Source organism: Pseudomonas wadenswilerensis (genome assembly GCF_024749185.1).
Lineage (GTDB): Bacteria > Pseudomonadota > Gammaproteobacteria > Pseudomonadales > Pseudomonadaceae > Aquipseudomonas > Aquipseudomonas wadenswilerensis.
In genome coordinates, this window is record NZ_CP087191.1 from 1 (window position 1) to 911,941 (window position 911,941).

The following is a 911,941-nucleotide window of genomic DNA, read 5'->3' on the forward strand; positions in this document are numbered from 1 at the left end:
GTGTCAGTGGAACTTTGGCAGCAGTGCGTGGAGCTTCTGCGCGATGAACTGCCTGCCCAGCAATTCAACACCTGGATCCGTCCGCTACAGGTCGAAGCCGAAGGCGACGAGTTGCGCGTCTATGCGCCCAACCGTTTCGTTCTCGACTGGGTCAATGAAAAGTACCTGAGCCGTCTGCTCGAGCTGCTGGGTGAACACGGCAACGGTATTGCGCCTGCCCTTTCCTTATTAATAGGCAGCAGACGCAGTTCGGCGCCGCGTGCCGCGCCTAATGCACCGCTCGCCGCGGCTGTAGCCGCATCCCAGGCCCAGGCTGCGAAAACTGCGGTGGTCAACGAACCTGTAGCCGCACCCGTAGCAGCACCGGCACCGGTGGCCGAAGTCGAGGAAGCACCTTCGCGTGACAGCTTCGATTCCATGGGCGAAACCAATGCCGCCCCGGCGCCAAGCGGCCGCACCGAACAACGCACCGTGCAGGTCGAGGGTGCGCTCAAGCACACCAGCTACCTGAACCGCACCTTTACCTTCGAGAACTTCGTCGAAGGTAAGTCCAACCAGCTGGCCCGCGCTGCGGCCTGGCAGGTTGCCGACAACCCCAAGCATGGCTACAACCCGCTGTTCCTGTACGGCGGTGTGGGCCTGGGTAAAACCCACTTGATGCACGCTGTGGGTAACCACCTGCTCAAGAAGAACCCGAATGCCAAGGTGGTGTACCTGCACTCCGAGCGCTTCGTCGCCGATATGGTCAAGGCGCTGCAACTCAATGCCATCAACGAGTTCAAGCGTTTCTACCGTTCGGTCGATGCGCTGCTGATCGATGACATTCAGTTCTTTGCCCGTAAAGAGCGTTCCCAGGAAGAGTTTTTCCACACCTTCAACGCCCTGCTCGAAGGCGGTCAGCAGGTCATTCTGACCAGCGATCGTTATCCGAAGGAGATCGAAGGGCTGGAAGAGCGCCTGAAGTCGCGTTTCGGCTGGGGCCTGACCGTCGCGGTAGAGCCTCCGGAGCTCGAAACCCGGGTAGCGATCCTGATGAAGAAGGCCGATCAGGCCAAGGTCGACCTGCCGCACGATGCTGCTTTCTTTATCGCTCAGCGAATTCGCTCGAACGTGCGTGAACTCGAAGGCGCACTGAAACGGGTGATTGCGCATTCGCACTTCATGGGTCGCGACATCACCATCGAGCTGATTCGCGAATCGCTCAAGGATCTTTTGGCACTGCAGGACAAACTGGTGAGTGTGGATAACATCCAGCGCACCGTTGCCGAGTACTACAAGATCAAGATCTCCGATCTGTTGTCCAAACGTCGTTCCCGTTCGGTAGCCCGTCCGCGGCAGGTCGCCATGGCCTTGTCCAAAGAGCTGACCAACCACAGCCTGCCGGAAATCGGCGACGTTTTCGGCGGCCGCGATCACACCACCGTGTTGCATGCGTGCCGCAAGATCAACGAACTCAAGGAATCCGACGCGGATATCCGCGAGGACTACAAGAACCTGCTGCGGACTCTGACGACTTGATGAACGTCAGCGCAGCTTATTAAAGGCAAGGGACTAGACCATGCATTTCACCATTCAACGCGAAGCCCTGTTGAAACCCCTGCAACTGGTCGCAGGCGTCGTCGAGCGCCGCCAGACCTTGCCGGTACTGTCCAACGTACTGCTGGTGGTACAAGGTCAGCAATTATCGCTGACCGGTACCGACCTGGAAGTGGAACTGGTAGGCCGTGTGCAGCTGGAAGAGCCGGCTGAGCCTGGCGAGATCACCGTGCCTGCGCGCAAGCTGATGGATATCTGCAAAAGCCTGCCCAACGACGTGCTGATCGATATCAAGCTCGATGAGCAGAAGCTCGTGGTCAAGGCCGGCCGTAGCCGCTTCACCCTGTCGACCCTGCCAGCCAATGATTTCCCGACGGTGGAAGAAGGCCCTGGCTCGCTGACCTGCAACCTGGAGCAAAGCCGCCTGCGCCGCCTGATCGAGCGCACCAGCTTCGCCATGGCCCAGCAGGACGTGCGCTACTACCTCAACGGCATGCTGCTGGAAGTGTCCACCGATACGCTGCGCGCCGTCGCCACCGACGGTCACCGTCTGGCCATGTGCTCGATGCGTGCCGATATCGGCCAGGCTGATCGCCACCAGGTCATCGTACCGCGCAAAGGTATCCTCGAACTGGCGCGCCTGCTCACCGAACCGGATGGCATGGTCAGCATCGTTCTGGGTCAGCACCATATTCGCGCCACCACCGGTGAGTTCACCTTCACCTCCAAGCTGGTCGATGGCAAGTTCCCCGACTACGAGCGTGTACTGCCCAAGGGCGGCGACAAGCTGGTGGTCGGCGACCGTCAGGCACTGCGTGAGGCCTTCAGCCGTACCGCGATTCTGTCCAACGAGAAGTACCGCGGCATCCGCCTGCAACTGGCCAATGCCCAGTTGAAGATTCAGGCCAACAACCCTGAGCAGGAAGAAGCGGAAGAAGAAATCAGCGTCGAGTACAACGGTAGTTCGCTGGAAATCGGCTTTAACGTCAGCTACTTGCTCGACGTACTGGGTGTCATGACCACTGAGCAGGTTCGTCTGATCCTGTCGGACTCCAACAGCAGTGCCCTGCTGCAGGAAGCTGACAACGACGACTCCGCTTACGTTGTCATGCCGATGCGTCTGTAATTTGTCCAGCAGACTCTAGATGTCCCTCAGTCGCGTTTCTGTCACCGCGGTGCGTAACCTGCACCCGGTGACCTTCTCTCCCTCCCCCCGCATCAATATCCTGTACGGCGCCAACGGCAGCGGCAAAACCAGCGTGCTGGAAGCCGTTCATCTGTTGGGCCTGGCCCGCTCGTTTCGCAGCACTCGCCTCACGCCGGTCATTCAGTACGAGCAACTGGCTTGTACGGTATTCGGCCAGGTCGAGTTAAGCGAAGGCGGTTCGAGCAACCTGGGGATTTCGCGGGATCGGCAAGGTGAGTTCACCATTCGCATCGACGGTCAGAACGCCCGTAGTGCTGCACAGCTGGCAGAGATACTGCCCCTGCAACTGATCAACCCGGACAGTTTTCGCCTGCTCGAAGGCGCTCCGAAAATACGTCGGCAGTTCCTCGATTGGGGAGTGTTCCACGTGGAACCCCGCTTCATGGCCACATGGCAACGCCTGCAGAAGGCTTTGCGGCAGCGGAACTCATGGTTGCGGCATGGTACACTTGACGCTGTTTCGCAAGCGGCCTGGGACCGGGAACTGTGCCTGGCCAGCGCGGAAATAGATGAATACCGTCGCAATTACATCAAGGCCTTGAAGCCCGTCTTTGAGCAAACCCTGAGCGATTTGGTCGAGCTCGAAGGGCTGACCCTGAGCTATTACCGTGGCTGGGACAAGGATCGCGAACTCAGTGAAGTGCTCGCCTCCTCCCTGCAACGTGATCAGCACATGGGCCATACCCAGGCCGGCCCACAACGTGCCGACCTGCGCCTGAGACTCGGCGCCCATAACGCGGCTGACATTTTGTCTCGCGGCCAGCAGAAGCTGGTGGTCTGTGCATTGCGTATCGCCCAAGGCCATCTGGTTAGCCAGGCGCGTCGCGGCCAATGTATTTATCTGGTGGATGACTTGCCGTCGGAACTCGACGACCAGCACCGCCGCGCACTTTGTCGCTTGTTGGAAGACTTACGCTGCCAGGTGTTTATCACCTGTGTAGATCAAGAATTATTGAGGGAAGGCTGGCAGACGGAAACGCCAGTTGCTTTGTTCCACGTGGAACAGGGCCGTATCACCCAGACCCACGACCATCGGGAGTGAAGGCATGAGCGAAAATCAAACGTACGACTCCTCCAGCATCAAGGTGCTGAAAGGGCTAGATGCCGTGCGCAAGCGTCCCGGTATGTACATTGGCGACACCGATGATGGTAGCGGCCTGCACCACATGGTGTTCGAGGTGGTCGATAACTCGATCGACGAGGCACTCGCCGGCCACTGCGATGACATCACCGTAATTATTCACCCGGACGAATCCATCAGTGTTCGCGACAACGGTCGTGGCATTCCGGTTGACGTGCATAAAGAGGAAGGCGTTTCCGCCGCCGAGGTCATCATGACCGTCCTCCATGCGGGCGGTAAGTTCGACGACAACTCCTACAAAGTATCCGGCGGTCTGCACGGTGTAGGTGTGTCGGTAGTTAACGCTCTCTCCGAGCAGTTGATCCTCACCGTTCGCCGCAGTGGCAAGATCTGGGAACAGACTTACGTCCACGGTGTTCCACAAGCGCCGATGAAAATCGTTGGCGAAAGTGAAACCACCGGTACCCACATCCACTTCAAGCCATCGGCTGAAACCTTCAAGAATATCCACTTCAGCTGGGACATCCTGGCCAAGCGGATTCGTGAACTGTCCTTCCTCAACTCCGGCGTTGGCATCCTGCTGAAGGATGAGCGTTCGGGCAAAGAAGAGCATTTCAAATACGAAGGCGGTCTGCGTGCCTTCGTTGAATACCTGAACACCAACAAGACTCCGGTCAACCAGGTATTCCATTTCAGCGTTCAGCGTGAAGACGGCGTGGGTGTGGAAATCGCCCTGCAGTGGAACGACAGCTTTAACGAGAACCTGTTGTGCTTCACCAACAACATTCCGCAGCGCGACGGTGGTACTCACCTGGTCGGATTCCGCTCGGCGTTGACCCGTAACTTGAACAACTACATCGAGCAGGAAGGCCTGGCCAAGAAGAACAAGGTTTCGACCACCGGCGACGACGCCCGTGAAGGTCTGACCGCGATCATCTCGGTGAAGGTGCCAGATCCGAAGTTCAGCTCGCAGACCAAAGACAAGCTGGTGTCCTCGGAAGTGAAAACAGCCGTGGAACAGGAGATGGGCAAGTACTTCTCCGACTTCCTGCTGGAGAACCCGAACGAAGCCAAGGCAGTTGTCGGCAAGATGATCGACGCCGCTCGTGCCCGTGAAGCTGCACGTAAAGCGCGGGAAATGACTCGCCGCAAAGGTGCGCTGGATATCGCCGGCTTGCCGGGCAAACTGGCGGACTGCCAGGAGAAGGACCCTGCTCTTTCCGAACTGTACCTGGTGGAGGGTGACTCCGCGGGTGGCTCGGCCAAGCAAGGCCGTAACCGCAAGACCCAGGCGATCCTGCCGCTCAAGGGCAAGATCCTCAACGTCGAGAAAGCACGCTTCGACAAGATGATCTCGTCCCAGGAAGTGGGCACGCTGATCACCGCGCTGGGCTGTGGTATCGGCCGCGAAGAGTACAACATCGACAAGCTGCGTTATCACAACATCATCATCATGACCGATGCTGACGTCGACGGTTCGCACATCCGTACCCTGCTGCTGACCTTCTTCTTCCGTCAGCTGCCGGAACTGGTCGAGCGTGGTTACATCTACATCGCTCAGCCGCCGCTGTACAAGGTCAAGAAAGGCAAGCAAGAGCAGTACATCAAAGACGACGACGCCATGGAAGAGTACATGACTCAGTCGGCTCTGGAAGATGCCAGCCTGCACCTGGACGAATCCGCACCACCTGTTTCCGGCGTCGAGCTGGAGCGTCTGGTCAACGAATTCCGTACCGTGATGAAAACCCTCAAGCGTCTGTCGCGCCTGTACCCGCAGGAGCTGACCGAGCACTTCGTCTACCTGCCGGCGGTCTCGCTGGAGCAGCTGGGCGACCACGCTGCCATGCAGGAATGGCTGGGCAAGTTCGAAGAGCGCCTGCGTATCAGCGAGAAGTCCGGCCTGCTGTACAAGGCCAGCCTGCGCGAAGACAAAGAGCGCAACGTCTGGCTGCCGGAAGTGGAAATCACCTCCCACGGCCTGGCCAGCTATGTCACCTTCAACCGTGACTTCTTCGGCAGCAACGACTACCGCACCGTCACCGCCCTCGGTGCACAGCTGAGTACCCTGCTGGGTGAAGGCGCCTACGTGCAACGTGGCGAGCGCAAGAAAGCCATCACCGAGTTCAAGGAAGCCCTCGACTGGCTGATGACCGAAAGCACCAAGCGCCACACTATTCAGCGATACAAAGGTCTGGGTGAGATGAACCCGGATCAGCTGTGGGAAACCACCATGGACCCAACTGTGCGCCGCATGCTCAAGGTGACCATCGAAGACGCGATCGCTGCCGATCAGATCTTCAACACCCTGATGGGCGACGCCGTTGAGCCACGTCGTGAGTTCATCGAGAGCAACGCTCTGGCAGTGTCCAACCTGGACTTCTGATCAGGTGTAGGTTCAAAAATGCAACATCATCAAGCCCGCTCACGCGGGCTTTTTGTTGCGTTGGCTTCCATGTGTTGAGCTGCTCGGTTCAGCGCGCCTCTTCCTCGTCTTTTACTTCGCTCCAACTGCTGTCGGGGTCGAAACGCGTAATCGCAGCAGCTTGCTTGGCGCTGTCACGGCCGAGGTCTTTCTCGAACAGTTCGCCGTCGTGGCTGATCATGAAACTCATCACGCCAGTGTCGCCGTAGTCTGCCGGCCAGGCGATCACGGCAAAGCCGCGCGTCATGCGATCGCCAATCATGTAGTCATAGGCGCCGCCCGGCGCCGAAGGGCCTTGGCCAGTGAGGATGCGATAGTGGTAGCCATGCCAGTCGTCGCCAGTCGCGGTATCTCCAAAAAGCGGTCCGAGCGGACTTTCTTCGACACCGCCCTCTTCCGGCCAGTACAGGCCGTCGAACTGCCCGTCGCTACTGATGAACTTCTGCGCGTATTCGAGGACCCCATCGTCATTACGATCAATCTCGGCGTAATCCATCTGCGCGTCGTGATAGGCACGCGCCGCTTGAATTGTCGCCAGTTCGTCGCGTCCGATGCGGCGCTGGCGGATTTCCTCGGCGCCAGCTTTGGTGTCGAATGCCCAACCGCCAGTATTGTGTCTGATGGGAATCGGGAACATCCAGGGCGTGTCGCCGACGACCAGATGTGCACGCTTCGGGTTGTCGGACTGAACCTGATGTTTTTCCTTGTAGAGGGAGAGAAAGGCATCAACATCTTTACGATCGACGTTCTTGGTCGGGATATAACTCTTCCAGTCGTTGCCGAGCAAGTTCGCCAACTGTTGGCTATCGGCCTTTTCACTTCCAAGCGCCTGCACCAGTGCTTCGCCGGCGGCCTCCGGGGTTGGGAAGTGTTTCTGAGCGAAACTGCTGGATGTCCAGAACAGGAGCAGAACCAGCACAATTCGACTAGCAGCATTCATGACTGACTCTCCTCTCAACGGCGACGGCCGCCACCGCTGGGTTGCATCCGCGCGGGTCGTTGCACCTGGTGGCCCGCAGACGCTGCGGACGGTCGGCTGGCGCTCCGTTGGCTGATCTGGCCACGATTACTCGCGCTGCGTGACTGCGAAGGGTTGCGCACCCCGGCCAACGCATTGTTGCGGGGCGCCTGGGCGCTAACATGTTGCTGGCGAACTTGTTGGTTGCGCCCCGGCTGCTGAGGCTGGCGGTTCTTCTGGGGCGCCTGCGCACGTTGGCGAGCCTGACCGTCATTTTTCAGTTGGCGGTCGGCGACCTGGGCGCGCTCGCGTGCGTTGCCGGACGGGTTGATGCCCTGCTTTTCCAGGCGCTGTTGGGCGCGCTCGCGGTCGGCACTTTGCACCCGTTGGCGGGCTTCAAGGTTACTGGTTGCCGGTGCTTCGATGCCGCGCTGTGCCAGGGTTTCACGGGCTCGCGCGCGATCTTCGACCCGGGCCGGCGTGTCTCCGCGGTAGGCTGTGCGCTCTGCGCTGCCGGGTAAGCGCCGGTCGAACTGGGTTCGACTGGCTTGGTCGCGGTACGGGACGCCGTCGCGATACGCAGGATTATGGCGCCAGTTGTTCTGGTTGGCATCGAGCCTGCGGTTGACGTTGTTGATATTGTTGTAGCGATTGACGTTGATATCGACGTCATGATCGTCCCAGTCACAATCCCCCCACAGTGAATTGACGATCGCTATTCCAGCACCGAAAGCCAGGCCGGTCGCTAACGCCGTGCCGATGGCATACCCCGGTGGTGGCGGATAATACGCTGGAGGGTAGGATGGCGAGGACCAACTGCCGTACACCACAGAGGGGTTGTAGCTTGGCACGTATACAACCTGCGGGTTGGTCGGCTGGATAACGATAGTCTGTGCCGGCGCGGTACCTTGCACCACCGTGGTCGTGCCGCCTGCGGGGGCGCTTGACGGTTGCACGATAACGGTCTGCTGAGCGTTGGACTCCAGGTGGCCAGCAGCCTTGGCCTTGGCGCGCAGGCGCTGGACCGAGTTCATCACCGCGTCGGGCTGGGCGAGAAAGGCATCACCGACTCGCTGCACCCAGACCGGGTCCTGGCCAAGTGTGGCCAGCACCTGCGGAAAAGCCACCAACGATTGCACGCTGGGGTCCCAAGGTTGGTCGGCGACCTGCTTGACGGCGGCATCACCGCTGACGTTCGGATGCGCCTTGGACCAGACAACCGCGTCGGCGACATTGCCTGGATAGGTGGTGGCCATCAGCACCTGAGCCAGTAAAGCGTCCGGATACAACGCCAACGGTGCAAGCATTTGATCAAGCTGTTCGGCGTTGAACACCGCCTCGCTTGGCGTCGTCGGAGCGGCCGGTACAGCCGGTACAGCCGGTACAGCCGCTGCAGCCGTTGCAGGCGCCGTGGCGGTTGCCTTAGGTTGCGCATCCTCTTCGGAACAGCCAAAAAGCGCGAGTATGGCGATGGTGAGCAAGATCGCCCTGTGAAGGCAGGCAGACATGACGATGCTCCTGTGGCAGAAAAGACAGAGCGGAACGTCAGGCGCCCTGGCACCTGGTTACCGACTCGGCAATCGACGCATGGAAAGCTCTTCGCAGCGGGTGAGCAGTTTCAGCGTAGAAGAAAAAGCCGGGGTTTGTTGTTTCTGCGTCGGGCTCAAAGGCCCAATTCGCGCAGGCGTCGGTACAAGGTGCGTTCACTCATCCCCAGATGACGCGCCAGCTCACTGCGCGATCCATTGAAGCTGTCCAGGGCCTGGGCCAGCTGCCCGAGGTTGTCTTTGGATCGACGGCTCATGCTTGGCATCGGCCCAAGTACCGAACCGAGCTCCGTAGGCAGATGCTCGGCACGAATCAGTCCGTCGTCGGCGAACAGCCGCGCCCGCTCGAGGATATTGCGCAGCTCGCGAATGTTGCCGGGATAGGCGTACAAGTTCAGCCGTTTCATCGCTTGTGGATCGACCTGCGGCGCTGCAGAACCTGCCATTCGTTGCAGCAGGCTCTGGATCAACAACGGCAGATCATCGACCCGCTCGCGCAACGCCGGCAGGCGAATGGGGAAGCCGCTAATGCGGTAGTACAGGTCTTCACGGAAAGTGCCCGCCGCTGCCATTTCCTTGAGTGGTTTGTGGGTGGCCGAGACCAGTCTGAAATCTGAGTGAACCGTGCGCAGGCTGCCAACCGGGCGAAAGCTGCCGGACTCGATCAGGCGCAGCAGTTTGACCTGCATCGGCAACGGCACTTCGCCGATCTCATCGAGGAACAAGGTGCCGCCATGGGCGGCTTCCGCCAGGCCGATCTTGCGCTGGTGGGCGCCGGTAAAGGCACCCTTCTCGTAACCGAACAGTTCGCTCTCGAACAATGACTCGGTCAGGCCGGTGCAATCGACCACCACCAATGGGCCGTTTGCCCGTGGACTGCCCAAGTGCAGCGCGCGGGCAAACAGCTCCTTGCCGGTACCGGATTCGCCCTGGAGCAATACCGGGATTTGCGCAGGTGCCGCACGCTGAAGGCTCGCCAGTGCGTCCTGGAACGCCGGTGAGCGCCCGACCAGGCCGTGTTGTTGGGGCTGAGCCGAAGCGACGGTGATGCTGGTCAGGCGCTCGACAAAAGCTACCACCTCACCCTGCTTGTCGAGGATAGGGCGTAACTCGACGTCCACATGCTCCGGCCCGCGAGGGGTGTGGTGCACATGCAACACACGCTCGGGCAGCCGACTGTCCCAGGCCTTGCGCATCGGGCAGTGTTCACCGGCCTGGTCGCAAGGGACGGCGTAGTGGTGGGACACCCGGTGGCACTTGGCGCCAATGGGCGGCTGGCCGTCAATGCCGAACTGGCGTCGGTAGGCACCGTTGGCGGCAAGAATGTTGTAGTCGGTGTCCAGCACGATGGTCGGCTGGGCGTCGTGTTCGAGGTAGGACACCAATGCCTGTACGGCAGGATGAGGAGCAACAGCAGTAGAGAAAGACATGGCGACACCTGGGCAAGCACGGGCAAAGCTTAACTGAAGGTGCCAGGGACTGCCAAAAACTGCCAGGTGCTGCCATGTCACTGCCAACTATGCTGACAGTCTGGCAGCGATGAGCGATATGCCGCCTGAAATACCGCCGTAACCATTGGGAAAAGGCCTACCTATTCCGTGGCACATATCTTGATGACAGCCTGTCCACTGCCAGCAAGGCTTCATACCTGGCACCTGTGATGAATTCGGAGCGTAGTAAATGATCATCGGCGGCAACTTGTATGTGGAGGCACTGTTCGACAGTGTGACTTCGACCATCAGCTACCTGGTGATGGACCGTAGCAGCGGCGACTGTGCCTTGATCGACAGTGTGCTGGATTACGATCCAAAGTCCGGGCGCACCACCAGTGCTTCGGCAGACAAGCTGATTGGCCGGGTGACTGAACTGGGCGGCAAGGTTCAGTGGATTCTGGAAACCCACGTACACGCAGATCACCTGTCTGCGGCGGCTTACCTCAAGCAGGCCCTGGGTGGCCAGATCGCCATTGGTAGCCAGATCACCCAGGTGCAGAAAGTCTTCGGCGCGCTGTTCAATGCCGATACCGGTTTTGCCCGCGACGGTAGCCAGTTCGATGTGCTGTTCGACGATGAGCAGCCCTTCACCATCGGCAACCTGCAAGCGCGTGCCCTGCACACGCCCGGGCATACCCCGGCCTGCATGACCTACGTGCTGGAAATCGAAGGACAGAGCATCGCCTTCGTCGGCGACACCCTGTTCATGCCTGACTACGGCACCGCCCGTTGCGACTTCCCTGGCGCCAGCGCGCGCACCCTGTACCGCTCGATCCAGCGCATCCTCGCCCTGCCCGCCGAGACGCGCTTGTTCATGTGCCACGATTACCTGCCGGGTGGCCGCGAACTACGTTACATGACCACGGTGGCCGAACAGCGCGCCAGCAATATCCATATCCATGAAGGCATCAGCGAAGACAGCTTCGTCGCCATGCGCGAAGCCCGCGACGCCACCCTGGAGATGCCGGTACTGATCCTGCCCTCGGTGCAGATCAACATGCGCAGCGGCCAGCTGCCCGAACCTGAAGAGAACGGAGTGCGCTACCTGAAGATCCCGCTCAACGTGCTCTGAGCTTCACCCCAGAATTATTATTAGAAGGACCCTGCCATGCATGCTCAACCCTCCCCTGCCGAGGTGCCGAAAGGCGACCATCATAAAGTGCTGATCGTCGGTGCCGGTGCCGCCGGTATCGCCGCCGCTTCCAGCTTGATCTGCCGCGACCCTTCGCTGGATGTCGCAATCATCGACCCGGCTGACGTTCACTACTACCAACCCGGCTGGACCATGGTCGGCGCTGGCATCTTCCAGGCCCCTTCGACGGCACGTACCATGGCTTCGACCATTCCTGGTGGCGTGCAGTGGATCAAGGCGCGGGTCGAGACCTTTGACCCGCAGGCACAAACGGTCACCCTGAATGACGGCCGTCTGCTCAGTTACGAGCAATTGGTGGTTTGCCCAGGGCTGAAGCTCGATTGGGACGCCATCGAAGGCCTGAGCGAAACCCTCGGGCGCAATGGCGTGACCTCCAACTACCGCTACGACCTGGCGCCCTACACCTGGCAATTAGTGCAGAATCTTCGTGAAGGGCGGGCACTGTTCACCCAGCCGCCGATGCCGATCAAGTGTGCCGGTGCACCGCAAAAGGCCTTGTACCTGTCTTGCGATCACTGGTTGCGCAACGGTCGCCTGGGGAACATCCAGGCACAGTTCTTCAATGCCGGTGGCGTACTGTTCGGTGTGCCCGACTATGTTCCAGCGCTGATGGAGTACATCGACAAGTACGCAGTCGACCTGCAGTACGCCCACCGCCTGGTTGCTGTCGATGGTCCGGGCAAGCGGGCGACCTTCGTGCGCACCCTGCCCGATGGCAGCAGCGAAACCCGGGTTCAGCCGTTCGACATGCTGCATGTTGTGCCGCCGCAGGTCGCTCCCGATTTCATCCGTAACAGCCCGCTGGCTGACCAGGCCGGCTGGATCGATGTCGACCCGGCCACCCTGCGTCACCAGCGCTACGCCAACATCCACGCCCTGGGCGATGGCATCAATACCAGCAATGCCAAGACCGCGGCGGCTGCACGCAAACAGGCGCCGGTGGTTGCCAATAATGTACTGGTGGCGCTGGGGCGCCTGCCCAACCTCGCCCACTATGATGGCTATGGCTCCTGCCCGTTGACCGTCGAGCGCGGCAAGATCGTGCTCGCCGAGTTCACCTATGGCGGCAAGCTGGCGCCGAGCTTCCCGCGCTGGTTGCTCGACGGTCGCCGGCCGACGCGCCTGGCCTGGCTACTGAAGGCACAGATCCTGCCGCCGCTGTACTGGTGCTGCATGCTCAAGGGCCGTGAGTGGCTGGCCAAACCCCGGGTTACCGCCGAGGGCCTGCGGTGATCGAGCATCAGTTTCTTGCGGCAGGTTTGGGAGCGATCATTGGTGCGGTGCTGGCGCTGACCGGCGCCGGCGGCGGCATTCTTGCCGTGCCCTTGTTGGTATTCGGCCTGGGCTTGTCGATGGTCGAGGCGGCGCCAGTCGGCCTGCTGGCCGTCGGCATGGCGGCGGCGGTGGGTGCCCTGTTGGGATTGCGCCAGGGCCTGGTGCGTTATCGCGCGGCGCTGTTCGTGGCGTTGATCGGCATTGCTATCGCGCCCTTCGGCCTGATGCTTGCCCATCGTTTGCCGAACGGGCCATTGGCCCTGACCTTCGCCCTGGTGCTGGTCTATGCCTGTGCACGCATGCTACTCAAGGCTCGCCGGGAGCTTCGCGGCGAGCCGCCATTGGGCCAGCGCATGGTCATGCCCTGTGTGCTCAACCCTTTGCAGGGGCGTCTGCGCTGGACCCTGCCCTGCGCCCGCGCACTGGCCTTTACCGGCGCGCTGTCCGGCTTGCTTTCGGGGTTGCTGGGTGTTGGTGGCGGCTTCGTAATCATCCCGGCACTGAGCCGCTACACCAACCTGGACATGAAGAGCATCGTTGCCACTTCGCTGGCGGTGATCGCCCTGGTGTCCACCGGCAGTGTGGTCAGCGCGACGGTCGGCGGCGTCATGCATTGGGCGGTGGGCGCCCCCTTTGCCGGCGGCGCCGTGCTCGGGCTGCTGCTGGCTCGCCAGGTCGCCAGCAAACTGGCCGGGCCGCGACTGCAGCAAATGTTCGCGGGTGTGGGTATCTGCGCGGCATTGTTGCTGGCGGTCAAAACCCTGGGCAGTTGACGCCCTACTCCGCCAGCAAGGCGTCCTGCTCTTGCGCGCACAGGGCCAGGAGGAAATCCCAGACCACGCGCAGGCGCACTGACTTGTGCAGCTCACGGCGGGTACAGATCCAGTAGCTGCGCTGGATGGTCTCGCTGGGCAGCACCCGCACCAGTGCCGGATCGTGGCGGGCCATGTAGTTGGGCAACACGGCGATGCCCAGGCCGGCGCGAGCGGCCTGTTGCTGGGCGATCACGCTGGTGCTGCGAAACGCGACATTGGGTGCCCGGCAGAAGCTGTTCAAAAACAGTAATTCCTGGCTGAACAGCAGGTCGTCGACGTAGCCGATCCAGCTGTGCTTGGCCAGGTCTTCGCGATGATTGAGCGCCGGCGCCTGGGCCAGGTATTCGGGGCTGGCGTACAGCGCCAGGCGGTAGTCGGTGAGTTTGCGAGTTATCAACAGGTCGGCGTTGGGTCGCTCAAGGTGAATGCTGATTTCCGCCTCGCGGTTGAGGATGCTGACAAACCGCGGTACTGCCACCAGCTCCACCTCAAGCCCCGGGTAGCGCTCGAACAAGCTGCCCATGCGCGGGGTGAAGAACATGATGCCGATGCCTTCGGTTACCCCCAGGCGAATCTTGCCCAGCGGGGTGATGGCCTGGGTGATCTCTTCCTGAGCCAGCAGGGCAACGTTTTCCATGGCTTCGGCGTGCTTGAGCAGGGCCTGCCCGGAAGGCGTCAGTTCGTAGCCCTGGGCATGCTGAACGAACAGCGCGGTGCCCAGACTTTGCTCGATATTGTCGATATGCCGGGCCACGGTGCTGTGGGTGGTGTTGAGGCGTTTGGCCGCGGTCAGCAGCCGGCCGCTGCGCTGCAACTCGAGAAAAAACCGCAGATCATTCCAGTCGAACATGCTTTTCCTTGTGAATCAGGTGTTCACGGACGTTGTGTTAAAACGCACAGCACTTGAGTGAAATCTAACGTTTTCATCCCGAAATTAATCAATAACATGGGCTGGGACAAGAATAATAATCAGGCGCGAGGTTGCCCATGCCATCAGCCGATCCTGTCTACGACTATGTGGTGGTGGGTGCCGGCCCTGCCGGATGCCTTCTGGCCAATCGTTTATCCGCCGAGCCAGGCTGCCGGGTGCTACTGCTCGAAGCCGGTGGGCGCGACAACTACCCCTGGATTCACATTCCGGTGGGCTACCTCTATTGCATCGGCAATCCCCGCACCGACTGGTGTTTCAAGACCCAAGCGCAACCCGGCCTCAATGGCCGTGCCCTGGGTTATCCACGGGGCAAGGTGCTCGGTGGCTGTTCGTCCATCAACGGCATGATCTACATGCGCGGCCAGGCTGGCGACTACGATCGCTGGGCCGAGCAAGGCAATGCCGGATGGGCCTGGAAGGATGTGCTGCCACTGTTCAAGGCCAGCGAAAACCACTTTGGCGGCGCCAGCGAAGCCCATGGCAATGAAGGCGAGTGGCGGGTCGAGCAACAACGCTACTCCTGGCCGATCCTCGATGCGTTCCGCGAAGCGGCGGCGCAGAGCGGCATCGCCAGCGTTGCTGACTTCAACACCGGGGATAACCAGGGCTGTGGATACTTTCAGGTCAACCAGCGTTCCGGCATTCGCTGGAACTCGGCCAAGGCCTTTTTGCGCCCGATCCTCAAACGTCCCAACCTGACCGTGCTGACCGATGTGCTGGTTGACCAGGTAGTGCTGGAAGACGGCCGTGCTTCCAAGGTACGTGCCCGCTGGCAAGGCAACTGGCAGAACTTCAGCGCACGCCGGGAAATCATCCTGTGTGCAGGCTCCGTGGGTTCACCCGGGATCCTGCAGCGCTCCGGCATTGGTCCGCGCGGCTTGCTCGAGAGCCTGGGGATAACTGTTCGTCACGAGCTGCCCGGCGTTGGTGGCAACCTGCAGGACCATCTGCAACTGCGTTTGATCTATCAGGTTACCCAGGCGCGAACCCTCAACCAGGTCGCCAACAGCCTCTGGGGCAAGCTCGGCATGGGCCTGCGTTACCTTTACGATCGTAGCGGTCCGCTGGCGATGGCGCCGAGCCAATTGGGGGCTTTTGTTCGTTCCGGGCCCGAACAGGCTTCGGCCAACCTGCAGTACCACGTGCAGCCCCTGTCGCTGGAACGCTTCGGCGAGCCACTGCACCGCTTCCCGGCGTTTACTGCTTCGGTGTGCAACCTGCGCCCGGCCAGCCGCGGGCGTATCGATATCCGTTCGGCCAACCCGGACGATGCACCGCTGATCGATCCCAACTACCTGAGTGACCCCGAAGACCTGCGCGTTGCCGCCCAGGCCATTCGCCTGACCCGCAAGATCGTCCGGGCCCCTGCCCTGGCTGCCTTCAGCCCGCGCGAATACCTGCCCGGCCCGGACCTGCAAAGCGAAGAGCAACTGCATGAAGCCGCCGGGCAGATCGGCACTACGATCTTCCACCCGGTGGGTACTTGCCGCATGGGCAACGGGCCGCTGGATGTGGTCGACGACCAGCTGCGGGTGCACGGCGTGCCGGGGCTGCGCATCGCCGACGCCTCGATCATGCCGCAAATCGTCTCCGGCAATACCTGCTCACCGACCCTGATGATTGCCGAGAAGGCGGCGCAATTGATTCGCCAGGGGACGTTATCCACAACCAGCATCGACGAAAACACCGCCGTACCGACGCCCTGACCAGGGTGCGTAGCAACAACGGCGCCGGACGCAGTCTGCCGGCGCCGACAGTGGAACAACAAGAATAGTCACTGGGGCCTGCAGGCCGAGGACAGCAACGATGTCGGATTACATTCAAGAGCAGGGCGCTGCAACGGCGAGCAATAGTCGCCGGGAAGAACGCAAGATCATTTTCGCGTCATCCCTCGGGACGGTTTTCGAGTGGTATGACTTTTTTCTTTATGGGGCGCTGGCCGCGGTCATCAGCAAGCAGTTTTTTGCCGGGGTGAACGACACCACTGCCTTTATCTTTGCCTTGATGGCCTTCGCCGCCGGTTTCCTGGTGCGGCCCTTCGGCGCGCTGGTGTTCGGCCGCCTGGGCGACATGATCGGACGCAAGTACACCTTCCTGGTCACCATCGTGCTTATGGGCCTGTCGACCTTTGCCGTTGGCCTGTTGCCGACCTATGCCAGTATCGGCATTGCTGCACCGATCATTCTGGTGGTGTTGCGCATGCTTCAAGGCCTGGCGCTGGGCGGCGAGTACGGTGGCGCAGCCACTTATGTTGCCGAGCATGCACCACCCGGCAAGCGCGGCTTCCACACCGGTTTTATCCAGTCCACCGCAACCCTCGGCCTGCTGCTGTCGTTGCTGGTGGTACTCGGCAGCCGCTATATCAGCGGTGACCAGTTCGAAGTCTGGGGCTGGCGCTTGCCGTTCCTGCTGTCGATTGTGCTGCTGGGGATTTCCACCTGGATTCGCATGAGCATGCATGAGTCGCCAGCCTTCGTGAAAATGAAGGCTCAGGGCAAGACCAGTAAAGCGCCGATCCGCGAGTCGTTCGGTTCCTGGCCCAACCTCAAGGTGGTGCTCACTGCGCTGTTCAGTATCAACGCCGGCCAGGCGGTGACCTTCTACACCGCGCAGTTCTATGTGCTGTTCTTCCTCACCCAGATGCTCAAGATGGACCCGGCCCAGGCCAACACCCTGCTGATCATCAGCGTGGTGATCGGCGCGCCGTTCTTCGTGTTTTTCGGTTGGCTGTCGGACCGGGTCGGGCGCAAGCCGATCCTGATGCTCGGCTTGCTGCTGGCCACGGTGCTGTATTTCCCGCTGTTCAAGGCCCTGAGCTACTACGCCAACCCGCAGATCGACGCCGCCAGCCGTCAGGCGCCGATTGTGGTGATGGCCGACCCGCAAGGCTGCACCTTCCAGTTCGACCCGGTGGGCAAGGCGCGTTTTGACAGCCCCTGCGACAAGGTCAAGACCTTCCTGGTCAAACAGGGCCTGCCCTACAGCTCGGCTGAAGCGGCCGCTGGCGCCGAGGTGGTGGTGAGTATTGGCGAGCAGCAGATCAGCGGCTTTGACGAAGCCGCCATGCGCGCTGCCATCGACAAGGCCGGCTACCCGGCCAAAGCAGACCCTGCCAGCGTCAACCAGCCGATGGTGGTGCTGCTGATCGTGGCCATGATCCTGATCGCGACCATGACCTACGGCCCGCTGGCGGCGGTGATGGTCGAACTGTTCCCGACCCGTATCCGCTACACCTCGATGTCGCTGCCCTACCACATCGGTAACGGCTGGTTCGGCGGCTTCCTGCCCACCGTGTCCTTTGCCCTGGTGGTGTACACCGGCGACATTTTCTACGGGCTCTGGTACCCGGTGTTGATCACCGGCATCAGCCTGGTGGTGGGGCTGTTCTGCCTGAAGGAAACCCGTGACGTGGATATCGACAAGGTGTGAGGATTTGCAGGCACAAAAAACCGGCGTAAGCGCCGGTTTTTTTATGCCGCGAAAAAACTTATGCACGATTTTCAGAAAACAGTCATACAGAGAAATAAGTAGCTAAATTAATCACTTAGCGGATTTTTCGCTGAGAAATCCAAATACTGTACACAAGTTATCCACAGATCGGTCAGGCCACGCCTTGCGCTTGGTTTGGCGCTGCTGCAGGCAGTGAGCCGAGGTCACGCTGGGTTTGTTCGTTCCACGCAGCAGCACGGTCGTTGAGCTCGGCAATGGCCCGTGGGCCGCTACCTTCGGCAAACATCGGGGCGCCAATCACCACCTCGATGGTGCCGGCGCGCTTGCCCCAGCCCTGCTTGGGCCAGAACTTGCCGGCGTTGTGGGCGATTGGCAGCACCGGCAGGCCAGCGTTCACCGCCAGCGCGGCACCGCTGCGCGAGAACTTGCCGATCTGGCCAAACGGCACGCGGGTGCCTTCGGGGAAGATCAGTACCCAGACGTTCTCCTTGAGCAGCTTGTCGCCCTTGCTGGCAACTTGCTTCAAGGCCGCCTTGGGGTTGTCGCGGTCGATGGCGATCGGCCGCAGCATGGCCATGGCCCAGCCGAAGAACGGCACATACAGCAGTTCACGCTTGAGCACCTGGCTCAAGGGCGAGAAATAGGCGGAAAGGAAAAAGGTTTCCCAGGTGCTCTGGTGGTTGGAGAGGATCACGCAGGGTTGCTTGGGGATGTTCTCAGCCCCGGTGACCCTGACCTTGATGTTGAGAAACACCCGTACCAGCACCAGCGCAAAGCGGCACCAGTAGACGTTGATGAAGCGGTAGCGGGCGCTGAATGGCAGAAACGGCGCGATAAAAAAGCTCAGGGTGCACCACAGCAAGGAGCTGGTACCCAGCAGCAGGTAAAAAAGAAAAACTCTGATCGCCTGCAAGATCGACATAGCGGCATGTACCGTTGCGGGCTTGCCCGCCTAGTAAAAGTGCGCCTGTTTTGCAGACGCGCTAGTTGTGGATAAGTTCTCTGGCGATGGCTGCCAGATCATCGAAAATCAGCGTGTTCTCTGGAATTCCCTTGCTCAGGGTCTTCTCGCCTTTTCCGGTTTTTACCAGAATCGGTTGAGCATCGACGGCCAAAGCGGCTTCCAGGTCACCCTTACTATCACCGACAAACCACACGCCGGCCAGATTCACGTCGTAATGCGCGGCAATGCTGGTGAGCATGCCCGGCTTGGGTTTGCGGCAGGCGCAGCCCTCATCGGGCCCGTGCGGGCAATAGACGATCAGCCCGACTTCGCCACCCTGCTCGGCCACCAGCTTGCGCAATTGCGCATGCATGGCGTCGAGAGTAGCCAGGTCGTAGTAGCCACGGGCAATGCCGGACTGGTTGGTGGCAACCGCCACCGTCCAGCCGGCCTTGCTCAACTGCGCAATCGCTTCGATCGAACCCGGGATCGGAATCCACTCGTCCAGCGACTTGATGTAGGCGTCGGAGTCCTGGTTGATCACCCCGTCCCGATCGAGAATCAGCAGTTTCAAGACTTACCCCAGCAGCGAAATGTCGGCCACGCCCAGGAACAGACCGCGCAGGCGGCTGAGCAGGGCATAACGGTTGGCGCGGACATTGGCGTCGTCGGCGTTGACCATCACCGCCTCGAAGAAGGCGTCGACCGGTTCACGCAGGGCTGCCAGGCGCGCCAGCGATTCGCTGTACTGGCGCGCGGCAGCCATTGGCTGCACGGCCTGGTCGGCTTGCTGGATGGCCGAGTACAGGGAGAACTCGTTGGCGTTGTCGAAGTACTTCGGCTCGACCGTGGTGGCGACAGCGCCTTCGGCCTTGCTCAGCAGGTTCGACACGCGCTTGTTCACCGCGGCCAGGGCAGCGGCTTCCGGCAGTTGGCGGAAGGCCTGGACGGCCTGCACGCGCTGGTCGAAGTCCAGGGCCGAGCCTGGCTTGAGGGCACGCACCGACAAGTAGGTGGCAACGTCGATACCCTCGTCTTCGTAACGGGCACGCAGACGATCGAAGACGAACTCCAGTACCTGCTCGCCCAGGCCGGCGGCCTTGACCTTGGTACCGAACTGGCTGACTGCGAAGTTCACCGCTTCGTTCAGGTCCAGGTCCAGCTGTTTCTCGATCAGGATGCGCAGTACGCCCAGCGCTGCACGACGCAGGGCATAGGGGTCCTTGCTACCGGTCGGGAGCATGCCGATACCGAAGATACCCACCAGGGTGTCGAGCTTGTCGGCGATGGCCACAGCCGCGCCGGTCAGGGTCGACGGCAGTTCGGCACCGGCACCGCGCGGCATGTACTGCTCGTTCAGGGCCAGGGCAACGTCTTGCGGCTCGCCGTCGTTGAGCGCGTAGTAGTAGCCGGCAACACCCTGCATTTCAGGGAACTCGCCGACCATTTCGGTGGCCAGGTCGCATTTCGACAGCAGCCCGGCACGCGCCGCACGTTGGGCGTCGCCGCCAATGCGCTGAGCGATGAAGGCAGCCAGCTTGGCAACCCGCTCGGCCTTGTCGAAGACACTGCCCAGCTGGGCCTGGAACACTACGTTCTTCAGGCGCTCGTTGAAGCTTTCCAGCGGCTGCTTCTTGTCTTGCTTGAAGAAGAATTCGGCGTCGGTCAGGCGTGGGCGCACGACCTTCTCGTTGCCTTCGACGATCTGCTTCGGATCGCGACTCTCGACGTTGGCCACGGTGATGAAGCGCGGCAGCAGCTTGCCGTCGGCATCCAGCAGGCAGAAGTATTTCTGGTTGTCCTGCATGGTGGTGATCAGGGCTTCCTGCGGTACTTCAAGGAAGCGTTCCTCGAACGAGCACACCAGCGGCACTGGCCATTCGACCAGGGCGGTCACTTCATCGAGCAGCGCTGGCGGCACGATGGCGCTGCCTTCCTGTTGCATTGCCAGTTCGGCGGTACGCTTGCTGATCAGCTCGCGGCGCTCGGCAAAATCTGCCAGGACGTACGCCTTGCGCAGGTCTTCCTGGTAGTTGGCCGGGGCGCTGATGCGCACGTTTTCCGGATGGTGGAAGCGGTGGCCACGGGATTCACGACCGGCAGTCTGCGCCAGCAGGGTGCAGTCGACCACTTCGTCACCGAGCAGCATGACCAGCCACTGGGTTGGACGCACGAACTCTTCCTTGCGTGCACCCCAGCGCATGCGCTTGGGGATCGGCAGGTCGTTGAGCGAGTCTTCGACGATGGTTGGCAGCAGGCTGGCGGTGGCCTTGCCCGGGATGTGCTGGGAGAAGCGCAGCTTGGCGCCGCTCTGGTCGATATCCGACAGCTCTACCCCACACTTCTTGGCGAAGCCCAGGGCGGCCTGGGTCGGGTTGCCTTCAGCATCGAAGGCGGCCTGGCGTGGCGGGCCGTCGAGGTTGACGCTGCGGTCCGGCTGCTGGGTGTCGAGGTTGCGGATCAGCACGGCCAGGCGGCGCGGCGCGGCGAACACCTGCTTGTCGGTGTAGTTCAGGCCAGCGGCCTGCAGGCCTTTCTCGATACCGGCGAGGAAGGCGTCACCGAGGCTGCTCAGGGCCTTGGGTGGCAGTTCTTCGGTGCCCAGTTCAACCAGGAAATCTTGAGCACTCATTGTGCAGCCTCCAGCTTAGCCAACACTTCATCACGCAATTCAGGGGACGCCATCGGGAAGCCCAGCTTGGCGCGGGCTTGCAGGTAGCTCTGGGCTACGGCCCGGGCCAGGGTCCGTACGCGCAGGATGTAACGCTGACGCTCGGTCACCGAGATGGCGCGGCGGGCATCGAGCAGGTTGAAGGTGTGCGAGGCCTTGAGGACCATTTCATAGGTCGGCAGCGGCAGCTCCAGCTCGATCAGGCGGTTGGCTTCGCTTTCGTAGAAGTCGAACAGTTCGAACAGCTTCTCGACGTTGGCGTGTTCGAAGTTGTAGGTCGACTGCTCCACTTCGTTCTGGTGGAACACGTCGCCGTAGGTCACCTTGCCGAACGGGCCGTCGGTCCAGATCAGGTCGTAGACCGAATCCACGCCTTGCAGGTACATGGCCAGGCGTTCCAGGCCGTAGGTGATTTCACCGGTGACCGGGAAGCATTCGATGCCGCCCACTTGCTGGAAGTAGGTGAACTGGGTGACTTCCATGCCGTTGAGCCAGATTTCCCAACCCAGACCCCAGGCGCCGAGGGTCGGCGATTCCCAGTTGTCTTCGACGAAACGGATGTCGTGCACCAGCGGGTCGAGGCCGATGGCTTTCAGCGAGCCCAGGTACAGTTCCTGGAAGTTCGCCGGGTTCGGCTTGAGGACCACCTGGAACTGATAGTAGTGCTGCAGGCGGTTCGGGTTTTCGCCATAACGGCCATCCGCCGGACGACGGCTAGGCTGCACATAGGCGGCGTTCCAGGTTTCCGGGCCGACGGCGCGCAGGAACGTGGCAGTATGGAAAGTGCCGGCGCCTACTTCCATATCGTAGGGCTGAAGCACCACACAACCTTGCTCGGCCCAGTAGTTCTGCAGGGCGAGGATCAAGTCTTGGAAGGTACGCACGGCTGGCGTAGGCTGGCTCACGAAATTCACCTGTTTCTAGGGCTGCGAATATAAAGAGCGGGAGTATAACCCGATTCGCGCAGGCCTCTACCCTTGGAGCCTTATGCCACGTTGCTTTTGGTGTACCGACGATCCGCTTTACCAGGCTTACCACGACCAGGAATGGGGCACGCCGCAGCGTGATCCTGGCCAGTTGTTCGAGATGTTGCTGCTCGAAGGCTTCCAGGCCGGGTTGTCGTGGATCACTGTGCTGAAGAAACGCGAACGCTACCGTCAGGTGCTGTTCGGCTTCGATCCGCAGCGCCTGGCGCAAATGAGCGATGAAGAGATCGAAGAGCGCATGCTCGACCCGGGCATCATCCGCAACCGCCTCAAGCTCAATGCCGCGCGGCGCAATGCGCGGGCCTGGCTGGCGCTGGAGAACCCCGTTGAATGGCTTTGGTCGTTCGTCGGCGGCGCACCGAAGATCAATCATTTCGGCCAGCGCAGCGAGGTCCCGGCAGTCACCGATGAGGCCAAGGCAATGAGCAAGGCACTGCAGAAAGCCGGCTTCACCTTTGTCGGCCCGACTATCTGCTACGCCTTCATGCAGGCCACCGGCATGGTCATGGATCACACCCGCGATTGTGATCGCTACGCCGCTCTGCTGCGCTGAGGGTTACAATGGCCGGCTTGCAGAAAGAGGAACCAGCCTGTGGATAAATTCAAGGGCGCCTTGATGGTCGGGGCGTTGCGGTTGTTTGCCAAACTCCCCTGGGGCGCGGTACAGCGAGTCGGCGCGGCCATCGGCTGGATCATGTGGAAGGTGCCGAACAGTTCGCGCAACGTCGTGCGCATCAACCTGGCCAAATGCTTCCCGGAAATGGACCCGGTTGCCCGTGAGCAACTGGTTGGCCGGACCCTGATGGACATCGGCAAATCCTTTACCGAAAGCGCCTGTGCCTGGATCTGGCCGGCCCAGCGCTCGCTCGACCTGGTGCGCGAGGTCGAAGGCCTGGACGTGCTTGAAGCTGCCTTGGCGTCGGGCAAGGGCGTGGTCGGCATCACCAGCCACCTGGGCAACTGGGAAGTGCTCAACCACTTCTATTGCAGCCAGTGCAAACCGATCATTTTCTATCGCCCGCCCAAGCTCAAGGCGGTTGATGACCTGTTGCGCGAGCAGCGCGTGCAGCTGGGTAACCGCGTGGCCGCTTCCACCAAGGAAGGCATCCTGAGCATCATCAAGGAAGTGCGTAGAGGCGGTCAGGTCGGCATTCCGGCAGACCCGGAGCCGGCCGAGTCGGCGGGGATCTTCGTGCCGTTCTTCGCCACCAAGGCGCTGACCAGCAAATTCGTGCCAAACATGCTCGCTGGCGGCAAGGCAGTCGGGGTGTTCCTGCATGCCCTGCGCCTGCCGGATGGCTCTGGCTTCAAGGTGATCCTGGAAGCGGCGCCCGAGGCGATGTACAGCGAAGACACCGAAACCTCGGCGGCGGCCATGAGCCAGGTGGTCGAGCGCTATGTGCGGGCGTATCCGAGCCAGTACATGTGGAGCATGAAGCGCTTCAAGAAGCGTCCGGCGGGTGAGCCGCGCTGGTATTGAGCTCCCTATCGCAGGCAAAGCCAGCTCCCACAGGATCGAGTTCGGCCATCAATTGTGGGAGCCGGCGTTGCCGGCGATGGACCGCGAAGCGGTCCTAAACAGCCTTGTCGAGCTTCTTCAGAAACACCGTCATCTCTTTCTCGGCCTGCTTGTCGCCATGGGCGCGAGCCGCTTCCAGCCCCTGCTCCCAGGCCTTGCGTGCACCCGCCAGGTCTCCCTGTAGCTGATGCGCCTTGCCCAGCAGCTTCCATGCCGCCGAATACTTCGGGTCGTGCTCAACGCAGCGCTGCAAGTGCACGGCCGCCTCGGCGCCATTGCCTTCATCGAGCCAGGCCTTGCCCAGGCCAAAGCGCAACAGGGCGTTATCCACACCCTTGGCCAGCATCTTTTCCAGTGATTCGCGCATTCCAGGTCCCTCTTTAGAAGAAGCTCAACCCTACATGGAACAGCTTCTCGACGTCACGGATGTACTTTTTATCCACAACGAAGAGGATCACGTGGTCGCCGGCTTCGATCACCGTGTCGTCATGGGCGATCAGCACTTCTTCGTCGCGAATGATCGCGCCGATGGTGGTGCCCGGTGGCAGGGCGATGTCTTCGATGGCCTTGCCGATCACCTTGCTCGACTTCGAGTCGCCGTGGGCAATCGCCTCGATGGCCTCGGCCGCACCGCGGCGCAGCGAGTGCACGCTGACGATATCGCCGCGGCGCACGTGGGCCAGCAGGGTGCCGATGGTGGCCAGCTGCGGGCTGATGGCGATGTCGATTTCGCCACCCTGGACCAGGTCGACATAGGCCGGGTTGTTGATGATGGTCATTACCTTGCGCGCGCCCAGGCGCTTGGCCAGCAGCGAGGACATGATGTTGGCCTCGTCATCGTTGGTCAGGGCCAGGAAGATGTCGGCTTCGGCGATGTTCTCTTCGAGCATCAGGTCGCGGTCCGAGGCGCTGCCTTGCAGTACCACGGTGCTTTCCAGGGTGTCGGACAGGTGCCGGCAGCGTGCCGGGTTCATCTCGATGATTTTCACCTGGTAACGGCTCTCGATGGCCTCGGCCAGGCGCTCGCCGATCTGCCCGCCGCCGGCGATGACCACGCGCTTGTTGGTCTCGTCGATGCGCCGCAGCTCGCCCATCACCGCACGGATGTGCGCCTTGGCGGCGATGAAGAACACTTCGTCGTCGGCCTCGATGACCGTGTCGCCTTGGGGCAGGATCGGCCGGTCACGGCGGAAGATCGCTGCCACGCGGGTGTCGACATTGGGCATGTGCGCACGGATCTGGCGCAGTTGCTGGCCCACCAGCGGTCCGCCGTAGTAGGCCTTGACCGCCACCAGTTGGGCCTTGCCTTCGGCGAAGTCGATCACCTGCAAGGCGCCGGGATGTTCGATCAGACGCTTGATGTAGTGGGTTACCACCTGCTCGGGGCTGATCAGCACGTCGACCGGGATGGCGTCGTTGTCGAACAGGCCGGCGCGGGTCAAGTAGGCCGATTCGCGCACCCGGGCGATCTTGGTCGGGGTGTGGAACAGGGTATGGGCGACCTGGCAGGCCACCATGTTGGTCTCGTCGCTATTGGTTACCGCCACCAGCATGTCGGCATCGTCGGCGCCGGCCTGGCGCAGCACGGTCGGAAAGGAGGCGCGGCCCTGCACGGTACGGATGTCCAGGCGGTCGCCGAGGTCGCGCAGGCGGTCGCCATCGGTGTCGACCACGGTGATGTCGTTGGCTTCGCTGGCCAGGTGTTCAGCCAGCGTACCGCCGACCTGCCCTGCGCCGAGGATGATGATCTTCATCCGCTGTTCCCTTCTCTTGTTATCCGCGCACGGCGGCGATTTTGATCAGCTTGGCATAGTAGAAGCCGTCGTGTCCGCCTTCCTGGGCCAGCAACTGGCGGCCATGGGGCTGGCGGATACCGGCCTGGGTCGCCAGGTCCAGCTCGCGGGCACCGGGGGTGCGGGCGAGGAAGGCCTCGATCACTTCGGTGTTTTCCGTCGGCAAGGTCGAGCAGGTGGCGTAGAGCAGGATGCCGCCGACCTCGAGGGTTGGCCACAGGGCGTCGAGCAGCTCGCCTTGCAGGCTGGCCAGGGCGGCGATGTCGTCGGCCTGGCGGGTCAGCTTGATGTCCGGATGGCGGCGGATCACCCCGGTGGCTGAACACGGCGCATCGAGCAGGATGCGCTGGAAGCCTTTGCCATCCCACCAGCTGGCGGTGTCGCGGGCGTCGCAGGCGATCAACTGGGCGTCGAGGCCCAGGCGATCGAGGTTCTCGCGCACGCGGGTCAGGCGCTTGGCCTCAAGGTCGATAGCGACCACGGCGTCCAGCCCCGCTTCAGCTTCCAGCAGGTGGCAGGTCTTGCCACCCGGGGCGCAGCAGGCGTCGAGCACGCGCTGGCCGGGGGCCAGGTCGAGCAGGTCGGCGGCCAGTTGTGCGGCTTCGTCCTGGACGCTGATCCAACCCTGGTCGAAACCGGGCAGGCCGCGTACATCGCAGGCTTCGGCGAGCAGGATGCCGTCGCCGCTGAACTGGCAGGGCGCGGCTTCAAGGCCGGCTTCACGCAGCAGTTCGAGGTAGGCATCGCGGCTGTGATGGCGGCGGTTGACCCGCAAAATCATCGGCGGGTGGGCGTTGTTGGCAGCGCAGATGGCTTCCCATTGCTCGGGCCAGAAGGCCTTGAGCGACTTTTGCAGCCAGCGCGGGTGCGCAGTGCGCACCACCGGGTCGCGTTCCAGCTCGGCGAAAATCTCGCTGCTTTCCCGTTGCGCACGGCGCAGCACGGCGTTGAGCAAGCCCTTGGCCCAGGGCTTTTTCAGCTTGTCGGCGCAGCCTACGGTTTCGCCGATGGCGGCATGAGCGGGGATGCGCGTGTAGAGCAGCTGATACAGGCCGACCAGCAGCAGCGCCTCGACATCAGCGTCGGCGGCCTTGAACGGCTTCTGCAGCAGGCGCTCGGCCAGGGCCGACAGCCGTGGCTGCCAGCGCGCGGTGCCGAAGGCCAGGTCCTGGGTCAGGCCACGGTCACGTACTTCGACTTTGTCCAGCTGACTTGGCAGCGAGCTGTTCAGCGATGCCTTGCCACTGAGTACTGCCGCCAGGGCGCGGGCGGCTGCCAGACGTGGATTCATTGGCCAAGTACCGTGCCGGTGGCGAATTTCTCGCGGCGACTGTTGAACAGGTCACTGAAGTTCAGCGCCTTGCCGCCAGGCAGTTGCAGGCGGGTCAGGCACAGCGCCTGCTCACCGCAGGCGACGATCAGGCCGTCCTTGCTGGCAGAGAGGATTTCCCCTGGGTTGCCCGAGCCTGTGGATAAGCTGGCGGTGAGCACCTTCACGGCTTCGCCGTTGAGGGTGCTGTGGCAGATCGGCCATGGGTTGAAGGCGCGAATCAGGCGCTCCAGCTCAACCGCCGGACGGCTCCAGTCCAGGCGCGCTTCGTCCTTGTTCAGCTTGTGTGCATAAGTGGCCAGGCTGTCGTCCTGGACTTCACCCTGCAAGGTGCCAGCGGCGAGGCCCGCAACGGCCTCGAGCACGGCTGGCGGGCCCATTTCGGCGAGGCGGTCGTGCAGGGTGCCACCGGTGTCGCTGGCACTGATCGGGGTGCTGACCTTGAGCAGCATCGGCCCGGTGTCCAGGCCCGCTTCCATGCGCATCACGGTGACGCCGCTTTCGCTGTCACCGGCTTCGACCGCACGCTGGATCGGCGCGGCGCCACGCCAGCGCGGCAGCAGCGAAGCATGGCTGTTGATGCAGCCCAGGCGCGGAATATCCAGCACCGCCTGGGGCAGGATCAGGCCATAGGCGACCACCACCATCAGGTCCGGCTGCAGGGCTGCCAGTTCCGCTTGTGCCTCGGCGTTGCGCAGGGTCGGTGGTTGCAGGACCTGGATGCCGTTATCCACAGCCAGCTGCTTGACCGCGCTTGGCATCAGTTTTTGCCCACGACCGGCCGGACGGTCCGGCTGGGTGTAGACCGCCACCACGTCATAGGGGCTGTCGATCAGGGCCTTGAGGTGTTCGGCGGCAAACTCTGGGGTGCCTGCGAAGACAATGCGCATGGAGTTCTCGCTTAAAAAGAAAAAGGCTTGCCGGAGCAAGCCTTTGGGAAGAGGAGATCAAGCTTGCTGGCGATGCTGTTTTTCCAGCTTCTTCTTGATCCGGTCGCGTTTGAGCGTCGACAGGTAGTCAACGAACAGCTTGCCGTTGAGGTGGTCGCATTCGTGCTGGATGCACACCGCCAACAGGCCTTCGGCGATCAGCTCGTACGGCTTGCCGTCGCGGTCCAGCGCCTTGACCTTGACCCGTATCGGGCGATCGACGTTCTCGTAGAAGCCGGGCACCGACAGGCAGCCTTCCTGATACTGATCCATTTCGTCGGTCAGCATCTCGAGTTCGGGGTTGATGAACACCCGTGGCTCGCTGCGGTCTTCGCTCAGGTCCATGACCACGATGCGCTGGTGCACGTTGATCTGGGTGGCGGCGAGGCCGATGCCAGGGGCTTCGTACATGGTTTCAAACATGTCATCGATCAACTGGCGAACGCCGTCGTCGACTTCGGCCACCGGTTTGGCGATGGTACGAAGGCGCGGGTCCGGGAATTCGAGGATGTTCAGAATGGCCATAAGCGTATGAGCTGCACTGTGCGATGAATTACAAACATGAGTACACATAATAAAGGGATTCGGCGCATTCGGCACCTGGCAAAGGTCAGCTAAGGTTTCAGGGTGCTTTTTCACCCGTGTCTGCAAGCCTGAAGGACTGCCCTCGAGGGAAATCCTTCAACCGGTTGTCAAAGTATTATCAACAGAGTTATCCACAGCTTCTTCACGGCTGGCCCAGGCTGCCCGATCAAGGATGATCGTCATGTCGCAACCCTTATCGCCGGCGTGTTCACCCGCCGAACTCGAAGCGCGCTTGCGTCTTCATTTGCTGCCGTCCCTGGGGCCGCGGCGTTTTCATACCCTTATCCAGGCCTTTGGCAACGCCTCTGCGGCACTCAGTGCGCCGGCCGCTGCCTGGCGCGTGCTGGGCGTGCCAACGGAGAGCAGCGATGCCCGGCGCAGCCTTGAAGTGCGTGACGGCGCGGCAGCGGCAATGCGCTGGCTAGAGGCCCGCGACCAGCATTTGCTGATGTGGGATGACCCCTGCTACCCAGGCTTGCTGGCCGAACTGGGGGACGCCCCGCCGCTGCTTTTTATCGCCGGCAACCCGGCCATTCTGGAAAAACCGCAGTTGGCGATCGTTGGCAGTCGAAGGGCGGCGAGGCCTGCGCTCGATACAGCAGCGGCCTTCTCTCGAAGTCTTGCCCGGGGTGGTTTTGTCATTACCAGCGGCCTGGCCCTGGGGGTCGATGGCGCTGCGCATCAGGCTGCCCTGGACGCCGGCGGGCAGACCATCGGTGTGCTGGGTACCGGGCTGCAAAAATTTTATCCACAGCGCCACAGAGCGCTGGCGGCGGCGATGATCGAGCGAGGTAGCGCGGTGGTCTCCGAGTTTCCGCTGGATGCCGGGCCTGTGGCCGGTAATTTTCCCCGGCGAAACCGGATCATCAGCGGCCTGTCGCTGGGTGTGCTGGTGGTCGAGGCGAGTCTTGCCAGTGGTTCGCTGATTACCGCGCGACTGGCGGCTGAGCAAGGCCGCGAGGTGTATGCCATTCCAGGCTCGATTCACCACCCCGGCTCCAAGGGCTGTCACCAGTTGATTCGTGATGGCGCCTTGCTGGTGGAAACCGTCGACCAGATCGTCGAAACCCTGCAGGGCTGGCAGCGCTTGCCGCCCTTGCAATCGCCTGTAACCGCCAGCCATGCCCTGGTCGACTTGCTGCTGGCCGCGCCGCAAACCACCGAGGGCCTGGCCAGTAGCAGTGGCTGGCCGTTACCCAGGGTGCTGGCCGCGCTGACCGAGCTGGAATTGGCCGGAAGGGTCTGTAATGAAGCTGGGCGTTGGTTTGCCCGGCCCGGCTAAGTACACTGCTCATCTGCCTTTATGCGGAGTGAAAGCAATGGTGAGCAGTTGGCGTGTGCAACAAGCCGCGCGTGAAATTCGGGCAGGTGCGGTGATTGCCTATCCGACCGAAGCGGTCTGGGGCCTGGGTTGTGACCCTTGGAACGAAGAAGCGGTGGATCGCCTGCTGGCGATCAAGTCGCGTTCGGTCGACAAGGGGCTGATCCTGATCGCCGATAATATCCACCAGTTCGACTTCCTTTTCGAGGATTTCCCCGAAACCTGGCTGGACCGCATGTCTGCGACCTGGCCGGGGCCGAACACCTGGCTGGTGCCGCATCAGAACCTGCTGCCGGAGTGGATTACCGGGGTGCATGACACGGTGGCGTTGCGCGTTAGCGATCACCCGGTCGTGCGGGATTTGTGTGCACTGGTCGGGCCGCTGATTTCCACTTCGGCCAACCCGCAAGGTCGCCCGGCTGCCAAGACCCGTTTGCGCGTCGAGCAGTATTTCCGCGGGCAGCTGGACATGGTGCTCGGTGGCGCCCTGGGTGGGCGGCGTAACCCGAGTGTGATTCGTGACCTGGCGACCGGTGAGATTGTGCGGGCCGGCTGAGGGCCTCATCGCTGGCAAGCCAGCTCCAGTAGGAGCGGGCTTGCCCCGCGATCAATTCACCCCCGCTTCAAGGCAGCAACACCGTCGACCCCACCGTCCTGCGCGCCGACAGCTCGCTCTGTGCCCTGGCCGCCTCGCTCAGTGGATAACGTTGCTGGATATCCACAGCCAGCTTGCCGCTGGCAATCATCGCAAACAGATCGTCAGCCATCGCCTGGGTGTTCTCGGCGTTATTGGCATAGCTGGCCAGGGTTGGCCGGGTGACATACAGCGAGCCCTTTTGCGCCAGGATCCCTAGGTTGACCCCGCTCACCGCGCCAGAGGCATTGCCGAAGCTGACCATCAGCCCACGCGGCGCCAGGCAGTCCAATGAAGTCAGCCAAGTGTCCTGGCCGACGCCGTCGTACACCACCGGGCATTTCTTTCCGTCAGTCAGTTCCAGTACCCGCTGGGCCACGTCTTCGCGGCTGTAATCGATGGTCGCCCAGGCGCCCAGGGCTTTGGCTCGCTCGGCCTTCTCGGCGGAGCTGACAGTACCGATCAACCTGGCCCCCAGGGCTTTGGCCCATTGGCAGGCCAGCGAGCCGACGCCACCTGCTGCGGCGTGGAACAAGATGGTTTCGCCCGGTTGCACCGCGTAGGTCTGCTTGAGCAGGTATTGCACGGTCAGGCCCTTGAGCATCACCGCCGCCGCTTGCTCGAAGCTGATGCTGTCGGGGAGTTTGACCAGGTTGGCCTCAGGCAGCACATGCACTTCGCTATAGGCGCCCAGCGGGCCGCCGGCATAGGCGACGCGGTCGCCGACCTTGAGCCGGGTGACTTGCTCGCCCACCGCCTCGACCACTCCGGCGCCTTCAGTGCCCAGGCCCGATGGCAGTGACGGCGGCGCATAGAGACCGCTGCGAAAGTAGGTATCGATGAAGTTCAGGCCGATCGCCTGGTTACGCACGCGGACCTGCTGCGGGCCGGGCGCCGCCGGCTCGAAGTCGACCAGGGTCAGGACTTCGGGGCCGCCGTGCTGGCTGAACTGGATACGCTTGGCCATCTGCACTCTCCTGAAGGTACCGGAAAACCCCTATCGGACGCCTTTGCTTGATCGCCGTCAACTGCGGCCCGCCTGCCGCCGGTGGTATGCTACGCGCCGAATTTGCCTTAGCCCGCTTCCAGGTGACCTGATGACTAGCCGCACCGAGGCCGTGAAAGCCTACCTGCTCGACCTGCAAGACCGTATCTGCACCGCCCTCGAAAACGAAGACGGCGGCGCCCGCTTTGTCGAGGACGCCTGGACGCGCGAGGCCGGCGGTGGCGGGCGAACCCGGGTGATCGGCGACGGCAAGGTCATCGAAAAAGGCGGGGTGAACTTCTCCCACGTGTTCGGCAACGGTTTGCCACCCTCGGCCAGTGCCCACCGGCCGGAGCTGGCTGGGCGCGGTTTCGAAGCCCTGGGCGTGTCGCTGGTGATCCATCCGCACAACCCGCATGTGCCGACTTCCCACGCCAACGTGCGGTTTTTCATCGCTGAGAAAGAAGGTGAAGAAGCCGTCTGGTGGTTTGGCGGCGGCTTCGACCTGACCCCTTACTACGGCAACGAAGAAGACTGTGTGCATTGGCACCAGGTTGCCGAGCGCGCCTGCGCGCCTTTTGGCGCCGACGTCTATCCGCGCTACAAAGCCTGGTGCGACCGCTACTTCCACCTCAAGCACCGCGGCGAGCCACGGGGCATTGGCGGCCTGTTCTTCGATGACCTCAACGAATGGGACTTCGACACCTGCTTCGCCTTCATCCGCGCCATCGGCGACGCCTATGTCGAGGCTTACCTGCCGATCGTCCAGCGCCGCAAGGATCAGCCCTATACCGCCGAGCAGCGTGAGTTCCAGGAATACCGTCGCGGCCGCTATGTCGAGTTCAACCTGGTCTACGACCGTGGCACCCTGTTCGGCCTGCAATCGGGCGGACGTACCGAATCGATCCTCATGTCGCTGCCACCGCAAGTGCGTTGGGGGTACGATTGGAAGGCCGCGCCAGGCAGCGAAGAAGCACGTCTGACCGAGTATTTCCTGCAGGACCGTGATTGGCTTGGCGAGGCCAGGACCAGCCACTGAACCGCTGTGGATAACTTTCCGGCCCTGCCCGACCTTGACCCAGGAACCGCGTGAATGGACCAGTACGTTGTATTCGGCAACCCGATCGGCCACAGCAAGTCGCCGCTGATCCACCGCCTGTTCGCCGACCAGACCGGCCAGCAGCTGGAGTACAGCACGCTGCTGGCGCCACTGGATGATTTCAGCATGTGTGCCCAAGGCTTTTTCAAGCAGGGCCTGGGCGCCAACGTCACCGTGCCGTTCAAGGAAGAAGCCTATCGCCTGGTCGATAGCCTGACGCCACGGGCCAAGCGTGCGGGGGCGGTCAACACCCTGAGCAAGCTCGCCGACGGCAGCCTGCAGGGCGACAACACCGATGGTGCCGGCCTGGTGCGCGACCTGACCGTCAATGCCGGCGTGCAACTGACCGGCAAGCGCATCCTGCTGCTCGGCGCCGGCGGTGCCGTGCGTGGGGTGCTGGAGCCATTGCTGGCGCACAATCCGGCTTCGCTGGTGATCGCCAACCGCACGGTGGAAAAAGCCGAACAACTGGCCCGTGAGTTCGCCGACCTGGGGCCGGTGGCTGCCAGCGGTTTCGACTGGCTTGAAGAGCCGGTCGACCTGATCATCAACGCCACTTCGGCGAGCCTTGCCGGCGAGTTGCCGCCGATCTCCGCCAGCCTGATCGAGCCGGGTAAAACCGTGTGCTACGACATGATGTATGGCAAGGAGCCGACGCCTTTCTGCCGCTGGGCCAGCGAGCACCAGGCCGCCAAGGTCCTGGACGGCCTGGGCATGCTTGCCGAACAGGCCGCCGAGGCGTTCTTCATCTGGCGTGGCGTGCGCCCCGACACTGCCCCGGTGCTGGATGAACTGCGCCGCCAGCTGGCGCGCGGCTAATCTTTGAAGCGGATCGGGCAGTTCGCTGCCCCTTCGAGCTTGTGCAATTCCTCGATCACTTGCGGGCGCGCCCGTTGTAGCGTCAGGCTGCCGCCCGCACGGCCCAGCCGCCGGGCTTCGCGGTGGAGCATGTCGACCCCGGAATAGTCGATGAAGTTGATCTGCCGCGCATCGATCACCACCTGCGGGCCCTGGCAGCGTTGCAGGCGTACCTGCAGGTAATGGCTGGCGCCGAAGAAGATCGAGCCACCCACCCGCAGCACATCGGCATCGCCTTCACGAGACTGCTGCACCCGTGGCCGCGAAGTACGCTTGAGGTAGAAAAACAGCGACGCCAGTACCCCGGCGTAGATTGCTGTTTGCAGCTCCAGCAGCAAGGTGGCGGCAGCAGTCAGGGCCATGACCAGAAATTCCGAGCGGCTGACCCGAAATAGTGCGCGGATCACCCGACGATCCACCAGTCCCCAGCAGATCAGCAGGATGCTGCCGGCCATGGCCGGGATCGGGATATGCGCGATCAGTCCCGCCCCTGCTACCGCAAATAAAGTTACCCACAGGGCGGAAAACACTCCGGCCAAGGGCGAACGGGCGCCAGCGTCATAGCTGAGCCCGGAGCGGGTGAAGGAACCGGACGACAGGTAGCCGGAGAAGAACCCCCCGACCATGTTCGACAAGCCCTGGGCGCGGATCTCCTGATTGGCATCGATGAGCTGTTCGGAGCGTGAAGACAGCGAGCGGGCAATCGACAGGCTGGTAACCAGACCGAGCATGCCTACCGCGACGGCGCTGGGTAGCAGACGCAGGATCAGTTCCAGGTCCAGCAGTGGCAACGGGCTCAGCGGTGGCAACTGGCCGATGAAGCCGGGGACCAATTGCACGTGGCCAAAAACGCCTGGCAGCGACCAGACCAGCAAGCTGGCAACCGCCAAGGTTATCAACAGGCCGGGCCAGCGCGGGCGCATTACCTTTACCGCAACGCCCAGCAGTACGGTACCCAGGCCCAGCAACAGTGAAGGCCAATCCACCTCCCCGGCGTGATCCAGCAAGTTTTGCAGGGTTTTCAATGCCGTGGCCTGGCTGGGCAGGTTCATCCCCAGCAAGTTGGGCAGTTGCCCAAGCGCGATCACCACCGCAGCACCCAGGGTGAAGCCCAGCACCACCGATTGCGAGACAAAATTGACCAGCGCACCAAAGCGCAGCAGCCCCAGCAACCACTGAAACACCCCGGCGAGGAAGGTCAGCAGCAGGATCAGGGTGATGTAGTCACTGCTGCCAGCGACCGCCAGCGGGCTGACGCTGGCATAGAGGACGATTGAGATCGCTGCCGTCGGCCCGCAGATCAGGTGCCAGGACGAACCCCACAGGCAGGCGATCATGACCGGCACAATCGCCGCGTACAGCCCGTACTCGGCAGGCAGCCCGGCGATCAGGGCGTAGGCGATTGATTGCGGCAGCGCCAGGATCGCCCCGCTCAGGCCGACCAGTAGATCGCGGCGCACACTGGCCCGGGTCTGGCGCGGCAGCCAAGTGAGAAACGGCAGCAGTTGGTGGCGGTCGGGCCAGGCCATGAAGGGTCTCTATCGCAGGTGGAAGCTGTTCAGGGTGCGATGTCGGGCGCTTGGGTGCAAGCCGGGTCAGAAGACAAAGTTCACGTGTTCGCCGTGGTGCAGCTTCAGCTCCAGGGCATCAACCATGGCGGCTGCTACCCGGGCCAGGCGTTGCAGCGGCTCGGCCAGGCCCGGCTCAAGGGTGCCGTGGGTCTGGTGAAAATGCTCGATACCCAGGCCAGCAACCTGTTGTGGAGTATTGACCAAGGTCCAGTGCAGCGGGCTGCGCTGCAACAGGTCGACGATCTGGTCGGCGCAGGCCCGTTGCTGCTCGCTGTGCCCTTCGCTGTGATCCAGCACGTCGAAATCGCCCACCAGCAGCAGCCGGCGTATAGTTGTGCGGGCCATGCCGGCGATCAGCGCTTGGCTCATGCGCAGCTGCGCGGCAAAGTCGTCAGGCGCCAGTGCCGCCAGCAGGCAGATCACCGCCGAACCGCCGGCTACGCTTTGTTCAGCCTGATCGGGGTTGTCCAGGCCGCCGGTCTTGAAGTGCAAGCCGGGGCGTGGCGCCAGGCTGTTGAGGTCATCGACCACGGCGATCACCTCGTGCTGGCGCTTGAGCAATTCGGCCATCAGGGCGCTGCCCAGGCTGCTCAGTCCTCCGAGCAGGGCCAGTTTGAACACTGGGGTTTCGGCATTTTTCACCAGATCACTCCATTGGCAGCGGGTGATCATTTGACCCGCGCAGCGCGCTGCGGGTTCGTTATGATTCAGGAGTTTTCGTGCAGAGGATCAAGGGTTATCACGCCCATATCTACTATGACGCCAGCACCATGGAACAGGCCCGGCAACTGTGTGAAGAAGCCGCTCGGCTGTTTCCGGTGAGCATGGGCCGCATGCATCAGAAGCCGGTCGGACCGCACCCGGACTGGAGCTGCCAGCTGGCCTTCGGGCCTGAGGTGGTGGGCGTGGTGTTGCCCTGGCTGGCGTTGTATCGCCATGGGCTGGTGGTGTTTCTGCATCCGCTGACCGGGGATGAGCTGGCCGATCATCGCGATCATGCGATCTGGATGGGAGCGGTGCGGCCTTTGAATCTTTCGATCTTTCAACAGCCTTGAAATTTCGAGCTTTACCATCGCTGGCAAGCCAGCTCCCACAGGTACCGGAGTGATCCGAAGATCGCCGCTGTCCTGTGGGAGCCGGCTTGCCGGCGATTGAGGCGCTGCCTCAAGCCTTGCGCGCACCCCGCACACCCTGGGCCAACGCCGAGCACAGCTCGAGCACATCACCCACGGCCTGTTCGGCATTCTTGGCATTGGCAATCTTGTCCACCAGCGCCGAGCCTACCACTACACCATCTGACAGTTTGGCAATGGCAGCTGCCTGCTCTGGCGTGCGGATACCGAAGCCGACGCTGATCGGCAGGTCGGTGTGCCGGCGCAGGCGCTCGATGGCGCTGCTGACGTGTTCGGTGGTCGCTGAACCGGCACCGGTCACGCCGGCAACCGACACGTAGTAGACGAAGCCCGAGCTGCGCTCAAGCACGCGCGGCAGGCGCACGTCGTCGGTGGTCGGGGTGGTCAGGCGGATGAAGTCGATACCTGCGGCCTGGGCCGGGGTAGCCAGCTCGGCATCATGCTCTGGCGGCAGGTCGACGATGATCAGGCCATCCACGCCCACTGCCTTGGCCTGGGCCACGAAGGCCTCGACACCAAAGCGGTGGATCGGGTTGTAGTAGCCCATCAGCACGATCGGCGTGGTCTGGTTGCCGACGCGGAACTCGCTGACCATCTGCAGGGTTTTCGCCAGGGTCTGGCCGGCTTCCAGGGCGCGCAGGGTGGCGAGCTGAATTGCCACGCCGTCGGCCATCGGGTCGGTGAACGGCATGCCCAGCTCGATCACGTCGGCGCCAGCAGCCGGCAGGCCTTTGAGGATCTCCAGCGAGGCATCGTAGCCAGGGTCGCCGGCGGTGATGAAGGTGACCAGTGCGGAGCGGCCTTCGGCCTTCAGTTCGGCGAAGCGTTGTTCAAGACGGCTCATGCCTGTTTCTCCTGGGCGGCCATATGGCTCATCACGGTTTGCATGTCTTTGTCGCCGCGCCCGGACAGGCACACCACCATCAGGTGATCCTTGGGCAGGGTTGGCGCGCGTTTGATCGCTTCGGCCAGGGCATGGGAGGTTTCCAGGGCCGGAATAATGCCTTCCAGGCGGCAGGTGGTGTGGAACGCGGCCAGGGCTTCGTCGTCGGTGATGCTGACGTACTCGACGCGTTTCACTTCGTGCAACCAGGCGTGTTCAGGGCCGATGCCGGGGTAGTCGAGGCCGGCGGAAATCGAGTGGGCGTCGGTGATCTGGCCGTCGGCATCCTGCAGCAGGTAGGTGCGGTTGCCATGCAGTACGCCCGGCACGCCACCGTTGAGGCTGGCGGCATGCTTGTCAGTGTCCACGCCATGGCCACCGGCTTCGACGCCGATGATCTGCACGCTGGCGTCATCGAGGAAATCGTGGAACAGGCCCATGGCATTGGAGCCGCCGCCGACGCAGGCGATCAGGCTGTCGGGCAGGCGCCCTTCCTTGGCTTGCAGCTGTTCGCGGGTTTCTTTGCCGATGATCGACTGGAAGTCGCGGACCATTGCCGGGTACGGGTGCGGACCGGCCACGGTGCCGATCAGGTAGAAGGTGTCGTCGACGTTGGTGACCCAGTCACGCAAAGCCTCGTTCATCGCATCCTTGAGGGTGCCGGTACCGGCGGTGACCGGGACGATTTCGGCGCCCAGCAGCTTCATGCGGAACACGTTGGCTTGCTGGCGCTCGATGTCGGTGGCGCCCATGTAGATCACGCAAGGCAGGCCGAAGCGTGCGGCGACGGTGGCAGTGGCCACACCGTGCATGCCGGCGCCGGTTTCGGCGATCAGGCGTTTTTTGCCCATGCGCTTGGCCAGCAGTACCTGGCCAATGCAGTTGTTCACCTTGTGCGCGCCGGTGTGGTTGAGCTCTTCACGCTTGAAGAAGATCTTCGCGCCGCCGCAATGTTCGGTCAGGCGTTCGGCGAAATACAGCGGGTTGGGCCGGCCGATGTAGTCGCGCTGAAAGTACGCCAGTTGCTCGAGGAACTCCGGGTCGGCCTTGGCCGCCTCGTATTCGCGGGCCAGGTCGAGCACCAGCGGCATCAGGGTTTCTGCCACGTAGCGGCCGCCGAATGCGCCAAACAGGCCGTTGGCATCGGGGCCGGCGCGGAAGTTGGTCTGGGTCATGGGTCGCTCCAGGGCGGTAGTGAAGTCGGGAATGGCTTTACTCTAACCACGACACGCGCAACTGAAAACCGATAAGATTGCGACAACATGTCAGGAAAACTCACACGTCATGCGCCAGGACCTGCCTCCCCTCAATGCCCTTCGGGCCTTTGAAGCCACTGCCCGGCTCAACAGCGTCAGCCAGGCGGCCGAGCAACTGCACGTTACCCACGGTGCGGTAAGCCGGCAATTGAAGGTGCTTGAAGAACACCTTGGGGTGGCGTTGTTCGTCAAGGAAGGGCGCGGCCTTAAACTCACAGATGCGGGTGTGCGTTTACGCGATGCCAGCAGCGACGCGTTCGAGCGTCTGCGCGGGGTGTGCGCCGAACTGAGCCAGAGCAGCGCCGATGCGCCGTTCGTCCTCGGCTGTTCCGGTAGCTTGCTGGCACGCTGGTTCATCCCGCGGCTGGGCCGGCTGAAGGCGGACCTGCCGCAACTGCGCCTGCACCTGTCGGCCGGTGAAGGTGATCTCGACCCGCGCCGCCCGGGGCTGGACGCCCTGCTGGTGTTTGCCGAGCCACCGTGGCCGGCGGACATGCAGGTTCATGTGCTGGCCCAGGAGCGCATTGGCCCGGTGCTCAGCCCGCACTTCCCCGGCTTCAACCGCTTGCAGCAGGCGCCGGCTGAGGCGCTGCTGGCTGAAACACTGTTGCAGACCACCTCTCGCCCGCAAGCCTGGCCAAGCTGGGCCGCGCAGCAGGGTATAGACCCGCAGGCGCTGCGCTACGGGCAGGATTTCGAGCATCTGTATTACTTGCTGGAGGCGGCAGTGGCGGGGCTGGGTGTGGCGATTGCACCGCAACCGCTGGTAGCCGACGATCTGCGGGCCGGCCGTCTGGCTGCACCCTGGGGATTTTGTGAAACACAGGCCGCGCTGGCCCTGTGGGTGCCGCGACGCGCCGCAGACGGGCGCGCCGAGCAGTTAGCCGGCTGGTTGCGCGCCGAGCTGGCGCGCCAGGCCGCTTAGTTACCGCGTTTGCACAGCAGGTACGCGGCCAACAGGCCGAGGGCGCCAACGGCGACACCGGCAGTGGTCCAAGGGTGCTCCTGGGCATAGTCGCGGGTGGCGAGGCCAGTCTGGCGGGTCTTGGTTTTGACGTCTTCGTAGGCATCGCTGAGCAGGTTGCGCGAATGGCGCAGGGCATTCTCGGCGTTGCCCTTGAGCGTCTTCAAGGTTTTGCGCGACTCATCCGAGGCATCGTCCTTGAGGCTTTCCAGGGACTTGAGCAGGCTTTCGATTTCCGCTTCCATGCTTTGCAGCGAAGCTTTGCGCAGCGAGGTGTTGGCCATGGTGACTCTCCTTCGAGGTTGAGTTGAGCTGTGTAGTTTCCGACTACAGGGTGTTGGGAAAGTGCAGTCGAACTTTTAGCGGTATTTACCCCTCGCAGGTAAATCAGCCCGGCGCTGCTAGGCTCTATCTCACATTAAAAAAGGAGGTTGCCATGTCAGATCACCACACCTACAAGAAAATCGAGCTTGTCGGCTCGTCGCCTACTTCCATTGAAGAGGCGATCAACAACGCCCTGGCCGAGGCAGGCAAAAGCATCAAGCATCTTGAATGGTTCGAGGTGGTCGACACCCGTGGCCATATCAAGGACAACAAGGCCGCGCATTTTCAGGTCACGCTCAAGGTGGGCTTTCGCATCGTCAATAGCTGAAGCGGCGACACTGGCTTGTGCGGGTCAATTGCGTTACACAGTCTGAGGCGCCCGGCCCTCCTGGCGCCCTTCTCTACTTTGATCTGAACAAGGAAAGCGATCGATGAAGAAGTTAGTAGTAGCGATAGGTTTGATGACGTTGGCGGGTACCGCGTTGGCGGCCGGCAAGCCATGTGAAGAGCTCAAGAGCGAAATAGCAGCCAAGCTCGATGCCAAAGGCGTCAGCGGCTATTCGCTGGAGATCGTCGATAAAGGCGCTGCCGCTGGTGGCAAGGTCGTGGGTAGCTGCGAAGGCGGTACCAAGGAAATCGTCTACAAGCGCGGCTGATCGATATTGAATCCATCGCGGGGCAATCCCGCTCCTACCTGATTGTAGGAGCGGGATTGCCCCGCGATAGGGCCCTCAGCCGCCCAGCACCGTCTGCGCCAGCAGCTCATAAGACCGAATCCGGTCCGCATGCTCATACAGATCGCAGGTAAAGATCAGCTCATCAGCCTCGGTTTGCTCCAGCAGCACCTCAAGCTTGGCGCGGATTTTCTCTGGGCTACCCACCATCGCCAGGCCAAGGAAACTGCCCACCGCTTCACGCTCATGAGGCAGCCACAGGCCGTCCATGGTCTCTACCGGCGGACGTTGCACCAGGCTTTGGCCGCGCATCAGGGCGAGGATGCGCTGATACACCGAGGTGGCCAGGTAATCAGCCTGTTCATCAGTCTCGGCCGCCACCAGGGGTACGCCGAGCATCACGTAGGGCTTGTCGAGCACGGCCGAAGGCTGGAAGTGGTTGCGGTACACGCGAATCGCTTCGTGCATGTAGCGCGGGGCGAAATGCGAAGCGAAGGCGTAGGGTAAACCGCGCATTCCGGCCAGTTGCGCACTGAACAGGCTCGAACCCAGTAACCAGATTGGTACTTCAGTACCGTATCCCGGCACGGCAATGACTTTCTGATCCGGTGTGCGCGGGCCCAGGTAACGCATTAGTTCTTCGACATCATCGGGGAAGTCGTCCGCACTGCCAGAGCGTTCGCGGCGCAGGGCGCGGGCGGTCATCTGGTCGGAGCCGGGTGCGCGCCCCAGGCCCAGGTCGATACGCCCGGGGTAAAGACTGGCCAGGGTCCCGAACTGTTCGGCGATCACCAGCGGCGCATGGTTGGGCAGCATTACCCCGCCGGCGCCAACGCGAATGGTCGACGTACCACCGGCCAGGTAACTGAGCAGTACCGAGGTTGCAGAACTTGCGATGCCATCCATGTTGTGGTGCTCGGCCACCCAGAAGCGGTTGTAGCCAAACTTTTCGACATGTTGCGCCAGGTCCAGCGAATTGCGCAGGGACTGCGCCGGGCCGCTGTCGGCACGCACTGGTACCAGGTCGAGGGTGGAGATCTTGATATCCGCAAGTCGCTTCATGGGCGTTTGAGCCTCCTGGGCAGTCGATTGGCCGAAATAACCCAACGGCCTTTCTAGCTCTGTATGGGCACATCTGCAGGAATCAATGCCAGGGTTTGTAATCCGTCTGAACTTGCCTGAGTCAAGGATCTCTGAATTTAAGGCAAGGCGCGATATCACGCGTCCCACGGAGCTCAGGAGGCATTATGAAAAAAACAGCATCGGCTATCTGGCAAGGTGGCTTGAAGGACGGCAAGGGCCTGCTTTCTACGGAAAGTGGCGCCCTCAAGCAGAACCCCTATGGCTTCAACACCCGCTTCGAGGGCCAGCCGGGCACCAACCCGGAAGAATTGATCGGTGCGGCGCATGCCGGCTGTTTCTCCATGGCCCTGTCGATGATGCTCGGTGAGGCCGGATTGACCGCAGAACGCATCGATACCATTGCTGAAGTGACCCTCGACAAACTGCCAGATGGCTTTGCCATTACCGCCGTGAACCTGATCCTAAAGGCCAAGGTGCCCGGGGCCAGCGAAGCGCAGTTTCTTGAGATCGCCAACAAGGCCAAGGCCGGTTGCCCGGTATCGAAAGTGCTCAACGCGAAAATCAGCCTGGATGCGACGCTGCTGAGTTAAGGCAGAACCGGGACGCGCTTCTTGTGGTCAAATGAGGGTCGGTAGAACGTCTGCCGCCACAAGGAGCTGTCCCATGATCCGTGTTGCAATCGCTGTGCTGGCTTCGCTGCTGGCAACGTCTGCGTTGGCCGCGACCAAGAACTGTGAAGAGCTCAAGGCCGAGATTGAGGCCAAGATCCAGGCCAACAACGTGAGTTCCTACACCCTGGAAATTGTCAGCAATGACGAAGTCAAAGACCAGAACATGGTGGTTGGCAGCTGTGAAAACGGCACCAAGAAGATCATCTATCAAAAGAATGATCGCTAGGTATCAGGGTGTGCAGAAGATGTCGTTCGATTCCTCGGCCACGACCTTGCGCTGAGCGTCATAGAGGTAGGCGCTGGGCTGCATGGCCGGTGCCCGGGCTTCCAGGCGGTAGCGCTGACCGGCCTCGAAATGGGCGAATTTGACCGTCAGGTAACAGGTACGCTCGGTCGGGTCGGTGCTGAAACCACCGGAGTAGATTTCGTAATCGAACCTCACCACCAACTCGTGTGCGCCGGGCGTGACCTGGAAGAACCGGCCATCGGTCAGGCGCTGGCCATCAAGCCGTTCGGCCATCACCAGTTTGCCCGGTGTGATGGTGTAAAGGTCGACCCAGGCCTGCTTGTTATCCACAGGTGGCAGGGGGCTGGCGCAAGCTCCCAGGGTACTGATTGCGAGCAGCATCATAGGCTGGCGCATGGCGAACTCCGACGTGCGGGTTACAAAGCATAAGCATAGCGCCATTCACGCCTTTAGGTACGCTGGCACCCCGCCGGCTGGCCTTTGCCGACCACTTTGCGCTGTTCGTCATAGAGCTTGGCCCAGGGGCGGAATCCGATGCTGCCGGCCTCAAGCTGATAACGCTGGCCGGCACTGAAATCCTTGAACTTCACATTCAGCTGGCAATCGCGCCACAGCGGCTCGTCGACCGGGCCGATATTGCTTGGGGTAACCGGGAAGAGATAGCGCACGGTCAGCTCATGGCTGCCTGGCGGTACCTCGAAATAGCGTTTGTCGGCCCAGGCACGTTCGTCAATTTCCATGGCATGCAGGGTGTCATCCTGGCCCGGTGCGAGGTCGATCCAGGCCTGGTTGGGGTCGGGATCGGGCAGGCCGGCGCAGCCGGACAGAAGCAGAAGACCGCTGATGACAAGCAGTGTACGCATGGCAAAACTCCAGCCGGGCAGGATAGTCTTGAAGCTGACGAGTACTTGAGCGGATGACGGGATACGAATGCTTCGACTATTTTTTTTGTTGCGCTCAAGTCATGTGTCACTCGACCACATTTTTCGCTACTTGGTTCCCTTCCTGGCCATTGGACTGCTGAACGGTTGCACCAGTGTCAGTTACTACGGGCAACTGGCCAGTGGTCAGTGGCAGTTGTTGCAGGCACGCCAGCCGGTCGCCGAATTGGTAGCCGACCCGGCCACCGACAGCGCATTGCGCCAGCATTTGTTGCATGCCGAGCAGGCCCGGGCCTTCGCCAGTGCGCGTTTGAAGCTGCCGGACAACCGCAGTTACCGGGTGTATGCCGACATCGGCAGGCCCTATGTGGTCTGGAATGTGTTCGCCACACCGGAGTTTTCACTTGAGCCGCAAACCCATTGCTTCCCCATCGCCGGCTGCGTTGCCTACCGCGGTTATTACAGCCAGGGTGCGGCGCGAGGAGCGGCGGCGCTGCAGAAACAGCAAGGGCTGGATGTGTATGTGGGTGGCGTTGAAGCTTATTCGACCCTGGGTTGGTTCGACGACCCGATCCTCAGTTCGATGCTTGGTTGGGGCGATGAACGCCTGGCCACGGTGATCTTCCATGAGTTGGCCCACCAACGGGTCTATGTACAGGACGACTCTGCGTTCAACGAGTCCTTCGCCACGTTTGTCGAGCAGGAAGGTACCCGTCAATGGCGAGCGGCGCGGAGTCTGCCAGCGCTGGCCGAGGCTGGCAGCCAGCAGCGCGAGCAGTTCGTCGGCTTGGTGCTGGCCAGCCGCGAACGGCTCAAAGCCTTGTACGCGGCGCCGCTGACCGAGCCCGCCAAGCGCGCTGGCAAGCAGGCCGAGTTCGAACGCTTGCGCCGTGAGTACCGGGCCTTGCGCGATAGCCAATGGGGCGGTGTCGGGCGCTATGACGCCTGGATCAATGCGCCGATGAACAATGCCAAGTTGCTGCCCTTTGGCCTGTATGACCAGTGGGTGCCGGCGTTTGCGCAGCTGTTTGCCGAGGTGGGGGGCGATTGGCAGGTGTTTTATCAGCGAGTAGAAGCTTTCGGGCGGCTGCCCCTTGAACAGCGTCAGCAGGCGCTGAAAAGCATCGCGGGGCAAGCCCGCTCCTACAGTGGGAGCGGGCTTGCCCCGCGATAGGGGCCTCAGCCGCGCTGAAAAGCCTGATGCAGTTCCGCCAACGTAGCAAAGTGATAAGCCGGCTGCTCCGCTGTCAGCTCTTCATGGCTACCAAAGCCATAACCCACCGCTACCGCTTCCAGGCCGTTGCTGCGCGCGCCGATCAGGTCGTGCTTGCGGTCGCCGATCATCAGGGTGTGCGCAGGGTCCAGGGCTTCTTCGGCCAGCAGGTGGCGGATCAGCTCGACCTTGTTGGTGCGGGTGCCGTCCAGCTCGCTGCCGTAGATCACCTTGAAGTGCCGGGCAAAATCGAAGTGCCGGGCGATCTCGCGGGCAAATTCCCAGGGTTTGGAGGTGGCGATGTACAGGGTGCGGCCCTGCCCTTGCAGGGTTTCGAGCATTTCACTGACGCCGTCGAACACCTGGTTCTCGTACAGGCCGGTGACCTTGAAGCGCTCGCGATAGAAGTTCACCGCGTCCCAGGCCTTGGCCTCATCGAAGTCATAGAACTGCATGAACGCCTGCAGCAACGGCGGGCCGATGAAGTGTTCCAGGCGCGTCAGGTCCGGCTCATCGATGCCGAGCTTGGCCAGTGCGTACTGGATCGAGCGGGTGATGCCCAATCGCGGATCGGTCAGAGTACCGTCGAGGTCGAAGAGGATGTTTTGCTGGTGCATGGCAGTCTCGAATAGGCTGTGGGCAGGTTCACTCGGGCAGGTGGTAGCCTTCGGCCAGGTGCTGATCCTTGAGTTTGACGTAGTTGCCGGCGCTGTAGGGGAAGAACGCGCGCTCCTTCTCGGTCAGGGCGCGAGCTTGTTTGACCGGGCTGCCGACATAGAGAAAACCGCCTTCCAGGCGCTTGCCCGGAGGCACCAGGCTGCCAGCACCGATGATCACTTCGTCTTCGACGATTGCACCATCCATGATGGTGCTGCCCATGCCGACCAGGATGCGGTTGCCCAGGGTGCAGCCATGGAGCATGACTTTGTGACCAATGGTTACTTCATCGCCGATCAGCAGCGGGAAACCATCCGGGTTGAACGGCCCGGCATGGGTGATGTGCAGCACGCTGCCGTCCTGGACACTGGTGCGCGCGCCGATGCGGATGCGGTGCATATCGCCGCGGATCACCGTCAATGGCCACACCGAGCTGTCGGCGCCGATCTCGACATCGCCCAGCACCACGGCACTGCGGTCGACAAAGGCACGCTCGCCAAGCCTGGGAGTGTGATGCTGGAAGCTACGGATGGCCATGATAGGAATTCTCTTTGGTATGGATAGGGCTGCGGTCGGCGTCGATTGTAATTAAGATGGGGAAGTGTTTCTTCTGCCAAGGTGTTTAACCGTGAGTGCGAACAACCCGCTTCTGCAGTCTTATGACTTGCCGCCCTTCTCGGCGATCCGTGCCGAGCATGTGCAGCCGGCGATTGAACAGATCCTGGCCGACAACCGTAAAGCCATTGCCGACATCCTCCAGGCCCAGGGCAAGCACCCAAGCTGGGCCGGCCTGATCCTGGCCATGGACGAACTCAACGACCGCCTGGGCGCCGCCTGGAGTCCGGTCAGCCACCTCAATGCCGTGTGCAACAGCGCCGAACTGCGTGAAGCCTACGAGGCCTGCCTGCCGGCGTTGAGCGCCTACGCCACCGAAATGGGCCAGAACCGCGAGCTGTTCCAGGCCTATGAAGCGTTGATCGCCAGCCCCGAAGCCGCCGGCTTCGATGTGGCGCAAAAGACAATTCTCGAACACGCCCTGCGTGACTTCCGCCTGTCGGGTATCGACCTGCCGGCCGATAAGCAACAACGTTATGCCGAAGTTCAGAGCAAGCTCAGCGAACTGGGCAGCCGCTTCTCCAACCAGCTGCTGGACGCCACCCAGGCCTGGACCAAGCACGTCACCGACGAAGCGGCACTGGCCGGCCTGACTGACTCGGCCAAGGCACAGATGGCTGCCGCCGCCCAGGCCAAGGGCCTCGATGGCTGGCTGATCAGCCTGGAATTCCCCAGCTACTACGCGGTGATGACCTACGCTGAAGATCGCGCCCTGCGCGAGGAAATCTACGCCGCCTACTGCACCCGCGCCTCCGATCAGGGCCCTAACGCCGGCCAGTTCGACAACGGTCCGGTGATGGGCGAGATCCTCGATCTGCGTCAGGAACTGGCTCAACTATTGGGCTACCAGAACTTCGCCGAGCTGAGCCTGGCGACCAAGATGGCCGAGTCCAGCGATCAGGTGCTGAGCTTCCTGCGTGACCTGGCCAAGCGCAGCAAGCCGTTTGCCACCCAGGATCTGGCCCAGCTCAAGGCCTATGCCGCCGAGCAGGGGTGCCCGGACCTGCAAAGCTGGGACAGCGGTTTCTATGGGGAAAAACTCCGTGAACAGCGCTACAGCGTTTCCCAGGAAACCCTGCGCGCCTACTTCCCGATCGACAAGGTGCTGACCGGCCTGTTCACCATCGTCCAGCGCCTGTACGGCATCGAGATTGCCGAGCTCAAGGGCTTCGATAGCTGGCATCCGGACGTGCGCCTGTTCGAAATCAAGGAGCACGGCCAGCACGTCGGGCGCTTCTTCTTCGACCTCTACGCCCGTGCCAACAAGCGCGGCGGTGCCTGGATGGACGGCGCCCGCGACCGTCGCCTGACCGCTGACGGCCAGTTGCAGAGCCCGGTGGCCAACCTTGTGTGCAACTTCACCCCGGCCGCCCCTGGCAAGCCGGCGCTGCTGACCCATGATGAAGTCACCACCCTGTTCCACGAATTCGGCCATGGCCTGCATCACCTGCTGACCCGTATCGAGCATGCCGGTGTTTCCGGTATCAACGGTGTGGCCTGGGATGCGGTCGAGCTGCCGAGCCAGTTCATGGAAAACTGGTGTTGGGAGCCTGAAGGCCTGGCGCTGATTTCCGGTCACTACGAAACTGGCGCAGCCCTGCCCCAGGATTTGCTGGAGAAGATGCTGGCGGCAAAGAACTTCCAGTCCGGGCTGATGATGGTCCGCCAGCTGGAATTCTCGCTGTTCGACTTCGAACTGCACGCCAGCCACGGCGACGGCCGCGGTGTACTGCAAGTGCTCGAAGGCATCCGCGACGAGGTCTCGGTCATGCGCCCACCTGCGTACAACCGCTTCCCCAACAGCTTTGCGCATATCTTCGCCGGTGGTTATGCAGCCGGTTACTACAGCTACAAGTGGGCTGAAGTGCTGTCGGCCGACGCCTTCTCGCGCTTCGAAGAAGAAGGCGTGCTCAATGCCGACACCGGTCGCGCGTTCCGCGAAGCGATCCTGGCCCGTGGCGGTTCCCAGGAGCCGATGCTGCTGTTCGTCGACTTCCGTGGCCGCGAGCCGTCAATCGATGCACTCTTGCGCCATAGCGGCTTGAGTGAGGAAGTGGCGGCATGAGTGATGGGCCTGTGATAACGAAAAAGCGCTTTATCGCCGGGGCGGTCTGCCCGGCGTGCAGCGAGCCGGACAAACTGATGATGTGGAGCGAAGACAGCGTTCCGCACCGTGAGTGCGTGGCCTGCGGGTTTTCCGACACCCTTAACGAGCAAGGGTTGTCGGTGCCCAAGGAACTGGGGACCCGGGTCAACAAGGTCGAGGTGAAACCGGCTGCGGCTACGGTGCAGACGGTACAGTTCTTCCCTAATCCGAAGTTGAAGAAGTCAACCGAGTAAACGCGCCAGCGCCAGCGTTTTCGGCTGGCGCCCAGCGGTACTGGAATCGAACGCAAGCCCCGTGTACTGTATATAAAAACAGTATTCGGGGTTTTTCATGTTCAATCCTCAAGGACCGGTGCGGGGTCGTGGCACCGCGAGCAATCCCCATAACCGCTTCGCCCCGAATCGCTCGGTGGCCGAGGATGACGGTTGGTACCAGGAAGTGCCCCTGACCCAGGGCACCGAAGTACGCATCGAAACCGCCAAGAGCATCATCACCCGCAACAACTCGCCCGACCTGCCTTTTGATCGTGCGATCAACCCTTATCGCGGCTGCGAGCATGGCTGTATCTACTGCTATGCGCGGCCCAGCCATGCCTATTGGGACCTGTCGCCGGGGCTGGACTTCGAAACCAAGCTGATTGCCAAGACCAACGCCGCCGCCGTGCTCGAACAGCAATTGAGCAAGCCGGGCTATGTGTGCGCGCCGATCAACCTGGGCTCCAACACCGACCCCTACCAGCCCATCGAACGCGAGCAAAAGCTGACTCGCCGACTGCTGGAAGTGCTGCTGCGTTATCGCCATCCGGTCACCATTGTCACCAAAGGCTCGTTGATCCTGCGTGACCTTGACCTGCTTGCCGAACTGGCCCAGCAGCGTCTGGTGCAGGTGATGATCAGCCTGACCACGCTGGACGACGAACTAAAACGCACCCTGGAGCCACGGGCAGCAGCACCCAAGGCACGGCTGCGGGCAATCCGGGTGCTCACTGAGGCTGGTGTTCCGGTGGGGGTGTTGTGCTCGCCGATGATCCCGATGATCAACGACAGCGAGCTTGAGCACTTGCTCGAGGCGGCCAAGGCCAACGGCGCCCTGAGCGCGGCCTACATGATGTTGCGCCTGCCGCTGGAGGTCGCGCCGCTGTTCGAGCAATGGCTGCAGGACCATTACCCGCAACGGGCCAATCATGTCCTGAGCTTGATCCGCCAGAGTCGCGGTGGTGAGTTGTACGACAGCCGCTTCGGTGCGCGCATGCGCGGCGAAGGGGTATTTGCCGAGTTGCTGGCGCAACGCTTCAGCAAGGCGATCCGCCGCCTGGGGCTGAACCGGCGCGAAGGCTACGCGCTTGATTGCAGTGCGTTTTGCCCCCCTGGCGGGCAGATGTCACTGCTCTGATTTCAATAATGGGTATTGGCCATTAATGTTTTTTTGATATTATCCTGGCAACTCTTTGAATCTCTGGAACGCCCGTACTAGAGCCTCGCAATTCAGTTTGAGTTAAGTTTCGCCGAGTAGCGTAGGAATTCAGCCAGCAACTGATGTGATTGTTGGCGCGCGTATTTCATCCAACTGTCATACGCCGTTTGAATCATCAACCCGGTAAAATGGACTTAACCTAAAACCGTCAAAGAGGATGAATCATGCCCGTCAAGGACCCATCCAAGGCCGTCCCGGAAACCCCCACCGAGAGCGCCGATGCCGCCCTGAAGCATATCGTCGACGGCTTTCTGCGGTTCCATCACGACGTTTTTCCCGAGCAGCAGGAGCTGTTCAAGAAACTCGCCACCGCGCAAAAGCCCCGTGCGATGTTCATCACCTGTGCCGACTCGCGCATCGTGCCCGAGTTGATTACCCAGAGCTCCCCTGGCGACCTTTTCGTGACCCGCAACGTCGGTAACGTCGTGCCACCTTACGGGCAAATGAACGGCGGCGTATCCACCGCCATCGAATACGCTGTGCTGGCCCTGGGCGTGCACCACATCATTGTCTGCGGTCACTCCGATTGTGGCGCCATGCGCGCGGTGCTCAACCCCCAGAGCCTGGAGAAGATGCCGACGGTCAAAGCCTGGCTGCGCCATGCCGAGGTCGCCCGCACGGTGGTCGAAGACAACTGCTCCTGTGGCAGCGAGCATGAAAGCATGCAGGTGCTGACCAAGGAAAACGTCATCGCCCAGTTGCACCACTTGCGCACCCACCCGTCAGTGGCCTCGCGCCTGGCGGCTGGCCAGCTGTTTATCCACGGCTGGATCTACGACATCGAAACCAGCCAGATCGAAGCCTACGACGCGGCAAGCGACAGCTTCCTGCCCCTTGCCCAAGGTCAGCCGATCCCCTGCGCAACACCCAGAGGACGCTACTAAGCGTTCCAGACACCCCCGCGAATAGCTGATTGACGGCCGCACCCGCCTGGTGCGGCCTGGTCATCGGCTGCCTTGAATTTCCCTGACTGCCTTGCCGGCGCCCGCTGGCGGTGTGTGCCTGCGCGTGTGTCAGGGGTTGTGCCAGCGGCCATTGGAATGGCCATGAAACGTGAGAGAAGGAGAGACAGGGTGAACAAGACACAAGTGAAAGCGGCTTTGCCGCGTGAATTGCTGGCCTCGGTGGTGGTGTTCCTGGTCGCCCTGCCCTTGTGCATGGGCATCGCCATTGCCTCGGGCATGCCGCCGGCCAAGGGCCTGATCACCGGGATAATCGGCGGTATCGTCGTCGGTTGGCTGGCCGGCTCGCCGTTGCAGGTCAGCGGTCCGGCAGCCGGCCTGGCGGTGCTGGTGTTCGAACTGGTGCGCCAGCATGGCGTGGCGATGCTCGGTCCGATCCTGCTGTTGGCCGGCCTGCTGCAACTGCTCGCCGGGCGTTTGCGCCTGGGCTGCTGGTTTCGGGTCACGGCGCCGGCGGTGGTGTACGGCATGCTCGCCGGTATCGGCGTGCTGATCGTGTTGTCCCAAGTGCATGTGATGTTCGACAGTGCACCCCAACCCTCGGGCCTGGCCAACCTGCTGGGCTTTCCGGCAACCCTGACTCAGGCACTGCCGTTGGAAAGCCGGGGCAATGGCTGGCAGGCCGGTGCGCTCGGGCTTGGCACCATCGCCATCATGTGGGGTTGGGAGCGCTTGCGCCCGCAGTCGCTGCGCTTCGTTCCGGGGGCCTTGCTTGGCGTGGCCTTGATGACTGCAATCAGCATCTGGCTGGCGTTGCCAGTGAACCGCGTCGAAGTGCCGGCGAACCTGAGCGAAGCCATCGACTGGCTGCGCCCGACTGACCTGCTCAACCTCGCCGACCCGAACCTGCTGGTCGCCGCCTTCGCCCTGGCCTTTATAGCCAGTGCCGAAACCCTGCTCTCTGCTGCCGCTGTCGATCGCATGCATAACGGCCAGCGTTCGGACTTTGACCGTGAACTGTCGGCGCAGGGGCTGGGCAACATGCTCTGTGGGGTACTCGGTGCGTTGCCGATGACCGGGGTAATCGTGCGCAGCTCGGCCAACGTCCAGGCCGGCGCGCAGACGCGCCTGTCGGCGATCCTGCACGGGGTCTGGTTGCTGGCCTTCGTGGTGGTGTTGAGCCGCGTGCTGCAGCAGATTCCGGTGGCGAGCCTGGCCGGTGTGCTGGTCTACACCGGGGTCAAGCTGGTCGACTTCAAGGCCTTTCGCGGGCTCGGGCGCTATGGACGCATGCCGATGTTGACCTATGCCGCAACTGCGCTGGCAATCATCTTCACCGACCTGCTGACCGGCGTGTTGCTCGGTTTTGCCCTGACCTTGCTGAAGCTGGCGCTCAAGGCCGCACGCCTGAAAATCAGCGTGGTCAGTCTTGATCAACCGGGCCATCTGGAACTGCGCCTGAGCGGCGCGGCGACCTTTCTCAAGGTGCCCGCGCTGGCCCAGGTGCTTGAAGGCATTCCGCCCGGGACCACCCTGCATGTGCCACTGGCCAACCTCAGTTACATCGACCACTCCTGCCTGGAGCTGCTCGAGGACTGGGGGCGGGCCAACGCCGGCAAGGGTTCGCGGTTGCTGATCGAGCAGCGACGACTCAAGCGCCGGGTCGAGGGGCGAGTGCGCACGACGGCGGGGTTGGGGGCCTGATCTGGATTCAGCGGTGTTGCCATCGCTGGCAATGCCAGCTCCCACACCCCGCTCGGGCTCTGCACTGAACCGGTGGGAGCCGGCCTTGCCGGCGATGCTGGCGCATCAACCTCAAGCGGATTGATCCAGCTCCAGGCCCACACCCAACTGCCGCGACAGGCATGGCCAGCGCTTCCAGGCTTCGCCAGTGTCCGGGCTGCTGAGCTTGTCGCGGTACTGTTCGACTGACTCCAGGGCAAAGCTCTGGTCATTGAGCATCTCATCCACCGAGTGGTGCACCACTTCATCCAGCTGGTTGGCAAAGTCTTCACCAATCAGTTGATGGGCGATCAGGTTGGCCACGGTGGTGTCCAGCGGGATCAGCGGCTGGTTGAAGTGCTTGATGTACAGATCGTTAACTTCTTCCACCAGGCGGTGGGCCAGGTAGGCCTCATCCAGCAGGCAGCCCAGGCCCAGGTGGGTATTGGTGATGGTGGGCGGTTGCAGGAAATACTGTTCGGCGATTTTCAGCACCGGTTTGATCTGCGACTCGATGCCGGCTTCGCGGGCAACGTCATTGGCCGCTTCCAGCAGTTCCGGAACCTGATCGATATAAGCGCCGACGAAGCGCGCCAGGGCGCCTTGGGCATCGGCCTCTGGCAAATGGATTGAAGGATGCAGGTGGGGCAGCTGTTTTTCGAGTTGCTCTTTCAGTTGGCCGGTTTCGGTCTCATGTTGACGGGCACGGGTGATCTGCTCGCGCAAAGCGGCGATGTTCATGACAACTCCAGGGTAAAGGCGTGACAAACGGAAGACATAAGGTAGCTCGGTTCTGAAAATGGCTAAGACGCATTTGGCATAACCATTAACAACTTAATATTCGCCAATTATATCGAAATGCCATCATTGTGCCCCAGGCCAGGTAATTCGCGGCTTTGCGCGCAAACGTTCAACTTCTTCTGATGTTTTCCCTGCGCGCGTTGCGAGGCCGGGGTCGCTGTCTATACTCCGGTTTGAAAGTGATTCGCTGATGAGGCCCGACTGCAGTTCGCAGGGGCTCGGTCGTCGAAGTTCGCAGTCTTGGCCGCCGTACCCTTAGCCGTAGGTCCACGCCTCCGGGATAACAAGAACGATAAGGGGAACCCGCAATGATGCGACATCCACATGTCTGGATGGGCCTCCTGTTGTGGTCGGTATTCGGTCAGGCGCACGCCGCCTGGACCGTGAACATGGCGCCAGGGGCGACTGAAGTCAGCAACGCAGTGTTCGACCTGCACATGACCATCTTCTGGATCTGCGTGATCATCGGTCTGGTGGTCTTTGGCGCAATGTTCTGGTCGATGATCATCCACCGTCGTTCCACCGGCCAGCAGCCTGCGCATTTTCACGAGCACACCTGGGTCGAGATCATGTGGACGGTAGTGCCGTTCCTGATCCTGGTGGCCATGGCCATCCCGGCGACCAAGACCCTGATCGATATCTACGACGCCAGCGAATCGGACGTCGACATCCAGGTCACCGGTTACCAGTGGAAGTGGCATTACAAATACCTGGGCCAGGACGTCGAGTTCTTCAGCAACCTGGCCACCCCCGCCGAGCAGATCCACAACAAAGCCCCCAAGGATGAGCACTACCTGCTCGAAGTCGATCAGCCGCTGGTGCTGCCGGTGGGGGCCAAGGTGCGCTTTCTGGTGACCGCCGCCGACGTTATCCATTCCTGGTGGGTGCCGGCCTTTGCGGTCAAGCGTGACGCCATCCCCGGCTTCGTCAACGAAGCCTGGGCCCGGATCGAGAAGCCCGGCATCTACCGCGGCCAATGTACCGAATTGTGCGGCAAGGACCATGGCTTCATGCCGGTGGTGGTCGAGGTCAAGTCCAAGGCCGACTACGACACCTGGCTCGGCGAGCGCAAGGCCGAAGCGGCCAAGCTCAAGGAGCTGACCAGCAAGGAATGGACCCTGCAAGAGCTGGTCGAGCGCGGCGACAAGGTCTACCACACCACCTGCGTGGCCTGTCACCAGGCCGAAGGCCAGGGCCTGCCACCGATGTTCCCGGCGCTCAAGGGATCGAAGATTGCCACCGGGCCGAAGGAAGATCACCTGAGCATCGTCTTCCACGGCAAGCCGGGCACGTCCATGGCCGCCTTCGGCAAGCAGCTCTCGGAAGTCGATATCGCCGCCGTGGTGACCTACGAACGTAACGCCTGGGGCAACAACAAGGGCGACATGGTCACGCCAAAAGACGTGCTGGCGATCAAACAGGCAGAAAGCAAATGAGCCGGGTTGACGCGTATCCGCGCCCCAGCCACCGGACTGCAGGAGACAGGACATGAGCGCAGTGATCGACGACCACAGCCACGGTCATGAGCACGCCCACGGGCCGGCCAAGGGCCTGATGCGCTGGGTGCTGACCACCAACCACAAGGACATCGGCACCATGTACCTGTGGTTCAGTTTCATGATGTTCCTGCTGGGTGGCTCGTTCGCCATGGTCATCCGCGCCGAACTGTTCCAGCCTGGCCTGCAGATCGTCCAGCCGGAATTCTTCAACCAGATGACCACCATGCACGGCCTGGTGATGGTCTTCGGTGCGGTGATGCCGGCCTTCGTCGGCCTGGCCAACTGGATGATCCCGCTGATGATCGGCGCGCCCGACATGGCCCTGCCGCGGATGAACAACTTCAGCTTCTGGCTGTTGCCGGCAGCTTTCCTGCTGCTGGTCTCGACCCTGTTCATGCCCGGCGGCGGGCCGAACTTCGGCTGGACCTTCTACGCCCCCCTATCGACCACCTATGCGCCGGAAAGCGTGACCTTCTTCATCTTCGCCATCCACTTGATGGGCATCAGCTCGATCATGGGCGCGATCAACGTTATCGCTACCATCCTCAACCTGCGTGCCCCGGGCATGACCCTGATGAAAATGCCGCTGTTCGTCTGGACCTGGCTGATCACCGCCTTCCTGCTGATTGCGGTGATGCCGGTGCTGGCGGGTGTAGTGACCATGATGCTGATGGACATCCACTTCGGCACCAGCTTCTTCAGCGCCGCCGGCGGCGGTGACCCGGTGCTGTTCCAGCATGTGTTCTGGTTCTTCGGCCACCCCGAGGTGTACATCATGATCCTGCCGGCCTTCGGCGCGGTCAGCTCGATCATCCCGGCGTTCTCGCGCAAGCCGCTGTTTGGCTACACCTCGATGGTCTACGCCACCGGGGCGATCGCCTTCCTGTCGTTTATCGTCTGGGCCCACCATATGTTCGTGGTCGGCATCCCGGTGGTCGGCGAGTTGTTCTTCATGTATGCCACCATGCTGATCGCGGTGCCCACCGGGGTAAAGGTGTTCAACTGGGTCAGCACCATGTGGGAAGGCTCGCTGACCTTCGAGACACCGATGCTGTTTGCCATCGCCTTCGTCATCCTCTTCACCATCGGTGGCTTTTCCGGGCTGATGCTGGCGATCGCCCCGGCGGACTTCCAGTACCACGACACCTACTTCGTGGTTGCTCACTTCCACTATGTGCTGGTGCCCGGTGCGATCTTCGGCATCTTCGCCTCGGCCTATTACTGGCTGCCGAAGTGGACCGGGCATATGTACGACGAAACCCTGGGCAAGCTGCACTTCTGGTTGTCGTTCGTGGGCATGAACATGGCCTTCTTCCCCATGCACTTCGTGGGCCTGGCCGGCATGCCGCGCAGGATTCCGGACTACAACCTGCAGTTCGCCGACTTCAACATGATCTCGTCAATCGGCGCCTTTACCTTCGGTGCCACGCAGATATTCTTCCTGTTCATCGTCATCAAGTGCATTCGCGGCGGCGCCCCGGCGCCGGCCAAACCCTGGGATGGCGCCGAAGGGCTGGAATGGTCGGTACCGTCACCGGCGCCCTATCACACCTTCCAGACTCCTCCGGAAGTGAAATGAACGGCTCCGGCCCGAGGATGCAGCCATGAGTGAAGGGACCTCGCTCAAACGCCTGGTTTGGCGGCTGATGCTGCTGACCGTGGTGATGTTCGCTTTCGGTTTTGCCTTGGTGCCGATCTACGATGTGATGTGCAAGGCCTTTGGCATCAATGGCAAGACCGGCGGGCAGTACGAAGGCACCCAGGTCAGCGACCCCAACCGTACGGTGAAGGTGCAGTTCATGTCGACCAACGCCAGCGACATGGTCTGGGACTTTTATTCCACCGCCGACCAGATCGACGTCAACCCGGGGGCGGTCAACCAGATGGTGTTCATCGCCCGCAACCCGACCGACAAACCCATGAGCGCCCAGGCCATTCCCAGTATTACTCCGGCCGAGGCGGCGGCGTATTTCCACAAGACCGAATGCTTCTGCTTTACCCAGCAGGTGCTGCAGCCGGGTGAGCGCATCGAAATGCCGGTGCGCTTCATCGTCGACCGCGACCTGCCCAAGGATGTGAAACACCTGACACTGGCTTACACGCTGTTCGATATCACCGCTCGCCACCCGCCGGTTGCACACCTGGCGGACCCGGTTGCACAGGGCGCCCGATAAGGAGAACACCAAGATGGCTTCCCATGAGCACTATTACGTCCCGGCGCAAAGCAAGTGGCCGATCATTGCCACGGTCGGCATGTTCATCACGGTGTTCGGCCTGGGCACCTGGTTCAATGACCTGAAGGCCGGGCGGCCGGAATCCCACGGGCCGTGGATCTTCTTCTTCGGTGCCCTGTGCCTGGCCTACATGCTGTTCGGCTGGTTCGGCGCGGTGGTCAAGGAAAGCCGCGCCGGGCTCTACAGCCCGCAGCTGGACCGCTCGTTCCGCTGGGGCATGTCGTGGTTCATTTTCTCCGAGGTGATGTTCTTCATCGCCTTTTTCGGTGCGCTGTTCTATGTGCGCAACCTGGCCGGGCCCTGGCTCGGTGGCGATGGTGCCAAGGGTGTGACCCACATGCTCTGGCCGAACTTCGAATTCGCCTGGCCGTTGCTCAATACCCCAGACCCGAAACTGTTCCCGCCGCCCAAGGACATCATCGACCCCTGGCACCTGCCGCTGATCAACACCATCCTGCTGGTCAGCTCCAGTGTCACCGTGACCATCGCCCACCATGCCCTGCGCAAGAACCACCGCGGGCCGCTGAAGGCCTGGCTGGCGCTGACCATCCTGCTCGGCCTGGGCTTCCTGGTGCTGCAGGCTTACGAGTATCACGAGGCCTATACCGAACTGGGGCTGACCCTGGGCTCGGGCATCTATGGCGCCACCTTCTTCATGCTCACGGGGTTCCATGGTGCCCACGTGACCATGGGTACCTTGATCCTGTTCGTGATGCTGGTGCGGATCATGCGCGGGCACTTCAACGCCGACAAACACTTCGGTTTCGAGGCGGCCAGCTGGTACTGGCACTTCGTCGATGTGGTCTGGGTGGGGCTGTTTATCTTTGTTTATGTGCTGTAGCCGGGTTCAGAACGGCGCGTGGGACACCAACTGGCCGCTATAGAAACCCCAGGTCACCAGGGCCAGGGTCAAGGCGGCCAGGGTGACGCGAACAGTCAGGGCTTTAAGCAGGCGAGTCGACTGCCCGTCGTCCTTGACCAGAAAGAACAGGCCGCTGAACAGGCTGGCGATGGTCGCCAACAGCATCAGGACAATCGCGGCTTTCAGCATGGCGAAACTCCGGGGGGATGCAGTGATGAGTACAAGTATAGCGACTGACCTTTCGAGGGCCCGGTGACGCGCTTTCGCCCCGGCATCGTGCCGACCCTGGTGGTGCTGTTGCTGCTGCCGGGGTTGATTGCGCTCGGCTGCTGGCAGCTCGGGCGTGCCGAGCAGAAACGCCAGCTGCTGCAGGCCTACGCCGAGCGTAGTGCCGGCGACGCGGTAGGCAGTGCGCAGTTGCTGCAGATCGATGATCCGGCATATCGCCGGGTGCACCTGTATGGCCGTTTTGATGGTCAGCACAGCCTGTTGCTGGATAACCGCATGCGCGATGGCCAGGTCGGCGTCGAGCTGCTGCAACCCTTTCTCGACCAGGCCAGCGGCCTGTGGCTGTTGATCAATCGCGGCTGGTTGCCCTGGCCGGACCGGCGCATACCCGTGCAGTTCAGCACGCCTGATCAGCCTTTGAGCCTGGACGCCTCGGTGTATGTCGCCCCGGGCGCCACCTTTCAATTGCAGGCCGACCCGGCAGGCGGCAGCTGGCCGCGGCTGATCACCGCCATCGACGCCAGCATGCTGTGGCCGCTGTTGGGCCGCGATGGTTTCGCCCACGAATTGCGCCTGGAACCGGGCCCGGCCAGCTACCGGCTGGACTGGCCGGTAGTCGCTCTGGGCCCGGAAAAACACCTGGGTTACGCCGTGCAGTGGTTTGCCCTGGCGTTGGCCCTGGGGCTGCTCTACCTCTATTTCGGCTGGCATAACAACAAGGAGAAACAGCATGGGAGCCGTCACAAGTCCACTCAACATGTCTGAAGGCAAGGTCCCGCGCAGTCGTGCGCGCGGGCGGCTGCAGCTGCTGCTGATCCTGCTGGTGGTACTCGGCCCGATGATCCTTGCCACCAGCATGTACAAACTCAAGTTCTGGGTGCCCGACAGCCGTAGCTACCACGGGGAAATGATCGGCAACGGCCAGACCCGCACCGACCTGGGGGTGAGCGCTGACGAAGGGCGCTGGCAACTGCTGGTGAGTACGCCCAAGGATTGCGCACTGGACTGCCAGCAACTGGTGTACCTGGCCCGGCAGATCCAGATCGGCCTGGGCCGCGATGCCAGCCGCGCCAGCCATGCCCTGGCCGCCGCCCAGCCATTGGCCAGCGACTACCAGGCCAAGCTGGACCGCGAGTACCCGCAACTGCAGCGTTACTCCCTGGACCTGTCGCGCTACGGCGCGGTCAGCCAGGGCAAACAGGATGCCCAGCTGTGGATCATCGACCCGCACGGCAACCTGGTGCTGCGCTACGACGCCAGGGTCAAGGGCAAGGACTTGCTCAACGACCTGCGCCACCTGCTGAAGCTGTCCAACATCGGGTAGGACATCGCCATGGCCAGACCAGGATTTCGCCTCGCCGTCTTCGCCACCCTGCTGGCACTGGTTGTCGTGTTGCTCGGTGCCTATACCCGCCTGACCCACGCCGGCCTGGGTTGCCCGGACTGGCCGGGCTGCTATGGCTTTATCAGCGTGCCCAAGACCGAAGCGCAACTGGCCCACGCCGAGCTGCACTTCCCCGACACTCCGGTGGAGGCGCACAAGGGCCGCAACGAAATGGTCCATCGCTACTTTGCCGGCACCCTGGCGCTGGTGATCACGCTGCTGGCCATGCAGGCCTGGCGCCGTCATGGCCGCGATGGCCAGCCTTATCGCCTGCCCCTGCTGTTGCTCGGCGTGGTGTTCGCCCAGGCGGCCTTCGGCATGTGGACGGTGACCCTCAAGCTCTGGCCGCAGGTGGTTACGGCACATCTATTGGGCGGCTTTGCCACCTTGAGCCTGTTGTTCCTGCTCAGCCTGCGCCTGTCGCGGGCCTTTGCACCCTTGCCCAAGCTGCCTTTGAGCGTGCGCCGGGTGGCGGCGCTGGGCTTGCTGGTGGTGATCGGCCAGATCGCCCTGGGTGGCTGGGTCAGCGCCAACTACGCGGCAGTGGCCTGTATTGACCTGCCGACCTGCCATGGCCAGTGGTGGCCGCAGGCCGATTTTGCCAACGGCTTTCACCTCACCCAGCACATCGGCCCCAATTACCTCGGCGGCCAGCTCGACAGCGATGCGCGCACGGCGATTCACATGAGTCACCGCCTGGGTGCCTTGCTGGTGACCGCAGTCATGCTGACCCTGAGCTGGAAGCTGCATCGCCATGGCTTGAGCAGGCTGGCAGGGTTGGTGCTGGTGGCGCTGGCAGTGCAGGTGACCTTGGGGGTCAGCAACGTGCTGTTCCACCTGCCGCTGGCTGTGGCCGTGGCGCACAACGCCGGTGGCGCCATGTTGTTGCTGAGCATGGTGCTGGTCAATTACCGCATTCGCCTGGTTGCCCAGGCCAAAGTTCGTCGGGTCAGCCAGGGCTGGCGCCTGACCCCGCTGGCTAGCGGCGGAGTCGTTCATTATCTGGGAGATAACTCATGGCGACGCTTCTGAGCGAGCGCAGGCTGCAAGCAGGTTGGCGTGATTACCTGGAGCTGACCAAACCCAAGGTGGTGGTGCTGATGCTGATCACCTCGCTGGTCGGTATGTTCCTCGCCACCCGCGCCGGGGTTCCGTGGACCATCCTGTTGTTCGGCAACCTTGGCATCGCCTGCTGCGCCGGCGGTGCTGCGGTGGTCAACCATGTGGTGGACCGGCGTATCGACGCGCTGATGGCGCGTACGCATAAACGCCCGATTGCCGAAGGCCGAGTGGCACCGGCGGCGGCACTGGCCTTTGCCCTGCTGCTGGCGACAATGGGCATGGCCCTGCTGCTGGTCTTCACCAATGCCCTGACCGCCTGGCTGACCCTGGCCTCGCTGCTCGGCTACGCGGTGATCTACACCGGCTTTCTCAAGCGCGCCACGCCGCAGAACATCGTTATCGGCGGCCTGGCCGGCGCCGCCCCGCCACTGCTGGGCTGGGTGGCAATCAGCGGGCATATCAGCGCCGAGCCATTGCTGCTGGTGCTGATCATCTTCGCCTGGACGCCGCCGCACTTCTGGGCCTTGGCCATTCACCGCAAGGAGGAGTACGCCAAGGCTGATATTCCCATGCTGCCGGTGACCCACGGCGAACACTACACCAAGGTGCATATCCTGCTGTACACCCTGGTTTTGCTGGCGGTCAGCCTGCTGCCCTACGCCATCCACATGAGCGGCCCGTTGTACCTGGCCTGCGCCCTGGCCCTGGGCGGGCGCTTCCTGCAGTGGGCCTGGGTGTTGTACCGTGGCAGTCGGCCGCACGCGGCGATCAAGACCTTCAAGTACTCTATCTGGTACCTGTTGCTGCTGTTCATCGCGCTGCTTGTTGACCACTACCTACTGTTGAACCTATGACTCGAACCCAGAAAACCGTCTTTATTCTCGTTGCCCTGGTCGCCGTGATCCTCGGGCTTACCGTCAACAAGGTGCTCAATGGCCGCAGCGAGGGTAATCCTACCGAGCTGATCGATGCCGGCATCATCCTGCTGCCACAGAGCCGCACCGTGCCTGCCGTGGAGATGACCGACGAGCAGGGTCAGCCAGTGGTGATGGACGAGCTCAAGGGCAAGTGGTCGCTGCTGTTCTTCGGCTACACCTTCTGCCCGGACATTTGCCCGACCACCCTCGCCCAGCTGCGCCAGGTGAAAAGCGAGCTGCCCAAAGAGGCGGTAGACCGATTGCAGGTGGTGCTGGTCAGTGTCGACCCGAACCGCGACACCCCGGCACAGCTGAAGCAGTACCTGGGCTATTTCGACAAGGATTTTCGCGGGGTGACCGGCTCGCTGGAGAACATTCAGAAGCTGGCCAATGCGGTGAGCATTCCGTTCATTCCGGCCGATACCAGCAAGCCGAACTACACGGTTGATCACAGCGGCAACCTGGCACTGCTGGGGCCGGATGGCAAGCAGCGCGGGTTTATCCGGGCGCCGTTCAACAACCAGAAGCTGGTTGCGCAGTTGCCGGGATTGGTTAAGCGCGACTGAAAAGCATCGCTGGCAAGCCAGCTCCCACAAGGTCCGGCTTTGCACCTGAACCTGTGGGAGCTGGCTTGCCAGCGATGAGGGCGATGCGGCTTATCAGAACGCCGGCTTGACCGCGCCCTTGTACTTCTCTTCGATGAACTTCTTCACTTCCGGCGTGTGCAGGGCTGTTACCAGCTTCTTCACAGCGTCCGCGTCCTTGTTGTCTTCGCGGGTCACCAGGATGTTCACGTAAGGCGAATCGCTGCCTTCGATGACCAGCGCATCCTTCTCAGGGTTGAGCTTGGCTTCCAGCGCGTAGTTGGTGTTGATCAGCGCCAGGTCGACCTGGGTCAGCACGCGCGGGATGGTCGCGGCTTCCAGCTCACGGAATTTCAGGTTCTTGCTGTTCTCGGTGATGTCTTTGACGGTCGAGAGGATGTTCTTGTTGTCCTTGAGCTTGATCACACCGGCCTTGTCCAGCAGCAGCAAGGCACGACCGCCGTTGGTGGCATCGTTGGGGATGACCACGGTGGCAGTCGAAGGCAGCTCGTCGAGCTTCTTGTACTTGCTCGAGTAGGCGCCCAGTGGCTCCAGGTGCACGCCGGCAACGCTGACCAGATCAGTGCCCTTGGCCTTGTTGAACTCATCCAGGTACGGCTGGTGCTGGAAGAAGTTGGCGTCCAGGCGTTTCTCGGCGACCTGTACGTTCGGCTGGATGTAGTCGGTGAATACCTTCACCTTCAGCTCCACGCCTTCTTTGGCCAGGGCCGGTTTGACGAACTCGAGGATCTCGGCGTGCGGCACCGGGGTGGCGGCGACGGTCAGGGTCTCGGCCTGGGCCGAGAAAGCCGCGACGGCGGCGACAACAGCAAGCAGCTTTTTCATCAAATCACTCCTTGTGAGGGCCGATCCGGCCCCCGGTGCGTCGGCTAGTGCCGACCCATGGGGTTACTTACGGGAAAAATGCACAACCAGTTTGTCGCCCACGCTCTGCAGGACTTGAACCAGGACCAGCAGCAGAACCACGGTGACCACCATCACATCGGTCTGGAAACGTTGGTAACCGAAGCGGATCGCCAGGTCACCCAGGCCGCCAGCGCCCACTACACCGGCCATGGCGGTGTAGGACACCAGGGTAATGGCAGTGACGGTAATGGCCGCGAAGATGCCCGGGCGGGCCTCGGGCAGCAAGGCGTTCATGATGATCTGGCGGGTAGTGGCGCCCATCGACTGGGTGGCTTCGATGATGCCGCGGTCGACTTCACGCAGCGCTGTTTCCACCAGGCGGGCGAAGAACGGCGTGGCTCCAACCACCAGTGGCGGGATGGCCCCGGCGACGCCCAGCGAGGTGCCGGTGATCAGCACGGTGAAGGGGATCATCACGATCAGCAGGATGATGAACGGCAGCGAGCGCAGGATGTTCACCACCAGCGACAGCAGCGCGTACACGCCCTTCTGCTCGAACAGCTGGCGCGGGCCGCAGAGGAACAGCAGCACGCCCAGCGGCAGGCCGAGCAGCACGGTGAAGAACAGCGAGCCGAACAGCATGATCATGGTGTCGATGGTGGCCAGCCAGATTTCGGCCCAGTCGACGTTGGCAAAGAAACTCAAAGCGTCCATCAACGCAGTACCTCCATATGAACATCAGCCGCAGTGAAGCGGGCAAACGCCGCTTCCATGTCGCCGCCAGTGACGGCCAGGGTCAGCTGCCCATACGGGGTGTCCTTGATACGGTCGATGCGGCCAGCCAGGATGCTGTAGTCCACACCGGTTTCCCGGGCCACAGTGCCCAGCAGCGGCGCGTAGGTCGAGTCACCCTGGAAGGTCAGGCGCACGATGCGCCCTGGCACGTGGGCGAAGTCGTCGCGCTGTTCGCTCTCGTCGATCTGTTCATCTTCCTGGACAAAGCGCTTGGTGGTCGGGTGTTGCGGATGCAGGAACACATCGGCCACCGGGCCCTGCTCGACGATCTGCCCGGCGTCCATTACGGCCACGCGGTCGCAGACCCGGCGGATCACGTCCATTTCATGGGTGATCAGCACGATGGTCAGTTTCAATTCGCGGTTGATCTCGGCCAGCAACTGCAACACCGAAGCGGTGGTTTGCGGGTCAAGGGCGCTGGTGGCTTCGTCACACAGCAAAATCTTCGGTTTGGTAGCCAGGGCGCGGGCGATGCCGACGCGCTGCTTCTGGCCGCCGGAGAGCTGCGCCGGGTACTTTTTCGCGTGATCGGACAGGCCGACGCGGGCCAGCAGTTCGTTGACGCGGGTGTCGATTTCCTTGCGCGACAGCTCGCCGGCCAGGGTCAGTGGCAAGGCCACGTTGTCGGCGACAGTCTTGGAGGCCAGCAGGTTGAAGTGCTGGAAGATCATCCCGACTTGCTGGCGGAATCGGCGCAGATCGTTGGCGTTGAACGCAGTGACGTCTTCGCCGTCGACGATGATCTTGCCGCCGCTCGGCGCTTCCAGGCGGTTGATCAGGCGCAGCAGGGTACTTTTACCGGCACCGGAATGGCCGATCAGCCCGAACACCTGGCCGTCTTCGACGCTCAGGTTGGTCGGGTGCAGTGCGGGAATATCCCTACCGGCTACGCGGTAGGTTTTATGAACATTTTGAAACTCGATCACGTAGCGAACCTTGTGGGGCGCATGGGAATGGGGTCAGCGGTTAGCCGGGCGCGCATTTTAGCCTGTTCGTATAGAGGTTCTTAGCATTTATTTCGCAATTGACCAATGCTACTGGAATAACGCGATCAGTGGTCAATCCGAAGGAACGCCTGCACAAGCCATCAGTCCCTACTGAACAGGGCCCACCGTGGGGTCGAACCGCAGGACTGATTGAGTGAGGAGAGCACACTGATGCCCAGCAAGAAGAACCCGCCCAAGGAAAGCCAACTCGCCGGTACCCAGACCCCCGACCGGGCCAACACCAACGCCAAGCTGCAAAGCCTGGAGGTGTTTCGCAGTGACGCCACCGGCCAGGCCCTGCGCACTAATCAGGGGGTCAAGGTTGCCGACAACCAGAACACCCTCAAGGCTGGCGACCGTGGCCCGTCGCTGCTTGAAGACTTCATCATGCGTGAGAAGATCACGCATTTTGACCACGAGCGCATCCCTGAACGCATCGTGCATGCCCGCGGTACCGGGGCCCATGGTTACTTCCAGGCCTACGAATCTCATGCCGCCTTGACCAAGGCCGGCTTCCTGCAGGACCCGGAGAAAATTACCCCGGTGTTCGTGCGTTTTTCCACCGTTCAGGGCCCACGGGGTTCTGGTGATACCGTGCGTGATGTGCGCGGTTTTGCCGTCAAATTCTTTACCGATGAAGGCAACTTCGACCTGGTGGGCAACAACATGCCGGTGTTCTTCATTCAGGATGCCATCAAGTTTCCCGACTTCGTCCATGCGGTGAAGCCTGAGCCGCACAACGAAATTCCCACCGGAGGCTCGGCCCACGACACTTTCTGGGACTTCGTTTCGCTGGTGCCGGAGTCAGCGCACATGGTGATCTGGGCGATGTCCGACCGCGCCATTCCGAAAAGCCTGCGGACCATGCAGGGTTTCGGTGTGCACACCTTTCGACTGATCAATGCCGAAGGCAAGTCAAGCTTCGTCAAATTCCATTGGAAGCCCAAGGCTGGTGTATGTTCGCTGCTCTGGGACGAAGCGCAGAAGCTGGCGGGTAAAGATACCGACTACCACCGCCGCGACCTCTGGGAAGCGATCGAAACCGGCAATTACCCGGAATGGGAGTTCGGCGTGCAGATCGTTGCTGAAGAAGACGAGCACACGTTCGACTTCGACCTGCTCGACCCGACCAAGATCATCCCCGAAGAGCTGGTGCCGGTTACGCCGCTGGGCAAGATGGTGCTCAACCGCAACCCGGACAATTTCTTTGCCGAAACCGAACAGGTTGCCTTCTGCCCCGGGCATATCGTTCCCGGCATTGATTTTTCCAACGACCCGCTGCTGCAGGGCCGTTTGTTTTCCTACACCGATACCCAGATCAGCCGGCTCGGCGGGCCGAACTTCCACGAGATACCGATCAACCGCCCGCTGGCGCCCAACCACAACGGTCAGCGTGATGCATTGCACCGGACCACCGTGGACAAGGGCCGCACTTCCTATGAACCCAACTCGATCGACGGCGGTTGGCCCAAGGAGACCGCGCCAGCAGCCAGCGATGGTGGCTTCGAGTCGTACCCGGAACGCATCGAAGCGCACAAGGTGCGCCAGCGCAGCCCGTCGTTTGCCGACCACTTCTCCCAGGCACGGCTGTTCTTCCAGAGCATGAGCCCGACCGAGCAGGAACACATCGTCAGTGCCTACAGCTTCGAGCTGGGCAAGGTTGAGCGTGAGTTCATCCGCGCCCGCGAGGTCAACGAGATCCTCGCCAACATCGACCTCAAGCTGGCCGCGCGCGTGGCGGCGAACCTGGGCCTGCCGGCGCCGAAGAAAGGCACGGTGGATGTGCCTGCGCCAAGCCTCAAGGAGTCCCCTGCCCTGAGTCAGATGAACCTACTGGGCGAAGGCATCAAGGGCCGCAAGGTCGCAGTGCTGGTGGCCGATGGGGTGGATGCCGCCAGTGTCGATGGCCTGGTCAAGGCGCTGGAAGCCGAGAGCGCACAGATCAAGGTACTTGGCCCTACTTCGGCGCCGGTCAAGACCGCCCAGGGCAAGCCGTTGGCAGTGGATGCTTCGATGCAAGGCATGCCGTCGGTGGTTTTCGATGCAGTCTGGGTGCCGGGCGGCAAGGCCTCACTGCAGGCCCTGGCGGGTGATGGTGTAGCGGTGCACTTTCTGCTCGAAGCCTACAAGCACCTCAAGCCCATCGGCTTGGCCAGCGAGGCGCAAGCCGTGCTCGACAAACTGGGGCTCAAGGTCGACAGCGGTTTGCTGCTAGGCAACGATGACAAAGCTTACAAGGCCTTCATCACTGCAATCAGCAAGCATCGGGTGTGGGCGCGTGAGGCTGCAGCGAAAGCCATTCCGGCTTGAGGCAGGAACCGGGTGCCCGCCTGGGCACCCTTTTTGTTACGGGCGGCGCGGGATCAACACCGCCTGGGCAGGCTGATTGCGATGAATCTCGTGGCTTTGCTGCAAGGCAAATTCACTGTCGAGTTTTTTCACCCGTTTGCCCAGCAGGGTTTGCAGCCAGGGCGCATCCTGCTTACGCGGAACCTGGAACACCACCTCGCACTGGTAATTGACCACATCGGCGGCGATGTCATCCAGTTGTTTGCGCATTTCGCGAATATTCGTAGTTTTCAATGCAACGACCGTGTTGGGCGCGGTCGGGTCGATCAGTTTGGCGGCCGGGCGGGCTTCGGCGGCCTTCAGGGCAGCCTCGGCTTTATCGAGCTCGGCCTTGCGCGCCTGGGCGATAGCGCCGTTGACACCACCGGTCAGCGCTGGTGCCTTGGGCATCAGCGCGCGGGCGCGGGCCAATGCGGTGGCAGCCGCATTCACATCACCCTTTTGCAGGACGATCTGGCTGCGTTGCAGATAGGCTTCGGCCAGCTGACGCTGGTATTGCTCGATCCGGCTGTCATTTGGCGCTTGGCTTTGCAGGGTAGCGAGTTGATCTTCGGCAGTGGCCAGCTCGCTGCTGGCGATGCTTTGCTCCAGCTGCTGCCAGGCATCAGGCTGGGCAGGCACGGCGGCGTTGTCGGCCGGGGTGCTGGAGCACGCGGCGAGGATCAGCGAAAACGCGGCAAGGAGCAGATAACGGGAGGCGAACGGCTTCATTCCTGCGACTCTCTATTTGCGCAAAAAGCGAGCAAGTCTACACCCAGTCCGCAGACTCGAAAATAACTCTTCAGGACCCTGCGCGTTTTTAATGTCGCAGGGTGCAACCGCCGAGGCTGCACCCCACGCCTTCAGCGCCGGGGCAGTGCCAGGCTTAGCAAGAATAGCACTGCGGCGCAGACCACGATGGACGGCCCGGCCGGGGTGTCCTTGAACCACGATAGCGCTAGCCCTCCGCAAACCGCAGTCACCCCCAGCAGGCTGGCGCCCAGGGCCATCTGTTCCGGCGAGCGAGCGTGACGTTGCGCCGCAGCGGCGGGAATGATCAATAGCGAAGTGATCAGCAGCACGCCGACGATCTTCATCGCCACGGCGATCACTACCGCGATCAGCAGCATCAGCGCCAGGCGCAGCGCGGCGACAGGCAGGCCTTCGACCATGGCCAGTTCTTCATGCACGGTGACCGCCAGCAGCGGGCGCCACAGCACCACCAGCAACAGCAGCACTGCGGCGCTGCCGCCGAGAATCCAGGCCAGATCCCCCGGGCTGATGGCCAGCAGGTCGCCAAACAGGTAGGCCATGAGGTCGATGCGCACATCGTGCATGAAGCTCAGTACCACCAGGCCAAGGGAAAGCGTGCTGGGCGCAAGAATCCCCAGCAGGGTGTCCGAGGCCAGCGGCTGACGCTGTTGCAGGGTCACCAGCAGGATAGCCAGCAACAGACAGCCGACGGTTACCGCCAGGGCCGGGCTGACATCCAGCACAAAGCCCAGGGCGACGCCGAGCAGCGCGGCATGGGACAGGGTGTCGCCAAAATAGGCCATGCGCCGCCAGACCACGAAGGACCCCAGAGGGCCTGCGACCAGTGCCAGAGACAAACCTGCGAGCAGGGCGTAAAGCAGAAAATCAGCCATGCTTGCAGTGATCTCCGTGGACATGGCCGCCTTTGGCCGGGGTAACCACCGAGCCGTGCAGGTCGTGGGCGTGGTCGTGGTGGTGGTGATAGATCGCCAGACTCGGCGCGTTGCTGCCGAACAGCTCAACGAAAGCCGGGTCGCCGCTGACCTGCTCCGGATGGCCGGAACAGCAGACGTGACGGTTCAGGCAGACCACCTGGTCGGTGGTGCTCATGACCAGGTGCAGGTCGTGGGAAACCATCAGCACGCCGCAGCCATGACGGTCGCGCAGGCGGGTAATCAGGCTGTACAGCTCGGACTGGCCGGCGACGTCGACGCCTTGCACCGGTTCGTCGAGTACCAGCAGTTCAGGTTCGCGCAGCAACGCCCGGGCCAGCAATACACGCTGCATCTCACCGCCGGAAATGCCCTGGATCGGGCTGTCGATGACCTGTTCGGCGCCGACTTCCTTCAATGCCGACAGCGCCGCCGCGCGGTCAACGCCGGGTACCAGGCGCAAAAAACGCAGGACCGAAAGCGGCAAGGTGGCATCGACCTGAAGCTTTTGCGGCATGTAGCCGATGCGCAGCCGTGGCTTGCGCCAGACCTTGCCGGTATGCGGCTTGAGCAGGCCCAGCACGGCGCGCACCAAGGTGGTTTTGCCGGCACCATTGGGGCCGATCAGGGTGACGATCTGTCCGGGCTCCACGGCCAGGTCGATGCTGTCGAGTACCGCCTGGCCGGCGAAGCTCACGCCCACCTGTTCGAGGCGAATCAGCGCATTGCTCATCAGGCGCTCCGGCAGTTGCCGCACAGGCCAACCACTTCGACCGTCTGTGCTTCGACACTGAAACCGACCTCTTTGGCGCTGGCGACGATGGCGTCGCTGATGCTGCTTTGCTCAAGCTCGATGGCCACGTGGCATTCGCGGCAGATCAGGAACTGCCCCTGGTGCGCATGCTCGGGGTGACTGCAGCCGATAAAGGCGTTGAGCGAGGCAATGCGGTGCACCAGGCTGTTTTCCAGGAGGAAATCCAGCGCCCGGTACACGGTGGGCGGCGCCGCCCGGCGACCGTCCTGCTCGCTCAGCACGGCAAGGATGTCGTAGGCACCCAGCGGCTTGTGGCTCTGCCATACCAGCTCCAGCACGCGCCGGCGCAAGGCGGTCAGGCGCACACCCTGGCGTGCGCACAGCGCATCGGCCTCGGCCAGGGCGCTGTGCACGCAATGGGAGTGGTCGTGGGGGCGGTTGGCCAGCGGGGTTTTAGGCATGAGCGGCGACGGTTCTGATTGGAGACGTTATTATGTTACCTGTTTCAGCCCCTGTGAGTGGTCATCGTGTCCCGAATTTTTGCCCTTTTTGTCGCTTTTATCGCCACCTTGGCGATGGCCCAGGCACAGGCCGAAGTGCGTGTGCTGACCAGCATCAAGCCCCTGCAACAGATCGCTGCAGCGGTTCAGGACGGCGTCGGCACCCCTGAAGTGCTGCTGCCGCCAGGCGCCTCGCCGCACCATTACGCCCTGCGTCCTTCCGACGTACGGCGCGTGGGTGATGTCGAGTTGCTGTACTGGATCGGCCCGGACATGGAAGGCTTCCTGCCTCGTGTGCTCAAGACCCGCAGCAAGCCAAGCGTCGCCGTGCAGGACCTGCCTGGCCTGCACCTGCGCCACTTTGGCGAAGATAGCCACTCCCACGACGAAGATAGCCACTCCAACGACGAAGATGGCGACGATCATGATCACGATCACCGCCCCGGCAGCCTCGATGCGCACCTGTGGCTGTCGTCGGTCAACGCCCGGGTGATTGCGGCGAAGATGGCGGCTGACCTCAGCGTTGCCGACCCTGCCAACGCGGCGCGCTACCAGAGCAACCTCAAGGCCTTTGGCGAGCGCCTGGATACACTCGACCTGCGCCTGCAAAAGCGTATGGCGGGTATCAGCGGCAAACCGTTTTTTGTCTTCCATGAGGCTTTCGATTACTTCGAATCGGCCTATGGCCTGAAACACACCGGGGTGTTCAGCGTGGCTGCGCAAGTGCAGCCAGGTGCTCAGCACGTGGCGGCGATGCGCAAGCGTCTGCAGGAAGTGGGCAAGACCTGTGTGTTCAGCGAGCCGCCACTGCGGCCACGGCTGGCCGAAACGCTGACGGCGGGGCTGCCGGTGACCCTGGCTGAGCTGGATGCGCTGGGCGGGACCGCGCCAGCCAGTGCCCAGGGCTATGAGCAGTTGCTGGAGACGCTGGGGAATGATCTGGCGGGGTGCCTGGAGAAGTTGTGACGCCCTGATCGCGGGGCAAGCCCGCTCCGACCTATTGTAGGAGCGGGCTTGCCCCGCGATGTTTCACAACGCAAACGGCAAAGCGATTTCCACCTGCTGCCGCGCCGCCAGGCGCACTTCAAAGTCCGCCGGATCGTGAATCAGCACGTCCATCCCGGCAAACGACTCGGCAGCAATCAAGCGCGACAGCCAGAAGCGCACGCAGGCAATGCGCAACATCACCGGCCACAGGTTGGCCTCGGCCGAAGTGAACGGCCGCAGCGCCGCATAAGCCCCCAGCAACGCCCGCGCCCGCGGGCCGTCGATGAGCCCGGCATCATCGCAGCACCAGTCGTTCAGGGTGATCGCCAGGTCGTAGAGCATCGGCCCCGAGCAGGCGTTGTAGAAGTCGATCAGGCCGGTCAGGTGGGTGCCTTCGAACAGCACGTTGTCGCGGAACAGGTCGGCATGCAGGTTGGCCCGGGGCAGCGCCATGATCTGCGCCTTGTGCTCGCCCACCTCGTCCAGGCAAGCCTGCAGCAGCTGGCGTTGTCCGGCGTTCAGGCGCGGCATCAGTTCGGCGCCGGTTTCCAGCATCCAGTCCAGGCCGCGGTCGGTCTTGCGCTCCAGGACCTTGTCACGGGTGGCCAGGTGCAGGTGCCCGAGCAACTCGCCCACCTGCACGCAGTGCTGATTGTTGGCGGTCTTGATGTGTTTGCCCGGCAGCCGTGGCTGCAGCAGCGCAGGCTTGCCGGCCAGCTCTCGCAGGGCCACGCCGTCGTTGCCACGCAAGGCGTACGGTACCGGCAGATCGGCCTCATGCAGCACATCGAGCAGTTCGATGAAGAACGGCAGGTCCTGGATCGGCCCGCGTTCGACCAGCGTCAGCACGTACTCCCCTTGTTCCAGGCTGACAAAGAAGTTGCTGTTCTCGGTACCGGCGGCAATGCCCTGGAAGTCCCGCAGGCGGCCCAGGCCGTACGGCGCCAGAAAGGTTTCCAGCTCAGGCCGGGTCAGGGGGGTGAAGACTGACATGATCAAAAATTGCCCATACGGGCACTTCAGCAGGGAAGTGCCAGGTTGATGTAAAGGGTACGGCTTACCACTCGAAGATTTTCCACGACGGGATCAGCATGTCCGGTTGGTCGGAGCGGATGAAATTGCCCTCCGAACCATCAGCGCGTACCAGGAAGTAAGGTTTGCCGCCTTTCGGGGTCACCTTGATTGCATACAGGAAGCCATTTTGCCGGTATTCCTGGATGGTTTTGTCGCCTTCCGTGCGAATGGTTACATCCGGATCAGCCGATGGCGCGTCGTCCGCTGCCAGGGTGACGACCGGAGTGACTGCCAACAGGCTGAGCAGCAACAGGCGATTTAGTGTACGCATGATAACCTTGTCCCTTTGTCGTCAATGTTCCGGACATTCTAGCGCCGGGCCCGTCGAAAAGGTTGATTCTGCACATGAGCCAAGCTCCCCTCGTCCTGGTGGACGGTTCCTCGTACCTGTACCGCGCCTTTCACGCGCTGCCACCACTGACTACCTCCAAGGGCCTGCCAACCGGCGCGGTCAAGGGCGTGCTGAACATGCTCAAGAGCCTGCGCAAGCAGTATCCGGACAGCCTGTTCGCGGTGGTCTTCGACGCCAAGGGCGGCACCTTCCGCGACGAAATGTTCGCCGAGTACAAGGCCAACCGGCCGAGCATGCCCGACGACCTGCGGGTGCAGATCGAGCCGCTGCACGCCAGCGTGCGTGCCCTGGGCTACCCGCTGCTGTGCGTCGAAGGCGTGGAAGCCGACGACGTTATCGGCACCTTGGCGCGCAGCAGCGCTGCGGCCGGGCGTCCGGTGATCATCTCCACTGGCGACAAGGACATGGCGCAGCTGGTCGACGGCCACATTACGCTGGTCAACACCATGACCGGTAGCGTGCTCGACGTGGCTGGCGTGCACGAGAAATTTGGCGTCGGTCCTGAGCACATCATCGATTTCCTCGCCCTGATGGGCGACAAGGTCGACAACATCCCAGGTGTACCGGGGGTAGGCGAAAAGACTGCGGTGGGCCTGCTGACCGGTATCGGCGGCGGCCTGAGCGACCTTTACCAGAACCTCGACAAGGTTCCGGCCCTGGCCATTCGCGGCGCCAAGACCCTGCCGGCGAAGCTTGAAGAGCACCGTGACGCGGCGTTCCTTTCCTATGAGCTGGCAACCATCAAGATTGACGTGCCACTGGAGGTTGAAGTCGATGCGCTGGTCTGCGGCGAGCCAGACCGTGACGCGCTGCTGGCGCTGTATACGGAGATGGAATTCAAGAGCTGGATCGACGAAGTCCAGCGCGACGCCAAGCGCGCCGGCCAGGAGGTGGTGGTCGAAGCGCCGCAGGAAGTGGTCGAGGCCCAGTACGAAACCATCCTCGACCAGGCCCGATTCGACGCTTGGCTAGAGAAGCTGCGCCAGGCGCCACTGTTCGCTTTCGACACCGAAACCACCGGGCTCGATGCCCAGCAGGCGCAACTGGTCGGCGTGTCGTTCGCGGTCCAGGCCCATGAAGGCGCTTATGTGCCGTTGACCCATTCCTACATGGGCGTGCCCGAGCAGCTCGACCGCGACAGCGTGTTGCTGGCGCTCAAGCCGCTGCTGGAGGACCCGACCAAGGTCAAGGTGGCGCAGAACGCCAAGTACGACATGAACATCCTGGCCCACTGCGCCATCGGTGGCGACATTGCCAACGGTATCCAGATGCAGGGCGTGGCCTACGACACCATGCTCGAGTCCTACGTGCTCGACTCCACCGCCACCCGTCATGACATGGACAGCCTGGCGCTCAAGTACCTGAACCACGCTACCATCGGCTTTACCGACATCGCCGGCAAAGGTGCCAAGCAGTTGACCTTCGACCAGATCACCCTGGAACAGGCCGGCCCCTATGCCGCGGAAGACGCGGACGTCACCCTGCGTCTGCACCAGACCCTGCAGCAGAAGCTTGCGCAGATTCCAAGCCTGCAATCGGTGCTGGCCGACATCGAGATGCCGCTGGTACCGGTACTGGCCAAGATCGAACGCCAGGGCGCGCTGGTCGATGCCAAGCTGCTGGGCGTGCAGAGTATCGAGCTGGGCGAGAAAATGGCCGAGCTGGAACGCCAGGCCTTCGAGATCGCCGGCGAGGAGTTCAACCTCGGTTCGCCCAAGCAACTGGGCGTAATCCTCTACGACAAGCTCGGTATGCCGGTGCTCAACAAGACCGCCAAGGGCCAGGCTTCCACCGCCGAAGCGGTGCTGGCGGAACTGGCCGACATGGACTTCCCGCTGCCCAAGGTGCTGATGCAGTACCGCTCCCTGAGCAAGCTCAAGAGCACGTACACCGATCGCCTGCCAGAGCAGATCAACCCCCGCACCGGGCGTATCCACACCTCCTACCATCAGGCGGTGGCGGCCACCGGGCGCCTGTCGTCCAGCGACCCGAACCTGCAGAACATCCCGATCCGTACCGCCGAAGGCCGGCGTATCCGTCAGGCCTTCGTTGCGGCCCCGGGCTACAAACTGCTGGCGGCGGACTATTCGCAGATCGAGCTGCGGATCATGGCCCATCTGGCCCAGGACGAAGGCTTGCTGCACGCCTTCCGCAACGACCTGGACGTTCACCGTGCCACCGCTGCCGAGGTATTCGGCGTTGAGCTGGAGCAGGTCACTACCGACCAGCGACGTAGCGCCAAGGCCATCAACTTCGGCCTGATCTACGGCATGAGCGCCTTCGGCCTGGCCAAGCAGATCGGCGTCGACCGTAAACAGTCCCAGGCCTACATCGATCGTTACTTCGCCCGCTACCCCGGCGTGCTGGCCTACATGGAGCGCACCCGCGCCCAGGCGGCCGAGCAAGGTTATGTCGAAACCCTGTTTGGCCGGCGCCTGTACTTGCCGGAGATCAACGCCAAGAACCCGGCCCTGCGCAAAGGCGCCGAGCGCACCGCAATCAACGCGCCGATGCAGGGCACGGCGGCCGACATCATCAAGCGCGCCATGGTCGCTGTGGATAACTGGCTGACCGATTCGGGCCTGGATGCCCGGGTAATCCTCCAGGTGCACGATGAACTGGTGCTGGAGGTGCGCGAAGACCTGGTCGAGCAGGTGCGCGAGCAAATTCGTCCACACATGAGCGGGGCTGCCCAGTTGGATGTTCCGTTGCTGGTTGAGGTCGGAGTGGGGGCAAATTGGGACGAAGCGCACTAAAAATGCGCTGAAAATCGGGGAAAAGCTGCGGCATATCGTCGCGGCTTCTGGCCTGGCTAGATGGAATCAGTGCCGGAAATTTCCCATCTATCGCAAATAGTTTTTAAACGTCCGGAACTAAACCGGTGAACCGCGACTCAGAGTAACTGAATGGCTGGTGAAGCCCTTCGATGCTCCTATGTTGTGTTAAGTGTTGGCAGATATCTGGACCCCGCCCTAGCGGTCCGGAAACTTGAACCCCGAACTTCCCCCTCCCCATACGAAGTCCGGGGTTTTTTTTGCCCGGCGTTTGCCGGGCAGCCCTTATTCGGCGGGCTTGTCCGGCAGTTCCATCCAGCGCGCCAGCACCCCGTAGGCCTCTTCCAGGCCCTGACGCTTGGGCGCCGAAAACAGCTGGATCGACACGCTGTCGCCCCAGCCTTTGCGAATTTCCGACTGCACTTTGAGCAGGGTGTTCTTGGCTGCACCGAAGGTCAGCTTGTCAGCCTTGGTCAGCAGGATGTGCATCGGCATGCCCGAGGCGCGCGACCAGTCGAGCAGCATCATGTCGAAGTCGGTCATCGGATGGCGCACATCCATCATCAGGATCAAGCCCTTCAAGGCCTCGCGGCTGCCCAGGTAGGCCTCCAGGTGGCGCTGCCAGTGCTGCTTGAGCGGGATTGGCACCTTGGCATAACCGTAACCCGGCAAGTCGACCAAACGCCGTTCATCGTCCAGACTGAAGAAGTTCAACAGCTGGGTGCGCCCCGGGGTTTTCGAGGTGCGCGCCAGGCTGGCGTGGGTCAGGGTGTTCAGGGCGCTGGACTTGCCGGCGTTGGAACGGCCGGCAAAGGCCACTTCATAGCCCTGGTCGGGCGGACACTGGTCGACCTTGGCAGCACTGATGGCGAATTTGGCCTGTTGGCAGAGGCCGAGGATGGGGTTTTTGACTTGCATGGGATATCCGGTGTGGGCGTTGCCAGAGGCAGGCTCGGCAAGCGGTGTCGTTTCCGTTTCAGTAACGGGAGTATATAATGCCCCAGATTTTGTGTGCGCATTATCCCAGCGTAGGAGGATGTGCACGGGGGCATCGGATTCAAGCTTGCGCATTAGAACGCAGTGCAGCCCCCAACCCTGAAAGGTCGTTCGCATGACGAAATGGCTGCTTGTTGTCGGTGTCTTGATACCGTTATTCAGCGCTCAGGCTACACAGGATCCCGAGGCGTTGTACAACCGCACGTGTGCGGCTTGTCACGCCGGGCAGCTGCCACAGGCACCGAAAGCAGGTGATCGTGCGGCTTGGGAGCCAAGACTGGCGAAGGGTATGGAGATGCTGGTGGTGCATGTCACCCAGGGTTTCAAGGCTATGCCAATGCGTGGATTGTGCATGGACTGCAGTGCCGAGGACTACCAGGCAATCATCCAGTGGATGAGCCAAAGTCCCGATACATAACTCTTTCACCCTTAGCCGTAGTTGGATTAGCTGATGAACAAACTACTCGTGAGTCTGCTGTTGACCTTGGGCATCACCGGTGCAGCCAATGCCGCAGAGCCTATCAAAGGGGATGCCGCTGCTGGTCAGGCCAAAACTGCTGTATGTGGCGCTTGTCACAATCCGGACGGCAACAGCCTGGCGCCGAACTTCCCGAAACTTGCAGGCCAGGGTGAAAAGTACCTGGAAAAGCAATTGCATGACATCAAGTCGGGCAAGCGCACCGTGCTGGAAATGACCGGCATGCTGGCCGCCTTCAGCGACCAGGACCTGGCGGATATCGCCGCTTACTTCTCCAGCCAGAAAGGCAGTGTCGGCGCGGCTGATCCGAAGCTGGTCGAGCGTGGCCGCGCCCTGTTCAACGGCGGCGACGTCGAGAAAGGCCTGCCGGCCTGCACCGGCTGCCACTCGCCTAACGGCGCAGGCATTGCCCTGGCCGGCTTCCCGCACCTGGGTGGCCAGCACTCCAGCTACGTAGCCAAGCAGTTGACCGACTTCCGCGAAGGCAACCGTACCAACGATGGCGACGCCACCACCATGCGCACCATCGCTGCCAAGCTGAGCAACAAGGACATCGAAGCGCTGTCCAGCTACATCCAGGGTCTGCACTGATCCGCGCTTTAACGCTGGGTTAATACTGCGGCGCAAAGATGAAAAGGGTGGCTTCGGCCGCCCTTTTTTGTGCCCGCTGCCGTTACACTAACGAACTCGGGCCTGCCTCGACCTGTCCTGCGACCGGTCGCGCCAAGGCGACTCAATAGACTGCTCAGGAGTAAAGCATGCGTAATCTGATTCTCGGCGCCGCGCTGGTCACCGCCAGCCTCTTCGGCATGACTGCCCAGGCGGCAGAACCGGTACCCTCCGACCGGTATACCGAGCTGCAGAACCCGGTTCCGGTGTCGGTACCTGGCAAGATCGAAGTGGTCGAACTGTTCTGGTATGGCTGCCCGCACTGCTACAGCTTCGAGCCGGTGGTCAATCCATGGGTCGAGAAGCTGCCCGAGGACGTCAATTTCAAGCGGATCCCGGCGATGTTCGGTGGCCCTTGGGATGCCCACGGCCAGATGTTCCTGACCCTCGAAGCCATGGGTGTTGAACACAAGGTTCACGCTGCGGTGTTCGAAGCCATTCAGGTTCAGCGCAAGCACCTGACCAAGCCTGAAGAGATGGCTGACTTCCTCGCCACTCAAGGTGTTGATCGCGACAAGTTCCTCGCCACCTTCAACTCCTTTGCCATCAAGGGCCAAGTGAAGCAGGCCAAAGATCTGGCCCAGAAGTACGGCATCACCGGCGTACCGAGCATGGTTGTCAACGGCAAGTACCGCTTTGACCTGGGCACCGCCAAAGGTCCGCAGGGCGTGCTGAATGTCGCTGACTACCTGATCGCCAAGGAGCGCGCCGCTAAGTAAGCGGCGCCAGCCATGCGCCGCTGGAGAACCGAGCGTGGCGTTGGCCTGCATGATCCGCAGGTCAACGAACATCACTTGCAGGCCAACGGCCTGCCAGAGGATGGCCGGCTGCGGCTGCTCAGTTTCAACATCCAGGTCGGCATCAGCACCGAGCGTTACCGCCATTACCTGACTCGTGGCTGGCAGCACTTGCTGCCGCACACCGGGCGGGCCGGCAACCTGCAGAAAATCGGCGACCTGCTCGCCGATTTCGACCTGGTCGCCTTGCAGGAGGCCGACGGCGGCAGCCTGCGCTCGGGCTACGTCAACCAGGTCGAGCACCTGGCCCAGCTCGGTGCTTTCCCTTACTGGTACCAGCAGCTCAACCGCAACCTCGGTCGTCTGGCCCAGCACAGCAATGGCGTGCTCAGCCGCCTGAAGCCGCAACTGCTCGAAGATCACCCGTTGCCGGGCCCTGCCGGGCGTGGGGCAATCCTGGTGCGTTTCGGCGAGGGTGAAGACGCCCTGGTCGTGGTGATGATGCACCTGGCCCTTGGCTCCAAGACCCGAGCCCGGCAGCTTGCCTACATTCGCGAACTGATCGGCGGCTACCGCCATCAGGTACTGATGGGTGACATGAACACCCATGCCACCGACCTGCTCGAACACTCGCCGCTGCGCGATCTGGGCCTGATCGCGCCCCAGATTCAAGCCACCTTCCCCAGCTGGCGGCCACAGCGCTGCCTTGATCATATTCTGCTCAGCCCGAGCCTGACCCTGGAGCGGGTCGAGGTTCTGGCCCAGCCTATTTCCGATCATCTTCCGGTCGCGGTTGAGATTCGTTTGCCTGATGCCCTTGCTGTGGATACGCTGCCCGCTTTGAGCTAATTGCCATTACCCTCTGCGGACCCAGGCATGACCGACGAAGCCCAGCGCTGGAAAGAGAAATACCTCAAGAGTATCGAGCAGCAAGAGAAGCTGGAGCGCCGTTGGGAGGCCCGTCTCGACCTGTTGCGCCGTGGTCTTGTGCGCAGCACGCTGGCCGCTGAAGGCAGCGACCGCGCGGTGGACCAGTGCATGAAGGAAATGCGCGAGGTGATCCGCACCGACAACATGGACGCCGCCCTCGCCGGCTTGATCCCGCGCCTGGAAAAGGCCGTGCTCGATTCCGAGCAGCGCCGGGAAACCCGTATCGCTCAGGTCACCACTGCCCTCGCCTCGCTGGTCAGCCAGTTGCAGACCCTGCCCTTGCCCAGCGACGTCAGCCGACCGCTGAAAAAATTCGCCAAGCAGGTCGAGGCCCGCGCCAGCCAATCCCGGGAAATGCCCCTGCTGCTGGGCGAGTTGAGCGGCTTGCAGGGCCAAGCACTGCTGGCGCTGGAGCGGCCTGAAGAGGCGCATCGGCCCGGCTTGCTGCAGCGTTTGTTCGGAAACCGCGAAGCCGAAGCAGAAGCCGAAGCCTTGCAACCGGCGCTCGCAGGAACAGCAGTGGCTGTACCTGAGGCCAGAGAGCAGCTTGCGCCGATGCCGCAAGCTGTTGTGGAAACTGCACCGCAAGAGCCCGTCGATATCGATGAGTTGCAGCCCTTGTCGGCTGCTCAAGCGCTTGTGCCCGAGGCGTTCGAGCCCGCAACGGTCGAGGCTGAAGCTAACGAAGAGCCACCGCTTACGGCTGCGCCCGAGCCCGAGCCCGAGCCTGAGCCTGAGCCTGAGCCAGTTCTAGAGCTGCCAACAGAGCCCGAACCCGAACTGCCAGCGCCGGTCGAGTCCATCATTTTGGACAGTGAGCAGGATGTATTGGCGCTACTCGAACATAGCCCGGACGATCCACCCGCTCACCAGCCAGAAGCCGAGGCCGTCGACGATGAGGACGCCCAGTACGCCCTGCCCGATGGCACCGAGCCCACTTACAGCTCGGTCGCAACTCATATTGAAGAGACTCTGCTTGGCTTGCTCGACGACCTGACCCTGCCCGAACGCCACAAGGCCCAGGCGCAATCCATGCGCGAGCGCCTGGAGCACGGCCTGAACTGGTATGAGCTGCTGCCGGTGCTGGATGATCTGGCAGTGCTGATGCTGGCGATCAACGACAGTGGCCAGCACGAATTCGAAGCCTACCTGCAGCAACTCAACGAACGCCTGGAGTCATTCCAGAGCCACCTGCACGAAGCCAGCGAAGGCCATGCCGACAATACCTCGGCAGCGCGCGACCTCGACAGCCAGCTGCGTGAGCAAGTCGATGGCCTGCAAAGCAGTGTGCAGGGCGCAGCCGACTTGGGCAGTCTCAAAAACATCCTCGAAAACCGCCTCGAAGGCTTGCTCGGTACCATGGACGAGCACCAGCAACAGCGCGATCAGCGCGAGCAAGAGATGGCCAGTCGCCTGCATGGCTTGGCCGAACGGGTGGCAAGCATGGAGCAGGAAGCCCTGGGCTATCGCGAGCACCTTGAGGAGCAGCGTCAGAAAGCCCTGATCGACCCCCTCACCGGCCTACCCAACCGCGCCGCCTGGTCGGAGCGGGTCGATCAGGAAGTGCTGGAGTGGCAAGAAAGCGGTGGCCACCTGCTAATGGCGATCCTCGATCTTGACCATTTCAAGCGTATCAACGACAGCTATGGCCACCTGGCTGGCGACAAGGTGCTGAAGATTGTCGCCAGCGTCCTGCGCAAGCGCCTGCGCAGCCGTGATTTCATCGCCCGCTTTGGTGGTGAGGAGTTCGTCTTGCTGATTCCGCAAACCTCGCTGCCTGCTGGCTGCCAACTGGCGGAAACCTTGCGCGCAGCCATTGAAGCCTGCCCGTTCCACTTCAAGGGCGAGCGGGTGACCATCACCTTGTCGATCGGTATCAGCGCATTTCGCAGCGGTGAGCGCAGCGAGGTGGTGCTCAAGCGGGCGGACGAGGCGCTGTACCGGGCGAAACATCTTGGTCGAAATCGTGTCGAACAGGGCTGAGTGGCAACATTGGGGATACGGTAAGCTTACGCTTTGCAGACTCTCATCACAGTGCCCTCTCCATGAAAGCGTTTTTCACCGCCCTCCTGCTGCTGACCCTGGCAGGTTGCGCCACTGGCCTGCGGATCGATCGCAGCCACACCTCCGCCAACCAGGACGAACGGATCCAGTTCGTCGTCCTGCATTACACCAACGCGTCGCTGGAGCGTTCCCTGGCCTTGCTGACCCACGGTGAAGTCAGCAGTCATTACCTGATTGGCGATTCACCGGCGACCGTCTATCAACTGGTCGACGAGGGCCGCCGTGCCTGGCATGCCGGCGACAGCCAGTGGGATGGCCGCACCTGGCTCAATTCCACCTCCATCGGTATCGAGATCGTCAATCCGGGTTTTACCGACACGCCAACCGGGCGGGTCTGGCAGCCGTACACCGAGGCACAGATCGAAGCGCTGATCGTCCTGCTCAAGGACATCGTCAAGCGCAACAACATCAAACCCCGCTACATCATCGGCCACAGCGATATCGCGCCGCTGCGCAAACTCGACCCGGGTCCGATGTTCCCCTGGAAGCGCCTGGCAGACGCGGGGCTTGGGGTCTGGCCGAACGCACAGGCCGTGGCCCGGCAGCAGGCGTACTTCAATGTCAATCCGCCGAGCATCACCTGGTATCAGCAGCAGTTGAAGCGCTTTGGCTATGCCATCGAGCAGACCGGCGAATACGACGTCAGCACCAAGCACGTGTTGGCAGCCTTCCAGATGCGCTTCCGCCCCCAGCGTTTCGATGGTGTGCCGGATGCACAAACAGCGGCGATGTTGCAGGTGCTCAACAGCAGTCGTTAACCGGCACCGCCCAACGGGCAGGCTGACTTGGCTGGCAGTTGCTATACCTCTTGGTATTCAACTGGATGCTTATTGATGTCAGCTGCCCTGTCCGTGCTGCGCCACCTGCTCTATCGTCCCTGGTTATTGGCCATACTCGCGGCTACGGCCAGCGCGATCCTGTTGCTCATGGCCAGCGTTGGCGTGGCCATGCACCAGATACAGCAAAGCGAAATCGAGCAGATGAACGCCAAGGGCGAGCGTTTTCTCGTGCGCCTGGAACAGATATTCGGCCAGTTGCGCGAAGGCGTCGATCAGCTTCAGGCCCAGCCTTTGCGGGGCTGCGACGCCAATATGCTAGCGGCCTTGCAGCAGGTCGGCTTCAGCTACCGTTTCGTTTATGAAGCCGCCTACGTCGATGGCACTATCGCTTGTTCCAACCGCATCGGCGAGCGCACCATCAATCCGTTACGCCCTGCCGATATCCAGGGCCCTACCTACAGCTACTGGCTCAACACCACCACTGAACCCGATGACAACCTGGCGGCGTTGATGCTTGGCCGTGGCAAATTTCTCGTCGCCACTTCCCGTGGGCACCTGACCGATGTGGTCGACCTGCCGCCGGAGGGCAGCTTGCTAGTGGTGCTGGACAACGGTGCACGTGCAGTTCCGGTACTTGGCCCGCCGCAAGTATGGCCGCCGTCAACCGACTGGCCGCCGGCCTCCAACGATTCCCTGCTGGAGCTGTCGGACCGGCTTATCTACCGTATGCCGACCAAGTCGCCGGACTATCAGCTTGTGCTGATCGCCCCGCGGGCCAGCTTGCCGTTGAAGATGAACGGCATTCTCTGGCTACTGTTCCCAGGCAGCCTGGTGCTGGCTTGGTGCATTGGCTGGTTGGTGCTGCAGCTGGTTCGCCAGCGTCGCTCGATGAGCTCGGAGCTGCAGGGCGCCTTGCGCCGGGGGGAGTTGCAAGTGCTCTACCAGCCGATCTTCGAACTCACCAGCCGCCGCTGCGTGGGGGCTGAAGCCCTGGTACGCTGGCGACGGCCGGATGGCACGCTGACCAGCCCGGACTTGTTCATCCCGCTGGCGGAGAACACGGGGCAGATCCGTCAGATTACCGACTTCGTCCTGCAGCGAGTGCTGGAGCAATTGGGCCAGTTGCTGCGCGCCAATCGCCAGCTGTACATCTCGGTAAATCTTGCCGCTTGCGATGTCATGGTGCCGAGAATCGGTCGGGTAGCCGCGAGGTTGCTGGCTTTGCACCATGTGGCGGCCAGCCAGATTGCCTTCGAGGTCACCGAGCGCGGGCTGATTGATGTAGTGGTGGCCCGGGATAACCTGCAAGCCTTGCGGGCGGTGGGGCATCAGGTGTTGATCGATGATTTCGGCACCGGCTATTGCAGCCTGGCCTACCTGCAAACCCTGCCGGTCGATTGCCTGAAGATCGACAAGGCCTTTATCGATGCATTGGGCCATGACGCGGCCAGCAGCGGGGTGGCGCCGCACATCATCCGCATGGCCCACGCCCTGCAGTTGCGGGTGATTGCCGAGGGTATCGAGTACGAAGACCAAGCCTTGCTGCTGAACAGTGAAGGGGTCAATTACGGCCAGGGCTGGCTGTTCGCTCATCCGCTCAACGCCCGCCAGTTCATCGAGCTGATCACCCGCGGCCGGCGTCTCGGGCCTCGTCGCATCGACGATGAAGCCTGAGCCGCAGGTGAATCAGACCGGCAAGGCCATATAGAACTGGGTGCCCTGGCCTGGCCGCGAATACACCCCCATGCGCCCGCCGTGCAGCTGGACGATCTCCTTGCACAGCGCCAGGCCCAGGCCTGCACCGCCCTTTTTGCGCCCGACCTGGACGAAAGGCTCGAAGATCCTGCCCTGCTGGCCGTAGGCGATGCCCTCACCGTTGTCTTCGATGCTGATGATCACCCGCTCGGCGTGACGGCGTGCATGCAGACGGATGCGCCCGGCATTCGGCGTATGGCGCACGGCGTTGTCGAGCAGGTTGTCCATGACCCGGTCCAGCTGCGCGGGGTCGGCCTGGATGCGCGGCAGGGGCGCAGTGAGTTCGACCTGCAACTCGATCTGCTTGTCGTTGGCCGCAGCAGCAAAACGCTCGCAGGCACGGCCCAGCAGTTCGTCGATGGCACAAGGGGTGAGTTCGAGCTTTTGCAGGCCGCTCTGGTAACGGGAGAAGTTCAGCAGGTCATTGATCAGCTGGTTCAGGCGCTGCATCTCTTCGCCGATGGTGTCGGACAGGTCCGCCTCCCGCGAATCAGGGGCAAAGCTCAGGCGCTCACGCAGCAGGCCGAAAGCCATGTGCATGCCGGTCACCGGCGTGCGCAGCTCATGGGAGGCACGCAGGACGAATTCACTGCGTACCCGTTCGAATGCGCGTTGTTCGGTGACATCGTGCAGCACCATCACCGCGCCGAGGATTTGCCCTTGTGGATGGCATACCGGTGTCAGGCTGTAGGAAAGCAGCCGGGATTCTTCATCTATTTCCAGGCTGAGATCATCGGGCACCCGGTCCAGGGTGCCGCCGCGCAGCACCAGGCGCAGTTGTTCGTCCAGCTCCGGGCGCTGCAGGGCATCGCCAAGCCCGGTGCCCAGGCGTGCATCTTCCCAGCCCAGCTGGCGTTGGGCGACCGGGTTGAGGTGCTCCAGATGGCCCTGGCGATCGATGATCAGCAAGCCGTCGTCGATGCTGTCGAGCACCGCTTGCAGACGCTGCTGGCCGGCCAGTACTTCGTCGATGTTGGTTGCTTGATGCTTGCGCAAGGCTTCGGCCATCAGGCCAAAGCGGCGGGTCAGCTGGTTCAGCTCCAGGGCGTGGGCGACCGGCAAGGTCACCTCGAAGTTGCCTTGGCCGATCTGGTCGGCGGCCTTGGCCAGTGCTTCGATCGGCTGGCCGACGCGGCGGGCGATGCCATGGGCTGTAACAAAACCGAGAATCAATACTGTCAGGCCAACCAGGCCGAGCAAGCCGCCAATCAGCAGGGCGCGGTCATGGGCTTTCTGCTCGCTTTCGTTGATGTGCTGCAAGGCGCGTTTATGCGATTCGACCAGATCGGCACGCAGTACGTTGAAGGCGTGGCCCAACGGTTGGTCCGCGCCCAGACTCTTGGAAGGCGAGCTACTGCTACGGTAGGCCTGGAGGAAGGCCTGGTAATCGATACTGGCTTTGGCAAAGCCCTGATCGCCAGGGCTGTCGTCGTCATGGTTGATGCCTTCGTCCAGCAGTTGCTGGAACTGCCTTTGCAGCCCTTCGAGGGCTGGTTTGTCCTGGGAGTCATCCAGCAGCAGGGTCAGTTGCTCGCCCAGGTTCTGCCGTAGCTTCAGGCCCAGGTCGAGGGTCACCGAGTTTTCCCGCACCAGCGCCTGTTGCGCGTTGGCCATCTGCAGCACGCTGACCAGGCCCAGCAGCAAGCCGAACAGCGCGACAGTGATCAGCGCTGAAATGCTGAGGAAAAGCCGCGTGCGCAGCTTCATCGCCAGTTTCACAGGTTGTACTGCTTGCGTTTGCGGTACAGGGTCGAGGCATCAATACCGAGGGTCTTGGCGGCCTGGTCGAGGGTTTCACTGGTGGCCAGTACCGCACCGATATGGGCGCGTTCCAGTTCATCCAGGCTCAGCGCCGCGCCAATGCGCGGGGCATTGCTGGCCGGTTGTTCGGCCATGCCCAGGTGGCTGATCTCGACGCGCTCCTGGGCACAGATGATGCTCGCCCGTTCGACCACGTTGCGCAGCTCGCGGATATTGCCTGGCCAGCGGTAATTGAGCAGCGCGGCGCGCGCTTCGTCGCTGAACGCGCGTGCCGGTCGCGAGTATTCCTTGACGAAGCGGGCGAGGAAACGATCGGCCAGGGTGAGAATGTCTTCGCTGCGCTCGCGCAATGGCGGCAGGTGCAGGGTGATGACATTCAGACGGTACAGCAGGTCTTCCCGGAAGCGTCCTTCGCGGACCATGTCCTCAAGGTTGAGGTTGGTCGCGGCCAGAATCCGCACATCGGCACGGCGGGTCACCGGGTCGCCGACCCGCTCGTATTCCTTGTCCTGGATAAAGCGCAGCAGCTTGGGTTGCAGGGTCAGCGGGAAATCGCCGATCTCGTCGAGGAACAACGTACCGCCGTCAGCCTGGTTAACCCGGCCCAGGGTACTTTCGCTGGCACCGGTAAAGGCACCGCGGCTGTGGCCGAACAGCTCGCTTTCCATCAGCTCGGCGGTCAACGACGGGCAGTTGATGGTCACGCAGGCTTTGCGCGCACGCTTGCTCCAGCCGTGAATGGCGCGGGCCAGTTCACCTTTACCGGTACCGGACTCACCGAGAATGAGGATGTTGGCGTCGGTGGTGGCGACCTGGCGGGCAGTTTCCAGCACTACCATCATCGCCGGGCTGTGCGAGTCGAGGCCGTCCTTGGGTTTGCGGACTTCGCCTTCCAGTGCTTCCAGGCGTGCCGACAGCTGACGGACTTCCAGTTGCTTGGCAGTGGCCAGGCGCAACTGGTCCGGGCTGCAGGGCTTCACCAGGTAATCGGCGGCACCGGCCTGGATTGCATCAACCGCGGTGTCGACCGCCGAATGCGCAGTGACGATCACCACGCGCATCCACGGCGCCTGGATACGCATCTGCGCCAGTACATCCAGACCGTTGTCCTCGCCCAGGCGCAGGTCGAGGAAACACAGGTCGAAGACTTGTCGTTGCAGCAGGGTTTCGGCCTGCGCCGCACTGTTGGCGGTGGCCACACTGTAGCCTTCATCTTCGAGACAGTAGCGGAAGGTTCGCAGGATGGCGGACTCATCGTCGACCAGCAGAATACGGCCTTGATGTTCCTGGGCTGGCTCCATTTCCTACGCTCCTTTGAGAATGATCTAGGTTAGTGTCGGAAAAATCGGGCAAGTTGCATGGTTCATTCTGATTCATTCCGCTGTCTGCATGGTAGCCGTTCGCCCAGCACTTATCTAACCCACTGAAAAGTCAGCGGTTGTTTACCCGCAAGGAACTGGCACGGGCTCTGCGAAGACAAAAGACTCTGACCCATCGGAGGCTTTGTCATGTCCGCGCCCTATCCGTTGGCAGTCGCTACTGCCCTGTTCCTGCTGCTGCCGATGGCCAGCAGCGCCGCCGAATCGCCTTCTTCCAGCGTGCAGCAGGCCCGCCAGGAAGGCGCCTTGCAAACTGCATTGGCGCTCAACCGCTTGCTCAACCCGTTCAAGATCGAGGTCAAGGTCCAGGGCAGCACGGCGCATTTGCAGGGTGAGGTGGAAAACGAGGTCGAGCGTCAGCTGGCCGAACGTATTGCCCTGGCGACCCGCGGCATCGAGGCGGTGCAGAACGACCTGCAGCTAAATGCCGAACTGGTCGAACAACCGCTGGAGCTGCGCGCCTATGCCCAGCGCCTGGAGGACGCGACCCTCGCCTCCATTATTCGCGCGCGCCTGCTGTGGAGCACTCATACCCAGGCAGCCCCTATAGAAGTAGACAGCCGTGAAGGTGTGGTCACCCTGCGCGGCCAAGTCAGCAGCGCCGAAGCCAAGGAGCTGGCGGGCGTACTGGCAAGCTCCACCGAGGGCGTTTACCTGGTCAACAACCTGATCAGCCTGGGTGCCGCGGATATGGCCAGGTTGCGCGAAGAGCGCCAGGAGCTGGTTGCCGATCCGCAGCTCAGCGACGCCTGGATCAACGACAAGGTGCAGACCAGTTTCATGTACAGCCGCAACCTCGATGGCCCGAACATCAAGGTGGCGACCCAGGATGGCGTGGTGCGCTTGTCTGGCGAGGTGGTCAGCAGCGAGCAGAAGACCATTGCCGTCGAGGTCGCCCGGCAGATTCGCGGCGTTCGCGGGGTCGATGCCGACATGCTCAAGGTGGCGAGCAAGGTCCCGGGCTGATCATGCAAAACGCACGAGCGCCTGCGCCCGATCGTGCAGGATACGTTTCGGTCGGGATCCAAATATATGGATAACATATTGATTTTTAACGATAAAAAATTGTTTTAAAGGCTGGCATGCAGGCTGCAATGACTACATCAAGTCAACAGTAAACGCAGCAGGAGGAGCACGGCATGAACCGCTACCCCGCCACCCTAGTGCAGGTTTCTTCGCTTCAGCTGCGCCAAGGCCTGTTTTTCAGCCTGGCGCTGTTGCTGACCCTGATTGCCGGTCAGCTCTATAACAGCTGGGAAACCGCGCACAGTGCCGAGCAGCTGGCTGCCCAGGCAGCGCTGGTGGCGCAGGTTCAGGCGCAACGCTCCATTGCACCGCTGCAGGCCCGGGTCGCACTGTCTACGCCAGTGACCACTCCAGCCGTTGTTGATAACGCTGCACCCCGTGATCGCTGGGTGTTTTAAGCGAACACCCAAGGACCTCTTCTAAAAACGGTAAGGAGAATCACCATGTTGAGTTGGGCCATCACCTTCCTGATTATCGCCATTGTCGCTGCCGTGCTGGGCTTCGGTGGTATTGCCGGCGCCGCTACCGGTATCGCGAAGATTCTGTTCATTATCTTCCTGGTGCTATTCGTGGTGTCCTTCTTCTTTGGTCGCCGCGGTAGGGGCTGAGTATGAGCACAACGCTAGGCAGAGCCCTGGTTGCCGCCCTGATCATGGGCGGCAGCGCAGTGGCAATGGCGGCCAATGACGGCCAGGTCCGGGCCAATCAGGTTCTTGGCTCGGACCCTGAATACCGGGAAACCTGGCAGGACGTGGTCAAAAATGAAGAGCGCTTGCCCGAATGGGTCCTCAACCTGAGCGGTACCTCCGAGCAACAGATGTCGGCGGTTGAGGAAGATGGCGACAAGTATCTGGTCGGACCGTTGTGCGAGTCCGAGCAGAAATGCCTGAACAAGCGCCTGATCGTTGCCTTCAGTTGGGACAAGGACGAAGCCTACGGGATGCTGGTTGAAGTACCCGAAGGGTTGCCGTCCGACAAGTCGCCCACACGCCACGCCGACTACCGATGGCTGGGCAAGCCGGACGAAGGCATGCAGGCCCTGCTCAAGGAGCAACTCAAGCGGGATCCGAACTGGTACTGAGGTGTTGCTCACACATCAGTACATATATAGAAGCTGAACCTTTTTCCATTTCAGGCTTCTATGCTGCGCCACCCGAGGAAGGCAGGCGCATGACCAGGGGGCCGGGCTGCTCTGATTGTTTCAGGATCGGAGGGGCCTAGGGGTACAGGGAGTACCTCCGATGAGGGCCGGGTCAGGTGCAGCGGTAGCGGAAGTTCCGGGTCGGGTAACTGCCTTCAGGCAGAGGTGCCCGACCGGGCTTCCGTAGCGCTCTTTGAGGCAATCGCCTTTTCCTCGCAGTAAATTCGTTTTTCCTACCGAAGCAGTCGACGCATATTTTTGCCCGACCGTACATCGATATTTTTTCACCCCGCCGCCCTACCAAAGTCGAAGCAATTTCACCCATTCGGATTGTCGAACAAAGGCCTTTGCCTTGCAGGTGGATACCTCTATATCTGCCGGATTATGGCGCTTTGGCCATCGTCGGAATTCCGAACGGTAGGCGAATAACCCATTGTGACGTACGATTTGGCCGATAAACCTCATGCCGATTCGGCATAGGGTAGTCGTTTACGGCATTAGACGGAGCCCCCCCACGTCGGAATAGTTGCGCCTTTTTTCGCTGGCCTGAGCGTTCCTACGCTCGCTTGCGGTGACCTTTTACGATGTCATCGGCAGATAACAAAAACGATACGGATCGCTGGCAACAGCTCTGGGTCGCGGTTATCAGCCTGGTGGCCGTTTCCACTTGAAGAAAGGTAACGACATGAAGAAGGCAAAGCTAAGCCTCGCCTGGCAGATCCTCATCGGTCTGGTACTGGGGATTGCAATCGGCGCTTTACTGAACCATTTCAGTGCAGAAAAGGCATGGTGGATCAGCAACGTCCTGCAGCCTGCAGGTGACATCTTCATTCGCCTGATCAAGATGATCGTCATCCCGATCGTGATTTCGTCGCTGATCGTGGGTATCGCCGGGGTTGGCGATGCGAAAAAACTCGGCAGTATCGGCCTCAAGACCATCATCTACTTCGAGGTGGTGACCACCATCGCCATCGTCGTCGGCCTGGTGCTGGCCAACCTGTTCCACCCGGGTGCCGGCATCGACATGAGCACCCTGGGTACCGTCGACATCTCCAAGTACCAGGCCACGGCGGCCGAGGTTCAGCATGAGCATGCGTTCATCGAGACCATCCTCAACCTGATCCCGTCGAACATCTTCGCAGCGCTGATGCGCGGTGAGATGCTGCCGATCATCTTCTTCTCGGTGCTGTTCGGCCTGGGCCTGTCGAGCCTGCAGGCAGACATCCGCGACCCGCTGGTGAAAACCTTCCAGGGCGTCTCCGAAGCCATGTTCAAGGTCACTCACATGATCATGAACTACGCGCCAATCGGTGTGTTCGCGCTGATCGCGGTGACCGTCGCCAACTTCGGCTTCGCCTCGCTGCTGCCGCTGGCCAAGCTGGTGTTGCTGGTGTACTTCGCCATCGCCTTCTTCGCCTTCATGGTCCTTGGCCTGATCGCCCGCCTGTTCGGCTTCTCGGTGATCAAGCTGATGCGCATCTTCAAGGACGAACTGGTCCTGGCCTACTCCACCGCCAGCTCCGAGACCGTGCTGCCGCGCGTGATCGAGAAGATGGAAGCCTACGGTGCGCCGAAAGCCATCTGCAGCTTCGTGGTGCCGACCGGCTACTCGTTCAACCTTGACGGTTCGACCCTGTACCAGAGCATCGCGGCGATCTTCATCGCCCAGCTGTATGGCATCGACCTGTCGTTGAGCCAGCAGTTGCTGCTGGTGCTGACCCTGATGGTCACTTCCAAAGGCATCGCCGGTGTACCGGGCGTGTCCTTCGTGGTCCTGCTGGCCACCCTGGGCAGCGTTGGTATCCCGCTGGAAGGCCTGGCCTTCATCGCCGGTGTCGACCGCATCATGGACATGGCCCGTACTGCCCTGAACGTGATCGGCAACGCCCTGGCGGTACTGGTTATCGCTCGTTGGGAAGGCATGTACGACGATGCCAAGGGCCAGCGCTACTGGAACTCGCTGCCGCACTGGCGCAGCAAGGAAGCCGTACCGGCTGGCAAGCCTGCCAGCAAGTAAGCGCTAACCGGCTGCACGAAAAGCCCCGACCTGGTCGGGGCTTTTTTGTTGACCCTATCGCGGGTCAAGCCCGCCCCTGCAGTGTGGGAGCGGGCTTGACCCGCGATGGAGACGGTGCCTGAGTCGACGTTTATGGCGCGAAGCCAACCCGGCCCGCTATCATTTGCGCCATCTTTGGGGGGGAACAACGGATGCTCAACGGCCTTTGGCTTGGTTTTTTCTTGGTCGCCGCCGTCTCGGCGCTGACACAATGGTTGGTGGGCGGTAACGCCGGGATCTTCGCGGCAATGGTCGAAAGCATCTTTGCCATGGCCAAGCTCTCGGTCGAGGTCATGGTCCTGCTGTTCGGCACCCTGACCCTGTGGCTGGGCTTTTTGAAGATTGCCGAAAAGGCCGGCGTGGTCGAGTGGCTGGCCAAGGTTCTCGGCCCGTTGTTCGCCCGGCTGATGCCGGAAGTCCCGCCCGGCCATCCGGCCCTGGGCCTGATTACCCTCAACTTCGCCGCCAACGGCCTGGGCCTGGACAACGCCGCTACGCCCATCGGCCTCAAGGCCATGCGCGCACTGCAGGAACTCAACCCCAGCTCCACGACCGCCAGCAACGCGCAGATCCTCTTCCTGGTGCTCAATGCTTCCTCGCTGACCCTGCTGCCGGTGACCATCTTCATGTACCGCGCCCAGCAAGGGGCAATGGACCCGACCCTGGTGTTCCTGCCGATCCTGCTCGCCACCAGCGCCTCGACCCTGGTCGGCCTGTTGTCGGTGGCGGTGATGCAGCGACTTCGGCTATGGGACCCGGTGGTGCTGGCTTACCTGATCCCGGGCGCCCTGCTGCTGGGCGGATTCATGGCCTTTCTCGGCACCCTGTCGGCCACGGCGCTGGCGAGCCTGTCATCGATTCTCGGCAACCTGACGTTGTTCGGCCTGATCATCCTGTTTTTGGTGATCGGTGCGCTGAAGCGGGTGAAGGTCTATGAAACCTTCGTGGAAGGCGCCAAGGAGGGCTTTGACGTCGCCAAGAGCCTGTTGCCCTATCTGGTTGCCATGCTCTGCGCCGTCGGCGTGCTGCGCGCCTCAGGGGCTCTGGAGCTGGCTCTGGATGGCATCCGTCATGCGGTCGAGTGGCTGGGCTGGGATACCCGCTTTGTCGAAGGCCTGCCCACAGCCCTGGTCAAACCGTTTTCCGGCAGTGCGGCACGGGCGATGCTGATCGAAACCATGCAGACTCACGGCGTGGATAGCTTCCCGGCCCTGGTGGCAGCCACCATCCAGGGCAGCACTGAAACCACCTTCTACGTGCTGGCAGTGTACTTCGGCGCCGTCGGCATCCAGCGCGCCCGCCATGCAGTAGGCTGTGCGTTGCTGGCGGAGCTGGCCGGAGTGGTCGCGGCGATCTTCGTCTGCTACTGGTTCTTCGCCTGAAGCTGACCGGCCTGGACTACCGTCCAGTCGACCAGTTGCTTCATCAACTGGTCGCTGGCCGTGCCAAAGCTGCTGACCACCGCTGAAACCTGCTTGTCGCTCACCGGCTGGCGCACCTCAAAGCGCCGGCTGGCGAGGATGCGCTGGCTGCGGCCCTGCACCAGGCGCGCGTCGTAGCGGATCACCACCGCCAGGCCATCGGCGCTGTACTCGCTCTGGAAGGCCTGCAGTTCACCGGCAATTTCATAATCGCTTTGCAGGTTGCTGTCGTCGGCGCTGAGGCGCTGCACCCGGCCGTCACGCTGGAAGGCATCGAGCATGCGATTGCGCAGCAACGTCGGCGCCGGGTCGCTCCAGCGTGCACCCTTGTAGCTGCTGATCAGGTCGCCTTGCGGCACCACGGCGATACGCGGGCTGTTCAGGACATTGCTGGCGATCGGCTTGTTCACCCGCAGCGACCACAACGTGCTGTGCGGCACAGTCCGGGTGCTTTGCGCCGAAGGCAGGCGGTAGATGTCGGCAGGTTCGGCCTGGGGCAGGATCGAGCAGGCGCTGCTCAGGCTCAGCGCAGTGGCCAGGACGAGGTAGCGGCAGGTATGGCTCATGGCTCGAACTCCTTGTTTTTGTCACGGCCCAGCAGGTAGCCGCTGGGGTTGGCTTCCAGGCGCTGGGAGATACCTTTGAGCGAGGTCAGGGTATCGCGCAGCTCGCGGATTGCCGGCGCCAGTTGATTGAAACCCTGGGCGCCGCCGTCGATGGCTTCGCGGTTGTCATTGAGCAGGCTGTTGATGGTCGCGGTGCTTTGCGCCAGCGACTGCATGGCTTGCTCTGCGCTGCCGAACATCTGCTTGCCTTGGTTGCTGAGCAGGCCGTTGGCGTTGCGCATCAGTTCGCTGGTCTGCTCGAGCATGGCCCCGGCCTGTTTGCCGACCTGGGCCAGTTGCTGGATGGCCTCGCGGATGTCGCCACGCTGGTCGTTGAAAGCTCCGGTGGTCTGTTCGAGGTTGTTCAGGGTGTTGCTCAGGCGGGCGACGTTGTCCTGGGAGAACAACGCGTTGGCGTTGTGCACCAGGGCGTTGATGTTGGTCATCAGGTCGCTGCCGTCATCCAGCAAGCGGGCAATCGGCGACGGTGAGGCGATGATCACGGGCAGTTTGCCATCCTTGCCCTTGAGCTCCGGGCTTTGTGGCGTACCACCGCTGAGCTGGATGAACGAGGTGCCGGTGATGCCGGTGAGGGTCAGTTTGGCCTGAGTGTCCTCCTTGATGGGGGTATCGGCGCTCAGGCGCACCTGGGCCAGTACCCGGCGCGGATCACTGGGGTCCAGGCGCAGGCTGGTCACGTCACCGACCTTGATGCCGCTGTACTGCACCGAGCTGCCCCGGGACAAACCGGAGACGGCTTCGTTGAACACCACCTCGTAGTCCTTGAAGGTGCTGTCGACGCTGGACTTGGTCAACCACAGGCCGAACAGCATGGCGCCGGCCACCACCAGTACGGTGACCAGGCCGATCAAAACATGATGTGCACGGGTTTCCATCTCAGAGCTCCTTGGGCGCTGTAGCGGCCTGGTACGCCGCGCGGCCACGCGGGCCATGAAAGTAGTCGTGAATCCAGGCGTCGTCGGTGTCTTCGACCTGGGCAATGGGCCCGGCAACCAGCACCTTTTTCTGCGACAGCACGGCGACGCGATCAGTGATGGTGTAGAGGGTGTCCAGGTCGTGGGTGATCAGGAACACGCTCAGGCCCAGGGCGTCGCGCAGGGTCAGGATGAGCTGGTCGAAGGCCGCCGCGCCAATCGGATCGAGGCCGGCGGTGGGTTCGTCGAGAAACAGGATGTCCGGGTCCAGGGCCAGCGCCCGGGCCAGCGCCGCGCGCTTGATCATCCCGCCTGACAGCGACGACGGATATTTGTCTGCCGCGGAAATCGGCAACCCGGCCAGGGCCAGCTTGACCCCGGCCAGGTGCTCGGCATCTGCGCGGCTCAGGCCCGCGTGCTCGATCAGCGGCAAGGCGACGTTTTCGGTGACGGTCAGTGACGAGAACAACGCGCCCTTCTGGAACAGCACGCCGAATCGCCGCTCGACCAGTGAACGCTGCTCGTCGCTGGCGTTGCTCAGGTCCTGGCCGAACACCCGCACCTGGCCTTCGTTGGGCCGGCGCAGGCCGACGATACTGCGCAGCAACACCGACTTGCCGCTGCCCGAGCCGCCGACCACCGCGAGGATTTCGCCGCGGTTCAGGTCCAGGTCGAGTTGCTCGTGCACGCTCTGGGTGCCGAAGCGGTTGCAGATGCCCCGGGCTTCGATCACCGTCCCGCGAGCGTTGCCGTTGGCCTCTTTCACCAGCCCATCTCCATGAAAAACAGTGCCGCCACGGCATCCAGAACGATCACCACGAAGATCGACTGCACCACGCTGGAGGTGGTGTGGGCGCCGACCGATTCGGCGCTGCCGCTGACCTTGAAGCCTTCCAGGCAGCCGATGGCAGCGATCAGGAAGGCGAAGAACGGTGCTTTCACCAGCCCGACCAGGAAGTGCTGCACACCGATATCGCTTTGCAGCAGCGACAGGAACATCGCCGGCGAGATACCCAGCGACAGCGCACAGACCACCGCCCCGCCGATAATGCCGCAGAGCATGGCGACAAAAGTCAGCAACGGTAGCGCGATCAGCAACGCCAGCACCCGCGGCACCACCAGCAACTCCACCGGATCGAGACCCAGGGTGCGGATGGCGTCGATCTCCTCATTAGCCTTCATCGAACCGATTTGCGCGGTGAAGGCGCTGGCAGTACGCCCAGCCATCAGGATTGCGGTCAGCAGCACGCCGAATTCACGCAGGAACGAGAACGCCACCAGGTCGACGGTAAAAATGCTGGCACCAAAGCTGGCCAGCACCGTGGCGCCGAGAAAGGCCACCACCGCACCGACCAGGAAGGTCAGCAAGGCGACGATGGGCGCGGCGTCCAGGCCGGTCTGTTCGATATGCGCAACCACCGAGGTAACCCGCCAGCGCTTGGGCTGGAACAGACGCAGGAACAGGGTTTGCAGGATCAGGCCGATGAAGCCGAGGATCTGCAGGGTGTCTTGCCACAGGATGTCGACCGCGCGGCCGATACGGCTGAGCAGTTGAATCAGCACCGAGCGTTCCGGCTGCTTTTGCGGGATGCAGAAGTCCTGCACCGAGCAATACACAGTCTTGAGCAGCGCCTGGCTGGCAGCGGGCAAGTGTGTGGCGGTTTCGGTCAGCCGCGCCAGGCGCTCGGCACCGAGCAGCTCGACCAGCAAAGCCGCACCGGCGGTGTCGAGCTTGCCAAGCTGGTCGAGATCGACCTCGGTAGAGGGGTCATACTGGCCGGCCAGGCTGTCGCTACTGCGCTTGAGGCTGGCGTAGTTGGCCAGGGTCCAGTCACCGGTGATCCGCAGCCGTGGCGGGCTGCTTGCAGTATCCAGGGTGGCGCTGGCGTGTGTAGTCATAGGCTCCATGCAGTCCGACCAACGGTTCGCAGCCTCAGAGCATAGCGTTACTCGGCCGCAAGCGCTTGACCATCGTCAACCACGCGAAAGCGCAGCACGCCGATGACCTGGCCGTCTTCGGTCAGCACCCGCACCTGCCAGCGCCCGACCGGGTTGCCGGGGAAGTTCTGCTTGTGGGTCCAGGCCCGGTAGCCTTCCTTGCGCCCGCCATGAATGTCCAGGGCGATACGGTCGACCTCTTTGCCCTCGAATTGCCAGACATGGTAGATCCGCTCGTTCAGCCCACGAGGGGCCTTGATCGCGGTAAAGGCGTAGAGACCACTGCGTATTTCACTGGCTTTGATCTGCTCCAGGCTTTTGCCAGGCGTGCGGTTCTCGACCTGGGTGCTGACCGCCACTTCGGTCATCCACAGGGTCGCTGGTGGCACCCAGGAGCGCAGCATCCAGCCGCCGGCACCGACGGCCAGGGTCATCACCACCAGCACAATCCCACGGCGCCAGTGGCTGATCGGGAAGCTGCTGGCCAGGCTCGGGAACGACAGCAGCATGGCGATGCCCAGGGCCAGCTTGAAGCTCTGCGAGGTGGTCAGGTGCAGGATGATTGGCAGCGCGGTCAGCAGCGCGGCAAACAAGGTCAGGGTATGCAGCGCCAGGTACAGCCAGCGCCGCGGGGCCAGCCACTTGTAGTACAGCGGGTCGATGATCGATATCAGTCCGGCGGCGGCGAGTATGCCGGTAAACACCAGTTGGCCACTGTTCCAGGTGGTGGTCACGAAGAAGAACGGCAGGACGAAGAACAGGCTTTCCTGGTGGATCATCTGCGTCGCGTAGCGCAGCAGCGGCTGGGGGATTTCGCGCTTGAAGACCTTGGTGAAGACCTTGGTGAAGGTGTTCTCCATCATCAGCCAGATCCAGCTGATGAGCATGACGATGGCGATCCAGCTGGCCAGGCTCTCCTGGCGATCGACCAGAATGAAGCTGCCGACACCGGAAATGAAACCACCGAGGGCGATGACTCCGGGATAGCGCTTGATCAGCTCGATCAGGCGCTGGAGGTAAAGATGCATGAAGGTGTTCGCAAGGTCAGGTAAAAACCTTCACAGGATACTCTGTAGGAGCGGCCTTGCCCCGCGATGATTTCAGCGGGAACGCCGCCGCCCCCAGATCAACACCCCGGCCAACAACACCCCCACCGCCAGCGCCACCCACCCATACAGCTCGTCAAAACTGAGCAGCGGCTTCTCGATCCGCACATAGCCAGGCTCGGCCAGTAACTGCTGCAGGGCCCGGTTGGCATCTTCCAGGCTGATTCTGCGCAACGCCCGCACCGGATCGGCAAAGCGCCCGTCGGCGTAATCGTTCAGCGCCCCCCAGTAATAATCGGCCAGGACGCTGTTGCCCTGGGTGGTCCAGGCTTCGCGGTCGATGGCGGCCTGTTTGATGCGCTGGAACGTTGCCGGGTCCAGGCCATCCTTGCGCAGGCGCTCGAGCATGGCGGCCAGGGCCTGCTCGGCGGCATCGACATCGGCGCGGTCCAGATCGGCATTGAGCACCATCAGCCCGGTGTCACCGAAGCTCTCGCGCTGGCTGAACGGGCCGTAGGAAAACCCGTGCTTGAGCCGCAGTTCGTCGTACAACGCCCAGTCCAGGTAGCGCTGCAGCAGGTCCCAGGTCTGGCCGTGGTCGTTGTCCAGTACCGGTTCGAGGAATAGCCAGTGCAGGCGCGCACTGTCGCCCAGCCAGCCACGGGTCAACTCACGGCGGGCTTCGGCTTTGTGCGTGACACCGTCGAGCACCCGGCGCTCACCCGGCTCGACCGCTGGCAGCTCGCCATAGGTGCGCTCCAGATAGGCTGGCAGCAGGCGGTCGAGGCCGCCGACAACGATCAGGGTCATGTTGTTGGCCGCGTACCAGTGCTCGCGCAGGTCATTGACCTCTTCCAGGGTCATGTCCTCGATCGACGAACGTTCGGCGCACTTGAGCCCCAGCTCCACTGCCAGTTGGTCGCTGGCGCGATGGCCGATGTCCTGGCGGTCGAGCCAGCGCTGCAGGTGCGAGTAATGGCCACCGTCTTCACGTTCGACGATGCGCTTGGACAGCTCCAGGGCTTTTTCATCGATCCGGGTGTCGTTGATCACCGCCAGCAGCAGGTCGAGTACCTTGCGCTGGTTGCGCGCCGGCGCTTCGATGACGAAGGTGGTGTCGGCACTGCTGGTATAGGCATTCCACTCCCCGCCCAGTGCCTGCATGCGTTCTTCCAGGCCGCCCTCGCCGCTGTCGTCGATGCCGCTGAACAGCAGGTGTTCAAGCAAGTGCGGCAGCTCCTGGCGCTCGCAGGGGAAGTCATCGAAGCCAACACCCACCACCAGGCGAATCGACACATGGCTGCGTTCATAACCCGACTTGAGCACCACCTGCAGACCATTGGGCAGCAGGTAGCCTTCGACCTGGGAGCGGTCGATGGCAAAGCCGGGCGCGCAGCCCAGCAACAGGCAAATGAACATCAGGCAACGCATGGCGAGCTTCCTTGCGGGAGTTCTTGAGGTGAAGCGGTCAGGGTGAGTGAGCGTCGTCCGGCACGCTGTCGAGCAGCAGGCCGCCGGTATCGGCGCCGCCCAATACCACATAGGCACTGCTGCAGAACAAGGAGTTCAATCGTTTCATGTCGGCGATCAGTTCCAGGTGCAATGAGCTGGTCTCGATACTTTGCACCACTTTACGTTGCAGTCGGCTGACATGGGCGTGGGCCAGGCGTCGTTCCTGGGCGCGGAAGCGGCGTTTTTCCCGCAGCAGCTGGCGGGCGCTTTCCGGATCGGCGCTGAGAAACACCGACAGGCCCAGGCGCAAATTGGCCAGCAACTGGCTGTGCAAACCGGTGAGCTCTTCCAGGCCGACGTCGGAAAACTCCCGGCGCTGAGAGGTCTTCTGCTGTTGAACCTTGCGCAGCATGCGCTCGATCAGGTCGCTGGCAAGCTTGAGGTTGATCGCCAGCTCAATGATCTCGGCCCAGCGCCGGCTGTCCTGCTCGCTGAGGTCTTCGCGGGGCATTTGCGCCAGGTACAGCTTGATGGCGTTGTACAGGGCCTCGACGTCTTCGCCCAGGCCGCGCATCTGCTGGGTCATGGCGGTCTGGGTGCCGCGCAGCACATTGAGCATGGCATCGAGCATGCTGTCGACCAGATCGCCCATGCGCAGGGTTTCGCGTACCGCGTTGGCCAGGGCCAGGCTTGGCGTAGTCAGCGCGGTAGCGTCCAGGTGCCGTGGGCGGGCACGGCCGTTGGCTTCTTCGCGCTCAGGCAGTAACCAGCTGCACAGGCGGCCCATGGGCGTCACCGTCGGCAACAGGATCAGGCAGCGCAAGGTGTTGTAGAGCAGGTGAAAGCCGATGACCAGTTCCTGGGGGCTGAAACTCAGGCTGTCCATCCACGCCACCAGTGGATTGAGCACGGGAATGATCAGCACCAGGCCGATCAGCTTGTACAGCAAACTGCCCAGCGCCACCTGACGGCCTGCGGCGTTCTGCATGCTGGTGCTGAGAAAGGCCAGCAGGCCACTGCCGATGTTGGCGCCGATCACCAGGCCGATGGCCACCGGCAGGCTGATCAACTCGGCACCGGCCAGGGTTGCGGTGAGCAGCACGGCGGCCAGGCTCGAGTAGGAGATCAGTGCAAACAGGGCGCCGACCAGGGCATCGAGGAGGATATCGCCGGTCAGTGAGGCGAACAGCACTTTCACGCCCTGTGCATGGGTGATCGGCGCTGCCGCTTCGACGATCAACTGCAGGGCGAGGATGATCAGGCCCAGGCCGATACCGACGCGGCCCAGTTGGCCGGCGCGGGTCTGCTTGCGGGAAAGAAAGAAAATAACCCCGAGAAAGATCAGCAGCGGCGACAGCCACGACAAGTCAAATGTCAGCACCCGCGCCATCAGCGCGGTACCGACGTCGGCACCGAGCATGATCGCCAGCGCCGGGGTCAGCCCCATCAGGCTCTGGCCGACGAACGAGGTCACCAGCATCGCCGTGGCGTTGCTGCTTTGCACCATCGCCGTCACCAGGATACCGGCGACAAAGGCCAACGGCCGCTTGGACATGTTCTGGCTCAGCACCCGACGCAGGTTCGAGCCATACACCCGCAGGATGCCGGTACGCACGATGTGCGTGCCCCAGATCAGCAACGCCACGGCGGAAAGCAGATTGAGCAGGGTCAGCATTGAAAAGGCCCCCTGTTATGCGCCCCAGTGGGGCAAATGGATGATGCCGTGAGCCTGTCCTGCTACCAGGCGGTTTTTCCCAGTGCCCACTTAAGCTGTAGTCGGCCAATGGCCGTGGCGCCAGCATCGCATAGCCACGGCAGGCTTTGAAACAGCACTGTCATGAAGCTGGATGAAAAAAGGGCCCCGCAGGGCCCTTTTCAACAGCACCGGGATTACTGACCCGGGATGTCCTTGCGAAGTTTCACCGGATCGCTCTGTTGCTTTTTCTTGGCCATGGCCGTGCGCATCTTGATGTTGATCGCTTCGACTGCCAGCGAGAACGCCATGGCGAAGTAGACATAGCCTTTCGGTACGTGCACGTCGAAGGATTCGGCGATCAGCACGGTACCGACCACGATCAGGAACGACAGGGCGAGCATCTTCAGCGACGGGTGCTTGTCGATGAAGTTACTGATGGCGCCGGCACAGAGCATCATCACCAGCACGGCGACGATAATCGCCGCGATCATCACCGGTACGTGGGAAACCATGCCCACGGCAGTGATCACCGAGTCCAGGGAGAAGACGATGTCGATGATCGCGATCTGGATGATGGTGTAGAAGAACTTGCCGCCGGCGCCGCTTGGCTCGTCGCTGGTTTCGTCTTCACCTTCCAGGCCGTGGTAAATCTCCTGAGAGCTTTTCCACAAGAGGAACAGGCCGCCGAAGAACAGGATCAGGTCGCGCCCGGAAATGCCCTGGTCGAACACTACGAACAGATCGGCGGTCAGGCGCATTACCCAGGTGATCGACAGCAGCAGGAGGATCCGGGTGACCATGGCCAGTGCCAGGCCGAAGATCCGAGTGCGCTGCTGCATGTGCTTGGGCATGCGGCTGACCAGGATCGAGATCATGATGATGTTGTCGATACCGAGAACGATCTCAAGCGCCGTCAGAGTAAAAAAGGCAACCCAGATTTCTGGGCTGGTCAGCCATTCCATGTGTATTCCTTCGAACGATGTAAGCAGAACGCCCCAGGCAATGGGGCGCGGCTACGGTTAGGTGATTCTGTTGTCTTATAGGCTACTGAACAGGGGGAAAATTCCCATGAGCAGCGCGGCGAGCATTATGCACAGGCAGACCAGCACTGCCCACTTCAGGGTGAAGCGCTGATGATCGCCGAACTCAATGCCGGCCAGGGCCACCAACAGGTAGGTAGAGGGTACCAGCGGGCTGAGCAGATGCACGGGTTGGCCGACGATCGACGCGCGGGCCATCTCAACAGGCGAGATGCCGTAATGGCTGGCCGCTTCCGACAGCACCGGCAATACCCCGTAGTAGAAGGCGTCGTTGGACATGAAGAAGGTGAACGGCATGCTCACGATCGCCGTGATCACCGCCAGATAAGGGCCCAGCGCATCCGGGATGACCGCCAGCAGGCTTTTGGACATGGCGTCGACCATGCCGGTGCCGGAGAGGATACCGGTGAAGATACCGGCGGCGAAAATCAGGCCGGTCACCGCCAGGACGCTGCCGGCATGGGCGGCGATGCGGTCCTTCTGCTGTTGCAGGCACGGGTAGTTGACGATCATCGCGATACTGAAGGCGATCATGAACAGCACCGGCAGCGGCAACAGGCCCATGATCAGCGAGACCATCAGCAAGGCGGTCAGGACGCCGTTGAACCACAGCAGTTTGGGACGGCGGGCATCCGGGAACTGCGAGACGCTGATTTCACTGTGATCGATTTCATCGCCCGGCAGATGCAGTTCGCCCAGGCGAGCGCGCTCACGCTTGCCATACATGTAGGCGATGGCCAGCAGGGCGACGACACCGGCGAGCATGGCCGGGATCATCGGTACGAAGATATCCGACGGGTCGACATGCAAGGCACTGGCGGCGCGAGCGGTCGGGCCACCCCAGGGGGTCATGTTCATGATGCCGCCGGCGAGAATGATCAGGCCGGCCATGATCCGCGGGCTCATGCCCAGGCGGCTGTACAGCGGCAGCATGGCCGCCACGCAGATCATGTAGGTGGTGGCGCCGTCGCCGTCCAGCGACACTACCAGGGCCAGCACTGCCGTGCCGACCGAGACTTTCAGCGGGTCGCCTTTGACCAGCTTGAGGATCTTGCGTACGGCCGGGTCAAACAGGCCGGAGTCGATCATCAGGGCGAAATACAGGATAGCGAACATCAGCATGACCCCGGTCGGCGCCAGTTTGCTGATGCCTTCGAGCATCATTGGGCCGATCTTGGCGGAAAAACCGCCGAACAGGGCGAACAGAATCGGTACCAGGATCAGCGCGATCAAGGCCGACAGGCGCTTGGTCATGATCAGGTACATGAAGGTGATGACCATGGCGAAGCCGAGGAAGGTCAGCATGGGAGTACTCCAGGCGTAGCGCGTCGAAGGAAGAACGATTCGGGCGGATCAGCGCGCGGGGCGCGGCGCGTGGAATAGCGGAGGGATGGCTGCAGGGAGGCGGTCGTAGGAAAGCATCAGTATCACCATTGTTGTTGTTAATTGGGCCGGGCGCTGTATGAAAGACACAGGGCCCTGGCTGACCGGTCTGGTGCCGGTAGTGGAGGCAATCCTAAGGCGGGAAGCTTTCAGCCAGCTTTCGCTGGCCCAAAGCCGACGAGAGGTGCATTGTTGGCTGTAAGCCAATAGGTAACAGGAGGGAGCGATGCGCGATTCGTACGAAGGCGGCTGCCATTGCGGCGCCCTGCGCTACCGGATTCAAGGCCCGTTGACGGATGTTGCCCACTGCCATTGCTCGGTTTGCCGGCGGGTCAGTGGTGGCTTGTTGATCACCTGGTTGACGGTGAACTGTGATGATTTCCAGTGGTTGAGTGGTACGCCGCAACGCTATGACTCATCGGCCAGTTGCGTGCGATATTTTTGCAGTCGTTGCGGTGCCCATGTGGCCTTGACCACTGATCTGAGCCCGCAGAGCATCGACGTCACCGTGACGACGCTCGACCAGCCGGAGCTGGCGCCGCCCAACCGGCACATCTGGATCGACAGCCGCCTGTCCTGGCTGCACCTGGATGAACAGTTGCCTGAAGAGCATGGCGAAACCCTGTGATCAGGGCAGTTGCAGACCGCCGCCGGCCTTGTGCAGTGCGCGCAAATGTTCGCCCACCTGCTTGATGTTGGCCTCGACCGCTTTGATTTCAGCCGCGCGTGTCGGGCCGAGCAAGGCGCGCACCTCCTTGTCGAGGTCGGCGCTGAGGGTTTGCAGCTGTTTTTGCCGCTGGCTGGTTGCACTCAGCAGCTTTTCGCGCTCGCTGGCCTGGGGCAGGCCGTAACCGCTGCTGCCCAGCAGTTCCGCCGGGCGGCTGAGAAAACCGCTGTTGGCGAGGATCTGCTGCAGGGTGTTGTTGGCCTTGCCGACGCTGGCGTCGTTGAGCTCCCGCCCGGTCAGGTAGCGCTGCTTGACCTCGTCCTGGGCCAGCAACAGCTGGCGGCGCAGGCTGGCTTGCTCCAATAGCAGCAACGCCGCGCTGGTGCGCAGGTCGGCTTGGGCAAACCACTGCTGGCGTTGTTCTGCAGATTGTTCCAGCCAGGCTTCGACGCTGTCCTGCTTGATCGGCAGCTGCTGCTTCAGTACCAGGAACATCGCCTGGTAGCGGTCGCGGTAGGAGTCGAAGCGGTAACCCAGGCGTAGCGCCTCGCGCGGGTCGTCGAGCACGCTGACGTCAGCCAGGCCGCGGCCTTCGAGTACTTCGAGCAAGCCATTGGGAACGATGCTGTCCAGATTGTTCAGGCGTGGGTTGGCGGTGCCGCTACGCAATAGCTTGAGGGTTTCGACCGCGCAGTTGTTGGACAGGAAGTAATAGTTGCCGTCGTAGCTCCAGTGCATCTCGGCGGCCTGCCGTACCAGGCTTTCCAGTTCGTTACGGTTGAGCCTGAGCGGGATAGAGGCGAGGCTGCGCAGTTCAGTCTTGGTGTATTCGTCGATGACCTGGGCCAGTGGCAACACGAACAGCCGCGACGGGTAGGCACCGGTCAAACCGTCCCAGCTCGACAGCTGCACATCATTGACGAACGCCCGGTACGACAGCACCAGGTGCTGGTCCAGGTCCAGGCGGCAGTCCGGCCCGCGCGGGCGCCCTGGGGCGCAGATCACCAGGCGCAGCATGCTGTGGCCCCAGCGGCTGACCCAGTTCTGGTTGGCTTCGGCCAGCAGGTAATCCACGGCATAGACCCGCTCGGGGTCGATCTCGCCCAGCGGCGATTTGGCAAAGTCATTGCCGGCGTTGAGGAACGGCAATGCGCTCGGGCATGGCGGATGCTCGGGCGCCCAGTCGAAATGCTCCTTCAGGTAAGCCTGCAAGGCCGGGCGGCGGCAGGCAAAGCTTGGGTCGAGCAGGAAGTACTCCATGTTGACCGCAATGAATTCCTTGGGGCTGCTCAGCTCATAGCTGTCGGGGCTGCGTGCCACCTGGCGGTTGTGCTGTTCGCGCTCGCCACGACGGCCGACATATTGCGGCCAGCCAGCCAGGTCGAGCAGGCGCGGGTCGTCACTGAGGGTAAAACGGCGTTCGGTCTGGCCACGGCACTGTTCGGGCAGGCCGACTTTGCCCTGGCTGTTCTGCTGTCGGGTGCACTGGGTGATCAGCCGACGTTGCGCACCCTGCCACAGGCGGGCGCGGTCATAGATGTGGGTCAGCTCATGCAGGACGGTGGCCAACAACTCCTGGCGTACGGTGCCGTGGGGGCGGCCGGTCTTCTGCGTGGCGGCGCTGCCATCGGCAAGGCCCGGCAGCAGGCGGCTATTGAGCTCCAGGGTGGAGACCAGCGATGCCTGGCCGTAGGCGTCGGCCGGCATGCGGCTGCTCCAGCTGACCTGGATGCGTCGGTCAAGGCGGGTCTTGAAGCTCGGCGGCAGTGCCTGCAGGGCTTCGTCCAGCAATGCCTGGCTGGCCCGCTGTTGCTGCGGGTTCAAGTCATCGGCCTGCAGCACCAGCTGCAGGTCGGCCAGTGCCGGGCTGCCGAACAGTATCAGCAGGCAACCCAGCAGCCAGGCACGCACCGGCTTCACAGAGCGAGAATGGCTTCAGCCAGGACCTGGTCACTGGCCTGGCGTGCTTCAGGAACACGCTGGCGCAGGGTATCGAAGGCGGCTTCGAGTTGTGCGCCACGGATCTCGCCACGGCTGGCGACATAGCTGGCGGCATCGTCGCGGGCTTCGCGCACGACTTTGGAATCGCGAATCGAAGTAGTGGTGTCGGAGGTGAAGTCGATCGAGCGGCCGAAGGCGCGAACGATGATGTTGCTGGTGGCCACCAGGGTTTGTGCCTGGGCCACATCGGCCAGCAGCAGAAGGCCAAGGGTGGCGGCAATCAGCGGGTTACGCATGGAGCATCTCCGGGAAAACAGAAGTAATCATTGGACGAGAATTGCCTGCGCCAGTTCAAGGTCGCTGGCATGAAGTTCCGGGTTGGCCTGGCGCAGCCGGTCCAGTGCAGCCTCAAGGCGAGCGCCCCGCCATTGACCGTCGCTGCCCACAAAGGCAGCGGCATCGTCATGGGCGGCCAGCAGCAGTTTGCGATCGAAGGGCGCCGACGTCACTTTGCTGGTGACGTAACCACTGACGACAAGGTTGTTGGTGGTCAGGTCCAGCGCCTGGGCGGCACCGCTCCAGCAGAATACGAGCAACAGCAATGACAGATAACGCATGGGTCTCGAACGGCAGCTGAATCAGGCGGCAAAGGCTATCCCAATGCGCTGGTGAGGACCAGCGCAGAGGGCCCGGCTTAGTTGCACGTTGTTACATGCATGGGCCGGAAGCGAGTGCTTCAGAGCGCCAGGATGGCCTGTGCCAGTTGAGCGTCGCTGGCCTGCAGGGTTGGGGTCTGCTGGCGAATGTGGGCGAAAGCGCTCTCCAGTTTCGCGCCGCGGATGTCACCGTGGCTGGCAACGAAGCTGGCGGCGTCGTCACGGGCGGCCTGGACGATCTTGTCGTCACGGAACGAGGACGACACATCGGAGGTGGCATCAGTGGAGGCGGCGACGCCACGAACGACGGTATCGGTGGTGACGACAAAGCTGGTGGCGTTGGCAGTGGAAGCCAGGGCCAGCAGCAGCGCGGCGCCAAACAAGCGTGAATGGAACATGGTCGATCTCCTGGATAGGCTTTTTGGTGGTTCTTATGTCAGACGCACGCTCAGCTTGTTGCGCTACTTATTACCAAGCTGGGTACGCTAAGGGTATCACGCGATAGGAACCTGAGGCTTGGACCACCTCGTCGCAAGATTTATCAACTGTACCTGTCATATTTCTTAAATGTCTAACTGTACATGTCGTGGTGTCAGCCGCTCTATCTCGGGCCTTTAAACGACAAAACCCGTCAGCAGTCACCTGCGACGGGTTTTGGGGAATTCGAGGTGCCGGCCTTGGCCGGCGAGCCCTGCATTAACGCCAGAAAGGCTTGCTCAGCTCTTCGTAGCGTTGTGCTTCGCTGATACCGGCATCAGCCAGCAGACGCGAGTCCAGGCGAGCCAGTTGGTGGCGGCTGGCAATACGGCGTTGCCACAGCATCAGGTTGGCCAGCAGGCGCAGTGGCAGCGAGGCCTTGGATTGTTCGGCGGTGTTTTCGAAAACCAGATCGGAACTGAGGGTACGTTCCATGATGTCATCCTTCCGCTTGTGGCGGCATTAGGTAGTGATTTAACTGATGCCAATGATCCTCCTCTGCCGTCCATAACAGTAGATACAGTTCACCTGCATTGTGATGGGCCAGTTAACTGTTTTAAGCGACTGTTGCACTCGGAATAGGCGCAACTGTACTGGTCGGCACTGAAATGGTGCATTTCTGCTCGGAGAAGGGACAAGAGGGCGGAAAATGGTGGTGAAATCACCGGTACAGTAGAACAGTTTTTGCCAAAATAAATAAATCAGTTGTCCGGCCGGTTGGCATTGCGCACAACCGGCCGGTTACTGTGCAGGTCAGCTGGCGAGCATGCGCCCGGTTTCTTCCAGGTTTTCGTGCCAGGCCAGGGCTTCGCGCAGGATGTGCGGCGTGTGGCCGCCGCGTTCGCAAGCGCGGGTGAAGTAGTCGTTCAGCGCGTCGCGGTAATCCGGGTGCACACAGTTGTCGATGATCACCCGGGCACGTTCGCGTGGTGCCAGGCCACGCAGGTCAGCCAGGCCCTGCTCGGTGACGAGGATGTCGACGTCGTGCTCGGTGTGGTCGACGTGGCTGACCATCGGCACCACGCTGGAAATCGCCCCGCCCTTGGCAATCGACTTGGTGACGAAGATCGCCAGGTGCGCGTTGCGGGCGAAGTCGCCCGAGCCACCGATGCCGTTCATCATCCGCGTGCCGCAGACGTGCGTGGAGTTGACGTTGCCGTACAGGTCGAACTCAAGGGCAGTGTTGATGCCGATGATGCCCAGGCGGCGGACCACTTCAGGGTGGTTTGAAATTTCCTGCGGGCGCAGGACCAGTTTGTCCTTGTAGCGCTCCAGGTTACCGAAGACGTCGGCGTTGCGGCGGGTCGACAGGGTGATCGAGCTGCCCGAAGCGAAGCTCAGCTTGCCGGCGTCGATCAGGTCGAAGGTCGAGTCCTGCAGTACTTCGGAGTACATGGTCAGGTCTTCGAACGGCGAGTCGATCAGGCCGCACATCACCGCGTTGGCAATGCTGCCGATACCGGCCTGCAGCGGACCGAGCTTGTTGGTCATGCGCCCGGCGTCGACTTCCTGCTTGAGGAAGTTGATCAGGTGGTTGGCGATGCCCTGGGTTTCGTCGTCTGGCGGCAGCACGGTGGACGGCGAGTCCGGCTGCTCGGTGATGACGATACCGACAATCTTGGCCGGGTCGATCGGGATCGCGGTGCTGCCGATGCGGTCATCGACTTTTACCAGCGGGATCGGCGTACGGGTCGGGCGGTAGGTCGGGATATAGATGTCGTGCAGGCCTTCCAGGTTGGCGTTGTGCGCCAGGTTGATCTCGACGATCACCTGTTTGGCGAAAATCGCGAAGCTGGCCGAGTTGCCCACCGAAGTGGTCGGCACAATGTGGCCTTGCTCGGTGATGGCGACCGCTTCGATGACCGCGATGTCCGGCAGCTTGAGCTGCTGGTTGCGCAGCTGCTCGACGGTTTCCGACAGGTGTTGGTCGATGAACATGACCTTGCCGTCGTTGATGGCCTTGCGCAGGGTGCTGTCGACCTGGAACGGCATGCGACGGGCCAGTACACCGGCCTCGGTCAGCTGTTTGTCGAGGTCGTTGCCCAGGCTTGCGCCGGTCATCAGGCTGATTTTCAGGGGCGACTGCTTGGCGCGCTCGGCCAGTGCATGGGGCACGGCCTTGGCTTCACCGGCACGGGTAAAACCGCTCATGCCGACGGTCATGCCGTCCTCGATCAGGCCAGCGGCATCAGCCGCACTCATTACCTTGCTGTGCAGGGAGGACAAGCGGATACGATCACGGTACATGGATTGTTATCTCGGGCTACTAAAGCTAGATGCGCAGTCTAGTGTTTTCGCCTGGCTTCGTCCCGCGACCAAGGTCGAATGCGAAGCCCTGAAATAGAGCCTTCTGTCGGCGGGCCGGGCATGAAAAAGCCCCAGCCGGTACCGCGCTGGGGCTATTTGTCACAGCAGGTTGAACGGCTTATTCGACCGCTTTGACCATGTCTTCGATGACCTTCTTGGCGTCGCCGAAGACCATCATGGTCTTGTCCAGGTAGAACAGTTCGTTATCCAGGCCGGCGTAGCCGCTGGCCATCGAGCGCTTGTTGACGATGATGGTCTTGGCCTTGAAGGCCTCGAGGATCGGCATGCCGGCAATCGGCGACTTCGGATCGTTCTTCGCTGCCGGGTTGACCACGTCGTTGGCGCCAAGTACCAGCACCACGTCGGCCTGGCCGAACTCGGAGTTGATGTCGTCCATCTCGAACACCTGGTCGTATGGCACTTCGGCTTCGGCCAGCAGTACGTTCATGTGCCCGGGCATGCGCCCCGCCACCGGGTGGATCGCGTACTTCACGGTCACGCCGTTGTGGGTCAGCTTCTCGGTCAGCTCTTTCAGTGCGTGCTGGGCACGGGCCACCGCCAGGCCGTAGCCGGGGACGATGATCACGGTGTCGGCGTTGCTGAGCAGGAAGGTCGCATCGTCGGCCGAACCGGATTTCACCGGGCGGGCTTCCTTGGCGCCCGCCGGGCCGGCCGCTTCTGCCGCGCCGCCGAAACCGCCGAGGATCACGTTGAAGAACGAGCGGTTCATCGCCTTGCACATGATGTACGAGAGGATCGCACCGGACGAACCGACCAGCGAGCCGGCAATGATCAGCATCGAGTTGTTCAGCGAGAAGCCGATACCTGCTGCCGCCCAGCCCGAGTAGCTGTTGAGCATCGACACCACCACCGGCATGTCGGCGCCGCCAATCGGGATGATGATCAGCACGCCCATGATGAACGCCAGGATCAGCATCAGGGCAAAGGCGCTGTAGCTGCCGGTGAACGTGAACACCAGGCCCAGGCCGATGGTGGCAAGGCCGAGTACCAGGTTCAGTTTGTGCTGTCCGCTGAACTGTACCGGTGCGCCCTGGAACAGACGGAACTTGTACTTGCCCGAGAGCTTGCCGAATGCAATGACGGAACCTGAGAAGGTGATCGCACCAATGGCGGCACCGAGGAACAGTTCCAGGCGGTTACCGCTAGGGATCGGGTCGCTGATACTGGCGACGATGCCCAGCGATTGCGGCTCGACCACTGCGGCAATGGCGATGAACACCGCGGCCAGACCGATCATGCTGTGCATGAAGGCGACCAGCTCGGGCATCTTGGTCATTTCAACGCGCTTGGCCATGATCGAGCCGGCAGTACCGCCGACCAGCAGGCCGACAATGACGTAGCCGATACCATCGGTGGCCAGTTCAGCTCCGAGCTTATAGATGAGGCCGATGGTGGTGATCACCGCCAGGGCCATGCCGAGCATGCCGAACAGGTTGCCGCGCCGCGATGTGGTCGGGTGCGACAGACCCTTGAGCGCCTGGATGAAGCATACCGAGGCGACAAGGTAGAGAAGTGTTACCAGGTTCATGCTCATGTTTACTTCTGCCCCTCTTGCTTCGCTGCGCCCTTGCTTGGGGCTTTCTTCTTGAACATCTCCAGCATGCGCCGGGTGACGAGGAAACCGCCGAATACGTTGACCGCCGCCAGGGCCACCGCGAGGGTGCCCATGGTCTTGCCCAGCGGTGTGACGGTCAGCGCGGCGGCCAGCATGGCGCCGACGATGACGATGGCGGAGATGGCGTTGGTGACCGCCATCAACGGGGTGTGCAGTGCAGGGGTGACGTTCCAGACCACGTGGTAACCGACATAGATCGCCAGCACGAAGATGATCAGGTTATAGACGCCGTGAGAGATCAGCATGTCTTCCATTGTCTGGCTCCTTATCCGTTCTTGCGGATGACCTGGCCGTCGCGGCACATCAGGCACGCGGCGACGATGTCGTCTTCGAGGTTGATCGTCAGCACGCCGTCCTTGTCGAACAGCAGCTTCATGAAGTCGAGCAGGTTGCGTGCGTACAGGGCCGAGGCATCGGCGCCGACCTGGGCTGGCAGGTTGGTCGGGCCGACGATGGTCACGCCCTGCTCCACCACCACCTGGTCGGCGACGGTCAGCGGGCAGTTGCCACCCTGGGCTGCGGCGAGGTCGATGACCACCGAGCCGGGTTTCATCTGCGCCACGGTTTCGGCGCTGAGCAAGGTGGGTGCCTTGCGGCCGGGGATCAGTGCGGTGGTAATGACGATATCGGCCTGCTTGGCGCGCTCGTGCACCGCCAGGGCCTGGCGCTGCATCCAGCTGGCCGGCATGGGCCGGGCGTAACCGCCGACACCTTCGGCGCACTCGCGCTCTTCATCGGTCTCGTAAGGGACGTCGATGAACTTGGCACCCAGCGACTCGATCTGCTCCTTCACTGCCGGACGCACGTCCGAGGCTTCGATCACCGCACCCAGGCGCTTGGCCGTGGCGATGGCCTGCAGCCCGGCGACACCGGCGCCGAGGATCAGCACGCGCGCGGCCTTAACGGTACCGGCAGCGGTCATCAACATCGGCATGAAGCGCGGATAGTGGTGAGCCGCGAGCAACACCGCCTTGTAACCGGCAATGTTTGCCTGCGACGACAACACATCGAGGCTCTGGGCTCGCGAGGTGCGCGGCGCAGCTTCGAGGGCAAAGGCGGTAATGCCGCACTCGGCCATCTTGGCGATGGTTTCGTTATTGAACGGATTGAGCATGCCCACCAGGACAGTGCCGCTCTTGATCTGGGCCAGTTCGCTATCGTCAGGGGCTACAACCTTCAGAACCAGCTGAGCTCCAAACGCATCGGCAGCGCTGCCAATAGTGGCGCCTGCTGCTTCATAGGCACTGTCCGGAACGCTGGCGTTGATGCCGGCGCCGCTCTGGACGGTGACCTGATGCCCCTGGCCAATCAGTTTCTTGATGGTTTCCGGGGTTGCAGCAACCCGTGTTTCGCCCGTCTGCGTTTCGAGAGGAACACCAATGTGCACGTCATTTCTCCTGCGTGATCTTTTGTTGGTAAACCAGTGCACTGCGGATGGTGCGCTGGGGCGGCCGATCAGCACGATCCCGCCGAATTCAAGCGGGGCGCGGCATTTTGCAGGTGATTCCTGAATCGCTTCAACCAGTTTTGAAGGGTGACGGCAATCAAACTACAAGTCACCCTGTGACCGAATGTCGCAATAACAGGCCTGGAGCCCGCCAAGCGCGGGCTTCAGGGAGATTACGGTAAAATTTGAAAATTTTCCGCCGAATTTGCTGAATGCCTGGCTAAAAGCGCGATTTATGCTGTGAAGGCCGCATAAACAGCAGGGTTAAGGGCTTTTGTGAGGGCCTCTGAAACAGTTGGCCTAAATGCGACATTTCCTTATATCTGTAGGGTTTTAGTTTTGCTGACTACGGGGTCAAGTTATAGCTGTCGTCCTTATGCGCTGCGGCGTAGCGGCTCGCCTCTCCCACCAGCCAGTCGCGGAAAGCGCGCAGCGAAGCCGATTCCACCTTGCGCTCGGGGATCATCAGGTAATACGCCTTGATGCTCGACAGCGCGTGCGGGCTGGCCACCACCAGGCGCCCTTCTGCCAGTTCGCGCTGGATCAGGAAGGGTGGAATCAGCGCCACGCCCATCTCGTGCATGGCGGCCTGTGCCAACATCGAGAATAGCTCATAGCGCGGGCCGGTCATGTCGCGGGCGACATTCATCTCCAGGCTGTTGAACCACTGGCGCCAGGCATAGGGCCGGGTGGTCTGTTGCAGCAGCGGCAACTGGGCGATCTGCTCGCCCGTGAGCTGCTTGTTATTGCCAAGCAACGCCGGGCTGCACACCGGCACGGGGTTCTCGCCCATCAGCCGATGGGACTCGGTGCCCGACCAGTCGGCATCACCGAAGTAGATCGCCGCGTCGAAGCTGGTATCGGCGAACAGGAATGGCCGGGTGCGGTTGGTCAGGTTGACCGTGACCTCGGGGTGGCGCTGCTGAAAATCCTTCAGCCGTGGCAGCAGCCATTGGGTGCCGAATGTCGGTACCACCGCCAGTTCGATGACGTTGGCGCCCTGCTGGCCCATTACCGACAGGGTGTCGCGCTCCACTGCGTCCAGCTGGGTGGCGACCCGGCGGCTATAGGAAAGCCCGGCTTCGGTGAGCTTCACCCCGCGGCGGGAGCGGCGAAACAATTCGACATTGAGAAACTCCTCGAGCCCGGCGATTTGCCGACATACGGCGCCCTGGGTCAGGGACAGCTCCTGGGAAGCCTTGGTAAAGCTCTCGTGGCGGGCCGCGGCCTCGAAGCAGACCAGGGCCGCCGTACTGGGGATCTTGCGCCGCATGTACATCAACCTCACTAATATGGCGTAAAGATGGCCTTTAGGGCCATTACGAAGTGAGAAATTATCACAAGAGCATGCGCAATCCTCGTTTGTCTCGTCGCCTGAACGGGCCTAGGATCAAAGCACAACAACTCTGGTCCCATTTCTCGAGGATTCGCTCATGGCCGGTAAAGCAAGCTTCAACTGGATCGACCCGCTGTTGCTCGACCAACAGCTCACTGAAGAAGAGCGCATGGTGCGTGACAGCGCTTATCAGTTCGCCCAGGACAAGCTGGCCCCGCGCGTGCTGGAAGCGTTCCGTCACGAGCAGACCGACCCGGCGATCTTCCGCGAGATGGGCGAAGTCGGCCTGTTGGGCGCGACCATTCCCGAGCAGTACGGCGGCAGCGGCCTGAACTACGTGTGCTACGGCCTGATTGCCCGGGAAGTGGAGCGTATCGACTCCGGCTACCGTTCAATGATGAGCGTGCAGTCGTCGCTGGTCATGGTGCCGATCAACGAATTCGGTACCGAGGCACAAAAGCAGAAGTACCTGCCCAAGCTTGCCAGCGGCGAGTGGATCGGCTGTTTCGGCCTGACCGAACCCGACCACGGCTCCGATCCGGGTTCGATGATCACTCGCGCCAAGAAGGTCGACGGGGGCTATCGTCTGAGCGGCAGCAAGATGTGGATTACCAACAGCCCGATCGCCGACGTGTTCGTGGTCTGGGCCAAGGATGATGCCGGCGACATTCGTGGTTTCGTCCTGGAGAAAGGCTGGCAGGGCCTGAGCGCCCCGGCGATTCACGGCAAGGTCGGCCTGCGCGCCTCGATCACCGGCGAAATCGTCATGGACAATGTGTTTGTCCCCGAAGAGAACATCTTCCCGGATGTGCGCGGCCTCAAAGGTCCGTTCACCTGCCTGAACTCTGCGCGTTATGGCATTTCCTGGGGTGCCCTGGGCGCCGCCGAGGCCTGCTGGCACACCGCGCGCCAATACACCCTGGACCGCAAGCAGTTCGGTCGCCCGCTGGCAGCCAACCAGCTGATCCAGAAGAAGCTGGCCGACATGCAGACCGAAATCACCCTGGCCCTGCAAGGCTGCCTGCGCCTGGGCCGGATGAAGGACGAAGGTACCGCTGCGGTCGAAATCACTTCGATCATGAAGCGCAACTCCTGCGGCAAGGCCCTGGACATCGCCCGTATGGCTCGCGACATGCTGGGTGGCAACGGTATCTCGGACGAGTTCGGCGTTGCCCGTCACCTGGTCAACCTTGAGGTGGTCAACACCTATGAAGGTACCCATGACGTGCACGCGCTGATCCTTGGTCGCGCACAGACCGGCATCCAGTCCTTCTATTAATAAGGAGCCAGCCATGGGCGCGCTATCTCATCTGCGGGTGCTGGATCTGTCGCGAGTGCTGGCCGGGCCCTGGTCCGGGCAGATACTCGCCGACCTCGGTGCCGAAGTGATCAAGGTCGAGCGCCCGGGCAGCGGCGATGATACGCGCGCCTGGGGGCCGCCCTTCCTTAAGGACGCCTACGGCGAGAACACCAGCGAGGCTGCCTACTACCTGGCGGCCAACCGCAACAAGCGTTCGCTGACCATCGACTTCACCCAGCCCGAGGGCCAGCGCCTGGTGCGCGAGCTGGCAGCGAAGTCGGATGTGCTGATCGAGAACTTCAAGGTTGGTGGCTTGGCTGCCTATGGGCTGGACTATGAAAGCCTGAAGGCGATCAACCCGCGCCTGGTGTATTGCTCGGTCACCGGCTTTGGTCAGACCGGGCCCTACGCCAAGCGCGCCGGCTATGACTTCATGATCCAGGGCCTGGGCGGGCTGATGAGCCTGACCGGCCGGCCGGAAGGTGAAGAAGGTGCGGGGCCGGTGAAAGTCGGTGTCGCGCTGACCGACATCCTCACCGGGCTGTACTCGACCGTGGCGATCCTGGCCGCCCTCGCCCATCGTGACCGCGATGGCGGCGGCCAGCACATCGATATGGCGCTGCTCGACGTGCAGGTTGCCTGCCTGGCCAACCAGGCCATGAACTATCTCACCACTGGCACGCCGCCACGGCGCCTGGGTAATGCTCATCCCAATATCGTGCCTTACCAGGATTTCCCTACTGCCGACGGCGACTTCATCCTCACCGTGGGCAACGACGGGCAGTTCCGCAAGTTCGCCGAAGTGGCTGGCCAGCCGCAATGGGCAGACGATCCGCGCTTTACTACTAATAAGCAGCGGGTTGCCAACCGTGCCGAGCTGATCCCGCTGATCCGCCAGGCCACGGTGTTCAAGACCACCGCTGAATGGGTCGCGCAGTTGGAACAGGCGGGTGTGCCGTGCGGGCCGATCAACGACCTGGCGCAGATGTTTGCCGATCCGCAGGTCAAGGCGCGGGGCCTGGCTATCGAGATGCCTCACCCGCTGGCCGGGCAGGTGCCGCAGGTGGCCAGCCCGATTCGCCTGTCCGAGACGCCGGTGGAGTATCGCCATGCACCGCCGTTGCTGGGGGAGCATACTGAGCAGATCCTCGGCGAAGTGCTTGGCTTGGCGGCATCGGAGATCGAGCGTCTGCGGGTGGCCAAGGTGGTCTAAAGCTTCAAGCTATAAGCTGCAAGCTACAAGTTGAGCGCGGTGCCTCTGCTTTTACTTGCAGCTTGAAGCTTGTGGCTTATAGCCAAAACGCCGCCGCTGAAACAAAGTTGAAATAAGTCCTTGACGCCCCTGTGGATCTGTCTATAATTCGCCCCACTTCCGGCGCAGTCGGAACTGAAAACTCCTTGAGTTTCAAAGAGTTAGCGGTTCCAGGGTCATCCGGAAGGGCTTCGATCGAAAGATCGACAGCGGTGAAAAGGCAGTTGACAGCGGTTTGAAACGCTGTAGAATTCGCCTCCCGCTGACGAGAGATCGCAGCGAGTCAAGTGGTTGAAGTTGAAAGGCTTTTTAATCGAAAGCATCTGAAAAACTTCAAAATAAACGCTTGACAGGCTCTGAGGAAAGCGTAGAATGCGCGCCTCGGTTGAGACGAAAAGCTCTTAACCAACCGCTCTTTAACAACTGAATCAAGCAATTCGTGTGGGTGCTTGTGAGCTCAGACTGATAGTCAAAAAGATTATCAGCATCACAAGTGGCTACACGAAAAATCGAAAGATTTGAAAGTAAGTCATTTGAGATTGCTGAGCCAAGTTTAGGGTTTTTTCAAAACCCAAGCAGTATTGAACTGAAGAGTTTGATCATGGCTCAGATTGAACGCTGGCGGCAGGCCTAACACATGCAAGTCGAGCGGATGAGAAGAGCTTGCTCTTCGATTCAGCGGCGGACGGGTGAGTAATACCTAGGAATCTGCCTGGTAGTGGGGGACAACGTTTCGAAAGGAACGCTAATACCGCATACGCCCTACGGGGGAAAGCAGGGGACCTTCGGGCCTTGCGCTATCAGATGAGCCTAGGTCGGATTAGCTAGTTGGTGAGGTAATGGCTCACCAAGGCGACGATCCGTAACTGGTCTGAGAGGATGATCAGTCACACTGGAACTGAGACACGGTCCAGACTCCTACGGGAGGCAGCAGTGGGGAATATTGGACAATGGGCGAAAGCCTGATCCAGCCATGCCGCGTGTGTGAAGAAGGTCTTCGGATTGTAAAGCACTTTAAGTTGGGAGGAAGGGTACTTACCTAATACGTGAGTATTTTGACGTTACCGACAGAATAAGCACCGGCTAACTCTGTGCCAGCAGCCGCGGTAATACAGAGGGTGCAAGCGTTAATCGGAATTACTGGGCGTAAAGCGCGCGTAGGTGGTTCGTTAAGTTGGATGTGAAATCCCCGGGCTCAACCTGGGAACTGCATCCAAAACTGGCGAGCTAGAGTAGGGCAGAGGGTGGTGGAATTTCCTGTGTAGCGGTGAAATGCGTAGATATAGGAAGGAACACCAGTGGCGAAGGCGACCACCTGGGCTCATACTGACACTGAGGTGCGAAAGCGTGGGGAGCAAACAGGATTAGATACCCTGGTAGTCCACGCCGTAAACGATGTCAACTAGCCGTTGGAATCCTTGAGATTTTAGTGGCGCAGCTAACGCATTAAGTTGACCGCCTGGGGAGTACGGCCGCAAGGTTAAAACTCAAATGAATTGACGGGGGCCCGCACAAGCGGTGGAGCATGTGGTTTAATTCGAAGCAACGCGAAGAACCTTACCAGGCCTTGACATGCAGAGAACTTTCCAGAGATGGATTGGTGCCTTCGGGAACTCTGACACAGGTGCTGCATGGCTGTCGTCAGCTCGTGTCGTGAGATGTTGGGTTAAGTCCCGTAACGAGCGCAACCCTTGTCCTTAGTTACCAGCACGTTATGGTGGGCACTCTAAGGAGACTGCCGGTGACAAACCGGAGGAAGGTGGGGATGACGTCAAGTCATCATGGCCCTTACGGCCTGGGCTACACACGTGCTACAATGGTCGGTACAGAGGGTTGCCAAGCCGCGAGGTGGAGCTAATCTCACAAAACCGATCGTAGTCCGGATCGCAGTCTGCAACTCGACTGCGTGAAGTCGGAATCGCTAGTAATCGCGAATCAGAATGTCGCGGTGAATACGTTCCCGGGCCTTGTACACACCGCCCGTCACACCATGGGAGTGGGTTGCACCAGAAGTAGCTAGTCTAACCTTCGGGAGGACGGTTACCACGGTGTGATTCATGACTGGGGTGAAGTCGTAACAAGGTAGCCGTAGGGGAACCTGCGGCTGGATCACCTCCTTAATCGACAGACATCAGCTGTCTTATGAGCTCCCACACGAATTGCTTGATTCATTGAAGAAGACGATTGGGTCTGTAGCTCAGTTGGTTAGAGCGCACCCCTGATAAGGGTGAGGTCGGCAGTTCGAATCTGCCCAGACCCACCAATTACATGTGGTGCAGCCTGTAGCAATACGGGGCCATAGCTCAGCTGGGAGAGCGCCTGCCTTGCACGCAGGAGGTCAGCGGTTCGATCCCGCTTGGCTCCACCACCTTACGTCAAAGCTTAGAAATGAATATTCGGCTCGAATATTGATTTCTGAACTTTTTCAGAATCGTTCTTTAAAAATTTGGGTATGTGATAGAAAGATAGACTGGACAGCACTTTCACTGGTGTGTGTTCAGGCTAAGGTAAAATTTGTGAGTAATTACAAGTTTTCGGCGAATGTTGTCTTCACAGTATAACCAGATTGCTTGGGGTTATATGGTCAAGTGAAGAAGCGCATACGGTGGATGCCTTGGCAGTCAGAGGCGATGAAAGACGTGGTAGCCTGCGATAAGCTTCGGGGAGTCGGCAAACAGACTTTGATCCGGAGATCTCTGAATGGGGGAACCCACTCAGCATAAGCTGAGTATCTTGTACTGAATACATAGGTGCAAGAGGCGAACCAGGGGAACTGAAACATCTAAGTACCCTGAGGAAAAGAAATCAACCGAGATTCCCTTAGTAGTGGCGAGCGAACGGGGACTAGCCCTTAAGTGGCTTTGAGATTAGCGGAACGCTCTGGAAAGTGCGGCCATAGTGGGTGATAGCCCTGTACGCGAAAATCTCTTAGTCATGAAATCGAGTAGGACGGAGCACGAGAAACTTTGTCTGAATATGGGGGGACCATCCTCCAAGGCTAAATACTACTGACTGACCGATAGTGAACCAGTACCGTGAGGGAAAGGCGAAAAGAACCCCGGAGAGGGGAGTGAAATAGATCCTGAAACCGTATGCGTACAAGCAGTGGGAGCCTACTTTGTTAGGTGACTGCGTACCTTTTGTATAATGGGTCAGCGACTTATATTCAGTGGCGAGCTTAACCGAATAGGGGAGGCGTAGCGAAAGCGAGTGTTAATAGCGCGTTTAGTCGCTGGGTATAGACCCGAAACCGGGCGATCTATCCATGGGCAGGTTGAAGGTTAGGTAACACTGACTGGAGGACCGAACCGACTACCGTTGAAAAGTTAGCGGATGACCTGTGGATCGGAGTGAAAGGCTAATCAAGCTCGGAGATAGCTGGTTCTCCTCGAAAGCTATTTAGGTAGCGCCTCATGTATCACTGTAGGGGGTAGAGCACTGTTTCGGCTAGGGGGTCATCCCGACTTACCAAACCGATGCAAACTCCGAATACCTACAAGTGCCGAGCATGGGAGACACACGGCGGGTGCTAACGTCCGTCGTGAAAAGGGAAACAACCCAGACCGTCAGCTAAGGTCCCAAAGTTATGGTTAAGTGGGAAACGATGTGGGAAGGCTTAGACAGCTAGGAGGTTGGCTTAGAAGCAGCCACCCTTTAAAGAAAGCGTAATAGCTCACTAGTCGAGTCGGCCTGCGCGGAAGATGTAACGGGGCTCAAACCATACACCGAAGCTACGGGTGTCACTTAGGTGACGCGGTAGAGGAGCGTTCTGTAAGCCTGTGAAGGTGAGTTGAGAAGCTTGCTGGAGGTATCAGAAGTGCGAATGCTGACATGAGTAACGACAATGGGAGTGAAAAACTCCCACGCCGAAAGACCAAGGTTTCCTGCGCAACGTTAATCGACGCAGGGTTAGTCGGTCCCTAAGGCGAGGCTGAAAAGCGTAGTCGATGGAAAACAGGTTAATATTCCTGTACTTCTAGTTATTGCGATGGAGGGACGGAGAAGGCTAGGCCAGCTTGGCGTTGGTTGTCCAAGTTTAAGGTGGTAGGCTGAGATCTTAGGTAAATCCGGGATCTTAAGGCCGAGAGCTGATGACGAGTTGCCTTTAGGCGACGAAGTGGTTGATGCCATGCTTCCAAGAAAAGCTTCTAAGCTTCAGATAACTAGGAACCGTACCCCAAACCGACACAGGTGGTTGGGTAGAGAATACCAAGGCGCTTGAGAGAACTCGGGTGAAGGAACTAGGCAAAATGGCACCGTAACTTCGGGAGAAGGTGCGCCGGTGAGGGTGAAGGACTTGCTCCGTAAGCCCATGCCGGTCGAAGATACCAGGCCGCTGCGACTGTTTATTAAAAACACAGCACTCTGCAAACACGAAAGTGGACGTATAGGGTGTGACGCCTGCCCGGTGCCGGAAGGTTAATTGATGGGGTTAGCTAACGCGAAGCTCTTGATCGAAGCCCCGGTAAACGGCGGCCGTAACTATAACGGTCCTAAGGTAGCGAAATTCCTTGTCGGGTAAGTTCCGACCTGCACGAATGGCGTAACGATGGCGGCGCTGTCTCCACCCGAGACTCAGTGAAATTGAAATCGCTGTGAAGATGCAGTGTATCCGCGGCTAGACGGAAAGACCCCGTGAACCTTTACTATAGCTTTGCACTGGACTTTGAATTTGCTTGTGTAGGATAGGTGGGAGGCTTTGAAGCGTGGACGCCAGTTCGCGTGGAGCCATCCTTGAAATACCACCCTGGCAACTTTGAGGTTCTAACTCAGGTCCGTTATCCGGATCGAGGACAGTGTATGGTGGGTAGTTTGACTGGGGCGGTCTCCTCCTAAAGAGTAACGGAGGAGTACGAAGGTGCGCTCAGACCGGTCGGAAATCGGTCGTAGAGTATAAAGGCAAAAGCGCGCTTGACTGCGAGACAGACACGTCGAGCAGGTACGAAAGTAGGTCTTAGTGATCCGGTGGTTCTGTATGGAAGGGCCATCGCTCAACGGATAAAAGGTACTCCGGGGATAACAGGCTGATACCGCCCAAGAGTTCATATCGACGGCGGTGTTTGGCACCTCGATGTCGGCTCATCACATCCTGGGGCTGAAGCCGGTCCCAAGGGTATGGCTGTTCGCCATTTAAAGTGGTACGCGAGCTGGGTTTAGAACGTCGTGAGACAGTTCGGTCCCTATCTGCCGTGGACGTTTGAGATTTGAGAGGGGCTGCTCCTAGTACGAGAGGACCGGAGTGGACGAACCTCTGGTGTTCCGGTTGTCACGCCAGTGGCATTGCCGGGTAGCTATGTTCGGAAGAGATAACCGCTGAAAGCATCTAAGCGGGAAACTTGCCTCAAGATGAGATCTCACTGGAGCCTTGAGCTCCCTGAAGGGCCGTCGAAGACTACGACGTTGATAGGTTGGGTGTGTAAGCGCTGTGAGGCGTTGAGCTAACCAATACTAATTGCCCGTGAGGCTTGACCATATAACACCCAAGCAATTTGCTGCTCCTAAATAAAGAGCAGGCCAAATTGCGGTAGTGAAGACTGCAAAGCCGAGAATTTGTAACTCACAAGCATCACATACCCGATTCGCTGGAGTGTCTAACAAGACCTTCTGGCAACAGAATTTCTTGACGACCATAGAGCATTGGAACCACCTGATCCCATCCCGAACTCAGCAGTGAAACGATGCATCGCCGATGGTAGTGTGGGGTTTCCCCATGTGAGAGTAGGTCATCGTCAAGATTAAATTCCGAAACCCCTATCTGCGTATGCAGGTAGGGGTTTTGTCTTTAAGGTAGAAGCATCAAGAATTCGCTGGCACGTCGCAACAGACGGACCGGCACACAGAATTTCTTGACGACCATAGAGCATTGGAACCACCTGATCCCATCCCGAACTCAGCAGTGAAACGATGCATCGCCGATGGTAGTGTGGGGTTTCCCCATGTGAGAGTAGGTCATCGTCAAGATTCATTCCGAAACCCCTGTCTGCCCTGCAGACAGGGGTTTTGTCTTTCTGGTAACTGCTAAAGCTCCTCAAGCCTACTCGACTCTTGTGGGAGCTGGTCTTGCCAGCGATGGGCTGCATAGCAGCCCCAGAACAGCCGCTTACTTACCCAGCCCTTCGCACCTTCCCACTACGCCGTGCCTGCAACTTGCGCCACCAGATATACACCCCGGTCAACGACAGCACCGCAATCATCACCCCCAGCACTGCAATCAACACCTGGCCCGTCATACCGATGATGCGTCCGCCATGTATGGGTAACTGCAAGCGGTAAAAGCGTTCCCCCAGGGTGCCTTGCCCGGCTATCTCCTTGCCCAGCAAATGCCCGTCAGTCCCGTGAAAGAACAACCAGGACTTACCCTGGGCATCGGTATCGTGTTGGCCAAAGCCCGCGCCATAGAAGTTGTACTCGAAGCTGTAGTACAGCTCGCCGATCGGCGCTGTCAGCCCCAGCCGCTGACCCTCCTGCTGTGCCAGCTGATAGGCCTGTTGATAGCTCAGCTGGGTAACCCCCAGTAGCTCCTTGGGCAGGGTGCCACGGGCTTCATAGACGCTTGGCTCGACCGGTGAAAACAGCGACACCGCCGGTTTGAACACCTGGGCAGGCAGGTTCATCGCCACGCTGCTGATCGCAATCGGCAGCAGCAGTAGCCACAACCACAAACCGCCCGCCCTGTGGATATCCATGTTCAGCCGATAGGCATGGCCGCCCTTGATCTTCCAGGCTTTCGCCCACTTGCCCCAGAACGGCCGCCCACGTGGCAAGGTCAGCAGCACGGCGATAAAGCAGTCGATCATCCACATGATCGCCACCACGCCCATCAGCAGGATCCCCCAGTTGCCGGGCAGCGTCAGGCTGTAGTGCAACTCAAGCATGAACGGCATGAAGTTCTCGCGGGAAAAGCAGCACTCACCCCAGTAGCGCTGGCCCAGGGTCAGGCCGCTGACCGGATCGAGATAGAACACGGTGTTCTTTTCAGCATAGGGCTCACCGCTCGCAGGATCGTTGCGCGGCACCATTGCCAGCAGCGCCGCATGCCCTGGCTCGTTCGGGTACTCCATGTACCAGACCTGCAGCCGCGGGTGCTCGGCCTGCAACTTATCCACAAGCACCCCCGGCTGCTGTCGTTCACCCACGGCGGGGGCTTCGTAGAAGGACGGGTTGAGCCACTCGTCCAGTTCGTGATGAAAGGCCAGGACGCTGCCGGTAAGGCCGGCCAGGGCCAGAAACAGCGCGGTGATCAGGCCGAGGTAGCGGTGGAGCAGTACGTAAAGCTGACGCATGAGTAAAGGTCCGGAGTAAGTCGCCAGATGCAACAAAGCCAGCGCCCGGAATCAGGCGCTGGCTTTGTCCTTCATACAGGTGGGATCAGAACTGGTAGCTGACCGTGGCGCTGACATTGCGCTCTTCGCCCATGTAGCAATAACTCAGGCTGGCACAGGAGGCGATGTAGCTTTCATTGGTGAGGTTGTTGGCATTGAGCCGCACATCCACGCCCTTGAGCCCGACCTTGCCCAGGTCATAGCCAACCGAAGCATCGAACAGGGTGTAGGAGGGCACCTTCATGGTGTTCTCGGCATCCACCCAGCTGTAGCCGACATAGCGCACACCACCGCCCAGGCGCAGGCCGTCGAGGGCGCCCTGGCGGAAGTTGTAGTCAGCCCACAGCGAGGCCATGTGCCGCGGTGCCTGGGTCGGCGAGTTGCCCTTGTTGTCGAGGTCGCTGCCAAACAACGTGCTCGGCATCGACTTGGAGTACTCGATATCGGTGAAGGTGTAGCTGCCGAGGACTTTCAGGTTGTCGGTGACCTGCATGTGCGCTTCCAGTTCCAGGCCCTGGGAGCGGACCTGGCCGACAGGACGGTAGAACTCTTCCTGCGGCAGCTTGGAGGCAAGGTTCTCCTGCTCGATGCGGAACACCGAGGCGGTGAACAGGTTGTCGGTGCCCGGCGGCTGGTACTTGATACCAGCCTCCCACTGGGTACCCTCGGTCGGCGCCAGCGGGTTGCCCGACTGGTCGGCGTAGGAGTTGGGGTTGAACGACTCGGAGTAGCTGATGTACGGCGCAATGCCGTTCTCGAACAGGTACAGCACGCCGGCGCGACCAGTCAGCTTGGTACGCTCGTCACTGATCTTGGTCCCCAGCGGACGGCTGGCTTCGGCGATGCGGTTCTCATCCGACGTCTTCACCCAGTCCTGACGCAGGCCGAGGGAGAAACGCCACTGGTCGAGCTCGATCAGGTCCTGCAGGTATACGCCGGTCTGTTGCAGGCGACGCAGGTAGCTGGTGGGGTCGAAGTAGGTGATTTCCGAGTTGCCGTACTGCGGATCGAAGGCATTGATCGGGGCCAGGGCGCCACTGCGCCAGTCGACCACAGTCTTGCGCCGTTGATAGTCCAGGCCCAGCAGCGTGGTGTGCTTGGCGCTGCCGATGAAGTATTCGGCCTGGAGCATGTTGTCGATGATGTACGAGTGCAGCTTTTCCTCGCCGCCGGTGTAGTAGCGGTTCAACTCGTTGCTGGTTGGCGTGGTCCAGCCCCAGGCATACACCTGATCCATCTTCACCGTCGAATCCAGGTAGCGGAAGTTCTGCCGTGCGGTGAATACGTCGTTGAAGCGGTGCTCGAACTGGTAGCCGAACGACTGCTGGTCACGCTCGTAACGATCGACGCCCGGCTCGCCTTCGAAGAAGTGATCGGAGATGCGCCGGCCATTGCGCTGGTGCAGCGCACCAGCGGCCGGAACGCCGCCGTGATAACCGCCGTCGGGGTCATGCTGCAGGTAGGCCTGCAGGGTCAGCGACGTATCTTCGCTGAAGTTGATGCTGACGGTCGGCGCCAGGGCGAAGCGTTTTTCTTCGTTGTGGTCGAACTGGGTGTCGGACTGATCGGCGACGCCCACCAGACGGTAGGCGATGCGCTTGTCGTCATCCAGCGGGCCGCTGAAGTCGAAACCAACGCCACGCTGGCCCTGGGTGCCGACAGTGGCCTGCACTTGGTGATAGGTCTCGTACAGCGGCTTCTTGCTGGTCAGCGCGACCAGGCCGCCGGGCGAGCTGCGGCCATAGAGCACCGAAGACGGCCCCTTGAGGATATCCACCCGCTCAAGGAAGTACGGATCGACCTGCATGGTGCTGTAGGTGCCGCTGTCACCCATGGACTTCAGACCGTCCAGGTAGATGTTATCCACAGAGCCGTCGTTGAAGCCGCGCATGGCCACGTAGTCGTAGCGGTGAGTCGCACCATAGGGGTTGGTCAGCACGCCAGGGGTGTAGCGCATGGTCTGGGCCACGGTCTGCGAGCCCTGGTCGTCCATTTGCTGACGGGTAACCACCGACACCGACTGCGAGGTTTCCAGAATCGGCGCACTGGTCTTGGTCGCGACCTGGCTGTGGGTGGCGTTGTAGCCTTCCATGCTGCCCAGCGCATTACCCAGGGCGAACTCGCGCACTTCTGTGCTTGGCAACGACAGCGCTGCGTCCTGTGGCTGAGCCCGCAGCACAAAGCTGCCGCCATCCTGGCTGACGGCCTCCAGGCCCGAGCCGTTGAGCAATTGGCGCAACGCCTGGTCGGTGGCGTAACTGCCTTGCAGGCCTGGCGACTGCAGGCCCTGGGTCATTTGCGGGGTGCTCGACAAGGTGATCTGGGCCTGGCGGGCGAACTGGTTGAGCACGTCATCCAGGGAGCCGGCGGGGATGTTGTACTGCTGGCTGACACTGCCCGCTTGCGCGGCAAGCGCCCCGGCCGGTACAGCAGCAATGCCCAGGGCGGTGCCGAGCAGCGCGGCGCGGATGGCCTTACCGAGGGTGCTGCTCGTGGCAGAATCTAAGACAGGTTGAAAATCATTCTTCTTGTTGAGCCGCAACAGGGGCGAAGCATTACGCATGGAGAGCATCCGTAGAGTCGGTAAGGGCAGAAGGAGTCGCTTACTGTCCTAGCCGGACTCGTTGGTAAAACCCGCCAAAAAAAATTGTTCAGGCCAGTCGCTCGAGGCGCACCCACCAGCGAGTGCGATAGCTGACCGTCACCGGCAGCGTCTGCGGCAGCAGTTGCAGCAGTTTGTCGGTGTCCTCAAGGCGGAACACACCGGACAGGCGCAAGTCGGCAATGTCATCGGCGCAGCTCACATAACCGTGGCGATAGCGCCCGACTTCGGCGAGGAAATCGCCCAGGCGCATGTCGCGGGTGACGATCAGCCCTTCAGCCCAGGCGCCGGCATCCATGTCCTGATTCTGTAGGAGGGTTGCGCCCCGGGTATCCAGGCGATAGCTCTGGCCGGCGTGAATCCATTGCGTAGGGCCTGGCGAGTGGATGACGACGGTACCCTGACTGACGCTGACGCGGGTGCAGTTGTCGTCCTGGCGCACCACGAAGTGGCCGTTGAAGCCTTGAAGCAAGGCATCGCGGGTGCTTACCAGCAAGGGGCGGCCAGGAGCGCTCGTATCCTTGGCGCAGGTCAGCAGCAACTCACCGTGCTTGAGGCGAATCAGGCGCTGATCGGCCTCGAAGGCCAGGTCGACGGCGCTGTTGGTGTTCAGCTGCAGCAACGAGCCATCCGGCAGGCGCACGCTGCGCCGCTGACCGGTGCCACTGGCAAAATCCGCAGTCAACGGGCTGATAACCTGCAGATCCTTGCCCAGCCAGGCCGCCGAGCCGAACACCAGCACGCCGCTGAGCAGCTTCAGGGCCTGGCGCCGTTGCAGGCGCTGGCTGCTGTTCTCCAGGGTCTGCAAAGCTACACTGGCACCCGGCACGGCGCGCAGGTTGAGCTCCTGATGCAGGGACTGGACCCGTTGCCAGGCCAGCTCGTGTTCCTGATGGGTTGCACGCCACTGTTCGCATTGCTGCTGCAGCCGCGCGTTGTGGCCGCTTTCGCGCAGCTTGAGCATCCAGTGGATGGCCTGCTTGACCACTCGCGGGCCAGGATTGAGGGTTGTCATGCCGGCTTACGCCTCTGACTCGTAGCGCAGCAGGTAACAGTGATAAAGCGCATCGGCCACATAGCGCTCGACCGAGCGCAGGGACACGCCCATCTGTTCGGCAATTTCCTTGTGGCTCAGGCCTTCGCACTGCGCCAGGAGAAAAGCGCGGCGCACTTTCGGTTTAAGGCCGTCGAGCATCTGCGCGATGCGCTCGAGCAGCTCCAGCAACAGTTCGCGAGTTTCAACCGAGGGCACTTCGGCTTCTGGCAGATGCGCCAGGGCTTCAAGGTAGGCGCGGTGCAGCTCTTCACGGCGCCAGTGGTCGATCACCAGGCCCCGGGCGATGGTGCGCAGGAACGCCCGGGGTGCATTCAGCTCCAGCAGTTCGCGCCGCTGCAACAGGCGCACGAAGGTGTCCTGGGCCAGATCCGCGGCATCGGCGGCATTGCCCAGCTTGCTGCGCAGCCAGGTGTTCAGCCAGCCGTGGTGATGGCTGTAAAGCGTGTACACGGACTCTCGAGAGGGCATGAAGGTGCGCTGCTGAAGGGGTCATAAATGATAATTAGTCTCATTGTTGGCATCCTTGGAATATTTTGCAACTGTTGATCAGGGCAAGCTCGCTCTTGTAGGAACGGGCTTGCCCCGCCGACCGGGGTTAGCTCAACAAATTCCTCACGTTGTTCATCGCCTCATCGGCAAACCCCTGCAAAAACGCCTGAAAGCCCGGCAGCGCCTCGCTGCCGCCTTCCCACGGCTCGGCCTGGATGGTCCAGGTTGCCCGCGCCTGGCGCTCGCCCAGCGCCTCGACCTGCATCGCCGCCCACAGGTTGCCGATGTTCAGGCTGGTGTAGATCAGGCTCCAGGTCATGCACATGGCCTGGTCGTCGCGGCTATTGAGCTGCTCGATGACCACGTTGCCGTCCTTGAACAGCTTCTTGCGCACTGAACGCACGCCGCTGCCGGTCATCTCGATGTGCGCCAAGGCCGGGATGAACACCGGAAAGCCGGCGAAATTGCCGACGATATTCCAGATGCTGGCGGCATCGCTGGCGATGTCGACACTGGCCACCACACGGCAGCCGGCAGGGTTGCGGATCAGGGTGTCGGGTTGAAGTGCTTGCATGGTTAAGTCTCCTGCGTGGGTTGAAGGTGCTCAGATGAAGGCGATGTCGTGCAGGTACTGGCAGCCGCGTTGCAGCAACTGCGGGGTTTTCTGCGGGTAGCGGGCGCCCATGCGCTCGACCCCGGCGCGGGCATTGCCGTGCCGGATCAACGAGATGTCGCCGATGTCTTCCTCGAAGCCGTCCAGGTAGAAGCCCAGGACATCGAACAGGGCGTTGTCGCGGTCGACCCGGCGCAACTGCCGTTGCCACTGCTCGACGCTGACCAGCTCGAACGGCCTGCCACTGTCGCGGAACACCGAGACGTAGTCGCTCCAGCTCAAAGGCTCCGGGTTGTGCAGGTTGAACACCGCCTGTTCGGGCTGGTAGCGGCTGCTGTGGAAGGCGATGAAGCGGGCGAGAAAATCCACCGGCATCAGGTCGAAGTTGAGCTCCAGCGCAGGCACCTGGCCGAGCTGCAGCGAGCCCTTGAGCATCAGCATCAGGCGGTTGCGCTGGGGCTGACAGATGCCATTGCGGCTGTCGAAGGTGATATTGCCGGGGCGGTACAGGTTGACCCATACACCCTGGTCGCGGGCGCGCTGGAGGATGCGCTCGCCCACCCATTTGCTCAGGTTGTAACCGTTGCGTATGTAGATTGGCGGTGTTGCGGCCGGATCCTGCTCCAGCACCTGGCCGTCGGCGTCGATGGCGCTGCACGCCGACAGGGTCGAAACGAAATTGAAGACCTTTTTGCGTCGGCCTTCGCACAGGCGCAGGCACTCGAACAGTGGCTCGACGTTGTCGGCGGCCAGGCTGCGGTAATCCAGCACATGGTTGACCTGCGCGGCGTTGTGCAGCAGTGCGCCGTACTCGCTGTCCAGATAGGCATACTCGGCCTCGGCCAGGCCCAGGCGAGGCTGGCGCAGGTCGGCCGCGAAAACTTTCACCCGGCTCATGTCGAGCCGGTGTAAACCGTTCTCCATCAGCGCTGCGGTGAACCGTTGCTGCGCTGACTGACTGGCACTGCAGCGCACCAGGCAAGCGACTTCGCTGGCGCCCCATTCAAGCAGCGCTTCAACCAGGTGCACGCCGAGAAAACTGTTGGCCCCGGTGACGATCACCTTGTGCACGTCGCCCAGTTGCGCCATTGGCAGAATCTGCAAACCCAGTTCGCGGCAGGCATCGCGTTCGGCCTGCGGATCGAGGCCGAGCAGCTGTGCTTGCTCACCGCTGACCAGCGTGGCCAGGCGTTGCACCGTAGGCATCTCGATAAACCGGTTGATCGCAATGCCGCGGCCGAACTGTTCGCGAACAGCCAGCAAGAGGCGTGACAGCAGGATCGAATGGCCGCCGAGGCTGAAGAAGCTGGCGTCAGTGGATATGTCCTGCTCGGGTAGTTCGAGCAGTTCGCTCCACACGCCAACCAGCTGCGCTTCGACAGAGGTTACCGGGCCGAAGTGATGATTGCTCTGCGTCAGCCCCGGCGGTATCGCCAGCAGCGCCTGGCGATCAATCTTGCCGTTGGCGGTGTAGGGCATCTGCGCCAGTTGCTGATAAAAGGCCGGACGCATGTAGTCGGGCAGCTGTTGCTCGGCATGCAGGCGCAGGGCGGCTTCGCCATCGTCAGCCGTGGCTTGCACGCAGAACGCCAGGATCCGCCGCTGAGCATCGATGACCACGGCCACCTGATGGAACAGGCCGCTGCTGCGCAGGCAATGCTCGATCTCTTCCGGTTCGACCCGAAAGCCGCGAATCTTCACCTGGCTGTCGCGCCGACCACAGAGCTCGATACCGTCGGCTGTCCATTTACCAATATCGCCAGTGCGGTACAGGTGCAGCGGGCTGCCGCCGGCAAGCGTCAAGGTGATAAAGCGCTCATTGCTCAGGGCTGGATTGTTCAGGTAGCCCAGGCCAACGCCCGGCCCTGCGATGTACAGCTCACCGGGGGTGTTTTCGGCTACAGGTTGCAGGCCTTGGTCGAGAATCAAAACCCGCGTGTTGGCGATCGGCCAGCCCAGGTTGCGGTTGTTGTCGTCAGCCTGGAACACCCGGGTCGTGGCCAGCACCGTGGTTTCGGTCGGGCCGTAGATGTTGTGTAGCTGGCACTGCCCGGCCAGGCGGGCAATCACCTCGGGCTCACAGACATCGCCACCGGTGATCAGGTGGCTCAAGCGCAGGTTCTGATCGCGCGGCAGGATGCTCAGCAGCGCCGGCGGCAGAAAGGCATGGGTCACTTGCTGTTCGCGCATCAGCGTCAGCAACTGCGCCGGGTCGCGGCGCTGGTCTTCAGTGGGTACCACCAGCTCGCCGCCGCACACCCAGGTCGGCAGGATATCCAGCAACGAGGCATCGAAACCGATGGTCGAAAACTGCAGCGCCCGGCTTTGCTGATCCAGCTGCACATGGGCGCTGTACCAGGTCTGGAAGTGGCTGAGGTTGCGCTGGCTGAGCAGCACGCCCTTGGGCTGGCCGGTGGTGCCCGAGGTGTAGATCGCCACGCAGGGGGCGTCTGGCGCCGGTCGCTGGCGCAGCAATGACGGCAGTGGCTGCGTCAGCGGCGTGGGCAGCTGGCGCAGGTCCAGGCTCGGTACTTTCAGCTCATCCAGCGGCACCTGCCCGTCATGCAGCAGCAGGCTGGCGCCGGCATTCTTGAGGATATAGCGCAGGCGCTCGGCGGGGTGCGCCGGGTCCAGCGGCAAATACACTGCCCCATAGCCGAATACGGCGAGCACACTGGCGTAGAGCGCAGCGGATTTGCCCAGGCAAACGCCGATCACTGGCGGTTCAGTTGCGGTCGGTAAAACAGGCAACCGTTGCAGGATCGCTGCCGCCAAGGCGTGCAACTGTGCATAGCTGATGCGCTGGCCGTTCAGGTTCAGCGCTGGGCTGTCGGCATGAACCCGCAGGCTCTGTTCCAGGCGCTCGATCAGCGGCACCTCGGCAGCTGCGAGCATTGGCTGATTTTCGCTCTGGTTGAAACGATGGAACCAGGCCAACTGCTCCAGCCAGTCGAGACCTTGTTGCAGATCCTCCTGCCCGGGGTTGATGGCGGCTGCTTGCTGCAGGTAGTCGGGGTTTCGCGAGAAGCGGCTGACGTGCAGCGCGAGCATCTCTTGCAGGCTGGCGATGGCATTCAGGCGCAACTGTTGACCATTGCCGGACGTCTCCGGGCCCAAGCGCTGGCGCTCGATCAGGCGCTGTGCGGTGGCGCTGCCGGTCCAGCACAAAAGCTCAAGTGTCGGCAGCTCGCCAGCGCTTTGCAGGTCTCTTTGCAGGTGAATGCCCAGGCGCAGGCTCAACAGCGCGCAGTCGTCCAGGCCGTGCCAATCGCTGGCACACAGTGCCAGGCTGCCGTCATCGATGAGCAACCGTGGCTGGCGCCACGGGCGTTGTTGCAAGGCCGCGGCGCTGTCGGCCAGGTACAGCGCGTGACCGTGGTCGAGCAGGTCCTGGTGCAGCAAGGTCAGTGCCGGGCTTGTGCCGATCAGAAGGATTTCCAGGCGTCTCATGGCTATCTCCTTGGTTCGGGCAGGTAGTGCGCCAGGGCTTGTTGCACGCAGGGCGAGTCGAGCATGGAACTGGCGCGGAACAGGCGCAGAATGTTGCCCAGCAGCGGGTGCCGGTGGTCGATCGGGTAGGCCATCGCTGTCACTTCCTGGCGCAGCGTTTGTCGCGCGGCCTCGCTGATCGGCAGGTGATCGGTCAGGGCGAAGTCGAAGCCTTTCTGGATGTCGTTGGTCAGGTACTGGGCGAGAAACACCGGCAGGATTTCGGCGATGCATTGCCGGTCCGCCTCGGGGGCGCTGTGCCAGTAGATGCGCACCAGCCGCGCCCAGAAACTTGAATGGCGGCCTTCGTCGAGCAGGTGGTCGGCCATCAGGCCCTTCACCGAGGGCTTGACCGTGTCATCCCGGGCGAAGGCGGCGACATCGTCGGTCAGGGTGTTTTCGGCGATACCTACGCAAATCAGCTCAAGGGCGTCGCGAAGGTGCTCCGGCGCCAGCGCCAGGGCCGCAGGTATCGCCCGGCTCAGTTCAATCTCCCGGGGTAGGGCAATTGGCTCGATCCCGGTCAGGGCGATGGTTTGTTGCATGAAGTCCATGGCTACCAGGGCGTGGTAGTCCTCATCTACCACCACGGTCATGGCGTCGTAGCGACAGGCGAACGGAAAGCGAATGGCGAAGCGGTCCTTGGCGATCCGCCGCGCCGTGCGGTCGACGATCTCGGTCTCGAAAATCACCACGTCGTTGATGAACTTGTACAAGCTCTGGGCCAGGGCGAAATCGCGTTGCTGCGGGCACTCGCGCACAAAGGTCTCACTGAGCACCAGCGGCTGGCGGCTGAGCGGGTAGATCAGCCGCTGATCGTCCTCGACCAGGCGTCGTGGCCGGGTGCGGATGGTTGCGTGGCTCTCCCAGGCCTCAGCGAAGGAATGGTAATCGAGGGCGTTCATGCACTGACCTCCGCGACGGTTTCGCGCATCGACAGGCGCAGGCGGTCCCACAGGGCGATGCGGCTGTCGATGGCGGCGATGGCGGCTTCCAGCACCTGGCGCTGCTGCACCGGGTCGCTTTTTACCAGCCTTGTCAGCAGGGCTTCGGCGGCTGGGCCGTGGTCTTCGGCGTCGACCTCGATATGCCGTTGCAGGTAGTAACGGAAGGTCGGCGCCTGTTCGCCGGTGATGCCCCAGTCATCGAGGATGCGCTGGAACATGCTTGGAATGACGCTTTCGCGCCCATGCAGGAAGGCCGCAGCGACGCTATGGGCCGGTGCGCCAAGGGCGGTCTCCAGGGTGTGGCTGACGAACTGCCGGGCCGCCTCGCTGGCGCCAGCGCGCTGCAGGGCGCTGGCGTAACCAACACCTTCACGCTGCAGGCTGACGAAGCGCTCGATCGCCGCCGTGCTGGCGCCAACTTCGCGCATGGCGTCCAGGTACAGCTCGAAATGGCTGTAATGCCCCTGGCCCAGGCAATCGTCGGACTCTTCGCCGAGGACGATCTCGTTGATCAGGCGGGCGGCGTTGGGGTCAAGCGGTGGTAGCCAGGGCAGCTGGATACAGGTCAGCTCCTGCTGCAGGCGCTTGGTCAGCGACATGAAATCCCAGACAGCAAATACATGGGTTTCCATGAACCGCTGCAATACCGGCAAAGAATCTATTTCGGCAAAGATCGGGTGGGCGGCAAGTTCGGCTTTGCGGGCGATAAGATGCGAAGTCAACGTATTCATGGGGTTTCCTTGTCAGTGGCTAATGTCCGGTCAATCGGCCTTCATCGACAGTTTCGAAGTTTTCAATGGCCGAGCAGGGGCCTCGACCGAACAGTTCGATAGCTGCGTGATGACAGGCGTATCGATGCAATAAGCATCACTTTTCTCAGGTTGACGGGGGCTTTGTGGTCAGGCTGGCCCGTGCCTATAAAAAGTTAGAACAACTTTTAAGTGTTCGGCAATAACTTTGTTAATTATATTTTTAGTTGGTTTTTTCGAGTGCGAAGTAAGTAATTAAAACTTTAGTTTGAAGTTTTATTGATAGGTAAGTGCTCCTTCCGGCAACGAAGTGTCAGAATAAAAACTGCGTGAGTGAATGCCTCACTCGGAGCACAGAAGAATGGAAGTCGGACCTGGTTGACTCTAAGGGGCAGCTGATCGATATCGGTCCTTGCCCGGCGCTAGGCTCCTTCTGCAGGTGTGCAAAAAGCAGACGACCAGGTCCGCCCGAGGGCAATCAGCGGTCGCTGCGCGGGTAAGAGTGTGCCGAAAATGCAGGGGCCGCCATGGCTGGCTGAAACAGGAAGAGACAAATCAGGGGCGCGAGAGCACCCCTTGAGGGCAGGGGATGGGTATGTCTGGAGGGGTCAGAGGCTAAGCAGGCCCAGGTGCGTATTGATGATTTGAATCAGGCGCTGGTTGAACCGGGGGGCTTCGCCTTGGTCATCGGGCAGTTCGATCAGCTCGATCTCCCGGCAGCTGTAGTCGTGCCAACCCAGCATGCGCGGCAGATACCCTGACGGATACAGCGCAGTGACTGGCACTTTGAGCCCGGCCGGGGCCTCGCCTGCATCAGCTGAAGGGCTGTCGCTGGTCGAGACAAACAGATGGCGGGTCTGGCCCGGGTGCAGTTGCTCGGTGTTGCGGGCCAGGGCGAAAGCCAACTGCGCCCCTACGCCCTGACCAAACAGCGCATGGGGTTTGTGCAGGTAGACCTGCAAGCGTTCGACCAGGGTGGCGATCAGGGTGGGATTGTTTTGCAAGGGCAGTGGACGGGTCAGGTCGCCATAGGCCAGGACGTTGACGGTCACCAGTTCGATATGGTCATTGAGCGCTACGGACCAGGCGCGGTATTGGCTCAGATGGTCCTGACTGCAGGCGAGGCAGATCAGGCGGATCTGCGGCGGCTGGGCAGAGCCCGGTACGGTTCTGCGCTGAAGAGTGGGAGCGTGCACTGCCTTTCCTTCCGCTCAAGGTGTGCCCCGAGCGCGATTGCTGCCAGTGGCCGGGGTCGCCGGCCATGGCTGTGGGTTCACTCTGCCGATTGTCTGCTCAGGTAGGCCTTGATCGTTTTTGCCCCGTTGTTCAGGTGGCGTTCGAGGATCCTGATGGCATCTTCAACCGACTTGTCGTTAGCGGCGTCCACCAGCCCGATGTGATCGTCCTGGGTCAGCTTGCCCAGGCCCATCGACGACAGGTGGAAGCGCAGAAAGCGTTCTTCTTCATTGAGCTCGTTTTCAATCAGGCGCAGCAGCTTCTGGTTGGGCGCCTTGCTGTACAGGCTCATGTGAAACAGGCGGTTCAGGCGACCGATTTCGGCATGCCGGGTTTCGTTTTCCAGCTCCGCGATATAGCCGCGAGCCATGGCAATATCCTCGGCGTCGAGCAAGGGGATCGACTGGCGCAGGGCCTCGGACTCCAGGAGGACCCGCAAGGCGTAGGTATCCACGGCATCTTCGCCGATCAGTGGCGCGACCACGGCACCCTTGTGCGCCACTACCTGCAGCAGCGACTGCGCTTCGAGCTGGCGCAGGGCCTCGCGCACCGGCATGCGGCTGACGCCAAACAAGGTGGCCAGTTCCTGTTGACGCAAGGCCATGCCCGGCGCCAGGCGACCATCGAGGATGGCACTGCGCAGCCGCTCTTCAATCACACTGCGCGCCAGGTGGGGCGGAACTTGCTCGCCACCGCCCAGAATGTCGCTCAGAAGTTTGGTTTTTTCGGCCACGCTGTCTCTGCCTGAAGTCGAAACGGTTTTGGATCCAGGATCCAATAACACTAGTTAGGGGAGATTTACTTGTCAAACCGCGCCGACGAGAGCCCTGATTTCACTAACGAAACAGCAATCAACGGCCGCTTGCTTGCTATCGTGAAGGAAGTTTTTGCTCAAGGGAAGCCGGGTTGCAGCCCACGCCTGACAAGGGGTTGCCCGTGATCAACAGTTTGATGGCGCGATGATCGTAAGGTGCCATTGTTTTTTCCGGGTCGAGGCCGCACCATCGGCGTTTTCCACAGGTCTGCGCGGATTGTTCGCATTGGCGATACCTCTGGCTGTTCAATTGACTGTGCGTCGGCTTGGCCTTGCCGTGGTGCTCGGCTGCCTGTTGCTGGGCGGTCTGCACGCCGATTGGGATTTCTCGCAGATCAGCCGCCGCGCCCAGTCGTTGTACGGGCCCTTGGGGCCTGGTCAGGGCCGGGTCGATGCCTGGCAGAACCTGTTGGCGACCCAGAAGCAGGGCAGCGAGGCCGAACGCCTGAAAGTGGTCAACCAGTTCTTCAACCAGCAGCTTCGCTATGTCGAGGATATCGACCTGTGGCGTGAGGTGGACTACTGGGCAACCCCGGTGCAGTCGTTGATCAAGGGCGCCGGCGACTGTGAAGACTACGCTATCGCCAAGTATTTCAGCCTGCGCCGGCTCGGTGTTCCTGCCGAAAAACTGCGGATTACCTACGTCAAGGCCTTGCGCCAGAATCGCGCGCACATGGTCCTGACCTATTATTCAAGCCCGGAGGCCATGCCACTGGTGCTCGACAGCCTGATCGACGCGATCAAGCCCGCCAGCCAGAGGCCGGACCTGTTGCCGGTGTATTCCTTCAACGGTGAAGGCCTGTGGCTGACCGGTGCGGGTGGCAACAAGAAGGTGGGCGACACCAAGCGCTTGTCGCGCTGGCAGGATCTATTGAAGAAGATGCAGGCCGAAGGCTTCCCCGCCGAGCCGGCTTACTGAAGGAGCACAGATGTCACTGTTCAAACAATTGCTGCTTGCCATCTGCCTGTTCCTGGTAGTCGCCTTCAGCGGCAGCTTCATGGTCAGCCTGGAGAGTTCGCGCAGCCAGTACGTCAACCAGCTGCGCTCCCATGCCCAGGACGCCGCCACGGCCCTGGCGCTGTCGCTGACGCCGAATATCGACGACCCGGCGATGGTCGAGCTGATGGTCAGCTCGATCTTCGACAGTGGTTATTATTCGAGCATCAAGGTCATCGACACGGGCTCCAATGCCTTGCTGGTCGAGCGCCACGCCGAGCCAGATGCCAACGGTGTGCCGGCCTGGTTCATTCGCCTGATCGGCCTGGAGCCCGCCGGTGGCGATGCCATCGTCAGCCGCGGCTGGCAGCAGGCGGCACGGGTCGAGGTGGTCAGCCATCCGATGTTCGCCCTGGCCAAGCTTTGGCAGAGTGCCCTGGGCAGCCTCGGCTGGCTGCTGCTGTGCGGCGCCTTGAGTGCGGTGCTCGGCGCGCTGTTGCTGCGCCGCCAGCTCAAGCCGCTGGATTACATGGTGGCGCAGTCCCACGCCATCGCCCGGCGCGAGTTCCTCAGTTTGCCGGACTTGCCGCGTACCCCGGAACTGCGCCGGGTAGTGCAGGCCATGAACCAGATGGTCGAAAAGCTCAAGGCGCTGTTCAAGGAGCAGGCCGAGCGTAGCGAAAAGCTGCGGGTCGAGTCGTACCAGGACAGCCTCACCGGGCTTGCCAACCGCCGCTATTTCGAGATGCAGCTCAACGCCCTGGTCAGCAACCTCGAAGAGGCGCGCCCGGGTTACCTGTTGCTGCTGCGGGTCAAGGACCTGGCCGGGCTCAACCAGCGCCTGGGCGGTCAGCGTACCGACCAGTTGCTGCAGGCGGTTGGCCAGCAACTGCAACGCACCTGCGCCAACTACCCGGAAACCAACAACCTGATTACCCGCAGCCGCGGCGGCGAGTTTGCCGTGCTGGCGCCGGGGCTGGTGCATGAAGAGGCGATCCAGCTGGCCCAGGCCCTGGAAGTGACCCTGCAGAGCCTGGCCGATACCGGCGCCAGTGATGTAACCCCGGTCGCCTGCATCGGCATGGCCCCTTACAGCCCGGGTGACGAGCCCCAGGCTTTGCTCAAGCTGGCTGACGAAGCCCTGGCGCGCGCTGAAAGCCAGCTGGAGCCAGGCTGGGTGTGCCTGGAGCAGGGTACTGCGCCGCAAGCCGGCGATACCCACCATGCCTGGCATACCCTGCTCGATGAAGCGTTGCAGCAGGGGCGCTTCCAGCTGTTCTTCCAGCCGGTGGTGGCCTGTGATGCACCGGAGCGGGTGCTGCATTACAAGGTGATCTCGCGGGTGCTCGACGCCCAGGGCCAGGCCATCGCCGCCGGACGCTTCCTGCCCTGGCTGGAGCGTTTTGGCTGGTCGGCGCGGCTCGATGTGCTGATGCTCGAGCAAGTGCTCAAGCACATGCACACCCACAAGGAAGCGCTGGCCCTTAACCTGTCGGCAGCGACCCTGGCCGATCCGAAGGCGTTGCAGCGGGTCTATGACCTGCTCGGCCAGAATGCCGTGCTGGGTCCGCGCCTGACCCTGGAAATCGGTGAAGAACAACTGCCTGAACAAGCCGTGCTTGAGCAGCTCACCCGACGCCTGCGGGTACTGGGTTTCAGCCTCAGCCTGCAGCGTTTCGGCGGACGTTTCAGCATGATCGGCAACCTTGCACACCTGGGTCTGGCCTACCTGAAGATCGACGGCAGCTACATCCGCGCCATCGACCACGAACGGCACAAGCGCCTGTTCATCGAAGCGATCCAGCGCGCAGCGCACAGCATCGACTTGCCGCTGATTGCCGAGCGGGTCGAAACCGAAGGTGAGCTCAAGGTATTGCGTGAGATGGGTATTCAGGGGGTTCAGGGAAGACTGGTCGGCGAGCCGGCACCCTGGCGTTGAGGCAAGCGGCTGCAGGCCCGCAACGGGCCTGCGCCAGTCAGATCAGGCCGCTGTGTTCTTCACTGTCATCGATCAGGTTGGTCAGGCCGCCCAGCACCTGACGGGCATTGGATCGGCTGAGCAGTTTGGCCTGAGCGCCGGCCGGCAGGTCGGTGATGCTGATCACGCCTTTGGTGGTCAGCACCTCGATCAAGTCCTCGAGCACCCGGATCATGTCCAGGTCACTCTGTTTGAGCTGCTTGAGGCTGTTCTCGACTACGTCGTCGGCGAACCACTCCTGGACCTCGGCATGGTCGGCCGGGAGCATCTCCGTGTATTCGGCGTAGGGTGCGGCCTCTACCCGGACCAGTTGGCCCTGTGCATCGCGTTGCACGTAGAACATGGGGGTATCCCTCTGAATGTCAGTCCGTATCCGCAGTCAGCAGCATAGGCCAAGCTGGCCGGGCGTGTAGCCCCGGCGAGCGAGTATGCGCTGTGAATACGGTGCAGGCAAAGTCCGAAGCGCCGCGCCAGCCCCGGGAGGGCTGGCGCAGGCTGTGGATCAACTGTTGGAGTGGTCGATCTTGATGGTTGGGTCGGCACCGGTAACCAGCGAGTTGATCGTGGTATTGGCCCAGTTGACCCCTTCCAGCTTGATCGTCACATCGGCATTGGCCAGGCCGCCAGAAGCGTTGAGCTTGCCTTCGGAGCTGACCTGCAGGGTCGACTCGCCGTTGACCGTGGTGATCTTCAGGTAGTTGTCGATGGTGCTAGCCTTCTCGCCCTGGAGCAGGTCGCTCAGGTCCAGACGGTCACCTTCGGCAGCCTTGAAGTCCTTGATCACGTCCTTGCCGGTGTCGCCAGCCTTCCACACGAAGGTATCGGCACCGCTGCCGCCGGTCATGATGTCGTCGCCCTTGCCGCCGATAAGGATGTCGTTGCCTTCACCGCCAAGCAGGGTGTCATTGCCGGTACCGCCGAGCAGGATGTCATTGCCCTTGCCGCCATCGAGGTAGTCGTTGCCACCCTGGCCGAAGAGAATGTCGTTGCCGTCGCCACCGAGCAGCGTGTCCTTGCCATCGCCAGTACGTGATACATCAAACTCGCTGACGTGCTCGGCGATGTACTGGTGCAGCACGCGTCCGTCGACATCACCCTGGTCCACGCCCAGCTTGCCGGCCACATAGGCTTGCATGGCTTCGACGCCGTTGCCGGCGATGCCGTCAAAACTGACCAGGTCACCGAACAGGATGTCATTGCCGTCGCCGCCACTGACTGCATCGTTGCCCGGCAGGCTGGCCTCGGTATGGCCAAGAATCGCTTCGGCCAGTTTGCTCGGGTCGATGTTGGCCTGCGGTTTACCATCGGTGTCGTATGGTTTCAGATCGTTGGAGTTGACCCCGCCATTGAGGCCGATCGCTTCCACGCTCGAATGCTTCGACAGCAACAGGAAAGACTCTTTGGAGTTGGCGTCGACGTAATACCAGTTCTGGCTCGACAACTCATAGGTGCCATCACCTTGCGCGTGCAACTCGCCCGAAGCGTTGCTGTCGGCGCGCCAGCGGTAGCCATCCCAGTATTGAGACGAGAGGTTACCCTGCTTGTCGATACTGATCCGGTTGTAGCCACCGACCATTTCATTGCTGATGACATTGCCCAGTTTGTAGTTCAGCGAGGCCAGTACGCTATCCATCGAGTAGCCCGAGTCTTTGAACGTCGGGTTACCTCGCTCGTTGCCTTGAGAAACGTTTGGCTGGCCATCGGTAATGAAGAACGTCTGGTTGCTACCGTCACTGCCGGTGTCCTTGAGGTTCTGGAACCAGTTGGCGGTGGTTTTGAACGCATCTTCGTAGTTGGTATTGCCGCCGGGAGTCAGCTTCTTCAGTGCAGCTTGCAGCGCTGCCAGTCCACCATTGTCGGCCAGGTTGATCGAGAAGGTGGTGTTGACCTGGGTGGAGAAGTCCACCAGCAGAATATTCACCGTACCCGACTGAGCACCTTTGACACTGTTAGCCAGGGTGTTGAACACCGACTCCAGGGATTTCTTCGCCGCGTCCACACCGGCGTAACCCATACTGGCTGAAGTATCGACAATGAACGCCAGGTTGTAATCCTGCCCTGGGGTTACATGCAAGCCATTGACGTCGGCGACCACGATGTCGTTGTTGGTGCCAAAGTCGCGGCTGTCGTTATCGGACGTCAGGTTGGTGGTGGCATAGGTATCCGGGTAAACGGTGACCTTGATCGTGCCCTGGGTGAAGTCGGTGCTGCCGTTGGCCTTCTCGGTGGCCGTCGAGGTGACGGTCACGTCGAACTGGCCCTGGTAGTAGGCTGGCGGCTTGATGCTCAGGCCGTTGAGGTTCCAGCCGGTGACGTCGACCTGGCCACTGCCGACGGTGACAGTGTGGCCGGCGCCATCGCTCAGTACCGAGCCTGCCGGAATGCCGCCCAGCTTGACGCTGAGGGTTTCCGAACCATCGGTGTCGGTGAGGTTGGTGGAGATACCGACCAGCTTGACGGTGCCGTTCTCGGCGCCTTCATTGAGCTTGTAGCCCTGGTAGTAGCCTTCGCCATTGGCACCGTGCAACTCGCCGACGGTGACGCCAGCATTGGTCAGCTCGTTCACGCCCGGGTACATCGGGATGTTGGCGTTGTTCAGGTCGACCGGGGTACTGCCATTGACCGACAGGTTGACGTCGTAGCTGCCCGGGCCGCTCTGGTTGGCGTGGTAGATATCCAGGGTGTAGTAGCCGCTGATGGTCGGCTTGAACGATCCGCTGATCGCACCGCCCGCGCCCCAGGTGGCCTGGGCCACGTTCTTGCCGCCGATGGTGATCAGCAGGCTGTCATCGCCGACACCGCTGAAGCTGTAGGTCTTACCCGCTTCGAGGTAGATCAGGCCGGAAGTCTTCGAGCCCGAACCGCCGACGACGCTGGCGTCGGACTGGGCATTGGTGACCAGCGAGCTGCTGTTGGCCTTGCCCGAGTTGTCGAACACGGTCTTCAGTGCATCGCCGGTGATGCCGTTGCCGTTGGTACCCAGGCCGCTGAGGCTGTTCCAGGTTTCCTTGACCAGGCCGATCGAGTTGACGTTGTTGCTGCCGATGTTCAGGTCAGGTTTGTCGGCCACCGGAGTGATGTCGACCTTGACGGTGCTTTCGTTGCCCAGGCCCTGGCCATCGGTTGGCTTGAACTTGATGTGTGCGTAGTCGGCCTCTTTGTTGCCGACGCCGGTGCCACCGTTGGCATTGATACCCGACTCGTTGCGATCCGGCACGAACTTCAGCTTGCCGGCATCGATGTCGGCCTTGCTGAAGACCTTGCCAGCATCGGCTTCGGTCAGGGTTTTCCAGACGTTGCCATCCTTGTACTGCAGCACGCCGTCGGCGGGCAGTTTGGTGATGGTCAGGCCCAGGTTGGCCGCCGGGGTATCGGCATCGGTGATGCCGAAGTTGGCCCAGCTCAGCACCAGGTCGGTGTCTTCGGTACCGGTCACGGCGCCGCCCGCGGCAACAGGTGCCTCGTTGCTGACGATGGTGGTGGTGACACTGCCCGCGCTGCCGCTGACTGCCAGGTTCTCGAAGTTGCCGCCGGTGGCCGAGTCGATCTTCACGGTGAAGTTCTCGGCACTCTCGGCAATGCCATCACGGATGATCGGCACGCTGAAGGTGCCCACATCGCTGCCCGCCTTGATCACCACGGTGGCGACGCCGGTGTAGTCCGCACCGTTGGTGGCGGTGCCGCTGTAGGTCAGCTTGATGACTACATCGGTTTGCGCCTTGTTGGTCAGGGTCAGCGTGTAGTTGGCCGAGTCACCTTCCACCACCGAGGTGGTGCCGCTGATGCTGACGGTGGTGGTGTCGATGGTGTCGGTCACCTGGGTGACGGCTGGCTGCTTGCTGATCGCCAGGTCTTCGAAGTTGCCACCGGTGGCGCCAGTGATGGTGGCGTTGACGCTGCCCGCATCGATGTACACGTCATCCGCTGGCGCAGGCACGCTGGCCGTGCCCGTGGTCTTGCCGGCATCGATGGTGATGGTTGCACCGTTGCTCAGGGTCACGGTGACCGCGGTCTGCGCCTTGTTGCTCAAGGTCGCGGTGTAGGTGATGTTGCCACCTTCGGCGACCGATGGCGTGGCGCTCAGGGTCAGGTTGGTGGTGTCGATGGTATCGGTAACGCTGGTTACGGCGGACGAACCGTCGACCTTCAGTTCTTCGAAGTCACCGCCGGTGCTGCCGGTGATTTTCGCACTGACGTTACCGGCATCGATGTACACGTCATCGCCAGGCGCGGCGATGGTCACCTTGCCTTCGGTCTGGCCTGCGGCGATGGTGATGGTCTCACCGTTGCTCAGGGTGACCTTCATCTCGGTGCCAGCAGGGTTGCTCAGCTTGGCCACGTAAGTGATCGAGCCGCCTTCGGCCACGGTCGGAGTCGCCGTCAGGGTCAGGCTGGTGGAGTCCTTGGTGCCCGGGCCGTCAGTGACGGTGGTGCTGGTGTTGCCGGTGCTGACCAGTTTTTCGTAGTTGCCGCCGCTGGTGCCGGTGATGCTGTTGGTCAGGGTCGGATTGGTGGTGTGCACGTTGTTCGGTGCAACGTAGTCCACAGTGCCGGTGCTCTGGCCTACAGGAATGGTGATCTGCTGACCGTTGGCCAGGTTGATGACCAGGTCGGAACCGGTCACCGGCGCGCTGACTTTCGCGGTGTAGGTGACCACGCCGCCTTCAACAACACTGTTGGTGCTGGCGGTCAGGGTTACGGTGCTGGTGTCGATGGTGTCCTTGACGTCGGTGACAGCCGGGGTGTTATCCACAGCCAGCTTCTCGAAGTCGCCACCGGTGGTGCCAGTGACAGTCACGCTCAGCTTGTCAGCGTCGATGTATACGTCGTCGCTTGGTGCATCGATGGTGATCTTGCCTTCGGTCTGGCCCTTGGCGATGGTGATGACTTCACCGTTGCTCAGGGTGACCTTCATCTCGGTACCGGCTGGGTTGGTCAGCGTCGCGGTGTAGGTGATCGAGCCGCCTTCGTTGACTGTTGGCGTCGCGGTCAGCTTGAGGCCGGTGGTGTCGTCAGTACCTGGACCGTCAGTAACGGTGGTCACCGGGTTGCCCGCAGTGTCCAGCTTCTCGTAGTTGCCGCCGGTGGTGCCGGTGATGCTGTTGGTCAGGTCCGGGTTGGTGGTGTGCACGTTGTTCGGTGCAACGAAGTCCACGGTGCCCGAGCTTGCGCCGACAGGGATGGTGATTTGCTGACCGTTGGCCAGGTTGATCACCAGGTTCGAACCGGTTACCGGAGCAGTGACGGAAGCGGTGTAAGTCACCACGCCACCTTCAGTCACGCTTGGCGTGGCGGTCAGGGTGACGGTCGAAGTATCGATGGTGTCGGTCACTTCGGTGACGGCTGGAGTGTTATCTACATCCAGTTTCTCGAAGTCGCCGCCAGTGGTACCAGCGACAGTCACGCTGACTTCCCCTGCATCGACGTACACGTCGTCTTCCGGAGCCGGAACAGTGATGCTGCCTTCGGTTTGGCCCTTGGCGATGGTGATGACTTCACCATTGCTCAGGGTGACCTTCATTTCGGTGCCGGCTGGGTTGGTCAGGGTAGCGGTGTAGACGATTTCGCCGCCTTCGGCGACGGAGCCAGTGGCGGTCAGCTTCAGGCCGGTGGTGTCGTCAGTACCCGGACCATCGGTGACGGTGGTCACCGGGTTGCCCGCGGTATCCAGCTTCTCGTAGTTGCCACCGGTGGTGCCGGTGATGCTGTTGGTCAGGTCCGGGTTGGTGGTGTGCACGTTGTTCGGTGCGACAAAGTCCACGGTGCCCGAGCTTGCGCCGACCGGAATAGTGATCTGCTGACCATTGGCCAGGGTGATCACCAGGTTCGAACCGGTAACCGGAGCAGTAACCGAAGCGGTGTAAGTCACCACGCCGCCTTCGGTCACGCTTGGAGTAGCGGTCAACGTAACGGTGCTGGTGTCGATGGTGTCGGTGACTTCAGTCACGGCAGCCGCCGGGTCGACTTCGACTTTTTCGAAGTCGCCACCGGTGGTGCCGGCGATGGTCACGCTGACTTCACCGGCATCGATGTACACGTCGTCCGAAGGCGCTGGCAGGGTGATGCTGCCCTCGGTCTGGCCCTTGGCGATGGTGATGACTTCACCATTGCTCAGGGTCACCTTCATCTCGGTGCCCGCTGGATTGGTCAGGGTGGCGGTGTAGACGATCTCGCCGCCTTCAGCGACCGAGCCGGTAGCAGTCAGCTTCAGGCCGGTAGTGTCGTCAGTACCTGGACCGTCAGTAACGGTGGTCACCGGGTTGCCCGCGGTATCCAGCTTCTCGTAGTTACCACCGGTGGTGCCGGTGATGCTGTTGGTCAGGTCCGGGTTGGTGGTGTGCACGTTGTTCGGTGCAACGAAGTCCACGGTGCCCGAGCTGGAACCGACAGGGATGGTGATCTGCTGACCATTGGCCAGGTTGATCACCAGGTTCGAACCGGTTACCGGAGCAGTAACCGAAGCGGTGTAAGTGACAACGCCACCTTCAGTCACGCTCGGCGTGGCGGTCAGGGTGACGGTCGAAGTGTCGATGGTGTCGGTCACTTCGGTGACGGCTGGAGTGTTATCCACATCCAGCTTCTCGAAGTCGCCGCCGGTGGTACCAGCGACAGTCACGCTGACTTCACCGGCATCGATGTACACGTCGTCTTCCGGAGCCGGAACAGTGATGCTGCCTTCGGTTTGGCCCTTGGCGATGGTGATGACTTCACCGTTGCTCAGGGTGACCTTCATTTCGGTGCCAGCCGGGTTGGTCAGCGTCGCGGTGTAGACGATCTCGCCGCCTTCCGCGACCGAGCCAGTGGCGGTCAGCTTCAGGCCGGTAGTGTCATCGGTGCCCGGACCGTCAGTAACGGTGGTCACTGGGTTGCCCGCAGTGTCCAGCTTCTCGTAGTTACCGCCCGAAGTGCCGGTGATGCTGTTGGTCAGATCCGGGTTGGTGGTATGCACGTTGTTCGGTGCGACAAAGTCCACGGTGCCCGAGCTTGCGCCGACAGGGATGGTGATCTGCTGACCATTGGCCAGGGTGATCACCAGGTTCGAGCCGGTTACCGGAGCAGTGACAGAAGCGGTGTAAGTCACCACGCCACCTTCAGTCACGCTCGGAGTGGCGGTCAGGGTGACAGTCGAAGTGTCGATGGTGTCGGTCACTTCGGTGACGGCTGGAGTGTTATCCACATCCAGCTTCTCGAAGTCGCCGCCACTGGTACCAGCGACAGTCACGCTGACTTCCCCTGCATCGACGTACACGTCGTCTTCCGGAGCCGGAACAGTGATGCTGCCTTCGGTTTGGCCCTTGGCGATGGTGATGACTTCACCGTTGCTCAGGGTGACCTTCATTTCGGTGCCAGCTGGGTTGGTCAGCGTCGCGGTGTAGACGATCTCGCCGCCTTCCGCGACCGAGCCGGTAGCAGTCAGCTTCAGGCCGGTGGTGTCATCGGTGCCCGGACCGTCAGTAACGGTGGTCACTGGGTTGCCCGCAGTGTCCAGCTTCTCGTAGTTACCGCCCGAAGTGCCGGTAATGCTGTTGGTCAGATCCGGGTTGGTGGTATGCACGTTGTTCGGTGCGACAAAGTCCACGGTGCCCGAGCTTGCGCCGACCGGAATAGTGATCTGCTGACCATTGGCCAGGGTGATCACCAGGTTCGAACCGGTTACCGGAGCGGTGACGGAAGCGGTGTAAGTCACCACGCCGCCTTCGGTCACGCTTGGAGTAGCGGTCAGCGTAACGGTGCTGGTATCGATGGTGTCGGTGACTTCAGTCACGGCAGCCGCCGGGTCGACTTCGACTTTCTCGAAATCGCCACCAGTAGTGCCGGCGATGGTCACGCTGACTTCACCGGCATCGATGTACACGTCGTCTTCCGGAGCCGGAACAGTGATGCTGCCTTCGGTCTGGCCCTTGGCGATGGTGATGACTTCACCGTTGCTCAGGGTCACCTTCATCTCGGTGCCCGCTGGGTTGGTCAGGGTGGCGGTGTAGACGATTTCGCCGCCTTCAGCCACGGAGCCGGTAGCGGTGAGCTTCAGACCGGTGGTGTCGTCAGTGCCCGGGCCGTCGGTGACGGTCGTGACTGGGTTGCCCGCAGTGTCCAGCTTCTCGTAATTACCACCGGTGGTGCCGGTGATGCTGTTGGTCAGGTCCGGGTTAGTGGTGTGCACGTTGTTCGGTGCAACGAAGTCCACGGTGCCCGAGCTTGCGCCGACAGGGATGGTGATTTGCTGACCGTTGGCCAGAGTAATGACCAAGTTCGAGCCGGTCACTGGGGCAGTAACCGAAGCGGTGTAAGTAACGACGCCACCTTCAGTCACGCTCGGCGTGGCGGTCAGGGTGACGGTCGAAGTGTCGATGGTGTCGGTGACTTCGGTGACGGCTGGAGTGTTATCCACATCCAGCTTCTCGAAGTCGCCGCCGGTGGTACCAGCGACAGTTACGCTGACTTCCCCTGCATCGACGTACACGTCGTCTTCCGGAGCCGGAACAGTGATGCTGCCTTCGGTCTGGCCCTTGGCGATGGTGATGACTTCACCATTGCTCAGGGTGACCTTCATTTCGGTGCCCGCTGGGTTGGTCAGGGTGGCGGTGTAGACGATCTCACCGCCTTCGGCGACGGAGCCAGTGGCGGTCAGCTTCAGGCCGGTGGTGTCATCGGTGCCCGGACCGTCAGTAACGGTGGTCACTGGGTTGCCCGCAGTGTCCAGCTTCTCGTAGTTACCACCGGTGGTGCCGGTGATGCTGTTGGTCAGATCTGGGTTAGTGGTGTGCACGTTGTTCGGTGCGACAAAGTCCACGGTGCCCGAGCTTGCGCCGACCGGAATAGTGATCTGCTGACCATTGGCCAGGGTGATCACCAGGTTCGAACCGGTAACCGGAGCAGTAACCGAAGCGGTGTAAGTCACCACGCCGCCTTCGGTCACGCTTGGAGTAGCGGTCAACGTAACGGTGCTGGTGTCGATGGTGTCGGTGACTTCAGTCACGGCAGCCGCCGGGTCGACTTCGACTTTTTCGAAGTCGCCACCGGTGGTGCCGGCGATGGTCACGCTGACTTCACCGGCATCGATGTACACGTCGTCCGAAGGCGCTGGCAGGGTGATGCTGCCCTCGGTCTGGCCCTTGGCGATGGTGATGACTTCACCATTGCTCAGGGTCACCTTCATCTCGGTGCCCGCTGGGTTGGTCAGGGTGGCGGTGTAAACGATTTCGCCGCCTTCAGCCACGGAGCCGGTAGCAGTGAGCTTCAGACCGGTGGTGTCGTCGGTACCTGGACCGTCGGTGACGGTGGTCACCGGATTACCAGCGGTATCCAGCTTCTCGTAGTTGCCGCCCGAAGTACCGGTAATGCTGTTGGTCAGATCCGGGTTGGTGGTGTGCACGTTGTTCGGTGCAACGAAATCCACGGTGCCCGAGCTTGCGCCAACTGGGATGGTGATCTGCTGACCATTGGCCAGGGTGATCACCAGGTTCGAGCCGGTAACCGGAGCAGTAACCGAAGCGGTGTAGGTGACGACGCCGCCTTCGGTCACGCTTGGAGTAGCGGTCAGCGTAACGGTGCTGGTATCGATGGTGTCGGTGACTTCAGTCACGGCAGCCGCCGGGTCGACTTCGACTTTCTCGAAATCGCCACCAGTAGTGCCGGCGATGGTCACGCTGACTTCACCGGCATCGATGTACACGTCGTCCGAAGGCGCTGGCAGGGTGATGCTGCCCTCGGTCTGGCCCTTGGCGATGGTGATGACTTCACCATTGCTCAGGGTCACCTTCATCTCGGTGCCCGCTGGGTTGGTCAGGGTGGCGGTGTAAACGATTTCGCCGCCTTCAGCCACGGAGCCGGTAGCCGTCAGTTTCAGGCCGGTGGTGTCGTCAGTGCCCGGACCGTCGGTGACGGTGGTCACCGGATTACCGGCAGTGTCCAGCTTCTCGTAATTACCACCGGTGGTGCCGGTGATGCTGTTGGTCAGATCCGGGTTGGTGGTATGCACGTTGTTCGGTGCGACAAAGTCCACGGTGCCCGAGCTTGCGCCGACCGGAATAGTGATCTGCTGACCATTGGCCAGGGTGATCACCAGGTTCGAACCGGTAACCGGAGCAGTAACCGAAGCGGTGTAAGTCACCACGCCGCCTTCGGTCACGCTTGGAGTAGCGGTCAACGTAACGGTGCTGGTGTCGATGGTGTCGGTGACTTCAGTCACGGCAGCCGCCGGGTCGACTTCGACTTTTTCGAAGTCGCCACCGGTGGTGCCGGCGATGGTCACGCTGACTTCACCGGCATCGATGTACACGTCGTCCGAAGGCGCTGGCAGGGTGATGCTGCCCTCGGTCTGGCCCTTGGCGATGGTGATGACTTCACCATTGCTCAGGGTCACCTTCATCTCGGTGCCCGCTGGATTGGTCAGGGTGGCGGTGTAGACGATCTCGCCGCCTTCAGCGACCGAGCCGGTAGCAGTCAGCTTCAGGCCGGTAGTGTCGTCAGTACCTGGACCGTCAGTAACGGTGGTCACCGGGTTGCCCGCGGTATCCAGCTTCTCGTAGTTACCACCGGTGGTGCCGGTGATGCTGTTGGTCAGGTCCGGGTTGGTGGTGTGCACGTTGTTCGGTGCGACAAAGTCCACGGTGCCCGAGCTTGCGCCGACAGGGATTGTGATTTGCTGACCGTTGGCCAGGTTGATCACCAGGTTCGAACCGGTTACCGGAGCGGTGACGGAAGCGGTGTAAGTCACCACGCCACCTTCAGTCACGCTCGGCGTGGCGGTCAGGGTGACGGTCGAAGTATCGATGGTGTCGGTCACTTCGGTGACGGCTGGAGTGTTATCTACATCCAGTTTCTCGAAGTCGCCGCCAGTGGTACCAGCGACAGTCACGCTGACTTCCCCTGCATCGATGTACACGTCGTCCGATGGCGCTGGCAGGGTGATGCTGCCCTCGGTCTGGCCTGCAGCGATGGTGATGACTTCACCGTTGCTCAGGGTGACCTTCATTTCGGTGCCGGCTGGGTTGGTCAGGGTGGCGGTGTAGACGATTTCGCCGCCTTCAGCCACGGAGCCGGTAGCAGTGAGCTTCAGACCGGTGGTGTCGTCGGTACCTGGACCGTCGGTGACGGTGGTCACCGGGTTGCCCGCGGTATCCAGCTTCTCGTAGTTGCCACCGGTGGTGCCGGTGATGCTGTTGGTCAGGTCCGGGTTGGTGGTGTGCACGTTGTTGGGTGCGACAAAGTCCACGGTGCCCGAGCTTGCGCCGACCGGAATAGTGATCTGCTGACCATTGGCCAGGGTGATCACCAGGTTCGAGCCGGTTACCGGAGCAGTGACAGAAGCGGTGTAAGTCACCACGCCACCTTCAGTCACGCTCGGAGTGGCGGTCAGGGTGACGGTCGAAGTGTCGATGGTGTCGGTCACTTCGGTGACGGCTGGAGTGTTATCTACATCCAGTTTCTCGAAGTCGCCGCCAGTGGTACCAGCGACAGTCACGCTGACTTCCCCTGCATCGATGTACACGTCATCGGATGGCGCTGGCAGGGTGATGCTGCCTTCGGTTTGGCCCTTGGCGATGGTGATGACTTCACCGTTGCTCAGGGTCACCTTCATTTCGGTGCCGGCCGGGTTGGTCAGGGTAGCGGTGTAGACGATCTCGCCGCCTTCAGCGACCGAACCAGTGGCGGTCAGCTTCAGGCCGGTAGTGTCGTCAGTACCTGGACCGTCAGTAACGGTGGTCACCGGGTTGCCGGCGGTATCCAGCTTCTCGTAGTTACCACCGGTGGTGCCGGTGATGCTGTTGGTCAGGTCCGGGTTGGTGGTGTGCACGTTGTTGGGTGCGACGAAGTCCACGGTGCCCGAGCTGGAACCGACTGGGATGGTGATTTGTTGGCCGTTGGCCAGAGTAACTACCAGCGCAGAACCGGTCACTGGGGCAGTAACCGAAGCGGTGTAAGTAACCACGCCGCCTTCAGTCACGCTTGGCGTAGCAGTCAGGGTGACGGTCGAAGTGTCGATGGTGTCGGTGACTTCAGTCACGGCAGCCGCCGGGTCGACTTCGACTTTCTCGAAATCGCCACCAGTAGTGCCGGCGATGGTCACGCTGACTTCACCGGCATCGATGTACACGTCATCGGATGGCGCTGGCAGGGTGATGCTGCCTTCGGTTTGGCCCTTGGCGATGGTGATGACTTCACCGTTGCTCAGGGTCACCTTCATTTCGGTGCCGGCCGGGTTGGTCAGGGTAGCGGTGTAGACGATCTCGCCGCCTTCGGCGACGGAGCCAGTTGCGGTCAGCTTCAGACCGGTGGTGTCGTCAGTACCTGGACCGTCGGTGACGGTGGTCACCGGGTTGCCCGCGGTATCCAGCTTCTCGTAGTTGCCACCGGTGGTGCCGGTGATGCTGTTGGTCAGGTCTGGGTTGGTGGTGTGGACGTTGTTGGGTGCAACGAAGTCCACGGTGCCCGAGCTTGCGCCGACAGGGATGGTGATCTGTTGGCCGTTGGCCAGAGTAACTACCAGCGCAGAACCGGTCACTGGGGCAGTAACCGAAGCGGTGTAAGTAACGACGCCGCCTTCAGTCACGCTTGGCGTAGCAGTCAGGGTGACGGTCGAAGTGTCGATGGTGTCGGTGACTTCAGTCACGGCAGCCGCCGGGTCGACTTCGACTTTCTCGAAGTCACCGCCGGTGGTGCCAGCGATGGTTACGCTGACTTCGCCCGCATCGATGTACACGTCGTCCGATGGCGCTGGCAGGGTGATGCTGCCTTCGGTTTGGCCCTTGGCGATGGTGATGACTTCACCATTGCTCAGGGTGACCTTCATTTCGGTGCCCGCTGGGTTGGTCAGGGTGGCGGTGTAGACGATTTCGCCGCCTTCAGCCACGGAGCCGGTAGCGGTGAGCTTCAGACCGGTGGTGTCATCGGTGCCCGGGCCGTCAGTAACGGTGGTCACCGGGTTGCCCGCGGTATCCAGCTTCTCGTAGTTGCCACCGGTGGTGCCGGTGATGCTGTTGGTCAGGTCCGGGTTAGTGGTGTGCACGTTGTTCGGTGCGACGAAGTCCACGGTGCCCGAGCTTGCGCCGACAGGGATGGTGATCTGTTGGCCGTTGGCCAGAGTAACTACCAGCGCAGAACCGGTCACTGGGGCAGTAACCGAAGCGGTGTAAGTAACGACGCCGCCTTCAGTCACGCTTGGCGTAGCAGTCAGGGTGACGGTCGAAGTGTCGATGGTGTCGGTGACTTCAGTCACGGCAGCCGCCGGGTCGACTTCGACTTTCTCGAAGTCGCCACCGGTGGTGCCGGCGATGGTCACGCTGACTTCGCCCGCATCGATGTACACGTCGTCCGACGGCGCTGGCAGGGTGATGCTGCCCTCGGTCTGGCCTGCAGCGATGGTGATCACTTCACCATTGCTCAGGGTCACCTTCATCTCGGTGCCCGCTGGATTGGTCAGGGTGGCGGTGTAGACGATCTCGCCGCCTTCAGCCACGGAGCCGGTAGCAGTCAGCTTCAGGCCGGTGGTGTCATCGGTGCCCGGACCATCAGTAACGGTAGTCACCGGATTACCCGCGGTATCCAGCTTCTCGTAATTACCACCGGTAGTACCGGTGATGCTGTTGGTCAGGTCCGGGTTGGTAGTGTGCACGTTGTTCGGCGCAACAAACTCAACCGAACCGGTGCTCTGACCGACAGGAATAGTGATCTGCTGACCATTGGCCAAAGTAATAACCAGCGCAGAGCCAGTCACTGGTGCAGTCACCGAAGCGGTGTAAGTGACCACGCCACCTTCAGCCACACTGCTGTTCGCTGTCAAAGTGACAGTCGAAGTATCAATGGTGTCAGTAACTTGCGTAACAGCCGGGGTGCCATCTACAGCAACTTTCTCGAAGTCGCCGCCGGTAGTGCCAGTGACAGTCACGCTAACTTCACCGGCATCGACGTACACGTCGTCTTCCGGTGCCGGAACAGTAATGCTGCCTTCAGTCTGACCTGCAGCAATAGTGATCACCTCACCATTGCTCAGGGTTACCTTCATTTCGGTGCCGGCCGGATTGGTCAGCGTGGCGGTATAAACAATCGAGCCGCCTTCAGCGACCGAACCGGTAGCCGTCAGCTTAAGGCCGGTAGTGTCATCAGTACCTGGACCGTCAGTAACGGTAGTCACCGGATTACCCGCGGTATCCAGCTTCTCGTAATTACCACCGGTAGTACCGGTAATGCTGTTGGTCAGGTCCGAATTGGTAGTGTGCACGTTATTCGGCGCAACAAACTCAACCGAGCCAGTGCTCTGACCGACAGGAATAGTGATCTGCTGACCATTGGCAAGGGTAATAACCAGTGCAGAGCCAGTAACCGGCGCAGTGACCGAAGCGGTGTAGGTAACCACACCACCTTCAGCCACACTGCTGTTCGCTGTCAAAGTGACAGTCGAAGTATCGATGGTGTCAGTAACTTCGGTAACCGCCGGCTGATTGCTGACCACCAGGTTCTCGAAGTTGCCACCATCGACATTGTCGATGCTCACGCTGACGTTGCCGGCATCGACATACACATCATCGCTTGGTGCAGGCACGGTGACGCTGCCTTCAGTCTGGCCCGCCGCGATGGTGATCACCGCGCCGTTGCTCAGGGTCACGGTCACCGGGGTACCGGCCGGGTTGGTCAGGGTCGCGGTGTAGATGATCGAACCGCCTTCGGCCACGGTGCCGGTGGCGTTCAGGCTCAGGCCGGTGTCATCGATCGAGTCGTTGATGGTGGTGACCGCCGGGGTCGGGTTCGGAACCAGGTTCTCGAAGTTGCCACCGGTAGCGCCCGTGATGGTGGTGCTGACGCTGCTGCCGTTGTTGTAGACGTCGTTCGGCGGGGTTTGCACGTCGACGGTGCCGGTGGTCTGGCCGGCGCCGATGGTGATGGTGCTGCCGTTGGACAGGGTCACGGTGACCGGCGTCTGCGCCGGGTTGGTCAGGGTGGCGGTGTAGGTGATCACACCGCCTTCGGTGACACTCGGGTTGGCGCTCAGGCTGACCGTGGTGGTGTCGATGGTGTCGGTGATCTGGGTCACTGCCGGGGTGGTGTCCGGGGTGACGATCAGGCCCGCGCCGCCGGTAGTGCCGGTGATGGTCGCGGAAATCTCGCTGCCGTCCAGGTACACGGTATCGTTCGGCGGGATGGTCACGCTGACGCTGCCGGTGGTCTGCCCGGCGCTGATGACGATGACCTGGCCATTGGACAGGGTCACGGTCAGGTCGGTCAGCGGTGGCTGGCCCAGGGTGGCGGTGTAGGTGATCACGCCACCCGCTTCGGTGATCGACGGCGTGGCGCTCAGGGTCAGGCCGGATTCGCGCGTAGGCGTGGTGGTTGCCGGGTTGTTGGCATCGTCCAGGCCGCCCAGTTCCTGGGTGGCGGCGCCGGTGGCAAAGCCGATCGGGCCGGTCGGGAAGCCAATGGTCGGGTCGACCGAGCCTGCGGTGGCGTCGAGCATCACGAAGCTGTGGCCACCACCGGCCGCGCCGCCGCTACCTGCGGCCGACGGGCCTGCTGCGGTGGCTTCGAGCTCGGTGGTCGGGTCAGCACCGGCGGCGATGGCCTGCTGCAGCTCTTCCACCGAAGGCGCAGCCTGGGCGGTGGCTGCCGCGAGGTCAGTGCTGCTGTCCGGGGTCTCGGCGCTCCACTGGGTGTCGCGGCCCAGGTCCAGGGTGCGGCCGTCGGCCAGCTCCAGGGTGACAGCGCCGGCCAGGCCGGTCAGCACCTGCTCGCCAGCGAACAGGCGGTCACCTTCGATGAGTACACGTTGAATCCCTTCTGGGGATACGGCGATTACTTGGCCAACAATGCTTTTGACGATGGCAACAACACTGCTCATTGGACTCTCCGGACTACCCGTTCAATTTGGCTTCCATGCCAGCCGGCGCTGAATTGCCGCTTTCTGATGGAATGTTTCAATAGTAAGTTTGGCGCTTTTGACGTCAATATATTGTCGATAACTGTTGGCTATTAAGTTTATGCCAAAGTATTGACCTTCCTGCTGCCATCCTAAACAATCAGCACCGTAATGTCACATTGATATTTGAGCGGCTGCCACTCTTCCTCCGTACGATCCAAGTACCCCTTCGGAAGTTTCCGACATAAGGTCATTCCGGTTGCCATTTTCTAATGCAGCAACGATTTCTGCTGTGATTTGGGACAAGACGTCCCTGGGAAAAAAGTTAAATGCGCGCGTCACTGTTCACTGCTCTTCCTTTCGTCCTCGCCACCAGTTTCGTTCAAGCACAGAGCCTGCCAGAGGCCATGCAGAAAGCCCTCGAGGTACACCCGGAAATCCAGGCCGGGGTTAACAGCCGAATCGCTGCCGATTACCAACTGCGCGCCGCCAAAGGCGGTTACCTGCCACGCGTCGACGTGCTGGCCGGCTACGGCCGTGAAGGCACCGACAGCCCGAGCACCGGCAACCGCTGGGAAACGCTCAACCGCGGTGAGTCGAGCGTGCGCCTGCGGCAGATGGTCTTCGACGGTTTTGCCACCTCGAGCGAAGTCGGCCGCCAGCAAGCCACCGTCAACTCCCGCGCCTACTCGCTGTTGGGTGCATCCGAGCGCACCGCGCTGACCGTTGCCCAGGTCTATCTGGATGTCCTGAGCCGTCGCGAGATGGTCCGCCTGGCAGAAGACAACCTGCGCAGCCACGAGCGCATCTACGACCAGATCAAGCTGCGCACCGCCCGTGGTGTTGGCCGCCTGGCTGACCTTGATCAGGCCGAAGCGCGCCTGGCCCAGGCCCGCAACAACCTGATCACCGAGCAGACCAACCTCGCCGATGCCAAGACCAACTACCTGAGCGTGGTCGGTCAGCTGCCGGACGAGTTAAGCAGCCCTACGCCGTTTGTCGACCTGTTGCCGGCCAACCTCGACGAAGCCCGCCAGCAGATGGTCGAGAGCAGCCCGATCCTGCGCTCGGCAGAGTCCGATATCGCAGCGGCGGAGAAGCAATACGCAGCGGCAAAGTCTACTTTCTATCCGCGTTTTGATGCAGAACTCGGACGGACGGCCGATAACGATCTGGATGGCATGAACGGCCACAACAATGAATGGCAGGCTATGCTGCGTATGAGCTTCAACTTGTATGCCGGCGGCAGCAACAAGGCCGACCTGGAATCCAAGTCGTACCTGACCAACCAGGCGCTGGACATTCGCAACAATGCCTTGCGCCAGCTCAATGAGGAGCTAGGCCTGGCATGGAATGCTATGGACAATGCCAATGCGCAGTTGCCGATCGCCCAACAATACGTCGATCACAGCAACAGTGTGCGCACCGCCTACCAGAAGCAGTTCAGCCTGGGCGAACGTACCTTGCTAGACTTGCTCGACAGCGAGAACGAACTCTTCACTGCCCAGCGCCGTCTCACCGAAGTGAAGAACAGCCAGCTGTTTACTCAGTATCGAATCAAAGCGACCATTGGTCAGCTGCTCAAGAGCCAGGGTGTTGTCGCACCGATGGCCTCTGTGGTGCAGAACGACCTTAAACCGAAAGTGAACCTGCCAGGCATGAACTGAGGTTCACTGTTATAGCCAACCGCAACCGTTAAGAGAGCCCGCGTGGAATCAGAAGTCAGTCGAGTCCAACTCAGCCATGATCCACGCAGTCAGCACGACGATCCGTTGCTGGACAGCCTGCTGTCTCTTTGCGTGCTGCACCAGAAGCCCGCCAGCCGGGCCATGCTGACCACCGGCCTGCCGTTGCCGGCCCAGCGCCTGAGCCCGGAGCTGCTGCCACGCGCGGCAGCCCGTGCCGGCCTGCAGGGCCGCTTGCTGCAACGCAAGCTGGAGCAGATCCCGAGCATCGCCATGCCGGCCATGCTCCTGCTCAAGGACGGTCGCAGCACGGTGTTGCTGGGTTGGGAGAACGACGACACCGCGCGCCTGTTGCTCAGCGAAAGCGACGGCGGCGAAGTGCATGTCAGCCGCGAGGCCTTGCAAAGCGACTACAGTGGCCGGGTGTTCTTCGCCCAGCCGCAGCACAAGTTCGACGTCAACCATGGCAACCTGATCCCGCGGGCGCGCTCCTGGTTTCGTGACACCCTCAAGCGCAGCCGCTGGCTGTACATCGACGCCATCGCCGCAAGCCTGGTGATCAACCTGATTGCCCTGGCCGCACCGCTGTTCGTGATGAACGTCTATGACCGCGTGGTGCCCAACCAGGCAACCTCGACCCTCTGGGTCCTGGCCCTGGGTATCTCCGGCGCCTACATCTTCGACCTGATCCTCAAGGGCCTGCGCAGCTTGTGCCTGGACCTGGCCGGGAAGAAGACCGACCTGATCATCTCCGCCACGCTGTTCGAACGCATCGTCGGCATGGCCATGAAATACCGGCCGGCAAGGGTCGGCAGCTTTGCCCAGAACATCCATGAATTCCAGGGCCTGCGCGACTTCCTCGCCTCGCTGACCCTGACCAGCCTGATCGACCTGCCGTTCACCCTGCTGATCCTGCTGGTGATCGCCATCATCGGCGGGCACCTGGTGTGGATTCCAATCATCGCCTTCCCGCTGGCCCTGGGCATCGGTTATGCCCTGCAGAAGCCGCTGGTGGCGACCCTTGAGCGAACCATGGCACTGGCCTCCGAGCGCCAGTCGAGCCTGATCGAGACCCTCGCCGGGCTCGATGCGGTCAAGGTCAACAACGCCGAAAGCGAACGTCAGTACATGTGGGAGCAGACCATCGGCACCCTCAGCCGCCTCGAGCTGCGGGTCAAGGTGCTCTCGGGCCTGGCGATGAACATCACCCTGCTGATCCAGCAACTGGCGGGCGTGGCGCTGATCTGCGCCGGTGTCTACCAGATCATGGCTGGCAACCTGAGCATGGGCGGCCTGATTGCCTGCTACATGCTCAGTGGCCGCGCCCTCGGCCCGCTGGGCCAGCTCTCCGGCCTGCTGACCCGTTATCAGCAAGCCAAGGTGACCATGGTCTCCACCGACCAGATGATGGAACTGCCGCAAGAGCGCAACTTCGAAGAACGCCCGCTGAGCCGTCAGGTACTGCAGGGCGCCATCGAGTTTCGCGGCGTCGATTTCACCTACCCCAACCAGCAGAACCTGGCGCTCAAGGGCGTCAATGTATCGATACGCCCCGGCGAGAAGATCGGTATCATCGGTCGCAGCGGCTCGGGCAAGAGCTCGCTGGCCAAACTGATCGTCGGTCTCTACGAAGCCGATGCCGGCTCGTTGCTGGTCGATGGCGTGGACATCCGCCAGATCGACGTCAGCGAGCTGCGCCACAACATCGGCTACGTGCCCCAGGACATCCAGCTGCTGGCCGGTACCCTGCGCGACAACCTGGTCAGCGGTGCCCGTTACGTGGAGGACGAATTGGTCCTGCAGGCCGCCGAACTGTCCGGGGTTCACGAATTTGCCCGCCTGCACCCGCAAGGCTACGAGCTGCAGGTTGGCGAGCGGGGCCAGAACCTGTCCGGAGGTCAGCGGCAGAACGTCGCCCTCGGCCGTGCCCTGTTGCTCAACCCGCAGATCCTGCTGCTCGACGAGCCGACCAGCGCCATGGACAACACCGGTGAAGAACGCCTCAAGCAACGCCTGCAAGTGGTCATCGAGAACAAGACCGTGGTCCTGGTGACTCACCGGGCTTCGCTGTTGTCACTGGTCGACCGCCTGATCGTTGTCGATCGCGGGCAGATAGTCGCGGATGGCCCGAAAGCCGCCGTCATGGATGCGCTGAAGAAGGGGCAGATCAGTGTTGCTTAAGATGGATATGGGCCAGATCAAGGACAGCCTGCGCAGGTATTTCAAGGGTTCCGAATCACTCAGCGGCCAGCCGCTGCCCGAGGTCAACAAGGCGCTGATCGAAGATGCGCCGCGCATCGTGCGCCTGACCATCTGGGGGGTGATCGGCTTCTTCCTGTTCCTTGGCCTCTGGGCCAATTTCGCCATTATCGACGAAGTCACCCGTGGCGAAGGCAAGGCCATCCCGTCGTCGAAACTGCAGAAGATCCAGAACCTGGAAGGCGGCATCGTTGCGCAGATCTACGCCAAAGAGGGCGAGATCGTCGAAGTGGGCGACCCGTTGCTGCGCCTGGACGATACCCGGTTCGTTTCCAACGTCGGTGAGACCGAGGCTGATCGCCTGGCCATGGCCCTGCGTGTCGAGCGCCTGAGCGCCGAGGTCGAAGACCGGCCGCTGAAGATCGACGAAGAAATCCGCAAGGCCGCGCCGAGCCAGGCCGCCAACGAAGAGTCCCTGTACCAGAGCCGCCGCCAGCAGTTGCAGGACGAAATCGGCGGCCTGCAGGAGCAACTGGTGCAGCGCCAGCAAGAGTTGCGCGAGTTCAGCTCCAAGCAGGGCCAGTACCGCAACAGCCTGCAGCTGCTGCGCCAGGAGATCAGCATGTCCGAGCCGCTGGTGGCTCAGGGCGCGATCTCCCAGGTTGAAGTGCTGCGCCTCAAGCGTGCCGAGGTCGAGAACCGCGGCCAGCTGGATGCCACCTCGCTGGCGATTCCGCGTGCCGAGTCGGCGATCAAGGAAGTCGAGCGCAAGATCGACGAGACCCGCGGCAAGTTCCGCAGCGAAGCCCTGACCCAACTCAATGAGGCGCGCACCGACCTGAGCAAGGCCCAGGCCACCGGCAAGGCCCTGGACGATCGGGTCAACCGTACCCTGGTCACCTCGCCGGTGCGCGGTATCGTCAAGCAGCTGCTGGTCAACACCGTTGGCGGGGTGATCCAGCCGGGCAGCGACCTGGTCGAGATCGTGCCGCTCGATGATACCCTTTTGGTCGAAGCGCGCATCCGTCCGCAAGACATTGCCTTCCTGCACCCGGGGCAAGAGGCGATGGTCAAGTTCACCGCCTATGACTACACCATCTACGGCGGCCTCAAGGCCAAGCTCGAACAGATCGGCGCCGACACCATCACCGACGAAGACAAGAACACCTTCTACGTGATCAAGCTGCGCACCGAGCGCAGCCACCTGGGCACCGACGACAAGCCGCTGCTGATCATCCCGGGGATGGTCGCTTCGGTGGACATCATCACCGGCAAGAAAAGCGTGCTGAGCTACCTGCTCAAGCCGATCATCCGCGCCCGGGCCGAAGCGCTGCGCGAGCGCTAAAAGCATCGCTGGCAAGCCAGCTCCCACAGTTGGACTTTGTGGGAGCTGGCTTGCCAGCGATGAGGGCCTGAAGCTCACCATATGCTTATGCTCTAAAGATATTTAAATTCTTTCTCTTATGACTTTATAGTCACTCCCCTGCGTACCTGCCGACCAATCGGCGCGCCGCACGACCGAACCAACACGGAACACCGTGAGTTTCTGATCGATGCGCGCACCTTTGGGCGCGCTCTGCGTGGGAGTGAATCATGTCAGCGGCCTCTAACGCCTTGTCGTCCATCGACAGCGCACAGCAGCAAGCCTTCGAAATCCTGCCGTTCAGTGGTGCCGTCGGCGCCGAGATCATCGGCCTGGACCTGACCCGACCGGTCAGCAGCGAAGACTTCACCCGGATCCACCGGGCCCATCTCGATCACCACGTGCTGGTGTTTCGCGACCAGCGCATTACCCCCGAACAACAAATCGCCTTCAGCCGCCGCTTCGGCGTGCTGCAGATCCACGTGCTCAAGCAGTTCTTGCTCAGCGGCCACCCGGAAATCCTGATCGTCTCCAACATCGTCGAAAACGGGCAGAACATCGGCCTGGGCGATGCCGGCAAGTTCTGGCACTCGGACCTGTCGTACAAGGAACTGCCAAGCCTGGGTTCGATGTTGCACGCCCAGGAGCTGCCCAGCGAAGGCGGCGACACCTTGTTCGCCGACATGCACAAGGCCTGGGACGGCCTGCCCGAGGCCCTGCGCAAAGCCGTCGAAGGCCGCAGCGCCGCGCATTCCTACACTGCCCGCTACAGCGAAACCAAATTCGAAGGCAACTGGCGCCCGGCCCTGACCGCCGAGCAGTTGGCCCAGGTCCAGGAAGTGATCCATCCGGTGGTACGCACCCACCCGGAAAACGGCCGCAAGGCGCTGTTCGTCAGCGAAGGCTTCACCACCCGCATCGTCGGCCTGCCTGAAGACGAAAGCCGGCAGCTCCTCGCCGAGCTCTACGCCCACAGCGTGCTTGAGCAGAACATCTACCGCCACCAATGGCAGCCCCATGACCTGGTGTTCTGGGACAACCGCTCGTTGATCCACCTGGCCAGCGGCTGCCCCGCGCACCTGCGCCGCAAGCTGTACCGCACCACCATCCAGGGCGATGCCCCGTTCTGATTACTCGAGGAGTACAGCATGCGCAAATCAATCAGCCGCCTGGCGGCCAGTATCGGCCTGGGTGCCAGCCTGCTCGCCGGCAGTCTGGTAGCACCGGCCACGGCCCAGGCCGAAGGGGAAATCCGCATTGCCGAACAGTTCGGCATTGTTTACCTGCTGCTCAACGTGGTGCGCGATCAGAACCTGATCGAGAAGCACGGCAAGGCGCAGGGCATCGACATCAAGGTCGACTGGACGCAGCTGTCTGGCGGCGCCGCGATCAACGACGCCTTGCTCTCTGGCTCGGTGGACATCGCCGGTGCCGGAGTCGGCCCGCTGCTGACCATCTGGGACCGCACCCAGGGCCGACAGAACGTCAAGGCCGTGGCCTCGCTGGGCAACTTCCCCTACTACCTGGTCAGCAGCAACCCCAAGGTGAAGACCATCGCTGACTTCAGCGAGAAAGACCGCATTGCCCTGCCGGCGGTGGGTGTCTCGGTGCAGTCGCGCTTCCTGCAGTACGCCGCCGCCAAGCAATGGGGCGACAAGGAGTACAACCGCCTCGACAAATACACCCTGGCCGTCCCCCATCCCGATGCCACGGCGGCCCTGCTGGCTGGCGGCACCGAGCTGAACGCGCACTTCTCCAACCCGCCGTTCCAGGACCAGGTGCTGGCCAACAAGGACGTGCACGTGGTGCTCAACACCTACGACCTGCTCGGGCCGAACTCGCCGACCGTGCTGTTCGCCACCGAAAAATTCCGCAACGACAACCCCAAGACCTATAAGGCCTTCGTCGATGCCCTGGCCGAAGCCGCCGAGTTTGCCCAGAACGACAAGGCCGCCGCAGCCGACACCTACATCCGCGTGACCAAGGCCAAGATCGATCGCGAGGCGTTGCTGAAGATCATCGACAACCCGCAGTACGAATTCAGCGTGACGCCGAAGAACACCTATCCGCTGGCCGAGTTCCTCTACCGCGTGGGCGCGATCAAGCACAAACCCGAATCCTGGAAAGACTATTTCTTCCAGGACGAGAAACCGTTGCAAGGGAGCTGAGCCGGATGAACACCCCATTGCAAGGCCACACGGTCAGCAAATTGAGCAGCGTCGCCACGCCGCCGCTGCTGCAGGTGGATAACGTAAGCCTGGAGTACCGCACTGCGCAGCGCGTGGTGCGGGCCACCCACCAGGTCAGTTTCGAAGTGGACAAGGCCGACCGCTTTGTCCTGCTCGGGCCCTCGGGCTGCGGCAAGTCGACCCTGCTCAAGGCGGTGGCCGGTTTCATCGAGCCCAGGGAAGGGCAGATCCGCCTGCAGGGCCAGGCCGTGCATGGCCCGGGCCCGGATCGCATCGTGGTGTTCCAGGAGTTCGACCAGCTGCCGCCATGGAAAACCGTCAAGCACAACGTGATGTTCCCGCTGCTGGCCTCGGGCACGCTCAAGCGCAGGGAGGCTGAAGAACGCGCCTTGCACTACCTGGAAAAAGTCGGCCTGGCCGGCTTTGCCGATGCCTATCCGCATACCCTGTCGGGCGGCATGAAAGCCCGCGTGGCGATTGCCCGGGCGCTGGCCATGCAGCCGAAGATCCTGCTGATGGACGAACCCTTCGCCGCCCTCGACGCCCTGACCCGGCGCAAGATGCAGGAAGAGTTGCTGCTGCTCTGGGAAGAGGTGCGTTTCACTCTGTTGTTCGTCACCCATTCGATCGAAGAAGCGCTGGTGGTGGGCAACCGCATCCTCTTGCTGTCGCCCCATCCGGGCCGGGTGCGCGCCGAAATCCACAGCCACCAGTACGACCTGCAGAGCCTTGGCGCCAGCGACTTCCAGGCGTCGGCGCGGCGCATCCACCGTTTGCTGTTCGACGACGATGCCCAGGCCGAGCACGACCCGGCATTGGGTTTCGCCGACATTCGCATTGCCTACTGACCGGGAGTTTTGCCATGACCACAACTGTTACACCGCGTCAGGAATACGAAATCGTCCTCGAGCCGCTGCTCAGTATCCCCGTTGAACGCGAACTGCCGCTGGGCCAGCGCCTCTGGCAACAGGGCTGGCTGCGCAAGGGCCTGATCCTGATCCTCCTGGCCGTGGCCTGGGAAGCCATCGCCCGCTACCAGGACAATGACCTGCTGCTGCCCAGCTTCGTGCAAACCGCAGCAGCCCTGTATGACGGCCTGCTCAGCGGCGAGTTGCCGGCCAAGGTCGGCGTGTCGCTGGTGGTACTGCTCAAGGGTTATCTGCTGGGGATCGTCCTGGCCTTCGGCCTGACCAGCCTGGCAGTGTCGACCCAGTTCGGCCGCGACCTGCTCAGCACCCTGACCTCGATGTTCAACCCGCTACCGGCGATCGCTTTGCTACCGCTGGCGCTGCTCTGGTTCGGCCTGGGCGACAACAGCCTGATCTTCGTGCTGGTGCATTCGGTGCTCTGGGCCCTGGCGCTGAATACCTACGCGGGTTTCCTCGGGGTCTCCGAGACCCTGCGCATGGCCGGGCGCAACTATGGCCTGCGCGGCTTGCGCCTGGTGGTGCATATCCTGATTCCGGCGGCGCTGCCGTCGATCCTCTCGGGCCTGAAGATCGGCTGGGCCTTTGCCTGGCGCACGCTGATCGCCGCCGAGCTGGTGTTCGGCGCCACCAGCGGCAAGGGCGGGCTGGGCTGGTACATCTTCCAGAACCGCAACGAGCTGTACACCGACAAGGTGTTCGCTGGGCTTGCGGTGGTGATCCTGATCGGCCTGCTGGTCGAAAGCCTGGTGTTCAACACCCTGGAGCGTGTCACCGTGCGCCGCTGGGGCATGCAGCGCTGAAAGGCTCAGGCCGATTGATATTGCGCCGCGGCATTGTTGAGGGTTTCGGCAATCTGTCGGCGCAGGCTCAGGGGCTGTTCGACGATCAGCCCGTCACCCTGGCTCAGTAGCCACCAGCGCAGCTGCCAGCTGTTGCTGACGGTGGCCTGCAGGCGGTGGCCAGCTTCCAGCGGAGTCAGGTGCATGTCGGCCGACAGTGGCGTCTCGCGCACCAGGCGGGCCAGGTTGTCGCTGATCCAGGCCTGCAGTTCGATCTTGTCGGTATCGCCGAACTGCAGGGCATCGCTGCGCAGGTACGCCTGCAGATCGAAGGCGCGCAGGCCCTCGGTGGGGCTGTCGAGGATGCGCAGCTTGCGAAAGCGATGCACGGCGAACTGGCGAATGTCGGTATAGGGCACGGCAGTGGCAATCAGGTAACTGACCTGGCCGCGCTGGATCAACGCCAGCGGGTTGAGGGTCAGCTCGCTGAGCTTGTCGTTATGTGCCGAGTAGTACTGGCAGTGCAGCTGGTATTCCTCGAGCAGCGCGTGTTGCACGGTCTCGAGGATGCTGTCGGGCACTTCCGGGGCCTGCATGTTCATGTCCGGGCGCACGCTGGCGACCTTGTCCAGCCAGCGCGCCACCTTGTTCGCCCCCGACAGGTGTTCGAGCTTCTGCCGGGCATGGCTGAAGCGCGGGTCCAGCACCTTGAGCATGCTCCCCGGCAACAGCGGGCGTACCGCTTCTTCCACCAGCGCCAGGCTCAGGGCCTCGCTGACACTGATACCGCGCAATTCGATGCAGGCGTTGGCCGCCCAGTGCCAGCCGTACGGGATGCTCTTGTCGTTACGCTCCAGCGGGAAGATCAGCGACAGCTCGTTGAGGTCGCGCTCGATGCTGCGCTTGCTGATGGAAAAACCTGCGTCCTGCAGGCGACCGACCAACTCGGCACTGGTAATCCCCGGTGAGCGGCTGGGCAACTGGCGCAGCAACTCCCATTGGCGGCTGAGGGTGGCACGTGTCGTGGCAGAGGGCAAAAGGTGGCGTCCTTGTCTAGGCTTGCGGTTGTAGCATGGCGCCAGCGCAGTGATATGGCAATTAGCCATTTATGTATCCAGATCAAGGATGAAGCAGTTGAGTGCCCTAACTGAATCGTTCGCGACAGGTTTTGTCGTGACCGTGCGCAGAATCACGCCTCATCACTCCCGCTGTTGGATCTGTGGGTAGTTCAATGAGGACGAACATGTCAGCTGCCAGCAACATTTACCCACTGCTTGAGCGCCTGTTGCCCGAGCGGATCATCCCTGCGCCCGGCCGGCCCGGCCGCCTGCAGCGGTTGTACGCCGGGGTCGGCATGCCCAGCCAGCGGGCAGCGCTGGGCGAAAGTTTCAGTCTGATCAGCCGCCTGGATGAGGCCAGCGACCTGCAGGCGGAGTACGAAGACCTGCGCGCCCAGGCCCTGGAAGGCAACGTGGGTGCGCTCAACGATCTGGGCTGGATCTGGCTCAATGGCAAGTACTGGCGCGCCGACCCGCCCCTGGCCGGGCACCTGCTGCGCATGGCGGCCCTGCAGGGCAGTGCCGCGGCCTGGTTCAACCTTGGCCAGCAGCATTACTTCGGCAAAGGCGTCGAGGTGGCCTATGCCAGCGCGGCGGAGTATTACCAGCAGGCTTTCGAGCGTGGCCTGGAACACGCCGCCGCAGCGCTGGGCGATCTCTACGAGGAAGAAATCTGCGACAGCGATACCCAGGAATGGCAGGTCGATCTGCAGCAGGCCTATCACTGGTTCCTGCGCGGCGCCCAGCGCGGTGAAGCGCGCTGCCGCTTCGAGGTCGGCTACCGGCTGCTGCATGGGCTGTCGGTCAACGTCGATAGCAAAGCTGCTGTGTACTGGCTGGAGCTGGCCGCCGTGGCCGGGGTGATGCAGGCCGCCGAAGAGCTGGCACTGCACTTTAGCGAGACCAACAACGCCCTGCGCTACCTGTTCTGGCGCGAGCAGGCGATCAGCCTGGGCAGCAAGCTGGCGCTGAACATGAAGCTGGACGATCAGTTGCAACCGTGAACACGACGTCTGTCAGCCACTATTGACGGCAGGGGCGGTGATCGAAGAATATTGATAGTTAGCAAACTATTAATATAGCCACGAACCTCCCCTCATGACCCTCGACGCACTGCAACTCAACATCAGCAGCGGTATGGTGGTGGCCGGCCGGCACTGGCGGCGCATCTGCCAGGCGACCCTGGCCGGCTACGGCATTTCCGAAGCCTGCGCGGTGCCACTGCTGATGATCGTGCGGCTGGGCGATGGCGTGCATCAGGTCGCCGTAGCGCAAGCGGCAGGGCTCGAAAGCCCGTCACTGGTGCGCCTGCTCGACCAGCTGTGCAATGCCGGCTTCGTCTGCCGCACTGAAGATCCGGTCGACCGTCGAGCCAAGGCCCTGAGCCTGACCGCCAGCGGCCGGGTGCTGGCTGAAGCCATCGAAGGCGAACTGGTGCGCCTGCGCCGCGAAGTGCTCCAGGGCATCGACGAAGCTGACTTGCTGGCCACCCTGCGCGTACTGCGCGCCTTCGAAGAGGCCGCCCAGCGCACCCCGGGCGTGCCGGCGTGAGCGGATTTTTCAGCTCAATGCCGCCCGCGCGCGACTGGTTCTACGGTGTGCGCACCTTCGCCGCATCGATGATTGCCCTGTACATTGCCCTGCTCATGCAGCTGCCACGGCCTTACTGGGCCATGGCCACGGTGTATATCGTCTCCAGCCCGTTCGTCGGGCCGACCAGTTCCAAGGCTCTGTACCGTGCCATGGGCACCTTGCTCGGCGCTGCCGGGGCGGTGTTTTTGGTGCCGCTGCTGGTGCAGACGCCGGTGTTGCTGACGGTCGCCGTGGCCTTGTGGACCGGCACCTTGCTGTTCCTCTCGCTGCACCTGCGCACCGCCAACAGCTATGCGTTGATGCTTGCTGGCTACACCTTGCCGATGATTGCCCTGCCGGTGGTCGACGACCCGCTGGCGGTGTTCGATATCGCCTCTTCGCGGGCCCAGGAAATCTGCCTGGGCATTGTCTGTGCGGCGGTGGTCGGGGCGATCTTCTGGCCGCGGCGCCTGACCCCGGTGCTGGTTGGCGCCACCGGCAACTGGTTCAACGAGGCGATCCGTTACAGCGATACCTTTCTGGCCCGCGAAGCCAGCGCCGATAAGGTCGGCGGCTTGCGCGCCTCGATGGTCACCACCTTCAACTCGCTGGAGCTGATGATTGGCCAGCTGTCCCATGAAGGCGCCCGCCCGCAAACGGTGAAGAACGCCCGCGAGCTGCGCGGGCGGATGATCCACCTGCTGCCGGTGATCGATGCCCTCGACGACGCCTTGCTCGCCCTTGAAGGCCGCGCCCCGGCCCAGACCGAACAATTGCAGCCGTTGCTGACTGCGGCCCGCGCCTGGCTGCAAGGCACCGCGCAGGCCCCCTCGGCGGCGCGCTGGTCAGCGTTGCGTGCACAAATCGAACACCTGCAACCGAGTGCCGCGGCCCTTGATGAACGCGCCTCTCTGCTGCTGTCCAACGCACTCTATCGCCTGGCCGAGTGGGTCGACCTGTGGCAGGACTGCTGCAGCCTGCAGCACGCCATCCGCAACGAAGACCTGTCGCCCTGGCGCGCGGTCTATCGGCACTGGCGCCTGGGCCGGCTGACGCCGTTTTTTGATCGTGGGCTGATGCTGTACTCGGTGTTCTCCACCGTCAGCGCAATCATCGTCGCCACCACGCTGTGGATCTTGCTTGGCTGGGGCGACGGTGGCAGCGCGGTGATTCTCGCTGCCGTGGCCTGCAGCTTCTTTGCCGCCATGGACGACCCGGCGCCGCAGATCTACCGGTTTTTCTTCTGGACTTCGCTGTCGGTGCTGTTCGCCAGCCTTTACCTGTTCCTGGTGCTGCCCAACCTGCACGACTTCCCGATGCTGGTGCTGGCCTTCGCCGTGCCGTGCATCTGCGTCGGCACCCTGACCGTGCAGCCGCGCTTCTACCTGGGCACCTTGCTGACCATCGTCAACACCGCCTCCTTCATCAGCATCCAGGGCGCCTACGACGCCAACTTCCTGACCTTTATCAACGCCAACCTGGCCGGGCCGGTGGGCTTGCTGTTCGCCTTCGTCTGGACCCTGGTGGTGCGCCCGTTCGGCGTCGAGCTGGCGGCCAAGCGCCTGACCCGCTTCAGCTGGCACGACATCGTCGGCATGACCCAGCCGGCCACGCTGGCCGAGCACCGCCACCTGGGTGTGCAGATGCTCGACCGGCTGATGCAACAACTGCCGCGCCTGACCCAGACAGGCCAGGACACTGGCACTGCCCTGCGTGACCTGCGCGTGGGCCTGAACCTGCTCGACCTGCTGGCCTACATGCCCCGGGTCGGCGCGCATCCGCGCCAGTTGCTGGAGCGGGTGGTGGAAGAGGTGGGTGAACACTTCCAGGCCTGTCTGGATGCCCGCCGTCGCCTGCATGCTCCCGAGGTGCTGTTGCAGAGCATGGAGCGCGCCCGCCGTGCCCTGAACCTCAACGACCTGGCCGATTGCGCCGAAGCCCGCGTGCACCTGCTGCACGCCCTGAGCGGCTTGCGCCTGGCACTGTTGCCGGGGGTCGAGGTGGTGCTGGAGCCGTCCGGCGATCAGTCACAACTGCCCTACGGCATCGATGGAGCGCCGCTGTGATCGGAGATCTGGATATCAGCGGGGTGTTCCTGCCCACGCTGCTGGTGATGATGGTCCTCACCTATTTGCTGTTTCTCGGTGTGCACGCGCTGCTCAACCGCGTGCACTTCTACCGCCTGGTCTGGCACCGGGCGCTGTTCAACGTTGCGCTTTACGCCGTGCTGCTCGGCACGGTCGATCACTTTTGCCGAAACCTGATGCTGCCATGAAAAAACCCTTGTTGACCCTGGGCCGCGTGGTCCTGACCCTGCTGGTAGTGACGCTGGCGACCGTACTGGTCTGGCAGATGGTCATGTACTACATGTTCGCGCCCTGGACCCGGGACGGGCACATTCGCGCCGATGTGATCCAGATTGCCCCGGATGTCTCCGGCTTGATTCAGCAGGTCGAAGTGCGTGACAACCAGGTGGTCAAACGCGGCGACGTGCTGTTCACCATCGACCAGGACCGCTTCCACCTGGCCCTGCGCCAGGCCCAGGCGACCCTGGCCGAGCGCAAGGAAACCCTGGCCCAGGCCCAGCGTGAAGCCCGGCGTAACCGTGGCCTGGGCAACCTGGTGGCGCAGGAGCAACTGGAAGAGAGCCAGTCGCGCCAGGCCCGTGCCGAGTCGGCGCTGGCCGAAGCCCAGGTGGCGGTGGATGCCGCGCAACTGAACCTCGACCGCTCGGTGGTGCGCAGCCCGGTCGATGGCTACCTCAACGACCGCGCGCCGCGTGCCCATGAGTTCGTCAGCGCCGGGCGGCCAGTGCTGTCGGTGGTCGACAGCGACTCCTACCATGTCGATGGCTACTTCGAAGAAACCAAGCTGGCCGGCATTCACATCGGCCAGGCTGTGGATATCCGTGTGCTCGGCGACAACACACGCCTGAGTGGGCGAGTGCAGAGCATCGCCGCCGGTATCGAGGACCGCGACCGCAGCAGCGGCGCCAACCTGCTGCCCAACGTCAACCCGGCGTTCAGCTGGGTGCGGCTGGCCCAGCGAATTCCGGTGCGCATCGCCTTCGATGAAGTACCCGCGGACTTTCGCATGATCGCCGGGCGTACCGCGACGGTGTCGATCGTTGAGGGCAACGGGCAATGAAACGGCTGTCGCTGCTCGGCCTGAGCCTGCTGCTGTCGGCCTGCCAGATGGTTGGGCCGGATTACCAAGTGCCCAAGGACGCCGCTATCCAGCGCGCCGACCTGCAGGGCGAGCTGCGCCAGGACGCCGACAGCGTGGTCTCGGCACCGGTGCCCAAAGACTGGTGGCACCTGTATCAGGACGAACGTCTCAATCAACTGGTGCGCCAGGCCCTGGCGGCCAACAGCGAATTGCGCGTGGCGGCGGCGAACATCGCCAAGGCCCGAGCCCAGGTCGAAGAAGCCGAAGCCCAGGGTGGCTTCAATGGCGGCGTCAAGCTGGGCGCCCAGCGTTTGCAGGAGTCCGGTGAAGCCTTCCTGCAGCCGGAGAAAGTGCCGGTAGCCAATATTGGCGAGGCGATTATCAGCGCGTCCTACCAGTTTGACCTGTGGGGCACCCTCAAGCGTGGCGTCGAGGCCGCCCAGGCCAATGCCGACGCGACCCAGGCCGCCGCCGATACGGCACGCATTACCCTGGTGGCGGACGTGGTGCGCGCCTATACCCAGGTGTGCGCGGCCAACGAGGAATACCACATCGCCCATGAGTCCCTGGACCTGCAGGAACAAAGCGTGACCCTGACCCAGCGCCTGCGTGACGCTGGCCGAGGTGACGAAACCCAGGTGACCCGTTCGCAGACCCAGTTCAAATCGTTGCGCGCCGAACTGCCGCGTTATCAAGCTGCACGTGAAGCGGGCCTGTATACCTTGTCGATGCTGCTGGCCAAGCCGGTCAATCAATTGCCGGCGGGTACTGGCGATTGCGCCGAGCTGCCGCATATCGCCCAGGTACTGCCGGTGGGTGATGGCGCGGCGCTGCTCAAGCGCCGCCCGGATATCCGCCAGGCCGAACGCAGCCTGGCGGCGGCCACGGCGACCATTGGCGTGGCCACCGGGCAGTTGTATCCGGACATCAGCATCGGTGCTCAGGTGGGCACCATCGGTATCCTCGAGAACCTGGGCAAACCTGCGACCAATCGCTGGGGCTTCGGCCCACTGCTGACCTGGAATGTACCGACCAATGGCTCGCGGGCGCGTATTCGTGAAGCAGAGGCTTCGACCCAGGCAGCGTTGGCGCATTTTGACGGCGTGGTGCTCAACGCCATTCGTGAAACCCAGACCAGCCTTGCGCAGTACAGCGCATTGCTGGAGCGGCGTGATGCCTTGGCTGATGCCGAGCGCTCTGCGCAATTGGCGGCGGATCAGACCCATCGCTTTTACCAGGCCGGGCGCGAGTCGTTCCTCGCTGACCTGCAGGCGACCCGTACCTATACCGACATGCGTGCGCAACTGGCGGCGGCCAATACCCAGGTGGCGATGGGGCAGATTGGCTTGTTCCTGGCGTTGGGTGGCGGTTGGTGAGAGCGGCAAGGCCAGCTCCCACAGGTGCTGTGTAAACAGAGCCCTTGTGGGAGCCAGCCTTACTTATCCACAAGCCCCTTGAGCATCTCGATCGGCAACGGAAACACGATGGTCGACGACTTGTCGCCGGCAATGCTGCCCAAGGTCTGCATGTACCGCAGTTGCATCGCCCCCGATTGGCGGCCGAGCATTTCCGCTGCCTGCATCAGTTTCTCCGACGCCTGCAGCTCACCTTCGGCATGGATTACCTTGGCCCGCCGCTCCCGTTCAGCCTCGGCCTGACGGGCAATGGCGCGGATCATCGACTCATTGAGGTCGACATGCTTGATCTCGACGTTGGCCACCTTGATGCCCCAGGCATCGGTTTGCGCGTCCAGCACCTGGCGAATATCCAGGTTCAGCCGCTCACGCTCGGCCAGCAGTTCATCCAGTTCATGCTTGCCCAGCACCGCACGTAAAGTGGTCTGCGCCAGTTGGCTGGTGGCCATGAGAAAGTCCTCGACCTGGATGATCGCCTTCTGCGGGTCGAGCACGCGAAAGTACAGCACCGCGTTGACCTTGACCGAGACGTTGTCGCGGGTGATCACATCCTGTGGCGGCACATCCAGCACCACGGTGCGCAGGTCGACCCGGACCATCTGCTGAATCCCCGGAATCAGCAATACCAGTCCCGGCCCCTTGACCCGCCAGAAGCGCCCGAGCTGGAACACCACGCCGCGCTCGTACTCACGCAGGATGCGAAACGCCGACAGCAACAGCACTGCCAGCAGCGCCAGCAAGGCGCCAAAACCCAGTTCGAAAAACATTTCAGTCTCCTTGCTCCGGCGCTTGTGCCTCGGCGCTGACGTCCAGTAGTACGCCCTTGCGTGTAATCACCCGGACGCGTTGCCCCACCTGCAATGGCGTCTGGCACTGGGCTTGCCACTGTTCACCCTGCACCTGCACCGAACCGATGAACGGATCACTGTCATTGACCGCCATCACCGTTGCCAGGCTGCCCACCAGCCCGGCATCACCGCTGACCAGCGCGCGCTTGCGCGCCTTCATGGCCATGCCCAGCACGCCGCCGAGCAGCAGCGCCGAGAGCAGGGCGAGGGTCAGGATCAACGCCAGGGGGATGCCGAAGCCGGGCACGTCGGTGTCCATCAGGATCACCGCGCCGACCACGAAGGCGACGATGCCGCCAAAGCCGACCACACCGAAACTGGGCAAGAACGCCTCGGCAATCATGAAGGCGATGCCGAGCATGATCAGCGCCGCCCCGGCGTAGCTCACCGGCAGCAGCTGCAGGGCATACAGGGCGACCAGCAGGCAGATGCCGCCGATCACCCCGCCAACCCCGGAGCCTGGGCTCATGAACTCGAACATCAGCCCGTAGATGCCGATCATGATCAGGATCAGCGCCACGCTGGGGTTGGTGATCACCGCCAGCAGGCGCGTGCGCCAGTCCGGCTCGCGTTCGATGATGGCCGCGTTGGCGGTGTGCAGCTGTACCGGCTGGCCGGCGGCTTCGAGGCTGGTGCCGTCGAGCTGGCGGAGCAGATCGGGCAGGTCGTTGGCGATGCGATCGATGACCTTCAGGCGCAAGGCGTCATTGGCCGGCAGGCTGACCGATTCGCGTACCGCCTGTTCCGCCCAATCGGCGTTGCGTCCACGCAGTTGCGCCAGGCCGCGAATGTAGGCAGCGGCGTCGTTGATCTGCTTGCGGGTCAGGGTGTCCTGTTCACTGTTCGGTGCCTGTTTATCGCCGGTGGGCGCAGCGGGCGGAGCGGCCGGGTCCTTGGGCGTGCCCGGCAGGCCGCCGATCTGCACCGGCGTGGCCGCGCCGAGGTTGGTGCCCGGGGCCATCACGGCGATATGGCTGGCGTAGAGGATATAGGTACCGGCGCTGGCCGCCCGGGCGCCACCGGGGGCGACGAAAGTGGCTACCGGCACGGGGCTGGCGAGAATCGCCTTGATGATTGCGCGCATCGAGCTGTCGAGCCCGCCGGGGGTATCGAGGCGGATCACCACCAATTGCGCCTGCTGCGCCTTGGCCTGCTCCAGGCCGCGCACCAGATAGTCGGCACTGGCCGGGCCGATAGCGTTATCGATACTCAAAACCAGCACCGGATTACCGGGCGCTGCCACGCCGCTCGTCAGCGCGCCGAGCATCAATAAAAGCAGCAGGTGCCGACACCAGCGAGCGATCACCTGAATTCACCCGGGCTGTGCGTGTCCAATAAGTTTAGTCGGCTGCTTGAGGCAGCACGGCCTAAACTTCAGAAGTGGGGGGGCTATATCCGGAGGTGCATCATGCGAATGGCAAAAACCCTGCAGCAATGCCTGGACAAGGCCGGCTGCGATTACGACATTGTTCCTCACCCGCACTCATCCACCAGCCTTGAGTCGGCGCGTACCGCGGGTGTACCGGCCGAGCGGGTGGCCAAGTCGGTCATGCTCGACGACCGCCACGGCAACTACCTGATGGCCGTGCTACCGGCCAACCGTCACCTGGACATGAGCAAGGTGCGCGCCACCGGCGCATGGCAAATGACCCATGAAAGCGGCCTGCCACACCTGTTCGGCGACTGCGAACGCGGCGCCATTCCGGCGCTGGGTGACGCTTACTCGATCAAGATGGTGCTCGATCCGACCCTGACCCGTCAGGGCGATATCTATGTCGAGGCTGGTGATCACGATCACCTGATCCACATGAACATGACGCAGTACCTGAAACTGGTGCCAAACGCCGAAGTGCGCGAGGTTTGCTGATGATCAACCCACTGCCAGGCTGGCGTCGTGGATGCCCGGCCTGGCTCTAAGGAGTGCCCCATGGAAGCACCAAACCACAAGTTTTCCGAATTGTTCAAGCAACTGGGATTACCTGACGATCCGAAGGGGATTGATCAATTCATAACCAGCCATTCGCCGCTAAAAAGCGATATCAAGCTGGTCGATGCGCCGTTCTGGACCTCAAGCCAGCGAGCGTTTCTGAAAGACAGTATCGACGAAGATGCCGACTGGGCGGTGATGTTCGACCAGCTCAACGAGGCGCTGCGGCGTCCGAGAAAATAAACGCTGAGCGGCACATCTACCGGCGAACGGCGTTGCTATGCTCAGGAAAAAACAACAAGGGGATAGCGCTAATGAAAGATCCCTATGCCGCCGGTTTCTGGTGTGCCGTGACCGCCCTGGGCCTGCTGACCGTCGGTTATTTCTATGGAATCAAACAGACCCACCACCTGGGTCAGGCCCTGGTGTTTCTCTACGCCGCCGGAGGCGTGATCGGGGCGCTGGCCCTGACCGCGCTGGCCTGGATTGCCTGGCAGCAATTGCGGGTGAGTAAACGGCAGCTGGCTCAGGGCCGAACACTGGTGGCCATCTGGAACACCAAGGTTGCCTTGCGCCGGGTCGAGACGGTCTTTGACCGCTACTTCTGGGGCAGCTATTGGCAACCCGGGCGCACTTTTCAGGAGGTGATGGGCGAACTTGAAGGCACGCCCCTGGAGCAGAGCCTGGAAGCCCTCAAGCGCCAATGCCGCGAGCTGGACCGCGAAACCCACGACCACCGCCGCCACTGGCTGGACAACGCCCGTGAGCTGTCCACCGTGGCCACCGCCATGGCCCGCGAGCGTTATCAACTGGATTTGTGCGACTCGCAGCAAAGCAGCGGTCGCGGCGCCGCCGTACTCAATCGTGACCTGGAAGTGCTGGTGTACACCTGGTCGGCGCGCCTGCGCAGCTTCGACCACCAGCTCGACGAGCTGGAGGGCGAATACCGCTGACCTGGCGTCGACTCAGTCGCCGCGAATGTACTGTTCCAGCTGCAGGATCATGTTGGCCTGCTCGGCGATGGCCTCCTTGACCAGGTCGCCGATCGACAGCAGGCCGAGCAGCTCGCCGTTCTCGACCACCGGCAGGTGGCGCAGGTGACTGTTGGTCATCATGTTCATGCAGTACTCGACGTTCTGGTGCGGGTCGACGGTGATCACCGGCGCACTCATGATCGCGCTCACCGGTGTGCCCACTGAACTGCGCCCCTTGAGCACCATCTTGCGCGCATAGTCGCGCTCACTGACGATTCCCACCACGCGCCCGTCCTGCACCACTGGCAGGGCACCGACGTTCTTCTCGGCCATCAATTTCAGTGCATCGAGCACCATATGGTCGGGGCCGATGGTGTGAACCGAGTGGTGTTGCTGGGCTTTTGTCTTTAGAAGCTGTGCCACGGTTTTCATAGAGGCCTCTGCGATGCTGGGAGTGGGTGACGGCAGATAGCTACAGAATCGTGTACAGATGGCCGCAGGGCAAGGGAGAAAGCGGCATCGATGTGATTGAAAAACGTCATGGGCGCAAAAACGCAAAAGCGGCCAATGATGGCCGCTTTGCTTGGAGACTCGATCAATCCGTGATCAAGCGATACCTTTCGGGTTCGGGCCGAAACGGTTCGGGCCTGGCTGGCTGTCCTGGCACAGGAAGATCAGGTTGACGATCGGGAGCAGCAGCCACCAGCCGCTACGGTCGGTGTCGTGCATGCGTCGAACGCCGACGGCGATACCCGGGATCAGCAGCGCCAGGCTGTACAGGTTGGAGAGGATCGCACCGGTACCGGCCACGCCTTCGATAAAGCCCAGCACCATGGCTACCAGGATGTTGACCAGGAAGAACATCCAGTATTCCTTGCGGCGCGCACGGCCGGAGAACACGGCGTATTTCTTCAATACTTCAAAGTACCAGATGCCAGTCGGCGCAGGTGCGGCGGCCACAGGTGCTGCAGTGGCTGCAGCGGCTTGCGGTGCACCACAGGCCGGGCAAGTCACGGCGCTGTTGTGGATTTCCTTGGCGCAGCCACGGCAAAAAACCATACTCATTTGTTGTCCCTTACATTAATTAACTGATAGTCCGATATACACAAACAGTGAAATGCCCGACAAAGCCGCGCCGGCAATTGCCATGTTGCTTCCCGGTTTTTTGTTGACGATGCTGAGCGTGCCCAGGACCAGCCCGGTCAGCGCAAACAGGCCTAATCCCAGCAGGGTGTCACGGTCCCAATCGGAGTCGTCGAACAGCGAAAGCCCGCAGAGGATGCCGAGGATCAGCGAGGTGATGCCCATCCAGGGCGAGGGCTGGCTGGCAGGTTGCGAGGTGGCGGGGAGATACTGAGGGGCGCCGCACTGTGGGCAGCTGGGTGCCGTTTCATGGATTTCCTTGGCACAACCGCGGCAAAAAACCATTGCCATGACAATTCCTTTTGATCGTTTCTGCTTACGTGTGTGCAGCAGAAGTCGGCGGGGAGTTTACCAAATATTTCATGGATGGCGTAACAGTGGCAGCGCCCTGCTGAACCCCAAAGGATTTAACAGGGCGCAATACGTCAGCTCTTCTGCACGATCACCTGGCTGTTCAGGTCATTGAGCATGGCGTCCAGGGTTGGCTTCATCTTCTCGAAGTCCTTGACGCTGCACACCGCTTTTGGATTGTGGAAGTCCAGGCGGCGCTTGATCACCAGGCTGTTGCCCTGCTGGGCATACTCGGCACTGTAGTCGAAGTGCTTGTCCTTGAGGGTCACAGGCTTTGGCGCGGCGATGATCTTGACGTCGGCCGGGAACTCGAAGCGCGCCTGCTCTTCGGTGATCCCGGAGATGCAGGTGAAGTCCTGGGTGCGCTGCTTTTCAGCGATAAAGCCGAAGACGTTCTGGGCGATGCCGCCAGCCAGGCTGGTCAGGGTCGGCACGCCGATCGGGCCAGGCAGGTTGACCAGGTTTTCGCTGCGACCGTTGATGTGCATCTCGAAGGCGCCGCTGGTTTCCAGGTCGTCGCTGCTGATCTTGCCGCTACCACGCTGGCCGTAGGCGGCGAGGATGCGCTGGGTCAGCAGGTCGCGCTCGGCCGGTTGCATGTTGCGCATCATCCAGCGGTTCATCTCGGCGGCCCAGCCGTCGATCTTCGAGGCATGAATGAAGTCGGCGGCGCCGCTGCTGGCCACGGTGTAGGTGGTGCTGTTGTGCACCAGGCCGGGCTGGGTGGCCGGCGTGCGGCCGAGCTTGCCGGAGCGGGTCAGCACGGTTGGCTTGTCCAGCACCGGGGCTGGCAGGTAGCCGCTGGCGATGGCTTCGGCGGTGGAGTCCAGGTACAAGTCCAGGCTCGGAATATAGGTGACCACGTGGTTGATCACCCCCAGGGTCGGCACCTTGGGCAGGGCGTAGGCGTTGCCGAGGTTGATCAGCGCCGGGGTGCTTTCAATGTTGACTGCGGCCAGCAGCGCTTCGAGCAGGGCAACGTGGTCCTTGCAGTCGCCGTAGCGATTGCTCAGCACGGTATCGGCAGCATGCGGCACCACGCCGCCGGCACCGATGTACACCGCCACGTAGCGGATGTTGCGGCGCACCCAGTCCCCCAGGGCCAGGGCCTTGTCGCGCGGGTCGTCGATCTTGGCCGTGAGCTTTTCGGCCAGTTCACGGATGGCTGGCGTTACCTCGCTGTTGGCCCGCGCCGCGTAGGCTTTGGCGAACTCACTGTAGTCGGCGAAGGTGGACACGGCCAGGTACTTGCCGTAGTCCGAGTAGGCTACTGCGCCCAGTTCTGTACGGGCGTTGTCACCCTGCACGTAATCCCACTGGTAGACCTTGCGCCCAGGCTCGGCCTTGGGGCTGGAAGCCTTGAAACCCTTGGCCTCGGCGTTGAGCTTGAGGCTCTTCGGCAGGTCGTAGATCAGGGTGAACTGCTGGGTCGGGTGGAATTGTGGCATCGCCAGGTCTTCGAACTGGCCAGGGAACAGCGGGGTCTTGCGCTGTTTCTTGAAGCTCAGCACCAGGCGATCGCCCACGGCCACTTCCGGGAAGATCACCACCTTGACCAGGCTGTCGTGGAACATCGGCGCCTGGGCCGACTGCGGCTCCTGCTGCTCCTTGATCTGCTCGGGGCTGACCAGCACTTTGCGGCCATCCGGCTTCTGGGTGTAGGCCTGGGTAACTTCAAGGCTTTCCAGGGTGCGGTTGTAATACAGCGACTGCTGAGCCTTGGCCTGGATCGCGCGTTCTTCGTTGATCAGCAGGACCAGGTCCTGGGTGGAGGCGTAGCTGCCGTCTTCGGCGACCACGGTGCGTAGAATGTCCTTTTCGATGGTGACGGAGGGGTCGGTACCGTCGTCCTTGGCCTGTGCCATGTTCAAGGCGAACAGACAGCACAGCATCCCGACCAACCGGGCCGGGGTCAAAGCGAACCGCTTCATAAAGATCCTTCTTGCTGGTGTATTCCAGGGGCCTGATTCGATAAATGCGAATCAGTTAATGGCATTTTGCCTTATAAGTAGCCCTTGCTGCTGCGACAATTTTCTCACCACAGGTTTTTCCTGCGTTTTATGTCTCTATCGATTCAAGGACTCAGCATGTTTACCAGGCGGCACTCCGTCATGACCCTCCTGTTGCTTGGCGCCGGTAGCGCCTGTGCCGACAGCGTCGAACTGGCGCCGCTGGAAGTGACTTCGACGCGGGTCAATTCCGCCTGGCTGCAAACCCCGGCATCCGTTAGCGCCGTGGACATCGCCGAAAAGCCCGGCGAGCAACTGCTGACCCTTGATGCCCTGCTTTCTGCAGTGCCCGGCACTGTGTCGCAAAGCCGCTACAACATGGCCCAGGGCATGCGCCTGTCAATTCGTGGCTTTGGCGCGCGTTCGAGTTTCGGCATGCGCGGCATTCGCGTGCTGGTCGATGGCGTGCCGCTGACCATGCCCGATGGCCAGACCGAAATGGACGGCGTTGATCTGGGCCTGGTGGAGCGCGTCGAAGTGATCCGCGGCTCGGCCTCGACGCTTTACGGCAACGGTGCTGGCGGCGTGCTGGCGATCCAGACCCGCGAGCCGTCGCTGACACCGCAGTCGTCCATCGATGTCAGCGGCGGTGAGTACGGTTACCAGCGCCTGCGCGCCGAAACCAGCGGTACTACCGGCAACCTTGGCGGCCTGCTGGCGCTCAATGTCACCAACCTCGACGGCTATCGCCAGCACTCCACCTCCGAGGCGCGCAACCTCACCGGCAAGCTGCGCTGGCAGGGCGATGCCGGGCAACTGGGGGTCACCTTCCAGGCGCTGGACAACCGCTCCGAAGACCCCGGCGCCCTGACCCTCGCCGAAGTACACGCCAAGCGTGACCAGGCCCGCGCCCAGAGCCTGCTGTACAACGCCGACGAAGACATCACCCAGCAGCGCCTGGCGCTGAACTGGACCGCTGACCTGAGCGAAGACGACAGCTACCAGGTGCGCAGCTGGCTGGGGCGGCGCGAGTTTGGCAACCGCCTGCCTTACGCCAACGGTGGGCAAACCTCTTACACCCGGCTGTTCGCCGGAGTAGGCGGGCAGTACACGCACAAGGCCAACTGGTTCGGCCTGGATCAACAAGTCACCGCCGGTGTCGATCTTGAACAGCAACGCGACGACCGTGAACGCCACAACAACCAGATCGGTGGCGGTACCGGTGCGCTGACCCTGCGCCAGCAGGAGAAGGCCGGCAGCGTTGGCCTGTACCTGCAAGACAGCATCGAACTGAGCGAGCGTTGGCAGCTGACCCTGGGCGGGCGTTACGACAGCATGCGCCTGGCGGTGGACGATCGCTTCGAGCGCGACGGCGACGACTCCGGCTCGCGCACCCTCGACGACTGGAACTACAGCGCTGGCTTGAGCTATCGCCTGAGCGAGCATTACCTGGTCTATGCCCGTGTCGCTACCTCATTCGAAACGCCAACGGTCAATGAACTGGCCAACCCGGCGGGCGGCGGATTCAACCCGGGCCTGCAACCGGCGAAGGCGCTCAATCGTGAGCTGGGGATCAAAGGCGAATGGAGCGACTTGCGCGCCGAGGCGGTGCTTTACAGCATCGCGCTTGAAGATGAGCTGGTGCCCTATGTCGACGGCGGCCAGACCTTCTACCGTAACGCTGGCAAGTCGCGCCGCGACGGTGTCGAGTTGAGCGCCGACTACCAGGTGCTGGAACACTGGCGGTTGTCCATGGCCTACAGCTTCAACAACTACCGCTACACCGACTTCAACGGCTTTGACGACAATCGCCTGCCGGGCATTCCTCGTCAGACTTTGTTCTGCGAAGTGGCCTACGAGCGTGATGGTTTCTATGCGCGCTTGAACATGAATGCCTACGGCCCGCAGTACGCCGACAACGCCAACAGCGCGCGGGTTGCCGGGGTGGCGTTGCTCAACCTGCGGGTGGGCAAGCAGTTCGACCTGGGCGGCCAGACGTTGGAGCCGTATCTGGGGGTGGATAACCTCAGTGACCGTCATTACTACGACAATTTGCGTATCAATGACGGCGCCGGGCGTTACTACGAGCCGGGCCCGGGGCGCACCCTATATGCCGGGGCGCGCCTGAGTTTCTAACCCGGTAGGAGCGGCGGTGCGACGATTCTGCCACTTCGCCTCGCGGGGCAAGTCGTACCGCCGCTCCCACAATGCCAGTGGTCAGCGGCTATTCACCCACCCGCTCCTCAATCCCATCCAGCAAGGCATCCACCAACCCTTTGGCCATCTCTACCGAATGCAGGGTCGACCACAAGAAGCCCTTGTGGGCCGGATCAATATCGTCGAACGCTTTGTAGCCAGTGTCGTAAGCGCAGCCTAAGTAGAGAGAGGCATGCACCAGCGCATCATGGGCGGCGACACCGGAGCAAACAGCGAACAGCGCAGAGTGCCCGGCTTGGCAATTGCCGAAGACGGAGTGGGCGGTGGTGGCGGTTTTATCGAGTGGTGGATCTGGGACGATTTTTTTCATGTCAGGTTCTTCCGGGTGAAGCTGACACTGTCATCCGTTACCACACGAATGGGTGGCAGCTGTACGCGGGGTGGTAAACCGGGGAGAACCCTAAACCCGGCAGGCTCGAAAGCCTCCCGCGCACAGCCGCCATAGGCTGTGTAGGGTTCACGACACCGGGTTACCACACCCGATCACCGAGTTTTCGGTGACGGGCAGGAGCCTAGAGGCATGAGTTCCCAGGGACAATCAGACGGGCATCGACAGACCGCGTAGGGTATTTCTTAGGACGACACATTTCGAGACTTCGAAACATAATCTGACATAGACGCGCGCTGGTAGGAGCGGCGGTGCGGCGACCCGACTTGCCCCGCGATTGCGGTCTGCCTGCCGTATCGCATCGCGGGACAAGCCCGCTCCCACACAGGGAGTACTGGCCCGGAAAACAAAAAAGGCCCAGGTATTCACCTGAGCCTTCATCGATATGGCGCACTCGGCGGGATTCGAACCCACGACCCCTGCCTTCGGAGGGCAGTACTCTATCCAGCTGAGCTACGAGTGCAACGCGGGCGCCATGATACCCATCTAGGCTGGCGGCGTCCATCGTCAGAATGACTGTGGTCGATTTCGCACATTCAAGGGGCTATAAGTGACGTTGATCCGAAAAAATCAGCCGCACAGCGCTTTTTGTTCTTTTTTTCGAACACCCTATTGTCCTTTCTCCTCGTTGATCCTAGGATTCGTTTGAGATTTCAAACGCTCTCCTTTTTCTACAATCAATAATTCGCGCCGTGCCTGCACGGTGCAGTTAAGGAAGCCCGACATGCAGCTTAAAGACGCCCAGTTGTTCCGCCAGCAAGCCTTCATCAATGGAGAGTGGCTGGACGCGGACAACGGCCAGACGATCAAGGTCAACAACCCGGCGACGGGCGAGATCATCGGCACTGTGCCGAAGATGGGCGCCGCTGAAACCCGCCGTGCCATCGAGGCCGCCGACAAGGCGCTGCCGGCCTGGCGCGCGCTGACCGCCAAAGAACGTGCTGGCAAGCTGCGTCGCTGGTTCGAGCTGATGATCGAGCACCAGGACGACCTGGCCCGCCTGATGACCACCGAGCAGGGCAAGCCACTGGCCGAAGCCAAGGGCGAGATCGTCTACGCCGCTTCCTTTATCGAGTGGTTCGCTGAAGAAGCCAAGCGCGTCTACGGCGACACCATCCCGGGTCACCAGCCAGACAAGCGCCTGATCGTGATCAAGCAGCCGATCGGCGTGACCGCGGCCATTACCCCGTGGAACTTCCCGGCGGCGATGATCACCCGTAAAGCCGGCCCGGCCCTGGCCGCTGGCTGCACCATGGTGCTCAAGCCTGCTTCGCAAACCCCGTACTCGGCCCTGGCCCTGGTTGAGCTGGCCACCCGTGCCGGTATCCCGGCTGGCGTGCTCAGCGTGGTGACCGGCAGCGCCGGCGACATCGGCAGCGAGCTGACCGGCAACCCGATCGTGCGCAAGCTGTCGTTCACCGGCTCCACCGAAATCGGTCGCCAGCTGATGGCCGAATGCGCCAAGGACATCAAGAAAGTTTCCCTGGAGCTGGGCGGCAACGCGCCGTTCATCGTGTTCGACGACGCAGACCTGGATAAGGCCGTCGAAGGCGCGATCATCTCCAAGTACCGCAACAACGGCCAGACCTGCGTTTGCGCCAACCGTATCTACGTTCAGGACGGCGTCTACGATGCCTTCGCCGAGAAGCTCAAGGCCGCTGTGGCCAAGCTGAAAATCGGCAATGGCCTGGAAGACGGCACCACCACTGGCCCGCTGATCGACAGCAAGGCCGTGGCCAAGGTCCAGGAACACATCGACGACGCCGTCGGCAAGGGCGCCAAAGTGCTCAGCGGCGGCAAGCTGATCGAAGGCAACTTCTTCGAGCCGACCATTCTGGTCGACGTGCCGAAGAACGCTGCCGTGGCCAAGGAAGAAACCTTCGGCCCGCTGGCGCCACTGTTCCGTTTCAAGGACGAGGCCGAAGTCATCGCCATGTCCAACGACACCGAGTTCGGCCTGGCCTCGTACTTCTATGCCCGTGACATGAGCCGTGTGTTCCGTGTCGCCGAAGCCCTGGAGTACGGCATGGTCGGTATCAACACCGGTCTGATCTCCAACGAAGTCTCGCCGTTCGGCGGTATCAAGGCCTCGGGCCTGGGCCGCGAAGGCTCCAAGTACGGCATCGAGGACTACCTGGAAATCAAATACCTGTGCATCAGCGTCTGATCGCAGCGTAAGGCTTTACCTCTGCCAGCGGGGCGCGAGAGCGACGTCTCGCTGGCCTTTTTACACCGTACACCCAGTGGCCTGGGCCCCTGCAGCAGTCGATCAACGCATGCTGCCTGCAGTTGAATACCGGCCACTCCGACTTGAATCGCGCCACCTTGTGTGTGGCGAATTGAGGACATTATGAGCAAGACCAACGAATCTTTGATGCAACGTCGTGTCGCCGCTGTTCCACGCGGTGTTGGCCAGATCCACCCGATCTTCGCCGAGTCGGCAAAAAACGCCACCGTCACTGACGTCGAAGGCCGCGAGTTCATCGACTTCGCCGGCGGTATCGCGGTACTGAACACCGGTCACGTGCACCCGAAGATCATCGCTGCCGTTGAAGCCCAGCTGCACAAACTGACCCACACCTGCTTCCAGGTGCTGGCTTACGAGCCTTACGTCGAGCTGTGCGAAAAGATCAACGCCAAGGTGCCAGGCGACTTCGCCAAGAAAACCCTGCTGGTCACCACCGGTTCCGAAGCCGTTGAAAACGCCATCAAGATCGCCCGTGCCGCCACCGGCCGTGCCGGCGTGATCGCTTTCACCGGCGCTTACCACGGCCGTACCATGATGACCCTGGGCCTGACCGGTAAAGTCGTGCCTTACTCGGCCGGCATGGGCCTGATGCCAGGCGGCATCTTCCGCGCCATCTACCCGAACGAGCTGCACGGTGTGAGCATCGACGACTCGATCGCTTCCATCGAACGCATCTTCAAGAACGACGCCGAAGCCCGTGACATCGCTGCCATCATCCTCGAGCCAGTTCAGGGTGAAGGTGGTTTCTACGTCGCGCCGAAAGAATTCATGAAGCGCCTGCGTGCCCTGTGCGACCAGCACGGCATTCTGCTGATCGCTGACGAAGTACAGACCGGCGCTGGCCGTACCGGTACCTTCTTTGCGATGGAGCAGATGGGCGTTGCTCCAGACCTGACCACCTTCGCCAAATCCATCGCTGGCGGCTTCCCACTGGCCGGTGTCTGCGGCAAGGCCGAGTACATGGACGCCATCGCGCCAGGCGGCCTGGGCGGCACCTACGCCGGTAGCCCGATCGCTTGCGCCGCGGCCCTGGCCGTGATGGAAGTGTTCGAAGAAGAAAAACTGCTGGACCGCAGCAAGGCCGTTGGCGAGCGTCTGGTCGCCGGCCTGCGCAAGATCCAGGACAAGCACCCGATCATCGGTGACGTGCGTGCCCTGGGTTCGATGATCGCTATCGAAGTGTTCGACAAAGCCGGTTCCCACACCCCGAACGCTGCCGCTGTAGCCTCGGTTGTGGCCAAGGCGCGTGACAAGGGCCTGATCCTGCTGTCGTGCGGCACTTACGGCAACGTCCTGCGTATCCTGGTTCCGCTGACCTCGCCTGATGAGCAACTGGACCAAGGTCTGGCAATCATCGAAGAGTGCTTCGCAGAACTCGCGTAAACTGTGACGCATTAGAAGAAAACCCGCTTCGGCGGGTTTTTTTTCGCCCAAAGGAAGGCCAGGGGGCTAAGGTTGCCTGTAAGTAGACACCCAGGAAGGTGCACTGGATTGCGTGTAGCGGAATATCGGGAGAGTTGTGTATGAGCGTTGTAGAGCCCGCCCAGGCACCGTGCGTGCTGATTGCCGAAGGCGACCCCTGGGTACGGGACATGCTGAGCCAGATGCTCCTCAGCGTGCGCTGCGATGCGCGTTTGCAGGTGTGTGCCGACGGCTCGCAAGCCCTGGCGGCGCTGGCCAGCAAGCCCGATCTGATCATCGCCGCGCGTGAGCTGCCCGGCGGCGATGGCCTCGACTTGCTGCGCAACGTGCGGGCCAAGGGCCGTCAGCCGGCGCTGCCGTTCATTCTCATGAGCAACCGCAGTGACGCCGCCAGTGTGCGCGAGGCGCTGCCGTTCGCGCCGACCGCCTACCTGAGCAAGCCGTTGAACATGGACTCCCTGCGTCAGCGCCTGGAAGACCTGTTGCTCAGCGCCGGGGAGGAGGTGGCTTGCCCGGTGCCGCCGTTGCAGCCGGGCTCAACCTTGCCGCGCTTCCTCGAGGGGCGCCGCGCCACCTCCGATGGCGGCCCGCTGTTTGCCGACGTGAAGCTGGCGATCAAGCGCAGCCTGCAACCCCAGGGGCTGGACCTCAAGGTGCTGGAAGCCGAGATCCGCAACGATCCACAGGTCACAGCCGTGCTCATCGCCGCTGCCAACAGCGCTGCACTGCATCGTGATGGCGCGGTGCAGAGTCTGATGCAGGCGCTGAACAAGCTGGGTACAACCCAGAGCATGAACCTGATCCTCGGGCTCGCGCTCAAGCGTAGCGCCAAGCTCAGCGATCCAATCCTGTCGCGCCATGCCGAGCATTTCTGGAACTTGTCGCTGCACACCGCCGAATACGCGCGCACCCTGGCGCGCATGCTCGAGCTCGATCAGGAACGCTGCTATTGCGCCGGCTTGCTGCACTGCCTGGGCGATCTGGCGCTGGTGCGTAGCTTGCAGGAATGGCAGCAGGCCGGGGGTGAGCTGGATGAGGATTCGGTGGAGCTGTCGCTCAACGAGTTTGCTGCGGCGTTTGGTTCAGCCTTGCGTACCCGCTGGCGTTTGCCGCTGGAGCTGCGTGAGCTGATTGCGGCGATCTACCAGTTGGGCGGTGGCGTGTATTCGCGCGATGCGCTGGTGATGAACCTGGCCGGGAAGCTGGCACGCTTGCCGGCAGATCAGGGGCTGGAAGGCTTGGCCGAGAGCAAGACCGCGCGGTTGCTCAAGGTGGGGCTGGCGGAGCTGGGCAGGTTGCGCAAGATTTGAGATTTTGGGGCCGCTGTGCGGCCCAATCGCTGGCAAGGCCAGCTCCCACAGGGTTTGCATGCCCTGGCCCTTGTGGGAGCTGGCTTGCCAGCGATGCTTTTCAGCCTCTTACAATCTGATTCTTGCCCTGGCGCTTGGCCTGGTACATCGCCGCATCCGCCCGGGCAAACAGGCTGTCCAGCGATTCATCGTCCTCGGTGATCCCGGTCAGCCCCTGACTCACCGTCACCCCGAAGACCTTGTCTTCATGGCTGAAGCTCAAGCGCTGAATCTCGCGCTGCAGGCGTTCGGCAATCTGCTGGGCAATCTCCGGCGTGCAACCCGGGAACACTGCCGCAAACTCTTCACCACCAATACGCCCGAACTGATCACCGCGGCGCAAAACCGCCTTGCCGGTATCAGCAATGCGCTGCAGCACATAGTCACCTTCCTGATGCCCGTAGGTGTCGTTGATCTGCTTGAAGTCATCGATGTCGAGCAGCAGGAACGCTAATGGCGTCTGCTGCAGCCGCGCGGTTTCGAAGGCGTGCTGGGCACACTCGAAAAAGTGCCGACGGTTGCTGCTCTGGGTCAGCACGTCGGTGGTGGCCAAGCGCTGCAGTTCGCCTTCGAGCTGCTTCTTTTCGGTGATGTCCTCGGCCATGCCGACAATGATTACCCGCTGGTCCGGATCGGACTGCTGGTTGATGAAGCACTTGTCGCTGATCCAGCGCACCTGGCCGTCGGCGGCGATGATGCGGTACTCGCGGTCTTCCACCGCGCCTTTGACCAGCACTTCAGCCAGGCTGCGTTCGGCGTAGTCGAGGTCGTCGGGGTAAATGCTGTCGCGCCACTCATTGAAGTCGGCCAATAGCAGCCCGGCGGGGCGGCCAAAAATGCGTTCGTAGGCGGGGCTGACGTAGAGCACCTGGCGGCTTTCCCAGTCGAATGCCCAAAGCACCGCGTTGACGCTGTCGAGCAATGAACTGAACAACTGCTCGCGCTCGCTCAGGCGTGCGACTTCGCCTTGGGCATGCATCAGCGCCAGAAGGGTTTGGGCGGCTTCAGGTGGCGGGTTGCAGGCCAGGGTAGTTGGTTTGTTCTTGACCATTTGCGCGGAAATTCTCACGACTGGGGCGTGCGGCCACGACCCGGCCCGCCACGCGGGCGATATGCCTGTCAGAGTGAGATTAGGCGGGTAAGTTCCGGTCGGCGCGCCGCTAAGCGGGCGCGCCGATCAACGGCATCAGGCCAGGGCAGGGCGCAGCGAGTAGGTCTTGAGCTGAGCGGCAAAGTCGCGCAGTGACTGGATGCCGCTGGCCTCGGCTTCGTGGACCCAGTCCTTCATGGCGGCGAGCATGTCGTGGCCGTTGGCGCTGGTGCGTGCCCAGATCTGTTGCAGGGCCAGGCGTTTCTCGTAGATGGTCTTGAGTGCCTGGCTGTGCTCGAGCATGGTCTGGATGCGCAGGTGGTGACGGTCTTCCAGCAGGCTGGTTTCCCGCGACAGCAAGCGCTTGGCACGGCGGAACTGGTGGCGCACCGAATCGTCGACCCGCGCCAGTTCCTGCTTGACCAGCGGCGCGATCACCAGCTTGCGGTACTGGGCCATGATCTGGAAGCGGTTGTTGAGGATCGCCATGGCGGTGTCCATGTCCAGCTGGCCCTTGCCTTCGACCCGGTGGGCGATAGGCGCGACGCGCTGCACCTTGGCCAGGCGCAGCCAGCAGAACAGCTTGATCCAGGCCCAGCCCATGTCGAACTCCCAGCGCTTGACCGAGAGCTTGGCCGAATTGGGGTAGGTGTGGTGGTTGTTGTGCAGCTCTTCACCGCCAATGATGATGCCCCAGGGCACCAGATTGGTGGCGGCGTCGCGGCATTCGAAGTTGCGATAGCCGACTGCGTGGCCCAGGCCATTGACCACGCCGGCAGCCCAGAATGGAATCCACATCATCTGCACCGCCCAGATGGTGATGCCCGCGGTGCCGAACAGCAGCAGGTCGATCACCGCCATCAGGGCGATGCCGCCGAGCTTGTAGCGGCTGTAGAGGTTGCGCTCGATCCAGTCTTCCGGGCAATTCTTGCCGTAGATACGCAGGGTTTCCGGGTTCTGTGCCTCTTCGCGGTACAGCTCGGCGCCCTTGCGCAGTACCGTGGACAGGCCCTTGATCACCGGGCTGTGCGGGTCGTCGACGGTTTCGCATTTGGCGTGGTGCTTGCGGTGGATAGCGGTCCACTCGCGGGTGTTCTGCGCCGTGGTCAGCCACAGCCAGAAACGGAAAAAGTGCTTGAGCCCGGCGTTGAGTTCCAGCGAGCGGTGGGCGGAATAACGGTGCAGGTAAACGGTGACACTGACGATGGTCACATGCGTCATTACCAGGGTAACTGCCAGCAATTGCCACACTGACAAGTTGAGCAAACCTTCGTACCACATAGGCGAAATGGCCCTCAAAAACATAGGGAACAGCGGGAAACATTATCCCTGCGCCAGCAAATAAAACCAGTCGGCCTTTTAGATAGGAGGTCACCGGATGTTTCTACCCTATAATCCCCACAAATATTTGTGGGTTTGCCCGGGACCTTATGTCTGCTTCCATTCGAGACGCCATGCGCATGGCGGCGCTCTACCTCGTGCTATCGGTACTGTGGCTGGCGCTGTCTGATCAGTTATTGAACAGTCTTTTCGATGCGCCGGAGCATATCGCCCGCTGGCAGCTGATCAGCGCGCATTTCTGGGTGTTGTGTAGCGCCTTGCTGATTTTTGTCTCGCGCGCCCGCCTGCTCAATTTCATCGGCGTCGGTGTGCGCTTGCGCCGCGAGGACCGCGAGCGCCTGCGCATGGCTGCCGCGGTGTTCGACAGCACCCTGGAAGGGGTATTGGTGACCGACCGCGATGGCCTGATCGTGCACGTGAACCGGGCGTTCATGCAGATCACCGGCTACGACAAGGACGAAGTGCTCGGCCAGCGCCCGAGCAAGTTCAAATCCGGCCGTCACGGTGCGCCGTTCTACCAGCAGATTTACGCCACCCTGGCGGAGAAGGGCGAGTGGAGCGGCGAGATCTGGAACCGGCGCAAAAGCGGCGAGGTGTATCCGCAGTGGCAGACGATTTGCGCCATCCGCGATGACAGCGGCGAGTTGAGTCATTACGTCGCGGTGTTCAGCGACATCAGCGCGATCAAGCATTCCGAGCGTGAGCTGGCGTATCTCGCTCATCACGACCCGCTCACCGACCTGCCCAACCGCCTGCTGTTCAACGACCGCACCGAGCAGGCACTGGCGGCGGCCCAGGCCAACAAGCGCGGCTGCGCCTTGCTGTTGCTCGACCTGGACCACTTCCAGAGCATTAACGACAGCCTCGGCCACAACATCGGCGACCAGTTGCTCAAGGTGGTCGGTGAGCGCTTGAAGGCGCTGCTGGGCAACGGCGTGACCCTGGCCCGCCTGGGTGGTGACGAATTTGCCGTACTGGCCGAGAACTGCCCGCAGGTGGGCCAGGCCGCCGCTTTGGCGCAGAGCATCATCGACGGCATGAAAGCGCCGTTCGAGGTCGACGGCCAGCGCCTGTTCATCAGCGTCAGCATCGGCATCAGCCTGTTCCCCAGCGACGCCCTGAGCGCCGAGCAATTGTTGCGCAATGCCGATTCTGCGCTGTTCAAGGCCAAGAGCAACGGCCGCGCGGGCTATGCGCTGTACACCGAAGAGCTGACCGCCCATGCCCAGCAGCGGGTCGAGACCGCCGGCGAGCTGCGTCGGGCATTGGAGCAGGAAGAACTCAGGGTGTATTACCAGCCCGTGCATGACCTGTTCAGCGGCAAGATGATCGGCGTCGAGGCGCTGGTGCGCTGGCAGCATCCGCAGCGCGGGCTGGTGCCGCCCGGGGAGTTCATCCCGATTGCCGAGCGCACCGGGCTGATCGCCGATATCGACACCTGGGTGCTGCGTCAGGCCTGCCTGCAGATGGTGCAATGGCAGGCCGAGGGGCGGGCGCTGGAGTTTGTTGCGGTGAACATTTCCAGCCGGCTGTTTGGCCATCGTGACCTTTACCAGCAGGTCGCCCAGGTGCTCCACGACACGGCGCTGGACCCGGCCGTGCTGGAGCTGGAAGTTACCGAAAGCGCGGTGATGGAAGACCCTGAGGTGGCCCTTGAGCAACTGCATCGCCTGCGTGAGCTGGGCTTGCGCCTGGCCATCGATGACTTTGGCACCGGCTACTCGTCGTTGCTGCGGCTCAAGCGCCTGCCGGTGCAAAAGCTCAAGATCGACCAGGGTTTTGTCGCCGGCTTGCCCTGTGATGAAGACGATGTGGCGATCGTGCGGGTGATCATCGCCCTGGCCCGAAGCATGGGCATGCTGGTGCATGCCGAGGGCATCGAGCAAGCCGAGCAGGCGCGCTTTCTGCTGGAGCAACAGTGTCAGCTGGGCCAGGGCTACTGGTTCGGGCGGCCGGTGCCGGCGCAGCAATTGCGCTGGGCCTGAGGGCCCTATCGCGGGGCGGCGATCCGACTTGCCCCGCGAAACTCTATTTCAGTTATATAAAAATTCTTAAATAGTATTTTTAAGAATATTCGCGCCCCCCTAAGATTGCCCTCAAGCCAGGCGCAGTCGCTCCCCTTCACGCACTGCACGGCACCCATATCACAGGAGCACGAGCATGAGCGCATCTCTGCGTAGCGTTGACGGTCAGGACGAAGCCACCATTCTGCGCGAAATCCAGAGCGCCCTGCGCGACCTGCGGTTTGGCGCGGTGGAAATCACCGTGCACAACGCCCAGGTCGTGCAGATCGAACGCAAGGAAAAGTTCCGCCTGCAGAACCCCGGCAACAAGCCCAGCTGATTATCGCGCCACCTAATTAGAAAAATACGCCAATCGGGAGCTTCACCATGTCCATCCGCCGTTATGCCCTGGCCGCCCTCGCCAGCGCCGTTTTTGCCGGTTCCGCAATCGCCAAGGACTACGAACTGCTGAACGTGTCCTATGATCCGACCCGCGAGTTGTATCAGCAGTACAACGCCGAGTTCGTCAAGCACTGGCAGCAGGCTCACCCGGACGACAAGGTGAAGATCCAGCAGTCCCACGGTGGTTCGGGCAAGCAGGCCCGCGCGGTGATCGACGGCCTGCGCGCCGACGTGGTGACCCTGGCCCTGGCGGGCGACATCGACGAAGTGGCCAAGCTCGGCAAGACCCTGCCGGACAACTGGCAGACCCGCCTGCCGGACGCCAGCACCCCCTACACCTCGACCATCGTGTTCCTGGTGCGCAAGGGCAACCCGAAAGGCATCAAGGACTGGGGCGACCTGATCAAGAAAGACGTCTCGGTCATCACCCCGAACCCGAAAACCTCCGGCGGCGCCCGCTGGAACTTCCTCGCCGCCTGGGCCTACGGCCTGAAAGCCGGCGGCAGCGAGGCCAAGGCCCAGGAATACGTCAAGGAGCTGTTCAAGCACGTACCGGTACTGGACACCGGCGCCCGTGGCTCGACCATCACCTTCGTCAACAACGGTCAGGGTGACGTGTTGCTGGCCTGGGAAAACGAAGCCTTCCTGGCCCTCAAGGAAGACGGTGGCGCCGACAAGTTCGACATCGTCGTGCCGTCGCTGTCGATCCTCGCCGAGCCGCCCGTGGCGGTGGTCGACAAGAATGCGCAGAAGAAGGGCAACGAGCAGATCGCCGAGGAATACCTCAAGCACCTGTACAGCCCGGCCGGGCAGAAAATTGCCGCCGAGAACTTCTACCGCCCGCGTGATCCGAAAGTCGCTGCCGAATACGCCAAGCAGTTCCCGAAACTGGACCTGGTGACTATCGACAAAGACTTCGGTGGCTGGAAGACTGCCCAACCCAAGTTCTTCAACGATGGTGGCGTGTTCGACCAGATCTACACGGCGCAGTGATGCAATGCCCGTCAGGATAATCGCCGTTCAGTAGCCAGCATGGGCCCGGGATTCGTCCCGGGCTTCGTGCGTTCAACCAGGGACCTTTATGTCACGTCGTATTTCCCCCGTCATACCCGGCTTCGGGCTGACGCTGGGCTACACCTTGGTGTACCTCAGCCTGATTGTGCTGATACCGCTGGCCGCCATGTTCATACATGCCGCCCAGCTCACCTGGGAGCAGTTCTGGGCCATCGTCAGTGCACCGCGGGTGCTCGCGGCGCTCAAGCTGAGCTTCGGCACTGCCCTCTACGCGGCCATCATCAACGGCATCATCGGCACCCTGCTGGCCTGGGTGCTGGTGCGCTATACCTTCCCCGGACGCAAGATCATCGATGCGATGATCGACCTGCCGTTCGCCCTGCCCACGGCCGTTGCCGGTATCGCCCTGACCGCGCTGTACGCACCGGCCGGCCTGGTCGGCCAGTTCGCCACCGACCTGGGCTTCAAGATCGCCTACACCCCGCTGGGCATCACCCTGGCGCTGACCTTCGTGACCTTGCCGTTCGTGGTGCGTACGGTGCAGCCGGTGCTGGCCGACATTCCCCGTGAAGTCGAAGAAGCTGCCGCCTGCCTGGGGGCCAAGCCGCTGCAGGTGTTTCGCTACGTACTGGCGCCAGCGCTGTTGCCGGCCTGGCTGACGGGTTTTGCCCTGGCCTTTGCCCGTGGCGTTGGCGAGTACGGCTCGGTGATCTTCATCGCTGGCAACATGCCGATGAAGACCGAGATCCTGCCGCTGCTGATCATGGTCAAGCTCGACCAGTACGACTACACCGGCGCCACCGCTATCGGCGTATTGATGCTGGTGGTTTCCTTCATCCTGTTGCTGCTGATCAACTTGCTGCAGCGGCGCATCGAAACCCCTTGAAGGAGGCCACGTCCATGTCTGCGAACTCTATTGGCGCGGCCGCTTCGGCCAATGCCGCCCGCCGTGGCAGCGCCACGTCACGGCGTATCCTGATCAGCCTTGGCTGGTTGATCTTCGCCCTGTTCCTGCTGCTGCCGCTGGTGATCGTGGTGTCCCAGGGCCTGAAAATGGGCCTGGGCACGTTCTTCGAGGCGATCTTCGAGCCCGACGCCTTGTCGGCGCTGAAGCTGACCCTGATCGCCGTGGCCATCTCGGTGCCGCTGAACCTGGTGTTCGGCGTCAGCGCCGCCTGGTGCGTCAGCAAGTACAACTTCCGTGGCAAGAGCATCCTGGTCACGCTCATCGACCTGCCGTTCTCGGTGTCGCCGGTGATCGCAGGTCTGGTCTACGTGCTGATGTTCGGCGCCCAGGGCCTGTTCGGGCCGTGGCTGCAGGATCACGACATCCAGATTGTCTTCGCCTTGCCGGGCATCGTCCTGGCGACCATCTTCGTCACCGTGCCGTTCGTGGCCCGTGAACTGATCCCGCTGATGCAGGAGCAGGGCACCCAGGAAGAGGAGGCTGCGCGCCTGCTCGGTGCCAACGGCTGGCAGATGTTCTGGCACGTGACCCTGCCCAACATCAAATGGGGCCTGATCTACGGCGTGGTGCTGTGTACCGCGCGGGCGATGGGTGAGTTCGGTGCGGTGTCGGTGGTGTCCGGGCATATTCGCGGGGTGACCAACACCTTGCCGCTGCACGTCGAGATCCTCTACAACGAATACAACCACGTTGCGGCCTTCAGCGTCGCCAGCCTGTTGCTGATCCTGGCGCTCTTCATCCTGCTGCTCAAGCAGTGGAGCGAGTCCCGTATTAACCGTCTGCGCCATAACGCGGCGGAGGAATAATTCATGTCGATCGAAGTTCGTAACGTCAGCAAGCGCTTCAACGCTTTCCAGGCTCTGGACAGCATCAACCTGGATATCCACAGCGGTGAGCTGGTGGCCCTGCTCGGCCCGTCCGGCTGCGGCAAGACCACCCTGCTGCGGATCATCGCGGGGCTGGAAACCCCTGACCAGGGCAGCATCGTCTTTCACGGCGAAGACGTCTCCGGCCACGACGTGCGTGATCGCAACGTCGGTTTCGTGTTCCAGCACTATGCGCTGTTCCGCCACATGAGCGTGTTCGACAACGTCGCCTTCGGCTTGCGCATGAAGCCCAAGGGCGAGCGCCCGAGCGAGAGCAAGATTGCCGAAAAGGTCCACGAGCTGCTGAATATGGTCCAGCTCGACTGGCTCAGCGACCGTTACCCGGAACAGTTGTCGGGCGGCCAGCGCCAGCGTATTGCCCTGGCCCGCGCCCTGGCGGTGGAGCCCAAGGTGCTGCTGCTCGACGAGCCGTTCGGGGCGCTGGACGCCAAGGTGCGCAAAGAGCTGCGCCGCTGGCTGGCACGCCTGCACGAGGACATCAACCTGACCTCGGTGTTCGTCACCCATGACCAGGAAGAAGCCATGGAAGTCGCCGACCGTATCGTGGTGATGAACAAGGGCGTGATCGAGCAGATCGGCTCGCCGGGCGAGGTCTATGAGAACCCGGCCAGTGATTTTGTTTATCACTTCCTCGGCGACTCCAACCGCCTGCACCTGAGTGAAGGCCACCATGTGCTGTTCCGCCCTCATGAAGTGTCGCTGTCGCGTCACGAGATCGAGGGCCACCACCCGGCCGAAGTGCGCGATATCCGCCCGCTGGGGGCAACTACCCGGGTGACCTTGAAGGTCGAAGGGCAGAGCGAGCTGATCGAGGCCGAGGTGGTCAAGGACCATGACAGCCTGAGCGGGCTGGCACGGGGCGAGACCTTGTTCTTCAAGCCCAAGGTCTGGCAGAAAGTGGCCAATATCTGATCATGAGCCGGGGCTGCTTTGCAGCCCATCGCCGGCAAGGCCAGCTCCCACACAAGTCAGCATCACACCGACCACCGTGGGAGCCGGCCTTGCCGGCGATGGGGCGCGTAGCGGCCCCTGAACCTCACCACACCCCAATCTTCACCACGCTATCCTCCCGCAGCTCGCCATAACGAAACCACTGCCCACGCCGCTCGATTTCGGCATGGCTGATGGTGGTCCGCCGCTTCAAGCCCCTCAGCCATTCGAACAAGTAGCCCTGGTGCGTCTCGCGCACATCCGCATAGGCCGGATCCGCGCCCAGGTCGTGCAACTCCTGCGGGTCATTGAGCAGGTCGAACAGCTGCGCGCGAAAGCCGTCATAGGCCAGGTACTTCCAGCGCTCGCTGCGCACCATGGTCATCCGGCAACGGTCGATTGGCTGGCCCAGGCGCTCACGGGCCGGGGCCTGGAAGGCATAGTCGTACTCGGCGATGGCGTAGTGACGCCAGTCGCTGGCCGTGCCATGCAACAAAGGGATCAACGAGCGCCCCTCCAGCCGATGCTCGGCACTCGGCAGCCCCAGCGCGTCGAGAAAGGTCGGCAGCGCATCGATGGTTTCCACCAAGCGCTCATCCACCGTGCCCCGGCTGACATCGGCCGCCGCGCGCGGATCACGCACGATCAGTGGCACACCCACCGCCGGCTCGAGGAGAAACTCCTTTTCGCCCAGGCCGTGGTCGCCGAGGAAATCGCCGTGATCGCTGGTGAACACGATCAGCGTGTCATCCCAGCGCCCATTGCTTTGCAACACATCGAGCAGGCGCCCGAGCTGGTCGTCGATCTGTTTGATCAGGCCCATGTAGGTGGGGATCACTTTCCGGCGTACTTCTTCGCGAGAGAAGTTGAGGCTTTCCTGGTGCTGGCGGAACGCGGCATACACCGGGTGATTGTTGTCTTGCCGAACGGGTATGGCTGCCTGCACCTGGCTGGCGCGGTACAACGCGTGGTACGGCGCGGGGGCGATGTAGGGCCAGTGCGGCTTGATGTACGACAGGTGCAGGCACCAGGGCTGCTCGCCCTGGGCCTGGATGAAGTCGATGGCGCGGTCGGTGGTGTAGACCGTCTCCGAATGCTGCTCGGGCAGGCGCGTGGGCAGGTCGGCGTTGCGCATGTGCCAGCCGCTGAGGACTTCACCGTCGTCGCCTTCGGCGGCATTGGCCCAGCTGTGCCAGGGGTTGTCGCCGGCAAAGCCGTGGTCGCGCAGGTAGCGGGTGTAGGGCGCGCTTTCGCGTTTGTCGGCGAACAGCGGATCGTCGGGGAAGATCCCGTCGTGACGGGCAACGGGCTCGAAACCCACCTCGTTGAGTTGTTCGGCCATGCTCCCGAGCGGGTCGATGGCCAGTTGTTGCAAGGCTTCCTGGTTCGGCGTGGCGTGGGTCTTGCCCACCAGCGCGGTGCGAACTCCGGCGGGCCGCAGGTAGTCACCGAGGGTCAGTTCATCCAGCGGCAGCGGCACGCCGTTCCAGGCCACCTGATGGCTGCTGACGTAACGTCCGGTGTAGGCCGACATCCTCGACGGGCCGCAGATGGTGCCTTGGGTATAGGCGCGGCTGAAGCGCACCCCGGCGGCGGCCAGGCGGTCGATGTTCGGCGTGTGCAGGTGGCGGTGGCCGTAGCACGAGAGGTAATCGCGACGCAGTTGGTCGCACATGATGTACAGCACGTTGCGCACGGCAGTGGGGTGGGGCATGGCAGTCACCTGAGCGAATTTCAGGTGACTGTTTTCGCCGCCCGGGGCGCGCATCACAAGCGCATTTGGCGAATGCTGGCGATGCATGCCGCGCAATGGCTCAGATCGCCAGCTGCTCCAGGTTGCAGGCATCCAGGGCACGGTCGGCCTGGTCGGTGAGGATGATCTGCTCGATCATCGCCTCGGCCAGCGGCGACAGGCGCAGGCGCGCCTGGCTGACGATGCCATAGCGGGTGTAGAGCTCTTCGCAGTCGTCAGCCAGCCCGTCGATGCTCAGCCGCAGCAGCTTGCCGGCGGCATTGTGCAGGGCATCGCTGTACGAGCCGCAGATGCCGATGGCATCGGAGTTGAGCACTACACCGAGCAGGCTGTAGCTGTTTTCGCATTCGACATTGGCGACGAAATCCGGGCGGCCGCTCAGGTCGGCGATCACCTTGCGCAGGTTTGGCGGGCGCAAGGTGACGGCCAAGGGGTACTGCAACAACTGCTCGGCGCTGACGCTGGGCAGGGTCGCCAGCGGATGCCCGGCACGGCAGCAGAAGTGCCAGCGCCGTGGGCGCAGGCGCAGGGTCTGGTACTGCGGATCGGCTTCAAAGTTACGGGTGTCGGCGACGAAGAACTCGAACTCCTCGGCCAGCAGGCGCTTGTTCAGGCTTTGCCAGTCATCGACCTGAAACTGCACTCGTGCCTTGGGGTAGCGGCCGATGAACCCGCCAATCGCCCGTGGTACCAAGCCCGCTGCGGGCGCGGGACCGCAGCCGAAACGCAGCTCGCCTGCCTCCAGGCCATTGAACTGGCTGATCTCGTTGCTCAGCTGGCGCGCGCCGCTGATCAGCCGCCGCGCGTGTTCGAGCACCACCAGGCCTTGCTTGGTCGGCGGCAATTCCTTGTGCGAGCGGTCCACCAACTGGCAGCCGGCACTGTGCTCCAGGGCCTGGATGCTACGGCTGAAGGCCGATTGCGAGAGGTTCACCGCGGTCGCCGCGGCGACGAAGCTGCGGTGCTCGGCGAGGGCGATCAGGTGGCGGAGTTGGCGCAGGTCTATATGCATTTTTCACATAAAAAGTATCGGGCAAATGCATTTGCTCTGCCTCTGGTGCACTCCTTATAAAGGCAATCTCTTATGCAGTAAATGTATGTCGAATCATAAATAAATAACTGAAAGGAATATAAATTCCTTTGCCAGGAGCCGCCCATGAGCCCGACCCTTCGCGCTGCACCCTTGTCTTCACGGCGGCTCCAGCGCCTGCCCCTGGCCTTGCTGCTGGCTGGTAGCGCCCACTGGTTGCCGGCCCAGGCCGCAGAATCGGTAAAGCCTGAGGTCAAGGCCAGCGACAGTCAGCTCAAGACCGTCACCGTCACCGCCCGGCGCCGCGAAGAGAGCGCGCAGAGCGTGCCGACGCCGATCAGCGTGCTCGACGGCCAGGCCCTGGAAAGCCAGCGGGTCTATCGCATCCAGGACCTGCAGCAACTGGTGCCCAGCGTCAACGTCGCTTACATGCATGCGCGCCAGTCCAGCGTGTCGATTCGCGGTCTTGGCAACAACCCAGCCAGTGATGGCCTGGAAGGCAGCGTTGGCCTGTACCTGGACAACGTCTACCTCGGCCGCCCGGGCATGGCGGTGTTCGACCTCATGGACATCGAGCAACTGGAAGTGCTGCGCGGCCCGCAAGGCACGCTGTTCGGCAAGAACACCACCGCCGGGGTGATCAACATCAGCACCCGCGCGCCAAGCTTCACCCCCGAGCGCAGCATCGAAACCTCGGTGGGCGAGGATGGCTACTTCCAGACCAAGGGCACCCTGTCCGGGCCCTTGAGCGAGACCCTGGCCGGACGCATTTCGGCCTACCGCACGCGCAACGACGGCGACATCAAGAACGAGTTCGACGGCCACACCCTCAACGGCGGTTCGCGCCAGGGCTTTCGCGGCCAACTTTTGTACAAGCCCAACGAGCAGTTCAACCTGCGCTGGATCGGCGACTACAACGAAGAGGATTCCAGCGCCGGCACCCGCCTGCTGTACAGCACCGGGCCGACCATCAATGGCGTCAACCGCTATGAAGCGCGGGCCCAGGCGGCCGGGGCGACGCTGGTCGATGGCAGCAAGCGCAAGGTCAATCTCGATGACGATCAGCAGGTCACGGTGTTCCAGGGCGGTACTTCGCTGGAAGCCAACTGGACCCTGGCCAACGACTTCACCCTGACCTCGGTAAGCTCCTACCGCTGGTGGGACTTCACCCCACGCAACGACGATGGCCTTAACGTACCGGCGGCCTACAACGCCGGGGTCTCGGTGCGCGATAAGCAGTACTCGCAGGAATTTCGCCTGGCCTCGCCCACTGGCGGCTTCTTTGACTATGTAATCGGTGCCTACTACTTCGGCTCGGATCTGGATAACAAATCCTTCGTTCATTACGGACCGCAGGCCGATATCTGGAACGGCACGCCGGCCGGCGCATTGGCCAACGTCAGCAGTGTCGGCAAGGGGCATATCGAGACCGACAGCTTCGCCCTGTTCGCCCAGGGCACCTGGCACCTCACCGAGCGTCTGGACTTCACCGCCGGGGTGCGCGGCACCTATGAAGAGAAAAGCGCCTGGGTCGATCGCGCCGCGCCGGTGGGTGGTGCAGCGGTTGCAGGCGCTGCGGCAACCGCGCGCCAGGGCCGGGTTGGCGCCTATGATTCCGGCGACCTCAACCAGTACAGCACCAGCCCTTCGGGCTTGCTCAACCTGAGTTATCGCTTCACCGATGACCTGCTCGGCTATGCCACTTTGTCCCACGGCGAGAAGTCCGGTGGCGTCAACCTGGCGGTGGGCACGGCGCCGGTGGCGGGTGCCGACTCGCTGCTGATCGGCACCGAGCGCGCCAATAACGCCGAGCTGGGCTTGAAGAGCACCCTTTGGGACCGCCGTCTGCAGCTCAACGCCAACCTGTTCTGGACTGAGGTGCACGGCTACCAGACCAACGCCTACGACGACGCCAACCGCGTGCAATACCTGACCAACGCCGGCTCCGTGCGCTCACGCGGGGTGGAGCTGGAAAGCACCCTGATCCCGGTGCGCGGTCTGACCCTGAACCTCAATGGCTCCTACAACGACGTTCGGTACCTGTCCTACAAAGACGCCCCGTGCGCGCCGGAAGTCGCCTTGCAACCGGGTGCACCCGCGGCCTGCGACTTGAGCGGCCATCAAGTGGTCGGCGCGTCGAAATGGATCGCCAACGCCAATGGCCAATACCAGTGGGACCTGGACAACGGCCTGCAGCCTTACGTCACCGCCAGCTACGCGTTCCGTTCCAAGGCGGTGGGTACGGTCGAGGATTCGGACTTCGCGCAGATCCCCAGCTATGCCGTGGTCAACCTGTCCACCGGCCTGCGTGGCGACCTAGGCCAGGGCCAGTGGGACGTCTCGCTGTGGCTGAAGAACGCCTTCGACAAGACTTACTACACCACCCTCTGGAGCGCGGCCAACGGCGGCTATGAAGGCCTGCTGGGCACCCCGCGAACCTTGGGTGTAACTGGCCGCTACGACTTCTGAAACGGCGTTTTGCTATGCCTTTGCCGAATATTTTTCATGCCGTAGAGGCATGGCGTTTCAGGTGCTTAGCGCCAGCCCTTGAATGGCGCGGCTTAGAGCGGTTCGGTGAATTTGTATATGTGTTTTTGTTCTATTCATAACTTTAAAAATTACTTTAAGACATAAGTAACAGAAGTTGATGATCCACCCCAGCGAAGGCAACTGACCTGCCTTCGACGAAACGCACTCACGTCCCAGGAGTTGATCAATGGGTAATGTCCAGACCGCCGCCAGTGCTCACGATGTGCTTTGGCGCCAGACGCCGAGCGGCGAGCTGGTCGACCTCGGTCGCCCGCTGCGGTTGCCGCTGGCGCAGTTGCGCCTGCAAAGCACTCCGAAAAGCGCGCTGAGCCGTCGGGAGAAAATTCTGCTCGGGGTGTTTGCCCTGGCCTTGCACGGAGCGGTGGCGTACTGGGTCAGCCAGGCGCCGACCCCGGTGTTGCCGGTGGTACCGCCGGAAATTCCGCCGATGACCATCGAGTTTTCGCAACCGGCGCCCCCGGTTGTCGAGCCGCCACCGCCGCCACCGCCGGCAGTGGTCGAGCCGCCGCCACCGGTCGTCGATGAACTGGCCGCCAAGCCTGCACCGAAACCGGTACCCAAGCCCAAGCCTAAACCTGTGCCCAAACCGGTACCCAAACCTGCGCCCAAGGCTGTCGAGCAACCGCCTGCACCGCCACAACCGGCAGCACCGCCAGCGCCTCCCGCACCCGCGGCGCCAGCCCCGGTGACGCCGGCTTCGGCCAACGCCGGGTACCTGAAGAACCCGGCGCCGGAGTACCCGTCGCTGGCCCAGCGTCGCGGTTGGGAAGGCACGGTGTTGTTGCGGGTACAGGTGCTGGCCAGCGGCAAGCCGGGAGATATCCAGATTCAGAAAAGCAGTGGCCGCCAGCAACTCGACGACGCCGCCCTGGCGGCGGTCAAGCGCTGGAGCTTCGTCCCGGCCAAGCAGGGCGACGTAGCCCAGGACGGCTGGGTCAGCGTACCCATCGACTTCAAGATCCGCTAATTCGCGCTAACAGAAGAGAGTATTGATCATGACTGTATTGGCATCCCCCCTCGAATCCATCGAAAGCGCGGTGATCTGGCTGCTGGTGGGCTTCTCTGTCGTCACCTGGGGCCTGGCCCTGGTCAAGGGCGTGCAGTTCGTGCGCCTGAAGAACCAGGACAAACGCTTCCACAAACAGTTCTGGGCGGCTTCAAGCCTGGATTCAGCTGCCGAACTCAGCCATGCACAACCCGGTGCCGCAGCCCGTGTCGCCCAGGCCGGTTATGCCGCCATTGCTGTCGGTGAACCCGGCCAGCAGGCCAGTGACCTGAGCCAGGCGATCAACCATCAGGACCGCCTCGAACGCGCCCTGCGCCAGCAGATCGTCCGTGAGCGCCGTTCGCTGGAAACCGGTCTGGCGGTAGTCGCCAGTATCGGCAGCACCTCGCCCTTCATCGGCCTGTTCGGCACTGTGTGGGGGATCATGGAAGCACTCAAGGGCATCAGCGCCGCAGGCTCGGCGAGCCTGGAAACCGTGGCCGGGCCGATCGGTGCGGCGCTGGTCGCCACCGGTGTGGGTATCGCCGTCGCGGTGCCGGCGGTACTGGTCTACAACTACTTCCTGCGCCGCCTGAAGCTGACCGCCGCCGACCTTGATGACTTTGCCCACGACTTCTACAGCCTGGCGCAGAAGAGCGCGTTCCGGGTGCTGGTGCACCCTGCTGCCTACAAGGCCGTAGCCGGCCAGAACACCCAGAAAGTGAAGGAGGCATCCTGATATGGCCTTCTCGACCCAGGACAGTGACGAAGTACTCAGCGAGATCAACGTAACGCCGCTGGTGGACGTGATGCTGGTGCTGCTGGTGGTGTTCATCGTCACCGCGCCACTGCTGACCAACGCCATTCCGATCAACCTGCCCAAGACCGAGGCCGTGGCCCCGGTGGAGCAGAAGGACCCGCTGGTGGTCAGTATCGACGGTGGCGGCAAGCTGTTCATCAACAAGGACGAGATCCAGCCCGATCTGCTGGAAACCAACCTGCAGGCGGCCAAGGCCAAGGACCCGGAGCTGCGCGTGCAGCTGCAGGCCGACGATGGCGTGAATTATGGGGAAGTGGCACGGGCCATGGCCTCGATCGAACGTGCGGGTATCACCAAGCTGTCGGTGATCACCGCCCGCTGAGCAACATCTCTCAGGCAATGCTTCAGGGACCGGTCCTTCGGCAGGGGGTGGTCCCTTTTTTTATGGACCCTGTAGGAGCGGGCTTGCCCCGCGATTAGCCCAGTCCTTTTTGTAGTTTGGTTATTAATAAATAGCTTCTTATTCCTTTACGAATATAACCACCCCCCTATACTTGGCCTCATGCACGCAAACGCAGCAGGAGGCGTCCCCATGCGCAACGAGTCGATCCGTTACCTGATTGTGCCGGGCTGGCAAGGTTCGCCAGACGATCATTGGCAAACTCACTGGCAGCAGGTGCTGCCCAACAGCGCCCGGGTCGAACAAGCCGACTGGTTGACCCCGCAACGCCAGGACTGGGTGGCCGTACTCGAGCAAGCCGTGGCTGCCGAGGAATCGCCGGTGATCCTTATCGCTCACAGCCTGGGTTGCATCACCGTTGCCCATTGGGCGGCACAAGCCAGCGCGACCCTGTTGCGCCGCGTACGGGGTGCCTTGCTGGTGGCCCCGGCGGACGTCGAACGCCCGACCTGCGCACCGGCGCTGCGTAACTTCGCACCAATTCCCCAACTGCTGCTGCCGTTCCCCAGCCAGGTGGTCAGCTCTGACAACGATCCGGCCGTGAGCGCCCCGCGGGCCATGCAGCTGGCCCGTGCCTGGGGCGCCGAGACGGGCTTTCTCGCCGGTGCCGGGCATATCAACGTCAAGTCCGGGCACCGCCGCTGGGAGCAGGGTTTCGCCTACCTGTACCGCCTGCAGAACCGTCTGGAACAGCACGCCCTACGCCGCGCCTGACCTTCAGGCGCTGACCATTTGCCTTGATTCGAACGCCCGGCCGGATAGCGCCAAGGGCGGGAGTTTGCCATGAGTAATCACGACACCTTCGGCCAGCCTTTGCTGACGTTTCCTGAACTGGACAAGAGCCCGTTGAGCATCCGCGCCAAAGCGCTGGTGTTCGTCGACCCGCGTTCGCGGCAACTGCGCGAGGAGCTCGAGCTGCTCGCGCCCCTGGCCCTGCCGGTGCTGATCCGCGGCGAGACCGGGACCGGCAAGGAGCTGCTGGCCAGGCAGATTCACCGCGCCAGCGATCGCGGCGGGCTATTTGTTTCGGTCAATTGCGCAGCGATCAGCCCGACCTATGCCGACGCCGAACTGTTCGGTTACAGCGCCGGTGCCCACAGCGGCGCGGCCAGCAGCCGGGCAGGCTGGTTTGGCTCGGCCAATGGCGGCACCCTGTACCTGGACGAAATCGCCGACTTGCCGCTGCCGATCCAGATCAAGCTGCTGTCGGCACTGGAGAACCGCGAAGTCACCCGCGTCGGTGCCCAGCAACCGAACCCGGTGGATGTGCGCCTGGTCGCCGCGTCGAGCATTGACTTGGCTGAGGCGGTGCGCGCTGGCAAGTTCCACGACCGCCTTTACCACTACCTGCGCGAAGGCCGGTTGGAGCTGCCGGCCTTGCGCGAGCGGGTCGGCGATATCCTGCCGCTGGCCGAGTATTTTGTCGGTATCTACAGCCCGCGGCTGAACCTGGCGGTGCCCTTGATCAGCGAAGCGGCGCAGCGGTTGTTGGAACTGCACAGCTGGCCGGGCAATACCCGGGAGCTTGAGAACGTCATTCACTTCGCGCTGCTGGTCAGCAGCGGTGAAGAAATCCTCCCGCAGCATCTGAACCTGCCGACACCGTTGAGCGCTCTGACCAGCCAGTTGGAGCAGTTGCTCAGCCTTGGCGAGCCGGGTGAGCGCAGTGCGCTGCAACAACTGCTGGAGAAGACGCTGTTGCGCCTGGCGCAACCAGTCGCCTGACCCCATGCATGGGGTGCATGGAAGCGTCCGTTAAAAATGGAATAAGTAGCTAAATAAAAGATATTGTTCCGGCATAAAAAATCTCGGTATTGTCCGCTTCAAGCCAGCTAGCAAAGTGCTGGCAACCCTCACCTTCGCCGTCGCCCGATGGCCGTGTATTCGAATAAGGACTGCGCATGAAAAAGGCTCTGTTGTTGACTGCTCTGGCGGCCGCTCTGTCGGTTGCAGGTTTTGCCCAGGCGGGTGAGAAGCTGGTAGTTGCCGCTACCCCGGTTCCGCACGCGGAAATCCTCGAGCTGATCAAGCCAACCCTGGCCAAGGAAGGTGTGGACCTGGAGATCAAGGTATTCACCGACTACGTGCAGCCTAACGTGCAGGTCGACCAGAAGCGCCTGGACGCCAACTACTTCCAGACCCTGCCGTACCTGAAGAACTTCAACGAAGGCAAAGGCACCCACCTGGAAACCGTGATTGGCGTACACGTCGAACCGTTCGGCGGCTACTCGAAGAAGGTCACCAAGCTGAGCGAACTGAAGGACGGCGCTACCGTTGCCATCCCTAACGAAGGCAGCAACAGCGGTCGTGCCCTGCTGCTGTTGCAGAAGGCTGGCCTGATCACCCTGAAGGATCCGAAGAACGCCCTGGCGACGCCGAAAGACATCGCCGAGAACCCGAAGAAGCTGAAGTTCCGCGAGCTTGAATCGGCCATGCTGCCGCGTGTGCTGGATCAGGTCGACCTGGACATGATCAACACCAACTACGCCCTGGAAGCCGGCCTGAACCCGGCCAAGGATGCCCTGGTGATCGAAGGCGCTGATTCGCCGTACGTGAACTTCCTGGTGGCCCGTCCGGACAACAAGGACAGCGACGCCATCCAGAAGCTGGCCAAGGCACTGACCAGCCCAGAAGTGAAAACCTTCATCGAGAAGAAGTACAGCGGCGCGGTACTGCCGGCGTTCTAAGAGGCTACACATACATCCTGTGGGAGCGGGCTTGCCCCGCGATGCGATCTACCAGTCAAATCGCATCGCGGGTCAACCTTGCTCCCACAGTGCATTCAATTCCCCGCATTGACCGCCCGGCGCAATGCCGTCAGCCACTTGATCAGTTCTTTTGCATCGAGAGTGGGGGCGCTATTCATCCTTTGTCTTCCTTGTTGGTGTGATGGGTCGACAGCGCTTGGATAGCATTTGCAGCAGAAAGATCCCGCCACCGCCAAGGATTTCGCAGGTTAGCTGTTTGAGTGATATCAATATGCAATAAAGGTATTTAAATAAATATTTTTATACCTTTAGAGTCTACCTATTGTGCTCACCCGCACTGACAACCCCTGTGTAGAGCCGCCCGTTACCCTCGGGCCGGTCCGAGATCCTGTCCATGTCGCATCGTCATCGTCTGCCGAGGCTCACTCCATGAGCTTCGACTTCGCCTTTATCCTTAGCACATTGCCAGCCTTTCTCAAGGCGGTGGGCGTCACACTGCAAGTCGGCCTGATCGCCATCGGTACTTCGCTGCTGGTGGCGCTGGTCAACGCCGCGATCCTGGTTTACCGCACGCCGTACCTGCAGCGCCTGGTAAAGCTCTACGTGGAGCTGGCGCGTAACACGCCACTGCTGATCCAGCTGTTCTTCGTCTACTTCGCCTTGCCGGAACTGGGCCTGAAGATTTCCGGTTTTGCTGCGGCGATCATCACCATGACCTTCCTCGGCGGCGCCTACCTGACCGAGGTGCTGCGCGCCGGCGTCGAGGCGGTGCCTGTGGCGCAACTGGAGTCGGGGCGCTCGATCGGCCTGTCGGAAGGCCAGTTGCTGCGCCATGTGATCCTGCCTCAGGCGGGGATCCTCAGCCTGCCGGCGCTGTTCGCCAATTTCATCTTTTTGCTCAAGGAAACCACCGTGGTGTCGGCGGTGGCGGTGCCAGAGATTCTCTATACCACCAAGAGCTACATCGCCCTGTATTACAAGACCTACGAGATGCTCGCGGTGTTGACGCTGATTTGCGTGCTGCTGTTTCTGCCACTGTCGCTGCTGCTCAGCCGCCTGGAACGGAGGCTGCAACATGGCCAGTTCGGGTCTTGAGTTGTTGCTGGTGTCCTTGCCGCAACTGGGCAAGGGCGCAGCGCAAACCCTGGCGATCTCGGCGCTGAGCATCCTCTTCGCCACCCTCGGCGGCGTGTTCTACGGCGTGTTGGCGACCTTGGGCAAGCGCAGTGTGAACGTGCTGCTGCGCATTTACCTGGAGCTGTTCCGGGCGATCCCGGTGCTGGTCTGGCTGTACCTGCTGTTCTTCGGCCTGCCAATTTTCTTTGCCGTGAGCATCCCGAGCTTCTGGTGTGCGGTGCTGGTGCTGTCGTTGTGGGGCGCCAGCGAAGTGGGCGAGGTGGTGCGTGGCGCGCTGCAGTCGTTGCCACGCGGGCAGCGCGAAGCCGGGCTGTCGATCGGCCTGTCAGGTGGGCAGTTGTACGGCTACGTCCTGCTGCCCCAGGCGCTCAAGCGCCTGACCCCGCCGACCATCAACATCTATACGCGAATCATCAAGACCAGCTCGCTGGCGGTGCTGATCGGCGTGGTCGATGTGATCAAGGTCGGCCAGCAGATCATCGAGCGCACCTACGAGTCGGTGCTGATCTACGGCGCGCTGTTCCTGTTTTTCTTCTTTATCTGCTACCCGCTGTCAGCCGCCTCGCGCGCGCTGGAGCGCCGCTGGACGCACGCATGAGCGCACTGATCGAGTTCAAGGGCTTCAACAAATTCTTCGGCGAGCAGCAGGTGCTCGACCACGTCGACCTGCAGGTACGCAGCGGTGAAGTGGTGGTGATTCTCGGCCCCAGCGGCTGCGGCAAGAGCACCTTGCTGCGTTGCCTCAACGGCCTGGAAACCGCCCACAGCGGCAGCCTGCGCCTGGCCGGTGAAGAGCTGCTGGCGCCTGGCACTGACTGGCGCCAGGTGCGCCAGCAGGTCGGCATGGTGTTCCAGAGTTATCACCTGTTCGGCCATATGAGCGTGATCGACAACCTGCTGCTTGGCCCGCTCAAGGTGCAAAAGCGCGAGCGCCGCGAGGCCCAGGCCCAAGCTGAAGCCTTGCTGGCCAGGGTTGGCCTGCTGGACAAGCGCGACGCCTTCCCACGTCAGCTTTCCGGTGGCCAGCAGCAACGCATCGCCATCGTCCGCTCGCTGTGCATGAACCCGCAAGTGATGCTGTTCGACGAAGTCACTGCCGCGCTAGACCCGGAAATGGTCAAGGAAGTGCTGCAGGTGATCCAGGGCCTGGCCCGCGACGGCATGACCCTGCTCATCGTCACCCATGAAATGGCCTTCGCCCGCGCGGTGGCCGACCGCATCGTGTTCATGGAGGCCGGCAGGATCCTTGAACAACGCGACCCCGAGAGCTTCTTTACGAACCCGCAGACCGCACGCGCGCAGCAGTTTCTGGAGAAATTCTCCTTTGTTGAAAGCCTGCCCAAAACTCCCGCAAAGGAACTGTCATGAAAACTGCCAAGACTTCGAAACTGCTGTTGTCGTTACTCGGCCTGGCCTTGCTGGCCGGTTGCAACAAGGCTGAAGAACCGGGCAAACCGGCCGCCGGTGGCGCTGCCCCGGCCACCAGCTACCTGGAAACCATCAAGGCCCGCGACAAGCTGATCGTCGGCGTATTCACCGACAAGCCACCGTTCGGCTTTGTCGATGAGGCCGGGCGCTATGTCGGTTTTGATACCGACATCGGCCGTCAGTTTGCCAAGGACCTGCTCGGTGACGAGAACAAGGTCGAGTTCGTTGCCGTTGAGCCGGCCAGCCGTATTCCGTTCTTGCAGAGCGACAAGGTCGACCTGATCCTGGCCAACATGACCGTAACGCCGGAGCGCAAGGAAGCGGTGGAATTCACCAACCCCAACCTGCGCGTTGCCGTGCAGGCCCTGGTGCCGGAAGGCAGCAGCGTGAAGAAGCTCGACGACCTGGCCGACAAGACCATCATCGTCACCACCGGCACCACTGCCGATATCTGGCTGACCAAGAACCATCCGGACTGGAAACTGCTCAAGTTCGAGAAGAACACCGAGTCGCTGCAGGCCCTCGCCAGCGGTCGTGGTGATGCTTATGCCCAGGACAACTTGATCCTGTTCAGTTGGTCGAAGCAGAACCCGGGCTACCGCGTGCTGGAAGAAAAACTCGGCGAGGAAGCGCCGATTGCGCCGGCAGTGAAGAAGGGCAACATCGAGTTGCGTGATTGGGTCAACGCCGAGCTGGCGCGCCTGGGTGAGCAAAAGTACCTGCTCAAACTGTATGACCAGTATGTGCGCAAGGAACTGAGCGATGACACCCCGCCTGAGAGCGTGATTGTCGAAGGCGGCAACTGGCAGGGCTGACCCTTTGGGGCTACTGGCGCAGCCCATCGCCGGCAAGGCCGGCTCCCACAATGAACTTGTGTCCACCGGACCTGTGGGAGCTGGCGTTGCCAGCGATGCAAGGCGCAGCCTTGCTAATTCCGGGGCACCAGCTTCAAGGTGCTCTGCGCCGGAATCACCCCCATCTGCGCCTTGTGGTACCGGCCCTCGATATAGTCCTTGGCCTGGTCGCCATAGTGCGGGTCAAACAATACTCCGCTTTGTCCGACCGGGTTGATGGTCAGCGCCTGGCCGGCATCGGCAAAGTCGATCAGCCGCCGTGTCGAAGGCCCATAGGTCACCGGCCACGGTGCCGGGCCGATCTTCGCCGACAAGTTGTTCGGCACTTCGTGGGTACCCGGCGCGGCGAACGGTCCGACGTTGAACAACAGGTTCAGCGGCTTCTGCAGCCCCAGCGGGTGGTTGTGAGTCAGGGTATGAGCCTTGCCCCATTGCCAGCCGGCCGGGTCGTTGCCGAAGGTATCGCGCAGGTGCGCCAGGGTTTTGCGCCAGGCCTGCTTCACCGCCGTATTGCGATCACTTTGTTCACTGCTGCCCTGTTTGTCCCACCAGGGTGACTTGGCGTCGGCTGCCAGGCGTGGCAACGCGGCATCGATGGCGCGGGTGCTGATCAGGGTCTGGAACCAGGTATCGCCCAGTTCGTCGTGCAACGCGGTGTAGGCCAGGTCGTAGAGGAACTGGTTGAACAGCGTGGCACTGACCGAGTCCACCGGATAGTCGCCGTTCCACGCCGCCAGTTGCTCGACCAGCTCCTTCTCCTGATCACCCTCGGCCACTTCACGCAGCACCGAAAGCAACGGTGCCAAGGTGCGCGGGCCGTAGTCGGTGATGGTGTCCAGTTGCAGGGCCTGGCTGTTCTGTTGGTCCCATTTGGTCTGAGGGTCGGCCAGGTGCTGGTTCAGGCGTTGGCCACGGTCGGCCAGGTTGTAATAGCCCGGGATCGGCATGCTCGCCGGCGGCTGGAAGTTGGCCGAGACGATGTAGCCGCTGGCCGGGTTCTCCGCCTGGGGGTTGGCGCTGAAAGGATAGAAGCCGAGCTTGTCGGCCTGCGCCGTGCTGCCGTCGAGGATAAAGCCCGGGTTGACGCCTTCGGGGCGAATCGGCAACTGCGCTGCCGCCCACCAGCCGATATCGCCACGGGCATTGGCCCACACCAGGTTCAGCCCCGGCGCCTGAATCTTCGCCGCTGCGGCGCGCATCTTGTCCAGGGTATCGGCGCGGTTGACCTGGTAGAAACCCTCGAGGATCGGGTTCTCGGTTTCCAGGAACGCCCACCACACGGCAATCGGCGTCGGCCCCGCCGTGTCGCCCAGCACCGTGTTGACGATCGGGCCGTGGGGCGAGCGGCGCAGGGTGATGTTCACCGGCGCCTCGTTCTTCACCGCGATCTGCTCCTGGGTCTGGCTCAGGGTCTGCCACTGGCCGTTGACCTTGACCTGCTCGGGGTTGTCGGGGTTGACCTGTTCGGCGATCAGGTCGACGTCGTCGTTCTGGAACATGGTCAGGCTCCAGCCGAAGTCGCGGTTGTGCCCAAGCGACGCGAAGGGGTTCAGCGCCTGGTGATAGCCATAGAGGTTGAAGCCGGGTGCGGTCAGTTCCGCCTCGTACCACACCGACGGCACGGCAAAGCTGATGTGCGGATCGCCGGCCAGCAGCGGTTTGCCGCTACGGGTGCGGCTACCGGAAATCGCCCAGGCATTGCTGCCTTCGTACTGGGGAATGCCGGCGTCATTCAGGGCTTGCTGGCTGAGTTGCGCCAGCTGCTGCAGGCTCTTCCAGTCGCTGGCAGCCAGCGGCGGCTTGCTGGCCAGCGCACCTTGCGGGTTCCAGTCCAGGTCGAAGATCTTCAGGTAGTCGGCACCCAGTTGGTCGCGGATGTAAGTCAGCGCCGGTTCCGTGCGAAATGCCGCGGCAAAGCTATAGGCCATGTAGCCGGCAATGCTGATGGTGTCCTGGGCGGTGAAGGGGCGGGGCTTGATCCCCAGCACGTCGAACTCCATCGGCTTGGGATGGTTGTCCTGCCAGGCGTTGACGCCCTCCAGGTAGGCCTGCAGGGCAAGCCAGGCCGGCGAGCTCTTGTCCTGGCGCTCGACATACAGCTCGGCCTGCTCGCGAATGCGCAGGCTGCGGAACAGGGTGTCGGTACCCAGCAGCTTGCTGCCGAAGATCTCGGCCAGCTCGCCACGGGCCAGGCGGCGGATGATCTCCATCTGGAACAGGCGGTCCTGGGCATGCACATAGCCCAGGGCGCGATACAGATCAGCCTCGTTCTGCGCCTGGATATGCGGCACGCCACGGGTGTCATAGCGCACGCTGACCGGCGCTTGCAGGCTGCTCAGGGTGACCTCGCCTTCGCGTTGCGGCAGCTTGTCGTGCACGTACCAGTAACCGCCGCCGGCGGCCGCGGCAATGACCACGGCGAGGAAGGTCAGGCTGCGCTTCATCGTGACTCCTTGTGCTTTTTAGCGGATCTTGTGGTCCGATCATCGAGGTAAAGTCGGACAGAGGATAGCCCCAAAGGAGGGAAGATGAATCTCAGCGAAAAGCAGAAGATGCTCAGCGGCCAGCTCTATCACGCCGGCTGCCCGGAGCTGCAGGCCGAACAGATCGCCAACAAGCACTGGATGCAGCGCTACAACAACAGCGCGGAACTGCTCAACGAGCAGCGTCACGGTTTGCTGGTCGAGCATTTCGGCGAGGTCGGTGACGGTGCGGTGATTCGCCCGCCGTTCTACTGCGACTACGGCTACAACATCAGTGTGGGCGCCAACGTGTTCATGAACTTCAACTGCGTGATCCTCGACGTTACCCCGGTAAGCATCGGCGATGACTGCCAGATCGGCCCGGCGGTGCAGATTTATACCGCCGACCACCCGCTGGACCCGGAACTGCGCCGCAGCGGCCTGGAAAGCGGGCGGCCGGTGAAGATTGGCAACAACGTCTGGATCGGCGGTGGCGCGATCATTCTGCCGGGGGTGACGGTGGGCGATAACGCAGTGATCGGTGCCGGTAGCGTGGTCACTCGCGATGTACCGGCTGGTGCGACCGTGGTTGGCAATCCTGCGCGGGCGCGCTAGGGCTGCCAGGGGCAGTAGCAGCCCACCGCCATGGTGTGGGTGGCGCTGACTGCCCGGCCCTGGCTCAAGGCCAAAAGGATCGGCTCGATGAAGCTGTTGCTCGAGTTGCAGGTCGCGCCTTCGCTGTAGGGGCCGAAGTAGGCCAGTTGCCCGTTGCGGTCCCAGATCGCCACGCCGGGGGTGGCTGGCAGGTGTTCGGCGCCGGGCAACCCGGCCAGGGGCTTGAGCGCGCTCAGGGTGGCGGGCAGTTGGCCGCGTGTGCCGGGTTTTTGTACCACATAGAACTCCACGCCCTGGGGACCGAAGTGCTCGATCAGTTCGCCCAGATGCTGCTGGTTGCCGACGTTGCACGGGCAGGCCGGGTCCCAGAAGTGCACCAGGCGGATCGGGCCGGGGCCGGCAATGTTCGCCGGCAGTTGCAGGCGGTCGCCGGAAAACAGCGCGGTCTGGTTGTCGAAGGTGCGCAGGTAACGGCTCTGGAAGCTGTCGTAGGCCCACCACAAGCCGGCGCCGCAGAGAGCGGCGAGCAACAGGCCAAGCAGGGTGCGCAGGGTCGAGCGGGGCATGTGGGCAATGTCCGAAAAAAGTTGCCTAGCTTGCCATGCTGGCGACGACAGATGAATATCACAGGTCAATAACCCGCTTTTGCGTCTGGAAATCTTCTATGCCCGCGTCATTTCAGTCCGACTCCCTACGTGCCAGCCTGTCCTCCCTGGCGGCGCGGCAGCCGTTGTCGACGCAGGCCCAGGCCTATCAGCGTTTTTACGGCTTGGACCTGCCAGCCCGTGACGCAGCACCGCAGAGCTGGCTGGGACGCTTCGACGTCGCCGGTTTCGAGGTGGTCGGCCAGGTGTGGCTGCCGGCTGCGCCGGTGGCGACGCTGATTCTGCTGCACGGCTTTTATGACCACATGGGCCTGTACCGGCATGTCATCGATTGGGCGCTGGATCAGCAGTATGCGGTGATCTCGTGCGACCTGCCCGGGCACGGACTGTCCAGTGGCGAGCGGGCCAGCATCGATGATTTCAGTGCCTATCAGCAGGTACTGCAAGCGCTGTTCGAGCAGGCGCGTAGCCTGGAGCTGCCGCAGCCCTGGCATCTGTTCGGGCAGAGTACCGGTGGTGCAATCGTCGTCGACCACCTGCTGCATCGCGGCGCCGAGAGTCCGGCCCAGGGTGAGGTGATCCTGCTCGCGCCGCTGGTGCGGCCACGCGCGTGGCGTTGGTCGAAATTCAGTTACCGGGTGCTCAAGCCCTTCGTCAACGGTATCGAGCGGCGCTTCAGCGAGAACAGCAACGACCCGACCTTCCTGCCGTTCCTGCTGGCCGACCCGTTGCAGCCAAGGCGCCTGCCGACGGCCTGGGTGGGGGCATTGCTCGACTGGGTCAAACGCATTGAAGCGGCGCCGGTCAGCCCGCGCCAGCCGCTGATCATCCAGGGCGAATGCGACATGACCGTCGACTGGCCGCACAACCTCAAGGTGCTGGGGGAGAAGTTCGCCGCGCCGCAGATCCTGCTGATCCCCGAGGCGCGGCATCACCTGGCCAACGAGCTGCCGGCGATCCGCGCGCGCTACTTCGACTTCATCGATCAGCGCCTGGGCTGATCACTTCAGCTGCGAGGTGTCCTGGCCAACCGCAAGGCCGGCGCGAATCGCCGCCAGGGCTGCCTTGTAGTAGGCCTTGCCTTCGGCGGACTCGGCAAAGGTGGCGAACTCTTCCAGCTCGGCATCGGACAGGTCGCGATAGACGTACAACAAGGTGTTGTTCAGCTCGCTGCCGATCTGCTCCATCAAGCGCTGGCGCTGGCCGTCGAGCAGGCTTTGGGCCTGGCCGCCACCGAGCAGGCCGGGGATCATCTGGCTGAGGCTGTCGGCGGCAACCCCGGCGATCGCCAGGCTGACCTCGGCACCGGCTTCACGGGCGGGCAGGGCCTGGGCCAGGTGGCCGATGACCAGCTGGCGGTTGTCGCTGGCCTGGACCTTGGGCAGGCCCTTGGCATTCTTGGCCAACTGGTCACGGCGGGTGGCGAGCAGTTCGGCGGCGACGATCTTGCGCCCCAGCGGCGACTGGAAGAAGGCCAGGGCCGGGGCCGGATCGCTGAGATTGGCGCGCAACTGGGCCTCGGCGCGTTTATCCACGGCCTGGGCCTGGAAGCGCTGGTTGCTGTTATTGACCAGCGCCTGGTACACCGCAGGCGGCAGGCTATTGCGATAGCGCTGCTGGGCGGCATCGAGGGCATCGGTAAAGTGGGCGCGCTGCTCGGGCCAGCCGGCGACCTTGTAGAGTTGGTCGAGGCTGTCTGCCCAGACAGGCGTGGTGCAGATCATCATCAGCAGTAAAAACAAACGGTGCATTCAGGGCTCCTGTCGGCAGGGCGCTATTGTCCTTGCCATGGCGGGGCTTTGTCGAGAAGCCATTGCACTCTCTCGGCCAAGTGGCGCTGTCGGATTTCGCGGCAGATCGATACTATGCGCGACATGCACATATCCCCTGATGACCCCCTGCTGTTGCGCATCGTCGACGACCTGGCCACCTGTGGCTGGTCGCAGCAAGATACCTTTCTTCCAGAGTCTCTGACCCTGGCGCTGGCGGCCGAGTGCCGCAAACGCGCCGCCGAGGGCGAGCTTGCACCAGCAGCGGTGGGTCGGGGCGTTGCCCAGGAGGTCCGCGAGGGCATCCGCGGTGATCGTATCCAGTGGCTGGAGCCCGGCCTGGCCGCGCCTTGCGACCACTACCTCGAGCTGATGGACAGCCTGCGCCTGGCTCTTAATCGCGGTCTGTTTTTGGGCCTTGAGGACTTCGAGTGTCACTTCGCCCTGTATCCACCGGGGGCCTTCTACCGCAAGCACGTCGACCGCTTTCGCGATGACGACCGGCGCATGGTCTCTGCGGTGATCTACCTCAACCAGGATTGGCAGCCCGAACACGGCGGCCAGTTGCGCATGACCCTCAAGGGCGACGTCGAGCACGACGTGCAGCCGATCGGCGGTTGCCTGGTAGTGTTCCTCTCCGGCGAAGTGCCCCATGAGGTGTTGCCGGCCCAGCGCGATCGCCTGTCACTTACCGGCTGGTTCCGCCGCCGTGGCAACGAGCCGTTCTGAGATGCACAAGGTTCTGGTCAGTGCCTGCCTGCTCGGTCAGCCGGTGCGTTATGACGGGCGCGCCAGTGGCCATCCGGATCTGCTCCAGCAGTGGCAGGCCGAGGGACGGATCGTGCCTTTGTGCCCTGAAGTGGCTGGCGGGTTGCCAACGCCACGGCCACCGGCGGAGATCCCCGGTGGCCAGGGCGCTGCGGTGCTTGAGGGGAATGCCCAGGTGCTGACCATCACGGGTGAGGATGTCAGTGCGCAGTTTCTGGCCGGGGCGCAACTGGCGCTGGCGCTGGTGCGCCGTCATGGCATCCGGATTGCGGTGCTCAAGTCCGGCAGCCCGTCGTGCGGCAATGTGCTGACTTATGACGGGACGTTCAGCGGCACCAAAGTGGCGGGCGAGGGCGTAACCACGGCGCTGCTGCGCCGCGAAGGGGTGCAGGTGTTCAGTGAGCTGGAGCTTGAGGCGGCGGAGCTGGCCCTGAAACAGCTTTGATTCGAAGGCCTCATCGCTGGCAAGCCAGCTCCCACAAGGGTCAGCGATGGGCTGCAAAAAAGCCCCACTCACTTACTGCTTCGGCGGCTTGCTCGCATCCATGCCAAACCACTTCTGCGACAACTCGCTCAGCCGGCCGTCAGCCTTGATTCGCTGTAGGGCGTTGTCCACAGCGCTCTGGAACGCCGGGTTACCCTTCTGGAACGGAATCGCCAGGCTCAGGATCGGTCCCACCGTTGCGCCTTTGCTTACCGGCTGCTGGCTGTCGCGTATGGCATAGGGCACCAGCAGGCGGTCGCTGATGGCCGCATCGATCTGGTCGTTGGCCACGTCCTTGATCGACTGGGTGGCATCCGGGTAACTGCGCAAGTCCACACCTTCTACCCCCCGGGCCTGTTCGGCGAACTGGCTGCCTTGGACGACGCCCAGGCTATGGCCCTTGAGTGCCTCAAGGGTGCTCAGTGGGCGCTTTTCTTCTTTGCGTACGATCAACTGGGCGCTGGAATAGGCGTAGGGCTCGCTGAAGTCCAGGCGTTCCTTGAGCTCCGGGGTCGCGGCGACGTGGTTGAGGGCGATGTCGTATTTGCCGCTTTCAACACCTTGCAGCAAGTCGTTGGATTCAACCACGACAAAGTCGGCGCGCAGATCGAGTTCTTTGGCCAGCAACTCCCCCAGCTCGACTTCAAAACCGCTCAGCTTTTTGTTTTCGTCCTTGAAGTTGAACGGCGCCATGTTGGCTTCTACGGCAATGCGCAGTTCACCACGGTCGTTGATGTCGTCGATCAGCTCGGCCTGTGCCCATGGGCTGAGCAGCGTGGCAAGTAGTACCCCAATGGCAAAACGCATTTAAGCCCCTTGAATGCTTGGCAGTGAAATCGAGTCGCCGCGACTTTCTGTAATTGTCACGGTCGAACGCAACTTAGGACCACGTCAGGTGCAGGATGTTTAACTGGCGGCGAAATTTTTTCTGTCAGCGTTGTTAAACATGTTTTGACGCATTTGGACTATGGTAATCCACCATTGCCGTTCGTTCAGTGGCAAGGGTTATTGAAGTAAAACACAGGAGAAGTGAATGAAAAGCCTATTTTCGCGTGCAGCCGTCGCCGGATTGCTGATGGGTGTCTCGGCCTTTGCCGCTGCCGCCGATGGCCTGAAAAGCCAGGAGCCGCCAAAAGACGCCAAGGTCTTCATTGTTTCCCCGGCCGATGGCGCCACGGTCGACAAGACCTTTACCGTCAAGTTCGGCATCGAGGGCATGGAGCTCAAGCCAGCGGGTGATCAGACCCCACACAGCGGTCACCACCACTTGCTGGTGGATGTCGACCAACAGCCTGCGGCCGATCAGGTGCTGCCAACCAGCCTGCTGCCGGAAAACAACGCACCGCTGCCGGCTGGCCCGCAAGTGCTGCACTTCGGCAAGGCACAGACTGAAGTAAAACTGACCCTGACCCCGGGCAAGCACACCCTGCAACTGGTGCTGGGCGACAAGTTCCACGTGCCGTTCAAGCCGAGCGTCGAGTCGAAGAAGATCACCGTTACCGTCAAGTAAGGCGGGCATAAAAAAGGGAGGCCATCACGGCCTCCCTTTTTTTGTCGCACGGAAAACTTAGAACAGAACGCGGGAGCGGATGGTGCCCTTGATCTGTTGCAGTTTTTCTTGCGCCAGGTCCGAGTACTCGGCATCAACGTCGATCACCACGTAACCGACTTTCTCGTTGGTCTGCAGGAACTGACCGGAGATGTTGATCGCGTTTTCGGCGAACACTTTGTTGATTTCGCTGAGCACACCCGGAATGTTTTCGTGGATGTGCAGCAGACGGTGCTTGCCCGGGTGCGCCGGCAGGGCCACTTCAGGGAAGTTGACCGACGACACGGAAGTACCGTTGTCGCTGTACTTGACCAGCTTCTCTGCCACTTCCAGACCGATGTTGGCCTGGGCTTCAGCGGTGGAGCCGCCGATGTGCGGGGTCAGGATCACGTTGTCCAGGCCACGCAGCGGGCTTTCGAACTCTTCGTCGTTGGAGCGCGGCTCGACCGGGAACACGTCGATGGCGGCGCCGATCAGGTGCTTGTCCTTGATCGCAGCAGCCAGGTGATCCAGCTCGACCACGGTACCGCGGGCGGCGTTGATCAGGATCGAGCCTTTCTTCATCGCGCGGATTTCTTTCTCGCCGATCATCCATTGGGTGGATGGCAGCTCAGGCACGTGCAGCGAGACGATGTCGGCCAGGCCCAACAGCTCGTTCAGGCTGGTGACCTGGGTAGCATTGCCCAATGGCAGCTTGGTCAGCGGGTCGAAGAAGAACACCTGCATGCCCAGGCTTTCGGCCAGGACCGACAGCTGGGTACCGATCGAGCCGTAGCCGACGATGCCCAGCTTCTTGCCGCGGATCTCGAAGGAGTTGGCCGCGCTCTTGATCCAGCCACCACGGTGGCAGGAAGCGTTTTTCTCGGGGATGCCGCGCAGCAGCAGGATCGCTTCTGCCAGCACCAGCTCGGCCACCGAACGGGTGTTGGAGTACGGTGCGTTGAACACGGCGATACCGCGTTCGCGAGCGGCGTTCAGGTCAACCTGGTTGGTACCGATGCAGAAACAGCCGACAGCGACCAGTTTCTTGGCGCAGTCGAAAACCTCTTCGGTCAGTTGAGTGCGCGAGCGGATGCCGATGAAGTGGGCATCGGCGATCTTTTCTTTCAACTCAGCGTCGGGCAGAGAACCGGTGAGGTACTCGATGCTGGTATACCCGGCGGCCTTGAGGACGTCCACGGCGGATTGGTGGACGCCTTCGAGAAGAAGGAACTTGATCTTGCTCTTATCGAGAGAAGTCTTGCTCATCTGCGTAAACCTGTGTCCCGGAGAAAAATGGCAGGGAAGTGAAGCTCTCGCAGCATCGGCCTGAAGCACGATCAGCGGGGGGCGTATGCTAGCATGAGTACCCCCCGATACGCCCATCCCTGGGACGTGAAGAGTGCTCAGGGTGACTATGAATAGTTCGAGAGTTCTATCGATGACCGATCTTGCGCTGATTGATGAGCTGATGACCCTGGTAGAGCCCGGCAAGGTGCTGACCGACGCGGCCTCCCTTGAGGCCTACGGCAAGGATTGGACCAAGCACTTCGCTCCGGCGCCCTCGGCCATCGTCTTCCCCAAGAGCATCGAGCAGGTTCAGGCCATCGTGCGCTGGGCCAACCAGCACAAGGTCGCCCTGGTGCCGTCGGGCGGTCGCACCGGGCTGTCGGCTGCAGCGGTAGCGGCCAATGGCGAGGTGGTCGTGGCCTTCGACTACATGAACCAGATTCTCGACTTCAACGAATTCGACCGCTCGGTGGTCTGTCAGCCGGGGGTGGTTACCCAGCAGCTGCAGGATTTTGCCGAGGACAAGGGCCTGTATTACCCGGTCGACTTCGCGTCGGCAGGCTCCAGCCAGATTGGCGGCAACATCGGCACCAATGCCGGCGGGATCAAGGTGATTCGCTACGGTATGACCCGTAACTGGGTGGCTGGCCTCAAGGTCGTCACCGGCAAGGGTGACCTGCTCGAGCTGAACAAGGACCTGATCAAGAACGCCACCGGCTACGACCTGCGTCAGCTGTTCATTGGCGCCGAAGGCACCCTGGGCTTCGTGGTCGAGGCGACCATGCGCCTGGACCGCGCGCCGAACAACCTCACGGCCATGGTGCTCGGTACCCCGGACTTCGATTCGATCATGCCGGTGTTGCACGCATTTCGTGGCAAGCTCGACCTGACGGCATTCGAGTTCTTCTCTGACAAGGCCCTGGCCAAGATCATGGGGCGCGGCGATGTGCCGGCACCGTTCGAGACCGACTGCCCGTTCTATGTATTGCTGGAGTTCGAAGCCAGCAACGAGGATGTGGCCAATGACGCCCTGGCCACTTTTGAGCACTGCGTGGAGCAGGGCTGGGTGCTGGACGGCGTCATGAGCCAGAGCGAACAGCAGCTGCAAAACCTCTGGAAGCTACGCGAGTACATCTCTGAAACCATCTCGCACTGGACCCCATACAAGAACGATATTTCGGTCACCGTGTCGAAAGTGCCGGCGTTCCTCAAGGATATTGACGCGATCGTCGCAGAAAGCTATCCGGACTTCGAAGTGGTTTGGTACGGCCACATTGGCGACGGCAACCTGCACCTGAACATCCTCAAGCCGGAGAACCTGAGCAAGGACGAGTTCTTTGCCAAGTGCGCGACGGTGAACAAGTGGGTGTTCGAGACCGTCGAGAAGTACAACGGCTCGATCTCTGCCGAGCACGGCGTCGGCATGACCAAGCGTGACTATCTGACCTACAGCCGCTCGCCGGTCGAAATCGAGTACATGAAAGCAGTGAAGGCAGCGTTCGATCCCAACGGGATCATGAACCCGGGCAAGATCTTCGCTGTCGAGTAAGCCACAGGCACAAGAGCATCCAATAGCGCCAGGAGTCGGTAATGAGCTATCAGCACCAGTATGTAGACGGCACGCGTATTCACTATCCGCTGGGCAAGGTGGTGTGCATCGGGCGCAACTATGCAGAGCACGCCAAAGAGCTGGATAACCCTATCCCTAGCGAGCCGCTGCTGTTCATCAAGCCGGGCAGTTGTGTGGTGCCGCTCGACAGCGGCTTCAAGATCCCGACTGAACGCGGTTCGGTGCACTACGAGACGGAAATTGCCGTGTTGCTCGGCAAGTCGCTGTCTACCAACCCGACCGAAGAAGAAGTGCTCGACGCCATCTCCGGCTTCGCCCCGGCCCTGGACCTGACCCTGCGCGACCTGCAGGCGCAGCTGAAGGAAAAAGGCCTGCCGTGGGAACGCTCCAAGTGCTTCGATGGCGCCTGCGTACTGCCGCCGTTCGTGCCGGTCAGTGCCTTTGAAGACCTGACCGACATCGGCATCCGCCTGACCCTCAACGGTGAAGTTCGCCAGGACGGCAACAGCGCGCTGATGCTCAACCCGATCGTGCCGATGATCCAGCACATGGCCACGCAATTCTCGCTGCTGGCCGGCGACGTGATCCTCACCGGTACCCCGGTTGGCGTCGGCCCGCTCAATCCTGGCGACAAGCTGGTGGTCGAGTTACCAGGCGTCAGCCGTTTCGAAAGCCAGGTGCTTTAACCTGTTGGCATGGCAGCCAGAATCACCGGCTGCCATGCTGCCCGTCGGCTTTTGCCATTTTTTTCACAATCGATGCGGATAATGCTTGCGGACCTGGCTCAGCGAACGTGCCGGTAATGTGTTATCAACTGGCAAAAAGAGCACAACCCCATGGCCACTCCTCTTCCTTCGAGTAATTCCCTGCCGCCTGCGCGCAAGCGTGGCCTGGCCTTGCGCTGGTCCACCTGGCTGGTTGCCGCAGCGATCATCGGTTACGGCGTGGCGATTGCCATGCATTGGGATGACCGTGGCCTGCTCTGGTTGCAGGAGCGTTTCGAAAGCAAGATTGAGCAACAGGCCAGCATCTGGCTGCCGGACTACCAGGTCGATATCGACGCCAAAGTGCTGCCAGGCATGGAGGATGATGAAGCTTCCGACCTGTCCTACAACCCGGTGAGCAAAACCCTGTTCGCGGTCATGGGCAAGAATCCCTTTCTGGTCGAGCTGACCCTTGAAGGCGACGTGCTGCGCAAGATGCCGCTGGTGGGCTGGAGCAATCCTGAAGGGGTGGCCGTGCTCGAAGGCGGGCGCCTGGCGATTGTCGATGAGCGCGATCACAAGTTGACCATCGTCACCCTCAATGCCGATACCCGTTCGCTGAATATCGCCGACTTCCCGCAGTTTGACCTCGGCCCATCGGAAAACCAGAACAAGGCCTTCGAAGCCGTGGCCTGGGACCCTTTGCAGCAGCGCATCATCCTCGGTGAAGAGCGGCCGCCGGCACTGTTCACCTGGAACAGCGACGGCCACAGCCCGCTGACCGGTGACAAGAAGCCGCTGCCCAGCGACGAGCTGGACCTGCGCAACCTCTCGGCGCTGGGCGTCGATCCGCGTACCGGGCACCTGCTGGTGCTGTCCGCCGACTCCAACATGCTCCTGGAGCTGGACGAGAAGGGCGAGCAGGTCAGCTTCATGACCCTGCTGGGCGGCTTCAACGGCCTGAAGAAGCGCATTCCACGCGCTGAAGGCGTGGCGATGGACGAGCATGGCACGCTGTACATCGTCAGTGAGCCGGATCTGTTCTATCGTTTCAAAAAGCCCTGATTTCAGATTTTTCCTACGTCAGGTTTTAAGTTTCGCTTCAGTTGAGTGTGGGAAGATTCAGGCTGTCACCTAAAGAGTCCACCTGAATGCGCCGCTACATCCGCCTGCCGCTGATTTTCCTGGTATTGAGCCTGTTCGCCTTGCTCCTGGTCGCTGTGGCCGGGCAGCAGTACCGTCTGTTCGAACGCGGCTGGTTCAACGTCAAGACCTGGTGGCAGCCGTTCGAGCAAAGCATTGGTCTGGACCAGTACAAGGTAGTGCTTGAAGCCAAGCCTATCGAAGGCCTGGATGAAGACATTTCGGCGCTGACCTTCGACCCCGATCGCAATAGCCTGTTTACCGTTACCAATAAACGCCCTGAGCTGATCGAGCTGTCGCTGGACGGGCGCATTCTGCGGCGCGTGCCGTTGACCGGGTTTGGCGACCCGGAGGCGGTGGAATACGTCGGCGCCAACACTTACGTGATCACCGACGAGCGCGAACAGCGCCTGATTCGCGTGCGCCTGAACGACAACACGCCGTTTCTCGACGCCAAGGATGCCGAGCAGCTGACCCTGGGCATTGGCCTGAACGGCAACAAGGGTTTCGAAGGCCTGGCCTATGACTCGGCCGGCAAGCGCTTGTTCGTGGCCAAGGAGCGCGACCCGATGCTGATCTACGAGGTGCATGGTTTCCCCCATGACAACCCGGAACAGCCGTATGCGGTGCATGTGGTACAGGACCAGAAGCGTGATTCGCGGCTGTTTGTGCGTGATCTGTCGAGCTTGCAGTTCGATGAGCGCAGCGGCCACTTGCTGGCGTTGTCGGATGAGTCTCAGCTGGTGCTGGAGCTGGACGTGCAGGGCAAACCGCTGAGCACCTTGTCACTGCGCAAGGGCTTTCAGGGCTTGAAGAAGAGCGTGCCGCAGGCCGAAGGCATCGCCATGGACGATGCCGGGACCATTTACCTGGTCAGCGAGCCGAACCTGTTTTACGTGTTCAAGAAGCCGACCGAGTAGGTTTCATCGCGGGGCAAGCCAGCTCCCACAAGCAGAACCTGTGGGAGCTGGCTTGCCAGCGATGGGCTGCAAGGCAGCCCCGAATCAGACACCTCAGGCCTTGAGGCTCTTGACCCCTTCCGAAGTGCCCAGCAACAGCAAATCCGCCGGCCGCGCCGCGAACAGGCCGTTGGTGACCACGCCGACAATCGCATTGATCTGGCTTTCCAGCTCGACCGGGTTGGTGATCTGCAGGTTGTGCACATCGAGAATGATGTTGCCGTTATCGGTCAGCACGCCCTCGCGGTACACCGGGTCGCCGCCGAGCTTGACCAGCTGGCGCGCCACGTGGCTGCGGGCCATGGGGATCACTTCGACCGGCAGCGGGAAGGCGCCCAGTACCGGCACCAGCTTGCTGGCGTCGGCGATGCAGATGAAGGTCTTGGCCACGGCGGCAACGATCTTCTCGCGGGTCAGGGCCGCGCCACCGCCCTTGATCAGGTTCAGGTGCTCGTCGCTTTCGTCGGCGCCGTCGACGTAGAACTCCAGGTCGCTGACGGTGTTCAGCTCATACACCGGAATACCATGACCCTTCAGGCGTGCAGCGGTCGCTTCGGAACTGGCCACGGCGCCGTCGAAGGCGGTCTTGTGCTTGGCCAGGGCGTCGATGAAGCAGTTGGCGGTCGAACCGGTGCCGACGCCGACGATGCTCTTGTCGTCGAGCTTGGGCAGAATGAAATCGACAGCGGCCTGGGCGACAGCCTGTTTGAGTTGGTCCTGGGTCATGCGGGCTCCGAAGCGGGGAGGAGTATCGTGAAGGCGCGTAGTATAGCGGCTAAAACCCCTGCCTTGCTGTGGTCGCCCGACAGGGCGCTGGGGTAGACTCGCAAACCCCGCCCAACCGCTCAGTGATGCTTTCCCGATGCTCGAACAGTACGTCAAGAAGATCCTCACCTCGCGCGTTTACGACGTTGCCGTCGAAACTCCGTTGCAGACCGCCGGCCAGCTGAGCAAGCGTCTGGGCAACAACATCCTGCTCAAGCGTGAAGACTTGCAGCCGGTGTTCTCCTTCAAGATTCGCGGTGCCTATAACAAGCTGGCCCAGCTCAGTGCTGAGGAACTGGCCCGTGGCGTAGTCACCGCATCGGCCGGCAACCATGCCCAGGGCGTGGCCCTGGCGGCCCGTGAGCTGGGGATCAAGGCCACCATCGTGATGCCCAAGACCACCCCCGAGATCAAGATCGAAGGCGTGCGTTCGCGCGGTGGCAAGGTGGTGCTGCACGGTGACTCGTTCCCGGAAGCGCTGGCCTATTCGCTGAAGCTGGTGGACGAAAAGGGCTTTGTCTACATCCACCCCTATGACGATCCGCACACCATCGCCGGGCAGGGCACCGTGGCCATGGAGATTCTGCGTCAGCACCCGGGCCAGCTGGACGCGATCTTCGTCCCGGTCGGTGGCGGCGGCCTGATCGCCGGCATCGCCGCCTACGTGAAGTACCTGCGCCCGGAGATCAAGGTGATCGGCGTCGAGCCGGACGACTCCAACTGCCTGCAGGCCGCCATGGCCGCGGGTGAGCGTGTGGTGCTGGCGCAGGTCGGGCTGTTTGCCGATGGCGTGGCAGTGGCGCAGATCGGCCAGCACACCTTCGACATCTGCAAGGACTACGTCGACGAGGTGATCACCGTCAGTACCGACGAGATCTGCGCGGCAATCAAGGATATCTACGACGATACCCGCTCGATCACCGAACCTGCCGGGGCCCTGGGTGTTGCCGGGATCAAGAAGTACGTCGAACTCAATGGCGTGACCGGGCAGACCCTGGTCGCCATCGATTCCGGCGCCAACGTCAACTTCGACCGCCTGCGCCATGTCGCCGAGCGGGCCGAATTGGGCGAGGGCCGCGAAGCCATCATCGCCGTGACCATTCCCGAGCAGCCAGGCAGTTTCAAGGCCTTCTGCGAGGCGATCGGCAAGCGCCAGATCACCGAATTCAACTACCGCTACCACGCTGATGGCGAAGCGCACATCTTCGTCGGCGTGCAGACCCACCCGGACACCGACCCGCGCAGTGCGCTGATCCAGAGCCTGACCGAGCAAGGTTTCCCGGTACTCGACCTGACCGATAACGAATTGGCCAAGCTGCACATCCGCCATATGGTCGGTGGCCATGCTGCGCGGGTCAGCGACGAGTTGGTGCTGCGCTTCGAGTTCCCCGAGCGTCCGGGCGCGCTGTTCAACTTCCTCAACAAGCTTGGCGGGCGCTGGAACATCTCGATGTTCCATTACCGCAACCATGGCGCGGCCGATGGTCGCGTGGTCGCCGGCCTGCAAGTTCCGGATGATGAGCGCCACCTGGTCCCGGCAGCCCTGGCCAAGATTGGCTACCCGTACTGGGACGAAACCGATAACCCGGCGTACCGGCTGTTCCTGGGCTGAGCGTCTACGCTTTTGGGCAACGCCTGAGGAAGATAGAAGAAATGGAACTGCTGACTACCCTGAAAACCGCCCATATCCTGGCCACCGTGTTGCTGCTGGGCAGCGCGCTGGGGCTGGCGATCTGGACCTTTCTGGCGCGCCGCAAAGGTGACGCCAGTGCCCACACCCGGTTGATGGCCCGGCCGCTGGTGTTTGTCTGGCTGTTGATGGGCATCTGCCTGGTGAGCATGCCGTTCACTGGCTGGTGGCTGGTGCACCTGATCGGCTGGCCGTTGGGCCAGACCTGGGTGCTGGGTTCCAGCGTGATCTACACCTTCGGTGCGTTTAGCTGGTTCTGGCTGCTGGCGCGGGTCAATCGCCTGCGTACGGCACCGACCGTGGGCAACCCGAAGTTCACCCTGGCGCTGGCGGTGTTCAGCGGCGTCTGCTTCATTGCCATCGCCGGCTTAATGGGCGCCAAACCGGTCTGACGGGCCTCAGCGCGGCTCAAGCCCGCTCCTGTAGGAGCGGGCTTGAGCCGCGCTGAGCCACCCATCAATCCCGCAGGCTGATCACCTGCCAGCCGCGTTTCTCGGCTTCGGCGCGCAGGTTCGGGTCGGGGTCGACCGCCACCGGGCGGGTGACCTTCTCCAGCAGCGGCAAGTCGTTCATCGAGTCGCTGTAGAAGTAGCTGTCTTCCAGGCTGTAGCCGTTTTCCAGCAACCAGCGGTTCAGACGCGTAACCTTGCCTTCACGGAAGCACGGTATATCGGTACTGCGCCCGCTGAAACGACCGTCGAGCATTTCGCATTCGGTAGCCAGCAGGGTCTGAACGCCCAGGCGTTTGGCGATCGGGCCGGTGATGAAACGGTTGGTGGCGGTGATGATCACCAGCTTGTCGCCCGCGGCGCGGTGCTTTTCCAGCAGGGCCAGGGCCTTGGGCAAAATGATCGGCTCGACGCAATCGCGCATGAAGTCGCGATGCCATTCGTCGAGTTGGGCCATTTCCGTGGTCGCCAGGATTTCCAGGGTGAATTCCAGGTAAGCGTTCAGGTCCAGCTTGCCAGCCAGGTAGTCCTGATAGAACTCGTCGTTGCGGTTCTTGTAGGCGATCGGGTCGAGAATGCCCCGTTCGCACAGGTAGTCCCCCCAGGCGTGGTCGCTGTCGCCACCGAGGAGCGTATTGTCCAGATCGAATAAAGCCAGGCGCATTTAAGTCACTCGCATAACATCTGAAAAGTCCCACAGAATACGGACTTTTCACATCGGTGCACATAAGGTAAACAGGCGCGTTGCTGGCCTTGTGACCTTTGTGGAACAATGCCGTGACATGCGTTTGCGAGGTTGCTGCCGTGATCGACCCCGATGGTTTTCGCCCCAATGTCGGGATCATTCTGACGAATGATCTTGGGCAGGTGCTATGGGCTCGACGGATCAACCAGGATGCCTGGCAGTTTCCCCAGGGAGGTATCAACCCCGAGGAAACGCCGGAAGATGCCCTGTACCGCGAGCTGAACGAAGAAGTGGGGCTGGAGCGAGATGATGTTGAAATTCTTGCCTGCACCCGCGGCTGGTTGCGTTATCGTTTACCCCAACGCCTGGTCCGTACCCACAGCCAACCGCTGTGCATCGGCCAGAAACAGAAATGGTTCCTGCTGCGCCTGGTTTCCAACGAGCAGCGGGTGCGAATGGACTTGACCGGTAAACCGGAGTTCGACGGCTGGCGCTGGGTCAGCTATTGGTATCCGCTGGGCCAGGTGGTGACATTCAAGCGCGAGGTTTACCGCCGCGCTCTCAAAGAGCTTGCCCCGCGCCTGCTGGCGCGCGACTGACGACGGAGTTCGACCCCGAGCCATGCTCAATACGCTGCGCAAGATCGTCCAGGAAGTTAACTCCGCCAAGGATCTCAAGACGGCGTTGGGGATCATTGTGTTGCGCGTAAAAGAGGCCATGGGCAGTCAGGTCTGCTCCGTCTATCTGCTCGACCCCGAGACCAACCGCTTCGTGCTGATGGCCACCGAGGGTTTGAACAAACGCTCGATCGGCAAGGTCAGCATGGCGCCCAACGAGGGTCTGGTCGGCCTGGTCGGTACCCGGGAAGAGCCGCTGAACCTGGAAAACGCCGCCGACCACCCGCGTTACCGCTACTTCGCTGAAACCGGCGAGGAGCGTTTTGCTTCCTTCCTCGGTGCGCCGATCATCCACCACCGCCGCGTGGTCGGGGTGCTGGTCATCCAGCAAAAGGAGCGGCGCCAGTTCGACGAAGGCGAAGAAGCCTTCCTGGTCACCATGAGCGCGCAGCTCGCCGGGGTTATCGCCCATGCCGAGGCCACCGGTTCGATCCGCGGCCTGGGCCGTCAGGGCAAGGGTATCCAGGAGGCCAAGTTCGTCGGTGTCCCTGGTTCACCCGGCGCTGCGGTGGGCAAGGCGGTGGTCATGCTGCCACCGGCCGATCTCGACGTGGTACCGGACAAGAGCGTCGATGACATCGACGCCGAACTGAAACTGTTCAACAACGCCCTGGAAGGGGTGCGCGAAGACATGCGCAACCTCTCCGCCAAGCTCGCCACCCAGTTGCGCCCGGAAGAGCGCGCGCTGTTCGACGTCTACCTGATGATGCTCGAAGACGCGGCCCTGGGCGGTGAAGTGGTGCAGGTGATCAAGACCGGCCAGTGGGCCCAGGGCGCGCTGCGCCAGGTGGTCGGTGAGCACGTCAATCGCTTCGAGCTGATGGACGATGCCTACCTGCGCGAGAGGGCTTCCGATGTGAAGGATCTGGGCCGGCGACTGCTGGCCTACCTGCAGGAGGCCCGTCAGTTGTCGCTGGTCTATCCCGACAACAGTATTCTCATCAGTGAAGAACTGACCCCGGCGATGCTCGGCGAAGTGCCGGAAGGCAAGCTGGTCGGCCTGGTCTCGGTACTGGGATCGGGCAACTCCCACGTCGCCATCCTGGCCCGGGCCATGGGCATCCCGACCGTCATGGGCCTGGTCGACCTGCCGTATTCCAAGGTCGACGGCATCGACATGATCGTCGATGGCTACAAGGGCGAGGTCTACACCAACCCCAGCGAAGTGCTGCGCAAGCAGTACGCCGAAGTGGTCGAAGAGGAGCGCCAGCTGGCCCAGGGCCTCGACGCCCTGCGCGAACTGCCTTGCGTAACCCTCGATGGTCACCGCATGCCGTTGTGGGTCAACACCGGCCTGCTCGCCGATGTCGCCCGCGCCCAGCAACGTGGCGCCGAAGGCGTCGGCCTGTACCGCACTGAAGTGCCGTTCATGATCAACCAGCGCTTCCCCAGTGAAAAGGAGCAGCTGGCGATCTATCGCGAGCAACTGGCGGCTTTCCACCCGCTGCCGGTGACCATGCGCAGCCTGGATATCGGCGGCGACAAGGCGCTGTCGTACTTCCCGATCAAGGAAGACAACCCGTTCCTCGGCTGGCGCGGTATTCGCGTCACCCTCGATCACCCGGAAATCTTCCTGGTGCAGACCCGCGCCATGCTCAAGGCCAGTGAAGGCCTGAACAACCTGCGCATCCTGCTGCCGATGATTTCCGGTATCCACGAACTCGAAGAGGCCCTGCACCTGATCCACCGGGCCTGGGGCGAAGTGCGCGACGAAGGCACCGACGTGCCGATGCCGCCGGTGGGGGTGATGATCGAAATCCCCGCAGCGGTGTACCAGACCCGCGAGCTGGCGCGCCAGGTGGACTTCCTCTCGGTCGGCTCCAACGACCTGACCCAGTACTTGCTGGCGGTTGACCGCAACAACCCGCGCGTCGCCGACCTCTATGACTACCTGCACCCGGCGGTGCTCCAGGCCCTGCAGAACGTGGTGCGCGATGCCCACGCCGAAGGCAAGCCGGTGAGCATCTGTGGCGAGATGGCCGGTGATCCGGCGGCGGCGGTGCTGCTGATGGCCATGGGTTTCGACAGCCTGTCGATGAACGCCACCAACCTGCCCAAGGTGAAGTGGATGTTGCGCCAGGTCAGCCTGAGCAAATCCAAGGAGCTGCTGGCCCAGGCCATGGGCATCGACAACCCGCAAGTTATCCACAGCTCGCTGCAGTTGGCCCTGAAGAACCTGGGCCTGGCGCGGATGATCGGGCCCGGGGTGGGCAAGGCCTTGTGATTTTGGGGCTGCTTTTTGCAGCCCATCGCTGGCAAGCCAGCTCCCACAATGGACCTGCATTCACCGACCCTGTGGGAGCTGGCTTGCCAGCGATAGCGTCAGACCTGCAAGCACACCTCCCCCAGATGCCCGCCAAGCGGCCCAAAACTGCGCTCCAGCAACCGTCGCCGACCATCCGCCTCGACAATCAGCACCGTACTTGCCCGCGTCCCGTAGTTCTGGCTGGCAATAAACACGCTCGACAACAAGCGCTCGGTACCCAACCCCACGCCGGTCTCCGGCAGCTCGCTGTCCGCCGCCGGCAGGTTATCCCCAAGCAATTCCAGCAAACGCTCCGGCTGCGGATCGGCCAGGTGCTGTTGCAACCCCGCCCGTGCCTTGAGCAGCTTTGGCCAGGGTGTATCCAGCCCGGCATTGGACACGCCGTAAACCCCTTCGCCCAGCAGCAGCGGCGTGGCTTGCCGGGCATTCAGGTAACCCAGATGCACGCTATCGGCGACCAGCAGGTTGAACCCCGAATACTGCTGGCTACGGCTGGCGACCTGGTCCAGATAAGCCTCAACCCCCAACTCACCGCGCAGGAATGCCGCCACCAGCTCGCCCCGTGAACGGGTGCCCTGGGGCTGCTGCGGGTCGCGGATATTGGTCAGCGCGGCAAAACGGCCGTTGGGCCCGACACCCAGCCAGGTGCCGCCGGCTTCAAGGTCACGCCCGGCATAAACCCCGGGCGCATCCTCCCAGGCCCCCAGTACACGGCTGGGGCGGGCGTAGAACTCATCACGGTTGGCCGCGACGATCAGCGGCTGGGCATGGCCCGGCCGCCAGGCGAAAACGATCAGACACATAGGTGGACCTCTGTGTTTTTGCCCACTCTACCCATAGCGCCTGACGCGATCCATCGACTTAATGTGTCTTCACTAGAGCCGCAGGCCTACCTTCCGTTACCATGCCGGACTGAATTTACGGGGGCGACAATGGAATTCGTGCTCTATCTGGCGCTGGGCGCCTGCGCAGGCGTGCTGGCTGGGCTGTTCGGCGTTGGTGGCGGCATCATCATCGTGCCGGTGCTGGTATTGAGTTTCACCGTGCAAGGCTTCGACGCTTCGGTGCTGACCCACCTGGCGGTGGGTACTTCGCTGGCGACCATTGTCTTCACCTCGGTCAATGCCATCCGCGAACACCATCGCAAGGGCGCGGTGCAGTGGCCGATTTTCGTCTGGATGACCTTGGGCATACTGATCGGCGCCGGTATCGGCGCCAAGACCGCTTCGGCGATCCAGGGCCCGATGCTGCAAAAGATCATCGGTGTGTTCGCCCTGGTGATCGCCGCGCAGATGGCCCTGGACCTCAAGCCCAAGGCCAGCCGCGGAATTCCCGGCAAGCCCGGGCTGACTGTCGCGGGCAGCGTCATCGGCTGGGCCTCGGCGATCTTTGGCATTGGCGGCGGTTCGTTGACCGTGCCGTTTTTGACCTGGCGCAGCCTGCCCATGCAGCAGGCGGTGGCGACGTCCTCGGCCTGTGGTTTCCCGATTGCCGTGGCCAGCGCCCTGAGTTTCATCTGGCTGGGCTGGCACGACCCGCACCTGCCGGCGCACAGCCTGGGCTTCGTGTACCTGCCGGCGCTGCTCGGGATTGCCCTGACCAGTATGTTTTTCGCCCGCTTCGGCGCGCGCCTGGCGCATAAACTGTCGCCACGCTTGCTCAAACGGCTATTCGCCGCGCTGCTGTTCTGCGTCGGCCTGAGCTTTTTGCTTTAACGAGAGGAGTCACCATGCTGCCTTACCCGCAGATCGATCCAGTGGCAGTGGCCCTGGGTCCGCTGAAAATCCATTGGTACGGCCTGATGTACCTGATCGGCATCGGCGGCGCTTGGCTGCTGGCCTCGCGTCGCCTGAACCGCTTTGACCCGACCTGGAGCCGCGAAAAGCTCTCCGACCTGGTGTTCTGGCTGTCGATGGGGGTGATTGTCGGCGGGCGCCTGGGCTATGTGCTGTTCTATGACCTGCACGCCTATCTGGCCAACCCGACCTTGATCTTCGAGGTATGGAAGGGCGGCATGTCGTTCCACGGCGGCTTCATCGGCGTGATGCTGGCGGCCTTGTGGTTCGGCAAGCGCAACAACAAGTCGTTCTTCGAGCTGATGGACTTCGTCGCGCCACTGGTGCCGATCGGCCTGGGCGCCGGGCGCATCGGCAACTTCATCAACGCCGAGCTGTGGGGCAAGGCCACCGACGTGCCGTGGGCCATGGTCTTCCCGCCGTTCAGCGATCCGGCGCAGCTACCGCGTCACCCGTCGCAGCTGTACCAGTTCGCCCTGGAAGGTGTGGCATTATTCCTGATTCTCTGGCTGTACTCGCGCAAACCGCGCCCGACCATGGCGGTTTCCGGCATGTTCGCGCTGTTCTACGGAATTTTCCGCTTCATCGTCGAATTCGTGCGGGTACCCGACGCCCAGCTTGGCTACCTTGCCTTTGGCTGGTTGACCATGGGCCAGTTGCTTTGCGTGCCGATGATCCTCGGCGGCATCGGCCTGATCTGGTGGGCCTACAACCGCAAACCCACGGCCAAGGCCGCCGTTTGAATTTCCACGGCAGGGCGATCCCCTGCCGTCCTAGCTACAGGTAAGCCATGAAACAGTATCTAGATCTGGTCCGTGACGTGATCGAAAACGGCACCCTGCAGGGTAACCGTACCGGCATCCGCACCATCAGCCTGCCGGGCGCCATGCTGCGCTTCGACCTGCAGAAGGGCTTCCCGGCCATCACCACCCGCAAGCTGGCGTTCAAGTCGGCGATTGGCGAGATGGTCGGCTTCCTGCGCGGCGTGAAGAACGCTGGCGAGTTCCGCGATCTGGGCTGCAAGGTCTGGGACCAGAACGCCAACGAGAATGCCCAGTGGCTGGCCAACCCGTTCCGCCAGGGCCATGACGACCTCGGCGAGATCTACGGTGTGCAATGGCGCCAGTGGCCGGCCTACAAGCGCATCCCGCTGAGCAATCCGGCGGCCATCGAACTGGCCAAGAGCCAGGGCTTCCAGCAGATCGCCCAGGCCGAAGAAGACGGCGAAGCCTTTGTCGTGCTGTACAAGGCCATCGACCAGATCCGCCAGTGCATCGACACCATCCACAACGATCCGGGCAGCCGGCGCATCCTGTTTCACGGCTGGAACTGCGCCCAACTCGACGAGATGGCCCTGCCGCCGTGCCACCTGCTGTACCAGTTCCACCCGAATGTCGAGACCAGGGAAATTTCCCTGACTCTCTACATCCGCTCCAACGACCTGGGCCTGGGCACGCCGTTCAACCTCACCGAAGGCGCCGCCTTGCTGTCGCTGATGGGCCGCCTGACCGGCTACACGCCGCGCTGGTTCACCTACTTCATCGGTGATGCGCACGTCTACGAGAATCACCTGGACATGCTCAACGAACAGCTCAAGCGCGAGCCGCTGGCAGCGCCGAAGCTGGTGATCAATGATCGCGTGCCGGAGTTCGCCAAGACCGGCGTGTACGAGCCGGAGTGGCTGGAGAAGATCGAACCGAGCGACTTCAGCCTCGAAGGCTACGAGCACCACGCGCCGATGACGGCGCCGATGGCGGTCTGAGTTCTGCCACTGAACTGGCTGGGCTGTCTGTAGGAGCGGGCTTGCCCCGCGATAGCGATCTGTCTTTCACATCGCCTCGCGGGGCAAGCCCGCTCCTACAGGTACCTCAATCAGTGCCCGTGGCTTCTGCCCACATGTGAATGCTCCGCCTCTGGCGCCGTCACCGCACCATTGACCTCAAGATGCTGCAGGATCGAGCACTGCACCTCCTTGGGATGGCAGTGCTGTCGCAGTTCCAGCAGTTGTGCCTGCAGTGCCTGCAGCCCGTCGATGCGCGCCTTGACGTGCTGGATATGCTCATCGATCAACGCATTGACGCTTTCACACTGGTCTTCCGGGCTGTCGCGCAGGTGCAGCAGGCTGCGGATTTCTTCCAGGGTCATGTCGAGGGTGCGGCAGTTGCGGATGAAGGTCAGGCGCTCGACGTGGGCCTGGGTGTACATCCGGTAGTTGCCCTCGCTGCGCGCCGGCTCCGGCAGCAGGTTTTCCCGCTCGTAGTAACGGATGGTTTCCACCGCGCAATCGGTGGCCTTGGCCAGTTCTCCGATCTTCATCTGCAAATACCTCGACAAGTGGCTTGACCCTATAGTGGCTACAGGGTGTTCACTTGGCAACAGGACATTTAAGGATGAACCCATGAACCAGCCTGTCAGCCACACCCCCGGTAAAGACTCCCACGATCATGAGCACAGCCATGATCACGCCAAGCATGAACATGCCGAACACGCCCACAGCTGCTGTTCCCACGACGCCGCGCCGGCGCTGGTGCAACTGAGCGAGGCGAGTAGCGCCGGTGCGCGGTTGAGCCGTTTTCGCATCGAGGCCATGGATTGCCCGACTGAGCAGACGCTGATCCAGAACAAGCTGGGCAAGCTGGCGGGGGTCGAGCAGCTGGAGTTCAACCTGATCAATCGCGTCCTCGGCGTGCGCCATACCCATGCCGACACCGTCGCCATTGAGCAGGCGGTTGCCTCGTTGGGCATGCAGGCTGAACCGCTGAGCGATTCCACCGAGGAAACTGCCGCTGCGCCTGCACCGGTGAAAAAGCACTGGTGGCCGCTGGCATTGGCAGGTGTGGCAGCGCTGGGTGCCGAGGCGATTCATTTCGCCGAACTGGCGCCTTCCTGGGTGGTTGCCCTGGTTGCCCTGGTGTCGATCCTCAGTTGTGGCCTGAGTACCTACAAGAAGGGCTGGATTGCCCTGAAGAACGGCAACCTCAATATCAACGCGCTGATGAGCATCGCTGTGACCGGCGCGGTGCTGATTGGCCAGTGGCCGGAAGCGGCCATGGTCATGTTCCTGTTCACTGTCGCCGAGCTGATCGAAGCGCGCTCGCTGGACCGCGCGCGCAACGCTATTGGCGGCCTGATGCAGTTGAGCCCGGACCTCGCCACCGTACAGGACGCCGATGGCCAGTGGCGTGAGCTGGACGTCAAGCAGGTCGCCCTCGGTGCGCTGGTGCGGGTGCGCCCTGGCGAGCGCATCGGCCTGGACGGTGAGGTGGTCAGCGGCCAGTCGAGCATCGACCAGGCGCCGATCACCGGCGAGAGCCTGCCGGTAGAGAAGGGCCCGGGCGACAAGGTATTCGCCGGGACCATCAACCAGGCCGGTGCGCTGGAGTACCGGGTGACGGCGGCAGCCGGGCAATCGACCCTGGCGCGGATCATCAAGGCGGTGGAAGAGGCCCAGGGCGCGCGGGCACCGACCCAGCGTTTCGTCGACCAGTTCTCGCGCATCTACACCCCGGCCGTGTTCGCCTTCGCCCTGGCGGTAGCGGTGATTCCGCCGCTGTTCATGGCTGGCGCCTGGTTCGACTGGATCTACCGGGCCCTGGTGTTGCTGGTGGTGGCGTGCCCGTGTGCGCTGGTGATTTCCACCCCGGTGACCATCGTCAGCGGCCTGGCCGCGGCGGCGCGCAAAGGCATCCTGGTCAAGGGCGGGGTGTACCTGGAAGGCGGGCGCAAACTCGACTTCCTGGCCCTGGACAAGACCGGCACCATCACCCATGGCAAGCCGGTGCAAACCGACCATGAAGTGCTTGAGCCGTTGTTCGAAGGCCGTGCCCAGGCGCTGGCCGCCAGCCTCGCCGACCGCTCCGACCACCCGGTCTCCCGTGCCATTGCCGTGTTCGCCACTGAGCAGCAACTGCCCCTGAGTGAAGTGACGGCCTTCGAAGCCCTGGCCGGTCGCGGCGTACGCGGTGAGATTGACGGCGAGCTGTATCACCTGGGCAACCATCGCCTGGTCGAAGAACTGGGCCTGTGCTCGCCGCAGCTCGAAGCCCGGCTCGATGCCCTCGAGCGTCAGGGCAAGACCGTCGTGCTGCTGCTCGACAAGTCCGGCCCGCTGGCGCTGTTCGCCGTCGCCGACACGGTCAAGGAGAGCAGCCGCGAGGCGATTGCCGAATTGCATGAGCTGGGTATCAAGACAGTCATGCTGACCGGCGACAATCCGCACACGGCCCAGGCCATTGCCGCCCAGGTCGGTATCGACCAGGCCCACGGCAACCTGCTGCCGGCCGACAAGCTCAAGACCATCGAAGACCTGTACGCCCAGGGCCATCGGGTCGGCATGGTCGGCGACGGCATCAACGATGCGCCGGCACTGGCCCGGGCCGAGATCGGTTTTGCCATGGCTGCGGCCGGTACCGATACCGCCATCGAGACCGCCGACGTGGCGCTGATGGATGATGACTTGCGCAAAATTCCGGCCTTCGTCAGGCTCTCGCGCCAGAGTGCGGCGATCCTGACCCAGAACATTGTCCTGGCCCTGGGGATCAAGGCGATCTTCCTGGCAGTCACCTTCGCCGGCATGGCAACCATGTGGATGGCGGTGTTCGCCGACATGGGCGTGAGTTTGCTGGTGGTCTTCAATGGCCTGCGCCTGCTGCGTAAATAGAGGATGTATGTTGAGTTCCGAGTTGAAGGCCTTCTACATGGTTGCCCGTCTGGGCAGCATTACCCTGGCGGCGAAGAAACTTGGGCTCAGCCAGCCGACGGTGACCACGCAGATCCGCAACCTGGAAAGCCAGTACGCGGTCGAGCTGTTCTACCGTGGCGGCCGCCGTCTGACCCTCAGTGACGACGGCACGCGGCTGCTGCCGATGGTCAAGGCGCTGCTGCAGCAGGAAGCCGATATCGAGTTCTTTCTGCGTAACAGCGGCCAGGGCCAGGGCAGTTTGCGCATCGCCGCCACGGCGCCGTATTACATCCTCGACCTGGTGAAGATCTTCCGCGAGCGCCTGCCGCAGGTGGAGGTGTCGGTGGAGATCGGCAACTCCCAGCAGGTGCTGGAGTTGCTCGAAGACTATCGGGTGGACCTGGCTGCGTCTTCGCAACTGGTCGAGGATGCGCGCCTGGTGCGGCGGGTGCTGGGCACCGATCCGCTGGTGGTGGCGGTGCATCGCAACCATGTGCTGGCCAGCCGTGAATCGTTGCCGCTGTCGGCGCTGGCCGGGCACTGCCTGCTGGTGCGTGAGCAGGGCTCGACCACGCGCAAGCTGACCGAACAGATGCTGGAAGCGGCGGGGGTGAAGGTCGGGTCGCTGCTGGAGATTGGCAGCCGCGAGTCGATTCGCGAAGCGGTACTGCGCAATATCGGCATCAGCATCATTGCCCGCCATGAAGTACCGCATAACCCCGAGCTGCGGGTACTGAGCCTGGAGGGGGCGCCGCTGATGCATGAATACCTGTATTGCCTGAAGGAGCGGCGCCAGGCGCGGTTGCCGGCGGCGTTCCTGGGCCTGGCTCAGGAAGTGGCGGCGGTAGAGATATAGATAATCGCTGGCAAGCCAGCTCCCACAGGGTACTGCATGTACTGGACCTGTGGGAGCTGGCTTGCCAGCGATGCAAGGCGCAGCCTTGCCAACCGAGATCACACCAAAATCTGCCTATACCACTATCGGCAACTTTTGCCTCTGCGCCACAGAACCTTCGCATTGCCCGCCTAGCATGGCCCTCATTCGTTCGATGAGGTCCTGCCATGAACACTGCGGTCGCAAACCCAGGCGCACAGATGAAGGTGCGCGGTATCCACAAGCGTTTCGGCGCCTTTACCGCCCTGCACGATGTTTCCCTCGACGTCGCTGCCGGTGAACTGGTGTGCCTGCTTGGCCCCTCCGGCTGCGGCAAGACCACCCTGTTGCGTTGCATCGCCGGCCTCGAGCGCCAGGACCGCGGCACCCTGTACATCTGCGACCGCGACATCTCCGAGCTGCCACCTCAAGCCCGCGATTACGGCATTCTGTTCCAGTCTTACGCGCTGTTCCCCAACCTCACCGTCGAAGCCAACATCGCCTACGGCCTGGCCGGCAGCGGTCGCGACGAAGTGCGCCAGCGGGTGGCGCAGATGCTCGAGCTGGTGGGCCTGAGCGGCAGCGAGAAGAAGTATCCCGGCCAGCTTTCCGGCGGCCAGCAACAGCGGGTGGCGTTGGCTCGCGCCCTGGCGCCAGCGCCTTCGTTGCTGCTGCTCGATGAGCCGATGTCGGCCCTCGACGCGCGGGTTCGCGAGCACCTGTGCAGCGAACTACGCCAGCTGCAACGCCAGCTCGGCATCACCACCCTGATGGTCACCCACAACCAGGACGAGGCCATGCTCATGGCCGACCGCATTGCGGTGATGAACAACGGCCAGGTCGAGCAGTACGCCACCCCGCAGGAAATCTACGACAAGCCGGCCACGCCGTTCGTTGCCGAGTTCGTTGGCCAGGGCAACTGGCTGCCGTTCCAGCGTCACAGCGACAGCCATGCCCAGGTCGGTACGTTGAACATGCGCCTGGCCGACGGGGCCAACCAGGCCAGCAGCGGCCGCCTGTTCTGCCGCCCCGAGGCGATCAGCGTCAACCCGCCGGTGCATGAAGAAAACCTGTTCCCGGCGCGGGTGCGCGAGATCACCTTCCTCGGTAATCGCTGCCGCATGAGTTTTGAGCTCACCGAACTGCCGGGCCATGCCCTGCTTGCCGAAGTCGCCCCCGAGTCGATGCCGCGCCTGGGCTCCCAGGATATCTGGGTCGCCTTGCCGCCGCGCAGTCTGCAGGTGTTTGCCTGAGATGGCCGCGCCAATCGCCATGCCGATCGCGCACGCGAAGGCAGCACAGCGCTCCGGTGTTTCACTGGGTGATCGACTGTTCGTGGTCGGCGGCAAAGGGTTGCTGCTGCTTCTGCTCACCGTCGCGGTATTGATGCCGCTGCTGGCGATCTTCTGGCGCGGTTTCAGCAGTGATGCCGGTCAGGGCGGTGGCCTGGTTGCCGCCCGCGAACTGTTTGCCAGTGCCAACTTTCACTGGCTGCTGGGCAATAGCCTCAAGGTCTCGCTCAGTGTTGCGGCAATCGTGGTGCCGCTGGCCTACCTGTTCGCCTATGCCCTGCAGCGCACTTTGATTCCGGCCAAGGGCCTGTGGCGCGGCATCTCATTGCTGCCGTTGCTGGCGCCATCGATGCTGCCGGCCATTGCCCTGGTCTACCTGTTCGGCAATCAGGGCCTGCTGCGCGGGCTGCTCAGCGACAATATCTACGGCTTCTGGGGCATTGTCCTTGGTGAGGCCATCTACACCTTCCCGCATGCGCTGATGATCCTGCTGTCGGCGCTGTCGCTGGCCGATGCGCGTCTGTTCGATGCCGCCTCGAGCATGGGCGCCGGGCCTTGGCGCGCGTTTCACAGCATCACCTGGCCGGCGACCCGGCAGGCGGTGTTCGCCGCCTTCTGCCTGGTGTTCACCCTGACCATCACCGACTTCGGTGTGCCGGTGGTGGTTGGTGGCGATTATCAGGTGCTGGCGCTGGAAGCCTACAAGGCGGTGGTCGGCCAGCAGCAGTTCGGCCGAGGTGCCTTGATCGGCATGGTCCTGTTGGTGCCGGCGCTGCTCAGTTTCGCTGTCGATGCCTGGTTGCGCCGCCGCCAGGGCGACTCGATGAGCGGCCGTTCCCAGGTGTTCCAGCCACAGCCTTCGCGGCGCCGCGATGCCTGCTTTCTGGCCGTGGTCATACTGATTTGCGCAGTGCTGTTGCTGGTGGTGGGCATGGCGGTGTACTCCTCCTTGGTCAAGTTCTGGCCCTACAACCTGTCGCTGTCGCTCAAGCACTACCAGTTCGACGAAACCGCCGGTGGCGGCTGGCTGGCCTACCGCAACAGCCTGACCATGGCCCTGGGTACGGCGCTGATCGGCAGCGCGGTGATTTTCACCGGCGCCTACCTGATGGAAAAAACCAAGGGCCAGCGCGGCTTGAACCTGCTGCTGCGCTTGCTCAGCTTCGTGCCGATGGCGGTGCCGGGCTTGGTGCTGGGCCTGGGCTATGTGTTCTTCTTCAACCTCGCCAGCAACCCCCTGCATGTGTTCTACGGCAGCATGGCGCTGCTGGTGGTGTGCACCATCGCCCACTACCTGACCACCGCCAACATGACCGCGACCACCGCCCTGCGCCAGCTCGATGGCGAGTTCGAGGCCGCCGCGCTGTCGCTCAAGGCGCCGCTGTACCGGCATTTTCTGCGGGTCACCGTGCCGATCTGCCTGCCGGCATTGCTCGACATCATCCGCTACCTGTTCGTCTCGGCAATGACCACGGTGTCGGCGGCGATCTTCCTCTACAGCCCCGACACCATCCTTGCCGCGGTCGCCGTGTTGAACATGGACGACGCCGGCAACGTTGGCGGCGCCGCGGCGATGTCGACCCTGATTCTGCTCACCAGCGCCACTGTTTCGCTGCTCCTGGCCTGGGCCTCGCGCGGCCTGTTGCAACGCTCCCAAGCCTGGCGCCAGCGCGCGCCGGGTCACTGATTGCCTCTCCCAACCTGTACCGTTCAAAGGAACCGCATCATGTTCAAGCCACTTGCTCTTGCCGCTGCCGTCCTCACTGCGTTCAGCGTGCAGGCCTACGCCGCCGACACCCAGCTGACGGTCTACACCGCGCTCGAAGCCGAACAGCTCAAGAGCTACAAGCAGGCCTTCGAGAAGGCCAACCCGGACATCGAAATCAAATGGGTGCGGGATTCCACCGGCATCATCACCGCCAAGCTGCTGGCCGAAAAAGACCGCCCGCAAGCCGATGCCGTGTGGGGCCTGGCCGCGTCGAGCCTGGCGATCCTCGACCAGCAGGGCATGCTGCAAAGCTATGCACCGAAAGACCTCGGCAAGATCGGCGCCAACTACCGCGATGCCGCCAACCCGCCAGCCTGGGTGGGCATGGACGTCTGGGCCGCGACTATCTGCTTCAACACCATCGAAGCCGAGAAGCAGGGCTTGAGCAAACCGGTGAGCTGGCAGGACCTGACCAAGCCCGAGTACAAGGGCAAGATCGTCATGCCCAACCCGGCGTCCTCCGGCACCGGCTTCCTCGATGTCAGCGCCTGGCTGCAGACTTTTGGCGAGAAGCAGGGCTGGGCGTACATGGACGGCCTGCACCAGAACATCGGCCAGTACGTTCACTCCGGCTCCAAGCCCTGCAAGCTGGCGGCGGCGGGTGAGTTCCCGATCGGTATCTCCTTCGAATACCCGGCCGTGCAGCTCAAGCGCCAGGGTGCGCCGCTGGACATCGTCCTGCCGAAAGAGGGCCTGGGCTGGGAGATCGAAGCCACCGCAGTGATCAAGGGCAGCCAGCATGAAGACGCGGCCAAGCGCCTGGCCGACTTTTCGGCAAGCCCGGCGGCCATGGAGCTGTACAAGGAAAACTTCGCCGTGCTGGCCCAGCCGGGCATCGCCAAGCCGCAGACCGAACTGCCGGCTGACTACGAACAGCGCCTGATCAAGAACGACTTCGCCTGGGCTTCGCAGAACCGCGACAGCATCCTCGCCGAGTGGCGCAAGCGCTATGACGGCAAGTCGGAGAAGGTGGCGCAGCAGTAATACCGGGTTGGCTTCATCGCCGGCAAGGCCGGCTCCCACAGGTCCTCTGTGCTGCAGATATCTCTGTGGGAGCTGGCCTTGCCAGCGATGGGGCCACTGAATTTTCCAAGGAACCTCAGATGACCGATCTACTCATCGTCGGCGCCGGCATCCTCGGCCTGTCCCACGCCTACGCCGCCGCCCGGCGCGGGCTCAAGGTGCGGGTCTTCGAGCGCAGCGCCACGCCCCTGGGCGCCTCGGTGCGCAACTTTGGCCAGGCCCTGGTCACCGGCCAGCCGCCCGGCCAGATGCTCGAGCTGGCCAAGGCCAGCAGCGGCATCTGGAAGCACTGGGCGCATCAGGCCGGCTTCGAGCTCAAGGCCAATGGCTCGCTGCTGTTTGCCCGTACCGCGCTGGAACTGGAACTGCTCGAAGCCTTCTGCGCCGAGCGTGCGCCACAACATGACTACCAGGTGCAACTGCTCAGCGGCGCCGCCCTGAACGACCTGTACGGCGGCCAGTTTCGCCACCACCGCGCCGCTTTGCGCGGGCTGCAAGACCAGCAGCTGTATTCACGCGAAGCCTTGCCGAGCCTGATCCGCTTCCTGCAGCAGGAGCTGGATGTACAGTTTCATTTCTCTACCCTGGTGCGCGGTATCGAACCGGGGCGGGTGTCGACCACGGCGGGGGATTTCAACGCCAAACAGGTTGTGGTCTGCTCCGGCCACGACTACCAGACCTTGCTCGCCGAACCCATCGCCGCCCTGCAACCGCAGGTCTGTCGCCTGCAGATGCTGCGCACCCGGCCGCGTTTCAAACTCGACCTGCAGCACGCATTGCTGACTGGCCTGAGCTGCGTGCACTACGGCGCCTTCGCCGACCTGCCGCAGGCCCAGACGCTGAAAGCGCAACTGCAGGCCAACAGCCCGCACCTGCTGGAGCACGGCATCCACCTGCTGATCAGCCCGACGCCCCATGGCGAGCTGATCATTGGCGACTCCCATGCCTATGGCAGCGATGCTTCACCGTTCAACGCCGAGCAGGTCGACAACTGGATGATCGAGCTGGCCGAGCAGACGCTCGGCGGGCGCATTGAGGTGGTCGAACGCTGGCAGGGCGTCTATGGTTCTGGCGGGCCGGGGCCGTTTTCCTTGCTGCAGGTCGTGCCGGGTGTCAGCGCCGCGCTGATGCACAGCGGCGTCGGCATGAGCGTCGGCCCGGCCCTGGCCGAGCAACATATCGCCCGTTTGCTGGAGGAGAGCGACTGACCATGCCTAGCGCCGAACAGATAGTCAGCGAAGTCTTCGCCTTGTATCAGCAGCATGGCCATGAGGACTATATCGGCGAGCCGGTTTCGCAACTGGAGCACATGTCCCAGGCGGCGCAACTGGCATTGGCCGAGGGCTATGACGATGAAGTGGTGCTGGCGGCGTTCTTCCATGACATCGGCCATATCTGTGGCGGCGCCGAAGGCGACATGGGCGGTTACGGCGCGGTCAGCCACGAGCGGGTAGGCGCCAACTACCTGCGCCGCTGCGGCTTCAGCGAGCGTTTGGTCAGGCTGGTGGAGTACCACGTCGAGGCCAAGCGCTACCTGACCTTGCGCCAGCCGGGCTATTACCAGCGCTTGAGTGAGGCCAGCCGGCGCACCCTGGAGTATCAGGGTGGAGTGATGACCGAGGCCGAGGCCGATGCTTTCGAGCAGGATCCACTGTGTGCGGTGAGCTTGCGCATGCGTCAGTGGGACGAACTGGCCAAGGAGATGGATGTGCCGGTGATTGATCTGCAGCTGCTCAAGGGCAAGGCGTTGGAGCTACTGATCGCGGGGCAAGCCCGCTCCCGCATTGCCCCGCGATAGCGCCCTAAAGCTCTAGCAGCAGAGCATCGATCTGCTCCTGACGCTCCGCCTGATTGACCCTCGCCCCCGGATTGAGCGACGACCACTGCGGATGCGCCCGCGCCTTGCTCAGCGCTTCCGGCAATTTGCCTTCGCGCCAGGTCTGCTCCTGTGGTGTTGCCAGCTTGATCCGCTCCATCGCCGCATGGCCACGGGCGTCCAGGGCATGAATCAACTGGTGCTGACGCAGCGCCAACAAGCGCAACACGCTGTCATCCACCGTCAGTTCACGCTGGCCCTTGAGCTTGCCGAGCAGGCGCGAGCCATAGCTGCGGGCAGTCTGCAGGGCGCCACCGGCAATCGCCCCGGCCAGCGCCGCAGCACCGAGGGTCAGGCCGCCGACCAGCAAATCGACCCCGGCCCCGGCCGCCGCACCGGCCGCCACGCCGCTGCCAAGGCGCACACCGAGCAGCTTGAGGGTTTCCGGGTTGAACAGGTCATCGCCCCAGCGCCCGTCGAGCAAGGGCAGGTCGCTGCTGGCAGCGTCTTCCTTGCGAAAGGCATAGAGCTTGAGCAGTGCTTCGACGCAGCGTTGCTCGCGCTGGCGCACATCGCGGCGCAGGGTTTCGATGGCCACGGCTTCGGCGCCAGGTTCGGCGACCACGCTGCGCCGGCAGGCGGCGCAGTCGAGCAGCAGATCGGCGACCAGGCGCTTGGCGCTTTCACGTCGGGCCTGGCGCTGGGCCTGCTGATCGTCGATCAGGCGTTGCAGTGCGCTGCGGGAGTGCTCCAGCATCAAGGCCAGGCTTTCGTATAGGCGGCGCTCGCCGTCTTCCGGCGGGGCGACGCTGTCGAAGCGCACCAGCGCATGCAGACCCAGACGCGCCAGGGCTTCGCGCCAATCAGCTTCACGATGGTCGCTGCTGGCGACGAAATTGAGCACCGGCAACAGCGGCTTGCCGCACCCGGCCAGCACTTCCAGCTCGTCGCGGTATTTGGCCAGCACCGGCTCGCGGGCATCAATCACATACAGACCGGCATCGCTGGCCAGCAACTGGCGCAGCACCTTGGCCTCTTGTTCAAAACGCTGGCGTGCTTCGCTGCCCTGCAGAAAGCGCTCCAGCCGCGCCGGGCCGTCGAGGCGCTCGCCCGGACGCTCCAGGCGTTCAAGGTAATCGAGCAGGGCGATGGCATCTTCCAGCCCCGGCGTATCGTAGAGCTCCAGCAGCGGCTCGCCGTCTACCGACAGGCGTGCGCCTTCGACATGACGGGTGGTGCTCGGGCGATGGGAGACTTCGCCGAAGCCGACATCGCGGGTCAGCGTACGCAACAGCGAGGTCTTGCCGACGTTGGTGTGGCCGACCACGGCCAGTTTCAGCGGCTTAGTCATGGCCATGCTCCAGCCAGTTCAGCGGGGCGGTGTCGGCATAGTTCAAGCCGAGTTGCTCCAGGGCCTGGTGCCAGTCGCCCAGGCGGTCAGCGTCCAGCGCCTGGCCGGGCATCGCCTGCAGCAGCCAGATGCGCGTGGCCCCGGCATTACGCGCCAGCTCGGCGAGCAGCGCCAGGCTGCCGCGGTCGGGCGAGCGGCGCGGGTCGCAGGCAATCGCCAGGCGCGCCGGAGGAAAGCGGCTGAGCTGTTCGAGCAGCTTGTTGCGCGACTCGCGGCTGTCGAGGATGCCGGCGTTGCTTACCGCTGCTGGCAGGGCGGGTGGCCATGGGCGTTTGTCGTCCAGTTCCAGGCCGACCAGCAGGGCGCCATTGCTGTGTTCTTCGCCGACGCCACGGACAATCTGCGGCAGGGCATCAGGCGCGGCATCGTTGACGCCCAGGCGTTCGCTGCTGGGCATCAGGGCATCACGCAATTGACTGTAGCCGGGCAGGTTGAGGTCCAGTTGCAAGCGCGCCCGGCCACTGCGCCAGCGCCACAGGCACAAGGCGGCAAGCAGCAGGCGCGGGACGATGCCATACACCAGCAGTACCCCGAGCAACCAGCCGGCCCAGGCCTGGCGGGCCAGTTCCAGTGCCGGTTGAGTGTCGCCGCTGGCGCGGATCATGGCCACGTCCGGCACACTGAAGCCGAGCAACGCCGGCAGGGCACCCAGGGCCTGGGTCAAGGCCACGAAGGTGTCGGCGCCAAGAATGGTGGTTTCCCAGACAAAGCCATAACGCCGGGTCGCCAGCAGGACCAACAGCATCACCAGCGCCGTGCCCAGGGCCACCAGCCACAGGCTGTGCACCAGCAGGCCGAGCAGCCAGCGGTTGAGTTTTTGCCGTTGCAGCATCACCAGCAGAGCGGGAGCCAGGTGCGCGGCCTGGGCATCGCGGGCGAATTTCTCGCTGAGCCACAGCCACAGACGGCCAAGGCTGGCACCCTGTTCGCCGGCCAGAAAAAACCCCAGCAGCCAGCTCAGCAACAGCAGCAAGTTGAGCCCGAGCAGGCTGCCCAGGGCCCAGAACACGTTTACCGGGCGCTGGCTGTCGCCCAGGGCCGCCAGGGCCAGGCCGGCGCCGCTGAGCACGGCCAGTACCACCAGGGCCGCCAGTGCCAGGCGTGCGCCTTGTTTCCAGTGCTGCAGGGCGCTGCGCATGCCGTCGCGTTCGGCCAGCCACAGGGCGCGGCTTTCGATGCGCGCCGGCAGATCGCCGCCCGATTGGCGGGCGCGGCGGTTGGCTTCCTGGTCTTCCAAGGGGCCTGCATGTTCTTCGCGCAGGCGCACGGCTTCGGTGAGCCAGCGTTTGTCCAGGTCAGTCAGTGCAGTCACGCGGTCTTCCATTGATCAAGTCAGCCCAAAGCATAACTCAGGCATCGAAGATCGGGCTTTGCTATCCTCGCCGGCATGAAAACATCACTCCCCCTCAGCCTGATCGCGGCCCTCGCCGAGAACCGCGTGATCGGCATCGACAACAGCATGCCCTGGCACCTGCCGGGGGATTTCAAGTATTTCAAGGCCACCACCCTGGGCAAGCCGATCATCATGGGCCGCAAGACCTGGGATTCGCTTGGCCGCCCGCTGCCGGGGCGCTTGAACCTGGTGGTCAGCCGCCAGTCGGGCCTGCAGCTCGAAGGCGCCGAGGTGTTCGCCTCGCTCGATGAAGCCATGGTGCGTGCCGAGCAATGGGCGCTGGAGCAGGGCGTCGATGAGCTGATGCTGATCGGCGGCGCGCAGTTGTACACCCAGGCAATCGAGCGTGGCCTGGCGGATCGGCTGTACCTGACGCGGGTAGAGCTGAGCCCGGAAGGGGATGCGTGGTTTCCGCAGTTTGATCAGGCGCAGTGGACGTTGGCGTCGAGCCAGCCGAATGCGGCTGACGGCGACAAGCCGGCGTATCACTTCGAGGTCTGGGAAAAGGCCTGAAAAGCAACGCCGGCTCCCACAGTGTCTGGCATATGCACTAACTGTGGGAGCCGGCGTTGCCGGCGATGAGGCCCTTCAGGGCGACGCAGGACTCAGGAGTGCGTCAGCTGCGCATGCTCCTGCGCATCCAGCAGCGACTTGTCGGTCTGCTTGAGCATCTGGCTGGTAATCGCCCCGGCAGTCATCGAACCGTTCACGTTCAACGCCGTACGGCCCATGTCGATCAATGGCTCGACCGAGATCAGCAAGGCCACCAGCTCGACCGGCAAGCCCATGGCTGGCAACACGATCAGTGCCGCGAAGGTCGCACCACCACCCACGCCCGCGACACCCGCCGAACTCAAGGTGACGATCGCCACCAGGGTGGCAATCCACAGCGGGTCAAATGGATCGATGCCCACCGCTGGCGCCACCATCACTGCCAACATCGCCGGGTACAAACCGGCGCAGCCGTTCTGGCCGATGGTCGCTCCGAACGATGCCGCGAAGCTTGCGATCGACTGCGGAATACCCAGGCGCAGGGTTTGCGCCTCGATGCTCAGCGGGATGCTCGCGGCGCTGGAGCGGCTGGTGAAGGCGAAGGTCAGCACCGGCCAGACCTTGCGGAAGAAGCGCAGCGGGTTCACGCCGCTCAGTGCCAGCAGCACGCCGTGCACCACGAACATCAGGCCCAGGCCGATGTACGAGACCACCACGAAGCTGCCGAGCTTGAGGATGTCGTCCAGGTTCGAGCTGGCCACCACCTTGGTCATCAACGCCAGCACGCCGTACGGGGTGAGCTTCATCACCAGGCGCACCAGGCGCATCACCCAGGCTTGCAGGGTGTCGATGGCGGCCAGGGCGCGGTTGCCCTTTTCGGCGTCATCCTTGAGCAGTTGCAGGGCGGCCATGCCGAGGAACACGGCAAAGATCACCACGCTGATGATCGAGGTCGGCTTGGCCCGGGCCAGGTCGCCTACCGGGTTGCTGGGGATGAACGACAGCAGCAGCTGCGGGATGTTCAGGTCGGTGACCTTGCCCACGTAATCGCTCTGGATCGCCGCCATGCGTGCGGTTTCGGCGGTGCCGGCCACCAGGCCTTCGGCGGTCAGGCCGAACAGGTTGGTCAGTACGATGCCGATCAGCGCGGCGATGGCCGTGGTGAACAGCAGGGTGCCGATGGTCAGGAAGCTGATCTTGCCCAGCGACGAAGCGTTGTGCAGGCGTGCCACGGCGCTGAGGATCGAGGCGAAGATCAGCGGCATGACGATCATCTGCAGCAACTGCACATAACCGTTGCCGACCAGGTCGAGCCAGCTGATGGTGGCCTTGAGGATCGGGTTGCCGGCGCCATAAATGGCATGCAGGGCAGCGCCGAACAACACGCCGAGGACCAGGCCGACCAGGACCTTCTTGGCCAGGCTCCAGTTGCCATGACGGGTTTGCGCCAGGCCTAGCAGCAAGGCCAGGAACGCCAGCAGATTGAGAGACAACGGCAGATTCATTGAAGCTCCAGGAAAAAAGGCGGGGCATCGCCTCTGTGTGCGATTGCGAACAGAAATGCTAACAGCATGAAAACGAACGAATTTATATCGAAATGGAATTTCGATAGTCGTTTTTGGAATAACGACGCGTCGCAAACAGAATGCTTGTGGCCGCTCAGGGGCGTGCCGGTGTCGCTGTCGGGTCGGTGTGCATTACAGGCTTTGCTAGCGTGGGCGGGCCACTTTTCTGGAGAAATGCACATGACGTCTGCTCCGAAAATCCTCGCCGCCGGCCTGGCCCTGTTGCTGGCCGGGCACAGCTGGGCCACTGAACTCAAGCACTGGCCGGCCGAGGCTGCCAAACAACTGGACACAATGATTGCCGCCAATGCCAACCAGGGTAACTACGCGGTTTTCGACATGGACAACACCAGCTACCGCTTCGACCTCGAGGAATCGCTGCTGCCGTTCATGGAGAACAAGGGCCTGCTCAGCCGCGACAAGCTCGATCCGTCGCTCAAGCTCATCCCCTTCAAAGACACCGCCGAGCACAAGGAGAGCCTGTTCAGTTACTACTACCGGCTCTGCGAAATCGACGACATGGTCTGTTACCCCTGGGTCGCCCAGGTGTTTGCTGGCTTCACCCTCAAGGAGCTCAAGGGCTATGTCGACGAGCTGATGGCCTCGGGCAAGCCGGTGCCGAGCACTTACTACGAGGGTGATCAGGTCAAGCGCATCGACGTGCAGCCGCCGAAAGTGTTCGCAGGCCAAGCCGAGCTGTTCAACAAGCTGATGGCGAACGGCATCGAGGTCTACGTGATCAGCGCCGCCTCCGAAGAGCTGGTGCGCATGGTCGCCGCCGATCCCAAGTACGGCTACAACGTCAAACCGCAGAACGTGATCGGCGTCAGCCTGCTGCTCAAGGACCGCAGCAGCGGCGCCCTGACCACCGCGCGCAAGCAGATCAGTGCCGGCAGCTACGACCCGCAAGCCAACATGGGCCTGGAACTGACCCCGTACCTGTGGACCCCGGCGACCTGGATGGCCGGTAAGCAAGCCGCGATCCTCACCTATATCGATGAATGGAAAAAGCCTGTGCTGGTCGGTGGCGATACCCCAACCAGTGATGGCTACATGCAGTTCCATAGCGTCGACGTGGCCAAGGGCGGCATCCACCTGTGGATAAATCGCAAGGCCAAGTACATGGACCAGATCAACGGCATGATCGCCAAGCATGCAGCGGCGCAGGCCAAAGAGGGGTTGCCGGTGACGGCCGATAAGAACTGGGTGATCGTTACGCCGGAGCAGATTCAGTAAGCAAAATAGATATCAATTGCGAATTCATCTCATCTTCTGCTAGCGTGCGCTCACCTTGAGGTCCACCGCCAGGAAGTACCGTGTCTTCGTGGAATACGCAGATTGCCCGCTTGTTCGCCGAGCACAAGAAAGCGCTGGAAGCCTTTGTTGCGCGCCGCACGGGCAATTCGCAGGTGGCAGCCGACCTGACGCAGGAATCGTTCCTGCGCCTGGCGCGGCTGCCTGCCGACAAGAAGATCGACAACCTGCCGGCCTTTCTCTTCACCATTGCCAGCAACCTGGTACGTGACCACCAGCGTCAGTCCATTCGCCGCGAGCGCCTGGACGGCGGTGAACCCAGCGAGGAGCTGGCCTGCGAAACGCCCGGGGCCGACGAGCAATTGTCTGCGCTGCAGGAGCAAGCGCTGATGCACGAGGCCATCCAGGCCCTGCCCGAGGCGACCCGGCATATCTTCCTGCTTTATCATGTCGACGAATGTTCCTACCGGGAAATTGGCCAGCGGCTGCAGATTTCCCCGCGTAGTGTCGAATACCAATTGCGCCGTGCGCTGATCGACTGCCGGGCCTTTATCAAGGCGCGCTTGCTCAGCGGCACGCCGAGGTCGTGCCCATGAGCCGGCCAATTGCAGCGACGGATACCCCGATGACCGACCCACACGCCACGGATGCCGACGACCTGTTCGCCGAAGCCAGTGGCTGGTACTACCGCCTGCAGGCCGAGGACGTCACGCTCGCTGAGCGCGAGGCCTTCACCGCCTGGCTGGCCCGGGGCCCGGCACAGGTCCAGGCCTGGGACGAAGTGCTTGGCCTGCTGGGTGCGTTACGTGAGCCGGCGCGGCAGATACGCGACGCCCAGCGTGCGCGCTGGCGCCGGCCGCGGTTGCAGGCCTGGGCCAGTGCTGCAGCAGTGTTGTTGATGGTCGGTTTGCTGGCGTACAGCCCCTGGCCGGACCGCTGGCGCGCCGACTTTGCCACCAGCACCGGAGAGTCGCGCAACATTGCCCTGGCGGACGGTTCGCAACTTCAGCTCAACACTGACACGGCGCTGCAGGTCGAGTTGGCTGATGGCGAGCGGCGGGTGCGGCTGTTGCGTGGCGAGGCCTGGTTCGATGTCAGTCATGACCCGGCGCGTCCGTTCGTGATTCGCTCGGGCGATGGCTGGGTCAAGGTCGTAGGCACGCGCTTCAGCGTGGCCCGGCAGGGTGACCAGACGCGCGTGCGGGTAGCTCAGGGCAAGGTCCAGGTCAGCGCCGACAATCACCGGACAGTGCTGCTCGAACCCGGTCGCGCAGTTGAGTATCGCGGCGCTCAACTGAGCTCCGAGCATGCTTTCGATGTGGCCGCCGAGTTCGCCTGGCGCCAACGCCAGCTGGTATTCCGCGAGCAGCCGCTGGTCGAAGTGGTCGATGCCCTCAACCGTTACTGGCCGGGGCAGACCCTGGTGCTGGGCGAGAGCCTGCGCCAGCGCAAGGTCTCGGGGGTGTTCGAGATCGACAAGCCCGAGGCCGTGCTCAAGGCCTTGACCCACACCCTGGGCCTGCGCGCCGAGCACTACACCTCGTACCTGCGCGTATTGCGTGAGGGCTGAAAAAATTCTTACGAAAGTTTCAGGGTTTCCCCAGTAGCTGACGTCCTTGATCTCGTAGGCGCAAATAATAAGCACTCTCAGACAGTGCGGCGCCACTTAACGACTTCGACGATTCTGGGGAGCATCACTGATGGAACACACCACCGCCACCCGGCGCCTGCCCGGCGTGCCGACCCTGCTGAGCCTGGCCATTGCCCTGGGCTGCGGCACACTGGCACTGCCGACCCTGGCTGCGCCTGCCGCGCAAGCGCAGGTCTATCGCTTTGAGATCCCGGCGCAATCGCTGGATGCGGCGCTGGCAGCCTTCAGTGCGGTAACCCGGGTGCAGGTGCTGGTCGGTGCCGAGGTCACTCAAGGCTTGCGCTCCCCGGGCTTGAGCGGCAGTTATCCACAGGACCAGGCACTGGCCCGGCTGCTGGCCGGCACTGGCCTGAGCGCAACCTACATCGATCGCGACAGCGTAACCCTGGAAAGACGCCAGGGCGATGACGCCGCGTTGCAGTTGGGCGCGACCATGGTCGGCGGCAAGGTGCTGGGCGCCACTACCGAAGGCAGCCAGTCCTACACCACAGGTGCGCTGACCATCGGCAAGGGGGAGCAAAAGCTCAAGGACATTCCGCAGTCGGTATCGGTCGTCACCCGTCAGCGCATGGACGACCAGAACATGAACAGCCTGCAGGACGCCATGCGCCAGGTCACCGGGGCGACGATCAAGAGCTACAACTCCGGCTCCAGCCTTAATGACGTGTATATGCGCGGTTTTCTGGTCGATCAGGTGCAGGTCGATGGCGTCTCGCAAATGACCGGCCAGGGCGACCTGATGACCAGCTTCGACCTGGCGATGTTCGACCGCGTCGAAGTGTTGCGCGGGCCTTCCGGCCTGTATCAGGGCGCCGGCGAGCCTGGTGGTACCATCAACCTGGTGCGCAAGCGCGCCCTCGGGCAGTTCGCCCTGAGTGGCGAGCTGTCGGCAGGCTCTTACGATCGCTACCACTCGACCGTGGACATCACCGGCCCGCTCAACAGCGACGGCAGCCTGCGCGGGCGCTTCGTTACCGCTTATGAGGACAATAAGTCCTTCGTCGATTACGCCCAGAACGAGCGGCCAATGGTTTATGGCCGGTTGGAATACGACGTGACCCCGGACACTACGCTGTCGCTGGGCGGCGCCTATCAGAAAAACCACTCCACCCCGGCGTTCGGCCTGCCGGCTTACGCCAACGGCAAGCTGCTGGACGTCAAGCGCTCGACCTTCGTCGATGCCAAGTGGAACGAACTGGACGAGCACGTCTGGGAGAGCTTCTTCGAAGTCGATCACGCGCTGGAGAACGGCGGCCAGTTCAAGACCTCGTTGACCTACCGCGATGCCGAAACCCCGACCCGCAACTTCACCTGGAGCGACGGCGCGGTAGACCCGGCCACCGGCGCCAGCTCGGCCGTGGCCTACTCCTACTACACCCACATCAAGACCCTGGGCCTGGACAGCTTCGTGACCGTTCCGGTGGAAGCGTTCGGCCGTACCCACGAGCTGACCGTGGGCGCCGAGTACCAGCACCTGGACAAGGATTTCACCTACGGCGGCGGTGAATACTTCGACACCAACGTGTTCGACCCGGGCAGCATCAATATCCCCAAGCAGAAGTACGAAATGGACAACGGCAACTGGTCGAAATCGCACCAGTACGGCCTCTACGCCCGCACCAAGATCAGCGCCACCGACTGGCTGGACGTGATCCTCGGCAGCCGGGTGACCTGGTTCGAAAGCGATGCGCACAACGCCAACGCCTTCTTCAACAACTTCAACAGCACCGAGACCAGCATCAACCGCAAGGTCATCCCCTACGGGGCGCTGGTGGCCAAGCTGACGCCGGAGCTGTCGGCCTATGCCAGCTACACCAGTGTGTTCAAGCCGCAGACCGATGTGAATGCCGGTGGCCAGACCATCGCCCCACGCAAAGGCAAACAGTACGAAATCGGCCTCAAGCGTGAGTTTTACGATGGCCGTTTGAATGGCAGCGTGGCGCTGTTTCGCATCTACGACGAGAACCGCGCCGAGCTGGTGGCCAACAACCAGTACTACGAGCCGCAAGGCAAGATTCGCAGCCAGGGTTGGGAAACCGAGCTGAGCGGCAACCTCACCGACAACTGGAGCATCAGCACCGGCTACGCCTTCACCATGCTCAAGTCGCTGAGTGGCGAAGACACCAACCAGGGCACCACCATCACCCCCAAGCACAACTTCAACCTGTGGACGCGCTACGAATTTGCCGATGGCCCGCTGAAGGACTTCAGCGTCGGTGGCGGGGTGCGGGCAGTGAGTGCCACCTACTACAAACGTGACGTGGACTTCGTCCAGGGCGGCTACAGCATCGCCACGGCCCAGGTGGGGTACAAGTTCAACCAGAACCTGTCGGCGACGCTGACGGCCAACAACCTGTTTGATCGTACTTACTATGAGCGGGTGGACAGTTCGTGGGGGTCGAACTTCTATGGCGAGCCGCGCAACCTGACCTTTAGCGTGCGGGCCAAGTACTGAGTCGAGGCCATCGCGGGGCAAGCCCGCTCCTACACCCGTAGGAGCGGGCTTGCCCCGCGATGCTTTTCTGCTTACAGCCCGTCGAGCAGCGCCTTGTTGCGGACCGCGCCCTTGTCGGCGCTGGTCGCCAGCAGGGCATAAGCCTTCAGCGCAGTGGTCACTTTGCGTGGCCGCGCTTCGACCGGTTTCCAGCCTTTCTTGTCCTGTTCCACTCGGCGCGCGGCCAGCTCTTCATCGCTGACCAGCAGGTTGATCGAGCGGTTGGGGATGTCGATCAACACCTTGTCGCCGTCCTGCACCAGGCCAATCGCGCCGCCGGCTGCGGCTTCTGGCGAAGCGTGGCCAATCGACAGACCCGAAGTACCGCCAGAGAAACGGCCGTCGGTGAGCAGTGCACAGGCTTTGCCCAGGCCTTTGGACTTGAGGTACGAAGTCGGGTAGAGCATCTCTTGCATGCCCGGGCCGCCCTTCGGGCCTTCGTAGCGGATGATGACGATGTCGCCTGCCTTCACTTCGTCAGCAAGGATGCCGCGTACGGCGCTGTCCTGGCTTTCGAAGATCTTCGCGTTGCCTTCGAAGACGTGGATCGACTCGTCGACGCCGGCGGTTTTCACCACGCAACCGTCCAGGGCGATGTTGCCGTACAGCACGGCCAGGCCGCCTTCTTGCGAATAGGCGTGCTCGACGCTGCGGATGCAGCCGTTTTCGCGGTCGTCATCCAGGCTCGGCCAACGGGTCGACTGGCTGAACGCGGTCTGGGTCGGGATACCGGCCGGGCCCGCCTTGAAGAAATGGTGAACCGCTTCGTCGCTGGTCTGGGTGATGTCCCACTTGGCGATGGCTTCTTCCATGCTCGGGCTGTGCACGGTCGGCAGGTCGGTGTGCAGCAGACCGCCACGGGCCAGCGACCCAAGGATGCTGAAGATGCCACCGGCGCGGTGGACGTCTTCCATGTGGTACTTCTGGATGTTCGGCGCCACCTTGCACAGTTGCGGCACTTTGCGCGACAGGCGATCGATGTCACGCAGATCGAAAGCGATCTCGGCTTCCTGGGCGGCGGCCAGCAGGTGCAGGATGGTGTTGGTCGAACCACCCATGGCGATGTCCAGCATCATGGCGTTCTCGAACGCCTTGAAGTTGGCGATGTTACGCGGCAGCACGCTCTGGTCGTTGTCGCCGTAGTAGCGCTTGCACAGCTCGACGATGGTACGGCCAGCCTGCAGGAACAGCTGTTCGCGATCGCTGTGGGTGGCCAGGGTCGAACCGTTGCCCGGCAGGGCCAGGCCCAGGGCTTCGGTCAGGCAGTTCATCGAGTTGGCGGTGAACATGCCGGAACACGAACCGCAGGTCGGGCAGGCGCTGCGCTCGTACTCGGCGACTTTTTCGTCGCTGGCGGTGGAGTCGGCGGCAATGACCATGGCGTCGACCAGGTCCAGGCCGTGGCTGGCCAGTTTGGTCTTGCCGGCTTCCATCGGCCCGCCGGAGACAAAGATCACCGGGATGTTCAGGCGCAGCGCGGCCATCAGCATGCCGGGGGTGATCTTGTCGCAGTTGGAGATGCAGACGATGGCGTCGGCGCAGTGGGCGTTGACCATGTACTCGACCGAGTCGGCAATGATCTCGCGGCTAGGCAGCGAATAGAGCATGCCGTCATGGCCCATGGCGATGCCGTCGTCGACCGCGATGGTGTTGAATTCCTTGGCCACGCCACCGGCGCGTTCGATCTCGCGGGCGACCAGCTGGCCCAGGTCCTTCAGGTGCACGTGGCCCGGGACGAACTGGGTGAACGAGTTGGCGATGGCGATGATCGGTTTCTTGAAGTCTTCGTCCTTCATCCCGGTGGCACGCCAGAGGGCGCGGGCGCCGGCCATATTGCGGCCGTGGGTGGACGTTTTCGAGCGGTAATCAGGCATGAAGCACTCCTGGCGGCTAATCAGGTAACAAAAAGGGGAGTGAGCTTCTCTTGTCCTTTGCACCGAAGGCAGGTGGCCGCTGGTACGGATGAAGCCGAGATCGCCGCGGGATCGCCGTGCGCTCGGCCAGAGCTCATAAACCCGCCGGGGATGACTGGCGATGAATAGTCCGATTCTACACCGCTGCGGCTTTGAGGGAATGGCGCAATAGATGGTTGGTGATGCTGGGATCACGCTTTGAGCAGCTTCACGCTATCCCACCCATTCGTAGGACCCTTCTGAAACGCACTTTTACGGCTATTGCAGCCTGAATGAGCTGGCTATTATCCGCGCGCCGCATGTGCGGCTCACGAGACGACACCCTTAATGGACCTTCCCAGTTTCGGTTCAACGCGAACTTACAATCTGGCACTGAGCGCATCGGCGCTGGGGCTGCTACTGGGCTGAGCCTGATGCAAGGGCAAGGCTCCCGGGCTCCCGCGAAGGTGCCTGGAGAAAGATATGCACTGCATTGACGATGTAAACACGCTGTCGCAACCGCGCCAGCAGGCTCAGGCGCGTCGGGACGGCTTGCTGCAGCCCGGTTTCTACCCTGAGGGCAGCGCCGGGGCGCTGATGAGCAGCGAATACTCCTGCATTGTCAGCGGGCTCACGGCGACCCAGGCCATCGACATGTTGCGCCGCGAAGCGGCCGATGCCGAAACCATCTACCAGTCCTACGTCCTCGACGAACAGGGCAACCTGCTCGGCACGCTCTCGTTGCGCGAGTTGATCCTGGCTGCCCCTGACCGCCCGATCGAACGGCTGATGGTTCAACCGGTGCTGAGCGTGAACACCGATACTCCGCAGGAGCAGGTGGCCCGGCTGATCCGCGAGTACGACCTGCTGGCCCTGCCGGTGCTCGACCCACGCGGGCATCTTGTGGGTATCGTGACCTGTGACGCGGCTCTGGATGTAATGGTGGACGAAGCCACCGAAGACTTTCATAAAGGTGCCTCGATAGGCACTCATATCGGTAACCTGAAATCGGCAACTGTCGGCTTGCTCTACCGCAAGCGAGTGTTCTGGCTGGTACTGCTGGTGTTTGGCAATCTGTTCTCCGGGGCGGGAATCGCAGCCTTTGAGGACACCATTGCCGCGCACATTGCCCTGGTGTTTTTTTTGCCGTTGCTGGTCGACAGCGGGGGTAACGCCGGAGCTCAGTCGGCGACCCTGATGGTCCGGGCTCTGGCCACCGGCGAAGTGGTGATGCGCGACTGGTTAAGCCTGCTTGGCCGAGAGTGCGGGGTAGCTTTGGCCTTGGGAGCAACCATGGCGGCGGCGGTGGCCACGCTCGGTGTACTGCGAGGTGGCCCGGATATCGCATTGATCGTGGCAAGCAGCATGCTGATTATCGTCTTGCTGGGCAGCTTGATTGGCATGAGCCTGCCGTTCCTCCTCAGTCAGCTGAAGCTGGATCCTGCGACCGCCAGCGGTCCGTTGGTAACCTCAATCGCTGATGCTGCCGGTGTGCTGGTTTACTTCGGCATTGCTTCGCAGGTACTCGATATCTGATCTAGCACCCTACCGGCAAGCCAGCCCGGCCGTTACTGCAAAAATTGTCCGCAAGCCACACGATCAGGTGCTGGCTTTCGGTAGACTTGCGCCCTTCGCACCCCACTGGCCAAAAGGATTTGCAATGCCTGCGATAAGTCGATCTTTACTGTTCTACCTGGCCATCGGCCTGATTCAGGGCCTGGTGTTCCTCTACGCCAGGCACGTCCAAATCGATATCGCCGGGCTGCCATTCGGCCTGTGCGCCGCCGTGCTGGTGGCCGGGGTCAACCTGCAACTGCTTGGCAGTGCAGTGCTGCATCGCGGTACGGGCTGGCTGGTACTGGGCCTGACGCTGCTGATCGGCTTTATCAGCAGCTGGACCTTCAGTCAGGACACCCTGGGCTGGGTCTGGCAGAGCTCATGGGTGGCTACGGTTGCCGTCACCTACATCGGCACCGCCTTCATCCTCAGCTGGCCGACCCGCGAAGGCCTGCGGCTGCGCTATGAAGACCTGTTCCGGCATGCCTGGAACAACATCTTCATCGTCCTCCTGGCACTGCTGTTCACCCTGTTGTTCTGGCTGCTGCTGTGGTTGTGCGGACGCCTGTTCCTGATGCTCGGCATCCCCCAGGTCGAAGACGTGCTGACCTCGGCGCCAGTAGTGCGCATCGGCCTGGCGGTAGTGTTCTCCCTGGGGATGCGCATGGGCCTGGAGAACGAAAAAGTCATCGGCCTGCTGCGCGGCGTGCTATTGACCCTGTGTCGTGTGTTGCTGCCACTGAGCGCACTGATCGCCGTACTGTTCAGCCTGATGCTGCCGTTTACCGGGTTGCAACCGATCTGGAATACCGGCTACTCGACCACCATCTTGTTGTTGCTGGTGGTCATCAACCTGTTTTTGGTCAACGGCGTGTTCCAGGATGGCCATCAGGCCAATCCCTATCCGAGCGTGCTCAAGCGCCTGGTCGAGGCCTGCTTGCTGTGCTTGCCGGTACTGGTGGCGCTGGCGGGCTATTCAAGCTGGTTGCGGGTAAATCAGTATGGCCTTACGCCTGAGCGCATCCTCGCCCTGTTGCTGATCGGTGTGATGCAGGTTCACAGCCTGGCCGCACTCTGGGCAGTGTTCGCCTCGCGCCACGGCTGGTTGCACAGCCTGCGGGTCAGCAACCCGTGGATTGCCCTGCTCAGCGCGGTGCTCGTGGTGCTGTTCTATACGCCGCTGCTGAACCCTTTGCAGCTCAGTGCAAACAACCAGGTCGAGCGTCTGCTTAGCGGGCGTACCGCGATCCAGGAATTCGATGCCAGAACTTTGTACCACCGCCTGGGCAAGCCGGGACGTGAGGCGTTCAAGGCGCTGGAAGCGCGGCTCAAGACTGACGAACTGTTCGACGCCGAAGGACGGAAAAAGCTGCAGTGGATCATGGATGAAGCCCACCCGCTGTACGCCGACGACAGTCACGCCCCGAACCTTGAATGGCTGGGGCCTGAGCAACCTGGCAGCGAGGAGTTCGCCACGATGGTCATGGCCCTGAGCCAATGCGGCGGCAAGGGTTGTTTCCTGTGGGGGGTGGACATGGATGGCGACGGGCGCAACGAAGTGTTGATGATCCCGCGGCACACCTACGCATCCAGCGTTTTCCTGTTTGCCCGCGAGGGCAAGGGGGAGTGGCGCGAAGTCGGTAGCCTGCACAGTATTCGCGATAACACCGAGCGACTGGTTCAGTTGATCCGCAGTGGGCAGATGAAACCGGTGATGCCACGTTACAAGACGCTGACCCTCGATGGTATCGATTTGACCTGGCAGCCCAACCGCTAGCGTATTGCAGGCAAAAAAATCCCGGCACCTGGCCGGGATTTTTTATTGCACCACGCCTTAGCTGTTCGGCAGCAGGCGGCAGGTGATGCTCTTGATGTAGCGGGTTTCCGGGATCGCCGGGTGGACCGGGTGATCCGGGCCCTGGCCGCCGCGTTCGAGCAGCTGGATGTTGCGGTCCAGGTGGCGGGCGCTGGTCAGCAGGATGTTCTGCAGGTCGTCTTCCGGCAGGTGCATCGAGCAGGATGCACTGACCAGGATGCCGTCCTTGGTCAGCAGGCGCATGGCTTGTTCGTTCAGGCGGCGGTAGGCGCCCTCGCCGTTTTTCAGGTCTTTCTTGCGCTTGATGAAGGCGGGCGGGTCGGCCACGATCACGTCGAAACGCTCTTCGGAGGCCTTGAGCTCTTTCAGCGCTTCGAACACGTCGCCTTCGATGCAGGTCAGCTTCTCGGCAATGCCGTTGAGCCCGGCGTTACGCTCGACGCCGTCCAGGGCAAAGCCCGAGGCATCGACGCAGAACACTTCGCTGGCGCCAAAGGCACCGGCCTGTACGCCCCAGCCACCGATGTAGCTGAACAGGTCGAGCACGCGCTTGCCTTTGACGTACGGCGCCAGACGCGCGCGGTTCATGCGGTGGTCGTAGAACCAGCCGGTCTTCTGGCCTTCCATGACCGGCGCTTCGAACTTCACGCCGTTCTCTTCCAGGGCCACCCACTCCGGTACTAGGCCGAACACGGTTTCGACGTAACGGCCCAGGCCTTCGGCATCGCGCGCGGCCGAGTCGTTCTTGAACAGGATGCCGGTCGGCTTGAGCACCTGAACCAGGGCGGCTACGACGTCATCCTTGTGTTGCTCCATGGTCGCCGAAGCGAGCTGGACCACCAGGATGTCGCCGAAACGATCGACCACCAGGCCCGGCAGCAGGTCGGAATCGCCATACACCAGGCGGTAGAACGGCTTGTCGAACAGGCGCTCACGCAGCGACAGGGCAACGTTGATGCGGTGCACCAGCAGCGACTTGTCCAGGGCCAGCTTGGCGTCACGCGACAGCAGGCGGGCGCAGATCAGGTTGTTCGGGCTCATGGCAACGACGCCCAAAGCCTTGCCGCCGGCGGTTTCGAGGATCGCCTGGTCACCGGCCTTGAAGCCATGCAGCGGGGTCGCGGCGACGTCGATTTCGTTGCTGTAGACCCACAGGTGGCCAGCGCGCAGGCGGCGGTCGGCATTGGCTTTGAGACGAAGGCTGGGCAGGGACATGACGTCGCTCCGGGAAAAAAGAGCGGGATTATAGCGCGATGCCTGCCGTGTCGATGGGGAATAGCGACAAATTGCAACAGAGCGATGGCCTTTAGCTTCACCCCTGGCCAGTACGATCGGGTTAGAATCGCCGCTCAGCCCCGAGTGTGTACTTATGTCCCAGGAACTCTCCGCCGAACAGATCCAGAACGCCCTGCAAGGCATCAGCGTGCCGCCGCAGCCGCAGATCATGGTTGACCTGCAGTTCGAACAATACATGCCCGACCCCGACCTGGAGGTGATCGCCAAGCTGATCTCCCAGGACCCGGGCTTGTCCGGGGCATTGCTCAAGCTGGTCAACTCGCCGTACTACGGCCTGAGCAACAAGATCGCCTCGATCCAGCGTGCGGTGAACCTGCTCGGCAGCCGCTCGATCATCAACCTGATCAATGCGCAGTCGATCAAGGGCGAGATGAGCGACGACACCATCGTCACCCTCAACCGTTTCTGGGACACCGCCCAGGACGTGGCCATGACCTGCCTGACCCTGGCCAAGCGCATCGGCTCCCAGGCGGTGGACGAAGCCTATGCCCTGGGCCTGTTCCACGATTGCGGCGTGCCGCTGATGCTCAAGCGCTTCCCCGAGTACATGAGCGTGCTCGAGGATGCCTACGCCAGTGCCGGCGCCGAACAGCGGGTGGTCGATACCGAAAACCAGGTGTTCAACACCAACCATGCGGTGGTCGGGTACTACACCGCCAAGTCGTGGCGCCTGCCCGAGCACCTGAGCAATGCCATTGCCAACCATCACAACGCCCTGGCGGTGTTCAGCGATGACTCGGCGCGCAACAGCCAGTTGAAGAACCTGCTGGCGATCCTGAAGATGGCCGAGCACATCTGTGCCTCCTACCGGGTGCTGGGCAACCAGAGCGTCGACCACGAATGGAATACCGTCGGGCACCTGGTGCTCGATTATGTCGGCCTGTCCGAGTATGACTTCGAGAACCTCAAGCAGACCATTCGCGAACTGGGCGGTCACTGATCCATGCCGGAATTGCCAGAAGTCGAAACCACCCGGCGCGGTATTGCGCCTTACCTGGAAGGCCAGCGGGTCAGCCGGGTGATCGTGCGCGACCGGCGCCTGCGCTGGCCGATCCCCGAGGACCTCGACATTCGCCTGTCCGGGCAGCGTTTCGTCAAGGTCGAGCGGCGCGCCAAGTACCTGCTGCTCAATGCCGAGGTTGGCACCCTGATCAGCCATCTGGGCATGTCCGGCAACTTGCGCCTGGTCGAGATCGGCCTGCCGGCGGCCAAGCACGAGCATGTGGATATCGAACTGGAGTCGGGCCTGGCCCTGCGCTACACCGACCCGCGGCGCTTTGGGGCGATGCTGTGGAGCCTCGATCCGCTCAATCATGAGCTGCTGATCAAGCTCGGCCCGGAACCCCTGACCGATCTGTTCGACGGCGAGCGGCTGTTCCAGCTGTCACGCGGCCGCTCCATGGCGGTCAAGCCGTTCATCATGGACAACGCGGTGGTGGTCGGGGTGGGCAATATCTATGCGACCGAGGCGCTGTTCGCCGCTGGCATCGATCCGCGCCGTGAAGCCGGGAGCATTTCCCGGGCGCGTTACCTGAAGCTGGCGATCGAGATCAAACGCATCCTGGCCTGCGCCATCGAGCGCGGCGGCACCACCTTGCGCGACTTTATCGGTGGCGACGGCCAGCCGGGCTACTTCCAGCAGGAACTGTTCGTCTACGGGCGTGGGGAAGAGCCGTGCAAGGTGTGTGGCAGCATCCTGCGTGAGGTCAAGCTCGGCCAGCGCGCCAGCGTCTTCTGCCTACGCTGCCAGAAGTGAAGGTGTTTAGCGCGGGCTGAGCACCTGCGCGGCGCCCACGCCGCGGGGGTCGCTGGCGGCTTCGAGGGTTTGCCCTGCCTTGTCCCAGTACAGTACTTGCTGATTGCCGTAGGTCCGCCCCAGGTCCTTGAGCTGGTAGCCGCGTGCCTGCAGTTCACGCTGCTGCCCGGTGCTGAACGCCCCCGGCTCGTGCTCGACCACATCCGGCAGGTACTGGTGGTGATAGCGCGGCACCGCCGGCCAGTCGGCCACCGGCTTGCCCTCAAGAAAGCCCATCATCGACAGCAGCACCATGCTCGGAATGCGGCTGCCGCCCGGTGTGCCGAAGGCGGCGAACTGGGTCGGGCTCTCGATAAAGCTCGGGCTCATGCTCGACAGCGGCCGTTTACCGGCGGCCACGGCGTTGGCCTGGCTGCCGGCCAGGCCATAACTGTTGCTGCCACGCGGGTCGGCGGCAAAGTCATCCATTTCGTTGTTCAGCACCACACCGGTACCGGGGGCGCTGAAGGCGGCGCCGAACGGCAGGTTGACCGACAGTGTCGCGGCCACGGCATTGCCGTCGGCATCGATCAGCGCAAAGTGAGTGGTGTGATCACCTTCGCGCCAGGCCGGGGCGGGCGGCAGGCTGTTGCTGGGCGTGGCCTGGTGCGCGTCGATGCTGTCGGCCAGCGAAGTCAGGTAATTGCGTGCGAGCAGTTGTGGCAGCGGGTTGGCGACGTAGTCCGGATCGCCGAGCAGACCGCGGTCGCGATAGGCCCGGCGCAACACTTCCAGCACGTAATGACTGCGCTGCACCGGCTCGGCGCTTTGCCAGGGCAGGCGCTGCAGCATCGCCAGGCTCTGGGCCAGGGCCACGCCACCGGCCGAGGGCGGCGGAGCGCTGATCAGTTCGCGCTGGCCGGCAAGCTGGTAGCGCAGCGGCTCGCGTTTGGCGGTGCGGTAGTTGGCCAGGTCATCCAGGCTCCAGATACCCCCCGCAGCTTGTATGCCCTCAACCATGGCCTGAGCGGTAGGGCCGGCATAGAAGCCGTCGCGGCCCTGGCTGGCGATGCGCTCAAGGGTAATGGCCAGTTGCGGTTGGCGGATCTGAGCGCCAAGGGCCGGTACTTCACCATTGATGAGGAACAGCCGGGCGCTTTCCGGGTCGTCGCGCAATGCGCTCAAGCGCATCTGCGCGCGGTCGCGGTAAATGCGGTCGACGGCAAAACCCTGGTTGGCCAGACGAATGGCAGGAGCCAGGGTGCTTTGCAGCGGCAGCTTGCCGTAATGGGCAGCGAGATCCGCGAGTGCTGCCGGCAAGCCGGGAATCGCTGCCGCCAGCGGGCCATTGATCGACAACCCCGGCTGGACCTTGCCGTCCTTGAGGTACATGGCTTCGCTGGCTCTGCCTGGCGCGCGCTCGCGAGCGTCGATAAAGGTATAGCGTGCGGGCGTTTCGCCTTCGCGCAGAAGGAAGAATCCGCCGCCGCCAAGGCCGGAGCCATAGGGCTCGACCACCGCCAGCGCGGCGCTGACGGCAATGGCGGCGTCAAAGGCGTTACCGCCCTGCTCGAGAATTTCCCGCGCAGCGGCGGTGGCTTCGGCATGGGGTGTGGCAATCGCCGCGCGACCCGGGCCTTGTGCCTGGGCACAGGCAGCCCCTAGCGCCAGGGTGGCGCCCAGTACCAGCGGTATGAGTCGGGCGACGAACGGCATCAGGCCTTGCCGGTGATTCGGCGGTATTTTTCCATCAGCTGCGCTTCGGTCTCCGGATGGGCTTCATCCAGAGGGATGCAGTCTACCGGGCAGACTTGCTGGCATTGCGGCTCGTCGTAGTGACCCACGCACTGGGTGCACAGGTTGGGGTCGATCACGTAGATCTCTTCGCCTTGAGAGATCGCAGCGTTCGGGCACTCGGGTTCGCAGACGTCGCAATTGATGCAATCGTCGGTGATGATCAGGGACATGGGGACTCCGGCCAGGGCTCAGAACCCAGGCATTTGAAAACCAATGGGCATAATTGTGCCGCATTAGCGCCCGCAGTGCACGCGGGCGCCGTGGTCAAATCGCCAATGTCACTTTTTGAAGCGTTCGGTCAGGGCCTCGGCCACCACCGGGTGGACGAATTTGGTGATGTCGCCGCCCAGCGCCGCGATTTCCCGGACCAGGGTCGAGGAAATGAACGAATAACGCTCCGAAGGGGTAAGGAACAGGCTCTCGACGTCGGGGGCCAGCTGGCGGTTCATGTTCGCCAGCTGAAACTCGTACTCGAAGTCCGAAACAGCCCGCAGGCCGCGCAGGAACACATTGGCCTGCTGTTCCTTGGCAAAATGCGCCAGCAAGGTGGAGAAGCCGAGGACTTCGACATTGGGCAGGTGCTTGGTGACCTCACGAGCCAGTTCCACCCGTTGCTCCAGCGGGAACAATGGGTTTTTCTTCGGGCTGGCGGCGACCGCAATGATCACTTGGTCGAACAGCCGCGAGGCTCGCTCGACCAGATCGCCATGGCCCTTGGTAATAGGGTCGAAAGTACCTGGGTACAACACTCGGTTCATCGCGTCGTCCTGGCAGGAGTGCGTTGGGGAGTCGGATGGTATCGCAGCAATGGCGGTCGGCCAAGTCGCCCGCGCACGCTGAAGGCACTATAGACAGTGAGGCCATTTGTTGTCATCTGCCGGCTGCCAGTCGCTCGGCCAGGGCGTCACTGAGCCGCGCAGTCAGGCCATACACTGACAATTGCGGGTTGGCACCGATGCTGGTGGGGAACAGTGAACCGTCGTGGATCGACAGGTTGGCCAGCTGATGATGCCGTCCCAGGCTGTCACACACTGCCTGGCGTGGGTCCTCGCCCATGGCGCAGCCGCCCATGACATGGGCGCTGCCCAGGCGGGTACGAAACAGCTCAAGATTCAGCCCGTCGATCATTTGTCGGGCTTCGGCCAGGGTTTTCACATGGCGGGCATCGCTGTGCACCGGCAGCACACTTTCGGCACCCGCCGCGAACTGGATCTCGGCCATGCTCTGGAAAGCCCGGCGCACGCCATCCCAGGCATAGGGCGAGACCTGATAGTCGAGCACCGGCGAGCCATCGCCACGCAGTTGCACCTCGCCACCGACGCTGTCCGGGTGAAAACCGTCGCGCAGCAGGGCGAGCATTACGTGGGTATGCGGCAGTTGCTCCATGCGCAGGGCGTTTTCTTTGCCGAAGCTGCCCAGCAGGGTGCTGGCCAGCGCTGGATGCAGGGGCGGTACTTCGAGCTTGTAGCCAATCGGCCCGCTGACGCCGTCGCGCCACTGGAAATGGTCGGAATAGATCGACTGCGGCGCACCGTAGAACGGGTTGACCTGGTCCTTGAACAGCCCGGCGCTGAAGTTGACCAGGTGCAGGAAGGTGCGTTTGCCCAGGCGCTCGTGGGGGTCCGGAGCCTCGGAGCGCAGCAGCAGGCCCGGGCTGTTGATACCGCCACCGGCGAGGATGTAATGCCGGGCCTTGACCCGGATTTTGCGGCCGGTCGGCTCGACGCAGCGCGCGTCCATGGCCACGCAGTGCAGACCGCTGATCTGTTCACCGTTGTGTTCCAGGCGCTCGGCCCGGGCCAGATAAAGTAGCTCGCCGCCGTGCTCGAGGGTCGCTGGAATGCTGGTGACCAGCATCGACTGCTTGGCGTTGACCGGGCAACCCATGCCGCAATAGCCCAGGTTCCAGCAGCCGCGCACGTTGCGCGGGATCACCTTCCAGTTGTAGCCCAGCGCTTCGCAGCCGCGGCGTAGCGCCTCGTTGTTGGCGTTGGGCGGCATGATCCACGGCTCGATGCCCAGGCGTTGCTCCATACGTGCGAACCACGGCGCCAGTTCGGCGCTGCTCAGGCCCTTGACGCCATGTTCCCTGGCCCAGTGCTCCAGCGTGGGCTCGGGTGTACGAAAGCTCGAGGTCCAGTTGATCAGGGTCGTGCCGCCGACCGCGCGGCCTTGCAAAATGGTGATGGCGCCGTCCTTGCTCATACGGCCGATCCCTTCCTGGTAGAGGCTGGCGTAGGCCTGGTCTTCGAGCATGTGGAAGTCGCTGCTGGTTTTCAGCGGGCCTTCTTCGATCAGCAGCACCTTGAAACCGGCGGCGCTGAGCAGCTCGGCACTGGTGGCACCCCCGGCGCCGCTGCCGATGATGGCGATATCGGTTTCCAGGCTCAGGTCCTGGTCCAGGCGCGAGGCGTCACGGGTTTTCCAGCCACGGCCAAGGCCGTCGCGGAACAGGTCGGGTACGGGCATCTTCAGCCTCTTGTCGTTATGGGGGGATCAGACCTTGGGTGGCCCCGGGTAGCCGCAATGGGCCCAGGATTCAGGCAGTTCGTACCAGGCCATGTGCAGCAGTTGCAGCAGCGAGGCGTGGCCCATGCGCAGCAGGTTCAGCGAGCTGTCCTGCCAGCGTTGCAGAAAGGCTTCGATCTGCGTGCTGCTGGCGTTGTCCCAACTGCCCCAGATGCCGGTCAACGGCCCGCGGGTGACCGCCATGGCAAGCACGTCGAACAGCTGCCGGGTCAGCTTGAGCATGGCCGGCGACAGGGCAGCGAGCTTGTTGTCCAGCCTGCGTAGCAAGGCTTCGCGGTTGTCCGCCGCCTTGGTGCCGGCCAGAACTACCGGAATCAGGGCCTGAACAATCGGCAGGTCGTTCTGGCGCAGGGCAGTGAAGCCGCTGGCCGGTGTTTGCGCCGAGCAGCCGCTGAGGCTGGCACCCAGCCCGGCAGTGGCGAGAAAAGCGCTGGCGCCGAGGCTGAGCTTGAGCAGCCCGCGCCGGCTCAGCGCGGGGTTTACAGGCAGGCTTGTGGTCATTGTTATCAGGCCCGAGGATGGTTTTTCAGCGAATGAACAGTTTGTACACCAGCTTCAGCAGCGCCTTGCCGTAGGGCGGGTAGATCAGCCGCGCGGCATTCAAGCGCTGCTTGGCGAACACCGCCTTGGCCTTGCTGAAGGTCAGGAAGCCCTCATGACCGTGGTAATGGCCCATGCCCGATGGGCCGATACCGCCGAACGGCAGGTCGTCCTGGGCGACGTGCAGCAGGGTGTCGTTGAGGCACACGCCACCGGAGTGGGTCTGCTCCAGTACCCGTTGCTGTTCGCTGCGTTCGTAGCCGAAGTAGTACAGCGCCAGCGGGCGCGGGCGCTGATTGATGTAGGCCAGCGCCTGGTCGAGGTTGTCGTAGGGCACCAGCGGCAGCAGCGGGCCGAAGATCTCGTCCTGCATCACGCGCATCTCGTCGCTGACCTTCAGCAGCAGGTGCGGTGGCAGACGGCGCCCCTGGCGCGGCTCTTCGGGATACAGATCAATGATCTCGGCGCCCTTGTTACGCGCATCTTCCAGGTAGCTCTCCAGGCGGGCCAGGTGGCGTGGGTTGATGATCGCGCTGTAGTCCCGGTTGTTGGCCAGGGTCGGATAAAAGCGCCGCACCACGTTCTGGTAGGCACTGGCGAAATCGTCCAAGCGCTCGCGTGGCACCAGCACGTAGTCGGGTGCCACGCAGGTCTGGCCGGCATTGAGGGTCTTGCCGAAGGCGATGCGTTCGGCGGCGTCGGCCAGTGGCACGCTGGAAGAGACAATGGCCGGCGATTTGCCGCCCAACTCCAGGGTTACCGGGGTGAGGTTTTGCGCGGCGGCGAGCATCACCTGGCGGCCGACACTGGTGGCACCGGTAAACAGCAGGTGATCGAACGGCAGGCGCGAGAAGGCCTGGGCAACGTCGGCTTCACCCAGCACCACGCTGACCAGGTCTTCGGGGAATACCTTGTCGAGCAATTGCTGGAGCAGCAGGCCGGTGGCCGGTGTGGCTTCGCTGAGCTTGAGCATCACCCGGTTGCCGGCGGCCAGGGCGCAGGTCAGCGGGCCGATGGCGAGAAACAGCGGGTAGTTCCACGGCACGATGATGCCGACCACGCCCAGCGGCTGGTACTGCACCTCGGCGCTGGCTGGCTGGAAGGCCAGGCCGACCTTGCGTTTCGAGGCTTTCATCCACTGCTTGAGATGTTTTTCAGCATGGCGCAGGCCCTGGATGCTCGGCATCAGTTCAGCCAGCAGTGTTTCGTCGGCGCTACGCCCGGAAAAGTCCTCGTTGATCGCTGCGATCAGGGCGTCCTGCTGGCCGAGAAGCGCAGTGCGCAAGCTCTTGAGCCATTGCAGGCGTTGTGCAGCCGTGGGCCGGGGGTTATCGGCAAAGGCCTGGCGCTGCTTGGCAAACAGCGCGTCGAGGGCGTCGAATTCAGTGAGCGGCAGGGAGCGGGTAGCGTCGGCGAGCATGCGAAACTCCACGGCAAGGCAGGTTTTCTAGAGCATATACTCTAATATGTGTGCTGTGCGACTGTTTTTCACAGCGTCTGCAGGTACATACCGGTGTGGATACACCGTAAGATGGACCTATTCATTCAAGCTCAACGCCTGGAATTGATCATGGCCCCGCGTATCAAGACCCGCGAGCGCATCGTGCAGAACAGCCTGGAGCTGTTCAACCAGCAGGGCGAGCGTAGTGTCAGCACCAACCACATTGCCGCGCACATGGAGATTTCGCCCGGCAACCTGTACTACCACTTCGCCAACAAGCAGGAAATCATCGCTGTGCTCTTCACTCAGTATGAAGAGCTGGTGGAAAGCTTCCTGCGCCCGCCGCAAGGGCGTCTGGCCACGGTGGAAGACAAGCGCTTCTACCTCAAGGCGCTGCTGGCGGCGATGTGGAACTACCGTTTTTTGCACCGCGACCTGGAGCACCTGCTCGACAGCGACAAGGAGCTGGCCGCCCGATACCGGCGTTTTTCCCAGCGCTGCCTGCTACAGGGCCAGGCGATCTACCGGGGCTTTGTCGAGGCCGGCATCGTCGAGATGGATACCGTGCAGATCGAGTCGCTGACCCTCAATGCCTGGATCATCCTCACTTCCTGGGTGCGCTTTCTCTGCACCACTCGCGAAAATTCCGCGCACCTGAGTGAAGAAGCCTTCAAGCGCGGTGTCTATCAGGTACTGGTGCTGGAGCTCGGCTTCGTCACCGCCAAGGCGCGCCCCGCCGTGGATGCCTTGTGCCAGGAATTCTACGTTTCGCTTAACCAGGCGCTGGAGCAATAACGCCCGGGCCTTATCCGTTCAATCGTTCAGGAGACTGTCATGCCCCTCGCGCAACTGATCACCGCCCAGCAATTGGCCGAACGCCTGGAGGCGCCGGCGCTGGTGATTCTCGATTGCCGTTTTGCCCTGGAAGACATCGATTATGGTCAGCGCAGTTACGCCGAGGGGCATATCGCCGGAGCGTATTTTGCCGACCTGGAACGCGACCTCAGCGGGCCAATCATTAAGGGCGTGACCGGGCGTCATCCGTTGCCGGAGCCAGAGCAACTGGTCGAGCGGCTGCGGGCCTGGGGCATCGACAATGACAGTGAGATCGTTCTTTACGATGACGGCCCGGGCGCCTTCGCAGCCCGGGCCTGGTGGCTGCTGGCCTGGCTAGGCAAGCGCAGCGGCGTATCGATCCTGGATGGCGGCCTCAAAGCCTGGCACGCGGCCGGGCTGCCGTTGAGCCTCGACCCGCCAGCCAAACGTGAAGGCACCTTCAGCGGTGAGCCGGACGACAGCCTGGTGCTGGATGCCGCGCAGCTGGGCGAGCGCCTGGGCAAGCCCGAGCTGACCCTGATCGATGCCCGTGGCTTGCCGCGTTTTCGTGGCGAGGTCGAACCCATCGACCCGGTCGCCGGGCACATCCCAGGCGCGCAGTGCGCGGCATTTACCGACAACCTGGGGGCGGATGGACGGTTTTTGCCGGCCGAGCAGCTCAAGCAGCGTTTTGCCGAGAAACTGGGCAAGCGTTCGCCAGAGCAGTTGGTGGCTTACTGTGGCTCCGGCGTGACGGCTTGCCACAACCTGTTTGCCCTGGCGCTGGCGGGGTATCCGCTGGGCAAGTTGTATGCGGGCTCGTGGAGTGAGTGGATTACCGATCCCAAGCGGGCGGTGGCCACCGGCGACTGAGTAAGCCCTTGTTGGGCTGCAATGCAGCCTTTCGCCGGCAAGGCCGGCTCCCACAGAACTGTGCAACACCACAAATCCTGTGGGAGCCGGCTTTGCCGGCGAAGCTTTTCAGTCAGCTCGATTTATCGCCAGCCACTGCGGAATCCGCCGTTCCAGGTAGTACCCCGGGTTGCGCACACTGCCATCGACAAACCCCACATGCCCGCCACGTGTGTGCAGCTCGAAGGTGGTCTGCGCCGCCAGCTCATTGGCCCCTGGCAGGCTGTGGGCAAACACGAACGGGTCATCGCTGGAGTGGATGATCAGCGTTGGCGTACGGTTCTCGCCCAAAAAGTACCGGCTCGATGCGCGCCGGTAATAGTCCTTGGCGTCAGCAAAGCCATTGAGCGGCGCGGTCACCCGACCATCGAAATCCCAGAATGTACGCAGGTTTTCCAGCGATCCCAGGCGCTCCAATACAGCCAGCCCTTCATGGTGCCCGTGATGCTGGAAGTGGCGCTGCTTGTCTTTCACATAAGCGAGCATGGCGCGCATGAAGTGCGCCTGGTACACCCGGGAAAAGCCCAGGCCGATGCGGTCGGCACACTGGTCCAGACGAAATGGCACCGATACCGCTACCGCCGCCTGCAACTGGCTGGTCGAACCGGCTTCACCCAGGTGCTTGAGCAGCACGTTGCCACCCAGCGAGTAGCCCACCGCATACAGCGGCGCTTGAGGCCGTTGCGCACGCAGATGGTTGATAGTTTCAGCCAGGTCTTCGCTGGCGCCGGAATGGTAGCTGCGTGGCAGCAGGTTGGGCTCGCCCGAGCAGCCGCGCCAGTTCAACGCCACGCTGGCCCAGCCACGGTCGGCCAGGGCCTGTTGCATGCCAATCACGTAAGGTGAGCTGGAGGAGCCGGTGAGCCCGTGCAGCACCAGCACCACTGGCGTTGTCGCTTCATGGGGGCCGTGCCAGTCGAGGTCGAGAAAATCGCCATCAGCGAGCCACAAACGTTCGCGCTGGCGGCTCAGGGCCGCTGATTTACGCCACAACGGTCCCCATAGCGTCTGCATATGCGGATTGCCCAGCCCCAGGGCGGGTTTGAAGGGGCTGGACGGGGCAGATGACATCGGAGGTATCTCGGCAGAAAAGCGCAACGGTTGTCTTGAAGTGTAACGCCCGTTGCGCCTTCCTGCTGTGAATCAGCTGCGTTGCCAGAGTGCGTAATACACCTGGCCGGCTTTCTTCTCTCGGTGCAGGCGCCAGTTGCCGGGCAGCTGCAGGGTCGATGGCGGGGTTTCGCTCTCGGTGTAGATCCAGGCGTTCTCGGCCAGCCACTGACGCTCTTCAAGCAGGGCGCAGGTGGTGGGCAGCAAGCCCTGGTTGAACGGCGGATCGAGGAACACCAGGTCGAAGGCCAGCTTCGGCTCGCCCTGCAGGTAGCGCTGGGCGTCGGTCTGGATCACCTGGCCGCGTGGGCAACGCAGGGTTTCCAGGTTCTGCCGCAAGCTGGCGATGGCCGCCGGGTTGCTGTCCAGGGCCACGGACTCGCCTGCGCCACGGGACAGCGCTTCGAGGTACAGCGCGCCGCTACCGGTGTAGGCGTCGAGCACTTTTGCCCCTTCGATGTGCGGGGCGAGCCAGTTGAACAGGGTCTCGCGGACCCGGTCCGGGGTCGGCCGCAGGCCCGGCGCGTCAGGGAAGCCGAGGCGCCGGCTGCGCCATTCGCCGGCAATGATGCGCAGCTGGCCCAGGCCGTGGTGCGGCTTGGCCGATTTTGCGGATGGACTGGCCATTAATGCTCCGGTACGCCAAGCGGTTGCTCGGCGGGTTTGTCAGTGGGCGGCGGCAGTGGTTTTTGCGGCACGCTTGGCCCGGCGGTGACGATGACCATCTTGTCAGCGGCCAGGTGTTTGTTCAGCGCGGTCTTGACCTGTTCGGTGGTCAGCGCCTGGGATTGCTGCATGTAGTCTTCCAGCCAGGTCAGCGGCAGGTGGTAGAAGCCGATGGCGCCCAACTGGCCGACGATACTGGCGTTGCTGGCATTGGACAGCGGGAAGCTGCCGGCCAGTTCGCGCTTGGCATCGTCCAGCTCTTGCTGGGTCGGGCCGCTCTTGAGGTAGTCGGCGAGGATGTCCTGAACCAGCTTGAGGGTGCCCTCGCTGAGCTCGGCACGGGTCTGCAGGTTGATCATGAATGGGCCCCGCACCTGCATCGGGCTGAACACCGAGTACACGCCGTAGGTCAGGCCGCGCTTCTCGCGCACTTCGCTCATCAGGCGGGTGCCAAAGGTGCCGCCGCCGAGGATCTGGTTGCCGAGCGAAAGCGCAGCGTAGTCCGGATCGTTACGGTCGATGCCCAGTTGAGCGAGCATCAGGTGGGTCTGCTTGGACGGGAAATCGAGGTGCGTGGTGCCAGCTTTGGGCTCGCTAGGCTGTTCAACCTTGGCCAGTGCCGGGCCTTTTGGCAGGGCAGAGGAAACTTGCGCGGCAATGGCTTCGGCTTCGCTGCGGCTCAAATCACCGACCAGGGCGATGACTGTGTTGCCGGCGGCATAGGCCTTGGCGTGGAAGGCGCGCAGTTGCTCCAGGGTAATCGGCGGGATGCTCTTGGCTGTGCCGTCACTCGGGTGGGCATAAGGGTGGGTGCCGTACAGGCGCTCGAACAGCTCGATACCGGCCAGTTTGCCAGGGTTCTGCTTCTGGTACTCGAAGCCGGCCTGCATCTGGTTCTTGATGCGTGCCAGGGCGTCCTGCGGGAAGGTTGGTTTGCCGACCACTTCAGCGAACAGCTTCAGCGCCGGCTCGCGCTTGTCGGCGGCGCTCAGGCTGCGCAGCGAAGCCACGGCCATGTCGCGGTAGGCGCCATTGCCAAAGTCGGCGCCCAGGCCTTCGAAGCCTTCGGCGATGGCGGTGACGCTCTTGCCGGCTACGCCTTCGTTAAGCATGGCGTTGGTCAGGGTCGCCAGGCCCGGGGCATCGCCGTCCTGGCTGCTGCCGGCGGCGAAGGTCAGGCGCAGGTCGAACATCGGCAGCTCGCGGGCTTCGACGAACAGCACGCGGGCGCCTTCGGCGGTATTCCAGGTCTGGATGTTCAACTGTCGGCGGCTTGGCGCCTTGCCGTCCAGCTCAGCCAGCGATTGCAAGGTGTTGGCCGCCTTGGCGGCGGTGCTGGTGGCCGGTTGCGCGGCGTTATCCGATTGCGCCGGCTTGGCCAGGAAGAAAGCCAGCAGGCCCAGCAGCAACAGCAGGCCCAGGCCGATCAGGGTGTAGCGGGGTGCGCTGCGTTCACTCATGAGCGTTCTCCTCGGGCAGTACATGGGCAACGCTCAGGCGTTCACGGGTGAAGTAGGTGCGGGCGGCGCTCTGGATGTCTGCCGGGGTCACGCTTTTCAGCTCGTCCAGCTCGCTGTCGATCAGCTTCCACGACAGGCCGACGGTTTCCAACTGGCCAATGGCGGTGGCCTGGCTGCTGATGGAGTCACGGTCGTAGACCAGCCCGGCGATGACCTGGGCACGTACGCGCTCAAGCTCTTCAGCCGAAGGCGGGGTGGTCTTGAGCTCGTCGAGCAGCTTCCAGATACCGGCTTCGACGTCGGCCAGGGTTTTGTGTTTCTGCAGGTTCGGCGTGGCCGAGATCAGGAACAGGCTGTCGCCGCGGGTAAATGCGTTGTAGCTGGAGGAAGCACCGGAGACCAGCTCCTGGCCACGCTCCAGGCGGCTCGGCAGGCGTGCGCTGTAACCGCCGTCGAGCAGTGCCGAGATCAGCCGCAGGGCGTGCACGGTGCGGGGGTCCTTGGCAGTGGCGAGGCCGGGGGCGTTGAAGCCGTAGATCAGGCTCGGCAGCTGGGTTTGTACATGCAGGGTGGTTTCCCGCAGGCCAGGCTCGGCCAGCTCCAGCGGCAGCTTGGCCGGTGGCACCGCGCGTTTCGGGATGGCGCCGAAGAAGCGCTGGGCCAGGCCCTTGACCTCCTCGACAGTGACATCGCCGACCACCACCAGGGTGGCGTTGTTCGGCACGTACCAGGATTCGTACCAGTGACGCAGCTCCTCGACCTTCATACGGTCAAGGTCAGCCATCCAGCCTATGGTCGGGGTGCGGTAGCTGCTGGCTGGGAAGGCCATGGCGCTGAACAGCTCGAAGGCCTTGGCATTGGGCTGGTCGTCGGTGCGCAGGCGGCGTTCTTCCTTGATGACCTCGATTTCGCGGCTGAACTCGTCGGCCGGCAGACGCAGGCTGGCCATGCGGTCGGCTTCGAGCTCAAGCGCTACCGGCAGGCGGTCGCGGGCCAGCACCTGGTAATAGGCGGTGTAATCGTCGCTGGTAAAGGCGTTCTCTTCGGCGCCCAGGTCGCGCAGGATGCGCGAGGCTTCGCCGGGGCCGAGCTTCTCGCTGCCCTTGAACATCATGTGTTCCAGGGCATGGGAAAGGCCGGTCTGGCCGGGGGATTCATAGGTCGATCCGACCTTGTACCAGATTTGCGAGACCACCACCGGCGCCCGGTGGTCCTCGCGCACGACCACTTTCAGGCCGTTGTCGAGAATGAACTCGTGAGTGGGTTGCGTATCGGCGGCGAAGGCCGCGAACGGCAGACAAACTGTGCTGAGCAACAGGCCAGCGGCGCGGCGGGCTAGAGCATTCATACGTTGTTTAACCTGTAGGACTGCCCGCGTGGTCTTAGCGTCAGCGGGCTTGGAGGTGCTAGGATACTGATCCGGTTGCCTGAGGACCATGCCTGTCGTGGATCCAGCCCGTAGGCTTGATGACAAAATGCTGCGCAAGAACGAGCCGGATTAAAAGTAGACTGTTCTGCGTTAAAAGAATTTACGAGGCGCCGCAGTGGCGCATCGCTACCCTGAGATAGCCGTCTTCCATGTTTGGTTCCAACGACGACAAAAAGACGCCGGCCGCGGCTGGTGAAAAGAAAGGCCTGTTCGGCTGGTTGCGCAAAAAGCCCCAGCAACCCGTAGCTGAACAGCCGCAAGCCCCTGCACCGATTGAAGCGGAGCAACCTGCTGCGTTGCCTGCCGAGGTTGCGGCTGCCGTTGCACCGGTCGAGGCTGCACCTGCACCTGCACCTGCACCTGCACCTGCACCTGCACCTGCACCTGTTGCTGTGCCAGAAGCCGTGCATGTCGCTCCAGTTGCCGTGCCGGTCGAAGTTCAGCCCGCGCCTTCCGTCGGCCTTGTCCTGCCTGTGCCTGAAGAGCCGGTGGCCCTGGTTGCCGACCTTGAGTCGCATACCCCGCCGCCGATTCCCGAGCGTGCGCATCCCGCTCCCATGCCGGTCATCGAGCCTGAGCCTGAGCCGGTTGTAGTTGCGCCTGAGCCCGTCGTCATTGCACCTGAGCCTGTTGTCGTGCCTGCGCCAGTCGTCGCACCGGAGCCCGAGCCTGTACCCGTGGCCGCTGCCGTGGAAGTGGCTGCCCCGGTTGCCGAATCAGCCGCTCCAGTGCGTAGCGAAGAGAGCAAAAGTGGCTTTTTCTCCCGCCTCAAGCAGGGCCTGTCGAAGACCAGCGCCAGCATCGGCGAGGGCATGGCCAGCCTGTTCCTCGGCAAGAAAGCCATCGATGACGACCTGCTGGATGAAATCGAAACCCGCCTGCTGACCGCCGACGTCGGCGTCGAAGCCACTTCGGTGATCGTCCAGAGCCTGACCCAGAAGGTCGCGCGCAAGCAGCTGGCCGACAGCGATGCGCTGTACAAGTCGCTGCAAGGCGAGCTGGCCGACCTGCTCAAGCCGGTCGAGCAGCCGCTGCGCATTCATAACCAGAGCAAGCCGTTCGTGATCCTTGTGGTCGGCGTCAACGGCGCCGGCAAGACCACCACCATCGGCAAGCTGGCGAAGAAGCTGCAGCTCGAAGGCAAGAAGGTCATGCTCGCCGCCGGTGACACCTTCCGCGCTGCTGCGGTCGAGCAACTGCAGGTCTGGGGCGAGCGCAACCAGATCCCGGTCATCGCCCAGCACACCGGCGCCGATTCGGCTTCGGTGATCTTCGATGCCGTGCAGGCCGCCAAGGCCCGTAATATCGATGTATTGATCGCCGACACCGCCGGTCGCCTGCACACCAAAGACAACCTGATGGAAGAGCTGAAGAAGGTCCGTCGGGTGATCGGCAAACTCGATGCCGACGCACCCCACGAGGTGCTGCTGGTGCTCGACGCCGGTACCGGCCAGAACGCCATCAACCAGGCCAAGCACTTTAACCAGAGCGTCGAACTGACCGGCCTGGCCCTGACCAAGCTCGACGGCACCGCCAAGGGTGGGGTGATCTTTGCCCTGGCCAAGCAGTTCGGCCTGCCGATCCGCTATATTGGCGTGGGCGAAGGGATTGACGATTTGCGCACCTTCGAAGCCGAACCCTTCGTGAAAGCACTGTTTGCCGAGCGGGAGCATCCATGATTCGATTCGAACAGGTCGCCAAGCGCTACCCCAATGGTCACGTTGGCCTGCATGAGTTGAGTTTTCGGGTGCGTCGGGGCGAATTCCTGTTCGTTACCGGCCATTCCGGCGCCGGCAAAAGTACCTTGCTGCGCCTGTTGCTGGCCATGGAACGTCCCACCAGCGGCAAGCTGCTGCTGGCCGGGCAGGACCTGGGGCAGATCAGCAACGCGCAGATCCCGTTCCTGCGCCGGCAGATCGGCGTGGTGTTCCAGAACCACCAGCTGCTGTTCGACCGTACCGTATTCAACAACGTCGCCCTGCCGCTGCAGATCCTCGGCCTGTCCAAGGTCGAAGTGGCCAAGCGGGTCGACTCGGCGCTGGAACGCGTGGCCCTGTCAGACAAAGCCGAGCTGTACCCCGGCGACCTGTCCACCGGCCAGCAACAGCGCGTCGGCATTGCCCGCGCTATTGTCCACCGCCCGGCCTTGCTGCTGGCGGACGAACCTACCGGTAACCTCGACCCACGCCTGGCTGCGGAGATCATGGGTGTATTCGAAGATATCAACCGCCTGGGTACCAGCGTGCTGATCGCCAGTCACGACCTGGCGCTGATCGCGCGCATGCGCCATCGCATGCTGACCCTGCAGCGCGGCCGCTTGATCGGCGACGGGGAGGCCGGGCAATGAGTGCGACACGTAGTCCCAAGGTTTCCGAGCGAGTAGCACCCAAGGCTGCGGACGCTGCACCGGAAAAAAACAAACGTGGCGGTCACGATGATGACGGCCCGGATTTTCGTACCCTGCTGCATGCCTGGCTGGAAAGCCACCGTTCGAGCCTGCTCGACAGCCTGCGGCGCCTGGGCAAGCAGCCGATCGGCAGCTTCTTTACCTGCCTGGTGATGGCGGTGGCTCTGAGCCTGCCCATGGGCCTGTCGTTGCTCCTGAGCAACGTCGAACGCCTGGGTGGCTCCTGGCAGCGCGCGGCACAGATTTCCCTGTACCTGAAGCTCGATGCCAGCAGCCACGAAGGCGAAGCCCTGCGTGAGCAGATCAAGGGTTTGCCCGGGGTTGCCGAGGCTGAGTATGTCAGCCGCGAGCAGGCCCTCAATGAGTTCCAGCAGCAGTCCGGCCTGGGCGAAGCCCTGCGTGAATTGCCGGAGAACCCGCTGCCTGGCGTGGTGGTGGTAACCCCGGCGGAAGTCGACAAGCCGGCGCTGGAAGCCCTGCGTCAGCGCCTGGCGGAGCTGCCCAAGGTCGAAGCGGCGCAGCTCGACCTGGTTTGGGTCGAGCGGCTGGCGGCGATTCTCAAGCTGGGTGACCGCTTTGTCTTCGGCCTGACGGTTTTGCTGGTATCGGCACTGCTTTTGGTAATTGGTAACACAATTCGCCTGCACATCGAGAACCGCCGTACCGAGATCGAGGTAATCAAGCTGGTCGGTGGTACCGACAGCTATGTGCGCCGGCCTTTCCTGTACATGGGCGCCTTGTATGGCCTGGGTGCCGGGGTGTTGGCCTGGGGCGTGCTGGCGTTTGGCCTGAACTGGCTGAACGACGCGGTAATCGGGCTCTCCGGACTGTACGGCAGTGATTTTGCCCTGGCCGGGGTTCCGTCAGCCGATGGTCTATCCCTCTTGCTTGGAGCGGTATTGTTAGGGTATATCGGTGCTTGGATTGCGGTCGCCCGCCACTTGAGCGAGCTTGCACCGCGATAGTGTCTTTTTGCTGGTATTGACTCTTTTCATTTTTAGGGAACTTGTTTCGCGGTTTCCGGTCAATGTTGGCAGTGCCTATGGCACGAGTTTAGTGAGTCGGAGGTTTTTTCGTATGACCACTTCGTTGCAACCTGCCTATGCCCTGGTTCCCGGCGCAAACCTGGAAGCCTATGTGCACACGGTCAACAGCATTCCATTGCTGACGCCCGAGCGGGAGCGTGAACTGGCCGAGAGTCTCTACTATGAGCAGGATCTTGGGGCGGCTCGGCAGATGGTGCTCGCCCACCTGCGTTTTGTTGTACACATTGCTCGCAGCTATTCCGGCTACGGGCTGGCCCAGGCCGACCTGATCCAGGAAGGCAACGTTGGCCTGATGAAAGCGGTCAAGCGTTTCAACCCGGAAATGGGTGTGCGTCTGGTGTCCTTTGCGGTGCACTGGATCAAGGCCGAGATTCACGAGTTCATCCTGCGTAACTGGCGCATCGTCAAGGTCGCTACCACCAAGGCTCAGCGCAAGCTGTTCTTCAACCTGCGCAGCCAGAAAAAACGCCTGGCCTGGCTGAACAACGATGAAGTCCATCGTGTCGCCGAAAGCCTGGGTGTCGAGCCGCGTGAAGTGCGTGAGATGGAGAGCCGCCTGACCGGTCAGGACATGGCCTTCGACCCGGCCAGTGAAGCCGACGACGACAGTGCATTCCAGTCGCCGGCCAACTACCTGGAAGACCACCGTTACGACCCGGCGCGTCAACTGGAGGATGCCGACTGGAGTGACAACTCCACCAGCAACCTGCACGAAGCCCTGCAGGGCCTGGATGATCGCAGCCGTGACATCCTCTACCAGCGCTGGCTGGCCGAGGAAAAGGCCACCTTGCATGACCTGGCCGAGAAATACAGCGTGTCTGCCGAGCGGATTCGCCAGCTGGAAAAGAATGCGATGAACAAGGTCAAAGCCTTGATCGCAGTCTGATTCGCGATACGGCAATAACCAAAAAGCCCCGACGTGTCGGGGCTTTTTCATGATTCTCCGCCACCCCTGTCGAGACTGTTATGACCATTTCCTTGTACGCCGCTTCTGTTCCTGTTTTCAAGCAAATGCTCAACGCCTTGAGTGATGTTCTGAACAAGGCGGAAGCTCACGCCACGGCGAAAAACATTGATCCGAGCGTCTTCCTCCAGGCTCGCCTGTATCCGGATATGTTTCCACTGGTTCGCCAGGTGCAGATCGCTGTTGATTTCGCCAAGGGTGTATCGGCGCGCCTGGCTGAGGTCGAGTTGCCGAAATACGATGACAGCGAAACCACCTTTGCTGAACTGCAAGCGCTGATCAGTAAGGTTCTGGCTTTCCTGGACGGCGTTGCGCCGGCGCAGATCGACGGCAAGGAAGGCATCGAAATCGTGACCCGTCCGGGCACGCCGAAAGAGAAGCGCTTCAGTGGCCAGGCTTATTTGCTGACCTACGGCCTGCCACAGTTCTTCTTCCACGTCACCACCACTTACGCAATCCTGCGTCACAACGGTGTCGAAGTGGGCAAACGTGACTATATGGGCGCGTTCTAAGGCGGTTACCCAGTAATCAGCCAATAAAAAACCCGGCAAAGTGTGCGCTTTGCCGGGTTTTTTATTGGCTCCAGGGCGCCCGGCGCGGGCTGTCCAGCTGCGCCAGATAACCACTACCGCCCAGCTGGCGCATCTGCTGGCGAATCCAGCCGGCACGTCGCGCCACATAAGTGCTTGGCCGGCTGGCACTCCAGTTCAACGGGCTGGGCAGCACCGCAGCCAGCAGGCTGGCCTGTTGGCGCGATAGTTGACGGGCATCGACGCCAAAGTGGTGCCGCGCTGCGGCCTGCGCGCCAAACACGCCTTCACCCCATTCAGCGCTGTTGAGATAGACCTCAAGAATCCGCTCTTTCGACCACAGCAGCTCGATCAACGCGGTGAACCAGGCTTCCAAGCCCTTGCGCAGCCAGCTACGGCCAGCCCAGAGGAACTGGTTCTTGGCCACTTGCTGGCTCAGGGTGCTGGCGCCGCGGATACTGCCACCGCGTTCGTTATGGGCCAGCGCCGCCTGGATGGCATTGAAGTCAAAGCCCCAGTGGTAGGCGAACTTCTGGTCTTCGCCGGCGATCACCGCCAGCTTGAGCTCATCGGAGATCTGCTCCCACGGCTCCCAGTCCCGTTGCAGGTCGATCGGCTGGCCGTTGAACCAGGACTCGACCTTGCGCTCGACCATCAGCGCGGTACCTGGCGGCGGCACCCAGCGAAACACCAGCACCAGCAGGGCGCTGCCAGCGGCGAACCACAACAGGGCACGGGTGAGACGGCGGAAAATGGAAGACAGCATAGGTGATGGCTTGGCCGAACCGATGGAGCGGGCCATTATACAGACCCTGTGATGACTAGGAGTCTTCCCAATGCTTCGTAGCTTTCTGCTGCTCTCGGCATTTTTCGGATTCACCGGCGTGGCCCTGGGGGCCTTTGCCGCCCATGGCCTCAAGGGCCGGTTGAGCAGCGAATACCTGGCGATCTTCCATACCGGCGTGACCTACCAGCTGGTGCATGCCCTGGCCCTGCTCGCGGTAGCCGTGCTCTCGGTGCACCTGCCCGGGCGCCTGGTCGGTTGGGCCGGTGGTCTGTTCGCCCTGGGGATCCTGCTGTTTTCCGGTAGCCTGTATGTGCTGACGCTGAGCGGCATCGGCAAGCTTGGCATCATCACCCCCTTTGGCGGTCTGGCGTTTCTCGGCGGATGGCTGTGCCTGGGCCTTGCAGCCTGGCGCCTGAGCTGACCCGCGAGTCCGGATCGAGACGAATGGCGCGGCCCGGCCTTGGGTTTGCGCCCTGATCAGGGCTAGAATGCGGGCCCCTAAAAATAATGGCGGCCGTGCGCATGCGCATTCAACTGAACGGTGAACCTTTCGAATTGCCCGATGGCGAAAGCGTCGCGGCCCTGCTCAACCGGCTTGACCTGGCGGGTCGCCGGGTGGCGGTCGAACTCAACCTGGACATCGTGCCGCGCAGCCAGCACGACAGCACCGCGCTGAACGAAGGCGACCAGGTTGAAGTGGTACACGCTATTGGCGGTGGCTAGGCCTTCGCGATTTACCTGCAAGTCCCTCAACCTTCAAGAGGATTACCGATGAGCAACGTTCGTAGCGACAAGCCCTTCACCCTGGCCGGTCGTACCTTCCAGTCGCGCCTGCTGGTCGGCACCGGCAAGTACCGTGACCTGGAAGAAACCCGCCTGGCCATCGAGGCCTCCGGTGCCGAGATCGTCACCGTGGCCGTGCGCCGGACCAACATCGGTCAGAACCCGGGCGAACCGAACCTGCTCGACGTGCTGCCACCCGATCGCTACACCATCCTGCCGAACACTGCGGGTTGCTATGACGCGGTCGAAGCCGTGCGCACCTGCCGCCTGGCCCGTGAACTGCTCGATGGCCACAACCTGGTCAAGCTCGAAGTGCTGGCCGACCAGAAGACCCTGTTCCCTAATGTGATCGAGACCCTCAAGGCCGCCGAAGTGCTGGTCAAGGACGGTTTCGATGTGATGGTCTACACCAGTGACGATCCGATCATTGCCCGTCAGCTGGGCGAAATCGGCTGTATCGCAGTGATGCCGCTGGCCGGTCTGATCGGTACGGGCCTGGGGATCTGCAACCCGTACAACCTGCAGATCATCCTCGAAGAATCGAAAGTACCTGTGTTGGTCGACGCTGGAGTCGGTACCGCATCGGACGCCACCATCGCCATGGAAATGGGTTGTGAGGCGGTGCTGATGAACTCGGCGATTGCTCACGCACAACAGCCGGTCATGATGGCCGAAGCCATGAAACACGCCATTGTCGCTGGCCGTCTGGCCTACCTGGCCGGGCGTATGCCGAAAAAACTCTATGCCAGCGCCTCGTCGCCGCTGGATGGTCTGATCAAGTAAGAGCCCCTGATGACTGAATCGCAAGAAACGCCGATCACCACCGAAGGCGAAGAGCGCCAACACCGCCGCATCAAGAGTTTCGTGATGCGTGCCGGGCGCATGACCGAAGGCCAGCAGCGTGGCCTGGACCAGGGTGGGCCGTTGTTCATCCTGCCCCTGGCCGAGAGCCCGGTGGACTACGACCAGGTCTTTGGCCGCTCGGCGCCGCGGACCCTGGAGATCGGTTTCGGCATGGGCCATTCCCTGCTGGAAATGGCTGCTGCCGCACCGGAGCAGGACTTCATCGGTGTCGAAGTGCACCGTCCGGGTGTCGGCGCGCTGCTCAACGGCGTGCTGACCCAGGGCCTGAAGAACCTGCGGGTGTATGACTGCGACGCCATTGAAGTGCTGAACAAGTGCGTGGCTGACAACAGCCTCGACCGGCTGATGCTGTTCTTCCCCGACCCATGGCACAAGAGCCGTCACCACAAGCGCCGCATCGTTCAGCCGGAATTCGCCGCGCTGGTGCGCAGCAAGCTCAAGGTGGGCGGCGTGTTCCATATGGCGACCGACTGGGAGCCCTATGCCGAATACATGCTGGAAGTGATGAACGTGGCCCCGGGTTATCGCAACCTGGCCGAAGACGGCAAGTGCGTAGAGCGCCCGGCCGAACGCCCGATCACCAAGTTCGAACGCCGCGGCGAGCGGCTTGGGCATGGGGTGTGGGATCTGAAGTTCGAGAAGCTGGCGTAAACCTTGCGGTCGATCGCCGGCAAGGCCGGCTCCCACAGGTGCTGTGATTGCCTGCAGTGTTAAATTGTCAGGAGATCTGTGTGGGAGCCGGCCTTGCCGGCGATGGGCTGCGAAGCAGCCCTGAAAGCGCCCTGATCTTCAGCGCCGATCAGCAACCACGCCAATCAACACCAGCACAATCAGCAACACCGGCGCCAACGCATAGTTGTTGAACTGCGCGAGCCCCTTCACTACCCACGGCGTGGCATAGATCAGCGCCGCACCGCTGCCGATCATCACCAACAGCGCCATGAATGGCACGCGCAAGGCGCCTGCAAGGCCGCCCAGGCGTTGTTCGACCCAGCCTTTGATGTCGGTGCCGAACAGCACCAGCAAACAGCCCACCAAGGCCAGGGAAATCTCCGACAGGTTGCTGCGACTCCAGCGGGAAACGGTCGAGAGCAGGTCGAGTACCAGGTCCATTCGCAATCCTTAGGTCAAGAAATACTGCAGCAGGTCGTTGAGGAACAACTGGCCACGCGCGGTAGCGACCAGTCGCGTCGGTTCGACCTGCAAAAGCCCTTTTTGTTCGGCTTCACGGCGCGCTGCCGCGAGCTGTTCCAGCGGCAAGCCGGTGCGCTGGCTGAACAGCTCGATCTCCACCCCTTGGGTCAGGCGCAGGGCGTTCATCAGGAACTCGAACGGCAGCTCATCCACCGGCAGCAGCTTCTCGCCGGCCTTGAAGGCCTTGGCCGGGTTCAGGTAGTCCTTGGGCAGGCGGGTCTTCCAGGTGCGCAGGATGCGCCCGTCGGGGTGGCTGAGCTTGCCGTGGGCGCCAGCGCCAATGCCGATGAAATCGCCAAAGCTCCAGTAGTTGAGGTTGTGGCGGGCGGCGCGGCCGGGCTGGGCGTAGGCCGAGACTTCGTACTGGGCGTAGCCGTGGCTGGCCAGTAGCGCCTGGCCGGCTTCCTGGATGTCCCAGAGGATGTCGTCTTCGGGCAGCAGCGGCGGCTGGTTCCAGAACACCGTGTTCGGCTCCAGGGTCAGCTGGTACCAGGACAGGTGCGTAGGGCTCAGCGCGATGGCCTGGCGCAGGTCGCCCAGGGCGTCGTCCAGCGACTGGTCGGGCAGGCCGTGCATCAGGTCGAGGTTGAAGTTGTCGAACCCGGCATTGCGCGCCATGTCGGCGGCGCGAATGGCCTCGTCACCGTTGTGGATGCGGCCCAGGGCTTCGAGCTTGGCCTGCTGGAAGCTCTGGATGCCGATCGACAGGCGATTGATGCCCAGCTGCCGGTAGGCTTTGAACTTCTCCTGCTCGAACGTTCCGGGGTTGGCTTCCAGGGTGATCTCGATGTCCCTGGCAAACGGGATGCGTTGCTCCACACCCACCAGCAAGCGGCCAAGGGCGCGGGCGCTGAACAGGCTCGGGGTGCCGCCGCCGAAGAAGATCGAGCTGATCGGGCGGCCATAAACGGCGCCCAGTTCCTGGTCCAGGTCGGCCAGCAAGGCATCGACGTAGGCTTCTTCAGGCAGCTCGGGGGTGGCGGCGTGGGAGTTGAAGTCGCAGTACGGGCATTTGCGCACGCACCAGGGGATATGGATGTACAGCGCCAGGGGCGGCAACTGCGTCAATGCCGCCCGCGGTGCTTGGGAAGAAAAGCCAGCCTCGCCCAAGTGCAGTGGCTGTGCCGGCGAACGCTTGGTCATGCCAGGCCCAGACGTTGACGCAACAGGCTCATGGCACGGGCACGGTGGCTGATCTGGTTCTTGTCGGCAGGGCTCAGCTCGGCACTGGAGCAATCGCGCTCCGGTACCCAGAACAGCGGGTCGTAGCCAAAGCCGTGTTCACCGCTGGCCTGGGTCAGGATGCGGCCGTGCCACAGCCCTTCGCAGAGAATCGGCAGTGGGTCGTCGGCATGGCGGACCAGGGCCAGGACGCAGACGAACTGGGCGCCGCGCTGTTCTTGCGGAACGTCCTTGAGCACATCGAGCAATTTGGCGTTGTTCGCTGCATCGCCTTTACCGTCGGCGTAACGTGCCGAATAGATGCCGGGCGCGCCGCCCAGGAAGTCCACGGCCAGGCCCGAGTCGTCGGCCAGCGCCGGCATGCCGGAAATGCGCGCGGCATTGCGCGCCTTGAGAATGGCGTTCTCGACGAACGACAGGCCGGTTTCTTCCGGCTCGACGCTGCTGAATTCGCCAATGGAACGCAGTTGCACGGTGTCACCGAGCATGGCCTGCAGTTCCTTGAGTTTGCCGGCGTTGTGGCTGGCCAATACGATTTGCTGAAAAGTCATCATTCGCCTGGGAAAAGCTCTTGGTTGAAGCTGATGGTTTCGGTCTTGCCGTTAACCCCAACGTTGATGGTGAAGGTACGGGTTTCCTGTTGCTCAACAGGGAACTGGGCGATGTAATAGATCGCGCCTTGTTCGGTGATCTGCTTGAACTTCAGCGGTACCGAGTTGCTGGTCAGGTCCTTGACGGTACCGTTGACCTGGGTGACCACCGGCTTGCCGGCCTTGATCACCGAGACGTTGATCACGCCCTGGTTCTTGCTGCGCACCAGTTCAGTCGCCTTGGCGGTCTCGGGCGTCAGAAAGGTGGAAATAAAGGTGCTGTAGTGCACGGTGGTATCGCCGAACACTTCTTTGCGCTCGCCCTTGATGGCATCGGCGGCAACCGCCGACAGGCTCAGGCAGGCAACCAGTAAACAGCTCAACAAGCGACCCATGATCGTTCTCCTCCGGTGTGCGGGTTAAACCGCGACCTTGTGTTCGGTAAGGCCGGGGCTGCTGACACGGTAAATGCCGATCTCACCTAGAAGATTAGGCCATAGCTTGCTCGCCCACCCGTGGCGGTGCAAATGGTCGACCGCCAGGCGGTCGAGGACCTGGGCGCGGCGTTCGCTGCACAGGGCCTCGAAGTCTTCAAAGGTGCAGAAGTGGATGTTCGGCGTGTTGTACCAGGTATACGGCATGAAGTCGGAAACCGGCATGCGGCCTTTGGTCGCCAGGTACCAGCGGCAACGCCAGTGACCGAAGTTGGGGAAGGTGATGATGCACTGGCGGCCGACGCGGAGCATTTCGTCGAGAATCCGGTCGGGGTACTCCACGGCCTGCAGGGCCTGGGTCATGACCACCACGTCGAAACTGTTGCTGGCGAAGTTGCCCAGGCCCTTGTCGAGGTCCTGCTCGATGACGTTGACGCCCTTGGCCACGCACTGGGCGATGTTGTCGGGGTCGATTTCCAGGCCGTAGCCGGCGACCTGCTTGTGGTCGCGCAGCGACGCCAGCAGTTCACCGGTACCGCAGCCGAGGTCGAGTACCCGGCTGCCGGCGGGGATCCAGTCTTGGATGATTTCCAGGTCGGCTCTCATAGGGTCCTCAGCAGACGATGCGGTTCATGTAGTTCGTGAAACCCGTGATGTAGCGCGGGGTCGGGATCAGGAAGGCATCGTGGCCATAGGGCGAGTCGATATCCAGGTAGCAGACGTTCTTGCGTGCGGCGATCAGGGCGTCGACGATCTCGCGCGAGCGCGCCGGGGAAAAGCGCCAATCGGTGGTGAACGACATCACGCAGTAGTCCGCCGTGACAGGGGCCAGGGTCGCCGCCAGGTCACCGCCGTGGCTGGCGGCCGGGTCGAAGTAGTCCAGCGCCTTGGTCATCAGCAGGTAGGTGTTGGCGTCGAAACGGCCGGAGAACTCCTCGCCTTGATAGCGCAGGTAGCTTTCGACCTGGAACTCGACGCTGTGGAAGTCGTAGTTGAGCTTGTCGCTTTTCAGCTCGCGGCCGAATTTCTCACCCATGGAGTCGTCGGACAGGTAGGTGATGTGCCCGACCATGCGCGCCAGCATCAGGCCGCGCTTGGGGATCACACCCTGGTCCTGGAACGAGCCGCCGTGGAATTCCGGGTCGGTGAGGATGGCCTGGCGCGCGACCTCGTTGAAAGCGATGTTCTGCGCCGAGAGCTTGGGTGCCGAGGCGATGTCCAGGCAGTGACGCACGCGATCCGGGTAAGTGATGGTCCACTGCAGCGCCTGCATGCCGCCCAGGCTGCCGCCAACCACCGCAGCCCATTGCTGGATGCCCAGGCGATCGGCCAGGCGCGCCTGGCTGTGCACCCAGTCTTCCACGGTCAGGACCGGGAAATCGGCGCCGTAGGGCTTGCCGGTGAGCGGGTTGATGCTGCTGGGGCCGGTGCTGCCGTTGCAGCCGCCGAGGTTGTTGAGGCTGACCACGAAGAAACGATTGGTATCGATCGGCTTGCCGGGGCCGATGCAGCTGTCCCACCAGCCCGGCTTGCGGTCGTCGGGGCTGTGGTAGCCGGCGGCATGGTGATGGCCGGACAGCGCATGACAGATCAGCACGGCGTTGCTGGCCTTGCTGTTGAGCGTGCCGTAGGTTTCGTAGATCAGTTCATAGGTGGCCAGCGAGCGACCGCAGGCCAGCGCCAGCGGCTCGCTGAACTGTGCCAGTTGCGGTGTTACCAGACCGACCGAATCTTCGGGAAAGACAGTGGACATCGACCCTGCTCACGCTTGAATGAGGCGTAAGTCTAAAGACCACCGGGGTGGGCGGCAAGCAATGTGCCAAGGCTTGAAAAACATCGCTGGCAAGCCAGCTCCCACAGGTTGTTGAGAACCTTGTGGGAGCTGGCTTGCCAGCGATAGGGGCGCTGCGGTTACCGATCAGACCAGCAGACGCAGAATCTCCGGCATCCCGCTCATCGCCGCCAGGTTGTTGATCACCAGCATGTCGATCAGTTTGAGCGCCATGAACGCCAGGATCGGCGAGATATCCAGGCCGCCCAGGTTCGGCAGGATACGGCGGAACGGCGCGAGGAACGGATCGCAGATCTGGTTGATCAGCTCGGCGCCCGGGTTATGGCTGCCCGGCGCGACCCACGAGAGGATCACGCTGATGATCAGGGCGAAGAAGAAAATCTTCAAAAACAGCGAGGTCACGCCAATGATCGACCAGACCAGCAGTTGCAGCGGGTTGCCAGTGGTGCCGTAGGCCAGCAGCAGGGTCAGGCCCATCACCAGCAGTTGGATGATGATCGCCAGCAGCAGCGACGACATGTCCAGGCCGAACAGGCTCGGGATCACCCGGCGCATAGGCTTGAGCAGCGGTTGGGTGGCGCGTACGGCGAACTGGCTGAGCGGGTTGTAGAAGTCCGCGCGCACCAGTTGCAGGACAAAGCGCAGGACCACGATCAGCAGGTACAGGCTGCCGAGGGTCTGCAGCACATAGATTGCAGCGGTGTTCAATCCGATCATCTTCGGCTCCTTAGTTGCCCAGTTGTTCGGCCATTTCGGCCGAGCGGTGCGCAGCGGCACCCAGCGCCTGTTCCACCAGCGCTTCGAATCCATTGGCCTGGAACGACTTGATCGCCGCTTCCGTGGTGCCGGCCGGCGAGGTTACCCGGCGGCGCAGTTCGGCGGCGTCGACATCGCTGTTGACGGCCATGTGTGCCGCGCCCAGGGCGGTTTGCAGGGTCAGCTTGGCGGCGGTTTCCCGTGGCAGGCCGAGTTTTTCGCCGGCGGCGGTCATGGCCTCGATCAGCAGGAAGAAGTACGCCGGGCCACTGCCGGACACGGCAGTCACCGCATCGAGCTGTTGTTCGGTGTCCAGCCACAGGGCGATGCCCACGGCCGACAGCAGTTGCTCGGCCTGCTGGCGCTGGGCCGGCGAAACCTGGGCGGTGGCAAACAGGCCGCTGACGCCTTGGCGCAGCAGCGCCGGGGTGTTGGGCATGCAACGCACGATCGGTTGGGTGCCGAGCCAGTTGTTCATGCTCGCGCAGGTGATCCCGGCGGCAATCGAGACCACCAGCTGCTCGGGCTTGAGGCTGAGTTTGAGGGCTTCGCACACGGCTTTCATCGCCTGTGGCTTGACCGCCAGGACCACCACATCGGCACCTTCGATGGCCTGGGCGTTGTCAGCGAACATCTCGATGCCGTGCTCGGCATGGATTTTCGCCCGCTGCTCGGCGCCCGGATCGCTGGCGCGGATCTGCGAAGCTTCCAGGCCCTGGGCACGCAGGCCGCCGATCAGGCTGGCAGCCATGTTGCCGGCGCCGATAAAGGCAATACGAGTCTTGCTCATGTCAGGTCCTTGATAGGGAAATAGGGAAAAAGCATGGGTCAGGGCTGGCCGTAGTCGCGGGCACCGAACAGCGCGGTGCCGATACGCACCCAGGTCGCGCCCTGGGCAATCGCGGCTTCCAGGTCATGGCTCATGCCCATGGACAGGGTGTCGAGTTCCAGGCCAAGGCTCGCCTGCAACTGGCGAACCCGGGCGAAGGCAGCTAGTTGCGCGGTCTCGTCGTCGGTTGGCTCGGGAATCGCCATCAACCCGCGCAGGCGCAGGCGTGGCAGCGCGGCAATGGCGCTGGCCAGGGCCGGCAGCTCCTCGGGAGTGCAGCCGGACTTGCTCGCTTCGCCACTGACGTTGACCTGCAGGCAGATGTTCAGCGCTGCAAGGTGCTCGGGGCGTTGCTCGGACAGGCGTTGGGCGATTTTCAGGCGGTCCACGGAATGTACCCAGTCAAAGTGCTCGGCAATTGCACGAGTCTTGTTCGACTGAATGGGGCCGATGAAGTGCCAGGTCAAGGGCAGGTCGGTCAATTCGCCCTGTTTGTTCAGGGCTTCCTGCAGGTAGTTCTCACCGACATCGCGGACCCCGGCGGCGAAGGCTTCGCGCACGGCAGCGGCGGGTTTGGTCTTGCTCACGGCCAGCAGCTGGACGGCCGAAGGCTCGCGCCCGGCGGCCAGCGCGGCGGCACGGATACGTGCGGCGAGCGTGGAAAGGTTGTCTGCTATGGTGGACATTGATCGATGCCAGCGGCTCTTTGGGTCTGCGGCATTCTACCTGCTTGGCGGCCTTTGGGGAGTCTCATGGATGTGACTGAACTGCTGGCGCTGGCAGTGCGGGCCGGTGCTTCCGACCTGCACCTGGCGGCGGGCGAGGTGCCGGCGCTGCGTCTTGAGGGGCGTTTGCGGCCGATGGAGCTGGCGCTGCTGACGCCGGACCACATGGCTGAAATGCTCGGTCAGATCATGTCCGAGGCGCAGCAAAAGGATTTTGAAACACATCTGGATATCGACTTTGCCTTTGCCGTGCCAGCATTGGCGCGCTTTCGGGTCAATGCATTCCAGCAACTGCACGGTGCCGCTGCGGTGCTGCGGGTGATTCCGGCGCAGGTCAGCAGCCTGGCTGACCTCGGTCTCGGGGATGTATTTCGGCAGATTGCCGAGCTGTCGGGCGGGCTGGTGCTGGTCACCGGGCCCACCGGCTCGGGCAAATCAACTACCCTGGCGGCCCTGGTCGATCACCTGAGCCGCGAGCGGCCGCTGCATATAGTCACCCTCGAGGACCCCATCGAGTTTATCCACAGCTCGCAGCGCAGCCGGATCAGCCAGCGCGAGATCGGCCGGCACAGCCATGGCTTCGCCCAGGCCTTGCGTGCCGCGTTACGCCAGGACCCGGATGTGATCATGCTCGGTGAGCTACGCGACCCGCAGACCATTCGCCTGGCCCTGACTGCGGCGGAAACCGGGCATCTGGTGCTGGCCACGGTGCATACCGGCTCGGCGGCGAAAACCATCGATCGCCTGGTGGATGTATTTGCCGCCGAAGAGAAGCAACTGGTGCGCGCGATGCTGGCGGAGTCGCTGCAGGCGGTGGTGTCGCAGGTGTTGGTCGAGCGTGTTGGTGGCGGGCGGGTGGCGGCCCACGAGATCCTGCTGGCGACGCCTGCGGTGCGCAACCTGGTCCGAGAGGGCAAGGTGGCGCAGTTGTATTCGGCGCTACAGACAGGCGGGGCGCAGGGTATGCAGACCCTGGACGGTTGCCTGCAGGGCCTGGTGCGGCGAGGGCTGGTCAGCCCAGATAGCGCCCGTGAGCGGGCGCCGGGGCGATTCTAGCGCTTGGCCAGGGCCAGTTGCTGGCTTTTTGGCAATACGCGTTTGGCAACAACGTAACGGCTTTTCCAGTACGGCTTGTCAAGGGTGTCGATGCTGACCCGCTTGCCGGTGCGCGGCGCATGGATGAAGCGGTCGTTGCCCAGGTAAATGGCCACATGGTTGACCCGGCGGCTCTTGATGTTGAAGAAGATCAGGTCGCCGGGCTTGAGGTCGTTGCGATCGACCTTGATGCCGTGGCCGCTGGCCATGGCGTTGGACGTGCGTGGCAGGTCGACTTCATCGATGTCGTTGAAGGCGTACTTGACCAGGCCGCTGCAGTCAAAGCCCTTGCTTGGGCTGCTGCCGCCCCAGCGGTACGGGGTGCCGAGCACGTTGACCGCACGGCTGAGCACATCGCTGCTCTGCTGTGGCGACATGGCAGCGGCGACCGGCAGCGGCCTGCTCGAACGGGCACTGCGCTTGGAGCTGTGCTGGACTTGGTTGCTGCTGACGTTCTTGTGTGGACGCACAGCAGTGGAATTGGAGGTGTACCCGGAGAAACCGTTGGGTAACCGTTGCTCACGATTGGTGGCGTGGGCAGCCAGTGGCAATAATAGGCAGATGGTCAGCCATGTCTTGAAAAAAGGACGCATAGGCAGGGCTCTAGGTGGGTTGGCGCGCAACTTTATAACAGCTTTTTGATCAAATTTTGATCCGTTGGTCGATTCCGGGCTGCGCCAGAAACCGGCAAAAGCGGCGATTGGCCTGCATTGGAAAGGCGCGGGCCAGACAGGATAGGGGTTTGCGGCGGGAGGGATGGCAAATGACCACACGTCGGGTTGCCACAGAAAAGTCACATTTTTCTTTAGAAAATTTATCGATAACCCACAGGGGCTATGAATGAACAGTTATCAACAGGGCGGTCCGTTACACGACACTCACAGCAAAGTGATCGGCTATCTGCTGTGGATTTTCGGCTTCACCGGGGCGCACCGCTTCTACTACGGCAAGCCAGTCACCGGTACCCTCTGGTTCTGCACCCTGGGCCTGCTCGGCATCGGCTGGTTGATCGACCTGTTCCTGATTCCGGCAATGGACCGCGAGGCTGACCTGCGCTTTCAGCCTGGTCCTCTGGACTACAGCCTGGCGTGGATCCTGCTGACCTTCCTGGGGATATTTGGCGTGCACCGCATGTACCAGGGCAAGTGGATTACTGGCCTGATCTACCTGTGCACCGGCGGGCTGTTTCTGGTCGGGGTGCTGTATGACTTCTGGACGCTCAATACCCAGGTGTCACTGGCCAACGCCCAGCGGCGTTAAAGCCTGAGGCCTTGTCGCAGCGCTCTGCGACAAGGCCTTGGGGCGGGGTTACTGGCGGGTCTGGCGCTGTTGCAGCAGCAGGTTGCTGAAGCCGCTGCCGGCCAGTTGCTTCTGCGCCACGGTCAGCTGTTCACGGTTGCTGAACGGGCCGACCAGCACGCGGTACCAGGTTTCTTCCTTCACCGTACCGGACTCCACCTTGACCGCCTGGCCGAGCAGGATGATCTGCGCGCGGACCTTGTCGGCATCGGCCTGCTTGCGGAACGAACCGGCCTGCAGGAAGAACTGGGTGGTGGCCGCCGGCTTGATCACCGGTGGTGCTGGCGGTGGCGTCTGCCCCATCAGCGCTGCCTGGGCGCGGGCGGTGTCGATCTTCGCCGCTTCCGCCGGGGTGACCGGAGGTTGCGCCGGCACCGGCGGGGTTTTCTCCGGTACCGCTTCAGGCGGCACGATCACTTCCGATTCCGGCAGCAGGGTATAGAAGTCGTACTTCGGCTTCACCGGCTGCTGCGGGCTGGGTGCGGTCTTGTTGGCTTCGGCGACCTTCTCGGCCTTCTGTTGCTCGGGCTTGGTACGCTTGACCTCGCCGTTGCCCGGCTCGAGCTTCATCAGGAAAACGACAAAGGCGCCCACCGACAGGCCGATTGCCAGCCACAGCCAGCCCGGGATCGGTTGCTTGGCAGGTGCCTGATAGCGGCTGGCGCCGCGCTTGGGTGCAGGTTTTTTCTTGGCAGCCAACTTACATGCGCTCCAGGGTTTCCAGGCCGAGCAGTTCCAGACCTTGCTTGAGGGTACGACCGGTCAGGGCCGCCAGACGCAGGCGGCTCTGCTGCTGTTCAGGGGTGTCGGCGCCGAGGATCGGGCAGTTCTCGTAGAAGCTGGAGAACAGGCCAGCAACGTCGTACAGGTAGGCGCACAGCACGTGCGGGGTACCTTTTTCGGCAACGTTGTTGAGGATCTCGCCGAACTGCGCCAGGCGTGCAGCCAGGTCCTGCTCCTGTGGCGCTTGCAGGATGATCTGGCCGTCGACTTCGTCGAAGCTCTTGCCCAGCTTGCGGAACACACCGGCAACGCGGGTGTAGGCGTACAGCAGGTAAGGCGCGGTGTTGCCTTCGAAATTGAGCATCAGTTCGAAGTTGAAGCTGTAGTCGCTGGTGCGGTGCTTGGACAGGTCGGCGTACTTCACCGCGCCAATCCCGACGACTTCGCCAATGGCGCGCAGGTCGGCCTCGGGCAGCTCAGGGTTTTTCTCCTTGACCAGGGCGTAGGCACGTTCCTTGGCTTCGGTGAGCAGGTCGATCAGCTTCACCGTGCCGCCGTCGCGGGTCTTGAACGGACGGCCGTCGGCGCCGTTCATGGTGCCAAAGCCCATGTGTTCCATGTGCATCGGGTGGCCGACGAAACCGGCGCGGCGGGCCACTTCGAACACCTGGTTGAAGTGCAGGGCCTGGCGCTGGTCGACGAAGTACAGGGCGCGGTCAGCCTTGAGTACGTTGCTGCGGTAGCGCACGGCAGCGAGGTCGGTGGTGGCATACAGGTAGCCGCCGTCGGCTTTCTGCACGATGACCGGCAATGGCTCGCCTTCGGCGGTCTTGAACTCTTCAAGGAACACGCACTGGGCGCCCTTGCTTTCGACCAGCAGGCCCTTGGCCTTGAGGTCGTTGACGACATTGGCCAGGTCATCGTTGTAGGCGCTTTCGCCCATGACGTCAGCCATGGTCAGTTTGACGTTGAGCAGCTCGTAGGTCTTCTGGCAGTGCGACAGCGAGATGTCCTTGAAGCGAGTCCACAGCTTCAGGCATTCCGGGTCGCCGGCTTGCAGCTTGACCACCAGGCCACGGGCACGGTCGGCGAACTCTTCGGATTCGTCGAAGCGCTTTTTCGCCGCGCGGTAGAAGTTTTCCAGGTCCGACAGCTCGTCGCTGGTGATCGGGTTTTCCTGCAGATAGGCCATCAGCATGCCGAACTGGGTGCCCCAGTCGCCAACGTGGTTCTGACGGATCACGTCATCGCCGAGGAACTCCAGCACGCGCGACACGGCGTCACCGATGATGGTCGAGCGCAGGTGGCCGACGTGCATCTCCTTGGCCAGGTTCGGTGCCGACAGGTCGACTACCACCTTCTGCTGCGGGCCGGCTTTCTTCACGCCAAGCTTGGCGTCGGCCAGGGCAGCATCCAGGCGCGAAGCCAGGGCCTGGGTGTTCTGGAAGAAGTTGAGGAAGCCTGGGCCGGCAATCTCGACCTTGCTGACCTGCTCGTCGGCAGGCAGCGCGGCGATGAGCTTCTCGGCCAGGTCGCGCGGCTTCATGCCGGCCGGCTTGGCCAGCATCATCGCGATGTTGCTGGCGAAGTCGCCGTGGGTCTTGTCCCGGGCGTTCTCCACCTGGATCGCCGGCGTCAGCCCTTCAGGCAGCACACCGTCGGTGACGAGTTGGGTGAGGGCTTGCTGGATCAGCTGGCGAATGGTGTCTTTCATGGGCTTCTCTTTCGACCGCAAGCGCGGCGGCGCTTCGATGCGCAGGTGGAAAAACTGGACATTATCCGTTGCCGGGGCGAGGTTGCCAACCTTTGGGGCGTTCTGTTCGGCCCTCATCGCTGGCAAGCCAGCTCCCACAGGAGTCTCTGGGGATTTTCAATTGTGCAGTCACTGTAGACATTGTGGGAGCTGGCTTGCCAGCGATGGGGCCATCTCTGTCAGTACAAATCCACCGGATCGACATCCAGCGACCAACGCACCTGCCGCCCGGACGGCATCTGCTCCAACACTAGCAACCAGGCGCTGATCAGTCGATGCAAAGGTGCCCGGGCATTGGCCTGGAGCAACAATTGCGCACGAAACCGCCCGGCACGGCGCTCCATGGGTGCCGGTACCGGGCCGAGCAGCTCGATACCGTGCAAGTTCTGTTCGGCCAGCAACTGCTCGGCGGCGCTGCAGGCTTCATCGAGAAAACCCTCGGCTTGCCCTGGCTTGTGCGCTTCAGCGCGCAGCAGGGCCAGGTGCGCGAAAGGCGGCAAACCGGCGGCGCGGCGCTCGCTCAAGGCCTGTTCGGCAAAGGCGAAGTAGCCTTGTTCGGTCAGTTGCACCAACAAAGGATGGTCGGCCAGGTGGGTCTGGATGATCACCTTGCCCGGCTCTTCGGCGCGCCCGGCCCGGCCGGCGACCTGGACGATCATCTGCGCCATGCGCTCGCTGGCGCGAAAATCGCCGGAGAACAGTCCGCCGTCGGCATCGAGGATCGACACCAGGGTCACCCGCGGAAAGTGATGCCCCTTGGCGAGCATCTGGGTGCCGACCAGGATGCACGGCTGGCCGCGCTGGATGGTGGCGAACAACTGGTTCATCGCATCCTTGCGCGAGGTGCTGTCGCGGTCAACGCGCAGTACCGGGTAATCCGGAAAGAGAATGCTCAGGCGCTCTTCGGCGCGCTCGGTACCGGCGCCGACCGGGCGCAGGTCGACCTTGTTGCACTGCGGGCACTGGCGCGGCACCCGCTCGTCATAGCCGCAGTGGTGGCAGCGCAGCTCGTTGGAGCGCTGGTGCACGGTCATCCGTGCATCGCAGCGCGGGCATTCGGACATCCAGCCGCAGTCATGGCACAGCAGTGTCGGGGCAAAGCCGCGGCGGTTGAGGAACACCAGTACTTGCTGGCCGGCAGCCAGGGTCTGGCCAATGGCTTGCTGCATCGGACCGCTGATGCCGCTGTCCAGCGGCCGGCTTTTTACATCCAGGCGCAAGAAGCGTGGCTGCTGGGCGCCGCCAGCGCGCTGGTGCAGGTGCAGCAGGCCGTAGCGGCCGCTGTGGGCGTTGTGCAGGCTCTCCAGCGAAGGCGTGGCCGAGCCCAGCAGGATCGGGATGTTCTCCTGGCGCGCGCGTACCAGCGCCAGGTCGCGGGCGTGGTAGCGCAGGCCTTCCTGCTGTTTGTACGAGCCGTCGTGCTCTTCATCGATGATGATCAGCCCCGGGTTTTTCATCGGTGTGAACAGTGCCGAACGGGTGCCGATGATGATGTCGGCTTCACCGTCACGGGCGGCCAGCCAGGCATCCAGGCGCTCGCGGTCGTTGACCGCCGAGTGCAGCAAGGCGATGCGCGCGTTGAAACGCTGCTCGAAGCGCGCCAGGGTTTGCGGCCCGAGGTTGATCTCCGGGATCAGGATCAGCGCTTGCTTGCCGGCTTCCAGGGTTTCGCGGATCAACTGCAGGTAGACCTCGGTCTTGCCGCTGCCGGTGACCCCGGCCAATAAAAAGGCATGAAAGCTGTCAAAGCCCGAACGCACGGCGTTGAAGGCAGCGCGCTGCTCGTCGTTCAGTGGCAGCTCCGGCTGCGCCAGCCAGTGTTCGTGACGCTCCTGGGGCAGGTGGCGGCGTACTTCAACCTGAACCAGCTCCTTGGCCAGCAGCAGGTCGAGGCTGTCCTTGCTCAGCATCAGTTTGCTCAGCAGTGTGTGGGCCACGCCGTGGGGGTGCTGCGCCAGGGTCGCCAGGGCTTCGCGTTGCCGTGGCGCGCGGGTGATGCGCGGGTCGTCCAGGCGTGCCCCCGGGGCCACTTGCCAGAATCGCTCCTGGCGCGCCTCGGCCGGCTCGCCCTGGCGCAGCAGCACCGGCAGCGCCCAGCTAAGGGTGTCGCCGAGGCTGTGCTGATAATACTGCGCGGTCCACAGGCACAACTTGAACAGTGCCGGCGGCAGTGGCGACACCGGGTCGAGCAGGGCAATGGCCGGCTTCAGCTTGTCGGCCGGTACCTCGCTGGTTTCGCTGATTTCGATGAGGATGCCGATCATCTCGCGTCGACCGAACGGTACGCGAATACGCATGCCCGGGGTCAGTGCCTGGCGCGCCATGCTCGCCGGTGCCCTGTAGTCGAACAGCCGCCGCAGGGGCGAGGGCAGGGCAAGGCGTAGAATGACGTCGGACACGCGAAAGGTTCTCTGCAGGGGAATTCCAGGGTCCGGCGAGCCTAGCAGACGACCGCCGGTGTAAGCGACAACTTGCGTTGGCTGTTTGCTCTGGTATTATTCCGACCCTATTTTGCGTGCGGTATTCAACAATGGTGTTGAGTGGCGGCACGTCAGCACTGAGGAAACACCATGAAAGCCGATATCCATCCGGTATACGAAGCTGTAGAAGTTACCTGCAGCTGCGGTAACAAATTCGAAACTCGTTCGACTCTGGCCAAGGCCCTGCCGATCGACGTTTGCAACCTCTGCCACCCGTTCTACACCGGTAAGCAGAAGGTCCTGGACACCGGCGGCCGCGTACAGAAGTTCGCCGATCGCTTCGGCATGTTCGGTGCCAAGAAGTAAGATTGCGCGAAGCTGGCCCCATGGGTTTGGCATTGCTGCTGAAAAAGGCGTCCCTCGCGGGCGCCTTTTTTATGGGCGCGATTTGGCAGTTGCCGGCCCTGGCGTTCTGCACGGCACCCGTCGATGCGCAGGTCGTCAGCGTGCGTCAGGTGGTCGACGGCGATACCTTGCGTCTGAATGATGGTCGCAGCGTTCGCTTGATCGGCATCAATGCACCGGAAATCGGTCGCAAGGGTCGCACCAGTGAAGCCTTCGCCGAGGCCGCACGCCAACGCTTGCAGGCCCTGGTCAAGGCCAGTGGCGGCCAGGTTGGCCTGGTTCCCGGGGTCGAGGCGCGGGACAAATACGGCCGCACTCTGGCGCATGTCTACGGCCGCTCTGGCGACAATTTCGAAGCACAACTGCTCAGTGAAGGCCTTGGCTACCGGGTTGCGGTGGCGCCAAACGTCTCACTGACAGTCTGCCAGGAGCAGGCCGAGCGCGCCGCTCGTCAGGCCGGCAAGGGCCTGTGGCGGCAATCGCCACAGACCCCGGCAAGCGAGTTGCGCCAGTCTGGCTTTGCACTGATAAGTGGAAAGGTGATGGATATCGAGCGCAATCGCGGTGGTATCTGGATCGAAATTGACGATTCTCTGGTGCTCCAGGTGCCGGCGCGCCTGCAGCGCAATTTCCCCTCTTCCTTCTTTACTGATCTGAAAGGTCGGCACATCGAAGCCCGCGGTTGGGTGCTGGATCGTTCCCGCAAAGGTGGTCTGAAGCCTGGTCAGCAGCGCTGGTTGCTACCGCTGACCGATCCTTCGATGCTGGAAAGGGTCGAAAGATAAAAAATTGTCTACATTTTTAATTTCGATTGTACACATCGAAACCCTTGCAGACTGCGGCTCTTGGCGGAAAGTCGTAGGTTAAAGGCCTTGACACAAGTGACCGACCAGTCTTGTCGGCCCTTTGCTCTTTGCGTATCCTCGGCGGTCCGTCAGAACAGTAAATAGCGGAATGCCCACCATGTCAGATCTGAAAACCGCCGCTCTCGAATATCATGCTCAGCCTCGTCCGGGGAAACTGAGCGTCGAGCTCACCAAACCTACCGCGACTGCTCGCGACCTGGCGCTGGCCTATAGCCCAGGCGTTGCTGAGCCGGTACGCGAAATTGCTCGCGATGCAGAGCTGGCGTACAAGTACACCGGCAAGGGCAATCTGGTAGCAGTCATTTCCGACGGCACCGCCATCCTCGGCCTGGGTAACCTCGGCCCACTGGCGTCCAAGCCGGTCATGGAAGGCAAGGGCGTTCTGTTCAAGCGTTTCGCCGGTATCGACGTGTTCGACATCGAAGTCGACTCCGAGAGCCCGCAGGCCTTCATCGACACCGTCAAGCGCATTTCCATCACCTTCGGCGGCATCAACCTCGAAGACATCAAGGCGCCAGAGTGCTTTGAAATCGAGCGCGCGCTGATCGAACAGTGCGACATCCCGGTATTCCACGATGACCAGCACGGCACCGCGATCGTTACCGCCGCCGGCATGATCAACGCCCTGGAAATCGCTGGCAAAAACCTGGCCGACGCCAAGATCGTCTGCCTGGGCGCCGGTGCTGCCGCCATCTCCTGCATGAAACTGCTGGTGAGCATGGGCGCACAGATCGAGAACATCTTCATGGTTGACCGTACTGGCGTGATCCACGCTGGCCGTGACGACCTGAACCAGTACAAGGCAGTGTTCGCCCACGCTACCGACAAGCGCACCCTGGCTGATGCCCTGCAAGGCGCTGACGTGTTCGTCGGCCTGTCCGGTCCGAACCTGCTGAGCGCTGAAGGCCTGAAGTCGATGGCGCCGAACCCGATCGTGTTCGCCTGCTCCAACCCTGACCCAGAGATCTCCCCGGAGCTGGCTCACGCCACCCGTGATGACGTGATCATGGCCACCGGTCGTTCCGACTACCCGAACCAGGTCAACAACGTACTGGGCTTCCCGTTCATTTTCCGCGGTGCCCTGGACGTTCGCGCCAAGCGCATCAACGAAGAAATGAAGATCGCCGCCGCCAACGCCCTGAAAGACCTGGCCAAGCTGCCAGTGCCGAAGGAAGTTTGCGCAGCCTACGGCGTCGACGCCCTGGAATTTGGCCGTGAGTACATCATTCCGAAGCCAATGGATGCCCGTCTGATCACCGTCGTTTCCGATGCCGTGGCCAAGGCCGCAATCGAGACTGGCGTAGCGACCCTGCCGTATCCGAAGAACTACCCGCTGAAAAGCGTGGATGACGTGTTCAACGGCTAAGCTGTTGTAGCGTTGTAACCAAAAGCCCCGGCTCGCGAGAGTCGGGGCTTTTTTGTGGGGGATCGTCTGTGGGTGGGTGTTGGCGTCATCGCTGGCAAGGCCAGCTCCCACAGGTTCAGCGTATGCAGCGCGATTGTGGGAGCCGGCGTTGCCGGCGATGGGCTGGCGAAGCAGCCCCATTGGCCATCAGAACAGGTCGATCGGTGCCGCTTCGTCCGCTGGCAGCGGGCTGCCTGGCGCACTGCCGTTGCCCAGCTCATTGACCGACGGTGGCGTATCTTCGGCCTTGAACAGTTCGAAGTAGGCATTCGGTGTACCCGGTGCCGCTGCCCGGCCACTGACCGGGTCGACGCGCAGGCTGAGGATGCCTTCCGGCTCGGCCGGGGCATGGTTGGGTTTGTCCTTGAGCGCGGCGCCCATGTAGCTCATCCAGATCGGCAGCGCCACCGTGCCGCCATACTCGCGGCGGCCAAGGGTTTCCGGCTGGTCGAAACCAGTCCACACCGTGGTTACGTAATCGGCGTTGTAGCCGGAGAACCAGGCGTCCTTGGACTCGTTGGTGGTGCCGGTCTTGCCGGCCAGGTCAGTACGGCCCAGGGCCAGGGCGCGGCGCCCGGTGCCGCGCTTGATCACGTCCTGGAGCATGCTGGTGAGGATGTAGCTGGTGCGACCGTCGATGATGCGCTCGGCCACGGCCGGCGGTTGAGCGATGGCAGCAGGTTCGTTGCTGGTGACGGTACTTAGGCCTTCACCTGGCAGTTGGGTGCTGATTGCCTGCTCTGGTGCGGCGATGCCGGCTTCGACCTGCTCGGCTTGCGGCACACGTGGCGGGTTGGCGGTGAACAGGGTCTCGCCGTTGCGGCTTTCGATGCGCTCGATCAGGTACGGGCTGATCTTGTAGCCGCCGTTGGCAAAGGAGCTCCAGCCGGTGGCGATTTCCATCGGCGTCAGGGTTGCGGTGCCCAGGGCCAGGGACAGGTTGGGCGGCAGGTCCTGCTTGTTGAAGCCGAACTTGCTGATGTAGTCGATGGTCGAGCTGACACCCATGGCCTGCAGCAGGCGGATCGATACCAGGTTGCGCGACTTGTACAGCGCCTCGCGCATGCGGATCGGGCCGAGGAAGGTGTTGGTGTCGTTCTTCGGCCGCCAGACCTTGTCCAGGTACTCGTCGACGAACACGATCGGCGCGTCGTTGACCAGGCTGGCGGCGGTGTAGCCGTTGTCCAGCGCGGCGCTGTACACGAATGGCTTGAAGCTCGAACCTGGTTGGCGCTTGGCCTGCATGGCGCGGTTGTAGTTGCTCTGTTCGAACGAGAAACCGCCGACCAGGGCGCGGATCGCGCCGCTGTTCGGGTCCAGCGATACCAGTGCGCTCTGCGCCCCTGGCACCTGGCTGAACTTGAGGCTGCCGTCGTCCAGGCGCTGTACGCGAATCAGGTCACCGACCTGGGCAACGTCCGAGGGTTGCTGCGGCGCACGGCCCTGGCTGTTGGTGTTGAGGAACGGGCGGGCCCACTTCATGGTGTCCCAGGCTACGCTCTCCTGATTGCCGGCGCGGGTCAGCACCTGCAGGCCGGCTTTGCTGACTTCGGTGACGATCACCGGTTCCAGGCCGCCCAGCGGGCGTTGCTTGCTCAGTTCCTGCACCCAAGCGTCGCGGGTCTTGCCCGGGAAGCGCGACTCGGGGCCACGGTAACCATGGCGCTCGTCGTAGGCCGTCAGGCCGTTGAGTACGGCTTTGTTGGCGATTTCCTGCAGGTCGCTCGGCACCGTGGTGGTGACGCGGAAGCCTTCGGTGTAGGCATCGCTGCCGTAGCGGCCGACCATTTCAGCGCGGGCCATTTCGGCGATGTAAGGGGCGTTAACTTCTGGAGTCGGTACGTGGTAGCTGGCGTTGATCGGCTCGGCCAGGGCCGCCTGGTAGCTGGCTTCGTCGATCTTGCCGAGCTTGTACATGCGCCCCAGGATCCAGTCGCGGCGCTCTTTGGCGCGCACCGGGTTGGCCAGCGGGTTGAAGCGCGACGGTGCTTTCGGCAGGCCGGCGATCATCGCCATCTGCGCCAGGCTCACATCGCGGATCGATTTGCCGTAGTACACCTGCGCTGCGGCCTCGATGCCGTAGGCGCGGTTGCCCAGGTAAATCTTGTTGACGTACAGCTCGAGGATCTCGTCCTTGGTCAGTTCGCGTTCGATCTGCAGGGCCAGGAGAATCTCGTTGGTCTTGCGCGAGAAGCTGCGTTCGCTGCTGAGGAAGAAGTTCTTCGCCACCTGCATGGTGATGGTGCTGCCGCCGGTCTGGATATGCCCGGACTTGAGCAATTGTGTTGCAGCACGCATCAGGCTGCTGGGGTCGACGCCGTAGTGATTGGCGAAATTGTCGTCTTCGGCCGACAGCAAAGCCTGGATGAAATGCGGCGGAATGTCGGCGAAACGGATGGGCGAGCGGCGCATTTCGCCGAACTCGGCGATCAGCTTGCCGTCGCTGCTGTAGACCCGCAAAGGGATCTGCAACTGGATGCTTCTGAGGGCCTCTACCGAGGGCAAGCTGGGGCTAAGATACAGAAATGCGCCGCTCAGACCGAGCACGAGCGCGCAGATGACTGCGACGAAAGACCACCAGAAGAACTTCAGCAGGCGTATCAAGGCTTTTGGGCGTCCAGATAGAAGAATGGGTTGCGCGCGGGGCCAGCGGACAAAGGATAAACGCTGGGCATTATAAGCATTTTTCAACTCGCCGCGTTACGCGCGCGGCTGTCGTCAGCAAGGAAAAAACCAATGCTTGGACGCTTCGGCATGGATGCCGGTTCACTCCTGGGGATAGAAATTGCCCCGCCGTCTATCCGACTGGTGCAGTTGCACCGACGCAAAGGCGCCTGGCACGTGCGGGCCTGGGCGCTTGAGCCGCTGCCTGCAGGGGCCATGCTGGACGGCTGGATTGCCGACCCCGAAGTGGTCGGCCAGGCCTTGAAACGCGCGCTGCAGCGCAGTGGTAGCCGCTGTCGGCAGGCCGCTGTGGCATTGCCGGCCACGCGGGCCATCAGCAAATTGATGACGCTGCCGACAGGCCTGAGCGATGCCGAAGTCGCTGCACAGGTGCGCGGTGCCGCCGAGCAGTTCATCCCCTTTGACCTTGAAGACACCGCTCTGGATTACCGGGTGCTGGAGCCGCCTGCCGGCGATGCTGTGAGCGTGCAGGTGGCTGTTGCGGCCTGCCATCGCGGGTTGCTGGATGTGCTGGAGGGCACCTTTGAAGTCGCAGGGCTGAGCGCCAGGGTGCTGGAGGTTGATAGCCATGCATTGCAGCGTGCGACCACTGACGATGCGGCAACGCTGCAGATCGACGCCGATCTTTCCCACGAGGCATCGAGCCTGACCGTTGCCTGCGGCCTGGCCATGCGGGGTGTGCGGCTAAACCTGTTGCCATGGCGCGAGCGCCGCCATCAACTGCGTATTCGAAGGTTTCAGGCAGGCTGTGCCGGTGTTGTGCTGCTGGCGGCTGTTGCCACCGGGGTTGTTGATTACCATTTTCGGGGCGTGTTGCAGGAACAGGCGTTGAGTCAGGCCGCGCTCAAACAGGGCGGTGGGCAGCGGGAGCCTGAGGCCTTGTTGCATGAACTGCGTCAGTTGGAGGGCTTGCAGGCCGGTCGCTATTTCGCCGTGGATTTGCTCGAGCAGGTCGAGCGGGCCATGCCCGACGGACTGTACCTCACCGCCCTGAGCCAGGAGCCGACTGCGCTAAGGCTTGCCGGGATGGCTCAGTCGGCTTCAGCGGTTGCGCAGCTGGCAGACAGCCTTTCGTCTTCACCCTTGATCAGTTCTGCCGAATTACAGCAGTTGAGTGCAGTCGAGGAAGGCCATGCGTTCGAGCTGGTCGCAGCCCTGAAGGTTGCGCCTTGAGCTTCTGGGGTCGGGTAGCACGGTGCGTCTGGCCTGTGCAGGTTGTGATGCTGACAGGGTTGCTGGCACTGCTGGCGGGCTTGGCTTACACCCTGCATTTGCGGCCGTTGATGACGCAGGCAGCCGAAGTGGCCGATCAATCGCCGCGCGAGGGTGCAGGCAGCGTCGAGCAGGCCGCAGCAGTGCGCAGCCGACTGCAACAAGCCCGCTGGCAATTGTCGGTGGGGAGTGACGAGCCTGCGGTGTTCGAAACCCTGTCCCGCCTGGCCGAGGCCCATGAGGTGGCCATCGAACAGTTGCAGGTACTCGAAGCGTCGTCCGCGGAGCACTACCTTGAACTCCCCCTGCAACTGCGTCTGCGTGGCGCCTTTTCGGCCCTCGCCGCGTTCTTTGCTGACCTGGCCGGGCAATCGCGGCTGGTGACCTTGCATGGCCTTTCGCTCAAGCCGGCCGATGCGGGGCTTATGCACATGGAGCTGCAAGCCCGGTCCTATCGTCAGCACTCGCTGCATGCCTTGGCAGAGGGCCTGCAGCCGTCGCTTCCCGAGCGACGAGCAGTCACTGTGCTGCGCGATCCCTTTGCGCCTTCTGCTCTGCAGCCGCATGCCGATGGGTTGCAGCGCCTGGCGCTGGAGCGGATAGAGATGGTCGGTAGCCTGGCCAGTCGCGGAGTCCGCTACGCGCTGATTCAGGCCGATGGCCGGGTGCATCGGCTGCAGGTCGGCGACCGGCTGGGCCGTGATCAGGGGCAGGTTGTCGAGGTCGGCGAGCGCCAGATCGAAGTCATCGAGCAGGTTTTTGTCGCCGGCCAAGGCTGGCAAGCGCGGCGGCGAATACTCGCCCTGCGATGAAGGTGCTGACCAGGGAGGTCATCGATGGGCAAGGGAGGTGTTGTTGCCGCGCTGATAGGGAGCTGCCTGTCTGCCGGTGCGTTTGCGGGGAAGCAGCTGTACGGCGGTGAGCCGCTGTCGTTGAATTTCCAGGATGTCGAGGTACGCACGGTGTTGCAGGTGCTGGCTGACTTTTCTGGGGTCAACCTGGTGGCCAGTGATGCGGTGCAGGGCAAGGTGACTTTGCGTTTGCAGGATGTGCCCTGGGATCACGCGTTGGACCTGGTGCTGCGCAGCAAGGGCCTGGAGCAACGCAAGGACGGTAATGTGCTGTTGGTCGCGCCGCTTGCCGAGCTGGCCGGATCAGTGCCGGCACGGCGCGAGCTGATCCCGATTCACCACGCCAAGGCCACTGATATTGCCGAGCTTTTCCATGCCCTGATGGCCCATGAGGCCGGGGGCGCCAGCCACGGCTCGCTGAGTGTCGACGAGCGCACCAACACCCTGGTCGCCAGCCAGCCGCCGGAGCGCCTGGAAGAGCTGCGCAGGCTGATCGGCGAACTGGACGTGCCGGTTCGTCAGGTGATGATCGAAGCACGCATCGTCGAGGCCAATGTCGATTTCGAGAAGAGTCTTGGGGTGCGCTGGGGTGGGGCTGTGCAGGTGGGCAAGGGCTTGAGCCTTGGCAGCGCCGAGACTTTTGTCGACCTCGGTGTCGATCGGGCGGCGGCTAGCATCGGGGTTGGCCTGGTGCGCAATAACGTATTGCTCGATCTGGAACTCAGCGCCATGGAAAAGACCGGCAACGGCGAAGTCATCTCCCAGCCCAAGGTGGTTACCGCCGACAAGGAAACCGCGCGGATCCTCAAGGGCACCGAAGTGCCGTACCAGGAAACCAGCGGCAGCGGTGCCACGTCCGTGACCTTCCGCGAGGCGTCGCTGTCTCTTGAGGTGACCCCGCAGATTACCCCGGACAACCGGGTGATCATGGCGGTCAAGGTGACCAAGGACGAGCCCGACTACCTCAATGCCCTTGATCACGTGCCGGCGATCCGCAAGAACGAGGTCAACGCCAAGGTACGCATCAATGATGGCGAGACCATCGTGATCGGCGGCGTGTACTCGACGGTGCAAAGTAAAGTTGTCGACAAGGTGCCATTTTTCGGCGATGTGCCGTATGTTGGGCGGCTGTTTCGTCGCGATGTTCTACAAGAGAAAAAATCCGAGCTGCTGGTCTTCTTGACTCCGCGTATCATGAGTGACCAGGCGATTGCTGTGAGTCGTTGATTCTGTGCGAAATTTGATACTTGTGGGGCCGATGGGTGCTGGCAAAAGCACCATCGGCCGCCTGCTGGCCAAAGAGCTGCGCCTGCCGTTCAAGGATTCCGACAAGGAAATTGAATTGCGCACCGGCGCCAATATCCCGTGGATCTTCGATAAGGAAGGCGAGCCGGGCTTTCGTGACCGCGAGCAGGCGATGATCGCCGAGCTTTGCGCGTTAGATGGCGTGGTGCTGGCTACCGGTGGTGGCGCGGTGATGCGCGATGCCAACCGCCAGTCCCTGCATGCCGGCGGGCGGGTGGTGTACCTGCACGCCTCGGTCGAGCAGCAGGTCGGGCGCACCTCGCGTGATCGCAACCGGCCGTTGCTGCGCACGGCCAACCCGGAGGCGACCTTGCGCGCGCTGCTGGAGGTTCGCGACCCGCTTTACCGCGAGATTGCCGATCTGGTGGTGGAAACCGACGAACGGCCGCCGCGGATGGTGGTGCAGGATATTCTCGAGCGCTTGCAGAAGTTGCCGCCCCGTTAAGCCAGGACTATCCTCGGCGACCAGTCATGCCGTGACAGGGCACACCGTTATCGCGCGGTTCGAGCCATCGATGCCGCGCCTAGTTCATTGTGGGGACACATGCAGACACTAAAGGTCGAATTGGGCGAACGTAGCTACCCGATCTACATTGGCGAAGGCCTGCTGGATCAGCCTGAACTGCTGGCGCCGCATATCGCTGGCCGGCAGGTCGCCATCGTGTCCAACGAGACTGTCGCGCCCCTCTATCTCGAACGTCTGCGCAAGACCCTGGGTGCCTATTCGGTGCTGCCGGTGGTGTTGCCGGATGGTGAGGCTTACAAGAACTGGGAAACCCTGCAGCTGATCTTCGATGCGCTGCTGACTGCCCGCCACGACCGCCGTACTACCGTGGTCGCGCTTGGCGGCGGGGTGATCGGCGACATGGCCGGCTTTGCCGCTGCCTGCTACCAGCGCGGCGTGGATTTCATCCAGGTGCCGACGACCTTGCTGTCCCAGGTCGATTCGTCGGTGGGTGGCAAGACCGGTATCAACCACCCGCTGGGCAAGAACATGGTCGGTGCCTTCTATCAGCCCAACGCGGTGCTGATCGACACCCGCAGCCTCAATTCCCTGCCACCGCGCGAGCTGTCGGCGGGCCTGGCCGAAGTGATCAAGTACGGCCTGATCTGTGACGAACCGTTTCTTGGCTGGCTCGAAGAGCACATGCAGGCCCTGCGCGGCCTCGACCAGGCGGCGCTGACTGAAGCCATCCGCCGTTCCTGCGCGGCCAAGGCCGCGGTGGTTGGCGCCGATGAACGCGAGTCGGGCGTGCGCGCCACCCTGAACCTGGGCCACACGTTTGGCCACGCCATCGAGACCCACATGGGCTATGGTGTGTGGCTTCACGGTGAGGCCGTCGCTGCTGGCACCGTAATGGCCCTGGAGATGTCCATGCGCCTGGGCTGGATCAGCCAGCAGGAGCGTGACCGTGGTATCCGTCTGTTCCAGGATGCAGGCTTGCCGGTTGTGCCGCCGGCACAGATGTCCCCGGCGCAGTTCATGGAACACATGGCAGTAGATAAAAAGGTACTCGACGGTCGTCTGCGTCTGGTCCTGCTGCGCCGCATGGGCGAAGCGGTGGTCACCGACGACTATCCAAAAGAGATTCTTCAGGCCACGCTGGCCGCGGATTACCGCGCGATCGTGGCCCAGCTTTGAGGTTGATGAGCGTCCGATGACTAGTTTGCATGCCGACGAGGCCTTTCTCGGCCATTACCAGTTGAACCACGACCCCTTCGCTGCACGGGTGCCGGGTTTCAAATTCTTCCCTGCCCAGCGCAAGCCGGTGCTCGGTCAACTGCACCACCTGGCCCGTTACAGCCAGTTGCTGCTGGTGGTCACCGGCCCTCAAGGCAGTGGCAAGACCCTGCTGCGCCAGGCCCTGGTGGCCAGCACCAACAAGCAATCGGTGCAGAGCGTGGTGGTTTCCGCCCGTGGCGCCAGCGATGCCGCCAGCCTGCTCGCCCAGGTTGCCCAGTCGCTGGGCGTGGCCCAGGCTGAAGTTCCGGACATTCTTGCCCAGGTGGTGCAACTGGCACTGACCGGGCAGGAAGTCTATCTGCTGGTGGACGATGCGGAACAACTTGGCGAGTCGGCACTCCAAGCCTTGCTGGAGTTGGCGGCGGGCACTCCGGAAGGGCGTCCGCATGTCTTCCTGTTTGGCGAGCCGTCACTGATCGCCGGGCTGGAAGAGCTCAATGCCGAGCAAGAGCGGTTTCACGTCATCGAGCTTGAGCCCTACAGCGAAGAAGAAACCCGTGAATACCTCGAGCAGCGCCTGGAAGGTGCCGGGCGGGGCATCGAGGTGTTCAGCAGTGAGCAGATCGTTGATATTCACCAAAACTCTGACGGCTGGCCTGGGGCAATCAACCAGGTCGCCCGCGATACCTTGATCGAAGCCATGATCGCCAGCCGCACAACGGCGAAGCGACCATCAATGGGGTTCAATATGCCGAAGAAACATGTGCTGGCGTTGTCTGCAGTCGTTGTGGTCGCCGTCGCGGCCGCCGTGCTGATGCCGAAGAAGGGTGACCAGGCGCCTACTGCCCCTGCCGAGCAGGCGCAACTGCCACTGGGCGAAGGTCAGCCAGGCAATGCCCAGTCGAACAATGGCGGCCCGGCGATCGAATTCGCCGGCAACTCGCAGCCGATGCCCCTGCCGCTGGTAGGCCAGTCGCAACCAGTCATGCGTGGCCCGCTGGCCGAGTCCACCGGCATGGGTGAAGGCGAAGAATCCACGCCGGCTGGCGAAACCGCTCTGCAACCGCCGACCGTCACCACGATTGCACCGCCAGCGGGTGTCGCCGCTGGCCCGGCGCCAACGCCAGCACAGCCTGTTGCTGCGGCACAGCCGGTTGCACCTGTGCAGCAGCCGGTAGCGCCAGTTGCCAGCAAGCCGGTTGCACCGGTGGCCAAGCCTGCGCCAACCCAGGTTGCAACCGCCAAGCCTGCGCCTAAACCTGCAGAGAAGCCGGCGGCCAAGCCTGCGGCCGGTGGTAGCTGGTATGCCGGGCAGAAGCCGGGCAATTATGTCGTGCAAATCCTCGGTACCAGCTCCGAAGCGTCGGCCCAGGCCTTCGTCAAGGCTCAAGGTGGCGACTATCGCTACTTCAAGAAAACCCTGCAGGGCAAGCCACTGTACGTCATCACTTACGGCAACTTTGCCAGCCGTGATGCCGCTCTGGCTGCAATCAAGGCCTTGCCAGCCAAGGTCCAGGCTGGTAAACCTTGGCCACGTACCGTCGCCAGCGTCCAACAAGAACTGGCCTCGACCCGCTGATATAGCCTGGTGGCACTACCCCCGCCACCTGCTGAGCGACTCCTGAACATCGGTCAAGCCTGCTGCGTACTGCGCGGCAGGCTTTTCTGTCCCAGACTGCCGGCCACAAGCCCATCTTGCAGTCCAGGCTGAAACGCTTCAGACTCAAGCCATGCCGTTACCACGGCGCACGCTTAAAAACATTCAAAAACGCGACATGGATTTACGGCAATTCGTCGTAAATTTGTGGGCTTCCCTGTCGCTGTGCAACAATGGCTCCCCTATTGCCCCCGCAAAGCTGGCATTCGTTCGGCGTGGATGGTAAGTGGTTGTACTAAAAAAAGATTTGCCTTGGTGAGAGGCGAACCTGGTGAGAAAGTGTCTATGAAAACAGGTCTGTACCATCCCGAAGAATTCAAGGATAACTGTGGTTTCGGCCTGATCGCCCATATGACGGGCGAACCCAGCCACCACCTTTTGCAAACGGCCATCCAGGCCCTGACCTGCATGACCCACCGCGGTGGGATCAACGCCGACGGCAAGACCGGCGACGGTTGCGGTCTGCTCATGCAGAAGCCCGATCAGTTCCTGCGCGCCGTGGCCCGCGAACAGTTCGGCAATGAGCTGCCCAAGCAGTACGCGGTCGGCATGGTGTTCTTCAATCAGGACAACGCCAAGGCTGAAGCCGCGCGCGCCAACATGAACCGCGAGATCCTCGCGGCGGGCCTGCAACTGGTGGGCTGGCGCAAAGTGCCGATCGACACCAGCGTCCTCGGCCGCCTGGCCCTGGAGCGCCTGCCGCAGATCGAGCAGGTGTTCGTTGGCGGTGAAGGCCTGAGCGATCAGGAATTCGCCATCAAGCTGTTCAGTTCCCGTCGTCGCTCTTCGGTGGCCAATGCCGCCGACACCGACCACTACATCTGCAGCTTTTCGCACAAGACCATCATCTACAAAGGCCTGATGATGCCGGCGGACCTCGCCGCCTTCTATCCGGACCTGAGCGACGAGCGCCTGCAAACCGCGATCTGCGTGTTCCACCAGCGCTTCTCGACCAACACCTTGCCGAAATGGCCGCTGGCGCAGCCGTTCCGCTTCCTCGCCCATAACGGCGAAATCAACACCATCACCGGTAACCGCAACTGGGCCCAGGCGCGTCGCACCAAGTTCGCCAACGACCTGATCCCCGACCTCGAAGAGCTCGGCCCGCTGGTCAACCGTGTCGGTTCCGACTCCTCGAGCATGGACAACATGCTCGAACTGATGGTCACTGGCGGCATCGACCTGTTCCGTGGCGTGCGCATGATCATTCCGCCAGCGTGGCAGAACGTCGAGACCATGGACGCCGACCTGCGCGCCTTCTACGAATACAACTCCATGCACATGGAAGCGTGGGACGGCCCGGCCGGTGTGGTACTGACCGAAGGCCGCCACGCGGTGTGCCTGCTCGACCGCAACGGCCTGCGCCCGGCGCGCTGGGTCACCACCAAGAACGGCTACATCACCCTGGCGTCGGAAATCGGCGTGTGGGACTACAAGCCCGAAGACGTGATCGCCAAGGGCCGTGTCGGCCCGGGGCAGATCTTTGCCGTGGACACCGAAACCGGGCAGATCCTCGACACCGATGCCATCGACAACCGCCTGAAGTCGCGCCACCCGTACAAGCGCTGGCTGCGTCAGAATGCCCTGCGCATCCAGGCTGACCTCAGCGACGACCAGGGCGTGGCCAGCTACGACGCTGACCAGCTCAAGCAATACATGAAGATGTTCCAGGTCACCTTCGAAGAGCGCGACCAGGTGCTGCGTCCGCTCGGCGAACAAGGCCAGGAAGCGGTCGGTTCGATGGGCGACGACACGCCGATGGCGATCCTTTCGCAGCGCGTGCGTTCGACCTACGACTACTTCCGCCAGCAGTTCGCCCAGGTCACCAACCCGCCGATCGACCCGCTGCGTGAAGCGATCGTCATGTCGCTGGAGATCTGCCTGGGTGCCGAGCGCAACATCTTCCAGGAATCCCCCGAGCACGCCTCGCGGGTGATCCTCAGCTCGCCAGTGATCTCGCCGGCCAAGTGGCGTTCGCTGATGAACCTCGACCGTCCCGGTTTCGAGCGTCAGTTGATCGATCTCAACTACGCAGAAGGCCTTGGCCTGGAAGCAGCGGTGCGCAACATCGCCGACCAGGCCGAAGAAGCCGTGCGCAGCGGCAAGACCCAGCTGGTGCTGAGCGACCGCCATATCGCCCCGGGCAAGCTGCCGGTACATGCCTCGCTGGCCGTGGGTGCCGTGCACCACCGCTTGACCGAGCTGGGCCTGCGTTGCGACAGCAACATCCTGGTGGAAACCGCCACCGCCCGCGACCCGCATCACTTCGCCGTGCTGATCGGTTTCGGTGCTTCGGCCGTCTATCCGTACCTGGCCTATGAAGTGCTGGCCGACCTGATCCGCACCGGCGAAGTGCTCGGTGACCTGGACGAAGTGTTCAAGTACTACCGCAAGGGCATCTCCAAGGGCCTGTTGAAGATCCTCTCGAAGATGGGTATCTCGACTGTCGGTTCCTACCGTGGTGCGCAGTTGTTCGAAGCCGTCGGCCTCTCGGAAGAAGTGGTGAACCTGAGCTTCCGTGGCGTTGCCAGCCGCCTGAAAGGCGCCCGTTTCGTCGACATCGAGAACGAGCAGAAGCTGCTCGCCGCCGAAGCGTGGAGCGCGCGCAAGCCGATCCAGCAGGGTGGCCTGCTGAAGTTCGTCCACGGTGGCGAATACCACGCCTACAACCCGGACGTGGTCAACACCCTGCAGGCCGCCGTGCAGCAGGGCGACTACAGCAAGTTCAAGGAATACACCGCGCTGGTCGACACGCGTCCGGTGTCGATGATTCGCGACCTGCTCAAGGTGAAAACCCTGGAGCAGCCGCTGGAGCTGAGCGAGATCGAACCGCTGGAAGCGATTCTCAAGCGCTTCGACTCCGCCGGGATCTCCCTTGGCGCGCTGTCGCCGGAGGCTCACGAAGCCCTGGCCGAGGCGATGAACCGCCTGGGTGCGCGCTCGAACTCCGGTGAGGGCGGCGAAGACCCGGCCCGCTACGGCACCATCAAGAGCTCGAAGATCAAGCAGGTGGCCACCGGCCGCTTTGGCGTAACCCCCGAGTATCTGGTTAACGCCGAAGTGCTGCAGATCAAGGTGGCCCAGGGCGCCAAGCCGGGTGAGGGCGGGCAACTGCCTGGCGGCAAGGTCAACGGCCTGATCGCCCGGTTGCGCTACGCCGTGCCTGGCGTGACCCTGATCTCGCCACCGCCGCACCATGACATCTACTCGATCGAGGACCTCTCGCAGCTGATCTTCGACCTCAAGCAGGTCAACCCGCAGGCGCTGGTTTCGGTCAAGCTGGTGGCAGAAGCGGGTGTTGGCACCATCGCCGCCGGCGTGGCCAAGGCCTATGCCGACCTGATCACCATCTCCGGCTACGACGGCGGTACCGGCGCTTCGCCGCTGACCTCGATCAAGTACGCTGGTGCGCCGTGGGAGCTTGGCCTGGCCGAAACCCACCAGACCCTGCGCGGCAACGACCTGCGCGGCAAGGTCCGGGTGCAGACCGACGGCGGCCTGAAAACCGGCCTGGACGTGATCAAGGCGGCGATCCTTGGCGCCGAAAGCTTCGGCTTCGGTACCGCACCGATGATCGCCCTGGGCTGCAAGTACCTGCGTATCTGTCACCTGAACAACTGCGCCACCGGCGTCGCCACCCAGAACGACAAGCTGCGCAAGGATCACTACATCGGCACCGTCGACATGGTGGTGAACTTCTTCACCTACGTCGCCGAAGAAACCCGTGAGTGGCTGGCCAAGCTGGGCGTGCGCAGCCTCGGCGAGCTGATCGGGCGTACCGACCTGCTGGAAATGCTCCCCGGCGAAACCGAGAAGCAGAAGCACCTGGACCTCAGCCCGCTGCTGGGCAGCGAGCACGTGCCGGCCGACAAGCCGCAGTTCTGCGAAGTCGACCGCAACCCGCCGTTCGACAAGGGCGTGCTGGCCGAGAAGATGGTCGATATGGCCCTGCCGGCCATCCGCGACCTGTCGGGCGCCGAGTTCGCCCTGGACATCTGCAACTGCGACCGCTCCATCGGCGCGCGGATTTCCGGCGAAATCGCCCGCCTGCACGGCAACCAGGGCATGGCCAAGGCACCGATCACCTTCCGCTTCAAGGGCACTGCCGGGCAGAGCTTCGGCGTATGGAACGCCGGTGGCCTGAACATGTACCTCGAAGGCGATGCCAACGACTACGTCGGTAAAGGCATGACCGGTGGCAAGCTGGTGATCGTACCGCCTGCGGGCAGCCCGTTCGCTACCCAGCACAGCGCCATCATCGGCAACACCTGCCTGTACGGCGCCACTGGCGGCAAGCTGTTCGCCGCCGGTACCGCGGGCGAGCGCTTTGCCGTGCGCAACTCCGGTGCCCACGCGATTGTCGAGGGCACAGGCGATCACTGCTGTGAGTACATGACCGGTGGCTTTGTCTGCGTTCTGGGCAAGACCGGTTACAACTTCGGCTCGGGTATGACCGGTGGTTTTGCCTACGTGCTGGACATGGACAACAGCTTCGTCGACAAGCTCAACCACGAACTGGTCGAGATCCAGCGCATCAGCGGCGAGGCCATGGAGGCTTATCGCAGCCACCTGCAGCGCGTGCTGGCTGAATACGTCGAAGAAACCAACAGCGAATGGGGTCGTGAGCTCTGGGAAAACCTGGACGACTACGTGCGGCGCTTCTGGCTGGTCAAGCCGAAGGCGGCCAACCTGAAGAACCTGCTGTCCAGCACCCGTGCCAACCCGCAGTGATATGCGCCTGAAGAGTTTGATGAGGTTTTGAACATGGCTGAACGTCTGAGTAATGACTTCCAGTTCATCGAGGTCGGGCGCAAGGATCCGAAGAAGAAACTGTTGCGTCAACGCAAGAAAGAGTTCGTGGAAATCTACGAGCCCTTCAAACCCCAGCAGTCGGCCGAACAGGCCCACCGCTGCCTGGGCTGTGGCAACCCGTACTGCGAGTGGAAGTGCCCGGTGCACAACTTCATCCCCAACTGGTTGAAGCTGGTCGCCGAAGGCAACATCCTCGCCGCCGCGGAGCTGTCGCACCAGACCAACACCCTGCCGGAAGTCTGCGGCCGGGTGTGCCCGCAGGACCGCCTGTGCGAGGGTGCCTGCACCCTCAACGACGGCTTTGGCGCGGTGACCATCGGCTCGGTGGAGAAGTACATCACCGACACCGCTTTCGCCATGGGCTGGCGCCCGGACATGTCCAAGGTCAAGCCGACCGGCAAGCGCGTTGCCATCATCGGCGCCGGTCCGGCCGGCCTGGGTTGCGCCGACGTGCTGGTGCGCGGCGGGGTGACTCCGGTGGTGTTCGACCGCAACCCGGAAATCGGCGGCTTGCTGACCTTCGGCATCCCCGAGTTCAAGCTGGAAAAGACCGTGCTGAGCAATCGCCGCGAAGTCTTCACCGGCATGGGCATCGAGTTCCGCCTCAACACCGAGGTGGGCAAGGATGTCAGCATGGAGCAGCTGCTCGAGGAATACGATGCCGTGTTCATGGGCATGGGCACCTACACCTACATGAAGGGCGGCTTCCCCGGTGAAGACCTGCCCGGCGTGCACGATGCCCTGGATTTTCTGGTGGCCAACGTCAACCGCAACCTGGGCTTTGAAAAGTCGCCGGAAGATTTCGTCGACATGAAGGGCAAGAAGGTCGTGGTACTCGGTGGCGGCGACACGGCGATGGACTGCAACCGCACCTCCATCCGCCAGGGCGCCAAGGCCGTGACCTGTGCCTACCGTCGGGACGAGGCGAACATGCCCGGCTCGCGCAAAGAGGTGAAGAACGCCAAGGAAGAAGGCGTGAAGTTCCTCTACAACCGCCAGCCGATTGCGATTGTCGGTGAAGACAAGGTCGAAGGCGTGAAGGTGGTCGAGACCCGTCTCGGTGAGCCGGACGCCCGTGGCCGCCGCAGCCCCGAGCCGATCCCGGGCTCCGAAGAGATCATCCCGGCCGATGCCGTGGTCATCGCCTTCGGCTTCCGCCCGAGCCCGGCGCCGTGGTTCGAGCAGTTCAGCATCCAGACCGACAGCCAGGGCCGCGTGGTGGCACCGGAGAAGAACACCTACAAGCACCAGACCAGCAACCCGAAGATCTTCGCCGGTGGCGACATGGTCCGCGGTTCCGACCTGGTGGTGACGGCGATCTTCGAGGGGCGCAATGCCGCCGAGGGGATTCTGGATTACCTGGAGGTCTGATCGGGCCTCATCGCTGGCAAGCCAGCTCCCACAAAGTCACCGCGTACACTGTGGGAGCTGGCTTGCCAGCGATGCTTTTAAGGAAATCTATTGACCTGTCACAAGTCGATAGACAAAAGGCACGGTTGATACCGTGCCTTTTACGTTGGGCTCTGAGAAAATGCCCCCACTTTTTTTCCGGATGCCGACATGACTGCCTTGAAGAACGATCGTTTTCTGCGCGCCCTGCTCAAGCAACCCGTAGACGTCACCCCGGTGTGGATGATGCGCCAGGCCGGCCGCTACCTGCCGGAGTACCGCGCCAGCCGCGCCAAGGCCGGCGACTTCATGAGCCTGTGCATGAACCCGCAGTTTGCCTGCGAGGTCACCCTGCAACCGCTGGACCGCTACCCGCTGGACGCCGCGATCCTGTTCTCGGACATCCTCACCATCCCTGACGCCATGGGCCAGGGCCTGTACTTCGAAACCGGCGAAGGCCCGCGTTTCAAGAAGGTCATCAGCACCCTGGCCGACATCGAAGCGCTGCCGATCCCTGATCCGCAGAAGGACCTGGGCTACGTCATGGACGCGGTCAGCACCATCCGCCGCGAGCTCAATGGCCGCGTGCCGCTGATCGGCTTCTCCGGCAGCCCCTGGACCCTGGCCACCTACATGGTCGAAGGCGGCTCGTCGAAAGACTTCCGCAAGACCAAGGCCATGCTCTACGACAATCCGCAGGCCATGCACCTGCTGCTCGACAAGCTCGCGCAGTCGGTCATCAGCTACCTCAACGGGCAGATCCTCGCCGGCGCGCAAGCGGTGCAGATCTTCGATACCTGGGGTGGCAACTTGTCGGCGGCGGCCTACCAGGAGTTCTCCCTGGCCTACATGCGCAAGATCGTCAGCGGCCTGATCCGCGAGCACGAAGGGCGCAAGGTGCCGGTGATCCTCTTCACCAAGAACGGCGGCCTGTGGCTGGAAAGCATCGCCGATGCCGGCGCTGATGCCCTGGGCCTGGACTGGACCTGCGACATCGGCGAAGCCCGTCAGCGTGTCGGCAGCAAGGTTGCCCTGCAGGGCAACATGGACCCGACCGTGCTGTACGCCAAGCCGGAGGCCATTCGTGCCGAAGTCGGGCGCATCCTCGCCAGCTACGGCCATGGCACCGGTCATGTGTTCAACCTCGGTCATGGCATCACCCCGGAAGTTGATCCGGAGCACGCCGGCGCGTTCATCAACGCCGTGCACGAGCTGTCGGCGCAGTACCACTAAGTAGGAGCGGGCTTGCCCCGCGATTGCGACCTGGCTGAACCAGCGCGATCGCGGGGCAAGGCCGCTCCCACTGCCATTAAGGTTCAATTCAGCCTGCCTGGGTAATCTGGCTCCATCGAAACCCACACAGGATCTTCACCATGAAAGCTCGTTACCTCGCTCTGCTGCTTGCCCCACTGTTCAGCACCGCTGCCCTGGCTGCCGGCTACACCGGCCCTGGCGCCCAGTCGGTGACCACGGTGGCCGCCGCTAACGACGCCGCTGACGACACCCCGGTTGTGCTGCAAGGCTACGTCATCAAGAAAGTGAACAACGATGACAAGTACGAGTTCAAGGACACCACCGGCACCATCACCGTCGAGATCGATGACGAAGACCTGCCGCCGGTGGCCTTCAACGACAAGACCAAGGTCAAGCTGACCGGTGAAGTCGAGAAGCACCTGATGAGCCGTGAAGTGGATGTTGATCTGGTTGAAGTGATTAACTAAAGAATGCATCGCGGGGCAAGCCCGCTCCTACACTGAACCTGTGGGAGCGGGCTTGCCCCGCGATTTGCATTTCAGGCCTTGGCCGGCAACCGGCTCAAGTGCACCGCCACCAGCAAGGCCACCACCAGCAAGCTGCCAATGAACAGGCCGATGCCGTTCCACCCCGCCTGATGCCAGAACACCCCGCCCGCTGTCCCCGCCACACTCGACCCCGCGTAGTAACTGAACAGGTACAACGACGACGCCTGGCCCTTGGCCTTGGTCGCCCGTCGGCCGATCCAGCTGCTGGCCACCGAGTGCGCGCCGAAAAAGCCGAAGGTAAACACCAGCATGCCAACGATGATCAGCAGCAAGGGGCTGAGCAGGGTCATCAGCAAGCCGCTGAACATCAGCAAAATGGTGGCCCAGAACACCTTGCGCCGGCCCAGCTTGTCGGCCAGCGCGCCGATCTGTGCCGAGCTGTAGATCCCCGACAGGTACACCACCGACAACAGCCCGACCAGCGCCTGGCTCATGTGATAGGGCTCGGCCAGCAGGCGATAGCCGATGTAGTTGAACAGGGTGACGAAAGCGCCCATCAGCAGGAAGGCTTCGAGGAACAGCCACGGCAGGCCGGCATCGCGAAAGTGCAGGGTGAAGCCATCAAGCAGGCTGCGCGGGTGCAGCGAGCGCGGGCGGAAGTTGCGCGATTCCGGGAGGATCTTCCAGAACACCGCCGCCGCAACCAGCGCCAGGCCGCCGATGACCAGCATCGCCGTGTGCCAGCTGACGAAGTCGATCAGCACGCCGGTGATCAAGCGCCCGCTCATGCCGCCAATGGCATTGCCACCGATGTACAGGCCCATGGCCAGGCCGATGTGCTGGGGGTGGATCTCTTCGCTGAGGTAAGTCATGGCCACCGCCGCCAGGCCGCTCAGCGACAGCCCGAGCAAGGCGCGGGTCAGCAGTACGCCGTGCCAGCTGGGCATCAGGGCGCTGACGATGGTGCACAGCGCTGCGCAAAACAAGGCGAAAACCATCACCGGCTTGCGTCCGATGCGGTCGGAAATCGGCCCGGTGATCAGCAGCCCGAATGCCAGCATACCGGTGGATACCGAGAGGATCAGGCTGCTTTGCGCGGCGCTGATCGAGAACTCCTGGGACAGCAGCGGCATCATCGGCTGCACGCAGTACAGCAGGGCAAAGGTGGCAAAACCGCCGCAGAACAGCGCCAGCACGGTACGTAAAAAGGCCGGGGTGCCTTTTTCGATCCAGCTTTCGTTGAAGGTGGCGACGATTTCGTCCAGGGGAGCAGGGGGGAGTTCGTGGGCGTGTGGCGCAACAGCAGTTTTCACGGGTGACCTCGGGGGCGCTACGGCCTGTCAGGCAGTGAAAAAAGCATATAGCTGGCTAATGATCATTTCCAATATATTGTTCGACCTGTTTAAGAGGTTTTACGACCTATTGGAGCTGCCATGGAATTGCGTCACCTGCGCTACTTCATCGCCGTCGCCGAAGAGCTGCATTTTGGCCGGGCGGCGCAGAACCTGGGGATCTCCCAACCGCCGTTGAGCCAGCAGATCCAGGCCCTGGAACAGGAGCTGGGGGCACGCTTGTTCGAGCGTACCAATCGTCGGGTCGAGCTCAGCGAGGCCGGGCGCCTGTTCCTTGAGGAGGCACGGCTGGTGCTGGCGCAAGTCGACAAGGCTGCCGATGTCGCCCGACGTGCGCAACTGGGTGAGCTGGGCGAGATGAAGATCGGCTTCACCTCATCGGCGCCGTTCAATTCGAGCATCCCCAAGGCCATTCACGCCTTTCGCCAACGCTTCCCGGCGGTGCACCTGAACCTCAAGGAGATGAGCAGCCGCGATGTGGCCGATGCCTTGCTCGACGAGTCGATCGAAGTCGGCCTGATGCGGCCGCTGGCGTTGCCCGAGAGCCTGAATGCTGTCGAGCTGTTTCGCGAACCACTGGTGGCAGTGATCAATGCCGCTCACCCGTTGGCGCAAAATAGCGAAGCCGGGGTGCGCATGGCGGCCCTGGCCCACGAGCCGTTCGTGTTCTTTCCGCGCAGCTATGGCAGCGGCTTGCACGCGCAGTTGCTGAGCCTGGCGCGTCAGGCCGGGTTCAGTCCGCATTTTGCCCAGGAGGCGGGGGAGGCGATGACCATCATCGGCCTGGTGGCGGCGGGGCTGGGGGTATCGGTGTTGCCGGCCTCGTTCCAGCGCATGCGTATCGACGGGGTGGTGTACCGGACCTTGCTCGACGACGACGCGGTGACGGCCGTGTGGCTTGTGCAGCGCCGCGATGCGCCGTCAGCGATGGCCAGGGCCTTTGCCGAGCTGTTGACCCGGCAGGCCCTGGAACGCAGCTGAGTTACTGGACCTTGGCCAGGTCGCCCTTCAGCGCAACGCCAGCCATGACCGCACCGGCATGGCATTCGTAGGTGGTGGCGTCCTTGCGCTCGTTGCGCTTGTAGTAGCTGCTGATGTTGGTCACGGCGTTGGCGCCAACCTTGCGCGCGGCGTCCTGCATGGTCAGCAGCGCCGATTGCAGGGCCCATTCACAGGCCGCTTCGTCAGTCTTGTTGAAGGCGTTGGTCTTCTTGTTGGTGACCGCCGCCGGGCTGACCACGGTGACCTTGCCCTTGGGCTGCACGCCGGCCAGGTAGAACTTCACCGAACCGTCGAGCTTGTTCTCGGCGGTCATCTGCGCCACGACTTTCTCGAACGGCAGGTAGTGGGTGGTGTCACGGGCCTGGCTGAGGCCGGGCAGGGCGCAGAGCAGCAGAGTGGCGGTGGCGGTCCAGGTTTTCAGGCGCATCGGGTCGTTCCTTGATTATTTAACAGTATTCGAATGCTGTTCGTTGATGGCGCGTTGCATGATGTTTTGCGCTTCCATCCTGTTCAGCTCTTGCAGGATGCTTTTGTCGAGGTTGTTCACCCAGCGGTTGTAGTTGCGGTGAATCTTGCCGTTGTTGTAGCCCAGCTCGCGGCTGTCGCGGTAATTGATGCGAAAGTTGCTGACGCTGTAGCGGATGTCGACGGCGGCGTAGAAGGTGTTGCGCACCAGGATGTCGGCCTGGATCAGGTTCGGGCTGATCTTGCGGGCGGTCCAGCCACGCTCGGCCACGGCCTTGAGGATGGCCTGCTGTACCTGCTCCTGGCTGTAGTTGTGGCCAACCACCAGTTGCTCTTGCGGGGTCAGTACCGGTTTCGAGGTACAGCCAGCGAGGCCCGCCAGGGCCAGGCCGAGGACAGCGGCGCGAATCAATGAAGACATTCCTTTCTCTCCAGCAGGTTTCAGTTCAGTTCCAGCGACGGAAAATCAGCGAGGTGTTGACCCCGCCAAAAGCAAAGTTGTTGTTCATCACATAGTCGTGACTCATGCTGCGAAACTCGCCGCACAGGTAGTCCAGCTCGCCACAGCGCGGGTCGATGTGCTCCAGGTTGAGGGTGTGCACATAGCGGTCGCTGTTCATCATCTCGATGCTGAACCAGGACTCCAGCGCGCCGCAAGCACCGAGGGTGTGGCCGAGGAAGCTTTTTTGCGAGCTGATCGGCATGCGCGGGCCGAACAGGCTGCTGGTGGCCAGGGTTTCGGCGATGTCGCCCTGCTCGGTGGCGGTGCCGTGGCCGTTCACGTAACCGATGGCAGCCGGCGCGAGGCTGGCGTCTTCCAGCGCCAGCTCCATGGCCCGGCGCATGGTTGCCTGCTCCGGACGGGTGGTGTGCTGGCCGTCGGCATTGCTGCCAAAGCCGACGATCTCGGCGTAGATGTGCGCGCCACGGGCCAGGGCGTGTTCGAGCTCTTCGAGCACCAGCATGCCGCCGCCTTCACCGATCACCAGGCCGTCGCGGCCACTGTCATAGGGGCTCGGGCTGGTGTGGGGGGCATGGTTTTTGAGGCTGGTGGCGTACAGTGCGTCGAAGACCATGGCTTCGGTCGGGCACAGCTCTTCGGCGCCGCCGGCGAGCATCAACGGCAGGCGGCCGAACTTGATCGCTTCATAGGCATAGCCGATGCCCTGGCTGCCGCTGGTACAGGCGCTCGAAGTGGGGATCAGGCGCCCGGTAAGGCCGAAGAAAATGCTGATGTTGGCCGCGGTGGTGTGCGGCATCATCCGCACATAGGAGTTGGCATTGAGGCCTTCGGCCACCGAGTTGAGCAGCATGTTGCCGAATGCCTTGATCTCGTCGGTGCTGCCGGTGGACGAGCCGCAGGCCACGCCCATGCGCCCGTCGCGGATCGACGGGTCGTCGAGCAGGCCGGCATCGCGCAGGGCGTTCTGCGCGGCAGCCACGGCCAGGCGCGAGACCCGGCCCATGCTGCGCAGTTGCTTGCGGGTCCAGCCGCTCGGCACCTTGAAGTCATCGATGGGGCCGGCCAGGCGCGTGTTGAGCTCCTCGAAACGGTCCCATTCGTCCATGCGGCGAATGCCGCTGCGGTTGCTGGCGAAGTTGCCGGCAATGGTCTGCCAGTCGCTGCCCAGCGAAGTGATACCGGCCATGCCGGTGACGACCACACGTTTCATCAGCACAGGCCTCCGTTGACTGCCAGTACCTGGCGGGTGATGTAGGCGGCTTCGGCCGACATGAGGAAATTCACCGCGCCGGCGACTTCTTCCGGGGTGCCCATGCGCTGTGCCGGGATCATCTTCAACAGCTCATCGACCGGCATGTGCTCGTCGAGCATGGCGGTATCGATCAACCCAGGGGCCACGCAGTTGACGGTGATCTTGCGCTTGCCCAGCTCGATTGCCAGAGCCTTGGCGGCGCCGATCACCCCGGCCTTGGAAGCGCTGTAATTGACCTGGCCACGGTTGCCGATCATTCCCGATACCGAAGTGATGCAAACGATGCGCCCCGCTTTGCGCCGGCGGATCATCGGCATCATCAGCGGGTGCAGGACGTTGTAGAAGCCATCGAGGTTGGTGCGTAGCACCTGGTCCCAGTCCTCTTCGGTGAGCGCCGGGAAGGCGCCGTCGCGGGTCAGGCCGGCGTTGCAGACCACGCCATAGTAGGCACCGTGGGTTTCCACGTCATCGGTGAGGATGGCCGCGCAGGCAGCGCGATCGGCAACGTCGAATTGCAGCACGCGGGCTTGCTGGCCCAGGCCCCGGACTTCTTCTGCAACGGCGTCGGCTTCACTGCGCCCGCTACGGCAATGCAGGACCAGGTCGAAACCGGCCCGGGCCAGGCGCAGGGCGATGGCCCGGCCAATGCCACGGCTGGAACCGGTGACCAGGATGGTGTCAGTCATGGGGGGACTCCTCTGGGCCCGCTTCGGCCAGGTAGCTGGCAACTTGCGGCGGGCGAAAAACGTTCAAGCGGGCCATGGCATGGATGCCCGGGCCGCGCAGGTGACACTCGAACACGCCCATGCCGTTGTCGTCTTCGAGCGACCGCAGGGCATGGATGCGCAAGTGGGCACCGGCAGGGAAATGTTCGACATTGCATTCGAATTTGCGCGTGCCGAGCAAAAAGCCCAGCTCCACCGGCCGGCCTTGCTGGCGCGCGCGACAACCGGCGTAGGCGGCGACGCTCTGGGCCATCAGCTCGATGCCGACCCAGGCCGGCAGGCTGCCGTCGGCGCGGTTGAACAGGCCGCCGGGGCGCACGGTCAGTTGAGTGTGGATCTGCTCTTCATCGAACGACTCGACCTGATCGATGAGGATCATGTCGCCGGCATGAGGCAGCAGTTCGGCCAGTGGCCAGGTGATCATGGGGTGTCTCCGAGAATCAGGCTGACGTTGTTGCCGCCGAAGGCGAACGAGTTGCTCATCAGGCGCCGCGGGCCTCGGGCCGGCAGGCGTTGGCTGGCATCGACCAGCTTCAGGGCCGGTAGCTGTGGGTCATCCACGCCATCCCAGACATGCGGCGGCAAGCGCCCTTCGGCATTGTCGGCGGCCAGGCTCAACCAGCAGAACGCTGCTTCCAGAGCGCCGGCCGCACCCAAAGTATGGCCGGTCATGGGCTTGCTCGACGAGCAGGCCAACTGGCTGCCGAACAACTCATGCACGGCCAGGCTTTCCATGGCGTCGTTGTGGCGGGTGGCGGTGCCGTGCAGGTTCAGGTAATCGATCTGTGCTGGTTGCAGGCCGGCATTGTCCAGTGCCTTGCGCATGGCCTGCAAGGCGCCTTTGCCGCCGGGTTCGGGCGCCGAGATGTGATGCGCATCGGAGCTGGCGCCGGCGCCGAGCAGGGCAATGTTGTTGCCTTCAGCGTGGGCTTCACGGGTCATCAGAAACACCACCGCGGCTTCACCGATGTTGATGCCGTTGCGGTTGACCGAAAACGGGTTGCAGCGCTCGGCGCTGACCGCTTCCAGGGCGCTGAAACCGTTGAGGGTCAGCTTGCACAGGCTGTCGACACCGCCGCAGATCACCGCATCGCACATGTCGAGATCAAGCAGGCGGCGGGCACTCATCAAGGCCCGGGCACTGGAGGTGCAGGCAGTGGAGATCACATAGGCCGGGCCGCTCAGTTGCAGCCAGTCGGCGAGGAAATTGGCCGGGGCGCTGAGCTCCTGCTGGGCATAGTCGTAGCTGGCCGGAAACGCGTGTTCGCGCAGGTAGTGAGCGATGTCGTCGCTGGCTTCCTTGATGCCCGAGGTGCTGGTGCCCAGGACGATGCCGATGCGCTGGCGGCCAAAGCGGGCGATGGCCGCTTCGATCGGGGCGCCGATCTGCAGGCAGGCGTCGTACAGCAACTGGTTGTTGCGGCTGTGATGGGCCTGCATCTCGGCTGGCAACTCAGGCAGCTCGCCTTGCACGCCCGCCACCGGCAGGCTGCGGTCCGGCACCCAGCCGTCTTCCACGCGCATCCCCGAGCAGTCGCCGGCAAACAGCTTGCGGGCGACTTCGGCCTGGCCGCGCCCCAGGGCACAGACCAGGCCCAGGGCATTGAGGTAAGCGGTCATGGCGTGTTCTCGCTGGGCAGTGGGCTGACTAGATAACGCAGGCCCTGGCCCAGGTTCAAGGTGAAGTCGTCGGCTTGTCGGTAGTCGACGCGCCAGCGCTCACCCAGCCAGCGCTGCTGGCCTTGCTGGTGGGCACCGGGGTAGAGCGCTTGCAGTTGCCCGGCCGGGGTCAGGGCGAACAGCAGGGCGGCGAACAATTCACGGGCGCCCGGGTTGGGCGGCAGCAGGCCATCGGCTTGCCACTGACCGTCGTTGAGCAACTGCCGGGCTTGCGGAATACCCAGCAAGTCCAGCAACGACCAGCGCAGGCTGGCGTTCTCGCGCTGGATCACCAGCAGCCAGTCCTGACTTTCTCCTGCCTGTTCGCGCTGGATATGCAGCTGCATCGGCAGCGTCAGCGGCGGCAACTGCGCGGGCAGCGGCGCACGGCTGGCGCAGGCGCTCAGTGCGAAGGCGAGGATCAGCAACAGGCGTTTCATGCACTCGGCTCGGCTGGCTTCAAAGGTTTACGGGCAACCACGTTGACCAGGGTTTCTTCGCGCTGGCCGACCGGTGGCGGCTTGCGCAGGCCAAAGCGTTCGAGCAGGCCGAAGTCGCTGGAACGGCTCCACCACAGGTACGGGTAGGAAACATTCTGCGCGCCGAATTCGAAGCCCTGGTCGCGGAGCATCTGCAGGTACTGTTCGGCACTTTTCTGCACGTGCATGGGGTGGCGGAACAGCCAGCGGATCACCCAGGTGTCGATATAGGCTTCGGTGGACTCGGCGAACAGCAGGTAGCCACCGGGCTTGAGTACCCGGTAGAACTCGGCCAGGGCCTGTTCCTGCTCGACCAGGTGGTGGAAGGTCTGGTGGCAGAAAAGGATATCGACGCTGTTGTCGGCAAACTGCAACGCCGCGCAGTCACTGCCGCGCAGTTCGACATTCAGGCCCAGGCGCCCGGCTTCGGCCTGGCTCAGCTCGAGGCTGTGCGGGTCGGCGTCGGTGCCCAGCAACCGGCCGGGGGCGAACACCTGCTGCAGGTACTGGAACGACTTGCCCTGGCCGCAGCCGGCATCGAGCAGCACGGGTGCGCTGGGTAGTGCCTGGTCGAACAGCCGGCGCAGGTCGTTGATCGCTACCCGCAGCACATGGTGCTGCCAGGTGTGGCTGCGCAGGAACCAGAAGCCGAAGCGGGTCTCCTCGACGTAGCTGTCGCTGAGGAACCTCATGCCACCGTCCTTGCGCAGACTTCGGCGAGCATGCGCAGGCGCCGCTTGGGCTCGCTGACGAACGGGTTGCGCTGGTCCCAGGCGTAACCGGCAAGGATCGAGCTGATCATTGCGCGGATTTCCGGCGAGCTGGCCGGGTGGTAAATGACGTCCTGGAAGCTGCCGTTGTACCAGCCTTCAACGTAGGCGCGGAAGGTGTCGACGCCGCGCTTGAGCGGCTCGGCGAACTCGCTCTGCCAGTCGACGCTTTCACCCTGCAACTGACGGTGCAGCACGCCGGCGGCCATGCTCGCCGAACGCATGGCAATGGTCACCCCGGAGGAGAACACCGGGTCGAGGAATTCGGCGGCGTTGCCGAGCAGGGCAAAGCCCGGGCCATGCAGGGTCTTGACGTTGGCCGAATAGCCGCCGATGGTCCGCGCCGGAGTGTCCCATGCGGCATTGGCCAGCACCTTGGCCAGGCTTGGCGTCTGGGCGACGAAGTCCTTCAGGCAGGCATCCAGGTCGGCCGGCGCGGCGGCAAAGTGCTCGGCGGCGGCGACCACCCCCAGGGAGCAGCGGCCATTGCTGAACGGAATGGTCCAGAACCAGATATCACGGTGCTGCGGGTGGGTGGTGATGAGGATCTTTTCCCGGTCGAAAGCCGGGTGGTCGATGCGGTCTTCGATGTGGGTGAACACCGCTTGGCGCACCGGGAAATTCGACGGTGCTTCGAGGTCCAGCAGGCGCGGGAGCACGCGGCCATAACCGCTGGCATCGAGGACAAATTCGGCTTCGACGCGGTACTCGCTGCCATCCAGGCGACGCACGCGGACCTGTGGGCGCGGGCGCTCGAAGTCGGCGGCGATGATCTCTTCTTCGTAGCGGATTTCCACGCCCTGGGCTGCCGCCTGGTCGGCCAGCAACTGGTCAAACTGGGCGCGCTGGACCTGGAAGGTGCTCGGCTTGCCATTGCTGAAGGTGTCGCCGAAATCAAAGGCGCTGTACTCATCGCCCCAGGCGAAGGCCGCGCCGTTCTTGCGCTGGAAGCCTGCCGCTTCGAGGGCCGGGAGCATGCCGGCTTCCTCGACGAAGTCGATGCAGTGCGACAACAGGCTCTCGCCGATGGAAAAACGCGGGAAGCGCTGGCGCTCGATGATCAGCACGTCGTGGCCGTTGCGCTTGAGCAAGGCCCCGGCGATGGCGCCGGACGGGCCGGCGCCGATAATCAATACCTGCCGTTGTTGCAGTTCAGTGTTCGGCATAAGGCCTCCTTGCCGGTTGGGCAGTCTTCAATGGAATCCGGTGCAGGCCGGCCAGCGCGGGCATCAGCGTGGCGACCAGGCTCATCAGCATCAGCGCGAAGTACAGCGCCGGGCTGATCAACTGTTGTTGCAGCAGCAGGTTGAGAAAGACGATCTCGCTCAAGCCGCGAATATTGAGCAGCAGGCTTTCCCGCCATTTGCTCGCGCCGGCGAACGACGGCGTCGCCCAGCACAGGCCCAGCCAGTTGCCGAGCAGCTTGCTGACGATCGGCAACAGCAGCAGGGCACTCAACTGGATGGCATCGAAGCCCTGCAGCACGTTGTGGATATCGATCTGGATGATGCCGAAGGTCAGGATCAGCGGGATCGCCACACCGTTCTGCAGGCGTTTTATCCACAGCTCCGATAACGGCATGCGCAGCGGCAACTTGAGCCAGGCCAGGCAGCACAGGTAGCCGATGCCGAAGATCAGCGCGTTGAGCCGGTAGTGCTCGGCGACGAACAGCAGGCCGAAAAAGCCCAGGCTGTAGACCCAGGGCCGACGCACACCGAGGGCATACAGTGGTAACGGCAGGCAGGCACCGAGCAGTGGCAGCAACAGGCTCACGGGTTCGAGGCTGCCCTTGCCCAGGCCGAACAGCAGCCAGCAGGTCAGGTCGATGAGGATCGCCGACTGCATCAGCCGGCGGGTTGCGGCGGGTGGGTAGTCGATGTTGCGCAGGTACAGGTAGAGCACCGGGATGGCGGTGATGGCAAACACCAGGCCGAGGGCCAGGGTGGTCAGCCAGGGCTGTTCGGGCAGCAACAACGCGCCGCAGGCCAGGCCACAGGCGAAGGGCACGAAGAAGCTGGGCAGGGCGATCTTCAGGCTCTGACGGTCGAATTTCAGCTCCACCACGTCAGCCAGAATATGCCCCAGCAGCAGGGCGAAACTCAGGCCATACAGGGTTTTCAGCCAGGACGGCGCCACCAGCGCGGCGCCACTGAGCTGCCAGTGCGGCTCGACCCAGAACAGCATCAGCAGCGGCAGGCCGAGGGTCGCCAGCAGCAACTGGCTGACAATCGGGATCAGCCCCAGGCGCCGGCCGAGCTCACTGGCGATCCAGAACAGTGCCAGGGCCAGGACCCAGAACAACACGATACTCATGCCGCCTGTTCCTTGTGGCCGGTGGCAGCCCAGGGCGCCAGGACAAAACTGAAGGCCAGGCCGAGGCTGACTGCCAGGCCAAAGTTGCTCACCGCCGGGGTACTCGACACCGCCAGCAGGCCGAACGACAGCCAGGTGGTGGTCGCCGCGAGCAGGGTGCCGAGCAGGCTGACGGCGGCGCCGCCGATCTGCTCGTGCATGAGGATCGCGTAGTCGACGCTGATGGCGGTGACCAGCAGCAGGCCGAACAGGCTGAACAGGGTCAGCGGCTGGCCCAGCCAGCCGAGGCAAGCCAGGCTGCAGAGCGCGGCGAGCAATGGCAGGGCGACGATGCGCAGGGCACCGCCGAGGCCAAACGGCAGGATCAACAGCACCACGATCAGCGCGCACGACAACAGCTTGAGCTCTGCAGCACTGACCTGGGTGGCAGCGAACACCCGGTTGAGGTCGCCGAGGCGGTCCACCAGTTGCACGCCTTCAAGGTCGTCGGCTTGCAGGCGCAGCAACGCCGGATCGTTCAAGCCTTGCAGGCTGACGATGGCGGCCACGCCCTGAGCGTCGGTGCCCAGCCACAAGGTGCGCCATGGCTCGCCTAGCGGGCCGCTGAGGGCGTGATCGATGTCCAGGGCAGCCAGTGCCTGCAGTTGTGTCAGTTCGGCCTGTAGCGCGCTTTGCGGCACGCCCAGGGCCAACAGCGGTTGCAGCGGCAGCTTGCCGAGTGCATCGCGTACCTGTTCTTGTTCGCCAGGGCTGGCGACCAGTTGGCTGAGGGCCATGTAGCCCTTGAGCTTGTCGGTTTCGACCAGTTCATCGAGCCGCGTGCTCAGCGCTTGCAGGCGACCCAGCAACTGCGTCTGGTCGGCGCCGCGAACCAGGTAGAACTGGCTGGTCGGCTGGTAGCCCGTGATACGTGCCACAGCCTGGGCTTCTTCGAGCAGTTGCGGCGGGCTGCCGACCCACTGACGGATGTCGTTGCGGCTGTCCAGCTGCCATAGACCGGCAGCGCAGAACAGGATCAGCAAACCGAGCAACACCGGGCTGGGAATCTTGCTCAGTAGTTTCTCACGCAGATCCACCAGCCATTGGGCAATGCGCAGCGGCCACTGCGCCGGCTGCAGGTCGATGCCCTTGAGCAGTGCCGGCAGCAGGCACACGGCACTGAGGTAGGCGCCGATCAGGCCCGCGGCGGAAAACACTGCGATCTGGGTCAGGGCCGGGAACGGCGTGAAGGCCAGGGCCAGGTAGCCGATGCAACTGGTGGCCAGGCTCAGGCTCAGGCCCGGCAAGGTCAGCCGCAAGGCCGGCCAGGCCTGCCAGGGGCGCAGGCTCCAGCTCTTGGACAGATAGTGCAGCGGGTAGTCGACGGCCACGCCGATCAGGCTTGAGCCGAGTACCAGGGTCATCACGTGCATCTGGCCGAACAGCGCCACGCAGGCCACCGCGCCGAACAACATGCCGACCAGTACCGGAACGAAGGCCAGAAGAATGCGCCAACGGCGGAACGCCAGCAGGAGCAGCAACAGGATGCCAACCGTGGCGCCGCCGCCGACCCAGGTGATTTCCTGGCTGGCCTGGCGCTGGCCGTTGGCGGCGTACAGCAAACCACTGGCGGCCAGCAGGCGGGCACCGTTGTGCCCGGCTTCAACCCGGCCGCTGGCGAGCAGGTCGGCGACTTGCAGGGGCAGTTGCATATCGAACGCATTACCCAGGGTGCGGGCACGCAGCAGTACCCAGTTCTGCCCGTCCGCTTCGGCCACCAGCGCGCCGCTGGCGGTGTCCAGCTGTACTGCGGCAGGGCGTGGCTGGCTGTTCTGGATGCGCCCGGTCAGGCCCAGCCAGTCGTCCTGGCTGGGCACCAGGCTGAAGCCGGCAAAGGGGTCGTAGAGGTTCTGTACGCGCTGCTCGATAAAGCCTTGCGGATTGTCGATCAGGCTGCTGCGGTCAGCGCGCGAGAGCATCGCCAGGCGCCCTTGCAGCAACTGTTCACGCAGTGCTTGCAGGTCAGTCTGCAGGCTCCATTGGACCTTCTCGAACAAGCCACTGGCCTGCCATTGTTCCGCCAGGCGCTGGGCCAGGGCAATGGCCTGGTCACGCTGGGGGTGGCCGACCAGTACCAGCATCTCGCGGTTCAGCGGCTCTTGCATGCGCTGCTCGGCGCGTTGCACCAGCGGGTCCTGGGTGGCGCCGGGCACCAGCGTCATCAGGTCGGCAGACAAGGGTGCAGCGCGGTGCCACTGCCAGCCGGCCAGGGCCAGCACAGCGATCAGCAGCAGCAAAAACAGCCGTGGCAACAGGCGCTCACTCGGCAAAATCGCGGCGCTCCGTGTCGGTCAGGCTGGCGCTGCTGCTCGATGGCATGCGCAGTACCGTGCTGTCGCCCTGGGTTTCCAGCAGCTGGATGCGTTCGACGTAGCGCCCGCCGTCGATATCGATCTGCTTGAACACCTGTTTGAGCAGCAGCGAACGCGGGGTCAGGCGCAATTGCCAGTGCTTGGCATCGCCTTGCAGGCTCAGCTCGAAGTCACGCTGCAGGCCGCTGCTGTCGCCTTGCAGCACGGCGAAGAACAGGCGGTTCTGCTCGGCGCCGGCGCTCTTGCCCGGCAGCATCTGCCAACCGGACGGGTCGCGGCGGGCGATGCCCTGGGCGTTGAGGCGGTAGTCCTGCTTGAGCGGTGTTTGCAGCAGCCAGAGCAGGCCGTGGTCACGGGCCAGGACGAACTGGCCCTTGCTGAGCAACGGCTGCGGCAGGGCGCGCAGGTGTTTTTCCTGGATGAACGGGCCCTTGATGACTGCAGGCTCGCCCAATTGCTTGCTCAGGTCATCGAGGCCAAAGGCCTGAGCCAGGGTGCAGCTGGCAAGCAGGCCGATGCACAGCAGGCTACGCAGCAGCGTGTTCATTTGAGCACCTTGTTCACGGCGTCGAGCATCACCTGCGGCGAGGCCAGTTGCATCTCGCCACTGGCGATTTCGACCGCGACCTGCACGGAACTGGCGCGGGTCATGCGTTCGCCGGTGGCGGCGTCGCTGATCAGGTAGTTGATCTTCAGGCGGTTCTCCCACTCCACCAGGCTGGCACGCACGTTCAGGCGCTGGCCAAAGGTGGCGCCACGCATATAGCGCAACTGCAGGTCGATCACCGGCCAGGCGAAGCCGGAGGCCTGCATCTGCAGGTAGTTGTGTTCGAGGCGGTCGAGCAGCGCGCAGCGCGCTACTTCCAGATACTTGACGTAGTGGCCGTGCCAGACCACCAGCATGCTGTCGACATCGAAGAACGGCACCAGCACTTCGGTATCGACGTGCAGCACTCCCTGACTACGCATGCAGCCTCCAGTGTTGTTCGGCAATTCGGCTCAGGCACAGGCGCAGGTCGCCTTCCAGGGCGCGGTCCTCGATCACCGGGGCGAAGTCTTCGAGCAGCGCACTGTGCATCTCGGCCAGGGCCGGCGGCAGGTCACGGGCATCGGCTTCGCGGCTGCGCAGCCAGACGCCCTGGTTGGCCGCCAGCAAGGTCGCGGCGGCAACCTGTTCGGTCAGTTCGAGCGTGCGCAGGGCATCGCGGGCGGCGATGGTGCCCATGCTCACCTTGTCCTGGTTGTGGCATTCGGTGGAGCGCGAGAACACGCTGGCCGGCATGGTGTTTTTCAGGGCTTCGGCGGTCCAGGCGCTGGCGCCGATTTGCACGGCCTTGAAGCCGTGGTTGAGCATCGCCCGCTCGGCGCTGGCGCCCGACAGGTTGCTCGGCAGACCGTGGTTGTAGCGCGTGTCGACCAGCAAGGCGAGCTGGCGGTCGAGCAGGTCGGCGACGTTGGCCACCAGGTTCTTCAGGCTGTCCATGGCGAAGGCGATATGGCCGCCGTAGAAGTGGCCGCCGTGCAGTACGCGTTCGGCTTCGGCGTCGATGATCGGGTTGTCGTTGGCGCTGTTCAGTTCGGTCTCGATAAAGCCGCGCAGCCAGCCCAGGCTGTCGGCCAGCACGCCCAGCACATGCGGCGCGCAGCGCAGCGAGTAGCGGTCCTGCAGGCGATGCAGCGGCGCGGTCGGCGCGTCGATGGCCAGGTCATGGCGCAACCAGGCAGCCACCTGCATTTGCCCCGGATGCGGCTTGGCGGCGAACAGGCGCTCGTCGAAGTGTTCCGGGTTGCCTTGCAGGGCGACCACGTTCAGCGCGGTGATCCGGGTGGCGAGTTTGAGCAGGTAATCGGCGCGGGCGAACGCCAGGCAGGCCAGACCGGTCATCACCGCGGTGCCGTTCATCAGCGCCAGGGCTTCCTTGGGCCGCAGCACCAGCGGCTGCCAGCCCAGTTCGCGGTGTACGTCAGCAGCGCTGCGGCGCTCGCCGCGGTACATGACTTCGCGCTCGCCCGACAGGGTCGCGGCCACGTAGGACAGTGGCGTCAGGTCGCCGCTGGCACCGACCGAGCCTTCCTGGGGAATCAGCGGCAGGATGTCGTGGGCAAGAAACGCCTGCAGGCGCTCCAGCAACTCGACGCGCACGCCGGACACACCATGGCACAGCGACTGCAAGCGGGCGGCCAGTACGGCGCGGGTGGATGGCGCATCGAGCAACTGGCCGAGGCCGCAGCCATGGAAGGTGTACAGGTGCTTGGGCAGGGCCTCGACATGCTCCAGTGGCACCGCCACCACGCACGAGTCACCGTAGCCGGTGGTCACCCCGTAGATCACCCCTTCCTTGTCCAGCAGCGAGTCGAGGAACTGCGCGCCACGGGCAATCCGGGCGCGGTAGTCGCTGTCGTCCTGCAGGCGGGTTTCGGCCTGGCGGTGGGCCAGGGCGAGGACGTCTTCGATTGCCAACGGCAGCGCGCCGAAGGTCACGGGCTTATGCGGATGCATCGTCATCGGTCTTCCAGAAAGGGTAGAAATTGAACCATTGCTGCGGCGCTTGCAGGCAATAGTGGCCCAGGCGTTCGGCGTAGCGCCCGGCCCAGTCGGCGATCACCTGATCGCGCTGGCCGCGGCGCCACTCGATGGCCTCGGCGAAGGGTTCGAGGAGCACCTGGTAGCGGCCTTGCTGCTTGAGGCAGAAGAACAGATTGAGCCGGCACTTGAGCAGCCCGGCCAGCAGCCACGGGCCCTGCGGGAAGGCGGCGCGGTGGCCGAGGAAATCCGCCTCGACCGTACGCGCGCCATGCAGCGGCACGCGGTCGCCGGCAATCGCCAGCCATTCGCCGCGGTCCAGGCGCTGGCTCAGTTGCAGCATGATCGCCGGGTCCAGCTCGCTGACCTGGATCAGCCGCAGGTTGGTCGCACCCGATTCACCGAGCAGGCGATTGAAGCGTTCGGCGTGCTTGGTGTGCACCAGCACGTTCATGGTCACCTGCTCGCCAAGCTCGGCCAGGGCGCGGCAGACTTCAAGATTGCCCAGGTGCGCCCCCACCAGCATCTGTCCGCGCTCGGCGCGCAGTTGGCCGCGCAACTGCCCGGGGTCGACGATCTCGATCTGCTCCAGGCGCAGCTTGCCGTTCCATACGTCGAGCTTGTCCAGCAGGGCATCGGCGAAGGCCATGAACTGGCCGAACACCCGCGTGTGGCTGGGGCGCAGGCTGGCTTGCCCGCTCCAGTCGGCCAGGCGCTGCTGGTATTGCCAGATACTCTGCCGGGCACGGCGGCCAAACACGAAGAAGTACAGGACGATGCCATACAGCACCGGGCTGAGCAGGCGCCGACCGAGCAGCTTGATGCCCAGGGCGGTCAGCTTCATCAGCCAGAAGCTGCCACGTTCCTGGTGTTCGGCCCAGTGTTGTTCGCCGTTGCTCATGCCTGCCACCGCCGCCAGAGGATGGCCGGGGCGCGCAGCAACATGCCGAAGAACAGCTTGGTGTGCATCTTCGAGATCAATGCGTTGTCGTGGAACAGGCGAAAGTGCGAGAGGCCGTCGGCCGGGTAATGCACCTTGGTGGGCAGCCAGCGCATCGGCTGGTTGCGCCAGGCCAGGCGCACGAGGATCTCCGGGTCGAAGTCCATGCGCTTGCCGAGGTTCACCGCCTCGATCAGCGCCAGGGTCGGCGGCAGCGGGTAGACCCGAAAACCGCACATCGAATCGGGAATCTGCAGCGACAGGCTGTTGATCCACACCCATACGTGGGTCAGGTAGCGCGCATACAGACGGCCCTTGGGCACGCTGGCGTCGTACTGTGGATAACCGCAGATCAGCGCCTGTGGATACGCCTGCGACTGTTCGAGAAAGTGGCTGACATCGGCCAGGTCATGCTGACCGTCGGCATCCACCTGCAGGGCATGGCTGAAGCCCAGGCGTGCGGCTTCGCGCAGGCCGGCCATGACCGCGCCGCCCTTGCCCTGGTTGACCTTCAGCTGTACCAGGAACACCTGCTGGTGCTCGGCCAGCTGGCGCAGCACGGTGGCGCAGGCCGGGCTGCTGGCGTCATCGACCAGCACGCAGGGCAGGCCGGCTGCGAGCAGGTCGGCAACCACCGCCGGCACCGCCAGTTCGTGGTTGTACACCGGGATCACCGCACAAGGCTTATTCACCGACGGCCTCCAGCACGATGCGGCCGCTGGAGCAGGGCGCTCCGGCGTTGCTGTAGGCGAAGTAGAGCTTGCTGCGCTCGGCATCGAAACGCAGGGTTAGCTGCAGCGGGTCGCCGGGGCGCACCAGTTGCTGGAATTTCAGCACTTCCATGCCGGCGAACTGGCGCGGCCGGTCGAGCAATTGTTGTCCCAGGGCCAGCGCCCAGTCGACCTGGACCACGCCTGGCAGCACCGGGGTCTGCGGGAAGTGACCGTTGAAATAGGCCAGGTCCGCCGACACTGCCAGTTGCAGCTGTAGCTCGCCGTCCACCTCGGCCTGGCTCAGGACGTCCGGGCCTTTCGGCCGTGGTGCCAGCAGCAGGGCTTCGAGTTCGGCCTGGGGCAGTTTGCCCTGGGCGTTGAACGGCAGTTGCCGCAGCAGTCGCCAGCGCCGGGGCAGGGCCAGGGCTTCGCAGTGCTGGCTGAGGTGTTGGCGCAGGCCTTCGGTGACCGCACGGCGGCCCTGGTTGCGCAAGGCATACAGGCCTGCGGCGCTGAGCACCAGCAGGGCGCCAAGGCTGGCGCGGTTTTCCTGGATCACCGCCAGTCGCGCTTCCTCGACCCAGACGTGCTCGACCAGGGCCTGTTCCAGCATCGGCAGGGAGATGCGTTTTTCTTCCAGTTTGACGATGCGGTCCAGGCGCCCGAGCAGGCGGAAGCGACCGTCAGCGGCGAACTCGACGGCATCGGCGCTTTGTTCGATATGACCGGGTGGCAGGTAAGGCGATTCAATGCGCAGCGCACCGTCCTGGTTCTGGCTCAGGCGCACCTCGGCAAATGGCTGCCACAGGCTGTCGCCCTGGCGCCAGGCGATGCCGCCGGTTTCCGAGCTGCCAAGGATTTCCGTCGGCCATTGCTGCAAGCGCTGGTGCAAGGCCTGGGCGGCGCTGGCCGGCAGTTCGCCGCCGGAGGAAAACACCCGGCGTACCGCACTCAATGCTGGCCAGTCGAGGTTGTCGCCCATGCGCTTGAGCAGCGCCGGGCTGGCGACCCAGGCAAAGGCCGGGTGCTCGCGGCTGGCGCGCTGCAGGTCTTCAGGGAAGGGCAACTGGCGGCGCACGAACGGGCGCCCGGCGCACAGCGGCCAAAGCACGCGAAACAGCAGGCCGTAGATGTGCTGGGTGGCGACGCTGCCGATGATGCAGGCAGCGCCCAGGTCCTTGCCCCACAGCTGTTCCAGGGCCTGCACTTCATTGGCCAGCTGGCGCAGGCTCTTGTCGATGCGTTTGGCTTCGCCGCTGGAGCCGGAGGTGCACAGGCTCAGCTGGCAGTTGTCCAGGTCCAGGTCAGCGGCGGCCAGGGGCGCTTGCAACAGTGCCTCGAGTGCGGTGTCCTGCGCTTGGTCGCTGAGCCACAGCTCGACCTCGCCGAGCCAGCGCTGGCGGGTCTGGGCTTGCAGGTCGGCAGGCAGCAGCACCTGCACCCCGGCGCGCCAGGCCCCGAGCAGCGCGACGGCCAGTTGCGCGGCGTCTTCCAGGTGCACGGCAATGCGCTTTACGCCTCGCTGCTGAAGGCCTGCGGCCAGTTGCAGGGCTTGCTGGCACAAGCTCGCGTGGTCCAGCGCCGGGGCGACGCTGACCGGGCGCGGCGCGCTGGCCGGATGCAGCAGTTGCTCAAGGGCAATCCATTTCATGAGCGTCCTCGCACGCGTTGTCTAATCAGCCATTCAATGGCAAACAGCAGGCCCATCAGCCCGTAGGCGATCAGGCCGTTGTACAGGGTCCACCAGCTCAGTGGCGCCCACAGGGTCAGGGCGGCGGCGACCAGGCCGTTGGCCAGGAAGAACAGGCTCCAGACCTTGGTTACCTGGCGCGTGTAGTGAATTGCCACGGCGGGCAACTCCGGCTCACGCAGCCGCGCCAGGCGCTCGACCAGCGGTGGGCCGAACTTCAGGCTCAGGCCAAACAGGCCAAGCATGAAAGCGCTGATCAGCACCGGGTACCAACGCAGCAGCTGCGGGCTGTTGAACAGCGCCAGCAACGCGCAGAAGGCAATCGCCGCCACGGCCATCCAGTGTCCGCCGGGCCGCCGCGGTTCGCTCAAGGCGCGCGCCAGCCACAGGCCGCCAAGCAGCAGGCCGAACTGCCAGGGGGCAAAGTGGGCCATGCCAAAATGCACCGCAAAGGGGTACAGCAGACCGGCCAGCAGCAGGCCGAGGCCGATCAGGCGTTTCATGCCGCAGGGTTGACCAGGCGGTACACCGCCTCGACCACGTCATTGACCGTACGCACGGCCTTGAACTCGTCGGCGGCGATTTTCTTGCCGGTCTGGCGCTTGATGTGATCGATCAGGTCGACGGCGTCGATGCTGTCGATTTCCAGGTCTTGATACAGGTTCGACTCCAGGCTGATGCTGGCCGGGTCCAGTTCGAACAGTTCGACCAGGGCGTCGCGCAGGGTGTTGAAGATGTCTTCGCGGGTTTGCATGGTGCTGTCTCAGGCTGCCTGTTTGGCGGTGACGAAAGCCGCAAGGCTGGCCACGCTGGTGAAATGGTTGCGGGTGTCCTTGGCGTCGGCGTCGATCTTGATGCCGTACTTTTTCTGGATCGCCAGGCCGAGCTCGAGGGCGTCCACCGAATCCAGGCCCAGGCCTTCGCCGAACAGGGTCTGCTCGTCGCCGATGTCCTGGGCGCTGATGTCTTCCAGGCCCAGGGCGTCGATGATCAACAGCTTGATGTCGTGGTTAAGGGTGTTCTGTGGATCGCTCATCTTCGGCGAGCTCCTTGGTGAAGTGCTGATGCAGGTGATCATTGAGTTTGCGCGAGGCCTGCGGGGCAGGGCCTTGTGCGGCGAAGGCCTGCGGGTCGATGTCGGCACCGACCTGCAGGCTGAAATGCACCCGGCACTGGGGAATGCGGTACCAGGGTTCGGCCTTGGTCAGGGTGCTGGGGGTGACCTTGATGGTGACCGGGGTGATGATCTTCGCACCGCGCAGGGCAATGGCTGCGGCGCCGCGATGAAAGGCAGGCGGCTGGCCCGGCTGGGTGCGGGTGCCTTCGGGGAAGATGATCAGGGTCTGGCCGCCTTGCAGCGCCGTTACGGCGCTGTCGAGCATGTCGATGCTGCCGTCGTTGCTGATGTATTCGGCCGAACGCACCGGGCCGCGGGTGCAGGGGTTGTGCCAGAGGCTCTGCTTGACCACGCAGTTGGCCTGGCGCACCAGGCCGATGAGGAACACCACGTCGATCAGCGACGGGTGGTTGGCGATAATCATCTGCCCCGGGCGGCCGAGCTTTTCGGCGCCCTTGACCTCATAGGTGAGCACGCCGCTGGCGGCCATGAAGCGGATGAAGCGCCAGAACAGCCAGCTGATGGTGTGCCGGGCGCGCTGGCGATGGCGTGCGGCATCGCCGGGCAGACAGGCCAGCAACGGGAAGACCAGCAGGCGCAGGCACAGGCCGCCGATGCCGAACAGCAGGAAGCTGATGGCGGTGGCGAGCAGGCGCCAGTAATAGGCGTCACGCGGTCTGCTTATGGCTTGCGTTGCCAGTTCCATGTGCGGCTCTTCCAGGTGTGGGTACAAGTGCGTTGGCCAGTGAGCAGGCAACGCAACCAGCTCAAGGCATGGGGTTCTGTTACCGCAGCAACGGCGGCTTTACCGCCCAGGTCCAGTTGCCAGTCATCGCCGGGGGTCAACAACAGGCCCAGGGCATAGGCGAAAGGCACGTCATCGATCCTTGGGCCATAGGCCGCTGGCGGCTGTTCTTCGGTGACGATCAACAGCACCGCGGGCGCGCCTTCGCGCAGCAGGCAGGCGGCTTCCATTACGCCTTGTTCGAAACCGTCGCCGGCAGCAGCCAGGGCGGTCATTTCACTGGTTTCGCCACGCATGATCGACCACAGGCCGATGACCGCGTTGTGTACCGACAAGCTGAACTGGGTTGGCGACAGCGGCTGCTCATTGGCCAGGTCGCTGAGGATTTCGAAGGTGCGCGGGGTTTCGCCATGCCGGGAAACGAACACCAGCGGCAAATCTTGCAAACCTTCGGCCAGTGGCCAGCCCACGGCAAAAGCCATGCGCGCCAGGCGGCTTAGACGACGGCGTTGCATGGCCGGCAAAAACGACACATCCGGTGCCTGTTCAGCCATTTCTGGCAAGTGGTTTGCCTGGCTCCAGGCCTGCCAATCGGCAGCCGTCTGCAGGCCTGGTGCCCACGCGCGCCACTGGCTGATATTGAATGTGATCACTTTGCTGTACTTCCCGCCCTGAGGGACTTCCTTGCCGAGGGAGTAACTCGGAACAACGACCTGACAGGGTGTGGCGCAATCGCCGAGTGGCGCGCATTATCCCGGTGCCGTCGGCGTGTAGCAAATACTGGTTACAAAACTGCAGTTTGAAACAGACCTCGAATGTTCTGCTTCGTCAGGTAAGCCTGGTTTTTTCCCGACCAACGGCGGTCACGGGTTGTCGGTCGATTCCTCGACAACTTGAGCCCGACGGTGCTGGTCAAGTGGACCCTGCGCACACATACTCGGTCATCCCCAGACACACGGAGGTCATTCCATGCGGCGCGTGGTGTTCAATCAGAAAGGTGGCGTTGGCAAATCGAGCATTGCCTGCAACCTGGCGGCGGTGAGTGCCAATGAAGGCTATCGGACGCTGTTGATCGACCTGGATGCCCAGGCCAACTCGACCCAGTACCTCACCGGCCTGACCGGCGAGGACATTCCCATGGGCATTGCCGACTTCTTCAAGCAGACCCTGTCCTCCGGACCGTTTGCCAAGAAGAACAAAGTCGATATCTACGAAACGCCCTTCGACAACCTGCATGTGGTGACCGCCACCGCCGAGCTTGCGGACCTGCAGCCCAAGCTTGAGGCCAAGCACAAGATCAACAAGCTGCGCAAACTGCTGGATGAGCTGGATGAGGACTATGACCGGATCTACCTGGATACTCCGCCGGCGCTTAACTTCTACGCTGTTTCTGCGTTGATCGCCGCTGATCGTGTATTGATTCCCTTCGATTGCGACAGTTTTTCCCGCCAGGCGCTGTATGGCCTGCTGGCCGAAATCGAAGAACTCAAGGACGATCACAACGAAGAGCTGCAGGTCGAAGGCATCGTCGTCAATCAGTTCCAGGCCCGCGCCAGCCTGCCCCAGCAGATGCTTGACGAATTGATCGCCGAGGGCCTGCCGGTGCTGCCGGTGTACCTCAACAGCTCGGTGAAAATGCGTGAGTCACACCAGGCCAGCCTGCCGCTGATTCACCTGGAACCGCGGCACAAGCTGACCCAGCAGTTCGTCGAACTGCACGCCCTGCTCGAAGAAAACGCTTAAATCCCCTGGCTGCGTAGCCACTCCAGCAGTTGCTGGAGTGGGAATGCACCGCTCTGGCGTGCCACTTCCCGGCCGTTTCTGAACAGGATCAGGCTGGGAATCGAACGAATCGCCAATTGTCCGGCCAGTTGCTGGTTGGCTTCGCTGTCCAGCTTGGCCAGGCGACAGCGCCCGCTCAACTGGCTGGCCGCCTGGGCAAAGATCGGCGCAAACGACTTGCACGGCCCGCACCAGTCGGCCCAGACATCGACCAGCAGCGGCAGGTCGCCCTTGATCTGGCTGGCGTAGTCGCCCTGTTGCAAATCGAACGGCGTGCTCAGCAGGACCGGGTTCTTGCAGCGACCGCATTTCGGACTGTCGCCAAGGCGCTCGCCGGGAATGCGGTTGAGGCCGTTGCAGTGGGGGCAGGGGATTAGTAGTGGGTCAGTCATGACAGCTCCGGAGATTGCGACCGGTTTGCGGTCGTTCGCGGGTCAAGCCCGCTCCTACAGGTTAAATAGTTCAAGTCCGTCACGACGAGCAACTGATCTCCAGGTGCTTGCCCCACTCCGGTGGCCGCTGGGCGTAGGCTTGCATTCCCGGCTGCTCGTCGAATGGCTTGCTCAGCACCTGGTGCAGCCGGCGTACTTCCTCGTAATCGCCTCCCTCAGCCGCCTCGATGGCGCGCTGGGCCAGGTAGTTGCGCAGGATGTACAGCGGGTTGACCGCATGCATGCGTTCGCGCCGGCCTTCGGCGTTGCCGGGTTCGCGCTGCAGGCGTGCGAGGTAGTCTGCTGACCACAGGTCAAAGCCGGCCAGGTCGATGAAGTCGTCGCGCACCACCTGCAGCGCCTGCTCGGCGGGTTGGTCGCCGAGATGGCGGAAGAACAGGGTGTAGTCCACCGCACCCGGTTGCATCAGTTGCAGCAGGCGTTCGATCAGCAGCTTGTCGTCGTCTTCGGCCCGGGTCAGGCCCAGGCGCCGGCGCATCAGGTCCAGGTAATGGGCCTCGTACAGCGGCAGGAACAGCCCGAGGGTTTCCTTCAGCGCTTCGACACTGATGAACGGCGTCAGGGCCTGGGCCAGGGCGCTGAGGTTCCAGTGGGCGATGGGCACCTGGTTGCTGTAGCTATAGCGGCCCTGGTCATCGGAGTGGTTGCAGATGAAGTTGGCGTCGAAGTCGTCGAGGAAGGCATAGGGGCCGAAGTCGAAGGTGATGCCCAGGATCGACATGTTGTCGGTGTTCATCACCCCGTGGCAGAAACCGTAAGCCTGCCAGCGGGCGATCAGCTCGGCATTGCGCTCGACGATGGTGCGGAACATGGCCAGGTACGGCTCGGGCGCTTCGCGGCATTCGGCAAAGTGCGTGTCGAGTACGTGATCGACGAGGATGCGCTGCTGTTCGGGCTGGCGGGTGTAATAGAAATACTCGAAATGGCCGAAGCGTACATGGCTCGGTGCCAGGCGCAGCAGCATGGCCGCGCGTTCCTGGGTTTCACGCCAGACCGGGGTGCTCGAGCCGATCACGCACAGCGCTCGGCTGCTGGGGATGCCCAGGGCTGGCAAGGCTTCGGAAGCGAGGAACTCGCGGATCGACGAACGCAGTACCGCACGGCCATCCCCCATGCGCGAGTATGGCGTCTGCCCGGCGCCCTTGAGGTGCAGGTCCCAGGATTCGCCGGCGTCGTTGTGCACTTCGCCCAGCAACAGGCCGCGGCCATCACCCAGGCGCGGATTGTAGGAGCCGAACTGATGCCCGGAGTAGACCATCGCCCGCGGCTCGGCCTCGGCCCACAGCTTGTGGCCGCCGAACAGTTCGGCAAATACCGGGGAATGGGCTTCGGTTGGCTCCAGGTCGAGCAGCGCCATGGCCGCTTCGCTGGCGACCACCAGGCGCGGCTCGGCGATCGGCTCGGGCAACACCGAAGTAGAGAAGGCATCGCCCAGGCGGGCGAAACGGTTATCGAAAGTCAGTTCGTCGAGGGCTTTCAACGGCCATCTCCTGGAGAAAACCTGAGTATTCTGCAAGGGTATGGCCGTTGGCGTCCAGTCAGGCCGGTTTGCCCGGGGCCTCGTCGCCGGGCTTGTCGCCATTCGTGGCGTTTGGCAGCACGGTCTTGTCGAGGTTTTCCACCGGGACCATCTTGTACTCCTGACCCTGCATGTTCTTCAGGTAGATCTCCATCTGCCGGAAGGAGATGTTGATGTGCTGCTTCTTGAACTCTTTGTTGATGTAGCGGTTGATCTCGTCGAGTACCGGGTTGCGGTCGCCCAGATCTCGCACATGCATGCGCAGTTCGTGGTCCAGGGTGCTTTCGCCGAAGTTGAGGAAATAGACGATCGGCGCCGGTTCCTTGAGTACCCGCGGGTTGTCGTTGGCGGCCTTGAGCAGCAGGGTGCGCACCAGGTCGAGGTCCGAGCCGTAGTCGACGCCAAGCTTGAGGGTCACCCGGGTGATGGTGTCGGTCAGCGACCAGTTGATCAGTTGCCCGGTGATGAAGGTCTTGTTCGGGACAATGATGTCCTTGCGGTCGAAGTCGGTGATGGTGGTGGCGCGAATGCGGATCTTGCTCACCGTGCCGGAGAGGTTGCCGATGGTGATGGTGTCGCCGATCCGTACCGGGCGCTCGAACAGGATCATGATCCCGGAGATGAAGTTGGCGAAGATCTCCTGCATGCCGAAGCCCAGGCCCACCGACAGTGCGGCCACCAGCCATTGCAGCTTGTCCCAGCTGACGCCCAAGGCTGACAGGGTAGAGACGAAGCCGACCCCGGCAATCACGTAGGACAGCAACGTGGTGGTGGCGTAGGCGCTGCCCTGGGCCAGGTTCAGGCGTGATAGCACCAGCACTTCCAGCAGGCCAGGCAAGTTGCCGGCCAGGGCAACGGTGATGCCGATGATCACCAGTGCGCCCAGCAGATCGCGCAGGCTGATCGGTACCATGCTCATGGCCGCGCCGGTGCCGCTGGTGTACTCGTACAGGGTGATGTTGTCGAGGTAGGCGAACACGCTGATCAGGTCCGACCAGACCCAGTACAGGGCGGCGATGAAACCGCCGAGCAGGGCCAGGCGAATCAGGCGCAGGGACTGCTGGTTGACCTGTTCGATGTCCAGGGTCGGCTCTTCAACCAGCACTTCGCCATCCAGGCCTTCCTTGGCCGCCTGGCGCTTGCTCAGCGCCCGCTGGTAGGCCAGGCGCCGGGCGGCCACGGCCAGACCGCGGACAAAGGCGGCTTCGATCACCAGCCAGAACATCAGCAGGTACAGGGTATCGATCAGGCGATCGGTGAGCTTGAGCGCGGTGTAGTAGTAGCCAAAGCACACGGCAATGAACAGCGCCACCGGCAGTGCGGTGAAGGCCACGCCCACGGCCTTGCGGAACAGCGAGGCGTTGCGGTGGGTAGGGCTGCTCAACAGCAGGCGGCTGAGCAGCCAGGCCATCAGCGCGTAGCAGGTCAGCACCACGCCGATGCCGAGTACGTCCTCAGCCAGCGCCGAAGGTTGATGCTCGGCCACCGCCACCACGCCGACCAGGGCCAGGACCACGGTGCCGAGGCGGCGGATCCAGCCGCGGAGGAATTCGACCTGGGGTTTTTCCCAGCGAAAGTGCAGTTCGGCCACCCCGCCCGGGGCGAGTATCCGGTAGGCGGTGTAGAACACCAGCCAGGCCTGGGCCACCTGGAACAGCGCCGAGGCGAGGTTGGCGTTCTGCCCGCGGGCGTCGATCTGCAGGGCATAGCCGCACAAGGCCAGACCCAGGCTCAGGGGCATGGCCAGGAGGATGTTGACCAGGATCGCCTGGGGTGTGTGCCACTGGCTGTCACGCTTGAAGTGGCCGACATCCTGGTGAACCTTGGTCAGGCGCGCATACAGGTACTTGCGCCGCCACAGCAGGGCGCCGATCAGCAGTAGCAAGGGCAGGAACAACAACGGGCGCTGGGCCAGGCCGTCGGTCAGCTCCCTCAGGCCCGAACCCCAGGGCAGGCTGACCACTTGTTTCTGCAGGCGCTCGGGGACGGTGCGGAGCCATTCCAGGTCCAGCGGCTTGTTGCTGGGGATCCAGAACATCTGCTCATCAAGGGTTGCACGCAGGTTCTGTGCGGTGCTGAACAGTTGCTTCTGGTTCAGCTGCAGGGTGATCGATTCGTTGAGCAGCGCGCTCAGTTCACGGTTCAGGCGTTCGAGCAGGTCGCTGCGGGTGATCGCCACTTCCAGCAGGGCCTTGCGCAGTTGCGGGGTGACGGTCTCGGGCGGTTGTGCGGTGAGCAGCTTGTCGACATAGCTGCTGGGGCTGCTGAGCTGCTCGCGCTGCTGGTTGATCTCGAACTGGTACAGGCGGATGTCGGCGATCTGGTCGGCCAGGTCGCGGTCGAGCTTCAGGTGCGGCAGCGCCTGCTTCTGCTTGTAGAGGATCTTCGACAGCAGCAGGCTGCCCTTGAGCACGCTGATCTGCTCGTCCAGGGCCTGGTCGCTCTGGGTCAGGGTGTCCAGTTGCTGTTTGGTCTTGAGGTTCTGCTGGGTCAGTTCGTTGAGGCGGTCGGTGCTGCGCAGCAGGTAGTCGGAGAGCTTGAGGTTGGCGGCGCTTTCGGTGGCCAGCAGGGTGCTGCCGCCGGCCTTCTGCGCTTCGATCGATTGTTCGGTGACGGTCTGCTGGGACTGGGCCAGGCGCTTCTGGTTGATCAGCGTCTGCAGGTCCTGGATTTCCTGCTCCAGGCGCGTGGCGCGTTCGATCAGCAGGTCATGCTGGCTGTTGCCCAGGTCCTGCAGCAGGCTGTTACCGGCCAGTTCCTGGCGGCGCAGCAGGGTCAGGGCGTTGAGGGCGGCCAGTTCGGCGTTGAGCTGGTTGCGCTGGTCGGCGTTGAGCGGCTTGCCGCCGTCCTTGCCGATCTTCAGGCTGGTGTTGATCTGCTGGGTGCGGGTCTGGTTGGCGCTGATTTCTGCCTGGGCCCGTTCGGGCCGGGTCTGCGCGGTAATGGTCAGGCTGTTGGCCTCGGACAGCGCTTTTTGCAGTTCGCCCTGCTCGGTAGTGCGCTCGGCCAGCAATTGCTCCAGCTGCGGCACGCTGGAGCTAGCGTAGCGCTGGGCGACCGGGATCACCTTGCTGTCCTTGAGCTTGGCCAGCTCGCGCTGGTTATCGCTGGTCTGGCGCGGTGCGTCGCTGAGCTGGTGCTTGAGCGCAGCGAGCTTCTTCTCGCTGTCCTCTTTGTTGCCGAGGAAGGTCAGGGTCTGTTCGAGCACCTGCTGCAGGGCTTTCTGTTCAGCCTCGGGCAGCTTGCGCTCGGCGATCTTGTCCAGGCTTTTCTGGATCGACGCTGTGGTTGGCGGTTCAGCTGCCCAGACCGGGGTGAAGGACAGGCACAGCCCGATCAGGGCTGCGCTTAACAAAGTGCGCAGGGACATAGGCAGAAAATTCGTACAGGCAGAGGCGAAGAACGGAGTTTAAAGGAACAACCCAGGGCCGGGTCGAGTACCTTCGGGGAATTTGACGCCCACTTTGAGGATCTTGTTCCCTTCCATGACCGCAACAGTCCACAAGGTACTGTTCCATTCGATCTGGTCGCCGACCACTGGCGCGCCACCAACCTTCTGCGCAATGAAGCGGCTGAGCGGCGTGTGCGGGTCCTGGCCGTCGAGCTTCAAACCGTACAACGCCGCTACAGCCCCCAGTTCTGCGTCACCTTCGAGCACGAAGTCACCAAAGAAGCGCAGGTCGAGGCCGCGCTGCGGAGCCTGGCTGAACAGCTTGCCGAGGGCCGGCAGGTTGTGTTCGTGGCCGATTACGCAGAGGAGATCGTCGACTTCCAGGGTGGTACTTCCCGACGGATGGAGCAGTTGCTGGCCGCGAAACAGGGCCGCGATGCGGGTGCCTTCGGGCATTTTCAGCTCACGCAGGGCGGCACCGATGCACCATTTTTCGGCGCCCAGGCGATAGACGAACAGTTCCCACTCGCTGGTGATGTGCACTTCCAGGGCCGAACGGGAAATTGGCGCAGGGTCTGGCGGTACTGTCACTTTCAGCAGTTTGGCCACCCACGGCAGGCTGGTGCCTTGGACCAAAAGCGAGACCAGCACGATGAAGAACGCCAGGTTGAAGAACAGCTGGGCATCGGGCAGCCCGGCCATCAGCGGGAACACCGCAAGAATGATCGGTACCGCGCCGCGCAGGCCAACCCAGGAGATAAAGGCTTTTTCGCGGCCATGGAAGGCCTTGAACGGCAGCAGGCTGGCGGCCACCGACAGTGGCCGGGCAAAGATGATCATCCACAGCGCCAGGCCCAGCGCCGGCAATGCGATCGGCAGCAGGTCGTGAGGCGTCACCAGCAGGCCGAGGACCAGGAACATGCCGATCTGCGCCAGCCAGGCCATGCCGTCGAGCATGTGCAGGATGCCATGGCGGCTGCGGATCGGCCGGTTGCCCAGCACCAGGCCGCACAGGTACACGGCGAGGAAGCCGCTGCCGTGCAGGGCGTTGGTGAGCGAGAACACTACCAGGCCGCCGGCCACCACCAGGATCGGATAGAGGCCGCCAGCGAGGTTGATGCGGTTGACCAGTTGCAGCATCAGCCAGCCGCCACCCAGGCCCAGCAGGCCGCCGATGCCGAACTCGCGCAGCAGGTGAGTCAGCAGGCTCCAGTGCAGGCCGGTCTGGCCGCTGGCAATCATGTCGATCAGGGTCACGGTGAGGAACACCGCCATCGGATCGTTGCTCCCCGATTCGATCTCGAGGGTTGCCGTAACCCGCTCGTTCAGGCCCTTGCCGCCGAGCAGCGAGAACACCGCCGCGGCATCGGTGGAGCCGACGATGGCGCCGATCAGCAGGCCCTGGATGATGCTCAGGTCGAACAGCCAGGCGGCAACCATGCCGGTCAAGCCGGTAGTGATCAGTACGCCCACCGTGGCCAGCGACAGCGCCGGCCACAGGGCCACGCGGAAACTCGCCACCCGCGTGCGCAGGCCGCCGTCGAGAAGGATCACCGCCAGTGCCAGGTTGCCCACCAGGTAGGCGGTCGGGTAGTTGTTGAAGATGATGCCGCCGCCATCGACCCCGGCAATCATGCCGACCGCGAGGATGATGACCAGGATCGGGATGCCCAGACGTGAAGAAAGTGAGCTGACCAGAATACTTGCACCTACCAGCAATGCGCCGATCAAGAACAGGCTATTGATGGTGGACGCATCCAAAGGCAGTACTCCGGGGGAAAGCAGGAAGGGGGCGGCTTGCTTTCGATAAGCAGGTCGCGTGCCAAGGATTCTAACCTGAGGGGTTGGCGGGGTGTAAAGGGTTAATCGCGGGTACAAAAAAAGCACCTCGCAAGGTGCCTTCTTTGTGTTGCTTGCGCTGACGCCATCGCTGGCAAGCCAGCTCCCACAGGAATGGTACAGCCCTTGTGGGAGCTGGCTTGCCAGCGATGGGCGTTGCAGGATTTTAGGCCTGCTTGACCTCACGCATCGCCTTGCCCTTGACCGGCGTGCCGTTGGCGACGTAGTACTTGGCGGTGCTACGCGGCAGCGGCTGGCGGTTGCGGATCTTGTCGGCGATTTTCTCGGCGATCATGATCGTGGTGGCGTTGAGGTTGCCGGTGATGATGATCGGCATGATCGAGGCATCGACCACCCGCAGACCCTGCATGCCATGCACGCGGCCCTGGCCGTCGACCACCGCCATGTCGTCGTCGCCCATCTTGCACGAGCAGGACGGGTGGAACGCGGTTTCGGCGTGCTCGCGGATGAACTTGTCCAGTTCCTCGTCGGTCTGCACGTCGGCGCCCGGGCTGATTTCGCGGCCACGGTAGGCGTCCAGCGCAGGCTGGGCCATGATTTCGCGGGTCAGGCGGATGCCATCACGGAATTCCTGCCAGTCCTGCTCGGTCGCCATGTAGTTGAACAGGATGCTCGGGTGCTGGCGCGGGTCCTTGGACTTGAGCTGGATACGGCCGCGGCTAGGCGAGCGCATCGAACCCATGTGGGCCTGGAAGCCGTGTTCCTGTACGCCGTTGCTGCCGTTGTAATTGATCGCAACCGGCAGGAAGTGGTACTGGATGTTCGGCCATTCGAACTCTTCGCGAGTACGGATGAAACCACCGGCTTCGAACTGGTTGCTGGCGCCGATACCGGTGCCTTTGAACAGCCACTCGGCACCGATGGCTGGCTGGTTGTACCAGAGCAGCGACGGGTACAGCGAAACCGGCTGGGTGCAGGCGTATTGCAGGTACAGCTCAAGGTGGTCCTGCAGGTTCTCGCCCACGCCTGGCAGGTCATGAACCACAGGCACGTTGAGGCTTTCCAGCAGGGCGCGCGGGCCAACGCCGGAGCGTTGCAGCAGTTGCGGCGAAGCGATGGCGCCGGAGCAGACGATCACTTCCTTGCGTGCACGGGCTTCGACGCGTTCTTCGCTGGCGCCGACCAGGTAGCTCACGCCAACAGCGCGCTTGCCGTCGAACAGCACGCGATCGCTCAGGGCGTGAGTGACGATGGTCAGGGTCGAGCGCTTCTTGGCGGTGTCCAGGTAGCCGCGGGCGGTGCTGGAGCGACGGCCTTTAGGCGTCACGGTACGGTCCATCGGGCCGAAACCTTCCTGCTGGTAACCGTTGAGGTCTTCGGTGCGCGGGTAACCGGCCTGCACGCCGGCTTCGACCATGGCGTGGAACAGCGGGTTGTTACCGGCTTTCGGCGTGGTCACGCTGACCGGGCCTTCGCCGCCGTGGTAATCGTTGGCGCCGATGTCGCGGGTTTCCGCCTTGCGGAAATACGGCAGGCAGTCCAGGTAGGTCCAGTCTTCCAGGCCTGGCAGTTTGGCCCAGCCGTCGAAATCCATGGCGTTGCCGCGGATGTAGCACATGCCGTTGATCAGCGACGAGCCACCCAGGCCCTTGCCGCGACCGCATTCCATCCGGCGGCCGTCCATGTGCGGCTCCGGGTCGGTCTCGTAGGCCCAGTTGTAGCGGCGGCCCTGCAGCGGGAAGGCCAGCGCGGCTGGCATCTGGGTGCGGAAGTCCATGCGGTAGTCAGGGCCACCGGCCTCGAGCAGCAGGACAGTTACGCCTTCGTCTTCGGTCAGGCGGGTCGCCAGGGTGTTACCGGCAGAGCCGGCACCGACGATGATGTAGTCATATTCCATGGCTTTCTCCGAAAGCAGCTGCAAGCCTCAAGCTACAAGCCGCAAGAAAATGCGGTCGTGCGAGGCTCGCAAATGAGTGAGAGCTGCAAGAGCCGGTTGGCGCAACACGCACCGGCTTTGACTTGCAGCTTGCCGCTTGAAGCTTGTCGCTTCAGAACACCGAGTTGTAGGAACCCAGCTCAACTTGAACGGATTTGATGCGAGTGTACTGAGCCAGCGAGCTCACGCCGTTTTCACGGCCGACACCGGATTGCTTGTAACCGCCGACCGGCATTTCGGCTGGCGACTCGCCCCAGGCGTTGATCCAGCAGATACCGGCTTCCAGCTGGTGGATGATGCGGTGGGCGCGGCTGATGTCGTTGGTGCACACGCCCGCGGCCAGGCCGTATTCGGTGTCGTTGGCACGGCGGATGACTTCTTCTTCGCTCTCGTAGGAGAGGATGCTCATCACTGGGCCGAAGATCTCTTCCTTGACGATGGTCATGTCGTCACGGCAGTCGGTGAACACGGTAGGTGCCACGAACGCGCCCTTGGCCAGTTCGCCTTCGGTCAGACGCTCGCCGCCGCACAGAACGCGTGCACCTTCTTCCTTGCCCTTGGCGATGTAGCCCAGCACGCTTTCCATGTGGGCGAAGCTGACCAGCGGGCCGAAGTTGGTGTTTTCGTCTTCAGGGTTGCCAACGCGGATGCGGGCAACGCGCTCGGCGATCTTGGCTTCGAAAGCCGCTTTCATCGAGGCAGGGACGAATACGCGGGTGCCGTTGGTGCAGACCTGACCCGAGCTGTAGAAGTTGGCCATCATGGCGATGTCGGCGGCGCGATCGAGGTCGGCGTCGTCGCAGATGATCAGCGGCGACTTGCCGCCCAGTTCCATGGTGACTTCCTTGAGCGTCGAGCTCGAGGCGCTGGCCATGACCTTCTTGCCGGTGGTGGTGCCGCCGGTGAAGGAGATTTTCTCGATGCGCGGGTGCTCGGTCAGCCAGGTGCCGACTTCGCGGCCGCTGCCGGTCAGAACGTTGAACACGCCGTCCGGCAGGCCGGCTTCGGTGTAGATCTCGGCCAGTTTCAGGGTGGTCAGCGAGGTGACTTCGCTCGGCTTGAAGATCATCGCGTTACCGGCCGCCAGGGCAGGTGCGGATTTCCACAGGGCGATCTGGATCGGGTAGTTCCAGGCGCCGATACCGGCGGTCACGCCCAGCGGCTCGCGGCGGGTGTAGACGAACGAGCTGTCGCGCAGCGGGATCTGCTCGCCTTCGATGGCCGGTACCAGGCCTGCGTAGTATTCCAGCACGTCGGCGCCGGTGACGATGTCGACGTAGCGGGTTTCGGAGTAGGACTTGCCGGTGTCCAGGGTTTCCAGGGCGGCCAGCTCATCGTTGCGCTCACGCAGGATGTCGACGGCGCGGCGCAGGATGCGCGAACGCTGCATGGCGGTCATGGCGGCCCAGATTTTCTGGCCACGTTCGGCGCTTTCTACAGCGCGCTCGACGTCGGCTTCGGTAGCGCGTTGCACCTGGGCGAGGACTTCGCCGTTGGCCGGGTTGATGGCGTCGAAGGTAGCGTCGCTGGAAGCGTCGACATAACCACCATCAATGTAGAGTTTTTGCAGTTCGAAACGGGCCATAGTGTCCTCGCAAGTGCATGTGTGTGTTTGGCTATCCGTGCAGCGCTCCTGCTTGTTTGGCAATCGCGACGCGCGGTGGTTCAGAGGCCTGGTTTTGCGTGTCCGGGCTCGTCTGTTTAGCCAGTTGTAGATCCATGTATTCGTAAGCGATTTGTTTCGCCTGGTCGGTGTCGAACGCGTCTCCGGACAGCGCACCGCGCAGCCACAGACCGTCGATCAACGCTGCCAGGCCACGGGCCGCGGTGCGCGCATCAGGCAGCGGCAGGACGCGGCGGAACTGGCAGCACAGGTTGGAATACAAGCGGTGATCGTTGATCCGCTGCAACCTGTGCAAAGACGGCTGGTGCATGCTGGAAGCCCAGAAGGCCAACCAGGTTTTCATTGCCGGGCCGTTGACCTGGCTGGCGTCGAAGTTGCCTTCGATAATCACCTGCAGGTGGGCGCGCGGGCTGGTGTCCTTGAGCGCCTGCCGGTTGGCGACGACGTTCTCGTTCAGCACGCTCATCAAGTACCGCATGGTCGCTGCGATCAGGCCGTTCTTGTCCTGAAAGTAGTGACTGATGATGCCATTCGACACACCGGCCAAACGGGCGATCAGCGCAATGCTGGCGTCACCCATGCCGACCTGGTCGATGGCCATCAATGTGGCTTCGATCAACTGCTGACGGCGGATGGGTTGCATACCGACCTTGGGCATCTTGCAAATCTCCTCAGGCCTGCGAGCAGTCGACGAGCGGCTGCCTCGGCGAAGGCCAGTCTATTTTGTTTTGATTGAACGTTCAATCAACAAAGAATAAGCTCTGCGACAATCTGTGCAATTGACAGGTTTTTCCTACCTGCGGCTTGCACAAATTGGCACCCCAAAAAGACGTGGAACCCCCGGAATACAAGGTGTTGACGGGTGTAAACGGCGCGTTGAACAGATCTGCCGAACGGTATAGCACCGCGCGGCCAACCCTCGGGACGGGGTTTTCGGCCTGTTTTTTTCAACGCAATCGATTCGGGATCACGGTTTTTTCAAGGTGCTTTTATAACACCTGGAGCAGTGGGGCTATTGCACCATTTGCTCGGGTAACGGTTGTTTCGTGTTTCTCTCGCACTGCCCGGAGCCTATGTGCAATGAGTTCTGCCTCCCTAATCAAGACCCCTGCCGAGAGGGTCCGGGTCAACAGCGTGGTGTTCTTCACCTCGACGTTGTTGATCCTGCTGTTGACTGCCTTGCTGATCGCAGTTCCCGAAACCGCCGGCCGCGTGCTGAACGAGGCTCAGGCCTGGTTGTCGCGCAGCTTCGGCTGGTACTACATGCTGGTGATTGGCGGCTACCTGCTGTTCGTCATCGTTCTGGCCTTCTCCAATTTCGGCAAGCTCAAGCTTGGCGGCAAGGATGACAAGCCGGACTTCAGCTACGGTGCCTGGGCCGGGATGCTGTTCTCCTCCGGTATCGGTATCTCGCTGCTGTACTTCGGCGCGTCCGAGCCGCTGGATCACTACTTCAACCCGCCTGAAGGCGCGCCGGCCAGCCTGCAATCGGCCCGTGAAGGCCTGCAGCTGACCTTCCTGCACTGGGGTCTGCATGGCTGGGCAATCTATGCCCTGGTCGGCCTGGCCGTGGCCTACTTCGCCTACCGCCACAACCAGCCGCTGGCACTGCGCTCGGCGCTGTACCCGCTGGTCGGCGAGCGTTGGGTCAAGGGTGCCGCGGGCCACACCGTCGACATCTTCGGCATGTTCGTGACCCTGCTGGGCCTGGTGACCAACCTGGGGATCGGTTCGATGCAGGTGTCCTCGGGCCTTGAGTACCTGTTCGGCATGCAGCACAGCGACACCAACCTGCTGATCGTGATCCTGGTGATGAGCACCGTGGCGACCATCGCCGCTGTTTCGGGTGTGGAGAACGGCATCCGCCGCCTGTCCAACCTGAACATCATCCTGTTCAGCGGCTTGCTGCTGTTCGTGCTGCTCAACGGCCCGACCCTGCACCTGCTCAACAGCTTCGTGCAGAACATCGGCGACTACCTCAATGGCGCGGTGCTGAAGACTTTCGACCTGTACGTCTATGAGGGCGACAGTGCCAAGTCCGAGCGCTGGCTGGGCCTGTGGACCGTGTTCTATTGGGCCTGGTGGATTTCCTGGGGCCCGTTCGTCGGCATGTTCATTGCCCGTATCTCCCGCGGTCGTACCGTGCGCGAACTGGTCGCTGGCGTGCTGCTGATCCCGCTGGGCTTCACCCTGGCCTGGCTGTCGATCTTCGGCAACTCGGCGCTGGACCTGGTAATGAACCAGGGCGCGGTGGAGCTCGGGCGAACAGCGCTGGAGCAGCCGGCGATGTCGATCTACCAGCTGCTCGAGCACTATCCGTTCGCCAAGATCGTAGTCGGTGTGGCGATCTTCGTAGGCTTCGTGCTGTTCCTGACCCCAGCCGACTCCGGCGCGGTGATGATGGCCAACCTTTCCTGCAAAGGCGGCCATGTCGATGAAGATGCGCCGAACTGGCTGCGTATCCTCTGGTCGGCGATCATTACCGTGGTCACCATCGGTTTGCTTCTGGCCGGTAACTTCCAGGCCATGCAGACCATGGTGGTGCTGGCGGGGCTACCGTTCTCGGTGGTGCTGGTGCTGTTCATGTTCGGCCTGTACAAGGCGATGAAACAGGACAGCCAGGTCGAGCAGGAGCAAGCCGAACTGGCTGCCCGTGGTCGTCGCGGTTTCAGCGAGCGCCTGAGCCAGCTGGACCTGCAGCCGACCCAGGCGATCGTTCAGCGCTTCATGGACAAACGCGTCAGCCCGGCGCTCAAGGAAGCAGCCGCGCAGCTGCAGACCCTGGGCTTCCAGGTGCAGACCCGGGTCGGCCAGTCGCGCTCGGCCATGGGCCTGCGCATCGACATGGAAGAAGGCAACCCGTTCGTTTACGAAGTAAGCCTGGACGGTTACCTGGCCGCGCCGAGCGAAGCGCCGGTAGAAGGCGAGTCGGAAGTGCGCCAGCGCTTCTACCGCGCCGAGGTCTACCTGCACAACGGCAGCCAGGAATACGACCTGATGGGCTTCACCCCGGAGCAGATCACCCGTGATGTGCTCGATCAGTTCGAAAGCCACCGCCAGTTGCTGGGGCGTGTCTATAGCTGATAACGGCTGATGGACCCGAAGGGCTCTGTTCGCAGGAACAGGGCCCTTTTTCATGGACGGCTGTCAGCCGGCGGCAGGGGCTGGCAGCAGGTCGGTGCGAACAGGCGAGCGTTGTTTGATGATGTCTTGCGAATAGGTACAGAGTTTTTGCGGGAGTTTGTTCGCCTTGAACACGACGGAGCGGTTACCGAAAAAAGTCGTGTAGCCCCGCTCATCGGCACAGTCGGTACTGGCAATCGGGCCGCGCTTTGTCCGATAGGTGTCCAGATGGGGTGGGTCGAGGGTCCAGGTGACTTTGATATCACCGGAGCGCCGAGGCTCGATCAGTACGGACGGTTCTGGTACCGGGGCTTGCTCGAACAGGTCAACGGCTACGCTCATGCTGTTCGCCATTAGCGCGCGCGAGGCCGATTGCTCAGGTGACTCGACGCCGACGATACACAGAAAGTGCCTCCCGGGCTCCGGGCCAACAGTATCTTCGATCTTGGCGCGTGGCCCAGGCAGGGTGTCGCTGTAATGAGCCGGGTTCTCGCATTGCAGGGCATCCCGGGTTGTCTTGTAACGGTAAAACTGCGTGTCGATGATAAATTCATAATTCCATGACGGTACCTGCGGGCTGCCGTCCTCAGCTGTAGCGATCTTGTGTACACGCTGGAATGCATTAGGATTCTGCTGGTCCAGTGCGAAGCCCGGCAGCAGGTCGCAGCCGTCCAAGGTTAAGTCCGCTCGCCCGCCCATGCCGCAACGAAACAAGCGCGTAATAGGTACGCCATAGTTTTGCCCCTCTGACGCCGATGGTCTGTATGACCTGAATGAAGTGCTGTTGATCAGACCGACAATATTATTGTTGGCGCGGTTGAGGATGGGGCTGCCAGAGGCCCCGTCATCCATTCCCGCGCACTGATTACGCAGAATGTTGCGCCACACCCATGGGCGCTCGACATGGGCGTCGGCTTTTTGCATGGTGCAGGTGCTCAAGCGTAATCCAAGGCCGGGATTGATGGGGTCGCCGACCACCAGGATCGGGCTGCCAACGGGAGTGGGAGGGTCTATTTTCAGTGGTACGATGCCTGTTTCCATGACTGCCCTGAGTGGTGCGTCAAGCTCCAGCAGCGCAAGGTCGACACCCTGGATACTGCTCCATACCAGACGCTTGAGGGCCACGACCTGGCGTTTGCTGGCAGTGTCTGCGAAGTAGTTGAAGGCTATGGTGCCGGTTATTGGCTGGTCATGAGTAATCGTGCCATTTTTTGCATTGGCGCAATGCCCGTTAGTAATTATGTAGGCTGGCCCGTTGTTGTCGGTCCAGGGGTCCCGGGTATCAATCAGGGTGCCGATACATCCGGCGGACATTCGGCCGATGCCGCTCCAGTGAGCGTTCTGGTTGTCGGCGTTGTCGAGGGTGACGGGGCCTGCCTGATCGGCCAGGCCTTGACCATAGTCCGCGGCGGTTGCCTGCAAGGCTAAACACGCCAGTGCGGCACCCAGGTAGTGACGGGAAAACGTGCGCATGGTGAACCTCCTTGTGTATGCCTGCGCAAGTGTTCGCAAGCCGCGCTACCGGCGTGTGGTACATAGATAGTGAGCGCCATGCTGGACAGGCGCACTAGGCCCCGGCACTCTTGGCGTTGCCAAGGAGCCCGGTGCCACCATGTTCAAGCGTCTTGTCCTGTTGTTGTGCAGCTGCCTGTCGTTCAGCTATCTCGCCCGCGCGAGCGAGCCTGTGGTGCTGCTCACCGAAAACTTCCCGCCCTACAACATGGCCATCAGCGGCAAGAGCTTTGCCCGCGACGATGGCATCAATGGCATTGCCGCCGACCTGGTGCGCGAGATGTTCAAGCGCGCCGAGGTGCCCTACAGCATGACCCTGCGCTTCCCCTGGCAGCGCATCTACGAGCAGGTCCTGCAAACCCCCGGCTACGGCGTTTTCGTCATGGCTCGCCAGCCCGAGCGGGAAAAGCTGTTCAAGTGGGTCGGGCCGCTGGGGCCGGATGACTGGATTTTGCTGGCCCCCGAGGATAGCCCGATTGCCTTGAGCAGCCTGCAGGAAGCCAAGCGTTATCGTATCGGGGCTTATAAAGGGGATGCGATTGCCGAATACCTGGCCAAGCAAGGCCTGAACCCGGTGTTGGTGCTGCGCGACCGCGACAACGCGAAAAAACTGCTGAACGGCGAAATCGACCTGTGGGCCAGCGGCGACCCGGCCGGTCGCTACCTGGCGCGCCAGGTGGGGGTGAGCAAGCTCAAGACGGTGCTGCGTTTTCACGGCGCCGAGCTGTACCTGGCGCTCAACCGTGAAGTGCCGGACGAGGTGGTGAACAAGCTGCAGCAGGCGCTGGAGCAGATGCGCAGTGACGGTTTTGTCGAGGCGACGTTCGCCCGCTACCTGTAAATACCGTTGCGCCCGTGGCCGGACATCGCGCGATTGCTGCGCTCGGCGATCATCTGCTGAATTTCTATCCATTCGATGCCCTGGGCCTTGAGCTTGGGCAGTTCGCGCTCGAGCACTTCCAGGGTCTGTGGATAAGGATGGCCGATCAGCACTGCCGAACCTTGCTTGCGCGCCAGGGCAATGCCCTGTTGCAGCTGGCCGGCAATGGCTTCGGTGGTGCGTACATCGTCCAGGAATACATCCCGCGACACACTGGCCAGGTTGATGTTCTGCGCTGATTTGGCAGCAACCGTGGCGGCGCTGGTGCGGCTGTCGACAAAGAACAGGCCGCGGCGCTGCAGCTCGCCCATCAACCAGGCCATGGCCGCAGGCTCCGCGGTCATGCGGCTGCCCATGTGGTTGTTGATGCCAACGGCGTAGGGCACTTTGTCGAGCGCTGCGTTCAGCCGCCGCTCCAGTTCCGGCAGCGGCGTGCCGGGGTGCCAGGCGTAGGGGCCGGTGGCCGGGTCCATGGGCATGTGCAGGATCACCGTCTTGCCGGCGCGGTGGGCCTGGCGGGCGAACGCCGTGGCATGCGGGGTGTCGGGCATGATCGCCAGGGTCACCGGGCCGGGCAGGGCCAGGGTGCGTGAATCGCGCGCAGGGTTCTGGCCCAGGTCGTCGATGATCAGCGTCAGGTAGGCCTTGCCCGGTTGAGTCGGCGCCGCCAGGGCGACACCGCTCATCAGGTACAACAGGGCCAACAGCAGGTAACGCATCAACTGGCCTTATTTACCCTGGGTGATGCTCAGGCCCTTGAGCAGGCTCAAGGCCTGGCTGAGCTGGTAATCATCATCCTGTGGGCGAGGCTTGGCGCCGCCGCCCTTGCCCGACGGACGGTCGGCGCCGCCGTTGCCGTTGCCCAGGTGACCCTGCAGGTCGGCTTCCTTGAAGTTCTCGCTGTCCTGCTCGGCGGTGATCTTGGCGCGGCGCACCTCGATATCCGGAACGATGCCCTGGGCCTGGATCGAACGGCCGTTGGGGGTGAAGTACAGCGCCGTGGTGATCTTCAATGCGCGGTCGTTGTTCAGCGGCAGCACGGTTTGCACCGAGCCTTTGCCGAAGCTGTCGGTGCCCATCAGCACACCGCGTTTCTGGTCTTGCAGGGCGCCGGCGACAATTTCCGAGGCCGAGGCGCTGCCGCCGTTGATCAGCACCACCAATGGCACGCCTTCACTGGCGTCGGCCGGGTCAGCGGAGAAGCGCAGCTCGGAATTGGCGATGCGGCCCTTGGTGTAGACGATCAGGCCCTTGGTCAGGAAGTGGTCGGCCACTTCCACGGCCGATTGCAGGACGCCACCGGGGTTATTGCGCAGGTCCAGGACCAGGCCGCGCATCTTCTTGCCGTTGTCCTTGCGCAGCTTGGCCAGGGCTTTGCCGACTTCTTCGCCGGTCTTGACCTGGAACTGGGTGATGCGGATGTAACCGTAGCCGTCTTCGAGCATCTGGCTCTTGACGCTCTTGACCTGGATGACCGCGCGGGCAAGGGTTACATCGAACGGGTTGCCGCCGTCGCGCACCAGGGTCAGGGTGATTTTCTCGCCGACCTTGCCGCGCATCTTGTCGACTGCTTCGGTCATGGTCTGGCCACGGGTCGGTTGGCCGTTGATCTTGACGATCAGGTCACCGGCTTCGATACCGGCGCGCGAGGCCGGGGTCTCGTCGATCGGCGAGACCACCTTGATGAAGCCGTCTTCCATGCCCACTTCGATGCCCAGGCCGCCGAACTCACCGCTGGTGCTCTCTTGCAGCTCGAGGAAGTCTTCCGGGCCGAGATAGGCCGAGTGCGGATCAAGGTTGCTGAGCATGCCCTTGATGGCGTTTTCCAGCAGGGTCTTGTCGTCTACCGGTTCGACATACGCGGCCTTGATGCGGTCCATGACCTCGGCGAAGGTGCGCAGCTCTTCCAGCGGCAGCGGTGCCTTGGCCGACGGTGCCGAGACCGTTGTCGCTGGAATCGCGGCGGGCTTGGCCGGCTCGGCCGCAAGGGCCAGGGGCGCGCCGATGACCATGGCGATGGTCAGGGCCAGCGAGGTGAGGCGAGGCGAGTGCAGCATGTCGAACGAACTCCTGATCCTGGTAGCGCTCCGTAGAGCATCGGCGCAGCCCGAAGTTGCGCTACGCCGTCAAATAGGGGGTGTTGCCTATCCCTGGGCACGACACCATTGTGCGGGGTCGCTGGGGCGCCCCTGCTGGCGGATGGCGAAATACAGCCCCGAGCTGTTCTGGCCGCCGCTGTTGCCGACGGTGGAGATGGCCTCACCGGCCTTGACCACATCGCCGGCGCTCTTGAGCAGGCTCTGGTTATGGCCGTACAGGCTCAGGTAACCATTACCATGGTCGAGAATGACCAGAAGTCCAGCGCCGCGCAACCAGTCGGCAAATACCACCCGGCCGCCATGCACGGCGCGCACCTGGCTGCCCTGGGAGGCGCTGATCATCACCCCGTCCCACTTGGCTCGCGAGTCATCGCCGCGGGTTTCGCCAAAGCGTGCCAGCAATCGACCATTGACAGGCCATGGAAGTTTTCCCCGTGCGGCAGAAAAAGCACCACCGAAGGTTTCGCCACTGCTGGAGACCAGCGGGCCGGGAATAGCCTTGGGCTTCTTCGGCGCGTCGCTGTTGCTGGCGGCCAGGGCTTCGCGCTGGCGTTGTTTTTCCGCTTCCTGGGCGGCGAGCAGGGCCTTCTGCCGCGCTTCCTCGGCTTCACGGGCCTGGCGGGCGAGGGTTTCCTCGATGGTCTTGAGCACTTTGCTCAGGTCGGCCTGGTCCTGCTCACGGGCCTGCAGCTTCTGGTCGCGGGCCTTGACGTCATTGTTGAGCTTGGCCAGCACCTCTTTACGCTCGGTACGGACTTTTTCCAGTTCCTGGCGCTGGCTGTCGAGGGTGCCTTGCTGGGTCAGCAGCTGCGCTTGTTGCAGGCTGATGTCTTTCTCGACGTTGGCCAGTTGGCGCAAGGTCTCGTTGAAGTTGCGCAACTGGGTCAGGCGCGCCTGGCTCAGGTAATCGTAATAGGTCAGGGTGCGGGCGAATTTTTCCGGATTCTGCTGGTTGAGCAGCAGTTTCAGGTATTCCTCGCGGCCATTCTGGTAGGCCGAACGGGCCTGGATGGCGATCAGTCGTTGCTGTTCAATGCGGGCGCTCTGGAGTTTTTTTTTCTCGGTATCAAGGCGCTCCAGTTCGCCTTCCGTCTTTTTTAGTTCGAGTTGCAGGGCCTCCACCTGCTTTTCCAGCTTGCCGATGTCGGTTTCGGTTGAGCGCAGGTCTTTCTGCACACCGGATTTTTCCTCCTGCAACTTGCCAAGCATCTTTTTCAGCTCGGTAATGTCCTGGCGCGTGGCGTCCAGTTGTTGCTGGGTTTGCGCGCGCTCATCGGCGAAGGCCGGGCTGAGCAGGCAAGACAGGGCGAGTAGGATCAGGGCGCGAAACATGGGGTGGGCGGCACCAGGCATAGAGACTGGCCTAGTATGCCCGCCATAGGCTGCAAAAAAAACGGCTTTAGCTGCAAGCTGCAAGCTACAAGCGGCAAGAAAAATGGGTGAATGGGCTCTTTCTTGCGGCTTGTAGCTTGTCTTCAGCGGCTTTAGCCGTCGATCAGAATCGACGAGCCGGTCATTTCTGCCGGTTTTTCCAGGCCCAGCAGCTTGAGCATGGTGGGGGCCACGTCGGCCAGCACGCCGCCTTCGCGGACCTGCACTTTGCGCTTGCCAACATAGATGAACGGTACCGGCTCGGTGGTGTGCGCGGTGTGCGCCTGGCCGGTGCATTCGTCTTCCATCTGCTCGACGTTGCCGTGGTCGGCGGTGATCAGCGCTTCGCCGCCGACCTTGTCCAGCGCCTCGACGATGCGCCCGACGCACAGGTCCAGCGCCTCGACGGCCTTGACTGCGGCCTCGAATACGCCGCTGTGGCCGACCATGTCGCCGTTGGCGTAGTTGACCACGATCACGTCATAGCGCTGCTGCTCGATGGCTTCGACGATGCGGTCGGTGACTTCCGGCGCGCTCATTTCCGGCTGCAGGTCATAGGTGGCGACCTTTGGCGACGGGATGAGGATGCGTTCTTCGCCTTCGAAGGGCTCTTCACGGCCACCGGAGAAGAAGAAGGTGACGTGGGCGTATTTCTCGGTTTCGGCGATGCGCAGCTGGGTCTTGCCGTTTTTCGCCAGGTATTCGCCGAGCACGTTGTTCAGGCTGCCCGGGGCGAATGCGGCCGGGGCCGGGATTTTCGCCGAGTATTGGGTCAGGCCGATGTAGGCGGCCAGTTTGGGCAGGCGTGCACGTGGGAATTCGTTGAACTCGGGCTCGACGAACACCCGCGACAGTTCGCGGGCGCGGTCGGCGCGGAAGTTCATGAAGATCACTGCGTCGCCGTCTTCGACCTTGACCGCCTCGCCAATGCGCGTGGCCTTGACGAATTCGTCGCTCTCGTCGCGGGCATAGGCGGCTTCAAGGCCGGCCAGGGCCGTGTCGGCGCTGAATTCGGCGCTGCTGTCGACGATCAGGTTGTAGGCTGCCGATACACGGTCCCAGCGGTTGTCGCGGTCCATGGCGTAGTAGCGGCCGATCAGGCTGGCGATGCGGCCCTTGCCGAGCTTGGCGAAGGCGGCATCGAGCAACTCGATCGAGGATTGCGCGCTTTTTGGCGGGGTGTCGCGGCCGTCGAGGAACGCGTGCAGGTAGATTTTCTCGGCGCCGCGCTTGGCGGCAAGCTCGGCCATGGCCACCAGGTGGTCCTGGTGGCTGTGCACGCCGCCATCGGAGAGCAGGCCAAGGATGTGCACGGCCTTGCCGGCACCGACAGCCTTGTCGACCGCGCCACACAGCACCGGGTTTTCGAAGAACTCGCCGTCCTTGATCGCCTTGGTCACCCGGGTGAAGTCCTGGTACACCACGCGGCCGGCGCCGAGGTTCATGTGGCCGACCTCGGAGTTGCCCATTTGCCCGTCCGGCAGGCCGACATCCATGCCGGAGCCGGAGATCAAGCCGTGCGGCTGGGTAGCGCGCAGGCGATCATAGACCGGCGTATTGGCCGAATAGATGGCGTTGTATTCGTGGCTTTCGCTGTGACCGAAACCATCCAGGATGATCAGGACCAAGGGTTTTGGCGTGCTCGTCATCAATCCCACACTCACGGTTGTTCAGATGATAAAGGCACGCATTTTAGGGCAAATTGGCCAGCAATGACGAATTAACCTTGCAGGCCTGGCAGCGCGGGCCGACGGGCTGCAGCCCGGTAATGAGAATTACTGGCGATAACCCTGCCCGGCGGGCTTTGGCCGACCTTGGGGGCTGTGTATACTGGCCAACATTTTTAATGGCCTGGAACACCCTCCGATGGTTGCTCACCTGATTGAATTCGCAACAAATCACTATCTGCTGGTCGGTATCTTCGTCGTTCTGCTGGTTTTGCTGATCGTCACCGAAGCACGCAAGGGCGGCCGCAGCCTCAGCACTGGCGAACTGACCGCGCTGGTCAACGCCGACAAGGGCCTGGTGATCGACATCCGTTCGAGCAAGGACTACGCCGCCGGCCATATCGTTGGCGCCGTGAATATTCCCCAGGACAAGGTTGCCGCGCGCATCGGCGAGCTGGAAAAGCACAAGGCCAACAAGACCCTGATCATCGTCGACGCCATGGGCCAGCACGCCGGCACCACCGCGCGCGAACTGCTCAAGGCCGGCTTCACCGCTGCCAAGCTGTCGGGTGGCGTGTCGAGCTGGAAGGCCGATAACCTGCCGCTGGTGAAGTGATATGAGCAACGTCATCGTCTACTCCAGCGATTACTGCCCTTACTGCTCGCGGGCAAAATACCTGCTCGAAAGCAAAGGCGTGGCCTTCGAAGAGATCAAGGTCGATGGCAAGCCTCAGGTGCGCGCCGAAATGAGCCAGAAGGCCGGCCGTACCTCGGTGCCGCAGATCTGGATCGGCTCCACCCACGTCGGCGGTTGCGACGACCTGTATGCCCTGGAGCGCGCCGGCAAGCTCGACGCGCTGCTCAAGGCCTGAATCAGAAACCCATTAAAGACTCTGGAAAGAAGGATCTGTCATGACTGATCAACAGAACAACGACGCCGCAGCCGCAGCCGACGACAACACGCCGCAGTTCTCCCTGCAGCGCATCTACGTGCGCGACCTGTCGTTCGAAGCGCCGAAAAGCCCGGCGATCTTCCGTCAGCAGTGGGAACCGAGCGTTGCCCTGGACCTGAACACCAAGCAGAAAGGCCTGGAAGGCGACTTCCACGAAGTCGTGCTGACCCTGTCGGTGACCGTGAAGAACGGCGACGAAGTAGCCTTCATCGCTGAAGTGCAGCAGGCCGGTATCTTCCTGATCAAGAACCTCGACCCGGCGTCGATGAGCCACACCCTGGGCGCGTTCTGCCCGAACATCCTGTTCCCGTACGCCCGTGAAGCGCTGGACAGCCTGGTGACCCGTGGTTCGTTCCCGGCACTGATGCTCTCGCCGGTCAACTTCGACGCTCTGTACGCTCAGGAAATGCAACGCATGCAGGAAGCTGGCGAAGCCCCTTCGCTGCAATAAGCCTGTTGCGATGTAGCAAAAAGCGCCCTGATGGGCGCTTTTTTCTTGGGGATTGTCGCGAACACTGTGGGAGCGGCGCTGTTCTGCGGTTTGATTCCTCAGGCAAACCCCTGCTGGCGCCACGCCTCATACACCGTCACCGCCACCGTGTTGGACAGGTTCAAGCTGCGGCAACCCGGACGCATCGGCAGGCGCAGGCGTTGCTCGGCGGGCAGGCTGTCCAGCACCTCGGCGGGCAGGCCACGGCTTTCCGGGCCGAACAGAAAGGCGTCACCCGGCTGGAAAGCAGTTTCGTGGTAGGGGTGCGAGGCTTTCGTGGTGAACGCGAACAGCCGTGGCTGGCCTAGGCTTTCCAGGCAGCTGGGCAGGTCTGCGTGGCGCTTGAGCGTGGCATACTCGTGGTAGTCCAGACCGGCCCGGCGCAAGCGCTTGTCGTCCAGCTCGAAGCCGATCGGCTCGATCAGGTGCAGGTGGCAGCCGCTGTTGGCGCACAGTCTGATGATGTTGCCGGTATTCGGCGGAATCTCTGGTTGAAAGAGGATGACGTGAAACATGCACGGCTCCGAACATAAAGATGGCGAGCATTCTACTCCTGAACCGGACCCGCGTTCGCAGCTATGGCCGCGGGTGCTGTTTTCCCTGGCGCTGTTCGGCATGCTGGTGGGGCTGATGATCGGTCGCCTGACCGCGCCCGAACCGCGGGTGCTGGAGCAGATCGAGGTGGTCGAGGCCGGCTTGAACCTGTGGTTCAACGAAGAACCCAAGCTGCACGGCGAAGAGGTCGAAGGCACCCTGACGCTGCTGTTCGAGGCCGAGGGCAGGGCTGCACGCGGTCAGTTGCAGTTGCAGGGCAAGCCGGTGAGCTGGCGGGTGCAGAACAGTGATGGTGGCTTGCTGGTGACCCTGGTCGCGGCCCGCCCCCTGCACGGCGAATGGGCCGGTGCAGAGGAGGGCGAACGCTGGCGGGTGCAGGTGAGGCTGCGCGAATAAAAGAGGGGATTCCCCGGCCTGCCTGTACCAAGGTCCCCAAAACTGGAAGTACTGATACTAATGCAGGGTGTGTGCCAGTTTTGTTGCAGTGCGCAAAAAGGCCGGTTTACGGGGTTAGGCAGGGTTTTGCCGGGGATTTGTGCCTTCAGGCGGTGCACCGATAGCGGGGTCGGTGCATCAATGGGGCAAATTGCAATCTTGTGGGAGCTGGCTTGCCAGCGATGAGGTCAATGCAGTCTGTGCATTCTCTACAGGCCGGACGACCGCTTCGCGCTCGATCGCTGGCAAGCCAGCTCCCAGAGGTCAGGCCTCGTCGTCACCGTCCTCATCGCCGCCATCGACCTTCATCCCCAACTCCTTGATCTTGCGCGTCAGGGTGTTGCGGCCCCAGCCTAGCAGCACGGCGGCATCGCGGCGGCGGCCTGCGGTGTGCTTGAGCGCGGTCTCGATCATGATCCGCTCGAAGCTCGGTACGGCGCTGTCGAGCAGGCTCGATTGGCCACGGGCCAGGGCCTGGTCGGCCCATTGGCGCAGGGCCTGTTCCCAGTTGGTCACCGGCGCCGCGTCTTGCGGCAGGTTGAGCAGCTCGGGTGGCAGGTCGCCGATATGCACTTCACGCCCCGAGGCCATCACCGTGATCCAGCGGCAGGTGTTCTCCAGCTGACGCACGTTGCCCGGCCACGGCAGGTTGCGGATGAATTCCTCGGTTTCTGCCTTGAGCAGTTTGGGCTCCACGGCCAGTTCCTGGGCTGCGCGACCCAGGAAGTGCCTGGCCAGGGTCGGGATGTCTTCGCGACGATCGGCCAGGCGCGGGATGTGGATGCGGATCACGTTCAGGCGGTGGAACAGGTCTTCACGGAACTTGCCGGCCTGCACCAGGGTTTCCAGGTTCTGGTGGGTGGCGGCGATGATCCGCACATCGACCTTGACCGGCACATGCCCGCCCACCCGGTAGAACTCGCCATCGGCCAGCACCCGCAGCAGGCGGGTCTGGGTGTCGGCCGGCATGTCGCCGATCTCGTCGAGGAACAGGGTGCCGCCATCGGCTTGCTCGAAGCGGCCGCGGCGCAGGTTGGCGGCGCCGGTGAAGGCGCCTTTCTCATGGCCGAACAGTTCCGACTCCATCAGGTCCTTGGGGATCGCCGCCATGTTCAGGGCGATGAACGGCGACGCCGCCCGCGGGCTGTGGCGGTGCAGGGCGTGGGCGACCAGTTCTTTACCGGTACCGGACTCGCCGTTGATCAGCACAGTGATGTTGGAATGGCTCAGGCGGCCGATGGCGCGGAACACTTCCTGCATCGCCGGCGCTTCGCCGATGATCTCCGGGGTGCGGGTCAGGCTCGGTGCCACGTCCAGGCCTTGTTGCTCCTGGGCATGCTGGTTGGCACGCTTGACCAGCGATACCGCTTCATCGACGTCGAACGGCTTGGGCAGGTACTCGAAGGCACCGCCCTGATAGGACGCCACCGCGCTGTCCAGGTCGGAATGGGCGGTCATGATGATCACCGGCAGGCGCGGGTGCTGCTCGCGAATCTGCGCCAGCAGGTCAAGGCCGCTGGCGCCAGGCATGCGGATGTCGGAAATGATTACGTCCGGCTGCTGCCGGGCCAGGCGGCTCATGACCCCGTCGGCGCTGTCGAAGCTCTGGGTGGTCATGCCTTCCTGTTGCAAGGCCTTCTCCAGCACCCAGCGGATGGAACGATCATCGTCGACGATCCAGACGGTTTCACTTCGGCTCATGAGGCGGTGGCTCCTTGTTCCAGCGGCAGGAAGATCGAGAAGGTGGTGTGGCCAGGGTGGCTGTCACACTCGATCAGGCCCTGGTGCTGGCTGATGATGTTCTGGGTTATGGCCAGGCCCAGCCCGGTACCGTCCGGGCGGCCGCTGACCATGGGGTAGAAGATGGTTTCCTGCAGCTCGGCAGGGATGCCGGGACCGTTGTCGATGATCTCGATGCGGGCCACCAGGCGATGACGGGTGTGGCCGATGGTGAACTGGCGCATGGCTCGCGTGCGCAGGCTGATGCGGCCCAGGCGCAGTTCGTTCTGGCCGCTGATGGCCTGCATGGCGTTGCGCACGATGTTGAGCACCGCCTGGATCATCTGTTCGCGGTCGATCAACACATCCGGCAGGCTCGGGTCGTAGTCGCGCACCAGGGTGATGCCGCCCTGGGTTTCGGCCTCGACCAGGCTGCAGACCCGCTCCAGCACCTCATGGATGTTGGTCAGGGCCAGCGATGGCAGCTTGTTCGAGCCGAGCATGCGGTCGACCAGGTTGCGCAGGCGGTCGGCCTCTTCAATGATCACATTGGTGTAATCCTTCAGGCCTTCTTCCGGCAGCTCGCGGGCCAGCAGCTGGGCGGCGCCGCGAATGCCGCCGAGCGGGTTCTTGATCTCGTGGGCCAGGCCGCGCACCAGCATCTTGGTGGTTTCCTGCTTGGACAGCTGGGCCTCTTCCTTGGTGATGCGCAGCAAGCGGTCACGCGGATGCACTTCAAGCAACAGCAGGGTCGCGCCTTTGCTGAGGATCGGCGTCACCGCGTAGTCGACGGTCTGGGTCTGGCCAGTCAGCGAGGTCAGTTGGGCTTCGCGCTTGGTGAAAGGGTGCGCGTGCTCCACCGCCTGGCGCAGGGAGTTGAGCGCCTCGGGCGATTCGGTGAACAGTTCGCTGATGAATTGCCCGTGGCTGCGTTGGCCACTGATGGCCAGGAGCATCTCCGCCGCCGGGTTCATGTACTCAAGGCGCAGTTCGGCGTCGAGCAGGATGGTGGCGGTGGTCAGGTTGTCCAGTAGCAGTCGGTGCAGTGCATCGCTGATGGTCATGGGGCGTCGTTGACCTCTTTTGGCTCATACAACCTCGGCACAGGGCCAGGTCGCGGGCGCTGGTAATCCGCTGGTACAAAGAAAATGCAAAAAGCAAACCAAGGCTCCGAAAAGAAGCGGAATTTCCGGATTAAGACCTGTATTTGCGCGAAAAACGCCTACAAAGTCCTGAGATCGCACTTTTCGTGAACCAAAATGGGCTGAGTTGCTCAGGTGCAAGCAGATGCGTGCACCAATATAGAGCATAGAGGAAGGATTACTGCGGCGAGCACAAATGCGTCGTCGCGCGGATCAGGGCCAGGGACTGCTGCGGGTCTTTGTCCTGTTGTGCGATGGCTTGGGCCAGGGTCGCCTGGCATTGGGCCGGGCGGTTGCGATCAAACTCTGCCAGTTGGCTCAGCAGTGTGCGTTGCAGGCGATCCAGTTGCGGGCGCAATTGGCTGCCCAGATCGACCCGTGGCGTTTGTGGTGCGCTGCCTGCGGCATGCCAGCGTGACAGTGCGCGGTACTGGAGCAGCTTGTTGGCTTCGATCTGGTCGGCGAAGAACACGCCTGCCCGGTGCTCGTCCACACCAAAGCGCACGGCCTGGGTGCGGGCATTGGCGATGACCTGCTGCTCACGCTCGGGCGCTTCTACAGGCTGGCCCGAGTCCCATTTGTTCAGGGCGACATCGTCGGCGATATCCAGGCGTTGATTCACGCTATCGAGCAAGCGCGACAGGGCAACTGGCGGTGCGGGTGTCGAGGCGCACCCTTGCAGGAGCAAGGTTGGCGCAAGGAGCAGGGCGAACAGGGGCATACGCATGGCGAGGGTCCGAAGCGGTAAAAGAGCAGTGTGCAGCTTTTTGGCCTTTTTTCCTGTCGGCCAATGCGCATAAGAATGTCAGAAAAACAAAAGGCCTCCCGAAGGAGGCCTCTCTTGCACTACGCCGCTTGCGCGAGCGTTACCGGATTAGCAGCTGTAGTACAGCTCGTATTCCAGTGGGTGTACGAAGGTGCGGACCTTGATTTCTTCTTCGCTTTTCAGCGCGATGTAGGCATCGATGAAGTCATCGGAGAACACGCCGCCCTTGGTCAGGAACGCGCGGCCCTTGTCCAGCTCTTCCAGGGCTTCTTTCAGGCTGCCGCACACCTGCGGGATCTCTTTCGCCTCTTCAGGCGGCAGGTCGTACAGGTTCTTGTCGGCGGCATCGCCTGGGTGGATCTTGTTCTGGATACCGTCCAGGCCGGCCATCATCAGTGCCGCGAAGCACAGGTACGGGTTGGCAGCCGGGTCCGGGAAGCGCGCTTCGATACGGCGGGCTTTCGGGCTGGAAACGTAAGGGATGCGGATCGAGGCGGAACGGTTGCGAGCCGAGTAGGCCAGCATTACCGGAGCTTCGAAGCCTGGTACCAGACGCTTGTAGGAGTTGGTAGCCGGGTTGGTGAAGCCGTTCAGGGCCTTACCGTGCTTGATGATACCGCCGATGAAGTACAGGGCGGTGTCGGACAGGCCGGCATAGCCTTCGCCGGAGAAGGTGTTCTTGCCATCTTTGGAGATGGACATGTGCACGTGCATGCCCGAGCCGTTGTCGCCGTACAGGGGCTTAGGCATGAAGGTCGCGGTGCGGCCGTAGGCGTCGGCAACGTTGTGTACGCAGTACTTGAGGGTCTGAACTTCGTCAGCCTTCTTCACCAGGGTGTTGAACTGCACGCCGATTTCGTTCTGGCCGGCAGTTGCCACTTCGTGGTGGTGCACTTCGATGACCAGGCCCATTTCTTCCATGGCGTTGCACATGGCAGTACGGATTTCGTGGTCGTGGTCGAACGGAGGTACTGGGAAGTAGCCGCCTTTGACGCCCGGACGGTGGCCTTTGTTGCCGCCTTCGACGTCCTGGTCGGACATCCACGAGCCTTGTTCGGAGTAGATCTTGAACATCGAGCCGGAGATATCGGACTTGAACTTCACTTCGTCGAAGATGAAGAATTCAGGCTCTGGACCGACGAAGACGGTGTCACCGATACCGGTGGTCTTCAGGTACTCTTCGGCGCGGCGGGCGATGGCGCGTGGGTCGCGGTCATAGCCTTGCATGGTCGACGGTTCGATGATGTCGCAGACCAGGATCAGGGTCGGTTCTTCGGTGAACGGGTCGAGCACGGCGGAGGCGTCGTCCGGCATCAGGATCATGTCGGAAGCTTCGATGCCTTTCCAGCCGGCGATGGAGGAACCGTCGAACATCTTGCCGGCTTCGAAGAAATCTTCATCCAGCGCATCACGAGCTGGCATGGTCACGTGGTGCTGAGTGCCTTTGGTGTCAGTGAAGCGCAGATCAATCCATTTAACGTCATGATCTTTGATGAGTTGAACCGACTTCGACATAGTGTCCTCCGGGGTGGGGTAGAGCTTGCCTGTGCAGCCCTTTAATTTGGGTGATGCCGGGCGCGAATAGTCGGCCAAGGCAACCTGCCTCACAAGGGAGCAAATTGCATGCCAGTGCCCCGAGTTGGGATTTTTGCCCCAAACCCAAGCGTTTTCGGCCGATTTCGCAAATTCACGGCATTTTTCTGCACTTTAAAGATGCGCTAATCGGGCATGATGCACCATTTTGGCGCACAGAAAACCTTCTGTACAAAAGTTGCTCAAAGCTTGAGCAATTTCCGCTATAATCCGCGCCCCACTTTTTTAGTCGGCACCTCGCGCGCTGTTTTTCATGAAACTAATCGTAAAAGTCTTCCCAGAGATCACCATCAAGAGCCGGCCGGTTCGCAAGCGCTTCATCCGTCAACTGGCCCGCAACATCCGCAACGTGCTCAAGGACCTCGATCCTGCGCTCGCGGTTAACGGTGTCTGGGATAACCTCGAAGTGATCACTCACATCGAGGACGAGAAGGTCCTGCGCGAGATGACCGAGCGTCTGACCTGCATGCCGGGCATTGCCCACTTCCTGCAGGTCGACGAATACCCGCTGGGTGATTTCGACGACATCGTCGCCAAGTGCAAGCAGCACTTCGGTCACCTGCTGGCCGGCAAGCGCTTCGCCGTACGCTGCAAGCGCGGCGGCCACCACGATTTCAGCTCGATGGACGTCGACCGCTACGTCGGCAGCCAGCTGCGCCAGCAGTGCGGCGCCGCCGGTATCGACCTGCGTACGCCGGAAGTCGAGGTACGCATCGAGGTACGCGACAAGCGCCTGTACGTCATCCACAACCAGCACAAAGGCATCGGCGGTTACCCGCTGGGCGCGCTGGAGCAGACCCTGGTGCTGATGTCCGGCGGTTTCGACTCCACTGTCGCCGCCTACCAGATGATGCGCCGCGGCCTGATGACCCACTTCTGCTTCTTCAACCTTGGCGGCCGCGCCCACGAACTGGGGGTGATGGAAGTTGCCCACTACCTGTGGAAGAAGTACGGCAGCAGCCAGCGCGTGCTGTTCGTCAGCGTGCCGTTCGAAGAAGTGGTCGGCGAAATCCTCGGCAAGGTCGACAACAGCTACATGGGCGTGACCCTCAAGCGCATGATGCTGCGCGCGGCGACCAACATCGCCGACCGCCTGCAGATCGACGCCCTGGTGACCGGTGAAGCCATCTCCCAGGTGTCGAGCCAGACCCTGCCGAACCTCGCGGTGATCGACTCGGCCACCGAGAAGCTGGTGTTGCGCCCGCTGCTGGCCAGCCACAAGCAGGACATCATCGACCTGGCCCAGCAGATCGGCACCGCCGAGTTCGCCAAGCACATGCCTGAATACTGCGGCGTGATTTCGGTGAACCCGACCACCTGCGCCAAGCGTCATCGCCTCGAGCATGAAGAGAAGCAGTTCGACATGGCGGTGCTCGAGCGTGCCCTGGAGCGCGCCCGCCTGATCTCCATCGACCACGTGATCGATGAACTCAGCGAAGATATCCAGATCGAAGAAGTCAGCCAGGCGCTGGCCGGGCAGGTGGTGATCGACATTCGCCACCCTGATGCCCAGGAAGACCAGCCCCTGGAACTGGACGGCATCGAGGTCAAGGCCTTGCCGTTCTACGCCCTGAACAGTCGCTTCAAGGAGCTGGATGCCACGCGCCAGTACCTGCTGTATTGCGACAAGGGAGTAATGAGTCGCCTGCATGCCCATCATCTGCTCAGTGAGGGACATGCCAATGTGCGCGTTTATCGTCCGACATAAGACGCCGGGGCTATATGGCGGGAGCATCCGCCATCGCCCTCCCGACCACCGGGCCGTTTGAGCGCCATTCATTCATATTCGCCGCCTAGACTGGGCGGCAACCCGAATCCTCTGATCGAGATACACACGTGATCGAAAATCTGCGTAACATCGCCATCATCGCCCACGTTGACCATGGTAAAACCACCCTGGTCGACAAACTCCTGCGTCAGTCCGGCACCCTGGAGCGTAACGAGCTCAACGACGAGCGCGTCATGGACTCCAACGACCAGGAAAAAGAGCGCGGTATTACCATTCTGGCGAAAAACACCGCCATCAACTGGAACGGCTACCACATCAACATCGTCGACACCCCCGGCCACGCCGACTTCGGTGGCGAGGTTGAGCGTGTAATGTCGATGGTCGACTCCGTACTGCTGCTGGTCGACGCTCAAGACGGCCCTATGCCGCAAACCCGTTTCGTGACCAAGAAGGCTTTCGAAGCCGGCCTGCGTCCAATCGTGGTCATCAACAAGGTCGACCGTCCAGGCGCGCGTCCTGACTGGGTTCTGGACCAGATCTTCGACCTGTTCGACAACCTCGGTGCCACCGACGAACAGCTGGACTTCAAAGTCGTCTACGCCTCGGCCCTGAACGGCATTGCCGGTCTGGACCACACCGAAATGGCCGAAGACATGACCCCGCTGTACCAGTCGATCGTCGACAACGTACCGGCTCCTGCTGTTGACCGTGACGGCCCGTTCCAGATGCAGATCTCGGCACTGGACTACAACAGCTTCCTGGGTGTTATCGGTGTTGGCCGTATCGCTCGCGGTCGCGTCAAGCCAAACACCCCGGTGGTGGCTATCGACGTCAATGGCAAGAAGCGCAACGGTCGTATCCTCAAGCTGATGGGTCACCACGGTCTGCACCGCATTGACGTCGAAGAAGCCCTGGCTGGCGACATCGTCTGCATCAGCGGTTTCGACGAGCTGTTCATCTCCGACACCCTGTGCTCCCCGGACGCAGTCGAAGCGATGAAGCCGCTGACCGTTGACGAACCAACCGTTTCGATGACCTTCCAGGTCAACGACTCGCCGTTCTGCGGTAAAGAAGGCAAGTTCGTGACTTCCCGTAACATCAAGGAACGTCTGGACAAAGAGCTGCTGTACAACGTTGCACTGCGCGTTGAAGAAGGCGACTCGGCTGACAAGTTCAAGGTCTCCGGCCGTGGTGAGCTGCACCTGTCGGTTCTGATCGAAACCATGCGTCGCGAAGGCTTCGAAATGGGTGTTGGTCGTCCGGAAGTGATCATCCGTGAAGTCGACGGCGTCAAGCACGAGCCGTTCGAGAACGTCACCATCGACATCCCTGAAGATTCCCAGGGCAAGGTCATGGAAGAAATGGGTCTGCGTAAAGGCGACCTGACCAACATGGTTCCGGATGGCAAGGGCCGTGTACGCCTGGAATACAACATCCCAGCCCGTGGTCTGATCGGTTTCCGTAACCAGTTCCTGACGCTGACCAACGGTGCCGGCATCCTGACCTCGATCTTCGATCGCTACGCTCCGATGAAGTCCGGCCACATGTCCGGCCGTCAGAACGGCGTGCTGGTTTCGGTCGAAACCGGCAAGGCCCTGACCTACTCCCTGGAAACCCTGCAGGCGCGCGGCAAGCTGTTCGTCGAGCACGGCCAGGAGATCTACAACGGTCAGATCGTTGGTCTGAACAGCCGTGACAACGATCTGGGCGTCAACCCTACCAAGGGCAAGAAGCTCGACAACATGCGTGCTTCGGGTAAAGACGAAACCATCGCCCTGGTTCCACCTGTTCGCTTCACCCTGGAACAGGCCCTGGAATTCATCCAGGACGACGAGCTGTGCGAAGTCACGCCTAAGTCGATCCGTCTGCGCAAGAAGATCCTCGACGAAGGCGAGCGTACCCGCGCTGCCAAGAAAGCCAAGAACTGAGTCTTAGTTCCGGCTGAATGAAAACGCCCCCGGTCGCAAGACCGGGGGCGTTTTTGTTTGTGCGGGACATGGAACCGGGTTGGCTTCATCGCTGGCAAGCCAGCTCCCACAAGATCATGTACAACCCTGTGGGAGCTGGCTTGCCAGCGATGCTTTTAGCGGCGCGCCGCTGGCTTGGGGATGTACGCGCAATATCCCGGACGCGGTCCGATCCGCGGATGGTTGCGGCAGGTGTCCGGGCGCTTTTCGTAAATGGTGCACATGCGACTTTTACGGTCCAGGTACAGGCAATCGTCGTTGCTCATCTGCGCCAGGGTGAAAATCCCCGACTTCTGGTTGAAGCGCTGGATGATCCCGTCCTTCTGCAAACGCTTGGCAATGTTCTTCGGCGGCTCGCCCACCTCGAACTCATCCACCACGCCCATGCGGATCAGGTCTTTGATTTTCACTTCCGTCGGCAAGGTGCAGCAGGTCGAGTTGCAGCCTCCGCACATATGGCTTTGGTACTTCTGCCAGGTTTCCAGTCGGTCGACTTCGGCGGCGGCAATCAGGGTCGGTTTCATCAGGCTCAGGTTTTTGATGTTCTAGTGGGCGCGCGATCATACCGGAGTTGGTCAAAATGTGAACAGCCATTTGCCGGTTGCCACACCAACGGTTACCGCTTTTGCACAGAAACGCCAGAACCAGCGCTGTCGCTCTGTGTCGAACGGTCTAGGCTGAGAAATCTCCATCCGCATTCGTCAACTTGCCCGAGGACGTCGCATGTCTCAGGAACCGCTCGCTCGTGACGCAGAGGTGGCCGCTTTTCGCACCGCTGTGCTGGATAAATTGACCTACGCGGTCGGCAAGGACCCGGAGCATGCCTTCGACCACGACTGGTTCGAAGCCATTGCCCTGGCGGCCCGCGATCACATGGTCGATCACTGGATGGACCATACCCGGCAGATCTACCGCAAGAGCCAGAAGCGGGTGTATTACCTGTCGCTGGAATTCCTGATCGGCCGCCTGCTGTACGACAGCCTGAGCAACCTGGGCCTGCTGGATGTCGCCCGTGAGGCGCTGGGCGGGCTGAACGTCGACCTTGAGCGCATCCGCCTGCTTGAGCCCGATGCGGCCCTGGGCAACGGTGGCCTGGGGCGCCTGGCGGCCTGTTTCATGGAGAGCATGTCGACCCTTGGCATCGCCGCCCACGGTTATGGCATTCGTTACGAGCACGGCCTGTTCCGCCAGGCGGTGGTCGATGGCTGGCAGCAGGAACAGACCGAGAACTGGCTGGATTTCGGCAACCCCTGGGAGTTCGAGCGGGCCGAGGTGATCTACCCGATCAGCTTCGGCGGCAGCGTCGAAACCGTGCACGACGCCGCTGGCCAGCAGCGCCAGGTATGGTGGCCGGCCGAGACGGTGCGGGCGGTGGCCTACGACACGCCGGTGGTCGGCTGGCGCGGGGCCAGCGTCAACACCTTGCGCTTGTGGCGGGCGCGGGCGCTGGAAGAGCTGCACCTGGAGCGCTTCAATGCCGGTGACCACCTTGGCGCTGTCGCCGAGGTGGCCCGCGCCGAAAGCATTTCGCGGGTGCTATACCCGGCTGACAGCACCGAGGCCGGCCAGGAGCTGCGCTTGCGCCAGGAATACTTCTTCGTTTCCGCCTCGTTGCAGGACCTGCTGCGCCGGCACCTGAACATGCACGACAGCCTGCTCAACCTGCCGCAGCAGGCGGCGATCCAGCTCAACGATACCCACCCCTCGATCGCCGTTGCCGAGCTGATGCGCCTGCTCGTCGACCAGCACGAAGTGCCGTGGGACACCGCCTGGCAACTGACCGTCGAGACCCTGGCCTACACCAACCACACGCTGCTGCCCGAAGCCCTGGAAACCTGGCCCGTGGGCCTGATGGAACGCATGCTGCCGCGGCACATGCAGATCATCTACCTGATCAATGCCTTTCATATCGACGCCTTGCGCGCCAAGGGTATCCACGATTTCGACGTGCTGCGCGCGGTGTCGCTGATCGAGGAAGACAATGGCCGCCGGGTGCGCATGGGCAACCTGGCGTTTTTAGGCTCGCACAGCGTCAACGGCGTATCGGCGCTGCACAGCAAGCTGATGCGCAGCACCGTGTTTGCCGAAATGCACAAGCTTTACCCCGAGCGGATCAACAACAAGACCAACGGCATCACCTTCCGTCGCTGGCTGTTCCAGGCCAACCCGCAGTTGACCGGCATGCTGGTCGAGGCATTAGGCGCCGATGTGCTCGATGACCCGCAAGGGCGCTTGCGCGACCTTGATCCCTTTGCTGACAAAGCCCCATTCTGCAAGCAGTTCGCCGCCCAGCGCCTGCACAGCAAGAAGGCCCTGGCCAGCCTGATCCAGGAGCGCCTGGGCATCACCCTCAACCCCGAGGCGATGTTCGACGTGCAGGTCAAACGCATCCACGAATACAAGCGCCAGTTGCTCAACCTGCTGCACACCGTGGCGCTGTACCAGGCGATCCGTGCGGAACCCGGCGCCGGCTGGGCGCCACGGGTGAAGATCTTCGCCGGCAAGGCGGCGGCCAGCTACCACCAGGCCAAGCTGATCATCAAGCTGACCAACGACATCGCCAAGGTGGTCAACAACGACCCGACCGTGCGCGGCCTGCTCAAGGTGGTGTTCCTGCCCAACTACAACGTCAGCCTGGCCGAGAGCATCATCCCGGCAGCCGACCTTTCCGAGCAGATTTCTACCGCCGGCTATGAGGCATCCGGCACCAGCAACATGAAGTTCGGCCTTAACGGCGCGTTGACCATCGGCACCCTGGACGGCGCCAACGTCGAGATGTGCGAGCAGGTCGGCATTGAGAACATGTTCATCTTCGGCCTGACCTCTCAGCAGGTGGAGGCGCGCAAGCGCAGCGGCGACTTTGGTGCGAGTGCCGCGATCGGTGCCTCCCATCGGCTCAACGATGTGCTCCAGGCCATTCGCGGCGGGGTGTTTTCACCGGATGACCCGGCCCGCTATGTCGGCTTGATCGACTCGCTGGTGGCCTACGATCGCTTTCTGGTGTGCGCCGATTTTGACGCCTACTGGGAAGCGCAAATGCGCGTCGAAGAGCTCTGGCACGAGCCCAGGCAGTGGTGGCGCAGGGCGGTGCTCAACACGGCGCGCATGGGTTGGTTCTCCTCGGACCGGACCATCCGCGAGTACGCTACCGACATCTGGAAAGCCCTCGACTAAGCTGCAAGGGCCGGCCCGGGGGGTGAACTCTCGGGCCGATGTGCCGTCTGATCGGCCAAGCGTGTCTGATTGCTCGCTAGCGCTTCACTCTCCCTGTAAACTGCGTGGGTTTTTATTACCCCCTTCCTTCGGAGCCTTACATGTCCCGCGTTACCCTGAGTCGCTATTTGATTGAGCAGACCCGCAGCAACAGTACCCCTGCCGATCTGCGCTTCCTGATCGAAGTGGTGGCGCGTGCGTGCAAGGAAATCAGCCACAACGTCTCCAAAGGCGCGTTGGGCGGCGTTCTGGGCAGCATGGGCACCGAAAACGTGCAGGGCGAAGTCCAGAAGAAACTGGACGTGATCTCCAACGACATCCTGCTTGAAGCCAACGAGTGGGGTGGTCACCTGGCCGGCATGGCTTCCGAAGAGATGGACAATGCCTACCAGATCCCGGGCAAGTACCCGAAAGGCGCCTACCTGCTGGTATTCGACCCGCTGGACGGTTCGTCGAACATCGACGTCAACGTCTCGGTCGGTACCATCTTCTCGGTACTGCGCTGCCCTAACGAGTACCTGAGCCAGAACGAAAGCCTCAACGAGCAGGCCTTCCTGCAGCCGGGCACCAAGCAGGTTGCCGCCGGTTACGCGATCTATGGTCCGCAGACCATGCTGATCCTGACCCTGGGCAACGGCGTCAAGGGCTTCACCCTGGACCGTGAGCTGGGCAGCTTCGTGCTGACCCACGAGAACATCCAGGTACCGGAAACCACCGCCGAGTTCGCCATCAACATGTCCAACCAGCGCCACTGGGAAGAGCCGGTGACCCGCTACGTGGGCGAGCTGCTGGCCGGTGAGACCGGTCCGCTGAAAAAGAACTACAACATGCGCTGGATCGCCTCGATGGTTGCCGATGTGCACCGCATCCTCACCCGTGGCGGCCTGTTCATGTACCCGCGCGACGCGCGTGAGCCGTCCAAGCCGGGCAAGCTGCGTCTGATGTACGAAGCCAACCCGATGTCCTTCATCATCGAACAGGCCGGCGGTGCTTCCACCGACGGTCGCCAGCGCATTCTCGACATCCAGCCGGAGAGCCTGCACCAGCGCGTGGCAGTGTTCCTCGGCTCCAAGCAGGAAGTCGAGCGCGTTACCGGTTATCACAAGGAGTAAATCATGCTCGCACCTTGGCAGCCGTTGCTGGAGTGGTGGTTTGGCTGGGGCACCAGCCCCCAGGATGTGGCTGACGAGAAGAGCACCTTGTGGTTCGGCAAGCACCACGACGACGAAGCGCGCGAGCGCTTCGGCGACCTGGTCGAACAGGCGCTGGCCGGCGGCCTCGATGAGTGGCTGCAAAGCCCGCAGGGCTGGCTCGGTCTGGTGTTGCTGCTCGATCAGTTGCCGCGCATGATCCACCGCGACACGCCGCGCGCCTTCGATGGCGACCGCCGTGCCCAGGTGCTGGTGATGCAGGGGCTGGACAAGGCCTGGGATTACCAGCTGCTGCCGATCCAGCGGGTGTTCATCCTGCTGGTGCTGGAACATGCCGAAGTGCTGGACTGGCAGAACATCAGCGTCGAGCGTTATCAGCTGTTGCTCACTGCCCAGCCGGATACGGATCGGCGCTTGTTCGAAGGTTTCCTCGACTATGCCGAGCAGCACCAGCGGGTGATTGCCCGCTTTGGTCGCTTCCCGCACCGCAATCTGCTGCTGAATCGGCCGAGTACCGATGAAGAGATGGATTTTCTGCTGGAGCCGGGCTCAAGGTTTTGAGTTGAATTCATCGCTGGCAAGCCAGCTCCCACAGAGATTTGCATTGCTTGTGGGAGCGGGCTTGCCCCGCGATCAGCTTCACATCAGATCCTGAAACTCCCCACCAATTGCTTCAACCGATTGGCCTGATTCTCCAGGTCATTGCAGGCGCGCAAGGTTGCCTGCAGGTTCTCCACCCCTTCCTGATTCAGCGTATTGATCTCGGTGATGTCGACATTGATCGACTCGACCACGGCTGTCTGCTCTTCGGTGGCGGTGGCCACCGACTGGTTCATGCCGTCGATCTCGCCGATCCGCTGGGTCACGCTGCCCAGCCGCTCGCCGGCCTGGTTGGCGATGCCGACGCTGTGCTGGCTGTGGCTCTGGCTTTCGGTCATGGTGCTGACCGCCACCTGGGCGCCGGCCTGCAGTTCTTCGATGATGCGCTGAACCTGCTGCGCCGAATCCTGGGTGCGGTGGGCCAGGTTGCGTACCTCGTCCGCCACCACGGCAAATCCGCGCCCGGCTTCACCGGCGCGGGCCGCTTCAATTGCGGCATTGAGCGCCAGCAGGTTGGTCTGCTGGGAAATGCCGCTGATCACTTCGAGGATCTGTCCGATGTTCACCGTGTTGGTGTTGAGCGTTTCGATATTGCCGCACGAGTCGCTGATCTTCGCCGACAACTGGTTCATCACCTCGATGGTTTGTTCGACCACCTGCTGACCTTCGGCCGCGAGGTTGCGCGCATCGCTGGAGTGCTGCGAGGCGAGGGCGGCGTTCTGGGCGATTTCCTGGGCGGCGGCGCCGAGCTGATTGATCGCCGCGGCGACGCTGCTGGTGCGGCTCGACTGCTGGTCGGCGTTGTGGATCGAGGCGTTCGAGGCGCTGACCACGCGCTGGGCCACTTCATTGACCTGGCCGGTGGCCGAGGCCACTTCGCGGATCGACTCGTGGATGCGCTCGACAAAACGGTTGAACGATTGGCCGAGGCTGCCGAACTCGTCCTGGCCATGGATGCGCAGGCGCCGGGTCAGGTCGCCTTCGCCTTCGGCGATGTCATGCATGGCCCGGCCCATTACGTGCAGCGGCTCCATCAACACGCGAATCAGTACGCCGAGCAGGGCAATGATGATCAGCACCGCAATCACCGTGGCCACCACCGCCGAGGTGCGCAGTTCGCTGAGCGTGGCGAAGGCAAAGTCCTGGTCGAGCACCAGCGCCACGTACCAGTCAGCCGAGGGCACGCCGTTGACCTTGGTGAAGGTGATGAACTGCTTGTGGCCGTCCAGTTCGGCTTCTTTCAGGCCGCTGCCCACCTGCGGAGTGTCTTGCGGGTAGGCGTCGCTGAGGTTTTTCAGCACCAGGTCGGCTTGCGGGTGCACGAGGATCTTGCCGGCGCCGTTGACGATGAAGGCCTGGCCGTGGCCGTCGAAGTTCAGTGCGTTGATGATCGCACTGATGCTGTCCAGGTCGGTGTCGGCGCCATTGACGCCGATCAGCCGGCCCTGGTGCTGCACCGGGGTGGCGAGGGTGATCACCAGTTTGTTGGCCGAAACGGAAATGTACGGCTCGGTGACGATGGACTGGCCGGCACTGGTAGCGGCCTTGTACCAGCCGCGAACCCGCGGATCGTAGTCGGCGGCGCGATTGCCCAGCGGTACCGATTGCATGTAGCCGTCCTGGCCGCCGAAATAGGTCAGCAGAAAGTTGCTGCCGTACACCGGCAGGCTCAGGCTGCGGGTCAGGCTGTCCTTGCTGGCGCCATCGACGGCAACCTGCTGGGACAGCGACTGCAGGAGCTGCATGCGGCTTTGCAACCAGGTCTGGATGTTGCTGCTGGTCAGGCTGCCGAGTTCCTGCATCGAGGCTTCGGTGTTGCTGCGCAGGGTCTGGCGCTGGCGGTAATCGTTGAACAGGATGAAACAAGTGAAGGCGACAGCGACCACCAGGGCGGCGGCGAGCAGAATCTTGTGGCTGAACTTCAAGTTTTTTGTCATTGCGAGGTCTGTCTGCACAAGGCGGGTCAACGGGTGGGGCGCGGCAATCGGTCGCAGCGCCTTCCTGTGTCGTCCGTTATGGACAAAAGATTAATCGCAGAACTCACCAGTCGACCAATGGCGGGGCTTTGACGCCAACAAAACCGGAGCGCTCGGGAACCGGATGAGCTTTTTCCCTTCTAAGCTGTCGGTAGGCCACCGCGCCTGCACCCTCATGTCCAGGAGTGACCCTTCATGTCGTTGCGTTCCCTCGCCCTGCTGTCCTTGTGCGTGTTCCTTACTGCGTGCAACAAGATCAACCAGGAAAACTATTCACAGATCAAGTCCGGGATGACCAAGGTCGAGGTCGAAAAACTGCTCGGCGCGCCGACCGATTGCTCGGGCGCCCTGGGCATGTCCAGTTGCACCTGGGGCGACGAGAAAACGTTCATCAGCGTCCAGTACGCCGGCGACAAGGTGTTGATGTATTCCGGGCAGGGTCTGAAATGAAGCGGCTGCACTTGCTGTTGGTGCTGTGTGCCGGGTTGATCCTCGGCGGTTGCGCCAGCTCCGGCGTCGGGTCCCTTGAGCCGAAGACCGCCGACAGCGTCGACCTCAAGCGCTACCAGGGCAAGTGGTATGAGCTGGCGCGTTTGCCGATGTATTTCCAGCGTGACTGCGCCCAGTCCGAAGCCCATTACAACCTCAAGCCGGACGGCAGCGTCGGTGTGCTCAACCGCTGCCGCACCCTTGCAGGTGAATGGCAGGAGGCCAGCGGCACGGCCAACGTGCAGGTGCCGGGCAAGACCGACAAGCTTTGGGTGGTGTTCGACAACTGGTTCTCGAAGTTGCTACCGGGCGTTGCCAAGGGTGACTACTGGATCCTCTACGTCGACGACAAATACCACACCGCGCTGGTCGGCAATCCGGACCGCAAGTACCTGTGGATACTCTCGCGTACCCCGACCATCCCGGCCTTGCAGCGCGAAAGCCTGCTGGCCAAGGCGCGCCAGCAGGGCTACGACACCCAGCGGCTGATCTGGCGGGTAGCGGACAAGGAGATGGCTGCGGCTAAGCCTTGATGCCCAAATCGCTGGCAAGCCCGCTCCCACAGTGTAGGAGCGGGCTTGCCCCGCGATGGCGTAATCAGCCCAACAGGCTGCGCAGCACTCCGGCAAACTCCCGCGCGCTGTCTTCTTCCTGGGCATGGTGCCCTTGGCGCACTACCCACTGGCCGTTGACCATCACGTCGCGCACCTGACGGTCACCGCCAGCAAACAGCCAGCGGTTGAGAATGCCGTCTTCACTGGCTGTCGACAGATACGGGTCGTTGCCATCGAGCACCAGCCAGTCCGCGCGCTTGCCCACCGCCAGTTCGCCAATCGGCTGCCCCAACGCCTGCGCGCCACCGCTCAGGGCGGCATCGAACAGGGTGCGCCCGACCATCGGCTGATCGCCGCGGTACAGGCGGTTACGGCGCTGGTCGCGCAGGCGCTGGCCATACTCCAGCCAGCGCAATTCCTCGACCACGCTCAACGACACATGGCTGTCCGAGCCGATTCCCAGGCGCCCGCCCCGGGCCAGGTAGTCCACGGCCGGGAAGATACCGTCGCCCAGGTTCGCTTCGGTGGTCAGGCACAGGCCGGCAACCGCGCCGCTGCGGGCCATCAGCTCGACTTCGTCGGGCTCGGCATGGGTGGCGTGGACCAGGCACCAGCGCTGATCCACTTCGGTGTTCTCATAGAGCCACTGCAAAGGCCGGCGGCCGCTCCAGGCCAGGCAGTCGTCGACTTCCTTCTGTTGCTCGGCGATATGGATGTGCACCGGGCAGGCCTTGTCGCTGGCGGCCAGTACCTGGGCGATCTGCTCCGGGGTGACCGCGCGCAGGGAGTGGAAGCACAGGCCCAGCCCTTGCGCGGGCTGCTCGGCCAGCAGTGGCGCCAGGCGCGCCTGCAGGTTCAGATACTGTTCGGTGCTGTTGATAAAGCGCCGCTGGCCTTCGTTCGGTGTTTGCCCGCCAAAGCCCGAGTGGCTGTACAGCACTGGCAGCAGGGTCAGGCCGATGCCGCTGGCGCGCGCCGCGGCACTGATGCGCAAGGACAGTTCCGCCGGGTCGGCGTAGGCCTGGCCCTGGGTGTCGTGGTGAACGTAATGGAATTCGGCGACCGAGGTGTAGCCGGCCTTGAGCATTTCGATGTACAGCTGACGGGCGATGACCTGCAGTTGTTCAGGGCTGATCTTGCCGACCAGGCGATACATCAGCTCGCGCCAGGTCCAGAAGCTGTCGTTAGGGTTGCCGGCCACTTCCGCGAGCCCGGCCATGGCGCGCTGGAAGGCGTGCGAGTGCAGGTTGGGCATGCCTGGCAGCAGCGGACCGGCCAGGCGTTCGGCGTTTTCGGCCGAGGCGTTGGCCTGGATGCTGGTCAGCAGGCCGTCAGCGCCGACCTCGATTCGGACGTTTTCGGCCCAGCCCGTAGGCAGCAAAGCACGTTCGGCAAAGAAGACGGACATCGGCACGGCACCTCAATTGTGATTATTTGTATATACATATACAGACGTTTGCCTGCTGGGTAAACTCCGGCAAGCTACCGTTCATTCAACCGAACAAGGATATCTTCCGTGCCGACACCTCCTGTCTCCGCGCTGGTTGCCCAGATGGGCGAGGGTCCGGCGCCGCTGTACGCCCGGGTCAAACAGATGATCGCCCAGCAGATCCAGAATGGCAGCTGGCCGCCCCATCACCGGGTGCCGTCTGAAAGCGAGCTGGTCAACCAGTTGGGTTTCAGCCGCATGACCATCAACCGCGCCCTGCGCGAGTTGACCGCCGAAGGTCTGCTGGTGCGCATGCAGGGCGTCGGCACCTTTGTCGCCGAGCCCAAGACCCGTTCGGCACTGTTCGAGGTCAACAACATTGCCGACGAGATCGCCGCCCGCGGCCACGAGCACAGCTGCCAGGTGATTGTCCTGGCCGAAGAGGCCGCCGGTTCCGAGCGCGCCCTGGCCCTGGACATGCGTGAAGGCCAGCGGGTGTTCCACTCGCTGATCGTGCATTACGAGAACGGCGTCGCCGTGCAGATCGAAGACCGCTTCGTCAACGCCGCAGTGGCACCCGACTACCTCAAGCAGGACTTCACCCGGCAGACGCCCTACGCATACCTGTCCCAGGTCGCACCGCTGACCGAAGGCGAGCACGTGGTCGAAGCGATCCTCGCCGAGCCGGAAGAATGCCGCCTGCTGCAAATCGAACAGGGCGAGCCGTGCCTGCTGATCCGCCGCCGCACCTGGTCGGGGCGTCAGCCAGTGACTGCCGCTCGTCTGATTCATCCCGGATCCCGTCATCGCTTGGAAGGACGCTTCAGCAAATGAGCCAGTTGCAGGTATTACGCGCCAAAGACTACCCCCGCATGCCGTGGAAGAACGGCGGCGGCAGCACCGAAGAAATCACCCGCGATGCAGGCGTTGGCCTGGACGGCTTCGGCTGGCGCCTGTCGATTGCCGATATCAGCGAATCCGGTGGTTTTTCCAGCTTTGCCGGTTATCAGCGGATCATCACCGTGCTCGAGGGCGAGGGCATGCGCTTGCAGGTCGACGGTCAGCCGACGCGCCCGCTGTTGCCGTTCGATGCCTTTGCCTTCAGTGGCGAGAGTCAGGTCAGTTGCAGCCTGCTCGGTGGTTCGATTCGCGATTTCAACCTGATTTATTCCCCCGAGCGTTACCGCGCGCGCCTGCAGTGGCTCGACGGCACCCAGCAGGTGTTCAGTTCGGCTTCGACTCTGCTGCTGTTTGCGGCAGCCTCCCAGGTTGAGGCGGCGTTGACCGGTCAAGGGACGCACGTGTTGGGTCGCTACGACTGCTTGCGTCTGGAAGGTAATCACAACCTGCAGGCCTTGAACATTCAGGGGCGCTGCTGTCTGATCGAACTGATCGCGGACTAAAATTGTTACGCCCGGCCGAGCCGCTCGGTCGGGCCTGTTACCGAATGACCCAAAGTGGTGCAATGCCGCTGGTCCAGATTGCTTGACCGTTCATCTCCCCAAATTTTTTTTGTATCCCTGCAGCGCCCACGCTGCGGGGCTCTAGCGCCTGCGTTGGAACCGGGAAAGCGGTCCTCGGGAGGAGTTGGCATTTCAATTGCCTATGCTTGTACATACAAGTAAAGATGTGTTTGTATAAGTGCCATGACCCACCCAATGTCTGGGTTGCTCTGGACCGATCGCTTAGGAGCCATTTCCGTGACTGACAACAACTTCAAGAAATTCCGTGACGTCGAAATCCGCGCAGCGCGCGGCAACAAGCTGACCGCCAAAAGCTGGCTGACCGAAGCGCCGTTGCGCATGCTGATGAACAACCTCGACCCGGAAGTCGCCGAGAACCCGAAAGAGCTGGTGGTGTACGGCGGTATTGGCCGTGCGGCGCGTAACTGGGAGTGCTACGACAAGATCGTCGAGAGCCTGACCAACCTGAACGACGACGAAACCCTGCTGGTGCAATCCGGCAAGCCGGTCGGCGTGTTCAAGACCCACAGCAACGCCCCGCGCGTACTGATCGCCAACTCCAACCTGGTACCGCACTGGGCCAACTGGGAACACTTCAACGAACTGGATGCCAAGGGCCTGGCCATGTACGGCCAGATGACCGCCGGCAGCTGGATCTATATCGGCAGCCAGGGCATCGTCCAGGGCACCTACGAAACCTTCGTCGAAGCCGGCCGTCAGCACTACAACGGCAGCCTCAAGGGCAAGTGGGTACTGACCGCAGGCCTCGGCGGCATGGGCGGCGCCCAGCCTCTGGCCGCAACCCTGGCCGGTGCCTGCTCGCTGAACATCGAATGCCAGCAGAGCCGCATCGACTTCCGCCTGAGCAGCCGTTACGTCGATGAGCAAGCCACGGACCTCGATGACGCCCTGGCACGCATCGCCAAGTACACCGCCGAAGGCAAGGCCATCTCCATCGCCCTGCTGGGCAATGCCGCTGAAATCCTGCCAGAGCTGGTCAAGCGTGGCGTGCGCCCGGACATGGTCACTGACCAGACCAGCGCCCACGATCCGCTCAACGGTTACCTGCCCGCTGGCTGGACCTGGGAGCAGTACCGCGATCGCGCCCAGACCGAACCGGCTGCCGTGGTCAAGGCTGCCAAGCAATCGATGGCCGTCCACGTCCAGGCCATGCTCGACTTCCAGAAACAGGGCATCCCGACCTTCGACTACGGCAACAACATCCGCCAGATGGCCAAGGAAGAGGGCGTGACCAATGCCTTCGACTTCCCGGGCTTCGTACCGGCCTACATCCGTCCGCTGTTCTGCCGTGGTATCGGTCCGTTCCGCTGGGCAGCGCTGTCGGGTAACGCCGAAGACATCTACAAGACCGACGCCAAGGTCAAGGAACTGATCCCGGACGACGCCCATCTGCACAACTGGCTGGACATGGCCCGCGAGCGCATCAGCTTCCAGGGCCTGCCAGCACGTATCTGCTGGGTTGGCCTGGGCCAGCGCGCCAAGCTCGGCCTGGCGTTCAACGAAATGGTCCGCAGCGGCGAGCTGTCGGCGCCGATCGTCATCGGCCGTGACCATCTGGACTCCGGCTCGGTATCCAGCCCGAACCGTGAAACCGAATCGATGCAGGATGGCTCCGATGCCGTCTCCGACTGGCCACTGCTCAACGCCCTGCTCAACACTGCCAGCGGCGCGACCTGGGTCTCCCTGCACCACGGTGGTGGTGTGGGCATGGGCTTCTCCCAGCACTCGGGCATGGTCATCGTCTGCGACGGTACCGACGAGGCTGCCGAGCGGATCGCCCGCGTACTGACCAACGACCCGGGTACCGGTGTCATGCGTCACGCCGATGCCGGTTATCAGATCGCCATCGACTGCGCCAAGGAACAAGGCTTGAACCTGCCGATGATCACAGGCTGATCTGCGGTAAATGGTTGATACTGATATCTATGCAGGCGCATACGCCTCACGAGTACGGAGCATTAACGTGACTGAATTGACCCTGAAGCCCGGCACCCTGACCTTGGCTCAGCTGCGTGCGATCTACCAGCAGCCGGTAAAACTCACGCTGGATTCCAGCGCCGACCAGCAGATCGACGCCAGCGTCGCCTGTGTCGAGCAGATCCTCGCTGAAAACCGCACCGCCTACGGCATCAACACCGGTTTCGGCCTGCTGGCCTCGACCCGTATCGCCAGCCACGACCTGGAAAACCTCCAGCGTTCGCTGGTGCTGTCCCACGCCGCAGGCGTCGGCCAGCCGATTGACGATGCCTTGGTGCGTCTGATCATGGTGCTCAAGGTCAACAGCCTGAGCCGTGGTTTCTCCGGCATCCGCCGCAAGGTGATCAACGCCCTGATCGCGCTGATCAACGCCGAAGTCTATCCGCACATTCCGCTGAAAGGTTCGGTCGGCGCTTCCGGCGACCTCGCCCCGCTGGCACACATGTCGCTGGTACTGCTGGGTGAAGGCAAGGCGCGCCACAACGGCCAATGGCTGTCGGCCACCGAAGCCCTGGCAGTTGCCGGCCTCGAGCCGCTGACTCTTGCGGCCAAAGAGGGCCTGGCGCTGCTCAACGGCACTCAGGCGTCCACCGCCTTCGCCCTGCGCGGTCTGTTCGAAGGTGAAGACCTGTTCGCTGCCGCCATGTCGGTCGGTGGCCTGACCGTCGAAGCGGTGCTGGGTTCGCGTTCGCCGTTCGATGCGCGCATTCATGAAGCCCGTGGCCAGCGCGGCCAGATCGACGCCGCAGCGTGCTACCGCGACCTGCTGGGTGACGGCAGCGAAGTCTCCGCCTCCCACGAGAACTGCGGCAAGGTCCAGGACCCGTACTCGCTGCGCTGCCAGCCACAGGTCATGGGCGCCTGCCTGACCCAGTTCCGCCAGGCCGCCGAAGTGCTGGTGATCGAAGCCAACGCCGTGTCCGACAACCCGCTGGTGTTCGCCGCCGAAGGTGACGTGATCTCCGGTGGTAACTTCCACGCCGAGCCGGTGGCCATGGCCGCCGACAACATGGCCCTGGCCATCGCCGAAATCGGTTCGCTCAGCGAACGCCGTATCTCGTTGATGATGGACAAGCACATGTCCCAGCTGCCGCCGTTCCTGGTGGCCAATGGCGGGGTCAACTCCGGCTTCATGATCGCCCAGGTCACCGCAGCTGCGCTGGCCAGCGAAAACAAGGCCCTGGCTCACCCGCACAGCGTCGACAGCCTGCCGACCTCGGCCAACCAGGAAGACCACGTGTCGATGGCGCCGGCTGCTGGCAAGCGCCTGTGGGAAATGAGCGACAACGTGCGCGGTATTCTTGCCGTCGAATGGCTGGCCGCCTGCCAGGGCCTGGACCTGCGCGAAGGCCTGAAGACCTCGCCGAAGCTGGAACAGGCGCGGCAAACCCTGCGCAGCAAGGTTGCTTACTACGACAAAGACCGCTTCTTCGCCCCGGACATCGAGGCGGCCATCGCCCTGCTGGCCGAAGGGCGCCTGACCGGCCTGCTGCCGGCCAAGGTCCTGCCTAGCCTGTAATTGCTCCCGGGGCCCTTCGCGGGGCAAGCCCGCTCCCACCGTGGGGGCGGGCTTGCCCCGGGATTGGCGCGCCCGTTCATTCTCACGACCAGAACAAGAATAAGGACGTGACATGCAACAAGCTCAAGGACTCAAGCGCGGGCTCACCGCGCGCCACATTCGCTTCATGGCACTGGGCTCGGCGATCGGCACCGGGCTGTTCTATGGTTCCGCCGCCGCCATCCAGATGGCCGGGCCAGCGGTGCTGCTGGCCTACCTGATCGGTGGTGCAGCGGTATTCATGGTCATGCGCGCGCTGGGGGAAATGGCCGTGCACAACCCGGTGTCCGGCTCCTTCGGCCACTACGCCAGCACGTATCTTGGCCCCATGTCGGGGTTCATCCTCGGCTGGACCTACGCCTTTGAAATGATCATCGTCTGCCTCGCCGACGTCACCGCCTTCGGCATCTATATGGGCTTCTGGTTTCCGGAAGTGGCGCGCTGGATCTGGGTGCTGGGCATCGTCTTCCTGATTGGCGGCCTGAACCTGTGCAACGTCAAAGTGTTCGGCGAGATGGAATTCTGGCTGTCGCTGCTCAAGGTCGGCGCCATCGTCGCGATGATCCTTGCCGGTTTCGGCATCATGGCCTTCGGCCTGAGCAATGCCAGTGCCGACAATGCCGTCGGTATCAGCAACCTGTTCGAGCATGGCGGCTTCATGCCCAATGGCATTGGTGGCCTGATCGCCTCGTTGGCGGTGGTGATGTTTGCCTTCGGCGGCATCGAAATCATCGGCATCACCGCCGGTGAAGCCAAGGACCCGCAGCGCGTCATCCCCAAGGCGATCAACGCCGTGCCGATGCGCATCCTGCTGTTCTATGTGCTGACCCTGTTCGTGCTGATGTGCCTGTATCCGTGGCCGCAAATCGGCAGCCAGGGCAGCCCGTTCGTGCAGATCTTCAGCAATCTGGGGATTGGTTCGGCGGCGACCGTGCTGAACATCGTGGTGATTTCCGCTGCGGTATCGGCGATCAACAGCGACATCTTCGGCGCCGGACGCATGATGTACGGCCTGGCCCAGCAAGGGCAGGCGCCTAAAGGCTTTGCCAAGATCTCCCGTCATGGCGTGCCGTGGATGACCGTGCTGGTCATGGGCGCAGCCTTGCTCGGCGGCGTGGTGCTCAACTACCTGATCCCGGAAAACGTGTTCCTGCTGATCGCCTCGATCGCTACCTTTGCGACCGTCTGGGTGTGGCTGATGATCCTCGTGACCCAGGTCGCCATGCGTCGCAGCATGAGCCGTGAAGAGGTCGCTCAGCTGAAGTTCCCGGTACCGTTCTGGCCTTATGGCCCGGCGGCGGCGATTGCCTTCATGCTGTTCGTCTTCGGCGTGCTGGCCTACTTCCCTGATACCCAGGCAGCGTTGCTGGTGGGCGTGGTCTGGGTACTGTTCCTGGTGGTGGCCTACAAGCTCTGGTGCAAACCGCAGGTGGCTGGCGCCGAGCAGCCGCTGGTGCAGGAACCTTCGCAACTCTGATCAAGGAGCAACTGAATGAAAACCCTCTGGCAGCACTGCCATGTGGCAAGCATGGCGCAAGGCGCCTACTCGATCATCGAGGACGCGGCGATTATCACCAGTGCCGGCCACATCGAGTGGATCGGCCCGCGCCAGCAGCTGCCGGCTGTGGTCGCTGACAGAACCGTGGACCTGGGCGGCGCCTGGGTCACCCCGGGCCTGATCGACTGCCACACCCACACGGTGTTTGGCGGCAACCGCAGCGGCGAGTTCGAGCAGCGCCTGCAAGGTGTCAGCTATGCCGAGATCGCCGCCCAGGGTGGCGGTATCGCCAGCACTGTGCGGGCGACCCGTGCGGCCAGCGAGGACGAACTGTTAGCCAGCGCCCGCCAGCGCGTGCAGGCGCTGATGCGCGATGGTGTCACCACCCTGGAGATCAAGTCCGGTTACGGCCTGGACCTGGCCAGCGAGCGCAAGTTGCTCAAGGTCATCCGCCGCCTGGGCGAGGAGCTGCCACTGACCGTGCGCAGCACCTGCCTGGCGGCCCACGCCTTGCCGCCGGAATACAAGGACCGGGCTGACGACTACATCAGCCATATCTGCGATGAAATGCTCCCGGCGCTGGCCGCCGAGGGCCTGGTGGACGCAGTGGATGCCTTCTGTGAATACCTGGCGTTCTCCCCGGCCCAGGTCGAGCGGGTGTTCATCAAGGCTCGCGAGCTGGGCTTGCCGGTCAAGCTGCATGCCGAGCAACTGTCGTCCCTGGCCGGTTCCAGCCTGGCGGCGCGTTACCAGGCGCTGTCGGCCGATCACCTGGAGTTCATGACCGAAGACGACGCCATCGCCATGGCGGCGGCCGGGACTGTGGCGGTATTGCTGCCCGGTGCTTTCTACTTCCTGCGTGAAACCCAGTTGCCGCCGATGGATGCCCTGCGCAAGCATGGGGTCAAGATCGCCATTGCCAGCGACCTCAACCCTGGCACTTCGCCGGCGCTGTCGCTGCGCCTGATGCTGAACATGGCCTGTACCCTGTTCCGCATGACCCCGGAAGAAGCCCTGGCCGGTGTCACCCTGCACGCGGCAACGGCCCTGGGCCTGGGCGACAGCCACGGTTCACTGGAGGTCGGCAAGGTGGCCGACTTCGTCGCCTGGCAGATCGAGCGACCGGCCGACCTGGCCTACTGGCTCGGCGGCGACCTGCCCAAGCGGGTGGTGCGCCTGGGCCATGATATTTTCAATTGAGAGAGGGCGTATGGACAAGGTACTGAGTTTTCACCAGGGCACGCTGCCGCTGCTGATCAGCATGCCCCACGCCGGTTTGCGCCTGACCCCGGCGGTGCAGGACGGTCTGGTCGAGCAGGCGCAAAGCCTGCCGGACACCGACTGGCATATCCCGCAGCTGTACGATTTTGCCCGTGGCCTGGGCGCCAGCGTGGTCGCGGCCGGGTACTCGCGTTTCGTCATCGACCTGAACCGACCGGACGACGACAAGCCGCTGTATGTCGGTGCCACCACCGGCCTGTACCCGGCGACCCTGTTCGAGGGCGAGCCGTTGTTCAAGGACGGCCAGGCGCCGTCGGCGCAGGAGCGGGCAGGGTACCTGGAAGCGATCTGGCGGCCCTACCACGACACTATCCGCAACGAGCTGGCACGCCTGCGCGAGCAGTTCGGCTATGCCTTGCTGTGGGATGCGCATTCGATCCGCTCGCACATCCCGCACCTGTTCGATGGCAAGCTGCCGGACTTCAACCTCGGCACCTTCAATGGCGCCAGTTGTGATCCGCAGCTGGCTGAGCGGCTGCAGGGTGTCTGTGCAAAATTTGAGCAGTACAGCCATGTGCTCAATGGTCGCTTCAAGGGTGGCCATATCACCCGTCACTATGGTGACCCGGCCAAAGACATCCACGCGGTGCAGTTGGAGCTGGCGCAAAGCACCTATATGGAAGAGGTCGAGCCGTTCAAGTACCGCGAGGATCTGGCGGCGCCGACCCAGGTGGTGTTGAAGCAACTGCTCGAGACGGTGCTGGCGTGGGGCAAGGAGCGCTACAAGGCTTGAGACCAGGGTGAGCCCATCGCTGGCAAGCCAGCTCCCACAGGGTGTATCGAACCTGTGGGAGCTGGCTTGCCAGCGATAGGGCCCTCAAAGCCATCACAGGTACATGCTCTAAGCGCAATTCAGGTTTATGATGCCCAACGGCAGAATAATTCCCACACGGAGTGCGTAATGCAGACCTTGTACCCGCAGATCAAACCCTACGCCCGGCACGATCTGGCCGTGGAAGCACCGCATGTGCTGTATGTCGATGAGAGCGGTTCGCCGGAAGGTCTGCCGGTGGTGTTCATCCATGGTGGCCCGGGTGCTGGCTGCGATGCCCAGAGCCGCTGCTACTTCGATCCCAACCTGTACCGCATCATCACCTTCGACCAGCGCGGCTGTGGCCGTTCGACCCCCCATGCCAGCCTGGAAAACAACACCACCTGGCACCTGGTCGAAGACCTGGAGCGCATCCGCAAGCACCTGGGCATCGACAAATGGGTGCTGTTCGGCGGCTCCTGGGGCTCGACCCTGGCCCTGGCCTACGCCCAGACCCACCCCGAGCGCGTGCATGGCCTGATCCTGCGCGGCATCTTCCTGTGCCGCGCGCAAGAGATCGAGTGGTTCTACCAGGCTGGCGCCAGCCGCCTGTTCCCCGATTACTGGCAGGACTACATCGCACCGATTCCGGCCGAGGAGCGTGGCGACCTGGTCAAGGCCTTCCACAAGCGCCTGACCGGCAACGATCAGATCGCCCAGATGCACGCGGCCAAGGCCTGGTCGACCTGGGAAGGGCGCACCGCAACCCTGCGGCCCAACCCGCTGGTGGTCGATCGCTTCTCCGAGCCGCAGCGCGCGCTGTCGATCGCCCGCATCGAATGCCATTACTTCACCAATAATGCCTTCCTCGAGCCGGACCAACTGATCCGCGACATGCCGAAGATCGCCCACCTGCCGGCGGTGATCGTGCATGGTCGTTACGACGTGATCTGCCCGCTGGATAACGCCTGGGAGCTGCATCAGGCCTGGCCGAACAGTGAATTGAAGGTGATTCGCGACGCCGGCCACGCTGCTTCAGAGCCCGGCATCACCGACGCCCTGGTGCGCGCCGCCGACCAGATGGCTCGGCGCCTGCTCGACCTGCCCCTGGAAGAAGCATGAAGGGGCTGTTGCAACGCGTGCGTGGCGCGCGGGTGGATGTCGAGGGCAAATCCGTTGGCGCGATCGACCAGGGCCTGCTGGTGCTGGTGGCGGTCGAGCCCGGCGACACCCGCGCGCATGCCGACAAGCTGTTGCACAAGCTGCTCAACTACCGGGTATTCAGCGACCCTCAGGGCAAGATGAACTTGTCGCTCAAGGACATCGGTGGTGGCCTGCTGCTGGTTTCGCAGTTCACCCTGGCCGCCGATACCCAGAGCGGCCTGCGCCCGAGTTTTTCCACGGCTGCGCCGCCAGCGCTGGGCGCCGAGCTTTTCGACTATATGTTGGCCCAGGCCCAGGTCCAGCACGCGACGGTTGCCAGTGGTCAGTTCGGAGCTGACATGCAGGTGCACCTGGTCAATGATGGCCCGGTAACATTTATGTTACAAATATGATGGCAAAAAACCCCTGTTTGCGGGAAAACAAGGGGTTTGGTTGCATAAATAGTTTGTTCAGCCTGATGCGTTGTAACGCAGCCTGCTGGATAATCGCGCGCTATGTGGGCCTGCGTTCGCGGGTTCATTTCACTCTGACTTGAGACTGTCCGGAACCGTTTGGGGAATCATTGCGCCCTTTCGGAGTCCGAACAGTGCTCGCCAACCTGGCATATGTCGCTGGCCGTTGGTTTTATGATCTGTTTTCGGCGAGGGTTGCTCGTGATTGTAAGTCCCTGTAATGCACCAAGAACTCCCGGCAATCGGCTGCGCACGGCCCTGTTGGCAGGCGCAACGCTGGTAAGCCTGCTCGGCGCAGGCCAGCTCTGGGCGTTCAACCTTGACGATGTCGCGGCCAAGGCGAAGGATCTTGCCGGGCAGAAGTACGAAGCGCCAAAAAGCAATCTGCCGGCGGTGTTCCGTGACATGAAGTACGCGGACTACCAGAAAATCCGCTTCCTCAACGAAAAAGCCGAGTGGGCCAAGGACAAGACGCCGTTCAAGCTGTCCTTCTACCACCAGGGCATGCATTTCGACACGCCGGTCAAGATCAACGAAGTCACCACCAAGGCGGTGAAAGAGATCAAGTACGACCCGAGCCGTTTCGATTTCGGCGACCTGCAGTTCGACGCCAAGGCTACCGAACAGCTGGGGTACGCCGGTTTCCGCGTGCTGTACCCGATCAACAAGGCTGACAAGCAGGATGAAATCATGACCCTGCTTGGCGCCAGCTATTTCCGCGTGGTCGGCAAGGGTCATGTGTATGGCCTGTCCGCTCGCGGCCTGGCTATCGACACCGCGCTGCCGTCGGGCGAAGAATTCCCGCGCTTCACCGAGTTCTGGGTCGAGCGTCCGAAGCCGACCGACAAGCAACTGGTGATCTACGCGCTGCTCGATTCGCCGCGTTCCACCGGCGCCTACCGCCTGACCCTGCGTCCGGGCAGCGACACCATTGTCGACGTGCAGTCCAAGGTGTTCCTGCGTGACCACGTCAGCCGCCTGGGCATCGCCCCGCTGACCAGCATGTTCCTGTTCGGCGGCAACCAGCCGTCCAAGGTGCTCAACTACCGTCCGGCCCTGCACGACTCCGAAGGCCTGTCGATCCACGCTGGCAATGGCGAATGGCTGTGGCGCCCGCTGAACAACCCGAAACACCTGGCCGTGAGCAACTTCAGCGTCGAGAACCCGCGTGGTTTCGGCCTGCTGCAACGCCAGCGTGAGTTCAGCCAGTTCGAAGACCTCGACGATAACTACCAGAAGCGTCCAAGTGCCTGGATCGAGCCGGTCGGTGACTGGGGCAAGGGTACCGTCGACCTGGTCGAGATCCCGACTGCCGACGAAACCAACGACAACATCGTGGCCTTCTGGAGCCCGGAGAAACTGCCGGAGCCAGGTACCCCGTTCGAATACGCCTACCGCCTGCACTGGACCATCGACGAGTCCGAGTTCCACTCGCCGAACCTGGGCTGGGTCAAGCAGACCCTGCGCTCGACCGGTGACGTCAAGCAGTCCAACCTGATCCGCCAGCCCGATGGCAGCGTGGCCTTCCTGGTCGACTTCGAAGGCCCGGTACTGAGCAAACTGCCGGAAGACACCGCAGTGCGTAGCCAGGTCAGCGTTGGCGACAATGCCGAAGTGGTCGAGAACAACCTGCGTTACAACCCGGAAATCAAAGGCTGGCGCCTGACCCTGCGGCTGAAGGTCAAAGACCCGAGCAAGTCCGTGGAAATGCGCGCCGCCCTGCTGCGTGACGTTCCGGTCGAGCCGGCCAAGCCTGCCAAACCAAGCAAGCAGGACAAAGCCGCGGCCAAACACGCCAAGGCTGACAAGCCTGCCGAGCAACCTGCCGCCGACGCGGCGTCCACCACCGGGGCACCGGCCACCACCGAACAGGTGCTGACCGAGACCTGGAGCTATCAGTTGCCTGCCGATGAGTAATGCCCATACCCGGCCAGAATCGCTCAGCGAATATCTGGCCCACCTGCCCCTGAGCGACGAGCAGCGCGCGGAACTCGCCCGCTGCTCCTCGTTCAGCGAATTGCATCAACGCCTGTCTGCCCAGCCGGGCGCCGACGCTGCCGAGGCCGTTCAGGCCTCGGTGGGCGAGCGCCTGCACGTGACCTGCGCCGAAGAGCTGCAAGACGCCGAGATGCTCGCGGTGGACGGCAGCGGCCGGGTCTGCCTGAAGGCCACGCCGCCGATCCGTCGCACCCGGGTAATCCCCGAGCCGTGGCGGACCAACATCCTGATCCGCGCCTGGCGCCGCCTGACCGGCCGCACCAACGCTCCGGCGCCGGAAAAGCGCGAGCTGCCCAAGGCGCGCTGGCGCTGGGTCGGCTCGATGCGCCGCTACATCCTGCTGGCGCTGATGCTCGGTCAGACCATCGTCGCCGGCTGGTACATGAAGGGCATCCTGCCGTACCAGGGCTGGTCGTTCGTCGACCTCGACGAAGTCATGCACCAGCCGCTGCTGCAAACCGCCACGCAAGTCTGGCCGTATGCGCTGCAGACCAGCATCCTGATCCTCTTCGGTATCCTCTTCTGCTGGGTCTCGGCGGGTTTCTGGACCGCGCTGATGGGTTTCCTGGAACTGCTTACCGGGCGCGACAAATACCGCATTTCCGGCAGCAGTGCCGGTAACGAGCCGATCGAAGCCGGTGCCCGCACCGCGATCGTCATGCCGATCTGCAACGAAGACGTGCCACGCGTGTTCGCCGGCCTGCGGGCGACGTTCGAGTCGGTGGCCGCCACCGGTGACCTCGACCGTTTCGACTTCTTCGTGCTCAGCGACACCAACGACACCGACATCGCCGTGGCCGAGCAACAGGCCTGGCTGGAAGTCTGCCGTGAGGCCAAGGGTTTCGGGCGGATCTTCTACCGTCGCCGTCGCCGCCGGGTCAAACGCAAGAGCGGCAACCTCGACGACTTCTGCCGTCGCTGGGGTGGCGACTACCGCTATATGGTGGTGCTCGACGCCGACAGCGTGATGAGCGGCGAATGCCTGACCAGCCTGGTGCGCCTGATGGAGGCCAACCCGGACGCCGGGATCATCCAGACCGCGCCGAAAGCTTCGGGCATGGACACCCTGTATGCGCGCATGCAGCAGTTCGCCACCCGCGTCTACGGCCCGCTGTTCACTGCCGGCCTGCACTTCTGGCAGCTCGGTGAGTCGCACTACTGGGGTCACAACGCGATCATCCGCATGAAGCCCTTCATCGAGCACTGCGCCCTGGCGCCATTGCCGGGCAAGGGTGCCTTTGCCGGTGCGATCCTCTCCCACGACTTCGTCGAAGCGGCGCTGATGCGTCGGGCCGGCTGGGGCGTGTGGATTGCCTACGACCTGCCGGGTAGCTACGAAGAACTGCCGCCGAACCTGCTCGACGAGCTCAAGCGCGACCGGCGCTGGTGCCACGGCAACCTGATGAACTTCCGCCTGTTCCTGGTAAAAGGCATGCACCCGGTGCACCGTGCGGTGTTCCTTACCGGGGTGATGTCGTACCTCTCGGCGCCGTTGTGGTTCTTCTTCCTGGTGCTGTCGACTGCGTTGCTGGCGACCAACACCCTGATGGAGCCGCAGTACTTCCTCGAACCGCGCCAGCTCTACCCGTTGTGGCCGCAGTGGCATCCGGAGAAAGCCATTGCGCTGTTCTCCACCACTATCGTGCTGCTGTTCCTGCCCAAGCTGCTCAGCGTCATCCTGATCTGGGCCAAGGGTGCGAAAGAGTTCGGCGGGCGCTTCAAGGTGACCGTGTCGATGCTGCTGGAGATGCTCTTCTCCATGCTCCTGGCGCCGGTGCGGATGATCTTCCACACCCGCTTCGTACTCGCCGCGTTCCTCGGCTGGGCCGCGACCTGGAACTCGCCGCAGCGTGACGACGACTCCACCCCGTGGAGCGAAGCGGTCCGCCGCCATGGTCCGCAAACCCTGCTGGGTGTGGCCTGGGCGCTGTTGGTGGCCTGGCTGAACCCGAGCTTTTTGTGGTGGCTGGTGCCGATCGTTGGTTCGCTGATGTTGTCGATCCCGGTCTCGGTGATTTCCAGTCGGGTGCACCTGGGGTTGCGTGCCAAGGACGAGAGCCTGTTCCTGATCCCCGAGGAATACGCCACGCCTCGCGAACTGCTGGCCACCGATCAGTACACCCACGAGAATCGCTGGCACGCCATGCACGACGGCTTCGTCCGTGCCGTGGTCGACCCGCAGCAGAACGCCCTGGCTTGCGCCTTGGCCACTGCCCGTCACGGCGTCGCGGCGCCGATCGAGGCGTTGCGTGCCGAGCGTATCGCCAAGGCCCTGGAAGTCGGCCCGAGCGGTCTGGATGGCAATACCCGTCTGGCCCTGCTCAGCGACCCGGTTGCCCTGGCGCGCCTGCACACGGCGGTCTGGGATGAGCAGAACGAGGCCTGGCTGGGCGTCTGGCGCCAGTCGATCGCCAACGATCCGCACTCGCCGCTGTTGCCGTTGCATCCGGAGCCTGCCGTACAGCCTTCGCTGGCCAGTGCCTGATCGCCTGATCGGCTCAAGCAATCGCCGGCAACGCCGGCTTCCACAGGGTTGTATGCACAACTGACCTTGTGGGAGCCGGTGTTGCCGGCGATGTTTTTTCTGGTATCAATGCGTAACAAAGTCATCTTCGGCTATATGTACCGTGCCGTTCATGCGTTAGCATCCCTCCCCGAATATCTCGCACCCGTCTGAGTAGGACGGTTCGCGCCAAAAATAAAATTCGAGCTTTTCTGCTGGGGGATCTGGTGATGATTAAGAAGTATCTGTCGATGCTGCTGGTCGGCGTCACGGCGCTGGTCGCGGTAAGTGCCGCCCAGGCGGCCGGAGCCATCGATGACGCGGTCAAGCGCGGCACCTTGCGTGTCGGCATGGACCCTACCTACATGCCGTTCCAGATGACCAACAAGCGCGGTGAGATCATCGGCTTCGAGGTCGACATCCTCAAGGCCATGGCCAAGTCCATGGGCGTCAAGCTCGAGACCGTTTCCACTGCGTACGACGGCATCATCCCGGCGCTGATGACCGACAAGTTCGACATGATCGGCAGCGGCATGACCCTGACCCAGGAACGCAACCTCAAGCTTAACTTCAGCGAACCCTTCATCGTTGTCGGTCAGACCCTGCTGATCCGCAAGGAGCTGGCTGACGAGATCAAGTCCTACAAAGACCTGAACAACGAGAAGTACCGCCTGACCTCCAAGCTCGGTACTACCGGCGAGATGGTCGCCAAGAAGCTGATCGGCAAGGCCAAGTACCACGGCTACGACAACGAGCAGGAAGCAGTGATGGACGTGGTCAACGGCAAGGCCGACGCCTTCGTCTACGACGCGCCGTACAACGTCGTCGCGGTGAACAAGGCCGGCGCCGGCAAGCTGCTGTTCCTCGACAAGCCGTTCACCTTCGAACCGCTGGCCTTCGGCCTGAAGAAGGGCGACTACGACAGCCTCAACTTCATCAACAACTTCCTGCACCAGATCAAGCACGACGGGACCTACGATCGCATCCACGACAAGTGGTTCAAGGACACCGCCTGGCTCAAGGACATGGAATAAGGCCGAGGCACCACGCCCGGCTTGAAACCCGACGCGCAGGCTGGCCCTGCGCGTTCGCTTTTACGGAAGTACCTTCACGTGATCAAACACAAAAAAGCCCAGTGGCCCTGGCACGGGCTGACCGCGCTGGTCCTGATCGGCCTGGCCGTCAGCCTGTATTACGCGACCTCGGTGATTTCCTACGAGTGGCGCTGGAACCGGGTGCCGCAGTACTTTGCCTACCAGGCTGAAGTCGCCCAGCGCGTCGCTGAAAACGGCACCATCGAAGCCATCGTCAGCAAGGGCGACATGGCCAGCGTCACGGTACGTGACGAGAGCGGTGGCGAGCAGGTCTTCGAGGTCGAGCAGGCCAGCGTGCAACTGTCGCGCGGCGACGATGTGGCCGAAGGCGACCTGATCGGCGTTACCCATCACTGGGCCGCCGGCCCGCTGGCCTGGGGCCTGTGGACCACGGTATGGATCTCGGTCGCCTCCGGCGTGCTGGGGCTGCTGATCGGCCTGTTTGCCGGGCTCTGCCGGCTGTCGAACAACCCGACCCTGCGTGACCTGTCGACGGTGTATGTCGAGCTGGTACGCGGTACGCCGTTGCTGGTACAGATTTTCATCTTCTATTTCTTCATCGGTACTGTGCTCAACCTGTCCCGGGAGTTTGCCGGGGTGGCGGCGCTGGCGCTGTTTACCGGCGCCTATGTCGCCGAGATCGTCCGCGCCGGTGTGCAGTCGATCGCCAAGGGCCAGGGTGAAGCCGCCCGTTCGCTGGGCCTGAGCGCTGGCCAGTCGATGCGCCATGTGGTGCTGCCGCAAGCCTTCAAGCGCGTATTGCCACCGCTGGCCGGGCAGTTCATCAGCCTGGTCAAGGACACCTCGCTGGTCTCGGTGATCGCCATCACCGAACTGACCAAAAGCGGTCGCGAGGCGATCACCACCTCGTTCTCGACCTTCGAGATCTGGTTCTGCGTCGCCGGCCTGTACCTGTTGATCAACCTGCCGCTGTCGCACATGGCCAGCCGGCTTGAGCGGAGGCTTGCGCAAAGTGATTGAAGTCCGTGACCTGGTAAAAGTCTTCGATACCCGTGGGCAAGTGGTGCGCGCGGTCGATCACGTCAGCACCGACGTGGCCAAGGGCGAAGTGCTGGTGGTGCTCGGCCCTTCGGGCTCGGGCAAGTCGACCTTCCTGCGCTGCCTCAACGGCCTGGAGTCGTTCGATGAAGGCACCGTGGCCATCGACGGCCTGCAACTGGCTGATCCGAAGACCGACGTCAACGCCTACCGCCGGGAAGTCGGCATGGTGTTCCAGCATTTCAACCTGTTCCCGCACATGACCGTGCTGGAGAACCTGTGCCTGGCGCAGAAGGTCGTGCGCAAGCGCGGCAAGGCCGAGCGCGAGGCCAAGGCCCGGGCGTTGCTGGAGAAGGTCGGCATTGCGCAGAAGGCCAATGAGTTCCCTTCGCGCTTGTCCGGTGGTCAGCAGCAGCGGGTGGCGATCGCTCGCGCCCTGGCCATGGAGCCCAAGGTAATGCTGTTCGATGAGCCGACCTCGGCGCTCGACCCGGAAATGGTCGGTGAGGTGCTGGATGTGATGAAGACCCTGGCCCTGGAAGGCATGACCATGGTTTGTGTCACCCACGAAATGGGCTTTGCCCGCGAAGTGGCGGATCGGGTGCTGTTCTTCGATCACGGCAAGCTGCTGGAAGACTCGCCGCCGGAGGCGTTCTTCACCTCACCCAAGGACCTTCGCGCCCAGGCGTTTTTGCGGCAGGTGCTTTAGGGCCCCATCGCGGGGCAAGCCCGCTCCCACCAGACCGGTAGGAGCGGGCTTGCCCCGCGATGCTTTCTACAGCTGGAACTTGCCGACCAGCGTCTGCAAATGCGTCCCCAACCGCGCCAGCTCAACGCTCGACGCTGCCGTCTCTTCACTGGCGGCCGAGGTCTGATCCGACACATCCCGCACGTTCATCACGCTACGGTTGATCTCTTCGGCCACCGCGCTTTGCTGCTCGGCCGCCGCAGCGATCTGCTGGTTCATCGCCTGAATCGAAGACACCGTACGGGTGATGGTTTCCAGCGAGGTGCCGGCACGACGCGTCAACTCGACGCTGCTGTCAGTCAGGCCGCGGCTGGCATCCATCACCGTGGCCACTTGCTGGGTGCCGTTCTGCAGGCCGGCGATCAATTGTTCGATCTCCTCGGTGGACTGCTGGGTGCGTTGAGCCAGGCTGCGTACTTCATCGGCCACCACGGCAAAGCCACGTCCGGCCTCACCGGCGCGGGCCGCTTCGATAGCAGCGTTGAGGGCCAGCAGGTTGGTCTGCTGGGCCACCGACTTGATCACATCGAGCACGCTGCCGATCTTGTCGCTTTCGGCCTTGAGCTGGCCCATGGCTTCGCTGGAATGGTTGACCTCGCTGGCCAGGCGCTCGATCTGGGCGATGGCTTCACCGACCACCCGATCACCTTCGCGGGCCTGCTGATCGGCCATTACCGCCGCTTCCGAGGCTTCCTCGGCGTTACGCGCGACTTCCTGCACGGTGGCGGCCATTTCGTTCATGGCGGTGGCCACCTGGTCGGTCTCGACCTTTTGATTGTTGACCCCGGCGCTGGTCTGCTCGGTGACCGCCGACAGCTCTTCGGCGGCGCTGGCGATCTGGGTGACGCCGTCGCCGATGCCGCCGATCAATTCGCGCAGGCTTACGGTCATGCGCTGCATGCTGTGCTGCAACTGGCCCAGCTCGTCACGCCGATCGACCTTGAGGTCGTGGCGCAGGTCGCCACTGGCGACCTGGTCGGCGGCGTTGAGGGTCTGGCGCAGGGGGATGACGATCTGCCGGGTAATGGCCCAGGCGGCCAGCAGGCCGAACAGCAGGGCCAGCACCGTGGCCAGGGTCAGCATCGACTTGGCGTGTTGCGCCTCGTCATCGCGCAGGGTGGTGAGGGTGGTGGTCAGTTGCTGGCTCTGTTCGATCAGGTTCTGGCCCAGCACAATCATCTGCTGCGCGGCCTGCTCGGAGGCGCTTTGCGCGTTGCCGAACTCGACCACGGCGCCGCGGTAGTTGCCCAGGGCGCGGGCGGCCTGGTTGAAGTTGCTGGTGTAGCTGGCTGGCAGCACTTCAGCCAGGGTCTTGAGCTGCGAGGTGGCCTGGTCGATGGCTTGCAGCGCGGTCTGCTGGAACTCGGCCTTGCCGCTGTAGGTGTAGCCACGCACCTGGAAACGCGCCTGTTGCAGCAATTTGCTGGCGCCGACCACACTGTTGAACAGGTTCAGGTCGCTGCCGCTGAGTAGTTGTTGCTCGACCTGGGCGATCAGCGCCGCAGCCTCGTCGGCGCTGCTGCCGAGTACGGCGCGAGCGGCCTCGCGCTGTTGGGCGGCCTTGTCGGCACTGCTCAGCGCCTGGCGGTATTGGCGCACGGCGTCGTGCTGCTGCTCGATACGCCGACGATTCTCCGGCAGGACGATGCGTTGGTCGACCGCTTGCAGTTGGCGCTCTAACGCTGCCAGCGCATTGTTGAGGTTCTGCGCCGCCGCCTCGTCGCCTTTGAGCTGGAAACCCTGGCGGGCGATACGCAGTTCGAGGGTGGCCTGATGCACCTGGGAGATGCCGCCCAGAGTGTCGCCGCGTTCGGTGACACCGTTCAGGCCCTGCCAGCCGGTCAGGGTAATGGCCAGGGTCAGCAGCAGGACCAGGCCGAAGCCAATGCCGAGTTTGAGATTGACGCTCACGTTGCCCAGGTGCTGGGCTAACCAACGGTACATGGTGGGACTCCATTGCGATCGGCAGAGGCGATTATTGTTCTGTTGCCAATGCATCGGCCTGGAGCGGCAAAACTGAAGTCAGAACAGGCGGGCGAGCAGGGCGGTGACCGCCGTCTCCACGCGCAGGATGCGCTCGCCGAGTTGTACCGGGGCAAGGCCAGCCTTGCCCAGCAGGTCGATCTCGTAGGGAATCCAGCCGCCTTCCGGGCCGATGGCCAGGGTAACCGGCTCGTTCAGCCCGCGTGGGCACGGCGGGTACTGGCCGGGATGGCCGACCAGGCCAAGGGTGCCCTCGCTGATGGCTGGCAGGCGGTCTTCGACAAACGGCTTGAAGCGCTTCTCGATGATCACTTCGGGCAGGACGGTATCGCGGGTCTGCTCAAGGCCGAGGATCAGCTGTTCGCGGATGGCCTCGGGCTCAAGGAATGGTGTCTGCCAGAAGCTTTTCTCGACGCGGTAGCTGTTGACCAGGATCACTTTCGGCACGCCCATGGTAGCGACGGTCTGGAATACCCGGCGGAGCATCTTTGGCCGTGGCAGGGCCAGCACCAGGGTCAGCGGCAGCTTGGCCGGAGGCGGCTGGTCGAAGCTGACGCCGAGCTCGGCCTCATGGCCTTCCAGGCGCAGTACCGTGGCCTGGCCCATCAGCCCGCCGATACGCCCGACGCGCAGGGTATCGCCCACCGCCACGCGGTGGATTTCCTGCATATGGGTAAAACGCCGGTCAGCCAGCACCACGCGATCGGCCGCGATGAAGTCGGCCTCTTCGAGTAACAGCAGGTTCACGGCTGGGTCGCTGGCGGCTGGTCGTTGTGGTCGTCGGCAGCGTCTTCACGGTGCTCGCTGCGCTTGCGGATCAGCCCGCCAAACAGCACGCCGATCTCGAACAGCAGCCACATGGGCACGGCCAGCAGGGTCTGCGAGAAGATGTCCGGCGGGGTCAGGATCATGCCGACCACGAAGCAGCCGATGATCACGTACGGGCGAATCTTCTTCAGGTACTTCACGTCGACCACGCCGATCCACACCAGCAGCACCACGGCCACCGGGATCTCGAAGGCCACGCCGAAGGCGAAGAACAGGGTCATGACGAAGTCCAGATAGCTGGAGATGTCCGTCATCATCGCCACCCCGTCCGGAGTGGCGCTGGCGAAGAAACCAAAGATCAGCGGGAACACCAGAAAGTAGGCGAAGGCCATGCCGGCGTAGAACAGAATGATGCTGGAGATCAGCAATGGGATCGCGATGCGCTTTTCATGGCGGTACAGCCCTGGTGCGATGAAGCCCCAGATCTGCTGCAGGATCAGCGGAATGGCCAGGAACAGCGAGACGATCATGGTCAGCTTGAACGGCGTCAGGAACGGCGAAGCCACGTCGGTGGCAATCATCGTTGCGTTGGCCGGCAAGTGTTCGCGCAACGGCGCCGAGACCAGGGTGTAGATCTGCTGCGCGAAGGAAAACAGCCCGGCGAAGATCAGGAAGATGGCCGCGACGCAGCGCAGCAGGCGTGTACGCAACTCGGTGAGGTGCGAAACCAGCGGCATCGGCTGGTCGTTTTCCGGAATATCGCTCATGGGGCTCGCGGGGGCTGTGTCGGTTCGGTGGGCGCGCTGACGACCGGCGGCGGGGTTTCGCTGCTGGCCGGGGCTGGCGCCGGGGCGGTTTCGCCATTGGCTACCGGGCTTGCAGGCGGCTCAGGCGTCACGCTGTTGGGGTTGAGGATCTTGCGCGCTTCCTGCTCCATGGAGAGGATGTGCTCGTTATGCAACTGACGACGGATGTCATCGGCGCCGATTTCGCGCTCGACCTCCTGCTTGATTGCATTGAAGCTGCGCTTGAGCCGGCCGATCCACAGCCCGGCGGTGCGCGCGGCACCCGGCAGGCGCTCGGGGCCGAGCACCAGCAGGGCCACCAGGCCCACGAGCAACAGTTCGCTGAAGCTGATCCCGAACATTGATCAATCTTTCCTGATCGGCTCTTCGACCTTGTGGGCCTGGCCTTCGAAGGTCTGCGGCTGGTTCAGCGGCGAAGTGGCCTGCGGCTGGACAGGTTGCGCCGGCGGTGGCGTCTGCTCGTCCGGCTTGGTCTCTTCTTCGTTCATGGCTTTCTTGAAGCCCTTGATCGATTCGCCCAGGTCGCTGCCGAAGTTCTTCAGCTTCTTGGTACCAAACACCAGTACCACCACGACCAGCAGGACGATCCAGTGTTTCCAGTCAAAAATACCCATGGTGCAATCCCTCGAAATAATTCAGTTAGGCCGACGGCTGACGCGCTGCTTTCTCGGCGTGCCCGGACAGGCCGAAACGGCGGTCCAGCTCGTCCAGCACCGCCTGCGGGTGCTGGCCCAGTTGCGCGAGCATGACCATGCTATGGAACCACAGGTCGGCGGTCTCATAGATGACATCGCTGCAGTCGCCGCTATGGGCGGCGTCCTTGGCGGCGATGATGGTCTCGACCGACTCTTCGCCGAGTTTTTCCAGAATCTTGTTCAGGCCCTTGTGGTACAGGCTGGCCACGTAGGAGCTATCGGGCTCGGCGCCTTTGCGCGATTCCAGCACTTCGGCCAGGCGGGTCAGGGTGTCGCTCATGTCAGTGTCCTGCGCTGTAGATGGCATGCGGGTCCTTCAGGACCGGATCGACGGTCTTCCATTCGCCGTTCTCATAAACCCGGTAGAAGCAGCTTTCGCGGCCGGTATGGCAGGCGATATGACCCAACTGCTCGACCATCAGGATGATCACGTCGGCGTCGCAGTCCAGGCGCATTTCATGCAGCTTCTGCACGTGGCCGGATTCTTCGCCCTTGCGCCACAGTTTGCCACGCGAACGTGACCAGTAGATGGCCCGCTGCTCAGCGGCGGTCAGCGCCAGCGACTCGCGGTTCATCCAGGCCATCATCAGCACGCGCCCGGTCTTGTGGTCCTGGGCGATAGCCGGTACCAGGCCATCGCTGTTCCAGTTGATCTCGTCCAGCCAGTCTTTCATCTTCGACTCCAAAACCAGGTTCGATCCGTTGCCGAACCCTTGCGCTAGTGTGCCAGCCAGCGGCCCGGCTGGCTATCGACGCACGATCAGGTAGAGGCCGGCGGCCAGCATCAGCCAGGCCGGCCAGGCAGCCGGAGCGCTCAGGCTGACCGCGCCGGCAGCCAGGGTGGCACCGCCGCCGAGCAGCCCGGCACCGAGCAGGCGCAGGGCCCAGTGATCGCTCTTCTGCTGCCAGGGCGCAGGCGGGTCGGACAGGTGCGGCTGCGACATGCGTTCGAGCAGGTCGCGGGTCATGCCGGCCAGGTGCGGAATCTGTTCGACCTGGCCATGCAGGTTCTGCAGCAGGGTCTTGGGGCTGACCCGCTCGCGCATCCAGCGCTCGAGGAACGGCTGGGCGGTGCTCCACAGGTCGAGGTCCGGGTACAGCTGGCGGCCCAGGCCTTCGATGTTGAGCAGGGTCTTTTGCAGCAGCACCAGCTGCGGCTGGACTTCCATGTTGAAGCGCCGCGCGGTCTGGAACAGGCGCATCAGCACCTGGCCGAAGGAAATATCCTTTAACGGTTTTTCGAAGATCGGCTCGCACACGGTACGGATCGCCGCTTCGAATTCATTCAGCTTGGTCTGCGCCGGTACCCAGCCCGAGTCGATGTGCAACTGGGCGACGCGGCGGTAGTCACGCTTGAAGAAGGCGAACAGGTTGCGCGCCAGGTAGTCCTGGTCCTCGGGGGTCAGGCTGCCGACGATGCCGCAGTCGATGGCGATGTACTGCGGGCTCCACGGCTTGACGGTGCTGACGAAAATGTTGCCCGGGTGCATGTCGGCGTGGAAGAAGCTGTCGCGAAACACCTGGGTGAAGAAGATCTCCACGCCACGCTCGGCGAGCAGCTTCATGTCGGTGCGCTGGTCGGCCAGGGTCGCCAGGTCAGTGACCTGGATGCCGTAGATGCGCTCCATCACCAACACTTTCGGCCGGCACCAGTCCCAGTACACCTGGGGCACGTACATCATCTCCGAGCCTTCGAAGTTGCGCTTGAGCTGGCTGGCGTTGGCCGCCTCGCGCAACAGGTCGAGTTCGTCGTAGATGGTTTTTTCGTAGTCGTTGACCACTTCCACCGGGTGCAGCAGGCGCGCATCGGCCGAAACCCGCTCGGCGCCACGGGCAATCAGGAACAGCCAGGCCAGGTCCTGGGCGATGATCGGCTTGAGACCGGGGCGCACCACCTTGACCACCACCTCTTCACCGCTCTTGAGCTTGGCCGCGTGCACCTGGGCCACCGAGGCCGAGGCCAGGGGCTCGACGTCGAAGCGGCTAAACACTTCGCTGATCTTGGCCCCGAGCTGCTCCTCGATCAGGGCGATGGCTTTTTGCGGGTCGAACGGCGGTACCCGGTCCTGCAGCAGCATCAGCTCGTCGGCAATGTCTTCGGGCAGCAGGTCGCGGCGAGTCGAGAGCAACTGGCCGAACTTGATGAAGATCGGCCCCAGGTCCTGTAGCGCCAGGCGCAGGCGCGCGCCACGGCTGAGCTCCAGTTGCTTGCGCGGCAGCCAGCGCCAAGGCATGGCATAACGCAGGCCCATCAGCCACCAGGGCAGGGGCAGGGCGAACAGCAGGTCATCGAGACGGTAACGGATCACGACGCGCTGGATGCGCAACAAACGGCGGACGGCAAGCAGCTTCATGCGTTATCGCTGGTATCAAGGGATCGGGCAAGGCGCTCGATGCGCGCCTCAAGGCGTTCAATATCGACTTTTAGCGTGTCGAGTTCGCTGAAACGGGCTTCGGCTTCGCGCAGGCCTACCAGGGTCCGGGCCTCTTCGGCGAGGTACTCGGAAAGGTTCTGGTTGAGCGCCGCCAGGCCCTGGCGGGTCCAGTTGGCGCGGCTGCGCAAATGACCGCTGAGCAGTTGCGTGGCGACCGGGCCGAGCCAGCGGGAAACTTCGTACTCCCAGTCCAGCTCCAGGTCCTGCAGCACTGCCACCAGGTCGAGCAGCACCGCGCTGTCGCCTTCAAGCTCGACCTGCGGGCTGTGCAGCACGGCGCTCTTGTCCTGGCTCAGGGCCAGGCGCACCAGGCTGCTGGCGGGCGCGCGCAGGGTACAGTCGGCCTCATTGGCCCAGTGCGTGGCGAGCATCAGGCCTTCGTCGCTGGGCAGGATGAACAGCTGCAGGGCCGGCTGGCGGCAGTCGATGGCAATCACCTTGCCGTCGAGCGGGCGCAGACGCGGCAGCGCTGTGCTGTCCAGGCGCAAAACACGGTTGAGGCCGTGTTCGACGCTGGCGAGCAGGCCGGCCAGGAGCATCAGGGCTTGATTCCCCGGTGCAGGGCAACGATGCCGCTGGTCATGTTGTGGTAGGTGACGCGGTCGAAACCAGCTTCGACCATCATCGCCTTGAGGGTTTCCTGGTCGGGGTGCATGCGGATCGATTCGGCCAGGTAACGGTAGCTTTCCGAGTCGTTGGTGATCAGCTTGCCGGCCAGCGGCATGAAGGCAAACGAGTAGGCGTCGTAGACCTTGGACATCAGCTTGTTGGTCGGCTTGGAGAATTCCAGCACCAGCAAGCGGCCACCTGGCTTGAGCACCCGCAGCATGGAGCGGATGGCCTCGTCCTTGTGGGTGACGTTGCGCAGGCCGAAGGCAATGGTCACGCAATCGAAGTGGTTGTCCGGGAACGGCAGTTTTTCGGCGTCGGCCTGGACGAACTCGATGTTGCCGGCCACGCCGCGGTCGAGCAGGCGGTCGCGACCGACCTTGAGCATCGACTCGTTGATGTCGGCCAGCACTACCTGACCGCTGGGGCCGACCAGTTGCGAGAACTTGGCTGCCAGGTCGCCAGTGCCGCCGGCGATGTCGAGGACCCGGTTACCCGGGCGCACGCCCGACAGTTCGATGGTGAAACGCTTCCACAGGCGGTGCATGCCGACGGAGAGCACGTCGTTCATCAGGTCGTACTTGGCCGCCACCGAGTGGAACACCTCGGCGACTTTCTCGGCCTTCTGGCTTTCCGGCACGTTCTTGTAGCCGAAGTGGGTGGTGGGTTCGGCGTGGTCGCCTTTGCGCTGATCGTTCATATCGCTTCACCGGAAAAAATTACTGGCCATTCTAGGGCGTACGGTCGGTTTTGTCTTGGCGGGGTGTGTCGCAGGTGGGGCGCGGGCATAATACAAGTATGCCTTCGAACCCAGGATTGAATGAATGACCCAGATCAGCGTTGAACGCAAACACAACCTGGGCCGCGATGCGGCCCGGCAAAAGGCCGAAGCCCTGGTCGACAAGCTGGCCCGCGAATACGACCTCAAGGCCAGCTGGAACGGTGACCGGGTCGAGGTCAAGCGCAGTGGCGCCAATGGCAGCGTGCTGATTGGCGAGGACAGCATCAAGGTCGAGCTGAAGCTGGGCATGATGCTGTCGATGATGAGCGGGACCATCAAGAGCGAGATCGAGCGGGCGCTGGACAAAGCGTTGGCTTGATTGCGCGTTGACTTCATCGCCGGCAAGGCCGGCTCCCACAGGATTCGTGTGAGCCGGTCTGATCTGGATCAGTTGATCTTGCCCTTAGGGTGAGAATTCTAATTTTTCCCCCTACCTTGTGCTCAAGCCCAACTTCCCTGGGCATTTCCTCCATTTCCGTTCAGAGCGTGAGGTGCAGAGTATGGCCAAAGTGATCCTGAAGAAAAAAGACGACGCCCAGCGCACGTTGGGTGAGGTGCGCGGCTACGCGCGCAAGATCTGGCTGGCGGGCCTCGGGGCTTACACCCGGGTAGGTCAGGAAGGTGCCGACTACCTCAAAGAGCTGGTCAAGGCCGGTGAATCGGTAGAAAAACGCGGCAAGAAAAAACTCGATGCGCAGGTCGATGCCGCCAACTCCGAGATCGATTCGGTGAAGGGCGAGCTGAGCAGCGTCAAGGGCAAGGTCGAGGTTCAACTCGACAAAATCGAAAAGGCTTTCGACACACGGGTCGCAAGCGCCTTGAATCGCATCGGCATTCCGTCTAAACATGACGTGGAGACACTCTCTGTCAAGCTCGATGAGCTCACGGCATTGCTTGAACGTGTCGCACGTAAACAATAAGGAGAGCGGGATGGCTGGCAAGAAGACTACTGATAAAGAAGGCAGTTCCTGGGTCGGGGAGATCGAGAAGTATTCCCGCAAGATCTGGCTGGCTGGTTTGGGGATCTACTCCAAGATCGATCAGGATGGCAGCAAGGTGTTTGACAGCCTGGTCAAGGAGGGTGAGAAAGCTGAAAAACTGGCCAAGGGTTCGGTCGACTCGGCCAAGGCAACCGCCAAGTCGGCTACCTCGCGCATCAGCGGCGTCAAGGATCGCGCACTGGGCAAATGGGACGAACTCGAAGGTGCTTTCGACAAGCGCCTGAACAGTGCGATCTCGCGCCTTGGCGTGCCGAGCCGCAGTGAGGTCAAGGCGCTGCATTCGAAGGTCGACACCCTGACCAAGCAGATCGAGAAACTGACCGGCGCTTCGGTCACTCCGATCTCGAAAAAACCGGCGGCGAGCAAGCCTGCAGCCAAGCCACTGGCCAAGGCTGCACCGAAAGCGGCGGCGAAACCTGCAGCAAAAACTGCAGCGGCTAAACCTGCAGCCAAGCCAGCGGCGAAAACCGCAGCGGCAAAACCTGCGGCCAAGCCAGCAGCCAAACCGGCTGCAGCGAAGAAACCGGCAGTGAAGAAGCCAGCGGCCAAGCCAGCAGCTAAACCTGCAGCAGCGAAGCCGGCGGCACCTGCGGCCAGCGCTGCACCGGCGCCAAGCCCGGTACCGGTAGCCAATGCTGCACCGGTTACTTCGGCGCCGTCAGCTCCGGCAAGCCCGATCAGCCAGTCCTGATACTGGCTTTATCGCGGGGCAGTGCGGCGACCCGACTTGCCCCGCGATGCTTTCAACCCTCCAGATACCTTAGCGCCAACTGCTCGGCTGCATGCCGCGAGCCCGCCTCCAGGTGCGGCGCCACCAGCATCATCACCTGATACACCACCACCCCTACCTCACCCTCACGGGCCAGCACCCGTTGGTAATCGAGCGAGAACAGCAGCGTCAGGGTGATCTGCTCAACAAGCTGCCCCAACGCCCGCGTATCGCTGAGCACCTGCCCCTGGGCCTTGAGGCTGGCCAGCAGCGCCGCCAGGGTACGCTTGAGCGCGTTGAGCAGGTTGCGCATGCCACGGGCCAGCTTGGGCAGGCGCCCGGTCAGGTTCGACAGGTCCTGGAACAGGAAGCGGTACTGGGCCATGCGCTCGACGATCAGGTGCAGGAACAGCCAGTAGTCCTCGGCATCCAGGCGCACTTCCAGCGGCGGGTCGAGCAGTGGCGTGAGCTCGTCCTCGAAGCGTTCGAACAGCCCCAGCACCAGCGGCTCCTTGCCGTGGAAGTGGTAGTAGAGGTTGCCCGGGCTGATGCCCATTTCGTTGGCAATCTCCAGGGTCGAGACATTCGGCTCGCCCTGGCGGTTGAACAGTTGCAGGGCACACTCGAGGATACGGTCGCGGGTTTTCATCCGTTCTACTTGTTCAGCGCGCCTGCACGTAGCTGCCGGGCGCGGGGTCCATGGGAGGGTAGTTCTGGTTGCCGAGGGCCATCAGGGTTTCGCGCTGGGCGCCGGAGCGCGCCTGAATCCATTCCAGCCATTGCGGCCACCAGCTGCCGTCGACCTGCTTGCCATCGTAGAGCCAGGCCCGCGGGTCGCTGCTCAGGCGCTGATTGTCGACGTAATGCGCCTTGGGGTTGCCCGGCGGGTTGATGATGCTTTGCACATGGCCGCTGTTGGCGAGGATGAAGCGTTTGTCGCCACCGAGCAGCAGCACCGAGCGATACACCGCATCCCAGGGGGTGATGTGGTCGTTGCTGCCGGCGACGCTGAAACTGTCGACGTTGACCTTCTGCAGATCGATCGGCGTGCCGCACACTTCAAGCCCCGCTGCGTGGGCCAGCGGGTTGTGCTTGAAGAAGTCCAGCAGGTCGCCATGCAGCGCGGCCGGCAGGCGGGTGTTGTCGTTGTTCCAGTAGAGGATGTCGAACGCCGGCGGGGCCTTGCCGAGCAGGTAGTTGTTGACCCAGTAATTCCAGATCAGGTCGTTGGGGCGCATCCAGGCGAACACCCGGGCGATCTCGCGACCGTCGAGCACGCCTTGCTGGTAGGAGCGGCGCTTGGCGGCTTCAAGGGTTTGTTCGTCGGCAAACAGGCTGGCCGGGCTGTCGATCTGGCTGTCGAGCAGGCTGACCAGGTAGGTGGCGCTGCTGACCCGGCGCAACTGGCGCTTGGCCTGCAAATGACCTTGCAACGCGGCCATGGTCAGGCCACCGGCACAGGCGCCCATGAGGTTGACCTCGCGGCTGCCGGTGATCGCCCGGCACACGTTCATCGCCTCCTCCACGGCTTCGACATAGCTCGACAGGCCCCACTCACGGTGGCGCGGGTCGGGGTTGCGCCAGCTGATCATGAAGGTCTGCAGGCCGTTCTTGAGCATGTACTGGACGAAGCTGTTGGCCGGGCTCAGGTCGAAGATGTAGAACTTGTTGATCTGCGGCGGTACCACCAGCAATGGCCTGGCGTATTGTTTTTCGCTCATCGGCTTGTACTGGATCAGTTCCAGCAGCTCGTTGCGAAACACCACCGAGCCCGGCGTGGTCGCCAGGTTGCGGCCGACCTCGAAGGCCTGCGGGTTGACCTGGCGCGGCAGGCCGTCGTTGTGCCGCAAATCATCGAGCAAGTGGTTGATGCCGCGCACCAGGCTCAGGCCACCGGAGTTGAACAGCTCCTTGACCGCCAGGGGGTTGAGCAGTGAGTTGCTGGGCGACACGGCATCGTTGAGCAGAGTGAACAGAAAGTGCGCGCGGGCGCGGTCGTCTGGCGCCAGCTGGCTTTCGTCGATCCACAGGCGAGTGTGCTTCTGCCATGCCAGGTAGGCCTGCAGGCCGCGGCTGTACAGTGGGTTCTGGCTCCAGGCCGGGTCCTTGAAGCGGTTGTCGCGGGGGCTCGGTTGATAGGGAGTTTCGCCGAGCAGCACCTTGCCCAGTTGATTGCCCAGGGCCAGCATGTGCTTGGCGGTGTGCAGCGGGTGGCGCAGACCATGGCGGCTGACGCTGCGCAAGGTCGAAAACAGGTCACGTCCGCGCAGGCCGCTGATTGCACTCTGCACGTTCATATAGGTGGCGGGGACCGGTACCGATCCCTTCGCGGGTTTGTCTTTCATCAGGCAACACTCCGTCGTCAGGCCATCAACAAACACATCAATGCAAGAGCGACACCAACCTCACGCCGCGCACCCGGGTTGCCTGGCGTCCCGCCATGGGCTCGGGTGTGGCAGGCGTCTCAGCTGCTGGGGGCGGGCCGAGGGTGCATGACGGCGCGTTGGCGCTCTTGCTGGAGAAACTTCATGATGATCGGGGCGACGGCCTCGGCCCGGGTGATCAGGAACAAATGACCGTCGTCGATTATGTGTAGCTGGGCATTGGGAATTCGCCAGGCCAACAGGCGCATGTTGATCAAGGGGATCAGCGGATCGTCGTCGCCGGCCAGCACCAGGGTGGGCTGCTGGATCTTGTGCAGCCAGTGAATGCTGGTCCAGCCGAGCCCGGCGAACAGTTGCCAGTAGTAGCCGAGCTTGCCTCCGGAGCGCACCTTGGCCGCGTGCGAAAGGGCCAGGTCCGGGTCACGGCGGAAACCGCCACCATAGATCTGCGGGGCAATACGGATCACATGGGACGGCTGCACATAACGCCGGGGGCTAGCCATCAGCCACAGCACCTTGGGCTTGCCCGGCACCATCACTGCGCCCGCGGCGGTGGCAGCCAGTACCAGCTTTTTGCAGCGCTCGGGGTAGTCATGGGCAAACTGCTGGGCCAGGGCGCCGCCCCAGGACACGCCAATGACATTGACCTGGCCATAGTCGAGGTAGTCGAGCATGCGTGCGGTGAGTTTGGCCAGGCCAGGGAAACGATAGGGGTGGCGTGGGGTCGATGAACCGCCCACGCCAGGTACATCGAAGGCAATAACCTCCAGGTCCGGGTCCAGGGCCTGGATGAAGGGGAATACCAGCTCCAGGTTGGCGCCGATGCCGTTGAAGATCAGCAAGGGCGTCAAGTGCGGCTTGCCGGGTCGGACGGCGGTGCGGATGGTTTGGCCATCCAGGTCGACGGTCCTGAAAATATACTGTTGCGGCATGCGCGAAGCCCTGTGGTTTGTAAGCGCCGCAGCCCTTGCGAGCTGCGGCGGTGTTCGCTGTCAACGCTCGTGAACGTAGGTCCCTGGTGCTGCGGCACCGGCCACATGGGCCTTGTTGCCGAGGTTGGCCGGAGCTTTTTTCAGCTTGCCCGAACGCTCGGCCAGCCAGGTCTGCCAGTACAGCCACCAGGAGTCGGTGTGCTTGGTCGAGTTCTCTTGCCAGTCGAGGGCGCTGGGGGGCATTTCACTGTTGGTCATGTAACGCGCCTTGGGGTTGCCCGGCGGGTTGAGGATGCTCTGGATGTGACCGCTGTTGGACAGCAAAAACTCGACCTTGCCACCGAACAGCTGTGCCGACTTGTAGCACGACTGCCACGGGGTGATGTGATCGGCGGTACCGGCGACGCTGAAGATGTCAGTGGTCACCTGCTTGAGGTCGATCGGCGTGCCGCACACTTCCAGTGCATCGGGGCGCAACAGTGGGTTGTTTTTGAACAATTCGATCAGGTCGCCGTGGAAAGCGGCCGGCAGGCGTGTGGTGTCGTTATTCCAGAACAGGATGTCGAACACCGGCGGCTCGTTGCCCAGCAGGTAGTTGTTGACCCAGTAGTTCCAGATCAGGTCGTTGGGCCGCATCCAGGCGAACACCTTGGCCATGTCGCGGCCTTCCAGCACACCAGCCTGGTAGGAATGGCGCTTGGCCGCCTCCAGGGTCTGCTCGTCGACGAACAGCGCCACCTGGGTGTCGAGGGTGGTGTCGAGTACGCTGACCAGCAGGGTCAGGGCATTGACCTTCTTCTCGCCGAGTGCCGCGTAGTGGCCCACCAGCGCGGTGCAGGTGATGCCACCGGAGCAGGCGCCGAGCATGTTCAGGTCCTTGCTGCCGGTGATCGCCAGGACTACGTCGACCGCCTCCTTGAGCGCATCGATATACGTCGACAGGCCCCATTCGCGTTGGGATTTGGTCGGGTTGCGCCAGCTGACGATGAAGGTCTGCACGTTGGAGCGCAGACAGAAACGCGCCAGGCTCTTTTCCGGGCTGAGGTCGAAGACGTAGAACTTGTTGATCTGCGGCGGCACCACCAGCAGCGGCTTTTCCAGCACCTGTTCGGTGATCGGCCGGTACTGGATCAGCTCCAGCACGTCGTTGCGAAACACCACCGCGCCTTCGCTGGTGCCGAGGTTCTTGCCGACCTCGAAGGCATCCATGTTCACCTGGCTGGGCATGCCGCCATTGTTGACCATGTCCTTGGCCAGGTTCGACAGGCCATCGAGCAGGCTCTTGCCGCCGGTTTCGAAGAAGCGCTTGACCGCCGCCGGGTTGGCCGCGGTGTTGGTCGGCGCCATGGCCTCGGTCATCAGGTTGATGACGAAGTGGCCGCGGCTGATGTCCTGGTCGGAAAGGTTGCTGGTATCGATCCAGTCGTGCAGTTCCTTGCGCCAGGCCAGGTAGGTCTGCAGGTAGCGGCGATACAGCGGGTTCTGGCTCCAGGCCGGATCGTGAAAACGACGGTCGTCATTCTCCGGTTGCAAGCTCGACTTGCCGAAGATCACATCCTTGAGTTCCATGCCGAAATGGGCGACATGCTTGGCACTGTGCAGCGGTTGGCGAATGGCCTGACGCAGCACCATTCGAGCAGAAGTCAGCAAATCCTTGCGGCGCAAGCCGATCACCGGGTTCAGACCCAGGGTGTTTTCCGAGGCTTGGCGCTGCAGGTCATCGTTATTCTTGTTACTCATCTACGACGCTCCGTTGTCCTGAGACGAGTACCGGTTTGACTGTGCGCGTTACACAGACGAACGCCCGGTACTGCTGCTCGGGTGACCAGTGATAACGAACTGCGGTCCTGCGGCCGGATGCAAACGACGATGAGCCCTGCGGGTTTTTTCTGCGTGAGAAGACTGCCTGCTTTCGCTCGCGACCTCTACATACCAGCCCGACCCTGCATTAAATCCGATGCAGGGAGCTTGCCAGATCCATTGGTTACCCGACTTTTTGGTATTGCGCAAGACGGCCAGTCATTGGCCGTGGTGCAGGCATTCAAGCAAATAGAATTAGAAAATGCGCTCTAAACCCTGAAGGGCCCGAGCTAGAGCATCAGCTTGACGATCGACTCGTTGGGGTCGCGGGATTTACCGGCTTTTGCCAGCTCGCCGAGATAGTCCGCCCAGAGTTCGTCCTGGCGCAGGCACAGCTGTTCTAGGTATTCCCAGGTGAACAGGCCGCTGTCGTGGCCGTCGTCGAAGGTCAGTTTCAGTGCGTATTGGCCGGCAGGTTCCAGCCCGCTCAGGCCAACGCCGAGCTTGCCGTACTGCAGGATCGGATTGCCGTGGCCCTGGACCTCGGCGGAGGGGGAGTGCACGCGCAGGAATTCGGCGGGCAGGTGGTACACCTCGTCTGGCCCGTAGGTCAGGGTGAGGGTCTTGGAGGCTTTGTGCAGGTTGATGCCGCTGGGGAGTCTGGTCATGGATAAGGGCTCTTGGGCTACAAGCTGCAAGCTACAAGCTGCAAGAGAAGGCGTCCAGCGCGCTTAACTTGCAGCTTGCCGCTTGAAGCTTGCCGCTTTAGAGAATATAGCGTGACAGGTCTTCGTTCTGCGCCAATTCGCCCAGGTGGCTGTTGACGTAGTCGGCGTCGATGCGGATCGGCGCTTCGCTGTGGGCGCTGGCCAGGTCGCCGGCGCTGAACGACACCTCTTCGAGCAGACGCTCGAGCAGGGTGTGCAGGCGACGGGCACCGATGTTCTCGGTTTTTTCGTTAACCTGCCAGGCAATCTCGGCCAGGCGCTTGATACCGTCGGCGGCGAACTCGATGTTCAGGCCTTCGGTTTTCAGCAGCTCACGGTACTGCTCGGTGAGCGAGGCGTGCGGTTCGCTGAGGATGCGCTCGAAGTCTTCCGGGCTCAGGGCCTTGAGTTCGACGCGGATCGGCAGGCGGCCTTGCAGCTCGGGTACCAGGTCGCTCGGCTTGCTCAGGTGGAAGGCACCGGAGGCGATGAACAGGATGTGGTCGGTCTTGACCATGCCCAGCTTGGTGTTCACCGTGCAGCCTTCAATCAGCGGCAGCAGGTCGCGCTGTACGCCTTCACGGGACACATCGGCACCGCCGACGTTGCCGCGCTTGGCGACCTTGTCGATTTCGTCGATGAACACGATGCCGTGCTGCTCGACCGCTTCCAGGGCCTTGGCCTTGAGCTCGTCTTCGTTGACCAGGCGCCCGGCTTCTTCGTCACGCACCAGCTTGAGTGCTTCCTTGACCTTGAGCTTGCGGCTCTTGCGCTTGCCCTTGCCCATGTTGGCGAAGAGGTTCTGCAACTGGTTGGTCATTTCCTCCATGCCCGGTGGCGCGGAAATGTCGACGCCCATGGCTTCGGCCACTTCGATCTCGATTTCCTTGTCGTCCAGCTGGCCTTCGCGCAGGCGCTTGCGGAACAGCTGGCGGGTGTTGGAGTCCTGGCTGGCGACCTGGTCTTCGTTGAAACCGGTGCGTGCCGGTGGCAACAGGGCATCAAGGATGCGCTCTTCGGCAGCGTCTTCGGCGCGGTGACCGACGCGGATGATTTCCTGCTCGCGGAGCATCTTGATCGCGGCATCGGCCAGGTCGCGGATGATCGACTCGACATCACGGCCGACATAACCGACTTCGGTGAACTTGGTCGCTTCGACCTTGATGAACGGTGCGTTGGCAAGCTTTGCCAGGCGGCGGGCGATTTCGGTTTTGCCGACGCCGGTCGGGCCGATCATCAGGATGTTCTTCGGCGTCACTTCAACGCGCAGCTCGGCCGGCAGCTGCATACGCCGCCAGCGGTTGCGCAAGGCGATGGCGACGGCGCGCTTGGCGTCGTCCTGGCCGATGATGTGGCGGTTGAGTTCGTGGACGATCTCGCGGGGGGTCATGGACATGGTAGTGATGGTCCTTGGGCTCGATAAGTCAGCGTGGAAAAGCCCGGCCACCGGGGCCGGGCGCCAGAACAGCTGAATTACTCGGCCAGGTCCTGCTCCTCGATGGTCAGGTGATGGTTGGTGAACACACAGATGTCACCGGCGATGTTCAGCGCGGTCTCGGCGATTTCGCGGGCCGAGAGGTCGGTCTTTTGCAGCAGGGCGCGAGCGGCGGCCTGGGCGTAGGCGCCACCGGAGCCCATGGCGATCAGGCCGTCTTCGGGTTCGACCACGTCACCGTTGCCGGTAATGATCAAGGATGCGTCCTTGTTGGCCACGGCCAGCATGGCTTCCAGGCGGCTCAGGGAACGGTCGGTACGCCATTCCTTGGCCAGCTCCACGGCGGCACGGACCAGATGGCCCTGGTGTTTTTCCAGCTGGCCTTCAAAGCGTTCGAACAGGGTGAAGGCGTCGGCGGTGGCACCGGCGAAACCGGCGATGACCTGACCGTGGTACAGGCGGCGGACTTTCTTGGCGTTGCCTTTCATCACGGTGTTGCCGAGAGAAACCTGGCCGTCGCCGCCCATGACGACTTTGCCGTGGCGGCGAACTGAAACGATGGTGGTCAAGGGAGAGTCTCCACGCAGCGGGGCGAAAATGCCTGATGCAGACTCATATGGGGGTGGTAGGAAAGATTTCAACCTTGAAGGATGAGCGGTAATCCTTCAGGGCCCCATCGCCGGCAAGGCCGGCTCCCACAAAGATCGGTGCATACAGGACCTGTGGGAGCCGGCCTTGCCGGCGATGGGGCCGCAACGCGGCCCCGGATATCAGGCCTCGTGGCTGATATGCCCATCGACCAAGGTATAACGCACCGCGCCCGGCAGGCAGTGGCCGATGAACGGGCAGTTGTCGCCCCTGGAGCGCCACTGCTCGCCGGCTACGGTCGAGGCCTTGGCATCGAACAGCACCAGGTCGGCCGCACTGCCGACCTTCAGCTCGCCCGCGGGCAGGCGCAGCGCCGCGGCCGGGCCCGCAGACAAACGCTGCAACAAAGTTGGCAGGTCGAGCAGGCCGTCTTCCACCAGGGTCATGGCCAGCGGCAGCAACAGTTCGACACTGCTGATGCCCGGTTCGGTCGCACCGAACGGCGCCAGCTTGGCATCACGCTCATGGGGTTGGTGATGGCTGGAGATCGCCTGGATCACCCCGGACCTCACCGCCTCGCGCAGGCCGTCGCGGTCGGCGCGGGTGCGCAGCGGCGGTTGCACGTGGTACAGGCTGGAGAAGTCGCGCAGCGCTTCGTCAGTGAGGATCAGTTGGTACAAGGCAACGTCGGCGGTCACTGGCAGGCCTAGTTCCTGGGCCTGGGCGATCAGCCGCGCGCCGCGGGCGCTGGTCAGCTGGCTGAAGTGCGCTCGCACGCCGGTCTGTTCGACCAGCAGCAGGTTGCGCGCCAGGGCCACGGTTTCGGCGGTTTCCGGAATTCCCGGCAGGCCGAGGAAGCTGGCCATGGCGCCTTCGTGGGCCAGGCCGTCCTGAGCCAGGTCGCGGTCCTGGGAGTGGAAGATCACCGTCAGGTCGAAGGTCGCGGCGTATTCCAGCGCGCGGGCCAGGGTGCGGTTGTTGCCAAAGGCATTGAGGCCGTTGCCAAAGGCCACGCAGCCGGCGTCACGCAACGCAATCAGCTCGGCAAGCTGCTCGCCTTCCAGGCCTTTGCTCAGGGCGCCGATCGGGTAGACCTTGCTGTGCCCGGCTTCGCGGGCGCGGTCGAGAATCAGCTCGGCCACCGCCGAGGTGTCCAGCACCGGCTTGGTCTGCGGCGGGCAGCACAGGCTGGTGACGCCACCGGCAGCGGCGGCGCGGGTTTCGCTGGCGATGCTGCCTTTGCGGCTGTAGCCGGGCTCGCGCAGGGCGACGTTGAGGTCGACCAGGCCGGGCGCGGCGACCAGGCCCTGGGCATCGATACTGCGTGCAGGCTTGAAGCCTGCCGGGGCGGCGCCGATGGCGATGATCTTGCCGGCATCGATGTGCAGGTCAGTGGTCTGGTCCAGGCCGCTCAGGGGGTCGATGACCCGGGCGCCGAGAATACTGAGGGTCACTGGGCGTTCTCCTGCTCGAATTGACGTTGCGCGGTCTGCCCGCTCATGGCCATGGACAGCACCGCCATGCGTACGGCGATACCGTAGGTGACCTGGTTGAGGATCACCGAGTGAGCACCGTCGGCCACCGCTGATTCAATCTCTACGCCGCGGTTGATCGGGCCCGGGTGCATGACGATGGCATCCGGCTTGGCCCCGGCCAGGCGTGCGGTGGTCAGGCCGAACAGGCGGTAGAACTCGCCTTCGCTGGGCAGCAGGCCGCCGGCCATGCGCTCACGCTGCAGGCGCAGCATGATCACCACGTCGACGTCCTTCAGGCCCTGCTCCAGGTCGGTGTAGACCTTGACGCCGTACTGCTCGATACCGATCGGCAGCAGGGTTTTCGGGCCGATCACGCGGATGTCCGGGCAGCCCAGGGTTTTCAGTGCAAGCATGTTCGAGCGCGCTACCCGCGAGTGCAGGATGTCGCCGACGATGGCCACCGAGAGGTTTTCGAAACCGCCCTTGTGCCGACGAATGGTGAGCATGTCGAGCATGCCCTGGGTCGGGTGGGCGTGGCGGCCGTCGCCGCCATTGATGATCGCCACCTCCGGGCATACGTGCTCGGCGATGAAGTGCGCGGCGCCCGAGTCGGCATGACGCACGACGAACATGTCGGCCGCCATGGCTTCGAGGTTGCGCAGGGTGTCGAACAGGGTTTCGCCCTTGCTGGTCGAGGAGGTCGACACGTTCAGGGTGATGACGTCCGCCGACAGCCGCTGGGCGGCCAGTTCAAAGGTGGTACGGGTGCGGGTGGAGTTTTCGAAGAACACGTTGCAGACGGTCTTGCCGCGCAGCAACGGAACCTTCTTGACGGCCCGGGCGCCGACTTCGAGGAACGAGTCGGCAGTGTCGAGGATTTCGGTCAGCAGTTCGCGGGGCAAACCGTCGAGCGAGAGGAAGTGGCGCAGCTGGCCCTGATCATTGAGCTGCAGCGGGCGCTTGGCGTCGATTGGCGTCATCGCAGGGGACTCTTAAAGGGCGGAAGCGGAGGCGAGGTCCTGGCGCTCGAGGGCGAGCGGTGCGGGTCCGGTCAATTTTACCCGTTCATGGGCGGCCAGCGACAGGGTGGCGCCGACCACATTCGGCCGGATCGGCAATTCGCCGGCATCCAGGTCGAGCAGGCAGACCAGGGTCACACTGGCCGGACGGCCATAGTCGAACAGTTCGTTGAGGGCGGCACGGATGGTGCGTCCGCTCATCAGCACGTCGTCGATCAGCACCAGGTGCTGGCCTTCGATCTCGAACGGCAAGTCGGACGGGCGAACCTGCGGGTGCAGGCCGTTCTGGCTGAAGTCGTCGCGGTAGAAGGAAACGTCGAGTGTGCCCAGGGCGGTGTCGCTGCCCAGTTCTTCAAGCAGTGCCTGGGCGACCCAGACACCACCGGTGCGGATGCCGATGAAGCGCGGTTCGGCAATGGCGCGCCGGGCCAGATGGGCGCGAAGGTCGACGGCCATCTGCCGGATCAGTTCGGCGGGATTGGGTAGGCTCATGCTTGCTCCTCAAGAGGCCGGGGAGCGGTGCGCTAGCCCGGCTTGAATGCGATGATCGGGGCTCAGGCCCCGGTATTGGCCTCCAGCCAGCCCTGCAGCAGCAAGGCGGCGGCAATGGCATCCACCGGGTTGTCGCGGTAACTGCCGCGCTGGCCGCCACGGGCCATGCGCTCGCCCTTGGCCTCGAAGGTGGTCAGGCGTTCGTCGTGGGTGTGCACCGGCAGGTTGAAACGGCCATTGAGGCGGCGGGCGAATTTTTCCGCGCGCTCGCTCATCTCGCTGGGGGTGCCGTCCATGTTCAACGGCAGGCCGACCACCAGGGCGTCGGGTTTCCATTCCTTGATCAGTTTTTCCACCTGGGCCCAGTCCGGCGTGCCGTTCTGCGCCTTGAGGGTGCACAGCTCGCGGGCCTGTCCGGTGATCACCTGGCCGACCGCGACGCCGATCTGGCGGCTGCCGTAGTCAAAGCCCAGCAGTAGGCGTACTTCAGTCATCAGGCGTGCCCCGCCTGGCTGGTCAGCAGGCTGAGGTTGATCCCAAGGCTTGCGGCGGCCGCTTCAAGACGTTGCTCGCAGGCCATGCCGAAGATGATCTCGGGGTCGAACGGGCAGTTCAGCCAGGCGTTGTCGGCCAGCTCCGCTTCCAGTTGCCCGGCTTCCCAGCCGGCGTAGCCGAGGGTGATCAGGCTCTGTTTGGGGCCGAGGCCATCGGCAATGGCGAACAGCACGTCCTGGGACGTGGTCAGCGACAGGCCGTCGAGCTCGACGGTAGCCTGGAAAGTACGGTCACTGGTGTGCAGGACGAAGCCGCGGTCGGTTTGCACCGGGCCGCCCATGTAGATTGGCACGTGAATGCAACTGGCCGGCGGGTCGACGTCCGGACGCAGCTGTTCGAGGATATCGGCCAGGTTGAGGTCCTGTGGCCGATTGACCACCAGCCCCATCGCCCCATTGGCGTTGTGCTCGACGATGTAGGTCAAGGTCTGCGCGAAGTTCGGGTCGGCCATGTGTGGCATGGCGATCAGGAACTGGTGCTTGAGGTAATCCGGGCTGAGGTTCTTCATGGTTGATAGTGTGGCGGTGAGCGGCCACGCTGACAAGGTGCTGGCGTCACCTTGTCAGCTTTACTGCGGGGTTACTTGAACAGCTTGACCACTTCTTCGGTATACAGGGTTGGCGACTCTTCAGCGGCCGACAGCACGTACTCCTGGACGGTCTTCTGCTTGGCCTGCGGGTACTTGGCCAGGTAGCTCTCCGGGAACGCCGGGGCCTTCAGGCTGGAGCCGGCCTTGATCAGTGCGGCGACGCAGTCCGGGTTGTCCGAGCGGGCGGCTTCTTCCAGCGGCGTACCGACCGGGAAGGTGCCGTGCTGCTCGTGGTAGGCATCGATCGAGCTGCCTTTTTTCAGCAGCAGGGCGATGCGCTGGGCGGCTTGCGGGTCGGGCTGGCCGTTCATTTCAAAGGCGCGTTCGCAAACATGGTGCAGCGGCGTCGAGCCGGTCTGGGTGACCTGGTACGGATTGGCGCCGGCAGCGACCAGCAGCTTGATCACCTCCAGATTCGAGGCACCCGGCCCGGTCAATGGGGTAAAGCCGTTCGGCCGGACGGCCTTGGCATCGGCGCCGGAATCCAGCAGCAGCTTGATCAGTTCGGGTGAGCCCTTGCGTGCCGCGGTGTTCAGCGGCGTGGCGGAATCGCCCTGGGCTAGCACGTTGACGTTGGCGCCGGCCTTGATCAGGCCCTTGACCATGCGCAGGTCAGCCTCGGAGGCCTTCGACTGTTCGGCCTGGTTGAGGACGAACAGCAGCAGGGTTTCGCCGTTTTCCTGGATTGGCGTGTTGACGTCACCGATCTTTGGCAGGAACAGCTCGAACGGCGCGACGATCTTGTAGGAGGCGGCCAGGAACATCGGCTGGCCTTTCGGGTCGGCACCCTGGTCGAGCAGGCCCTGGATCTTGGCCAGGCGCGCCGGGGTTTCGTCGTACTTGTACTCGCCAACTTCGTTGTACAGCTTCTGCGACAGCTCGGCGGCGTCGGCGGCGTCGGCGAAGGCGGCAGCAGGCAGGGCGCAGGCGGCCAGGGCCAGGCCGAGAGCAGCGGTTTTGCGGGCAAAATTGATGCGCGACATCAACAGAATCCTTTCTTGAGGGGGATATACGGGCGCGCATCATCGCAAAATGGCTATTGTTTTGCCATCAGGCGGAGCCTTAGATCAGTTGCTTTGCAACCGGTCGCCGCGGGCGAAACGCCAGGTACGGATGATCTCCAGCCGGTCGATATCGGCCAGGTCGCCGGTGAACGGCGCGAACGGCGCAGCCAGGCGCACGATGCGCTGGGCAGCCTGGTCGAGCAGGGGCTGGCCGGAGGACTCCAGCACCAGCACTTCATACAGCGAGCCGTCGCGGTTGATCGACACCATCAGCCGCAAGCTGCCGTAGATCTGCTGGCGCCGGGCTTCGTCGGGGTAGTTGAGGTTGCCGATGCGCTCGACCTTCTTGCGCCACTCGTCCTTGTACCAGGCGCCCTTGTCGCGCATGGTCGAGGCGGCGTTGAGGCGGTGGATGCGCGGACGCTTGGCATACAACTGCTGCTCATGGGACAGCTCGGCCTCGAGGCTGGCGATCTGGCTGGACAGCTGTGAGCTGTCAAAATCCGGGGTCGCAGTCTGGGGTTTGGGCTGCGGCTTGGTTTCCTTGGGCCGGGTCTCGACTTTTTCCGGCTTCGGTGCCTTGGTCGCTACCACGGCTTTAGGCGGCGTCGGTTGCGGCTGCACTTCAGGCTTGGCTGCCGGAGGCGGTGTGACCTTGTTGATCTTGCTGTCCTGGAAGGGCGCCACTTCGGTGGTTTTCGGCACCGCTTTCTTGTCCAGGGTGCCACTGCCTTGCTGGTTGTCCTGGGCCAGGTAGTCAGCCTTCTGCGGCGCTTTTTCGCTCTTGAAGGTGGCCAGGGTAATTTCCATGGTCCGGCGGATTTCTTCGGGCTTGGCGAAGGTGAAACCGACGCCGAGGATCAGCACCAGGTGCAGCAGCGCCGCCAGGAACAGGGTAAAGCCCAGGCGATCCACCGGGCGTACGCGGGGTGGAGAGAAGTCGGCAGGGATGTCAGCAGGAAGCGTCATCAGGTATCCAGCAACTGCAAAAACCGGGAAAAACCGGCAGAGCAGGTGCCCAGGTCATAAAAAAACGACTGGCATGATACCCCACTCTGCGCGGTTGCTCCGCGTCGGCTGTCAGCGCGCCTTGAGCTTGCGATCAATGGCATCCATCAACTGCACGCCGATCTGGGTGCCGAAGGCATTGTCGATCTCGCGGATGCAGGTCGGGCTGGTGACGTTGATTTCGGTCAGGTGCTCGCCGATCACGTCCAGGCCGACGAACAGCAGGCCCTTCTCGCGCAGGGTCGGGCCGACCTGTTCGGCGATCCAGCGGTCGCGGTCGGTCAGCGGGCGGGCTTCGCCACGGCCGCCGGCGGCGAGGTTGCCACGGGTTTCGCCCGAAGCCGGGATGCGCGCCAGGCAGTAAGGCACCGGCTCGCCGTCGATCATCAGGATGCGCTTGTCGCCGTCCTTGATGGCCGGCAGGTAGCCTTGCGCCATGATTTGCTGGGTGCCGTTGCCGGTCAGGGTCTCGAGGATTACCGAGAGGTTCGGATCGCCCGGTCGATGGCGGAAGATCGAGGTGCCGCCCATGCCGTCCAGCGGCTTGAGGATGGTGTCGCCCTGCTGGTTGACGAATTCACGCAGGATGTCGGCGCGGCGGCTGACCAGGGTCGGCGGCGTGCACTGCGGGAACAGCGTGGCGAAGAGTTTTTCGTTGCAGTCGCGCAGGCTCTGCGGACGGTTGACCACCAGCACGCCGGCGGCTTCGGCCTGTTCCAGCAAGTAGGTGCTGTAGACGAATTCCATGTCGAACGGCGGATCCTTGCGCATCAGGATCACGTCCAGCTCGCTCAGGGCGCTGTCTTGTTCGGCTTCCAGCTCGAACCAGTGCTCCGGGTCGGCGAAGACTTTCAGCGGGCGCATGCGCGCGCGGGCTTGGCCGGCGCCCTGGTAGAGGTCCTGCTGCTCCATGTAGAACAGCGACCAGCCGCGCTCCTGGGCGGCCAGCAACATGGCCAGCGAACTATCCTTTTTATAGGAAATGCGCGCAATGGGGTCCATGACAATCCCGAGGCGAACGCTCATGGGCTAAATCCTCTCAGCGGCAATGGGCCGCATTGGCTCGAACGAAAAGTGGCGTCAGGGTGGCGCTCACAGCGCTGGCGGTCAAGGGAAAAACGCATCCTGGGCGGTGCTGCGGCGGGCGTCGGCGCGGGCCGATGGAATGCACCCCCCAGAGTGTGCTAAAAAGGCCTGGCACGTGGCCTGCACGGCCGTCTCCAGCTGCAAGCCACAAGGCATAGGCCACAAGAAAAAGCACGCCGCGTTCACCCTGCTTTTTCTTGCCGCTTGAAACTTGTAGCCTGCCGCTCATAGCGAGCAGCGATGGTAGAGCAATTATGGAACAGCCCGGCGCGGCATTGAAGGTGATGGTGATCGACGACTCCAAGACGATTCGCCGCACCGCCCAGATATTGCTCAGCGAAGCAGGATGTGAGGTCATCACGGCCATCGACGGTTTCGATGCCCTGGCCAAGATCATCGACCACCAGCCGCAGATCATTTTCGTCGACGTGCTGATGCCGCGTCTGGACGGCTACCAGACCTGCGCCCTGATCAAGCAGAACAGCACCTTCAAGGACACGCCGGTGATTCTCCTGTCGTCCCGCGATGGCCTGTTCGACAAGGCCCGTGGCCGCGTCGTCGGATCTGATCAATTTTTGACCAAGCCTTTCAGCAAGGAAGAACTGCTGGACGCAATCAAGGCCCATGTGCCCGGATTCGCCGCAGAAGAACAACACGCACCCTGACGCTGCGCCGCCGCAGGCGTCTATTCCTTCATGGGGAACAGCATGGCCCGAGTTCTGATCGTCGACGATTCGCCGACCGAAATGTACAAACTGACCGGTATGCTCGAAAAACACGGGCATGAAGTGCTCAAGGCCGAAAACGGCGCCGATGGCGTGGCCCTGGCCCGCCACGAAAAGCCCGATGCGGTACTGATGGACATCGTCATGCCCGGGGTCAACGGCTTCCAGGCCACTCGCCAGTTGAGCAAAGACCCGGAAACCGCGCACATCCCGGTGATCATCGTCACCACCAAGGACCAGGAGACCGACAAGGTCTGGGGCCAGCGCCAGGGCGCCAAGGACTACCTGACCAAGCCGGTGGACGAAGACACCCTGATCAAGAAACTCAACGACGTGCTCAAAGGTTGACCACCCGGCCCATGGGCGAGTCGCTGACGGCCTTCGAGCTGCTGCTGGACATCGACCGGCGCTGCCGGCTGCTGGCCGCCGACCTGCCGTTGCAGGAAACCCGCCTGCAGAGCTGGAGCGGCATCGGCTTTCGCATCGCCGAGCAATGGTTCGTCGCGCCCATGGGCGAAGTCGCCGAAGTGCTGCACGAGCCGCGCCTGAGCCGGATCCCCGGGGTCAAGCCCTGGGTCAGCGGGGTGGCCAACCTGCGTGGCCGGCTGCTGCCGGTGATGGACCTCTGCGGCTTTTTCGGCCTGGGCCTGTCGGCCCCGCGCAAGCAGCGGCGGGTGCTGGTGCTTGACCACGACGAGCTGTTTGCCGGCTTGCTGGTCGATGAAGTGCTGGGCTTGCAGCATTTTCCGCTGCACAGCCTCGACCTGTCGCCGCCAACGCCGTTGCTCAGCGCTGCCGCGCCCTTTGTTCAGGGGCATTTTCAGCGTGAGCGCAGCTGGGCGATCTTCAGCCCCTTCGCCCTGGCCCAGGCGCCGGGTTTCCTCGACGTCGCGCTGTAAAGGAATGCCACCTCCGTGACCACGACCAAGACGGCTCCATCGACCCAGGGTTCCCGCAGCAGCGCGCAGATCGCGGCGCTGTTCGTGGTGCTGATCCTGTCGATCATCCTGCTGTTCGCCAACTTCGCCTACCTCAACACCCAGGCCAACTACGACAAGCAGTACATCGGCCATGCCGGTGAACTGCGGGTGCTGTCCCAGCGCATCGCCAAGAACGCCACTGAAGCGGCGGCCGGCAAGGCCGTGGCTTTCCGCCTGTTGAGCGAGGCGCGCAACGACTTCGAGCAGCGCTGGGGCTACCTGAAAAAAGGCGATGCCAGCACCGGCCTGCCCGCCGCGCCGCCGGCGGTGCGCAAGGAAATGGACGCCGTGCTGCGCGACTGGGAAAACCTGCGCAAGAACAGCGACGCGATTCTTGCCAGTGAGCAGACCGTGCTGTCGTTGCACCAGGTCGCCGCGACCCTGGCTGAAACCGTGCCGCAGTTGCAGGTGGAGTACGAGAAGGTCGTCGAGATTCTGCTGCAGAGCGGCGCCCCGGCCAGTCAGGTCGCCGTGGCCCAGCGTCAGTCGCTGCTGGCCGAACGTATTCTCGGCTCGGTCAACACCGTACTGGCCGGGGATGAGACCGCCGTGCAGGCCGCGGATGCCTTCGGCCGCGACGCCAGCCGTTTTGGCCAGGTGCTCGAAGCCATGCTTGGCGGTAACGAGGCGATCCAGGTTACCCGCGTGCAGGACCCGGACGCCCGCGCGCGGCTGGCCGAGATCGCCGAGCTGTTTCAGTTCGTCGCCGGCTCCGTGGACGAAATCCTCGAAACCTCGCCTGAACTGTTCCGTGTGCGCGAAGCCGCCGGGAGCATCTTCGGCCTGTCGCAAACCCTGCTCGATGAAGCCTCGCGCCTGGCCACCGGTTTCGAGAACCTGGCCAACGGCCGAACCCTGGATACTGTCGGCGGCTACGTGCTGGGCTTGCTGGCGCTGGCCTCGATCATCCTTATCGGCCTGGTGATGGTGCGTACCACGCACCGGCAACTGCGCGAAACCGGCGAAAAGAATGAACGCAACCAGCAGGCAATCATGCGCCTGCTCGACGAAATCGAAGACCTCGCCGATGGCGACCTGACCGTGACGGTCTCGGTGACCGAGGACTTCACCGGCGCCATCGCCGATTCGATCAATTATTCCATTGACCAGTTGCGCGACCTGGTGGCGACCATCAACCTCAGCGCCGAGGAAGTCGCCGCCGCCGTGCAGGACACCCAGAACACCGCGCGTCAGCTGGCCAAGGCCTCCGAGCACCAGGCCCAGCAGATCAGCGATGCCTCGGTGGCGGTGGGCGACATGGCCGAGTCCATCGACCGGGTGTCTACCCACGCCTATGAGTCGGCGAAGGTGGCCGAGCGTTCGGTCGCTATCGCCAACAAGGGCAACGAGGTGGTGCACAACACCATCAACGGCATGGACAACATCCGCGAACAAATCCAGGACACCGCCAAACGGATCAAGCGTCTGGGCGAGTCGTCCCAGGAGATCGGCGATATCGTCAGCCTGATCGACGACATTGCTGATCAGACCAACATCCTTGCCCTCAACGCGGCGATCCAGGCCTCGCTGGCCGGGGAAGCCGGGCGCGGCTTTGCCGTGGTTGCCGACGAAGTACAACGCTTGGCCGAGCGCTCGTCGTCGGCCACGCGCCAGATCGAAGCGCTGGTGCGCACCATCCAGGCCGACACCAACGAGGCGGTGATCTCCATGGAGCAGACCACTGCCGAAGTGGTGCGCGGTGCGCGTCTGGCCCAGGATGCCGGGGTCGCCCTGGCCGAAATCGAAGGCGTGTCGCAGACCCTCGCCGACCTGATTCACAGCATCTCCGATGCCGCCCAACTGCAGACCTCTTCGGCCGGGCAGATCTCGCATACCATGGCGGTGATCCAGCAGATCACCTCGCAAACCTCGGCCGGCTCTACCGCCACCGCCGAGAGCATCGGCAACCTGGCGCGCATGGCCAGTGAAATGCGCCGCTCGGTGTCCGGCTTTACCCTGCCGCCGACGTCGCCGCGTTGAGGGCATCATGGTGATGGGAGCAGTTATGGCGGATCGGCACGATACGGTGGCGCTGGCCTGGGTCAAAGGGGCGATTGCCGATTGCCTGGGCCAGGCGCGCCTGACCCTTGAACACTTCGCCGCCGAGCCCGGGGACGAAGCCGTGCTCGACGGTTTCGTCGAACAGCTGCATCAGGTGCGTGGCTGCCTGCTGATGCTCGAACTCAACGGCGCGGCCCTGCTCGCCGAAGAAATGGAACAACTGGGCCTGGCCTTGCGTCAGGGCCGCGCCAGCCAGCGCGGTGAAGCGCTGGGCGCGCTGTTTCGCGGCCTGGAGCAGCTGCCGCTGTACCTTGAGCGCCTGCGCAGCGCCCGCCGCGACCTGCCGCTGGTGGTGCTGCCGGTGCTCAACCAGTTGCGCGCCGAGCGCGGCGCCCAGGCCCTGGCGCAGGACAGCCTGCTAGCCAGCAGCCCCGCCGACGCCGAGGAGCTGGCCAACCTCGACCTGTACCTGGGCACCTGGCGCGATCGCCTGCAGGCCGGACCTGACCGCGATGCCTTGCGCTCCGTTGTCGCCGCCCTGTGCGAAGACCTCAAGCGGGTCAAGGAGCGCCTCGACCAGTTCGTGCGCGGGGATCGCCAGCAACTGGATGAACTGGAGCCGCTGCTGGCGCCGTTACGGCAGATCGCCGATACCCTGGCAGTGCTCGGCTTTGGTCAGCCGCGGCGGGTGATCATCGATCAGGTGCTGGTGCTGCAAAGCCTGGCCCAGGGCCAACGTGAGCCGGCCGATGCGTTGTTGATGGATACTGCCGGCGCGCTGCTGTATGTCGAGGCAACCCTGGCCGGGATGGTCGGGCCGCTGGAGCAGAACAGCCAGAGTCCGCTACCGGGCACCGATCTGGCCGAGATTCGCCAGCTGGTGCTGGAAGAAACCTTTGCCGTGATGCAGCAGGTCAAGGACCTGATCGGCGATTGCCTCGACGCCGGCTGGCAGCCCCAGCGCCTGCAGCCGCTGCCGGGCTTGCTGCAACAGGTTCGTGGCGCCCTGGCGATGCTGATGCTGCCGCGCGCAGCGGCGTTGATCGGTCATTGCGGCGACTATGTGCATGAGCAACTGCTGGGCAGTGAAACCCTGACAGATCCTGCTGCCCTGACCGAACTGGCCGAGGCCCTGAGCGCCTGCGAGTGCTACCTGCAATGGCTGATTGCCGACCCCCAGGCCAATCCCTCGCGGTTCCTCGAGGCGGCTCAGCACAGCCTTGCTGCCTTGGGTTATCGCCTTGAGCCAGAACCTGCGGCGCTGGTAGTGCCTGCTGTAGTGGCGCCCGAAGAAACGCCGATCGATGACGAGTTGCGCGAGATATTCCTTGAAGAAGCCAACGAGCTGTTGCCGTTGCTCGATGAAATGTGGGCGCGCTGGCAAGCCGACGGCGCCGATCGCGACGCCCTGATCGAACTGCGCCGGGGCCTGCACACCCTCAAGGGCAGTGGGCGCATGGTTCGAGCGCAGGTCCTGGCAGAGCTGGCCTGGGCGGCAGAGCATTTTCTCAATCGAGTGCTGGAAGGCCGGGTAGAGATTGGTGATGCACCGCTGGCGGCGTTGCAGCAGGCCCTGAACAAGCTGCCAGCACTGCTCGGTGAGTTCGCCCAGGCCCTGGCGCCGGCCCATCCCGAGGTCGAACAACTGGCCGCGCACCTGCATGCACTGGCCATGAACGATCCGCACAGCGAGACCGAGGCCGACGAAGCCATCGACCCGCAACTGCTGGAGATATTCCGCAACGAGGCCCTGGGGCACCTGGACAGCCTCGAAGCCTTCTTGCACGAGGCCGACAAGCACCTGCCGCTGCCGGTCAGCGACACCCTGCAGCGTGCCCTGCACACGCTCAAGGGTAGTGCGGCGATGGCCGGGGTAGTGCCGATTGCCGAGCTGGCCGGTGCCCTGGACTTGCTCGCGCGTGAGTTCAAGGCTCATCAGCTGGCCTTCGATCTGGAGGAAATCTACCTCCTGGAAACTGCAGAGCCGCTGCTGCGCCGTGGCGTGCAGCAGTTATCAAGCACGCCGCTGGCAGCGATAGCCGGGGCGGCGATGCTGATTGACGATGTTCACCAGGTGGTCGATGCACGCCTGCAAGCGTTGCTCGATGCGCCGAGCCAGGGCCTGCGGGTCAAGCGCGACCCGCAACTGATTGCCAGCTTCCTGGCCCAGGGCATGGACATCCTGCTCGACGCCGAGTCGTTGCTGCTGCGCTGGCAGGAGCACCCGGGCGAGCGCCAGGAACTCAATGCCCTGCTCGATGAACTGACCACCCTCGGCCAGAGCGCGCACCTGGCCGACCTGTGGCAGGTGGATGAACTGTGTGAGGCCCTGCTCGATCTTTATGGGGCAGTGGAAGAAAGCAGCCTGGCGGTCAGCCCGCGATTCTTTAACGAGGCCCAGAGCGCACATGAAGCGCTGATCGACATGCTCGACCAGATCGCCGCCGGCCAGGAAGTCGACCCGCGCCCGGAACGTCTGCAGGCCCTGCGTGAACTGCTCGACGAAGGCCTCGACCCGTCGGCCATGGGCCTGGTCAGCAGCCAGGGCGGAGCCGTCACCGAGCTTGCCAGCGCCACCGCCGAACTGGCGGCCCAGGCTCCGGACTTAGCCATGGTCGAGCTGTTCCTCGATGAAGCCAGCGACATTCTCGACAGTGCCGACCAGGCCCTGGCGCGCTGGCTGCTGGATACCGACAACGCCTCGGCACTGTCGTCGCTGGCCCGTGACCTGCAGACCCTCAAGGGCGGCGCGCAGATGGCTGCCATGGGTGCGTTCGAAGTGCTGGCGCAGGAGCTTGAACTGCTTTACGAGGGCCTGGTGGACCGACGCTTCAGCGCCGGTGCCGAGCTGTTTGCCCTGCTCAAGCGCAGCCATCAGCAATTGGCGCAGATGCTCGAACAATTGCAGCAAGGCCAGGTGCCCGCCGCCCAGGTCGAGCTGCTGGCGGCGCTGTGCGAGTTTCGTCATGACGCACCGCCGCCAACGCCAGTGGACAAGCCAGTCGAAGCGCAGCAGGACGCTGGCGACAAAGAGTTGCTGGAGATCTTCCTCGAAGAAAGCCTCGACCTGGTCGAAAGCTCCAGTGCGGCCTTGCTGCGCTGGCAGGCCGAGCCGCGCAATGGCGTCGAGGTGGAAAACCTGCTGCGTGACCTGCACACCCTCAAGGGTGGTGCGCGAATGGTCGAGATCGCCCCGATCGGCGACCTGGCCCACGAACTGGAATTTCTCTACGAGCTGCTCGCCGCCGGCCAGTTGCAGCCCAGCCCGGCGCTGTTCAGCCTGCTGCAGAACTGCCATGACCGCCTGGCCCACATGCTCGACGCCGTGCGCCTGCAACAGCCGCTGCACGCGGCCACGGCGCTGATCGACTACATCCGCAATTTCAGCAGCGCAGCACTGGCCGACACCGCCGCCAGCCAGGCGCACCCGGACACGGCACCGCCGGAGCTGCCGGTGACCGCGCCTGAACGTGGCGCTGGCGATATGGTCAAGGTGGCCTCGGAACTGCTCGATGATCTGGGCAACCTGGCCGGGGAGAACTCGATCATCCGTGGCCGCATCGAGCAGCAGGTCAACGATGCGCAAGTGGCCCTTAACGAGATGGAAACTACCCTGGAGCGCATGCGCGACCAGTTGCGCCGCCTGGATACCGAAACCCAGGGGCGCATCCTCAGCCGCCAGGCCGATGGCGACGGCCAGGCCTACGACGACTTCGACCCGCTGGAGATGGACCGCCATTCGCAACTGCAGCAGTTGTCGCGGGCGCTGTTCGAGTCGGCCTCCGACCTGCTCGACCTCAAGGAAACCTTGAGCGTACGTGCCCATGACGCGCAGAGCCTGTTGCAGCAGCAGGCGCGGGTCAACAGTGAACTGCAGGAAGGCCTGATGCGCACGCGCATGGTGCCTTTCGAGCGCCTGGTGCCGCGTTTGCAGCGGGTGGTGCGGCAGGTGTCCAGCGAGCTTGGCAAGCAGGTCGAACTGGTGATCGGCAATGCCGAGGGCGAGATGGACCGCAGTGTGCTGGAACGCATGATGGCGCCGCTTGAGCACATGCTGCGCAACGCCGTCGACCATGGCCTGGAGTCGCGTGAGGCGCGCCTGGCGGCCGGGAAGCCGGAGCAGGGGCTGATCTCGCTGAACCTGCTGCATGAGGGCGCCGATATCGTCATCGAGATGACCGACGACGGTGCCGGGGTGCCGCTGGAGGCCGTGCGGCGCAAGGCGATCAAGCGCGGCCTGCTCGACCCTGCCGCCGTGCTCAGCGACCACGAGATCATGCAGTTCATCCTCCAGCCGGGGTTTTCCACTGCCGAGAAGATCACCCAGATTTCCGGGCGCGGCCTGGGCATGGACGTGGTCCATGAAGAGGTCAAGCAGCTTGGCGGTTCGATGATGATCGAGTCGAACCCGGGCAAGGGCGCGCGCTTCCTGATTCGCCTGCCGTTCACCGTGTCGATCAACCGGGGCTTGATGGTTCACTACGGTGACGAGCAGTACGCGATTCCGCTGAACACCATCGAAGGTATTGTCCGCGTGCCACCGGCCGAACTGGAAGCGTGTTACCAGCTCGACCCGCCGCACTACCAGTACGCTGGACACCGCTATGAGCTGCGCTACCTGGGCGAATTGCTGCAGGGCGCGACGCAACCAAAACTTTTGGGCCAGAGCCTGCCGCTGCCGGTGTTGCTGGTGCATTCCCATGATCAGCAATATGCCGTGCAGGTCGATGGCCTGGCGGCCAGCCGCGAGATCGTGGTCAAGAGCCTTGGGCCGCAGTTTGCTGCGGTCCAGGGGTTGTCCGGGGCGACTTTGCTGGGTGATGGCCGGGTGGTGCTGATTCTCGACTTGCTCGGTCAGTTACGCGGTTTGCAGCAGCAGTTGGTCCTGCACCACCGTGGCAGCGATGGTCAGCGTCGGGAAAACCTCGGCAGCGTGCCGGCGAGGCCGCTGCTGGTGATGGTGGTGGATGATTCGGTCACCGTGCGCAAGGTTACCGGGCGCCTGCTCGAACGCCACGGCATGAACGTGCTGACCGCCAAGGACGGGGTCGACGCCATGGCCCTGCTGCAGGAGCATCGTCCGGACATTCTCCTGCTGGACATCGAGATGCCGCGCATGGACGGCTTTGAAGTCGCCACGCAGATTCGCCACGATCCCAAGCTCAAGGACTTGCCGATCATCATGATCACTTCGCGTACCGGCCAGAAACACCGCGACCGGGCCATGGCCATTGGCGTCAACGACTACCTGGGCAAACCCTATCAGGAATCGGTACTGCTGCAGAGCATTGCCCAATGGAGTCGCCGCGATGCTTGAGCAGCCCGCCCGGCATAACCGGCGCAGCAGCCTGACCGGCTTGCTGTTGTCCTTGAGCGACCGCTGTCTGGTGCTGCCCAATGTTGCCGTAGCCGAGCTGATCGGCTTTCAGCCCGGCAGCCCGGCGCTGGAGCCGCCTGAGTGGTTGCTTGGCTGGATCGACTGGCGTGGCCAGCGCTTGCCGCTGCTCAGCTTCGAGTCGGCCTGCGGTGGTCAGCTACAGGTTGGCGAACGGGCGCGGATCGTCGTGCTCAATGCTCTGGGCAGCAGCCCGTTGCGTTTTGTTGCCTTGCTGGTGCAGGGCATCCCGCGTTCGTGCAAGCTCGACAGCCAGCTCAATTATGTCGATGTACCGCTGGCAAGCCTGGAACTGGCGGCGGTGCAGGTAGGCGAGCAGGTGGCGCGGGTGCCGGACTTGCCCGCACTGGAGCAATTGTTGGTGGACGCAGGGGTGGTTTGAAACATTTGCCTGTGTAGGATGGAAGGCCTGTTTCTGGTCAGGAGGATCCTGCTGCATGTATCACGGTGAACGTTTCAATGCCTGGACCCATCTGGTCGGTGCCGTGCTGGCCTGCATCGGCGCCATCTGGTTGCTGGTGGTGGCAAGCCTGCAAGGCGACCCCTGGAAGATTGTCAGCCTGGCGATCTATGGCTTTACCCTGCTGTTGCTCTACAGCATCTCGACGCTTTATCACAGCGTACGCGGCAAGGCCAAAGTGATCATGCGCAAGCTCGATCACCTGTCGATCTACCTGTTGATTGCCGGCAGCTATACGCCGTTCTGCCTGGTCAGCCTGCGCGGCCCCTGGGGCTGGAGCCTGTTCGGGGTGGTCTGGGGGCTGGCGGTTATCGGCATGCTGCAAGAGATCAAGCCGCGCTCCGAAGCGCGGGTCCTGTCGATCATCATTTATGCGCTGATGGGCTGGATCGTGCTGGTGGCGGTCAAGCCGCTGCTGGCCAGCCTCGGCGCCGCAGGCTTTGCCTGGCTGGCGGCCGGTGGTGCGTTCTACACCATCGGCATCATCTTCTTCGCCTACGACAGCCGCTTTCGCCATTGGCATGGCATCTGGCACCTGTTCGTGATTGCCGGCAGCCTGCTGCACTTCATCGCGGTGTTTTTCTACGTACTCTAGAAGTCGCCCCACAGCTGCTGGGCGACGGCCAGGGCCACCACCGGCGCGGTTTCGGTGCGCAGTACCCGCGGGCCCAGGCGCGCGGCATGGAAGCCGGCAGCCTTGGCCTGTTCGACTTCCGCTTCGCTGAGGCCACCCTCGGGGCCGATCAGAAAGGCCAGGGTGGCCGGCTGCTGATGGCTGACCATCGGTTCTGCGACCGGATGCAGGACCAGCTTGAGGTCCTGGTCGCAGGCCTTGAGCCAGTCGGCGAGCAGTTGCGGCGTGTGGATGATGGGCACGCTGGAGCGCCCGCACTGCTCGCAGGCGCTGATTGCCACCTGGCGCCAGTGGGCCAGGCGCTTGTCGGCGCGTTCATCCTTCAGGCGCACTTCGCAGCGCTCGCTGACGATCGGGGTGATGGCGCTGACGCCCAGCTCGGTGGCCTTCTGGATTGCCCAGTCCATGCGCTCGCCACGGGACAGGCCCTGGCCGAGGTGAACCTGCAGGCTTGAGTCGGCTTGCCCGGCGAAGGCTTCGTCGAGCTGCACACGCACGGATTTCTTGCCGACCTCGAGCAGGTGGCCACGAAACTCCTGGCCACTGCCATCGAACAGTTGCACGGCGTCGCCGGTGGCCATGCGCAGCACGCGGCCGATGTAGTGGGCCTGGGCTTCGGGCAGGTCGTGGGCGCCGAGGCTCAGGGGGGCGTCGATGAAGAAGCGGGACAGTCTCATGTACTAACTCTAGAAAATAGGTGGGCAGTTCGGGCGCCATCGCTGGCTTGCCAGCGATGCTTTTTTCTAGCCCGGATCGCGGAAGTCGGGATGGAAATCAGCCGGCACCGCCACACTGACGCTGCTGCTGGTGGCAATGTCGATGCCCTCGGTGGCCACCTCGGCGAGGAAGTCGATCTGCTCCGGGGTGATCACGTACGGCGGCAGGAAGTACACCACGCTGCCCAGCGGGCGCAGCAGGGCGCCACGGCCCAGGGCGTGCTCGAAGACCTTCAGGCCACGGCGTTCCTGCCACGGGTAGGCGGTTTTGCTGGCCTTGTCCTGAACCATCTCGATGGCCAGGGCCATGCCGGTCTGGCGCACTTCGGCGACATGCGGGTGGTCGACCAGGTGCGCGGTGGCGGATGCCATGCGCTGCGAGAGGGCCTTGTTGGCCTCGATGACATTGTCCTGCGCGAAGATATCCAGGGTCGCCATTGCCGCAGCGCAGGCCAGCGGGTTGCCGGTGTAGCTGTGCGAGTGGAGGAAGGCGCGCAGGGTCGGGTAATCGTCGTAGAAGGCGCTGTACACCTCGTTGGTGGTCAGGCAGGCGGCCAGCGGCAGGTAGCCGCCGGTCAGGGCCTTGGACAGGCACAGGAAGTCCGGGCGGATGCCGGCCTGTTCGCAGGCGAACATCGTCCCGGTGCGGCCAAAGCCCACGGCGATTTCGTCGTGGATCAGGTGCACGCCATAGCGGTCACAGGCCTCGCGCAGCAGCTTGAGGTACACCGGGTGGTACATGCGCATGCCGCCAGCGCCCTGGATCAACGGCTCGACGATGACCGCCGCGACCGTGGCGTGGTGTTCGGCCAGGGTCTGTTCCATGGCCGCGAACAGGTTGCGTGAGTGTTCCTCCCAGCCCATGCCTTCGGGGCGCAGGTAGCAGTCCGGGCTCGGCACCTTGATGGTGTCGAGCAGCAGTGCCTTGTAGGTCTCGGTGAACAGTGGCACATCGCCGACCGACATCGCCGCGATGGTTTCGCCGTGGTAGCTGTTGCTCAGGGTGACGAAGCGCTTTTTCTCCGGCTGACCCTTGTTCAGCCAGTAGTGGAAGCTCATTTTCAGCGCCACTTCGATGCAGGACGAACCGTTATCGGCGTAGAACACCCGATCCAGGCCTTCAGGGGTGATCTGCACCAGACGCTCGGACAACTCGATCACCGGCTGATGACTGAAACCGGCGAGGATCACGTGCTCGAGCTGGTCGACCTGGTCCTTGATACGCTGGTTGATGCGTGGGTTGGCATGGCCGAAGACGTTGACCCACCAGGAGCTGACGGCATCGAGATAGCGCTTGCCTTCGAAGTCTTCCAGCCACACGCCTTCGCCACGCTTGATCGGAATCAGCGGCAGTTTTTCGTGGTCTTTCATCTGGGTGCAGGGGTGCCACAGGACCTTGAGGTCACGTTGCATCCACTGTTGGTTGAGGCCCATTTCGATTCTCCTGGCGACGGCGGCTCGGACATGCCGCGCAAGCCTATGCAATGCGTCGGTCGAGAACAACCCATGCGCTGCAATCTGGGTGCGGGCGTTGCTGGCGGGGGCGCTTGGCGTGGCGTATCCTTCGGCTATTCTTTCTGGGGGGATCCCCCCAAACACTTCTGCTTTTATCCGGAGTTCGCCAAATGTCTGCTGGTTGGCTGCGCGCCTGTGCGCTGGTAATGATAGGACTGTTCAGCGGCGCTGCGCTGGCCAAGGACAAGGCCCCGACGGCAATCGTCGTCGGTGGCGGTCTGGCCGGCCTGACAGCCGCCTATGAGTTGCAGAACAAGGGCTGGCAGGTGACCCTGCTGGAAGCCAAGACCGGCATGGGCGGGCGCTCGGGCCTGGCGACCAGCGAATGGATCGGCAACAGCAAGGCCCAGCCGGTGCTCAACCAGTACCTGGACACCTTCAAACTCAGCACCTTGCCGGCACCGGAGTTCGTGCGGACCCCGGGTTACCTGATCGACGGCGAGTATTTCAGCGCTGCCGACCTCACCACCAAGCAACCGGCCACCGCCGAGGCGCTCAAGCGTTATGAGAAGACCCTCGACGACCTGGCGCGTTCGATCGACGATCCGCTGAACCCGGCGGCCAACAGCACCCTGTTTGCCCTCGACCAGCTCAACGTCTCCGGCTGGCTCGACAAGCTGCAGTTGCCGGCCACCGCACGCCAGTTGGTCAATCAGCAGATCCGTACCCGCTACGACGAGCCGTCGCGCCTGTCGCTGCTCTATTTCGCCCAGCAGACCCGCGTCTACCGTGGTGTCAGCGACCGTGACCTGCGCGCCGCGCGCCTGCCAGGCGGCAGCCCGGTACTGGCCCAGGCCTTCGTCAAGCAACTCAAGACCATCAAGACCCAATCGCCGGTCAGCGCCATCATCCAGGACAAGGACGGCGTCACCGTCAAGGTCGGTAGCGTTGGTTACCAGGCCGATTACGTGGTGCTGGCCGTGCCGCTGCGCGCCCTGTCGAAGATCCAGATGACCCCGGGCCTGGACACCAAGCACCTGGCCGCTCTCAAGGGCACCAACTACGGCTGGCGCGACCAGCTGATGCTCAAGTTCAAGACGCCGGTATGGGAAAGCCGCGCGCGGATGTCCGGCGAGATCTACAGCAACACTGGCCTGGGCATGCTCTGGATCGAGCCTGCGCTCAAGGGTGGCGCCAACGTGGTGATCAACCTGTCCGGCGACAACGCGCGTCTGCTGCAAGCCTTTGGCGACAAACAGATGGTCGACCAGGTGCTGATCCGCCTGCACGCCTTCTACCCGCAGGCCCGTGGCGCCTTCACCGGCTACGAAGTGCGCCGTTACAGCACCGACGTCGGTACCGGCGGCGCGTATCTCGCCTATGGCCCGGGCCAGATCAGCAAGTACTGGCGCCTGTGGGAGCGTCCTGTGCAGCGTATTGCCTTTGCTGGCGAACACACCGATGCGATGCACCCGGGGACCCTCGAAGGCGCCCTGCGCAGTGGCCAGCGTGCTGCCAGCCAGGTCCAGGATCTGGCGGCCGGCAAGTCGTTCGAACCGGCCAAGGCTGTTGCCGCTACGGCCGCTGCAGGCACCGCTGCTGCGGCGGCGAGCAAGGGCAACTTCTTCAGCAACCTGTTCAGCGGTTCTTCCGACAAGACGGCCAAGGCCGAGGAGCCGGTGAAGAAGGAAGAGGGCAAGCCTGGCTTCTTCAAGCGCATGTTCGGTGGCGATGACAAACCGGCCCCTGCGGCCAAGCCTGCCGACGTGGCACCGACCTCAGCCCCGGTAGATGCACCAGCACCTGCGGTGGCACCGGTAGCCAAGGAAGAGCCGGCCAAGGCGCCGGTGAAAGCGGCCCCGGCCAAACCTGCGGCCAAGCAGGCACCGGCGAAAAAGCCGGTGGCCAAGGCCCAGCAGCCGAAGAAGACTGCAGCGAAGGCTGCGCCCGCGAAGAAAGCCGCCGCCAAGGCGGAGCCGGTGAAAAAGCCGCTGGCCAATACCCAGGCCAAGGCGCAGTAATGCGCTGACTTCATCGCCGGCAAGGCCGGCTCCCACAGGGTTAAGCACACACCGAACCCGTGGGAGCCGGCCTTGCCGGCGACGGGCCGCGCGGCGGCCCCCAGACCCAACGGGGCTTCCCTTCCCACGTGGTTAATGTTTCCTTAATGGCTCCGCTTCATACTAAAGATCGTATTTCTCGATATTTCAAAGCGAAATTTTCCGCTTTAAATCGATAGATAACTCGTTAGTCTTGAGCACAGTTCTTACAGGGAAACACGGCAATGCAACTGCGCAATTCACCTTCTCGTTATGGCTTTGTCAGCATCGTCCTGCACTGGGGTGTTGCTCTGGCTGTATTCGGCCTGTTCGGCCTGGGCCTGTGGATGATGGGCCTGGACTACTACAGCCCATGGCGCAAAGACGCTCCCGACCTGCACAAAAGCATCGGTCTGGTACTGCTGGGTGTAATGCTGCTGCGTGTGCTCTGGCGCTTTATCAGCCCGCCGCCACCGGCACCGGTCAGCCACGGCTCGCTTACCCGCCTGGCCTCCAAGGCCGGCCACGGCCTACTGTACCTGGGGCTGTTCGCGGTGATGATTGCCGGCTACCTGATTTCTACCGCCGATGGCGTCGGCATCCCGGTGTTCGGTCTTTTCGAAGTGCCAGCGCTGGTCAGCAACCTGCCCGACCAGGCCGACGTCGCCGGCGAGATCCATTTCTACCTGGCCTGGGGGCTGGTGATCTTTGCCGGACTGCACGGCCTGGCAGCCCTGAAACACCACTTTATCGACCGTGACGCGACCCTGATCCGCATGCTGGGCCGCAAAGCTTGATGTTCAACCTCAACTCCAAAGGGATATAGACGCATGTTGAAAAAGACTTTTGCCGCTCTGGCGCTCGGTACCGCACTGCTCTCGGCCGGCCAAGCCATGGCAGCAGACTACAAGATCGACAAGGAAGGCCAGCACGCCTTCGTTGACTGGAAGATCAGCCACCTGGGTTACAGCTTCATCCACGGTACCTTCAAGGATTTCGATGGTTCCTTCAGCTGGGATGCCACCAAGCCTGAAGCCAGCAAGATCGCTGTCGACCTGAAAACCGCCAGCCTGTGGTCGAACCACGCCGAGCGTGACAAGCACATCGCCAGCAAAGACTTCCTCGATGTGAGCAAATTCCCAGAAGCCAAGTTCGTCTCCACCAGCGTCAAATCGACCGGCGAGAAAACCGCTGACGTGACCGGCGACCTGACCCTGCACGGCGTGACCAAGCCGGTGATCTTCAAGGCCACCTTCAACGGTGAAGGCAAGGATCCATGGGGCGGCGAGCGCGCTGGCTTCAACGCCACGACCAAGCTGAACCTGAACGATTTCGGCATCAAGGGCCCGGGTCCTTCTTCGCAGACCCTGGATCTGGACATCTCGATCGAAGGCATCAAGCAGAAGTAATTGCTGCGCAACAAACAAAAACGCCGCCCCTAGGGGCGGCGTTTTTGTTGGCGCGCTCGCTGAATCAGCGGTTACGCGTCAGCAGCGCAGGCTTCTCGCCACGCGGACGGCTTGGCAGCTGTTCGAGCTGTTCGGCAGTCGGGAAGCGGTCGATCTTCGACTCTTTGTGCACAATCTTTGGTTGCGGCTGGCCTTCACGCGGATTGCGTACGGCCGGCTCTTTGCTCGATTGTTCGTCCCGAGCCGGGCGGCGATTGCGACCGCCACCGTCACGGCTGCCACCACCATTACGGGCACCACCACCGCGCTTCTCGCCGTTGGCCGAAGCACCGCCGCCGCTGCGCGGGGCGTTGTTGCTGCGCGGCTGGCCGCCGCGTGGCTGGCCACCGGTACCGGCGCCCGCCTGGGCAGGTGCGCCCGGGCGACGGTTGCGGCCCTGGTTGCCCTTGTTCTGGTAAGGGCTGACGTAGTCGGCGCGGTTACCGAAGTTATCCACTTCGTCATCCAGAAACTCTTCCGGATCACGATTGGCCTGCACCGGCGCAGTGCCTGGCTGGGAGGACTGGGCCTGACGCGGCTTGTTGTCGCGAGGCTTGCGCTCCTGGCGGCCACCAGCGGATTTCTCCGCAGTTTTTTCCTTGTCCTTGTCGCGGCCTTTGTCTTTGCCCTGGTCCTTGCCCTTGTCCTTGCGACCGCCGCTGCCGGCATTGCTGCCATCGGCACGCTGGCCACGGCCACCGCGAGGATTGTTTTGCGGGCGTTCACGGGTTTCGGGTTTTTCTGCTTCGACTTTGGACGCGTCAAAACCCATCAGGTCGCCATCAGGGATCTTCTGGCGGGTGACGCGCTCGATGCTCTTGAGCAGCTTTTCTTCATCCGGGGCGACCAGCGAGATGGCCTCGCCCGAACGACCGGCACGGCCGGTACGGCCGATACGGTGGACGTAGTCTTCCTCGACGTTGGGCAGCTCGAAGTTGACCACGTGCGGCAGCTGGTCGATGTCCAGGCCTCGGGCGGCGATGTCGGTGGCGACCATGATGCGCACGGTGCCGGCCTTGAAGTCGGCCAGGGCCTTGGTGCGCGCGTTCTGGCTCTTGTTGCCGTGGATTGCGGCGGCGGTCAGGCCGTGCTTTTCCAGGTACTCGGCCAGGCGGTTGGCGCCATGCTTGGTACGGGTGAAGACCAGAACCTGTTCCCAGGCACCCGTGGTGATCAGGTGAGCCAGCAAGGCGCGCTTGTGGCTTGCCGGCAGGCGGTAGACGCGCTGCTCGATACGCTCGACGGTGGTATTGGGCGGCGTGACTTCGATGCGCTCGGGGTTGTGCAGCAGCTTGTCGGCAAGGTCCGTGATGTCCTTGGAGAAGGTTGCCGAGAACAGCAGGTTCTGGCGCTTGGCCGGCAGGCGGGCAAGGACCTTCTTCACGTCGTGGATGAAGCCCATGTCGAGCATGCGGTCGGCTTCGTCCAGCACCAGGGTTTCGACGTGGGACAGATCAACGCTGCCCTGACCGGCCAGGTCGAGCAGACGGCCCGGGCAGGCCACCAGCACGTCAACGCCCTTGGCCATGGCCTGAACCTGCGGGTTCATGCCGACACCACCGAAGATGCAGGCGCTGACGAATTTGAGGTCGCGGGCGTAGACCTTGAAGCTGTCGTGAACCTGGGCGGCCAGTTCGCGCGTCGGGGTCAGCACCAGGACCCGCGGCTGGCGTGGGCCATGACGCTGGGACTTGTCCGGGTGACCACCGGGGAACAGGCGCTCAAGGATCGGCAGGGCGAAGCCGCCGGTTTTACCAGTACCTGTCTGGGCGGCAACCATCAGGTCGCGGCCTTGCAACACGGCGGGAATGGCCCGCTGTTGCACCGGAGTGGGCTGGGTGTAGCCCGCTGCCTCGATAGCGCGGACTAGAGCCTCGGAGAGACCGAGGGAAGCAAAGGACATGAGTAATCCTGTTCTAATGGGGGCTGAGCCCGATGGGATAATCTTGCCTGGCGCGACGGGCATCAGGTGATGCTATCGCGTCCGGTCCAGCAGGGTCTTCAATGCGCATCCGGGGCGGCGGGCGGGCTCTTGGCCGCGCTGTCCTGCCGGTCGGGATGCCTTTTGCAAGGCCGAGCGTCCGGGCGTAAGCCTGGCGGGAAGGCCCGAGTATAACAGAGCATTCAGCGCGTGCTGCGTTCCTGCTGCTCAACGGCGGGTTGAAAGTTTTCCCCGGCACTGGCGTAGCGTGCGTGCAACTCGGCATAGGCAGGCTCGCGCTTGAAGCGCCGCAGTTCGGCGGCAAAGCGCTGGGCCAGCAGGTCCATGCCGACATTGCGGCGTACTGCCAGGTACTGGCTCTGGCGGCTGATCACCAGCGGCAGCTCACTGATCTGCTGCTCCAGGCCCAGGTTGCGCACCAGGTAGCGACCCACCCGGCGGTCGGTGATCAGCAGGTCGATGCGCCCACGCTGCAGCTTGCCGAAGTTGGCCTCGTGGGTGGGTGCGGGCTCGCGGGTGAACAGCGGCGAATCGATGAACGCCGCGCCGTAGCTGTAGCCGGGCGAGGTACCGACCGTCAGGCCGCGCAGGTCTTCCAGGCGCTTGACCTTGTGCGGGCGGTCGTTGGCGTAGAACAGGGTGAATTCGACGTCGGACAGCGGCTCGCTGGGGTAGAACAGCTGGCTGTCGCGCTGTTCGGTCTGGAAGATGTCCAGTACGCCATCGGCCAGGCCCTGCTCGATCATGGCCAGGCAGCGCTTCCAGGGCAGGAACTGCCATTCCACCTCGACCCCCAGGCGCTTGAACACCTCGGCGGTCACCTCGTAGTCGATGCCTTTGGCCTGACCGTCCTCAAGGTACACATAGGGCGCCCAGGGTTCGGTGACGATACGCAGCTTCTCGCCGTGGGCAAAGGCACTCAGGCAAGTGAGAAACAGGGCGGTCAACAGGCGGGTGAAATCGGGCATGGCTGGAGATTACGACGTGTGCACGGCTATGGCTAGTAGCCGTGCATGTCGATCCAGCCGGGTTGTCAGCGCTGTGATCGCTTTAACAGGGAGTCACGCACGGTGCCATGCTTGCGGCCCAGCGACAGGCGCATGCCTGGGTGCGCGAACCACTGGTGCAGGGTGTCGGGGCAAATCGGCCGTGGATGGCGGGCCTTGGCGTTGTCGAGGGCTTTGTCCCACCAGGCCGAAGCGCACGCGCGATCGAACTCGTTGGGGTAGTCGTAGCAGCCGTTGAGCAATTCGCGCATGAACTGGCGCTGTTCGGCCGGCAGAGTCAGGCTCAGTGCCTTGTAGCCCAGGCGTTGCAAGGTCGGCGGCTTGGGCAACTGAGCGTTGACCCGGGCGACATCGGCAAGTGCCTCGGCGCTCAACGGTGCTTGCTGGTGCTTGGCCAGCCAGGCCTGGACCTTGGCCCGGAACAGCTGCTTGCGGCTCCAATAGTGATGGATGAGGTCGGTGCACTGGTTGACCTGCATATGCCGGTAGGCCGCGACAGCCAGGCAGAACTCTTCCAGGGTGTAGGCACCCTTGGCATGGGGATAGTACTCGTCCATCAAGGCGATGGAGCGATCGAGCAGCGGCGCGTCTTCCTGCACCAGGCCGATGACTCCGGAGTTCAGCAGCGGCATGTGCTGGTCTGCCAGGTCGCGCTCCTTGAGCATGGATGCCAGGGTCTGGAACAGCGGGCAGTGCGGATCATCGCCGTAGGTGCCGCCGATGGCGTTGCACAGCAGGGTGCCTGGCTTGACCCGGCGAAACAGCTCGATGGGCGACTGATGGAAAAAGGTGTCGGTATCGATCAATACGGCCATGGGCGCGCTGGCCAGCACCTGGCGCAGCACCACGTGCTTGCTGCGAAAGTGATACCCATAGGGCTGGTTCCAGGCTTCACGGGTTGCCTGGTCCAGTAGATGAACGGTTACCGGCAGGTGCTGGTAAGGTTCGGGATTGTCGCTGTAGACCTGGATGTCGAGTGCTTCCCCCGGGGTCTTGCGCAGGTTGGCCAGGGCGCTGACGATGCTGAACTGGGCCTCCTGATGATAGGTAGGTGGCCCGAAGACCAGGTAAACGAGTTGCGGTCGAGCAGGGGTAAGTCCTTGGCGCATGTAGGCACGAAAATCCGTCAGGGGGTGAGAATGCAGAAAAGGCCCTTAGCGTAAGCGAAAGGCCTTTTCAGAATTCTGAAGCAATTGTTACCAGTGGTGTAGCGGGTCGATCAGCGGGGCAACTTGAGGTTGTTCCAGATCGCCAGGCTCGGATCGGCCTGGTTCAGGGTATAGAAGTGCAGCCCTGGTGCGCCGCCTTGCAGCAATTGCTCGCACATGCGGGTGATGATTTCTTCACCGTAGGCCTGAATGCTCTTCACATCATCGCCATAGGCTTCCAGCTGCTTGCGGATCCAGCGCGGGATCTCGGCGCCGCAGGCGTCGGAGAAGCGCGCCAGCTTGCTGTAGTTGGTGATCGGCATGATCCCCGGTACTACAGGAATATCCACACCCATCTGCTGCACGCGTTCGACGAAGTAGAAGTAGCTGTCGGCGTTGAAGAAGTACTGGGTGATGGCGCTGTTGGCACCGGCGTTGGCCTTGCGCACGAAGTTCTTCAGGTCATCTTCGAAGTTGCGCGCCTGAGGGTGCATCTCCGGGTAGGCGGCGATTTCGATATGGAAGTGATCGCCGCTTTCCTGGCGGATGAACTCGACCAGTTCGTTGGCGTAGCGCAGTTCGCCGCTGGCCATGCCCATGCCTGACGGCAGGTCGCCGCGCAGGGCGACGATACGCTGGATGCCGGCTGCCTGGTACTGGGTCAGCAGCGAGCGCAGGTCGTCCTTGCTGTCACCGACGCACGACAGGTGCGGCGCCGCCGGGACTTTCACTTCGCTTTCCAGCTGCAGCACGGTGTTGAGTGTGCGGTCGCGGGTCGAGCCACCGGCACCGTAGGTGCAGGAGAAGAAATCCGGGTTGTAGCTGGCCAGCTGGCGGGCAGTGGCGAGCAGTTTTTCATGTCCAGCATCGGTCTTGGTCGGGAAGAACTCGAAGCTGTAACGACGTTCCTGAGACATAGAAGATTCTCTTCAGCGGCAAGCTACAAGCCGCAAGCGACAAGCAGAAGCGGCGCGAACCGCTTGCAGCTTGCCGCTTGCAGCTACCAACTATCAGTAACGGTAGGCGTGTGGCTTGAACGGCCCTTCAACAGTCACGCCGATGTACTCGGCCTGTTGCGGGGTCAGTTGGGTCACTACGCCACCGAAGCCGCGGACCATTTCCAGGGCCACTTCTTCGTCGAGTTTCTTCGGCAGGACTTCAACGGTCAGGCGCTCGGCTTTCTGAGCGGCTGGCAGGTCGGCATACTTCTGCTCGAACAGGAAGATCTGCGCCAGGACCTGGTTGGCGAACGAGCCGTCCATGATCCGGCTTGGGTGGCCGGTAGCGTTGCCCAGGTTCACCAGGCGGCCTTCGGCCAGCAGGATCAGGTAGTCGTCGTTCTGTGGGTCGAAGTCGCCATGGCCGGTACGGTGAATCTTGTGTACCTGTGGTTTGACTTCTTCCCAGGCCCAGTTCTTGCGCATGAAAGCGGTGTCGATTTCATTGTCGAAGTGGCCGATGTTGCAGACCACGGCGCGCTTCTTCAGGGCCTTGAGCATATTGGCGTCGCAGACGTTGACGTTACCGGTGGTGGTCACGATCAGGTCGATCTTGCCCAGCAGGGCCTTGTCGATGCTCGCTTCGGTACCGTTGTTGATACCGTCGATGAACGGCGAGACCAGCTCGAAACCGTCCATGCAGGCTTGCATGGCGCAGATCGGGTCGACTTCCGAAACCTTGACGATCATGCCTTCCTGACGCAGCGACTGGGCCGAGCCCTTGCCCACGTCACCGTAACCGATGACCAGCGCCTGCTTGCCCGACAGCAGGTGGTCGGTGCCGCGCTTGATGGCGTCGTTGAGGCTGTGACGGCAGCCGTATTTGTTGTCGTTCTTGCTCTTGGTGACCGAGTCGTTGACGTTGATCGCCGGGACTTTCAGCTCGCCCTTGGCCAGCATGTCGAGCAGGCGGTGCACGCCGGTGGTGGTCTCTTCGGTGACGCCATGGACGCGATCCAGAACAGCCGGGTACTTCTTGTGCAGCAGCTCGGTGAGGTCGCCGCCGTCGTCGAGGATCATGTTGGCGTCCCATGGCTGGCCATCCTTGAGGATGGTCTGCTCCAGGCACCACTCGTACTCTTCTTCGGTTTCGCCTTTCCAGGCGAAGACAGGGATGCCGGCAGCGGCGATGGAGGCAGCGGCCTGGTCTTGAGTCGAGAAGATGTTGCAGGACGACCAGCGCACTTCGGCACCCAGGGCAACCAGGGTTTCGATCAGCACGGCAGTCTGGATGGTCATGTGGATGCAGCCGAGAATTTTCGCACCCTTGAGCGGTTGCTCTTCCAGGTACTTGCGGCGCAGGCCCATCAGCGCAGGCATTTCCGATTCAGCAATGATGGTCTCGCGACGGCCCCAGGCGGCCAGGGAGATATCGGCGACTTTGTAATCGGTAAAACCAGCAGGCGTGTTTACAGCGCTCATTGAGAGCCTCCATTCGTAGTGTGCGAATGGGCGCCGTTGTGCGTTTAGTGTCCGCAGGCAGGCCTTGCGGACAACGCCCCATCCGAGCCTGACAGGTTTAACCTGCTGCAGCGCCCCTCGGACAGGTGGCGGGAACGGTGGCCAATGCGGCCACCGTCGAATAATGCCGGGCGATTATAGCCGGGCTTTTCGAGCTTCCCAAGCGATAAAGACAAATCAAAGACTCAGTCTGTCGGCTCCGTCACCACCAGGTCCAGGTGCAGGCTCAGGTGGGCCAGTGGCTCGCAGTCCTGGGCCAGTACCGCGACCTGCCAGGTGAGTTTGAATTCGCCAGGCTGGTCGCTGCGCAGTTGCCAGTGGTAATCGTCGACCTCGCGGCTCGACGGTTGCAGAGGGGCAGAGGCTTCGGGAAGTGCCAGGCGCAGGCTGCGCTGTTCGGTCAGCTCGATAGCCAGCGGCGGCACGCTGGCAGGGCTGTGGCTGAAGAGTATTTCCTCGCCGAGCAGCGCCACCGGGACCACGCGCAGCAGCAGCGTTTTCCCGGCCTCGACGGTCAGTCGCGGCGACTCGACAAGCAAGGGGGCATCCGTTTCCGGGCGGGAGTGCAGGATGCAGAGGTGGCGGGGATCGAGATCGGCGGGCGAGTCGGGGTCAGTGGGTAGCGGGTCGAGATCGGCAAGCAGGCCCTTGGCATCGACGATCAGCAAAACGTGTTCGGGTTTCTCCGTGGTCATGATGAGCTCCTTCCATGAGCACCAATTGGGGCGGACTTTGATGTGCGCCGCCGGCTGGCCGGCGGCGCTTGCCCTGGATCAGTTGGTGATGGTGATGAACGGATCCCATTCGAAGTAGCCACAGCACTTGCAATCACGATCGACGATCATGAACTTGAAGTGGTAAGTGACCTGGCCTTGCGCGAGCAGGTCGCCGCGCCAGTAGTAGTTGTCGTTGACCTGGCATGTCGGCACGGTCTTGTTGTTGGCGTTAGGCACGGCCGTTTGCACTTTGGCCTTCAGTGCGCGAGGGTCTTCCAGCAGTTGGTGATTCGGGTCGGTGGAAACGAACCCATAAAGGATCACCGACTGCTCGAAACCAAACGAAATGCTCGTTTCACGCCAGCGGATAACGTCACCCACACGGCCCTTAAGGTGCAACTCGCCACCGGCCTGGCCGGCGATGACGTTGTCCTGGTAGGTAACCATGTAGATATGTTCCGGCGGGATGAACGTGGGCTTGTTCGGGTCCTTGCTCGGATTGGGGAATTTCTTGAGGATGGTTTCGGTGTCGAAATTGATGCTGACGTCGATGACTCTGGACATGAGTGGATTCCTTTTCACTGTTCGAGTAGGTCAATGGTGAGCCTCAGTTGCTCTCCACTGGCACTGCCCGGAGCTTCGCTGCCTGCGATGCCGGTTCTGCCGCGCCGTATGCCAAGTTCCGGTTGTCCGACTACCTGGAGTGATCTGCGGATCACATGCTCAGGCTAGACGCATCAAACGGGGTGTCAAAGGGCAACCAGTGGAATTTCCATGGCTACTGACCAATGGTCGTATTGGTCGATTCCACCCGAATGGGACTACCATGTAGAGCGAGGGCCGGAGGGCTGTGTTGCCCTTCGCTGCCCGACTTTCAGAGGCTATGCAGGTCAGGAGTACAGATGAATTTCCACACCCGCAAATGGGTCAAGCCCGAAGACCTCAACCCTAATGGCACCCTGTTCGGCGGCAGCCTGCTGCGCTGGATCGACGAAGAGGCGGCGATCTACGCGATCGTGCAGCTGGGCAACCAGCGCGTGGTGACCAAGTACATCTCCGAGATCAACTTCGTCAGCGCCTCGCGCCAGGGCGACATCATCGAGCTGGGCATCACCGCCACCGAGTTCGGCCGCACCTCGGTCACCCTCAAGTGCGAAGTGCGCAACAAGATCACCCGCAAGAGCATCCTCACGGTCGACCGCATGGTCTTCGTCAACCTGGGTGAAGACGGCTTGCCGGCGCCGCACGGGCGCACCGAGATCAAGTACATCAAGGATCAGTTCGATACCGCGGTAGAGTAACAACAGCATCGCGGGTCAAGTCGGGTCGCCGCACCGCCGCTCCCACAAGGGCCAGGATATGTGGGAGCAACTGTCTTGATCAGGCTGTTTGCTCTCGCCAAGGGGTATTGTCCCGCAGCATTGCATTCAGCCTGACGATCAGCACCCGCATGCAAGCTACGAGTGCCACCTTGGCGCACTTGCCACGTGCCCGAAGTGCTTCGTAGCGTGCTTTAAATTCTGTGTTGTGACGGATGATGATCCAGCTCGACATGTACAGCACTCGCCTTACATGGGCCCGACCACCCCATATCTGGCGGTGCCCTCGATGGCTACCACTATCGTTGTTGTAAGGCGCTACGCCCACCAGAGCGGCGATCTGACGGCGGTCCAACTGCCCCAGTTCAGGCAGTGAGGCGAGCAGATTTGCGGCGGTTACTCGACCGATTCCGGTCACTGCCAATAACTGACGCGCCCTGGTATCGTCCAGTTGCACCATCGCCTGATCAATTTCTTCGTCGAGGCGTTTGATCAGCACTTTCAGCTGCTCTATATGCTCATCGAAGTGGGCCATCACTGTTGCCGAGCGACATTGCTGGCGACGCCGCTTGTCGTCATCACGGCTCTGCACAAATTGGGCGCGCTGCTTCACCAGCTCTCGCAGCTCTTCGCGTTCAGGGCTGACCGGTTGGCCTTGAGGGGCGCTGAGGTGTGCAGCGAAGTCCGCAAGGACTTCGGCGTCGATCTTGTCGGTTTTGGCTTTTTTACCCATGGCATCGGCGAATTTCCGGGCACGGGCTGGGTTGATGCAGATGGTTTCCAGTCCTGCTGAGGCCAGGGCGATCAACACATCTTTCTCGTAGCCGCCTGTCGCTTCGATCAGCACTCGACTGATCTTGAAGTCCTTCAGACGCTCAAGCAACGCCTCGAAGCCTGCGGAGTTGTTGGCCACTTCGAAGCGGATTTTCTGAGGTTTGATGCAGATTTCCAAAGTGGCTTTGGCAGTGTCGATTCCAACAGAAGACAACATGGCTGAACCCTCTTACACTCAGTTGTGAGAGCGCTCTGGCTTGGCCCACGCTTGTGATTCGAGAGGCGCTCAATCAACTGTTCGGGCTCGGGCCAGAGTGGAGAGGTGAATGGCAGCTTTGCTCCCACACGTGCTTTAAGCACTACTGGCGTACAGCTTGCCATTCACCGCTCTCACTTCTGATTCTATTCCTACCTCAAGACACAAGCTGGCTTGCCAGCGATAGCGGCCTCAAGGCTGCTCGGTAACCCCACGCACCACCCGCCCGATCGTCAGGCCCTGCAACAGGATCGACGACAGCACCACGATGTAGGTAATGCTCAGCAACAGGTCGCGCTCGGTACCGGTTGGCAGCGACAGGGCCAGGGCCACCGACACGCCACCGCGCAAGCCACCCCAGGTCAGGACCCGCACGGTGCCACGCGGCACCGGGCGCCAGCGGCGCAGCATGACGATGGCCGGGGCCACGGTCAGCAGGCGCGACAACAGGATCGCCACCGCCAGCACGCCGGCGGCCGCCAGGTGCATCCACGAGAACGGCAGCAGTAACAGCTCCAGGCCGATCAGGGCGAACAGCAGGGCGTTGAGCATGTCGTCGATCAGTTCCCAGAAACCGTCCATGTAACGACGGGTCATGTCGTTCATTGCCAGGTTGCGGCCAAGGTTGCCGATGATCAGGCCGGCGACCACCATGGCGATCGGCGCCGAAACGTGCAGCTCGTAGGCCATGGCCGAACCGCCGATGACCAGTGCCAGGGTCAGCATGACCTCGACCTGGTACTGCTCGATGCTCTTGATCATGCGGTAGGTGATGTAGCCCACCAGGCCGCCGAACACGATGCCGCCAATGGCTTCGCGGGCGAACAGGATCGCGGTGTCAGCCACCGTTGGTGTTTCGCCGAGTTGGGCGATGCCCAGCAGCACGGTGAACACCACAACGGCGGTACCGTCGTTGAACAGCGACTCACCGACGATGGTGGTCTTCAGTGGCTTGGAAGCATTGGCAGTACGTAGCGCGCCGAGTACCGCAATCGGGTCGGTCGGCGAGATCAGGGCACCGAACAGCAGGCAGTAGAGCAGGCTCACGTGCCAGCCGAACAGGGCGAAAATCCAGTGGGCGAGAAAACCGATGACCACAGTGGCGATCAACACGCCGACGGTCGCCAGCAGGCCAATCGGCCAGCGATAGCTGCGCAGGTCGGCAAGGTTTACATGCAAGGCGCCAGCGAACAGCAGGAACGACAGCATCCAGTGCATCAGCAGATCGTTGAAATCGATCTGGTTCATCAGGCCCTGCACGCGTTCTTCCAGGCCGGGGTAACCGATCACGCTCAGGCCTTGCAGCAGCAGCGAGAACAGCAATGCGGTCACCATCACGCCGATGGTCGGGGGCAGGCCGATAAAGCGGTAATTTACATAGGTGAGGAGGGTGGTCAAACAGATAAACGCAGCAACGAGCTCAAGCATCCTAGGTCCTGTAGTGGCTTCCAAGTCGACACCCGATAACCTCGGGCATTTCTTTGATGACCTGCCGAGGGCTTCGGGACACACTTTTGACTGGATGCGTTGACCGCGTTCAGCCGATTTCGTTTCCAGCACCCGGCGCCGAAGTGGTTATATAGCGGCTGGCCATTGATGACCTCTCCTGTCTTGCCAAGGACCTTTGCGTGCTCGCCACTTCACTGGTACTGGTCGCCGCGCTGCTGCACGCGACCTGGAACACCCTGATCAAATTCAGCGGCGAACGCCTGCTGGTGATTGCCAGCATGGACGTGGTAGCGCTGGTGTTTGCCGTTGCCATGGTGGCGTTCGTCCAGGTGCCGCCGGATGAAGTCTGGCCGTGGATGCTGGCGTCGGCGCTGTTTGAACTCTTCTATCGTTTTCTGCTGATTCAAGCCTATCGGGTCGGCGACCTGGGGCTGGTCTACCCGCTGATGCGCGGCTTGTCGCCGCTGGTGGTGCTGGCGCTGACCCTGACGTTTGCCGGCGAATCCCTGAGCAGCCAGCAGATTATCGGCATCCTGCTGATCCCCTGTGGCATGGTGTGTCTGCTCTGGCAGGGCGGCGGCGGTGACCGATTGCCCTGGTCGATGCTGCCGGTGGTGGCACTGATTGGCCTGTGCATCGGTTGCTACACCTGGCTCGACGGTCAGGCAATCCGCCTGTGGTCGCAGCCGCTGGACTATCTTGTATGGCTGACCCTGGTCAGTGCCTGGCCGTTTCCGCTGCTGGCAGGGGTGGCCCGACGCGCGCCGTTCATGCTGTTCTGGCGTCTGCAGTGGCGGTTGGGGCTGGCGGTGGGTTTTTGCGTGTTGTTCAGCTACGCCCTGGTGCTCTGGGCCATGCAGTTGGGCTCGGTGGCCGAGGCCGCGGCGCTGCGCGAGGTCAGCGTAATCCTGGTGGTGCTGTTCGGCATGCGCTACCTCAAAGAACCTTTTGGCGGGCCGAGGCTCTTAGCCTGTGCGCTGGTGCTGATCGGCATGCTGATCATGAAACTCTGATAATTCTACTGACAAGGACCTGGCCATGACCGTTGCCTTCTGGTGTGTACTGATTGCGTTGTTCCTGCCCATTGTGTGTACCAGCATCGCCAAGGTTGGCAGCGGGCGCTTCAACCTGCGCCAGAACCACGACCCGCGGGCTTTCCTCGACAAGCTCGAAGGCTTTCCGCGTCGGGCCCACGCGGCGCAATTGAACAGTTTCGAAGCTTTCCCGGCGTTCGCCGCAGCAGTGATCATCGCCGACATCGTCGGCAATGCCGAGCAGGTGACCCAGGACGTGCTGGCGGTGCTCTACATCACCAGCCGCCTGCTCTACATCATCTGCTACCTGGCCGACTGGGCCGCCCTGCGTTCGCTGGTGTGGTTCGTTGGCCTGGGCCTGATCGCGTCGTTCTTCTTCGTCTCGATCTGAACCGTATCATGGCACCTGGGGCACGGCCGGCAGGGCTGTGCCCTTGGGCCACAACAGCCAAATCTGACCCTGCTGCTTCATGTCACCGGCCAGCTTGCCAGCTTCACTGCCGGTGCCCCAGAACAGATCGGCGCGCACCTCTCCGGTGATCGCCCCGCCGGTGTCCTGGGCGGCGACCGGGCGCACTACCGGGGCCCCGTCAGGGCGGGTGGTGGACAGCCACAGCAGACTCCCCAGCGGAATCACCTTGCGATCGATGGCTACGCTGTAACCTGCGGTCAGCGGCACGTTGAGCGAGCCTCGTGGGCCTTCGTTGCTGTCCGGGCGAGTGCTGAAGAATACGTAGCTGGGATTGCTCGCCAACAGCTCCGGTACCCGCGTAGGGTTGCTCTGTGCCCAGGCATGGATGCTGCCCATGGTCACTTCTTCTTTTTTCAACTGCCCCTGTTCCACCAGCCAGCGGCCGATCGGGCGATAGGGGTGGCCGTTCTGGTCGGCGTAACCGATGCGCAGCTGGCGGCCGTCTTCCAGTTGAATGCGGCCCGAACCCTGGATCTGCAGGAACTGCAGGTCCATCGGGTCGGTCAACCAGGCCAGTACCGGTGCCTTGGCGCCCTGGGCATTGATGGTTTCTGCGGTGTCATAGGGTTTGAGCACCCGGCCTTCAAGGCGGCCGCGCAGGCGCTTGCCCTTGAGCTCGGGATAGACGCTGTCCAGGGCTACAACGATCATGTCGTCCGGTACGCCATAGATGGGCACATTGGCGCTGTCGGTCTGGGCCAGGCTGCCGGGGTAGACCGGCTCGTAGTAGCCAGTGATCAGGCCATTGGCGTTGTTCTCGGCCGAACGCATGCTGTAGACGTCCAGCTGCGCCTGGAGAAAACTGCGTACTTCAGCCGGGCTTGAAGGAACGGCTGCCGCTGCCGTGCAGGTGTTGGCCCAGACTGCATCGCGCTTGAGTCGCTCGCAGGCACTGCGCCAGGATTCGAAGCCGGCTACCAGGTCGCTATCGCTGACCTGTGGCAGGTCTTTCCAGGTAGCGCCGACATAGGTGGCCAGCGGGTGTGGCTTTGGTTTTTCCGGCGCGCTGCCGTTGCAGCCGGCCAGCAGGGCCAGCACTGACAGGGTCCAGCCAAGGTGGCGCAAAGGAAGTTTCATCAACGAGGTTCCTCGGCGGTTTGCGGGGCTTCCAGCGTATTTTGCAAACCGTAGTTTTAATAAGGGTATTGGTCTTTGCCGGTGAGGCGAGGATACTGGCCGCCTTTTTCCGTGAGCCGAAGTGATCAAGATGCTCAAGCGACTTTCTGTGGTACTGCTGGCGTGTTTGACCCTGAGTGCCTGTGGCGGGGTCGATCCCAACTCGCCATTGGGCCAGCGCAAGACGATCTTCAAACAGATGCTCAAGACCAGCGAAGACCTGGGCGGCATGCTGCGCGGGCGCCTGGCGTTCGACGGGCAGAAGTTCGCCGATGGCGCGGTCAAGCTCGATAACCTGTCCCGTGAACCGTGGAAGCACTTCCCGCAGGTTCGCGAAGAGGATGATACCAGCGCCCGCACCGATGTCTGGGAGAAGCAGGCGCGCTTCCAGGACCTGGCACGGCAGATGGAAGCCACCACCGCCGAACTGGTGGCGGTGACCCGTGCCCAGCCGCTCAAGGCCGCGCAGCTGACCGAGCCGATGAACAAGGTCGAGGCGGCGTGCAAAGCCTGTCATACCGAGTTTCGAAATCACTGAGTGATCAAGGGGCGCGGGGCGCCCCATCGCTGGCAACGCCAGCTCCCACAGGGTGCACGGCAAGTCACATTGTGGGAGTTGGCTTTGCCGACGATGGGCTGCGTAGCAGCCCCAATGTTCCCGCCTGCTGTTACTTCTCCAACTCATCCAGGGCGTGCTGCAGCTCCTGCTTGGACTCGGCCAGCTTGTCCTTGCGCTTGTTGATCTTCTCGGCATCGCCTTTCTTCATGGCCTTGTCCAGGTCCTTGGTACGCTGGTTCACTTCGTGGCGGGCGTCGAGGACTTTCTGCTCGCGCTCCTTGCGCAGGCCGGCGTCGGTGCAGTGCTCATTCACTTCGCTCAGCGCCTTTTCCAGACCGGCTTGCTGATCGCTGTTGCCATGGGCGCGAGCCTGTTCGATCTGCTCGCTGATGGCTTGCTTCTTGGCTGCGCAACCGGTCAGGCCTGGCTGTTGTTCGGCAGCCAGCAGGGGCGTGGCCAGGAGTGAACAGGCGGTGAACAGGGCAAGCGGGGAAAGCAGTTTCATTGGGGGCTCCGTTGTCGCGGGCTTGGCAGAATCCATGATGCTGCCTTGATCCGGGAAAATTAGAAACCCTCGATTGTGTGTCTGCGCAATTGTTCGGCCACTATTTGCACTTCCGGGGAGCGGAAAAAAGCCACTAACTGCGCACTGCGACCCGGGCCTATGCCTGGTTCTGCCAACCACTGCTCGGCATCGCGCTGGAGCAGATCTGCCCAGGTGAGCGTTGGCTTTAACGGGATTGCGGCCGGTACGCCCAAAGCGCTGAGCCAGCGCGCAAAGGGTTGCTGGCGGGCCTGGTCGAAGGCATGCAGCAAGTGCTGGCGGCTGCTTTCGCCAAGTCCAGGTACCGACTGCAAGTCTTCGTCCTGCAGGTCCAGCCAGTCGCCCAGGCCTCGCACATGACCACTGTCGATCAGTTTTTCCCAGGTGCCCGGCCCCAGTCGCGGCATGTTCAGGCCTTGCTTGCCGCTGAGCCAGTTGAGGCGGGCGATGAACTGGCGGCGGCAGCCATCGCTAGGTTGCCAGCAACTGAGCGGGTGGTGCCGGGCAGGGTCCGGAACCGCGAGGTCCATGCGCTGAACACTGCGCAGTACTACCTCATCCAGGCGCGGGATGGTCAGCCCGGCCAGGCTGATGGCAACCTGGTCGCCGGGGCGGATGTCCAGCTGCTGCCAGCGCTGAAAGGAACCGAGGCTGACCTGGCGGATCTGCCGGTCATCCAGTTGCACCGGCTCGATTTGCAGCACCGGGGTGATGCGCCCGGTGCGACCGATAGTGAACTGCACGCCACGGACTTCGGCCAGGGCCTGGGCAAAGGGGTACTTCCAGGCCGTTATCCAGTATGGGTCGCGTGCTTGCCAGCGGGTGCCGTCCGGGCGCTTGCCCTGACGCAGCACAACGCCGTCGCTGGCGAAGGGTAGTGGGCTGCGGTACCAATGCTCACGCCATCTGGCTGCATCGGCAAAGGTGCTCAAGGGTTCGCTGTACCGCTCGCTGTATTCGAAGCCCAATGCACTCAAGCCCTTGAGCCGCTCGCGCTGGTCGGCCGGCCCCAGCGGCCAGGCCCAGACAAACAATCCGACCACAGCGCCCTGTTCGGCACTGATGCGTTTGCGCGCGAGCAGGCCGGCGACATTGCCGCGGGCGTTGAGGCTGCCGGCGTTGGCTTGCACGTGGCCGTCCAGGCGCCAGAACAGTTCGCCCTGGAGCACCAGGTCGAGGGGCTCGGGTAGCTGCTGGTTGAGTGTGCCCAGAGCCGGTATGTGCCGGCTCCAGTCATGGCCATGGACGCCATCGCCACGGCTGATCAGTTGCACCAGCTTGCCGCCGCGATAGACCAGGGTGGCGGCCACGCCGTCGACCTTGGGTTGAATCCACAGGTCTTGCTTGTCATGCAGCCAGGCTTTGACTGCGGCATCGTCGGCCAGCTTGCCCAGGCCGGTATGGGGAATCGGGTGGCGCAGAGGGCCGACGGCGTTTTTCAGCGGGTTGCCCTGCGACTTTGTCGGCGAGGGGAAGCAGCTTTGCAGATGCGTCAGGCGGGTACGGCTCTGGTCATAAAGTTCGTCAGCGACCAGCGAGACCCCCTGGCGATGATAGTGGTCGTCCCAGTCGGCAAGGGTTTGCTGGAGCTGGCGGACTTCTGCCCGGGCCTGAACGGGCGTCCAGGCGGGGCAGGTCTGCGCGTGTGCCGGGAGCAGCCAAAAGAAGAGCAGAAGGGACAACAGGGACTTGTGCAGCATGGCGAGCATCCTTGCTCGTGATGGAATGCATAGCCTAGAAAAGTTTGGTGGCGTTAGCAGTCCTCAACTGTCAGGTCATGTTGCGTACTTCATCGCGGGGCAAGCCCGCTCCTACAAAAAAGCCCCAGCCGAGTGACCGGCTGGGGCTTTTTTTACAACTTCAGCTTTTACAGACCGGCAGCGGCGCGCAGGGCGTCGACGCGGTCGGTGCGTTCCCAGGTGAAGGTGGTGAAGGTGTCGTCGCCGACGGTCTTCTGTTGCGGGATACGGCCGAAGTGACCGTAGGCAGCAGTCTCCTGGTACATCGGGTGCAGCAGGTCGAGCATGGTGGTGATTGCGTACGGACGCAGGTCGAAGCACTCGCGCACCAGCTGGACGATCTTGTCGTCGGAGATCTTGCCGGTACCGAAGGTGTTCAGCGAGATCGAAGTCGGCTGAGCGACGCCGATGGCGTAGGAAACCTGGATCTCGCAACGCTCGGCCAGGCCGGCGGCGACGATGTTCTTGGCCACGTAGCGACCGGCATAGGCGGCAGAACGGTCAACCTTGGACGGGTCCTTGCCGGAGAACGCGCCACCACCGTGACGGGCCATGCCGCCGTAGCTGTCGACGATGATCTTGCGGCCGGTCAGGCCGCAGTCGCCTACCGGGCCACCGATGATGAACTGGCCGGTCGGGTTGATGTGGAACTGAGTGTCCTTGTGCAGCAGTTCAGCCGGCAGGGTGTGCTTGACGATCAGCTCCATCACCGCTTCCTGCAGGTCTTTTTGCGACACTTCAGGGTTGTGCTGGGTCGACAGCACCACGGCATCGATACCGACTACCTTGCCGCCTTCGTAACGGCAGGTAACCTGCGACTTGGCATCCGGGCGCAGCCACGGCAGCAGGCCGGACTTGCGCGCTTCGGCCTGGCGCTCGACCAGACGGTGCGAGAAGCAGATCGGTGCTGGCATCAGCACGTCGGTCTCGTTGCTGGCGTAACCGAACATCAGGCCCTGATCGCCGGCGCCCTGGTCTTCAGGCTTGCTGCGGTCAACGCCCTGGGCGATGTCTACCGACTGCTTGCCGATGATGTTCATGACCGCGCAGGTCGCGCCGTCAAAGCCGACGTCGGAACTGTTGTAACCGATGTCGACGATCACTTTACGAACGATGTCTTCCAGATCGACCCAGGCCGAGGTGGTGACTTCGCCAGCGATGATCGCTACGCCGGTTTTCACCAGGGTTTCGCAGGCCACGCGGGCGAACTTGTCCTGGGTGATGATGGCGTCCAGCACCGCATCCGAAATCTGGTCGGCGATTTTGTCCGGATGCCCTTCAGACACGGACTCGGAGGTGAAAAGGGAGTATTCGCTCATCTCGACGGGTTCCTAAAATTTACCGATGGTGATGTCGCCAGCCGGTCGCTGAAAATGGCGGACCTGAATCTGGAAACCATTACGTAAGCCCACATAGAGGCTGTCCCCGGGAGCCAGTCCCGCAGCGCTGGCCCAACGGGCCAGGTCGTCCTGCTCGAAGCCCAGCCAGATATCGCCACAGGCCTCTCTGGCCCAGCTCTGGTCATGGCTGCACAACTCTGTTACCAACAGGCTGCCGCCTGGTTTCACACGGTTGGCCAACTGCCGCAGGGCTTCGGCCGGGGCGCTGAAATGGTGCAGGACCATGTTCAGCACTACGCAGTCGGCTTCCACATCCGTTGCACTGAGTGCATCGGCCAACTGCAGGTTCACATTAGCCAGACCTTCGCGCTCGCAGACCCGGCGGGCCAGGTCAAGCATGGTCGGGCTGTTGTCCAGGGCGGTGACCCGGGTAAAGCGCCGGGCCAGCTCGGGAAGAAATTCGCCATCGCCGGGGCCCACTTCAAGGGCATCGGCGCCGGCTTCAAAACTGAGTTTGTCGAGCAAGGCCAACAGGCTTTCGCGGTACTGCGGCAAGCCGGCAATCAAGTCCTGCTGTGCGCGAAACTTCTCTTCGACTCGCAGGAAAAAGTCCTGGCTGGTGGCCGCCCGACGTTGTTGCACCTGAGCGATACGGGCCTGGACATCATCGGCCAGGGTCAGCCCGTCGACCTCCTCAAGCAATGCCGCATGCAGCTTGCCACCGAGGCTGAGGCCGTCGGGCAGGGCGCGGCGGTAGAAGATCGCATTGCCTTCGCGGCGGGTCGCCACCAATCCGGCCTGGGCCAGCACCTTGAGGTGGTGGCTCATGCCCGACTGGCCAATGGCGAAGATCTGCGCCAGTTCCAGCACGCCGAACGAATCGCTGGCCAGTGCGCGCAATACGTTCAGGCGCAGCGGGTCGCCGCCGGCTTTGCACAGGGCAGCCAGCGCATCGCTTTGCTCTTGGCGGATCGACGGCACGGGTAGGTTCATGGAGCGGCAGTCTAGTCAGGCAACGATAACGTCGCAAGGCCAATATCAAAAAGTTTTGATATTGCGCGATAGGCGGGGCAATTCGTCGCAGGCTGTGCGACCGATCCGGCTGTTTGCCCGGGTTAACGCCTGATTCTTCTCTCATTCACAGGAAAATCATGCTGCATCGACCATCCGTCATTGCCCCCGGGTACGTGCCTGGGCGAAAATGGCCGCCTTTTTTCGTTTCGTAACTAATTCAACACCCAGGAGATAAGCGATGCCCAGCCGTCGTGAGCGTGCCAACGCCATTCGTGCCCTCAGCATGGATGCCGTGCAAAAGGCCAACAGCGGCCACCCCGGTGCCCCTATGGGCATGGCGGATATCGCCGAGGTTCTTTGGCGTGATTATCTGAAGCACAACCCGACCAACCCGAGCTTCGCTGACCGTGACCGCTTCGTGCTGTCCAACGGCCACGGTTCGATGCTGATCTACTCGCTGCTGCACCTGACCGGCTACGACCTGTCGATCGACGACCTGAAGAGCTTCCGTCAGCTGCACAGCCGTACCCCGGGCCACCCGGAGCTCGGTTACACCCCGGGCGTCGAGACCACCACCGGGCCACTGGGTCAGGGCCTGGCCAACGCCGTTGGTTTCGCCCTGGCTGAAAAAGTCCTGGCTGGCCAGTTCAACCGCAAGAACCACAACATCGTCGACCACCACACCTATGTGTTCCTGGGTGATGGTTGCATGATGGAAGGCATTTCCCACGAAGTCGCTTCCCTGGCCGGTACCCTGGGCCTGGGCAAGCTGATCGCCTTCTACGATGACAACGGCATCTCCATCGACGGCGAAGTCGAAGGCTGGTTCACCGATGACACCCCGAAGCGTTTCGAAGCCTACAACTGGCAGGTGATCCGCAATGTCGACGGCCATGACGCCGACGAGATCCGCACCGCCATCGATACCGCGCGCAAGAGCGAGCAGCCGACCCTGATCTGCTGCAAGACCATCATCGGTTTCGGTTCGCCGAACAAGCAGGGCAAGGAAGATTGCCACGGTGCTCCGCTGGGCAACGACGAAATCGCCCTGGCGCGCAAAGCGCTGAACTGGAACCACGGCCCGTTCGAAATCCCAGCTGACATCTACGCCGAGTGGGACGCCAAGGAAGCCGGCAAGGCCGTTGAAGCCGAGTGGGACCAGCGTTTCGCGGCCTACTCCGCGGCTCACCCTGAGCTTGCCAACGAACTGGTGCGTCGCCTGAGCGGTGACCTACCGGCTGATTTTGCCGAGAAAGCAGCGGCCTACATCGCTGAAGTCGCGGCCAAGGGCGAAACCATTGCCAGCCGTAAAGCCAGCCAGAACGCCCTGAACGCCTTTGGCCCGCTGCTGCCTGAACTGCTCGGCGGTTCGGCTGACCTGGCCGGTTCCAACCTGACCCTGTGGAAAGGCTGCAAAGGCGTCAGCGCCGAAGACGCCAGCGGCAACTACATGTTCTACGGCGTGCGCGAGTTCGGCATGACCGCAATCATGAACGGTGTTGCCCTGCACGGCGGTCTGGTGCCTTACGGCGCCACCTTCCTGATGTTCATGGAATATGCCCGCAACGCAGTGCGCATGTCGGCGCTGATGAAGCAGCGGGTCATCCATGTCTACACCCACGACTCCATCGGTCTGGGCGAAGACGGTCCGACCCACCAGCCGATCGAGCAACTGACCAGCCTGCGCAGCACGCCGAACCTGGACACCTGGCGCCCAGCCGATGCCGTCGAGTCGGCGGTATCCTGGAAGTTCGCCCTGGAGCGTAAAGACGGCCCGTCGGCGCTGATCTTCTCGCGTCAGAACCTGCAGCACCAGGAGCGTGATGCCGAGCAGATCGCCAACATCAGCCGCGGTGGCTACGTCCTCAAAGACTGCGCAGGCGAGCCTGAGCTGATCCTGATCGCCACCGGTTCCGAAGTCGGCCTGGCGGTTCAGGCCTTCGACAAGCTGACCGAGCAAGGCCGCAAGGTACGCGTGGTGTCCATGCCGTCGACCAGCGTGTTCGATGCCCAGGAGGCTGGCTACAAGCAGTCGGTGCTGCCGCTGGAAGTCGGCGCGCGTATCGCCATCGAAGCGGCCCATGCCGACTTCTGGTACAAGTACGTCGGCCTCGAAGGCCGCGTCATCGGCATGACCACCTACGGCGAGTCGGCACCTGCGTCGGCCTTGTTCGAAGAGTTCGGTTTCACCCTGGAAAACATCCTGGGTACTGCTGAAGAGCTGCTGGAAGACTGATCCCGTTTCCCTGTGGGACTGGCGTCGGCTTCATCGCTGGCAAGCCAGCTCCCACAGGGGCTGCGGTGATCCCTGTGGGAGCTGGCTTGCCAGCGATTGAAGTCAACTCGATTCCCGCAGGTTGCAGATAACGCTTCTGTTCCGTGAGCATCCCATGCCCCAAACGCGTCCTTACAAAGTTGCACTCAACGGCTACGGCCGTATTGGTCGTTGCGTCTTGCGCGCACTCTTTGAGCGGGGGGCGAAGGCGGGCTTCGAGATCGTTGCACTGAATGACCTGGCCGACCAGGCCAGTATCGAATACCTGACACGCTTCGACTCCACCCACGGGCGTTTCCCCGGTGAGGTGAAGGTCGACGGCGATTGTCTGCATATCAATGGCGACTGCGTGAAAGTATTGCGCAGTGCCACCCCGGAAGGGGTCGACTGGGCGGCGCTCGACGTCGATCTGGTGCTGGAGTGTTCCGGTGCCTACAACACCCGCGCCGATGCCCAGCGTTTTCTCGACGCCGGTGCGCCGCGGGTGCTGTTCTCCCAACCCATGGCCAGTGAGGCAGATGTCGACGCCACAGTGGTCTACGGGATCAACCAGGATTGCCTGGATGGCACCGAGAGGCTGGTCTCCAACGCCTCCTGCACCACCAACTGCGGCGTGCCGCTGCTGCGCGTGCTGGACCAGGCCTTTGGCCTGGAGTACGTGTCGATCACCACCATCCACTCGGCGATGAACGACCAGCCGGTCATCGACGCCTATCACCACGAAGACCTGCGCCGTACCCGTTCGGCGTTCCAGTCGGTGATCCCGGTGTCCACGGGCCTGGCCCGCGGCATCGAACGGCTGCTGCCGGAACTTGCCGGGCGAATTCAGGCCAAAGCCGTACGCGTGCCGACCGTTAACGTGTCGTGCCTGGACATCACCCTGCAGACCGCCCGCGACACCACTGCGGCCGAGGTCAACCGGGTGCTGCGCGAAGCCGCCCTGAGCGGCCCGCTGCGAGGTCTGCTGGCCTACACTGAACTGCCGCACGCCAGCTGTGATTTCAACCATGACCCGCATTCGGCGATTGTCGATGCCAGCCAGACCCGCGTTTCCGGCCCCCGGCTGGTCAACCTGCTGGCCTGGTTCGACAACGAATGGGGTTTTGCCAACCGTATGCTCGACGTTGCCGATCACTTTCTGCACGTCGTCAATCAAACCCGCTCCACTTGTAAACAGCCCTGAAGGACTGCATTCATGACCGTGTTGAAGATGACCGACCTCGATCTGCAAGGTAAGCGCGTACTGATCCGCGAAGACCTCAACGTGCCTGTGAAGGACGGTGTGGTTGCCAGCGATGCGCGCATCCTCGCTTCGCTGCCGACCATCAAGCTGGCCCTGGAAAAGGGCGCGGCCGTGATGGTCTGCTCGCACCTGGGCCGCCCGAGCGAAGGCGAATTCTCCGCCGAGAACAGCCTCAAGCCGGTCGCCGAGTACCTGAGCAAGGCCCTGGGCCGCGACGTGCCGCTGGTTGCCGACTACCTCGAGGGTGTCGAAATCAAGGCCGGTGACATCGTCCTGTTCGAGAACGTGCGCTTCAACAAGGGCGAGAAGAAGAACGCCGACGAGCTGGCGCAGAAGTACGCCGCCCTGTGCGACGTGTTCGTGATGGATGCCTTCGGTACCGCTCACCGCGCTGAAGGCTCGACTCACGGTGTCGCCAAGTTCGCCAAGGTGGCTGCTGCTGGCCCGCTGCTGGCCGCCGAACTGGATGCCCTGGGCAAGGCCCTGAAAGCCCCGGCCAAGCCGATGGCGGCCATCGTTGCCGGCTCCAAGGTCTCGACCAAGCTGGACGTGCTCAACAGCCTGAGCCAGATCTGCGACCTGCTGATCGTCGGCGGCGGCATCGCCAACACCTTCCTGGCCGCTGCCGGTCACCCGGTTGGCAAGTCGCTGTACGAGCCAGACCTGATCGACACTGCCAAGGCCATTGCCGCCAAGGTCAACGTGCCGCTGCCGGTGGACGTAGTCGTGGCCAAGGAATTCGCTGAAAGCGCTGAAGCGACCGTCAAGCTGGTTGCCGACGTTGCCGAAGACGACATGATCCTGGACATTGGCCCGCAAACCGCAGCCAACTTCGCCGAGCTGCTGAAGTCGTCGAAGACCATCCTGTGGAACGGCCCGGTTGGCGTGTTTGAATTCGACCAGTTCGGCAACGGCACCAAGGTGCTGGCCCAGGCCATCGCCGACAGCACTGCGTTCTCCATCGCCGGTGGTGGCGATACCCTGGCAGCCATCGACAAATATGGCGTAGCCGAGCAAATCTCCTACATTTCTACCGGTGGCGGTGCATTCCTCGAGTTCGTAGAAGGTAAAGTGCTGCCGGCCGTTGAAATGCTGGAACAGCGGGCCAAGGCCTGATCCATTCGGCCTGGCAAAGGGAGCGACCCGATGGTCAAGCAATTGCCTGTGATTATCCTGGCCGGGCTGCTCGGCGCTTGCTCCAGTAACCCGGAGCAGGCGACGCCAAAGCCCGGCGCGCCGAAAGGTGGCTGTTATCAGTCTGAATGGCAGGCCGAGACGGTACCGGTGATCAACAAAAGGCTGGGCCCGGATGGCCTGGAGAAATACGACGACGAACATCAGCACCGGGCCCCGGGGTGCCCTTGATCGGTTCAGGGCAACCTACCGGCCGGTTTGTGGTCTGCTAGAGGATATTGGATGAAAGCGGTAGTGGCCTTGATGGCCCTGGCAGTACTCGGTGGTTGTGCAAGCCTCAAGCCTGCGCCGGCGCCGACCGACAACTGGACCCGCTGGGTCTGTGACAGCCAGGCTGAAGTACTCTGGCGCTTTGCCGATAGCAGCCAGCAGGATGTGGACGTGCGCCTTGGTGGCGGCGACCAGGTCTACCGGCTCAAGCCGGAGCCCAGTGGCTCGGGTGCGTTGTACAGCGATGGAGTGCTGGCGTTCCACAGCAAGGGTGATGAAGGCCTGGTGTACTGGGTCGCCACCGATGATTTGATAGGGCGGGGCTGCAAGGCGCCGTGACTGGCCGGGCCGCTCGAAGGCCCACACTACTTGAATAGCAACCGCCGCTGCGGCAGGCTTGCACGAAAAACGACGCTTGTCGGGAGAGAGATACACAATGGCACTCATTAGCATGCGCCAGATGCTGGACCACGCCGCTGAATTCGGCTACGGCGTTCCAGCTTTCAACGTCAACAACCTCGAGCAGATGCGCGCCATCATGGAAGCTGCCGACAAGACCGACTCCCCGGTGATTGTCCAGGCCTCGGCCGGTGCCCGCAAATACGCTGGCGCGCCGTTCCTGCGCCACCTGATCCTGGCGGCCATCGAAGAGTTCCCGCACATTCCGGTGTGCATGCACCAGGACCACGGCACCAGCCCTGACGTCTGCCAGCGCTCGATCCAGCTGGGCTTCAGCTCGGTAATGATGGACGGTTCGCTGGGTGAAGACGGCAAGACCCCGACCGACTACGATTACAACGTTCGCGTTACTCAGCAAACCGTTGCCATGGCTCACGCCTGCGGCGTTTCGGTTGAAGGCGAGCTGGGCTGCCTGGGTTCGCTGGAAACCGGCATGGCCGGTGAAGAAGACGGTATCGGCGCCGAAGGCGTGCTGGATCACAGCCAGATGTTGACCGATCCGGAAGAAGCCGCCGACTTCGTCAAGAAGACCCAGGTCGACGCCCTGGCCATCGCCATCGGTACCAGCCACGGTGCCTACAAGTTCACCAAGCCGCCTACCGGCGACGTGCTGGCGATCGACCGCATCAAGGAAATCCACAAGCGCATCCCCAACACCCACCTGGTGATGCACGGTTCGTCCTCGGTACCGCAAGAGTGGCTGGCGATCATCAACCAGTACGGCGGCGACATCAAGGAAACCTACGGCGTACCGGTTGAAGAAATCGTCGAAGGCATCAAGTTCGGCGTACGCAAGGTCAACATCGACACCGACCTGCGCCTGGCCTCCACGGGTGCCATGCGTCGCCTGATGGCCACCAACCCGAGCGAGTTCGACCCACGCAAGTTCTTCGGCGAAACCGTCAAGGCCATGCGCGACGTCTGCATCGCCCGTTACGAAGCCTTCGGCACCGCGGGTAACGCTTCGAAGATCAAGCCGATCTCCCTGGAAGCGATGTTCCAGCGTTACGCCAAGGGCGAGCTGGCCGCCAAGGTCAACTAAGCCTGAACAGAAAAACCCGCAGCGATGCGGGTTTTTTTGTGCCTGCGCGCCAAGGAAGCAATGCGCATGGCCTGGATGGATAGACCGTTAGTCGGCTAACAGGCCTTTCCATGCATGATGGCAATGTGCTGACTTCAGATTTATGGCAGCCGGGTCTAGAGTTACGCACAGATTTCAGCCGAAGTCCGGCATTGGTGTCCTAAGAGAAGCAGCATGGATTGCGCGCAACCTCAGTCACACGATAGCGGCTCAGTACTGCTGGTCGTTGATGATTACCCGGAAAATCTGATCAGCATGCGGGCCTTGCTGGCCCGCCAGGATTGGCAAGTACTCACCGCGAGCTCGGGGATGGAAGCCCTGAGCGCGCTGCTCGAACATGAAGTGGACCTGGTGCTGCTGGATGTGCAGATGCCGGGCATGGATGGTTTCGAGGTTGCGCGCCTGATGCGCGGCAGCCAGCGCACGCGGCTGACGCCGATCATCTTCCTCACGGCCAACGAGCAGTCCCAGGCCGCCGTGCTCAAGGGGTATGCCAGTGGGGCGGTGGACTACCTGTTCAAACCCTTCGACCCACAGATCCTCAAGCCCAAGGTTCAGGTCTTGCTCGAGCAGCAGCGCAACCGACGCTCGTTGCAGCGCTTGAGCCGCGACCTGGAAGCGGCGCGGGCTTTCAATGCATCGGTGCTCAACAATGCCGCCGAAGGCATCCTGGTGGTGGGTGAAAACGGCGAGATTACTTTTGCCAATCCGGCCATCTCACAGTTGCTCGAAGCGTCGGTAGAGGTGCTGCAAGGTGCCAACCTGCTGGATTTCGTGCAATCGCCGGGGATGACGTTGTGGAGCGATTCGGCTTTCTACCAGGCCTACCTGGATCGGCAGATCTTCCGCTTGCACGACGCCCTGCTGCGCACGGCGGGTGGCCAGCCGGTGCCGGTGGCGCTGTCGTGCTCGCCGTTGACCGATGGCCAGCGCGCCATGGTGGTCACGGTGCTGGACATGTCGGTGGTGCGCAACCTGCACCAGCAACTGGAGTTCCAGGCGGTCACCGACCCCCTGACCGGGCTGCTCAACCGCCGTGGCTTCTATCAGGCTGCCGAAAGCGCCCTGGTGCGCAACGAGCGCAGCGACAAGACCCAGGCCCTGATGTACCTGGATCTGGATGGCTTCAAGCGCATCAATGATTTTCTCGGCCATGAGGCCGGCGACCGGGTGCTGCATTGGGTGGCCGAACAGCTCAAGGATTGCCTGGGCGCCAGTGCGATCCTCGCGCGCATGGGCGGCGACGAGTTCACCGCGCTGTTCGATGCCCTGGAATACCCTGAGGAGGCCGCGCGCTTTGCCGAGCGGGTGATCGAGCGCATGTCGATCTGCCAGCAGATCGAGGGCATGGAAGTGACCCTGGGTGTGAGCATCGGTATTGCCACCTACCCCGATTGCGGCGCCAACCTCGACGGCCTGTTGCGCGCGGCCGACGCTGCGATGTATGCGGCCAAGCAGGCTGGGCGCCAGCAGTACCGCTATTACGACCAGGACCTCAACGGCAGGGCACGCTCACGCCTGATGCTCGAAGACTCGGTGCGCGGTGCCATTGAACACAAGGATTTCAGCCTGGTCTACCAGCCTCAGGTCGCCTTTGCCGACGGGCGTCTGCGCGGCTTCGAGGCGCTATTGCGCTGGCAGCATCCCAGCGTCGGCGATGTACCGCCAGGGTTGTTTCTGCCCTTGCTGGAAGAGGCGCGATTGATTTCGCGCCTGGCCAGCTGGATCTACGCCCAAGGCGTGGCGCAGCGGCGTGACTGGCAGGAATGCTTCGAGCCGGGCCTGGTGCTGGGGATCAGCCTCAGCCGCGTGCAGTTTGCCATGCCCAACCTGGTCGAGGAGCTCGGACGGGTGATTGCCAGCCAGGGCCTTGACCCGGCGCAGCTTGAGGTCGAGGTTGCCGAGACTTCGTTGATGGTCAACAACGATGTGGCCTTGAAGCAGTTGCACAAGCTGCGTGAGCTGGGCGTGCGTATCGCCCTCGACGATTTCGGTGCTGGCGATTGCTCGCTGCGCATGTTGCGCGACCTGCCGATCGACACCCTCAAGCTCGACCGCCATCTGGTCGCCCGGTTGCCCGGGTCGCAAGCGGACGCGGCCCTGGTTCGCTGTGTGATTGACCTGTGCCGACAGTACGCGATCAGCGTCATCGCCGAAGGCGTCGAAACCCGCGAGCAGGCGCAATGGCTGCAGGCCAACGGTTGTGAGTATGTGCAGGGGTTTCTGGTGGCGCGGCCCATGACACCAGGGGACGCCGGGGCGTTTCCGGGCTTTTTTGACTGGCAGCGGGTGTAGTTCGGTACACTGGGCGTTTTATCGTCAACCGTTTTGGCCATGACCGCACTCAAGTACCTGCAAGCCTACCCGCCCGCCCTGCAAGACCAGGTTCGCCAGTTGATTGCCAGCAATCGCCTGGGCGACTACCTGCAGCAGCGCTATCCGGACAGGCACGCGGTGCAGAGCGACAAGGCGCTGTACACCTATGCCCAGGCGCTCAAGCAGGAGCACCTGCGCAACGCGCCGAACCTCGACAAGGTGCTGTTCGACAACCGCCTTGACCTCACCCATCGCGCGCTCGGGCTGCATACGGCCGTGTCGCGGGTACAGGGCGGCAAGTTGAAGGCCAAGAAGGAAATCCGTATCGCCTCGTTGTTCAAGGAGGCGGCGCCGCAGTTTTTGAAGATGATCGTGGTACACGAGCTGGCGCACCTGAAAGAGTCCGATCACAACAAGGCGTTCTACCAGCTCTGCGAATACATGCAGCCGGGCTACCATCAACTGGAATTCGACCTGCGGGTTTACCTGACCTACCGCGAGCTGCCCGCCAGCCTGTAGGCCCTGAGGATTTGCCAATGGAAGTGAGCAAGACCAAGAGCAGTTTCTACCGCCGGCTGTATGTCGCCTGGCTGATCGACAGCCAGACCGCCAGCACTGTCCCGGCCTTGATGGAAGCCACCGGCATGCCCCGGCGTACCGCCCAGGACACCATTGCCGCCCTGGCTGACCTGGATATCGTCTGTGAGTTCGAGCAGCAGGCAGGGGCGCGCAATCATGCCGGGCACTACCGGATTCGCGACTGGGGAGCGATCGACAAGCAGTGGATCATTCAGCATTTGCGCAGTGTTCGTGAGGTGCTTGGCTATCCCTGAGGGCCCCATCGCTGGCAAGCCAGCTCCCACACAATTGTAGGAGCGGGCTTGCCCCGCGATGCTTCTAGCCGCGACGCATACCGATATGCGGGATATCGTCTTCCAGGTATTCCTCTCCCGCCACCTTGAAACCATGGCGCGCATAGTAGTCCTGCAAGTGCGCCTGGGCTGACAGGTACACCGGCACTTCAGGCCAGTAATGCTCTGCGTACTTGAGCCCATGCTCCATCAGTTCATGGCCCAGGCCGCGGCCACGTGCTTCGGGGGCGATCAGTACCCGGCCAATGACCACGTCACCACCCTGGGCTTGCGGGTCCAGCAAACGCAAGTAAGCCAGCAGGTTGTCACCTTCCCAGGCCATCAGGTGGCAGGTATCGCCCTCCAGGTCCTGGCCGTCGACTTCCTGGTAGGCGCATTTCTGTTCGACCACGAAGACTTCGGTGCGCAGTCGCAGAATGGCATAGAGTTGTTCCTTGCCAATGTCACTGTGGTGTTTGCAGATCCAGTCGATAGCCATGGGCGTCTCTCAAGTGGTTGATACCCCTGATCATGGCAGACAGCCGCGCGAGGGTCTAATTGCGCCAGGTCAATACAGGCTCGAAGTCGACCGGAATAGAGGCCATTTGATATCATTTGCCTCTGCCCGAGTACTTCTTCTTTGTGTAACCTGCAATGGCTGATTGGCACTGAACATTCTCAAGCAGTTGAAATCAACGGCGCGAACCAGGGGTTCGCTAAAGGATTTGAGCATGCGGCCATTGCTTCGAGTCTTGGCTTTGCTGGGAATACTGCTACTGGCGAGCACGACGGCGCAGGCCGCCACACTGCGCCTGGTTGCCGACAGCTGGCCACCTTTCACCGATGCCAACATGGCCAACGGTGGCCTTGCCACGGCCATTGTCACCACCGCCCTGACCCGTGCCGGTTATACCAGCCAGTACCAACAGGTGCCCTGGGCGCGGGCGCTGCTGGGGGTGGGGGACGGGCGCTACGATGTGCTGGTCAATGCCTGGTACAACGACTCGCGAACCGAAATCGGCCAGTTCTCCGCTGGCTACCTGACCAACCGTATCCGCCTGCTCAAACGCAAGGGCGATGCGGTGCGCTTCAATGCCCTTAGCGACCTGTACCCGTTCCCCGTCGCCGTGGTGCGCGATTACGCCTACTCACCCGAGTTCGACAGCGACGCTAACTTGCAGAAAATTCCGGTACGCAGTTTTTCCGTCGCCGTCGGCATGCTGGCCGCCGGCCGCGTGCGTCTGGCGCTGGAAGATGAGTTTGTTGCCGGTTACTACCTCAAGCGCGAACCGAAAGAGGTGCGTGAAGCTGTGGAGTTCTTTGACAAGCCCGTCAGCGAGAACAGCCTGCATATTCTCGTCAGCCTGAAGAACCCCGAGCACCAGCAGATCGTCGCCGGCTTCGATCGTGCCATCGCCCAGATGAAAGCCGATGGCAGCTACGCCCGGTTGCTCAAGCAGCACGGCATGTAATCAGGCCGGCGTGCTGTCCTTGATCAGGTGCGCGGCGAGGGTGCGCAGCGGCCCCAGCTGCCGGCAGATCAGCGCCAGCTGGGTTTGCACCAGACGCTGGTTTTCGTCGAGCTCTTCGGGCATCTGCTCAAGGTCGTTGGCCAGGGCTTCTTCGGCATCGCTGTGGATCGCCACCGGCAGTTTGCTGGCCAGGCCTTCGGCAATCTCATCCAGGCTGTTGGCCAGGCTCGCCCCGGCGCCATCGATCAACTGCTCGCGAACCGCGGCATCCAGCGCGCTGTCGCGGTGTGCGCCCAGGCCCGAGAGATAGCTGAGCAAGGTGTGCGAGAGCACCAAAAAGCGAAAACCGACATCCGCCTCCTTACGAAAATGCCCAGGCTCCATGAGCATGTTGGCCAGGGTGGTCGACAGCGCTGCATCGGCGTTGTGGGCGTTGCGCCGGGCCAGGCGGTAGGCGAGGTCGTCGCTCTTGCCCTGGGCGTACTGCTGCATGATCTGGCGCAGGTAGGTGCTGTTGCAGCTCAGGGTGTTGGCCAGCACCTTGTTCAGGCGGCGGCCCTGCCAGTCCGGGAGGAACAGGAACACCGCCAGGATGGCGATCAGGCTGCCCACCAGGGTATCGAACAGCCGTGGCAGGAACAGCCCGTAGCCATCGCCGATCTGGTTGAAGCAGAACAGCACCATCAGGGTGATCGCCGCCGTGGCCAGGGTGTAGCGGGTGGTGCGGTTGACGAAGAACACCACCCCGGCGGCCACGGCGAACAGCGACTGGACAACCGGGCTTGGGAACAGGTCGAACAGCGCCCAGCCGACGGTCAGGCCGATGGCGGTGCCGATGATCCTTTGTACCAGCTTGCGCCGCGTGGCGCCGTAGTTGGGCTGGCAGACGAACAGGGTGGTGAGGATGATCCAGTAACCCTGGGTCGGGTGAATCAAATGCACCATGCCATAGCCGATCGACAGTGCCAGGGGCAGGCGCAGGGCGTGGCGGAACAGCAGCGAGGTCGGTGTCAGTTGCTGGCGCAGGCGGCTCCAGACGTCCTTGAAGTTACGCGGCGAACGGTCGAGCAGGCTGCTGTCGCTGGCATCGGCGAGGTTGTCGGGGTTGCTGGCGTCGCTGAGCAGGCGGTCAAGAGTCGCCAGGTTCGCCGCCAGTGCGCGCAGCGAACGCAGTAGGCCACGCCAGGCCGGGTTGCTCTGGATGCGCAGGTGCTCGAGCGAAGCGTGCAGGTCTTCCAGGGCCTGGGCGAAACTGGTGTCGTAGGTGAACGGCTGGCGCAGCTGGATGGATTCGGACAGTTGCTGGCAAGCCACGCCCTGTTGGCGCAGCAGGCGCTGGCAGCGGAACAGCACATCGCTGTGGAAGAAGGCTTCGGTCAGGGCGTTGTACGGGTAGTGCGAAGAACTGGCGCGCTCGTGGATGTCCTGGGCGAGGAAGTACAGCTTCAGGTAGCGGCTGACCTTCGACCCCGGCCGGCCATTGCCGACCCGGTGCAGGATGATCTCCTTGGCTGCGTTGAGCGCGGCCACCACCCGGCCGTTCTGCTGCGCCAGCTCCAGGCGGCGGGCTTCGACGTCCAACTGGCGAATCGGCTCGAACAGGGTGGCCTTGAGCTTGAGGTAACGGCCCAGTTCGCGGAACAGCCGGGCCAGGCTCTGCTGCACCGGCTGGTTGGAGAACAACGCCTGCCACAGCACCGAGAGCAGGCCGTACCAGGCGGCGCCGGCCACCAGCAGCAGCGGCTCATGCCAGAAATCGGTGACTTCGCCGCCGCGCTGGTCGACGCCGATCATGGTATAGACCGACAGGATCAGGGTCGCCGAGGCAATCGCGCCGTAGCGTTCACCGAGGGCGCCGAGCATGGTCAGGGCGAAGCTGGCCAGGGCCAGGGCGCAGCCGAAGATGATCGGGTAGGGGAACAGTAGTTCCACCGACAGCGCGGCGATGGTGAAACACACCAGGGTGACTGCCAGGGCATTCAGGCGCCCTTGCCAGCTGTCGTCGGTCTCGGCCAGGGCGCTGGCGATAATCCCCAGGAACAGCGGAATCAGCAGGCTCATTTCGTCCTTGTACCAGCACAGCAGCATGCTGCCGGTCAGGGCGATAAGAACGCGGATGGCGTAGCTGAACTTGTCCAGGGCCCAGAGGCGGCGCAACGATTGGCTGAACGAGGAGGATGACATGTCGGGTGGGCAGGCCTTGGGCGATGATCGAAATTGAGCCAATCAGATGGCAGCAGTGTTACCGCTGCCATCTGACCAGCAAAATTTGTTCCTTGATGCGCTGATTCTACCGCGAAGGTTAGACGAACTGCGCGGCCGCGTACGCCGAGGCCCAGGCCCACTGGAAGTTGAAGCCGCCCAGGTGGCCGCTGACGTCGAGCACTTCGCCAATAAAGTACAGGCCCGGGCTTTTCAGTGATTCCATGGTTTTCGACGAGACCTCGCGGGTATCGACGCCGCCCAGGGTCACCTCGGCCGTGCGGTAGCCTTCGGTGCCGGCCGGCACCACCTGCCAGGCCCCGAGCTTGTCGCTGACCTGGGCCAGTTCCGCCGGGGTGTACTGCTTCATCGGCTTGGAGACGAACCAGTGCTCGGCCAGCAGGTTGGCCATCTTCTTGGTGAAGATCTCCCCGAGCAGGGTCTTGAGCTCGCTGTTGGGGCGCTCGGCCTGTTGCTGTTGCAGCCAGCTCAGGGCGTCGTGCTCTGGCAGCAGGTTGATCTCTAGCGTGTCGCCGGCCTGCCAGAACGAAGAAATCTGCAGGATCGCCGGGCCGCTCAGGCCGCGGTGGGTGAACAGCAGGTTTTCCCGGAAGGCGGTGCCGTTGCAGCTGGCCACGCAGTCCACCGAGGTACCGGACAGTTCAGTGCAGATCGCCTTGAGCTGTGGTTCGGTGATGGTAAACGGTACCAGGCCCGCGCGGGTCGGCAGCAGGGTGTGGCCGAACTGGCGGGCGACCTGGTAGCCGAAACCGGTGGCGCCCAGGGTCGGGATCGACAGACCGCCGGTGGCGATCACCAGTGACTGGCAGCGGAACTGTCCGGCGCTGGTTTCCAGCAGGTAGCCGCTGTCGAGTTTTTCGATCTGCTCGATGCGGGTATCCATGCGCAGCTCGGCGCCGGCGCTGGCGCATTCGTCGAGGAGCATGCCGAGGATGTCGCTGGACTTGTTATCGCAGAACAGCTGGCCGAGCTTCTTCTCGTGGTAGGGCACGCTGTGCTTGCCGACCATCTCGATGAAGTCCCACTGGGTGTAGCGGGCCAGGGCCGACTTGCAGAAGTGCGGGTTGTGCGAGAGGAAATTGCCCGGCTCGGTGTACATGTTGGTGAAGTTGCAGCGGCCACCGCCGGACATGAGGATTTTCTTGCCCGGTTTGTTGGCGTGGTCGAGCAACAGCACCTGACGGCCGCGTTTGGCGGCGCTCAAGGCGCACATCAGGCCGGCGGCGCCAGCGCCGATGATGATCACTTCGGTGGAACGCACTGCAAAATCCTCGAAATTCGATGGTGAAGCTATCGCGGGGCAAGCCCGCTCCTACAGCGATGGTGTGTAGGAGCGGGCTTGCCCCGCGAAAAGGTAATTAGACGATCCGCACCCGCAACGACCGCCCCTTGATCTTGCCGCTGTTGAGCCGCTGCAGCGCCTGCTTGGCCACCGCCCGCTCGACGGCGACAAATGCCTGGAAATCAAAAATGGCAATCTTGCCGACCTGCGTGCCCGGCAACCCGGCGTCACCGGTCAAGGCACCGAGGATATCGCCAGGGCGCAGCTTGTCCTTGCGCCCGGCAGCAATGCACAGGGTGCTCATGGTCGGCAGCAGCGGTGCACCATTCTGGGCCTTGAGGCTGTCCAGCTGTTCCCAGCGCAGGGCGGCCTTCTGCATGTCTTCGATGGCCTGGGCGCGATGACCTTCAGCCGGGGCCACCAGGCTCACCGCCAGGCCCTTCTCGCCAGCCCGGCCGGTACGGCCGACGCGGTGCACGTGGATCTCGGCATCGCGGGCCAGCTCGACGTTGATGACCATGTCCAGGGCATCGATATCCAGGCCGCGTGCGGCGACATCGGTGGCCACCAGCACCGACAGGCTGCGGTTGGCGAACAGGGTAAGGACCTGGTCACGGTCGCGCTGTTCCAGGTCGCCATGCAGGGACTGGGCGGCAATGCCCTTGGCCTGCAGGTGCTCGACCAGCTCCTGGCACTGCTGCTTGGTGAAGCAGAACGCCACGCACGACTGCGGACGGAAATGGTCGAGCAGCTTGCTCACCGCTTCCATGCGCTGGTCCGGGTTGATCTCGTAGAAGCGCTGCTCGATCTGGCTGTCGGCGTGCTGCGACTCGACCTTGACGGTCTGCGGGTCGCGCATGAAGGCCGAGGCCAGCTGCTTGATGCCGGCTGGGTAGGTGGCGGAGAACAGCAGGGTCTGGCGACGCTTCGGGGTCTGGCCGATGATGTCGGCGATGGCGTCGTAGAAGCCCATGTCGAGCATGCGGTCGGCTTCATCGAGCACCAGGGTGTTGAGGCCATCGAGCACCAGGGTGCCCTTGCTCAGGTGCTGCTGCACGCGGCCCGGGGTGCCGACAATGATGTGCGCGCCGTGCTCCAGCGAGGCGATCTGCGGGCCGAGGGACACGCCACCGCACAGGGTGAGGATCTTGATGTTGTCTTCGCTGCGGGCCAGGCGGCGCAGTTCTTTGGCCACCTGGTCGGCCAGCTCGCGGGTCGGGCACAGCACCAGCGCCTGGCAACCGAAGTAGCGCGGGTTGAGCGGGTTGAGCAGGCCGATGCCGAAGGCGGCGGTCTTGCCGCTGCCGGTCTTGGCCTGGGCGATCAGGTCCATGCCCTTGAGCATCACCGGCAGGCTCTGGGCCTGGATCGGGGTCATCTGGGCGTAGCCGAGGGCGTCCAGGTTGGCCAGCATGGCGGCGGACAGCGGCAAAGTGGCGAAGGCGGTGGCAATGGTGGTCACGAGACTGGCCTGCAAAACAAAATGTCGCGCAGTGTACCAGCCTCGTGGCCTTTAGCCCTAAGGCTCGATCTCCGGTTCCGGACGAGGGGCACGCCTTCCGTCAGCCCTGGACAGCTGCATGAAGATCGCCGCCGCCAGCATGGCCATCAGGCCGATGGTCACGAAGGTCAGCTGGAACGCCCCGAGGGTACTCTCCACGCCCTCGGCGCTGCCCGCTGCGGTAAAGCCGCCAAGCAGGGCGCCGGCGCAGGCCACGCCGAGGCTCAGCGACAATTGCGCGACCACCGACAGCAGGCTGTTGCCACTGCTGGCGTTGTTGTCGTCCAGATCGATCAGGGTCACGGTGTTCATCGCCGTGAACTGCATCGAGTTGACCGCGCCCAGCAGGCCCAACTGCAACAGCAACAGGGCGTAAGGCGTCTGCTCGTCGACCAGTCCCAGGCTGGCCAGCAGCAGGCCTAGCAGCAGGGTGTTGCCGGTGAGAATGTTGCGGTAGCCAAAGCGCTCGATCAGCGGCCGGGCAATCGACTTGGCGACCATCGCTGCAGCGGCCAGCGGGATCATGCTCATGCCGGCCTGGGACGGTGAATAGCCCAGCGCCACCTGCAGCAACAGCGGCACCAGAAACGGCAGCGCGCCGCTGCCCAGGCGGGCGAACAGGTTGCCGAGGATGCCCACCGAAAAGGTCCGGGTGTGGAACAGTTTTGGCGAAAACAGCGGGTTGTCGATGCTACCCGCACGTAGCCAGTAGGCGGCCAGGCAGGCCATGCCGGCGAACAGCAGCAGCATCACCCGCAGGTGCGGCAAATGCAGCTCGCCCAGGCCTTCCATGGCAATGGTGATCAGTACCATCGCCGCGCCGAACAGCACGAAGCCGATGCCGTCGAAGCGGGTACGTTCCGAGCCGCGCAGGTCGGGGATGAACTTCCACACCGCATAACAGCCGATGGCGCCAACGGGCAGGTTGAGCAGGAAGATCCAGTGCCAGCTGAGAATCTCCACCAGCCAGCCACCCATGGTCGGGCCCAGCAGTGGGCCGAGCAGACCGGGGATGGTGATGAAGCTCATGATCCGCACCAGCTCCGAACGCGGGTAAGCGCGCAGTACGACCAAGCGCCCGACCGGCAGCATCAATGCCCCGCCCAGGCCCTGGATCACCCGCGCCGCCACCAGCATGCCGAGGCTGCTGGCCAGGGCGCAGAGCAGTGAACCGAGGCTGAACAGCAGGATCGCGCCAAAGAAGATGCGTTTGGTACCGAAGCGGTCGGCGATCCAGCCTGAAGCCGGGATCAGCAGGGCCACGGTGAGCATGTAGGCGATGATCACCGACTGCATGCGCAGCGGGTCCTCGGCCAGGTCGCGGGCCATGGCCGGCAGGGCGGTGTTGAGGATGGTGCCGTCGAGCGACTGCATGAAGAAGGCGATGGCCACTACCCAGGGGATCCAGCGGGCGGTGGTCGGGTCCAGCGGGGCGCGGTTGGGCATGGGCATCTCTACAAGGTCGAGGGCCTCATCGCCGGCAAGCCGGCTCCCACAGGGACAAGTTCACACAGATCCGTGTGGGAGCTGGCTTGCCAGCGATCGGGGTTATCACAGTGTCAACGTCAGGCGTTTGACCAAAGCTCCCGGCAAATGGCTCGAACTGGTCTGGCGCTGCCCGTAGGTGCTGGTCGACAGAATCAACTCGCGCTCTGCGGTCAACGCTTCCAGCTGCGACCCCAGCAAGCTGTAGACGCTGTCGTCAAAGCGCATGGTGCTCACCGGCGCCTGGATCTCGCCGTTCTCGACCCAGAAGGTGGCAAAGCGGGTCAGGCCGGTCATGCGCGCGGCGGGCAGGTCCGAGTAGTTCAGGTACCAGAGGTTGCTGATGTACAGGCCGGTGCCCAGGCGGGCGAGGATTTCGCTGTGCGCAAGCAAACCCGGCGACATGCTCAGGGCGCACGGCGACTCATAGCTATCGGCACCGTTGGCCGCCAGTTCGAACTCGGCGGCGCTGCGGGCGCAGATCAGCCGGTCAAGGGCCTGGCCCTGATCGATCAGGCGCAAGTCGCTGCGCAGCAAGCCTTCGTCAGAGAACGACGGGCTCAGCGAACCGCTGACCTGCTCGGCAATGCTGGTCAACGGGCTCAGGCTGGCATCGCCGCTATACAGGCGTTGCAGCGGGCTGTTCTTGGTGGCGATGGCCTGGGCCGAGAAGCCCCCCCAGCAGAGCATGCCCATGATTTCGTCCAGCGCCGCCGGTGCCAGGTAGGCGCGGTACTGGCCGGGGGCGAGCTTTTTCAGCGGGCGGCCGAGGTAGTCAAGCTGTTCGCGGGTCTGCTGCAGGCGCGCGGCGAAGGCCTCGTGGTCCCAGGTTTGCCCGGCATAGTTGGCTTTGACCGCCTCGCCGTTGCTGTGGAACAAGCTCCAGTCGAAGTTGAAGCTGTTGGCCTGGTGCCAGCCAAAGGCCCCGAACGAGCTGGCGAAGCCCCGGCAGATCGGGCCCGCGGCGTAGATGCCAACCAGGTCCAGATCACCCGCGCCTTGCTCGATCTGCGCCAGTACCTCGGCGCTGTCAGGCAGCGGTTGATCCTGCACGCTATGGCTTTGCCAGGCGCTGTCGTTGAGTTGCAGGTAAGGGTCGGGTTCGAGCAGCGGCAGGGTCTGGCGCAGTTGCTCCAGAGCCTGTTGCAAGCGCAGTTGGTCGACTTCGGCGTCGTTGCCGAGGGTGAACTGCAACTCGGCCTGACGCCCGTCGGCGATCAGCTTGAGCACGCAACTGGCCTGTTGCACTTCACCGGCCTGGCGTACCTTGGCGTGGTTGAAACGGATGAACTGCGAGTGTTCGCCGCTGTAGCTGAGGGTGAAATGCTCGGGGGCGCGTACTGCGTCGCGCAGGCTGGCGACCAAGTGCTGGAAGCTTTGCAGTGGGTTGGCAGCCATCAGGCGTCTCCTCCGAATACGTCGATCTGGCTGAATATGCAGGCGGGGGAGGCGTGGCCCACCCGTACCACCTGGTTCGGCTCGCCCTTGCCGCAGTTCGGGGTACCCAGTACCTGCAAGGTGCTGGCGTCACCGACGGCGCTGAGGTTGCTCCAGAACTGTGCGGAGATCCCGCGGTAATTGGGGTTCTTGACCACACCCTTGAGCTCGCCGTTTTCGATCAACTGACCCCACTCGCAACCGAACTGGAACTTGTTGCGCGCATCGTCGATCGACCATGAGCGGTTGGTACGCATGAGGATGCCCTGCTCGATGCCGCCGATCAGTTGCTCAAGGGTCTTGTCCCCCGGCTCGATGTTGAGGTTGGCCATGCGGTCGATTGGCGCGCGGTTCCAGCCGCAGGCGCGGCTGTTGGCCACCCCTTCAAGGCCTGAGCGGAACTGCGACAGGGCGCCACCCAACGGGCGAATCAGCAGGCCGTCCTTGATCAGGTACTGCTTGTGCGCGGCGCTGCCGTCATCGTCATGGCTGTAGCTGGCGAGCTCCTCGCGGATCGACGGATCGAAGGTTACGTTGAGCAGTTTAGAGCCGTATTGCAGGCTGCCGAAGTCGCTGGCCTTGACGAAACTGGTGCCGGCGTAATTGCGCTCGTCGCCGAGGATGCGGTCCATTTCCAGCGGGTGGCCGATGGATTCATGGATCTGCAGCATCATCTGGTCGGGCATCAGCAGCAGGTCGCGCACACCGCTCGGGGTGTTCGGCGCCAGCAGCAGTTGCAGGGCCTGGTCAGCGACCTTGGCCCCGGCACCGACCAGGCCGCAACGCTCAATCACGTCCAGGCCGCCCTGCTGGCCGAAGTTGTCCCGGCCCAGGGTGCGGGTCTGGCTGTCCTGACCGTCGAAGGCGGTGGTGCTGAAGCCTGGGTAGATAAAACGCTGGGCCTGGCGCAGTTCGGCGCCGGCGGTGTTCAGGTAGATCTGCTCGATGTTGCTGACGCCAAGGCTGGCCTGCCAGTTCACCAGGCGGCTGTCATTCGGCACGCTGGCCGACTCTTGGGCGAGCAGGGCGTAGCAGTCGCCCAGAGACGGGAAAGCTTGCTCGAGGTTGGGTGAGCAGTAGTCGGAGCGGCCGGTGGCCACCGGTTGTTCGCGCAGGTCGAGCAGGGCGCGCCCGGCGATCTGCCGGGCCAGTGCCTCAGCCTGCTCCAGAGCGCGTTGCAAGCCGGATTGCGACAGGTCGGCGGTGGCCGCGTAGGTTTCCACGCCATTGAGGCGCACGGTGAGCATTGCGCCTTCGTCGCGGCCGAGGAACGGCGGCTCGGCGATATTTTTGCGCACCGACAGGTGCTGCTGGCTCTGCTGCACATAACGCAGGGAGAAAAATTCGCCACTGCTGCGCAGGGCGGCGAAGCGCTGGCGCAGCAATGCGGTCAACTCGAACATGCGGGAACCTCCGTGTGCGCGGTGGTTCCCCCTCAGAACCACTCGTCGTGCATGCTCAGGCAGGTATCGTCACGGGCCGCGAGCAATGCCAGCTCATTATGGCAGCCCGGCACTTCCCAGGTCAGGAAATAACGCGCCGCCTGCAATTTGCCCAGGTAGAAGTCGCGATCGGCCGGGTTGCCGCGGGCCAGACCCTGTTCGGCACGGACCGCCTGCTCCAGCCAGCGCCAGCCGATCACGCAGTGGCCGAAGGCCTTGAGGTACAGCGCCGAGTTGGCCAGGGCAGTGTTGACCTGACCCTGGGCCAGATCAGCGAGCAGGCCCAGGGTCACTTCCTGCAGGCGGTTGAGCAACTGCTCCAGCGGTACCCGCAGGCGATCCAGGCTGCTGTGTTGGTGGGCTTGCTCGCAAGTCGTGGCGATCAGGCGGACCAGTTGCTTGAGCCCGGCACCACCGTTCTGTGCCAGTTTGCGCCCGAGCAGGTCCAGCGACTGGATGCCGTGGGTGCCTTCGTGAATGGGATTCAGGCGGTTGTCGCGGTAGTACTGTTCGACCGGGTACTCGCGGGTGTAACCATGGCCGCCAAGAATCTGGATGGCCAGCTCGTTGGCCTTCAGGCAAAACTCCGAAGGCCAGGATTTGACGATCGGCGTCAGCAGGTCGAGCAGTTCCTGGGCCTGTTGGCGAACCGCTTCGCTCCCGCCGCTCTGAGTGTCATCAAACAGCCGCGCCGCGTACAGGCCCAGGTCGAAGGCGCCTTCGACGTAGGCCTTCTGGGTCAGCAGCATGCGTTTCACATCGCTGTGGCTGATGATCGGCACGGCGGCGGTGGCCGGATCCTTGTTGTCTGGCAGGCGTCCCTGCGGCCGCTGACGGGCGTACTCCAACGAATACAGGTAGCCGGCATAACCGAGCATCACCGCGCCCATGCCGACGCCGATGCGCGCCTCGTTCATCATCTGGAACATGCAGGCCAGCCCCTGGTGCGGCTTGCCCAGCAGATAACCGACGCACTGACCGTTGTCGCCGAAGTTCAGCGCTGTCGAGGTAGTGCCGCGCCAACCCATCTTGTGGAACAGACCGGCCAGCAGTACATCGTTGCGCGGGCCCAGGCTACCGTCGGCATTGACCAGGAACTTGGGCACGATAAACAGCGAAATGCCCTTCACCCCGGGCGGCGCATCCGGCAGCTTGGCCAGGACCATATGCACGATGTTTTCCGACAGTGGATGGTCGCCGGCGGAAATGAAAATCTTGTTGCCGCGCAGCCGATAGCTGCCATCGCCAGCCGGTTCGGCGCGGGTGCGGATATCGGCCAGGGACGAACCGGCGTGCGGCTCGGTGAGGGCCATGGTGCCGAAGAAACGGCCTTCGATCATCGGCTGCAGGAACAGGCGTTTCTGCTCGTCGCTGCCAAAGCTTTCAATCAGGTTGGCGGCGCCCATGGTCAGGAACGGGTAGGCCGTGGTCCCGGCGTTGGCGGCCTGGAAGTGGGCGAAGCAGGCTTGCGACAGCAGGGTCGGCAACTGCATGCCACCGGCTTCGAAGTCACGGCAGGCATTGAGAAAGCCGGCCTCAAGGAAGGCATCCACCGCAGGCTTAACCTCGGGAATCAACACGGCTTCGCCATTTTCAAAACGCGGCTCGTGCTCATCGCCTTTGCGGTTGTGCGGGGCGAAGTACTTTTCGGCGATGGTCCGCGCGGTGGCCAGGGCGGCGTCGAAGGTTTCGCGGTTGTGCTCGGTAAAGCGCGGGCGTTGGGTCAGGGCCTCGGCGTCGAGCACTTCGTAGAGTTCGAAGGCCAGGTTGCGGGCGCTGAGCAGAGTCTCGGACATGGCGGCATTCCTGTCTGGGGATGGGCCGAGTCTAGGTAGTGACGTTGCTACTGCACAGCGAAATAGATGCGGGTGATGGCAGGGCACAAGGCGTTTGGGAATGTTCGTACCCTTGCTTCGGAGCCAGAGGGCAGATCTGTGATGCACGAGCAGGCTTAGATGGTCGGCCCATTACCGAAGGCCGTAGCCATGACCACTAACAGCACCGCTTCGATGAGCCCTGACCTCCCTGATACCCCAGTCAGCGGGCCAATGTTCTTCGTCGTATCGATCAGAAAGATGATTGTGATGAACCTGTTCACCTTTGGTCTTTATTGGGCTTTTTGCCATTACCAAAGCTGGGCGCTCTACCGGCGTGAAACCGGGGAGCGAGTGTTGCCGCTGGTAAGAAGCATCTTCGGCATTCTGTTTCTTTACAGCCTGCTGAGCAGGGTCGATCGGCAATTGCACCTGTCTGGTCGAAGCTACAGGTGGTCGCCGTTCTGGTTGGTATGCGCCTTGATCCTGCTGACAGCGCTCTCGTTGTGGGCAAATCAGATGATGGAGCTGGCGCCGCTGCCTTTGTTGAGTGCGGTATTGGCTATGGATGTCTTGATACTTTGGGTGGTGGCCAGAATTCAGGGGGCGATAAATACCTGCGTGGGCGACCCGAAAGGCCAGTCAAATTCCCGGTTGTCACTCCTGAACTGGGCATGGATGTCGGTTGGAATCCTGGTTTGGGTAGTACTGGTGTCTTTTCTCGTGGTTTTGCTGGCGGGGCTTTTCATCGTGACGTTTGCTGATGCCTGAGGCCTCCAGTCGTCAGCCTATGAATCAGCTCCCACTTATAACCCGGTATTGGTGGGGTGGGATGGATGCATTTTTTATTGTCTTGTATGTCCAGGGCAGTCTTCGTAGAGGTCAGATCCTCTATTACACCGACGCCCAAAACATGATCGGGTTGCTTCAGGATCATGGCATTTTCGCCAAGTGGCTCGCGGGTATGAGCTTCACCTTGCATCTGTCGATCATTGTCAGCTGTTTGCTGTTGTTGGCGGGGCGGAAGTCGGGGGTTTATCTCGGTTTGCTACAGATTCCATTTCGGCTGATGTTCATGGTGCCGTCCATTTCGATTCTATTGGTATGGGCAAAGCTGTCGCCAGCCTACAGCCTCTGGCTCATGCTTGTTTTGGTCATTGCTTCCGAGGTCGTGAAGGCGGGTAGCCTGTGGTGGCTGTTACATCATCAGCGTGCGAAATTTCTGGGCTAGAAAGCATCGCGGGCCAAGCCTGCTCCTACGTTGTAGGAGCGGGCTTGACCCGCGATAGAGGCGCCGCAGGCTATCAGCCGATAGTCATCAGGCTCGCGTTGCCACCGGCAGCTGCGGTGTTGACGCTCAGCGCGCGCTCGATCACCAGGCGCTCCAGGGCAATCGCGGTTTCACCCGACGACAGGCCGTGAACACCGACGATGGCACCGGCGCGCTTGGCCACCTGCTCGCACACGGCGCGCAGTTGGTCGGAGTCGCCGTGATGAAGGACGGCGTCGAACACCACTTCGTCCTTGTTCCAGTCGGCCACCAGCTGGATGCGCGCTTGCACTTCCTTCGGCAGACGATTGCGCAGGGTCTTGCTCAACTCGCCTTCCGGCCAGACAGCCGAGCTACCTACGGCCAGGACCGCGGCCAACTGGGTCAGCAGGTCAGCTTCGACCTCGGCCAGGCACAGCACGTGCTCGCGCGGCAGGATGGTGTAGCTGTTGCGCTCGCCAGTCGGGCCCGCCAGCAGGCGGCTGATACCGCTTTGCGATTGCTGGGCGAACTGTTCGCACAAGCCGCTCAGGTCGTTCAGCTGATTGCTCGCCGCCCAGGTTTTGAGGGCTTGCAGCGGTTTGCTCAGGCTGTCGCGCAGGCGGGTGTCCGGGGCGTTTTCGCCGTCGGTGCGCTGGAACGACTGCTCGATGGCGCCGGCCGGACGGGTCGACAGCAGGCGGTACAGGTACAGCGGGCCACCGGCTTTCGGGCCGGTACCCGACAGGCCTTCACCACCGAACGGCTGTACGCCGACCACGGCACCGACGATGTTGCGGTTGACGTAGACGTTACCGGCGTTGACGTTGTCGATGACCTTGGCAATGGTTTCGTCGATCCGGGTGTGCACACCCAGGGTCAGGCCGTAACCGGACGCGTTGATCTGCTCGATCAGCTGGTCGAGGTTCTTGCGGTTGTAGCGCACCACGTGCAGTACCGGGCCGAAGATCTCGCGTTGCAGCTCGTCGAAGCTTTCCAGTTCGATCAGGGTTGGCATCACGAAGGTGCCGCGCTTGATCTCTTCACCATCGGCGATTGCCATCTGGTACACGGTACGGCCTTTGTCGCGCATACCCTGGATGTGCTTCTCGATACCCGCCTTGGCTTCGGCGTCGATCACCGGGCCAATGTCCACGGCCAGGCGCTCGGGGTTACCCAGACGACTTTCAGCCATGGCGCCCTTGAGCATTTCGATGACGCGGTCGGCGGAATCTTCCTGCAGGCAGAGTACGCGCAGCGCCGAGCAACGCTGACCGGCGCTGTCGAAGGCCGACGACACTACGTCGATGACCACTTGTTCGGTGAGCGCCGAAGAGTCGACGATCATCGCGTTCTGGCCACCGGTTTCGGCGATCAGCGGGATCGGGCGGCCCTGGGCATCCAGGCGGCCGGCGATGTTGCGTTGCAGCAGGCGCGCAACTTCGGTGGAACCGGTGAACATCACGCCTTTGACCCGGTCATCACCGACCAGACGGGCGCCGACGGTTTCACCGCGGCCTGGCAGCAGTTGCACCACGCCTTCCGGAATACCGGCTTCGAGCAGCAGGCGCACGGCCTGGGCTGCAACCAGCGGCGTTTGTTCGGCCGGCTTGGCCAGCACCGGGTTGCCAGCGGCAAGCGCAGCGGCAACCTGGCCGCTGAAGATCGCCAGCGGGAAGTTCCATGGGCTGATGCATACCACCGGACCCAGTGGGCGGTGGGCGTCATTGCTGAAATCGTTACGTGCCTGCACGGCGTAGTAGCGCAGGAAGTCGACTGCTTCACGCACTTCGGCAATGGCGTTGGCGAAGGTCTTGCCGGCTTCACGGGCAAGCAGGCCCATCAGCGGCTGGATCTCGGCTTCCATTAGGTCGGCGGCACGTTCCAGGATCGCCGCGCGTTCGGCTGGCGGGGTGGCCTGCCAGATCGGCGCGGCATTGAGGGCGCACTGGATGGCGTTGTCGACGTCGGTAACGGTGGCTTCCTGAACATGACCGACCACATCGCGCAGATCGGACGGGTTCAATACCGGTGCCGCTGCCTCATTACTCGAAGCGCAACCGAGCATCGGCGCGGCTTTCCAGTCATTGTGGGCAGTGGCCAGCAGGGCGCAGGACAGCGAAGCCAGGCGGTGTTCGTTGGCCAGGTCGATACCGGCGGAGTTGGCCCGCTCGGCGCCATACAGGTCGCGCGGCAGCGGAATGCGTGGGTGCGGCAGGCCGAAGTTGCCTTCCTGGGTGGCCATCTGCTCGATGGTGGCGACCGGGTCGGCGACCAGTTCCTGGATCGAGATCGACTGGTCGGCAATACGGTTGACGAACGAGGTGTTGGCGCCGTTTTCCAGCAGGCGGCGAACCAGGTAGGCCAGCAGGGTTTCATGGGTGCCGACTGGTGCGTACACGCGGCACGGACGGTTCAGCTTGCCATCGGCGACCTTGCCGACAACCTGTTCGTACAGCGGCTCGCCCATGCCGTGCAGGCACTGGAACTCGTACTGGCCCGGGTAATAGTTCTGACCCGCAATGTGGTAGATGGCCGACAGGGTGTGAGCGTTGTGGGTGGCGAACTGCGGGTAGATGACTTCTGGCACCGACAGCAGTTTGCGTGCGCAAGCAATGTAGGAAACGTCGGTGTACACCTTGCGGGTGTAGACCGGGTAGCCTTCCAGGCCTTCGACCTGGGCGCGCTTGATCTCGCTGTCCCAGTAGGCGCCTTTTACCAGGCGGATCATCAGGCGATGGCGGCTGCGGCGGGCCAGGTCGATGACGTAGTCGATTACATACGGGCAGCGCTTCTGGTACGCCTGGATAACGAAACCGATACCGTTCCAGCCGGTCAGTTGCGGCTCGAAGCACAGGCGCTCGAGCAGGTCCAGCGACAGCTCCAGGCGGTCGGCTTCTTCGGCGTCGATGTTCAGGCCGATGTCGTATTGCTTGGCCAGCAGGGTCAGCGACAGCAGGCGCGGGTACAGCTCTTCCATGACGCGCTCGTACTGGGCGCGGCTGTAGCGTGGGTGCAGGGCCGAGAGCTTGATCGAGATGCCCGGGCCTTCATAGATGCCGCGGCCGTGGGAGGCCTTGCCGATCGAGTGGATGGCCTGCTCGTAGGACGCCAGGTACTTCTGTGCGTCATGTTCGGTCAGAGCGGCTTCACCGAGCATGTCGTAGGAGTAACGGAAGCCTTTGGCTTCGAACTTGCTGGCGTTGGCCAGGGCCTCGGCGATGGTTTCGCCGGTCACGAACTGCTCGCCCATCAGGCGCATGGCCATGTCGACGCCCTTGCGGATCATCGGCTCGCCGCTCTTGCCGATGATGCGGCTGAGCGAAGAGGTGAGGCCGGATTCATTGTGGGTCGAGACCAGCTTGCCGGTCAGCAGCAGGCCCCAGGTGGCAGCGTTGACGAACAGCGACGGGCTGTTGCCCAGGTGCGGCTGCCAGTTGCCGGTACTGATCTTGTCGCGGATCAGGGCGTCGCGAGTGCCTTTATCGGGGATGCGCAGCAGCGCTTCGGCCAGACACATCAGCGCCACGCCTTCTTGGGACGACAGGGAAAATTCCTGCAGCAGGCCCTGAACAATGCCGGCACGGCCGCCAGCGCTCTTCTGGTTACGCAGTTTTTCGGCGATGCCGGCGGCCAGCTTGTTGGTGGCTTCGGCCATGGCGGCCGGCAGGCGTGCCTGCTCCAGCAGCATCGGCACCACTTCCGGCTCGGGGCGGCGGTAGGCGGCGGTGATGGCCGAGCGCAGTACCGATTGCGGCAGGATGCTCTCGGCGAACTCGAGGAAGCACTGGTGGGCGTGGTCGGCCTGGACTTCGCCGGCATCGTCGGCATGAATGCCTGGCTGACCGTTGAGTTCGGTCAGGGTGGCGCCACCCTCGAGCTTCTCCAGGTAATTGAAGATCGCTTGCTTGATCAACCAGTGCGGCGTGCGGTCGATGGACGTCGCAGCTGCTTTGAGTCGCTCACGGGTAGGGTCGTCGAGTTTGACCCCAAGGGTGGTCGTCGCCATTTCTTATCCTCATTATTGCCACAGGTTGTGGCTTAAGCTGGCGCCAAGATTATCCGTGCGCGAATTTGGGTGCAACCTAGTGCAACCCAAAATATGTAGGAAATAAGTGCTACTCGTCCGGAGGGTAAAACCACACAGCAAAAATGGCTGTTTGTGGTGCGTTTTCTTCTGATAACGGTGGTTCTTGCTCCGAAAGGGAGCAAAAAACGGCTGTTACGCAAAAAATCCGACGAGGTGCAACTTGAAAGTAAAAACAGGTTGCACCCTCTTTGCGTTGTTGCATAGGATTCGCGGCCTGGGTGCAACCTCCTCTGAGGCTGTCGCTACATAAAAACAAACGCCAGGGCGCAACAATGAGTGTAAGCAATCCAACCTTGATCACGTTCGTGATCTACATCGCGGCAATGGTGCTGATCGGCTTCATGGCCTATCGCTCTACCAACAACCTTTCTGATTACATTCTTGGCGGTCGCAGCCTCGGCAGCGTGGTCACCGCGCTTTCGGCCGGTGCGTCGGACATGAGTGGCTGGCTGTTGATGGGCCTGCCGGGCGCTATCTACATGTCGGGTCTGTCGGAAAGCTGGATCGCCATCGGCCTGATCGTCGGTGCCTACCTGAACTGGCTGTTCGTCGCCGGCCGCCTGCGCGTGCAGACCGAGCACAACGGTGATGCACTGACCCTGCCGGATTACTTCTCCAGCCGTTTCGAAGACAACAGCGGGTTGCTGCGGATCATCTCCGCGGTGGTAATCCTGGTGTTCTTCACCATCTATTGCGCCTCCGGCATCGTTGCCGGCGCCCGTCTGTTCGAAAGTACCTTCGGCATGTCCTACGAGACAGCGCTGTGGGCTGGCGCAGCGGCGACCATTGCCTACACCTTTGTTGGTGGCTTCCTGGCGGTGAGCTGGACCGATACCGTCCAGGCCACACTGATGATCTTCGCCCTGATCCTGACTCCGGTGATCGTGCTGATCGCAACCGGTGGCTTTGACACGACTTTTGCCGCCATCGAGCTGAAGGATGCGGGCAACTTCGACATGCTCAAGGGCACTACCTTCATCGGCATTATCTCGCTGATGGGCTGGGGTCTGGGCTACTTCGGCCAGCCGCATATCCTGGCGCGCTTCATGGCCGCTGACTCGGTCAAGTCGATCGCTAAAGCCCGTCGCATCTCCATGACCTGGATGATCCTCTGCCTGGTGGGTACCTGCGCCGTTGGTTTCTTCGGTATCGCCTACTTCTCGGCGCATCCTGAAGTGGCCGGTCCGGTTACCGAGAACCACGAGCGTGTGTTCATCGAGCTGGCCAAGATCCTCTTCAACCCTTGGATTGCCGGTGTTCTGCTGTCGGCCATCCTGGCGGCGGTCATGAGTACCCTGAGCTGCCAGCTGCTGGTGTGCTCCAGCGCCCTGACCGAAGACTTCTACAAGACCTTCCTGCGCAAGGGTGCCTCGCAGCTGGAGCTGGTCTGGGTCGGTCGCGCCATGGTGCTGCTGGTGGCCGTGGTTGCCATCCTCATCGCTTCCAACCCTGAGAACCGCGTACTGGGCCTGGTCAGCTACGCCTGGGCAGGCTTCGGTGCCGCCTTCGGTCCGGTGGTGCTGATCTCGGTCCTGTGGAAAGGCATGACCCGTGACGGCGCACTGGCCGGTATCCTGGTGGGTGCGATCACCGTTGTGGTGTGGAAGCACTTCTCCATCTGGGGTCTGTACGAGATCATCCCGGGCTTCATTCTCGGCGCCCTGGCGATCTACTTCGTCAGCCGGGCCGGCAACCCGTCGAAAGGCATGGTGTCGCGCTTCGAAGCTGCCGACGAGGCGTTCAAGGCCGGTCGCTGATCGGCTGCTGAGCTTCGCCTGACAACGGCCCGGCCTCGCAAGAGCCCGGGTCGTTGTCGTTTTGGCGGCCCGTGCCTGACGCCGCCCGCATGACAAGGTAAACTGCGCGGTCTTGCAGGAGTTGCCATGAACTATCGTCACGCCTTCCACGCCGGCAACCACGCCGACGTCTTCAAACACCTTGTGCTGACCCGCCTCATCGCTTTGATGTCGCGCAAGGAACAGCCGTTTGCCTACCTCGATACCCACGCAGGCCTCGGGCTTTATGACCTGCAGGGCGACCAGGCGACGCGTACCGGCGAGTGGCTGGAAGGTATCGGCCGTCTCTGGGGGCGCGATGACCTGCCGGAGGTAACCGCAGATTACCTGCGCATCCTGCGCAAGATGAACCCTGACGGCGAGCTGCGCTACTACCCGGGTTCCCCGGAGCTGGTCCGGCGCCTGGCCCGCCAGCAGGACCGTGTGCTGCTCAACGAGAAGCACCCCGAAGACGGCCGCCTGCTCAAGGACAACATGAAGAAGGACCCGCGCGTCGCCGTGCACCTGGGCGAGGGCTGGCATGTGCCGCGGGCCTTGCTGCCAGTGCAGGAAAAGCGTGCAGTGATGCTGATCGACCCGCCGTTCGAGCAGGCCGACGAGCTCAAGCGCTGCACCCAGGCGATGAAAGAGACCATCAGTCGCATGCGCCAGACCGTCGCAGCCATCTGGTACCCGATCAAGGATCAGCGCCAGCTGGTGCGTTTCTACCAGGACCTGACCAGCACCGGTGCGCCGAAGCTGCTGCGGATCGAGCTCTATGTGCATCCGCAGGACAGCCCGCAGGGCCTTAACGGTTCTGGCCTGGCAATTGCCAACCCGCCATGGGGCCTGGAAGAGGAGCTGCGTGCACTGCTGCCGTGGCTGGCTCAGGTGCTGGCGCAGACCCAGGGTAGCTGGCGGATGGATTGGTTGATCGCCGAATAACCGCTGTAGGAGCGGGCTTGCCCCGCGATGCGGTATGTCTGAATGTATGCAATCGCGGGGCAAGCCCGCTCCTACGCTTTGCGTTATAATCCCGCGCTTTGGCTGCCGCCCGCCCCAACGGCCCGCGCGCATATTTACAGATTGAAGAGGCTAGACCCTTGGCATTGACGATTCTTGGCCTGTCCGGCGCCCTTAGTCATGACCCTTCCGCGGCCCTGTACATCGACGGCAAGCTGATTGCCGCCGCTGAAGAAGAGCGCTTCGTGCGCGATAAACATGCAAAGAACCGCATGCCCTACGAATCGGCGAAGTTCTGCCTGGAACAGGCCGGTATCAAACCGTCCGACGTTGACGTGGTAGCGATCCCGTTCGCCCCGATCAGCCTGTTCGGCAAGGCACGCTGGCACTACGCCAAGCGTTATTGGTATGCCCCGGACCGCGCTCTTGACGCGATCCTGATGGGCAATCGTCGCTACAAGCGCTACCGCAAGAAGATCGTCTGGTGCCTGGAGCAGCTGGGCTTCGACCCGAAAAAGGTCAAGATCGAGCCGGTCGAGCACCACCTGGCTCACGCCTCCAGCGCCTACCACTGCTCCGGCTTCAAGGAGAAGACCGCGATCCTCGGTATCGACGGTAAAGGCGAATACGCCACGACCTTCTTCGGCTACGGCGAAAACGGCAAGATCCACAAGATCAAGGAATTCTTCGATCCGGACTCGCTGGGCGGCCTGTATGGCGCGATCACCGAGTTCCTCGGCTTCGAAATGCTCGATGGCGAGTTCAAGGTCATGGGCATGGCGCCTTATGGCGATGCCAGCAAGTACGATTTCTCGCGCCTGGCCTCGTTCGAGAACGGCGAGCTGGTGATCAACACCGACTACGCCAACGTCATCGGCCTGCGTCGTTATAAAGAGAAGGGCAAAGGCTTCTACTTCTCGCCGAAGCTGATCGAGTGGCTGGGCCCGAAACGCGAAGGCGACATCGCCGACGAGCCGTACATTCACTACGCCGCGAGCATGCAGGCGCTGTTCGAGAAGCTCGCCCTGCAGATGATCGACCACTACCTGGGCGACATCCTCAAGGAGACTGGCAAGCTGGCCTTCGCCGGCGGTTGCGCGTTGAACGTCAAGCTCAACCAGAAGATCATTGCCCGTCCTGACCTCAAGGAGCTGTTCGTCCAGCCGGCTTCCGGCGACGCCGGTACTGCGGTCGGTGCTGCTGCCTATGTGTCTCACGCCCGTGGTGTGCCGGTCGAGAAGATGGAACACGTCTACCTCGGCCCTGCGTACTCCAACGAAGACGTGATCGCCGCCTGTGCCCGTCACCCGAGCCAGCCGAAATGGCGCAAGCTGGAGAACATGCCCGAGCAGATCGCCAAGATCATGGTCGACGGCAACCCGGTGGCCTGGTTCCAGGGCCGTATGGAGTTCGGTCCGCGCGCCCTCGGCGGTCGCTCGATCATCGGTTGCCCAAGTGTGGAAGGCGTTGCCGACCGCATCAACCACCAGATCAAGTTCCGCGAGCGCTGGAGGCCTTTCTGCCCGTCGATGCTCGACACCGTTGCCCCGCAGATGATCAAGATCGATCACCCGGCGCCGTTCATGACCTTCACCTTCGAAGTGGCCGAAGAGTGGAAGACCCGCGTGCCGGAAGTCGTCCACGAAGACGGCACCTCGCGGGCCCAGGTGCTCAAGCGCGAGTACAACCCGCGCTACTACGACATGATGAAGGCGCTGGAGACTCTGACCGGCAACGGCGTGTCGCTGAACACCTCGCTCAACCGTCGTGGCGAGCCGATGATCTGCTCGCCGACCGATGCGCTGAACATGTTCTTCGGCTCGGACCTGCAGTACCTGATCATGGAAGACATCCTGGTGGTCAAGGACGGCGCGGACACTTATGACGTCCAGGGCTGAAAAACGCGTCCTGCAGTTCTGTCATGGCTATGACGGTCCGTTTCTGGACTGCGCGCGCCAGTACGCCAGCCTGTTCGACGGCAGCGGCTACAAGGTCACCACGGTGTTCCTGACTGGCGCAGCCGACCCTCAGGTAGCGGCCGGCTGCGCCTCGGACGAAGTGATCTTCCTCGAGTTCAGCTCCAAGGCCATCCGTGGCCTGAAGCTGGGGGCGATCCGCGCATTGCGGCGGATCGTCGCCAGTCGCCAGTTCAGCTTCTGCATCGCGCACCGCTTCAAGCCGATCTATATCGCCTTGCTCGGCAGCCGCTTGCCGGTGATCGGCGTGCACCACGCCTTTGGTGACTACCTGCGTGGTAGCCGCCAGCTGTTTGCCAACCTGTTCAGCAAGCGCCTGAGCCTGCTCGGTGTTTCTGATGCGGTGCGCGACGACATGCGCAAGTGCCTGCCCAAGTGGCCGCTCGAGCGTATCCAGACTCTCTACAACCGCATCGACATCGAGGCGCTGCAGTCCAGCCAGGTACCTGCCGCGCAGGCGCGCGAGGCGTTGGGCCTGGATCAGCAGGCATGGATTGTCGGCAACGTCGGCCGCCTGCATCCGGACAAGGACCAGGCCACCTTGCTGCGTGGTTTTGCCCAGGCCCTGCCGCAACTGCCGGCCGGTGCTCGGCTGGCAATCCTCGGCAAAGGCCGTCTTGAGCAAGCGCTCAAGGCTCAGGCCGCCGAACTGGGAATTGCCGCGCAAGTGGATTTTCTCGGTCAGGTACCTGACGCCCGTCGTTACTTCCGTGCCTTCGACGCCTTCGCCTTGAGCTCCGACCACGAGCCGTTCGGCATGGTCCTGCTCGAAGCCATGGTCGCCGGTGTGCCGCTGCTGGCCACGGCTTGTGGCGGCGCGGTCGAGGTGGTCGAAGGTGTTGGCATCCTGTTCCCGCTGGGCGACGCCGAGCGCCTGGGGCAAGGCTTGCAGCACCTGGCCGCGCTGGACGAAGGGCAGCGCCAGGAATGTGCCGGGCGCATGCTCGAACGCCTGCGTGAGCGTTTCTCCGATGCCGCGGTGCGCGACGCCTTCTGGCAACTGCCGCACGTTCGTGCACTGACGGCGGAGGCCTGATGCTCAACCATATTCAAGGCTGGCGTGAGCGCGGCTGGACGCAGATCGATGCGCCTGCCTACGCCCAAGCCTGGGAAAAATTTGGTGGCAGTGTCGCCACTCATCCGCTGGTGGTGGAGCAACTGGCTGACCTGGCGCAGATTCCGGTGCGTTACCTGGGCTGGGAGCGCGACGGCGAGCTCAAGGCCGCGATTCCTACCTGGGGCCGCTACCTGGCGCTGTCCAAGGATGTGCTCAAGCGTCAGGGTAAAAAAGGCCTGTATGACCTGGGCAACGCCGAGCTGATCCTGCCTGCCGCCGCCGATGCCCAGGCGCCGCTGCGGCACGCCGGGCGCTATCTGTCCGAGCTCAATCAGGGTCGTTTTGCCCATCTCAAGCCGCAGACCGAAGCGCTGGCCATGGCGCGTATGCCGGAAGACCTGTCGAAGAAGTTTCGTTACAACCAGCGCCGCGAACTGCGTTTGCTGGAAGAGGCGGGCGGTCAGGTACGGCCGGTCACGGATTTCTCCAGTGCTGAACTTGCCGCAATCTACTGCGACCTGTTCCAGCGCCGGTGGGAGTTCCCGGCTACCGGTGCCGAACGCATGGCCGAGGTGATCGAGCGCCTGCGTGAGCTGTTGATCGGGTCGGTGCTGTTTCTTGACGATGCACCAATTGCCATCCAGTTGGTCTATCGGGTCGAAGCGTCGGAGTGGATCAGCGTTGAATACATCAACGGTGGTGTCGACCCGCAAACCAAGGCATTCAGCCCTGGCAGCGTACTGAGCTTCCTCAATACCCAGGCTGCCTGGGAAGACGCCCGTGCGCGCAACAAACCCCTGCGTTTCTCCTTCGGCCGTGCCGATCGCGAGTACAAGGACCGTTGGTGCAATCCCGTGCCGGTGTTTCAGGTGTGAGTCGCAAGCAGCAGTTGCTCAAGCGCCACCGGCGCAACAAGCGCCTGGGGCTGCTGGTCGGCCTGCTGGTACTGCTCGCCCTGGGCATTTTCGTTCAGTGGTGGCTGCCGCTGCTGTTGTTGCCGCTGCTGTGGGTAGCCCACGAGGCATGGTTTGCCGATCACCTGTTCTACTCTCCGGCCGAGGACTATCAATATCAGTTCCCGCCAGATTGCGTGGCGCATTCGGCCGAGCTGGTCGATGGCCTTGTGCACCTGCAGTCGCCGCTGCAACTGGGCGGTGACGAAACGCTAATCCTGCAGGTGCGCCTGAAGGGTAGCTGGCTGGGGCGTTTCCTCGATCCTGCGGTAAGCCTGGGAAGTGAAGACGTTCAGACTTTCGAGCGGGGCGTAAACGGCCTTCGTTACCTGAACCTTACCGGGCTTGCCGAACCGCTTACGGCTGGGCGCCTGCGCCTGCGTGGGCGCTACTGTCGACTGATGGGTGAGGCGCAGCTGTGGGTTGCACCTTGCGCTGACCTGCGCCAGCGCCGGGTGATGGTGATCGCACCCCATGCCGACGATGCCGAACTCGCGGCGTTTGGCCTCTACAGCCAGGCTGAGGAAACCTGGGTGGTGACCTTGACTGCCGGCGAAATCGAAGCCGAACACTATCAGCAAATGGGTCTGGAAAAGTCCGAAGCTGCGCGCCTTAAGGGCCGTTTGCGGGCCTGGGACAGCATCGCCGTGCCGCGCTGGGCAGGTGTCCCGGAGTCGCGTTGTGTGCAGCTTGGGTACTTCTGCCTGCAGCTCCCGGCCATGCAGGCCGCGCCTGCAGAGCCAATGGCTTCGCGAGAAGCCGGGCTTGTCGATACCCGCCTGTTCCGCCAGTTCAACCCGCTGTCCCTGCCGGGTGACCAGGACGGCGCGCCGACCTGGAACAACCTGCTGGCCGATTTGCGTGCACTGTTGCTCAAGGCCCGGCCGCAGGTGCTGGTGATGCCGCACCCGACCCTCGATCCGCACCCGGACCACATCTGCGCCCAGGCTGCTGTGCTTGAGGCGCTGCAGGGCCTGGAATGGCAGCCTGAAACCCTGCTGTGTTATGCCAACCATTTGCACGACAACGACCGCTGGCCCATGGGCGATAGCGGTGCGGGTATTGCCTTGCCGCCGCAACTCGAAGCGACCCAGGCCTGGACGCCCTATAGCCTGGTGCTGGGCCTGCCAGCCCAATGCGACAAGGCCATGGCCTTGGGCATGATGCATGACCTGCAGCCGCCTGCACCGTTCAAACGCCGCCTGCGCCGCCTGTTGCAACGCTGGCTGGCCGGGCGTCGGCCTTCGCCTTATGGCGAGAACGAGTTTTTCCGCAAGGCTGTGCGTCGACATGAACTGTTCTGGCGTCGTGACCTCTGATCATGACGCTGCAAGATTGAAAGCTGTGGCCCGAGCGCCGCAAGGAAAACGATGAAAGTTCTATTTCTGGTGCAGAAAGAACAACGGGCGATCCTCGATCGTTTGTATGACGGCGTTGCCGCGCATTGCGACTGCGACCTGCGCTGGCTGAGCAGCGACGACCAACGCAATCTGCGCAGTTATTTCCGTCGCGAGATCGACGTCGACAAGTACGACAGGATCGTGTTCTTCCTGCGTTTCAAGCAAGAGATTCGCCAGGTCGGTTTCATTCGCACGGTGCCCAACCTGGTCATCCTCGAACATGATGCCTACCAGAACTACATCCCGTGCAAGTACACCGGCAAGTTCAGTGCCCATTACCGCCAGTTGCCCTGGGCGCGGGTGATCAGCTCGGGTTACATGGTCAGTGAACGCCTGCGCCAGGAAGGCTTCGATGCCGAGTTCGTGCCCAAGGGCTACGATCAGCAGTTGCTGGCTGACCAGGGGCGCGAGCGGGATATCGAACTGGCCTTCGTCGGCAGCACCAACAGTGTTGCCTACAGCGGCCGCAAGGCCCTGCTCGATGAGTTGGCACAAGTGGAAAACCTGCTGGTGACACGCACCAATTCGGGCGAAGAATATTGCGACACGCTCAACCGCATCCGTTTCTTTGTAAGCGCCGATGTCGGCATGGGCGAGTACATGATCAAGAATTTCGAGGCGATGGCCTGTGGCTGCGTTTTGCTGGCTTATGACCAGGGTGAAGCGGAAAACCGCGCCCTGGGCTTGAAAGACATGCATAACGTGGTGCTGTATGACAGCATTGCCGCGTTGCAAGAGAAGCTGAAAGTGTTGCGTGGCGACCCTGCACTGGTCGAGCGTATCGGCAACAACGGTCGTGAGCTGGCCGTCTCGCAATTCAGCTTCGCTCAGGTAGGTCGTAGCATCGTGGAAAAAATGCAGCCACCTCTTCGTCCCCGTCCAGCCCTGTCCGGCTGGCAACGCTTGCGTTTGAGACTGGGCATATGAGCCGGCTGTCCTGGAACCAGGGAAGTAGTCTCAGAACATCTGAATACAGTTTATGGGGAGGGGATCCGGTGCGATTCAGTGATGAAAGCGATGTGACCCTGGTGGTCACAAGTTGTGGGCGTTTCGATTTGCTCAAGCTCACGCTGGAGAGCTTCGATCGGTACAATACCGCGCCTATTCGTGAAGTGTTCATCACCGAAGACTCCGGAGAAGACGCCGTTCATCAGGCCATTCCGGAGCATTGGAAGCCTCACTGCACGGTGTTCGTCAACCGGCCGAAACTGGGGCAGTTGGCGTCGATCGATCTGGCCTACAGCCATGTCAAGACACCCTACATCTTTCATTGCGAGGATGACTGGGAGTTCTATCGTCCTGGGTTTGTCGAGGACTCGCGCAGCATTCTCGAGGTCAGTCCGCAACTGCTCCAGGTCTGGCTGCGCAGCTATGCCCATGATCTGAAGATACACAGTCCCTATATCCATCCTGGCGAGCGTCAGGTCATAGCGGGGGTTGCGTGCTATCCATTGCTGTCGAGCAAGCCTGAGTGGCAAAGCTTCTCGTTGAATCCCGGGCTGCGTCGGCTTGACGATTATCAGCGCTGTGCACCGTTTGCCGCCTATGCTGGTGAAAAGGCGCTGTCAAAACGGTACGCCGAGTTGAACCTCACTGCGGTGAGACTGGAGGGCGATGCTGTGCTGCACACCGGGTTTGGCTTGCACGTCAGTCTGCCCGAGGAGCGCCGGCGCAAAGACCGTCGCCGTCAGCGTGACCGAGTCAAGCTGGTTGTGATCCTGGTGGTTGGGATGGTAATGGGGGCCGCTGTTGGTTTCCTTGTGCATTGATTTAGCTTTCGTGTCCATCATCCGGCCCGATGTAGGGGGTGCTACCCCGTGAATATCGTCAACATCATGTGGGCAGGCGGCGCACCATACGTATCCGTGCACAAGGTGCATCAGCAGATCCTTTCCCAGGCTGACGCGGAAGTTTCGGTCTGTACCTGGCTGCTGCAAGGTCAGGGCTCTTGCTGTGAAGGTGGGGAAACCCGCGAATGGCAGCTTTCTCAACGATTGCTCAAGGGGCGGCATTTCTGGAAGCTTTTGCAGCCATGGATGCGTAGGCGCTTTCGTGAGGCGCTGAAGCTGGGCAACACTCAAGTGGTGTTGCTTGACGGCCTGGGAGTTTCTCGCCTGGTGCTGCCTGTTTTGCGCCAGCTGCCTGATGTGCGTGCGGCCATTATTTTTCATGGCAAGACCCGCTTGCACGCGGGTGACGTGGCCTTGTTGAAAAGTCTGCGGCCTTCTCAGGTGACGCTCGTGGCAGTCTCGCAGACTTTGGCCAAGGCCTTGGAGCAGGATCTTGGCATTCCGGTTCAAGTGCTGCGCTCTGCGCTTGAACCTACTGGTTTTCGTCAGGCTTTGCTGGGGCGTGAAGCGGCACGAAAGGCACTTGGCGTGCAGTTGGAGAGCGCGCCCGTACTGGGTGCGGTAGGTCGCCTGGTAGACAGCAAGGGATTCGATTACTTGCTGGATGCCTTTGCGCTAGCCCGTCAACAACGACCTGATCTGCGCCTGGTGATACTGGGAGAAGGCAACCAGAGATCGCTACTCGAAACACGCATCAAGAACCTTGGGCTGGATGGTGTGGTTTCGTTGCACGGGCATTGCAATGGCATTGCTCGCCTTTACCGGGCTTTCGACTGGGTTCTGATTCCTTCGCGATCGGAAGGCCTGGGGCTGGTTCTGCAGGAAGCGGTGATGGCTGACGTGCCGGTTCTGTGTAGTAACCTGACGGTGTTTCGTGAGCAGTTGGGCGATGCCGGGTTCTATGTCCCCGAGGGTGATGTGGCGGCCTGGGGTCAGGCAATTGTCGAAAGTGTCAATCGCAATGCCGGGCAGGTAGCCCTGGCACAGTATGAGGCGCTGGCGCCAGAACAGGCCTGGCACCGCTTCAGTCAGACTTCAGGCCGGCTGTTGAGTCAGTCCTGAAGCGCTCAATCCAGCAGCGCCCGCTCGAGTTCGGCCAGGGGGAATTGATCTTCGAGCCGCTCGCGGGCGATGTACCTGGCAAAATGTTGCACGTTTCGTCTGATCATGCGCTTGCTCAACGGCGCCCGCATGAAGCGCATGTCGGCGACATCGATCAATCCCATCTGCTGTTGCGGCGTAACGACAACATTGCCCAGGTGTAATGAGCGAAAGTAGATACCTGACTTATGCAGCCTGCGCACCAGAGCAACCAGTTCCGGCAAGCGTTCCTGCCAGTCGAAGCCTGGCTTGCGGGAGAGCTGGCTCAGGGTTTCTCCAGGCAGTGGTTGATACAGGACCGCAGTCATCCCGGGCTTATCCAGCTTGAAGTACTTCAGTACTGTCAGGGTTGGAATTCCCTTTTTCTCCAGCTGTATCGCATTGTCGATGAAGCGTTGGGAGTAAGGGCGCAGCAAGGCAGATGAAATCAAGCGTTTACGTCTGAAGAGCTTGAGGATCTTGCCATCATTTAGCAGGTACACTTTGGCGCCGTAGCTGTCGGCTTCCAGAATCCTGGCGCCAAGTGTCAGCTGGTTGAAGTCGACCTGGGGTAACCGGAAACATTGCATGGGTAGGGGCCTTGTCAACGGGCAAGCAAAAGGACCGGCCATAATGCCGAAAAGTTTGAAGATGCACCATGCCGGTGTTGTTCGATCGATGGGGATACGCATGATGTACGCAAGGCGCTGGGCACAGTCCTGGCTAGCGATTGGTTTTCTGTGGTTTCTGGTGGCGATTGCCCTGGCACCGAGCAACAAGATCTACCAGCAAGGCCTGGTGGCTTTTGTCTGGTTGCCGACCCTTTTGCTGCTCTGGTCGGCACGCGGTGCGTTGGTCGAGGGCTGGAGTGCACAGCGTGCGCTTTGGCTGTCAGTGCTGCTGCTCCTCGGTTGGTCAGCGTTGAGCCTGGTCTGGAGCGGCACCGAAGATGTCGGGCGTGAACTCAAGCGCCTTTTGTACATTGCTGTGTTCTTGCTGTTTTTTCCGCTGCTGGCCACTGCAGGCGTACCACGCCTGATCCGCCTCCTGCAGTTGGGTGGAGTCGGCTTGGCCATAGCCTCACTGTACTCCATCATCCAGTTTTATGGCGTCCAGGGGTTTCCCTGGATTTTTCGACTTTATGGTGTTGGCGAGTTGTCCCACCCGATTCTGGGTGCATATGTCATCGGCGCCGCCCTGGTCTGGATGATTCATTGGCCACCGCAAGAGCGCTGGTTCCAAGTCATCTGGGCGCTGTCCTTGTTGTGCCTGGGGGCGTTCTTGGCCTTGTCCCAGAGTCGCGGTGCCGCTCTGGGGGTATTCGTTGCCCTGGTCGCCATGCCCATATGGTGTCGGAATCGAAGAAGCTACCTGATTGCTGCCACGACCATCGCTATTGCCGTACTGGGGGTGGTCATGATGTATGCACTGATTGTCGAGCGAGGTTCGTCCTACAGGCTTGAAATTCTCCAGGCCAGCCTGCAGATGATTACCCTGCATCCCTGGATTGGCTTGGGGCTTGGTACTTTCTATACCATCTCGGCGGTTGGGGAGCAGTTTGACCACACGCATAATATGTTCACCCACATCGGCGTCGAACTGGGTATTCCGGGCATGTTGCTCTGGCTGGGTATTTGGCTGTGTGTGTTGCGTGAAGGCTGGCGTGCGCGTGCGACGGACTTTGGCAAGGGTTTGATGGGGTTATGGCTTTTTTCTTCCTTGGCCATGCAATTCGATGCCGCCAGCCTCACCGGCACCCCGCGTGCCGAGTGGTTTATCAGTTGGCTGCCGGTCGGTCTGGCCACTGTCTTGGTCTGGGTGCGTGCCCGGGCTCCAGGCTGTGATAAAATTTCCGGTTCTATCTGAACAGCGAGCTCGACGATGGCCGAAACACCGCGAGAGGCGGAGCAGAGCTCCAGCCTGAAAATCTACTTCCGGCTGCTGAGCTATGTGAAGCCGTACATCGGCATTTTTTTGCTGAGTATCCTCGGCTTTGTGATTTTTGCCTCGACCCAGCCAATGCTGGCCGGGATTCTCAAGTACTTCGTCGATGGCTTGAGCAACCCCCAGGCGGTGTTGTTCCCCAGCGTTCCTTACCTCAAGGACTTGCAGCTGCTGCAGGCCGTGCCATTGCTGATCGTGCTGATCGCAGCCTGGCAGGGCCTGGGTTCGTTCCTGGGCAACTATTTCCTGGCCAAGGTCTCCCTGGGCCTGGTGCATGACCTGCGGGTCGAGTTGTTCAACAAGCTGCTGGTGTTGCCCAACCGCTATTTCGATAACCACAACTCCGGCCACCTGATTTCACGCATCACCTTCAACGTGACCATGGTCACCGGCGCTGCGACCGATGCGATCAAGGTCGTGATCCGTGAAGGCCTGACCGTGGTGTTCCTGTTCGTCTATCTGCTGTGGATGAACTGGAAACTGACCCTGGTGATGCTGGCGATCCTGCCGGTGATTGCCCTGATGGTTGGCACCGCGAGCAAGAAGTTCCGCAAGCAGAGCAAGAAGATCCAGGTGGCCATGGGCGATGTCACCCACGTTGCCTCGGAAACCATCCAGGGCTACCGGGTAGTGCGCAGCTTTGGTGGCGAAAGCTACGAGCAGCAACGTTTTGCCAATGCCAGCCAGAGCAACACCGACAAGCAGCTGCGCATGACCAAGACTGGCGCGGTGTATACGCCGATGCTGCAACTGGTGATCTACACCGCCATGGCTACATTGATGTTCCTGGTGCTGTTCCTGCGCGGTGATGCCACTGCCGGTGATCTGGTGGCCTACATCACCGCGGCGGGCTTGCTGCCCAAGCCTATCCGCCAGCTGTCCGAAGTCAGCTCGACCATCCAGAAAGGCCTGGCCGGTGCCGAGAGCATCTTTGAGCAACTGGACGAGGCGCCAGAAGTCGATAGCGGCACTGTCGAGCTGGACCGCGTTGTTGGTCGTCTTGAAGTGCGCAACCTGAACTTCACCTATCCGGGGACTGATCGTCAGGTCCTCACCGACATCAGCTTTACCGCCGAACCTGGTCAGATGATCGCCCTGGTGGGGCGTTCAGGCAGTGGCAAATCGACCCTGGCGGGGTTGATTCCGCGCTTCTATCACCATGATCAGGGGCAGATTCTGCTCGATGGTGTGGAGATCGAGAACTACCGCCTGCGCAACCTGCGCAAGCACGTCGCTCAGGTGACCCAGCATGTGACCCTGTTCAACGACACCGTGGCCAACAACATCGCCTATGGCGATCTGGCCGGGGCGCCGCGGGACGAGATCGAAGCCGCTGCTGCCGATGCTTATGCCAAGGAGTTCGTCGAGCAACTGCCCAAGGGCTTCGACACTCAGGTCGGCGAGAACGGCGTGCTGCTCTCCGGTGGCCAGCGCCAGCGTCTGGCGATTGCCCGGGCGTTGCTCAAGAATGCGCCGTTGCTGATTCTCGACGAAGCCACTTCGGCCCTCGACACCGAATCCGAGCGGCACATCCAGGCAGCCCTGGATCACGTCATGCAGGGACGCACCACCCTGGTGATCGCCCACCGGCTGTCGACCATCGAAAAAGCCGACATGATCCTGGTCATGGACCAGGGCAAGCTGGTCGAGCGTGGTACCCATACCGAGTTGCTGGCTGCCAATGGCTATTATGCCCGGCTGCACGCCATGGGCCTGGATGAGCCGGCCAAGGCCGACATCACCTGAGTTGCTCGCGCCGGGGCCTGTTGTGCCCCGGCTGCCTTTCCCTGGAGCGCTTGGCAACAAGGCGGTAAACAAGCCTTCGCTTTGCCTGTGCTAATATCCTGCCCCTGTTAATTATTTTGTATATGGGTTGCCCATGAAGTTGTCCATGCCGCGTTTCGATCAAGCCCCGGTACTGGTGGTGGGCGATGTCATGCTCGACCGCTACTGGCATGGCGGTACCTCACGGATCTCGCCTGAAGCACCGGTACCGGTGGTCAAGGTCGAACAGATCGAGGACCGTCCCGGTGGTGCGGCCAACGTTGCCTTGAACATTGCAGCCCTGGGGGCTCCGGCGGCGCTGGTCGGCGTGACCGGCCAGGACGAGGCTGCCGACAGCCTCGCCAATAGTCTGCTGGCTGCTGGCGTACGCTCGATCTTCCAGCGCATCGCCCATCAGCCGACCATCGTCAAGCTGCGGGTCATGAGCCGCCACCAACAACTGCTGCGTATCGATTTCGAAGAGCCTTTCGCCACCGACCCGCTGTCCCTGGGCGCTGAGGTCGACGCGTTGCTCGATGGCGTCAAGGTGTTGGTGCTGTCGGACTACGGCAAGGGTGCGTTGAAAAACCACCAAAGCCTGATCCAGGCCGCACGGGCCAAGGGCATTCCGGTGCTGGCCGACCCCAAGGGCAAGGATTTCTCGATCTACCGTGGCGCCAGCCTGATTACCCCGAACCTCAGCGAATTCGAAACCATCGTTGGCCGTTGCGCCGACGAGGCTGAACTGGTGGCCAAGGGCGCCCAGTTGATGAGCGAGCTGGAGCTGGGTGCCTTGCTGGTGACCCGCGGTGAGCACGGCATGACCCTGCTGCGCCCCGACCACCCGGCCCTGCACCTGCCAGCCCGTGCCCGTGAAGTGTTCGACGTGACCGGTGCTGGCGATACGGTGATCTCGACCCTGGCCGCCGCCATTGCCGCCGGCGAAGAGCTGCCCCATGCAGTGGGCCTGGCAAATCTTGCCGCCGGTATCGTGGTCGGCAAGCTGGGTACCGCGGCCATCAGCGCCCCGGAACTGCGTCGTGCGATCCAGCGCGAAGAGGGTTCCGAGCGTGGTGTCTTGAGTCTCGACCAGTTGCTGCTCGCCATCGACGATGCTCGCGCGCACAACGAGAAGATCGTCTTCACCAACGGTTGCTTCGACATTTTGCATGCCGGCCACGTGACCTATCTGGAACAGGCCCGAGCCCAGGGCGATCGCCTGATTGTCGCGGTCAACGACGATGCGTCGGTCAGCCGCCTGAAAGGTCCGGGCCGGCCGATCAACAGCGTTGACCGGCGTATGGCCGTGCTGGCGGGCCTCGGCGCAGTGGACTGGGTCATCAGCTTCCCTGAAGGCACGCCGGAAAACCTGCTGAGCCAGGTCAAGCCGGATGTGTTGGTCAAGGGTGGCGACTATGGCATCGACCAGGTGGTCGGCGCCGATATCGTCAAGGCCTACGGCGGTACCGTCAAGGTGCTGGGGCTGGTGGAGAACAGCTCGACCACCGCCATCGTCGAGAAGATCCGCAAGAACTGAAGGGCATAGCGCCGTAGGAAGGGCTGGGCGACGCTCGCTTGCCCCGCGATTGTTCCTACTTGCGCACCCCGCCACGCGCCATCTGCAACAACTCCCGCGCCCTGCCGGTCAGCCGCTTCAAGCCGCTGTCCGGCTTCGCCGGCGTCAGGCCTTGCTGCCTGACCCAATCCTTCCAGCGAATCCGCTCATCCCTGACCAGCCATCCTTCCTGCCGGGCAAAGCTTTCCGCCAGGTACAGCCCACGAGTGCTGGCCGGTACCAGGCGATCCTTGCTCAGGGTAAAGAGCTCGGCGCGTGGTTGGCCATCGTCCAGGGGCATCAGATATAGATCGGGACGCTTGCGGTTGAGACGGGCGACGAGCTGGTCGCCTTCAAGACGTTCATCGACGTGGAACAGGCTCAGTGATTTCGCCTCGCGTGGCACTTGCAGGCACAGGTCGTAAATCAGCTGCAGCGAGGCGGTCGGCAAGTGCACATAGGCGCGCGGGCGCTCCAGTAACTGCAGGTTGGCGCAGCGCACCGGGCGCGCTGCGCCGGACTGCGGGGTAAGCACAAAGGGCAGGGCTTCGCGGTAGTGCAGGGCGTCAGCATAGGGCGCCGGCAGCCAGGTGTCGTTGAAGCGCCCGCCAAGCCAGCCTTCCGGGGTTTCCAGCAGGCATTCTTCAGCAACCTCCTGAATCGCCGTATGCAGCGGCAGGTTCAGCTCCTGGGCTGGTACATATCCTGAAATCAATTTCAGCACCACATCGCCCCGATCCTGGCGGCGTTGGCGTACAAGCACCCAGTAATCGCGATTTTGCCAGCGCAGGGTCAGGCGCACCGAGACACCGAGGTTGGCCAGCTCGACGGCGAAGCGCTGGCTGTCGGCAAGCTGGATCGGTTTGCGCCGTTGCAGGGTCTGGGCAAAGTTCAGGGGCACGCCGATGCTCTGGTAGACGAGGCCCTCGGGGCTGGCCTCGACGTGCAGGGGCAGGGTCTTGAAGTTGCTCGGGTTCTTGCGGATCAGCGTTCGCGGCATGTCGGCTCCTTCTTGCGTTGGGGTCGGCCGCGGCGGCGGCGTGGATGTCAGCGGCGCAGGACGTTGGCAACGGTTGCCACGTTATGCGCCAGGTGCAGCGGGTTGATGGTGCCGACAATAGCACTGCTGACGCCGGGGTGGGCAAACAGCAATTCGAAGCTGGCACGCACCGGGTCGACACCCGGACTCAGGCACACATGACCACTGGCCAGGGCCTTTTTCACCAGGATCGCCTTGCCGTGTTCGGCGGCGTAGTCGATCACCGGGCGTTCAGCCTGCTCGTTGAGATTGTAGGTGACCATGGCGCAATCGCCGCGCTCTAGTGCCTTGAGGCCGCCTGCTGCGGTCTTGCCGGAAAGGCCGAAACCACGGATCTTGCCTTCCTGCTTCAGCGCTTCAAGAGTCTGGTAGACCTCCTCGTGTTCGAGGATATGCAGGTCATTGCCGTCGGAGTGCACCAGCACCAGGTCGATGCAGTCGGTTTCCAGGCGCTTGAGACTGCGCTCGATGGAGAAACGCGTGTGTGCTGCGCTGAAATCGAAGCGCGACCGGCCGTCTTCGAACTCTTCACCCACCTTGCTGACGATCACCCAGTGATCGCGCTGGCCGCGCAACAGCGGGCCCAGGCGTTCTTCGCTGCGGCCATAGGCTGGCGCGGTGTCGATCAGGTTAATGCCCAGTTCGCGGGCCTGGGCCAGCAGCATCCGTGCTTCGTCGTCGTCAGGAATGGTAAAGCCGCTGGGGTATTTGACGCCCTGGTCGCGACCGAGCTTGACGGTGCCCAGGCCGAGGGGCGAAACCGTCAGGCCGGTACCGCCGAGAGGACGACGCAAGTCATGCAGGGTCGGCAGGCTCATGGCAGCAATTGCTCCCACACCGGCAAAGCCATGGGCGGCCGGGGCAGTTCGGGCAAGGCGGCCTGGCCGGCTGGCTTGATGCCGTCGCGCTCAAGGTTGGCCAGCACCCGGTCACTGAAGTCCGGAGCCAACGCCAGTTTGGTCGGCCAGCCGACCAGCAGGCGTTGTTGCTCGGCGAGAAAAGCGTTGTCGGGGCGTACCAGGCCCGATTGAGCGGGCTCGGCGCGGTCAATGCGCACGGTCGCCCAGCGCACCTGGCTCAAGTCGATCCACGGCAGCAGGTTGGCGACTTCTTTTTTCGCCGCGGCGATCTGCGCTTCAGGCTCGCGAGCTACGCCGTCGGCTTCGGCCAGGTCGCCGCCCAGGTACCAGACCCACTGGCCGTCAGCGGCCGGATGGCTGGTGACGGTAATACGCGGCTTTGGCCCGCCGCCCAGGCAGTGGGCGTACAGCGGCTTGAGGCTGGCGCCCTTGGCCATGACCATGTGCAGCGGCCGGCGCTGCATGGCCGGCTGGCTCAGGCCCAGGGCCTCGAGCAAGGCGGCATTGCCGGCGCCGGCGCTGAGCACGACGCGTTGGGCGCGGATTTCGCGACCATCGACGCGCAAGCCGAGCAACTCGCCATTGTCGTTCAAGGGTTCGATGGTCTGCGCGGCGAGCAGGCTGTCACCGGCCAATTCCGCAAGCTTGTTGAGCAGGCTCGGTACGTCGATGACCAGTTCGGCCAGGCGATAGACCTTGCCCTTGAAGGCGCGGTCTTGCAGGGCAGGTGGCAACTGATCGCCCTTGACCTGATCGACGCGGCCACGCACCGCCTTGCTGGCAAAGAAACTGGTGAGATTGCCGGCCAGGGTGCCGGGTGACCACAGGTAGTGGGCTTCGGACAGCAGGCGCACACCGGACAGGTCCAGCTCGCCATTGCCGGCCAGGGCCTCGCGCCAGCGCCGGGGCATGTCGGCGATGGCTTCCGATGCGCCGGTCAGGGCACCGTGCAGGGCGTATTTGGCACCGCCATGGATGATCCCCTGGGATTTGAGGGTCTGCTCGCCACCGAGGCTGGCGCGTTCCACCAGCACTGTCGAATAGCCGAGCCGGCGCAGGCGGGCATTGAGCCAGAGGCCTGCGACCCCAGCGCCGACGATCAGCACATCGGTGGAAATTACGGTTGGCATGCATGAACCTCACAAGCTTGGACAGACGCCCAGTATACAGCCTGTGAGCCATTGCACCCGGTTGCGGATCAATGCCCGGCGGTTTTCGAGAAGACCTGGATCACCACCACGCCACCAACGATCATGGCCATGCCGAGCATCGCCGGCACATCCAGCTTCTGCCCGTAGATCACCAGTGCCGCGATGCTGATCAGGACAATCCCCAGGCCCGACCAGATCGCATAGGCAATGCCAACCGGAATGCTGCGCACCACCAGGGTCAGCATCCAGAACGCCACCGCGTAGCCACACACCATCAGCAGTAGCGGCAGGGGCGTACTCAGGCCCTTGACGGCTTTCATCGAAGCGGTGGCGATGACTTCGGCGCAGATGGCGATAGCCAGGTAGGTGTAGGCGTTCATGTCGATGATCCTCTGTTCTGGCTGGGCATTCTAGAGCAAGCCTGAATGGGGTAAAGTCATTACCTATCTTTTCTGGAGATAGGTTGCATGGCCGAGCAGTGGAATCTGGAGCAGTTGCGCATGTTCGTGCGGGTCGCCGAGTTGCGCTCGTTCTCGGCGGTGGCGCGCGAGCAACGCAAGGCGCAATCGGCGGTGAGCAACGGCATTGCCCTGTTGGAGACCGACCTCGGTGTGACCCTGTTCGAGCGCAGCAGCGGCCGCCAGCCACGCCTGACCGAGGCTGGCGCGACCTTGCTGGAAGATGCCCGCGAACTGTTGCGCCAGTGCGAACGCCTGGACGGCCGGGCCCTGGCCCTGATGCGCGGGCAAGAGGCGCAGTTGCGTGTGGCCCAGGATGAGGCCATGCCCTATCAACCGGTGATCGACAGCCTCGATGAACTGGCCCGGCAGTTCCCCTTGCTCGAAGTGCAGATGGCCAGTGGCGCCCAGGGTGACGTGGCGCGCAAGCTGATCGAACGACGCGCCGATCTCGGGCTGTTGTTCCACCATGACCAGATGCCGGTGTCCCTGGAGCGCCGGGCGGTGGGGCGGATCGAGATGGTCACGGCGTGTGCAGTGGATCATCCACTGACTCGGCTGGAGCGGGTTACCCGCCAGGACCTGGCCCGCCACCGCCAGTTGCTGATCACCCCGCAGGAAAGCGGCTACCCCGGTGGCGAGCCGATCAGCCCGCAGATCTGGCGCGCCGACAGCTTCTACGCCATGGCCGAATTGCTCATGCGCGGCCTCGGCTGGGCCTGGCTGCCACGGCATGTGGTGCAGTACCCCACCTATCAGACGCAGATGGTCGAGCTGGCCAGCGAATGGACGCCGCCGGCGCTGGTGGTCGAACTGGTGTGGCGGCGTGACGAGCCTTTAGGCCCTGCCGCGCAGTGGTTGGCTGAACGCTTCGCAGTGCACTTGCGCGCAATTGGCTAGTACACTTCGGCGCCATGAACAGAACCCTCTATACCTTGCTGTTTCACCTGGGCCTGCCGCTGGTTGCGCTGCGCCTGTTCCTGCGTTCGCGCAAGGCGCCGGCCTATGGTCAGCGCATTGGTGAGCGATTTGCCCTGAACCTGCCGGCCATGGCCAAAGGCGGCATCTGGGTGCACGCGGTGTCGGTGGGCGAGAGCATTGCCGCCGCGCCGATGATTCGCGCCTTGCTGCAGGCTTATCCACAGCTGCCGGTCACCATCACCTGCATGACCCCGACCGGCTCCGAGCGGGTCCGGGCGATGTTTGCCGATGAGCCGCGGATTCAGCATTGCTACCTGCCATACGACTTGCCCTGGGCTGCCGGGCGCTTTCTCGATCACGTGCAGCCCACGCTTGCGGTGATCATGGAAACCGAGCTGTGGCCCAACCACATTCACCAGTGCGCCAAACGGGGCATTCCCGTGGCCCTGGCCAACGCGCGGTTGTCCGAGCGCTCGGCCCGGGGCTATGCGCGCTTTGCCGGGCTGACCCGGCCGATGCTGGCCGAGATGAGCCTGATCGCGGTGCAGACCGAAACCGAGGCGCAGCGTTTCCGCCAACTGGGTGCGCGCTCCGAATGCGTGCAGGTTACCGGTTCAATCAAGTTCGACCTGAGTATCGATGAGCAACTGTTGCCCCGCGCCCGTGCCTTGCGTGAGCAGTGGCAGGCCGGCCAGCGGCCCGTATGGATCGCGGCCAGTACCCATGAAGGCGAAGACGAGATCATCCTCGCCGCCCACCGGCAGTTGCGAGAGCACCATGCCGATGCCCTGCTGATTCTGGTGCCACGTCATCCGGAACGCTTCAACAGCGTGTTCGAGTTGTGCCGGGGGCAGTTCCCGACGGTTCGCCGCTCCAGTGGCGAACCGGTGGCTGCTGATGCCGCAGTGCTGCTCGGCGACACCATGGGCGAGCTGCTGTTTCTCTATGCCCTGGCCGATATCGCCTTCGTTGGTGGCAGCCTGGTGCCTAACGGTGGGCACAACCTGTTGGAGCCGGCGGCGTTGTCGTTGCCGGTGCTCAGTGGTCCGCATCTGTTCAACTTCCTCGAGATCGCGGCGATGCTGCGTGAGGCCGGTGCCTTGCAGGAAGTCGATGATGCCCAGGGGCTGGCGGCCGAGGTGCGGCGGCTGGTCGAGTTGCCGCGTGATGCGCAGCGCATGGGGGCGGCGGGGTTGGCGGTGATGAAGGCCAACCAGGGGGCGTTGAAGCGCTTGCTGGATGCGCTGGGGCGGTTGATCTAGGCAGGCTTCGCCTGCCATCGCCGGCAAGACCGGCTCCCACAGGTTTTTGTGGGAGCCGGTCTTGCCGGCGATTGCTTTTCAGGGGCGGGCTTCGAAATTGGCCTTGGCCGCTGCTGCCAGGTCGGGCGGCAGGAAGTCCTTGTCCGGGTTGTAGTCCGGCTTCAGGTAGCGGCTCAGGTCGGTCAGATCCTGCGGGCTGAGAGTGCCGGCAGCTTGCTTCAGGCGCAGGTTGTCGAGGATGTAGTCATAGCGGGTATTGTTGTAATCACGCACCGAGGTGTACAGCTGACGCTGGGCATCGAGCACGTCGACGATGTTGCGGGTACCCACCTGGTAGCCGATTTCCGTGGCTTCCAGCGCGCTCTGGTTGGAGATGATTGACTGCTTGCGCGCTTGCACCTGCTCCACGTCGGTGTTCACCGCGCGGTGCAGGTTGCGGGTGTTTTCCACCACCTGGCGGCGCAGGCTCTCGCGCTGCTGTTCGGTCTGGCTCAGGCGCTGGTAGGCCTCGCGCACCTGCGAGCTGGTCAGGCCGCCGCTGTAGATCGGGATGTTCAGTTGCAGGCCGATGCTGGTCTGCTCGACATCGCCGCTGTAATTCTGCCCGGTGAGGTTGGGGTTGGTGAAGCCCAGGCTGTCGTTGTCGCCTTTCTGGAAGCGCGCTACCGCGTCCACGGTCGGCGCGTGTCCGGCCTTGCGCTGGCGCAGGGTTTCTTCGGCGGCGCTCACCGCGTAGTTGGTGGCGAGCAGGTTGAGGTTCTGCTTGCCGGCGGTCTCGACCCAGGCCTTGGCGTCGTTCGGTGTCGGCAGTTGCACCGGCAAGGTGTGGACGATGCCCTGGACCGAGTTGTAGTCGCGGTTGGTCAGGGTGATCAGCGCCTCGAAGGCGTCGTCGACCTGGCGCTGGGCAACGATGCGGTTGGCCCGGGCGGTGTCGTAGCTGGCCTGGGATTGCAGCACGTCGGTCTTGTCCGAGAGGCCAACGTCAAAGCGCTCGTTGGACTGGTCGAGCTGGCGCTTGAACGCCGCTTCTTCGGCCTTGGTCGAGGCCAGGGTGTCCTGGGCACGCAGCACGGCGAAATAATTTTCGGCGCTTTGTAGAATCAGGTTCTGCTCGGTTGCCGACAGCTCCAGGGCTGCTTGCTCGTTGACCGCTTCGGCGGCCTGCAACTGGAACCAGCGGTCCGCGCGGAACACCGGCTGCGCCAGGGTCGCGGACCAGGAGTTGCCGCTGCGGTTGGCGGTGGCCGAGGGGCTGTCTATCTTGGTACGGCTGTTCATCATCTCGGCGCCGGCCGAGAGGTTCGGCAGCAGGCCGGCACGGGCCTGAGGCACCACTTCCTTCTGGGCGCCGTAGTTGGCGCGGGCGGCCGCCAGGTCGGCGTTATTGTTCACGGCTTCCTGGTAGACACTGACCAGGTCGGTCTTCGCCGACAGGGGCACATCCGCTGCCCAGGCCATTCCGTTGGTAGCACAAGACACGGCGAGGGCCAGTGAAAGTTTGCGCAGCATAGGGCAATCCTTGAACGGTGAGTATTTCTGAACCGGTGAGTGTAGTTGCGCCGGCATTTTGCAACAATCCGCTATTTGCGCCATTTATCGTGTCCGTGTCCAGATGCTTGGCTTTGCATGCCACTCCAGTCTAGACTGGCCCCGTTCTTGTCGGGGTGCCTTGCGTTGAGGCTGAGATCGGATAATCCGGATCCCGTTGAACCTGATCAGGTTAGCGCCTGCGTAGGGAACAAGATTTCTCGCTTTCCCGGCGAGTCTCTTGTGCCAGGTCCGGGAATGTCGAGTCAGCCAACACAGCTGCAGGCATCACCGCGCATTTGGCACAGCACCACTCATGGTGCGTCCGTGCCTTTCAGGTTCTCCCCGACATTCCACTGCTAGGAAGCCGTCTGGAGAGCCTGTGATGAGTAAACAAGAAAAATATACCAATCTGAGTGAATCGGCCCAGGTCGATCAACAGTCCGTACAGCCGTTCACCCGCTCGCGCAAAATCTATGTCGAAGGCTCGCGCCCGGACATCCGCGTGCCCATGCGTGAAATCAGCCTCGACGACACCCCCACCGATTTCGGCGGCGAAGCCAACGCCCCGGTGCTGGTCTATGACACCTCCGGCCCCTACACCGACCCCAACGTCATCATCGATGTGCGCAAGGGCCTGGGCGACGTACGCTCGGCCTGGATCGACGCCCGCGGCGACACCGAGCGCCTGGACGGGCTGTCGTCGAACTTCGGCCAGCAGCGCCTGGCCGATGCCGAGCTGACCAAGCTGCGTTTCGCCCACGTGCGCAACCCGCGCCGGGCCAAGGCCGGCGCCAACGTCAGCCAGATGCACTATGCGCGCAAGGGCATCATTACCGCCGAGATGGAATACGTTGCCATCCGCGAAAACATGAAGCTGCAGGAGGCCCGCGCCGCCGGTCTGCTCAAGCAGCAACATGCCGGGCACAGCTTCGGTGCCAGCATTCCGAAAGAAATCACCGCCGAATTCGTCCGTGACGAGATCGCCCGCGGCCGCGCGATCATCCCGGCCAACATCAACCACGTGGAGCTGGAGCCGATGATCATCGGCCGCAACTTCCTGGTGAAGATCAACGGCAACATCGGCAACAGCGCCCTGGGTTCGTCCATCGAAGAAGAAGTGGCCAAGCTGACCTGGGGCATCCGCTGGGGTTCGGACACGGTGATGGACCTGTCCACCGGCAAGCACATCCACGAAACCCGCGAGTGGATCATCCGCAACTCGCCGGTGCCGATCGGTACCGTGCCGATCTACCAGGCGCTGGAAAAGGTCAACGGTGTGGCCGAAGACCTGACCTGGGAGCTGTTCCGCGACACCCTGATCGAGCAGGCCGAGCAGGGCGTGGACTACTTCACCATCCACGCCGGCGTGCTGCTGCGCTATGTGCCGCTGACTGCCAAGCGCGTCACCGGCATCGTCAGCCGCGGTGGCTCGATCATGGCCAAGTGGTGCCTGGCGCACCACAAAGAGAACTTCCTTTACACCCACTTCGACGAAATCTGCGAAATCATGAAGGCCTACGACGTCAGCTTCTCGCTCGGCGACGGTCTGCGTCCGGGCTCGATTGCCGACGCCAACGACGAAGCGCAGTTCGGCGAGCTGGAAACCCTCGGCGAGCTGACCAAGATTGCCTGGAAGCATGACGTCCAGTGCATGATCGAAGGCCCGGGCCACGTGCCGATGCAGCTGATCAAGGAGAACATGGACAAGCAGCTCGAATGCTGCGACGAAGCGCCGTTCTACACCCTTGGCCCGCTGACCACCGACATTGCCCCGGGTTACGACCACATCACCTCGGGGATCGGTGCGGCGATGATCGGCTGGTTCGGCTGCGCCATGCTCTGCTACGTCACGCCCAAGGAGCACCTGGGCCTGCCGAACAAGGATGACGTCAAGACCGGCATCATCACCTACAAGATCGCCGCGCACGCTGCGGACCTGGCCAAAGGTCATCCGGGCGCGCAAATCCGCGACAACGCGCTGTCCAAGGCGCGCTTCGAGTTCCGCTGGGAAGACCAGTTCAACCTCGGCCTGGACCCGGACACCGCGCGCAGCTTCCACGACGAGACGCTGCCCAAGGACTCGGCCAAGGTCGCACACTTCTGCTCCATGTGCGGGCCGAAGTTCTGCTCGATGAAAATCACCCAGGAAGTGCGTGAATACGCCGCCAACCAGCGCATCGAAGCGGTGGACGTGGCGGTCGAGGATGGCATGCGCGAGCAGGCCGAACGGTTCCGCCAGGAAGGCAGCCAGTTGTACAAAAAGGTCTGATCGGGCTGTTCAGGCGGTGTGCTGGCGCGCACCGCATCGCCGGCAAGGCCGGCTTGTGTCTTGAGGTAGGAATAGAATCAGAAGTGAGAGCGGTGAATGGCAAGCTGTACGCCGGTAGTGCTTAAAGCACGTGTGGGAGCAAAGCTGCCATTCACCTCTCCACTCTGGCCCGAGCCCGAACAGTTGATTGAGCGCCTCTCGAATCACAAGCGTGGGCCAAGCCAGAGCGCTCTCACAACTGAGTGTAAGAGGGTTCAGCCATGTTGTCTTCTGTTGGAATCGACACTGCCAAAGCCACTTTGGAAATCTGCATCAAACCTCAGAAAATCCGCTTCGAAGTGGCCAACAACTCCGCAGGCTTCGAGGCGTTGCTTGAGCGTCTGAAGGACTTCAATATCAGTCGAGTGCTGATCGAAGCGACAGGCGGCTACGAGAAAGATGTGTTGATCGCCCTGGCCTCAGCAGGACTGGAAACCATCTGCATCAACCCAGCCCGTGCCCGAAAATTCGCCGATGCCATGGGTAAAAAAGCCAAAACCGACAAGATCGACGCCGAAGTCCTTGCGGACTTCGCTGCACACCTCAGCGCCCCTCAAGGCCAACCGGTCAGCCCTGAACGCGAAGAGCTGCGAGAGCTGGTGAAGCAGCGCGCCCAATTTGTGCAGAGCCGTGATGACTACAAACGGCGTCGCCTGCAATGCCGCTCGGCAATGGCGATGGCCCACTTTGATGAGCACATAGAACACCTGAAAGTGCTGATCAAACGCCTCGACGAAGAAATTGACCAGGCGATGGTGCAACTGGACGATACCAGGGCGAGTCAGTTGTTGGCGGTGAGCGGAATCGGTCGGGTAACCGCCGCAAATCTGCTCGCCTCACTGCCTGAACTGGGGCAGTTGGACCGCCGTCAGATCGCCGCGCTGGTGGGCGTAGCGCCTTACAACAACGATAGTGGTAGCCATCGAGGGCACCGCCAGATATGGGGTGGTCGGGCCCATGTAAGGCGAGTGCTGTACATGTCGAGCTGGATCATCATCCGTCACAACACAGAATTTAAAGCACGCTACGAAGCACTTCGGGCACGTGGCAAGTGCGCCAAGGTGGCACTCGTAGCTTGCATGCGGGTGCTGATCGTCAGGCTGAATGCAATGCTGCGGGACAATACCCCTTGGCGAGTGCAAACAGCCTGATCAAGACAGTTGCTCCCACAAGGGCCCTGCAGTCAGGCTTTTGTGGGAGCTGGCCTTGCCAGCGATAGGGCCCCGAAGAACAACAAATTACCTCCTGTCGAGACCACTCTCGTGAGCACACCCAGCCAGTTTTCCCCCGATCATCCGGTCACCGCCGCGCAACGCGTGCTCAGCGGCCGCGACCTCTGTTCCTTGTGGTTTTCCCTCGGCATTGGCCTGATGGTGCTGCAGACCGGCGCCTTGCTCGGCCCCGGCCTGGGCCTGGCCAATGCGGTGCTGGCGATCATCATCGGCACCAGCGTCGGCGTGCTGCTGCTCGCTGCCGTCGCGGTCATCGGCAGCGACACCGGCCTGTCGTCCATGGCCGCCCTGCGTCGCAGCCTGGGCCGCAATGGCGCGCGCCTGCCGGCCATGCTCAACCTGCTGCAGCTGATCGGTTGGGGTTCGTTCGAAATCATCGTCATGCGTGATGCCGCCAGCTTGCTCAGCGAGCGCGCCTTCGGCGCAGGCAGTGCGCTGACCAATCCTTTGCTGTGGACCTTGTGCTTCGGCGCTTTGGCCACCTTGCTGGCGGTCAGCGGGCCGTTGACCTTCGTGCGCAAGATCCTGCGCAAGTGGGGCATCTGGCTGCTGATCGGTGCTTGCCTGTGGCTGACCTGGAACCTGGTTGCCAAGGCCGACCTGGCTGCGCTGTGGGCGCGTGCCGGTGATGGCTCGATGCCGCTGGCTATCGGCATTGATATCGCGATCGCCATGCCACTGTCGTGGCTGCCGCTGATTGCCGATTACTCACGCTTCAGCCAGCGTGCCAGCCGGGTATTTGCCGGCACGGCGCTGGGCTACTTCGTTGGCAACGTGTGGATGATGAGTCTGGGCGTGGCCTACACCCTGGCGTTTGCTCCGGCCGGCGAGGTCAATACCCTGCTGCTGGCGCTGGCCGGCGCGGGCCTGGGCATTCCGCTGCTGCTGATCCTGCTCGACGAGTCGGAAAAGGCCTTCGCCGACATTCACTCGGCGGCGGTCTCCAGCGGATTGCTGGTGTGCCTGAAGGTCGAGCACCTGGCCCTGGCCATCGGCGTGTTGTGCACCCTGATCGCCAGTTTCGCGCCGCTGGCGCAGTACCAGAACTTTCTCTTGCTGATCGGCTCGGTGTTCGCGCCACTGTTCGGGGTGGTGCTGGTCGATCACTTCATCGTCCGTCGCCGCCGCAGCGATGCCAGCCCAATCCACAGCCTGCACTGGCCGGCATTGTTGGCCTGGGCGATTGGTGTAGCGGCTTACCATCTGCTGGCGCACTACGCCCCGAACGTCGGCTCGACCCTGCCGGCCTTGCTGCTGGCAGGGTTGGTGTACTGGACGGCAGCGCCGGCGGTCAGCCGCGACCGGGAAACAACTCCGGCTTGATTACGCCGTTCAGGCGCGGGTAGGGGATTTTCAGCTCGATGTGGCCCATGGAGTACGGGGCGATGGCATAGACCTCGTACTTCAGCACCACCGCACCGTAGGTCAGGGCGATGTGCGGGGTCTGGCGGAACGGCCAGGTCTTGACGAATTCGGCGTCCTTGTCCATGCCGGTGCTGATCAGCCAGCCTTTGTGGGCTTCTTCGGCGGTTTTCCAGAAGGTCGCTTCCTGGCCCGGTACCAGCATGTCCTGCAGGGTCAGAACCTTGTCCTGCTGGCGCGAATAGTTGATGAAGCCGCGCCCGGGCATGCCGTGGGCGCCGCCGGTATCGAGATAGCTGGACAGCTCGATGATCACCAGTCCGTCATGCTGCTCGCGTACCTTGGCTTGCAGGTAGCTGCTGTTGCGGCTTTCGGCGCTGGCCATGAACTGTTCTTCATAGGCTTTGAGCGAGCTGGGCAGGGCGCTGCGCTCGTTGTCCTGGGTCAGTTGCAGCAGGCGTTTCTCGACGATCCCGTCCAGCTTGGGGTTGGCCGGGAAGTGGATGGTGTCGATGTTGACCAGCGGGCAATCGGCATTGCTGCAACCGGGCTTGATGTGCTCCCAACGGTCGCGCTTGACCTCCAGCGGCGTGCGCATATTAGGCTGGAACAGGCTCTGACAAGCGCCCAGGGCCAGGGCCAGCACGGCCACGGAAGTCAGTTTCACAAGCGTCATGATGATCCTTGTAAGGCAAAGGTGATCGGACTTGGACCGTCGGCAAGGCCTTCAGTTCGCCACTAAGCTGAATAGACCAGCGGGGTGTCTATCCTCGCAGCCTGGACGGTATCTTTAAAGAGGTGAAACACGGCGGTGAGCAGGTTAGGATGGCGCGATGCGGTAAATGAGGTAATGAGGATTCCCATGTCAGACACGTTCAACAACGCAACGCCCGGCAAGGTCGAGATCATCGATCAGGTCAATTGCTACAAGGGCTTTTACCGGCTCGACAAGGTGCGTCTGCGCCACGAGCTGTTTGCCGGAGGCATGGGCCGCGAGATCAGCCGCGAGCTGTTCGTGCGTCACGATGCTGTGTGCGTGCTGCCTTACGATGCCCAGCGCGATGAAGTGGTACTGATCGAGCAGTTCCGGGTCGGCGCCATGGGCAAGGTCGAAAACCCCTGGCTGATCGAACTGGTCGCCGGTCTGATCGACAAGGACGAGCAACCGGAAGAAGTTGCGCACCGCGAAGCCGAGGAGGAAGCTGGGCTTGTGTTCAGTACGCTGTGGCCGATGACCCGATATTTTCCGTCACCGGGTGGCAGCGACGAGTTTGTGCATCTTTATCTGGGCCGTTGCAGCAGCGTTGGGGCCGGAGGCCTGCACGGGCTGGAGGAAGAGGGCGAGGATATTCGCGTCAAGGTCTGGGCGTTCGAGGATGCGCTGCAGGCCGTGCGCGACGGCAAAATTGCCAACGCGGCAACCATCATTGCCTTGCAATGGCTGGCCTTGAACCGCGCTGAAGTAAGGGGGCTATGGTCGTGAATCTGCTGCGCGAGCGCTACCGGGTCGATCTGGTCGGGTTGCAGGCTGCCTGCGAGGCCAACTATGCGCGCTTGATGCGCCTGTTGCCCGACATGCGCAGCACCCAGAGCTCGCGCCGGATCGGCATGACCCAAGGCGACCAGATGCTCGGCGTCCTGGTTCTCGATGTAGTGCTCGCCTGCCCCTACACCACTACCCTGCGCGTGCGCCAGGAGCACAGCTTGCCCTGGCTGCCGGTGCCGCAGCTGGAGGTGCAGGTCTACCACGACGCGCGCATGGCCGAGGTGGTCAGCGCCGAGCACGCCCGGCGTTTTCGCAGCATCTATCCGTACCCCAATGCCGCCATGCACCAGCCGGACGAAAAAGCCCAGCTCAATCTGTTCCTCGGTGAGTGGCTGAGCCATTGCCTGGCCTGTGGCCATGAGCTGGCCGTCGTTCGCTGAAATGTGATGGCGGTCGTTTTCGAGTATTTGCGCAAAGCCCGCCAGCCGCCATAATCGCGCTGAATCCGTTCAAGGAGTCGGCCCTTGCCGCAACCATCGATCCCACTTCGCGACGCGCCGGTGTACCTGGTGCAACTGACCGACAGTCATCTGTTTGCCGACCCGCAAGGCACGCTGCTGGGCATGAACACCCGCGACAGCCTGCAGCGCGTGATTGAACGGGTGCGCGACGAGCAACCGCGGATCGACCTGGTGCTGGCCACCGGTGACCTGTCCCAGGATGGCTCGGTGGAGTCCTACACCTGTTTTCGTGACCTGACCGCCAGCCTCCAGGCCCCGGCACGCTGGCTTGCCGGCAACCATGACGAACCGTTGCCGATGGAGCAGGCGACGCAGGGCACCGCGCTGCTCGATCCCGTGGTGGATATGGGCAACTGGCGAATTCTGATGCTCAACTCGGCAGTGTCGGGTTCGGTGCCGGGGTTGCTCGATGACGGGCAGCTCCGCTTGCTTGAGCAGGCCTTGAGCGAAGCGCCCGAACGCCATCACCTGATCTGCTTCCATCACCAGCCGGTGCCTATCGAATGCGCCTGGATGGCGCCGATCGGCTTGCGCAACGCTGATGCGCTGTTTGCCGTACTCAAAGGTTATCCACAGGTGCGCGCCTTGCTCTGGGGGCATATCCACCAGGAATGGGACCAGGTTCGCGACGGCGTGCGGCTATTGGCCTCACCGTCGACCTGCATCCAGTTCGAGCCGCGCAGTGAAGACTTCAAGGTTGGCGAGCAGGCCCCCGGCTACCGCTGGCTGCGCCTGCAGCCGGATGGCTCGATCGACACCGGCGTGTCGCGGGTGACTGGCTTCGAATTCACTGTCGATTACGAAGGCGACGGCTACTAGAGTGTTGCCAAATCGCTGAAACTGCTCCATCTGCTGTCGAACAGGCTAAAATGCGCGCTTTCCTGCCTGGCGTTCCAGGCACTCAAGGCGCATCGGGGGCGGCATGTCGGGTTCGATTCTCTATATTCACGGGTTCAACAGCGCGCCGTCGTCGAAGAAGGCCTGCCAGCTGGTAGCGGTCATGGAGCAGTTGGGGCTGGGCGAGCGTCTGCGGGTGCCGGCTCTGCATCATCACCCGCGCCAGGCCATCGCCCAGCTGCAAGCTGCCATTGCCGAGCTCGAATCGCCATTACTGGTCGGCAGCTCGCTCGGCGGCTACTATGCCACCCATCTGGCCGAGCGCCACGGGCTCAAGGCCCTGCTGATCAATCCGGCGGTCAACCCGCACCGGCTGTTCGACGGCTACCTGGGACCCCAGCAGAACCTCTACACCGGCGAAACCTGGGAACTGACCCTGGACCACGTGCAGGCCCTGGCCGAACTGGAAGTGCCAGCGCCGATCGATGCTGGGCGCTTTCAGGTGTGGCTGCAAACCGCCGATGAAACCCTGGACTACCGCCAGGCCGAGCAGTTCTACCGCGCCTGCGCGCTGCGCATCCAGGCCGGTGGCGACCATAGCTTCCAGGGTTTTGCCGAACGCTTGCCGACCCTGCTGAGCTTTGCCGGTATTGCCCCGCAGCAGTATCAAACGCTCGATTTTTCTGTATTTTGATAACCTATTTTCACCCACGACTGACGACGAGAACCCATGGCCATTCCCAGCGCTAGTGCCTATAACGCAGACGCCATCGAAGTCCTCTCCGGCCTTGACCCGGTGCGCAAGCGCCCGGGCATGTACACCGATACCAGCCGGCCGAACCACCTGGCCCAGGAAGTGATCGACAACAGTGTCGACGAAGCCCTGGCCGGGCACGCCAAGTCGGTGCAGGTGATCCTCCACGCCGACCATTCCCTGGAAGTGTCCGACGATGGTCGCGGCATGCCGGTGGACATCCACCCTGAAGAAGGCGTCTCCGGGGTCGAGCTGATCCTCACCAAACTGCACGCCGGCGGCAAGTTCTCCAACAAGAACTACCAGTTCTCCGGCGGTCTGCACGGGGTCGGTATTTCGGTGGTCAACGCCTTGTCCAGCCAGGTGCGGGTCAAGGTCAAGCGCGACGGCAACGAGTACCAGATGACCTTCGCCGATGGCTACAAGGCCACCGAGCTGGAAGTGGTCGGTAGCGTTGGCAAGCGCAACACCGGCACCAGCGTGTATTTCGCCCCCGACCCGAAGTATTTCGATTCGCCGAAGTTCTCCATCAGCCGCCTCAAGCATGTGCTCAAGGCCAAGGCCGTATTGTGCCCGGGGCTGCTGGTCAGCTTCGAAGACAAAGGCACCGGCGAGAAGGTCGAGTGGCACTACGAAGACGGCCTGCGTTCCTATCTGGTCGATTCGGTCAGCGACTACCTGCGCCTGCCCGACGAGCCGTTCTGCGGCAGCCTGGCCGGCAACAAGGAAGCCGCCGACTGGGCCCTGCTGTGGCTGCCCGAAGGCGGCGACAGCGTCCAGGAAAGCTACGTCAACCTGATTCCCACGGCCCAGGGCGGTACCCACGTCAACGGCCTGCGCCAGGGCCTGCTCGATGCCATGCGCGAGTTCTGCGAGTTCCGCAACCTGCTGCCGCGCGGCGTCAAGCTGGCGCCGGAAGACGTCTGGGAGCGCATCAGCTTCGTGCTCTCGATGAAGATGCAGGAGCCGCAGTTCTCCGGGCAGACCAAAGAGCGCCTGTCCTCCCGCGAGGCCGCCGCGTTCGTTTCCGGCGTGGTCAAGGATGCCTTCAGCCTGTGGCTCAACGCCCACCCCGAGCTGGGTATGCAACTGGCAGAACTGGCGATCAACAACGCCGGCCGGCGTCTGAAAGCGAGCAAGAAGGTCGAGCGCAAGCGCGTCACCCAGGGCCCGGCACTGCCTGGCAAGCTGGCTGACTGTGCCGGGCAGGACCCGATGCGCGCCGAGCTGTTCCTGGTCGAGGGTGACTCGGCAGGTGGTTCGGCCAAGCAGGCGCGTGACAAAGAGTTCCAGGCCATCCTGCCGCTGCGCGGCAAGATCCTCAACACTTGGGAAGTCGATGGCGGCGAAGTGCTTGCCAGCCAGGAAGTGCACAACATTGCCGTGGCCATTGGTGTCGATCCCGGCGCTGCCGACATGAGCCAGCTGCGTTACGGCAAGATTTGCATCCTCGCCGACGCCGACTCCGACGGCCTGCACATCGCCACCTTGCTTTGCGCGCTGTTCGTCCAGCACTTCCGCCCGCTGGTCGAGGCTGGCCATGTGTATGTAGCCATGCCGCCGCTGTACCGCATCGACCTGGGCAAGGAAATCTACTACGCCCTCGACGAAGCCGAACGCGACGGCATCCTCGACCGCCTGGTGGCCGAGAAGAAACGCGGCAAGCCGCAGGTCACTCGATTCAAGGGCCTGGGTGAGATGAACCCGCCGCAGCTGCGCGAGACCACCATGGACCCGAACACCCGGCGCCTGGTCCAGCTGACCCTGGACGATCTGGACGGCACCCGCGAGATAATGGACATGCTGCTGGCCAAAAAGCGCGCCGGCGATCGCAAGAGCTGGCTGGAATCCAAAGGTAACCTGGCCGAGGTCCTGGCTTGATACGTCTGGCCCTGACTGCAGCACTGGCGCTGTTGACGCTTCCCGCACTGGCAGCGCCGTGGCCTGAACTCAAGCTGGTCGCCGAGCACCCGGTCGAAGGCATGCGCGGCGGCAACCTGTCCGGCTTGAGCGAATGCCGTGGCGGCCTGTGGGCGGTTTCTGACCGTGACGACGAGCTGCTCTACCGCCTGGATACCTCGGCCTCCGTGTGGCAAGCGCAAGCGCTGCACATGGAGGTACCACCGGTACCGGAAAGCGGCTTGCCGTGGGGCTTGCGTTCGCGTACCTGGGCCGCTTCGCAGGTGCGCGGCGGCGAGCTGGATTTCGAAGGCCTGAGCTGCGATGCCGCCGGCAATCACTATCTGGTCAGCGAAGCCCATGCGGCAGTGCTGCAGGTCCCGGTGGAGGGCGCGCCCAACTGGCTGAAGATCGACTCGAGCATGGTCCGCCAGGCGCGGGCCAGCGGCATGTTGTTGCATTTCAACGCGCTGTTCGAAGGCCTGGCGGTGAGCCCGGCCGGTGACCGTATCTGGCTGGCGGCCGAGCGCGAGCGCCGTGGCCTGCTGTTGATCAATCGCCAGCAAACCACCTGGAACTGTGGCAACGGCTGCGTGCTGCTCAGCGAAGCCGGGGTCGAGATGCAACCGCCGCAGATGGCCAAGCCGCGCCCGGTCGCGCGGGACTTTGCCGACCTGGCGCTGTTCAACGACAAGCTCTTTACCCTGGAACGCAATGCCTACCGGATCTGCCGGCGGGACGCGCAGACTGCCAAGGTCGAACGCTGCTGGTCATTTGCCGCCGATGCCCTGGCCGAACCTCGGCGTTACTCACAACCCTTTGGCTTGGCCGAAGCGCTGGTGATCGATGACAAGGGCGCCTGGATCGGCCTGGACAACAACGGTGCGACCCGCCAGGACGGCGAATCGCGACCGATCGTCTGGCGCTTTGCCGCGCCGGCCGGTGGCTGGAGTGCCAAATCGTGAGCCAGCCGCCGGGCAAGCGTGCAGGCCGGATACTGCTGATCCTCGCCTGGGCGGCCGGTCTGTTCCTGGCCACGCGCTTTTTCGGCGAGTGGGAACAGCGTCAGGCCAACCCCAATGCCGTGGTCACCTCGCAACATGGCGAGGGTTACATCGAAGTGCAGCTGGCCGGTAATGGCCAGGGACATTTCGTCGCCGATGGCCGGATAAACGGTCAGACGGTACATTTTCTGCTCGATACCGGGGCGACCGACGTGGCGATTCCCGAAGCCCTGGCCGGCAAGCTTGGCCTGGAGCGCGGTGCGCCGGTGATGCTGAGTACCGCCAATGGCCGCACCCAGGGCTACCGCACGCGGCTGGATCAGCTGCAACTGGGCGATATCCTCCTGCGCAATGTGCGCGCGCTGGTGGTGCCGGGGCTGGATGGCGAACAGGTATTACTGGGCATGAGTGCCCTGAAACAACTCGAATTTACCCAGCGTGGCGGCACCTTGCTGCTGCGCCAGAACCTGAAATGATGAGGCCCGCATGAGCGACTCCCTTGATCTCAGCCTCGATGGCGTAGAGCGCCGGTCACTGGCTGACTTCACCGAACAGGCCTACCTCAACTACTCCATGTACGTGATCATGGACCGGGCCTTGCCGCATATCGGCGACGGCCTGAAGCCGGTGCAACGGCGCATCGTCTACGCCATGAGCGAACTGGGCCTGGACGCCGACTCCAAGCACAAGAAGTCGGCGCGTACCGTCGGTGACGTGCTCGGCAAGTTCCACCCCCATGGCGATTCGGCTTGCTACGAAGCCATGGTGCTGATGGCGCAGCCGTTCAGCTACCGCTACACCCTGGTCGATGGCCAGGGCAACTGGGGTGCGCCGGACGATCCGAAGTCCTTCGCTGCCATGCGTTACACCGAGGCACGCCTGTCGCGTTACTCAGAAGTGCTGCTCAGCGAACTGGGCCAGGGCACGGCAGACTGGGTGCCGAACTTCGACGGTACCCTCGACGAGCCTGCGGTGCTTCCGGCGCGTCTGCCGAACATCCTGCTCAACGGTACCACCGGTATCGCCGTGGGCATGGCCACCGACGTGCCGCCGCACAACCTGCGCGAAGTCGCCTCGGCCTGCGTGCGTCTGCTCGATGAGCCCAAGGCCACGGTCGAGCAGCTTTGCGAGCATATCCAGGGCCCGGACTACCCGACCGAAGCCGAGATCATCACCCCGCGCGCCGAGCTGTTGAAAATCTACGAAAGCGGCCGTGGTTCGGTGCGCATGCGCGCGGTGTATCGCATCGAGGACGGCGATATCGTCGTCACCGCGCTGCCGCACCAGGTCTCCGGGGCCAAGGTGCTGGAGCAGATCGCCGCACAGATGCAGGCCAAGAAGCTGCCGATGGTCGCCGACCTGCGCGACGAGTCGGACCACGAGAACCCGTGCCGAATCGTCATCATCGCCCGTTCCAACCGGGTCGACCTCGACGAGCTGATGCAGCACCTGTTCGCGACTACCGACCTTGAGTCCAGCTACCGGGTAAACGTCAACATCATCGGTCTGGACGGCCGCCCGCAGTTGAAGAACCTGCGGGCGCTGCTGGTCGAGTGGCTGGAATTCCGCGTGCAGACGGTGCGCCGCCGACTGAAATTCCGCCTGGACAAGGTCGAACGCCGCCTGCACCTGCTCGAAGGCCTGTTGGTAGCCTTCCTCAACCTGGATGAAGTGATCCACATCATCCGTACCGAGGACCAGCCAAAAGCCGCGCTGATCGCCCGTTTTGACCTGACCGAAACCCAGGCCGAGTACATCCTCGAGACGCGTCTGCGCCAGTTGGCGCGCCTGGAAGAGATGAAGATCCGCAACGAGCAGGACGAGCTGGCCAAGGAACAAGCCAAGTTGACCGCCCTGCTCGGCAGCGAAACCAAGCTGCGCAAGCTGGTACGAGCCGAGCTGATCAAGGATGCCGAAACCTATGGCGACGACCGCCGTTCGCCAATCGTCGAGCGTGCCGAAGCCAAGGCCCTGTCGGAAAACGAGCTGATGCCGACCGAGCCGGTCACCGTGGTGCTGTCGGAGAAGGGCTGGGTGCGTTGCGCCAAGGGTCATGATATCGACGCCACGGGGTTGTCGTACAAGGCGGGCGATGGCTTCAAAGCCGCCGCCGCCGGGCGCTCGAATCAGTTTGCCGTGCTTATCGACTCCACGGGCCGCAGCTACTCGCTGGCCGCCCATACCTTGCCATCGGCTCGTGGCCAGGGCGAGCCGCTGACCGGCCGGCTGACGCCGCCGCCGGGCGCGAGCTTCGATTGCGTGCTGTTGCCTGAAGATGACGCCCTGTATGTGATCGCCTCCGACGCCGGCTACGGCTTCGTGGTCAAAGGCGAAGACCTGCAGGCCAAGAACAAGGCCGGTAAAGCCCTGCTCAGCCTGCCGAATGGCGCCAAGGTCATTGCGCCGCGGCCCGTGGCCGACCGTGAGCATAACTGGCTGGCAGCGGTGACCACCGAAGGTCGGCTGCTGATCTTCAAGATCAGCGACCTGCCGCAGCTGGGTAAAGGCAAGGGCAACAAGATCATCGGTATCCCGGGTGACCGGGTCGCCTCGCGTGAAGAATTTGTTACCGATCTGGCGGTCATTCCTGACGGTGCGACGCTTGTATTGCAGGCCGGCAAGCGTACCCTGTCTCTCAAGGCCGACGATCTCGAACATTACAAGGGTGAGCGCGGGCGCCGTGGCAACAAGCTGCCCCGTGGCTTCCAGCGGGTTGACGCGCTGTTGGTCGAAATACCCGGATAAGCCGGGTTAGACAGCCTGAACGGGTATTTTCGTGCCCGTTCGCGGTTGAAACACTGGAGTCGAGCCGCTATTTCGCGGATGATAGGCTCCTTGCGGTACCAGCGTGGCTGTGTATCCAAACGAATCTATATGAGTATCACTGCGGTTTGCCTTGTGGCGACCGCCTGGATGGGATGATGAAATTTCTGCGCCTTCCGTTGGTTCTGCTGTGTGGCGTGCTCGGATTGGCCGGTTGCAGCATGCACCAGCCGGTATCCCTGTATCAGCTCGACAGCGGTGAGCCTGGCCAACCCAAGCAAAGCGCTGGCATGGCGGTGGTGCTCGGCCCTGTGTCGATCGCCGATTACCTGCAACGCGAGACCCTGCTGCAGCGTCAGGCCGATGGTAGCCTGACCGCAGCCACCGATGGCCGTTGGGCCGGTAGCCTGTCGGCAGACATCGACCAGTTGCTGGTCCGTCAGCTCGCTTGGCGCCTGGACAGCCAGCGCGTGGTCCTGGCCCCGGCCAGCACCGGCTTTACCCCGGATGTACAGGTTCTGCTGTCGATTACCCGCCTGGACTCCGGTACCAACCAGCCAGCGATCCTCGACGCCCAGTGGCGCCTGCTGGACCGCCGTGGCCAGGTCCGTGACAACCGCATCGTGCACCTGGAGCAACAGCACCAGGGTAGCGAGTCTGCCCAGGTTCAAGCCCAGGGCCAGTTGCTGCAAAAGCTCGCCGAGCAGTTGAGCATTGCCTTGAAGCCGCTGGCCAATCAGCCTGCAGTGGTTGAAGAACAACCGAAGAAGGCCGCGCCGGTTCAGGTGCGTAAAGAGCCGGAGAAATCGAAGATTCCTTTGGCTACGCCGATTCGTACTGATCTGGAAGTGTTCCGCTTCTGAGTCGAGTGGTTACAAAAAGCCCGCAGTGATGCGGGCTTTTTTGTGGGCGCTCATCCTACCTGTGGGAGCTGGCTTGCCAGCGATCGGCCGTGAAGCGGTCGTAAGTCAGCCAGCACGGGTCTGTCCTTATCGCTGGCAAGCCAGCTCCCACAGGTCAGCAATAAAAAAGCCCGCATCACTGCGGGCTTTTTGTGTAGCAGGGGCTCAGCTCTTGACCCGGCGCTCATGCATCCGCGCCAATTGCCGCTCCAGCATCGACGGATACGGCTCCATCAAGCGCTCGACACAGCAGGCGCCTTCGGGGCTGGCGATCGGGCGAATGCGCGCGCGCTGGCGCACCAGGGCATCGTCGCTGATCTTGCGCTCGACCAGCAGCAGGTTGCGGCTGTGCTGCGACAGGGCCAGGGCGTCCTGGGCCTTTTCAGTCAGCAGCAGGTCGATCTGGCTCAGGCCGTGCAGGTCTTCACCCAGGGCCAGGCCCAGTTGCAGCTGCAGGGTGATGCCGCTGTCAGCCACTTCGATCTGCAGGGCATGACCCAGGGCACGCAGCAGCTCGCCACAGCAGATGGCATTGGTGAGGTAGTCCTCGCCGCTGTCCTGGCTGTGGAACAACAGCAGGGTGCTGCCGTCGTTGAGGGTGTGCACTTCGCTTTCATACAGCGAGGCAGCCTGGTCGAGGCAGTCGCGGTAGCGTTCCAGCAGCTCGGTCAAGCGCGTGCGTGGCAGACGCCGTAGTTGCTCCTGGGAGCCCAGTTGCACCGCCAGCACGGCGCTGGCCTGTGGCTCGCGGTTGATCGGGGCAGCCGGGGCAGGGGCGGCGCTGTGGTCTTCGTCGAGCAGGTCGGCGAAGGCATCATCGCTGTCGTCATCCGCCGCAGGTTTTACCGGTTTGGCGGCCTTGCTCACGGCAGGTTGTTCGTCGAAGCTCGGGTCACGCAAGTTGCGCACTTCGAACTCCGGTTCATCCTCGTCAAAGGATTCTTCGGCTTCTTCTTCCGGCTCGACTTCCCGTGGCGGCGGGGCCAGGCGCGTGTGCAGCTGGCGCGCCAGGTCACCGATTTCATCCTGGCGCTCGATCGCCGGGGTGAACTCGTTGATGTCGCGCAGCCAGACCCGCAGCTGCAACAGCGGCGTGGAGATATAGCGACCCAGGCGCAGGCTCATGGCCAATGCCAGGGCCAGCAGGATACCGGCGAGGATGCCCATGCTCTGCAGGCTGATGGTCAGCGGCTGCTGGAACTGGCTCATGTCCAGGCTGATGCGCAGTTGCCCGGCAGTTACATCCTGGAAGGTGATCTTGGTCTGGTACAGGCCTTCGGCCTCGCCCAGCAGGCCGTTTTTCGGGCGCTGGCCGGCTTCGGCGAGGATCCGGTTGTCGACGCTGTAGATCGCCGCGTGGGCCACCAGCGGATTCTTCACCAGGTTGCCGAGCAGCACGTTGAGGCTGAGGATGTCGTTGGACACCAGCAGCTCGGTGGCCGAGGTAGCAGTCTGGGTGGTCAGGCTCTGCCCAAGGGCATCGGCTTGCTCATGCATGGCCTCCTTGAACTGCAGGCCCATCACGCAGGCGTAGATCACCAGCGCCAGTGCCACCAGGAACACGTTATGGCAGGCGATACGCAGCGCCAGCGGTATTCGGCGTTGGCGCAGGGCGTGGAAGATCAGCAGGAAGAAGTTGTCGGTCTTAACGGGCGTGGGCCGGTTCACAGAGCGCGGCTCTTTATGTCGGAGAAGTTGCTGCGCAGTATAGCGAGCGCTCAGGGGCGGGCAAAGTATCGACTGCGCCCGATGGTCAGCGAAAATCGGTAGAATGCGCTTTTTTTCAATGAGTCGGAGCCCGTCTTGCGCGAAATCGTTCTGATTAACATCACCGGTGAAGACCGCCCGGGTCTTACCGCGGCCATCACCGGCGTCCTGGCCCAGGGTGGTGTGAACATCCTCGACATCGGTCAGGCGGTGATTCACGACACCCTGTCCTTTGGCATCCTGGTCGAAATCCCGGATACCGAGAAGGCCTCATCGGTGCTCAAGAACATCCTGTTTGCGGGCTACGAACTCGACCAGCAGGTACGTTTTACCCCGGTTTCCGAAGCCGACTACCAGAATTGGGTCGAAGGTCAGGGCAAGGCCCGACATATCGTCACCCTGCTGACCCGCAAGGTCACTGCCGAACAATTGCAGCGCGTCAGCTCGATCACGGCCAAGTACGGTCTGAATATCGACCATATCGATCGCCTGTCGGGTCGTGTGGCACTGGATACGCCGGCTGAGCAGAGCAAGGGCTGCATCGAGTTCTCGGTACGTGGCGAGCCGGCTGATCCGCAGGCCCTGCGCGCCGAGTTCCTCAGCGTCGCCCAGGAACTGAACGTCGACATCGCCTTCCAGCAGGATTCGCTGTTCCGTCGCAACCGCCGCCTGGCGGTGTTCGACATGGACTCGACGTTGATCGAAGCCGAAGTCATTGACGAGCTGGCCAAGGCCGCCGGTGTAGGCGAGCAGGTTTCCGAAATCACCGAGCGGGCCATGCGCGGCGAGCTGGATTTCCGTGCCAGCTTCAAGGAGCGCCTGGCGCTGCTCAAGGGTCTGGACGTTGGCGTACTGGACGAGATCGGTGCTTCGCTGCGCCTGACCGAAGGCGCCGAGACGCTGTTCGCCGAGCTCAAGCGCCTGGGCTACAAGACGGCCATCCTCTCCGGCGGCTTCACCTATTTTGCCAAGCAACTGCAAGCCAAGCTGGGCATCGATTATGTGTTCGCCAACGAGCTGGAAGTGGTCGATGGCAAGGTAACGGGTGTGGCGGTCGAGCCGATCGTCGATGCCCAGCGCAAGGCCGACCTGCTTGGCGAGCTGGCGCGCAAGGAAGGCCTGCAGATGGAGCAGACCATTGCCGTCGGTGACGGCGCCAACGACCTGCCGATGCTGGCGATTGCCGGCCTGGGTGTGGCTTTCCGGGCCAAGCCGCTGGTCAAGCAGTCGGCCAAGCAGGCGATCTCGACCCTGGGCCTGGATGGTGTGCTGTACCTGTTGGGTTTCCGGGATCGCGACGGTCGCGTCTGACGGACCAGGCGTCACCGATTTGGTTTTACCGGCCTCATCGCGGGGCAAGCCCGCTCCCACAGGTATGAAAAAGCCCGCATTGATGCGGGCTTTTTCATTTTCAGGCTTGTGCCGGCAGTGCCAGGCGCTGGCCCATGCTCACCGCCGAGCCGGCGCCAAGTTCTTCGGCCCACTTCACTTGCTCTGGCCCGAACAGCACGACAGCAGTCGAACCCAGCTTGAAACGGCCCAGTTCGGCGCCTTTTTCCAGATGGATCGGCGCACGGCTGGCTTCGTCGTAGCGCACGGTTTTCAGTTCACGCTTGGGTGGCGTGACCAGCCCAGCCCAGACGGTTTCGATCGAGGCGACGATCATCGCGCCCACCAGCACCACGGCCATCGGCCCGCGTTCGGTATCGAACAGGCAGACGACTCGCTCGTTGCGGGCGAACAGTTCCGGAACGTTTTCGGCAGTGGTCTGGTTGACCGAGAACAGCCGGCCCGGCACGTAGATCATCTCGCGCAGGGTGCCGGCCAGCGGCATGTGCACGCGGTGGTAGTCCTTGGGCGACAGGTAGATGGTAGCGAACTCGCCACCCATGAACGGCGCGGCATTGGCAGGGTCGCCGCCCAGCAGTTCCAGGGCGCTGAAGCTGTGGCCCTTGGCCTGGAAGATGCGGCCGTGCTCGATCGGGCCGAGCTGGCTGACGGCACCGTCGGCCGGGCAGAGGATCGCCCCCGGGGTTTCGTCCAGCGGACGCGCACCCGGCTTGAGGGCGCGGGTGAAGAAGGCGTTGAAGTGCTCGTAGGCGGTGACGTCTTCGACCAGGGCCTGGGACATGTCCACCTGGTAGCGCTTGGCGAACCAGCTGGTGAAGGCGTTCTTGAACCAGCGCACGCGGCATTCGGCGATGCAGCCGGCCAGGCGCGAGAGCAGGTGGTGAGGCAGCAGGTACTGGCTGATGATGAACAAGCGGGATTTCATTAGGTTTCCTTAAACTTCGACAGGGGTGTCGGGGTGGTTGCCCCATTCGCCCCAGGATCCGGCATAGGCTTTGACCCGAGGGTAGCCCAGATGCTTGGCCACCAGGTAGGTAAAGCCGGAACGGTGATGAGTCTGGCAGTGGGTGACCACTTCCTTGTCTTTGCTGATGCCGAGCTGTTCGAGGATCTCGGGCATGTCCTTGCGGATGCGCAGGGCATCGTTCATGTCCATGCCGGCGGTCCACTCGAAATTGACTGCGCCGGGAATGTGCCCGCCCTTGGCAGCCAGGACTTTCTCGCCCCGGTACTCAGCCGGGCTGCGCGCGTCCCAGATCGCCAGGTCGGCGGCGCCGAGGCGGCTTTGCAGGTATTCGCGGGTGGCCGTTGGCTCTTCGTGCAGGGTCAGGTTGAGCGTGCCGCTGGCATTGGCCGGTACTTCAGTGCTGAGGGTGCTCGCCGGCCACGCCTGAGCGCCACCGTTGAGGTAGTGGTAACGGCAATGACCGATGACATCCAGCAACCAGATGAAGCGCCCGGCCCAGCCGCCGCCTTCGTCGTCATAGACCACGTAGACCGCATTGGCGTTATGGCCGAGCTCGGCAAACAGTTTTTCCAGGTCGGCCTTGGCCGGCAACAGGCCCGGCGCTGGAGGCTGGCCCAGCTGCGTCCGCTTCGGGTCGACGAAGCGTGCACCGGGAATATGCCCGCTGGCGTAGCGGTTAACGCTGGTCAGGTCGACCAGGATCAGCTCTGGCGCATCCAGCCGGGCTTGCAGGTCAGCCGGCTCGATTACCAGGGGCAAGCCAGAAAAGTCAGTCATCCAGAGTCTCCAGAGCGGAACAGAGGGGGGCGATTGTAGCGCATGGCTCAGGCGCTGCGGTTGCTGAAGGTGGTCAGGGCCCGCTCGATACATTGCGCAGTTTTGCCGAAGGCTTGCACGCTGACGTCCGCCAATGGCTTGCCGCCCTGGTCGGCGACCAGCAGCATCACCCCCCGGCCATTGCTCGACAATGAGCGCAGCAACAGGTGCTCGCTGCGAAACAGTGCGCGCAGGCTGGCCGGCAGCAGGGCCGAGAACTGGGCGTGGTTTTCCGGGGTCAGGCGCAGTTGCGCCGATTTGCTCAACAAGCGTTGCAGCAATTTGCTCTGGTCGATGGGCAGCACCAGGCTGGCGGCATCTGCCGGCACGCCGGCAATCTGATGGACCCGCAACTGGCTCTGGGTCTTGTCGGTCATCAGCAGCATCACCCGCTGCATGCCGCAGGCGATCAGGGCGTCGCGGGCAAGGGTGGTCAGGTGGATGGCATTGCTGAACGGGCTGGGCTCGGCCAGCAACTCGCCGCAGAGCTTGCGCCAGATACCCAGGGCTTGAGCCGAAGGGGGCGCAGGGGCGATCTGACCTTGGTGCAGGCGTTGCTGATGCCAAGGCCAGAGCAGGGATTCGGCCGGGTGGAACAGGCCTGGGCAGGCGTGATGACGGGCGCTGATCGCGGCTTGTTGGTGCACCAGTTGCTGCACGTCGTCCAGCGGAGTTTGCAGGTAAAGGCTGGTGAGCAATTGCCAGCGCTGCACGTGCGGATTGGTCCAGCCCACCTGCGCGGCCAGGGCCAGGCCGTTGGCCAGTAGCACGGTATTGGCCGGCTGATTGAACCAGCGGCGCAAGCTCGGCTGATCGTCGAGGTGCTGTTGCTGGTGCAGACTGTCCTGGTCACGGGCGATGAGGATCGCCTGGGCCAGTAACCGGCGCTCTTCCTGGAGCAAATGGTAACCGCGTGTTACCCAATCCGGCAGGCGCCAGTGTTCGGCCAGGGCCTTGCACAGGCTCATGACCCGGACGCCGAACAGCTCTATTTCCACCCTGGGTGCCGATTCGCCCCTATGCACCACGCGCAGCTCCCACTCATCAAGGAGCTTGGGATGAGTCAGCGCCAGCGGCCACAGCGGCGAGAGGAACAACAGGCTGCCCCAGTGGATCTCTTGCCACAGGCGCGCCAGGCGGCTGGCGAACAGGCCGTTGGCTTGCTGGCTGGCATGCTGGCTGACAACCTGCAACTGACGCAGGGTTGGCGCAATCTCGCCCTCGGGCATGGCCGGCAGGCGTTCCAGCAACTCCGCCGTGCGCGCCAGGCCCAGGCGGTTGAGCGCGACCTCCAGGCTCTCGGCTGCCTCGCCGGTGCTGGTATTGCTGTGGTGGTTGGCCTCACGCATGACACTGAGCACCAGTGCCGGGCTGTCCTGCATCAGTTCGGCGATGTCGCGCAACGAGCGGCGGCTATCGCCGATGGCGATTTTTACGCGCTCGTAACTGGGCAGCGGAACTGGCAAGCGTACGCTGTCGAGGAGCTTGACCCAGGCATCGAGTGTTTTTGGTGTTTGACTTGGCACGATGGTTTCAATAGGCATGCTGGAGGTAGGCCGAACTGGCTTTTCGCCTTGACTGACTATAGTCTGGCGCAGTTCTGCCGATAAGTAGAAGAAGAGTTTTTTTAACTTCCGCTCACGACCCTGACCACGACAGTAAGTGCTTTCTATCTATGGCTAAAATTATCGGCATCATCGTCGTATTCGCGAGTGTGCTCGGCGGATATGTACTTTCCCACGGCAAGATTGCGGCCCTGATCCAGCCTTTCGAAGTGCTGATTATCGGTGGCGCTGCATTCGGTGCGTTCCTCCAGGCCAACCCTGGCTATATGACCATGCATGTAGTCAAGAAGTCGCTGAAGATGTTCGGCACGCGTTTTACCCACACCTTCTATATCGAGGTGTTGGGCCTGGTCTACGAGATTCTCAACAAATCCCGTCGCGAAGGCATGATGGCGATCGAAGCCGATATCGAAGACGCCGCTGCCAGCCCGATTTTCGCCAAGTATCCGGCGGTACTGGGTGATGAACGCATGACCGCGTTCATCTGTGACTACCTGCGCATCATGTCCACCGGCAACATGGCCCCGCACGAGCTTGAGGGCCTGTTCGACATGGAATTGCTGAGCATGAAGGAAGAACTCGAGCACCCGTCCCATGCCGTCAACGGCATCGCCGACGGCATGCCGGGTTTCGGTATCGTTGCCGCGGTACTGGGGATCGTGGTGACCATGGCCTCGCTGGGCGATGGCGATCAGAAGTCCATCGGCCTGCACGTCGGTGCAGCGCTGGTCGGTACCTTCTTCGGTATTCTCGCCGCGTACGGTTTCTTCGGCCCGCTGGCCACGTCCTTGCGCCATGACGCCAAGGAAGAGCTGAACGTCTATGAGGCGATCAAGGCCTCGCTGGTGGCTTCGGCCTCGGGCATGCCGCCATCGCTGGCCGTGGAATTCGGGCGCAAGGTGCTTTTCCCTGCCCACCGCCCGAGCTTCGCCGAGCTGGAACAAGCAGTTCGCGGTCGCTAAGCCATGGAAAATAATCAGCCCATTATCGTCAAGCGCATCAAGCGCTTTGGCGACGGCCACCACGGTGGCGCCTGGAAGATTGCCTTCGCCGACTTTGCCACGGCGATGATGGCGTTCTTCCTGGTGCTGTGGCTGCTGTCGACGGCCACGCCCGAGCAGAAGATTGCCATTGCCGGCTATTTCAAGGACCCGATCGGTTTCTCCGAAAGCGGTACACCCTACATCATCGATCTGGGCGGTTCGCCCCAACTCGCCCCGGAAAAGACCATTAACCCGGAAGTGAAGTCCGAGCCGACACCTGACACCAGCCTGCAGCTGGACCAGGACAAGGTCGAGAGCATGGCCGAGCAGGTCGAGCGCGAGCGCCTGGAATTGCTGCTGCAGGAGTTGCAGAACAAAGTCGAAGAGAACCCGCAGCTGCAGAAGTTCAAGGACCAGATTCTCTTCGAGATCACCCAGGACGGGCTGCGCATCCAGATCATGGACGCCGAGAACCGGCCGATGTTCGACCTTGGCAGCGCGCGCTTGCAGCCGTACTTCGAGGACATCCTGCTGGCGATGGCCGATACCATCAAGGCGGTGCCGAACAAGATCAGCATCAGTGGCCATACCGATGCCAAGCCGTACGCCGGTACTGGTGACTTCGGCAACTGGGAGCTGTCGGCCAACCGCGCCAACGCGGCCCGTCGCGCGCTGGTCGCCGGTGGCTACCCGGATACCCAGGTGGCGCGGGTGGTGGGCTATGCCTCGTCGTCGTTGTTCGACCGGCAGAACCCGCTCAATCCGGTCAACCGCCGTATCGACATCATCGTCCTGACCAAGAAGGCCCAGCGCACCATCGAAGGCGAGCAGAACCAGCCTGCCGCCCCCGATGCCGCACAGCCAGGCACCGCGACGCCGGCACCGGGTGCAACGCAAGAGCAGGCCCCGGCGGCCGAGGCCGAGCCGATGCAGCCACGGGAGTTGCGTCAGAAGCTGAACATCTTCGAAGACGGCGTGTTGAAGATGGACGAAAACAAGCAGTAAGCCTGCTTGCGTGAAAACGCCCGTGCGCAGCGATGCCCACGGGCGTTTTTTTGCGCTACAGGCTAGAAGCCGCGGCGGATCTTGGCCTTCAGGTCGGCATGGAAGAAGTCGGCGTTGGAGCGGTTGGTGGCATTGGCCTCGCAGGCTTCACTGTCAATGGAGCGCTTGAAGGTCTGCTCGTCATGGTAGGCGCGAACGTACAGGTCGATGTGTTCGCGGTTGGTCATGGTTGGCCACTTTTCCAGATACGCCGGCAATGTAGCCTCTGCGCACTGGTAGAAGGCTACCCGGCGGTTGACCAGGGTGGCGGCGCCGAGCTGGAAGGGTACCCACCAGGCATCGGCGGTCTCGGGGGCGAGCACGGCGATCAGATGAGTGCACTGGCTGATGTTGCGGCGGATGATGCCGCTGATATCGTCGGTGGTCTGCTGTGCCCCACTGTCGAACAGGTCCAGTTGGGTACTGATGCCTTCGAGCTTGAGCCGTTCATTGATAATGAAGGCGTCCAGGCGTTCGCTGTGGCGATAACTGATAAAGACTGGCATCAGTAGTGCCCTCCCACGCTGGAGGGAGTGGCATCGATGCGCAAAAGCTGAATTGTCATGGTTGATTCCTTTCATACGCAGGGCATGGGTTGATTCGCTTCATGGCGGCGAATCTTGAAAGGTGACAATCAGCGAAAGTCTTCCGGACAGCAAGGTACGACCAACAAACAAGATGCGCCCTACTTGTTTGGGTAAAAAGTCCTACAGGCTGGTCCTACAAAACAGCGGGTTGAGGCTCGTTTCCGAGCCCCATGCGTTTCAGTAGCTGTCTTGCGGCAGGCTGGCGATGATCGAGCGATAGCTGTTCATCCGCTGTTGTTGCACGCGGCCGTCTTCGAGGGCCTTGAGCAGGGCGCAACCGGGCTCGCGGTCGTGTTTGCAGTCGCGGAAGCGGCAGGTGCCGAGCAGGTCGGTGAACTCGATGAAGCCAGCTTCGACATCGGCGCGGCTGACATGGCCCAGGCCGAATTCGCGGATACCCGGGGAGTCGATCAGTTCGCCACCACCGGGGAAGTGGTAAAGACGGGCGGTGGTAGTGGTGTGGGTACCCTGGCCGGACCATTCCGACAGATCACCGACGCGGGTCTGCACTTCAGGTAACAGGCTGTTGACCAGCGACGACTTGCCAACCCCGGACTGTCCGACAAACACGCTGATATGGCCGTCGAGCTGTGCCTGCAACTGCGCCATGCCATTGCCGTGGTGGGCCGACACTTCCAGTAGCGGGTAGCCGAGCTGCCGGTACACCGCCAGCAATGCATTGAGTGCCGGAGCATTCTGCTCGTCGATCAGGTCCGCCTTGTTCAGCAGCAGCAAGGGCCGGATGCCGGCATGTTCGGCCGCTACCAGATAGCGGTCGATCAGGTTGGCATGAGGTTCCGGTGCCGGTGCGAAAACGATCACGATCAGGTCGACGTTGGCCGCCACCGGCTTGAGCTGGCCGCGGCTGTCCGGGCGGCACAACTCGGTGTGGCGCGGCAACTGCGCTACGATCACGCCAATGCCCTGGTTGCCCGCACGCCACACCACCTTGTCGCCAGTCACCAGCGCCGGCAGGTTTGCCCGCAGGTGGCAACGGAACACCTGGCCGGCAACGTCGCCGTCCTGGGCTTCGACTTCGACCTGCACGCCAAAGTGGGCGATGACCAGGCCCAGTTGTTCCGGGCCGAGGTCGCCGCCTTCGAGCTCCTTCAGGGTCTGTTGTTCGCGTTTGGCGGCGCGGGCAGCGCGTTCACCCTGGATTTTTTCGATGCGCCAGTTCTGGCGTCGATTGAGCTGGCGTTTGGCCATGAAGGTTCCGTGTTCGGGAGGCAATATTTAACGGCGGGGAGTTTAGCACGCTCCACTAGGCTAAACTGCGCACCTACCGAGGAGCAGAATCATGCAGAACCCACAGAACCTGATCTGGATCGACCTGGAAATGACCGGTCTGGATCCGGATCAAGACGTCATTATCGAAATGGCCACCATCGTCACCGACAGCGACCTCAACACCCTGGCTGAAGGCCCGGTGATCGCTATCCACCACAGTGACGAGGTGCTGGCGCGCATGGATGAGTGGAACACTCGCACCCACGGCGCCTCCGGCCTGACCCAGCGGGTCAAGGACAGTAAGGTCAGCATGGCCGAAGCCGAGGCCCGGACCATCGCCTTCCTGGAGCAGTGGGTAGCGAAGGGCAAGTCGCCGATCTGTGGCAACAGCATCTGCCAGGACCGCCGGTTCCTCTACCGCCACATGCGCAACCTGGAAAACTACTTCCACTACCGCAACCTCGACGTTTCGACCCTCAAGGAACTGGCGGCACGCTGGGCCCCGGAAGTGCGCGACAGCTTCAAGAAGGGTGGCACCCACCTGGCACTCGACGATATTCGCGAGTCGATCAACGAACTGCGCCATTATCGCGAGCACTTCATCAAGTTCTGAGTGCAGCGCCGCCGGCTTGTACAGACAATCCGCGCGGCGCCCCCTTTTGGTGCCTGTGGCAACTGGTTAGACTGCGCGCCCCTTTGCACGGATCTGCGCCATGTTGTTGATGCTCTACCTCATTGCTATCACCGCCGAAGCCATGACCGGTGCACTGTCTGCTGGCCGTCGCGGCATGGACTGGTTCGGTGTGGTGCTGATCGCCTGCATCACCGCTCTGGGTGGTGGCTCGGTGCGCGACGTGCTGCTGGGGCATTACCCGCTGACCTGGGTCAAACACCCGGAATACTTGGTGCTGACCAGTTTCGCGGCGCTGATGACCATCTTTATTGCACCGCTGATGCGCCACCTGCGCTCGCTGTTCCTGGTGCTCGATGCCCTGGGGCTGGTGGCCTTCACCCTGATTGGCTGCATGACCGCGCTGGAAATGGGCCAGGGCATGCTGGTGGCATCGATCAGCGGGGTGATTACCGGGGTGTTTGGCGGCATTCTTCGGGATATCTTCTGTAACGATATTCCGCTGATCTTCCGCCGCGAGTTGTATGCCAGTGTGTCGTTCGCGGCGGCCTGGTTCTATCTGGGGTGCGTGTACTTCAATGTGCCGGGCGAGCAGGCGATTTTGCTGACCTTGTTTGGCGGCTTCCTGCTACGGCTGCTGGCGATTCGGTTCCATTGGGAGATGCCGAAGTTTCATTACAACGACGAGCATTGATTTGCTTGTGCCGGCCTCATCGCTGGCAAGCCAGCTCCCACATAGCCCCTGACCGGTCTCAATAATGCAACCCGCCTGGTCCCCTGTGGGAGCTGGCTTGCCAGCGATGGCCGCGCCGCTGATTCAGCCAGCCTGCCGCTCGGCATGCTGCGCCAACGCCCACTCCACATGCTCACGCACCAGCTCCGACGGAAAATCCTGCCGCGCCTTGAGCGCCTCCAGTACCTGGATAGTCGACGGCGCATTGCCCAAGCCCACCGCCAGGTTGCGCAACCAGCGCTCATAACCGGCACGGCGCAGCGGTGAGCCTTCGGTGCTGTCGAGGAAGGTCTGCTCATCCCACATGAACAGCTCGGCAAGCCCGGCGCTATCGAGGTTGTGCCGGGGCTTGAAGTCGCTCTCGCCGGTAGGGCGGGCAAAACGGTTCCACGGGCAGACAATCTGGCAGTCGTCGCAACCGAACACCCGATTACCGATCAACGGTCGCAGCTCTTCGGGGATCGCGCTTTTCAGCTCGATGGTCAGGTACGAGATACAGCGCCTGGCATCCAGCACATACGGGCCAACAAAGGCCTGGGTCGGGCAGATGTCCAGGCAGGCGCTGCAGCGCCCGCAATGTTCGCTGGCCTGCGGTGGGTCGACCGGCAGCGGCATATCGACGAACAGTTCGGCGAGAAAGAAGTAACTCCCGGCCTTGCGATTGAGCAGCAGGGTGTTCTTGCCGATCCAGCCCAGCCCGGCCTGCTCGGCAATGGCCTTTTCCAGCACCGGGGCGCTGTCGACAAAAGCACGAAAGCCAAACGGGCCTATGTCCTTCTGGATGCGCTCGGCCAGGTGTTGCACGCGTTTGCGCACCAGCTTGTGGTAATCGCGACCCAGGGCGTAACGGGAGATGTAGGCCTTCTCCGGTTGGGCCAGTTGCTGGGCCATGCGTGTGTCGCCCGGCAGGTAGTCCATGCGCAGCGAGACCACGCGCAAGGTGCCTGGCACCAGCTCATCCGGGTGCGAGCGTTTGCTGCCGTGGGCGCCCATGTAGTCCATTTCGCCGTGGTAGCCGGCTTCGAGCCAGCGTTCCAGGTGTTTTTCGTGCTCGCCCAGGTCTACCCCGGCGATGCCGACATGGGCAAAGCCAAGCTCTCGGCCCCAATCCTTGATCGATTGGGCCAGTGCGGGTAGGTCGGGGGCAGAAGCAGGCATGGGAATAAGGCAATACGGACTCAGGTGCGTATAATTCTGCCAGACATCAGAGCCTTTGACCCATGCCTCAGACCAAACACCCCACAAACGAGCCGCATCGGCTCACCAGCGTCACCCTTGCGCCCCTGGCGCCACGTCATGCCGGCGCTCATAAAGGCGACTTCGGCCATGTGCTGGTGGTCGGTGGTGATCGCGGTACCGGCGGCGCGGCGCTGCTCAGTGCCGAAGCCGCTTTGCGCTGCGGTGCCGGGCTGGTGTCGCTGGTTACCCGGCCTGAGCATGTGCCCGCGGCCATGGCCCGCTTGCCCGAGGTGATGAGCCTGGGCGTGCATTCGGCCAATCAATTGATGACGCCGATCGAGCGGGCTTCGGTGCTGGTGGTTGGCCCTGGCCTCGGCCAAGCGGCCTGGGGGCGCAGCCTGTTGTCGGCGGTGTCCAGCAGCCAGGTGCCACAGGTGTGGGACGCCGATGCCCTCAACCTGCTGGCTTGCACGCCCTTGCCGCTGCCCAAAGGCAGCATCATTACCCCGCATCCGGGGGAGGCCGCTCGTCTGCTTGGTGTATCCACCGAAGCCGTGCAGGCCGACCGGCCTGGCGCGGCGCGCAAACTCGCGCGCAAATATGCGGTCGTATGTGTGCTGAAAGGCTCTGGCACCCTGGTGGCCGATCCGGCGGGGCAACTGGCGCTCTGCTCGCGTGGTCATCCGGCGATGGCTGGCGCCGGCCTGGGTGATGTGCTCAGTGGTGTGCTCGGCGCCTTGCTGGCCCAGGGCATGTCGGCCTGGGAAGCGGCCTGCCTGGGCGTCTGGCTGCATGCCTGCGCCGGCGAGCGCCTGGGCGTTCAGGGCCGTGGCCTGGCGGCCAGCGATATGGCCCCGGCAATTCGTCAGTTATTGGAGGAGCATTCAGCGTGTCTGGCATAACCCTGTTTTTGGCCGATGAAGAGGCCATGGTCCACTTCGGCAACCGCATTGCCGAAGTGACCCAAGGTCACGGCGTGATTTTTCTCGAAGGGGACCTGGGGGCCGGCAAGACCACCCTGTCGCGAGGCATTATTCGTGGCCTTGGGCACCAAGGCGCAGTAAAAAGTCCTACCTTTACAGTGGTTGAGCCTTACGAGATTGGCGACATCCGCGCCTTCCATTTCGACCTCTACCGTCTGGTCGATCCGGAGGAGCTGGAGTTCATGGGCATCCGCGATTACTTCGAAGATGACGCCCTGTGCCTGTTCGAATGGCCCCAAAAAGGGGCGGGCATTTTGCCAAAGCCCGACCTGACCATTACCATAAGCCCCCAGGCGAGCGGTCGTTCGCTCAACCTGTCGCCGCAGGGGGCACGTGGCGAAGCCTGGTGTGCCGCTCTGGCCTTGGAATTCAAATAGAAAATGGGGATAGGTATGCGCATTCGCGCACTGGTTTCTGTCGTAGGACTGCTGCTTACGGCAGTAGCCGTGGACGCTCTGGCCGTTACGCAAGTCAAAAGTATGCGTTTATGGCGAGCGCCGGATAACACACGGCTGGTCTTCGACCTCTCGGGCCCTGTGCAGCACAGCGTATTTACCCTGACCGCCCCGGATCGCCTGGTGATCGACATCAATGGCGCGACCCTGGCCGCGCCGCTTTCAGTGTCCACCTCCAACACCCCGATTACCAGCGTGCGCTCGGCCCAGCGTACGCCCACCGACCTGCGCGTGGTGGTTGACCTCAAGAAGTCGGTGACGCCCAAGAGCTTCACCCTGGCGCCCAACGCGCAGTACGGCAACCGCCTGGTGGTCGATCTGTTCGACCAGGAGGCCGACGCCGTCACCCCGCCGCCGACCCCGCCGGTCGCCACCACGCCTGCGGTGCCGGTGACTCCGGCACAACCGGCGATCAAGCTGACCCCGGTGCCCAATGGCAAGCGTGACATCGTCATCGCCATCGACGCCGGTCACGGCGGTGAAGACCCGGGGGCTTCCGGCTCGCGCGGCCAACACGAAAAAGACATCGTCCTGGCCATCGCCAAGGAACTGCAGCGCCAGATCAACTCCGAGAAGGGCTTCCGCGCCGAGCTGACCCGTACCGGCGACTACTTCATCCCGCTGCGTAAACGCACCGAGATTGCCCGCAAGAAGGGCGCCGACCTGTTCATTTCGATCCACGCTGACGCCGCGCCGTCCAAGGCCGCGTTTGGTGCCTCGGTGTTCGCCTTGTCCGATCGCGGTGCCACCTCGGAAACCGCGCGCTGGCTGGCCGACAGCGAAAACCGCTCCGACCTGATCGGTGGTGCCGGTAACGTTAGCCTCGATGACAAGGACCGCATGCTCGCCGGTGTGCTGCTCGACCTGTCGATGACCGCTTCGCTGAGCTCCAGCCTCAACGTCGGGCAGAAGGTCCTGGGCAACATGGGCCGTATCACGCCGCTGCACAAGCAGCGCGTCGAACAGGCCGGCTTCATGGTGCTGAAATCGCCGGACATCCCGTCGATCCTGGTGGAAACCGGCTTTATCTCCAACGCCAACGAGGCCGCCAAGCTGGCGACCCCGAGCCACCAGCAGTCCCTCGCCCGCTCGATTCACAGTGGCGTGCGCCAGTTCTTCCAGCAGAACCCGCCGCCGGGCACTTATGTGGCCTGGCTGCGTGACAGCGGCAAGATTGCCCAGGGCCCACGCGAGCATTCGGTGCGCCCGGGCGAGACCTTGGCGATGATCGCCGTGCGCTATCAGGTCAGCGTTGCCAGCCTGCGCAGCGCCAACAGCCTGAAGACCGATGAGCTGAAAGTCGGCCAGCACCTGAACATCCCGACCACAGCACTGGCGGCCCAGCAATGAGCAGCAGTGCCCGGATCGAGCTGCTCAGCCCGCGGCTGGCCAACCAGATTGCTGCTGGTGAGGTAGTCGAGCGCCCGGCCTCGGTAATCAAGGAGCTGCTGGAAAACAGCCTGGACTCCGGTGCCAAACGCATCGACGTCGAAGTCGAGCAGGGCGGCGTCAAGTTGCTGCGGGTGCGCGACGACGGTGGCGGTATCGCTGCCGATGACCTGCCGCTGGCCCTGGCCCGGCACGCCACCAGCAAGATCCGCGACCTGGAAGACCTCGAGCGGGTCATGAGCCTGGGCTTTCGTGGTGAGGCCCTGGCCTCGATCAGTTCGGTCGCCCGCCTGACCCTGACCTCGCGCACCCGTGACGCCGAGCAGGCCTGGCAGGTGGAAACCGAAGGCCGCGACATGGCCCCGCGGGTGCAGCCTGCGGCGCATCCGGTCGGCACCTCGGTGGAAGTGCGCGACCTGTTCTTCAATACTCCAGCCCGGCGCAAGTTCCTCAAGACCGAGAAAACTGAATTCGATCACCTGCAGGAAGTGATCCGGCGCCTGGCGCTGGCGCGTTTCGACGTGGGTTTTCACCTGCGTCACAACGGCAAAAGCATTCTCAGCCTGCACGAAGCCCATGACGACACTGCTCGCGCTCGCCGCGTAGCCGCTATTTGTGGCCCGGGCTTCCTTGAGCAGGCGCTGCCGATCGAAGTCGAGCGCAACGGCTTGCACCTGTGGGGCTGGGTCGGCCTGCCGACCTTCTCGCGCAGTCAGGCCGACCTCCAGTACTTCTTCGTCAACGGCCGCGCAGTGCGCGACAAGCTAGTCGCCCACGCCGTGCGCCAGGCTTATCGCGACGTGCTGTTCAACGGTCGGCACCCGACCTTTGTGCTGTTTCTCGAAGTCGACCCGACAGGCGTCGACGTCAACGTGCACCCGACCAAGCACGAAGTGCGCTTCCGTGACGGGCGCATGGTTCACGACTTTCTATACGGCACCTTGCACCGCGCCCTGGCCGATGTGCGCCCGGAAGACCAGTTGGCCGCGCCTGCTGCGACCGGCGAGATCGTCCGTCCCAGCGGCATTCAGGCGGGTGAGTTCGGGCCTCAGGGCGAGATGCGCCTGGCCGCCAATCTGCTCGAGCAGCTGCCTGCCGAGCCAGGCCTGCGCCCGTCCCTGGGCAGCAATGGCAGTGGCGCTGGCTATCAGTATCAGTACACACCGCGGCCAGCCCAGGCATTGCCTGCGGCCGAAGCCCAGGGTGTGTACCGTGAGTTCTTTGCCCCACTGAACGATGCCGCGCCTGCTGCATTGCCCGAAGGCCAGGGCGACATCCCGCCTCTGGGTTACGCCCTGGCCCAGCTCAAGGGCATCTATATCCTTGCCGAAAACGCCGTCGGCCTGGTGCTGGTTGACATGCACGCCGCCCATGAGCGGATCATGTACGAGCGCCTCAAGGTGGCCATGGCCAGCGAAGGCCTCAGCGGCCAACCGCTGCTGGTGCCGGAATCCCTGGCTTTGAGCCAGCGCGAAGCCGATTGCGCCGAAGAGCACGCCGAGTGGTTCCAGCGCCTGGGCTTCGAGTTGCAGCGCCTGGGCCCGGAAAGCCTGGCGATCCGGCAGATTCCAGCGCTGCTCAAGCAAGCCGAGGCCAATCGCCTGGTTCAGGATGTACTGGCGGACCTGATGGAATACGGCACCAGCGACCGTATTCAGGCGCACCTGAACGAACTGCTCGGGACCATGGCCTGCCACGGCGCGATCCGCGCCAACCGGCGCCTGGCCATCCCGGAAATGAACGGCCTGCTGCGCGACATGGAAAACACCGAGCGCAGCGGTCAATGCAACCATGGCCGACCGACCTGGACCCAGATGGGCCTGGACGATCTGGACAAACTGTTCCTGCGCGGTCGATGACATGAGTGGCAAACCTCCAGCGATATTCCTCATGGGCCCGACTGCGGCGGGCAAGACCGACCTTGCCATCGAGCTGACCAAGGTCCTGCCATGCGAGCTGATCAGTGTCGACTCGGCGCTGGTCTACCGTGGCATGGACATTGGCACCGCCAAACCGTCCAAAGAGATTCTGGCTGCCCATCCGCATCGCTTGATCGACATCCTTGACCCGGCTGAAAGCTATTCGGCCGCCGATTTTCGTCGCGATGCGCTGGAGGCCATGGCCGATATCACCGCGCGCGGCAAAATCCCCCTGCTGGTCGGCGGCACCATGCTTTATTACAAGGCATTGCTCGAAGGCCTGGCAGACATGCCGGCGGCTGACCCGCAGGTGCGTGCCGAACTCGAAGACGAGGTCCAGCGCCTCGGCTTGCACGCCCTGCACCAGCAACTGGCGGCGGTCGACCCGGAATCGGCGGCGCGTATTCATCCCAATGACCCGCAGCGGCTGATCCGCGCGCTGGAGGTCTACCGGGTCAGCGGCCTGACGATGACGTCACATCGCCAGCGTCAATCCGCGGAAAGTAGCGCCGCAGGCACGTCCGCAGCGGGCCAATTGCCCTATACTGTCGCCAGCCTGGCCATTGCGCCTGCCGATCGACACGTATTGCACGAGCGGATTGCGCTAAGATTCGGGCAAATGCTGGAACAGGGCTTCGTTGACGAGGTCCGATTGCTGCGAGCCAGAAGTGACTTGCATGCGGGGCTGCCGTCTATACGGGCGGTTGGTTATCGCCAGGTCTGGGATCACCTTGATGGCAAGTTGACTTCAGTGGAAATGCAGGAGCGCGGCATTATTGCCACTCGCCAATTGGCGAAGCGGCAGTTCACCTGGTTGCGTAGTTGGGCTGACCTGCACTGGTTGGACAGCCTGGCCTGCGACAATCTGTCTCGCACCTTGAAATACCTTGGATCGGTCTCCATATTGAGCTGAGTCCTTGCAATAGCCGTCTATCCTTGGGGTGGGGCGGCTTGAGCCATCAGTTTTTCTTTGATTTTTTTACTATTGATCCTTACAGGAGTGCGGCATATGTCAAAAGGGCATTCGCTACAAGACCCTTACTTGAATACTTTGAGAAAAGAAAAAGTTGGGGTTTCGATCTATCTGGTTAACGGTATCAAGCTGCAAGGCACGATCGAATCCTTCGACCAGTTCGTGATTCTGCTGAAGAACACCGTCAGCCAGATGGTTTACAAGCACGCCATCTCGACAGTTGTCCCTGTGCGTCCGATCCGTCTGCCTAGCGCAACCGAATCAGAGCAAGGCGACGCTGAGCCAGGTAACGCCTGATAGGAGTCTGCTTTGTTCTTTGAGCGCCACGGTGGTGGTGAACGGGCAGTCCTCGTTCACTTGGAAGGTCAGAACCCTGAGGCGCGCGAAGATCCGCAGGAGTTTCAGGAGCTGGCACTGTCGGCTGGGGCCGATATTGTCGCGTTCGCCAATGTGGCGCGACATCAGCCCACCGCCAAATACCTGATTGGCAGCGGCAAGGTCGAAGAGTTACGCGACCTGGTCAACGCCGAACAGGTAGATTTGGTGATTTTCAATCACACCCTCACCCCCAGTCAGGAACGTAACCTCGAACGAGTCTTCGAGTGTCGCGTGCTTGACCGCACCGGTCTGATTCTCGACATCTTCGCCCAGCGGGCGCGTACCCATGAAGGCAAGCTGCAGGTCGAACTGGCCCAGCTCGAGCACATGAGCACGCGGTTGGTGCGTGGCTGGACTCACCTTGAGCGGCAAAAAGGCGGTATCGGCCTGCGCGGCCCGGGTGAAACCCAGCTGGAAACCGACCGCCGCCTGCTGCGGGTACGCCTGCGCCAGATCAAGGCGCGCCTGGAGAAGGTCCGCAGCCAGCGTGAACAAGCTCGCCGTGGCCGTAAACGGGCGGATATCCCCTCGGTTTCCCTGGTCGGCTACACCAACGCCGGCAAGTCCACCCTGTTCAACGCCCTGACCCAGTCCGAGGTCTATGCCGCCGACCAGTTGTTCGCGACCCTCGACCCGACCCTGCGCCGGCTTGAGCTCGACGACCTCGGGCCGATCGTGCTGGCCGACACCGTGGGCTTCATTCGTCACCTGCCGCACAAGCTGGTCGAGGCATTTCGGGCTACGCTCGAAGAGTCGAGCAACTCCGACCTGCTGCTGCACGTGATCGACGCCCATGAGCCTGAGCGCATGGCGCAGATCGAGCAGGTCATGGCGGTACTGGGAGAGATCGGTGCAGAAGGCTTGCCGATCCTCGAGGTCTATAACAAACTCGACCTGCTTGAAGGTGTCGAGCCGCAGATTCAGCGCGATGCCGATGGCAAGCCGCAACGGGTCTGGGTCTCGGCCCGCGATGGTCGGGGGCTGGAGCTGGTGGGGCAGGCGGTCGCCGAATTGCTGGGGGATGACCTGTTTGTCGGTACCTTGCGCCTTGAGCAGCGTTTCGCCCGGCTGCGCGCGCAGTTCTTTGAACTGGGTGCGGTGCAGAGCGAAGAGCATGACGATGAAGGCAGCAGCCTGCTGGCTGTGCGATTGCCGCGGGTGGAGTTGAACCGCCTGGTCAGCCGCGAAGGTTTGCAGCCGCTGGAGTTCATCGAGCAACATACTTTGCAATAAATGCCCGGCGACGCGGTCGGGCAGCCGTGACAGGCATTCTGTAGCATTGGACGGCGCGCCGTGGGCGCGTCTTTGCTTTATCAGATGGAGAGCGCTATGGCTTGGAATGAGCCGGGTGGCAACTCGAACAATCAGGATCCGTGGGGCGGGCGCCGTGGTGGCGACAAGAAAGGGCCACCGGATCTCGACGAGGCCTTCCGCAAGCTGCAGGACAGCCTGAACGGCATGTTCGGCAGTGGCAAGAAACGCGGTGGTGATGGCGGCATCGGCAAGGGCGGTGGCTTCGGCCTGCTCGGCATCGGTCTCGCCGTGCTTGCAGCTATCTGGCTGTACAGCGCCGTGTACGTGGTCGACGAACAGGAGCAGGCAGTCGTGCTGCGCTTCGGCAAATACTACGAAACCGTAGGGCCGGGCCTGAACATCTACTTCCCGCCGATCGATCGCAAGTACATGGAGAACGTTACTCGCGAACGTGCCTATACCAAGCAGGGGCAGATGCTGACCGAAGACGAGAACATCGTCGAGGTGCCGCTGACCGTGCAGTACAAGATCACCAACCTGCAGGATTTCGTGCTGAACGTCGATCAGCCTGAAATCAGCCTGCAGCACGCGACCGACAGTGCCTTGCGTCACGTGGTGGGTTCCACCGCGATGGACAAGGTGCTGACCGAAGGTCGTGAGCAGATGGCCGTGGAAATCAAGGAGCGCCTGCAGCGTTTCCTCGATACCTACCGTACCGGTATCACCGTCACCCAGGTCAACGTACAGAGCGCGGCAGCCCCGCGTGAAGTGCAGGAAGCCTTCGATGACGTGATCCGTGCCCGTGAAGACGAGCAGCGTGCCCGCAACCAGGCCGAGTCCTACGCCAATGGCGTGGTGCCGGAAGCCCGTGGTCAGGCCCAGCGGATCATCGAGGATGCCAACGGTTACCGCGACGAAGTCGTCTCGCGCGCCAAGGGTGAGGCCGACCGCTTCACCAAACTGGTCGCCGAGTACCGCAAGGCCCCTGAAGTGACCCGTCAGCGCCTGTACCTGGACACCATGCAGGAAGTCTACAGCAACACCAGCAAGGTCCTGGTTTCCGGCAAGGACGGCCAGAGCAACCTGCTGTACCTGCCGCTGGACAAGATGGTGCAGGGCAGCCGTTCCGGCTCTGCCCCGGTCACCGTTGCGCCGTCGGCCAACGCCGATGCGGCCAACCGCGCGGCGGAGCTGCAACAGCAGCAAACACAGTTGCGTACTAGGGAGAGCCGCTGATGAGCAATAAATCGCTGATCGCCCTGATCGTGGCCGTGGTGCTGGCGATCGTGGCCTGGAACAGCTTCTACATCGTGGCCCAGACCGAGCGTGCGGTACTCCTGCAATTTGGTCGTGTGGTCCAGGCTGATGTCCAGCCCGGCCTGCATGTGAAGGTTCCTTACGTCAACCAGGTGCGCAAGTTCGACGCCCGCCTGATGACCCTGGACGCCCCGACCCAGCGCTTCCTGACCCTCGAAAAGAAAGCGGTGATGGTCGACGCCTACGCCAAATGGCGGGTCAAGGACGCCGAGCGCTTCTATACCGCGACCTCGGGCCTCAAGCAGATCGCCGACGAACGTCTGTCGCGCCGTCTGGAAAGCGGCCTGCGTGACCAGTTCGGTAAGCGCACCCTGCACGAAGTGGTCTCCGGTGAACGTGACGCGCTGATGGCTGACATCACTGCATCGCTGAACCGCATGGCCAGCAAGGAACTGGGTATCGAAGTGGTCGACGTTCGCGTCAAGGCCATCGACCTGCCCAAGGAAGTCAACCGCAGCGTGTTCGAGCGGATGAGCACCGAGCGTGAGCGTGAAGCCCGCGAGCACCGCGCCAAGGGTAACGAGCTGGCCGAAGGCATCCGTGCCGACGCCGATCGTCAGCGCCGTGTACTGCTGGCTGAAGCCTACCGGGAATCGGAAGAAACCCGCGGTGACGGCGATGCCCAGGCCGCGTCGATCTACGCCAAGGCCTACGGTCAGGACCAGGAGTTCTACGCGTTCTACCGTAGCCTCAAGGCCTACCGCGAGAGCTTTGCCGACAAGAGCGATGTACTCGTGCTCGATCCGAGCAGCGAGTTCTTCCGCTTCATGGGCAAGACCAAGCCATAAGCATCTACCCCGCCGGGCGGCTAAAACGCCTGGCGGGGTGATCCCGCGAGAAAACGGGTGTATGATGCGGCAGCCGGGAAATTCCCGGCTTTTTTGCGTCTGCAAGATCGAACGGTTCAAACCCGGCTCGGGTCTACAGAGCAGCCCAAGGTATTCGAGGGTATAGGCACGGCGGTAGCGCTGGAATCGGTGCTGCGCGCCATTGTTTGCCGATACCTGCTTCACTCAAGGCTCGCCCGCGGGCAGGCCGCCCGGACCATAGGGGAAATGGCGAAATGGCAACGGTAGACCGCTGGCTGCTGCCAGATGGCATCGAAGAAGTACTGCCACCTGAGGCGGCGCGCATCGAGATCGCGCGTCGGCAGGTGTTGGATCTGTTCCAGAGCTGGGGTTATGACTTCGTCGTGACCCCGCATATCGAGTACCTGGAATCGCTGCTCACCGGTGCCGGCCAGGACCTGGACCTGCGGACCTTCAAGGTCATCGACCCGCAATCGGGCCGGCAGATGGGTTTCCGTGCCGACATCACCCCGCAGGTTGCGCGCATCGATGCGCACACCCTGCGTCGTGAAGGGCCGAGCCGCCTGTGCTATGCCGGCAGCGTGCTGCACGCTTTGCCGCGGGCGCTGTCGACTTCGCGCAGCCCGATCCAGCTCGGTGCCGAGCTGTACGGCGACGCCAGCCCGGTCAGCGACGTCGAGGTGATCAGCCTGATGCTGGCCATGCTGCAACTGGCCGATGTGCCGGATGTGCACATGGACCTTGGCCATGTCGGTATCTACCGTGGCCTGGCCCGTGCTGCCGGCCTGTCGGGTGCGATCGAGCAACAACTGTTCGATGCCTTGCAGCGCAAGGCCGTCGACGAAGTGATCGAGCTGACCGCCAAGCTGCCAGCGGACCTGGCCGGCATGCTGCGCTCGCTCACCGAGCTGTGCGGTGGCCGTGAAGTGCTGGCCGAGGCGCGTGTGCGTCTTGGCCGTGCACCGGCTGCGGTACTGGCGGCACTGGATGACCTGATGGCGATCGCCGAGCGGCTGGCCACGCGTTACCCCGAGCTGCCACTGTATTTTGACCTGGGCGAGTTGCGTGGCTACCACTACCACACCGGTGTGGTGTTTGCTGCGTTCGTCCCGGGTGTCGGTCAGTCGATCGCCCAGGGCGGTCGTTACGACGACATCGGAGCGGACTTTGGCCGGGCACGCCCGGCTACCGGTTTCTCCACGGATTTGAAGACCCTGGTCACACTGGGGCGAGCCGAGGTGGTATTGCCGTCTGGCGGGATCTGGATGCCCGACAGCAGCGATGCGGCACTCTGGCAGTTGGTCTGCCAATTGCGCAGTGAAGGTCAGCGGGTGGTTCAGGCCTTGCCTGGGCAGCCATTGACTGCCGCCGTCGAGGCGGATTGCGATCGGCAATTGATTCAGCAAAACGGGCTTTGGCAGGTTCTGCCGCTGGCCATTTGAGATTCCCCGCCGGTACGAGCCGGCGCCAAGTTTGCGCGAATGAGGACAAGTGTTATGGGTAAGAATGTCGTAGTCCTGGGCACCCAGTGGGGTGATGAGGGCAAAGGCAAGATCGTTGATCTGCTGACCGAACATGCTGCCGCCGTAGTGCGCTACCAGGGTGGCCACAACGCTGGTCACACCCTGGTGATCGACGGTGAGAAAACCGTGCTGCACCTGATCCCTTCGGGCGTGCTGCGCGAAGGCGTGCAGTGCCTGATCGGCAACGGCGTGGTGGTTGCACCTGACGCCCTGCTGCGTGAAATCAACAAGCTGGAAGAGAAAGGCGTACCGGTGCGTGAGCGCCTGCGCATCAGCCCTTCCTGCCCGCTGATCCTGTCCTACCACGTGGCCCTCGACCAGGCCCGCGAAAAAGCCCGTGGCGAGCAGAAGATCGGCACCACCGGTCGCGGCATCGGCCCGGCCTACGAAGACAAGGTTGCCCGTCGCGGCCTGCGCATCGGTGACTTGTTCCACCGCGAGCGTTTCGCTGCCAAGCTCGGCGAGCTGCTGGACTACCACAACTTCGTGCTGGTCAATTACTACAAAGAGCCTGCAATCGACTTCCAGAAGACCCTGGACGAGTGCATGGAATACGCCGAGCTGCTCAAGCCGATGATGCTCGACGTCACCGCCGAGCTGCACAACCTGCGTCGCGCTGGCAAGGACATCATGTTCGAAGGCGCCCAGGGCTCGCTGCTGGACATCGACCACGGTACCTACCCGTTCGTGACCAGCTCCAACACCACCGCTGGCGGCATCGCTACCGGTTCGGGCGTTGGCCCTATGTACCTGGACTACATCCTCGGTATCACCAAGGCCTACACCACCCGCGTTGGCTCGGGCCCTTTCCCGACCGAACTGTTCGATGACGTCGGTGCCTTCCTGGCCAAGCGTGGTCACGAGTTCGGCGCCACCACCGGTCGTGCCCGTCGTTGCGGCTGGTTCGATGCCGTGATCCTGCGTCGCGCCATCGACGTCAACAGCATCTCCGGCCTGTGCCTGACCAAGCTGGACGTGCTCGACGGCCTGGAAACCATCCGTATCTGCGTTGGCTACAAGAACGAGAACGGTGCCGTTATCGATGCCCCGACCGACGCCGACAGCTACATCGGCCTGGAGCCGGTGTACGAAGAAATGCCGGGCTGGAGCGAGTCGACCCTGGGTGCCAAGACCCTGGAAGAACTGCCGGCCAACGCCCGTGCCTACATCAAGCGTGTGGAAGAGCTGGTCGGCGCGCCGATCGACATCATCTCCACCGGCCCGGACCGCAACGAGACCATCGTGCTGCGTCATCCGTTCGCCTGATCCGCGACTGATGTAAAGACAAAGGCCCCTTGATAGGGGCCTTTGTCGTTTCTGTCGGCTGATCGGCACAACCTTTGCTGTAAGAATCACTCCAGCGGTGCCATCACTTTAATGGCCCCAGAAGTAGAGGGTTCTTTCGTGTCCGCCGTTCTCTCACTGTTACGAAGCCGCCTGTTGCGGCCTGTCTTTGTTGCTCTCGGTATCGCTCTTTTGGTGCAGGTGCTGGTCGCGGTCGCGCTGACCCGGAGCACGGTGACTGCCCTGGAGGCCGATCTGGGCAACCGTCTGGCTGCCGACAGCCAGAAGCTTTCTGCCGAACTCGAGCAGGCCGGCCAGGAGGTAAGCTCCGGGCTCGACAGCTTGTCTGCCAGTACCCGCCAGCGTCTGGCTGCAGGCCTTTCCACGCGCCTGCAGGATGAGCAGGCGCAGTTGCGGGCAACGCTGGAGAAGAATCTCAAGGATTCGGCAAACGACATGGCTGAGTTGCTTGCCTCGGTGGCGCCGCGGGCCATGTGGGACAACGACGTGCCGACCCTGTCGGAGTTTTCCCGTCGGGCCCAGCGCAACCCTAACGTGCTGTTCGTCATCTACGACGACGCCCAGGGGCAGCACCTGACCCGTTATCTCAACCGGCAGAACCCGATCAACCAGGCGCTGCTGGAAAAGGGCAAGGGTGAGCGGGCGCTGGACAAGGTGCTGGATGCTGCGCGCAACGACCCGTCGGTGTATTTCGTCGAGGCCCCTATCAACCCCAATGGTGTCGAGATCGGCAAGGTGCTGATGGGCGTTTCCACTGCCGTGGTCGACCACGAGCTGGTGGCGCTGGACAAACGCTTCTTGGCGTTGATTGCCAGTGGCGATCAGTTGGTCGGCGACAGCCTGGTGGGCGCCGCGGCAGACAGCAACAAGGCCCTGCGCGCGCGTCTGGAGGCGGCTCAGGCCAGCGCTGCCGGCATGCAGGCCAATACCTCGCAAAGCGTCCAGGACGCCGCGGCAACCCTGCGCTGGAACATCGGTGTGGGGCTGGCCCTGGTCGGCCTGGGTGTACTGCTGGTGGTCGCGGTGGTGCTCGGCCGGCGCGTGGTCAACAAGCTGCGCCTGTTGATCGCTGCGCTGAACGACCTGGCGGCGGGTGAGGGTGACCTGACCAAGCGCGTTTCCATCGACAGTCGCGACGAGATCGGCGACATGGCTGCGGCGGTCAACCAGTTCGTTGCCAAGCTGCAGCCTATCGTGCGCGAAGCCGGTGAGGTGGCCCAGCGTACTGGCATCGAGATCGGTGCCATGACCCAGCGCAATGCCGGCGCCGACGCCGCTGCCGAACTGCAGCGCGACGAAGTCGCTGCCAGCCTGCGCGACCTGTCGAGCATGGCCGATGAGGCTCAGGCCGAAAGCCAGGCCATGCAATCGGCCTTGCAGCAAGTGGTGGATATTCGCCAGGCCACCGACGAGAACAGCCGTACTTCAACCCAGGTGGCCAAGCTCATCGAAGACCTGGCCGGACAGGTCGAGACCGGCTCCAAGGTCATCGAACGCCTGGCCCAGCAGAGCGAGCAGATCGAGGTGGTGCTGACGGTGATCCACGGTATTGCCGAGCAGACCAACCTGTTGGCACTCAACGCCGCCATCGAAGCGGCGCGGGCCGGGGAAACCGGGCGTGGCTTTGCCGTGGTGGCCGATGAAGTCAGGGCGCTGGCGAGCAAGACCCAGAGTTCGACCGGTGACATCCAGGCGCATATCGGTGCCTTGCAGCAAGGAGCAAAAGAAGCGGTGGCGGCAATCAGTCTGGCTGGGCGCCAGGCCAGCGAAGGCTTGCTGGTGCTGCGCGACAATGCGCGGGTGCAGCAGTCGGTGCAGGCTTCGGTGGAGCAGGTGCATGCGGCTATCGGCCTGGCTACCCGTGCGGCTGAGCAGCAGGCGCATGGGGCGCAGGCGGTGCGTGGCAGGGTGCAGACCATCCATGCTCAGGCCGAGCGGGCTGCCGAAGTGGTGATGCAAACCACCGCCAGCAGCAAGGTGCTCGACGACCTGGCGGCGCAGCTCAAGGCTAGCCTGGGGCAGTTCCGGGCCTAGTGTGGGAGCCGGCCTAGCCGGCGATGAGTTCGGTGCAGCCAGCACATCATGTGTTGCCTGAATTACGACCGCTTCGCGCTCGATTGCTGGCAAGTCCAGCTCCCACGGGTCTGTTGCATGCAGGTCCATTGTGGGAGCCGGCCTTGCCGGCGATGGGCTGCGAAAGCAGCCCCAAAGGCCTCACGCGCGGTTCAGGTACATCCGCGTAGTGAGCAGGTACACCGGCAACCCCGAGACCAGAATCAGCAATGCCGCATACGGCGCTGCCGCTGCGAACTCGACGTTGGCGGTATGCGCCCACACCTCGGTCGCCAGGGTGGTCATGCCGGTCGGGCTGAGCAGCAGGGTTGCCGTCAGCTCCTTCATGGCATCCAGGAACACCAGCGCGAACGCCGCCGCCAGGGCCGGGAAGATGATCGGCAGGGTTACCCGGCAGAACGCCGTGAACTGCGTCGCGCCAAGGGTGCGCGCTGCTTCTTCAAGCTGCGGCGCCGCCTTGTTCAAGGCTGTGCGCACCGGTGCCTGGGCCAGCGGCAGGAACAACAGGGCGTAGGCCAGCAACAGCAAACCGGTGGTCTGGTACAGCGCCGGCACATAGTGCAGGGCGAAGTACACCAGGGTCAGTGCAATCACCAGGCCGGGCAGGGCATGCAGCAGGTACGGCAGGCGCTCGGCCCAGATCGCCAGACGACCTTTGTAGCGCACCACCAGGAAGCTTACCGGCAGCGCCAGCAACAAGCTCAAGCCGGCGCCACCCAGTGACAGCGACAGCGACGAGAACAGGGCGCGGCTGATATCAGCCACCGGAAAGGCTGCCGACGAACCAACGCTCAGCCAGTAGCCGAGCATGCCCAGCGGAATGCCGCTGCCCAGCAGGGCCAGGATCAGGCAGTACAGCTGCCCTGCCGGCATCCATGCCCGCAGGCGAATCGGCGCACCGCGCCGGGCCACGCCCTGGCCGATCCGCACATGCCGGGCCTTGCCGCGCACGCGCAGTTCCAGCCAGAGCATCAGCAGGCACATGAACAGCAGCACCGCCGAGAGCATGGCGGCGTTGGCGTTGCTGAACTCCAGTTCGAACTGCTGGTAGATCGCCGTGGTGAACGTCTGCAGGCCGAGAATCGACAGGGCGCCGAACTCCACCAGCATGTGCAGGGCAATCAGCAGGCTGCCGCCAATGATCGACGGCCACAGCAGCGGCAGGGTGATGCGCCAGAACACGCCCCAGCGCGTCTGCCCCAGGGTGCGCGCCGACTCTTCCAGCGAGGTATCGAGGTTACGCAGGGTCGCGGCTACCGGCAGGAACACCAGCGGGTACTTGGACAGGCTCATCACCAGGATGGCGCCGCCCAGGCCTTCGAAGCGCGGGCTCAGCGACACCCAGGTAAAGCCGCTGACAAAGGCCGGCACGGCGAACGGCAGGCACAGGATCACACCCCACAGGCGCCGCCCGGGCAGGTCACTGCGCTCCAGCAGCCAGGCCAGGGATACGCCCAGGGCCATGCAGGCCAGGGTGACTCCGGCCATCAGCATCAGGGTGTTGCGCATCAGGCCCCAAACGAAAGGGCGCCAGAGCAGGTGCAAGGCTTCGCGCCAGCCGGCTTCCCAGGTTTTCAAGGCCACATACAGCAGGGGTAACAGGCTTAGCCCGACCAGCAGCAACACTGGCAGTACCACCCAAATCGACGGGCGCTTGCGCTTGGGGATGTAGCGGCTGGCCAGTGCTGCCGCGGGCAGGGCTGCGCTCATTACAGCAGGCCAACTTCGCGTTCGAGCTCCAGGGCTTCTTCGGCATTACCCAGGTCGGCCGGAGTGATTTTCGGCGGGCGCAGGTCTTCGAATGGTTTCAGGCCCTGATCCGAGACCATGCCTTTATGCAGCGGATACTCTGCAGTGGTCTGGGTGATTACCCGCTGGCCTTCTTCGCTGGCCATCCAGGCCAGCAGGGCCTGGGCTTCTTTCGGGTGTTTGCTGGCTTTTACCGCAGCGGCGCTGGAAATAGTCACCAAGCCACCGACGTCGCCATCGGCCAGGTAGTAGAGCTTCGAATCCAGCTGGCCGCGCTCTTTCTTCAGGGCGTACCAGTAGTAGTTGTTCACCAGCACGGCAGCCACTTCGCCATTTTCGACGGCTTTGAGCGCAACCATGTTGTTGGTGTAGGTCTTGCCGAAGGCCTTGAGGCCGGTCAGCCATTCTTCGGCGGCGTCACGGCCGTGCAGCTTGAGGATGGCCACGGCCTGTTCCTGGAACGCGCCGCTGGTCGGCACGAAGCCGATCTTGCCGTCCCATTGTGGGTCGGCGAAATCCATCACTGAGGGCGGCAGGTCTTTTTCGTCGATCACCTTGGGGTTGAAAGCGATCACGCGGGTGCGTGCGGTGACGCCCATCCAGCTGCCGTTGGCGGCGACGTATTCCTTGGGCAGGACCTGCAGGGTCGAGTCATCGATCTTGGCCAGCAGGCCCAGTTCGCCGAGGTTGTTCAGCGGTGGCGACTCTTCGGTGTAGATGACATCGGCAGGGGAGCGATCACCCTCTTCGATGATCTGGCTGGCCAGCTGGTTGCTGCTGCCCTTGCGAATATTGATGTGGATGCCGGTCTTGGCCTCGTAGGCCTTGGCGATGGCTTCACCGATTTCCTTGTGCTGGCCGTTGTACAGGGTCAGCGCCACAGGGTCGGCGGCCATGGCGGCTGGCGTACCCAGCACCATGGCAAAAACAGAAACGGCCAGGCCGCGCAACAGGGGGTTATTGCGGAACGTCATGCGGGTGCTTCCTCGCTTGCGGCTACATATCTGGAAACAATGATAATCGATATTGCTTCTCAAATGCCCTTGTGAGGGAAAATTCATGAGCAGGCTATCGGTCGTTTCTGGATTGCAGGCGAGGAAAAGGGGAGGGCAGAAACGAAAAAACCCGCTTTCGCGGGTTTGATCTGAATTGGTGCCCAGAAGAAGACTCGAACTTCCACGACCGTAAGGTCACCAGCACCTGAAGCTGGCGTGTCTACCAATTTCACCATCTGGGCAAAATGAAGCGGTGTAGCTTGTAATGAAAACAGTGTAGCGTGTTGCAGTAAATCTCAGATGCCGGAGGCGATTCTAAGATTTGAAATTGGTGCCCAGAAGAAGACTCGAACTTCCACGACCGTAAGGTCACCAGCACCTGAAGCTGGCGTGTCTACCAATTTCACCATCTGGGCATTTCGCTGAGGAACATGATGCTTCACATCGTGCTGCATCTCAACTATAACGACGGTGTCCGTCGTTGTGGTGCGCACTATACGGATGCCTCTGAGAGCTGTAAACCCCCGTTCTGAAAAAATCTTAAAAAATTCAAGTCGTTGTTCCTTATGATGGTTTTGGCAGCATCCAGGGGGCTCTGACAGGGCTGTCCAAGCCTGAAATTTCCGGTTTCAATACGCCTATGCCAAACTAACCCTTATATAGACAAGGTGAACCCCTCCTAATGGCCGATTGGCAGACCCTCGATCCCGAGGCCGCTCGTGAAGCGGAAAAATACGAAAACCCTATTCCTAGCCGTGAGCTGATCCTCCAGCGTCTGGACGAGCGCGGTTCGCCGGCAGCCCGTGAGCAGCTGGTCGAAGAGTTCGGCCTGACCACCGAAGACCAGATCGAAGCCCTGCGCCGCCGCCTGCGCGCGATGGAGCGTGACGGCCAGCTGATCTATACCCGGCGCGGCACTTATGCCCCGGTAGACAAGCTCGACCTGATCCTCGGCCGCATCGCCGGCCACCGCGACGGCTTCGGTTTCCTGATCCCGGATGACGGCAGCGACGACCTGTTCCTCAGCCCCGCGCAAATGCGCCTGGTGTTCGACGGCGACCGCGCCCTGGCCCGGGTTTCCGGCCTGGATCGCCGTGGCCGCCGCGAAGGCGTGGTGGTCGAAGTAATCTCCCGTGCCCACGAAAGCATCGTTGGCCGCTACTTCGAAGAAGGCGGTATCGGCTTTGTCACCCCCGACAACCCCAAGGTCCAGCAAGAAGTGCTGATCACCCCGGGTCGCAACGGCGGTGCCCGGGTCGGTCAGTTCGTCGAGGTCAAGATCACCCACTGGCCGACCCCGCGCTTCCAGCCTCAGGGCGACGTTACCGAAGTGATCGGCAACTACATGGCCCCGGGTATGGAAATCGACGTTGCCCTGCGCAGCTACGATATTCCGCACGTCTGGCCAGAAGCCGTGATCAAGGAAGCGCGCAAGCTCAAGCCGGAAGTCGAAGATAAAGACAAAGAGCACCGCGTCGACCTGCGCCATCTGCCGTTCGTCACCATCGACGGTGAAGATGCCCGCGACTTCGACGATGCGGTGTACTGCGAGAGCCTGGGCAAATTGCGCCTGTTCTCCGGTGGCTGGCGCCTGTACGTGGCGATCGCCGACGTCTCCAGCTACGTGCGCCTGGGTTCTGCCCTGGATGCCGAAGCCCAGGTGCGCGGCAACTCGGTGTACTTCCCCGAGCGCGTGGTGCCGATGCTGCCCGAGGAGCTGTCCAACGGCCTGTGCTCGCTGAACCCGCACGTCGACCGCCTGGCGATGGTCTGTGAAATGACCATCAACAAGTCCGGGCAGATGGTCGATTACCAGTTCTACGAAGCGGTGATCCACTCCCATGCGCGCCTGACCTACAACAAGGTCAGCAGCATGCTCGAGCACGCCCGTACCCGCGAAGGCAAGGCACTGCGCGAGCAGTACAGCGAAGTGGTGCCGGACCTCAAGCAGCTCTATGCGCTGTACAAGGTGCTGCTGGCGGCCCGTCATACCCGTGGCGCGATCGACTTCGAAACCCAGGAAACCCGGATCATCTTCGGTGCCGAGCGCAAGATCGCCGAAATCCGGCCGACCGTGCGCAACGACGCGCACAAGCTGATCGAGGAATGCATGCTGGCGGCCAACGTGGCCACCGCCGAGTTCCTCAAGAAGCACGAAATCCCGGCCCTGTACCGTGTTCACGACGGTCCGCCACCGGAGCGCCTGGAAAAACTGCGGGCCTTCCTTGGCGAGCTGGGCCTGTCCCTGCACAAGGGCAAGGATGGTCCGTCGCCGAAGGATTACCAGGCGCTGCTGGCGAGCATCGCCGACCGCCCGGATTTCCACCTGATCCAGACCGTGATGCTGCGCTCCCTGAGCCAGGCGGTGTACAGCGCCGACAACAATGGCCACTTCGGTCTGAACTACGAGGCATACACCCACTTCACGTCGCCGATCCGTCGCTACCCGGACCTGCTGACCCACCGGGCCATCCGCAGCGTGATCCGTTCGCGCCAGGAAACCCCGCACGTCAAGCGTGCCGGTGCGATGAGCATCCCCAAGGCGCGCATCTACCCGTACGACGAGGCGACCCTGGAGCAGCTCGGCGAGCAATGCTCGATGAGCGAGCGGCGTGCCGACGAGGCCACCCGCGATGTGGTCAACTGGCTCAAGTGCGAGTACATGAAAGACCGCGTCGGCGAGAGCTTCCCGGGTGTGATCACCGCGGTGACCGGTTTTGGCCTGTTCGTCGAGCTGACCGACATCTACGTCGAAGGCATGGTCCATGTCAGCGCCTTGCCGGGCGACTACTACCACTTCGACCCTGTGCACCACCGCCTGGCCGGTGAGCGTACCGGTCGCAGCTTCCGCCTGGGCGATACCGTTGAAGTACGGGTAATGCGCGTTGACCTCGAGCAGCGCAAGATCGACTTCGAGATGGCCGAGAACACCCTGAAGGCGCCGATTGGTCGCAAGCAGCGAGGCGAAGGCGTGCGTCCGCAAGACGGCAAGCCGGTACCGGTGCTCGACAAGAAGGCTGAAGCGTCGCCCAAGGCTGCAGAGCCTGCGCGCCGGAGCAAGAAGAACGAAACCGCCGAAGCCTATTTCCCTTCCCATGCCGCGGCGAAAAACGCCGAAGTGCGCAAGAGCCGGGAAATGAAAAAGGCCTTGATGACCGACGCCAAGCACGCAGGCAGCAAGCCGACGGCCAAGTCGGGCAAGTCGGAAAAACCGAGCAAGCACCGTAAAGGGCCGCCGAAAGCTGGCTCCGCGTCACGTAAACCCAAGGCCAAGTCATGAGTCAGTTGGAAAAGATCTACGGCGTACATGCCGTGGAAGCCCTGTTGCGTCATCACCCCAAGCGGGTCAAGCAGATCTGGTTGTCCGAAGGGCGCAGCGAACCGCGCCTGCAGCCGCTGCTTGAGCTTGCCGCGCAGAACCGCGTGGCGGTCGGCCAAGCCGAGCGTCGCGAGATGGATGCCTGGGTTGAGGGCGTGCACCAGGGCGTGGTGGCTGAAGTCAGCCCGAGCCAGGTCTGGGGCGAGGCAATGCTCGAAGAGCTGCTCGATCGCACCGAGGGCGCACCGCTGATTCTGGTGCTCGATGGCGTTACCGACCCGCACAACCTCGGCGCCTGCCTGCGCACCGCCGATGCGGCCGGTGCCCTGGCGGTGGTCGTGCCCAAGGACAAGTCGGCGACCCTGACCCCTGCGGTACGTAAAGTGGCCTGCGGCGCGGCCGAAGTCATCCCGCTGGTAGCGGTCACCAACCTGGCGCGGACCCTGGAGAAACTCCAGCAACGCGGCCTGTGGGTGGTCGGTACCGCTGGCGAGGCCGAGCAGGAGTTGTATCAGCAGGACCTGACCGGGCCGACCATCCTGATCATGGGCGCCGAGGGCAAGGGCATGCGCCGCTTGACCCGCGAGCACTGTGATTTTCTGGTCAAGCTGCCGATGGCCGGTAGCGTCAGCAGCCTCAACGTGTCGGTGGCGACAGGCGTGTGCCTGTTCGAGGCCGTTCGTCAGCGGCAGGCTAAAGCCAAGGGCTGATCTCTGCGGGGCTGCTTCGCAGCCCATCGCCGGCAAGGCCGGCTCCCACAGGTGTTGTGCCAGTCTGTGGGAGCCGGCCTTGCCGGCGATTGCAGCACCGCGGTGCTGCTCAATAATTCACCAATTACCTTGCTTGTCCCCCGGGGCTTCTCTACAATTGCGCCCCTTGCCATGTTGGCAGGCGTTCATGCGCCTTTTCCCAGGGCAAGACATACAAGTGTCATTCACTCCTTGTCTGACCACTCTGGTGGCAGACTACAACCCGTAAGGAGCATTCATGCGTCATTACGAAATCATCTTTCTGGTCCACCCTGACCAGAGCGAGCAAGTCGGCGGCATGGTTGAGCGTTACACCAAGCTGATCGAAGAAGACGGCGGCAAAATCCACCGTCTGGAAGATTGGGGCCGTCGTCAACTGGCCTACGCAATCAACAATGTTCACAAGGCTCACTACGTGATGCTGAACGTTGAGTGCACCGGCAAGGCCCTGGCCGAGCTGGAAGACAACTTCCGCTACAACGATGCCGTGATCCGTAACCTGGTCATCCGTCGCGACGAAGCCGTTACCGGCCAGTCCGAGATGCTCAAGGCTGAAGAAAACCGCAGTGAGCGCCGTGAGCGTCGCGACCGTCCTGAGCATGCTGATGGCGCCGAAGGCGACGACAGCAATGACAGCGACAACAGCGATAACGCTGACGAGTAATCCACGGACCTTTTGAGGAGCCTATTACATGGCACGTTTCTTCCGTCGTCGTAAATTCTGCCGCTTCACTGCTGAAGACGTGAAAGAGATCGATTACAAAGATCTCAACACCCTGAAAGCTTACGTATCCGAAACCGGCAAAATCGTTCCAAGCCGTATCACCGGTACCAAAGCTCGTTATCAGCGTCAGCTGGCTACCGCTATCAAGCGCGCCCGCTTCCTGGCCCTGCTGCCCTACACCGACAGCCACGGCCGCTGAGACCGGGTCGTCGACAAGTAGCAAAGGATAAAATGCATGCGCGCCTTGGCTGATTTCATCATGCGCGGTCGCGTGCAGGCCACCCTCGTGGTGGTGGGTTGTGCGGCATTGCCGCTGTTGTTCTGGTTGAGTGCCGCCGCCGGGAGCCTGGTGTTCCTGCGGCGCGGTTTCAAGGATGCCTCCGGTGTCCTCGCCTGGGCTTTGTTGCCGGCGATGGCCTGGTGGTTCTTCGGCGAGCCGCGCACCTTGATGGTGTTGCTGGGTACGCTGGGTCTGGCTGCGCTGTTGCGCGCCGGGCAGTCCTGGAACCGGGTGCTGTTGTTCAGCATCGGCATGGGTCTGGTGTATGGGGTTGTACTGGGTTCGGTGTTCCGCGAACCGATTGAAGCTCTGGCTGGAGCGCTTGAAAAAGCCCTGCCGCAGATGCTCGACGGTCTCTACCAACAGTTATCGGTAGAGGAGCGGGCCCGCCTTGGTGGCCTGATTGCGCCAGTGCTCGTTGGCCTGATAGCGGCGTTGTTGCAAGCCGTCAGTGTGCTGGCCCTGATGTTGGGTCGTTACTGGCAGGCGTCGTTGTATAACCCGGGTGGTTTTGGTCGCGAGTTTCAAGCGGTCAGGCTCCCCCTGGTGCCGGCGCTGGTACTGTTGGTGCTCATGCTGGTGGGGCCGAACTTCGGTCCTGAACTGGCGATGTTGACGCCACTGTGCAGCGTACCGCTGATGTTTGCAGGGCTTGCCCTGATGCATGGGCTGGTGGCGCAAGGTCGATTGGCCAAATTCTGGCTGGTCGGGTTGTACGTGACGCTGGTGCTGTTCATGCAGCTGACTTATCCGTTGCTCGTGGTCCTGGCCATTGTCGACAGCCTGATTGATTTTCGCGGTCGCAAGGTACCCCCCAAAGGTGCCGATAACGATTCCGCGAACGGTGAAGGTTAAAAGTTAAGAGGTTATTACCAAATGGAACTGATCCTGCTGGAAAAAGTCGCCAACCTGGGCAACCTGGGCGACAAGGTAAATGTTAAGGCCGGTTACGGTCGTAACTTCCTGCTGCCATTCGGCAAAGCCACCGCTGCTACCGCTGCCAACCTGGCTGCGTTCGAAGAGCGTCGTGCTGAGCTGGAAAAACTGGCTGCAGAGAAAAAAGCTTCGGCTGAAACCCGCGCTGCCCAACTGGCCGAGCTGGAAGTGACCATCACTGCCACCGCCGGTGACGAAGGCAAGCTGTTCGGTTCGATCGGCACCCACGACATCGCTGACGCCCTGACCGCCTCCGGCGTTGAAGTGGCCAAAGCTGAAGTTCGTCTGCCGAACGGCACCATCCGTAACGTCGGCGAATACGACGTTGCCGTGCACCTGCACAGCGACGTTGAAGCCACCGTTCGCGTGGTTGTTGTCGCAGCCTAAGCTGTACCGATCGGCTGGCACCTTGGGTGTCAGCCGGTTAACATCGGGCACGATCCTGCTTTGCAGGTCGTGCCCTTTGTCTTTTTCATCACCCTGATTCCTGCGTGGCCATGAACGAGATAACCGCCCCCGAGCAATATGATCTGCAAACCGCTGCCCTGAAGGTGCCGCCGCATTCCATCGAGGCCGAACAGGCCGTGCTCGGTGGCTTGATGCTGGACAACAACGCCTGGGAGCGGGTGCTTGATCAAGTCTCCGATGGCGACTTCTACCGGCATGACCACCGCCTGATCTTCCGCGCCATCCACAAGCTCGCCGACCAGAACGCCCCGTTCGACGTGGTGACACTGCACGAGCAACTGGACAAGGAAGGGCTGAGCTCGCAAATCGGCGGCCTCGGCTACCTCGGCGAGCTGGCCAAGAACACCCCGTCGGTGGCCAACATCAAGGCCTATGCGGGGATCATCCGCGAGCGGGCGACCCTGCGCCAGCTGATCAGCATCAGCAACGAGATCGCCGACAGCGCCTTCAACCCCCAAGGGCGCAATGCCGCGGAGATCCTCGATGAAGCCGAACGGCAGATCTTCCAGATCGCCGAAGCACGGCCGAAAACCGGCGGCCCGGTGGGCGTCAACGACCTGCTGACCAAGGCCATCGACCGTATCGACACGCTGTTCAACACCGACAGCGCGATCACCGGCCTGTCCACCGGCTACACCGACCTTGACGAGAAGACCAGCGGCCTGCAGCCAGCCGACCTGATCATCGTCGCCGGCCGTCCATCGATGGGTAAGACCACCTTCGCCATGAACCTGGTGGAAAACGCGGTACTGCGCAGCGACAAGGCGGTACTGGTGTACTCCCTGGAGATGCCAGGCGAATCGCTGATCATGCGTATGCTGTCCTCGCTCGGCCGCATCGACCAGACCAAAGTACGTTCCGGCCAGCTGGAAGACGACGACTGGCCGCGCCTGACCTCGGCGGTCAACCTGCTCAACGACCGCAAGCTGTTCATCGACGATACCGCCGGCATCAGCCCGTCGGAAATGCGCGCGCGGACCCGCCGCCTGGTGCGCGAGCACGGCGAAGTCGGCCTGATCATGATCGACTACCTGCAGCTGATGCAGATCCCGGGCTCCAGCGGCGACAACCGCACCAACGAGATTTCCGAGATTTCCCGCTCGCTCAAGGCCCTGGCCAAAGAGTTCAACTGCCCGGTAGTGGCCCTGTCGCAGCTCAACCGCTCCCTCGAGCAGCGGCCGAACAAGCGCCCGGTGAACTCCGACTTGCGTGAATCCGGTGCAATCGAGCAGGACGCCGACGTGATCATGTTCGTTTACCGGGATGAGGTGTACCACCCGGAGACCGAGCACAAAGGCATTGCCGAAATCATCATCGGCAAGCAGCGGAACGGCCCGATCGGCTTTATCCGCCTGGCCTTCATCGGCAAGTACACCCGCTTCGAAAACCTCGCGCCGGGCAGTTACAACTTCGACGACGACGAGTAAACCGCTCAGCCATCACTGGCGGCCCTGAACAGTTCACGCGCCGCTTGAGGGCTAAAAGCGGCACGCCAGATCGGCACATGGGCTTGCCCTTCACGCTCGGCCTGAGCCTGTGATGCCGCGCCCAGGCGGCTTTGTGCCAAGGTCTTCAAGTGCGCGCCCTTGAGCTGGAACTGGTCCAGGGCGGTCGTTGTCGCATCGTAGTGAAAATGCGCCTCCCAAAGCGTTGAGCGACTGCCTTGGGCGTCGCGGATCTGGTAAATGTCGAGGAAGTACTTGTTCCGCCCTTTACCGCGTGGCGCTCGCATCAGTGTCTTGTGCACGCTCACTTGCCGGTGCTCGATCAGGTACAGCAGACGATTGATGTCGAGTGTTTCCGGTGATTTGTACAGCATCAGGCGCAATGCCTCGCCATGCTGGCGCAAGCGCTGGGCGGCGCCGTGCAGGCGATCGAGCAGGGAACTTTGTTCAGCCGCCGTGCTTGATGACTCAATGCCTTGTGCCAACACCTCCAGAGCCCCGGCGTGACGTTCAAGGGCTTCGACGATGTTGGTCGGGTTTTGTTTTTTCGCGGCATCCTGGCGTGCGCTGTCCAGTTGCTGCTCGACGTTGCCCAGTAACGTATTGGCCTGGGACAGCTGCGTTGCCAGCGACGCAGCGCCGCCAACCTGGCGTTCAGTGGCAAGCGGCTGCCAGTAGCCGGCCACTGGGTTGACATAGCGTTGCACCCGGGGGGCGGAAACGATGCCAGGGCTGATGATATCGACCACCTCCCGACCCTGCTCGTCGGTGTGTGCTTCCCCCACCTTAAATGCCGTAGTGCCCTGCTGCCTGACTTTGATCACCCGCTTGCGTGGCCCGGCGACAGGCTGCTGCAGCGACAGGGCGGGCAGAAAATCAGTGTCCAGGGCCTGCGAGTCAAGGCTCAACAGGGTATTGCTGGTCAGGTCTTGGTACATCGACTCAAGTCGCTGTTGTATCTGCTGCACCAGGTTGACCAGCGCCTGGTCGATGTCGCGCAGATGGGCTTTATCCAGCATGGCAGCGGTGTCCTGCATGGATTTGAGCCCTTGCTGGTGGTTGTCGAATTGGCGTTGCAGGTCATCGAGCAGTGACAGCTGATAGTGTTCCGGGAGGCTGTCCAGGTCGGTATAGGTGCTCAGGGCGTCGTGCAGTTGCACCAGGCGCAGCGCCGCCTCGGTATTGAGCTGGATCGGGGCTTGCGGGTCCGGGGTGTCGCTGATAACCAGCAAGTCCATCTTGAACAGGATCACCGCCGCTCGGTGCATCAGCACAGTTGCGGGGAAATGTTCCCTGGCCCGGGCGAGATAGGCGTCGGTGCGAGGGCCGGGAAAGCTGCTGGTGAGGGCTTTGATATAGGCCGCGTGCTTGTCGAGGAAGGGGCGCTTTTCGTCCAGGTGCTGGAGGATACGCCGGTGTTGCAGGCGATAGCGGCCATGCTCGCCCTGATGGGGGTCGGCCAGCAACTCCCCGGTTTCACTGGTGAAGGCGAGGTCCTGGCTGAGCATGATCTTTTCCAGGCAGTGAAGGCGATATTCGTGCATCTCTCGTTGCTGACTCAGTGTCTGCGGCTCGCCCAGGGTTTCAAGCAGGTCGATCTTCGTCGAAATGTATTTGATGGTTTTCCAGTAGGTCAGGACCAGGGCAGAGATGGCTTGTAGCTGTGCGTCTGAGCCACTAATCGTGGCGTTGACCCGGGCAGTCGCTTGCGTCATCTGGCCGGCGGTCGTCAGCAGTGCCTGGTTGACTTCAAGGAGTTGCTGGCGAGTGTTGTATTGCTGCTGAAATTGGGCATCACGCTCGGCTGTGGCGGCTGCACGGTTCTGCTCCTGCATTTGCGCCAGACGCCCGCCTCGGCGGGGCATGCCGGCGGCGCCAGGAACCTGGGCGTAGTACCAGTGCTGGCGATACAGCACAATCGCAGGGCTATCGGCACGTGGACCATCTGCCAGTCGCCATACCCGCCATTCTGGAGTTGATGCCGAGGCCTCAGGCACTATCGGGTATGCGGCTCCCTCGATCATGGCGTAGGTCGTTCCCTGGTAACGATGAATGCCGCTCCCAGGCGGGCTGGCAGTACCGGCCAATGGATGGGCGCCAACCCTCAAACGTCCGGCTGAGACCGCCTGCAGCGGGGGCTCGGCCAGCAGTGCCGGCAGCAGGTCACGGTTGCGCAGCGCGATGTCGAGCAGATGTTCGCGCAACATGGCAACGCTATTGTCTTTGGCTAACGGGTTGTGTGGGTGCTCGTGCAAGGCCTGCAGTAACCCAACACCTGGCATGTCCTGGAAGTGATAGCGGCTACCGGTGCGGGTCAGGCTCAGGTAGCCCGTGGCGTCGGGTGAACCGAAGTGTTGAACGGGCACTGCGGGGGTGAAACCTGTGCCTGGCGGGGCTTGAAGGTTCTCTTCGATGCGGATGCCTAATGTAGCTGGCCACTCAGGGCGGGTGGCGAGCAACTGGCAGCACAGAGCTTCGAGATCCCGGTCGGGGCCAGCCCGTTCATCGTCCAGTTTGCACAGTGCCAACAGGCTGCGGCTTTCCTGTGCAAGCCCGAGCAAGGTCGAAATGGGGCCGGGTTCGATGAGACTGTCCGTTGCTAGCCGCATCAGCTCGGGGTGGCGGCGCAGCGCTTCGCGCGCGGCCGCAACAGACAAACCGGGGAAGCGCAGGGTCAGGGCGGCAATGGCCGGGTTGCCCTCTGCGTTGGCCGATGGTTGCCCTTCAATCACGCAGCGCAGTTGCCAAGGCAGGTCCGCCCCCGCGCTCCATGCCGCCTCCAGCTGTTCGCGCGTTACACCGCTCAGCCGCACTACGGAGGTAGCGGACTTGGTAGGGAGCTGAGGCTGCAGGTGTTCCAGCAACCTGGCGTCGCTCCAGTTTCGCGAATCCAGCTGCTGCGCTATTCGTGCCTCAATTGCCGGTGCACGGCCAAGGGCTGCCACCAGGTGCCTTGAGCGGCGAGCCGAGAGCCGTGCGCCGAGGCCCTGAAGCCTGGCGCTGATGATCAGGTCGGCGATATCGGCCGCGGCCTGGACTGCTTCGTTGATGCGACCGGACAGCAGTGCGTTGGCTGCTGAAATCGACTGAAAACCAAGGCTGGCGAAGGTGGCGGTGAGCATGGCGCGGTTGAGGCCGGTAACGCCGCCGGGAACCGAGAGTGTCAGCAACTCCAGCACCTCGCTGACCACGAACAGTGCGCCTCTCTGGAAGGTGTCGAAATCCACGCTGTTGTTGCTGATCGCCATCAGCGCCAGGTCGGCGGCAATCCCGTGCTGCTGTTCCTGGGCGATAACCTGGAGCAGTGATTGCGATTTCCACGGGCTGTTCGGGTTCTCGACGACATCGAGCAGGGCGGTGGAGGGCTGGTTGGCAAAGGTGTCGTACAGTAATTTGGCCAACGTATTGAGCTGGTTGCGGTCAACGTTGTCAGGCTTGAGCAGTGCCGAGAGCTTTTGTTGTAGCGCAAGCGGCAGCCATTGATAGAGCCAATGCAATGCGCTGGTGTTTTGGCCCTCGTGGATCTGCTGGCGTAACGAGTCCACAGCGTCGACGGCCGAGGCGTGAGAGCGCCAGGCGCCGCCCGGGCGTTCGGGAAAATAGCTGAAAATCCCATCGCCCAACTTGACCACGAAAAACGGCAGCGGAATCAAGTTACCCATCAGGGTCTGGCTCATGCGTTGGCTGGCCACTGAGTCCAGTGCCTGTTTCAGTGGCCTGAACAACGGCTGAGACCCGGCCAGCCCGAGCAGATGTTCGATGACCCCGTCCGGCAACTTCAGGCTGAAGTATTTCCACTGCAGGGCCCCCGGTCGCTCGCAGGCCGTTTGCAAGCTGGCCAGTTGCTCACGGTTGAACTCGTGGTCTTCGGTGCTGCGATAGGCTTCCAGCAGGGCAAATTGCAACAGGGCACGCTGATAGTCGTTGACCGCTGGTGCGCTCAGGGCGGGCAGCTTTTGCTGCAAGTCGTCTTGCAAGCGCTTGCCCAGGTTCAGATTGCGCACGACATCGACGAAGGTGCTCACCGGGATCAGCGAATGACGCCCGCCAGGCTCGCGGGTGTTGATGCTACTGGCCTTGAGGAAGTCCTGCCCTGAGCCGCTTTGCAGCGCAATGTTAAAGCCAAAATTGTCCTGGGCTGCCTGCCAGAGACTGCGAGTCTGCAGGTGTTCGACTTCCTGGTGGGGGAACTCGTGCTGAACCTCCAGCGAGTAGGTGTGCAGGTAGGTGCTCAGAGGGTCCAGCGCCTGGCCGGACGCCAGGGCCAGCTGTTGGCGCAGGTCATTCAGAGCCTGGTGCTCGAAAGCACTGCGAAACTGGTGCAGGGCGTCACTCAGACGCTGGCGCAGTTGCGGGCCGAGACGGGCCAGTAGCAGGTAACGGCGCTGCTCATGTTCATCCAGGGTGTGCAAACTTTGCTTCAGATGCTCTTCGATCAGCTCCAGGGTCAGGCGATCTGACCAGCGTTGCAGGTCGTTGGCTGCCAGTGGGACCTGGTCGACAATTGAGGGGGGCATGGTGTGCGTCTCCATTGGTGGAAAACGCAGATCAGAGCGCGGCGCTGGCGGCGACGGGCGGTAAATAATTGTCGGGGGCGGATTCCGACCACCACCGTCGGATTTGGTCAATTTTTGTGCTATATTCCGCGCCCGCGATTTTTCATCGATTAGCCACCGGTCACTGACATGCAAGCAGCCAAACCACTTTTCGACTATCCCAAATACTGGGCCGAATGCTTCGGGCCAGCACCGTTCCTGCCGATGAGCAGGGAGGAGATGGATCAGCTCGGCTGGGATTCCTGCGACATCATCATCGTGACCGGTGATGCCTACGTCGACCATCCGTCGTTCGGCATGGCCATTATCGGCCGCCTGCTGGAAGCCCAGGGTTTTCGCGTGGGCATCATTGCCCAGCCGAACTGGCAGTCCAAAGACGACTTCATGAAGCTCGGCGAGCCGAACCTGTTCTTCGGCGTCGCGGCCGGCAACATGGACTCGATGATCAACCGCTACACCGCCGACAAGAAGATCCGCTCCGACGACGCCTATACCCCGGGCGGTCTGGCCGGCAAGCGTCCGGATCGCGCCAGCCTGGTGTACAGCCAGCGCTGCAAGGAAGCCTACAAGCATGTGCCAATCGTCCTTGGCGGCATTGAAGCTTCTCTGCGCCGTATCGCTCACTACGACTACTGGCAGGACAAGGTCCGTCATTCGATCCTGATCGACGCCTGCGCTGACATCCTGCTGTACGGCAACGCCGAGCGGGCCATCGTCGAAGTGGCCCAGCGCCTGTCTTTTGGCCAGAAGATTGAAGACATTACCGACATCCGCGGTACTGCTTTCATTCGCCGTGACACGCCGCAAGGCTGGTACGAGGTCGACTCGACCCGTATCGACCGTCCGGGCAAGATCGACAAGATCATCAACCCGTACGTCAACACCCAGGACACCCAGGCCTGCGCCATCGAGCAGGAGAAGGGCGAGGTCGAGGACCCGAACGAAGCCAAGGTCGTGCAGATTCTCGACAGCCCGCGCATGACCCGCGACAAGACGGTCATCCGCCTGCCGTCGTTCGAGAAGGTCCGTGGTGATGCCGTGCTCTATGCCCACGCCAACCGCGTGTTGCACCTGGAGACCAACCCGGGCAACGCCCGTGCCCTGGTGCAGAAGCATGGCGAAGTGGACGTGTGGTTCAACCCGCCACCCATTCCGATGACCACCGAAGAAATGGACTACGTGTTCGGCATGCCCTATGCGCGCATCCCGCACCCGGCGTATGGCAAGGAGAAAATTCCGGCCTACGACATGATCCGTTTCTCGGTGAACATCATGCGCGGCTGCTTCGGTGGTTGTACCTTCTGTTCGATCACCGAGCACGAAGGGCGGATCATCCAGAACCGTTCGCACGAGTCGATCATTCGCGAGATCGAAGAGATTCGCGACAAGGTGCCGGGCTTTACCGGGGTCATCTCCGACCTTGGCGGCCCGACCGCGAACATGTACCGCATCGCCTGCAAGAGCCCCGAGATCGAATCGGCGTGCCGCAAGCCATCGTGCGTGTTCCCGGGCATCTGCCCGAACCTGAACACCGACCACTCGGCACTGATCAAGCTGTACCGCAGCGCCCGTGACCTGCCGGGAGTGAAGAAGATCCTCATCGCTTCGGGTCTGCGTTACGACCTGGCGGTGGAATCGCCGGAGTACGTCAAGGAACTGGTGACCCACCACGTCGGCGGTTACCTGAAAATTGCCCCGGAGCACACCGAGGAAGGCCCGCTGAATCAGATGATGAAGCCGGGCATCGGTAGCTATGACCGCTTCAAGCGCATGTTCGAGAAGTACTCGAAGGAGGCGGGCAAGGAGCAGTACCTGATCCCGTACTTCATCGCCGCGCACCCGGGCACTACCGACGAAGACATGATGAACCTGGCCTTGTGGCTCAAGGGCAACGGTTTCCGCGCCGACCAGGTGCAGGCGTTCTACCCCTCGCCAATGGCGTCGGCCACGGCCATGTACCACTCGGGCAAGAACCCGCTGCGCAAGGTCACCTACAAGAGCGACCCGGTGACCATCGTCAAGAGCGAGCAACAGCGTCGCCTGCACAAGGCGTTCTTGCGTTACCACGATCCGAAGGGCTGGCCGATGCTGCGTGAAGCCCTGGAACGCATGGGCCGTGCCGACTTGATCGGCCCGGGCAAGCACCAGTTGATCCCGCTGCACCAGCCGGCGACCGACAGCTACCAGAGTGCCCGGCGCAAGAACTCGACCCCGGCCGGCAGCCACAAGGTGGCCAAGGAACAGAAGATCCTCACCCAGCACAACGGCTTGCCGCCGCGTGCCAGCGACGGTTCCAAGCCGTGGGACAAGCGCGAACAGGCCAAGGCTGCGGCGTTTGCCCGCAACCAGGAAGCGGCCAAGGCGCGCAAGGATGCCGCCAAGGGCGGCAAGGGCAAGAAAAAGCCCGCCCGCCAGCCGGCGCTGCCGCGCTAACTGAAACGCCAGCCTTCGGGCTGGCGTTTTTGTTTGTGTCGCTGGCAAAGCCTCAAATCTGTGCAAGGCTTGCACGGCGGCCTCGCTACGGTGCGCTTTTGCTGCGACCGTAGGGGCTGCATGCAGGGAATCGCAGGCCTGGGCCCATGGCACAAGTCTTGCGCGGTTCCGCTACCGCCCAGGCTCGCAGGAGGCCCGCCGTGTCGATTCATGTCGCCTTGCACCATGTCACCGAGTACCGCTACGACCGTGCAGTTGAACTGGGCCCGCAAATCGTTCGCCTGCGCCCGGCCGCCCACAGCCGTACACGGATCCTCTCCTACGCGCTGAAGGTGCAGCCGGGTGGGCATTTCATTAATTGGCAGCAGGACCCACAGGGCAATTACCTGGCGCGCCTGGTGTTCCCGGAGAAAACCGACAGCCTGCGGGTGGAAGTCGACCTGGTCGCCGAGATGGCGGTGTTCAACCCGTTCGACTTCTTCCTCGAACCCTACGCCGAGCAGATGCCCTTCAGTTATGGCCGTGACGAACGCCACGAACTGCTGCCCTACCTGGAGCAACTGCCGCTGACGCCGAAGTTCGCCACCTACCTGGACAGCATCGAGCGTACGCCGCAAGCCAGCGTCGATTTCCTGGTTGCCCTGAACCAGCGCCTGAGCGAAGACATCAGTTACCTGATCCGCCTCGAACCCGGTGTGCAAACCCCGGAGCAAACCCTGGAACTGGGCTCCGGCTCTTGCCGTGATTCGGCCTGGCTGCTGGTGCAGTTGCTGCGTCACCTGGGCCTGGCGGCGCGGTTTGTCTCCGGCTATCTGATTCAACTGACCGCCGACATCAAGTCGCTGGACGGGCCGGCGGGTACCGAAGAAGATTTCACCGACCTGCATGCCTGGTGCGAGGTGTACCTGCCCGGCGCCGGCTGGATCGGCCTGGATGCCACCTCAGGGCTGTTTGCCGGCGAAGGTCATATCCCATTGGCCTGTAGCCCCGATCCGACTTCAGCGGCGCCGATCAGCGGCTTGGTCGAGCCCTGCGAATGCACCTTTGAACATGAAATGAGCGTCGAGCGCCTGTGGGAATCACCACGGGTGACGCTGCCCTACAGCGATGAGCAATGGCAGGCCATCGTCGCCCTCGGGCGCCAGGTGGATAGCGATCTGAAAGCGGCGGATGTGCGCCTGACCATGGGCGGCGAGCCGACCTTCGTTGCCATCGACGACCCTGACGGCGCCGAGTGGAACACGGCAGCGTTGGGCGCGAACAAGCGGCGCCTCGCTGGCGAGCTGTTCCAGCGTCTGTACAAGCATTACGCGCCCAGCGCCCTGGTGCATTTCGGTCAGGGCAAGTGGTACCCGGGTGAGCAGTTGCCGCGCTGGTCGCTCAACTGCTTCTGGCGGCGTGACGGTGTGCCGCTGTGGAGCAACCCGGCGTTGATTGCCGACGAACAGGAAGACCTTGGCGCCGACAGCGACTTGGCCGGGCGCTTCCTGGCCAGCGTTGCCGAGCGTTTGAAGTTGCCGCCGCGCTATGTCTTCGCCGCCTACGAGGACCAGCTCTATTACCTGTGGCGCGAGGGCGGCCTGCCGTCCAATGTACGCGTCGACGATGCACGGCTGGACGACGAGATGGAGCGCGCTCGATTGCGCAAAGTGTTCAGCCAGGGCCTGGACAAGGTCATCGGCCAGGTTCTGCCGTTGGCCCGCAGTGCCGACGAAGAGCGCTGGCAAAGCGGGCGCTGGTACTTGCGCGATGAGCATTGCCGGTTGGTGCCTGGCGATTCACCACTGGGTTACCGCCTGCCGCTGGCCGCGCAGCCCTGGGTCAAGGCCGCTGAATACCCCTATGTGCATCCGACCGACCCGAACCAGGTGCTGGGCGATTTGCCCGCCGGCGATGCGTTGGCCCGGGCGAGCGCTGGGCATGCAGTGGACGAAAAGGAACGCACAGCCCCCGAGATCGATGCCTCGGCCGACTGGCTGACCCGCACGGCCCTGTGCGCCGAACCGCGTGAAGGTCGCCTGTACCTGTTCATGCCGCCGTTATCACGGCTGGAGGATTACCTGGAGCTGGTCACGGCGATCGAAGCCACCGCCGCCGAGCTGCATTGCCCGGTCATCCTCGAAGGCTACGAACCGCCGGCCGACCCGCGCCTGGCCAACTTCAAGGTCACGCCAGATCCCGGTGTCATTGAGGTCAACGTGCAGCCTTCGGCCAGTTGGGACGAGTTGGTGGAGCGCACCGAGTTCCTCTACGAACAGGCGCGCCTGAGCCGCCTGAGCAGCGAAAAATTCATGATCGACGGTCGCCACACCGGTACCGGCGGCGGCAACCATTTTGTGCTCGGCGGCGCGACTCCGGCCGACTCGCCGTTCCTGCGCCGGCCCGATCTGCTACGCAGCCTGATCAGCTATTGGCACAACCATCCATCGCTGTCCTACCTGTTTTCCGGCCTGTTCATCGGTCCGACTTCCCAGGCGCCGCGGGTGGATGAAGCGCGTAACGACGCTCTCTATGAACTGGAAATTGCCTTCGCGCAGATGCCCGATGTCGGTGAGGACTGCCCGCCCTGGCTGGTCGACCGGCTACTGCGTAACCTGCTGATCGACGTCACCGGCAATACCCACCGCGCCGAGTTCTGCATCGACAAGCTGTACTCCCCGGATGGTCCGGCCGGGCGCCTGGGTTTGCTGGAACTGCGCGCCTTCGAGATGCCGCCTCATGCGCGCATGAGCCTGGTCCAGCAGCTTTTGCTGCGCGCCTTGGTCGCGCGTTTCTGGCGTGAACCCTATGCGCCCAAGCGCCTGGCCCGCTGGGGGACCGAGCTGCACGACCGCTTCATGCTGCCGCACTTTATCGAGCAGGACTTCGCTGATGTACTGGTCGAGCTCAATGCCGCAGGCTACCCGCTGCGTGCCGAGTGGTTCGCAGCGCACCTGGAGTTTCGCTTTCCCAAGGTCGGCGACTATGCCGTCAACGGTATCGAGCTGGAGCTGCGCCAGGCCCTGGAGCCCTGGCATGTACTGGGCGAGGAGGGCAGTGGCGGTGCCGCCGTACGTTATGTCGATTCGTCGCTGGAACGCCTGCAGGTCAAGGTCAGCGGCATGCCGCCGGAGCGTTATCAGCTGACTTGTAATGGTCGGGCGCTACCCTTGCAGCCAACCGGGCGGGTCGGTGAGTTTGTCGCCGCCGTGCGTTATCGCGCCTGGCAGCCGGCCAATTGTTTGCAGCCGACCATCGCGGTGCATGCGCCGCTGGTGTTCGACCTGCTCGACACCTGGATGGGCCGTTCGCTGGGCGGCTGCCAATACCATGTCGCCCATCCGGGCGGGCGCAATTACCAGACCCTGCCGGTCAATGCCAACGAAGCCCAGAGCCGGCGTCAGGCGCGCTTTTTCCGCCTTGGGCATAGCCCGGGCGTAGTGGACGTACCTGTGCTGCAGGTAAACCCGGAACTACCCTTTACCCTGGATTTGCGCCGCAGCTGAGCGTTACTCTGAACTGACTTGTGGCCTTCGAGCATTGCCATGCCTGACCTGTTTGATGCTTACCCGCTGAGTGCGGGGACCTATCACGAGATGCTCGAAAGCCAAGGCGCGGTGCGTGAGCATTGGCAGCCCTTGTGTGCCTACCTGCAGCGCAGCGGGCCGGCGCAACTGGCCCAGCGCCAGGCCTCGTTGACCCGCCAGTTACGCGAGAACGGCGTCACCTACAATGTCTATGCCGACCCCAAGGGTGCCGACCGGCCGTGGGAGCTGGACCTGTTGCCGCACCTGCTGCCCGCCGCCGAATGGCAGCAGCTGGCGGCGGGTGTTGAACAGCGCGCACGATTGCTCAATGCGGTGCTGGCCGATATCTACGGGCCGCAACAGTTGATCCGTGAAGGCCTGCTGCCGGCCGAACTGGTCTATGGCCATAACAATTTTCTCTGGCCCTGCCAGGGTATCGCTCCACCTGAAGGGACCTATCTGCATGTCTATGCGGTGGACCTTGCCCGCGCCCCGGACGGTCGCTGGTGGGTCACTGCCGACCGTACCCAGGCGCCGTCGGGCGCAGGTTTCGCGCTGGAGAACCGCACCATCGTCTCGCGAGCCCTGCCCGAGCTGTACCGCGACCTGCAGGTGCAGCACCTGGCTGGTTTTTTCCGTACCCTGCAACAGACCCTGGCGCGGCTGGCGCCCAGTGCCAAGGACGCGCCGCTGGTGGTGTTGCTGACCCCGGGGCGCTTCAACGAGAGCTATTTCGAACACCTGTACCTGGCCCGGCAACTGGGTTATCCACTGGTCGAGGGCAGCGACCTGACCGTGCGCGATGCCACGGTGTACCTCAAGACCTTGAGCGGCCTGCGCCGGGTGCACGCGATCATGCGGCGTCTGGACGATGATTTCTGCGACCCGCTGGAGCTGCGCACCGATTCGGCCCTGGGCGTGCCCGGTTTGCTTGATGCCGTGCGCCAGGGCCGGGTACTGGTGGCCAATGCGCTGGGCAGCGGCGTGCTCGAGTCGCCAGGGCTGCTCGGCTTTTTACCGGCGATCAACCAGCGCCTGTTCGCTGAAGACCTGAGCCTGCCGTCCATCGCCACCTGGTGGTGCGGTGAGCCACCGGTGATGGCGCGGGCGCTGGAGCAGTTGCCCAAGCTGTTGGTCAAGCCGGCGTTCCCCTCGCAGAGCTTCAGCCCGGTATTCGGTCGTGATCTCGACCCGGCCCAGCGCCAGGCCCTGGCCGCTCGCATCCAGGCCCGGCCGTACGCCTACGTGGCCCAGGAGCTGGCACAACTGTCCCAGGCGCCGGTATGGCAGGCCGAGAAGGGCCAGTTGCAGCCGCGGGCCATCGGCATGCGCGTGTACGCCGTGGCCTCGGCCGAGGGTTATCGGGTACTGCCCGGTGGCCTGACCCGGGTTGCCGCCCAGGCCGATGCCGAAGTGGTGTCGATGCAGCGCGGTGGTGCCAGCAAGGACACCTGGGTGCTTGGCGACGCTGCGCCAGCGGGCGAGCAATGGCGGACCCAGCGCAGCATCGGCGTGGCCGAGCTGATCCGCCAGGACCCTTATCTGCCGTCACGGGTAGTGGAGAACCTGTACTGGTTCGGGCGTTACTGCGAGCGCTGCGATGCCAGTGCGCGTTTGCTGCGGATCATTCTCACCCGTTACCTGGACGGCGACGACCCGCTGGCCTTGCAGGCCGCGGTGGAACTGGCCGATGAGTTGTCGTTGTTGCCGGAGGAGGGCGAATTGCCCGAGCGCCTGCGTGCGGCGCTGGATGATGCCGACTGGGCCTTCAGCCTGCGCGCCAACTTGCAGCGCCTGCAATGGGCGGCCTCCCAGGTGCGCGGCAAGCTCTCGCGGGAGAACTGGCAGGCGCTGGTCGAGCTGCAGCGTGAGGCGCAATGCCTGGAGGATGCCGAGGCGGATTTCGGTGAGCGGGTGGATTTTCTCAACCGCCTGGTGATGTCGCTGGCGGCACTGTCGGGTTTTGCCCTCGACGACATGACCCGCGACGAGGGCTGGCGTTTCTTGATGATCGGTCGACGCATCGAGCGCCTGCAGTCGCTGTGCAGCAGCCTGGCGGCGTTTCTGCGCGGGCCGGCGGTGTACGACCAGGCCGGGCTCGAATGGTTGCTGGAGCTGGGCAACAGCAGCATCACCTATCGTTCGCGCTATCTGGCCGTCGCGCAGTTGATCCCGGTGCTCGATTTGCTCCTGCTCGATGAACAGAACCCCCATGCCGTGCTGTTTCAGCTCAAGCTGCTGGTGCGCGCCAATCAGCGCTTGAGCGAGGAGTTCGACAGCCCCTGCGATCCGGCCCTGGCCCTGCTGGCCGAGCAGTTGCGTCACTTCGACCTGCGCAGCCTGGAAGATCCCTTGTTCGGCAGCGCCAGCGTGCAGGCAGTGCTGTCCGGCCTTGCCGATCTGCTGCAAGCGGTCGCCCTCGCCAGTGGCGAGATCTCCGAGCGCCTGGCCTTGCGCCATTTCGCTCACGTCGATGATGTCAGCCAACAGACGGTGTCACTGTGATGAGTGCGCACTACCAGATCATTCACGACACCCATTACCGCTACGACAGCCCGGTGTCCCTGGCCCAGCAGCTGGCGCACCTGTGGCCACGGCCTTGCGCCTGGCAACGCTGCACGGCCCAGGCCCTGCAGGTCAGCCCGCAGCCAACCCAGCGGCGTGATGAGTGGGATGTATTCGGCAACCCGCTGACCCGCCTGGCCTTCGAGCGCCAGCATGAGCAATTGCGGGTGGTGGCGCGCTTGCAGGTTGAAGTGCTGGAGCGGGACGCGCCGGACTTTGCCGCCTCGCCCGCCTGGGAGCGGGTGCGCGATGCCCTGACCTATGCCAGTCAGCCGTTGGTGGCGGAGTTTTTCGAAGCCTGTCGCTACCGTTTTGAGTCGCCTTATGTGCGTCTCAAGCAGCGCTTCGTTGTTTTCAGCGAATCCTGTTTCGAACCCGGGCGGGCGTTGCTGGAAGGCGTGCAGGCGTTGATGGAGAAGATCTTCAGCGAATTCACCTTCGACGCCGACGCCACCCAGGTCGCCACGCCACTGGTAGAGGTGCTGGAGCGCCGTCGCGGGGTGTGCCAGGACTTTGCCCACCTGATGCTCGCCTGCCTGCGTTCGCGTGGTCTGGCTGCGCGTTATGTCAGCGGCTACCTGTTGACCCGACCGCCACCTGGCCAGCCTCGGCTGATTGGCGCCGATGCCTCGCATGCGTGGGTTTCGGTGTTCTGCCCGGGGCAGGGCTGGATTGATTTCGACCCCACCAACAACCTGCGGCCGGCGCTGGAGCACATCACCCTGGCCTGGGGCCGGGATTTTTCCGATGTGTCGCCGTTGCGCGGGGTGATCCTTGGAGGCGGCAGCCATGACCCGGAGGTGCAGGTCACGGTGATGCCGCGGGATGAAGCTGCTGCTTTGCAGGAGCGGGCTTGACCCGCGATGAAGCCATGTCGCCTGGATAGCGACCGCTTCGCGCTCGATCGCGGGCAAGTCCCGCTCCCACAGGATCTGCGCGGTGTGGGAGCTGGCTTGCCAGCGATGAGGCCGGGTCAATCAGGCTTCTTGTCGACCCACTTGGGTAGCACGGGGGCTTCGAAGCTGTCCATGGCGTCGAGCAACTCGGCCGGTGAGTCGGCCAGTTGCAGCATGGCGCGGTGTTGCGGGCGCACGAAGCCTTCTTCCACCACATGGTCAAGGAAGCTGCCCAGCTTGCTGTAGAAGCCGTTGACGTCGAGCAGGCCCAGCGGCTTGGCGTGGTAGCCCAACTGGCCCCAGGTCCAGACTTCGAACAGTTCTTCCAGGGTGCCCAGGCCACCTGGCAAGGCGACGAAGGCGTCGCTCAGCTCGGCCATGCGCGCTTTGCGCGCGTGCATGCCGTCGACCACTTCCAGGCGGGTCAGGCCGGTGTGGCCAATCTCGGCGTTTTTCAGCGCCTCGGGAATGATGCCGATCACCTCGCCACCCGCAGCCATGGCCGCATCGGCAACGATACCCATCAGGCCCACGGCGCCACCGCCGTAGACCAGGGTCAGGCCGCGCGCGGCGATGGCCTGGCCGAGGGCGATGGCCGCCTCGCGGTAGGCTGGGTTGACGCCGGTGCTGGCGCCACAGAACACACAAACGGAACGTACGGGCATTGCTTCTCTCCGGTTACAAGCGCACACAGAGTAAGGCGCTGGCCGCTCGCTTCCAAGCCCGCAGCATTCATTCTGGCCGGGCAAACTCGCACGACGCGCCCGCAGCACCGCAGGCGTAGGCGGCCAGGAGGCCGTTGAGGAAAGTACCAAAGGACATGATCATTTACTCCTAAATGAGAGGTTGTCTCATCCTCCCTCAAAGGTGCATGATGGGCACTTAGATTTCCTGTATACAATCCATAGAACAAATTTACTGCCTGGCTCTTCGGCCAGCGCTTGACCCACATCATGGGCCGGCCTTGCGGTTTCAGGCAGTCTTCAAACTGATAAAAACCCCTGCCATGGAGATTCACGATGTTTGCCAAAGTTGTTGCAGTATCCTTGCTGACCCTCGCCAGCACTCAGGTATTTGCCGCTGAGTGCAAGGCGACGATCGACTCCACCGACCAGATGTCGTTCAACACCAAGGCTCTGGAAATCGACAAGAGCTGCAAGACCTTCACCGTCGAGCTGACCCACTCCGGTTCGTTGCCGAAGAACGTCATGGGCCACAACCTGGTCATCAGCAAAGAATCTGACATGCAGCCGATCGCCACCGAAGGCCTGGCTGCCGGCATCGACAAGAGCTACCTGAAAGAAGGCGACGCGCGCGTGATCGCCCACACCAAGATCATTGGCGCTGGCGAGAAGGATTCGCTGACCATCGACGTGTCCAAGCTCAAGGCGGACGAGAAGTACGGCTTCTTCTGCTCGTTCCCTGGCCACATCTCGATGATGAAAGGCACCATTACCCTGAAGTAATTGCCCTGGGGCTGCTTTGCAGCCCATCGCCGGCAACGCCGGCTCCCACACCGATTACCGTGGGAGCCGGCGTTGCCGGCGATTCAATCAGCGCCTCAAGGCGCGAATGGCATCTCGCGCTTGTGCTGGGTCTTGCGGTACGTGGCACTGATGATGTCGAAGGCTTCCTGGCTCACCGGCTCGCCATGCAAAAACGCATCGATCTGCGCATAGGTCACGCCGTGGGACGCTTCGTCCGGCTTGCCGGGCGCCAGGTCTTCCAGGTCTGCGGTCGGGACCTTCTCCACCAGTGATTCCGGCGTGCCAAAGCTGCGGGCGATGGCCCGTACCTGGTTCTTCACCAGGCCACTGAGCGGCGCCAGGTCGCAGGAACCATCACCAAATTTGGTAAAGAAACCCATCACCGCTTCGGCGGCATGGTCGGTGCCGATCACCAGGCCCTGACGGGCGCCGGCGATGGTGTACTGGGCAACCATGCGCATGCGCGCCTTGGTGTTGCCGACGACGAAGTCGACCATCGCCGGCGAGCCGTTCTCCAGGGCCTTGACCTCGGCTGCCAGGGCGCGCACGGCCGGGGCGATGTCGACGGTGTGCACCTCGTCGGCCTTGATCACCTCCAGGCAGGCCTGGGCGTCGTGTTCGTCGTGCTGCACCTGATAGGGCAGGCGCACGGCAATGAAGCGGTACTGCGCGTCACCGCTCTCGCTGCGCAATTCATTGATCGCCCGTTGCGCCATCAGCGCGGCGGTCAGCGAGTCGACGCCGCCACTGATGCCCAGCACCAGGGTCTTTAGCCGTGCGTTGTTCAGGCAGGTCTTGATGAAGGCCACGCGCCGGGTCACTTCGGCTTCGAGCGCGGCGCTGTCGGCGAACGGCGGCTGGACCTTGAGCGCTTGGGCAATCTCTCGCTGGACGGCTTGCATGAATTACTCCTTGGACACTTTGAAGACGTGGCGCAGGTAGGCGACGAAGTTTTCGTCGCGGCATTGGGTCTTGGCCGCCTCATCGGAAATCTTGGCGACGGGCTGGCCGTTACAGTCGGTCATTTTAAGCACGATGCTCATCGGCGCCACCCCGGGCAGGTCGCAGGTGAGGTTGGTGCCGATGCCGAAGCTGACGTTGATCCGCCCGCGCAGGGCACGGAAGATCTCCAGCGACTTGGTCAGGTTCAGGCCGTCGGAGAACACCAGGGTCTTGGTCATCGGGTCGATTCCCAGCTTGCGGTAGTGGGCGATGGCCTTTTCCGCCCATTGCACCGGGTCGCCCGAGTCATGGCGCAGGCCATCGAACAGCTTGGCGAAGTACAGGTCGAAATCGGTCAGGAAGGCATCCATGGTGATGCAATCGGTCAGGGCGATGCCAAGCAGCCCGCGGTATTCGCGCACCCAGCAGTCGAGCGCGGCGATCTGGCTGTCGATCAGCCGCGGCCCCAGTTGCTGGTGGGCCATGATCCATTCATGGGCCATGGTCCCCAGCGGCTTGATATCCAGTTTCCGTGCCAGGTGCACGTTGCTGGTGCCGACGAAGCGCGCCGGGAAATCATCCTTGAGTACCCGTACCACTTCTTCCTGAACCTTGTAGGAGAAGCGTCGGCGGGTGCCGAAGTCGGCCACCTGCAGCTCGGCCAGTTCCTCGCTGCTGGCATTGGCCTTGAGCCAGTCGAACTTGCGATACAACTGGTCGCGGGCATCGCTCAGTTTTGCCTGGGGATGACGATGGCGGTTGCGCACTTCGCTGATGATCGCCAGCAATGGCACTTCAAACAGGATCACGTGCAGCCAGGGCCCGCGCAGGCGCAGGTACAGCTGATCGTTCTCGACCCCCAGTTGCAGGTAGCGCAGGTTGAAGCGAAACAGCCCGAGAAAGCGCAGGAAGTCCGGCTTCATGAAGCTGATCTGTTCAAGGAAGCCCAGCTGGCCATTACCCAGGCTCAGTTCGCACAGCTGCTCGATCTGTTCGCGGATCTGCGCCAGATAAGGGCGCAGGTCTTCACCGTTGCGGCAGCGGAATTCCCACTCGACATCGACGTTGGGGTAGTTGTGCAGCACGGCCTGCATCATGGTCAGCTTGTAGAAATCGGTGTCGAGCAGGTTCTGCACGATGCGATCGGCAAATGCACTCTCGCTCATAGGGGGCTCCAAAGGGGGCGCACGCCATCACCGCCAGTGATGACGCACAGACTTGCGCATTGTGCCAGCCTTTGTCGCCATGAGGGCAGGCCGGGGCAGGGGTAATTCGGTAGCAGGCTACAGGTAGCGGCGCTTTTAGCGGTCAGCGACTAGCCTGTAATGGTGCCCGCTGTAGCAGTCGCGCACCAAGGATGTGCAGTTCGGTTACGCATCCTGTTACAGGCTGGTTGCACGTAACCAAAACCCAGGGTTGCAATGATGGCACTTCGCGGTTGCTCTTTTTTGTCGGGGCGGGTGGCGCTTTCCGTAAGGCAGACGGTTGCACGACCAGTAAAAAAAGGCCGCGAATCCTTGCTGCGCAACTTGTTCACGAGTTTTTCCAGAATAAAAAACCAATGGCACGGCCCTTGCTCAGAGCAATTGCTGAAAGTTGTAGTGCCAACCAAAAAAAACTCCAGGAGCACCACCTCATGTCGCAGACGTTTTACAAGAAAGGCTTTCTGGCCCTCGCCGTGGCTACGGCGCTGGGCATTTCTTCGTATGTTCAGGCCGACATCAAGATCGGCGTAGCAGGCCCGATGACCGGTGCCAACGCAGCGTTTGGCGAGCAGTACATGAAAGGTGCACAGGCGGCAGCCGACAAGGTCAATGCCGCGGGCGGGGTCAACGGCGAGAAGATCGTGCTGGTCAAGGGTGACGACGCCTGCGAGCCGAAACAGGCCGTGGCCGTGGCCAACCGCCTGGTTGACCAGGACAAGGTCATCGGTGTGGTCGGGCACTTCTGCTCGTCCAACACCATTCCGGCCTCTGAGGTGTATGACGAGGCCGGTGTCATCGCAATCACCCCGGGTTCGACCAACCCGGCAGTTACCGAACGCGGCCTGACCGGCATGTTCCGCATGTGCGGGCGTGACGATCAGCAGGGTATCGTCGCCGGCGACTACATCGTCGACGTGCTCAAAGGCAAGAAGGTCGTGGTCCTGCATGACAAGGACACTTACGGCCAGGGCCTGGCGGATGCCACCAAGGCCCAGCTTGAGAAGCGTGGCGTGAAACCCGTTCTTTACGAAGGCCTGACCCGGGGCGAGAAAGACTTCAGTGCCGTGGTCACCAAGATTCGCGGCGCTGGTGCCGATGTCGTCTACTTCGGTGGCCTGCATCCGGAAGCGGGTCCTCTGGTGCGGCAACTACGTGAGGCGGGTCTGAAAGACGTCAAGTTCATGTCCGATGACGGCATCGTAACCGACGAACTGGTCTCCACCGCTGGTGGCCCACAGTACGTCGATGGCGTGTACATGACCTTCGGCGCCGACCCGCGCCTGCTGCCAGACAGCAAGGCCGTGGTCGAGGAGTTCCGCAAAGGCGGTACCGAGCCAGAAGGCTACACCCTGTACGCCTACGCCTCGGTCCAGGCCCTGGCTGCAGCGTTCAACGGCGCCAAGTCGAACAAGGGCGAAGACGCTGCCAAGTGGCTCAAGGCCAATCCGGTGCAAACCGTGATGGGCGAGAAGAAGTGGGACACCAAGGGCGACCTGACGGTCTCCGACTACGTGGTCTACCAGTGGGACAAGGACGGCAAGTATCACCAACTGGAAAAACAAAAATAACAACGGTAGGCGACCCGGGCTTGTGCCCGGGTCGCTACCCGGTTTTGCGCCGTACCTGTCTTTTCTCGTAGATCTGCACAACCCTGCGCTGCGAGGGCCGCTTCATCCGGGGCTCACCGTAGTCGGCGCTTGTGCAATCTCAAATACGTGAGATTGCGTTATGGATGGTATTTTCCTGCAGCAACTGGTCAACGGGCTGACCCTCGGGTCTGTCTATGGCCTGATCGCCATCGGCTACACAATGGTCTATGGCATTATCGGCATGATCAACTTCGCGCACGGCGAGGTGTATATGATTTCCGCGTACCTGGCGGCAATCAGCCTGGCATTGCTGGCGTATTTCGGTATCGAATCCTTCCCCTTGCTGATGCTCGGGACGCTGATCTTCACGGTGGTGGTCACCGGAGTCTACGGCTGGACCATCGAACGCATCGCCTACAAACCCCTGCGCAACTCCACCCGCCTGGCGCCGCTGATCAGTGCCATCGGCATCTCGCTGATCCTGCAGAACTACGCGCAGATCAGCCAGGGCGCACGCCAGCAAGGCGTACCGACCCTGCTTGAAGGCGCCTGGCGCGTCGAAGTGGGCACCGGTTTCGTGCAACTGACCTACACCAAGATCTTCATCCTGGTGGCGGCCTTCGTCGGCATGGCGGCGCTTACCTACATCATCAAGTTCACCAAGCTCGGGCGCATGTGCCGGGCCACCCAGCAGGATCGCAAGATGGCCTCGATCCTCGGTATCAACACTGACCGGGTGATCTCCTATGTGTTTGTCATCGGTGCAGTCATGGCGGCCCTGGCCGGCGTGCTGATCACCATGAACTATGGCACCTTCGACTTCTATGCCGGCTTCATCATCGGCATCAAGGCCTTCACCGCTGCGGTCCTCGGTGGCATCGGCTCATTACCGGGCGCCATGCTCGGCGGGATCATCCTCGGGATTTCCGAGTCGTTGTTCTCCGGGCTGATCAACTCCGACTACAAGGACGTGTTCAGCTTCTCGCTGCTGGTGCTGATTCTGATCTTCCGTCCCCAAGGCCTGCTGGGTCGCCCACTCGTGGCGAAGGTGTAAGTATGTCTGCTGCCAATACAACTACATTCGATATCAAGCGCAGCCTGATCGATGCGATTCTCGCCGGGCTGATTTCCCTGATCGTGTTCGGGCCCATCGTCGGCGTGGTGCTCGACGGCTACAGCTTCAACCTTGAACCCACCCGTGTTGCCTGGCTGGTGGCCGGGGTCATGGCCGGGCGTTTCTTGCTCAGCTTGTTCCTGCAGACACCCAAGGGCCAGTCGATCCTCCAGGGCTTCGAGGGCAGCGGCTCCGGGGTGCACGTGCTGGCGCCAGACTACAAATCGCGGCTGCGCTGGATCATCCCGGCACTGATCGTGATTGCCATCGTCTTCCCGTTCTTCGCCAACAAGTACCTGCTGACCGTGGTCATCCTCGGCCTGATCTACGTGCTGCTGGGCCTGGGCCTGAACATCGTGGTGGGCCTTGCCGGCCTGCTCGACCTGGGCTACGTGGCCTTCTACGCCATCGGCGCCTATGGCCTGGCCCTGGGTTACCAGTACCTGGGCCTGGGCTTCTGGACTGTGTTGCCACTGGCGGCGATCGCGGCGGCGCTGGCCGGGTGCATATTGGGCTTCCCGGTGCTGAGGATGCATGGCGACTACCTGGCCATCGTCACCCTGGGCTTTGGCGAAATCATCCGGCTGATACTGAACAACTGGTTGTCGTTTACCGGTGGCCCCAATGGCATGCCGGTGCCGTCGCCAACGTTCATGGGCCTGGAGTTTGGCCGCCGGGCCAAGGACGGCGGGGTGCCTTTCCATGAGTTTTTCGGCATCGCCTACAACCCCAATGTGAAATTCCTGTTCATCTACATCGTGCTGTTCCTGGTGGTGCTGGCGGTGCTGTACATCAAGCACCGGCTGACCCGCATGCCGGTCGGCCGCGCCTGGGAAGCGTTGCGCGAAGATGAGATCGCCTGCCGCTCCATGGGCTTGAATCATGTGTTGGTGAAACTCTCGGCCTTCACCCTCGGCGCCTCCACCGCCGGCCTTGCCGGGGTGTTCTTTGCCAGTTACCAGGGTTTCGTCAACCCGTCGTCGTTCACCTTTTTCGAGTCGGCGCTGATCCTCGCCATTGTCGTGCTCGGCGGCATGGGCTCGACCGTCGGCGTGGTGATCGCCGCGTTCGTGCTGACGGTGGCGCCGGAACTGCTGCGCAGCTTCTCCGAATACCGGGTGCTGTTGTTCGGCGTGCTGATGGTGTTGATGATGATCTGGAGACCGCGCGGCCTGATTCGCATCAGCCGTACCGGTGTAGTTCCGCGTAAAGGAGTGGCGCCATGAGCGATGACGTGATTCTCTCGGTTGAAAACCTGATGATGCAGTTCGGCGGCATCAAGGCGCTCAGCGATGTCAGCCTCAAGGTCAGACGCAACCAGATCTTCGCCCTGATCGGCCCCAACGGTGCGGGCAAGACCACGGTGTTCAACTGCCTGACCGGCTTCTACAAGGCCAGTGGCGGCAAGATCGAACTGAACCTGCGCGGCACCCGCACCAACGTCATCCAGCTGTTGGGCGAACGCTTCCAGCTGGGCGATTTCGTCTCGCCCAAGCGCTTCATCAACCGCCTGCACTACAAGATGTTCGGCGGTACCCACCTGGTCAACCGCGCCGGGCTGGCGCGGACCTTCCAGAACATCCGCCTGTTCCGGGAAATGTCGGTGGTCGAGAACCTGCTGGTGGCCCAGCACATGTGGGTCAACCGCAACCTGCTGGCCGGCGTGCTCAACACCAAGGGCTACCGCAAGGCCGAAAGCGATGCCCTGGACCATGCCTTCTACTGGCTGGAAGTGGTCGACCTGGTCGACTGTGCCAACCGCCTGGCCGGTGAGCTGTCGTACGGGCAGCAACGTCGCCTGGAAATTGCCCGGGCCATGTGCACGCGCCCGCAGATCATCTGCCTGGACGAACCGGCCGCCGGCCTCAACCCGCAGGAAACCGAAGCGCTGAGCAAGATGATCCGTGTGCTGCGCGACGAGCATGACCTGACCGTGGTGCTGATCGAGCACGACATGGGCATGGTCATGAGCATTTCCGACCATATCGTGGTGCTTGACCACGGCAACGTGATCGCTGAGGGCGCGCCACAGGACATCCGTCACAACCCGACGGTGATTGCCGCCTACCTGGGCGCCGATGAAGAGGAACTGGTATGAGTACACCGATCCTCGAACTGAAAGAGATCGACGTGTTCTACGGGCCGATCCAGGCCCTGAAGAAAGTCTCGCTGCATATCGATGAAGGTGAAACGGTGAGCCTGATCGGCTCCAACGGCGCCGGCAAGTCGACCCTGCTGATGTCGATCTTCGGCCAGCCGCGGGCAGCGGCCGGGCAGATCATCTACCGTGGCACCGACATTACCCACAAGTCATCGCACTACATCGCTTCCAACGGTATTGCCCAGTCGCCGGAAGGCCGCCGGGTGTTCCCCGATATGTCGGTGGAAGAGAACCTGATGATGGGCACCATCCCCATTGGCGACAAGTTCGCCAGCGAGGACATGCAGCGTATGTTCGAGCTGTTCCCGCGGCTCAAGGAGCGGCGCAACCAGCGCGCCATGACCATGTCCGGCGGCGAGCAGCAAATGCTCGCTATCGCCCGGGCGCTGATGAGCCGGCCCAAGTTGCTGCTGCTCGATGAGCCGTCGCTGGGCCTGGCACCGATTGTGGTCAAGCAGATCTTTTCCACCTTGCGTGAGCTGGCGCAGACCGGCATGACCATCTTCCTGGTGGAGCAGAACGCCAACCATGCGCTGAAACTCTCGGACCGCGCCTACGTGATGGTCAACGGCCATATCCGTATGACCGGCACGGGCAAGGAGCTGTTGGTCAACGAGGAGGTGCGTAACGCCTATCTGGGCGGGCACTGATCGGTAGCTGAAAAAACGCCCCGCTTGACGGGGCGTTTTTTTTGTCCACAGTTTTGTGGAAAACCTTGCGGCGACTTTCTTTTGGGCGCGACAGAAAGTCGCTTTAACTGGCTGTTTTATCAGCTTTTGAGTTGTCCACTATTGGTGTGGAAGCGACTGTGGGTAACTTGGGTGCAGCTTGCTGGAAGCCTTTATCTACAAGGCTTTCAGGCTTGTGATTGTTTTTTGATCAGGTTTTTTTCCGGCGTTCGCATCGGGGTTTGTCAAGTGTTTTGTCCTTAGCGCAAATGGCGATTAAACGGCTCCAACAGCCTGTGGATAACTCTGTGGGCAAGCCTTGGAAAGATCGACGTAGACAGCGTCGTTACAGGCCTGGAGCCATCATGGAAATCCGCGCCTTGGGCGACTGCTACCACCCTGAGGTCAAGGCCAGCGCCCAAGGTCAAGGAAAATACTTGCTCAAGGCCCGGATTACGCGGCTTGCAGGGTTTTCAAGTTGCCCCCGGATTTTGTGGAAGGGCTTGTGGATAAGATGCGCAAAGCTTGCTACAGGCCGTCTATACCGGGGCTTACACAGGTTTGATCGTTTTTTGTACAGTGTCCTGAATGGCTTGCTGCCGAACGCGGCGGCGGGCATGCTGCAAACCCTGTGATCAGCCTCATCAAGGAGACCCGCATGACCTCTACCGTATTCATCACTGGCGCAACCTCCGGCTTCGGCGAAGCCTGCGCCCGTCGTTTTGCTGAAGCCGGCTGGTCGCTGGTGCTGACCGGTCGCCGTCAGGAGCGCCTGGAAGCGCTGTGTGCCGAGCTGTCGCAACAAACCGAAGTGCACGGCCTGGTGCTTGATGTGCGTGACCGCAAGGCCATGGAAGCGGCCATCGCCAACCTGCCACCGGCGTTCGCCAAGCTGCGCGGGCTGATCAACAACGCAGGCCTGGCCCTGGGCGCTGACCCGGCGCCCAAGTGCGACCTCGATGACTGGGAAACCATGGTCGACACCAACATCAAGGGCCTGATGTACAGCACCCGCCTGCTGCTGCCACGTCTGATCGCCCATGGCCGTGGCGCGACCATCCTCAACGTCGGCTCGGTGGCGGGTAACTATCCGTATCCGGGCAGTCATGTGTATGGCGGCACCAAGGCGTTTGTCGGGCAGTTCTCGCTGAGCCTGCGCTGCGACCTGCAGGGGACTGGCGTGCGGGTGAGCAATATCGAGCCGGGCCTGTGCGAGAGCGAGTTCTCGCTGGTGCGTTTCGGTGGTGACCAGGCGCGTTACGACGCCACCTATGCCGGGGCCGAGCCGATTCAGCCGCAGGATATCGCCGAGACCATCTTCTGGATCATGAACCAGCCGGCGCACATCAACATCAACAGCCTCGAGCTGATGCCGGTGAGTCAGGCGTGGGCGGGTTTTTCGATCGATCGTTCAGGCAAGGCTTGAGGGCCTCTCGCTGGCAAGCCAGCTCCCACACGGATTTCAGGCCACCAGGGCCATTGTGGGAGCCGGCCTTGCCGGCGATAGCGTCAAAGCTGACGCTGCAGCCCTTCCAGGCAAGTCGCCAGATGGTAAGGCGTAGTCGACGGCATATCGAAGCGGCTGACCTTGCCATTGGCATCCCGGCACTCATACCAGCCTCCGGCATGCAGGAAATTCTGCTGCAGCGCCTTGAACTGGGCCAGCACCGTGGCGGCGCTCGCCGGGCGCAAGGTCAGGGCGCGCAGGTATTCGGCCTGGGCCCAGATGCGCTGGGTTGCGTCGCGCACCTGGCCATCGGCGCTGAGCATTGCCAGCACCGCCGTGTCTTTCACGCCGCAGTGTTCGGCATAGGCGAATGCCCGGCTGAGCGACCCATGCAACTCGCCACCGCGTAACAGCGGCGAAGACTCCAGCAAGTAGAACCATTCGAACTGGTGACCCGGTTCGAACCAGTTATCCACAGCCCCGCGCGGTTTTTCCAGCATCACCTCGTGTTCAGGGTCGATGAAGTGCGTCTGCATGGCCGCTGCCAGGGTTTCCAGCGCTTGCTGAACAGTTTCATCGTCACGCACCGACAGGGTGGCGAGGAAGGCTTCGGCCAGGTGCATCAGCGGGTTCTGCAGCGGGCCGCTGGCCAGGTCCGACCAGTCTTCGCCAAGGCTCGCCTCGTACAGGCCGTCATCACGGGCGAACTGCACGGCCACCACTTCCAGCGCAGCGTTGAGGGTCGACTCGACCAGCGGCTCGCGGACCTTGCCCCAGTAATGCGCGCAGGCGAAGACGATAAAGGCGTGGGTGTAGAGGTCCTTGCGTCGGTCCAGCGGCTTGCCCTGGGCATCGATGCTGTAGAACCAGCCGCCGTGCTCGGCATCATGGAAGTGCCGCTGCAAGGAGCGAAACAGAGCCGCGGCGCGCTCGCTGGCGCCGGGCTGCTCGATACGGCTGCTGAACAGGTACAGCTGGCGTGCGCAGGCCATGGCCCGGTAGCGCTGCACCGGCATGGGTTGCTGCTGTGGGTCGAGGGCTTCGAAGGGCAGGGCCATGTCTGCATTCCAGCCCGGGCCTTGCCACAGCGGCACGATGCGCTGGTCAAAGTGCGTCTGGACCTCGGCGAGCAGGGCGGGCAGTTCAGGCTGGGCAGTACGAAGGTCGGGCATGGAAAAAGTTCGTCGCGGTCGGTGCGTTTGCGCGCAATGGTAGCAGGAAACGGCGGCGACTTTGCCGGCCTCATCGCTGGCAAGGCCAGCTCCCACAGGACTTCGGTGGGGTCAGTGATCTCTGTGGGAGCCGGCCTTGCCGGCGATGGGCTGCGAAGCAGCCCCGGAACAGACTGCCTACAGGGTGCTGAGCCCCTGCCAGTGCTTGGCGCCGACAAAGATGAAGCGCAGCTGCTGGGTGATTTTTTCCTGGGCGCTGATCGGTTCGACGGCGCTGGCGCTTGGTTCGTCGATCAGTTCCGGCAGGGTGGCGAACACGGTTTTCACCACCAGGTCGGCCATCACCGCCAGGGCTGCGGCGTCCAGGTGCTGCCAGCGCGGCATGCGCGCAAGGTCGGTGGCCAGGTCCGAGCTGATGCCCTGGCGCAGGGTACCGATAGCCTGGCGTACCGGCTGCGAACCACCATATTGCTCGCGGGCCAGGAACAGGAACTGGGCGCGGTTGGCCGCCACCACGTCGAGAAAGATCCGCACCGAGGCATCGGTGATGCCGCCGAGCTCGAATTCGTTCTGGCGCACCAGGCGGATGGTCTGGCGAAAGGTTTCGCCGACTTCATTGACCAGGGCCAGGCCCAGTTGGTCCATGTCGGAGAAATGCCGGTAAAAGCCGGTAGGGACGATGCCTGCGGTTTTCGCCACTTCGCGCAGGCTGATGCTGCCGAAGCCTCGACCGCTTTCCATCAGGTGGCGGGCGGCATCCAGCAGGGCGTAGCGGGTCTGTTGCTTTTGTTCGGCGCGCGGCAGCATGGCAAGTATCGGCAGGCAGTGAAACAGCCCTGCACTCTAATAGCCTGGCGCCAGAAAAACAAAGCCCGGTCAATGGACCGGGCTGGGAGGGGAGCTACTACAGCACTGGTGTCTCTTGTTGTCTGGCATAGGCTTCAGCTCGCGCGTTGGATTTCGATCAGACGATCAGAACCACCTTCTGCGACCTCGAAGCGTGCTTTCAGACGGTCAGAACCACCTTCTGCGACCTCGAAGCGTGCTTTCAGACGGTCAGAACCACCTTCGGCTACCTTGTAGTACTGTTTCAGGCGATCAGCACCACCCTCGGCAACCTTGACCCGGTCATTCAGGCGATCAGCACCACCTTCGGCAACGCGGTTGTTGCGGTCAAGTACGCGATCCGAGCCACCTTCGGCAACACGGTTGTTGCGCTCCAGCAGCCGATCCGAACCGCCTTCGGCCAGCGGGTTCAGCGGTTGCGAAATCACCGTCGAGCTGGAACGCGATTCGGCGGTCAGGGCTTGTTCGGCGGCGGGAACGGCAAAGGCGTTGGCGGCCAGGATGGACAGGGACAGGCTCAGCAGTAATTGGCGTTTCATGATTCGGTGCTCCTCGGCGGGGCTGGAAAGTGGGTACGGAGCCAATGCTACGCCGGGAAACGCCAGATAAAAGTTCATAAAGATAATGGTAACAATCAACGGAATTGATGCTTTGCAGCGGCCGCTCTAAACCGCAGTTTACGGCGCGATGAGCGACGGCGCCGAGGTCGTTACCGGGGCAGCCGGATGAGGTAACGATCGACAAAAGTTGAGAAAAAGGTCAGAAAAAACCTCGTTATCATGGCTGATCAATTAAACCCCTCGGGTTTTCATCAGTCCGAAGAGATAAGTGCCATCAACGCGCCCGCTTTTTGCCATGCAGTCATCAGGAGAATCGTGCAATGACGCGCCCCGCCAAAATCATCACCTGGACCCTCGCCAGCCTGCTGCTGGTCCTGGCCGTAGTGGTGATCGTCATCGCCACCTTCGACTGGAACCGGGTCAAGCCCACCCTCAATGCCAAGGTCTCCGAAGCACTGCACCGGCCCTTCGCCATCAACGGCAACCTGGCGGTGCGTTGGCAGCGTGAGCCGGAGCAAGGCGGTTGGCGCGCCTGGCTGCCATGGCCGCACTTCATCGCCGAAGACCTGACCCTGGGCAACCCAGATTGGCTCAAGGAGCCGCAGATGGTCGGCCTCAAGCGCGTCGAGTTCCGCCTGGCGCCGCTGCCGCTGCTGGTGCAGCAGATCGTCATTCCACGCATCGATCTCAACCAGCCGACCGCCAGCCTCAAGCGCCTGGCCGATGGCCGTGCCAACTGGACCTTCGACTTCGGCCCCAAGGACGAGCAGGCCGAACCGTCGAAATGGGTGCTCGACATCGGCGCCATCGGCTTTGACAAGGGCCAGGTAAGTCTCGATGACCAGACCCTGAAAACCCGCCTGGAGGTGTTGATCGACCCGTTGGGCAAGCCGATCCCGTTCAGCGACATCGTCGGCAAGGCCTCGGCGCAGAAGGCCGGTGCTGCCCAGGACTACGCCTTCGGCCTCAAGGTCAAGGGCCGCTACAAAGGCCAGGCGCTGGCCGGCACCGGCAAGATCGGCGGCCTGCTGGCCCTGCAGGACGCTTCGCAGCCGTTCCCGCTGCAGGCCGACATGGCCATTGGCGAAACCCGCATCGCCGTCGCCGGCACCCTGACCGACCCGCGCAATCTCGGCGCCCTCGACCTGCGCCTGCGTCTGTCAGGAGCGAGCCTGGGCAACCTGTATCCGCTCACCGGCGTGACCCTGCCCGATTCACCGCCCTATGCCACCGATGGTCATCTCACGGCCAAACTGCATGAACCTGGCGGCGCGGCGTTTCGCTATGAAGGCTTCAACGGCAAGATCGGCGACAGCGATATCCATGGTGACCTGGCGTTCGTCGCCAGCCAGCCGCGGCCAAAGCTGAGCGGCAAGCTGGTTTCCAACCAACTGTTGTTCAAGGACCTGGCGCCGCTGATCGGGGCCGACTCCAATGCCCAACAGAAAGCCCGAGGCGGTGCCAGCAAGCAACCCGCAGGCAAGGTGTTGCCGGTCGAGGAATTTCGCACCGAACGCTGGCGGACCATGGACGCGGACGTGACCTTCAGCGGCAAGCGCATCGTGCACAGTGCCGAGCTGCCGTTCACCGATCTTTCCAGCCACTTCGTCCTCGAGGATGGCGTGCTGCGCCTGGCACCACTGCGCTTTGGCATCGCCGGCGGCAAGCTCGACGCCCAGGTGCGCCTCGATGGCCGTAGCGTGCCGTTGCAGGGACGGGCGCAACTGAGTGCGCGTAACTTCAAGCTCAAGCAGCTGTTCCCGACCTTCGAGCCGATGAAGACCAGCTTCGGCGAACTCAATGGCGACGCCGACCTGAGTGGTCGTGGCAACTCGGTGGCAGCGCTGCTGGCGACCGCCAATGGCGACTTGAAAATGCTGATCAACGATGGCGCCATCAGCCGTGGATTGATGGAGATCGCCGGGCTCAACGTTGGCAACTATGTGGTCGGCAAGCTGTTTGGTGACAAGGAAGTGAAGATCAATTGCGCGGCAGCCGACTTCGGTATCAAGGATGGCCTGGCGACCACGCGGGTGTTCGTCTTCGATACCGAGAACGCGATCATCTACATCAACGGTACCGCCAACTTCGCCAGCGAGCAGCTGGATTTGAAGATCAACCCCGAGTCCAAGGGCGTGCGCCTTATTTCGCTGCGCTCGCCGCTGTATGTGCGCGGGCCGTTCGCCAAGCCAAGCGCTGGCGTACAGGCCTTGCCGCTGGCCTTGCGTGGGGTGGGGATGGTGGCTTTGGGGGTGACGGTGGGGCCGGCGGCGGGGTTGCTGGCACTGATAGCGCCAAGTGGGGATGTGCCGAACCAGTGCACGCCGTTGCTGGAGCAAATGAAGGCTGGCAAGGCGCCGCGGGCAGTGAAGGCGGGTTGAGAGGAAGCAATCGCGGGTCAAGTCGAGCCGTCGCACCGCCGCTCCCACAATGGAACTGTGTGCACCAGACCTGTGGGAGCGGACTTGACCCGCGATAAGGTCTACAGGCCTTGCAGCAAATCCGCCATGTCGTCGGCGTGCTCCTCTTCCTGGGCCAGGATGTCTTCGAAGATCCGCCGCGTGGTCGGGTCGCTCTCGCCGATGTACTGGATGATCTCGCGGTAGCTGTCGATGGCAATCCGCTCGGCGATCAGGTCTTCCAGGACCATCTCCTTGAGGTTGCTGCCGGCGACGTACTGGGCATGGGAATTCTTGCTCAGGTTGTCCGGGTTCAGGTCCGGTTCGCCGCCCAGCTGGACGATGCGTTCGGCCAGTTTGTCGGCGTGCTCCAGCTCCTGGGTGGCGTGCTCGAGGAATTCGTCAGCTGCGACACTGGCCTTGATCCCGCTGGCCATGTAGTAGTGGCGCTTGTAGCGCAGGGCGCAGACCCACTCGGTGGCCAGCGACTCGTTGAGCAGGCGCAGGATTTTTTCCCGGTCGGCGCTGTAGCCTTCGGTCACGGCGCCCTGCTCGACATGCTGGCGGGCACGCTCACGCAGGGTTTTAACATCGGTCAGTTCAACGTTGCTCATCATCATCTCCAGGCTGAAAACGGATAGATCTTCACGCTCTGTCGGCGCGCTGGTTACTAAAGCTGTGAGTCGCCAGCACGGGGAAAAGTTTTATAGCTTGGCCTTGGCCTTTTCGACGGCCTCGTCATCGACCTGGCGTTGTTCGCAGGTCTTGAAGCCCTTGGCGTCGACATGGCCGGTGGCATCGAAGCGCACGTAATAGGCCTGCTGCTTTCCGTCACGGTTGAGGATGTAGTTGTTGCAGGTACCGCCGTGGGGCAGGTCGATCACCGTCGATGGGCTGCCGCCAATGGCAATCACCCGCTGCATGGTCATGCCGTTCTCGACCTGCTTGACCAGCGGCTCTTCGTGATAGGTGACGTAGTCCACCGGGTTTTCCGGGCGGCTGCCGCAGGCGGCCAGGGTGGCGGTGGTCAGGAGGATGGCCAGGGTCTGTTTGTACATGGTTGAGCTCCTTGCTGAGGGTCTATTGGCTTGGAACCCCAGCGAGCGGCGGGAGTTCGATTGCGATTGCCATCGAAGAGCCTGTAGTGTTGGGCGACTGTCCACGGAACGGGGAATGCAGCCATGGCCCAAGGGCTCGCCACGCGTTATCCACTGGTGCTGGTGCCAGGCATGCTCGGGTTTGTCCGCCTGCTGCTGTATCCCTACTGGTTCGGGATCGTTTCGGCGTTGCGCCGGGGCGGGGCGACGGTGTTTGCCGTGCAGGTGTCGCCGCTCAACTCCTGCGAGGTGCGCGGCGAGCAGTTGTTGCTGATCATCGAGGACCTTCGTCGGCGCACTGGCGCCGACAAGGTCAACCTGCTTGGCCACAGCCAGGGCGCCCTGACGGCGCGCTATGCGGCCGCCAAACGGCCGGAATGGGTGGCGTCCGTCACCTCGATTGCCGGGCCCAATCACGGCTCGGAGCTGGCCGATCACCTGCATGACTATTACCCCGCCGACTCCGCGCGCGGCCGTGTGCTCAAGGCTCTGCTGCATGGGCTGGGGGTTTTGATGGGCTGGCTGGAGACCGGCTGGCGCGGGCCGAAACTGCCGATTGACGTCCACGCCTCGCACCAGTCGCTCACCAGTGCCGGCGTGGCGCGCTTCAACCAGGCTTATCCACAGGGCCTGCCGACCACCTGGGGCGGCGAGGGACCGGCCGAGGTGAATGGCGTGCGTTACTACTCCTGGTCCGGCACCCTGCAACCGGGCCGGACCGATCGCGGCCTCAACCGCCTGGACGGCAGCAATCGCTTCTGCCGCCTGTTCGCCCGCACCTTCGTGCGGGAAAAGGGCCAGTGCGACGGCATGGTCGGGCGCTTCAGCTCGCACCTGGGCCAGGTGATCGGCGATGACTATCCGCTCGATCACCTGGACATCGTCAATCAGTCGCTAGGTGCGGTGGGCAAGGGCGCAGAGCCTGTGCGGCTGTTCACCGAACATGCTGCCAGGCTCAAGGCTGCGGGACTGTAGCGCTGCGGCGCAGGGGTGTTTTCCAGCGTTCGGCGAGGATCACCCCGACCAGGGTCAGCACCCCGCCCACCAGGTGATAGAGGGCCAGCTGCTCGCCCAGCACCATGGCAGCGATCACCGCTGTCACCGCTGGCAGCAGGTTAAAGAACAGCGTCGTGCGGCTCGGGCCCAGACGGCTGACCCCCTGCATCCAGGCCAGCGGCGCGATCATCGAGGCCAGTACGCAGGCGTAGATCACCAGGCCGATGTTGCCCGCGCCCAGGCCGGTCTTTTCCGAGAACAGGAACAGCGGAAACAGCACGATGATCGCCACCAGCACTTGCAGATACAGCAGCTGCAGCGGTGGGATGCGCAACTGCCACTTTTTCAGCAGGGTGCTGTACACCGCATAAGCCAGGGTCGCGATCAGCATCAGCGCATCACCGCCGTTGACCCCGTGTTGCACCAGCACCGCCAGATCGCCAGCCGACACCACAACCAGCACGCCGATGAACGACACCACCGCGCCAATCAGCGCACCGATGGTCAGGCGCTGGCCGAGGCTGATGATTGCCAAGGCCAGGGACATCAGCGGCATCAGCGAGAGGATGATGCCCATGTTGGTAGCGCTGGTGATGGCGGCGGCGAAGTAGGCCAGGCTCTGGTACACCGCCATGCCGAGTACGCCGAGAATGAAAATCTTGCCCAGGTTCGGACCAATCGCCGCCCAGTTGCGCAACACCGGCCGCAAAAGAAAGGGCGTGAACAGCAGGCCGGCGAGCAGCCAGCGATAGAAGCCGATCTCGGCCGGGAAGATCGCCCCGGCAGACATCTTGGTGACCACGGTATTGCCGGCCCAGATGAAGATTGCCAGCAATGGAAACGCATAATTCATGAAACAGGAACTCTTGAGGGTACAGGCAGCTATTATCCGCTTGTCTGTCTTGTTGTTTATACTTGTATCCAGACAACCTGCCCATAGATCCAGACAGCATGTCGATAAAGTACGTAAAAATTCCGCAATTCGAGGCTTTGCCGGCCCCGGTGTATTTTCGCTACGACGAGTTCGGCGCCGATACCCACAGCGCCGCCCATCGGCATGCCTGGGGCCAGCTCAACTATGCGGCGCACGGCATCATGCACCTGGAAATCGACGGCCAGCGCTTCATCTCGCCGCCGCATTATGCGGTGTGGGTGCCGCCCGATACCGAGCACAGCTGCTACAACCCGCAGGCCATCGTCTATCGCTCGGTGTACCTGGATCGCGCCCTGTGCCAGGGCCTGCCTGGCGAACCGTGCACCCTGGTGATCAGCGACATTCTCAAGGCCATTCTTGGCGATTTCGCCGCCCGTGACGTCAAGGTCCCTGAAGATGAAGCCGACCAGCGCCTGGCCCGGGTGCTGGTCGACCAGTTGCGCCGCGCACCGACCCAGACCTGCTACCTGCCCTACGCACGCAGTGCCGGCCTGGGCGATGTGCTGCAGGCTCTGCATGCCGAGCCCGGCGACAATCGCCCGCTCGGCCATTGGGCCGCCAGCGTCCATGTCAGCGAACGCACCCTGGCCCGGCAGTTCATCCGCGAGCTGGGCATGAGCTTTGGCGAGTGGCGCCTGCGCCTGCGATTTCTGCGCGCCATCGAGGCGCTGGAGCAGAACCTGCCGATCCAGCAGATTGCCTTCGACCTGGGTTACAGCAGCGCCTCGGCGTTCATCGCCATGTTCCAGCGCCAGGCCCACTGCACGCCTGAGCAGTACCGGCGCCGGGCTCGCGCTGGAGGTTTGTAAGAGTATTTGTCTACACTCTCGCCAAGGCTGCGCGTGGTGCGCGGCGACCAGGAGAAAACGCCATGAAGATGGTGCGTGTGCCGTTGCTGTTGCTGGGATTGCTGATGTGTTCCCAAGGTTTTGCCGCTACGGCGCAACAGGAAAAAATGAAGACCTGTAACGCCGACGCCACGGCCAAGGCGCTCAAGGGCGATGAACGCAAGGCGTTCATGAGCACCTGCCTGAAAGCCAAACCGGCGACCCAGCAGGACAAAATGAAAACCTGCAACGCCGACGCCACCACCAAGGCGCTCAAGGGCGACGAGCGCAAGGCGTACATGAGCGACTGCCTGAAGAAAAAGTAACGTCTGCTGCTGGCGGCAGGCCCGCGGTTCTTGCGAGCCTGTCGCCACCCCCCTATGATCCGCGGCCCGGGCAGGGTGGTTCATCCTGCACACTTCATCGCCAGGATCTTCATGAAAACGGACTTCAACTTCTCGCGCCAGCATCTGTTGCTCGGCTGCTCGGCGTTCTTTGCCGCAGCGTTTTTCCTCTACTCGATTGCCACGATCAACTACTGGATCGACGGCAGTGACCTGGCCTTTTTCAGCCTGCTGACCCTGTTGTCGGTCACCGCGCTGTTCAACATGATCTGCGGCAAGGAGATTGCCACCAGCCTGAGCCTGGAAGAGGGCAAGGTGCACTATTTCGACGGCAAGCAGTACCGGGTGGCGGTGCCGGTGGAGGAGATCACCGAGGTCAAGGTGCAGAACCTGTTGCTGTGCAATCGCCTGATCGTCGACTTCAGCGGCTCGCGCCGCCTCAGCCGCTTCAATGTCGAGAACGCCGAAGCCTTTCGCGACCAGCTTCAGTCGTCGGCGGCGTAAGTCACCGACTCGAGCCGGTCCAGGCCCTCGCCGATAAACAGCGAGAACGGCCGGCCGGCGCGGTTGGCCAGGTCCCGGCAGTCGCTCTGGAGCATGCCGATACGCAGGTCCTTGCCCGGATTCAAGTTCAGGCTCTGCTTGCCCAGCGAGCCGACCTCGAAGGCCATCTCGAAGGGGCGCCACGGGCTGCGCTGCGGCGTCCCCTCGGCTTGCCAGGCCTTGACCTGGCCGTTGTGGATTCTCTCCCGCAGGGTCGGGTCCTTGAAGTCGAAGCGTGCCGGCAGTTGGGCGAAATGCATCGGCGCGTACTCGATAATGACCTGCGCGCGTTCCGGCGGGCCATCGTCGCGCTGCACGATCGACCTGAACTTGAATGGGCCACCGGACACCTCGGCCAGCACGTGACAGGTGATGATGCTCGACACTTCACTGTTGTTCTCGGCGGCAAGCGTGCGCTCGCGCAGCGTGGCACTGGAAAGCGCTTCGATACGATTGCCAAGCTTGAGCTGCAGGGTGACTGGTCCCTGGATGCTTTTGACCGCCTCGCTAAAACCGTCGAACCTGGCGCCCGGCGCGTGCGGTTCAAGGGTGACATCGACTTCCCAGGAAGCGGCGGCACGAGCCCGGGGAATTTCGTCGAACAACTCGCGCAGGGCTTGGCGCTTACCGGCATCGAGCGAGCGTGAGACGTTGATCCGCAAGTTCTGCCGGTGGTCATCGTCAAGCTCGACCTCGATGTCTTTTGGATCGATTTTCAGTGCCAGGATGGCCTGGTACAGGTCATCGCCGTATTGCGGCCTGAGGTCGCCATAGTAGGCGCTTACCGGCTGCGCGAAATGCAGGGTGGCGAAATCTTCCGAACAGCCGCCAAGCAGCATCAGCGGAAGCAGGACAAGCAGTTTGCGCATGGTCTGGAACTCTTTGCCTTGAAGGTGGGAAGGCACAGAGGGATTCCTGTTTCGCCTACCTGCGAAAGCGCCTGCGCGGCGCCACCATTCCATTGGGGGCGGCAATCATAGAAACATCACAACGGCATTGCCAGCCGCAGCGCCGCTGCGTGCCACTATGCCTGCCGGACGAAGGCTGGCAGACTGCCGGTTTTCCATGCCGTCGCCTTTCGAGGTTGTATGACCTTTACTCAGCGCCAGATCACCCTGGCCAGTTGGATCATCGTCTTCACCGGCCTGTTGCTGGTGTTGCCGCTCAAGTTGTTGCCGAGCCTGCTGGCCGGGCTGCTGGTGTTCGAACTGGTCAACATGCTCACCCCCAAGCTGCAGCACCTGATTGCCGGGCAACGGGCACGCTGGCTGGCGGTAGCGTTGCTGGGCACCCTGGTGGTCAGCACCCTGACGTTGCTGTTCGCCGGTGCCATCAGCTTCCTGCTGCACGAAGCAGAAAACCCCGGGGCGTCCCTGGACAAGTTCATGTTGTTGGTGGATCAGGCTCGCGGACAGCTGCCGCCGTTCATCGACGCCTACCTGCCGGCCAGTGCCTCGGAGTTCAAGGTAGCCATCGGCGACTGGCTCAAAACCCACCTGGGTGAGCTGCAACTGGTGGGCAAGGGCGCGGCGCACATGTTCGTCACCCTGCTGATCGGCATGATCCTCGGCGCCATCGTCGCGCTGCAGCGCATTCCCGACATCTCCAAGCGCAAGCCCCTGGCGGCGGCGCTGTTCAACCGCCTGGCGCTGCTGGTGCAGGCGTTTCGCAACATCGTCTTCGCGCAAATCAAGATTTCCCTGCTCAACACCTTCTTCACCGGCATCTTCCTCGCCGTGGTGCTGCCGCTGTTCGGCGTGCATCTGCCACTGACCAAGACCCTGATCGTGCTGACCTTCCTGCTCGGCTTGCTACCGGTGATCGGCAACCTGATGTCCAACACCCTGATCACCATCGTCGGCCTGTCGTTGTCGATCTGGGTGGCGATGGCGGCGCTGGGCTATCTGATTGTTATCCACAAGGTCGAGTACTTCCTCAACGCGCGGATCGTTGGCGGGCAGATCAGCGCCAAGTCGTGGGAGCTACTGTTGGCGATGCTGGTGTGCGAGGCGGCGTTCGGACTGCCTGGGGTAGTGGCGGGGCCGATCTATTACGCCTATTTGAAGAGTGAGTTGCGCCAGCAAGAGCTGGTGTGAACTGAAGGCTATCGCCGGCAAGGCCGGCTCCCACAGGGATAGTGTGCAGCAATACTTTGTGGGAGCCGGCGTTGCCGGCGAAAGGGCCGCAACGCGGCCCCGGCTATCTCAGCCGTAACGCTTGCGCGCCTCGATCGCCAAACCGCTGCCAATGCTGCCAAAGATGTTGCCTTCGACATGCCGGGCATTCGGCAGCATCGCCGCCACGCTCTGGCGCAATGCCGGGATGCCGCTGGAACCGCCGGTGAAGAACACCGTATCGACCTGCGCCACACCCACGCCAGCCTTGGTCAGCAGTTCGCTGACACTGCCGCGCACGCGCTCGAGCAGGTTGTCGATCGACTCTTCGAACAGCGCCCGGCTCAGTTCGACGCTGAGCCCCGGCTCGACCCGCTTGAGATCGACCAGGCGGCGATCGTTGTGGGTCAGTTCGATCTTGGTCTCTTCCACTTCCATCGCCAGCCAGTGCCCGGCGCGCTGCTCGATCAGCTTGAACAGGCGGTCGATGCCGTCGGTGTCTTCGATGTCGTAGCGCATGCTGCCCAGGGCCAGCTGGGATTTTTGCGAGTACACCGAGTTGATGGTGTGCCAGGTGGCCAGGTTCATGTGGTGGCTGGTCGGCATGAAGGCACCGCTCTTCATCCGGCTGCCGTAGCCGAACAGCGGCATCACGCCCTGCAGGCTCAGCTGTTTGTCGAAGTCGGTACCGCCGATGTGCACGCCGCCGGTGGCGAGGATGTCCTGCTGGCGGTCGTCGAGCATGTGCCGCTCAGGGGCCAGGCGCACCAGCGAGAAGTCCGAAGTACCACCGCCGATGTCGACGATCAGCACCAGCTCTTCGCCCTGGATGTTCGACTCGTAGTCGAAGGCCGCGGCAATCGGTTCGTACTGGAAGGAGACTTCCTTGAAGCCGATTTTCTTTGCCACTTCGGCCAGGGTGTCTTCGGCTTCCTGGTCGGCGGCCTGGTCGTCATCGACGAAATGCACCGGGCGGCCCAGCACCACCTCGTCGAAGGCGCGGCCGGCGTTGGCTTCGGCGCGCTTTTTCAGCTCGCCGATGAACATCCCCAGCAGGTCCTTGAACGGCAGCGCGGTGCCCAGCACGCTGGTGTCGTGCTTGATCAGCTTGGACCCCAGCAGGCTCTTGAGCGAGCGCATCAGGCGGCCTTCATAGCCTTCGAGGTATTCGTGCAGGGCCAGGCGGCCGTACACCGGGCGGCGCTCCTCGATATTGAAGAACACCACCGACGGCAGGGTGATCTTGCCGTCTTCCAGGGCGATCAACGACTCCACGCCCGGGCGATGCCAGCCGACGGTGGAGTTGGAGGTGCCGAAGTCGATGCCGCAGGCACGGGCCGGGGATGCTTGACTCATGGATTGTACTTCCGGGGGAAAAACGGCCGCGCAGTTTATGCCAGCTGGCAGCAGAATCAAGACCGATTATCTGCTTTGCAGCAAACCCATGAGCACCTTGAAAGGCTATGCTTGACCCCAATCTACAAAAGCATTCGATTAACCCATGGTGATTCCTTAGATGGACTTCAAAGACTACTACAAGATTCTTGGCGTAGAGCCCACAGCGGATGACAAGGCGATCAAGACCGCCTACCGCAAGCTCGCGCGCAAGTATCACCCCGACGTCAGCAAAGAGCGTGACGCCGAGGAGAAATTCAAGGAGGCCAACGAGGCCTATGAAGCCCTGAGCAATCCGGAAAAACGCGCCGAGTACGACGAGCTGCGCAAATACGGCCAGCATGGCCGGCCGTTCCAGGGCCCGCCGGGCTGGGAAAGCCGCGGCTCGGCCGGTGCCGGCGGTTTTGGCGACGGTGGCGATTTTTCCGATTTCTTCAGCTCGATCTTCGGTTCGCGCGGTGGCAACGGCAATCCTTTTGGCCGCGGCCAGCAACGCAGCGCCGGACGGCGGGGGCAGGACGTGGAAATGGAACTGGCGATTTTCCTTGAGGAAACCCTGTCCAGCGAATCCAAGCAGATCAGCTTCCAGGTGCCGCAGCACAACGCCCACGGCCAGCGCACGGGCTTTACCACCAAGACCCTGAACGTGAAGATCCCGGCCGGCGTCAGCGACGGCGAGAAGATCCGCCTCAAGGGCCAGGGCGCGCCGGGCGTCGGTGGCGGCGCCAATGGCGACCTGTTCCTGACCATTCGCATGGCACCGCACCCGCTGTTCGATGTCGAAGGTCATGACTTGATCATCACCGTGCCGCTGGCACCGTGGGAGGCCGCCCTGGGCACCAAGGTGGCGATGCCGACCCTGACCGGCAAGGTCAACCTGACCATCCGTCCGGACAGCCAGAACGGCCAGCGCCTGCGCATCAAGGGCATGGGCCTGAGCAACAAGCAGGGCCAGCGTGGCGACCTGTATGCGCAATTGAAAGTGGTGATGCCGAGCCACTCCGATGCCGCAGCCCGTGAGCTGTGGACCAAGCTGTCGGAAAAGGCCGCGTTCAACCCGAGGACACAATGGAGTAGCTGATCATGAGCAGTACCCTGATCGTTCAACTGGACATGCAGACCCTCTGTCAGGAAGCCGATCTGCCGGCGGCCTACGTGATCGAAATCGTCGAACACGGCATTGTCGAGCCTTCCGGGCGAACGCCGGAAGACTGGCTGTTTGACGATCAGGCGCCGGTGCTGGCCAAGCGTGCGGCGAAGCTGCATCACGATCTGCAACTGGAGTGGGAAGGGGTGGCGCTGGCCCTGGAGCTGCTGGAGGAAGTGCAGCAACTGCGCAGCGAGAACAGCATGCTCAGGCAACGCCTGGGGCGGTTTGTGCAGGGCTGAGTTCATTGCGTCCGCTGCGCGACCGATCGCCGGCAACGCCAGCTCCCACACTGGCCCTGTGCATGCAGTACCCTGTGGGAGCCGGCCTTGCCGGCGATTGGCCCTGAAGACCTAGAGCAATTTGTAGTACAACGCCGTCGCCCGATAAACCCCGTCCGGCCCGCAGGCGTAATCCGGAATCTCGCCCGCCTTGCTGTAGCCCAGCGATCGATAAAAAGCTTCGGCCCCCGAGCCGACCTCGGTATCCAGGTAAAGCATGCCGCGCTGCTTCTGTCGCGCCGCCAGTTCCAGCGCGTGCATCAACTGCTGGCCCAGGCCACGGCGCCGTGCCGCGCTATGCACCAGCAGCTTCTGTACTTCCGCCCGGTTCAAACCGTTGGGCTTGAGGCACAAGCCCAGCTGGACACTGCCCAGCACTTCCTTGTCCTTGCCCACCACCCACAGCAACAGCTCGCCGCTGACCAGGCGCTGCCTTACCTCCTCGAAGTAACGCTCGGCCTGCTGCACATCGATAGCCGCCAGAAACCCCACCGAGGCGCCGTGTTGCACGGCATCAAGCAGCAACGCCACCAGGCCGTCGCGGTAATAGGCAAGGCTTTCATGGGTTACACGATTAAGCTGCGCAGCATTCACAGGCGTCACTCCATTGTCGGGGGCAGGGCATCCGGGTTGAGGATCAACTGCATGAAGGTCAGGTCCAGCCAGCGGCCAAACTTCACCCCGACCTGGGGCATCTGCCCGTTGAGGGTGAAGCCCAGGCGCTGGTGCAGGCGAATCGAGGCGGCGTTGCCGCTTTCGATGGCAGCGACCATCACGTGTTTGTTGCAGGCGCGGGCCCGTTCGATCAGCGCGTGCATCAGCTTGGGGCCCAGGCCGTTGCCGCGCTGGTCGTTGCGGATGTACACCGAATGCTCGACGGTATGGCGAAAACCTTCGAACGGCCGCCAGTCGCCAAACGAAGCATAGCCGAGGACTTGATCGGCAGCGTCCACCGCCACCAGGATCGGATAACCCTGGGCCTGGCGGGCTTCGAACCAGGCCTGGCGGTTGCCCAGGTCGACCGCTTGCTCGTTCCAGATCGCCGTGGTGTTGAGCACGGCATCGTTGTAGATCTCGCGAATGCCCGGCAGGTCGGCAGGCACGGCATCGCGCAGCAGGTAAGTCATGGCAGGTTCTCGAACAGGGGCACGGTGATCGGCTCAGGTTAAATGGTTACCAGGCCGCGCACACCCTCGGCTTCCATATTTTCGCCACGTCCGGACTGGATGATTTCACCGCGGGACATCACCAGGTACTGGTCGGCAAGCTCAGCGGCAAAATCGTAGAACTGCTCGACCAACAGGATGGCCATGTCGCCCCGGGCGGCAAGTTTGCCGATCACCGCGCCGATTTCCTTGATGACCGAAGGCTGAATGCCCTCGGTGGGCTCGTCGAGGATCAACAAGCGTGGCTGGCTGGCCAGGGCGCGGCCGATGGCCAGTTGTTGTTGCTGGCCGCCGGAGAGGTCGCCGCCACGGCGCTGTTTCATCTGCAGCAGCACCGGGAACAGCTCGTAGATGAAGCCCGGCACGCTTTTGGCCTGGCTGGCGCCAAAGCGCGACAGGCCCATCAGCAGGTTCTCCTCGACGCTCAGGCGCGGGAAGATCTCGCGGCCCTGGGGCACGTAGGCGATGCCAGCGTGCACCCGCTGGTGCGGCTTGAGTGCGGTGATCGCCTGGCCTTCCCAGTGCACGCTGCCTTCGCGGGTGGGCAGCAGGCCCATCAGGCAGCGCAGCAGGGTGGTCTTGCCGACGCCGTTACGGCCGAGCAGGCAGGTGACTTCACCGACCCTGGCCTCGAAGGACAGGCCGCGCAGGATGTGACTGCCGCCGTAGTATTGGTGCAGGGAGTCGATTTTCAGCATGTCTGATGTCCTTTGTTGGTCTTATCGCGGGGCCTGTGGGAGCGGGCTTGCCCCGCGATGCTCTGCAAGTCACCTTCCCAGATAAACCTCGATCACCCGGTCATCCGCCTGCACCTGCTCCAGCGACCCTTCAGCCAGCACACCGCCCTGATGCAGCACGGTGACGTGGTCGGCGATGCTGCCGACAAAGCCCATGTCATGCTCGACCACCATCAGCGAATGCTTGCCGGCCAGGCTTTTGAACAGTTCGGCGGTGAATTCGGTTTCGGCATCGGTCATGCCCGCGACCGGTTCGTCGAGCAGCAGCAATTGCGGGTCCTGCATCAGCAGCATGCCGATCTCCAGGAACTGCTTCTGGCCGTGGGACAGCAAGCCGGCCTGACGCTGGGCCGAGCCGCTCAGGCGAATGGTCTGCAGGATCTCGTCGATGCGGTCGCGCTGCTCGCCACTCAGGCGCGCAACCAGGCTGGCCAGCACCGACTTGTCGGCTTTCTGCGCCAGCTCCAGGTTCTCGAACACGCTCAAGGCCTCGAACACCGTCGGCTTTTGGAATTTGCGACCGATCCCGGCCTGGGCGATCTGCACCTCGCTCATGCGCGTCAGGTCCAGGGTGTCGCCGAACCAGGCCTTGCCGCTGGTGGGGCGAGTCTTGCCGGTGATCACATCCATCAGCGTGGTCTTGCCGGCGCCGTTGGGGCCGATGATGCAGCGCAGTTCACCGACGCCGATGTACAGGTTGAGGCTGTTCAGTGCCTTGAAGCCGTCGAAGCTGACGTTGATGTCTTCCAGGGTCAGCACCGTGCCGTGGCGCACGTCCAGGCCTTCGCTGCGGCGCTGGCCAAGGCCGATGGCATCGCGGCCGCTGCCGGCGTCGAGGATCGGTTCAAGCATGAATTCCGGGTGCACCGGCGGTAGCGGGATGACTCTCATTGTTCGCCCCTTTTCTTCAGCAGACCGACCACGCCCCGTGGCAGGTACAGGGTCACCAGGATGAACAGCGCACCGAGGCAGAACAGCCAGTATTCGGGAAAGGCCACGGTGAACCAGCTCTTCATGCCGTTGACCAGGCCGGCGCCCAGCAGCGGCCCGATCAGCGTGCCGCGCCCGCCGAGAGCGACCCACACTGCGGCTTCGATGGAGTTGGTCGGCGACATTTCGCTGGGGTTGATGATGCCCACCTGCGGCACGTACAAGGCCCCGGCCAGACCGCACAGCACCGCGCTCAAGACCCAGACGAACAACTTGAAACCGCGCGGGTCGTAGCCGCAGAACATCAGACGGTTCTCGGCATCGCGCAGGGCAGTCAGTACCCGGCCGAACTTGCTCCGGGCCAGGCGCCAGCCCAGGTACAGGCTGGCCACCAGCAAGGCGACGGTGAGCAGGAACAGCACCGCACGGGTGCTTTGCGCGGTGATTTCAAAGCCGAGGATGCTGCGAAAATAGGTGAAACCGTTGTTGCCGCCAAAGCCGGTCTCGTTGCGAAAGAACAGCAGCATGCCGGCGAAAGTCAGGGCCTGGGTCATGATCGAGAAGTACACGCCCTTGATCCGCGAGCGGAAGGCAAAGAAGCCGAACACCAGCGCCAGCAGCCCCGGCGCCAGCACCACCAGGCACAGGGCCCAGGCAAAGTGCTGGGTGCCGGCCCAGTACCAGGGCAGCTCGCTCCACGACAGGAAGGTCATGAATGCTGGCAGGCCATCACCAGACGCTTCGCGCATCAGGTACATGCCCATGGCATAGCCGCCGAGGGCGAAGAACAGGCCGTGACCCAGCGACAGCAGCCCGGCATAGCCCCAGACCAGGTCCAGGGCCAGGGCGACGATGGCGTAGCAGAGGATCTTGCCGACCAGGGTCAGGGTGTAGGCCGAGACCTGCAGGCTGTGCCCGGCCGGCAGCAGCGACAGCAATGGCAGGGCCAGCAGCACCAGCAGCACCACGGCGCCGATAGCCAGGGTCCAGCGCGGGCCGGCCTTCTGGCTGGCGGTAACAAGCAGAGGCTGGTTCATCAGTCGATTACCCGTCCCTTGAGCGCGAAGAGGCCTTGCGGGCGTTTCTGGATGAACAGAATGATCAGCGCAAGGATGAGGATCTTGCCGAGCACCGCACCGATCTGCGGCTCCAGCAGCTTGTTGGCGATGCCGAGGCCAAAGGCCGCCCAGAGGCTGCCGGCCAGCTGGCCGACGCCGCCAAGCACCACCACCAGGAACGAGTCGATGATGTAGCTCTGGCCCAGGTCCGGGCCGACGTTGCCGATCTGGCTCAGGGCCACGCCACCGAGCCCGGCGATACCGGAGCCGAGGCCAAAGGCAAGTATGTCCACCCGCCCGGTAGGCACGCCGCAGCAGGCGGCCATGTTGCGGTTCTGGGTGACTGCACGCACGTTCAGGCCCAGGCGCGTGCGGTTGAGCAGCAACCAGGTCAGCAGCACCACGAACAGGGCGAAGGCGATGATCACCAGGCGGCTGTAGGGCAGCACCAGGTTGGGCAGCACCTGGAGGCCACCGGAGAGCCAGGCCGGGTTGGCCACTTCGACGTTCTGTGCGCCGAACAGCAGGCGGATGGCCTGGATCAGGATCAGGCTGATACCCCAGGTGGCCAGCAGGGTTTCCAGCGGGCGGCCGTACAGGTGGCGGATCACTGTGCGCTCCAGGAGCATGCCGACCCCGGCGCTGACGGCGAAGGCCACCGGCAGGGCGATCAGCGGGTAGAACTCGATGGCCCCGGGCGCGTAGCGTTGCACCAGGATCTGCACCACGTAAGTGGCGTAGGCGCCGAGCATGAGCATCTCGCCGTGGGCCATGTTGATCACTCCGAGCAGGCCGAAAGTGATGGCCAGGCCCAGGGCGGCAAGCAACAGGATCGAACCCAGCGACAGGCCGCTAAAGGCCTGGCCGAGCAGCTCGCCGAACAGCAGCTTGCGTTTGACCTGGGCCAGGCTGGTTTCGGCGGCGGTGCGCACGCCGGCGTTGCTTTCGACACCGGGTTCGAGCAGGGCTTGCAGACGCGTGCGGGCCATGGGGTCGCCGGTTTCGCCGAGCAGGCGCACCGCAGCCAGGCGTACGGCCGGATCGCTGTCGACCAGTTGCAGGTTGGCCAGTGCCAGGCCGAGGGCGGCATGCACGGCGGCGTCGGCTTCGCTGGCGAAGCGCCGGTCGAGGAAGGCGACCTGTGCCGGCTGGGCGCTTTTTTGCAGTTGCTGGGCAGCAGCCAGGCGCACCTCGGCATCGGCACTGAGCAACTGATGGCTGGCCAGGGCGTTATCCACAAGTCCGCGCAGGCGGTTGTTCAGGCGCAGCTTGCGGGTGTCGTCGGGGGCAATGCGGCCTTGTTGCAGGGAACTCAGCAGTTCAAGGCGGGCCGGGTCCGGTTGCGCCGCCCAGTCCTGGAGCAGGCGCGCCTGCTCATTGGCCTTGGCGGCGATGAAGTAGTCGGCGTCGGCTGCCTGGGCGGCTAGCGGCAAGAGCAGGAGCAAGCCGAGGAAGAGGCGCTGGAGGGCCTTGGGCATAGCGGGATCCGTCGCGGTTGTGGAATGTCTCAGGGCCTCATCGCTGGCAAGCCAGCTCCCACAGGCATTGCAGTGTCTGTGGGTATGCGCGGTCCTTGTGGGAGCTGGCTTGCCAGCGAAGGGCCGCAAAGCGGCCCCGACAACTCAGTTGCCTTTCACCGCATAATCCGGCCGCTTGTCGTTGCCCGGAATGAACGGGCTCCACGGCTGTGCGCGCAGCGGTTGTTCGGTTTCCCAGACCACATTGAACTGCCCGTCATCCTGGATCTCGCCGATCATCACCGGCTTGTGCAAGTGGTGATTGGTCTTGTCCATGGTCAGGGTGTAGCCGGACGGCGCCTTGAAGGTCTGCCCGGCCAGGGCCTCGCGGACTTTGTCGACATCGGTGGACTTGGCCTTCTCCACCGCCTGGGCCCACATGTGGATGCCGACGTAGGTGGCTTCCATCGGGTCGTTGGTCACCGCCTTGTCGGCGCCCGGCAGGTTCTTGGCCTTGGCGTAGGCCTTCCAGTCGGCGACGAACTGGCTGTTGACCGGGTTATCCACCGATTCGAAGTAGTTCCACGCCGCCAGGTGCCCCACCAGCGGCTTGGTGTCGATGCCGCGCAGTTCCTCCTCGCCTACCGAGAAGGCCACCACCGGCACGTCGGTGGCTTTCAGGCCCTGGTTGGCCAGCTCCTTGTAGAACGGCACGTTGGAGTCGCCGTTGACCGTGGAGATGACCGCGGTCTTGCCGCCGGCGGAGAACTTCTTGATGTTGGCGACGATGGTCTGGTAATCGCTGTGGCCAAACGGCGTGTAGACCTCTTCGATGTCCTTGTCGGCCACGCCCTTGCTGTGCAGGAAGGCGCGCAGGATCTTGTTGGTGGTGCGCGGGTAGACGTAGTCGGTACCCAGCAGGAAGTAGCGCTTGGCGGCGCCGCCGTCTTCGCTCATCAGGTATTCCACTGCCGGGATCGCCTGCTGGTTGGGCGCGGCACCGGTGTAGAAGACGTTCGGCGACATCTCTTCGCCCTCATACTGCACCGGGTAGAACAGCAGGCCGTTGAGCTCTTCGAACACCGGCAGTACCGACTTGCGCGACACCGAGGTCCAGCAGCCGAACACCACCGCGACCTTGTCCTGGGTCAGCAGCTGGCGGCCCTTCTCGGCGAACAGCGGCCAGTTCGATGCGGGGTCGACCACCACCGGCTCCAGCAGCTTGCCGTTGACCCCGCCCTTGGCATTGATCTGTTCGATGGTCATCAGGGCCATGTCCTTGAGCGAGGTCTCGGAAATCGCCATGGTCCCCGACAGCGAATGCAGGATACCGACCTTGATGGTCTCGGCGGCCTGGATGCTCCAGCTCAGGCCCATCGCCGCGATGGACGCGCTGAGGGTAAAGGCCTTGATCAGACTGCGACGCTTCATAGTGCTCTCTCCATGGAATCGGATGTTCTGTTGGGCAGATGGCGACTTCGCCAAGAGCGTTAGCAAGGGCTGTGCCGAGTGGTGCGAGGCGCTCTGGGGCGCGGTTTGCACGATGAATCGCGGCTGCTGGCAAGCAGGCTTGCACCGTGATGGCGCTGTGGCCGGTGCGCGGCAAACGGGTCTGCACAGCTTTGGTTCGTGCAGGTATCATCGCCGCCTTCGAAAGCAGTTCAGGGACGACGACAGTGAGCAAGCTCGCGTGTGCAGGGATGATGATGGCCGGCGTGTGGGCCGCAATGGGGCAGGTGCAGGCCAGCGAGCCGTCCTCGCTGTATTTTCGTTGCACCATGACCGCTGCCCAGTACGCCGAGGTCAAGGCCGCGCCGCCGGGTGGTGCGCCAGCCTTCGACGATTGGCAGCAATGGTTCGACAGCCAGGGGATGTATGGCCCGGGCAAGGTCAGGAGTGAAGACCTGCGGCCGCTGGTAGCGCGAAACCTGAGCGAGCTGGTCGGTGTCAGTGGCTGGGGCACGTACTCCGAGTACGACGAGAAGGCGGGCGCCTGGCGCTTCGCCCTGTTGCAGTTCAGCGAGAACTACGGCGAGATGATCTCGCTACTGGCGCCACTGCGCAGCGTCGCGCCGTACTGCGCCGCCGACTCCGACAGCTTCATGCTGGTCTATTCGTACATCTGGGGCGACGGCGATAACGCCTACCTGACCCTCAACGGCCGCAGCCAGTTCGCCAAGGCACCGACGCCGGCCCAGCGCGAGGAGGCCGACGCGGTGCTGGCCGAACTGCTCAAGGCCAGCGAGGGTTGATCAGCCCTGGCGGGAGCTGACGCTTTCAAGCTGGGCTTGACGATTGCGCCGCACGAACTGGTAAGTGACGGTCAGCAGCACGAACCACAAAGGCGTGACAATCAGCGCCTGGCGGGTATCGTGCTCAAGGCTCAGCAGCACCAGGATGAAGGCGAAGAACGCCAGGCACACCCAACACATCAAACGCCCGCCGGGCATCTTGTACTTCGAGGCCTGGTGCAGCGCGGCGCGCTGTTTGCGGTAGTTCAGGTACGACAGCAAGATCAGCGACCAGACGAACATGAACAGGATCGCCGACACCGTGGTCACCAGGGTGAAGGCTTCGACCAGATCCGGAATCACGTACATCAGCAGCGCCCCGGCCAGCAGGCAGGTGCACGAGAACAGCAGGCCGCTGGCCGGCACGCTGCGCTTGGACAACTGCTCGAAACGCTTGGGCGCATCACCCTGCTGGGCCAGGCCGAAGAGCATGCGGCTGGTGGAGAATACGCCGCTGTTGGCCGACGAGGCCGCCGAGGTCAGCACCACGAAGTTGATGATGCTGGCCGCCGCCGGCAGGCCGGCAAGCACGAACAGTTCCACGAACGGGCTCTTGCCCGGCACCACGTCACGCCACGGTGTCACCGCCATGATGGTGATCAGCGCCAGCACGTAGAAGACGATGATGCGGATCGGGATCGAGTTGATTGCCCGCGGCAGGTTGCGCTCCGGGTTCTTCGCTTCGGCAGCGGTGGTGCCCACCAGTTCGATGCCGACGAAGGCGAACACGGCAATCTGGAAGCCGGCAAAAAAGCCCATCAGGCCATGGGGGAACATGCCCTGGTCGTTCCACAGGTTGGCAAGGTCGGCGGTGCGCCCGGCGGGCGACTGGAAGCCGGCCATGACCATGTACAGGCCGGTGCCGACCAGGGCGACGATGGCGATGATCTTGATCATGGCGAACCAGAACTCGATCTCGCCGAACATCTTCACCGTGATCAGGTTCAGCGACAGCAGCAGGCCGACACAGGCAATCGCCGGCGCCCACTGCGGCAGGTCGGGGAACCAGAACTGCGAATAGGCCGAGATCGCGATGACGTCGGCGATGCCGGTGATGATCCAGCAGAACCAGTAGGTCCAGCCGGTGAAGTAGCCGGCCCAGGGGCCGAGCAGGTCGGCGGAGAAATCGATGAACGACTTGTAGTTGAGGTTCGACAGCAGCAGTTCGCCCATGGCACGCATGACGAAGAACAGCATGAAACCGATGATCATGTAGACAAAGATGATCGACGGGCCGGCCAGGCTGATGGTCTTGCCCGAACCCATGAACAGCCCGGTGCCGATGGCGCCACCGATGGCGATCAGCTGGATGTGGCGGTTGGACAGGCTGCGTTGCAGGTGGTCATGGTCAGTGGGTGCGGGGTGTTGCGGGGGCAGGTTCGCGGTCATAGGCAGGCATTCCGTTGAGGTCGGTCTTGTTGTGCGCCGCTAGGCTAACACGCGCCTTCCTGGCGCTAGCGCGACAATACGTCTCAAGGCGCGGGCGGTGTTGACCGTGATCAACGTCGGCGCATCAGGCCGATAAAGAACAAGCCGCCAATGGCCGCGGTGGCGATGCCGATGGGCAGGTCCTCGGGCGAAATCAGCGTGCGCGCGGCAACGTCGACCCAGATCAGGAACAGGCTGCCCAGCAGCAGGCACACCGGAAGCAGGCGGCTGTGCTCGGCACCGACCAGGCGCCGGGCGATGTGCGGCACCATCAGGCCGACAAAGCCGATCGAGCCGCTGATCGCCACCAGCACGCCGGTCAGCAACGAACAGATCAGAAACGCCAGCAGGCGCACCTTGCGTGCATTCAGGCCAAGGGTCACGGCGGTCTGCTCGCCGGCCATCAACGCGTTCAGCGAGCGGGCCATGCCCAGCAGCAAGGCCAGGCCCAGCAACACGCTGATGGCCGGGATCGGCAGCAGCTCCCAGCGCGCCAGGCCCAGGCCGCCGAGCATCCAGAACATCACCGCCGAGCTTGCCCGGTGATCACCGAGAAACAGCAGCAGGTTGGCCGCCGCCATCATCACAAAGGCCACCGCCACGCCGCACAGCAGCAGGCGGTCGCTGTCCAGGCGGCCGTGGCGGCTGGCGATGGCCAGCACCAGCAGCATGCTGCACAGCGCGCCGATAAAGGCTGCCAGGGGCAAGGTCAGCACCCCGAGCAACTCGCCGATATGCAGCACCACCAGCACTGCCCCCAGGGTCGCCCCGGAGGTGACGCCGAGCAGGTGCGGGTCGGCCAGTGGGTTGCGTGTCACTGCCTGCAGTACCGCGCCGATCATTGCCAGACCGCCGCCGACCAGTGCCGCCAGGAGCATGCGCGGCACCCGAATCAGCCAGACGATATGCTCCTGGCCGGTGCTCCATGCAGGGGTGTCGGGCGTAATGCCGAACACCTTGAACAGCAACACGCGCCAGACCACCTCGACCGGCACCGGCGCCGAACCGAAGCCCAGGGAGACCACGCAGGACACCAGCAGCAGGCCGAACAGCCCAAGCAGCAACAGCCGATGACGGGAGCTTGCGGACCTCATGCGCCGTGCAGGCTCGCGGCGATGGTCTCGATGGCTTCGACGTTCTCAAGGCTTGGCGTGGCTGCTACGTAAGGGATGACCACGAAGCGCTTGTTGCGGATCGCAGCCACCGATTGCAGTGCCGGGTGTTGTTCGAGGAACGCCTGCTTCTGCGCGGCGCTGACTTCGCCATAGTCGACGATGACGATCACCTCGGGGTTGCGCTCGACCACGCTCTCCCAGTTGACCCGGGTCCAGCTGGCCTCGATGTCGTCAAGTACATTGCGCCCGCCCGCAGCGGCGATCAGCGCTTCGGGCATGCCCAGGCGCCCGGAGGTCATGGCCCGGTCTTCGCCGCTGTCGTAGAGGAACACACGTGGACGTTGTGCCGGCAAGTGCTGTTGCACCACGGCGACGCGCTCCTGCATCTGGCCGACCAACTGTTCGGCGCGGTCCTGCACGTCGAAGATCCTGCCGAGGTTGCGCAGGTCGGTATAGGTGTCGTCCAGGCTGGCTGCCGGGCGCTTCATGACAAAGGCGCAGGATTCGGTCAACTCGTACACCGGGATGCCCAGCGGCGCCAGGCTCTGTGGCGTCAGGTCGCCGCCGACGCGCATGCCGTAATCCCAGCCGGCGAAGAGGAAGTCGACATTGGCGTTGAGCAGGGTTTCCACCGACGGGTACTTGGCCGCCAGTTCCGGCAGGCCGGCGAGTTGCTTGCGCAACTGCGGGGTCACCGCCTTCCAGCCGCTGACGCCGCTGTAGCCGACCATGCGCGAGCGCAGGCCGAGGGCGAGCATCATCTGGGTCATGTTGATGTCGTGGCTCAGGGCATGCTCCGGGGCCTTGGTGAAGGTCACCTGGCGGTTGCAGCTCTGCACCGTCAACGGGTATTGGGTGGCCTCGGCGAAAGCGCCGGGGCTGGCCAGCAGCAAGGCCAGGCCGAGCAACAGGATGGATCGAATCATCGCTGGGTTATCCAGGTAAGGCGAGGGTGGTCAGCCAGAGGGTGGCGGTCGATCAGCGCTTGTACGCCGAAAACCTCGTGCAGCAATTCAGCGGTCAGCACCTGATCAGGCGTGCCGCTGGCGACGATGCGCCCGTGGTCGAGCACGTACAGGCGATCACAGAAGGCCGCGGCCAGGTTCAGGTCATGGATGCTCGCCAGGGTACCGATGCCCAGGCGGCGCACCTGCTGCAGCAGTTCCAGCTGATAGCGCGGGTCGAGGTGGTTGGTCGGCTCATCGAGGATCAGCACCTGGGGTTGCTGGACCAGGGCGCGGGCGAGGATCACCCGCTGCTTCTCGCCGCCGGACAGGCTGGCGAAAGTGTGGTCGTCAAAGCCCTGCAGGCCGACTGCCTGCAAGGCCTGTTGCACCAACTGGCGATCCTCGTGGCTGTCGCCGTCGAACAGGCTTTTGTGCGGGATGCGGCCCATGGCGACCACTTCCTCGACATTCAGGCCGAAGGCATCGGGAAACTCCTGCAGCACTACGGCGATGCGCTGGGCGCACCAGCGCGACGACTGCTGCCACAGGTCATGCTCGCCCAGGCGCACCCGGCCGCGCTCCGGTTTGTTGAAGCGGTAGGCGCAGCGCAGCAGGCTGGTTTTGCCGCTGCCGTTGGGGCCGATCAGACCGACGAATTCGCCGGCACCGACCTGCAGCTCAACGTCGCGCAGCTGGAACTGGTGGTGGCAGTGGCCGTGGCCCAGGGGCGACCAGTGCAGGTCGCTGATACTCAGGGTGCTCATCAAGGTCCTGCGGGCCTGCGGGCGATGACGCCGAAAACAGGCCCGTATCGAAAACGGGCGCTCATGTTAGCGGATTTGTCCGGGCCAGCGGTTGTGCATAACGATCAACCAACCACACCAGCAGCATCGAGCCACCCACCAGCGGGAATGCCGCACCCAGGATCAGCATGATTACTGTCGCGGTCTTCCAGCGCGGCAGGTCATGACGCAGTGGCGGCACGCCGAGGCCGCCTTCGGGACGGCGCTTCCACCACATCACCAGGCCGCTGACCGAGCCGAGCAGAATCATCAGGCAGATCAGCAGGACAACAATCTGGTTCAGCGGACCGAACATCTTGCCCTCGTGCAGCATCACCCCGAGCTCGGTGGCGCGGGCGACATTGTTGTAATCCTGCCAGCGCACATCCACCAGGACCTTGCCGGTGTACTGGTCGACATGCAGGGTGGCGTCGTTGCGCGGGTCATCGGCGAACACGGCGATGGTGTACACGCCTTCGGCGCTGGTCGGCAGGGTGATGCTGTAGCCAGGTTCGACGCGGCGGGTGTTGGCCAACTCTTCGATCTGTTGCAGGCTGACCTGCGGTGCTGGCGCTGCGCCGGAGCCCATGCTGTGGCCGGCATGCTCGGCGTGGGCCCCGGATTGCGGCATCGGTGTGTTTTCCATGGCCCAGGGCACGGTCTGGCGGCTGGCGTTGTTCAGCGCCCGGGCTTGCTGGTCGGATTGCGGTACGTCGTTCCACATCGCCGCCGGAAAGCGGTTCCACAGGTCAGCGTATTGCTTGCCCCAGAAGCCGGTCCAGGTCATGCCGCTGAGCAGCATCAACAGCAGCAGGGCCGAGCCCCAGAAGCCGGTGACCGCATGCAGGTCGCGCCACAGCAGGCGCCCGCGCGCGTTCCGGCGCGGCCACAGCACGCCGCCCGTACGTTTGCCACGCGGCCACCAGAGGTACAGGCCGGAGACCACCAGCACCACGCCCCAGCCGGCAGCCAGCTCCACCAGGCGATCGCCGGTGGTGCCGATCATCAGTTCGCCATGCAGGGCGCGGGCGACGGCCTGCAGGTTGTTCTGCGCGTCCTGCGCGCCGAGCAGCTTGCCGCTGTAGGGGTCGACGAACACGTTCAATTCACGGCCATCGTTGTGCACCACGAACTGCGCACTGCGGTCATTGGCCAACGCCGGCAGGTACTGGCTGACCTGACCTTTGGGGTAGGCCTGTTGCACCTGTTGCAGCAGGCTGTCGGCGTTTTGCCGGTGATGCCCGGCCTCGACCACCATCAAGTCGCGGTACAGCAGCGGGTCGAGCTGCGGCTTGAACAGGTAGATGATCCCGGTGATCGCCAGCAGGATCATGAACGGCGCGACGAACAACCCTGCGTAAAAGTGCCAGCGCCAGGCCAGGTTGTAGAAGGATACTTGCGGTTTGCCCATGGAGCGCTCCCGTGTTGCCTGGGTAGGGCGCGATCAGTGATCGCACCCGGGTTGGATCAGAAACTCAGGTCGACCTTGGTCCAGAACGTACGCCCTGGTTCGTTGATCGGCTGCGGGTCGGTGGCCGGGTAGCCGAAGCCGGCGTTGCCCGCCAGGTTCAGGTGTTCGGCGTAAGCCTTGTCGAACAGGTTGTCGACCCCGGCACTGAGCTTGAGGTTGTTGCTGACCTTGTAGGCGCCGTTGAGCGAGAACACGCCGAAACCACCGCTTTTTTCGTAGTCCTTGCCCACTACGTTGCCGGAGTTCTCGGCGATGCGGTTCTGCGCCGCCACCAGGCGCCACAAGGCGCCGGCGCTCCACACGTCACGGCTGTAGGTCAGACCCAGGCGGCTTTCCAGCGGTGGCATCTGCGGCAGTGCCTTGCCGTCGCTGCTGTTCTTGCCCCAAGCGTAGGCCAGGGTGGCGTCAGCTTTCCAGTTGCTGGTCAACTTGTACGCCGCGCCCAGTTCGCCGCCCATGATCCGCGCGTCGATGTTCTGCGCTTGCGAGCTGGGCATGCCCATCATCCCCGGCCGGTAGTCGAAGAGGATGTAGTCGCGGATCTGCCCGACATAGCCCGACGCCCAGGCGTCGACGGTATCGGTCTGGTACTGGATGCCGAAGTCGAGCTGGGTGGTTTTCTCCGGCTTGATGCTGTCGAAGGCGTTGACTGAGCCGGCCGGGCCGGATTTGGGCGAGAACAGCTCCCAGTAGTCGGGGAAGCGCTGGGCGTGGCCGAGGCCGACGTAGGTGGTGGCGGGGATATCCACCAGGTCATGCTCGTAGCGGATAAAACCGCTGGGCAAGGTATCGGCGCGGGTGTCGCCGCGGGTGGCGCTGGTGGCCCGATAGTCCTTGGCCGAGGCGCGGTCCAGGCGGGCACCGGTGATCAGCCGGTCCTGTTCGGCGGCGTACCAGGTCAGTTCGCCGAACACCCCGTAGTTGTGGAAGTCGGCGTCCTTGGTCCAGGCCATGTGCTTGTGTGCATCGACGCCCATGCCGCCGCGCTGGCGGTGCTCGTTGGTTTGCGCGTCGATGCCGCTGATCAGTTGCAGGTCATCCCAGCGCCAGGTGCCCTTGATCCGCCCGCCGAGGGTGCGACGGTCGACGTTGCTGACCATGGGCATGCCCATCATGCCCATGCCCGAGGGCGTGCGCAGGCTGTAGTTGTCCATCACGTGGTCGGCGTAGTTGTAGTAGACCTGGGCTTCGAGCTTGTCGAAGACCTCGCCGATGTTGGACTTCTCGAAGCGCAGGCCAAGGCTTTCGCGCTTGAACTGCGAACCGTCCATGCCACGGCCGGCATAGCGGGCCTCGCCGTCGCCCTTGCCGGCGGTCAGTTCCACCAGGGTATCGGCGTCCGGGGTCCAGCCCAGGGCCACGTCGCCGTTCCACTTGTCCCAGCGCGACGGCACGGTGTCGCCATTGCCGTCTTCATAGTCGTCGGAGCGCGACTGGTTGCCGACGAAACGCGCATAGCCGTAGCGGTTGCCCGCTGCGGCATCCAGCACCTTGTCGAAGCGGCCGTTGGAGCCGCCCAGCAGGCTGGCATTGACCCGGCTGCCAAGCTCGCCGAATTTCTCCGGCTCGCGATCGAAGAGGATGGTCCCGGCCGAGGCGCCCGGGCCCCAGATCACGCTTTGCGGACCCTTGATCACGGTCAGGCGGTCATAGGTTTCCGGCGAGATGTACGAGGTGGGGGCGTCCATGCGGTTGGGGCAGGCGCCGAGCATCACGCCGCCGTTGGTGAGGATGTTCAGGCGTGAGCCGAACATGCCGCGCAGTACCGGGTCGCCATTGGTGCCGCCGGCGCGAATCGCCGAGAAGCCGGGGATGGTCTTCAGGTAATCGGCGCCATCACTGGCCGGTACCGGCTGGCGTGGGTCCTTGGGGTTGGTGACGATGGTCAGCGGCGAGCTGGGGGCGACGGCGGTGATCACCGTCGGGCTCAGCTCGTTATGCTCATGCAGGTGCTCGTCATGGCCCTGGCTGGCGGCCAGGACCAGGGGGCTGAGCAGGGTGCCGCAAATCACGGCGATGGTCCCTTGCAGGGACAGACGAAAAACAGCGGTGCAGCCGGACATAATGATTCCAACATCGATCAGTCGTAAGGGTGCGCGCAGTCGACGGCAGATACCGGACTTCGGGCGCGGGTAGTGGGTTCAGACGACGATGAAGGCGGGTGGCGCGCGGCTGCGGGCGCCGGGGAATACCGTCTGCCGGGCATGCCCCTGGCGCGGGTGAACGAGCAGTTGGCTGTTGGCGGGGACGGCTTCAGTGTTGAGCAGGCTCAGCGCCTGGGGCAATGCCGGGCAATGGAAGAACAGGCTGCAATAGCCGCACTTCTCCCAGATTACCTTTAGCGACGGGCTGCTGCCGTGATGGCTGTCGGCATGGCAATCGGCGGCGCTGTCCATGGCCATGCTCATGCCGGCTGGCATGGCACGGTGATCCATCGGCATCGACTGGGAAACCAGTGGGCCGATAAAGATCATCAACATGGCGAACAGGCTCAGCCAGCTGCCGCGAACCGTCCTGGACTCAGGACGCGCGGGGCGGGTGAACCTGCTGCGGGCGCTAGTCACGCCGGGCAGCTTTCTTCAGCACTCAGTGGCTGTGGGCGGCTTCCTCGGGTGCATTTTTTTGCACCGCGACCTCGACGGTGATGTCACCGGCGTTCTTGAAGTGCAGGGTCAGCGGGAAGCGCTTGCCGTCAGCCAGCAGGCTGCGGTCCTTGGGCTGCATCAGCATCACATGGTAGGCGCCGGGGGCGAACTTCAGCTCACCGTCCGCTGGTACTTCGACACTTTGGACCTGCTGCATTTTCATCAGGCCATCTTTGTGCACATGCTCGTGCAACTGGGCGTCGTCGCTGATCGGGCTGTCGACGCTGAGCAGGGTGTCGGCAGTCTTGCCGTTGTTATGCACGACGAAATAGGCCGCGACGTTGGGCGCGTTCGGTGGCAGTTCCTGCGACCACGGGTGCGCGATGTGCAGCTCGCCGACGGTGTATTCATGGGCAGTGGCAAAGGTCGCCGGCAGCATCAGCGCGGCCAGCAGCAGGGCGTTCTTGAACATGGTGATTCTCCAGTCGAGTCAGGTTCGCAGCAGTTAGCGTAGTGAACTCAGACCAGAGGGGAGGCGCGGGGGTTGAGGGCCGGCCACTGTTGGCGTGGCGTGGGTTGATAGGCCGTCAGCAGCGGTTCGAGCCCGATCGACAGGGCCAGCGGTTTGCTCAGCTGCGGGGTATGCCCGGGAAGCGCCAGCAATGGCGCAGCACCAGAGCAGCACCAGCAGTGCTGCATGTTGGAGTGATCATCGCCTTGCTGGCCGAGGTCGATCTTGCCCAGGGCGATGATTTCAGCCTTGGCCTTGCCGCCGACACTCGAACAGAAGGCGCCCCACAGCAGTTGTTCGGCCGGCCCCTTGGGAGCTGCGGACGCCAACGGCATGGCCAGCAGATTGAACAGCACTGCGAAGCAGGCGATCCAGGCGATGGCGGGCCGATATGGGGACATGGAAAGATCCGGTCAGGAATCAGAGGTGGCTATTGTAGCGCCCAGTATAGGAAAAATTACCGGGGGTGCGGTGAAGTGCCGCACTCCCGGTTCGCATCAGGCCTGCTTGTTGCGGCCCATCAGCCCGCGCACGGTTTCCTGGAGGTCGGCGGGCAGCACCACGACCTTGGCGTTGTCGCTGCTGGCAAGGCTCTCCATGGCGCCGATATAGCGCTCGCCAAGCAGGTACATGGCCGGGGTGATCTCGGTACCGACCGCGTCCTTGACCAGGGTGATCGAACGCGCCGAGGCTTCGGCGAGGTTGATCTGCGCCTCGGCGTCGAGCTTGGCTGCCTGCTGGCGCGCTTCGGCTTCGAGGATGGCCGCCTGCTTGGCGCCTTCGGCACGGGTCACGTCGGCTTTACGCTCGCGTTCGGCGGCAGCCTGGCGCTCCATGGCGGCCTGCATGTTCTGCGACGGCTTGATGTCCTGGATCTCTACCGAGCGCACGGTCACGCCCCAGTCTTCGGTCTGCTCGGACATGGCTTCGCGCAGGCGCGCCTTGATCTGTTCGCGGCTCGACAGCGCTTCGTCCAGGTCCATGGCGCCGACGATGGCGCGCAGCGAGGTCATGGTCAGGCTGGTCACTGCGAAGGAGAAGTCCTGCACACCGTAGGCGGCCTTCTGCGGGTCGACGACCTTGGCGAAGCACAGGGCGTTGGCGACGATCACTGCATTGTCGCGGGTGATGATTTCCTGCTGCTGCACGTCGAGGATGATGTCCTTGGTCGGCAGGCGGTAGGCAACCACGTCCATGTACGGGATCAGCAGGTTCAGGCCCGGCTTGAGGGTGCTGTGGTAGCGGCCCAGGCGCTCGACGATCCACTCCTCGCCCTGGGGCACGATGCGCACGCCCTTGAACAGGGTGAGGAGGGCGAATGCGGCGATCGTGCCGACGACGATAAGGCTGGTCATGAGTCAAAGCTTCCTTTTTTGCTGATCAGGCCCGGGTAACCCGGGCGGTATTGCCTTCGATGGCGGTGATGCGCACGCGTTCGCCCGAGGGAATCTCGGCATCGGCAACGCAGATCCACTCCTCGTTGCCCAGGATGGGTTTCTGGAAGCGTACGCGGCCTTTCTGGAATTCAGAGACCGTGGCGGTGAGCAGGCCGACCTCGCCGATCACGCTGTCGGCGGTCCAGCGGGTGTCTGGCTGCTTCTTGCGAAACACCTTGAACCACAACAGCGTGGTGATGGATGAGAACACCACCCACAGCAGCATTTGCATGTCGAGCTGCAGGCTCGGCGCCAGAAAGGCGATGAACGAAACCAGCACGGCGCCGATGCCGAACCAGAGGATGAAGAAGGTTGGCAGGACCAGTTCGAGCACTACAAGGCCGAAACCGAATACCAGCCAGATCCACCATTGCATTTCCATATGGGTGAAGTCTTCCGGGGGGAGGAGGGGCGTAGTGTAAGGCAGAGGGGTAGCAATGGGCTATGCGGGGTGGTTTCTTGGTTGGACCTAGGTTGCTCTCTATCCTCCATGAAATCTGGACTGGTAGATGGTATGTCGAACCAACGACCCCAAGACAGTTTGGAGGAGGGCCCTGCCGGTGGCCTGCTTGTATCACAGATATTACGGGAGCCAGGGGGAATAGATGAGATGTTTGAATATGACATGCAATCATCCTCTTGATAGTGAGAGGCGGCATTTTGGCTGGCTAGACGCCACCTAGAATATTGGATGGGGCTATTGATCCAAGTGAGAAACATCTTTGTTGGTTGTAGGCTTTAATCGTTAGTCAGCCGTGCTCGTATTGACATGCCTCCGTTTCCTGTGGGGGCTGGCTTGCCAGCGCTGAGGCCAGGCTAGGCGATGATTGCGACCGCTCTGCGGTCGATCGCTGGCAAGTCCAGCTCCCACAGGTTGTGGTGTAAACAAATCCATCAAGGCAAGTCTGCCAGCAGCTTTGAAGGACTGAAGAATTCCCTGTCGACTTGCGGCAGCACTGGTCGCTTGAGGATCAACACCGGCACTCGCCGTTGCCTGGCGATTTCAAGTTTGGGCTCGGTCGCCCCGCTGCCGCTGTTCTTGCTGATCAGCACATCGATATGCCGGCGCTCGAACAGCGCGCGTTCGTCTTCCAGGTGAAACGGCCCGCGGGCGCCGATCACTTCGCAGCGCTCATTGCCTGGGCAGGCCTCAAGGGCGCGCAAGGTCCAGAACTGATGGGCGGGAATCTCGTGCAGATGCTGCAGCGGCTCACGGCCGAGGGTAAACAGCGGGCGTTGGAACGGGCGCAGCGCGTCGATCAGCTCGGCCCAGTCGGCCACCTCGCGCCAGTCATCCCCAGCCTGGGCTTGCCAGGCCGGGCGGCGCAAAGCCCAGCACGGCACGCCGGTGAGCTGCGCGGCGCGGGCGGCATTGGCGCTGATCTGCGCGGCATAGGGGTGGGTGGCGTCGATCAGCAGTTCGATGTTTTGCGCGCGCAGGTAAGCGGCCAGACCCTCGGCGCCACCAAACCCTCCCACCCGTACCTGGCAGTCCAGGTCAGTGGGCACCCGGCCGATCCCGGCCAGGCTGTAGACGTGCTGCGGGCCCAGGGTGCGGGCAATGGCCAGCGCCTCGGTAACGCCGCCGAGCAACAGGATGCGCTTCATGCAAAGCCCCCCGCATGGCCAACGATGCCACCCTGGCGATCAATGGCAAACACCTCCACCTGCACCTGCGCCGGCACGACGCTGCGGGCAAAGGCCAGGGCGTGGGCGCAGACGGCATCGCCCAGGGCAATCCCGGCGGCGCTGGCCAGGGCCAGGGCCTGCTGGCTGGTGTTGGCCTGGCGAATCGAGTCTTGCAAGGCGTCATCGGCACCAATGGCCGCGGCCCATTCGGCCAATTGCGGCAGGTCGATGCTCGAATGACGGCTGTGCAGGTCCATGTGTCCGGCGGCCAGCTTGCTGATCTTGCCGAAGCCGCCGCACAGGCTGAGTTTATCCACAGGCACCTTGCGCAGGTGCTTGAGCACCGCGCCGACAAAATCGCCCATTTCGATCAAGGCGATTTCCGGCAGGTTGTAGACCCGGCGCATGGTGTCTTCGCTGGCGTTGCCGGTGCAGGCGGCGATGTGCTGGTAGCCGTTGGTCTTCGCCACGTCGATGCCCTGGTGGATCGAGGCGATGTAGGCCGAGCAGGAAAACGGCCGGACGATGCCGCTGGTGCCGAGGATCGACAGGCCGCCAAGAATGCCCAGGCGCGGGTTCATGGTTTTCAGCGCCAGGCTTTCACCGTCCTGGACGTTCACCGTGACCTCGAAACCGCCGCCGTAGGCGTGTTCGGCAGCCAGGCGCTGCAGGTGCTCGGTCATCATCCGCCGTGGTACCGGGTTGATTGCCGGCTCGCCGACCGCCAGTACCAGCCCGGGGCGGGTCACCGTACCGACACCCTTGCCGGCAACGAAGCGCACGCCGGGCTCTGCCTGCAAGCGCACCTGGCTGTAGAGCAGGGCGCCGTGGGTAACGTCCGGGTCATCGCCGGCATCCTTGAGGGTGCCGGCCTCGGCGCCATTCTCCAGCAGGCGGCAGAACTCCAGACGCATCTGCACCACCTTGCCCTTGGGCAGGGTGATGTGCACGGCGTCATCGCCTTGGCCCGCAAGCAGCAGGCGGGCCGCTGCGAGGCTGGTGGCGGTGGCGCAACTGCCGGTGGTCAGACCGCTGCGCAGCGGGGCGGGTTGTTCCCGGGTTTCGTCACGCATCGACAGGCTTGACCGCTTCTAGCAGGGTGATCGGCAGGGCCTGGCGCCAGGTGTCGAACTCGCCCAGGGGCTGCGCCTGGGCGATATGGATACGGCTCAGCTCGCCGCCATGCTGCTCGCGCCAGTTGACCAGGGCCAGCTCGCTTTGCAGGGTCACGGCATTGGCCACCAGGCGCCCACCCGGGCGCAGTTGCTCCCAGCAATGCTGCAGCACGCCTTCGCGGGTTACGCCGCCGCCGATGAAGATCGCATCAGGGCGCTCCAGGCCCTGCAGGGCCATCGGCGCACGGCCGCGGATCAACTGCAGGCCAGGCACGCCGAGGGCATCGCGGTTGTGTTCGATCAACTGCTGGCGGCCCTCATCGGACTCGATGGCCAGCGCCCGGCAACTGGGGTGGGCACGCATCCACTCGATGCCGATCGAGCCGCTGCCGGCGCCGACATCCCAGAGCAGTTCACCCGGTCGCGGCGCCAGGCGCGCCAGGGTAATGGCACGCACATCGCGCTTGGTCAGCTGGCCGTCGTGCTTGAAGGCGCTGTCCGGCAGACCGGCCAGGGGCGACAGGCGTGGCGCATCGGGCGCGGCCAGGCACTCGATGGCGATCAGGTTCAAGTCGGCAATCTGCGTGTGCGGCCAGTGCTCGGCAGTGCCCTCGAGACGACGTTCGGCGCTGCCGCCAAGGTGCTCGAAGACCTGCAGCCGGCTCGGCCCGAAGCCGCGTTCATGTAGCAATGCGGCGATGGCTGCCGGGCTGTAGCCATCGTTGCTCAGCACCAACAGGCGCACGCCGCTGTACAGATGGGCGTTCAACGCAGCGATTGGCCGGGCCACCACAGAAAGCGTCAGCACCTCCTGCAACGGCCAGCCCAGGCGGGCGGCGGCCAGGGCACAAGAGGAGGGCATCGGCAGCACGCTCATCTCACTGACATCGAGCTGCCGGGCCAGGCTGGCCCCCACGCCATAGAACATCGGGTCGCCGCTGGCCAGTACGCACACCGCTTCGCCACGCAGGGCCAGTACCGGCGCCAGGGAAAAAGGGCTGGGCCAGAGCAGGCGTTCGCCAGTGATGCAATGCGGTAGCAGATCCAGCTGGCGCTGGCCGCCAAACACCCGTGAGGCGCCCAGTAGCGCGCGCCGGGCATGCTTGCCCAGGCCACTGAAACCGTCTTCACCGATACCTACTACTGTCAGCCAGGGCGACATGGATTTCCTCAATTCAACGCAATCCGACCGGCAGGCTTTTCATGCCTTCGGACAAAGCAGGCATAATACCGCGCCTTCTACACTGAAGTGCCTTTTCACGATTGCCGGGTGACCTTTTGAACCAGCCTGTATCGGCCCACCAGCCCCAAGCTTCGCTGCGTCCCTCGGCCTGTCCGGGGTTGTGGCGCATCGTCCAGGCGCTGGACGGCGGCATCTGCCGGATCAAGCTGGCAGGCGGTGCGCTGACGGCTGATCAGGCCGATGCCGTTGCCACTGCGGCCGAGCGCTATGCGGGGGGTGAAATAGAAGTCACCAACCGCGGCAACCTGCAGATTCGCGGCATTGCTGGCGAGCATGGCGCTCTGATCGAAGGGCTGCTGGCGGCGGGCCTGGGCCCGCGTGATGCGGCCGGCGATGATGTGCGTAACCTGATGCTCAGCCCCGTGGCCGGCCTTGATCCGCAGTTGCTGTTCGACACCCGGCCCTTGGCGCAGCAACTGCTGCAGTCGCTGGAAACCACTCCGCGTTTTCATCAGTTGTCGGCCAAGTTCGCCGTGCAACTGGATGGCGGTGAAGCCCTGGCGATGCTCGAACATCCCCATGACTTATGGCTCAGCCCCCTGAACCTGGACGGCGAACTGTGGCTGGCATTCGGCCTGGCCGGGTGCCCGGCCAAGGATGCGCCGTTGGGCGCTGTGCCCCTGACGCGGGGGCATGAGCTGGTGCTGGCGGTGCTCAATCGTTTTCTCGACCTGGCCCGGCCAGAACAGACGCGGATGCGCCAGTTGCTGAGCGAGCATGCGCCAGAGGTGTTTATCGCCGGGTTGGGCTTGCCGATCCGGGCTGACGCAGCGGTCTGTCAATGGCGCCGCTCGCTGACCGCGGCCAGCTATCTGGGCATTTATCCCCAGCTGCAAACCAGCCTGAGCGCTGTCGGTGCCGCAGCGCCGCTGGGCCGCCTGAACCCTTCGATGCTGCGCGGCGCGGCCCGGCTTGCACGTGAACAGGGCGACGGCACCCTGCGCATGACACCCTGGCAAAGCCTGTTGCTGCCCGCTATTGCCCAGCGCCATGCCGAGCGGGTCAGCGAGGGTCTGGCCCAACTGGGGCTGCTGGTCTCTGCGAGTGAGCAACTGTCCCGTCTGGTCGCCTGCACCGGTTCCGCCGGCTGTGCCAAGGGCCAGGCCGAAACCAAGGGCGATGCCCGCCTGCTGGCGACCCTGCTGGCCCCCGGTGCCCCGGCCAGCGTGCACCTGAGTGGCTGCCCGCGCTCTTGCGCCATGGCCCACGTGGCCCCGGCGACCTTGCTGGCGCAGAGCCCCGGCCACTACGACTTGTATCTGCGTGACGATGCCCAGCCAGGCTTCGGCCAGCTGCACGCACGCAACCTCACACTAAAAGAAGCCGGCGCATTGCTAGACGCCTGCTCACGGAGCACCCTTGATGATTGATTACATCCGCGATGGTCAGGAGATCTATCGCAATTCCTTCGCGATCATTCGAGAGGAAGCCCGGCTCGATCGCATCCCGGCCGATCTGGAAAAACTCGCGGTCCGCGTGATTCACGCCTGCGGCATGGTCGATGCGATCGATGGCCTGCAGTTTTCCGCGGGCGCCGGCAAGGCCGGGCGCGATGCCCTGGCCGCTGGGGCGCCGATTCTCTGCGATGCGCGGATGGTCTCCGAGGGTATTACCCGCGCACGCCTGCCGGCCAACAACCCGGTGATCTGCACCTTGCGCGACGAGCAGGTGCCGGAGCTTGCCCGCGAACTGGGCAACACCCGCTCGGCGGTGGCCCTGGAGTTGTGGCGGCCGCACCTGGAAGGCAGTGTGGTGGTCATCGGCAACGCGCCGACGGCACTGTTCTACCTGCTGGAAATGCTCGACGCCGGCGCGCCTAAACCCGCGTTGATCCTCGGCTTCCCGGTGGGCTTTGTCGGCGCTGCGGAGTCCAAGGCGATGCTCGCCGCCGACAGTCGTGGCGTGCCGTTCGTGATCATGCAGGGGCGCCTGGGCGGTAGCGCCATGGCCGCAGCGGCGGTCAATGCCCTGGCCACGGAGGTCGAATGATGCAGGCTCGTGGACGTTTGCTGGGCCTGGGCGTCGGCCCTGGCGACCCGGAACTGATCACCGTCAAGGCGCTGCGCCTGCTGCGCGAATCGCCGGTGGTGGCCTACTTCGTCGCCAAGGGCAAGCGTGGCAACGCCTTTGGCATCATCGAGAGCCATTTGCAGGAGGCCCAGACCTTGCTGCCCCTGGTGTACCCGGTGACCACCGAAGTGCTGCCGGCGCCGTTGTCCTATGAACAGGTCATCAGCGACTTTTACGATGCCGCCAGCCTTGAGGTTGCCGCGCACCTGGATGCCGGCCGCGATGTGGCGGTTATCTGCGAAGGTGATCCGTTCTTCTACGGCTCCTACATGTACCTGCACGACCGCCTCGCCGAGCGCTACGAAGCGCAGGTGATCCCGGGTGTCTGCTCGATGCTCGGCGGTGCCTCGGTGCTCGGTGCGCCGCTGGTCTACCGCAACCAGAGCCTGTCGGTGCTCTCCGGCGTGCTGCCCCACGATGAACTCAAGCGCCGCCTGGCCGATGCCGATGCCGCGGTGATCATGAAGCTTGGACGCAACTTCCCCAAGGTCCGCGATGTGTTGGCCGAACTCGGCCTGGCCGAGCGCGCGCTGTACGTGGAACGGGCGACCATGGCCAACCAGAAGATCGTGGCGCTGGATGAGGTCGACCCGCAGTCGTCACCGTACTTCTCGCTGATCATCGTTCCCGGTGAAAGGTGGCAAGGCTGATGATCCGTAAAGCCCCGGCCATCGTCATTCTTGGCAAAGGCAGCCTGGCCACTGCCCGCAAGATCCAGCAGCTGTACCCGGACGCACTGATCCATGGCCTTGAAGGCCGGGTCGAAGGCGCCGACCGCAGTTACCAGGAGTTTGGCGCGACCTTGCGCCAGCTCTACCAGCAAGACACGCCGATCATCGCGCTGTGCGCTGCCGGCATCGTCATCCGCACCCTGGCCGGCCTGTTGCTGGAGAAGGGTGCCGAGCCGCCGGTACTGGCGGTGGCCGAGGATGGCAGCGCCGTGGTACCGCTGCTCGGTGGCCTGGGCGGGGTCAATGTCATGGCCCGGGAAATCGCGGCCGGCCTGGGTGTGGCGGCGGCGATTACCACCAGCGGCGAGCTGCGCTTTGGTACCTGCCTGCTCAACCCGCCCAGCGGCTATGCCCTGGCGGACCTGGAACTGGGCAAGCGCTTCGTTTCCGACCTGCTGGCCGGTGAAAGCGTGCGCATCGACGGCGCCGCGCCCTGGCTGGAACAGGCGCAGTTGCCACAGAGCGAGCAGGCGCAGCTGGCGATTCATGTCGGTTGTGATGCCCGTGAAGCCTCGGCCAATGAGCTGGTGATCTATCCGCGTTGTGTGATGGTTGCGGTCAGTGAAGTGCCGCCGGAACTGGCCCAGGCTATTCGTGATGCGCTGCAGGCTGCACGGATTGCCGAGCCGGCGCTGGCCTGCCTGCTGGCAGCAGACGAGCACATGGCCAACCCGGCCCTGCACGCTGCTGCGGCCGAGCTGGGCGTGGCCCTGCGCTTTGCTCCGGGCGCCGGTGATGCCAGTGCCCTGGCCGCTCTGGTAATGCCGCAATTGCTGCCACCGCAGGCGGTGACCGATGGCCTGGCCATCGTGGTCGCGAACCAGCCGATCGATCCGCAACAGATCGGCCGCGCCCGTGGTCGTCTGGCAGTGATCGGCCTCGGGCCTGGCGCTGCCGACCTGATGGTGCCTGCGGTCAAGGCCGAGCTGGCACGGGCCAACGATGTGCTCGGCTATGAAACCTATGTGCGCATGGCCGGGCCGTTCCGTGCCGACCAGGTGCTGCACTGCACCGACAACCGCGAAGAGATGCAACGTGCCCGGCATGCCTTCGAGCTGGCGGCGCAAGGGCGTTCGGTGGTGGTGGTGTCCTCGGGCGATCCAGGTGTGTTCGCCATGGCCGCGGCAGTGCTCGAAGCGCTGCACGAGTCGAGCGATCCGCACTGGCACGCGGTGGAGCTGGAAATGCTGCCCGGCGTTTCGGCCTCCCTGGCGACCGCGGCGCAGGCGGGCGCACCCTTGGGCCATGACTTCTGCGTGCTGTCGCTGTCGGACAACCTCAAGCCCTGGTCGATCATCGAGAAACGCCTGGACCTGGCCTGCCAGGCCGACCTGGCATTGGCCTTCTACAATCCGATCTCGCGCTCGCGTCCCTGGCAGCTTGGTCGGGCCCTGGAGATTGTTCGCCAGCACCGCGCCGCGCCGACCCCTGTAGTCCTTGGCCGCGACATCGGTAGGCCGGGGCAGACGCTGAGGGTGGTCACGCTCGGCGAGCTGCAACCGGACATGGTCGATATGCGTACCATGGTGCTGGTCGGCTCCTCGACTACCTGCGAGTTTGCCCGCGCCGACGGTGGGCAGTGGGTCTATACCCCACGCTGGTATCCGGCGCAGGATTGAATCTGTAGTGGAAGGCTTTCGGTCCTGATTGAAACGGCCATCTCGAATAGCGTGAAAACCCCTGTCGATAGCGACCGGGGCTTCATGAAAAGGACTATTCGAGATGAACGACACCACCGAAATTCTGAGCACCAATACCGCTGCAGTTCTGGAACAATCGCTGATGGCATTTGGTGCCGGCATGTCAGTGCAAAGCCGCACCGACGTGAAAAACTCTTACCAGTTCGCATCCCTGGTGGCCAGCAAGCTGTATGACCAGGAAGGCCAGGGTGAAGCCTGGTTCAAGCAGTTTCTTAAAGTTCTGCAGGACTGTGGCTGGGTCACCGCACGTCGTAGCTATGAGCGCGAATTTACTTCCTCCAAGACGCTGACTGTCGGCGCCGTCGCCTCCAAGGCGCTGGGCGCGATAGGCACTGCGGTGATGGGCGGTCCCGTCGGTGTGGCGCTGAACAAGCTGACTAACGATGCGCTGGCGAAGCTGGGGCAGGTTGAGCAGGCGCAGAAGCTGTTTGATCGCAACGTCAAAAACAAAAAAACCGCCACCATCGGTCTGGCCTCCTGTATCGAAACCTCCGACGGTGAAGTGGTCCTGGCCATGAGCTGCATACATTCGGACACCTCTGCCAAGGACCTGGATGTCTTCGTTCTGGAATGGAACAGCAGTTCCGCCGAGTTCTATACCGGCGCTGCGGCGCTGTCGTTCAACAAGCCGGTGTACGAGCGGGTGCGCGCCACTATCGAGAGCAAACTGGGCGACCGCAGCCTCGGCAACGTGCTCGACTACGAGATCTGACCGCCCGGGGTGGCTCGCTCGCCGGGCCATCCTGGCATTTCAGGAGCAAGGATCATGGAAACGGACGACTACTCGGTATGGACGGCTGGCGGCACCCTGCTGCTGATTGCCGCCGGGGTAACGCCTGCCCAGCGCCAGGCAGTACTCGATTCGCTGTTGTACTGCCAGTTGCGGGCCAACAAGGTTGTGGGCTCGCGTTTTCTGGACTATCCACCGTGGTATGGGCGATACCGCAAGGAGCTTTCCGAGCGTGGCTGGATCATTACCCAGTTCTTCCACGATACGCAGTCTGCCGGTGCATGTTCATTGCTCGCACCCATCCAGCCTTTACGGCTGTGGCTGGACAGCCAGTTCCCCTCGGCGGACAACGTCATCGAGCAGGGTCTGGTCAGGCTGAACCGGGCACAGAGCAGCCTGGACGGCTTTCGCGGTTTCACCTTCGAAGGCAGTCAGTGCGGTACGCGGCTTGCGTTTGAGATTGGACTGGTCCACCCGGGGCCGGTGATCAACCTGTGCAGTATCGCCTTGCACACCAGCGAAGCTGTAGAGCGGGTGAATTTCGAGGGACCGTTGCTGGCAAGGGCGTTGCAGGGGGAGGTTGTGGTCAAGGGGCTGTCGGCGCAACTGGACGTTGAACGCTTCGAGCTCCAGCGTGCCCAGTTGCGAACCTTGATCGAGCACAAGCAACAGGAGCGAGGCGACTTGTTGCACAGAGTGCCAGGAGATGCTCATGAATAAGCCACAGGCAACAGTGGTGGGCGCCGGCCTGATGTCGTTCATGCCCGGCCTGACTCCTGCGCAACGCAGCTCGGTGAAGCTTGCAGTATTGCAAGCCGAACGGGAAACCCGCTTTGTCCATGAACAGGGCCAGGTGCAGAACTGGTACAGCTACTACAAGAACAAACTGAAGTTCTATGGCTGGGACGCGGTGCCGCCTAGCGAGGTCCATTGGCCGGGCAACGAACGCTCGGATATTGTCGATAGCGCGCTAAAGGCCATCTCGGCCGTCGCCGGCAGCCAGTATGCAAGTTCGACGGAGTTGGCCATGCGGGGGCTCAAGCAGGACGCCAGGGCCTTGGTACAGTTTGAGCGGCGTACGCGTGAGCAGGGCGTGTTTCAGTTGTTGCCGTGTGCGCCGGGCCGAAATGGCGCGGTGGACATGGTGCTGTATTACGAAGAGCTTGAGCAATCGCAAGTCGCCGCCGGCTTTCTGTTTCGTAAACGCAGACACCAGCAGGTCAGGGTCGAGCTGGTGCGCTTTAACACCCGTCTGTTCGATCAACAGTTCAGAAGCAAGGTGGAGCGGAGCCTGGAGACTATCGCCCTGCGGGAAATCCTTGAACTGGAACTCTAGGGCACCAGGTAGCCCTTGATCCCGGTAAAGATGATCTGCGCCGCCAGGGCGCAGACGAACAAGCCCATCAAGCGACTAACGATCTGCAAACCCTGATCCCCGAGAATCCGCTCGATACGGTTCGACAGGTACAGCACCAGGCCAACCGTGAAGCTGGCCAGGGCGATACTGACGATGGCCAGCAGTTTGTCGTCCCAGTGTGGCTGGCCAACACCCATCACCAGCAGCGCACCGATGGTGCCGGGGCCGACGGTCAGGGGGATGGTCAGCGGCACGATGGTCACGTCCTGCTGCACGTTGTCGGTCTGCACCGCCGATTTTCCCTGGGCCATGCCCAGCGCGGAAATGAACAGCACGCTACCGGCGCCGATGCGAAAAGCATCCACCGTAATTCCGAATATGCCGAAGATCGCCCTCCCGAACAGGTACAGCAATACGCTGGCAACCAGCACGGCGATTGCGACGCGCCACGCCAGTTGCTTGCGCTCCTTGCTGGAGTAGCCGCGAGTCAGGCTGATAAAGCAGGAGAGCACGAAGAACGGGCTGTAGAGCACGAGCATTTTCAGGTAGACGCTGAATAACTCATGAAGCATGGTCGAGGCTCGCGGCAAGGGTGACGAGAGGGAAGTGTATGCGAATTACGGGGTCGGAATCTGACTTGATTCGGCTTCGCGGCGCGCCACCCAATGTTCGATCAGTTCACGCAGTTGCGACAGCTCTACCGGTTTGGACATGTGCCCGTCCATGCCCGCCAGGCGCGCGCGCTCCTTGTGCTCGGCGAGGATGTGCGCGGTCAGGGCTACCACAGGCGTGCGCCGGCGCTGGTTGCTGACTTCCCAGATGCGCAACTGCTGGGTGGCGGAAAAACCGTCGAGCACCGGCATTTCACAGTCCATCAACACCAGGTCGTAATGGTTGGCCTTCATCGCCTGCAAGGCCTCCTCGCCGTTGCTGGCGGTGTCTGGCTCCAGGCTCAACTTGCCGAGCATGCCGCGGATCACCTTGGTCGAGATGTTGTTGTCTTCGGCCACCAGGATGCGGAAATCGCTGGGCAGGTTCAATGGCGCTGACAGGCTGGCCTGCATCGGTATGCTCGGCTGGCCCTTGCTGCGCTGGGCCAGCTCTTCGGCCAGGGTGGTCTTGAGGGTGTAGCCGGCCACCGGTTTGGCCAGGATACGCTTGACCCCGGCATTGCGGGCGATGACCTTGCTCGGCGCATTACTGATGCCGGTGAGCATCACCAGCAGGATGTCGTGGTTGAGGCTCGGGTCTTCCTTGATTTTCGCCGCCAGCTGCATGCCGGTCATGCCGGGCATGTTCTGATCGAGCAGCACCGCATCGAAGTAGTCGCGCAGGTGCGCCTTGGTGCGCAGCAGGGCCAGGGCTTCCTTGCCCGAAGGCACGGCGCTGACGTTCATGCCCCAGGCGCTGCACTGCTGTACCAGAACCTTGCGGCAGGTGTCGTTGTCGTCGACCACCAGCACCCGGGCGCCGCGCAGCGGGCCGTCGAGGTCGGCGGGCGGTTGTTCGAGACGCAATGGGTCGAGCGGCAGGGTCATCCACAGGGTGTTGCCCATGCTGTGGCTGGTCTTGATGCCGAACTCGCCCTGCATCAGGGTGATCAGCTGCTTGGCGATCACCAGCCCCAGGTGGCCGCCAAGCTTGTTGCTGGAAAGGAAATGCTTGCTGTGCAGTTCTGCCTGCAGCAGCGCTTCGCGCTCACCCGGCGGGATCGGTTCGCCGCTGTCCTGCACGGCAATGCGCAGGCGCGGGCTGTCACCGCGTTGATCGAGGGCGACCACCAGCAGGATCTCGCCCTGGTCGGTTTTCTTCAGGGCGTTTTCCAGCAGGCTCAGCAAGGCCTGGCGCAGGCGTGTCGGGTCGCCACTGATGACCCGCGGCACCTGCGGCTGGGTGAAGCTGATCAGTTCGATGTTCTGTTGTTCGGCCTTGGCCCGGAAGATACTCAGGCAATCTTCGATCAAGGCATTGAGGTCGAACTGCACGTCATCCAGTTCGATCTGCCCGGATTCGAGCTTGGAGATGTCGAGGATCTCGTTGATCAGGGTCAGCAGCTCGTTGCCGGCGCTGTGGATGGTTTGCACGTAATCACGTTGCTTGACCGACAACGGGGTGCCGAGCAGCAGCTCGGTCATGCCCAGTACGCCGTTCATGGGCGTGCGGATCTCGTGGCTGATCTTGGCCAGGAACTCGGCCTTGGCATTGATCTCGGCGTTGCTGGCGGCCAGCTCGCGGCTGGCGCTGAAGCGTTCTTCACTGATGCGCCGCAAACGCTCGCTGACCGCGAGGTTGAGCAACAGGCCACTGACGCTGGTCAGCCCAAGGAGTATGAACAACAGCCATTGGGTTGGCGTGCGGGTCAGGCCAAGCAGGGCCGGCAACACCACCAGGCAGCCGATATTGAACACCAGCATGGCCACGGCGAACAGCCGCGCCGGGGCGTAGCCCTTGTACCAGTGGTAGCTGGACACCAGCAGCATGGTCAGGCTGCCCAAGGCCATCAGCGCGTAGGTCATCAGGTTCAGCGGCAGGGTATCGACGAACAACAGCAGCAGGCCGCAGAGCGCGACCACAAGCATTTCCACCTGCAGCAGGCGGCTCAGGCGCGGTTGTTCGCAGGGCGTGAAGAAGCGCAGGGTGAAGGTCAGGCCGGCCAGCGATGCCAACAGGGCGGTGAGGTAGGCCGCTGGTGTTTGCGCCGAATGCCAGAGGCTCCACCAGGGGCCGCTGAGGTTGAGCAAAATCAGCGCGCTGAGCAGCATCAGCGCATGGTAGACCGCCAGGGCCAGGCTGGTGCTGGAGCGTGAATAGGCGAAGCGGATCAGGTTGTGCAGCATCAGCATCAGCAGGCAGCCGAACAACAGGCCGAAGAACAGCGGCTGGCGCTGGTCGGCGGCGGCCTGGGCGGCAGGCTCGAGGCTGATGGCCGGACGCAGCTGGTGCTCTGACACCAGGCGCAGGTAGACGTCCAGCGGTTGCGCGCTGTTGGGCAGGGCCAGGACATGGTCGCTGCTGCGCAGGTAAGGGTCACCGCTGTCGTTCTGGCGACCGTTGTGGATCTGCTTGATCAGTCGATCGCCGTTGAGGGCGTAAAGGTCCAGGCGCGACAGGTCGGGGGCGAAGACCCGCAGCAGTTTTTCCTGCTGTCCGGGCTCCAGCCGGTAGTGCAGCCACAACGCCTGGTCGGGCGTGGCAGCGTTGAGTTCGTTGAGTTCGAGGGGGCTGAACTGGTTGCGGTAGCGTTCGGAACGTACATCGCTCAATTGCAGGCTGGCCTGATCGTCAAGCAATACCGCCCATCCACTGCCTTGTTCGGCCGCAGCCGGGAACAGGCAGAGCAGGGTCAGCAAGCTGACGGTGAGACCAATGGCAATCCTGAGCCAACGCAAGACGAAATCCCTTCTTAGCCAAATGCCGGATGGTAACTATGCGCGGCGCGCCAAGCCGAAGGCAAGGCCCATGGCGGGCCCTGTCGACGAGCCGGGGGCAGGACGCTTGCCACGTCGCTGCCTCCAGGCACCTGTTTACTGCTGGTGTTCACCGCGTTCGCGGGCAATGGCGCGGTAGCCGATGTCCTTGCGGTAGAAGCTGCCGTCCCAGTTGATCTCGGCAGCCAGGCGGTAAGCTTGTTGCTGCGCGGACTCGACGCTGTTGCCCAGGGCGGTGGCGCAGAGCACGCGGCCGCCAGTGGCAACCACCTGGCCATCCTTGAGCGCGGTGCCGGCGTGGAAGACTTTGCCTTCGAGCTTCGCGGCAGCGTCCAGGCCATTGATCGCAGCACCCTTGCTGTAGTCGCCCGGGTAGCCACCGGCAGCCAGGACTACACCCAGGCTCGGGCGCGGGTCCCACTGTGCTTCGACCTTGTCCAGGGCCTTGGCGAAGGCGGCTTCGATCAGCAGCACCAGGCTCGATTCCAGGCGTAGCATGACCGGCTGGGTTTCCGGGTCGCCGAAGCGGCAGTTGAACTCGATGACTTTCGGGTTGCCGGCTTTGTCGATCATCAGGCCGGCATAGAGGAAGCCGGTGTAGACGTTGCCTTCCTCGGCCATGCCGCGCACGGTTGGCCAGATCACCAGGTCCATCACGCGCTGGTGCACGTCGGCGGTGACCACTGGCGCTGGCGAGTAGGCGCCCATGCCGCCGGTGTTCGGGCCGGTGTCGCCGTCGCCGACACGTTTGTGGTCCTGGCTGGTGGCCATTGGCAGCACGTTGTGGCCGTCGACCATGACGATGAAGCTGGCTTCCTCGCCGTCGAGGAACTCTTCGATCACCACGCGCGAACCGGCGTCACCAAAGGCGTTGCCGGCGAGCATGTCGCGTACGGCATCTTCGGCTTCGGTCAGGGTCATGGCGACGATCACGCCTTTACCGGCGGCCAGGCCGTCGGCCTTGATCACGATCGGCGCGCCTTTTTCACGCAGATAAGCCAGCGCTGGCTCGATCTCGGTGAAGTTCTGGTAGTCGGCGGTCGGGATCTTGTGGCGCGCCAGGAAGTCCTTGGTGAAAGCCTTGGAGCCTTCCAGCTGGGCTGCGCCCTTGGTTGGGCCAAAGCAGTCCAGGCCACGGCTGCGGAACAGGTCGACGACACCGGCAACCAGCGGGCCTTCAGGGCCGACGATGGTCAGGGCGACATTCTTCTCGGCGAAATCGGCCAGTTGCTCCAGGGCGCTGACGTCGATGTCGACGTTCTCGCACTTGGCTTCGGTGGCGGTGCCGGCGTTGCCCGGGGCAACGAAGACTTTCTCGACCCGAGGGTCCTGAGCGACTTTCCAGGCCAGGGCGTGTTCACGACCGCCGCTACCGATAATCAAAATTTTCATGAAGGCTCCTTCGGAGAAGCTGCAAGCTGCAAGCTACAAGAAAAAGCAGCCAGTGCTGCCCTTTGCGTAGCTTGCAACTCTGAAATTTAAGGGGCTGCAACTGCAAGAGGATGCGACTCGATGCGCTTTTTCTTGCAGCTTGCAGCTTGGAGCTTGTCGCTGCTTCACTCAGTGCCGGAAGTGACGCATGCCGGTGAAGACCATGGCGATGCCGGCTTCGTCAGCGGCTGCGATGACTTCGGCATCGCGCATCGAGCCACCCGGCTGGATTACCGCAGTGATGCCCACTTTGGCAGCGTTGTCGATGCCATCACGGAACGGGAAGAACGCATCCGATGCCATGACCGCGCCCTGCACCTGCAGGCCAGCGTGCTCGGCTTTGATTGCCGCGATACGGGCGGAGTTGACGCGGCTCATCTGGCCGGCGCCGACACCGATGGTCTGGCGGTTTTTGGCGTAGACGATGGCGTTGGACTTGACGTACTTGGCCACTTTCCAGGCGAAGATCAGGTCGTGGATCTCTTGCTCGGTCGGCGCGCGCTTGGTGACCACTTTCAGGTCGCCCGCGGTGATCATGCCGATGTCGCGGCTCTGCACCAGCAGGCCACCAGTGACGCGCTTGAAGTCCCAGGCAGCGGCACGTTCAGCCGACCACTCGCCGCAGGCCAGCAGGCGTACGTTGGCCTTGGCAGCCACTACGGCGCGAGCTTCGTCGCTGACGCTCGGGGCGATGATCACTTCGACGAACTGGCGCTCGACGATGGCCTTGGCGGTTTCAGCGTCCAGCTCGCGGTTGAAGGCGATGATGCCGCCGAAGGCCGACTCGGTGTCGGTGGCATAGGCCAGTTCGTAGGCCTGGCGGATACCGCCTTCGGCGTCCGGGCTGACGGCCACGCCGCACGGGTTGGCGTGCTTGACGATGACGCAGGCCGGCTTGACGAAGCTCTTCACGCATTCCAGCGCGGCGTCGGTATCGGCCACGTTGTTGTACGAAAGCTCTTTGCCCTGCAGCTGTACGGCGGTGGCGATGCCGGCTTCGGCAGGCTTGGCCTCGACATAGAACGCCGCGCTCTGGTGCGGGTTCTCGCCGTAGCGCATTTCCTGGGCCTTGACGAACTGGCTGTTGAAGGTGCGCGGGAACTCACTGCGACCGGAGGTCGAAAGGCTCTCGGCAGCCTGGTTCACGGTGCCCATGTAGTTGGCGATCATGCCGTCGTAGGCGGCGGTGTGCTCGAACGCCTTGAGCATCAGGTCGAAGCGCTGGGCGTAGGTCAGGCCGCCGGCCTTGAGGTTTTCCAGAACCTGGCTGTAGTCGCTGGCGTTGACCACGATGGCGACGTCTTTGTGGTTCTTGGCCGCCGAGCGGACCATGGTCGGGCCGCCGATGTCGATGTTCTCGATAGCGGTCGGCAGGTCACAGCCAGGCTTGGAGATGGTGGCTTCGAACGGGTACAGGTTGACCGCGACCAGATCGATCGGCTTGATCCCGTGTTCGGCCATGATGGCGTCATCGGTACCGCGACGGCCGAGGATGCCGCCGTGGATTTTCGGGTGCAGGGTCTTGACCCGGCCGTCCATCATTTCAGCGAAGCCGGTGTAATCGGCAACTTCCACCGCGGCAACGCCATTGTCCTGGAGCAACTTGAAGGTGCCGCCGGTGGACAGGATCTCGACGCCGAGCTGTTGCAGCTCACGGGCGAATTCAAGGATCCCGGTCTTGTCGGAGACGCTGATCAAGGCGCGGCGGATCGGCAGGCGGGTAGTCTGGTCGGTCATTTCAGATTCCATAACGCGGTGGAGTCAGCAAAAAAGGCGACCTCATCGAATGGGAGCCGCCTTTTCTGGTTTGGATGCTTGCTTACAATAAATCGTACTGCTTGAGTTTCTTGCGCAAGGTGCCGCGGTTGAGCCCGAGCAGCTCGCTGGCCTTGGTCTGGTTACCCTTGACGTAGTTCATTACGCTTTCGAGCAACGGCGCTTCGACTTCCGAGAGCACCAGGTTGTACACGTCCGTGACGGCCGCGCCCTCAAGATGGGCGAAATAGTTGTGCAGCGCCTTTTCCACACTGCCGCGAAGGGTCTGACCCTCTTCGCTCGGCGTATTCAGGTGCTGTTTCAGGTTGACGTTGTCGCTCACGGGCGTTGTTCCACTCACTAAAGTCTCGGTCATCATCGTCATGCGGCCACCCCTTGTCCGTCCTCTGTCTCAAGGCTCTGTTCACGTTCGCTGAAGAAGCTGCGAACGTTGGCGCACTGCGCTTGCGTGTCTTCCAAACGGTTGAACTGGGCGCGAAACTCCTTGGCGCCCGGTAGCGTTGCCAGGTACCAACCAACGTGCTTGCGGGCGATACGTACGCCCATCACATCGCCGTAGAAGGCGTGCAACGCGGTCAGGTGCTCCAGCAGAATTCGTTCCACTTCGTCCAGCTGCGGCGCCGGCAGTTTTTCGCCGGTGCGCAGGTAATGCTCGATCTCGCGAAAGATCCATGGCCGCCCCTGGGCAGCCCGGCCAATCAGCAGACCGTCGGCCCCGGTGGCATCCAGCACCGCCCGGGCCTTTTCTGGCGAAGTGATATCGCCATTGGCAAAAACCGGGATCGACACCGCCTGCTTGATCGCCGCGATGGTGTCGTATTCGGCTTCACCGGTGTAGAGGTCGGCGCGTGTGCGTCCATGTACCGCCAGTGCCTGGATCCCGGCCTGCTCGGCGATCCTCGCCACAGTCAGGCCGTTCTTGTTGGCCCTGTCCCAGCCGGTACGGATCTTCAGCGTGACCGGCACGTCCACGGCGGCAACCACCGCGTGGAGGATTTCGCTGACCAGGGCTTCATCTTTCAATAAAGCAGAGCCTGCGGCCTTGTTGCAGACTTTTTTTGCCGGGCAGCCCATGTTGATGTCGATGATCTGTGCGCCGGCCTCGACATTGGCCCGGGCCGCTGCTGCGAGCATCTGCGCGTCACCACCGGCGATCTGTACCGAGCGTGGCTCGGGATCACCTTCGTGAATCATGCGCAGGCGCGACTTGCGGCTGTTCCACAGGCTCATGTCGCTGCTGACCATCTCCGACACCACCAGGCCTGCACCCATTCGCCGGCACAACTGACGAAAGGGCTGGTCCGTGACCCCGGCCATCGGCGCGAGGATCAGGGCGTTCTGCAGTGTGTATGGGCCGATGCGTACCGCCGACATAGGAGTTCCCTGTTGTGGGGCCGGATCATTAGAGTTCGAAAAAGGGTTGGCATGATACCCGCTCTCGGTGACCGGATAAAGATGGATTTGGATAAAATCTGAACAGTTGGCTTTAAGCCTCAAGCTGCAAGCTTCAAGCCGCAAGTAAAAACGGATCAGCGTATGGGGCTGCTTTTCCTTGTGGCTTGAAGCTTGCTGCTTGCCGCTCGCCTGTTATTCCGGGGACCGGAATGACAGGCTGTAGTTGACTGCCTTGGGGCCCGGGTCGAGGATGTCCAGGGCGATGTGGATCGGCGTCTGGCTGGGCATTTCGCCCTTGCCGGCCAACTCGCCGCTGAGGTACTCGGTGGGCTTGAAGCGGCGGCTGGCGATCAACTGGCCATTGAGGTCGGCAAAGCGCAGTTCCAGCAGCGGGAACGGCTGGGAGAAGGGCGCACGGTTGTAGATGATCGCGTCGACGATCAATGCACCGTTGAAGTCCGGGTGGCTGCGCACCACCAGGTTGCTGCTCTTGATCCGGGCAATGTCGACCCGCGACGGCACCTGGCAACCGACGGTCGGGCAGATCGTCTGGAACCATGGACGGTAACGGTCCTGGCGGGCCAGTTCGTCGAACTGGTACCAGATGTACTGGCCGGCCAGCGCCGCGGCAGCCAGCAGGATCAGCAAGATCCACAGCAGGCGCTTGCCCCAGTTGACCTTGGGTTTCTGCCAGCCGAGCTGAATCGGGTCGTCGACCAGGTCGAGCAGCGGCTCCTTGCGGTCAGCGCGGCGGCCGCTCGGGCCCAGGCCTGGTTCGCGGCGTTCGACCAGCTCAGGCTCGGGGCTGTCCAGGTCGTCGTCAGGCTCCCGGGCCGACAAACGTTCGCCGGGCAGTTCGTCATCATCGGCATGCAGCGGCTGCGCGGGTGGTGCCGGGGCATCGAGATCGTCGTCGAGTACATCCAGCGACAGCGAAGGCTCGGTGCGCTCGCCCGGTGCCGGCGCGAGGTCCAGGGCTTCCTGTTCGATCAGCGGTGGCTGTGGCTCGTCGAGCTCGGCAATGAGTTGTTCGCGCTCGGAGGCCGGGCTGCTGAACAGGCTGTCGGGCCAGTGCTGGTCGTCCTGCTCGGGGCTGTCGCGGTGCGCGCTGAGGCTGTCTTCGCGCGGGGCGGCGGCCTTGAACTCGGTCGTCGGCTGGATTTCGCGCTGTTCCAGGCGCGCCAGTTCCTGATCCAGATCGAGCTGGTCGAGGTCCAGTTCTGCGGCGCTCCACTCGTGCTGGCTGGGCGCTTGCGCGGGCTCCACCACAGGCTCGACCGGCGCCGGCTGCGCAGGCGGGTTCTGCGCCGCGCTTTGCTCCAGCAGTTGCCGGGCGGCGTTGAACACTTGCAGGCAGGCGCCGCAACGCACCACACCGCGGGCCACGCTCAGCTGATTGTGGCTGACGCGAAAGCTGGTCTGGCAATGCGGGCACTGGGTGACGAAACTGTCGGTCATGCGGCGGTCCGGGTTATGCAGAAGGTTATTCTAGGCGCACTTAGCGGCGGCGACCACTGATGCGTACCCAGCCATCGCGTACGGCGATCGGGTCGAGGTCGAAGTCCTTGGCGTAGGCCGCGGCGACTTCATCACCCTGTTCGGCGAGAATCCCCGACAGCGCCAGCAGGCCACCCGGACGTACCAGCCCGGACAGTTGCGGGGCCAGCGATACCAGCGGGCCGGCCAGAATGTTGGCAACCAGCACGTCGGCCTGCATGGCCGGCATGTGCTCGGGCAGGTACAGGGCGAATTTCTCGTCGGCGATGCCGTTGCGCCCGGCGTTGTCGCGCGAGGCTTCCAGGGCCTGCACGTCGATGTCGGTACCGACCGCTTCGCGGGCGCCCAGCAGCAACGCGGCAATGGCGAGGATGCCTGAACCGCAACCGAAATCGAGCACCTGAGTGCCGTTCAGGTCCTGGCCGTCGAGCCATTCCAGACACAAGGCGGTGGTTGGGTGGGTGCCGGTGCCGAAGGCCAGGCCCGGATCAAGCAGCAGGTTGACCGCCTCGGGCTCGGGCGCCGCATGCCAGCTTGGCACGATCCACAGGCGCTGGCCGAAACGCATCGGCTGGAAGTTGTCCATCCAGCTGCGTTCCCAGTCCTGGTCCTCGATGACTTCGGCCTGGTGCTCCGGCAGTTCGGCGCCGGTCAGCAACTGCAGGTGGGCGAACACCGCGCTGGCGTCGGTATCGGCTTCGAACAGTGCCAGCAGATGGGTATGCGACCACAGCGGGGTGGTGTTGAGGTCCGGTTCGAAGATCGGCTGATCTTCGGCATCCATGAAGGTGACCGAAACGGCGCCTACTTCGAGCAGGGCATCTTCATAGGTTTCGGCTTGTTCCGGGCTGATGGCCAGACGTACTTGCAGCCAAGGCATGGCGGGCACCTTTGGAAAAATCTACAGGGGCAGCCCGAGGCTGCGAGAAGCCCGCCAGTTTACTTGAGTACGAGGGGTTTGTGGGAACCCTGTGGGAGCCCCAAAAAAAGACCCCGGTCACGGGACCGGGGTCTCTTTTACATCACTGCCGAATCACTCCTGGTTAGCCAGTTTGTGTTCCAGATAGTGAATGTTGACGCCGCCTTTGCAGAAACCTTCATCACGCACCAGGTCGCGGTGCAGCGGGATGTTGGTCTTGATGCCGTCGACGACGATCTCGTCCAGGGCATTGCGCATGCGCGCCATGGCTTCGTCGCGGTCCTTGCCGTAGGTGATCAGCTTGCCGATCAGCGAGTCGTAGTTCGGGGGAACCGCGTAACCGCTGTACAGGTGCGAATCGACGCGAACGCCGTTGCCACCCGGGGCGTGGAAATGCTTGACCGTGCCTGGGCTCGGGATGAACTTCTTCGGGTCTTCGGCGTTGATCCGGCACTCCAGGGAGTGACCACGAATCACCACGTCATCCTGGGTGAACGACAGCTTGTTGCCAGCGGCGATGCTGAGCATCTCCTTGACGATGTCGATACCGGTGACCATCTCCGAAACCGGGTGCTCCACCTGAACACGGGTGTTCATTTCGATGAAGTAGAAACTGCCGTTTTCGTAGAGGAACTCGAAGGTGCCAGCGCCACGGTAGCCGATCTCGATGCAGGCATCGACACAGCGCTTGAAGACTTCCTGGCGGGCTTTCTCGTCGATACCTGGGGCCGGTGCTTCTTCCAGTACCTTCTGGTGGCGGCGCTGCAACGAGCAGTCGCGGTCACCCAGGTGCACGGCATTGCCCTGGCCGTCGGACAGGACCTGGACTTCCACGTGACGTGGGTTGGTCAGGAACTTCTCGAGGTAGACCATCGGGTTGCCGAACGCGGCGCCGGCTTCGGTGCGGGTCAGCTTGGCCGAGGCGATCAGGTCCTCTTCCTTGTGCACCACGCGCATGCCGCGACCACCACCGCCACCGGCGGCCTTGATGATCACCGGGTAGCCGACTTCACGGCCAATGCGCAGGGCTTCTTCTTCGTCTTCCGGCAGCGGGCCGTCGGAACCCGGTACGGTCGGAACGCCGGTTTTGATCATCGCGTCCTTGGCCGATACCTTGTCGCCCATCAGGCGAATGGTGTCGGCTTTCGGGCCGATGAAGGCAAAGCCGGAGTTCTCGACCTGCTCGGCGAAGTCGGCGTTTTCCGCGAGGAAACCGTAGCCTGGGTGAATGGCGGTAGCGCCGGTCACTTCGGCCGCGGCGATGATCGCCGGGATGTGCAGGTAGGACTGGCTGGCCGAAGCCGGACCGATGCAGACCGACTCGTCTGCCAGGCCCAGGTGCATCAGTTCGCGGTCAGCCGTGGAGTGTACGGCGACGGTCTTGATGCCCAGCTCTTTGCAGGCACGCAGGATCCGCAGGGCAATTTCCCCGCGGTTGGCAATCAGGACTTTTTCCAGCTTCGCAGACATCGTTGGCTCTCCGCGGTTCAAACGATGGTGAACAGCGGCTGGTCGAACTCAACCGGCTGACCGTCTTCTACCAGGATGGACTCGATCACACCGCTGGTTTCAGCTTCGATGTGGTTCATCATCTTCATGGCTTCGACGATGCACAGGGTGTCGCCTTTCTTCACGGTCTGGCCGACTTCAACGAAGGCTGGCGAGGCAGGCGAGGCTTTGCGGTAGAAGGTACCGACCATTGGCGAACGGGCAACGGTGCCGTTCAGTTTTGGTGCGGCGGCTTCGGCTGGAGCGGCGGCAGCGGCCGGGGCGGCGGCTGGTGCGGCAACAGGAGCGGCGACTGGAGCCGGAGCGTAGTACTGCTGGGCTGGAGTCTTGCTGTGGCGGCTGATCCGTACGGATTCTTCGCCTTCCTTGATCTCCAGCTCGTCGATGCCAGACTCTTCCAGCAGTTCGATCAGTTTCTTGACTTTACGGATATCCATTAATCATCAACTCCCAAGGTTCGGTCAGGGGCGTAAATATAAAAACGTGTTAGCAAACGTTTCTTGTGAGCCCCGGCCTTACAGGCCAGGTTCTCGTCATCAGGGCTTTGCGTTAGCAGCCAGGTGTTCCAGGGCAGACTCCAGGGCCAGGCGGTAGCCAGTGGCGCCCAGGCCGCAAATCACTCCTACGGCGACATCAGAGAAGTAGGAGTGATGGCGAAAAGGTTCGCGTTTGTGCACGTTGGACAGATGCACTTCGATGAATGGGATGCTCACCGCCAGCAACGCGTCACGTAATGCGACACTTGTATGTGTGAAAGCCGCCGGATTGATCAGAATGAAGTCCACGCCTTCGCTGCGCGCCGCGTGGATACGGTCGATCAATTCGTACTCGGCATTGCTTTGCAGGTACTGCAGGTGATGGCCGGCGGCGCGGGCGCGCTGCTCCAGGTCCTGGTTGATCTGGGCCAGGGTCACGGCGCCATAGACGCCCGGTTCGCGGGTGCCGAGCAGGTTCAGGTTGGGGCCGTGGAGCACCAGTAGCGTTGCCATCTGTGGTTCCTTTTTATCGTTAGGAAACTTTGCGCGGCGACTATGCCGTAAACCGGCGGGCACTGTCCAGTTGCCGGCAATAGCCAGCACGATGACCGATATTCACGCTAAATATGTGACTAATTTATTAATTTCGGTCATCGAAGCCGGCTTTTTAGCGGCCAGAGGAAGTTATAGACCCAGATCGGCGCGAATGCGCGTCAGATGCTCGGCGAATTCGCCGGCGTTTATCTCGCCAACTAGCCGATCGGCGCTGATTTCGCTGCCGTTCGCGGCAAAGAACAGCAGCGCAGGCGGGCCGAACAGTTGGTAGCGGTCGAGCAGGGCACGCTGCTCGGCATTGCTCTCGGTAATATCGAAGCGCAACAGCTTGTAATCCTTGAGCTGCGGCTGCACCGCCTGAGCATTGAGTACTTCGTGCTCGATCACTTTGCAGCTGATGCACCAGTCGGCATACCAGTCCAGCAGCACCGGCTGGCCGGCGGCCTTGGCTGCGGCCAGCGCGCTGTCCAGCGCCGCCGGGGTGGTGATGGTCTGCCAGTCGCTGGCGCTGCTGGCCTGGGAGGTTGCGCCGGTGCTGGCAATCCCAGCCTGAGGCAGCGGACGCAGCGGGTCGGTCTGCCCGCTCAAGGCACCGTACCAGCAGGCCAGGGCGTAGAACAGCAGAGCCAGGCCAAGCAGTTGTGCCAGGCGCTGGCGGGTGGTTTTCACGGTGAACTCCAGGGCGCCGAGGAACACCGCGGTACCGGCGGCCAGCAGGCCGACCAGCAACAGCGTAACCTGCCCCGGCAGCACGCGGCTGAGCAGGCCGATGGCCAGGCCCAGCAACAGTACGCCGATAGCGTTTTTCACCGTCACCAGCCACGGTCCGCTTTTTGGCAGCCAGGCAGCGCCGCCAGTGGCGATCAGCAGCAGCGGCGCACCCATGCCCAGGCCCAGGGCGAACAGTTTCAGCGCGCCGCCCAACGCGTCGCCACTGGCGCTGATATACAGCAGCGCGCCGGCCAGTGGCGCCGACACGCACGGCGATACCAGCAGGCTGGAGAACACCCCGAGGATCGCCGCACCGATCAGCGAACCGCCCTTGGTCTGGCCCACCAGGCGCTCCAGGCGGCTGCTGATGGCATGGGGCAGCTTGAGCTCGAACAGGCCGAACATGGCCAGGGCGAACAGCACGAAGAACAGCGAAAACGGCACCAGCACCCAGGCCGACTGCAGGCGCGCCTGCAGGTTGAGGCCGGCGCCGAACAGGCCCATCAGCGCGCCCAGCAGGGCGAAGCAGGCGGCCATTGGCAGTACATAGGCCAGCGACAGGGCAAACCCGCGCACGCCGCCGACCTGGCCGCGCAACACCACGCCGGAGAGGATCGGCAGCATCGGCAACACGCACGGCGTGAAGGTCAGGCCGACGCCGGCGAGGAAGAACAGCAGCAGGCTTTTCCAGTCCCAACCGGCTTTGTCGGCGGCGTCAGCGGCTGGCGTCGCACTGCCGGCGGCGCCATCGATGCTCAGTCGTGCGGTTTCCGGCGGGTAGCACAGGCCCTTGTCGGCGCAGCCCTGGTAGCCCACCAGCAGGGTGAAGGGGCGTTGTTCGTTGGCCGGGCGGGGGATCTCGATGTCGAGGATGCCGTGGTAGACCTCGACATCGCCGAAGAACTCGTCGTGCTTGGCTTCACCGGGCGGAATCTGCGCGGTACCCAGGGCGATGTCGGCAGGTTCGCTGCGGAACTGGAAACGGTGGCGGTACAGGTAGTAGCCGTCGGCGGCGACGAAGCGCAGCTTCAGGGTTTGTCCTTCATCCTGCACCAGGCTCAGCTTGAAGGCTTCATGCACCGGCAGAAAATCGGCGCTGTTGTTCAGCGACGCTGCGCCCAGGGTGGCGCTGGGGCGATTGTTGAGCAGGCCAGCGCCGACGGCGGGCAAGGCCAGGAGCAGAAACAGGAGGCAAAGCAGGCGGCGCATGGCGGTCTCGCAGGACAAAAGTGCCTGCATGATAACGGACTGAGCCGCTACGTGCAGTTGCGCGGCGCCTGCATCGCTGGCAAGGCCAGCTCCCACAGGTTCGGAGTACACACATCCCCTGTGGGAGCCGGCCTTGCCGGCGATGGTGGCGCCACCGTCTCGGATCAGAGTCGAAACGCCCGCACCGCCGTATTCAGCTCTCCCCCCAGCCTGAGCAACTGCTCACCCTGCTCACGGCCTTCACCAATACGCTGCAAGTTGTCTTCACCCAACCCATGAATCCGCTCGCTGTGATCGCGAATTTCGCTCACCGCGCCGCTTTGCTGGGCGGTGACATCGGCAATCCTTACCGCCGTGGCAGAGATGGTCTGGATCGCCGCGACAATTTCATCCAGCGCGCCATCCGCGGCCTGGGCCTGATCGGCGGTGATTTGCGCATGTTCGAGCTGGGCGCGCATGCCTTCAACCGATTCACGAGCAGCCTGCTGCAAGCGACCGATCAACGTCTGGATCTCACCGGTAGCGCCGGTAGTGCGTTGCGCCAGGGAGCGCACCTCTTCGGCGACCACGGCAAACCCACGACCCATTTCTCCGGCCCGCGCCGCCTCGATCGCGGCATTCAGGGCCAGCAGGTTGGTCTGTTCGGCAATCGAGCGGATCACCGTCAGCACGCCGCCGATGGTTGCCGACTCTTCGGCCAACTGTTCGATACTCTGCGCGTTGCCCTGCACCTCGTCGACCAGCGCCCGCAGCCCGGTCAGGCTCTGGCCGATCACTGCCTGGCCTTGCTCGACCGCCCGCCCGGCATCGTGGCTGGCGTCGGCAGCCTGACTGGCATCGCCGGCCACCTGGAGGATGGTCGCCTCCAGCTCGCCCAGGGCATCGCGGATCTGCGCGGTATCGCCGGCCTGGCGTTCGGCGCCATCGTGCAGGGCGCTGCTCATGCCGGCCAGGGCATGGCTGCTGCCGGCGACCTGCTCGGCGTTGTGGCGGATGGTGCCGACCAGCTCGACCAGATAAACACGCAGGCGGTTGAGCGAGTCCTGGATGTCATGCATTTCACGGTTGCTCCTGCCCAGGGCAATGGCCTGGCTGAAGTCGCCCTCAGCCCAGGACGACAGCGCCGGCGCCAGGTTGGTCAGCACCCGTGCCAGGCGTCGTTGCAGGGTGTCGATGAGCAGGGCGATCAGCAGAATCAGGCCGATCATCAGGCCCTGGATCACCCGCACTTCGCCCTGAATGGCGGCATGCTGACTGCGCACACTGGGTTCAAGCTCGGCGATGGCCTGCTGTACGGCGGCGATGCGCTCGAAGGTGCTGCTCGCCAGTGCGCTACGCTGCTGGATCTGCTCGCGGGTACGCTGCAGTTCGCCCGGGTAGCGTTTGATCAGGCTGTTGAGCTCGCGCTTGAGCGCCACACCGTTGTCTTCGGCCTCGGTGCTGGCCTGGGTTTCCAGGCCCATCAGGGCGGCAAAGTCATCGACGCTCGAGGCGTTGGCGGCGGTCACGCCCAGCAGCGGCAACTGATCGAGCAGTTGGGCCTGGGCGGCAATCTGCTGCAGTTCGCGCTCGACTTCGTCGGCCAGTTCGCTACGGCCGCTGCTGACCAGTTTGTCGCGGGCCAGGGACAGCCGCGACAGATGCAGGGAGGCATTGAACAGCGCCGGGGCGTAGCGCCCGGCGTCGGCACGGGTGCTGCTCTGGGCATAGTTGGCCAGTTGTTCGAGGCTGGCGCCCAGTTCGCGTTCGGCCTGGAGCAGCAGGGCCTGGGGATCGCCGGCCAGCTTGCCGGCGCCAAGCAGTTCGTTGGCGGTGAAGCGCTGCAGGTTGTCCAGGCTCGGGCGCAGGCGCGCCGAAAGGTCTGCCGGCAATTTTTCGAGTTCGCCCTGCAAGGCTGCGGTGGCCTGCAGCGCCGTGGCATGGCGCAGGGCGTCGCCGCTGCTCAGGTAGTCCTGGATATTGCGTGCCGCCTGGTTCTGGAATTGCTGCGACAGCGACAGGTAGCGCTCCATCAATAGATAGGGGCGCTCCAGGGCACGCTGCGACCACCACAGGGTCGCGCCCAGGGCGATGCACACGGTAACCAGCAACAGGGTATTGAAATTGGTGAGCAGCTTCAGGCGCATGTCCGGTGTCTACCAACGGCCGAATGGTAAGCGCCTGAAGTTATTGCGTTTTTATGACCAGGTTATGACGAAGCGGGCAGGTCGGTGAAAAAAACTGGCACATTGCCTTTATGCTTCAACCCGCTGTACGCAGTTGCGCCCGGCACCCTTGGCCCGGTACAGCGCCTCGTCGGCGGCGGTAGCCATGCTCAGGGCATCCAGGCCTTCGCTCAACTGCACAATCCCCGCGCTGAAGGTGCAGGACAGGTCGCGGGGCTGGGCCGGGTAGTGGATCTCGGCAAAGCGCCGACGGATTTCATCGAGCACCTTGTGCGCCGAGCCCAGGTCGGTGTTGGGCATGACGATGGCGAATTCTTCACCGCCATAACGGCCGATGAAGTCGGTTTTGCGCAGGCGCTGTTTAAGAAACAGCGCCAGGCTCTTGATTACCCGGTCGCCCATGGGGTGGCCGTGGCTGTCGTTGACCTTCTTGAAGTGGTCGATATCGAGCATGGCGAAGCTCAGCGGCTGTTCTTCGCGGCGCGCGCGAAAGCTGCAGTCTTCGAGCAGTTGCAGGATGTGGGTGTGGTTGTACAGCCCGGTGAGGCTGTCGCGAACCATGCGCGCCTTGAGATTGCGCGCACGGGCAGCGCGGTTGCGCACGGTGGTGATCAGGTGCCGCGAGCGGATCGGCTTGGTCAAAAAGTCATCGCCGCCTTCGCTCATGGCGTCGAGCTGTTTATCCAGGTCGTCCTCGGCCGACAGGTAGATGATCGGCACGCTGACATATCGGTCGTTGTGGCGGATCACCTTGGCCAGCTCCGTGCCGGTGCAGGCGGGCATGTACATGTCGAGGATGATCAGGTCGGGCTGGAAGTCGGCAAGCTCGGCCATGGTCTGGATCGGGTCGATCAGGGTGCGGGTGACGATCCCGGCGCTGTTGAGCAGGCGCTCGGTGTGCAGGGCCTGGGCCCGCGAGTCGTCGATGATCAGCACTTTGAAAGGCTCGTACTGGGTGACGCTGGTCAGCAGCTCGACTTTCTCCAGCAGGCTCGAGGCCTCCAGGGTGCCGGTGAGAAATTCCTGGCCGCCGGCGCGCACGGCGGCCAGGCGGGTCGGGGTATCGGTTTCGTGCAGGCTGAAAAACAGCAACGGCACCCGCTGTTCCAGGCCCTGCTGGGCCTGGGCGGCCAGTTGCAGGCCGACACCGGGGCCGGTGAAGTCGACGTCCATGACGATCGCCGAGGGCAGTCGCTCGCTCATGGTCGCCTGGAAGGCGGCGGCGCTGTACAAGGCCTGTACACCCAAGCCGAAGAATTCCAGCTGCTGGGCCAGGCGTTCGGCGCGGTCGTGGTCCTGGAGCATGATGTACACCGGCTTGCGCAGCGGCGGCAGCGGTACTTGCTCAAGCTGGTCGCCCTGGCGCAGGCCGGTGCGCGATAGGCGCTGCATCAGCCGGTTGAGTTCGCTGATCAGTTGGCTGCTCAGGCGCGCGCTGTTGGCCTCGACCGCCTCCAGGGCATGACCGATGGCTTCGGCCAGCTGGCTATGCTCGGGCTGCTCGAAGCGCTCGGCATAGCGTTGCAGGCGCAGGTTGGCTTCGCACAGCTCACCCAGGTCGCCAGTGGACCACTCGCTGCGCTGCAGGCGCTGCCAGATCTCTAGGATTTGCCGGGCCTGATGGATGACCCGCTGGGCAAAGTGTTGCTTGAGGCGCTCACGACTGGGGTCTTCTGGCTCGGTCATGTCCTGACTACTTATAAGGGTGAGGCTGAGGTCGAGTGATGGCTCTATGCTAGCACCACTTTCCCGGCAATCGAGTGCCTTGTATCAATTAACTGTACAAGTCCGTTTATTCATTTGCTGACCCAATAGTCGCTTATGCGAAGCGCCGTGCTTGATTTATAGTGCAGCGATACTTGCCGACCCCGGCAGGTGGCGCGCGGCACAAAATGCCCATCGCGCTGGCACGAAGCCCGGGGGTTGCGGTCGAACCCCTTGAACCGACGTGACTGAAAGGACAACGCCATGCTGGACTGGAAAAACCGTACAGGCAAAGCCGAGGCGCGTGAGCGGGTCGAACCGCGCACTGCCGCTACCCGCAGTTATTTCGGCGGGTTGCTGTTCAGCCGTGCCCTGGGCTCGCTGATCGGCCTGTACCTGCTGGTGTGCGTGGGCCTGGGCTGGTACTGGAGCGCCGAGCCCGACCTGTTCCCGGTGCAGCAGAACGCCCAGGCGGCTGCAGAAAAGACCGGCAAGCAGATGGTTGTCGGCTACACCACCATCGAAACCCTCAAGACCGTGGCCGGTACCCTGCTCAACAAGCCCGGTGGTTACATTTCCAACGACCGCTTCCCGCCAGGCCTGTGGATGGACAACATGCCCAGCTGGGAATACGGCGTGCTGGTCCAGGTGCGTGACCTGAGCCGCGCCCTGCGCAAGGACTTCGCCCGCTCGCAGTCGCAGTCCACCGAAGACGCCGATCTGGCCAAGGCCGAGCCGCGCTTCAACTTCGACAACAAGAGCTGGATCCTGCCGTCGAGCGAATCCGAGTTCCAGGAAGGCATCAACTCGCTGACCCGCTACCAGAACCGCCTGTCCTCGCCGGATCAGCAGGGCGCACTGTTCTACACCCGCGCCGACAACCTCAACAACTGGCTGGGTGACGTCGCCACTCGCCTGGGTTCGCTGTCGCAGCGGCTGTCGGCCAGCGTCGGCCGGGTCAAGCTCAACAGCACCCTGAAGACCGAATCGGTGCTGCCGGGCCAGGTGCCGCAGCTTGACGAAGAAGTGGTCGAGACCCCGTGGCTGCAGATCGACAACGTGTTCTACGAAGCCCGCGGCCAGGCCTGGGCGCTGTCGCACCTGCTGCGCGCCATCGAGGTCGACTTCGCCGATGTGCTGGCGAAGAAGAACGCCACGGTCAGCGTGCGCCAGATCATCCGTGAGCTGGAAGCCTCGCAGGAACCGCTGTGGAGCCCGATGGTGCTGAACGGTAGTGGCTTCGGCATGTGGGCCAACCACTCGCTGGTAATGGCTAACTACATCTCGCGGGCCAACGCTGCGGTAATCGACCTGCGTCAACTGCTGACCCAGGGCTGATCCGGTGTCGATCTCCAAGCAGGAGGCGGCGCACCGCGCTGCCTCCGACCTCGAGCTGATTGCCTGGGTGGACGAAGACGACCGCGTGCTCGGCGCCTTGCCTCGGGCTGAGTTGCGCGAGCGCGGGCTGATCGGGCGCGGCACCTACATCCTGTTGTTCAACTCCGCTGGAGAGCTGTGCGTGCACCGGCGCACCGAGAGCAAGGCAATCTACCCGGGTTACTGGGATGTCGCCGCCGGTGGCATGGTCCAGGCCGATGAAAGCTTTGCCGAGTCGGCGGCCCGCGAACTGGAAGAAGAGCTCGGGGTGGGTGGGGTCGAACTCACCGCCCACGAGTGCTTTTTCTTCGACCAGCCCGGCAACCGGCTCTGGTGTGCAGTGTTTTCGGCCGTCTGGGACGGGCCTTTGCGCCTGCAACCGGAGGAGGTCAGCGAGGCGCGCTTCATCCCCGTCGATCAGGCCCTGGCCGACAGCCGGCAACAGCCATATTGCCCCGATTCACTGGCCGCTTTGCAGCGCTACATCGACCGTCAAGCCTGACGTCGCGAATCACATGCAAAATGGCGCAGTTTTGTACTTAGCATTCGCGACATTTATCGTTACACTGCGCGGCCTTTTAAGGCTGCCGCACGCTTCATGCGGCAGTTGCGCTGCCCCTGCCAGAGTGGGGCTTCGCGGTCGGTACCCCGCCAGGGGCGTCGACCAGTTTTTATCCTCACCGTAGAGGATCAAAAGTGGCCAAGAAAGCCGCATCATTCGCCGCCCTGGGTGGCCTGGTGTTCTCCACTGATGCAGGCCGGCATTGCCCGGACTGCAGCAAACCCATAGATGCCTGCATCTGCAAACAGACGCTCATCCCCGAAGGCGATGGCATTGCTCGCGTGCGCCGCGAAAGCAAGGGCCGTGGCGGCAAGACGGTGACGACCATCAGCGGCGTGCCGCTGCCCCTGGAACAGCTAAAGGATCTGGCCAGCACGCTCAAGCGCCGCTGCGGAACCGGCGGCGCGTTGAAAGACGGGGTCATCGAAATCCAGGGCGATCATGTCGAGCTGTTACTGGCCGAGCTGATCAAACAGGGCTTCAAAGCGAAAAAGTCCGGCGGCTGAAGACTGCATCGCGATTTTTTGCAATTCGCTTTCTAAACTCGTTCCCGTAGGAAGGGTCTATCCCTGAACACGGATAATCGTCACTTTCAGGTTTTACACTGCGCCCGCCCCATGCCGGCCAGTGTTTTTCGACTTTCTATATAGGGGACTTCAATGTCCGTACGACGCACACGCAAAGACGATGGCAGCCAATGGACAGTTGCGGACAGCCGCAGTGTTTACGGCATTCGCCATTGGGGGGCCGGTTACTTCGCAATCAACGAGGCCGGGCGCGTCGAAGTCCGCCCGAACGGGCCAGAGAGTGCGCCGATCGACCTGTTCGAACAGGTCGACGAGCTGCGCAAGAGCGGCCTGTCGCTGCCATTGCTGGTACGTTTCCCGGACATCCTCCAGGACCGCGTGCGCCAGCTGACCGGCGCTTTTGACGCCAATATCGCGCGCCTGGAATACCAGAGCCAGTACACCGCGCTGTACCCGATCAAGGTCAACCAGCAAGAAGCGGTGGTGGAAAACATCATCGCCACCCAGAACGTCTCCATTGGCCTTGAAGCCGGCTCCAAGCCCGAGCTGCTGGCCGTGCTGGCGCTGGCGCCGAAAGGCGGCACCATCGTCTGCAACGGTTACAAGGACCGCGAGTTCATCCGCCTGGCATTGATGGGCCAGAAGCTGGGCCACAACGTCTTCATCGTCATCGAGAAAGAGTCGGAAGTGGCCCTGGTGATCGAAGAAGCCGCCGAGCTCAAGGTCAAGCCGCAGGTCGGCCTGCGCGTGCGCCTGTCGTCGCTGGCCTCGAGCAAGTGGGCCGATACCGGTGGCGAGAAGTCCAAGTTCGGTCTTTCGGCGGCGCAACTGATTTCGGTGGTGCAGCGCTTCCGCGATGCCGGCCTGGACCAGGGTATCCGCTTGCTGCACTTCCACATGGGCTCGCAGATCGCCAACCTGGCCGACTACCAGCACGGTTTCAAGGAAGCCATCCGTTACTACGGCGAGCTGCGCGCGCTGAACCTGCCGGTCGATCACATCGACGTCGGCGGCGGCCTGGGCGTTGACTACGACGGCACCCACTCGCGCAACGCCAGCTCGATCAACTACGACATGGATGACTACGCCGGTGTCGTGGTCGGCATGCTCAAGGAGTTCTGCGATGCCCAGGGCCTGCCGCATCCGCACATCTTCTCGGAAAGCGGCCGCTCGCTGACCGCACACCATGCCATGTTGGTGGTGCAGGTGACCGATGTCGAGAAGCACAACGACGAAGTGCCGCTGATCGAGAACAAGGAAAACCTGCCCGAGACCGTACAGTGGCTGGCCGACCTGCTGGGCCCGACCGATATCGAGATGGTCACCGAGACCTACTGGCGCGCCACTCACTACATGAGCGATGTCGCCGCCCAGTACGCCGACGGCAAGATCACCCTGGCCGAAAAAGCCCTGGCCGAGCAGTGCTACTTTGCCGTTTGCCGGCGCCTGCACAACTCGCTCAAGGCCCGTCAGCGTTCGCACCGCCAGGTGCTGGACGAGCTCAACGACAAGCTGGCCGACAAGTACATCTGCAACTTCTCGGTGTTCCAGAGCCTGCCGGACACCTGGGCGATCGGCCAGGTGCTGCCAATCCTGCCGCTGCATCGCCTGGATGAAGAGCCGCTGCGCCGCGCCGTGCTGCAGGACCTGACCTGCGACTCGGATGGCAAGATCAACCAGTACGTCGACGAGCAGAGCATCGAGACCAGCCTGCCGGTGCACGCGATCAACGAGGGTGAAGACTACCTGCTGGGTATCTTCCTGGTGGGTGCCTACCAGGAGATCCTGGGGGACATGCACAACCTGTTCGGTGATACCGACTCGGTGAACATCTACCAGAACCCGAACGGCAGCGTGTACCACGCCGGTATCGAGACCCACGACACCATCGAAGACATGTTGCGTTATGTGCACCTGTCGCCGGAGGAGTTGATGACTCATTACCGCGACAAGTGCGCCAGCGCCAAGATCACTGCCCGTGAGAAGACCCAGTTCCTCGACGCGCTGCGTCTGGGGCTGACCCGCTCGTCGTACCTGTCGAGCTGATCAGTGGTGCGGGTCGCGTGCAGTCGCTGGCTGCGCGTCGACCCCATCGCCGGCAAGTCCGGCTCCCACAGGTGCAGTGCCGCACTCTTGTGGGAGCTGGCCCTGCCAGCGATGGGCTGCGCAGCAGACCCAGAAACTACCGCACAAACCATCCATCCCGCCGCTGCAGCCGCCAGCCCATCACCCCCAGCGTCACCCCGCGCAAGGCCATGAACAGCAGAAACCCCAACCACAAGCCGTGGTTGCCCAGGTCGCGGGCGACATAGGCGACCGGCAGGGCGATGAGTACGCTGAGCAGCATGCCGTTGCGCATCTCCCGCGCCCGCGTGGCGCCGATGAACAAGCCATCAAGCAGATAGCTCCACACCGCAATCAACGGCAGCAGTGCCAGGTACGGCAGGTACTGGTAGGCGGTTTCGCGTACGTTGGCGATGTCGGTCTGCATGTTGATGAACAGATGCCCGCCCAACAGAAACAATACGGCAAAGCCGGAACTGGCCAGCAACGACCAGCCGCAGGCAACGGTGAGCGAGCGCCTTAATGCCTGGCGATCGCCGGCACCGATGGCGTGCCCGCACAGCGCCTCGACCGCATGGGCCAGACCATCGAGGGCATAGGCGGTGAGCAGCAGGCCATTGAGCAGCAGGGCGTTGGCCGCCACTGTCGCTTCACCCAGCCGCGTGCCTTGTACGGTGATCAGGAAGAACACCGCCTGCAGCGCCAGGCTGCGGATGAAGATGTCGCGGTTGACGCTGAGCAGCGGCCGCCAGCTCTGCCAGCGCGCCAGCAGCGCCCAGGCGATCTGCCCAGGGTAGGCGCGCAGGGCCGGCCGGGTCAGGGCCAGGCCGAGCAGGGCGGCGCTCCATTCGGCAATCACCGAGGCGCGGGCCGAACCGATCACGCCCCAGTCCAGGCCGAGCACGAACCACAGATTGAGGGCGATGTTGAGCAGGTTGGTAGTCAACAGGATCGCCAGCGGCGCCTTGGCGTTCTGGGTGCCGAGGAACCAGCCGACCAGGGCGAAGCTGGCCAGCGCCGCCGGCAGCCCGAGCAGGCGAGTCTGGAAGAAGTCGTGGGTCGATTGCTCCAGCGCCGCCGTCGGTTGCATCAATTGCAGGGCCAGGTGGCTGAACGGCAGGGCCAGCAAGCCCAGCAACAGGGAAAAAAGCAGCGCCAGCAGCAGGCCTTGCAGCAACACCTGGCGTAATGCCGCACCGTCGGCACGGCCCGCAGCCTGGGCGGCGAAACCGGTCGAACCCATGCGCAGAAAGCCCATGACCCAGGCCAGGAAGGTGTACAGGCTGGCGCCCACCGCCACCGCACCCAGTTGATGGGCATGGGGCAGGTGGCCGATTACGGCGCTGTCGACCAGGGCCACCAATGGTACGGAAATATTCGAAAGTATCATCGGCGCGGCCAGCGCCCAGACCTTGATATGGGTCGGGCGGTCGCGCCAGTCGGTCAGCAAACGGGACATGGAGGCTCCTGGCAAGCCGGCATTGTAGCCGCTGTGCTAGTAAATCGTGCGAAGGCCGTCTCACATCCGCTCGCCGTATCACCGTTGCGGCGCGGTTGATATATAGTGCACGCCTAAGATTCCGCTGCCCGAGAGTTACTACTCCCATGCTCAACAAAGGATTGTTGCTGGCCTGCGCGCTGGCCTTGCTCAGTGCCTGCGATTCGTCTGCCCCGGATAAACCGGCTTCGGCGCCGGCCACACCGCCAGCGCAGACGCAGGATCAACCCGCGGCGCCAGCCCCGGCCCCGGCAGCTGCCCCCGCAGCGCAGCCGGAAGCGGAAAAAACCGCTCCGGCCAAGGAAGATGCCTCAACCCTGGCCAAGCGTTATGCCGGCCGCGAGCTGAGCGTGGTGGATGTCTCGGAAGTGCAGGTCGATGGTGCCAGCGCGCTGTCCCTGACCTTTTCGATTCCCCTGGATGACCAGCAGAACTTCGCCGACAAGGTGCACCTGGTCGATACCGTCAAAGGCAAGGTCGACGGTGCCTGGGAGCTCTCCGCAAACAAGATGGAGTTGCGCCTGCGCCACCTGGAGCCGCAGCGCAAGCTGGTGCTGACCATCGACGCCGGCCTGCTCGCGGTCAACGGCAAGCGCCTGCCCGCCGAGTCGATCAGCCGCCTGGAAACCCGCGACATGCAATCGACCATCGGCTTCGCCAGCCGTGGCTCGCTGCTGCCGACCCGCCTGGCCGAAGGCCTGCCGGTGATCGCCTTGAACGTCAACAAGGTCGATGTCGAGTTCTTCCGCATCAAGTCGGACAAACTGTCGCCGTTCCTGGCCACCTGGGGCCGCAACAGCAGCTTGTACTACTACACGTCCAAAGAAATCCTGGACATGACCGATCTGGTCTACAGCGGCCGCTTCGACCTCAACCCGGCGAAGAACACCCGCGAGACCGTGCTGCTGCCGATTGCCGGGATCAAGCCGCTGCAAGAGCCAGGCGTGTACATGGCGGTGATGCGCGCCTCCGGTACCTACGACTACACACAACCGGCAACGCTGTTCACCCTCAGTGACATCGGCGTCTCGGCGCACCGTTACCAGAACCGCCTGGACGTCTTCACCCAGGGCCTGGAAGGCGGCAAGGCGCTAAGCGGCGTCGAACTGGAACTGCTCGACGGCGAAGGCCGCGTGCTGGCCCAGGCCAAGACCGACAGCGACGGCCACGCCCAGTTGCCGACGCCACCCAAGGCCGAAACCCTGCTGGCCCACCAGGGCGTGCACACCACCATGCTGCGCCTGAACAGCGCAGCCCTGGACCTGGCCGAATTCGACATCACCGGCCCCCAGGCCAACCCGCTGCAGTTCTTCGTGTTCGGCCCGCGCGACCTGTATCGCCCGGGTGAAACCGTGTTGCTCAACGGCCTGTTGCGTGACCAGGACGGCCGTCCGCTCAAGCCGCAACCGGTGACTGTGGAAGTACGCCGCCCGGATGAACAGATCAGCCGCAAGTTCGTCTGGGAGGCCGATGCCAATGGCTTCTATCAGTACCAGTTGCAACTGGCCGACGAAGCGCCGACCGGGCGCTGGCAGTTGCTGTTCGACCTCGGCGGCAAGAAGCAGGTGTTCGAGTTCCTTGTCGAAGACTTCCTGCCCGAGCGCCTGGCCCTGGAACTGAAGGGCAGCGACAAACCGCTGAGCCCGGATCAAACCGCGCAGATCAAGGTCAATGGCCGTTACCTGTACGGCGCCCCGGCGTCGGGCAATCGCCTCAGCGGCCAGGCCTATGTGCGCCCGTTGCGTGAAGCGGTGCCGGCACTGCCGGGCTACCAGTTCGGTTCGATCACCGAGGAGGAACTGAGCCAGGACCTGGAGCTGGACGAAGTCACCCTGGACAGCGCCGGCAAAACCACCCTGAACATCGAAAGCAAATGGTCCGAGGCCCGTTCGCCGCTGCAACTGACCGTGCAGGCCAGCCTGCAGGAGTCCGGTGGCCGGCCGATCACCCGGCGCCTGGAACAACCGATCTGGCCGGCCGGGCGCCTGCCTGGCTTGCGCGGTCTGTTCGAGGGGGAAGAGGCCGACGAAGGCCCGGTGGAATTCGAAGTGCTGGTGGCCGACCCTCAAGGCAACAAGCTGGCGGTCAACAACCTCAAGGTGCGCCTGGTCCGCGAGCGCCGGGACTACTACTGGAACTACTCGCAAAGCGACGGCTGGAGCTACAACTACAACGAGAAATTCCTGATCCAGAACGAAGAGACGGTCAACGTCAAGGCCGGCTCCACCGCGCGGGTGAACTTCCTGGTCGACTGGGGCCCGTACCGTGTCGAGGTCGAAGACCCGCAGACCGGCCTGGTGTCGAGCGCGCGCTTCTGGGCCGGCTACCGCGCCCAGGACAACGCCGATGGCGGCGCCGTGCGTCCGGACCAGGTCAAGCTGGCCCTGGACAAACCGTCGTATAGCGATGGCGCCACTGCCAACATCACTGTCACCCCGCCTGCCGCAGGCACCGGCTACCTGATGGTCGAGTCCAGCGAAGGTCCGCTGTGGTGGGAAGAAATCGACGTGCCGGCCGAAGGCAAGAGCTTCGCCGTCAAACTCGATCCGAAGTGGGCGCGCCACGACCTGTATGTCAGTGCCCTGGTGATCCGCCCGGGCGAGCGCAAGGTCAACGCCACACCGAAACGCGCCGTGGGTGTACTGCACCTGCCGCTCGATCGCCACGAGCGCAAGCTGGCGGTGACCCTCACTGCCCCGGAAAAAATGCGTCCCAAGCAGCCGCTGACCGTCAAGGTGCAAGCGCGCAACGCCGACGGCAGCGTGCCCAAGCAGGTGCATGTACTGCTGGCAGCGGTGGACGTGGGTATCCTCAACATCACCGAGTTCGAAACGCCTGACCCGTTCACCGGCATGTTCGGCCGCAAGGCCTATGGTGCTGACCAACTGGATATCTACGGCCAGTTGATCGAAGCCGGGCAGGGCCGTCTGGCCAGCCTGGCCTTCGGTGGTGACGCGGCCATGGCCAAGGGCGGCAAGCGCCCGAACACCACGGTGACCATCGTTGCCAAGCAAAGCGCCCCGGTGACCCTCAATGACAAGGGCGAGGGTGAAGCGACGGTCGATATCCCCGACTTCAACGGTGAGCTGCGGCTGATGGCCCAGGCTTGGACCGACGAGCGCTACGGCATGGCCGAAGGCAAGACCGTGGTCGCCGCGCCGTTGATTGCCGAGCTCTCGGCGCCGCGCTTCCTCGCCGGTGGCGACCGCACGACCCTGGCCCTGGACCTTTCCAACCTGTCGGGCAAGGCGCAGAACCTGACCGTGCGCCTGAGCACCGAAGGCCAGTTGAACCTGCTCGGCGCCGCTGAACAGACCCTGAGCCTCACCGAAGGCAAGCGCGTCACCCTGCTGGTGCCGGTGCAGGCCAGCGGTGGCCTGGGCCAGGGCAAGGTCAAGGTCGAGGTGCAGGGCCTGCAACTGCCGGGCGAGTCGGCCACAGCCTTCAGCCGCGACTGGACCCTGGGCATTCGCCCGGCCTACCCGGCGATGCTGCAGCACTATCGTGTTGCCCTCAAAGACCAACCCTGGACCCTGCCGGAAGCTGACCTGGCGCTGTTCGAACCGTCGGGCCTGGAAGCCTCACTGGCACTGTCGAGCCGCCCGCCGCTGAACCTGGCCGAGCAGATCCGCGCCCTCGAAGCCTACCCGTACGGCTGCCTGGAACAGACCACCAGTGGCCTGTATCCGTCGCTGTACGCCGATGCCGCGACGCTCAAGCGCCTGGGTATCAAGGGTGAGCCGGCCGACGTGCGCAAGCGCAAGATCGAGATGGGCGTCGAGCACCTGCTGGGCATGCAGCGCTACAACGGCAGCTTTGGCCTGTGGAGCTCTGATGACCAGGAAGAATTCTGGCTGACCGCCTACGTCACCGACTTCCTCCTGCGTGCCCGCGAGCAGGGTTACGCGGTACCGCCCGAGGCCCTGAAAAAGGCCAGCGAGCGACTGCTGCGTTACCTGCAGGAGCGCAACCTGATCGAGGTCAACTACAGCCAGAACGCCGAGCACAGCCGCTTCGCCGTGCAGTCTTATGCGGCCCTGGTGCTGGCGCGTACCCAGCAAGCGCCGCTGGGTGCCCTGCGCAGCCTGTTCGAGCGGCGCAGCGATGCGCGTTCCGGCCTGCCGTTGGTGCAGTTGGCCATCGCCCTCGACAAGATGGGCGACAAGCCGCGTGCGCAACAGGCACTGCAGGCCGGCCTGGCCGTCACCCGCAACGAGAACACCTGGCTGGGCGACTACGGCAGCCCAGTGCGTGACCAGGCGCTGATCCTGTCGCTGCTCACTGAGAACAACCTGGCCAGCGACAAGCTCGATGCACGGCTGTTCGAGCTCTCCGACCAGATGGCGGGTAACCGCTGGCTGTCGACCCAGGAGCGCAACGCACTGTTCCTTGCCGGTCGTGGCCTGCTGCGCAAGCCTGAAGGCAACTGGTCGGCACGCCTGGACAGCGCCGGTGAGGTGCGCGAATTCAACAACGAGCAATCGGGGATGAAACTCGAAGGCGCGCTGCTGGCCTCACCGCTGACCATCCAGAATGAAGGCAGCGAGACGCTGTTCCAGCAACTGACCCTGTCCGGTTATCCGCGCCAGGCCCCGGTTGCCCGCGGCAGTGGCATGACCATCCGCCGCGAGTTCCTTGGCATGAATGGCCAGGCCCTGGATATCAAAGCGCTCAAGAGCGGTGACCTGGTGCTGGTGCACCTGGCGGTAACCGCCAACACCCAGGTGCCGGACGCCCTGGTGGTCGACCTGCTGCCGGCGGGCCTGGAGCTGGAAAACCAGAACCTGGCGCAAAGCGCGGCAAGCCTCGAGAACGCCAGCAGTGCGGTGAAGGAATGGCGCGAGTCGATGCAGAACGCCGCTGTCGTGCATCAGGAGTTTCGTGATGACCGCTACGTGGCGGCGCTGAACATCGACCAATACGCCACCACCCACCTGCTGTACCTGGCCCGTGCGGTGACCCCGGGGACCTACAAGGTACCGCCACCGCAGGTCGAGTCGATGTACCGGCCGAACTACAACGCGGTGGGCGAGTCGCCTGCCGAACTGGTGGTCAAGGGCCGCCTGTAGGAGCGGGCTTGACCCGCGATAGGGCCACACTGGCCCTATCGTGGGACAGGTCGACTCCTCGCACCGCCGCTCCTGCTGCTCAGTGAATGATCCAGCTCAGCACCCACAAACCCAGCACCAGCCAGATGATGCCGAGTATGATCGAAGCGCGCATGAAGGCGCGGATCGCCGAGTACAGCAGCATCAGGCCGATGATCAGGGCGAGGATGCTGACCAGCGAAGTGTCCATGCCCAGGGTGCGTGACAGGCCCTCGATGAAATTGCCGCCGGCGTTGGCCAGCAGGTTGAACAACCCGCTCAGGCCGTCGACGATAAAACGGATCACCGCCCCCAGCGCCTGGCCGAGCCACTCGAAAAAACCTTCTACATGCATAGTTGCTTCCTGATGATCAATTCGGCGAATGCGCCGTTGCCAAGCCTTTGGCCATGCCTTGGCCGGGTCGGTTCCCTGCGTAGCTGTTACGCCAGGAGAGCCTGATGCACATCTTAGCGCGCCTGCGTGGCGCAATCAGAAAACCACTGGGCTTGCTGCTCGCCATCCCGTTGCTGCTGATTGGCCTGTTATGGCTCGCCGACCGCATCTGGCCGTTACCGATGCCGGCGGATGACCTCGCCCGTGTGGTGTTGGCCGAAGACGGCACGCCGCTGTGGCGCTTTGCCGATGCCGATGGTGTGTGGCGCTACCCGGTCAGTGCCGAGCAGGTTTCGCCCTATTACCTGGAGGCGTTGCTGACCTACGAGGACCGCTGGTTCTACCATCACCCCGGGGTCAACCCGCTGGCGCTGACGCGCGCGGCCTGGCAGAACCTGCGCGGTGGCCGGGTGTTGTCCGGTGGCAGCACCTTGTCGATGCAGGTGGCGCGTCTGCTCGATCCGCATTCGCGTACGCTGCCCGGCAAGTTGCGCCAGTTATGGCGTACCGCGCAACTGGAGTGGCACCTGTCGAAAGCGCAGATCCTCGAGATTTACCTCAACCGCGCGCCGTTCGGTGGCACCTTGCAGGGCGTCGCCGCGGCCAGTTGGGCGTATCTTGGCAAGTCGCCGATGCACCTGACGCCTTCGGAAGCAGCGTTGCTTGCGGTGTTGCCCCAGGCTCCCAGCCGCCTGCGTCCGGATCGTCACCCTGAACGCGCCCAGGCGGCGCGCGACAAGGTCCTGCAGCGCCTGGCCGAATATCAGGTATGGCCGCAGCAGCGGGTTGCCGAGGCCGCCGAGGAACCGCTGTTGCTGGCACCGCGTCAGGAGCCGGCGCTGGCGCCGCTGTTGGCGCGTCGCCTGAATCGCCCGCACAGCCCGCCGTTGATTCGCACCACCCTCGATGCCTCCTTGCAACGGCGCCTGGAAGACCTGCTGCTGGGTTGGCGCGCCCGGCTGCCGGAACGTACCTCGGCGGCGATCCTGGTGGTCGAGGCGCAGAACATGGCGGTGCGCGCTTACCTGGGTTCGGTTGATCTCAACGACGAGCGCCGCTTTGGCCATGTCGACATGATCAGCGCCCTGCGTTCACCTGGTTCGACCCTCAAACCGTTCCTCTACGGCATGGCCATGGACGACGGTCTGATCCATTCCGAATCCTTGCTTCAGGATGTCCCGCGACGTTACGGCGACTATCGGCCGGGCAACTTTTCCATGGGTTTCAGCGGGCCGGTGGCGGCCAGTTCCGCCCTGGCCCTGTCATTGAACCTGCCTGCGGTGCAACTGCTTGAGGCCTACGGGCCGAAACGCTTTGCCGCGCAGATGCGCAGTGGTGGTGTGCCGTTGATCCTGCCGCCGCTGGCCGAGCCGAACCTGTCGCTGATTCTTGGCGGTGCCGGTAGCCGCCTGGAGGATCTGGTCGGCGGTTATGCGGCGTTTTCCCGCGATGGCCTGAGCGCGCCGATCCGCTTGCAACCGGATGATCCATTGCTTGAGCGGCGTCTGCTCTCGCCGGGCAGTGCCTGGATCATCCGCCGTATTCTCAGCGGCCAGGCACGCCCGGATCGCGACCCTCATGCCGAACTGGTGCAGCGGCCGCAACTGGCCTGGAAGACCGGCACCAGCTATGGCTTTCGTGATGCCTGGTCGATCGGCGTGGGGCCGCGCTACCTGATTGGCATCTGGATCGGCCGCCCCGATGGCACGCCGGTGCCGGGGCAGTTCGGCCTGGCCTCGGCGGCGCCGTTGATGCTGCAGGTGCATGACGTGCTGAGTAACCGCGACAGCCAGCGCGGCATCACCACATCGGTGGCGGCGGTGCCAGCCAACGTGGGGGTGGCGGCGATCTGCTGGCCGCTGGGGCAACCCATGGCCCGCCAGGACCCCAACTGCCGCCGCCAGCGCTTCGCCTGGACCCTGGATGGCACCACGCCGCCGACCCTGCTGGCCCAGGACCAACCCTTGAGCGTCGGCTTGCGCGAGACCGTCTGGGTCAACGCCCAGGGCTTGCGCGTCGATGCCACGTGCGCCGGCGCCCAGGCGCGGGAAATCGCCCTGTGGCCGTCGCCACTGGAACCCTGGCTGCCACGGGTTGAACGCCGCGAGGCGCGCTTGCCCAAGGTCGATCCGCAGTGCCCACCGCAGGTGCCGCCCAGTGCGCCGCCGTTGTCCATCGTCGGTGTGCGTCAGGGCGATCAGTTGCGCCGTCCGGCCACCAGCAGCGAGCCGTTGCGATTCAAGGTCTCGGCCCTTGGCGGTAACGGTCGGCACTGGTGGTTCCTCAACGGCGCGCCGCTGGGCGAAACCAACGGTCAGGAAAACCTCACGGCGAGCTTCGATCAGGCCGGGCGCTTCGAGTTGAGCGCCCTGGATGAAAGCGGTGAAACCGCCCGGGTCGAGTTCCAGGTCAACGAGTGACAGCGCGGATTAGACGATGCCGGGGCCAGCACCTACGCTTGGATTGACGAGGCCGCCGCCCTGGCGGCCTTGTACTGTTCGGGATCATGGAGTGTCCGATGCGTGCGTTGGCTGTCGCGATTGTTGGGTTGTCCTGGACGAGCGTGGCCAGTAGCGAACCCCTGCCGCGCTTTCTCGACAGCCACGAAATCGAACGAAACCTGCCCGCCCCAAACTTGCCGGCCGATGCCTATCGGCCGAGTAACCCGGCGGTTCTGCTGCCCATCCCGGTCACCCAGGCCCAGCCGTTGCTGCGCGGCAGTCGGATCATCTTGCGCAAGGTGCGTTTCGAAGGCGGCAGCATCTATCCGTTGAGTGACCTGCGCGATAACTATCAGGGCCTGATCAACCGTGAAGTCAGCCTGGGCGAACTGATCGACGCCACCCAGCGGCTGACCCAGCGCTACCAGCAGGACGGCTACCTGCTGTCCCATGCTTATCTGCCCGCGCAGGACTTCGCCGATGGTCGGGTGCGGGTGGTCCTGGTCGAAGGCTACATCGACGATTTCGAGCTGCACGGCGACGTTGGCCCGGCGGCGGCCTATGTGGAAAAACTGGTGGGCAGGCTCAAAGCCGAGCGGCCGCTGACCCGCGCGACCTTCGAGCGCTATGTCGCCCTGATGAGTCGCCTGCCGGGCTTCAGCGTACAGGCGCGGTTGTCGCCGGCAGATGCCGGCAGTGGCACCAGCCAGCTGATCGTCGAGGCCACGCGTCGGCCTTTGAGCGGCACCCTGACCGTCACCGATGGCACCCGTGATGATCCCCAGGCGTTACTCGCCGTGAGCAGCAACGCGCAGACGGCGCTCGCTGAACAGTTCAGTTTCACGACCCTGGCGCCGCGTGGGGAGGATCACGAAAGCTATTTCCGCCTGGATTATTCCCAATACCTGGACGATCAGGGCAGCCAGCTGCACCTGTCGGCGTCGCGTTACGAAAGCGACCCCAGTGCCCAGGTGCTGCTCGGCGATGGCACCCAACTCAAGGCCCATCGCGAGAATGACCGTTTCTCGGCCGGCCTGAGCCAGGTGCTACTGGCCGCGCCCGGTGAATCGCTCAACGTTGCTGCGCGCTTTTACATGGTCAATGACGATGTCGTGTATCGCGCGGTCGGTGCGCCCCTGCGGCTCAGCAATCGCACCGACGTGCGCGCCCTGGGGTTTGAAGGTGAGTGGCGCAAGGCCGATGCCGGCCAGCTGCGGATTGTCAGTGGCGGTGCCTATCAGGGCCTCGATTACCTGGGGGCGAAAACCAACAGCGACTTTGACCTGGATTTCCTCCGCTTGCGCCTGTCCGGGTTGCAGAGCGACCGCTTGTTCGGCAACTGGCAGGGGGTGGCGTCGGCGGCCTTGTACTGGAGTGGTGACAGCCTGCCCGACAGCGAGCGGGTGGTGTTCGGCGGGCAGAGCTTCGCCCGTGGTTACCCCGCCGACCAGGCCTTGGGCGACAAAGGCTGGGGCCTGGCGTATGAGGTGAACTACAGCTTCAACGGGGATGGTCGCTGGGTGAGGCTGCTGCAACCTTACGGCGTGCTGGATACCGCGCGCACCTGGTTCAATGAAGTGGACCTGCGCGATGCGCACCTGTCATCAGTGGCAGTGGGGCTGCGCATCGGTGATGGGCGTTTCTACAACATGGCGCTGGAACTGGCCAAGCCGCTGTCGGACGTCGCCCTCGACAGCTTTGACCGGGAACCGCGGGTGAGTTTGAGTTTCAGTTTTCAGCTGTAGGCCGTTCCTACTTTGTGGGAGCGGGCTTGACCCGCGATGCTTCTACTGCACCAGTTGCATCCGCGGCTTGGGGAACAGGTTGTCCAGAGTTTCCAGCAGGCGGGTGTGGTAGATCGGCTTGCGGAACAGGTCCAGCACCTGCAGGCGCAACAGGTCGCTGACGTCGTCCATGTCGGCATGCCCGGAGGTGACGATCACCGGCAGGTGCTGGCGCGCGGTGTGTTCGCGCAAGCGCTTGATCAGTGATATGCCGCTTTCCTCGGGCATGCGCAGGTCGGTGATGACCAGGGCCACGTCCGGGTGGCGGGTGAGCTGTTGCAGGGCGAGTTTGACCGAGGTAGCCGTGTGACAGCAAAACCCCTCACCCTCCAGCAATTCGGCAAGCTCCAGCAAGGCGTCCTCTTCGTCATCCACCAGGAGCAACTGTTGACGGGGGGAAGAGGTAGGCATAAGGCAGTCCTGTGATGGAGGCGTTGTTCAGTACGTTAGCGTGAACCCATGAATCCATTCGTCAATTGCTACCACCGCTGCTCGAAGCTGGTGGGGCTTTTAGCGCATTTTCAACCTTGGTCATGACTCCAGTGACATTGGTGGAAATAGGCGTAATGAACGCCGTCAACGCTACCGCGACCATTGCCGCGATAATCGCGTACTCAATGCCGGAGGCGCCATCCTTGCGGTAGAAGAATTCTTTGCAGCTTTTGAGGACACGGGAAAGAGGCATGGCATTTCTCCTTGCGCCGCAGGCGCAGGTGGCAGGGGTATTGGATGATTCCCCTTTGCCATCACAGCATCGTCAACGGGTCATACTTCGGCAAATGTAAGAAGGGATTAATACTAAAGTTATAACCAGATGTCGGCGCCAATAAGCTGTTGTTTTATGGTGCTGCCGGTTTTGCGACGGAAAAAAATCTGACGGGTAATGGCATTTTGTCCTAGCTACGCTACCGTCAAATAGCGAAATAGTTGTTTCCGACTGCAGTGCTGTGGGCCATTTCACATAAAGGGCCGAAAGAACGCTGAGGGGAAGGAGGACCGGCATGAGCAGTCGCATTACCATCATCCTCGCAGGCTTTTTTCTGCTCGGTGCGTTGCTGGCCGGTTACTGGGGCATGGCCCTTAGCCGCTCACCCAGTGAACCGCTTGCCGCCCCTGTACCGACGCCCGTTGAGCAAGTGGCACAAGACGCCGCTGACGAACTGCGCAAGCCGGTGGTGGTGTTGCGTCGCGATGTTGCCGCGTATGTGCCGCTGACGGCAGACGACCTAGTGGTAGAACGCTTGCAGGTGGCGCCGCCCGGCAGTTTCCAGACCCCTGAGCAAGTGCTCGGGCGCAGCAGTTGGCGCGCGTTGAGTGCTGGAACCTGGCTGGAGCAGGGCAGCTTTGACGCCGGTGGTCCGCTGGCACGGATGATCCACCCCCATGAGCGCGCGCTGGCGGTAGCTGTGGATGAGGTGGTGGGTGTCGCCGGGCAGTTGAGTCCGGGCGACTATGTCGATGTCTTGCTGTTTCTGCGCGAAGAGACCCGCAACCCGCAAGCGTCGGCTCAGGTGATACTGCCTGCACTGCGTCTGCTCAGTGTCGGCGAACAGTTGGGCCTGACCAATGACGGCAAGCCCGCGCAGCCGCCAGTGAATGAAAAGAGCCAGCCGCAGCAACCGTCACATGTTGCGCGCACGGTAGTGCTTGCCGTTCCCGAGGCACTGGCCAGCCGCTTGTTGCTTGCCGCCCAGGCCGGCAGTTTGCGCCTGGCCGTACGCAGCGCCGAAGAGAAGCGCCTGGCCCGCTACTGGGCGGACCCCAAAGCCGGCGGCAAGGAAGTCGATAGCGCCAATCGCAAACTCTATCGCTTCAGTCAGCTTGCCCAGGCACCAGCCGCCCAGCCGGTGGCCAGCGTCGCGCCGTCGCGCGGCATAGAAATCATCCGCGGAAATCAAGCCAGACAGCCCACTCCCTGACCAAGCAAGGATGCCCTTCAATGAGCAGTCGTTCCGAGCGGGTAATCAAGCAGATGCTCTGTGCCTTGCCGTGCACTGCGCCGCAGGTGCCAATGGCGCACGACCCGATCCGGGGCCGGCTGGTGTTCCTCGAAAACAGCGATTTCGAACGTCGCAGCGGGTTATCCCTATGAGTGAAAACCTGAGCCAGACCTTCCTCGCCATTACCCGCAACGATGGCGACTTGCAGTGGTTGCAAGGTGCGCTGGCGCCCTTGGGGCAAGTGGTGGGCGCCGGCAGCGGCAGCCTTGACGAGTTGCTGGCGCTGGTCGATGTCACCTTTGCCAGTTTGGTGTTCGTGGGGCTGGATCGTGAGCAGGTGGTCAATCAGTGCGCACTGATCGAGGGGGTGCTGGAAGCCAAACCGATGCTGGCAATCGTCGCCCTGGGCGATGGCATGGACAACCAGTTGGTGCTCAATGCCATGCGTGCCGGGGCGCGGGACTTTGTCGCCTATGGCTCGCGCTCCAGTGAGGTCGCAGGGTTGGTGCGGCGCTTGAGCAAACGCCTGCCGCCAGTAACCAGCAACCCCAGCCTTGGGGGGCTGACGGTACTCTATGGCGCCCAGTGCACCGCAGATGGCGCCTTGCTGACCACCCATATGGCGCGGGTGGTGCAAACCAGCGGCCAGCAAACGTTGCTGCTGGACCTTGGCGTGCCTCGTGGTGACAGCCTGGCATTGCTCGGCCTGGAAGCCTCGTTTCATTTCGGCGATGCCCTGCGCCACCTGCGCCGGCTCGACAATACCCTGATCGACAGCGCCTTCACGCGTGAAAGCTCGGGCCTGCGCCTGCTGGCCTACGCCGAGACCGACGAACCGCTGGAGCGCACCAGCGCGGCGGAGCTGTACATGCTGCTCAGCGCCTTGCGCCAGCATTTCCAGCACATCGTCGTGAACCTGACCGGGCAGGCTGACAGCGAAGCCCTGCGCACCTTCGTCAGCCATTGCGACAAGCTGATCTGGTACACCGACCAGAACGTCCTCGATTGCCGGCGCAACCTGGAGGTACTGACCCAATGGCGCGAGAAGGGCATGAAGCTCGAACACGCCAGCCTGCTGGTCGACCGCTACCTGCGCGGCGTCGCACCGGACTCCGAAGCCCTGGGCAAGCGCTATGGCTTGCCGGTTCTGCGGGTCTTGCCCTACAGCCCAGAGGTGCGCCTGAATGCCAAGAACCAGGGCCTGACCTTGTTCGAACTGGCGCCGCGCGAGCAGCTCACCCAACATTTGAAAGCGCTCGGTGAACGGCTGGCGCGCCGCTCCGAGGGCAACCCTGTGGTCAGCGCCAACTGGCTCAATCGGTTATGGGGGCATAAATGAGCGGTTACGAACTGTTCGGCGGCCCGCGGCACAATCTGGGGGCCGACCCGCAAGGGCTCAAGCGTGCCTTGCATCGTTACATCATCGACGCCATCGAGGACAGCGGGCGCAACCTGCTCGAAGGCTCGCGCCCGGCCCTGGCGCAATTCGTGGTGGAGCAGGTCGGCGACTATATCGCCCGATTGCACCTGGCCCTGTCGCGCTACGAGATGGAACGCCTGGCCGAGGAAATCGTCGACGAACTGACCGGCTTCGGTCCGCTTGAAGTGCTGTTGCGCGATGCCAGCGTCACCGAAATCCTGGTCAACGGCCCGCACCGGGTGTTCATCGAGCGGGCCGGCCTGTTGCAGCAGACGGATCTGCGCTTTATCGATGCCCACCATGTCGAGCGGGTCATGCAACGGATTCTCGCGCCCTTGGGCAGGCGCCTGGATGAATCGTCACCCATGGTCGATGCGCGCATGCCCGACGGCAGCCGGGTCAATGCGATCATTCCGCCGGTGGCGCTGGACGGCCCGTGCCTGTCGATCCGCAAGTTTCGCAAGGACATGCTCAAGAGCGCCGACCTGCTGGCCACCCGGACCATCGACCAGGGCATTCTCGACTTCATCCAGTTGGCGGTGGCACGGCGCTGCAACATCCTGGTCAGTGGCGGCACCGGCACCGGCAAGACCACCATGCTGAATATCCTCAGCCAGTTGATTACGCCCCGCGAGCGCCTGGTGACCATCGAAGACGTGGCCGAGCTGCAGCTCGATCACCCTCACGTGGTGCGCCTGGAAACCCGTCCGCCGAATGCCGAGGGGCATGGCGAGATCAAGGCCAGCGAGCTGATCCGCAACGCCTTGAGGATGCGCCCCGACCGCATTCTGCTCGGCGAGATCCGTGGCGTCGAAGTGCTCGATGTGCTCACCGCGATGAACACCGGTCACGACGGCTCAATGAGTACCGTACATGCCAACACCGCCCAGGACGCCTTGCTGCGTCTGGAAACCCTGGTCGGCCTGACCGGCCGCCAAGTGGCCGAGAAAACCCTGCGGCAGATGATCTGCGCCGCACTGGATGTGGTCATTCAATTGACCCGTCTGGCCGATGGCCGCCGCTGTGTCAGCGAGGTGTTGGAGGTAGTCGGGGTGCGCGATGATGTGTACGTCACCAATACCCTGTTCCGTCTCGATCGGCACAACGGCGAGGGTTTCTTGCGGGAGGCGCCGAACCCTGCCGGCGACAAGCTGCGCCGCGACTATTCGGAACTGCAGCCGTGATTGCCGCAGTACTTGGCTTGATCTGCCTGGCCTTGCTGGGGGTATCGGTGCGCTTGTTCTACAGCGGCATGCGCAAGTCGGGTGAGGAGCGGATCCTGCAGCGTCTTGGCCAGGTTCAGGAGTCCTCGGCGCTGACGCCCAGTCGCCGCGACTGGCTGGACCGCCTGTTGCAGCGTGCCGGTATCGAGCGGCGCAATGACCGGCTGCTGATATGGCTGGCGATCGGCCTGCTGACAGCGCTGCTGTGTGGCCGGATCCTGGGGTGGGCTGCAGGCGTCGGGCTGGTGCTGCTTGCGCCGTTGCTGATCTGGTTGTACCTGGGCTGGCGCTATCGTCGACGGGTGCAGCGGATGATCGAACAGTTGCCGGTGTTGCTCGATCACAGTGTGCGCAGCCTCAAGGCCGGGCGAACCTTGAACGATGCCGTGCTGGGGGCCATCGATGCATCGCGTGATCCTTTGCATGGCGCTCTGCAGCGGGTGCGGCGCAATGTGCAGATGGGCGTCAGCCTGGACGATGCCATGAGCGACCTGGCCGAACTGTATGAACAGGATGAGCTGCGCCTGTTCGCGTTGGGCCTGCGTATCAATCATCGCTACGGCGGCAACGCCAGCGAGCTGCTGGAGAACCTGATCAAGCTGATTCGCGAGCGCGAGCAGGGTAGCCGTCAACTGCGCGCCATGACCGGTGAAACCCGCATGACTGCGACTGTCCTGGGCCTGTTGCCGGTGGGTATGGCCGGCTATTTCCTGATCAGCAACCCCAACTATTTGCTGGCTATGTGGCAGGACGGCAACGGTCAGTTCCTGCTGCTCGGCGCGTTTATCCTGCAAGTGGTGGGCTGCCTGATGTTGTGGCGCATGTTACGGAGTATCTGAAATGGCCTGGTTGCTCTGTGCCCTGATGTTCTTCGCCGCATTTGTCTTGCTGGCAGGCCAGTTGCTGCACCAGCGTCGTCGCCAGCGCCTGGTTGCTCGGCGTCTGCAGGGCCAGCTTGGCAGTGAGAACCGCTTGGGCAACTGGCTGCAACAGATCGGTAGCAGCCGGCTGGGCCAGCGTTCGCTGAATCTGGATAGCGAGACCCGTCTGCTGCTTGACCGCATGGGCTGGCGGCGGAGTCGGCAACGGGCGCTGTTTGCCGCTTGCCAGGTTGGCGTGCCGTTCCTCGCCCTGGGGTTGGGTGTAGCGCTGCAGGAGAGTCTGTACCGCGATAGCCAGTTACCGTGGCTGGTGGTGCCGTTTTGCGCCATGGGCGTGGGCTATCTGCTGCCCAAACGCCTGCTGGCGCGGGCCGCTGTGCGTCGCCAGCAACAGGTCGCCGGCGAAGTTTCGACCTTCATACCCTTGCTGAGGATTCTCTTCGAGTCGGGCCTGGCGGTGGAGCAAACCTTGCGTGTCCTGAGTCAGGAGTCGCGACAACTGTTGCCAGTGTTGAGCGAGGAGTTGCGGGCGATTCTGCTGCGGGTCGACTCCGGTTTGGCCTTGGCTGCGGAGCTTGAGAAAACCGCGCAGTTGCTCAGCGTCGACGAGTTCAGCGACACCTGCGTGATTCTCCAGCAATTGCTGACCCAGGGCGGTGGCGCAATGAAGTCGCTGTTGGCGCTCAAGCAACTGCTCGATGACCGTCGGCTGACACGCATGCAGGAACGGATTTCGAAGATGTCCGGGAAGATGTCGATGGTGATGATGGTGTTTCTGTTTCCGGCCTTGCTGATCGTGTTGGCCGGTCCCGGCCTTAGCGCCTTGGGCAGGGCATTGGGTTCATGAGCGGGAGCAAGGCACGAAGGCAGCGACGACAACCTCCTGGCGCAGGTCAACCTGGTGAGCCGCCTGCGTCTGACACCGGCGCTGCACTCAGTGCGCCGTGACACGTTGATGAAGGGGCGAGGTGCTGGGAGACAGCGCCAGCGCGAGTTGGGTGCGGTTGTGCATGTGGGTCAGGCGCAGCACCTGGGACACGTAGAGCTTGACGGTATTTTCGGTGATGCCCAGCTCGCAGGCGATCTGGTAGTTGGTCTTGCCCTTGCTGACCAGCCGCGCCACATCCAGCTGGCGCGGTGACAGCTTGTTGAACAGGGTTGGCAGGTTGTCGGGTTCCACTTCGGGGTCGACGTCGGTGGCGCGGCGGTGGGCGCCGAGCCCGCGGGCCTTGTCCAGGTCCTGGTAGAGGTCGTCGATCGAGTCGGCCAAAAACTGCAGCTTCTGGTTCAGGTCACCCAGGTGCTGGTAGCTTCTGCGTCGTTCCAGCACGGCAGCCTCCTGGCGTTGCACGCCTTCGAGCAGCTCGCTGAGGTCGACCGGTTTCTGGTAGTAATCGGCAAAGCCTTCGCGCAGCGCCTTGATCACGTCCTGCTTGTTGGCGCGGCCGGTGAGCATGATCGCTTCGAACAGCCGCTGCGGCCCGGCAATGGCCTTGAGCGCACGCATCAGTTCCAGGCCATCGTAGTCGGGCATATGCAGATCACACACCACCAGCGCGATCTCCTGATCGGCACTGAACTGTTCGATGGCCTGGGTACTGGAGTGGCAGGGCACGCAATGGTATCCACTGCTCTGGAGAAATTCGCACAACTCTTCGACGATCAGTGGCAGGTCGTCCACCACCAGCACCTTTAATTCACTGACTGATTTGTTCACATGCAACTCCCTGCTGTTCGCCTCTATGTTCCCTCAACCAGGCTGAGCCTGGATCCATCCGGCACACACTAGAAAGTAGTCGCACTTTTGGGCTATGTACAAGGTGGGCGCATCCATTTGCACGCAGCATTCGACTAATGGATCCATACCGCAGCCAGTAAAAAACCGACCAGCAGGAACGGCGCGAAAGGCTGTTTTTTTGACGACTCTTCGCTCAGTTGCTTCAGGCGGTTCTTAACCTTCTGACTTAAAAGGGACCACAGCCAGCGACGGCCAAGCAGCCAGGCAACGACGGCTACACCGGCACCGATAAACGTGCCCAGCAGGTGCATGCGATCGGTGGCCAGGGCCAGGGCACCGAGCAATTTCACGTCGCCGGCGCCCAGGCGGCCGAGCATGTAGCCGGGGAGGGTCAGGAGCATGACGATGGCCAGCGCCCAGCCACCTTCACTGGCATCGGCGCCGATCCAGGTGTGCCCGGTAACGAACAGGTAGATCAGCGCACACGCCGCGGCGCCGAGGGTCAGGGTATTGGCGATCTGACGTTCGCGCAGATCTTGTTCAGAGCACAAGGCAAGCCACAGCAGCAGAACAATGCTTTGCATTGGCGAAAGGCCATCCCTTTGTGGTGAATGATTCTATGCTGTCTTTCAGGTGTCACTGTCAGGGTAGACGCGATCATGCAAGCAAGCCTGTGCAAGCGGCAAAAAGGTGCGGCAGCCCTCGAGTTCGTCGCGGTATTCGTGATCTTTTTCGCGGCCTTCTATGGGGTGGTCAGCTACGGCTTGCCAATGTTGATGTTGCAATCGTTCAACCAGGCCAGCAGCGAAGCGGTGCGCCGTTGCGTGGCGCTGGACCCCGCCAGCGCGACCCACAGCGCTGACGTCAACACGCTGGCCAAGCGCGTGCTCGGTGAGCAACTGGCGTGGATGCCGGCGTCGTTGAATTTCCAGGTGAACAGCGATGCCAGTGTCACGCTCACCTCCGGCAAGCTGCTGACAGTGAAGATCGATTACGCCAAAGCCAAGCTGACCTCGGTGTTGCCGGTGCTGGACCTGCCGGGGATCGGTGAAGTACCGCGCTTGCCCGCCAGCCTCAAGGCCGAAGCGAGCCTGCAGCTGTGAGTGGCGGGCATAGCCTGTTCGAGCGCTGGCGCGGGCGCGCCGCGCCAGCCGAGGAGCCAGTGCCGCAACCGGCCGATGTGCCTGCCGTGGGCCTGCAACTCTGGTTGGATGGTTCCGCCCGCGTGCTACGCCTGGCAGGCCCGCTGCGCTCGGTGCTGGCGTTGCCGACCCAGGCCGGCGTGCGTCTGCACGACTACGTGCAGCCCTACAGCCTGCTGGTGCTCGAAGGCGAGCCGCCAGACTGGCAGGGCCAACCACTGGAACTGGATTTCAAGGCGGCTGGCGGGCGTACCTTGCACACCCGCGGCTGGTTGCTGGCGCAAAGCGGTGGCTGGTTGCTGCAACTGTTCGACATCGGCGACTTGTTGCAGCACCGCCAGCAAGCCCTGGCTGCCGAGCGCCAGCAGCACCTGACCGCGCACCTGGCCTGCGCCTTGCGCGCCTGCACTATCGAGCGCCTGCAGGTGGTGGCCGAAGAGCAGCTCAACTGGCTGGTACGGCACTGGCGGGCCAGGGGCGCGCGGGTGCTGGTGCAAACGGATCAGGGCTGGCAAACCTACGCTTGCAGTGGCGACGCGTTGCACTGGCCGCGTGATGAACAGCTTGCGCCTGTGCTGGATCGTCAACTGCCCGCCAGTATGATCAGCAGCGCCACTGAGCCTGGCCTGCAGGACTTGCTGCCGGGGCTGTCGACCTATCTGCTGGCCTATGCGCAAGGGCAGGTCAATCAGGCTTGGCTGATCTGTGTCGAGCCGCAAGAGGTCCTGCAAGCGCTGGATGCATTACTGGTTGCCGCTGCTTTTGTCGAGCCGCTACTCGGTCGTCTGGCTGCGCATCAACTGGATCAGCAAAGCGAGCGCCTGGACAGCCTGCAGCTGCAACTGGGGGCTGGCTGGTGGCAGTGGCGTCTGGATGAGCCGCAGTTGCACCTGGACCCGGCGCTGGCCGAGAGCCTGGGCATTCCGCCAGCGCTGACGGTCAATCAATGGCTGAGCCGCGTGCACCCGGCAGACCGGGAAGCGACTCAGCTGGCCTTTGGCGACCTGCAACGCCAGGGCTGCGCCGTGCAACTGAACCTGCGCCTGCTCGACCACAACGCCCAGGCGCAGCCGCGCTGGTACCGGGTGTGCGGCCAGGTGCACGGCAGCGGCGGTAACCGGCGGGTGCAGGGCTTCATGCTCGACATCAGCGATATCAAGACGCAGCAGCTGCAGGCCAGCGCTGCCCAGGCGCGCCTGGAAAACCTGATCGCCAGTTCACCGGCGGTCATCTACGTCCAGCGTTACCACGAGGGGGCGTTGCTGTCGGAATTCTTCAGTGCCAGCCTGGAGCCGCTGCTCGGTTGGCAGCCCCGGGCGGACGAGCCTCTGCAACCTGGCCAGTGGTTGCATCCCGACGATCAGCCACTGTGGCTGGAGCGTACCCGCATTCTGTTACGCGAAGGCTCTAGTCGCAGTCGCTATCGCCTGCGTGACCATCAAGGGGGCTATCACTGGGTACTCGATGAAGCGCGTCTGCTGCGTGATGACCTGGGCCTGCCGGTCGAGGTGGTGGGCATCTGGCTGGATGTCAGCGAGGCGACCGCCGCTGCGGAAAAAGTGCGTCAGAGCGAGGAACGCTATCGGGTGCTGGTCGAGGACTCCCCGGCGATGATCTGTCGCTACCGGCCCGACCTGAGCCTGGTGTTCGGCAACCAGCCGCTGGCCGATTACCTGGAGTGTTCACCCGCGCAACTGGCTGGCTTGAACCTTGGCCAATGGCTGTCCGAGGCGCAGCGCCAGGCCTTTGTCGAGCGCCTGGCCGGGCTGACGCCAGAGCAACCGGTCAGCAACGCAGAGATTTGCCTGCAATTACCGGGGCGCGAGCATGCCTGGTGGGTGTGGTCCGATCGCGGGTTGTTCGACGAGCATGGCCAGTTACAGGAAATCCAGGCGGTGGGCCGCGACAACACACAAGTCAGGCGCACCCAGCAGCAACTGCTGCAAAGCGCGAAAATGGCCACCCTCGGTGAAATGGCCACCGGCCTTGCCCACGAGATCAACCAACCGCTCAACGTGATGCGCATGGCCGTGGTCAATGCGCTCAAGCGCCTGGAAAGCGGCGAGGTCCAGGTCGACTACCTGCAAGACAAGCTCAAACGCATCGATGCCCAGGTGCTGCGCGCCTCGAAGGTGGTCGACCATATGCGCGTGTTCGGTCGGCGCTCGGAAGTCGAACAGCAACTGTTCGCGCCCTGGCAGGCCGTTGAGGGGGCGTTGTCGTTGCTGGCTGACGGCTTGCGCGGCAAGGGTGTGGAACTGCGCGTGCAGCCTCCTGAGCACGACGCGCAGGTCACTGGCCATCAGGATCAGTTGGAGCAGGTGCTGATCAACCTGCTGGTCAACGCCCGCGATGCCCTGCTGGCCCGGCGGGAGCAGCAACGCGACGTGCAGCCGTGGATTGCCCTGGGTCTTGAGTGCGATGCGCGGCAGGTGCGGCTACTGGTCGAGGATAACGGCGGCGGCATCGAACCGCGTTTGCTCGAACGCATCTTCGAGCCGTTCTTCACCACCAAGCCGGTGGGCGTCGGTACCGGTCTGGGGCTGTCGGTGAGCTACGGCATCGTTGACACCATGGGCGGCTGCCTGAGTGTCGAGAATGGTGAGCTGGGTGCGCGGTTCTGCATCGAGCTGCCACGGGCTCAGATCATCAGTTGAGCGCGACCGCTGTGGCAACTGAGGTTGGCACCAATCTCCACCTGGTTCAGGTCGATACCCAGGAGCATCAGCAGGTTGTTGATGATCGGGTCGAGCAGCGAACCGAGCAAAGTGCCAATCAAGCCTGAAACGGTGTTGAGCAACAGGCTGACCAGCGGGATCTGCGGGGTCAGCTCCAGGCCCTGCAGGGTACTGCGCACACTGGCAACGATATTCTTCGAGCTGAGCAGGTGGTTGGCCGAGTCTTGTTCGAGCTCAGGTGGCTTGAGGTAGGTGAAAGATTCGCCCTGGCTGAACAGCGGTGAGTTTGCGCCCAGGCCGATGTCGATTCCCAGCACCTTCAGCAGCACCAGCGGGCTGGCGTCGACCGGCTTGACCGATGAGAAGAAGTTGCTGCTGTTGATTGTGCCGATCAGCACTTTCACCGCTGCTGCCTCGTTGCGCACGGTCAGGCTCTTGCTGGCGGCCGAGCCGCAGTTATAGCCGGTGACATGGCTGCTGGCGCTGCCGACCGCCAAGCCCACGTCGAGGCTGGGGTTGGGCAATACCTGGATGATCCCCAGGTTGATGCCTCCGAGCAGCGGTCCCAGGTCGACCTTGATCAGGATGCGCGTCTGGGCGGTGCGAACATAGATCTGCTCGGGATCTTTTGGGTCTGCCGTGGCTTTGGCCGGATTGCCCAGGGCGGAAAACTGCGGCGGCTCGATGATTTTTACCCGGGTCGAGATATTGGCCAGGCCCAGCAGGTTGACCGGCAGGCTGACCTCGGCACCATGGGCGCTGTTGGCCAGTTGCACCATGCCCTGGACCAATTGCAGGGCTTGCAGATTTGCGTCCAGCCCGGCACTCGAGCCGCCATTCTGGATATCGAGCAAATCGCCCAGGACAATGCCCCCTGCATTCCCGGCCTGCACACCGAGCTGGTTCAGGCCGCTGACATCCACCAGCGGATTGTTCTGCGCCGCCACCGTGGCCATGACCTTCAGGGCTTCACCGACATTGAGGGTCTTGCCCAGCAGTTCGGTGTAGTTGCCTGCGCTGACCTGGGTCTTGATCGCCAGGGCATCGAGGTAGTTGAGCAGATTGACGTCGGCCTGCAACAAGCCCTGCCACTGGGCCAGGCTCAAATTGACCTGGCTGCCCAGCAATGTGCTCATCAGTGTATTGAGCAGCGCCGAACGTGACGAGTCGATGTTCAGCAAGGTACTGCGAATGTTCAGGCGGGCCAGCGGCGGACCGGGCTGGGCCGCGGTTGCCTGGGCGCTGAGGCGGGTGCTGGGGTCAAAGGTGGCGGAGGCCACCAGCGAGCGGATACCGGCGGCAATACTGGTCTCCAGGGTAATGCCGGCCGTCACCCGGACCGCATCGGCCTTGGTGGAATCGGCAGTGAACACGCGCAAGCTGCCGGCACCGGTCTGCAGGCTGCCACATTCCACCTGCAGGCTGTGATTGGCGCTTGGGGCATGGTCATTGCGGGTCGCTGCCCGCACTGCCAGCGTCTGTGCGCTGGGACCTGTCGGCAGGCAAGTGCCCTTGCCATTGACGGCCTCAAGTGCCGCCATGTCGGCTACCCGCTGCAATTTGCGCTGCTCCAGGAACAGCCTGCCGGTGTCAACCACCATCAGCACGAACACCAGGGCCATGCCCAGGGTCAGGGCAGCCAACAGCCCGATAGCGCCACGTTGCCGTGCTGGAAAGCGAGAAGACACGAGCACTCCTTTGCCGGCCCATGGCCGCGCGGGGCAGCAGTGCGAGAAGTGTAGTCAACATAATGGCCAGTCGCCTGCATGGCGACTGGCGGGTGAGGCTCAACGTGGCGGGTAGTTGCCCATCAGTTTGGCGACGGTGTTCTGGATCGCCGTGTTGCGTTCTTCCGGGCTTGGCGGGTAATTGTTCATGATCTGTTCGGCACTGCCGCGCCACACCAGCTTGCCATCGCGGGCATCGAACAGGTCGACCTGGATGGTTGCCACCTTGTAGTCGACGCTGCGGGTTTCGTTGTACATCGGCCCACCCCAGTAGCCGCCCCAGTAGCCACCCCAACCGCCGCCGTAGTTGGTGGTGATTTGTTGCTGACGGTTTTCGACGATCAGGTAGGCCTGGACCTTGAGGTCACCGCGGCTGTTGCCCGGGGCCGGGCGCAGGCCGCGCTGGTCGAGTTGGCCGGCCACCGCCTGGCGGATGCGTTGTTCGGTGAGGTCGCTCTTGATCCGCGGATCGTCCGGGCGGTACTGCAGCCCCGGCTCCTGCCAGACCCAGCTGCGGTAGGCGGCAAAGTCACGGCTGGCATCGAAGTCCTGGGTAACGTTGCCGCTCTGGCAGGCGCCGAGCAACAGCACTAACGAGAGTAAAGCGAGACGGCGCAACATGATGGTTCTCCGATTGCCTTTAACTGGGAGGATAGCTGGCCAGCGCCTTTTGCACCGACTCACGCAAGGCATCGGCGCGCTTGCCCTGGGAATCCTGGCTGGCGGTTTCGGCGCTGGCGCTCCATACCGGCTGGCCGTCGCGGGCGTCATACAGGTCAACGCGCACCACCATTACTTCGACCTCGTAGGTACGCACCAGCGGGACACTGCCGTAGACCCCGTAGCCGTTGTGGTAGCGGCCGTAACTGCCGTAGCCAGCGTAACCGCCATAAGGGTAGGCGTCATAGGGGTAGTAGTCTTCGCGAACCTGGCGCAGGCGCCGTTCCAGGCGCAGGTCGGCACTGACCAGCAAATCCCCGCCTTGTCCGTTGCGTGCCGGACGCAGGCCGCGCTGGTCGAGGGCATTGCTCACGGCATCGGCCAGCTGGGCGGGTTCTGCATAGGTGCTGCCAGCCGGCAACTGGCCGTCGCGCCAGGCCCAGCTGCGGTAGCGGGCATAGTCGCGCGGCGCGGCGGGGTAGGCACTGGCATCGAAGGTGTTGGCCGCGTGTGCCGGCGCCGGCGGCAATGGCCGGGAACTGGCGACGTAGGGGTTGCTGCCCTGGCAGGCGGCGAGGGCCAGGCACAGCAGGCCCAGGGTCAAACGGTACGGCATGTCACCCTCCCGGCGGGCGCGGTTCAGCGCGGTCGACAGATCCAGTGCAGGTAGCGGCCCAGCCCGGCGAAAGCCGGATGACGACGATGCGCCAACTCCATCTCCAGCAGGTCGAGCAGTTCGGCCTTGGCCTGGAAGTCGCGGGGCATGTAGTCGTGGAAAACCCGTACACCACTTTCACTTTCGACCTTCCACAAGTCTTCAAGTTGCGCCTTGAGCGTGCGTGGATCAAGTGGTTTTTGCGGGGTCAGGCTCTGCTTTTCACCGGCCAGTTCATTGCTGCGCAGTTTGCGGAAATGGCCCTTGAGCAGGTTGCGGTACACCAGCGCGTCGCGGTTGTAGAACGCCAGCGACAGCCAGCCATCGGCACGGGTCAGTTGATGCAGCACCGGCAGGATGGCCTCGGGTTCGGCCAACCATTCCAGCACCGCATGGCACAGTACCAGGTCATAGGGTTCAGTCAGCTGGCCGAGCAGGTCCTGCCAGGGGGCCTGAATGAAAGTGGCCTGTTGGCCGGCTTCGGCAAAGCGTTCGCGGGCACCGTCGAGCATCGGTGCGGCGGGTTCGGCCAGGGTAACCTGATGCCCGCGTTGCGCCAGCCACAGAGACATATGGCCCAGGCCCGCGCCGATATCCAGCACCCGCAGCGGGCGCTCGGGCAGGGCTTCGGCCAGGTCGGCCTGAAGCACCGCGAGGCGGATCGCACCCTTGGCACCCCCGTAGATTTTCTCGGCGAAACGGGTGGCCAGTTCATCGAAATGACGGTCGTTCATTTGGCAAAACGCCTTTCGCTGTCGGCCAGTTTGCTTTTGACTACCTGCTCCATGTCCAGGCCCAGCTCGCTGCACAGCAGCAACAGGTAAAGGACGATATCGCCGACTTCCTGCCCGGCGTGCTCAAGTTGCTCGGGCGGCAGCTGGCGCGACTGGTCTTCAGTCAGCCACTGGAAGATTTCCACCAGTTCGGCCATCTCGACGCTGGCGGCCATGGCCAGGTTCTTTGGGCTGTGAAAGCCGCGCCAGTCGTTGTTGTCGCGGATGCGGTGCAGGCGTTGGGTCAGTTCTTGCAGGTTCATCGGGGCTCTCCTCAAGCGGCATAGCTTCAGGCGGGCGCCGTCGCAACGCAAGGGGTGCTGTCAGCTCAATGGCCGCCAGGCCCCGCGCATGTGCACCAGCTCGCCATGGCCGTCGAGTTGCAACTGGCCCTCGGCCGCCGTCGGGCTGGCATTGAGGATCACCTCGCTGGGCAGGCGCACCGGTTTAAGGAAGTCCACCTCGATCTCATATCCACTGACCGGCAGATGCCCGCGCAAGGCTGCCAGGGCCATGGCCTTGCTCCACATGCCATGGGCAATGGCGGTGGGGAAACCGAACAGCCTGGCGCTGGCGGCGCTCAGGTGGATCGGGTTGTAGTCGCCGCAGACCTTGGCGTAGCGCCGGCCGATATCGCTGTCGGCATACCAGCGGGTCAGTTCGCTCAAGGGCAGGGCTTCAGGCGCTTCGACCGCGGCCGGTTCGCCGGCCGGTTTCAAACCCCGGCAGAGCATGCGGCTGGTCTCGGACCAGAGTAGGCCAAGGCTGTCTTCGGCTTCGGTGATCAGCTCGAAGGTGCCGCCTTTTTCGTGGGGCTGCAGGTTGTCCACATGCACGCTGAAACGCAGGCGACTGATGCCGCCCAGGGGCCGCACGACGCGAATGCTGTTGTGCAGGTGCACCAGCCCCAGCAACGGGAAGGGAAAGTCCTTGGCCGTCAGCAACTGCATTTGCAGGGCGAAGGCCATGACATGCGGGAAGGTGGGCGGCAGGCGCCCGTCGTCGCTGAAGTGACAAAGTTTGCGGTAGGCCTGCAACTGCTGCGGATCGACGTTCAGGTGGCAACGCAAGCCAGTGGCGGGCAGGCTGTCGCCGCTGATCTTGCGTTTGCGCGCGGCGCGCAGGTACAGCCCGGAAAGCGCCGCAGTGTTGCCCAGCTCAATCCATTTTCGGGTCATGTTCAGGCCCCCATCACGGCTTGGCCGCAGACCCGCAGCACCTGGCCATTGACCGCGCCGCTGCCCGGCTGCACCAGCCAGGCCACCGCTTCGGCGACATCCTGGGGCAAGCCGCCCTGGCCCAGCGAACTCATGCGCCGCCCGGCCTCGCGCAGGGCGAAAGGGATGGCCGCGGTCATGCGCGTTTCGATAAACCCGGGGGCCACGGCGTTGATGCTGGCGCCGCGTTCGGCCAGCTTCGGCGCCCAGGCCTGGGCCAGGCCGATCAGCCCGGCCTTGCTGGCGGCGTAGTTGGCCTGGCCACGGTTGCCGGCGATGCCGCTGATCGAGGCCAGCAGCACGATGCGCGCGTTGTCGTGCAGGGCGCCGCTGTCGAACAGTGCCTGGGTCAGTAATTGCGGGGCCTTGAGGTTGACCGCCAGCACCGAGTCCCAGAACTCCGGGGTCATGTTGGCCAGGGTCTTGTCGCGGGTGATGCCGGCGTTGTGCACGACGATGTCGATGCCGTCGGGCAGACCTTCGAGCAACTGCGCCGGGGCGTCCGCCGCGCAGATGTCCAGGGCCAGGCTGCGCCCGCCCAAACGCGCGGCCAGGGCCTCGAGGTCAGCCTTGGCCGGTGGCACATCGAGCAGGATCACCTCGGCGCCATCGCGGGCCAGGGTTTCGGCAATCGCCGCACCGATGCCCCGGGCCGCGCCAGTGATCAGTGCCTTGCGCCCCGCCAGCGGCCGGCTCCAGTCCTGCACCGCTGTGCCGCAGGCCTCCAGGCGCAGTACCTGGCCGGAGATGAACGCGCTTTTCGGTGAAAGAAAGAAACGCAGGGCGCCTTCAAGCTGGTCCTCGGCCGCTTCGTTCACATACAGCAGTTGCAGGGTGCCGCCGGCGCGCAGCTCCTTGGCCAGGGAGCGGCTGAAGCCTTCGAGGGCACGCTGGGCAACGCGCGCCAGCGGGTCGTCGAGCTGTTCCGGGGCGCGGCCGAGGATGACGATATGAGCGCTGGGCGCCAGGCTGCGCAGCAGCGGCTGAAAGAACTCGCGCAGTTGCTTGAGCTGGTCGATATCGTCCAGTTCACTGGCATCGAACACCACCGCCTTGAGCTTGGGCCCGAGCCCGGCCACCCACTCGTTGGCCTCAAGTTCAGGGCTGGCAAAGCTGTACAGCTCGTCGGTCAGGCGCTTGGCGAAGGCTTCGATGGTCTTCGCCAGCGGCCCGCCACCCAGCAGCAGCGCGCCTTCGATCGGCCGCAGACGGCCGGCTTCCCAGCGCTCCAGGCGGGCCGGGCTGGGCAGGCCGACGGCACCCACCAGGCGGCGTCCAAAGTCGGAGTTGGCGAAGTCGATATAGCGGTCGCTCATGTGCGGTTCTCCCTGAAATAGCTTCAAAGTGTGGACCATGATTGGCCATTGGTCGTTCGACCGCAGAAAAAACACCTACGCTGTAGCGGACCATTAGGGAAAAAGAGGACATCACGCATGCGCTCACTGCGCCGGGTCGCCATCATTGGCGGCAATCGCATTCCCTTCGCCCGTTCCAACGGCCCTTACGCCACCGCCAGCAACCAGGCAATGTTCACTGCCGCGCTTGAGGGCCTGATCGAACGCTACAGCCTGCATGGCCTGCGCCTGGGCGAAGTGGCGGCGGGAGCGGTGCTCAAGCATTCTCGCGACATGAACCTGACCCGCGAAAGCGTGCTCGGCTCGCGGCTGTCAGCGCAAACGCCGGCTTACGATCTGCAGCAGGCCTGTGGCACCGGGTTGGAAACGGCATTGCTGGTAGCCAACAAAATCGCCTTGGGGCAGATCGACTGCGGCATTGCCGGTGGCGTTGATACCACCTCCGATGCGCCGATCGCGGTGAGCGAAGGCTTGCGCCGGATCCTGCTCCAGGCCAACCGTGGCAAGACTACCGTCGACAAGCTCAAGGCCTTCCTCAAACTGCGCCCCGGTCACCTCAAACCCGAGTTGCCGCGCAACGGCGAGCCGCGCACCGGCCTGTCCATGGGCGAGCATTGCGAGCAGATGGCCAAGACCTGGCAGATCCCACGCCAGGAGCAGGATGAGCTGGCCCTGCGCAGCCACCAGAACATGGCCGCTGCCTTTACCGACGGCTGGCATGACGATCTGCTTACTCCCTTCCTGGGGCTGACCCGCGACAACAACCTGCGCCCGGACCTGACCCTGGAGAAACTCGCCAGCCTCAAGCCGGTGTTCGACCGCAGCGGGCAGGGCACGCTGACCGCAGGTAATTCCACGCCGTTGACCGATGGCGCCTCGGTGGTGCTGCTGGGCAGCGAAGACTGGGCCCGTGAGCGTGGCTTGCCGGTGCTGGCCTATCTGGTCGATGGCGAGACCGCCGCGGTGGATTTCGTCAAAGGTCACGAAGGGTTGTTGATGGCCCCGGCCTACGCCGTGCCGCGCTTGTTGGCGCGCAATGGCCTGACCCTGCAGGACTTCGATTACTACGAAATCCACGAGGCCTTCGCCGCGCAAGTGCTGTGCACCCTCAAGGCCTGGGAAGACCCCGAGTACTGCAAAACCCGCCTGGGCCTGGCCGCGCCACTGGGTGCAATCGACCGCGGCAAGCTCAACGTCAAGGGCAGCTCACTGGCCGCCGGGCATCCCTTCGCGGCCACCGGGGGGCGCATTCTGGCCAACATGGCCAAGTTGCTGGCCACCGCCGGCAAGGGCCGTGGCCTGATCTCGATTTGCGCCGCTGGCGGTCAGGGCGTGACGGCGATCATCGAGCGTTGACCCGTACCGACTGGCTGGCCACCGGGGCCGGGCGGTTGGCGTAGTGCTCGGCCATGATCGAGCAGACGATCAGTTGGAACGGGTGGTCGATGGCTGCGCTTACGACGCCTCTTCGGCCTGCATCGCTGCCTTCAAGGACCTGTTCGGCTTCACCCCGGGCGAGTTGCGCCTGTAGCCGTCAGGTACGGAAGCGCCGTACCAGCGCATCCAGTTCGTTGGACAAACCGGCCAGGCTCTGCGAGTCCTGCCGCGCCGAGTTGGCCAGCTCGGCCACCAGCTGCGCATCGCCGTGGATCTGGCTGATATGGCGGTTGATGTCTTCGGCAACCTGGTGCTGTTCTTCGGCGGCGGTGGCGATCTGGGTGTTCATGTCGCGGATGATGTCCACCGACTCGCGAATTTGCCCGAAACTGCTGCGCGCCAGGCCGATGCGGCTGACCGACTGTTGCGACACTTCCAGGCTCGCGTGCATCTGCTGGGCCACTTCACTGGTGCGGTTGGCCAGGTTGCCGAGCAGGTTGTCGATCTCGGCCGTTGAGTCGGCGGTGCGCTTGGCCAGGGCCCGCACCTCGTCGGCGACCACGGCAAAGCCACGGCCCTGCTCACCGGCGCGGGCGGCTTCGATGGCCGCATTGAGGGCCAGCAGGTTGGTCTGCTCGGCAATCGAGCGGATGGTGCCGAGGATCGACTGGATCGCATTGCTATCGCGTTCGAGTTGCTGCATCGACTGCGCCGACTGTTCGATCTCCTGGCTCAGGCGATCGACGCTCTGCACTGCTGCATCGATCTGCTGCTGGCCTTCGCGGGCCTGTTGCTGGCCACTGTCGGCCGAGTCGGCGGCCTGGCTGCAGGAGCGCGCGACTTCGTTGGCGGTGGCGACCATTTCGTGAAAGGCGGTCGACACCATGTCCACCGCTTCACGCTGGCGGCCGGCGGCTTCGGCCATGTCATTGGAGACCTGGGTCGAGCTGCTGGAGGTGGCGAGGATCTTGTTCGCCGCCTGGCCGATGCTCTGGATCAGGTTGCGGATCGCCGCGAGGAACTGGTTGAACCAGCTGGCCAGTTGCGCGGTTTCGTCACGTCCGCGTACTTCCAGGCTGCGGGTCAGGTCGCCTTCACCCTGAGCGATGCCTTCCAGGCCGCTGGTAACGCTGTGGATCGGGCGCACGATGAGCTTGGCAAAGGTGGCACCGACCAGGGCAAATACCGCCGCCAGCACGATGGCGAGGGCGGCGACCAGCCAGGTCAGCTGGGTGGCAGTGTGCATCACTTCGTCATGACGGATCAGGCCGATGAAGTTCCAGCCCAGTTGCTCCGAGGGCCAGACGTTGGCCATGTAGCGTTCGCCATCCAGCTCGACCTCGACCAGGCCCTTGCCGGCCTTGGCCAGTTGCGCATAGCCCTCGCCGAGGCTGCCCAGCTGCTTGAAGTTGTGCGCCGGATCGCGCGGGTCGACCAGCACGCTGCCGTTGTCTTCAAGCAGCATCAGGTAGCCGCTTTCGCCGAGCTTGATCTGCTTGACGATCTCGGTCAGCTGCTTGAGCGACACGTCGATGTTGACCACGCCACCGGGGTTGCCGAGCTGGTTGGGCACGGCGCGCACGGTGCTGACCAGCACCGCGTCATCGCCCGCCCAGTAATAGGCGTCGGTGCGCAGGGTCTTGCCCGGGTTGGCCATGGCCGCCTGGTACCAGGGGCGTTGGCGCGGGTCGTAGTTGGCCATTTTCGCGTCGCCCGGCCAGAAGGCGTAACCGCCGTCGCTCAGGCCGTAGGACACGTAGGAGTAAGCGGGATGGCTGGCGGCGAGGCTGGCGAAGAAGTCGTAGAGTTTCTTGTCCTGTTCGCCCAGGGCAATTTGTGGAGCATCTGCGCCCAGGTACTTTTTCACGTCGTTGCCGGTAGCGCTGACCAGCGGCTGGGCGGCCAGGTAGTCGACGTTCTGGCTGATGCCTTCGAAGAACAGTTGCATGGCGTTGGCCACCTGGCGGATCTCGCGGCTGCTGCCGTCGACGAAGCCTTCGCGGGCTTCACTGCGCAGGTTGAGGACCACCAGGGTGGCGACCAGGATCACCGGCAAACCGGCGATCACGGCGAAGGCCCAGGTCAGTTTTTGTTTTATGTTCATCCGCGCTCCAGTATTTTTCTTGTAAACGTACGAGGCTGCTGCAGACTACATCGGCCATGGGCGCTGGAAATAAAGTGTTACTTGCGTAATTAACCCCGTATTTATTGGTGTTTGGCGATTTTTGTGACCGATTGGTCGCGCTCGGGCAGAAAAAGAATGGCAAGTCAGGCAGATTGCCGTTACAACGCAGTGCGGTCTTGATTCAGCGACAAGCAGGTTCCAAGACCTGTGACCTATAACAATCACGTGTTTGGCCAGACAGGACCCCCGACAGAAACCGATGAAGACTCCAAAACGCATTGAACCGCTGGTTGAAGATGGACTGGTCGACGAAGTACTGCGACCGCTGATGAGTGGCAAGGAGGCTGCGGTGTATGTGGTCCGCTGCGGTCGGGAGCTACGGTGCGCCAAGGTCTATAAAGAAGCCAACAAGCGCAGTTTCCGCCAGGCCGCCGAGTACCAGGAAGGCCGCAAGGTGCGCAACAGCCGCCAGGCCCGGGCCATGGCCAAGGGCTCAAAGTTCGGCCGCAAGGAGGCCGAAGACGCCTGGCAGAACGCCGAAGTGGCGGCGCTGTTTCGCCTGGCCAATGCCGGTGTGCGGGTGCCCAAGCCTTATGATTTTCTCGATGGCGTGCTGCTCATGGAGCTGGTGGCCGACGAGCACGGTGATGCTGCGCCGCGTCTGAACGACGTGCACCTGGAGCCTGAGCAGGCCCGGGACTACCACGCCTTCGTGATTCGCCAGATCGTGCTGATGCTCTGCACCGGCCTGGTCCATGGCGACCTCTCGGAGTTCAACGTGCTGCTCGGGCCTGACGGGCCGGTGATCATCGACCTGCCGCAAGCGGTGGACGCCGCCGGCAACAACCACGCGTTCAGCATGCTCGAACGCGATGTCGGCAACATGGCCGCGTACTTCGGGCGCTTTGCCCCGGAGCTCAAGCAGACCCGCTACGCCCGCGAGATGTGGGCCTTGTACCAGGCCGGCGATTTGCTCCCGGAAAGCCCGCTGACCGGCGTGTTCGCCGACGACGAGCACAGCGCCGATGTTGACGGGGTGATGCGCGAAATCGACGCGGCGCGCATCGATGACGCCCGCCGGCGCGCGGCCAGGGCCGACGCCGAACGGGGGGCGGTCAAGGACGAAGAACCGGCGCCACCCTGGCTTCAGTAAGCGCCGTTACTGACAGCAACTGCCGCCGGCTGCCAGGTCCTTGAGGATCGGGCAGTCCGGACGGTCGTCGCCCTGGCAGTGGGCAACCAGCTCGCTCAAGGTGTCACGCAAGCTCACCAACTCTTCGATGCGCCGGTTGAGGTCGTCAATGTGCTGGCTGGCCAGGGCCTTGACGTCGGCACTGGCGCGCTGACGGTCCTGCCACAGGGTCAGCAGGCGGGCGACTTCTTCCAGGGAAAACCCCAGGTCCCGCGAGCGCTTGATGAAGGCCAGCTGGTGCAGGTCTTCCTGCTGGTACAGGCGATAGCCGCTGTCGCTGCGCAGGGCCGGCTTGAGCAGGCCGATCGACTCGTAGTAGCGGATCATCTTTGCGCTCAAGCCTGAGCGGCGGGCGGCTTGGCCGATATTCATTGGGCATCGTCCTCAGGCGGGGTGGCGGGTTTCCAGGTTTTCAGCAACAACGCGTTGCTGACCACACTGACGCTCGACAGGGCCATGGCTGCGCCGGCCAGCACCGGGTTGAGCATGCCGAAGGCGGCCAGGGGAATACCGATCAGGTTGTAGATAAACGCCCAGAACAGGTTCTGGCGGATCTTGGCGTAGGTCTTGCGGCTGATCTCCAGGGCTGCCGGCACCAGGCGCGGATCGCCGCGCATCAGGGTGATCCCCGCCGCCTGCATGGCCACGTCGGTGCCGCCGCCCATGGCGATGCCGATGTCCGCAGCGGCCAGCGCCGGGGCATCGTTGATGCCGTCACCGACCATGGCCACCACGCCGGACTGCTTGAGCACGGCGACGGTTGCGGCCTTGTCGGCAGGCAGCACTTCGGCGTGCACGTCAGTGATGCCCAGAGCTTCGGCCACCACCTTGGCGCTGCCGCGGTTGTCGCCGGTCAGCAGGTGGCTGCTGATGCCTTGCCCGGCCAGTTGCCGCACTGCTTGCCCGGCACCGGTCTTGAGGCTGTCACCGAAGGCGAACAGGCCCAGCACCCGCGCCTGCGGGCTGCGCTCGATCAACCACGACAGGGTACGGCCTTCGGCTTCCCAGGCCTGGGCGCTGCTGGCCAGCTCGCCCGCTTGCAGGCCACTTTCATCCAGCAGGCGCCGGTTGCCCAGGGCCAGCTCGCGGCCATCGAGGCTGCCGGCGATACCGCGGCCGGTCAGCGACTGGCTGTTGTTGATGTCGGCCACCGCCAGGCCCTGTTCTTCACAGGCATCCAGCACCGCCTTGGCCAGCGGGTGCTCGCTGCCGCGCTGCAGGGCGCCGGCCAGTTGCAGCAACTGCGCCTGGTCACCCACTACCGCACGGCTGTGGACAATGCGCGGGCTGCCGGAGGTCAGGGTACCGGTCTTGTCGAACACCACGCGGTTGACCGCATGGGCGCGCTCCAGGGCTTCGGCGTCCTTGATCAGGATGCCGTGGCGGGCGGCGACGCCGGTGCCGGCCATGATCGCTGTCGGTGTGGCCAGGCCCAGGGCGCACGGGCAGGCGATCACCAGCACGGCTACGGCGTTGATCAGCGCGTATTCCATTGGCGCGCCGGTGAGCAGCCAGCCGACCAGGGTCAGCAGCGCCAGCACCAGTACGGCCGGGACGAACACCTGACTGACCCGGTCAACCAGTTTCTGGATCGGCGCCTTGGCAGCCTGGGCGTCTTCGACCAGGCGGATGATCCGTGCCAGCACGGTTTCCGTGCCCAGCGCCAGGGTGCGTACCAACAGACGGCCTTCACCGTTGATCGCGCCGCCGGTGACCTTGTCGCCAGGCTGTTTCGGCACCGGCAGGCTTTCGCCGCTGATCAAGGCTTCGTCGGCGTGGCTCTGGCCTTCGATCACTTCACCGTCAACCGGGAAGCGCTCGCCAGGCTTGACCAGCACCAGGTCATGCAGGCGCAGTTCGCTGATGGCGACATCGCGCTCCTGGCCGTCGACCAGCAACAGCGCGCGTTCCGGGCGCAAGGCCTCCAGCGCCCGGATGGCACTGGCGGTCTGGCGTTTGGCACGGCTTTCCAGGTATTTGCCGAGCAGGATCAGGGCAATCACCACGGCCGAGGCTTCGAAGTACAGGTGCGGCATGATGCCGTCCGTGGCCGTGGCCCATTCGTAGAGACTCAGGCCGTAGCCGGCGCTGGTGCCGATGGCCACCAGCAGGTCCATGTTGCCGGCGCCGGCGCGCACGGCTTTCCACGCAGCGACATAAAAACGCGCACCGAGAATGAACTGCACCGGGGTGGCCAGGACAAACTGCGCCCAGGCCGGCAGCATCCAGTGGATGCCAAAGGGCTGCAGCAGCATCGGCAGCACCAGCGGCAAGGCCAGCAGCACCGCCAGGGCCACCGACCAGCGCTCTTTGCGCAGGCGGCGTTCGGCATCGGCCTGGTTGACTTTGGCACTTTGCGGCAGGCTTGCCGAGTAGCCGGCATGACTGACGGCATCGATCAGCACGCTGCTGTCGACCTGGCCAAACAGCTGCAAGTGCGCGCGTTCGTTGGCCAGGTTGACGGTTACCTGCTGCACGCCCGGAACCTTGGCCAGGGCGCGTTCGACGCGCCCGGCGCAGGAGGCGCAGGTCATGCCGCCGATCTGCAGCTCGAGGGTCTGGGATGGCACGCTGTAGCCGGCTTGCTCAACGGCTTCGACCAGCGCTGGCAGGCTGTCGGCCGGGGCCTGGACCCGGGCCTGTTCGGTGGCCAGGTTGACACTGACCTGTTCGGCACCAACGACCTTGCGCAGGGCGCGCTCGACCCGGCCAGCACAGCTGGCGCAGGTCATGCCGGCAATCGGCAGGTCGAACGTGGTAGATGCGGACATGGGGCACTCCTCCTTGGACAGGCCTCAAGCATCAACCTTGCCATGCGGGGAAGGTCAATAGCCCAGGCCGGCCCTGATCAGCTTGAGGCCATTCTGATCCACGGCAATGCGGTATTTATTGATCTCGCCGGCCCTCAATGTCAGTTGCTGGCTGCGCTGGTTCTCCAGGCCGTTCTGGCAGCCCGGCATCTGTGCCGGCAACAGGCGCAGACGCACCGCGACCTGGCCCGGCGGCAGGTTGAACGAGGTCGACTGCTCCTGAAACAGCCGCGCCGAAAGCTGGTTATCCAGGTACACACCGATCTCGCACGAGGTCGCCACTTCCAGGCGCTCGCGAGAAATGGTCAATATGCTGTAATCGGCATTGCCCTCGGCGCTGGCCTGGGGGACCAGGCTCAATACTCCCAGCAGGCCGAATAGGCCCAAAGCTGCCCTGCGCATGAATTCAAACTCCTGCAAACCAATCGTCAGGCATGCAGCTTGGCGGAGCGGCGCGCTGATTTCCAGCCCGGCAGGCAATCAACGAACTTGACCTTGCCCCGATGGCAAGCTTGAAACTGCGTTCAAACCCCACAGGAGGCTGTTGCAATGCAAGTATTCACTGTTCAAGGAATGACCTGCGGCCATTGCGTCAAGGCTGTCACTCGCGCGGTTCGGGCCCAGGATGAGGAGGCTGTGGTCGAGGTCGATCTGGCTCACAAGCAGGTAAAAGTGCAGAGTGAATTGTCGGCAGAAGATATTCTCACGGCGATTCGCGACGAGGGTTACGCGGCCGAAGCCGTCTGACCGCTGACGCTTGCGCGGTGGATAAAAGATTCATCGCGCAGGCGTAAGTCTGTCAGCGAAACCCCGGCAGGACGGTTAGACTAGCGGACTTGCTTAGCCTGCTACGGATTTCCGATGAACCTGCGAACCATCCTGATTCTCGGCGCCTTGAGTGCGTTCGGGCCCCTGGCGATCGACTTCTACCTGCCCGGTTTCCCGGCCATGGCACTGGCCTTCGGCACCGACGAGAAGCACATCCAGACCACCCTCGCGGCGTACTTTCTCGGCCTGTCGCTTGGCCAGCTGGCCTATGGGCCGGTGGCCGACCGCTTTGGCCGGCGCATACCGCTGTTGGTCGGGGTGACGCTGTTCACTGTGGCGTCACTGGCCTGCGCTTTCGCCCCGACCCTCGATGCGCTGATTCTGGCGCGCTTCGTCCAGGCCCTCGGTGGCTGTGCCGGGATGGTGCTGTCGCGGGCGATCGTCAGCGACAAGTGCGATGCCGTGGGGTCGGCCAAGGTTTTCTCGCAACTGATGCTGGTCATGGGCCTGGCGCCGATCCTCGCACCGATGCTCGGTGGTGTGATGGTCAATCTGTATGGCTGGCAGTCGATCTTCATTGCCCTGACCCTGTTCAGTGCCCTGTGCACCCTGGCCGTGGCCCTGGGCCTGCCTGAAAGCCTGCCGGCCAATCAGCCGCGCCCGCCCTTGTCAGGCTCCCTGCGCCAATACGGTCGGCTGTTCAAGGACCGGATCTTTCTCGGCCACGCCTTGACCGGCGGCATCGCCATTGCCGGGATGTTCGCCTACATCGCCGGTTCACCGTTCGTGTTCATCAAGCTCTATGGGGTGCCAGCCGAGCACTATGGCTGGCTGTTCGGCAGTAACGCGGCGGGGTTCATTCTGGTGGCGCAGGTCAATGCGCGGCTGCTGGCCAAGCGTGGCCCGGCCTTTTTGCTGGCGCGTGCAGTGTGGGTTTACCTGGCGGCAGGACTGACCCTGCTCGGGATCAGCGCCTTGCACCCGGCGGCGCTGTGGCCATTGCTGATTCCGCTGTTCATCTGTATCGCCAGCCTCGGTTGCATCATCCCCAATGCCTCGGCCTGCGCCATGAGCGGGCAGGGTGCCCGGGCCGGCAGCGCTTCAGCGCTGCTGGGTTGCCTGCAGTTCAGTGTGGCTGCCGGTGCCGCAGCGCTGGTGGGGGTGCTGCATGACGGCACGGCGGTGCCGATGTCCATGGTCATCAGCCTGTGCGGCCTGGCGGTGGTGAGCGTGGCGATGCTGACCCGGCGGCTGAGCCTCAGCCGTTGCGTTTGAGCGGGTGCGGCGCCTGTAGCCGGGCTTGCAGGGTGTTGACGAAGGCACGGGCCTCAGCCTCGCTGCGAAAGCTCACCACATGCTGGTCGAGCTGAACCTGCCATGGGCAGCCGGGCTTTTTTACTGATGCACTGACCTGGATATTCATATCTGCATACCTGAGGTTGGCGTTGGCTGATGCATTGTAGCGCCGGCCACGGGCAGCGGAATGACCTGGGTCAGTTGTCGGACTGACGGTCACGCCCACCCCGCAAGCGAGGTGGGCGCGTCATTTCAGAAGCCTTCCAGGACGATCTTGCCCTTGGCCGCGCCGCTTTCCAGCAGGGCATGGGCGCGGCGCAGGTTGGCGGCGTTGATGGTGCCGAAGTGCTCGCCCACGGTGGTCTTGAGCGTGCCGTTGTCGATCAGTTCGGCAACCCGGTTCAGCAGTTTGTGCTGCTCGATGATGTCGGCGGTTTCGAACAGCGAGCGTGTGTACATGAACTCCCAGTGCAGCGACAGGCTCTTGCGCTTGAGCTTGGTGACGTCCAGCTGCTTGGGGTCATCGATCAGCGCCAGTTTGCCTTGCGGCGCCAGGGCTTCGACCAGTTGATCGAGGTGCTGGTCGGTCTGGGTCAGGCTGGCCACGTGAGTCACCTGGTCGATGCCCTGGGCCTTGAGTGCGGCGGCCAACGGCTGGCGGTGGTCGACCACCTGATCGGCACCCAGTTCACGTACCCAGTCCTGGGTTTGTGGGCGCGAGGCGCTGCCAATCACCGTGAGGCCGGTCAGCTTGCTCGCCAGTTGAGTGAGGATCGAGCCGACCCCACCGGCCGCGCCAACGATCAGCAGGCTCTGGCCGAGGTCTTGCTCGCCTTCGGCGATCTGCAAACGCTCGAACAGCAGCTCCCAGGCGGTGATGGCGGTCAACGGCAGTGCCGCCGCTTCGGCAAAGCCCAGGGTTTTCGGCATGTGCCCGACGATCCGCTCATCCACTACGTGCAGTTCACTGTTGCCGCCAGCGCGGGCGATGGAGCCTGCGTAGTAAACCTGGTCGCCCGGCTGGAACAGGCTGACCTCGCCGCCCACCGCCTTGACCACACCGGCCACATCCCAGCCCAGCACCTTGGCGGCGCCACCTTCAGGCTGCACGTTCTGGCGAACCTTGGTGTCGACCGGGTTCACCGAGATTGCCCGTACCTCCACCAGCAGGTCGCGTGGGCCTGGCTCGGGGGCTGGCAGTTCGATGTCGTGCAGGGCTGCCGCGTCGGTGATGGGCAGGGAGTGATAATAGGCAACGGCTTTCATGGAGAGTCCTCGGAGGGTCGTCAATGAGGGCCATGATTGGTGCTTTCACTTGCAGTTAAAAGCCGTTAAAACTACAGAATCTTTCAATAAAATTTTGATAATGGCGGGTGAATCAGGTGCGTATCGACGACCTGCAACTGTTCGTACGGGCCGCTGAGCTGGGCAGCCTGTCTGCCGCCGCCCGCCTGCTTGATCTATCGCCGGCGGTAGCCAGCGCATCGCTCAAACGTCTGGAGCAGCAACTGGGTGTGCGCCTGCTGGCGCGCTCGACCCGCAACCTGCGCCTGACTGCCGAGGGCGAGGGTTTCTTGCAGCACGCCCGTTCCGCCCTGGCGAGCCTCGAGGAGGGGCGGCGGATCCTGGCCCATGGTCAGGATCAGGTCAGCGGTACCTTGCTGTTGTCGGCACCGTCCGATTTCGGCCGTAATGTGCTGCTGCCCTGGCTCGATGAACTGCAGTACGAACACCCGCAACTGAATGTGCGCCTGCTGCTGGGCGACCGCAACGCCGACCTGTTTCGCCAGGCGGCCGACATCGCCCTGCGCTACGGCGCGCCGGAAGACTCGAGCCTGGTGGCCTTGCCGCTGTGCCCGGAGAACCGCCGGGTGCTGTGTGCCTCACCCGCCTATCTGGCCCGCCACGGTGCGCCGGCCGAAGTGGCACAACTGGCCCAGCACAATTGCCTGCTGTATCAGCTTGGCAGCCGCGTGCATGACCACTGGCGCTTTGGCGAGGGCGCCAGTGAGGTGGGTGTGAGCGTGAGCGGCGATCGCTTCTGTGACGATGCCGATGTGGTCCGGCGCTGGGCATTGGCGGGTGCCGGTATCGCTTACAAGTCCTGGCTGGATGTGGCCAACGATGTGCAGGCCGGACGCCTCAAGTTGCTAATGCCGCAACTGCGCGGTGAAGCGGCCCCGCTGAACCTGATGTGCACCCATCGGGCGCAGTTGGGCAAGCCCGTGCAGTTGTTGCGAAATATGCTTCGAGTGCGTTGTCAGGCAATGCTCGAGAAACTGCTGGGTTGAACTGCCCAAGACATTGCTATTACGTGTTACTCCTACATGGTATGCATGTAGTTCTTGTGGGTTGCAGTAAAATTTGTTGTAGGTTTTATCGGGTGGTTTGAACTTGATAATAATCCGTCAATTGCTAGCAAGATATGTAACATGGGGGCTTGGGTGTACATGTCCAAACGTATCTTCAATCTTGCGCCAGGCCGCCGTTGCTGAGGTTGCCAATACCTTGGGAATTGACCGGATTTCCTTGGCGCTACGCGGCTTATAATGGATCCAGCAGTCATTTCCAGCGAGAGATACTTCCATGTCCAGGCCGGCAAGTATTGCCTCTTACTCAGACATTGCCTGGCCCTGGCCCGGGCTGACTGCCGGTGAGGTGCTTGACCGCAAGTAGCCTGAATAACTTTTGTATGTTCGTGTTTCAGGAGGAACACGATGACTAGATAACTTCCGCTTCCTGCCTTTCTGGCATCGGAACCTCGCAGTAAATGCTGCCGACATGGTTAATCAATCGATATCAGACGTGATCTCGCAGGGAGTTGAGATATGAAACCAGTAACGAGTATCAGCCAGATCGCCAGCTTGTTGGCCGACCCGAAACGCAGTGCAATGTTATGGGCCTTGATCGATGGCATGGCGCGACCTTCCGATGAGCTCGCCAGTTTGGCTGGGCTGACGCCTTCTTCGGCCTGTGCTCATCTGGCCAGGTTGTCGGCCAGCGGCTTGCTGAAGCTGGAGCCGCGTGGGCGCAAGCGTTATTTCAGGCTGGCCGCGCCAGAGGTCGGGGCGGCTGTCGAAGCGCTGGCCAGTGTCCAGGTGAAAACCCCTGAAGACAGCGGCGAGCGGGAGGTGGGGGGTATCCCGCTGTCCATGCGCCGGGCAAGAGTGTGTGGCGATCACCTGGGCGGCGAACTGGCGGCGGATTTGTACCAGCGCTTTTTCGATGCCGGCTGGCTGGAAGGCAGCGAGCGGGACATCGAAGTAACCCAGCACGGCCGTACCCAGTTTGCCGCTTACGGGATTTTCATCGAGGCCTTGGCCCAGCATCAACGTCGAAGTTTCAGCAGTTGCCGTTGCTGCAGCGAATGGAGCGACCATCGCCCGCATCTGGGCGGAGCGCTGGGCAGCAGCTTGCTCAAGTTGTTCCTGCAGTCTGGCTGGATTCGCGAGAGTGAAACCTCGCGCATGCTGCAAATCAGTGCAAGCGGCTTGTCACATATCAACCGCATGGCCCAGCTTCAGGTGTTGAAGACGGCAGGCTGAACCGGAGGCGCCTGCGTAGCGGGCGTCGTTGCGGTGTCTGGCAAGGTCGTTGCTGACAATTCGCCCGAAGGCAGATGCAGTGACACTCGGAGTTGGCACAACTCCCGGCGTCTGGAGTGCTTGCCGATCAGTGGTTATCACCGACTGATTTTAATCATCATTGCCCTGCGGTGTTCGGCATCGAGACGCGGGGCAAGACTCTGGAGGAGTTGAGCGAGATTGAGGATTAACCTGTAGGAGCGGGCTTGCCCCGCGATCAAGAGTGCTGGCTGCACTGGCCTCATCGCGGGGCAAGCTGAACTGGTCAACAGATTTCGGACACCAGTTTAGGTTCATGCCGCAACCTTGAGCTTTTTCTCCATGGCTACCGGGGTTTCATAGCCGTTGTAGCTGTGGAGACGCTTAAGGTTGTAACGCATCAGATAAGCCTGGATGTCTAACTGTGCTTGCGCTTCGGTTTCGTAACCTTCTGCTGGCATCCACTCAGACTTCAATGCACCGAAGAAGCGCTCCATGACGGCGTTATCCCAGCACTGGCCTCGGTGACTCATGCTCTGTTCCAGACCGTACTCCTCAAGAGCAGCCCTGAATTTATGGCTGGTGTACTGACAACCCTGATCCGAGTGGAACATCACTCCAGCCGGTCTACCTCTAGATTCGGCCGCCATTCGTAGCGCCTCGCAGGCAAGCCGGGCATCGGCGATCATTGAGAAAGCCCAGCCCACCACTCGGCGAGCATACAAGTCGATCACAGCCGCCAAGTACAGCCAACGCTTGCCTACCTGGATGTAGGTGACATCGCCGCACCACACCTGGTTGACCGTCGAGACGTTGAAGTCTCGCTTGAGCTGGTTACTCGCGATCAATGCTTCTGTGCCCGATGATCGGTAACGATGCGGCCTGCGTTGCTTGCATTGCAGACCGGCTTCCTTCATCAGCATACGTACCTTGTATCGCCCGGCTTTATGGCCAGCACGACGCAATTCCCGAACCAGCGTTCGCGACCCAGCAGAGCTACGAGAGGCCTTGAAAAGGCTGACCATCGTTGAACGCAGATCCTCTCTGACCGGATCCTTTCGTCCTTGGCGTTTTCGCCATGCGTAGAAACTGCTGCGCCGAACTCCAAGGACGCGACAGCAGTCGAAAACACCAAATTGCTCACTCAGTTCGTTGATCAGCGAGAACGATCCTTGGAGTCCCGAAGCAGGAGAGCACTGGCCTTTTTTAGGATTTCGATATCCCGGTCCTTTTGCCGGACTAGCGCTTCCAGCGCCTGGATTCGCTGCTGCTCTGGAGTGATGGCCTTGGCGCCGACTGGTGTTTGACCTTCTCGTTCCTGGCGCAGTTGCTCGACCCAGCGACGAAGCGCGGTCCGCCCTAGACCAAGGCTCTCGCAGACATCAGGGACTGACTCACCATCGTCCAGCACCATCTCGGCAGCTTTGATTTTGAATTCGTTCGAGTAAGATTTTCGCACTGATTTTGCCTCCAATTGGGCGCCATAATAGCGCCCGACGAAGGTGTCCAAAATCATTAGGCCAGTTCAAGCCCGCTCCTACAGGTCCAGCACTGTCAGGGTTTGACCAGCCGTGCATCCAGGCTGTTCTGCGCCAGGCGCCGCGCCTGGTCCTGGGTCATGCCCAGGTGCTCATGCAGGGCCTGGAAGTTTTCGGTGACATAACCACCGAAGTACGCCGGGTCATCGGAGTTGACCGTGACCTTCACGCCACGCTCGAGCATGTCGAGGATGTTGTGCTGGCTCATGTGATCGAACACGCACAGCTTGGTGTTGGACAGCGGGCAGACGGTCAGTGGGATCTGCTCGTCGATGATCCGCTGCATCAGGCGCTCGTCTTCGATAGCGCGCACGCCGTGGTCGATACGCTGGATCTTCAGCAGGTCGATGGCTTCCCAGATGTATTCGGGCGGGCCTTCTTCGCCAGCATGGGCGACGGTCAGGAAACCTTCGCTGCGGGCGCGGTCGAACACCCGTTGGAACTTGCTCGGTGGATGGCCCATTTCCGAGCTGTCGAGGCCGACGGCGATGAAGGCATCACGAAACGGCATGGCCTGGTCGAGGGTCTTGTGTGCTTCCTCTTCACTGAGGTGGCGCAGGAAGCTGAGAATCAGGCCGCTGCTGATGCCCAGTTGCTGCTGGCCATCCTTGAGTGCCGCTCTGATGCCATTGACCACAACCTCGAAAGGGATGCCGCGATCGGTGTGGGTCTGCGGGTCGAAGAACGGCTCGGTGTGAATCACGTTCTGCGCCTTGCAACGCTGCAGGTACGCCCAGGTCAGGTCGTAGAAATCCTGCTCGGTGCGCAGGACATCGGCGCCCTGGTAGTAGAGGTCGAGAAACTCCTGCAGGTTGTTGAACGCGTAGGCGCTGCGCAGGGCCTCGACGTCGTTCCAGGGCAGGGCGATCTTGTTGCGCTCGGCCAGGGCGAACAGCAACTCGGGCTCCAGCGATCCTTCCAGGTGCAGGTGCAATTCTGCCTTGGGCAGAGCGTTAAGCCAGTCGTACATAGTGGTGGCGTCTCATCAGGTGCGGTTGCCGCCATTCTACAGAGGTTGCGCTGTCTACGCGGAGAAAGCTGACCAGGCGGTTACCCCGGGAAACCTTCAACGATGGCGAAACCAACGGGATCGAGGGCATGACCCTCTTCGTGCGGTTCGCCACCGTCATCATGTTGGCATTGCTCGCCTTTGAGCTATCAGCCCGCGATCAGTTGTGCGGCGGCCTGACGGTGATCGGCGATCAGCGCCTGCACATCCAGGCCTTCGATCTGGCCATCAACGACGCGCCACTGGCCACCGACCATGACCCGGTCAGCGCGGTCGGCGCCGCACAGCAGCAGGGCCGAAAGCGGATCGTGGCTGCCGGAGAAGCGCAGCTCATCAAGCTTGAACAGCGCCAGGTCTGCCTGTTTGCCCACCGCCAGCTCGCCAATATCGCTGCGCCCCAGCAGTTGCGCCGAGCCGCGGGTGGCCCAGCCCAAAACCAGTTCCGGCGTGATCGCTTCGGCGCCGTAGCGCAGGCGCTGCAGATACAGGGCCTGGCGCGCTTCGAGGATCATGTTGGAAGCATCGTTGGAGGCCGAGCCGTCAACGCCCAGGCCCACCGGTGCCCCGGCCCGGGTCAGTTCCAGGGTTGGGCAGATGCCCGAGGCCAGGCGCATGTTCGAGCTCGGGCAATGGCAGATGCCAGTGCCGGCGGCGCCCAGGCGGGCGATTTCGTCCGGATTGAAATGGATGCCATGAGCCAGCCAGGTGCGCGGGCCGAGCCAACCGACGCTGTCGAGGTAGTCGACCGTGCGCAGGCCGAAGCGCTGCAGGCAGAAGTCTTCTTCGTCGAGGGTTTCGGCCAGGTGGGTGTGCAGGCGTACGTCCAGCTCTTCGGCCAGATCGGCGCTGGCGCGCATGATCTCCGGCGTGACCGAGAACGGCGAGCAGGGTGCCAGGGCGATCTGTATTTGCGCGCCATCGCCGCGCTCGTGGTAGCTGTGGATAAGTCGCTGGCTGTCGGCCAGGATCACTTCGCCCTGCTGTACCGTCTGTTGCGGTGGCAGGCCACCGTCGGCTTCGCCCAGGCTCATGGAACCGCGGGTGAGCATGGCGCGCATGCCCAGTTTGCGTACCGCTTCGACTTGCACGTCGATGGCGTTTTCCAGGCCATCGGGGAACAGGTAATGGTGGTCGGCGGCGGTGGTGCAGCCCGACAGCAACAGCTCGGCCAGGGCCACGCGGGTCGCCAGCTCAAGCTTGGCCGGAGTCAGCCGGGCCCATACCGGGTACAGGGTTTTCAGCCAGGGGAACAGCGGCTGGTTGACCACCGGCGCCCAGGCGCGGGTCAGGGTCTGGTAGAAGTGGTGGTGGGTGTTGATAAGTCCGGGCAGCACCACATGCTCGCGGGCGTCAAAGACTTGTCCACAGGGGCTGGCCGGGCTTTGGCCAAGGCCGAGTACTTGCTGGATACGGCCGTCTTCAATGACCAGGCCGCCACGGGCGTCGAGGCTGTTGGCAGTGAAGATGGCGAGGGGGTTTTTCAACCAGATACGGGTCGCAGGCATGGTGCCGGCTCCTCTGAAAGTGGGTTCAGGTTAGCCAGCTCAGTGTTGCCCTGTCTGCTGATCCAGGTCCGCCGCGGTGGGCGAGGTGTCGAGTCTACACCCACCGCGCGCGGTTTCACCAGATCAGGCTTTCGCCTTTGTAATTGATGAATTGCAGACCGCCTTTGCCGCTGTTGGCGTGAACCTGATCGAGCATGCCGCGGGTGCTGGTGGCCACATCGATATCGGCGCCTTCACCGCCCATGTCGGTCTTGACCCAGCCCGGATGCATGGCCAGCACGGTCGGCTGCGGCTCGCCCAGTTGCGCCACGAAGCTGTTGATCATCGAGTTCAGCGCCGCTTTGCTGGCCTTGTACAGGCACAGTTCCGGCGCGTCGGGAATACTCACACTGCCCAGTACCGAGCTCATGAAGGCAATCACCCCGGTGTTCTTGCGCAGTTGCGGGGCGAAACGTTGGGCCACGCGAATCGGCGCCACGCTGTTGGTCATGAACAGCTCGCCGACATCGGCCAGCTTGGCCTGCTCCGGGTTCTGTTCTTCCGGGCCCTTGACCCCGGCGTTGACGAACAGCAGGTCGAAAGTCTGCGCGCCGAGGCGTTCCTGTAGTGCGTCGAGCTGGCGGGCGCTGTTCATCTCCAAGGTTTCTACCTGCACCCGCGGCAGGGCGCTGAGGGTGTCAGCCCTGGCCGGGTCGCGCACGGTGGCGATCACATTCCAGCCGTCTTCTACCAGGCGTTGCACCAGGCCAAGGCCCAGGCCGCGTGAGGCACCAATGATCAGGGCGGTTTTGTTGATGGACATGGGGGACTCCTTTCAAGGGGGTATCGATCTTTGATCAAAGAATAACCAGTCTAGTCAAACCGTGGCCCTACAAGCTGTTGGCGCAGGGGTGCACGGCTTATCCACAGCTTGCTCCACAGTAATTGTGTGCAAGCATTCAAGGTGGATATAAGCCCGTCAGAGCCCGGTCCGAAGCCAATAACTGGGGATAACTTGCTGATTTTTCGTCAGTTGATGCACTGTCATCAAAACTTGATCAAAATATGATCGTTCGCCTGCAGGCTAGGTAAATCAAGGCGCGCAGGCGAATGCTAAGAGCTTATCCACAGCCGGGCCCACAGTGAATGTGGGCAATTGTTCAGGGGCGTTCCAGCAGGATGCGGCCACGGCTGAGGTCGGCCAACTGGCGTTGCAGGGGTTCGATCTGCTCCTCGCCCAGGGCCAGGCGCAGATCGACGCCGTTGGCGGTGAATTGTTCGTCCAGCACCAGGCCGTCGGCTTCTGCCACGCGCAGTTTCAGCAGCGCCAGTTCGCTGAAGCTGCAGCTGCAGGTGAGTTCGCTGCGGCTGACCAGCAAGCGTTTTTCGGCCTGCTGCAGGCACTTGTTGGCGCCACCGCCGTAAGCGCGGGCCAGGCCCCCGGTGCCCAACTGGATGCCACCGTACCAGCGGATCACCAGCACCACCACCTGGTCACAATCCTGGGCCTCGATGGCCGCGAGGATCGGCCGCCCAGCGGTGCCGCCGGGTTCGCCGTCGTCGCTGCTGCGGTATTGCCCGCCAAGCTTCCAGGCCCAGCAGTTGTGGGTGGCGGCGAGGTCGCTATGGCTTTCGATGAAGTTCATGGCTTCGGCCGGGCTGCTGATTGGCGCAGCCAGGGTGATGAAGCGGCTCTTGCGAATCTCTTCGCGAAACTCGCAGGTGTCGAGCAGGGTAAAAGGCATAAGGCAGGTTCAGTCGCGAGGTGTCAGGCCACAGCCTTTGAGAATGATGTGGATAAGATTGTTGCTGGCATCTTCCATGTCCTGCTTGGTCAGGCGGCTGCGGCCGGTGACCTGGCAGATCTGGGTGGCGAAGTCGGCATAGTGCTGGGTACTGCCCCACAGTAGGAAGATCAGGTGTACCGGGTCGACCGGGTCCATCTTGCCGGCGTCGATCCAGGCCTGGAACACCGCGGCACGGCCCTTGAACCAGGCGCGGTAGTCTTCGCTGAAATAGTCGCTCAGGCACTGGCCGCCGCTGATGATCTCCATGGCGAAGATCCGCGATGCCTGCGGGTTGCGCCGGGAAAACTCCATCTTGGTGCGGATGTAGCTGCTCAAGGCCTGGGCTGGGTCATCGTCGACAGTCAGGGCGTTGAAAGTGCTGTCCCACAGCTCGATGATGTTGCTCAACACTGCCACATACAGGCCGAGCTTGTTGGTGAAGTAATAGTGCAGGTTGGCCTTGGGCAACCCGGCCTTGAGGGCGATGGTGTTCATGCTGGTGCCCTTGAAACCGTGGCGGGCGAACTCGTCCTCGGCGGCCTGGATGATGGCCTGCTCGTTCTTCTGGCGAATGCGGCCGGCGGGCTTGCCCGAGGCTTGGGGGCGATGCGCAGGGACTTCAAAGGTCATGAACGATTCCAGACAAGGCAATGGGTATCTCTTATGACTGGCTAACCTACCAGCATTAGTCCTCAGCGAGTAGCCGCCAGGCTTTCGAGGAAGCTTTCCAGCACCAGGTGCGGGCGCCGGCCTTTGCGCGTCACCCAGCACAGGCTCAGGTCATAGAAGCGCTCGGTGGGCTTGAGTGCACGCAGCCGGCCTTGTTGTACCCAGAAGGATGCATAGTGGTCCGGCAGGTAGCCGATGTAGCGCCCGGTCAGAATCAGGAAGGCCATGCCTTCGCGGTCCGAGGCGCTGGCGGTGCAGTTCAGCGCCTGGTAATGGGCCTGGATGTCCGCGGGTAGGCGGAAAGTCGGGGCAATGGCGTCCTGGCTGTTGAGACGCTCGTCGTCCAATTGCCGGTCGTCGGCGTAGAACAGCGGGTGGCCGACCGCGCAGTAGAGCAGCGAACGTTCGCTGTACAGCGGCTGGTACTCAAGGCCCGATAGCGGGCTGGTTTGCGGAACCACGCCAACATGCAGGCTGCCATCGAGCACGCCCTGTTCGACCTGGCTGGGGGCAATCATGCGGATCTGGATGCGCACGTCCGGGCCGCGGTCCTTGAGCTGCGCCAGGGCATGGGTAATGCGCATGTGCGGCAGGGTCACCAGGTTGTCGGTCAGGCCGATGTTCAGTTCGCCGCGCAAATGCTGGTGCAGGCCGTTGACCTCGGTGCGAAAGCTTTCCAGAGCGCTAAGCAATTGCAACGCCGACTGATACACCTCGCGGCCTTCCTCGGTCAGCGAAAAACCGGCGCGCCCGCGCTGGCACAGGCGCAGGCCCAGGCGCTGCTCGAGGTCGCTCATCTGCTGGCTGATGGCCGAACGGCCGATACCCAGCACGTTCTCGGCGGCCGAAAAGCCGCCGCACTCCACCACGCTGCGGTAGATTTTCAACAGGCGGATATCGAAATCGCTGACCTGGGCCAGGGGTTGTGGACGTTTCACGCGATGCCTTTGCACTGGAGGGGAGTGAAGGCTCACAACATACCCTCATCAGACATTCTCGCGCCAGCGACGGGCCTGAACGAGCAGGGCCGGAGCGAAGTGCAGCACGACCATCCGCAGCAGGTGATGCGTCAGGATGAATACCACATTCAGCCCGCCGCTGAAGGCGACGATGGCGATGGTCTCGATGGCGCCGGGCATGTACGCCAGCCATAAGGCAAAAGGGTCGTTGTCCAGCACCCGGGCGGCGACCCCGGCAAAGGCAGCGGCGACCAGCAGCATCAGGCCCACGGACATCAGCCCGGCCCGACCGTGACGAACAAGTTCTGCCAGGCTGATCTCCCTGAACCTGGCGCCAATCATCACGCCGAGGATCAGCGCGGCGCCATCGACGCTCCATTGCGGCATGTGGAAAGCATGCAACAGCCCAAGCTTCACATAGATCCCCGAGGCGATGATCGCGGTCAGCATGAAAGGTGCGGGAACACCGACTTTCAACAGCAGGCGGCCAAGCACAATGCACAGAGCGATCAGCGACAGCAGGGTCAACGCGGTAATGAACGTCAATGGACTGCTCGCGCTTACGTGCGCTCCGGCACTTGCCGGTATGCACAGGCTCACCAGCAGCGTGATCGACAGCAGTCGTACCAGGTGCACAACGATCACCTTGCTGGATGCGCGTTCAGACTCAAGCAGATCGAACACCGCCGCCAAGGCGCCCGGGTAGACGGCAAGGAGTGAATCCTTGAGGTTCCATGCCGAGACTTTCAGCAACCACAGTGCAGCCACGGCAATCTGCGTTGTCAGGCACAGAAGTAACAAGCCGAGGCTCGGCAGCATGGTTGCCACTGTCTGGTTGTCCCAGGCCTCGAACATCAGGCCGGTGGCAATGCCCAGGACGATCTGCACATAGCCGAGGCCGAAGCGCAGCCGGGGAGCCACATTGAACCTGCTGACGACAATTGCCGTCGCCACTATCGAGCCCAGTAGCAGGCCATGGGGCACGCCAGCGTACTGCAGGGCAGTACCAGTCAAAGCAGCGATCAGCAAACACACGAAGGTTTTCATAGGCTCAAGTGCTCAATGCACGAAGGTTGCGGTAGATGGTTTCAGCCTGCATCTGCAAGACGTCGATATTGCTGACGGCATAGAACACACCCGTGGTCGGAGCGCCAATGGCAAAGATATTAGACGGCCCCTGGTGGTTGATGACGCGACAATCGTCATAACGCACGTCGATCCCACCGTATTGATGCTGGATACAAATACCGGATGCAGCCAGATTCTTGTAGAGCGCACCTTGCATCGCATCGCCAGCGCCCGTGGCATTGACCACGTTGGAGAACCTGCAATTGAAATCACGCCCGCGTGCCAGGAAGCCGCCTTGTGTCACGCTGACATCGGATAATCCGGTTCGACAAGCCAAGCGTCCCGAATGCATATGCTGGTGAATCTTGATCCAGTTTTCCTTGGGGATGGGAACCCGCAATTGCCTCCAGGCACCCCGGAAGCGTCCGACGAATACCTTCCTTTCGCGCTCGGAGAGCAGGTTCCAGATCATCGGCACGATCAGGTTGGTCGAAGAGAACACCGAGTAGATATCCTCGCGGGCCACCGAGGCCTGGGTGTGATCGCGCATGAGGTCATCGAGGGTGGCGTCGATGCCCTGCGCCTCCAGCTCTTCGTCGAACATCGCCCGCACCGTCTTCAATGCCGAGCCACCAAAGCGCAGGCGATGCCTGATGGCGTGTTCAGTCAGTACCTTGAGTGCTCGCGGCTGATAGCTTTCGCTGTAGTTGGGAATCTTGCTGCTGCGGGTCAACATGGTCACATGATTGCCAGGGTCGGCATCGAGCAGGGTCAGTGCGACGTCGATGGCTGACAGTTGATTGCCGAGCACGCCGATACTGTCGGAGCGAATCTCGGCAAGGCGAGTCGTCGGGTAGGGGTTGTTGATGTATCCCGGGGCCCCCTTTAGCCGATAAAAGTCGGTCGGCTCGGCATTGCCGGTTGCCAGCACGACGGCCTTGTATCCCGGGCGTTCACCCGATGCGGTGCTGAGATCATAGCGCCCCCGGGACGAAGTCATTCCGGTGATATGTTCACGGTAGTACTGAATCGATGAGTGCTCGCGCAGCGAAGACTGCACTGATTCTTCGATGAACTTGCCGAACACCGGGCGCGGTTGATAACCATTGGACTGGGCCATGCCACGGGTCTGCAACCACTGCTTGAAGTCGCCCTGTTCGCGCAGATACATCAAATTGGCGGGGCGGTTGACCAGGTTGCTCAAAATATCTTGCTGATAAGCCTGGCCCGATCCGCTGCTACCGGCTGTATCGAACACATCAATGCTGAGTGCTGGCGTCAGGTGCTTCAACCGTTCCAGAATGATCGCACCGCTATAGCCCAGCCCAACGACTGCTACCTTGCCCATATCCAATCCTTTAGATGTGGTTTTGCTGCGGGCGCGATAACGCCCGTTGCCTGGTATCGACCTGCCAGGTCATGACAGGTGACAAAGACCGGCTGGCGGGGTATCCGTCAGTCGGCGTCCGATTACAGGCAAGCGCCGGTGGGCGCTGCCTGATGTCGTTGTTCAAAGGGATACCGGCTTACGCCCAGACGAAGGTATCCCTGACCCAGCTGTCGAACTGGGCGAGATGGTCGCTGACTTCTTTCTCACTGTTGCCCTCGACAATCGCCGAGACGATTTCGCCATTGGTCATTTGCATTCCGGAATAATCCGTGCCCTTTTTTGCAGTGACCGTGTAATAGCGAATGAAGGGCAAGTCGATAGATGCCGGGAAGTCGATCAGCTTGCCTGTGCGCGGCGGTACGTTCAGTTGGCCGAGCAAGTGGCGCGGTGGCAGCAGCGACTTCAACGACGCCGACTTGCCGCCACGCTCGGCATCGATCAGGGTCAGACGCGGATTCAACCCGTAGGCTTCGGTCAATTCCTGATTGATGCAGCAGCCTCCCAGGCGACAGGCGATTTCGCAGACGATGAGGTCGTCGCCGTCGAGAAACACTTCAAGGTGGAACAGCAGGGTGCCCAGGTTTGGCAATGCCTGCTCGATGATGCTTCGGGTCAGCTTCACGCACTGCGCATGCAGCGGATTGCTTTCGGCCAGCATCTGGAAACCGAGGCTTTGTCCGTCAAGAAAGTCCAGGCAGGTAATCGTCGAGCGTACCGGGGAAATAATCACCGGGTTGCCGTTGATGTAGAGCCCATTAACGTTCAGCAACGGTGCATCGAGGTACTTTTCGACCATCAGATTGTGCAGCGTTGTGCCGTCCTGCTGTTGCAGGTAGTCGCGCAAGCCGTCGACGTCGCGTAGCACCCGTACGCCCCCCGAACCTCGTCCATCACGAGGCTTGACCACCACCGGGTAGCCGTACTGCTCGATGAAATCGTTGATTTCGCACGCCGAGCCGACCATCGCCATGGGATTGATGCGAATGCCATGCTCTGCGAGCCTCTGCTTCATGAGGAATTTGTCACGGTACAGCAGAGTCATGGCCTCATAGCGTGTACGCGAACCATTGAGACGGTCCTTGATGCGCGCCACACGCAGCAAGTCGACTTCTGCCAGCGCAACTACCGTGTGAGTGCCTAGCGCTCTCGCCGCCGCCAGGGCATCGAGTTCGACTAGCGCTGATTCATTGAAGTTGGGGTAAAGCCTGAAAGACTCGCTCAGGGTGGGGAACTGCTGGTCCAGCGCTGCTTTGGCTGACAAGTCGCTGTAAATCAGCGAATTGTTGCCCAGCACGTTCAACCATTCTTGTTCCGAGTGCTGCAGGAGGATTTTCGCGGGCGAGAACAGGATTACAGGGTTCAAAGGATTTCCTTATCGTGATTGTTCATGGCGTAGCACATGCGCAAGGCAGTCCATGGTGCGCGTGTTGTTGCAGCGACCGGCCGAAGGGCGCGTTCATACGCTCCTGTAGTGGAACTATCAGAAGTTGCCTGTACGTGAGCGCTGTAGGTCTTAGGAAATACTGGGAGGCGCGATGGCTTCGAACAAGAGAGGTTCTGCGACAGATAGAGTGAGACTCCTCTATCGTGGCTGTAAGTAAATGCACATCGCCGCACGGCGGTTTTTCGCAACTAATTGATTGGTGAGGGAATTTTCGGAGTCGCTCAGTCGACCGGCATTCAACATGACGCCAGGCGGTAAATGTTTAGCGAAAGGCAAACCAAAGATCGGAAAAGCAGGATTTTCCAGACCTTACGGCCATGCCAATTTAGTCGCAACAACACTTGTCGCTGCCCAATTGCCTTGCGAGGACTTGTCCGATGAATCTGCCTGAAAACGCTCCTGTCGGTCTGGCCAGCCAGCTCAAGCTGGACGCCCACTGGATGCCCTACACCGCCAACCGCAATTTTCAGCGCGATCCCCGGCTGATCGTCGCCGCCGAAGGCAGCTACCTGACCGACGACAAGGGTCGCAAGATCTATGACGCACTGTCCGGCCTGTGGACTTGCGGTGCCGGTCACACCCGCAAGCAGATCCAGGAAGCCGTATCACGCCAGTTGGGCGTGCTCGATTATTCGCCGGCCTTCCAGTTCGGTCACCCGCTGTCGTTCCAGCTGGCCGAGAAGATCACCGACCTGACCCCGGGCAACCTCAATCACGTCTTCTATACCAACTCCGGTTCCGAGTGCGCTGACACTGCGGTCAAGATGGTCCGTGCCTACTGGCGCCTGAAAGGCCAGGCCACCAAGACCAAGCTGATCGGCCGTGCCCGTGGCTATCACGGAGTGAACATCGCCGGTACCAGCCTGGGTGGCGTCAACGGCAACCGCAAGCTGTTCGGCCAGTTGCTCGACGTCGATCACATCCCGCACACCCTGCTGCCTGGCAATGCCTTCACCAAGGGCATGCCGGAAGAGGGCGGTATCGCCCTGGCCGATGAAATGCTCAAACTGATCGAGCTGCACGATGCTTCGAACATCGCCGCGCTGATCGTCGAGCCGCTGGCCGGTTCCGCTGGTGTATTGCCGCCGCCGAAGGGTTACCTGAAACGCCTGCGGGAAATCTGCGACCAGCACAACATCCTGCTGATCTTCGACGAAGTCATTACCGGCTTCGGCCGCATGGGCTCGATGTTCGGTGCCGATGCCTTCGGCGTTACCCCGGACCTGATGTGCATCGCCAAGCAGGTCACCAACGGCGCCATCCCGATGGGCGCGGTGATCGCCAGCAGCGAGATCTACCAGACCTTCATGAACCAGCCGACCCCGGAATACGCGGTGGAATTCCCCCACGGCTACACCTACTCGGCACACCCGGTCGCCTGCGCCGCCGGGATTGCCGCGCTGGACCTGCTGGAGAAGGAAAACCTGGTGCAATCGGTCGCCGAACTGTCGCCGCACTTCGAGAAGGTGCTGCACGGGGTCAAGGGGGCGAAGAACATCATCGACATCCGTAACTACGGCCTGGCCGGTGCGATCCAGATTGCCGCCCGTGACGGCGATGCCATCGTGCGTCCGTACGAGATTGCCATGAAGCTGTGGAAAGCCGGCTTCTATGTGCGCTTCGGCGGCGACACCCTGCAGTTCGGCCCGACCTTCAACAGCCAGCCGCAGGAACTGGATCGTCTGTTCGATGCGGTCGGCGAAGCCATCAACCAGGTCGACTGATCGTCCCTCTATATATAAGAAGCGGGCGCGAGTGATCTCGCGCCCAGGCATACCCTCTTTCTGGAGTTCTGCATGAGCACTGTTCAACACCTGATCAACGGCGAGCTGGTGGCTGCCGACGTACGCACCGCCGATGTCTTCAATCCGTCCACTGGCCAGGCTATCCACAAGGTCGCCCTGGCCAGCAAGCAAACCGTGCAGCAGGCCATCGACTCGGCCAAGGCCGCTTTCCCGGCCTGGCGCAACACGCCACCGGCCAAGCGTGCCCAGGTGATGTTCCGCTTCAAGCAACTGCTGGAGCAGAACGAAGCGCGTATCTCCCAACTGATTAGCGAAGAGCACGGCAAGACCGTGGAAGACGCCGCCGGTGAACTCAAGCGCGGTATCGAGAACGTCGAGTTCGCCTGCGCCGCCCCGGAAGTGCTCAAGGGTGAGTACAGCCGCAACGTCGGCCCGAACATCGATGCCTGGTCCGACTTCCAGCCGCTGGGGGTGGTGGCCGGTATCACGCCGTTCAACTTCCCGGCCATGGTGCCGCTGTGGATGTATCCGCTGGCCATTGCCTGCGGTAACTGCTTCATCCTCAAGCCATCGGAGCGTGACCCGAGCTCGACCCTGCTGATCGCCCAACTGCTGCACGAAGCCGGCCTGCCTAAAGGCGTGCTCAACGTGGTGCACGGTGACAAGGAAGCGGTTGATGCGCTGATCGAGGCCCCTGAGGTCAAGGCCCTGAGTTTCGTCGGCTCGACGCCGATCGCCGAATACATCTATGCCGAAGGCACCAAGCGCGGCAAGCGCGTCCAGGCGCTGGGCGGGGCGAAGAACCATGCGGTGCTGATGCCTGATGCCGATCTGGACAATGCGGTCAGCGCGCTGATGGGTGCAGCCTACGGTTCTTGCGGTGAGCGTTGCATGGCGATCTCCGTGGCCGTGTGCGTTGGCGACCAGGTGGCCGATGCGCTGATCGCCAAGCTCGAGCCGCAGATCAAGGCGCTGAAGATTGGTGCCGGCACTTCCTGTGGCCTGGACATGGGCCCGCTGGTTACCGCGGCAGCCCGTGACAAGGTGGTGGGCTACATCGACGATGGCGTGGCTGCCGGTGCGCAACTCGTGGTCGACGGTCGTGGCTACCGGGTTGCCGGTAACGAAGACGGTTACTTTGTCGGCGGCACTCTGTTCGACCGTGTGACTCCCGAGATGCGCATCTATAAAGAAGAGATCTTCGGGCCAGTACTGTGCGTGGTACGCGTGGACAGCCTGGAAGAAGCCATGCGCCTGATCAACGAGCACGAGTACGGTAACGGCACCTGCATCTTCACCCGTGACGGTGAGGCGGCGCGCCTGTTCTGCGATGAGATCGAAGTGGGCATGGTGGGCGTCAACGTACCGCTGCCGGTGCCAGTGGCTTACCACAGCTTCGGTGGCTGGAAGCGTTCGCTGTTTGGTGATCTGCATGCCTATGGCCCGGATGGCGTACGTTTCTACACTCGCCGCAAAGCCATTACCCAGCGCTGGCCGCAACGTGCCAGCCATGAAGCCTCGCAGTTTGCATTCCCGAGCCTCTAAGGCGTTAGCTGCAAGCTGCAAGTTGAGCGCGGTGCTAGCGCTTCTACTTGCAGCTTGAAGCTTGTGGCTTATAGCTAAAACGCCGCCGCTGAAACAAAGTTGAAATAAGTCCTTGACGCCCCTGTGGATCTGTCTATAATTCGCCCCACTTCCGGCGCAGTCGGAACTGAAAACTCCTTGAGTTTCAAAGAGTTAGCGGTTCCAGGGTCATCCGGAAGGGCTTCGATCGAAAGATCGACAGCGGTGAAAAAGGCAGTTGACAGCGGTTTGAAACGCTGTAGAATTCGCCTCCCGCTGACGAGAGATCGCAGCGAGTCAAGTGGTTGAAGTTGAAAGAGAAATTCTGAAAAACTTCAAAATAAACGCTTGACAGGCTCTGAGGAAAGCGTAGAATGCGCGCCTCGGTTGAGACGAAAAGCTCTTAACCAACCGCTCTTTAACAACTGAATCAAGCAATTCGTGTGGGTGCTTGTGAGTTCAGACTGATAGTCAAAAAGATTATCAGCATCACAAGTGGCTACACGAAAAATCGAAAGATTTGAAAGTAAGTCATTTGAGATTGCTGAGCCAAGTTTAGGGTTTTCTCAAAACCCAAGCAGTATTGAACTGAAGAGTTTGATCATGGCTCAGATTGAACGCTGGCGGCAGGCCTAACACATGCAAGTCGAGCGGATGAGAAGAGCTTGCTCTTCGATTCAGCGGCGGACGGGTGAGTAATACCTAGGAATCTGCCTGGTAGTGGGGGACAACGTTTCGAAAGGAACGCTAATACCGCATACGCCCTACGGGGGAAAGCAGGGGACCTTCGGGCCTTGCGCTATCAGATGAGCCTAGGTCGGATTAGCTAGTTGGTGAGGTAATGGCTCACCAAGGCGACGATCCGTAACTGGTCTGAGAGGATGATCAGTCACACTGGAACTGAGACACGGTCCAGACTCCTACGGGAGGCAGCAGTGGGGAATATTGGACAATGGGCGAAAGCCTGATCCAGCCATGCCGCGTGTGTGAAGAAGGTCTTCGGATTGTAAAGCACTTTAAGTTGGGAGGAAGGGTACTTACCTAATACGTGAGTATTTTGACGTTACCGACAGAATAAGCACCGGCTAACTCTGTGCCAGCAGCCGCGGTAATACAGAGGGTGCAAGCGTTAATCGGAATTACTGGGCGTAAAGCGCGCGTAGGTGGTTCGTTAAGTTGGATGTGAAATCCCCGGGCTCAACCTGGGAACTGCATCCAAAACTGGCGAGCTAGAGTAGGGCAGAGGGTGGTGGAATTTCCTGTGTAGCGGTGAAATGCGTAGATATAGGAAGGAACACCAGTGGCGAAGGCGACCACCTGGGCTCATACTGACACTGAGGTGCGAAAGCGTGGGGAGCAAACAGGATTAGATACCCTGGTAGTCCACGCCGTAAACGATGTCAACTAGCCGTTGGAATCCTTGAGATTTTAGTGGCGCAGCTAACGCATTAAGTTGACCGCCTGGGGAGTACGGCCGCAAGGTTAAAACTCAAATGAATTGACGGGGGCCCGCACAAGCGGTGGAGCATGTGGTTTAATTCGAAGCAACGCGAAGAACCTTACCAGGCCTTGACATGCAGAGAACTTTCCAGAGATGGATTGGTGCCTTCGGGAACTCTGACACAGGTGCTGCATGGCTGTCGTCAGCTCGTGTCGTGAGATGTTGGGTTAAGTCCCGTAACGAGCGCAACCCTTGTCCTTAGTTACCAGCACGTTATGGTGGGCACTCTAAGGAGACTGCCGGTGACAAACCGGAGGAAGGTGGGGATGACGTCAAGTCATCATGGCCCTTACGGCCTGGGCTACACACGTGCTACAATGGTCGGTACAGAGGGTTGCCAAGCCGCGAGGTGGAGCTAATCTCACAAAACCGATCGTAGTCCGGATCGCAGTCTGCAACTCGACTGCGTGAAGTCGGAATCGCTAGTAATCGCGAATCAGAATGTCGCGGTGAATACGTTCCCGGGCCTTGTACACACCGCCCGTCACACCATGGGAGTGGGTTGCACCAGAAGTAGCTAGTCTAACCTTCGGGAGGACGGTTACCACGGTGTGATTCATGACTGGGGTGAAGTCGTAACAAGGTAGCCGTAGGGGAACCTGCGGCTGGATCACCTCCTTAATCGACAGACATCAGCTGTCTTATGAGCTCCCACACGAATTGCTTGATTCATTGAAGAAGACGATTGGGTCTGTAGCTCAGTTGGTTAGAGCGCACCCCTGATAAGGGTGAGGTCGGCAGTTCGAATCTGCCCAGACCCACCAATTACATGTGGTGCAGCCTGTAGCAATACGGGGCCATAGCTCAGCTGGGAGAGCGCCTGCCTTGCACGCAGGAGGTCAGCGGTTCGATCCCGCTTGGCTCCACCACCTTACGTCAAAGCTTAGAAATGAATATTCGGCTCGAATATTGATTTCTGAACTTTTTCAGAATCGTTCTTTAAAAATTTGGGTATGTGATAGAAAGATAGACTGGACAGCACTTTCACTGGTGTGTGTTCAGGCTAAGGTAAAATTTGTGAGTAATTACAAGTTTTCGGCGAATGTTGTCTTCACAGTATAACCAGATTGCTTGGGGTTATATGGTCAAGTGAAGAAGCGCATACGGTGGATGCCTTGGCAGTCAGAGGCGATGAAAGACGTGGTAGCCTGCGATAAGCTTCGGGGAGTCGGCAAACAGACTTTGATCCGGAGATCTCTGAATGGGGGAACCCACTCAGCATAAGCTGAGTATCTTGTACTGAATACATAGGTGCAAGAGGCGAACCAGGGGAACTGAAACATCTAAGTACCCTGAGGAAAAGAAATCAACCGAGATTCCCTTAGTAGTGGCGAGCGAACGGGGACTAGCCCTTAAGTGGCTTTGAGATTAGCGGAACGCTCTGGAAAGTGCGGCCATAGTGGGTGATAGCCCTGTACGCGAAAATCTCTTAGTCATGAAATCGAGTAGGACGGAGCACGAGAAACTTTGTCTGAATATGGGGGGACCATCCTCCAAGGCTAAATACTACTGACTGACCGATAGTGAACCAGTACCGTGAGGGAAAGGCGAAAAGAACCCCGGAGAGGGGAGTGAAATAGATCCTGAAACCGTATGCGTACAAGCAGTGGGAGCCTACTTTGTTAGGTGACTGCGTACCTTTTGTATAATGGGTCAGCGACTTATATTCAGTGGCGAGCTTAACCGAATAGGGGAGGCGTAGCGAAAGCGAGTGTTAATAGCGCGTTTAGTCGCTGGGTATAGACCCGAAACCGGGCGATCTATCCATGGGCAGGTTGAAGGTTAGGTAACACTGACTGGAGGACCGAACCGACTACCGTTGAAAAGTTAGCGGATGACCTGTGGATCGGAGTGAAAGGCTAATCAAGCTCGGAGATAGCTGGTTCTCCTCGAAAGCTATTTAGGTAGCGCCTCATGTATCACTGTAGGGGGTAGAGCACTGTTTCGGCTAGGGGGTCATCCCGACTTACCAAACCGATGCAAACTCCGAATACCTACAAGTGCCGAGCATGGGAGACACACGGCGGGTGCTAACGTCCGTCGTGAAAAGGGAAACAACCCAGACCGTCAGCTAAGGTCCCAAAGTTATGGTTAAGTGGGAAACGATGTGGGAAGGCTTAGACAGCTAGGAGGTTGGCTTAGAAGCAGCCACCCTTTAAAGAAAGCGTAATAGCTCACTAGTCGAGTCGGCCTGCGCGGAAGATGTAACGGGGCTCAAACCATACACCGAAGCTACGGGTGTCACTTAGGTGACGCGGTAGAGGAGCGTTCTGTAAGCCTGTGAAGGTGAGTTGAGAAGCTTGCTGGAGGTATCAGAAGTGCGAATGCTGACATGAGTAACGACAATGGGAGTGAAAAACTCCCACGCCGAAAGACCAAGGTTTCCTGCGCAACGTTAATCGACGCAGGGTTAGTCGGTCCCTAAGGCGAGGCTGAAAAGCGTAGTCGATGGAAAACAGGTTAATATTCCTGTACTTCTAGTTATTGCGATGGAGGGACGGAGAAGGCTAGGCCAGCTTGGCGTTGGTTGTCCAAGTTTAAGGTGGTAGGCTGAGATCTTAGGTAAATCCGGGATCTTAAGGCCGAGAGCTGATGACGAGTTGCCTTTAGGCGACGAAGTGGTTGATGCCATGCTTCCAAGAAAAGCTTCTAAGCTTCAGATAACTAGGAACCGTACCCCAAACCGACACAGGTGGTTGGGTAGAGAATACCAAGGCGCTTGAGAGAACTCGGGTGAAGGAACTAGGCAAAATGGCACCGTAACTTCGGGAGAAGGTGCGCCGGTGAGGGTGAAGGACTTGCTCCGTAAGCCCATGCCGGTCGAAGATACCAGGCCGCTGCGACTGTTTATTAAAAACACAGCACTCTGCAAACACGAAAGTGGACGTATAGGGTGTGACGCCTGCCCGGTGCCGGAAGGTTAATTGATGGGGTTAGCTAACGCGAAGCTCTTGATCGAAGCCCCGGTAAACGGCGGCCGTAACTATAACGGTCCTAAGGTAGCGAAATTCCTTGTCGGGTAAGTTCCGACCTGCACGAATGGCGTAACGATGGCGGCGCTGTCTCCACCCGAGACTCAGTGAAATTGAAATCGCTGTGAAGATGCAGTGTATCCGCGGCTAGACGGAAAGACCCCGTGAACCTTTACTATAGCTTTGCACTGGACTTTGAATTTGCTTGTGTAGGATAGGTGGGAGGCTTTGAAGCGTGGACGCCAGTTCGCGTGGAGCCATCCTTGAAATACCACCCTGGCAACTTTGAGGTTCTAACTCAGGTCCGTTATCCGGATCGAGGACAGTGTATGGTGGGTAGTTTGACTGGGGCGGTCTCCTCCTAAAGAGTAACGGAGGAGTACGAAGGTGCGCTCAGACCGGTCGGAAATCGGTCGTAGAGTATAAAGGCAAAAGCGCGCTTGACTGCGAGACAGACACGTCGAGCAGGTACGAAAGTAGGTCTTAGTGATCCGGTGGTTCTGTATGGAAGGGCCATCGCTCAACGGATAAAAGGTACTCCGGGGATAACAGGCTGATACCGCCCAAGAGTTCATATCGACGGCGGTGTTTGGCACCTCGATGTCGGCTCATCACATCCTGGGGCTGAAGCCGGTCCCAAGGGTATGGCTGTTCGCCATTTAAAGTGGTACGCGAGCTGGGTTTAGAACGTCGTGAGACAGTTCGGTCCCTATCTGCCGTGGACGTTTGAGATTTGAGAGGGGCTGCTCCTAGTACGAGAGGACCGGAGTGGACGAACCTCTGGTGTTCCGGTTGTCACGCCAGTGGCATTGCCGGGTAGCTATGTTCGGAAGAGATAACCGCTGAAAGCATCTAAGCGGGAAACTTGCCTCAAGATGAGATCTCACTGGAGCCTTGAGCTCCCTGAAGGGCCGTCGAAGACTACGACGTTGATAGGTTGGGTGTGTAAGCGCTGTGAGGCGTTGAGCTAACCAATACTAATTGCCCGTGAGGCTTGACCATATAACACCCAAGCAATTTGCGTCGAATGACCAGATTGCGGTGTTGTGAAGACTGCAAAGCCGAGAATTTGTAACTCACAAGCATCACATACCCGATTCGCTGGAGTGTCTAACAAGACCTTCTGGCAACAGAATTTCTTGACGACCATAGAGCATTGGAACCACCTGATCCCATCCCGAACTCAGCAGTGAAACGATGCATCGCCGATGGTAGTGTGGGGTTTCCCCATGTGAGAGTAGGTCATCGTCAAGATTAAATTCCGAAACCCCTATCTGCGTATGCAGGTAGGGGTTTTGTCTTTCTGGCTGTTGCACAACACAGTCAGGCTCCCCGAGCATGATAAGGTTTCCCTCTGCCCGCACAGCCTCAAGGATGCCCAATGCCGCACGCAAACCCACTCATACCAGGTTTCATGGTGGTTCACGGCAATCGCCTGGATGAACTGCGCAGTCTGGTGGTGAGCTGGATGCGGCGTTACCCGCTGGCACCGCTGGAAAACGAAATCGCCCTGGTGCAGAGCAACGGCATCGCCCAGTGGCTGAAGCTGGCCCTAGCCGAAGATCCTGAAGACGACGATCAAGGTGGCTGTGGCATCGCCGCCGCAGTCGAGGTGCAACTACCCGGCAGTTTCATGTGGCAGCTGTACCGCAAGGTGCTGGGCCGCGAAGAAATCCCCGAGGTGTCGCTGCTCGACAAGGCGCCGCTGACCTGGCGTTTGATGCGCCTGCTGCCTGAAGTCATCGACAAACCGCACTTCGAGCCCTTGCAGCGCTTTCTCACCGACGACAGCGACCTGCGCAAGCGCTACCAGTTGGCCGAACGCCTTGCCGACCTGTTCGACCAGTATCAGGTGTATCGGGCCGACTGGCTCAAGGACTGGGCCGCCGGCCGCCATGTACTCAATACCGCCCGTGGCGAATCAAAGCCGCTGCCGGCCGCCAACTGCTGGCAGGCAGAGCTATGGCGCGCCCTGTTGCTGGATGTCGGTGAAGAGGGCATGGCCCAGAGCCGCGCCGGAGTCCATCAGCGCTTTATCGAGCGGATCAATAGCCTGCAGGAGGCGCCACCTGGCTTGCCATCCCGGGTTATCGTCTTCGGCATTTCGTCGCTGCCTGCCCAGGCGCTCGAAGCGCTCGCAGGGCTGGCTCGTTTCAGCCAGGTGCTGCTCTGCGTGCACAACCCCTGCCGTCACCACTGGGCCGACATCGTTGCCGACAAGGACCTGCTGCGCCATCAATACAAGCGCCAGCAACGCAAGCAGGGCATGCCCAGCCTGATCGATGCCGAAACCCTGCATCAACACGCACATCCGTTGCTCGCCGCCTGGGGCAAGCAAGGCCGCGACTATATCAACCTGCTCGACAGCTATGACGACCCTGGCAGCTACCGCGCAGCCTTCAGCGACGGGCGTATCGACCTGTTCAGCGACAGCGCCCCGACAACACTGCTCAACCAGTTGCAGGACGACATTCTTGAGTTGCGTCCGCTGGCCGAAACCCGTGAGCTTTGGCCTGACGTCGACCTGGCCAAAGATCGCTCGGTGCGCTTCCACATCGGCCACAGCCCGCAACGTGAAGTGGAAATCCTCCACGACCAGTTGCTCGCCCGCTTCAGTGCCGACCCGACGCTGCGCCCACGGGACATCATCGTCATGCTCCCGGACATCAATACCTATGCGCCGCACATCCGCGCGGTGTTCGGCCAACTGGACCGCAATGATCCGCGCTTCATCCCCTTCACCTTGACCGACCAGGGCCAGCGTGGCCGAGATCCGCTGCTGATTGCCCTGGAGCACTTGCTGAAGCTACCTGATAGCCGCTTCGCGGTGAGCGAGGTCCTTGACCTGCTCGATGTGCCAGCCTTGCGTGCGCGCTTCGCCATCAAGGAAAGCGACCTTCCGACCTTGCACCGCTGGATCGAAGGCGCCGGCATTCGCTGGGGCCTGAACGCCGAGCAACGCGCGGGCCTCGGCTTGCCGGCGGATCTCGAACAGAACAGCTGGCGATTTGGCTTGCGGCGCATGCTGCTGGGTTACGCCGTCGGTGTCGGCGAAGGCTGCGATGGTATCGAGCCGTTCGATGAAATCGGCGGCCTGGATGCCGCCTTGATCGGCCCGTTGGTGGCCCTGCTCGACGCCCTGGAAATCGCTCACGAGCAACTTTCCCAACCGGCAACTGCTGCCGAGTGGGGCGAGCGCCTGCATGCCTTGCTGCAAGTGTTCTTCCTCGCCGACACCGAGCATGACGACTATCTGCTGGTGCAACTGCAGACCCTGCGCGAAACCTGGTTGCAGACCTGTGAATCGGTTGGCCTGCAAGACTTGCTGCCGCTCACCGTGGTTCGCGAAGCCTGGCTGGCCGGGCTCGACCAAGGGCGCTTGTCCCAGCGTTTTCTTGCAGGTTCGGTAAATTTCTGCACCTTGATGCCCATGCGTGCGATCCCGTTCAAGGTGGTCTGCCTGCTGGGCATGAACGATGGCGACTACCCGCGTGCGCAACCGCCGCTGGACTTCGACCTGATGGGCAGCGACTACCGTCCGGGTGATCGCTCGCGCCGTGAAGACGACCGCTACCTGTTGCTCGAAGCGCTGCTTTCGGCCCGTGACCAGCTGTATGTCAGCTGGGTCGGGCGCAGCATCCGCGATAACAGCGAACGCCCGGCCTCGGTGCTGATTGGCCAGTTACGCGACCATCTGGCTACGGGTTGGCGTCTGGCCGATGCCGAGATCGGTGGCAAGCTCAATGCAGGTGAGCAGTTGCTGCATGCCCTGACGGTGGAGCATCCGTTGCAGCCGTTCAGCGCCCGCTACTTCCACAAGGGCAGCAGCCTGTTCAGTTATGCACGGGAATGGCGGACGCTGCACCTCCCTGGCGAAGAGCAGATCAATGAGGACGAGCTGCCGCCATACAACAGCGATGAACCGCTGACGCTGAGCTTGTTGCAGGACTTTCTGCGCCATCCGGTGCGGCATTTCTTCAGTCAGCGGCTGAAGGTCTTTTTCGAGTCGGCGCAAGCGCCGCTGGCCGATGAGGAGCCCTTCGTCCTCGATGCCCTGCAGCGCTACAGCCTGAGCGAAAGCCTGCTGGCCGCAGCCCTGGCCGATCCGGATGACAGCGCCCGGGCGCTTACCACCCAGGCCCGCCGCCTGCAGGGTTACGGGCTGTTGCCACTGGCCGGCTTCGGCGAATGCCTGCAGGCCGAGTTGATCGAGCCATTGCCCGACCTGTTGCAGCGTTATCAACAGTTGCTGCAGCAATGGCCGATGCCTGTGGATAACGCCTTGCCGATCCGTTTCGAGTACCGCCAGCTCAAGCTCGAAGGCTGGTTGGGCCGGGTCTATCAGCGGGAGGATCAATCCCTGCTGAGCATCACTACCTTGCCCAACGGCATCAGCAGTGGCCGCACACTGAAATGGCACCGGCTGACGCCGACCTGGGTCATGCACCTGGCCGCCTGCGCGGTTGGTTTGCCATTGCACAGTGCAGTGGTCGCCACCGATGTCACCCTGTTGCTCGCCCCCCTGGAGCAGGCCCGCGCCGCTGAATTGCTGGGCGATCTGCTGCTGGCCCGCCAGGCGGGTATGAATGCGCCGCTCCCGGTAGCAGTCAAGACCGCCTTTGCCTGGTTGGCCCAGAGCGATGCCGACAAAGCCCTGGCTGCAGCCGCCAAGGCCTACGACGGCGATGGTCAGAACACCTTCGGCGAGCGCAGCGAAAGCACCGCGCTGGCCCGACAGTTCAGCGATTTCGCGGCACTCAGTGCCAGTGAAGAATTCGAAGGCTGGTGCGAGGCCCTGTACCGCCCGATATTCGAAGCGCCCTGGCAGACGCCGGGGAAAGAGGAGAGCGCTCGATGAGCCTTGGTGTTGCCCCAGCCCCCCTGGCACTGACCTTTCCCTTGCATGGCAGCCAGTTGATCGAGGCCAGTGCCGGTACCGGCAAGACCTTCACCATCTCGGCGTTGTACCTGCGCCTGGTGCTCGGCCATGGCGGTGAACAGGGCTTTGGCCGCGAGCTGTTGCCACCACAGATCCTGGTGGTGACCTTCACCGACGCCGCTACCAAGGAGCTGCGTGAACGCATCCGCACCCGCCTGGCAGAAGCCGCGCGCTACTTCCGTGGTGAGTTGAGCGAAGCCGATCCCTTGCTCCAGCAATTGCGCGATGACTATGAGCCGTCGCTGTGGGCGGCGTGCGCCAACCGCCTGGACGTGGCCGCACAGTGGATGGACGAAGCTGCGGTGTCGACCATCCACAGTTGGTGCCAACGCATGCTGCGCGAGCACGCCTTCGACAGCGGCAGCCTGTTTACCCAGACCCTGGAAACCGACCACAGTGACCTGCTCGGCCAGGTCATGCGCGATTACTGGCGACGCTTCTGCTACAGCATGCAGGGCGATGCGCTGGCCTGGGTTCGCGCCCATTGGGTCAGCCCCGAAGCCTTGCTGCCACGGGTCCGCGCGCTGTTCGGCCGGCAGCGCATCGAGAGCGATGAGGAAGAGCCCCAGGCGCTGATCGAAGCGGTGCTGCAGCAACGTACTGAACTGCTGCGCACGCTCAAGGCGCCCTGGGCGCAATGGTCCGGCGAGTTGCTGCAGATCTGCCGTGACGGCCTGGCCGCCAAGCAGGTTGACGGGCGCAAGATGCAGGCGCGCTACTTCGAGCCCTGGTGCGAAAAACTCAAGGCCTGGGCCGAGGACGACCAGGCGCTGGAGCTGGACCTGGGCACCGGCTTCAGCCGCTTTACCCGTGCCGGCATGACCGAAGCCTGGAAGGGCGAGCCGCCAGTCCACCCGGCACTCCAGGCGATGGAGGGTCTGCGCGACCAGCTTCAGGGCCTGCCCACGCCTGATGCCTGTCTGCTCGAGCACGCTGCTGCCTGGGTCGGCGCCCGCTTTGAACAGGAAAAACGCCGCCGCGCCGAGATGGGCTTCGACGACATGCTCCTGCGTCTCGACCACGCGTTGCACGGTGATGCCGGCGAGCGCCTCGCCGGGCTGATCCGTGAACAGTTCCCGGTGGCCCTGATCGACGAGTTCCAGGACACCGACCCGGTGCAGTACCGGATCTTCCAGCGCATCTACCGGATTGAAGAGAACGCACGCGATACCGGCCTGTTCCTGATTGGCGACCCCAAGCAGGCAATCTATGCCTTCCGCGGCGCCGACATCTTCACCTACCTGGGGGCGCGGCGGGCCACGGCCGGGCGCCTGCACAGCCTCGATACCAACTACCGTTCGAGCCAGGCCATGGTCACGGCGGTCAACCATGTGTTCATGCAGGCCGAAGTGCGCGAGCAGGGCCGTGGCGCCTTCCTGTTCCGCGACGGCAGCAACAACCCGGTGCCGTTTCTCGAGGTCAAGGCCAAGGGCCGCAGCGAGCAGCTGCAGGTCGATGGCTCGCCGGTACCCGCACTCAACCTCTGGCAACTGAGCAGTGAAGAGCCGGTATCCGGCGCTGTTTATCGTCAGCAACTGGCCGCCAGCTGTGCCAGCCAGATCGTTGCCTTGCTCAATGGCGGGCAGCAGGGTCGCAGTGGTTTCGTGCAGTCCGATCGGTCGCTGCGCGGCTGCCTGCCTTCGGATATCGCCATTCTGGTGCGCGATGGCCGCGAGGCGCAGTTGATTCGTGCCGAATTGGCGGCCCGCGATGTGCGCAGCGTTTACCTGTCGGACAAGGACTCGGTGTTCGCCGCCCAGGAAGCCCATGACCTGCTGGCCTGGCTCAAAGCCTGCGCCGAGCCGGATGCCGAGCGCCTGCTCAAGGCGGCGCTGGCCAGCATTACCCTCAACCTGCCGCTCAGCGCCCTGGCAAAATTGAACCAGGATGAGCGGGTGTGGGAGCGCTGGGTCATGCAGTTCCGCCAGTACCGGCTGATCTGGCGCGGCCAGGGTGTACTGCCGATGCTGCGGCGCCTGCTGCATGACTTCGATCTGCCCCAGGTATTGATGGCCCGCAGTGATGGCGAACGGGTGCTGACCAACCTGCTGCACCTGGCCGAGCTGCTGCAGCAGGCGGCTACCGAGCTGGATGGCGAGCAGGCGTTGATTCGTCACCTGGGCGAGCACCTGGCCAGTTCCGGCCAGGCCGGCGAGGAGCAGATCCTGCGCCTGGAAAGCGACGAGCAACTGGTCAAGGTGGTGACCATCCACAAGTCCAAGGGCCTGGAATATCCCTTGGTGTTCCTGCCCTTCATCTGCACCAGCAAGCCGGTGGATGGCTCGCGCTTGCCACTGGCCTGGCACGACAGCGAAGGCCAGGCGCACCTGACCCTGACCCCGGATGCCGAACAGATCGCCCGGGCCGACGATGAGCGCCTGGCCGAAGACCTGCGCCTACTCTACGTGGCCTTGACCCGCGCCCAGCATGCCTGCTGGCTCGGCGTTGCCGACCTCAAGCGCGGCGCCGGCAAGACCTCGACCCTGCATCGTTCAGCCCTGGGTTACCTGTTGGGCGGCGGCAGCGCCCTGTCAGCCTCGACCCAGCTGGGCGATTGGCTGCAGGCCTTGCAGGCCGGTTGCCCGGCCATCGCCAGCATCGAGCTGCCAGCGCCTGATGAGCAGGCCTACAGCGCCCCGCTCAACCAGGCCGAACTGCTACCCGCGCGCCAGCCCAAACGCCGGGCTGCAGAAAACTGGTGGATCGCGTCCTACAGCGCCTTGCGCATCGGCGAAGAGGCCATGACCCTGGCGGCCGACAGCTCCCAGGCGCAACAACTGCTCGATGACGAGCGCCCCGACCTGCAGCAGTTGCGTGAAGTCATGCCCGGTAGCGGCGACATTCACCGCTTCCCCCGCGGGCCGAACCCCGGCACCTTCCTCCACGGCCTGCTCGAATGGGCCGGGCATGAAGGTTTTGCCCAGGTCAGCGCCGATCCCGAGCAATTGACCCGCACCGTTGGCCAGCGCTGCAACCGCCGCGACTGGACCGGCTGGATCCCGACCCTCAGCCAGTGGTTGCAGCAATTGCTCGAGCAACCCATGGCCCTGGCGCCCGACAGTTCGCCGTTGTCCTTGAGCCAGCTACGCCAGTACCAGATCGAAATGGAATTCTGGTTTGCCAGCCACAAGGTCGATGTAGGTCGGCTCGATCAACTGGTGTGCGAATACACCCACCAGGGCGTTGCACGCCTGGCTGCGCAACCGGCGCTGCTCAATGGCATGTTCAAGGGTTTTATCGACCTGGCCTTCGAACACGATGGCCGCTATTACGTGGCGGACTACAAATCCAACTGGCTGGGTCCTGATGACCAGGCCTACAGCGAACTGGCCATGGAAGGGGCGATCCTCGGCCACCGCTACGACCTGCAATACGTGCTCTACCTGCTGGCCCTGCACCGCCAGTTGCGCGCGCGGCTGCCCGGTTATGACTACGACCAGCATGTCGGCGGGGCGCTGTTTGTCTTCTTGCGCGGTGTCGATTCGCCATCCCGCGGCCTGTATTTCGTCAAGCCCCCGCGCGAGCTGATCGAGCAGCTCGACGCCCTGTTCCGCGGTGTCAGCACCCCGCAACAACACGACCTGTTTCTCGGAGACGCACCATGAGCCGTAGCCTCGACGACCTGCTCCCTACGCCACTGGATGCCCGCCATCTGGCCGCGCTGGAGCCGCTGAGCAAAGGCGCAGACCTGCTTGCCTTGCTCGATCGCTGGGTCGAGCGTGGCTGGTTGCGTGCCCTGGACCGGGCCTTTGTGAGTTTTCTCGGTGAGCGCGACCCGGGCGGCGAACCCTTGGTGCTGCTGGCGGCGGCACTGGCCAGTCATCAGTTGGGCCACGGCCATGTCTGCCTGGATCTGGGTGAAACCCTGGCCGAGCCGGATTTCGCCCTGTCGCTGCCACCGGAAGGCGATGCCCTGGCCGGGCCGCTGCTGTTGCCGTCGCAGCTGCTTGAGCGCCTGGAGCTCGACACCTGGCTGCAGCAACTGAACCACAGTCGGCTGGTGGCCCACGGCAGCAGTGCGGAAGACAGCGCGCGCCCGTTGGTGCTCAATGGCCGGCGCCTGTATCTGCGCCGTTACTGGGCCTACGAGCGGCGTATCGACAACGCTTTGCGCGAGCGCCTGCAGCAGGTCGAGCCGACCCCGGCGGATCTTTCGGCGCGGTTGGCGCAACTGTTCGACGGCGGCGCTCCCAGCGGTCAGGTGGATTGGCAAAAGCTGGCCTGCGCCCTGGCCACCCGCAGTGCCTTTAGCATCATTACCGGCGGCCCGGGTACCGGCAAAACCACCACGGTGGTGCGTTTGCTGGCCTTGCTGCAAGCGCCCGCCGTCGAGGCTGGCCGGCCACTGCGCATCCGCCTGGCGGCACCCACCGGCAAGGCCGCAGCGCGCCTGACCGAGTCCATCGGCCAGCAGGTCGAGCGCCTGGCGGTGGCCGCCGAGGTCCGTGAGAACATTCCCACCGACGTCTCCACCGTCCACCGCCTGCTCGGCAGTCGCCCGGGCTCGCGGCATTTCCGTCACCATGCCGGTAACCCGCTGCCGCTGGATGTGCTGGTCGTCGACGAAGCCTCGATGATCGACCTGGAAATGATGGCCAACCTGCTTGGCGCCCTGCCGCCCCATGCGCGTCTGGTGCTGCTGGGCGACAAGGACCAGCTCGCTTCGGTGGAGGCCGGCGCGGTACTCGGCGACCTGTGCCGCGATGCCGAAGCCGGGCGCTACAGCCCCGAGACGCAGGCCTGGCTGGAGCAGGTCAGTGGTGAGGCCCTGGCCGGCAGCGAGCTGCTGCCGGGCAGTTCCGGGCAGTATCCCCTGGCGCAGCAAGTGGTGATGCTGCGCTATTCGCGGCGCTTCGGCGAAGGCAGCGGCATCGGCCAGCTGGCGCGCCTGGTCAACCGCCAGGACGCCGAGCAGGCGCGGGCCTTGCTCAACCAGAAACTCAACGATGTGTTCGCCCTGAGCCTGCGCGGCGAACAGGACCGCAACTTCGATCGCTTGTTGCTCGACGGCCTGGGCCGCGGCAGCGACGGGCCACAGGGCTATCGCAGCTACCTGCAGGCCCTCCGTCAGCAGCGCCCGCCGCTCGGCACGCCGGTGGATGACCCGCGCTGGGAAAGCTGGGCCATGCAGGTGCTGCGGGGCTTCGAGACCTTCCAGCTGCTGTGCGCCGTACGCAAGGGGCCCTGGGGTGTCGAGGGTCTGAATCAACGGGTCAGCCGGGTGCTCGGTGCCGCCGGGCTGATCGACAGCGAACAGCCCTGGTACGAAGGCCGCCCGGTGCTGATGACCCGCAACGACTACGGCCTGGGCCTGATGAACGGCGATATCGGCATCGCCCTGCGCCTGCCGGATGAGCAGCATGAAGGGCAGCAGGTGCTGCGCGTGGCCTTCGCCCGCAACGACGGGCACGGCGGCGTGCGTTTCGTCCTGCCGAGCCGGCTCAACGAGGTCGAAACCGTGTTCGCCATGACCGTGCACAAGTCCCAGGGCTCGGAGTTCACCCATACTGCGCTGGTGCTGCCGGATGCCTTGAACCCGGTGTTGACCAAGGAATTGATCTACACCGGTATCACCCGGGCCAAGACCTGCTTTAGTTTGATCGAGCCGCGTCAGGGTGTGTTTGAGGACGCGGTGCGGCGCAAGGTCAAACGCATCTCGGGGCTGATGCTGGAGCAGGTATAACCACGACGATTCGGCCTTTTACCGGATCGCCGGCAGGCTGCTCCCTCGCTGGAAAATCGGGCTCTGTGCTATCGTTGCGGCATCATCCTGCGTGGTTTTAAGAGATTTCCTTCATGAATGTGGCCGCCCCGATATCGGGACGTGTGACAAACCTGACGCGTTCGCTGCTGGGCGCGTTGCTGTTGCTGTTCGGCGCACAAGCCTGCGCCGAGGCACAGGCCACTTCGAACCTGGCCGAGCAGCGGGCCAAGGCAGTGACCCAGGTCGTGCTGGGTATCCTCAGTTATGCACGCTGGCCGGTTGAGCCGGCGCAACTTCGCCTGTGCCTGATCGGCCCGACCGAATACGCCGACGATCTGGTCAAGGGGACTACCCAGGCCACAGGCCGGCCGGTGCAGGTACGCCGGCTGTTGGCCGACGACCCGCGCATCGCCAGTGAATGCGATGCGATCTATATCGGCAAGCTCAGCCAGGACGAGCGCAGCCGACTGTTTACTGCGTTGAGCGGTCATCCGGTCCTGAGCATGAGCGAAGCTGACGACCCGTGTACGGTCGGCAGCCTGTTCTGCCTGCGGGTCAGTGATCGCCAGGTGGCCTTTGACGTCAACCTCGACTCGGTGGCGCGCAGCGGCGTGCGCATTCACCCCAGCGTGCTGCAGCTATCGCGGCGGCGGGCGGCGCAACCATGATCGGCTTTGGCAAGGGGCGCGAGCGCCCGACCCTGCGTGCCGTCCTCGGCCGCCGCCACCTGAGCGTCGCGCTATTGGCTGTCGGCCTTGCCGGGGTCTCCCTGACGCTGCTCGGTGTATTGGCCCTGCGCGTGTACGCCAATCACAACCTGCATCTGATTGCTCGTTCGATCAATTACACCGTTGAAGCGGCGGTGGTGTTCAACGACGCTGGCGCGGCCAACGAGGCGCTGGCGCTGATCGCCGCCGCTGAAGAGGTGGCCGACGCCAAGGTCTTCGACGACAACGGCGAGCTGTTGGCCCGCTGGCAGCGCAGCGAAAGCGGCTTGCTGGCGCAGGCCGAGCAACTGATAGTCCGCAGCCTGCTGGAAGAACCAATCATCCTGCCGGTGCTGCACCAGGGCCAGCAGGTCGGGCGCATCGAGCTGGTGGGGCAGGGCGGCAGCCTGGTGCGCTTCCTGCTCAGTGGCCTGGCCGGGATCCTGCTGTGCACGGCGCTCAGCGCCTTCAGCGCGCTGTACCTGTCGCGGCGAATGTTCGGCGATATCGTCGGGCCGCTGCGCAGCCTGGCCAATGTCGCCCATGCCGCACGCCGCGAGCGCAGCTTCGACCGCCGCGTGCCGCCGGCGCAGATCGCCGAGCTCAACGAACTGGGTAACGACTTCAACGCCTTGCTCGACGAGCTGGAGTCCTGGCAGAACCACCTGCAGAGCGAGAATGAAAGCCTTGCCCACCAGGCCAGCCACGACAGCCTCACCGGCCTGCCCAACCGGGCGTTTTTCGAGGGCCGCCTGAGCCGCACCCTGCGCAATGCGGAAAAACACCAGGAGCACCTGGCGTTGCTGTTTCTCGACAGTGACAACTTCAAGGAGGTCAACGACAGCTTTGGTCACGCGGCTGGCGATGAGGTGTTGATCAGCGTCGCGACACGGGTGCGCGCGCAGCTGCGCGAAAATGACCTGGTGGCCCGCCTGGGGGGGGACGAGTTCGCCGTGCTGCTGGCGCCGCTGCACAAGCGCGACGATGCCCTGCGCATCGCCGAGAAGATTGCCGCCAGCATGAAACTGCCGATCCGCCTGGGCGAAGGGCAGATCATCGTCACCTCGCTGAGCATCGGCATTGCCTATTTCCCCGATGACGGCCTGACGCCGTCAGACCTGCTCAATGCCGCTGATGCGGCGATGTATCAGGCCAAGCGCAATCTGCGCGGCCAGGGGCAAATGGCAGAGACGGAGCGCTCTGCCCAACACGTAAAAAACAGGAGCTGAACCGTGATTCACCTGAGCCAACGTTTACGTTTTCACTTTATCTGCCTGGCCCTGGCGCTGTTCGCCCTGGGCGGCTGCCAGAGCGTGCCGCCCAAGGGCCTGACCGCCGAACAGATTGCCCTGCTCAAGCAAGAGGGCTTCCAGCTCACCGATGAAGGCTGGGAGTTCGGCCTGTCGAGCAAAGTGCTGTTCGGCAGCGATGTCGACACCCTCAACGCCCAGAGCAGGACTATCGTCGAGCGCATAGGCAAGTCGCTGCTGTCGGTGAACATCCAGCGCGTGCGGGTCGACGGACACACCGATGCCTCGGGCAAGGCCGCCTACAACCAGCAACTGTCCAAACGTCGGGCGCAGAGCGTAGCCAATGTCCTGGTGGGCATCGGCATGCGCCCCGAGAACGTCGAAACCCGCGGCCTCGGTAGCAGCGAGCCGGTGGCCAGCAACGACACACGCGCCGGGCGCCTGGAAAACCGCCGGGTGTCGATCGTGGTCGCCTCCGACTGATCAGTCGGCAAAGCTCATCGTGCGCGACTCGCCCATCAGCAGCGGGGTGTTGCGCTCGGTGACTTCGCGGATGTAATCCCACAACAGGGTAATCCGCTTCAACTTCCTCAAGTCCTCGCGGCAGTACATCCAGAATTGCAAGGAAAGAAAGGTTAACCCAATGAATTCGGGGGCTAACCGCCATGAACATCCTTGCAGAGCGTCGTCCTGTCACAAGTGCTGTCACAAGTTTTGCCGTTCATCTGAGGCCGACTACCCGGCTCGCCAAGCTCTACCACTATCGACGCAACGGCATTTACTATCTGCGCCTCCGCGAAACTGGCAGCACCACTCAATCTGCGTCCGTTTCCCTTAAGACTACCGATAGACGAGCCGCTATGGACGCTTCACAACGACTTGCAGAGACCATTAAGGCATTCCATCTGGATCATCCCAAGGCGACCTTTAGCGAGCTGAAGGAGCATCTGCTGTGGATGGCTGAGAATCTGCTGTCTACAGCTCATGAGGTCCATTCGTTGCGTGACTGGGGCGACCTTTACGAAGACGTGAAGACGAACCTCGCTGAGATCGCTGCCACGATGCCGCTCAGTGTCGATCAGCACGAACATGTGATGAACGCTAAGCAGGTGATGATTGCTGCTCAGGCAAGACTACAAGGCGACTCCGTACCTTTGGTGAAGATCATTCGGGACCTTGAAGGCAGTCACGGGCAAGCGGGGGAGGTTGTCCCTTCGTCTGTATCTGTTTTAACTCCTTCGATGACTTTTGAGATTCTCTCGGGTCTCTACTTGGCTGACCGTGGGCAGGACCAAAAGGCTTCTACTCTCAAGGAAACCAAAGTCTGCCATAACACTCTCTCGGCTCAACTTGGAGAGCTTGACCTAAGGAACCACTCAAGGGCTGATCTTGTGGCCCTTCGGGATCGTCTCTCAGAGGGGCGTATGGCTTCTACTGTGAACAAGCTGATTATCAAGCTATCTGCCGTTCTTACATGGGCGGTTGAGAATGGTCACTTACTCAAGTCATACGATAAGAAACTCAAGCTGACCAAGGGTCTTGAGTCCACCCGTAGAGCGTTCTCTCAAGACCAGATAGGCAGCCTCATGACCTACGCTAACGAGCTCCCTGATACATCATGGAAACGCTGGTTACTGAGTCTGGGCATCATCACGGGTGGGCGCCTTAATGAGATCTCTCAGTTGAGCGTTAGCGACATTCAGACCCTTGAGTCAGGCATTGTCGTTATCCACATCAATGAGGCAGGTGAGGGTAAGTCCATCAAGAACAAGCGAAGTGAGAGGCTGGTGCCGTTGACTGATGGCGCCTACGGATTCGACCTTCAAGCGTTCCTGAAGTATGTCGAGGAGTGCAAACATAATGGCTCTGAAAGGCTGGCTCAGATTGGCTACAAGACTGCGGGAGAGTGGGCGAATCAGCAAGCTATCCCTCAAGCCCTCGGGGAGTCCTTCAAGTCTGGCCTGACCTTCCATTCATTGCGTCACTCACTGGCCTCTCTGATGCAAGTTAGGGGCATTCCTACTGCTCATGCTCAGGCTGTAATGGGGCACGCTTCGGGAACGGTCACCTTTGATATCTATGGCTCAGGTGTCCCGGTAATGGTCATTGCTGAAATGCTCAAGGGTTTGCTTTGTGGGCGCGTTGAGAGCCACTGAGGCGCTCGTTACGAACCTTCAAATCTGAATCTTAGGAAGAAATTCGGGGACTCAGTTTTAGAGTGAGTCCCGAACCTTGAGGCTTTACCTACTCACCAGTAGTGTTGGTCCGAACATTCAGTTTCCACCTGACCGCGCCTTGCGCTGCTGTGTGTTGATGATGATTCTGAGGGGGGAATGGGTCGTTTTTGTTTGAGGTGATTTCGCGCTTGCAGCCCGTGCAGGTGTAGATCCCCGAGACTGGTACGGCGTCGCCTGTACTGTAGATTGTTCGCCACCACTCATTGGTATCAGTGACCAAGGTGAGTTTCGATGCGCTGGTATGCCATGCCATTTGGTATTTCCTATCCATGATTTTCGGGTCCTGATCGAATCACTGATCTCGCGGTGATGTCAATACGACTTCATGGGCGTCAAGCTGGGTGACGGCGTTACTTTCTACGGTCCTACGAGAAATTTAATCGACTCTGGGTCTTGGCCTGGCCTTGCCGCGTAAACGTAGGAACGTGGGCTACTGGTCTCGAAGGGTAGGAAACTGGTCGTAGGATTTAAAACCCTCACTATGGCCACAGGCACATACCTACCCAACACAGGAGACCAACTATGACCACCGCCACCAAGATAAAGCTTCAAGGCACCAATGTATCTGTATGCCTATTACCGCCCATTGAGATCCTTGAGGCTCGTTATAAGCTCAGTGACGACCACGAGGGCATCGTCGCGCGAGACTTCAAGCTGATCCCCGGCAAGACCCGTAGAGGAACCTCAGAGGGCGCCCCCGTGGGCACCTACTCAAATAGCTCACTCCGTCAACAAGTAGAAGTGACGTGGATGGATGGAGATATTAAATACAAAGTTCGAGTCCAAAAATCCCGCATTGTTTATAGAATGGCTAACGGGGGATTTGATGAGTCTCTGGTTATTGACCATATCGACGGTAACCCAAACAACAATCATCCGTGTAACCTACGCCCGCTTACTTATCATGAGAACTTTGGCAATCGCGCATCGGCTCTTAAAGATAAGTATCCAAAGAAGGACCCGCATCTGCCTACAGGCGTGACCCGTGATCACAAATACACTTCAGGTGTTCGATATATTGGGAAGACTACCATTAAAGGAATAACCCATAAGTGTTACTTTGAGAACCCCAGAGCTGCCCAGCATTGGCTCGCTACAATCAAGGAGAACCATTTGGGCTTTTCAGCGCGCAGGGATGAAAAGGGTCTGATCATTGGGGCTCCTCAGTGGAAGTCCATGCAATAGCCACATGGTCAGTAGCCTCACTATGGCCACCCAGAGAGTATCAACCTCTGCGGGCATCTACCGGGCTCCTCAACGACCCGACCTGAGACCACCGAGTGCCAAGTGCGACCACCTTCAAAGTGACACGCCAACACTCAACTGTCCCCGGTAAGCAGACCTTCGCGTCTGGCTCCAGTAGGAAGGAGCGAACATTGATATTGCTGATCGTTAGCCGTTGCCACTCAAGGGCATCGCTGGGAAGCCTTGCACGGGATTGGGGCCACCGTGTATTGCTCAATGTTCATGGGGACCTTTAACTTAAAGATTCTAAAGGCTGCTAATCGAATAATATTAGTTATAATTATTTAAATAGATCTTGCTCTTATCTAAAGTTGTCTTTAAGTAGGTGGTGGTCTATCGGTCGCAATAATCCAGTTACCTCAAAGAGTAATCTGTGCGCTATCACCTTAAAGCTCAATGGTCTGCCAAGTTTCAGATTTCAAGATGGCGCTTCACCAGCGTGACGCTTTTCTGAACTGCGTTACTCAGGGCTGATAGGTGATTTTTGTATGCTTCATCGTAAGGGGTTCTGTTAAATTTTTTGATCCAATTTTCTTGGCTTTCCATTCGAGCAATTCGCTGTTCATGGATGAATTTAATCAGCGGTTGTTGGGCGGCCATAATAGCCAAAATTTCTGCCTTGAGCTCGGGGAAATATAGGCTCTGAAGCATGCGAGCTTCATCAAGAGGTGATGGCACATCATGGTCCTCGTTACGAAAGACCAGTGTATTGTACTTATCGCTAAGCCACTGGGAGTGTGCATAAAGAGCTTTAACAAGAGCTTCCACTTTGGAGCCTAAAAGTTTGTTTCTCTCGCGCCGTGAAGATAGAAGGTGGACAACGACTTGACCTGATATACCACCGACGATAGCCAGTGCGCCACCTATAATAACAGGTAGTGAATTGGCAAAGACCTCGTATACGGTAAGGGAAGTAGTCATTCGAGACCTCATGTTTGATAGGTTTTACTCAGGATGGTATCCAACAACAGAGTAGCCTGCCCCAGCTCCCTCTGATTCTATTGCCTCTAATAAAACTGATCTTACAAATCTCGTAGATGACTTTGGGGATGTCGTATGCGTTCTACTCGGGCAGTGATGGGCGGCTGGGGATCAGGAGCTCCCAAAGGACCCTGTAAGGCCGTCTGATTTAACCCCGCATAATTGGCCGTGCGCTCATTTAGTCTCAACTAATCTTAATGTCCCCTATAACGTCTTTCCGTGTGATCAGCGGAATCTCAGGTTTTATCGGAGATAGTTTGGAGACAGAGCTGGCCAATGCGCCAAGCTGCTGCATGCAAAGATGTGCGTATTCCAGAGAGTCCCGAGCGGAGGAAACGTCCTCAATGATGTTTTTAAATCGCGCAAATGTCAGTTCAGGGTCCTCGAAGTAACGGCCAGACACCCGCTCTTTTGTTAAGGCTGCCGGATTGCTTGGCAAAGGTAGCTTAATGGCTGGCAACAGTTCTCCCTGAGTTAGTTCAAGGGTTCGTGTGACCGCAAAAAGCGTTCTTCCTGCGTTTGCCAAAGGGGCAACATGAACAACCAGATCCCTATAAGCCCCAAGCTCGAACAGCCATTGACCAGATTTCGCTGATGCGTTGATCTCCCTTCCAGCGGCATCTGTGGGCGGTTGGGATTTCCACTTTTTCAGGAGTCCGCTCAAGGTAGTTATCTTGTTGGCATCTGAATCGGAATTTCTAAGCATTACTTCCGAGTAAAATTCAGACAGGTAATCTCTCAGTACGCAGGCGTCTACAAGAAACGATTGTAGGGCTAAATAGCATAAGGACGTATAGCCATCGAGGAAGCGATGATCCGCCTTAAAGGGTTTTGCCTGAAGTCGGCCATTTAACTGCTCCGCATAGGCTTCTGATAGCTGACGAAGGCGCCACTCACAAGCTCTGAGCTGGTGAGAGATTCGAGAGGCTAAATCGTAAAGTAAACCGTTTTTTTGTTTGAAAGCGCCGTTGGCAATAAATGACCACTCGTGACCTTGATCTGTACACAGCCAAGCCGGGTTCGCCGCAATGTTCTTAGACCGCCACTCAGGTGGGCTAACGCCTTTAGCTGCTTCTTCTGTAGTGAAAAAATCACAACCAATGACATTCAACCCTAATCTTTTCGTGTCGGAGTAAAGGCTTCCAAAGCTTTTCAGCGTGATTTGAATGCCTCTGCTGCTAACTGTATTGGGGCGCACCGTTGCCTTTGGGTCCATCCCATTGAATAGCCGTCCTCCTCCATGCAAATGAAGCTCGCGTAGCACGGGATGCCATTCCATTCACTCGATCCTTCTGGCGGTGTAGGTGAGATTTGGTTTCAGGGCAGCTTTGCACCTATGGTTTTCTATGTCAAAAGTGCAACTGCGCATCCAATGTGCTCTTTTGCTGCGGTCGCGTGTGTCTCCTTGGCGGGAATTTGATAGAAATTTCCGAGACATCACCTCACCAATTCATCCTCGCGCAGGTTCCCCCGTATGCCCTCGCGCAGGCGCCACACCGATGCGTGCATGGTGTCCTTAACGCGCCATGTGCGCCACTGTAAGAACCCTTTCGACTGTCACAAGGTCTGTACCAACCCTGTCACAAATCGTTGCCAATAGCCCGCAGACCTCGTTAGGATAAGCTTCCCTTTCTCCTTGTAGACTCTCAGTCTGCGAACCGAAGATCCCGCGTTTCGCCCAGCAATAACGGGCGATTCAGCTCAGTAACCTCCCTGATGTAATCCCACAACAGGGTGATCCGCTTGAGCTTCCTCAGATCCTCGCGGCAGTACATCCAGAACTGCCGGGTAATCGCCACTTCCTCGGGCAAAATCGCCACCAGGCGCGGGTCCTGCGCGGCCAGAAAACACGGCAGTATCGCCAGGCCACGACCCTGCTGGGCCGCCACGTACTGGGCGATCACGCTGGTGCTGCGCAGGTTGGCGCTGGCGGCCGGGATCAGGTTGGCCAGGTAAAGGAGCTCGGAGCTGAAGGCCAGGTCGTCGACATAGCTGATGAACTGATGCCGGGCCAGGTCGCTGCTGCGGGTGATCGGCTCGTGGCTGTCCAGGTACTCCTGGGTGGCGTACAGGCGCAGGCGGTAGTCGCACAGCTTGCAGCACACGTAAGGCCCGTGCTCCGGGCGCTCCAGGGCGATGACGATGTCGGCCTCGCGCTTGGACAAGCTGATGAAGTGCGGCAGCGGCAGGATGTCCACCGAGATCGCCGGGTAGGCGTCGACGAAATGGCTCAACTGCGGGGTGACGAAGAAGCTGCCGAAGCCTTCGGTGCAGCCCATGCGCACATGCCCCGACAGCGCCACGCCGGAACCGGAGACCTGCTCGCACGCCATGTGCAGGGTGCTTTCGATCGACTCGGCATAACTGAGCAGGCGCTGGCCTTCGGCAGTCAGGACAAAGCCGTTGGTCCGCGATTTTTCGAACAGCAAGGTGCCCAGCGCCACTTCCAGCGAACTGATCCGCCGCGACACCGTGGTGTAGTCGACGCCCAGGCGTTTGGCTGCGCTGCTGGCCTTGCGGGTGCGCGCCACTTCAAGAAAGAACTTCAGGTCATCCCAGTTCAACGACCCCAGGGAGGTGATGTTTTTTTGCATGTTGGTCCGGCTTTTATGTGCGTTCTTATTAGATGTTTGCACATCTATACTCCAAAAAAGCCCTGGACCCAAGCGCCCGCCGTGGCTGATCCGGTGGCGTCGATCTCTCCCTAACAACAATTTCAGGAGAACGCACATGAACGCATCCCTCACCCCCGGCCAGACCAAGGTCGAGCAGGTCAAGCTGCTGATCGACGGCCAATGGGTCGAATCGAAAACCAGCGAATGGCGCGACGTGGTCAACCCGGCCACCCAGCAAGTGCTGGCCCGCGTACCCTTCGCCACCGCCGAAGAAGTCGACGCCGCCATCGCCGCCGGCCAGCGTGCGTTCAAGACCTGGCGCGACACCCCGATCGGCGCGCGCATGCGCATCATGCTCAAGCTGCAGGCGCTGATTCGTGAACACTCCAAGCGCATCGCCGTGGTCCTCAGTGCCGAACAGGGCAAGACCATTGCCGACGCTGAAGGCGATATCTTCCGCGGCCTGGAAGTGGTCGAGCATACCTGCAGCATCGGCAGCCTGCAGATGGGCGAGTTCGCCGAGAACGTTGCCGGCGGCGTCGATACCTACACCCTGCGCCAGCCGATCGGCGTCTGCGCCGGGATCACCCCGTTCAACTTCCCGGCGATGATCCCGCTGTGGATGTTCCCGATGGCCATCGTCTGCGGCAACACCTTCGTGCTCAAGCCATCCGAGCAGGACCCGCTGTCGACCATGATGCTGGTGGAGCTGGCCATCGAAGCCGGTGTGCCGGCCGGCGTGCTCAACGTCGTCCATGGTGGCAAGCAGGTGGTCGATGCGCTGTGCACCCACAGCGACATCAAGGCGATCTCCTTCGTCGGCTCCACTGAGGTCGGCACTCACGTGTACAACCTGGCTGGTCAGCACGGCAAGCGCGTGCAGTCGATGATGGGCGCGAAGAACCACGCCGTGGTGCTGCCGGACGCCAACCGTACGCAAACCCTCAATGCCCTGGTCGGTGCCGGTTTCGGCGCGGCCGGTCAGCGCTGCATGGCCACCTCGGTCGCGGTGCTGGTGGGCAAGGCCCGCGAGTGGCTGCCGGAGCTCAAAGAGCTGGCCGCCAACCTCAAGGTCAACGCCGGCAGCGAGCCGGGTACCGATGTCGGCCCGCTGATTTCAAAGCGCGCCAAGGAGCGGGTGCTGGGCCTGATCGAAAGCGGCATCAAGGAAGGCGCCAAGCTTGAGCTCGATGGCCGCGAAGTCAGTGTGCCAGGCTACGAGCAAGGCAATTTCGTTGGCCCGACCCTGTTCTCCGGGGTGACCACCGACATGCAGATCTACACCCAGGAAATCTTCGGCCCGGTGCTGGTGGTGCTGGAAGTCGACACCCTCGACGAAGCTATCGCCCTGGTCAACCGCAACCCCTTCGGCAACGGCACCGGCTTGTTCACCCAGAGCGGTGCGGCGGCGCGCAAGTTCCAGAACGAAATCGACGTTGGCCAGGTCGGCATCAACATTCCGATTCCTGTACCGGTACCGTTCTTCAGCTTCACAGGCTCGCGCGGCTCCAAACTCGGCGACCTCGGCCCGTACGGCAAACAGGTGGTGCAGTTCTACACTCAGACCAAGACCGTCACCAGCCGCTGGTTCGATGATGACAGCGTCAACGATGGCGTGAACACCACCATCAGCCTGCGCTAAGGAGCTCATCATGCGTATCGCATTCATCGGCCTGGGCAACATGGGCGCACCCATGGCCCGCAACCTGATCAAGGCCGGGCATCAGCTGAACCTGTTCGACCTGAACAAGACCGTGCTGGCTGAACTTGCCGAGCTCGGTGGGCAGATCAGCAGCTCGCCGCGCGACGCCGCGCAGCAGAGCGAGCTGGTGATCACCATGCTGCCAGCTGCTGCCCACGTGCGCGGTGTGTACCTCAACGAAGACGGTGTGCTGGCCGGTGTCAAGGCCGGTACCCCGGTGGTTGACTGCAGCACCATCGACCCGCAGACGGCCCGCGATGTAGCGGCTGCTGCGGCCAAACAGGGCGTCGACCTGGCCGATGCACCGGTGTCCGGTGGTACCGGTGGCGCTGCGGCCGGCACCCTGACCTTCATGGTTGGTGCCAGCGACGCGCTGTTCGCCACCCTGCAACCGGTGCTGGCGCAGATGGGCCGCAACATCGTCCACTGCGGCGATGTCGGCACCGGGCAAATTGCCAAGATCTGCAACAACCTGCTGCTGGGCATCTCGATGATCGGCGTGTCCGAAGCCATGGCCCTGGGCAATGCGCTGGGGATCGACACCAAGGTATTGGCCGGGATCATCAACAGCTCAACCGGCCGCTGCTGGAGTTCGGATACCTACAACCCGTGGCCGGGCATTATCGAGACGGCCCCGGCATCGCGTGGCTATACCGGTGGCTTTGGTGCCGAGCTGATGCTCAAGGACCTGGGGCTGGCGACAGAAGCCGCACGTCAGGCGCACCAGCCGGTAATTCTCGGCGCGGTGGCCCAGCAGCTGTACCAGGCCATGAGTTTGCGCGGCGAGGGTGGCAAGGATTTCTCGGCGATTGTCGAAGGTTATCGCAAGCCCGAGTAAAAAGAGCATCGCCAGCAAGGCTGGCTCCCACAGGTACTGCGCACACATCATTCTGTGGGAGCTGGCCTTGCCAGCGATGGGCTGCGAAGGCAGCCCCGGCATCAGGCAAAAACGAAGTACTTGCGTACTGTCTCCACCACTTCCCAGGTGCCTTTCATCCCCGGTTCGATGACGAACACATCACCGGCTTTCAGGTGCACCGGCTGCTCACCTTCCGGGGTGATCACGCAGTAGCCGTCCAGAAAATGGCAATACTCCCACTTCTCGTAATTGACCTGGAACTTGCCCGGCGTGCAGATCCAGGTGCCCATGATCTTGCTGCCATCGGCCGACACATAGGCGTTGAGGTTGACGGTGTGCGGGTCGCCGCCGATGCGTTGCCACTTGGTCGCATCCAGCACGGGGGTAGGGCAGGTCTCGCGCAGCACGGTGATGAAATCGGACATTCCAGGCTCCAGAGGATGGCTCAAAGGTCCATCACCATAGGCGCGATCGGTGCCCGGCAAATGTCTGGTCTCGACCTTCAGGTGTCTGGGAGCGCAAATCAGTGCCTATCGATCAAGGCTGTCGCCAAAGCCGCGGATCACTTCCAGCAGCGCTTTGACCCGTTGCGGCAGCGTGCCGGCCGGGTACACCGCGTGCATTTGCGGGCTGTCGCCGTTACTGGCGGTCAGCCGGTACTCGGCGCAGACCCGCTGCAGGCGCCCAGCCTGCACCTCGGGTTCGGCCAGCCAGTCGGCCAGGCGGGCGATGCCGACACCGGCCAGGGCGGCCTGGAATACGGCAACCCCGGAGCTGAAGCGAAACCTGGGGTGCACTCGCAGGCTGACGGCCTGATCGGCGCTGCGAAACTTCCACTCCTTGAGAATCCGCGGCGCGGTATGCAGGATCAGCGCATGCGCTTCCAGTGCCTCGATCGTCTCGGGTACGCCATGCCGGTGCAGGTAAGCGGGGCTGGCATACAGCGAGCGTGAGTAGCGCCACAGGGGGTAGCCGATCAGCTCGCTGTCCTGGGCGAAGGCGCCACGAATCGAGAAATCCAGTTTGCTTTTGGCCGGGTCGATCGGCTCGTCGCTGAAGATCACATCGACGTTCACCTGCGGGTAGCGCTCGCCGTACTGTGCAATCAGACCGGGCAATACCTGCGCCAGCGATTCGGGGGCGGAAAACCGCACCCAGCCGGAAGCCAGGCCGCTGAGCCCGGTCAGCTCCTCATCGGCCTCACGTTGCAGATCGAGCATTTTGTAGGCGTAGGGCAGCAAGCGTTCACCTGCCTCGGTCAGGCTTACGGCGTTGCTCGAGCGATTGAACAGCTTGGCCCCGGCGTTTTCTTCCAGGGCTTGCACGGCACGGGTCACAGCACTGGGCGAGCTTCCCAGGGCGCGTGCTGCGGCGACGAAGCTGCGCTTGCGGGCAACCATTGCGAAGGCTTCCAGCTCCGCGAGCATATCCAGGGCCATGTGTTACCTCGTTGCAGTTTTTGCAATATGGCATTGCAACACAAAACCCGGACGTTGGTTAACCTTGGCGCGCCCGTCCTTGACTGCCAGAGCCTGAAACCATGGTCGATATCGTCGTTCTTTGTGTGTTTGCCTTTGCCGCCGGGCTGATCGATGCGGCGGTGGGTGGTGGCGGGCTGATCCAGATTCCGGCGCTGTTCAACGTGCTGCCGGCATCGCCACCGGCCGCATTGCTGGGCACCAACAAGGTTGCCTCGGCGTGCGGTACGGCGTTTGCCGCACGCTCGTTCGTGCGCAAGGTGGTGATCGACTGGGGGCTGGTGATCCCGGCGGCCTGTGCAGCCTTTGCCATGGCCTTCGTCGGCGCCGCCACGGTGTCACTGGTGCCGCAGTCGCTGATGCGCCCGGCGGTGCTGGTGCTGATTGTGCTGATGGCGATCTACACCTTCTGGAAAAAGGACTTCGGTACCCTGCACAAGCCGATGCGCATCGGCACCCGCGAGAAGCTGCTGGCGGTCGTCATCGGTGGCGCCATCGGCTTTTACGACGGCCTGTTCGGACCCGGCACCGGCAGCTTTCTGATCTTCCTGTTCATTCGCTGCTTCGCCTTCGACTTCCTGCATGCCTCGGCGTCGGCGAAACTGGTGAACATCGCCACCAACGTCGCCGCACTGATGTTCTTCATCCCCACCGGCAACGTGCTCTACCTGATCGCCATCCCCATGGCCGCCTTCAACATCCTCGGCGCGTTGACCGGCACCTGGCTGGCGGTGCACAAGGGCGTGCCCTTTGTTCGCGCGCTGTTCCTGGTGTTGCTGCTGATCTTGATCGGCAAGCTGTCCTACGACCTGTTGGTCTGACGATCAGGCCCACCAGTAACGGACGAAGTGGAAGAACACCGGCGCGGCGAAGCATACCGAGTCCATGCGGTCGAGCATGCCGCCGTGGCCTTCGATCATATGGCCCCAGTCCTTCACGCCGCGGTCGCGCTTGATCGCCGACATCACCAGGCCGCCGGCAAAGCCCATGAGGTTGACGGTCAGGGCCATCAGCGCCGCCTGCCAGAAGCTGAACGGGGTGATCCAGCACAGGGTGGCGCCGATCAGAGTGGCCAGGGCCACGCCACCGACCAGGCCTTCGACGGTCTTTGAGGGTGACAGCTTGGGCGCCACCTTGTGCTTGCCGAACAGCTTGCCGCAGACGTACTGCAGCACATCGGAGATTTGCACCACGAGGATCAGCCAGGCAATCAGCAGCAGGTTGCGGCCTTCGTATCCGGGGATATCCAGGGTCATCAAGGCCGGTACCGAGGACAGGCAGTAGACCGCGATCATCAACCCCCACTGCACCTTCGAGGCACGCTCCAAAAAGCGCGTGGTATCGCCGCCGAAGCTGGCCAGGATCGGCAGCAGCAGGAACAGATAGACCGGGATGAAAATGCTGAACAGTCCGTACCAGTCCATGGCAATCAACAGGTACTGCACCGGCAGGGCGACATAGAACGCCGCGACCAGTGCCGGGTAGTCGCTGCGCCGGGTTGGTGTCAGGGTGAGGAATTCACGCAGGGCGTAGAACGACACGCAGTAGAACAGCAGGATCACCCCCAGCTTGCCGAACAGAAACGCCAGGCCGATGACCAGGACCATCACCCACCAGGCGTTGATCCGCGCGTTGAGGTTGTCGATTACCGCGTGGGGCGCCGGGCCGGCGCGCCATTTGAGCAGGCGGCCGATCAGGCTGGCGAGCAACAGCAGGCCGCCAATGCCGGCGAACAGCGAAAGGGTGTTGTTGTCCATCTCAGGATTCCTTCGGGGCCAGGGCCAACAGGGCCTGGCGGGCCCGGTCGAGAAACGCGTGCTTGCTTTCGTCCGCTTGCAGGTGCAGCGGCTCGCCAAAGCTCAGGGTGCACAGCAAGGGTAGCGGCAGGGCGCGACCCTTGGGCATGACCCGGTTGAGGTTGGCGATCCATACCGGGATCACCTCGACCTGCGGGTGGGCGCTGGTCAGGTGGAACAGTCCGCTCTTGAACGCCAGCAACGGTTCGTCGCTGAGGTTGCGCGTGCCTTCGGGAAAGAAGATCAGCGAATCACCCTGGGCCAGCGCATCCTGGATCGGTTGCAAAGGGTTGCTTGTGGCGTCGCTGTGCTGGCGGTCGATCAGCACGCCATTGAACACCCGCTTGATCAGAAACTGGCGGATGCCGGGTTTTTGCCAGTAATCGGCACCGGCCACCGGTCGCGTGTGCTGGCGCAGGGGCTGGGGCAGCGAGGCCCAGATCAGCACGAAGTCGCCGTGGCTGCTGTGGTTGGCGTAGTACAGCCGTTGCACCGGTTGCGGCGTGCAGCCCAGCCACAGGGCGCGGGCGCCGGTGATCAGGCGGGCGACCGAGGTGATGGCAAAGGCGGTGAGGGCAGCAAGCATGGGCAAGGTCCTTATCCGGCGGAGTGAAACAAGGGCAAAAGCAGGATGCCGGCCAGCGCCAGCAGGGCCTGTACCGCAAAGCACAGGAGTTGTTTGCGCAGCAGGCCCATGGCTGCCAGGCCGCGTGCCTGCCAGTCGCGGTTGTCGACCGGGTTGGCCTTCAGGCCCAGGGCGCACAACGACTGGTCCAGCGCCTGGGTGTGCTGCGTGAGCTGATCGCTGCGGGTGGCCAGGTGCGCAAACAGATCGGCATCCAGTGCTACGCGTATGGCGAAAAACTTTTGCAGCAAGCCGGCCAACAGCAACACGCTGCACAGCACGCTGCTCAACCACGGGGCGGGCGTGCCGATCAGCAGCACCGCGAGGCCAAAAAACACCGCCAGCAAGCTGATGCCGTCGGCCAGGCGCTCGACCTGCCGCCCGCGCTTGAGCAGGCTGGCGACCAGGGCCAGGTGGATTTCGCCGCTCACAGGCAAGGCTCCGTTTGCAGGCGTTCAATCACCTGCAGGTGCTGCGGATGCAGGACCACCCCGGGGCGTGCCTGGCTGATGCGTTGCTGCGCTTGCCGGGCATCGCTGCAGCGCCCGCTGAGCACCAGCCAGGCGGCCACGGCGCTGGCGCTGCGGGAGTAACCGAGGGCGCAGCAGACCAGCACCGGGCCCTGCTGGCGCAGTTGCTCGATGGCCGCTGCCGCGTCCCGGCAGCGCTCGGCCGTGGGCACGACCAGATCGAGGCTGGGCAGGGCGCAGTAGGCCTGGCTCGGGGCAAGCGACGCTGGCAGTTCGGCGCACAGATCGACAATGGCGGCGAAGTGCGCGGCTTGACCCTTGCCCGGAATTCGCCCGAGGTACACGCCATCGCACACTTCATCCGCTTGAGGATGACGCCGCGTCCACCAGCGTGAGTTGAGCCAGGCACCAATCAGGTAGGGCGCCAGCAACCAGCGCGTGGCATACGAGAGCCGGCCATCGGCCCCTTTCTGAAAGCCTTCGGCGCCCAGTTGCGCATAGTTGAGCGCCACCACCAGCAGCGCGACCGCCGGCCACATCAACCACAGGGCGACGCCGCCCAGGTACAGCGCCAGTCCCACCAGCACTGCCGCCCCGGCCCCATAGCGCAGCGCCAGGCGCCAGCGCTGCGGATCGCGGGCAAGTTGCAGATGGCGCAGCACCGGCCGGCCGTCAACCGGCCACAGCCAAACGCACAGCACCCCCACCAGCGCGCCGCTGGGCAGGTCGATAAAGTGGTGTTGCCAGGTGGTCAGCACCGACAGGCCGATCAGCGCCATCCAGCCATGTACCAGCAAGCGTGGCAGCCTGGCGTGGATATGCCGGGCAAACATCGCCCAGATGATCACCAGCAAGGCGATGTGCAGCGACGGCGCCTGGTTGAACGGTTTGTCGAAGCCCATCAGCACATCGAACAACCAGCCGAACAGGCCATCCAGCGCTGGCCGTTCGACGGTGAAACGCAGCGGCCAGAGCAGAAAACCGAGGATGCAGATGACCTGCGCGCTAAGCAGGCGCAGAGCATGGCGGTCCATCTCCCGACGGCTCAGCGGCAGCAGGAACGACAGGCCGTAGAGCAGGTCGATCGACCAGTACGGGATGATGGTCCAGGGCCACAGCGGGATGCTGCCTTCCCAGGCAAACACCAGGCTGCCGACGTCGCTGCGCCCGGCGGTGTAGGTGTTGGTCAGGCCGTAGCTGAGAAAGAACAGCGGGCCGAGCAACAGCAGCCAGAGCACCCCGCGCTTGATCAAGCCTGGCTCGCGCGCAGTGCTCATCAAGCGACCCGCTGGGCCAGGCTGACGCTGAAGATGCCCCACTCATCGATACGCTGGCAGACCTTGCGAAAGCCGGCCGCCTCGACCAGTTGATCCATCTCCACCTGGCTGCGCCGGCGCATCACCCAGGCCTGGCCGGCGCGGTGGCTGGTCAGAGCGCGGGCGATCATCTCCAGCTGCGGGTGCCAGGGTTGGCCGGTGTACACCAGGTAACCGCCGGGCTCCACGGCCTGGGCCAGGCCGCCCAGGGAGTCGCCAACCATCTGGTTACTGGCGAACAGTTCATACAGGCCCGAGACCACTGCCAGGGTCGGGCGTGGGTCGAGGCTGGCCAGGCTTTGGGCATCGAAGGCATCGCCCTGGACGAAGCGGGCAATGTCGGCCAGGCCTTTTTCGGCGATCAGCGCGCTGCCCTGCTGGACGTTGAGCTCGCTGTAGTCGCGCAGCAGGATCGACTCCGGCTTGCGCTCCAGGCCCTGCAGCGCTTCGAGGATGTAGCGGCCATGGCCGGCGGCGATATCGACGATATCCACCGGCTTGCCCTGTTCGCGCAGGCGTTCGATGGCCAGGCGCAGCAGTTCCTCGACATGCAGCTTGCGCTGGCGGATGCCGCGCCAGCCGATGGCGTTGAGGTAGTTCTGGTCGATCATCCGCCCGATCGCGCCCTTGCCGGTGGGCTGGTTGCGGTAGACGTAGTCCAGGGTGCTGCCGGAGTCGAAGCCGGTGTCGAAGCCCAGCTTGACCCCGTCCGACAAGCCCTTGCCCAGCCGTAGGCTGGCGCGGGTGGCGCGCCAGTAGAGGTCGGCCGGTGAGTTGCGTGGCAGCGGCGCGGCCAGGCTTTCGGCCTCGGCGCAGCTGGCACCCAGCTGGTCGGCAGCGAGCAGGGAAGGGCGCTGCGGCGCCTGGCTGAAACAGTGCCCGATAAACCGGCGGATCCGCGCCAGGGCATGGCTGCGGTCACGTTCGCCAAGGGTGTCGTGGAAGAACCCGGGGAGGATGTGTTTTTCTTTGTGCACGCTTCCCAGGCGCTCGAAGAACTGCTCCTGGGGTTTGCGCTTGACCACGAAATCGGCGCCGGAAATCAACAGCTGGGTCGGCACCTGGATCGCCTGGGCATCGGCCACCACGCGGTCGGCGGCTTCATACAGGCCAAGCAGCATGGTCACCGAAATCGGCCGGCTGATCAGCGGGTCGCTTTCATACGATGCGATGCGTTCGGGGTCGTGGCTGAGCAGGCGCGGCTTGACGTAGCTGTTGACGAAGAAGTTGCCGCGCCAGGCGCGCATCAGCTTCAGCCCCGGGCGGGCGAACGGCACGTACAGCTTGACCTTGAAGGCCGGCGAGGCCAGCACCAGGCAGCGCACCTTGGGCGCGTAGTCGTGGGCCCAGGTGGCGATCAGCACGGCACCGACGCTTTGCGCCAGTACCGCCATGTCCTCTTCGGCGATGCCGTGCTCGCGGGCGATATGTTCGATGAAGGTCTGCACGTCGCGCACACTGCAGGCGAAGCTCGGGCTGTCGCCACGGGCCCCTGGCGACTGGCCGTGGCCACGGGCGTCCCAGGCGAAGAAGTCATGGTCGGGCAACTGCAGCTCATCGGCCAGATGGGCCATGCGCCCACCGTGTTCGTGGCCGCGGTGGAACAGCACCACGGCGCGGCGTGGCTGGCCGTCAGCGACGTTGGCGGGCCAGTGGCGGTAATGCAGTTCGACGCCGTCGTGGGTGGTGAAGTGCAGCGATTGCGCGTTGCGCATGGCAAATATCCTTATCTGGCACAAAGAGCTTCAGCGGGTTTGCGCCAGACCGCGGCTGACCCGGTTGTAGAGGGTATAGAGCGAGAGCAGCAAGATCACCAGCAGCACGCCGTTGATCCAGCTGGCAGGCAGCAGTCCTGCGGCGACGCCGGCACCGAGCACGCCGAAGACAAAAGCCCGGTCGCTCTTGCCCATGGGACCGTCGTAGCGGCGCTCGGCGCCGACCAGCGGGCCCATGACCCCGGCGTATTCGCTGATCAGCGCCGCCAGCACGACGATCACCACCAGCGCCGATGAGACGCCCGGCAGCAAGGCAAAAGGCAGGTACAGGGCGCTGTCGGCGACCAGGTCGCAGAGTTCGTTGTAGTAGGCACCGAGCTTCGATTGCTGGCCGAATTCGCGGGCGAGCATGCCGTCGATGGCATTGAGGGCCATGCGCAGCAGCATCCACACCGGCACCAGGGCGAACAGCCAGGTGAGGTGTGGCAGCCAGGCCAGCAACAGGCCGAGCAACACGGAAACCACGGCGGCGCTCAGGGTCACCTGGTTGGCGGTGACGCCGCGTTGGTACAGGCGCTCGACCGTCGGGCGCAACAGCGCCTGAAAGCGGGGTTTGAGCTGGTAGATCGACGGCACGGTGAAACTCCCTTTACGACTCGGTTGGCGATCAGTGCAGCAACAACTAGGTCCGCGGGGGCGATTGTCGGTGGATTGCCCCTGCCGGAGCAATAGCGCCGGCACTCAGGCAGTCGAGCAAGGCCTGCGCATGCCCGGGCAGTCCGGCAAAATCCCGGCTGCACAGGCGCAACTGACGGTTGGCCCACGGCTCGCTTAGCGCCAGGCTGTGCAACGGCAACACGCCCTGCCAGCGCTGTACCGCTGCCAGTGGCACGATTCCCAAACCGGCGCCATGGGCGACCATGCGGATCACCCCGTCGAAGCCTTCGGCGCGCACCCGGACTTGCAGGCGCCGGCCCAGGTGCAGGGCCTGCTCTTCAAGGTGCAGGGCGAGGGCGCTGTCGGCCTGCAGGCCGACGTAGCCGTGGCCGAGGGTGTCGGCAAAGCGCAGGCTGGCGTCGACGGCCAGTGGGTGAGCGGGCGGCATGATCAGTACCAGCGGGTCGTCGCGAAACGCCAGGGTCTGCAGGTGTTCGCTGGCCACCGCGCTGGAAATGATGCCGATATCCGCCACGCCCTGGGTGATCGCCTGAACGATGCGCAGGCTCGGCAGTTCATGGATATCGAGGTCGATGGCCGGGTACTGCTGAAGAAACCCGGCAAGCAGCTCCGGCAGGTATTCGGTCAACGCTGCGGTGTTGCACAGCAGTCGCACCTGGCCCTGCAGGCCCTGGGCGTACTGCCCGAGGTCGAACTGCAGGCGTTCGACCTGCTGGGCGATCAGCCGGGCATGCTGCAGCAGCGCCTGTCCCGCAGGCGTGGCCTGCACGCCACGGCGGTTGCGTTCGAGCAGCGGTGTGCCCAACGAACTTTCCATGGCGCGGATGCGCGCGCTGGCGGCCGGCAGCGACAGGTGGCTGCGCTGGGCGCCAGCGGTGATGTTGCCGCACTCCAGGGTGTGCTGGAACAGTCGCAGGTCAATCAGATCGAAATGCATCAGCCTCTTCCTGGGCAATAGTCTGGCTGAGTATATGGCAGATTTTCAGTCTCAGTGGCGAGGTGCAGGATAGCGCCATGACTACCTTGTTCGGCTTCTATCAGGATATCGGTCCAGCGCTGACGCTGCTGGTTCTGGCGACCTTCGTGCTGGCCGGCGCGGTGAAGGGCGTGATTGGCCTGGGCCTGCCGACCATAGCCATGGGCCTGCTCGGAATGGCTATGTCCCCGGCGCAGGCAGCGGCCTTGCTGATCGTGCCCTCGACCCTGACCAACCTCTGGCAACTGGCCTTTGGTGGACACTTGCGGGCCCTGCTGAAAAGGCTGTGGCCGATGCTGGCGATGATTTTTGTCGGCACCTTGCTGGGCAGCGCCTGGCTGGGCATCAACAGTGGCGAATGGGCGGCGCGTGCCTTGGGTGGGGCGTTACTGGCGTATGCGTTGTACGGCCTGTTCGGCCGAGCAGTGCGCCTGGCGGCTGCACATGAACCCTGGCTTGGGCCGCTCTGCGGGCTGAGCACCGGGGTGATCACCGCTGCCACCGGGGTGTTTGTGATTCCTGCGGTGCCTTACCTGCAGAGCCTGGGCCTGAGCCGCGACGAAATGGTCCAGGCCCTGGGCCTGTCGTTCAGCGTCTCGACCCTGGCCCTGGCGATCGGCCTGGCGGGCCAGGATGCGCTGGGTGCGCAGGCCCTGGGCGCGTCATTGCTGGTGCTGGCGCCGGCGCTGCTGGGGATGCTCGGCGGCCAGTGGCTGCGTCAGCGCATCAGCGCCGTGCTGTTCAAGCGCTGCTTCTTTACCGGCCTGGCCCTGCTCGGCGCGCACCTGTTGCTCAACGGCTAGCCGAAGAGGGGCTGAGCATGTCGATCAACTGGATATCGAAGTCACGCTCCAGGTAGTCCATGCGCTTCTCGAAAAACGCCGCCATGTGCGGCAGGGCCGAGTGCACATCCAGCGCCGCCTTGCTGGCCCAGATCTCGTAGAAGACGAACAGGCTTGGGTCTTGCTGGTCGCGCAGCATGTGGTATTCGACGCAGCCCGGTTCCTCTCGGCTTGGCTCGACGTAGGCGCGAAACAGCGCTTCGAAGGCTTCGGACATTTCCGGACGGGTCTTGGCTTTGAGGATGAAACCGTATTGCTCGCTCATGAAGAGGCCTCTGAAAGGAAGGGGTGAAACGATTCTAAGGCAACAATATGCGTGCTATTCGTGCTTTTTAGTCAAATGTATTTTGCCCCCGCGCGGCTGTTTCCCCGCGAGGCCGGCCCCTATTCTGCCGCCATCAAATTCACTCGGTCACAGGCTCCGTTGCCCCTGATCGAACACAGATGAGGCACCCCATGAAAAAAGTCCTGTTGCTCAACGGTGGTAAAAAATTCGCCCACTCCGATGGCCGCCTGAACGAAACCCTGCATGAAACCGCACTGGCATTCCTTGACCGCGCCGGTTTCGACGTCAAGACCACCTACATCGACGGCGGCTACGACAACGCCGAAGAGGTGCAGAAGTTCCTCTGGGCCGACGTCATCATCTATCAGATGCCTGGCTGGTGGATGGGCGCGCCGTGGACCGTCAAGCAGTACCTGGACGAAGTCTTCACCGCCGGCCACGGTAGCCTCTACGCCAGCGACGGCCGCACCCGATCCGATGCTTCGCAAAAGTACGGCAGCGGCGGCTTGATCCAGGGCAAGCAGTACATGCTGTCGCTGACCTGGAATGCACCGCAGCAAGCCTTCGACGACCCCAGCGACTTCTTCGAAGGCAAGGGCGTGGACGCGGTGTACTTCCCGTTCCACAAGGCCAACCAGTTCCTCGGCATGAGCGGCCTGCCGACCTACCTTGCCGTGGATGTGATGAAGCGCCCCAACGTCGAAGCCGCCGTGGCCGCCTACGAGCAGCACCTGGCCGAGGTTTTCCAGGCTCAAGCCTGATGAAGCCTTGCGCTGGCCGCGCCAAGCGGCTATCTATCACGGCTGTTGCCAACCCCGGGGTACAGCCGTGAAAGCCAGGTCCGATGAATTGCAGGTGTTCGTCTCGGTGATCGAGTGTGGCTCGATTTCCGCGGCCGCCGAGCAGGGCGGGCAGACGCCGTCGGCGATCAGCCGGACCCTGTCGCGCCTGGAAACCAAGCTCGGCACCACCCTGATCAACCGCACCACCCGGCGCATGGACCTGACCGAAGAAGGGCGGTTTTTCTTCGAGCGGGCCAAGTCGATCCTGCAGCAGATGGACGAGCTCGAAGAGCATCTGTCGGTGCACCACCAGACGCCGTCCGGGCGCTTGCGCATCAACGCCGCGCTGCCGTTCATGCTGCACGCCATCGTGCCCTGGGTCGGTGAGTTCCGCGCGCTGTACCCGCAGATCCAGCTGGAGCTCAACACCAGCGATTTGATCATCGACCTGATCGAACAGAGCACCGACGTTGCCATTCGCATCGGCGAGCTGGCCGACTCCAGCCTGCATGCCCGCGCGCTCGGTTGCAGCCCGTTGAACCTGCTGGCCAGCCCCGAGTACCTGGCCCGGCATGGCACGCCCGAGCAGGTTGAAGACCTGCAAGGCCATGCGCTGCTCGGCTTCACCCAGACCGAGACCCTCAACCACTGGCCACTGCGCCATGCCGAAGGCGATCGCCTGCTGATCCGCCCGGCGCTGTCGGCCTCCAGCGGTGAAACCCTGCGCGAACTGGCCCTGGCCGGTGAAGGCATCGTCTGCCTGTCGCACTTCATGACCCATGAAGACATCCGCAGCGGGCGCCTGCAGGTGCTCCTGCCCGAGCACAACAGTGGCTATCGCCAGCCGATCAATGCGGTGTACTACCGCAACACCCAGCTGGCGCTGCGCATCCAGTGCTTTCTCGATTTCATCCAGAACAAGCTGGCGATCTACGCCTGCTGAAGCATCCATCCGCGACATCTTCTGCCTGTGAGCGGCGAAATTTCCTGCCGTGTTTGATAACTCGTCTGACATCAGCCTTAATGGCTGTTCAACGAAAACAACACTAAGGAAGCTCTCATGCGCGTTGTGATGTTCCGATCCCTGGCCCTGGGCGCCGCGATCCTCGCCAGTAACGCGGCTTACGCGGTTAGCCTGGAGGGCGGTGCGGTCGCTGCACCCGATCAATATGGTGCACAGGTCGCCGCCGATATCCTGAAAAAAGGCGGCAACGCGGTGGACGCGGCAGTGGCCACCGCCTTCACCCTGGCGGTCACCTACCCCGAGGCGGGCAACATCGGTGGCGGTGGTTTCATGACCCTCTATGTCGACGGCAAGGCCTACTTCCTCGACTACCGCGAAACCGCGCCGAAGGCCGCCAGCCGCAACATGTACCTGGACGACAAGGGCGAGATCATCGAGAACCTCAGCCTGGTCGGTTCCCGTGCCGCTGGCGTGCCTGGCACGGTGATGGGGCTGTGGGAGGCGCATCAGAAATTCGGCAAGCTGCCCTGGGCCGAGCTGCTGACCCCGGCGGTTGGCTATGCCAAGAATGGCTTCAAGGTCGCGTCCAAGCAGTACCAGTACCGCGAAGATGCCCTGGGCCTGTTCAAGGACAGCACCAACTTCAACGACTATTTCGGCAGCATGAGAGTCGGCGAGACCTTCAAGCAGCCGGAGCTGGCACAAACCCTGGAGCGCATTGCCGACAAGGGCGTCAGCGAGTTCTACCAGGGCAAGACCGCCGACCTGATGGTGGCGCAGATGCAGGCCGACAAGGGCCTGATCAGCAAGGACGACCTCAAGGATTACAAAGCGGTATGGCGTGAGCCGATGAAGATCGACTGGCGTGGCAACACCGTCTACACCGCGCCACTGCCAAGCTCGGGCGGTATCGCCCTGGCCCAGCTGCTGGGTATCAAGGAAGCGCGCGCCGCTGACTTCAAGGGTGTCGAGCTGAACTCGGCGCGCTACATCCACCTGTTGGCCGAAATCGAAAAACGCGTGTTTGCCGACCGCGCCGACTACCTCGGCGACCCGGCGTTCTCCAAGGTGCCGGTCGAGCAGCTGATCGCCAAGGACTACATTGCCAAGCGCGCCGAGGAGGTCAACCCGACCGCCATCTCGGAAACCGCGAAAGTCCGCCCGGGCCTCGAACCGCACCAGACCACGCACTTCTCCATCGTCGACAAGGACGGTAACGCGGTCAGCAACACCTACACCCTGAACTGGGACTACGGCAGCGGCGTGGTGGTCAAGGGCGCGGGCTTTTTGCTCAACGACGAAATGGACGACTTCAGTTCCAAGCCGGGTGTGGCCAACGCCTTTGGTGTGGTCGGTGGCGATGCCAACGCGATCGAGCCGGGCAAGCGCATGCTCTCGTCGATGAGCCCGAGCCTGGTGACCCGCGATGGCAATGTCACCCTGGTGCTGGGTACCCCGGGTGGTTCGCGGATCTTCACCTCGATCTTCCAGGTGCTGAACAACCTCTATGACTACAACCTGCCGCTGGAAAAAGCCGTGGCTGCGCAGCGCGTGCATCACCAGTTGCTGCCCAAGGACACCATTTATTTCGATGCCTTTGCACCGCTTAACGGCAAGGTCGCTGAAGAGCTGAAGAAGATGGGCTACACCCTGGAAGATCAGGGTTGGGAGATGGGCGACATCCAGGCCATCCGGGTTAATGGCACGGCGCTGGAAACCGCTTCCGATCCGCGTGGGCGGGGAGTGGGGCAGATCGTTAAATAGGTGGTGAAGCTATCGCTGGCAAGCCAGCTCCCACAGGGTTCGGTGTAAACAGATCCATTGTGGGAGCCGGACTTGCCGGCGATGGGCTGCAAAGCAGCCCCGGCTTCAGCGGGTCAGACGCGGAAGTGGCTGACCATGGTTTGCAACTGGTTACCCAGGCGCGCCAGTTCAACACTCGACGCTGCGGTCTCATCGCTGGCCGCCGCCGTCTGTTCGGACACATCGCGCACATTGAGAATGCTGCGGCTGATCTGCTCGGCCACCGCGCTCTGCTGCTCCGCCGCTGCAGCAATCTGCTGGTTCATCGACTGAATGTTCGACACGGTGCGGGTGATGCTTTCCAGCGAGGCACCGGCCTTGCGGGTGAGCTCGACGCTGCTGTCGGTCAGGTTGCGGCTGCCGAGCATCACGTTGGCCACCTGCTGGGTACCGCTCTGCAGGCCAGCGACCAGCTCTTCGATCTCTTCGGTGGATTTCTGCGTGCGCTGGGCCAGGCCGCGAACCTCGTCCGCCACCACGGCAAAACCACGACCGGCTTCACCGGCGCGGGCCGCTTCGATGGCAGCGTTGAGCGCCAGCAGGTTGGTTTGCTCGGCCACCGACTTGATCACGTCCATGACGCTGCCGATCTTCTGGCTTTCCTGCTGCAGTTGGCCCATGGCCTCGGTGGAGCGGTGCACTTCTTCGGCCAGGCGTTCAATCTGCCTGATCGCTTCGGCGACTACCTGGTCACCGGCGCGAGCCTGGCCATCAGCTTCGGTGGCAGCCTCGGAAGCATGCTCGGCATTGCGCGCGACTTCCTGAACAGTGGCAGCCATTTCGTGCATGGCGGTGGCGACCTGGTCGGTTTCAACCTTCTGGCTGTTGACCCCGGCGCTGGTTTCTTCGGTGACGGCCGACAGCTCTTCGGCGGCGCTGGCGATCTGGGTGACGCCGTCGCGGATACCGGTGATCAGGTCGCGCAGGGTCGAGCCCATGCGCTGGATGCCTTGCTGCAGCACACCCAGTTCGTCGCGGCGGGTGACGCGCAGGTTGTGGGTCAGGTCGCCGGCGGCGATCTTCTCGACCACGGCCAGGGTCTCGCGCAGCGGACGGGTGATCTGCCGGGTGATGATCACGGCGGCCAGTACACCGACCAGCAGCGCCAGCAAGGTGGCGGTCAGTTGCAGGGTGCGGGCCTGAGCGCTTTCAATGTCGCGACGGTCGAGCTGGATCTGGTACAGGGCGTCGCTGGTCTTGACGATGTCGGCACCTTGAACGGTCATCTCCTGACGTGACACGGCGATATCAGCGGTGGCGTCGCGGAACTGGCGCACGGCGTCGCGGTAAGCCATGACGGCAGTCTCGAACTGCTTGATGCGCGCGGCTTCGCCAGGCAGCTGACGGTTCAGGCTGGCGATTTCGGCCAGGGCGGTGTCGAGCTGACGCAAGGCCAGTTGCTCGGTCTCGCTGCTGATGTCAGCGATGTAGCTGCGCACGGCCAGGCGTACCAGCAGCAGTTGTTCCTTGGCCTGGGTGGTGGTGCGGAACTGCTCCAGGCGGCTGGCGTCACCCTCGGGCAGGGCCAGCACGTCGCGGTTGATCGCTTCGATCAGCTCGATGGCGCGGGCCGCGGCCTGGTTCATCGAATCGCGAGCGGCCAGGCTGGTCTTGTAGCCGGCGCGCATCTTGTTGATCGACACCTGGTATTCGCTGATGGTCTGGCCCAGGTCCTGGAGCAGCTTGATGTTCTCGGGGCTCTTGAAGCTCTTCAGCAGTTTTTGCTGCTGTTCGCTGAAGGCATTGAGCTTGACCTGAACGTTGCCGGCCGCCGCATCGTCGCCGTTGGTCAGCATGTACTGCAGGCGGGTGATGCGCAGGTTGGTCAAGTCGCTGTTGAGCTGGGTGATGTCACTCATCCAGTTACTGCGATTGATCAGACTGCCCAGGCTGTTCCAGCCGGTCAGGGCCAGCAGGCCGGTAAGCAACAGCACCAGGCCAAAGCCCAGGCCGAGTTTCAGGTTGACGCTGATGTTGGCAAACCAGCTATTCATGCAATCCCTCCAGGAACGTTGTGCTTCTTGATCCGAATCGGTGGAAGGTTGTTGTTATTGATGGCCAGCCGATGTTCTGAGCAGGGTTTATCGGCGGCTTGCGCCGGAGCTGAAACGCTTTTTCAGCAAAAATGATCAGCGGTAGGTAACAGGGCATTTCTGCGGCCAGCCTGAGACTTCAGGTGGCCGCGAAACGGTGGGGCAGGCGGGTCAGAGCGAGCGTGCGCTAAAGGTGTCGCACTGGTTGATATCGCCCTTGGCGAAGCCGGTCTTGAACCAGCGCTGGCGCTGTTGCGAGGTGCCGTGGGTGAACGAATCCGGGACCACCCGGCCTTGGCCCTGCTGCTGCAGACGGTCGTCGCCGATGGCGTTGGCGGCGTTCAGGGCCTCTTCGATATCGCCGGGCTCCAGCCAGTTCAAGCGTTTTTGCGCCTGGAAAGCCCAGACGCCGGCCAGGCAGTCGGCCTGCAGTTCCTGGCGCACCAGCAAGCCGTTGTCGCCTTCCATGCGCTCGCCACGCTGGCGCGCGGCCTGGACCTTGGCCGAGACGCCGAGCAGGGTTTGCACATGGTGGCCGACTTCGTGGGCGATCACGTAGGCCTGGGCGAAGTCGCCGGCGGCCGAGAAACGCTGCTCCATTTCGCGGAAGAAGCTCATGTCCAGGTAGACCTTCTGGTCGGCCGGGCAATAGAACGGGCCGACCGCCGAAGAGGCGAAGCCGCAGGCCGAGTTGATCTGGCCGCTGAACAGGATCAGGTTGGGGTCTTTGTACTGGCGGCCGGCCTGGGCGAAGATGGCCTTCCAGGTGTCTTCGGTGTCGCCCAGCACGGACCGTACGAATTCCGCCTGCTCGTCGTTGGCCGGCGGCGCCTTGCCGGTGCCAGGGCTGACCGGTGCGGTCTGTTCCTGGCCCATCTGCCCGGCCAGCTGGCCGAGGATCTGCAGCGGGTCCTGGCCGGTTATCCAGCCAATCCCGACAATCAACAGGATCGCGCCGATGCTCAGGCCTTTGCCACCGCCGAAGCGCATGCCGCCACCGCCCTCGCCACGGGCATCGACCACATTGTCGCTACGCCTGCCTTTTCGCCATTGCATGAGTGCTCTCCGGAGCTTGGAAACATGAGGACAAAGATTAGTTCACCGCGTGGGGCTCTGTCAGATTCCTGATCTATTCATAACCATTTGGTTATGTATGGTGCGGTTCTTTTCAGTATTCGCCGGGCCCCGCATACCGGAAACTGCATGCTCGCCTGCCACGCCCAGGCCCTCCAATAATTCCAAGACAGGAGAACGGCATGTCTGCGCAAGACAACAGTCGCTTCGCTATCCGTGATCGCAACTGGCACCCGAAAGCCTTCACCCCGGACTACAAGACTTCCGTCGCCCGTTCGCCGCGCCAGGCCCTGGTGAGCATCCCGCAGTCGGTCAGCGAAAGCACCGGCCCGGATTTCTCGCACCTCAAGTTCGGCCCGCACGACCACGACCTGCTGCTCAACTTCAACAACGGCGGCCTGCCGATCGGTGAGCGCATCGTCCTGGCCGGCCGCGTCTGCGACCAGCACGGCAAACCGATCCCGCACACCCTGGTCGAGATCTGGCAAGCCAACGCCGGTGGCCGCTACCGGCACAAGAACGACCGCTACCTGGCGCCGCTGGACCCCAACTTTGGTGGCGTCGGCCGGGCCCTGACCGACAGCCAAGGCTACTACAGCTTCCGCACCATCAAGCCGGGTCCGTACCCCTGGCGCAACGGCCCCAACGACTGGCGTCCGGCGCATATCCATGTGTCGATCAGCGGCCCGTCGATTGCCACGCGCTTGATCACCCAGCTGTATTTCGAAGGCGATCCGTTGATCCCGATGTGCCCGATCGTCAAGTCGATTGCCAACCCTGACGCGGTGCAGAGCCTGATCGCACGGCTGGACATGAGCAATGCCAACCCCATGGATTGCCTGGCCTACCGCTTTGACATCGTGTTGCGCGGGCAGCGCAAGACCCACTTCGAAAACTGCTGAGGAGGCGCCCCATGCCTATCGAACTGCTGCCGGAAACCCCTTCGCAGACCGCCGGCCCCTACGTGCACATCGGCCTGGCCCTGGAGGCCGCCGGCAACCCGACCCGCGACCAGGAGATCTGGAACCGCATGGCGCGGACTGACGCCCCGGGCGAGCACATCCTGGTGTTCGGCAATGTCTATGACGGCAACGGCCATCTGGTGCGCGACTCGTTCCTGGAGTTCTGGCAGGCCGACCACAATGGCGACTACCAGGGCGACTTCGATCCGGAAAAACCGTTCAACAGCTTCGGCCGCACGGCCACGACGTTCGATGCCGGTGAGTGGGCCTTGCACACCATCAAGCCGGGTGTGGCGAACAACGCCGCGGGCGTGCCGATGGCGCCGCACATCAACATCAGCCTGTTTGCCCGTGGCATCAACATCCACCTGCAGACCCGCCTGTACTTCGATGACGAAGCCGAGGCCAATGCCAAGTGCCCGGTGCTCAACCTGATCGAGCAGCCGCAGCGGCGCGAGACACTGGTGGCGACTCGTTGCGAAGTGGACGGCAAGCTGGCGTATCGCTTCGATATCCGCATTCAGGGCGAAGGCGAGACGGTGTTCTTCGATTTCTGATGCTTTCTTGGGGCTGCTTTGCAGACCATCGCTGGCAACGCCAGCTCCCACAATAAATCTGTGGGAGCGGGCTTGCCCCGCGATCATTCGTACGTTGTCACCCCGGCAATATGCCGCCCGGCGATATAGCCGAACGTCGCCGCCGGCCCCAGATTGATCCCGCCCGCCGGGTAGTGCCCGCCCATAATGCTGGCCATGTCAGTGCCCACCGCATACAGCCCGGCAATCGCCTGCCGCTGCTCGTCCAGTACCTGCGCATGGGCGTTGGTCCTGAGCCCGGCAAAGGTGCCGAAGCAGCCCGGTTCGACTTTCACCGCATAGAACGGCCCCTGTTCGATCGGCGCCACGCACGGATTGGGCCCGTGCAGGGCATCACCCTGTTTGCGGTTGTAAGGCGTGGAGCCGCGCCCGAACTGCGGGTCTTCGCCGTTGCGGGCATGCAGGTTGTACTCGGCGACCGTCGCGACCAGGCCCTGAGCGTCAATCCCGCAGGCCCGCGCCAGGGCTTCGAGGCTATCGCCGGTTTTCAGGTAGCCGGAATTGATCAACGGCTGCACCGGTAAAGGAAACGGCCGCGAGATGCCCAGGCCATAACGACGCTGGAAGGCATGGCTGCAGATCAACCACGACTCGACCTTGTCCCCGGGCGCCTGGGCGACCATGGCGCTGACGTAGTCGTAGTAGCCGTCGGCCTCGTTGACGAAGCGCTTGCCGTCGGCGAGCACGCCGATGATGCCGGGCTTGGCCCGATCAATGATGTGCGGGAAATGCCCAATGCTGCCGTCCGTGTGCGGCACCCGCGACACCGGCGCCCAAGCCACCGGGCTGTGCAAGTCATTGGCAACCTGGCCGCCAACGCTTTCGCCCAGGCGCAGGCCGTCACCGTTGGCGCCCAGCGGCGGCAGGGCCAGGTGCTCGTGGCCGGTGGGTGTTCGCGGGAACAGCGCCTTGCGCCGTTCGACGTCATTGGCAAAGCCGCCGGCGGCCAGTACCACGGCCTTGCGGGCATGGATGCGGATCGGCCCGCGGGTGGTTTCAATAACGGCACCGCTTACCCGGCCCTGATCCTGGATCAACTGGCGAGCCGCTGCTGACTCCCAGAGCAACACGCCAAGGTCTTCAGCCGATTTGGCCAATCGCGCAACCAGCGCTACGCCATTGACCAGTTGCAGGGCCCGGCCGTGGATCGCCAGGTCGAGCAGGTGGCGGCTGAAACGCTTGCTCACGTGCATTAGCGAACGCCAGGAACGGGTGAGGGTGAGGAAGGCACCGAGGTCCTTGCCGGCCATGATCGGCATGCCCATGAACGAGGTTTCGCGCAGGGTTTTGCGCAGGCGCTTGAGCAGCTTCTTACCCACCTGGCGCCCGTCGTAAGGCGCCGCAATCACCGAACGCCCGCCGGTGCCGGCGCCGGGGGTGTTGCCGTGAATGTCGGCAATGCCGTTGCCGTCGGCAAATTGCAGTTGGGTATGGCGCTCGAAGAACGACACCATGTTGGGCGCAGCTTCCAGGAACGCATCGATCATTGGCGCATCGAAACGCTCGCCCAGTTCATGCTCCAGGTAGCTGCGCGGCTGGGCGCGCTCTTCGATGATCCCGGCGCGCTGTGCCAGCGGGTTGCACGGCACCCACATCCAGCCGCCGGACCAGGCCGTGGCACCGCCGAACACCGGGTCTTTTTCGACCACGATGACTTTTTCACCATGCCAGGCGGCAGTCACCGCAGCGGCCAGTCCGGCGGCGCCGGAGCCGATGACCAGTACATCGCATTCGACCAGCGGGGTGTCGACGGGCATGAGCAGTATCCTCCAACAAGTTTTGTTATATTTTGGAACTTGATTCCATATTCTATGGTTCGAGAGATCGCTCAGCCAAGGCGTGCCACGACAAAGTGGGCGAAGATCGGACAGTGATTTGCGCTTTCGCCGGGGCTCTTTAGAATCGGCACAAATTTCAGGGACCATGACCATGGCCGGCAGTCAGATCGAACGCGCGTTCAACCTTCTCGAACGCCTTACCAGCGCCCCGCGCGGGCTGCCCCTGCAGACCCTGGCCGAAGAGCTGGACATCCCCAAGAGCGCCACCCACCGCATGCTCGCCGAGCTGATGCGCCTGGGCTATGTGCGCCAGAATGCCGAGAGCAGCCGCTATCACCTGAGCACTCGCCTGGTGGCCATGGGCTTTCGCTACCTGGCCAGCAGTGGCGCCGATATTGTCCAGCCGATCCTCGAGCAACTGGCGCAGCAGACTGGCGAACTGGTGCGCCTGGGGGTGATCGACGGCGAGCGTCAGACCTGGATCGCCAAGGCCCAGGGCGCCCGTTCCGGCTTGCGTTACGACCCCGACATGGGCCGTGATGCGCCGTTGTTCTACACCGCCTCCGGGCATGCCTGGCTGTCCAGCCTGAGTGATGCCCAGGCTTTGTTGCTGGTGGAGCGCCAGGGGATTGCCGACCCGGCGGAGTTCGGCCCCAATGCGCCGAAATCCAATGCCGAGCTGCTCGAACGCCTGCGTATTGCCCGCGAGCATGGTTATGCCTGGGTGGTGGAAAGTTCGGCGGTGGGTACTTCGGCATTGGCGGCAGTAGTGCGTCACCCGCTCGACGGCCACGCGCTGGGGGTGCTCAGCGTCGCCGGTCCCAGTGCACGGATGAGCGAGGCGCGCATGCACGAGCTGGCGCCGGTGTTGCTGGCGGCGGTGGCGGAGTTGTCGGCGGCGAGTCCTGCGTCCGAGTTGTTCGTTTAAAAGCATCGCTGGCTTGCCAGCGATGGGTGTCGTTTTTTTGCTTGCATTGAAATTGGAACTAAGTTCTAAATATTTCCAAATTCAACTCGCCGAGACAACAACAATGACTCAACGCGTGATGTCCCTCGCCGCCCTGACGGTACTCGAGCTGTCGCCGGTGGAAATGGTCGAGGTCGCCGCTCGCGCCGGTTACAGCCATGTCGGCTTGCGTCTGGAGCCGGCCACGGCCGAGGAGCATCACTTCCCGCTGGTGGCCGACGCCGGCCTGCGTCGGCAGACCGCTGCGCGCTTGCTTGACACCGGCATCAAGGTGCTGGATGTGGAGATCCTGCGGCTCAAGCCCGACACCCTTGTCGCCGACTTCGAAGCGCTGCTGGCAGTGGGCGCGGAATTCGGCGCCAGTGAGCTGCTGGTCGCCGGCAATGACCCCGACGAGCAGCGCCAGACCGACAACTTCGCCGCGCTGTGCGATTTGGCCGGGCAGTACGGCCTGCACCCGCACCTGGAATTCATGCCCTGGACCGATGCGAAGAACCTCACTCAGGCCTGGCGTATCGTCGAGCAAGCCGGACGCGACAATGGCGGGGTGCTGGTCGATGCCTTTCACTTCGACCGCTCGGCTTCATCGCTGGACGAGTTGCGCCAGGTGCCGCCCTCGCGGCTACGCTATGCACAGTTGTGTGACGTGGCCGGTCCGCGTCCGGACGACATGGCCGAGATCCTGCGCCAGGCGCGCAACGAGCGGCGCTTTCCCGGTGATGGCAATTGCGACTTGCCCGGCTTGTTGCGTAGCCTGCCGCAGAACATCGCGCTGAGCCTGGAAATCCCCGTCCGCGACCAGGGCCTGAGTGCCTTGCAGCGGGCGCAGGTGGCCCTGGACAAGACCTGTCAGCTGCTCCGTCAACTCTGAACCCGCGAGCCTTTACCGATGCCCCGTCCCACTGCGCTCGACGCTGTCAGCCAACCGCTCAAGGGCATTGCCCTGGTGGTGCTGGCGACCTTGCTGTTCGCCAGCCACGACGCCTTGTCCAAGTACCTGGCGGGGTTCTATCCGATTCTCTGGGTGGTGTGGGCGCGCTATCTGGTGCACACCCTGCTGATGATGGTGATCTTCCTGCCGCAGTCGGGCCTGCGCGTGCTGCGTACGCGAAGGCCGGGGCTGCAGACCTTGCGCGCGCTGTGCCTGCTGGGCACCAGCCTGTTGTTCACCACGGCCTTGCAGTACATACCGCTGGCCGAGGCGACTGCGGTCAACTTCCTTGCCCCCTTGCTGGTCACTGCGCTGTCGCTGCCGCTGCTGGGCGAGAAGGTCACGCGCGGGCAGTGGGTGGCGGTGCTGGTGAGTTTCGTCGGGGTGACGGTGATCATTCATCCAGGTGGGGCGTTGTTCACCCCGGCGGTGTTGTTGCCGTTCGGTTCGGCCTTGTGCTTTTGCTTCTACCAGTTGCTGACGCGCAAGCTCAGCGGCACCGACAGCCCGACGACCAGCAACTTCTTCACCGGCCTGCTCAACACCCTGGTGATGAGCGCCGTGGTGCCGATGTTCTGGCAGACTCCAAGTTTGATCCACGGCCTGATGGCAGTGGCCCTGGGCACCTGCGGGATGACCGCACACCTGTTCCTGACCCAGGCCTTCCGCCATGCGCCGCCGGCCATGCTGGCGCCGTTCAGTTACTGTCAGATCGTATTCGCCGGGATTCTCGGCCTGGTGCTGTTCGGACACAGCCCGGACATGGCCGGGCTGGTGGGGATTGCCTTGATCTGCCTGAGCGGCCTGGGCGCCGCCTGGCTGCAGCGGCGTCGTTAGGCCTCGACTGTCGGCACCTTGCGCGGGGCCATGAAGTACATCCAGGTCAGGGCGATGAAGTACATGGCCGGGATCATGGTGAACAGCAGGGTGTAATTGTTGTTGGTGGTGGTGAGGATATAACCCACCAACTGGGTCATGAACATGCCGCCGATGGCCGCGCACATGCCGCCGAAACCGAACACCGTGCTCATCATGTGCTTGGGCGTGTAGTCCATCACCAGGCTCCAGATGTTGGCGGTCCAGGCCTGGTGCGCGGCGATCGCCAGCGAAATCGCCAGTACCGCGACCCACAGGCTGCTGGCGCCAGCGGCGAAGATCACGCCGATGATGGTGGTGGCAAACAACAGCATCGACAGCAGCCGCGCCTTGACCGGGGCCATGCCGCGGCCAATCAGGAACGACGAGAGAATGCCGCCGCCGACACTGCCGAAATCCGCACTCAGGTAGATGACGATCAGCGGGATGCCCATCTGCGTCACGCTGATGCCCAGGCTGTATTGCTGGTTGAGGAACGGCGGCAGCCAGTACAGGTAGAACCAGAACACCGGCGCGGTCACCGAGTAAGCCAGGGCGAAGGCCCAGGTGCCGCGCATGCGCAGGATGCGTGAGAACGGCACGCGAGCCTGATCCGCTTCTGCTTCGCCTTGCACGTAGGCCAGCTCTTCCTTGCTGACGGTCGGGTGGTCTTCCGGGTTGAAGTATTTCAGGCCCCAGAACACCACCCACACCAGGCCCAGCGCGCCCATGCCCATGAACGCCGCTTGCCAGCCCCACACGGTGAGGATCAACGGCAGCAGCATCGGTGTGAACATGGCGCCGACGTTGGTACCGGCGTTGAAGATGCCAGTGGCCACTGCCCGTTCACCGGCCGGGAACCACAAGCGGGTGGTCTTGACGCAGGCCGGGTAGTTGGCCGCTTCGGTCAGGCCAAGAATGAACCGGCAGACCATGAAGCCCACCGCCGAGGTGGCCAGGCCGTGAGCGCCGGTGGCCAGGCTCCAGAGCAGCACGGCGCAGAAGAACACGCGCTTGACCCCGACCCGGTCGATCAAGCGGCCCTGGAGCACGAAGCCGATGGCGTAGCCGACCTGGAACCAGAAGTTGATGTTGGCGTAATCCATCGCCGTCCAGCTCATTTCCTTGGCCAGGATCGGCTGCATCACCCCGAGGGCGGCGCGGTCGATGTAGTTCAAGGTGGTGGCGAAGAACACCAGGGCGAGCATGACCCAGCGGGTCTTGCCGACGGCCATGGCGCCACGCAACTTGTCGCCGATGCCGGCGTGCGGAGTACTGCCCAGGGGCTGGGCCATGCGGGTGGATTGAGTGTGGATCATCGCGGGTTACCCGTATTTTTATGTTTATGGGTCAAGCCTTGGTGTTGAAATGGTGCGCCCGTGGTCAAAAAAGGGTCAATTCGCTGAACGCTATTTTGGGCGATAATCGAACACAAAACTAACTAGTTCGTACCTTTTGAATTGAGCAAAAATTGGCCAACGCCAATAATTCCTCCACCGGTTTTTGCCTGCCCATCGGAGCCAGAATAATGCAGCGTTCGATCGCCACCGTATCCTTGAGCGGTACTTTGCCAGAAAAACTCGAAGCCATCGCCGCCGCAGGCTTCGACGGGGTCGAGATCTTCGAGAATGACCTGCTGTACTACGCCGGCAGTCCGCGCGAAATTCGCCAGCGCTGCGCCGACCTGGGTCTGGCAATTACCCTGTTCCAGCCGTTTCGCGATTTCGAGGGCTGCCGCCGCGATCGCCTGGCGCGCAACCTGGAACGGGCCGAGCGCAAATTCGATCTGATGCAGGAGCTGGGCACCGATCTGGTGCTGGTGTGCAGCAACGTCGCCGCCGATTCCCTCGGTGAGCGCCAGCTGCTGGTGGACGACCTGCGCCTGCTGGCCGAGCGCGCCGGTGCCCGTGGCCTGCGCATCGGTTACGAAGCCCTGGCCTGGGGCCGCCATGTGAATACCTGGGAGCAGGTCTGGGACATTGTCAAAACCGCCGACCATGCCAGCCTCGGGATGATCCTCGACAGTTTCCACACCCTGTCGCTCAAGGGCGACCCACGGGCCATCGCCCAGGTGCCGGGGGACAAGATCTTCTTCGTGCAGATGGCCGACGCGCCGATCCTGGCCATGGACGTGCTGGAGTGGAGCCGGCATTTTCGCTGCTTCCCGGGGCAGGGCGAGTTTGACCTGCCGGGGTTTCTGGCGCCGATCCTGGTCAGCGGTTACAGCGGCCCGCTGTCGCTGGAAATCTTCAACGATGGCTTCCGCGCCGCGCCGCCACGGGCCAATGCCGCCGATGGATTGCGCTCGCTGTTGTACCTGGAAGAGAAGACCCGTCAGCGCCTGGAGCAAGACCGCGTAGCGCCGGCCAGCGACGACCTGTTGTTCGCCCCACCGCCTGCCAGTGCCTATGACGGTATCGAGTTCCTCGAATTTGCCGTCGACGACGCCCTGGGTGCCAAGCTGGGCAACTGGCTGGAGTGCCTGGGCTTTACCCGCGCCGGCGTGCATCGTTCGAAGAATGTCAGCCTGCTGCGTCAGGGCGACATCAACCTGATCCTCAACGCCGAACCCTATTCGTTCGCCCACAACTTTTTCGAAAGCCATGGCCCGTCGCTGTGCGCCACGGCGATCCGGGTCAAGGACAGCGCCCAGGCCCTGGCCCGTGCCGTGGCCTACCATGGCCAGCCCTACCGTGGCCTGGTCGGTCCCAACGAGCGCGAGCTGGCGGCGGTGCGCGCACCGGATGGCAGCCTGATCTACCTGGTGGATCAGGACGCCCAGGGCCGGACCATCTACGACACCGACTTCAGTGTGCAGCAGCAAGCGGGCAGCAGCATCGGTCTGACCCGCATCGATCATATGGCCCTGGCCTTGCCGGCCGACGGCCTGGACAGCTGGGCGCTGTTCTACAAGAGCGTGCTGGACTTCAGCGCCGATGACGAAGTGGTGTTGCCCGACCCCTACGGCCTGGTCAAGAGCCGCGCCTTGCGCAGCCGCTGCAGCACCATCCGCCTGCCGCTGAACATTTCGGAAAACCGCAACACGGCGATTGCCCATGCCTTGTCGCATTACCGCGGTTCGGGCGTGCACCACATCGCGTTTGATTGCGAGGATATTTTTACCGCGGTCAAACAGGCCAAGGAAGCTGGCGTGGCCTTGCTCGACATCCCGCTCAACTATTACGACGACCTTGCCGCGCGTTTTGATTTCGACGACGAGTTCCTCAGCGAGCTGGCCTACTACAACGTGCTTTACGACCGCGATGCCCAGGGCGGTGAGCTGTTTCATGTGTACACCGAGCCGTTCGAGGAGCGCTTCTTCTTCGAGGTACTGCAACGGCGTAACGGCTACAGTGGCTATGGCGCGGCCAACGTCGCCGTGCGGCTGGCCGCGATGGCCAAGGCGCGCGCCGGCTCGCCAGCGCAGGCCAAGTTGTAGGGCACAGGCTGCGAGGCTTCCTTACTCAGCACCCGGGGCTCATAATTGCCGGGTTAACCGATGGCCATGAGTCCCGTATGACGACTACCCCAGCACTCTGCGCAGCCCCTGAACCCGCGCCGCGCAAGGGCCGCAAGAACAACCCGGAAAAGACCCGCGAGAATATTCTCCAGGCGGCGATCAGCGAATTCGTCCAGCAGGGGCTGGCCGGCGCCCGGGTCGATGCGATCGCCGAGCGCACGCAAACCTCCAAGCGCATGATCTACTACTATTTCAACAGCAAGGAGCAGTTGTACGTCGAGGTGCTGGAGAAGCTCTACGGCGATATCCGCAGTACCGAAAGCAACCTGCACCTGGCCGAGCTCGAGCCGCGCCTGGGCATCCGCCGGCTGGTGGAGTTCACCTTTGATCACCATGATCGCAACGTCGACTTCGTGCGCATCGTCTGCAACGAGAACATGCACCACGGCGAGTACGTCAAGCGCTCGTCGGCCATTCGCTCGATGAACAAGACGGTGCTGACAGCGCTGGATGAAGTGCTCAAGCGCGGGGCTGCCGAGGGCGTCTTCCGCCAGGGGCTGGAGGCGCTGGATGTGCACCTGTTGATCAGCTCGTTCTGTTTCTACCGAGTGTCGAACCGGCATACCTTTGGCGAGATCTTCCAGGTGGATTTCGAGGACAAGGCGGTCAAGGAACGGCATCGGCAAATGATTTGCGAGGCGGTGCTGAGGTTCTTGCAGGCCTGAGGATCCGGGGCCGCTTTGCGGCCCATCGCTGGCAAGCCAGCTCCCACAGTTGCGGCGCATGCAGATCCATTGTGGGAGCCGGCGTTGCCGGCGATGCTTTTCAGCCACCCAGGCTGTTGAAGTGCTCGATCATCCGCGCCGCATCCGGCTTCACTCCGCTGAACAGTTCAAACGCCTTCACCGCCTGGAACACCGCCATGTTTGCCCCGCTCAGGGTGCGGCAACCCAGGGCCCGGGCTGCGCATAGCAGCTCGGTTTCCAGCGGGAAATAAACGATCTCCGCTACCCACAGATCCGTTCGCAGCAACGCCTTGGGCACCGGCATGCCCGGCAGCTTGGCCATGCCCATGGGCGTGGTGTTGACCAGGCCGTCGGCGCTGGCCATGGCGCTTCGCAGGTCATGGCCGACCCTGGCCCGGCTGCCTGGAAAGTGCTGGTTGAGGTTATCCACAAGGGCCTGGGCCCGGGCCAGCTCTACATCGAATACCGTCAGCTGTTCGACGCCTTCTTCCAGTAGCGCATGGGCCACTGCAGCCCCTGCGCCGCCAGCGCCCATCTGCACTACCTGACGGCGCGCCGCATCGGCCAGGCCACGGCGAAAGCCTTCGGCAAAGCCCAGGCAGTCGGTGTTGTGGCCGATGCGCTTGCCATCCTTGAGCACCACGGTGTTGACCGCGCCGATGCCCTGGGCTTGCGGCGACAGCTCGTTGAGCAGCGGCAGGATCGCCTGTTTGCATGGGAAAGTGATGTTCAGGCCGGTGAAGCCCATGTACTCAGCCGCTGTCAGCAGCTCTTCGAGGGCGCTGCTGTCGAGCTTGAGCTGGTCCAGGTCGATCAGCCGGTACAGGTAATTCAGGCCTTGCGCGGCGCCTTCGCGCTCGTGCAGCGCCGGGGTGCGCGAGGCCTGGATGCCGGCGCCGATAAGGCCGGCGAGAATGCCGGAGGAGGGGGCCAAACTCATGCTGAAAACTCCATTGTTGTTCTTGGTGATGGGGTGGGAGTGATTCAGTTAGAAAATGTACCGAATGGTTAATTTGGTCAATTGGCCGCAAGGTCGCAGGCGTGTTTTCTGTGCGCTGATCGCACAGCCTGTGCTACACCTGTTGCTTTGTACCTGACCACGGAGGGAGACATGGCAACGCCGATCAACGACCTGCAGTCGCTGGGTGAAACCTGGCCAGGCTTGGCCAACCTGACCCAGTCGATCTTCGCGGCCCTGGGTGGCCATGGTTTTCGCAATGCCTTTCGCCTTGATCATTCGCGCAGCACTTGCCTGATGCTGATCGATGGCCTGGGCTGGAACCTGCTGCAGGCCCATGCCCGGCATGCACCGTTTCTTGCCTCATTGATGCAGCCGGACAGCCACTTCAAGGTGGGTTTTCCGGCCACCACCGCGACCAGCCTGGCCTCGGTGACCTCAGGGCTGGGCAGCGGCGCCCACGGCATCGTTGGCTGCGGCTTCGCCCTGGATGAGCAGACCGAACTGTCGCCGCTGTCGTGGACCACGTCGCCTCTGCAGGTCGAGGCGCAGCCCAGCATCGCGCCGCTGCCGGAGACTTTTATCGTGCCTGCCGATGCCTGGAGCCAGGCCGCCGCGCAGGGCATCGCCATCAGCACGGTGATGCTCGGGCGCTATGCCAGTTCCGACTTCACTCGGGCGATCTACAAGGCTGGCAGGATTCTCCCTGCGCCGGCCTATGACGCCTATCCGGAACTGGTCAATGCCGCCCTGGCGGTGCCGGAGCCGGCGTTCTGTTTTGCCTATTTCGGTGACCTGGACTTTGCCGGACACTTGTTCGGCCCCGGCTCCGAGGGCTGGCTCAAGCAACTGCAGATTGCCGACCAGCTGGCCCAGGCCATCGCCCGCCGTTTGCCCGAGCAGGCGCGGCTGATGGTGATTGCCGACCACGGCATGCTGGCGCTGGACAGCGAACAGGTGCGTGACTTTGACCAGGATCCGGTGCTGCAGGAGGGCGTGCGGGCGATGGCCGGGGATATCCGCGCGCGCTACCTGTACACCCACGAGCACCAGCAGGATCGTGTACACGAGCGTTGGCAGAATCGTCTCGGGGATCAGTACCGGATATTGAGCAAGGCCCAGGCAATTGCCAAGGGGCTGTTCGGCGATGTGTTGCTGAGCCAGGCTGAAGCGCGGATTGGCGATCTGATCGTGGTCCCGAGCGGGGCCGGCGGGATCATTCGCAGCGAGGTGGAGAAGCACGCCAGCCAGTGGCGGGGGCACCATGGGGCGTTGACCGATGAGGATCAGCTGGTGCCGTTGTTGATGTGTTCGGGGCAGGGCTGAAGGGCCCTATCGCTGGCAAGCCAGCTCCCACAGGGTGTGTGGGAGCTGGCTTGCCAGCGATGAAGCCGACGCCGACTAACGCCGAACCAGCAACACCCCACTCTCCATGTGATGGGTATACGGAAACTGGTCGAACAACGCGCAACGCTCGATGCGATGGGTGTCGTGCAACTGGGCGATATTCGCCGCCAGGGTTTCCGGGTTGCAGGAGATGTACAGGATATTGTCGAAGCGCCGGGTCAGTTCACAAGTGTCCGGGTCCATGCCGGCGCGCGGCGGGTCGACGAACACACTGCCGAACTGGTAGCTCTTCAGGTCGATACCTTCCAGGCGGCGGAACGGGCGCACTTCGTTCAGCGCTTCGGTCAGCTCTTCAGCCGACAGGCGCACCAGGCGCACGTTATCCACAGCGTTGTCGTCGAGGTTGTGCAGGGCGGCATTCACCGAAGTCTTGCTGATCTCGGTGGCCAGCACCTTGCGTACCCGGGTGGCCAGCGGCAGGGTGAAGTTGCCGTTGCCGCAGTACAGCTCGAGCAGGTCGTCCTGGCGCTCGCCCAGGGCCTCATAGGCCCAGTTGAGCATCTTCTGGTTGACCGCGCCGTTAGGCTGGGTGAAGGCGCCTTCAGGCTGGCGGTAGCGGAAGGTGCGTCCGGCAATCTGCAGTTCTTCGACCGCGTAATCGCGGCCGATCACCACGCGCTTGCCCTTGGAGCGGCCGATGATGCTCACGCCCAGGTCGCTGGCCAGTTGCTGCGCCGCGGCTTCCCAGTGCTCGTCCAGTGGACGGTGGTAGCACAGGGTGATCATCGCATCGCCTGCCAGGGTGGTGAGGAACTCCACCTGGAACAGCTTGAAACTCAGCGCCGAACTGGCCTGCCAGGCGGCCTTGAGCCGCGGCATCAGGTCGTTGATCTGCTGGCTGGCAATCGGGAAGTCTTCGATCAGGATCGGCGTGTACTTCTCGCCCGGGGCGAACATTGCGTAGAAGCGCTGCTCGTTTTCACGCCACAGGCGAAACTCTGCACGCAGGCGATAGTGCTCGCGCGGCGAGTCGAACACCGCAGGCTCGGGAGCCGCGAATGGCGCCAGCAGCTCGCGCAGGCGCGCGACCTTGGCGTCGAGCTGCTGGGTGTAGGTCGAAGGGTCGAAGACAGCACTCATGCGTTGAACCAGCCCAGCTTGATGACGAACAGGATCGAGAGGATCACCAGCGCCGCGTTGAGGTCACGGGCACGGCCGGAGAGCAGCTTGATCGCGGTCCAGGCAATGAAACCGAAGGCGATGCCGTTGGCGATCGAGTAGGTCAGCGGCATGGCCAGGGCGGTAACCACCACCGGCGCGGCTTCGGTAATGTCGTCCCAGTTTATTTCAGCCAGGCCCGAAGCCATCAACACGGCGACGAACAACAGCGCAGGTGCCGTGGCGAAGGCTGGCACGCTGCCGGCCAGCGGCGCGAAGAACAGCGCCAGCAGGAACAGGATGGCCACCACGATGGCGGTCAGGCCGGTGCGGCCACCGGCGCTCACGCCCGCGGCGGATTCGATGTAGCTGGTGGTGGTCGAGGTGCCCAGCAGGGAACCGGCCATGGCCGCAGTACTGTCGGCGATCAGCGCACGTCCCATCTTCGGCATGTGGCCGTCCTTGCGCATCAGGCCGGCGCGCTTGGCGACGCCGATCAGGGTGCCGGAGTTGTCGAACAGGTCGACGAACAGGAACGCGAAGATCACGCTGATCAGGCCGACGTCCAGCGCGCCCTTGATGTCCAGCTGCAGGAAGGTCGGCGCCAGCGACGGCGGCATCGACACTACGCCGTTGAACGGGGTGACGCCCAGGGCGATCGAGGCCACGGTCACCGCCAGGATGCCGATCAGCACCGCGCCACGGACCTTCATGGCCTCCAGCGCGACGATCAGGAAGAAGCCCAGGGTGGCAAGGATCGGCGCTGGCTTCTTGAGGTCGCCGAGGCCCACCAGGGTGGCCTGGTTATCGACCACAATGCCGGCGTTGTGCAGGGCGATCAGTGCCAGGAACAGGCCGATACCGGCGGCGATTGCCGAACGCAGCGGCAACGGGATGCTGTTGACGATCCATTCACGGATGCGAAAGATCGACAGCAGGAAGAAGCACACCGCCGAGATGAACACCGCGCCCAATGCCACCTGCCAGGTGTGGCCCATGTGCAGGACCACGGTGTAGGTGAAGAAGGCGTTCAGGCCCATGCCCGGTGCCAGGGCGATCGGGTAGTTGGCGATCAGGCCCATGGTGGTCGAGCCGATGGCTGCGGCCAGGCAGGTGGCGACGAACAGCGCACCCTTGTCCATGCCGGTCTCGCCGAGGATGCTCGGGTTGACGAACAGGATGTAGGCCATGGCCAGGAAGGTGGTCACGCCCGCGAGAATCTCGGTGCGGACATTGGTGTCGTGTGCTTTTAGTTGAAACAGCCTTTCCAGCATGCCTGCTCCCCGTGGCGCTCCCGGCGCCGTGAATGTATCGACCCAGTTAGCAAAGCACAGACTGTACCGGGAGACTGTGGTTTTTCCCTGGGTCGGAAAAAAGCCGCGCATCATACCAGCATGCTCGGGCAGCGGTAATTAATGTCGCGATACACTGCAGATATCTGCAGGTTCTGCGCCGTTCCCCCCATCCCGAGTTGACCATGCTGTGCAACTGACCGACTACCGCGACCTCACCCCGGCCCAGCGCGAGCAACTGATCGACATCCAGGTGCGGCCCGAACAACAGCACTTTGCCGGCGATATGGCCAGCGCGCTGTACATCCTGCTGAGTACCGACAGCCCTGACCTGCGCGGCGTGGCGCTGCTGGTGAATAATGTGCCGAGCGCCTTCCTGCTGCTCCAGCGTGGGGCGTTCCTGGCGCCCTGGGCCCGGCCCGATGCCGCGACGATCAATGCCTTGCAGGTGGATCGGCGCCTGCAGGGCCGCGGCTTGGGGCGATTTTTCATGCAGGCGCTGCCGGGCCTGGTGCGCGATTTGTGGCCCGACGTGCGCTGTTTGCAACTGTCGGTGGACCCGGGCAACCACACCGCCCTGGCGTTTTACCGGGCCACCGGCTGGGTCGACAGCGGTGACGGCTACCGCGCGCGCAAGGGCCATGAGTGTCAACTGACCCTGCTGCTATGAGCGACTAAGCTTGTTAGATACCCCGGCGGAGAGCAGTTGATGACCCACAGAGCCCTGATCGTAGTCGCCGAAGGCGTGGATGACCTGCAAAGCGTGACCTTGATCGACGTGCTGCGTCGGGCCAAGGTGGAAGTGGTGGTGGCCAGTATCGAAGGCCGGCGGATGCTCACCTGTGCCCGTGGCACGCGCTTGACCGCCGACGGCATGCTGGTGGATCTGCTGGCCCAGCCGTTTGATCTAATCGTGTTGCCCGGGGGCGAAAAAGGCGCGCAGCACATGGCTGCGCACCAACCGCTGGCGCAGCAGGTGAAGGACCAGGCCAAGACCGGGAAGTTTTTTGCCGCGATCGGCGAAGGGCCCTTGGCGTTGCAGGCCTTCGGGGTGTTGCGCCAGCGGCGCATGACCTGTGATCCGGCTGTCAGCCAGGGATTGTCCGGGTGCAGTTTTGTCGATCAGCCGGTGGTGGTGGATGGTAATTGCATCACCGCGCAGGGCTCGGCGGCGGCGCTGGAGTTTGCCTTGGTATTGGTCGAGCAACTGGCGGGCAGGGTGGTGCGCAAGCGGGTGGCAACTGAGTTGCGGGTGTGACTATCGCGGGGCAAGCCCGCTCCCACAGGTTTTGCATGCACCGGACTTGTGGGAGCTGGCTTGCCAGCGATGAGGCCCCTGAGGTCAATCCTCGGGCCTGTTCTGCATATGATCGCGTCCAGCCAAGGTCGGGAACAGCTTGATCCACACCCCGGTCACCACCAGGGTCCCGACCCCGCCCAGCACCACCGCCGGCACCGTGCCGAACCAGTGCGCCGTCACCCCCGACTCGAACTCACCGAGCTGGTTCGACGCACCGATGAACAATCCGTTCACCGCACTCACCCGGCCACGCATCTCATCCGGTGTCTCCAGTTGCACGAAGGCGCCGCGAATCACCATGCTGATCATGTCGGCGGCACCCAGCACCGCCAGCACGGCCAGGGAAAACCAGAACGAAGTGGACAGGCCAAAGGCGATGGTCGCCACACCAAACACCCCCACGGCGGTGAACATCACCCGCCCGACCTTGCGCTCCACTGGGAAGCGCGCCAGCCACAGCGACATCAGCAAAGCACCCACCGCTGGCGCCGAACGCAGCAGGCCCAGGCCCCAGGGGCCGGTCAGCAGGATGTCCTTGGCGAACACCGGCAGCAATGCAGTGGCTCCGCCCAGCAGCACGGCAAACAGGTCCAGGGAAATGGCGCCGAGAATGTCCGGGCGGCTGCGGATAAAGCGAATTCCGGCCATCAGTGATTCAAGACTGGCACGGCCCTGGTTGCTCGGCTGCTGACGCGAGACCAGGCCCAGGGTCAGTACACAGGCAATCAGGTACAGCGCCACCGTCGGGCCATAGACCCAGACGCTGCCAAAGGCATAGAGAAAACCGCCCACCGCCGGCGCGACGATGGTTGCCGCCTGCATGGCCGAAGCCGATGCCGCCACCGCGCGCGGGAACAGCTCGGAAGGCACCACATTGGGCAGCAGCGCTTGAGTCGCCGGCATCTCGAAGGAGCGTGCGCTGCCGAGCAAAAACGCCAACAGGAAGATCAGCTCGCGGCTGACACTGTTGGTGCTGCTGGCAAGTACCAGTACCAGGGCGATCATGGCCTGGGCGCTCTGGCACAGGGCGGCTACCCGACGCCGGTCATAATGGTCGGCGACGTGCCCGGTGTGCAGCATGAACAGCACCCGCGGGGCGAACTCCACCAGGCCCACCAGGCCCAGGTCGAGGACATTGCCGGTCAACTGATAGAGGTGCCAGCCGATCGCCACGGTGAGCATCTGGAAGCCGCTGGCGGTAAATACCCGGGCCAGCCAGAAAGCCAGGAAGGGACGGTGATGACGCAGCAGCAGAACAGGGTCTGACATCGGCGAAACAGAGCCTCGGCGAACGGATCGGCGGTGCAGATTAGCATCACTTTGTAACAGCGGGTTGCGAGGAATACCGCGTTTGTGCGGTAAGCGCACTGTTTTGGGGCGCGGTAAAGGGGGTGAGACAACCGGTCACGCGGCAATCAACCACACAAGCGAGCAGCCCGTTCAGGACTATCCTTTCAGGCAACCGTTGATCTGGATCAATTGTTTCATTTGCAACGGTAGGGCCAGACGGCCGAATTCCCTGCGATGTGATGTTTACAGAACAATTCCAACTTGCCGCACTCAACTACCGTGGGGGCAGTTGGCGCCAAGGCCTCCGCCTGACGCCGGATTACCTGACAGAGGAAGCACTATGTTCGGATTAGAGGCTCTAGATCTCGCCCGAATTCAGTTCGCGTTTACCGTGTCCTTTCACATCCTGTTCCCGGCCATCACCATCGGCCTGGCGAGCTACCTGGCTGTTCTCGAAGGCTTGTGGCTGAAGACCAACAACAGCGTCTACCGTGACCTTTACCATTTCTGGTCGAAAATCTTTGCCGTCAACTTCGGCATGGGGGTGGTCTCCGGCCTGGTCATGGCCTACCAGTTCGGTACCAACTGGAGCAAGTTTTCCGATTTCGCCGGCTCCGTCACCGGGCCGCTGCTCACCTATGAAGTACTCACGGCCTTCTTCCTCGAGGCCGGTTTCCTTGGCGTCATGCTCTTTGGCTGGAACCGTGTCGGCCGTGGCCTGCACTTCTTTGCCACAGTGATGGTAGCCATCGGCACCTTGATCTCGACCTTCTGGATCCTCGCCTCCAACAGCTGGATGCAGACCCCGCAGGGCTACGAAATCGTCAACGGCGTGGTTGTGCCGGTGGACTGGTTCGCGGTGATCTTCAACCCGTCGTTCCCCTACCGCCTGGCACACATGGCTACTGCCGCCTTTGTTGCTACCGCGTTCTTCGTCGGCGCTTCGGCCGCCTGGCACCTGTTGCGCGGCCGGCATAATCCGGCGATCCGCAAGATGCTGTCGATGGCCATGTGGATGGCCCTGATCGTAGCGCCGGTGCAGGCAGTGATCGGCGACTTCCACGGCCTCAACACTCTTAAGCACCAGCCGGTGAAAATCGCCGCGATCGAAGGCCACTGGGAAAACGTGCCGGGCGAACCGACCCCGTTGATCCTCTTCGGCATCCCCGACATGGAAGCCGAGACCACCCGCTTCAAAGTGGAAATCCCGGCGCTGGGCAGCCTGATCCTGACCCACAGCCTGGACAAGCAAGTGCCAGCGATGAAGGAGTTTCCGAAAGAAGACCGGCCTAACTCGACCATCGTCTTCTGGTCGTTCCGGGTCATGGTCGGCCTTGGCATGTTGATGATCTTCGTCGGCCTCTGGAGCCTGTGGCTGCGCAAGAGCGACAAGCTCTACAGCTCGCGGCCGTTCCTCTACCTGACCCTGTGGATGGGCCCGTCCGGCCTGATCGCGATTCTTGCCGGCTGGTTCACCACCGAGATCGGTCGTCAGCCCTGGGTGGTCTACGGCCTGATGCGTACCGCCGATGGTGCCTCGAACCACAGCTACGGCCAGCTCGGCCTGACCCTGGTGATGTTCGTGGTGGTCTACTTCGCGCTGTTCGGCACCGGCCTTGGCTACATGATGCGCCTGGTGCGCAAAGGGCCGAAAACCGGTGAAGGCGACGAGACCAACCCGGGTGGCCCCGGCCAGCAACGCACCCCGGCACGGCCGCTGTCTGCCGCCGATGACGATCATGACAATGGCGAGCACGCCAGCCTGAACAAGGGGAACTGAATCATGGGTGTTGATCTTCCGCTTATCTGGGCCATCATCATCATCTTCGGCATCATGATGTACGTGGTCATGGACGGCTTCGACCTCGGCATCGGCATCCTCTTCCCCTTCGTCAAGGGTGAGCAGGACCGCGATGTGATGATGAACACCGTCGCCCCGGTCTGGGACGGTAACGAAACCTGGTTGGTACTCGGTGGTGCGGCGCTGTTCGGCGCCTTCCCGCTGGCCTACGCCGTGGTGCTTTCGGCGCTGTACCTGCCGTTGATGCTGATGCTGATCGGGCTGATCTTCCGTGGCGTGGCCTTCGAGTTCCGCTTCAAGGCCACTGCGGCCAAGCGTCACCTGTGGGATAAGGCGTTCATCGGCGGCTCGCTCGCGGCGACTTTCTTCCAGGGCGTGGCCCTGGGTGCCTTCATCGAAGGCTTCAAGGTGGTCGATCGCAGCTACGCCGGCGGCAGCCTCGACTGGCTGACCCCGTTCAGCCTGTTCTGCGGCCTGGGCCTGATCGTTGCCTACGCCTTGCTCGGCTGCACCTGGCTGATCATGAAGACCGAAGGCAAGCTGCAACTGCAGATGCACGACCTGGCGCGCCCGCTGGCCCTGGTGCTGCTGGCGGTGACCGGTATCGTCAGTATCTGGACGCCGCTGGCCCACCCGGACATTGCCGAGCGCTGGTTCAGCCTGCCCAACCTGTTCTGGTTCCTGCCGGTGCCGATCCTGGTGCTGGTGACCCTTTACGGTTTGCTCCGGGCGGTGGCGCGTAACGCTCACTACACCCCGTTCCTGCTGACCCTGGTGTTGATCTTCCTTGGCTACAGCGGCCTGGGCATCAGCCTGTGGCCGAACATCATCCCGCCGTCGATCTCGATCTGGGACGCTGCCGCGCCGCCGCAAAGCCAGGGCTTCATGCTGGTCGGGACCTTGTTCATCATCCCGTTCATCCTCGGTTACACCTTCTGGAGCTACTACGTGTTCCGCGGCAAGGTGACCCACGAAGATGGCTACCACTAGGGGAGCATGGCAATGGCTGGCAAAGGCACGATTGACGAAGAGAAAAAACCGCTCTGGCAGCGCCTGGGCTGGTTGGCGCTGATCTGGGTGGGCAGCGTGGTGAGCCTGGCGATTGTTGCCTGGCTGATGCGCCTGTTCATGAGTGCGGCCGGACTGAGCACGCACTGAAACGCTATTTCCCATCCCGCCTTGCGGCGGATTTACAGCCCTTCGCAGCGTCAGCTGCGGAGGGTTTTTTTTAGGGCCTCATCGCTGGCAAGCCAGCTCCCACATGGCCAGTGGACACCGGTCTATTGTGGGAGCTGGCTTGCCAGCGATGCAGGCGACGCAGTGCTGGTTTATTTACGCGCCTTGAGCACCACGAACTTCGGTGTCGCCGCCACCTGTTCGACCCCGCGGAACAACCGCGCCAGCTTGCTGTGATAACCCAGATGACGGTTGCCGACGATATACAGCGCGCCACCGACCACCAGCGCCTCCCGAGCCTGCTGGAACATCCGCCAGGCGAGGAAGTCACCGACCACCTGCTGCTGGTGGAACGGCGGGTTGCACAGCACCACATCCAGCGACTGCGGCGCTTGCCCGGCCAGGCCGTCGTCGGCGCGTACAGTGACTTCCCGCTGGCCCAGTGCGGCCTGCCAGTTCTCCAGCGCCGACTGCACGGCCATGTACGACTCATCGACCAGGGTGTACTGCGCCTGCGGGTTGGCCAGGGCACTGGCAATGGCCAGCACGCCATTGCCGCAACCCAGGTCCGCGACTCGGGCGTCGCCGAGGTCTTTGGGCAGGTGTGGCAGGAACGCCCGGGTGCCGATATCCAGGCCTTCGCGGCAAAACACGTTGGCGTGGTTGAGCAGCTCAAGGCGTGGCGCATCGAGTTGATAGCGGGTCGGGTAGGGCGAGACAAATGGCGACTTCGGCTCGAAGTTGGCAATCAACAACCGGGCCTTTTTCTTCGCCAGCGATGCCTGCACCGGGCCGATATACTTCTCCAGCAGATCGCCGGCAGCCCGTGGCAGGTGCTTGATCATGGCCCCGGCAACCACTTGCGCGCCGGGCGCCAGCTGGCCCTGCAGGCGGATCAACTGCTCTTCGAGCAAGGCCAGGGTCTTCGGCACGCGTACCAGTACGCGGTCGAACGGGCCTTGCCAGGGGCTGCTGGCCGCCACGAACGGCACTGCGTCGAAGGCCAGGCCGTTGCGTACCAGGTTTTTTTCCAGGGCCAGATGAGCCAGGTGCGAATCGCCACTGCTGAGCACCGATACATGCGGTGCCAGGCTGATGGCCAGGGCACCGAAACTGTCATTGAGCACCAGCACCCGGGTAATTGCCGTAGGGGACTGCTCGGCCATGTGCTCCAGCAAATACTCGTCGGCAGCATCGAAGGCTTGCAGGGGGTCGTTGGCTTGCTCGGGCTGGCGAAGCAGGTCGAGTTCGGCGAAGGGGCTGGTCAGCAGGGGCATGGTGTAAGGCTCTGGGGCATTGATGTGCGTGCGCGCGGCGCGCTCTACAGGGCCGTGATTCTACCGTGCTTTGAAAGAGTGCGGGGTTGTTGCCTCAGATCAGGCCGCGCATCGCTGCAATGGCGATTGCGCCGGCTTTGTTGCTCGCGTTGGTTTTAGTGATGATGCTGCGGATGTGAAAGTTCACCGTGCTCTGCGACAGCGAAAGGATGCAGGCGATATCGGCGGCGGTCTTGCCGGCGGCAGACCATTTCAGCACTTCGGTCTCCCGCGCGGACAAATTGCAGGACGGCGTGTCGTGCCCCGGCTGCCGGTCAATCATCAGCGTGTGCAGCAGGTTGCACAGCCAGATGGTCTGGCCGGCCTTGTCGTAGAGTTCTTCGAGGCTGATTGGCTGTTGGCTGCGGACGACGCTGAGCATGCTTTCGTTGTGACGCATATCGTGTGCCGACTGGCTCCAGCCATGGCGCAGACCGTGGGATTTGGCGTCTTCCCAGAATTGAGGCGTCTCTCGGAACAGGTCATCGCACCACAGGATCGGCATCAGCGAGCGATGGCAGTGGGTGACGATGGGGTCGATGTTCAGGTAGTTGCAGCTTTGGTAGTGGTCGTTCCAGGCATCGGGATAATTGTTGAAGGTTCTTAGTTGAGGCGCCTGGGTCGCTATCTGCACACGCATGCCGAAAGCCAGGTACTCCATGTCCAGTTGCTGGGCCAGGGAAACCGCGAGCTCAAACATCCGTATTTCGTCGGTTTCGCCAAGCAACTGCTCTAGTTGCTGTTCTTTCCAGTGCGGCATGGGGCCAGTCTCTTGTTGGTGGATCCAACAACGGATAAACGTGGAGAGCAGTGTAGGAAAAGTCCGACGGTTTTGTTGGGTTTTTTTGCTATAGAAATGTGATCGTTTCGATAGGCAGGTTCTTTAAGGCGTGGCAGTTAGTTTCAAGTTGCGACGCGTTATTATTTGGTTGATATCAGTGTGAAATCATTGAGCTATTACCAGGCACTGCTTCTATTTTCGCCTCTGGCTGTTGAAATGTTGTTGCAGCGTGCCGGAGTGCGCCATCCTGGCTGATTCCCGGTTGGATCGACACAGGCCGATGCCACTACAAACCTGCGGTGTTTATCTTGCGGCGTTTGCGCGACACTGGGCTATCTGTTTTTTGGAGTAAGTCATGACTGCCAGTGCTGAAAAGTTCACCCGCCAGACGCTGCTCGACGTCCAGCCGCTGACCCCCAGCCTGTTCAGCCTGCGCACCAGCCGCGACCAGGGCTTTCGTTTTCGTGCCGGCCAGTTCGCCCGCCTGGGGGTGACCAAGGCTGACGGTAGCGTGGTCTGGCGCGCTTATTCGATGGTGTCCTCGCCGTTCGACGAGCATCTGGATTTCTTTTCCATCGTGGTGCCGGGTGGTGAATTCACCAGTGAGCTGAGCCGCCTGGGCGAAGGCGACAGCCTGCTGATCGATCGCCAGGCCTTTGGTTACCTGACCCTCGACCGCTTTGTCGACGGCCGCGACCTGTGGCTGCTGGCGACCGGCACCGGCATTGCGCCGTTCCTGTCGATCCTCCAGGACTTCGAGGTGTGGGAGCGCTTCGAGTCGATCAAGCTGGTCTATTCGGTACGTGAAGCGCGCGAGCTGGCGTACCTGGACCTGATCGCCGGCCTGGAGCAGCGCGACTACCTGGCCGAACATGCCGGCAAGCTGCAGTTCATCCCGATCGTCACCCGCGAACAACATCCTGGTGCGCTGAACCAGCGCATTACCACCCTGATCGAGAATGGCGAGCTGGAGCGCGCGGCGGGCCTGGCGCTGACCCCGGAGCATTCACGGGTGATGCTCTGCGGCAACCCGCAGATGATCGACGACACCCGCAAGGTGCTCAAACAGCGCGACATGAACCTCAGCCTCAGCCGCCGCCCCGGGCAGGTGGCTGTCGAGACCTACTGGTAAGCAGCAAGAAAAACGGCGCCCGCAGGCGCCGTTTTTTTATACCGGATCTCTGGGTTGCTGGTTTTGCGACTTGAGCAGGTCGCGGATCTCGGTGAGCAGCTCTTCTTCCTTGGTCGGTACCGGCGGCAGGGTTGGCGCCGCAGCTTCTTCGCGTTTCAGGCGGTTGATAACCTTGATGCCCATGAAGATCGCGAAGGCAACGATGATGAAGTCGAGAATGGTCTGAATGAATTTGCCGTAGGCCAGGACCACGGCCGGTATGTCGCCTTCGGCAGCCTTGAGGGTTACCGCCAGGTCACTGAAGTCGACACCGCCGATCAGCAAGCCGATTGGCGGCATGATCACGTCACCTACAAAAGATGAAACGATTTTGCCAAAGGCGGCGCCGATAATGATACCGACGGCCATATCGACGACATTCCCTTTGACCGCGAAGGCCTTGAATTCACTGAGCACGCCCATGGTTTATTCCTTGTAACAGATGAGTTTGGTAAACGCAGTGTAATTCAGCTATGCGCTTCATGCTCCGCGCTGCTGCAACAGACTGCGGTTATACCGAATAGTTTTGTCGATTTCTGTGGCCGCCCATGCGGTCGAGGTCGGCTATCATGGTCCCTTTTTCCAGAGGACCGTCCCATGGCCAAGGCCAAGCGCATGTACGGCTGCACCGAGTGCGGCGCGACCTTCCCGAAGTGGGCCGGGCAATGCGGTGAATGCGGGGCCTGGAACACCCTGGTCGAGACCGTACTGGAAAGCGGTGCCGCTGCGGCCCCCAGCGGGCGCACCGGCTGGGCCGGGCAGCAGGCACAGATCAAGACGCTGGCTGAAGTCAGCGTCGAGGAGATCCCGCGCTTCACCACCGCCAGCACCGAGCTGGACCGGGTGCTCGGCGGCGGCCTGGTCGACGGCTCGGTAGTGCTGATCGGCGGCGACCCGGGTATCGGCAAGTCGACCATTCTCCTGCAGACCTTGTGCAACATCGCCACGCGCATGCCGGCGCTGTACGTCACTGGCGAAGAATCCCAGCAACAGGTGGCCATGCGCGCCCGGCGCCTGGGCCTGCCCCAGGACAAGTTGCGGGTGATGACCGAAACCTGCATCGAGACCATCATCGCCACGGCACGGGTCGAGAAGCCCAAGGTGATGGTCATCGACTCGATCCAGACCATCTTCACCGAGCAGTTGCAGTCGGCCCCCGGCGGTGTTTCCCAGGTGCGTGAAAGTGCAGCCTTGCTGGTGCGTTATGCCAAGCAGAGCGGCACAGCGATTTTCCTGGTTGGTCACGTGACCAAGGAAGGCGCGCTGGCCGGCCCGCGGGTGCTCGAGCACATGGTCGATACCGTGCTGTATTTCGAAGGTGAATCCGACGGCCGCCTGCGCCTGCTGCGCGCAGTGAAAAACCGTTTTGGCGCGGTCAACGAACTGGGTGTGTTCGGCATGACCGACCGCGGGCTGAAGGAAGTTTCCAATCCTTCTGCAATCTTTCTCACGCGTGCCCAGGAAGAAGTGTCGGGCAGTGTGGTCATGGCCACCTGGGAAGGTACCCGGCCCATGCTGGTCGAAGTCCAGGCGCTGGTCGACGACAGCCACCTGTCCAACCCGCGGCGCGTCACCCTGGGCCTGGACCAGAACCGCCTGGCGATGCTGCTGGCGGTGCTGCATCGCCACGGCGGCATCCCTACCCATGACCAGGATGTGTTCCTCAACGTGGTCGGCGGGGTCAAGGTGCTGGAGACGGCCTCCGACCTGGCGTTGATGGCAGCGATCATGTCCAGCCTGCGCAACCGCCCGCTGGACAACGGCCTGCTGGTGTTCGGCGAGGTCGGTCTGTCCGGTGAGGTGCGGCCTGTGCCCAGCGGCCAGGAGCGCTTGAAGGAAGCGGCCAAGCATGGCTTCAAGCGTGCCATCGTGCCCAAGGGCAATGCGCCGAAAGAGGCGCCACCCGGGTTGCAGGTGATTGCCGTGACCCGTCTTGAGCAGGCGCTGGATGCGTTGTTCGAGTGACCTGAAAGCCCCGGTAAGTGCAAGGCTTGCCGGGTTGAAGTTGCAACTGATTCTCACTAACGAGTAGCATGCCGTCTTCTTTCCGGCCATCCACAGGGAGTTCGCGTGGCGGAGTCCGACTTGAAGCGGCTGTTCCTCAAGCACGCGAAAACCTTGCAGGGGTTGCTGACGCGCAAGGTGCGCGACCCGCAACTGGCCGCCGACCTGGTACAGGAAAGCTTCCTGCGCCTGGCCGAGCAACAGGGCCGTGAACGGATCGACAACACCCCGGCCTACCTCTATCGCACTGCGCACAACCTGATGATCGATCACGTGCGCCAGCAGCAACGGCGCAAGACCGATTCGGTGCCCCATGAAGCACTGGAGTCCATCGTCGAAGACAGCCCCGGCCTGGACGAAAACGCCGCCACCGAACAGCACATGCGCCGCTTGCGCAGGGCACTGGCCGACTTGCCGCCACGTACCCAGGAAGTGTTCCGTCTCAATCGGCTTGAGGGCATGACCCACGCCGAGGTGGCGCGGGCGCTGGATATTTCCGACAGCTCGGTACAGAAGCATCTGGCCAAGGCCCTGGCCTATGTGATGCAGTGTCTGCAGGAACCAGGATGACGAACGGTTTACTGGGAAATGCGCCTTCAGACGTCAGCACTCACATAACCAGAATTCGAGAGAACCGTGTGACCAGCCAGAACTCGCCAGAGCAAGCCATTCGCGAGCAGGCCGCCGAGTGGGCGGTGCTGCGCAGCGCCGGCCCGTTGAACCCCGAGCAGGAGCAGGCGCTGGCGCGGTGGTTGGCCAGTGATCCGCGCCATGCGCAGGCGCTGGATTTTGCCCAGGCGACTTGGGCCGACCTCGGCCGTCTTGGGCGTATGGACCAGCCTGTATCAATCGCGCTCCCTGCGGTGGCTCGTCCACTGGCCGGGCGCCGACGCCGTTCACGCCTGCGCTGGGCGTTGAGTACGGCGGCGCTGCTGGTGCTGGCGGTGGTGGGGGTGGAGCAGGCGCCCAGCCTTTCACTGGCATTGCGCGCTGACTACGCCACGGCCAAAGGTGAGGTTCGCCAGGTGTCCTTGCCCGATGGCAGTAAAGTCGACCTCGACAGTCACAGTGGCATCGAACTGGTCTATAGCGACAGCGAACGTCGTGTACGCCTGTTGGCCGGTGAGGCGGTGTTTACCGTTGCGCCGGTCTCCGGCAATGAGCAACGGCCGTTCGTGGTCGAGCGGGCAGGGGGCAGCAGCCGTGCCCTGGGCACGCGTTTCGTGGTCGGCCCCGAGCCTGATGGCGGCACTTGGGTCGGCATGCTCGAACACAGTGTTGCAGTCACCTTGCAGGCCACCCCGCAAGCGGGCAGCGCCGAGCAGGTGCTCAAGGAAGGTCAGAGCCTGCGCTACGACACGACCCACGGTATTCGTCCATGGCCCGAGCACGATGTACGTCGCGCTACCGCCTGGCAGCGTGGTGTGCTGGTGTTCGAGCGCGAGCCGCTGGGCGAGGTTGCCGCGCAACTCAATCGCTATCGTGGCGGGCACGTGCTGATCACCGACCAGGCCCTGGCCCGGCGTGAAGTCAGCGGCATGTTTCGCCTGGACAACCTTGATGCCGCGCTGGGCATGCTGACCGACGAGCTCAAGGCCAGCCGCCTCGACCTGCCTGGGCTGACCCTGATCTATTGAGTGCCGCATGGCCGATTGTCGGTAGCGCTGTTTTCCACGAAACTGGCGTTTTGACGACGATCTGAAGGCAGGGATATGGCCAGTGGTTTTTTCGCGTGTATTGCTTCATCCATCTCCGGCGCCTTGCTGCTCGGACTGTCCAGCACCCAAGTGCTGGCGGCCGACGACCTGGTGCAGTTCAACCCCGCCACGTGCGAGTTCGGCGCAAAGCTTGAGCCGTACTTCGATCAGGCTATCGCCAAACGTCAGGCGCTGCCTGTAGAAGCGCAGGAAGAGGAGGTGAGCTCTCCGGTCAATCAGCCCTTCCATGGCATCAAGGTCACTGGTGTATTCATCGGCTATGAATGGCACGGGATCTATTTTGATGCACCGCCGGATCAGGTGCGTTCGCTGTTTCGCAAGCTGAGCTACCGCGTGGCTGAAGACGGTGACATTTCGGCCAGTGGCGATGAGGTTGCGGTGACGGCATCGATCATCGAAACCAGCGGCAAGGCCCGCGAACAAGGGCAGTCGGCGCTCACCTGCGGCGTCTGATGTTCGCCGGGTAAATTTCTTTTGGATTTTCTTTACTGACTTTCCCCGCGTTGCACGTCTGTTTGTTGAGATTGATTTTCATTACTAGAAAACGCCAACACAGCGAGCAACAGACGTGAGCAATCAACAACAACGACGCACCCGACCGTTCGGTCGGGTAGCCCTTGCCAGCAGCCTGATGCTGGGTGCCTGGACCTTGCCGATGGGGATCGGCAGCGTGCAGGCAGCCGAACCCGCCAACCCGAGCCAGCGCACCGCACTGATCCACTTCGACATTCCCGCCCAGGCCCTGGACAGCGCCGTGCTGGCCTTCGCCGAACAGGCCGGGGTGCAGGTGTTTTTCGACAGCCGCAAGCTGGCTGGCCTGCGCAGTGACGGCTTGCGTGGCGAGCACTCGGCACAGGAAGGGCTCGGCCTGTTGTTGCGCGGCTCGCCTGTGCGCTATCGCTTCAGCGGCACTGACCGGGTCGGCCTGGAGCGCGTGCGGGACGACGGTCAGGCGCTGGAGCTGGGTGCAACTCATGTCGATTCGAACAGCGATGCCGATTGGGTCTATCAGACGCCCCGGTCGGTCAGCGTCATCACCCGCGAGCAGATCGACAAGCGCCCGCCACGCCATGCCGCCGACATGCTCGAAGAAACCGCCGGCGTCTACACCGCTGTCAACCAGCGTGACCCGGGGCTGTCGGTGAACATTCGCGGCGTGCAGGACTATGGCCGGGTCAACATGAATATCGACGGCATGCGCCAGAACTTCAACGTCAACGGCCACCAGCAGCGCAACGGGGTGATGTTCATCGACCCGGAGTTCATCAGCTCCATCGAGATCGAAAAAGGCACCCAGGCGGGCATGGGTGGTGCCGGCGTTATTGGCGGTATCGCCAGCTTCAATACAGTGCAGGCCAGTGATTTTCTCGGGCCCGACAAGGAATACGGTGGCCGCCTGCGCGCGGGTAATGGCATCGGCGAGCTGGGCAATGGCACAAACTTCAATGGCAGCGCATTGTTTGCCTTCGGCAATGAGCTAGGCGATGTACTGCTGGGCGTCAGTGAGCGGCACTTCGGGGATTACCGCGCCGGCACCAACAACGCCGATAACCTCGGCACCCAGATCCGCGGCAAGACCAGCTACCCCGAAGCCTGGAAGGACTGGCTGCACTCCGAAGTCGGCGAGACCGGCAGCGTCACCCGTTCGCAACTGCTCAAGCTGGGCCTGAACCTGCCCAACGACCAGCGCCTGCAGCTCAACTACATGGAAACCGACACCGACAGCAAGGACGCCTGGACCTACTACGACAACCAAACCCGGCAGTTCTATTACAAGCGTACCGGCAGCAGTGATTTCAACGCCAGGAATGCCTCGCTCGATTACAGCTACAGCCCAGACAACGACCTGGTCGATCTGAAGGCCAAGCTGTATTTCGTCTCGACCCGGCAGGATCGCTGGAATGCCGGTAACGATGCCTCCGCCAGCAGCAACAACCGCGTCGAGGCGTACGGCGATCGTTTTCAGACCGATACTTGGGGCCTGCAGCTGCAAAACACTTCGCGCTTCTACCTGGGCGATGCCGACAAGATCACCTTCAACTACGGTACCGAGCTGTTCCAGGATAGCTTCAAGCCGAACACCGACCGGGTCCCGGCCCCTAATGAACAGGCCTTGCCTTACGTTCAGGGCACCACGCCTGAAGGCAAGCGCATCATGGCTAGCCTGTTCGGCGATGTGCAGTACGAGCATGGCGACTGGCTGACGGTCGATGCCGGATTACGCTATGACCGTTATCGCCTGACGGGCGAAACCGGTATCACCACCTGGATGTACCCAAGGGGTGTCACTGGTGAGAACCTTCAACGTGTCCAGACCCACCTGATCTTTGACGAAGAACAGGAGCAGGGCCGCTTCTCGCCCACCTTCGGCATCGCGGTGAGACCCGGTGTCGACTGGATGCAGGTCTATACCCGCTGGGGACGTGGCTGGCGTCCGCCGTCGGTGACCGAAGTGTTCATGAGCGGCCGCCCCCATGGCGGTGGCAGCGAGATGCTCTATCCCAATCCGTTCCTCAAGGCCGAGGAGTCGCACAACTGGGAACTGGGGGTGAACCTGTTCAAGGAGTCGCTGTTGCAGGAAGGAGATCGTTTTGGCGCCAAGGTCGCCTATTTCGATACCCGCATCGACAATTTCTCGTTCATGGATGTCAACGCCGATCTCCCCGGGGCAACTGCGCTGGGTACTTCGCTCGGGCGCTCGGCCTACCAGAACAATCTTGAGCAGACGCGTTTTCGCGGGGTTGAGTACAGCCTCGATTACGACGCAGGGCGCTACTACAGCCAACTCAGTTACACCCACATGATCGGCAGCAATGATTTCTGCTCGAAGCAGTTGTACATGGGTGGCGGACAGCGCCTGGCCAACGCCGGAACGGTGATGCGCCCGGTACGGGTCGGCAGCCGCGTCATCATGTTGCCGGTACGCGTCTCGCGTGCCGAGGACGCCGCCGACCTCGACCAGGCCGTCAGCTGCGGCCACATCATGGGTAACGCCAGCTACATGCCGGCTGACCGTGGCTCGCTGACGGTCGGCATGCGCTTTCTTGATCGTACCCTCGATGTCGGCGCCCGCCTGCGTTACAGCAAGGGCAACGGTGAGAACCTCAACGACCACGGCTACCGCCTGATCGACCAGGCGCAATGGCCCAAATACAAGGTCTACGACCTGTACGCCAGCTACTGGATGACGCCGAGCCTGAACCTGGCGCTGTCGCTGGAGAACGCCACCGACGAAGCCTACTTCGTGGCCATGGGCGACACCGACAACCTGTCGCTGGCCCGCGGCCGGACCTTGAGCGGAATGCTCGAATACAAATTCTGATCCACACCGGGTTTGCCCATGTCGGGCGACACGAAGGCAGGGAATACGCCTTCGCAATCATGCAATGCACCGAGGAACCGTTATGACTCTTTCCGTTACTTACGATGCCGCCTTCTCCAGCTCGTCGATCGATGACTACCTGGCGTTCTGGACCGCGGGTTTCGCCACTGCAGGTCATGGCGAAAGCAATACCGGCGGCTTCAGCAACGGCAGCCTGAGCGGCGACCAGTACGCTACCCACGGTAGCCAGGGCTCCGACTACGCATTCATCGCCGACAGCAACACTGCCAATGGTCTGCACTATGTGTTCGACCGCGGCCTGCCAGCCGGTGACAACCTCAACCACTACCTGTGGGGCGAGCTGGACAATGTTTCCCTGGGGCAGGTGCTGGGCGGTGGTAGCGGTAGCGACTTCACCCTGAGCAACTACGTGGTCAGCTTCAATGGCCTGGATCTGGATGCGGCGCTGGGTGCCGGTCGCGTCGGCAACGAAGTACAGAGCGTGATCTACGGCCTGATGCAGGGCAACACCTCGGCCCTGGAAGGCGTGCTGGACAACCTGCTGGCCGGTTACGGCGTGTCCACCGACGACAGCTTCGATGTGGTCAGCGCCGCGCTGGCTGCCGGTCCGCTGAGCGTGGCTTCGGCCGATGTGGTGGGTGTCCAGGCCCTGGCCGAGGACTTCGCCCTGGCCGCCTGACCCCAGGCAAAAAAAAGCGAATGGAAGATCACTCCTCCATTCGCTGCTTGCTTACCCCGCCGTCTGCGTCTTTGCCGGGCCCAGGCTGCGGTGGTGCGAATTCTGCGAGCCTGCGCCGGCGAGGTCAATCGCCCGTGGGCTTGCCCTGTTGAGGTCCTTCATGAAAGCAACCCGCTCCCGCCCTGCGAACGAGGTGTTGCAGGCGCTCAAGGCCTGCCGCGCCGGCTTTGCCAACATTGGCTTGTTCACTGCGGTGATCAACCTGCTGATGCTGGCGCCGGCGCTGTACATGCTGCAGGTCTATGACCGGGTGCTGTCTTCGGGCAACGAGATGACCCTGCTGATGCTCAGCCTGATGGTCCTCGGCCTGTTCGCCTTCATGGGCCTGCTGGAATGGGTGCGCAGCCTGGTGGTGATCCGCCTCGGCACGCAGATGGACATGCGCCTCAACCCAAGGGTGTTCGAGGCCGCTTACCAAGCCAGCCTGGCCGGCCACAAGGGCGCGGCGAACCAGGTACTGAGCGACCTGACCAGCTTGCGCCAATTCGCTACTGGCCAGGCGTTGTTTGCCTTTTTCGATGCGCCGTGGTTCCCGGTGTACCTGCTGGTGATGTTCCTGTTCAGCCCATGGCTGGGACTGATGGCGTTGGTGGGTGCCGTGCTGTTGACGATCCTCGCCTGGATCAACGAGCGCCTGACCCAGGCGCCGTTCGCCGAAGCCGGGCAGTTGTCGCAGCAGGCCGGGCAGCAGGCCGGCGCCAATCTGCGCAATGCCGAAGTGATGGAGGCGATGGGCATGCTGGCGGCGGTGCGTCAGCGTTGGGCCAAATTGCACCACGGCTTTCTCCTGCGCCAGAACCTCGGTAGCGAGCGCACGGCGGCGGTGACGGCGGTGTCCAAGAGCCTGCGCCTGGCTTTGCAATCTTTGGTGCTGGGCCTGGGCGCGTGGCTGGCGATCGAGCAACTGATCACCCCGGGGATGATGATCGCCGGTTCCATTCTCATGGCCCGGGTACTGGCGCCGATCGACCAGCTGATCGCCGTGTGGCGTCAATGGGGTTCGGCACGCCAGGCCTATGAGCGGTTGCACACCCTGCTCAGCGAGCAGCCGCCGCGCGCGGCCGGCATGCCACTGCCGACGCCGCTCGGGCACTTGCTGGTGGAGCAGTTGAGTGCGGTACAACCGGGCACGCGCAAGCCGTGCCTGGTCAACCTTGGCTTCGAACTGGCGGCCGGCGACAGCCTTGGCATCATTGGTGCGTCCGGCTCCGGCAAGTCGACCCTGGCACGCTTGCTGGTCGGCGTCGCCACACCTGCAGCCGGCAAGGTGCGCCTGGATGGCGCCGAGTTGCAGCAATGGGACAAGGGCCTGCTCGGCGCTCACATCGGTTACCTGCCCCAGGACGTACAACTGTTCGCTGGCAGCATTGCCGAGAACATCGCCCGGCTGGGTGAGGTCGATTCGTCGCTGGTAGTGGCCGCCGCGCGGTTAGCCGGTGTGCACGAGCTGATCCTGAAACTGCCCAACGGCTATGACACCCAGCTCGGCGAAGGCGGTGCGGGGCTCTCCGGTGGCCAGCGCCAGCGCATCGGCCTGGCCCGGGCGTTGTACGGCCTGCCGGCGCTGATCGTGCTCGATGAACCCAACTCCAACCTCGATGACTTCGGCGAGCGCGCCTTGCTGGAGGCGATCAAACAGGTCAAGGCGCAGCAGCGCACGCTGATCCTGATTACCCACAAATCCAGCCTGCTGGCGGCGGTAGACAAGTTGCTGGTGCTGCAGAACGGTCAAATGCAGGCCTTCGGCCCGACCGCGCGGGTGTTGCAGGACCTGCAGCGCAGCCACAAGCCGGCCGGCATCCCCACTCCTACTCCCACTCCTACTCCTACTCCTACTCCTACTCCTACACCTACTCCTACTCCGGCGCTGCGCAGCGCGGCCAGCGTCAGCATGAGCTACGGCACCCCGAGATCCTGATCATGACCGTCCCTCAGTCGCTTCACGCGCATGCCATTCCCGACAACCTGCTGACCCTCGATGCCCGCCGCCATAGCCGTTTGGGCCGCTGGCTGGTGATCGGCGGCTTTGGCGGTTTCATCCTCTGGGCCGCCTTGGCACCGCTGGACAAGGGCGTGCCGGTGTCAGGCAACGTGGTAGTCGCCGGCAGTCGCCAGGCTGTGCAGCATCCCACCGGCGGCACCATCGAGCGCCTGCTGGTACGCGACGGCGACAGCGTCAGTGCCGGGCAGGTGCTGGTGCAGATGGACGCCACCCAGGCCCAGGCCCAGCATGATTCGTTGCGGGTGCAATACGTCAACGCCCGGGCCAGCGAGGCGCGCCTGCAAGCTGAGCGTGACGGCTTGGCAAGCATCACTTTCCCGGCCGAGTTGCAGGCACTGTCCAGCGAGCCCTGGGTAACCACCGCCCTGGAGTTGCAGCGCCAGTTGCGTAGCAGCCGGCGTCAGTCACTGGACATGGAACTGGCCGGCCTGCGCGAAAACATCGCCGGTGCCGAGGCCATGCTGGCCGGCGTGCAGGGCTCGATGAGCCACAAGCAGGAGCAACGCGCCGCGCTCGATGAGCAACTGCAGGGCCTGCGTGAACTGGCCCGCGACGGTTACATCCCGCGCAACCGCTTGCTCGACAGCGAACGCCTGTACGCGCAGATCAACGGGGCGATCTCGGAAGACCTGGGCAATATCGGCCGCACCCGCCGTCAGGTTCTGGAGCTGAAACTGCGCATGGCCCAGCGTCAGCAAGAGTACCAACGTGAAGTCGGCCAGCAGTTGAGCGACATGCAATCCAGCGCCGAAGACCTCGGCAATCGCCTGCGCAGCGCCGCCTTCGAACTGGCCAACGCCCAACTGCGCGCACCGGCCAGCGGCACCGTGGTGGGCCTGAGCGTGTTCACCAATGGCGGAGTGATCGCCCGCGGTCAGCAACTGATGGAGATCGTCCCCAGCGATGCGTCCTTGCTGATCGATGCGCGTGCTCCGGTGGAGCTTGTCGACCGCCTGCACCCGGGCCTGCCGGTAGAAATCATGTTTGTCGCCTTCAACCAAAGCAAAACCCCACGGGTCGAAGGCGAGCTGACCCTGGTCTCGGCCGACCGTCTGGTCGATGAGAAAACCCAGCAGCCCTACTACCAGGTACGCGCCAAGGTCAGTGACGCCGGCTTGCAGCAACTGGCCGGCCAGGACATCCGCCCGGGCATGCCGGTGGAAGCTTTCGTGCGTACTGGAGAGCGCTCGATGCTCAACTACTTGTTCAAGCCGTTGACCGACCGGGTGCATGTCGCCCTGGCGGAGGAATGATGTCGATGCGTGTGTTGTCCTGCCTGCTGTTGCTGGGCACCAGTCTGTCGGCCGCTGCGGTGGACCTTGGTGATGCCTATGCCCTGGCCCTGCGCAACGACCCGACCTTCCATGCCGCCATCGCCGAGCGCGATGCCGGCCTTGAGAGCCGCGCCATCGGCCGGGCAGCGTTGCTGCCGAACCTGTCCTACCGCTACAACAATGCCCGCAACGATTCCGAAGTGACCCAGACCAACGCCCGCGGCAACGTCACCAGCCAGCGTGACTATCGCAGCTACTCCTCGACACTGACCTTGCAACAGCCGCTGTTCGACTACGGCGCCTGGGCCGAGTACCGCCAGGGTGTGGCCAAGGCGTTGCTGGCGGACGAGCGCTTTCGTAGCCGCAGCCAGGAGCTGGCGGTGCGGGTGTTCGGCGCCTACAGCGAAGCGCTGTTCGCCAACGAGCAGATCGCCCTGGCCCAGGCCCAGCGCCGTGCCTATGCCGAGCAACTGCAATTGAACCGGCGCTTGCTCAAGGGCGGCGAGGGTACCCGTACCGACCTGCTGGAAACCCAGGCGCGCTATGAGCTGGCCCAGGCCCAGGAAATCGAGGCCAGCGACAACCTCGATGCGGCCCTGCGCGCCTTGCAGGCAATTATTGGCGAGCCGCTGGAGGTCGAGGACCTGGCACCGCTGAGCGGCCACTTTCGCGTGCAACCCTTGCAACCGCTACGTTTCGAGAGCTGGCGCGACCTGGCAGTGAGCCACAACGCCGAGCTGGCATCCCAGCGTCACGCCCTGGTAGCCGCCGACTATGCCGTCGAGCGTCAGCGCGCCGGCCACCTGCCGACCCTGAGTGCCTATGCCAGCACCGGCAAATCCAGCTCCAGTTCCGAAAGCAGCTACGACCAGCGCTATGACACCGACAGCATCGGCATCCAGATCAGCCTGCCGCTGTTCGCCGGCGGCGGGGTGTCGGCGTCCACCCGCCAGGCGGCTGCCGAGCGTGACAGTGCGCGCTTCAGCCTGGATGGGCAGATTGCCGATACCGTCAATCAATTGCGCAAGCAGTTCAACTTGTGCGCCAGCAGTACGGCGAAGATCCGTGCCTATGAACTGGCAGTGGAGTCAGCCCGTGGCTTGATTACCTCCACGCGCAAAAGCGTTGCCGGTGGCGAACGGGTCAACCTCGACGTGCTCGATGCCGAACAGCAGCTCTACAGTGCCCGCCGCGACCTGGCCCAGGCGCGCTACGACTACCTGCGCGCCTGGTTGCAGTTGCGTTATCTGGCCGGGGTGCTGGAACCGCAGGATTTGCAGCAGCTCAATGGCTACTTTGCTTCGCGCTGAAACAAAAAGGCCGGTGCATGTGCACCGGCCCTGAAGATTCAACCGCTAACTCATTCAGTGTTCCGAAACCGCCTCTCGTCGCGCCGGCGGCTCTCCATGCTCGCCCTCGCTCATCACCGGCACTTCTATGCCCTCGGCGTTGAACAGCTTGCCGTCTTCGAAGTAGTCGCCATCACGCAGCGCGGAAATGTCCGAGTAGTGGATGGTGCGTTCGTAGGCGGCAGCGAATACCGACTGCTGGTCGGAGTTGCCGGTGGTGAAGTGGTTGAACACCAGGTTGAGCACGATCGCCATGATCGCCGCCGAGCTGATGCCGGAGTGGAAGATGGTCTCGAACCAGTTGGGGAACTGCGCGTAGAAGTTTGGCGCAGCGATCGGGATCATGCCGAAGCCCAGGGAAGCGGCGACGATGATCAGGTTGACGTTGTTCTTGTAGCTGACTTTGGACAGGGTGCGGATACCGCTGGCGGCAACGGTGCCGAACAGCACGATGCCGGCGCCACCGAGTACCGAAGTCGGCACCGCGGCAATGACCCGGCCCATGATCGGCAGCAGGCCGAGCACCACCAGGATCACCCCGCCGGTGGCGACCACATAGCGGCTCTTGACCCCGGTCACGGCTACCAGGCCGACGTTCTGGGCGAAGGCGCTCTGGGTGAAGGAGCCGAAGATGGGGGCCAGGATGCTCGACGCCATGTCGGCACGCAGGCCATTGCCCAGGCGTTTGGAATCGACCTTGGTGTCGATGATCTCGCCGACGGCGAGGATGTCCGCCGAAGTTTCCACCAGGGTCACCATAATCACGATGCACATCGACAGGATGGCGGCGATGTGGAAGGTCGGCATGCCGAAGTGGAACGGCGTCGGCATCGCCACCAGCGGGCCGTCGAGGACCTTGCTGAAGTCAGCCATGCCCAGCGACCAGGCAATCAGGGTGCCGATGACCATGGCCAGCAGGATCGACAGCCGCGAGATGGTCGCGCTGCCCAGCTTGCTCAGCACCAGGACGATGACGAAGGTCAGCCCGGCCAGGCCGATGTTGGCCATGCTGCCGAAATCCGGGGCCTTGCTGTTGCCACCCATGACCCAGCGTGCGGCCACTGGCATCAGGGTCAGGCCGATGGTGGTGATGACGATACCGGTCACCAGCGGCGGGAAGAACTTGGTGATCCGCGAGAACACCGGGGTAATCAGAAAACCGATCAGAGAGGCCGCCATGACTGCGCCCAGTACCCCGGGCAAGCCTCCACCGCCTTCACTGCTGAGGATCGCCCCCATGGTCGCCACACCGGCGAACGACACGCCCTGCACCAGCGGCAACTGGCAACCGAACCACGGCAGTCCGAGGGTTTGCAGCAGGGTGGCGAGGCCGCCGGCAAACAGCGATGCGGCGATCAGCAGGCCGATGTCGGCAGGGCCCAGGCCGGCCGCCTGGCCGAGGATCAGTGGCACGGCGACGATACCGCCGTACATGGTCAGAACATGCTGCAGGCCATAAGCCAGGTTGGCGCCAAGGCCCAGGTTCTCGTCTTCGGGACGCTGGGCTGAAGACGTGCTAGGGGAGGACGTATTCATGGGGCAAGTTCTCAGTTTTATTGTTGTGGCGCTACTGTAGACAAGTCCTACACGCGAATGCCAGAACAATTGTATACAATTTTTAGATTGGCGTAGGAACAGTCCTACTGATGGTTTGGCTTCAGGGCTGGATGCAGATTCTGTTCCAACAGCCACAGGCCAGCGCCACAGGGCCTCGTGAGGGCACCGTGGAACTGGCTGGAAAGCTGTCTAAGTGGACAAGAAAGGTGTTTGGGTGATGGTAGGTAGGAAGCTAAGAGTTTCTAAACTTCGATCAGTTCGTGGAACTCGCGCTCCAGTTCGGTGCGATCGGCCAGATTAAGCTCGATCAGGCGGCACAGATGCTCCAGCGAATGCAGGTCGATGTGCAGGCAGATAAAGCCGAGCTGGCGGTCGTCGATGTGGCGCAGTTGCACCTGCATCTCTACCTGCGCGTTTTCACCCAGGTGAATCACTGCATCGAACAGTTCTTCGAGATCGGCATCCCAGGGTTCGGGGGATTCGATCAATATGCCCTTGAGGGAGATGTCCAGCAGGCTGACCTGCCAGCGGTGTTCGCCCTGTACCAGTTCGGTGGGCGCGTCGAAGGCAATGCGTTTGAAACGTCGACGTTCTTGGTGGTCGCTCATGTTCAGACACTCCAGGGTTCTTCCTGACTATAGCTCAGCACTTGCCAAGGTCTGCGCAAGGGCGCATAACCAGATTTGCTCAGCCCGCGCTGGAGGGCTCTAGACCAACGTGGGGGCTGGCCTTTCCTGCCAGTATCGCTAGACTCGAAAGGCTGTCTTTTATCCACTAGCTGGAAGCAAACCATGAACAACAATAATAGCCTGCTACGCCACATTCCGTGGCTGGCGCTGGCAGTCATAGGAGCCTGTGCGCTGGGTGTGGTCGCCCTGCGTCGTGGTGAGGCCATCAACGCCTTGTGGATCGTCGTCGCTTCGGTGGCCATCTACCTGGTCGCCTACCGCTACTACAGCCTGTTCATCGCCACCAAGGTGATGCAGCTGGACCCGCGTCGGGCCACCCCGGCGGTGGTTAACAACGATGGTCTGGACTACGTGCCGACCAACAAACATATTCTTTTCGGTCACCACTTCGCCGCGATTGCCGGTGCCGGCCCGCTGGTCGGTCCTGTGCTGGCGGCGCAGATGGGCTACCTGCCGGGCACGCTCTGGCTGATTGCCGGGGTGGTGCTGGCCGGTGCGGTGCAGGACTTCATGATCCTGTTCCTCTCCACCCGCCGCAACGGCCGCTCGCTGGGCGACATGGTCCGCGAAGAGATGGGCCGGATCCCCGGTACCATTGCCCTGTTCGGCTGCTTCCTGATCATGATCATCATCCTCGCGGTGCTGGCGCTGATCGTGGTCAAGGCCCTGGCCGAGAGCCCATGGGGCATGTTCACGGTGATGGCGACCATCCCGATCGCGATGTTCATGGGCATCTACATGCGCTACATCCGCCCGGGCCATATCGGCGAGATCTCGCTGATCGGCGTGGTGCTGCTGTTGCTGTCGATCTGGCTGGGGGGCCAGGTTGCCGCCGATCCGGTCTGGGGCCCGGCGTTCACCTTCACTGGCGTGCAGATCACCTGGATGCTGGTGGGCTACGGTTTCGTTGCCGCGGTACTGCCGGTGTGGCTGGTGCTGGCACCGCGTGACTACCTGTCGACCTTTCTCAAGATCGGCACCATCGTCGGCCTGGCCATCGGTATCCTGATCATCGCTCCCGAGCTGAAAATGCCGGCGCTGACCCAGTTCACCGACGGTACCGGCCCGGTGTGGAAGGGCACCCTGTTCCCGTTCCTGTTCATCACCATCGCCTGTGGTGCGGTGTCGGGTTTCCATGCGCTGATCTCCTCGGGGACCACGCCCAAACTGCTGGATAACGAAGTCAACGCCCGTTACATCGGTTACGGCGGCATGCTCATGGAGTCGTTCGTGGCGATCATGGCCATGGTTGCCGCCTCGGTGATCGAACCAGGCGTGTACTTCGCCATGAACAGCCCGGCCGCAGTGGTCGGTTCTGATGTTGTCTCGGTTGCGCAAACCGTCAGTAGCTGGGGCTTTGCCATTACCCCGGATGCCCTTGAGGCGGTAGCCAAGGACATCGGCGAGCACACCATCCTGGCCCGTGCCGGTGGTGCGCCGACCCTGGCGGTGGGTATCGCGCAGATCCTCCACCAGGTGCTGCCGGGTGAGAACACCATGGCCTTCTGGTATCACTTCGCGATCCTGTTCGAGGCACTGTTCATCCTCACCGCAGTGGACGCCGGTACCCGTGCCGGGCGCTTCATGCTCCAGGACCTGCTGGGCAGCTTTGTGCCTGCGCTCAAACGCACCGAATCGTGGGGCGCCAACCTGCTCGCCACCGCCGGTTGCGTGGCGCTCTGGGGTTACCTGCTGTACCAGGGCGTGATCGATCCACTGGGCGGCATCAACACCTTGTGGCCGCTGTTCGGCATCTCCAACCAGATGCTCGCCGGTATCGCCCTGATGCTCGGCACCGTGGTACTGATCAAGATGAAGCGCCAGCGCTACATGTGGGTCACCCTGGTGCCTGCGGTCTGGCTGCTGATCTGCACCACCACCGCCGGCTTCATTAAGCTGTTCGACCCGAACCCGGCGGTCGGCTTCCTGGCCCTGGCCAACAAGTACAGCGTGGCGCTCGACGCAGGGCAGGTGCTGGCCCCGGCCAAGGACATCGGCCAGATGCAGCACGTGATCTTCAACGCCTACACCAACGCGGCCCTGACCGGCCTGTTCCTGTTCGTGGTCTTCAGCATTCTGTTCTTCGCCCTCAAGGTCGGCATCGCTGCCCTGGGCAAAAAAGAGCGGACTGACAAAGAGTCCCCGTTCCAGGCCCTGCCGGATGCGTAACCCAAGAGGAATGCAGTGATGTTCAACGATCTCGGTCGACTGGGTAAGTACCTGGGGCAGGCAGCCCGCCTGATGGTCGGCATGCCCGACTACGACAACTACGTCGAGCATATGCAGACCAAGCACCCGGACAAACCGGTAATGACCTACGAGGAGTTCTTCCGCGAACGCCAGGAGGCTCGTTACGGCGGCAAGGGTGGGCCCAAGTGCTGTTGAAAAGCGGCATGCAAGGCAAGTGACAAAGCTGTGGGAGCCCGGTTTGCGCCGGGCTCCCACAGTCATTTTCAGCGTTCAGGAGTATTCGGTTTGTTACCTCCAATTCCCGTTACCGTGCTCAGCGGCTTTCTCGGCGCCGGCAAGACCACCTTGTTGCGCCACCTGCTCAAGGCCGAGCACGGCCTGAAGATCGCCGTTATCGAAAACGAATTCAGCGATGCCGGTATCGATACCCAACTGCTCGGTGATGAACCGGTGCAGGTCATGACCCTGGCCAACGGCTGCGTGTGCTGCAGCATCCACACCGACCTGACCAAGGCGCTGTTCCTGCTGCTTGAGCGCCTGGACAGCGGCGAGATCGCCTTCGACCGCCTGGTGATCGAGTGCACGGGCCTCGCCGACCCGGCGCCGGTGGCGCAAACCTTCTTCATCGATGAAGAGCTGCGCGAGCGCTATATCCTCGACGGCATCATCACCCTGGTCGATGCCGCGCACGCCAATCTGCACCTGACCCAGACCATTGCCCAGGCACAGGTCGGTTTTGCCGACCGCCTGCTGGTGAGCAAGACCGACCTGGTCGACGCCGCCAGCTTCCAGGCACTGAGCGAGCGTCTGGGGCGGATCAACCGCCGCGCCCCGATTCGGGTAGTGGACAACGGCAAGATCGATCTGGCCGAGCTGCTCGATGTCCGCGGTTTCAACCTCAATGCCGACCTGGGCGGCGGTTTGCGTCTGCGCCCGGCCGGGCAGACGGCGACGCCGGATCGAATCTCCAGCCTGGTGTTGCGCACTGATTCGCCGCTGGATATAGATCGCCTCAGCGACTTCATGAACCAGTTGCTGGAAGAGCATGGCAAGCAGCTGTTGCGCTACAAGGGCGTGCTGAACATTGCCGGGGAGGATCGGCGCCTGGTGTTCCAGGGGGTGCTCAAGCTCTATGGCTTTGATTGGGACAGCGAGTGGGCAGAGGGGGAGGCGCGCGAGAGTGTGATGGTGTTTATTGCGGATGATTTGCCGGAGGCGAAGATTCGCGCCGGATTCGCGGCGCTGACTTGAGCTCCCCCTACCGCGTTTCGGCGATAGGGGGAATGTCTCAGATCTCGTTCGGCTCGCTAAGGTAAGGCGCATTCAACTCAAGGATATTGAGGGTGATTTCCAGTGGTGCTCCCCCTTTGGTACCCAGATAGATCTGTTTGGAGTCGTGAATGGTGCGGCGGTGCGTCAAGCTGCCATTGTTCAACTTCAAGTGAATGGGAAGGCGCAGGTTGTTCAGGTGCTCGTGGTTGATTGGCCGGCCATTCGGGTTGAGCAGGCTGAAAGTGCTGGGTGGACAGCTCTCTACCGGAAAGGCACCGAGCAGACCCGTTTCATTCGCACCAAGGCGTTTGCCATGCTGGGGACCGGGGGACCGGACATACAGCTTGTAGCCTTCCGGCGTGTGGCGAAAGTACAGGGTCAGCGGCACCATGGCCTGGTTGGCAGGCGCCTGATGGCCAAGAAAATGCGAGTCATCGCGGTACTGGATTGCACCGCTGAAGGCGCCGCCGCCTGAGCGGACCAGCGCTACTTTCACTGGCGAGCCCACCAGCTCACCGAGAAAGTTGATTGGGTGGCTGGCGGTTTCCAGTTGGGCAATGAAGGATTGTTGACGATGGGTTGGCATGGATTCACCTGAGTTGTGAGTGTCAGAAGCACAGCGGCGCTGCACCTCTTCACGGTAAGGGCGAAGGTGAGTCCTCAAGTGTTAGATAATTAGGGCAGCACAGGGGCAGATACAAAAAAGCCCGGCTCAAGAGCCGGGCTTTTTCACATCATGCCGCTGTGCTTACTTGCCGTACACCGGCAGCTTGGCGCAGATGGCCTTGACCTTCTCGCGAACGGCGTCGATCACCGCTTCGTTGTTCAGGTCGGCGAGGATGTCGCAGATCCAGCCAGCCAGTTCTTTACACTCGGCTTCTTTGAAGCCGCGAGTGGTCACAGCCGGGGTGCCGAAGCGCAGGCCGGAGGTGACGAACGGCGAACGTGGGTCGTTCGGTACCGAGTTCTTGTTGACGGTGATGAAGGCGCGACCCAGGGCGGCGTCGGCATCTTTACCGGAGATTTCCTGCTTGATCAGCGACAGCAGGAACAGGTGGTTCTCGGTACCGCCGGAAACCACGTCGAAACCGCGCTCGATGAACACGCCGGCCATGGCCTGGGCGTTTTTCACCACTTGCTGCTGGTAGGCCTTGAACTCAGGCTGCAGCGCTTCCTTGAAGCAGATGGCCTTGGCGGCGATCACGTGCTCCAGCGGGCCGCCCTGGGCGCCCGGGAATACTGCGGAGTTCAGCTTCTTCTCGATCTCGGCGTTGGCGCGAGCGAGGATCAGGCCGCCACGTGGACCGCGCAGGGTCTTGTGGGTAGTGGTGGTGACCACGTCGGCGAACGGCACCGGGTTCGGGTACACGCCTGCAGCGACCAGACCGGCTACGTGAGCCATGTCGACGAACAGGTAGGCACCGACCTTGTCGGCGATTTCGCGGAAACGCGGGAAGTCGAGGATCTGCGAGTAGGCCGAGAAACCGGCAACGATCATCTTTGGCTTGTGCTCGACCGCCAGGCGCTCGACTTCGTCGTAGTCGATCAGGCCGTTGGCGTCGATGCCGTACTGGATGGCGTTGTACAGTTTGCCCGAGGAGCTGACGTTGGCGCCGTGGGTCAGGTGACCGCCGTGGGCCAGGCTCATGCCCAGGATGGTGTCACCGGCCGACAGCAGGGCCAGGTAGACGGCGCTGTTGGCTTGGGAGCCGGCGTGCGGCTGGACGTTGGCGTAATCGGCGCCGAACAGTTCCTTGGCACGGTCGATGGCCAGTTGCTCGACCACGTCGACGTACTCGCAACCGCCGTAGTAGCGCTTGCCCGGGTAGCCTTCGGCGTACTTGTTGGTCAGCACCGAGCCCTGGGCTTCCATGACAGCGGGGCTAGTGTAGTTTTCCGAGGCGATCAGCTCGATATGTTCTTCCTGGCGCTGAGCTTCTTGCTCCATGGCGGCAAAGAGATCGGCGTCGTACTTGGCAATGGTCAAATCACGGCTGAACATGGCGGTCCTCAAGGATCGTGCTGAAATAGGCGGGCATTCTACCTCATCAGCTTTTGTCTGGCATATGAAAGGGCATCATGTCGCAGACAAGTGGGCTTCATTCAGGGATCGGTGGTGCTCCAATCGCTGGCAAGCCAGCTCCCACAAGGAACGGTGCATGCAGAACCTGTGGGAGCTGGCTTGCCAGCGATGGGGCTACTCGAACATGAACAGCGTTTCGTTGCTGAATTGCGCTTCGAACTGATGCGCCGGCATCGGCCGCCCGAACAGGTAACCCTGTACCTCGTCACAGCCGTGCTCACGCAGGAACTCCAGTTGCTCATGGGTTTCCACGCCCTCGGCGATCACCGCCAGGTTCAGGCTGTGGGCCATGGCGATGATCGCCCGGGCGATCTGCGCATCCTGTTCGCCCTCGGGCAGGCCGTCGACGAAGGTACGGTCGATCTTCAGCACGTCGATGGGGAACTGCTTGAGGTAGTTGAGCGACGAATAGCCGGTGCCGAAGTCGTCGACGGCGATGCTCAAGCCCAGGTTCTTCAGGCTGTCGAGGATCACCATGGCCTCGTTGACCTCGCGCATCAGGATACTTTCGGTCAGCTCCAGCTCCAGACACGCCGGCGGCAGGCCGGTTTCCTTGAGGATGGTGGCGATGCGTTCGCCCAATTGACCATCAGAGAACTGCCGTGCCGAGATGTTCACCGAGACCTTCGGCACCCGCACCTTGGCCTGGTGCCAGGCCTTGAGCTGGCGGCTGGCCTCCTTGAGCACCCAGTCGCCGACATCGACCACCAGGCCGAGCTCCTCGATCACCGGGATGAAATCCCCCGGCGGTACCAGCCCGCGCCGCGGATGGCGCCAGCGCAGCAGCGCTTCGGCACCGGTCAGGCGCTTGCCGTCGCCGCTGAACTGCGGTTGGTAATAAAGGATGAATTCGTTCTGTTCCAGGGCGTGGCGCAGGTCGCTTTCCAGCTCCAGGCGCTCCAGGGCACTGGCGTTCATGTCGGCCTGGTAGAACTGGAAGTTGTTCTTGCCGCGTTCCTTGGCGTGATACATGGCGGTGTCGGCGTTCTTCATCAGCTGGCTGAGCTCGCTGCCATCTTGCGGGCTGAGGGCGATGCCGATGCTGGCGGTGACGAAGAACTCGCGGTTCTCCAGCACGAATGGCCGCACCAGGCTGCCGAGAATCTGTTCGGCCACGTGGATGGCGCGGTTCAGGGCCATTTCGCGGGTGGCGCGCGGTTGCAGCAGCAGGGTGAATTCGTCGCCGCCCATGCGCGCCACGGTGTCGTCGTCATCGACGCAGTCGAGCAGGCGCTCGGCCATGTCCTTGAGCATGCGATCGCCCGCGGCATGGCCGAGGGAGTCGTTGATCGGCTTGAAGCGGTCGAGGTCGAGGAACATCAGCACCACCCAGGCCTTCTGCCGCTCGGCCTGCTGCAGGGCCGTGTGCAGGCGGTCCTGGAACAGGGTGCGGTTGGGCAGGTGGGTCAGGGCGTCATAGTAGGCCAGGCGATGGATGCGCTGTTCGCTGGCCTTGCGCTCGCTGATGTCGGTAAAGAAGCACACGTAGCTGGCCAGGTCGCCTTCGTCATCGAGCACTGCGGTGATGCCGACCCAGGCCGGATAGTGTTCGCCGCTGCGGCGCTTGAGCCACACTTCGCCTTCCCAGGTGCCGCGCTGGTGCAGCTGCTTGAGCACGTAGCGCAGGTGGGCATCCTGATGCTCATCGACGGTCAGCAGGCTCGGCAACTGGTCCAGTACATCGGCCACGGCATAACCACTGACGCGGCTGAAGGCTTCGTTGGCCTGGACGATGTAGCCGGCCGGGTCGGTGATGAGGATTGCCGAGGTCGAGTGCTCGAATACCGTGGCGGCCATGCGCAGGTCTTTCTCGGCGCGGCGTTGCTGGCTGATGTCGCGGCCGACGCCAAGGATGCCCTCGAAACGCTCCTGGTCATCCCAGACCAGCACCAGGCGCAACTCGATAGGGATCTTGCGGCCATCGGCGCGCAGGCAGTCGAACAAAAACAGCTGGGTCGGCAGTTGGGTGCGCAACTGCTCCAGTTGCTCGGGGTCGCCCAGGGCCTTGTTGACCCGCTCGACCAGGCTGTAGATGCCGGTGAGCTGGGCCGGGTTGGCGATGGTCGAGTGCCAGCCGTTTTCGAAGATCCACTCCACTTCAAAGCCCAGGACCGCCTGGATCGACGGGCTGACGTAGTTCAACTGCAGCAGGCTGTCGGTGGAGAAGATCACGTCGCTGATGCTTTCGGCGAGCATGCGGTAGCGTTGCTCACTGTCGCGCAGGGATTCGCTGGCTTCGATCTGTTCGGTAACGTCCTTGCCGACACCGATGATCCGCGTCACGCAGCCTGCGTTATTGCGGGTCAGGGCCTGTTCGCGGATGTCGAAGCGGCGCCAGCACTGGTCGTGGTGGCGGAATCGCAGTTGGCAATGCAGTTGCTCGACATAACCCGAGTTGCGTTGCTGCTGGCGCAATTGCCGGTAAAGCTGGGCATCGTCCGGGTGCAGCAGCAACTCCCAGAAATGATCGCCCATCTGCGCCAGCTCGGTGCGACTGTAGCCCAGGGTCTGGCCCAGGTTGCGGTTGCTGAAGATCATCAGCTGGCTTTGCACGTCTTGCACGTACAGCTGGTCGGGCACGGTGCGTACTACGTCCGACCAGAAACTTTCGCGTTCGAGCAGCGACAGCTCGACCTGCTTGCGGCTGGTGATATCGCTGATGCTGAGGATCACCGCCTGGTAATCACGGCGCTGCTGCGGGAAACGCACCATCAGCCACAGGTGCAGGTCCTCGCCATCAGCCACCGGCAGGCGCACCTCCAGCTCCAGCTGTTGCTGGTTGTCGAGGATTGCCCCGAGCAGCTGGATGCCGATGCCGTCGTTGTCGGTCTGCGCGCCTTCGACCAGGCGCTGCCAGGCACTGTCGCAGCAATTGACACCGAGCAGTTGCAAGGCCACCTGGTTGACTTCGGTGACCTTCAGTTCTTGCAGCAGCGCCCGGCGCAATGGCTGGTCGAAGGCCAGGCGCTGCTCAAGGGCCGGGCGGCTGCGCAGGCGATAACGTTCGAGCTGGCCGGGCAGGCCGGAGAGGTCGAGTACGCACAGGGCGACCCCGGTGCCTTCGAAAATGTCGTGGTAGCGCCGGCGGCTTTCCTGCAGCAGGCGATGACGACGGCGCATGTTGATCAGGGCCAGCAGCGGGATCAGCGCGCAGAACAAGCCGAGCATGCATTTGCCGATCAGTGCCGGCAGCAGTTGCTGGCGGGCCAGGCCGGCATCGAACAGGCCGCGCAGTTGCCAGGTGCTGTTGTCGAGGAACGCCAGCATCACGCTTTGTAGCGGCTCGTCGCTGCCGGGCGTCGGCTGGTGACGGTTGATGATCTCGCCGGTGCGGCTGTTTTCCAGCAGCCACAAAGGATGATCCGGGCGGTCCAGGTGAGTGGTCAGGTCACTGTAGTAGCTCGGCGCCAGGCGCAGGAGCCAATAGCCGCTGGGGGCTTTCCCCGGCTGGCGCAACAACAGGTAGACCTGCTGGTTGTCGGCGCTGTTGCTGTAATAGAAGTCGCGGCCCTGGTTGAGCCGCAGCAACTCGTCCAGCGCCTGGTAATCGGGCGTACCGTTCAGGCTGTCGGCTTGCAGGCTGCCATCGGCGCCGACCCAGGCGACACTGAGCAGGTTCGGTTGTTGCTGGCGCAACTGGGCGATGACGTTCGGCAATTGCTCAGGGCCAGGCGACGAGCGGTATTGCTGGACCTGATTGAGCGCCACCTGGGCCTTCAGCGCCATGTTCAGGCTCATGTGATCGGCGAGCTCGGCACTGTCGTTCAAGCTCTGCTGATACTGGTCAGCCTGGGTATGACGGAACTGGGCAATCAACTGCCACAGCAGCAGGCCGAGCAGCAACAGGACCAACAGGGCCAGCGCGCCTTTCAATGAGCCGCGCAGCGGCGAGCCTGACGCAGTGGCCGGCTTGCGCAGGGAGGACGGCTGAGTGAGATTGGTCAAACGTTGATCCTGCGGTATGGCTGGATGGCAGGTTTAGAGCTGCTGGTTGGCAAGTGCCGCGTTCCTGGCGACGGCTCCGGTTGCGCACTATAAGCCGGACGCCCGAAGGGCGGCTAGCATGCCCGCAAACGTGGCAAAGTGCCAGCCCTGTTCGTCGGCGGTTTGCCCAACCCGGCGCATTGCGGTAGCTTTGGCCCTTTCCTGGGGGCTACGGCTCCCTTCATCTGTTTCGCTTCTATTTTTTCGTCTCTGACGCTAGGTTTTCCATGGCTCAATACGTCTATACCATGCATCGGCTGGGCAAAGTTGTCCCGCCGAAGCGGGAAATTTTGAAGAACATCTCCCTGTCGTTTTTCCCAGGCGCCAAGATCGGCGTGCTCGGCCTCAACGGCTCGGGTAAATCCACCCTGCTGAAAATCATGGCGGGTGTAGACACCGAGTTCGACGGCGAAGCCCGTCCGATGCCGGAACTGAACATCGGCTACCTGCCCCAGGAGCCACAGCTGGACCCGTCCAAGACCGTGCGTGAAGTGGTCGAGGAAGCGGTCAGCGTGATCAAGGACGCCCAGGCGCGCCTGGACGAGGTCTACGCTGCCTACGCCGAGCCGGATGCCGACTTCGACAAGCTCGCCGCCGAACAGGCCAAGCTCGAAGCCATCCTCCAGGCCAGCGACGGCCACAACCTCGAGCGTCAGCTGGAAGTAGCCGCCGACGCCCTGCGCCTGCCGGCCTGGGAAGCCAAGGTCGAGCACCTGTCCGGTGGTGAAAAACGCCGTGTGGCCCTGTGCCGCCTGCTGCTGTCGGCCCCGGACATGCTCCTGCTCGACGAACCGACCAACCACCTGGATGCCGACTCCGTCGCCTGGCTGGAACACTTCCTCCACGACTTCCCGGGCACCGTGGTAGCCATTACCCACGACCGTTACTTCCTCGACAACGTCGCTGGCTGGATTCTCGAACTCGACCGCGGCGCCGGTATTCCGTACGAAGGCAACTACTCGGGCTGGCTGGAAGCCAAGTCCGATCGTCTGGCCCAGGAATCCAAGCAGCAGTCGGCCCACGAGAAGGCCATGAAGGAAGAACTGGAGTGGGTGCGCAAAGGCGCCAAGGCTCGTCAGTCCAAGTCCAAGGCCCGCCTGCAACGCTTCGAAGAAATGCAGTCGCAGGAATTCCAGAAGCGCAGCGAGACCAACGAGATCTACATCCCGGCAGGTCCGCGCCTGGGTGACAAGGTCATCGAGTTCAAGAACGTCTGCAAGGGTTATGGCGATCGCGTGCTGATCGACAACCTGTCGTTCGCCATGCCCAAAGGTGCCATCGTCGGCGTGATCGGCGGTAACGGTGCCGGTAAATCGACCCTGTTCCGCATGCTGATGGGCAAGGAACAACCGGACTCGGGCAGCATCGAGATCGGTGACACCGTGCAACTGGCCTGCGTTGACCAGAGCCGTGAAGACCTCGACGGCAACAAGACCGTGTTCCAGCAGATTTCCGACGGTTCCGACCAGTTGCGGATCGGCACCTACGAGATCCCGTCGCGCACCTATGTTGGCCGTTTCAACTTCAAGGGCGGTGACCAGCAGAAGTTCGTCAAGGACCTCTCTGGTGGTGAGCGCGGCCGTCTGCACCTGGCCCTGACCCTGAAAGAGGGCGCCAACGTCCTGCTGCTCGACGAACCGTCCAACGACCTGGACGTGGAAACCCTGCGTTCGCTGGAGGAAGCCCTGCTGGACTTCCCGGGCGCCGCCATCGTGATCTCTCACGATCGCTGGTTCCTTGACCGTGTGGCCACCCACATCCTGGCCTACGAAGACGATTCGCAGGCGGTGTTCTTCGAAGGCAACTACACCGAGTACGAAGCCGATCGCAAGAAGCGCCTGGGCGAAGCTGCTGCCCAGCCGCACCGCGTACGGCACAAAAAACTGGCATAACCCTCAGGGTTCTGCACTGGAACGGGGCCTTCGGGCCCCGTTTTTTTGCCCAAAATTTACCGCAGCCCAGTAGGAGCGGGCTTGCCCCGCGGTGCGCTACAACATGTATACACTTATACAAATGCACCATTTAATTTCATAAAAACGACATGTCGCCCTGTTGCGGTGCGGTTGCTTCTTGGTAAAGTCGAGGAAAAAACATAAGTCCAACTCTATCTGGTGAATGTCTACATGATCGAATCTGTCGAAGATTTTCTCGCTCGCCTCAAGCAACGCGACCCCGCCCAGCCTGAATTCCATCAGGCCGTCGAAGAGGTGCTGCGCAGCCTCTGGCCGTTCCTCGAAGCCAATCCGCATTACCTGCAGGCCGGTATCCTCGAGCGTATGGTCGAGCCGGAGCGGGCGATCCTGTTCCGCGTGTCGTGGGTCGATGACCAGGGCAAGGTCCAGGTCAACCGCGGCTACCGCATCCAGATGAGCAGTGCCATCGGCCCGTACAAGGGCGGCCTGCGTTTCCACCGCTCGGTAAACTTGGGCGTGCTGAAATTCCTGGCCTTCGAGCAGGTGTTCAAGAACTCCCTGACCTCGCTGCCTATGGGCGGCGGCAAGGGCGGCTCGGACTTCGATCCGAAGGGCAAGAGCGATGCTGAGGTCATGCGCTTCTGTCAGGCGTTCATGAGCGAGCTGTACCGCCACATCGGTGCCGACCTCGACGTGCCGGCCGGTGACATCGGCGTCGGCGCCCGCGAAATCGGTTTCATGTTCGGCCAGTACAAGCGCCTGGCCAACCAGTTCACTTCGGTGCTGACCGGCAAGGGCATGACCTACGGCGGCAGCCTGATTCGCCCGGAGGCTACCGGCTACGGCTGCGTGTACTTCGCCGAAGAGATGCTCAAACGCCAGGACCTGCGCATCGACGGGCGCCGGGTGGCCATCTCCGGTTCCGGCAACGTTGCCCAGTACGCCGCGCGCAAGGTCATGGACCTGGGCGGCAAGGTGATTTCGCTGTCCGACTCCGAAGGCACCCTGTACTGCGAAGCCGGCATGACCGACGAGCAGTGGGATGCGCTGATGGAGCTGAAAAACGTCAAGCGCGGCCGTATCAGCGAGCTGGCCGAGCGTTTTGGCCTGGAGTTCCGCAGAGGCCAGCGGCCCTGGAGCCTGGCGTGTGACATCGCCCTGCCATGCGCGACCCAGAACGAACTGGACGCCGAAGACGCCCGCACCCTGCTGCGCAACGGCTGCCTCTGCGTGGCCGAAGGCGCCAACATGCCGACCACCCTCGAGGCTGTGGATATCTTCATCGAGGCCGGCATCCTCTTCGCCCCGGGCAAGGCGTCCAACGCCGGCGGCGTGGCCGTCAGTGGCCTGGAGATGTCGCAGAACGCCATGCGCCTGTTGTGGACTGCCGGTGAAGTGGACAGCAAGCTGCACAACATCATGCAGTCGATCCACCACGCCTGCGTGCATTACGGCGAAGAGAACGGCCGGATCAACTACGTCAAGGGCGCCAACATCGCCGGCTTCGTCAAGGTTGCCGACGCCATGCTGGCCCAGGGCGTGGTCTAAGCCTCGGGTTCGATGGCGACGATCTCGATCGACAGATCCCCTGCCGGTCGTCGCCACAGCACCTCGTCACCGGGCGCGCCTCCCAGCAACGCCCGGCCCAGGGGTGAACCCCAGTTGATCAGGCCGCTGGCGGCATAGGCCTGGTCTTCACCGACCAGTTGCACCTGATGCTGGCGGCCCTGCTCATCGACGAACCGTACCCGGCTGCCAATCTGCACTTTTTCATGGGAAGTGGCGGGCGCGACGACCTGGGCGCTTTGCACCCGGGCGCTGAAGTAGCGCAGGTCGCGTTCGGTTTCGGCCAGACGCTGCTTGTCGGTCTGGTCGCCCTGGCTCAGGAGTTCGCTGCGCAGGCTGTTCAGTTCGGCGAGCCGTTGTTGCAGCAGGGTCAGGCCACGGGCAGTGACATGGTTGGGTTGCTCGCTGACCCGGCGCTCCACCGGCTGGTTGGCCTGGTCGGCGGCCTGGTCTTCGTTGACGAATGCTCGGCTCATGAGGGCCTCCTTTCATGGGAGACCATGCTGACAGTCCCGCAGTTGCATCGGATGTCCGATTGCGACCTACTTGCGTCGATAGGCGCGCGCGGCATCCCGATCTTTTTCTTCCTGCCACTGCTCATCACGATCCTCCCAGTGACGGGCCCGGTATTCCTGCAGGTCCTGGTTCTCCTGCATGGCGTGGCACTGGCGAAAGCCATCGTCCCAGCCGGACTCATACTGGCGGTTGTGCAGGTAACGCGGTACGTCCTTGCGAAAATCCCCGGCCATCACCCCGGCGGCCTGGCGGCCGCTGCTGCAACCGTCCTGGAAACCATCGGCGTAGGCCGGTGGATAACCCTGATTGATCAGTTGCTCGTGGGTTGTCTGGCAACCCGCAAGTACACCCATTAGCGCTACTGCCAGCCAATACCGCCGCATGTTCAGACTCTCCGCTTGCCAGGGAAAGTCTAGGTGGGGAATTGTTGGTGGCGTGTCAAAAGGATGTGATCAGGGTATTGGGGCTGCTGCGCAGCCCATCGCCGGCAAGGCCGGCTCCCACACTGGACTGTGTACACCTGACCTGTGGGAGCTGGCTTTGCCAGCGATGCAAGGCGCAGCCTTACTAATACTGGTACCACTTAAGCTCCAGCATCACCTCGTTCTGCGCCGACGCCAACTTGCTGAAGTCGCGGCTGGCACTGAGCCGCAGGCCCAGGTCACGGGACAGCTCCCACTGCTGGTTCAAACTCAGGCTACGACGCACCTCGCCATTGGTGAAGTAGTCGGCCTTGGCCTCGACACTCAGGTTGCCCAGTGGATTGCGCCACAGCAGCCCGGTATTGAAGCCCGCTGCCGGGGCAATGAACCCGGCGAAGTCATTGTTGTGCTCGACCCGCACTGTGCCCAAGGCAAAGCCAAGCAGGTCATCGGCCAGCTGCCAGGTACCGCCGGCACCGCCGTTGACGTGGCTGACCAGCACCTCATCGCCATGCTTGCCCAGCACTCGCTCAAGCCCCCCGGCGACCTGCCACGACCAGGGTTGCAGCAGGGCATTGCGCGGGGTCAACGAGCGAATGGTGGCCAGGTCCAGGCGTTGCACCTGCCAGTCGTTGCCTTCGTACTGGCGCAGCTTGAGCTGAAGGATCTCGATCTGTGCGCCGAGGGGGAAGCCGTAGGCATTGTCGTTGAGGTCGTGATAGGCCATGCGCAGGCCATACTCGGCATAGGCGCGATCATCGCGGCTGCCCAGGCCCAACTGCCAGGTGCGCGACTGATGGCCGTCTTCAGGCAGCCCCGGGCGCTCGATTTCAAGCTCCGGCGGCGGGTTGCGGTTGATTGCCCGCAGCAGCTCGAAGCTGCGTTGGGTGCGTGCCGGATCACGCTCCTGGCCGTTGGCCCGGTAACGTTCCAGGCGATAGGCGGCGTCCTGCACCAGGGCCTGGCGCTCGCGGGGCAGGGCGGTGAACGCTGGGCTTTGCAGTTGTGCGGTGTCGGCACTGACCGCCAGCACTTGCTGTTGCTCGCTGGCATCCAGCGGCTTGGCCCGCTCCAGCAGTTCACGTTCGCGTGACGGCCGATAGTCGATGCGCTCGACCAGGCCGGACTGCTTGACCGCCTTGACGGTGTCGGTGGGGATTGCGGTCAACGGGAATTGCGACGTCAGGTCCAGGCTCGGGCGCGCCACCTGCAACAGTTCGAGCAGGCGGTAGGAGCAGTTTTCGTCGAAGAAGAAGTAGTCGAACTGGATCTGCTTGAGTTCCCAGACATGCTCGACCATGCGCCCGGTTTCTTCCGGGGTCAGGTTCAGTCGGTATTCCCACAGGTCGCGGTTTTCCAGGCTGCGGTACTCGGAGAGCTTTTCCTGGTAGGGCACCAGGGCGAACAGGCCCGGATAGCCGCCCATCAGGCCTTTCCAGGCGTAGAGGATGCTGTTGTCGCTGCCTTCGATGTAAGCGCCGAAGTTGATTGCGTAGCTGAGCAGGGCGGTTTCGTTGCTCTGCACATCGGCCTGGTCGATCCGCAACAAGGTGTGGCCGAACATCGACGACGGGCTGTTCAGGTAGGCGGCCGGGAAGATCATCACCGCACTGTGCGGCGAGACGTCCTTGAACCACTGGCTGTATTCCTTGCAGTCCGGGCTCGGCAGGTCGGTCAGCTGCAACTGCTCGCGCAGCCAGCGGGTACGCGCCGGGAACACGCACTGGGCGTGTTTGTCGCCGAGGCTCGCCGGTGCGTACAGCGCGTTGACGGTGGCGCGCAGTTCCTGGTCCGGGTGATGGGCGCCGTCTTCGGCGAGAAAGAAGCGCTGGTCGTCGACGTAGCTGCGCCAGCCGCCAAGCTTGGCCGTCTCGTAATGACCGAGGGCGATCCAGTAGCGGTCGGCCGCCAGTTGCTTCAGGCGTGCGTCATCGAATGAAGGGGCAGCATGCAGCGGGGCGCAGGCACAGAGCGCCAGGTAGGCAAGGCGTTTGAGCATGTCGGGCAACTAAGTCTGAATGATGCCGATAGAGGCGGACAACAACCCGCCCCGGTGACGGGGCGGGTGGGCCGAGCTTAAGCCTGGGTGGCGTATTTGGCCAGGCGCGGATCGCTTTTCAGCACCGCGAGGGTGTTGCTGTGCACGTCTTCAGCCGTTACGTCGGCGGTCTTGAAGATGTCCTGGAAGTGTTGATGGGTAACCGCGGCAAAGTGCGCGCGATCTTCCGGGGCGACGCCAAGCACCACGGCATAGGTGGTCAGTGCTTCACCTTGACCCTTGGCCATGTCTTCGGAGAGTTCGTTCATCATGCCGTTCATGGCGAACCATGATTTACCGCCATAGGTCAGCGCAGAGTTGGTCGAGCAGCCGTTGGTGCCCGAGGTCATGCCGAAAGTGGCGTTACCGGACGTGCCGTTGGTGGTGGACGCAAGGAAGTGGGCCGGTGTGCCGCGTTGGCCCTCGAACAGCATGTTGCCCCAGCCGCAGTCCGGTCCGCCAGGCGCCTGGGCCATGGCATTGAGTGAGACCGCGGTGAACAGAGTACCCAGAAGAATCCGTTTCATAGCATTGTTCTCTTTCTAGAATTACATACCAAAGGTCAGGGTTGTCTGGCATATCTGTAGGACCAGTTGCCAGGGCGGGTCGGTTATTTACCCAGCCGCGCAGTTTGGAGTTTAGGCACGATCTAACGGTTCCGTGATTTATTGCGAAAGATTGCCTGAAAATATTGACGTAGATCGGCTTTTCGCCCCTGCGACAATTAGCAGCGATGAGCCTTGCAAGGCGCACGCGCACGGCGCCAGAATGCTGACATCCGCCCCGCCGAAGTAAGGAAGCCCGATGCCCGATCCTGTCGCTGCGAGCCTGCGTCTTGCGCCCGAAGCCCTGACCCGGCCGTTTTCCGCTGAACAGTTCGCTTTTTCCACCACCAATGATCTGGAGCCTTTTCGCGGTGTGCTTGGCCAGGAACGTGCGGTCGAAGCCTTGCAGTTCGGCGTCGCCATGCCGCGTCCTGGGTACAACGTATTCGTCATGGGCGAGCCCGGTACTGGCCGCTTCTCGTTCGTCAAACGCTACCTCAAGGCCGAAGGCAAGCGCCTGCAAACGCCGTCGGACTGGGTCTATGTCAACAACTACGACGAGCCACGCGAGCCGCGCGCGCTGGAGTTGCCACCGGGCAGCGCCGGGGCGTTCATCAGCGACATCGGCGGTCTGATCGACAACCTGCTGGCAACCTTTCCAGCGGTCTTCGAGCACCCGTCCTACCAGCAGAAGAAGAGCGCCATCGACCGCGCCTTCAACCAGCGTTACGACCGCGCCCTGGATGTGATCGAGCGCGCCTCGCTGGAAAAGGACGTGGCCCTGTACCGCGACAGCAGCAATGTCGCCTTCACCCCGATGGCCGACGGCAAGGCGCTGGATGAAGCCGAATTCGCCCAGTTGCCGGAAACCGAGCGGGAGCGTTTCCACGACGATATCGCCGTCTTGGAAGAGCGCCTCAACGAAGAGCTGGCGAGCCTGCCGCAATGGAAGCGCGAATCGAGCAACCAGCTACGCCACCTCAACGAAGAAACCATCACCCTGGCCTTGCAGCCATTGCTGGCGCCGCTGTCTGAAAAGTACGCAGAAAACGCCGCCGTCTGCGCTTATCTGCAGGCCATGCAGGTCTACCTGCTGCGCACCGTGGTCGAACAGCTGGTCGATGACAGCAAGACCGACGCCCAGGCGCGCAAGCTGCTCGAAGAGCAGTACGCGCCAAGCCTGGTGGTCGGCCATCACGTCAGCGGCGGCGCGCCGGTGGTGTTCGAGCCGCACCCGACCTACGACAACCTGTTCGGCCGTATCGAATACAGCACCGACCAGGGCGCGCTTTACACCACCTACCGGCAACTGCGCCCGGGTGCCCTGCACCGGGCCAACGGCGGTTTCCTGATCCTCGAAGCCGAGAAGATGCTCAGCGAGCCGTTTGTCTGGGACGCCCTCAAGCGCGCCTTGCAGTCACGCAAGCTGAAGATGGAGTCGCCGCTGGGCGAGTTCGGCCGCCTGGCCACCGTCACCCTCAACCCGCAGATGATCCCGCTGAACATCAAGGTGGTGATCATCGGCGCACGGCAGTTGTACTACGCCCTGCAGGATCACGATCCGGACTTCCAGGAGATGTTCCGGGTGCTGGTCGACTTCGACGAAGACATCCCCATGGTCGACGAGAGCCTGGAGCAGTTCGCCCAGTTGCTCAAGACCCGCACCAGCGAGGAGGGCATGGCGCCGCTGAGCGCCGATGCGGTGGCGCGCCTGGCCACCTACAGTGCGCGCCTGGCCGAGCACCAGGGGCGTTTGTCGGCGCGCATCGGCGACCTGTTCCAGCTGGTCAGCGAGGCGGACTTCATCCGTCACCTGGCCAACGACGAAATGACCGACGCCGGGCATATCGAGCGCGCCCTCAAGGCCAAGGCCACCCGTACCGGTCGGGTGTCGGCGCGGATTCTCGACGACATGCTGGCCGGCATCATCCTGATCGACACCGACGGCGCCGCGGTGGGCAAGTGCAACGGCCTGACCGTGCTGGAAGTCGGCGATTCGGCTTTCGGTATACCGGCGCGGATTTCCGCCACGGTCTACCCGGGTGGCAGCGGCATCGTCGACATCGAGCGCGAGGTCAACCTCGGCCAGCCGATCCACTCCAAGGGGGTGATGATCCTCACCGGTTACCTGGGCAGCCGTTATGCCCAGGAATTCCCCCTGGCGATCTCGGCGAGTATCGCCCTGGAGCAGTCCTACGGTTATGTCGACGGTGACAGTGCGTCGCTGGGCGAGGCTTGCACGCTGATCTCGGCCTTGTCGAAAACCCCGCTCAAGCAGTGCTTCGCCATCACCGGCTCGATCAACCAGTTCGGTGAAGTGCAGGCAGTGGGTGGGGTCAACGAGAAGATCGAAGGCTTCTTCCGCCTGTGCGAAGCACGTGGCCTGACCGGCGAGCAGGGGGCAATCATCCCGCGCGCCAACGTCGCCACTTTGATGCTCGATGAGCGAGTGCTGCAGGCGGTGCGCGCCGGCATGTTCCACGTCTACGCAGTGAGCCAGGCCGACGAGGCCTTGAGCCTGCTGGTCGGTGAGCCTGCCGGTGAGCCGGATGAAGAGGGCCAGTTCCCTGAAGGCAGCGTCAACGCCCGGGTGGTGGAGCGCTTGCGGGTAATCGCCGAGATGATCAGCGAAGAGGACCTCAAGGAGGCAGAAAAGGAGCAGGCCGAACAGGCCCTGGCCCAGGTCAAACCGTCCTGATTTGAGTGGTACGAGTCAAAAAAACGGCGCTAAATGGAACATGACCATTCGGCGCCGGTTTTTCCACGCATGGGCGGAATTCTTCTATTCTTCAGTTCAGGGACAGTCGTAGGTACAGGAATGAGACAGCCTTCACCTGAGGGCTGAACAAGGGTTTACCGAGGACCTTCGCCATGCCGCGCAGCCTCAGCCTCACCCGTCAATGCCTGGGCCTGGTGACCCGCATTGAATGCAGTATCCGCCCACTGGCCGGTGACAACGGCATGTGGACCCTGCTGTTTGCCGCCGGCATGGCTGGCGAGCAGCCTTCTGCGATCAAGGCCCAGGGGCCGTTTCACGGGCCGTTCGTGGCCGAATCGGTACTCAACGCCATTGTCGACAGCCTGACCCTGCACGGTTATCAGCTGGCCGACGATCCGCAGATCTGGTGCGTGCACCTGCAAGCCCAGCTGCGCCGGATCAACGGCGAACGCGTCCATCACGTCGGCGACTTCCAGTTCCATCCGGAAACCTGAGACGCCTGCGCCACGCCTGTGGCAGCGTGCCACGGGCTTTTTCTGTCATGGGTGGCTGTTATACTCGCGCTCGCTTTTTTGCCAACCTGACGAGTTTTCAATGGAACGTATTATCGAAAATGCGATGTATGCCTCGCGCTGGCTGCTCGCGCCGATCTATTTTGGTCTGTCGTTGGGCCTGCTGGCGCTGGCACTGAAGTTCTTCCAGGAGATCTTCCACGTCCTGCCCAACGTCTTCGCCCTGGCTGAAGCCGACCTGATCCTGGTGCTGCTGTCGCTGATCGACATGGCCCTGGTTGGCGGCTTGCTGGTGATGGTGATGATTTCCGGTTACGAGAACTTCGTCTCGCAACTGGACATCGACGAAGACAAGGAAAAACTCAGCTGGCTGGGCAAGATGGACTCGTCTTCGCTGAAGATGAAGGTCGCTGCCTCGATCGTGGCGATTTCCTCGATCCACCTGCTGCGGGTGTTCATGGACGCGCGCAACATCGAGACCCAGTACCTGATGTGGTACGTGATCATCCACATGACCTTCGTGGTCTCGGCCTTTGCCATGGGTTACCTGGACAAGGTCACCAAGCACTGATCAGGCGTTGAGCCGGTCAACAACCGCCCGTCCGTTGCAAAACGGACGGGCGGTTGCGTTTTTGCCTTGTGCTTTGTACACGGCTGTACAAAAAATGAACGGTCACTCGAAGTTCCAGTAATGAGGTATCGCAATGAACCTTCAACAACTGAGCACCGAGGCCAGGGCCGGTCATGTCGAAGAGCTCAATCTGATCGCCATCGAAGGTGGTGACTTTTTGATTGAGGCCCGGGTAAAAGGCCATGCGCATCCGTTAGTGGATAAGCTCGGCAAGCGTCTGCAAGTGCATTCGGTGGTCGATGCGCAACGCCTGCTTGAAGGCTTGCCCGCTGTGCCGCTGCACCTGGTGCACTGGTCGATGGACGACGAGATGTGTGGCGGCGGCGATGCCGGTAACGGCGACCTGAAAATACCGATGCCACGCCGTTCTGCCTGGTAGCTGATCTGCGCCAGCGCAGTGTGCTAGGCTGCTCGCCCTTTTCATAAAGGGCGCGGCTGTCATGCGCCCTGCAGCGGAGCAAGCAAATGTCCGAACTCAACCTGTCTACCGACGAAACTCGCGTCAGCTACGGCATCGGCCGTCAGCTGGGTGGCCAACTGCGTGACAACCCGCCACCAGGCGTAAGCCTGGACGCCATCCTGGCCGGCCTGACCGATGCCTTCGACGGCAAGGAAAGCCGCGTCAGCGAAGCCGACCTGTCGGCCAGCTTCAAGGTCATCCGCGAAATCATGCAGGCCGAAGCGGCTGCCAAGGCCGAAGCGGCCGCTGGCGAAGGCAAGGCCTTCCTGGCTGAAAACGCCAAGCGTGACGGCATCACCTCCCTGGCTTCGGGCCTGCAGTTCGAAGTGCTGACCGCAGGTGAAGGCGCCAAGCCAAGCCGCGACGACAGCGTGCGTACCCACTACCACGGCACCCTGATCGACGGCACCGTGTTCGACAGCTCCTACGAGCGCGGCCAACCAGCCGAGTTCCCGGTCAGCGGCGTGATCGCCGGCTGGACCGAAGCCCTGCAACTGATGAATGCCGGCAGCAAATGGCGCCTGTACGTTCCGAGCGAGCTGGCTTACGGCGCTCAGGGCGTTGGCAGCATTCCGCCGCACAGCGTGCTGGTGTTCGACGTCGAGCTGCTGGACGTTCTGTAAGAACGTCAGAGGGCCTTTCGGCCCTCATCGCTGGCAAGGCCAGCTCCCCACAGGGTTGGTTCACACCGGTCCGTTGTGGGAGCCGGGCTTGCCCCACGATGCTGTTCAGTTCCAATCGGTCCCACCGCCAGGGCGCAACGCCCGCGCATAGCAGAACAGGAACAGGTTCCTCACCAGTTCCTTGAGCACACTCGGCTCACTCGAATTCAGGCCATTGAGATCCAGGTCACCCTGGTCGCGCAGTTCGTCCAGTGCTTCTTCTTCAAGCACGGCACAGACCTCGCCGGTTTCCCGGTGCAGGATGCGCAGGTATGGATGGGGGCGGTCAAGCCAGGCGTCTATCAGATAAGTCATGGCTATTCTCCTTGAAAGCGTTCAATGAGAATAATTCTTATTATCAAAATAGCAAGTGCCTATTGGCGGTTTTTTCCCGGCTGTGGGCTGTCGAGGCCGCAGGGCGGCCCCGAAACCCACCAGAATCAGACCTTGCGGACGAATTCCGATTTCAGCTTCATCGGGCCGATGCCGTCGATCTTGCAGTCGATATCGTGGTCGCCATCGCACAGGCGGATGTTCTTGACCTTGGTGCCGACCTTGACCACCAGCGAGGTGCCCTTGACCTTGAGGTCCTTGATCACGGTGATGGTGTCGCCGTCCTGCAGGACGTTGCCCACTGCATCCTTTTTCACCGTTTCGTCGCTGGCCGCTTCGGCTTCACCGGCAGCCGACCACTCGTGGGCGCACTCGGGGCAGATCAGCTGGGCGCCGTCTTCGTAGGTGTATTCGGAGTTGCATTTGGGGCAGGGTGGCAAAGTGCTCACTAAGGTTCCTCAAGACGTACAGGTACAAAACCTACATTGTATAGGGTTTTGACCGTCTGAGGCTAATCGGGCCCATCGAGCGATGGGCCGGAGCAGGGGATCAGTGCGTGCGGGCGACGGCGAACTCGCTGAGCTCGACCAGCGCATCGCGGTACTCGCTGGCTGGCAGCACGTCCAGGCAGGCGATGGCGCGGGCCACGTAGTCGCGGGCCAGCTTGGCGGTGTAGTCCAGCGAACCGGACGCCTCAACGGCTGCGCGGATGCTCTCGAGGTCTTCGATGCCGCCTTTCTGGATCGCCTGACGTACCAGCGCGGCCTGTTCGGCGGTGCCTTCGCGCATGGTGTAGATCAGCGGCAGGGTCGGCTTGCCTTCGGCCAGGTCGTCACCGACGTTCTTGCCCAGGGTCTGCGCGTCGCCCTTGTAGTCGAGCAGGTCGTCGACCAGCTGGAAGGCCACGCCCAGGTGGTCACCGAAGGTGCGCAGGGCTTCGCTCTGCTCCTCGGAGGCCTGGGCCAGGGCCGCGGCGCTGTGGGTCGAAGCCTCGAACAGCATCGCGGTCTTGCCGCGGATGACGTCCATGTAGACTTCTTCGGTGGTGCTGGCGTCGCGGACCTTGGACAGTTGCAGGACTTCGCCTTCAGCGATCACCCGGGTGGCCTTGGAGAGAATCTGCATGACCGGCATCGAGCCCAGTTCGACCATCATCTCGAACGAGCGCGAGTACAGGAAGTCACCGACCAGCACGCTCGGCGCGTTGCCCCACAGGGCGTTGGCGGTCGAGCGGCCACGGCGCATGCCGGACATGTCGACGACGTCGTCATGCAGCAAGGTGGCGGTGTGCAGGAACTCGATGGTGGCGGCCAGCAGGCGCAGGTCGTCGCCTTCGCGGCCCAGGGCCTTGCCGCACAGCAGTACCAGCAGCGGGCGCAGGCGCTTGCCGCCGGCCGAGGTAATGTAGTCGCCGATTTTCGATACCAGCGGTACACGCGAAGTCAGCTGTTTCTTGATGATCTCGTCAACGGCGCTGAAGTCGTCGGCTACCGCACGGTAGAAAGCTTGGGGTTGCATCGGCCACAGGTGCTCCATAAAGGTTGCGCGGCATGCTAGGTCGCGGGTCCCGGCGTGTCAAGGCGCGCTGCCTGCGGGCCGGGGGTGGGACTTGCAAGCAAAGCGGGGCTTGCGTACAATCGCGCACCCTGAACTTCCTGGGCAGCACCTGCCTTACGCAATTGCACTGGGCCGTTCCAGCCCTATGCAGCCATGCCAGCCAATACTCTTCCTATAAAGAGCTGGGTGAGCAGGATTATCGGAGAAATACCCATGTACGCAGTAATTGTTACCGGTGGCAAGCAGTACAAAGTCGCCGAAGGTGAATACCTGAAAATCGAAAAACTGGAAATCGCCACTGGCGAATCCGTGACTTTCGACCGCGTTCTGTTGGTTGCCAATGGCGACGACGTGAACATCGGCGCTCCAGTCGTTGCTGGTGCCAAGGTTGTCGCTGAAGTGATCTCCCAAGGTCGTCACGACAAAGTTCGCATCATCAAGTTCCGCCGCCGTAAGCACCACATGAAGCGTATGGGCCACCGCCAGTGGTTCACCGAAATCAAGATCACCGGTATTTCGGCGTAATCGCCTGAATCCATTTCTGGAGAATTGAACCATGGCACACAAAAAAGCTGGTGGTAGTACCCGTAACGGTCGCGACTCAGAAGCCAAACGCCTTGGCGTGAAGATGTATGGCGGCCAGGCTATCATTCCTGGCAACATCATCGTGCGTCAGCGCGGCACCCAATTCCACGCTGGCTACGGCGTTGGCATGGGCAAGGATCACACCCTGTTCGCCAAGATCGCGGGTAAGATCAAGTTCGAAGTAAAAGGCGCCTTCGGTCGTCGTTACGTGAGCGTTGTCGCCGAGTAATCGCGCGAACGCTGGAAAAGCCCTGTCTCGCGACGGGGCTTTTTCGTTTGTGGGGTGAGTCTCTTGCAAAGCTGTTTGTATGGGCTGCCGGCGTGGGTTGTTACTGTCGTGACGGGGCCGCCGCGCTCACTTTTGCAAGAGCCTTATGTCTTTGTGTCACTCAGCTCGTCCAGCTGACGAGAGGCGGTTTTTATGAAGTTTGTTGACGAAGTATCGATCCGGGTCAAAGCCGGTGATGGCGGTAACGGTTGCATGAGCTTCCGCCGCGAAAAATTCATCGAGAACGGTGGTCCCAACGGCGGTGACGGTGGCGACGGCGGCTCCGTGTACATGGTTGCCGACGACAACCTCAACACCCTGGTCGACTACCGTTACACCCGTCATTTCGAGGCCCAGCGCGGCTCCAACGGCGGCAGCACCGACTGCACCGGCAAGAAGGGCGACGACCTGATCCTGCGCGTGCCGGTCGGCACCACGGTGATCGACTCGGCCACCCAGGAAGTCATCGGCGACCTGGTCAAGCCAGGCCAGAAGCTGATGGTGGTCCAGGGCGGCTGGCACGGCCTGGGCAACACCCGTTTCAAATCCAGTACCAACCGTGCGCCACGCCAGACCACCCCGGGCAAACCGGGTGAGCAGCGTGATCTGAAGCTGGAAATGAAAGTACTGGCTGACGTCGGCCTGCTGGGTTTGCCAAACGCCGGCAAGAGCACCTTCATCCGCTCGGTATCGGCCGCCAAGCCGAAAGTCGCCGACTACCCGTTCACCACCCTGGTGCCGAACCTGGGTGTGGTCAGTGTCGACCGCTGGAAGAGCTTCGTCATCGCCGACATTCCCGGCCTGATCGAAGGCGCCTCCGACGGTGCCGGCCTGGGTATCCGCTTCCTCAAGCACCTGGCGCGTACCCGCCTGCTGCTGCACCTCGTCGACCTCGCGCCGCTGGATGAAAGCAGCAGCGCCGATGCCGCCGAAGTCATTGTCAACGAGCTGACCCAGTTCAGCCCGTCGCTGGCCGAGCGTGACCGCTGGCTGGTGCTGAACAAGACTGACATGCTGATGGACGACGAGCGTGACGAGCGGGTCAAGGAAGTGGTCGAGCGTCTGCAGTGGGAAGGTCCGGTTTATGTGATCTCGGCCATCTCCAAGCAGGGTACCGAGCAGCTCAGCCGCGACATCATGCGCTACCTCGAAGATCGCGCCGACCGCCTGGCCAACGACCCGGCCTACGCCGAAGAACTGGCTGACCTGGATCAGCGCATCGAAGACGAAGCCCGTGCCCAGCTGCAGGCCCTGGACGACGCCCGCGCCCTGCGCCGCAGCGGCGTCAAGAGCGTGCACGACATCGGCGACGACGATGACGACTGGGATGATGAGGACGACGAAGACGGCCCGGAAATCATTTACGTGCGCGACTGATTCGTTGCAGTACACTAAACGCCGCTCTCAGGAGCGGCGTTTTGGTATCTAAAGATCTGAATAGGTTGGAAGAAGATGCGGAGCAAGGTGACGGGTGCGCAGCGCTGGGTCGTGAAAATCGGCAGTGCCCTGCTGACAGCAGATGGCAAGGGCCTGGATCGCGCGGCCATGGGTGTCTGGGTCGAGCAGATGGTGGCGTTGCATGAGGCAGGTGTCGAACTGGTGCTGGTGTCGTCCGGGGCGGTTGCCGCCGGGATGAGCCGTTTGGGCTGGGCCAAGCGACCGAGTGCGATGAATGAGCTGCAGGCGGCGGCTTCGATCGGCCAGATGGGCCTGGTGCAGGCCTGGGAGTCGAGCTTTGCCGAGCATGGCCGGCATACCGCGCAAATCCTTCTGACCCACGACGACCTGTCTGACCGCAAGCGCTACCTCAACGCCCGCAGTACCCTGCGCACCCTGGTGGAGCTGGGTGTGGTGCCGGTGATCAACGAGAACGACACGGTGGTCACCGACGAGATCCGCTTCGGCGACAACGACACCCTGGCGGCGCTGGTGGCCAACCTGGTGGAAGCCGACCTGCTGGTGATCCTTACCGACCGCGACGGCATGTTCGATGCCGACCCGCGCAACAACCCCGACGCGCAGCTCATCTATGAAGCCCGCGCCGACGATCCGAGCCTCGACGCGGTAGCCGGTGGTACCGGCGGTGCCCTGGGCCGTGGCGGCATGCAGACCAAGCTGCGTGCAGCGCGCCTGGCGGCGCGTTCCGGTGCTCACACGATCATCGTTGGTGGTCGCCTGGAGCGCGTGCTTGACCGGCTCAAGGCTGGGGAGCGCCTGGGCACCCTGCTGTCGCCCGAGCGCGGCATGCTCGCCGCGCGCAAGCAGTGGCTGGCCGGGCACCTGCAGACCCGTGGCACCCTGGTGCTCGACGAGGGTGCGGTGAAGGCGTTGCGCAAGGACAACAAGAGCCTGTTGCCGGTGGGCGTCAAGACCGTGCAGGGCAGCTTTCGCCGTGGCGAGATGGTGGTCTGCGTCGGCCCGGACGGCCTTGAAGTCGCCCGGGGCCTGGCCAACTACAGCGCCCTGGAAGCACAGAAAATCATTGGCCAGCCATCGGACGCGATCGAGACCCTGCTGGGCTACATCGCCGAGCCGGAACTGGTGCACCGCGACAACCTGATTCTGGTCTGAGGAAATACGTGTGTTCAAAGGGATAGTTGCAGCGGCGCTGCTGGCATTGCCGGTACTGGCGTCGGCCGAGGAGATTGGCCAGGTATCGACGGTGTTCAAGATCGTCGGGCCGAATGACCGCATCGTCGTCGAAGCGTTTGATGATCCGAAGGTGGAAGGCGTGACCTGCTACCTGTCGCGGGCCAAGACCGGCGGTTTGAAAGGCGGCCTGGGCCTGGCTGAAGACCGTGCCGAAGCGTCGATCGCCTGCCGTCAGGTCGGGCCGATTCGCTTCAAGGAACAGCTCAAGGACGGCGACGAGGTGTTCAAGGAGCGCACCTCGCTGGTGTTCAAGACCATGCAGGTGGTGCGCTTTCTCGACAAGAAGCGCAATACCCTGGTCTATCTGGTGTACTCGGATCGTGTGATCGAAGGCAGTCCGCAGAACGCGGTAACGGCGATTCCGATCTTGCCGTGGGCTCAGTAAAACCGAGTTGAATGCATCGCCGGCAAGGCCGGCTCCCACAAGGTCCTGTGCATGCAGTCCCTGTGGGAGCCGGCCTTGCCGGCGATGGGGCCTGAAAGGCCCCTGAAGAGGCCATCAAGCCGAAGCTTCGGCCTCTTCTTCCCGCACCACCGCCTTCTCCACATCACGGCGGCTGATGTACTTCCAGTCGGCCTCGTCAATGTAGATCCCGTTCGGCCCACTGCCGCCTTCCAGGTCGATGGCGACATGCGCCGAAACCTGCGGCTTCACGCTCGCCAGAATCGGTACGAAGCCCAGCTGCAAGCTGGTTTCCAGCAGCGCTGCCTGGTTGCGTTCGTCGATGTCGGCCGCCTCGTCCAGGTAGTACGGCAGGCGTACGCGGCCGGCCAGGTCGCGGTCCATCAGGTGCAGCAACAAATACATGTTGGTCAGCGCCTTGATGGTCATGGTGGTGCCGTTGGACGCCGCACCGTCGATGTCGGTGTGGATCACCGGCTGGCCACCGACCTTGGTGATCTCGAAGGCCAGTTCGAACAGATCCTTCAGGCCCAGCTGGTTGTGGTTGGCTGCCACCAGCCGCGCCAGGTACTCCTTGGCCTCTTCGTTCTTGTTGTCCTGCTCGGCGCTCTGGCTCAGGTCGAACACCGACAGGGTCTCGCCTTCCTCGTACTGGCCGGCGCTGTGGATGATCTGGTCGATGTGCTTGAGCGCTTCCTTGTTCGGCGCCAGGACGATGCGAAAGCTCTGCAGGTTGGAAACCTGGCGCTTGTTGATCTCGCGGTTGAACAGCGCCAGCTGGTGCTCGAGGCTGTCGTAGTCGCTGCGGATGTTGCGCAGGGTCCGGGCGATGTCGGTAACCGCGGCGCGGCGCGCCTTGCCCAGGGTCAGGGCTTCTTCGGTGCGGTGCGAGTAGGCGTTGATCAGCAACTGCAGACGGCGCTCCATGTCGTCTTCGCTGTCGAACTTGGCCACGCCTTTGAGGCGTACCTGGGCATACAGCGCTTCGATCTGGCCATCGACCCGCAGCAGGCCCTGCCAGCTGTCCTGGTAGTCGTTGAGCAGCGGCAGCAGGTTGTCCATGCTGTCGTCGACCGGCTCCATGAACGGCGTACCGAACGGCAGGTCGGCAGGCAGCAGCTGGCGGCGGCGCAGGGCGTCGTCGAGGGTGCGCTGCTTGGCTTCCATGTCGGCGATCTGGCGGCCGACCAGTTGCAGCTTGGCCGACAGTTGCTGGACGCGTTCGGTGAAGGCGTCGCTGGAGCGCTTGAGTTCGTCCTGGGCGGCTTCCATCTGCGCCAGCTGTTCCAGTTTGTCGCCTTCTTCGGCGGACAAGGTCTGGGTGCGGCGGAAGTCTTCCAGAGCCTTTTGCGCATCCAGTACCTGCTGGTACAGGGCTTCGGTCTGGGTCTTGCTCGCGGCGCGGTCGGCGGCTACGGCCTGTTGGGTCTTGAGCTGCTTGAGCTCTTTCTCCAGGCGTTCCTTCTGGTCGCGCAGGGCGGCGCGGTCGGCCAGGGCCTGCAGCGCTGGTGGTTCGATGTGGGAGAGGTCAATGGACAGGCCCGGGGCTTCGAAACGCTCGCCCTTGAAGCCGTCGAGCACCGCTTCCAGGGATTTGACCCAGACATCGCTGTCGTCCAGCTCGATGCCGCGCTCGCCCAGCGGCAGGCTGAACAGCGCACCGTTGAACAGGCGCATCAGGCGCTCGACGTCCTGCTGCGAGAACTCTTCACGCAGGCGTGCATAGCTGTTGTTGTCGGCATGATCGAGCTGCTGCTTGACCGACTTGAGGCGTTTTTCCAGCTCGCGCAGACGCTCTTCGAGGTCTTCGGCACTGAACTGGCGCGACTGCGCCAGGGCGCCGGCCAGTTCGTCGTGGGCGTCCTTGGCGGCCAGCAGTTGCTGTTCCAGGACCTTGACGTTATCGACCAGGGCGAAGCGGTGCTTGAGCACCGACAGCTCGCCAAGCCAGCGCTGCACGCCAGTGATCTCGCGCTCCAGGCGCATCAGCTCCTGGGTGCCGCCACGCTGGTCGTTCTGCAGGCTGTCCTGTTCGTTCTTGTAGTGTTCGGCCTGGATCACCAGCTCCTCTTTGCGCGCGCTGGCGTAGTCCTGCCAGGTGCCGAGCAGCGAGTCGAGCAGTGGCGACAGGCGATGCAGTTTGCCGCGCAGGATCTCGCGCTGGGCCACGCCGTTGGCCAGGGCCTCGACCAGCGGGCCGGCGGCGACCAGCGAGTTGTAATCCTGCTCCATGCGCCGTACGTCGCGGAAGGCTTCTTCGCAGGCGGCGATGTAGTCGACGCTACCGGAACGCAGGCTGTGCTCGAAAGCATCGAGGAACAGCTGCTTGAGCTTGGCCGCGGTGATCTCGCGCATGTGCAGCAGGTTGATGAACAGGGCGCGGAAGGTCTTCAGGCTCTGCTCGCTGGTGGAGCGTAGCGGGATCAGGGTCAGGTCCAGCGGAATCGAGGTATGGCCACCCACCAGCAGGCGGCGCAGCTCGTCGGGCTTGAGCTCGTAGGCTTTCAGGCCGTTGCGCTCGAGGTTGCTGAACAGCTCTTTCTGGCGCAGGCAGGTGTCGTTTTTCTGGTAGTGGGCCAGGTCCAGCTCGCCGGCATAGGCGAAGAACTGGTGACCGAAACCGCCACCCGGGCCGCGGCCGACCACGCCGATCACGTGCGGGCCATGAGGCAGGTTGACCTCGCAGAGGATGTAGCTGGTGTCGCTGGCAAAGTAGAAGCGCCGCGACTGCTCCAGGCTGTATTTGCCGAAGCTCATGTCGGACATGCGCGCCAGGATCGGGAACTGCAGGGCGTTGATCGAGGCACTCTTGCCCAGGTTGTTGGCACCGTACACCGACAGCGGGTGTTCCAGGGGGAACAGGCCCAGGCTGTAGCCGGCGGTGTTGAGCAGTGCGAAGCGGCGAATGCCGTAGCGTTCCTGGCTCATGCGTCAATCTCCTGTTGCTCTTGCGCAATGGCTCGGGCCAAGGCGTCTTCTTCGCTTTCTTCGAACGGGCTGAGGTCCAGTGGGTCGTCGGTACGGTTCAGCTCTTCCGGGCTCTCTTCCTCGACCAGCACCGGCGTTGGCAGCGGCAGGGCGCTGTGCAGGCTGGCGGCCAGGTCGCGGTCCTGCTGGACCGACAGGCAGACGTCGAGGAAGCGGTGCATCGGCGGCAGGAAGCGGTAGATGCCGTTCTCTTCGTGGGCAAAGCCGAGCTGGGTCATGCGGCGCATGATCTTCTCTTCCAGCTCGTCCGGGGTCTGCACTTCGGCCTGGATGAACAGGTCGCGGTACTTTTCCAGCAGCGAAGGCAGCTCGTCGCGGCCCAGGCTGCCGCCGTCGAGGACCGACATCGGGTCGCGGCCCTGGTCGGCCAGGTGTTCGACCAGGATGAAGGTGAACAGCGACAGGCGCTGGGCGGTCTTGTTGACCTGGGCGGCGGCCAGGTCCGGGACGAAGTAGTAGAAGCCGCGGGTGTCGCACACCAGTTCAAAGCCCAGGGCCTTGAACAGGCCACGGTACTGGTCCTGGAAGTTCGACAGTTGGGCGTACAGCTCCGGGTCGCGGCGGCTGATGTGGAAGCCCTTGAACAGCTCGCGGAAGATCGGTGCGAGCTGGGACAGTTCGGAAAGATCAAGATGCATGGGCGGGGCTCGCAGTTGGCTCAGGCGATGGTTCGCGGCTCGATGTCAGAGCGAAGGAACGCAGGCTGACCAGGTGTTCGCGGGTGGTGTATTCACGGCGCTCGAGGCGCTCGCGGGCAAAGCGTTTTTCCCGCGACAGGCGCGAGAACCAGTACAGCAGCTCGTCGGTGGCGCCTTCGGGCTCCTGGTCGAGCAGCCAGACCATCAGGTCCGGCAGCGGCAGGGCGTCTTCGCAGCGTTCGAGCATCTCCTTGACCGTGCGCGGTGCGCGCGGGGCGTCGCCCTTGTGGCTCTTGTGGGCCTTGGGGAACTGCGCAGGCTTTGGCTCGAAACGGGCCAGGGCATAGACGTAGGCTTCGACCTGGCTGGCGCTGCCGAGGAAGGTGCTCTGCGGGCGGGTGAACAGCGGCATGGCGGCTTGCGGCACGGCGTCCAGGCCCTTGCGGCGGATCACCGACAGGGCCAGGGCGGCGCCACGGGTCACGGCGTTGTGGCGGCGGGCTTCTTCACGCAGCGGCAGCAGCAGTTCACGGGCATGGCGCAGGGTCAGCTGGGCGCTGGTCTGCATTTCGAGGATGCGCGCGTGGGTACGCAGGAGCATGTCGTCGTCGACCAGATGGCCGAGGCGGGCCTGCTCGCCGAGCAAGCGCAGCAGCACGGTCTCGACCTTGCGCACGCCTTGCTCGAAGGCGCCGTCGGCGTTGACCAGCTGGATCATCGGCTCGACGTATTCGTCCCAGGTTGCCAGGACTTCGGCGTAACGCTGGCGCAGGGGGATCTGCCGGTCGCTGGTCTTGGCCCGTTCGGCCACGGCGACCAGCGCCTGTTCGTCGTTGTCGAGCTTCTTCAGGACGTCGCGCACGCGCATGTCGAGCAGGCGCAGCTGGCGCGCCAGGTCGTTGCCGTCGCGAATCTCGAAGGCATCCTGGATATGCCCGGCCAGGCGCTCGAGGTGGCGCAGGTAGGCTTCGATCTCCAGGCACAGGCCCAGGCGGTGCTCGCGGCGCAGGTACGCCAGAAAGTCATGGATCTGGGCGTTGAGCTCGAAACGGTTCGGGCTTTTGGCCACCGGCACCAGGATATCCAGGCGGATCCACACGTCGAGCAGGCTGGTGATGTCCTGGGGCGTGCTCTCCAGCTGCTGGGTGGCCAGTTGCTGGCGAAGTTCGGCCAGGCTCAGGGTGCCCCCGTCGAAGCGCTCGCACAACGGCTCGAGCAGGGCCCAGTGTTCGGCTAGGGCGCGCAGGACGCGCTTGGGTTCGATCATTGGCGGGTCGACTCGTTGCCAAATAAAAGCGCCGATTGTACTGCATCAGACGCCTGTCGATTCACCCCCTGATCGCTTGATCCTGCTGTCGGGCGGTTTTCTGCCGATCAACAGCGGCGCCGAACGGCGAACAACGTTAGAATATCGCCCCTGACTTATCCACAGATGGCCGATCCTTCTTGTTAATCGAGTCCCGCCGCCGCGCTTATCTCAACGCCATGCAAGTGGTGCATTGGCTGCCGCGTGCCGAACTGCCGTTCGCGGCACCATCGCGCCCGGAGCTGTTGCTGCCGGTGGCGCCGCTCGAGGAACAGGCGTTAGAGCCGCTTGAGCAGGCACCAGCGGCCGCCGTCGTGGCACCGAGTGCGCCGGTGGTGCGCTCCGGCGAGCGCCCGAAGATCGAGATTCCGCGCCCCGGCAGCACCCCGAAAGTCGCGGCCAAACCGGTGGAAGAGGCCGAAAAGGCGCCGGTCGCTGCCAGGCCCGCACCGGTGCCGCCCCCACGCTTTGCCCTGCAGTTGCTGCGCGCCGGCAATTGCCTGCTGCTGGTGGAACTGGCCACCGGCGAGCCGTTCCAGAGCCGCGACCCTTCCTATCTGTTGCTCAAGGACATGCTGCGCGCCGCCGGGCTGCCGGACAGCCCGCAGATCATCGGTGAGCCGGTGCGCTGGCCGTTGCTGGTGCGCGGCAACCTCGATCAGGGGCCGCAGGCGGCGACCGATTTCGTCCAGGGCTTTATCCAGGCCCGGCTTGAAGAAGCGCCGTGCGTCTGCCTGTGGCTGATCGGCCTGCCTGCCGTGCGCTTTGCCGGCGAGGCCAATGCCGAAGCTTATTATCGCGAGTTGCCGGTTGAAGGGCTGGGCGCTGCCTGGGCCTTGCCGGGGCTCGAACTGTTGATGGACGAGCCGCAACGCAAGGCGGACGTCTGGCAAGCCATGCGCCGGCTGATGGCGCGCTGGAAACCAAGCAATGAGTGACACGATCAGCTTCCGCCGGATGACCGAGGCGGATCTGGATGCCGTACTGAAGATCGAATACGCCGCCTTCAGTCACCCCTGGACCCGCGGGATTTTCCTCGACGGGCTCAAGTCCTATGAAATCTGGCTGATGTTCGAAGGCGAGCAGCAGGTCGGCCACGGCGTGATCAACGTGATCATCGACGAGGCGCACCTGCTCAACATTACCGTCAAGCCTGAAAGCCAGGGGCGCGGCCTGGGCCTGGCCCTGCTGGAAGAGCTGATGAAGCGTGCCTACGCAATCAATGGCCGCGAGTGCTTCCTGGAGGTGCGCGCCAGCAACCAGTCGGCTTATCGTCTGTACGAACGCTACGGCTTCAACGAAATTGGCCGTCGTCGTGACTATTACCCGGTAGCCGGCGGTCGCGAAGATGCCTTGGTCATGGCCTGTACCCTGTTCGAGTAGGGGTTCAACGCTCCGGCTTGCCGTCCAGCGGGTCGCGCCGGGCCAGCTCTGCTTCATCCAGGCCGTTGCCGCCGCCGATGTCACTTTGGTCGACTACGCTCAAGTCCCAGTCCGCAGGGTGATTTGCTCCCGGCTCGTTGGCTGAGCGGGCGCCGTCTTCGGGGATCAGGGTTTCTGGCTCGAGGTCGTCGTCGGTTGGGTCGAAACCGACATCGACGTTGGGGGTATCCTCGTCAAAGTGCAATTCTTCAACCGAGCTCATGGGGTCTTCGTCTTCATCGCTCGGGGCGGGCTGCGGGGCGTGAAGCGGGCGGTGTTTCTGGCTCATGGTCGATCCTCCTGCAGAAGGGCCTAAACGGTTGACCTGCCATTTGGCGGAAGATTCAAAGGCGTGACCTGAACAGGCCGGCGCCTGTCACAGGATGCGCATCAACCATGAGGCTTGCACATGCACGATCTACAAGAACTGATTGATAACAACGCGCGCTGGGCCGATGCGATCAAGCAGGAAGATCCGGATTTCTTCGCCAAGCTGGCGCGTCAGCAGACACCGGAGTTCCTCTGGATCGGGTGTTCGGACGCCCGGGTACCGGCCAACGAGATCGTCGGCATGCTGCCGGGCGACCTGTTCGTTCACCGCAATGTCGCCAACGTGGTGCTGCACACTGACCTGAACTGCCTGTCGGTGATCCAGTACGCGGTGGACGTGCTCAAGGTCAAGCACATCCTGGTCACCGGCCATTACGGCTGCGGCGGGGTGCGGGCATCGATGCAGGATCGTCAGCTGGGCCTGATCGATGGCTGGCTGCGTTCGATTCGCGACCTGTACTACGAAAACCGCGTGGAACTGGCCAAGCTGCCGACCGAGGAAGAGCGGGTGGATCGCCTGTGCGAGCTGAACGTGATCCAGCAGGTGGCCAATGTCGGCCATACCACCATCGTCCAGAATGCCTGGCACCGTGGGCAGAGCCTGTCGGTGCATGGCTGCATCTATGGCATCAAGGATGGGCGCTGGAAGAGCTTGAATGCGACCATCAGCGGCATCGACCAGTTGCCGCCGCAGTACCGGTTGCGTCCGCAGGACTGAGGCCATCGCGGGGCAAGCCCGCTCCTACAGAAGTGGGAGCGGGCTTGCCCCGCGACAGGCTTCACCTCAAGTCTTCTGCAAGTCCCGCAACGTCCGCGTCACCGCCCCGGTATTGCACTTGGCACTGGCCTGCTCCGGGGTCATGTTGCGAATCGTGCGGAAATACAGCTCGCAGGTCTGCTTCTTCGCTGTCACCTGCCACTTCTGCGTACAGGCACCAAGGGTGGCCTTGGCATCCGCCGCCGGGTTGCGGCCCATGCCCGACTGCCAGCAGGCGGCGCTCAAATCCTGGCCCATCATCTTCAGTCCGGCCTGGTCGGCTTTGTCCTGGTCGCCGTCATGGTTGGTTTTATCCGACGCATACCAGATCGCGCTCGGGTGGTTGGCACCCAGCACCGGGACCTTTTGCCCAGGCGTAGGGCTGATGGTCGCGAGGCCCAGAACGTAGAGCTTGGGCCCATACTGCTGCTCGATCCAGCTGCGCACCGGCGAGCCGAAGGCAACCATTGGCAAGGATGCGCCATTGCCGGTCCGGGTCACCTCCTTGACCATCTGCGCCTGATAGTCCTTGAAGTAGCCATACACGCCTTCAAGGTCTTTGCCGGCGCTGGCTGGCGCCGCGATCGGGGCGATGTCGACGATGGTCTGGTAGGCCGGGGTTTGATCAGCGGGGATGCCGTTGAAGGTCAGCAGCGTGGCCCAGCGGTCGGTGGTGTTGGAGCGCAGGTAGTCCTGGGCCTGGGTTAGCGAGTAATCCGGCGGGAAGTGCAAAAGCTCAATGCTGCGGCGCTTTTCCAGGGCCATGCCCAGGGGCAGGAAGAGGTTCCAGCTATAAGCCCATTTGCCTTCGCGGTTGAGCTGGCTGGCGCCTTGATAGGCCAGCTCGCCAGTGTCGAGCAGCGCTTGCAGGGGCTTGCTGTAGTCGCTCGGTACCCCCTGGATGTCAGCATGCAGTTTGTCGTTGTCACGACTGACCTTCACGGTCGCGCCTGTGTATCCGTCGCGTTGCACGCTCTGGGTCAGGTAGTGTTCCACGGTCTGCTCAAGCGTCCAGTCGCGAAAGCAGATGACGTTGCAGTTGTTGGGGTAGGCAAACAGCCGGTTCACGCGTTCCTGGTTGCCCAGGTCGATCCGGGCGTCGGCCTGGATGGCGCTGCTGAAGGCCAGTGTGGCCAGGGCGAAGGTCAATGGAGCAGTCTTGTGCATGCTTAAACTCCTTGTCAGTTTCTCCCCGCAGTCGGGAGGCTTGCCATACTGGAGGAATTTCCTGGGGATTGGGAAGGGGAGCAGGCTGATGAAACCGTGGTGCAAGGCTGGTATCGGTGCAGGATTTTTGCTGACAGTGCTCGGCGTTGCGCAGGCGCAGGCCGAAGAGCGTGATCTGTACCTGTTTGCCCAGTGGGCCGGTGATCATCAGACTCGGCCTTTTCGCCAGATGCTGGTGGATGCACGCGTGTATGGCGTAGTGCCAATCCATCAGCTGCTGCGTTCGGCCAGTGACTGGCGCTTGTGCAGGGCCGAGCCGTTTGCAGTGGCGCCAGGCTCGCAGTGGCCGGCGGTGCGTTCGACCTTGCTACTGCTCAAGACCCTGGGTGACCAGGGCGTGCTCAAGCGCTATGAGGTGGTTTCGGCTTACCGCAACCCGGTGCTCAACCGCTGTGCGGGGGGCGCCATGGGGAGCGCCCATACCCGTGCGTTCGCGGTCGACCTGCTGCTGCCGGACTGGGCCGATCCGACGCCGCTGTGCAGCTTCTGGCAGGCCCATGGCAAGGACTGGAACATGGGCCTGGGGCGTTACCCGTCGGGGCGCATTCACATCGACACGGCGGGTTACCGCACCTGGGGCGGCGACTTCAGCGCCGGGTCATCCTTCTGCGCCCCGGCGGTGGCCGGCAAAGCTCAGGCCAGGTGAGCCAGGCAGGCTGCCGATTGCTCGATCACCCATTCGGCGAAGCAGCGGCTTTTGTCGTCTTCAAGAATCGCCTGGGGGCTGAGCAGGAAATAGGCCGATTGATCCTGGATGAAACCGCGCGGCGCCCGCAGTTGGCCGCTGTCGATTTCATCCTGGACCATCAGGCGCGAGGCCATGGCCACACCCAGCCCGGCAGCGGCAGCCTGGATACACAGGTAAAAGTGTTCGTAATCGGCGCGGCTGCTGCCCTGAGCCGATTCGCCGCTTTGGCGCAGCCAGGTGTTCCACGCATTGGGACGCGAAGCGCTGTGCAGCAGGCGTTGGCCGGCCAGGCCCTGTTCGGGTAGCGCATGGCCGCCACTGCACACCGGGCCGACCCATTCGTCGCAGATCTTCAGCGCATGCAGGTTGGCGTCCCAGTGAAAGTCATCGCGGCGCAGGGCCAGGTCGACACCGCTGCGGGCGAAGTCGATCGGCCCGCCGGCCGCCACCAGGTGCAGGTGAATATCCGGGTGGGCGGCATGAAAGGCCGGCAGCCGTGGGATCAGCCAGCGCATGGCGATGGTCGGTTCGCACGACAGCACCAGTACGTTCTCTCGCGCCTGTTGCTGCAGGCGGTACACCGCGCCTTCAAGTTGCTCGAACACCGACAGGGTGGTGCCGTGCAGGGCGCGGCCGGCGGCGGTGAGGAAGATCGCCCGATTGCGCCGCTCGAACAGCGGCACCCCCAGCGACTCCTCCAGCAGGCGCACCTGCCGGCTCACGGCGCCGTGGGTGACATTGAGCAGCTCGGCGGCGCGCACGAAACTCTGGGTTTGCGCAGCAACGTCGAAATAGCGAAAGGCGGACAGTGCAGGCAGTTTCATATCTGTGAGAAAAACTAGCGGATTTGCCTCACTATAAATCGCTTTTGGCCCTACCCGAAGCTTTCGATAATGGCAGCGCGCAGACGTATCTGTGCATTGGCCTAGCAGATCGAGGAGCTTTACGTGAATGAACTCATAGCCGTTGCCCTGTTCACCGTGCTGGCGGTGATCAGCCCGGGCGCCGACTTTGCCATGGTGACCCGCAGCAGCTACGCCTTTGGCCGCCGTGCGGGCCTGGCTGCGGCCCTGGGCATCGCCCTTGGCGTACAGGTGCATGTGCTGTACACCGTGCTGGGCATCGCGGTGATCATCAGCCAGAGTCCGGCGCTGTTCCTGGCCATGAAGGTGCTGGGAGCGGGGTACCTGATTTATCTTGGCTACAAGTCGCTGACCAACACCACGCGGATTTCCCTGGAGGGCGGCAGCAGCAGTCAGCTTGGCGTGCTGGCGGCCTTGCGCTCGGGCTTTCTGACCAACGCCCTGAACCCCAAGACCATGCTGTTCGTGGTCAGCGCCTATACCCAGGTGGTGCAGCCGGGCAGCTCGCTGGCGATCAACTTCGGCTACGGCGCGTTCATGTCGTTCGCCCATTGGCTGTGGTTCAGCCTGGTGGCGGTGTTTTTCTCCAGCGCGGTATTGCGTCGGGCCATGCTCGAACGCCAGCGTCTGGTTGACCGGGTGATTGGCGTGGCCTTGATTGGCCTGGGGCTGGCGGTGGTGTTCGCCAATGTGCGCTAAGCGGGAGGGGTAAAAATCGCAGGCAAGAAAAAAGGGCTTACCTTGCGGTAAGCCCTTTTTAGTACTTGGTGGCTACACAGGGACTTGAACCCCGGACCCCAGCATTATGAATGCTATGCTCTAACCAACTGAGCTATGTAGCCAAGTGGCGCGCATTATTCGCCTGAAACGGATTTGTGTCAACACTCTTTTTCAAAAAAATTAACGCGCGATCAACCGCTTAGCCGTAAACGGGCTCAGAAGTCATATTTGAACGTGGTCATCAGGTTGCGTGGCGCCCCGTAGTTGCCGTACGACGACGCCATCGAGTAGTACTCGCGGTCGAAGGCGTTGTTGAGGTTGACCGTGGCGCTGAGGTTTTCGCTGATGTCGTAGCGCGCCATCAGGTTGACCAGCGCGTAGCTGCCCTGGTCGAAGCTGTGCAGGTCGAGGCCGACCTTGCTCTGCCAGTTGACGCCGCCGCCGACGGTGACTTTGTCGAGCATCCCGGGCAGGCGGTAGCTGGTGAAGGTCTTGAGGCTGTGGCGCGGATACACAGTGGCAATGCGCTCATCCTGGTTGTCGGTGGTCAGGGTGTAGGTGTATCCGGCAGACGCCTGCCAGCCCTCGGCCAGCTCGCCATTGAGCTCCATCTCCAGGCCCTTGGAGGTGGTGTCCTGCTTGGCATCGTAGACGTTGTCATGCAGCCAGATCGCCAGGTTGTCCTGTTCGAGCTTGAACAGCGCCAGGCTCGAGTTCAACTTGCCGTCGAAATGGCTGCCCTTGACGCCGACCTCGTAGCCGATGCCTTGCATCGGGTCGAGCGGCTTGTTGTTTTCGTCAGTGACCCAGGAGGCCTGCGGGTTGAAGATCTTGGTATAGCTGGCGTACAGCGCCCAGGTTTCATCAAGGTCGTAGACCACACCGGCATAGGGGATGAATACTCCGGTTTCCTTGCGGCTGACTTCGGTTTTTTCGCCGCCGTATGGACGATCTTCGGTATCGCGTTTCCAGTCGATCACCCGGCTGCCGAGAATCAGGTTGAGATCGTCGGTCAGGTGCAGGCGCGAGGAGAGGTAGGCGGCGTACTGGGTCTCCTCCATCGAGGATTTGCCGCTGATGGTCCAGTCCGGCTTGGGCTGCTTGCCGTCCCAGTCGAAGATGTTATCCACCGCCGCACCCGGCGTTGCGTTGTAGTCGTAGCGCCAGCCGCCCCAGCTCGGCACGTTTTCGTTGTACTTGGACAGGGTCACGCCGCCAATCAGTTCATGCTCACGACCGAACAGGCTGAACGGGCCGGTCAGGTACATGTCCAGGTTGTCCTGGCGCGGTGTGCCGGAAAAGCGCGTCGGCAACTGGGTCAGGCCGCTGCCGTCAGGCTGCAGGTTGCCCATGAGAAAGCCGAACACTTCGTCAAACTTGTTTTCCGAATGGCTGTACTCGATCTTGCCGCTCCAGCCATTGCCCAATTGCTGCTCCACCGAGGCGAAATAGCTGGTCTGTTCGTGGTCGTTGTAGGACCAGTCGGGGGCCATGTTGATCGAACGCTTGAGGTTGCTGCGTTCGCCGGTGCTGAAGCGGGTTGGCAAGCCGGTACGCAGCGGCGAGTCGACGTCGGTGCGCTGGTAGCTGAACCCCATGGTCAGCAGGGTGTCTTCGCTCAGGTCGAATTCGCTGATGCCATACAGCAACTGGCTTTCCATCTTGTAGCGGTCGACCCAGGCGCCTTCGGTCTTGTAGTCGGCGACCAGGCGGCCACGCACGTTGCCGCTTTCAGTCAGCGGCCCGGAGACGTCAAAGCCGGTGCCATAGCGGTCCCAGGTGCCCGCCGAGCCGGTAACGCTGGCCTGGCCCTCGGCGGTCGGGCGCTTGCGGATCAGGTTGATGGTCGCCGACGGGTTACCCATGCCGCTGATCAGGCCGCTGGCGCCGCGCACGATCTCGATGCGGTCATACATCGCCATGCTCTGGGTGTAGTTGTCCATCCGCGTGACGGTAGGGACGCCGTCGATCTCGTAGTTCTGGATGACGAAGCCGCGCGAATAATAGCTGTCGGTCTCGGCACCCAGGCCATCGCGCACGACGATCACCCCGGGGGTGGCTTCCAGCGCGTCGCTGAGGTTGGTCAGACGCTGATCATCCAAGCGTTGGCGAGTCATCACGGTCAGTGACTGCGGGGTTTCCTGCGGGGTGAGGTTAAGCCGCGTCGAGCTACTGGAGGAGTAAGTGGTATAGAGCCCGGTGCCTTCAGTGGTCGACCCCGGTGCCTTGCCGGAAATGCTCAGGGCATCCAGTTGCAAAGCGCTGCCCAGTTCCATCGGCAGGTCGATGACGAAGCTGCTGGCGTTGGGTTGGCTCAAGCGCGCGCTGCTGCCAGCGGTCAGTGCCTGCAGCGCCTGGGTCGGGCTCATGCGGCCCTTTACCCCGGGCGACGAGCGTCCGTTGAGCTGATTGGCGTCGTAGATCACCTGCAGCCCGCTCTGGGCGCTGAACTGGTCCAGGGCATCGGCCAAGGGTTGCGCCGGGATGTTGAAATCCTGCGACTGGGCCTGGGCCTGGGCAGGCTCGGCGGCCTGTACCGGTAGGCTCAGGGTGACGCAAAACAGGCTGGCCGCAAGGATGGCGCGGGCCAGCGGTTGACGGCTGAATACGAAATCGCGTGGGTACTGCATGTGTCCTCCCCCAGAGAATACAAACGATAATGCTTCTTATGTGGAGGTGTGACGCAGCAGGAACGGCAATTACCGAAAACTAAAAAAATTAATTCACCGGCTCAGCGCACGATGATCCATTGGCCGGCCAGGTGGCTGACGCTCAGGTTCTGATTGCGCGCCAGGGCATCGATCGCACTGCCGGCCTGGTCGAGGTTGAAGCTACCGCTGACCGGGCGCCGGCCGACCTGTTCGTCGATGTACAGCAGGCGACTGCCCTGATACTCGGCAAGTTGTTCCAGCACCTTGCGCAAGGGTACCTCGCGTACCCGCAGCTGCCCGTCGCGCCAGGCCAGCAGGCGTTCGGCGTCGACCTTCTCGACCTGGTCCAGGCGGCTGCCGCTCAGGGTCACCCGTTCACCGGGGGCGAGCATGCGTTTGTCGCCGGCGCTGCTGACCTCGACCTTGCCCTTGAGCAGCACCACTTCATCGTGATCGCGACCGCGGCTGACAGAGAACCGCGTGCCCAGCACCTGCACCTGAGCATCATCGATATCGACCACGAAGGGCCGGCCATCGTGGGTCACTTCAATGAACATCTGCCCTTGCACCAGGCGCAGCTTGCGCACGGGGCCGCGCAGGTCGACATCGACGGCACTGGCGCTGTCGAGGGTCAGCCGCGAGCCATCGGCCAGCTGAATCTGCCGGCGTTCGCCAACGGCGGTGGCGACATCGCTGTTCAGGCGCTGCAGCAACGGCAGTTGCAGCATCACCAGGCCGCTGATCAGCAAGACGCTGGCGGCCACTGCCCAACCGCCCCAGGAGCGTGGTGCCGCGCGGCGTTCGATCTTGTGCAGGCGGCGTGCCGGCAGTTCCAGCTGTTGCCAGAACAGCTCGACTTCGGCAAAGGTGCGGGCGTTCTCCGGGTCCTGGCGCCACTGTTCGAAGGCCTGGCGCTGCTCGGCGCCGAGGTCGTCGGCGCGCAGCCGGGTAAACCAGTCCAGGGCTTGCTGGTCCCGGTCGCCAGGTTCGGTCGGATGGGAGGAATTTGGCGATGGGTTCATGGCAGGTCAGTCTTGTTTCGGTTATGCAGGGCAGCCGCGGCGCAATGGCTCAGGGCTTTGTTCAAATGACGCTCGACCGCACGCGGGTCGAGCCCCAGGCGTGCGCCGATGTCCTTGTAGCTTAATTGCTCGACCCGGGCGAGCAGAAACACCTCGCGGGTCGGCGAGGGCAGGCCGTCGATCAGGCGTTCAAGATGGTCAAGGGTGTTTCCGGCCACGGCACTGCGCTCGGGTGAGGTTTCGTTGAGCAGTTGCTCCAGCGCCTGCTCGTCATTGACCCCACGTACCTGGCTGCGCCGAGCATGGTCGATGCTCAGGTTGTTGGCGATGCGATACAAAAAGGCTCGCAGGTTGCCAACCTCGCCGCGCTCACTGTGCATCAGCCGGACAAAGGCATCTTGCAGAAGGTCGCGGGCGGTTTCCCGACAGCGCACGCGGCGGGTCAGAAAGGCCAGCAGTTCGCTGCGATGATGCTGATAGAGCAGCGACAGGCTGCGGTTGTCCTGGTCGTCGGACATGGCGTATGCGGGCCTCGGATAGGCAGGCAGTGGAGTCTGTGAAAACGCAGCCGATGCTAACGTTATTGAGAATTATTAACAAGTGCGTCGAAAGTACGTTGGTCGAAAAGAATAGTGCGCTTGCTAACGATTTCTGGATAATTGGATCCCGCCCACCGGATGGAAGCTTTTGTCATGGCTGTGAGCACTGCCTCGTCAACGTCACCCGCCAGCACCGCGACTGCCCAGAGCAGCCCGCTGGTGATGCGCATCATCGCCGCCTGTGCCCTGGCGCACTTGATCAACGATCTGATCCAGTCAGTACTGCCGTCGATCTACCCGCTGCTCAAGGCCAACTATGGTTTGACCTTTGCCCAGGTCGGGATGATCACCCTGACGTTCCAGATCACCGCCTCGTTGCTGCAGCCCTGGGTGGGTTTCTACACCGACCGCAAACCGATGCCGAACCTGTTGCCGCTGGGCACCCTGTGCACCCTGGTGGGCATTGTCATGCTCGCCTATGTCGGCAGTTTCCCGATGATTCTGCTGGCGGCGGCGCTGGTGGGTATTGGCTCGTCGACCTTCCACCCGGAAACCTCGCGTATCGCCCGGCTGGCCTCGGGTGGGCGTTTTGGCCTGGCGCAATCGACCTTCCAGGTCGGTGGCAACGCCGGCTCCGCCTTCGGCCCGTTGCTGGCGGCGGCGATCATCATTCCCTTCGGCCAGGGCAATGTGGTGTGGTTCGGCCTGTTCGCGGTCTGTGCCGTGCTGGTCACCTATGGCCTGAGCCGCTGGTACAAGGAACACCTGAACCTGTTCAAGGCCAAGCAGGGCCAGCGCGCTACCCACGGCCTTTCGCGCCAGCGGGTGATCGGCGCCCTGGTGGTGCTGGGGTTGCTGGTGTTCTCCAAGTACTTCTACATGTCCAGCTTCACCAGCTACTTCACGTTCTACCTGATCGAGAAGTTCGACCTCTCGGTGGCCAGCTCGCAGTTGCACCTGTTCCTGTTCCTCGGCGCGGTAGCGGCCGGGACCTTCTTCGGCGGGCCGATCGGTGACCGTATCGGGCGCAAGGCGGTGATCTGGTTCTCGATCCTCGGCGTGGCGCCCTTCACCCTGCTGCTGCCTTATGTCGACCTGTTCTGGACCAGCGTGCTCAGCGTCATCATCGGCTTCATCCTCGCCTCGGCGTTCTCGGCCATCGTCGTCTACGCGCAGGAGCTGGTGCCGGGCAATGTCGGCATGATCGCCGGGATCTTCTTCGGCCTGATGTTCGGCTTTGGCGGCATCGGTGCAGCCCTGCTGGGGTACCTGGCCGACTTCAAGGGCATCGAGTACGTCTACAGCCTGTGCTCGTACCTGCCGCTGTTCGGCCTGCTGGCAATCCTCCTGCCGTCCACCGGCAAGCGCTGAGGCCCCATCAGCGATGCCGGTGGGCGCAGCTCATCGGCTGCCCGGCCAGCTCGCCGATCAGTGCCGCCAGGCGTTCGGCTTCGGCGCGGTTCAGGCGGTCGCTGCGCAGTACTTGCTCGCCAACGCCGAAGCTGAAGTTCCAATCCAGGTCCATCAGGTAGTAGGCGGTACCCTCCTCAGGGCTGCGCCATGTCGTGTGTGGCGCTTCGATGGCGTCGCCCATGAACTGCATGAAGGTTTCTTCGGCCACCTGAGCTTGCTGGTACTGCGCGGGCAAGGTGAAGTTCTCGCCGGCGCAGACAAACGGCTGGCCGGGCTCGAATTCGAAGAGGCGCACGATCTGCGCGGGGTCCGCTTCGATCCCGAGACGCCGGAACAGCTCGGCACTCGGCCGGTACAGCGGGCTGCACCAGAGGCTGTCATCACTGTCGCCGGTTTCATCCAGGGCATCGGCCGCAGCGGGCTCGAGCCAGCCGCGCGCCAGCAGCTGTCGCTCCAGGGCTTTCCAGTCCGCTGCGGGCAGGTGGCGATAGCGGGGGAAAATGAACTGATGATGCTCGGACATGCGCTGATCCTCTTCCATGATGGCGCGAGAGTAGCACGGCGAGATTGACGTCTGGCCCGGGCTTCACCTAGAGTGCCGACCTTCCTTTTTGCCTGTAGTCGACCCATGAACCGCTTTTCCCGTCCTCGCGCAATCCAGCCGGCTGTTATCCAGGCCGTGGTGTGCGACTGGCCGTGTGACACGGTGCTCAAGCGTCGGCGCAGCGTGCTGTTCGCCTTTACCTTCTCGCCTCACCGTCACACCTCCTGACCTGGCGGCTGCATGCCCGGCATTTTGCCGTGGCTGGCGCGCCTGTATCCGAATCTTTTTTACGGTCATGTATGCGCCTGCGCAGGTGCGATGTCGTGCCTGCGCCGGTGAGTCTGGAGTTGTGATGAATACGCGTTTGTTGCTGGGCTTGTTGTTTGCTGTCTCGGTGGTCGGTTTCAGCCTCGGGGCGAGCTTGCCGCTGGTGTCGCTGCGCTTGCTCGACGGCGGTGCCAGTACCTTGCAGATTGGTGTTGTCTCGGCGATTCCGGCGGCAGGGATGATGCTTTCTGCGTTCATGGTCGATGCCTGTTGCCGGCACCTGACCCGGCGCACCATCTACCTGCTGTGCTTCGGCCTGTGCACCCTGAGCATCGGCCTGCTCGAATGGGCTTTTTCTTCGATCTACCTGCTTGGCATGTTGCGCCTGGGGCTGGGTATCGGCATGGGGATCGCGATCATCCTCGGTGAGTCGTGGGTCAACGAGCTGAGCCCGGAGCACAACCGTGGCAAGATCATGGCCCTGTACGCTACCGCATTCACCGGGTTCCAGATGCTCGGCCCGGCGATGCTGGCGTTGCTCGGGGCGCACAGTACCTGGGTGACGACGGTGGTGACTGCCTGCTACGGCCTGGCGCTGCTGTGCATTGTGCTGACGGTACCCAATGATCATGTCGAGCATGGCGAGGAGGGCGGCAAGAGCTTTTCCCTGGCAGGCTTTTTCCGCGTGGCGCCGGCCTTGTGCATGGGCGTGCTGTTCTTCTCGTTCTTCGACGCGGTGATTCTTTCGCTGCTGCCGGTGTATGCCACCAACCATGCCTACGCAGTGGGCGTCGCGGCGTTGATGGTGACGGTGATCCTTACCGGCGACATGCTCTTCCAGCTGCCGATCGGCTGGCTGGCCGACCGCTGCGAACGCACCACCGTGCACCTGGTATGTGGCGTGGTGGCGATGCTGATTGGCCTGGCGCTACCGTGGCTGATCGGCATGCAATGGTTGCTGTGGCCGGCATTGGTGGTGCTCGGCGCGGTGGCGGGCGGGGTCTATACCCTCGCGCTGGTGCTGATCGGCCAGCAGTTCAAGGGCCAGGACCTGGTCACCGCCAATGCCAGCGTCGGCTTGCTCTGGGGTGTCGGCAGCCTGCTCGGGCCATTGCTCAGCGGCGCGGCCATGGACGTTGCGCCCCATGGCCTGCCGATGGCGTTGACGGCCATGGCGGCGCTGTTCGTGGTGTTCGCTCGCAGTGCCCGGCGTCGTGCATTCCGGGCTCAGCGCGCCGATCAGGGCGCGGCGTAGAACTCGCGTGCCAGGTGCCTTTCAGAAACGCTCGGGAACCATGCGCGAGGTGTAGCGGGTGCTTTTGTAGCGCCCGATCTTGCCGCGCTTGGGCAACTCGATCTTCTGCTTTTGGGTGATGTCCTCGTAGGGCACCTGTTTGAGAAAGTGGCTGATAATGTTCAGGCGCACCCGCCGCTTGTCCTCGGAAACGGCCACATACCAGGGGGCCCAGGAGGTATCGGAGGCGGCGAACATGTCATCCCGCGCACGGGTGTAGTCGTCCCAGCGGGTGAAGGACTTGAGGTCCATCGGGGTCAGTTTCCAGATCTTGCGCCCGTCGGTGATGCGCTCTTTCAGGCGCCGTTCCTGCTCTTGGGGGCTTACTTCCAACCAGTACTTGATGAGAACGATACCGGAATCGACCAGCATCTTCTCGAACAATGGCACCACCGAAAGGAACTTGCTGGCCTGCTCCTCGGTACAGAATCCCATCACCCGCTCGACGCCGGCGCGGTTGTACCAACTGCGGTCGAAGATCACCACTTCCCCGGCCGAGGGCATGTGCTGTATGTAGCGCTGGGCGTACATCTGGCTTTTTTCCCGCTCGGTCGGCGCTGGCAGCGCCACCACACGAAACACCCGCGGGCTGACGCGTTCGCTGATGGCCTTGATGGTGCCGCCCTTGCCGGCACCGTCGCGACCTTCGAAGACGATGCAGACTTTCAGGCCCTTGGCCACCACCCACTGCTGCAATTTGACCAGCTCGACGTGCAGGGCCTTGAGCGCTTGCTCGTACTCCTTGCGCGGGAGGCGTTCGTTGTTGCTTTGCTGTTCCTTCTTCTTAGCCATGCGCCAATACCTGGTCTGTGGACGGGAGGCGTTTGAATGCGGCTTTGAGTATAGACCTGGGTATTGGCCAGCGTTTGTACGCAACGCAGGCAAAGAAAAACCCCTTGAAGCATAGCCTCAAGGGGTTTCGGGCTCATCCGGATCCGGCAGGACCCAGGAAGCGGATCAGACGTTGAAGCGGAAGTGCATCACATCACCGTCCTTGACGATGTAGTCCTTGCCTTCCAGACGCCATTTGCCGGCTTCCTTCGCGCCGCCTTCACCCTTGTACTGGATGAAGTCGTCATAGGCGACCACTTCGGCACGGATGAAGCCTTTCTCGAAGTCGGTGTGGATCACGCCGGCTGCTTGCGGGGCGGTGGCGCCGACGCGGACGGTCCAGGCGCGGACTTCCTGCACGCCGGCAGTGAAGTAGGTCTGCAGGTTGAGCAGCGAGTAACCGGCGCGGATCACGCGGTTCAGGCCTGGCTCTTCGAGGCCCAGGGCTTCGAGGAACATGTCCTTCTCTTCACCGTCGTCGAGCTCGGCGATTTCAGCTTCGATCTTGTTGCACACCGGCACCACGATCGCGCCTTCTTCTTCGGCGATCGCGCGGACCGCGTCCAGGTGCGGGTTGTTGTCGAAACCGTCTTCGGCAACGTTGGCGATGTACATCACCGGTTTGCTGGTCAGCAGGTGGAAGCCGCGGATCAGGGCCTTCTCGTCGTCCGCCATGTTCTTCATCAGGCTGCGCGCTGGCTTGCCTTCGGTGAAGTGCGGGATCAGTTTTTCGAGGATGGCTTTCTGTGCCAGGGCATCCTTGTCACCGCCCTTGGCGTTGCGCGCAACCTTCTGCAGTTGCTTCTCGCAGCTGTCGAGGTCGGCGAAGATCAGTTCCAGGTCGATGATCTCGATGTCGCGCTTGGGGTGGACGCTGTTGGAGACGTGAATCACGTTCTCGTCTTCGAAGCAGCGCACCACGTGGGCGATGGCGTCGGTCTCGCGGATGTTGGCGAGGAACTTGTTGCCCAGGCCTTCACCTTTCGAGGCACCGGCGACCAGGCCGGCGATGTCGACGAATTCCATGGTGGTCGGCAGCACGCGGTTCGGCTTGACGATGGCCGCCAGGGCGTCCAGGCGCGCATCAGGCATCGGCACGATGCCGCTGTTCGGCTCGATGGTGCAGAACGGGAAGTTCTCAGCGGCGATGCCGGATTTGGTCAAGGCGTTGAACAGGGTGGACTTGCCGACGTTGGGCAGGCCGACGATGCCGCAATTGAAACCCATGGTGAATCCCTCTTCGTGGAGTCAGGCCTTTTGGCTGTGCAGCTCTCTCATCGCACGCGTCCAGTCGCCGGCGAGGATGTCCGGCAGCACGCCGAGGGCAAAATCGATACTGGCATCCAGCTTCTCCTGCTCGGCGCGTGGCGCCTTGCCGAGGACGAAACCGGAGACCCTGCTGCTGTCACCCGGGTGGCCGATGCCAAGCCGCAGACGGTGAAAGTCATTCTGGTTGCCGAGCTGGGCGATGATGTCGCGCAGCCCGTTGTGCCCGCCATGGCCGCCGCCCTTCTTGAGCTTGGCGACGCCGGGAGGCAGGTCGAGTTCGTCGTGGGCCACCAGGATGGCATCTGGCGGGATGCGGAAAAAATTCGCCAGTGCAGCAACGGCTTGGCCGCTGCGGTTCATGTAGGTGGTCGGAATCAGAAGACGAACGTCGTTGCCCTGATGGCTGAATTTTGCCGTCAGGCCGAAATACTTGCGATCAGCCGTCAGGTTGACGCGCTGGGCGCTGGCAATGCGTTCTACGAAAAGAGCCCCTGCGTTATGCCGGGTCTGTTCGTATTCGGGGCCGGGGTTTCCCAGGCCGACGATCAGTTGGATGGCGGTCACGTCAGGGGCTCTTCCTTGGAGTTGTGGGTTACAGCGCTGGGCGCTGTAACCCGGTCAACACCGGCGTGCCGAGTAGATTACTCAGCAGCGCCTTCTGCAGCTTCAGGCGCAACACGCGGAGCGTGAACGTTGGCAACAGCCAGGTCGTTACCGTGAGCCAGAGCGACGAATTCAACGCCTTTCGGAGCTTTGAGGTCCGACAGGTGGATGATCGCGCCGACGGCGGCGTTGGCCAGGTCGACTTCGATGAACTCAGGCAGGTCTTTGGCTTCGCAGGAAACTTCGATCTCGTTGATAACGTGGGAGATCTCGCCGCCTTTCTTGACCGGAGCTTCTTCGTTGATGAAGTGCACAGGGACTTTGGCGGTCAGTTTCTGGCCAGCAACAACGCGGACGAAGTCGGCGTGCAGGATGAACTGCTTGGCTGGGTGACGCTGCATCGCTTTAACAACGACATTTTCTTTCTTGCCGTCGATGTTCAGTTCGATAACGTGGCTGTAAGCAGCTTCGTTTTCGAACAGTTTGGCGATTTCCTTGGCCACGATGGTCAGGGATTGCGCTTCTTTGTCACCACCGTAAACAACGGCAGGGATCTGGGCGGCGAGACGACGCAGGCGGCGGCTCGCACCTTTCCCCAGGTCGGTACGCGCTTGGGCGTTCAGAGTGAAATCAGTCATTTTGTATCTCCAAAATAGCCATCTCCCGCAGGCGTTTGCGACCAGCGCCAAACGGGGTGGGCAAAAAAGCCCCGCCCCAACAACCAGTGTTGGGGCGGGGCGCTTTTCGTCAACGAGAGGTTCGCGAGGGTAAAACCCTCAGCGGAACATCGCGCTGATCGATTCTTCATTGCTGATGCGGCGAACCGCTTCGGCAACAACCGGTGCGATATCCAGTTGACGGATACGGTCACAGGCTTGTGCTGCAGCGGACAGCGGGATGGTGTTGGTCACCACCAGTGCGTCCAGCACGGAGTTCTCGATATTCTCGATCGCCCGACCCGACAGGACAGGGTGCGTGCAGTAGGCGTAAACCTTGGCAGCGCCGTGTTCTTTCAGGGCCTTGGCCGCGTGGCACAGGGTGCCGGCGGTGTCGACCATGTCGTCGACGAGAATACAGGTACGTCCTTCGACGTCGCCGATGATATGCATCACTTCGGAGTGATTGGCCTTTTCACGGCGTTTGTCGATGATACCCAGATCAACGCCCAGGGACTTGGCAACAGCACGTGCACGCACGACGCCGCCGATGTCCGGGGACACGATCATGAGGTTTTCGAAACGCTGGTCTTCGATGTCATCCACCAGAACGGGGGAGCCGTAGATGTTATCTACCGGAATATCGAAGAAACCCTGGATCTGGTCAGCGTGCAGGTCGACGGTGAGAACACGGTCGATACCTACGACGGTGAGCATGTCAGCGACGACTTTGGCGCTGATAGCTACACGCGCCGAACGCGGACGGCGATCCTGGCGGGCATATCCGAAGTAAGGAATCACGGCAGTGATTCGGGAAGCTGAGGAGCGGCGGAAGGCATCGGCCATCACTACCAGTTCCATCAGGTTATCGTTGGTTGGCGCGCAAGTCGGCTGAATGATGAAAACGTCCTTACCACGAACATTTTCATTAATCTCAGTGCTGATTTCGCCGTCGGAGAATTTCCCGACAGAAACATCACCCAGTGGGATATGCAGCTGACGTACGACACGCCGAGCCAGATCGGGGTTAGCGTTCCCCGTAAAGACCATCATCTTGGACACGCGCAGTACCTGAAGGCTGAGGGTATACCTGGATGAGTATAAGGAAAATGGCAGGGGCGGCTGGATTCGAACCAACGCATGGCAGGATCAAAACCTGCTGCCTTACCGCTTGGCGACGCCCCTGTATCTGTTGCTGCGAGCACCCGGTGCTCGATTCCTAGAGCAGACTCTGCAGCGTGCGATGCAACATCGAAATGTTACTTCCCTTAGCTACAAACCCTGTTTGGGTCTCTGCAAGAAGGGCCAAAACTTTATCAGCTTCAGCTTTGTTTGGGAAGGCCCCAAACACACAACTTCCAGTTCCGGTAAGCCGAGCATCAGTGAATTCGTTTAACAAATTCAACGATTTGCGTACCTCTGGGTAACGCTGCTCTACCACCGGTTGGCAGTCATTTCGACTGTTTCCCTTGGGAACGGGGCGCATCTTAAGGGGCAAGGAATCACGTGTCAACAGCGGATCTGAAAAAATTTCTGCTGTGCTAACAAATACTTGCGGGACCAGCACGACGTACCAGGGCTCTTCGGGGTCGACCGGGGTCAGCTTCTCGCCCACGCCCTCGGCGAACGCCGCATGGCCACGGACAAAAACCGGTACGTCAGCACCCAGGGTCAGGCCCAGCTCGGCCAGTTGGTCTTCGCTCAAGCCCAGTTGCCACAAATGGTTGAGGCCGAGCAGGGTGGTGGCGGCGTCGGAGCTGCCGCCGCCAATGCCGCCGCCCATGGGCAGGATTTTCTTCAGCCAGATATCCACGCCCTGGCTGCAACCGGTCAGGGCCTTGAGCTTGCGCGCAGCCTTGACGATCAGGTTGCTGTCATGGGGAACATTGTCGATCTCGGTGTGCAGGCGAATTTCACCGTCTTCGCGCAGGGCAAAGGAAAGCTCGTCGGCATGGTCGAGAAACTGGAACAGGGTTTCCAGCTCATGGTAACCGTCGGGGCGGCGGCCAAGAATGTGCAGCATCAGGTTGAGCTTGGCCGGTGCCGGCAGGGTCAGGGTTGCAGTGTTCATAGATCAGTGGCCCAGTTGCCGTGGTTGCCAGTCCTTGACCACCAGGGTCACGTCGAGGTTTTGCCCGTGCAGCTTGATGCGCTCGGGCAGCCAGTAGCCGTTCTGTTCGGCGTAGCTCAGGTACTGCACGTCCCAGCCGTCCTGCTTGAGGCTGGCCAGGCGGCTGTCGCCGTCGAGGGTCAGCTGGCTCTTGCTGTCGGGGGCGGGCAGGCCGCGAATCCACCAGACCAGGTGCGAAATCGGCAGCTCCCAGCCCAGTTGTTCTTCGAGCAGGGCTTCCGGGCTTTGCGCCTCGAAGCGGCCCTGGTTGGCGACTTCGAGGGTGACGCCGCCGGGGCGCCCGGTCAGGCGTGCCGCGCCGCGGCCCAGCGGTCCGGACAGGCGGATGTCGTAGTAATCCTGGCGTTGCAGCCAGAACAGCGTGCCGCTGCCGGAGTCTTTCGGCGCGCGGATACCGACCTTGCCGTTGATCTGCCAGCCATCGAGGGTGCTCAGCTGTTGCTTGTGCTCGCGCCACAGCTGTGGGCTGCCCTCGCCCCGCAGGGCCTCGCGGGAGCCGAAGCCGGCACAGCCGGCAAGCAGGGCGATCAGGCAAAAGGTGATGCAGTGGCGCAAAAACATAGGCTTATAGAGTCTCGGATCCGGTCAGGCGCAGGACGGTCTTGCGCAGGATGGGGCTGTCGGGCTGGGCTTCGAAGGCCTTGGCCCAGACCTGGCGGGCTTCGCGGCGCTTGCCGTTGGCCCAGAGTACTTCACCCAGGTGAGCGGCGACCTCGTGGTCGGGGAAACGCTCAAGGGCCTGGCGCAACAGGCGCTCGGCTTCGTCAAGGTTGCCCATGCGGTAGTTGACCCAGCCGAGGCTGTCGAGCACCGCCGGATCGTCCGGGGTGATCTGGTGAGCCTTGTCGATCAGCGCCTTGGCTTCGGCGTAACGGCTGGTGCGGTCTGCCAGGGTGTAGCCAAGGGCGTTGAGGGCCATGGCATTTTCCGGCTCGCGGCTGATGATGCTGCGCAGATCCTTTTCCATCTGGGTCAGGTCGTTGCGTTTTTCCGCCAGCATGGCCCGGGTGTAGAGCAGGTTGAGGTCGTCCGGGTACTGCTTGATCGCCTGCTGCAGAACCTGCCCGGCCTGGGCGTCCTTGTCGTTGTTGCCCAAGGCTTCGGCTTCGATCAGGTACAGCTGGATGGCGTAGTCGGGCTGGGCGTCGCGGGCTGCGGCCAGGCGCCGCGAGGCCTCGGCGCTGCGGCCGTTGGCGATGAGGATATCGGCCTGGCGCAGTTGCGCCGGCAGATAGTCGTTGCCGGGGCCGACCAGGGCGTATTCGTTCAGGGCGCTTTCGGGGTCGTTGCGCTCTTCATGAATGCGGCCCAGGTTCAGGTGTGCCGAATCGACATGGCTGTCGCGGGCGATCAGCTCTTCGAGGTAGCCGGCGCCTTCGTCCCAGTCCTTGGTTTCCAGGCTGACCAGGGCCAGCGAGTAACGCAGTTCGTCGTCATCCGGGTACTGCTGGACCAGGCTGACGAATTCGGCTTTGGCGTCAGCCAGGCGATCCTGTTCGACCAGCATGCGCGCATAGGTCAGGCGCAGGCGTTTGTCGTCCGGGTACTGGCGAATGGTTTTTTGCAGCAGCGGCAGGGCTTCCTTGCCGCGCTCCAGGCCTTGCAACAGGCGGGCGCGCAGCAGTACCGGGGCAATCTCGCCAGCCTCGGGCGGGTGTTCTTCGAGCAGGTCGAGGGCGGCCTGGGCCTTGCCATCCTGTTGCAGCAGCAGGGCCTTGCCGAACACCAGCTGACCGTTGTCGGGGTATTTCACCAGCAGGCGATCGAAACTGTTTTGCAGGCCGGCTCGGGTGTCCGGGTCGGTTTCGAGCGCTGACAGCGCGAGGAAATCAAAGTGCGTGTCGCCCTGGCCCTGCAGGACCTTTTCCATGTAGACCATGGACTCGTCATAGCGGCCGCCGCGGGCCAGCTGGATAGCAGCGGCGCGCTGGGCGTCGAGGTTGTTCGGGTCGTTCTTGGCCCAGATCAGCGAGGTGTCCAGGGCGGCCTGGTCGGCGCCCAGGTACTCGGCGATGCGGTAGGCGCGCTCGGAAATGCCCGGATCCTGGGTCTTGATCGCCTGGCTGACATAGTTGTCCAGGGCGATGTCGAAACGGTCGCGCTGGCCGGCAAGTTCGGCAGTCAACAGGCTGTACACGGTGTCCTGGCTGAACGATCCGTAGACGGTGGGCTTGGCCGGTTGCACCGGAGCGGCATCTGCAGGCGCCTTGGCATCCGGTGAACTCGGAGCCAGGGTCTGGCAGCCCTGGAGCAAGGCAAGGGCAAGGAGCAACGCGTAGGATCTATTCATAATCGGGATTTGGGCGGCTTACCAGCGGTCGGATCATCATGACACAAGCGCCGGGGCAAACCCATAAGCGAAGGTCTCGGTAGGGGTAGACTATAGAGACAATAGCGAGCGGTGGTTGTTCTACGCCCTGCGAAGTAGGACAATTATCGGCTTCTCGTCACAATCAGCGACCTTGCATGGCCTTTCTTGCCCTCGGTATCAACCATAAGACTGCCTCGGTAGACGTACGCGAGCGCGTGGCGTTTACCCCTGAGCAGTTGGTGGACGCCTTGCAGCAGCTCTGCCGACTGACCGCCAGCCGCGAAGCCGCGATCCTTTCGACCTGCAACCGCAGCGAGCTTTATATAGAGCAGGACCACCTGGGCGCAGAGAGTATCCTGCGCTGGCTGGCCGAATATCATCAACTGAGCCTGGATGAACTGCGCGCCAGCGCCTACATCCATGAAGATCACGATGCCGTGCGGCACATGATGCGGGTGGCCTCCGGGCTTGACTCGCTGGTGCTCGGCGAGCCGCAGATCCTCGGGCAGATGAAGTCGGCCTATGCCGTGGCCCGCGAAGCCGGGACCATCGGCCCATTGCTCGGGCGGCTTTTCCAGGCCACCTTCAGTGCCGCCAAGCAGGTACGCACCGACACCGCCATCGGCGAAAACCCGGTGTCGGTAGCCTTTGCCGCGGTGAGCCTGGCCAAGCAGATCTTCAGTGACCTGGGTCGTAGCCAGGCGCTGCTGATCGGCGCCGGTGAAACCATTACCCTGGTCGCCCGCCACCTGCACGAGCAGGGGGTGCGCCGCATCGTCGTGGCCAACCGCACCCTGGAGCGGGCCAGCACACTGGCCGAACAATTCGGTGCGCATGCGGTACTGCTGGCCGACATTCCCCAGGAGCTGGTCAACAGCGATATCGTCATCAGCTCCACCGCCAGCCAGTTGCCGATCCTCGGCAAGGGCGCGGTGGAAAGCGCGCTGAAGCAGCGCCGGCACAAGCCGATCTTCATGGTCGACATTGCCGTGCCGCGGGATATCGAGCCGCAGGTTGGCGAGCTGGACGACGTCTACCTGTATACCGTCGACGACCTGCATGAAGTGGTCGCCGAGAACCTCAAGAGCCGCCAGGGCGCTGCCCAGGCCGCCGAAGAGCTGGTTTCGGTGGGCGCCGAAGATTTCATGCTGCGCCTGCGCGAGCTGGCTGCGGTGGATGTACTCAAGGCTTATCGTCAGCAGAGCGAACGCCTGCGCGACGAAGAGCTGCAAAAGGCCCAGCGCCTGCTGGCCAACGGTACCAGCGCCGACGAAGTGCTGGTGCAACTGGCCCGTGGCCTGACCAACAAATTGCTGCATGCGCCCAGCGTGCAGCTGAAAAAGCTCTCTGCCGAAGGCCGCCTCGATGCGCTGGCCATGGCCCAGGAACTCTTTGCCCTCTCCGAGGGTTCGACGGATAAAACCCCGCAATGAAAGCGTCGCTGCTGAATAAACTGGACACGCTCCAGGACCGTTTCGAGGAACTGACCGCCCTGCTGGGCGATGCCGAGGTCATTTCCGACCAGACTCGCTTTCGCGCCTATTCCCGTGAATATGCTGAAGTCGAGCCGGTAGCCGTTGCCTACGCCCAGTGGCGCAAGGTCCAGGATGACCTGGCCGGCGCCCAGGCGCTGCTCAAGGACAGCGACCCCGACCTGCGCGAAATGGCCGTTGAGGAAGTGCGCGAAGCCAAGGAGCAACTGGCGCTGCTGGAAAACCAGCTGCAGCGCATGTTGCTGCCCAAGGACCCCAACGACGGGCGCAACGTGTTTCTGGAGATCCGCGCCGGGACCGGCGGTGACGAAGCGGCGATCTTTTCCGGCGACCTGTTCCGCATGTATTCGCGCTACGCCGAAAAGCGTGGCTGGCGCCTGGAGATTCTCTCGGAGAACGAAGGCGAGCATGGCGGTTACAAGGAAATCATCGCCCGGGTCGAAGGCGACAGCGTCTACGGCAAGCTGAAGTTCGAGTCCGGTGCTCATCGAGTTCAGCGCGTACCGGAAACCGAATCCCAGGGCCGTATCCACACTTCGGCCTGCACCGTGGCGGTGCTGCCCGAGCCTGACGAGCAGGTAGCGATCGAGATCAACCCGGCGGACTTGCGTGTCGACACCTACCGCGCCTCCGGTGCCGGTGGTCAGCACATCAACAAGACCGACTCGGCGATCCGTATCACCCACTTGCCCACCGGCATCGTCGTCGAGTGCCAGGAAGAACGCTCCCAGCACAAGAACCGTGCCCGGGCGATGTCCTGGCTGTCGGCCAAGCTCAACGACATCCAGACCAGCGCGGCGCAGAATGCCATGGCCAGCGAGCGCAAGCTGCTGGTCGGCTCGGGTGACCGTTCCGAACGAATTCGTACCTACAACTATCCACAGGGGCGGGTGACCGATCACCGCATCAACCTGACCCTGTATTCCCTGGATGACGTTCTGGCCGGTGGGGTCGACGCGGTTATCGAGCCGTTGCTGGCCGAATACCAGGCTGACCAACTGGCTGCACTGGGTGAGTAAATGACGATTATTGCCAGCTTGCTCCGCGGTGCGGAGCTGCCGGATTCGCCGACGGCGCGTCTGGATATCGAACTGCTGTTGGCTGCGGCCATCGGCAAGTCGCGCAGCTACCTGCACACCTGGCCGGAGCGGATTGTCAGCAGCGAAGCGGCACTGACCTTTGCCGACTACCTGCAACGTCGGCGTGCCGGCGAGCCGGTGGCCTACATCCTCGGTCAGCAGGGGTTCTGGAACCTCGACCTGGAGGTGGCCCCGCATACCCTGATCCCACGGCCGGAAACCGAACTGCTGGTTGAAACCGCCCTGCAGTTGTTGCCGGCAAGCGCCGTCAAACTGCTCGATCTTGGCACCGGCACCGGCGCCATTGCTCTGGCCCTGGCCAGCGAACGTCCGCTGTGGCAGGTCACCGCCGTTGACCGCGTCCTCGAAGCCGTGGCCCTGGCCGAGCGCAACCGCCAGCGCTTGCAGTTGAACAACGTGACGGTGCGGAGCAGTCACTGGTTCGATGCCCTGGCAGGCGAGTGCTACGACCTGATCATCAGCAACCCGCCGTACATTGCCGCCGCCGACCCGCACCTGGTGGCCGGCGACGTGCGCTTTGAGCCAAGCAGCGCGCTGGTCTCCGGCGAAGACGGCCTGGATGACCTGCGCAGCATCATCAGCCAGGCGCCGGAGCACCTGCTGCCCGGTGGCTGGTTGCTGCTCGAGCACGGTTACGACCAGGCCGCCGCGGTGCGCGAGCTGCTGGCCAAACATGACTTCGAACAGATTGAAAGCCGCCTGGACCTCAACGCCCACGAGCGCATCACCCTGGGGCGGCTGTCGTGCTGACCGATCAGGAACTGTTGCGCTACAGCCGGCAGATCCTCCTGGCGCAGGTAGATATCGACGGTCAGCTGCGGCTGAAAAACAGTCGGGTGCTGATCGTCGGCCTCGGCGGCCTCGGTTCGCCCGTGGCGCTGTACCTGGCGGCGGCTGGCGTTGGCGAGTTGCACCTGGCTGACTTCGACACGGTGGACGTCACGAACCTGCAGCGCCAGGTACTGCATGACACCGCTTCGGTGGGCCTGAGCAAGGTCGACTCGGCGCTTGCACGCCTCACTGCAATAAACCCTGAAATCACCTTGCAGGCTCATCGCAGTGCCCTGGACGAAGACTCCCTGGCCGAGGCAGTCAAGGTCGTGGACCTGGTGCTGGATTGCTCGGACAACTTCGCCACCCGCGAAGCGGTCAACGCCGCCTGTGTAGCCCAGGGCAAGCCGCTGGTCAGCGGCGCGGCAATTCGTCTGGAAGGGCAGTTGTCGGTGTTCGACCCGCGCCGCCCGGAAAGCCCCTGCTACCACTGCCTGTACGGGCATGGCAGCGAAGCCGAGCTGACCTGCAGCGAAGCCGGTGTGCTTGGCCCGCTGGTCGGCCTGGTCGGCAGCCTGCAAGCACTCGAGGCCTTGAAGCTGCTGGCCGGTTTCGGTGAGCCGCTGGTGGGGCGCCTGTTGTTGATCGATGCCTTCGGTAGCCGATTCCGTGAGCTGCGGGTCAAGCGTGACCCAGGCTGCAGTGTCTGTGGCGAGCATCATGACTGAAGCTGCGGCGGCGCCGGTCGGCGTTTTCGATTCCGGGGTCGGCGGCCTGTCGGTACTGGCCGAGATCCAGCGCCTGCTGCCTAATGAGTCGCTGCTGTATGTCGGCGACTGCGGGTACATTCCCTATGGCGAGAAGTCGCCGGAATTCATCCGCCAGCGTTGCCGTGTGGTTGCCGAGTTCTTCCGTGCACAGGGCGCCAAGGCCATGGTCCTGGCCTGTAATACCGCGACAGTGGCGGCGGTGGCAGATTTGCGCGAACAGTTTTCACACTGGCCGATAGTGGGTATGGAGCCGGCGGTAAAACCCGCCGCTGCCGCGACCCGCAGCGGTGTCGTTGGCGTGCTGGCCACCACCGGCACCCTGCAAAGCGCCAAATTCGTCGCCTTGCTTGATCGCTTTGCCAACGACGTTCGCGTCGTCACCCAGCCTTGCCCGGGGCTGGTGGAGTGCATCGAGGCTGGCGACTTGAACAGCCCGGTGGTGCGCGAGCTGCTGCAAGGCTATGTGAAACCCTTGCTCGATGCCGGCTGCGACACCCTGATCCTGGGCTGCACCCATTACCCCTTCCTCAAGCCTTTGCTGGCGCAAATGCTCCCGGCCTCGGTGGCGATCATTGATACCGGCGCCGCGGTTGCCCGGCAATTACAGCGCCTTCTGGGTGAGCGCGAGCTGCTGGCCACGGGACCTGCTCGGGATGCGCAATTCTGGACCAGCGCCAGCCCCGAACATATGAGAAAGATCCTTCCAATGTTGTGGAATAAATCTGACAGTGTGCGAAGCTTTGCAATGTAAAAAAAGTGTGAAAAGCACTCAACATTGACTGAACTAACGCAACGTTGCCGATTTCTATTTATTGTCTGGTGAGACAAGAAAACCAACAACAGCATTAGGAAATAGGACGTTTCTCATGAAGAAACTGCTTTGCTTGGCTGCTCTTGCAGCCGTTACCCTGGGGCAATCTTTCACAACTCAAGCAGCGGACGTTTCGTTCTCGATCGGGCAGACCGGCGACTCGACCATGACCTATCGGCTGGGCCTGCAATCGAACTGGGATGCCAGCTGGTGGCAAACCAGCGTAGGCCGTATTACCGGCTATTGGGATGGTGCCTACACCTACTGGGATGGCGACGAGACGGCAAGTAACCACAGCCTGTCGTTTGCGCCGGTGTTTGTTTATGAGTTCGCCGGTGAGTCAGTCAAGCCCTACATCGAAGCCGGTATTGGTGTCGCCGCATTCTCCAGTACCGAAGTTGAGAGCAACAAACTTGGCTCCTCCTTCCAGTTCGAAGACCGTATCGGCTTCGGCCTGCGCTTTGCCGGTGGCCACGAAGTTGGTGTGCGCGCCATTCACTACTCCAACGCCGGGCTGCAAACGCCCAACGATGGTGTAGAAAGTTACGCATTGCACTACCGTATGCCGCTCTGACTTCAAGTGCTGCCCTGTGGTTTACACAGGGCTTGAAGGTCGCTCGGGCAATGGCCAGAGGCTGTTGAGGTTGAGGGCTTCGAGCAGTAATTCCGGGGCTCGTTCGGGGAGCCGCTGGACGATCACATCGGCGGCGCTTTCCGGGGTCCACTGTTCGGGCATGACCTGAACTCCGACCAGCGGCACTTTCAAGGCCTGGGGCGCGACAAGGGTCAGGTCGATGCCTTTACTCTGCAGATTCTGCCGCTCGGCACGAAACACTTCTGCCAGGTTGTTGCTCGGTGTTGCCGGCTGGCTTGGCTCGTAGAGTTGCAGTGCGGAATAGCGGCTGAGCACCGCCAGGACTTGTGGTGCCTGGCCTTTTTCCAGTAGCGGCACTGCAACGTTCAGGCAGTGGACCGAGGCGCTCAGGTTGCTGCTGGCGATGGCTTCGAAAATTGCCGTCGGCGAGAGGCTGGCGTCCAGGTAATCGCAGGTGCCGGCATTCACCAGCAGGCAATCGAGGGCGCCCCAGTGTGCCTGGAGTTGCTGGCCGGCCTGCGCCGCTTGCACACCATCATCCAGACTGCCGTCGAGCAACAACAGCTGCTCGGGGTTGAGCTGCGACAGGCCCGTCAGTTCAGGCGATGCCCGGCCGCTGGCCGCGACCTTCCAGCCCTGCTCAAGCAGCTGTTGCACCAATGCCAGGCCCAGGCCGCTGCTGGCGCCGGTGACCCACACTTTACGCGCGATGGGTTCGCTCACGTTACTGCCCTCTCTTCCTGCCGCGTGGGTAAATTCTTGAATGCATTCAACGCACGTTGGCGACTGCTACTGAGGTCCACAATAGGCTGTGGATAAAGGTTAGAAGCAAAAAGATCGTCAGTAATCACTGGATGGTGGATATTTTTTTCAGCTACATCCACCAATTCCGGTAGCCATTGCCGAATGAAGCTACCACCTGCATCGAAGCGTTGCGACTGGCTGAGCGGATTGAAGATACGAAAGTACGGCGCGGCATCGGTACCGGTCGAGGCGCTCCACTGCCAGCCGCCGTTGTTGGCGGCCAGGTCTCCGTCAATCAGGTGGCGCATGAAAAAGCGTTCGCCTTCGCGCCAGTCGATCAACAGGTTCTTGGTCAGGAACATGGCGACGATCATGCGCAGGCGGTTGTGCATCCAGCCGGTGGCGTGCAATTGGCGCATGGCGGCATCGATGATCGGGATACCGGTCTGCCCTTGTTGCCAGGCCTTGAGTTCATCCGGCGCGTAGCGCCAGGGCAGGGCCTCGGTTTCCGGGCGGAAGGCGCGGTGCATCGAGACCCGCGGGTAGCCAACCAGAATATGCTTGTAGAACTCCCTCCAGAGCAGTTCGTTGATCCAGGTCACCAGGCCCCGGTTGCCACTGTCGAACTCGCCAAAGTTGTGGCTTAGCGCGGCGTGCAGGCACTGGCGCGGCGAGATCACCCCGGCAGCCAGATAGGCCGACAATTGGCTGGTGCCGGCGACCGCGGGAAAGTCGCGCTGCTCCTGGTAATCCTCGGCGCGTTCGTCGATGAAGCGTTGCAGGCGTCGCTGCGCTTCATCCTCACCGGCTGGCCAGAGGTCGCGCAAGGATTGTGGGGGCGGCTGGAAACCGGCGACTTCACTGGGCACCGGGTCGCTGGCGACAGCTGTCGGCGCTTGCGCCTTCAGCTCGTTGACCAGGCGCGGCAAGCCCAGGTGCAGGCGCTCGTAACAGACCTTGCGGAACTGGCTGAAGACCTGGAAGTAGCCGCCGCTGCGGGTAAGGATGCTGCCGGGCTTGAACAGCAGTTGGTCGAGATAGCCGTGTACGGCAATGCCTTGCTGGCCGAGGGCGGCTTGTACCGCCTGGTCGCGGACGCTTTCATTGACGCCATATTCCGCGTTGAAATGCACAGCCTGTACCTGGTGTTCACGGCACAGTCGTAGCAAGGCTTGCGGTGCCTGTTGCCAGGTGTCGGCGTGACGGATCAGCAGGGGAATGTTCAACTGCGCCAGCGCTGCGCGCAGGCTTTGCAGGTTGCGCAACCAGAAGTCGACCTTGCACGGCGCATCGTCATGGTCCAGCCATTGCCCGGGGCTGAGCAGCCATACCGCGAGGGTCGGGCCGTGTTCGCAGGCCGCTGTCAGCGCGGTGTTGTCGAGTACGCGCAGGTCGCTGCGCAGCCAGATCAGTTGCATGGTGTTCCTTTGCCATTGGCGGTGGTGTTCATGGCGCGCGTCCACTGAGTCGTTGCAGGCAGTGCAGCGCTGCCTGGGGAGAGTCGAGGGCAAACAGCGTCTCGTCCGTCCAGGCCTGCAGGGCATGCTTATGAATGCTGACTGCGCGGCCACATAGGAGTTTCGGAATTTCGACGTTGGCCAGGTTTCGTTGCAATCGGGATATGTCGACCGACTTGTCGACGCTCAGCAGCAACGCCCAGGGCTGCAGATGGCCTACAGCCAGGCTCAGCTCGTTGCCGGGCGGCGGCCAGTCGAAGACCTGCACCGGAAACCCGGCATTGCTCGCCAGCCAGGCGCTCAGCCAGAGCCGTGGGTCGAAGGCCAGGTCCGAGCCGTTGACCAGCAGCAACGGGGCTCCGCCGAGCTGATGGTTGTTGTGGTAGATCCGCGTGCCCAGTTTGCTGCGCAGCCAGGAATGAAAGAACACTTGCTCAAGCCCTGCGGCAAACTGGCCCTGCCAGCGCAGTTCCAGATCGGCAAGCAGCGGCATCAACAGGTGTTCGCAGAGCGTTGCCGCCGGGTACAGGGCCATGGCCTGGTTCAGGTGTTGCTCAAGGCGGCGCTCGGCGAGGGCGGCAATGGCCTCTTTCAGTTGCTCGCGCAGGCCTTGCCAGTCGCTGCCGGCAGGCGATTGCGCTGCACTGGGGGTGGCTTCCAGCAAGGATCTGACCTGGCTGACCGCGGCACCGCGGTTGAGCCAGGTGAGAATCTGCTGGATGCGCTGGACGTTTTCCTGGCTGTAGAGGCGATGCCCCTTGCCGGTGCGTTGCGGCACGATCAGGCCATAACGGCGTTCCCAGGCGCGCAGGGTGACCGGGTTGACGCCGGTCAGGCGCGTCACCTCGCGGATCGGCAGCAGCGCATCAGATGGCATTGCGCAGGCTCAGGTTTTCCGGGTGCGGTTGCAGGTATACCTGCTGCGCCAGGTAGGGGTCGGGGTGGTTGCGCAAGTGATGCTTGAGCAGCGTCAGAGGCACCACCAGCGGTACTACGCCGGCATGGTACTGGGCGATCAGTTGCTGGATTTCCTGCTTGTCGTCGCGGCTCAGGGCATCGCGCAGGTAACCGCTCAGGTGCAGCAGCACATTGCTGTGGGTGCCGCGGCTGGCGCAGCGGCGCAGGGCCTGCATCAGCTGGCTGAAATAGTGCGGGGCAAGCACTTCGGGGTCATCGTCACGGGTCATGCTGCCCAGCAGTTTGCCCAGCGTCTTGTACCGTTGAGGGTTGTGGGCCATCAGCTGGTACTTGTAGCGGGCATGAAAAGCGATCAGGGCGCCACGGCTGACGCCATCGGTGAGCAGTTGCTGCCAGTCGGCGTAGGCGTACACGCGGGTGATGAAGTTCTCCCGCAGTACCGGATCGCACAACCTGCCGTCTTCCTCCACCGGCAGGTCAGGATGCTGTTCGCAGAACGCGGCGGCGAACAGCCCGCGGCCGCCTTCCGCTGCCGGGTAGCCATTGGCCTGATAGACCTTGACCCGTTCCAGGCCGCAGGACGGTGATTTGTGCATGAAGATGTAGCCGCAGATGTCGCCAAGATCCTTGGCCATCTGTTGACCATAGGCGCGCAACGGACCGGACAGATCCAGGCCCGGGTCGCGACTGCACACCGCCTGCGGGTCGGCTGGATCGCCGATCAGACGGATAGGTGCGCGAGGCACGCCCAAGCCAATGGCGACTTCCGGGCACACCGGGACGAACTCGAAGTGTTCGCTGAGCACCTCGTTGCACAGTCGCGAAGCCTTGTGACCACCGTTGAAGCGCACCTCCTGACCGATCAGGCAGGCACTGACAGCGATGCGGGGTTTGCGTGGCAGGTCATGAGCGTCCATGAACAGATCCTGAAAAATATTGTACAAAAATAAAAAGCTGTACAGATAAATCTCATCATAGAGATAAACCTGTGCAAGTCAAATTACTTGTACAACCTTTGTGCAGGATGTCGAAACACGCGCAGCGGGGCTGAACAGAAGCAGCCCCGATAAGCTATTCCAGGTGTTCCAGCAAACGCCGGGCCGCTTCCTGGCCGCTCAACCAGGCACCCTCGACGCGGCCAGACAGACACCAGTCGCCGCAGGCATACAAGCCCAGGTCGGCATCCGCCAGGGCACCCCATTCGTGGTTGCTGGCCGGCCGGGCATAAAGCCAGCGATGGGCGAGGGAGAAATTCGGAGCCGGGACCACGCAGCCGACCAGCTCGGCGAAGTCGCCCCACAGCTGCTCGATGACGGCCTCCTTGGCCAGGTCGATATGGTGTTTGCTCCAGCTTGCGGTGGCATGCAGTACCCAGGTGTCCATATGTTCATCGCGCCCGGGTTTGCTGCGGTTGCGCGCCAGCCAGTCGAGGGCGCTGTCTTGTACGAAGCAGCCCTGCATCGGGGTGTCGAGCGGTGTGTCGAAGGCCAGGGCAATGGCCCAGGTCGGGTCCATCTGCACGCCGGCCGCAGTGGCGGCGAGCTTGGGGGCGGCGCTCAGCAGCTGGGTAGCCTGGGGTGCCGGCACGGCGACCACCACCCGGCTGAACGGACCGTGGCTGCAGCCGTCTGTGTCCTGCAGGTGCCAGTACTTCTGGCCGCGATAGACCTCGGCAATACGGCAACGGAAGTTCACCGTGACATCCTTGAGCAGGCCGCGGGTGATGGCGCTCATGCGCGGTACGCCGACCCAGCGCGTCTGTTCATCGGGGGAGGGGCTCAGTACACCATCCTGGTAGTGATACAGCTGCGGCTTCCATTCTGCCGCCCAGCCGGCGGCCACCCATTGTTGCAACTGGTCGACAAAACGCCGGTCACGGGCAGTGAAATACTGGGCGCCAAGGTCGAGGGCGCCGGCATCGCTGCGCTTGCTGGCCATGCGTCCCCCGCTGCCGTGGCCCTTGTCGAACAAATGAACGGTCTGCCCGGCTTTCTGCAATGCCTGGGCCGCGGAAAGGCCGGCAATACCGGCCCCGATGATGGCAATAGGTACAGTCATGATGGCCTCTTCGAACCTTATGGTTGCAGACTACGCTGCCCGGTAAACCTGTACAATGCATGAATCCTGTATAAGATGATTCCGCTCGTTACCACAGGTTGGCCTATGTTTATCCGAGAGCGATCGGTCAAAAAAGTGCCTTGTTGTTAAAAATAGACCACTGGCGCGCCATGTGAGGACACAGCCATGCATATATTGCTGACCGGCGGTACCGGGTTGATCGGCCAACACCTGTGCCAGCACTGGCTGGCCCAGGGGCATCGGCTGACGGTCTGGAGTCGTCGCCCTGAACAGGTGGGCAGGTTATGTGGTGCTGGCGTGCGCGGCATTGCCCGGCTTGACGAGTTGGCCGATGACGACACCGTGGATGCGGTGATCAATCTGGCCGGTGCACCGATAGCCGATCGGCCCTGGAGTTCCAGTCGACGGGCATTGCTCTGGGCCAGTCGGATCACCCTGACCGAACAATTGCTGGCCTGGCTGGAGGCGCGCCAGCAGCGCCCTCAAGTGCTGATTTCGGGCTCGGCGGTAGGTTGGTATGGCGATGGTGGCGAGCGTGAACTCACCGAAGCCTCGCAGCCGGTCAAGGAGGATTTTGCCAGCCAGCTGTGCATCGCCTGGGAAGAAACCGCCATGGCTGCCCAGCCTCTGGGTATTCGTGTGGTACTGGTGCGTACCGGCTTGGTGCTGTCGAGCGAGGGCGGCTTTTTGTCGCGCCTGCGCCTGCCGTTCAAACTGGGGCTGGGCGGGCCTATTGGCGATGGTCGGCAGTGGATGCCGTGGATTCATATACACGACCAGATCGCCCTGATTGATTTTCTCTTGCAGCACAAGGATGCCAGCGGTCCTTATAATGCCTGCGCCCCGGAGCCGGTGCGCAACCGCGAGTTTGCCAGGCGTCTGGGCCGGGCCATGCATCGCCCGGCGTTCATGCCGCTGCCGGCGCTGGTGCTCAAGGCCGGGCTGGGCGAGCTGTCGACCCTGCTGCTGGGGGGGCAAAGGGCGCGGCCGGTACGTTTGCTGGCCGCCGGTTTCACCTTCCGCTTCAATGATCTGCAATCGGCCCTGGATGAACTGTCCAGCCGCCTCTGAAATAGGACGTTGCATGACCGATCACGCTTTGCTGCTGGTCAACCTGGGTTCACCGGCTTCCACCTCTGTCGCCGACGTGCGCCGGTACCTCAATCAGTTTCTCATGGACCCCTATGTCATCGATCTGCCGTGGCCGGTGCGCCGGTTGCTGGTGTCGCTGATTCTGATCAAGCGCCCGGAGCAGTCGGCCCATGCCTATGCTTCGATCTGGTGGGACGAGGGCTCGCCACTGGTGGTGCTGACCCGTCGCCTGCAGGCGGCCATGCGCGAGCAGTGGAGCCACGGCCCGGTGGAAATCGCCATGCGCTATGGCGAGCCTTCGTTGCCGACAGTACTGGCACGCCTGGCCAGCCAGGGCGTGCAGAAGGTCACCCTGGCGCCGCTGTATCCACAGTTTGCCGACAGCACCGTGACCACGGTCATCGAGCAGGCCAGGCAGGTGATTGCCGAGCAGAAGCTGCCGATTGAGATGGCGATCCTGCAGCCGTTCTACGACAAGCCTGAATACATCGATGCCCTGGCCGCCAGTGCGCAGCCTTATCTGCAGCAGGATTACGACCACCTGCTGCTGAGCTTTCATGGCCTGCCCGAGCGGCATCTGAAAAAGCTCGACCCGACCGGCAACCATTGCTTCCAGGATGCCGATTGCTGTCGAGACGCTTCGCCCGAAATGCTTGCAGTTTGTTACCGCGGCCAGTGCCTGCGCACCGCCCAGGCGTTTGCGAAGAAGATGGGCATTGCCGACGGCAAATGGTCGGTGTCATTCCAGTCACGGCTGGGGCGGGCGAAGTGGATCGAGCCCTATACCGAAACGCGCCTGGATGAGTTGGGTAAGTCAGGGGTGAAAAAGCTGCTGGTGATGTGCCCGGCATTTGTCGCCGATTGCATCGAGACCCTGGAGGAAATCGGTGATCGTGGGCGCGAGCAGTTTGTCGAGGCGGGCGGCGAAGAGCTGGTGCTGGTGCCGTGCCTGAATGATCACCCACAGTGGGTGCAGGCGTTGAAGGGGATGTGTCTGCAAGCAGATTGAATGCAAGGGGCCGCTGTGCGACCCATCGCCGGCAACGCCGGCTCCCACAATGGCAATGCATGCACTCTGTGGGAGCTGGCTTTGCCAGCGATGGGCCGCGCAGCGGCCCCATCAGGCAATCAGATCAAGGCAACTGATCGTCCAGCGCCTTGTTTTTCCAGCTGTCGTTACCCGGCAGCAGCAGGTTCAAGGCAATAGCCACCACGGCACACAGGGCGATGCCCTTCAGGCCCCAGTCGTCCGGGCCAGTGCCGCTACCGATCAGCACGCCACCGATACCGAATACCAGGGTCACCGAAACGATCACCAGGTTGCGCGCCTCGCTGAGGTCGATCTTGTGACGGATCATGGTGTTCATGCCCACTGCGGCGATCGAGCCAAACAGCAGGCAGAGGATGCCGCCCATTACCGGTACCGGAATGCTTTGCAGCAGCGCGCCGAACTTGCCGATGAAAGCCAGGGTGATGGCAAAGATTGCCGCCCAGGTCATGATCTTCGGGTTGTAGTTCTTGGTCAGCATCACTGCGCCAGTCACTTCGGCGTAGGTAGTGTTGGGCGGCCCACCGAACAGGCCGGCGGTGGTGGTGGCGATGCCGTCACCGAGCAGGGTACGGTGCAGGCCAGGCTTCTTCAGGTAATCGCGGCCAGTCACGCTGCCCACCGCAATCACGCCGCCGATGTGCTCGATCGCAGGTGCCAGGGCCACCGGCACGATGAACAGGATCGCCTGCCAGTTGAATGCTGGCGCGGTGAAGTGCGGCAGGGCCAGCCATGGCGCGGCGGCGATCTTGGCGGTGTCGACCACGCCGAAGTAGAACGACAGGCCAAAGCCCATCAGTACACCGGCGATGATCGGCACCAGACGGAAGATGCCCTTGCCGAACACCGCGACGATCAGGGTGGTCAGCAGCGCCGGCATGGAGATCATCATGGCGGTGCCGTACGGCAGCAGCTCGGTGCCGTCACCCGCCTTGCCCATGGCCATGTTGGCGGCAATCGGTGCCATGGCCAGGCCGATCGAGATGATCACCGGGCCGATCACTACCGGTGGCAGCAGGCGGTCGATAAAGCCGGTGCCTTTGATTTTTACGGCAAGGCCGAGGAAGGTGTAGACGAAACCTGCAGCCATTACCCCGCCCATGGTCTCGGCCAGGCCGAACTGGCCTTTGGCGAGGATGATCGGGGTAATGAAGGCGAAGCTGGACGCCAGGAATACCGGAACCTGACGGCCAGTTACCACCTGAAACAGCAGAGTTCCCAGACCCGCAGTGAACAGCGCGACGTTGGGGTCCAGCCCCGTAATCAGTGGCATCAATACCAGCGCGCCGAAGGCGACGAAGAGCATCTGCGCGCCGGAGACGACCTGGCGCCAGAGCGGGTCGTTGAACTCATCCTGCATGTTCAGGCGTCCTTCTGCTTGGTACCGAAGATCTTGTCACCGGCATCGCCCAGGCCAGGGATGATATAGCCGTGCTCGTTCAGGCACTTGTCGATGGATGCGGTATAGATCTGTACGTCCGGGTGGGCTTTCTCGACGGTGTCGATGCCTTCTGGCGCGGCAACCAGGACCATCGCGCGGATGTCCTTGCAGCCGGCTTTCTTCAGCAGGTCGATGGTGGCGACCATCGAGGCGCCGGTGGCCAGCATCGGGTCGATGATCAGGGCCAGGCGCTCGTTGATTTCCGGTGCCAGCTTTTCCAGGTAGGTGTGCGCTTCGAGGGTTTCCTCGTTGCGGGCCACGCCCACGGCGCTGACCTTGGCGCCAGGAATCAGGCTGAGCACGCCGTCGAGCATGCCGATGCCGGCGCGCAGGATCGGTACTACAGTAATCTTCTTGCCAGCGATCTTCTCGACCTGGACCTTGCCGCACCAGCCATCGATTTCATAGCTTTCCAGGGGCAGGTCTTTGGTGGCTTCGTAGGTCAGGAGCGTACCGACTTCCTGGGCGAGCTCGCGAAAATTCTTGGTGCTGATATCGGCGCGGCGCATCAGGCCGAGCTTGTGGCGGATCAGCGGATGGCGGATCTCACGGGTAGGCATAGGGAAAAGCTCCGGGGGGCGGGCAAAAAACCGCGCTAGATTAATCTATTCAGCCATGCATGTCCTCAGGCTTACTGGACGTTAGTCCAGAAATGCTTGATCTGATGCGACGGGATGCGTACCTTTGCCCGCTTTTCTCAATTGCCGCCCCTTGGAGAGCGCCATGTCCGCCGATCTCGAGCACATCCGTCAAGTCATGCGCGAGGCTGACTGCCTGCACACCGAAGCCGAAGTCGAAGCAGCCATTGCCCGCGTGGGCGCGCAGATCACCGAAGTGCTGGCCGATAGCAATCCGGTAGTCTTCTGCGTGATGAACGGCGGCTTGATCTTCGCCGGCAAGTTGCTGACCCATCTGCAATTCCCGCTGGAATCGTCCTACCTGCACGCCACCCGCTACCGTAACCAGACCAGCGGCGGTGACCTGTTCTGGAAGGCCAAGCCGGAAGTCTCGTTCATTGATCGCGATGTGCTGATCATCGACGATATTCTTGACGAAGGTCATACCCTCAGTGCAATTATCGATTTCTGCAAACATGCCGGTGCTCGTGCCGTGCATACTGCCGTCTTGATCGACAAGGACCATGACCGCAAGGCCAGCGCCGACCTCAAGGCCGATTTCTGTGGCCTGAGCTGCGTTGACCGTTACGTGTTCGGTTACGGTATGGACTACAAAGGTTACTGGCGCAATGCCAACGGCATCTACGCGGTTAAAGGGCTCTGACTCATGCGCCAGCCTGGCTTTCTCGATCAACAACTGTTTGCCGAGCTGGCCGCCAAGTCCGCGACCAATCCGCGCGGCCGCCAGCACCACAACTTCCATGAAATGGACGAGCCCTGCCACCGCATGGCAGTAGGTCTGCAGCCTTCTACCTATATTCCGCCGCACCGGCACCTGTCGGCAGACAAGGCCGAGTGTCTGATCGTGCTGCGCGGCACCTTGGGCCTGTTGATTTTTGACGAGCAAGGTGCGGTCGTGAATAAGCGTGTGTTGCAGGCGGGAGGCGACTGCCTGGGCGTCGACCTGGCGCCAGGTACCTTTCACGGCCTGGTGGTGCTGGAGGCCGACAGTATGATGTTTGAGTGCAAGTCTGGCCCGTATCGTCCTGTTGGTGAAGGTGAGCACCCCGCTTGGGCACCGCGCGAAGGCGAACCGGGAGTTGCCGAGTATCACGCCTGGATGCGCGCGCAGTTCGATTGAAATTGCGATGACGCAGTCCCATGCTAGAGTGCCAGGCTGCCCCCAAGGAGCCTGTCATGCGTGCATTTTTCCCCTTGTTGTTCCTGCTGAGCCTGCCGCTGGCCGCGGCGCCCCTGCACAGCCAGTTCCTGCCGCCCGATGACCTTGGGGTGCGCAAGGAAGTGGCAGATTCGCAGCAGTTGCTGCAGGTCACCAGCTACTCGGTGGTGGTGGGCAATCAGCGCCAGTCCAACCAGCAACCGATCCCCGTCACTTCGCCGTTGATCCTGCGCCTCAAGGGCAAGCCGCTGAGCAAGGGTGCGACCATCAGCCAGGTGCTGATCAGCTTCGATGCCGAAAGCAAAAGCCTGAAAAAGCCGGTGTTCGACGACAAGAGCAAGACCCTGACGCTCAACTACCCGCTGGCCCAGTACCGGGTGATGCTCGACCTGCTGCGCAACGATACCGTCTATGTGCAGTTCCTCAGTTACCCCAATGGCCACATCTGGGCGGATCTGCACACTGGTAGCGTACGCGCGCGTTGAGTGCCGGCGCTGCCCGGGGGTAAACTGCCGACCCGTGAAAATGTCCGTGATGGTTCAGTTGGAGTCGGCAATGCGTAAAGACAAGAAGCAAGTGATTGGTGATGAGATCAGCGACGACTACATCAAGTCGTTCCTCCAGTACGAGCCGGCTGATGCCGTTACTTCGCCGTCGCATCACAAGCTGATCAAGGGCTACCGCGGCCTGCGCATCGATGACTTCGAGCGCTATGTCGGCTTCTTCGTCGCAGCCGGTTATGACCTGGACGGCAAGGACGAGCACGGCCAGACCTTCGTCGAGATCATCAAGGACCAGCGCAACGCCGCCGAGTACATCGAGATCATCGATAACGCCCGCGGCTGATAAAACAGCGCCCATAAAAAAACGCCCCGAAGGGCGTTTTTTTATGCCGGCAAGTTACGCGTAGCTCTGTGCCGGGCTGCTTTCGACCAGGCCCAGGGCCTCGTCGTTGTGCGCGCTGATCTTGTGATACAGGGCAGCGTCGGTGGCCAGGACCTTTTCCCGGGCGGGGAAAATTTCCTTGAGCTTGGCAGCCCAGGCGCCCTTGGTCTGTTCGGGGAAGCAGCGCTCGATCAGTTCCAGCATGATCGACACAGTCACCGAAGCACCCGGCGAAGCACCGAGCAAGGCGGCCAGGGAGCCGTCCTTGGCTGCGACCAGTTCGGTACCGAATTGCAGGATGCCGCCTTTTTTCGGGTCTTTCTTGATGATCTGCACGCGCTGGCCAGCCACTTCCAGGCGCCAGTCCTCGGCTTTGGCCTCGGGGTAGAAGCGGCGCAGGGAGTCCAGGCGCTGCTCCATCGACTGCATCACTTCGCTGACCAGGTACTTGGTCAGGTCCATGTTGTCGCGGGCCACGGCCAGCATCGGGCCGATGTTGCCCATGCGTACCGACAGCGGCAGGTCGAGGAACGAGCCGTGCTTGAGGAACTTGGTGGTGAAGCCGGCATACGGGCCGAACAGCAGCGAGGTCTTGCCGTCGACCACGCGGGTGTCCAGGTGCGGCACCGACATCGGTGGCGAGCCTACCGCAGCCTGGCTGTAGACCTTGGCCTGGTGGCGCTTGACCACTTCCGGATTGTCGCAACGCAGCCACTGGCCACTGACCGGGAAGCCGCCAAAACCCTTGCTCTCCTCGATACCCGACAGTTGCAGCAGCGGCAGGGCCGCGCCACCGGCGCCGAGGAACACGAAGCGGGCGTCGACTTCACGGCTGCTGCCGCTGTTGACGTCCTTGATGCTGACGGTCCAGCCACTGCCGTTACGGCGCAGGCCGGTGACCTTCTTGCAGTACTTGACCTGTGCTTCGGGAGCGTTGGCCAGGTGCTTGAGCAGCTTGTTGGTCAGCGCGCCGAAGTTGACGTCGGTGCCTTTCATGACGCGGGTGGCAGCGATCTGCTGGTCGGCTGGGCGACCTGGCATCATCAGCGGCATCCACTCGTTCATCAGCGCCTTGTCTTCGGTGTATTCCATCTCGGCGAAGGCATGATGCTGCTTGAGCATCTCGAAGCGCTTCTTGAGGAAGCTGATGCCCTTTTCGCCCTCGACGTAGCTCAGGTGCGGCACAGGGTTGATGAACGCCCGTGGCGAGCTGAACGCGCCTTTTTTGCTCAGGTAGGCCCAGAACTGCCGGGACACCTCGAACTGGGTGTTGATGTGCACCGCTTTCTTGATATCGATGCTGCCGTCGGCGGCCTGTGGCGTGTAGTTCAGTTCACACAGCCCGGCATGGCCGGTCCCGGCGTTGTTCCACGGGTTGGAACTTTCCGCGGCACCCGAATCCATCAACTCGACGACTTCCAGCTTGATCGCCGGGTCGAGTTCCTTGAGCAGTACGGCCAGGGTGGCACTCATGATGCCTGCCCCTACCAGTACTACATCGACTGCTTCGTTCTGCGCCATTAACGCGTCTCCAAAATCTTCAGCACCAAATTGACAGCATAGGATCCCTGGCTTGCCAGGATCGCCATGTCCGATTCTTCGCAGTTTTTGCAACTTCAGCGGACACCACCAACCGGGCTTTGCGTTGCCTATGAACGCATTTTACAGCCGGTGCGGCAATTCGACTTATGGTCAAGGTATCCGTCGTGCGTTATGGACCGGTTTCAGGCACCCATTGCAAATGAGCGCTGTTGCCAGCTGTTCAGGGCTGTTCGGGACACTTTAGGTGCTTTTGCACATGCCAGACTGTTCATTGCTCGCCACACTCTCGTGAAGTTGTGAAAACCCGTTTTTTCACGCTCTTTTGGAGACGTGAACCTCAAAATGGACTGCGCGATGGCAGACCCGGCAGGTTCAGGCAGAGCAGAGGGCCGAATGACGCAGGCACACTGGCTGGTGCAAGACCTGTGTGGAAGGCTCTCTGTGGGCGGTGCGGGGGATGCGCAATGCTGGGCATTGGCGGTACTGCGAGGCCCGATCAGGAGACGTCCTTATAATCGGGGGGAGATTATAGCGATGTCGCGGGCAGAAAAGCTCTTTATTAGCGACTTTTATTGAGGCAAAACTCAGGCGGCGAGGCTGCGCTGCAGCCAGTTTCCGCTGACACGCTTTGAAACACGGGCGCTGGCGGGCAGCGGGCGGTTAAGCCAGGCCAGGCGAATTTCGTTGATTTCCACCCAGCCGCTGGTCGAAGGAGCCTGCGCACACTGCTTGAAGGCCTGGCAATGGCCCAAGGCGTCGAGGCGGGCGAAGCAGCGTTGCGGATTGCGTTTGAACAGCAAGGCCAGGAGCGAGGACATGGCGAGGTATCCCTGTGAAGAACTGAGGCAAGGATAACCGTGCAGTGATGAAACGATTGTGACAGCGAACCGGGGCTGGGCACGCCTGTCTTATTCACTAATGGCACGCCGATAGCTGGGCTGCCCCGTGCTGGTTATACTGGCGGCCTTTGCTGCCTATTCTGGAGAGATGAGCATGTTGCAACGTTTGTTGTTCGGTTTGATCGCGGTGACCAGTCTGACCCTGGCCGGTTGTGCCCACAGCCCGCAACAACTCAGCCCGCAACCGAAACTCAACGCCCAGTTGGCGCCGGTCGGCCATGGTCAGCCGGTGGTGGTCAAGGTGGTTGATGGCCGTGCTTCGCAAACCCTGGGCACCCGTGGCGGCCTGTACCCGGAAACCAGCGCCATCACCGTGGCCGGCAACGACATCCTGCCAAAACTGCAGGCCCAGGCCGAAGCGGCGGTGCGTCTGCTGGGCTTCACCCCGACGCCGAACGCCTACAACGCGCCCCAGCTGACCGTGACCCTGGCCGAACTCAAGTACCAGTCGCCAAAAGAAGGCATGTACGTGACCGAAGCCACCATCGGTGCGACCTTCAAGGCTGACGTGGCCAACGCCAACCGTCGCTACAGCGGCCGTTACGGTGCTTCGCTGGACCAGCGCTTCGGCATGGCACCCAACCAGGAGACCAACACCAAGCTGGTGGGCGATGTGCTCAGCGATGCGCTGACCCGTCTGTTCAAGGACCAGGCCATCGGGCAGATCCTCGGCGAATAAATCCCAACAGCAAAAAGCCCGATGTCTGCGTGGCAGGCATCGGGCTTTTGCGTTTCTGGGCGCTCAGGCGGCTTCGACGTAGAAGTCCAGCATGCTGATGCCGGTCGGAACGTCGACTTCGGGCAGATCATCATGAGCGTGCCCGCCCAAGGCGCAGTACACCAGCCATTGGCGGTCCTGGACGTTGAACGCCAGGCCGTCGATCAGCGCCTGCTGCTCGTCGCTCTGGGCGATCAGGTAGAGGCGGTCCTGGTTTTCGGCGTGCAGCATGACAAGCTCCGGTGGGTGACGACGGCCGATAGAGTGGCGTGCCTAGATGACGAGCGTGTGACGGTGCGAATTAATCGTCGTTTGTCGCAAAGGGCAGGCAGGGGCACGGGGCTTGGGTAGAATGCCCGCCGTGTCGAAAGTATCGATGTACTTCTTTTGAGGTTTTGCGATGTCGTTGCAAGTGATCTGGGGGCTGTTTGCCGCCCATCCGGCCAAGCTGATCAACCTGCTGGCTCTGGTGCTGACCTGCCCGGGCGGCTTGCTGCTGCACAGCGCCCGCCGCCGCGCGGCGCAAACCCTGGCGGGCATGGCCGCCGATGAAGTGGTGGTCGATGGCATGAGCCTGCGCATCAACCGTTTCTACTACATTCTCGGTTTTGCCTTTTTGGCGCTGGCCTTGTTGCTGTCCTGGTTCAGCACCTGGGTGTGATCGGGGCTGCTTCGCAGCCCATCGCTGGCAAGCCAGCTCCCCCAGAGTGTTCCTGTGGGAGCTGGCTTGCCAGCGATGCAGGCGACGCGGTGCGACCTAAAGCGCCAACCCCGCCTTGACCCGGTACTGATTGCGTACCGGCGTCGCATACTGCTGCACCAGGTACGGCCGCTGCTCGGCCGGACAGGCGTCCAGGCGGCGTTGCCATTCGGCCTGGGCGCGGGCCAGTTCATCGGCCGGGAACACCTTGGCCGCTGCCGGCACGTCCAGCGCCGGATCGGCATCAGCCCATTGCGCATACGCCAGGTAATGCACCGGGAACAACCGGTAGCCGGCCAGGATCTGCCGATCGATCTCGGCGGCCAGTTGCTTGGTGTCCTCGACAAACGCGGTCACCGGCGGGGCAAAGTTGATGTGCACACGGCCTTTGTAGCCAGTAATGCCCTGGGCAATGCTGACGTCATCTTCACCGGGGGCCTTGCTGTAAGTGCCGGTGGTGGCGCGAATGTACAGCTCGCGGGCCTTGGCCTGGTCGCACGGGTCGTACTCGTAACTGATCGACACCGGGCTCAGGTTCAGCGACTGGATCACTGCGCCGAACGGCTCGTCCTTGCGGCTCATGTGGAACATTTTCAGGATTGCCGAATCGGTACGGTCATCACCATCCTTGGCCCGGCCTTCGGCCTGGGCGATCCAGATCGACTGGCAATCATTGCGGATCGAATGGTTGATGTAGGCTGAGAGCAACTGGTAAGCAGCAAGCTTTTCCCGGCGGCCACTGATCGAGCGATGAACGATAAAGCTCTTGTTCAGGCGCATCATGTCGCTGACGAACGGCTTTTGCAGCAGGTTGTCGCCGATGGCGATGCGCGGGGTCGGCAGGCCGGCGTGGTACACGGCATAGTTGACGAACGCCGGGTCCATGACGATATCGCGGTGGTTGGCCAGGAACAGGTAGGCGGTACCCGACTTGAGCTGCTCGACGCCGGTGTAGGTCACGCCGTCGGTCGCCCGCTCGATGGTGTGGTCGACGTAGTATTCGACCTTGTCCTGCAGGGTCGAGACGCAGCTGACCCCGGCAAACTCTTTACGCAGGCGCCGGGCGATCAGCGGCTTGAGCAGCCAGCCGAAGGCCCCGGCCATGCGCGGGAAGCGGAAGTGGGTGAGGATATCGAGGAATGCCGGGTCGCTGAGCAGCCGTGCCAGAACGGCAGGGACTTCAGCGTCGTCGTACGGTCGGATGGCATCGAATTCGCCCATCATGCTCTCTTGTTGGAAACGGCTAGGGTAATAGGTAGGGGCCGGGGTCTGAAAAACGGCTCAGACACACTCAGGACCTGTAAATAGACCGGCAATTATACGCACAAGTCACTCGGGAGGCCGCGATGCTGGAGACAGCGTTCTACGATTGTCCTTATTGTGGTGAAGAAGTCGAGACGACGGTGGACCTGTCGGGCGGTGATCAGGAGTACATCGAGGACTGCCAGGTGTGCTGCAAGCCGATCAGGTTCGTGCTGCAGGTGCATGGCGAGGAATGGATGCTGGACGTTTATGGTGAGAATGACTGATGCGGCGAATCTACGATCCCGAAAGCCTGCTGGAAGCCGAAATGCTCATCGGCATGCTCGCCAGTGAAGGCATCCCCGTGCACCTGGTTGGCCGCGACCTGATGGGCGCCATGGGCGACCTGCCGATGCACGGCCTGCTGGGCCTGGCGGTCGCCGATGAGCAGGCCGACAGCGCACGCCAGCTGATCGCCGCGTACAATAGCGCCCAGCCACTTGCGGGCGACGAACCGGAGAACATCCCCGGAACCCTGATTTGCTAGGTTTTTGCCCTCATGTGTGGACGTTATGCACTGTTTCGCTGGTCTCCCGCCTTTGCTGCCTTGCCGGGATTTCCCAGTGACCAGCAGGCGCAATGGAACATCTCCCCCGGCGCTTCGGTGCTGATTCAGCGCCGCCTCGACGATGGTCAGATGGAACTGGCGCGGGCACGCTGGGGGCTGACTCCCGCCTGGCTCACCGATTTATCGCGCACCCCGGCTCATGCCCGGGCCGAGACCCTGGCCGAACAGCCGATGTTTCGTGAAGCCTTTCGCCTGCGCCGCTGCCTGCTGCCGGCCAACGGTTTCTACGAGTGGCGTGGCACCCAGCGCAAACGGCCGTACTGGCTGACGCCGGGGGAGGGCTCTTCGCTGTTTTTTGCCGCGATCTGGGAGGCGTATCCGGTGCAGGACCAGGTCTGGCTGAGCACCGCAGTGGTGACCCAGGCAGCGCTGAGCCAGCGTCGGCCGCTGATTCTCGATGCGGCCGGGCAGGCAGCCTGGCTTGATCCCGAAACCCCGCCAGCGCGCTTGTACGAGCTGCTGGCGGGCGGCCAGGCACCGCTGCGTGAGCGGGTGTTGGCCAATATGGTCAACGATCCGAAGCTTAATGGGCCGGAGTGTTTGACCCCGGCTTGAGGGTGCTTGAAAGGGCTTCGCCGGCAAGGCCGGCTCCCACAGTGGAGTGTGTGTACTGACCTTGTGGGAGCTGGCCTTGCCAGCGATGGGCTGCGAAGCAGCCCCAAGACCTTACACCCTGAACTGATTGATCAAGCGCCGCTGCTGCTCGGCCAGCTTGGTCAGCTCGGCACTGGCGGTACTCGACTCATCCGCCCCGCCAGCTACCTCGTTAGCCACCTGGCCGATATTGATCACATTGCGGTTGATGTCTTCGGCCACCGCGCTCTGCTCTTCGGCAGCGCTGGCAATCTGCGTGTTCATGTCGTTGATCACCGATACCGCCTGGGTGATGCTCTCCAGTGCCTCGGCGGCGCGGGCGGCCTGCTGCACGCTGTCGTCGGTCTTGCCCTGGCTGTCTTCCATCACCCGCACCACATCGCGGGTACCCTGCTGCAGTTGCTGGATCATCTGCTGGATTTCTTCCGTGGCCTGCTGGGTTTTCTGTGCCAGGTTACGCACCTCGTCGGCCACCACGGCAAAACCACGGCCCTGTTCACCCGCGCGGGCCGCCTCGATGGCGGCATTGAGCGCCAGCAGGTTGGTCTGCTCGGCAATCGCGCGGATGGCGATAAGGATGGCGTTGATGTTTTCGCTGTCACGGGCCAGATTCTGCACCACGCCGACCGCGCGGCCGATTTCCTCGGCCAGGGCGCTGATCGAATGGGACGTATCGCGCACGATGGCCAGGCCCTGGTGGGCCGCCTGGTCCGCATTGCTGGCGGCCTGGGCCGCATGGGTGGCGTTGCGCGCCACGTCCTGGGCAGTGGCGGTCATCTCGTGTACGGCGGTGGCCACCAGGTCGATCTCGGCCATCTGCTTGTGCACGCCCTGATTGGTGCGGATGGCGATGTCGGCGGTGTGCTCCGAGGAGTCGCTGACCTTCTGCACCGAGGCCACCACCTGGCTGATCATCGCCTGCAGCTTGCTCAGGAAAGTGTTGAAGCCCTTGGCGATCGAGCCCAGTTCGTCGGCGCGATCGCTGCTCAGGCGGCGGGTCAGGTCGCCTTCGCCCTGGGCGATGTCATCGAGCATCGCCACCATCTGCCGCAGTGGCCGGGCAATGCCGTGGGCCAGCAGCCAGATCACCAGCAGGCCAAGGGCGGCGATGCCCAGGCCGACCACGGTCATGCCGGTGATGTCGGTGCGGCGCTGGGCGCTGAGGTCGCTTTGCAGTTTTTCCACATCGGCCATCACCGCGCTGATCGGCAGCTCCAGCAGCAGGGTCCAGCGGGCGTCGGTATTGGCGATCTTGAACGGCAGGTACAGCTCGATGCGGCCAGCGGCCTGATCGACTTCGTAGTGCAGTTTTTCGCCGCTCAATTGCGCCAGGGTGCCAGCGGCATTGGCGTCGAGGACGTCGCTGGCTTTCTCGCTAAACTTGCCCGGGTCTTTGGTGAAGGCCACCAGGCGGCCGTTGCCGGACACCAGCGCCAGTTCGCCGGCGCCGTCGTACAGCTGGCGGTCGGCGGTAATGAGCAGTTCCTGGATGAAGTTAACCGAGAGGTCGGCGCCGGCAATGCCCTGGAACTTGCCGTCGATCATGATCGGCTCGACGAACGAGGCAAGCATCACCACCTTGTCGCCGACCTTATAAGGCGCCGGGTCGATGACACAGGCTTTCTTCGATTCCCGCGGGCACAGGTAGTACTCACTGGCGCGCACGCCGGTGGCAAGGATGGTCTGGTCATTGACGTCGGCCAGCTTGTCCAGGCCCAGGCTGCCGTCTTCGTTGCGGAACCACCAGGGCAGGAAGCGCCCGGTGGCGCTGTCGATACCGGTGACCGAGGTACCGGCGAAGCGCGCGTCATCGTGGTCCAGGGCATTGGTTTCCCAACCCAGGTAGGTGCCGAGGATCAGCGGGTTGGTCAGCGCCGTCTGCTTGAGCAGGGCAATCAGTTGTTGGCGTTCGATCTTCAGCAGCGGATTGCCGCTGGCGTCCTGCATGCCGAGCATGGCGTTGCTGGTGGCAAGGCCGCGGGCAATCAGCAGCGGCGCTTCCAGGCCGCGCTGGATCTCGCTGACCTGAGTCCGCGCCAGGGCGGTCAGGCGCTGCTCGATCACCGCTTCGAATTGCTGCTGGGTGCGGCTTTGCACCAGCTCCTGGGTGCGTTCGCCGGAGTACACGGCATAGAGCACCAGGGCAGCGACAATACTCAGGACAATGGCGCCAGCCAGGGCGGCGACGGAAAACTGGATCGACCGGAACTTCATGTGGGGCTCCAAGCGCAAGGAAAGGCGTCTGCCTTGCGTTATCGGCCCGGCGGGGCGAAAGCATGAGCACCGTCTGGAGAAATCTTCATCAGGGATATGGCGGGCTCAACCGAGTCGGCCTAGGATACGCGGCATGTTCGAAGGGAGTGTTTTCATGCGTAAGTCATTTGTAATCGGTGCATTGAGCGCCAGCGTCCTGCTCGCTGGCTGCCAGGCGGTGAACACCACCAGCGGCGGCGCCGTGGGTGTCGAGCGTAAGCAATACATGTTCAGCATGCTGTCGACCGATGAGGTCAACCAGATGTACGCTCAGTCCTACCAGCAAACCCTGGGCGAAGCCTCGAGCAAAGGTGTGCTAGACAAGAGCAGCGCCAATGCCAAGCGCGTGCAGGCCATCGCCAACCGCCTGATTGCCCAGGCCCCGCAGTTCCGCCCGGATGCGGCACAGTGGAACTGGGAAGTGAACCTGATCAAGAGCGACGAGCTCAACGCCAACTGCGGGCCTGGCGGCAAGATCTTCGTCTACAACGGCCTGATCGACAAACTCAAGCTGACCGATGACGAACTGGCTGCGGTGATGGGGCATGAAATCGCCCACGCCCTGCGCGAGCATGGCCGTGAAGCGATGTCCAAGGCCTATGGCGTGCAGATGGCTCGCCAGGGCGCCGGAGCCTTGCTGGGCCTGGGCCAGGACAGCCTGGCGATTGCCGACACTGTAGTGCAGTACAGCCTGACCCTGCCCAACAGCCGGGCTAACGAGAATGAAGCCGACCTGATCGGCCTGGAACTGGCCGCCCGTGCCGGTTACAACCCGAATGCGGCGATCAGCCTGTGGGACAAGATGGCCCAGGCCTCGGGCGGTTCGCAGCCGGAGTTCATGAGCACTCACCCGGCCTCGGCGAGCCGCCAGGCGTCGTTGCAGGCGGCGATTCCGAAGGTGATGCCGTTGTACGAGCAGGCCCGCAAGTAAGTTATAGCCGGGGCCGCGCTGCGGCCCATCGCCGGCAAGACCGGCTCCCACAGGGGCCTGTGTATACAAGGCCTGTGGGAGCTGGCTTGCCAGCGATGAAGTCACCACCGGTCAGCCTATCCAGCCACTGACCTGCATCGCCGAATACACCGCCACAGCGGCCAGGACGAAGAACGCGGCCGAAGCCAGGCGGCGGATCAGGGTCAGCGGCAGTTTCTCCGCAGCAAAGTTACCCGCCAGTACCACCGGCACGTTGGCAATCAACATGCCCAGGGTGGTACCGATGATCACCATGATCAGGTGCGGATACTGCGCCGCCAGCATCACCGTGGCGACCTGGGTCTTGTCGCCGATTTCAGCGATGAAGAACGCGATCAGGGTGGTCAGGAACGGGCCGAAGCGCCGTGCCGTACTGGATTCGTCGTCATCCATCTTGTCCGGAATCAGCGTCCACAACGCCGTGGCAGCAAAGCTGGCCGCGAGAATCCAGTGCAGGGTAGCGGCGCTGAAGAAGGTACTGACCCAGGCACCGACAGCGCCTGCAGCCGCATGGTTGGCCAGGGTTGCAGCGATGATACCGGCGATGATCGGCCAGGGTTTGCGAAAGCGCGCGGCAAGGATCAGCGCGAGCAATTGGGTCTTGTCGCCAATTTCGGCGAGGGCCACGATCGCGGTGGGGACGAGCAATGATTCCAGCATCAGGATTCCTACGGGGGCGGGTCGACACGGCTATGACACGTACAGCCTTCCCGCCCCGGGTAAGGTGTTCGTGTCATAGGTCTTGTCAAACCCTGGGTCCGTCTGTGCGGACCGTGGGTCGCACGCGCCATGGTCTGTGGACCAAGTATGTTGACGCGTACCGGGCGAGCTGGGTGCTCGCGGGAGACTACTCCCCTAGGACGGAGCGGATTCTGCCTAGGCAAATCCGTTTCGGCAAGCGCTCTTTTTAACCGCGTGTTGCCTGGTAGATACGAAAGCCTTGCCCTTCGTCGCGGATCCTGCAGTTGCCCAGGGACTCTTCGATCAGCGGCTGATAGCGCAGGAAGCTGTTGGCCACCAGGCGCATTTCGCCGCCTTTTTTCAGATGATCGGCAGATTTTCTCAACAGGTTCTCTGAGGCCTGATAGTTGGTGTGCACCCCGGTATGGAACGGCGGATTGCTGATGATTACGTCCAGCTCGCGCGGTGCAGCATCGATGCCGTCGCCGCTGATCACCTCACCCTCCAGGCCATTGGCGGCCAGGGTCAGGCGGCTGCTGGCGACGGCGAAGGCATCAACGTCAAGCAAAGTGATGCGGTTTTGCGGATAGCGACGTTTGATGGCCGCGCCGAGGACACCCGCACCACAACCAAAATCCAGCACGTGGCCGGTGGGCAATTGATCGAGGTTTTCCAGCAGCAGGGCGCTGCCGCGATCCAGGCGACCGTGGCTGAACACACCCGGCAGGCTGACGATCTGCAGCGGGCCATCGGCCAGCTCCAGTTGGAAATGCTCGGCCAGGCTTTCCAGTGATTTGGCTTCAGGCGCGTGTTCCACCGTGACCTGCCACAGCTGGCAATGGCGGGCGCTGTCGAGTTTGCGCGGCTTGCCGAAGGCGTGCAGCTGCTTGGCCGCACCTTCGATGCCGCCGCGTTTCTCGCCGACCAGGTACAGCCCACGGCCGGCCAAACGCGAAGCCAGGGCGTTGAGCAGGTAATTGGCCAGGTCGCGGGACTTGGGCAAAAACAAGACGGCGGCGTCGAAGGCCTGGGCTGGCGCTTCTACGCCGAAGTGGCTGCGCCCGGCGAAGCGTGCATCGAGCGCCGCCTGATCGCCGGCATGCCAGCTCCAGCCATGGGCCGCGGGCAATTTGCCGAGCAGGTCGTCGGCAGGCAAACCGGCCAGCAACAGCGAGCCCTGGAAAAGATCGGCCTGACGAAGCAACACTTCACTGCGCGGGTCCATGGACGGCGACTCCTGAAAAAAGTGGCGCAGTTTACCAGAGCCTGGCCTGGCTTAGACCTGGCGGCGCGGGCTGCCGGCGAAAAACGCCTCGGCGTTTTCGCTCAATTGCTCAACGATACGCTGCCGTGATTCGACTGCGCCCCAGGCGCTGTGCGGGGTGACAATCAGGCGCGGGATGTCCGCAGCCAGCAGCGGGTTGCCGTTGACCGGCGGCTCGACACTGAGCACATCGGTCGCCGCGCCGCCCAGGTGGCCGGCACGCAAGGCGTCGGCCAGTGCTTGCTCGTCGATCAGGCCGCCGCGGGCGGTGTTGATCACAAAGGCGCCGGGCTTGAGCAGGGCCAGTTGCCGGGCACCGATCAGGTGGCGGGTGTGTTCGTTGAGCGGGCAGTGCAGGGTCAGGGCGTCGATCTGCGGCAGCAGCTCATCCAGCGCAATTCGATCTTCGCGGGGCGGGCGGCCGGGCAACTGGCCAAGCAATACGCGCATGCCGAAGGCTTCGGCCAGGCGCGCTACCGCACCGCCCAGTTCACCATGGCCGAGCAGGCCGAGGGTCTTGCCCTCCAGTTCGACGATGGGGAAGTCCAGCAGGCAGAACTGTTTGGCCTTTGCCCACTGGCCGTCGGCGACGGCCTTTTGATAGTCGCTCAGGCGCGTAGCCAGCGCCAGCAGCAGGGTCAGGGTGTGTTGCGCCACCGACGGCGTGCCGTAGCCCTGGCAATTGCTGACCACCACACCCTGGGCGCGGGCCGCCTGCAGGTCGACATTGTTAGTACCGGTGGCGGCCACCAGGATCAGCTTCAGCTCGGGGCAGGCCGCCAGGGTGGCGGCGTCGATCATGACCTTGTTGCTGATCGCCACGGTTGCGCCCTGCAGGCGTTCGGCGACCTGCGCCGGCGCTGTTGCCGGGTAGAGTTGCAGCTCATCGAAACAGGCCTTGAGACGATCCAGTGCCAGGTCACCCAGGTCCAGGGAGCTATGGTCGAGAAACACGGCGCGACGGGATGTGGGCATAGGGCGGCTCCAGTGAGGGCTCAAGCGGTGTAGTCGAAGCAATCGTAATGGTTTTGCTCAAGACTGCTTTGCAGCTCGAGCAGGCCTTGATGTTGGAGCTGCAGCGCCTGGATCTGCGCCTGCAGCTGGGCTTTCTTGCCGGCAATCGCCTGGCGCACGCGCTCCATCGGCAGCCCGGCCTGATCATCGCCGACCAGCGCCTGCATTTCCTTGAGGCTGAAACCGAGCTTTTGCGCGCATTTGATCAGGCTCAGCAGGGCGATGCTCTGCTGATCATACAGGCGATAGCTCCCTTGACGCCTGGGCGCCGGCAACAGGCCGATGCGCTCATAGTGGCGAATGCTCTTGATGGTCGCCCCGGACAGTTGCGCGGCTTTGCCGATGTACATCAAACGTCCCTTTAGTACCGACGAGCCAGCGTGCGCGCCTGCTGCAGCCAGGTTTCGCGTTGCTGGTCGGTCGAGCTGATGATGGGGCCAAACGTTAACGTCTTTTTCGCCTTGATTCCACAGAAGCCCAGGGTGGTGCGGCGCATCTGTTGCAGAGCAGGCATGCGATAGATCCAGCGGTAGTACCAGGGCGGCGTATCCATGCTCACCAGCAGGTCGGCGCTGCGGCCCTTGAGCAGTTGCGCAGGGAAGGGCGAGCCGCTGCGGTACTTGAAGGCGAAGCCGGGCAGCAGGACCCGGTCGAAGAAGCCTTTGAGCAGGGCTGGAATACCGCCCCACCAGACCGGGAAGACGAACACCAGATGCTCGGCCCAACTGATCAATTGCTGGGCGTGCAACAGGTCGGGTTCCAGGGGTTGCACCTGTTGATAGCCGTCATGCAGGATCGGGTCGAAGGCCAGGTTGCCAAGCTCCAGCAGGCAGACGTCATGGCCTTGCTCGCGGGCGCTGGTGATGTAGCTGTCGCTTAATGCAGCGCAGAAACTGTTGCGCGAAGGGTGGCCGAGTATCACCAGGATTCGTTTGCTCATCGAAGGCGGGTCCAGGGGCAAAAGCGCTGAAGTTAACGTCTGCCCTTAGGAGGAGAGTCAAGCCCGCTCCCACCAGAGACTGTTGCCGGAAAGGACGAAAGCGTAATGTAGCGCCCCCGATTGCCTTCTTTGCCGCAAGGAGCCCCCATGTACTGGGCCGAATTTCTGACTGTCGCGTTGATTCACCTGCTGGCGGTGGCCAGCCCCGGCCCGGACTTTGCCGTGGTGGTACGCGAGAGTGTTACTCACGGCCGGCGCGCCGGTACCTGGACCGCTTTGGGCGTCGGCACCGCGATTTTCCTGCATGTGGGCTATTCGCTGCTGGGTATCGGCCTGATCGTGTCGCAGTCGATCATGCTGTTCAACGCGCTGAAGTGGTTGGCGGCAGCCTACCTGCTGTACATCGGCTTCAAGGCCCTGCGCGCCCGCCCCGGTGCGTCTGGCAGCGAAAACGTGCAGGCCTCGACAGTCGAGCGCACGCCACGTGCGGCCTTTGTCGCAGGCTTCATGACCAACGGCCTGAATCCCAAGGCGACGCTGTTCTTCCTCTCGCTGTTCACCGTCGTCATCAACCCGCACACGCCGCTGGCGATCCAGGCCGGCTATGGTGCGTACCTGGCCGTGGCTACCGGCCTGTGGTTCTGCCTGGTGGCCATGCTGTTCAGCCAACAGCGGGTACGCGCCGCCTTTGCGCGCATGGGCCACTGGTTCGACCGCACCATGGGCGCGGTGCTGATTGCCCTGGGGGTGAAGATCGCCTTTACCGAGATGCACTAAGCGGCAATGGTTGAGCGCCACTAGTCCCTGCAGCAGCCAAATCATTCCTTTGGCTGATTTGGCCGCTGCTGTGGCGTTCTAGAGTAGGACATGTCTTGCCCAGCCTGTGCACTCTAGAAAAGGGACTCCTATGTTGCAGACTCGCGTCATCCCTCCCGCCGAGGGCGCCTATCAGTTTCCGCTGTTGATCAAGCGCCTGTTGCTGTCCGGCAGCCGCTACGAGAAAACCCGCGAAATCGTCTACCGCGATCAACTGCGCTACAGCTACCTGACCCTCAACGAGCGCATCGCGCGGCTGGCCAATGTGCTCACCGAGGCGGGAGTCAAGGCCGGTGACACCGTGGCAGTGATGGACTGGGACAGCCATCGCTACCTCGAATGCATGTTCGCCATTCCGATGATCGGCGCGGTGGTGCACACCATCAACGTGCGCCTGTCACCGGAGCAGGTCCTCTACACCATGAATCACGCCGATGACCGCTTCGTGCTGGTCAACAGCGACTTTGTCGGCCTTTACCAGGCCATCGCCGGGCAACTGACCACGGTCGAGAAAACCCTGCTGCTGACCGATGGCGAGCAGAAAACCGCCGACCTGCCCAACCTGGTCGGTGAGTACGAGCAACTCCTGGCGGCGGCCAGCCCGGTGTACGACTTCCCTGATTTCGACGAGAACTCGATCGCCACCACTTTCTACACCACTGGCACCACCGGGAACCCAAAAGGGGTGTATTTCACCCACCGGCAACTGGTGCTGCACACCCTGGCGGCAGCTTCGGTAACCGGCAGTATCGACAGCGTGCGCCTGCTCGGCAGCAACGATGTGTACATGCCCATCACCCCGATGTTCCACGTCCACGCCTGGGGCATCCCCTACGTGGCGACCATGCTTGGCATCAAGCAGGTCTACCCGGGGCGTTACGAGCCGGAGATGCTCTGTGAGCTGTGGCGCAACGAGAAGGTGACCTTCTCGCACTGCGTACCGACCATCCTGCAGATGCTGCTCAACGCCAAGGGCGCCCAGCAACAGGACTTCGGCGGCTGGAAAATCATCATTGGCGGCAGTGCCCTGAACCGCGCCCTGTACGAGGCGGCCAAGGCTCACGGGATTCAGCTGACCGCCGCCTACGGCATGTCCGAGACCTGCCCGCTGGTGGCCTGCGCCCACCTCAACGACGAGCTGCTGGCCGGTAGCGAAGACGAATGCATCACCTACCGGATCAAGGCCGGGGTACCGGTGCCGCTGGTGGAAACCGCGATTGTCGACGGCAACGGCAACTTCCTCCCGGCCGATGGCGAGAGCCAGGGCGAGCTGGTGCTGCGCGCACCCTGGCTGACCATGGGTTACTTCCGCGAGCCCGAGAAAGGCGCCGAACTCTGGCAGGGCGGCTGGCTGCACACCGGTGACGTCGCCACCCTCGACAGCATGGGCGTGATCGATATCCGCGACCGCATCAAGGACGTGATCAAGACCGGCGGTGAGTGGATCTCGTCACTGGAGCTTGAAGACCTGATCAGCCGCCACCCAGCGGTCCGCGAAGTGGCGGTGGTCGGTGTCGCCGATCCGCAGTGGGGTGAGCGGCCATTTGCCCTGCTGGTGATCCACGAAGGCCAGAGCATCGACGCCAAGGCGCTCAAGGAACACCTCAAGCCGTTCGTGGAACTGGGGCACATCAACAAGTGGGCGATCCCCAGCCAGATTGCCCTTGTTACTGAAATTCCCAAGACCAGCGTCGGCAAGCTCGACAAGAAGCGCATCCGCCTGGACATCAGCCAGTTGCAAGCCAGTAACAGCACTTTCCTCTCGACCCTATAAAAGCTGGCGGGTCGCGCCTGATTCGGCGCGACCCGCACGCCAGACGCATGGCCGCCTTGTCAAATGACAAAATTAAGCCATTCTTCCCCCTGCCAGCGTAGTGGCCGGTCATGCAGACCACGCCAGAGGGGTTGGGATGCAAATCACACTTTAGAGGGATCAAGCAGTTCAACCTGCTGGCTATAGTCGGTTCAGGGGATTTTCAGGAACGGGGGGATCGCACATGCATGTGCCCAGCCACTCGCTCGAGCAAAAAGGTGCGCTCACACCGCTCGACCGATGCGTTTCTGCAAAGGACTCACTGCCATAAAAATAAAGTACATGGAGTAGCGTCGATGACATCAGCAAATCTGTTCTGGCGCCGGGCGAAACTACCCCTGGCCGTCAGCCTCGCTTCTACGCTCGCCGGTCCTGCATTCGGCGTCAGTTTCAACATCGGTGAAATCGAAGGCTCGTTCGACTCGTCGCTGTCGGTGGGGGCGAGCTGGTCGACAGCCAGCCCGAACAAGAACCTTATCGGCGTCAACAACGGCGGCAAGGGCCTGTCGCAAACCTCCGATGACGGCCACCTGAACTTCAAGCGCGGTGAGACCTTCTCGAAGATCTTCAAGGGCATCCATGACCTGGAGCTCAAGTACGGCGATACCGGGGTATTCGTCCGTGGCAAGTACTGGTACGACTTCGAACTCAAGGATGAGCATCGCGAGTTCAAGGACATCAGCGATTCCAACCGCAAAGAGGGCGCCAAGTCGTCCGGCGGGCAGATCCTCGACGCCTTCGTCTATCACAACTACTCCATCGCCGATCAGCCGGGCTCGGTGCGTCTGGGCAAGCAGGTGGTCAGCTGGGGTGAAAGTACCTTCATTGGCAACGGTATCAACTCGATCAACCCGATCGACGTCGCCGCATTCCGTCGCCCGGGCGCCGAGGTGAAGGAAGGCCTGATTCCGGTCAACATGTTCTACGTGTCCCAGAGCCTGACCGACAATCTCTCGGCCGAAGCCTTCTACCAGATCGAATGGGACCAGACCGTCGTCGACAACTGCGGCACCTTCTTCTCCCAGCCGGACATCATTGCCGACGGCTGTACCGACAACCTGCGCGTGCTCAACAGCGCCAATGCGTTGCCAGCGGCCGCCCGCGGATTCCTCGCTACCCAGGGTGTGGACGTCAACGGCGAAGGTGTGAAGGTCGCCCGTGGCCCTGACCGCGATGCGCGTGACAGCGGCCAGTTCGGTGTGGCCTTCCGCTACATGTACGACCCGCTGGGTACCGAATTCGGCGCCTACTTCATGAACTACCACAGCCGTGCGCCGATCTTCAGCGCCCACGGTGCCGATCCGCGCGTCTATGCCGGTCTGGCCGGGCTGCCGGCAGCACTGCGTCCGTTGGCGCCGCTGATCGTCGCCGGCAACTCCAGCTACTTCGTCGAGTACCCGGAAGACATCCGCCTGTACGGCCTGAGCTTCTCCACCACCTTGCCTACCGGTACGGCGTGGAGCGGTGAAATCAGCTACCGGCCAAACGCGCCGGTGCAGCTCAACACCACCGATATCCTCTACGCCGGCGTACGCCCGATCGGCGGTACCCTGGCCAATGCCTCGCTGCTCAACGGTGTACCGGGCCAGGACCTGCACGGCTACCGTCGCAAGGAAATCACCCAGTTCCAGACCACCCTGACGCACTTCTTCGACCAGGTCATGGGCGCCAGCCGTCTGACCGTGGTGGGTGAAGTGGGCGTGACCCATGTCGGCGGCCTGGAAAGTGCCCACGATGTGCGTTACGGCCGCGACCCGGTCTATGGCCCAGGCCCGCTGCCAGCAACCCCAGGTGCCGGCAACCTCGACACCTGCTCGGCGATCATCAACACCGGCACCATCAACGGTGCAGGCCCTGGTGCTTCGGGTGCCAACCGTAGCCGCAACTGCGAAAACGACGGTTACACCACCAGCACCGCGTGGGGCTACCGTGCCCGGGCGATCTGGGACTACAACGACGTGTTCGCCGGGGTCAACCTCAAGCCAAGCGTGGCCTGGTCGCATGACGTTTCCGGTTATTCGCCAGGCCCTGGCAGCAACTTCGAGGAAGGGCGCAAGGCGATCAGCCTGGGCCTGGACGCTGAGTACCAGAACACCTACACCACCAGCCTGTCGTACACCAACTTCTTCGACGGCAAGTACACCACCGTGGATGACCGCGATTTCATCGCCCTCAGCTTCGGCGTGAACTTCTAAGAATTCGGATTCAGGACGACCATGAAGATGAAAACAACCAAGACTCTGCTGCAAGCCGGTGTACTGGGCCTGTCCCTGTTGGCGACCAGTGTCATGGCGGCGGTTTCCGCCGACGAGGCGGCCAAGCTGGGCGCCAGCCTGACGCCGATGGGCGCGGAAAAGGCCGGCAACGCCGACGGCTCGATCACCGCCTGGAAGCCGCTTTCCAAAAGCGCCGGTAACGTCGACGGCAAGGGCTTCCTTTCCGACCCGTTCGGCACCGAGCAACCGAAGTTCACCATCACCGCGCAGAACGTCGACCAGTACAAGGACAAACTGTCCCCAGGCCAGGTCGCGATGTTCAAGCGCTACCCGGACAGCTTCAAGATGCCGGTGTACCCGACCCACCGGGGCGCGAGCGTGCCGGATGCGGTGTTCGCGGCAATCAAGAAAAACGCCACCAGTACCAACCTGGTGGGTGGCGGCAACGGCCTGGAAAACTTCGACACCGCCGTGCCGTTCCCGATTCCGAAAAGCGGCGTCGAAGTGATCTGGAACCACATCACCCGTTACCGCGGTGGCAGCGTGACCCGCCTGGTAACCCAGGCCACGCCGCAGCAGAGCGGCTCGTACAGCCTGGTGTACTTCAAGGATCAGTTCGTCTTCCGTGACCGGATGAAAGACTACGACCCAAGTAACCCTGGCAACATTCTGTTTTACTTCAAACAAGAGGTAACTGCGCCAGCGCGCCTGGCGGGTACGGTCTTGCTAGTTCATGAAACGCTGGACCAGGTGAAGGAACCACGCAAGGCGTGGGTGTACAACGCTGGCCAGCGCCGCGTACGCCAGGCACCTCAAGTTTCCTATGATGGTCCTGGTACCGCTGCTGACGGCCTGCGAACTTCTGACAACCTGGACATGTACAACGGCGCGCCGGACCGTTACGACTGGAAGCTGGAAGGCAAGAAAGAGCTGTTCATCGCCTCCAACAGCTACAAGCTCGACGATCCGAAGCTCAAGTACGCCGATATCCTCAAGGCCGGGCACATCAACCAGGACCTGACCCGTTACGAGCTGCGCCGGGTATGGCATGTGGTCGCGACCCTGAAACCGGGCCAGCGCCATATCTACGCCAAGCGTGACTTCTACATCGACGAAGACACCTGGCAAGCCGCGGTGATCGACCAGTACGACGGTCGCAACCAGCTGTGGCGCGTGTCCGAGGCCCACTCCCAGGACTACTACAACGTCCAGGTGCCGTGGTACACCCTGGAAGCCATCTACGACCTGCAATCGGGGCGTTACCTGGCCCTGGGCATGAAGAACGAGGAAAAGAAAGCCTACGACTTCGGCTTCACTGCCTCCAAGGCTGACTTCCAGCCTGCAGCGCTTCGCCAGTCAGGCGTGCGTTAAGCTTCAAACCTCCGTGTGATCTCCCAGAACGCCCCGGCTTGCCGGGGCGTTTCTGTTTGCGCATCCTGACCGGCTCGGGTTTGTCGTTTTTTGTTGTAGTCTTTTTTCCGCAAAACGGGGCAATCATCTTCAAATGTGCGGTTTAACCCGCTAGTCTGCCCTGATCCGTACTGCCGAAGATTCCCTAACTAAAACGAGCCGGCCATGACTGATCTGTCCCGTACGCAAGGGTTCGCCAGCCAGGCCATGAGCATCCTGGAGGGCCGTTTCTTTCGCCCGCCACTGCCCGAAGGCCATGTGCCGCGGGCGCGCTTGTGCCAGCGTTTGCACGCGGGGCTCGGTGGGCGTTTGCTGCTGGTCAACGCACCGGCGGGCTTCGGTAAAAGTTCGCTGGCGGTGGAGTTCTGCCAGGGCCTGCCCAACCACTGGAGCAGCCTGTGGCTGGGGTTGAGTCGGCGCGACAACGACCCCGGGCGTTTCCTTGAGCGTCTGCTCGAAGGCTTGCAGCAGTACTGCCCGGCGCTCGGCGGCCAGGCCCTGGGCCTGCTGAAGATGCGTCAGCGACACCAGCCGTTTGCTTTCGAAGAGTGGCTCGACGGTCTGCTCGATGAACTCGCTCGTCACCTGCAACCGCATAACCCCTTGCTACTGGTGCTGGACGACTACCACCTGGCTCAGGGGCCGGTGCTCGATCGCTGCCTGCAGTTCTTCCTCAATCACCTGCCGCCTGGCCTGGTGCTGCTGGTGACCAGTCGGCAACGGCCGGACTGGCACCTGGCGCGCCTGCGCCTGTCGCGCCAGTTGCTTGAGCTCAACGAGCAGGACCTGCGCCTGACCACCGATGAATCCCTCGCCGTGCTTGGCCAGCAACCCACGGTGTTGCGCGGGCAGGCGCTGGACAACCTGATCCAGCGCAGCGATGGCTGGGTCGCCGGTTTGCGCTTCTGGCTGCTGGCCGCCAACGAGGCGGGCGCCGACAGCGCCTTGCCTCAGGCGCTGCATGGCGGCGAAGGGCTGATTCGCGATTACCTGCTCGAAGAAGTCATCGAGATACTGCCGGCCGAAGTGCAGGGCTTTCTCTACGACACCGCCTGCCAGGAGCGCTTTTGCGCAGAACTCTGCGACGCCCTGCGTGAAAGCCATGACAGCGCCGAGATCCTCCGTTACCTGCAGGCCCACCAGGTGTTCCTGGTACCGCTGGACGAACACGGGCGCTGGTTCCGTTATCACCACCTGTTTTCCGACCTGCTGCGCACCCGCCAGGCCAGCCTGCCGCTGTCGAGCCTGCATTTGCGTGCCTGCCGCTGGTTTCACGGCCAGGGCCTGCTCGATGAAGCCGTCGAGCAGGCCCTGCGCGCCGGGCACCTGGATGTGGCCGCCAATCTGGTGCAGAACCTGTCCGAAGAACAACTGCTGGCCGAGCAGAACGTCGGCATGCTCCTGCGTTGGAAGATGGACCTGCCCGATAGCCTGCTGATCAGCACCCCGCGGCTGATCGTGTTGTACAGCTGGGCCCTGGGCCTGGCCGGGCAGCTGGATGCTGCCGAAGAACTGGCCAGCCACCTGAGCCGCTTCCTGCCGGCGCCTTCGGCCACTGCGCAAAAATCCATGCTGGCCCAGTGGCTGGCGTTGAGCGGGGTGATCGCGCGCGGTCGTGGCGACCGCCAGCGCACCCTCGAATACTGCTCCGAAGCCCTGCACAGCTTGCCGTTCAAACGTTACGGGCAGCGCCTTGTATGCCTTTCGACCCTGTCCAACCTGGCCATCGCCGATGCCGATTTCTGGCGCGCCCGTGGCTGGAACCGTGAGGCACTGGAACTGGCTCAGCGGGTGGGCAATCCGTTATTTGAAGCCCTGGCCCATTACGATCGGGCGCGGGTGCTGCACGCCCGCGGCGAGGTGCTGCGCGCCCTGGATGAAGTGCGCCAGGGCTTGCAACGCCTGCAGGGCTTGTCGGCGCAACGGCTGTACGCGGCGCGGGCACGACTGACGTTGTATGAGGGCTATCTACTGGCGGCAAGGCTACAGCCGGAGGCCGGGCGTAGCCGCCTGCGTGCCGGGCTGATCGAGGCCCGCGCCTGCCGTGACATCAGCGTGCTGATCGGCCATTGCGTGATCGCTGCGCTGGATGGCCGCGAAGGGCGATTCGCCGAAGCCTTCGCCGAGCTTGCCGAAGCCGAGCGGCTGATGCACATCTGGGACGTGCCGCCGATTTTCTATCTGGCGATGATCACCCTGGTCAAATGCGAGCTGTGGCTTGCGCAGGGCCGCACCGACCTGGCCGAATCCTGGCTGCTGCGCCTGGGCCAGACCTACGGTGGCGAACAGGCGGCGGCCGCACCGGAGTTCCACCCGCTGTTGCCGCCGCATATCGAGTTGCAGCAGGCCTTGCTCGAACGCACCCAGGGCCGCCTGGAGCAGGCCGGGCGGCGCTTGCAGGCGCTGGTGGAGCGTGGCCAGGCCAGTGGTGGGCAGATGCTCTGTGTCACCGCGCTGTGCCAGTGGATGGTGCTGCTGCTGGCCAACAACAACGAAGGCCAGGCGCGCGACCTGTTGGTGCTGGCCCTGGAGTCGGCTCGCGGCGGGGCGCTGCAACCCTTCCAGCGCCTGTTGCAGGATCACCCGCAGTGGTTGCGCGAACAGTTGCTGTTGCAGCCTCCGGGCCCGGCGCAAATCGGCTTGCTGGGCTTGTTGCCCGCGCTTGAATCAATTGAACCGGCCAGCGGCGCCAGCGAGGCCTTGAGCACCCGCGAGATGGCCGTGCTCGAACTGATTGCCCAGGGTTGTTCGAACCAGGAGATCAGCGAGCGCCTGTTCATCTCCCTGCACACGGTGAAAACCCACGCCAGCCATATCAACAGCAAGCTCGGCGTCGAGCGTCGTACCCAGGCGGTGGCCCGGGCCAAGGCGTTGGGCATGCTGCATTAGCCATGCGCCGGCCCGGCACCGGCAAGCAGGGCTGCGGCGCTTTACTATCCAATGGCTATAAACGATGATGGCGCAATGCCATTATTTGCTCCGTGACTGGTACGAACGTCCGCCAAATATGCGCTCTGCAAGCCTCAAGCTATCGCCCTGTGTGGCCGATACTCTGCGAGTGCGGCCCGATTCACCGCCGCAGCGAATCTACCCGCGAAGCCGAGCCTGTCCGTGAAGGTGTCTCTGCGTCCATTTTTTTATTTGCCATGACAGGTCTCGTGGATGCAGGTCTACAGCCAAAAAAGCTTTCTGATCGTCGATGATTTCTCTGATTTTCGCAGCTCGGCCCGTTCCATGCTGCGCGAGCTGGGCGTACGCGATGTCGACACGGCCGACAGCGGTGAGCAGGCGCTGCGCATGTGCGCGCAGAAGCGCTACGACTTTGTCCTCCAGGACTTCCACCTGGGCGATGGCAAGAAGAACGGCCAGCAGGTGCTCGAGGACCTGATCCTCGACAAGCTGATCAGCCATGAGTGCGTGTTCCTCATGGTCACTGCCGAAAGCAGCCAGGCGATCGTCCTCAGCGCGCTGGAGCACGAGCCCGACGCCTACCTGACCAAGCCGTTCAACCGCATCGGCCTGGCCCAGCGCCTGGAAAAACTGGTGCAGCGCAAAACCCTGCTCAAGCCGATCCTCCAGGCCCTGGACCGCGGCCGCCCGGCCGAAGTGCTGGCGGCCTGCGCCGAGCTGTGCAAGAAGGACCCGCGCTTCGCCCCGCTGTGCCTGCGCTACCGCGCCGATGCCCTGCGCGACCTCAACCGCTTCGATGAGCTGGAGAAGTTTCTCACCACCATCATCGCCAGCCGCGCCACGCCCTGGGCCTTTGCAGCCCTCGGCAGCCTGCTGTACAAGCGCAACCAGTTGGCCCAGGCCCAGGGCGTTTACGAGCAGGCGCTCAAGGCCTTCCCGATGATGCCCGGCCTGTACGACGGCCTGGCCGAGGTGCTGGTAGCCCTGGGCGAAAGCAAGCGCGCCCAGGGCGTGCTGGAAGAGGCCGTGCGTCTCTCGCCGCTGGCCGTACGCCGGCAGATGATGCTGGGCAAGCTGGCCCTGAGCAACGACGACTACGACACCTCGTCCAAGGCCTACCGGCACGCCGTCAACCAGGGCCAGAGCTCGCGTTACAAGGACCCGGAGAGCAACCTCGGGCTGGTCCAGGCCCTGATGAACAAGAACGCCGGCAACGGCCTGGATGCGCGCACCCGGGTCGAGATCAACACCGTGCTCAGCGAAGTGGCCAAAGAGAATGTCGAAGACCAGGGCCTGCAGGTGCGCGCGCGGTTGATGAAAGCCGCCAGCCTGCAGCAGGCCGGCGACGCCGAAACCGCCGCCAAACTGACCGAACAGGCCATGGCCCGGCTGGAGAAGATGGACCAGTTTTTCTCGGTGGAAGCGGCGCTGGTAGTGGCCACGCAACTGCAGAAACTGGGCCAGGAATCTGCCGGTACCGCGATTCTCAAGGGCTGCGTGGAAACCTACGGTGACGACCCCAAGGTGATGCAGAGCGTGGCACAGCTGACTGATGATCCGGCGGTACTCGGCGCAGTCACTGAAGCGGTCGACCTCAACCGCCAGGGCGTGCGCAGCTACCAGGCCGGTCAGCTCAGCGAAGCCCTGGCGCAGTTCCGCCGGGCACTGACGCTGCAGCCGAAGAACATCAGCATCGCCCTCAACACCGCACAGGCGCTGTTGCGCATCGGTGGTGAGACACCGCCGCCGGCGATCATGGACGAGTGCCGCGCGTGCCTGGGCAGCGTGACCGGCATCCCGAAAAGCGACAACCGTTACGATCGCTACCGCAAACTGCACATTCGGGCCTTTGGCGCATGAACCAGGACAACCAGGGGCTGGATTTTTCCACGGTGATCGCCTCCACCGTACACGACATGAAGAACTCCCTCGCCGCCCTGACCCAGGCTCACAGCCAGTGGTTGGCGCGCTTGCCGGAGGCCCTGCGCAGTGGCAGCGAACAGGGGGTGATGGAGCACGAATTCAGCCACCTCAACGGCATGCTGGTGCAGTTGCTGGGCCTGTACAAACTGGGCGTCAACCAACTGCCGATGTGCCCCGACTATCATGAGCTCGACGACTTTATCGAAGCCCAGCTCGCCGCCCAGCAGAACCTGCTGCAGCACCGCGACATCCTCGCCAGCTGGCGCATCGAAACCGCCAGCCCGCTGGGCTTTTTCGACCGCGAACTGGTCGGTTCGGTGGTTGCCAACATCCTCAACAACGCCATTCGCTATGCCGGGCACACCTTGCTGATCAGCGTCAGTGACGAAGGCGAACAGTTGGTGCTGAGCATCAACGATGACGGCCCGGGCTTCCCGGCGCGCATGCTCGAGCGTCAGCAGGAGTATGTGCAGGGTATCGATGGCCAGAGCGGCAGCACCGGCCTGGGCCTGTACTTCGCGGCACGGATTGCCGCGTTGCATGAACGCAACGGGGTGAAAGGGCGGATCGAGATTGCCAATGGCGGGGCCTTGGGGGGAGGGCTGTTCAGGCTTTATCTGCCATGAAGCGTGGCGAGCGACTTCTTGAAGTGAAGTGACGAGCGTCGTCGCAGGCACAACCGGCCTGTGCGACACTCCGTCATTTGCTCCACAGGATTGCTCCGATGAACCCGGCAAAACCCGCCCTGATCCGCGAAACCTTCCCCGTCGGCCCTTTGCAGTGCAACTGCACCATCATCGGCGACCCGATCAGCAAAAAGGCCCTCGTCGTCGACCCGGGTGGCAACCCTGAGCAGATCCTCGCCCGCCTGGACGCCCATGGCCTGAAAGTGGTGAGCATCATCCATACCCACGCGCACCTTGATCACTTCCTCGCCTCCGGGCAGCTGAAGGAGATGACCGGCGCCACCTTGCACCTGCACAAGGACGACCAGTTCCTCTGGGACAACCTGGAAATGCAGTGCCAGATGTTCGGCGTGCCCTACACCCCGGTGCCGGCACCGGACCGCTGGCTGGCCGACGATGAAGAGCTGGCCTGCGGCTGTGGCGTGGCCTTGCACACCCCGGGTCATACGCCGGGCTCGATGAGTTTCTGGTTCGCTGACGCCAAGCTGCTGATTGCAGGCGATACGCTTTTTCGGCGTGGGATTGGTCGCACCGATTTGTGGGGTGGCGATCAGGCGACTATCGTTCGTTCGATCAAGCAGCGCCTGTACAGCCTGGATGAACAGGCCACGGTGGTGACCGGGCATGGTCCGGATACCCGCCTGGGCGACGAGATGCGCCAGAACCCGTTCGTGCGCGCCTGACCGTTAAGGGAATTTTTTCGCTTTGCTGCAATCCAAGGCTGGCATAGATCCGAATCAGATCCGCTGCACTTTCGAATTACAGTAGGAGCTTGTCCATGTTCACCATGCGTCGTTTGATTATCGTCGCTACCGCTGCCGCGCTGATGTCCGGTTGTGCCAGCCAAAACCCGTATGACAGCCAGGGTCAGGCGCAGCAGGGCTCCACAGGGATGAGCAAAACCGCCAAGTACGGCGGCCTGGGCGCGCTGGCCGGTGCCATTGCCGGTGCTGCCATCGACCATAACAACCGCGGCAAAGGTGCGCTGATCGGCGCTGCCGCCGTCGGTGCTGCCGCCGCAGGTTATGGTTACTACGCCGACAAGCAGGAGGCCGCGCTGCGTGAAAGCATGGCCAACACCGGTGTCGAGGTTCAACGCCAGGGCGACCAGATCAAACTGATCATGCCGGGCAACATCACCTTTGCCACCGACTCGGCCAACATTGCCCCGAGCTTCTACTCGCCGCTGAACAACCTGGCCAACTCCTTCAAGCAGTTCAACCAGAACACCATTGAAGTGGTCGGCTACACCGACAGCACCGGCAGCCGCCAGCACAACATGGACCTGTCCCAGCGTCGTGCACAATCGGTGGTCACCTACCTGACCTCCCAGGGTGTCGATGGCAGCCGCGTCAGCGCCCGCGGCCTGGGCCCGGACCAGCCTATCGCCAGCAACGCCGACGCCAACGGCCGCGCGCAGAACCGTCGGGTAGAGGTCAACCTCAAGCCGATTCCCGGGCAGCAGTACCAGTAAGTCGCAAGATGTGAAGAAGGGGAGCCTGGCTCCCCTTTTTTGTGCCTGCAGTGACCTCATCGCTGGCAAGCCAGCTCCCACAGAGGCCTGGCTAGCATCCTGCAACAGCCTTGGGCTGGTAGTTTGAGCGTCCCAGGACCTATCCTACGAATTCTGTCGCCCTGCAGATGATTGCTCCGGGGGAAGTACGCCACTAGGCTCACTGGGTCGCTGATGTATCAGCGATCGGGTTTGGCGACCCGAGTACATCATCCTGCTTCCATGACGTCAGTCGTTATGGCAGTTGTGCGCAGGAGGGCTTCGGCCCTGCCGGGTTGTCCTGATGTCTCGGTTCGCCAACCTGCGTACAGCTGCCACCATTTCTGTTTGGCGACATTGATGGTGCAGCTCCCTTAACATCAGGAGCTTCATCATGAAAAAGATCGTGTCGAAGATGCGCTGGTGCATGCGTCGCTGTATTTGAAGTGCGCAAGCCTGACCGGGCCGCTGGCGGTCGAGCATACCCGTGAGCCGGGGCGAGGGTTTCTTCAGGCGACCCTGCATTCCCATGAAATGGCCAAGGCATTGGTTGATGCGTTGCTCGATGGGCTGGAGAGCCGTTTGATCAGGATGCCAGGCGGCGCCTGAGTTGCGAGCGCGTTGCGCTCGATCGCTGGCAAGGCCAGCTCCCACAGGTCCGGAGTGTGCCCAGATTAACTGTGGGAGCCGGCTTTGCCGGCGATACGGTCGGTCAGGCGACTCAGCTTGGGCTTCTGGTGGTGATCTTCAGCACATCGGTATAAACGATGACCACAGACTGGCCGACCTTGAGATTCTTCATGCGCGCCTGAAGTTCAGGGTCTTCGACCTTCACTACCTTTTGTGGACCTTCAGGTGGCGTCAGCGTGACTTCGTGGGTTTTCAGATCAATCTTGGTGATCTTCGAGGTGACCTTGATCTGCCGAAATGCCTCGCCACCTGGGTTAGGGTTGTCCTTGGTGGCGCGAATGACACCGGCCTCCTTGCTGATGCCCGGGGCCTTGGTGAGGTCGGTTTCGAGCACAGTGGCAACCGAGCGGTTGACTGTGATGTTGACCAGGTCGCCGACCTTGAGATTATGCAGGTCCTTGGCCTGTTCGCTCACCTGGATCGGCACCTCAGAGTTCTCAGGCCCTGCCACCGTCACGACGCGCTTGTCGAGGTCAACGGCAAGGACTTTGGTATCCACCACATCCTCAGTGGCGACAGCGTCGATCAGCTTCTCTTCTGCCTGCACCGTGAAACTGGCTGCAGACAGAAGTGAAACAACAGCAAAAGCATGGGCAAAGCGGCGCAACGGTTTCATAGGCTTACATTCCTTGTGATGGCTAATGAAAAACATCGTAGGAAGTGAGCATAGATGCTGTCCGGCAAATTACCCGTCGGCGTTTTGTCGCAGCCGTTCGAGCAAGGCGTCCTTGTCCTGCCACAGCTGGTTGATCCATTGCTGGAAGGCCAGGCGATAGGTTTCATCCTGGTCGTAGTTCTTGCCCAGGAACTCCGCCGGAATCGCCAGTTCCTCGAAGTGCACGACAATGTGCCTGACCCGCCCGCACAGCAAGTCCCAGAAGCCCGGTGCACCGTTCGGATAATGAATGGTGACGTTGACGATCGACTGCAGTTGCTCGCCCATGGCATCCAGTACAAAGGCAATGCCGCCGGCCTTGGGCTTGAGCAGGTGCTGGAACGGTGACTGCTGCTGGCGATGCTTGGCCTCGGTGAAGCGCGTGCCTTCGGCGAAGTTGAAGATCGCCGTCGGCTTGCCGCGAAACTTGGCGCAGGTGCGGCGGGTGGTTTCCAGGTCCTTGCCGGCCTTTTCCGGGTGCTTGGCCAGGTACGCCTTGGAATAGCGCTTCATGAACGGAAAGCCCAGCGCCCACCAGGCCAGGCCGATTACCGGCACCCAGATCAGCACCTGCTTGAGGAAGAACTTCAGCGGGCGGATACGGCGGTTGAGCACGTACTGCAGTACCAGGATATCGACCCAGCTCTGGTGGTTGCTGGTGACCAGGTAGCTGTGCTGGTAGTCCAGCCCGGCCAGGCCCTCGACCTGCCAGCGGGCCTTGCCCAGCAGGTTGATCCAGGCATTGTTGTTGCTGATCCAGGCTTCGTGGATGTGGCGCATCAGTTCATCGGTGAGCCGTTGCGCGGCCGCGAACGGCAGGCACAGCTTGAACAGGCTGACGATGAACAACGGGGTGCAGCAGACGATGGTGTTGAGCCCCAGTAGCAGCGAGGCGATAACCCCGCGCAGTGGCGCGGGTAGCAATCCGAGCATGTTCAGCTATCCAGTGAGCGGTTGGCCTGAATGGCGGTCAGGGCGATGGTGTAGACGATGTCGTCGACCTGGGCGCCGCGTGGCAGGTCGTTGACCGGCTTGCGCAGGCCTTGCAGCATCGGCCCGAGGCTGACGCAGTCGGCACTGCGTTGCACGGCCTTGTGGGTGGTGTTGCCGGTGTTCAGGTCGGGGAACACGAACACCGTGGCGCGGCCGGCCACCTGGCTGTTGGGCGCCAGTTGCCGGGCAATGTCCAGGTTGGCCGCGGCATCGTACTGCAACGGGCCGTCGATCAGCAGGCCGTGTTGGGATTCCTGGGCCAGCACGGTGGCTTCGCGGACCTTCTCGACCTCTTCGCCGCTGGCCGAGTCACCGCTGGAATAGCTGATCATCGCCACTCGCGGGGCAATGCCGAAGGCTTCGGCGGAGTCAGCGCTCTGCAGGGCGATTTCCGCCAGCTCGTTGGCTGTCGGGTGCGGGTTCATCACGCAGTCGCCGTACACCAGCACCTGTTCGGGGAACAGCATGAAGAACACCGACGACACCAGGCTGCAGCCCGGCGCGGTCTTGATCAGTTGCAGGGCTGGGCGGATGGTGTTGGCGGTGGAGTGCACCAGGCCCGAGACCAGGCCATCGACCTCGTCCAGGGCCAGCATCATGGTGCCGATCACCACCGGGTCTTCCAGTTGCTGCTCGGCCATCGGCGCATTAAGGCTTTTGCTCTTGCGCAGGCTGACCATCGGCTCGACATAACGCTCGCGGATCAGGTCCGGGTCAAGGATCTCCAGGCCCTCGGGCAGGGTGATGCCCTGGGCGCGGGCCACCGCCTGGACGTCGTCAGGCTTGGCCAACAGCACGCAGCGGGCAATGCCGCGGGCCTGGCAGATGGCCGCGGCCTGCACGGTCAGCGGTTCTGCGCCTTCCGGCAAGACGATGCGCTTGTTGGCCTGCTGGGCGCGCTGGATCAACTGGTAGCGGAACACCGCGGGCGACAGGCGCAGTTCGCGCGGTGTGCCGCAGCGCTGGTGCAGCCAGTCGGCGTCCAGGTAGCTGGCGACGAAATCAGTGATCAGCTCCGCGCGCTCGCGGTCATCCACCGGGATTTCCTTGTTCAGGCCGTTGAGCTGGTTGGCGGTGTCATAGGAGCCGGTGCTTACCGAGAGAATCGGCAGGCCGGCCAGCAGCGCGCCCTGGCACAGTTCGAGGATGCGCGGGTCGGGTTTGCTGTCGCTGGTCAGCAGCAGGCCGGCCAGCGGCACGCCGTTGATCGCCGCCAGGCTCACCGCAAGGATGATGTCGTCGCGGTCGCCCGGGGTCACTACCAGCGTGCCGGGCTTGAGCAGCGGCACGGTATTGGCCACGGTGCGGGCACAGATGATGATCTTGTTCATCCGCCGGGTTTCGTAGTCGCCGGCATTGAGCACCTGGGCGCCGAGCAGTTCGGCCACGTCGCGGGTACGCGGATCGTTGAGGCCGGCCTGGAACGGGATGCAGCCGAGCAGGCGGAAGTCGCCGCCGCGCAGCAGCGGTGAATGCTCGGTCAGGCGCGCGGCGAAGGCGTTCATGTCTTCGTCGGTGCGCACCTTGTTGAGGATTACCCCGAGCACTTTCGGGTCGCGCGGGCCGCCGAACAGCTGGGCCTGCAGCTCGACGCGCCCGGACAGCTCGGTGAGCACTTCGTTTTCCGGCGCCGACACCAGGATCACCTCGGCATCCAGGCTCTTGGCCAGGTGCAGGTTGACCCGCGCGGCGTAGCTGGCGTGGCGGGTCGGGACCATGCCTTCGACCACCACCACGTCCTTGCCGACGCAGGCCTGCTGGTACAGGGTGATGATTTCTTCGAGCAGTTCATCCAGTTGACCATCGCCGAGCATACGCTCGACATGGGCCAGGCTCAGCGGCTGTGGCGGCTTCAGGCCATGGGTACGGGCAACCAGTTCGGTGGAGCGCTCAGGGCCGGTATCACCCGGGTGCGGCTGGGCGATCGGCTTGAAGAAGCCGACCTTCAACCCGGCGCGCTCCAGGGTGCGCACCAGGCCCAGGCTGATGGAAGTCAGGCCGACGCCAAAGTCGGTCGGCGCGATAAAAAATGTCTGCATGCGAGCTTCTCGAAATGAGCTGTGCAAAAGAGTCAATTGCCAAGGGTATCGCTATCGGCCCCCTGAGCGCACCCGCCGCAAATATCCGGCAACCCGTTTGTCCGGGTTGCGTTCGCTTTCAGGCGATGCCTTGGTTACACTTGTTCGTTCTACATTCTTATGCAAAAGGTCTCGCCCCATGCTGATCGCCGCCAAAAAGGCTGTCTCCATCGACTATACCCTGACCAACGACGCTGGTGAGGTCATCGACAGCTCCGCCGGCGGCGCTCCGCTGGTCTACCTGCATGGCGCAGGCAACATCATCCCGGGTCTGGAAAAAGCCCTGGAAGGCAAAACCACCGGTGACGAACTGGAAGTCGCCGTCGAGCCGGAAGACGCCTACGGCGAATACCTGGCCGAGCTGGTCAGCACCCTGAACCGCAGCATGTTCGAAGGTGTCGACGAGCTGGAAGTGGGCATGCAGTTCCACGCTTCGGCGCCGGATGGCCAGATGCAGATCGTCACCATTCGCGACCTGGACGGCGACGACGTCACCGTTGACGGCAACCACCCACTGGCTGGCCAGCGCCTGAACTTCAAGGTCAAGGTCGTCAATGTGCGTGAAGCCAGCGAAGAAGAAGTAGCCCATGGCCATGTCCATGGCGAAGGTGGCCATCACCACTGATTTTCTGCGCTAAGCTCAGAGAGTCGCGAAGGCGCCCGGGCAAGTCCGTCGCTCCAGCAGGGGAAGACGGCTTGGCAGGGCGCCTTTTTAATGGGCTGGGTTTACTGATTGCAGCCCCCAGCGGCAACCGGGATCTGGAAAGGGGAGTACGTCATGAGTGCATTTCACGACCTGAAGTTGACAGCGCTGGACGGCCAGGAATTGCCTCTGGCACCGTTCAAGGGCCGGGTGGTGCTGGTGGTCAATGTCGCCTCCAAGTGTGGCTTGACCCCGCAGTACGCGGCGCTGGAAAACCTTTATCAGCAGTACAAGAGCAAAGGCTTCAGCGTGCTGGGCCTGCCGTGCAACCAGTTTGCCGGCCAGGAACCGGGCACGGAGAAGGAAATTCAGACGTTCTGCAGCCTGAACTATGGCGTGAGCTTCCCACTGGGTAGCAAGCTCGAAGTTAACGGTCATGACCGTCATCAGCTGTACCGCTTGCTGGCCGGCGAAGGCGCCGAGTTTCCGGGCGATATCACCTGGAACTTCGAGAAGTTCCTGGTCGGCAAGGACGGCCGGGTACTGGCGCGCTTCTCGCCACGCACCGCGCCGGATGATCCGGCGGTGGTGCAGGCGATCGAGAAGGCTCTGGCCTGATCGGCCCCATCGTGGGGCAAGCCCGCTCCTGCAGAAGTAGGAACGGGCTTGCCCCGCGATGCTGTTCAATCACCCAGATCAATAGTACTGGGCCACCCGAACGGCTCACCCTATCCTCAGGCGCATTCCCTATTCCCAGGAGCGCCGCATGTCCGCCACCGCACTGTTCACTCCCTTCCAACTGGGCGCCCTCGAGCTGCCGAGCCGCGTGGTCATGGCACCGATGACCCGTACCTTCTGCCCTGGTGGCGTCCCTCACGCACAAGTGGTTGAGTACTATCGTCGCCGCGCCGCCGCAGGCGTTGGGCTGATCATCACCGAAGGCACCACGGTCGGTCATAAAGCCGCCAATGGCTACCCGAATGTGCCGCGTTTTTACGGCGAAGATGCCCTGACCGGCTGGAAGAAAGTCGTTGAAGCCGTGCACGCTGAAGGCGGGCGCATCGTGCCGCAGCTCTGGCACGTGGGTAGCGTGCGCCGCCTGGGTACCGAGCCGGATGCCAGCGTGCCGGGCCATGGCCCGAGCGAGAAGCTCAAGGACGGCCAGGTCGTGGTGCATGGCATGACCCAGGCGGATATTCGTGAAGTGATCGAGGCTTTCGCCCAGGCCGCTCGTGATGCCCAGGCCATTGGCATGGATGGCGTCGAGATCCACGGTGCCCATGGTTACCTGATCGACCAGTTTTTCTGGGAAGCCAGCAACCAGCGCACGGACGAATACGGCGGCGACTTGGCCGGCCGTTCGCGCTTTGCCATCGAGTTGATCCAGGCCGTGCGCGCCGCGGTAGGCCCGGACTTCCCGATCATTTTCCGTTTCTCGCAGTGGAAGCAGCAGGACTACAGCGCGCGTCTGGTGCAGAGCGCCGATGCCCTGGGCGCATTCCTGCAACCACTGGTGGATGCTGGTGTGGATATCTTCCACTGCTCGACCCGACGCTTCTGGGAACCTGAGTTCGAAGGTTCGGACCTCAACCTGGCTGGCTGGACCCGCCAGCTCACCGGCAAGCCGACCATCACCGTCGGCAGTGTCGGCCTGGATGGCGAGTTCCTGCAGTTCATGGTCGCGACCGACAAGGTGGCCCAGCCGGCCAGCCTGGAAAACCTGCTCCAGCGCCTGAACAACGACGAATTCGACCTGGTGGCAGTCGGTCGTGCCTTGCTGGTCGACCCGGAATGGGCGGCCAAGGTGCGCGATGGTCGCGAGCAGGACATCCTGCCGTTCAGCCGCGAGGCGTTGACGACCCTGGTTTGATCGCAATTGCCGCTGCAGTCGGGCGCGCCATGCTGACCTGACTCTGGCGGCAGGCTGCCTGCAGATGCGCCTCGAATTGCTCGACAATCGCCGGCCAGCCCTGACGGCTGGCATGCTGGCGGGCATTGAGGCGCACCCGGCGCAGGGTTTCCGGCTCTTCCAGGAACCAGCAGGCGGCATCGATAAAGGCCGCTTCGTCCCCTGGCATGGCCAGCGCACCGCTATGCCCGTGGCGGATGTGCTGGGCTGCCGCCGCTTGATCGTAGGCGACCACACCCAGGCCTGAGGCCAAGGCTTCGAGCACGACGTTGCCGAAGGTTTCGGTCAGGCTGGGAAACACAAAGATATCCCCTGAAGCGTAGTGTTCGGCCAGGCGTTCTCCGCGCTGGGCGCCGCAGAACATCGCGCCCGGCAGGCGCTGCTCGAGTGCGCTGCGTTGCGGCCCGTCACCGACCACGATCAGCTTGATGCACCGCTGCGGGTACTGTTGTTGCAGGGCGTCCAGGCACGGCTGCAACAAACCCAGGTTCTTTTCGGCGGCCAGGCGTCCGACATGCAGCAGGGCGATATCGTCGACGCCCAGGCCCCATTGCTCGCGCAAGGTCTGACTACGCCTGGCCGGGGTAAACAACTGGCTGTCCACTCCCCGTGCCATCAGGCTGAGGTTGTCGAAGCCGCGCCGTTCCAGCTCCAGGCGCTGGCTGAGGCTGGGCACCAGGGTGGTGTGGGTTCGGTGATGGAACCAGCGCAGGTAGTGGGTAAGCAGCCGCGCCAGCAGGCCGAGGCCGTACTCGCTGGAGTATTGCTGGAAGTTGGTGTGGAAGCCACTGACCACGGCGATGCCCAGGCGCCGCGCCGCGCGCAGGGCACTCAAACCCAGCGGGCCTTCGGTGGCGATGTAAAGCACATCCGGCCGTTGCCGGCGCCAGCGGCGCAGCAGTTTGTGCATCGACACCTGGCCCCATTGCAAACCCGGGTACCCCGGCAACGGCCAGCCGCGACACAGCAGCAGGTTGTCGTCGCTGGCCGAGGGCTGTTCAGCCGCTTGCCGCGGGCGTACCAGCTCGACCCGATGGCCGCGTGATCGCAAGCCATCGCTGAGGCGGCCAAGGGTGTTGGCCACGCCGTTGATCTCCGGTGGGAAGGTTTCGCTGATCAGGGTGACATGCAGGGACAGTGTGCTCATGAAGCCAGTTTCGACCGTGCCGATTGCCGCTCTGTGACCGCCAAATGACAGATCGATGACGCCTGATTACTGGCGATTGCAGGCGCGTAAATATTTCCCAGCAAGTGACTCAAGATTGCAGGTCCGCCAGCCGATGCAGAAGCATTCGAATGACTGATTTCGCTCCGGGAGAGCGTCATGTTCAACAGCAAACTCAAGCAAGAAATCCTCCGGCTGCGCGAAGAACTGCAATCAGTGGAGCAAGTAAAGTGCAGCCTCGACAGCGAGATGCTGGTGCTGCAGCTCGACCCGCAGGGGCGCATCGAATCGGTCAACAGCAACTTCGAAAAAGAGATGCGCTACAGCAGCCATCAACTGATTGGCCGCAACATCGAGGAAATCGTCCCGGCGCACGTCAAGCAGCTCGACTTTTACCAGCGCATGAAGCACGCCATTGCCCGTGGCGAGCATCTCAATGGCGCTTTCCGCCTGCTGCGGGGCAATGGCGAAGAGGCCTGGCTGCGCTCGATCCTGCAGCCGGTGAAAAACAGCGAAGGGCGCATCAAATACTTCACCCTTCACTCCAGCGATCTGACCCGCACCATCGAAACCTCCCGCGAGCACGAGAGCCTGATCAAGGCGCTGATGCGCTCCACGGCGGTGATCGAGTTCAACCTCAACGGTGAAGTGCTGACGGCCAACGAGCGCTTCCTGCAGACCATGGGCTACAAGCTCGACCAGGTGGTGGGCAAACATCACCGCCTGTTCTGCGAACCGGAAGAGTACAACTCGGTGGGTTATCACGCGTTCTGGGACAAGCTGCGCCGCGGCGAGTTCGTCGCCGAACGCTTCAAGCGCATTGATGCCCATGGCCGCGTGGTGTGGCTGGAGGCGTCCTACAATCCGATCATCGATGCCCATGACGTGCTCTACAAAGTGGTCAAGTTCGCCACCGTGATCACCGACCAGGTCAACCAGGAAACGGCCGTGGCCCAGGCTGCCGACATCGCCTACAACACCTCGCTGGAAACCGACGCCTGTGCGCGCAGGGCCACCGAGGTGGTGACCCAGACCGTGGATGTCATGCGCGGCCTGGAAACCTACATGCAGGAAGCCGCCGAAGGTATTGAGGCGCTGGACAAGCAGTCGCAGGTGATCGGTTCGATCATCAAGACCATCAGCGACATTGCCGGGCAGACCAACCTGCTGGCCCTCAACGCCGCCATCGAGGCCGCACGTGCCGGCGAGCAGGGCCGGGGCTTTGCCGTGGTCGCCGACGAGGTCCGGCAACTGGCTTCGCGCACCAGCACCGCGACTGAGGAAATCGCCCGAGTGGTGCAGCAGAACGAACACCTGGCCAAGGCGGCGGTGGATATCATCGACAGCAGCAAGCGCCAGGCCGAGCAAGGCCTGTCACTGGCCGGGCAAACCGGTACGGTGATCGTCGAGATTCAGGACGGTGCGCAGAAGGTGGTCAATGCGGTGGGGCAGTTCTCCAACCAGCTGTCGAGCTGATGGAGGTGCCGCGTAGCCGGGCGGCTACGCGGCGATGCCTCAGGTACGTTCGCGCACCCAGAACAGCGTGGCGCCCGCCACCGCCGCCGGCATCATCAGGATGTTGAGGAAGGGCACCAGCAACACCAGGTACACCGAACCGCCAAAGCCCAGGCTCTGCCAGCGTTTTTCGCGCAGCCAGGCGAGCATGTCCTGCCAGCTCATCTTGTGGTTATCCGCCGGGTAGTCGATGTACTGGATGGCCATCATCCAGATACCGAACAGCAGCCACAGCGGCGCGGCGACGATGTTCACCACCGGGATCAGCGAAAGGATGAACAGAGCGATGGCCCGTGGCAGGAAGTAGCCCAGCTTGCGCGCCTCGCGGCCGAGGGTGCGTGGCACCATGGCAGTGAGTTCGGCCCAGCTGAAGGCGGGAAAATCATCGGTGCCGCGCACCACCACTTCGACCTTCTCCGCGAGGAAACCATTGAACGGCGCGGCGATGATGTTGGCCAGCATGGTGAAGGTGAAGAACACCATCAACCCCACCAGAATCACGAACAGCGGCCACAGCACATAATTGAGAAAGCTCAGCCAGTTCGGCAGGCTGGGCATCAACGAATCGACCCAGAGGCTGAACTGATGGCCGGCAAAGTAGACCAGGCCGACGAACAGCAGCAGGTTGACCGCCAGCGGCAGCAGCACGAACAGGCGCAGGCTCGGGCTCAGGACCAGTTTCAGTCCTTCGCGCAGGTACTGTGGGCCAGAGAGGACAGGGGCTTGCATAAAGGGGGAGGCTCCGGGTAAAGGCAAACGCGCTGACCTTACCGAGTTTGTGCGGCGGGCGAAAGCGCGGCGCAGAGCGAGAAACGGGCTGTAACAAAACCTCGGCAGCATCCCGGGCTGGGCTTCATAGATAAACCGCGTGCGATTTTATTGATGAATAGAGCCGGCCTATAAGGTGGATTGTCTAAGGATATTTCCTTAATCTCTGCCACCTCGCTAAAGTGCGCACAACTTTTCAACGCCTTCGAATTCTGACTTTCAAGGAGTTTCCATGAGCATTCTGGTCAACAAGCAAGCCCCTGATTTCGATGCGGCGGCAGTGTTGGGCGACGGTTCGATCGTCGACAGCTTCAAGCTTTCTTCCCTGCGCGGCAAATACGTCGTGCTGTTCTTCTGGCCGCTGGACTTCACCTTTGTCTGCCCGTCGGAAATCATTGCCCACAACAACCGCATGGACAAGTTCCGCGAGCTGGGTGTGGAAGTGGTCGGTGTTTCCATCGACTCGCAGTTCACCCACCACGCCTGGCGCAGCACCCCGGTCGAGAAGGGCGGTATCGGCGCGGTCGAGTTCACCATGGTCGCCGACGTCAAGCACGAGATTACCCGTGCCTATGGCATCGAGCACGATGACGGCGTGGCCCTGCGTGCCTCGTTTCTGATCGACCAGCAAGGCGTTGTGCAGCACCAGGTGGTCAACAACCTGCCGCTGGGCCGTGAAGTCGACGAGATGATCCGCCTGGTCGAGGCCCTGCAGTTCACCGAACAGCACGGTGAAGTCTGCCCGGCCGGCTGGCGCCCAGGCCAGAAAGGCATGAAGGCCGATGCCAAGGGCGTTGCCGACTACCTGGCCGAGAACGCCGCCAGCCTGTAAGGCGGCGAGTTAACGTTTTTCAGGACCTGCGGCTAAAAGCCTTCCCCAAGTGCTTCGCAGGTTCTTTTTTATTCCAGCCGGCGATCCCGGCGATACGATGCTGGCAATTGAACGCCAGCTCGACAGGAGTGTGACATGTCTGAAGTACGCCATTCGCGAGTGATCATCCTCGGTTCCGGCCCTGCCGGTTACAGCGCTGCCGTGTATGCTGCGCGTGCCAACCTCAAGCCGCTGCTGATCACCGGCATGCAGGCCGGCGGCCAGCTGACCACCACCACCGAAGTCGACAACTGGCCGGGCGACGCCCACGGCCTGACTGGCCCGGCGCTGATGCAACGCATGCAGGAACACGCCGAGCGCTTCGAGACCGAAGTGGTGTTCGACCACATCAACGCCGTTGACCTGGCCAGCAAGCCGTTCACTCTCAAGGGCGACAGCGCCACCTACACCTGCGACGCACTGATCATCGCCACCGGCGCCAGCGCTCGCTACCTGGGCCTGCCATCGGAAGAAGCGTTCATGGGCAAGGGCGTTTCCGCCTGCGCGACCTGCGACGGTTTCTTCTATCGCAACAAGCCGGTCGCCGTGGTCGGTGGTGGTAACACCGCTGTTGAGGAAGCCCTGTACCTGGCCAACATCGCCAGCAAGGTCACCCTGGTTCACCGCCGCGAGACCTTCCGCGCCGAGAAGATCCTGGTCGACAAGCTCAACGCCCGCGTGGCCGAAGGCAAGATCGAGCTCAAGCTCAATGCCACCCTGGACGAAGTGCTGGGTGACAACATGGGCGTCACCGGTGCGCGCCTGAAGAATAACGACGGCAGCTTCGACGAAATCAAGGTTGATGGCGTATTCATCGCCATCGGCCACACGCCGAACACCTCGCTGTTCGAAGGCCAGCTGACCTTGAAAGACGGCTACCTGGTGGTGAATGGCGGCCGTGACGGCAACGCCACTGCGACCAACGTTGAAGGTGTGTTCGCTGCCGGTGACGTGGCTGACCATGTTTACCGTCAGGCCATTACCTCGGCCGGTGCCGGTTGCATGGCGGCGCTGGATGTCGAGCGCTACCTGGACGGCCTGCAGAACGCAGCGCTCTGAGGATTGCGCGAGCGCTCTGCGCTCGATCGCTGGCAAGGCCAGCTCCCACAGTTGATCTTGTGAGCTAACAAAAAACCGGCCTGATGGCCGGTTTTTTTGTGTCTGCAATCCGCCTCAGAGGCTAAGGCGCATCGACAGATCCACCGCCTTTACATCCTTGGTCATCGCCCCGATCGAGATGTAGTCCACGCCCGTTTCAGCAATCACCCGCAGGGTGCTTTCAGTCACGCCGCCACTGGCTTCAAGCTTGGCCTTGCCGCCGTTCAGGCGCACCGCTTCGCGCATGTCGTCCAGGCTCAGCTCATCGAGCATGATGATGTCGGCGCCCGCATCCAGGGCCTCTTTGAGCTCGTCCAGGCTTTCTACCTCGATCTCCACCGGCTTGCCCGGGGCAATGCGGTGCGCGGCAGTGATCGCTTCGGCGATGCCACCACTGGCGGCGATGTGGTTTTCCTTGATCAGGAAGGCGTCGTACAGGCCGATGCGATGGTTGTGGCAACCGCCGCAGGTCACCGCGTACTTTTGCGCCAGGCGCAGGCCGGGCAGGGTCTTGCGGGTGTCGAGCAGCTTGACCTGGGTGTCGGCCACCTTGTCGGCAAGGAACTGCGCGTGAGTCGCAACGCCCGACAGCATCTGCAGGAAATTCAGCGCCGAGCGCTCGCCGCTGAGCAGGGAACGGGCCGGGCCTTCAAGGTGGAACAGCACCTGGTTGGCGGTGGTGCGGTCACCATCCTTGACCTGCCAGTGCACCGCTACCCGTGGGTCGAGCTGGCGGAATACCGCATCAACCCAGGCCGTACCGGCAATCACGCAGTCATCGCGGGTAATGATGGTGGCCTTGGCCAGGCGCTCGGCCGGGATCAGCTGGGCGGTGATGTCGCCACTGCCGATGTCTTCGAGCAACGCACGGCGCACGTTGGCTTCGATTTCGGCGGTCAGGTCGGCGAGGCGTAAATTCGGCATGGCGGGCTCCACAAGCTAAGTGCCGGCGATTATAGGGCAGGGCAGCCCGCGCTTGCAGCAAACACTGCAGTGGCGGCCGAAGCTTGACCTTTGGTCAGGCCGAATGAGCGTTTCACGCTGGCACCGGTCTATCAGCAGCGGTATGCGCGCACTGGCGAGTGAAGGGTTTTTACTCGATAATGCGCCTTGTATTTGGCGTCATAGCTTTGACGACCACCCAAAAAGCTCAAAATCGAACCTGCAAGGAGACCAGGATGCACAACGACGGGAAGGTGGTGCCGATCAAGGCCATCACCGATCAGGCGCACAATGCGCCCCTCGCTCGTCTGCCGGTGGTGCTTCTGCAGGTACGTGACAAGGCCGCGCTGCAACTGCGCCAGGGCCTGCAGGCGTTGTTCGACAACGCCGACGACACCCTGTTCGAGATGGCCGACAAGGCCGCCAACAACGTCGAACAGAACATCCTTTTCGAAGCCATGCGCGACCTGCGCCTAAAGCGCAAGAACATCGAGCGCGGCTATCTTGACCACTTTTATGAAGCCTTCGTGCAGATCGGTCAGCCCGATTCACTGCCGGCCCTGCACAGCCATGGCTACGACCGCCTGGCACTGGTGGCCAATGACGAGCTGGAACGCACCGTGGCGCTGGATGCCATGGTCGCGCGGGTGCTGGCCCGCGACGGCATCGCCCTCAACCAGTTGACCCTGCGATTCAGCGCCCTGGTGGGCCAGGCCCTGGACGATCCGCGCAACCCGCTGGGCCCGGCGATGCTCTGCGATTACTTTTTGCGTGCCGGGCGCAGCCTGGGCGTGGGGATCAAGGTCAAGCTGATCATTCTCAAGCTGTTCGAGCGCTATGTGCTGCACGACGCCGACCAGTTGTACGGCGAAGCCAATCAACTGCTGATTGCCACTGGCGTGCTCCCCGAGCTCAAGGCCGTGCCGCGGCGCCGCGCCCAGGACCGCCCGCAGGCTGAACGCGAGGCTTCGGCCAGCGCAGCCGGCAACGAATCGCCCAATGATTCGCTGGATGCCAACGGCCAGGCGGTGTTTGCCTCGTTGCAGGCCCTGCTTTCGCCGGTGCGCGGGCGTGTTGCCCCGCGCCTGGAGGCGTGCGAGCAGGTGCAGGCGATCAGTACCCGTGACCTGTTGCGCCTGCTCTCGCACCTGCAGCATTACGTGCCGCCAACACCCGAGACCGATGACTTCGACCTGCACCAGCAGCTTGAACAACTGCTGACCCGGGTCAGCGTAAAAAGCGGCACCTACCGCAAGATCGAAGTGGTCGACGAGGATGTCATCAACCTCATCGCCATGCTTTTCGAGTTCATTCTCGCCGACCGCAACTTGCCGCGTTCGCTGCGCGCCCTGATCGGCCGCATGCAGATCCCGATGCTCAAAGTGGCGGTACTCGACAAGAGCTTCTTCAGCCGCAGCAGTCACCCGGCCCGGCGCCTGCTCAACGAGATCGCCACGGCAGCGATGGGTTGGGGCGCCAGTGATGATTGCCAGCGCGACAGCCTGTACCTGCGGGTCGAAAAAATCGTCCAGCGGCTGCTCAGCGACTTTGTAGACGACCCGGCGATTTTCTCCGAACTGCTCGCTGAATTCCTCGCTTTCAGTAGTGATGAGCGACGCCGCAACGAGCTGCTGGAACAACGCACGCGCGACGCCGAGGAGGGCCGCGCACGCACCGCGCTGGCTCGTCAGCGGGTGCAGCAGGAACTCAACCGGCGTCTGCTTGGCCGCTCGTTGCCGCGGGTGGTGGTGCGCCTGCTCGAAGAAGCCTGGAGCCAGGTGGTGTTGCTGGCCTGCCTCAAGCATGGCGACACCTCCAGCCAGTGGCTCGAAGCGCTGGAGACCATGGATGAGCTGATCTGGAGCGTGCAACCGCACACTGAAGACCAGGCGCGCCTGCGCCTGCTGGAGCTGGTGCCGGGACTGCTCAAGGCATTGCGCGATGGCCTGGCCAGTGCCGCGTTCGATCCGTTTGCCACCAGCGAATTTTTTGCCCAGCTCGAAACCCTGCATGTGCAGATGTTCGATACACCGGTAGTGGGTGGGCGTGTTATCCACAATGACGCCAGCGAGCAGGTACTGGTGCTCGATGAAATAGTCTTGCCCACCCCGCAAGCCTGCGAGCCGCAAGCGGCCCAGGTGCGCCTGGCCGACGATGATCCGGCGTTGCTGCAGGTCGAGCGTCTGCGTATCGGCGCCTGGGTCGAGTTGGTCGATGAAGACGACGTGCAGCGCTGCAAGCTGATCGCCCGGATCGACAGCACAGACCGCTTCATCTTCGTCAACCGCACCGGCCTCAAGGTCCGTGAATGGTCGCGCATGGCCCTTGCCGTAGCCTTGCGCCGCGGGCATGTGCGCCAGCTGGACGACACCTTGCTGTTCGACCGGGCGCTGGACTCGGTACTCAGCCAGTTGCGCCAGGCGCAAGCACGCTAGATTCCTACGCGTTTTAACGATGCATCCAGCGCCACCACGGGGCATACTGAGCCCGTGCCCCCGTGTCTCAGGATTTTCTATGCAACTGGACCGCGCTACTGGCTGGTTCGCCGGCGTCCGCCACTGTCCTTCACCCAACTGCAATGCCCGCGCCGAGGGTGAAGTCATCTCCCTGCTGGTTATCCACAATATCAGCCTGCCGCCGGCGCAATTTGGGACCGGCAAGGTCCAGGAGTTCTTTCAGAACCGCCTGGATGCCTGCGAACACCCGTATTTCGAAGGTATCAAGCACCTGCGTGTGTCGGCGCATTTTCTTATTGAGCGTGACGGCGAGGTCACTCAGTTTGTCTCCTGTCTGGACCGCGCCTGGCATGCCGGGGTGTCCTGTTTCGAGGGGCGCGAGGCGTGCAACGATTTTTCCATCGGTATCGAGCTTGAAGGCACCGACGAGCTGCCTTTCACCGATGCCCAGTATCAGGCGCTGCAAGCATTGACCCGGCAGATTCAGGATGCCTGGCCGGCCATTGGCACTGAACGGATTCAGGGCCACAGCGATATTGCTCCGGGACGCAAGACCGACCCGGGTAGCGCTTTTGACTGGCCGCGCTACCGCGCCGGCCTCAAGGACAAGGAGAGTGAAACATGAGTTTTCTGGTGCTGTTGCTGGTGCTGTGGTTCGAGAAGTTCTCGGCCTTGCGCCAGCGTCTGCAACGCGATGGTTTTTTCGTTACCGAGCTTGCTCGCCTTGAGCGTGACGGCAGGCGCCATCCCTGGTGGGTACTGATCATCCTGGTGCTGCTGCCGGTGGCGCTGCTGGCCTTGCTCCTGCACGTGCTGGAGCCGGTGGCCTATGGCTTGCTGGCCTTGCCGGTGCACCTGCTGGTGCTGATCTACAGCCTCGGCCGTGGCGACATCAAGGCAGCGCAAGGACCGTTTCGCGACGCCTGGCGGCGCGGCGACGAGCAAGCAGCGGTGCATGTCGCCGAACGCGACCTGGGTTTGACCGCCGACAATGCCCAGGCCTTGCTGGAACGGGTGCAGGGCAACCTGCTGTGGCAGGCCTACCAGAGCTTTTTTGCGGTGATTTTCTGGTATTTCCTGCTCGGTCCGGCCGCAGCCCTGGCTTATCGGCTGCTGGCCCTGACCGCCGGGCATGCACGGACACCTACGCTGCGCGACCATGCCTTGCAACTGCGCCACGCCTTTGACTGGGCACCCGTGCGCGTGCTGGGCGTAAGTTTCGCCCTGGTCGGCAACTTCGTTGCGGTCAGCCGGGTGATGCTGCACGAGCTGCTGAACTGGCACATCAGCGCCGCCGGCCTGATCGGCTCGGTCGGCCGCGTCGCGGGTGACCTGCCCGCCAGCACTTCGGCGGGCCCCGATGGCCTGCTCGGGCTGGACAACCTGTGGGAGTTGCTGCTGCGCTCGGCAGTGCTCTGGTACGCCTGTTTCGCCCTGTGGACAGTGCTCGGCTGAAGCCCATCGCGGAGCGGCCGTTGGTCGCTCCGCTGGCGGTTAACCTTAAGTTACAAACCCCCGATCCGATATGCGCTATACAGGTGTTGCTGAATACGTTCGGTGGCCTTGTGCCACTGTGGGGGTGCAAGCCGCAATCGCGGGGCAAGCCCGCTCCTACAGAGGATGGTGCAAAGGCAGGAACCGTAAAAACAATAAGAATCGGAGGGCACCACCCTTGAAGAGCCTGTTGTATCCGGCCATCGCGCTGATGAACCGCCTGAGCTTCGGGATGAAGTTCAGCCTGATCAGTATTTTGTTTTTCCTGCCCATGCTGGTGACCAACTACTACCTGGTCCGCGATTCCTATGCGCAGTTCCATGCCACCCGCACCGAGCTGCAGAGCCTGGAACTGCTCGGCAGCAGCCTGGCCTTGCGCGGCGATGTGGAAACCCTCGGCAACCTGGTGCAGATCAACGCCGTGCTCGGCCAGTCGGGCAAGGCCGAGGACGTCGAGGCGCAGATCGCCAGCGTCGAGCAACAGGTGCAGAGCCGCTTGTCCGGCTTGATTGCAATGACCGGTGACGAGGCCCAGGCCAAGGCCTTCGACGACAAGCGCAGCGAGATGCTCGATACCCTCAAGGCCGCTCAGAGCGAGACTTCGCTGTTGAGCAAGGTGGCGCTGTTCGACAAGCTGCTGGGCCAGGCCCAGGTACTGAGCAAGGTGATTGCCAGCCAGGCCGGGCTTAGCCAGGACAGCGACTCGGCGATCCGCCAGCTCAGCGAGCTGATGACCACGGTGACACCGCAAGTGACCCAGACCCTCGGCGAAGGGCGGGCCATCGGCTCGTATTCGCTAGGCCAGGGTTTTGTCAATTCGGCTTCCAGCGCCCGCTTCGATGACCTGTTATTGAAGCTGGAAAAGCTCGGCGCTGACTATGCCATCCGCCTGGATGAGGCGCTGGCCACCGAGCCTGGCGCGCAAGCCAGGCTCGGCAGCCTGGCCAGCAGCAGTCAGGCGTCGCTCAAGCAGGCCAGCGAACTGATCGAAGAACAGGTGGTGGTGGCCGACACCCTCGATGCGCCGTGGCCGGGGTTCTACAAGCAGATTAGCGGCTTGATGGAACAGACCTACACGCTCAATACCGCCATTGGCGAGTTTCTCGGCCAGCAGCTCGAGCAGCGCCTGGCCGAGCACCGTTTGCACATGATTTTGCTGGTGTCGGCGCTGGCCGCCGTATTCCTGCTGATCGTCTACCTGTATAGCGGCTTCTATGCCTCGACCCGCAACACGCTGAAGAGCCTTGGCGCGGTAATGGACAAGGTCGCGGCCGGCGACATGACGGTCAATTTCCAGGCCAGCAGCCACGATGAACTGGGCGAGTTGGGTCAGGTGTTCAACGGCACCGTGCGGCGCATCCATGACCTGATTGAACAGGTCGGTCACACCGTCGCCGAGGTCGAGCGTCAGGCCGAGCAGGTGCATGCGGTATCGGCGCGCAGCAACCAGGCGGTCAGCGGCCAGCGCGGGCAGGTCGAGCAGGTGGCCACGGCCATGAACCAGATGTCGGCCACCGCCCAGGAAGTGGCGCGCAGCGCTGCGGCGGCGGTCAGCAGCGCCCATAGCGTCAACCAGGAAACCGTCAGCGGGCGCGGCCTGGTCGAGACCCAGCAGGGCAACATCGCCCGCCTGGCCGGTGAGATCGACCAGTCGGTGGCGGTGATCAACCAGCTGGCCAGTGACAGCCAGGCCATCAGCCGGGTGCTGGAGGTGATCAAGAGCATCGCCGAACAGACCAACCTGCTGGCCCTCAACGCCGCCATCGAGGCGGCCCGGGCGGGCGAGCAGGGCCGCGGTTTTGCCGTGGTCGCCGATGAAGTGCGCACCCTGGCCAAGCGTACCCAGCAGTCCACCGAAGAGATCGAGCAGATGATCTCGCGCCTGCAGGGCGGTGTAGGGGCCGCCGTCAAGGCCATGGACAGCAGCCATCAGATGGCCTCGGGCACGGTTGGCGAATCGCAGCAGGTGCAGCAGGCGCTGGAGAACATCCTTGGCGCCATTGGCAGTATCGTCGACCAGAACCAGCAGATCGCCGCGGCGGTGGAGCAGCAGACGGCGGTGGCCCACGATATCGACCAGAACATTGTCGAGATCAACCGGGCGGCGGAAAACACCACCCAGGGCGCGCACCAGACCGAAGACGCCAGCCGCAAGCTGTCGACCCAGGTGCTGGAGCTCAAGCGCCTGATCGGTGCGTTCCGGGTCTGAGATCAGCGGTTGCTGAAGTTTTCCGCGCTGTGACAAAGTAGCGCCCTGAAGGATTCCAGGGGGCCGGATGTGTCGGCAACGCTGCGGGTGTAGTCTCACCCTCACAGCAAACGGAACCTCGAGTCCACGCGATTCGGCTCCCTCAGCAAATTCACTGACGAGGTACAGACATTGGCCATCATCCATCCCAAAGTCCGCGGTTTTATCTGCACCACTACGCACCCGACCGGTTGCGAGCTGAACGTACGTGATCAGATCGAAGCCACCCGCAAGCAGGGCGTGCGCGAGGATGGTCCGAAAAAGGTGCTGGTGATCGGTGCTTCCAGCGGTTACGGCCTGGCAGCGCGCATCACTGCCGCCTTCGGTTTCAAGGCCGATACCCTGGGCGTGTTCTTCGAAAAGCCGGGCACTGAAACCAAGGCCGGCACCGCGGGCTGGTACAACTCTGCCGCTTTCGACAAGTTCGCCAAGGCCGAAGGCCTGTACAGCAAGTCGATCAACGGTGACGCATTCTCCGATGAAGCGCGGGCCAAGGTCATCGAGCTGATCAAGAGCGAAATGGGCGGCCAGGTCGACCTGGTGGTCTACTCGTTGGCTTCGCCAGTGCGCAAGTTGCCACAGACCGGCGAACTGGTGCGCTCGGCGCTCAAGCCAATCGGCCAGCCGTACAAGTCGACCGCCATCGACACCAACAAGGACACCATCATCGAGGCGTCCATCGAGCCTGCCAGCGAGCAGGAAATTGCCGACACCGTCACCGTCATGGGTGGCCAGGACTGGCAACTGTGGATCGACGCCCTGGACGCCGCCGGCGTTCTGGCGCCACAAGCGCGCACCGTGGCCTTCAGCTACATTGGTACCGAAATCACCTGGCCGATCTACTGGCACGGCGCCCTGGGCAAGGCCAAGATGGACCTGGATCAAACCGCCAAGCGCCTGGAGAAGAAGGTCGGTGGTGGCGCCAATGTCGCGGTACTGAAGTCCGTCGTTACTCAGGCCAGCTCGGCCATCCCGGTGATGCCGCTGTACCTGTCGATGGTCTTCAAGATCATGAAGGAAAAGAACGTTCACGAAGGTACCCAGGACCAGCTCGATCGTCTGTTCCGTGACCGCCTGTACCGTGCCGATGGCGCGCCAGCGGCGCTGGACGAAGAAGGCCGCCTGCGCCTGGACGACTGGGAACTGCGTGACGACGTACAGGATGCCTGCAAGGCCCTGTGGCCGCAGGTGACCACCGAGAACCTGTTCGAAATTACCGACTACGCCGGTTACAAGAAGCAGTTCCTCAACCTGTTCGGTTTCGAGCGTCAGGATGTTGACTATGACGCCGATGTGGCGACCGACGTACGGTTTGACTGCATCGAGCTGTAATCAGCCCTCGCTAAGCGTTTGTTGCCGCACCTGTTTTCCCCGGGTGCGGCAACAGTTTCATCCTCGAAACACAATTTGAAACAAGTCTGCCACTGGCCTTTTGATATTCCCGCCGCCGCGCTGATCTATACCACTCTTTACATGCCCTTTTTCAACCGCCAAGGTTTGGTCAGGAGGTGCTATGAGTGGACTGCAAAAACTAAAAGAGCGGATCAGGCAGAAGGGTTTGCAGAAAACCCTGAAAACCCTGTGTGAGCGTTACATCTTCTTCCATTGGGAGTTACTGTGGATGGAACGCGACCTGATCAGCCCGGTTGCGCCTCACAACCTGCGCGACCATCCTGCGGTACGCCTGGTGGAAATCACCCCGGAGAACGCCGACGCCTTCGCCCGCCACTTCGGCGACCGCGTAAAGACCATGCGCGAGCTGGCCGCCGAAGGCCACACCGGGCACATGTACCTGGATGAGCAGGGCGATGCCGTGGCGTTCATCTTCGGCAGCATGCGCGACTATCACGACCGTCATTATTACGGCTGCACCTTTCCGGTGAAGCCCGGTGAGTTCTTTGAATTCGGCGGCGAGATGATCCGCGCCTACTTCGGTACCCGCCTGTCGGTGGATGCCCAGATCAGCTTGTGGGAGGCCATGCGCGCCAAAGGCTGCGACAAGGTAGTGGATGTCTGCGAAACCCATAATATTCCGGCGCTCAAACTGCACCTGCGCATGGGCTATCACGAGCAGGGTCGAGTTATGCACGTGTACGGATTGTTCGGACGCTGGCGCCTGTTTCGCGAAACCCGCTACGATGGGTCGCGACTGAGCGGCTTGCGCAAGGTCCCTGCACCGCAGGTAGCGGCTTCGGCATAACAGAGGTCGATGAGCAGTCTCGAAGCATTCCCGGTTTTGCCCGTTGCCAGCAACAGCGGCCAGGCCTTTCGCGAAACAACCGCCGACGGGTACTCCCTCGGCGGTTTCTGTTGGCGCCACCAGGTGCCGGACGCTACGCGCCCGCTGGTGATCATCAACGCCGCCACTTCGGTGCGCTGCAGCTACTACGCCCGCTTTGCCCAGTATCTGTTCGCCCATGGCTTCGAGGTCATCACCTATGACTATCGCGGCATCGGTGAGTCGCGCCCGGCGTCGATGCGCCAATTCAAGGCCTCCTGGACCGACTGGGGCGCGCTGGATTTCGAAGCCATGCTGCAACGTGCCCAACGCCTGTTTCCCGGCCAGCCGATCGACGTGGTCGGTCACAGTTTTGGAGGTTGTGCGGCGGGGCTGGCGCCTTCGGCTGATCAGCTGCGCAGGCTGGTGACGGTGGGCGCGCAGTTTGCCTACTGGCGCGATTATGCCGCCGACAGCCGCTGGCAACTGTTCGGCAAATGGCACGTACTGATGCCGTTGCTGACGCGGGTGTTCGGTTATTTTCCCGGCAAGCGCCTGGGCTGGCTGGAGGATACCCCGGCCGGGGTGGTGCAGGACTGGAGCACGCCGTCTGCAGCCTATGAGCAACGTCCGAGTGCACGGGCGCTGGTTGATTTACCCTTCGCTCGGGTCAGGGCCAGGACCCTGGCCATCAGCCTGAGCGACGATCCGTTCGGCACGGTTGCCGCCATCGAGCGATTACTGGGGTACTTCGAGGCCAGTGAGCGCAGCCATCTGCGCATCGCCCCTGGCGATATCGACGAGAGCCGGATCGGCCATTTCGCCTTTTTCCACAGTCGCTTCCAGCCCAGGCTCTGGCCAATTGCCCTGCACTGGCTGCAGCAGGGGCAACTGGCCGAAGGTACACCGGGGCGTTTGATCAGCCCAGGCGCTTGAGCGGCTGCTCGGCGAATTTGACTCCGGCCAGGCCATGCTCGATCAGCGCGCGGATGTTGCCGTGGTCGCTGCCTTGCGGGGTGGCCAGCACCGAGCGGTAGTGTTCGCCGAACGCCAGCAAAGCTTCTTCATTGCTCAGGCCTTCGAGCAAGGCCAGGCCCAGGGTCTTGCACGAACCTTCGTTCTGCCCGGCAGCGTTGTCTACGCCGCCGTTGTTGAAGGCTTGTGGCTGGTAGGCGTAGTGCTCGGCGATGAAGGCCAGGGTATCGGCGAAGATGTGCTCGCCGGACTTCAGGCTGGCGCGCAGGGTATTGAGATCAGTCATTGGGCTTTCCTTTGGCGAACGCCGCTTGTTGTTCGGCGCTGGCTTCTTGCTGGTAAAGGGATTTCCATTCGGCGTAGGGCATGCCGTAGACCACTTCGCGGGCCTCATCCATGCTCAGCTCGATCTGCTTTTCATCGGCGGCGGCCTTGTACCATTTGGACAGGCAGTTGCGGCAGAAGCCGGCAAGGTTCATCAGATCGATGTTCTGCACGTCCTTGCGGCTGTCCAGGTGGGCAACCAGGCGGCGGAAGGCGGCGGCTTCAAGTTCGAGTTTCTGTTGATCGTTCATGGACGTTCTCGTGACAGCGGTAGCTCAGTCTACCGCGATGCGGTTTTTCAGGTGGCGGCCACCGTTGATGACCAGGTTGCTGCCGGTGCTGTATTGGCTGTCGAGCAGAAAGCGCACGGCATCAATCAGCGGCTGGGCGCCGGGTTCGAATTCCAGCAGGGCCTTTTTCAGGGTTTGCTGGCGGTAGGCCTCGTCGCTGTTCTCTTTGAGGATCAGCAAGCCCGGCAGGATCGCGTTGACGCGAATGTTCGGCGCGTACTTGGCGGCGAACGACAGCACCATGTTCTGCAGGGCGGCCTTGGTCGCGGCATAGCCGATATGGCTGCCGCTGCCGCGCGAGGAGGTCTCGTCGCAGATATGGATAATGTCGGCCTTGTCCACCTTAGCCAGTTGCTCGCCCAGGGCCAGGTTCAGGTGGTAGGGCGCCTCGACGTGCAGCTTGAACATGGTATTAAGGTTGGCCAGGTCATCGTCGAGCCACAACGAGGCGTTGTGCACGATGGCGCGCAGGCCGTCGTAGTTGCCTTGCAGGTGTTCGATCAGGGCCAGGCGCTCGTCTTCCTGGCACAGGTCGGCCTGGAACTGGATGATGTTCGGGTGCGCGGCCTCGGGGCTTTTGCTGCGGCTGGCGCTGACCACGGTATGGCCGGCCTGCGCCAGGTTCAGGGCCAGCGCCAGCCCGACTCGCTGGCTGGCTCCGGTGACAAGAATTGGGCTGTTCATGGTGGGGGCGGTCAACTTTTACTGGTTCGCTTGGATAACCCCCAGCATACCCGAACTAGGCGGGATTGCGCGCGCCCTGCGGCCCCGGGCGGGTTGGGCTGGCGTTCAGCCAGTTGGCCAGCAGGCGGGTCGACAGCGGAATGAAGAAATACACCATCAGCGGCGTCAGGCCCAGGGTGCTGAGGAGGATGCGCGGCACCAGGTCCAGCGCGCCCAGCCAGTGGCCGAACAGCAGATTGAACAGCAGCGACACCGGAAAGAACGCCAGCCAGATCGCCACCGCCTGCTTCCAGCGCGGCGGGCGCTGCACCGGGTTACTGCCGAACCAGCCTTCCAGGCCGCTGACCCGCTGTTCCGACGGCTCGGCGAACAGGCCATTGCCACGGTCCAGCCAGGCCTTGCGTGAGGCCGAGTGCTCCCAGGCGTGCATGGTCTGTTCGTTGGTGAAGCGGAAGATGATCTGGAACTCATCACCTTGCGGGGGCGGGGCGAGCACGCCTGAGCCCAGGTAGCCGGGAAAGTCGGTGGCCAGCTGTTCGCCTTCGTGCAGCCAGGCCATCAGGTCCTGGTAGCGACCATCGGCGACGCGGCGGGTAACCATCAGGGTTACGGGTGGGGTAGACATGGTATATCTCCTGGCAACTGGGCGTGGCGGGTAGGCCTACCGCTTGAACGCCGCCCGGGGTGGTGGGCGGCATTCGCTTCTTTGCAAGAATCGATGCAAGAATCGGGCGCGGATTATTCCTTAAATAAGCTGACCCGTCAGTGCTGGCGGTCGCCAACCTGAGAGAAATGCCAATGGTAGTGCTCGCGGCAGGCGGAGTAGAATGCCCGTTGGCCCACAAACTCGCGGTTTCCCGGCAATGATCGAACCTGACCAGCCTTCATTGAGTACGCCTGAGCTCGACCACGAAGAACTGTTCCCGATCCGCGAAGTCTCCCGCATGACCGGCATCAACCCGGTTACCCTGCGGGCCTGGGAGCGCCGTTATGGGCTGATTCAGCCCACGCGCACCGAAAGTGGGCACCGTTTGTACTCGCAAGCGGATATCGACGAGGTGCGCAGCATCCTCGGCTGGATCGAGCGCGGTGTCGCAGTCAGCAAAGTGGGACGCATCCTCGCCAAAAGCCAGAACCTCAAGGTCGAAAACCAGCCGCAGCGCAGCGACGAATCACAGGCCGACTTCATTCAGTGGCAAGCGCAGTTGCGCCAATCGGTCAGGGCATTTGATGAGCGTCGCCTGGAGCAGGTCTATGGCCAGGTATTCAGCAGTTATCCACAGCTGGTGGCATTCCAGGACATCCTTATGCCGGTCTGGCAGGAGCTGCGCAGCACCCACGAAGCCTTCGGCCAGGCCAGTGAATGGCTGTTCCTCGACAGTTTCCTGCGTGGACGGGTGTTGCAGCGTTTGCAACTGGCGCGCGAGCAGCAAGCAGTGCGCGTGGTGCTGGCAGCGATCCCCGGCCAGTGCCGCGAGCTGGAGTTGCTGGTGGCGGCGCTGTTGCTCGGCACCAGTGAAATCGCCATCAGCGTGCTCGGCCTTGGCCAGCCCCTGGAAGAGTTGAGCCTGGTCTGCGAGCGCATGACGCCCCATGCCTTGGTGCTGTTTTCCAACCATCCACCGGCCAGTGACTTGCCCAAGCGCCTGGCGCGCCTGGCGCTGGCCCTGGAATGCCCGTTATTGCTGGCGGGGGAGG

At 62.6% G+C, this 911,941-nt stretch carries 800 protein-coding genes, 9 tRNA genes, 7 rRNA genes, 10 pseudogenes and 3 riboswitches (1 of these 829 cut by a window edge); of the genes and pseudogenes, 428 read left to right on the forward strand and 398 right to left on the reverse strand.

Features of this window, described 5'->3' with window-relative positions:
- The 4 genes from dnaA to gyrB are packed head-to-tail and all read left to right on the forward strand — an operon-like array spanning position 1 to position 6,207.
- On the forward strand, positions 1–1,518 hold the full coding sequence (gene dnaA / locus LOY45_RS00005) for a chromosomal replication initiator protein DnaA (protein ID WP_115084556.1): 1,518 nt from the start codon (positions 1–3) through the stop codon (positions 1,516–1,518).
- Positions 1,519–1,558: 40 nt separating this feature from the next.
- Positions 1,559–2,662 (forward strand): DNA polymerase III subunit beta, encoded by a 1,104-nt coding sequence (gene dnaN / locus LOY45_RS00010; protein WP_038997897.1) that lies wholly within the window; start codon positions 1,559–1,561, stop codon positions 2,660–2,662.
- 19 nt (positions 2,663–2,681) lie between these two features.
- Positions 2,682–3,785 (forward strand): DNA replication/repair protein RecF, encoded by a 1,104-nt coding sequence (gene recF, locus LOY45_RS00015; RefSeq protein WP_010222707.1) that lies wholly within the window; start codon positions 2,682–2,684, stop codon positions 3,783–3,785.
- A gap of 4 nt (positions 3,786–3,789) precedes the next feature.
- Positions 3,790–6,207, forward strand: coding sequence for a DNA topoisomerase (ATP-hydrolyzing) subunit B (gene gyrB / locus LOY45_RS00020; protein WP_115084554.1), 2,418 nt, complete (start codon positions 3,790–3,792; stop codon positions 6,205–6,207).
- Positions 6,208–6,295: 88 nt separating this feature from the next.
- Here the strand turns inward: gyrB and LOY45_RS00025 are convergent, their stop codons facing one another.
- The 3 genes from LOY45_RS00025 to LOY45_RS00035 all read right to left on the reverse strand — a co-directional run bounded on the left by LOY45_RS00025 (position 6,296) and on the right by LOY45_RS00035 (position 10,181).
- Positions 6,296–7,186: a DUF2950 domain-containing protein gene (locus LOY45_RS00025; protein ID WP_134065274.1), complete on the reverse strand. Its 891-nt coding sequence runs from the start codon at positions 7,184–7,186 to the stop codon at positions 6,296–6,298.
- A 14-nt stretch (positions 7,187–7,200) separates the two neighbouring features.
- Positions 7,201–8,712, reverse strand: a complete 1,512-nt coding sequence (locus LOY45_RS00030) for a DUF3300 domain-containing protein (RefSeq protein WP_258578603.1) — start codon at positions 8,710–8,712, stop codon at positions 7,201–7,203.
- Positions 8,713–8,867: 155 nt separating this feature from the next.
- On the reverse strand, positions 8,868–10,181 hold the full coding sequence (locus LOY45_RS00035) for a sigma-54 interaction domain-containing protein (protein ID WP_115084547.1): 1,314 nt from the start codon (positions 10,179–10,181) through the stop codon (positions 8,868–8,870).
- A 250-nt stretch (positions 10,182–10,431) separates the two neighbouring features.
- Between LOY45_RS00035 and LOY45_RS00040 the strand changes: the two genes are divergently transcribed.
- From LOY45_RS00040 to LOY45_RS00050, 3 genes are read left to right on the forward strand one after another with little or no spacing between them, the layout of a single operon-like run.
- Entirely contained in the window at positions 10,432–11,316 is an 885-nt protein-coding gene (locus LOY45_RS00040) for an MBL fold metallo-hydrolase (protein WP_115084545.1), read from the forward strand.
- A 36-nt stretch (positions 11,317–11,352) separates the two neighbouring features.
- The gene (locus LOY45_RS00045) at positions 11,353–12,630 is read left to right on the forward strand and encodes an NAD(P)/FAD-dependent oxidoreductase (RefSeq protein ID WP_258578604.1); all 1,278 of its coding nucleotides are present in this window, start codon (positions 11,353–11,355) and stop codon (positions 12,628–12,630) included.
- Complete coding sequence (locus tag LOY45_RS00050; protein ID WP_115084541.1) at positions 12,627–13,445, forward strand: sulfite exporter TauE/SafE family protein; 819 nt, start codon at positions 12,627–12,629, stop codon at positions 13,443–13,445. Before LOY45_RS00045 ends, LOY45_RS00050 begins: the two co-directional genes overlap by 4 nt.
- Positions 13,446–13,449: 4 nt before the next feature.
- Here LOY45_RS00050 and LOY45_RS00055 read toward each other — a convergent pair whose 3' ends face one another.
- Positions 13,450–14,337 (reverse strand): LysR family transcriptional regulator, encoded by an 888-nt coding sequence (locus tag LOY45_RS00055; protein ID WP_115084539.1) that lies wholly within the window; start codon positions 14,335–14,337, stop codon positions 13,450–13,452.
- A 137-nt stretch (positions 14,338–14,474) separates the two neighbouring features.
- Here LOY45_RS00055 and LOY45_RS00060 point away from each other — a divergent pair, with 137 nt between their 5' ends.
- Together LOY45_RS00060 and LOY45_RS00065 are read left to right on the forward strand one after the other, a co-directional pair.
- The gene (locus LOY45_RS00060; protein WP_115084537.1) at positions 14,475–16,124 is read left to right on the forward strand and encodes a GMC family oxidoreductase; all 1,650 of its coding nucleotides are present in this window, start codon (positions 14,475–14,477) and stop codon (positions 16,122–16,124) included.
- A 100-nt stretch (positions 16,125–16,224) separates the two neighbouring features.
- On the forward strand, positions 16,225–17,847 hold the full coding sequence (locus LOY45_RS00065) for an MFS transporter (protein ID WP_115084535.1): 1,623 nt from the start codon (positions 16,225–16,227) through the stop codon (positions 17,845–17,847).
- A 172-nt stretch (positions 17,848–18,019) separates the two neighbouring features.
- Here LOY45_RS00065 and LOY45_RS00070 read toward each other — a convergent pair whose 3' ends face one another.
- From LOY45_RS00070 to glyQ, 4 genes are all read right to left on the reverse strand, one after another.
- The gene (locus LOY45_RS00070; RefSeq protein ID WP_258578605.1) at positions 18,020–18,790 is read right to left on the reverse strand and encodes a lysophospholipid acyltransferase family protein; all 771 of its coding nucleotides are present in this window, start codon (positions 18,788–18,790) and stop codon (positions 18,020–18,022) included.
- A 61-nt stretch (positions 18,791–18,851) separates the two neighbouring features.
- A complete protein-coding gene (gene gmhB / locus LOY45_RS00075) occupies positions 18,852–19,385 on the reverse strand; it encodes a D-glycero-beta-D-manno-heptose 1,7-bisphosphate 7-phosphatase (RefSeq protein WP_115084531.1) in 534 nt (177 codons plus the stop codon).
- Positions 19,386–19,388: 3 nt separating this feature from the next.
- A complete protein-coding gene (gene glyS, locus LOY45_RS00080) occupies positions 19,389–21,443 on the reverse strand; it encodes a glycine--tRNA ligase subunit beta (protein WP_115084530.1) in 2,055 nt (684 codons plus the stop codon).
- A complete protein-coding gene (gene glyQ, locus LOY45_RS00085; protein ID WP_115084528.1) occupies positions 21,440–22,387 on the reverse strand; it encodes a glycine--tRNA ligase subunit alpha in 948 nt (315 codons plus the stop codon). The genes glyS and glyQ overlap by 4 nt, the downstream gene beginning before the upstream one ends.
- Before the next feature lie 82 nt (positions 22,388–22,469).
- Between glyQ and LOY45_RS00090 the strand changes: the two genes are divergently transcribed.
- A complete protein-coding gene (locus tag LOY45_RS00090; RefSeq protein WP_115084526.1) occupies positions 22,470–23,021 on the forward strand; it encodes a DNA-3-methyladenine glycosylase I in 552 nt (183 codons plus the stop codon).
- Between the two features lie 39 nt (positions 23,022–23,060).
- Positions 23,061–23,948 carry a lysophospholipid acyltransferase gene (locus tag LOY45_RS00095; RefSeq protein WP_115084525.1) on the forward strand — a complete coding sequence of 296 codons (888 nt, stop codon included), beginning with the start codon at positions 23,061–23,063 and terminating at the stop codon, positions 23,946–23,948.
- Positions 23,949–24,042: 94 nt separating this feature from the next.
- Here LOY45_RS00095 and LOY45_RS00100 read toward each other — a convergent pair whose 3' ends face one another.
- Genes LOY45_RS00100 through def form a run of 5 tightly spaced genes read right to left on the reverse strand, consistent with a single transcriptional unit; the run spans position 24,043 to position 28,564 of the window.
- Positions 24,043–24,354: a tetratricopeptide repeat protein gene (locus LOY45_RS00100; RefSeq protein WP_134065285.1), complete on the reverse strand. Its 312-nt coding sequence runs from the start codon at positions 24,352–24,354 to the stop codon at positions 24,043–24,045.
- Between the two features lie 13 nt (positions 24,355–24,367).
- Positions 24,368–25,741, reverse strand: coding sequence for a Trk system potassium transporter TrkA (gene trkA / locus LOY45_RS00105; RefSeq protein ID WP_010222685.1), 1,374 nt, complete (start codon positions 25,739–25,741; stop codon positions 24,368–24,370).
- 19 nt (positions 25,742–25,760) lie between these two features.
- Positions 25,761–27,071 (reverse strand): 16S rRNA (cytosine(967)-C(5))-methyltransferase RsmB, encoded by a 1,311-nt coding sequence (gene rsmB, locus LOY45_RS00110; RefSeq protein WP_115084521.1) that lies wholly within the window; start codon positions 27,069–27,071, stop codon positions 25,761–25,763.
- The gene (gene fmt / locus LOY45_RS00115; protein ID WP_134065289.1) at positions 27,068–28,000 is read right to left on the reverse strand and encodes a methionyl-tRNA formyltransferase; all 933 of its coding nucleotides are present in this window, start codon (positions 27,998–28,000) and stop codon (positions 27,068–27,070) included. The genes rsmB and fmt overlap by 4 nt, the downstream gene beginning before the upstream one ends.
- Positions 28,001–28,057: 57 nt before the next feature.
- Positions 28,058–28,564, reverse strand: coding sequence for a peptide deformylase (def, locus tag LOY45_RS00120; protein ID WP_115084518.1), 507 nt, complete (start codon positions 28,562–28,564; stop codon positions 28,058–28,060).
- 241 nt (positions 28,565–28,805) lie between these two features.
- On the opposite strand from def, the gene dprA reads away from it, so the two are divergent.
- The gene (gene dprA, locus LOY45_RS00125) at positions 28,806–29,906 is read left to right on the forward strand and encodes a DNA-processing protein DprA (RefSeq protein ID WP_115084516.1); all 1,101 of its coding nucleotides are present in this window, start codon (positions 28,806–28,808) and stop codon (positions 29,904–29,906) included.
- Between the two features lie 37 nt (positions 29,907–29,943).
- Entirely contained in the window at positions 29,944–30,501 is a 558-nt protein-coding gene (tsaC, locus tag LOY45_RS00130) for an L-threonylcarbamoyladenylate synthase type 1 TsaC (protein WP_258578606.1), read from the forward strand.
- Between the two features lie 67 nt (positions 30,502–30,568).
- Here tsaC and LOY45_RS00135 read toward each other — a convergent pair whose 3' ends face one another.
- The gene (locus LOY45_RS00135; protein ID WP_134065296.1) at positions 30,569–31,546 is read right to left on the reverse strand and encodes an NADPH:quinone reductase; all 978 of its coding nucleotides are present in this window, start codon (positions 31,544–31,546) and stop codon (positions 30,569–30,571) included.
- A 130-nt stretch (positions 31,547–31,676) separates the two neighbouring features.
- Between LOY45_RS00135 and hemF the strand changes: the two genes are divergently transcribed.
- Positions 31,677–32,603: an oxygen-dependent coproporphyrinogen oxidase gene (gene hemF, locus LOY45_RS00140; RefSeq protein ID WP_258578607.1), complete on the forward strand. Its 927-nt coding sequence runs from the start codon at positions 31,677–31,679 to the stop codon at positions 32,601–32,603.
- 54 nt (positions 32,604–32,657) lie between these two features.
- Positions 32,658–33,482: a shikimate dehydrogenase gene (gene aroE, locus LOY45_RS00145; RefSeq protein WP_115084510.1), complete on the forward strand. Its 825-nt coding sequence runs from the start codon at positions 32,658–32,660 to the stop codon at positions 33,480–33,482.
- Here aroE and LOY45_RS00150 read toward each other — a convergent pair.
- Together LOY45_RS00150 and LOY45_RS00155 are read right to left on the reverse strand one after the other, a co-directional pair.
- Entirely contained in the window at positions 33,479–35,050 is a 1,572-nt protein-coding gene (locus tag LOY45_RS00150; RefSeq protein ID WP_115084508.1) for a SulP family inorganic anion transporter, read from the reverse strand. The two genes, aroE and LOY45_RS00150, sit on opposite strands and share 4 nt — an antisense overlap.
- Before the next feature lie 66 nt (positions 35,051–35,116).
- Positions 35,117–35,734 (reverse strand): NAD(P)-dependent oxidoreductase, encoded by a 618-nt coding sequence (locus LOY45_RS00155; protein WP_115084995.1) that lies wholly within the window; start codon positions 35,732–35,734, stop codon positions 35,117–35,119.
- A gap of 77 nt (positions 35,735–35,811) precedes the next feature.
- On the opposite strand from LOY45_RS00155, the gene LOY45_RS00160 reads away from it, so the two are divergent.
- Positions 35,812–36,147 carry a DOPA 4,5-dioxygenase family protein gene (locus LOY45_RS00160; protein ID WP_115084506.1) on the forward strand — a complete coding sequence of 112 codons (336 nt, stop codon included), beginning with the start codon at positions 35,812–35,814 and terminating at the stop codon, positions 36,145–36,147.
- Positions 36,148–36,256: 109 nt separating this feature from the next.
- Here LOY45_RS00160 and trpA read toward each other — a convergent pair whose 3' ends face one another.
- Positions 36,257–37,069, reverse strand: coding sequence for a tryptophan synthase subunit alpha (gene trpA, locus LOY45_RS00165; protein ID WP_115084504.1), 813 nt, complete (start codon positions 37,067–37,069; stop codon positions 36,257–36,259).
- The gene (gene trpB, locus LOY45_RS00170) at positions 37,066–38,283 is read right to left on the reverse strand and encodes a tryptophan synthase subunit beta (RefSeq protein WP_038997863.1); all 1,218 of its coding nucleotides are present in this window, start codon (positions 38,281–38,283) and stop codon (positions 37,066–37,068) included. Before trpB ends, trpA begins: the two co-directional genes overlap by 4 nt.
- Positions 38,284–38,392: 109 nt before the next feature.
- Here trpB and LOY45_RS00175 point away from each other — a divergent pair, with 109 nt between their 5' ends.
- Positions 38,393–39,289 carry a LysR family transcriptional regulator gene (locus LOY45_RS00175; protein WP_166675760.1) on the forward strand — a complete coding sequence of 299 codons (897 nt, stop codon included), beginning with the start codon at positions 38,393–38,395 and terminating at the stop codon, positions 39,287–39,289.
- Here LOY45_RS00175 and LOY45_RS00180 read toward each other — a convergent pair.
- Positions 39,286–39,612: an ElaB/YgaM/YqjD family protein gene (locus LOY45_RS00180; RefSeq protein WP_115084500.1), complete on the reverse strand. Its 327-nt coding sequence runs from the start codon at positions 39,610–39,612 to the stop codon at positions 39,286–39,288. The two genes, LOY45_RS00175 and LOY45_RS00180, sit on opposite strands and share 4 nt — an antisense overlap.
- A gap of 152 nt (positions 39,613–39,764) precedes the next feature.
- Between LOY45_RS00180 and LOY45_RS00185 the strand changes: the two genes are divergently transcribed.
- Together LOY45_RS00185 and LOY45_RS00190 are read left to right on the forward strand one after the other, a co-directional pair.
- Positions 39,765–39,980, forward strand: coding sequence for a dodecin (locus LOY45_RS00185; RefSeq protein WP_010222667.1), 216 nt, complete (start codon positions 39,765–39,767; stop codon positions 39,978–39,980).
- A gap of 103 nt (positions 39,981–40,083) precedes the next feature.
- Positions 40,084–40,308, forward strand: coding sequence for a DUF1161 domain-containing protein (locus tag LOY45_RS00190; protein WP_115084499.1), 225 nt, complete (start codon positions 40,084–40,086; stop codon positions 40,306–40,308).
- A gap of 75 nt (positions 40,309–40,383) precedes the next feature.
- Here LOY45_RS00190 and LOY45_RS00195 read toward each other — a convergent pair whose 3' ends face one another.
- Positions 40,384–41,388, reverse strand: coding sequence for an LLM class flavin-dependent oxidoreductase (locus LOY45_RS00195; RefSeq protein ID WP_115084497.1), 1,005 nt, complete (start codon positions 41,386–41,388; stop codon positions 40,384–40,386).
- A 185-nt stretch (positions 41,389–41,573) separates the two neighbouring features.
- On the opposite strand from LOY45_RS00195, the gene LOY45_RS00200 reads away from it, so the two are divergent.
- Together LOY45_RS00200 and LOY45_RS00205 are read left to right on the forward strand one after the other, a co-directional pair.
- Positions 41,574–41,999, forward strand: a complete 426-nt coding sequence (locus tag LOY45_RS00200) for an OsmC family protein (protein WP_093377662.1) — start codon at positions 41,574–41,576, stop codon at positions 41,997–41,999.
- A 73-nt stretch (positions 42,000–42,072) separates the two neighbouring features.
- On the forward strand, positions 42,073–42,306 hold the full coding sequence (locus LOY45_RS00205) for a DUF1161 domain-containing protein (RefSeq protein WP_038997857.1): 234 nt from the start codon (positions 42,073–42,075) through the stop codon (positions 42,304–42,306).
- Between the two features lie 3 nt (positions 42,307–42,309).
- On the opposite strand, the gene LOY45_RS00210 is transcribed toward LOY45_RS00205, so the two are convergent.
- Together LOY45_RS00210 and LOY45_RS00215 are read right to left on the reverse strand one after the other, a co-directional pair.
- Entirely contained in the window at positions 42,310–42,723 is a 414-nt protein-coding gene (locus LOY45_RS00210; protein ID WP_115084495.1) for a PA0061/PA0062 family lipoprotein, read from the reverse strand.
- A 53-nt stretch (positions 42,724–42,776) separates the two neighbouring features.
- Positions 42,777–43,190, reverse strand: coding sequence for a PA0061/PA0062 family lipoprotein (locus LOY45_RS00215; protein WP_115084493.1), 414 nt, complete (start codon positions 43,188–43,190; stop codon positions 42,777–42,779).
- A 67-nt stretch (positions 43,191–43,257) separates the two neighbouring features.
- Between LOY45_RS00215 and LOY45_RS00220 the strand changes: the two genes are divergently transcribed.
- The gene (locus tag LOY45_RS00220; protein ID WP_258578608.1) at positions 43,258–44,382 is read left to right on the forward strand and encodes an aminopeptidase; all 1,125 of its coding nucleotides are present in this window, start codon (positions 43,258–43,260) and stop codon (positions 44,380–44,382) included.
- 5 nt (positions 44,383–44,387) lie between these two features.
- Here LOY45_RS00220 and LOY45_RS00225 read toward each other — a convergent pair whose 3' ends face one another.
- Together LOY45_RS00225 and LOY45_RS00230 are read right to left on the reverse strand one after the other, a co-directional pair.
- On the reverse strand, positions 44,388–45,038 hold the full coding sequence (locus LOY45_RS00225; protein ID WP_115084490.1) for an HAD family hydrolase: 651 nt from the start codon (positions 45,036–45,038) through the stop codon (positions 44,388–44,390).
- A gap of 28 nt (positions 45,039–45,066) precedes the next feature.
- Positions 45,067–45,615, reverse strand: a complete 549-nt coding sequence (locus tag LOY45_RS00230; protein ID WP_115084488.1) for a gamma carbonic anhydrase family protein — start codon at positions 45,613–45,615, stop codon at positions 45,067–45,069.
- Positions 45,616–45,706: 91 nt separating this feature from the next.
- On the opposite strand from LOY45_RS00230, the gene prlC reads away from it, so the two are divergent.
- From prlC to LOY45_RS00255, 5 genes are all read left to right on the forward strand, one after another.
- On the forward strand, positions 45,707–47,758 hold the full coding sequence (gene prlC / locus LOY45_RS00235) for an oligopeptidase A (RefSeq protein WP_010222657.1): 2,052 nt from the start codon (positions 45,707–45,709) through the stop codon (positions 47,756–47,758).
- Positions 47,755–48,033, forward strand: coding sequence for a YheV family putative zinc ribbon protein (locus LOY45_RS00240; RefSeq protein ID WP_115084485.1), 279 nt, complete (start codon positions 47,755–47,757; stop codon positions 48,031–48,033). The genes prlC and LOY45_RS00240 overlap by 4 nt, the downstream gene beginning before the upstream one ends.
- Positions 48,034–48,130: 97 nt before the next feature.
- The gene (locus LOY45_RS00245; RefSeq protein WP_115084484.1) at positions 48,131–49,192 is read left to right on the forward strand and encodes a PA0069 family radical SAM protein; all 1,062 of its coding nucleotides are present in this window, start codon (positions 48,131–48,133) and stop codon (positions 49,190–49,192) included.
- A 245-nt stretch (positions 49,193–49,437) separates the two neighbouring features.
- Positions 49,438–50,157 carry a carbonic anhydrase gene (locus LOY45_RS00250; RefSeq protein WP_115084482.1) on the forward strand — a complete coding sequence of 240 codons (720 nt, stop codon included), beginning with the start codon at positions 49,438–49,440 and terminating at the stop codon, positions 50,155–50,157.
- 162 nt (positions 50,158–50,319) lie between these two features.
- Positions 50,320–51,879 (forward strand): SulP family inorganic anion transporter, encoded by a 1,560-nt coding sequence (locus LOY45_RS00255; protein WP_258578609.1) that lies wholly within the window; start codon positions 50,320–50,322, stop codon positions 51,877–51,879.
- A gap of 111 nt (positions 51,880–51,990) precedes the next feature.
- Here LOY45_RS00255 and LOY45_RS00260 read toward each other — a convergent pair whose 3' ends face one another.
- Positions 51,991–52,638 carry a hypothetical protein gene (locus tag LOY45_RS00260; RefSeq protein WP_115084479.1) on the reverse strand — a complete coding sequence of 216 codons (648 nt, stop codon included), beginning with the start codon at positions 52,636–52,638 and terminating at the stop codon, positions 51,991–51,993.
- A 368-nt stretch (positions 52,639–53,006) separates the two neighbouring features.
- On the opposite strand from LOY45_RS00260, the gene coxB reads away from it, so the two are divergent.
- From coxB to LOY45_RS00280, 4 genes are read left to right on the forward strand one after another with little or no spacing between them, the layout of a single operon-like run.
- Positions 53,007–54,134, forward strand: coding sequence for a cytochrome c oxidase subunit II (gene coxB, locus LOY45_RS00265; RefSeq protein WP_115084477.1), 1,128 nt, complete (start codon positions 53,007–53,009; stop codon positions 54,132–54,134).
- Between the two features lie 52 nt (positions 54,135–54,186).
- Positions 54,187–55,776: a cytochrome c oxidase subunit I gene (ctaD, locus tag LOY45_RS00270; protein WP_115084475.1), complete on the forward strand. Its 1,590-nt coding sequence runs from the start codon at positions 54,187–54,189 to the stop codon at positions 55,774–55,776.
- A gap of 25 nt (positions 55,777–55,801) precedes the next feature.
- The gene (locus LOY45_RS00275) at positions 55,802–56,371 is read left to right on the forward strand and encodes a cytochrome c oxidase assembly protein (RefSeq protein WP_115084473.1); all 570 of its coding nucleotides are present in this window, start codon (positions 55,802–55,804) and stop codon (positions 56,369–56,371) included.
- A gap of 13 nt (positions 56,372–56,384) precedes the next feature.
- Positions 56,385–57,272, forward strand: a complete 888-nt coding sequence (locus tag LOY45_RS00280) for a cytochrome c oxidase subunit 3 (protein WP_115084472.1) — start codon at positions 56,385–56,387, stop codon at positions 57,270–57,272.
- Positions 57,273–57,278: 6 nt separating this feature from the next.
- On the opposite strand, the gene LOY45_RS00285 is transcribed toward LOY45_RS00280, so the two are convergent.
- Positions 57,279–57,482 (reverse strand): twin transmembrane helix small protein, encoded by a 204-nt coding sequence (locus tag LOY45_RS00285; protein WP_010222642.1) that lies wholly within the window; start codon positions 57,480–57,482, stop codon positions 57,279–57,281.
- A gap of 63 nt (positions 57,483–57,545) precedes the next feature.
- Between LOY45_RS00285 and LOY45_RS00290 the strand changes: the two genes are divergently transcribed.
- From LOY45_RS00290 to LOY45_RS00310, 5 genes are read left to right on the forward strand one after another with little or no spacing between them, the layout of a single operon-like run.
- The gene (locus LOY45_RS00290) at positions 57,546–58,286 is read left to right on the forward strand and encodes an SURF1 family protein (protein WP_134065310.1); all 741 of its coding nucleotides are present in this window, start codon (positions 57,546–57,548) and stop codon (positions 58,284–58,286) included.
- Entirely contained in the window at positions 58,252–58,845 is a 594-nt protein-coding gene (locus tag LOY45_RS00295) for a hypothetical protein (RefSeq protein WP_134065312.1), read from the forward strand. The genes LOY45_RS00290 and LOY45_RS00295 overlap by 35 nt, the downstream gene beginning before the upstream one ends.
- 9 nt (positions 58,846–58,854) lie before the next feature.
- Positions 58,855–59,937, forward strand: a complete 1,083-nt coding sequence (locus tag LOY45_RS00300; protein ID WP_258578610.1) for a COX15/CtaA family protein — start codon at positions 58,855–58,857, stop codon at positions 59,935–59,937.
- A complete protein-coding gene (cyoE, locus tag LOY45_RS00305) occupies positions 59,922–60,821 on the forward strand; it encodes a heme o synthase (protein WP_115084465.1) in 900 nt (299 codons plus the stop codon). Before LOY45_RS00300 ends, cyoE begins: the two co-directional genes overlap by 16 nt.
- A complete protein-coding gene (locus LOY45_RS00310) occupies positions 60,818–61,450 on the forward strand; it encodes an SCO family protein (RefSeq protein ID WP_115084463.1) in 633 nt (210 codons plus the stop codon). Before cyoE ends, LOY45_RS00310 begins: the two co-directional genes overlap by 4 nt.
- 93 nt (positions 61,451–61,543) lie before the next feature.
- Here LOY45_RS00310 and LOY45_RS00315 read toward each other — a convergent pair whose 3' ends face one another.
- The 3 genes from LOY45_RS00315 to LOY45_RS00325 form a co-directional block, all read right to left on the reverse strand.
- Positions 61,544–62,314: a MetQ/NlpA family ABC transporter substrate-binding protein gene (locus tag LOY45_RS00315; protein ID WP_115084461.1), complete on the reverse strand. Its 771-nt coding sequence runs from the start codon at positions 62,312–62,314 to the stop codon at positions 61,544–61,546.
- A gap of 63 nt (positions 62,315–62,377) precedes the next feature.
- Positions 62,378–63,049 carry a methionine ABC transporter permease gene (locus tag LOY45_RS00320; RefSeq protein ID WP_115084460.1) on the reverse strand — a complete coding sequence of 224 codons (672 nt, stop codon included), beginning with the start codon at positions 63,047–63,049 and terminating at the stop codon, positions 62,378–62,380.
- On the reverse strand, positions 63,049–64,056 hold the full coding sequence (locus LOY45_RS00325) for a methionine ABC transporter ATP-binding protein (RefSeq protein ID WP_115084458.1): 1,008 nt from the start codon (positions 64,054–64,056) through the stop codon (positions 63,049–63,051). The genes LOY45_RS00320 and LOY45_RS00325 overlap by 1 nt, the downstream gene beginning before the upstream one ends.
- A gap of 231 nt (positions 64,057–64,287) precedes the next feature.
- Between LOY45_RS00325 and katE the strand changes: the two genes are divergently transcribed.
- Positions 64,288–66,426, forward strand: coding sequence for a catalase HPII (gene katE / locus LOY45_RS00330; RefSeq protein WP_258578611.1), 2,139 nt, complete (start codon positions 64,288–64,290; stop codon positions 66,424–66,426).
- A 36-nt stretch (positions 66,427–66,462) separates the two neighbouring features.
- Here katE and LOY45_RS00335 read toward each other — a convergent pair whose 3' ends face one another.
- The 4 genes from LOY45_RS00335 to zur form a co-directional block, all read right to left on the reverse strand.
- The gene (locus tag LOY45_RS00335) at positions 66,463–67,176 is read right to left on the reverse strand and encodes a PA5502 family lipoprotein (RefSeq protein ID WP_115084454.1); all 714 of its coding nucleotides are present in this window, start codon (positions 67,174–67,176) and stop codon (positions 66,463–66,465) included.
- A gap of 131 nt (positions 67,177–67,307) precedes the next feature.
- Positions 67,308–68,090 (reverse strand): zinc ABC transporter permease subunit ZnuB, encoded by a 783-nt coding sequence (znuB, locus tag LOY45_RS00340; RefSeq protein ID WP_115084452.1) that lies wholly within the window; start codon positions 68,088–68,090, stop codon positions 67,308–67,310.
- Positions 68,083–68,862 (reverse strand): zinc ABC transporter ATP-binding protein ZnuC, encoded by a 780-nt coding sequence (znuC, locus tag LOY45_RS00345; protein WP_115084451.1) that lies wholly within the window; start codon positions 68,860–68,862, stop codon positions 68,083–68,085. The genes znuB and znuC overlap by 8 nt, the downstream gene beginning before the upstream one ends.
- Positions 68,862–69,344 carry a zinc uptake transcriptional repressor Zur gene (gene zur, locus LOY45_RS00350; RefSeq protein WP_115084449.1) on the reverse strand — a complete coding sequence of 161 codons (483 nt, stop codon included), beginning with the start codon at positions 69,342–69,344 and terminating at the stop codon, positions 68,862–68,864. The genes znuC and zur overlap by 1 nt, the downstream gene beginning before the upstream one ends.
- Positions 69,345–69,410: 66 nt before the next feature.
- Between zur and LOY45_RS00355 the strand changes: the two genes are divergently transcribed.
- Positions 69,411–70,349: a zinc ABC transporter substrate-binding protein gene (locus tag LOY45_RS00355; RefSeq protein WP_258578612.1), complete on the forward strand. Its 939-nt coding sequence runs from the start codon at positions 69,411–69,413 to the stop codon at positions 70,347–70,349.
- A gap of 63 nt (positions 70,350–70,412) precedes the next feature.
- Here the strand turns inward: LOY45_RS00355 and LOY45_RS00360 are convergent, their stop codons facing one another.
- Both LOY45_RS00360 and LOY45_RS00365 read right to left on the reverse strand, forming a co-directional pair.
- A complete protein-coding gene (locus LOY45_RS00360; RefSeq protein WP_115084993.1) occupies positions 70,413–71,363 on the reverse strand; it encodes a homoserine kinase in 951 nt (316 codons plus the stop codon).
- 64 nt (positions 71,364–71,427) lie between these two features.
- Positions 71,428–71,715: a DUF2782 domain-containing protein gene (locus LOY45_RS00365; RefSeq protein WP_115084447.1), complete on the reverse strand. Its 288-nt coding sequence runs from the start codon at positions 71,713–71,715 to the stop codon at positions 71,428–71,430.
- Between the two features lie 74 nt (positions 71,716–71,789).
- Between LOY45_RS00365 and polA the strand changes: the two genes are divergently transcribed.
- Positions 71,790–74,552, forward strand: coding sequence for a DNA polymerase I (gene polA / locus LOY45_RS00370; RefSeq protein WP_115084445.1), 2,763 nt, complete (start codon positions 71,790–71,792; stop codon positions 74,550–74,552).
- Positions 74,553–74,855: 303 nt separating this feature from the next.
- Here polA and yihA read toward each other — a convergent pair whose 3' ends face one another.
- The gene (yihA, locus tag LOY45_RS00375; protein WP_115084443.1) at positions 74,856–75,488 is read right to left on the reverse strand and encodes a ribosome biogenesis GTP-binding protein YihA/YsxC; all 633 of its coding nucleotides are present in this window, start codon (positions 75,486–75,488) and stop codon (positions 74,856–74,858) included.
- Positions 75,489–75,681: 193 nt separating this feature from the next.
- On the opposite strand from yihA, the gene LOY45_RS00380 reads away from it, so the two are divergent.
- The 7 genes from LOY45_RS00380 to LOY45_RS00410 all read left to right on the forward strand — a co-directional run bounded on the left by LOY45_RS00380 (position 75,682) and on the right by LOY45_RS00410 (position 82,897).
- The gene (locus tag LOY45_RS00380) at positions 75,682–75,984 is read left to right on the forward strand and encodes a c-type cytochrome (RefSeq protein WP_038997819.1); all 303 of its coding nucleotides are present in this window, start codon (positions 75,682–75,684) and stop codon (positions 75,982–75,984) included.
- 33 nt (positions 75,985–76,017) lie between these two features.
- On the forward strand, positions 76,018–76,635 hold the full coding sequence (locus LOY45_RS00385) for a c-type cytochrome (RefSeq protein ID WP_045200661.1): 618 nt from the start codon (positions 76,018–76,020) through the stop codon (positions 76,633–76,635).
- A gap of 167 nt (positions 76,636–76,802) precedes the next feature.
- Positions 76,803–77,432 (forward strand): thiol:disulfide interchange protein DsbA, encoded by a 630-nt coding sequence (dsbA, locus tag LOY45_RS00390; protein WP_115084442.1) that lies wholly within the window; start codon positions 76,803–76,805, stop codon positions 77,430–77,432.
- 12 nt (positions 77,433–77,444) lie between these two features.
- Entirely contained in the window at positions 77,445–78,299 is an 855-nt protein-coding gene (locus tag LOY45_RS00395) for an endonuclease/exonuclease/phosphatase family protein (RefSeq protein ID WP_115084441.1), read from the forward strand.
- Between the two features lie 27 nt (positions 78,300–78,326).
- Entirely contained in the window at positions 78,327–80,363 is a 2,037-nt protein-coding gene (locus LOY45_RS00400) for a GGDEF domain-containing protein (protein WP_258578613.1), read from the forward strand.
- A gap of 62 nt (positions 80,364–80,425) precedes the next feature.
- On the forward strand, positions 80,426–81,202 hold the full coding sequence (locus tag LOY45_RS00405; protein WP_115084439.1) for an N-acetylmuramoyl-L-alanine amidase: 777 nt from the start codon (positions 80,426–80,428) through the stop codon (positions 81,200–81,202).
- A gap of 75 nt (positions 81,203–81,277) precedes the next feature.
- Positions 81,278–82,897: an EAL domain-containing protein gene (locus LOY45_RS00410; protein WP_115084438.1), complete on the forward strand. Its 1,620-nt coding sequence runs from the start codon at positions 81,278–81,280 to the stop codon at positions 82,895–82,897.
- Positions 82,898–82,909: 12 nt separating this feature from the next.
- Here LOY45_RS00410 and LOY45_RS00415 read toward each other — a convergent pair whose 3' ends face one another.
- A complete protein-coding gene (locus LOY45_RS00415; RefSeq protein ID WP_258579325.1) occupies positions 82,910–84,685 on the reverse strand; it encodes a KinB sensor domain-containing domain in 1,776 nt (591 codons plus the stop codon).
- A gap of 8 nt (positions 84,686–84,693) precedes the next feature.
- Positions 84,694–86,040, reverse strand: a complete 1,347-nt coding sequence (gene algB / locus LOY45_RS00420; RefSeq protein WP_115084437.1) for a sigma-54-dependent response regulator transcription factor AlgB — start codon at positions 86,038–86,040, stop codon at positions 84,694–84,696.
- Positions 86,041–86,301: 261 nt separating this feature from the next.
- On the opposite strand from algB, the gene LOY45_RS00425 reads away from it, so the two are divergent.
- From LOY45_RS00425 to LOY45_RS00450, 6 genes are all read left to right on the forward strand, one after another.
- On the forward strand, positions 86,302–87,084 hold the full coding sequence (locus LOY45_RS00425; protein ID WP_240047908.1) for a BON domain-containing protein: 783 nt from the start codon (positions 86,302–86,304) through the stop codon (positions 87,082–87,084).
- 173 nt (positions 87,085–87,257) lie between these two features.
- Positions 87,258–87,542 (forward strand): hypothetical protein, encoded by a 285-nt coding sequence (locus LOY45_RS00430; protein ID WP_115084435.1) that lies wholly within the window; start codon positions 87,258–87,260, stop codon positions 87,540–87,542.
- A gap of 45 nt (positions 87,543–87,587) precedes the next feature.
- Complete coding sequence (locus tag LOY45_RS00435; protein WP_010222609.1) at positions 87,588–87,752, forward strand: DUF1328 domain-containing protein; 165 nt, start codon at positions 87,588–87,590, stop codon at positions 87,750–87,752.
- 2 nt (positions 87,753–87,754) lie between these two features.
- Positions 87,755–88,225 carry an inhibitor of vertebrate lysozyme family protein gene (locus LOY45_RS00440; protein ID WP_115084434.1) on the forward strand — a complete coding sequence of 157 codons (471 nt, stop codon included), beginning with the start codon at positions 87,755–87,757 and terminating at the stop codon, positions 88,223–88,225.
- Between the two features lie 745 nt (positions 88,226–88,970).
- Positions 88,971–90,302, forward strand: coding sequence for a glutamate/aspartate:proton symporter GltP (gltP, locus tag LOY45_RS00445; protein WP_038997805.1), 1,332 nt, complete (start codon positions 88,971–88,973; stop codon positions 90,300–90,302).
- A 191-nt stretch (positions 90,303–90,493) separates the two neighbouring features.
- Complete coding sequence (locus LOY45_RS00450) at positions 90,494–91,723, forward strand: nucleoside recognition domain-containing protein (protein WP_115084433.1); 1,230 nt, start codon at positions 90,494–90,496, stop codon at positions 91,721–91,723.
- Here LOY45_RS00450 and LOY45_RS00455 read toward each other — a convergent pair.
- The 9 genes from LOY45_RS00455 to LOY45_RS00495 all read right to left on the reverse strand — a co-directional run bounded on the left by LOY45_RS00455 (position 91,705) and on the right by LOY45_RS00495 (position 101,779).
- Positions 91,705–92,328 (reverse strand): ABC-type transport auxiliary lipoprotein family protein, encoded by a 624-nt coding sequence (locus LOY45_RS00455; protein ID WP_258578614.1) that lies wholly within the window; start codon positions 92,326–92,328, stop codon positions 91,705–91,707. The genes LOY45_RS00450 and LOY45_RS00455 overlap by 19 nt on opposite strands.
- Complete coding sequence (locus LOY45_RS00460) at positions 92,325–93,263, reverse strand: MlaD family protein (RefSeq protein WP_115084431.1); 939 nt, start codon at positions 93,261–93,263, stop codon at positions 92,325–92,327. The genes LOY45_RS00455 and LOY45_RS00460 overlap by 4 nt, the downstream gene beginning before the upstream one ends.
- Before the next feature lies 1 nt (position 93,264).
- The gene (locus tag LOY45_RS00465) at positions 93,265–94,035 is read right to left on the reverse strand and encodes an ABC transporter ATP-binding protein (RefSeq protein ID WP_258579326.1); all 771 of its coding nucleotides are present in this window, start codon (positions 94,033–94,035) and stop codon (positions 93,265–93,267) included.
- Positions 94,036–94,064: 29 nt separating this feature from the next.
- Positions 94,065–95,210 (reverse strand): ABC transporter permease, encoded by a 1,146-nt coding sequence (locus LOY45_RS00470; RefSeq protein ID WP_115084429.1) that lies wholly within the window; start codon positions 95,208–95,210, stop codon positions 94,065–94,067.
- A 38-nt stretch (positions 95,211–95,248) separates the two neighbouring features.
- Positions 95,249–96,268: a DUF2914 domain-containing protein gene (locus tag LOY45_RS00475; protein ID WP_258578615.1), complete on the reverse strand. Its 1,020-nt coding sequence runs from the start codon at positions 96,266–96,268 to the stop codon at positions 95,249–95,251.
- Between the two features lie 72 nt (positions 96,269–96,340).
- Entirely contained in the window at positions 96,341–97,717 is a 1,377-nt protein-coding gene (locus LOY45_RS00480; RefSeq protein ID WP_134065330.1) for a M16 family metallopeptidase, read from the reverse strand.
- Positions 97,718–97,754: 37 nt separating this feature from the next.
- The gene (locus LOY45_RS00485; protein WP_258578616.1) at positions 97,755–99,413 is read right to left on the reverse strand and encodes a Na/Pi cotransporter family protein; all 1,659 of its coding nucleotides are present in this window, start codon (positions 99,411–99,413) and stop codon (positions 97,755–97,757) included.
- Between the two features lie 215 nt (positions 99,414–99,628).
- A complete protein-coding gene (locus LOY45_RS00490; RefSeq protein ID WP_115084425.1) occupies positions 99,629–100,396 on the reverse strand; it encodes a TerC family protein in 768 nt (255 codons plus the stop codon).
- 75 nt (positions 100,397–100,471) lie between these two features.
- Positions 100,472–101,779 carry a CitMHS family transporter gene (locus LOY45_RS00495; protein ID WP_115084424.1) on the reverse strand — a complete coding sequence of 436 codons (1,308 nt, stop codon included), beginning with the start codon at positions 101,777–101,779 and terminating at the stop codon, positions 100,472–100,474.
- A 304-nt stretch (positions 101,780–102,083) separates the two neighbouring features.
- Here LOY45_RS00495 and LOY45_RS00500 point away from each other — a divergent pair, with 304 nt between their 5' ends.
- Positions 102,084–102,485, forward strand: coding sequence for a GFA family protein (locus LOY45_RS00500; RefSeq protein ID WP_115084423.1), 402 nt, complete (start codon positions 102,084–102,086; stop codon positions 102,483–102,485).
- Here the strand turns inward: LOY45_RS00500 and LOY45_RS00505 are convergent, their stop codons facing one another.
- The 10 genes from LOY45_RS00505 to LOY45_RS00550 all read right to left on the reverse strand — a co-directional run bounded on the left by LOY45_RS00505 (position 102,486) and on the right by LOY45_RS00550 (position 112,261).
- Positions 102,486–104,444, reverse strand: coding sequence for a DUF7844 domain-containing protein (locus LOY45_RS00505; protein WP_258578617.1), 1,959 nt, complete (start codon positions 104,442–104,444; stop codon positions 102,486–102,488).
- On the reverse strand, positions 104,441–104,761 hold the full coding sequence (locus LOY45_RS00510; protein WP_010222593.1) for a DUF2388 domain-containing protein: 321 nt from the start codon (positions 104,759–104,761) through the stop codon (positions 104,441–104,443). Before LOY45_RS00510 ends, LOY45_RS00505 begins: the two co-directional genes overlap by 4 nt.
- 27 nt (positions 104,762–104,788) lie before the next feature.
- On the reverse strand, positions 104,789–105,082 hold the full coding sequence (locus tag LOY45_RS00515) for a DUF2388 domain-containing protein (protein WP_115084421.1): 294 nt from the start codon (positions 105,080–105,082) through the stop codon (positions 104,789–104,791).
- 119 nt (positions 105,083–105,201) lie between these two features.
- Positions 105,202–105,519: a DUF2388 domain-containing protein gene (locus LOY45_RS00520; protein ID WP_010222591.1), complete on the reverse strand. Its 318-nt coding sequence runs from the start codon at positions 105,517–105,519 to the stop codon at positions 105,202–105,204.
- A 298-nt stretch (positions 105,520–105,817) separates the two neighbouring features.
- Positions 105,818–106,033: a DUF1127 domain-containing protein gene (locus LOY45_RS00525; protein ID WP_010222590.1), complete on the reverse strand. Its 216-nt coding sequence runs from the start codon at positions 106,031–106,033 to the stop codon at positions 105,818–105,820.
- Between the two features lie 318 nt (positions 106,034–106,351).
- Positions 106,352–107,845 carry an acetyl-CoA hydrolase/transferase family protein gene (locus LOY45_RS00530; RefSeq protein ID WP_134065336.1) on the reverse strand — a complete coding sequence of 498 codons (1,494 nt, stop codon included), beginning with the start codon at positions 107,843–107,845 and terminating at the stop codon, positions 106,352–106,354.
- A 178-nt stretch (positions 107,846–108,023) separates the two neighbouring features.
- Entirely contained in the window at positions 108,024–109,460 is a 1,437-nt protein-coding gene (locus LOY45_RS00535) for an NAD(P)(+) transhydrogenase (Re/Si-specific) subunit beta (RefSeq protein ID WP_115084419.1), read from the reverse strand.
- 2 nt (positions 109,461–109,462) lie between these two features.
- A complete protein-coding gene (locus tag LOY45_RS00540; protein ID WP_115084418.1) occupies positions 109,463–109,795 on the reverse strand; it encodes an NAD(P) transhydrogenase subunit alpha part 2 in 333 nt (110 codons plus the stop codon).
- Positions 109,796–109,806: 11 nt separating this feature from the next.
- Positions 109,807–110,928 carry a Re/Si-specific NAD(P)(+) transhydrogenase subunit alpha gene (locus LOY45_RS00545; RefSeq protein ID WP_258578618.1) on the reverse strand — a complete coding sequence of 374 codons (1,122 nt, stop codon included), beginning with the start codon at positions 110,926–110,928 and terminating at the stop codon, positions 109,807–109,809.
- 406 nt (positions 110,929–111,334) lie between these two features.
- On the reverse strand, positions 111,335–112,261 hold the full coding sequence (locus LOY45_RS00550) for a LysR family transcriptional regulator (RefSeq protein ID WP_115084991.1): 927 nt from the start codon (positions 112,259–112,261) through the stop codon (positions 111,335–111,337).
- 160 nt (positions 112,262–112,421) lie between these two features.
- Here LOY45_RS00550 and LOY45_RS00555 point away from each other — a divergent pair, with 160 nt between their 5' ends.
- The 8 genes from LOY45_RS00555 to rrf (LOY45_RS00590) all read left to right on the forward strand — a co-directional run bounded on the left by LOY45_RS00555 (position 112,422) and on the right by rrf (LOY45_RS00590) (position 120,837).
- Positions 112,422–113,603, forward strand: coding sequence for an acyl-CoA dehydrogenase (locus tag LOY45_RS00555; protein ID WP_010222582.1), 1,182 nt, complete (start codon positions 112,422–112,424; stop codon positions 113,601–113,603).
- 13 nt (positions 113,604–113,616) lie between these two features.
- A complete protein-coding gene (locus LOY45_RS00560) occupies positions 113,617–114,837 on the forward strand; it encodes a CaiB/BaiF CoA transferase family protein (RefSeq protein WP_258578619.1) in 1,221 nt (406 codons plus the stop codon).
- Between the two features lie 622 nt (positions 114,838–115,459).
- A 16S ribosomal RNA gene (locus tag LOY45_RS00565) occupies positions 115,460–116,996 on the forward strand.
- A 66-nt stretch (positions 116,997–117,062) separates the two neighbouring features.
- Positions 117,063–117,139: transfer RNA gene (locus tag LOY45_RS00570), tRNA-Ile, on the forward strand.
- A gap of 29 nt (positions 117,140–117,168) precedes the next feature.
- A tRNA-Ala gene (locus LOY45_RS00575) sits at positions 117,169–117,244 on the forward strand.
- A 214-nt stretch (positions 117,245–117,458) separates the two neighbouring features.
- Positions 117,459–120,349 (forward strand): 23S ribosomal RNA (locus LOY45_RS00580).
- Positions 120,350–120,495: 146 nt separating this feature from the next.
- Positions 120,496–120,611: ribosomal RNA gene (gene rrf / locus LOY45_RS00585) — 5S ribosomal RNA — on the forward strand.
- Between the two features lie 110 nt (positions 120,612–120,721).
- Positions 120,722–120,837 (forward strand): 5S ribosomal RNA (gene rrf, locus LOY45_RS00590).
- Together the 16S, 23S and 5S rRNA genes with 2 tRNA genes alongside form the textbook arrangement of a ribosomal RNA operon.
- A 143-nt stretch (positions 120,838–120,980) precedes the next feature.
- Here rrf (LOY45_RS00590) and LOY45_RS00595 read toward each other — a convergent pair.
- The 10 genes from LOY45_RS00595 to LOY45_RS00640 form a co-directional block, all read right to left on the reverse strand.
- Positions 120,981–122,159, reverse strand: a complete 1,179-nt coding sequence (locus LOY45_RS00595) for a PepSY-associated TM helix domain-containing protein (protein WP_258578620.1) — start codon at positions 122,157–122,159, stop codon at positions 120,981–120,983.
- 85 nt (positions 122,160–122,244) lie between these two features.
- Entirely contained in the window at positions 122,245–124,761 is a 2,517-nt protein-coding gene (locus LOY45_RS00600) for a TonB-dependent siderophore receptor (protein WP_258578621.1), read from the reverse strand.
- Positions 124,762–124,849: 88 nt separating this feature from the next.
- Positions 124,850–125,815, reverse strand: coding sequence for a FecR domain-containing protein (locus tag LOY45_RS00605; protein WP_115089506.1), 966 nt, complete (start codon positions 125,813–125,815; stop codon positions 124,850–124,852).
- Between the two features lie 6 nt (positions 125,816–125,821).
- Positions 125,822–126,325 carry a sigma-70 family RNA polymerase sigma factor gene (locus LOY45_RS00610; RefSeq protein ID WP_115089505.1) on the reverse strand — a complete coding sequence of 168 codons (504 nt, stop codon included), beginning with the start codon at positions 126,323–126,325 and terminating at the stop codon, positions 125,822–125,824.
- 127 nt (positions 126,326–126,452) lie between these two features.
- Entirely contained in the window at positions 126,453–126,920 is a 468-nt protein-coding gene (locus LOY45_RS00615) for an SRPBCC family protein (protein ID WP_115089504.1), read from the reverse strand.
- A gap of 30 nt (positions 126,921–126,950) precedes the next feature.
- Positions 126,951–130,409, reverse strand: a complete 3,459-nt coding sequence (locus LOY45_RS00620) for a non-ribosomal peptide synthetase (RefSeq protein ID WP_258578622.1) — start codon at positions 130,407–130,409, stop codon at positions 126,951–126,953.
- Between the two features lie 2 nt (positions 130,410–130,411).
- Positions 130,412–131,353 carry a diiron oxygenase gene (locus tag LOY45_RS00625; protein WP_115089502.1) on the reverse strand — a complete coding sequence of 314 codons (942 nt, stop codon included), beginning with the start codon at positions 131,351–131,353 and terminating at the stop codon, positions 130,412–130,414.
- Positions 131,350–132,126 (reverse strand): DUF3050 domain-containing protein, encoded by a 777-nt coding sequence (locus LOY45_RS00630; RefSeq protein ID WP_134061146.1) that lies wholly within the window; start codon positions 132,124–132,126, stop codon positions 131,350–131,352. Before LOY45_RS00630 ends, LOY45_RS00625 begins: the two co-directional genes overlap by 4 nt.
- Before the next feature lie 626 nt (positions 132,127–132,752).
- Entirely contained in the window at positions 132,753–133,340 is a 588-nt protein-coding gene (locus LOY45_RS00635) for a thioesterase domain-containing protein (RefSeq protein ID WP_115089500.1), read from the reverse strand.
- Positions 133,341–133,417: 77 nt separating this feature from the next.
- Complete coding sequence (locus LOY45_RS00640; protein WP_115089499.1) at positions 133,418–134,113, reverse strand: GntR family transcriptional regulator; 696 nt, start codon at positions 134,111–134,113, stop codon at positions 133,418–133,420.
- 307 nt (positions 134,114–134,420) lie between these two features.
- Between LOY45_RS00640 and lapG the strand changes: the two genes are divergently transcribed.
- Positions 134,421–135,113 carry a cysteine protease LapG gene (lapG, locus tag LOY45_RS00645; RefSeq protein ID WP_115089526.1) on the forward strand — a complete coding sequence of 231 codons (693 nt, stop codon included), beginning with the start codon at positions 134,421–134,423 and terminating at the stop codon, positions 135,111–135,113.
- Between the two features lie 10 nt (positions 135,114–135,123).
- Complete coding sequence (gene lapD / locus LOY45_RS00650; protein WP_115089498.1) at positions 135,124–137,070, forward strand: cyclic di-GMP receptor LapD; 1,947 nt, start codon at positions 135,124–135,126, stop codon at positions 137,068–137,070.
- Positions 137,071–137,107: 37 nt separating this feature from the next.
- Here the strand turns inward: lapD and LOY45_RS00655 are convergent, their stop codons facing one another.
- Positions 137,108–137,452, reverse strand: a complete 345-nt coding sequence (locus LOY45_RS00655; RefSeq protein ID WP_115089497.1) for a tryptophan synthase subunit beta — start codon at positions 137,450–137,452, stop codon at positions 137,108–137,110.
- 159 nt (positions 137,453–137,611) lie between these two features.
- Positions 137,612–152,941, reverse strand: coding sequence for a retention module-containing protein (locus LOY45_RS00660; RefSeq protein WP_258578623.1), 15,330 nt, complete (start codon positions 152,939–152,941; stop codon positions 137,612–137,614).
- A 347-nt stretch (positions 152,942–153,288) separates the two neighbouring features.
- Here LOY45_RS00660 and LOY45_RS00665 point away from each other — a divergent pair, with 347 nt between their 5' ends.
- From LOY45_RS00665 to LOY45_RS00695, 7 genes are all read left to right on the forward strand, one after another.
- A complete protein-coding gene (locus LOY45_RS00665) occupies positions 153,289–154,626 on the forward strand; it encodes a TolC family outer membrane protein (protein WP_233674160.1) in 1,338 nt (445 codons plus the stop codon).
- Positions 154,627–154,668: 42 nt separating this feature from the next.
- Positions 154,669–156,825 (forward strand): type I secretion system permease/ATPase, encoded by a 2,157-nt coding sequence (locus tag LOY45_RS00670; RefSeq protein WP_115089494.1) that lies wholly within the window; start codon positions 154,669–154,671, stop codon positions 156,823–156,825.
- A 1-nt stretch (position 156,826) separates the two neighbouring features.
- Entirely contained in the window at positions 156,827–158,188 is a 1,362-nt protein-coding gene (locus LOY45_RS00675; protein WP_166675625.1) for an HlyD family type I secretion periplasmic adaptor subunit, read from the forward strand.
- Between the two features lie 248 nt (positions 158,189–158,436).
- Positions 158,437–159,336, forward strand: coding sequence for a TauD/TfdA dioxygenase family protein (locus LOY45_RS00680; protein WP_115089492.1), 900 nt, complete (start codon positions 158,437–158,439; stop codon positions 159,334–159,336).
- Positions 159,337–159,354: 18 nt separating this feature from the next.
- Positions 159,355–160,374, forward strand: a complete 1,020-nt coding sequence (locus LOY45_RS00685; RefSeq protein ID WP_093377476.1) for an ABC transporter substrate-binding protein — start codon at positions 159,355–159,357, stop codon at positions 160,372–160,374.
- A gap of 5 nt (positions 160,375–160,379) precedes the next feature.
- Entirely contained in the window at positions 160,380–161,243 is an 864-nt protein-coding gene (locus LOY45_RS00690) for an ABC transporter ATP-binding protein (RefSeq protein WP_115089491.1), read from the forward strand.
- Between the two features lie 14 nt (positions 161,244–161,257).
- The gene (locus LOY45_RS00695; protein ID WP_233674162.1) at positions 161,258–162,124 is read left to right on the forward strand and encodes an ABC transporter permease; all 867 of its coding nucleotides are present in this window, start codon (positions 161,258–161,260) and stop codon (positions 162,122–162,124) included.
- A 5-nt stretch (positions 162,125–162,129) separates the two neighbouring features.
- Here the strand turns inward: LOY45_RS00695 and LOY45_RS00700 are convergent, their stop codons facing one another.
- Positions 162,130–163,140: a helix-turn-helix transcriptional regulator gene (locus LOY45_RS00700; protein WP_115089489.1), complete on the reverse strand. Its 1,011-nt coding sequence runs from the start codon at positions 163,138–163,140 to the stop codon at positions 162,130–162,132.
- Between the two features lie 206 nt (positions 163,141–163,346).
- On the opposite strand from LOY45_RS00700, the gene LOY45_RS00705 reads away from it, so the two are divergent.
- The 6 genes from LOY45_RS00705 (at position 163,347) to LOY45_RS00730 (ending at position 169,277) form a co-directional block, all read left to right on the forward strand.
- Positions 163,347–164,165 (forward strand): tetratricopeptide repeat protein, encoded by an 819-nt coding sequence (locus LOY45_RS00705; protein ID WP_258578624.1) that lies wholly within the window; start codon positions 163,347–163,349, stop codon positions 164,163–164,165.
- A gap of 94 nt (positions 164,166–164,259) precedes the next feature.
- Positions 164,260–164,712 carry a MarR family winged helix-turn-helix transcriptional regulator gene (locus tag LOY45_RS00710; RefSeq protein ID WP_115089487.1) on the forward strand — a complete coding sequence of 151 codons (453 nt, stop codon included), beginning with the start codon at positions 164,260–164,262 and terminating at the stop codon, positions 164,710–164,712.
- The gene (locus LOY45_RS00715; RefSeq protein WP_258578625.1) at positions 164,709–166,799 is read left to right on the forward strand and encodes an FUSC family protein; all 2,091 of its coding nucleotides are present in this window, start codon (positions 164,709–164,711) and stop codon (positions 166,797–166,799) included. The genes LOY45_RS00710 and LOY45_RS00715 overlap by 4 nt, the downstream gene beginning before the upstream one ends.
- A complete protein-coding gene (locus tag LOY45_RS00720; RefSeq protein ID WP_038997753.1) occupies positions 166,796–167,008 on the forward strand; it encodes a DUF1656 domain-containing protein in 213 nt (70 codons plus the stop codon). The genes LOY45_RS00715 and LOY45_RS00720 overlap by 4 nt, the downstream gene beginning before the upstream one ends.
- The gene (locus tag LOY45_RS00725; RefSeq protein ID WP_115089485.1) at positions 167,005–167,880 is read left to right on the forward strand and encodes an efflux RND transporter periplasmic adaptor subunit; all 876 of its coding nucleotides are present in this window, start codon (positions 167,005–167,007) and stop codon (positions 167,878–167,880) included. Before LOY45_RS00720 ends, LOY45_RS00725 begins: the two co-directional genes overlap by 4 nt.
- Entirely contained in the window at positions 167,877–169,277 is a 1,401-nt protein-coding gene (locus tag LOY45_RS00730) for an efflux transporter outer membrane subunit (RefSeq protein WP_134061158.1), read from the forward strand. The genes LOY45_RS00725 and LOY45_RS00730 overlap by 4 nt, the downstream gene beginning before the upstream one ends.
- Before the next feature lie 59 nt (positions 169,278–169,336).
- Here the strand turns inward: LOY45_RS00730 and LOY45_RS00735 are convergent, their stop codons facing one another.
- Positions 169,337–170,083 carry a slipin family protein gene (locus LOY45_RS00735; protein ID WP_038997749.1) on the reverse strand — a complete coding sequence of 249 codons (747 nt, stop codon included), beginning with the start codon at positions 170,081–170,083 and terminating at the stop codon, positions 169,337–169,339.
- 1 nt (position 170,084) lies between these two features.
- Complete coding sequence (locus LOY45_RS00740) at positions 170,085–171,470, reverse strand: NfeD family protein (RefSeq protein ID WP_115089483.1); 1,386 nt, start codon at positions 171,468–171,470, stop codon at positions 170,085–170,087.
- 102 nt (positions 171,471–171,572) lie between these two features.
- Between LOY45_RS00740 and LOY45_RS00745 the strand changes: the two genes are divergently transcribed.
- From LOY45_RS00745 to LOY45_RS00755, 3 genes are all read left to right on the forward strand, one after another.
- Positions 171,573–172,031 carry an aminoacyl-tRNA deacylase gene (locus tag LOY45_RS00745; RefSeq protein WP_115089482.1) on the forward strand — a complete coding sequence of 153 codons (459 nt, stop codon included), beginning with the start codon at positions 171,573–171,575 and terminating at the stop codon, positions 172,029–172,031.
- Between the two features lie 60 nt (positions 172,032–172,091).
- Positions 172,092–172,334: a DUF2789 domain-containing protein gene (locus LOY45_RS00750; protein WP_010222083.1), complete on the forward strand. Its 243-nt coding sequence runs from the start codon at positions 172,092–172,094 to the stop codon at positions 172,332–172,334.
- A gap of 71 nt (positions 172,335–172,405) precedes the next feature.
- The gene (locus LOY45_RS00755) at positions 172,406–173,044 is read left to right on the forward strand and encodes a hypothetical protein (protein WP_038997745.1); all 639 of its coding nucleotides are present in this window, start codon (positions 172,406–172,408) and stop codon (positions 173,042–173,044) included.
- A gap of 12 nt (positions 173,045–173,056) precedes the next feature.
- Here the strand turns inward: LOY45_RS00755 and LOY45_RS00760 are convergent, their stop codons facing one another.
- From LOY45_RS00760 to LOY45_RS00775, 4 genes are all read right to left on the reverse strand, one after another.
- Positions 173,057–173,497 (reverse strand): CBS domain-containing protein, encoded by a 441-nt coding sequence (locus LOY45_RS00760; protein ID WP_115089481.1) that lies wholly within the window; start codon positions 173,495–173,497, stop codon positions 173,057–173,059.
- Between the two features lie 174 nt (positions 173,498–173,671).
- A complete protein-coding gene (locus LOY45_RS00765; protein ID WP_415842486.1) occupies positions 173,672–174,130 on the reverse strand; it encodes a DUF805 domain-containing protein in 459 nt (152 codons plus the stop codon).
- 15 nt (positions 174,131–174,145) lie between these two features.
- Positions 174,146–174,499: a zinc ribbon domain-containing protein gene (locus tag LOY45_RS00770; RefSeq protein WP_115089480.1), complete on the reverse strand. Its 354-nt coding sequence runs from the start codon at positions 174,497–174,499 to the stop codon at positions 174,146–174,148.
- A 134-nt stretch (positions 174,500–174,633) separates the two neighbouring features.
- Entirely contained in the window at positions 174,634–176,490 is a 1,857-nt protein-coding gene (locus LOY45_RS00775; RefSeq protein ID WP_115089479.1) for a DUF3857 domain-containing transglutaminase family protein, read from the reverse strand.
- A gap of 180 nt (positions 176,491–176,670) precedes the next feature.
- Between LOY45_RS00775 and LOY45_RS00780 the strand changes: the two genes are divergently transcribed.
- Complete coding sequence (locus LOY45_RS00780) at positions 176,671–178,644, forward strand: TonB-dependent receptor family protein (protein ID WP_258578626.1); 1,974 nt, start codon at positions 176,671–176,673, stop codon at positions 178,642–178,644.
- An 88-nt stretch (positions 178,645–178,732) separates the two neighbouring features.
- Here LOY45_RS00780 and LOY45_RS00785 read toward each other — a convergent pair whose 3' ends face one another.
- Both LOY45_RS00785 and LOY45_RS00790 read right to left on the reverse strand, forming a co-directional pair.
- Entirely contained in the window at positions 178,733–179,035 is a 303-nt protein-coding gene (locus LOY45_RS00785; protein ID WP_258578627.1) for a DUF3077 domain-containing protein, read from the reverse strand.
- 464 nt (positions 179,036–179,499) lie between these two features.
- A tRNA-Arg gene (locus LOY45_RS00790) sits at positions 179,500–179,576 on the reverse strand.
- A gap of 261 nt (positions 179,577–179,837) precedes the next feature.
- Here LOY45_RS00790 and gabD point away from each other — a divergent pair.
- From gabD to LOY45_RS00805, 3 genes are all read left to right on the forward strand, one after another.
- Positions 179,838–181,280, forward strand: coding sequence for an NADP-dependent succinate-semialdehyde dehydrogenase (gene gabD / locus LOY45_RS00795; protein WP_115089476.1), 1,443 nt, complete (start codon positions 179,838–179,840; stop codon positions 181,278–181,280).
- Between the two features lie 183 nt (positions 181,281–181,463).
- A complete protein-coding gene (gabT, locus tag LOY45_RS00800) occupies positions 181,464–182,744 on the forward strand; it encodes a 4-aminobutyrate--2-oxoglutarate transaminase (RefSeq protein WP_038997739.1) in 1,281 nt (426 codons plus the stop codon).
- 140 nt (positions 182,745–182,884) lie between these two features.
- Positions 182,885–184,093 carry a response regulator gene (locus LOY45_RS00805; RefSeq protein WP_258578628.1) on the forward strand — a complete coding sequence of 403 codons (1,209 nt, stop codon included), beginning with the start codon at positions 182,885–182,887 and terminating at the stop codon, positions 184,091–184,093.
- Positions 184,094–184,193: 100 nt separating this feature from the next.
- Here the strand turns inward: LOY45_RS00805 and LOY45_RS00810 are convergent, their stop codons facing one another.
- Entirely contained in the window at positions 184,194–185,183 is a 990-nt protein-coding gene (locus LOY45_RS00810) for a GGDEF domain-containing protein (RefSeq protein ID WP_115089474.1), read from the reverse strand.
- A 135-nt stretch (positions 185,184–185,318) separates the two neighbouring features.
- Positions 185,319–186,503 (reverse strand): delta-9 fatty acid desaturase DesA, encoded by a 1,185-nt coding sequence (gene desA / locus LOY45_RS00815; protein ID WP_115089473.1) that lies wholly within the window; start codon positions 186,501–186,503, stop codon positions 185,319–185,321.
- Between the two features lie 149 nt (positions 186,504–186,652).
- On the opposite strand from desA, the gene dibA reads away from it, so the two are divergent.
- The 6 genes from dibA (at position 186,653) to LOY45_RS00845 (ending at position 192,748) form a co-directional block, all read left to right on the forward strand.
- Positions 186,653–188,548, forward strand: a complete 1,896-nt coding sequence (gene dibA / locus LOY45_RS00820; RefSeq protein ID WP_115089472.1) for a phosphodiesterase DibA — start codon at positions 186,653–186,655, stop codon at positions 188,546–188,548.
- Positions 188,549–188,723: 175 nt separating this feature from the next.
- Positions 188,724–188,906 (forward strand): sulfur starvation response protein OscA, encoded by a 183-nt coding sequence (oscA, locus tag LOY45_RS00825; protein WP_007941032.1) that lies wholly within the window; start codon positions 188,724–188,726, stop codon positions 188,904–188,906.
- Between the two features lie 47 nt (positions 188,907–188,953).
- Positions 188,954–189,961 (forward strand): sulfate ABC transporter substrate-binding protein, encoded by a 1,008-nt coding sequence (locus tag LOY45_RS00830; RefSeq protein ID WP_115089471.1) that lies wholly within the window; start codon positions 188,954–188,956, stop codon positions 189,959–189,961.
- A gap of 88 nt (positions 189,962–190,049) precedes the next feature.
- Positions 190,050–190,868: a sulfate ABC transporter permease subunit CysT gene (cysT, locus tag LOY45_RS00835; protein WP_010222098.1), complete on the forward strand. Its 819-nt coding sequence runs from the start codon at positions 190,050–190,052 to the stop codon at positions 190,866–190,868.
- A gap of 14 nt (positions 190,869–190,882) precedes the next feature.
- Positions 190,883–191,755, forward strand: a complete 873-nt coding sequence (gene cysW / locus LOY45_RS00840; protein WP_038997732.1) for a sulfate ABC transporter permease subunit CysW — start codon at positions 190,883–190,885, stop codon at positions 191,753–191,755.
- Between the two features lie 3 nt (positions 191,756–191,758).
- Positions 191,759–192,748 carry a sulfate/molybdate ABC transporter ATP-binding protein gene (locus LOY45_RS00845; RefSeq protein WP_010222100.1) on the forward strand — a complete coding sequence of 330 codons (990 nt, stop codon included), beginning with the start codon at positions 191,759–191,761 and terminating at the stop codon, positions 192,746–192,748.
- A gap of 124 nt (positions 192,749–192,872) precedes the next feature.
- On the opposite strand, the gene LOY45_RS00850 is transcribed toward LOY45_RS00845, so the two are convergent.
- Together LOY45_RS00850 and LOY45_RS00855 are read right to left on the reverse strand one after the other, a co-directional pair.
- Entirely contained in the window at positions 192,873–194,480 is a 1,608-nt protein-coding gene (locus LOY45_RS00850; RefSeq protein WP_258578629.1) for an alkaline phosphatase family protein, read from the reverse strand.
- A 100-nt stretch (positions 194,481–194,580) separates the two neighbouring features.
- Positions 194,581–195,531 (reverse strand): LysR family transcriptional regulator, encoded by a 951-nt coding sequence (locus tag LOY45_RS00855; protein WP_258578630.1) that lies wholly within the window; start codon positions 195,529–195,531, stop codon positions 194,581–194,583.
- Positions 195,532–195,675: 144 nt separating this feature from the next.
- On the opposite strand from LOY45_RS00855, the gene LOY45_RS00860 reads away from it, so the two are divergent.
- The 11 genes from LOY45_RS00860 to LOY45_RS00910 all read left to right on the forward strand — a co-directional run bounded on the left by LOY45_RS00860 (position 195,676) and on the right by LOY45_RS00910 (position 206,392).
- On the forward strand, positions 195,676–198,018 hold the full coding sequence (locus LOY45_RS00860; RefSeq protein WP_115089469.1) for a TonB-dependent receptor: 2,343 nt from the start codon (positions 195,676–195,678) through the stop codon (positions 198,016–198,018).
- Positions 198,019–198,265: 247 nt separating this feature from the next.
- Positions 198,266–199,066 carry an energy transducer TonB gene (locus LOY45_RS00865; protein WP_258578631.1) on the forward strand — a complete coding sequence of 267 codons (801 nt, stop codon included), beginning with the start codon at positions 198,266–198,268 and terminating at the stop codon, positions 199,064–199,066.
- A gap of 28 nt (positions 199,067–199,094) precedes the next feature.
- Entirely contained in the window at positions 199,095–199,823 is a 729-nt protein-coding gene (locus LOY45_RS00870; protein ID WP_115089467.1) for a MotA/TolQ/ExbB proton channel family protein, read from the forward strand.
- A gap of 1 nt (position 199,824) precedes the next feature.
- A complete protein-coding gene (locus LOY45_RS00875) occupies positions 199,825–200,226 on the forward strand; it encodes an ExbD/TolR family protein (RefSeq protein WP_045201768.1) in 402 nt (133 codons plus the stop codon).
- Positions 200,227–200,436: 210 nt separating this feature from the next.
- Entirely contained in the window at positions 200,437–201,018 is a 582-nt protein-coding gene (locus tag LOY45_RS00880) for an alpha/beta hydrolase (protein ID WP_115089466.1), read from the forward strand.
- A gap of 69 nt (positions 201,019–201,087) precedes the next feature.
- On the forward strand, positions 201,088–202,029 hold the full coding sequence (locus tag LOY45_RS00885; protein ID WP_134061176.1) for a sigma 54-interacting transcriptional regulator: 942 nt from the start codon (positions 201,088–201,090) through the stop codon (positions 202,027–202,029).
- Between the two features lie 176 nt (positions 202,030–202,205).
- Entirely contained in the window at positions 202,206–202,991 is a 786-nt protein-coding gene (locus LOY45_RS00890; RefSeq protein WP_115089464.1) for a MetQ/NlpA family ABC transporter substrate-binding protein, read from the forward strand.
- Between the two features lie 450 nt (positions 202,992–203,441).
- Positions 203,442–204,107, forward strand: coding sequence for an amino acid ABC transporter permease (locus LOY45_RS00895; protein ID WP_038997719.1), 666 nt, complete (start codon positions 203,442–203,444; stop codon positions 204,105–204,107).
- On the forward strand, positions 204,088–204,747 hold the full coding sequence (locus LOY45_RS00900; protein ID WP_115089463.1) for an amino acid ABC transporter permease: 660 nt from the start codon (positions 204,088–204,090) through the stop codon (positions 204,745–204,747). The genes LOY45_RS00895 and LOY45_RS00900 overlap by 20 nt, the downstream gene beginning before the upstream one ends.
- Entirely contained in the window at positions 204,744–205,517 is a 774-nt protein-coding gene (locus LOY45_RS00905) for an amino acid ABC transporter ATP-binding protein (RefSeq protein ID WP_115089462.1), read from the forward strand. The genes LOY45_RS00900 and LOY45_RS00905 overlap by 4 nt, the downstream gene beginning before the upstream one ends.
- Positions 205,514–206,392, forward strand: a complete 879-nt coding sequence (locus LOY45_RS00910; RefSeq protein ID WP_115089461.1) for a transporter substrate-binding domain-containing protein — start codon at positions 205,514–205,516, stop codon at positions 206,390–206,392. Before LOY45_RS00905 ends, LOY45_RS00910 begins: the two co-directional genes overlap by 4 nt.
- 113 nt (positions 206,393–206,505) lie before the next feature.
- Here LOY45_RS00910 and LOY45_RS00915 read toward each other — a convergent pair whose 3' ends face one another.
- The gene (locus LOY45_RS00915) at positions 206,506–208,875 is read right to left on the reverse strand and encodes a penicillin acylase family protein (protein WP_258578632.1); all 2,370 of its coding nucleotides are present in this window, start codon (positions 208,873–208,875) and stop codon (positions 206,506–206,508) included.
- An 84-nt stretch (positions 208,876–208,959) separates the two neighbouring features.
- On the opposite strand from LOY45_RS00915, the gene LOY45_RS00920 reads away from it, so the two are divergent.
- On the forward strand, positions 208,960–209,508 hold the full coding sequence (locus LOY45_RS00920) for a sugar O-acetyltransferase (protein WP_115089459.1): 549 nt from the start codon (positions 208,960–208,962) through the stop codon (positions 209,506–209,508).
- Here LOY45_RS00920 and LOY45_RS00925 read toward each other — a convergent pair.
- Complete coding sequence (locus LOY45_RS00925; RefSeq protein WP_115089458.1) at positions 209,505–210,074, reverse strand: DUF6436 domain-containing protein; 570 nt, start codon at positions 210,072–210,074, stop codon at positions 209,505–209,507. The two genes, LOY45_RS00920 and LOY45_RS00925, sit on opposite strands and share 4 nt — an antisense overlap.
- Positions 210,075–210,172: 98 nt before the next feature.
- On the opposite strand from LOY45_RS00925, the gene bipL reads away from it, so the two are divergent.
- The gene (gene bipL / locus LOY45_RS00930; protein WP_134061180.1) at positions 210,173–211,114 is read left to right on the forward strand and encodes a phospholipase BipL; all 942 of its coding nucleotides are present in this window, start codon (positions 210,173–210,175) and stop codon (positions 211,112–211,114) included.
- Here the strand turns inward: bipL and LOY45_RS00935 are convergent, their stop codons facing one another.
- The gene (locus LOY45_RS00935) at positions 211,115–211,864 is read right to left on the reverse strand and encodes a DUF2059 domain-containing protein (RefSeq protein ID WP_134061181.1); all 750 of its coding nucleotides are present in this window, start codon (positions 211,862–211,864) and stop codon (positions 211,115–211,117) included.
- 114 nt (positions 211,865–211,978) lie between these two features.
- Here LOY45_RS00935 and LOY45_RS00940 point away from each other — a divergent pair, with 114 nt between their 5' ends.
- Complete coding sequence (locus LOY45_RS00940) at positions 211,979–212,611, forward strand: 2OG-Fe(II) oxygenase (RefSeq protein ID WP_258578633.1); 633 nt, start codon at positions 211,979–211,981, stop codon at positions 212,609–212,611.
- A 1-nt stretch (position 212,612) separates the two neighbouring features.
- Positions 212,613–213,095 carry a 2-thiouracil desulfurase family protein gene (locus tag LOY45_RS00945; protein WP_115089454.1) on the forward strand — a complete coding sequence of 161 codons (483 nt, stop codon included), beginning with the start codon at positions 212,613–212,615 and terminating at the stop codon, positions 213,093–213,095.
- A gap of 72 nt (positions 213,096–213,167) precedes the next feature.
- Here LOY45_RS00945 and LOY45_RS00950 read toward each other — a convergent pair whose 3' ends face one another.
- On the reverse strand, positions 213,168–213,941 hold the full coding sequence (locus LOY45_RS00950; RefSeq protein WP_258578634.1) for a transporter substrate-binding domain-containing protein: 774 nt from the start codon (positions 213,939–213,941) through the stop codon (positions 213,168–213,170).
- Between the two features lie 226 nt (positions 213,942–214,167).
- Between LOY45_RS00950 and LOY45_RS00955 the strand changes: the two genes are divergently transcribed.
- Positions 214,168–214,644: a DUF4399 domain-containing protein gene (locus LOY45_RS00955; RefSeq protein ID WP_115089452.1), complete on the forward strand. Its 477-nt coding sequence runs from the start codon at positions 214,168–214,170 to the stop codon at positions 214,642–214,644.
- Between the two features lie 57 nt (positions 214,645–214,701).
- Here the strand turns inward: LOY45_RS00955 and serA are convergent, their stop codons facing one another.
- On the reverse strand, positions 214,702–215,931 hold the full coding sequence (serA, locus tag LOY45_RS00960) for a phosphoglycerate dehydrogenase (RefSeq protein WP_115089451.1): 1,230 nt from the start codon (positions 215,929–215,931) through the stop codon (positions 214,702–214,704).
- A 172-nt stretch (positions 215,932–216,103) separates the two neighbouring features.
- Here serA and LOY45_RS00965 point away from each other — a divergent pair, with 172 nt between their 5' ends.
- The 4 genes from LOY45_RS00965 (at position 216,104) to LOY45_RS00980 (ending at position 220,289) form a co-directional block, all read left to right on the forward strand.
- On the forward strand, positions 216,104–217,501 hold the full coding sequence (locus LOY45_RS00965; protein WP_134061183.1) for an FAD-binding oxidoreductase: 1,398 nt from the start codon (positions 216,104–216,106) through the stop codon (positions 217,499–217,501).
- 41 nt (positions 217,502–217,542) lie between these two features.
- Positions 217,543–218,208, forward strand: a complete 666-nt coding sequence (locus LOY45_RS00970) for a fumarylacetoacetate hydrolase family protein (RefSeq protein WP_115089449.1) — start codon at positions 217,543–217,545, stop codon at positions 218,206–218,208.
- Positions 218,209–218,358: 150 nt separating this feature from the next.
- On the forward strand, positions 218,359–219,291 hold the full coding sequence (locus LOY45_RS00975; RefSeq protein WP_115089448.1) for an SdiA-regulated domain-containing protein: 933 nt from the start codon (positions 218,359–218,361) through the stop codon (positions 219,289–219,291).
- Positions 219,292–219,377: 86 nt separating this feature from the next.
- A complete protein-coding gene (locus LOY45_RS00980; RefSeq protein ID WP_134061184.1) occupies positions 219,378–220,289 on the forward strand; it encodes an SdiA-regulated domain-containing protein in 912 nt (303 codons plus the stop codon).
- A 93-nt stretch (positions 220,290–220,382) separates the two neighbouring features.
- On the opposite strand, the gene rpiA is transcribed toward LOY45_RS00980, so the two are convergent.
- Positions 220,383–221,054, reverse strand: coding sequence for a ribose-5-phosphate isomerase RpiA (gene rpiA / locus LOY45_RS00985; protein WP_010222132.1), 672 nt, complete (start codon positions 221,052–221,054; stop codon positions 220,383–220,385).
- 136 nt (positions 221,055–221,190) lie between these two features.
- Between rpiA and ilvA the strand changes: the two genes are divergently transcribed.
- Both ilvA and LOY45_RS00995 read left to right on the forward strand, forming a co-directional pair.
- Positions 221,191–222,705: a threonine ammonia-lyase, biosynthetic gene (gene ilvA, locus LOY45_RS00990; RefSeq protein WP_115089446.1), complete on the forward strand. Its 1,515-nt coding sequence runs from the start codon at positions 221,191–221,193 to the stop codon at positions 222,703–222,705.
- A gap of 41 nt (positions 222,706–222,746) precedes the next feature.
- Positions 222,747–223,175, forward strand: a complete 429-nt coding sequence (locus tag LOY45_RS00995) for a DUF2269 family protein (protein WP_115089445.1) — start codon at positions 222,747–222,749, stop codon at positions 223,173–223,175.
- Positions 223,176–223,239: 64 nt separating this feature from the next.
- On the opposite strand, the gene LOY45_RS01000 is transcribed toward LOY45_RS00995, so the two are convergent.
- Positions 223,240–223,896: a histidinol-phosphatase gene (locus LOY45_RS01000; RefSeq protein WP_258578635.1), complete on the reverse strand. Its 657-nt coding sequence runs from the start codon at positions 223,894–223,896 to the stop codon at positions 223,240–223,242.
- Positions 223,897–224,036: 140 nt separating this feature from the next.
- Here LOY45_RS01000 and LOY45_RS01005 point away from each other — a divergent pair, with 140 nt between their 5' ends.
- Positions 224,037–224,516: an RNA pyrophosphohydrolase gene (locus tag LOY45_RS01005; protein ID WP_010222140.1), complete on the forward strand. Its 480-nt coding sequence runs from the start codon at positions 224,037–224,039 to the stop codon at positions 224,514–224,516.
- A 22-nt stretch (positions 224,517–224,538) separates the two neighbouring features.
- Positions 224,539–226,818, forward strand: a complete 2,280-nt coding sequence (gene ptsP, locus LOY45_RS01010; protein ID WP_115089443.1) for a phosphoenolpyruvate--protein phosphotransferase — start codon at positions 224,539–224,541, stop codon at positions 226,816–226,818.
- 98 nt (positions 226,819–226,916) lie between these two features.
- Here the strand turns inward: ptsP and LOY45_RS01015 are convergent, their stop codons facing one another.
- On the reverse strand, positions 226,917–227,663 hold the full coding sequence (locus LOY45_RS01015) for an NRDE family protein (RefSeq protein WP_115089442.1): 747 nt from the start codon (positions 227,661–227,663) through the stop codon (positions 226,917–226,919).
- Positions 227,664–227,792: 129 nt separating this feature from the next.
- On the opposite strand from LOY45_RS01015, the gene LOY45_RS01020 reads away from it, so the two are divergent.
- From LOY45_RS01020 to LOY45_RS01030, 3 genes are read left to right on the forward strand one after another with little or no spacing between them, the layout of a single operon-like run.
- A complete protein-coding gene (locus tag LOY45_RS01020) occupies positions 227,793–228,575 on the forward strand; it encodes a sulfite exporter TauE/SafE family protein (protein ID WP_115089441.1) in 783 nt (260 codons plus the stop codon).
- Positions 228,576–228,589: 14 nt separating this feature from the next.
- The gene (lgt, locus tag LOY45_RS01025; protein ID WP_115089440.1) at positions 228,590–229,399 is read left to right on the forward strand and encodes a prolipoprotein diacylglyceryl transferase; all 810 of its coding nucleotides are present in this window, start codon (positions 228,590–228,592) and stop codon (positions 229,397–229,399) included.
- 47 nt (positions 229,400–229,446) lie between these two features.
- Positions 229,447–230,418, forward strand: a complete 972-nt coding sequence (locus tag LOY45_RS01030; RefSeq protein WP_115089439.1) for a thymidylate synthase — start codon at positions 229,447–229,449, stop codon at positions 230,416–230,418.
- A gap of 110 nt (positions 230,419–230,528) precedes the next feature.
- Here the strand turns inward: LOY45_RS01030 and cadR are convergent, their stop codons facing one another.
- Positions 230,529–230,972 (reverse strand): Cd(II)/Pb(II)-responsive transcriptional regulator, encoded by a 444-nt coding sequence (gene cadR / locus LOY45_RS01035; protein WP_010222147.1) that lies wholly within the window; start codon positions 230,970–230,972, stop codon positions 230,529–230,531.
- Between the two features lie 82 nt (positions 230,973–231,054).
- Between cadR and LOY45_RS01040 the strand changes: the two genes are divergently transcribed.
- The 7 genes from LOY45_RS01040 (at position 231,055) to LOY45_RS01070 (ending at position 240,092) form a co-directional block, all read left to right on the forward strand.
- Complete coding sequence (locus LOY45_RS01040; protein ID WP_134061185.1) at positions 231,055–233,316, forward strand: heavy metal translocating P-type ATPase; 2,262 nt, start codon at positions 231,055–231,057, stop codon at positions 233,314–233,316.
- Positions 233,317–233,323: 7 nt separating this feature from the next.
- Positions 233,324–234,193, forward strand: coding sequence for a LysR family transcriptional regulator (locus LOY45_RS01045; RefSeq protein WP_045201837.1), 870 nt, complete (start codon positions 233,324–233,326; stop codon positions 234,191–234,193).
- A gap of 206 nt (positions 234,194–234,399) precedes the next feature.
- Positions 234,400–235,464, forward strand: coding sequence for a putative 2-aminoethylphosphonate ABC transporter ATP-binding protein (locus LOY45_RS01050; RefSeq protein WP_258578636.1), 1,065 nt, complete (start codon positions 234,400–234,402; stop codon positions 235,462–235,464).
- A gap of 1 nt (position 235,465) precedes the next feature.
- Positions 235,466–237,190, forward strand: a complete 1,725-nt coding sequence (locus tag LOY45_RS01055) for a putative 2-aminoethylphosphonate ABC transporter permease subunit (RefSeq protein ID WP_258578637.1) — start codon at positions 235,466–235,468, stop codon at positions 237,188–237,190.
- Positions 237,191–237,229: 39 nt separating this feature from the next.
- Complete coding sequence (locus tag LOY45_RS01060) at positions 237,230–238,255, forward strand: putative 2-aminoethylphosphonate ABC transporter substrate-binding protein (RefSeq protein WP_115089435.1); 1,026 nt, start codon at positions 237,230–237,232, stop codon at positions 238,253–238,255.
- Between the two features lie 119 nt (positions 238,256–238,374).
- Entirely contained in the window at positions 238,375–239,502 is a 1,128-nt protein-coding gene (locus tag LOY45_RS01065) for a TIGR03364 family FAD-dependent oxidoreductase (protein ID WP_258578638.1), read from the forward strand.
- A gap of 2 nt (positions 239,503–239,504) precedes the next feature.
- Complete coding sequence (locus tag LOY45_RS01070; RefSeq protein WP_258578639.1) at positions 239,505–240,092, forward strand: phosphonate degradation HD-domain oxygenase; 588 nt, start codon at positions 239,505–239,507, stop codon at positions 240,090–240,092.
- Between the two features lie 4 nt (positions 240,093–240,096).
- Here LOY45_RS01070 and LOY45_RS01075 read toward each other — a convergent pair whose 3' ends face one another.
- A complete protein-coding gene (locus tag LOY45_RS01075) occupies positions 240,097–241,461 on the reverse strand; it encodes a GTPase/DUF3482 domain-containing protein (RefSeq protein ID WP_115089432.1) in 1,365 nt (454 codons plus the stop codon).
- Positions 241,454–242,845 (reverse strand): DUF2868 domain-containing protein, encoded by a 1,392-nt coding sequence (locus tag LOY45_RS01080; RefSeq protein WP_115089431.1) that lies wholly within the window; start codon positions 242,843–242,845, stop codon positions 241,454–241,456. The genes LOY45_RS01075 and LOY45_RS01080 overlap by 8 nt, the downstream gene beginning before the upstream one ends.
- A 63-nt stretch (positions 242,846–242,908) precedes the next feature.
- Here LOY45_RS01080 and LOY45_RS01085 point away from each other — a divergent pair, with 63 nt between their 5' ends.
- Positions 242,909–243,427 (forward strand): dihydrofolate reductase, encoded by a 519-nt coding sequence (locus LOY45_RS01085; RefSeq protein ID WP_115089430.1) that lies wholly within the window; start codon positions 242,909–242,911, stop codon positions 243,425–243,427.
- Positions 243,428–243,519: 92 nt separating this feature from the next.
- Here the strand turns inward: LOY45_RS01085 and LOY45_RS01090 are convergent, their stop codons facing one another.
- A complete protein-coding gene (locus tag LOY45_RS01090) occupies positions 243,520–244,911 on the reverse strand; it encodes an L-cystine transporter (protein ID WP_115089429.1) in 1,392 nt (463 codons plus the stop codon).
- Positions 244,912–245,151: 240 nt separating this feature from the next.
- On the opposite strand from LOY45_RS01090, the gene LOY45_RS01095 reads away from it, so the two are divergent.
- The 4 genes from LOY45_RS01095 (at position 245,152) to LOY45_RS01110 (ending at position 250,331) form a co-directional block, all read left to right on the forward strand.
- A complete protein-coding gene (locus LOY45_RS01095; protein WP_115089428.1) occupies positions 245,152–246,207 on the forward strand; it encodes an HAD family hydrolase in 1,056 nt (351 codons plus the stop codon).
- A gap of 80 nt (positions 246,208–246,287) precedes the next feature.
- Complete coding sequence (locus LOY45_RS01100; protein WP_258578640.1) at positions 246,288–246,821, forward strand: RNA polymerase sigma factor; 534 nt, start codon at positions 246,288–246,290, stop codon at positions 246,819–246,821.
- Between the two features lie 29 nt (positions 246,822–246,850).
- Positions 246,851–247,795, forward strand: a complete 945-nt coding sequence (locus LOY45_RS01105; RefSeq protein WP_134061191.1) for a FecR family protein — start codon at positions 246,851–246,853, stop codon at positions 247,793–247,795.
- A 130-nt stretch (positions 247,796–247,925) separates the two neighbouring features.
- Complete coding sequence (locus tag LOY45_RS01110; RefSeq protein ID WP_115089425.1) at positions 247,926–250,331, forward strand: TonB-dependent siderophore receptor; 2,406 nt, start codon at positions 247,926–247,928, stop codon at positions 250,329–250,331.
- 71 nt (positions 250,332–250,402) lie between these two features.
- Here the strand turns inward: LOY45_RS01110 and ilvD are convergent, their stop codons facing one another.
- Positions 250,403–252,244: a dihydroxy-acid dehydratase gene (gene ilvD, locus LOY45_RS01115; RefSeq protein WP_093377274.1), complete on the reverse strand. Its 1,842-nt coding sequence runs from the start codon at positions 252,242–252,244 to the stop codon at positions 250,403–250,405.
- Between the two features lie 501 nt (positions 252,245–252,745).
- On the opposite strand from ilvD, the gene mgtE reads away from it, so the two are divergent.
- On the forward strand, positions 252,746–253,798 hold the full coding sequence (gene mgtE / locus LOY45_RS01120; RefSeq protein WP_115089423.1) for a magnesium transporter: 1,053 nt from the start codon (positions 252,746–252,748) through the stop codon (positions 253,796–253,798).
- Positions 253,799–253,922: 124 nt separating this feature from the next.
- Positions 253,923–255,596: a DUF4153 domain-containing protein gene (locus LOY45_RS01125; protein WP_258578641.1), complete on the forward strand. Its 1,674-nt coding sequence runs from the start codon at positions 253,923–253,925 to the stop codon at positions 255,594–255,596.
- 57 nt (positions 255,597–255,653) lie between these two features.
- Here LOY45_RS01125 and LOY45_RS01130 read toward each other — a convergent pair whose 3' ends face one another.
- The gene (locus tag LOY45_RS01130) at positions 255,654–256,850 is read right to left on the reverse strand and encodes a class I SAM-dependent rRNA methyltransferase (protein WP_010222172.1); all 1,197 of its coding nucleotides are present in this window, start codon (positions 256,848–256,850) and stop codon (positions 255,654–255,656) included.
- Between the two features lie 208 nt (positions 256,851–257,058).
- Between LOY45_RS01130 and LOY45_RS01135 the strand changes: the two genes are divergently transcribed.
- Positions 257,059–257,871 carry an HDOD domain-containing protein gene (locus LOY45_RS01135; RefSeq protein ID WP_166675626.1) on the forward strand — a complete coding sequence of 271 codons (813 nt, stop codon included), beginning with the start codon at positions 257,059–257,061 and terminating at the stop codon, positions 257,869–257,871.
- Positions 257,872–257,874: 3 nt separating this feature from the next.
- A complete protein-coding gene (mutM, locus tag LOY45_RS01140) occupies positions 257,875–258,687 on the forward strand; it encodes a bifunctional DNA-formamidopyrimidine glycosylase/DNA-(apurinic or apyrimidinic site) lyase (RefSeq protein WP_115089419.1) in 813 nt (270 codons plus the stop codon).
- 6 nt (positions 258,688–258,693) lie between these two features.
- Here the strand turns inward: mutM and ggt (LOY45_RS01145) are convergent, their stop codons facing one another.
- The 6 genes from ggt (LOY45_RS01145) to LOY45_RS01170 all read right to left on the reverse strand — a co-directional run bounded on the left by ggt (LOY45_RS01145) (position 258,694) and on the right by LOY45_RS01170 (position 264,952).
- Positions 258,694–260,382: a gamma-glutamyltransferase gene (gene ggt / locus LOY45_RS01145; protein WP_258578642.1), complete on the reverse strand. Its 1,689-nt coding sequence runs from the start codon at positions 260,380–260,382 to the stop codon at positions 258,694–258,696.
- Positions 260,382–260,633 (reverse strand): YfhL family 4Fe-4S dicluster ferredoxin, encoded by a 252-nt coding sequence (locus LOY45_RS01150; RefSeq protein ID WP_038997674.1) that lies wholly within the window; start codon positions 260,631–260,633, stop codon positions 260,382–260,384. The genes ggt (LOY45_RS01145) and LOY45_RS01150 overlap by 1 nt, the downstream gene beginning before the upstream one ends.
- Positions 260,634–260,741: 108 nt before the next feature.
- Positions 260,742–261,221, reverse strand: a complete 480-nt coding sequence (gene coaD, locus LOY45_RS01155) for a pantetheine-phosphate adenylyltransferase (protein ID WP_115089417.1) — start codon at positions 261,219–261,221, stop codon at positions 260,742–260,744.
- 112 nt (positions 261,222–261,333) lie between these two features.
- A complete protein-coding gene (locus LOY45_RS01160; protein ID WP_115089416.1) occupies positions 261,334–262,932 on the reverse strand; it encodes a GMC family oxidoreductase in 1,599 nt (532 codons plus the stop codon).
- Positions 262,933–262,959: 27 nt separating this feature from the next.
- On the reverse strand, positions 262,960–263,493 hold the full coding sequence (locus tag LOY45_RS01165) for a twin-arginine translocation pathway signal protein (RefSeq protein ID WP_115089415.1): 534 nt from the start codon (positions 263,491–263,493) through the stop codon (positions 262,960–262,962).
- Positions 263,494–263,518: 25 nt separating this feature from the next.
- Positions 263,519–264,952, reverse strand: coding sequence for a coniferyl aldehyde dehydrogenase (locus LOY45_RS01170; RefSeq protein ID WP_115089414.1), 1,434 nt, complete (start codon positions 264,950–264,952; stop codon positions 263,519–263,521).
- A gap of 150 nt (positions 264,953–265,102) precedes the next feature.
- Here LOY45_RS01170 and LOY45_RS01175 point away from each other — a divergent pair, with 150 nt between their 5' ends.
- Positions 265,103–265,768, forward strand: coding sequence for a TetR/AcrR family transcriptional regulator (locus LOY45_RS01175; RefSeq protein WP_115089523.1), 666 nt, complete (start codon positions 265,103–265,105; stop codon positions 265,766–265,768).
- Positions 265,769–265,807: 39 nt separating this feature from the next.
- Positions 265,808–266,662 (forward strand): sulfurtransferase, encoded by an 855-nt coding sequence (locus LOY45_RS01180; RefSeq protein ID WP_258578643.1) that lies wholly within the window; start codon positions 265,808–265,810, stop codon positions 266,660–266,662.
- 108 nt (positions 266,663–266,770) lie between these two features.
- On the opposite strand, the gene LOY45_RS01185 is transcribed toward LOY45_RS01180, so the two are convergent.
- From LOY45_RS01185 to LOY45_RS01200, 4 genes are all read right to left on the reverse strand, one after another.
- A complete protein-coding gene (locus LOY45_RS01185; protein ID WP_115089412.1) occupies positions 266,771–267,772 on the reverse strand; it encodes a hydrolase in 1,002 nt (333 codons plus the stop codon).
- Positions 267,773–267,844: 72 nt separating this feature from the next.
- Positions 267,845–268,438, reverse strand: a complete 594-nt coding sequence (gene rsmD / locus LOY45_RS01190) for a 16S rRNA (guanine(966)-N(2))-methyltransferase RsmD (RefSeq protein WP_258578644.1) — start codon at positions 268,436–268,438, stop codon at positions 267,845–267,847.
- On the reverse strand, positions 268,438–269,937 hold the full coding sequence (locus LOY45_RS01195) for a M16 family metallopeptidase (RefSeq protein WP_115089410.1): 1,500 nt from the start codon (positions 269,935–269,937) through the stop codon (positions 268,438–268,440). The genes rsmD and LOY45_RS01195 overlap by 1 nt, the downstream gene beginning before the upstream one ends.
- Complete coding sequence (locus tag LOY45_RS01200; protein WP_115089409.1) at positions 269,930–271,285, reverse strand: M16 family metallopeptidase; 1,356 nt, start codon at positions 271,283–271,285, stop codon at positions 269,930–269,932. The genes LOY45_RS01195 and LOY45_RS01200 overlap by 8 nt, the downstream gene beginning before the upstream one ends.
- 230 nt (positions 271,286–271,515) lie before the next feature.
- Here LOY45_RS01200 and ftsY point away from each other — a divergent pair, with 230 nt between their 5' ends.
- From ftsY to LOY45_RS01225, 5 genes are all read left to right on the forward strand, one after another.
- The gene (gene ftsY / locus LOY45_RS01205) at positions 271,516–273,045 is read left to right on the forward strand and encodes a signal recognition particle-docking protein FtsY (protein WP_258578645.1); all 1,530 of its coding nucleotides are present in this window, start codon (positions 271,516–271,518) and stop codon (positions 273,043–273,045) included.
- The gene (gene ftsE / locus LOY45_RS01210) at positions 273,042–273,713 is read left to right on the forward strand and encodes a cell division ATP-binding protein FtsE (protein ID WP_065757980.1); all 672 of its coding nucleotides are present in this window, start codon (positions 273,042–273,044) and stop codon (positions 273,711–273,713) included. The genes ftsY and ftsE overlap by 4 nt, the downstream gene beginning before the upstream one ends.
- A complete protein-coding gene (ftsX, locus tag LOY45_RS01215; protein ID WP_115089406.1) occupies positions 273,710–274,738 on the forward strand; it encodes a permease-like cell division protein FtsX in 1,029 nt (342 codons plus the stop codon). The genes ftsE and ftsX overlap by 4 nt, the downstream gene beginning before the upstream one ends.
- 112 nt (positions 274,739–274,850) lie before the next feature.
- Positions 274,851–275,705: an RNA polymerase sigma factor RpoH gene (gene rpoH, locus LOY45_RS01220; protein WP_115089405.1), complete on the forward strand. Its 855-nt coding sequence runs from the start codon at positions 274,851–274,853 to the stop codon at positions 275,703–275,705.
- 80 nt (positions 275,706–275,785) lie between these two features.
- Positions 275,786–276,295 (forward strand): DUF1993 domain-containing protein, encoded by a 510-nt coding sequence (locus LOY45_RS01225; protein WP_028943901.1) that lies wholly within the window; start codon positions 275,786–275,788, stop codon positions 276,293–276,295.
- A 61-nt stretch (positions 276,296–276,356) separates the two neighbouring features.
- On the opposite strand, the gene mtgA is transcribed toward LOY45_RS01225, so the two are convergent.
- Positions 276,357–277,115 (reverse strand): monofunctional biosynthetic peptidoglycan transglycosylase, encoded by a 759-nt coding sequence (gene mtgA / locus LOY45_RS01230; RefSeq protein WP_415842484.1) that lies wholly within the window; start codon positions 277,113–277,115, stop codon positions 276,357–276,359.
- A 34-nt stretch (positions 277,116–277,149) separates the two neighbouring features.
- On the opposite strand from mtgA, the gene LOY45_RS01235 reads away from it, so the two are divergent.
- From LOY45_RS01235 to trmB, 4 genes are all read left to right on the forward strand, one after another.
- Positions 277,150–277,521 (forward strand): DUF423 domain-containing protein, encoded by a 372-nt coding sequence (locus LOY45_RS01235; protein ID WP_010222197.1) that lies wholly within the window; start codon positions 277,150–277,152, stop codon positions 277,519–277,521.
- 101 nt (positions 277,522–277,622) lie between these two features.
- Positions 277,623–277,823 carry a sulfur carrier protein ThiS gene (gene thiS / locus LOY45_RS01240; protein ID WP_010222198.1) on the forward strand — a complete coding sequence of 67 codons (201 nt, stop codon included), beginning with the start codon at positions 277,623–277,625 and terminating at the stop codon, positions 277,821–277,823.
- Between the two features lie 48 nt (positions 277,824–277,871).
- Positions 277,872–278,666, forward strand: a complete 795-nt coding sequence (locus tag LOY45_RS01245) for a thiazole synthase (protein WP_115089404.1) — start codon at positions 277,872–277,874, stop codon at positions 278,664–278,666.
- A 9-nt stretch (positions 278,667–278,675) separates the two neighbouring features.
- Positions 278,676–279,398 carry a tRNA (guanosine(46)-N7)-methyltransferase TrmB gene (trmB, locus tag LOY45_RS01250; protein WP_134061197.1) on the forward strand — a complete coding sequence of 241 codons (723 nt, stop codon included), beginning with the start codon at positions 278,676–278,678 and terminating at the stop codon, positions 279,396–279,398.
- 138 nt (positions 279,399–279,536) lie between these two features.
- Here the strand turns inward: trmB and LOY45_RS01255 are convergent, their stop codons facing one another.
- The 9 genes from LOY45_RS01255 to LOY45_RS01295 form a co-directional block, all read right to left on the reverse strand.
- Positions 279,537–279,860 (reverse strand): DUF3392 domain-containing protein, encoded by a 324-nt coding sequence (locus LOY45_RS01255; protein WP_010222202.1) that lies wholly within the window; start codon positions 279,858–279,860, stop codon positions 279,537–279,539.
- A 9-nt stretch (positions 279,861–279,869) separates the two neighbouring features.
- Positions 279,870–281,084: a radical SAM family heme chaperone HemW gene (hemW, locus tag LOY45_RS01260; protein WP_134061198.1), complete on the reverse strand. Its 1,215-nt coding sequence runs from the start codon at positions 281,082–281,084 to the stop codon at positions 279,870–279,872.
- On the reverse strand, positions 281,081–281,677 hold the full coding sequence (gene rdgB, locus LOY45_RS01265) for an RdgB/HAM1 family non-canonical purine NTP pyrophosphatase (protein ID WP_045193965.1): 597 nt from the start codon (positions 281,675–281,677) through the stop codon (positions 281,081–281,083). The genes hemW and rdgB overlap by 4 nt, the downstream gene beginning before the upstream one ends.
- A complete protein-coding gene (locus tag LOY45_RS01270; RefSeq protein WP_115089401.1) occupies positions 281,674–282,108 on the reverse strand; it encodes a DUF4426 domain-containing protein in 435 nt (144 codons plus the stop codon). Before LOY45_RS01270 ends, rdgB begins: the two co-directional genes overlap by 4 nt.
- A gap of 24 nt (positions 282,109–282,132) precedes the next feature.
- Positions 282,133–282,753, reverse strand: coding sequence for a methionine biosynthesis protein MetW (metW, locus tag LOY45_RS01275; protein WP_038997652.1), 621 nt, complete (start codon positions 282,751–282,753; stop codon positions 282,133–282,135).
- A 7-nt stretch (positions 282,754–282,760) separates the two neighbouring features.
- Positions 282,761–283,900: a homoserine O-succinyltransferase MetX gene (gene metX / locus LOY45_RS01280; protein ID WP_115089400.1), complete on the reverse strand. Its 1,140-nt coding sequence runs from the start codon at positions 283,898–283,900 to the stop codon at positions 282,761–282,763.
- Between the two features lie 165 nt (positions 283,901–284,065).
- Positions 284,066–284,656: a YggT family protein gene (locus LOY45_RS01285; RefSeq protein WP_115089399.1), complete on the reverse strand. Its 591-nt coding sequence runs from the start codon at positions 284,654–284,656 to the stop codon at positions 284,066–284,068.
- A gap of 10 nt (positions 284,657–284,666) precedes the next feature.
- Complete coding sequence (proC, locus tag LOY45_RS01290; RefSeq protein WP_258578646.1) at positions 284,667–285,485, reverse strand: pyrroline-5-carboxylate reductase; 819 nt, start codon at positions 285,483–285,485, stop codon at positions 284,667–284,669.
- 38 nt (positions 285,486–285,523) lie between these two features.
- A complete protein-coding gene (locus LOY45_RS01295; RefSeq protein ID WP_115089397.1) occupies positions 285,524–286,210 on the reverse strand; it encodes a YggS family pyridoxal phosphate-dependent enzyme in 687 nt (228 codons plus the stop codon).
- Positions 286,211–286,276: 66 nt separating this feature from the next.
- Here LOY45_RS01295 and LOY45_RS01300 point away from each other — a divergent pair, with 66 nt between their 5' ends.
- Positions 286,277–287,305, forward strand: coding sequence for a type IV pilus twitching motility protein PilT (locus LOY45_RS01300; RefSeq protein WP_258578648.1), 1,029 nt, complete (start codon positions 286,277–286,279; stop codon positions 287,303–287,305).
- Here LOY45_RS01300 and LOY45_RS01305 read toward each other — a convergent pair.
- Positions 287,302–288,045: a C40 family peptidase gene (locus LOY45_RS01305; RefSeq protein WP_415842488.1), complete on the reverse strand. Its 744-nt coding sequence runs from the start codon at positions 288,043–288,045 to the stop codon at positions 287,302–287,304. The two genes, LOY45_RS01300 and LOY45_RS01305, sit on opposite strands and share 4 nt — an antisense overlap.
- Before the next feature lie 139 nt (positions 288,046–288,184).
- Between LOY45_RS01305 and LOY45_RS01310 the strand changes: the two genes are divergently transcribed.
- On the forward strand, positions 288,185–288,604 hold the full coding sequence (locus tag LOY45_RS01310; protein ID WP_115089394.1) for an NINE protein: 420 nt from the start codon (positions 288,185–288,187) through the stop codon (positions 288,602–288,604).
- 48 nt (positions 288,605–288,652) lie between these two features.
- On the opposite strand, the gene LOY45_RS01315 is transcribed toward LOY45_RS01310, so the two are convergent.
- From LOY45_RS01315 to LOY45_RS01325, 3 genes are all read right to left on the reverse strand, one after another.
- On the reverse strand, positions 288,653–289,342 hold the full coding sequence (locus LOY45_RS01315) for an SPOR domain-containing protein (RefSeq protein WP_038997644.1): 690 nt from the start codon (positions 289,340–289,342) through the stop codon (positions 288,653–288,655).
- 1 nt (position 289,343) lies between these two features.
- Entirely contained in the window at positions 289,344–291,080 is a 1,737-nt protein-coding gene (gene argS / locus LOY45_RS01320) for an arginine--tRNA ligase (RefSeq protein WP_134061199.1), read from the reverse strand.
- Between the two features lie 218 nt (positions 291,081–291,298).
- Positions 291,299–293,518, reverse strand: a complete 2,220-nt coding sequence (locus LOY45_RS01325) for a primosomal protein N' (RefSeq protein ID WP_115089393.1) — start codon at positions 293,516–293,518, stop codon at positions 291,299–291,301.
- 171 nt (positions 293,519–293,689) lie between these two features.
- Between LOY45_RS01325 and rpmE the strand changes: the two genes are divergently transcribed.
- From rpmE to LOY45_RS01340, 3 genes are all read left to right on the forward strand, one after another.
- Positions 293,690–293,905, forward strand: a complete 216-nt coding sequence (gene rpmE, locus LOY45_RS01330; protein WP_010222223.1) for a 50S ribosomal protein L31 — start codon at positions 293,690–293,692, stop codon at positions 293,903–293,905.
- Positions 293,906–293,907: 2 nt separating this feature from the next.
- Complete coding sequence (locus tag LOY45_RS01335; protein WP_258578650.1) at positions 293,908–294,729, forward strand: thermonuclease family protein; 822 nt, start codon at positions 293,908–293,910, stop codon at positions 294,727–294,729.
- Positions 294,730–294,907: 178 nt separating this feature from the next.
- Complete coding sequence (locus LOY45_RS01340; protein WP_115089391.1) at positions 294,908–296,176, forward strand: malic enzyme-like NAD(P)-binding protein; 1,269 nt, start codon at positions 294,908–294,910, stop codon at positions 296,174–296,176.
- Between the two features lie 186 nt (positions 296,177–296,362).
- On the opposite strand, the gene LOY45_RS01345 is transcribed toward LOY45_RS01340, so the two are convergent.
- The gene (locus LOY45_RS01345) at positions 296,363–298,816 is read right to left on the reverse strand and encodes a penicillin-binding protein 1A (RefSeq protein WP_167458922.1); all 2,454 of its coding nucleotides are present in this window, start codon (positions 298,814–298,816) and stop codon (positions 296,363–296,365) included.
- 135 nt (positions 298,817–298,951) lie between these two features.
- Here LOY45_RS01345 and pilM point away from each other — a divergent pair, with 135 nt between their 5' ends.
- The 10 genes from pilM (at position 298,952) to LOY45_RS01395 (ending at position 313,531) form a co-directional block, all read left to right on the forward strand.
- On the forward strand, positions 298,952–300,073 hold the full coding sequence (gene pilM / locus LOY45_RS01350; RefSeq protein WP_258578652.1) for a pilus assembly protein PilM: 1,122 nt from the start codon (positions 298,952–298,954) through the stop codon (positions 300,071–300,073).
- Positions 300,074–300,120: 47 nt separating this feature from the next.
- A complete protein-coding gene (locus tag LOY45_RS01355; RefSeq protein WP_258578653.1) occupies positions 300,121–300,924 on the forward strand; it encodes a pilus assembly protein PilP in 804 nt (267 codons plus the stop codon).
- Positions 300,925–300,948: 24 nt separating this feature from the next.
- Positions 300,949–302,190: a type IV pilus secretin PilQ gene (locus LOY45_RS01360; protein ID WP_258578654.1), complete on the forward strand. Its 1,242-nt coding sequence runs from the start codon at positions 300,949–300,951 to the stop codon at positions 302,188–302,190.
- Between the two features lie 4 nt (positions 302,191–302,194).
- On the forward strand, positions 302,195–302,713 hold the full coding sequence (gene aroK / locus LOY45_RS01365; protein ID WP_115089385.1) for a shikimate kinase AroK: 519 nt from the start codon (positions 302,195–302,197) through the stop codon (positions 302,711–302,713).
- Between the two features lie 99 nt (positions 302,714–302,812).
- Complete coding sequence (gene aroB, locus LOY45_RS01370) at positions 302,813–303,910, forward strand: 3-dehydroquinate synthase (RefSeq protein WP_258578655.1); 1,098 nt, start codon at positions 302,813–302,815, stop codon at positions 303,908–303,910.
- Between the two features lie 16 nt (positions 303,911–303,926).
- The gene (locus LOY45_RS01375) at positions 303,927–305,531 is read left to right on the forward strand and encodes an SPOR domain-containing protein (RefSeq protein ID WP_115089380.1); all 1,605 of its coding nucleotides are present in this window, start codon (positions 303,927–303,929) and stop codon (positions 305,529–305,531) included.
- A gap of 363 nt (positions 305,532–305,894) precedes the next feature.
- Positions 305,895–310,340 carry a glutamate synthase large subunit gene (gltB, locus tag LOY45_RS01380; protein WP_233674186.1) on the forward strand — a complete coding sequence of 1,482 codons (4,446 nt, stop codon included), beginning with the start codon at positions 305,895–305,897 and terminating at the stop codon, positions 310,338–310,340.
- Positions 310,341–310,373: 33 nt separating this feature from the next.
- Positions 310,374–311,792, forward strand: a complete 1,419-nt coding sequence (locus LOY45_RS01385; protein ID WP_010222236.1) for an FAD-dependent oxidoreductase — start codon at positions 310,374–310,376, stop codon at positions 311,790–311,792.
- Positions 311,793–311,981: 189 nt separating this feature from the next.
- A complete protein-coding gene (hemE, locus tag LOY45_RS01390) occupies positions 311,982–313,043 on the forward strand; it encodes a uroporphyrinogen decarboxylase (protein ID WP_038997633.1) in 1,062 nt (353 codons plus the stop codon).
- A 140-nt stretch (positions 313,044–313,183) separates the two neighbouring features.
- The gene (locus LOY45_RS01395; protein ID WP_115089377.1) at positions 313,184–313,531 is read left to right on the forward strand and encodes a YgiW/YdeI family stress tolerance OB fold protein; all 348 of its coding nucleotides are present in this window, start codon (positions 313,184–313,186) and stop codon (positions 313,529–313,531) included.
- A 71-nt stretch (positions 313,532–313,602) separates the two neighbouring features.
- On the opposite strand, the gene LOY45_RS01400 is transcribed toward LOY45_RS01395, so the two are convergent.
- Positions 313,603–314,817, reverse strand: a complete 1,215-nt coding sequence (locus tag LOY45_RS01400) for an MFS transporter (RefSeq protein ID WP_233673592.1) — start codon at positions 314,815–314,817, stop codon at positions 313,603–313,605.
- 168 nt (positions 314,818–314,985) lie between these two features.
- Here LOY45_RS01400 and LOY45_RS01405 point away from each other — a divergent pair, with 168 nt between their 5' ends.
- A complete protein-coding gene (locus LOY45_RS01405; RefSeq protein WP_258578656.1) occupies positions 314,986–315,885 on the forward strand; it encodes a LysR family transcriptional regulator in 900 nt (299 codons plus the stop codon).
- A gap of 1 nt (position 315,886) precedes the next feature.
- Here LOY45_RS01405 and LOY45_RS01410 read toward each other — a convergent pair whose 3' ends face one another.
- From LOY45_RS01410 to LOY45_RS01515, 22 genes are read right to left on the reverse strand one after another with little or no spacing between them, the layout of a single operon-like run.
- Complete coding sequence (locus LOY45_RS01410) at positions 315,887–316,333, reverse strand: excinuclease (RefSeq protein WP_115089371.1); 447 nt, start codon at positions 316,331–316,333, stop codon at positions 315,887–315,889.
- A 15-nt stretch (positions 316,334–316,348) separates the two neighbouring features.
- Positions 316,349–316,792, reverse strand: coding sequence for a hypothetical protein (locus LOY45_RS01415; protein ID WP_115089369.1), 444 nt, complete (start codon positions 316,790–316,792; stop codon positions 316,349–316,351).
- A gap of 25 nt (positions 316,793–316,817) precedes the next feature.
- The gene (locus tag LOY45_RS01420; protein WP_115089367.1) at positions 316,818–318,044 is read right to left on the reverse strand and encodes a beta-ketoacyl-ACP synthase; all 1,227 of its coding nucleotides are present in this window, start codon (positions 318,042–318,044) and stop codon (positions 316,818–316,820) included.
- A complete protein-coding gene (fabG, locus tag LOY45_RS01425) occupies positions 318,044–318,772 on the reverse strand; it encodes a 3-oxoacyl-ACP reductase FabG (protein ID WP_258578657.1) in 729 nt (242 codons plus the stop codon). The genes LOY45_RS01420 and fabG overlap by 1 nt, the downstream gene beginning before the upstream one ends.
- Positions 318,765–319,235, reverse strand: coding sequence for a hotdog family protein (locus tag LOY45_RS01430; protein ID WP_115089365.1), 471 nt, complete (start codon positions 319,233–319,235; stop codon positions 318,765–318,767). The genes fabG and LOY45_RS01430 overlap by 8 nt, the downstream gene beginning before the upstream one ends.
- Entirely contained in the window at positions 319,232–320,431 is a 1,200-nt protein-coding gene (locus LOY45_RS01435; protein ID WP_258578658.1) for a beta-ketoacyl-[acyl-carrier-protein] synthase family protein, read from the reverse strand. The genes LOY45_RS01430 and LOY45_RS01435 overlap by 4 nt, the downstream gene beginning before the upstream one ends.
- Positions 320,428–320,910 (reverse strand): hypothetical protein, encoded by a 483-nt coding sequence (locus LOY45_RS01440; protein WP_258578659.1) that lies wholly within the window; start codon positions 320,908–320,910, stop codon positions 320,428–320,430. Before LOY45_RS01440 ends, LOY45_RS01435 begins: the two co-directional genes overlap by 4 nt.
- On the reverse strand, positions 320,907–321,641 hold the full coding sequence (locus LOY45_RS01445) for a class I SAM-dependent methyltransferase (protein WP_258578660.1): 735 nt from the start codon (positions 321,639–321,641) through the stop codon (positions 320,907–320,909). Before LOY45_RS01445 ends, LOY45_RS01440 begins: the two co-directional genes overlap by 4 nt.
- Positions 321,638–322,885 carry an NAD(P)/FAD-dependent oxidoreductase gene (locus LOY45_RS01450; RefSeq protein WP_115089361.1) on the reverse strand — a complete coding sequence of 416 codons (1,248 nt, stop codon included), beginning with the start codon at positions 322,883–322,885 and terminating at the stop codon, positions 321,638–321,640. Before LOY45_RS01450 ends, LOY45_RS01445 begins: the two co-directional genes overlap by 4 nt.
- Entirely contained in the window at positions 322,872–324,032 is a 1,161-nt protein-coding gene (locus LOY45_RS01455; RefSeq protein ID WP_115089360.1) for a sodium:proton antiporter, read from the reverse strand. The genes LOY45_RS01450 and LOY45_RS01455 overlap by 14 nt, the downstream gene beginning before the upstream one ends.
- A complete protein-coding gene (locus LOY45_RS01460) occupies positions 324,029–326,341 on the reverse strand; it encodes an MMPL family transporter (protein ID WP_115089359.1) in 2,313 nt (770 codons plus the stop codon). Before LOY45_RS01460 ends, LOY45_RS01455 begins: the two co-directional genes overlap by 4 nt.
- Entirely contained in the window at positions 326,331–326,930 is a 600-nt protein-coding gene (locus LOY45_RS01465; RefSeq protein ID WP_134061211.1) for an outer membrane lipoprotein carrier protein LolA, read from the reverse strand. Before LOY45_RS01465 ends, LOY45_RS01460 begins: the two co-directional genes overlap by 11 nt.
- Positions 326,927–327,352, reverse strand: coding sequence for an acyl-CoA thioesterase (locus tag LOY45_RS01470; protein WP_115089357.1), 426 nt, complete (start codon positions 327,350–327,352; stop codon positions 326,927–326,929). The genes LOY45_RS01465 and LOY45_RS01470 overlap by 4 nt, the downstream gene beginning before the upstream one ends.
- Entirely contained in the window at positions 327,345–328,889 is a 1,545-nt protein-coding gene (locus tag LOY45_RS01475; RefSeq protein ID WP_115089356.1) for an HAL/PAL/TAL family ammonia-lyase, read from the reverse strand. The genes LOY45_RS01470 and LOY45_RS01475 overlap by 8 nt, the downstream gene beginning before the upstream one ends.
- Positions 328,870–329,808, reverse strand: coding sequence for an LpxL/LpxP family acyltransferase (locus tag LOY45_RS01480; RefSeq protein WP_115089354.1), 939 nt, complete (start codon positions 329,806–329,808; stop codon positions 328,870–328,872). Before LOY45_RS01480 ends, LOY45_RS01475 begins: the two co-directional genes overlap by 20 nt.
- Positions 329,805–330,539 carry a glycosyltransferase family 2 protein gene (locus LOY45_RS01485; protein WP_115089352.1) on the reverse strand — a complete coding sequence of 245 codons (735 nt, stop codon included), beginning with the start codon at positions 330,537–330,539 and terminating at the stop codon, positions 329,805–329,807. The genes LOY45_RS01480 and LOY45_RS01485 overlap by 4 nt, the downstream gene beginning before the upstream one ends.
- Positions 330,532–332,211, reverse strand: coding sequence for an acyl-CoA synthetase family protein (locus LOY45_RS01490; RefSeq protein ID WP_115089349.1), 1,680 nt, complete (start codon positions 332,209–332,211; stop codon positions 330,532–330,534). Before LOY45_RS01490 ends, LOY45_RS01485 begins: the two co-directional genes overlap by 8 nt.
- Positions 332,208–332,753: a COG4648 family protein gene (locus LOY45_RS01495; RefSeq protein WP_233673585.1), complete on the reverse strand. Its 546-nt coding sequence runs from the start codon at positions 332,751–332,753 to the stop codon at positions 332,208–332,210. Before LOY45_RS01495 ends, LOY45_RS01490 begins: the two co-directional genes overlap by 4 nt.
- Complete coding sequence (locus LOY45_RS01500) at positions 332,750–333,004, reverse strand: acyl carrier protein (protein WP_115089345.1); 255 nt, start codon at positions 333,002–333,004, stop codon at positions 332,750–332,752. The genes LOY45_RS01495 and LOY45_RS01500 overlap by 4 nt, the downstream gene beginning before the upstream one ends.
- A 9-nt stretch (positions 333,005–333,013) precedes the next feature.
- Entirely contained in the window at positions 333,014–333,286 is a 273-nt protein-coding gene (locus LOY45_RS01505) for a phosphopantetheine-binding protein (RefSeq protein WP_010222262.1), read from the reverse strand.
- On the reverse strand, positions 333,261–334,073 hold the full coding sequence (locus tag LOY45_RS01510; RefSeq protein WP_115089343.1) for a lysophospholipid acyltransferase family protein: 813 nt from the start codon (positions 334,071–334,073) through the stop codon (positions 333,261–333,263). The genes LOY45_RS01505 and LOY45_RS01510 overlap by 26 nt, the downstream gene beginning before the upstream one ends.
- Complete coding sequence (locus tag LOY45_RS01515) at positions 334,049–334,765, reverse strand: beta-ketoacyl synthase chain length factor (RefSeq protein ID WP_134061216.1); 717 nt, start codon at positions 334,763–334,765, stop codon at positions 334,049–334,051. The genes LOY45_RS01510 and LOY45_RS01515 overlap by 25 nt, the downstream gene beginning before the upstream one ends.
- Positions 334,766–335,081: 316 nt before the next feature.
- Between LOY45_RS01515 and LOY45_RS01520 the strand changes: the two genes are divergently transcribed.
- The gene (locus tag LOY45_RS01520; protein WP_038997609.1) at positions 335,082–335,855 is read left to right on the forward strand and encodes a ParA family protein; all 774 of its coding nucleotides are present in this window, start codon (positions 335,082–335,084) and stop codon (positions 335,853–335,855) included.
- Here the strand turns inward: LOY45_RS01520 and trxC are convergent.
- From trxC to betI, 7 genes are all read right to left on the reverse strand, one after another.
- The gene (gene trxC / locus LOY45_RS01525) at positions 335,852–336,286 is read right to left on the reverse strand and encodes a thioredoxin TrxC (RefSeq protein WP_134061217.1); all 435 of its coding nucleotides are present in this window, start codon (positions 336,284–336,286) and stop codon (positions 335,852–335,854) included. The genes LOY45_RS01520 and trxC overlap by 4 nt on opposite strands.
- A 79-nt stretch (positions 336,287–336,365) precedes the next feature.
- On the reverse strand, positions 336,366–337,826 hold the full coding sequence (selO, locus tag LOY45_RS01530) for a protein adenylyltransferase SelO (protein ID WP_258578661.1): 1,461 nt from the start codon (positions 337,824–337,826) through the stop codon (positions 336,366–336,368).
- A 58-nt stretch (positions 337,827–337,884) separates the two neighbouring features.
- A complete protein-coding gene (gene mscK, locus LOY45_RS01535; RefSeq protein ID WP_115089331.1) occupies positions 337,885–341,235 on the reverse strand; it encodes a mechanosensitive channel MscK in 3,351 nt (1,116 codons plus the stop codon).
- Between the two features lie 39 nt (positions 341,236–341,274).
- Positions 341,275–343,017 carry a potassium/proton antiporter gene (locus tag LOY45_RS01540; RefSeq protein ID WP_115089329.1) on the reverse strand — a complete coding sequence of 581 codons (1,743 nt, stop codon included), beginning with the start codon at positions 343,015–343,017 and terminating at the stop codon, positions 341,275–341,277.
- 244 nt (positions 343,018–343,261) lie between these two features.
- A complete protein-coding gene (gene betA / locus LOY45_RS01545) occupies positions 343,262–344,953 on the reverse strand; it encodes a choline dehydrogenase (RefSeq protein ID WP_134061219.1) in 1,692 nt (563 codons plus the stop codon).
- 151 nt (positions 344,954–345,104) lie between these two features.
- The gene (betB, locus tag LOY45_RS01550; RefSeq protein ID WP_115089326.1) at positions 345,105–346,577 is read right to left on the reverse strand and encodes a betaine-aldehyde dehydrogenase; all 1,473 of its coding nucleotides are present in this window, start codon (positions 346,575–346,577) and stop codon (positions 345,105–345,107) included.
- A gap of 31 nt (positions 346,578–346,608) precedes the next feature.
- A complete protein-coding gene (gene betI, locus LOY45_RS01555; RefSeq protein ID WP_010222276.1) occupies positions 346,609–347,274 on the reverse strand; it encodes a transcriptional regulator BetI in 666 nt (221 codons plus the stop codon).
- A 422-nt stretch (positions 347,275–347,696) separates the two neighbouring features.
- Between betI and betT the strand changes: the two genes are divergently transcribed.
- Positions 347,697–349,700 (forward strand): choline BCCT transporter BetT, encoded by a 2,004-nt coding sequence (betT, locus tag LOY45_RS01560; RefSeq protein ID WP_258578662.1) that lies wholly within the window; start codon positions 347,697–347,699, stop codon positions 349,698–349,700.
- Positions 349,701–349,763: 63 nt separating this feature from the next.
- On the opposite strand, the gene LOY45_RS01565 is transcribed toward betT, so the two are convergent.
- The gene (locus LOY45_RS01565; protein ID WP_258578663.1) at positions 349,764–351,212 is read right to left on the reverse strand and encodes a trypsin-like serine peptidase; all 1,449 of its coding nucleotides are present in this window, start codon (positions 351,210–351,212) and stop codon (positions 349,764–349,766) included.
- A gap of 139 nt (positions 351,213–351,351) precedes the next feature.
- On the opposite strand from LOY45_RS01565, the gene LOY45_RS01570 reads away from it, so the two are divergent.
- Positions 351,352–352,092, forward strand: coding sequence for a substrate-binding periplasmic protein (locus LOY45_RS01570; protein WP_258578664.1), 741 nt, complete (start codon positions 351,352–351,354; stop codon positions 352,090–352,092).
- Here LOY45_RS01570 and LOY45_RS01575 read toward each other — a convergent pair.
- The 4 genes from LOY45_RS01575 to gpmI all read right to left on the reverse strand — a co-directional run bounded on the left by LOY45_RS01575 (position 352,083) and on the right by gpmI (position 357,250).
- Complete coding sequence (locus tag LOY45_RS01575) at positions 352,083–352,850, reverse strand: divergent polysaccharide deacetylase family protein (protein WP_115089316.1); 768 nt, start codon at positions 352,848–352,850, stop codon at positions 352,083–352,085. The genes LOY45_RS01570 and LOY45_RS01575 overlap by 10 nt on opposite strands.
- Before the next feature lie 9 nt (positions 352,851–352,859).
- Positions 352,860–354,188, reverse strand: coding sequence for a S41 family peptidase (locus LOY45_RS01580; protein WP_115089314.1), 1,329 nt, complete (start codon positions 354,186–354,188; stop codon positions 352,860–352,862).
- 87 nt (positions 354,189–354,275) lie between these two features.
- Positions 354,276–355,562 (reverse strand): murein hydrolase activator EnvC family protein, encoded by a 1,287-nt coding sequence (locus tag LOY45_RS01585; RefSeq protein WP_233673579.1) that lies wholly within the window; start codon positions 355,560–355,562, stop codon positions 354,276–354,278.
- 152 nt (positions 355,563–355,714) lie between these two features.
- Complete coding sequence (gpmI, locus tag LOY45_RS01590) at positions 355,715–357,250, reverse strand: 2,3-bisphosphoglycerate-independent phosphoglycerate mutase (RefSeq protein ID WP_115089312.1); 1,536 nt, start codon at positions 357,248–357,250, stop codon at positions 355,715–355,717.
- A gap of 217 nt (positions 357,251–357,467) precedes the next feature.
- Here gpmI and LOY45_RS01595 point away from each other — a divergent pair, with 217 nt between their 5' ends.
- Genes LOY45_RS01595 through secB form a run of 3 tightly spaced genes read left to right on the forward strand, consistent with a single transcriptional unit; the run spans position 357,468 to position 358,672 of the window.
- Entirely contained in the window at positions 357,468–357,884 is a 417-nt protein-coding gene (locus LOY45_RS01595; RefSeq protein ID WP_010222286.1) for a rhodanese-like domain-containing protein, read from the forward strand.
- 1 nt (position 357,885) lies between these two features.
- Positions 357,886–358,140 (forward strand): glutaredoxin 3, encoded by a 255-nt coding sequence (grxC, locus tag LOY45_RS01600; RefSeq protein ID WP_045193908.1) that lies wholly within the window; start codon positions 357,886–357,888, stop codon positions 358,138–358,140.
- Positions 358,141–358,180: 40 nt separating this feature from the next.
- Entirely contained in the window at positions 358,181–358,672 is a 492-nt protein-coding gene (gene secB, locus LOY45_RS01605) for a protein-export chaperone SecB (protein WP_038997589.1), read from the forward strand.
- 98 nt (positions 358,673–358,770) lie between these two features.
- On the opposite strand, the gene LOY45_RS01610 is transcribed toward secB, so the two are convergent.
- Positions 358,771–359,226: a tRNA (cytidine(34)-2'-O)-methyltransferase gene (locus LOY45_RS01610; protein WP_010222290.1), complete on the reverse strand. Its 456-nt coding sequence runs from the start codon at positions 359,224–359,226 to the stop codon at positions 358,771–358,773.
- On the opposite strand from LOY45_RS01610, the gene LOY45_RS01615 reads away from it, so the two are divergent.
- Positions 359,225–359,662: a hypothetical protein gene (locus LOY45_RS01615; RefSeq protein WP_115089311.1), complete on the forward strand. Its 438-nt coding sequence runs from the start codon at positions 359,225–359,227 to the stop codon at positions 359,660–359,662. The two genes, LOY45_RS01610 and LOY45_RS01615, sit on opposite strands and share 2 nt — an antisense overlap.
- 303 nt (positions 359,663–359,965) lie before the next feature.
- On the opposite strand, the gene ntrC is transcribed toward LOY45_RS01615, so the two are convergent.
- From ntrC to glnA, 4 genes are all read right to left on the reverse strand, one after another.
- Positions 359,966–361,402, reverse strand: coding sequence for a nitrogen regulation protein NR(I) (gene ntrC, locus LOY45_RS01620; protein ID WP_115089310.1), 1,437 nt, complete (start codon positions 361,400–361,402; stop codon positions 359,966–359,968).
- Positions 361,399–362,484, reverse strand: a complete 1,086-nt coding sequence (gene glnL, locus LOY45_RS01625; RefSeq protein WP_115089307.1) for a nitrogen regulation protein NR(II) — start codon at positions 362,482–362,484, stop codon at positions 361,399–361,401. Before glnL ends, ntrC begins: the two co-directional genes overlap by 4 nt.
- A 256-nt stretch (positions 362,485–362,740) precedes the next feature.
- The gene (locus tag LOY45_RS01630; protein ID WP_115089305.1) at positions 362,741–363,289 is read right to left on the reverse strand and encodes a chorismate mutase; all 549 of its coding nucleotides are present in this window, start codon (positions 363,287–363,289) and stop codon (positions 362,741–362,743) included.
- A 147-nt stretch (positions 363,290–363,436) separates the two neighbouring features.
- Positions 363,437–364,843, reverse strand: a complete 1,407-nt coding sequence (gene glnA, locus LOY45_RS01635; RefSeq protein ID WP_010222298.1) for a glutamate--ammonia ligase — start codon at positions 364,841–364,843, stop codon at positions 363,437–363,439.
- 331 nt (positions 364,844–365,174) lie between these two features.
- On the opposite strand from glnA, the gene thiI reads away from it, so the two are divergent.
- Positions 365,175–366,629: a tRNA uracil 4-sulfurtransferase ThiI gene (gene thiI, locus LOY45_RS01640; protein ID WP_115089303.1), complete on the forward strand. Its 1,455-nt coding sequence runs from the start codon at positions 365,175–365,177 to the stop codon at positions 366,627–366,629.
- Positions 366,630–366,757: 128 nt separating this feature from the next.
- Complete coding sequence (gene typA / locus LOY45_RS01645; RefSeq protein ID WP_115089301.1) at positions 366,758–368,578, forward strand: translational GTPase TypA; 1,821 nt, start codon at positions 366,758–366,760, stop codon at positions 368,576–368,578.
- 155 nt (positions 368,579–368,733) lie between these two features.
- Here the strand turns inward: typA and LOY45_RS01650 are convergent, their stop codons facing one another.
- The gene (locus LOY45_RS01650; protein WP_233673577.1) at positions 368,734–369,141 is read right to left on the reverse strand and encodes a YkgJ family cysteine cluster protein; all 408 of its coding nucleotides are present in this window, start codon (positions 369,139–369,141) and stop codon (positions 368,734–368,736) included.
- Between the two features lie 199 nt (positions 369,142–369,340).
- On the opposite strand from LOY45_RS01650, the gene LOY45_RS01655 reads away from it, so the two are divergent.
- The 3 genes from LOY45_RS01655 (at position 369,341) to LOY45_RS01665 (ending at position 373,542) form a co-directional block, all read left to right on the forward strand.
- The gene (locus tag LOY45_RS01655) at positions 369,341–371,791 is read left to right on the forward strand and encodes a glycogen/starch/alpha-glucan phosphorylase (protein ID WP_115089297.1); all 2,451 of its coding nucleotides are present in this window, start codon (positions 369,341–369,343) and stop codon (positions 371,789–371,791) included.
- 140 nt (positions 371,792–371,931) lie between these two features.
- Entirely contained in the window at positions 371,932–372,942 is a 1,011-nt protein-coding gene (locus LOY45_RS01660; RefSeq protein WP_045193898.1) for a class 1 fructose-bisphosphatase, read from the forward strand.
- A 3-nt stretch (positions 372,943–372,945) separates the two neighbouring features.
- On the forward strand, positions 372,946–373,542 hold the full coding sequence (locus tag LOY45_RS01665) for a DUF924 family protein (protein WP_258578665.1): 597 nt from the start codon (positions 372,946–372,948) through the stop codon (positions 373,540–373,542).
- Between the two features lie 83 nt (positions 373,543–373,625).
- Here LOY45_RS01665 and LOY45_RS26885 read toward each other — a convergent pair whose 3' ends face one another.
- Both LOY45_RS26885 and LOY45_RS26890 read right to left on the reverse strand, forming a co-directional pair.
- Positions 373,626–374,456, reverse strand: coding sequence for a methyl-accepting chemotaxis protein (locus LOY45_RS26885; protein WP_415842540.1), 831 nt, complete (start codon positions 374,454–374,456; stop codon positions 373,626–373,628).
- Between the two features lie 24 nt (positions 374,457–374,480).
- A pseudogene (locus LOY45_RS26890) lies at positions 374,481–375,518 on the reverse strand (HAMP domain-containing protein); the annotation flags it as partial.
- Positions 375,519–375,752: 234 nt separating this feature from the next.
- Between LOY45_RS26890 and bamE the strand changes: the two are divergent.
- Together bamE and LOY45_RS01680 are read left to right on the forward strand one after the other, a co-directional pair.
- Entirely contained in the window at positions 375,753–376,007 is a 255-nt protein-coding gene (bamE, locus tag LOY45_RS01675; RefSeq protein ID WP_115089291.1) for an outer membrane protein assembly factor BamE domain-containing protein, read from the forward strand.
- Complete coding sequence (locus tag LOY45_RS01680; protein ID WP_115089290.1) at positions 376,004–376,579, forward strand: lipocalin family protein; 576 nt, start codon at positions 376,004–376,006, stop codon at positions 376,577–376,579. Before bamE ends, LOY45_RS01680 begins: the two co-directional genes overlap by 4 nt.
- Positions 376,580–376,643: 64 nt before the next feature.
- Here the strand turns inward: LOY45_RS01680 and LOY45_RS01685 are convergent, their stop codons facing one another.
- Positions 376,644–378,008: a formimidoylglutamate deiminase gene (locus tag LOY45_RS01685; protein WP_258578666.1), complete on the reverse strand. Its 1,365-nt coding sequence runs from the start codon at positions 378,006–378,008 to the stop codon at positions 376,644–376,646.
- Positions 378,009–378,152: 144 nt separating this feature from the next.
- On the opposite strand from LOY45_RS01685, the gene hutC reads away from it, so the two are divergent.
- From hutC to LOY45_RS01755, 14 genes are all read left to right on the forward strand, one after another.
- Positions 378,153–378,863, forward strand: a complete 711-nt coding sequence (gene hutC, locus LOY45_RS01690; RefSeq protein WP_166675745.1) for a histidine utilization repressor — start codon at positions 378,153–378,155, stop codon at positions 378,861–378,863.
- Positions 378,860–379,432, forward strand: a complete 573-nt coding sequence (locus LOY45_RS01695; protein ID WP_258578667.1) for a HutD/Ves family protein — start codon at positions 378,860–378,862, stop codon at positions 379,430–379,432. Before hutC ends, LOY45_RS01695 begins: the two co-directional genes overlap by 4 nt.
- Positions 379,433–379,729: 297 nt before the next feature.
- The gene (hutU, locus tag LOY45_RS01700) at positions 379,730–381,409 is read left to right on the forward strand and encodes a urocanate hydratase (protein ID WP_115089281.1); all 1,680 of its coding nucleotides are present in this window, start codon (positions 379,730–379,732) and stop codon (positions 381,407–381,409) included.
- A 67-nt stretch (positions 381,410–381,476) separates the two neighbouring features.
- Positions 381,477–383,009 (forward strand): histidine ammonia-lyase, encoded by a 1,533-nt coding sequence (hutH, locus tag LOY45_RS01705; RefSeq protein WP_115089280.1) that lies wholly within the window; start codon positions 381,477–381,479, stop codon positions 383,007–383,009.
- A gap of 112 nt (positions 383,010–383,121) precedes the next feature.
- A complete protein-coding gene (locus LOY45_RS01710) occupies positions 383,122–384,525 on the forward strand; it encodes an amino acid permease (protein WP_115089279.1) in 1,404 nt (467 codons plus the stop codon).
- 15 nt (positions 384,526–384,540) lie between these two features.
- Positions 384,541–385,746 (forward strand): imidazolonepropionase, encoded by a 1,206-nt coding sequence (gene hutI / locus LOY45_RS01715; protein ID WP_258578668.1) that lies wholly within the window; start codon positions 384,541–384,543, stop codon positions 385,744–385,746.
- A 10-nt stretch (positions 385,747–385,756) separates the two neighbouring features.
- Entirely contained in the window at positions 385,757–386,560 is an 804-nt protein-coding gene (gene hutG / locus LOY45_RS01720) for an N-formylglutamate deformylase (protein ID WP_258578669.1), read from the forward strand.
- 168 nt (positions 386,561–386,728) lie between these two features.
- Positions 386,729–387,700, forward strand: a complete 972-nt coding sequence (pip, locus tag LOY45_RS01725; RefSeq protein ID WP_258578670.1) for a prolyl aminopeptidase — start codon at positions 386,729–386,731, stop codon at positions 387,698–387,700.
- Positions 387,697–388,134, forward strand: a complete 438-nt coding sequence (gene dtd, locus LOY45_RS01730) for a D-aminoacyl-tRNA deacylase (protein ID WP_115089275.1) — start codon at positions 387,697–387,699, stop codon at positions 388,132–388,134. Before pip ends, dtd begins: the two co-directional genes overlap by 4 nt.
- Before the next feature lie 261 nt (positions 388,135–388,395).
- Positions 388,396–390,111: a glucan biosynthesis protein G gene (locus LOY45_RS01735; RefSeq protein ID WP_233673571.1), complete on the forward strand. Its 1,716-nt coding sequence runs from the start codon at positions 388,396–388,398 to the stop codon at positions 390,109–390,111.
- Positions 390,104–392,677 carry a glucans biosynthesis glucosyltransferase MdoH gene (gene mdoH / locus LOY45_RS01740; RefSeq protein WP_115089274.1) on the forward strand — a complete coding sequence of 858 codons (2,574 nt, stop codon included), beginning with the start codon at positions 390,104–390,106 and terminating at the stop codon, positions 392,675–392,677. Before LOY45_RS01735 ends, mdoH begins: the two co-directional genes overlap by 8 nt.
- 251 nt (positions 392,678–392,928) lie before the next feature.
- A complete protein-coding gene (locus LOY45_RS01745; RefSeq protein ID WP_166675744.1) occupies positions 392,929–393,729 on the forward strand; it encodes a transporter substrate-binding domain-containing protein in 801 nt (266 codons plus the stop codon).
- Between the two features lie 78 nt (positions 393,730–393,807).
- Positions 393,808–394,770, forward strand: a complete 963-nt coding sequence (locus tag LOY45_RS01750) for an amino acid ABC transporter permease (protein WP_134064738.1) — start codon at positions 393,808–393,810, stop codon at positions 394,768–394,770.
- Positions 394,763–395,497, forward strand: a complete 735-nt coding sequence (locus LOY45_RS01755) for an amino acid ABC transporter ATP-binding protein (protein WP_115089519.1) — start codon at positions 394,763–394,765, stop codon at positions 395,495–395,497. The genes LOY45_RS01750 and LOY45_RS01755 overlap by 8 nt, the downstream gene beginning before the upstream one ends.
- A gap of 66 nt (positions 395,498–395,563) precedes the next feature.
- Here LOY45_RS01755 and LOY45_RS26895 read toward each other — a convergent pair whose 3' ends face one another.
- The 11 genes and pseudogenes from LOY45_RS26895 to ubiE form a co-directional block, all read right to left on the reverse strand.
- Positions 395,564–396,436 (reverse strand): methyl-accepting chemotaxis protein, encoded by an 873-nt coding sequence (locus tag LOY45_RS26895; protein ID WP_374045263.1) that lies wholly within the window; start codon positions 396,434–396,436, stop codon positions 395,564–395,566.
- Positions 396,419–397,534 (reverse strand): annotated as a pseudogene (locus LOY45_RS26900) (methyl-accepting chemotaxis protein); the annotation flags it as partial. The pseudogene LOY45_RS26900 and the gene LOY45_RS26895, both read right to left, overlap by 18 nt.
- A gap of 24 nt (positions 397,535–397,558) precedes the next feature.
- Positions 397,559–398,266, reverse strand: a complete 708-nt coding sequence (locus LOY45_RS01765; protein ID WP_258578672.1) for a 16S rRNA (uracil(1498)-N(3))-methyltransferase — start codon at positions 398,264–398,266, stop codon at positions 397,559–397,561.
- Positions 398,263–399,054 carry a twin-arginine translocase subunit TatC gene (gene tatC / locus LOY45_RS01770; RefSeq protein WP_115089269.1) on the reverse strand — a complete coding sequence of 264 codons (792 nt, stop codon included), beginning with the start codon at positions 399,052–399,054 and terminating at the stop codon, positions 398,263–398,265. The genes LOY45_RS01765 and tatC overlap by 4 nt, the downstream gene beginning before the upstream one ends.
- Positions 399,051–399,434, reverse strand: coding sequence for a Sec-independent protein translocase protein TatB (gene tatB / locus LOY45_RS01775; RefSeq protein ID WP_115089268.1), 384 nt, complete (start codon positions 399,432–399,434; stop codon positions 399,051–399,053). Before tatB ends, tatC begins: the two co-directional genes overlap by 4 nt.
- A 3-nt stretch (positions 399,435–399,437) precedes the next feature.
- Complete coding sequence (locus LOY45_RS01780; RefSeq protein WP_115089267.1) at positions 399,438–399,707, reverse strand: twin-arginine translocase TatA/TatE family subunit; 270 nt, start codon at positions 399,705–399,707, stop codon at positions 399,438–399,440.
- A gap of 25 nt (positions 399,708–399,732) precedes the next feature.
- Positions 399,733–400,068 (reverse strand): phosphoribosyl-ATP diphosphatase, encoded by a 336-nt coding sequence (locus tag LOY45_RS01785; protein WP_115089266.1) that lies wholly within the window; start codon positions 400,066–400,068, stop codon positions 399,733–399,735.
- 1 nt (position 400,069) lies between these two features.
- Entirely contained in the window at positions 400,070–400,462 is a 393-nt protein-coding gene (hisI, locus tag LOY45_RS01790; RefSeq protein WP_115089265.1) for a phosphoribosyl-AMP cyclohydrolase, read from the reverse strand.
- Between the two features lie 72 nt (positions 400,463–400,534).
- On the reverse strand, positions 400,535–402,142 hold the full coding sequence (ubiB, locus tag LOY45_RS01795) for a ubiquinone biosynthesis regulatory protein kinase UbiB (RefSeq protein WP_115089264.1): 1,608 nt from the start codon (positions 402,140–402,142) through the stop codon (positions 400,535–400,537).
- Entirely contained in the window at positions 402,139–402,762 is a 624-nt protein-coding gene (locus LOY45_RS01800) for a ubiquinone biosynthesis accessory factor UbiJ (RefSeq protein WP_115089263.1), read from the reverse strand. The genes ubiB and LOY45_RS01800 overlap by 4 nt, the downstream gene beginning before the upstream one ends.
- The gene (gene ubiE / locus LOY45_RS01805; RefSeq protein WP_115089262.1) at positions 402,762–403,532 is read right to left on the reverse strand and encodes a bifunctional demethylmenaquinone methyltransferase/2-methoxy-6-polyprenyl-1,4-benzoquinol methylase UbiE; all 771 of its coding nucleotides are present in this window, start codon (positions 403,530–403,532) and stop codon (positions 402,762–402,764) included. The genes LOY45_RS01800 and ubiE overlap by 1 nt, the downstream gene beginning before the upstream one ends.
- Positions 403,533–403,656: 124 nt before the next feature.
- Between ubiE and LOY45_RS01810 the strand changes: the two genes are divergently transcribed.
- The 3 genes from LOY45_RS01810 (at position 403,657) to LOY45_RS01820 (ending at position 405,305) form a co-directional block, all read left to right on the forward strand.
- A complete protein-coding gene (locus LOY45_RS01810; RefSeq protein WP_115089261.1) occupies positions 403,657–403,932 on the forward strand; it encodes a polyhydroxyalkanoic acid system family protein in 276 nt (91 codons plus the stop codon).
- A gap of 181 nt (positions 403,933–404,113) precedes the next feature.
- Positions 404,114–404,533 carry a phasin family protein gene (locus LOY45_RS01815; protein ID WP_115089260.1) on the forward strand — a complete coding sequence of 140 codons (420 nt, stop codon included), beginning with the start codon at positions 404,114–404,116 and terminating at the stop codon, positions 404,531–404,533.
- Positions 404,534–404,543: 10 nt separating this feature from the next.
- Entirely contained in the window at positions 404,544–405,305 is a 762-nt protein-coding gene (locus tag LOY45_RS01820) for a phasin family protein (RefSeq protein ID WP_115089259.1), read from the forward strand.
- A gap of 52 nt (positions 405,306–405,357) precedes the next feature.
- Here LOY45_RS01820 and LOY45_RS01825 read toward each other — a convergent pair whose 3' ends face one another.
- The 15 genes from LOY45_RS01825 to gshB form a co-directional block, all read right to left on the reverse strand.
- Positions 405,358–405,972 (reverse strand): TetR/AcrR family transcriptional regulator, encoded by a 615-nt coding sequence (locus tag LOY45_RS01825; protein ID WP_134064728.1) that lies wholly within the window; start codon positions 405,970–405,972, stop codon positions 405,358–405,360.
- Between the two features lie 13 nt (positions 405,973–405,985).
- A complete protein-coding gene (gene phaC, locus LOY45_RS01830) occupies positions 405,986–407,668 on the reverse strand; it encodes a class II poly(R)-hydroxyalkanoic acid synthase (RefSeq protein ID WP_115089257.1) in 1,683 nt (560 codons plus the stop codon).
- 119 nt (positions 407,669–407,787) lie between these two features.
- Entirely contained in the window at positions 407,788–408,639 is an 852-nt protein-coding gene (gene phaZ, locus LOY45_RS01835) for a poly(3-hydroxyalkanoate) depolymerase (protein ID WP_115089256.1), read from the reverse strand.
- A gap of 60 nt (positions 408,640–408,699) precedes the next feature.
- Positions 408,700–410,379, reverse strand: coding sequence for a class II poly(R)-hydroxyalkanoic acid synthase (gene phaC / locus LOY45_RS01840; RefSeq protein WP_115089255.1), 1,680 nt, complete (start codon positions 410,377–410,379; stop codon positions 408,700–408,702).
- A 350-nt stretch (positions 410,380–410,729) separates the two neighbouring features.
- Positions 410,730–411,107 carry a gamma-butyrobetaine hydroxylase family protein gene (locus LOY45_RS01845; RefSeq protein ID WP_115089254.1) on the reverse strand — a complete coding sequence of 126 codons (378 nt, stop codon included), beginning with the start codon at positions 411,105–411,107 and terminating at the stop codon, positions 410,730–410,732.
- Positions 411,108–411,204: 97 nt separating this feature from the next.
- The gene (hslU, locus tag LOY45_RS01850) at positions 411,205–412,542 is read right to left on the reverse strand and encodes an ATP-dependent protease ATPase subunit HslU (protein WP_115089253.1); all 1,338 of its coding nucleotides are present in this window, start codon (positions 412,540–412,542) and stop codon (positions 411,205–411,207) included.
- A 77-nt stretch (positions 412,543–412,619) separates the two neighbouring features.
- Positions 412,620–413,150: an ATP-dependent protease subunit HslV gene (gene hslV, locus LOY45_RS01855; protein ID WP_010221489.1), complete on the reverse strand. Its 531-nt coding sequence runs from the start codon at positions 413,148–413,150 to the stop codon at positions 412,620–412,622.
- Between the two features lie 201 nt (positions 413,151–413,351).
- Entirely contained in the window at positions 413,352–414,623 is a 1,272-nt protein-coding gene (locus LOY45_RS01860) for a dihydroorotase (RefSeq protein ID WP_115089252.1), read from the reverse strand.
- Complete coding sequence (locus LOY45_RS01865) at positions 414,620–415,624, reverse strand: aspartate carbamoyltransferase catalytic subunit (RefSeq protein ID WP_010221491.1); 1,005 nt, start codon at positions 415,622–415,624, stop codon at positions 414,620–414,622. The genes LOY45_RS01860 and LOY45_RS01865 overlap by 4 nt, the downstream gene beginning before the upstream one ends.
- A gap of 12 nt (positions 415,625–415,636) precedes the next feature.
- Positions 415,637–416,155 carry a bifunctional pyr operon transcriptional regulator/uracil phosphoribosyltransferase PyrR gene (pyrR, locus tag LOY45_RS01870; RefSeq protein ID WP_115089251.1) on the reverse strand — a complete coding sequence of 173 codons (519 nt, stop codon included), beginning with the start codon at positions 416,153–416,155 and terminating at the stop codon, positions 415,637–415,639.
- A gap of 62 nt (positions 416,156–416,217) precedes the next feature.
- Positions 416,218–416,649, reverse strand: a complete 432-nt coding sequence (ruvX, locus tag LOY45_RS01875; RefSeq protein ID WP_134064606.1) for a Holliday junction resolvase RuvX — start codon at positions 416,647–416,649, stop codon at positions 416,218–416,220.
- Positions 416,649–417,218, reverse strand: a complete 570-nt coding sequence (locus LOY45_RS01880) for a YqgE/AlgH family protein (RefSeq protein WP_115089249.1) — start codon at positions 417,216–417,218, stop codon at positions 416,649–416,651. The genes ruvX and LOY45_RS01880 overlap by 1 nt, the downstream gene beginning before the upstream one ends.
- Positions 417,219–417,289: 71 nt before the next feature.
- The gene (locus LOY45_RS01885; RefSeq protein ID WP_258578673.1) at positions 417,290–418,282 is read right to left on the reverse strand and encodes an ankyrin repeat domain-containing protein; all 993 of its coding nucleotides are present in this window, start codon (positions 418,280–418,282) and stop codon (positions 417,290–417,292) included.
- Positions 418,283–418,366: 84 nt separating this feature from the next.
- Positions 418,367–419,272 (reverse strand): energy transducer TonB, encoded by a 906-nt coding sequence (locus LOY45_RS01890; protein ID WP_134064604.1) that lies wholly within the window; start codon positions 419,270–419,272, stop codon positions 418,367–418,369.
- 111 nt (positions 419,273–419,383) lie between these two features.
- Positions 419,384–420,337 carry a glutathione synthase gene (gene gshB / locus LOY45_RS01895; protein ID WP_115089246.1) on the reverse strand — a complete coding sequence of 318 codons (954 nt, stop codon included), beginning with the start codon at positions 420,335–420,337 and terminating at the stop codon, positions 419,384–419,386.
- 314 nt (positions 420,338–420,651) lie between these two features.
- Between gshB and pilG the strand changes: the two genes are divergently transcribed.
- From pilG to trhA, 7 genes are read left to right on the forward strand one after another with little or no spacing between them, the layout of a single operon-like run.
- Complete coding sequence (gene pilG, locus LOY45_RS01900; protein WP_010221498.1) at positions 420,652–421,062, forward strand: twitching motility response regulator PilG; 411 nt, start codon at positions 420,652–420,654, stop codon at positions 421,060–421,062.
- Between the two features lie 42 nt (positions 421,063–421,104).
- The gene (gene pilH / locus LOY45_RS01905) at positions 421,105–421,470 is read left to right on the forward strand and encodes a twitching motility response regulator PilH (RefSeq protein WP_045193983.1); all 366 of its coding nucleotides are present in this window, start codon (positions 421,105–421,107) and stop codon (positions 421,468–421,470) included.
- Positions 421,467–422,021 (forward strand): chemotaxis protein CheW, encoded by a 555-nt coding sequence (locus tag LOY45_RS01910; RefSeq protein WP_115089245.1) that lies wholly within the window; start codon positions 421,467–421,469, stop codon positions 422,019–422,021. Before pilH ends, LOY45_RS01910 begins: the two co-directional genes overlap by 4 nt.
- Before the next feature lie 15 nt (positions 422,022–422,036).
- Positions 422,037–424,082, forward strand: coding sequence for a methyl-accepting chemotaxis protein (locus LOY45_RS01915; protein ID WP_115089244.1), 2,046 nt, complete (start codon positions 422,037–422,039; stop codon positions 424,080–424,082).
- A 25-nt stretch (positions 424,083–424,107) separates the two neighbouring features.
- Positions 424,108–429,420, forward strand: coding sequence for a hybrid sensor histidine kinase/response regulator (locus tag LOY45_RS01920; RefSeq protein ID WP_258578674.1), 5,313 nt, complete (start codon positions 424,108–424,110; stop codon positions 429,418–429,420).
- Positions 429,413–429,880 carry a chemotaxis protein CheW gene (locus LOY45_RS01925; protein WP_115089242.1) on the forward strand — a complete coding sequence of 156 codons (468 nt, stop codon included), beginning with the start codon at positions 429,413–429,415 and terminating at the stop codon, positions 429,878–429,880. Before LOY45_RS01920 ends, LOY45_RS01925 begins: the two co-directional genes overlap by 8 nt.
- Before the next feature lie 55 nt (positions 429,881–429,935).
- Positions 429,936–430,553: a PAQR family membrane homeostasis protein TrhA gene (gene trhA / locus LOY45_RS01930; protein WP_115089241.1), complete on the forward strand. Its 618-nt coding sequence runs from the start codon at positions 429,936–429,938 to the stop codon at positions 430,551–430,553.
- Here the strand turns inward: trhA and LOY45_RS01935 are convergent.
- Both LOY45_RS01935 and LOY45_RS01940 read right to left on the reverse strand, forming a co-directional pair.
- A complete protein-coding gene (locus LOY45_RS01935) occupies positions 430,550–431,269 on the reverse strand; it encodes a 16S rRNA (uracil(1498)-N(3))-methyltransferase (RefSeq protein ID WP_258578675.1) in 720 nt (239 codons plus the stop codon). The genes trhA and LOY45_RS01935 overlap by 4 nt on opposite strands.
- Before the next feature lie 66 nt (positions 431,270–431,335).
- Entirely contained in the window at positions 431,336–432,742 is a 1,407-nt protein-coding gene (locus LOY45_RS01940) for an adenosylmethionine--8-amino-7-oxononanoate transaminase (RefSeq protein ID WP_258578676.1), read from the reverse strand.
- Between the two features lie 191 nt (positions 432,743–432,933).
- On the opposite strand from LOY45_RS01940, the gene LOY45_RS01945 reads away from it, so the two are divergent.
- The 3 genes from LOY45_RS01945 to LOY45_RS01955 all read left to right on the forward strand — a co-directional run bounded on the left by LOY45_RS01945 (position 432,934) and on the right by LOY45_RS01955 (position 436,211).
- Positions 432,934–434,784: a flavin monoamine oxidase family protein gene (locus LOY45_RS01945; protein WP_115089238.1), complete on the forward strand. Its 1,851-nt coding sequence runs from the start codon at positions 432,934–432,936 to the stop codon at positions 434,782–434,784.
- Positions 434,785–435,047: 263 nt separating this feature from the next.
- Positions 435,048–435,599 carry a cytochrome b gene (locus LOY45_RS01950; protein WP_134064596.1) on the forward strand — a complete coding sequence of 184 codons (552 nt, stop codon included), beginning with the start codon at positions 435,048–435,050 and terminating at the stop codon, positions 435,597–435,599.
- Positions 435,600–435,632: 33 nt separating this feature from the next.
- Positions 435,633–436,211 carry a YceI family protein gene (locus LOY45_RS01955; RefSeq protein ID WP_115089236.1) on the forward strand — a complete coding sequence of 193 codons (579 nt, stop codon included), beginning with the start codon at positions 435,633–435,635 and terminating at the stop codon, positions 436,209–436,211.
- 64 nt (positions 436,212–436,275) lie between these two features.
- Here LOY45_RS01955 and LOY45_RS01960 read toward each other — a convergent pair whose 3' ends face one another.
- The 7 genes from LOY45_RS01960 to LOY45_RS01990 form a co-directional block, all read right to left on the reverse strand.
- On the reverse strand, positions 436,276–438,153 hold the full coding sequence (locus LOY45_RS01960; RefSeq protein WP_115089235.1) for an RNA helicase RhlE2: 1,878 nt from the start codon (positions 438,151–438,153) through the stop codon (positions 436,276–436,278).
- 221 nt (positions 438,154–438,374) lie between these two features.
- The gene (locus LOY45_RS01965; RefSeq protein ID WP_115089234.1) at positions 438,375–439,160 is read right to left on the reverse strand and encodes a substrate-binding periplasmic protein; all 786 of its coding nucleotides are present in this window, start codon (positions 439,158–439,160) and stop codon (positions 438,375–438,377) included.
- Between the two features lie 65 nt (positions 439,161–439,225).
- The gene (locus LOY45_RS01970) at positions 439,226–440,308 is read right to left on the reverse strand and encodes a hypothetical protein (RefSeq protein ID WP_115089233.1); all 1,083 of its coding nucleotides are present in this window, start codon (positions 440,306–440,308) and stop codon (positions 439,226–439,228) included.
- A gap of 110 nt (positions 440,309–440,418) precedes the next feature.
- Positions 440,419–441,264: a methylenetetrahydrofolate reductase [NAD(P)H] gene (gene metF, locus LOY45_RS01975; protein ID WP_115089232.1), complete on the reverse strand. Its 846-nt coding sequence runs from the start codon at positions 441,262–441,264 to the stop codon at positions 440,419–440,421.
- A 93-nt stretch (positions 441,265–441,357) separates the two neighbouring features.
- Positions 441,358–442,767 (reverse strand): adenosylhomocysteinase, encoded by a 1,410-nt coding sequence (gene ahcY, locus LOY45_RS01980; protein ID WP_115089231.1) that lies wholly within the window; start codon positions 442,765–442,767, stop codon positions 441,358–441,360.
- A 21-nt stretch (positions 442,768–442,788) separates the two neighbouring features.
- Positions 442,789–442,892: riboswitch (S-adenosyl-L-homocysteine riboswitch) on the reverse strand.
- A 99-nt stretch (positions 442,893–442,991) separates the two neighbouring features.
- On the reverse strand, positions 442,992–443,501 hold the full coding sequence (locus LOY45_RS01985) for a hypothetical protein (protein ID WP_115089230.1): 510 nt from the start codon (positions 443,499–443,501) through the stop codon (positions 442,992–442,994).
- A 78-nt stretch (positions 443,502–443,579) separates the two neighbouring features.
- Complete coding sequence (locus tag LOY45_RS01990) at positions 443,580–444,086, reverse strand: inclusion body family protein (RefSeq protein WP_115089229.1); 507 nt, start codon at positions 444,084–444,086, stop codon at positions 443,580–443,582.
- Between the two features lie 338 nt (positions 444,087–444,424).
- Here LOY45_RS01990 and LOY45_RS01995 point away from each other — a divergent pair, with 338 nt between their 5' ends.
- Positions 444,425–444,823 (forward strand): acyl-CoA thioesterase, encoded by a 399-nt coding sequence (locus LOY45_RS01995; protein ID WP_115089228.1) that lies wholly within the window; start codon positions 444,425–444,427, stop codon positions 444,821–444,823.
- A 79-nt stretch (positions 444,824–444,902) separates the two neighbouring features.
- Here the strand turns inward: LOY45_RS01995 and LOY45_RS02000 are convergent, their stop codons facing one another.
- Together LOY45_RS02000 and LOY45_RS02005 are read right to left on the reverse strand one after the other, a co-directional pair.
- Positions 444,903–445,832 (reverse strand): IS110 family RNA-guided transposase, encoded by a 930-nt coding sequence (locus LOY45_RS02000; protein ID WP_258578677.1) that lies wholly within the window; start codon positions 445,830–445,832, stop codon positions 444,903–444,905.
- A 231-nt stretch (positions 445,833–446,063) separates the two neighbouring features.
- Positions 446,064–447,299, reverse strand: coding sequence for a cation:proton antiporter (locus LOY45_RS02005; protein WP_115089227.1), 1,236 nt, complete (start codon positions 447,297–447,299; stop codon positions 446,064–446,066).
- 200 nt (positions 447,300–447,499) lie between these two features.
- On the opposite strand from LOY45_RS02005, the gene LOY45_RS02010 reads away from it, so the two are divergent.
- Positions 447,500–448,333: an EamA family transporter gene (locus LOY45_RS02010; protein WP_115089226.1), complete on the forward strand. Its 834-nt coding sequence runs from the start codon at positions 447,500–447,502 to the stop codon at positions 448,331–448,333.
- Between the two features lie 25 nt (positions 448,334–448,358).
- Positions 448,359–448,745 (forward strand): MAPEG family protein, encoded by a 387-nt coding sequence (locus LOY45_RS02015; RefSeq protein WP_115089225.1) that lies wholly within the window; start codon positions 448,359–448,361, stop codon positions 448,743–448,745.
- 6 nt (positions 448,746–448,751) lie between these two features.
- Here the strand turns inward: LOY45_RS02015 and mltA are convergent, their stop codons facing one another.
- Entirely contained in the window at positions 448,752–449,903 is a 1,152-nt protein-coding gene (mltA, locus tag LOY45_RS02020; protein WP_115089224.1) for a murein transglycosylase A, read from the reverse strand.
- A gap of 130 nt (positions 449,904–450,033) precedes the next feature.
- On the opposite strand from mltA, the gene LOY45_RS02025 reads away from it, so the two are divergent.
- Positions 450,034–450,480: a c-type cytochrome gene (locus LOY45_RS02025; protein ID WP_115089518.1), complete on the forward strand. Its 447-nt coding sequence runs from the start codon at positions 450,034–450,036 to the stop codon at positions 450,478–450,480.
- A gap of 130 nt (positions 450,481–450,610) precedes the next feature.
- On the opposite strand, the gene LOY45_RS02030 is transcribed toward LOY45_RS02025, so the two are convergent.
- The 4 genes from LOY45_RS02030 to LOY45_RS02045 form a co-directional block, all read right to left on the reverse strand.
- Positions 450,611–451,006 (reverse strand): DUF1090 domain-containing protein, encoded by a 396-nt coding sequence (locus tag LOY45_RS02030; protein WP_115089223.1) that lies wholly within the window; start codon positions 451,004–451,006, stop codon positions 450,611–450,613.
- 59 nt (positions 451,007–451,065) lie between these two features.
- Entirely contained in the window at positions 451,066–452,745 is a 1,680-nt protein-coding gene (gene ligB / locus LOY45_RS02035; RefSeq protein WP_258578678.1) for an NAD-dependent DNA ligase LigB, read from the reverse strand.
- 167 nt (positions 452,746–452,912) lie between these two features.
- On the reverse strand, positions 452,913–454,103 hold the full coding sequence (gene metK, locus LOY45_RS02040; RefSeq protein WP_038997515.1) for a methionine adenosyltransferase: 1,191 nt from the start codon (positions 454,101–454,103) through the stop codon (positions 452,913–452,915).
- A gap of 12 nt (positions 454,104–454,115) precedes the next feature.
- Complete coding sequence (locus LOY45_RS02045) at positions 454,116–455,117, reverse strand: ArsR/SmtB family transcription factor (RefSeq protein ID WP_258578679.1); 1,002 nt, start codon at positions 455,115–455,117, stop codon at positions 454,116–454,118.
- A 259-nt stretch (positions 455,118–455,376) separates the two neighbouring features.
- Here LOY45_RS02045 and tkt point away from each other — a divergent pair, with 259 nt between their 5' ends.
- The 9 genes from tkt to LOY45_RS02090 all read left to right on the forward strand — a co-directional run bounded on the left by tkt (position 455,377) and on the right by LOY45_RS02090 (position 464,749).
- Positions 455,377–457,374, forward strand: coding sequence for a transketolase (gene tkt, locus LOY45_RS02050; RefSeq protein WP_115089220.1), 1,998 nt, complete (start codon positions 455,377–455,379; stop codon positions 457,372–457,374).
- A 154-nt stretch (positions 457,375–457,528) separates the two neighbouring features.
- Positions 457,529–458,596 carry an erythrose-4-phosphate dehydrogenase gene (gene epd, locus LOY45_RS02055; RefSeq protein WP_115089219.1) on the forward strand — a complete coding sequence of 356 codons (1,068 nt, stop codon included), beginning with the start codon at positions 457,529–457,531 and terminating at the stop codon, positions 458,594–458,596.
- Positions 458,597–458,608: 12 nt separating this feature from the next.
- Complete coding sequence (locus LOY45_RS02060; RefSeq protein WP_134064582.1) at positions 458,609–459,772, forward strand: phosphoglycerate kinase; 1,164 nt, start codon at positions 458,609–458,611, stop codon at positions 459,770–459,772.
- Positions 459,773–459,802: 30 nt separating this feature from the next.
- A complete protein-coding gene (locus tag LOY45_RS02065) occupies positions 459,803–460,021 on the forward strand; it encodes a hypothetical protein (RefSeq protein ID WP_115089217.1) in 219 nt (72 codons plus the stop codon).
- 51 nt (positions 460,022–460,072) lie between these two features.
- Positions 460,073–460,399, forward strand: coding sequence for an MliC family protein (locus tag LOY45_RS02070; RefSeq protein WP_134064580.1), 327 nt, complete (start codon positions 460,073–460,075; stop codon positions 460,397–460,399).
- A 97-nt stretch (positions 460,400–460,496) separates the two neighbouring features.
- On the forward strand, positions 460,497–461,561 hold the full coding sequence (gene fba / locus LOY45_RS02075) for a class II fructose-bisphosphate aldolase (protein ID WP_115089213.1): 1,065 nt from the start codon (positions 460,497–460,499) through the stop codon (positions 461,559–461,561).
- Positions 461,562–461,774: 213 nt separating this feature from the next.
- The gene (locus tag LOY45_RS02080; protein ID WP_258578680.1) at positions 461,775–463,895 is read left to right on the forward strand and encodes a putative bifunctional diguanylate cyclase/phosphodiesterase; all 2,121 of its coding nucleotides are present in this window, start codon (positions 461,775–461,777) and stop codon (positions 463,893–463,895) included.
- 39 nt (positions 463,896–463,934) lie between these two features.
- On the forward strand, positions 463,935–464,435 hold the full coding sequence (locus LOY45_RS02085) for a M48 metallopeptidase family protein (protein WP_115089209.1): 501 nt from the start codon (positions 463,935–463,937) through the stop codon (positions 464,433–464,435).
- Positions 464,436–464,452: 17 nt separating this feature from the next.
- On the forward strand, positions 464,453–464,749 hold the full coding sequence (locus LOY45_RS02090) for a winged helix-turn-helix domain-containing protein (protein WP_115089207.1): 297 nt from the start codon (positions 464,453–464,455) through the stop codon (positions 464,747–464,749).
- A gap of 64 nt (positions 464,750–464,813) precedes the next feature.
- On the opposite strand, the gene LOY45_RS02095 is transcribed toward LOY45_RS02090, so the two are convergent.
- Complete coding sequence (locus LOY45_RS02095) at positions 464,814–465,266, reverse strand: GNAT family N-acetyltransferase (protein ID WP_115089205.1); 453 nt, start codon at positions 465,264–465,266, stop codon at positions 464,814–464,816.
- Between the two features lie 232 nt (positions 465,267–465,498).
- Here LOY45_RS02095 and LOY45_RS02100 point away from each other — a divergent pair, with 232 nt between their 5' ends.
- Positions 465,499–466,239 carry a substrate-binding periplasmic protein gene (locus LOY45_RS02100; protein ID WP_115089203.1) on the forward strand — a complete coding sequence of 247 codons (741 nt, stop codon included), beginning with the start codon at positions 465,499–465,501 and terminating at the stop codon, positions 466,237–466,239.
- On the opposite strand, the gene yccS is transcribed toward LOY45_RS02100, so the two are convergent.
- The 7 genes from yccS to LOY45_RS02135 form a co-directional block, all read right to left on the reverse strand.
- A complete protein-coding gene (yccS, locus tag LOY45_RS02105; RefSeq protein ID WP_115089201.1) occupies positions 466,240–468,423 on the reverse strand; it encodes a YccS family putative transporter in 2,184 nt (727 codons plus the stop codon). It lies immediately after the preceding gene.
- Positions 468,424–468,541: 118 nt separating this feature from the next.
- Positions 468,542–469,723 carry a BaiN/RdsA family NAD(P)/FAD-dependent oxidoreductase gene (locus LOY45_RS02110; protein WP_115089200.1) on the reverse strand — a complete coding sequence of 394 codons (1,182 nt, stop codon included), beginning with the start codon at positions 469,721–469,723 and terminating at the stop codon, positions 468,542–468,544.
- A 97-nt stretch (positions 469,724–469,820) separates the two neighbouring features.
- Positions 469,821–471,158 carry an ATP-dependent RNA helicase DbpA gene (dbpA, locus tag LOY45_RS02115; protein ID WP_258579288.1) on the reverse strand — a complete coding sequence of 446 codons (1,338 nt, stop codon included), beginning with the start codon at positions 471,156–471,158 and terminating at the stop codon, positions 469,821–469,823.
- Between the two features lie 105 nt (positions 471,159–471,263).
- Complete coding sequence (gene mdtD, locus LOY45_RS02120; RefSeq protein WP_115089195.1) at positions 471,264–472,691, reverse strand: multidrug transporter subunit MdtD; 1,428 nt, start codon at positions 472,689–472,691, stop codon at positions 471,264–471,266.
- Positions 472,692–472,796: 105 nt separating this feature from the next.
- Positions 472,797–474,128 (reverse strand): TldD/PmbA family protein, encoded by a 1,332-nt coding sequence (locus LOY45_RS02125; RefSeq protein ID WP_258578681.1) that lies wholly within the window; start codon positions 474,126–474,128, stop codon positions 472,797–472,799.
- Positions 474,128–475,570 carry a TldD/PmbA family protein gene (locus LOY45_RS02130; protein ID WP_134064570.1) on the reverse strand — a complete coding sequence of 481 codons (1,443 nt, stop codon included), beginning with the start codon at positions 475,568–475,570 and terminating at the stop codon, positions 474,128–474,130. Before LOY45_RS02130 ends, LOY45_RS02125 begins: the two co-directional genes overlap by 1 nt.
- A gap of 32 nt (positions 475,571–475,602) precedes the next feature.
- Positions 475,603–477,405 carry an acyl-CoA dehydrogenase gene (locus tag LOY45_RS02135; protein WP_258578682.1) on the reverse strand — a complete coding sequence of 601 codons (1,803 nt, stop codon included), beginning with the start codon at positions 477,403–477,405 and terminating at the stop codon, positions 475,603–475,605.
- Between the two features lie 189 nt (positions 477,406–477,594).
- On the opposite strand from LOY45_RS02135, the gene LOY45_RS02140 reads away from it, so the two are divergent.
- Positions 477,595–478,194, forward strand: a complete 600-nt coding sequence (locus LOY45_RS02140) for a hypothetical protein (protein ID WP_258578683.1) — start codon at positions 477,595–477,597, stop codon at positions 478,192–478,194.
- 61 nt (positions 478,195–478,255) lie between these two features.
- A complete protein-coding gene (locus LOY45_RS02145; RefSeq protein ID WP_148708575.1) occupies positions 478,256–478,654 on the forward strand; it encodes a hypothetical protein in 399 nt (132 codons plus the stop codon).
- Between the two features lie 73 nt (positions 478,655–478,727).
- Here LOY45_RS02145 and putA read toward each other — a convergent pair whose 3' ends face one another.
- Entirely contained in the window at positions 478,728–482,681 is a 3,954-nt protein-coding gene (gene putA / locus LOY45_RS02150) for a trifunctional transcriptional regulator/proline dehydrogenase/L-glutamate gamma-semialdehyde dehydrogenase (protein ID WP_115089182.1), read from the reverse strand.
- 353 nt (positions 482,682–483,034) lie between these two features.
- On the opposite strand from putA, the gene putP reads away from it, so the two are divergent.
- The 9 genes from putP to LOY45_RS02195 all read left to right on the forward strand — a co-directional run bounded on the left by putP (position 483,035) and on the right by LOY45_RS02195 (position 493,798).
- Complete coding sequence (gene putP / locus LOY45_RS02155) at positions 483,035–484,519, forward strand: sodium/proline symporter PutP (protein WP_115089180.1); 1,485 nt, start codon at positions 483,035–483,037, stop codon at positions 484,517–484,519.
- A 126-nt stretch (positions 484,520–484,645) separates the two neighbouring features.
- Positions 484,646–485,482 (forward strand): 23S rRNA (adenine(2030)-N(6))-methyltransferase RlmJ, encoded by an 837-nt coding sequence (locus LOY45_RS02160; protein ID WP_258578684.1) that lies wholly within the window; start codon positions 484,646–484,648, stop codon positions 485,480–485,482.
- A gap of 158 nt (positions 485,483–485,640) precedes the next feature.
- The gene (locus tag LOY45_RS02165) at positions 485,641–487,398 is read left to right on the forward strand and encodes a carbamoyltransferase family protein (RefSeq protein WP_036995471.1); all 1,758 of its coding nucleotides are present in this window, start codon (positions 485,641–485,643) and stop codon (positions 487,396–487,398) included.
- Positions 487,382–488,512 (forward strand): glycosyltransferase, encoded by a 1,131-nt coding sequence (locus tag LOY45_RS02170; protein WP_115089176.1) that lies wholly within the window; start codon positions 487,382–487,384, stop codon positions 488,510–488,512. The genes LOY45_RS02165 and LOY45_RS02170 overlap by 17 nt, the downstream gene beginning before the upstream one ends.
- Positions 488,512–489,408 carry an antimicrobial resistance protein Mig-14 gene (locus LOY45_RS02175; RefSeq protein WP_115089174.1) on the forward strand — a complete coding sequence of 299 codons (897 nt, stop codon included), beginning with the start codon at positions 488,512–488,514 and terminating at the stop codon, positions 489,406–489,408. The genes LOY45_RS02170 and LOY45_RS02175 overlap by 1 nt, the downstream gene beginning before the upstream one ends.
- Complete coding sequence (locus LOY45_RS02180) at positions 489,405–490,805, forward strand: PIG-L deacetylase family protein (RefSeq protein WP_115089172.1); 1,401 nt, start codon at positions 489,405–489,407, stop codon at positions 490,803–490,805. Before LOY45_RS02175 ends, LOY45_RS02180 begins: the two co-directional genes overlap by 4 nt.
- A 51-nt stretch (positions 490,806–490,856) precedes the next feature.
- Complete coding sequence (locus LOY45_RS02185; protein ID WP_134064556.1) at positions 490,857–491,813, forward strand: glycosyltransferase family protein; 957 nt, start codon at positions 490,857–490,859, stop codon at positions 491,811–491,813.
- A 68-nt stretch (positions 491,814–491,881) separates the two neighbouring features.
- Positions 491,882–492,655, forward strand: a complete 774-nt coding sequence (locus LOY45_RS02190) for a glycosyltransferase family 2 protein (RefSeq protein WP_258578685.1) — start codon at positions 491,882–491,884, stop codon at positions 492,653–492,655.
- A gap of 48 nt (positions 492,656–492,703) precedes the next feature.
- On the forward strand, positions 492,704–493,798 hold the full coding sequence (locus tag LOY45_RS02195) for a glycosyltransferase (protein ID WP_258578686.1): 1,095 nt from the start codon (positions 492,704–492,706) through the stop codon (positions 493,796–493,798).
- A gap of 5 nt (positions 493,799–493,803) precedes the next feature.
- Here LOY45_RS02195 and LOY45_RS02200 read toward each other — a convergent pair whose 3' ends face one another.
- Positions 493,804–494,406 (reverse strand): BUD32 family EKC/KEOPS complex subunit, encoded by a 603-nt coding sequence (locus LOY45_RS02200; RefSeq protein WP_258578687.1) that lies wholly within the window; start codon positions 494,404–494,406, stop codon positions 493,804–493,806.
- 100 nt (positions 494,407–494,506) lie between these two features.
- Here LOY45_RS02200 and LOY45_RS02205 point away from each other — a divergent pair, with 100 nt between their 5' ends.
- The 3 genes from LOY45_RS02205 to hldE all read left to right on the forward strand — a co-directional run bounded on the left by LOY45_RS02205 (position 494,507) and on the right by hldE (position 499,061).
- On the forward strand, positions 494,507–495,682 hold the full coding sequence (locus LOY45_RS02205; RefSeq protein ID WP_258579289.1) for an O-antigen ligase family protein: 1,176 nt from the start codon (positions 494,507–494,509) through the stop codon (positions 495,680–495,682).
- A 15-nt stretch (positions 495,683–495,697) separates the two neighbouring features.
- A complete protein-coding gene (msbA, locus tag LOY45_RS02210; RefSeq protein ID WP_258578688.1) occupies positions 495,698–497,506 on the forward strand; it encodes a lipid A export permease/ATP-binding protein MsbA in 1,809 nt (602 codons plus the stop codon).
- A gap of 133 nt (positions 497,507–497,639) precedes the next feature.
- Positions 497,640–499,061, forward strand: coding sequence for a bifunctional D-glycero-beta-D-manno-heptose-7-phosphate kinase/D-glycero-beta-D-manno-heptose 1-phosphate adenylyltransferase HldE (gene hldE / locus LOY45_RS02215; protein ID WP_115089161.1), 1,422 nt, complete (start codon positions 497,640–497,642; stop codon positions 499,059–499,061).
- A gap of 55 nt (positions 499,062–499,116) precedes the next feature.
- Here hldE and LOY45_RS02220 read toward each other — a convergent pair whose 3' ends face one another.
- From LOY45_RS02220 to LOY45_RS02235, 4 genes are all read right to left on the reverse strand, one after another.
- On the reverse strand, positions 499,117–500,079 hold the full coding sequence (locus LOY45_RS02220; protein WP_115089159.1) for a metal ABC transporter ATPase: 963 nt from the start codon (positions 500,077–500,079) through the stop codon (positions 499,117–499,119).
- Between the two features lie 47 nt (positions 500,080–500,126).
- Positions 500,127–500,936 (reverse strand): aldo/keto reductase, encoded by an 810-nt coding sequence (locus LOY45_RS02225; RefSeq protein WP_134064546.1) that lies wholly within the window; start codon positions 500,934–500,936, stop codon positions 500,127–500,129.
- Entirely contained in the window at positions 500,933–502,108 is a 1,176-nt protein-coding gene (locus LOY45_RS02230) for an NAD(P)/FAD-dependent oxidoreductase (RefSeq protein WP_115089155.1), read from the reverse strand. Before LOY45_RS02230 ends, LOY45_RS02225 begins: the two co-directional genes overlap by 4 nt.
- A 68-nt stretch (positions 502,109–502,176) precedes the next feature.
- Positions 502,177–502,509, reverse strand: coding sequence for a DMT family transporter (locus tag LOY45_RS02235; RefSeq protein ID WP_010221561.1), 333 nt, complete (start codon positions 502,507–502,509; stop codon positions 502,177–502,179).
- Between the two features lie 87 nt (positions 502,510–502,596).
- On the opposite strand from LOY45_RS02235, the gene LOY45_RS02240 reads away from it, so the two are divergent.
- Complete coding sequence (locus tag LOY45_RS02240; protein ID WP_115089153.1) at positions 502,597–503,487, forward strand: LysR family transcriptional regulator; 891 nt, start codon at positions 502,597–502,599, stop codon at positions 503,485–503,487.
- Positions 503,488–503,501: 14 nt separating this feature from the next.
- Positions 503,502–504,770, forward strand: a complete 1,269-nt coding sequence (gene waaA / locus LOY45_RS02245; RefSeq protein ID WP_258578689.1) for a lipid IV(A) 3-deoxy-D-manno-octulosonic acid transferase — start codon at positions 503,502–503,504, stop codon at positions 504,768–504,770.
- Between the two features lie 78 nt (positions 504,771–504,848).
- Here waaA and LOY45_RS02250 read toward each other — a convergent pair whose 3' ends face one another.
- Positions 504,849–506,282, reverse strand: coding sequence for a TolC family outer membrane protein (locus LOY45_RS02250; protein WP_134064542.1), 1,434 nt, complete (start codon positions 506,280–506,282; stop codon positions 504,849–504,851).
- 141 nt (positions 506,283–506,423) lie between these two features.
- A riboswitch (TPP riboswitch) is annotated at positions 506,424–506,528 on the forward strand.
- Between the two features lie 157 nt (positions 506,529–506,685).
- Between LOY45_RS02250 and thiC the strand changes: the two genes are divergently transcribed.
- The 3 genes from thiC (at position 506,686) to cytX (ending at position 511,166) form a co-directional block, all read left to right on the forward strand.
- The gene (gene thiC / locus LOY45_RS02255; protein WP_115089147.1) at positions 506,686–508,572 is read left to right on the forward strand and encodes a phosphomethylpyrimidine synthase ThiC; all 1,887 of its coding nucleotides are present in this window, start codon (positions 506,686–506,688) and stop codon (positions 508,570–508,572) included.
- A gap of 260 nt (positions 508,573–508,832) precedes the next feature.
- On the forward strand, positions 508,833–509,762 hold the full coding sequence (locus tag LOY45_RS02260; protein WP_258578690.1) for an IS110 family RNA-guided transposase: 930 nt from the start codon (positions 508,833–508,835) through the stop codon (positions 509,760–509,762).
- Between the two features lie 111 nt (positions 509,763–509,873).
- Positions 509,874–511,166 (forward strand): putative hydroxymethylpyrimidine transporter CytX, encoded by a 1,293-nt coding sequence (gene cytX / locus LOY45_RS02265; RefSeq protein ID WP_258578691.1) that lies wholly within the window; start codon positions 509,874–509,876, stop codon positions 511,164–511,166.
- Here cytX and LOY45_RS02270 read toward each other — a convergent pair.
- Complete coding sequence (locus LOY45_RS02270; protein ID WP_115089143.1) at positions 511,135–511,881, reverse strand: RsiV family protein; 747 nt, start codon at positions 511,879–511,881, stop codon at positions 511,135–511,137. The genes cytX and LOY45_RS02270 overlap by 32 nt on opposite strands.
- Positions 511,882–512,067: 186 nt before the next feature.
- Between LOY45_RS02270 and LOY45_RS02275 the strand changes: the two genes are divergently transcribed.
- The 9 genes from LOY45_RS02275 to LOY45_RS02315 all read left to right on the forward strand — a co-directional run bounded on the left by LOY45_RS02275 (position 512,068) and on the right by LOY45_RS02315 (position 521,332).
- The gene (locus LOY45_RS02275; RefSeq protein ID WP_115089142.1) at positions 512,068–512,688 is read left to right on the forward strand and encodes an NUDIX domain-containing protein; all 621 of its coding nucleotides are present in this window, start codon (positions 512,068–512,070) and stop codon (positions 512,686–512,688) included.
- Positions 512,679–513,131 (forward strand): DUF1249 domain-containing protein, encoded by a 453-nt coding sequence (locus LOY45_RS02280; RefSeq protein WP_045193762.1) that lies wholly within the window; start codon positions 512,679–512,681, stop codon positions 513,129–513,131. The genes LOY45_RS02275 and LOY45_RS02280 overlap by 10 nt, the downstream gene beginning before the upstream one ends.
- Positions 513,132–513,215: 84 nt before the next feature.
- Complete coding sequence (gene cpdA / locus LOY45_RS02285; protein WP_115089140.1) at positions 513,216–514,031, forward strand: 3',5'-cyclic-AMP phosphodiesterase; 816 nt, start codon at positions 513,216–513,218, stop codon at positions 514,029–514,031.
- Between the two features lie 103 nt (positions 514,032–514,134).
- A complete protein-coding gene (locus LOY45_RS02290) occupies positions 514,135–514,743 on the forward strand; it encodes a YqiA/YcfP family alpha/beta fold hydrolase (protein WP_115089138.1) in 609 nt (202 codons plus the stop codon).
- 36 nt (positions 514,744–514,779) lie between these two features.
- Complete coding sequence (parE, locus tag LOY45_RS02295) at positions 514,780–516,684, forward strand: DNA topoisomerase IV subunit B (protein ID WP_115089136.1); 1,905 nt, start codon at positions 514,780–514,782, stop codon at positions 516,682–516,684.
- The gene (locus tag LOY45_RS02300; protein WP_115089134.1) at positions 516,681–517,667 is read left to right on the forward strand and encodes an esterase-like activity of phytase family protein; all 987 of its coding nucleotides are present in this window, start codon (positions 516,681–516,683) and stop codon (positions 517,665–517,667) included. Before parE ends, LOY45_RS02300 begins: the two co-directional genes overlap by 4 nt.
- Positions 517,664–518,182, forward strand: a complete 519-nt coding sequence (locus LOY45_RS02305) for a retropepsin-like aspartic protease family protein (RefSeq protein ID WP_038997467.1) — start codon at positions 517,664–517,666, stop codon at positions 518,180–518,182. The genes LOY45_RS02300 and LOY45_RS02305 overlap by 4 nt, the downstream gene beginning before the upstream one ends.
- Before the next feature lie 10 nt (positions 518,183–518,192).
- A complete protein-coding gene (gene parC / locus LOY45_RS02310; protein ID WP_115089132.1) occupies positions 518,193–520,451 on the forward strand; it encodes a DNA topoisomerase IV subunit A in 2,259 nt (752 codons plus the stop codon).
- A gap of 176 nt (positions 520,452–520,627) precedes the next feature.
- On the forward strand, positions 520,628–521,332 hold the full coding sequence (locus LOY45_RS02315; protein ID WP_115089130.1) for a PqiC family protein: 705 nt from the start codon (positions 520,628–520,630) through the stop codon (positions 521,330–521,332).
- A 204-nt stretch (positions 521,333–521,536) separates the two neighbouring features.
- Here the strand turns inward: LOY45_RS02315 and LOY45_RS02320 are convergent, their stop codons facing one another.
- Positions 521,537–523,039, reverse strand: coding sequence for a HAMP domain-containing protein (locus tag LOY45_RS02320; RefSeq protein WP_115089128.1), 1,503 nt, complete (start codon positions 523,037–523,039; stop codon positions 521,537–521,539).
- Positions 523,040–523,174: 135 nt separating this feature from the next.
- On the opposite strand from LOY45_RS02320, the gene serB reads away from it, so the two are divergent.
- Positions 523,175–524,389 carry a phosphoserine phosphatase SerB gene (gene serB / locus LOY45_RS02325; protein ID WP_134064532.1) on the forward strand — a complete coding sequence of 405 codons (1,215 nt, stop codon included), beginning with the start codon at positions 523,175–523,177 and terminating at the stop codon, positions 524,387–524,389.
- 100 nt (positions 524,390–524,489) lie between these two features.
- Here the strand turns inward: serB and asd are convergent, their stop codons facing one another.
- Genes asd through LOY45_RS02340 form a run of 3 tightly spaced genes read right to left on the reverse strand, consistent with a single transcriptional unit; the run spans position 524,490 to position 527,755 of the window.
- Positions 524,490–525,353, reverse strand: a complete 864-nt coding sequence (gene asd, locus LOY45_RS02330) for an archaetidylserine decarboxylase (RefSeq protein WP_115089122.1) — start codon at positions 525,351–525,353, stop codon at positions 524,490–524,492.
- Positions 525,354–525,362: 9 nt separating this feature from the next.
- On the reverse strand, positions 525,363–526,172 hold the full coding sequence (locus LOY45_RS02335) for a rhodanese-like domain-containing protein (protein ID WP_115089120.1): 810 nt from the start codon (positions 526,170–526,172) through the stop codon (positions 525,363–525,365).
- Positions 526,173–526,219: 47 nt separating this feature from the next.
- A complete protein-coding gene (locus LOY45_RS02340) occupies positions 526,220–527,755 on the reverse strand; it encodes an HDOD domain-containing protein (RefSeq protein WP_258578692.1) in 1,536 nt (511 codons plus the stop codon).
- Positions 527,756–527,886: 131 nt separating this feature from the next.
- On the opposite strand from LOY45_RS02340, the gene motA reads away from it, so the two are divergent.
- Entirely contained in the window at positions 527,887–528,738 is an 852-nt protein-coding gene (gene motA, locus LOY45_RS02345; RefSeq protein WP_115089116.1) for a flagellar motor stator protein MotA, read from the forward strand.
- Positions 528,739–528,741: 3 nt separating this feature from the next.
- On the forward strand, positions 528,742–529,764 hold the full coding sequence (motB, locus tag LOY45_RS02350) for a flagellar motor protein MotB (RefSeq protein WP_258578693.1): 1,023 nt from the start codon (positions 528,742–528,744) through the stop codon (positions 529,762–529,764).
- Between the two features lie 62 nt (positions 529,765–529,826).
- On the opposite strand, the gene LOY45_RS02355 is transcribed toward motB, so the two are convergent.
- Positions 529,827–530,309, reverse strand: coding sequence for a TIR domain-containing protein (locus LOY45_RS02355; protein WP_115089112.1), 483 nt, complete (start codon positions 530,307–530,309; stop codon positions 529,827–529,829).
- Between the two features lie 258 nt (positions 530,310–530,567).
- Positions 530,568–531,599 carry a small ribosomal subunit biogenesis GTPase RsgA gene (gene rsgA, locus LOY45_RS02360; RefSeq protein WP_115089110.1) on the reverse strand — a complete coding sequence of 344 codons (1,032 nt, stop codon included), beginning with the start codon at positions 531,597–531,599 and terminating at the stop codon, positions 530,568–530,570.
- Between the two features lie 91 nt (positions 531,600–531,690).
- On the opposite strand from rsgA, the gene orn reads away from it, so the two are divergent.
- Both orn and LOY45_RS02370 read left to right on the forward strand, forming a co-directional pair.
- Positions 531,691–532,233, forward strand: coding sequence for an oligoribonuclease (orn, locus tag LOY45_RS02365; RefSeq protein ID WP_115089109.1), 543 nt, complete (start codon positions 531,691–531,693; stop codon positions 532,231–532,233).
- A gap of 100 nt (positions 532,234–532,333) precedes the next feature.
- The gene (locus tag LOY45_RS02370) at positions 532,334–532,945 is read left to right on the forward strand and encodes a trimeric intracellular cation channel family protein (protein ID WP_038997454.1); all 612 of its coding nucleotides are present in this window, start codon (positions 532,334–532,336) and stop codon (positions 532,943–532,945) included.
- 123 nt (positions 532,946–533,068) lie between these two features.
- Here LOY45_RS02370 and queG read toward each other — a convergent pair whose 3' ends face one another.
- The gene (gene queG, locus LOY45_RS02375; protein WP_258578694.1) at positions 533,069–534,142 is read right to left on the reverse strand and encodes a tRNA epoxyqueuosine(34) reductase QueG; all 1,074 of its coding nucleotides are present in this window, start codon (positions 534,140–534,142) and stop codon (positions 533,069–533,071) included.
- A gap of 62 nt (positions 534,143–534,204) precedes the next feature.
- On the opposite strand from queG, the gene LOY45_RS02380 reads away from it, so the two are divergent.
- The 13 genes and pseudogenes from LOY45_RS02380 (at position 534,205) to LOY45_RS26910 (ending at position 548,502) form a co-directional block, all read left to right on the forward strand.
- Positions 534,205–535,065, forward strand: a complete 861-nt coding sequence (locus LOY45_RS02380) for an NAD(P)H-hydrate dehydratase (RefSeq protein ID WP_233673537.1) — start codon at positions 534,205–534,207, stop codon at positions 535,063–535,065.
- Positions 535,053–535,523, forward strand: coding sequence for a tRNA (adenosine(37)-N6)-threonylcarbamoyltransferase complex ATPase subunit type 1 TsaE (gene tsaE / locus LOY45_RS02385; RefSeq protein ID WP_115089103.1), 471 nt, complete (start codon positions 535,053–535,055; stop codon positions 535,521–535,523). The genes LOY45_RS02380 and tsaE overlap by 13 nt, the downstream gene beginning before the upstream one ends.
- 3 nt (positions 535,524–535,526) lie before the next feature.
- Positions 535,527–536,951: an N-acetylmuramoyl-L-alanine amidase gene (locus LOY45_RS02390; protein WP_205125920.1), complete on the forward strand. Its 1,425-nt coding sequence runs from the start codon at positions 535,527–535,529 to the stop codon at positions 536,949–536,951.
- Positions 536,948–538,849: a DNA mismatch repair endonuclease MutL gene (mutL, locus tag LOY45_RS02395; RefSeq protein ID WP_258578695.1), complete on the forward strand. Its 1,902-nt coding sequence runs from the start codon at positions 536,948–536,950 to the stop codon at positions 538,847–538,849. Before LOY45_RS02390 ends, mutL begins: the two co-directional genes overlap by 4 nt.
- A gap of 1 nt (position 538,850) precedes the next feature.
- Positions 538,851–539,822, forward strand: a complete 972-nt coding sequence (gene miaA, locus LOY45_RS02400; protein WP_134064515.1) for a tRNA (adenosine(37)-N6)-dimethylallyltransferase MiaA — start codon at positions 538,851–538,853, stop codon at positions 539,820–539,822.
- A 96-nt stretch (positions 539,823–539,918) separates the two neighbouring features.
- The gene (gene hfq, locus LOY45_RS02405) at positions 539,919–540,179 is read left to right on the forward strand and encodes an RNA chaperone Hfq (protein WP_010221594.1); all 261 of its coding nucleotides are present in this window, start codon (positions 539,919–539,921) and stop codon (positions 540,177–540,179) included.
- 12 nt (positions 540,180–540,191) lie between these two features.
- Positions 540,192–541,493, forward strand: a complete 1,302-nt coding sequence (hflX, locus tag LOY45_RS02410; RefSeq protein WP_010221595.1) for a ribosome rescue GTPase HflX — start codon at positions 540,192–540,194, stop codon at positions 541,491–541,493.
- 96 nt (positions 541,494–541,589) lie between these two features.
- Positions 541,590–542,750, forward strand: coding sequence for an FtsH protease activity modulator HflK (gene hflK / locus LOY45_RS02415; RefSeq protein ID WP_115089095.1), 1,161 nt, complete (start codon positions 541,590–541,592; stop codon positions 542,748–542,750).
- Positions 542,750–543,619, forward strand: coding sequence for a protease modulator HflC (gene hflC, locus LOY45_RS02420; RefSeq protein ID WP_010221597.1), 870 nt, complete (start codon positions 542,750–542,752; stop codon positions 543,617–543,619). Before hflK ends, hflC begins: the two co-directional genes overlap by 1 nt.
- Before the next feature lie 275 nt (positions 543,620–543,894).
- Positions 543,895–545,082 carry an ATP phosphoribosyltransferase regulatory subunit gene (locus LOY45_RS02425; RefSeq protein ID WP_038997444.1) on the forward strand — a complete coding sequence of 396 codons (1,188 nt, stop codon included), beginning with the start codon at positions 543,895–543,897 and terminating at the stop codon, positions 545,080–545,082.
- A gap of 54 nt (positions 545,083–545,136) precedes the next feature.
- The gene (locus LOY45_RS02430; RefSeq protein WP_010221599.1) at positions 545,137–546,429 is read left to right on the forward strand and encodes an adenylosuccinate synthase; all 1,293 of its coding nucleotides are present in this window, start codon (positions 545,137–545,139) and stop codon (positions 546,427–546,429) included.
- 954 nt (positions 546,430–547,383) lie between these two features.
- A pseudogene (locus LOY45_RS26905) lies at positions 547,384–547,596 on the forward strand (methyl-accepting chemotaxis protein); the annotation flags it as partial.
- A gap of 201 nt (positions 547,597–547,797) precedes the next feature.
- Entirely contained in the window at positions 547,798–548,502 is a 705-nt protein-coding gene (locus tag LOY45_RS26910; protein ID WP_412034218.1) for a methyl-accepting chemotaxis protein, read from the forward strand.
- 180 nt (positions 548,503–548,682) lie between these two features.
- Here LOY45_RS26910 and LOY45_RS02440 read toward each other — a convergent pair whose 3' ends face one another.
- The 4 genes from LOY45_RS02440 to LOY45_RS02455 all read right to left on the reverse strand — a co-directional run bounded on the left by LOY45_RS02440 (position 548,683) and on the right by LOY45_RS02455 (position 551,701).
- Positions 548,683–550,251 (reverse strand): ABC transporter permease, encoded by a 1,569-nt coding sequence (locus LOY45_RS02440; RefSeq protein ID WP_115089093.1) that lies wholly within the window; start codon positions 550,249–550,251, stop codon positions 548,683–548,685.
- The gene (locus LOY45_RS02445; protein ID WP_258578697.1) at positions 550,251–551,264 is read right to left on the reverse strand and encodes an extracellular solute-binding protein; all 1,014 of its coding nucleotides are present in this window, start codon (positions 551,262–551,264) and stop codon (positions 550,251–550,253) included. Before LOY45_RS02445 ends, LOY45_RS02440 begins: the two co-directional genes overlap by 1 nt.
- Before the next feature lie 176 nt (positions 551,265–551,440).
- A tRNA-Leu gene (locus LOY45_RS02450) sits at positions 551,441–551,527 on the reverse strand.
- An 87-nt stretch (positions 551,528–551,614) separates the two neighbouring features.
- Positions 551,615–551,701, reverse strand: a tRNA-Leu gene (locus LOY45_RS02455).
- A gap of 266 nt (positions 551,702–551,967) precedes the next feature.
- On the opposite strand from LOY45_RS02455, the gene rnr reads away from it, so the two are divergent.
- From rnr to dnaB, 7 genes are all read left to right on the forward strand, one after another.
- On the forward strand, positions 551,968–554,565 hold the full coding sequence (rnr, locus tag LOY45_RS02460) for a ribonuclease R (RefSeq protein WP_258578698.1): 2,598 nt from the start codon (positions 551,968–551,970) through the stop codon (positions 554,563–554,565).
- Entirely contained in the window at positions 554,562–555,314 is a 753-nt protein-coding gene (rlmB, locus tag LOY45_RS02465) for a 23S rRNA (guanosine(2251)-2'-O)-methyltransferase RlmB (RefSeq protein ID WP_115089088.1), read from the forward strand. The genes rnr and rlmB overlap by 4 nt, the downstream gene beginning before the upstream one ends.
- 277 nt (positions 555,315–555,591) lie before the next feature.
- Positions 555,592–556,017, forward strand: coding sequence for a 30S ribosomal protein S6 (gene rpsF, locus LOY45_RS02470; RefSeq protein ID WP_115089086.1), 426 nt, complete (start codon positions 555,592–555,594; stop codon positions 556,015–556,017).
- Positions 556,018–556,045: 28 nt separating this feature from the next.
- Positions 556,046–556,276 (forward strand): 30S ribosomal protein S18, encoded by a 231-nt coding sequence (rpsR, locus tag LOY45_RS02475; RefSeq protein ID WP_009403887.1) that lies wholly within the window; start codon positions 556,046–556,048, stop codon positions 556,274–556,276.
- Between the two features lie 36 nt (positions 556,277–556,312).
- Positions 556,313–557,212 carry a hypothetical protein gene (locus LOY45_RS02480; protein WP_115089084.1) on the forward strand — a complete coding sequence of 300 codons (900 nt, stop codon included), beginning with the start codon at positions 556,313–556,315 and terminating at the stop codon, positions 557,210–557,212.
- Between the two features lie 21 nt (positions 557,213–557,233).
- Positions 557,234–557,680 (forward strand): 50S ribosomal protein L9, encoded by a 447-nt coding sequence (rplI, locus tag LOY45_RS02485; RefSeq protein WP_045196876.1) that lies wholly within the window; start codon positions 557,234–557,236, stop codon positions 557,678–557,680.
- Positions 557,681–557,790: 110 nt separating this feature from the next.
- Complete coding sequence (gene dnaB, locus LOY45_RS02490; RefSeq protein WP_115089082.1) at positions 557,791–559,188, forward strand: replicative DNA helicase; 1,398 nt, start codon at positions 557,791–557,793, stop codon at positions 559,186–559,188.
- 5 nt (positions 559,189–559,193) lie between these two features.
- Here the strand turns inward: dnaB and LOY45_RS02495 are convergent, their stop codons facing one another.
- Positions 559,194–563,723, reverse strand: coding sequence for a hypothetical protein (locus LOY45_RS02495; protein WP_258578699.1), 4,530 nt, complete (start codon positions 563,721–563,723; stop codon positions 559,194–559,196).
- 168 nt (positions 563,724–563,891) lie between these two features.
- On the opposite strand from LOY45_RS02495, the gene LOY45_RS02500 reads away from it, so the two are divergent.
- The 4 genes from LOY45_RS02500 (at position 563,892) to LOY45_RS02515 (ending at position 573,123) form a co-directional block, all read left to right on the forward strand.
- On the forward strand, positions 563,892–566,195 hold the full coding sequence (locus LOY45_RS02500; protein ID WP_233673532.1) for a YgiQ family radical SAM protein: 2,304 nt from the start codon (positions 563,892–563,894) through the stop codon (positions 566,193–566,195).
- Positions 566,196–566,395: 200 nt separating this feature from the next.
- Positions 566,396–569,680 (forward strand): transglutaminase family protein, encoded by a 3,285-nt coding sequence (locus LOY45_RS02505; RefSeq protein WP_258578700.1) that lies wholly within the window; start codon positions 566,396–566,398, stop codon positions 569,678–569,680.
- A 39-nt stretch (positions 569,681–569,719) separates the two neighbouring features.
- Positions 569,720–572,206 carry a circularly permuted type 2 ATP-grasp protein gene (locus LOY45_RS02510; RefSeq protein ID WP_258578701.1) on the forward strand — a complete coding sequence of 829 codons (2,487 nt, stop codon included), beginning with the start codon at positions 569,720–569,722 and terminating at the stop codon, positions 572,204–572,206.
- The gene (locus tag LOY45_RS02515; protein ID WP_258578702.1) at positions 572,206–573,123 is read left to right on the forward strand and encodes a transglutaminase family protein; all 918 of its coding nucleotides are present in this window, start codon (positions 572,206–572,208) and stop codon (positions 573,121–573,123) included. The genes LOY45_RS02510 and LOY45_RS02515 overlap by 1 nt, the downstream gene beginning before the upstream one ends.
- 116 nt (positions 573,124–573,239) lie before the next feature.
- On the opposite strand, the gene LOY45_RS02520 is transcribed toward LOY45_RS02515, so the two are convergent.
- Positions 573,240–573,827 (reverse strand): LOG family protein, encoded by a 588-nt coding sequence (locus tag LOY45_RS02520; protein WP_115089071.1) that lies wholly within the window; start codon positions 573,825–573,827, stop codon positions 573,240–573,242.
- 354 nt (positions 573,828–574,181) lie between these two features.
- Here LOY45_RS02520 and azu point away from each other — a divergent pair, with 354 nt between their 5' ends.
- A complete protein-coding gene (gene azu, locus LOY45_RS02525) occupies positions 574,182–574,628 on the forward strand; it encodes an azurin (RefSeq protein WP_258578703.1) in 447 nt (148 codons plus the stop codon).
- Between the two features lie 95 nt (positions 574,629–574,723).
- On the opposite strand, the gene nadE is transcribed toward azu, so the two are convergent.
- Entirely contained in the window at positions 574,724–575,551 is an 828-nt protein-coding gene (nadE, locus tag LOY45_RS02530; protein ID WP_115089067.1) for an ammonia-dependent NAD(+) synthetase, read from the reverse strand.
- 3 nt (positions 575,552–575,554) lie between these two features.
- Positions 575,555–576,757 carry a nicotinate phosphoribosyltransferase gene (gene pncB / locus LOY45_RS02535; RefSeq protein WP_038997430.1) on the reverse strand — a complete coding sequence of 401 codons (1,203 nt, stop codon included), beginning with the start codon at positions 576,755–576,757 and terminating at the stop codon, positions 575,555–575,557.
- 470 nt (positions 576,758–577,227) lie between these two features.
- Here pncB and LOY45_RS02540 point away from each other — a divergent pair, with 470 nt between their 5' ends.
- From LOY45_RS02540 to LOY45_RS02570, 7 genes are all read left to right on the forward strand, one after another.
- Complete coding sequence (locus LOY45_RS02540; RefSeq protein ID WP_115089065.1) at positions 577,228–578,364, forward strand: branched-chain amino acid ABC transporter substrate-binding protein; 1,137 nt, start codon at positions 577,228–577,230, stop codon at positions 578,362–578,364.
- A gap of 160 nt (positions 578,365–578,524) precedes the next feature.
- Positions 578,525–579,439, forward strand: coding sequence for an ABC transporter permease subunit (locus LOY45_RS02545; RefSeq protein ID WP_010221625.1), 915 nt, complete (start codon positions 578,525–578,527; stop codon positions 579,437–579,439).
- A gap of 2 nt (positions 579,440–579,441) precedes the next feature.
- Positions 579,442–580,725 carry a high-affinity branched-chain amino acid ABC transporter permease LivM gene (gene livM, locus LOY45_RS02550; RefSeq protein ID WP_115089064.1) on the forward strand — a complete coding sequence of 428 codons (1,284 nt, stop codon included), beginning with the start codon at positions 579,442–579,444 and terminating at the stop codon, positions 580,723–580,725.
- Positions 580,722–581,597: an ABC transporter ATP-binding protein gene (locus LOY45_RS02555; RefSeq protein WP_038997426.1), complete on the forward strand. Its 876-nt coding sequence runs from the start codon at positions 580,722–580,724 to the stop codon at positions 581,595–581,597. The genes livM and LOY45_RS02555 overlap by 4 nt, the downstream gene beginning before the upstream one ends.
- Positions 581,594–582,310 carry an ABC transporter ATP-binding protein gene (locus LOY45_RS02560; RefSeq protein WP_115089062.1) on the forward strand — a complete coding sequence of 239 codons (717 nt, stop codon included), beginning with the start codon at positions 581,594–581,596 and terminating at the stop codon, positions 582,308–582,310. Before LOY45_RS02555 ends, LOY45_RS02560 begins: the two co-directional genes overlap by 4 nt.
- A 383-nt stretch (positions 582,311–582,693) precedes the next feature.
- A complete protein-coding gene (locus tag LOY45_RS02565) occupies positions 582,694–582,963 on the forward strand; it encodes a hypothetical protein (protein ID WP_115089060.1) in 270 nt (89 codons plus the stop codon).
- Positions 582,964–582,986: 23 nt separating this feature from the next.
- Positions 582,987–583,754, forward strand: a complete 768-nt coding sequence (locus tag LOY45_RS02570) for an SDR family oxidoreductase (protein WP_134064501.1) — start codon at positions 582,987–582,989, stop codon at positions 583,752–583,754.
- Between the two features lie 83 nt (positions 583,755–583,837).
- On the opposite strand, the gene LOY45_RS02575 is transcribed toward LOY45_RS02570, so the two are convergent.
- The 3 genes from LOY45_RS02575 to LOY45_RS02585 form a co-directional block, all read right to left on the reverse strand.
- Positions 583,838–584,947: an AGE family epimerase/isomerase gene (locus tag LOY45_RS02575; protein ID WP_258578704.1), complete on the reverse strand. Its 1,110-nt coding sequence runs from the start codon at positions 584,945–584,947 to the stop codon at positions 583,838–583,840.
- A gap of 177 nt (positions 584,948–585,124) precedes the next feature.
- Positions 585,125–585,754 (reverse strand): TetR family transcriptional regulator, encoded by a 630-nt coding sequence (locus tag LOY45_RS02580; protein WP_258578705.1) that lies wholly within the window; start codon positions 585,752–585,754, stop codon positions 585,125–585,127.
- 134 nt (positions 585,755–585,888) lie between these two features.
- Positions 585,889–586,332 (reverse strand): hypothetical protein, encoded by a 444-nt coding sequence (locus tag LOY45_RS02585; RefSeq protein WP_258578706.1) that lies wholly within the window; start codon positions 586,330–586,332, stop codon positions 585,889–585,891.
- 341 nt (positions 586,333–586,673) lie between these two features.
- Here LOY45_RS02585 and LOY45_RS02590 point away from each other — a divergent pair, with 341 nt between their 5' ends.
- Positions 586,674–588,734, forward strand: coding sequence for an AsmA family protein (locus LOY45_RS02590; protein WP_115089051.1), 2,061 nt, complete (start codon positions 586,674–586,676; stop codon positions 588,732–588,734).
- A 101-nt stretch (positions 588,735–588,835) separates the two neighbouring features.
- On the opposite strand, the gene LOY45_RS02595 is transcribed toward LOY45_RS02590, so the two are convergent.
- Positions 588,836–589,366, reverse strand: coding sequence for a ferritin-like domain-containing protein (locus LOY45_RS02595; protein ID WP_010221634.1), 531 nt, complete (start codon positions 589,364–589,366; stop codon positions 588,836–588,838).
- A gap of 90 nt (positions 589,367–589,456) precedes the next feature.
- On the reverse strand, positions 589,457–589,810 hold the full coding sequence (osmE, locus tag LOY45_RS02600) for an osmotically-inducible lipoprotein OsmE (protein ID WP_038997418.1): 354 nt from the start codon (positions 589,808–589,810) through the stop codon (positions 589,457–589,459).
- A gap of 123 nt (positions 589,811–589,933) precedes the next feature.
- Between osmE and LOY45_RS02605 the strand changes: the two genes are divergently transcribed.
- The gene (locus LOY45_RS02605; protein ID WP_115089049.1) at positions 589,934–590,824 is read left to right on the forward strand and encodes a lipase family alpha/beta hydrolase; all 891 of its coding nucleotides are present in this window, start codon (positions 589,934–589,936) and stop codon (positions 590,822–590,824) included.
- Here the strand turns inward: LOY45_RS02605 and LOY45_RS02610 are convergent.
- The gene (locus tag LOY45_RS02610) at positions 590,805–591,698 is read right to left on the reverse strand and encodes a DMT family transporter (protein ID WP_115089047.1); all 894 of its coding nucleotides are present in this window, start codon (positions 591,696–591,698) and stop codon (positions 590,805–590,807) included. The genes LOY45_RS02605 and LOY45_RS02610 overlap by 20 nt on opposite strands.
- A gap of 98 nt (positions 591,699–591,796) precedes the next feature.
- On the opposite strand from LOY45_RS02610, the gene LOY45_RS02615 reads away from it, so the two are divergent.
- The 3 genes from LOY45_RS02615 to LOY45_RS02625 all read left to right on the forward strand — a co-directional run bounded on the left by LOY45_RS02615 (position 591,797) and on the right by LOY45_RS02625 (position 593,454).
- The gene (locus tag LOY45_RS02615) at positions 591,797–592,588 is read left to right on the forward strand and encodes an AraC family transcriptional regulator (RefSeq protein WP_233673527.1); all 792 of its coding nucleotides are present in this window, start codon (positions 591,797–591,799) and stop codon (positions 592,586–592,588) included.
- Positions 592,589–592,650: 62 nt separating this feature from the next.
- Positions 592,651–592,932: a PsiF family protein gene (locus tag LOY45_RS02620; protein ID WP_115089043.1), complete on the forward strand. Its 282-nt coding sequence runs from the start codon at positions 592,651–592,653 to the stop codon at positions 592,930–592,932.
- Positions 592,933–593,043: 111 nt separating this feature from the next.
- The gene (locus LOY45_RS02625) at positions 593,044–593,454 is read left to right on the forward strand and encodes a hypothetical protein (RefSeq protein WP_134064487.1); all 411 of its coding nucleotides are present in this window, start codon (positions 593,044–593,046) and stop codon (positions 593,452–593,454) included.
- On the opposite strand, the gene LOY45_RS02630 is transcribed toward LOY45_RS02625, so the two are convergent.
- On the reverse strand, positions 593,436–594,362 hold the full coding sequence (locus tag LOY45_RS02630) for a hypothetical protein (RefSeq protein ID WP_134064485.1): 927 nt from the start codon (positions 594,360–594,362) through the stop codon (positions 593,436–593,438). The two genes, LOY45_RS02625 and LOY45_RS02630, sit on opposite strands and share 19 nt — an antisense overlap.
- 219 nt (positions 594,363–594,581) lie before the next feature.
- Between LOY45_RS02630 and LOY45_RS02635 the strand changes: the two genes are divergently transcribed.
- Positions 594,582–595,589 carry an AI-2E family transporter gene (locus LOY45_RS02635; protein ID WP_115089037.1) on the forward strand — a complete coding sequence of 336 codons (1,008 nt, stop codon included), beginning with the start codon at positions 594,582–594,584 and terminating at the stop codon, positions 595,587–595,589.
- 108 nt (positions 595,590–595,697) lie between these two features.
- On the opposite strand, the gene LOY45_RS02640 is transcribed toward LOY45_RS02635, so the two are convergent.
- Positions 595,698–596,963 carry an Hsp70 family protein gene (locus tag LOY45_RS02640; protein WP_115089035.1) on the reverse strand — a complete coding sequence of 422 codons (1,266 nt, stop codon included), beginning with the start codon at positions 596,961–596,963 and terminating at the stop codon, positions 595,698–595,700.
- 160 nt (positions 596,964–597,123) lie between these two features.
- Between LOY45_RS02640 and cbpA the strand changes: the two genes are divergently transcribed.
- Together cbpA and LOY45_RS02650 are read left to right on the forward strand one after the other, a co-directional pair.
- Complete coding sequence (gene cbpA / locus LOY45_RS02645) at positions 597,124–598,083, forward strand: curved DNA-binding protein (RefSeq protein WP_115089032.1); 960 nt, start codon at positions 597,124–597,126, stop codon at positions 598,081–598,083.
- 2 nt (positions 598,084–598,085) lie between these two features.
- On the forward strand, positions 598,086–598,391 hold the full coding sequence (locus LOY45_RS02650) for a chaperone modulator CbpM (protein WP_045196932.1): 306 nt from the start codon (positions 598,086–598,088) through the stop codon (positions 598,389–598,391).
- Positions 598,392–598,502: 111 nt separating this feature from the next.
- Here LOY45_RS02650 and LOY45_RS02655 read toward each other — a convergent pair whose 3' ends face one another.
- The 7 genes from LOY45_RS02655 to urtA form a co-directional block, all read right to left on the reverse strand.
- Positions 598,503–599,024, reverse strand: a complete 522-nt coding sequence (locus tag LOY45_RS02655; RefSeq protein ID WP_258578707.1) for a GNAT family N-acetyltransferase — start codon at positions 599,022–599,024, stop codon at positions 598,503–598,505.
- A 5-nt stretch (positions 599,025–599,029) separates the two neighbouring features.
- Positions 599,030–599,557 (reverse strand): GNAT family N-acetyltransferase, encoded by a 528-nt coding sequence (locus LOY45_RS02660; protein WP_115089028.1) that lies wholly within the window; start codon positions 599,555–599,557, stop codon positions 599,030–599,032.
- A gap of 38 nt (positions 599,558–599,595) precedes the next feature.
- Positions 599,596–600,294, reverse strand: coding sequence for an urea ABC transporter ATP-binding subunit UrtE (gene urtE / locus LOY45_RS02665; RefSeq protein WP_115089026.1), 699 nt, complete (start codon positions 600,292–600,294; stop codon positions 599,596–599,598).
- A gap of 69 nt (positions 600,295–600,363) precedes the next feature.
- Positions 600,364–601,185: an urea ABC transporter ATP-binding protein UrtD gene (urtD, locus tag LOY45_RS02670; RefSeq protein WP_233673589.1), complete on the reverse strand. Its 822-nt coding sequence runs from the start codon at positions 601,183–601,185 to the stop codon at positions 600,364–600,366.
- Positions 601,186–601,220: 35 nt separating this feature from the next.
- Positions 601,221–602,300: an urea ABC transporter permease subunit UrtC gene (gene urtC / locus LOY45_RS02675; protein ID WP_258578708.1), complete on the reverse strand. Its 1,080-nt coding sequence runs from the start codon at positions 602,298–602,300 to the stop codon at positions 601,221–601,223.
- The gene (gene urtB, locus LOY45_RS02680; protein WP_258578709.1) at positions 602,300–603,799 is read right to left on the reverse strand and encodes an urea ABC transporter permease subunit UrtB; all 1,500 of its coding nucleotides are present in this window, start codon (positions 603,797–603,799) and stop codon (positions 602,300–602,302) included. The genes urtC and urtB overlap by 1 nt, the downstream gene beginning before the upstream one ends.
- A gap of 144 nt (positions 603,800–603,943) precedes the next feature.
- A complete protein-coding gene (gene urtA, locus LOY45_RS02685; RefSeq protein ID WP_258578710.1) occupies positions 603,944–605,209 on the reverse strand; it encodes an urea ABC transporter substrate-binding protein in 1,266 nt (421 codons plus the stop codon).
- Between the two features lie 245 nt (positions 605,210–605,454).
- Here urtA and LOY45_RS02690 point away from each other — a divergent pair, with 245 nt between their 5' ends.
- Positions 605,455–606,030 carry a hypothetical protein gene (locus LOY45_RS02690; protein WP_233673523.1) on the forward strand — a complete coding sequence of 192 codons (576 nt, stop codon included), beginning with the start codon at positions 605,455–605,457 and terminating at the stop codon, positions 606,028–606,030.
- Here LOY45_RS02690 and cycA read toward each other — a convergent pair whose 3' ends face one another.
- The 14 genes from cycA to cbiE all read right to left on the reverse strand — a co-directional run bounded on the left by cycA (position 606,031) and on the right by cbiE (position 620,250).
- A complete protein-coding gene (gene cycA, locus LOY45_RS02695) occupies positions 606,031–607,458 on the reverse strand; it encodes a D-serine/D-alanine/glycine transporter (RefSeq protein ID WP_134064477.1) in 1,428 nt (475 codons plus the stop codon).
- A gap of 110 nt (positions 607,459–607,568) precedes the next feature.
- Entirely contained in the window at positions 607,569–608,591 is a 1,023-nt protein-coding gene (locus LOY45_RS02700) for a FecCD family ABC transporter permease (protein WP_115089013.1), read from the reverse strand.
- Entirely contained in the window at positions 608,588–609,538 is a 951-nt protein-coding gene (locus LOY45_RS02705) for an ABC transporter substrate-binding protein (protein ID WP_115089010.1), read from the reverse strand. The genes LOY45_RS02700 and LOY45_RS02705 overlap by 4 nt, the downstream gene beginning before the upstream one ends.
- Positions 609,535–610,323 (reverse strand): ABC transporter ATP-binding protein, encoded by a 789-nt coding sequence (locus LOY45_RS02710; protein ID WP_115089007.1) that lies wholly within the window; start codon positions 610,321–610,323, stop codon positions 609,535–609,537. Before LOY45_RS02710 ends, LOY45_RS02705 begins: the two co-directional genes overlap by 4 nt.
- 61 nt (positions 610,324–610,384) lie before the next feature.
- Positions 610,385–611,752, reverse strand: coding sequence for a PepSY-associated TM helix domain-containing protein (locus tag LOY45_RS02715; RefSeq protein WP_115089006.1), 1,368 nt, complete (start codon positions 611,750–611,752; stop codon positions 610,385–610,387).
- A gap of 56 nt (positions 611,753–611,808) precedes the next feature.
- The gene (locus LOY45_RS02720) at positions 611,809–613,875 is read right to left on the reverse strand and encodes a TonB-dependent copper receptor (protein ID WP_115089004.1); all 2,067 of its coding nucleotides are present in this window, start codon (positions 613,873–613,875) and stop codon (positions 611,809–611,811) included.
- A gap of 78 nt (positions 613,876–613,953) precedes the next feature.
- Positions 613,954–614,376: a DUF2946 domain-containing protein gene (locus LOY45_RS02725; protein WP_115089002.1), complete on the reverse strand. Its 423-nt coding sequence runs from the start codon at positions 614,374–614,376 to the stop codon at positions 613,954–613,956.
- Positions 614,377–614,398: 22 nt separating this feature from the next.
- Entirely contained in the window at positions 614,399–614,869 is a 471-nt protein-coding gene (locus LOY45_RS02730) for a copper chaperone PCu(A)C (RefSeq protein WP_115089001.1), read from the reverse strand.
- A gap of 47 nt (positions 614,870–614,916) precedes the next feature.
- A complete protein-coding gene (locus tag LOY45_RS02735) occupies positions 614,917–615,309 on the reverse strand; it encodes a DUF2946 domain-containing protein (RefSeq protein WP_115088999.1) in 393 nt (130 codons plus the stop codon).
- Between the two features lie 96 nt (positions 615,310–615,405).
- Positions 615,406–616,263, reverse strand: a complete 858-nt coding sequence (locus tag LOY45_RS02740) for an SPFH domain-containing protein (protein ID WP_254284004.1) — start codon at positions 616,261–616,263, stop codon at positions 615,406–615,408.
- 25 nt (positions 616,264–616,288) lie between these two features.
- Positions 616,289–616,726: an NfeD family protein gene (locus LOY45_RS02745; RefSeq protein ID WP_010221667.1), complete on the reverse strand. Its 438-nt coding sequence runs from the start codon at positions 616,724–616,726 to the stop codon at positions 616,289–616,291.
- Between the two features lie 512 nt (positions 616,727–617,238).
- Complete coding sequence (locus LOY45_RS02750; protein WP_258578711.1) at positions 617,239–617,952, reverse strand: cobalt-precorrin-6A reductase; 714 nt, start codon at positions 617,950–617,952, stop codon at positions 617,239–617,241.
- Complete coding sequence (locus LOY45_RS02755) at positions 617,949–619,046, reverse strand: cobalt-precorrin-5B (C(1))-methyltransferase (RefSeq protein WP_115088991.1); 1,098 nt, start codon at positions 619,044–619,046, stop codon at positions 617,949–617,951. Before LOY45_RS02755 ends, LOY45_RS02750 begins: the two co-directional genes overlap by 4 nt.
- Complete coding sequence (cbiE, locus tag LOY45_RS02760) at positions 619,039–620,250, reverse strand: precorrin-6y C5,15-methyltransferase (decarboxylating) subunit CbiE (protein WP_233673520.1); 1,212 nt, start codon at positions 620,248–620,250, stop codon at positions 619,039–619,041. Before cbiE ends, LOY45_RS02755 begins: the two co-directional genes overlap by 8 nt.
- 116 nt (positions 620,251–620,366) lie before the next feature.
- Here cbiE and cobG point away from each other — a divergent pair, with 116 nt between their 5' ends.
- From cobG to LOY45_RS02795, 7 genes are all read left to right on the forward strand, one after another.
- Entirely contained in the window at positions 620,367–621,701 is a 1,335-nt protein-coding gene (gene cobG / locus LOY45_RS02765; RefSeq protein WP_258578712.1) for a precorrin-3B synthase, read from the forward strand.
- Complete coding sequence (locus tag LOY45_RS02770; RefSeq protein ID WP_134064467.1) at positions 621,694–622,320, forward strand: precorrin-8X methylmutase; 627 nt, start codon at positions 621,694–621,696, stop codon at positions 622,318–622,320. Before cobG ends, LOY45_RS02770 begins: the two co-directional genes overlap by 8 nt.
- On the forward strand, positions 622,317–623,051 hold the full coding sequence (locus LOY45_RS02775; RefSeq protein ID WP_374045236.1) for a precorrin-2 C(20)-methyltransferase: 735 nt from the start codon (positions 622,317–622,319) through the stop codon (positions 623,049–623,051). The genes LOY45_RS02770 and LOY45_RS02775 overlap by 4 nt, the downstream gene beginning before the upstream one ends.
- Positions 623,051–624,751 (forward strand): precorrin-3B C(17)-methyltransferase, encoded by a 1,701-nt coding sequence (gene cobJ / locus LOY45_RS02780; RefSeq protein WP_115088984.1) that lies wholly within the window; start codon positions 623,051–623,053, stop codon positions 624,749–624,751. Before LOY45_RS02775 ends, cobJ begins: the two co-directional genes overlap by 1 nt.
- 103 nt (positions 624,752–624,854) lie before the next feature.
- Positions 624,855–625,544, forward strand: coding sequence for a hypothetical protein (locus LOY45_RS02785; protein ID WP_115088982.1), 690 nt, complete (start codon positions 624,855–624,857; stop codon positions 625,542–625,544).
- A 54-nt stretch (positions 625,545–625,598) separates the two neighbouring features.
- Positions 625,599–626,282: a hypothetical protein gene (locus tag LOY45_RS02790; RefSeq protein ID WP_258578713.1), complete on the forward strand. Its 684-nt coding sequence runs from the start codon at positions 625,599–625,601 to the stop codon at positions 626,280–626,282.
- The gene (locus LOY45_RS02795) at positions 626,275–626,898 is read left to right on the forward strand and encodes a hypothetical protein (RefSeq protein ID WP_258578714.1); all 624 of its coding nucleotides are present in this window, start codon (positions 626,275–626,277) and stop codon (positions 626,896–626,898) included. Before LOY45_RS02790 ends, LOY45_RS02795 begins: the two co-directional genes overlap by 8 nt.
- Here LOY45_RS02795 and LOY45_RS02800 read toward each other — a convergent pair.
- The 14 genes from LOY45_RS02800 to LOY45_RS02865 all read right to left on the reverse strand — a co-directional run bounded on the left by LOY45_RS02800 (position 626,895) and on the right by LOY45_RS02865 (position 645,676).
- Positions 626,895–627,491, reverse strand: a complete 597-nt coding sequence (locus LOY45_RS02800) for a MarC family protein (RefSeq protein ID WP_115088976.1) — start codon at positions 627,489–627,491, stop codon at positions 626,895–626,897. The genes LOY45_RS02795 and LOY45_RS02800 overlap by 4 nt on opposite strands.
- A 45-nt stretch (positions 627,492–627,536) precedes the next feature.
- Entirely contained in the window at positions 627,537–630,308 is a 2,772-nt protein-coding gene (locus LOY45_RS02805) for a hybrid sensor histidine kinase/response regulator (RefSeq protein WP_115088974.1), read from the reverse strand.
- Between the two features lie 135 nt (positions 630,309–630,443).
- Entirely contained in the window at positions 630,444–631,739 is a 1,296-nt protein-coding gene (gene purD, locus LOY45_RS02810) for a phosphoribosylamine--glycine ligase (RefSeq protein ID WP_115088973.1), read from the reverse strand.
- A gap of 168 nt (positions 631,740–631,907) precedes the next feature.
- On the reverse strand, positions 631,908–633,515 hold the full coding sequence (purH, locus tag LOY45_RS02815) for a bifunctional phosphoribosylaminoimidazolecarboxamide formyltransferase/IMP cyclohydrolase (RefSeq protein WP_258578715.1): 1,608 nt from the start codon (positions 633,513–633,515) through the stop codon (positions 631,908–631,910).
- 82 nt (positions 633,516–633,597) lie between these two features.
- A complete protein-coding gene (fis, locus tag LOY45_RS02820) occupies positions 633,598–633,918 on the reverse strand; it encodes a DNA-binding transcriptional regulator Fis (RefSeq protein ID WP_003186237.1) in 321 nt (106 codons plus the stop codon).
- On the reverse strand, positions 633,915–634,928 hold the full coding sequence (gene dusB, locus LOY45_RS02825) for a tRNA dihydrouridine synthase DusB (RefSeq protein WP_134064461.1): 1,014 nt from the start codon (positions 634,926–634,928) through the stop codon (positions 633,915–633,917). Before dusB ends, fis begins: the two co-directional genes overlap by 4 nt.
- 213 nt (positions 634,929–635,141) lie before the next feature.
- On the reverse strand, positions 635,142–636,407 hold the full coding sequence (locus LOY45_RS02830) for a DUF3426 domain-containing protein (protein WP_233673517.1): 1,266 nt from the start codon (positions 636,405–636,407) through the stop codon (positions 635,142–635,144).
- Between the two features lie 40 nt (positions 636,408–636,447).
- Positions 636,448–637,326, reverse strand: a complete 879-nt coding sequence (prmA, locus tag LOY45_RS02835) for a 50S ribosomal protein L11 methyltransferase (RefSeq protein ID WP_134064457.1) — start codon at positions 637,324–637,326, stop codon at positions 636,448–636,450.
- Between the two features lie 153 nt (positions 637,327–637,479).
- Positions 637,480–638,835, reverse strand: a complete 1,356-nt coding sequence (accC, locus tag LOY45_RS02840) for an acetyl-CoA carboxylase biotin carboxylase subunit (RefSeq protein WP_038997371.1) — start codon at positions 638,833–638,835, stop codon at positions 637,480–637,482.
- Positions 638,836–638,852: 17 nt separating this feature from the next.
- Positions 638,853–639,311 (reverse strand): acetyl-CoA carboxylase biotin carboxyl carrier protein, encoded by a 459-nt coding sequence (accB, locus tag LOY45_RS02845; RefSeq protein ID WP_093376528.1) that lies wholly within the window; start codon positions 639,309–639,311, stop codon positions 638,853–638,855.
- A 99-nt stretch (positions 639,312–639,410) separates the two neighbouring features.
- Positions 639,411–639,863, reverse strand: coding sequence for a type II 3-dehydroquinate dehydratase (aroQ, locus tag LOY45_RS02850; protein WP_045182308.1), 453 nt, complete (start codon positions 639,861–639,863; stop codon positions 639,411–639,413).
- 171 nt (positions 639,864–640,034) lie between these two features.
- A complete protein-coding gene (locus LOY45_RS02855) occupies positions 640,035–641,825 on the reverse strand; it encodes a protein-disulfide reductase DsbD (RefSeq protein WP_258578716.1) in 1,791 nt (596 codons plus the stop codon).
- 164 nt (positions 641,826–641,989) lie between these two features.
- Entirely contained in the window at positions 641,990–643,951 is a 1,962-nt protein-coding gene (locus LOY45_RS02860) for a methyl-accepting chemotaxis protein (RefSeq protein WP_258578717.1), read from the reverse strand.
- Positions 643,952–644,059: 108 nt separating this feature from the next.
- Positions 644,060–645,676 (reverse strand): response regulator, encoded by a 1,617-nt coding sequence (locus LOY45_RS02865; RefSeq protein WP_115088963.1) that lies wholly within the window; start codon positions 645,674–645,676, stop codon positions 644,060–644,062.
- A 282-nt stretch (positions 645,677–645,958) separates the two neighbouring features.
- On the opposite strand from LOY45_RS02865, the gene LOY45_RS02870 reads away from it, so the two are divergent.
- The 4 genes from LOY45_RS02870 (at position 645,959) to speA (ending at position 650,206) form a co-directional block, all read left to right on the forward strand.
- A complete protein-coding gene (locus LOY45_RS02870; RefSeq protein ID WP_115088962.1) occupies positions 645,959–647,032 on the forward strand; it encodes a DUF2333 family protein in 1,074 nt (357 codons plus the stop codon).
- A gap of 4 nt (positions 647,033–647,036) precedes the next feature.
- Positions 647,037–647,573: an NUDIX hydrolase gene (locus tag LOY45_RS02875; RefSeq protein WP_233674700.1), complete on the forward strand. Its 537-nt coding sequence runs from the start codon at positions 647,037–647,039 to the stop codon at positions 647,571–647,573.
- A 194-nt stretch (positions 647,574–647,767) separates the two neighbouring features.
- Positions 647,768–648,139 carry a translation initiation factor Sui1 gene (locus tag LOY45_RS02880; protein WP_010221702.1) on the forward strand — a complete coding sequence of 124 codons (372 nt, stop codon included), beginning with the start codon at positions 647,768–647,770 and terminating at the stop codon, positions 648,137–648,139.
- Positions 648,140–648,292: 153 nt separating this feature from the next.
- Entirely contained in the window at positions 648,293–650,206 is a 1,914-nt protein-coding gene (gene speA / locus LOY45_RS02885; RefSeq protein WP_115088960.1) for an arginine decarboxylase, read from the forward strand.
- A gap of 136 nt (positions 650,207–650,342) precedes the next feature.
- On the opposite strand, the gene LOY45_RS02890 is transcribed toward speA, so the two are convergent.
- Positions 650,343–651,683, reverse strand: coding sequence for an MATE family efflux transporter (locus LOY45_RS02890; protein WP_115088959.1), 1,341 nt, complete (start codon positions 651,681–651,683; stop codon positions 650,343–650,345).
- A 146-nt stretch (positions 651,684–651,829) separates the two neighbouring features.
- Between LOY45_RS02890 and LOY45_RS02895 the strand changes: the two genes are divergently transcribed.
- Positions 651,830–656,791 carry an alpha-2-macroglobulin family protein gene (locus tag LOY45_RS02895; protein ID WP_258578718.1) on the forward strand — a complete coding sequence of 1,654 codons (4,962 nt, stop codon included), beginning with the start codon at positions 651,830–651,832 and terminating at the stop codon, positions 656,789–656,791.
- A gap of 79 nt (positions 656,792–656,870) precedes the next feature.
- Here LOY45_RS02895 and LOY45_RS02900 read toward each other — a convergent pair whose 3' ends face one another.
- The gene (locus LOY45_RS02900) at positions 656,871–657,164 is read right to left on the reverse strand and encodes a hypothetical protein (protein WP_038997361.1); all 294 of its coding nucleotides are present in this window, start codon (positions 657,162–657,164) and stop codon (positions 656,871–656,873) included.
- Positions 657,165–657,268: 104 nt separating this feature from the next.
- Between LOY45_RS02900 and pbpC the strand changes: the two genes are divergently transcribed.
- Positions 657,269–659,623: a peptidoglycan glycosyltransferase PbpC gene (gene pbpC / locus LOY45_RS02905; protein WP_166675735.1), complete on the forward strand. Its 2,355-nt coding sequence runs from the start codon at positions 657,269–657,271 to the stop codon at positions 659,621–659,623.
- 98 nt (positions 659,624–659,721) lie between these two features.
- Complete coding sequence (locus tag LOY45_RS02910; protein WP_258578719.1) at positions 659,722–661,389, forward strand: ShlB/FhaC/HecB family hemolysin secretion/activation protein; 1,668 nt, start codon at positions 659,722–659,724, stop codon at positions 661,387–661,389.
- A gap of 42 nt (positions 661,390–661,431) precedes the next feature.
- Here LOY45_RS02910 and LOY45_RS02915 read toward each other — a convergent pair whose 3' ends face one another.
- Positions 661,432–661,839, reverse strand: coding sequence for a response regulator (locus LOY45_RS02915; RefSeq protein WP_115088956.1), 408 nt, complete (start codon positions 661,837–661,839; stop codon positions 661,432–661,434).
- A gap of 61 nt (positions 661,840–661,900) precedes the next feature.
- On the reverse strand, positions 661,901–662,113 hold the full coding sequence (locus tag LOY45_RS02920) for a Flp family type IVb pilin (RefSeq protein ID WP_134064445.1): 213 nt from the start codon (positions 662,111–662,113) through the stop codon (positions 661,901–661,903).
- Between the two features lie 316 nt (positions 662,114–662,429).
- Between LOY45_RS02920 and cpaB the strand changes: the two genes are divergently transcribed.
- The 6 genes from cpaB to LOY45_RS02950 are packed head-to-tail and all read left to right on the forward strand — an operon-like array spanning position 662,430 to position 667,739.
- Entirely contained in the window at positions 662,430–663,347 is a 918-nt protein-coding gene (gene cpaB, locus LOY45_RS02925; protein ID WP_258578720.1) for a Flp pilus assembly protein CpaB, read from the forward strand.
- A 20-nt stretch (positions 663,348–663,367) separates the two neighbouring features.
- On the forward strand, positions 663,368–663,520 hold the full coding sequence (locus tag LOY45_RS02930; protein WP_166675734.1) for a hypothetical protein: 153 nt from the start codon (positions 663,368–663,370) through the stop codon (positions 663,518–663,520).
- The gene (locus tag LOY45_RS02935; RefSeq protein WP_115088953.1) at positions 663,517–664,707 is read left to right on the forward strand and encodes a CpaE/TadZ family protein; all 1,191 of its coding nucleotides are present in this window, start codon (positions 663,517–663,519) and stop codon (positions 664,705–664,707) included. The genes LOY45_RS02930 and LOY45_RS02935 overlap by 4 nt, the downstream gene beginning before the upstream one ends.
- Positions 664,704–665,972 carry a TadA family conjugal transfer-associated ATPase gene (locus tag LOY45_RS02940; protein WP_258578721.1) on the forward strand — a complete coding sequence of 423 codons (1,269 nt, stop codon included), beginning with the start codon at positions 664,704–664,706 and terminating at the stop codon, positions 665,970–665,972. Before LOY45_RS02935 ends, LOY45_RS02940 begins: the two co-directional genes overlap by 4 nt.
- On the forward strand, positions 665,969–666,850 hold the full coding sequence (locus LOY45_RS02945) for a type II secretion system F family protein (protein WP_233674697.1): 882 nt from the start codon (positions 665,969–665,971) through the stop codon (positions 666,848–666,850). The genes LOY45_RS02940 and LOY45_RS02945 overlap by 4 nt, the downstream gene beginning before the upstream one ends.
- Before the next feature lies 1 nt (position 666,851).
- A complete protein-coding gene (locus LOY45_RS02950; protein ID WP_115088951.1) occupies positions 666,852–667,739 on the forward strand; it encodes a type II secretion system F family protein in 888 nt (295 codons plus the stop codon).
- A gap of 87 nt (positions 667,740–667,826) precedes the next feature.
- On the opposite strand, the gene LOY45_RS02955 is transcribed toward LOY45_RS02950, so the two are convergent.
- Positions 667,827–668,609 carry a response regulator transcription factor gene (locus LOY45_RS02955; RefSeq protein ID WP_115088950.1) on the reverse strand — a complete coding sequence of 261 codons (783 nt, stop codon included), beginning with the start codon at positions 668,607–668,609 and terminating at the stop codon, positions 667,827–667,829.
- A gap of 134 nt (positions 668,610–668,743) precedes the next feature.
- Positions 668,744–669,214 carry an A24 family peptidase gene (locus LOY45_RS02960; RefSeq protein ID WP_134064439.1) on the reverse strand — a complete coding sequence of 157 codons (471 nt, stop codon included), beginning with the start codon at positions 669,212–669,214 and terminating at the stop codon, positions 668,744–668,746.
- 75 nt (positions 669,215–669,289) lie between these two features.
- On the opposite strand from LOY45_RS02960, the gene LOY45_RS02965 reads away from it, so the two are divergent.
- Entirely contained in the window at positions 669,290–669,733 is a 444-nt protein-coding gene (locus LOY45_RS02965) for a TadE/TadG family type IV pilus assembly protein (protein ID WP_115088948.1), read from the forward strand.
- Positions 669,730–672,429, forward strand: coding sequence for a PAS domain-containing sensor histidine kinase (locus LOY45_RS02970; RefSeq protein WP_258578722.1), 2,700 nt, complete (start codon positions 669,730–669,732; stop codon positions 672,427–672,429). Before LOY45_RS02965 ends, LOY45_RS02970 begins: the two co-directional genes overlap by 4 nt.
- On the opposite strand, the gene LOY45_RS02975 is transcribed toward LOY45_RS02970, so the two are convergent.
- From LOY45_RS02975 to LOY45_RS03005, 7 genes are all read right to left on the reverse strand, one after another.
- Positions 672,414–674,138 (reverse strand): pilus assembly protein TadG-related protein, encoded by a 1,725-nt coding sequence (locus LOY45_RS02975; RefSeq protein ID WP_258578723.1) that lies wholly within the window; start codon positions 674,136–674,138, stop codon positions 672,414–672,416. The genes LOY45_RS02970 and LOY45_RS02975 overlap by 16 nt on opposite strands.
- 99 nt (positions 674,139–674,237) lie before the next feature.
- Positions 674,238–674,798 (reverse strand): DUF4136 domain-containing protein, encoded by a 561-nt coding sequence (locus LOY45_RS02980; protein ID WP_115088946.1) that lies wholly within the window; start codon positions 674,796–674,798, stop codon positions 674,238–674,240.
- Between the two features lie 19 nt (positions 674,799–674,817).
- Complete coding sequence (locus LOY45_RS02985; protein ID WP_134064435.1) at positions 674,818–675,453, reverse strand: DUF4136 domain-containing protein; 636 nt, start codon at positions 675,451–675,453, stop codon at positions 674,818–674,820.
- Between the two features lie 23 nt (positions 675,454–675,476).
- On the reverse strand, positions 675,477–676,226 hold the full coding sequence (locus tag LOY45_RS02990) for a methyltransferase domain-containing protein (RefSeq protein WP_115088944.1): 750 nt from the start codon (positions 676,224–676,226) through the stop codon (positions 675,477–675,479).
- The gene (locus LOY45_RS02995; RefSeq protein WP_115088943.1) at positions 676,223–676,528 is read right to left on the reverse strand and encodes a MazG-like family protein; all 306 of its coding nucleotides are present in this window, start codon (positions 676,526–676,528) and stop codon (positions 676,223–676,225) included. The genes LOY45_RS02990 and LOY45_RS02995 overlap by 4 nt, the downstream gene beginning before the upstream one ends.
- A 60-nt stretch (positions 676,529–676,588) precedes the next feature.
- On the reverse strand, positions 676,589–677,443 hold the full coding sequence (locus LOY45_RS03000; protein WP_115088942.1) for a MaoC family dehydratase: 855 nt from the start codon (positions 677,441–677,443) through the stop codon (positions 676,589–676,591).
- A 2-nt stretch (positions 677,444–677,445) separates the two neighbouring features.
- Positions 677,446–678,798, reverse strand: a complete 1,353-nt coding sequence (locus tag LOY45_RS03005) for a 3-oxoacyl-ACP reductase (RefSeq protein ID WP_258578724.1) — start codon at positions 678,796–678,798, stop codon at positions 677,446–677,448.
- Between the two features lie 117 nt (positions 678,799–678,915).
- Between LOY45_RS03005 and LOY45_RS03010 the strand changes: the two genes are divergently transcribed.
- Together LOY45_RS03010 and LOY45_RS03015 are read left to right on the forward strand one after the other, a co-directional pair.
- Positions 678,916–680,193, forward strand: a complete 1,278-nt coding sequence (locus tag LOY45_RS03010) for an acetyl-CoA C-acetyltransferase (RefSeq protein WP_134064431.1) — start codon at positions 678,916–678,918, stop codon at positions 680,191–680,193.
- 43 nt (positions 680,194–680,236) lie between these two features.
- The gene (locus LOY45_RS03015) at positions 680,237–680,368 is read left to right on the forward strand and encodes a hypothetical protein (protein WP_258578725.1); all 132 of its coding nucleotides are present in this window, start codon (positions 680,237–680,239) and stop codon (positions 680,366–680,368) included.
- A 3-nt stretch (positions 680,369–680,371) separates the two neighbouring features.
- Here LOY45_RS03015 and LOY45_RS26915 read toward each other — a convergent pair whose 3' ends face one another.
- On the reverse strand, positions 680,372–681,139 hold the full coding sequence (locus LOY45_RS26915; protein ID WP_420832717.1) for a methyl-accepting chemotaxis protein: 768 nt from the start codon (positions 681,137–681,139) through the stop codon (positions 680,372–680,374).
- A 90-nt stretch (positions 681,140–681,229) separates the two neighbouring features.
- A pseudogene (locus LOY45_RS26920) lies at positions 681,230–682,318 on the reverse strand (HAMP domain-containing protein); the annotation flags it as partial.
- A 280-nt stretch (positions 682,319–682,598) separates the two neighbouring features.
- Between LOY45_RS26920 and LOY45_RS03025 the strand changes: the two are divergent.
- Complete coding sequence (locus LOY45_RS03025) at positions 682,599–683,492, forward strand: PA4780 family RIO1-like protein kinase (protein WP_115088934.1); 894 nt, start codon at positions 682,599–682,601, stop codon at positions 683,490–683,492.
- A 6-nt stretch (positions 683,493–683,498) separates the two neighbouring features.
- Here LOY45_RS03025 and cueR read toward each other — a convergent pair whose 3' ends face one another.
- The 3 genes from cueR to LOY45_RS03040 are packed head-to-tail and all read right to left on the reverse strand — an operon-like array spanning position 683,499 to position 686,743.
- Positions 683,499–683,903 (reverse strand): Cu(I)-responsive transcriptional regulator, encoded by a 405-nt coding sequence (gene cueR / locus LOY45_RS03030; protein WP_115088932.1) that lies wholly within the window; start codon positions 683,901–683,903, stop codon positions 683,499–683,501.
- A complete protein-coding gene (locus tag LOY45_RS03035) occupies positions 683,900–686,302 on the reverse strand; it encodes a heavy metal translocating P-type ATPase (RefSeq protein WP_115088930.1) in 2,403 nt (800 codons plus the stop codon). Before LOY45_RS03035 ends, cueR begins: the two co-directional genes overlap by 4 nt.
- 54 nt (positions 686,303–686,356) lie before the next feature.
- Complete coding sequence (locus tag LOY45_RS03040) at positions 686,357–686,743, reverse strand: hypothetical protein (protein ID WP_115089510.1); 387 nt, start codon at positions 686,741–686,743, stop codon at positions 686,357–686,359.
- Positions 686,744–686,890: 147 nt separating this feature from the next.
- Between LOY45_RS03040 and LOY45_RS03045 the strand changes: the two genes are divergently transcribed.
- Positions 686,891–687,088: a heavy-metal-associated domain-containing protein gene (locus tag LOY45_RS03045; RefSeq protein WP_115088928.1), complete on the forward strand. Its 198-nt coding sequence runs from the start codon at positions 686,891–686,893 to the stop codon at positions 687,086–687,088.
- 114 nt (positions 687,089–687,202) lie between these two features.
- Positions 687,203–688,384: a multidrug effflux MFS transporter gene (locus LOY45_RS03050; RefSeq protein ID WP_115088927.1), complete on the forward strand. Its 1,182-nt coding sequence runs from the start codon at positions 687,203–687,205 to the stop codon at positions 688,382–688,384.
- Here LOY45_RS03050 and LOY45_RS03055 read toward each other — a convergent pair.
- Both LOY45_RS03055 and LOY45_RS03060 read right to left on the reverse strand, forming a co-directional pair.
- Positions 688,368–688,532 (reverse strand): hypothetical protein, encoded by a 165-nt coding sequence (locus tag LOY45_RS03055; protein ID WP_166675732.1) that lies wholly within the window; start codon positions 688,530–688,532, stop codon positions 688,368–688,370. The genes LOY45_RS03050 and LOY45_RS03055 overlap by 17 nt on opposite strands.
- A gap of 125 nt (positions 688,533–688,657) precedes the next feature.
- A complete protein-coding gene (locus LOY45_RS03060) occupies positions 688,658–689,671 on the reverse strand; it encodes a zinc-binding alcohol dehydrogenase family protein (RefSeq protein ID WP_115088925.1) in 1,014 nt (337 codons plus the stop codon).
- Between the two features lie 116 nt (positions 689,672–689,787).
- Between LOY45_RS03060 and LOY45_RS03065 the strand changes: the two genes are divergently transcribed.
- Both LOY45_RS03065 and LOY45_RS03070 read left to right on the forward strand, forming a co-directional pair.
- Positions 689,788–690,696, forward strand: a complete 909-nt coding sequence (locus tag LOY45_RS03065; RefSeq protein WP_115089509.1) for a LysR family transcriptional regulator — start codon at positions 689,788–689,790, stop codon at positions 690,694–690,696.
- 537 nt (positions 690,697–691,233) lie between these two features.
- Positions 691,234–691,950 carry an ArsR/SmtB family transcription factor gene (locus tag LOY45_RS03070; RefSeq protein ID WP_134064425.1) on the forward strand — a complete coding sequence of 239 codons (717 nt, stop codon included), beginning with the start codon at positions 691,234–691,236 and terminating at the stop codon, positions 691,948–691,950.
- A 332-nt stretch (positions 691,951–692,282) separates the two neighbouring features.
- Here LOY45_RS03070 and LOY45_RS03075 read toward each other — a convergent pair.
- The 10 genes from LOY45_RS03075 to LOY45_RS03120 form a co-directional block, all read right to left on the reverse strand.
- A protein-coding gene (locus LOY45_RS03075; RefSeq protein WP_420832708.1) for an IS3 family transposase occupies positions 692,283–693,484 on the reverse strand; the annotation gives its coding sequence in 2 pieces (ribosomal slippage) (positions 692,283–693,154 and positions 693,154–693,484; 1,203 coding nt in all).
- Positions 693,485–693,522: 38 nt separating this feature from the next.
- Positions 693,523–694,476, reverse strand: a complete 954-nt coding sequence (locus LOY45_RS03080; protein ID WP_115088922.1) for an adenosine deaminase — start codon at positions 694,474–694,476, stop codon at positions 693,523–693,525.
- Positions 694,477–694,664: 188 nt separating this feature from the next.
- The gene (locus LOY45_RS03085) at positions 694,665–696,020 is read right to left on the reverse strand and encodes an 8-oxoguanine deaminase (RefSeq protein WP_115088919.1); all 1,356 of its coding nucleotides are present in this window, start codon (positions 696,018–696,020) and stop codon (positions 694,665–694,667) included.
- Between the two features lie 115 nt (positions 696,021–696,135).
- Complete coding sequence (locus LOY45_RS03090) at positions 696,136–696,822, reverse strand: SDR family oxidoreductase (protein WP_115088917.1); 687 nt, start codon at positions 696,820–696,822, stop codon at positions 696,136–696,138.
- A gap of 337 nt (positions 696,823–697,159) precedes the next feature.
- Complete coding sequence (locus tag LOY45_RS03095) at positions 697,160–697,744, reverse strand: IMPACT family protein (protein ID WP_115088916.1); 585 nt, start codon at positions 697,742–697,744, stop codon at positions 697,160–697,162.
- Between the two features lie 9 nt (positions 697,745–697,753).
- Complete coding sequence (locus LOY45_RS03100) at positions 697,754–698,416, reverse strand: TetR/AcrR family transcriptional regulator (protein WP_115088914.1); 663 nt, start codon at positions 698,414–698,416, stop codon at positions 697,754–697,756.
- 62 nt (positions 698,417–698,478) lie between these two features.
- On the reverse strand, positions 698,479–699,393 hold the full coding sequence (locus LOY45_RS03105; RefSeq protein WP_115088912.1) for a LysR family transcriptional regulator: 915 nt from the start codon (positions 699,391–699,393) through the stop codon (positions 698,479–698,481).
- Between the two features lie 48 nt (positions 699,394–699,441).
- Positions 699,442–700,461 carry an AbrB family transcriptional regulator gene (locus LOY45_RS03110; RefSeq protein WP_115088910.1) on the reverse strand — a complete coding sequence of 340 codons (1,020 nt, stop codon included), beginning with the start codon at positions 700,459–700,461 and terminating at the stop codon, positions 699,442–699,444.
- Positions 700,462–700,465: 4 nt separating this feature from the next.
- On the reverse strand, positions 700,466–701,830 hold the full coding sequence (locus LOY45_RS03115; RefSeq protein ID WP_233674693.1) for an FAD/NAD(P)-binding protein: 1,365 nt from the start codon (positions 701,828–701,830) through the stop codon (positions 700,466–700,468).
- Positions 701,831–702,008: 178 nt separating this feature from the next.
- Positions 702,009–703,235 carry an ATP-grasp domain-containing protein gene (locus tag LOY45_RS03120; RefSeq protein WP_115088906.1) on the reverse strand — a complete coding sequence of 409 codons (1,227 nt, stop codon included), beginning with the start codon at positions 703,233–703,235 and terminating at the stop codon, positions 702,009–702,011.
- Positions 703,236–703,693: 458 nt separating this feature from the next.
- Between LOY45_RS03120 and aptA the strand changes: the two genes are divergently transcribed.
- The 13 genes from aptA (at position 703,694) to yfiB (ending at position 724,180) form a co-directional block, all read left to right on the forward strand.
- On the forward strand, positions 703,694–705,040 hold the full coding sequence (gene aptA / locus LOY45_RS03125; protein ID WP_258578727.1) for an omega-aminotransferase AptA: 1,347 nt from the start codon (positions 703,694–703,696) through the stop codon (positions 705,038–705,040).
- Between the two features lie 72 nt (positions 705,041–705,112).
- Positions 705,113–706,606, forward strand: a complete 1,494-nt coding sequence (locus tag LOY45_RS03130) for a CoA-acylating methylmalonate-semialdehyde dehydrogenase (RefSeq protein WP_115088904.1) — start codon at positions 705,113–705,115, stop codon at positions 706,604–706,606.
- 603 nt (positions 706,607–707,209) lie between these two features.
- Positions 707,210–708,746: ribosomal RNA gene (locus LOY45_RS03135) — 16S ribosomal RNA — on the forward strand.
- Between the two features lie 66 nt (positions 708,747–708,812).
- A tRNA-Ile gene (locus LOY45_RS03140) sits at positions 708,813–708,889 on the forward strand.
- Between the two features lie 29 nt (positions 708,890–708,918).
- A tRNA-Ala gene (locus tag LOY45_RS03145) sits at positions 708,919–708,994 on the forward strand.
- A 214-nt stretch (positions 708,995–709,208) separates the two neighbouring features.
- Positions 709,209–712,099 (forward strand): 23S ribosomal RNA (locus LOY45_RS03150).
- A 136-nt stretch (positions 712,100–712,235) separates the two neighbouring features.
- Positions 712,236–712,351: ribosomal RNA gene (rrf, locus tag LOY45_RS03155) — 5S ribosomal RNA — on the forward strand.
- Positions 712,352–712,478: 127 nt separating this feature from the next.
- Positions 712,479–715,955 carry an exodeoxyribonuclease V subunit gamma gene (recC, locus tag LOY45_RS03160; RefSeq protein WP_115088876.1) on the forward strand — a complete coding sequence of 1,159 codons (3,477 nt, stop codon included), beginning with the start codon at positions 712,479–712,481 and terminating at the stop codon, positions 715,953–715,955.
- A complete protein-coding gene (recB, locus tag LOY45_RS03165) occupies positions 715,952–719,641 on the forward strand; it encodes an exodeoxyribonuclease V subunit beta (protein WP_258578728.1) in 3,690 nt (1,229 codons plus the stop codon). Before recC ends, recB begins: the two co-directional genes overlap by 4 nt.
- Positions 719,638–721,719 (forward strand): exodeoxyribonuclease V subunit alpha, encoded by a 2,082-nt coding sequence (recD, locus tag LOY45_RS03170; protein WP_258578729.1) that lies wholly within the window; start codon positions 719,638–719,640, stop codon positions 721,717–721,719. Before recB ends, recD begins: the two co-directional genes overlap by 4 nt.
- Positions 721,720–721,832: 113 nt before the next feature.
- Entirely contained in the window at positions 721,833–722,408 is a 576-nt protein-coding gene (gene yfiR / locus LOY45_RS03175) for a regulatory sequestration protein YfiR (RefSeq protein WP_258578730.1), read from the forward strand.
- The gene (dgcN, locus tag LOY45_RS03180; protein ID WP_258578731.1) at positions 722,405–723,676 is read left to right on the forward strand and encodes a diguanylate cyclase DgcN/YfiN; all 1,272 of its coding nucleotides are present in this window, start codon (positions 722,405–722,407) and stop codon (positions 723,674–723,676) included. Before yfiR ends, dgcN begins: the two co-directional genes overlap by 4 nt.
- A gap of 12 nt (positions 723,677–723,688) precedes the next feature.
- Positions 723,689–724,180, forward strand: coding sequence for an outer membrane lipoprotein YfiB (gene yfiB, locus LOY45_RS03185; RefSeq protein WP_267954413.1), 492 nt, complete (start codon positions 723,689–723,691; stop codon positions 724,178–724,180).
- Here the strand turns inward: yfiB and LOY45_RS03190 are convergent.
- Positions 724,181–724,351: pseudogene (locus LOY45_RS03190) on the reverse strand (LysR family transcriptional regulator); the annotation flags it as partial.
- Positions 724,352–724,362: 11 nt separating this feature from the next.
- Here LOY45_RS03190 and LOY45_RS03195 point away from each other — a divergent pair.
- Both LOY45_RS03195 and LOY45_RS03200 read left to right on the forward strand, forming a co-directional pair.
- Positions 724,363–725,853, forward strand: a complete 1,491-nt coding sequence (locus tag LOY45_RS03195; protein ID WP_258578732.1) for a tyrosine-type recombinase/integrase — start codon at positions 724,363–724,365, stop codon at positions 725,851–725,853.
- 603 nt (positions 725,854–726,456) lie between these two features.
- Positions 726,457–727,119 (forward strand): HNH endonuclease signature motif containing protein, encoded by a 663-nt coding sequence (locus tag LOY45_RS03200; protein ID WP_258578733.1) that lies wholly within the window; start codon positions 726,457–726,459, stop codon positions 727,117–727,119.
- Positions 727,120–727,590: 471 nt separating this feature from the next.
- Here LOY45_RS03200 and LOY45_RS03205 read toward each other — a convergent pair whose 3' ends face one another.
- The 3 genes from LOY45_RS03205 to LOY45_RS03215 form a co-directional block, all read right to left on the reverse strand.
- Positions 727,591–728,100 carry a hypothetical protein gene (locus tag LOY45_RS03205; RefSeq protein ID WP_258578734.1) on the reverse strand — a complete coding sequence of 170 codons (510 nt, stop codon included), beginning with the start codon at positions 728,098–728,100 and terminating at the stop codon, positions 727,591–727,593.
- 244 nt (positions 728,101–728,344) lie between these two features.
- The gene (locus tag LOY45_RS03210) at positions 728,345–729,439 is read right to left on the reverse strand and encodes a hypothetical protein (protein ID WP_258578735.1); all 1,095 of its coding nucleotides are present in this window, start codon (positions 729,437–729,439) and stop codon (positions 728,345–728,347) included.
- Positions 729,440–729,806: 367 nt separating this feature from the next.
- Positions 729,807–730,754: a LysR family transcriptional regulator gene (locus LOY45_RS03215; RefSeq protein ID WP_258578736.1), complete on the reverse strand. Its 948-nt coding sequence runs from the start codon at positions 730,752–730,754 to the stop codon at positions 729,807–729,809.
- A 136-nt stretch (positions 730,755–730,890) separates the two neighbouring features.
- On the opposite strand from LOY45_RS03215, the gene LOY45_RS03220 reads away from it, so the two are divergent.
- Positions 730,891–732,417, forward strand: coding sequence for a CoA-acylating methylmalonate-semialdehyde dehydrogenase (locus tag LOY45_RS03220; protein ID WP_115088863.1), 1,527 nt, complete (start codon positions 730,891–730,893; stop codon positions 732,415–732,417).
- A 10-nt stretch (positions 732,418–732,427) separates the two neighbouring features.
- A complete protein-coding gene (gene mmsB, locus LOY45_RS03225; protein ID WP_010226922.1) occupies positions 732,428–733,315 on the forward strand; it encodes a 3-hydroxyisobutyrate dehydrogenase in 888 nt (295 codons plus the stop codon).
- Positions 733,316–733,416: 101 nt separating this feature from the next.
- Here mmsB and LOY45_RS03230 read toward each other — a convergent pair whose 3' ends face one another.
- Positions 733,417–733,761 (reverse strand): cupin domain-containing protein, encoded by a 345-nt coding sequence (locus LOY45_RS03230; protein WP_010226921.1) that lies wholly within the window; start codon positions 733,759–733,761, stop codon positions 733,417–733,419.
- A 105-nt stretch (positions 733,762–733,866) separates the two neighbouring features.
- The gene (locus LOY45_RS03235; protein ID WP_258578737.1) at positions 733,867–734,775 is read right to left on the reverse strand and encodes a LysR family transcriptional regulator; all 909 of its coding nucleotides are present in this window, start codon (positions 734,773–734,775) and stop codon (positions 733,867–733,869) included.
- A gap of 101 nt (positions 734,776–734,876) precedes the next feature.
- On the opposite strand from LOY45_RS03235, the gene LOY45_RS03240 reads away from it, so the two are divergent.
- The gene (locus tag LOY45_RS03240) at positions 734,877–735,635 is read left to right on the forward strand and encodes a sulfite exporter TauE/SafE family protein (RefSeq protein ID WP_115088857.1); all 759 of its coding nucleotides are present in this window, start codon (positions 734,877–734,879) and stop codon (positions 735,633–735,635) included.
- 3 nt (positions 735,636–735,638) lie between these two features.
- On the opposite strand, the gene LOY45_RS03245 is transcribed toward LOY45_RS03240, so the two are convergent.
- Genes LOY45_RS03245 through LOY45_RS03275 form a run of 7 tightly spaced genes read right to left on the reverse strand, consistent with a single transcriptional unit; the run spans position 735,639 to position 742,351 of the window.
- Positions 735,639–736,571, reverse strand: a complete 933-nt coding sequence (locus tag LOY45_RS03245; RefSeq protein ID WP_045195828.1) for a phosphatidate cytidylyltransferase — start codon at positions 736,569–736,571, stop codon at positions 735,639–735,641.
- Position 736,572: 1 nt separating this feature from the next.
- Positions 736,573–737,196: a lysophospholipid acyltransferase family protein gene (locus LOY45_RS03250; RefSeq protein ID WP_258578738.1), complete on the reverse strand. Its 624-nt coding sequence runs from the start codon at positions 737,194–737,196 to the stop codon at positions 736,573–736,575.
- Between the two features lie 11 nt (positions 737,197–737,207).
- Complete coding sequence (locus LOY45_RS03255; RefSeq protein WP_258578739.1) at positions 737,208–737,666, reverse strand: hypothetical protein; 459 nt, start codon at positions 737,664–737,666, stop codon at positions 737,208–737,210.
- On the reverse strand, positions 737,663–738,982 hold the full coding sequence (locus tag LOY45_RS03260) for a phosphatase PAP2/dual specificity phosphatase family protein (protein ID WP_258578740.1): 1,320 nt from the start codon (positions 738,980–738,982) through the stop codon (positions 737,663–737,665). Before LOY45_RS03260 ends, LOY45_RS03255 begins: the two co-directional genes overlap by 4 nt.
- Complete coding sequence (locus LOY45_RS03265; protein WP_115088848.1) at positions 738,982–740,736, reverse strand: bifunctional alpha/beta hydrolase/class I SAM-dependent methyltransferase; 1,755 nt, start codon at positions 740,734–740,736, stop codon at positions 738,982–738,984. The genes LOY45_RS03260 and LOY45_RS03265 overlap by 1 nt, the downstream gene beginning before the upstream one ends.
- Positions 740,737–740,766: 30 nt before the next feature.
- Positions 740,767–741,372, reverse strand: coding sequence for a CDP-alcohol phosphatidyltransferase family protein (locus LOY45_RS03270; protein ID WP_134064388.1), 606 nt, complete (start codon positions 741,370–741,372; stop codon positions 740,767–740,769).
- A gap of 46 nt (positions 741,373–741,418) precedes the next feature.
- Positions 741,419–742,351, reverse strand: coding sequence for a LysR substrate-binding domain-containing protein (locus LOY45_RS03275; RefSeq protein ID WP_258578741.1), 933 nt, complete (start codon positions 742,349–742,351; stop codon positions 741,419–741,421).
- A 77-nt stretch (positions 742,352–742,428) separates the two neighbouring features.
- Between LOY45_RS03275 and LOY45_RS03280 the strand changes: the two genes are divergently transcribed.
- Positions 742,429–743,193 (forward strand): sulfite exporter TauE/SafE family protein, encoded by a 765-nt coding sequence (locus LOY45_RS03280; protein ID WP_115088843.1) that lies wholly within the window; start codon positions 742,429–742,431, stop codon positions 743,191–743,193.
- Here the strand turns inward: LOY45_RS03280 and LOY45_RS03285 are convergent.
- Entirely contained in the window at positions 743,183–743,497 is a 315-nt protein-coding gene (locus tag LOY45_RS03285) for a putative quinol monooxygenase (protein ID WP_115088840.1), read from the reverse strand. The two genes, LOY45_RS03280 and LOY45_RS03285, sit on opposite strands and share 11 nt — an antisense overlap.
- A gap of 191 nt (positions 743,498–743,688) precedes the next feature.
- On the opposite strand from LOY45_RS03285, the gene mdaB reads away from it, so the two are divergent.
- From mdaB to ggt (LOY45_RS03300), 3 genes are all read left to right on the forward strand, one after another.
- A complete protein-coding gene (gene mdaB, locus LOY45_RS03290; RefSeq protein WP_134064386.1) occupies positions 743,689–744,279 on the forward strand; it encodes an NADPH:quinone oxidoreductase MdaB in 591 nt (196 codons plus the stop codon).
- A 67-nt stretch (positions 744,280–744,346) separates the two neighbouring features.
- Positions 744,347–745,243, forward strand: coding sequence for a LysR family transcriptional regulator (locus LOY45_RS03295; protein WP_115088837.1), 897 nt, complete (start codon positions 744,347–744,349; stop codon positions 745,241–745,243).
- 117 nt (positions 745,244–745,360) lie between these two features.
- Positions 745,361–747,028: a gamma-glutamyltransferase gene (gene ggt / locus LOY45_RS03300; protein WP_258578742.1), complete on the forward strand. Its 1,668-nt coding sequence runs from the start codon at positions 745,361–745,363 to the stop codon at positions 747,026–747,028.
- 113 nt (positions 747,029–747,141) lie between these two features.
- Here the strand turns inward: ggt (LOY45_RS03300) and LOY45_RS26925 are convergent, their stop codons facing one another.
- The 3 genes and pseudogenes from LOY45_RS26925 to ypfJ all read right to left on the reverse strand — a co-directional run bounded on the left by LOY45_RS26925 (position 747,142) and on the right by ypfJ (position 750,156).
- Positions 747,142–748,005 (reverse strand): methyl-accepting chemotaxis protein, encoded by an 864-nt coding sequence (locus tag LOY45_RS26925; protein ID WP_415842470.1) that lies wholly within the window; start codon positions 748,003–748,005, stop codon positions 747,142–747,144.
- Positions 747,997–749,061, reverse strand: a pseudogene (locus LOY45_RS26930) (methyl-accepting chemotaxis protein); the annotation flags it as partial. The gene LOY45_RS26925 and the pseudogene LOY45_RS26930, both read right to left, overlap by 9 nt.
- Before the next feature lie 210 nt (positions 749,062–749,271).
- On the reverse strand, positions 749,272–750,156 hold the full coding sequence (ypfJ, locus tag LOY45_RS03310) for a KPN_02809 family neutral zinc metallopeptidase (protein WP_115088832.1): 885 nt from the start codon (positions 750,154–750,156) through the stop codon (positions 749,272–749,274).
- A gap of 200 nt (positions 750,157–750,356) precedes the next feature.
- Here ypfJ and pcaH point away from each other — a divergent pair, with 200 nt between their 5' ends.
- Both pcaH and pcaG read left to right on the forward strand, forming a co-directional pair.
- Entirely contained in the window at positions 750,357–751,076 is a 720-nt protein-coding gene (pcaH, locus tag LOY45_RS03315) for a protocatechuate 3,4-dioxygenase subunit beta (protein WP_115088830.1), read from the forward strand.
- Between the two features lie 11 nt (positions 751,077–751,087).
- The gene (gene pcaG, locus LOY45_RS03320; RefSeq protein WP_115088828.1) at positions 751,088–751,693 is read left to right on the forward strand and encodes a protocatechuate 3,4-dioxygenase subunit alpha; all 606 of its coding nucleotides are present in this window, start codon (positions 751,088–751,090) and stop codon (positions 751,691–751,693) included.
- Between the two features lie 83 nt (positions 751,694–751,776).
- Here the strand turns inward: pcaG and LOY45_RS03325 are convergent, their stop codons facing one another.
- On the reverse strand, positions 751,777–753,489 hold the full coding sequence (locus tag LOY45_RS03325; RefSeq protein WP_258578743.1) for an FAD-dependent oxidoreductase: 1,713 nt from the start codon (positions 753,487–753,489) through the stop codon (positions 751,777–751,779).
- A 172-nt stretch (positions 753,490–753,661) separates the two neighbouring features.
- On the opposite strand from LOY45_RS03325, the gene LOY45_RS03330 reads away from it, so the two are divergent.
- From LOY45_RS03330 to LOY45_RS03340, 3 genes are all read left to right on the forward strand, one after another.
- Complete coding sequence (locus tag LOY45_RS03330) at positions 753,662–754,438, forward strand: IclR family transcriptional regulator (protein WP_115088824.1); 777 nt, start codon at positions 753,662–753,664, stop codon at positions 754,436–754,438.
- Between the two features lie 103 nt (positions 754,439–754,541).
- Positions 754,542–755,348 (forward strand): sugar phosphate isomerase/epimerase family protein, encoded by an 807-nt coding sequence (locus LOY45_RS03335; protein ID WP_258578744.1) that lies wholly within the window; start codon positions 754,542–754,544, stop codon positions 755,346–755,348.
- Positions 755,349–755,366: 18 nt separating this feature from the next.
- Positions 755,367–756,245 carry a DMT family transporter gene (locus LOY45_RS03340; protein WP_115088820.1) on the forward strand — a complete coding sequence of 293 codons (879 nt, stop codon included), beginning with the start codon at positions 755,367–755,369 and terminating at the stop codon, positions 756,243–756,245.
- Here the strand turns inward: LOY45_RS03340 and LOY45_RS03345 are convergent.
- A complete protein-coding gene (locus tag LOY45_RS03345; protein ID WP_134064378.1) occupies positions 756,242–757,582 on the reverse strand; it encodes an MFS transporter in 1,341 nt (446 codons plus the stop codon). The genes LOY45_RS03340 and LOY45_RS03345 overlap by 4 nt on opposite strands.
- Positions 757,583–757,791: 209 nt before the next feature.
- Between LOY45_RS03345 and quiC the strand changes: the two genes are divergently transcribed.
- On the forward strand, positions 757,792–759,702 hold the full coding sequence (quiC, locus tag LOY45_RS03350; RefSeq protein WP_258578745.1) for a 3-dehydroshikimate dehydratase QuiC: 1,911 nt from the start codon (positions 757,792–757,794) through the stop codon (positions 759,700–759,702).
- Positions 759,703–759,779: 77 nt separating this feature from the next.
- Positions 759,780–760,448: a TetR/AcrR family transcriptional regulator gene (locus LOY45_RS03355; RefSeq protein WP_115088815.1), complete on the forward strand. Its 669-nt coding sequence runs from the start codon at positions 759,780–759,782 to the stop codon at positions 760,446–760,448.
- Between the two features lie 100 nt (positions 760,449–760,548).
- On the opposite strand, the gene LOY45_RS03360 is transcribed toward LOY45_RS03355, so the two are convergent.
- A complete protein-coding gene (locus LOY45_RS03360; RefSeq protein ID WP_258578746.1) occupies positions 760,549–761,409 on the reverse strand; it encodes a shikimate dehydrogenase in 861 nt (286 codons plus the stop codon).
- A 171-nt stretch (positions 761,410–761,580) separates the two neighbouring features.
- Between LOY45_RS03360 and LOY45_RS03365 the strand changes: the two genes are divergently transcribed.
- Positions 761,581–762,753 carry an alkaline phosphatase family protein gene (locus tag LOY45_RS03365; RefSeq protein ID WP_258578747.1) on the forward strand — a complete coding sequence of 391 codons (1,173 nt, stop codon included), beginning with the start codon at positions 761,581–761,583 and terminating at the stop codon, positions 762,751–762,753.
- Between the two features lie 75 nt (positions 762,754–762,828).
- On the opposite strand, the gene trmA is transcribed toward LOY45_RS03365, so the two are convergent.
- On the reverse strand, positions 762,829–763,914 hold the full coding sequence (gene trmA, locus LOY45_RS03370) for a tRNA (uridine(54)-C5)-methyltransferase TrmA (protein ID WP_115088811.1): 1,086 nt from the start codon (positions 763,912–763,914) through the stop codon (positions 762,829–762,831).
- Positions 763,911–765,206, reverse strand: coding sequence for an NCS2 family permease (locus LOY45_RS03375; RefSeq protein ID WP_115088809.1), 1,296 nt, complete (start codon positions 765,204–765,206; stop codon positions 763,911–763,913). The genes trmA and LOY45_RS03375 overlap by 4 nt, the downstream gene beginning before the upstream one ends.
- Positions 765,207–765,414: 208 nt before the next feature.
- On the opposite strand from LOY45_RS03375, the gene LOY45_RS03380 reads away from it, so the two are divergent.
- Positions 765,415–765,894, forward strand: coding sequence for a GNAT family N-acetyltransferase (locus LOY45_RS03380; protein WP_134064370.1), 480 nt, complete (start codon positions 765,415–765,417; stop codon positions 765,892–765,894).
- A 39-nt stretch (positions 765,895–765,933) separates the two neighbouring features.
- Positions 765,934–766,482: a DJ-1 family glyoxalase III gene (locus tag LOY45_RS03385; RefSeq protein WP_115088806.1), complete on the forward strand. Its 549-nt coding sequence runs from the start codon at positions 765,934–765,936 to the stop codon at positions 766,480–766,482.
- 84 nt (positions 766,483–766,566) lie between these two features.
- On the opposite strand, the gene LOY45_RS03390 is transcribed toward LOY45_RS03385, so the two are convergent.
- Positions 766,567–767,793: an MFS transporter gene (locus tag LOY45_RS03390; protein ID WP_258578748.1), complete on the reverse strand. Its 1,227-nt coding sequence runs from the start codon at positions 767,791–767,793 to the stop codon at positions 766,567–766,569.
- A gap of 361 nt (positions 767,794–768,154) precedes the next feature.
- Here LOY45_RS03390 and LOY45_RS03395 point away from each other — a divergent pair, with 361 nt between their 5' ends.
- From LOY45_RS03395 to LOY45_RS03405, 3 genes are read left to right on the forward strand one after another with little or no spacing between them, the layout of a single operon-like run.
- Positions 768,155–769,594: a cytochrome ubiquinol oxidase subunit I gene (locus LOY45_RS03395; protein WP_258578749.1), complete on the forward strand. Its 1,440-nt coding sequence runs from the start codon at positions 768,155–768,157 to the stop codon at positions 769,592–769,594.
- A gap of 3 nt (positions 769,595–769,597) precedes the next feature.
- Positions 769,598–770,605 carry a cytochrome d ubiquinol oxidase subunit II gene (cydB, locus tag LOY45_RS03400; RefSeq protein ID WP_115088803.1) on the forward strand — a complete coding sequence of 336 codons (1,008 nt, stop codon included), beginning with the start codon at positions 769,598–769,600 and terminating at the stop codon, positions 770,603–770,605.
- A 12-nt stretch (positions 770,606–770,617) separates the two neighbouring features.
- Positions 770,618–770,773, forward strand: a complete 156-nt coding sequence (locus LOY45_RS03405; protein WP_258578750.1) for a DUF2474 domain-containing protein — start codon at positions 770,618–770,620, stop codon at positions 770,771–770,773.
- A gap of 170 nt (positions 770,774–770,943) precedes the next feature.
- Here LOY45_RS03405 and LOY45_RS03410 read toward each other — a convergent pair whose 3' ends face one another.
- Both LOY45_RS03410 and LOY45_RS03415 read right to left on the reverse strand, forming a co-directional pair.
- Positions 770,944–772,068 (reverse strand): methyltransferase, encoded by a 1,125-nt coding sequence (locus LOY45_RS03410; protein ID WP_258578751.1) that lies wholly within the window; start codon positions 772,066–772,068, stop codon positions 770,944–770,946.
- A gap of 94 nt (positions 772,069–772,162) precedes the next feature.
- Positions 772,163–772,867, reverse strand: coding sequence for an autoinducer binding domain-containing protein (locus LOY45_RS03415; RefSeq protein ID WP_115088800.1), 705 nt, complete (start codon positions 772,865–772,867; stop codon positions 772,163–772,165).
- 376 nt (positions 772,868–773,243) lie between these two features.
- Between LOY45_RS03415 and LOY45_RS03420 the strand changes: the two genes are divergently transcribed.
- Entirely contained in the window at positions 773,244–774,020 is a 777-nt protein-coding gene (locus LOY45_RS03420) for a ferredoxin--NADP reductase (protein ID WP_115088799.1), read from the forward strand.
- Between the two features lie 36 nt (positions 774,021–774,056).
- Here LOY45_RS03420 and mscL read toward each other — a convergent pair whose 3' ends face one another.
- Entirely contained in the window at positions 774,057–774,482 is a 426-nt protein-coding gene (gene mscL, locus LOY45_RS03425; protein ID WP_115088798.1) for a large-conductance mechanosensitive channel protein MscL, read from the reverse strand.
- A gap of 174 nt (positions 774,483–774,656) precedes the next feature.
- Between mscL and radA the strand changes: the two genes are divergently transcribed.
- From radA to LOY45_RS03475, 9 genes are all read left to right on the forward strand, one after another.
- Positions 774,657–776,024, forward strand: coding sequence for a DNA repair protein RadA (radA, locus tag LOY45_RS03430; protein ID WP_134064364.1), 1,368 nt, complete (start codon positions 774,657–774,659; stop codon positions 776,022–776,024).
- A gap of 105 nt (positions 776,025–776,129) precedes the next feature.
- Positions 776,130–776,633: an RNA polymerase sigma factor gene (locus LOY45_RS03435; protein ID WP_038997249.1), complete on the forward strand. Its 504-nt coding sequence runs from the start codon at positions 776,130–776,132 to the stop codon at positions 776,631–776,633.
- A 68-nt stretch (positions 776,634–776,701) separates the two neighbouring features.
- On the forward strand, positions 776,702–777,700 hold the full coding sequence (locus LOY45_RS03440; RefSeq protein ID WP_233674524.1) for a FecR family protein: 999 nt from the start codon (positions 776,702–776,704) through the stop codon (positions 777,698–777,700).
- Between the two features lie 75 nt (positions 777,701–777,775).
- On the forward strand, positions 777,776–778,234 hold the full coding sequence (locus LOY45_RS03445; protein ID WP_258578752.1) for a hypothetical protein: 459 nt from the start codon (positions 777,776–777,778) through the stop codon (positions 778,232–778,234).
- Between the two features lie 178 nt (positions 778,235–778,412).
- Positions 778,413–781,103 carry a TonB-dependent receptor gene (locus LOY45_RS03450; protein ID WP_258579290.1) on the forward strand — a complete coding sequence of 897 codons (2,691 nt, stop codon included), beginning with the start codon at positions 778,413–778,415 and terminating at the stop codon, positions 781,101–781,103.
- A gap of 82 nt (positions 781,104–781,185) precedes the next feature.
- Positions 781,186–781,803, forward strand: coding sequence for a heme acquisition protein HasA (locus LOY45_RS03455; RefSeq protein ID WP_258578754.1), 618 nt, complete (start codon positions 781,186–781,188; stop codon positions 781,801–781,803).
- A gap of 160 nt (positions 781,804–781,963) precedes the next feature.
- The gene (locus tag LOY45_RS03460; RefSeq protein WP_276543147.1) at positions 781,964–783,781 is read left to right on the forward strand and encodes a type I secretion system permease/ATPase; all 1,818 of its coding nucleotides are present in this window, start codon (positions 781,964–781,966) and stop codon (positions 783,779–783,781) included.
- 2 nt (positions 783,782–783,783) lie between these two features.
- Positions 783,784–785,118 carry an HlyD family type I secretion periplasmic adaptor subunit gene (locus LOY45_RS03470; protein WP_258578755.1) on the forward strand — a complete coding sequence of 445 codons (1,335 nt, stop codon included), beginning with the start codon at positions 783,784–783,786 and terminating at the stop codon, positions 785,116–785,118.
- Positions 785,119–785,123: 5 nt separating this feature from the next.
- Complete coding sequence (locus LOY45_RS03475; RefSeq protein WP_258578756.1) at positions 785,124–786,449, forward strand: TolC family outer membrane protein; 1,326 nt, start codon at positions 785,124–785,126, stop codon at positions 786,447–786,449.
- Between the two features lie 54 nt (positions 786,450–786,503).
- Here LOY45_RS03475 and LOY45_RS03480 read toward each other — a convergent pair whose 3' ends face one another.
- Positions 786,504–788,024, reverse strand: a complete 1,521-nt coding sequence (locus LOY45_RS03480) for a nucleobase:cation symporter-2 family protein (protein WP_115088790.1) — start codon at positions 788,022–788,024, stop codon at positions 786,504–786,506.
- A 263-nt stretch (positions 788,025–788,287) separates the two neighbouring features.
- Positions 788,288–788,653, reverse strand: a complete 366-nt coding sequence (locus LOY45_RS03485) for a PilZ domain-containing protein (RefSeq protein WP_115088789.1) — start codon at positions 788,651–788,653, stop codon at positions 788,288–788,290.
- A 183-nt stretch (positions 788,654–788,836) separates the two neighbouring features.
- On the opposite strand from LOY45_RS03485, the gene LOY45_RS03490 reads away from it, so the two are divergent.
- From LOY45_RS03490 to yjiA, 3 genes are all read left to right on the forward strand, one after another.
- A complete protein-coding gene (locus LOY45_RS03490) occupies positions 788,837–790,903 on the forward strand; it encodes a carbon starvation CstA family protein (protein WP_115088788.1) in 2,067 nt (688 codons plus the stop codon).
- Between the two features lie 18 nt (positions 790,904–790,921).
- A complete protein-coding gene (locus LOY45_RS03495; RefSeq protein WP_010226397.1) occupies positions 790,922–791,119 on the forward strand; it encodes a YbdD/YjiX family protein in 198 nt (65 codons plus the stop codon).
- A 90-nt stretch (positions 791,120–791,209) separates the two neighbouring features.
- Positions 791,210–792,175 carry a GTPase gene (gene yjiA / locus LOY45_RS03500; RefSeq protein WP_258578757.1) on the forward strand — a complete coding sequence of 322 codons (966 nt, stop codon included), beginning with the start codon at positions 791,210–791,212 and terminating at the stop codon, positions 792,173–792,175.
- 37 nt (positions 792,176–792,212) lie between these two features.
- Here yjiA and LOY45_RS03505 read toward each other — a convergent pair whose 3' ends face one another.
- The 3 genes from LOY45_RS03505 to LOY45_RS03515 all read right to left on the reverse strand — a co-directional run bounded on the left by LOY45_RS03505 (position 792,213) and on the right by LOY45_RS03515 (position 798,224).
- Complete coding sequence (locus LOY45_RS03505) at positions 792,213–792,782, reverse strand: hypothetical protein (protein ID WP_258578758.1); 570 nt, start codon at positions 792,780–792,782, stop codon at positions 792,213–792,215.
- 162 nt (positions 792,783–792,944) lie between these two features.
- Positions 792,945–794,198, reverse strand: coding sequence for a serine hydroxymethyltransferase (glyA, locus tag LOY45_RS03510; RefSeq protein ID WP_038997233.1), 1,254 nt, complete (start codon positions 794,196–794,198; stop codon positions 792,945–792,947).
- A gap of 195 nt (positions 794,199–794,393) precedes the next feature.
- Entirely contained in the window at positions 794,394–798,224 is a 3,831-nt protein-coding gene (locus LOY45_RS03515; RefSeq protein WP_134064339.1) for a sensor domain-containing protein, read from the reverse strand.
- Positions 798,225–798,490: 266 nt separating this feature from the next.
- On the opposite strand from LOY45_RS03515, the gene ettA reads away from it, so the two are divergent.
- Both ettA and gdhA read left to right on the forward strand, forming a co-directional pair.
- Positions 798,491–800,155 carry an energy-dependent translational throttle protein EttA gene (gene ettA, locus LOY45_RS03520; RefSeq protein WP_115088784.1) on the forward strand — a complete coding sequence of 555 codons (1,665 nt, stop codon included), beginning with the start codon at positions 798,491–798,493 and terminating at the stop codon, positions 800,153–800,155.
- Between the two features lie 231 nt (positions 800,156–800,386).
- Positions 800,387–801,724 carry an NADP-specific glutamate dehydrogenase gene (gene gdhA, locus LOY45_RS03525; RefSeq protein ID WP_115088783.1) on the forward strand — a complete coding sequence of 446 codons (1,338 nt, stop codon included), beginning with the start codon at positions 800,387–800,389 and terminating at the stop codon, positions 801,722–801,724.
- Here gdhA and LOY45_RS03530 read toward each other — a convergent pair.
- From LOY45_RS03530 to LOY45_RS03545, 4 genes are all read right to left on the reverse strand, one after another.
- Positions 801,721–802,218, reverse strand: coding sequence for a GreA/GreB family elongation factor (locus LOY45_RS03530; protein ID WP_258578759.1), 498 nt, complete (start codon positions 802,216–802,218; stop codon positions 801,721–801,723). The genes gdhA and LOY45_RS03530 overlap by 4 nt on opposite strands.
- A gap of 66 nt (positions 802,219–802,284) precedes the next feature.
- Complete coding sequence (locus LOY45_RS03535) at positions 802,285–802,641, reverse strand: hypothetical protein (RefSeq protein WP_258578760.1); 357 nt, start codon at positions 802,639–802,641, stop codon at positions 802,285–802,287.
- A 184-nt stretch (positions 802,642–802,825) separates the two neighbouring features.
- A complete protein-coding gene (locus tag LOY45_RS03540; RefSeq protein ID WP_115088780.1) occupies positions 802,826–804,679 on the reverse strand; it encodes a DUF7840 domain-containing protein in 1,854 nt (617 codons plus the stop codon).
- A gap of 77 nt (positions 804,680–804,756) precedes the next feature.
- Positions 804,757–805,245: a DUF3015 domain-containing protein gene (locus tag LOY45_RS03545; protein ID WP_010226385.1), complete on the reverse strand. Its 489-nt coding sequence runs from the start codon at positions 805,243–805,245 to the stop codon at positions 804,757–804,759.
- Between the two features lie 277 nt (positions 805,246–805,522).
- Between LOY45_RS03545 and LOY45_RS03550 the strand changes: the two genes are divergently transcribed.
- The 5 genes from LOY45_RS03550 to LOY45_RS03570 all read left to right on the forward strand — a co-directional run bounded on the left by LOY45_RS03550 (position 805,523) and on the right by LOY45_RS03570 (position 810,208).
- Complete coding sequence (locus LOY45_RS03550; RefSeq protein WP_233674639.1) at positions 805,523–807,961, forward strand: Lon protease family protein; 2,439 nt, start codon at positions 805,523–805,525, stop codon at positions 807,959–807,961.
- Positions 807,962–808,134: 173 nt separating this feature from the next.
- The gene (locus LOY45_RS03555; RefSeq protein WP_010226382.1) at positions 808,135–808,476 is read left to right on the forward strand and encodes a PA4575 family protein; all 342 of its coding nucleotides are present in this window, start codon (positions 808,135–808,137) and stop codon (positions 808,474–808,476) included.
- Positions 808,477–808,576: 100 nt separating this feature from the next.
- The gene (locus LOY45_RS03560; RefSeq protein ID WP_038997223.1) at positions 808,577–809,065 is read left to right on the forward strand and encodes a TIGR00645 family protein; all 489 of its coding nucleotides are present in this window, start codon (positions 808,577–808,579) and stop codon (positions 809,063–809,065) included.
- 133 nt (positions 809,066–809,198) lie between these two features.
- Positions 809,199–809,504 (forward strand): DUF6482 family protein, encoded by a 306-nt coding sequence (locus tag LOY45_RS03565; protein WP_258578761.1) that lies wholly within the window; start codon positions 809,199–809,201, stop codon positions 809,502–809,504.
- 86 nt (positions 809,505–809,590) lie between these two features.
- Positions 809,591–810,208 carry a BamJ family beta-barrel-assembly machinery protein gene (locus LOY45_RS03570; protein WP_115088777.1) on the forward strand — a complete coding sequence of 206 codons (618 nt, stop codon included), beginning with the start codon at positions 809,591–809,593 and terminating at the stop codon, positions 810,206–810,208.
- Between the two features lie 105 nt (positions 810,209–810,313).
- Here LOY45_RS03570 and LOY45_RS03575 read toward each other — a convergent pair whose 3' ends face one another.
- From LOY45_RS03575 to LOY45_RS03585, 3 genes are all read right to left on the reverse strand, one after another.
- Positions 810,314–810,562 carry a PA4570 family protein gene (locus LOY45_RS03575; protein WP_038997219.1) on the reverse strand — a complete coding sequence of 83 codons (249 nt, stop codon included), beginning with the start codon at positions 810,560–810,562 and terminating at the stop codon, positions 810,314–810,316.
- Between the two features lie 125 nt (positions 810,563–810,687).
- On the reverse strand, positions 810,688–811,029 hold the full coding sequence (locus LOY45_RS03580) for a zinc ribbon domain-containing protein YjdM (protein ID WP_095162336.1): 342 nt from the start codon (positions 811,027–811,029) through the stop codon (positions 810,688–810,690).
- Positions 811,030–811,129: 100 nt separating this feature from the next.
- On the reverse strand, positions 811,130–812,098 hold the full coding sequence (locus LOY45_RS03585; RefSeq protein WP_010225693.1) for a polyprenyl synthetase family protein: 969 nt from the start codon (positions 812,096–812,098) through the stop codon (positions 811,130–811,132).
- Between the two features lie 252 nt (positions 812,099–812,350).
- Here LOY45_RS03585 and rplU point away from each other — a divergent pair, with 252 nt between their 5' ends.
- The 5 genes from rplU to LOY45_RS03610 all read left to right on the forward strand — a co-directional run bounded on the left by rplU (position 812,351) and on the right by LOY45_RS03610 (position 816,027).
- Complete coding sequence (gene rplU, locus LOY45_RS03590) at positions 812,351–812,662, forward strand: 50S ribosomal protein L21 (RefSeq protein ID WP_010225695.1); 312 nt, start codon at positions 812,351–812,353, stop codon at positions 812,660–812,662.
- Positions 812,663–812,693: 31 nt separating this feature from the next.
- Positions 812,694–812,951 carry a 50S ribosomal protein L27 gene (rpmA, locus tag LOY45_RS03595; RefSeq protein ID WP_010225698.1) on the forward strand — a complete coding sequence of 86 codons (258 nt, stop codon included), beginning with the start codon at positions 812,694–812,696 and terminating at the stop codon, positions 812,949–812,951.
- 192 nt (positions 812,952–813,143) lie between these two features.
- A complete protein-coding gene (cgtA, locus tag LOY45_RS03600; RefSeq protein WP_115088776.1) occupies positions 813,144–814,367 on the forward strand; it encodes an Obg family GTPase CgtA in 1,224 nt (407 codons plus the stop codon).
- A gap of 75 nt (positions 814,368–814,442) precedes the next feature.
- Positions 814,443–815,561: a glutamate 5-kinase gene (proB, locus tag LOY45_RS03605; protein WP_258578762.1), complete on the forward strand. Its 1,119-nt coding sequence runs from the start codon at positions 814,443–814,445 to the stop codon at positions 815,559–815,561.
- A 10-nt stretch (positions 815,562–815,571) separates the two neighbouring features.
- Positions 815,572–816,027 carry a CreA family protein gene (locus tag LOY45_RS03610; RefSeq protein ID WP_177414911.1) on the forward strand — a complete coding sequence of 152 codons (456 nt, stop codon included), beginning with the start codon at positions 815,572–815,574 and terminating at the stop codon, positions 816,025–816,027.
- A 114-nt stretch (positions 816,028–816,141) separates the two neighbouring features.
- Here LOY45_RS03610 and mksF read toward each other — a convergent pair whose 3' ends face one another.
- The 3 genes from mksF to mksB are packed head-to-tail and all read right to left on the reverse strand — an operon-like array spanning position 816,142 to position 820,938.
- Positions 816,142–818,973 (reverse strand): Mks condensin complex protein MksF, encoded by a 2,832-nt coding sequence (mksF, locus tag LOY45_RS03615; RefSeq protein WP_258578763.1) that lies wholly within the window; start codon positions 818,971–818,973, stop codon positions 816,142–816,144.
- Positions 818,970–819,671 (reverse strand): Mks condensin complex protein MksE, encoded by a 702-nt coding sequence (gene mksE / locus LOY45_RS03620; RefSeq protein ID WP_010225708.1) that lies wholly within the window; start codon positions 819,669–819,671, stop codon positions 818,970–818,972. The genes mksF and mksE overlap by 4 nt, the downstream gene beginning before the upstream one ends.
- The gene (gene mksB, locus LOY45_RS03625; RefSeq protein ID WP_036993806.1) at positions 819,661–820,938 is read right to left on the reverse strand and encodes an Mks condensin complex protein MksB; all 1,278 of its coding nucleotides are present in this window, start codon (positions 820,936–820,938) and stop codon (positions 819,661–819,663) included. Before mksB ends, mksE begins: the two co-directional genes overlap by 11 nt.
- Positions 820,939–821,117: 179 nt before the next feature.
- Here mksB and LOY45_RS03630 point away from each other — a divergent pair, with 179 nt between their 5' ends.
- Positions 821,118–821,915: an energy transducer TonB gene (locus LOY45_RS03630; protein ID WP_115088772.1), complete on the forward strand. Its 798-nt coding sequence runs from the start codon at positions 821,118–821,120 to the stop codon at positions 821,913–821,915.
- Positions 821,908–822,360, forward strand: coding sequence for a ribosomal protein S18-alanine N-acetyltransferase (gene rimI / locus LOY45_RS03635; protein WP_134064331.1), 453 nt, complete (start codon positions 821,908–821,910; stop codon positions 822,358–822,360). Before LOY45_RS03630 ends, rimI begins: the two co-directional genes overlap by 8 nt.
- Positions 822,361–822,364: 4 nt before the next feature.
- Here the strand turns inward: rimI and LOY45_RS03640 are convergent, their stop codons facing one another.
- Complete coding sequence (locus LOY45_RS03640; RefSeq protein ID WP_115088770.1) at positions 822,365–822,688, reverse strand: serine kinase/phosphatase; 324 nt, start codon at positions 822,686–822,688, stop codon at positions 822,365–822,367.
- Positions 822,689–822,808: 120 nt separating this feature from the next.
- Here LOY45_RS03640 and can point away from each other — a divergent pair, with 120 nt between their 5' ends.
- Positions 822,809–823,447: a carbonate dehydratase gene (can, locus tag LOY45_RS03645; RefSeq protein WP_038997206.1), complete on the forward strand. Its 639-nt coding sequence runs from the start codon at positions 822,809–822,811 to the stop codon at positions 823,445–823,447.
- A gap of 66 nt (positions 823,448–823,513) precedes the next feature.
- On the opposite strand, the gene LOY45_RS03650 is transcribed toward can, so the two are convergent.
- Complete coding sequence (locus LOY45_RS03650; RefSeq protein WP_258578764.1) at positions 823,514–824,653, reverse strand: hypothetical protein; 1,140 nt, start codon at positions 824,651–824,653, stop codon at positions 823,514–823,516.
- An 88-nt stretch (positions 824,654–824,741) separates the two neighbouring features.
- Between LOY45_RS03650 and LOY45_RS03655 the strand changes: the two genes are divergently transcribed.
- A complete protein-coding gene (locus LOY45_RS03655) occupies positions 824,742–825,359 on the forward strand; it encodes a D-Ala-D-Ala carboxypeptidase family metallohydrolase (protein WP_258578765.1) in 618 nt (205 codons plus the stop codon).
- Here LOY45_RS03655 and LOY45_RS03660 read toward each other — a convergent pair.
- A complete protein-coding gene (locus LOY45_RS03660; RefSeq protein ID WP_233674634.1) occupies positions 825,347–826,225 on the reverse strand; it encodes a LysR substrate-binding domain-containing protein in 879 nt (292 codons plus the stop codon). The two genes, LOY45_RS03655 and LOY45_RS03660, sit on opposite strands and share 13 nt — an antisense overlap.
- 123 nt (positions 826,226–826,348) lie before the next feature.
- On the opposite strand from LOY45_RS03660, the gene LOY45_RS03665 reads away from it, so the two are divergent.
- Entirely contained in the window at positions 826,349–826,963 is a 615-nt protein-coding gene (locus tag LOY45_RS03665; RefSeq protein WP_115088767.1) for a LysE family translocator, read from the forward strand.
- Positions 826,964–827,029: 66 nt separating this feature from the next.
- Here LOY45_RS03665 and LOY45_RS03670 read toward each other — a convergent pair.
- From LOY45_RS03670 to LOY45_RS03685, 4 genes are all read right to left on the reverse strand, one after another.
- A tRNA-Met gene (locus tag LOY45_RS03670) sits at positions 827,030–827,106 on the reverse strand.
- 93 nt (positions 827,107–827,199) lie between these two features.
- Positions 827,200–829,614 carry a TonB-dependent siderophore receptor gene (locus LOY45_RS03675; RefSeq protein WP_115088766.1) on the reverse strand — a complete coding sequence of 805 codons (2,415 nt, stop codon included), beginning with the start codon at positions 829,612–829,614 and terminating at the stop codon, positions 827,200–827,202.
- A 101-nt stretch (positions 829,615–829,715) separates the two neighbouring features.
- Complete coding sequence (locus tag LOY45_RS03680; RefSeq protein ID WP_134064323.1) at positions 829,716–830,657, reverse strand: FecR family protein; 942 nt, start codon at positions 830,655–830,657, stop codon at positions 829,716–829,718.
- Complete coding sequence (locus LOY45_RS03685; protein ID WP_052251588.1) at positions 830,654–831,175, reverse strand: RNA polymerase sigma factor; 522 nt, start codon at positions 831,173–831,175, stop codon at positions 830,654–830,656. Before LOY45_RS03685 ends, LOY45_RS03680 begins: the two co-directional genes overlap by 4 nt.
- A gap of 174 nt (positions 831,176–831,349) precedes the next feature.
- On the opposite strand from LOY45_RS03685, the gene LOY45_RS03690 reads away from it, so the two are divergent.
- Entirely contained in the window at positions 831,350–832,567 is a 1,218-nt protein-coding gene (locus tag LOY45_RS03690) for an MFS transporter (protein ID WP_134064319.1), read from the forward strand.
- A gap of 7 nt (positions 832,568–832,574) precedes the next feature.
- On the opposite strand, the gene LOY45_RS03695 is transcribed toward LOY45_RS03690, so the two are convergent.
- Positions 832,575–833,132, reverse strand: a complete 558-nt coding sequence (locus tag LOY45_RS03695; protein ID WP_258578766.1) for a hypothetical protein — start codon at positions 833,130–833,132, stop codon at positions 832,575–832,577.
- Positions 833,133–833,237: 105 nt separating this feature from the next.
- Here LOY45_RS03695 and LOY45_RS03700 point away from each other — a divergent pair, with 105 nt between their 5' ends.
- Positions 833,238–833,381, forward strand: a complete 144-nt coding sequence (locus LOY45_RS03700) for a hypothetical protein (protein ID WP_176470440.1) — start codon at positions 833,238–833,240, stop codon at positions 833,379–833,381.
- A 124-nt stretch (positions 833,382–833,505) separates the two neighbouring features.
- Complete coding sequence (locus LOY45_RS03705) at positions 833,506–834,675, forward strand: MFS transporter (RefSeq protein WP_134064315.1); 1,170 nt, start codon at positions 833,506–833,508, stop codon at positions 834,673–834,675.
- A gap of 21 nt (positions 834,676–834,696) precedes the next feature.
- Here LOY45_RS03705 and ppk2 read toward each other — a convergent pair whose 3' ends face one another.
- The 9 genes from ppk2 to LOY45_RS03750 all read right to left on the reverse strand — a co-directional run bounded on the left by ppk2 (position 834,697) and on the right by LOY45_RS03750 (position 842,494).
- Positions 834,697–835,506, reverse strand: coding sequence for a polyphosphate kinase 2 (gene ppk2 / locus LOY45_RS03710; protein WP_115088761.1), 810 nt, complete (start codon positions 835,504–835,506; stop codon positions 834,697–834,699).
- Between the two features lie 165 nt (positions 835,507–835,671).
- Positions 835,672–836,772, reverse strand: coding sequence for a redox-regulated ATPase YchF (gene ychF, locus LOY45_RS03715; RefSeq protein ID WP_115088760.1), 1,101 nt, complete (start codon positions 836,770–836,772; stop codon positions 835,672–835,674).
- A gap of 21 nt (positions 836,773–836,793) precedes the next feature.
- On the reverse strand, positions 836,794–837,378 hold the full coding sequence (gene pth / locus LOY45_RS03720) for an aminoacyl-tRNA hydrolase (RefSeq protein ID WP_038997179.1): 585 nt from the start codon (positions 837,376–837,378) through the stop codon (positions 836,794–836,796).
- 77 nt (positions 837,379–837,455) lie between these two features.
- On the reverse strand, positions 837,456–838,055 hold the full coding sequence (locus LOY45_RS03725; protein WP_115088759.1) for a 50S ribosomal protein L25/general stress protein Ctc: 600 nt from the start codon (positions 838,053–838,055) through the stop codon (positions 837,456–837,458).
- Between the two features lie 138 nt (positions 838,056–838,193).
- Complete coding sequence (locus tag LOY45_RS03730; RefSeq protein ID WP_010225730.1) at positions 838,194–839,135, reverse strand: ribose-phosphate pyrophosphokinase; 942 nt, start codon at positions 839,133–839,135, stop codon at positions 838,194–838,196.
- Between the two features lie 48 nt (positions 839,136–839,183).
- Positions 839,184–839,258 (reverse strand) — tRNA-Gln (locus LOY45_RS03735).
- A 34-nt stretch (positions 839,259–839,292) separates the two neighbouring features.
- Positions 839,293–840,144: a 4-(cytidine 5'-diphospho)-2-C-methyl-D-erythritol kinase gene (ispE, locus tag LOY45_RS03740; protein WP_233674632.1), complete on the reverse strand. Its 852-nt coding sequence runs from the start codon at positions 840,142–840,144 to the stop codon at positions 839,293–839,295.
- 3 nt (positions 840,145–840,147) lie between these two features.
- On the reverse strand, positions 840,148–840,765 hold the full coding sequence (lolB, locus tag LOY45_RS03745; protein WP_115088757.1) for a lipoprotein insertase outer membrane protein LolB: 618 nt from the start codon (positions 840,763–840,765) through the stop codon (positions 840,148–840,150).
- A gap of 4 nt (positions 840,766–840,769) precedes the next feature.
- The gene (locus LOY45_RS03750; RefSeq protein WP_115088756.1) at positions 840,770–842,494 is read right to left on the reverse strand and encodes a tetratricopeptide repeat protein; all 1,725 of its coding nucleotides are present in this window, start codon (positions 842,492–842,494) and stop codon (positions 840,770–840,772) included.
- Positions 842,495–842,670: 176 nt separating this feature from the next.
- On the opposite strand from LOY45_RS03750, the gene hemA reads away from it, so the two are divergent.
- From hemA to LOY45_RS03780, 6 genes are all read left to right on the forward strand, one after another.
- On the forward strand, positions 842,671–843,948 hold the full coding sequence (gene hemA / locus LOY45_RS03755; RefSeq protein ID WP_115088755.1) for a glutamyl-tRNA reductase: 1,278 nt from the start codon (positions 842,671–842,673) through the stop codon (positions 843,946–843,948).
- The gene (gene prfA, locus LOY45_RS03760; protein WP_115088754.1) at positions 843,945–845,027 is read left to right on the forward strand and encodes a peptide chain release factor 1; all 1,083 of its coding nucleotides are present in this window, start codon (positions 843,945–843,947) and stop codon (positions 845,025–845,027) included. The genes hemA and prfA overlap by 4 nt, the downstream gene beginning before the upstream one ends.
- Positions 845,028–845,858 (forward strand): peptide chain release factor N(5)-glutamine methyltransferase, encoded by an 831-nt coding sequence (gene prmC, locus LOY45_RS03765; protein WP_115088753.1) that lies wholly within the window; start codon positions 845,028–845,030, stop codon positions 845,856–845,858.
- Entirely contained in the window at positions 845,852–846,607 is a 756-nt protein-coding gene (locus LOY45_RS03770; protein WP_115088752.1) for a molybdopterin-synthase adenylyltransferase MoeB, read from the forward strand. The genes prmC and LOY45_RS03770 overlap by 7 nt, the downstream gene beginning before the upstream one ends.
- Positions 846,600–847,400, forward strand: a complete 801-nt coding sequence (murI, locus tag LOY45_RS03775) for a glutamate racemase (RefSeq protein WP_258578767.1) — start codon at positions 846,600–846,602, stop codon at positions 847,398–847,400. Before LOY45_RS03770 ends, murI begins: the two co-directional genes overlap by 8 nt.
- A gap of 115 nt (positions 847,401–847,515) precedes the next feature.
- A complete protein-coding gene (locus LOY45_RS03780) occupies positions 847,516–848,034 on the forward strand; it encodes an acyloxyacyl hydrolase (RefSeq protein WP_115088750.1) in 519 nt (172 codons plus the stop codon).
- Between the two features lie 21 nt (positions 848,035–848,055).
- Here the strand turns inward: LOY45_RS03780 and LOY45_RS03785 are convergent, their stop codons facing one another.
- The 5 genes from LOY45_RS03785 to LOY45_RS03805 all read right to left on the reverse strand — a co-directional run bounded on the left by LOY45_RS03785 (position 848,056) and on the right by LOY45_RS03805 (position 853,232).
- Positions 848,056–848,778 carry an SDR family NAD(P)-dependent oxidoreductase gene (locus tag LOY45_RS03785; protein WP_233674630.1) on the reverse strand — a complete coding sequence of 241 codons (723 nt, stop codon included), beginning with the start codon at positions 848,776–848,778 and terminating at the stop codon, positions 848,056–848,058.
- Positions 848,775–850,217 (reverse strand): deoxyribodipyrimidine photo-lyase, encoded by a 1,443-nt coding sequence (gene phrB, locus LOY45_RS03790; protein WP_258578768.1) that lies wholly within the window; start codon positions 850,215–850,217, stop codon positions 848,775–848,777. The genes LOY45_RS03785 and phrB overlap by 4 nt, the downstream gene beginning before the upstream one ends.
- Before the next feature lie 28 nt (positions 850,218–850,245).
- Positions 850,246–851,133 (reverse strand): MerR family transcriptional regulator, encoded by an 888-nt coding sequence (locus LOY45_RS03795; protein WP_115088748.1) that lies wholly within the window; start codon positions 851,131–851,133, stop codon positions 850,246–850,248.
- Entirely contained in the window at positions 851,123–852,091 is a 969-nt protein-coding gene (locus LOY45_RS03800) for a YbgA family protein (protein ID WP_115088747.1), read from the reverse strand. The genes LOY45_RS03795 and LOY45_RS03800 overlap by 11 nt, the downstream gene beginning before the upstream one ends.
- 154 nt (positions 852,092–852,245) lie before the next feature.
- A complete protein-coding gene (locus LOY45_RS03805; protein WP_115088746.1) occupies positions 852,246–853,232 on the reverse strand; it encodes an NAD(P)/FAD-dependent oxidoreductase in 987 nt (328 codons plus the stop codon).
- A 186-nt stretch (positions 853,233–853,418) separates the two neighbouring features.
- On the opposite strand from LOY45_RS03805, the gene LOY45_RS03810 reads away from it, so the two are divergent.
- Both LOY45_RS03810 and hemH read left to right on the forward strand, forming a co-directional pair.
- Positions 853,419–854,324: a TIGR01777 family oxidoreductase gene (locus LOY45_RS03810; protein WP_115088745.1), complete on the forward strand. Its 906-nt coding sequence runs from the start codon at positions 853,419–853,421 to the stop codon at positions 854,322–854,324.
- A 13-nt stretch (positions 854,325–854,337) separates the two neighbouring features.
- The gene (gene hemH, locus LOY45_RS03815) at positions 854,338–855,354 is read left to right on the forward strand and encodes a ferrochelatase (RefSeq protein ID WP_258578769.1); all 1,017 of its coding nucleotides are present in this window, start codon (positions 854,338–854,340) and stop codon (positions 855,352–855,354) included.
- Between the two features lie 124 nt (positions 855,355–855,478).
- Here hemH and LOY45_RS03820 read toward each other — a convergent pair whose 3' ends face one another.
- Both LOY45_RS03820 and upp read right to left on the reverse strand, forming a co-directional pair.
- Complete coding sequence (locus LOY45_RS03820) at positions 855,479–856,753, reverse strand: uracil-xanthine permease family protein (protein WP_115088743.1); 1,275 nt, start codon at positions 856,751–856,753, stop codon at positions 855,479–855,481.
- Positions 856,754–856,755: 2 nt separating this feature from the next.
- Positions 856,756–857,394: a uracil phosphoribosyltransferase gene (gene upp, locus LOY45_RS03825; RefSeq protein WP_115088742.1), complete on the reverse strand. Its 639-nt coding sequence runs from the start codon at positions 857,392–857,394 to the stop codon at positions 856,756–856,758.
- Between the two features lie 163 nt (positions 857,395–857,557).
- Between upp and LOY45_RS03830 the strand changes: the two genes are divergently transcribed.
- The 4 genes from LOY45_RS03830 to LOY45_RS03845 all read left to right on the forward strand — a co-directional run bounded on the left by LOY45_RS03830 (position 857,558) and on the right by LOY45_RS03845 (position 859,477).
- Positions 857,558–858,115 carry a hypoxanthine-guanine phosphoribosyltransferase gene (locus tag LOY45_RS03830; protein ID WP_010225758.1) on the forward strand — a complete coding sequence of 186 codons (558 nt, stop codon included), beginning with the start codon at positions 857,558–857,560 and terminating at the stop codon, positions 858,113–858,115.
- A gap of 3 nt (positions 858,116–858,118) precedes the next feature.
- Positions 858,119–858,592 carry a WbuC family cupin fold metalloprotein gene (locus LOY45_RS03835; protein ID WP_258578770.1) on the forward strand — a complete coding sequence of 158 codons (474 nt, stop codon included), beginning with the start codon at positions 858,119–858,121 and terminating at the stop codon, positions 858,590–858,592.
- A gap of 56 nt (positions 858,593–858,648) precedes the next feature.
- Entirely contained in the window at positions 858,649–859,116 is a 468-nt protein-coding gene (locus tag LOY45_RS03840) for a hypothetical protein (RefSeq protein WP_134064300.1), read from the forward strand.
- Positions 859,117–859,186: 70 nt separating this feature from the next.
- Entirely contained in the window at positions 859,187–859,477 is a 291-nt protein-coding gene (locus LOY45_RS03845) for a PA4642 family protein (RefSeq protein WP_115088738.1), read from the forward strand.
- A 54-nt stretch (positions 859,478–859,531) separates the two neighbouring features.
- Here LOY45_RS03845 and mqo read toward each other — a convergent pair whose 3' ends face one another.
- Complete coding sequence (gene mqo / locus LOY45_RS03850) at positions 859,532–861,037, reverse strand: malate dehydrogenase (quinone) (RefSeq protein WP_258578771.1); 1,506 nt, start codon at positions 861,035–861,037, stop codon at positions 859,532–859,534.
- A gap of 605 nt (positions 861,038–861,642) precedes the next feature.
- Positions 861,643–861,876, reverse strand: coding sequence for a hypothetical protein (locus tag LOY45_RS03855; RefSeq protein WP_115088736.1), 234 nt, complete (start codon positions 861,874–861,876; stop codon positions 861,643–861,645).
- Positions 861,877–862,051: 175 nt separating this feature from the next.
- Between LOY45_RS03855 and LOY45_RS03860 the strand changes: the two genes are divergently transcribed.
- A complete protein-coding gene (locus LOY45_RS03860; protein ID WP_115088735.1) occupies positions 862,052–862,636 on the forward strand; it encodes a YajG family lipoprotein in 585 nt (194 codons plus the stop codon).
- 63 nt (positions 862,637–862,699) lie between these two features.
- Here the strand turns inward: LOY45_RS03860 and LOY45_RS03865 are convergent, their stop codons facing one another.
- Positions 862,700–862,906 (reverse strand): hypothetical protein, encoded by a 207-nt coding sequence (locus LOY45_RS03865; RefSeq protein WP_115088734.1) that lies wholly within the window; start codon positions 862,904–862,906, stop codon positions 862,700–862,702.
- A gap of 169 nt (positions 862,907–863,075) precedes the next feature.
- Between LOY45_RS03865 and LOY45_RS03870 the strand changes: the two genes are divergently transcribed.
- A complete protein-coding gene (locus LOY45_RS03870; RefSeq protein ID WP_115088733.1) occupies positions 863,076–863,336 on the forward strand; it encodes a hypothetical protein in 261 nt (86 codons plus the stop codon).
- Positions 863,337–863,432: 96 nt separating this feature from the next.
- Here the strand turns inward: LOY45_RS03870 and LOY45_RS03875 are convergent, their stop codons facing one another.
- Positions 863,433–864,599, reverse strand: a complete 1,167-nt coding sequence (locus LOY45_RS03875; protein ID WP_166675726.1) for a 1-acyl-sn-glycerol-3-phosphate acyltransferase — start codon at positions 864,597–864,599, stop codon at positions 863,433–863,435.
- Between the two features lie 122 nt (positions 864,600–864,721).
- On the opposite strand from LOY45_RS03875, the gene LOY45_RS03880 reads away from it, so the two are divergent.
- From LOY45_RS03880 to LOY45_RS03890, 3 genes are read left to right on the forward strand one after another with little or no spacing between them, the layout of a single operon-like run.
- Positions 864,722–864,904 (forward strand): CPXCG motif-containing cysteine-rich protein, encoded by a 183-nt coding sequence (locus tag LOY45_RS03880; protein ID WP_134064296.1) that lies wholly within the window; start codon positions 864,722–864,724, stop codon positions 864,902–864,904.
- Positions 864,904–865,164 (forward strand): putative signal transducing protein, encoded by a 261-nt coding sequence (locus tag LOY45_RS03885; RefSeq protein ID WP_115088731.1) that lies wholly within the window; start codon positions 864,904–864,906, stop codon positions 865,162–865,164. Before LOY45_RS03880 ends, LOY45_RS03885 begins: the two co-directional genes overlap by 1 nt.
- A gap of 12 nt (positions 865,165–865,176) precedes the next feature.
- Positions 865,177–865,800, forward strand: a complete 624-nt coding sequence (locus LOY45_RS03890) for an SOS response-associated peptidase (protein ID WP_115088730.1) — start codon at positions 865,177–865,179, stop codon at positions 865,798–865,800.
- Between the two features lie 111 nt (positions 865,801–865,911).
- On the opposite strand, the gene LOY45_RS26935 is transcribed toward LOY45_RS03890, so the two are convergent.
- A complete protein-coding gene (locus LOY45_RS26935; protein WP_415842471.1) occupies positions 865,912–866,754 on the reverse strand; it encodes a methyl-accepting chemotaxis protein in 843 nt (280 codons plus the stop codon).
- Between the two features lie 12 nt (positions 866,755–866,766).
- Positions 866,767–868,053 (reverse strand): annotated as a pseudogene (locus LOY45_RS26940) (methyl-accepting chemotaxis protein); the annotation flags it as partial.
- Positions 868,054–868,207: 154 nt separating this feature from the next.
- Here LOY45_RS26940 and LOY45_RS03900 point away from each other — a divergent pair.
- Positions 868,208–869,023 (forward strand): M48 family metallopeptidase, encoded by an 816-nt coding sequence (locus LOY45_RS03900; protein WP_010225775.1) that lies wholly within the window; start codon positions 868,208–868,210, stop codon positions 869,021–869,023.
- A gap of 111 nt (positions 869,024–869,134) precedes the next feature.
- Here LOY45_RS03900 and LOY45_RS03905 read toward each other — a convergent pair whose 3' ends face one another.
- From LOY45_RS03905 to LOY45_RS03925, 5 genes are all read right to left on the reverse strand, one after another.
- On the reverse strand, positions 869,135–869,722 hold the full coding sequence (locus tag LOY45_RS03905) for a TMEM165/GDT1 family protein (RefSeq protein WP_115088728.1): 588 nt from the start codon (positions 869,720–869,722) through the stop codon (positions 869,135–869,137).
- A gap of 87 nt (positions 869,723–869,809) precedes the next feature.
- A riboswitch (yybP-ykoY riboswitch) is annotated at positions 869,810–869,931 on the reverse strand.
- A 38-nt stretch (positions 869,932–869,969) separates the two neighbouring features.
- The gene (locus tag LOY45_RS03910) at positions 869,970–870,968 is read right to left on the reverse strand and encodes a class I SAM-dependent methyltransferase (RefSeq protein WP_258578773.1); all 999 of its coding nucleotides are present in this window, start codon (positions 870,966–870,968) and stop codon (positions 869,970–869,972) included.
- 51 nt (positions 870,969–871,019) lie between these two features.
- Positions 871,020–871,982 (reverse strand): 2-hydroxyacid dehydrogenase, encoded by a 963-nt coding sequence (locus LOY45_RS03915; protein ID WP_115088726.1) that lies wholly within the window; start codon positions 871,980–871,982, stop codon positions 871,020–871,022.
- A gap of 20 nt (positions 871,983–872,002) precedes the next feature.
- Entirely contained in the window at positions 872,003–872,371 is a 369-nt protein-coding gene (locus tag LOY45_RS03920; RefSeq protein WP_115088725.1) for a MerR family transcriptional regulator, read from the reverse strand.
- Positions 872,372–872,382: 11 nt separating this feature from the next.
- A complete protein-coding gene (locus LOY45_RS03925) occupies positions 872,383–872,961 on the reverse strand; it encodes an NAD(P)H-dependent oxidoreductase (RefSeq protein WP_115088724.1) in 579 nt (192 codons plus the stop codon).
- A gap of 147 nt (positions 872,962–873,108) precedes the next feature.
- On the opposite strand from LOY45_RS03925, the gene LOY45_RS03930 reads away from it, so the two are divergent.
- The 10 genes from LOY45_RS03930 (at position 873,109) to LOY45_RS03975 (ending at position 886,836) form a co-directional block, all read left to right on the forward strand.
- Entirely contained in the window at positions 873,109–873,738 is a 630-nt protein-coding gene (locus LOY45_RS03930) for a LysE family transporter (RefSeq protein ID WP_233674620.1), read from the forward strand.
- A 130-nt stretch (positions 873,739–873,868) separates the two neighbouring features.
- The gene (locus LOY45_RS03935; protein ID WP_115088722.1) at positions 873,869–875,551 is read left to right on the forward strand and encodes a fatty acid--CoA ligase; all 1,683 of its coding nucleotides are present in this window, start codon (positions 873,869–873,871) and stop codon (positions 875,549–875,551) included.
- Positions 875,552–875,886: 335 nt separating this feature from the next.
- The gene (locus LOY45_RS03940; RefSeq protein WP_115088721.1) at positions 875,887–877,785 is read left to right on the forward strand and encodes a DUF1302 domain-containing protein; all 1,899 of its coding nucleotides are present in this window, start codon (positions 875,887–875,889) and stop codon (positions 877,783–877,785) included.
- A gap of 27 nt (positions 877,786–877,812) precedes the next feature.
- On the forward strand, positions 877,813–879,177 hold the full coding sequence (locus LOY45_RS03945) for a DUF1329 domain-containing protein (RefSeq protein ID WP_115088892.1): 1,365 nt from the start codon (positions 877,813–877,815) through the stop codon (positions 879,175–879,177).
- 204 nt (positions 879,178–879,381) lie between these two features.
- The gene (locus LOY45_RS03950; protein WP_115088720.1) at positions 879,382–882,105 is read left to right on the forward strand and encodes a winged helix-turn-helix domain-containing protein; all 2,724 of its coding nucleotides are present in this window, start codon (positions 879,382–879,384) and stop codon (positions 882,103–882,105) included.
- A gap of 273 nt (positions 882,106–882,378) precedes the next feature.
- Entirely contained in the window at positions 882,379–883,986 is a 1,608-nt protein-coding gene (locus tag LOY45_RS03955; RefSeq protein WP_258578774.1) for a tetratricopeptide repeat-containing response regulator, read from the forward strand.
- On the forward strand, positions 883,983–884,675 hold the full coding sequence (locus LOY45_RS03960; RefSeq protein WP_115088718.1) for a sensor histidine kinase: 693 nt from the start codon (positions 883,983–883,985) through the stop codon (positions 884,673–884,675). The genes LOY45_RS03955 and LOY45_RS03960 overlap by 4 nt, the downstream gene beginning before the upstream one ends.
- Before the next feature lie 98 nt (positions 884,676–884,773).
- Entirely contained in the window at positions 884,774–885,418 is a 645-nt protein-coding gene (locus LOY45_RS03965) for an MBL fold metallo-hydrolase (protein ID WP_233674490.1), read from the forward strand.
- Between the two features lie 95 nt (positions 885,419–885,513).
- Positions 885,514–886,209, forward strand: coding sequence for a YiaD family glycine zipper/OmpA-like lipoprotein (locus LOY45_RS03970; RefSeq protein WP_115088716.1), 696 nt, complete (start codon positions 885,514–885,516; stop codon positions 886,207–886,209).
- Positions 886,210–886,650: 441 nt separating this feature from the next.
- Complete coding sequence (locus tag LOY45_RS03975; RefSeq protein ID WP_258578775.1) at positions 886,651–886,836, forward strand: hypothetical protein; 186 nt, start codon at positions 886,651–886,653, stop codon at positions 886,834–886,836.
- A gap of 112 nt (positions 886,837–886,948) precedes the next feature.
- On the opposite strand, the gene LOY45_RS03980 is transcribed toward LOY45_RS03975, so the two are convergent.
- The 4 genes and pseudogenes from LOY45_RS03980 to LOY45_RS03995 all read right to left on the reverse strand — a co-directional run.
- Positions 886,949–887,533, reverse strand: a complete 585-nt coding sequence (locus tag LOY45_RS03980; protein WP_258578776.1) for a hypothetical protein — start codon at positions 887,531–887,533, stop codon at positions 886,949–886,951.
- 69 nt (positions 887,534–887,602) lie between these two features.
- Positions 887,603–888,505 carry an acyltransferase gene (locus LOY45_RS03985; RefSeq protein WP_115088713.1) on the reverse strand — a complete coding sequence of 301 codons (903 nt, stop codon included), beginning with the start codon at positions 888,503–888,505 and terminating at the stop codon, positions 887,603–887,605.
- Positions 888,506–888,507: 2 nt separating this feature from the next.
- Positions 888,508–890,604 (reverse strand): phosphate acetyltransferase, encoded by a 2,097-nt coding sequence (gene pta, locus LOY45_RS03990; protein ID WP_233674487.1) that lies wholly within the window; start codon positions 890,602–890,604, stop codon positions 888,508–888,510.
- A 93-nt stretch (positions 890,605–890,697) separates the two neighbouring features.
- Positions 890,698–890,814, reverse strand: a pseudogene (locus LOY45_RS03995) (DUF3565 domain-containing protein); the annotation flags it as partial.
- Here LOY45_RS03995 and LOY45_RS04000 point away from each other — a divergent pair.
- From LOY45_RS04000 to LOY45_RS04010, 3 genes are all read left to right on the forward strand, one after another.
- Positions 890,783–891,268 (forward strand): FKBP-type peptidyl-prolyl cis-trans isomerase, encoded by a 486-nt coding sequence (locus tag LOY45_RS04000; protein ID WP_115088711.1) that lies wholly within the window; start codon positions 890,783–890,785, stop codon positions 891,266–891,268. The pseudogene LOY45_RS03995 and the gene LOY45_RS04000 sit on opposite strands and share 32 nt — an antisense overlap.
- 153 nt (positions 891,269–891,421) lie before the next feature.
- Positions 891,422–891,904, forward strand: coding sequence for a glutathione peroxidase (locus tag LOY45_RS04005; protein ID WP_258578777.1), 483 nt, complete (start codon positions 891,422–891,424; stop codon positions 891,902–891,904).
- Positions 891,905–892,052: 148 nt separating this feature from the next.
- The gene (locus tag LOY45_RS04010) at positions 892,053–893,156 is read left to right on the forward strand and encodes an NADH:flavin oxidoreductase (protein WP_258578778.1); all 1,104 of its coding nucleotides are present in this window, start codon (positions 892,053–892,055) and stop codon (positions 893,154–893,156) included.
- Here LOY45_RS04010 and LOY45_RS04015 read toward each other — a convergent pair.
- On the reverse strand, positions 893,125–894,342 hold the full coding sequence (locus LOY45_RS04015; protein ID WP_258578779.1) for a glycosyltransferase family 4 protein: 1,218 nt from the start codon (positions 894,340–894,342) through the stop codon (positions 893,125–893,127). The two genes, LOY45_RS04010 and LOY45_RS04015, sit on opposite strands and share 32 nt — an antisense overlap.
- A gap of 177 nt (positions 894,343–894,519) precedes the next feature.
- Here LOY45_RS04015 and LOY45_RS04020 point away from each other — a divergent pair, with 177 nt between their 5' ends.
- Positions 894,520–895,836: a methyl-accepting chemotaxis protein gene (locus tag LOY45_RS04020; RefSeq protein ID WP_115088707.1), complete on the forward strand. Its 1,317-nt coding sequence runs from the start codon at positions 894,520–894,522 to the stop codon at positions 895,834–895,836.
- Between the two features lie 39 nt (positions 895,837–895,875).
- On the opposite strand, the gene cysZ is transcribed toward LOY45_RS04020, so the two are convergent.
- Positions 895,876–896,604 (reverse strand): sulfate transporter CysZ, encoded by a 729-nt coding sequence (cysZ, locus tag LOY45_RS04025; protein WP_115088706.1) that lies wholly within the window; start codon positions 896,602–896,604, stop codon positions 895,876–895,878.
- A 271-nt stretch (positions 896,605–896,875) separates the two neighbouring features.
- Here cysZ and LOY45_RS04030 point away from each other — a divergent pair, with 271 nt between their 5' ends.
- Together LOY45_RS04030 and trxB are read left to right on the forward strand one after the other, a co-directional pair.
- Positions 896,876–897,475 (forward strand): peroxiredoxin, encoded by a 600-nt coding sequence (locus LOY45_RS04030; RefSeq protein ID WP_010223549.1) that lies wholly within the window; start codon positions 896,876–896,878, stop codon positions 897,473–897,475.
- 135 nt (positions 897,476–897,610) lie between these two features.
- Positions 897,611–898,573, forward strand: coding sequence for a thioredoxin-disulfide reductase (gene trxB, locus LOY45_RS04035; protein ID WP_134064282.1), 963 nt, complete (start codon positions 897,611–897,613; stop codon positions 898,571–898,573).
- Between the two features lie 114 nt (positions 898,574–898,687).
- Here the strand turns inward: trxB and nadC are convergent, their stop codons facing one another.
- Positions 898,688–899,536 (reverse strand): carboxylating nicotinate-nucleotide diphosphorylase, encoded by an 849-nt coding sequence (gene nadC / locus LOY45_RS04040; RefSeq protein WP_258578780.1) that lies wholly within the window; start codon positions 899,534–899,536, stop codon positions 898,688–898,690.
- Positions 899,537–899,790: 254 nt separating this feature from the next.
- On the opposite strand from nadC, the gene LOY45_RS04045 reads away from it, so the two are divergent.
- From LOY45_RS04045 to LOY45_RS04075, 8 genes and pseudogenes are all read left to right on the forward strand, one after another.
- Positions 899,791–901,989 (forward strand): DUF1631 domain-containing protein, encoded by a 2,199-nt coding sequence (locus tag LOY45_RS04045; RefSeq protein ID WP_233674485.1) that lies wholly within the window; start codon positions 899,791–899,793, stop codon positions 901,987–901,989.
- 79 nt (positions 901,990–902,068) lie between these two features.
- Positions 902,069–902,635 carry a 1,6-anhydro-N-acetylmuramyl-L-alanine amidase AmpD gene (ampD, locus tag LOY45_RS04050; protein ID WP_115088702.1) on the forward strand — a complete coding sequence of 189 codons (567 nt, stop codon included), beginning with the start codon at positions 902,069–902,071 and terminating at the stop codon, positions 902,633–902,635.
- The gene (ampE, locus tag LOY45_RS04055; RefSeq protein ID WP_115088701.1) at positions 902,632–903,465 is read left to right on the forward strand and encodes a regulatory signaling modulator protein AmpE; all 834 of its coding nucleotides are present in this window, start codon (positions 902,632–902,634) and stop codon (positions 903,463–903,465) included. Before ampD ends, ampE begins: the two co-directional genes overlap by 4 nt.
- 1,186 nt (positions 903,466–904,651) lie before the next feature.
- Positions 904,652–904,858, forward strand: a pseudogene (locus tag LOY45_RS26945) (HAMP domain-containing protein); the annotation flags it as partial.
- A 282-nt stretch (positions 904,859–905,140) separates the two neighbouring features.
- A pseudogene (locus tag LOY45_RS26950) lies at positions 905,141–905,713 on the forward strand (methyl-accepting chemotaxis protein); the annotation flags it as partial.
- Between the two features lie 171 nt (positions 905,714–905,884).
- Positions 905,885–907,084, forward strand: coding sequence for an enoyl-ACP reductase FabV (fabV, locus tag LOY45_RS04065; protein ID WP_115088699.1), 1,200 nt, complete (start codon positions 905,885–905,887; stop codon positions 907,082–907,084).
- Between the two features lie 181 nt (positions 907,085–907,265).
- Positions 907,266–907,952, forward strand: coding sequence for a GNAT family N-acetyltransferase (locus tag LOY45_RS04070; protein WP_258578782.1), 687 nt, complete (start codon positions 907,266–907,268; stop codon positions 907,950–907,952).
- A gap of 9 nt (positions 907,953–907,961) precedes the next feature.
- Positions 907,962–908,906, forward strand: a complete 945-nt coding sequence (locus LOY45_RS04075; RefSeq protein WP_258578783.1) for an alpha/beta hydrolase family protein — start codon at positions 907,962–907,964, stop codon at positions 908,904–908,906.
- On the opposite strand, the gene LOY45_RS04080 is transcribed toward LOY45_RS04075, so the two are convergent.
- The 4 genes from LOY45_RS04080 to LOY45_RS04095 are packed head-to-tail and all read right to left on the reverse strand — an operon-like array spanning position 908,890 to position 910,868.
- On the reverse strand, positions 908,890–909,231 hold the full coding sequence (locus LOY45_RS04080) for a HopJ type III effector protein (RefSeq protein WP_115088696.1): 342 nt from the start codon (positions 909,229–909,231) through the stop codon (positions 908,890–908,892). The genes LOY45_RS04075 and LOY45_RS04080 overlap by 17 nt on opposite strands.
- On the reverse strand, positions 909,224–909,520 hold the full coding sequence (locus tag LOY45_RS04085) for a DUF1244 domain-containing protein (RefSeq protein ID WP_045196092.1): 297 nt from the start codon (positions 909,518–909,520) through the stop codon (positions 909,224–909,226). The genes LOY45_RS04080 and LOY45_RS04085 overlap by 8 nt, the downstream gene beginning before the upstream one ends.
- Before the next feature lie 24 nt (positions 909,521–909,544).
- Positions 909,545–910,243: a dihydromonapterin reductase gene (gene folM, locus LOY45_RS04090; RefSeq protein WP_115088695.1), complete on the reverse strand. Its 699-nt coding sequence runs from the start codon at positions 910,241–910,243 to the stop codon at positions 909,545–909,547.
- Positions 910,244–910,298: 55 nt separating this feature from the next.
- Positions 910,299–910,868 carry an antibiotic biosynthesis monooxygenase gene (locus LOY45_RS04095; RefSeq protein WP_134064268.1) on the reverse strand — a complete coding sequence of 190 codons (570 nt, stop codon included), beginning with the start codon at positions 910,866–910,868 and terminating at the stop codon, positions 910,299–910,301.
- A gap of 238 nt (positions 910,869–911,106) precedes the next feature.
- On the opposite strand from LOY45_RS04095, the gene LOY45_RS04100 reads away from it, so the two are divergent.
- Positions 911,107–911,941, forward strand: the 5' portion of a protein-coding gene (locus LOY45_RS04100; protein ID WP_233674483.1) for a MerR family transcriptional regulator. It continues 116 nt past the right edge of the window; 835 of the gene's 951 nt are visible here — the first part of the coding sequence; it begins with the start codon at positions 911,107–911,109; its stop codon lies beyond the right edge, outside the window.

Excerpts from the sequence above, each read along its gene's own strand:
- dnaN (WP_038997897.1), top strand. The coding sequence starts at position 1,559 with ATGCATTTCACCATTCAACGCGAAGCCCTGTTGAAACCCCTGCAACTG.
- recF (WP_010222707.1), top strand. The coding sequence starts at position 2,682 with ATGTCCCTCAGTCGCGTTTCTGTCACCGCGGTGCGTAACCTGCACCCG.
- gyrB (WP_115084554.1), top strand. The coding sequence starts at position 3,790 with ATGAGCGAAAATCAAACGTACGACTCCTCCAGCATCAAGGTGCTGAAA.
- LOY45_RS00025 (WP_134065274.1), bottom strand. The coding sequence starts at position 7,186 with ATGAATGCTGCTAGTCGAATTGTGCTGGTTCTGCTCCTGTTCTGGACA.
- LOY45_RS00030 (WP_258578603.1), bottom strand. The coding sequence starts at position 8,712 with ATGTCTGCCTGCCTTCACAGGGCGATCTTGCTCACCATCGCCATACTC.
- LOY45_RS00035 (WP_115084547.1), bottom strand. The coding sequence starts at position 10,181 with ATGTCTTTCTCTACTGCTGTTGCTCCTCATCCTGCCGTACAGGCATTG.
- LOY45_RS00040 (WP_115084545.1), top strand. The coding sequence starts at position 10,432 with ATGATCATCGGCGGCAACTTGTATGTGGAGGCACTGTTCGACAGTGTG.
- LOY45_RS00045 (WP_258578604.1), top strand. The coding sequence starts at position 11,353 with ATGCATGCTCAACCCTCCCCTGCCGAGGTGCCGAAAGGCGACCATCAT.
- LOY45_RS00055 (WP_115084539.1), bottom strand. The coding sequence starts at position 14,337 with ATGTTCGACTGGAATGATCTGCGGTTTTTTCTCGAGTTGCAGCGCAGC.
- LOY45_RS00060 (WP_115084537.1), top strand. The coding sequence starts at position 14,475 with ATGCCATCAGCCGATCCTGTCTACGACTATGTGGTGGTGGGTGCCGGC.
- LOY45_RS00065 (WP_115084535.1), top strand. The coding sequence starts at position 16,225 with ATGTCGGATTACATTCAAGAGCAGGGCGCTGCAACGGCGAGCAATAGT.
- LOY45_RS00070 (WP_258578605.1), bottom strand. The coding sequence starts at position 18,790 with ATGTCGATCTTGCAGGCGATCAGAGTTTTTCTTTTTTACCTGCTGCTG.
- glyS (WP_115084530.1), bottom strand. The coding sequence starts at position 21,443 with ATGAGTGCTCAAGATTTCCTGGTTGAACTGGGCACCGAAGAACTGCCA.
- LOY45_RS00090 (WP_115084526.1), top strand. The coding sequence starts at position 22,470 with ATGCCACGTTGCTTTTGGTGTACCGACGATCCGCTTTACCAGGCTTAC.
- LOY45_RS00100 (WP_134065285.1), bottom strand. The coding sequence starts at position 24,354 with ATGCGCGAATCACTGGAAAAGATGCTGGCCAAGGGTGTGGATAACGCC.
- trkA (WP_010222685.1), bottom strand. The coding sequence starts at position 25,741 with ATGAAGATCATCATCCTCGGCGCAGGGCAGGTCGGCGGTACGCTGGCT.
- rsmB (WP_115084521.1), bottom strand. The coding sequence starts at position 27,071 with ATGAATCCACGTCTGGCAGCCGCCCGCGCCCTGGCGGCAGTACTCAGT.
- fmt (WP_134065289.1), bottom strand. The coding sequence starts at position 28,000 with ATGCGCATTGTCTTCGCAGGCACCCCAGAGTTTGCCGCCGAACACCTC.
- def (WP_115084518.1), bottom strand. The coding sequence starts at position 28,564 with ATGGCCATTCTGAACATCCTCGAATTCCCGGACCCGCGCCTTCGTACC.
- dprA (WP_115084516.1), top strand. The coding sequence starts at position 28,806 with ATGTCGCAACCCTTATCGCCGGCGTGTTCACCCGCCGAACTCGAAGCG.
- tsaC (WP_258578606.1), top strand. The coding sequence starts at position 29,944 with ATGGTGAGCAGTTGGCGTGTGCAACAAGCCGCGCGTGAAATTCGGGCA.
- LOY45_RS00135 (WP_134065296.1), bottom strand. The coding sequence starts at position 31,546 with ATGGCCAAGCGTATCCAGTTCAGCCAGCACGGCGGCCCCGAAGTCCTG.
- hemF (WP_258578607.1), top strand. The coding sequence starts at position 31,677 with ATGACTAGCCGCACCGAGGCCGTGAAAGCCTACCTGCTCGACCTGCAA.
- aroE (WP_115084510.1), top strand. The coding sequence starts at position 32,658 with ATGGACCAGTACGTTGTATTCGGCAACCCGATCGGCCACAGCAAGTCG.
- LOY45_RS00150 (WP_115084508.1), bottom strand. The coding sequence starts at position 35,050 with ATGGCCTGGCCCGACCGCCACCAACTGCTGCCGTTTCTCACTTGGCTG.
- trpA (WP_115084504.1), bottom strand. The coding sequence starts at position 37,069 with ATGAGCCGTCTTGAACAACGCTTCGCCGAACTGAAGGCCGAAGGCCGC.
- trpB (WP_038997863.1), bottom strand. The coding sequence starts at position 38,283 with ATGACCCAGACCAACTTCCGCGCCGGCCCCGATGCCAACGGCCTGTTT.
- LOY45_RS00175 (WP_166675760.1), top strand. The coding sequence starts at position 38,393 with ATGCGCCAGGACCTGCCTCCCCTCAATGCCCTTCGGGCCTTTGAAGCC.
- LOY45_RS00180 (WP_115084500.1), bottom strand. The coding sequence starts at position 39,612 with ATGGCCAACACCTCGCTGCGCAAAGCTTCGCTGCAAAGCATGGAAGCG.
- LOY45_RS00185 (WP_010222667.1), top strand. The coding sequence starts at position 39,765 with ATGTCAGATCACCACACCTACAAGAAAATCGAGCTTGTCGGCTCGTCG.
- LOY45_RS00190 (WP_115084499.1), top strand. The coding sequence starts at position 40,084 with ATGAAGAAGTTAGTAGTAGCGATAGGTTTGATGACGTTGGCGGGTACC.
- LOY45_RS00195 (WP_115084497.1), bottom strand. The coding sequence starts at position 41,388 with ATGAAGCGACTTGCGGATATCAAGATCTCCACCCTCGACCTGGTACCA.
- LOY45_RS00200 (WP_093377662.1), top strand. The coding sequence starts at position 41,574 with ATGAAAAAAACAGCATCGGCTATCTGGCAAGGTGGCTTGAAGGACGGC.
- LOY45_RS00205 (WP_038997857.1), top strand. The coding sequence starts at position 42,073 with ATGATCCGTGTTGCAATCGCTGTGCTGGCTTCGCTGCTGGCAACGTCT.
- LOY45_RS00210 (WP_115084495.1), bottom strand. The coding sequence starts at position 42,723 with ATGCGCCAGCCTATGATGCTGCTCGCAATCAGTACCCTGGGAGCTTGC.
- LOY45_RS00215 (WP_115084493.1), bottom strand. The coding sequence starts at position 43,190 with ATGCGTACACTGCTTGTCATCAGCGGTCTTCTGCTTCTGTCCGGCTGC.
- LOY45_RS00220 (WP_258578608.1), top strand. The coding sequence starts at position 43,258 with ATGCTTCGACTATTTTTTTTGTTGCGCTCAAGTCATGTGTCACTCGAC.
- LOY45_RS00225 (WP_115084490.1), bottom strand. The coding sequence starts at position 45,038 with ATGCACCAGCAAAACATCCTCTTCGACCTCGACGGTACTCTGACCGAT.
- LOY45_RS00230 (WP_115084488.1), bottom strand. The coding sequence starts at position 45,615 with ATGGCCATCCGTAGCTTCCAGCATCACACTCCCAGGCTTGGCGAGCGT.
- LOY45_RS00240 (WP_115084485.1), top strand. The coding sequence starts at position 47,755 with ATGAGTGATGGGCCTGTGATAACGAAAAAGCGCTTTATCGCCGGGGCG.
- LOY45_RS00245 (WP_115084484.1), top strand. The coding sequence starts at position 48,131 with ATGTTCAATCCTCAAGGACCGGTGCGGGGTCGTGGCACCGCGAGCAAT.
- LOY45_RS00250 (WP_115084482.1), top strand. The coding sequence starts at position 49,438 with ATGCCCGTCAAGGACCCATCCAAGGCCGTCCCGGAAACCCCCACCGAG.
- LOY45_RS00255 (WP_258578609.1), top strand. The coding sequence starts at position 50,320 with ATGAAACGTGAGAGAAGGAGAGACAGGGTGAACAAGACACAAGTGAAA.
- LOY45_RS00260 (WP_115084479.1), bottom strand. The coding sequence starts at position 52,638 with ATGAACATCGCCGCTTTGCGCGAGCAGATCACCCGTGCCCGTCAACAT.
- coxB (WP_115084477.1), top strand. The coding sequence starts at position 53,007 with ATGATGCGACATCCACATGTCTGGATGGGCCTCCTGTTGTGGTCGGTA.
- ctaD (WP_115084475.1), top strand. The coding sequence starts at position 54,187 with ATGAGCGCAGTGATCGACGACCACAGCCACGGTCATGAGCACGCCCAC.
- LOY45_RS00275 (WP_115084473.1), top strand. The coding sequence starts at position 55,802 with ATGAGTGAAGGGACCTCGCTCAAACGCCTGGTTTGGCGGCTGATGCTG.
- LOY45_RS00280 (WP_115084472.1), top strand. The coding sequence starts at position 56,385 with ATGGCTTCCCATGAGCACTATTACGTCCCGGCGCAAAGCAAGTGGCCG.
- LOY45_RS00285 (WP_010222642.1), bottom strand. The coding sequence starts at position 57,482 with ATGCTGAAAGCCGCGATTGTCCTGATGCTGTTGGCGACCATCGCCAGC.
- LOY45_RS00295 (WP_134065312.1), top strand. The coding sequence starts at position 58,252 with ATGGGAGCCGTCACAAGTCCACTCAACATGTCTGAAGGCAAGGTCCCG.
- LOY45_RS00300 (WP_258578610.1), top strand. The coding sequence starts at position 58,855 with ATGGCCAGACCAGGATTTCGCCTCGCCGTCTTCGCCACCCTGCTGGCA.
- cyoE (WP_115084465.1), top strand. The coding sequence starts at position 59,922 with ATGGCGACGCTTCTGAGCGAGCGCAGGCTGCAAGCAGGTTGGCGTGAT.
- LOY45_RS00310 (WP_115084463.1), top strand. The coding sequence starts at position 60,818 with ATGACTCGAACCCAGAAAACCGTCTTTATTCTCGTTGCCCTGGTCGCC.
- LOY45_RS00315 (WP_115084461.1), bottom strand. The coding sequence starts at position 62,314 with ATGAAAAAGCTGCTTGCTGTTGTCGCCGCCGTCGCGGCTTTCTCGGCC.
- LOY45_RS00320 (WP_115084460.1), bottom strand. The coding sequence starts at position 63,049 with ATGGACGCTTTGAGTTTCTTTGCCAACGTCGACTGGGCCGAAATCTGG.
- katE (WP_258578611.1), top strand. The coding sequence starts at position 64,288 with ATGCCCAGCAAGAAGAACCCGCCCAAGGAAAGCCAACTCGCCGGTACC.
- LOY45_RS00335 (WP_115084454.1), bottom strand. The coding sequence starts at position 67,176 with ATGAAGCCGTTCGCCTCCCGTTATCTGCTCCTTGCCGCGTTTTCGCTG.
- znuB (WP_115084452.1), bottom strand. The coding sequence starts at position 68,090 with ATGGCTGATTTTCTGCTTTACGCCCTGCTCGCAGGTTTGTCTCTGGCA.
- znuC (WP_115084451.1), bottom strand. The coding sequence starts at position 68,862 with ATGAGCAATGCGCTGATTCGCCTCGAACAGGTGGGCGTGAGCTTCGCC.
- zur (WP_115084449.1), bottom strand. The coding sequence starts at position 69,344 with ATGCCTAAAACCCCGCTGGCCAACCGCCCCCACGACCACTCCCATTGC.
- LOY45_RS00360 (WP_115084993.1), bottom strand. The coding sequence starts at position 71,363 with ATGTCAGTCTTCACCCCCCTGACCCGGCCTGAGCTGGAAACCTTTCTG.
- LOY45_RS00365 (WP_115084447.1), bottom strand. The coding sequence starts at position 71,715 with ATGCGTACACTAAATCGCCTGTTGCTGCTCAGCCTGTTGGCAGTCACT.
- polA (WP_115084445.1), top strand. The coding sequence starts at position 71,790 with ATGAGCCAAGCTCCCCTCGTCCTGGTGGACGGTTCCTCGTACCTGTAC.
- yihA (WP_115084443.1), bottom strand. The coding sequence starts at position 75,488 with ATGCAAGTCAAAAACCCCATCCTCGGCCTCTGCCAACAGGCCAAATTC.
- LOY45_RS00380 (WP_038997819.1), top strand. The coding sequence starts at position 75,682 with ATGACGAAATGGCTGCTTGTTGTCGGTGTCTTGATACCGTTATTCAGC.
- LOY45_RS00385 (WP_045200661.1), top strand. The coding sequence starts at position 76,018 with ATGAACAAACTACTCGTGAGTCTGCTGTTGACCTTGGGCATCACCGGT.
- dsbA (WP_115084442.1), top strand. The coding sequence starts at position 76,803 with ATGCGTAATCTGATTCTCGGCGCCGCGCTGGTCACCGCCAGCCTCTTC.
- LOY45_RS00395 (WP_115084441.1), top strand. The coding sequence starts at position 77,445 with ATGCGCCGCTGGAGAACCGAGCGTGGCGTTGGCCTGCATGATCCGCAG.
- LOY45_RS00400 (WP_258578613.1), top strand. The coding sequence starts at position 78,327 with ATGACCGACGAAGCCCAGCGCTGGAAAGAGAAATACCTCAAGAGTATC.
- LOY45_RS00405 (WP_115084439.1), top strand. The coding sequence starts at position 80,426 with ATGAAAGCGTTTTTCACCGCCCTCCTGCTGCTGACCCTGGCAGGTTGC.
- LOY45_RS00410 (WP_115084438.1), top strand. The coding sequence starts at position 81,278 with ATGTCAGCTGCCCTGTCCGTGCTGCGCCACCTGCTCTATCGTCCCTGG.
- LOY45_RS00415 (WP_258579325.1), bottom strand. The coding sequence starts at position 84,685 with ATGAAGCTGCGCACGCGGCTTTTCCTCAGCATTTCAGCGCTGATCACT.
- algB (WP_115084437.1), bottom strand. The coding sequence starts at position 86,040 with ATGGAGCCAGCCCAGGAACATCAAGGCCGTATTCTGCTGGTCGACGAT.
- LOY45_RS00425 (WP_240047908.1), top strand. The coding sequence starts at position 86,302 with ATGGCCAGCAGCGCCGCCGAATCGCCTTCTTCCAGCGTGCAGCAGGCC.
- LOY45_RS00430 (WP_115084435.1), top strand. The coding sequence starts at position 87,258 with ATGAACCGCTACCCCGCCACCCTAGTGCAGGTTTCTTCGCTTCAGCTG.
- LOY45_RS00435 (WP_010222609.1), top strand. The coding sequence starts at position 87,588 with ATGTTGAGTTGGGCCATCACCTTCCTGATTATCGCCATTGTCGCTGCC.
- LOY45_RS00440 (WP_115084434.1), top strand. The coding sequence starts at position 87,755 with ATGAGCACAACGCTAGGCAGAGCCCTGGTTGCCGCCCTGATCATGGGC.
- gltP (WP_038997805.1), top strand. The coding sequence starts at position 88,971 with ATGAAGAAGGCAAAGCTAAGCCTCGCCTGGCAGATCCTCATCGGTCTG.
- LOY45_RS00450 (WP_115084433.1), top strand. The coding sequence starts at position 90,494 with ATGCTCAACGGCCTTTGGCTTGGTTTTTTCTTGGTCGCCGCCGTCTCG.
- LOY45_RS00455 (WP_258578614.1), bottom strand. The coding sequence starts at position 92,328 with ATGAGCCATACCTGCCGCTACCTCGTCCTGGCCACTGCGCTGAGCCTG.
- LOY45_RS00460 (WP_115084431.1), bottom strand. The coding sequence starts at position 93,263 with ATGGAAACCCGTGCACATCATGTTTTGATCGGCCTGGTCACCGTACTG.
- LOY45_RS00470 (WP_115084429.1), bottom strand. The coding sequence starts at position 95,210 with ATGGAGCCTATGACTACACACGCCAGCGCCACCCTGGATACTGCAAGC.
- LOY45_RS00475 (WP_258578615.1), bottom strand. The coding sequence starts at position 96,268 with ATGCATCTTTACCTCCAGCGCCTGATCGAGCTGATCAAGCGCTATCCC.
- LOY45_RS00480 (WP_134065330.1), bottom strand. The coding sequence starts at position 97,717 with ATGCGTTGCCTGATGTTCATTTGCCTGTTGCTGGGCTGCGCGCCCGGC.
- LOY45_RS00485 (WP_258578616.1), bottom strand. The coding sequence starts at position 99,413 with ATGCTGACCCTGCTCAATCTGCTTTCCGCCGTGGCGTTGCTGATCTGG.
- LOY45_RS00490 (WP_115084425.1), bottom strand. The coding sequence starts at position 100,396 with ATGGAATGGCTGACCAGCCCAGAAATCTGGGTTGCCTTTTTTACTCTG.
- LOY45_RS00495 (WP_115084424.1), bottom strand. The coding sequence starts at position 101,779 with ATGCTGACCTTCCTCGGCTTCGCCATGGTCATCACCTTCATGTACCTG.
- LOY45_RS00500 (WP_115084423.1), top strand. The coding sequence starts at position 102,084 with ATGCGCGATTCGTACGAAGGCGGCTGCCATTGCGGCGCCCTGCGCTAC.
- LOY45_RS00510 (WP_010222593.1), bottom strand. The coding sequence starts at position 104,761 with ATGCGTAACCCGCTGATTGCCGCCACCCTTGGCCTTCTGCTGCTGGCC.
- LOY45_RS00515 (WP_115084421.1), bottom strand. The coding sequence starts at position 105,082 with ATGCGTTATCTGTCATTGCTGTTGCTCGTATTCTGCTGGAGCGGTGCC.
- LOY45_RS00520 (WP_010222591.1), bottom strand. The coding sequence starts at position 105,519 with ATGTTCCATTCACGCTTGTTTGGCGCCGCGCTGCTGCTGGCCCTGGCT.
- LOY45_RS00525 (WP_010222590.1), bottom strand. The coding sequence starts at position 106,033 with ATGGAACGTACCCTCAGTTCCGATCTGGTTTTCGAAAACACCGCCGAA.
- LOY45_RS00530 (WP_134065336.1), bottom strand. The coding sequence starts at position 107,845 with ATGTACCGTGATCGTATCCGCTTGTCCTCCCTGCACAGCAAGGTAATG.
- LOY45_RS00535 (WP_115084419.1), bottom strand. The coding sequence starts at position 109,460 with ATGAGCATGAACCTGGTAACACTTCTCTACCTTGTCGCCTCGGTATGC.
- LOY45_RS00540 (WP_115084418.1), bottom strand. The coding sequence starts at position 109,795 with ATGGAAGACATGCTGATCTCTCACGGCGTCTATAACCTGATCATCTTC.
- LOY45_RS00550 (WP_115084991.1), bottom strand. The coding sequence starts at position 112,261 with ATGCGGCGCAAGATCCCCAGTACGGCGGCCCTGGTCTGCTTCGAGGCC.
- LOY45_RS00555 (WP_010222582.1), top strand. The coding sequence starts at position 112,422 with ATGGCCGGTAAAGCAAGCTTCAACTGGATCGACCCGCTGTTGCTCGAC.
- LOY45_RS00560 (WP_258578619.1), top strand. The coding sequence starts at position 113,617 with ATGGGCGCGCTATCTCATCTGCGGGTGCTGGATCTGTCGCGAGTGCTG.
- LOY45_RS00595 (WP_258578620.1), bottom strand. The coding sequence starts at position 122,159 with ATGCGTCAGCTTTACGTACTGCTCCACCGCTACCTCGGCCTGATCACC.
- LOY45_RS00600 (WP_258578621.1), bottom strand. The coding sequence starts at position 124,761 with ATGCGTAATGCTTCGCCCCTGTTGCGGCTCAACAAGAAGAATGATTTT.
- LOY45_RS00605 (WP_115089506.1), bottom strand. The coding sequence starts at position 125,815 with ATGACAACCCTCAATCCTGGCCCGCGAGTGGTCAAGCAGGCCATCCAC.
- LOY45_RS00610 (WP_115089505.1), bottom strand. The coding sequence starts at position 126,325 with ATGCCCTCTCGAGAGTCCGTGTACACGCTTTACAGCCATCACCACGGC.
- LOY45_RS00615 (WP_115089504.1), bottom strand. The coding sequence starts at position 126,920 with ATGCAAGCACTTCAACCCGACACCCTGATCCGCAACCCTGCCGGCTGC.
- LOY45_RS00620 (WP_258578622.1), bottom strand. The coding sequence starts at position 130,409 with ATGAGACGCCTGGAAATCCTTCTGATCGGCACAAGCCCGGCACTGACC.
- LOY45_RS00625 (WP_115089502.1), bottom strand. The coding sequence starts at position 131,353 with ATGAACGCCCTCGATTACCATTCCTTCGCTGAGGCCTGGGAGAGCCAC.
- LOY45_RS00630 (WP_134061146.1), bottom strand. The coding sequence starts at position 132,126 with ATGAATACGTTGACTTCGCATCTTATCGCCCGCAAAGCCGAACTTGCC.
- lapD (WP_115089498.1), top strand. The coding sequence starts at position 135,124 with ATGTCACTGTTCAAACAATTGCTGCTTGCCATCTGCCTGTTCCTGGTA.
- LOY45_RS00655 (WP_115089497.1), bottom strand. The coding sequence starts at position 137,452 with ATGTTCTACGTGCAACGCGATGCACAGGGCCAACTGGTCCGGGTAGAG.
- LOY45_RS00660 (WP_258578623.1), bottom strand. The coding sequence starts at position 152,941 with ATGAGCAGTGTTGTTGCCATCGTCAAAAGCATTGTTGGCCAAGTAATC.
- LOY45_RS00665 (WP_233674160.1), top strand. The coding sequence starts at position 153,289 with ATGCGCGCGTCACTGTTCACTGCTCTTCCTTTCGTCCTCGCCACCAGT.
- LOY45_RS00675 (WP_166675625.1), top strand. The coding sequence starts at position 156,827 with ATGGATATGGGCCAGATCAAGGACAGCCTGCGCAGGTATTTCAAGGGT.
- LOY45_RS00680 (WP_115089492.1), top strand. The coding sequence starts at position 158,437 with ATGTCAGCGGCCTCTAACGCCTTGTCGTCCATCGACAGCGCACAGCAG.
- LOY45_RS00685 (WP_093377476.1), top strand. The coding sequence starts at position 159,355 with ATGCGCAAATCAATCAGCCGCCTGGCGGCCAGTATCGGCCTGGGTGCC.
- LOY45_RS00690 (WP_115089491.1), top strand. The coding sequence starts at position 160,380 with ATGAACACCCCATTGCAAGGCCACACGGTCAGCAAATTGAGCAGCGTC.
- LOY45_RS00695 (WP_233674162.1), top strand. The coding sequence starts at position 161,258 with ATGACCACAACTGTTACACCGCGTCAGGAATACGAAATCGTCCTCGAG.
- LOY45_RS00705 (WP_258578624.1), top strand. The coding sequence starts at position 163,347 with ATGTCAGCTGCCAGCAACATTTACCCACTGCTTGAGCGCCTGTTGCCC.
- LOY45_RS00710 (WP_115089487.1), top strand. The coding sequence starts at position 164,260 with ATGACCCTCGACGCACTGCAACTCAACATCAGCAGCGGTATGGTGGTG.
- LOY45_RS00725 (WP_115089485.1), top strand. The coding sequence starts at position 167,005 with ATGAAAAAACCCTTGTTGACCCTGGGCCGCGTGGTCCTGACCCTGCTG.
- LOY45_RS00730 (WP_134061158.1), top strand. The coding sequence starts at position 167,877 with ATGAAACGGCTGTCGCTGCTCGGCCTGAGCCTGCTGCTGTCGGCCTGC.
- LOY45_RS00735 (WP_038997749.1), bottom strand. The coding sequence starts at position 170,083 with ATGTTTTTCGAACTGGGTTTTGGCGCCTTGCTGGCGCTGCTGGCAGTG.
- LOY45_RS00745 (WP_115089482.1), top strand. The coding sequence starts at position 171,573 with ATGCGAATGGCAAAAACCCTGCAGCAATGCCTGGACAAGGCCGGCTGC.
- LOY45_RS00750 (WP_010222083.1), top strand. The coding sequence starts at position 172,092 with ATGGAAGCACCAAACCACAAGTTTTCCGAATTGTTCAAGCAACTGGGA.
- LOY45_RS00755 (WP_038997745.1), top strand. The coding sequence starts at position 172,406 with ATGAAAGATCCCTATGCCGCCGGTTTCTGGTGTGCCGTGACCGCCCTG.
- LOY45_RS00760 (WP_115089481.1), bottom strand. The coding sequence starts at position 173,497 with ATGAAAACCGTGGCACAGCTTCTAAAGACAAAAGCCCAGCAACACCAC.
- LOY45_RS00765 (WP_415842486.1), bottom strand. The coding sequence starts at position 174,130 with ATGAGTATGGTTTTTTGCCGTGGCTGCGCCAAGGAAATCCACAACAGC.
- LOY45_RS00770 (WP_115089480.1), bottom strand. The coding sequence starts at position 174,499 with ATGGCAATGGTTTTTTGCCGCGGTTGTGCCAAGGAAATCCATGAAACG.
- LOY45_RS00775 (WP_115089479.1), bottom strand. The coding sequence starts at position 176,490 with ATGAAGCGGTTCGCTTTGACCCCGGCCCGGTTGGTCGGGATGCTGTGC.
- LOY45_RS00780 (WP_258578626.1), top strand. The coding sequence starts at position 176,671 with ATGACCCTCCTGTTGCTTGGCGCCGGTAGCGCCTGTGCCGACAGCGTC.
- LOY45_RS00785 (WP_258578627.1), bottom strand. The coding sequence starts at position 179,035 with ATGAAAAAAATCGTCCCAGATCCACCACTCGATAAAACCGCCACCACC.
- gabD (WP_115089476.1), top strand. The coding sequence starts at position 179,838 with ATGCAGCTTAAAGACGCCCAGTTGTTCCGCCAGCAAGCCTTCATCAAT.
- gabT (WP_038997739.1), top strand. The coding sequence starts at position 181,464 with ATGAGCAAGACCAACGAATCTTTGATGCAACGTCGTGTCGCCGCTGTT.
- LOY45_RS00805 (WP_258578628.1), top strand. The coding sequence starts at position 182,885 with ATGAGCGTTGTAGAGCCCGCCCAGGCACCGTGCGTGCTGATTGCCGAA.
- LOY45_RS00810 (WP_115089474.1), bottom strand. The coding sequence starts at position 185,183 with ATGGTCAAGAACAAACCAACTACCCTGGCCTGCAACCCGCCACCTGAA.
- desA (WP_115089473.1), bottom strand. The coding sequence starts at position 186,503 with ATGTGGTACGAAGGTTTGCTCAACTTGTCAGTGTGGCAATTGCTGGCA.
- dibA (WP_115089472.1), top strand. The coding sequence starts at position 186,653 with ATGTCTGCTTCCATTCGAGACGCCATGCGCATGGCGGCGCTCTACCTC.
- oscA (WP_007941032.1), top strand. The coding sequence starts at position 188,724 with ATGAGCGCATCTCTGCGTAGCGTTGACGGTCAGGACGAAGCCACCATT.
- LOY45_RS00830 (WP_115089471.1), top strand. The coding sequence starts at position 188,954 with ATGTCCATCCGCCGTTATGCCCTGGCCGCCCTCGCCAGCGCCGTTTTT.
- cysT (WP_010222098.1), top strand. The coding sequence starts at position 190,050 with ATGTCACGTCGTATTTCCCCCGTCATACCCGGCTTCGGGCTGACGCTG.
- cysW (WP_038997732.1), top strand. The coding sequence starts at position 190,883 with ATGTCTGCGAACTCTATTGGCGCGGCCGCTTCGGCCAATGCCGCCCGC.
- LOY45_RS00845 (WP_010222100.1), top strand. The coding sequence starts at position 191,759 with ATGTCGATCGAAGTTCGTAACGTCAGCAAGCGCTTCAACGCTTTCCAG.
- LOY45_RS00850 (WP_258578629.1), bottom strand. The coding sequence starts at position 194,480 with ATGCCCCACCCCACTGCCGTGCGCAACGTGCTGTACATCATGTGCGAC.
- LOY45_RS00855 (WP_258578630.1), bottom strand. The coding sequence starts at position 195,531 with ATGCATATAGACCTGCGCCAACTCCGCCACCTGATCGCCCTCGCCGAG.
- LOY45_RS00860 (WP_115089469.1), top strand. The coding sequence starts at position 195,676 with ATGAGCCCGACCCTTCGCGCTGCACCCTTGTCTTCACGGCGGCTCCAG.
- LOY45_RS00865 (WP_258578631.1), top strand. The coding sequence starts at position 198,266 with ATGGGTAATGTCCAGACCGCCGCCAGTGCTCACGATGTGCTTTGGCGC.
- LOY45_RS00870 (WP_115089467.1), top strand. The coding sequence starts at position 199,095 with ATGACTGTATTGGCATCCCCCCTCGAATCCATCGAAAGCGCGGTGATC.
- LOY45_RS00875 (WP_045201768.1), top strand. The coding sequence starts at position 199,825 with ATGGCCTTCTCGACCCAGGACAGTGACGAAGTACTCAGCGAGATCAAC.
- LOY45_RS00880 (WP_115089466.1), top strand. The coding sequence starts at position 200,437 with ATGCGCAACGAGTCGATCCGTTACCTGATTGTGCCGGGCTGGCAAGGT.
- LOY45_RS00885 (WP_134061176.1), top strand. The coding sequence starts at position 201,088 with ATGAGTAATCACGACACCTTCGGCCAGCCTTTGCTGACGTTTCCTGAA.
- LOY45_RS00890 (WP_115089464.1), top strand. The coding sequence starts at position 202,206 with ATGAAAAAGGCTCTGTTGTTGACTGCTCTGGCGGCCGCTCTGTCGGTT.
- LOY45_RS00895 (WP_038997719.1), top strand. The coding sequence starts at position 203,442 with ATGAGCTTCGACTTCGCCTTTATCCTTAGCACATTGCCAGCCTTTCTC.
- LOY45_RS00900 (WP_115089463.1), top strand. The coding sequence starts at position 204,088 with ATGGCCAGTTCGGGTCTTGAGTTGTTGCTGGTGTCCTTGCCGCAACTG.
- LOY45_RS00905 (WP_115089462.1), top strand. The coding sequence starts at position 204,744 with ATGAGCGCACTGATCGAGTTCAAGGGCTTCAACAAATTCTTCGGCGAG.
- LOY45_RS00910 (WP_115089461.1), top strand. The coding sequence starts at position 205,514 with ATGAAAACTGCCAAGACTTCGAAACTGCTGTTGTCGTTACTCGGCCTG.
- LOY45_RS00915 (WP_258578632.1), bottom strand. The coding sequence starts at position 208,875 with ATGAAGCGCAGCCTGACCTTCCTCGCCGTGGTCATTGCCGCGGCCGCC.
- LOY45_RS00920 (WP_115089459.1), top strand. The coding sequence starts at position 208,960 with ATGAATCTCAGCGAAAAGCAGAAGATGCTCAGCGGCCAGCTCTATCAC.
- LOY45_RS00925 (WP_115089458.1), bottom strand. The coding sequence starts at position 210,074 with ATGCCCCGCTCGACCCTGCGCACCCTGCTTGGCCTGTTGCTCGCCGCT.
- bipL (WP_134061180.1), top strand. The coding sequence starts at position 210,173 with ATGCCCGCGTCATTTCAGTCCGACTCCCTACGTGCCAGCCTGTCCTCC.
- LOY45_RS00935 (WP_134061181.1), bottom strand. The coding sequence starts at position 211,864 with ATGCACCGTTTGTTTTTACTGCTGATGATGATCTGCACCACGCCTGTC.
- LOY45_RS00940 (WP_258578633.1), top strand. The coding sequence starts at position 211,979 with ATGCGCGACATGCACATATCCCCTGATGACCCCCTGCTGTTGCGCATC.
- LOY45_RS00945 (WP_115089454.1), top strand. The coding sequence starts at position 212,613 with ATGCACAAGGTTCTGGTCAGTGCCTGCCTGCTCGGTCAGCCGGTGCGT.
- LOY45_RS00950 (WP_258578634.1), bottom strand. The coding sequence starts at position 213,941 with ATGCGTTTTGCCATTGGGGTACTACTTGCCACGCTGCTCAGCCCATGG.
- LOY45_RS00955 (WP_115089452.1), top strand. The coding sequence starts at position 214,168 with ATGAAAAGCCTATTTTCGCGTGCAGCCGTCGCCGGATTGCTGATGGGT.
- serA (WP_115089451.1), bottom strand. The coding sequence starts at position 215,931 with ATGAGCAAGACTTCTCTCGATAAGAGCAAGATCAAGTTCCTTCTTCTC.
- LOY45_RS00965 (WP_134061183.1), top strand. The coding sequence starts at position 216,104 with ATGACCGATCTTGCGCTGATTGATGAGCTGATGACCCTGGTAGAGCCC.
- LOY45_RS00970 (WP_115089449.1), top strand. The coding sequence starts at position 217,543 with ATGAGCTATCAGCACCAGTATGTAGACGGCACGCGTATTCACTATCCG.
- LOY45_RS00975 (WP_115089448.1), top strand. The coding sequence starts at position 218,359 with ATGGCCACTCCTCTTCCTTCGAGTAATTCCCTGCCGCCTGCGCGCAAG.
- LOY45_RS00980 (WP_134061184.1), top strand. The coding sequence starts at position 219,378 with ATGCGCCGCTACATCCGCCTGCCGCTGATTTTCCTGGTATTGAGCCTG.
- rpiA (WP_010222132.1), bottom strand. The coding sequence starts at position 221,054 with ATGACCCAGGACCAACTCAAACAGGCTGTCGCCCAGGCCGCTGTCGAT.
- ilvA (WP_115089446.1), top strand. The coding sequence starts at position 221,191 with ATGCTCGAACAGTACGTCAAGAAGATCCTCACCTCGCGCGTTTACGAC.
- LOY45_RS00995 (WP_115089445.1), top strand. The coding sequence starts at position 222,747 with ATGGAACTGCTGACTACCCTGAAAACCGCCCATATCCTGGCCACCGTG.
- LOY45_RS01000 (WP_258578635.1), bottom strand. The coding sequence starts at position 223,896 with ATGCGCCTGGCTTTATTCGATCTGGACAATACGCTCCTCGGTGGCGAC.
- ptsP (WP_115089443.1), top strand. The coding sequence starts at position 224,539 with ATGCTCAATACGCTGCGCAAGATCGTCCAGGAAGTTAACTCCGCCAAG.
- LOY45_RS01015 (WP_115089442.1), bottom strand. The coding sequence starts at position 227,663 with ATGTGTCTGATCGTTTTCGCCTGGCGGCCGGGCCATGCCCAGCCGCTG.
- LOY45_RS01020 (WP_115089441.1), top strand. The coding sequence starts at position 227,793 with ATGGAATTCGTGCTCTATCTGGCGCTGGGCGCCTGCGCAGGCGTGCTG.
- lgt (WP_115089440.1), top strand. The coding sequence starts at position 228,590 with ATGCTGCCTTACCCGCAGATCGATCCAGTGGCAGTGGCCCTGGGTCCG.
- LOY45_RS01030 (WP_115089439.1), top strand. The coding sequence starts at position 229,447 with ATGAAACAGTATCTAGATCTGGTCCGTGACGTGATCGAAAACGGCACC.
- cadR (WP_010222147.1), bottom strand. The coding sequence starts at position 230,972 with ATGAAGATCGGAGAACTGGCCAAGGCCACCGATTGCGCGGTGGAAACC.
- LOY45_RS01040 (WP_134061185.1), top strand. The coding sequence starts at position 231,055 with ATGAACCAGCCTGTCAGCCACACCCCCGGTAAAGACTCCCACGATCAT.
- LOY45_RS01045 (WP_045201837.1), top strand. The coding sequence starts at position 233,324 with ATGTTGAGTTCCGAGTTGAAGGCCTTCTACATGGTTGCCCGTCTGGGC.
- LOY45_RS01050 (WP_258578636.1), top strand. The coding sequence starts at position 234,400 with ATGAACACTGCGGTCGCAAACCCAGGCGCACAGATGAAGGTGCGCGGT.
- LOY45_RS01055 (WP_258578637.1), top strand. The coding sequence starts at position 235,466 with ATGGCCGCGCCAATCGCCATGCCGATCGCGCACGCGAAGGCAGCACAG.
- LOY45_RS01060 (WP_115089435.1), top strand. The coding sequence starts at position 237,230 with ATGTTCAAGCCACTTGCTCTTGCCGCTGCCGTCCTCACTGCGTTCAGC.
- LOY45_RS01065 (WP_258578638.1), top strand. The coding sequence starts at position 238,375 with ATGACCGATCTACTCATCGTCGGCGCCGGCATCCTCGGCCTGTCCCAC.
- LOY45_RS01070 (WP_258578639.1), top strand. The coding sequence starts at position 239,505 with ATGCCTAGCGCCGAACAGATAGTCAGCGAAGTCTTCGCCTTGTATCAG.
- LOY45_RS01075 (WP_115089432.1), bottom strand. The coding sequence starts at position 241,461 with ATGACTAAGCCGCTGAAACTGGCCGTGGTCGGCCACACCAACGTCGGC.
- LOY45_RS01080 (WP_115089431.1), bottom strand. The coding sequence starts at position 242,845 with ATGGAAGACCGCGTGACTGCACTGACTGACCTGGACAAACGCTGGCTC.
- LOY45_RS01085 (WP_115089430.1), top strand. The coding sequence starts at position 242,909 with ATGAAAACATCACTCCCCCTCAGCCTGATCGCGGCCCTCGCCGAGAAC.
- LOY45_RS01090 (WP_115089429.1), bottom strand. The coding sequence starts at position 244,911 with ATGAATCTGCCGTTGTCTCTCAATCTGCTGGCGTTCCTGGCCTTGCTG.
- LOY45_RS01095 (WP_115089428.1), top strand. The coding sequence starts at position 245,152 with ATGACGTCTGCTCCGAAAATCCTCGCCGCCGGCCTGGCCCTGTTGCTG.
- LOY45_RS01105 (WP_134061191.1), top strand. The coding sequence starts at position 246,851 with ATGACCGACCCACACGCCACGGATGCCGACGACCTGTTCGCCGAAGCC.
- LOY45_RS01110 (WP_115089425.1), top strand. The coding sequence starts at position 247,926 with ATGGAACACACCACCGCCACCCGGCGCCTGCCCGGCGTGCCGACCCTG.
- ilvD (WP_093377274.1), bottom strand. The coding sequence starts at position 252,244 with ATGCCTGATTACCGCTCGAAAACGTCCACCCACGGCCGCAATATGGCC.
- mgtE (WP_115089423.1), top strand. The coding sequence starts at position 252,746 with ATGCACTGCATTGACGATGTAAACACGCTGTCGCAACCGCGCCAGCAG.
- LOY45_RS01125 (WP_258578641.1), top strand. The coding sequence starts at position 253,923 with ATGCCTGCGATAAGTCGATCTTTACTGTTCTACCTGGCCATCGGCCTG.
- LOY45_RS01130 (WP_010222172.1), bottom strand. The coding sequence starts at position 256,850 with ATGTCCCTGCCCAGCCTTCGTCTCAAAGCCAATGCCGACCGCCGCCTG.
- mutM (WP_115089419.1), top strand. The coding sequence starts at position 257,875 with ATGCCGGAATTGCCAGAAGTCGAAACCACCCGGCGCGGTATTGCGCCT.
- ggt (WP_258578642.1), bottom strand. The coding sequence starts at position 260,382 with ATGCCGTTCGTCGCCCGACTCATACCGCTGGTACTGGGCGCCACCCTG.
- LOY45_RS01150 (WP_038997674.1), bottom strand. The coding sequence starts at position 260,633 with ATGTCCCTGATCATCACCGACGATTGCATCAATTGCGACGTCTGCGAA.
- coaD (WP_115089417.1), bottom strand. The coding sequence starts at position 261,221 with ATGAACCGAGTGTTGTACCCAGGTACTTTCGACCCTATTACCAAGGGC.
- LOY45_RS01160 (WP_115089416.1), bottom strand. The coding sequence starts at position 262,932 with ATGCCCGTACCCGACCTGTTCCGCGACGGCCTTGGCCGTGGCTGGAAA.
- LOY45_RS01165 (WP_115089415.1), bottom strand. The coding sequence starts at position 263,493 with ATGACCACAAGCCTGCCTGTAAACCCCGCGCTGAGCCGGCGCGGGCTG.
- LOY45_RS01170 (WP_115089414.1), bottom strand. The coding sequence starts at position 264,952 with ATGCTCGCCGACGCTACCCGCTCCCTGCCGCTCACTGAATTCGACGCC.
- LOY45_RS01175 (WP_115089523.1), top strand. The coding sequence starts at position 265,103 with ATGGCCCCGCGTATCAAGACCCGCGAGCGCATCGTGCAGAACAGCCTG.
- LOY45_RS01180 (WP_258578643.1), top strand. The coding sequence starts at position 265,808 with ATGCCCCTCGCGCAACTGATCACCGCCCAGCAATTGGCCGAACGCCTG.
- LOY45_RS01185 (WP_115089412.1), bottom strand. The coding sequence starts at position 267,772 with ATGTCATCTGCCCCGTCCAGCCCCTTCAAACCCGCCCTGGGGCTGGGC.
- rsmD (WP_258578644.1), bottom strand. The coding sequence starts at position 268,438 with ATGGCCAGTCCATCCGCAAAATCGGCCAAGCCGCACCACGGCCTGGGC.
- LOY45_RS01195 (WP_115089410.1), bottom strand. The coding sequence starts at position 269,937 with ATGAGTGAACGCAGCGCACCCCGCTACACCCTGATCGGCCTGGGCCTG.
- LOY45_RS01200 (WP_115089409.1), bottom strand. The coding sequence starts at position 271,285 with ATGAATGCTCTAGCCCGCCGCGCCGCTGGCCTGTTGCTCAGCACAGTT.
- ftsY (WP_258578645.1), top strand. The coding sequence starts at position 271,516 with ATGTTTGGTTCCAACGACGACAAAAAGACGCCGGCCGCGGCTGGTGAA.
- ftsE (WP_065757980.1), top strand. The coding sequence starts at position 273,042 with ATGATTCGATTCGAACAGGTCGCCAAGCGCTACCCCAATGGTCACGTT.
- ftsX (WP_115089406.1), top strand. The coding sequence starts at position 273,710 with ATGAGTGCGACACGTAGTCCCAAGGTTTCCGAGCGAGTAGCACCCAAG.
- rpoH (WP_115089405.1), top strand. The coding sequence starts at position 274,851 with ATGACCACTTCGTTGCAACCTGCCTATGCCCTGGTTCCCGGCGCAAAC.
- LOY45_RS01225 (WP_028943901.1), top strand. The coding sequence starts at position 275,786 with ATGACCATTTCCTTGTACGCCGCTTCTGTTCCTGTTTTCAAGCAAATG.
- mtgA (WP_415842484.1), bottom strand. The coding sequence starts at position 277,115 with ATGGCCCGCTCCATCGGTTCGGCCAAGCCATCACCTATGCTGTCTTCC.
- LOY45_RS01235 (WP_010222197.1), top strand. The coding sequence starts at position 277,150 with ATGCTTCGTAGCTTTCTGCTGCTCTCGGCATTTTTCGGATTCACCGGC.
- thiS (WP_010222198.1), top strand. The coding sequence starts at position 277,623 with ATGCGCATTCAACTGAACGGTGAACCTTTCGAATTGCCCGATGGCGAA.
- LOY45_RS01245 (WP_115089404.1), top strand. The coding sequence starts at position 277,872 with ATGAGCAACGTTCGTAGCGACAAGCCCTTCACCCTGGCCGGTCGTACC.
- trmB (WP_134061197.1), top strand. The coding sequence starts at position 278,676 with ATGACTGAATCGCAAGAAACGCCGATCACCACCGAAGGCGAAGAGCGC.
- LOY45_RS01255 (WP_010222202.1), bottom strand. The coding sequence starts at position 279,860 with ATGGACCTGGTACTCGACCTGCTCTCGACCGTTTCCCGCTGGAGTCGC.
- hemW (WP_134061198.1), bottom strand. The coding sequence starts at position 281,084 with ATGACCAAGCGTTCGCCGGCACAGCCACTGCACTTGGGCGAGGCTGGC.
- rdgB (WP_045193965.1), bottom strand. The coding sequence starts at position 281,677 with ATGATGACTTTTCAGCAAATCGTATTGGCCAGCCACAACGCCGGCAAA.
- LOY45_RS01270 (WP_115089401.1), bottom strand. The coding sequence starts at position 282,108 with ATGGGTCGCTTGTTGAGCTGTTTACTGGTTGCCTGCCTGAGCCTGTCG.
- metW (WP_038997652.1), bottom strand. The coding sequence starts at position 282,753 with ATGAGAGCCGACCTGGAAATCATCCAAGACTGGATCCCCGCCGGCAGC.
- metX (WP_115089400.1), bottom strand. The coding sequence starts at position 283,900 with ATGTCCACTGTCTTTCCCGAAGATTCGGTCGGTCTGGTAACACCGCAA.
- LOY45_RS01285 (WP_115089399.1), bottom strand. The coding sequence starts at position 284,656 with ATGATCGGATTGAACACCGCTGCAATCTATGTGCTGCAGACCCTCGGC.
- proC (WP_258578646.1), bottom strand. The coding sequence starts at position 285,485 with ATGAGCAAGACTCGTATTGCCTTTATCGGCGCCGGCAACATGGCTGCC.
- LOY45_RS01295 (WP_115089397.1), bottom strand. The coding sequence starts at position 286,210 with ATGTCCACCATAGCAGACAACCTTTCCACGCTCGCCGCACGTATCCGT.
- LOY45_RS01300 (WP_258578648.1), top strand. The coding sequence starts at position 286,277 with ATGGATGTGACTGAACTGCTGGCGCTGGCAGTGCGGGCCGGTGCTTCC.
- LOY45_RS01310 (WP_115089394.1), top strand. The coding sequence starts at position 288,185 with ATGAACAGTTATCAACAGGGCGGTCCGTTACACGACACTCACAGCAAA.
- argS (WP_134061199.1), bottom strand. The coding sequence starts at position 291,080 with ATGAAAGACACCATTCGCCAGCTGATCCAGCAAGCCCTCACCCAACTC.
- rpmE (WP_010222223.1), top strand. The coding sequence starts at position 293,690 with ATGAAAGCCGATATCCATCCGGTATACGAAGCTGTAGAAGTTACCTGC.
- LOY45_RS01340 (WP_115089391.1), top strand. The coding sequence starts at position 294,908 with ATGTCAGATCTGAAAACCGCCGCTCTCGAATATCATGCTCAGCCTCGT.
- pilM (WP_258578652.1), top strand. The coding sequence starts at position 298,952 with ATGCTTGGACGCTTCGGCATGGATGCCGGTTCACTCCTGGGGATAGAA.
- LOY45_RS01355 (WP_258578653.1), top strand. The coding sequence starts at position 300,121 with ATGCTGACAGGGTTGCTGGCACTGCTGGCGGGCTTGGCTTACACCCTG.
- LOY45_RS01360 (WP_258578654.1), top strand. The coding sequence starts at position 300,949 with ATGGGCAAGGGAGGTGTTGTTGCCGCGCTGATAGGGAGCTGCCTGTCT.
- aroB (WP_258578655.1), top strand. The coding sequence starts at position 302,813 with ATGCAGACACTAAAGGTCGAATTGGGCGAACGTAGCTACCCGATCTAC.
- LOY45_RS01375 (WP_115089380.1), top strand. The coding sequence starts at position 303,927 with ATGACTAGTTTGCATGCCGACGAGGCCTTTCTCGGCCATTACCAGTTG.
- gltB (WP_233674186.1), top strand. The coding sequence starts at position 305,895 with ATGAAAACAGGTCTGTACCATCCCGAAGAATTCAAGGATAACTGTGGT.
- LOY45_RS01385 (WP_010222236.1), top strand. The coding sequence starts at position 310,374 with ATGGCTGAACGTCTGAGTAATGACTTCCAGTTCATCGAGGTCGGGCGC.
- hemE (WP_038997633.1), top strand. The coding sequence starts at position 311,982 with ATGACTGCCTTGAAGAACGATCGTTTTCTGCGCGCCCTGCTCAAGCAA.
- LOY45_RS01395 (WP_115089377.1), top strand. The coding sequence starts at position 313,184 with ATGAAAGCTCGTTACCTCGCTCTGCTGCTTGCCCCACTGTTCAGCACC.
- LOY45_RS01405 (WP_258578656.1), top strand. The coding sequence starts at position 314,986 with ATGGAATTGCGTCACCTGCGCTACTTCATCGCCGTCGCCGAAGAGCTG.
- LOY45_RS01410 (WP_115089371.1), bottom strand. The coding sequence starts at position 316,333 with ATGCGCCTGAAAACCTGGACCGCCACCGCCACTCTGCTGCTCTGCGCC.
- LOY45_RS01415 (WP_115089369.1), bottom strand. The coding sequence starts at position 316,792 with ATGTCTTCATTGATTCGCGCCGCTGTCCTCGGCCTGGCCCTGGCGGGC.
- LOY45_RS01420 (WP_115089367.1), bottom strand. The coding sequence starts at position 318,044 with ATGAAACGTGTGGTCGTCACCGGCATGGCCGGTATCACTTCGCTGGGC.
- fabG (WP_258578657.1), bottom strand. The coding sequence starts at position 318,772 with ATGACTGACACCATCCTGGTCACCGGTTCCAGCCGTGGCATTGGCCGG.
- LOY45_RS01430 (WP_115089365.1), bottom strand. The coding sequence starts at position 319,235 with ATGATCACCTGGCCACTGGCCGAACTGCTGCCTCATGCCGGCGACATG.
- LOY45_RS01435 (WP_258578658.1), bottom strand. The coding sequence starts at position 320,431 with ATGACCGCTTACCTCAATGCCCTGGGCCTGGTCTGTGCCCTGGGGCGC.
- LOY45_RS01440 (WP_258578659.1), bottom strand. The coding sequence starts at position 320,910 with ATGAAACGCCTGTTGCTGATCCTCGCCTTCGCACTGAGCGCCTGCGCC.
- LOY45_RS01445 (WP_258578660.1), bottom strand. The coding sequence starts at position 321,641 with ATGAGGTTCCTCAGCGACAGCTACGTCGAGGAGACCCGCTTCGGCTTC.
- LOY45_RS01450 (WP_115089361.1), bottom strand. The coding sequence starts at position 322,885 with ATGCCGAACACTGAACTGCAACAACGGCAGGTATTGATTATCGGCGCC.
- LOY45_RS01455 (WP_115089360.1), bottom strand. The coding sequence starts at position 324,032 with ATGAGTATCGTGTTGTTCTGGGTCCTGGCCCTGGCACTGTTCTGGATC.
- LOY45_RS01465 (WP_134061211.1), bottom strand. The coding sequence starts at position 326,930 with ATGAACACGCTGCTGCGTAGCCTGCTGTGCATCGGCCTGCTTGCCAGC.
- LOY45_RS01470 (WP_115089357.1), bottom strand. The coding sequence starts at position 327,352 with ATGCGTAGTCAGGGAGTGCTGCACGTCGATACCGAAGTGCTGGTGCCG.
- LOY45_RS01475 (WP_115089356.1), bottom strand. The coding sequence starts at position 328,889 with ATGACGATGCATCCGCATAAGCCCGTGACCTTCGGCGCGCTGCCGTTG.
- LOY45_RS01480 (WP_115089354.1), bottom strand. The coding sequence starts at position 329,808 with ATGAGCAACGGCGAACAACACTGGGCCGAACACCAGGAACGTGGCAGC.
- LOY45_RS01490 (WP_115089349.1), bottom strand. The coding sequence starts at position 332,211 with ATGAAATGGATTGCCCTTGAGCAACTGCTGCATCCGGCCAGCGCGCCG.
- LOY45_RS01495 (WP_233673585.1), bottom strand. The coding sequence starts at position 332,753 with ATGAAACGCCTGATCGGCCTCGGCCTGCTGCTGGCCGGTCTGCTGTAC.
- LOY45_RS01500 (WP_115089345.1), bottom strand. The coding sequence starts at position 333,004 with ATGCAAACCCGCGAAGACATCTTCAACACCCTGCGCGACGCCCTGGTC.
- LOY45_RS01505 (WP_010222262.1), bottom strand. The coding sequence starts at position 333,286 with ATGAGCGATCCACAGAACACCCTTAACCACGACATCAAGCTGTTGATC.
- LOY45_RS01510 (WP_115089343.1), bottom strand. The coding sequence starts at position 334,073 with ATGGAACTGGCAACGCAAGCCATAAGCAGACCGCGTGACGCCTATTAC.
- LOY45_RS01520 (WP_038997609.1), top strand. The coding sequence starts at position 335,082 with ATGCGGCGCGTGGTGTTCAATCAGAAAGGTGGCGTTGGCAAATCGAGC.
- trxC (WP_134061217.1), bottom strand. The coding sequence starts at position 336,286 with ATGACTGACCCACTACTAATCCCCTGCCCCCACTGCAACGGCCTCAAC.
- mscK (WP_115089331.1), bottom strand. The coding sequence starts at position 341,235 with ATGTCCCTGCGCACTTTGTTAAGCGCAGCCCTGATCGGGCTGTGCCTG.
- betA (WP_134061219.1), bottom strand. The coding sequence starts at position 344,953 with ATGGAATATGACTACATCATCGTCGGTGCCGGCTCTGCCGGTAACACC.
- betB (WP_115089326.1), bottom strand. The coding sequence starts at position 346,577 with ATGGCCCGTTTCGAACTGCAAAAACTCTACATTGATGGTGGTTATGTC.
- betI (WP_010222276.1), bottom strand. The coding sequence starts at position 347,274 with ATGCCCAAGGTCGGTATGCAACCCATCCGCCGTCAGCAGTTGATCGAA.
- betT (WP_258578662.1), top strand. The coding sequence starts at position 347,697 with ATGAGTTCTGCCTCCCTAATCAAGACCCCTGCCGAGAGGGTCCGGGTC.
- LOY45_RS01565 (WP_258578663.1), bottom strand. The coding sequence starts at position 351,212 with ATGCGCACGTTTTCCCGTCACTACCTGGGTGCCGCACTGGCGTGTTTA.
- LOY45_RS01570 (WP_258578664.1), top strand. The coding sequence starts at position 351,352 with ATGTTCAAGCGTCTTGTCCTGTTGTTGTGCAGCTGCCTGTCGTTCAGC.
- LOY45_RS01575 (WP_115089316.1), bottom strand. The coding sequence starts at position 352,850 with ATGCGTTACCTGCTGTTGGCCCTGTTGTACCTGATGAGCGGTGTCGCC.
- LOY45_RS01580 (WP_115089314.1), bottom strand. The coding sequence starts at position 354,188 with ATGCTGCACTCGCCTCGCCTCACCTCGCTGGCCCTGACCATCGCCATG.
- LOY45_RS01585 (WP_233673579.1), bottom strand. The coding sequence starts at position 355,562 with ATGTTTCGCGCCCTGATCCTACTCGCCCTGTCTTGCCTGCTCAGCCCG.
- gpmI (WP_115089312.1), bottom strand. The coding sequence starts at position 357,250 with ATGACGAGCACGCCAAAACCCTTGGTCCTGATCATCCTGGATGGTTTC.
- LOY45_RS01595 (WP_010222286.1), top strand. The coding sequence starts at position 357,468 with ATGGTTGCTCACCTGATTGAATTCGCAACAAATCACTATCTGCTGGTC.
- grxC (WP_045193908.1), top strand. The coding sequence starts at position 357,886 with ATGAGCAACGTCATCGTCTACTCCAGCGATTACTGCCCTTACTGCTCG.
- secB (WP_038997589.1), top strand. The coding sequence starts at position 358,181 with ATGACTGATCAACAGAACAACGACGCCGCAGCCGCAGCCGACGACAAC.
- LOY45_RS01615 (WP_115089311.1), top strand. The coding sequence starts at position 359,225 with ATGCACGGCTCCGAACATAAAGATGGCGAGCATTCTACTCCTGAACCG.
- LOY45_RS01610 (WP_010222290.1), bottom strand. The coding sequence starts at position 359,226 with ATGTTTCACGTCATCCTCTTTCAACCAGAGATTCCGCCGAATACCGGC.
- ntrC (WP_115089310.1), bottom strand. The coding sequence starts at position 361,402 with ATGAGCCGAAGTGAAACCGTCTGGATCGTCGACGATGATCGTTCCATC.
- glnL (WP_115089307.1), bottom strand. The coding sequence starts at position 362,484 with ATGACCATCAGCGATGCACTGCACCGACTGCTACTGGACAACCTGACC.
- LOY45_RS01630 (WP_115089305.1), bottom strand. The coding sequence starts at position 363,289 with ATGCGTATGCCCCTGTTCGCCCTGCTCCTTGCGCCAACCTTGCTCCTG.
- glnA (WP_010222298.1), bottom strand. The coding sequence starts at position 364,843 with ATGTCGAAGTCGGTTCAACTCATCAAAGATCATGACGTTAAATGGATT.
- thiI (WP_115089303.1), top strand. The coding sequence starts at position 365,175 with ATGAAACTAATCGTAAAAGTCTTCCCAGAGATCACCATCAAGAGCCGG.
- LOY45_RS01650 (WP_233673577.1), bottom strand. The coding sequence starts at position 369,141 with ATGAAACCGACCCTGATTGCCGCCGCCGAAGTCGACCGACTGGAAACC.
- LOY45_RS01655 (WP_115089297.1), top strand. The coding sequence starts at position 369,341 with ATGTCTCAGGAACCGCTCGCTCGTGACGCAGAGGTGGCCGCTTTTCGC.
- LOY45_RS01660 (WP_045193898.1), top strand. The coding sequence starts at position 371,932 with ATGTCCCGCGTTACCCTGAGTCGCTATTTGATTGAGCAGACCCGCAGC.
- LOY45_RS01665 (WP_258578665.1), top strand. The coding sequence starts at position 372,946 with ATGCTCGCACCTTGGCAGCCGTTGCTGGAGTGGTGGTTTGGCTGGGGC.
- bamE (WP_115089291.1), top strand. The coding sequence starts at position 375,753 with ATGTCGTTGCGTTCCCTCGCCCTGCTGTCCTTGTGCGTGTTCCTTACT.
- LOY45_RS01680 (WP_115089290.1), top strand. The coding sequence starts at position 376,004 with ATGAAGCGGCTGCACTTGCTGTTGGTGCTGTGTGCCGGGTTGATCCTC.
- LOY45_RS01685 (WP_258578666.1), bottom strand. The coding sequence starts at position 378,008 with ATGTCCGTCTTCTTTGCCGAACGTGCTTTGCTGCCTACGGGCTGGGCC.
- hutC (WP_166675745.1), top strand. The coding sequence starts at position 378,153 with ATGGGCGAGGGTCCGGCGCCGCTGTACGCCCGGGTCAAACAGATGATC.
- LOY45_RS01695 (WP_258578667.1), top strand. The coding sequence starts at position 378,860 with ATGAGCCAGTTGCAGGTATTACGCGCCAAAGACTACCCCCGCATGCCG.
- LOY45_RS01710 (WP_115089279.1), top strand. The coding sequence starts at position 383,122 with ATGCAACAAGCTCAAGGACTCAAGCGCGGGCTCACCGCGCGCCACATT.
- hutI (WP_258578668.1), top strand. The coding sequence starts at position 384,541 with ATGAAAACCCTCTGGCAGCACTGCCATGTGGCAAGCATGGCGCAAGGC.
- hutG (WP_258578669.1), top strand. The coding sequence starts at position 385,757 with ATGGACAAGGTACTGAGTTTTCACCAGGGCACGCTGCCGCTGCTGATC.
- pip (WP_258578670.1), top strand. The coding sequence starts at position 386,729 with ATGCAGACCTTGTACCCGCAGATCAAACCCTACGCCCGGCACGATCTG.
- dtd (WP_115089275.1), top strand. The coding sequence starts at position 387,697 with ATGAAGGGGCTGTTGCAACGCGTGCGTGGCGCGCGGGTGGATGTCGAG.
- mdoH (WP_115089274.1), top strand. The coding sequence starts at position 390,104 with ATGAGTAATGCCCATACCCGGCCAGAATCGCTCAGCGAATATCTGGCC.
- LOY45_RS26895 (WP_374045263.1), bottom strand. The coding sequence starts at position 396,436 with ATGCAGCGCATGACCGTAAGCCTGCGCGAATTGATCGGCGGCATCGGC.
- tatC (WP_115089269.1), bottom strand. The coding sequence starts at position 399,054 with ATGAGCGATATTCCGGAAAACGACCAGCCGATGCCGCTGGTTTCGCAC.
- tatB (WP_115089268.1), bottom strand. The coding sequence starts at position 399,434 with ATGTTCGGGATCAGCTTCAGCGAACTGTTGCTCGTGGGCCTGGTGGCC.
- LOY45_RS01780 (WP_115089267.1), bottom strand. The coding sequence starts at position 399,707 with ATGGGTATTTTTGACTGGAAACACTGGATCGTCCTGCTGGTCGTGGTG.
- LOY45_RS01785 (WP_115089266.1), bottom strand. The coding sequence starts at position 400,068 with ATGAGCGACACCCTGACCCGCCTGGCCGAAGTGCTGGAATCGCGCAAA.
- hisI (WP_115089265.1), bottom strand. The coding sequence starts at position 400,462 with ATGAAAGACTGGCTGGACGAGATCAACTGGAACAGCGATGGCCTGGTA.
- ubiB (WP_115089264.1), bottom strand. The coding sequence starts at position 402,142 with ATGAAGCTGCTTGCCGTCCGCCGTTTGTTGCGCATCCAGCGCGTCGTG.
- LOY45_RS01800 (WP_115089263.1), bottom strand. The coding sequence starts at position 402,762 with ATGCTCCTGGCCGGCCTGCTCGCCAGCGTCGAACACGGCCTCAACCGT.
- ubiE (WP_115089262.1), bottom strand. The coding sequence starts at position 403,532 with ATGAACGATCAGCGCAAAGGCGACCACGCCGAACCCACCACCCACTTC.
- LOY45_RS01810 (WP_115089261.1), top strand. The coding sequence starts at position 403,657 with ATGACCCAGATCAGCGTTGAACGCAAACACAACCTGGGCCGCGATGCG.
- LOY45_RS01815 (WP_115089260.1), top strand. The coding sequence starts at position 404,114 with ATGGCCAAAGTGATCCTGAAGAAAAAAGACGACGCCCAGCGCACGTTG.
- LOY45_RS01820 (WP_115089259.1), top strand. The coding sequence starts at position 404,544 with ATGGCTGGCAAGAAGACTACTGATAAAGAAGGCAGTTCCTGGGTCGGG.
- LOY45_RS01825 (WP_134064728.1), bottom strand. The coding sequence starts at position 405,972 with ATGAAAACCCGCGACCGTATCCTCGAGTGTGCCCTGCAACTGTTCAAC.
- phaC (WP_115089257.1), bottom strand. The coding sequence starts at position 407,668 with ATGAAAGACAAACCCGCGAAGGGATCGGTACCGGTCCCCGCCACCTAT.
- phaZ (WP_115089256.1), bottom strand. The coding sequence starts at position 408,639 with ATGCCGCAACAGTATATTTTCAGGACCGTCGACCTGGATGGCCAAACC.
- phaC (WP_115089255.1), bottom strand. The coding sequence starts at position 410,379 with ATGAGTAACAAGAATAACGATGACCTGCAGCGCCAAGCCTCGGAAAAC.
- LOY45_RS01845 (WP_115089254.1), bottom strand. The coding sequence starts at position 411,107 with ATGACCAGACTCCCCAGCGGCATCAACCTGCACAAAGCCTCCAAGACC.
- hslU (WP_115089253.1), bottom strand. The coding sequence starts at position 412,542 with ATGTCCATGACCCCCCGCGAGATCGTCCACGAACTCAACCGCCACATC.
- LOY45_RS01865 (WP_010221491.1), bottom strand. The coding sequence starts at position 415,624 with ATGACGCCAATCGACGCCAAGCGCCCGCTGCAGCTCAATGATCAGGGC.
- pyrR (WP_115089251.1), bottom strand. The coding sequence starts at position 416,155 with ATGAGCCTACCCAATCCCGCCGAACTGATCCGGCAGATGGCCGTCGAC.
- ruvX (WP_134064606.1), bottom strand. The coding sequence starts at position 416,649 with ATGACTGAAGTACGCCTACTGCTGGGCTTTGACTACGGCAGCCGCCAG.
- LOY45_RS01880 (WP_115089249.1), bottom strand. The coding sequence starts at position 417,218 with ATGAAGAACCTCAGCCCGGATTACCTCAAGCACCAGTTCCTGATCGCC.
- LOY45_RS01885 (WP_258578673.1), bottom strand. The coding sequence starts at position 418,282 with ATGTCGCGCATCAATTTTGCCCGCAAAACCGCTGCTCTCGGCCTGGCC.
- LOY45_RS01890 (WP_134064604.1), bottom strand. The coding sequence starts at position 419,272 with ATGACGCTTCCTGCTGACATCCCTGCCGACTTCTCTCCACCCCGCGTA.
- gshB (WP_115089246.1), bottom strand. The coding sequence starts at position 420,337 with ATGAGCGTTCGCCTCGGGATTGTCATGGACCCCATTGCGCGCATTTCC.
- pilG (WP_010221498.1), top strand. The coding sequence starts at position 420,652 with ATGGAACAGCCCGGCGCGGCATTGAAGGTGATGGTGATCGACGACTCC.
- pilH (WP_045193983.1), top strand. The coding sequence starts at position 421,105 with ATGGCCCGAGTTCTGATCGTCGACGATTCGCCGACCGAAATGTACAAA.
- LOY45_RS01920 (WP_258578674.1), top strand. The coding sequence starts at position 424,108 with ATGGCGGATCGGCACGATACGGTGGCGCTGGCCTGGGTCAAAGGGGCG.
- LOY45_RS01925 (WP_115089242.1), top strand. The coding sequence starts at position 429,413 with ATGCTTGAGCAGCCCGCCCGGCATAACCGGCGCAGCAGCCTGACCGGC.
- trhA (WP_115089241.1), top strand. The coding sequence starts at position 429,936 with ATGTATCACGGTGAACGTTTCAATGCCTGGACCCATCTGGTCGGTGCC.
- LOY45_RS01935 (WP_258578675.1), bottom strand. The coding sequence starts at position 431,269 with ATGAGACTGTCCCGCTTCTTCATCGACGCCCCCCTGAGCCTCGGCGCC.
- LOY45_RS01940 (WP_258578676.1), bottom strand. The coding sequence starts at position 432,742 with ATGGGCCTCAACCAACAGTGGATGCAACGTGACCTCAAGGTCCTGTGG.
- LOY45_RS01945 (WP_115089238.1), top strand. The coding sequence starts at position 432,934 with ATGTCTGCTGGTTGGCTGCGCGCCTGTGCGCTGGTAATGATAGGACTG.
- LOY45_RS01950 (WP_134064596.1), top strand. The coding sequence starts at position 435,048 with ATGCAACTGCGCAATTCACCTTCTCGTTATGGCTTTGTCAGCATCGTC.
- LOY45_RS01955 (WP_115089236.1), top strand. The coding sequence starts at position 435,633 with ATGTTGAAAAAGACTTTTGCCGCTCTGGCGCTCGGTACCGCACTGCTC.
- LOY45_RS01960 (WP_115089235.1), bottom strand. The coding sequence starts at position 438,153 with ATGTCCTTTGCTTCCCTCGGTCTCTCCGAGGCTCTAGTCCGCGCTATC.
- LOY45_RS01965 (WP_115089234.1), bottom strand. The coding sequence starts at position 439,160 with ATGCCCGATTTCACCCGCCTGTTGACCGCCCTGTTTCTCACTTGCCTG.
- LOY45_RS01970 (WP_115089233.1), bottom strand. The coding sequence starts at position 440,308 with ATGCGCCAAGGACTTACCCCTGCTCGACCGCAACTCGTTTACCTGGTC.
- metF (WP_115089232.1), bottom strand. The coding sequence starts at position 441,264 with ATGTCTCAGGAACGTCGTTACAGCTTCGAGTTCTTCCCGACCAAGACC.
- ahcY (WP_115089231.1), bottom strand. The coding sequence starts at position 442,767 with ATGAGCGCTGTAAACACGCCTGCTGGTTTTACCGATTACAAAGTCGCC.
- LOY45_RS01985 (WP_115089230.1), bottom strand. The coding sequence starts at position 443,501 with ATGACCACGGAGAAACCCGAACACGTTTTGCTGATCGTCGATGCCAAG.
- LOY45_RS01990 (WP_115089229.1), bottom strand. The coding sequence starts at position 444,086 with ATGTCCAGAGTCATCGACGTCAGCATCAATTTCGACACCGAAACCATC.
- LOY45_RS01995 (WP_115089228.1), top strand. The coding sequence starts at position 444,425 with ATGAATTTCCACACCCGCAAATGGGTCAAGCCCGAAGACCTCAACCCT.
- LOY45_RS02000 (WP_258578677.1), bottom strand. The coding sequence starts at position 445,832 with ATGTTGTCTTCTGTTGGAATCGACACTGCCAAAGCCACTTTGGAAATC.
- LOY45_RS02005 (WP_115089227.1), bottom strand. The coding sequence starts at position 447,299 with ATGCTTGAGCTCGTTGCTGCGTTTATCTGTTTGACCACCCTCCTCACC.
- LOY45_RS02015 (WP_115089225.1), top strand. The coding sequence starts at position 448,359 with ATGACCGTTGCCTTCTGGTGTGTACTGATTGCGTTGTTCCTGCCCATT.
- mltA (WP_115089224.1), bottom strand. The coding sequence starts at position 449,903 with ATGAAACTTCCTTTGCGCCACCTTGGCTGGACCCTGTCAGTGCTGGCC.
- LOY45_RS02025 (WP_115089518.1), top strand. The coding sequence starts at position 450,034 with ATGCTCAAGCGACTTTCTGTGGTACTGCTGGCGTGTTTGACCCTGAGT.
- LOY45_RS02030 (WP_115089223.1), bottom strand. The coding sequence starts at position 451,006 with ATGAAACTGCTTTCCCCGCTTGCCCTGTTCACCGCCTGTTCACTCCTG.
- ligB (WP_258578678.1), bottom strand. The coding sequence starts at position 452,745 with ATGCTGCACAAGTCCCTGTTGTCCCTTCTGCTCTTCTTTTGGCTGCTC.
- metK (WP_038997515.1), bottom strand. The coding sequence starts at position 454,103 with ATGAGCGAATACTCCCTTTTCACCTCCGAGTCCGTGTCTGAAGGGCAT.
- LOY45_RS02045 (WP_258578679.1), bottom strand. The coding sequence starts at position 455,117 with ATGAACCTACCCGTGCCGTCGATCCGCCAAGAGCAAAGCGATGCGCTG.
- tkt (WP_115089220.1), top strand. The coding sequence starts at position 455,377 with ATGCCCAGCCGTCGTGAGCGTGCCAACGCCATTCGTGCCCTCAGCATG.
- epd (WP_115089219.1), top strand. The coding sequence starts at position 457,529 with ATGCCCCAAACGCGTCCTTACAAAGTTGCACTCAACGGCTACGGCCGT.
- LOY45_RS02060 (WP_134064582.1), top strand. The coding sequence starts at position 458,609 with ATGACCGTGTTGAAGATGACCGACCTCGATCTGCAAGGTAAGCGCGTA.
- LOY45_RS02065 (WP_115089217.1), top strand. The coding sequence starts at position 459,803 with ATGGTCAAGCAATTGCCTGTGATTATCCTGGCCGGGCTGCTCGGCGCT.
- LOY45_RS02070 (WP_134064580.1), top strand. The coding sequence starts at position 460,073 with ATGAAAGCGGTAGTGGCCTTGATGGCCCTGGCAGTACTCGGTGGTTGT.
- fba (WP_115089213.1), top strand. The coding sequence starts at position 460,497 with ATGGCACTCATTAGCATGCGCCAGATGCTGGACCACGCCGCTGAATTC.
- LOY45_RS02080 (WP_258578680.1), top strand. The coding sequence starts at position 461,775 with ATGGATTGCGCGCAACCTCAGTCACACGATAGCGGCTCAGTACTGCTG.
- LOY45_RS02085 (WP_115089209.1), top strand. The coding sequence starts at position 463,935 with ATGACCGCACTCAAGTACCTGCAAGCCTACCCGCCCGCCCTGCAAGAC.
- LOY45_RS02090 (WP_115089207.1), top strand. The coding sequence starts at position 464,453 with ATGGAAGTGAGCAAGACCAAGAGCAGTTTCTACCGCCGGCTGTATGTC.
- LOY45_RS02095 (WP_115089205.1), bottom strand. The coding sequence starts at position 465,266 with ATGGCTATCGACTGGATCTGCAAACACCACAGTGACATTGGCAAGGAA.
- LOY45_RS02100 (WP_115089203.1), top strand. The coding sequence starts at position 465,499 with ATGCGGCCATTGCTTCGAGTCTTGGCTTTGCTGGGAATACTGCTACTG.
- yccS (WP_115089201.1), bottom strand. The coding sequence starts at position 468,423 with ATGTCATCCTCCTCGTTCAGCCAATCGTTGCGCCGCCTCTGGGCCCTG.
- dbpA (WP_258579288.1), bottom strand. The coding sequence starts at position 471,158 with ATGCTGGCCAACCTGGACGCCCTCGGCTACGCCCAGATGACCCCGATC.
- mdtD (WP_115089195.1), bottom strand. The coding sequence starts at position 472,691 with ATGCCCAACCGCGCCCCGCTGGACCCGACCACCGCCCGCTGGATCCCC.
- LOY45_RS02125 (WP_258578681.1), bottom strand. The coding sequence starts at position 474,128 with ATGGCTGCCAACCCACTGCAAAGCTTCCAGCACTTGGTCGCCAGCCTG.
- LOY45_RS02130 (WP_134064570.1), bottom strand. The coding sequence starts at position 475,570 with ATGTTCGAGTTGACCGCATTGCTGCGCCAGCGCTTCGCCGCCCTGCGC.
- LOY45_RS02135 (WP_258578682.1), bottom strand. The coding sequence starts at position 477,405 with ATGTCCGAGACTCTGCTCAGCGCCCGCAACCTGGCCTTCGAACTCTAC.
- LOY45_RS02140 (WP_258578683.1), top strand. The coding sequence starts at position 477,595 with ATGACCACTAACAGCACCGCTTCGATGAGCCCTGACCTCCCTGATACC.
- LOY45_RS02145 (WP_148708575.1), top strand. The coding sequence starts at position 478,256 with ATGGATGCATTTTTTATTGTCTTGTATGTCCAGGGCAGTCTTCGTAGA.
- putA (WP_115089182.1), bottom strand. The coding sequence starts at position 482,681 with ATGGCGACGACCACCCTTGGGGTCAAACTCGACGACCCTACCCGTGAG.
- putP (WP_115089180.1), top strand. The coding sequence starts at position 483,035 with ATGAGTGTAAGCAATCCAACCTTGATCACGTTCGTGATCTACATCGCG.
- LOY45_RS02160 (WP_258578684.1), top strand. The coding sequence starts at position 484,646 with ATGAACTATCGTCACGCCTTCCACGCCGGCAACCACGCCGACGTCTTC.
- LOY45_RS02170 (WP_115089176.1), top strand. The coding sequence starts at position 487,382 with ATGACGTCCAGGGCTGAAAAACGCGTCCTGCAGTTCTGTCATGGCTAT.
- LOY45_RS02175 (WP_115089174.1), top strand. The coding sequence starts at position 488,512 with ATGCTCAACCATATTCAAGGCTGGCGTGAGCGCGGCTGGACGCAGATC.
- LOY45_RS02185 (WP_134064556.1), top strand. The coding sequence starts at position 490,857 with ATGAAAGTTCTATTTCTGGTGCAGAAAGAACAACGGGCGATCCTCGAT.
- LOY45_RS02200 (WP_258578687.1), bottom strand. The coding sequence starts at position 494,406 with ATGCAATGTTTCCGGTTACCCCAGGTCGACTTCAACCAGCTGACACTT.
- LOY45_RS02205 (WP_258579289.1), top strand. The coding sequence starts at position 494,507 with ATGATGTACGCAAGGCGCTGGGCACAGTCCTGGCTAGCGATTGGTTTT.
- msbA (WP_258578688.1), top strand. The coding sequence starts at position 495,698 with ATGGCCGAAACACCGCGAGAGGCGGAGCAGAGCTCCAGCCTGAAAATC.
- hldE (WP_115089161.1), top strand. The coding sequence starts at position 497,640 with ATGAAGTTGTCCATGCCGCGTTTCGATCAAGCCCCGGTACTGGTGGTG.
- LOY45_RS02220 (WP_115089159.1), bottom strand. The coding sequence starts at position 500,079 with ATGCCGCGAACGCTGATCCGCAAGAACCCGAGCAACTTCAAGACCCTG.
- LOY45_RS02225 (WP_134064546.1), bottom strand. The coding sequence starts at position 500,936 with ATGAGCCTGCCGACCCTGCATGACTTGCGTCGTCCTCTCGGCGGTACC.
- LOY45_RS02230 (WP_115089155.1), bottom strand. The coding sequence starts at position 502,108 with ATGCCAACCGTAATTTCCACCGATGTGCTGATCGTCGGCGCTGGGGTC.
- LOY45_RS02235 (WP_010221561.1), bottom strand. The coding sequence starts at position 502,509 with ATGAACGCCTACACCTACCTGGCTATCGCCATCTGCGCCGAAGTCATC.
- LOY45_RS02240 (WP_115089153.1), top strand. The coding sequence starts at position 502,597 with ATGGCCGAGCAGTGGAATCTGGAGCAGTTGCGCATGTTCGTGCGGGTC.
- waaA (WP_258578689.1), top strand. The coding sequence starts at position 503,502 with ATGAACAGAACCCTCTATACCTTGCTGTTTCACCTGGGCCTGCCGCTG.
- LOY45_RS02250 (WP_134064542.1), bottom strand. The coding sequence starts at position 506,282 with ATGCTGCGCAAACTTTCACTGGCCCTCGCCGTGTCTTGTGCTACCAAC.
- thiC (WP_115089147.1), top strand. The coding sequence starts at position 506,686 with ATGAGTAAACAAGAAAAATATACCAATCTGAGTGAATCGGCCCAGGTC.
- LOY45_RS02260 (WP_258578690.1), top strand. The coding sequence starts at position 508,833 with ATGTTGTCTTCTGTTGGAATCGACACTGCCAAAGCCACTTTGGAAATC.
- LOY45_RS02270 (WP_115089143.1), bottom strand. The coding sequence starts at position 511,881 with ATGACGCTTGTGAAACTGACTTCCGTGGCCGTGCTGGCCCTGGCCCTG.
- LOY45_RS02275 (WP_115089142.1), top strand. The coding sequence starts at position 512,068 with ATGTCAGACACGTTCAACAACGCAACGCCCGGCAAGGTCGAGATCATC.
- LOY45_RS02280 (WP_045193762.1), top strand. The coding sequence starts at position 512,679 with ATGGTCGTGAATCTGCTGCGCGAGCGCTACCGGGTCGATCTGGTCGGG.
- LOY45_RS02290 (WP_115089138.1), top strand. The coding sequence starts at position 514,135 with ATGTCGGGTTCGATTCTCTATATTCACGGGTTCAACAGCGCGCCGTCG.
- parE (WP_115089136.1), top strand. The coding sequence starts at position 514,780 with ATGGCCATTCCCAGCGCTAGTGCCTATAACGCAGACGCCATCGAAGTC.
- parC (WP_115089132.1), top strand. The coding sequence starts at position 518,193 with ATGAGCGACTCCCTTGATCTCAGCCTCGATGGCGTAGAGCGCCGGTCA.
- LOY45_RS02315 (WP_115089130.1), top strand. The coding sequence starts at position 520,628 with ATGAAATTTCTGCGCCTTCCGTTGGTTCTGCTGTGTGGCGTGCTCGGA.
- asd (WP_115089122.1), bottom strand. The coding sequence starts at position 525,353 with ATGAAATCCCGCTTGTTCATCATCAGCCAGTACCTGCTGCCTCACCAC.
- LOY45_RS02335 (WP_115089120.1), bottom strand. The coding sequence starts at position 526,172 with ATGACTGACTTTTCTGGCTTGCCCCTGGTAATCGAGCCGGCTGACCTG.
- LOY45_RS02340 (WP_258578692.1), bottom strand. The coding sequence starts at position 527,755 with ATGCCTATTGAAACCATCGTGCCAAGTCAAACACCAAAAACACTCGAT.
- motA (WP_115089116.1), top strand. The coding sequence starts at position 527,887 with ATGGCTAAAATTATCGGCATCATCGTCGTATTCGCGAGTGTGCTCGGC.
- motB (WP_258578693.1), top strand. The coding sequence starts at position 528,742 with ATGGAAAATAATCAGCCCATTATCGTCAAGCGCATCAAGCGCTTTGGC.
- LOY45_RS02355 (WP_115089112.1), bottom strand. The coding sequence starts at position 530,309 with ATGCCAGTCTTTATCAGTTATCGCCACAGCGAACGCCTGGACGCCTTC.
- rsgA (WP_115089110.1), bottom strand. The coding sequence starts at position 531,599 with ATGGCCAAACGCCAGCTCAATCGACGCCAGAACTGGCGCATCGAAAAA.
- orn (WP_115089109.1), top strand. The coding sequence starts at position 531,691 with ATGCAGAACCCACAGAACCTGATCTGGATCGACCTGGAAATGACCGGT.
- LOY45_RS02370 (WP_038997454.1), top strand. The coding sequence starts at position 532,334 with ATGTTGTTGATGCTCTACCTCATTGCTATCACCGCCGAAGCCATGACC.
- queG (WP_258578694.1), bottom strand. The coding sequence starts at position 534,142 with ATGCCTGCTTCTGCCCCCGACCTACCCGCACTGGCCCAATCGATCAAG.
- LOY45_RS02380 (WP_233673537.1), top strand. The coding sequence starts at position 534,205 with ATGCCTCAGACCAAACACCCCACAAACGAGCCGCATCGGCTCACCAGC.
- LOY45_RS02390 (WP_205125920.1), top strand. The coding sequence starts at position 535,527 with ATGGGGATAGGTATGCGCATTCGCGCACTGGTTTCTGTCGTAGGACTG.
- mutL (WP_258578695.1), top strand. The coding sequence starts at position 536,948 with ATGAGCAGCAGTGCCCGGATCGAGCTGCTCAGCCCGCGGCTGGCCAAC.
- miaA (WP_134064515.1), top strand. The coding sequence starts at position 538,851 with ATGAGTGGCAAACCTCCAGCGATATTCCTCATGGGCCCGACTGCGGCG.
- hfq (WP_010221594.1), top strand. The coding sequence starts at position 539,919 with ATGTCAAAAGGGCATTCGCTACAAGACCCTTACTTGAATACTTTGAGA.
- hflK (WP_115089095.1), top strand. The coding sequence starts at position 541,590 with ATGGCTTGGAATGAGCCGGGTGGCAACTCGAACAATCAGGATCCGTGG.
- hflC (WP_010221597.1), top strand. The coding sequence starts at position 542,750 with ATGAGCAATAAATCGCTGATCGCCCTGATCGTGGCCGTGGTGCTGGCG.
- LOY45_RS02425 (WP_038997444.1), top strand. The coding sequence starts at position 543,895 with ATGGCAACGGTAGACCGCTGGCTGCTGCCAGATGGCATCGAAGAAGTA.
- LOY45_RS02430 (WP_010221599.1), top strand. The coding sequence starts at position 545,137 with ATGGGTAAGAATGTCGTAGTCCTGGGCACCCAGTGGGGTGATGAGGGC.
- LOY45_RS26910 (WP_412034218.1), top strand. The coding sequence starts at position 547,798 with ATGGCCGATGAGGCTCAGGCCGAAAGCCAGGCCATGCAATCGGCCTTG.
- LOY45_RS02440 (WP_115089093.1), bottom strand. The coding sequence starts at position 550,251 with ATGAGCGCAGCCCTGCCCGCGGCAGCACTGGCCAGCCGCTACATCCCC.
- LOY45_RS02445 (WP_258578697.1), bottom strand. The coding sequence starts at position 551,264 with ATGACGTTCCGCAATAACCCCCTGTTGCGCGGCCTGGCCGTTTCTGTT.
- rnr (WP_258578698.1), top strand. The coding sequence starts at position 551,968 with ATGGCCGATTGGCAGACCCTCGATCCCGAGGCCGCTCGTGAAGCGGAA.
- rlmB (WP_115089088.1), top strand. The coding sequence starts at position 554,562 with ATGAGTCAGTTGGAAAAGATCTACGGCGTACATGCCGTGGAAGCCCTG.
- rpsF (WP_115089086.1), top strand. The coding sequence starts at position 555,592 with ATGCGTCATTACGAAATCATCTTTCTGGTCCACCCTGACCAGAGCGAG.
- rpsR (WP_009403887.1), top strand. The coding sequence starts at position 556,046 with ATGGCACGTTTCTTCCGTCGTCGTAAATTCTGCCGCTTCACTGCTGAA.
- LOY45_RS02480 (WP_115089084.1), top strand. The coding sequence starts at position 556,313 with ATGCGCGCCTTGGCTGATTTCATCATGCGCGGTCGCGTGCAGGCCACC.
- rplI (WP_045196876.1), top strand. The coding sequence starts at position 557,234 with ATGGAACTGATCCTGCTGGAAAAAGTCGCCAACCTGGGCAACCTGGGC.
- dnaB (WP_115089082.1), top strand. The coding sequence starts at position 557,791 with ATGAACGAGATAACCGCCCCCGAGCAATATGATCTGCAAACCGCTGCC.
- LOY45_RS02495 (WP_258578699.1), bottom strand. The coding sequence starts at position 563,723 with ATGCCCCCCTCAATTGTCGACCAGGTCCCACTGGCAGCCAACGACCTG.
- LOY45_RS02500 (WP_233673532.1), top strand. The coding sequence starts at position 563,892 with ATGCAAGCAGCCAAACCACTTTTCGACTATCCCAAATACTGGGCCGAA.
- LOY45_RS02510 (WP_258578701.1), top strand. The coding sequence starts at position 569,720 with ATGCCTGACCTGTTTGATGCTTACCCGCTGAGTGCGGGGACCTATCAC.
- LOY45_RS02515 (WP_258578702.1), top strand. The coding sequence starts at position 572,206 with ATGAGTGCGCACTACCAGATCATTCACGACACCCATTACCGCTACGAC.
- LOY45_RS02520 (WP_115089071.1), bottom strand. The coding sequence starts at position 573,827 with ATGCCCGTACGTTCCGTTTGTGTGTTCTGTGGCGCCAGCACCGGCGTC.
- azu (WP_258578703.1), top strand. The coding sequence starts at position 574,182 with ATGTTTGCCAAAGTTGTTGCAGTATCCTTGCTGACCCTCGCCAGCACT.
- nadE (WP_115089067.1), bottom strand. The coding sequence starts at position 575,551 with ATGCAAGCCGTCCAGCGAGAGATTGCCCAAGCGCTCAAGGTCCAGCCG.
- pncB (WP_038997430.1), bottom strand. The coding sequence starts at position 576,757 with ATGAGCGAGAGTGCATTTGCCGATCGCATCGTGCAGAACCTGCTCGAC.
- LOY45_RS02540 (WP_115089065.1), top strand. The coding sequence starts at position 577,228 with ATGTCGCAGACGTTTTACAAGAAAGGCTTTCTGGCCCTCGCCGTGGCT.
- LOY45_RS02545 (WP_010221625.1), top strand. The coding sequence starts at position 578,525 with ATGGATGGTATTTTCCTGCAGCAACTGGTCAACGGGCTGACCCTCGGG.
- livM (WP_115089064.1), top strand. The coding sequence starts at position 579,442 with ATGTCTGCTGCCAATACAACTACATTCGATATCAAGCGCAGCCTGATC.
- LOY45_RS02555 (WP_038997426.1), top strand. The coding sequence starts at position 580,722 with ATGAGCGATGACGTGATTCTCTCGGTTGAAAACCTGATGATGCAGTTC.
- LOY45_RS02560 (WP_115089062.1), top strand. The coding sequence starts at position 581,594 with ATGAGTACACCGATCCTCGAACTGAAAGAGATCGACGTGTTCTACGGG.
- LOY45_RS02565 (WP_115089060.1), top strand. The coding sequence starts at position 582,694 with ATGGAAATCCGCGCCTTGGGCGACTGCTACCACCCTGAGGTCAAGGCC.
- LOY45_RS02570 (WP_134064501.1), top strand. The coding sequence starts at position 582,987 with ATGACCTCTACCGTATTCATCACTGGCGCAACCTCCGGCTTCGGCGAA.
- LOY45_RS02575 (WP_258578704.1), bottom strand. The coding sequence starts at position 584,947 with ATGCCCGACCTTCGTACTGCCCAGCCTGAACTGCCCGCCCTGCTCGCC.
- LOY45_RS02580 (WP_258578705.1), bottom strand. The coding sequence starts at position 585,754 with ATGCTGCCGCGCGCCGAACAAAAGCAACAGACCCGCTACGCCCTGCTG.
- LOY45_RS02585 (WP_258578706.1), bottom strand. The coding sequence starts at position 586,332 with ATGAAACGCCAATTACTGCTGAGCCTGTCCCTGTCCATCCTGGCCGCC.
- LOY45_RS02590 (WP_115089051.1), top strand. The coding sequence starts at position 586,674 with ATGACGCGCCCCGCCAAAATCATCACCTGGACCCTCGCCAGCCTGCTG.
- LOY45_RS02595 (WP_010221634.1), bottom strand. The coding sequence starts at position 589,366 with ATGAGCAACGTTGAACTGACCGATGTTAAAACCCTGCGTGAGCGTGCC.
- osmE (WP_038997418.1), bottom strand. The coding sequence starts at position 589,810 with ATGTACAAACAGACCCTGGCCATCCTCCTGACCACCGCCACCCTGGCC.
- LOY45_RS02605 (WP_115089049.1), top strand. The coding sequence starts at position 589,934 with ATGGCCCAAGGGCTCGCCACGCGTTATCCACTGGTGCTGGTGCCAGGC.
- LOY45_RS02610 (WP_115089047.1), bottom strand. The coding sequence starts at position 591,698 with ATGAATTATGCGTTTCCATTGCTGGCAATCTTCATCTGGGCCGGCAAT.
- LOY45_RS02615 (WP_233673527.1), top strand. The coding sequence starts at position 591,797 with ATGTCGATAAAGTACGTAAAAATTCCGCAATTCGAGGCTTTGCCGGCC.
- LOY45_RS02620 (WP_115089043.1), top strand. The coding sequence starts at position 592,651 with ATGAAGATGGTGCGTGTGCCGTTGCTGTTGCTGGGATTGCTGATGTGT.
- LOY45_RS02625 (WP_134064487.1), top strand. The coding sequence starts at position 593,044 with ATGAAAACGGACTTCAACTTCTCGCGCCAGCATCTGTTGCTCGGCTGC.
- LOY45_RS02630 (WP_134064485.1), bottom strand. The coding sequence starts at position 594,362 with ATGCGCAAACTGCTTGTCCTGCTTCCGCTGATGCTGCTTGGCGGCTGT.
- LOY45_RS02635 (WP_115089037.1), top strand. The coding sequence starts at position 594,582 with ATGACCTTTACTCAGCGCCAGATCACCCTGGCCAGTTGGATCATCGTC.
- LOY45_RS02640 (WP_115089035.1), bottom strand. The coding sequence starts at position 596,963 with ATGAGTCAAGCATCCCCGGCCCGTGCCTGCGGCATCGACTTCGGCACC.
- cbpA (WP_115089032.1), top strand. The coding sequence starts at position 597,124 with ATGGACTTCAAAGACTACTACAAGATTCTTGGCGTAGAGCCCACAGCG.
- LOY45_RS02650 (WP_045196932.1), top strand. The coding sequence starts at position 598,086 with ATGAGCAGTACCCTGATCGTTCAACTGGACATGCAGACCCTCTGTCAG.
- LOY45_RS02660 (WP_115089028.1), bottom strand. The coding sequence starts at position 599,557 with ATGACTTACCTGCTGCGCGATGCCGTGCCTGCCGACCTGCCGGGCATT.
- urtE (WP_115089026.1), bottom strand. The coding sequence starts at position 600,294 with ATGCTGAAAATCGACTCCCTGCACCAATACTACGGCGGCAGTCACATC.
- urtD (WP_233673589.1), bottom strand. The coding sequence starts at position 601,185 with ATGCTTGAACCGATCCTCGACGCCGGCAGCGGCCGCGATGCCATCGGC.
- urtC (WP_258578708.1), bottom strand. The coding sequence starts at position 602,300 with ATGAACCAGCCTCTGCTTGTTACCGCCAGCCAGAAGGCCGGCCCGCGC.
- urtB (WP_258578709.1), bottom strand. The coding sequence starts at position 603,799 with ATGCCCAAGGCCCTCCAGCGCCTCTTCCTCGGCTTGCTCCTGCTCTTG.
- urtA (WP_258578710.1), bottom strand. The coding sequence starts at position 605,209 with ATGAAGCGTCGCAGTCTGATCAAGGCCTTTACCCTCAGCGCGTCCATC.
- cycA (WP_134064477.1), bottom strand. The coding sequence starts at position 607,458 with ATGACCGCGAACCTGCCCCCGCAACACCCCGCACCCACTGACCATGAC.
- LOY45_RS02700 (WP_115089013.1), bottom strand. The coding sequence starts at position 608,591 with ATGAGGTCCGCAAGCTCCCGTCATCGGCTGTTGCTGCTTGGGCTGTTC.
- LOY45_RS02705 (WP_115089010.1), bottom strand. The coding sequence starts at position 609,538 with ATGATTCGATCCATCCTGTTGCTCGGCCTGGCCTTGCTGCTGGCCAGC.
- LOY45_RS02710 (WP_115089007.1), bottom strand. The coding sequence starts at position 610,323 with ATGAGCACCCTGAGTATCAGCGACCTGCACTGGTCGCCCCTGGGCCAC.
- LOY45_RS02715 (WP_115089006.1), bottom strand. The coding sequence starts at position 611,752 with ATGGGCAAACCGCAAGTATCCTTCTACAACCTGGCCTGGCGCTGGCAC.
- LOY45_RS02720 (WP_115089004.1), bottom strand. The coding sequence starts at position 613,875 with ATGTCCGGCTGCACCGCTGTTTTTCGTCTGTCCCTGCAAGGGACCATC.
- LOY45_RS02730 (WP_115089001.1), bottom strand. The coding sequence starts at position 614,869 with ATGTTCAAGAACGCCCTGCTGCTGGCCGCGCTGATGCTGCCGGCGACC.
- LOY45_RS02735 (WP_115088999.1), bottom strand. The coding sequence starts at position 615,309 with ATGTCCCCATATCGGCCCGCCATCGCCTGGATCGCCTGCTTCGCAGTG.
- LOY45_RS02740 (WP_254284004.1), bottom strand. The coding sequence starts at position 616,263 with ATGACCAGCCTTATCGTCGTCGGCACGATCGCCGCATTCGCCCTCCTC.
- LOY45_RS02745 (WP_010221667.1), bottom strand. The coding sequence starts at position 616,726 with ATGGAAATGCAATGGTGGATCTGGCTGGTATTCGGTTTCGGCCTTGTA.
- LOY45_RS02750 (WP_258578711.1), bottom strand. The coding sequence starts at position 617,952 with ATGAAGCGCATCCTGTTGCTCGGCGGCGTTACCGAGGCGCTGGCCATT.
- LOY45_RS02755 (WP_115088991.1), bottom strand. The coding sequence starts at position 619,046 with ATGCGTGACGAAACCCGGGAACAACCCGCCCCGCTGCGCAGCGGTCTG.
- cbiE (WP_233673520.1), bottom strand. The coding sequence starts at position 620,250 with ATGTCGCCCTGGCTGACAGTAGTAGGTATCGGTGAAGACGGTTTCAGT.
- LOY45_RS02770 (WP_134064467.1), top strand. The coding sequence starts at position 621,694 with ATGATTGATTACATCCGCGATGGTCAGGAGATCTATCGCAATTCCTTC.
- LOY45_RS02775 (WP_374045236.1), top strand. The coding sequence starts at position 622,317 with ATGATGCAGGCTCGTGGACGTTTGCTGGGCCTGGGCGTCGGCCCTGGC.
- cobJ (WP_115088984.1), top strand. The coding sequence starts at position 623,051 with ATGATCCGTAAAGCCCCGGCCATCGTCATTCTTGGCAAAGGCAGCCTG.
- LOY45_RS02785 (WP_115088982.1), top strand. The coding sequence starts at position 624,855 with ATGAACGACACCACCGAAATTCTGAGCACCAATACCGCTGCAGTTCTG.
- LOY45_RS02790 (WP_258578713.1), top strand. The coding sequence starts at position 625,599 with ATGGAAACGGACGACTACTCGGTATGGACGGCTGGCGGCACCCTGCTG.
- LOY45_RS02795 (WP_258578714.1), top strand. The coding sequence starts at position 626,275 with ATGAATAAGCCACAGGCAACAGTGGTGGGCGCCGGCCTGATGTCGTTC.
- LOY45_RS02800 (WP_115088976.1), bottom strand. The coding sequence starts at position 627,491 with ATGCTTCATGAGTTATTCAGCGTCTACCTGAAAATGCTCGTGCTCTAC.
- purD (WP_115088973.1), bottom strand. The coding sequence starts at position 631,739 with ATGAAAATTTTGATTATCGGTAGCGGCGGTCGTGAACACGCCCTGGCC.
- purH (WP_258578715.1), bottom strand. The coding sequence starts at position 633,515 with ATGACCGACCAGACTACCCGCCTGCCGATCCGCCGCGCCTTGATCAGC.
- fis (WP_003186237.1), bottom strand. The coding sequence starts at position 633,918 with ATGACGATGATGACCGAGACTTTAGTGAGTGGAACAACGCCCGTGAGC.
- dusB (WP_134064461.1), bottom strand. The coding sequence starts at position 634,928 with ATGTCGGCGGTACGCATCGGCCCATACACACTGCAGAACGCCCTGATC.
- LOY45_RS02830 (WP_233673517.1), bottom strand. The coding sequence starts at position 636,407 with ATGACCGACAGTTTCGTCACCCAGTGCCCGCATTGCCAGACCAGCTTT.
- prmA (WP_134064457.1), bottom strand. The coding sequence starts at position 637,326 with ATGCCTTGGCTGCAAGTACGTCTGGCCATCAGCCCGGAACAAGCCGAA.
- accC (WP_038997371.1), bottom strand. The coding sequence starts at position 638,835 with ATGTCTGCGAAGCTGGAAAAAGTCCTGATTGCCAACCGCGGGGAAATT.
- accB (WP_093376528.1), bottom strand. The coding sequence starts at position 639,311 with ATGGATATCCGTAAAGTCAAGAAACTGATCGAACTGCTGGAAGAGTCT.
- aroQ (WP_045182308.1), bottom strand. The coding sequence starts at position 639,863 with ATGGCAACGCTACTGGTGCTCCACGGCCCCAACCTGAACCTGCTCGGC.
- LOY45_RS02855 (WP_258578716.1), bottom strand. The coding sequence starts at position 641,825 with ATGCGCCGCCTGCTTTGCCTCCTGTTTCTGCTCCTGGCCTTGCCCGCC.
- LOY45_RS02860 (WP_258578717.1), bottom strand. The coding sequence starts at position 643,951 with ATGCGCCTGAAGCTGCTCACCAATTTCAATACCCTGTTGCTGGTTACC.
- LOY45_RS02865 (WP_115088963.1), bottom strand. The coding sequence starts at position 645,676 with ATGACCGAGCCAGAAGACCCCAGTCGTGAGCGCCTCAAGCAACACTTT.
- LOY45_RS02870 (WP_115088962.1), top strand. The coding sequence starts at position 645,959 with ATGCTGGACTGGAAAAACCGTACAGGCAAAGCCGAGGCGCGTGAGCGG.
- speA (WP_115088960.1), top strand. The coding sequence starts at position 648,293 with ATGTCCGTACGACGCACACGCAAAGACGATGGCAGCCAATGGACAGTT.
- LOY45_RS02890 (WP_115088959.1), bottom strand. The coding sequence starts at position 651,683 with ATGTCCCGTTTGCTGACCGACTGGCGCGACCGCCCGACCCATATCAAG.
- LOY45_RS02895 (WP_258578718.1), top strand. The coding sequence starts at position 651,830 with ATGCTCAACAAAGGATTGTTGCTGGCCTGCGCGCTGGCCTTGCTCAGT.
- LOY45_RS02900 (WP_038997361.1), bottom strand. The coding sequence starts at position 657,164 with ATGCATGTAGAAGGTTTTTTCGAGTGGCTCGGCCAGGCGCTGGGGGCG.
- pbpC (WP_166675735.1), top strand. The coding sequence starts at position 657,269 with ATGCACATCTTAGCGCGCCTGCGTGGCGCAATCAGAAAACCACTGGGC.
- LOY45_RS02910 (WP_258578719.1), top strand. The coding sequence starts at position 659,722 with ATGCGTGCGTTGGCTGTCGCGATTGTTGGGTTGTCCTGGACGAGCGTG.
- LOY45_RS02915 (WP_115088956.1), bottom strand. The coding sequence starts at position 661,839 with ATGCCTACCTCTTCCCCCCGTCAACAGTTGCTCCTGGTGGATGACGAA.
- LOY45_RS02920 (WP_134064445.1), bottom strand. The coding sequence starts at position 662,113 with ATGCCTCTTTCCCGTGTCCTCAAAAGCTGCAAAGAATTCTTCTACCGC.
- cpaB (WP_258578720.1), top strand. The coding sequence starts at position 662,430 with ATGAGCAGTCGCATTACCATCATCCTCGCAGGCTTTTTTCTGCTCGGT.
- LOY45_RS02930 (WP_166675734.1), top strand. The coding sequence starts at position 663,368 with ATGAGCAGTCGTTCCGAGCGGGTAATCAAGCAGATGCTCTGTGCCTTG.
- LOY45_RS02935 (WP_115088953.1), top strand. The coding sequence starts at position 663,517 with ATGAGTGAAAACCTGAGCCAGACCTTCCTCGCCATTACCCGCAACGAT.
- LOY45_RS02940 (WP_258578721.1), top strand. The coding sequence starts at position 664,704 with ATGAGCGGTTACGAACTGTTCGGCGGCCCGCGGCACAATCTGGGGGCC.
- LOY45_RS02950 (WP_115088951.1), top strand. The coding sequence starts at position 666,852 with ATGGCCTGGTTGCTCTGTGCCCTGATGTTCTTCGCCGCATTTGTCTTG.
- LOY45_RS02960 (WP_134064439.1), bottom strand. The coding sequence starts at position 669,214 with ATGCAAAGCATTGTTCTGCTGCTGTGGCTTGCCTTGTGCTCTGAACAA.
- LOY45_RS02965 (WP_115088948.1), top strand. The coding sequence starts at position 669,290 with ATGCAAGCAAGCCTGTGCAAGCGGCAAAAAGGTGCGGCAGCCCTCGAG.
- LOY45_RS02980 (WP_115088946.1), bottom strand. The coding sequence starts at position 674,798 with ATGTTGCGCCGTCTCGCTTTACTCTCGTTAGTGCTGTTGCTCGGCGCC.
- LOY45_RS02985 (WP_134064435.1), bottom strand. The coding sequence starts at position 675,453 with ATGCCGTACCGTTTGACCCTGGGCCTGCTGTGCCTGGCCCTCGCCGCC.
- LOY45_RS02990 (WP_115088944.1), bottom strand. The coding sequence starts at position 676,226 with ATGAACGACCGTCATTTCGATGAACTGGCCACCCGTTTCGCCGAGAAA.
- LOY45_RS02995 (WP_115088943.1), bottom strand. The coding sequence starts at position 676,528 with ATGAACCTGCAAGAACTGACCCAACGCCTGCACCGCATCCGCGACAAC.
- LOY45_RS03000 (WP_115088942.1), bottom strand. The coding sequence starts at position 677,443 with ATGACCCGAAAATGGATTGAGCTGGGCAACACTGCGGCGCTTTCCGGG.
- LOY45_RS03005 (WP_258578724.1), bottom strand. The coding sequence starts at position 678,798 with ATGAGCGACCGCTATATCGACTTCGCCAACTCCGACTTTGGACGCCGC.
- LOY45_RS03010 (WP_134064431.1), top strand. The coding sequence starts at position 678,916 with ATGCGCTCACTGCGCCGGGTCGCCATCATTGGCGGCAATCGCATTCCC.
- LOY45_RS26915 (WP_420832717.1), bottom strand. The coding sequence starts at position 681,139 with ATGGCCGAAGCCGCCGGCCGCCAGCGTGAAGCGGTGGACATGGTGTCG.
- LOY45_RS03025 (WP_115088934.1), top strand. The coding sequence starts at position 682,599 with ATGAAGACTCCAAAACGCATTGAACCGCTGGTTGAAGATGGACTGGTC.
- cueR (WP_115088932.1), bottom strand. The coding sequence starts at position 683,903 with ATGAATATCGGCCAAGCCGCCCGCCGCTCAGGCTTGAGCGCAAAGATG.
- LOY45_RS03035 (WP_115088930.1), bottom strand. The coding sequence starts at position 686,302 with ATGTCCGCATCTACCACGTTCGACCTGCCGATTGCCGGCATGACCTGC.
- LOY45_RS03040 (WP_115089510.1), bottom strand. The coding sequence starts at position 686,743 with ATGCGCAGGGCAGCTTTGGGCCTATTCGGCCTGCTGGGAGTATTGAGC.
- LOY45_RS03045 (WP_115088928.1), top strand. The coding sequence starts at position 686,891 with ATGCAAGTATTCACTGTTCAAGGAATGACCTGCGGCCATTGCGTCAAG.
- LOY45_RS03050 (WP_115088927.1), top strand. The coding sequence starts at position 687,203 with ATGAACCTGCGAACCATCCTGATTCTCGGCGCCTTGAGTGCGTTCGGG.
- LOY45_RS03055 (WP_166675732.1), bottom strand. The coding sequence starts at position 688,532 with ATGAATATCCAGGTCAGTGCATCAGTAAAAAAGCCCGGCTGCCCATGG.
- LOY45_RS03060 (WP_115088925.1), bottom strand. The coding sequence starts at position 689,671 with ATGAAAGCCGTTGCCTATTATCACTCCCTGCCCATCACCGACGCGGCA.
- LOY45_RS03070 (WP_134064425.1), top strand. The coding sequence starts at position 691,234 with ATGAAACCAGTAACGAGTATCAGCCAGATCGCCAGCTTGTTGGCCGAC.
- LOY45_RS03080 (WP_115088922.1), bottom strand. The coding sequence starts at position 694,476 with ATGTACGACTGGCTTAACGCTCTGCCCAAGGCAGAATTGCACCTGCAC.
- LOY45_RS03085 (WP_115088919.1), bottom strand. The coding sequence starts at position 696,020 with ATGCCTGCGACCCGTATCTGGTTGAAAAACCCCCTCGCCATCTTCACT.
- LOY45_RS03090 (WP_115088917.1), bottom strand. The coding sequence starts at position 696,822 with ATGTCCATCAACAAAACCGCCCTGATCATTGGTGCCTCACGCGGCCTG.
- LOY45_RS03095 (WP_115088916.1), bottom strand. The coding sequence starts at position 697,744 with ATGCCTTTTACCCTGCTCGACACCTGCGAGTTTCGCGAAGAGATTCGC.
- LOY45_RS03100 (WP_115088914.1), bottom strand. The coding sequence starts at position 698,416 with ATGACCTTTGAAGTCCCTGCGCATCGCCCCCAAGCCTCGGGCAAGCCC.
- LOY45_RS03110 (WP_115088910.1), bottom strand. The coding sequence starts at position 700,461 with ATGAAAACCTTCGTGTGTTTGCTGATCGCTGCTTTGACTGGTACTGCC.
- LOY45_RS03115 (WP_233674693.1), bottom strand. The coding sequence starts at position 701,830 with ATGGGCAAGGTAGCAGTCGTTGGGCTGGGCTATAGCGGTGCGATCATT.
- aptA (WP_258578727.1), top strand. The coding sequence starts at position 703,694 with ATGAATCTGCCTGAAAACGCTCCTGTCGGTCTGGCCAGCCAGCTCAAG.
- LOY45_RS03130 (WP_115088904.1), top strand. The coding sequence starts at position 705,113 with ATGAGCACTGTTCAACACCTGATCAACGGCGAGCTGGTGGCTGCCGAC.
- recC (WP_115088876.1), top strand. The coding sequence starts at position 712,479 with ATGCCGCACGCAAACCCACTCATACCAGGTTTCATGGTGGTTCACGGC.
- recB (WP_258578728.1), top strand. The coding sequence starts at position 715,952 with ATGAGCCTTGGTGTTGCCCCAGCCCCCCTGGCACTGACCTTTCCCTTG.
- recD (WP_258578729.1), top strand. The coding sequence starts at position 719,638 with ATGAGCCGTAGCCTCGACGACCTGCTCCCTACGCCACTGGATGCCCGC.
- yfiR (WP_258578730.1), top strand. The coding sequence starts at position 721,833 with ATGAATGTGGCCGCCCCGATATCGGGACGTGTGACAAACCTGACGCGT.
- dgcN (WP_258578731.1), top strand. The coding sequence starts at position 722,405 with ATGATCGGCTTTGGCAAGGGGCGCGAGCGCCCGACCCTGCGTGCCGTC.
- LOY45_RS03195 (WP_258578732.1), top strand. The coding sequence starts at position 724,363 with ATGAACATCCTTGCAGAGCGTCGTCCTGTCACAAGTGCTGTCACAAGT.
- LOY45_RS03200 (WP_258578733.1), top strand. The coding sequence starts at position 726,457 with ATGACCACCGCCACCAAGATAAAGCTTCAAGGCACCAATGTATCTGTA.
- LOY45_RS03205 (WP_258578734.1), bottom strand. The coding sequence starts at position 728,100 with ATGACTACTTCCCTTACCGTATACGAGGTCTTTGCCAATTCACTACCT.
- LOY45_RS03210 (WP_258578735.1), bottom strand. The coding sequence starts at position 729,439 with ATGGAATGGCATCCCGTGCTACGCGAGCTTCATTTGCATGGAGGAGGA.
- LOY45_RS03215 (WP_258578736.1), bottom strand. The coding sequence starts at position 730,754 with ATGCAAAAAAACATCACCTCCCTGGGGTCGTTGAACTGGGATGACCTG.
- LOY45_RS03220 (WP_115088863.1), top strand. The coding sequence starts at position 730,891 with ATGAACGCATCCCTCACCCCCGGCCAGACCAAGGTCGAGCAGGTCAAG.
- mmsB (WP_010226922.1), top strand. The coding sequence starts at position 732,428 with ATGCGTATCGCATTCATCGGCCTGGGCAACATGGGCGCACCCATGGCC.
- LOY45_RS03230 (WP_010226921.1), bottom strand. The coding sequence starts at position 733,761 with ATGTCCGATTTCATCACCGTGCTGCGCGAGACCTGCCCTACCCCCGTG.
- LOY45_RS03235 (WP_258578737.1), bottom strand. The coding sequence starts at position 734,775 with ATGGCCCTGGATATGCTCGCGGAGCTGGAAGCCTTCGCAATGGTTGCC.
- LOY45_RS03240 (WP_115088857.1), top strand. The coding sequence starts at position 734,877 with ATGGTCGATATCGTCGTTCTTTGTGTGTTTGCCTTTGCCGCCGGGCTG.
- LOY45_RS03245 (WP_045195828.1), bottom strand. The coding sequence starts at position 736,571 with ATGGACAACAACACCCTTTCGCTGTTCGCCGGCATTGGCGGCCTGCTG.
- LOY45_RS03250 (WP_258578738.1), bottom strand. The coding sequence starts at position 737,196 with ATGCTTGCTGCCCTCACCGCCTTTGCCATCACCTCGGTCGCCCGCCTG.
- LOY45_RS03260 (WP_258578740.1), bottom strand. The coding sequence starts at position 738,982 with ATGAGCACTGCGCGCGAGCCAGGCTTGATCAAGCGCGGGGTGCTCTGG.
- LOY45_RS03265 (WP_115088848.1), bottom strand. The coding sequence starts at position 740,736 with ATGCGCAACGCGCAATCGCTGCACTTCACCACCCACGACGGCGTCGAA.
- LOY45_RS03275 (WP_258578741.1), bottom strand. The coding sequence starts at position 742,351 with ATGCATTTCGATCTGATTGACCTGCGACTGTTCCAGCACACCCTGGAG.
- LOY45_RS03280 (WP_115088843.1), top strand. The coding sequence starts at position 742,429 with ATGACTACCTTGTTCGGCTTCTATCAGGATATCGGTCCAGCGCTGACG.
- LOY45_RS03285 (WP_115088840.1), bottom strand. The coding sequence starts at position 743,497 with ATGAGCGAGCAATACGGTTTCATCCTCAAAGCCAAGACCCGTCCGGAA.
- mdaB (WP_134064386.1), top strand. The coding sequence starts at position 743,689 with ATGAAAAAAGTCCTGTTGCTCAACGGTGGTAAAAAATTCGCCCACTCC.
- ggt (WP_258578742.1), top strand. The coding sequence starts at position 745,361 with ATGCGCGTTGTGATGTTCCGATCCCTGGCCCTGGGCGCCGCGATCCTC.
- LOY45_RS26925 (WP_415842470.1), bottom strand. The coding sequence starts at position 748,005 with ATGGGCTCGACCCTGCGCGACCTGATCACCGGTATCCGCGACGGCGTC.
- ypfJ (WP_115088832.1), bottom strand. The coding sequence starts at position 750,156 with ATGCAATGGCGAAAAGGCAGGCGTAGCGACAATGTGGTCGATGCCCGT.
- pcaH (WP_115088830.1), top strand. The coding sequence starts at position 750,357 with ATGTCTGCGCAAGACAACAGTCGCTTCGCTATCCGTGATCGCAACTGG.
- pcaG (WP_115088828.1), top strand. The coding sequence starts at position 751,088 with ATGCCTATCGAACTGCTGCCGGAAACCCCTTCGCAGACCGCCGGCCCC.
- LOY45_RS03325 (WP_258578743.1), bottom strand. The coding sequence starts at position 753,489 with ATGCCCGTCGACACCCCGCTGGTCGAATGCGATGTACTGGTCATCGGC.
- LOY45_RS03330 (WP_115088824.1), top strand. The coding sequence starts at position 753,662 with ATGGCCGGCAGTCAGATCGAACGCGCGTTCAACCTTCTCGAACGCCTT.
- LOY45_RS03335 (WP_258578744.1), top strand. The coding sequence starts at position 754,542 with ATGACTCAACGCGTGATGTCCCTCGCCGCCCTGACGGTACTCGAGCTG.
- LOY45_RS03340 (WP_115088820.1), top strand. The coding sequence starts at position 755,367 with ATGCCCCGTCCCACTGCGCTCGACGCTGTCAGCCAACCGCTCAAGGGC.
- LOY45_RS03345 (WP_134064378.1), bottom strand. The coding sequence starts at position 757,582 with ATGATCCACACTCAATCCACCCGCATGGCCCAGCCCCTGGGCAGTACT.
- quiC (WP_258578745.1), top strand. The coding sequence starts at position 757,792 with ATGCAGCGTTCGATCGCCACCGTATCCTTGAGCGGTACTTTGCCAGAA.
- LOY45_RS03355 (WP_115088815.1), top strand. The coding sequence starts at position 759,780 with ATGACGACTACCCCAGCACTCTGCGCAGCCCCTGAACCCGCGCCGCGC.
- LOY45_RS03360 (WP_258578746.1), bottom strand. The coding sequence starts at position 761,409 with ATGAGTTTGGCCCCCTCCTCCGGCATTCTCGCCGGCCTTATCGGCGCC.
- LOY45_RS03365 (WP_258578747.1), top strand. The coding sequence starts at position 761,581 with ATGGCAACGCCGATCAACGACCTGCAGTCGCTGGGTGAAACCTGGCCA.
- trmA (WP_115088811.1), bottom strand. The coding sequence starts at position 763,914 with ATGAGTGCTGTCTTCGACCCTTCGACCTACACCCAGCAGCTCGACGCC.
- LOY45_RS03375 (WP_115088809.1), bottom strand. The coding sequence starts at position 765,206 with ATGCTGGAAAGGCTGTTTCAACTAAAAGCACACGACACCAATGTCCGC.
- LOY45_RS03385 (WP_115088806.1), top strand. The coding sequence starts at position 765,934 with ATGACCCACAGAGCCCTGATCGTAGTCGCCGAAGGCGTGGATGACCTG.
- LOY45_RS03390 (WP_258578748.1), bottom strand. The coding sequence starts at position 767,793 with ATGTCAGACCCTGTTCTGCTGCTGCGTCATCACCGTCCCTTCCTGGCT.
- LOY45_RS03395 (WP_258578749.1), top strand. The coding sequence starts at position 768,155 with ATGTTCGGATTAGAGGCTCTAGATCTCGCCCGAATTCAGTTCGCGTTT.
- cydB (WP_115088803.1), top strand. The coding sequence starts at position 769,598 with ATGGGTGTTGATCTTCCGCTTATCTGGGCCATCATCATCATCTTCGGC.
- LOY45_RS03405 (WP_258578750.1), top strand. The coding sequence starts at position 770,618 with ATGGCTGGCAAAGGCACGATTGACGAAGAGAAAAAACCGCTCTGGCAG.
- LOY45_RS03410 (WP_258578751.1), bottom strand. The coding sequence starts at position 772,068 with ATGCCCCTGCTGACCAGCCCCTTCGCCGAACTCGACCTGCTTCGCCAG.
- LOY45_RS03415 (WP_115088800.1), bottom strand. The coding sequence starts at position 772,867 with ATGCCGCACTGGAAAGAACAGCAACTAGAGCAGTTGCTTGGCGAAACC.
- LOY45_RS03420 (WP_115088799.1), top strand. The coding sequence starts at position 773,244 with ATGACTGCCAGTGCTGAAAAGTTCACCCGCCAGACGCTGCTCGACGTC.
- mscL (WP_115088798.1), bottom strand. The coding sequence starts at position 774,482 with ATGGGCGTGCTCAGTGAATTCAAGGCCTTCGCGGTCAAAGGGAATGTC.
- radA (WP_134064364.1), top strand. The coding sequence starts at position 774,657 with ATGGCCAAGGCCAAGCGCATGTACGGCTGCACCGAGTGCGGCGCGACC.
- LOY45_RS03445 (WP_258578752.1), top strand. The coding sequence starts at position 777,776 with ATGGCCAGTGGTTTTTTCGCGTGTATTGCTTCATCCATCTCCGGCGCC.
- LOY45_RS03450 (WP_258579290.1), top strand. The coding sequence starts at position 778,413 with ATGCTGGGTGCCTGGACCTTGCCGATGGGGATCGGCAGCGTGCAGGCA.
- LOY45_RS03455 (WP_258578754.1), top strand. The coding sequence starts at position 781,186 with ATGACTCTTTCCGTTACTTACGATGCCGCCTTCTCCAGCTCGTCGATC.
- LOY45_RS03460 (WP_276543147.1), top strand. The coding sequence starts at position 781,964 with ATGAAAGCAACCCGCTCCCGCCCTGCGAACGAGGTGTTGCAGGCGCTC.
- LOY45_RS03470 (WP_258578755.1), top strand. The coding sequence starts at position 783,784 with ATGACCGTCCCTCAGTCGCTTCACGCGCATGCCATTCCCGACAACCTG.
- LOY45_RS03475 (WP_258578756.1), top strand. The coding sequence starts at position 785,124 with ATGCGTGTGTTGTCCTGCCTGCTGTTGCTGGGCACCAGTCTGTCGGCC.
- LOY45_RS03480 (WP_115088790.1), bottom strand. The coding sequence starts at position 788,024 with ATGAATACGTCCTCCCCTAGCACGTCTTCAGCCCAGCGTCCCGAAGAC.
- LOY45_RS03485 (WP_115088789.1), bottom strand. The coding sequence starts at position 788,653 with ATGAGCGACCACCAAGAACGTCGACGTTTCAAACGCATTGCCTTCGAC.
- LOY45_RS03490 (WP_115088788.1), top strand. The coding sequence starts at position 788,837 with ATGAACAACAATAATAGCCTGCTACGCCACATTCCGTGGCTGGCGCTG.
- LOY45_RS03495 (WP_010226397.1), top strand. The coding sequence starts at position 790,922 with ATGTTCAACGATCTCGGTCGACTGGGTAAGTACCTGGGGCAGGCAGCC.
- LOY45_RS03505 (WP_258578758.1), bottom strand. The coding sequence starts at position 792,782 with ATGCCAACCCATCGTCAACAATCCTTCATTGCCCAACTGGAAACCGCC.
- glyA (WP_038997233.1), bottom strand. The coding sequence starts at position 794,198 with ATGTTCAGCCGTGATTTGACCATTGCCAAGTACGACGCCGATCTCTTT.
- ettA (WP_115088784.1), top strand. The coding sequence starts at position 798,491 with ATGGCTCAATACGTCTATACCATGCATCGGCTGGGCAAAGTTGTCCCG.
- gdhA (WP_115088783.1), top strand. The coding sequence starts at position 800,387 with ATGATCGAATCTGTCGAAGATTTTCTCGCTCGCCTCAAGCAACGCGAC.
- LOY45_RS03530 (WP_258578759.1), bottom strand. The coding sequence starts at position 802,218 with ATGAGCCGAGCATTCGTCAACGAAGACCAGGCCGCCGACCAGGCCAAC.
- LOY45_RS03535 (WP_258578760.1), bottom strand. The coding sequence starts at position 802,641 with ATGCGGCGGTATTGGCTGGCAGTAGCGCTAATGGGTGTACTTGCGGGT.
- LOY45_RS03540 (WP_115088780.1), bottom strand. The coding sequence starts at position 804,679 with ATGCTCAAACGCCTTGCCTACCTGGCGCTCTGTGCCTGCGCCCCGCTG.
- LOY45_RS03545 (WP_010226385.1), bottom strand. The coding sequence starts at position 805,245 with ATGAAACGGATTCTTCTGGGTACTCTGTTCACCGCGGTCTCACTCAAT.
- LOY45_RS03550 (WP_233674639.1), top strand. The coding sequence starts at position 805,523 with ATGCCCGATCCTGTCGCTGCGAGCCTGCGTCTTGCGCCCGAAGCCCTG.
- LOY45_RS03555 (WP_010226382.1), top strand. The coding sequence starts at position 808,135 with ATGCCGCGCAGCCTCAGCCTCACCCGTCAATGCCTGGGCCTGGTGACC.
- LOY45_RS03560 (WP_038997223.1), top strand. The coding sequence starts at position 808,577 with ATGGAACGTATTATCGAAAATGCGATGTATGCCTCGCGCTGGCTGCTC.
- LOY45_RS03565 (WP_258578761.1), top strand. The coding sequence starts at position 809,199 with ATGAACCTTCAACAACTGAGCACCGAGGCCAGGGCCGGTCATGTCGAA.
- LOY45_RS03570 (WP_115088777.1), top strand. The coding sequence starts at position 809,591 with ATGTCCGAACTCAACCTGTCTACCGACGAAACTCGCGTCAGCTACGGC.
- LOY45_RS03575 (WP_038997219.1), bottom strand. The coding sequence starts at position 810,562 with ATGACTTATCTGATAGACGCCTGGCTTGACCGCCCCCATCCATACCTG.
- LOY45_RS03585 (WP_010225693.1), bottom strand. The coding sequence starts at position 812,098 with ATGCAACCCCAAGCTTTCTACCGTGCGGTAGCCGACGACTTCAGCGCC.
- rplU (WP_010225695.1), top strand. The coding sequence starts at position 812,351 with ATGTACGCAGTAATTGTTACCGGTGGCAAGCAGTACAAAGTCGCCGAA.
- rpmA (WP_010225698.1), top strand. The coding sequence starts at position 812,694 with ATGGCACACAAAAAAGCTGGTGGTAGTACCCGTAACGGTCGCGACTCA.
- cgtA (WP_115088776.1), top strand. The coding sequence starts at position 813,144 with ATGAAGTTTGTTGACGAAGTATCGATCCGGGTCAAAGCCGGTGATGGC.
- proB (WP_258578762.1), top strand. The coding sequence starts at position 814,443 with ATGCGGAGCAAGGTGACGGGTGCGCAGCGCTGGGTCGTGAAAATCGGC.
- mksF (WP_258578763.1), bottom strand. The coding sequence starts at position 818,973 with ATGAGCCAGGAACGCTACGGCATTCGCCGCTTCGCACTGCTCAACACC.
- mksE (WP_010225708.1), bottom strand. The coding sequence starts at position 819,671 with ATGCATCTTGATCTTTCCGAACTGTCCCAGCTCGCACCGATCTTCCGC.
- mksB (WP_036993806.1), bottom strand. The coding sequence starts at position 820,938 with ATGATCGAACCCAAGCGCGTCCTGCGCGCCCTAGCCGAACACTGGGCC.
- rimI (WP_134064331.1), top strand. The coding sequence starts at position 821,908 with ATGAGTGACACGATCAGCTTCCGCCGGATGACCGAGGCGGATCTGGAT.
- LOY45_RS03640 (WP_115088770.1), bottom strand. The coding sequence starts at position 822,688 with ATGAGCCAGAAACACCGCCCGCTTCACGCCCCGCAGCCCGCCCCGAGC.
- can (WP_038997206.1), top strand. The coding sequence starts at position 822,809 with ATGCACGATCTACAAGAACTGATTGATAACAACGCGCGCTGGGCCGAT.
- LOY45_RS03650 (WP_258578764.1), bottom strand. The coding sequence starts at position 824,653 with ATGCACAAGACTGCTCCATTGACCTTCGCCCTGGCCACACTGGCCTTC.
- LOY45_RS03655 (WP_258578765.1), top strand. The coding sequence starts at position 824,742 with ATGAAACCGTGGTGCAAGGCTGGTATCGGTGCAGGATTTTTGCTGACA.
- LOY45_RS03660 (WP_233674634.1), bottom strand. The coding sequence starts at position 826,225 with ATGAAACTGCCTGCACTGTCCGCCTTTCGCTATTTCGACGTTGCTGCG.
- LOY45_RS03675 (WP_115088766.1), bottom strand. The coding sequence starts at position 829,614 with ATGCAGTACCCACGCGATTTCGTATTCAGCCGTCAACCGCTGGCCCGC.
- LOY45_RS03680 (WP_134064323.1), bottom strand. The coding sequence starts at position 830,657 with ATGAACCCATCGCCAAATTCCTCCCATCCGACCGAACCTGGCGACCGG.
- LOY45_RS03685 (WP_052251588.1), bottom strand. The coding sequence starts at position 831,175 with ATGTCCGACGACCAGGACAACCGCAGCCTGTCGCTGCTCTATCAGCAT.
- LOY45_RS03690 (WP_134064319.1), top strand. The coding sequence starts at position 831,350 with ATGGCTGTGAGCACTGCCTCGTCAACGTCACCCGCCAGCACCGCGACT.
- LOY45_RS03695 (WP_258578766.1), bottom strand. The coding sequence starts at position 833,132 with ATGTCCGAGCATCATCAGTTCATTTTCCCCCGCTATCGCCACCTGCCC.
- LOY45_RS03700 (WP_176470440.1), top strand. The coding sequence starts at position 833,238 with ATGAACCGCTTTTCCCGTCCTCGCGCAATCCAGCCGGCTGTTATCCAG.
- LOY45_RS03705 (WP_134064315.1), top strand. The coding sequence starts at position 833,506 with ATGAATACGCGTTTGTTGCTGGGCTTGTTGTTTGCTGTCTCGGTGGTC.
- ppk2 (WP_115088761.1), bottom strand. The coding sequence starts at position 835,506 with ATGGCTAAGAAGAAGGAACAGCAAAGCAACAACGAACGCCTCCCGCGC.
- ychF (WP_115088760.1), bottom strand. The coding sequence starts at position 836,772 with ATGGGTTTCAATTGCGGCATCGTCGGCCTGCCCAACGTCGGCAAGTCC.
- LOY45_RS03725 (WP_115088759.1), bottom strand. The coding sequence starts at position 838,055 with ATGACTGATTTCACTCTGAACGCCCAAGCGCGTACCGACCTGGGGAAA.
- ispE (WP_233674632.1), bottom strand. The coding sequence starts at position 840,144 with ATGAACACTGCAACCCTGACCCTGCCGGCACCGGCCAAGCTCAACCTG.
- lolB (WP_115088757.1), bottom strand. The coding sequence starts at position 840,765 with ATGTTTTTGCGCCACTGCATCACCTTTTGCCTGATCGCCCTGCTTGCC.
- LOY45_RS03750 (WP_115088756.1), bottom strand. The coding sequence starts at position 842,494 with ATGAATAGATCCTACGCGTTGCTCCTTGCCCTTGCCTTGCTCCAGGGC.
- hemA (WP_115088755.1), top strand. The coding sequence starts at position 842,671 with ATGGCCTTTCTTGCCCTCGGTATCAACCATAAGACTGCCTCGGTAGAC.
- prfA (WP_115088754.1), top strand. The coding sequence starts at position 843,945 with ATGAAAGCGTCGCTGCTGAATAAACTGGACACGCTCCAGGACCGTTTC.
- prmC (WP_115088753.1), top strand. The coding sequence starts at position 845,028 with ATGACGATTATTGCCAGCTTGCTCCGCGGTGCGGAGCTGCCGGATTCG.
- murI (WP_258578767.1), top strand. The coding sequence starts at position 846,600 with ATGACTGAAGCTGCGGCGGCGCCGGTCGGCGTTTTCGATTCCGGGGTC.
- LOY45_RS03780 (WP_115088750.1), top strand. The coding sequence starts at position 847,516 with ATGAAGAAACTGCTTTGCTTGGCTGCTCTTGCAGCCGTTACCCTGGGG.
- phrB (WP_258578768.1), bottom strand. The coding sequence starts at position 850,217 with ATGCAACTGATCTGGCTGCGCAGCGACCTGCGCGTACTCGACAACACC.
- LOY45_RS03795 (WP_115088748.1), bottom strand. The coding sequence starts at position 851,133 with ATGCCATCTGATGCGCTGCTGCCGATCCGCGAGGTGACGCGCCTGACC.
- LOY45_RS03800 (WP_115088747.1), bottom strand. The coding sequence starts at position 852,091 with ATGGACGCTCATGACCTGCCACGCAAACCCCGCATCGCTGTCAGTGCC.
- LOY45_RS03805 (WP_115088746.1), bottom strand. The coding sequence starts at position 853,232 with ATGACTGTACCTATTGCCATCATCGGGGCCGGTATTGCCGGCCTTTCC.
- LOY45_RS03810 (WP_115088745.1), top strand. The coding sequence starts at position 853,419 with ATGCATATATTGCTGACCGGCGGTACCGGGTTGATCGGCCAACACCTG.
- hemH (WP_258578769.1), top strand. The coding sequence starts at position 854,338 with ATGACCGATCACGCTTTGCTGCTGGTCAACCTGGGTTCACCGGCTTCC.
- LOY45_RS03820 (WP_115088743.1), bottom strand. The coding sequence starts at position 856,753 with ATGCAGGATGAGTTCAACGACCCGCTCTGGCGCCAGGTCGTCTCCGGC.
- upp (WP_115088742.1), bottom strand. The coding sequence starts at position 857,394 with ATGCCTACCCGTGAGATCCGCCATCCGCTGATCCGCCACAAGCTCGGC.
- LOY45_RS03830 (WP_010225758.1), top strand. The coding sequence starts at position 857,558 with ATGTCCGCCGATCTCGAGCACATCCGTCAAGTCATGCGCGAGGCTGAC.
- LOY45_RS03835 (WP_258578770.1), top strand. The coding sequence starts at position 858,119 with ATGCGCCAGCCTGGCTTTCTCGATCAACAACTGTTTGCCGAGCTGGCC.
- LOY45_RS03840 (WP_134064300.1), top strand. The coding sequence starts at position 858,649 with ATGCGTGCATTTTTCCCCTTGTTGTTCCTGCTGAGCCTGCCGCTGGCC.
- LOY45_RS03845 (WP_115088738.1), top strand. The coding sequence starts at position 859,187 with ATGCGTAAAGACAAGAAGCAAGTGATTGGTGATGAGATCAGCGACGAC.
- mqo (WP_258578771.1), bottom strand. The coding sequence starts at position 861,037 with ATGGCGCAGAACGAAGCAGTCGATGTAGTACTGGTAGGGGCAGGCATC.
- LOY45_RS03855 (WP_115088736.1), bottom strand. The coding sequence starts at position 861,876 with ATGTCCTCGCTCCTGGCCTTGCTGTTCAAACGCAATCCGCAACGCTGC.
- LOY45_RS03860 (WP_115088735.1), top strand. The coding sequence starts at position 862,052 with ATGTTGCAACGTTTGTTGTTCGGTTTGATCGCGGTGACCAGTCTGACC.
- LOY45_RS03865 (WP_115088734.1), bottom strand. The coding sequence starts at position 862,906 with ATGCTGCACGCCGAAAACCAGGACCGCCTCTACCTGATCGCCCAGAGC.
- LOY45_RS03870 (WP_115088733.1), top strand. The coding sequence starts at position 863,076 with ATGTCGTTGCAAGTGATCTGGGGGCTGTTTGCCGCCCATCCGGCCAAG.
- LOY45_RS03875 (WP_166675726.1), bottom strand. The coding sequence starts at position 864,599 with ATGATGGGCGAATTCGATGCCATCCGACCGTACGACGACGCTGAAGTC.
- LOY45_RS03880 (WP_134064296.1), top strand. The coding sequence starts at position 864,722 with ATGCTGGAGACAGCGTTCTACGATTGTCCTTATTGTGGTGAAGAAGTC.
- LOY45_RS03885 (WP_115088731.1), top strand. The coding sequence starts at position 864,904 with ATGCGGCGAATCTACGATCCCGAAAGCCTGCTGGAAGCCGAAATGCTC.
- LOY45_RS03890 (WP_115088730.1), top strand. The coding sequence starts at position 865,177 with ATGTGTGGACGTTATGCACTGTTTCGCTGGTCTCCCGCCTTTGCTGCC.
- LOY45_RS26935 (WP_415842471.1), bottom strand. The coding sequence starts at position 866,754 with ATGATCAGCCAGGTGGTGGCCTCGGTGCAGAAGGTCAGCGACTCCTCG.
- LOY45_RS03900 (WP_010225775.1), top strand. The coding sequence starts at position 868,208 with ATGCGTAAGTCATTTGTAATCGGTGCATTGAGCGCCAGCGTCCTGCTC.
- LOY45_RS03905 (WP_115088728.1), bottom strand. The coding sequence starts at position 869,722 with ATGCTGGAATCATTGCTCGTCCCCACCGCGATCGTGGCCCTCGCCGAA.
- LOY45_RS03910 (WP_258578773.1), bottom strand. The coding sequence starts at position 870,968 with ATGGACCCGCGCAGTGAAGTGTTGCTTCGTCAGGCCGATCTTTTCCAG.
- LOY45_RS03915 (WP_115088726.1), bottom strand. The coding sequence starts at position 871,982 with ATGCCCACATCCCGTCGCGCCGTGTTTCTCGACCATAGCTCCCTGGAC.
- LOY45_RS03920 (WP_115088725.1), bottom strand. The coding sequence starts at position 872,371 with ATGTACATCGGCAAAGCCGCGCAACTGTCCGGGGCGACCATCAAGAGC.
- LOY45_RS03925 (WP_115088724.1), bottom strand. The coding sequence starts at position 872,961 with ATGAGCAAACGAATCCTGGTGATACTCGGCCACCCTTCGCGCAACAGT.
- LOY45_RS03930 (WP_233674620.1), top strand. The coding sequence starts at position 873,109 with ATGTACTGGGCCGAATTTCTGACTGTCGCGTTGATTCACCTGCTGGCG.
- LOY45_RS03935 (WP_115088722.1), top strand. The coding sequence starts at position 873,869 with ATGTTGCAGACTCGCGTCATCCCTCCCGCCGAGGGCGCCTATCAGTTT.
- LOY45_RS03940 (WP_115088721.1), top strand. The coding sequence starts at position 875,887 with ATGACATCAGCAAATCTGTTCTGGCGCCGGGCGAAACTACCCCTGGCC.
- LOY45_RS03945 (WP_115088892.1), top strand. The coding sequence starts at position 877,813 with ATGAAAACAACCAAGACTCTGCTGCAAGCCGGTGTACTGGGCCTGTCC.
- LOY45_RS03950 (WP_115088720.1), top strand. The coding sequence starts at position 879,382 with ATGACTGATCTGTCCCGTACGCAAGGGTTCGCCAGCCAGGCCATGAGC.
- LOY45_RS03955 (WP_258578774.1), top strand. The coding sequence starts at position 882,379 with ATGCAGGTCTACAGCCAAAAAAGCTTTCTGATCGTCGATGATTTCTCT.
- LOY45_RS03960 (WP_115088718.1), top strand. The coding sequence starts at position 883,983 with ATGAACCAGGACAACCAGGGGCTGGATTTTTCCACGGTGATCGCCTCC.
- LOY45_RS03965 (WP_233674490.1), top strand. The coding sequence starts at position 884,774 with ATGAACCCGGCAAAACCCGCCCTGATCCGCGAAACCTTCCCCGTCGGC.
- LOY45_RS03970 (WP_115088716.1), top strand. The coding sequence starts at position 885,514 with ATGTTCACCATGCGTCGTTTGATTATCGTCGCTACCGCTGCCGCGCTG.
- LOY45_RS03980 (WP_258578776.1), bottom strand. The coding sequence starts at position 887,533 with ATGAAACCGTTGCGCCGCTTTGCCCATGCTTTTGCTGTTGTTTCACTT.
- LOY45_RS03985 (WP_115088713.1), bottom strand. The coding sequence starts at position 888,505 with ATGCTCGGATTGCTACCCGCGCCACTGCGCGGGGTTATCGCCTCGCTG.
- pta (WP_233674487.1), bottom strand. The coding sequence starts at position 890,604 with ATGCAGACATTTTTTATCGCGCCGACCGACTTTGGCGTCGGCCTGACT.
- LOY45_RS04000 (WP_115088711.1), top strand. The coding sequence starts at position 890,783 with ATGCTGATCGCCGCCAAAAAGGCTGTCTCCATCGACTATACCCTGACC.
- LOY45_RS04005 (WP_258578777.1), top strand. The coding sequence starts at position 891,422 with ATGAGTGCATTTCACGACCTGAAGTTGACAGCGCTGGACGGCCAGGAA.
- LOY45_RS04010 (WP_258578778.1), top strand. The coding sequence starts at position 892,053 with ATGTCCGCCACCGCACTGTTCACTCCCTTCCAACTGGGCGCCCTCGAG.
- LOY45_RS04015 (WP_258578779.1), bottom strand. The coding sequence starts at position 894,342 with ATGAGCACACTGTCCCTGCATGTCACCCTGATCAGCGAAACCTTCCCA.
- LOY45_RS04020 (WP_115088707.1), top strand. The coding sequence starts at position 894,520 with ATGTTCAACAGCAAACTCAAGCAAGAAATCCTCCGGCTGCGCGAAGAA.
- cysZ (WP_115088706.1), bottom strand. The coding sequence starts at position 896,604 with ATGCAAGCCCCTGTCCTCTCTGGCCCACAGTACCTGCGCGAAGGACTG.
- LOY45_RS04030 (WP_010223549.1), top strand. The coding sequence starts at position 896,876 with ATGAGCATTCTGGTCAACAAGCAAGCCCCTGATTTCGATGCGGCGGCA.
- trxB (WP_134064282.1), top strand. The coding sequence starts at position 897,611 with ATGTCTGAAGTACGCCATTCGCGAGTGATCATCCTCGGTTCCGGCCCT.
- nadC (WP_258578780.1), bottom strand. The coding sequence starts at position 899,536 with ATGCCGAATTTACGCCTCGCCGACCTGACCGCCGAAATCGAAGCCAAC.
- LOY45_RS04045 (WP_233674485.1), top strand. The coding sequence starts at position 899,791 with ATGCACAACGACGGGAAGGTGGTGCCGATCAAGGCCATCACCGATCAG.
- ampD (WP_115088702.1), top strand. The coding sequence starts at position 902,069 with ATGCAACTGGACCGCGCTACTGGCTGGTTCGCCGGCGTCCGCCACTGT.
- ampE (WP_115088701.1), top strand. The coding sequence starts at position 902,632 with ATGAGTTTTCTGGTGCTGTTGCTGGTGCTGTGGTTCGAGAAGTTCTCG.
- LOY45_RS04070 (WP_258578782.1), top strand. The coding sequence starts at position 907,266 with ATGAGTGGACTGCAAAAACTAAAAGAGCGGATCAGGCAGAAGGGTTTG.
- LOY45_RS04075 (WP_258578783.1), top strand. The coding sequence starts at position 907,962 with ATGAGCAGTCTCGAAGCATTCCCGGTTTTGCCCGTTGCCAGCAACAGC.
- LOY45_RS04080 (WP_115088696.1), bottom strand. The coding sequence starts at position 909,231 with ATGACTGATCTCAATACCCTGCGCGCCAGCCTGAAGTCCGGCGAGCAC.
- LOY45_RS04085 (WP_045196092.1), bottom strand. The coding sequence starts at position 909,520 with ATGAACGATCAACAGAAACTCGAACTTGAAGCCGCCGCCTTCCGCCGC.
- folM (WP_115088695.1), bottom strand. The coding sequence starts at position 910,243 with ATGAACAGCCCAATTCTTGTCACCGGAGCCAGCCAGCGAGTCGGGCTG.
- LOY45_RS04095 (WP_134064268.1), bottom strand. The coding sequence starts at position 910,868 with ATGTCTACCCCACCCGTAACCCTGATGGTTACCCGCCGCGTCGCCGAT.